The sequence below is a fragment of the Bacillus sp. OTU2372 genome (genome assembly GCF_038440275.1).
In the GTDB taxonomy this organism is placed as follows: Bacteria; Bacillota; Bacilli; order Bacillales; family Cytobacillaceae; genus Neobacillus; species Neobacillus bataviensis_B.
Window position 1 is genome coordinate 288358 of sequence record NZ_JASATK010000001.1, and the last position, 779500, is coordinate 1067857.

702 protein-coding genes, 2 tRNA genes, 5 pseudogenes, 4 riboswitches and 1 other annotated feature (1 of these 714 cut by a window edge) are annotated in these 779500 nt (G+C 38.3%); of the genes and pseudogenes, 575 read left to right on the top strand and 134 right to left on the bottom strand.

Going from position 1 to position 779500, the window contains the following annotated elements; all coding sequences use genetic code 11:
• The 12 genes from AAHB15_RS01450 to AAHB15_RS01505 form a co-directional block, all read left to right on the top strand.
• A protein-coding gene (locus AAHB15_RS01450) for an MFS transporter (RefSeq protein ID WP_342041620.1) crosses the window boundary here: on the top strand, positions 1–156 show its 3' portion. 1137 nt of this gene lie to the left of the window's left edge; 156 of the gene's 1293 nt are visible here — the last part of the coding sequence; its start codon lies beyond the left edge, outside the window; the stop codon is at positions 154–156.
• Between the two features lie 114 nt (positions 157–270).
• The gene (locus AAHB15_RS01455) at positions 271–3180 is read left to right on the top strand and encodes a family 78 glycoside hydrolase catalytic domain (protein WP_342041621.1); all 2910 of its coding nucleotides are present in this window, start codon (positions 271–273) and stop codon (positions 3178–3180) included.
• 589 nt (positions 3181–3769) lie between these two features.
• Positions 3770–4531: a DeoR/GlpR family DNA-binding transcription regulator gene (locus AAHB15_RS01460; protein ID WP_144562754.1), complete on the top strand. Its 762-nt coding sequence runs from the start codon at positions 3770–3772 to the stop codon at positions 4529–4531.
• A 91-nt stretch (positions 4532–4622) separates the two neighbouring features.
• The gene (locus AAHB15_RS01465; RefSeq protein ID WP_342041622.1) at positions 4623–7127 is read left to right on the top strand and encodes a GH39 family glycosyl hydrolase; all 2505 of its coding nucleotides are present in this window, start codon (positions 4623–4625) and stop codon (positions 7125–7127) included.
• A gap of 273 nt (positions 7128–7400) precedes the next feature.
• Positions 7401–8693, top strand: a complete 1293-nt coding sequence (locus AAHB15_RS01470; protein ID WP_335572556.1) for an MFS transporter — start codon at positions 7401–7403, stop codon at positions 8691–8693.
• Between the two features lie 108 nt (positions 8694–8801).
• Complete coding sequence (locus AAHB15_RS01475) at positions 8802–9707, top strand: alpha/beta hydrolase (protein ID WP_335572555.1); 906 nt, start codon at positions 8802–8804, stop codon at positions 9705–9707.
• Between the two features lie 237 nt (positions 9708–9944).
• Positions 9945–11570 (top strand): nickel ABC transporter substrate-binding protein, encoded by a 1626-nt coding sequence (gene nikA / locus AAHB15_RS01480; protein ID WP_098995959.1) that lies wholly within the window; start codon positions 9945–9947, stop codon positions 11568–11570.
• A gap of 17 nt (positions 11571–11587) precedes the next feature.
• The gene (gene nikB / locus AAHB15_RS01485) at positions 11588–12532 is read left to right on the top strand and encodes a nickel ABC transporter permease subunit NikB (RefSeq protein ID WP_342041623.1); all 945 of its coding nucleotides are present in this window, start codon (positions 11588–11590) and stop codon (positions 12530–12532) included.
• Complete coding sequence (nikC, locus tag AAHB15_RS01490) at positions 12529–13371, top strand: nickel ABC transporter permease subunit NikC (protein WP_098995957.1); 843 nt, start codon at positions 12529–12531, stop codon at positions 13369–13371. The genes nikB and nikC overlap by 4 nt, the downstream gene beginning before the upstream one ends.
• A 5-nt stretch (positions 13372–13376) precedes the next feature.
• Entirely contained in the window at positions 13377–14204 is an 828-nt protein-coding gene (nikD, locus tag AAHB15_RS01495; protein WP_342041878.1) for a nickel import ATP-binding protein NikD, read from the top strand.
• 28 nt (positions 14205–14232) lie between these two features.
• Positions 14233–15042: a nickel import ATP-binding protein NikE gene (gene nikE, locus AAHB15_RS01500; protein WP_342041624.1), complete on the top strand. Its 810-nt coding sequence runs from the start codon at positions 14233–14235 to the stop codon at positions 15040–15042.
• A 94-nt stretch (positions 15043–15136) separates the two neighbouring features.
• Positions 15137–16447, top strand: a complete 1311-nt coding sequence (locus tag AAHB15_RS01505; protein ID WP_144562749.1) for an MATE family efflux transporter — start codon at positions 15137–15139, stop codon at positions 16445–16447.
• A gap of 61 nt (positions 16448–16508) precedes the next feature.
• Here AAHB15_RS01505 and AAHB15_RS01510 read toward each other — a convergent pair whose 3' ends face one another.
• Positions 16509–16682: a helix-turn-helix domain-containing protein gene (locus AAHB15_RS01510; protein WP_144562833.1), complete on the bottom strand. Its 174-nt coding sequence runs from the start codon at positions 16680–16682 to the stop codon at positions 16509–16511.
• Between AAHB15_RS01510 and AAHB15_RS01515 the strand changes: the two genes are divergently transcribed.
• The 25 genes from AAHB15_RS01515 (at position 16681) to AAHB15_RS01635 (ending at position 55728) form a co-directional block, all read left to right on the top strand.
• Positions 16681–17445 (top strand): alpha/beta hydrolase, encoded by a 765-nt coding sequence (locus AAHB15_RS01515; RefSeq protein WP_342041879.1) that lies wholly within the window; start codon positions 16681–16683, stop codon positions 17443–17445. The genes AAHB15_RS01510 and AAHB15_RS01515 overlap by 2 nt on opposite strands.
• A gap of 294 nt (positions 17446–17739) precedes the next feature.
• Positions 17740–18402, top strand: coding sequence for a beta-phosphoglucomutase (gene pgmB, locus AAHB15_RS01520; protein WP_342041625.1), 663 nt, complete (start codon positions 17740–17742; stop codon positions 18400–18402).
• Between the two features lie 5 nt (positions 18403–18407).
• A complete protein-coding gene (locus AAHB15_RS01525) occupies positions 18408–20132 on the top strand; it encodes a glycoside hydrolase family 3 protein (RefSeq protein ID WP_342041626.1) in 1725 nt (574 codons plus the stop codon).
• 214 nt (positions 20133–20346) lie between these two features.
• The gene (locus AAHB15_RS01530) at positions 20347–23190 is read left to right on the top strand and encodes an alpha-L-rhamnosidase (protein WP_342041627.1); all 2844 of its coding nucleotides are present in this window, start codon (positions 20347–20349) and stop codon (positions 23188–23190) included.
• Positions 23191–23443: 253 nt separating this feature from the next.
• A complete protein-coding gene (locus AAHB15_RS01535; RefSeq protein WP_342041628.1) occupies positions 23444–25039 on the top strand; it encodes a glycoside hydrolase family 43 protein in 1596 nt (531 codons plus the stop codon).
• 44 nt (positions 25040–25083) lie between these two features.
• The gene (bglX, locus tag AAHB15_RS01540; RefSeq protein WP_342041629.1) at positions 25084–27612 is read left to right on the top strand and encodes a beta-glucosidase BglX; all 2529 of its coding nucleotides are present in this window, start codon (positions 25084–25086) and stop codon (positions 27610–27612) included.
• A gap of 108 nt (positions 27613–27720) precedes the next feature.
• Positions 27721–28593, top strand: coding sequence for a sugar phosphate isomerase/epimerase family protein (locus tag AAHB15_RS01545; protein WP_342041630.1), 873 nt, complete (start codon positions 27721–27723; stop codon positions 28591–28593).
• 21 nt (positions 28594–28614) lie between these two features.
• Complete coding sequence (locus AAHB15_RS01550; protein ID WP_144562741.1) at positions 28615–29712, top strand: Gfo/Idh/MocA family protein; 1098 nt, start codon at positions 28615–28617, stop codon at positions 29710–29712.
• A 157-nt stretch (positions 29713–29869) separates the two neighbouring features.
• Entirely contained in the window at positions 29870–32146 is a 2277-nt protein-coding gene (locus AAHB15_RS01555) for a glycoside hydrolase family 3 protein (RefSeq protein ID WP_342041631.1), read from the top strand.
• A 119-nt stretch (positions 32147–32265) separates the two neighbouring features.
• Positions 32266–33390, top strand: a complete 1125-nt coding sequence (locus tag AAHB15_RS01560; protein ID WP_342041632.1) for a chitobiase/beta-hexosaminidase C-terminal domain-containing protein — start codon at positions 32266–32268, stop codon at positions 33388–33390.
• Between the two features lie 11 nt (positions 33391–33401).
• A complete protein-coding gene (locus AAHB15_RS01565; RefSeq protein ID WP_342041633.1) occupies positions 33402–34244 on the top strand; it encodes a polysaccharide deacetylase family protein in 843 nt (280 codons plus the stop codon).
• 77 nt (positions 34245–34321) lie between these two features.
• On the top strand, positions 34322–34549 hold the full coding sequence (locus tag AAHB15_RS01570; RefSeq protein WP_144562737.1) for an acyclic terpene utilization AtuA family protein: 228 nt from the start codon (positions 34322–34324) through the stop codon (positions 34547–34549).
• A 202-nt stretch (positions 34550–34751) separates the two neighbouring features.
• Positions 34752–36242, top strand: a complete 1491-nt coding sequence (locus AAHB15_RS01575) for an ABC transporter substrate-binding protein (protein ID WP_342041634.1) — start codon at positions 34752–34754, stop codon at positions 36240–36242.
• Between the two features lie 106 nt (positions 36243–36348).
• Complete coding sequence (locus AAHB15_RS01580; RefSeq protein ID WP_342041635.1) at positions 36349–37509, top strand: serine hydrolase domain-containing protein; 1161 nt, start codon at positions 36349–36351, stop codon at positions 37507–37509.
• Between the two features lie 248 nt (positions 37510–37757).
• A complete protein-coding gene (locus AAHB15_RS01585; RefSeq protein WP_144562734.1) occupies positions 37758–39482 on the top strand; it encodes a sensor histidine kinase in 1725 nt (574 codons plus the stop codon).
• A 20-nt stretch (positions 39483–39502) separates the two neighbouring features.
• Positions 39503–41122 carry a response regulator transcription factor gene (locus AAHB15_RS01590; RefSeq protein ID WP_186446358.1) on the top strand — a complete coding sequence of 540 codons (1620 nt, stop codon included), beginning with the start codon at positions 39503–39505 and terminating at the stop codon, positions 41120–41122.
• A 128-nt stretch (positions 41123–41250) separates the two neighbouring features.
• Positions 41251–42741, top strand: a complete 1491-nt coding sequence (locus AAHB15_RS01595) for an ABC transporter substrate-binding protein (protein ID WP_144562732.1) — start codon at positions 41251–41253, stop codon at positions 42739–42741.
• 354 nt (positions 42742–43095) lie between these two features.
• Entirely contained in the window at positions 43096–43965 is an 870-nt protein-coding gene (locus AAHB15_RS01600) for an ABC transporter permease (RefSeq protein WP_144562832.1), read from the top strand.
• Between the two features lie 17 nt (positions 43966–43982).
• Positions 43983–44870 (top strand): carbohydrate ABC transporter permease, encoded by an 888-nt coding sequence (locus AAHB15_RS01605; protein WP_144562731.1) that lies wholly within the window; start codon positions 43983–43985, stop codon positions 44868–44870.
• Between the two features lie 115 nt (positions 44871–44985).
• Positions 44986–45633, top strand: a complete 648-nt coding sequence (locus tag AAHB15_RS01610) for a YesL family protein (protein ID WP_144562730.1) — start codon at positions 44986–44988, stop codon at positions 45631–45633.
• A gap of 121 nt (positions 45634–45754) precedes the next feature.
• Positions 45755–47503 carry a DUF5605 domain-containing protein gene (locus AAHB15_RS01615; protein ID WP_342041636.1) on the top strand — a complete coding sequence of 583 codons (1749 nt, stop codon included), beginning with the start codon at positions 45755–45757 and terminating at the stop codon, positions 47501–47503.
• Positions 47504–47535: 32 nt separating this feature from the next.
• Positions 47536–48837 carry a prolyl oligopeptidase family serine peptidase gene (locus AAHB15_RS01620; protein ID WP_342041637.1) on the top strand — a complete coding sequence of 434 codons (1302 nt, stop codon included), beginning with the start codon at positions 47536–47538 and terminating at the stop codon, positions 48835–48837.
• 111 nt (positions 48838–48948) lie between these two features.
• Positions 48949–51846, top strand: a complete 2898-nt coding sequence (locus AAHB15_RS01625) for an alpha-L-rhamnosidase (protein ID WP_342041638.1) — start codon at positions 48949–48951, stop codon at positions 51844–51846.
• 18 nt (positions 51847–51864) lie between these two features.
• Positions 51865–54177 carry a glycoside hydrolase family 3 C-terminal domain-containing protein gene (locus AAHB15_RS01630; RefSeq protein ID WP_342041639.1) on the top strand — a complete coding sequence of 771 codons (2313 nt, stop codon included), beginning with the start codon at positions 51865–51867 and terminating at the stop codon, positions 54175–54177.
• Positions 54178–54399: 222 nt separating this feature from the next.
• A complete protein-coding gene (locus AAHB15_RS01635; RefSeq protein ID WP_342041640.1) occupies positions 54400–55728 on the top strand; it encodes a glycoside hydrolase family 30 protein in 1329 nt (442 codons plus the stop codon).
• Between the two features lie 178 nt (positions 55729–55906).
• Here AAHB15_RS01635 and AAHB15_RS01640 read toward each other — a convergent pair whose 3' ends face one another.
• Positions 55907–56965 (bottom strand): LacI family DNA-binding transcriptional regulator, encoded by a 1059-nt coding sequence (locus AAHB15_RS01640; RefSeq protein ID WP_342041641.1) that lies wholly within the window; start codon positions 56963–56965, stop codon positions 55907–55909.
• A gap of 397 nt (positions 56966–57362) precedes the next feature.
• Between AAHB15_RS01640 and AAHB15_RS01645 the strand changes: the two genes are divergently transcribed.
• From AAHB15_RS01645 to AAHB15_RS01730, 18 genes are all read left to right on the top strand, one after another.
• Positions 57363–58799, top strand: coding sequence for an L-fucose/L-arabinose isomerase family protein (locus tag AAHB15_RS01645; RefSeq protein ID WP_342041642.1), 1437 nt, complete (start codon positions 57363–57365; stop codon positions 58797–58799).
• 18 nt (positions 58800–58817) lie between these two features.
• Complete coding sequence (locus AAHB15_RS01650) at positions 58818–59648, top strand: transketolase (protein WP_342041643.1); 831 nt, start codon at positions 58818–58820, stop codon at positions 59646–59648.
• The gene (locus tag AAHB15_RS01655; protein WP_342041644.1) at positions 59645–60613 is read left to right on the top strand and encodes a transketolase family protein; all 969 of its coding nucleotides are present in this window, start codon (positions 59645–59647) and stop codon (positions 60611–60613) included. The genes AAHB15_RS01650 and AAHB15_RS01655 overlap by 4 nt, the downstream gene beginning before the upstream one ends.
• Positions 60614–60623: 10 nt before the next feature.
• On the top strand, positions 60624–62114 hold the full coding sequence (gene glpK, locus AAHB15_RS01660; RefSeq protein ID WP_342041645.1) for a glycerol kinase GlpK: 1491 nt from the start codon (positions 60624–60626) through the stop codon (positions 62112–62114).
• Positions 62115–62251: 137 nt separating this feature from the next.
• Complete coding sequence (locus AAHB15_RS01665) at positions 62252–63346, top strand: GntR family transcriptional regulator (protein ID WP_335571694.1); 1095 nt, start codon at positions 62252–62254, stop codon at positions 63344–63346.
• 32 nt (positions 63347–63378) lie between these two features.
• Positions 63379–64851, top strand: coding sequence for an apiosidase-like domain-containing protein (locus AAHB15_RS01670; RefSeq protein ID WP_342041646.1), 1473 nt, complete (start codon positions 63379–63381; stop codon positions 64849–64851).
• Between the two features lie 390 nt (positions 64852–65241).
• A complete protein-coding gene (locus tag AAHB15_RS01675; RefSeq protein WP_342041647.1) occupies positions 65242–66228 on the top strand; it encodes an AraC family transcriptional regulator in 987 nt (328 codons plus the stop codon).
• A 156-nt stretch (positions 66229–66384) separates the two neighbouring features.
• Positions 66385–67743: an MFS transporter gene (locus AAHB15_RS01680; RefSeq protein ID WP_335571697.1), complete on the top strand. Its 1359-nt coding sequence runs from the start codon at positions 66385–66387 to the stop codon at positions 67741–67743.
• Positions 67740–69308, top strand: a complete 1569-nt coding sequence (locus AAHB15_RS01685) for an alpha-L-rhamnosidase-related protein (protein ID WP_335571698.1) — start codon at positions 67740–67742, stop codon at positions 69306–69308. The genes AAHB15_RS01680 and AAHB15_RS01685 overlap by 4 nt, the downstream gene beginning before the upstream one ends.
• A 260-nt stretch (positions 69309–69568) precedes the next feature.
• Positions 69569–70396: a rhamnulose-1-phosphate aldolase gene (gene rhaD / locus AAHB15_RS01690; RefSeq protein WP_335571724.1), complete on the top strand. Its 828-nt coding sequence runs from the start codon at positions 69569–69571 to the stop codon at positions 70394–70396.
• Between the two features lie 268 nt (positions 70397–70664).
• On the top strand, positions 70665–71711 hold the full coding sequence (locus tag AAHB15_RS01695; RefSeq protein WP_342041648.1) for an autoinducer 2 ABC transporter substrate-binding protein: 1047 nt from the start codon (positions 70665–70667) through the stop codon (positions 71709–71711).
• Positions 71701–73542, top strand: coding sequence for a sensor histidine kinase (locus tag AAHB15_RS01700; protein ID WP_335571700.1), 1842 nt, complete (start codon positions 71701–71703; stop codon positions 73540–73542). The genes AAHB15_RS01695 and AAHB15_RS01700 overlap by 11 nt, the downstream gene beginning before the upstream one ends.
• Positions 73539–75188 (top strand): response regulator transcription factor, encoded by a 1650-nt coding sequence (locus AAHB15_RS01705; protein WP_342041649.1) that lies wholly within the window; start codon positions 73539–73541, stop codon positions 75186–75188. The genes AAHB15_RS01700 and AAHB15_RS01705 overlap by 4 nt, the downstream gene beginning before the upstream one ends.
• A gap of 168 nt (positions 75189–75356) precedes the next feature.
• Positions 75357–75671 (top strand): L-rhamnose mutarotase, encoded by a 315-nt coding sequence (gene rhaM, locus AAHB15_RS01710; protein ID WP_342041650.1) that lies wholly within the window; start codon positions 75357–75359, stop codon positions 75669–75671.
• 68 nt (positions 75672–75739) lie between these two features.
• Positions 75740–77041, top strand: coding sequence for an MFS transporter (locus tag AAHB15_RS01715; RefSeq protein WP_342041651.1), 1302 nt, complete (start codon positions 75740–75742; stop codon positions 77039–77041).
• Positions 77042–77194: 153 nt separating this feature from the next.
• Positions 77195–78178: an AraC family transcriptional regulator gene (locus AAHB15_RS01720; RefSeq protein ID WP_342041652.1), complete on the top strand. Its 984-nt coding sequence runs from the start codon at positions 77195–77197 to the stop codon at positions 78176–78178.
• 76 nt (positions 78179–78254) lie between these two features.
• Complete coding sequence (locus AAHB15_RS01725; RefSeq protein WP_335571705.1) at positions 78255–79175, top strand: aldo/keto reductase; 921 nt, start codon at positions 78255–78257, stop codon at positions 79173–79175.
• Positions 79176–79372: 197 nt separating this feature from the next.
• A complete protein-coding gene (locus AAHB15_RS01730) occupies positions 79373–80158 on the top strand; it encodes an arginase family protein (RefSeq protein WP_342041653.1) in 786 nt (261 codons plus the stop codon).
• Positions 80159–80193: 35 nt separating this feature from the next.
• Here AAHB15_RS01730 and AAHB15_RS01735 read toward each other — a convergent pair whose 3' ends face one another.
• The gene (locus AAHB15_RS01735; RefSeq protein ID WP_342041880.1) at positions 80194–81504 is read right to left on the bottom strand and encodes a hemolysin family protein; all 1311 of its coding nucleotides are present in this window, start codon (positions 81502–81504) and stop codon (positions 80194–80196) included.
• A 280-nt stretch (positions 81505–81784) separates the two neighbouring features.
• Positions 81785–82591 (bottom strand): alpha/beta fold hydrolase, encoded by an 807-nt coding sequence (locus tag AAHB15_RS01740; protein ID WP_342041654.1) that lies wholly within the window; start codon positions 82589–82591, stop codon positions 81785–81787.
• Positions 82592–83115: 524 nt separating this feature from the next.
• On the opposite strand from AAHB15_RS01740, the gene AAHB15_RS01745 reads away from it, so the two are divergent.
• Genes AAHB15_RS01745 through AAHB15_RS01770 form a run of 6 tightly spaced genes read left to right on the top strand, consistent with a single transcriptional unit; the run spans position 83116 to position 88343 of the window.
• Positions 83116–84750 (top strand): long-chain-fatty-acid--CoA ligase, encoded by a 1635-nt coding sequence (locus AAHB15_RS01745; protein ID WP_335571708.1) that lies wholly within the window; start codon positions 83116–83118, stop codon positions 84748–84750.
• Positions 84751–84765: 15 nt separating this feature from the next.
• Positions 84766–85545, top strand: a complete 780-nt coding sequence (locus AAHB15_RS01750) for an SDR family oxidoreductase (protein ID WP_335571709.1) — start codon at positions 84766–84768, stop codon at positions 85543–85545.
• A 33-nt stretch (positions 85546–85578) separates the two neighbouring features.
• Positions 85579–86064: a hypothetical protein gene (locus tag AAHB15_RS01755; RefSeq protein ID WP_335571710.1), complete on the top strand. Its 486-nt coding sequence runs from the start codon at positions 85579–85581 to the stop codon at positions 86062–86064.
• On the top strand, positions 86057–86653 hold the full coding sequence (locus AAHB15_RS01760; RefSeq protein WP_335571711.1) for a hypothetical protein: 597 nt from the start codon (positions 86057–86059) through the stop codon (positions 86651–86653). The genes AAHB15_RS01755 and AAHB15_RS01760 overlap by 8 nt, the downstream gene beginning before the upstream one ends.
• A 33-nt stretch (positions 86654–86686) precedes the next feature.
• On the top strand, positions 86687–87253 hold the full coding sequence (locus AAHB15_RS01765; protein WP_335571712.1) for a polyhydroxyalkanoate biosynthesis repressor PhaR: 567 nt from the start codon (positions 86687–86689) through the stop codon (positions 87251–87253).
• A gap of 22 nt (positions 87254–87275) precedes the next feature.
• Entirely contained in the window at positions 87276–88343 is a 1068-nt protein-coding gene (locus AAHB15_RS01770) for an alpha/beta fold hydrolase (RefSeq protein ID WP_335571713.1), read from the top strand.
• Positions 88344–88422: 79 nt separating this feature from the next.
• On the opposite strand, the gene AAHB15_RS01775 is transcribed toward AAHB15_RS01770, so the two are convergent.
• Entirely contained in the window at positions 88423–89202 is a 780-nt protein-coding gene (locus AAHB15_RS01775; RefSeq protein WP_342041655.1) for an alpha/beta fold hydrolase, read from the bottom strand.
• A 255-nt stretch (positions 89203–89457) separates the two neighbouring features.
• Here AAHB15_RS01775 and AAHB15_RS01780 point away from each other — a divergent pair, with 255 nt between their 5' ends.
• Together AAHB15_RS01780 and AAHB15_RS01785 are read left to right on the top strand one after the other, a co-directional pair.
• A complete protein-coding gene (locus AAHB15_RS01780; protein WP_342041881.1) occupies positions 89458–90594 on the top strand; it encodes a sensor histidine kinase in 1137 nt (378 codons plus the stop codon).
• Positions 90591–91190 carry a response regulator transcription factor gene (locus tag AAHB15_RS01785; RefSeq protein WP_098528534.1) on the top strand — a complete coding sequence of 200 codons (600 nt, stop codon included), beginning with the start codon at positions 90591–90593 and terminating at the stop codon, positions 91188–91190. The genes AAHB15_RS01780 and AAHB15_RS01785 overlap by 4 nt, the downstream gene beginning before the upstream one ends.
• 45 nt (positions 91191–91235) lie before the next feature.
• On the opposite strand, the gene AAHB15_RS01790 is transcribed toward AAHB15_RS01785, so the two are convergent.
• Complete coding sequence (locus AAHB15_RS01790) at positions 91236–92081, bottom strand: alpha/beta fold hydrolase (RefSeq protein WP_144562678.1); 846 nt, start codon at positions 92079–92081, stop codon at positions 91236–91238.
• Between the two features lie 243 nt (positions 92082–92324).
• On the opposite strand from AAHB15_RS01790, the gene AAHB15_RS01795 reads away from it, so the two are divergent.
• From AAHB15_RS01795 to AAHB15_RS01865, 15 genes are all read left to right on the top strand, one after another.
• Positions 92325–93233: an ABC transporter ATP-binding protein gene (locus tag AAHB15_RS01795; RefSeq protein ID WP_342041656.1), complete on the top strand. Its 909-nt coding sequence runs from the start codon at positions 92325–92327 to the stop codon at positions 93231–93233.
• The gene (locus AAHB15_RS01800) at positions 93226–94068 is read left to right on the top strand and encodes an ABC transporter permease subunit (protein ID WP_335571716.1); all 843 of its coding nucleotides are present in this window, start codon (positions 93226–93228) and stop codon (positions 94066–94068) included. The genes AAHB15_RS01795 and AAHB15_RS01800 overlap by 8 nt, the downstream gene beginning before the upstream one ends.
• Before the next feature lie 178 nt (positions 94069–94246).
• Positions 94247–94441, top strand: coding sequence for an IDEAL domain-containing protein (locus AAHB15_RS01805; protein WP_098528538.1), 195 nt, complete (start codon positions 94247–94249; stop codon positions 94439–94441).
• Positions 94442–94634: 193 nt separating this feature from the next.
• Entirely contained in the window at positions 94635–95288 is a 654-nt protein-coding gene (locus AAHB15_RS01810; RefSeq protein ID WP_335571717.1) for a histidine phosphatase family protein, read from the top strand.
• A 134-nt stretch (positions 95289–95422) separates the two neighbouring features.
• On the top strand, positions 95423–96199 hold the full coding sequence (locus AAHB15_RS01815) for a nucleotidyltransferase domain-containing protein (RefSeq protein WP_335571718.1): 777 nt from the start codon (positions 95423–95425) through the stop codon (positions 96197–96199).
• Positions 96200–96333: 134 nt separating this feature from the next.
• Positions 96334–96975 (top strand): MFS transporter, encoded by a 642-nt coding sequence (locus AAHB15_RS01820; RefSeq protein WP_342041657.1) that lies wholly within the window; start codon positions 96334–96336, stop codon positions 96973–96975.
• Positions 96972–97517, top strand: a complete 546-nt coding sequence (locus AAHB15_RS01825) for an MFS transporter (RefSeq protein WP_342041658.1) — start codon at positions 96972–96974, stop codon at positions 97515–97517. The genes AAHB15_RS01820 and AAHB15_RS01825 overlap by 4 nt, the downstream gene beginning before the upstream one ends.
• An 84-nt stretch (positions 97518–97601) precedes the next feature.
• On the top strand, positions 97602–98783 hold the full coding sequence (locus AAHB15_RS01830; RefSeq protein WP_342041659.1) for an LL-diaminopimelate aminotransferase: 1182 nt from the start codon (positions 97602–97604) through the stop codon (positions 98781–98783).
• Between the two features lie 103 nt (positions 98784–98886).
• A complete protein-coding gene (locus AAHB15_RS01835; RefSeq protein WP_335571721.1) occupies positions 98887–99336 on the top strand; it encodes a CoxG family protein in 450 nt (149 codons plus the stop codon).
• 182 nt (positions 99337–99518) lie between these two features.
• Complete coding sequence (locus AAHB15_RS01840) at positions 99519–100862, top strand: cadherin-like beta sandwich domain-containing protein (protein WP_342041660.1); 1344 nt, start codon at positions 99519–99521, stop codon at positions 100860–100862.
• 171 nt (positions 100863–101033) lie between these two features.
• Positions 101034–103793 (top strand): phosphoenolpyruvate carboxylase, encoded by a 2760-nt coding sequence (ppc, locus tag AAHB15_RS01845; protein WP_342041661.1) that lies wholly within the window; start codon positions 101034–101036, stop codon positions 103791–103793.
• A gap of 258 nt (positions 103794–104051) precedes the next feature.
• Positions 104052–106655 (top strand): bifunctional acetaldehyde-CoA/alcohol dehydrogenase, encoded by a 2604-nt coding sequence (gene adhE, locus AAHB15_RS01850; protein ID WP_335575510.1) that lies wholly within the window; start codon positions 104052–104054, stop codon positions 106653–106655.
• 274 nt (positions 106656–106929) lie between these two features.
• Positions 106930–107604: a hypothetical protein gene (locus AAHB15_RS01855; RefSeq protein ID WP_335575511.1), complete on the top strand. Its 675-nt coding sequence runs from the start codon at positions 106930–106932 to the stop codon at positions 107602–107604.
• Between the two features lie 127 nt (positions 107605–107731).
• Positions 107732–108118 carry a hypothetical protein gene (locus AAHB15_RS01860; protein ID WP_342041662.1) on the top strand — a complete coding sequence of 129 codons (387 nt, stop codon included), beginning with the start codon at positions 107732–107734 and terminating at the stop codon, positions 108116–108118.
• Between the two features lie 17 nt (positions 108119–108135).
• Entirely contained in the window at positions 108136–109215 is a 1080-nt protein-coding gene (locus AAHB15_RS01865) for an alpha/beta fold hydrolase (protein WP_335575513.1), read from the top strand.
• A 63-nt stretch (positions 109216–109278) separates the two neighbouring features.
• Here AAHB15_RS01865 and AAHB15_RS01870 read toward each other — a convergent pair whose 3' ends face one another.
• A complete protein-coding gene (locus AAHB15_RS01870; RefSeq protein WP_335575514.1) occupies positions 109279–110061 on the bottom strand; it encodes an alpha/beta fold hydrolase in 783 nt (260 codons plus the stop codon).
• A gap of 155 nt (positions 110062–110216) precedes the next feature.
• Between AAHB15_RS01870 and phaQ the strand changes: the two genes are divergently transcribed.
• The 5 genes from phaQ to AAHB15_RS01895 all read left to right on the top strand — a co-directional run bounded on the left by phaQ (position 110217) and on the right by AAHB15_RS01895 (position 113069).
• Complete coding sequence (gene phaQ, locus AAHB15_RS01875; protein ID WP_144562664.1) at positions 110217–110654, top strand: poly-beta-hydroxybutyrate-responsive repressor; 438 nt, start codon at positions 110217–110219, stop codon at positions 110652–110654.
• On the top strand, positions 110635–111207 hold the full coding sequence (locus tag AAHB15_RS01880) for a hypothetical protein (protein WP_144562663.1): 573 nt from the start codon (positions 110635–110637) through the stop codon (positions 111205–111207). The genes phaQ and AAHB15_RS01880 overlap by 20 nt, the downstream gene beginning before the upstream one ends.
• Before the next feature lie 237 nt (positions 111208–111444).
• A complete protein-coding gene (locus AAHB15_RS01885) occupies positions 111445–111774 on the top strand; it encodes a hypothetical protein (RefSeq protein WP_342041663.1) in 330 nt (109 codons plus the stop codon).
• 15 nt (positions 111775–111789) lie between these two features.
• A complete protein-coding gene (locus AAHB15_RS01890) occupies positions 111790–112008 on the top strand; it encodes a C40 family peptidase (RefSeq protein WP_342041664.1) in 219 nt (72 codons plus the stop codon).
• Positions 112009–112235: 227 nt separating this feature from the next.
• Positions 112236–113069, top strand: coding sequence for an undecaprenyl-diphosphate phosphatase (locus tag AAHB15_RS01895; protein ID WP_144562662.1), 834 nt, complete (start codon positions 112236–112238; stop codon positions 113067–113069).
• 40 nt (positions 113070–113109) lie between these two features.
• Here the strand turns inward: AAHB15_RS01895 and AAHB15_RS01900 are convergent, their stop codons facing one another.
• Positions 113110–113919: a glycerophosphodiester phosphodiesterase gene (locus tag AAHB15_RS01900; RefSeq protein WP_335575515.1), complete on the bottom strand. Its 810-nt coding sequence runs from the start codon at positions 113917–113919 to the stop codon at positions 113110–113112.
• A 231-nt stretch (positions 113920–114150) separates the two neighbouring features.
• Between AAHB15_RS01900 and AAHB15_RS01905 the strand changes: the two genes are divergently transcribed.
• Positions 114151–114255 (top strand): YjcZ family sporulation protein, encoded by a 105-nt coding sequence (locus tag AAHB15_RS01905; RefSeq protein ID WP_144562660.1) that lies wholly within the window; start codon positions 114151–114153, stop codon positions 114253–114255.
• A gap of 20 nt (positions 114256–114275) precedes the next feature.
• Positions 114276–114416: a YjcZ family sporulation protein gene (locus tag AAHB15_RS01910; protein ID WP_098528555.1), complete on the top strand. Its 141-nt coding sequence runs from the start codon at positions 114276–114278 to the stop codon at positions 114414–114416.
• Positions 114417–114545: 129 nt separating this feature from the next.
• On the opposite strand, the gene AAHB15_RS01915 is transcribed toward AAHB15_RS01910, so the two are convergent.
• The 3 genes from AAHB15_RS01915 to AAHB15_RS01925 form a co-directional block, all read right to left on the bottom strand.
• Complete coding sequence (locus tag AAHB15_RS01915; RefSeq protein ID WP_144562659.1) at positions 114546–114968, bottom strand: YkvA family protein; 423 nt, start codon at positions 114966–114968, stop codon at positions 114546–114548.
• Between the two features lie 136 nt (positions 114969–115104).
• Positions 115105–116823 carry an AAA family ATPase gene (locus AAHB15_RS01920; protein WP_335575516.1) on the bottom strand — a complete coding sequence of 573 codons (1719 nt, stop codon included), beginning with the start codon at positions 116821–116823 and terminating at the stop codon, positions 115105–115107.
• Positions 116824–117171: 348 nt separating this feature from the next.
• Entirely contained in the window at positions 117172–117432 is a 261-nt protein-coding gene (locus AAHB15_RS01925; RefSeq protein WP_335575517.1) for a hypothetical protein, read from the bottom strand.
• 271 nt (positions 117433–117703) lie between these two features.
• On the opposite strand from AAHB15_RS01925, the gene AAHB15_RS01930 reads away from it, so the two are divergent.
• From AAHB15_RS01930 to AAHB15_RS01945, 4 genes are all read left to right on the top strand, one after another.
• Positions 117704–119284 carry a peptide chain release factor 3 gene (locus AAHB15_RS01930; RefSeq protein ID WP_335575518.1) on the top strand — a complete coding sequence of 527 codons (1581 nt, stop codon included), beginning with the start codon at positions 117704–117706 and terminating at the stop codon, positions 119282–119284.
• A gap of 188 nt (positions 119285–119472) precedes the next feature.
• Positions 119473–119952 (top strand): hypothetical protein, encoded by a 480-nt coding sequence (locus tag AAHB15_RS01935; RefSeq protein WP_098528560.1) that lies wholly within the window; start codon positions 119473–119475, stop codon positions 119950–119952.
• 318 nt (positions 119953–120270) lie between these two features.
• On the top strand, positions 120271–121017 hold the full coding sequence (gene sigI, locus AAHB15_RS01940; protein ID WP_342041665.1) for an RNA polymerase sigma factor SigI: 747 nt from the start codon (positions 120271–120273) through the stop codon (positions 121015–121017).
• A complete protein-coding gene (locus AAHB15_RS01945; RefSeq protein ID WP_342041666.1) occupies positions 121014–122093 on the top strand; it encodes an anti-sigma factor domain-containing protein in 1080 nt (359 codons plus the stop codon). Before sigI ends, AAHB15_RS01945 begins: the two co-directional genes overlap by 4 nt.
• A 43-nt stretch (positions 122094–122136) precedes the next feature.
• Here AAHB15_RS01945 and AAHB15_RS01950 read toward each other — a convergent pair whose 3' ends face one another.
• Entirely contained in the window at positions 122137–122340 is a 204-nt protein-coding gene (locus tag AAHB15_RS01950; RefSeq protein ID WP_098528563.1) for an alpha/beta-type small acid-soluble spore protein, read from the bottom strand.
• Between the two features lie 194 nt (positions 122341–122534).
• On the bottom strand, positions 122535–122888 hold the full coding sequence (locus AAHB15_RS01955) for a DUF3905 domain-containing protein (RefSeq protein ID WP_335575533.1): 354 nt from the start codon (positions 122886–122888) through the stop codon (positions 122535–122537).
• A 132-nt stretch (positions 122889–123020) separates the two neighbouring features.
• Between AAHB15_RS01955 and AAHB15_RS01960 the strand changes: the two genes are divergently transcribed.
• Together AAHB15_RS01960 and AAHB15_RS01965 are read left to right on the top strand one after the other, a co-directional pair.
• Complete coding sequence (locus tag AAHB15_RS01960) at positions 123021–123182, top strand: hypothetical protein (protein ID WP_176541115.1); 162 nt, start codon at positions 123021–123023, stop codon at positions 123180–123182.
• A complete protein-coding gene (locus tag AAHB15_RS01965; RefSeq protein ID WP_335575532.1) occupies positions 123182–123310 on the top strand; it encodes a hypothetical protein in 129 nt (42 codons plus the stop codon). The genes AAHB15_RS01960 and AAHB15_RS01965 overlap by 1 nt, the downstream gene beginning before the upstream one ends.
• 26 nt (positions 123311–123336) lie before the next feature.
• On the opposite strand, the gene AAHB15_RS01970 is transcribed toward AAHB15_RS01965, so the two are convergent.
• Positions 123337–125073, bottom strand: coding sequence for a B12-binding domain-containing radical SAM protein (locus AAHB15_RS01970; RefSeq protein ID WP_342041667.1), 1737 nt, complete (start codon positions 125071–125073; stop codon positions 123337–123339).
• 348 nt (positions 125074–125421) lie between these two features.
• On the opposite strand from AAHB15_RS01970, the gene AAHB15_RS01975 reads away from it, so the two are divergent.
• The 3 genes from AAHB15_RS01975 (at position 125422) to AAHB15_RS01985 (ending at position 130407) form a co-directional block, all read left to right on the top strand.
• Positions 125422–126435, top strand: a complete 1014-nt coding sequence (locus tag AAHB15_RS01975; RefSeq protein ID WP_335575530.1) for a 2-oxoacid:acceptor oxidoreductase family protein — start codon at positions 125422–125424, stop codon at positions 126433–126435.
• A complete protein-coding gene (locus tag AAHB15_RS01980; RefSeq protein WP_342041668.1) occupies positions 126435–128729 on the top strand; it encodes a thiamine pyrophosphate-dependent enzyme in 2295 nt (764 codons plus the stop codon). The genes AAHB15_RS01975 and AAHB15_RS01980 overlap by 1 nt, the downstream gene beginning before the upstream one ends.
• Before the next feature lie 550 nt (positions 128730–129279).
• Entirely contained in the window at positions 129280–130407 is a 1128-nt protein-coding gene (locus tag AAHB15_RS01985; protein WP_342041669.1) for a PAS domain-containing sensor histidine kinase, read from the top strand.
• 47 nt (positions 130408–130454) lie between these two features.
• On the opposite strand, the gene AAHB15_RS01990 is transcribed toward AAHB15_RS01985, so the two are convergent.
• Complete coding sequence (locus AAHB15_RS01990; protein ID WP_342041882.1) at positions 130455–130679, bottom strand: nitrilase-related carbon-nitrogen hydrolase; 225 nt, start codon at positions 130677–130679, stop codon at positions 130455–130457.
• Positions 130680–131010: 331 nt separating this feature from the next.
• Between AAHB15_RS01990 and AAHB15_RS01995 the strand changes: the two genes are divergently transcribed.
• The 5 genes from AAHB15_RS01995 (at position 131011) to AAHB15_RS02015 (ending at position 135245) form a co-directional block, all read left to right on the top strand.
• Positions 131011–131253 carry an aspartyl-phosphate phosphatase Spo0E family protein gene (locus AAHB15_RS01995; RefSeq protein ID WP_098526922.1) on the top strand — a complete coding sequence of 81 codons (243 nt, stop codon included), beginning with the start codon at positions 131011–131013 and terminating at the stop codon, positions 131251–131253.
• A gap of 528 nt (positions 131254–131781) precedes the next feature.
• Complete coding sequence (locus tag AAHB15_RS02000; protein WP_335575429.1) at positions 131782–132606, top strand: electron transfer flavoprotein subunit beta/FixA family protein; 825 nt, start codon at positions 131782–131784, stop codon at positions 132604–132606.
• A gap of 35 nt (positions 132607–132641) precedes the next feature.
• Complete coding sequence (locus AAHB15_RS02005; protein ID WP_342041670.1) at positions 132642–133673, top strand: electron transfer flavoprotein subunit alpha/FixB family protein; 1032 nt, start codon at positions 132642–132644, stop codon at positions 133671–133673.
• Positions 133666–134961 carry an FAD-dependent oxidoreductase gene (locus AAHB15_RS02010; protein WP_098996614.1) on the top strand — a complete coding sequence of 432 codons (1296 nt, stop codon included), beginning with the start codon at positions 133666–133668 and terminating at the stop codon, positions 134959–134961. The genes AAHB15_RS02005 and AAHB15_RS02010 overlap by 8 nt, the downstream gene beginning before the upstream one ends.
• Positions 134961–135245 (top strand): ferredoxin family protein, encoded by a 285-nt coding sequence (locus AAHB15_RS02015; RefSeq protein ID WP_098526926.1) that lies wholly within the window; start codon positions 134961–134963, stop codon positions 135243–135245. The genes AAHB15_RS02010 and AAHB15_RS02015 overlap by 1 nt, the downstream gene beginning before the upstream one ends.
• Before the next feature lie 135 nt (positions 135246–135380).
• On the opposite strand, the gene AAHB15_RS02020 is transcribed toward AAHB15_RS02015, so the two are convergent.
• Both AAHB15_RS02020 and AAHB15_RS02025 read right to left on the bottom strand, forming a co-directional pair.
• The gene (locus AAHB15_RS02020) at positions 135381–135686 is read right to left on the bottom strand and encodes a hypothetical protein (protein WP_335575427.1); all 306 of its coding nucleotides are present in this window, start codon (positions 135684–135686) and stop codon (positions 135381–135383) included.
• Positions 135687–136057: 371 nt separating this feature from the next.
• Positions 136058–136405: a hypothetical protein gene (locus AAHB15_RS02025; RefSeq protein ID WP_335575426.1), complete on the bottom strand. Its 348-nt coding sequence runs from the start codon at positions 136403–136405 to the stop codon at positions 136058–136060.
• A 323-nt stretch (positions 136406–136728) separates the two neighbouring features.
• Here AAHB15_RS02025 and AAHB15_RS02030 point away from each other — a divergent pair, with 323 nt between their 5' ends.
• On the top strand, positions 136729–137151 hold the full coding sequence (locus AAHB15_RS02030; protein ID WP_446715836.1) for a hemerythrin domain-containing protein: 423 nt from the start codon (positions 136729–136731) through the stop codon (positions 137149–137151).
• Positions 137152–137208: 57 nt separating this feature from the next.
• Here the strand turns inward: AAHB15_RS02030 and AAHB15_RS02035 are convergent, their stop codons facing one another.
• Positions 137209–138444 (bottom strand): MFS transporter, encoded by a 1236-nt coding sequence (locus AAHB15_RS02035; RefSeq protein ID WP_342041671.1) that lies wholly within the window; start codon positions 138442–138444, stop codon positions 137209–137211.
• A 228-nt stretch (positions 138445–138672) separates the two neighbouring features.
• On the opposite strand from AAHB15_RS02035, the gene AAHB15_RS02040 reads away from it, so the two are divergent.
• Together AAHB15_RS02040 and AAHB15_RS02045 are read left to right on the top strand one after the other, a co-directional pair.
• Positions 138673–139113 (top strand): MarR family winged helix-turn-helix transcriptional regulator, encoded by a 441-nt coding sequence (locus AAHB15_RS02040; protein WP_335575423.1) that lies wholly within the window; start codon positions 138673–138675, stop codon positions 139111–139113.
• Positions 139114–139203: 90 nt separating this feature from the next.
• Positions 139204–140898, top strand: coding sequence for a M3 family oligoendopeptidase (locus AAHB15_RS02045; protein ID WP_342041672.1), 1695 nt, complete (start codon positions 139204–139206; stop codon positions 140896–140898).
• 38 nt (positions 140899–140936) lie between these two features.
• Here AAHB15_RS02045 and AAHB15_RS02050 read toward each other — a convergent pair whose 3' ends face one another.
• Complete coding sequence (locus tag AAHB15_RS02050) at positions 140937–143093, bottom strand: ATP-dependent Clp protease ATP-binding subunit (RefSeq protein ID WP_335575421.1); 2157 nt, start codon at positions 143091–143093, stop codon at positions 140937–140939.
• Positions 143094–143287: 194 nt separating this feature from the next.
• Between AAHB15_RS02050 and AAHB15_RS02055 the strand changes: the two genes are divergently transcribed.
• Complete coding sequence (locus tag AAHB15_RS02055) at positions 143288–144337, top strand: YkvI family membrane protein (protein WP_342041673.1); 1050 nt, start codon at positions 143288–143290, stop codon at positions 144335–144337.
• Between the two features lie 25 nt (positions 144338–144362).
• On the opposite strand, the gene AAHB15_RS02060 is transcribed toward AAHB15_RS02055, so the two are convergent.
• Positions 144363–144974, bottom strand: a complete 612-nt coding sequence (locus AAHB15_RS02060) for a CPBP family intramembrane glutamic endopeptidase (RefSeq protein ID WP_335575419.1) — start codon at positions 144972–144974, stop codon at positions 144363–144365.
• Between the two features lie 145 nt (positions 144975–145119).
• Here AAHB15_RS02060 and AAHB15_RS02065 point away from each other — a divergent pair, with 145 nt between their 5' ends.
• Complete coding sequence (locus AAHB15_RS02065; protein WP_335575430.1) at positions 145120–145239, top strand: DUF6254 family protein; 120 nt, start codon at positions 145120–145122, stop codon at positions 145237–145239.
• An 87-nt stretch (positions 145240–145326) separates the two neighbouring features.
• On the opposite strand, the gene AAHB15_RS02070 is transcribed toward AAHB15_RS02065, so the two are convergent.
• The gene (locus AAHB15_RS02070) at positions 145327–145515 is read right to left on the bottom strand and encodes a YkvS family protein (protein WP_098526935.1); all 189 of its coding nucleotides are present in this window, start codon (positions 145513–145515) and stop codon (positions 145327–145329) included.
• A gap of 228 nt (positions 145516–145743) precedes the next feature.
• Between AAHB15_RS02070 and AAHB15_RS02075 the strand changes: the two genes are divergently transcribed.
• From AAHB15_RS02075 to AAHB15_RS02115, 9 genes are all read left to right on the top strand, one after another.
• Positions 145744–145938 (top strand): hypothetical protein, encoded by a 195-nt coding sequence (locus AAHB15_RS02075; RefSeq protein WP_335575418.1) that lies wholly within the window; start codon positions 145744–145746, stop codon positions 145936–145938.
• Entirely contained in the window at positions 145938–146165 is a 228-nt protein-coding gene (locus AAHB15_RS02080) for a hypothetical protein (RefSeq protein WP_420491227.1), read from the top strand. Before AAHB15_RS02075 ends, AAHB15_RS02080 begins: the two co-directional genes overlap by 1 nt.
• A gap of 527 nt (positions 146166–146692) precedes the next feature.
• The gene (locus AAHB15_RS02085; protein WP_098526938.1) at positions 146693–146959 is read left to right on the top strand and encodes a phosphocarrier protein HPr; all 267 of its coding nucleotides are present in this window, start codon (positions 146693–146695) and stop codon (positions 146957–146959) included.
• The gene (gene ptsP / locus AAHB15_RS02090; RefSeq protein WP_335575417.1) at positions 146959–148671 is read left to right on the top strand and encodes a phosphoenolpyruvate--protein phosphotransferase; all 1713 of its coding nucleotides are present in this window, start codon (positions 146959–146961) and stop codon (positions 148669–148671) included. The genes AAHB15_RS02085 and ptsP overlap by 1 nt, the downstream gene beginning before the upstream one ends.
• 241 nt (positions 148672–148912) lie before the next feature.
• A complete protein-coding gene (locus AAHB15_RS02095; RefSeq protein WP_335575416.1) occupies positions 148913–149548 on the top strand; it encodes an FMN-dependent NADH-azoreductase in 636 nt (211 codons plus the stop codon).
• Between the two features lie 121 nt (positions 149549–149669).
• Positions 149670–149807 (top strand): hypothetical protein, encoded by a 138-nt coding sequence (locus tag AAHB15_RS02100; RefSeq protein WP_420491226.1) that lies wholly within the window; start codon positions 149670–149672, stop codon positions 149805–149807.
• Positions 149808–149904: 97 nt separating this feature from the next.
• Entirely contained in the window at positions 149905–150378 is a 474-nt protein-coding gene (locus tag AAHB15_RS02105; protein ID WP_335575415.1) for a hypothetical protein, read from the top strand.
• Between the two features lie 168 nt (positions 150379–150546).
• Positions 150547–151425 (top strand): NAD(P)-dependent oxidoreductase, encoded by an 879-nt coding sequence (locus AAHB15_RS02110; RefSeq protein WP_342041674.1) that lies wholly within the window; start codon positions 150547–150549, stop codon positions 151423–151425.
• A 75-nt stretch (positions 151426–151500) separates the two neighbouring features.
• Positions 151501–151680 (top strand): hypothetical protein, encoded by a 180-nt coding sequence (locus AAHB15_RS02115; RefSeq protein WP_342041890.1) that lies wholly within the window; start codon positions 151501–151503, stop codon positions 151678–151680.
• Between the two features lie 46 nt (positions 151681–151726).
• On the opposite strand, the gene AAHB15_RS02120 is transcribed toward AAHB15_RS02115, so the two are convergent.
• The 5 genes from AAHB15_RS02120 to AAHB15_RS02140 form a co-directional block, all read right to left on the bottom strand.
• Complete coding sequence (locus AAHB15_RS02120; RefSeq protein WP_335575412.1) at positions 151727–152881, bottom strand: aminotransferase A; 1155 nt, start codon at positions 152879–152881, stop codon at positions 151727–151729.
• A gap of 152 nt (positions 152882–153033) precedes the next feature.
• Entirely contained in the window at positions 153034–153234 is a 201-nt protein-coding gene (locus AAHB15_RS02125) for a hypothetical protein (protein ID WP_098526944.1), read from the bottom strand.
• A 225-nt stretch (positions 153235–153459) separates the two neighbouring features.
• Complete coding sequence (locus AAHB15_RS02130) at positions 153460–153939, bottom strand: YkyB family protein (RefSeq protein WP_342041675.1); 480 nt, start codon at positions 153937–153939, stop codon at positions 153460–153462.
• Positions 153940–154063: 124 nt separating this feature from the next.
• Entirely contained in the window at positions 154064–154942 is an 879-nt protein-coding gene (locus AAHB15_RS02135) for a metallophosphoesterase (RefSeq protein ID WP_342041676.1), read from the bottom strand.
• Positions 154943–155069: 127 nt separating this feature from the next.
• A complete protein-coding gene (locus AAHB15_RS02140; protein WP_335575410.1) occupies positions 155070–155921 on the bottom strand; it encodes a C39 family peptidase in 852 nt (283 codons plus the stop codon).
• A 139-nt stretch (positions 155922–156060) separates the two neighbouring features.
• On the opposite strand from AAHB15_RS02140, the gene AAHB15_RS02145 reads away from it, so the two are divergent.
• The 12 genes from AAHB15_RS02145 to AAHB15_RS02200 all read left to right on the top strand — a co-directional run bounded on the left by AAHB15_RS02145 (position 156061) and on the right by AAHB15_RS02200 (position 166183).
• Entirely contained in the window at positions 156061–157272 is a 1212-nt protein-coding gene (locus tag AAHB15_RS02145; protein ID WP_335575409.1) for an EAL-associated domain-containing protein, read from the top strand.
• Between the two features lie 73 nt (positions 157273–157345).
• A complete protein-coding gene (locus tag AAHB15_RS02150) occupies positions 157346–157588 on the top strand; it encodes a hypothetical protein (RefSeq protein WP_342041677.1) in 243 nt (80 codons plus the stop codon).
• A gap of 219 nt (positions 157589–157807) precedes the next feature.
• Complete coding sequence (locus AAHB15_RS02155) at positions 157808–158044, top strand: YkuJ family protein (protein WP_098526949.1); 237 nt, start codon at positions 157808–157810, stop codon at positions 158042–158044.
• Between the two features lie 115 nt (positions 158045–158159).
• Positions 158160–158603, top strand: a complete 444-nt coding sequence (cbpB, locus tag AAHB15_RS02160; RefSeq protein ID WP_098526950.1) for a cyclic-di-AMP-binding protein CbpB — start codon at positions 158160–158162, stop codon at positions 158601–158603.
• Between the two features lie 57 nt (positions 158604–158660).
• Positions 158661–160163: an MDR family MFS transporter gene (locus AAHB15_RS02165; protein ID WP_342041678.1), complete on the top strand. Its 1503-nt coding sequence runs from the start codon at positions 158661–158663 to the stop codon at positions 160161–160163.
• A gap of 55 nt (positions 160164–160218) precedes the next feature.
• On the top strand, positions 160219–161106 hold the full coding sequence (locus tag AAHB15_RS02170; RefSeq protein ID WP_098526952.1) for a LysR family transcriptional regulator: 888 nt from the start codon (positions 160219–160221) through the stop codon (positions 161104–161106).
• Between the two features lie 53 nt (positions 161107–161159).
• Positions 161160–161885 carry a 2,3,4,5-tetrahydropyridine-2,6-dicarboxylate N-acetyltransferase gene (gene dapD, locus AAHB15_RS02175; RefSeq protein WP_098526953.1) on the top strand — a complete coding sequence of 242 codons (726 nt, stop codon included), beginning with the start codon at positions 161160–161162 and terminating at the stop codon, positions 161883–161885.
• Between the two features lie 88 nt (positions 161886–161973).
• Positions 161974–163092 carry an N-acetyldiaminopimelate deacetylase gene (locus tag AAHB15_RS02180; RefSeq protein ID WP_342041679.1) on the top strand — a complete coding sequence of 373 codons (1119 nt, stop codon included), beginning with the start codon at positions 161974–161976 and terminating at the stop codon, positions 163090–163092.
• A 280-nt stretch (positions 163093–163372) separates the two neighbouring features.
• Positions 163373–163921 carry a peroxiredoxin gene (locus tag AAHB15_RS02185; RefSeq protein ID WP_144562625.1) on the top strand — a complete coding sequence of 183 codons (549 nt, stop codon included), beginning with the start codon at positions 163373–163375 and terminating at the stop codon, positions 163919–163921.
• Positions 163922–163980: 59 nt separating this feature from the next.
• Positions 163981–164436 carry a TlpA disulfide reductase family protein gene (locus AAHB15_RS02190; RefSeq protein ID WP_098526956.1) on the top strand — a complete coding sequence of 152 codons (456 nt, stop codon included), beginning with the start codon at positions 163981–163983 and terminating at the stop codon, positions 164434–164436.
• A 119-nt stretch (positions 164437–164555) separates the two neighbouring features.
• On the top strand, positions 164556–165464 hold the full coding sequence (locus tag AAHB15_RS02195; protein WP_342041680.1) for a DUF4349 domain-containing protein: 909 nt from the start codon (positions 164556–164558) through the stop codon (positions 165462–165464).
• 59 nt (positions 165465–165523) lie between these two features.
• Positions 165524–166183: a potassium channel family protein gene (locus AAHB15_RS02200; RefSeq protein ID WP_098526958.1), complete on the top strand. Its 660-nt coding sequence runs from the start codon at positions 165524–165526 to the stop codon at positions 166181–166183.
• 107 nt (positions 166184–166290) lie between these two features.
• On the opposite strand, the gene rnjA is transcribed toward AAHB15_RS02200, so the two are convergent.
• The 3 genes from rnjA to def (AAHB15_RS02215) all read right to left on the bottom strand — a co-directional run bounded on the left by rnjA (position 166291) and on the right by def (AAHB15_RS02215) (position 169174).
• Positions 166291–167958 (bottom strand): ribonuclease J1, encoded by a 1668-nt coding sequence (rnjA, locus tag AAHB15_RS02205; protein ID WP_342041681.1) that lies wholly within the window; start codon positions 167956–167958, stop codon positions 166291–166293.
• A gap of 3 nt (positions 167959–167961) precedes the next feature.
• Positions 167962–168174, bottom strand: a complete 213-nt coding sequence (locus AAHB15_RS02210) for a DNA-dependent RNA polymerase subunit epsilon (RefSeq protein ID WP_098526960.1) — start codon at positions 168172–168174, stop codon at positions 167962–167964.
• Positions 168175–168619: 445 nt separating this feature from the next.
• A complete protein-coding gene (gene def, locus AAHB15_RS02215; protein ID WP_342041682.1) occupies positions 168620–169174 on the bottom strand; it encodes a peptide deformylase in 555 nt (184 codons plus the stop codon).
• Between the two features lie 176 nt (positions 169175–169350).
• Here def (AAHB15_RS02215) and AAHB15_RS02220 point away from each other — a divergent pair, with 176 nt between their 5' ends.
• The 5 genes from AAHB15_RS02220 to lpdA all read left to right on the top strand — a co-directional run bounded on the left by AAHB15_RS02220 (position 169351) and on the right by lpdA (position 175426).
• Positions 169351–170010 (top strand): YkyA family protein, encoded by a 660-nt coding sequence (locus tag AAHB15_RS02220; RefSeq protein WP_342041683.1) that lies wholly within the window; start codon positions 169351–169353, stop codon positions 170008–170010.
• Positions 170011–170493: 483 nt separating this feature from the next.
• Entirely contained in the window at positions 170494–171609 is a 1116-nt protein-coding gene (pdhA, locus tag AAHB15_RS02225; protein ID WP_144562619.1) for a pyruvate dehydrogenase (acetyl-transferring) E1 component subunit alpha, read from the top strand.
• Positions 171610–171612: 3 nt separating this feature from the next.
• A complete protein-coding gene (locus AAHB15_RS02230; protein ID WP_335571310.1) occupies positions 171613–172590 on the top strand; it encodes an alpha-ketoacid dehydrogenase subunit beta in 978 nt (325 codons plus the stop codon).
• Positions 172591–172704: 114 nt separating this feature from the next.
• Positions 172705–174006 carry a dihydrolipoamide acetyltransferase family protein gene (locus tag AAHB15_RS02235; protein WP_335571311.1) on the top strand — a complete coding sequence of 434 codons (1302 nt, stop codon included), beginning with the start codon at positions 172705–172707 and terminating at the stop codon, positions 174004–174006.
• 4 nt (positions 174007–174010) lie between these two features.
• Positions 174011–175426 carry a dihydrolipoyl dehydrogenase gene (gene lpdA / locus AAHB15_RS02240; protein WP_098526966.1) on the top strand — a complete coding sequence of 472 codons (1416 nt, stop codon included), beginning with the start codon at positions 174011–174013 and terminating at the stop codon, positions 175424–175426.
• 559 nt (positions 175427–175985) lie between these two features.
• On the opposite strand, the gene AAHB15_RS02245 is transcribed toward lpdA, so the two are convergent.
• Positions 175986–176420, bottom strand: coding sequence for a DUF1885 family protein (locus tag AAHB15_RS02245; protein ID WP_176541003.1), 435 nt, complete (start codon positions 176418–176420; stop codon positions 175986–175988).
• A 276-nt stretch (positions 176421–176696) separates the two neighbouring features.
• Here AAHB15_RS02245 and AAHB15_RS02250 point away from each other — a divergent pair, with 276 nt between their 5' ends.
• On the top strand, positions 176697–176819 hold the full coding sequence (locus tag AAHB15_RS02250; protein ID WP_098526969.1) for a GapA-binding peptide SR1P: 123 nt from the start codon (positions 176697–176699) through the stop codon (positions 176817–176819).
• A 52-nt stretch (positions 176820–176871) separates the two neighbouring features.
• On the opposite strand, the gene AAHB15_RS02255 is transcribed toward AAHB15_RS02250, so the two are convergent.
• A complete protein-coding gene (locus AAHB15_RS02255) occupies positions 176872–178344 on the bottom strand; it encodes an aminotransferase class I/II-fold pyridoxal phosphate-dependent enzyme (protein ID WP_335571312.1) in 1473 nt (490 codons plus the stop codon).
• Between the two features lie 207 nt (positions 178345–178551).
• Here AAHB15_RS02255 and AAHB15_RS02260 point away from each other — a divergent pair, with 207 nt between their 5' ends.
• Together AAHB15_RS02260 and AAHB15_RS02265 are read left to right on the top strand one after the other, a co-directional pair.
• Positions 178552–179511 carry an NAD(P)H-dependent flavin oxidoreductase gene (locus tag AAHB15_RS02260; RefSeq protein ID WP_342041684.1) on the top strand — a complete coding sequence of 320 codons (960 nt, stop codon included), beginning with the start codon at positions 178552–178554 and terminating at the stop codon, positions 179509–179511.
• Positions 179512–179550: 39 nt separating this feature from the next.
• Positions 179551–179823: a UPF0223 family protein gene (locus AAHB15_RS02265; protein WP_098526972.1), complete on the top strand. Its 273-nt coding sequence runs from the start codon at positions 179551–179553 to the stop codon at positions 179821–179823.
• Between the two features lie 41 nt (positions 179824–179864).
• Here AAHB15_RS02265 and AAHB15_RS02270 read toward each other — a convergent pair whose 3' ends face one another.
• Positions 179865–180497 (bottom strand): YktB family protein, encoded by a 633-nt coding sequence (locus AAHB15_RS02270; protein WP_342041685.1) that lies wholly within the window; start codon positions 180495–180497, stop codon positions 179865–179867.
• 178 nt (positions 180498–180675) lie between these two features.
• On the opposite strand from AAHB15_RS02270, the gene AAHB15_RS02275 reads away from it, so the two are divergent.
• Both AAHB15_RS02275 and AAHB15_RS02280 read left to right on the top strand, forming a co-directional pair.
• On the top strand, positions 180676–180870 hold the full coding sequence (locus tag AAHB15_RS02275) for a hypothetical protein (protein ID WP_098526974.1): 195 nt from the start codon (positions 180676–180678) through the stop codon (positions 180868–180870).
• A gap of 249 nt (positions 180871–181119) precedes the next feature.
• The gene (locus AAHB15_RS02280) at positions 181120–181917 is read left to right on the top strand and encodes an inositol monophosphatase family protein (protein WP_335571315.1); all 798 of its coding nucleotides are present in this window, start codon (positions 181120–181122) and stop codon (positions 181915–181917) included.
• Between the two features lie 211 nt (positions 181918–182128).
• On the opposite strand, the gene AAHB15_RS02285 is transcribed toward AAHB15_RS02280, so the two are convergent.
• Positions 182129–182314 (bottom strand): YlaF family protein, encoded by a 186-nt coding sequence (locus tag AAHB15_RS02285; protein WP_342041686.1) that lies wholly within the window; start codon positions 182312–182314, stop codon positions 182129–182131.
• A gap of 167 nt (positions 182315–182481) precedes the next feature.
• Here AAHB15_RS02285 and typA point away from each other — a divergent pair, with 167 nt between their 5' ends.
• The 3 genes from typA to AAHB15_RS02300 are packed head-to-tail and all read left to right on the top strand — an operon-like array spanning position 182482 to position 184962.
• Positions 182482–184320 (top strand): translational GTPase TypA, encoded by a 1839-nt coding sequence (typA, locus tag AAHB15_RS02290; RefSeq protein WP_335571316.1) that lies wholly within the window; start codon positions 182482–182484, stop codon positions 184318–184320.
• A 20-nt stretch (positions 184321–184340) separates the two neighbouring features.
• Complete coding sequence (locus AAHB15_RS02295; RefSeq protein WP_176541004.1) at positions 184341–184670, top strand: YlaH-like family protein; 330 nt, start codon at positions 184341–184343, stop codon at positions 184668–184670.
• A gap of 1 nt (position 184671) precedes the next feature.
• The gene (locus AAHB15_RS02300) at positions 184672–184962 is read left to right on the top strand and encodes a hypothetical protein (protein WP_098526978.1); all 291 of its coding nucleotides are present in this window, start codon (positions 184672–184674) and stop codon (positions 184960–184962) included.
• Positions 184963–185068: 106 nt separating this feature from the next.
• Here AAHB15_RS02300 and AAHB15_RS02305 read toward each other — a convergent pair whose 3' ends face one another.
• Positions 185069–185269 carry a YlaI family protein gene (locus tag AAHB15_RS02305; protein WP_144562606.1) on the bottom strand — a complete coding sequence of 67 codons (201 nt, stop codon included), beginning with the start codon at positions 185267–185269 and terminating at the stop codon, positions 185069–185071.
• 168 nt (positions 185270–185437) lie between these two features.
• Here AAHB15_RS02305 and AAHB15_RS02310 point away from each other — a divergent pair, with 168 nt between their 5' ends.
• On the top strand, positions 185438–185893 hold the full coding sequence (locus AAHB15_RS02310) for a pyridoxamine 5'-phosphate oxidase family protein (protein ID WP_098526980.1): 456 nt from the start codon (positions 185438–185440) through the stop codon (positions 185891–185893).
• Positions 185894–186301: 408 nt separating this feature from the next.
• Here AAHB15_RS02310 and AAHB15_RS02315 read toward each other — a convergent pair whose 3' ends face one another.
• Positions 186302–186889, bottom strand: a complete 588-nt coding sequence (locus AAHB15_RS02315; protein WP_098526981.1) for a YhcN/YlaJ family sporulation lipoprotein — start codon at positions 186887–186889, stop codon at positions 186302–186304.
• Between the two features lie 210 nt (positions 186890–187099).
• Here AAHB15_RS02315 and AAHB15_RS02320 point away from each other — a divergent pair, with 210 nt between their 5' ends.
• Positions 187100–188428 (top strand): PhoH family protein, encoded by a 1329-nt coding sequence (locus AAHB15_RS02320; RefSeq protein ID WP_098526982.1) that lies wholly within the window; start codon positions 187100–187102, stop codon positions 188426–188428.
• A 98-nt stretch (positions 188429–188526) separates the two neighbouring features.
• On the opposite strand, the gene AAHB15_RS02325 is transcribed toward AAHB15_RS02320, so the two are convergent.
• The gene (locus AAHB15_RS02325; protein WP_335571317.1) at positions 188527–189024 is read right to left on the bottom strand and encodes a peptidyl-prolyl cis-trans isomerase; all 498 of its coding nucleotides are present in this window, start codon (positions 189022–189024) and stop codon (positions 188527–188529) included.
• Between the two features lie 287 nt (positions 189025–189311).
• On the opposite strand from AAHB15_RS02325, the gene AAHB15_RS02330 reads away from it, so the two are divergent.
• The 3 genes from AAHB15_RS02330 (at position 189312) to pyc (ending at position 194480) form a co-directional block, all read left to right on the top strand.
• Positions 189312–189593: a YlaN family protein gene (locus tag AAHB15_RS02330; protein ID WP_098527041.1), complete on the top strand. Its 282-nt coding sequence runs from the start codon at positions 189312–189314 to the stop codon at positions 189591–189593.
• Between the two features lie 170 nt (positions 189594–189763).
• A complete protein-coding gene (locus AAHB15_RS02335; protein ID WP_335571318.1) occupies positions 189764–190972 on the top strand; it encodes an FtsW/RodA/SpoVE family cell cycle protein in 1209 nt (402 codons plus the stop codon).
• 64 nt (positions 190973–191036) lie between these two features.
• Positions 191037–194480 carry a pyruvate carboxylase gene (gene pyc, locus AAHB15_RS02340; RefSeq protein WP_342041687.1) on the top strand — a complete coding sequence of 1148 codons (3444 nt, stop codon included), beginning with the start codon at positions 191037–191039 and terminating at the stop codon, positions 194478–194480.
• Positions 194481–194524: 44 nt separating this feature from the next.
• On the opposite strand, the gene AAHB15_RS02345 is transcribed toward pyc, so the two are convergent.
• Positions 194525–195433: a COX15/CtaA family protein gene (locus AAHB15_RS02345; RefSeq protein WP_342041688.1), complete on the bottom strand. Its 909-nt coding sequence runs from the start codon at positions 195431–195433 to the stop codon at positions 194525–194527.
• A gap of 622 nt (positions 195434–196055) precedes the next feature.
• Between AAHB15_RS02345 and cyoE the strand changes: the two genes are divergently transcribed.
• The 8 genes from cyoE (at position 196056) to AAHB15_RS02385 (ending at position 204036) form a co-directional block, all read left to right on the top strand.
• Positions 196056–196994, top strand: a complete 939-nt coding sequence (gene cyoE / locus AAHB15_RS02350; RefSeq protein ID WP_342041689.1) for a heme o synthase — start codon at positions 196056–196058, stop codon at positions 196992–196994.
• 196 nt (positions 196995–197190) lie between these two features.
• On the top strand, positions 197191–198249 hold the full coding sequence (gene coxB / locus AAHB15_RS02355) for a cytochrome c oxidase subunit II (protein ID WP_335571609.1): 1059 nt from the start codon (positions 197191–197193) through the stop codon (positions 198247–198249).
• 28 nt (positions 198250–198277) lie between these two features.
• Entirely contained in the window at positions 198278–200146 is a 1869-nt protein-coding gene (gene ctaD, locus AAHB15_RS02360; RefSeq protein WP_342041883.1) for a cytochrome c oxidase subunit I, read from the top strand.
• Entirely contained in the window at positions 200146–200772 is a 627-nt protein-coding gene (locus AAHB15_RS02365; protein WP_335469505.1) for a cytochrome (ubi)quinol oxidase subunit III, read from the top strand. The genes ctaD and AAHB15_RS02365 overlap by 1 nt, the downstream gene beginning before the upstream one ends.
• A 1-nt stretch (position 200773) precedes the next feature.
• Positions 200774–201109 (top strand): cytochrome c oxidase subunit IVB, encoded by a 336-nt coding sequence (ctaF, locus tag AAHB15_RS02370; RefSeq protein WP_098996595.1) that lies wholly within the window; start codon positions 200774–200776, stop codon positions 201107–201109.
• Between the two features lie 125 nt (positions 201110–201234).
• Positions 201235–202140: a cytochrome c oxidase assembly factor CtaG gene (gene ctaG, locus AAHB15_RS02375; RefSeq protein ID WP_335571611.1), complete on the top strand. Its 906-nt coding sequence runs from the start codon at positions 201235–201237 to the stop codon at positions 202138–202140.
• A 106-nt stretch (positions 202141–202246) separates the two neighbouring features.
• The gene (locus tag AAHB15_RS02380; protein WP_335571612.1) at positions 202247–202708 is read left to right on the top strand and encodes a DUF420 domain-containing protein; all 462 of its coding nucleotides are present in this window, start codon (positions 202247–202249) and stop codon (positions 202706–202708) included.
• Between the two features lie 152 nt (positions 202709–202860).
• Positions 202861–204036, top strand: coding sequence for a GNAT family N-acetyltransferase (locus AAHB15_RS02385; RefSeq protein WP_335571613.1), 1176 nt, complete (start codon positions 202861–202863; stop codon positions 204034–204036).
• 53 nt (positions 204037–204089) lie between these two features.
• On the opposite strand, the gene AAHB15_RS02390 is transcribed toward AAHB15_RS02385, so the two are convergent.
• Positions 204090–204449, bottom strand: a complete 360-nt coding sequence (locus AAHB15_RS02390) for a YugN family protein (RefSeq protein ID WP_098526995.1) — start codon at positions 204447–204449, stop codon at positions 204090–204092.
• 193 nt (positions 204450–204642) lie between these two features.
• On the opposite strand from AAHB15_RS02390, the gene AAHB15_RS02395 reads away from it, so the two are divergent.
• Both AAHB15_RS02395 and AAHB15_RS02400 read left to right on the top strand, forming a co-directional pair.
• A complete protein-coding gene (locus AAHB15_RS02395) occupies positions 204643–205077 on the top strand; it encodes a CBS domain-containing protein (protein WP_144562591.1) in 435 nt (144 codons plus the stop codon).
• Between the two features lie 192 nt (positions 205078–205269).
• The gene (locus AAHB15_RS02400; protein ID WP_335571615.1) at positions 205270–206355 is read left to right on the top strand and encodes a CAP domain-containing protein; all 1086 of its coding nucleotides are present in this window, start codon (positions 205270–205272) and stop codon (positions 206353–206355) included.
• A gap of 18 nt (positions 206356–206373) precedes the next feature.
• Here the strand turns inward: AAHB15_RS02400 and AAHB15_RS02405 are convergent, their stop codons facing one another.
• Positions 206374–206733 (bottom strand): hypothetical protein, encoded by a 360-nt coding sequence (locus AAHB15_RS02405; RefSeq protein WP_335571616.1) that lies wholly within the window; start codon positions 206731–206733, stop codon positions 206374–206376.
• 17 nt (positions 206734–206750) lie between these two features.
• The gene (locus AAHB15_RS02410) at positions 206751–207236 is read right to left on the bottom strand and encodes a PaaI family thioesterase (protein ID WP_335571617.1); all 486 of its coding nucleotides are present in this window, start codon (positions 207234–207236) and stop codon (positions 206751–206753) included.
• Between the two features lie 146 nt (positions 207237–207382).
• Between AAHB15_RS02410 and AAHB15_RS02415 the strand changes: the two genes are divergently transcribed.
• From AAHB15_RS02415 to AAHB15_RS02430, 4 genes are all read left to right on the top strand, one after another.
• On the top strand, positions 207383–207793 hold the full coding sequence (locus tag AAHB15_RS02415) for a YlbD family protein (protein WP_335571618.1): 411 nt from the start codon (positions 207383–207385) through the stop codon (positions 207791–207793).
• A 22-nt stretch (positions 207794–207815) separates the two neighbouring features.
• Positions 207816–208055: a YlbE-like family protein gene (locus AAHB15_RS02420; RefSeq protein WP_098527001.1), complete on the top strand. Its 240-nt coding sequence runs from the start codon at positions 207816–207818 to the stop codon at positions 208053–208055.
• A gap of 197 nt (positions 208056–208252) precedes the next feature.
• Positions 208253–208684: a YlbF family regulator gene (locus AAHB15_RS02425; RefSeq protein WP_098996594.1), complete on the top strand. Its 432-nt coding sequence runs from the start codon at positions 208253–208255 to the stop codon at positions 208682–208684.
• 151 nt (positions 208685–208835) lie between these two features.
• A complete protein-coding gene (locus AAHB15_RS02430) occupies positions 208836–209111 on the top strand; it encodes a YlbG family protein (RefSeq protein ID WP_144562585.1) in 276 nt (91 codons plus the stop codon).
• Between the two features lie 357 nt (positions 209112–209468).
• Here AAHB15_RS02430 and AAHB15_RS02435 read toward each other — a convergent pair whose 3' ends face one another.
• Positions 209469–209858 carry a DUF7147 family protein gene (locus tag AAHB15_RS02435; RefSeq protein ID WP_342041690.1) on the bottom strand — a complete coding sequence of 130 codons (390 nt, stop codon included), beginning with the start codon at positions 209856–209858 and terminating at the stop codon, positions 209469–209471.
• Between the two features lie 386 nt (positions 209859–210244).
• Here AAHB15_RS02435 and rsmD point away from each other — a divergent pair, with 386 nt between their 5' ends.
• Complete coding sequence (rsmD, locus tag AAHB15_RS02440) at positions 210245–210799, top strand: 16S rRNA (guanine(966)-N(2))-methyltransferase RsmD (RefSeq protein ID WP_144562583.1); 555 nt, start codon at positions 210245–210247, stop codon at positions 210797–210799.
• 19 nt (positions 210800–210818) lie between these two features.
• Positions 210819–211301 carry a pantetheine-phosphate adenylyltransferase gene (coaD, locus tag AAHB15_RS02445; protein WP_335571620.1) on the top strand — a complete coding sequence of 161 codons (483 nt, stop codon included), beginning with the start codon at positions 210819–210821 and terminating at the stop codon, positions 211299–211301.
• 69 nt (positions 211302–211370) lie between these two features.
• Here coaD and ylbJ read toward each other — a convergent pair whose 3' ends face one another.
• Positions 211371–212585 (bottom strand): sporulation integral membrane protein YlbJ, encoded by a 1215-nt coding sequence (gene ylbJ, locus AAHB15_RS02450; RefSeq protein WP_342041691.1) that lies wholly within the window; start codon positions 212583–212585, stop codon positions 211371–211373.
• Between the two features lie 208 nt (positions 212586–212793).
• Here ylbJ and AAHB15_RS02455 point away from each other — a divergent pair, with 208 nt between their 5' ends.
• Both AAHB15_RS02455 and AAHB15_RS02460 read left to right on the top strand, forming a co-directional pair.
• Positions 212794–213573: a patatin-like phospholipase family protein gene (locus AAHB15_RS02455; RefSeq protein ID WP_098527008.1), complete on the top strand. Its 780-nt coding sequence runs from the start codon at positions 212794–212796 to the stop codon at positions 213571–213573.
• A gap of 8 nt (positions 213574–213581) precedes the next feature.
• Positions 213582–214610, top strand: coding sequence for a SepM family pheromone-processing serine protease (locus AAHB15_RS02460; protein WP_342041692.1), 1029 nt, complete (start codon positions 213582–213584; stop codon positions 214608–214610).
• Between the two features lie 8 nt (positions 214611–214618).
• On the opposite strand, the gene AAHB15_RS02465 is transcribed toward AAHB15_RS02460, so the two are convergent.
• Positions 214619–215839 (bottom strand): nucleotidyltransferase, encoded by a 1221-nt coding sequence (locus AAHB15_RS02465; protein WP_335571622.1) that lies wholly within the window; start codon positions 215837–215839, stop codon positions 214619–214621.
• Between the two features lie 265 nt (positions 215840–216104).
• On the opposite strand from AAHB15_RS02465, the gene AAHB15_RS02470 reads away from it, so the two are divergent.
• From AAHB15_RS02470 to AAHB15_RS02485, 4 genes are all read left to right on the top strand, one after another.
• The gene (locus AAHB15_RS02470; protein ID WP_144562578.1) at positions 216105–216632 is read left to right on the top strand and encodes a YceD family protein; all 528 of its coding nucleotides are present in this window, start codon (positions 216105–216107) and stop codon (positions 216630–216632) included.
• An 84-nt stretch (positions 216633–216716) separates the two neighbouring features.
• Positions 216717–216890: a 50S ribosomal protein L32 gene (gene rpmF / locus AAHB15_RS02475; protein ID WP_024029176.1), complete on the top strand. Its 174-nt coding sequence runs from the start codon at positions 216717–216719 to the stop codon at positions 216888–216890.
• Between the two features lie 122 nt (positions 216891–217012).
• Complete coding sequence (locus tag AAHB15_RS02480; protein WP_335571623.1) at positions 217013–217783, top strand: enoyl-CoA hydratase/isomerase family protein; 771 nt, start codon at positions 217013–217015, stop codon at positions 217781–217783.
• Between the two features lie 75 nt (positions 217784–217858).
• A complete protein-coding gene (locus AAHB15_RS02485; RefSeq protein WP_335571624.1) occupies positions 217859–218488 on the top strand; it encodes an RsfA family transcriptional regulator in 630 nt (209 codons plus the stop codon).
• A 45-nt stretch (positions 218489–218533) separates the two neighbouring features.
• Here the strand turns inward: AAHB15_RS02485 and AAHB15_RS02490 are convergent, their stop codons facing one another.
• Positions 218534–219013, bottom strand: coding sequence for an N-acetyltransferase (locus AAHB15_RS02490; protein ID WP_098527013.1), 480 nt, complete (start codon positions 219011–219013; stop codon positions 218534–218536).
• A 235-nt stretch (positions 219014–219248) separates the two neighbouring features.
• On the opposite strand from AAHB15_RS02490, the gene AAHB15_RS02495 reads away from it, so the two are divergent.
• The 48 genes from AAHB15_RS02495 (at position 219249) to pyrE (ending at position 269414) form a co-directional block, all read left to right on the top strand.
• Positions 219249–220586: an acetyl-CoA carboxylase biotin carboxylase subunit gene (locus tag AAHB15_RS02495; RefSeq protein ID WP_335571625.1), complete on the top strand. Its 1338-nt coding sequence runs from the start codon at positions 219249–219251 to the stop codon at positions 220584–220586.
• Between the two features lie 13 nt (positions 220587–220599).
• Positions 220600–220812: an acetyl-CoA carboxylase biotin carboxyl carrier protein subunit gene (locus tag AAHB15_RS02500; protein ID WP_098527015.1), complete on the top strand. Its 213-nt coding sequence runs from the start codon at positions 220600–220602 to the stop codon at positions 220810–220812.
• A gap of 26 nt (positions 220813–220838) precedes the next feature.
• On the top strand, positions 220839–222380 hold the full coding sequence (locus AAHB15_RS02505; protein WP_342041693.1) for an acyl-CoA carboxylase subunit beta: 1542 nt from the start codon (positions 220839–220841) through the stop codon (positions 222378–222380).
• Between the two features lie 130 nt (positions 222381–222510).
• The gene (locus AAHB15_RS02510) at positions 222511–223410 is read left to right on the top strand and encodes a 2-dehydropantoate 2-reductase (protein WP_342041694.1); all 900 of its coding nucleotides are present in this window, start codon (positions 222511–222513) and stop codon (positions 223408–223410) included.
• Positions 223410–223805, top strand: coding sequence for a DUF3397 domain-containing protein (locus tag AAHB15_RS02515; RefSeq protein ID WP_098527018.1), 396 nt, complete (start codon positions 223410–223412; stop codon positions 223803–223805). Before AAHB15_RS02510 ends, AAHB15_RS02515 begins: the two co-directional genes overlap by 1 nt.
• A gap of 85 nt (positions 223806–223890) precedes the next feature.
• Complete coding sequence (gene bshC / locus AAHB15_RS02520; RefSeq protein WP_335571629.1) at positions 223891–225525, top strand: bacillithiol biosynthesis cysteine-adding enzyme BshC; 1635 nt, start codon at positions 223891–223893, stop codon at positions 225523–225525.
• A 157-nt stretch (positions 225526–225682) separates the two neighbouring features.
• On the top strand, positions 225683–226114 hold the full coding sequence (gene mraZ / locus AAHB15_RS02525; protein WP_144562570.1) for a division/cell wall cluster transcriptional repressor MraZ: 432 nt from the start codon (positions 225683–225685) through the stop codon (positions 226112–226114).
• A 64-nt stretch (positions 226115–226178) separates the two neighbouring features.
• Positions 226179–227111, top strand: a complete 933-nt coding sequence (gene rsmH, locus AAHB15_RS02530) for a 16S rRNA (cytosine(1402)-N(4))-methyltransferase RsmH (protein ID WP_098996591.1) — start codon at positions 226179–226181, stop codon at positions 227109–227111.
• Positions 227112–227204: 93 nt separating this feature from the next.
• Entirely contained in the window at positions 227205–227564 is a 360-nt protein-coding gene (gene ftsL / locus AAHB15_RS02535) for a cell division protein FtsL (RefSeq protein WP_144562568.1), read from the top strand.
• Complete coding sequence (locus AAHB15_RS02540; RefSeq protein WP_335571630.1) at positions 227561–229795, top strand: penicillin-binding protein; 2235 nt, start codon at positions 227561–227563, stop codon at positions 229793–229795. The genes ftsL and AAHB15_RS02540 overlap by 4 nt, the downstream gene beginning before the upstream one ends.
• Before the next feature lie 128 nt (positions 229796–229923).
• Positions 229924–231843, top strand: a complete 1920-nt coding sequence (locus AAHB15_RS02545) for a stage V sporulation protein D (protein WP_335571631.1) — start codon at positions 229924–229926, stop codon at positions 231841–231843.
• A 191-nt stretch (positions 231844–232034) separates the two neighbouring features.
• Positions 232035–233495, top strand: a complete 1461-nt coding sequence (locus AAHB15_RS02550) for a UDP-N-acetylmuramoyl-L-alanyl-D-glutamate--2,6-diaminopimelate ligase (RefSeq protein ID WP_335571632.1) — start codon at positions 232035–232037, stop codon at positions 233493–233495.
• Positions 233496–233497: 2 nt separating this feature from the next.
• A complete protein-coding gene (locus AAHB15_RS02555) occupies positions 233498–233941 on the top strand; it encodes a hypothetical protein (RefSeq protein WP_342041695.1) in 444 nt (147 codons plus the stop codon).
• Between the two features lies 1 nt (position 233942).
• Positions 233943–234920 (top strand): phospho-N-acetylmuramoyl-pentapeptide-transferase, encoded by a 978-nt coding sequence (mraY, locus tag AAHB15_RS02560; protein WP_144562563.1) that lies wholly within the window; start codon positions 233943–233945, stop codon positions 234918–234920.
• Positions 234921–236273: a UDP-N-acetylmuramoyl-L-alanine--D-glutamate ligase gene (gene murD / locus AAHB15_RS02565; RefSeq protein ID WP_335571634.1), complete on the top strand. Its 1353-nt coding sequence runs from the start codon at positions 234921–234923 to the stop codon at positions 236271–236273.
• Positions 236274–236505: 232 nt separating this feature from the next.
• Positions 236506–237606, top strand: coding sequence for a stage V sporulation protein E (gene spoVE, locus AAHB15_RS02570; RefSeq protein ID WP_144562561.1), 1101 nt, complete (start codon positions 236506–236508; stop codon positions 237604–237606).
• A gap of 205 nt (positions 237607–237811) precedes the next feature.
• Entirely contained in the window at positions 237812–238915 is a 1104-nt protein-coding gene (gene murG / locus AAHB15_RS02575) for an undecaprenyldiphospho-muramoylpentapeptide beta-N-acetylglucosaminyltransferase (RefSeq protein WP_342041696.1), read from the top strand.
• 60 nt (positions 238916–238975) lie between these two features.
• Positions 238976–239881, top strand: coding sequence for a UDP-N-acetylmuramate dehydrogenase (gene murB, locus AAHB15_RS02580; RefSeq protein WP_335571636.1), 906 nt, complete (start codon positions 238976–238978; stop codon positions 239879–239881).
• Positions 239882–240132: 251 nt separating this feature from the next.
• Positions 240133–240906, top strand: a complete 774-nt coding sequence (locus tag AAHB15_RS02585; RefSeq protein WP_335571637.1) for a cell division protein FtsQ/DivIB — start codon at positions 240133–240135, stop codon at positions 240904–240906.
• Positions 240899–241609, top strand: a complete 711-nt coding sequence (locus AAHB15_RS02590; protein WP_342041697.1) for a DUF881 domain-containing protein — start codon at positions 240899–240901, stop codon at positions 241607–241609. Before AAHB15_RS02585 ends, AAHB15_RS02590 begins: the two co-directional genes overlap by 8 nt.
• Before the next feature lie 44 nt (positions 241610–241653).
• Entirely contained in the window at positions 241654–242385 is a 732-nt protein-coding gene (locus AAHB15_RS02595; protein ID WP_335571665.1) for a DUF881 domain-containing protein, read from the top strand.
• A complete protein-coding gene (locus AAHB15_RS02600; protein WP_098527034.1) occupies positions 242385–242747 on the top strand; it encodes a small basic family protein in 363 nt (120 codons plus the stop codon). Before AAHB15_RS02595 ends, AAHB15_RS02600 begins: the two co-directional genes overlap by 1 nt.
• Positions 242748–242870: 123 nt before the next feature.
• Complete coding sequence (gene ftsA, locus AAHB15_RS02605) at positions 242871–244172, top strand: cell division protein FtsA (protein WP_342041698.1); 1302 nt, start codon at positions 242871–242873, stop codon at positions 244170–244172.
• A 34-nt stretch (positions 244173–244206) separates the two neighbouring features.
• The gene (gene ftsZ / locus AAHB15_RS02610) at positions 244207–245340 is read left to right on the top strand and encodes a cell division protein FtsZ (RefSeq protein WP_098527036.1); all 1134 of its coding nucleotides are present in this window, start codon (positions 244207–244209) and stop codon (positions 245338–245340) included.
• A 309-nt stretch (positions 245341–245649) separates the two neighbouring features.
• Positions 245650–246585, top strand: a complete 936-nt coding sequence (gene spoIIGA, locus AAHB15_RS02615; RefSeq protein ID WP_446715840.1) for a sigma-E processing peptidase SpoIIGA — start codon at positions 245650–245652, stop codon at positions 246583–246585.
• Between the two features lie 44 nt (positions 246586–246629).
• A complete protein-coding gene (gene sigE / locus AAHB15_RS02620) occupies positions 246630–247349 on the top strand; it encodes an RNA polymerase sporulation sigma factor SigE (RefSeq protein ID WP_098528847.1) in 720 nt (239 codons plus the stop codon).
• Positions 247350–247573: 224 nt separating this feature from the next.
• Positions 247574–248353: an RNA polymerase sporulation sigma factor SigG gene (gene sigG / locus AAHB15_RS02625; RefSeq protein WP_040204876.1), complete on the top strand. Its 780-nt coding sequence runs from the start codon at positions 247574–247576 to the stop codon at positions 248351–248353.
• An 88-nt stretch (positions 248354–248441) separates the two neighbouring features.
• Entirely contained in the window at positions 248442–248711 is a 270-nt protein-coding gene (locus AAHB15_RS02630) for a YlmC/YmxH family sporulation protein (RefSeq protein WP_144562551.1), read from the top strand.
• Positions 248712–248780: 69 nt separating this feature from the next.
• Positions 248781–249599, top strand: coding sequence for a peptidoglycan editing factor PgeF (gene pgeF, locus AAHB15_RS02635; RefSeq protein WP_342041700.1), 819 nt, complete (start codon positions 248781–248783; stop codon positions 249597–249599).
• 6 nt (positions 249600–249605) lie between these two features.
• On the top strand, positions 249606–250283 hold the full coding sequence (locus AAHB15_RS02640) for a YggS family pyridoxal phosphate-dependent enzyme (RefSeq protein WP_335571643.1): 678 nt from the start codon (positions 249606–249608) through the stop codon (positions 250281–250283).
• Between the two features lie 14 nt (positions 250284–250297).
• Positions 250298–250777 carry a cell division protein SepF gene (locus AAHB15_RS02645; RefSeq protein WP_335571644.1) on the top strand — a complete coding sequence of 160 codons (480 nt, stop codon included), beginning with the start codon at positions 250298–250300 and terminating at the stop codon, positions 250775–250777.
• 5 nt (positions 250778–250782) lie between these two features.
• Positions 250783–251046, top strand: coding sequence for a YggT family protein (locus tag AAHB15_RS02650; protein ID WP_098528837.1), 264 nt, complete (start codon positions 250783–250785; stop codon positions 251044–251046).
• 30 nt (positions 251047–251076) lie between these two features.
• Complete coding sequence (locus AAHB15_RS02655; protein WP_342041701.1) at positions 251077–251850, top strand: YlmH family RNA-binding protein; 774 nt, start codon at positions 251077–251079, stop codon at positions 251848–251850.
• Between the two features lie 84 nt (positions 251851–251934).
• Positions 251935–252450, top strand: a complete 516-nt coding sequence (locus AAHB15_RS02660) for a DivIVA domain-containing protein (RefSeq protein ID WP_098528833.1) — start codon at positions 251935–251937, stop codon at positions 252448–252450.
• A gap of 50 nt (positions 252451–252500) precedes the next feature.
• Positions 252501–252739: a binding site (T-box leader), on the top strand.
• Between the two features lie 73 nt (positions 252740–252812).
• Positions 252813–255584: an isoleucine--tRNA ligase gene (gene ileS / locus AAHB15_RS02665; protein WP_342041702.1), complete on the top strand. Its 2772-nt coding sequence runs from the start codon at positions 252813–252815 to the stop codon at positions 255582–255584.
• Positions 255585–255769: 185 nt separating this feature from the next.
• Positions 255770–256066, top strand: a complete 297-nt coding sequence (locus tag AAHB15_RS02670) for a hypothetical protein (RefSeq protein ID WP_098528829.1) — start codon at positions 255770–255772, stop codon at positions 256064–256066.
• A 99-nt stretch (positions 256067–256165) separates the two neighbouring features.
• On the top strand, positions 256166–256657 hold the full coding sequence (gene lspA, locus AAHB15_RS02675) for a signal peptidase II (protein WP_144562545.1): 492 nt from the start codon (positions 256166–256168) through the stop codon (positions 256655–256657).
• Complete coding sequence (locus tag AAHB15_RS02680) at positions 256629–257534, top strand: RluA family pseudouridine synthase (RefSeq protein WP_144562544.1); 906 nt, start codon at positions 256629–256631, stop codon at positions 257532–257534. The genes lspA and AAHB15_RS02680 overlap by 29 nt, the downstream gene beginning before the upstream one ends.
• 190 nt (positions 257535–257724) lie before the next feature.
• A complete protein-coding gene (gene pyrR / locus AAHB15_RS02685) occupies positions 257725–258267 on the top strand; it encodes a bifunctional pyr operon transcriptional regulator/uracil phosphoribosyltransferase PyrR (RefSeq protein ID WP_098528823.1) in 543 nt (180 codons plus the stop codon).
• Positions 258268–258433: 166 nt separating this feature from the next.
• Positions 258434–259735, top strand: a complete 1302-nt coding sequence (locus AAHB15_RS02690; protein WP_144562543.1) for a uracil-xanthine permease family protein — start codon at positions 258434–258436, stop codon at positions 259733–259735.
• Positions 259736–259893: 158 nt separating this feature from the next.
• Positions 259894–260838: an aspartate carbamoyltransferase catalytic subunit gene (locus AAHB15_RS02695; protein WP_335571647.1), complete on the top strand. Its 945-nt coding sequence runs from the start codon at positions 259894–259896 to the stop codon at positions 260836–260838.
• On the top strand, positions 260798–262084 hold the full coding sequence (locus tag AAHB15_RS02700) for a dihydroorotase (protein WP_335571648.1): 1287 nt from the start codon (positions 260798–260800) through the stop codon (positions 262082–262084). The genes AAHB15_RS02695 and AAHB15_RS02700 overlap by 41 nt, the downstream gene beginning before the upstream one ends.
• Complete coding sequence (locus AAHB15_RS02705; RefSeq protein WP_335571649.1) at positions 262081–263172, top strand: carbamoyl phosphate synthase small subunit; 1092 nt, start codon at positions 262081–262083, stop codon at positions 263170–263172. Before AAHB15_RS02700 ends, AAHB15_RS02705 begins: the two co-directional genes overlap by 4 nt.
• Complete coding sequence (gene carB, locus AAHB15_RS02710; protein ID WP_342041703.1) at positions 263165–266371, top strand: carbamoyl-phosphate synthase large subunit; 3207 nt, start codon at positions 263165–263167, stop codon at positions 266369–266371. The genes AAHB15_RS02705 and carB overlap by 8 nt, the downstream gene beginning before the upstream one ends.
• On the top strand, positions 266368–267141 hold the full coding sequence (locus AAHB15_RS02715; RefSeq protein ID WP_335571651.1) for a dihydroorotate dehydrogenase electron transfer subunit: 774 nt from the start codon (positions 266368–266370) through the stop codon (positions 267139–267141). The genes carB and AAHB15_RS02715 overlap by 4 nt, the downstream gene beginning before the upstream one ends.
• On the top strand, positions 267138–268079 hold the full coding sequence (locus AAHB15_RS02720) for a dihydroorotate dehydrogenase (protein ID WP_342041704.1): 942 nt from the start codon (positions 267138–267140) through the stop codon (positions 268077–268079). The genes AAHB15_RS02715 and AAHB15_RS02720 overlap by 4 nt, the downstream gene beginning before the upstream one ends.
• Positions 268051–268767, top strand: a complete 717-nt coding sequence (pyrF, locus tag AAHB15_RS02725; RefSeq protein WP_335571653.1) for an orotidine-5'-phosphate decarboxylase — start codon at positions 268051–268053, stop codon at positions 268765–268767. Before AAHB15_RS02720 ends, pyrF begins: the two co-directional genes overlap by 29 nt.
• On the top strand, positions 268764–269414 hold the full coding sequence (gene pyrE, locus AAHB15_RS02730; RefSeq protein ID WP_335571654.1) for an orotate phosphoribosyltransferase: 651 nt from the start codon (positions 268764–268766) through the stop codon (positions 269412–269414). The genes pyrF and pyrE overlap by 4 nt, the downstream gene beginning before the upstream one ends.
• 103 nt (positions 269415–269517) lie before the next feature.
• On the opposite strand, the gene AAHB15_RS02735 is transcribed toward pyrE, so the two are convergent.
• Positions 269518–271227: an Rqc2 family fibronectin-binding protein gene (locus tag AAHB15_RS02735; protein WP_342041705.1), complete on the bottom strand. Its 1710-nt coding sequence runs from the start codon at positions 271225–271227 to the stop codon at positions 269518–269520.
• A gap of 163 nt (positions 271228–271390) precedes the next feature.
• Here AAHB15_RS02735 and AAHB15_RS02740 point away from each other — a divergent pair, with 163 nt between their 5' ends.
• The 17 genes from AAHB15_RS02740 to spoVM all read left to right on the top strand — a co-directional run bounded on the left by AAHB15_RS02740 (position 271391) and on the right by spoVM (position 289463).
• A complete protein-coding gene (locus tag AAHB15_RS02740; protein WP_342041706.1) occupies positions 271391–274069 on the top strand; it encodes a calcium-translocating P-type ATPase, SERCA-type in 2679 nt (892 codons plus the stop codon).
• Between the two features lie 101 nt (positions 274070–274170).
• On the top strand, positions 274171–275046 hold the full coding sequence (locus tag AAHB15_RS02745; protein ID WP_335571657.1) for a YicC/YloC family endoribonuclease: 876 nt from the start codon (positions 274171–274173) through the stop codon (positions 275044–275046).
• A gap of 61 nt (positions 275047–275107) precedes the next feature.
• On the top strand, positions 275108–275371 hold the full coding sequence (remA, locus tag AAHB15_RS02750) for an extracellular matrix/biofilm regulator RemA (RefSeq protein ID WP_098528797.1): 264 nt from the start codon (positions 275108–275110) through the stop codon (positions 275369–275371).
• A 12-nt stretch (positions 275372–275383) separates the two neighbouring features.
• Positions 275384–275998: a guanylate kinase gene (gmk, locus tag AAHB15_RS02755; protein WP_098528795.1), complete on the top strand. Its 615-nt coding sequence runs from the start codon at positions 275384–275386 to the stop codon at positions 275996–275998.
• A gap of 1 nt (position 275999) precedes the next feature.
• The gene (gene rpoZ / locus AAHB15_RS02760; protein ID WP_098528793.1) at positions 276000–276218 is read left to right on the top strand and encodes a DNA-directed RNA polymerase subunit omega; all 219 of its coding nucleotides are present in this window, start codon (positions 276000–276002) and stop codon (positions 276216–276218) included.
• 187 nt (positions 276219–276405) lie between these two features.
• Positions 276406–277629, top strand: a complete 1224-nt coding sequence (coaBC, locus tag AAHB15_RS02765) for a bifunctional phosphopantothenoylcysteine decarboxylase/phosphopantothenate--cysteine ligase CoaBC (RefSeq protein ID WP_335571658.1) — start codon at positions 276406–276408, stop codon at positions 277627–277629.
• Positions 277616–280027, top strand: a complete 2412-nt coding sequence (priA, locus tag AAHB15_RS02770) for a primosomal protein N' (protein ID WP_342041707.1) — start codon at positions 277616–277618, stop codon at positions 280025–280027. The genes coaBC and priA overlap by 14 nt, the downstream gene beginning before the upstream one ends.
• A gap of 159 nt (positions 280028–280186) precedes the next feature.
• On the top strand, positions 280187–280672 hold the full coding sequence (def, locus tag AAHB15_RS02775) for a peptide deformylase (RefSeq protein ID WP_144562530.1): 486 nt from the start codon (positions 280187–280189) through the stop codon (positions 280670–280672).
• On the top strand, positions 280669–281610 hold the full coding sequence (gene fmt, locus AAHB15_RS02780; protein WP_335571660.1) for a methionyl-tRNA formyltransferase: 942 nt from the start codon (positions 280669–280671) through the stop codon (positions 281608–281610). Before def (AAHB15_RS02775) ends, fmt begins: the two co-directional genes overlap by 4 nt.
• 1 nt (position 281611) lies before the next feature.
• Positions 281612–282958 (top strand): 16S rRNA (cytosine(967)-C(5))-methyltransferase RsmB, encoded by a 1347-nt coding sequence (gene rsmB, locus AAHB15_RS02785; protein WP_342041708.1) that lies wholly within the window; start codon positions 281612–281614, stop codon positions 282956–282958.
• A 44-nt stretch (positions 282959–283002) separates the two neighbouring features.
• Positions 283003–284094, top strand: coding sequence for a 23S rRNA (adenine(2503)-C(2))-methyltransferase RlmN (rlmN, locus tag AAHB15_RS02790; protein WP_335571661.1), 1092 nt, complete (start codon positions 283003–283005; stop codon positions 284092–284094).
• Positions 284095–284098: 4 nt separating this feature from the next.
• Complete coding sequence (locus AAHB15_RS02795) at positions 284099–284851, top strand: Stp1/IreP family PP2C-type Ser/Thr phosphatase (RefSeq protein ID WP_335571662.1); 753 nt, start codon at positions 284099–284101, stop codon at positions 284849–284851.
• Complete coding sequence (gene pknB, locus AAHB15_RS02800) at positions 284852–286945, top strand: Stk1 family PASTA domain-containing Ser/Thr kinase (RefSeq protein WP_342041709.1); 2094 nt, start codon at positions 284852–284854, stop codon at positions 286943–286945.
• 99 nt (positions 286946–287044) lie between these two features.
• Positions 287045–287926 carry a ribosome small subunit-dependent GTPase A gene (gene rsgA / locus AAHB15_RS02805; RefSeq protein ID WP_335572880.1) on the top strand — a complete coding sequence of 294 codons (882 nt, stop codon included), beginning with the start codon at positions 287045–287047 and terminating at the stop codon, positions 287924–287926.
• Position 287927: 1 nt separating this feature from the next.
• On the top strand, positions 287928–288572 hold the full coding sequence (rpe, locus tag AAHB15_RS02810; protein WP_342041710.1) for a ribulose-phosphate 3-epimerase: 645 nt from the start codon (positions 287928–287930) through the stop codon (positions 288570–288572).
• A 52-nt stretch (positions 288573–288624) separates the two neighbouring features.
• A complete protein-coding gene (locus AAHB15_RS02815; protein ID WP_342041711.1) occupies positions 288625–289272 on the top strand; it encodes a thiamine diphosphokinase in 648 nt (215 codons plus the stop codon).
• A 107-nt stretch (positions 289273–289379) separates the two neighbouring features.
• The gene (gene spoVM / locus AAHB15_RS02820; protein ID WP_098528769.1) at positions 289380–289463 is read left to right on the top strand and encodes a stage V sporulation protein SpoVM; all 84 of its coding nucleotides are present in this window, start codon (positions 289380–289382) and stop codon (positions 289461–289463) included.
• 166 nt (positions 289464–289629) lie between these two features.
• On the opposite strand, the gene rpmB is transcribed toward spoVM, so the two are convergent.
• Positions 289630–289818 (bottom strand): 50S ribosomal protein L28, encoded by a 189-nt coding sequence (gene rpmB, locus AAHB15_RS02825; RefSeq protein WP_007087786.1) that lies wholly within the window; start codon positions 289816–289818, stop codon positions 289630–289632.
• 285 nt (positions 289819–290103) lie between these two features.
• On the opposite strand from rpmB, the gene AAHB15_RS02830 reads away from it, so the two are divergent.
• From AAHB15_RS02830 to AAHB15_RS03260, 87 genes are all read left to right on the top strand, one after another.
• Positions 290104–290466 (top strand): Asp23/Gls24 family envelope stress response protein, encoded by a 363-nt coding sequence (locus tag AAHB15_RS02830; protein ID WP_098528767.1) that lies wholly within the window; start codon positions 290104–290106, stop codon positions 290464–290466.
• Positions 290467–290481: 15 nt separating this feature from the next.
• Positions 290482–292164 (top strand): DAK2 domain-containing protein, encoded by a 1683-nt coding sequence (locus AAHB15_RS02835; protein ID WP_335572883.1) that lies wholly within the window; start codon positions 290482–290484, stop codon positions 292162–292164.
• Positions 292165–292287: 123 nt separating this feature from the next.
• Positions 292288–292950 (top strand): L-serine ammonia-lyase, iron-sulfur-dependent subunit beta, encoded by a 663-nt coding sequence (gene sdaAB / locus AAHB15_RS02840; RefSeq protein ID WP_335572884.1) that lies wholly within the window; start codon positions 292288–292290, stop codon positions 292948–292950.
• Positions 292951–293035: 85 nt separating this feature from the next.
• Positions 293036–293920 carry an L-serine ammonia-lyase, iron-sulfur-dependent, subunit alpha gene (sdaAA, locus tag AAHB15_RS02845; RefSeq protein ID WP_335572885.1) on the top strand — a complete coding sequence of 295 codons (885 nt, stop codon included), beginning with the start codon at positions 293036–293038 and terminating at the stop codon, positions 293918–293920.
• Complete coding sequence (gene recG / locus AAHB15_RS02850; RefSeq protein WP_342041712.1) at positions 293917–295965, top strand: ATP-dependent DNA helicase RecG; 2049 nt, start codon at positions 293917–293919, stop codon at positions 295963–295965. The genes sdaAA and recG overlap by 4 nt, the downstream gene beginning before the upstream one ends.
• 167 nt (positions 295966–296132) lie before the next feature.
• Positions 296133–296696, top strand: a complete 564-nt coding sequence (gene fapR / locus AAHB15_RS02855) for a transcription factor FapR (RefSeq protein ID WP_335572887.1) — start codon at positions 296133–296135, stop codon at positions 296694–296696.
• Positions 296697–296709: 13 nt separating this feature from the next.
• Positions 296710–297714, top strand: coding sequence for a phosphate acyltransferase PlsX (gene plsX, locus AAHB15_RS02860; RefSeq protein ID WP_335572888.1), 1005 nt, complete (start codon positions 296710–296712; stop codon positions 297712–297714).
• A 10-nt stretch (positions 297715–297724) separates the two neighbouring features.
• Positions 297725–298672: an ACP S-malonyltransferase gene (fabD, locus tag AAHB15_RS02865; RefSeq protein ID WP_335572889.1), complete on the top strand. Its 948-nt coding sequence runs from the start codon at positions 297725–297727 to the stop codon at positions 298670–298672.
• Positions 298669–299412, top strand: coding sequence for a 3-oxoacyl-[acyl-carrier-protein] reductase (fabG, locus tag AAHB15_RS02870; RefSeq protein ID WP_335572890.1), 744 nt, complete (start codon positions 298669–298671; stop codon positions 299410–299412). The genes fabD and fabG (AAHB15_RS02870) overlap by 4 nt, the downstream gene beginning before the upstream one ends.
• A gap of 71 nt (positions 299413–299483) precedes the next feature.
• A complete protein-coding gene (gene acpP, locus AAHB15_RS02875; RefSeq protein ID WP_098528750.1) occupies positions 299484–299717 on the top strand; it encodes an acyl carrier protein in 234 nt (77 codons plus the stop codon).
• Between the two features lie 284 nt (positions 299718–300001).
• Positions 300002–300739: a ribonuclease III gene (rnc, locus tag AAHB15_RS02880; RefSeq protein ID WP_335572891.1), complete on the top strand. Its 738-nt coding sequence runs from the start codon at positions 300002–300004 to the stop codon at positions 300737–300739.
• Positions 300740–300792: 53 nt separating this feature from the next.
• On the top strand, positions 300793–304359 hold the full coding sequence (gene smc / locus AAHB15_RS02885) for a chromosome segregation protein SMC (protein WP_342041713.1): 3567 nt from the start codon (positions 300793–300795) through the stop codon (positions 304357–304359).
• Positions 304360–304376: 17 nt separating this feature from the next.
• Positions 304377–305363 carry a signal recognition particle-docking protein FtsY gene (ftsY, locus tag AAHB15_RS02890; protein ID WP_335572893.1) on the top strand — a complete coding sequence of 329 codons (987 nt, stop codon included), beginning with the start codon at positions 304377–304379 and terminating at the stop codon, positions 305361–305363.
• Between the two features lie 99 nt (positions 305364–305462).
• Entirely contained in the window at positions 305463–305795 is a 333-nt protein-coding gene (locus tag AAHB15_RS02895; RefSeq protein ID WP_098528860.1) for a putative DNA-binding protein, read from the top strand.
• A 12-nt stretch (positions 305796–305807) separates the two neighbouring features.
• Complete coding sequence (ffh, locus tag AAHB15_RS02900) at positions 305808–307157, top strand: signal recognition particle protein (RefSeq protein WP_335572894.1); 1350 nt, start codon at positions 305808–305810, stop codon at positions 307155–307157.
• 109 nt (positions 307158–307266) lie between these two features.
• Positions 307267–307539 carry a 30S ribosomal protein S16 gene (gene rpsP, locus AAHB15_RS02905; RefSeq protein ID WP_098528737.1) on the top strand — a complete coding sequence of 91 codons (273 nt, stop codon included), beginning with the start codon at positions 307267–307269 and terminating at the stop codon, positions 307537–307539.
• 14 nt (positions 307540–307553) lie between these two features.
• Positions 307554–307784 carry a KH domain-containing protein gene (locus AAHB15_RS02910; RefSeq protein WP_251564826.1) on the top strand — a complete coding sequence of 77 codons (231 nt, stop codon included), beginning with the start codon at positions 307554–307556 and terminating at the stop codon, positions 307782–307784.
• 215 nt (positions 307785–307999) lie between these two features.
• Positions 308000–308386: a YlqD family protein gene (locus AAHB15_RS02915; protein WP_335572895.1), complete on the top strand. Its 387-nt coding sequence runs from the start codon at positions 308000–308002 to the stop codon at positions 308384–308386.
• Positions 308387–308399: 13 nt separating this feature from the next.
• The gene (gene rimM, locus AAHB15_RS02920) at positions 308400–308918 is read left to right on the top strand and encodes a ribosome maturation factor RimM (RefSeq protein ID WP_335572896.1); all 519 of its coding nucleotides are present in this window, start codon (positions 308400–308402) and stop codon (positions 308916–308918) included.
• Positions 308918–309658 carry a tRNA (guanosine(37)-N1)-methyltransferase TrmD gene (gene trmD, locus AAHB15_RS02925; RefSeq protein ID WP_446715841.1) on the top strand — a complete coding sequence of 247 codons (741 nt, stop codon included), beginning with the start codon at positions 308918–308920 and terminating at the stop codon, positions 309656–309658. The genes rimM and trmD overlap by 1 nt, the downstream gene beginning before the upstream one ends.
• Positions 309659–309803: 145 nt before the next feature.
• Positions 309804–310148: a 50S ribosomal protein L19 gene (gene rplS, locus AAHB15_RS02930; protein WP_098528730.1), complete on the top strand. Its 345-nt coding sequence runs from the start codon at positions 309804–309806 to the stop codon at positions 310146–310148.
• Between the two features lie 213 nt (positions 310149–310361).
• The gene (lepB, locus tag AAHB15_RS02935) at positions 310362–310925 is read left to right on the top strand and encodes a signal peptidase I (protein WP_098528728.1); all 564 of its coding nucleotides are present in this window, start codon (positions 310362–310364) and stop codon (positions 310923–310925) included.
• Between the two features lie 27 nt (positions 310926–310952).
• On the top strand, positions 310953–311828 hold the full coding sequence (gene ylqF, locus AAHB15_RS02940) for a ribosome biogenesis GTPase YlqF (protein WP_098528726.1): 876 nt from the start codon (positions 310953–310955) through the stop codon (positions 311826–311828).
• A 58-nt stretch (positions 311829–311886) separates the two neighbouring features.
• Complete coding sequence (locus AAHB15_RS02945; protein WP_335572898.1) at positions 311887–312666, top strand: ribonuclease HII; 780 nt, start codon at positions 311887–311889, stop codon at positions 312664–312666.
• Between the two features lie 213 nt (positions 312667–312879).
• The gene (gene sucC, locus AAHB15_RS02950) at positions 312880–314040 is read left to right on the top strand and encodes an ADP-forming succinate--CoA ligase subunit beta (protein ID WP_098528722.1); all 1161 of its coding nucleotides are present in this window, start codon (positions 312880–312882) and stop codon (positions 314038–314040) included.
• A gap of 23 nt (positions 314041–314063) precedes the next feature.
• Positions 314064–314966, top strand: coding sequence for a succinate--CoA ligase subunit alpha (gene sucD, locus AAHB15_RS02955; protein ID WP_335572899.1), 903 nt, complete (start codon positions 314064–314066; stop codon positions 314964–314966).
• 217 nt (positions 314967–315183) lie between these two features.
• Positions 315184–316083 (top strand): DNA-processing protein DprA, encoded by a 900-nt coding sequence (gene dprA, locus AAHB15_RS02960; protein WP_342041715.1) that lies wholly within the window; start codon positions 315184–315186, stop codon positions 316081–316083.
• A 339-nt stretch (positions 316084–316422) separates the two neighbouring features.
• Complete coding sequence (gene topA, locus AAHB15_RS02965; protein ID WP_342041716.1) at positions 316423–318504, top strand: type I DNA topoisomerase; 2082 nt, start codon at positions 316423–316425, stop codon at positions 318502–318504.
• Between the two features lie 177 nt (positions 318505–318681).
• Entirely contained in the window at positions 318682–319989 is a 1308-nt protein-coding gene (gene trmFO / locus AAHB15_RS02970) for an FADH(2)-oxidizing methylenetetrahydrofolate--tRNA-(uracil(54)-C(5))-methyltransferase TrmFO (protein WP_342041717.1), read from the top strand.
• Between the two features lie 262 nt (positions 319990–320251).
• Entirely contained in the window at positions 320252–320794 is a 543-nt protein-coding gene (hslV, locus tag AAHB15_RS02975; protein WP_342041718.1) for an ATP-dependent protease subunit HslV, read from the top strand.
• 18 nt (positions 320795–320812) lie between these two features.
• Positions 320813–322216: an HslU--HslV peptidase ATPase subunit gene (gene hslU / locus AAHB15_RS02980; RefSeq protein WP_335572903.1), complete on the top strand. Its 1404-nt coding sequence runs from the start codon at positions 320813–320815 to the stop codon at positions 322214–322216.
• Between the two features lie 108 nt (positions 322217–322324).
• Complete coding sequence (gene codY, locus AAHB15_RS02985; protein WP_098528710.1) at positions 322325–323104, top strand: GTP-sensing pleiotropic transcriptional regulator CodY; 780 nt, start codon at positions 322325–322327, stop codon at positions 323102–323104.
• Between the two features lie 201 nt (positions 323105–323305).
• Positions 323306–324010, top strand: coding sequence for a 30S ribosomal protein S2 (gene rpsB, locus AAHB15_RS02990; RefSeq protein ID WP_098528709.1), 705 nt, complete (start codon positions 323306–323308; stop codon positions 324008–324010).
• Between the two features lie 126 nt (positions 324011–324136).
• A complete protein-coding gene (gene tsf / locus AAHB15_RS02995; RefSeq protein WP_098528707.1) occupies positions 324137–325021 on the top strand; it encodes a translation elongation factor Ts in 885 nt (294 codons plus the stop codon).
• Positions 325022–325275: 254 nt separating this feature from the next.
• Positions 325276–326001, top strand: a complete 726-nt coding sequence (gene pyrH, locus AAHB15_RS03000) for a UMP kinase (RefSeq protein WP_098528706.1) — start codon at positions 325276–325278, stop codon at positions 325999–326001.
• Positions 326001–326558: a ribosome recycling factor gene (gene frr / locus AAHB15_RS03005; RefSeq protein ID WP_098528704.1), complete on the top strand. Its 558-nt coding sequence runs from the start codon at positions 326001–326003 to the stop codon at positions 326556–326558. The genes pyrH and frr overlap by 1 nt, the downstream gene beginning before the upstream one ends.
• 367 nt (positions 326559–326925) lie before the next feature.
• Positions 326926–327702: an isoprenyl transferase gene (locus AAHB15_RS03010; protein WP_335572906.1), complete on the top strand. Its 777-nt coding sequence runs from the start codon at positions 326926–326928 to the stop codon at positions 327700–327702.
• A gap of 43 nt (positions 327703–327745) precedes the next feature.
• Positions 327746–328540, top strand: coding sequence for a phosphatidate cytidylyltransferase (locus AAHB15_RS03015; RefSeq protein ID WP_335572907.1), 795 nt, complete (start codon positions 327746–327748; stop codon positions 328538–328540).
• Between the two features lie 33 nt (positions 328541–328573).
• The gene (dxr, locus tag AAHB15_RS03020) at positions 328574–329716 is read left to right on the top strand and encodes a 1-deoxy-D-xylulose-5-phosphate reductoisomerase (protein WP_335572908.1); all 1143 of its coding nucleotides are present in this window, start codon (positions 328574–328576) and stop codon (positions 329714–329716) included.
• A 41-nt stretch (positions 329717–329757) separates the two neighbouring features.
• Positions 329758–331017 (top strand): RIP metalloprotease RseP, encoded by a 1260-nt coding sequence (gene rseP / locus AAHB15_RS03025; RefSeq protein ID WP_335572909.1) that lies wholly within the window; start codon positions 329758–329760, stop codon positions 331015–331017.
• Between the two features lie 291 nt (positions 331018–331308).
• Positions 331309–335634, top strand: a complete 4326-nt coding sequence (locus tag AAHB15_RS03030; RefSeq protein ID WP_342041719.1) for a PolC-type DNA polymerase III — start codon at positions 331309–331311, stop codon at positions 335632–335634.
• A gap of 312 nt (positions 335635–335946) precedes the next feature.
• A complete protein-coding gene (gene rimP / locus AAHB15_RS03035) occupies positions 335947–336417 on the top strand; it encodes a ribosome maturation factor RimP (RefSeq protein ID WP_335575836.1) in 471 nt (156 codons plus the stop codon).
• 38 nt (positions 336418–336455) lie between these two features.
• Entirely contained in the window at positions 336456–337580 is a 1125-nt protein-coding gene (gene nusA / locus AAHB15_RS03040) for a transcription termination factor NusA (RefSeq protein WP_144562472.1), read from the top strand.
• A gap of 16 nt (positions 337581–337596) precedes the next feature.
• Positions 337597–337869, top strand: coding sequence for an RNase P modulator RnpM (gene rnpM, locus AAHB15_RS03045; RefSeq protein ID WP_098528687.1), 273 nt, complete (start codon positions 337597–337599; stop codon positions 337867–337869).
• A gap of 8 nt (positions 337870–337877) precedes the next feature.
• On the top strand, positions 337878–338180 hold the full coding sequence (locus tag AAHB15_RS03050; protein ID WP_335575837.1) for a YlxQ family RNA-binding protein: 303 nt from the start codon (positions 337878–337880) through the stop codon (positions 338178–338180).
• 20 nt (positions 338181–338200) lie between these two features.
• Positions 338201–340519 (top strand): translation initiation factor IF-2, encoded by a 2319-nt coding sequence (gene infB / locus AAHB15_RS03055; protein ID WP_342041720.1) that lies wholly within the window; start codon positions 338201–338203, stop codon positions 340517–340519.
• Positions 340516–340797, top strand: a complete 282-nt coding sequence (locus AAHB15_RS03060) for a DUF503 domain-containing protein (protein WP_396897319.1) — start codon at positions 340516–340518, stop codon at positions 340795–340797. The genes infB and AAHB15_RS03060 overlap by 4 nt, the downstream gene beginning before the upstream one ends.
• Before the next feature lie 17 nt (positions 340798–340814).
• Positions 340815–341189 carry a 30S ribosome-binding factor RbfA gene (rbfA, locus tag AAHB15_RS03065; protein ID WP_098528683.1) on the top strand — a complete coding sequence of 125 codons (375 nt, stop codon included), beginning with the start codon at positions 340815–340817 and terminating at the stop codon, positions 341187–341189.
• A gap of 76 nt (positions 341190–341265) precedes the next feature.
• Positions 341266–342183: a tRNA pseudouridine(55) synthase TruB gene (gene truB / locus AAHB15_RS03070; protein ID WP_335572389.1), complete on the top strand. Its 918-nt coding sequence runs from the start codon at positions 341266–341268 to the stop codon at positions 342181–342183.
• Positions 342184–342216: 33 nt separating this feature from the next.
• On the top strand, positions 342217–343170 hold the full coding sequence (gene ribF / locus AAHB15_RS03075) for a bifunctional riboflavin kinase/FAD synthetase (RefSeq protein WP_335572388.1): 954 nt from the start codon (positions 342217–342219) through the stop codon (positions 343168–343170).
• Positions 343171–343341: 171 nt separating this feature from the next.
• The gene (rpsO, locus tag AAHB15_RS03080) at positions 343342–343611 is read left to right on the top strand and encodes a 30S ribosomal protein S15 (RefSeq protein WP_024026799.1); all 270 of its coding nucleotides are present in this window, start codon (positions 343342–343344) and stop codon (positions 343609–343611) included.
• Between the two features lie 219 nt (positions 343612–343830).
• Entirely contained in the window at positions 343831–345948 is a 2118-nt protein-coding gene (gene pnp, locus AAHB15_RS03085; protein ID WP_335572387.1) for a polyribonucleotide nucleotidyltransferase, read from the top strand.
• Between the two features lie 313 nt (positions 345949–346261).
• A complete protein-coding gene (locus AAHB15_RS03090) occupies positions 346262–347209 on the top strand; it encodes a polysaccharide deacetylase family protein (RefSeq protein ID WP_335572386.1) in 948 nt (315 codons plus the stop codon).
• A gap of 238 nt (positions 347210–347447) precedes the next feature.
• On the top strand, positions 347448–348686 hold the full coding sequence (locus tag AAHB15_RS03095; RefSeq protein ID WP_335572385.1) for a M16 family metallopeptidase: 1239 nt from the start codon (positions 347448–347450) through the stop codon (positions 348684–348686).
• Between the two features lie 107 nt (positions 348687–348793).
• Positions 348794–349042: a YlmC/YmxH family sporulation protein gene (locus AAHB15_RS03100; RefSeq protein ID WP_144562455.1), complete on the top strand. Its 249-nt coding sequence runs from the start codon at positions 348794–348796 to the stop codon at positions 349040–349042.
• Between the two features lie 156 nt (positions 349043–349198).
• Complete coding sequence (gene dpaA, locus AAHB15_RS03105; protein ID WP_144562453.1) at positions 349199–350101, top strand: dipicolinic acid synthetase subunit A; 903 nt, start codon at positions 349199–349201, stop codon at positions 350099–350101.
• Positions 350098–350697: a dipicolinate synthase subunit B gene (gene dpaB / locus AAHB15_RS03110; protein ID WP_144562451.1), complete on the top strand. Its 600-nt coding sequence runs from the start codon at positions 350098–350100 to the stop codon at positions 350695–350697. The genes dpaA and dpaB overlap by 4 nt, the downstream gene beginning before the upstream one ends.
• Positions 350698–350846: 149 nt before the next feature.
• Positions 350847–351896, top strand: coding sequence for an aspartate-semialdehyde dehydrogenase (gene asd / locus AAHB15_RS03115; protein ID WP_335572384.1), 1050 nt, complete (start codon positions 350847–350849; stop codon positions 351894–351896).
• Between the two features lie 32 nt (positions 351897–351928).
• Entirely contained in the window at positions 351929–353164 is a 1236-nt protein-coding gene (dapG, locus tag AAHB15_RS03120; protein WP_335572383.1) for an aspartate kinase, read from the top strand.
• Between the two features lie 80 nt (positions 353165–353244).
• Positions 353245–354117, top strand: coding sequence for a 4-hydroxy-tetrahydrodipicolinate synthase (dapA, locus tag AAHB15_RS03125; protein WP_144562446.1), 873 nt, complete (start codon positions 353245–353247; stop codon positions 354115–354117).
• A gap of 242 nt (positions 354118–354359) precedes the next feature.
• Positions 354360–356027, top strand: a complete 1668-nt coding sequence (locus AAHB15_RS03130; protein ID WP_144562444.1) for a ribonuclease J — start codon at positions 354360–354362, stop codon at positions 356025–356027.
• 167 nt (positions 356028–356194) lie between these two features.
• Entirely contained in the window at positions 356195–356941 is a 747-nt protein-coding gene (locus AAHB15_RS03135) for a ClpP family protease (RefSeq protein ID WP_144562443.1), read from the top strand.
• Positions 356938–357174 carry a YlzJ-like family protein gene (locus AAHB15_RS03140; protein ID WP_335572382.1) on the top strand — a complete coding sequence of 79 codons (237 nt, stop codon included), beginning with the start codon at positions 356938–356940 and terminating at the stop codon, positions 357172–357174. Before AAHB15_RS03135 ends, AAHB15_RS03140 begins: the two co-directional genes overlap by 4 nt.
• 117 nt (positions 357175–357291) lie before the next feature.
• Positions 357292–359655, top strand: a complete 2364-nt coding sequence (locus tag AAHB15_RS03145) for a DNA translocase FtsK (RefSeq protein ID WP_335572381.1) — start codon at positions 357292–357294, stop codon at positions 359653–359655.
• 357 nt (positions 359656–360012) lie between these two features.
• Positions 360013–360738, top strand: a complete 726-nt coding sequence (locus AAHB15_RS03150) for a GntR family transcriptional regulator (RefSeq protein ID WP_098528667.1) — start codon at positions 360013–360015, stop codon at positions 360736–360738.
• 89 nt (positions 360739–360827) lie between these two features.
• Entirely contained in the window at positions 360828–361904 is a 1077-nt protein-coding gene (locus AAHB15_RS03155) for a BMP family lipoprotein (protein WP_335572380.1), read from the top strand.
• 199 nt (positions 361905–362103) lie between these two features.
• Positions 362104–363639: an ABC transporter ATP-binding protein gene (locus tag AAHB15_RS03160; protein WP_335572379.1), complete on the top strand. Its 1536-nt coding sequence runs from the start codon at positions 362104–362106 to the stop codon at positions 363637–363639.
• Entirely contained in the window at positions 363632–364678 is a 1047-nt protein-coding gene (locus AAHB15_RS03165) for an ABC transporter permease (RefSeq protein ID WP_098528664.1), read from the top strand. Before AAHB15_RS03160 ends, AAHB15_RS03165 begins: the two co-directional genes overlap by 8 nt.
• A 1-nt stretch (position 364679) precedes the next feature.
• Positions 364680–365639 carry an ABC transporter permease gene (locus AAHB15_RS03170; protein WP_335572378.1) on the top strand — a complete coding sequence of 320 codons (960 nt, stop codon included), beginning with the start codon at positions 364680–364682 and terminating at the stop codon, positions 365637–365639.
• A 505-nt stretch (positions 365640–366144) separates the two neighbouring features.
• Positions 366145–367425 (top strand): EF-P 5-aminopentanol modification-associated protein YfmF, encoded by a 1281-nt coding sequence (gene yfmF, locus AAHB15_RS03175; RefSeq protein ID WP_335572377.1) that lies wholly within the window; start codon positions 366145–366147, stop codon positions 367423–367425.
• Positions 367425–368717 (top strand): EF-P 5-aminopentanol modification-associated protein YfmH, encoded by a 1293-nt coding sequence (gene yfmH / locus AAHB15_RS03180; RefSeq protein WP_335572376.1) that lies wholly within the window; start codon positions 367425–367427, stop codon positions 368715–368717. Before yfmF ends, yfmH begins: the two co-directional genes overlap by 1 nt.
• A 241-nt stretch (positions 368718–368958) precedes the next feature.
• Positions 368959–369681: an elongation factor P 5-aminopentanone reductase gene (ymfI, locus tag AAHB15_RS03185; protein ID WP_335572375.1), complete on the top strand. Its 723-nt coding sequence runs from the start codon at positions 368959–368961 to the stop codon at positions 369679–369681.
• Between the two features lie 81 nt (positions 369682–369762).
• Positions 369763–370014, top strand: a complete 252-nt coding sequence (locus AAHB15_RS03190; protein ID WP_098528659.1) for a DUF3243 domain-containing protein — start codon at positions 369763–369765, stop codon at positions 370012–370014.
• A 196-nt stretch (positions 370015–370210) separates the two neighbouring features.
• Complete coding sequence (locus AAHB15_RS03195; protein WP_098528658.1) at positions 370211–371002, top strand: DUF3388 domain-containing protein; 792 nt, start codon at positions 370211–370213, stop codon at positions 371000–371002.
• A gap of 11 nt (positions 371003–371013) precedes the next feature.
• A complete protein-coding gene (locus tag AAHB15_RS03200) occupies positions 371014–371919 on the top strand; it encodes a helix-turn-helix domain-containing protein (RefSeq protein ID WP_335572374.1) in 906 nt (301 codons plus the stop codon).
• A 52-nt stretch (positions 371920–371971) separates the two neighbouring features.
• Positions 371972–372556: a CDP-diacylglycerol--glycerol-3-phosphate 3-phosphatidyltransferase gene (pgsA, locus tag AAHB15_RS03205; protein ID WP_098528656.1), complete on the top strand. Its 585-nt coding sequence runs from the start codon at positions 371972–371974 to the stop codon at positions 372554–372556.
• A 40-nt stretch (positions 372557–372596) separates the two neighbouring features.
• Positions 372597–373853, top strand: coding sequence for a competence/damage-inducible protein A (locus AAHB15_RS03210; protein ID WP_342041721.1), 1257 nt, complete (start codon positions 372597–372599; stop codon positions 373851–373853).
• A gap of 594 nt (positions 373854–374447) precedes the next feature.
• Positions 374448–375488 (top strand): recombinase RecA, encoded by a 1041-nt coding sequence (gene recA / locus AAHB15_RS03215; RefSeq protein ID WP_098528654.1) that lies wholly within the window; start codon positions 374448–374450, stop codon positions 375486–375488.
• Between the two features lie 324 nt (positions 375489–375812).
• A complete protein-coding gene (gene rny, locus AAHB15_RS03220; protein WP_098528653.1) occupies positions 375813–377372 on the top strand; it encodes a ribonuclease Y in 1560 nt (519 codons plus the stop codon).
• 201 nt (positions 377373–377573) lie between these two features.
• A complete protein-coding gene (locus tag AAHB15_RS03225; protein ID WP_335572372.1) occupies positions 377574–378371 on the top strand; it encodes a TIGR00282 family metallophosphoesterase in 798 nt (265 codons plus the stop codon).
• 351 nt (positions 378372–378722) lie between these two features.
• A complete protein-coding gene (gene spoVS / locus AAHB15_RS03230) occupies positions 378723–378983 on the top strand; it encodes a stage V sporulation protein SpoVS (RefSeq protein ID WP_003211281.1) in 261 nt (86 codons plus the stop codon).
• A 455-nt stretch (positions 378984–379438) separates the two neighbouring features.
• Positions 379439–381175 carry a 2-oxoacid:acceptor oxidoreductase subunit alpha gene (locus AAHB15_RS03235; protein WP_144562423.1) on the top strand — a complete coding sequence of 579 codons (1737 nt, stop codon included), beginning with the start codon at positions 379439–379441 and terminating at the stop codon, positions 381173–381175.
• Positions 381176–382042, top strand: a complete 867-nt coding sequence (locus tag AAHB15_RS03240; RefSeq protein WP_098528650.1) for a 2-oxoacid:ferredoxin oxidoreductase subunit beta — start codon at positions 381176–381178, stop codon at positions 382040–382042.
• Between the two features lie 275 nt (positions 382043–382317).
• Positions 382318–383862 (top strand): tRNA (N6-isopentenyl adenosine(37)-C2)-methylthiotransferase MiaB, encoded by a 1545-nt coding sequence (gene miaB / locus AAHB15_RS03245; protein WP_342041722.1) that lies wholly within the window; start codon positions 382318–382320, stop codon positions 383860–383862.
• A 1-nt stretch (position 383863) separates the two neighbouring features.
• A complete protein-coding gene (locus AAHB15_RS03250) occupies positions 383864–384319 on the top strand; it encodes a RicAFT regulatory complex protein RicA family protein (protein WP_342041723.1) in 456 nt (151 codons plus the stop codon).
• A gap of 242 nt (positions 384320–384561) precedes the next feature.
• Positions 384562–385107 carry an outer spore coat protein CotE gene (locus AAHB15_RS03255; RefSeq protein ID WP_144562421.1) on the top strand — a complete coding sequence of 182 codons (546 nt, stop codon included), beginning with the start codon at positions 384562–384564 and terminating at the stop codon, positions 385105–385107.
• Between the two features lie 149 nt (positions 385108–385256).
• Positions 385257–385457 carry a hypothetical protein gene (locus AAHB15_RS03260; protein ID WP_335572370.1) on the top strand — a complete coding sequence of 67 codons (201 nt, stop codon included), beginning with the start codon at positions 385257–385259 and terminating at the stop codon, positions 385455–385457.
• 11 nt (positions 385458–385468) lie between these two features.
• On the opposite strand, the gene AAHB15_RS03265 is transcribed toward AAHB15_RS03260, so the two are convergent.
• Complete coding sequence (locus tag AAHB15_RS03265; protein WP_335572369.1) at positions 385469–386020, bottom strand: GNAT family N-acetyltransferase; 552 nt, start codon at positions 386018–386020, stop codon at positions 385469–385471.
• A gap of 174 nt (positions 386021–386194) precedes the next feature.
• On the opposite strand from AAHB15_RS03265, the gene AAHB15_RS03270 reads away from it, so the two are divergent.
• From AAHB15_RS03270 to AAHB15_RS03435, 34 genes are all read left to right on the top strand, one after another.
• Positions 386195–386848 (top strand): serine/threonine protein kinase, encoded by a 654-nt coding sequence (locus tag AAHB15_RS03270; protein ID WP_144562415.1) that lies wholly within the window; start codon positions 386195–386197, stop codon positions 386846–386848.
• Between the two features lie 66 nt (positions 386849–386914).
• Positions 386915–387658: a prolipoprotein diacylglyceryl transferase gene (locus AAHB15_RS03275; RefSeq protein WP_342041724.1), complete on the top strand. Its 744-nt coding sequence runs from the start codon at positions 386915–386917 to the stop codon at positions 387656–387658.
• Positions 387651–389075: a radical SAM protein gene (locus tag AAHB15_RS03280; protein ID WP_342041725.1), complete on the top strand. Its 1425-nt coding sequence runs from the start codon at positions 387651–387653 to the stop codon at positions 389073–389075. Before AAHB15_RS03275 ends, AAHB15_RS03280 begins: the two co-directional genes overlap by 8 nt.
• A gap of 12 nt (positions 389076–389087) precedes the next feature.
• The gene (locus tag AAHB15_RS03285; protein ID WP_098995920.1) at positions 389088–389375 is read left to right on the top strand and encodes a hypothetical protein; all 288 of its coding nucleotides are present in this window, start codon (positions 389088–389090) and stop codon (positions 389373–389375) included.
• 15 nt (positions 389376–389390) lie between these two features.
• Positions 389391–389855, top strand: a complete 465-nt coding sequence (locus tag AAHB15_RS03290; RefSeq protein WP_342041726.1) for a flavin reductase family protein — start codon at positions 389391–389393, stop codon at positions 389853–389855.
• Positions 389856–390271: 416 nt separating this feature from the next.
• Positions 390272–391471 carry an MFS transporter gene (locus tag AAHB15_RS03295; RefSeq protein WP_342041727.1) on the top strand — a complete coding sequence of 400 codons (1200 nt, stop codon included), beginning with the start codon at positions 390272–390274 and terminating at the stop codon, positions 391469–391471.
• Between the two features lie 276 nt (positions 391472–391747).
• Positions 391748–392593, top strand: coding sequence for an alpha/beta fold hydrolase (locus AAHB15_RS03300; protein ID WP_335572364.1), 846 nt, complete (start codon positions 391748–391750; stop codon positions 392591–392593).
• Positions 392594–392715: 122 nt separating this feature from the next.
• Complete coding sequence (locus tag AAHB15_RS03305; RefSeq protein ID WP_342041885.1) at positions 392716–393369, top strand: GntR family transcriptional regulator; 654 nt, start codon at positions 392716–392718, stop codon at positions 393367–393369.
• Positions 393370–393401: 32 nt separating this feature from the next.
• Positions 393402–394595: an acyl-CoA dehydrogenase family protein gene (locus AAHB15_RS03310; protein WP_335572363.1), complete on the top strand. Its 1194-nt coding sequence runs from the start codon at positions 393402–393404 to the stop codon at positions 394593–394595.
• 91 nt (positions 394596–394686) lie between these two features.
• The gene (locus AAHB15_RS03315; RefSeq protein WP_342041728.1) at positions 394687–395640 is read left to right on the top strand and encodes a VOC family protein; all 954 of its coding nucleotides are present in this window, start codon (positions 394687–394689) and stop codon (positions 395638–395640) included.
• 46 nt (positions 395641–395686) lie between these two features.
• Positions 395687–396169 (top strand): flavin reductase family protein, encoded by a 483-nt coding sequence (locus AAHB15_RS03320; protein WP_335572361.1) that lies wholly within the window; start codon positions 395687–395689, stop codon positions 396167–396169.
• A 90-nt stretch (positions 396170–396259) separates the two neighbouring features.
• On the top strand, positions 396260–398119 hold the full coding sequence (locus tag AAHB15_RS03325) for a XylR N-terminal domain-containing protein (RefSeq protein WP_342041729.1): 1860 nt from the start codon (positions 396260–396262) through the stop codon (positions 398117–398119).
• Between the two features lie 195 nt (positions 398120–398314).
• The gene (locus AAHB15_RS03330; RefSeq protein WP_335572359.1) at positions 398315–399628 is read left to right on the top strand and encodes an MFS transporter; all 1314 of its coding nucleotides are present in this window, start codon (positions 398315–398317) and stop codon (positions 399626–399628) included.
• A gap of 226 nt (positions 399629–399854) precedes the next feature.
• Positions 399855–400694 carry an alpha/beta hydrolase gene (locus AAHB15_RS03335; RefSeq protein WP_342041730.1) on the top strand — a complete coding sequence of 280 codons (840 nt, stop codon included), beginning with the start codon at positions 399855–399857 and terminating at the stop codon, positions 400692–400694.
• 14 nt (positions 400695–400708) lie between these two features.
• Complete coding sequence (locus tag AAHB15_RS03340; RefSeq protein ID WP_335572357.1) at positions 400709–401662, top strand: VOC family protein; 954 nt, start codon at positions 400709–400711, stop codon at positions 401660–401662.
• 59 nt (positions 401663–401721) lie between these two features.
• Positions 401722–403230, top strand: a complete 1509-nt coding sequence (gene tcuA, locus AAHB15_RS03345; protein WP_342041731.1) for an FAD-dependent tricarballylate dehydrogenase TcuA — start codon at positions 401722–401724, stop codon at positions 403228–403230.
• 61 nt (positions 403231–403291) lie between these two features.
• On the top strand, positions 403292–404464 hold the full coding sequence (locus tag AAHB15_RS03350; RefSeq protein WP_335572355.1) for an acyl-CoA dehydrogenase family protein: 1173 nt from the start codon (positions 403292–403294) through the stop codon (positions 404462–404464).
• A gap of 32 nt (positions 404465–404496) precedes the next feature.
• Positions 404497–405366 (top strand): FAD synthetase family protein, encoded by an 870-nt coding sequence (locus tag AAHB15_RS03355; protein WP_335572354.1) that lies wholly within the window; start codon positions 404497–404499, stop codon positions 405364–405366.
• A gap of 790 nt (positions 405367–406156) precedes the next feature.
• Positions 406157–407044: an isocitrate lyase/PEP mutase family protein gene (locus tag AAHB15_RS03360; protein ID WP_335572353.1), complete on the top strand. Its 888-nt coding sequence runs from the start codon at positions 406157–406159 to the stop codon at positions 407042–407044.
• Between the two features lie 26 nt (positions 407045–407070).
• On the top strand, positions 407071–408492 hold the full coding sequence (locus AAHB15_RS03365) for an FAD-binding protein (RefSeq protein ID WP_335572352.1): 1422 nt from the start codon (positions 407071–407073) through the stop codon (positions 408490–408492).
• A gap of 46 nt (positions 408493–408538) precedes the next feature.
• A complete protein-coding gene (locus AAHB15_RS03370) occupies positions 408539–409276 on the top strand; it encodes an SDR family NAD(P)-dependent oxidoreductase (protein ID WP_335572351.1) in 738 nt (245 codons plus the stop codon).
• Between the two features lie 36 nt (positions 409277–409312).
• Complete coding sequence (locus tag AAHB15_RS03375) at positions 409313–409750, top strand: GlcG/HbpS family heme-binding protein (protein WP_335572350.1); 438 nt, start codon at positions 409313–409315, stop codon at positions 409748–409750.
• Positions 409751–409930: 180 nt separating this feature from the next.
• Positions 409931–411178 (top strand): MFS transporter, encoded by a 1248-nt coding sequence (locus tag AAHB15_RS03380; protein ID WP_335572349.1) that lies wholly within the window; start codon positions 409931–409933, stop codon positions 411176–411178.
• A 38-nt stretch (positions 411179–411216) separates the two neighbouring features.
• Positions 411217–412593: an FAD-dependent oxidoreductase gene (locus tag AAHB15_RS03385; RefSeq protein WP_342041732.1), complete on the top strand. Its 1377-nt coding sequence runs from the start codon at positions 411217–411219 to the stop codon at positions 412591–412593.
• A gap of 94 nt (positions 412594–412687) precedes the next feature.
• Positions 412688–413545, top strand: coding sequence for an aspartate/glutamate racemase family protein (locus tag AAHB15_RS03390; protein ID WP_342041733.1), 858 nt, complete (start codon positions 412688–412690; stop codon positions 413543–413545).
• 51 nt (positions 413546–413596) lie between these two features.
• Complete coding sequence (locus tag AAHB15_RS03395; RefSeq protein ID WP_335572346.1) at positions 413597–414391, top strand: electron transfer flavoprotein subunit beta/FixA family protein; 795 nt, start codon at positions 413597–413599, stop codon at positions 414389–414391.
• A 12-nt stretch (positions 414392–414403) separates the two neighbouring features.
• Entirely contained in the window at positions 414404–415384 is a 981-nt protein-coding gene (locus AAHB15_RS03400) for an electron transfer flavoprotein subunit alpha/FixB family protein (RefSeq protein WP_342041734.1), read from the top strand.
• A 96-nt stretch (positions 415385–415480) separates the two neighbouring features.
• Positions 415481–416281, top strand: coding sequence for an ABC transporter ATP-binding protein (locus AAHB15_RS03405; RefSeq protein WP_335572390.1), 801 nt, complete (start codon positions 415481–415483; stop codon positions 416279–416281).
• 60 nt (positions 416282–416341) lie between these two features.
• The gene (locus AAHB15_RS03410; protein WP_335572344.1) at positions 416342–417253 is read left to right on the top strand and encodes a thermonuclease family protein; all 912 of its coding nucleotides are present in this window, start codon (positions 416342–416344) and stop codon (positions 417251–417253) included.
• Between the two features lie 361 nt (positions 417254–417614).
• Complete coding sequence (locus AAHB15_RS03415) at positions 417615–419582, top strand: acetate--CoA ligase (RefSeq protein WP_342041735.1); 1968 nt, start codon at positions 417615–417617, stop codon at positions 419580–419582.
• A gap of 341 nt (positions 419583–419923) precedes the next feature.
• Entirely contained in the window at positions 419924–420097 is a 174-nt protein-coding gene (locus tag AAHB15_RS03420; protein ID WP_342041736.1) for a hypothetical protein, read from the top strand.
• The gene (locus AAHB15_RS03425) at positions 420079–420381 is read left to right on the top strand and encodes a hypothetical protein (protein WP_335572341.1); all 303 of its coding nucleotides are present in this window, start codon (positions 420079–420081) and stop codon (positions 420379–420381) included. Before AAHB15_RS03420 ends, AAHB15_RS03425 begins: the two co-directional genes overlap by 19 nt.
• 156 nt (positions 420382–420537) lie before the next feature.
• Complete coding sequence (locus AAHB15_RS03430; protein ID WP_335572340.1) at positions 420538–422544, top strand: catalase; 2007 nt, start codon at positions 420538–420540, stop codon at positions 422542–422544.
• Positions 422545–423009: 465 nt separating this feature from the next.
• The gene (locus tag AAHB15_RS03435) at positions 423010–423375 is read left to right on the top strand and encodes a sigma factor-like helix-turn-helix DNA-binding protein (RefSeq protein ID WP_261380576.1); all 366 of its coding nucleotides are present in this window, start codon (positions 423010–423012) and stop codon (positions 423373–423375) included.
• Positions 423376–423486: 111 nt separating this feature from the next.
• Here the strand turns inward: AAHB15_RS03435 and AAHB15_RS03440 are convergent.
• A tRNA-Arg gene (locus AAHB15_RS03440) sits at positions 423487–423560 on the bottom strand.
• A gap of 58 nt (positions 423561–423618) precedes the next feature.
• The gene (locus AAHB15_RS03445; protein ID WP_342041737.1) at positions 423619–424359 is read right to left on the bottom strand and encodes a YwaF family protein; all 741 of its coding nucleotides are present in this window, start codon (positions 424357–424359) and stop codon (positions 423619–423621) included.
• Positions 424360–424751: 392 nt separating this feature from the next.
• Between AAHB15_RS03445 and mutS the strand changes: the two genes are divergently transcribed.
• A complete protein-coding gene (gene mutS, locus AAHB15_RS03450) occupies positions 424752–427370 on the top strand; it encodes a DNA mismatch repair protein MutS (protein ID WP_335575077.1) in 2619 nt (872 codons plus the stop codon).
• A gap of 13 nt (positions 427371–427383) precedes the next feature.
• Positions 427384–429297, top strand: a complete 1914-nt coding sequence (mutL, locus tag AAHB15_RS03455) for a DNA mismatch repair endonuclease MutL (RefSeq protein ID WP_335575079.1) — start codon at positions 427384–427386, stop codon at positions 429295–429297.
• A 264-nt stretch (positions 429298–429561) separates the two neighbouring features.
• Here mutL and mreBH read toward each other — a convergent pair whose 3' ends face one another.
• The gene (gene mreBH / locus AAHB15_RS03460; RefSeq protein ID WP_144562367.1) at positions 429562–430569 is read right to left on the bottom strand and encodes a rod-share determining protein MreBH; all 1008 of its coding nucleotides are present in this window, start codon (positions 430567–430569) and stop codon (positions 429562–429564) included.
• A gap of 306 nt (positions 430570–430875) precedes the next feature.
• Here mreBH and miaA point away from each other — a divergent pair, with 306 nt between their 5' ends.
• From miaA to spoVK, 3 genes are all read left to right on the top strand, one after another.
• Entirely contained in the window at positions 430876–431832 is a 957-nt protein-coding gene (miaA, locus tag AAHB15_RS03465) for a tRNA (adenosine(37)-N6)-dimethylallyltransferase MiaA (RefSeq protein WP_335575080.1), read from the top strand.
• Positions 431833–431858: 26 nt separating this feature from the next.
• A complete protein-coding gene (gene hfq / locus AAHB15_RS03470) occupies positions 431859–432089 on the top strand; it encodes an RNA chaperone Hfq (protein ID WP_007083878.1) in 231 nt (76 codons plus the stop codon).
• Positions 432090–432282: 193 nt separating this feature from the next.
• Positions 432283–433230 carry a stage V sporulation protein K gene (gene spoVK, locus AAHB15_RS03475; RefSeq protein WP_335575081.1) on the top strand — a complete coding sequence of 316 codons (948 nt, stop codon included), beginning with the start codon at positions 432283–432285 and terminating at the stop codon, positions 433228–433230.
• 144 nt (positions 433231–433374) lie between these two features.
• Here the strand turns inward: spoVK and AAHB15_RS03480 are convergent, their stop codons facing one another.
• Positions 433375–434013, bottom strand: coding sequence for a trimeric intracellular cation channel family protein (locus AAHB15_RS03480; protein ID WP_335575082.1), 639 nt, complete (start codon positions 434011–434013; stop codon positions 433375–433377).
• Positions 434014–434204: 191 nt separating this feature from the next.
• On the opposite strand from AAHB15_RS03480, the gene hflX reads away from it, so the two are divergent.
• From hflX to glnA, 4 genes are all read left to right on the top strand, one after another.
• Complete coding sequence (hflX, locus tag AAHB15_RS03485) at positions 434205–435470, top strand: GTPase HflX (RefSeq protein WP_420491221.1); 1266 nt, start codon at positions 434205–434207, stop codon at positions 435468–435470.
• Positions 435471–435484: 14 nt separating this feature from the next.
• A complete protein-coding gene (locus AAHB15_RS03490) occupies positions 435485–436753 on the top strand; it encodes a methionine gamma-lyase family protein (RefSeq protein WP_342041738.1) in 1269 nt (422 codons plus the stop codon).
• A 144-nt stretch (positions 436754–436897) separates the two neighbouring features.
• Positions 436898–437305 (top strand): MerR family transcriptional regulator, encoded by a 408-nt coding sequence (locus AAHB15_RS03495; RefSeq protein ID WP_144562361.1) that lies wholly within the window; start codon positions 436898–436900, stop codon positions 437303–437305.
• A gap of 35 nt (positions 437306–437340) precedes the next feature.
• Positions 437341–438675: a type I glutamate--ammonia ligase gene (gene glnA, locus AAHB15_RS03500; RefSeq protein ID WP_144562360.1), complete on the top strand. Its 1335-nt coding sequence runs from the start codon at positions 437341–437343 to the stop codon at positions 438673–438675.
• Positions 438676–438966: 291 nt separating this feature from the next.
• Here the strand turns inward: glnA and lexA are convergent, their stop codons facing one another.
• Positions 438967–439590, bottom strand: coding sequence for a transcriptional repressor LexA (lexA, locus tag AAHB15_RS03505; RefSeq protein ID WP_098528588.1), 624 nt, complete (start codon positions 439588–439590; stop codon positions 438967–438969).
• A gap of 161 nt (positions 439591–439751) precedes the next feature.
• On the opposite strand from lexA, the gene yneA reads away from it, so the two are divergent.
• From yneA to AAHB15_RS03550, 9 genes are all read left to right on the top strand, one after another.
• Entirely contained in the window at positions 439752–440072 is a 321-nt protein-coding gene (gene yneA / locus AAHB15_RS03510) for a cell division suppressor protein YneA (protein ID WP_335575085.1), read from the top strand.
• Between the two features lie 12 nt (positions 440073–440084).
• Complete coding sequence (locus AAHB15_RS03515; protein ID WP_098528586.1) at positions 440085–440732, top strand: YneB family resolvase-like protein; 648 nt, start codon at positions 440085–440087, stop codon at positions 440730–440732.
• 74 nt (positions 440733–440806) lie between these two features.
• Positions 440807–441037, top strand: coding sequence for a DUF896 domain-containing protein (locus AAHB15_RS03520; RefSeq protein WP_098528585.1), 231 nt, complete (start codon positions 440807–440809; stop codon positions 441035–441037).
• 219 nt (positions 441038–441256) lie between these two features.
• Positions 441257–443263 (top strand): transketolase, encoded by a 2007-nt coding sequence (tkt, locus tag AAHB15_RS03525; RefSeq protein ID WP_335575086.1) that lies wholly within the window; start codon positions 441257–441259, stop codon positions 443261–443263.
• 396 nt (positions 443264–443659) lie between these two features.
• On the top strand, positions 443660–444100 hold the full coding sequence (gene sirA / locus AAHB15_RS03530; RefSeq protein WP_335575087.1) for a sporulation inhibitor of replication protein SirA: 441 nt from the start codon (positions 443660–443662) through the stop codon (positions 444098–444100).
• A 73-nt stretch (positions 444101–444173) separates the two neighbouring features.
• The gene (locus AAHB15_RS03535) at positions 444174–444386 is read left to right on the top strand and encodes a YneF family protein (RefSeq protein ID WP_144562356.1); all 213 of its coding nucleotides are present in this window, start codon (positions 444174–444176) and stop codon (positions 444384–444386) included.
• 425 nt (positions 444387–444811) lie between these two features.
• Complete coding sequence (locus AAHB15_RS03540; RefSeq protein WP_335574864.1) at positions 444812–445012, top strand: cold-shock protein; 201 nt, start codon at positions 444812–444814, stop codon at positions 445010–445012.
• A gap of 489 nt (positions 445013–445501) precedes the next feature.
• A complete protein-coding gene (locus AAHB15_RS03545; protein ID WP_342041739.1) occupies positions 445502–447253 on the top strand; it encodes an ABC transporter transmembrane domain-containing protein in 1752 nt (583 codons plus the stop codon).
• A 1-nt stretch (position 447254) separates the two neighbouring features.
• Positions 447255–449048, top strand: a complete 1794-nt coding sequence (locus AAHB15_RS03550; RefSeq protein ID WP_335574862.1) for an ABC transporter ATP-binding protein — start codon at positions 447255–447257, stop codon at positions 449046–449048.
• Positions 449049–449270: 222 nt separating this feature from the next.
• Here the strand turns inward: AAHB15_RS03550 and AAHB15_RS03555 are convergent, their stop codons facing one another.
• Positions 449271–449423, bottom strand: a complete 153-nt coding sequence (locus AAHB15_RS03555; protein ID WP_285857794.1) for an aspartyl-phosphate phosphatase Spo0E family protein — start codon at positions 449421–449423, stop codon at positions 449271–449273.
• A 307-nt stretch (positions 449424–449730) separates the two neighbouring features.
• Between AAHB15_RS03555 and AAHB15_RS03560 the strand changes: the two genes are divergently transcribed.
• Positions 449731–450438 (top strand): cytochrome c biogenesis CcdA family protein, encoded by a 708-nt coding sequence (locus tag AAHB15_RS03560; protein ID WP_098527871.1) that lies wholly within the window; start codon positions 449731–449733, stop codon positions 450436–450438.
• 177 nt (positions 450439–450615) lie between these two features.
• On the top strand, positions 450616–451095 hold the full coding sequence (locus AAHB15_RS03565) for a CcdC family protein (RefSeq protein WP_098527872.1): 480 nt from the start codon (positions 450616–450618) through the stop codon (positions 451093–451095).
• Positions 451096–451187: 92 nt separating this feature from the next.
• On the opposite strand, the gene AAHB15_RS03570 is transcribed toward AAHB15_RS03565, so the two are convergent.
• Positions 451188–451613 (bottom strand): DUF2621 domain-containing protein, encoded by a 426-nt coding sequence (locus AAHB15_RS03570; protein WP_335574861.1) that lies wholly within the window; start codon positions 451611–451613, stop codon positions 451188–451190.
• A 273-nt stretch (positions 451614–451886) separates the two neighbouring features.
• Between AAHB15_RS03570 and AAHB15_RS03575 the strand changes: the two genes are divergently transcribed.
• A tRNA-Sec gene (locus tag AAHB15_RS03575) sits at positions 451887–451983 on the top strand.
• 125 nt (positions 451984–452108) lie between these two features.
• On the opposite strand, the pseudogene AAHB15_RS03580 reads toward AAHB15_RS03575, so the two are convergent.
• Positions 452109–453242: pseudogene (locus tag AAHB15_RS03580) on the bottom strand (tyrosine-type recombinase/integrase).
• A 21-nt stretch (positions 453243–453263) separates the two neighbouring features.
• A complete protein-coding gene (locus tag AAHB15_RS03585; protein ID WP_342041740.1) occupies positions 453264–454076 on the bottom strand; it encodes a hypothetical protein in 813 nt (270 codons plus the stop codon).
• A gap of 119 nt (positions 454077–454195) precedes the next feature.
• Here AAHB15_RS03585 and AAHB15_RS03590 point away from each other — a divergent pair, with 119 nt between their 5' ends.
• From AAHB15_RS03590 to AAHB15_RS03625, 8 genes and pseudogenes are all read left to right on the top strand, one after another.
• Positions 454196–454417, top strand: coding sequence for a helix-turn-helix domain-containing protein (locus AAHB15_RS03590; protein ID WP_335574988.1), 222 nt, complete (start codon positions 454196–454198; stop codon positions 454415–454417).
• A gap of 208 nt (positions 454418–454625) precedes the next feature.
• Positions 454626–454829, top strand: coding sequence for a helix-turn-helix domain-containing protein (locus AAHB15_RS03595; RefSeq protein WP_335574989.1), 204 nt, complete (start codon positions 454626–454628; stop codon positions 454827–454829).
• 75 nt (positions 454830–454904) lie between these two features.
• Entirely contained in the window at positions 454905–455525 is a 621-nt protein-coding gene (locus AAHB15_RS03600) for a CHC2 zinc finger domain-containing protein (protein ID WP_342041741.1), read from the top strand.
• Positions 455518–456993: a hypothetical protein gene (locus AAHB15_RS03605; RefSeq protein ID WP_342041742.1), complete on the top strand. Its 1476-nt coding sequence runs from the start codon at positions 455518–455520 to the stop codon at positions 456991–456993. The genes AAHB15_RS03600 and AAHB15_RS03605 overlap by 8 nt, the downstream gene beginning before the upstream one ends.
• A 264-nt stretch (positions 456994–457257) precedes the next feature.
• Positions 457258–457473 carry a hypothetical protein gene (locus AAHB15_RS03610; RefSeq protein ID WP_335575501.1) on the top strand — a complete coding sequence of 72 codons (216 nt, stop codon included), beginning with the start codon at positions 457258–457260 and terminating at the stop codon, positions 457471–457473.
• Positions 457474–457622: 149 nt separating this feature from the next.
• Positions 457623–457949 (top strand): hypothetical protein, encoded by a 327-nt coding sequence (locus AAHB15_RS03615; protein WP_335575502.1) that lies wholly within the window; start codon positions 457623–457625, stop codon positions 457947–457949.
• The gene (locus tag AAHB15_RS03620) at positions 457946–458329 is read left to right on the top strand and encodes a hypothetical protein (RefSeq protein ID WP_335575503.1); all 384 of its coding nucleotides are present in this window, start codon (positions 457946–457948) and stop codon (positions 458327–458329) included. Before AAHB15_RS03615 ends, AAHB15_RS03620 begins: the two co-directional genes overlap by 4 nt.
• Positions 458330–458761: 432 nt before the next feature.
• Positions 458762–459064, top strand: a pseudogene (locus AAHB15_RS03625) (tRNA-dihydrouridine synthase); the annotation flags it as partial.
• A 116-nt stretch (positions 459065–459180) separates the two neighbouring features.
• On the opposite strand, the gene AAHB15_RS03630 reads toward AAHB15_RS03625, so the two are convergent.
• The 3 genes from AAHB15_RS03630 to AAHB15_RS03640 all read right to left on the bottom strand — a co-directional run bounded on the left by AAHB15_RS03630 (position 459181) and on the right by AAHB15_RS03640 (position 462393).
• Complete coding sequence (locus AAHB15_RS03630; protein ID WP_342041743.1) at positions 459181–459471, bottom strand: hypothetical protein; 291 nt, start codon at positions 459469–459471, stop codon at positions 459181–459183.
• An 892-nt stretch (positions 459472–460363) separates the two neighbouring features.
• Positions 460364–461707, bottom strand: coding sequence for a sensor histidine kinase (locus AAHB15_RS03635; RefSeq protein ID WP_342041744.1), 1344 nt, complete (start codon positions 461705–461707; stop codon positions 460364–460366).
• Positions 461704–462393, bottom strand: a complete 690-nt coding sequence (locus AAHB15_RS03640; RefSeq protein ID WP_335575506.1) for a response regulator transcription factor — start codon at positions 462391–462393, stop codon at positions 461704–461706. The genes AAHB15_RS03635 and AAHB15_RS03640 overlap by 4 nt, the downstream gene beginning before the upstream one ends.
• A 196-nt stretch (positions 462394–462589) precedes the next feature.
• Between AAHB15_RS03640 and AAHB15_RS03645 the strand changes: the two genes are divergently transcribed.
• Together AAHB15_RS03645 and AAHB15_RS03650 are read left to right on the top strand one after the other, a co-directional pair.
• Positions 462590–463495 (top strand): NAD(P)/FAD-dependent oxidoreductase, encoded by a 906-nt coding sequence (locus AAHB15_RS03645; protein WP_057242573.1) that lies wholly within the window; start codon positions 462590–462592, stop codon positions 463493–463495.
• Positions 463496–463510: 15 nt separating this feature from the next.
• Positions 463511–464056 (top strand): annotated as a pseudogene (locus AAHB15_RS03650) (Tn3 family transposase); the annotation flags it as partial.
• Here AAHB15_RS03650 and AAHB15_RS03655 read toward each other — a convergent pair.
• On the bottom strand, positions 463995–465401 hold the full coding sequence (locus tag AAHB15_RS03655; protein WP_335575508.1) for a DJ-1/PfpI family protein: 1407 nt from the start codon (positions 465399–465401) through the stop codon (positions 463995–463997). The pseudogene AAHB15_RS03650 and the gene AAHB15_RS03655 sit on opposite strands and share 62 nt — an antisense overlap.
• Before the next feature lie 567 nt (positions 465402–465968).
• Positions 465969–466631 carry a hypothetical protein gene (locus AAHB15_RS03660; protein ID WP_342041886.1) on the bottom strand — a complete coding sequence of 221 codons (663 nt, stop codon included), beginning with the start codon at positions 466629–466631 and terminating at the stop codon, positions 465969–465971.
• On the opposite strand from AAHB15_RS03660, the gene AAHB15_RS03665 reads away from it, so the two are divergent.
• The 12 genes from AAHB15_RS03665 to AAHB15_RS03720 all read left to right on the top strand — a co-directional run bounded on the left by AAHB15_RS03665 (position 466630) and on the right by AAHB15_RS03720 (position 480032).
• Positions 466630–467295 (top strand): SDR family NAD(P)-dependent oxidoreductase, encoded by a 666-nt coding sequence (locus tag AAHB15_RS03665; protein ID WP_335573964.1) that lies wholly within the window; start codon positions 466630–466632, stop codon positions 467293–467295. The genes AAHB15_RS03660 and AAHB15_RS03665 overlap by 2 nt on opposite strands.
• Positions 467296–467381: 86 nt before the next feature.
• Entirely contained in the window at positions 467382–467699 is a 318-nt protein-coding gene (locus AAHB15_RS03670) for a putative quinol monooxygenase (RefSeq protein WP_335573959.1), read from the top strand.
• An 844-nt stretch (positions 467700–468543) separates the two neighbouring features.
• On the top strand, positions 468544–469704 hold the full coding sequence (locus tag AAHB15_RS03675; RefSeq protein ID WP_342041745.1) for an NAD(P)/FAD-dependent oxidoreductase: 1161 nt from the start codon (positions 468544–468546) through the stop codon (positions 469702–469704).
• Between the two features lie 2228 nt (positions 469705–471932).
• The gene (locus AAHB15_RS03680) at positions 471933–472364 is read left to right on the top strand and encodes a MarR family winged helix-turn-helix transcriptional regulator (protein ID WP_335573957.1); all 432 of its coding nucleotides are present in this window, start codon (positions 471933–471935) and stop codon (positions 472362–472364) included.
• A gap of 90 nt (positions 472365–472454) precedes the next feature.
• Positions 472455–473411 (top strand): osmoprotectant update ABC transporter ATP-binding subunit OpuFA, encoded by a 957-nt coding sequence (gene opuFA / locus AAHB15_RS03685; protein ID WP_342041746.1) that lies wholly within the window; start codon positions 472455–472457, stop codon positions 473409–473411.
• The gene (gene opuFB / locus AAHB15_RS03690) at positions 473404–474930 is read left to right on the top strand and encodes an osmoprotectant update ABC transporter permease/substrate-binding subunit OpuFB (RefSeq protein ID WP_342041747.1); all 1527 of its coding nucleotides are present in this window, start codon (positions 473404–473406) and stop codon (positions 474928–474930) included. The genes opuFA and opuFB overlap by 8 nt, the downstream gene beginning before the upstream one ends.
• 18 nt (positions 474931–474948) lie before the next feature.
• On the top strand, positions 474949–475920 hold the full coding sequence (locus tag AAHB15_RS03695) for a zinc-binding alcohol dehydrogenase family protein (RefSeq protein ID WP_335573954.1): 972 nt from the start codon (positions 474949–474951) through the stop codon (positions 475918–475920).
• A 91-nt stretch (positions 475921–476011) separates the two neighbouring features.
• On the top strand, positions 476012–476857 hold the full coding sequence (locus tag AAHB15_RS03700; protein ID WP_342041748.1) for a Sir2 silent information regulator family NAD-dependent deacetylase: 846 nt from the start codon (positions 476012–476014) through the stop codon (positions 476855–476857).
• Positions 476858–476873: 16 nt separating this feature from the next.
• The gene (locus AAHB15_RS03705; protein ID WP_328051144.1) at positions 476874–477779 is read left to right on the top strand and encodes a protein-ADP-ribose hydrolase; all 906 of its coding nucleotides are present in this window, start codon (positions 476874–476876) and stop codon (positions 477777–477779) included.
• Positions 477780–477834: 55 nt separating this feature from the next.
• Positions 477835–478668, top strand: a complete 834-nt coding sequence (locus AAHB15_RS03710; protein WP_335573952.1) for an SPL family radical SAM protein — start codon at positions 477835–477837, stop codon at positions 478666–478668.
• 97 nt (positions 478669–478765) lie between these two features.
• Positions 478766–479239 (top strand): cysteine hydrolase family protein, encoded by a 474-nt coding sequence (locus tag AAHB15_RS03715; RefSeq protein ID WP_342041749.1) that lies wholly within the window; start codon positions 478766–478768, stop codon positions 479237–479239.
• A gap of 622 nt (positions 479240–479861) precedes the next feature.
• Positions 479862–480032, top strand: a complete 171-nt coding sequence (locus tag AAHB15_RS03720; protein WP_335573950.1) for a hypothetical protein — start codon at positions 479862–479864, stop codon at positions 480030–480032.
• Positions 480033–481036: 1004 nt separating this feature from the next.
• Here the strand turns inward: AAHB15_RS03720 and AAHB15_RS03725 are convergent.
• A complete protein-coding gene (locus AAHB15_RS03725) occupies positions 481037–481876 on the bottom strand; it encodes a helix-turn-helix transcriptional regulator (RefSeq protein WP_342041750.1) in 840 nt (279 codons plus the stop codon).
• 129 nt (positions 481877–482005) lie between these two features.
• On the opposite strand from AAHB15_RS03725, the gene fabF reads away from it, so the two are divergent.
• The 3 genes from fabF to AAHB15_RS03740 all read left to right on the top strand — a co-directional run bounded on the left by fabF (position 482006) and on the right by AAHB15_RS03740 (position 485843).
• Entirely contained in the window at positions 482006–483238 is a 1233-nt protein-coding gene (gene fabF, locus AAHB15_RS03730; RefSeq protein WP_335573948.1) for a beta-ketoacyl-ACP synthase II, read from the top strand.
• A 717-nt stretch (positions 483239–483955) separates the two neighbouring features.
• The gene (locus AAHB15_RS03735) at positions 483956–485110 is read left to right on the top strand and encodes a ParM/StbA family protein (RefSeq protein ID WP_335573947.1); all 1155 of its coding nucleotides are present in this window, start codon (positions 483956–483958) and stop codon (positions 485108–485110) included.
• A 16-nt stretch (positions 485111–485126) separates the two neighbouring features.
• Entirely contained in the window at positions 485127–485843 is a 717-nt protein-coding gene (locus tag AAHB15_RS03740) for a hypothetical protein (protein ID WP_342041751.1), read from the top strand.
• A gap of 254 nt (positions 485844–486097) precedes the next feature.
• On the opposite strand, the gene AAHB15_RS03745 is transcribed toward AAHB15_RS03740, so the two are convergent.
• Positions 486098–487513, bottom strand: coding sequence for a PQQ-dependent sugar dehydrogenase (locus AAHB15_RS03745; protein ID WP_342041752.1), 1416 nt, complete (start codon positions 487511–487513; stop codon positions 486098–486100).
• Between the two features lie 268 nt (positions 487514–487781).
• Here AAHB15_RS03745 and AAHB15_RS03750 point away from each other — a divergent pair, with 268 nt between their 5' ends.
• The 7 genes from AAHB15_RS03750 (at position 487782) to AAHB15_RS03780 (ending at position 492576) form a co-directional block, all read left to right on the top strand.
• Entirely contained in the window at positions 487782–488330 is a 549-nt protein-coding gene (locus AAHB15_RS03750; protein ID WP_335573944.1) for a DUF2179 domain-containing protein, read from the top strand.
• Between the two features lie 377 nt (positions 488331–488707).
• On the top strand, positions 488708–489094 hold the full coding sequence (locus AAHB15_RS03755; protein ID WP_144562341.1) for an STAS domain-containing protein: 387 nt from the start codon (positions 488708–488710) through the stop codon (positions 489092–489094).
• Positions 489073–489489 (top strand): anti-sigma regulatory factor, encoded by a 417-nt coding sequence (locus AAHB15_RS03760; protein WP_144562340.1) that lies wholly within the window; start codon positions 489073–489075, stop codon positions 489487–489489. Before AAHB15_RS03755 ends, AAHB15_RS03760 begins: the two co-directional genes overlap by 22 nt.
• A gap of 3 nt (positions 489490–489492) precedes the next feature.
• Positions 489493–490497, top strand: a complete 1005-nt coding sequence (locus AAHB15_RS03765; RefSeq protein ID WP_335573943.1) for a PP2C family protein-serine/threonine phosphatase — start codon at positions 489493–489495, stop codon at positions 490495–490497.
• 143 nt (positions 490498–490640) lie between these two features.
• On the top strand, positions 490641–491240 hold the full coding sequence (locus AAHB15_RS03770; RefSeq protein ID WP_335573942.1) for a PP2C family serine/threonine-protein phosphatase: 600 nt from the start codon (positions 490641–490643) through the stop codon (positions 491238–491240).
• Between the two features lie 90 nt (positions 491241–491330).
• Complete coding sequence (locus AAHB15_RS03775; RefSeq protein WP_335573941.1) at positions 491331–492152, top strand: STAS domain-containing protein; 822 nt, start codon at positions 491331–491333, stop codon at positions 492150–492152.
• Positions 492153–492372: 220 nt separating this feature from the next.
• On the top strand, positions 492373–492576 hold the full coding sequence (locus AAHB15_RS03780; RefSeq protein ID WP_335573940.1) for a hypothetical protein: 204 nt from the start codon (positions 492373–492375) through the stop codon (positions 492574–492576).
• A 159-nt stretch (positions 492577–492735) separates the two neighbouring features.
• Here AAHB15_RS03780 and AAHB15_RS03785 read toward each other — a convergent pair whose 3' ends face one another.
• Positions 492736–492882: a hypothetical protein gene (locus AAHB15_RS03785; RefSeq protein WP_186446342.1), complete on the bottom strand. Its 147-nt coding sequence runs from the start codon at positions 492880–492882 to the stop codon at positions 492736–492738.
• A gap of 464 nt (positions 492883–493346) precedes the next feature.
• Here AAHB15_RS03785 and AAHB15_RS03790 point away from each other — a divergent pair, with 464 nt between their 5' ends.
• The gene (locus AAHB15_RS03790) at positions 493347–494174 is read left to right on the top strand and encodes an electron transfer flavoprotein subunit beta/FixA family protein (protein WP_335573939.1); all 828 of its coding nucleotides are present in this window, start codon (positions 493347–493349) and stop codon (positions 494172–494174) included.
• Complete coding sequence (locus AAHB15_RS03795; RefSeq protein ID WP_342041753.1) at positions 494175–495209, top strand: electron transfer flavoprotein subunit alpha/FixB family protein; 1035 nt, start codon at positions 494175–494177, stop codon at positions 495207–495209.
• A gap of 126 nt (positions 495210–495335) precedes the next feature.
• On the opposite strand, the gene AAHB15_RS03800 is transcribed toward AAHB15_RS03795, so the two are convergent.
• Positions 495336–496214 (bottom strand): AraC family transcriptional regulator, encoded by an 879-nt coding sequence (locus tag AAHB15_RS03800; protein WP_342041754.1) that lies wholly within the window; start codon positions 496212–496214, stop codon positions 495336–495338.
• Between the two features lie 257 nt (positions 496215–496471).
• Between AAHB15_RS03800 and AAHB15_RS03805 the strand changes: the two genes are divergently transcribed.
• The 9 genes from AAHB15_RS03805 to AAHB15_RS03845 all read left to right on the top strand — a co-directional run bounded on the left by AAHB15_RS03805 (position 496472) and on the right by AAHB15_RS03845 (position 510431).
• Positions 496472–498874 carry a hypothetical protein gene (locus AAHB15_RS03805; RefSeq protein WP_335573936.1) on the top strand — a complete coding sequence of 801 codons (2403 nt, stop codon included), beginning with the start codon at positions 496472–496474 and terminating at the stop codon, positions 498872–498874.
• A 5-nt stretch (positions 498875–498879) separates the two neighbouring features.
• Positions 498880–500250, top strand: coding sequence for an MFS transporter (locus AAHB15_RS03810; RefSeq protein WP_342041755.1), 1371 nt, complete (start codon positions 498880–498882; stop codon positions 500248–500250).
• 339 nt (positions 500251–500589) lie between these two features.
• Complete coding sequence (locus AAHB15_RS03815) at positions 500590–500730, top strand: hypothetical protein (RefSeq protein ID WP_186446341.1); 141 nt, start codon at positions 500590–500592, stop codon at positions 500728–500730.
• An 8-nt stretch (positions 500731–500738) separates the two neighbouring features.
• On the top strand, positions 500739–502415 hold the full coding sequence (locus tag AAHB15_RS03820; protein WP_335573934.1) for an ABC1 kinase family protein: 1677 nt from the start codon (positions 500739–500741) through the stop codon (positions 502413–502415).
• A 247-nt stretch (positions 502416–502662) separates the two neighbouring features.
• Positions 502663–503736: a Wadjet anti-phage system protein JetD domain-containing protein gene (locus AAHB15_RS03825; RefSeq protein ID WP_335573933.1), complete on the top strand. Its 1074-nt coding sequence runs from the start codon at positions 502663–502665 to the stop codon at positions 503734–503736.
• Positions 503733–504677 carry a hypothetical protein gene (locus AAHB15_RS03830; RefSeq protein ID WP_342041756.1) on the top strand — a complete coding sequence of 315 codons (945 nt, stop codon included), beginning with the start codon at positions 503733–503735 and terminating at the stop codon, positions 504675–504677. Before AAHB15_RS03825 ends, AAHB15_RS03830 begins: the two co-directional genes overlap by 4 nt.
• Before the next feature lie 3 nt (positions 504678–504680).
• Positions 504681–505238: a hypothetical protein gene (locus AAHB15_RS03835; RefSeq protein ID WP_342041757.1), complete on the top strand. Its 558-nt coding sequence runs from the start codon at positions 504681–504683 to the stop codon at positions 505236–505238.
• Positions 505235–505984, top strand: a complete 750-nt coding sequence (locus AAHB15_RS03840) for a DUF6063 family protein (RefSeq protein ID WP_342041758.1) — start codon at positions 505235–505237, stop codon at positions 505982–505984. Before AAHB15_RS03835 ends, AAHB15_RS03840 begins: the two co-directional genes overlap by 4 nt.
• Entirely contained in the window at positions 505962–510431 is a 4470-nt protein-coding gene (locus tag AAHB15_RS03845) for a hypothetical protein (protein ID WP_342041759.1), read from the top strand. The genes AAHB15_RS03840 and AAHB15_RS03845 overlap by 23 nt, the downstream gene beginning before the upstream one ends.
• Before the next feature lie 88 nt (positions 510432–510519).
• On the opposite strand, the gene AAHB15_RS03850 is transcribed toward AAHB15_RS03845, so the two are convergent.
• Positions 510520–511359: an AraC family transcriptional regulator gene (locus AAHB15_RS03850; RefSeq protein WP_335573930.1), complete on the bottom strand. Its 840-nt coding sequence runs from the start codon at positions 511357–511359 to the stop codon at positions 510520–510522.
• Positions 511360–511496: 137 nt separating this feature from the next.
• On the opposite strand from AAHB15_RS03850, the gene AAHB15_RS03855 reads away from it, so the two are divergent.
• Positions 511497–513515 (top strand): beta-galactosidase, encoded by a 2019-nt coding sequence (locus tag AAHB15_RS03855; RefSeq protein WP_342041760.1) that lies wholly within the window; start codon positions 511497–511499, stop codon positions 513513–513515.
• A gap of 176 nt (positions 513516–513691) precedes the next feature.
• Here the strand turns inward: AAHB15_RS03855 and AAHB15_RS03860 are convergent, their stop codons facing one another.
• The gene (locus tag AAHB15_RS03860) at positions 513692–514030 is read right to left on the bottom strand and encodes a replicative helicase loader/inhibitor (protein ID WP_335573928.1); all 339 of its coding nucleotides are present in this window, start codon (positions 514028–514030) and stop codon (positions 513692–513694) included.
• 327 nt (positions 514031–514357) lie between these two features.
• On the opposite strand from AAHB15_RS03860, the gene AAHB15_RS03865 reads away from it, so the two are divergent.
• The 6 genes from AAHB15_RS03865 (at position 514358) to AAHB15_RS03890 (ending at position 519916) form a co-directional block, all read left to right on the top strand.
• A complete protein-coding gene (locus AAHB15_RS03865; RefSeq protein WP_342041761.1) occupies positions 514358–515266 on the top strand; it encodes an AEC family transporter in 909 nt (302 codons plus the stop codon).
• A 151-nt stretch (positions 515267–515417) separates the two neighbouring features.
• On the top strand, positions 515418–516197 hold the full coding sequence (locus tag AAHB15_RS03870) for a Cof-type HAD-IIB family hydrolase (RefSeq protein WP_335573926.1): 780 nt from the start codon (positions 515418–515420) through the stop codon (positions 516195–516197).
• A gap of 250 nt (positions 516198–516447) precedes the next feature.
• Positions 516448–517260, top strand: a complete 813-nt coding sequence (locus tag AAHB15_RS03875) for a C39 family peptidase (RefSeq protein WP_335573925.1) — start codon at positions 516448–516450, stop codon at positions 517258–517260.
• A 167-nt stretch (positions 517261–517427) separates the two neighbouring features.
• On the top strand, positions 517428–518408 hold the full coding sequence (locus AAHB15_RS03880) for an ABC transporter ATP-binding protein (protein WP_342041762.1): 981 nt from the start codon (positions 517428–517430) through the stop codon (positions 518406–518408).
• Positions 518398–519126, top strand: a complete 729-nt coding sequence (locus tag AAHB15_RS03885; RefSeq protein WP_342041763.1) for an ABC transporter permease — start codon at positions 518398–518400, stop codon at positions 519124–519126. The genes AAHB15_RS03880 and AAHB15_RS03885 overlap by 11 nt, the downstream gene beginning before the upstream one ends.
• A 1-nt stretch (position 519127) precedes the next feature.
• Complete coding sequence (locus AAHB15_RS03890; RefSeq protein WP_335573922.1) at positions 519128–519916, top strand: ABC transporter permease; 789 nt, start codon at positions 519128–519130, stop codon at positions 519914–519916.
• Between the two features lie 269 nt (positions 519917–520185).
• Here AAHB15_RS03890 and glsA read toward each other — a convergent pair whose 3' ends face one another.
• From glsA to AAHB15_RS03910, 4 genes are all read right to left on the bottom strand, one after another.
• Positions 520186–521115, bottom strand: a complete 930-nt coding sequence (gene glsA, locus AAHB15_RS03895) for a glutaminase A (protein WP_342041764.1) — start codon at positions 521113–521115, stop codon at positions 520186–520188.
• A 231-nt stretch (positions 521116–521346) separates the two neighbouring features.
• Positions 521347–523098, bottom strand: coding sequence for a SulP family inorganic anion transporter (locus AAHB15_RS03900; RefSeq protein WP_342041765.1), 1752 nt, complete (start codon positions 523096–523098; stop codon positions 521347–521349).
• Positions 523095–523319: a hypothetical protein gene (locus tag AAHB15_RS03905; RefSeq protein WP_335573919.1), complete on the bottom strand. Its 225-nt coding sequence runs from the start codon at positions 523317–523319 to the stop codon at positions 523095–523097. Before AAHB15_RS03905 ends, AAHB15_RS03900 begins: the two co-directional genes overlap by 4 nt.
• A 689-nt stretch (positions 523320–524008) precedes the next feature.
• Positions 524009–524926: an AraC family transcriptional regulator gene (locus AAHB15_RS03910; protein WP_342041766.1), complete on the bottom strand. Its 918-nt coding sequence runs from the start codon at positions 524924–524926 to the stop codon at positions 524009–524011.
• A gap of 205 nt (positions 524927–525131) precedes the next feature.
• Between AAHB15_RS03910 and AAHB15_RS03915 the strand changes: the two are divergent.
• The 4 genes and pseudogenes from AAHB15_RS03915 (at position 525132) to AAHB15_RS03930 (ending at position 529332) form a co-directional block, all read left to right on the top strand.
• Positions 525132–526114 (top strand): annotated as a pseudogene (locus AAHB15_RS03915) (aldo/keto reductase).
• Positions 526115–526150: 36 nt separating this feature from the next.
• A complete protein-coding gene (locus AAHB15_RS03920) occupies positions 526151–527002 on the top strand; it encodes an aldo/keto reductase (protein WP_335573917.1) in 852 nt (283 codons plus the stop codon).
• 704 nt (positions 527003–527706) lie between these two features.
• A complete protein-coding gene (locus AAHB15_RS03925) occupies positions 527707–528117 on the top strand; it encodes a DUF1641 domain-containing protein (protein WP_420491187.1) in 411 nt (136 codons plus the stop codon).
• A gap of 36 nt (positions 528118–528153) precedes the next feature.
• On the top strand, positions 528154–529332 hold the full coding sequence (locus AAHB15_RS03930; protein ID WP_335573915.1) for an NAD(P)/FAD-dependent oxidoreductase: 1179 nt from the start codon (positions 528154–528156) through the stop codon (positions 529330–529332).
• Between the two features lie 180 nt (positions 529333–529512).
• On the opposite strand, the gene AAHB15_RS03935 is transcribed toward AAHB15_RS03930, so the two are convergent.
• Positions 529513–530388 carry an AraC family transcriptional regulator gene (locus tag AAHB15_RS03935; protein WP_335573914.1) on the bottom strand — a complete coding sequence of 292 codons (876 nt, stop codon included), beginning with the start codon at positions 530386–530388 and terminating at the stop codon, positions 529513–529515.
• Positions 530389–530539: 151 nt separating this feature from the next.
• Between AAHB15_RS03935 and AAHB15_RS03940 the strand changes: the two genes are divergently transcribed.
• The 4 genes from AAHB15_RS03940 to AAHB15_RS03955 all read left to right on the top strand — a co-directional run bounded on the left by AAHB15_RS03940 (position 530540) and on the right by AAHB15_RS03955 (position 537114).
• Positions 530540–531553, top strand: coding sequence for a zinc-binding alcohol dehydrogenase family protein (locus AAHB15_RS03940; protein ID WP_342041767.1), 1014 nt, complete (start codon positions 530540–530542; stop codon positions 531551–531553).
• 62 nt (positions 531554–531615) lie between these two features.
• Positions 531616–532881 (top strand): MFS transporter, encoded by a 1266-nt coding sequence (locus tag AAHB15_RS03945; RefSeq protein ID WP_335573961.1) that lies wholly within the window; start codon positions 531616–531618, stop codon positions 532879–532881.
• Between the two features lie 520 nt (positions 532882–533401).
• The gene (locus AAHB15_RS03950) at positions 533402–535327 is read left to right on the top strand and encodes an FUSC family protein (RefSeq protein WP_335573912.1); all 1926 of its coding nucleotides are present in this window, start codon (positions 533402–533404) and stop codon (positions 535325–535327) included.
• A gap of 317 nt (positions 535328–535644) precedes the next feature.
• On the top strand, positions 535645–537114 hold the full coding sequence (locus tag AAHB15_RS03955; RefSeq protein ID WP_335573911.1) for an NCS1 family nucleobase:cation symporter-1: 1470 nt from the start codon (positions 535645–535647) through the stop codon (positions 537112–537114).
• Positions 537115–537446: 332 nt separating this feature from the next.
• Here AAHB15_RS03955 and AAHB15_RS03960 read toward each other — a convergent pair whose 3' ends face one another.
• From AAHB15_RS03960 to AAHB15_RS03970, 3 genes are all read right to left on the bottom strand, one after another.
• Positions 537447–537884 (bottom strand): hypothetical protein, encoded by a 438-nt coding sequence (locus AAHB15_RS03960; protein ID WP_261380552.1) that lies wholly within the window; start codon positions 537882–537884, stop codon positions 537447–537449.
• 177 nt (positions 537885–538061) lie between these two features.
• Positions 538062–538523, bottom strand: a complete 462-nt coding sequence (gene ndk, locus AAHB15_RS03965; protein WP_144562309.1) for a nucleoside-diphosphate kinase — start codon at positions 538521–538523, stop codon at positions 538062–538064.
• A gap of 202 nt (positions 538524–538725) precedes the next feature.
• A complete protein-coding gene (locus tag AAHB15_RS03970) occupies positions 538726–539496 on the bottom strand; it encodes an IclR family transcriptional regulator (protein WP_335573910.1) in 771 nt (256 codons plus the stop codon).
• A 335-nt stretch (positions 539497–539831) separates the two neighbouring features.
• Between AAHB15_RS03970 and AAHB15_RS03975 the strand changes: the two genes are divergently transcribed.
• Complete coding sequence (locus AAHB15_RS03975; RefSeq protein ID WP_342041768.1) at positions 539832–540995, top strand: Gfo/Idh/MocA family protein; 1164 nt, start codon at positions 539832–539834, stop codon at positions 540993–540995.
• 148 nt (positions 540996–541143) lie between these two features.
• Here AAHB15_RS03975 and AAHB15_RS03980 read toward each other — a convergent pair whose 3' ends face one another.
• Positions 541144–542625: a S8 family serine peptidase gene (locus AAHB15_RS03980; RefSeq protein WP_335573907.1), complete on the bottom strand. Its 1482-nt coding sequence runs from the start codon at positions 542623–542625 to the stop codon at positions 541144–541146.
• A 357-nt stretch (positions 542626–542982) separates the two neighbouring features.
• On the opposite strand from AAHB15_RS03980, the gene AAHB15_RS03985 reads away from it, so the two are divergent.
• Complete coding sequence (locus tag AAHB15_RS03985) at positions 542983–544560, top strand: bifunctional metallophosphatase/5'-nucleotidase (protein WP_335573906.1); 1578 nt, start codon at positions 542983–542985, stop codon at positions 544558–544560.
• Between the two features lie 276 nt (positions 544561–544836).
• On the top strand, positions 544837–545667 hold the full coding sequence (locus AAHB15_RS03990) for an alpha/beta fold hydrolase (RefSeq protein WP_342041769.1): 831 nt from the start codon (positions 544837–544839) through the stop codon (positions 545665–545667).
• Positions 545668–545780: 113 nt separating this feature from the next.
• On the opposite strand, the gene AAHB15_RS03995 is transcribed toward AAHB15_RS03990, so the two are convergent.
• Positions 545781–546920 (bottom strand): MGDG synthase family glycosyltransferase, encoded by a 1140-nt coding sequence (locus AAHB15_RS03995; protein ID WP_335573904.1) that lies wholly within the window; start codon positions 546918–546920, stop codon positions 545781–545783.
• 132 nt (positions 546921–547052) lie between these two features.
• Between AAHB15_RS03995 and AAHB15_RS04000 the strand changes: the two genes are divergently transcribed.
• Positions 547053–548450, top strand: coding sequence for an MFS transporter (locus AAHB15_RS04000; protein WP_342041770.1), 1398 nt, complete (start codon positions 547053–547055; stop codon positions 548448–548450).
• Positions 548451–548711: 261 nt separating this feature from the next.
• Here AAHB15_RS04000 and AAHB15_RS04005 read toward each other — a convergent pair whose 3' ends face one another.
• Positions 548712–549698 carry a metal-dependent hydrolase gene (locus tag AAHB15_RS04005; RefSeq protein ID WP_335573902.1) on the bottom strand — a complete coding sequence of 329 codons (987 nt, stop codon included), beginning with the start codon at positions 549696–549698 and terminating at the stop codon, positions 548712–548714.
• A 276-nt stretch (positions 549699–549974) separates the two neighbouring features.
• Between AAHB15_RS04005 and AAHB15_RS04010 the strand changes: the two genes are divergently transcribed.
• Together AAHB15_RS04010 and AAHB15_RS04015 are read left to right on the top strand one after the other, a co-directional pair.
• Positions 549975–550190, top strand: coding sequence for an alkaline phosphatase (locus AAHB15_RS04010; protein WP_342041771.1), 216 nt, complete (start codon positions 549975–549977; stop codon positions 550188–550190).
• Between the two features lie 209 nt (positions 550191–550399).
• The gene (locus tag AAHB15_RS04015; RefSeq protein WP_335573900.1) at positions 550400–550609 is read left to right on the top strand and encodes a hypothetical protein; all 210 of its coding nucleotides are present in this window, start codon (positions 550400–550402) and stop codon (positions 550607–550609) included.
• A 194-nt stretch (positions 550610–550803) separates the two neighbouring features.
• Here AAHB15_RS04015 and AAHB15_RS04020 read toward each other — a convergent pair whose 3' ends face one another.
• The 8 genes from AAHB15_RS04020 to AAHB15_RS04055 all read right to left on the bottom strand — a co-directional run bounded on the left by AAHB15_RS04020 (position 550804) and on the right by AAHB15_RS04055 (position 562364).
• A complete protein-coding gene (locus AAHB15_RS04020; RefSeq protein WP_342041772.1) occupies positions 550804–552408 on the bottom strand; it encodes an amidohydrolase in 1605 nt (534 codons plus the stop codon).
• A gap of 163 nt (positions 552409–552571) precedes the next feature.
• On the bottom strand, positions 552572–554401 hold the full coding sequence (locus AAHB15_RS04025) for a hypothetical protein (protein ID WP_335573898.1): 1830 nt from the start codon (positions 554399–554401) through the stop codon (positions 552572–552574).
• 392 nt (positions 554402–554793) lie between these two features.
• Entirely contained in the window at positions 554794–555972 is a 1179-nt protein-coding gene (locus tag AAHB15_RS04030; RefSeq protein ID WP_335573897.1) for an acetylornithine transaminase, read from the bottom strand.
• Positions 555969–556742: an acetylglutamate kinase gene (gene argB / locus AAHB15_RS04035; RefSeq protein ID WP_342041773.1), complete on the bottom strand. Its 774-nt coding sequence runs from the start codon at positions 556740–556742 to the stop codon at positions 555969–555971. Before argB ends, AAHB15_RS04030 begins: the two co-directional genes overlap by 4 nt.
• A 16-nt stretch (positions 556743–556758) precedes the next feature.
• Complete coding sequence (gene argJ, locus AAHB15_RS04040; RefSeq protein WP_342041774.1) at positions 556759–557988, bottom strand: bifunctional ornithine acetyltransferase/N-acetylglutamate synthase; 1230 nt, start codon at positions 557986–557988, stop codon at positions 556759–556761.
• Between the two features lie 12 nt (positions 557989–558000).
• Complete coding sequence (gene argC / locus AAHB15_RS04045; RefSeq protein ID WP_335573894.1) at positions 558001–559035, bottom strand: N-acetyl-gamma-glutamyl-phosphate reductase; 1035 nt, start codon at positions 559033–559035, stop codon at positions 558001–558003.
• A 105-nt stretch (positions 559036–559140) separates the two neighbouring features.
• A complete protein-coding gene (locus AAHB15_RS04050) occupies positions 559141–561129 on the bottom strand; it encodes a hypothetical protein (protein ID WP_342041775.1) in 1989 nt (662 codons plus the stop codon).
• Between the two features lie 14 nt (positions 561130–561143).
• Positions 561144–562364: an ATP-grasp domain-containing protein gene (locus tag AAHB15_RS04055; RefSeq protein WP_342041776.1), complete on the bottom strand. Its 1221-nt coding sequence runs from the start codon at positions 562362–562364 to the stop codon at positions 561144–561146.
• A 203-nt stretch (positions 562365–562567) separates the two neighbouring features.
• On the opposite strand from AAHB15_RS04055, the gene AAHB15_RS04060 reads away from it, so the two are divergent.
• Entirely contained in the window at positions 562568–563131 is a 564-nt protein-coding gene (locus AAHB15_RS04060) for a GNAT family N-acetyltransferase (protein WP_335573891.1), read from the top strand.
• Positions 563132–563238: 107 nt separating this feature from the next.
• On the opposite strand, the gene AAHB15_RS04065 is transcribed toward AAHB15_RS04060, so the two are convergent.
• Both AAHB15_RS04065 and AAHB15_RS04070 read right to left on the bottom strand, forming a co-directional pair.
• Complete coding sequence (locus AAHB15_RS04065; RefSeq protein WP_098530700.1) at positions 563239–563643, bottom strand: DoxX family protein; 405 nt, start codon at positions 563641–563643, stop codon at positions 563239–563241.
• Between the two features lie 267 nt (positions 563644–563910).
• Positions 563911–564132 carry an SHOCT domain-containing protein gene (locus AAHB15_RS04070; RefSeq protein ID WP_342041777.1) on the bottom strand — a complete coding sequence of 74 codons (222 nt, stop codon included), beginning with the start codon at positions 564130–564132 and terminating at the stop codon, positions 563911–563913.
• A 259-nt stretch (positions 564133–564391) separates the two neighbouring features.
• Between AAHB15_RS04070 and AAHB15_RS04075 the strand changes: the two genes are divergently transcribed.
• The 3 genes from AAHB15_RS04075 to AAHB15_RS04085 are packed head-to-tail and all read left to right on the top strand — an operon-like array spanning position 564392 to position 567252.
• Positions 564392–565855 (top strand): sensor histidine kinase, encoded by a 1464-nt coding sequence (locus tag AAHB15_RS04075; protein ID WP_342041778.1) that lies wholly within the window; start codon positions 564392–564394, stop codon positions 565853–565855.
• Positions 565852–566541 carry a response regulator transcription factor gene (locus tag AAHB15_RS04080; protein WP_144562292.1) on the top strand — a complete coding sequence of 230 codons (690 nt, stop codon included), beginning with the start codon at positions 565852–565854 and terminating at the stop codon, positions 566539–566541. The genes AAHB15_RS04075 and AAHB15_RS04080 overlap by 4 nt, the downstream gene beginning before the upstream one ends.
• 42 nt (positions 566542–566583) lie before the next feature.
• Positions 566584–567252 (top strand): DUF2306 domain-containing protein, encoded by a 669-nt coding sequence (locus AAHB15_RS04085; protein WP_335573887.1) that lies wholly within the window; start codon positions 566584–566586, stop codon positions 567250–567252.
• An 87-nt stretch (positions 567253–567339) separates the two neighbouring features.
• Here AAHB15_RS04085 and AAHB15_RS04090 read toward each other — a convergent pair whose 3' ends face one another.
• Positions 567340–571764, bottom strand: coding sequence for a pullulanase X25 domain-containing protein (locus tag AAHB15_RS04090; protein WP_342041779.1), 4425 nt, complete (start codon positions 571762–571764; stop codon positions 567340–567342).
• 326 nt (positions 571765–572090) lie between these two features.
• Between AAHB15_RS04090 and AAHB15_RS04095 the strand changes: the two genes are divergently transcribed.
• Complete coding sequence (locus tag AAHB15_RS04095; protein WP_335573885.1) at positions 572091–573122, top strand: LacI family DNA-binding transcriptional regulator; 1032 nt, start codon at positions 572091–572093, stop codon at positions 573120–573122.
• Positions 573123–573217: 95 nt separating this feature from the next.
• Here the strand turns inward: AAHB15_RS04095 and AAHB15_RS04100 are convergent, their stop codons facing one another.
• The 8 genes from AAHB15_RS04100 to AAHB15_RS04135 all read right to left on the bottom strand — a co-directional run bounded on the left by AAHB15_RS04100 (position 573218) and on the right by AAHB15_RS04135 (position 579836).
• On the bottom strand, positions 573218–574237 hold the full coding sequence (locus AAHB15_RS04100) for a thiazole biosynthesis adenylyltransferase ThiF (RefSeq protein ID WP_335573884.1): 1020 nt from the start codon (positions 574235–574237) through the stop codon (positions 573218–573220).
• A complete protein-coding gene (locus AAHB15_RS04105; protein ID WP_335573883.1) occupies positions 574234–575001 on the bottom strand; it encodes a thiazole synthase in 768 nt (255 codons plus the stop codon). The genes AAHB15_RS04100 and AAHB15_RS04105 overlap by 4 nt, the downstream gene beginning before the upstream one ends.
• Before the next feature lies 1 nt (position 575002).
• Positions 575003–575206: a sulfur carrier protein ThiS gene (gene thiS, locus AAHB15_RS04110; protein WP_342041780.1), complete on the bottom strand. Its 204-nt coding sequence runs from the start codon at positions 575204–575206 to the stop codon at positions 575003–575005.
• Between the two features lie 10 nt (positions 575207–575216).
• Entirely contained in the window at positions 575217–576344 is a 1128-nt protein-coding gene (gene thiO / locus AAHB15_RS04115) for a glycine oxidase ThiO (RefSeq protein ID WP_342041781.1), read from the bottom strand.
• Positions 576328–576969 carry a thiamine phosphate synthase gene (locus AAHB15_RS04120; protein WP_335573880.1) on the bottom strand — a complete coding sequence of 214 codons (642 nt, stop codon included), beginning with the start codon at positions 576967–576969 and terminating at the stop codon, positions 576328–576330. The genes thiO and AAHB15_RS04120 overlap by 17 nt, the downstream gene beginning before the upstream one ends.
• Before the next feature lie 105 nt (positions 576970–577074).
• Positions 577075–577183: riboswitch (TPP riboswitch) on the bottom strand.
• Between the two features lie 84 nt (positions 577184–577267).
• Positions 577268–577966, bottom strand: coding sequence for a hypothetical protein (locus tag AAHB15_RS04125; RefSeq protein ID WP_335573879.1), 699 nt, complete (start codon positions 577964–577966; stop codon positions 577268–577270).
• A gap of 95 nt (positions 577967–578061) precedes the next feature.
• The gene (locus tag AAHB15_RS04130) at positions 578062–579429 is read right to left on the bottom strand and encodes an alkaline phosphatase (protein ID WP_342041782.1); all 1368 of its coding nucleotides are present in this window, start codon (positions 579427–579429) and stop codon (positions 578062–578064) included.
• 260 nt (positions 579430–579689) lie between these two features.
• Positions 579690–579836, bottom strand: coding sequence for a hypothetical protein (locus AAHB15_RS04135; protein WP_251562577.1), 147 nt, complete (start codon positions 579834–579836; stop codon positions 579690–579692).
• 324 nt (positions 579837–580160) lie between these two features.
• Here AAHB15_RS04135 and AAHB15_RS04140 point away from each other — a divergent pair, with 324 nt between their 5' ends.
• The 9 genes from AAHB15_RS04140 to AAHB15_RS04180 all read left to right on the top strand — a co-directional run bounded on the left by AAHB15_RS04140 (position 580161) and on the right by AAHB15_RS04180 (position 590020).
• Entirely contained in the window at positions 580161–580370 is a 210-nt protein-coding gene (locus AAHB15_RS04140; RefSeq protein ID WP_342041783.1) for a hypothetical protein, read from the top strand.
• Between the two features lie 73 nt (positions 580371–580443).
• Positions 580444–581034 (top strand): DNA-3-methyladenine glycosylase, encoded by a 591-nt coding sequence (locus AAHB15_RS04145; RefSeq protein WP_335573433.1) that lies wholly within the window; start codon positions 580444–580446, stop codon positions 581032–581034.
• A 324-nt stretch (positions 581035–581358) separates the two neighbouring features.
• Positions 581359–582582, top strand: coding sequence for a Zn-dependent hydrolase (locus AAHB15_RS04150; RefSeq protein WP_335573402.1), 1224 nt, complete (start codon positions 581359–581361; stop codon positions 582580–582582).
• A gap of 35 nt (positions 582583–582617) precedes the next feature.
• The gene (locus AAHB15_RS04155; protein WP_342041784.1) at positions 582618–583994 is read left to right on the top strand and encodes an NAD(P)-dependent oxidoreductase; all 1377 of its coding nucleotides are present in this window, start codon (positions 582618–582620) and stop codon (positions 583992–583994) included.
• A 34-nt stretch (positions 583995–584028) separates the two neighbouring features.
• On the top strand, positions 584029–585315 hold the full coding sequence (preA, locus tag AAHB15_RS04160; RefSeq protein ID WP_342041785.1) for an NAD-dependent dihydropyrimidine dehydrogenase subunit PreA: 1287 nt from the start codon (positions 584029–584031) through the stop codon (positions 585313–585315).
• Positions 585316–585352: 37 nt separating this feature from the next.
• Positions 585353–586771 carry a dihydropyrimidinase gene (gene hydA, locus AAHB15_RS04165; RefSeq protein WP_342041786.1) on the top strand — a complete coding sequence of 473 codons (1419 nt, stop codon included), beginning with the start codon at positions 585353–585355 and terminating at the stop codon, positions 586769–586771.
• A gap of 81 nt (positions 586772–586852) precedes the next feature.
• Positions 586853–587080, top strand: a complete 228-nt coding sequence (locus tag AAHB15_RS04170) for a hypothetical protein (RefSeq protein WP_335573406.1) — start codon at positions 586853–586855, stop codon at positions 587078–587080.
• Between the two features lie 45 nt (positions 587081–587125).
• Positions 587126–588592, top strand: coding sequence for a CoA-acylating methylmalonate-semialdehyde dehydrogenase (locus tag AAHB15_RS04175; RefSeq protein ID WP_342041787.1), 1467 nt, complete (start codon positions 587126–587128; stop codon positions 588590–588592).
• Positions 588593–588661: 69 nt separating this feature from the next.
• On the top strand, positions 588662–590020 hold the full coding sequence (locus AAHB15_RS04180) for an aspartate aminotransferase family protein (RefSeq protein WP_335573408.1): 1359 nt from the start codon (positions 588662–588664) through the stop codon (positions 590018–590020).
• A 303-nt stretch (positions 590021–590323) separates the two neighbouring features.
• Here the strand turns inward: AAHB15_RS04180 and AAHB15_RS04185 are convergent, their stop codons facing one another.
• Positions 590324–591019, bottom strand: a complete 696-nt coding sequence (locus tag AAHB15_RS04185) for a hypothetical protein (protein ID WP_342041788.1) — start codon at positions 591017–591019, stop codon at positions 590324–590326.
• A 591-nt stretch (positions 591020–591610) separates the two neighbouring features.
• Here AAHB15_RS04185 and thrC point away from each other — a divergent pair.
• The 8 genes from thrC to AAHB15_RS04225 all read left to right on the top strand — a co-directional run bounded on the left by thrC (position 591611) and on the right by AAHB15_RS04225 (position 602971).
• On the top strand, positions 591611–593014 hold the full coding sequence (thrC, locus tag AAHB15_RS04190) for a threonine synthase (RefSeq protein ID WP_335573410.1): 1404 nt from the start codon (positions 591611–591613) through the stop codon (positions 593012–593014).
• A gap of 254 nt (positions 593015–593268) precedes the next feature.
• A complete protein-coding gene (locus AAHB15_RS04195) occupies positions 593269–594630 on the top strand; it encodes an MATE family efflux transporter (RefSeq protein WP_335573411.1) in 1362 nt (453 codons plus the stop codon).
• Positions 594631–594805: 175 nt separating this feature from the next.
• The gene (locus AAHB15_RS04200) at positions 594806–596614 is read left to right on the top strand and encodes a cache domain-containing sensor histidine kinase (RefSeq protein ID WP_342041789.1); all 1809 of its coding nucleotides are present in this window, start codon (positions 594806–594808) and stop codon (positions 596612–596614) included.
• 1 nt (position 596615) lies between these two features.
• The gene (locus AAHB15_RS04205) at positions 596616–597683 is read left to right on the top strand and encodes a response regulator transcription factor (protein ID WP_335573413.1); all 1068 of its coding nucleotides are present in this window, start codon (positions 596616–596618) and stop codon (positions 597681–597683) included.
• 99 nt (positions 597684–597782) lie between these two features.
• Positions 597783–599063, top strand: a complete 1281-nt coding sequence (locus tag AAHB15_RS04210) for an ABC transporter substrate-binding protein (protein WP_335573414.1) — start codon at positions 597783–597785, stop codon at positions 599061–599063.
• Between the two features lie 115 nt (positions 599064–599178).
• Positions 599179–600108, top strand: coding sequence for a carbohydrate ABC transporter permease (locus tag AAHB15_RS04215; RefSeq protein WP_335573415.1), 930 nt, complete (start codon positions 599179–599181; stop codon positions 600106–600108).
• Positions 600108–600926 carry a carbohydrate ABC transporter permease gene (locus tag AAHB15_RS04220; RefSeq protein WP_342041791.1) on the top strand — a complete coding sequence of 273 codons (819 nt, stop codon included), beginning with the start codon at positions 600108–600110 and terminating at the stop codon, positions 600924–600926. The genes AAHB15_RS04215 and AAHB15_RS04220 overlap by 1 nt, the downstream gene beginning before the upstream one ends.
• A 38-nt stretch (positions 600927–600964) precedes the next feature.
• Positions 600965–602971 (top strand): beta-galactosidase, encoded by a 2007-nt coding sequence (locus AAHB15_RS04225; protein WP_335573417.1) that lies wholly within the window; start codon positions 600965–600967, stop codon positions 602969–602971.
• Positions 602972–603071: 100 nt separating this feature from the next.
• On the opposite strand, the gene AAHB15_RS04230 is transcribed toward AAHB15_RS04225, so the two are convergent.
• A complete protein-coding gene (locus AAHB15_RS04230) occupies positions 603072–603641 on the bottom strand; it encodes a cysteine dioxygenase (protein WP_335573418.1) in 570 nt (189 codons plus the stop codon).
• A gap of 11 nt (positions 603642–603652) precedes the next feature.
• Entirely contained in the window at positions 603653–604579 is a 927-nt protein-coding gene (locus tag AAHB15_RS04235; RefSeq protein ID WP_342041792.1) for a DMT family transporter, read from the bottom strand.
• A gap of 209 nt (positions 604580–604788) precedes the next feature.
• Between AAHB15_RS04235 and AAHB15_RS04240 the strand changes: the two genes are divergently transcribed.
• Positions 604789–605583 (top strand): SRPBCC domain-containing protein, encoded by a 795-nt coding sequence (locus tag AAHB15_RS04240; RefSeq protein WP_342041793.1) that lies wholly within the window; start codon positions 604789–604791, stop codon positions 605581–605583.
• A gap of 25 nt (positions 605584–605608) precedes the next feature.
• Positions 605609–606061 (top strand): SRPBCC family protein, encoded by a 453-nt coding sequence (locus tag AAHB15_RS04245; protein ID WP_335573421.1) that lies wholly within the window; start codon positions 605609–605611, stop codon positions 606059–606061.
• Positions 606062–606195: 134 nt separating this feature from the next.
• Here the strand turns inward: AAHB15_RS04245 and AAHB15_RS04250 are convergent, their stop codons facing one another.
• A complete protein-coding gene (locus tag AAHB15_RS04250; protein ID WP_144562249.1) occupies positions 606196–606669 on the bottom strand; it encodes a hypothetical protein in 474 nt (157 codons plus the stop codon).
• A 255-nt stretch (positions 606670–606924) separates the two neighbouring features.
• Between AAHB15_RS04250 and AAHB15_RS04255 the strand changes: the two genes are divergently transcribed.
• Both AAHB15_RS04255 and AAHB15_RS04260 read left to right on the top strand, forming a co-directional pair.
• Entirely contained in the window at positions 606925–608724 is a 1800-nt protein-coding gene (locus AAHB15_RS04255) for an ABC transporter ATP-binding protein (RefSeq protein WP_342041794.1), read from the top strand.
• Positions 608724–610853 carry an ABC transporter ATP-binding protein gene (locus tag AAHB15_RS04260; RefSeq protein WP_342041795.1) on the top strand — a complete coding sequence of 710 codons (2130 nt, stop codon included), beginning with the start codon at positions 608724–608726 and terminating at the stop codon, positions 610851–610853. The genes AAHB15_RS04255 and AAHB15_RS04260 overlap by 1 nt, the downstream gene beginning before the upstream one ends.
• Positions 610854–610900: 47 nt before the next feature.
• On the opposite strand, the gene AAHB15_RS04265 is transcribed toward AAHB15_RS04260, so the two are convergent.
• Positions 610901–611761, bottom strand: a complete 861-nt coding sequence (locus AAHB15_RS04265) for an AraC family transcriptional regulator (protein ID WP_342041796.1) — start codon at positions 611759–611761, stop codon at positions 610901–610903.
• A gap of 147 nt (positions 611762–611908) precedes the next feature.
• Positions 611909–612124, bottom strand: a complete 216-nt coding sequence (locus AAHB15_RS04270; RefSeq protein WP_335573425.1) for a hypothetical protein — start codon at positions 612122–612124, stop codon at positions 611909–611911.
• 286 nt (positions 612125–612410) lie between these two features.
• Between AAHB15_RS04270 and AAHB15_RS04275 the strand changes: the two genes are divergently transcribed.
• The 6 genes from AAHB15_RS04275 to phoU all read left to right on the top strand — a co-directional run bounded on the left by AAHB15_RS04275 (position 612411) and on the right by phoU (position 617496).
• Positions 612411–613319, top strand: coding sequence for a phosphate ABC transporter substrate-binding protein (locus AAHB15_RS04275; RefSeq protein WP_342041797.1), 909 nt, complete (start codon positions 612411–612413; stop codon positions 613317–613319).
• 81 nt (positions 613320–613400) lie between these two features.
• On the top strand, positions 613401–614321 hold the full coding sequence (gene pstC, locus AAHB15_RS04280) for a phosphate ABC transporter permease subunit PstC (protein ID WP_342041798.1): 921 nt from the start codon (positions 613401–613403) through the stop codon (positions 614319–614321).
• On the top strand, positions 614321–615208 hold the full coding sequence (gene pstA / locus AAHB15_RS04285) for a phosphate ABC transporter permease PstA (protein WP_342041799.1): 888 nt from the start codon (positions 614321–614323) through the stop codon (positions 615206–615208). Before pstC ends, pstA begins: the two co-directional genes overlap by 1 nt.
• Before the next feature lie 55 nt (positions 615209–615263).
• A complete protein-coding gene (gene pstB / locus AAHB15_RS04290; RefSeq protein WP_342041887.1) occupies positions 615264–616037 on the top strand; it encodes a phosphate ABC transporter ATP-binding protein PstB in 774 nt (257 codons plus the stop codon).
• A gap of 11 nt (positions 616038–616048) precedes the next feature.
• Positions 616049–616822, top strand: coding sequence for a phosphate ABC transporter ATP-binding protein PstB (gene pstB / locus AAHB15_RS04295; protein ID WP_144562241.1), 774 nt, complete (start codon positions 616049–616051; stop codon positions 616820–616822).
• A gap of 11 nt (positions 616823–616833) precedes the next feature.
• Positions 616834–617496, top strand: coding sequence for a phosphate signaling complex protein PhoU (gene phoU, locus AAHB15_RS04300; RefSeq protein WP_335573429.1), 663 nt, complete (start codon positions 616834–616836; stop codon positions 617494–617496).
• Between the two features lie 94 nt (positions 617497–617590).
• On the opposite strand, the gene AAHB15_RS04305 is transcribed toward phoU, so the two are convergent.
• The gene (locus AAHB15_RS04305) at positions 617591–618301 is read right to left on the bottom strand and encodes a response regulator transcription factor (protein ID WP_342041800.1); all 711 of its coding nucleotides are present in this window, start codon (positions 618299–618301) and stop codon (positions 617591–617593) included.
• Between the two features lie 227 nt (positions 618302–618528).
• Between AAHB15_RS04305 and AAHB15_RS04310 the strand changes: the two genes are divergently transcribed.
• Together AAHB15_RS04310 and AAHB15_RS04315 are read left to right on the top strand one after the other, a co-directional pair.
• A complete protein-coding gene (locus AAHB15_RS04310) occupies positions 618529–620469 on the top strand; it encodes a PhoX family protein (RefSeq protein WP_342041801.1) in 1941 nt (646 codons plus the stop codon).
• A 97-nt stretch (positions 620470–620566) separates the two neighbouring features.
• Positions 620567–621889 (top strand): multicopper oxidase family protein, encoded by a 1323-nt coding sequence (locus AAHB15_RS04315; RefSeq protein WP_342041802.1) that lies wholly within the window; start codon positions 620567–620569, stop codon positions 621887–621889.
• A gap of 135 nt (positions 621890–622024) precedes the next feature.
• Here the strand turns inward: AAHB15_RS04315 and AAHB15_RS04320 are convergent, their stop codons facing one another.
• Positions 622025–622207, bottom strand: coding sequence for a YolD-like family protein (locus AAHB15_RS04320; protein ID WP_098530605.1), 183 nt, complete (start codon positions 622205–622207; stop codon positions 622025–622027).
• A gap of 289 nt (positions 622208–622496) precedes the next feature.
• On the opposite strand from AAHB15_RS04320, the gene AAHB15_RS04325 reads away from it, so the two are divergent.
• The 3 genes from AAHB15_RS04325 (at position 622497) to AAHB15_RS04335 (ending at position 629755) form a co-directional block, all read left to right on the top strand.
• Positions 622497–625250, top strand: a complete 2754-nt coding sequence (locus AAHB15_RS04325) for a bifunctional YncE family protein/alkaline phosphatase family protein (RefSeq protein ID WP_098530606.1) — start codon at positions 622497–622499, stop codon at positions 625248–625250.
• Between the two features lie 244 nt (positions 625251–625494).
• Positions 625495–628581 (top strand): efflux RND transporter permease subunit, encoded by a 3087-nt coding sequence (locus AAHB15_RS04330; protein WP_342041803.1) that lies wholly within the window; start codon positions 625495–625497, stop codon positions 628579–628581.
• A gap of 244 nt (positions 628582–628825) precedes the next feature.
• On the top strand, positions 628826–629755 hold the full coding sequence (locus AAHB15_RS04335) for a phosphate ABC transporter substrate-binding protein (protein ID WP_335573391.1): 930 nt from the start codon (positions 628826–628828) through the stop codon (positions 629753–629755).
• A 146-nt stretch (positions 629756–629901) separates the two neighbouring features.
• Here the strand turns inward: AAHB15_RS04335 and AAHB15_RS04340 are convergent, their stop codons facing one another.
• Positions 629902–630639 carry an IclR family transcriptional regulator gene (locus tag AAHB15_RS04340; protein WP_144562233.1) on the bottom strand — a complete coding sequence of 246 codons (738 nt, stop codon included), beginning with the start codon at positions 630637–630639 and terminating at the stop codon, positions 629902–629904.
• A 171-nt stretch (positions 630640–630810) separates the two neighbouring features.
• Between AAHB15_RS04340 and AAHB15_RS04345 the strand changes: the two genes are divergently transcribed.
• The 4 genes from AAHB15_RS04345 (at position 630811) to AAHB15_RS04360 (ending at position 635591) form a co-directional block, all read left to right on the top strand.
• Positions 630811–631665, top strand: coding sequence for a dimethylarginine dimethylaminohydrolase family protein (locus AAHB15_RS04345; RefSeq protein ID WP_342041888.1), 855 nt, complete (start codon positions 630811–630813; stop codon positions 631663–631665).
• A gap of 19 nt (positions 631666–631684) precedes the next feature.
• Positions 631685–632446 carry a dimethylarginine dimethylaminohydrolase family protein gene (locus AAHB15_RS04350; RefSeq protein ID WP_342041804.1) on the top strand — a complete coding sequence of 254 codons (762 nt, stop codon included), beginning with the start codon at positions 631685–631687 and terminating at the stop codon, positions 632444–632446.
• Positions 632447–632478: 32 nt separating this feature from the next.
• Positions 632479–633909, top strand: coding sequence for an amino acid permease (locus AAHB15_RS04355; protein ID WP_342041805.1), 1431 nt, complete (start codon positions 632479–632481; stop codon positions 633907–633909).
• Positions 633910–633974: 65 nt separating this feature from the next.
• Positions 633975–635591: a M20/M25/M40 family metallo-hydrolase gene (locus AAHB15_RS04360; protein WP_342041806.1), complete on the top strand. Its 1617-nt coding sequence runs from the start codon at positions 633975–633977 to the stop codon at positions 635589–635591.
• A 116-nt stretch (positions 635592–635707) separates the two neighbouring features.
• On the opposite strand, the gene AAHB15_RS04365 is transcribed toward AAHB15_RS04360, so the two are convergent.
• The 4 genes from AAHB15_RS04365 to fabG (AAHB15_RS04380) form a co-directional block, all read right to left on the bottom strand.
• The gene (locus AAHB15_RS04365; protein ID WP_342041807.1) at positions 635708–636355 is read right to left on the bottom strand and encodes a tetratricopeptide repeat protein; all 648 of its coding nucleotides are present in this window, start codon (positions 636353–636355) and stop codon (positions 635708–635710) included.
• A 240-nt stretch (positions 636356–636595) separates the two neighbouring features.
• Positions 636596–636799 (bottom strand): hypothetical protein, encoded by a 204-nt coding sequence (locus AAHB15_RS04370; RefSeq protein ID WP_335573399.1) that lies wholly within the window; start codon positions 636797–636799, stop codon positions 636596–636598.
• Between the two features lie 179 nt (positions 636800–636978).
• Positions 636979–638166: an acetyl-CoA C-acetyltransferase gene (locus AAHB15_RS04375; protein WP_335573400.1), complete on the bottom strand. Its 1188-nt coding sequence runs from the start codon at positions 638164–638166 to the stop codon at positions 636979–636981.
• A gap of 511 nt (positions 638167–638677) precedes the next feature.
• Positions 638678–639439: a 3-oxoacyl-[acyl-carrier-protein] reductase gene (fabG, locus tag AAHB15_RS04380; RefSeq protein WP_342041808.1), complete on the bottom strand. Its 762-nt coding sequence runs from the start codon at positions 639437–639439 to the stop codon at positions 638678–638680.
• Between the two features lie 419 nt (positions 639440–639858).
• On the opposite strand from fabG (AAHB15_RS04380), the gene AAHB15_RS04385 reads away from it, so the two are divergent.
• The 22 genes from AAHB15_RS04385 to ssuE all read left to right on the top strand — a co-directional run bounded on the left by AAHB15_RS04385 (position 639859) and on the right by ssuE (position 661230).
• Positions 639859–640254, top strand: coding sequence for a polyhydroxyalkanoic acid synthase subunit PhaR (locus AAHB15_RS04385; RefSeq protein WP_342041809.1), 396 nt, complete (start codon positions 639859–639861; stop codon positions 640252–640254).
• A 33-nt stretch (positions 640255–640287) separates the two neighbouring features.
• Positions 640288–641031 carry an acetoacetyl-CoA reductase gene (gene phbB / locus AAHB15_RS04390; protein WP_335575126.1) on the top strand — a complete coding sequence of 248 codons (744 nt, stop codon included), beginning with the start codon at positions 640288–640290 and terminating at the stop codon, positions 641029–641031.
• A gap of 66 nt (positions 641032–641097) precedes the next feature.
• A complete protein-coding gene (gene phaC, locus AAHB15_RS04395; protein WP_144562222.1) occupies positions 641098–642186 on the top strand; it encodes a class III poly(R)-hydroxyalkanoic acid synthase subunit PhaC in 1089 nt (362 codons plus the stop codon).
• A 328-nt stretch (positions 642187–642514) separates the two neighbouring features.
• Positions 642515–643417, top strand: a complete 903-nt coding sequence (locus AAHB15_RS04400; RefSeq protein ID WP_342041810.1) for a LysR family transcriptional regulator — start codon at positions 642515–642517, stop codon at positions 643415–643417.
• A 172-nt stretch (positions 643418–643589) separates the two neighbouring features.
• On the top strand, positions 643590–643925 hold the full coding sequence (locus AAHB15_RS04405; protein ID WP_335572914.1) for a hypothetical protein: 336 nt from the start codon (positions 643590–643592) through the stop codon (positions 643923–643925).
• Between the two features lie 149 nt (positions 643926–644074).
• Positions 644075–645091 carry an LLM class flavin-dependent oxidoreductase gene (locus AAHB15_RS04410; RefSeq protein ID WP_335572915.1) on the top strand — a complete coding sequence of 339 codons (1017 nt, stop codon included), beginning with the start codon at positions 644075–644077 and terminating at the stop codon, positions 645089–645091.
• A 98-nt stretch (positions 645092–645189) separates the two neighbouring features.
• The gene (locus AAHB15_RS04415) at positions 645190–646527 is read left to right on the top strand and encodes an LLM class flavin-dependent oxidoreductase (protein ID WP_335572933.1); all 1338 of its coding nucleotides are present in this window, start codon (positions 645190–645192) and stop codon (positions 646525–646527) included.
• Between the two features lie 12 nt (positions 646528–646539).
• Positions 646540–648192, top strand: a complete 1653-nt coding sequence (locus tag AAHB15_RS04420) for an ABC transporter substrate-binding protein (protein ID WP_446715837.1) — start codon at positions 646540–646542, stop codon at positions 648190–648192.
• Positions 648170–649150, top strand: a complete 981-nt coding sequence (locus tag AAHB15_RS04425) for an ABC transporter permease (RefSeq protein WP_446715838.1) — start codon at positions 648170–648172, stop codon at positions 649148–649150. The genes AAHB15_RS04420 and AAHB15_RS04425 overlap by 23 nt, the downstream gene beginning before the upstream one ends.
• Before the next feature lie 14 nt (positions 649151–649164).
• Positions 649165–650046, top strand: coding sequence for an ABC transporter permease (locus AAHB15_RS04430; RefSeq protein WP_342041812.1), 882 nt, complete (start codon positions 649165–649167; stop codon positions 650044–650046).
• Between the two features lie 12 nt (positions 650047–650058).
• Positions 650059–652080, top strand: coding sequence for an ABC transporter ATP-binding protein (locus AAHB15_RS04435; RefSeq protein WP_342041813.1), 2022 nt, complete (start codon positions 650059–650061; stop codon positions 652078–652080).
• An 88-nt stretch (positions 652081–652168) separates the two neighbouring features.
• Positions 652169–653227: an LLM class flavin-dependent oxidoreductase gene (locus tag AAHB15_RS04440; protein ID WP_342041814.1), complete on the top strand. Its 1059-nt coding sequence runs from the start codon at positions 652169–652171 to the stop codon at positions 653225–653227.
• Between the two features lie 307 nt (positions 653228–653534).
• Positions 653535–654869: an LLM class flavin-dependent oxidoreductase gene (locus AAHB15_RS04445; protein ID WP_335572920.1), complete on the top strand. Its 1335-nt coding sequence runs from the start codon at positions 653535–653537 to the stop codon at positions 654867–654869.
• Between the two features lie 117 nt (positions 654870–654986).
• Entirely contained in the window at positions 654987–655265 is a 279-nt protein-coding gene (locus tag AAHB15_RS04450) for a glutaredoxin family protein (RefSeq protein ID WP_335572921.1), read from the top strand.
• Between the two features lie 122 nt (positions 655266–655387).
• Positions 655388–656224, top strand: a complete 837-nt coding sequence (locus AAHB15_RS04455) for a transporter substrate-binding domain-containing protein (protein WP_342041815.1) — start codon at positions 655388–655390, stop codon at positions 656222–656224.
• Between the two features lie 34 nt (positions 656225–656258).
• On the top strand, positions 656259–656966 hold the full coding sequence (locus AAHB15_RS04460; RefSeq protein WP_335572923.1) for an amino acid ABC transporter permease: 708 nt from the start codon (positions 656259–656261) through the stop codon (positions 656964–656966).
• Between the two features lie 15 nt (positions 656967–656981).
• Entirely contained in the window at positions 656982–657692 is a 711-nt protein-coding gene (locus tag AAHB15_RS04465; protein WP_342041816.1) for an amino acid ABC transporter permease, read from the top strand.
• Positions 657689–658459 (top strand): amino acid ABC transporter ATP-binding protein, encoded by a 771-nt coding sequence (locus AAHB15_RS04470; protein WP_342041817.1) that lies wholly within the window; start codon positions 657689–657691, stop codon positions 658457–658459. The genes AAHB15_RS04465 and AAHB15_RS04470 overlap by 4 nt, the downstream gene beginning before the upstream one ends.
• A 251-nt stretch (positions 658460–658710) precedes the next feature.
• Positions 658711–659223, top strand: a complete 513-nt coding sequence (locus AAHB15_RS04475; RefSeq protein ID WP_335572926.1) for a GNAT family N-acetyltransferase — start codon at positions 658711–658713, stop codon at positions 659221–659223.
• A 14-nt stretch (positions 659224–659237) separates the two neighbouring features.
• Positions 659238–660383 (top strand): amidohydrolase, encoded by a 1146-nt coding sequence (locus AAHB15_RS04480; RefSeq protein WP_342041818.1) that lies wholly within the window; start codon positions 659238–659240, stop codon positions 660381–660383.
• Positions 660384–660458: 75 nt separating this feature from the next.
• A complete protein-coding gene (locus tag AAHB15_RS04485; protein ID WP_144562206.1) occupies positions 660459–660668 on the top strand; it encodes a Fur-regulated basic protein FbpA in 210 nt (69 codons plus the stop codon).
• 25 nt (positions 660669–660693) lie between these two features.
• Complete coding sequence (gene ssuE, locus AAHB15_RS04490) at positions 660694–661230, top strand: NADPH-dependent FMN reductase (protein ID WP_342041819.1); 537 nt, start codon at positions 660694–660696, stop codon at positions 661228–661230.
• Positions 661231–661319: 89 nt separating this feature from the next.
• Here the strand turns inward: ssuE and AAHB15_RS04495 are convergent, their stop codons facing one another.
• The 6 genes from AAHB15_RS04495 to AAHB15_RS04520 form a co-directional block, all read right to left on the bottom strand.
• Positions 661320–661814: a cysteine dioxygenase gene (locus AAHB15_RS04495; protein WP_335572929.1), complete on the bottom strand. Its 495-nt coding sequence runs from the start codon at positions 661812–661814 to the stop codon at positions 661320–661322.
• A 200-nt stretch (positions 661815–662014) separates the two neighbouring features.
• Positions 662015–662443 carry an EamA family transporter gene (locus AAHB15_RS04500; protein WP_098530707.1) on the bottom strand — a complete coding sequence of 143 codons (429 nt, stop codon included), beginning with the start codon at positions 662441–662443 and terminating at the stop codon, positions 662015–662017.
• A gap of 169 nt (positions 662444–662612) precedes the next feature.
• Positions 662613–663755, bottom strand: coding sequence for an ROK family protein (locus AAHB15_RS04505; protein WP_446715842.1), 1143 nt, complete (start codon positions 663753–663755; stop codon positions 662613–662615).
• Positions 663756–663934: 179 nt separating this feature from the next.
• Positions 663935–665320 carry an amino acid permease gene (locus AAHB15_RS04510; RefSeq protein WP_342041821.1) on the bottom strand — a complete coding sequence of 462 codons (1386 nt, stop codon included), beginning with the start codon at positions 665318–665320 and terminating at the stop codon, positions 663935–663937.
• 999 nt (positions 665321–666319) lie between these two features.
• Positions 666320–667440, bottom strand: a protein-coding gene (locus AAHB15_RS04515) for an IS3 family transposase (protein ID WP_342041822.1) whose coding sequence is annotated in 2 segments (ribosomal slippage) — positions 666320–667194 and positions 667194–667440 — 1122 coding nt in all. Because the reading frame shifts where the segments join, the coding sequence is not laid out codon by codon here.
• Between the two features lie 381 nt (positions 667441–667821).
• Entirely contained in the window at positions 667822–668406 is a 585-nt protein-coding gene (locus AAHB15_RS04520; protein WP_342041823.1) for a serine hydrolase, read from the bottom strand.
• 169 nt (positions 668407–668575) lie between these two features.
• Between AAHB15_RS04520 and AAHB15_RS04525 the strand changes: the two genes are divergently transcribed.
• A complete protein-coding gene (locus AAHB15_RS04525; RefSeq protein WP_335575349.1) occupies positions 668576–669373 on the top strand; it encodes a DUF2935 domain-containing protein in 798 nt (265 codons plus the stop codon).
• 68 nt (positions 669374–669441) lie between these two features.
• On the opposite strand, the gene AAHB15_RS04530 is transcribed toward AAHB15_RS04525, so the two are convergent.
• A complete protein-coding gene (locus AAHB15_RS04530; RefSeq protein ID WP_342041824.1) occupies positions 669442–671445 on the bottom strand; it encodes an alpha-galactosidase in 2004 nt (667 codons plus the stop codon).
• Between the two features lie 196 nt (positions 671446–671641).
• On the opposite strand from AAHB15_RS04530, the gene AAHB15_RS04535 reads away from it, so the two are divergent.
• From AAHB15_RS04535 to AAHB15_RS04675, 29 genes and pseudogenes are all read left to right on the top strand, one after another.
• On the top strand, positions 671642–671890 hold the full coding sequence (locus tag AAHB15_RS04535; protein WP_335575347.1) for a hypothetical protein: 249 nt from the start codon (positions 671642–671644) through the stop codon (positions 671888–671890).
• Between the two features lie 192 nt (positions 671891–672082).
• Positions 672083–672892 (top strand): molybdate ABC transporter substrate-binding protein, encoded by an 810-nt coding sequence (modA, locus tag AAHB15_RS04540; protein ID WP_342041825.1) that lies wholly within the window; start codon positions 672083–672085, stop codon positions 672890–672892.
• Between the two features lie 7 nt (positions 672893–672899).
• Positions 672900–673556: a molybdate ABC transporter permease subunit gene (modB, locus tag AAHB15_RS04545; protein WP_342041826.1), complete on the top strand. Its 657-nt coding sequence runs from the start codon at positions 672900–672902 to the stop codon at positions 673554–673556.
• 24 nt (positions 673557–673580) lie between these two features.
• The gene (gene larC, locus AAHB15_RS04550) at positions 673581–674798 is read left to right on the top strand and encodes a nickel pincer cofactor biosynthesis protein LarC (RefSeq protein ID WP_342041827.1); all 1218 of its coding nucleotides are present in this window, start codon (positions 673581–673583) and stop codon (positions 674796–674798) included.
• Between the two features lie 333 nt (positions 674799–675131).
• Entirely contained in the window at positions 675132–676079 is a 948-nt protein-coding gene (locus AAHB15_RS04555) for a VOC family protein (protein ID WP_342041828.1), read from the top strand.
• Positions 676080–676109: 30 nt separating this feature from the next.
• A complete protein-coding gene (locus AAHB15_RS04560; protein WP_342041829.1) occupies positions 676110–677216 on the top strand; it encodes an alpha/beta hydrolase family protein in 1107 nt (368 codons plus the stop codon).
• 15 nt (positions 677217–677231) lie between these two features.
• On the top strand, positions 677232–678140 hold the full coding sequence (locus AAHB15_RS04565) for a fumarylacetoacetate hydrolase family protein (protein ID WP_335575341.1): 909 nt from the start codon (positions 677232–677234) through the stop codon (positions 678138–678140).
• Positions 678141–678164: 24 nt separating this feature from the next.
• Positions 678165–678920 (top strand): cyclase family protein, encoded by a 756-nt coding sequence (locus AAHB15_RS04570; protein ID WP_335575340.1) that lies wholly within the window; start codon positions 678165–678167, stop codon positions 678918–678920.
• Positions 678921–679111: 191 nt separating this feature from the next.
• Complete coding sequence (locus AAHB15_RS04575; protein ID WP_342041830.1) at positions 679112–680269, top strand: FAD-dependent monooxygenase; 1158 nt, start codon at positions 679112–679114, stop codon at positions 680267–680269.
• A gap of 138 nt (positions 680270–680407) precedes the next feature.
• A pseudogene (locus AAHB15_RS04580) lies at positions 680408–681124 on the top strand (MFS transporter); the annotation flags it as partial.
• Positions 681115–681591 carry an MFS transporter gene (locus AAHB15_RS04585; RefSeq protein ID WP_342041831.1) on the top strand — a complete coding sequence of 159 codons (477 nt, stop codon included), beginning with the start codon at positions 681115–681117 and terminating at the stop codon, positions 681589–681591. The pseudogene AAHB15_RS04580 and the gene AAHB15_RS04585, both read left to right, overlap by 10 nt.
• A gap of 272 nt (positions 681592–681863) precedes the next feature.
• Positions 681864–682271, top strand: coding sequence for a C-glycoside deglycosidase beta subunit domain-containing protein (locus AAHB15_RS04590; protein WP_335575722.1), 408 nt, complete (start codon positions 681864–681866; stop codon positions 682269–682271).
• Positions 682272–682290: 19 nt separating this feature from the next.
• Complete coding sequence (locus tag AAHB15_RS04595) at positions 682291–683280, top strand: sugar phosphate isomerase/epimerase family protein (protein ID WP_335575723.1); 990 nt, start codon at positions 682291–682293, stop codon at positions 683278–683280.
• Between the two features lie 162 nt (positions 683281–683442).
• Positions 683443–685974, top strand: coding sequence for a GH39 family glycosyl hydrolase (locus AAHB15_RS04600; protein WP_342041832.1), 2532 nt, complete (start codon positions 683443–683445; stop codon positions 685972–685974).
• A gap of 221 nt (positions 685975–686195) precedes the next feature.
• Positions 686196–686984, top strand: coding sequence for a sugar phosphate isomerase/epimerase family protein (locus AAHB15_RS04605; protein ID WP_342041833.1), 789 nt, complete (start codon positions 686196–686198; stop codon positions 686982–686984).
• 19 nt (positions 686985–687003) lie between these two features.
• Positions 687004–688098 carry a Gfo/Idh/MocA family protein gene (locus AAHB15_RS04610; RefSeq protein ID WP_335575726.1) on the top strand — a complete coding sequence of 365 codons (1095 nt, stop codon included), beginning with the start codon at positions 687004–687006 and terminating at the stop codon, positions 688096–688098.
• A gap of 55 nt (positions 688099–688153) precedes the next feature.
• Positions 688154–689131 (top strand): substrate-binding domain-containing protein, encoded by a 978-nt coding sequence (locus AAHB15_RS04615; protein WP_342041834.1) that lies wholly within the window; start codon positions 688154–688156, stop codon positions 689129–689131.
• Positions 689132–689198: 67 nt separating this feature from the next.
• A complete protein-coding gene (locus tag AAHB15_RS04620) occupies positions 689199–690707 on the top strand; it encodes a sugar ABC transporter ATP-binding protein (protein ID WP_342041835.1) in 1509 nt (502 codons plus the stop codon).
• Complete coding sequence (locus tag AAHB15_RS04625; RefSeq protein ID WP_342041836.1) at positions 690704–691651, top strand: ABC transporter permease; 948 nt, start codon at positions 690704–690706, stop codon at positions 691649–691651. Before AAHB15_RS04620 ends, AAHB15_RS04625 begins: the two co-directional genes overlap by 4 nt.
• A 408-nt stretch (positions 691652–692059) precedes the next feature.
• Positions 692060–693460 (top strand): MFS transporter, encoded by a 1401-nt coding sequence (locus AAHB15_RS04630; RefSeq protein WP_335573861.1) that lies wholly within the window; start codon positions 692060–692062, stop codon positions 693458–693460.
• 65 nt (positions 693461–693525) lie between these two features.
• Positions 693526–693981 (top strand): hypothetical protein, encoded by a 456-nt coding sequence (locus AAHB15_RS04635; RefSeq protein ID WP_342041837.1) that lies wholly within the window; start codon positions 693526–693528, stop codon positions 693979–693981.
• Between the two features lie 13 nt (positions 693982–693994).
• Positions 693995–696208, top strand: a complete 2214-nt coding sequence (locus AAHB15_RS04640; protein ID WP_342041838.1) for a glycosyl hydrolase — start codon at positions 693995–693997, stop codon at positions 696206–696208.
• Positions 696209–696287: 79 nt separating this feature from the next.
• Positions 696288–697247 carry an AraC family transcriptional regulator gene (locus tag AAHB15_RS04645; RefSeq protein WP_335573859.1) on the top strand — a complete coding sequence of 320 codons (960 nt, stop codon included), beginning with the start codon at positions 696288–696290 and terminating at the stop codon, positions 697245–697247.
• Between the two features lie 284 nt (positions 697248–697531).
• Positions 697532–699028 (top strand): extracellular solute-binding protein, encoded by a 1497-nt coding sequence (locus tag AAHB15_RS04650; RefSeq protein WP_342041839.1) that lies wholly within the window; start codon positions 697532–697534, stop codon positions 699026–699028.
• A 269-nt stretch (positions 699029–699297) separates the two neighbouring features.
• Positions 699298–700203 (top strand): sugar phosphate isomerase/epimerase family protein, encoded by a 906-nt coding sequence (locus AAHB15_RS04655; RefSeq protein ID WP_335573857.1) that lies wholly within the window; start codon positions 699298–699300, stop codon positions 700201–700203.
• A gap of 59 nt (positions 700204–700262) precedes the next feature.
• On the top strand, positions 700263–701390 hold the full coding sequence (locus AAHB15_RS04660) for a Gfo/Idh/MocA family protein (protein WP_335573856.1): 1128 nt from the start codon (positions 700263–700265) through the stop codon (positions 701388–701390).
• Positions 701391–701402: 12 nt separating this feature from the next.
• Positions 701403–701834 (top strand): C-glycoside deglycosidase beta subunit domain-containing protein, encoded by a 432-nt coding sequence (locus AAHB15_RS04665; protein ID WP_342041840.1) that lies wholly within the window; start codon positions 701403–701405, stop codon positions 701832–701834.
• Positions 701835–701862: 28 nt separating this feature from the next.
• Positions 701863–702834 (top strand): sugar phosphate isomerase/epimerase family protein, encoded by a 972-nt coding sequence (locus tag AAHB15_RS04670; protein WP_342041841.1) that lies wholly within the window; start codon positions 701863–701865, stop codon positions 702832–702834.
• Between the two features lie 55 nt (positions 702835–702889).
• A complete protein-coding gene (locus tag AAHB15_RS04675; protein WP_342041842.1) occupies positions 702890–703855 on the top strand; it encodes an ROK family glucokinase in 966 nt (321 codons plus the stop codon).
• Between the two features lie 67 nt (positions 703856–703922).
• Here AAHB15_RS04675 and AAHB15_RS04680 read toward each other — a convergent pair whose 3' ends face one another.
• A complete protein-coding gene (locus tag AAHB15_RS04680; RefSeq protein WP_342041843.1) occupies positions 703923–705464 on the bottom strand; it encodes a DUF5597 domain-containing protein in 1542 nt (513 codons plus the stop codon).
• 123 nt (positions 705465–705587) lie between these two features.
• Here AAHB15_RS04680 and AAHB15_RS04685 point away from each other — a divergent pair, with 123 nt between their 5' ends.
• From AAHB15_RS04685 to AAHB15_RS04715, 7 genes are all read left to right on the top strand, one after another.
• The gene (locus tag AAHB15_RS04685; protein ID WP_342041844.1) at positions 705588–706409 is read left to right on the top strand and encodes an AraC family transcriptional regulator; all 822 of its coding nucleotides are present in this window, start codon (positions 705588–705590) and stop codon (positions 706407–706409) included.
• A gap of 197 nt (positions 706410–706606) precedes the next feature.
• The gene (locus tag AAHB15_RS04690; RefSeq protein ID WP_342041845.1) at positions 706607–707164 is read left to right on the top strand and encodes a sugar phosphate isomerase/epimerase family protein; all 558 of its coding nucleotides are present in this window, start codon (positions 706607–706609) and stop codon (positions 707162–707164) included.
• 68 nt (positions 707165–707232) lie between these two features.
• Positions 707233–707499: a hypothetical protein gene (locus AAHB15_RS04695; protein ID WP_342041846.1), complete on the top strand. Its 267-nt coding sequence runs from the start codon at positions 707233–707235 to the stop codon at positions 707497–707499.
• An 18-nt stretch (positions 707500–707517) separates the two neighbouring features.
• Positions 707518–707928 (top strand): C-glycoside deglycosidase beta subunit domain-containing protein, encoded by a 411-nt coding sequence (locus AAHB15_RS04700; protein ID WP_342041847.1) that lies wholly within the window; start codon positions 707518–707520, stop codon positions 707926–707928.
• Between the two features lie 69 nt (positions 707929–707997).
• A complete protein-coding gene (locus AAHB15_RS04705; protein WP_342041848.1) occupies positions 707998–709716 on the top strand; it encodes a glycoside hydrolase family 43 protein in 1719 nt (572 codons plus the stop codon).
• Positions 709717–709916: 200 nt separating this feature from the next.
• Complete coding sequence (locus tag AAHB15_RS04710) at positions 709917–711158, top strand: MFS transporter (RefSeq protein ID WP_342041849.1); 1242 nt, start codon at positions 709917–709919, stop codon at positions 711156–711158.
• A 30-nt stretch (positions 711159–711188) separates the two neighbouring features.
• Positions 711189–712064, top strand: coding sequence for a sugar phosphate isomerase/epimerase family protein (locus AAHB15_RS04715; RefSeq protein WP_342041850.1), 876 nt, complete (start codon positions 711189–711191; stop codon positions 712062–712064).
• Between the two features lie 74 nt (positions 712065–712138).
• On the opposite strand, the gene AAHB15_RS04720 is transcribed toward AAHB15_RS04715, so the two are convergent.
• Together AAHB15_RS04720 and AAHB15_RS04725 are read right to left on the bottom strand one after the other, a co-directional pair.
• Complete coding sequence (locus tag AAHB15_RS04720; protein WP_335574376.1) at positions 712139–712531, bottom strand: C-glycoside deglycosidase beta subunit domain-containing protein; 393 nt, start codon at positions 712529–712531, stop codon at positions 712139–712141.
• Between the two features lies 1 nt (position 712532).
• Positions 712533–713555: a sugar phosphate isomerase/epimerase family protein gene (locus AAHB15_RS04725; RefSeq protein ID WP_342041851.1), complete on the bottom strand. Its 1023-nt coding sequence runs from the start codon at positions 713553–713555 to the stop codon at positions 712533–712535.
• Positions 713556–713855: 300 nt separating this feature from the next.
• On the opposite strand from AAHB15_RS04725, the gene AAHB15_RS04730 reads away from it, so the two are divergent.
• The 6 genes from AAHB15_RS04730 to AAHB15_RS04755 all read left to right on the top strand — a co-directional run bounded on the left by AAHB15_RS04730 (position 713856) and on the right by AAHB15_RS04755 (position 720815).
• Positions 713856–714095 carry a hypothetical protein gene (locus AAHB15_RS04730; protein WP_335575839.1) on the top strand — a complete coding sequence of 80 codons (240 nt, stop codon included), beginning with the start codon at positions 713856–713858 and terminating at the stop codon, positions 714093–714095.
• 275 nt (positions 714096–714370) lie between these two features.
• The gene (locus AAHB15_RS04735) at positions 714371–715249 is read left to right on the top strand and encodes a carbon-nitrogen hydrolase family protein (protein ID WP_342041852.1); all 879 of its coding nucleotides are present in this window, start codon (positions 714371–714373) and stop codon (positions 715247–715249) included.
• Between the two features lie 233 nt (positions 715250–715482).
• The gene (locus AAHB15_RS04740; RefSeq protein WP_144562165.1) at positions 715483–715773 is read left to right on the top strand and encodes a hypothetical protein; all 291 of its coding nucleotides are present in this window, start codon (positions 715483–715485) and stop codon (positions 715771–715773) included.
• Between the two features lie 240 nt (positions 715774–716013).
• Positions 716014–717714 carry an AAA family ATPase gene (locus AAHB15_RS04745; protein ID WP_144562164.1) on the top strand — a complete coding sequence of 567 codons (1701 nt, stop codon included), beginning with the start codon at positions 716014–716016 and terminating at the stop codon, positions 717712–717714.
• 476 nt (positions 717715–718190) lie between these two features.
• Positions 718191–718269: riboswitch (glycine riboswitch) on the top strand.
• A 164-nt stretch (positions 718270–718433) separates the two neighbouring features.
• Complete coding sequence (locus tag AAHB15_RS04750; RefSeq protein WP_144562163.1) at positions 718434–719798, top strand: amino acid permease; 1365 nt, start codon at positions 718434–718436, stop codon at positions 719796–719798.
• A 255-nt stretch (positions 719799–720053) separates the two neighbouring features.
• Positions 720054–720815 (top strand): L,D-transpeptidase family protein, encoded by a 762-nt coding sequence (locus tag AAHB15_RS04755; RefSeq protein WP_342041853.1) that lies wholly within the window; start codon positions 720054–720056, stop codon positions 720813–720815.
• A 125-nt stretch (positions 720816–720940) separates the two neighbouring features.
• On the opposite strand, the gene AAHB15_RS04760 is transcribed toward AAHB15_RS04755, so the two are convergent.
• The 3 genes from AAHB15_RS04760 to AAHB15_RS04770 are packed head-to-tail and all read right to left on the bottom strand — an operon-like array spanning position 720941 to position 723832.
• Positions 720941–722761, bottom strand: coding sequence for a DHA2 family efflux MFS transporter permease subunit (locus tag AAHB15_RS04760; protein WP_342041854.1), 1821 nt, complete (start codon positions 722759–722761; stop codon positions 720941–720943).
• An 8-nt stretch (positions 722762–722769) separates the two neighbouring features.
• The gene (locus AAHB15_RS04765) at positions 722770–723423 is read right to left on the bottom strand and encodes an HlyD family efflux transporter periplasmic adaptor subunit (RefSeq protein ID WP_335574092.1); all 654 of its coding nucleotides are present in this window, start codon (positions 723421–723423) and stop codon (positions 722770–722772) included.
• A 4-nt stretch (positions 723424–723427) separates the two neighbouring features.
• The gene (locus AAHB15_RS04770; protein ID WP_144562159.1) at positions 723428–723832 is read right to left on the bottom strand and encodes a MarR family winged helix-turn-helix transcriptional regulator; all 405 of its coding nucleotides are present in this window, start codon (positions 723830–723832) and stop codon (positions 723428–723430) included.
• A gap of 206 nt (positions 723833–724038) precedes the next feature.
• On the opposite strand from AAHB15_RS04770, the gene AAHB15_RS04775 reads away from it, so the two are divergent.
• On the top strand, positions 724039–724407 hold the full coding sequence (locus AAHB15_RS04775) for a hypothetical protein (protein ID WP_335574091.1): 369 nt from the start codon (positions 724039–724041) through the stop codon (positions 724405–724407).
• 42 nt (positions 724408–724449) lie between these two features.
• On the opposite strand, the gene AAHB15_RS04780 is transcribed toward AAHB15_RS04775, so the two are convergent.
• A complete protein-coding gene (locus AAHB15_RS04780; RefSeq protein ID WP_335574090.1) occupies positions 724450–724599 on the bottom strand; it encodes a hypothetical protein in 150 nt (49 codons plus the stop codon).
• Between the two features lie 388 nt (positions 724600–724987).
• Here AAHB15_RS04780 and AAHB15_RS04785 point away from each other — a divergent pair, with 388 nt between their 5' ends.
• The 5 genes from AAHB15_RS04785 (at position 724988) to AAHB15_RS04805 (ending at position 732207) form a co-directional block, all read left to right on the top strand.
• Positions 724988–727360 carry a polyprenyl synthetase family protein gene (locus AAHB15_RS04785; protein WP_335574089.1) on the top strand — a complete coding sequence of 791 codons (2373 nt, stop codon included), beginning with the start codon at positions 724988–724990 and terminating at the stop codon, positions 727358–727360.
• Positions 727361–727482: 122 nt separating this feature from the next.
• A complete protein-coding gene (locus AAHB15_RS04790; protein ID WP_342041889.1) occupies positions 727483–729090 on the top strand; it encodes a sensor histidine kinase in 1608 nt (535 codons plus the stop codon).
• Entirely contained in the window at positions 729083–729763 is a 681-nt protein-coding gene (locus AAHB15_RS04795; protein ID WP_342041855.1) for a response regulator, read from the top strand. The genes AAHB15_RS04790 and AAHB15_RS04795 overlap by 8 nt, the downstream gene beginning before the upstream one ends.
• Before the next feature lie 156 nt (positions 729764–729919).
• On the top strand, positions 729920–731212 hold the full coding sequence (locus AAHB15_RS04800) for a CitMHS family transporter (protein ID WP_342041856.1): 1293 nt from the start codon (positions 729920–729922) through the stop codon (positions 731210–731212).
• 71 nt (positions 731213–731283) lie between these two features.
• On the top strand, positions 731284–732207 hold the full coding sequence (locus tag AAHB15_RS04805; protein WP_342041857.1) for an AEC family transporter: 924 nt from the start codon (positions 731284–731286) through the stop codon (positions 732205–732207).
• 41 nt (positions 732208–732248) lie between these two features.
• On the opposite strand, the gene AAHB15_RS04810 is transcribed toward AAHB15_RS04805, so the two are convergent.
• Complete coding sequence (locus AAHB15_RS04810) at positions 732249–733418, bottom strand: MFS transporter (RefSeq protein ID WP_342041858.1); 1170 nt, start codon at positions 733416–733418, stop codon at positions 732249–732251.
• Positions 733419–733486: 68 nt separating this feature from the next.
• Positions 733487–733954, bottom strand: a complete 468-nt coding sequence (locus AAHB15_RS04815) for a low molecular weight protein-tyrosine-phosphatase (RefSeq protein ID WP_335574085.1) — start codon at positions 733952–733954, stop codon at positions 733487–733489.
• 143 nt (positions 733955–734097) lie between these two features.
• Between AAHB15_RS04815 and pabB the strand changes: the two genes are divergently transcribed.
• Positions 734098–735846, top strand: coding sequence for an aminodeoxychorismate synthase component I (gene pabB / locus AAHB15_RS04820; protein WP_342041859.1), 1749 nt, complete (start codon positions 734098–734100; stop codon positions 735844–735846).
• Positions 735847–736076: 230 nt separating this feature from the next.
• On the opposite strand, the gene atzF is transcribed toward pabB, so the two are convergent.
• The 5 genes from atzF to AAHB15_RS04845 form a co-directional block, all read right to left on the bottom strand.
• A complete protein-coding gene (gene atzF, locus AAHB15_RS04825; RefSeq protein ID WP_342041860.1) occupies positions 736077–737816 on the bottom strand; it encodes an allophanate hydrolase in 1740 nt (579 codons plus the stop codon).
• Positions 737776–741435: an urea carboxylase gene (gene uca / locus AAHB15_RS04830; protein ID WP_335574082.1), complete on the bottom strand. Its 3660-nt coding sequence runs from the start codon at positions 741433–741435 to the stop codon at positions 737776–737778. Before uca ends, atzF begins: the two co-directional genes overlap by 41 nt.
• A gap of 20 nt (positions 741436–741455) precedes the next feature.
• Entirely contained in the window at positions 741456–742106 is a 651-nt protein-coding gene (locus tag AAHB15_RS04835) for an urea amidolyase associated protein UAAP2 (RefSeq protein ID WP_335574081.1), read from the bottom strand.
• Positions 742106–742843 (bottom strand): urea amidolyase associated protein UAAP1, encoded by a 738-nt coding sequence (locus tag AAHB15_RS04840; protein ID WP_342041861.1) that lies wholly within the window; start codon positions 742841–742843, stop codon positions 742106–742108. Before AAHB15_RS04840 ends, AAHB15_RS04835 begins: the two co-directional genes overlap by 1 nt.
• Positions 742844–742896: 53 nt before the next feature.
• A riboswitch (guanidine-I (ykkC/yxkD leader) is annotated at positions 742897–743002 on the bottom strand.
• Positions 743003–743103: 101 nt separating this feature from the next.
• Positions 743104–744456: an APC family permease gene (locus tag AAHB15_RS04845; RefSeq protein WP_342041862.1), complete on the bottom strand. Its 1353-nt coding sequence runs from the start codon at positions 744454–744456 to the stop codon at positions 743104–743106.
• A gap of 66 nt (positions 744457–744522) precedes the next feature.
• Positions 744523–744625, bottom strand: a riboswitch (guanidine-I (ykkC/yxkD leader).
• A gap of 652 nt (positions 744626–745277) precedes the next feature.
• On the opposite strand from AAHB15_RS04845, the gene AAHB15_RS04850 reads away from it, so the two are divergent.
• The 8 genes from AAHB15_RS04850 (at position 745278) to AAHB15_RS04885 (ending at position 755634) form a co-directional block, all read left to right on the top strand.
• Complete coding sequence (locus AAHB15_RS04850) at positions 745278–746318, top strand: Bug family tripartite tricarboxylate transporter substrate binding protein (protein WP_342041863.1); 1041 nt, start codon at positions 745278–745280, stop codon at positions 746316–746318.
• 211 nt (positions 746319–746529) lie between these two features.
• The gene (locus tag AAHB15_RS04855) at positions 746530–746982 is read left to right on the top strand and encodes a tripartite tricarboxylate transporter TctB family protein (protein ID WP_335575056.1); all 453 of its coding nucleotides are present in this window, start codon (positions 746530–746532) and stop codon (positions 746980–746982) included.
• Between the two features lie 34 nt (positions 746983–747016).
• Positions 747017–748543 carry a tripartite tricarboxylate transporter permease gene (locus tag AAHB15_RS04860; protein ID WP_335575031.1) on the top strand — a complete coding sequence of 509 codons (1527 nt, stop codon included), beginning with the start codon at positions 747017–747019 and terminating at the stop codon, positions 748541–748543.
• 71 nt (positions 748544–748614) lie between these two features.
• Positions 748615–750240 (top strand): sensor histidine kinase, encoded by a 1626-nt coding sequence (locus AAHB15_RS04865; protein ID WP_342041864.1) that lies wholly within the window; start codon positions 748615–748617, stop codon positions 750238–750240.
• On the top strand, positions 750203–750934 hold the full coding sequence (locus tag AAHB15_RS04870) for a response regulator (protein ID WP_342041865.1): 732 nt from the start codon (positions 750203–750205) through the stop codon (positions 750932–750934). The genes AAHB15_RS04865 and AAHB15_RS04870 overlap by 38 nt, the downstream gene beginning before the upstream one ends.
• Positions 750935–751163: 229 nt before the next feature.
• Positions 751164–751766, top strand: a complete 603-nt coding sequence (locus AAHB15_RS04875; protein ID WP_335575034.1) for an acyl-CoA dehydrogenase family protein — start codon at positions 751164–751166, stop codon at positions 751764–751766.
• A 600-nt stretch (positions 751767–752366) separates the two neighbouring features.
• A complete protein-coding gene (locus AAHB15_RS04880; RefSeq protein ID WP_342041866.1) occupies positions 752367–753125 on the top strand; it encodes an NAD-dependent epimerase/dehydratase family protein in 759 nt (252 codons plus the stop codon).
• Positions 753126–753399: 274 nt separating this feature from the next.
• Positions 753400–755634, top strand: coding sequence for a helix-turn-helix transcriptional regulator (locus AAHB15_RS04885; RefSeq protein WP_335575036.1), 2235 nt, complete (start codon positions 753400–753402; stop codon positions 755632–755634).
• Positions 755635–755693: 59 nt separating this feature from the next.
• Here AAHB15_RS04885 and AAHB15_RS04890 read toward each other — a convergent pair whose 3' ends face one another.
• Entirely contained in the window at positions 755694–756578 is an 885-nt protein-coding gene (locus AAHB15_RS04890) for a carbohydrate ABC transporter permease (protein ID WP_335575037.1), read from the bottom strand.
• Between the two features lie 446 nt (positions 756579–757024).
• Here AAHB15_RS04890 and AAHB15_RS04895 point away from each other — a divergent pair, with 446 nt between their 5' ends.
• The 17 genes from AAHB15_RS04895 to AAHB15_RS04975 all read left to right on the top strand — a co-directional run bounded on the left by AAHB15_RS04895 (position 757025) and on the right by AAHB15_RS04975 (position 776428).
• The gene (locus tag AAHB15_RS04895; RefSeq protein WP_420491220.1) at positions 757025–757882 is read left to right on the top strand and encodes an ABC transporter permease; all 858 of its coding nucleotides are present in this window, start codon (positions 757025–757027) and stop codon (positions 757880–757882) included.
• Positions 757883–757906: 24 nt separating this feature from the next.
• On the top strand, positions 757907–758590 hold the full coding sequence (locus tag AAHB15_RS04900) for a YesL family protein (RefSeq protein WP_335575039.1): 684 nt from the start codon (positions 757907–757909) through the stop codon (positions 758588–758590).
• Positions 758553–760064: an extracellular solute-binding protein gene (locus AAHB15_RS04905; protein ID WP_335575040.1), complete on the top strand. Its 1512-nt coding sequence runs from the start codon at positions 758553–758555 to the stop codon at positions 760062–760064. Before AAHB15_RS04900 ends, AAHB15_RS04905 begins: the two co-directional genes overlap by 38 nt.
• 110 nt (positions 760065–760174) lie before the next feature.
• Positions 760175–761299 carry a glycoside hydrolase family 88/105 protein gene (locus AAHB15_RS04910; protein WP_335575041.1) on the top strand — a complete coding sequence of 375 codons (1125 nt, stop codon included), beginning with the start codon at positions 760175–760177 and terminating at the stop codon, positions 761297–761299.
• A gap of 3 nt (positions 761300–761302) precedes the next feature.
• Entirely contained in the window at positions 761303–762631 is a 1329-nt protein-coding gene (locus AAHB15_RS04915) for a glycoside hydrolase family 28 protein (protein WP_335575042.1), read from the top strand.
• Between the two features lie 19 nt (positions 762632–762650).
• Entirely contained in the window at positions 762651–763076 is a 426-nt protein-coding gene (locus AAHB15_RS04920) for a DUF4064 domain-containing protein (RefSeq protein ID WP_144562130.1), read from the top strand.
• Positions 763069–764637 (top strand): glycoside hydrolase family 43 protein, encoded by a 1569-nt coding sequence (locus tag AAHB15_RS04925; protein WP_342041867.1) that lies wholly within the window; start codon positions 763069–763071, stop codon positions 764635–764637. The genes AAHB15_RS04920 and AAHB15_RS04925 overlap by 8 nt, the downstream gene beginning before the upstream one ends.
• A 26-nt stretch (positions 764638–764663) precedes the next feature.
• Complete coding sequence (locus AAHB15_RS04930) at positions 764664–765572, top strand: dienelactone hydrolase family protein (protein WP_342041868.1); 909 nt, start codon at positions 764664–764666, stop codon at positions 765570–765572.
• A gap of 9 nt (positions 765573–765581) precedes the next feature.
• Positions 765582–766547, top strand: coding sequence for a pectinesterase family protein (locus AAHB15_RS04935; protein ID WP_335575046.1), 966 nt, complete (start codon positions 765582–765584; stop codon positions 766545–766547).
• Between the two features lie 15 nt (positions 766548–766562).
• Positions 766563–767723: an oligogalacturonate lyase family protein gene (locus tag AAHB15_RS04940; RefSeq protein WP_342041869.1), complete on the top strand. Its 1161-nt coding sequence runs from the start codon at positions 766563–766565 to the stop codon at positions 767721–767723.
• A gap of 147 nt (positions 767724–767870) precedes the next feature.
• Complete coding sequence (locus AAHB15_RS04945) at positions 767871–768203, top strand: cupin domain-containing protein (protein ID WP_335575048.1); 333 nt, start codon at positions 767871–767873, stop codon at positions 768201–768203.
• A 225-nt stretch (positions 768204–768428) separates the two neighbouring features.
• Positions 768429–769754, top strand: a complete 1326-nt coding sequence (locus AAHB15_RS04950; protein ID WP_335575049.1) for a multi antimicrobial extrusion protein MatE — start codon at positions 768429–768431, stop codon at positions 769752–769754.
• A gap of 119 nt (positions 769755–769873) precedes the next feature.
• Positions 769874–771310, top strand: a complete 1437-nt coding sequence (gene uxaC / locus AAHB15_RS04955; RefSeq protein WP_335575050.1) for a glucuronate isomerase — start codon at positions 769874–769876, stop codon at positions 771308–771310.
• 157 nt (positions 771311–771467) lie between these two features.
• On the top strand, positions 771468–772934 hold the full coding sequence (locus AAHB15_RS04960; protein ID WP_335575051.1) for a tagaturonate reductase: 1467 nt from the start codon (positions 771468–771470) through the stop codon (positions 772932–772934).
• Between the two features lie 12 nt (positions 772935–772946).
• The gene (locus AAHB15_RS04965; RefSeq protein ID WP_335575052.1) at positions 772947–774440 is read left to right on the top strand and encodes a UxaA family hydrolase; all 1494 of its coding nucleotides are present in this window, start codon (positions 772947–772949) and stop codon (positions 774438–774440) included.
• 434 nt (positions 774441–774874) lie between these two features.
• Positions 774875–775432 (top strand): hypothetical protein, encoded by a 558-nt coding sequence (locus AAHB15_RS04970; protein ID WP_342041870.1) that lies wholly within the window; start codon positions 774875–774877, stop codon positions 775430–775432.
• A gap of 189 nt (positions 775433–775621) precedes the next feature.
• On the top strand, positions 775622–776428 hold the full coding sequence (locus AAHB15_RS04975; protein ID WP_342041871.1) for a polysaccharide deacetylase family protein: 807 nt from the start codon (positions 775622–775624) through the stop codon (positions 776426–776428).
• A gap of 71 nt (positions 776429–776499) precedes the next feature.
• Here the strand turns inward: AAHB15_RS04975 and AAHB15_RS04980 are convergent, their stop codons facing one another.
• Both AAHB15_RS04980 and AAHB15_RS04985 read right to left on the bottom strand, forming a co-directional pair.
• Complete coding sequence (locus tag AAHB15_RS04980; protein ID WP_335575054.1) at positions 776500–776667, bottom strand: hypothetical protein; 168 nt, start codon at positions 776665–776667, stop codon at positions 776500–776502.
• A gap of 38 nt (positions 776668–776705) precedes the next feature.
• Positions 776706–777218 carry a DUF3231 family protein gene (locus tag AAHB15_RS04985; RefSeq protein WP_144562121.1) on the bottom strand — a complete coding sequence of 171 codons (513 nt, stop codon included), beginning with the start codon at positions 777216–777218 and terminating at the stop codon, positions 776706–776708.
• A gap of 266 nt (positions 777219–777484) precedes the next feature.
• Between AAHB15_RS04985 and AAHB15_RS04990 the strand changes: the two genes are divergently transcribed.
• Positions 777485–779452 (top strand): LTA synthase family protein, encoded by a 1968-nt coding sequence (locus tag AAHB15_RS04990; protein ID WP_342041872.1) that lies wholly within the window; start codon positions 777485–777487, stop codon positions 779450–779452.
• Positions 779453–779500 lie beyond the last annotated feature (48 nt).

Genomic DNA, 779500 nt, shown 5'->3' on the forward strand with positions numbered 1-779500 from the left:
TTAGGAGTCAAGATATTTGGCGGAGATGGTTATACACTGTTCTTCCTGGTACTAGCTGTATTTTCTATTCTTTCGGCTGTTGTTGTCCTTCCAATTCCTGAAATGAAATCAAAAAAGGAAAGCGGCCAGAATTCTACTAATGAACTAGTTGTATAATTATTAGATAAAAATAAAAAGGGGGTGGATGTACGTTGTATATTCATCCCTATTGTTATTAATTCATTTGTTAGCTTATTAAAGCGACAAGTTTTGATTGAGAGGAATCGTAAAATGACACTTCTAAAAGTAAAAGCATTAACTTGCGAATATCGAATAAATCCGCTAGGGATTGACATAAAAAGGCCTCGGTTTAGCTGGAAAATCGAATCAGATCGACGGGGAACAATGCAAAAGGCGTATCAGATTCAAGTTGCAAATCAAGAAGATTTTAATGAAGTCCTATGGGATACACGGATAACTCAATCAGATGAATCTATTCACATTGAATATAGTGGTCCAGAATTAAATCCTCGAACACGGTATTTTTACCGAGTTAAGGTCTGGGATAATTTTGATCGTGAAACAGAGTGGAGTGAAACAGCTTGGTGGGAAACTGGGCTGTTAAATTCTGATGAGTGGAAAGCAGAATGGATCACACCTGATCCTGACGGAATCGATCCCTTGAGCGAGCCCGCTTTTCTATTAAGAAAAGAATTTACTATAAAAGCCGGCATTTCATCAGCTCGTATTTATGGCACTGGTGTTGGGTTGTATGAATTATATTTAAATGGAGATCGTGTTGGTAACGAACTACTTGCACCTGGATGGACGAGCTATCATAACCGGCTGCAGTATCAGACCTATGATGTAACCGGGCACCTTCAAGATGGGCCAAATGCTATCGGAATAATGCTTGCAGACGGCTGGTATAAAGGAAATCTGGTCAGGGAAAATAACCGCAATATTTATGGCGATCGAAGGGCCGCTTTCTTCCAAATTTATGTGACCTATAATGACGGTACTGAAGAGGTCATAGTAACAGACAACACTTGGAGGGCTTCAACAGGACCAATTTTATTTTCAGAAATTTACCATGGGGAAACATATGATGCAAGGCTTGAAAAAGAAGACTGGAGCCAGTCCAATTATAGTGATCAGGATTGGACGGGTACAATCATTCAAGAAATGCCAATTACCCAGTTGGTGGCACAAGAAAACTACCCAACTCGTGTAACAGAAGTACTAAATCCAATAGACTCTTTTGTAACACCTGCTGGGGATACTGTTCTAGACATGGGTCAAAACATGGTCGGTAGAATTCGCTTTAAAGTGAATGCTCCTGCAGGAACTCGTATTGTCTTAAAGCATGCCGAGGTTCTAGATAAAGACGGGAATATTTATTTTGGCAATCTAAAATTTGCGAAACAACAAATAGAGTATATAACAAACGGTGGAAATACAGAAACCTATGCTCCGCATTTCACATTCCAGGGTTTCCGTTATGTGAAAGTCGAGGGCTATCCTGGCCAGGAAAACGGTCTACCGCTTGAAAACTTTATGGGTGAAGTCATCCATTCTGACATGGAGCGAACAGGTGAATTTGACTGTTCGGATCCATTAGTGAATCGGCTGCAGCAAAATATTGTTTGGGGGCAAAGAGGGAATTTCCTAGATGTACCAACAGATTGTCCGCAGCGCAGTGAACGGCTGGGATGGACGGCGGATGCACAAGTCTTCATTCCAACAGCTCTATTCAATTATCATGGTGGCCCATTTTTTACAAAGTGGCTCAGAGATTTAAAAGCGGATCAGCTTCCAGATGGCAATGTACCGTTTGTCATTCCGAATGTAGAAGGTGGAATGGGTTCTGCCGCTTGGGGCGATGCAGCGACGATTATTCCATGGACGGTTTATCAGACATATGGAGATAAACGAGTACTTGCTGAGCAATTTGACAGTATGAAGGCATGGGTAGAATATATCCGCAGGCAGGGCAAGAACGAATATCTATGGAACACTGGCTTCCATTTCGGTGATTGGTTAGCTCTGGATGCGAAAGAAAATAGCTTTGTTGGCGCCACGGCAAGAGATTTTATTGCCACCGTCTTTTATTCTCATTCAACTAGAATTTTAAGAGATGCGGCAGAGGTCCTTGGGAGATCAGAGGAAGTTCAGGAATATAGTTTCTTATTGGATAAAATTATCGAAAAATTTAATCATGAATTTGTTTCGCCATCAGGCAGATTGGTGTCTCCAACCCAAACCGCACATGTCATTGCCCTCATGTTTGATATGGTGGACGGAAAAGCCAAAGAACGGACGGCCTATGAGCTGAATCAACTACTTATTCAAAATGATTATCATTTGAATACAGGATTTGTCGGAACACCGTATATCTGTTTAGCTCTTTCAAAAGGCGGTTATCATGAAACCGCTGTTAAATTATTAATGATGGATGATTTCCCATCCTGGCTTTACCAAGTTAAAAAAGGAGCCACAACCGTTTGGGAACATTGGGATAGTATTAAGCAAGATGGTTCGTTCTGGAGTGACCAAATGAATTCCTTCAATCACTATGCCTACGGTTCGATTGGAAATTGGATGTATAAAGTCGTAGCAGGGATTGATATGGATACTGTACTACCAGCCTATAAGAAAATAAAAATCGAACCAAAATTTGCAGGTATTTCGTTTACTCAAGCAAAAGCTTCCTATGAATCCATGTATGGAAGGATTTTATCATCCTGGAACCTTACGAATGAAACGGTAGAAATAGAGGTTGAAATTCCTGCAAATACAACCGCAGAGCTTCTTTTACCTAAAGCGCATCTTGCTGATGTCCTGGAAGGAAATAAACCATTGGTTTCAGGGGATATTCATTCATATATGGAAACGGCAGAGGGGGTACGACTTACTATTGGTTCTGGATCTTATCACTTTAGGTATCGAAACGAGAGTGGATTAAAACCAAGGTTTACTGAAGATACACCAATTATTGATTTCCTAGATTACAGTGAGGCTGTTGCTGTTTTAGAGAAATTTGCCCCTAGTATCACAAAACCACCGGCTATTTTTTCAACAAAATCTAGAAGCTTGAAAGAATTGGCGGAATTACAAGAGGCGAATCTAACCGTTGATAAGGTTAAAGCCATTATGGAGGAGGTAAGTAAGTTAGAGTGGGGAGCAGTTTTGGTAAATTAATCGAACTTAGTTGCGTAGAATAGTTAAATATTTTTTTGATTTTTGAGCTGCATATAGGCGGCGCTGGATCCTATATTTCATGAGAAGTAGAAAAGCTGAAATATGAATTATATGATTAGAAAGTTTAAACACTAATTCGAATGGAACTAGTTTGAGTCAATCATTTTAAAGTGATTGGCTTTTTTTTTTGCGGTTGTTGGGGGATTTGTTAATATCTCCTGGAATTTGTTAATATGCCATCAAATTTTGTTAATATATCATGATTTTTGTTAATATACCTTGGATTTTTGTTAATATCGTCCTGATATTTGTTAATAAAGCGTTAAAGCAGTAAATTAAAGTCTTCTTTAGAGAATTTAGCTCAATTTAAGGAGCCGGTTTTAAATAGGGTGGTTTGATTGCGGATAGGCGTGTGTGGAGCACCTGTCCTTTTTCGCTTAAAAAACAAAAATATATTTGTTGGTTCTTTCTTTTTGCATTATATATATTTGTTTTTCAAAAAAATATGATATAGTTATAGTGAGAATAAGTAAAAAACAAATATAAAACAACATAAATAAAAATGTAGGGTTAGAAAGGGGCAGTAAAAGTGCTTGTAGCTGAAAGACAAAAAAAGATCGTCGAATTAGTTAATGAGCGATTAAGTATACGGGTTACGGAACTTAGCAAGATCTTCTCTGTAACAGAAGAAACCATTCGCCGTGATCTGGAGAAGCTTGAAAAAGAGAATCTATTAATGCGCTCCCATGGCGGTGCGGTTAGTATTGAGAAGGATCAAGGGGAAATTTCTTATTTAGAAAGAGAAATCACAAATGCGGAACAAAAGAAAGCGATCGCGGCGGCAGCCGTTCGGTTAATTGAGCAAGGTGATCAAATTGTGTTGGATGCTAGTACCACAGCATGGTATGTAGCAAAGGAACTGCCTGATATGCCTTTAACTGTATTGACAAACTCAATAAAAGTAGCGATTGAGCTTAGTAAAAAAGAACAAATCAAAGTCATTTCGACTGGAGGAACGTTACTCTCACAATCTTTATCATATGTTGGACCGCTTGCGGAACGATCCCTTAGTATGTACCACGTGAATAAAGCGTTCCTTTCCTGTAAAGGAGTTCATCTGGAAAGAGGGCTAAGTGATTTTAATGAGTCACAAGCGTTATTAAAAAAGCAGATGAGGGAAATCGCCGATGAAACCATTTTAATGGTGGATTCTAGTAAATTTGGAACACGTGCTTTTTCACAGATCGTTCCAGTTACAAATATCGACTGCATTATTACAGATTCAAAAATAGATAAAGAAACTAAAAACGAACTGGAAGAAAAAAAGATAAAGTTATTAATTGTAGACTAACAGGCCATAACTGGTCTGTTTTTTTACACTTTACGATAGATAGATGTATACTAGAAAAAATAAATTGATCTAATCAAGATGGGTGACCGTTATGAATTTTACCTATGAAATCATCGAAATGAATAAAGAACTGCCCTTGCATATTTTTTTAAATAGTGTGGATTATGTAACAAATCATTGGCATGACAGCATCGAGATCATTTTTGTTCTAAAAGGAAAAGTGAGTGTGTCAGTGAATGATAAGCGTTTTGAGTTAAATGAAAAAGACGTATTCCTGATCAATGCAAACGACATTCATGCCATTGGACACCAAGAAGAGAACTTATTATTAACGATACAACTGCCGATTCCTGACTTAAAAGAGAATGTAAAAGATGTCGACGCCTTTGTCTTCTCTTGTAAATCGTTTTTATATGATGAACAACACCAAGCAGAGTTTAATGAACTCCGCTCCTTGTTAGCGCAAATGATGTGGGTCATCAACAAAGAGGGCGAAGGATACGAATTACAAATAAAGTCCCTTTATTTTCAGCTAATCTATCTATTAATCAAAAATTTTAAAGAAGAGACAGAGAAGGAGAATAAACTTTCCAGTCAGAAACACATTGAACGGTTACTGAGAATTACATCCTATGTGAAGGACAATTTCAAGCAGCAGATTACGTTGAATGAATTATCGAAGATTGAGTTTTTGTCTGTGCATTACTTATCAAAGTTTATCCAAAAACATTTGGGGATGCCTTTTTCGAAATACGTCGATAGTATTCGGCTTGATCATGCTGTAAAAGATATTGTCTTTACCGATATTCCACTGACGCAGATTGCGCTTGATAATGGATTTGCAAGCGTAAAGGCCTTTAACCGGGCTTTTAAGGAATTTTACCATCAGACACCGAGTGAATACCGTCGTGCGATAGAGATGGAACCAAAGAAAACGGAGAGTAATAAGGTAACGCTTGCGAACTATGTGGAAATTGATAAATCACAGGCATTTCATCAACTGTTTGCTTTCCTTCCAAGTATTGAACAAGCCTTAGTGGTCGAAAATAAGGCCGTTTTAAAAAAGACCTTCAAAGTGAATGTCGGTGAAAAGGCACAGAAGCTTGCTCATACTTGGAAGAATCTTATGACTGTTGGAAAAGCAAAAGAGTGTCTATACACTGATGTGCAAAATCAGCTTAAGATGGTGAAGGATGCGACAGATTTCAAATATCTCCGGTTTCATGGGATTTTTGATGATGAGATGATGGTTTACGGAGAAGATGAACGGGGAGTACCTGAATTCAATTTTCTATATACAGATAAGCTATTAGATTTTTTACGAAATATCCAGGTTAAGCCATTTGTCGAGTTAGGCTTTATGCCAAGGGACTTAGCCGATCGTAATGAAACCGTGTTTTTTAAAGAAAGCAACGTAAGTAAACCAAAGGATATAGAAAAATGGAATGACCTCTTAAAGGCGTTTATTGGCCATTATGAGAACCTTTATGGGGAAGATGAAGTACTGCAGTGGTATTTTGAAGTATGGAATGAACCGGATTTTTATGTTTTTTGGCGAGGAATCTTCGAAGATTATTGCATGTTATATAAAAATACTTACGAAACGATTAAGGGAATTAATCCTCTTTATAAGGTAGGCGGACCAAGTATTGTTTCGATAAAAAACAGTGACTGGCTGCAGCAATTTTTAGATTTTTGCAAGAGAGAGAGCTGTATCCCTGATTTTATCTCGTTCCACAATTACTCACATGATGAAATGGATGTAAATAAGAAAAAGAATCTAACGAATGAAAATGCTATGGATTTTGGGTATATTTCAAGGGATGAACGCTTTCTGAAAAACCGTATAGCTGATCTCAAGCAGATATTGTTAGAAAATAATCTGGAAACCCTTGAAATTCACCTATCTGAATGGAACTCAACGGCTTACCATCGTGATTTAACGAATGATACTACTTTTAAAGCAGCTTATATCGTAAAAAATCTTTTGGAAAATATGGATTCCATCCAAAGTTTTGGCTATTGGACGATAACCGACTTAATTGAGGAAAGAAGAGCGGCGACGATCGATTTTCATGGCGGACTTGGGTTAATCACCAATCGTAACATTCCCAAACCTGCTTTTTTTGCCTATGAACTTATGGGGAAATTGGGTAATCAACTCGTTTCTCATGGGGAGGGATATTTTCTTACGAAAAGTTCTAAGGCTTATCAACTTCTTTTATATCACTATTGCCATTATGACCGGCTGTATTGTATGAACCAGCATGCCAATATTGATTTAGAAAATAGATACAATGTGTTTCTTAACCATGATCCAATGGAAATGAAATTTATCTTAAGTGATCTGAAAAAAGGAACATATAAGGTGAAACATTACCAATTAAATAGGAAAAATGGAAGTTCTTTTGATAAGTGGGTCGAGATGGGGACTCCGCAAACTTTGAGTACGGAAGAGATTAGCTTTTTGAAAAATTCTAGTGTACCTAGACTTCAATTAAGTGATGTCCGAATTGAAGAAGATTATATCCTAACCGCTAATCTTGACCCCCACGAAGTCCAATTATATGAAATTATTCCTCAAAAAACGTTGTAGCAGAATTATACCTTTAGTTCTCGACGGAATGTAAGTGAAGGCAGGAACCGACCTGCCTTTTTTTGTTGCAGAAAAATAGTACAAAGGAACCATAATAAAGAGAAATGACAATTTACGTACCTGCTTTGAACAAATATCGGATAGTGAAAAGGTTTTCATATCTCTATAATGAAGTACATAAGGAAGCGTTTCCAGTTACGAAGATTAGTAGGGAATAATCGAAATCATTTTTTTAAAGTAAAAAAGCGTTTTAATTTTAGGGAGGTAATAAAAATGGAGACTACTTTGAAGAATAAGACACCTTTTGGAAGATTGGTTGTCGCATCAATCCTTGGAGTTGGAACTGCAATAGCGCCATTAGTATTATTAGCGTTTGGACTAATTCAATTTATTATTATAAAAATTGTTGGGCCGGATCATTCAACAGCTGTTTATGGAACAGCATCGGGGATAACTGGTATTGCGGTGGTAATCTTTGGGCTGTTTAGTGGAATCATTGCAGATAAAACTCGTGTAAAGATGGGCAGAAGGCGATTCTGGATTATTGGAGGAAGTATCGGCGGCGCCATTTGTATGCTAGCTCTCGCGTATTCTACATCAATCCCGATGCTAGTCATTTCCTGGTGTTTGGCCCAATTCTTTTATGGTATGGTATCACTCTCATGTTATGCGATTGTTCCAGAACAAGTAGAACAAGAAAAGTTTGGTCGAATTTCGGGCATTATCGGTGCTGCAGCACCTGCTTTCGTAATGACCGGACAAATGTTAATGGGAGTCTTTGCTAAGTCTACCCAAAGTGAAAAAATGATTACTATGATTATTGTTCAATTAATTGGTGGGTTCCTAGCTGCTCTTCTTATTAAAGATAATTATTTTGCCGGAACAGCAACAAAAGCTGAAAAGAAGTCGTTTGGAATTCGTGGTTTCTATCCAAGTTTTATAAAGCACCCTTCCTATACATGGGCATTATTAACAAAGCTATTTATTTATTTTACAAATGCCGGAATGAATATGTTAACACTTTTCTATATCGCAAGATTCCATTTGAGTGAAACAAAGATTTTTCAATTAATGGGACTTACTGCTCCAGCCATCGGGATAATGGTTGCTGCTGGTATACTTGGTGGTTTCTTATCAGATAAGGTAAAAAAACAAAAGCCATTTGTTTTCGGTGCAGCCCTTTTAACAGGAGTTTGTCTAATCACATTTGCTTTCTCATCCAATATCACTTGGGTTATCGTAGGGAACTTTATCTTTAACTTTGGGTTTGGATTATACGGTGCTGTAGACAATGCCCTTGTAAACCGAATTCTTCCAAACAAAGAGAATGCAGCAAAAGACATCTCGATTATGAATACAACAACAAATCTAGCATCAACACTAGTAAATTTCGCAGCACCTGCTTTAATTGCTTTAGGAGTAAGCCTGTTTGGCGGAGATGGATATACATTCTTCTTCTTAGTTCTAGCCGCTTTCTCCATTCTTTCTGCTGTGTTTGTTCTTCCAATTCCAGAAATGGAATCTAAGTTGAAAGTCAATAATGATCTTAATGAAAAAGTAGTTTAATCAAATATTGAACAATAGGGGTGAACTATACTTAGATTCACCTCTATTGTTGTATAAGTTAAAGTATAATAGAAAATATAGGAAATTTATCAAGGGAGAGAAGATTAAATGCTAATTGAAAAAATCCAAGTTTGGGATGATAGTGAAACAGTCACCTTACATACTTATATTCTTAATAACTCGATGGAATTTCAAAAGGACCAGCTGCGCCCTGCGGTCGTGATTTGCCCAGGCGGTGGATATCTAGGGACCTCGGATCGTGAGGCTGAACCGGTGGCTATGCGGTTCGCTTCTCTCGGATATCATACGTTTGTTCTTCGCTATACGACCTATTTTAAGGAGAAGATTCAAGATTTCAATAATCTCCCTGCTCCTAATGAGAAATCAGCTTATCCGCAGCCATTGTTTGATCTAGCAAAGGCTATGCTCATCATCCGCGAAAATGCATCAAAGTGGTTAGTGGATACAAATAAAATTACTGTTTGTGGTTTTTCAGCCGGCGCTCATTTGTCAGCCAGCCTTGGTGTCCATTGGAATAACAGCTTATTAAATGAAAAGTTTAATGTTGATAATGAAGTGTTCAAGCCTAATGCAGTTATTCTTGGATATCCTCTAGTAGATTATCAGTTAATGAAGGAGAAGGTTGAAACAGAGGCTAATGAGTTTATTAAAGGATTCTGGGAGGTTTCAGGTAAAGCTGTATTTGGTACTTCTAATCCTAGTGATGAACAACTTTCAAAAGTTAGTCCAGTAAACTATGTATCATCGCAAACACCGCCAACATTTATCTGGCACACTGCTGACGATGATCTGGTTTATGCAGAGAATTCTTTACGATTTGCAACTATGTTGGCAAAACATAAAGTTCCGTATGAGCTGCATGTTTTTGAAAGCGGTGTACATGGATTGTCACTTTGTGATAAGACCACTGCAGGGGATGCAAGTCATATAAACCCAGAATGCAAGGTTTGGTTTGATTTAGCTCATAGTTGGTTGAAAAAGCATTTTAGATAGATTATAAAATATAAAAAACCATCCATTACGTTAAATATATATAAACATTAATGGATAATGAAAATAAAAGCCTGAATCTTTAATTACCAAGTAATTATGGATACAGGCTCTTTTTTATTTATTAGCACTGTTAATGAAGTGGGTAAAAAATATAAAGCTCCTAATTTTACATTGACAAGACTCTGTGATGCTCTTACAATTGAAAATGATTATCAACATCAATTAGGAGGAAGTTATATGTTTAAAATCATAAATAGTCGGAATTTTTTATTAACTTCTGTTTTTATTTTACTATTATCAACAGTATTACTTGGTTGTACCAACGCTAGTGATAAGGATGCAACTTCGGAGAATAAAAAGGATAACATGCTTACAATCGCTTGGGCGAGAGATGTGGGCGAAATGAATCCGCATGTTTATAATCCATCACAATTATTTGCTCAGTCCATGGTATATGAACCATTAGTAAGCTACGGAGAAGGAGGCGAGTTAAAACCTCATCTAGCAGAATCATGGGACATCTCTCAAGACGGAAAAGTATATACATTTCATCTGCGTAAAGATGTGAAATTTTCTGATGGAACAAGTTTTAATGCTGAAATTGTGAAAAAGAATTTTGATACCATTTTGAATCATATGGATCTACATAGCTGGTTGGGTTTTCTTTCAAAAATTCAAAGTACGGAAGTTGTCGACGATTATACGTTTAAAATGACATTAACTGAAGCCTATTATCCAACGATTCAGGAGCTCGCTGTTGTTCGACCAGTTCGTTTCTTAGGTGAAGCTGGATTCCCTGAAGATGGTGATACTTCAAAAGGGATTAAGAAGCCAGTTGGAACAGGCCCATGGATTTTAGAAGAGTATAAAGCGGATGAATATGCGATTTTCAAACGCAACGAAAACTATTGGGGTGAGCTTCCGAAAGTAGAAAAAATTCAAGTGAAAGTGATTCCTGATGCAGAAACGAGAGTACTAGCCTTTGAAAAAGGTGAAATAGATTTAATTTACGGAGAAGGGGTTATTAGTTTAGACGCCTTCAAACAATTGGAATCAACTGGTAACTACGAAGCTAGTATTTCTGAGCCAGTAGCGACAAGACAGCTTGTTATGAATACTAATAGAAAACAGCTTTCCGATGAGCGTGTCCGTCAAGCACTACATTATGGCTTTAATAAGGAAGCAATGGTAGAAGGAATTACTTCGGGACTAGAAGAAGCAGCCGATTTTATTTTACCAACAAACTTGCCTTACACTTCCAATATTGATGTTAAATCAACTGATTATGATGTAAAAAAAGCAAAAGCGTTATTGGATGAGGCAGGCTGGAAACTTCCTAAAGGGAAAACAGTTCGTGAAAAAGATGGACAACCGCTAGAAATTGAGATGATGTACGATTCAGCAGAATCCATTCAAAAAGCAATGGCAGAAACACTACAATCAGAATGGGCAGCCATTGGTGTTAAATTAAATATTACGGGGGTAGAGCTGGCGGATCAGGTTCAAAGATTTAAAGATAATGACTTTGATATTAATTTCTTTAGTAACTATGGTGCTCCATATGATCCGCATACATTTATAAACATTGTGGCTAAAGAAGGATTTGGTTTTAATGAAGCCATTTCAGCCTATCCGAACAAAGCGGAATTACTAAAGAAAATCGCACGTATTCCCCAGACAACTGACGAAGCAGAACGTCAACAGCTTTACACATCTGTTTTAACATCACTGCAAGACCAGGGAGCAATTGTTCCTATTTCATATATTAAGAAAACAGCGATTTATCAAAAAGATGTCACGAACTTCCATTTCTCTGCGAATCGTGACGAAAATCCATTCACAGGAATTAGTATCAAGCAGTAAGAAGGTAGGAGGCTATTATGGGCACTTTTATAATAAAACGAATAATGTCCATTATCCCGGTTTTTCTTTTGGCCGCACTTTTAACGACCGGGATGATCCACTTTTCTCCGGTGGATCCGGCCGAGGCCTATTTAACAGTAGCTCATATCGAACCGACCGATGAGATTTTGGCCCAAAAAAGACATGAGTTTGGTTTAGATCAACCATTTTTTATGCAGTATGTAAACTCTATTATGAAGATATGCCAACTTGATTTTGGCATATCTTATCTTACGAATAAGCCCGTTTGGGACGAGGTTATTTACCGAATTCCTGCGACCATCCAGCTAGCTTTAGGAAGTTTATTCATAGCGGTGCTCGTCAGTATCCCTCTTGGCTTTTTGGCAGGGGTAAAGAAGAACAGTGCGATTGATCATTTTAGTCGTATACTCTCATTTGTGGGGGCCTCCATTCCATCTTTTTGGTTAGGTTATCTTTTGATTTTTTTCTTTTCAGTAAAACTGGACCTTTTCCCAGTTGAGGGGATTGGGACATGGCTGCATCTTGTTCTTCCTTCCGTAACACTAGCTCTTCCTTTAATTGCGATGTATACAAGATTGTTGCGGACGAGCATCCTAGAAAATTTACAAGAGCCCTATGTGCTTTTCGCAAGAACAAGGGGAATTAAGGAAAAAACGATAATGGCCAAGCATGTCTTAAGGATCGCCATTTCACCAATGATTACGGGACTAGGGATGAATCTTGGAAAACTGTTAACGGGAACGATTATCGTGGAGACCGTATTTTCTTGGCCTGGGTTTGGTCGTTATTTTATTGAAGCAATTTTTAACCGTGATATACCTGTCATTCAATGTTATGTGTTTATTGCAGCTAGCTTATTTATTGTTAGTAATTTGATTGTGGATCTTATTCAAATGTATATTGACCCGCGCATATCCAGGAAAGAAGGGAATCGCTTATGATAACTAGTATACGTAAAAAATTCATAAGTCAAAAAGTGATTCCTATATGTTCGATGATTCTAGGTATACTTTTTATTATGGCGATAGTTGCCCCCTGGCTAGCACCAAATGATCCGACTGCGGTCAATTTAGTTTATAAACTACAGCCTCCTTCTTGGGAATTTCCATTAGGAACCGACCATTTAGGAAGATGTAACTTATCACGCCTTTTATATGGGGCACGAATTTCATTAGGTTTTGCCATGCTCATTTTCATTTCATCCTTAGTGATTGGTTTAATCGTTGGTACCTTTTCAGGGTATAAAGGCGGCTGGGTCGATCATGTTTTGATGAGATTTTGTGATGGTGTGATGGCTTTTCCTAGTCTTATCCTTATTCTTGGTTTGGTTGGTATTTTCGGACCTGGACTTTCACAGGTCATCTTGGCGCTAATGCTTGTCCAATGGGTCTATTACGCAAGAATGTTCCGAGGAATGGTTCTAAGTTTGAAGGAACAAAACTTTATTGCAGCCGCGAAAATAAGCGGCTCCTCTCAATGGAAGATTATTAAAAATCATATTGTTCCCAATGTACTCCCTCCATTAGTCGTAATGGGTACATTAGAAATGGGTTGGGCCATTATGGACATATCCGCTATGTCGTTTCTCGGCTTAGGAGTACAACCGCCAACACCTGAATGGGGAGCAATGATTCACGAAGGAAAGTCGTATATTCGTACAAACCCTGCCTTGATGATTTATCCTGGGTTAATGATTATGCTTGTTATTGTTACCTTCAATTTATTAGGAGAAGCGTTATCAGAACGTTACGGAGTCAAACGCGATTTTAAAAAGGAATGAGAATGTTGGGTAATGAACAGTCGAATGTGCTACAAGTTAGAGATTTACATGTAGAGGTAAAAACAAAGAATGGGGCTGCCACTCTCGTTCAAGATATAAATTTTGAACTGAAGCGTGGGGAGGTTCTTGGTCTAGTTGGGCAAAGTGGATGCGGTAAAACCGTTACGAGTATGTCCATTCTTCAGCTGCTCGATCGGAAAACCACTAAAGTTACAGGGAGCATAGAATTACAAGGACATGAATTGAACGGTTTAGGTGAGAAAGAAATGCGTGGAATTCGTGGTAAGGATATAGCCTTTATTATGCAAAATCCAATGAATGCTTTTACGCCTGTTTTTACAATTGGCCATCAATTTATTGAAACGATTCGTTCACATACACAATGGAATAAAAAACAAGCAACAGAGCTGGCCATTGAGGCGATGCATCATGTCAACTTACCAGATCCTGTTAAACTATTAAAGTACTATCCTTTTCAATTGAGTGGTGGTATGCTTCAACGGCTGATGATTGCGATTGCAGCATGCTTACATCCTTCGGTAATTATTGCTGATGAACCGACAACCGCACTTGATGTAAATAATCAAAAGAAAGTACTGTACCATTTAGATAAAATTCGCTCTGAGTTCGGCTCAGCTATATTATTAATTTCTCATGACCTCGGGGTCATTTCTGAAATGGCAGATGAAGTTGCCGTTATGCAGAATGGCCGAATCGTAGAAAAAGCGGACGTGTTCCAACTATTTGATGAGCCACAGCATGAATATACGAAAAAACTTTTACGTGCACGAACAGTATTACCATTCGATCAGTCTGTCAGCCATTTGGCTTAAAAATAGGCATTTTGTAAGGGGGGAAAAAATGAGTTTATTACAATTAAATGAAGTAACTCATAGCTACGGATCTCGAAAGTTTATCAACTGGAAAGACCGTTCTAAAAAAATACTTTCCAACATTTCTCTCTTTCTTGAGGAAGGAACTTGTTTAGGTTTGCTTGGTATGAGTGGAGCTGGGAAAAGTACCTTAGGAAAAGTGATTCTTGGTTTGGAACGGCCGCAATATGGAAAGGTTCTTTTTCAAGGGCATGATATTTATAACACAGATAAGCACAGTTATCAAAAAATTCGTCGTGATCTCCAGGCAGTCTTTCAGGACTCCTATTCATCGGTCAACCCTCGAATGACGGCGGAACAAATTATTTCAGAGCCGTTAGAGAACTTTGAAAAGCTTACTCTCTCTGAACAAAAACGGACCGTTATTGAATTATTGGAAAGGGTAGGGCTAAGTGAAGAGGACTTAAAAAAATATCCCAATCAATTTAGCGGCGGGCAACTGCAAAGAATCAATATTGCAAGAGCCATCTCACTTAAGCCAAAGCTGATTGTCTTGGACGAAGCTGTCAGTAGTCTAGATATGGTGAATCAAACCCTGATTTTGGAATTACTAAAGCAGTTAAAAGCAGACTTCGGACTATCGTTTCTTTTTATTACACATGATATTAAAGCTGCCTATACCATTAGTGATAGATTAGGTGTACTAGAAAAGGGAGAATTGGTGGAGCTATACGATGATAAAAATCAGTTTTTTACTTCAGTACATCCTGTAGTAAAAGAGATGAGGGATTCAATGCTTGCCGAGTACCCACGTTTTCGATCGGTTAGACGTGCTTAATTTAAAAAGTAACCGCAGTTTCAAGTGCCTCGATTTCCTTTACAAAATCGGGGCTATTGTTTTTATTTAAAGTAATAAAAGGAGGCTATTTCAAATGAATAATCGGGCGTACCTATCTTTGGCGATCCCCTTAACAATTTCGACAATGACAACGCCCTTGTTAGGTGCTGTAGATACAGCCGTTGTAGGGCAGCTTCCCGATCCAGCTTATATTGGAGGAGTTGCAGTAGGGACTCTAATTTTTAATACATTATATTGGGTATTCGGATTTTTACGGGTTAGTACATCTGCTTTTGCTGCACAAGCGAACGGGGCAAGCGACCCAGATCAAGGAATACTTGCTTTATCTCGTCCCTTTTTATTAGCTATTGCGGTTGGAACTTGTTTTATTCTACTTCAATGGCCAATTGAATATTTAGCTCTGAAATTGTTTTCCGCTGATTCTGATGTCAGTCAGTTTTCCGCAGAATATTTTCGAATCAGAATATGGGGGGCACCCTTTACATTGATGAACTATGTTATCCTTGGCTGGCTAATGGGGATGGCTAAGATTAAAGAATCATTATTTTTACAAGTCTTAATGAATGTTTTGAATATGATTTTGGCCATTCTTTTTGTCCACGTCTTTTCTTTTGCTGTAAAAGGGGTCGCTGCGGCCGCTTTGATTGCTGAAGTGACAGCCTCTATAGTAGGGTTACTTATTATAATAAAGGCATCCCCATTTGTGTGGCAATTCCCATCCTTTCAAGAACTAATAGATACACAGTCTATGAAAAAGATGTTTAACGTTAACAAGGATTTGTTTATTCGGACAATTAGTTTATTAGTCGTTATTAATATGTTTACAGCAAAAGGAGCTTCGTTTGGAACAGACTTGTTAGCTGCCAATGCTGTTCTTTTTCAAATTCATTACATAATGGCTTATTTCTTTGAGGGGTTTGCGAACGCCACGAGTATACTTGTCGGTAAAGCGGTAGGATCAAATGACAAGGAACTATATAAAAAGACACTTACTTTATCAAAAAAATGGTCGGTCATTATCGCGTTTGTTATAGCTTGTATTTATGGATTATTTCAAAAACAAATTATTGCACTTTTTACCAATCTATCAAGTGTTATTGAACTTTCAATTACATACGGAACATGGCTAATCCTTTACCCTTTTGCCGCATGTTTTGGCCTTGTCATTTATGGTGTTTTTACAGGAGCAACTGAAATTGCTCCCGTTCGAAACTCTATGATTTACGCAATGATTGTCTATATCCTTTTACAAATTACGGTTACCCCTATCTGGCATAATCATGGCCTATGGCTGGCTTTCATTGTTTATACGGTTGGGAGATCTGGATTTCTAATCATGTATACCCCGAGATTAAATAAAAAATTGTTTGAATCCACAACATGAAAACAACGCACTTTGGTATTCAAAAGTTAACATTGAAAGAAATAGCAAGGGAGCCTTAATTTTAAATCCCTTGCTGTTTATGCTTTTCCTTATACCAATGCGGGGTCTCATTAAATAGTTCTTTAAACTTTTTATAAAAAAAAGTAACACTTGAATATCCTACTTCTTGAGCGATCTCAGGTATTGGTAAATCAGTATTAGACAAAAACAAGGCAGCCTGGTTCAGGCGTTGTATCCCAAAACGGCCAGCATTCGTATTTTTTCATGGAGGCGGCTGGATTGGCGGCAGCGTCTATACGGTAGAAAACTTCTGCAAATTGTTAGCTGAATTAATTGATGGAGTGGTATTTAACGTAGATTATTCTTTAGCTCCAGAAAAACCATTCCCTAACGGTTTTAATGACAATTACTATGCGGTAAAGCATGTTTATGATCATGCAGAAGCATATGGAATTGATCCTAAAAAAATCAGTGTTGGTGGAGATAGTGCCGAAGGAAATTATGCAGCGGCAGTTTGTTTGAAAGCAAGAGAGGAAGGTACACCCAAAATTGCCTTGCAGGTATTGATTTTTCCGGCAGTTTCACAAGCGGATGCCATGGTTGAAGGATATGAGTGGAGTGAGAACTTTTTTGAAAAGTCAGAGGAGCACAAAGACATCATCAATGGACTCATCTCACTTGGAAGACCTTCAAAATTAGAAGATAATCTTTTTTTAGGAGCTTATATTTCAGATAAGGAAGATATCTATAACCCATATGTTAGTCCAATACTTGCCGAATCACATGCAGGTCTGCCAAAAGCTATTCTAGCAGGAGCAGAATTTGACGGTTTACGCATTCACACAGAGTTCTATGCCAAGCAGCTTCAGGATGCAGGAGTAGAAACCACTTGTTTCCGTTATAAAGGGATGACCCATGCATTTATTGATAAATTAGGACATGTTCCTCAAGCTGAGGATTTATGTATAGAAATTGCAAAAGCAATGAGGGATTTATAGGTATCTGGCTGTGGTGTGGAAGAATATTTTTAGCATTAAAAGCTGGTATAAAATAATGACATAATGATTCATAGTCGATTGGAGCTCTTGTTAACAGGGCTCTTTTTTTCATCCTCCCTTAATCTACAAACATATTGAAAAAGAAAATAGAACAAATATCGGCCTGTTTTCAGCCAAAAAGGGGAAAGCGATCTAAGGCTAGTTTTTATATCATAATAATAGTATAGGAAACGCTTTCAGATGTGCCGCGATTGGTGGCTTCATCGCTTACTATTTGATATAAGGATGGGAACTATGAAAATTTCTGCAGTTATTTTTGATTTAGACGGTGTGATTGTTTCGACAGACGAATATCATTACCAAGCGTGGAAACAAATCAGTGATCAAGAAAATATATATTTTGATAGAGCAATAAATGAAAGACTTCGTGGTGTAAGCAGAATGGAAAGTCTGGATATTATTCTGAGTCATTCGGACAAAGTCTACAGTGAAAGTGAAAAGTACCTTCTTGCACAGAGAAAAAATGACATATATTGTGAACTGCTTAACAAGTTATCACCCAATGACATTTTACCAGGGATTATTAATCTTTTAATCAGTTTAAAGGCAAGGGATATAAAAATTGCAATTGGCTCTTCAAGTAAAAACACGCCTTTTATATTAGACCAAATAGGATTAGCTACAAATTTTGACGCAATAGCTGATGGAAACAGCATCAAAAACAGTAAGCCCGATTCGGAGGTCTTTTTACTTGCAGCCGAATTCCTAGGTGTACATCCAGAAGAATGTGTTGTGATCGAAGACGCACAAGCCGGAATTGATGCTGCAAAAGCTGCCGGAATGAAGGCTGTAGGTATAGGGTCAGCAGCTAAGTGTTTTAATGCCGATATGAAATTAAACGACATATCCAATTTAGATATAGACCACCTATTAGAGGTTAACGAGATTAGGAGTTGATAACAATGATAAAACTTAATGCAGGTCTAGCCCATTTGAAAAATAAACCATTTTTCCTTAGCAATAAAGATATCGAGTGGGTGGAAGAAACCCTAGAGTCGATGACCTTACATGAAAAAGTGGGGCAATTATTTTGTCCGATTGGCAGTTCAGATAATAAGCAAGATTTAGAAGCATTTATTGCAGAATATCATCCTGGAGGTATCATGTATCGGCCAGATACTGGGGCAAAGATGCAGGAAACACATCGATTGTTACAAGAGTTATCTCCAGTTCCTTTATTGATTTCTGCTAACTTAGAAGCTGGTGGGAATGGGATTGCTACGGATGGCACCTATTTCGGAAAACAAATGCAGGTGGCTGCAACAGACAATGAAGATATGGCCAATAAATTAGGATTAGTAGCTGGCCGTGAAGGACGGGCAGCCGGGTGTAACTGGGCTTTTGCACCGATTGTTGATATTGATATGAATTATCGAAACCCTATCACAAATGTAAGAACATATGGGTCTGACCCAATCAGAGTTGCTCAAATGTCTAAAGCTTTTATGAATGGAATACATGAAAGCGGACTCGCAGCAGCCGTTAAGCACTTCCCAGGGGATGGGGTGGATGACAGAGATCAGCATCTTTTATCATCTGTAAACAGCTTATCTACTGAAGAATGGGATCAAACTTTTGGGATGGTCTACCAAGAGATGATTGACAGTGGGGTAAAATCGATTATGGCTGGCCATATTATGCTGCCTGAGTATTCGAAAAAACTAATGCCAGGTATTAAGGATGAACAAATCAAGCCGGCCACACTAGCACCAGAATTACTCAATGGTTTATTAAGAGAAAATTTAGGTTTTAATGGTTTAATTGTGACTGATGCATCCCCTATGTTAGGGTTCACTACTTCAGAAAGAAGAGAAATTGCTGTACCTAAGGCAATTGCTTCAGGCTGTGATATGTTCCTCTTCAACCGAAATATAAAAGAAGATTATGAGTTTATGTTAAAAGGGATTAAGACAGGTTTTCTAACCTTAGAAAGAGTAGATGAAGCTGTTACTAGAGTACTTGCTCTCAAAGCATCACTAGGTTTGCATGTACAGAAGGAAATGGGAACTTTAGTACCTGGGGAAGCGGAACTGTCGGTATTTCAGTGTGAGGAACATAAGGAATGGGCAAGAGAATGTGCAGACCAATCCGTTACATTAGTAAAGGATAAACAAAAACTGCTGCCTATTAGTGCTGATAAATTTAAACGGGTTCGTCTATATGTATTAGGTGATCAAGAAGGAGGACTAAAGGAAGGCGGTTCTGTAACCCAGCCGTTTATCGACTCTCTTGAAAATTCTGGATTCCAAGTAGAACTTTACAATGACAAGCAAGTTAATTTCCAAGAGTTGTTTATGAGTGTGAACGATTTTAAAGAGAAATATGATCTTATCATCTATGTTGCGAATCTTGAAACAGCAAGTAACCAAACGACTGTTAGAATTAATTGGCAGCAGCCGTTAAATGCAAACGCTCCATGGTTCGTCAAAGATATTCCTACAGTGTTTATATCAGTTGCAAACCCGTACCACCTGCAGGATGTGCCAATGTTGAAGACCTATATTAATGCCTATTCATCTAATGAATTTGTGGTTGAGGCAATAGTGGATAAAATCTTAGGGAAATCTGAGTTTAAAGGGAAGAGTCCTGTAGATCCGTTCTGCGGGAAATGGGATACTAGATTTTAATTAGAGTAAGCACTCCATTTCAAGATGGAGTGCTGCTCCTTTTAATCGGCTGACTAACTCCTTTTAACTAATCTTTGATTCGAGCAATGTTAATCTTGTTTTTCAATATTAAATTAGATAAAAGCGTTTGCTAAAATAAATTTATGGAAATATCAACTTAAATCCTAAAAAAAGATACATGCTTTGTGAATACCTATGGGAGGAAAATAAAAACATGAAAATAAAAAATATGAAAACAAACCGTATAACAAACCCACTGGGATTTGATTTAGGAAAGCCTCGGTTATCTTTTGTCACCTATGACACAACCGCTAAAAAACAAACAGCTGCGCAAATTCAGGTTGCCCTTGATGAAAAATTTACAGATATTGTATTTGATAGTGGGGAGAGTCTGGCGATTGATAGCCTTGCTTTTGAGCTTCCTATTAAACTAAAGCCATGTACACGCTATTTTTGGAGAGTGACGGTTTGGGCGGATAATGGGGAAGTGGCTGCTAGTGATACAGCTTGGTTTGAAACGGCCAAATTGGCAGAACCTTGGGAGGCAAAGTGGATTACACCGGATTTTGATAAGGAGATACACCCAGTCTTCGTGAGAGATTTTGACCTGTTAAAAGAAGTGGTCTCTGCTCGTGCCTATGTTTGTGGTCTAGGTCTATATGAAATCGAGATTAATGGTGAAAAAGCTGGGGATGAGTATCTTACTCCAAATTTCAACGCTTATGACAAATGGCTGCAATACCAGACCTATGATATTACCGATCTAGTTAGAACTGGACAAAACTCTGTCGAAGTTAGTCTTGGAAATGGATTATACAAAGGCCGCTTTGGTTTTGAAGGCGGAGAAACGGAAGTTTATGGTGATCAGTTTGCCCTTTTATGTGAAATTGTTTTAAACCATGCAGATGGAACAACCACTATCATTCATTCGGATGACTCATGGGCAGCAAGAAAGAGCAAGATCTTATTTAGTGGTTTATATGATGGTGAGATTTACGATGCAATCTTTACTGATGGTACGTCGTACAATGTTAAGATGCTTGACTCAGGATACGACAGACTAAAGGCAAGATTAAGCCTGCCGGTAGTAGTGAAGGAAGAGTTAAAGCCAATTGAAGTGTTTAAAACTCCAGCTGGAGAAACAGTGCTGGATATGGGTCAGAACATGGTTGGCTGGGTTCAGTTTAGAACTAATGCTACAAAGGGGTCCGAAATTGTTTTACAGTATGCTGAACTCCTGCAAGAAGGAAATTTTTATCAAGACAATCTGCGTACTGCAAAGGCAGAGTTTAGGTATATCTCCAATGGAGAAGAATCAACCGTAAGGCCGCATTTTACTTATTACGGCTTCAGATATGTGAAAGTCTCCGGTTGGAACGGGGAAGTAAATAAGGATGATTTTACAGGATGTGTCTTGTATTCGGATATGGATCAAACGGGAGGTTTAGAAACTAGTAATCCATTGGTTAATAGATTATTCTTGAACGCTTTATGGGGTCAAAAAGGGAATTTCTTAGATGTACCAACAGATTGCCCTCAGCGAGACGAACGCATGGGCTGGACGGGTGACGCCCAGGTCTTTTCAGGAACAGCCGCCTTCAATATGGATACCTATGCTTTCTTCAGTAAATACGGTTATGACCTTGCAAAGGAACAATCATCACTAAATGGAATGGTTCCAATGGTAGTCCCTATGGCAACAGTTAAAGGCGGCGGTTCAAGTGCATGGGGCGAGGCAGCTACCGTTATCCCGTGGAATGTTTATCTTCACTATGGAGATAAAGCGATACTCGAACAGCAATTCGAAAGTATGAAGGGCTGGGTAGATTTTATTAAGAGGGCAGACGAAGCTTCTGGTTCTAAAATGCTTTGGACAACAGGTTTCCATTTTGGTGACTGGCTGGCATTGGATGGGGAGGACCCTAATTCTCCAATGGGTGGAACAGAAATAGCTTTTATATCCTCTGCCTATTATTGCTATTCTTCAATGCTCGTGGCTAAAGCAGCAAAGGTACTTGGCAAGGAGGAAATTGCTTGCGAGTACGAACTGTTATCAAATGAAGTAAGAGCTGCAATCCAAGCAGAATACTTTACTTCCACGGGACGCCTAGCCTTGAATAACCAGACAGCGTTAGTTGTTGCCTTATTTATGGACCTTGTTCCAGATGAGCATCGAAACAGACTAGCTAATGATTTACGTGAAAGATTAAAAAAGGACAAGAATCACTTGAAGACTGGTTTTGTTGGGACACCGTATCTATGCAGAGTGCTTTCTGAGAACGGAAACAATGATTTAGCTTATACGTTACTTTTAAATAAGGATTATCCGAGCTGGTTATATGCCGTCACAATGGGTGCGACAACGATTTGGGAACGCTGGAATTCCGTGTTGCCTGACGGCAAAATTAGCGGAACGGATATGAACTCTTTAAATCACTATGCTTATGGATCGATTGTGGAATGGATGTATCGAAACGTGGCAGGTATCAACCCTGTTGAAGATCAACCAGGCTTTAGGCATGTAAGATTGGCACCGCAGCCTGATTATCGATTGAAGTATGCTAATGCAAGATTGGATACTGCTGCAGGTTTATACGAAAGTCAGTGGGAGCTAAATGAAGAAGGACAGTTGAAGTTTAAGTTTGTTATTCCTTTTAATGCGACAGCTACTGTTGAATTGCCTGATGCTAAACTAGAAAACGTACTTCTGAATGGAAGGTCATTCAACGACTTAGAAGTTAGTGCAAGTCAATCCGGTAAACAGGTGCAGGTTGAGTTAAACAGCGGAACCTGGGAATTCTCCTATACTCCTGAAGTTGCCTATTTAAAATATTACAGTACACATTTGCCATTAAGTGAACTGCTTGGAAATGAAGAAGTAAAACATGTATTGGCGGATATAGTACCTCAAACTGCAGCATTTCCTCAGGAGATGATTGCCAACATAGGCCATCAATCCTTAAGAGAACTGTCCCATATGCCGTTCTTGCCAATTTCAGCGGAAGTTCTGGACGAGTTAGATGTGAAGCTTAATGAAATAAAAGTGATTGTGCAATAATAGTTTAGACATTTAATAAAAAGAAAAAGGTCAGAATATAACATTAAAAAGGTTTAGTGAGTAATAAGCCAAACACAACAACGTGTTTGGCTTTTGACCTTATAAGTAATTTAAAGTGTTATAAAAAGTCGGAAATTTGAAAATGATTAGTCGTATTTACAGTAGGAAAGGATTTTTATTTGTTCTATCCTTAAAGTAGAAAAGACTATTAATAAAGATTCCAAATCTAATAAAGATCGGACGTGATATTGAAATGATATATACTAATCCAGTCATAAGCGGATTTCACCCTGATCCAAGTGTTTGCAGGGTTGGCAAAGATTATTATTTAGTAACCAGTTCGTTTGAATATTTCCCAGGCATACCGATTTTTCATAGTACAGATTTAGTGAATTGGAATCAGATTGGTCATGTACTAACTCGTGAAAGTCAATTGCCGCTGACCCGTATACATAAAATGGGACCTTCACAGGGAATATTCGCCCCCACAATCCGGTATCACAATGGACTCTTTTATGTGATTACAACCAATATCTCAACAACTAAGAATTTTTATGTATATGCTGAACATCCAGATGGCCCTTGGTCCGAGCCAGTATTCATTGAGGGCTGGGGCGGAATTGATCCATCCTTATTTTTCAATGAAGATGGAAGGGTTTACATAACTGGAACAAGCGCTTTTGGAAGTGGTGAACCGGTGGGAATCTACCAGGCTGAGCTCGATATTGAGTCTGGACAATTGTTAACTGAGCGTCGGTTAATTTGGAAAGGAACAGGTGGCAGCTCCCCGGAAGGACCGCATTTATATAAAATCAATGGGTGGTATTATTTACTAATTGCCGAGGGCGGTACAGAATTTGGTCATATGGTAACAATCGCAAGAAGCAGAAGTACTTACGGGCCTTTTGAGGGGAATCCGAATAATCCTATTCTTTCGAATCGAAGTACGGATAAACCAATTCAAGCCACAGGGCATGCTGATTTAGTCCAAGCATTAGATGGCAGCTGGTGGTCTGTGTTTCTAGGAATCAGGCCTGTCGGTTATCCCAAACGTCATCACATAGGGCGCGAAACCAATCTAGTTTCAGTCCATTGGACCGAAGGAGGGTGGCCTATTATGGGAGTAGATGGGCATGCTGAAGTAGAAAATGATGCAAAGTCCCTGCCTTTTGGCCCATCTCAGCCATGGCAGGAGATAGAAGATTTTGATACCACCTCCCTTCCGCTAGAATGGAATTTTTACCGTAATCCGGCTCCAATCTCTTGGTCCTTAACGGAACGATCTGGTTGGCTAACCATTCGTGGTCAATCATGCACATTGAATGATACAGACTCTCCCGCATTTGTGGGACGAAGGCAGCAGCATCTTAATTGTGAAATTTCTACCCTAATGGAATTTATCCCTAATGATGAGGGAGAAGAAGCAGGGCTGACTGTATTTATGAACGAACATTATCATTATGAAATAGCTAAGACTCTTAAAGAAGGAAAATCTTTTATTCAATTCAGCCGTAGAATTGGTAGCATGTGGAAGGTGGAAGCAGAGCTGGAGTACGATTTGCCAAGGGTTATCCTTGGAGTAAAAGCCGATGATTTTAGTTTTACTTTTTCCTTCATGTCCTCAAATGGTGAAAAAATTACTTTAGGTAAAGGTGAAAGTTCCATGCTCGCAACTGAAGTTGCCGGTGGTTTTACGGGCCTGTTTTTCGGAATGTATGCGACTGGAAATGGAAAAGCATCCACTGCTCCAGCCCATTTCGACTATTTTAGCTATAGACCAGATGAAGATTTAAAACATGATTTATTAGCCGCTTGGACAGGTGGAAATACAGAGAATTCAGTTTTGTAAACGTTTTTACCAATGAATATAGCTTTACTAATAGGAGGACGTAGATGATAGGGACATGGAATACCATTTTGGAAACTCCACTGGCTAAAGTGAAAGTTGTTTTTATAATCGAAAAAATAGACAATGCTTATTGCTTACAAGTCAAAACTGAGCCGATTCCATTAAACTTTGAATTTAATCTAGTAACAGTTGAAGGAGATGCCCTTCAGGCTGCAGGCAGGTTTAAACTTTTATCCGAGGAAAAGGTTGAAATTAGCCTTACCTTTTCTGAAGAAACATTTACAGGCCGCATGAACCTTCATTCATTTGGAGAGCTGCAAATTAAGGGGCAAAAGGGAGAGGGTGTTTCCTTATCAGAGGCCTTATTAATGGAAGTGGAAAAATACCGAAACTCTGAAAATATAGTTGAACGAAGTAATGAAGAAATCCAAGAAAAAGTTAATCAACTAGTTGCTAGGATGACAGTTTTAGAAAAGGTTGGACAAATGAGTCAATGTATGGCTTCTAATTTCTCCTTTGGTGGAGATATTGAAGCAGATCCCCCTGAGAAATTGGTAGAGGACGGAAGAGCTGGTTCCATTTTAGGAGCATTTGATATTAATAGAGTGTTTGAATTACAAAAAATTGCTGTAGAAAAATCACGGTTAGGAATCCCTTTATTATTTAATGCTGATATTATTCATGGCTATCAAACGATTTTTCCTGTTCCATTAGCCTGGGCATCAAGCTGGGATTTGGAAGGAATCAAAAGGGCGTGTGCCATTTCAGCCAAAGAAGCGTCTGCATCAGGAATTACATATAATCATGGCCCGATGGTGGACATCACAAGGGATGCCAGATGGGGAAGAGTGGTTGAAGGCGCAGGTGAAGACCCGTACTTAGGATCTTTAATTGCAAAAGCTCAGGTAGAGGGATTTCAAGGGGATAGCCTCTTTAGTGAGGAAACAATTATTGCTTGCTTGAAGCACTTTATTGCCTATGGTGCAGCAGAAGGCGGCCGGGATTATAATACCGTGGACATTTCTCAGGGAACATTAAGAAATGTTTATCTCCCGCCATTTAAGGCAGGATTAGAGGCTGGAGCAGGTTCGGTAATGAATGCGTTTAATATTTATCAAGGAATCCCTGTTGCCGGCAATAAAGGATTATTGAAAGATTTGTTAAGAGAAGAACTAGGTTTTGAAGGAATCCTGATTTCCGATTACGGTTCTGTCGATGAAATTGCTGTTCATGGAGCTGCCAAGGACAGTAAGGAAGCGGCAAAAATGGCAGTTGATGCCACTTTGGATATTGAAATGGTCTCTACTTCTTATTTACAGTATCTGCCTGAATTAATTGAGGAAGGAAGAATACTAGAAAGTCAATTGGATGATGCGGTAAAAAGGATTCTTACTTATAAATTTAAAATTGGAATCATGGACGATCCATTCCGCTATATAAGACCAGATAAAGAAATGGAATATCATTTCTGTAAGGAACATTTGCAGGCAAGCAGGGAGCTGGCCCAAAAATCAATCGTCCTGTTAAAAAATAATGGGGTGCTTCCTTTAAAAAAAGAAAAAGGAAAAATTGCTGTAATAGGACCATTTGCTAATAGTAAAGATTTATTAGGTCCTTGGCAGTTCTCCAGGTATAGCGATAAAACAGTTACTTTGATCGAAGGTCTGAAATCAAAATTCGTCAACCAAAGTAATCTTTTATTTGCAGAAGGTTGTAGAGTCGATAGCGAAATGGAAGGTGGAATAGAAGAAGCTCTTCAGCAGGCAAAGCAGGCAGATGTAATCATTTTGGCGTTGGGAGAAAACAGTGTGATGTCTGGGGAAGCTGCCTCTAGGATGGATATAGAATTACCTGAAGCACAAAGAAAATTAGCTGAAGAAATGATCAAATTGGGTAAGCCTACTGTGCTTGTCTTAACAAATGGACGTCCACTGGTCCTAGAATGGTTTGATAAAAATGTAGATGCCATTGTTGAAACATGGTTCTTAGGATCGGAAGCAGGACATGCCATTACTGATGTACTAGTTGGAGATTATAATCCTTCAGGAAAGCTAACGATGAGTTTCCCTATCCAAACCGGGCAGGTTCCAGTTTATTATAACCACTTTAATACAGGAAGACCGTTAACGAAGAAAAATCAGCATGAGAAATTTATATCCAAATATCTTGATGGACCAAACGAGCCTCTTTACCCTTTTGGTTACGGCTTAAGCTATACAACCTTTACCTATTCGGAAATGAAAATCGATAAGAATCAACTGACAAAGACAGAAAAAATAAATGTTAGTGTCACCGTCACGAATACTGGATCCATGCCAGGGGAGGAGGTGGTTCAGCTTTATATTCAGGATCTCTATGGCAGTGTTGTTCGCCCAGTTAAAGAACTCAAAGGATTTAAAAAGGTTGATTTACATCCTAGTGAAAGTAAGGAAGTAATTTTCACAATTACTGAAGAGGATTTGAAATATTATACTGCTGACATGAGGTATCAAGCGGAGGCAGGAGAGTTCAAAGTTTACATTGGTTCCAACTCGAAAGTTGTGAAAGAAGCGTCTTTTGAATTAGTTTGTTAATTTTAAAAAAACAATTATAGCAAGGATTTGGAGCAGTGAATTAATAGTGAATTAAGAAACTTTCGAGATCTGAGTTTACAAATAAAAAAGAAATGGGGAAGTTACGTGATGGAAATTGGATTAAATCTATTTTCAGTGTTCAGAGAGTTAAACGAAGATTATTTCGGTACCTTAGAAAAGGTAGCTGAAATAGGTTACAAAAATGTAGAGTTGATTTCTGCTAATTTTGCTACGGGTGAACGGTTTACTGATACCTTTTCCCTTCCTTTAATAAAACAAAAGTTTGACGACTTGGGATTAAAAGCATTTGCAGCACATGAAGGTGTTGCTCCAGGCAAGGCGCTGCTTGATGCCGATTGGGATAAGATTATTGAAGAAAATGCATTACTTGGATGTCAGTCAATTGTTTTCCCAATGGCGTTCATATCCGGACGTGAGGACACCCTTAGAACAGCAGAACAGCTTAATCAATTAGGAAAGAAGTGTAAGGAAGCGGGGTTAAGCTTTTATTATCATAATCATGCACATGAGTTTAAGAGAATTGGAGAAACCTCCTTATTTGAACTTCTAGTCGAAAATACAGATTCAGAGAACGTAAAATTTGAACTTGACCTTGTTTGGGTGATGAGAGGTGGATATGATCCGATTTCATTGCTTGAAAAATTGGGTAATCGCTGTGACATGATCCATCAAAAGGATTTAGGTAAACATGTCAATCCGGTTAACATATTTGCCGCTTTAAGCCAAGAGGATAACCAAGATACGATGAAATTATATACAGAAATTGTGAAGCCAAACGATTTCGTTAATCTCGGTACTGGTATTGTTCATTTTCAAGAAACATATCAAACGCTGAATGAATTAGGATATATCCGTTATGCCATTGTGGAAAACGAAGGACAGCTTGGAAGTAAATTTACAAGCATTGCCGACGATTTAAAAGTGATGGAGAACTATGTGCAAGGATTTATCAAAAAATAATTCAAGAGGAGTGTTTTTCATATGTCCAAGAAGTTGAAAATCGGTATTATCGGCTGCGGTGGAATTGCTAATCAAAAGCATATGCCCTCATTGGCAAAGTTAAGTCACTTAGGAGAAATGACCGCCTTTTGTGACGTGGTTGAAGAAAGAGCCGTTAAAGCAGCGCAGCAATTTGGCACCGAACAAGCAAAAGTTTATACCAATTATAAAGAGCTATTACAGGATGACTCGATTGATGTTGTGCATGTACTTACTCCAAATTTGCAACACTCCTTTATCACTATTGATGCACTAGAAGCGGGAAAGCATGTTATGTGTGAAAAGCCAATGGCCATTAATTCTAAAGAAGCCCAGGAAATGATTGATGCAGCTAATCGGACAGGCAAGAAGCTGACAATAGGCTACCAAAACCGTTTTCGGGATGATTCAGAGGTATTGTATAAGGCATCAAGAGAAGGTGAATTCGGCGATATTTATTTCGCAAAGGCCCATGCCATACGACGAAGAGCTGTTCCTACATGGGGTGTATTTCTAGATGTAGAACAACAAGGGGGAGGACCCTTAATTGACATTGGTACACATGCACTTGATTTGACTCTTTGGTGTATGGACAATTACAAGCCGCAATCTGTAACAGGATCAGTTTTCTATAAGCTTGCAGATAAGCATGAAGGTAATTTATTTGGCCCATGGGACCCGGAAACATTTAAAGTAGAAGATTCGGCTTTTGGATTTATTAAGATGCAAAACGGAGCCACAATCATTTTAGAATGCGCATGGGCACTAAATACTACGGATGTTCGTGAGGCAATGACTACTTTATGTGGTACAGAAGGCGGTGCAGAAATGAAAGCCTTGCCAAAGTCACCTACAAGTGAGTTGGTTTTCAATAGCGCGAAATACGGTAAGTTGGTGGAAACCAAACCAGCGACTGGCGGGGGGATTGCCTATTTTGATGCCGGTGTGGAAGAACCTGGTGTAAAAGAGGCGAGACAGTGGCTCGATTGCATTATTCATGATACAGAGCCACTAGTTAAACCGGAACAAGCATTAGTTGTCACACAAATTTTAGAGGCAATCTATACCTCGGCAAAGACAGGAAAAACAATCGAATTCTAACCAAAGTGTAAAAAAAAGAAATGGGGGATATTGAAATCCTCCTTTTCTGCGAAATAAGAAAAAAAATTCGACTTTAAGAATTGTCCAGCCACAGCGCCTTTCGTCATTATGAAAGTTATTCTTAGTTGAAATAACAATATAGTTGGGAGGATTTTGAATGAATGATCATAAAACGTTAATTAATACTGAAGACCAGATTAAATATATTGAAAATAATGATGGACCAACGTTAGGTTATTCCGAAACCTCCGGGGTTACCATTATCCAAAAAGATGGATATTTTTTTAAGGATTTAAACAAAGACGGAAAAATAGATAAATATGAGGACTGGAGGTTAACTCCTGAAGAAAGAGCAAAGGACCTTGCATCTAAAATGACAATTGAGCAAATTGCCGGACTCATGCTATACAGCAGGCATCAAGCCGTACCGGCAGGGAGTAAAGGCTGGTTTGCTGGTACATATGGAGGCAAACCTTACGAAGAAAGCGGTGTAAAGCCATGGGACTTAACCGATGAACAAATCGAGTTTCTATCTAAAGATAATTTGAGACATATCCTTGTAACAACTATAGAAAATCCTGAAACGGCTGCGCGCTGGAATAACAATATTCAGGCATTTGCAGAAGGAACAGGGCTTGGCATCCCAGCAAACAATAGCTCAGACCCACGACATGGTTCAGATTCGAGTACCGAATTCAATGCAGGAGCGGGCGGTAAAATTTCCATGTGGCCTGAGCCGCTGGGGCTTGCAGCTACATTTAGTCCAGAAATAGCAGAAAAATTTGGGGAAATTGCCTCAAAGGAGTATCGGGCATTAGGGATTACAACTGCCCTTTCTCCCCAAATTGATATTGCAACCGATCCACGCTGGTTCCGTTTTAATGGAACCTTTGGGGAAGATTCACAGCTATCTGCAGATATGGCTCGTGCGTATGTGGTCGGGTTTCAGGATTCATCGGGTGATAAAGAAATTGCCGAAGGCTGGGGTTATGACAGCGTCAACGCAATGGTAAAACATTGGCCCGGGGGCGGCTCTGGCGAAAGCGGAAGAGATGCCCACTATGGATATGGTAAGTATGCCGTTTATCCAGGTGGTAATTTTGCAGAACATTTAATTCCATTTACAGAAGGTGCCTTTAACTTACCTGGTAAAACAAAGATGGCTTCTGCTGTTATGCCTTATTACACCATATCAGTTGATCAAGATCCGGTTAATGGGGAAAATATCGGTAATTCTTATAACTCTTACTTAATTAATAAGTTGCTTCGAAACAGATATGGTTATGATGGTGTTGTTTGCACGGATTGGATCATTACTGCCGATGAACCGGAGAATATTGATACATTTGTCGGCGGGAAGCCATGGGGTGTCGAAGAACTGTCCGTTTCAGAACGACATTACAAATTAATTATGGCCGGAGTCGATCAATTCGGAGGCAATAATGAAGCTGGCCCGATTTTGGAAGCGTACCAAATGGGCGTTGCTGAACATGGTGAAGTGTTTATGCGACAACGCTTTGAAGAATCGGCAGTACGTCTATTAAAAAATATCTTTCGTTTAGGTCTTTTTGAAAACCCTTATCTAAAAGTAGAAAAAACTGTTCAAGAGGTTGGGAAACCAGAGTATATGCAGGAAGGATATGATGTGCAGCTAAAGTCTATTGTTATGTTGAAAAACAAGAATCAAATACTGCCATTAAGTAAGGGGAAGGCAGTATATATTCCTAAAAGATTTACGCCTGCCGGCAAAGATTGGTTTGGTAATCCAACATCTGAAAAATACGAATATCCAGTTAGTGTCGAAGTGGCAAAGAAATATTTCAAGGTGACAGATAACCCAGATGAAGCAGATTTTGGTCTGGTTTTTATCAGTACACCAAAATCAGGAACAGGTTATAGCCATGAGGATGTGAAAGAAGGAGGTAATGGGTATGTACCAATCAGCCTTCAGTATAAATCTTATACGGCGAATTTTGCCCGCGAAAAAAGTCTTGCAGGTGATGCGCGTCCGGGTGACGTTTTAAACCGATCTTACAAAGGGAAAACGGTGGTACCAAGTAATACAACCGATTTGGATATGGTGTTAGATACAGTTGAAATAATGAAAGGCAAACCGGTAGTAGTTTCGATTTTGTTATCAAACCCGACGGTTGTCGAAGAATTTGAAGGTAATGTTGATGTTATTCTTGCGAATTTCGGAGTACAAGATCAAGCGATTTTTGAGATTTTAACAGGCGGTGCTGAACCCTCAGGTCTTCTGCCAATGCAAATGCCTGCCAACATGAAAACAGTCGAAGAACAATTGGAAGATGTGGCTCACGACATGGAATGTCACGTGGACACTGAGGGAAATGAATATGACTTTGCCTTTGGTCTAAATTGGTCTGGCAAGATTCAGGATGAAAGAACCGAAAAATATCAAAAAAACAAATAAAATTACAATTACAGTTACAATTACAAAAAACTTTAATACTAAATTATTTATAACTTTGATCCTAGAAAGTGAATTAAAAGAATCTATTAAAAAGTTTTATAAGGGGGAAAGGAAGACAAATGAAAAATAGAAGATTAAGAAAATTAATTGGTTTACTAATGTTAGCTTTACTTATTTTTCCATCATATACTATCACAGCCTTTGCAAAGGATACTGATAATAGAGGGAAAGTTGCCGCTCCAACTCCCTCTTTGCCACCAGGAAAATACTATAAATCACAAACCATTGAATTAGGTTCTAGTACACCAGGTGTTAGTATTTACTATACGCTTGATGGAAGCATTCCAACAAAACAAAGCCTCTTATATACTGAACCAATTACTATAAGCCAAAATACGGTCATAAAGGCAATTGCTATAAGGGGGAACGTTAATAGCAGCGCATTAGAAGTTACCAATGGAAAGACAAATAGTGAGGTGGTTGATTTGACATATACATTTGTAACAAGAGAGTCCATTGCTGATAAATTTTTAAAATTAACTTATAACTCAATGCCATATCGTCTTTATGTACCTGAGAATTACGACCCAACTAAATCTTATCCACTAGTACTATTTTTACATGGCGGCGGGGAACGTGGAACGGATAATGTAAAGCAGATTACTGCTAATGATGGTGCAGTTATTTGGGCAGCACCTGAAAATCAAGCTAAACATCAGGCCTTTGTATTAGCTCCGCAAGCTCGAAACGTACCTGATGGTGGATTTGGAATAACTCGGGATTCCGATAATAATATCAATTTAAGTCGAGTTTTTGAGTTTTCTACAGACCTTGGGACGGCCTATGAAATCCTGCAGCATGTTAGAAATAATTATAATATTGACAGTAACCGCTTATACTCAACAGGATTATCCCAGGGGGGCTTTGGGACTTATAATTTAAATATGAAGTATCCGGATTTGTTTGCTGCGATGGTTCCAATCGCGGGCGGTGGTGATCCAGAAAAGGCTTATTTACTCGCAAATAAACCAATATGGGAATTTCATGCTGTGGATGACAGCGTCATTCCGGTATCTTATTCTCAAAATATAATTGAGGCTATTCGAAATGTAGGAGGAACTCCGATTTACACTGAATATCCAGCTGAATTAATGTATAACCATGGTTCGTGGGTACCGGCTTACGAAAATAAAGAAATGATAGATTGGGTATTTAAGCAAGAAAAACCTGCTAATGTAAGATAGGAGGGGCGAAGATGTTAAATGAACGTTTTTTAATTCTAAATGCCGATGATTTTGGAATGTGTCATTCAACAAATGAAGCTATCAATACGCTATTTACGGAAGGAGCGATTACCTCCGCTAGTCTCATGATGACATGTCCTTGGACATTGGAAGCCATCCATCTTATTAAAAAGAATCCTTCGATGGACGTTGGAATCCATCTAACCCATACATCTGAATGGAATGTTTATAAATGGGGACCGCTTAGTTCAAATATGAATACTCTGGTGGACAAAAATGGGTATTTTCCTGCAGATACCGCTACTGTTTTAAAGCAGGCTGACCCAGACCAGCTTCGGGAAGAAGCAATCGCTCAGATAGAGTTTGCGCTTAAATCAGGGCTAGACCCCACCAACATTGATAATCACATGGGAAGTATGCACCATGTCATGGACATTCTGTTAGACCTTTGCGAAAGGTATCAATTGCCATTAAGATATGCGAAACAAGGTCAATCGGTCAGAACTCAGGCAAATCATGAAGAAATTGTCACTCTTGCAGACAAAAAGGGAATACAATTGCCAGACCATATTGAAATGTTACCTTTTTTTGCACCTGAAGGAAAAGAACCAGCATATCAAATCACAAAAGAGGCAGCGATTAACTGTATTCGCTCATTAAAACCAGGTGTAACGGAATTAGTCTTCCATCCGTCCCTGGATACCAGTGAATTAAAAGGCATCACGGAAACTTGGCCAATGAGGCGGTTTGAATTTGATATATTTCGGGATGAAGAAATCCAGGAACTACTGCGTTCAGAGAATATACAACTGATACAATGGCGTGATTTGCGTAATCGACAAAGACAAATGTGATAAATGAGGCCCGAAATTTGGACGTTAAAAAAGTCTGAATTATCGGGTTGATCTGTTTTATTGGAGGGATTTTAGACTTGAAAAAGATAAGAATAGGTTCCGGAGCCGGATATGCTGGAGATCGGATTGAACCAGTAATAGACTTTATTAAAAAGGGAAACTTGGACTATATTATTTTCGAATGTCTAGCAGAAAGGACCGGAAATCAAGCAGCTCAAGATTGCAGCAGTTCTTGGGATGATGTTTATCACAATGTTGAAAAATACTTGGATTATACGGTAATTGAGACAGGTGAGAAACTTTAATGAGTGATAATAATCCATAATAAAAGCCGGTATTCGATAGAAAGGTCGGAAAATTGAAAATGATAAGTCGCTTTTTTAGTAAGTCTATCTTTGTATTCTCTTTTAAAATGAAGGTAAGAAGGAGATCATATCAAATTCTTAAAAAATATTTTGATAGCGCTTCCAATACGCGTGATCAAAAACAAAAACAAGGGGGAAAACAATGGGTATGGGTAAATTTTTTGTCAGATTTATCGTGGTCATAATGTCAGCTTTTTTAATTCTGACCGGATGTTCCTCGAAGCAAAGCGGCACTGCTAGTAAAGGTGATTCTAATGGAAAAGGCGAACCGTATCAACTGACAATGGCATACATGGCTTTTACAAAGATTGACGATCTGCCATTGGTACAAGAGGAAATCAATAAAATTACCAAGAAAAAGATAAATGCAACCGTTAAACTAATGCCAATTAACGGCTCCGCTTGGTCGCAGCAATCTAACCTGCTGCTGACAGGAAATGAAAAACTCGACTTAATCGTATCCTCATCATTCTTTGGCTATAATACATCTGCTGTCAAGGGGCAATATCTTCCGTTAGATGAACTTCTAGAAAAATACGGTAAAGGGATTTTAGAAGCAGTGCCTAAAACTCTCCTCGAAGGAGACAGAGTGAACGGAAAACTCTATGCCGTACCTAGTGCAAGAGACTGGGGAGTAGATTATGGTTTTATTATGAGAAAGGATATTGTTGATAAATACAAAATTGATCTTTCTCAAGTCAAATCATTTGCGGGTTTAGAAAAGGTGTTTAAAGTTGTCAAAGAAAATGAGCCAACTTTAGCTCCAGTTGTTAATGCAGGTCCATTAACAACGGCAAGCGTCCTTTATGGCGGGAAATATGACGTGCTAGGGGATAGTTTAGGTGTTATGTCATTTAAGGATAAAAAATTTGTCAATATGTTTGAAGACCCGGATTATTTAAATTCAGTTAAAATGACAAGAAAGTGGTTTAAAGAAGGCTATATTATGAAGGATGCAGCAACATCACAAGAAGCAGCAGCCAATATTGTAAAGGCTGGAAAAGGGTTTGGTTACTTTTCTCATATGAAACCTGGGTTTGAAATACAGGAACAAGGAATCACAGGGCATGAAATGGTAGCCGTTAGATTTACAGATGTTTACTCTTACACTGATTCTGCTACATCCTTTGGGATGTCCATTGCGAGAAACAGCCAAAACCCTGAAAAAGCAATGGAGCTCATGAACTTACTTTACACTGACAAAGACATTATGAATTTAATTGCAAATGGTATTGAAGGGAAGCATTACGTAGTTAAATCAGATGGAACTATTAAATTACCGGATGGTGTTAAAGAATCCAAATATGTTTTTGGACAATGGGAAATTGGCAATAATTTCCTAACCTATCCTTGGGAAGGAAACCCGCCAAATTATTGGGAAATTTTTAAGAAGCACAACGACTCTGCTATCTTCTCTCCAGCTTTTGGTTTTACGTTTAACCCAGATCCAGTAAAAACAGAAATCGCCACAGCAACAAACGTACTTAATCAATATAAAGTAGGGATTGAATCAGGTACATTAGATCCCAATAAGAGCTTACCAGAATTCAATAAAAAGCTGAAACAAGCAGGTTTGGAGAAAATCATCGCTGAGAAACAAAAGCAATATGATAAGTGGAAAAAAAATAAATAATTTAGGATGGTTAGGGAGCTGGATTTTACTCCAGTTCTCTTTTTCTATAAGTCTACTAATACCATTCATAATAAAATAAAAGTTAATAGAGGAGTTGGAATGATAGATGTTGTCCTATCAAAACTTACAACCATTATTGAAAAGCTTTGTAGAGAAGGGGCCCGTGGGCTGTTCTTGTGCTGTAATGCACGAAGGGGAAAAGGTATTTGAAGAGTACATTGGCTATGCGGATTTGGAAACGCAAAAACCAATTACATCTGAAACGATTTTTCGAATCCACTCTATGACAAAGATCGTTACATGTGCTGCAGCCTTAATTTTATACGAACGAGGAAAGTTTTTGCTGAATGATCCGCTTGAGGAATATTTGCCCGAATTTAATAATCCTCAGGTCTATCGGACCAGTAAAGAAGGAAAACAGGAAATTTCGCTTGCGTCGAGATCGATTCTAATCAAAGATCTCTTTACTATGACATCAGGGCTGAGTTATAGCTGGGGAACGACGGAACAGGAAAGACGGGTAAAGGAAGTAGAGGAACAATTAAATAACCAAGAGGATTTCACAAAAGAAACCTATATTCGAGCCCTTTCTAAAGCACTAAGTACTATTCCGCTAGCATTTGATCCCGGAACGGCATGGAAGTATGGATATAGTCACGATGTTTTAGGTGCTTTAATAGAGGTCATATCTGGAAAAACGCTTGGTCAATTTCTAAATGAGGAAATCTTTAAACCTTTATCAATGAATAACACATATTTTAATCTGCCTGAAGAGAAAAAAGAGCATCTTTCCAACTTTTATATCCGAAATGAAGAAGGTAAGTTAATTAAAACCTTAGATATGTTTCCGAAAGTTGATACACGTTTTGAGAGCGGAGGTGGAGGGCTTTTCTCTACTCTAGGTGATTATAGCCAATTTGCCCATATGTTAGCCAGTGGAGGAGAATTGAATGGTAATCGAATTATAGGAAGAAATACAATCCAACTAATGTCAACAAATCATTTAAACTCACAAAATTCCTCGGATTTTAATTGGAATCGCCTGGCAGGTTACGGCTATGGTCTTGGAGTGCAGGTCATGATAGATCCACCAACGTCTGGCAGCAACAGTCCTGTTGGTGAATTTGGCTGGAACGGGATGTCAGGAACATGGGTAACTATTTGTCCTAAAGAAAAACTTTCAGCTGTTTATATGCAGCAAATGCTCCCAAACTTTGAAGATTATCAGCAGCAAAGACTAAGATCCGTTATTTATGGATCACTATAAGTCTAATAAAATAATACTTTTACACGAGTCTTGAGTGAATGCTCAAGGCTTTTTGCTTTACTAGCAAGTTTTAAGTATACGACGCTATTGACGACTGAGCTGGGAAAAAAGCGCCTCGAAGGTAATCAATATAGGACTTTTGCACGAATCTGCTGACAAAAAATTTAAAGTTTTTTCATAATTTCAAAAATAAATCATGTATAATATGATTTAGTAGTTTGTAAGGGATTACATCAGGAGGGCTACCTATGCGGAAGATAAAGCCTATTATTAATTCGTTACTGTTTAAACTCTTTTTAAGTGTGTTTTTAATTATTGGACCACTAATCGTTGTTCACATTGTAAATAACTATTATGCGGTAGAAGTGATAAGGAGTCAGGTAGCCCAGTCGAACAAAAATATGCTGAATATTTATATGGACCAAATCGATAAAGGGTTGGAAGGTGTCGGAAAATATATTTTTCAAATCACGCAGAATAATACCGACTTATATTTCCTTCAATATAATGAAAACCTAGATCCCAATGATTATGAAGAAGCAAAAATACGTTTATTTAATTCGATTACCAATCAGTCTTACTTATACACTTCAATCGATTCAATTTTTATCTATTCGGAGGCCTATAAGGATCTATTATTTACACAAAATTCTTCAGATAATTATTTTGCTCGATATGAAGCAAGAGATGAAATTTATCAGTTACTAGAGAAACATCCAGAGGAGCTTAGTGAAGGGAGATGGAATATCTGGAAAGGGGCAAAAGATTATTATTTGATTCAATTTTATAACGTTGATGGAGTATATGTTGGCGCCTGGGTGAATATGGACAAACTTATTACACCGTTTAAATATATTGATTTTGGTGATACAGGAAGAGCCTTGCTGGCAACTTCCAACTTAGAACCCATTACTAATAAGACCTTTATTAAGAAGGAAAAAATAGACTTAACGATTAAACAAAAAAAGTATGTCATAACTGGTGAAAATGATCGATTTGTATTAATGAAGAAAAAATCATCACAAGCTAATTTTTATCTTGCAGCATTGATTCCCGAGAAAGAAATCCTAGAGAAACTTCCATTTTTACAAAGAATTTCGTCGTTAATTACTTTATTAGCTGTACTGTTCTTACTATTTTTTATTTTTATTATGAGAAAAGTCTTTCTACAACCTATCAATCGAATTGTCTTCGCCATGAAGAAGCTGCGAAAAGGAGATTTGGATATACGTCTTCCTGCTAATCGGAATTCGACTGAGTTTCGGGTGATGAATGGAACCTTCAACCATATGGTCTCTGAGATTAAGGATTTAAAAATAAATGTATATGAAGAAAAGATAAATTTACAAAAAGCGGAATTAAAGCATTTGCAGCTGCAGATCAACCCGCACTTTTTCCTTAATTCATTAAATATTATTTATAATCTGGCTACAGTAAAGGATTTTACAGTCATTCAAGAGATGGCTAAATGTTTGGCCAATTACTTTCGGTTTATGTGTCGCAGTAATTCCTATTTTGTTGGCCTAGAAGATGAACTAAAGCATACGGAGAATTATTTGAAAATTCAACAGCTTCGTTTTCCTGAATCCTTTAAATATGATATTGTATCACCGTCAGAATTTTTAAAATGCAAGATTCCTCCACTTGTTATACAAACAATTGTAGAAAATTCAATTAAACATGCTTTTAATCTTGATGATCCTCTTGATATTTTAATAGTGGTAATGAAAGATGATGACCCTGAGTATTTGAACATTAAAATTCAGGATACAGGAGAAGGTTTCCCAGAGGATGTTTTATGCAGTTTGAGAGAAGACAAATCATTGACAAATGAGGAAGGGGAGCGAATGGGCATTTGGAATATTAAACAAAGATTAAGTTTGTTATATCATGAAAAGGCAACCATATTATTTTTCAATGAACTGGGCATGGGAGCAACAGTCCAGATACGAATTCCTAACGAATTAATCTAAAATAAAAAGGTGGCATGGTTATGAGTCAATTTCATGTACTTATCGTTGATGATGAAATTCATTCCATTCGGGGTGTACAAGCGGGAGTTAATTGGGAAAAGTATGAAATCACATCAGTTTATACCGCTAATAACTTAAGACAAGCCCAAGAAGTGTTTTTAAATCACAAGGTTGATTTGTTATTATGTGATATTGAAATGCCTAAAGGCTCCGGCCTGGATTTGTTAAAGTGGGTGCGTGAACAATACTCTGAAACAGAAGCCATTTTTTTAACCTGCCATTCAGACTTTTTCTATGCGAAACAAGCCTTACAATTGAAAAGTTTTAACTATCTACTTAAACCAGTTGATTATCAAGAACTAGAAGAAGTAATCCAAGAAGCCCTAGATAAAATCAAAAAAGATCGAGAAGCAAGAATGGTAGAGGAATCATATCTTCAATTAAAAAAGTCTCACTATACCGTTATGGAAGAACGGTTCTGGTTAGATTTAATTAATCAAGTTTTCCCGGCTACCAAGGAAACAATTGAAAAACAGTTGAAGAATTACCATTTATCTTATTCAGATATAAATACTTTTCTGCCAATTTTATTTCATGTACAAGAATGGAAAGAAGATCTGTCGGTACATGAAGAAAAGGTGAGTCAATATGCGTTGAAGAAGGCTCTTGCTGAAATTGTAGAAGAGTATCATATGGATGGGTATGTCCTTAATTTAGAAGATGGATATGTCTTAATGATTATTGCTCTGGAAGACTCCATCAATTTAAAAGAGTTTAAGGAAAATTGTAATCAGTTTGTTTTAGAATTTGCTGAGTTTTTTTTATGTGATCTTTGCGGTTACATTGGTCATCAGGTTCCTATTGAAGAATTAGTAGGAATGGTCCAAGCCTTGCATGAATTTGATCGAAATAATGTAACCGTAAGTAATAAGACAATGGTATGTAACAATCAAAAAAAATCATTATGTTCTTTACCGTTACTGCCTACAGCTGATTGGACAAGTTTAATGAAAAGTGGTCCAAAAGAAAAATTTTTAGAGTCTATTAATCTATATTTTACAAATTGGAGAAAGGCAGATGAAAATATAACCGCACAATCATTGCATTTGTTTTATCAAGATTTTTTGCAATTAATCTTTTATGTTCTTCAGGTAAAAGGAATTCAAGCCAATCAAGTTTATTCTCAAAACCTACTGACTGAAAAGCCGCAAAGAGTGTTGAAATCTTTAAATTCGCTCCATAATTGGGTTATTTATATAGCAGATGTAGCCATGGACCAGCTTCATTTGCCTCAGGAAAAAGGATCAGTGGTGGATATAGTGAAAAAATATATTCATGATCATCTTGGTGAACAACGGTTATCTCGTGAAGATATTGCCAATTTCGTTTATCTGAATCCGGACTATTTAACAAGATTATTTAAAAAACAAACAGGGTTATCCATATCTGACTACCTACAGCTGCAGCGGATTGAATACGCTAAAAAACTATTACTAGAAACAAAATTGCCTGTAAGTGAAGTAGCATTGTCTGCGGGATATTCAAATTTTTCCTATTTTTCTACTATTTTCAAGAAAGCCACAAAATCAAATCCGATGGAATATCGAAAAAAGTCACTATTTTCAGAAAAGTCGTTATAACAAAAATAAAAAGTCGGATTTTTAGTAAGTGTTTTTTATCCCATCCTCTATACTAAAATTAGTTCTATGGTAACGCTTTCAAAGAAAGATTCATAGAATCGACTAGAAAATAAGGGGGAAAGAAAACGATGAATTGGTTTAAGGCATTTACAAGGTATTTCTTAATCGCAATATCAGCTATTTTAGTTTTAGCAGGCTGTAGTTCAAAGGAAAGCAGTACAAGTAGTAATGATGGTACGGACTCAAAGGGTCAGCCATATCAGATTAACATGGCGTATATCACCTTTACAAAAATAGATGATCTGCCTTTAGTGCAGGACGAAATTAATAAAATAGTTAAAAAGAAGATCAATGCCACTGTGAAGTTAGTACCAATTAATGCTGCTAACTATCAACAGCAAACGAACTTAATGCTGACAGGAAACGAGAAAATTGATTTGGTCGTTTCCTCATCCTTCTTTGGCTATAGTACACAAGCCGCAAAAGGACAATTACTTGCATTGGATGACTTGGTTAAATCTAATGGCAAAGATATTCTGAATGTCGTACCTAAACGTCTTTTAGAAGGCAACAAAGTAAATGGTAAAATGTATGGTATACCAAGTATCCGTGACTGGGGTTCTTATTATGGTTTTATCATGAGAAAAGATATAGTAGATAAATATAAAATCGATCTGTCTCAAGTGAAAACATTTGCTGACTTGGAAAGTGTTTTTAAAATCGTTAAAGAAAAAGAACCAACTTTAACTCCGATTGTAAATACTGGAGGAACAACAGTGGCTTCAGTCCTTGCAGGTGGGAAATATGATATTCTAGGGGACAGCCTTGGAGTAGTTTCCTTTAAAGACAAGAAAGTCGTCAATATGTTTGAAGAGCCAGAATACGTGGATGCGGTTAAGTTGGCGAGAAAATGGTTCAAGGCAGGCTATATTATGAAGGATGCAGCCACTTCACAAGACGCTGCTGCCAATATTGTGAAGGCTAATAAAGGATTTGGCTATTTCTCCCATATGAAACCTGGTTTTGATGTTCAAGAAAAAGGGATCACTGGATATGATATGGTATCTGTGAAATTATCCGATGTATATTCATACACGGATGCAGCAACAGGCTTTAACCTGTCCATTGCCAGAAACAGCCAAAATCCAGAAAAAGCAATGGAATTAATCAATTTACTTTATACGGATAAGGATATTATGAATCTACTTGATAATGGTATCGAAGGCAAGCATTATCAAGTTAAGTCTGATGGAACGATTAAATTACCGGATAATGTTAAGGAATCCAAATACGTGTTTGGACAATGGCAAATTGGAAATAACTTCCTCACTCTTCCTTGGGAAGGGAATCCAGCAAATTATTGGGAAGTCATGAAGAAACATAACGATTCTGCTATTTTCTCTCCTGCCTTTGGTTTCACATTTAACCCAGACCCAGTGAAAACAGAAATGGCCGCTGCAACAAACGTAATTAATCAGTATAAATTAGGACTTGAATCAGGTACCTTGGACCCAGGAAAGAGCTTGCCAGAGTTTAATAAAAAGCTAAAAGCAGCAGGCCTTGATAAAATTATTGCCGAAAAGGAAAAGCAGTTCGAAGCTTGGAAAGAAAAGCAATAAGGAAACAGAGAAAGAGAGCTAGAGGATCTAGCTCTCTTTTTTCATAGAAGCATGGGGACGGTTCTTCTGCTTCCATCTATATCTAGAACTTAGTATTGAAGATATATTCTGAAAAGTCGGATAAACAAAAATAAGAAGTCGTATTTTGGATAGTTTCTATATAACTAGTTTTATAAAATAAAGTTATAAGTTGGAATGATCATTTTGTAAGCGGAAACATTCTGATATGAAAAAGGGGGAAAAGGGATGTCAGAAGTGACAGTAAAGAAATTGGAAGCAGGGATCCAAGCGGTTCCTGCGAAAAAGGTAAACTCCAGGCGGATAAGATTAAAAAGGGCTTTACCACTTTTTATCATGATGATGCCTGGATTGGTTTACTTATTGATCAATAATTATTTGCCAATGTTTGGTCTTATCATTGCTTTTAAAGATATTAACTATGCTAAAGGGATCTTAGCCAGTGATTGGATTGGCTTCAAAAACTTTGAGTACTTGTTTAGTACAAGAGATGCGTTTGTCATAACTCGGAATACCATTCTTTATAATGGCGGCTTTATTATTTTAAATACAGTAATAGCTATCGCTGTAGCAATAATGCTAAATGAAATTAAAAATAAGCTGGCAAAAAGCTTTTACCAAAGTGTCATCCTTTTGCCGTTCCTAATCTCCATGGTAATCGTCAGTTATTTGGGATTTGCCTTCCTTAGTGAAGATGTTGGTTATTTGAATAAAACCATCTTACCAATGCTGGGGCTTGATGGTATCTCATGGTATAACGAAGCCAAATACTGGCCATACATTTTAACCTTTATCAATATGTGGAAAGGTGTAGGTTTCTTGTGTGTGATTTATTTAGCCGCTATTATCGGCATCGATCAAGAATACTATGAGGCAGCCACTTTAGATGGAGCGAATAAATGGCATCAAATCATTCACATTACGATTCCTTCGATTATGCCAGTTATTATTATGATGACCTTATTGGCAATCGGCCGCATTTTCTACTCGGATTTCGGACTGTTCTATCAAGTACCAATGAATTCAGGTGCTATCTATGATACCACCAATGTTATTGATACGTATGTTTACCGAGGTTTAATGCAGCTCGGGGATATCGGTATGTCGGCCGCAGCAGGTTTGTATCAATCCATTGTCGGATTTGTACTTGTTTTATTATCAAATTATCTCGTTCGTAGAAAAAGTAAAGACAATGCATTATTTTAAATTGGAGGTGGAAAAGGATGTATAGATCTGATCGAATCACACAATGGGTATCACATATTGTTTTAATCGTACTTGCCGCAGGCAGCATTATTCCTTTTATCATTCTTTTGTCTTCTTCCCTGAGTGATGAAGCTTCCATTTTGAAGGAAGGGTATTCCTTTATACCTAAGGAAATAAGCTTCGCGGCCTATGATTACCTGCTATCTAATTCATCGAGTATTTTACGAGCGTACGGAATAACGGTATTCGTAACCATATTTGGAACTTTTGTAAGTTTGGTGATGACATCGTTTTTGGCTTATGGACTTTCACGACGCGATTTACCTTATAAGAATATTTTTGCTTTCATCGTTTTCTTTACTCTATTGTTTAACGGCGGACTTGTTCCAACGTATCTTGTCTATACGCAGGTGTTTGATATCAAAAATACAATCTGGGCATTAATCGTTCCGGGGCTCCTTATGAACGGATTTAACGTTTTATTAATGAGAACATTCTTTATGACTTCGATACCAGAGCCCGTAATCGAATCAGCACGGATGGATGGTGCAGGTGAATTTAGAACATTCTTCTCGATCATTCTGCCGCTTTCCCTGCCAATCCTTGCTACAATCGGCCTGCTTCAAACCATCATTTATTGGAATGACTGGTTCAATGGACTTATCTATATTACAGAACCTTCATTATTTAGTATTCAAAATATCCTAAACAGAATGTTGTCGGACATTCAATTTTTAGCAAGCAGCAATTTAGGTTCTAACACAAGTACGGCGGCAGCACAAGTTCCTACAACAGCTGTACGGATGGCCATTGCGGTAATCGGTATCCTGCCGATACTCATCGCCTATCCTTTCTTCCAAAAGTACTTGGTAAAAGGAATTGCTTTAGGCTCAGTTAAAGGATGATTTCATCACTTTAATAAAATGGAGGGCTGATTGAATATCAATAGCCCTCCGTTATGAACGTGGATTCGAGATAAGGATTCAAAAACAGGAGAAACAGGCAAGGGGGAAATGTCAGATGATAGGTTTTATGCGGGGATTTTATAGTATTTCGGAGTGGGTCCTAAGGTTTGCTTATGTGAATGTTCTTTGGATTTCATTTACCTTGCTTGGTTTTGGTGTTTTTGGATTTTTTCCGGCCACACTGGCTATGTTCACGGTGGTACGTAAATGGGTATTGAAGCAGACTGATATTCCAGTATTTAAGTCATTTTGGTTCACTTATAAAAAAGAATTTGTTAAAGGGAACCTATTAGGACTTATAATCGGCCTATCATGTTTTTTCATGTACTCAAACATAAGAATAGTCGAGGCAACCACAGTACCAACATTTAAATTACTTTATGTCCCCAATGTTATTGTCATAATCTTATTTATCCTTACTCTATTATATATTTTCCCGGTGTTGGTTCATTTTGATGTTAACTTGAAAGAGGCGATTAAAAATTCATTTATTTTAATGACCATAAATCCAATCGCAACCTTTTGTATGGCTACTTTGACTGGGTTCCTCTGTTTCATCTTTATTAAAATACCCGGAGTCATCCCGTTTTTTAGCGGTAGTCTTATAGCATTTTTACTTATGTGGTTAAGTAACTATGTTTTTGTGAAAATGAATAAAGTCGCTGACTTCTCTGTAAAAAGGACCGGAACGGAAGCGCATTAATTCCATGAGAGACAATAAAAGAGAGATGAAAAGATAGTTCTCTTTTATATGAATAAGCATATTTTACATATATTTCCTAAAAAGTCTAAAAATCTCTTAGAGAAAGGGGATAACAGTTGAAATGAGTTATTCACCAAATATGAAAATGGGTAAGATCCTTGCAAATAAAAATGCCAAAGCAGTTTTGCTAAAATATGTGCCACAATTATTGGAACCTACTGAATTCCCGATTATGTTTGTTAAATTAAATACGTTGGAACAACTAATTTCGCGGCTACCTGAGTCCTTACGTACAACGGATATTGTAGAAAAACTGTATTCAGAGTTGGCTGCACTTGAAGAGTTAGAAGAAGAGACTGGTTACGTTTCACCAGCGTCTAATTATGAATCTGAGTCAGTAATTTTGGGATCGGCAAGAGTTTATTCAAAGAACTCAGTAGAAAAATGGGCCGCTTTTGAGGTCGAACTTCATGGTCCGCATCACGGCAACCCTTTTATTGACGTCACTTTGGAAGCGGAATTTTACTTTAATGGAAAGAAACGATACAAAACTCTTGGATTCTATGATGGGGAGGGGATTTATCGAATTAGATTTATGCCGGATATAGAGGGAAGCTGGACATTTCAAACAACGAGCAATGCACGGTCACTTACCGGTATTAAAGGGGAGTTTACTTGTGTAAGTCCCTCTAAAGAAAACCATGGTCCTGTCCGTGTAAAAAATACTTTTCATTTTTCGTATGAAGATGGAACCCCATACGTTCCAGTAGGGACCACTTGTTACGCATGGGTTCACCAAGAGGAAAAATTAATTCAACAAACATTGAATACATTACAGGCTTCACCATTCAATAAGATACGAATGTGTGTCTTTCCTAAATCGTATCAGTTTAACTCTAATGAGCCTTTGTACTATCCATTTGAAGGGTCTCTTGAGGAAGGATGGGACTTTACACGTTTTAATCCAAAGTTTTTTCAGCACTTAGAACAAAGGATCGCAGATCTTGGCAATCTCGGAATTGAAGCAGATCTCATCCTGTACCACGCCTATGATAGATGGGGATTTGCAGAAATGAAACAGGTGGAGGATGATCGCTATTTGAGATACCTCTCCGCTCGTCTTTCAGCCTATCGCAATCTTTGGTGGTCATTAGCAAATGAATATGACTTAATGTGGGCTAAAGAAATGGAGGATTGGGAGCGCTTTGCTCAGATTATAACGGAAAATGATCCTCACCATCATCTTATTTCCATTCACAACTGTTGGGGATTCTATGATTATACACGGCCTTGGATTACACACTGCAGTGTTCAGCGAATTGATGTATATAAAACATCTGAAAATACGGATGACTGGAGAAAACAGTGGAATAAACCAATCGTGATCGACGAATGTGCCTATGAAGGAGATATTGACCAAGGATGGGGAAATATCACCGGGGAAGAAATGGTACGCCGGTTTTGGGAAGGGGCAGTTAGAGGCGGTTATGTTGGACATGGCGAAACATATCTTCATCCAGAAGATATTTTATGGTGGTCCAAAGGTGGACAGTTACATGGGGACAGTCCAAAGCGAATTGGTTTCTTGAGGCGGATAATGGAAGAGGGGCCGGAAGAAGGATTGAATCCTTTAGAAACCGCTTGGGATGCACCTTCTGCGGGAATTCCTGACCTGTTTTATTTATATTATTATGGCTTTAATCGACCTAGTTTCAGAGAGTACCGGATGAAACCTGGCATTCAATATAAAGTTGAAGTAATCGATACTTGGGAAATGGCAATTAATGAACTCGAAGATGTTTATGAAGGAAAATTTAGAATAGAACTTCCAGGTAAACAGTATATGGCTGTCAGGATGACTAAAATATAAAGTAAATAGATTTAACAAAAGGAGAGATAAATATGAATCGTTCTTACATGACTGTAACAGAGGTTACTGACCATGGCCCTTATATAACAAAAATCATCCTTCCGCTTTCCCGATCTATTAAATCAGAGGAACTATCGAAAGATACTTTCAACGTTTATGTCGAGAGACGAAGCAAAAAAACGGGCGAAGTGATACAACTCAGAAAAAATTGGAATTCGGTTGAGCTTTATCCGTCAAAAGGCTATTGTCGGGTTACAAATACGTATACATCAGACCGTGAAGGGAACAAAACCGAAATAGGCAGTCACGCCACTTTAGAACTGGAATGTGAGGCGATCTACCGTTTGAACTCGGAAATTGCGTTTATGCAGGAACATAATGTTTATGTTTTCTGCGATTTTCGCATAACGCAGGTGAAAGAAATACATTCCAATAATGATTCCATTTCAGGACATGTCTATGATCATTTCGGTGGCGGTAACATGGAGCAGGTCAAAGGTTGGGTAAACAGCGAGTCATCATATGCTGAGATGCCCCTTCGTTTTGGCTATTTTTCACCAAATATGAGCAGAGATAAACATCCCTTGATCATCTGGCTGCATGGAGCAGGCGAAGGCGGATATGACACGACTGTGGCTTATACCGGAAATAATGTTGTAAACCTGTCAAGTGAAAAAGTACAGAGAATATTCGGGGGCGCTTATGTCCTTGCTCCCCAAGTACCCACCATGTGGATGGATGACGGCAGCGGTGAGTACACTAAGAGCGGAAATTCAATGTACGTGAAGGCACTAAAAGCACTTATTGATGAGTTTATTAATGTACATTCCAACATAGATTCAAATCGTATCTACATCGGTGGCTGTTCTAACGGGGGTTTTATGACCATGCGAATGATAATCGATTACCCCGATTTCTTTGCAGCTGCATATCCCGTATGCGAAGCTCTCTATGACGAGGTCATTACCGATCAAAATATTCAAGATATCAAGAATACTCCTATCTGGTTCACACATGCAAAAAATGATGAAATAGTAAAACCTGAAATTACAGTGATTCCAACGTATGAGCGTCTACTCAAAGCCGGTGCTTCTAATGTTCATTTTTCATATTTTGATAAGGTCGTAGATACCTCAGGCATTTTCAAGGATCATGAAGGCAACCCGTTTGAGTTTTTCGGCCATGGTACCTGGATCCACATGCTCAAAGACGAATGCGTACTGGACTACGATGGTTCTCCGGTAAAAGTGAACGGAAAAGATGTAACTCTGCTCCAATGGCTGGCGTTGCAGTCAAACCAAATAACAGTCCAGACACGTAGCTCCAATATGTAAAGTGCAGCTATAAAACAAATTTCTGCAAGATTTATTAAGTAAATGCTTATTATAGATTGATCGAGCCGAAAAAGAAGTGTTTAAATTTCTATATTTCTCTGGAGGGGTAAGATGATCATTAGTAATTTAAGGACTAACCATGTGGTAAATCCGCTGGGGTTTGAATTTGATCGATTAAGTCTTTCATGGGTGACGGAATCAGGAGATAGTCCATCGATTTATCAGTCGGCGGCTAGAGTAGAAATTGCTGCTGATTCTAGCTTTGAATCTATTCTTTTTGATAGTGGGAAAAGTCAGGAGGTTGATTGTTTAGCCTATCACCCTGACGTTAAACTTAAGCCTCGAACTCGTTATTTTTGGCGGGTTACTGTCTGGGGCGATGCTGGGGATGAGGTTACCAGTGAATCAGCCTGGTTTGAAACGGCGAAAATGGATGAACCTTGGGAAGGTAAATGGATTACCCCTGAATTAAATAAGGAAATCCATCCATTGATCCGAAAAAACTTCACCTTGCCAGAAAACTATCAATCTGCTAGAGCGTATCTCTGTGGAGTAGGTTTATATGATGTAGAAATCAATGGGAAAAGGGTTGGCAAGGAATATTTTGCTCCAGGTTACAATGCCTATGATTTCTGGCTTCAGTATCAAACCTATGATGTGACGGACTTATTAAAGAGCGGAGAAAACGCGATTGGTTTTATGCTTGGCAATGGCTGGTATAAAGGACGCTTTGGGTTTGAAGGCGGTTATCATGAATTATATGGCAGTGAATTTGCTTGCATTGGTGAAATTGTTGTAACACTTAAGGATGGATCTACGACCGTAATTACTACGGATGAAGACTGGAAGTGTGCACCGGCACCGATCACATTTAGCGGTATTTATGATGGCGAGATTTACGATTCAAATCTAGAAAGTAAAAACTGGACGCTGCCTGTATTTGATGACGGGACATGGACTGGCGTTAGGAAGACGGAAATTAAAACAGAAAAGTTTACTGCCAGGCGAAATTCACCTGTCAAAATCATGGAAGAAAGAAAACCAATTGAGATCCTGTATACACCCGCCGGAGAGGTAGTTCTTGATTTTGGTCAAGTAATGACCGGCTGGGTTCGATTTAAAACTAAGGCACCTAAAGGAACAAGATTACAGCTTCAATACGGGGAAATCCTTCAAAATGGGAACTTCTATCGCGAAAATTTGCGAGAGGCAAAAGCAGAATATGTTTATATTTCTGACGGAAATGAAAGAGAAGTACAGCCTCATTTCACCTACTATGGCTTTCGGTATGTAAAGCTTACTGGTTTTGAAGAAGATATCGAATTAGATGAGTTTGCAGGATGCGTCATTTACAGCGAGATTGAACAAACTGGAGAAATTGAAACTTCAAATCCGTTGGTAAATCGGTTATTCCTCAATGCTGTATGGGGACAAAAAGGGAATTTTCTCGATGTGCCTACAGACTGTCCGCAGCGTGATGAACGAATGGGTTGGACTGGTGATGCACAAGTGTTTGCACCTACTGCTTGTTTCAACATGTATTCACCGGCATTTTACCAAAAATATATGTTTGATTTGCATGAAGAACAGAAAAGGTTAGGAGGGTCCGTTCCATTCACTGTACCTGTCGTAAAACCTAAAGACGAAAATGGTTTTATTTCAGGCAGTGGTTCAGCTGCTTGGGGTGACGCCGCTACGGTTATTCCGTGGACATTATACACGTATTATGGAGACAAAGAGCTTCTTCGTCAGCAGTTTGATTCAATGAAGGACTGGGTCGATTACATCAAGAAAGTGGATGATGAATCTGGTGCAAAAAGGTTGTGGCAGGTTGGTTTCCACTTTGGTGATTGGCTTGCTTTAGATGGTAAAGATCTGCAAAGTCCTATGGGTGGTACAGATTCTTATTATATTGCTTCCGCATATTACTGTTATTCCGCTCAGTTAGTAGCAAAAGCAGCCAAGGTCTTAGGAAACGCTGAAATGGCTGAACAATATGGCGTGCTGGCGAATGAAATTAAAGTAGCAATCAGAAAAGAATATTTCACTCCAAATGGTAGAAGTGCTATTAACACCCAAACAGCGATGATTGTTGCCCTATATATGGACCTGGTCCCCGAAAGTTTCCGGCCAAGGTTAGTAGACGATTTAAAAGCAAAGCTTCGTGAAGATAAAATGCATCTGAATACGGGCTTTGTCGGTACACCATATTTCTGTAATGTTCTATCGGAGTATGGAGCCAATGACTATGCGTATACATTATTGTTAAATGACGATTTTCCAAGTTGGTTATATGCGGTCAAACTCGGTGCGACAACTATTTGGGAACGATGGAACTCAGTACATCCAGATGGAAGCATCAGCGGAACAGGGATGAACTCATTAAATCACTATGCATATGGTTCCATTGCGGAATGGATGTACCGTCATATGTGCGGCATCAATCCCCTGGAAGAGGCACCAGGTTTTAGAAAGTTTAAACTTTGTCCAAAGCCATATGGCAAATTAACTTATGCAAAGGCAAAATTTTCTTCACCTTCTGGGGATATTGAAAGCGGCTGGGAATTGAAAGAGGATGGTTCATTAATCTTTACCTTTATCGTACCGTTCAATACAACCGCTGAAGTCGTACTGCCTGATGCTTTAATAGAGAATGTCACGGTAAATGGTGAATTACTGACTAATAGAAGTTTAGAAATTAAGCAGGGAATTCATGATGTTCAATGTGAACTTCCTGCTGGCAAATATGTGTTTCAGTATCTACCGACAAAATCTTATATCCTAACCTACAGTACAAACAGTAGTTTAAGAGAGCTTTTAAACAATGAAGAAACAAAAGAAATAGTTCAAAATAATCTGCCTGAAATCGTTAATAGCCTGATTGTTAAGAATGATCAATTCATAGAAAGGTCATTGGAGGAGTTAATAAATTTCCCGATGTTCACATCGATAGCTTCTTCAGAAAAACTAGAAGAGTTAAATCAAAAGCTAGTTCTTGTTCGTCAATAGAAGGGGAGGAATTCTTGGATGAAAAGAGATATTAAATTATTAATTGAACAAATGACACTTGAAGAAAAGGCCAGTCTTTGCTCAGGGCTAAACTTCTGGCAGCTTAAAGGAATTGAGAGATTAGGCATTCCATCCATTATGGTGACAGATGGCCCGCATGGCCTGCGTAAACAGCAGCAAAGTGCCGATCACCTGGGGATTTATGATAGTGTTCCAGCAACCTGTTTCCCTTCCGCTGTTGGACTTGCAAGTACATGGAATCGTTCCCTTATTAATAAGGTTGGTGCTGCCTTAGGTGAAGAGTGTCAGGCTGAGGATGTCGCTGTTCTTCTTGGACCAGGTGCGAATATCAAACGTTCACCACTATGTGGCAGGAATTTTGAATATTTTTCCGAGGATCCCTATCTTTCTTCGGAATTAGCGGCAAACCACATTAGAGGTGTTCAAAGCCAGGGTGTAGGTACATCGCTTAAACATTTTGCGGCTAATAATCAGGAACATAGACGTATGTCTGTCGATACAATTGTGGATGAAAGAACGTTAAGAGAAATCTATCTTGCTAGTTTTGAGAATGCCGTTAAGAAAGCTGAACCATGGACTGTAATGTGTTCCTACAACAAAGTTAATGGGGAGTACGCTTCAGAAAATAAAACCTTATTAACTGATATTTTAAAGGATGATTGGGGCTTTGATGGATTTGTCGTTTCAGACTGGGGTGCAGTCAATGAACGGGCAAAGGGGTTAGAAGCCGGATTAGATTTAGAAATGCCTTCAAGTAATGGATTAGGAGATAGAAAAATTGTTGAAGCGGTAAAGAGCGGTAAACTTTCGGAACAAACCCTAGACAAAACCGTTGAACGATTATTAAAAATTATCTTTAAGGCCGTGGATAACAAAAAGGAAAACGCTATTTATGATAAAGAGGAACACCATCAGCTTGCTAGAGAAGTAGCCAGGGAAAGTATGGTTTTACTGAAAAATGAAGATCGTATACTTCCGTTAAAAAAGGACGGAACGATTGCCGTTATCGGTGAGTTTGCTATTAACCCAAGGTATCAGGGTGGTGGAAGTTCCCATATCAAGCCGACCAAGCTGGATAATATCTGTGAGGAAATAGAAAAAACTGCAGGAAATGCCAACGTAGTTTATGCCAAAGGATATCATTTAAAAAATGATCATACAGATGATCAATTAATTGCAGAGGCAAAAGAAAAAGCGATCCAAGCGGATGTTGCGGTTTTATTTGTTGGTCTACCAGATCGTTATGAATCGGAAGGTTATGACAGAGAGCATTTAAGAATTCCTGACAATCATCGCATTCTTATTGAAGCGGTAGCAGAGGTACAGCCTAATATAGTGGTCGTCTTAAGCAATGGTGCACCAGTTGAAATGCCTTGGCTTGGTAAAGTAAAGGGTCTCCTTGAAGGATATTTGGGAGGTCAGGCGCTAGGAGGTGCGATAGCCGATTTATTATTTGGTGATGAGAATCCAAGTGGAAAATTGGCTGAAACATTCCCAAAAGAGCTGCGTCATAATCCTTCCTATCTTAACTTCCCAGGGGAAGGGGACAAGGTAGAATATAAGGAAGGGCTTTTTGTAGGGTACCGCTATTACGATGCCAAAGCGATTGAACCGTTATTTCCATTCGGTTATGGTCTGAGTTATACAAGCTTTGAATATTCCAATCTATTAATTAACAAGGAATCCATTTTAGATAATGAAACAGTTGAAGTGACAGCTACAGTTAAAAATACAGGTGGGAGGGCTGGAAAGGAAATTGTTCAGCTTTATGTTCGTGATGTCGAAAGTACTATTATTCGACCTGAAAAGGAATTAAAGGGCTTTGTAAAGGTTGATTTACAACCAGGCGAAGAGAAAAAAGTAAGTTTCACCTTGGATAAAAGAGCTTTTGCTTATTACAATGTGGATCTTCAAGATTGGCATGTTGAGAGTGGGTTGTTCGAGGTTCTTGTCGGCAAGTCTTCAGCAGAAATGATTTTAAAAGGTACATTACAAGTCAACTCGGCTGTTACGGTTAATAAACTAGTTCATCGGAACACGACAATAGGGGACCTGATGGCCAATCCAGTTCTTGCTCCAATTGTTCAAGAAACCCTTGCTAAAGCAAATGAAGGAAGCCCATTTGCTAATATGGCGGAGGACTCAGATGCTTTTGAAATGTTCCAGGCAATGATGAGATTTATGCCGTTACGTGCGATGGCTGCATTCAATCCAGAAAAATTAACGGAAGATATGCTTAATAGTCTTATCAATCAGCTGAATGAGACATTAAACAATGCACCTCAGTCTCCTCAAACAATTGAAAACTAAACATCTCATAAATCAATAGGGGATTATAACAAGCCAAACGGATTCGTGAGTTTGGCTTGTTATATTGTAATAAGGTAAAAAAACTAACAACTTTAACAATTCTCTTTAAATTAATACTATTTTTCCGTAGATATTACCATAAATCTTTAAAAAAACGAGATAAACTGACAAGTAATAAAACGTTTACATATGAAAAAATGCATTTGAAAGGAAAGAATATAAATGACTATAAATTGGATTGAATCAACAAGAGATTCTTATTGGCAAACAAAGGAACCTATCGAAACCTCTGATAAACAAAGCAATTTGATCATAACAGCAAATAAAGGCCGTATCGTTGAAGGCTTCGGCAGCTGTTTTAATGAACTTGGCATGTATGCGCTTAATCACTTGTCCGAAGAAGAGCGTACAAAAGTACTCGATTCTTTATTTGCAGCCGATGGAGACTGTCAGTTTACGCTTTGCCGCCTGCCAATAGGGGCAAGTGATTATGCTTTGGAATGGTATAGCCATAATGAGACTGATGAAGATTACGAGATGGAGTATTTTTCGATCGAACGGGATCAGAAGTATCTCATCCCATACATTCGAGAGGCACAAAAAAGAAACCCGGGTATGAAGTTTTTCGCATCCCCATGGAGTCCTCCAACATGGCTTAAATTTCCGAAGGCCTATAACTATGGAACATTAAGATGGGAGAAAAAAGTCCTTGAGGCCTATGCGCTTTATTTTGTTAAGTTTGTTCAGGCATATGAAAAAGAAGGAATCAAAATCAATCAAATTCATGTTCAGAATGAAGTAATGGCTGATCAAAAATTTCCTTCTTGTAAGTGGACTGGTGAACAATTACAGGAATTTATCCGAGACTATCTCGGACCTTCTTTTAAGAAACACAATGTTGATACTGAAATCTGGTTGGGAACTATTAACGCCCCAGAACCATGGCAAGAATTAATGACAGATACCACATCTGATTTCGATGTGTATGCTGGTCTTGTTCTTAGTGACCCTGAAGCCTATAAATATATTAGTGGTGTCGGCTATCAATGGGCGGGAAAATATGCCATACAGCGGACTGCCGAGAGTTACCCTGAATTACGTTACTTACAAACAGAAAATGAATGTGGAAACGGCAAAAACACGTGGGAATATGCACAATACGTCAGCAACCTTTTCCGTCATTATTTTGTTAATGGGGCTAATGGATATGTATACTGGAATGCCGTTCTAGAGCCAAAAGGCCGCAGCACTTGGGGCTGGGAACAAAATTCGATGATCACTGTGGATCCAGAAACGAAAAGCTTCCAATACAATCCCGAATTTTATGTGGTTAAGCATTATTCTCATTTTGTGAAAAATGGAGCGGTCAGACTAGAAACAAAAGGTCATCTAACAGCTCATGCACTTGCATTCCAAAATCCGGATAATTCCATTGCATTAATTGTGAACAATCCACTTAAAAGAGAACGAGAATTGGTTTTTGAAATCCAAGGAAAGTCCTTTCAATTTAATTTAAAATCTGAATCCTTTAATACGATTTTCCTAACATAAATTTATAAACTAAAATATAACTAAATATTTTTATAAAAATAATATTAACGGAGCAATGGGTCTAGAATAGCTAAGGAATAAGGATTTACAGTAAAAAATATTAATTCAGTGTAGCCAGGGGATATTTACCTATACAAAAACCTTAGTCTGGTATGTTACCGAACTAAGGTTTTTTATTTTAGGCGTTTATTTCATTTTCCATTTGTGTGAAAACTTCACATGATTTCCTCTCAATGAGTTCCGTATCCACAAACAATTTAATCTTATCTGTGTCATTATTTTCAATCTGTTTAATAAGTTTTTCAACTGCAAGTAAGGCAATCCGGTCTTTTTTTACATGGATTGTCGTTAATTCAGGCGTTATCACTTGTGATTCAAAAATGTTATCAAAACCAATTACAGATACGTCCGCAGGAACTCGAACTCCTAATTCAGTGAGCGATTTAATAACGCTAATGGCCATATAATCAGCTTCGCAAAATAAGGCTGAAGGCAATTGGTTTAACAGGTTTTTGATTTTCTCCTTAAACACATCCTGAGATGAAATCACTGTCGGGGATACTGAAAAGTAATTGGTTTCGGCAATCATTAACCCATTTTCACTAAGTGCTTGTAAAAAACCCTTTTTCCTCATATCAAAATTATACATTCTCGTATTTGACCCTACATAACCAATTTGCTGGTGTCCTAACTCCATTAAGTATTGTCCTGCCTGGTATGCACCATATACGTTGTTCATGACGACAAAGCTGACATCCATTGTTTCGAAACAAGTATCCAAAACAACAATATTTGGCTGAACACTTGCAACTAGGTTAATTTGCTCCGGTGTTAAGTTGGTACCTAACAATAATATACCGGCGGACTTTTGTTCTTGCTCGAGTCTGGTTATTTCATCTTGGAGGTTATCTATGTTGATTGAAGAAACCATAAGTGAATAACCACTGGTTCCGATTTGTTTGTCAAGATTATGTATTAAATCCGTGAAAAAAGGGAGTGATTCATATTGCTCTGTTACAATGCCTGCATTTGTGACTGCTACAAATCTCAACAGTTTTGTGTTTAGCTGAACAAATTGATCAGCTTTAATAATTGGGCGTGGAATATATCCATGTTCCTGAGCAATTCGCAAGACCTTCTCACGTGTTTTTTGGCTGACACCATTTTTTCCATTTAACGCCAGAGAAACAGCGGATTTCGAAACATTAGCTAATTTAGCAATATCATCTATTTTCATAAATTTATAAACACCTGCCTACGTGATAAAAAGTTCATTTCGTTAGTTAAACCTTTTTGTTTATTTTATTATAGCATAAAACAAGTTGGTTTAGTTTATATTTAGTTATTGTTTAGTTTTTATTCAGTTAAAAATATCTAAAATAAAACGAAATTCTAGACAATATAGTAGGCAACCAAAGAATAAACATATAAAAATACTAAAATTTATATAAATAGATAAATAAAAACTAAAATAATTTATAAAATTAATTGACTAGTTATTTAATAGTTGCTATTATTTGTTCAAGGGATATAGAGTGAACTAAAATTATTTAGTTTTTTAAAAAATGACATTTTTGTATGCGCTTTATTATTTTGATGTTTATATTTTGAAATTGTTTGGGAGGCACAGGAAAATGGAAAAGTTTAAGCTTGGATTTGCTCCAACACGAAGATTTGTATTTAGTAAAGAAGATGCTTTAAAGTTCAAACAGTTAATTAGAGAAAAAATAGAGAGCTTTGGCATAGACCTTGAAATTGTTGATTTGGAAGGGATCAATGAAGAAGGGTTGCTGCATGAGCGTTTAGAAGAACCAGCAATAATAAAGCGCTTTAGGGATGCTGATGTGGATGCATTATTTTTCCCACACTGCAACTTCGGTACAGAAGATATTGTTGCCCGTGTAGCCAAAGCGATTGGCAAACCGGTTCTGCTTTGGGGTCCAAGAGACGAAGCTCCATTGGAAGATGGGATGCGTCTTCGTGATACGCAATGTGGAATTTTTGCAACTGGTAAAGTTCTGAGAAGATTCAATGTCAAATTTACATATATCACTAATTGCACGGTTGATAGTCCTGTTTTTGAAAGAGGATTTAAGAATTTCATTGGTTCAGCGAATGTTGTGAAGCAGTTTAATAATCTACGAATCTTGCAAATATCCACAAGGCCATCTGATTTTTGGTCAGTAATCTGCAATGAAGGTGAATTGTTGGAGACGTTTGGAATCCAAGTTCACCCGATCACACTTGAAGAGTTGAAAAAAGTAACGTTGAAAATCGAAAAGTCTGATAGTCCAGAATTAGATAAAGCAATGGGCTATATCAAGGAAAAACTCGACTGGAGTGGAGTCACAGAACAGGATGTTCGTCGGATCGCTTCATTAAAAGTGGCAATGAAACAACTGGCTGCCGATACAAGAAGTACAGCAATTGCAATTCAATGCTGGTCAACTTTGCAGGATATTATTGGCATCATGCCATGTTTAGCCAATGCGATTCTGACAGACGAACAGATTCCGGTAACTTGTGAAACAGACATACATGGAGCGATTACCTCAATTATGGTTCAAGCCGCTACAATGAATACTCTGCCAACTTTCTTTGCAGATATTACTGTACGTCATCCTGAAAATCCAAATGGCGAGCTGTTATTCCACTGCGGCAATTTTCCGGTTTCGTTAAGTGTGGAAGAAAAGCCAAAGTTGAACAAACACTTCTTATTTGACGATCATTCTCCAGGTACACATGAAGGGGAAATTAAGGGTGGAGAAATGACACTTGCCCGTTTTGACGGAGATCATGGGGAATATTCAATATTCCTAGGAAAAGCAAAGGGAATTGAAGGGCCATTCACCAGAGGTTCATATGTTTGGGTGGAAGTAAATGACTGGCCATTATGGGAAGAAAAGCTGGTAAAAGGTCCGTATATTCACCATACAGTAGGTATCCATGCAAATGTAATCCCAGTCCTGTTTGAGGCATGCGAATATATCCCAGGGTTGAATCCTGATCCGGTAGATCCAACAGAAGACGAAATCAGAGCATGGCTTCGTGGCAGTGACCTTAATAAATAAAGCGGGGAGGTAAAAAGAATGAACAAAATTGAGTTTCTAAAACGGAAAGCAACAGAAATTCGAATGGAACTGCTAAAAATGATTTATGAAGCTGGTACGGGGCATACAGGCGGCTCTCTATCTAACACGGATATCTTAACGGTTCTTTATTATCATATTATGAATGTTGATCCAAAAAATCCGGGATGGGAAGAGCGTGATCGTTATGTCCAGAGTAAAGGGCATGCGGTTGAGTCGTACTGGGCGATTTTAGCAGACAAGGGATTTTTCCCGAAAGAGGAATTAAAGACATTCTCTCAATTTAATACTAGATTAATTGGTCACCCGAATAATAAAGTCCCTGGTGTGGAAATGAATACAGGTTCCTTAGGACATGGGCTGCCAATTGCAGTTGGCATGGCCTTGGCTGCCAAAATGGATGGTAAATCTTATTGTGTCTATACCTTAATGGGAGACGGGGAACAGGCAGAAGGATCAGTTTGGGAAGGGGCTATGGCTGCTTCACATTACAAGCTGGATAATTTAGTAGCCATCATTGATCGCAATAGATTGCAAATCACAGGAAGTACGGAAGATGTTATGTCCCTTGAACCATTCGGGGATAAGTGGAGAGCGTTTGGTTGGGAAGTTGTCGAAATTGATGGAAATGACATCGAGCAATTGGTGCATGTGTTGGAGGGAGCTCCAAAAGTAACGGGAAAACCCACTCTCATTGTGGCCAATACAGTCAAGGGCAAGGGAATTTCATTTGCTGAAAATGTAGCAAAATGGCATCATCACATACCGAGTAAGGAAGAATATGCATTAGCAATGGAAGAACTGTCTAAGCAATTGGAGGTGTTACAATGAGCAGGGTTGCTCTAAAAAGTGCAAAAGGAAATAAGATTGCCAATCGTCAAGCCATCAGTGAGGTTTTACTAGATTTAGCGAAAGAAAATAAAGATATTTTAGTCTTAACTAGTGATTCTAGAGGATCGGCCTCTCTTGTGAATTTTGGTAAGGAATTACCGGAACAAATCGTCGAGGTTGGAATTGCAGAACAAAATCTCGTTGGGATTGCTTCAGGCTTGGCGGCGTCGGGTAAAAAACCATTTGTTGCCTCACCAGCTTGTTTTTTAAGCATGAGAAGTATTGAACAAATTAAGGTAGATGTGGCGTACTCCAATACAAATGTTAAATTAATCGGCATAAGCGGCGGCGTTAGTTATGGTGCGCTTGGTATGTCTCACCATTCTTTGCAGGATCTAGCTGTAACCCGTGCCATTCCTGGACTGGATGTGATGATGCCTGCAGATCGTCATGAGGCTAAAAAAATGATCGAAGCATTAGTTGAGTATGATCGACCGGTCTATCTTCGAATTGGCCGCAATCCTGTAGAAGATTCATATGTTTCTGAAGACTATGATTTTAAAATCGGTAAAGCTGTTACGATGAAAGAAGGTACAGATATTACGATTATTGCAACAGGGGAGACAGTAAGAATTGCATTAGATTCCGCGGTAGCTCTTCAAATGGATGGCATTGATTGCAGGGTCATAAATATGCATACAATAAAACCGTTAGATAAGGAAGCTATTCTGAAAGCTGCTGAGGAAACAGGAAGGATTATCACCATCGAAGAGCATAGTATTTATGGCGGTTTAGGTTCAGCTGTAGCTGAAGTTGTTTCACAAAGTCATCCGGTTCCTGTTAAGATTATTGGTCTTCCAGACGAACCTGCTATTGCTGGGAAAACAGCTGAAGTATTCGAATTTTATGGATTAAGTGTTGACAATGTCAAGAAGGTTGCAATAAAGATGGTGAATGAAGGATGAGGTGTTCCTAATGTCTCACGAGCAATATATCCTTGCAATTGATCAAAGCACGTCAGGAACAAAAGTTTTGCTTGTTAATTCAAAGGGGCAAATCACTCACAAATGTTCTGCAAGTCATACGCAGCACTATCCTCAAACAGGATGGGTAGAGCATGATCCGGTTGAAATCTATAAAAATGTTAAAAACCTTTTAAAAGATATGGTTGAAACCGCTTCTGTTACAGAAGATGAGTTGGCTGTATTGGCCATAACGAATCAAAGAGAAACAGTAGTCGTTTGGGATAAAGAAACAGGAATCCCGGTTTACAATGCCATCGTTTGGCAATGCCGAAGAACATCAGACATGTGTAAAGAGTTGAAAGAACAAGGATATGAAACGATTATACAAGCAAAAACCGGGTTAAAGGCAGATCCATATTTTTCTGCATCCAAGGTTAAATGGATGATGGATCATGTGTATGGCGTCAAAGATAGAGCAAAACAAGGAAAGCTCTTATTAGGTACGATTGATAGCTGGCTTATCTGGAAATTAACAGGCGGAAAGGTTCATGCAACAGACTTCTCCAATGCAAGCAGGACACTTTTATTTAATATCCATACCCTTCAGTGGGATGATGAATTATTGGACTTATTTGACATCCCAAGAGAAATGCTTCCTGAAGTCAAAGATTCTAATGAACTATTTGGTGTAACGGAGGATCCATCTCTTCTGTTCAAACCACTTCCTATCTCAGGTGTCATTGGAGATTCGCAAGGTGCATTATTTGGACAGAAATGCTTTGAACCTGGAATGGCAAAAGCGACATACGGAACAGGTACTTCTGTTCTTATGCAAACGGGAGAAATGGTAGATGGTACCAATGGTTTAGTCTCTTCGATTGCATGGGGAATGAATGGAAAAGTGAGCTATGCGCTGGAAGGGATTATTAATAGTACCGGCGATACGATAAAATGGCTAAAGGAGCAGCTTGAATTAATTGATGAAATTGGCGAGGCAGAGCAGTTAGCGTGTTCAATTTCAGATAATCAAGGTGTCTATCTTGTTCCAGCTTTCGTAGGATTGGGAGCTCCATATTGGAAACCGTATACTCGTGCTGCAATCATGGGAATAAGCCGAAATACGGGGAAACCCCACATTGTACGTGCAGCCTTAGAAAGTATCGCTTATCAGGTTAAGGATGTTATTGAACTGATGCAATCCGAATCCAATATTCAAATAAAGAGTGTAAAAGTGGATGGAGGAGCAACAAGCAACCGTTTCTTAATGCAATATCAAGCTGATATGTTAGATATCAATGTAATCGCTTCAGAAGTAGCCGAATTATCTTCGATGGGCTCCGTTTATTTAGCTGGTTTAGGAGTAGGAATATGGAAATCGACAGACGAAATCAATAGACTAAATCAGGAACATGAATTATATCAATCTTTAATGACTAGTGAGTTAAGAGATAAATTTTATCAAGGATGGAAACATTCGGTAAATGGTGTCTTAGTAAGCTAATTATCTTGCTTGAAAAATAAATTAAAATTTAAATGACTAATTGAAACCCAAAAGCCTAAATCTTTTAGGCTGTTTTTTTTAGAGATAAATTTTTTTAAGAGTTATAAATAAAAACGTCAAACAGTATTTCAAGGTGAATGATGGAAGAACCTAAATATATTCAACTTAAGCAAGAAATTCTTTCTTGGTTGGTTTCTGGACGATTTATAATAGAGGGAAAAATACCTTCTGAAAAGGAAATTTCTGATATTTTCCACACAAGCAGACATACGGTTAGGCATGCTTTAGGGATTTTGGATAAGGAAGGTTTCCTCCATAAAGTGAAAGGGAAAGGAACCTTCGTTTCACATTTGTCATGTAGTAATGAAATCCAAACAAAAACAATCGGGTTTTTAACATCAAATATTATGAATGTTAACTTTCCCAGCATTATTAAGGGTGTAGAAGAGACCCTCAGGAATAAAGGATATAACTTGTTATTATCAAGTACGGATCATGACAAGAAAAAGGAAGAGGAACAATTAAAAAAGTTAATCAGCCATCCGTTAGGAGGGCTAATTATCGAACCAACAAAAAGTGCTTTAGAAAATCGAAATTTAAATTCGTTTATTTCACTAATGAATCAAAATATTCCTTTTCTGATGATTAATGATCGATACACAGAATTGAATTGCCCCTGCCTAAAACAGGATGAGGATGAAGGTGGATTTATTGCGGCTCAGCATCTCATTCAATTAGGCCATCGAAGAATTGCTGGTTTATTTAAAACGGATGATTTACAAGGTGTACACAGATTAAAAGGATTTATTCGGGCACATAGTATGTATAATATTCAACTAAATCCTGATTTGATTATCTCGTACGAAAATGACTTTAAGGTGCTAGAATCAGCCAGATCTTTATTACAGAAAAAAGAAGAGAGACCCACAGCAATCGTATGCTATAACGATGAATTGGCCATTAAGCTATTAGACGTAATAAAGCAAACGGGATTGAAGGTACCGGAGGAAGTATCGCTTGTAAGTTTTGATGATTCCTATCTAGCTAGAGTAACTCAAGTAAAATTAACTAGCCTTAAGTACTCAAAAGTTGAAATGGGTAGAGCTGCAGCCGAAATGCTAATTAATAAGATTGAAAATAGAGAAATGCAATGGGATAAGGAAATCCTTTTTAAACCTGAGTTAATTGTTAGAAATTCCACTCAAAGAAATAAGGAACCATTATTTGTTTAAAGTTTCCACCCAAACCATTTTAGGAGGAAAGTATGGATAGATTAAAAATCTCAGAAAATAAAAGATTTTTTACGCATCAGGACGGGAAACCATTTATCTGGTTGGCAGATACAGATTGGACAATCGCACATAGATTAAAATGGGACGATGTAAAATATTTGATGCAGAAACGAAAATCACAAGGATTTACTGTATTACAGATTGTCGCACTTGACCCGGAGCAGGATAAGGAAATGAGAAATCCAGCGGGTGATAAGGCATTATTAAATGATAATCTGAACACTCCTAATGAAAAATATTTTCAGTATTTAGACTGGATAATCGATAAAGCGGAAGAATATGGATTTTATGTGCTGTTACTGCCTGTATGGGGAGAACTTGTAGTAGGTCATAACTGGATGGGGGAGTTTTCAGAAAAAATTGTTACGAAAGAAAATGCTTTTCAATACGGAAAATGGATTGGTCATCGCTATAAAGATAGAACAAATATCATTTGGTGTCTAGGCGGGGACAGGCAGCCCATTCATCTAGGGGTGGATTACAAGGATGTTTGGCGGAATATGGCGGAAGGGATTGCAAAAGGGGTTCTAGATAAGGAACTTTCATATAATGTGAAAAATCCTGATTGGCAAAAGCTTTTAATAACTTATCATGCATGCCATGAAGCCGAAACCGGAGAATGTTCAACAATGTCCTATTGGACTGACGAAGATGCATGGATATCATTTATTATGATTCAATCTGGACATGGGTTAACACCGAAAAATTATGAATTAGTGAAAAATGATTATAATAGAAAAAATCCTATGCCTGTTTTTGATGGAGAACCCGCCTATGAACAAATGCCAACCTCTTGGCCAGTTGGAGAAGATTTTCATGGGGGATGGATGGTGAGGAAACGTGCTTATTGGAGTTTGTTTGCCGGATCCTTTGGCCATACATATGGGCATCCTTCCGTGTGTTGGATGATCTCTGAAAAGGAAAGAGATAGTTTCAGAAAATATTCTTGGTTTGAAGCTTTGGACCAACCTGGCGCATGGCAGATAAAGATCCTGCGCGATTTTTTGGAATCTAAAGCTTTAAGTCAGTGTATTCCGTGTCAGGAATTACTAATTGAACAGAATGATAAGTTGGAAGATATTATAGATGAACACATTCAGGCATGTATAGAAAAGGAAGGGAAATTTGCTTGTCTATACTTCCCATCAGGTGGAGAAGAAAGAGTAGATTTAAGTAGATTGAAAATAGATCAGTTACAAATTTGGTGGTTTAATCCTAGAGATGGGCAATGCTATACACAAGAGAATGTTATAACAGATAAAGCAATTAGTTTAGAAGTTGAAAAGCGAGGCGTTTTAAAAATAATAACACCTACTCGTGGATATGAGCAGGATTGGATATGTGTAATAGAGAACAGAAATTATCACTCAACTATTCCCGGCAAAGCAAAAATTTATGGAGAAATGCCTGTACCGACTGAAATCAAGAAAACCTTTATGTGGTGATTCAAAAGAATAATACCCAGATACTTGGTTAATTACTTTGCCAATCCTGCTAGAATAGAAACAAATGTTGTCCTTAGTATACAAAGTATGTTAGATAATGTAACGGTGAAGACGGTGGTATGTTCATCCTTGGATCTAAATATAATGTACAAAAAGTAAACAGGCCTAGTAGGTCTGTTTACTTTTTGCTTTGTATGCATAACAACTGATTTATTTTACCTCTACCATTGTCTAAGTCTCCTATTGTCTTTAATATCTCCCCATTATAGAATAGGGAAAAATGTTTATATGCTGGTACTTGCATAACATCAATTTGCCAACCAACATACTAAAATAAAAAATTACCTACTTTATCACAAATTAAGTAATAACTATAGGGATGACATTATAATGAATCATAAACAATTAGACCAATATTTACGTAAACATGATCCTATCGAAGAAATTCAAATAAAAACTCGTAAGAATATCAATGATTTTGATGGACACGAGTTGCTTGTTGAAAGTGGCAGCAGCATCCCAAGAATGCAGGAAGAGTACTTTTTCAATAAGGGTCCAATTTTTATCAGCAAACATCATAGATTTGCTGTTATGCCCCTTCATATGCATTCCTTTATTGAAATCAATTATGTTTATTCGGGTGTCTGCAAGCAAAATATTAACGGTCAGGAAGTAGTTTTAAAACAGGGGCAAGTATGTATGCTAGATGTAGACGTCCCCCACAGTATAGCAGCACTTGGGGAAAATGATATTTTGATAAATATTATTATGAAAAAAGAGACCTTTACTGGATCATTCATAGGACGATTGGGGAATTCAGGGATTGTATCTAACTTTTTGGCCAATGCAGTTTCGGAGAATCAAAGGCATGACCATTACATTTTGTTTCACTCAGAGGACAATGAAAACCTCCAGTATATTATTAATAACATGATGTGTGAGTTCTTCGATGAACAGGATTACTCTGTTGAAATGGTTCAGTCTTATTTACCTGTCGTGTTAACCGAGTTAATGCGTGTATATCAGCTTGACAAAAATTTTGAACTTACACGTGTGTCCGGAAAAGCGAATATTATCGAAATTCTGCATTATATTGAACAGAATTATAATCACTGCAGTCTAACGAGTCTTGCCGAAAAATTCAATTTCAATCCTAATTATCTCGGCAATATGCTCAAAGAACGAACGGGTAAAACATTCTTAGAACTTGTTCAAATGCAGAGGATGATTCGAGCTTCCATACTGTTAAAAAATACAACCAAAAGTATGGATGATATAGCTTTTGAAATTGGTTATGGAAGCAGCAGTTTCTTTCATCGGAAATTTAAACGGCATTTTGGCTGTACCCCAAGTCAATTTCGTAAAAAGGGCAAATAGCTGTCATATATTAAATGCCCTTTAACTTCATGTAATCAACCTGTAAAAAGAGCAGTTTTAACTGTAATCTGTTTGTTGTATACGAATTCAGAAAGCGGTTTAATTAGTATATGAACTAGTTCAACAAACAGCGTTTGATATACAGGAGGATTTAAGATGAACTCAACAGCAGGTACGTGGCGCCAACGGATTGGATATGGCGCAGCAGATCTTTCATGTAATTTGGTTTGGCAAATGATAGGACTTTATCTAATGTTTTATTATACAGATGTAGTGGGCTTGAAAGCGGTTCAAGTGAGTTTGTTATTCTTATTAACAAGGATTGTTGACGGTGTTGCCGATGTAATGATGGGAATTATTATTGATAAAACAAACACAAAATGGGGGAAATCACGACCATATTTTCTGTGGGGGGCCATTCCTTTCGCTATTCTCGGTATACTTGCATTTTATGTTCCGGATGTAGGACCGGTAGGAAAACTACTTTATGCTTATATGACGTATATGGGACTTTCAATGGTTTATACAATGGTTAACATACCGCTAGCATCCATTTTACCAAGTTTAACTAGTGAGCCGCAGGAACGAACAATGCTATCAACTGTTCGGATTATTTTTTCATTTATTGGAGCAACGGCAGTCAGTGTTCTCACAATGCCAATGGTAAAAATACTTGGAGGAGGTTCACAAGCGACTGGTTTCTTCTGGACAATGGTGATCTTCAGTATCATTGCTTGTTTATTCTTCTTCTATACTTTTAAAAATGTAGAAGAAAAGGTAAAGGTTCAAGTCGAGAAAGTAACTGTAAAACAAGCATTCTCTACTTTAAGAGGAAACAAGCCGTATTATATTTTTGCTTTGAATATCTTATTCATGTGGGGTTCTTATTTCTTTCAGCAGGGAGCACTTATCTATTACTTCACATACAATCTAGATCGTGCAGACCTTGTTGCTACAATTGCAGGAATTGGTTCCTTCATTCCAATTGCAGGTACATTTTTAACACCATTTATTGCGAAAAAAATGTATAAGCGCACTTTATTTATGATTTCTAGCGTGGTCAACCTTGTTGGTATTTTAATAATGTTATTTGCAGGATCGTTAATTCCCGTTATCATTGTTGGGGCAGTAATTGCTGCCATTGGATATGGAACTCGTCAAAGTATCTATTTTTCAATGCAAGCAGACCCTGTTGATTTTGGTGAATGGAAAACTGGAATTAATGCGTCAGGTTTATTATCCGCCTTAAATGGTTTTATCGGAAAAGTGACGATGGCTGTTGCGGGTGCATTGTTCGGTCTTATGCTAACCTGGGGACATTATGTGCCAAATGGCCATCAAACAGAGCAATCATTGCTGGCGATTAAGCTGGGGTACTTAATTATTCCGGCAGTACTAGTTGTTGTCTCCATGATTACAATGAGTTTCTATAATCTTGACAAAATTTACCCGAAAATTCGTGCTGAAATTGATGCGCGGAATAGTGAACGGGAGAAGCAGGGGATAGCGGTATGAGTATTCAAAAACTAGAAAATCAAGTGATTGTTAGAAATGAGAAATTTATTGAAACAGCAGAACAATTGAAGCCACAACTTCATGAAACAATTGTAAAGCCTTCATCAATTGTTGAAATAAAAGCGGATTCACAAGTCATTCATGACTGGAAGTCGGAAGCTGTTGCTCCGGCTTCCTCTCTAGCAGTCTCTGAATATGGGAAAAATGATTCGTTCATTCTCGATTTTGGTGACCATCAGGTGGGGTATCTAACCCTTAAAATTCGTTCAGCTGGCAGTCCCCCGGATGCGCCGCTTAAACTAAAACTCACAATTGGAGAAATGCCAGTTGAGATGGCAGAACCGTTTGAGAATTATAATGGATGGCTTAGCAGTTCGTGGCTTCAGGAAGAAACTATCTTTGTTGATGTATTTCCCGCTGTTCTTTCCTTACCCCGTCGTTACAGCTTTAGATATGTAAAGTTTGATGTGATTGATACATCACCAAAGTATCGGGTTGTCTTTGAAAGTGTAGAATGTAAAGCTGTCACTTCGGCAAATATAAGTGCAGTTCAAAAGCTTTCTCATAAGGATGAAGAACTTCAAAAAATAGATGAAATTAGTATTAAAACACTTGCAGATTGTATGCAGGATGTTTTTGAAGATGGTCCAAAACGCGATCGCAGACTTTGGCTCGGTGACTTACGACTGCAAGCACTAGCAAACTATGAAACATTCGGAACCAATGACCTTGTTAAACGTTGTCTTTATCTTTTTGCAAGTGTTCCAGATGACAAAGGAAAAGTTCCGGCAAATGTTTTTGTTGCTCCAAAGCTTATTGCCGATGACACCTATTTATTCGACTATTCTTTGTTCTTTGCTGCATCCTTACATGATTACTATTTTGCCACAAGCGATTTAGAGACTTTAAAAGAACTATGGCCTACTGCCTATCGTCAGGTTGAACTTGCACTTGAAAGACTTGATGAAAACAATATTTTAAAAGATACTCCCGATTGGTGGTCTTTTATTGATTGGCAGGAAGGATTAAACAAACAATCTCCATCTCAAGCCGTGTTAATCTATACTATGAAACAAGTTATTCGCCTTGCCGAAGAATTAAACGTATTGGAAAAAGAAAGTTTGAAAGACCGTCTAACAGAAATTGTAGAAGCAACAAAAACCTATTTGTGGGATGAGGAGCAGCAATTTTTTATCAGTGGTTCAGACCGTCAAGTCTCTTGGGCAAGCCAAATTTGGATGGTCCTTGCAGGTGTTTTGACTAAGGAAGAAAATAATAAACTAATGAAGCATCTTTTAGCTGAAAATCCAGCTGTCGGAAATGCAACGCCATATATGTATCACCATTTGATTGAAGCCCTGCTGGTTTCTGGAGAAAAAGAGCAGGCAATCGAAGAAATGAAGAACTATTGGGGCGGCATGATCCAAGATGGCGCGGATACGTTCTGGGAATTATACGACCCTAAAAATAAAGACTTTTCGCCATACGGAAGTCATTTAATTAACAGCTATTGCCATGCTTGGAGTTGCACACCAACTTATTTAATTAGGAAGTATGATTTATAAGTATTGGTTAAATTCGATAAAAAAACAAACAAAACAGGCCTTATAGGTCTGTTTTTATTTGTTTAATCGGAAATAAACAAATATATTTTGTGACAAAAGTGTTAATAAAACAAAAATAAACAAAAATAATTTCTTTGCTTTTGTTGATTTATGTTTGTTGTGGAGTTATGATGTAAATGTAAAGAAGATAAATAAACATAAACAAATTAAATAAAATCAAACATAAATCAATTAATTAAAAGGGAGAGAAAATCATGAGCATGACATTGAGAAATTTAATATATACAGCACCATTTTTACAAGAAATGATTGAAGCAACAGCCAACCTTTACCGATTAGGCTGGGATGAGCGTAATGGCGGAAATATCAGTTATTTATTAAATGAATATGAAGTATTACCATACTTGGATGTTGATAAAGTGATAAGAACAGTACCAATGAATTTTGATGCTTCTGAGTTAGCTGGAAGATATTTTGCTGTAACTGGTTCTGGAAAGTACTTTAAAAATGTAAAAGAGGACCCAGCTTCTAACTTAGGCGTCATCCGTATTGCAGCAGACGGCAAAAGCTACGAAATTCTCTGGGGTCTTGAAGATGGCGGAGTTGCAACAAGTGAACTGCCAACACACTTAATGAATCATATGAAGCGATTAGCAGCAGATAAAAATCATCGTGTAATTATGCACTGCCACGCTACAAACCTAATTGCAATGACATTTACACATAGTTTAAAGGAAGAAGATTTTACGAAGACACTTTGGGAAATGTGTACAGAATGTATTGTTGTTTTCCCTGATGGTGTCGGCGTTATCCCTTGGATCATTCCAGGAACAAATGAAATTGGAGAAGAAACTGCAGAGAAAATGGAGCATGTCCGCCTTGTCGTTTGGCCGCATCATGGGATTTTCGGAGCAGGAGCAACAATGGATGAAACATTTGGCTTGATTGAAACAGCCGAAAAAGCTGCTCAGGTTTATACGATTGTTTGTGCGCAAGGTGGTAAAAAACAAACGATTACCGACCAACAGCTACAAGACCTTGCTGATGCTTTCAAAGTGGTTCCAAGACCAGGCATCTTAAATTTATAAAACGTTTAACATAGATTTACTATTAGGGGACATCATTGTCACTTAATTATTAAAAATAAAATTGTGAAATATAATTTATTAAAAAAATGGCTGTGTTAAGGGTCATTGTTGATTTTGTAACGAAGTTGATTGGAGCGGAAATCAACATCCAAGGTTAACTCAGCAAAAATAATAAAAACGATTTCAAAATATGTTATACTGTTAAGGAGGCCAAGTTAATAGATGGCCTCTTCTTTACATTTAATGAGGCTGCTCTTTTTGTGAGGTGTTGAACATAAAAAACTACTTAAAATTTTTGGTCTGTTTTTTAATAGTAATATTTGTAAGCGGTTGCGAACTGAATTCCGGAAAATATCAAATTATTTATAATGGAGATCAAAAGAAAGAGCAAATTAAACAAAATGAAAACAAAGAAAATTACACGATTGCCATCGTACCTAAAGTAAGTGGGATTCCTTATTTCAACGCAGTGGAAGAAGGGGCCTTCGAAGCTGGGGAGGACCTTAACGTTAAAGTTTTATTCACAGGGCCGCCAATTGCCGATTGGAAGCAACAGCGAAATATTATTGAAGATTTCATACAGAGAGACGTTGACTTAATTGCTGTTTCAGCCAACGACCCGGATAGATTAGGACCTGTATTGCAAAAGGCAAGAGAAAAAGGCATAAAAGTGATTTCTTGGGATTCGGACACAGACACAAAATATAGAGAACTATTCATTAATATGGTTGACCCTGAAAACCTAGGCCGGCATTTAATGGATAACTTGGCCTCTAAGATGGGGGAAAAAGGCGAGTACGCCATCATGACGGGTTCTCATGTTGCGGCCAATTTATCAACATGGATGAACTATATCATCAAGCAGCAGGAAGAAGAATACCCTGAAATGAAATTAGTAGAAGTAGTGGAGACGGAAGACAATCCCCAAAAATCATATACAGGGGCCGAAAAGCTATTAAAAACTTATCCTAACTTGAAAGGGATATTAGGCAGTTCCTCAGTCGGTCCTCCCGCAGCAGCACAGGCAGTTAAGGATGCGGGCAAAGCAGGGATGGTTACTGTAACAGGGCTGTCTACCCCTAATTTAATGCGGAGTTATCTAAAAGATGGATCAGCTCAAATGATTACATTATGGAGCCCTAAAAAACTAGGCTATTTAACGGTTAGTTTAGCGAAAAAATTATTGAGTGGTGAAAATCTTAAGGATGGGCAGCATATCGGTAAGGTTGGAAATATCAAAATAAAAGGTGATACCGTTATTATGGGACTGCCCATTGATTTTACAAGGGAGAATATCGACCAATATGATTTCTAGGCTTCTTGAAACAATAAAATTAAAAAACTCCCGGTTATCAACGAAATTAATTATTACGTATATTTTGTTAACGGTTATTCCTATGGGCCTTTTAGGTGTCCTAGCTTATTATGAATATACCAAATCCATTGAAGAAAAAGTGGGAGAATATATTCCCAAACTATTAAAGCAAGCGAATAATAATATCGAAAACAGTTTAGCTGAGTTAGAAAGACTCCCAGATTTAATTTATAGCTCCAGTGATGTTATGTCTGTTTTAAGAAATAGCCGCTATAAGAATCAATCCCAATTAAATCAGGACCAATTTGTAGTAGAGAGTTTCTTAACGAATACCTATCTTGATAATAGCTCAGAAATATTGGGGGCATTCCTTCTCTCCAAAAATCGTTCCTTTGTCAGTACTCGGATTCCCTATGAGGGATTTAATCTTGAAAATCTCTCTCTTCCATATGGTGAAGAACATGATTTAGGAGAGAAAGTCGAACTCATTTTGCCTGAACAAGCAAGTCTGAAGTTTGAAGGGAATCCTCCCTATATATTGTTAATGAAACAGGTAACAGATGTTGATAATAGAAAATCACTTGGCACGCTTTTTTTAGCGGTTAAATTATCATTTATTGATGATGTTTTAGCTGATTTAGAGAAAGAAAAAAATGCGGCCATGTGGGTGATGGACGAGAATGGCCAGGTCATTTTTCATACAGATCCGTCAAAAATTGGTTCGGTTTTTACTGAAGTAAAGGATTACCCATTAGAAAATGGAAGCTTTCAGACAGGGACAGCTCAAGAAAAAACACTCATTAGTATAAATAAATCAGCACGTCATAAATGGATTTTAGTTCATAGTATTCCATTAAAATATCTAACAATGGGAACGGATATGGTTAGAAATGTAACTATTTTAGCCTTTTTTACGCTTGTCATCATCACGAGTCTACTATCGGTTTTTCTTGCCTGGTCAGTCACAAAGCCTATTAAAAAACTAGGACATATCATGCAAGAGGTGAAGGAGGGCAATCTAAGTGTCTCCATTCCCGTTGATTCAAAAGATGAGGTAGGTGTCTTGGCCCAAAGCTTTGACTCCATGCTTACAGAAATCAGGGATTTAATCCAGAAAAACTATTCCATTGAAATACGTCAAAAGAACGCTGAATTATATGCTTTACAATCACAGATAAACCCGCACTTTATGTACAATACTCTCCAGACGATTAGTATGGCTGTTGAAGACGGAGAATCTGAAACAGTCGTTGAAATGGTCACACTTCTTGGCAGGATGCTTCGTTATTCATTAAGTAACAAGGATCGGCTGGTGCCGATTTCACAAGAAGTAGACCATATTCAGGACTATTTAAAAATCCAAAAATACAGGTTTGAAGAAAGACTTTCTTATGAAATTCAGTCGGAGCTTGATACTGACTTCTATTTTACGCCCAAATTTATTTTACAGCCGCTTGTCGAGAATTCTATTAAATATGGATTGGAGAAACGAAAAGGGTTATGTATTCAGATTTTTGTGGAAGAAATTTTTAAGCAGCACGGAAAAAAAGATATCCTTTTTACCATTCGTGATAATGGTCCAGGAATAGCTGAAGACAAGCTTGATGAGTTAAATTGCAAATTAAAATCCGATCCAATGGGAAAAAGAGAGTCAGGTTTTGGGATATTAAATGTTCACGCCCGGGTGATGATGATGTTTGGGGATCAATATGAATTACGAGTAAATAGTTCCATTGAAAAAGGGACAGAGATCATGATACAAATTCCAGCAATATTAAAGAATGAAGTTACAAATTACTCAGTGATTCAAAGGGGTGGTGAGGGAAGATGACCCAAATAAGAACGGTTATTGTCGATGATGAAGGAAGAATTCGAAGAGGGATTGAACGAATGGTTCGGTCATTAGGAGATGAATGGGAAATCGTTGGTGTATTTTCTGATGGATTAGAAGTTTATGAAGCGGTTATCAATCAATCCCTTTCTTTTGACCTGCTCATTTCCGATATTAGGATGCCGGAAATGGATGGGTTAACCTTAAATAAAAAACTTAAAAGCCAGCTATCCTTCCTGACCATATTTATAAGTGGATTTGATGATTTTGAATATTTGCAGACTGCCCTTCGAGATGGTGCTGTTAATTATATTTTGAAACCAATTGATAAGGAACAGTTTCAAATCCAGATGGATGAAGTGAAACAAAAAATCCAGATGCTTTACAAAGAAAAGCAGGAATGGCACAGAATGCAAGAGAAGGCTTCCCAATTGGAGTATACTAAACAGCTGCAGCTATTAAGCCAAATGACCTGGAATGAAGAAAAAGATATTGCGTATTTAGAGTGGATCCGGCAGTTTCCAAGCGGCTGTTATCAATTAATTCATATTAGTATTGATCAGATTTATTCACAAACTAGAGAATTTCTGCCCGAAGATTGGAATAGTTGGACTCAAAGTATTGAAAATATTGTAGAAGAAACGGTTGCAGGTTCTATTCGAGTTCACCAGATTAATAGCTGGTGGTGGCGGGGCAGTAAGTTAAATTATTGGATCTTGTTACAGATTCAAGATAAAGCCTATGCTCCTAATTTTTTAACCATTTCAAGAGAATTTGCTGAAAAACTTAGAATCTCGATACACAAATTAACCCCTGTGACAGTATCTGTTGCTCTAGGCCATGAATTTAATGATCTTGCATTATTTAGTGATATGAAGAACGAGTTGCATTCCTTACTTCAGTTTCGAATGATTCAAGGAGGAAATCAAGTCTTTGAGACTGATTTGTTTGAAGGCATTAAAGTTCAAAAATCGAAGGGAATCTCATCTTCTATTTTAAAATTTACAGAACAAGTGATTAATTCGTTTGCACAAGGGAAAAGGGATGATTTACTTAAGGCATTACAAGGCTTTTTTCGCGAAATAGAATCTTTATCATCACCCGTGATGATTAATGAAGCAATACATTATTTATTAATTGGGATTGTGAATAATTGGATTGAAAATGATGGCTATAGTGAGGATCCGAATTTACTAACAGATGCTTTAAATATTACAAAAAATGCAGCAAATTTCATCCAGTTTAAGGATAGGGTGAAAATGTGGATTGTACATGTGATGGAGAAAATGACTGATTTGAAAAAGGAGCAGCATAATCCTATTCAGGTTGCGAAAGAGTGGATAAAAAATAATTTGGGGGACAATATTTCAATTAAGAAAATTGCACAGCAGGTCTATATGAACCCCAACTATTTTTGTGATTATTTTAAGAACCAAACGGGGGAGACGATTTTAGATTATGTAACCTCCGCGAGACTTGAAAAAGCCAGGGAACTGCTAGAGAAAACGGATTTGAAAATTTATGATATTTCCTTATCTGTAGGTTATCAAGATACAAAATATTTTAGTCGCTTATTCAAACAATGGATAGGGCAGACACCCTCGCAATTCAGGAATCAGTTCTCTAAAACTTCATCAGATAATTAAGTTATTAAAAGAGTCAAGGAGCATATCTCCTTGGCTCTTTTGCTTTGTAATCCCTTCCAACATTCTGAATATTTTCACCCCTAACTGAATTTTGTCTCCTACAAGTAAGCGTTTTATCAGGATATAGTTTAACTATAAGGAAAATTAATTCTAGAAAGGAAAATACATATGATCAGAAAAGCGAGTATCATGTTTGTCAACCGTGATAGTTACGATGAATATAAGCGCCGCCACGATGAAATATGGCCGGAGATGGCTGCAGAATTAAAGGCACATGGTGCACATAATTATTCTATTTTTCTAGATAAAGAGACTGGTAGATTATTTGCTTATGTAGAAATTGAGGATGAAGAGAAATGGGAGCATATGTCGCAAACAGCTATCTGTAAAAAATGGTGGGCGTATATGGAGCCGCTAATGGAAACGAATGCAGATAATAGTCCAGTTTCGATTAATTTAGAGGAAGTATTTTATTTAGAATAGTGTTTTTGTACTAGTTTCAAAAATGAAACCGTTTCCTGGATAAAACCAAATTATTAGGAGGTATTACAATGGCTAAGATTGGTGCTAAAAAAACGACCGGTTGGAAAGCAACCATCTCTGTTGCAATGGCGAACTATATTGAAGCTGGATCCATCATAGCAGCTGCAAGTAGTTTAACCATGTGGCAAGCATATCTTCATTTAGATAATATTGCTGTGGGGCTATTAAGTGCTTTAAGCGCAAATGCTTTTGGTGCTGCAATTGGAGCTTTGTTTGGTGGTTATTTATGTGACAAATATGGTCGGAAATTTATTTATACCTATGACTTGTTGGCTTATATGCTTGGTGTATTATTGATTGCCGTTTCAGTGAACTTCCCTATGCTATTAATTGGGACCATTATTACAGGAATTGCTGTCGGTGCCGGGGTCCCAGCCTCATGGACCTACATTGCCGAAGAAGCACCAGCTGATAAAAGGGCTGCACATGTTGGAACGGCACAGTTAGCATGGTCAACCGGCCCAGCAATTACATTTTTACTTGCCGTCTTACTTGCACCACTAGGTTTACTAGGAAGCCGAATTATTTTCATCCACTTATTAATTATTGCTTTTATTACATGGTACATCCGACAAGGATTATCTGAATCAGCGATTTGGAAAGAAGGCAAAGAACGAGAAGCGAAAGAAGGAAGCAGTAATAATAAAGGTGTACTCAAAGAATTATTAAGCCTAAAACCGAATCGTGAAGCATTATTTTTATTAATTGGTATCTATTTATTCTGGAATTTAACCGCAGGTGCAATGGGGTATTTCATGCCATATATCTATCAAAATGTTGGCGGGTTAACAGGCACACAAGCGAATTTACTTCAAGTTTTACTTTGGAGTTTAACAGTCGCTACCACTTATTTTGTATTCATGAAACTAGGAGATAAATTTAGCAGACGTTCCTTGTTTGGAATAGGAGCGGTAATGGGAATCGCAGCATGGTTAATTCTAACGTTTACAGGAATGAACTGGTTCTCACTTTTTGCTTTCGTTATTCTATGGGGCAGTGCTGCTGGCTTCGGCGCTCAAGCGTTCTACGGTTTATGGGCAAGTGAACTTTTCCCAACAAGATATCGTGCTGGTGCACAAGGTATTATGTACTTCTTAGTAAGACTCGGCATTGCGGTCTGGTCATTTATATTACCAACTGTGATGGATAAATTAGGATTTAAAACCGCTGGTATTGTAATGCTTGTCTTCTTAGCCATTCATTGTGTGATCGGGATTCTTCTTGCTCCAAATACGAATGGTAAAACATTGAAACAAATTGAAGAAGAGCGGTTTGGAAAATCAAAAGCAATTAAAGGCAAAGCGGTTTAATTGAATAAAATTATGATAACCTGGTTCCAGCATTTCGTTGGTCCAGGTTTTTTATTTCATAAAGCCTAATTTAGTTTTTCAGTTAGTTGACCGAGATATGATATGATTTGGCTAATAATAAGAAATAATGCAATTGGAAAAAGGTGAATTACAATGAACCAGGACCTTTTAGATGAACTTCTCCAGGTAACGGATGAAGAGAAACTCATTTTGGACCAGCGAAAGAATGTAAGTAAAGAACTCTACACGAGTAAGACGAACTTTGTCATAGAGAGTGAAAAATTTCTTAGTAATGATAAGATGATTATGGTTCGAAAGCATACGCGTTTTGTTGATTTTCCTTTGCATAAGCATGACTATATTGAGATTAATTATGTCTATAATGGTGTGCTTAAGCAAACGGCAGGCGGCCGGCCCATTACGTTAAAAAAAGGGGAACTATTATTATTAAACCAACATATTGAACATGAAATTAAAGCATGTGCCAAGGAAGATATTGTTATCAACTTTATCATTCGTCCTGCCTTTTTTGATTTTATTTTTTCGTTTTTAAATTCAGGTAATATTGTCAGTGATTTTTTAATCAGCGGTTTATACAATAACACACAAAATGGACAATTTTTATATTTTAAAGTAGCCGAAGTCGAGACAATCCAGGATATGATTGGGAAAATCATCTATGAAATTATGCATCCTTCCCCTTTTTCAGAATCCACTATTAAGCTTTACATGGGGCTATTGATGATCGAATTAATCAAAAATACGGATCTAGTAGAGCGCAAAGAGGAAGCATCCATGAACCACTATTTGGTGGTCGAATCTCTTCAATACATTGAAGAGAATTATAAACATGCTTCTCTTTATGAATTGGCTGAGAAACTAAACCAATCCCACTATGGGTTAAGTAAAACAATCAAAAAAGCGACGTCGCATACCTTCAAAGAATTGCTGCAGGAAAGACGGCTTGTAAAAGCAAAAGAATTATTAGAGAGTACCGATATGTCGATTTCTTCGATTGTAGAAGAGGTTGGATATGATAACATCAGCTATTTCTATCGGATTTTTAAAGGAAAGTATGGTCAGACCCCAAAAGAATTCAGAGAACAGGCAGTAAATGAGAAAACAAAACTGGATTAAACTCTAGCGGTAATCATTGGTACACGCTTTCATTGTAGGATATAATGGAAAGGAAAATAGAAGGGAGGAGTACTAAATGAAATACATAAACATTGCAAATACAGACCTTCAAGCATCAAACATAATTATGGGGAATATGCGCATACCACAGCTTTCCATAGCTGAAGCGGAAAACCTAATACGCTCAGCGATGGAAGAGGGAATTAACTTCTTTGACCATGCGGATATCTACGGGAAGGGTAAATCTGAGGAGATTTTTTCAGAGGCGATTCAAATGAATTCTTCTATTCGCGAAAAAATGATCATACAGAGTAAATGTGGGATTTGCAACGGTTATTTTGATTTTTCAAAAGAGCATATTCTGGAGTCGGTAGATGGTATTTTAAAGAGATTAAATACCGAATACCTTGATATACTGCTTCTTCATCGTCCAGACCCATTAATGGAACCTGCTGAGGTAGCAGAGGCATTTGAAGAACTTAACAACAGTGGAAAGGTTAGATATTTTGGAGTTTCCAATCATAACCCTGCTCAAATAGAACTGTTGCAAAAATACACACCCCACAAGTTAGTGGTAAACCAGCTTCAGTTTAGCATTGCGCATACACCTATGATTGATGCAGGAATTACACTAAACATGAAAATTGACCAAGCAATTAATCGGGACATGAGTGTTCTAGAATACTGCCGCTTAAATGATATCACCATGCAAGCGTGGTCCCCGTATCAGCACGGTTTCTTTGCCGGAACCTTTTTAGGCGATTTAGAGCACTATCCGGAGCTAAACGAGGCAATAGACGGCATCGCTGAAAAATATGGTGTAACGAAAACCGCAATAGCAACGGCTTGGATTACACGCCATCCGGCAAATATTCAGGTGGTACTTGGAACCACTAAAGTCGAGCGCATGAAAGACGCATGTCAAGGTTCAGATATTAGACTGACAAGAGAAGAATGGTATCAAATTTATAAAACTGCAGGGAATATTATCCCATAATTAAGTGATTAAAAGGGCATGAGAATTCTTATATCAAGAAATCTCATGTCCTTTTATTGATTTACGTCCCATGAAATTTTAGAAGAAGATTGCTATAATAAAAGCAGGCTAATAGCAGCCTCCGTCACTATTAACCATTAAACCAATCTACTAATCTTTGGGAGATTTAAAAACCAATTTTTAAGGAGATGAAAGTAATGGGGTTATTAGAAAATGGGATAACCTTCATTAATTTTGACGAAACGTACTTTGCACAACATAAGCTCCATAATTATTTACATGATGATCTCGACTTTCGTCAGATGAAGCATGTCAACCTGTATTGCGAAGAAGATTCTTTACAGAGCTTAATGAAACAGCTGGACAAGAGAATTCAAAAAGGGATAACCTTTATTGGCAGCGGAAACTATCATTATGTTACCTTTATTTTATTAAAAGAAATTAAAAAACCTTTTACTCTTGTCTTGTTTGATAACCATCCTGATATCGGATTAGATAATAATCCACATGAGAATCTACTTTCATGTGGCTCCTGGGTTTCCTTTGCCCTTAAGGAAATCCCATTGCTGCAGCGAGTAGTAATTATTGGTCCAACCACTATAACTTCTCACTTTTCTACTGACCCTCGAGTGGTCATTTTTCCATTTGACGGCAGACATGACTACTCGATAAAATCGGTTTTATCTGTTATTCACACCAGTAATGTTTACATCAGTATAGATAAAGATGTACTAAACACAACTGACGCAGCAACAAATTGGGATCAAGGAATAATGGATCTGACTAGATTAAATCGTTTCCTTGAAGCCATCCTAATTGCAAAGAAGGCTGATGGAATTGATATATGCGGTGAAGTACCGATTAACCCAACTAACATACTTCTCCCAAATTATCAGACTATGATCTATAAAAACGAAAAAGCAAATTTACAAATATTGCAGACATGCCTGAAAATGAGTCATCTTCAAAATAAAGGCGCATAACAGAAAAACGGGCTGAACATTCAGCCCGTTTTTAATTAAGAAACAGATATTAGGGGGAGAGGGGAAGCCGCTTGTGTTAACTTTTGAATCTCAATATATAAAATATGATGTTCTTCCATTTCCTTGATTTTAAAGGAATAGCCTTCAAATTCTATGCAGTCATCCATTTTAGCATCAAACTTCTCTGACAGGAACCAGCCGCCAATCGTATCTAAATCTTTATTTGAGAGGGAAGTGCCTAAAAGATCGTTAACGGTTTCAATGAGAACTTTCCCACTGACAATATAATGCTCATTGGCTAATTCACGCACATCAGAAATCTCGTCTGTATCAAATTCATCTCGAATATCACCGACAATTTCTTCAATAATATCCTCAACGGTCACAAGGCCTGATGTACCTCCAAATTCATCGATGAGGATGGCCATATGGGTCCTTTCTTTTTGCATTTTCAATAATAAGCTTTGAATAGGAATGGTTTCAATTACAGTGATGACCGGTTTAATGAATGGTGTAAGAGAGTTATTCTCTTTCCAATCCTTGTCCAATTTGGTTGTTAAGATATCCTTAATATTGATAATTCCGACAATATTATCCTTATCTCCATTAATGACAGGGTAGCGTGTATATTTTTGTTCCTTGATTAATGAGAGAATGTCATCCCGCTGATCATCGACTGAGATACTTACCATTTCCGTCCTAGGTACCATAATTTCTTTTGCAATCCGATTATTAAAATCAAACACATTATTAACATAGGTTAATTCTGATTCATTTATTTCCCCGCTTTGGTAACTTTCAGAAAGAATAATCCTTAACTCTTCTTCTGTGTGAGCTAACTCGTTTTCAGAGACGGGTTTTAGACCAAAGAAGCCAACTAATAATCTAGAAGAACTATTTAAGATCCAAATGAACGGGTAGAAAACTTTATAAAACCCAATCAACGGTTCAGCAAAAAGTAGTGTAATCGTTTCTGCTTTTTGAATCGCAAAAGATTTAGGAGCTAATTCGCCCACGACTACATTAATAAAGGTAACTAAAACAAAGGCTAATATGATGGATAAAACATGTGTAACAGCACTATTTAAGTTTAGTATAGTGAAGAGGGGTTGTAATAACTTTGAAACGGTCGGCTCTCCCAGCCACCCAAGTCCGAGAGCTGTAACCGTAATGCCGAGCTGGCAAGCGGATAAATATTCATCTAAATGCGTAACCACTTGTTTCGCAGCCTTAGCTCCTTTTTTTCCTTCTTTCATTAGTTGATCAATCCGTGTGCCTCTTACTTTTACAATCGCAAACTCTACAGCGACAAAAAAGGCTGTGAGGGCAATAAAAATGGCGATCATGATCAGGTTAACTATTTCCAAATGTATAGCCTTACAGCAAGTAAGGCCTACACCTCCAGTCTTAATATCTAATAAAATATTGAACTATAGTTCAATTATGACATAATGTCATTTAATTTGTCAATAAAATATGAACCATAGTTCACGTTTAGCTGACTGAGGTGATATTGAACATTTAGCGAATTCTATAGCACTGACTGATGGGATGAATCATCCGCTTACTGCCAAGCTTAAAAATATATAACAAAATGCCCGATTTAAACTTAATCGGGCATTGTTTCTAATTGAGTTTACTTAAGAAGTCTAAAATTCTTTCATTAGCCAGGTCATTAGCCTCTGTTACATAAATATGCGCAGCACCATTGATTGTTAAAAATTCTGCATTAGGAATTTTCTCCGCTAAGTTTACTCCGTTTGCATATGGCACTAACCGGTCCGCATTACCATGGATAACTAAAACTGGGACGTTGATTTGATCAATCTCACTGTAGGTATCATGAGCTAAGCAGGCCTGAAGCTGGAGCATGTAAGCATAGGGCTTGACAGGTACTTCGATCCGTTTTTGAATATCTTCTGCTACTTGGTCTCGGCAATTCTCAATAAAACTCGGGCTGTACAGGATTGGTGCTGTGGCCCAGGCGATTTCTTCAGGTGTGGCAATCGCCGACCCTCTTGATAGCAGCTGCATGGCAACGTCAGCACCAGGCTGCACATGATGTATCCCGCCGGAAGTTGTACAGCCTAATATTAACGAAAGGGTCCGTTCTGGATATTTTAACGCAAACCTTTGAGCAATCATGCCCCCCATAGAAATGCCATAGACATGCGCGGAATCAATTCCAGCTGCATCTAGGACAGCACGTGTATCGTCCGCCATTTGTCCGATAGAGTAGGGCATATTGGGCTTGCTGCTTGAACCTGTTCCACGGTTATCAAAAATAATGACCTTGTAATGCTCACTAAGTACTGGTAGTGTCCTGAACCAAGACTTTGAATTAAGCCCTAAGCCCATAATGAGTAGTAGTGGCTCACCTTCCCCATGTATTTCATAATAAAGGTCGACCCCATTGGCATTAGTTATTGGCATTCCATCCATCCTTTCTCTTCCAATTAATAGTAAATAATATGTAGAAAAGTTCTATAGAAGACCATTTAACTAGGTAAACTTAACCCCAATTTATAAGGGCGGATGAAAAATCAAATCTTTTATCTGGTTAAAAAAACTTATAGAAGAATATTATTTTTTCGATTTTTTATTTGTCGTTTGACAAAAAATATTTAGGGAAGATTCATGCTCTTGTTGTCGAAAGTCTAGCTAATCAAGAAAATATTTCGACAAAATTCTCCATGCTCTTTTAGGACGGCTGTTTAATAAGTGTTGAGAGTTCTTGATTACAAAGGGTGGTTTAAAGGGTGTATCAAATGAATGATTGGAGAAGTGGGAAAATAGAGAAAAATGTCGAGAAGGAAGGGTTTACAAAATAGCTTTTTCCTACAATAATCATAATTATATCAGTATTCTATTAATAGGTAGATCACTTCTTAGAATTACGGAGTTTATTAAAAAGAATATTTGCTAAGTTACTATAATCTTAGGAGGTATCTTTTTTTATGGTTTATCAGCAAAAGCCGTGGTTAAAAATCTATGATCCAAGAATTGATGAGCATGTGAATATTGAACACCAATCCCTCTATGATTTTCTAAAAGGGGCAGTTAGCCAATATAAGGAAAAGCCAGCCCTCACCTTTTATAGTAAGGTTTGGAGCTTTAATGACACTAAGGTGGTTACTGACAGATTTGCTGCAGGTCTATCTCGTGAGGGCTTTCAAAAGGGTGATCGCTTTGCTATTATGCTTCCTAATTCCCCGCACTATATTTTTAGCTTGTTTGGGATTTTTCGACTGGGCGGTATAGCTGTTCAGGTAAATCCTATGTACGTAGAAAGAGAAATTGAACATGTTTTAACTGATTCAGGTTCACAGTATATCGTTGTTCTAGATACTCTATACAGTAAAGTTAAAAAAGTCCAGCCGAAAACAGCTTTGAAAAAAGTTATTGTGGTCAGCCTTGGGGGCGAGAGAGCCACTCTTGCAGAAGGGGACCAATACTTCGAAGATTTTCTTCCTGAAAATATAAACATCCCTGAAGTACATATCGAACGTGAAAATGATGTAGCATTGCTTCAATATACAGGTGGAACAACTGGCCCTTCTAAAGGAGTGATGCTTACCCATCTTAATCTGCTAGCCAATTTTAATCAGGTTTGTGATTTTGCTTATAAAACTTGTGAGAAACCAGAAGACTTTAAAATGATTACTGTTCTTCCTATGTTCCATGTTTATGGACTTTCTAGTACGGCACTTTGCGGTATCCGAGAAGGCGCCAATCAGATTATTTTGCCGCGCTTTGACCCTAAGGAAGTAATGGAAACAGTAAAACGTGAAAAGCCTTTCCAAATGTCTGGAGTTCCAACCATGTATTTCTCTTTAAACAGCCAGCCGTGTCTGGAAGAATGCGGTTTTGAACACTTGTATTACGTAAGCTGTGGAGGGGCGCCGCTGCCTGTGGAAGCAGCAAGATTATTTGAAAAGAGAACAGGAGCCAAACTGCTTGATGGTTACGGTCTTTCCGAATCGTCACCAACGGCTATTTTCAGTCCTCCGTTTGTCCCTAGAAAATACGGCAGTGTGGGAATCCCTGTTCAAAGTACTATTGCTAAGATAGTTATACCGCAGGACGGAGAATATATCGATGCCCCCGTGGGTGTTGAAGGGGAGCTAGTAATCAAAGGTCCACAGGTTATGAGAGGCTACTGGAATCGTCCGCAGGATACTGAAGAGACAATAAAAGATGGCTGGCTTTATACAGGAGATATTGCCAAGATGGATGAAGATGGCTATTTTTATATTATAGATCGTAAAAAGGATATGATTATTGCGAGCGGATTCAATGTATATCCTAGTGAAATCGAAGACGTCCTCTACCAGCACGAAGCGATTGAAGAGGCGTTAGTAATAGGGGTACCTGACTCTTACCGTGGTGAAACTGTGAAAGCTTTCGTTAAGGTAAAAGGAGGATTTTCAGTCACAGAAGAAGAAATTAAACAATTTGGAAGGAAAAATCTTGCCCCCTATAAGGTACCAAAAGAAGTTGAAATTCGTTCCGAGCTGCCGAAGTCCTCGGTGGGAAAGTTACTAAGAAGGGTCCTTCGAGAACAAGAAATATTGAAAGTTAAAGCTTACTAGAGAGTGGGTATGGGGATGAATATTCAAGAGCTTTTTAGTTTAAAAGGAAAAACCGCGATTGTAACCGGCGGCGGCAGAGGACTGGGGCAGCAAATTGCGACAGCTTACGCAGAGGCAGGAGCAAATATCGCTATTTGTTCTAGAAATCTAGATGCCTGCAAACAATTTACCGAAGCCCTTCATGAAAAAGGGGTTCGGGCAATTGCCTTCAAATGTGATGTCTCTAACCCTGAAGATATTCAGCATGTTGTGGACGAGACTCTGAAGGAATTTGGCAGAATTGATATTTTAGTAAATAATAGCGGTACGAGCTGGGGGGCACCGGCATTAGAAATGCCTGCAGATAAATGGGATAAGGTGATGGACATTAACCTTAAAGGTGTTTTCTTATTCTCCCAAGCTGTTGGGAAAATTATGGTCAAGCAAAAGTCCGGAAAAATTATTAATATCGCATCAATTGCCGGTATGGGTGGGCAAGATCCATTGGTTATGGATGCGATTGGCTATTCTGCAAGTAAGGGGGCGGTTATTACTTTAACCAAGGACCTAGCGGTGAAACTTGCGCCATACAATGTCCATGTAAATGCCATTGCTCCAGGATTTTTCCCAACCAAAATGGCAAAGGCTATCCTTGATTATTCAGGTCAAAAAATCCTTGAGCGGACTCCGGCAGGAAGGTTTGGCTCAGATGACGACATGAAGGGTCCAGCCTTGTTTTTAGCTTCAGATGCTTCCAATTATGTCTATGGGCATATTTTAGCTGTAGATGGGGGAACCACCGCAAGCGTCCAATAATTTTTCGTTAGGCAGGAATTAAAGAGGTTAAACATGAATTCTAAACAGCAAGATCCTAACAATCAAGATCCTATCCAGTTTTATAAACAAATCGAAGCAGAGATAAATAAAAGAATTCATGCTCGTACCAATTCCCGGGCCTTTACAATCGCAGTTGGCAAGGCGATGGATTCACATATAAGAGAATTAAGGTTTTATAAGCGATTAATTACTAGGTGGTTAAATCGTTTGGACCTTGCCACTAAAGATGAATTTGCGTCCCTTTCAAATAGAATGGTAGATATTGAAGGGGAGATTGATTCTTTGGATGAATCCATCTACCAAACCATCAACTTGCAAAAGAAAAATCAACGCAAGCTAAAAATGGTTCGGGAATCACTGGAAGAATGGGCGACTTTTTTAAACTGTGAGGTAAGAGAGCAACGCAGCAATCATATTAAAACACTGGAAAATGATCTACAGGATTTAAAGAAACTATTTGAAATGGATAATATGAAGGAGGAAATCGATCATGACTGAAAATAATCAAACAGTATTAGAAAACCAAGGAACAGAGGAGTTAGAAAAGGAGCTGTCCAGCCTTGACCTATTATGGAAGCTTGGTTTTAATGAATTAGATGCATGGGCTGAGCGCTTTAATAAACAAGATGAACGCTTCTTAGAGGCAGTAGGGAACTATGTCGAGAAGGCAAAGCAAAATCAGGAGAATGTGATTGCGGTTGCGGCCCAATTTGGTTTGGAGTTAAAGGAGTGGGAACAGTCAACACGCGAAGAACTCCTAATGACCACTACATCACTACAGTATTTCTTCCCTGTTAAATCATATGAGGAAATCAATCAAGTAGTGGAAGATATTCAAAATAGATCGGCGCAGATTTTAATTACTCCCGTTCAGAAATTAACAACTGGCCAGATGCAGGCTCTTGATAAGTTATTAGAAACCGTTGAACAATATATTTCTATGAGAAAAAAGGGACGTGAAAAGTATCTCGAGAGTGTGAAGAAAACAACGAATGTGCTTTATGAAAATCAAAAATTATTTGTTGACGTCTTTACGAAACAGGTTAAATCAGCTATTTTACCTTTTCAAAAGTATTTGAAAAAGTAATAGAGTAAACAAAATGATAAGAGGTGAAGGTAGATGTCTGATAAAGAAAATTATGATCCATATGAATCCCTTCATAAATTTAGTTTATTGTGGGAAAAACAAATAAATGATTTTATCTTTCTATTATCCAATAACAAAGACTATGTAAAAGCGTCGCACAGAGGGACAGATTTGCATGCGCGTTTTCTTGAAACTTTAAAAAAAAATCAAGAGGCATTGGCAGGTGCCCTTAATTTCCCAACGAAAAATGATGTGACAAATGTGGCTAACCTAACCCTTCAAGCGGAAGAAAAAATGGAAGCCTTAGAAGAGCAAATTTGGGATTTACAGGATTCTGTAAAGTCACAAAATAAAGAGATTGAAAGTGTTGTCGAAGTATCCAAAGAAATCATCAAATTAACCAAGCAGTTAAAGAATGAGTTAGTCAAGACAAAGAAAGAACTGTCTGATACAAAGAGCTTACATGCTGAACTTCAGGAATTGAAATTTGAATTATTAAAACTGAATAATTTTAAACAGGAATTCGAGACAATTAAAGATCTGATTAAAGAAGAAAAGTCCGCAGAACCTGTGTTAACAGGCACAGCCTCAGGAAACTAACTAGGAGGGGGAGAAATCTACTTTGGCAGCAGATTCACCATTAACAGAGTTCATTCCCACCTTGGATTTTGACAAAGAAATGCAGCGCTGGGCTAACGTAATTAATGTTCTAAGTGAGCCCGAGCCGGAAGTTGGTCATACTCCAAGAAATGAAATTTGGCGGAAAAATAAATCCGTTTTATGGCATTATCCGGCGAAACAGAAAAAATATGAAATTCCTTTATTTTTCGTTTACTCCTTGTTTAATAAGCCGTACATTTTAGATATCGCCCCAAAGGCTAGTGTCATTGAAGGACTAACCAATATGGGCTATGAAGTGTATTTGTTGGATTGGGGTTCACCGGGGTATGAAGACAAGAAGATAGGAATTGACACCTATATTGAGAAATATTTACGGACCGCAGTTAAGCGGGTGATTCGTCATTCCGGTGCAGAGGAAATAACTCTAATCGGCTATTGCTTAGGAGGGACGATTGCTTCTATTTATGCGTCGATTGCGGAAGAGCCAATCAAAAATCTAATTGTCGCGACCGTACCTATTGATTTTCAGCCATTTATGGGACCCGATAAGTGGGCTGAAGGGTTTAGAGCAGGAGATATTAACTTCGAGCGCTTTATTGATACTTACGGGATAATTCCACCTAAATTGGTAGAAGGTATGTTCCGGGCAATAGGTTCACCTATCTATTTCACAAATTATACCAATCTTTTGCATCGAGCTGATGATTCAAAGTATGTTGATAAATGGCGAAGGATGAATAAATGGACACTTGATCAGGTACCATTTGCTGGTGAAGCCTATCGTCAATTGGCGAGAGACCTGTTTAAAGAGAACAAGCTCGTTAAAGGAGAAATGATGGTTGGCAATAAAGTAGTAGACTTAAAAAATATAAAGGCCAATCTATTTGTCGTTTCCGGTTCGCGGGACAATTTAATTCTTGAAGAGCAAAGTAAACCAATTATGGATTTATCCTCTAGTAAGGATAAGACCTATATCACGGTTGAAGCAGGTCATGTCAGCTTAGCTTTAACCGGTCTGTTTGCAAATATTGTGCATCAATGGGCCTCAAGCCGATCGAATCCTCTCTAAATTTAGTCATAATATCGGGTACAAGTAAATATATAATATGTATAGGCAAGCGGGGAAGGGGATGTAATTCCCTCCTCCTTCAACTTGCCGTTTTATGCTTGTTTAAAAAGCTTCTTAGTGTCCTATTAAAGCTATCCTTTGCTTCAAGCTTTGCAATGTGGCCCGTATTTCTGAAAATCACAAATTCAGAATGAGGAATTTGTTTATGCATCAAGAGTTGCACCCAAACGGGTATAAGGGAATCATATTGTCCGCCAATGATTAAGGTGGGAACCTTAATCTTAGGAAGTAATGTCAAATTATTAACTTCCAGGCAGGCTTCCATCGCTTTAAAATGATACTCTCGATTTGGACGGTAAAATTGGTAAAATTTCTCGAAATTATCTTTGTTCCAAGAATAGAGGCAAATTTTTGCGGCCGTTTCTCTTAGTACATCCTGCGATTTATTTTCTGCATGTGCTTTTCGATATCTTAAAAAAAGCTTTCCAAGCATTTCTGGCGCATAATGTAAGGTGCTGACCAGCATTAAGGAACGGCACATTTCAGGGGCCTGACGGTAGATTTCTTGTGCCACCATTCCACCCATTGATAAGCCACAGATGTGTGCGCTTTCAATATTGAGGCCTTTTAGTAAGCTGATGACATCTTCAGCAAAATGTTTTATTGAAATTTCCCCAGGCTTTTGATACTCACCATGACCACGCAGGTCGGGTATGATTAAATCGTACTGATCGGCAAATTCAAACTGGTTTGACCAGCCCTCTTTTACTTCTCCAAGGCCATGAATAAAAACTAATGGTTCACCCTCACCAAATCGCAAATAAGGAATGCAGGAGTCGCCAATAAAAAATTCTCCCAATTTTGATTCCTCCTAAGTGTTTTTATAAACATATGTTTCCAATATTTGTAAGGTGTAAACATTTATAAAATTCCGATTACTTAATTATATAGGTTTTGAAGTTCATTTATTACCAGTATATGTAATTTACACATATAAAGAAAATTCAGTATTGCAGGAGTTATTTGTTTTAAGATGGGGGAATATCAGCTAAAATGAAGTATTAAGAAGGAAAAATAATTGAGGCAAGAAGTTTTTATTAATGAGGTATCAGGAATGATAAAAAAGTATTTAACCTTTCAAAAAAATAATGGCATTGCACCCTATATTTGGACCATCCTTTGCATTCTGCCTTTTTATTTTATAATTCAATCCGCTTCTACGATTAAGATTGTCGTGGGTATATTATTGACTTTGGTTTTCTTTATTCTTTACCGGATTGCGTTTATCTCTAAGGGATGGCCTGTTTATTTATGGACCTTAATTTTAATAGGTATATCGATAACAGCGTCCAGTCTTTATAGTTATGTTTATTTTGCTTTCTTTCTTGCTTATTTTATCGGAAATATTAAGGACCGAATTGCTTTTTTAACGCTATATTTTATTCATCTCATAAGTACGTCCGCATCGATCAACTATAATATTGTCATGCAAGAAAAATTGTTTCTCCAGCAGCTGCCGTTTGTCATCATTATTTGGATTAGTGTGATACTCCTCCCATTCAGTATTCATAATCGAAAAGAGCGCGGTCAGCTTGAAGAAAAGCTCGAGGATGCCAATAAACGAATTTCGGAACTTGTTAAAATGGAGGAAAGAAATAGGATTGCTAGGGACCTGCATGATACACTTGGGCAAAAACTTTCCCTGATTGGCTTAAAGACAGACCTTGCCCGGAAATTAATTTTGAAGGACCCTGAGCAGGCTCGTGATGAACTAAAAGATGTACAGCAAACTGCACGGACTGCCTTAAGTGAAGTGAGGAAGATGGTTTCTTCAATGAGAGGAATTCGACTGAAGGATGAGATATTTCGGGTTAAACAAATGATTAAAGCTGCCCAAATTAATTTTGAATGTAATGGGGAGTTTGTGCTTCAAAATGTTTCGCTGCTAACGGAAAACATTTTAAGTATGTGCTTAAAAGAGGCGGTAAACAATGTGGTGAAACATAGCGAGGCAAAGACTTGTTCTATTTCTATTGCACAAATGTCGAAAGAGACGATAATGACTATTCATGATGATGGTGTTTTCAAGGGTAAAACAGATGAGCTGTCAGAGGGTCATGGCTTAATCGGCATGAAGGAGCGGCTCGAATTTATAAATGGCAGTTTTGAGCTATTGACTGAGGACGGCACCACGCTAATCATCACTGTGCCGAATGACGTTAAGCCAACTGATAAGGAGGAAGGCAAATGATTAAAATCGTTATTGCTGAAGACCAACAAATGCTGCTTGGAGCATTTGGTTCCCTGCTTAATTTGGAAGATGATATGGAAGTGGTCGGAAAAGCTTCAAATGGAGAAGAGGCCGTCGCGCTTGTAAAGAAATTTCAACCGGATGTCTGCATTATGGATATCGAAATGCCTGGAAAAACCGGCCTAGAAGCCGCAGAGGACATAAAGGGTCTTGGGTGTAAAGTCATTATTCTAACAACCTTTGCGCGAACTGGTTATTTCCAGAGGGCCTTAAAGGCTGGAGTAAGCGGGTATTTGTTAAAGGATAGCCCAAGTGAGGAGCTAGCAAGTTCGATCCGAAATGTGATGGCAGGCCGACGAATTTATGCACCTGAATTAATGGACGATGTCTATGGGGAAGAAAATCCATTGACTGACAGAGAAAAAGAAGTGCTTGAGCTCGTAGCCGATGGAAAAAACACCAAAGAAATTGCTGAGACCCTCAGCATCAAAACGGGTACCGTGCGCAACTATATTTCGATTATCTTAGATAAACTGGAAGTCAAAAACAGAATAGAAGCGATCACCCAATCAAAAGAAAAGGGCTGGTTTAAATGAGGTGTATTCCCAGGAATACACCTTTACTTTTTGGGGGAATTATTCTTACTCGACGGCCGTTTGGTAACTTTCTAAAAAGTTTTTGATGTATTCGAATACCTCAAAAGGACGTTCTTCTGGTACAGCGTGTCCTGTCTCTTTTAAAACAATTAATTCAGAGTTCGCTAAATCCTTATGCAGCTGTTCACCTACTTTAAGTGGCATAGATTTATCATGATCGCCCCAAATTAGCAGACAGGGTGTTTTGATTTGTTGAAGCAATTTTCCAGGTAAATCTCCTTCCCGGTCACGGATCATTCTGGTAAGGGCGATAAAAATTTCATCTTGTAAAAAAGGCTGGAGATAACCGTTAATCATTTCCTCATTAATAATTGAGTGATTATATAGAGCATCCTGAAGATTCTTTCTTACCCCTGTTCTGGCGAAATAGTATTTAACGAATCGATGAAAATACGGCAAATAACTAGTTAAGATTAAAGGCAGTTTAGAACGTTTTAAATAAGCTGAACTGCAGAGAAGAATGGCTTTGTCTGCAATATCTGGCATCATATGGAGGATATTCAGGACGATTTGCCCCCCCATTGAATGCCCGATAAAGGTCATTTTTTTTAGGCCTAAGGATTTTGTTAGTTGGATGACCGTTTGGGCCAGGTTTTTATAGGAATACACATACTGATTGCATTTCCCGCTTTTACCAAACGGAGGAAGGTCGACGGATAAAACTTGATAATCCTGTTTCAAAAGGGAGATTAAATGCCTAAATGTAAAGGTGGAAGAAAGAAATCCATGTAATAAAACAAACGTTTTTTTGGATGTTTGATGAGGGTAAAATTCATAATAAACATTAATATTATTTACCGGCTGATGGCCAGTGAAAGCTGCCTGCTCCATACATTATTCCTCCTGCTCCACAAAAATAGTTACCATTAATTTTCCCCCGCAATCAGAAATAATGCCTATAGTTTGATTAGGTAATATTAGGAATTAATGTACGATTTTTCTGAAAAATAGTACTAAACTCTTACAAGAATCTGATAAGATTAAATCAAAAATATCTTCAGATTTGTTGTCCGCTGTATACATACAAATGTGTTTTTTTGGTGCCTGACACCAGCTATCAAGGGGGGAAGACGGTTGAATATTATTGAGGCGTTTGATGTGGATAAAGAGTTTAATGGTCGTTCTATTTTGAAGGGTGTTTCATTTACGATTAAGGAAGGAACGATTAATGGGCTGCTTGGTCCAAATGGAGCCGGGAAAACGACACTCATTCGATTGCTTAATGGGGTAATTGATGCCACAAACGGAACGATGAAAGTAATGAATTATGATCCTAAATTTCACGGTGATGATATAAGAGCTCAGACTGGGATTGTAACAGAGAGCGCAGCCCTGTACCACGACATGAGTGCTTGGGACAATCTTGTCTTTTTTGCCAAGATTTATAAGGTCTTTGATCAAAAGCGTATCAGTTATCTGCTAGAACAATTTGAGCTGTATGATAAAAAGGACCATTTGGTAGGTACATTCTCTACAGGTATGAAAAAAAGATTATCCTTGGCAAAAGCTCTAATCCATAAGCCTAAATTGTTATTCCTTGATGAACCAACAAATGGATTGGACCCAGAAGGGATTAATGATGTTATTCAATTATTGAAAAAGGTAAATGAAGAGGAGGGCATTACAATTTTGATTTGTTCCCATGTCCTCCATCAATTGGAAACAATTTGTGAAGCCTTTCTGTTTCTAAATGAAGGTCGTTTGATTGAACAGGGAACAAGAAGAGAATTGGAAGATAAATATTTATCGGAGATTAAACTTTTAGTGGAGACCGGACTTCAGCCTGCAGATCCTAGAGTTTATAGAGGATATTCATACAAAAGAAAGAGTCCCAGTCAACTGGAATTCACTCTTCTATCTAAGGAACAGATTAGTCCGTTGCTAAAGGAAATCCTCACAGAGTCCTGGATATATTCCAGTGAAATCACAAACAGGGGTCTTGAAACACTTTATTTCAAGATTAGAGGTGGGGAGCATGAATAAACGAATTATTACGGCCATTGTCCAAAAGGATATCAAGACAACCTTTTCGTCCAAAAAGGTATGGATACCCATGATCATCCTGCCTGTTATCCTCTGTATAGTTTTACCGGCCCTGTTTGCTTATTTTGGGATTCATACAGGTCTTATTGGCGAGAATGCCAATGATTTGGAAAAACCGATAAATGATTTTTTAAGAAGTTTTCCTAATGATGATATGCGGAACACCCTCGCAGGCCTTCCAACATTGGGATATAAATCTGTTTATTTCTTTTTAAACTTTATGATGATTCCCTTCTTCTTGATGGCAGCCATTATTAATTCGATGGTAACCGCTTCGAATAGCTTTGCTGGAGAAAAGGAAAGAAATACGCTCGAAACATTATTGTTTGCACCGATTACAGTCAAAGAGTTGTTCGTGGGGAAGGTAGTAGCGGCCTTTATTCCATCGCTGCTTATTACCTTTGCAGCCTTTTTAATAAACGCAATTGTGGTGAATGTGATTACTTATCCCTATTTTAAAGAAATATTATTTTTCAATTCCACATGGCTTTTATTGATGCTGTGGGTGATTCCGGCATTAGTTATTTTTAATATTATCCTAAATGTATTAGTATCTGCCAGAGTAAAATCATTTCAAGAAGCCCAGCAATTTGGTGGAATGATGGTACTCCCGGTTGTTGGTCTAATTATCAGTCAAGCGAGTGGTTTGTTCTTCTTAAGTCCATTATTACTCCTTTTCATTGGGGTAGGATTACTAATTGCCAATGTTTTCTTACTAAAGCTCATCACAAAATATAATCAACGAAATGCACTTTTTCAGAGCCAAATCCATTAAAATATTCAGTACCAACGTACGCCTGAGGTGGACAGTGTCTTTCTTTGGTGCCTGACACCAAAGATGATGACAGCAGAAATAATGACTACAAAAAATTTTTTTAGAAAATTGAAATAAAGTGTTTGAATTTTTAGAAAACTCCTTGTATAATGAAAAAAAGCTCAAGGAGTTGATTTCCATGGAAAAGAAGTTACTTAATTCACCACAACATTCGGATGAGAATCAAGATGCTGTTATTGCTGAGATGTTCCTAAACAATGCCTTGCTTGAATTTAAAAGGGAGAAAATCCGAAAGGAAATCGACCAAACGTTACAAGATGGGGATAAGGAGTTATTCCTAAGATTAACAGAAGAGCTAAAGAAGATTTCTTAATTATTTTACTATCGTAATCAAATATCAATAATACGGCCCTATCTTTAATAGGATAAGGGCTTTTTTCTGTTTTCCGGTATCTGATTATCTTTATAGAATGGGTTTGTTGTGACACCTGCTTTTAACTGCTAATATAATCATATTCAAAGTTTCAATTTACTTAAGCTAATAAAAAAACATACTGGGGGATTCCATGGAAACTAAATTCAATTTGTATTTAATCAGACATGGTGAAACATATTTAAATCGTTATAAAAAAATGCAAGGCTGGGCTGATAGTCCACTAACGGAGGAAGGGAAAGCTGTGGCAATCGAAACGGGGAAAAGGTTGGCCGATGTTCAGTTCGACCGCGTATATACGAGTGATTCAGGGAGGACAGTTGAAACAGCTGAATTAATACTTCAACAAAATAATGACAACCATAATTTGGTGATAAATAGAAGAAAAGCCTTTCGAGAAAGTTTTTTTGGAAGCTTTGAGGGAGAATATTCTGAGGTTGCTTTTCGTAAGATTGCCGAAGACAATGCCTGTTCTAGCACTAAGGAATTGTTTCAAAAACATACTCTAGAAGATGTCATGAATTTTATAAAAAAGTCAGACCCCTTCCATCATGCCGAGAATTACTATGAATTATGGGGAAGGATTGAAAAAGGATTAAATGAGATTGTATCAACTAGTCAAAATCTTAATGAGAACATATTACTCGTAACTCATGGCGTTATTATAAGAAATATCATTAGTAAATTTTCTAAAGAATTTGATAAGGGAATTGAAATTAAAAATTCTAGTGTCTCTGTATTAGAATATTCCAGTAACATTTTCAAAGTTATTTCTTTTAATCAATAGACTAATACATAAATAGGAGACCGAAATTAGGCCTTTTGATTTTTTCTGAAGATTAGCATATTCATTTGTCAAAAATAAAAATCTAATCATTAGAAAATAGTAACCCAAAAAGAATCGTTGATGGAGAGAGTATTTTGAAAGAAAAGATTATCGAGGCATTAAAAAGGATTGAGCAGGAATTTGAGGTGAAAATATGCTTCGCCGTTGAGGCAGGAAGCCGTGCATGGGGCACTTCTTCACCAGATAGTGATTACGATGTCCGGTTTATTTATGTTCATAAAACAGATTGGTATTTATCGATTGATCAAAAACGAGATGTCATTGAGCTGCCGATAAATAACCAACTCGACCTAAATGGATGGGATTTGCGGAAAGCCCTCCAGCTGTTTAAAAAGTCAAATCCCTCCTTAATGGAATGGCTGCATTCAAGCATTGTTTACTTTCAAGCCTTCTCACTAGATGGGAAAATGAGAGAACTAGAGGACCAAATATTTCAACCTAGGGCGTCCCTATTTCATTATTTAAATATGGCAAAAGGGAATTATCGTAATTGTCTTCAAACAGCAGCAATAAATAGTAAGCGCTATCTAAACGTAATTCGACCTATCTTAGCTTGCATGTGGATAGAAAGGCATAACCGCTTCCCACCCAATGAGGTTCAACCATTAATAGAGGCATTGATTATGGAGGGAGAAGTAAAGCGAGAACTTCTTACCCTTATTGAAAGAAAAGTTAACCGGGATGATTATGGGTTTGAAGTTGATTTCCCTATTATTCATGACTTTATTGAAAAAGAGATCAAGCATCTAGAGGAATATGCAAATAGCTTAAGAGGACCATCCAGGGACTTTACAGCGACTTTAAATGAGCTGTTTAGACAAGTGCTTGAGGAAGGATGGTCTCAATCATAGAAATATTTTAGAAGTCCGCCAAATGGCGGGCTTTTATTAATAGGGTTTTCTTAAGGGAAGCTATAAACTATTTCTAATTTTTTTTATGAACAATAAGATTTACAATAGGGAGGCTGGAAAAAGGAGGGGAAACCATGAAGAATAACAAATTACCTTATATGCTGGGATCAATGATTAGTAATTTAGGTGATGGTATTCAACAAATTGCTGTTATGTGGTATATCTATCATTTAACAGGGCAAGCCACCTCGATTGGGTTAATGATTGCCATCTATTATCTGCCTAGTATTTTGTTAACACCATTTGTTTCTGTCTATGTAGACCATCATAATTCAAAAGCAATCGTTCTCGTCACGGATTGTTTCCGATTCGTTGTGGTCCTAATCATGAGCTTTTTCATCTATTTTAAAATAGAATCAGCCCTAATTATTTATTTTTTACAGTTTTTATTAGCTGTTTGTTATACAATTTATAAACCCTCCGAGCAGTCTTTTATTAAAGAATCTTTTACGGATAAGGAAATTCCGTTTGTCATATCAAGAGCCTCTTCCTTAAATGAAGGGGCACTCATTGCGGGTTCTGCTATTTCAGGTGTCTTATTAATTAAGCTATCGTTAGCCTTAAGTATTTTTTTTAATTCAGCGACCTTTTTATTAGCAGCTGTTCTTTATTCTTTTGTTAGACGCATAAATGCTAAACAGATGAAACATAGTAAAATTCATTTTTTTCAGAGCTTCGCTCAGGTTGGAAGTTTATTCAGAAGCGAAGTGGAATGAAATATCTGCTGTTTTTATCAATTGTAAACAGCGTTAGTATTCAAATGACAACAACCACCCTGCTCCCTCTTGCAAAAGGATTTAAGGGAGGTAGTGGGTTATATTCAATGTTTGATATTTCATTTTCATTCGGCGGGATTTTAGCAGGGGTAGTTGTCACGTTCTTTTTAAAAAGATATAAGCAAAAAACGATCCTGTTTACCATGTCTGGTATGACTTTAAGCTCTTTATTATTACATCTGAATCATTTCAAAACCGCTGCAGCTTTATTAATTTTTTTGCTGGGCTTATTTACAATGTCACATTTAATTATCACGCAAACACTCATACAGTTGAATTCTACAAAAGAATATATTGGCCGGGTCGTCGGATTAAGAACGATATTAGCCTCCATTGTAAAAATTACCTCAGCACTAACGACAGGTATCTTTATTTCAAAGGTGGGAGTAAATAATATCTTTTTGTTTTTCTCCCTATTAATTTTAGCCAGCTTTTTCACTATAAAAAAGTTAAATAAAGTTTATGTTCCCCCAATATTATAACTCTATTAGAATAATTTTGATATCTTGCTATAATCAGAAATATGTTAAAATTATTTAAATATAAAAAATTAGAGGGGAATGTCTATGAATTTCATTGGTTCGGAAAAGCTCCAAAAAATGACAGCTAGTATTTTTCAAGAAGTAGCTGATCGGAAAATGGAGGCAAATAAAAAAGGAAAAGACGTGATCGACCTTAGTGTTGGCAGTCCGGACTTTTCGCCACCATCCTTTGTAGTCGATGCCTTAGTTGAATCGGCTAAAGATACAAGTAAATATGGTTATACGTTGAAGGGGATTGCCGAATTTAATGAGGCCGTTGGTTATTTTTATAAGCAACGGTATGAAGTTGATTTAGATCCTGCGAAAGAAGTGCTGCAGTTGATGGGGTCACAAGACGGTTTGGCCCATTTAGCTACCGCCATTATTAACCCTGGTGACTTTTGTTTAGTTCCGGATCCAGGTTATCCAATTTATGAGGCAAGTGTCCATATCGCTGGAGGAGTTATTTATCCAATGCCGTTGAGGCTTGAGAATAAGTTTTTACCAAACTTAAAAGATATACCTTTAGAAGTTTTAGAGAAAACTAGAATGATGATTATTAGTTATCCGGGGAATCCAGTAACTGCCCTTGCGGATAGGGGCTTTTTTGAAGAAGTTGTGGCTTTTGCAAGAACACATAACATTTTGGTGGTTCATGACTTTGCCTATTCAGAATTGATTTTTGATGGGAATCCACAGATTAGTTTTATGTCGGTTCCCGGAGCAAAGGAAGTTGGAATAGAATTTAACTCTCTCTCGAAAACCTTTAACATGGCGGGATGCCGGATTGGGTATGTGGTTGGAAATGAACAAGCAATCCATTTATTAGCAACATTTAAATCAAATATCGATTACGGAGTTTTTTATCCGATCCAACATGCAGCTGTAAAAGCATTAACGTCTGATTTCTCCTATCTACGAGAACAGGTAAAGGAATATGAACTTCGCAGAGATGCATTAATTTCCGGGCTTGGAAAAAGCGGCTGGCAGATCGCAAAGTCTCCCGCAACCATGTTTGTGTGGGCAAAGATTCCGTCGGGATGGACATCCCGCCAATTTGCTTTTGAATTAATTGACTGTGCCGGTGTGGCTGTCATACCGGGTGATGCTTTCGGTGCACTAGGGGAGGGCTATGTTCGCATTGCACTTGTTCAACCGCCAGATCGGTTATCCCAGGCGGCTGAACGGATAGAGAAATTTTTAGTGGATCGATTAATTAAGAAATAAGGTAGAATAAACTTCTATTAACCACAATCTAAACATATATCTTAAAAAAAGACCTTCAGCCATTGAAGGTCTTTTACATTGAAAATGAAAGAGGGACACAACCATGCCAAGTGAATTACAACATGTAGAATTAGATATCCCGATTGAAGTAATATGGGACTTTATTCGAGATGAAAATAATTGGGCACCGCTTGTTCCCGGTTATATTCAACATCAAAAAATAAATGACCGGCAAATTAGCTGGGAGTTTAAAAGTGATCTCGGGATTATGAAAAAAAAGGTCACTTTGTTAATTGATATTAAGGAGTGGGATGAACCTAGCAAGGTGAGCTTTGAATTAAGGCGGAAAAACGAGAAGTATCTTGGGGAGGGATACTTTGAAGCAAAAGCCTTAAACAGGCAAAAAACCCGGCTGACAGGGTTTCTTGATATAAATGCAACTGGACCAATGGGAACGCTGGCAAATACCCTTTTTAATAAGGCAGTTAATCTCTCGGATGAAGAAGTAGCTGCAGCGATTTCTTCTAAACTTGAAGAATTTTGTAATAAGTAGATCCTAAGCTGTAATACCTCTAATAGGGGTTGCAGCTTTTTTTATTAAAGTAGGTTTCATTTCCGTTTATGTGGGTAAATATTTAACAGTTAATGCACCTCTTTTAAAAATTAAGATAATCTTAAGCCTCCGGTGGTAAAGTTAGTCCAAAATCACTTAGTCAAAAAGTGGGAGGATTAACAATGCTAACTAAAATACCTAAAAAGGGCTTAAACGTTGTCCTTATTGTCTCAATACTCGGTCTTGGAACGGGTTATAATCTGCCAACCGCCTATGCGGAAGAGACTGTAACTCAAGTAAGCCAAACAGCCAACACACTCGCAAAATTAGAGATTGAGGGCGTTAAGCTGGATAAAGATTTTTCAGCAGAGATCAATCAATATTCAGCAACAGTAGAAAATGAAACGAACTCGATTCATATTTTAGTGGAAGGCAGTAATACCAATTCGATAATCAGCATTAATGACAAAACGATCACAAGTGGAACAGCAGAAGAATATGCACTACAAACCGGACAAAATATCTTTCTAATCACCGTTAAGGATAGCAGCACCAATCTAACTAACACCTATACTCTAACTGTAACCAGAGAGCAAAATAGCAATAGTCAACTACAAAATATTAAACTTTCAACAGGGAAACTTTCTCCTGCATTTTCTTCGACGGTGACAGAATATAATGTTCAACTGCCTAATGATTCACAAACGATTACGGTACTGCCAACAGCTGTAGAAAAAACGGCAGTAGTCGAGGTTAATGGTGCCGAAGTGACAGAGAAAGGTGTACCAGTTAATATTCCTGTGGGGAAATCTGATATTCTTATTGTGGTAACAGCTGAAAATGGATCAAAATTAAGATATACTATCCATGTGGAACGCCAAGATACTTCGTCAGGAAAAGGTACCGATTCAGCACAAACTGGAAGCGGTAGTTCTACGCAAAGTGGAAACACTGGGTCCACATCAACTGGAAAAAATGCTTCCACACCAACGGAAAAAAATGGATCAGCACCAACCGGAAACAGTGGATCAGCACCAACCGGAAACAGTGGATCAGCACCAACCGGAAACAGTGGATCAGCACCAACCGAAAATAGTGGTTCAGCACAAATGGGAAGTATCGGTTCTGGGAAGAGCGGAAGCGGATTCGTAACACAAACTGGTATTTCTTTTTCAGGACAAGGTAACACGACAAACCAAAGTGCTTCATCACCGCAGGGAGCACCGGGAACTGTTGAAAAGACCAGTAATGCTACCCTTTCAAAGCTAACGGTTTCTACGGGAACCTGGGATAGTTCGTTTACTTCAAGCGAGTATACCTATCATATAGCCGTTTCGAGTGATACCAAGACCGTTACCATTAATCCGACGACAAGTAACAGCAGTTCTGATATTACCATTGAAGGTGGAACTAGCAAAACGATCCAGTTGGACGACGACAATAAAACAGTAATTTCTATCAGGGTAACCTATGATGATACGGATCGGAAAACTTATGTACTAGTTTTCGATAGAGCAGAGAGTTAATGGGTAACCTATTTAATAAAAAAAATAAACCTGAAAAATAACCAGTCAGGGTTATTTTTTTTAGAAAAAATAGAAAAGTGAGAAAAAAAGTTGAACATGATTCGAAAAAATATGTTATATTTATATATAAAAAATTTAGTGAATCTTTTGAATTAATGGGAAGGTGATAGAATGACAACAGAATTGAAAGTAAATGACAGCAGTCTTCCATTGCGTCGTGATGTGAAATTACTGGGGAAAATGCTTGGCGATATTCTTGTAGATCATGGCGGGCCCGAGCTTCTTGATAAAGTTGAAAAAATAAGACTCATGTGCAAAACACTTCGGGAGCATTTCGACGAAGGAATTTACAAGGAATTAAAGGCGGAAATTGCAATCCTTGATTCACCATTACGTAAACAAGTTATTCGTGCATTTTCAATGTATTTCCATTTGATAAATGCTGCGGAGCAAAATCACCGCATTCGAAGACGGAGACAATACCAGCTTGAAGAAGGAAATATCGTTCAGCCTGCTTCTATTGAGAGTGCCATTCTAAAGTTTAAAGAACGTGGTATAAGTGAAGACATTATCCAGAAAGTCTTACACACATTGTCGTTAGAACTCGTTATAACTGCTCATCCAACAGAGGCTACCAAACGCTCTATTCTTGAGATACAGCAGCGTATTGCGGTTATTTTGAAAAATCTCGATCACCCTCTTTTAACGACTAGAGAACAGAAAAAGCTCGAGGACAATCTATTCAACGAGGTAGCAATCCTTTGGCAGACAGATGAATTACGTGATCACAAGCCGACAGTGTTGGACGAAGTGCGTAATGGACTCTATTATTTTGACCAAACCTTATTTGACGTTCTTCCTGAAATTCACCAGGAAGTAGCAGAGTGCCTTGAAAGATATTATCCAAACACTACGTGGAACGTCCCTAATTTCCTTCGTTTTGGATCATGGATTGGCGGAGATCGTGATGGCAATCCAAACGTAACAAGTGATGTTACTTGGGAGACACTCCAAAGACAGCGGAGAGTTGTATTAAAGAAATATAAAAATGTTTTAATCGACATCATGAAACGATACAGCCATTCTACAACAAGGGTGAGCGTCAATCAGGAAATTCTTACATTCCTTGAGGAAAAAGAAGATTTATACTTAACCAATGACAAAAAGTGGCCCAATCATTCAGAGGTTTACCGTCGTGTCGTAGCGGTGATTATTGAACGAGTTAAGCAGGTAGGTAAATCCGAGATTGGGTACAAAACAGCAGATGAATTACTGGCTGATTTAAAAATGATTAATAGGAGTTTAAAAAAGCATCATCCTAGTGATCATGAGTTACGGACCATTCAAAAGTTAATTAGACAAGTACAGTTATTCGGCTTCCACTTGGCGACACTGGATATCAGAAACCATAGTGGAGAGCATGAGGCTGCAATCACAGAAATCCTGCGAAAAGTGAGATTGACTGAAAATTATGCAGAACTTCCTGAACAGGAAAAATTACAGCTATTAGAAAATATCCTAATGGATCCACGTCCACTTTTATTGTTGAATGAGGACTATTCAGCAGAAACACAAGAAATGATCAAAGTTTTCCAAATGATAAAATCTGCACATGAGGAGTTTGGCAAAAGTGCAATTTCCGTCTATCTTGTGAGTATGACAAGATCGGCAAGCGACTTATTAGAAGTACTTGTTTTGGCAAAAGAGGCAGGGCTCTATCGTCTTCATGCGGATGGTACACTTGAAAGCCACTTAAATGTTGCACCGCTTTTAGAAACAATTGATGACTTAACAGCTGGTCCAAAAATTATGGAAACCCTTTTTGAAATGCCTATCTACCGCAAGCATCTTCAAATCTTAGGGGATCAACAGGAAATCATGCTTGGTTATTCTGATGGAAGTAAGGATGGAGGAACCTTAACGGCCAACTGGAAACTGTATAATGCCCAAATCGAAATTCATGAGTTGGCGAAAAGGTATCAAATTGGTCCTAAGTTTTTCCATGGCCGTGGCGGTTCATTAGGACGCGGCGGCGGTACCTTAAATAAGAGCATCCTGTCACAACCGGCGGAAACTACTGGTGATGGTGTTAAAATTACCGAGCAAGGCGAGGTTTTATCTTCAAGGTACTTGCTTGAAGATATCGCTTATCGCAGCCTGGAGCAGGCAACGTCAACCCTTCTTCTTTCAGTAGCCCTTTCTTCTCAAACAGAGCAGGGAACATTACGTGAAAATGCTTGGGAAGAGGCCATTGAGGAAATTTCTGGTTATGCGTTATCTAAATATCAATCACTTGTCTTTGATGACCCTGATTTCCTTACTTACTTTAATCAAGGCACACCGTTAAAAGAAATCGGAGACTTAAACATTGGTTCTAGACCAATGAGCCGTAAAAATAGAGGTCGCTTTGAGGATTTAAGGGCAATTCCATGGGTTTTTGCCTGGACGCAAAGCCGTCAGTTAATTCCGGCTTGGTATGCTGCTGGTACAGGTTTAGACAGCTTCATATCGCAAAGCGGTGAAAATCTGCAGTTATTACAGCAAATGTACGCAAAATGGCCATTCTTCCAATCAACGATTGATAATTTAAACATGGCATTAATGAAGGCTGACATCACAACGGCCAAAGAATATTTAACACTTGTTGAAGATAAAACCATTGCCGAAAGAATATTTACGAATATCCTAGAGGAATATGAGAAAACAAAGGCGATTCTCCTCAAAATAACTGGAGATAGTGAATTACTAGACCATACGCCGAACATCAAAGAATCAGTATACAGACGGAATCCTTACGTTGATCCGTTGAACTTTTTACAAGTAGAACTGATTAAAGAGCTGCGGAAGCAGGAAGAGCCAAATGAAGATATATTAACAGAAGTTCTCCTTACTATTAGCGGAATTTCCGCAGGACTCCGTAATACGGGCTGATTAAAATGAAAAAGGCTATAAACTCCTAAAACAAGGAGTTTATGGCCTTTTTATTGTTGAAGAATTTTTGAACATTTGGTGAATTTTTATAAAATGAATGGTTATTCATTCATTTATACGCGAATTTCGACAAACTTCGAGATTTTTACGTGATATATTTTAGCCATAAGAAATTAATGGAGTGAATTTAAGACCATTAACCTGTGTTAAGTTTGATTTGGGGTTGTTAGAATCGACAAAAATTTGAGGTGTTTATAAATGGCTGTGGAAGAAAAAGTTGTTCAAGAAAAGCAAATTGTTGCTGAAGCAATTAATATGTTAGCTAATAACGCTGAAAAAGCTCTGGGAGAACTTCGCTGTTATACTCAGGAAATGATCGATAAGATAGTGAAGGAGATGGCCTTAGCTGCACTTGAAAATCATAAACAACTCGCAAAGCTAGCGGTAACAGAAACTAGACGTGGTGATTATGAAGACAAGGTTTTTAAAAATATGTTTGCAACCGAGTTTATCTATAATAACATCCGGGATATGAAAACAGTAGGAGTGATTAGTGAGGATGAAAATGAAGGGATGGTTGAGATCGCAGAGCCAGTAGGAGTTATTGCTGGGGTCATCCCGATAACAAATCCAACGTCTACGGTTATCTTTAAATCTTTAATTTCACTCAAAACGCGGAATCCAATTATTTTTGCCTTTCCGCAATATGGTAAGAAGTGCTGTACCGAAACTGCAAAAATACTTAAGGCAGCAGCGATGAGAGCAGGAGCTCCGAAGAATTGCATTCAGTGGATTGAAGAGCCTTCGCATGAAGCCTTCCAAGCCTTAATGAGGCATCCAAAGATTTCACTTATCCTAGCAACAGGCGGACCCAACTTGGTAAAGGCGGCCTATAGCTCCGGGAAGCCAGCACTTGGTGTTGGGGCCGGTAATGTACCTTGTTATATAGAAAAAACAGCCAATATCAAACGTGCCGTCAACGATGTCATTCTTTCTAAAACATTCGATAACGGTATGATTTGTGCTTCTGAACAGGCTTTGATAATTGATCAAGAGATTTATAATGATGTAAAACAAGAATTAATTTCAAATAATTGCTACTTTCTAAGTGTAGACGAACGAAAAATGGTAGAAAAGGCAGTCATTTTTGAAAAAACAGGTTCAATTAATAATTTAATAGTGGGGCTTCCGGCAGCTATGATTGCCAAGCTTGCTGGAATAAAGGTACCTGAGAATACCAAAATTTTAATTGCAGAATTAGAAGGTGTGGGGCCGAATGAGCCGCTATCCTGTGAAAAATTAAGCCCGATTCTAGCGTGCTATAAAGTGAATAGTTTTGCTGAAGGCTTAAGGATTGCGGAGGAAACATTAGAATACGGCGGGTTAGGACACTCCGCTGCGATTCATACTTCAAACCAAGAATTAGTAGATATTTTTTCACTACGTTTAAAGGCGGGCCGAATTATGGTTAATACACCATCCACTCATGGGGCCATTGGAGATATTTATAATACATCACTACCGTCCTTAACGATTGGTTGCGGAACATATGGAGGGAATTCGGTGTCACAGAATGTTGGGGCCCAAAACCTGATAAATATTAAAAAGGTTGCAAAAAGAAGGACGTTTACGCAGTGGTTTAAAGTACCATCACAGGTTTTCTTTGAGAAAAATTCGGTCCAAACTTTAGCATCCATTCCAGGCATTACTAAAGCCTTTATCGTTACAAGCGGAAGCCCGGTGAAAAACGGATATGTCGATAAGGTTCTCTATTATTTAAAGAAGAATCAAAACAGTCTACAATTTGAAATCTATTCAAATATTGAGCAGGAGCCATCTGTTGAAACGGTTATGGATGGAGCAGAAAGAATGCGAAAGTTCCAGCCTGATTGCATTATTGCACTAGGCGGAGGTTCGGTCATGGATGCCGCAAAAGCGATGTGGCTTTTCTACGAACATCCTGATACAGATTTCCGAAGTTTAACACAAAAATTCTTTGATCCAACAAAACGTGTTGTTAAATTCCCAGTACTGCGGACTAAAGCAAAATTTGTTGCCATTCCAACTACTTCCGGTACTGGGTCAGAGGTTACTGCTTTTTCAGTAATAACAGATAAAAAAGCCAATATCAAGTACCCTCTTGCCGATTTTCAACTAACACCTGATGTGGCAATTGTGGATCCACAGTTTGTCATGACTGTTCCTAATCATATAACAGCTGATACGGGAATGGATGTTCTAACACATGCCATTGAGTCTTATGTGTCGGTTTTAGCAAATGATTTTACAGATGGACTTGCCCTTAAAGCGATTCAGCTGGTATTTCAATATTTACCTAGAGCATATCGAGATGGCGGTGATGAAATAGCCCGTGAGAAAATGCACAATGCCTCTACAATTGCAGGAATGGCATTTGCTAACTCATTTTTAGGTATTAACCATAGCCTTTCCCATGTGTTAGGAGCCGAGTTTAATATTTCACACGGTCGAGCTAACGCAATTCTGCTACCACATGTAATCCGCTATAATGCAGAAAAACCAAATAAATTCATGACTTATCCTAAGTATGAACATTTTATTGCAGATGAACGTTATGCAGAAATTGCGAGAATGCTTGGTCTACCTGCAAGTACCACGGAGGAAGGAATAGAAAGCTTAATAAAAGCAGTGGTTGACCTAGCAAAGGAGCTGGATATATCAATGAGTGTTCAAGCAAATGGTGTGAATAAGGAAGAATTTGAAAGTAAGTTAGCGGAACTAGCTGAACGTGCCTTTGATGACCAAGATACAATTGCAAATCCAAAACAGCCATTTATCAGTGAACTAGCTGAAATTTATCATCAAGCCTTCAAAGGGATTTAGATTTTGGGCTTAACTAAAATTCAATCCAATCATCTTTGAGACTGAACTTATAAATACTTGACTAATTAACTAATTTAGGTAATTACTGGTTAAAAACGTACCTCTAGAAAAGCATGAAAGCCCTTCAAATATTATAAAAATCTAATTCATTAAAAGTCATCATTATCGAAAAAGGGATCAGTTTCTCTATTAACTTTTAACACAAAAATAAACCTCCTAGTCTAAAACAGCAGCTGTCGAAATTGGATAAACCTCTTGAAAGGATGAGTAGAAAATGGCGGATAAAAAGGAAAATGAAAAAGAATTAAAAATAGAAACAGAAAAAACTGAAACACAGGAGACTGAACCTAAGGAAGAATCAAAGGTAGGGAGCATTAGTAAAGAAAGCGAGGAACAGCTTTCAAGCTTAGACTTGTTATGGAGCCTTGCATTTCGTGAATTAGACGAATGGGCGGAACGGGCCGATGATCGGGATGCTGTTTTCTTAAAAGCAGCAAGACAATTTGCTGAAGGAATTCAGCGTAATCAAGGAAATCTTATTGAACTCGGTACCCAATTTTATCAAGAATTTTCCTCATGGGAAAAAACTGCTAGAGAAGAATTTTTAATGTCTACCACCAGCCTGCAGCATTTCTTCCCGTTTAAGTCTTATGAAGATATTAATAAACAAATAGATCAAGTCCAAGAAAAGACTTTAAATATTTTAGCAGCCCCATGTCAGAGGATTGTCAGCACTCTGTCAGTGGATAAATACGTTGAGATCATTGAGCAATATATTACGCTAAGAAAGAGAGGCAGAGAGCAATATATTAAAACTGTCAAACAGGCGGGAAACTTAATTTATGAAAATCAAAAAGGGTTTGTCCATCTTTTTGCAAAACAAATTAAATCATTCATGTTTCCGCTGAATAAGTATCTAGAAAAATCAGAAGAGCTAACCAAATCATAAACAGAGGAGTGACAACGATGACAAATGATAAAACAATGAATTCGTTAAACTTTTAAAGGTTGGAACAGATAGCCATGCACGTTATTTGGAACTGCTCAGAAAAAGACAAGAGCTAGTGGCGGGTGTAATGAATATACCGACCAAAAAAGATGTCGCAAAAGTGGCTAAGTTATCAATCCAAGCCGAGGAAAAAGTCGATGTTCTCGAGGAACAAATTTGGAACCTTCAAGATAGTCTTGTTGAGGTAAATAAAGGAAACATTGAGATGTTTCAAGAAATAATAAGCATTGTTAAACAAATCAAGGATGAAGTTAAGAAAGTAGAAATAAATCATGCTAACGAACTATCGGCTGTTCAGTTGGAATTAAAAGAATTAAAGCAAGAACTCAGTCAATTAAAAGATATCAAAAGCGAACTTGAGAATATGAGGAACTTATTAAAGGAAGAGAAACATAAAGACAAAGACAAAGACAAAGACCTAGTCCTTGCTGCTGCTGGCATAACTGAATCCTAATAAAGGAGATAATGATGATGAGCGCAACAGCATCACTAAAAAACTTTATTCCTATAATAGATTTAGAGAAGGAAAAAGTAAGGTGGAACCAAATAAATAAAGTATTAACAGAACCTAAACCAGACATTGTACCAACAAAGAGGGAGATTATTTGGAAAAAAAATAAATCCACTTTATATTTTCACCCTGCAAAGGAGAAAAAATATCAGATTCCATTGTTTTTAGTCTATTCACTACTGAATAAATCATATATTTTAGACATCGGGGAAGGGAGCAGTGTTGTAGGCGGTCTTACAGACTGTGGATATGATGTTTACTTCCTCGATTGGGGTTCTCCAGGCTATGAGGACAGTGATATTACTTTGGATAATTATATAATTGATTATCTAGAAAATGGAGTAAAACGGGCTTTACGCCATTCGGGTGCAAATGAAATTTCAATGGTCGGTTACTGCTTAGGTGGAACGATTTCGGCGATTTTTACATCGATCACAAACTTACCAATAAAGAATCTCGTTCTGGCAACTGTTCCAATTGATTTTAGTATTGGAATTGTCCCTGATAAATGGTTAAAAGGACTTCAAAATGGTCTCATTAACTTCGATCAGTTTTCGGACGTATATGGTGCGATTCCATCTAAATATTTATATCTTATGTTTAGGGGGCTGTCACCGGTATACGTAAGTCCATGGGTCAATTTAATTACTCGTGCACACGACGAGGAGTATGTTGAAAAGTGGCGGCGAATGGATAAATGGACAAAAGATACCGCCTCTTTTTCAGGAGCGGCTTTTAAACAAATGTTCAATGATTTATATAAGGATAACAAGCTATTGAAAGGTGAGCTTAAAATCGGAGGCAGAAAAGTAGATTTAAAAAATATTACCTGTTCTGTATTTGTGTTTTCGACTTCAAGAGACACTCTAGTTTTGGAAAAACAAAGCCTCCCGATTATGGACATGATATCAAGTGAAGATAAAACCTACGAGGTATTCGAAGGAGGCCATGTTTCTCTTGCATTAACAGGCAAGTTTGCTGTGTTTGCCGACAAATGGCTGAAAACTCGTTCAAATAAACTTGAGAATGTGAAGGTATAGGTACTGGGAATGTAATACTATTAACGGGTAAATAGGTGGGGCCTATTATCCAGTTAATATGATTTACACAGCATTTGTTTGCTGGTTGAGGAAACACCGCAGCAGTTGGTTAAACCGGTCTTTTGCCTCAAGCTTGGCAAGATGACCGGTATTCCTCATAATTATAAATTTTGAATCTGGAATTAGCTTGTGCATAGAGGTTTGAATCCAAACCGGTAAAACAGAGTCATATTGTCCCCCGATAATCAGGGTTGGAACTTTGATTTCTGGTAATAAAGATCGATTATTTACTTCAAGGCACATTTTTAAGGATTCGAGGAAGATAAAATATTTTGGGCGGAAATAATTGCTAAATGTATCTACTGTATTTTTATTCCAGGAGTAAAGAGCCATATGGGCAAGGAATTCTGTCTGTTTTCCCGATGCAGTTACAGCCTCAAATTTTTTTCTCCGATTGTTATATAAGATTCTCTTTAATTTTTTCGGAAAATAGTGAAAAGTGCTAACTAGCATGAGTGATCGGCAGAGTTCCGGGGCTTGTCGGTAGATTTCTTGTGCAACAGCACCACCCATTGACAGCCCAAGAATGTGTGCGTTTACAATACCCAATTCTTTTAATAAACCTATTATGTCTGAGGCAAAGTTGGGAATAGAAATCCCGTCTGTTCTTGTACAATCCCCGTGGCCGCGTAAATCCGGAATAATCAACTCAAATTGATCTGCTAATTCAAACTGGTTACTCCATCCTTCTTTGACTTCCCCTAAACCATGAATGAGGACTAGTGGTTCCCCTTTACCCAAATGCAAGTAGGGTACACCTAACTTGCTAAACCAAACCATTTCCATTTTACACCACCTTTTCCAGTTTTAATAAGTTTATAGCCAACGTCAATAAATTGTAACACCTAAATAGTAATTTAATTTATATGTATATTTATTTTAAATATTGCAAAATATAACCCATAGGTGTAAAATACATATAGGTGAGGTGATGAGGATATATGGTAAACCAAGATAGCCAATCAGTCAATCCATCCAAAAATTTTGTACTGCCATTTATTTTATTGCTTCTTAGTAAAGTATCCCTTCATGGCTATGAACTTAGCCAAAAGCTAGAAGCATTCGGTTTTAAGACTCTTGACCAAGGGAACTTATACAGGATGCTAAGGCAGCTCGAAAAGGATGAATTAGTTTCATCTGTATGGGATACAACAGGCAGCGGGCCGGCAAAAAGAAGATATTCAATCACAAAAGCTGGGATTACATACTTAAAAGGATATGCTAACCAACTCGAGACGTATCAATCAATCCTAGATCAATTCTTCAAGATGTATTCTAGTTTACTTGAGCTCTATATTCCTTCATTTCAGAAGAAGGATCCAATAGAGAAAGCTAATAGCACTATGAGGAGGAAGAAAGATGGTACAGAAGAAAAATGAAACGGTTCCTGCTGAAGAACTAGTTGAATCGATACCTGTAGGTTCATTTGTTACAACTTTTTGGGATCAGTTTGAACAATCCAGTGAGCGTGCAAGACAGCTAAGAGAAAATCAAGAAGATGCTTATTTTAATGCCGTAAGAGAGGTTATTAAATTCAATAAGCAATACCGTAAGTCCCTTGCATCATTATATGAGCAAGCGAGAACAACAAATAAAGAAGTGGTTTCTGGAGTGGTGCAACAAATTAATGCCGTCGTAGATAAAGATGTCGTTGCTTCAGAAGACCATGAAGAGCTTAAAAACCAGTTTGATGAAGTTTCTGGGCAGTTGGAAAAATTAGCGTTAACACCAGTTCGATCCTTTTTCCATATTATCGATCAATTAGAAGATAGCTTTGAAAAGAATGCAGAATCTGGTATTGCTTATAACCGTGAAAGCCGAAACGCATGGCTTGAAGTACGTAAGGAATATGCCAAGAAAGCTCGCAATACACATTTAGATTTTGTAGAGCGTAGTAAAAATAGCTTCAAAGAGCTTGTTAAAACTCGTTAATGATTTCGTTGTTTTCATAAAATCCTTAATCAAAGCTAAACCACATTCTCTTCTGATTTAATTGGAGAATGTGGTTTTTTTCGTCGGTTTTTCCCCACTTTATATTTGACCAATATGTTAAACTAGGACCAAATTTTTCTTTTGAAATTTAAATGTCATATATTTATAACTTATTTGAGGGAATTAGATGATATACTTCTAATTGAGATAAAAATAGGATGATATTGGGAAAAGTTTGTGAAGGAAGAATTGAAACAGCAAGAGCAAGAAAAACTCTCTCAAAAGTTGGAGTTACAACAGCAAGATCAGTCGCTTGCTTTGAAAGAGGCGGGGCTTGAGGGTGTGGAACAAAATTCTATTACGACGAGTTCAACACTTATACATGCAATAATTCCTACCGCTTCTAATGAAACGATAAATACTGTCATTCATGCTGGCGAAAAGTATATTGGAAATTCAGTCTATGTATTCGGCGGGGGGAGAAATGCAAATGATGTTGCACAAGGAAGATTTGATTATTCTGGGTTTGTTGCATGGGCATTTTCACAAGCAGGTATAAAAGTCTGAGCCCATACGGATATATTGAAAAACTTAGGCAAAAGGGTTTCGTATGGTGAAGCACAGCCTGGTGATCTTGTTTTCTTTGATACTTATAAAATTGACTGCCATGTTGGAATTTATCTGGGTAACGGGAAGTTTATAGGTTCACAAAGCAGAACAGGAGTTGCAATTGCTGATATAACACATGGTTATTATCTGAACAAATTTAACGGACGAGTAATGCGATTTATTAATAACTAGTAAAATAAAAGTGGAAGTAGCGGTTAAAGCCATACGGATGGGTATTATCTTTTAAACTAACGTAAGGTACTGATGTGGCAGAAACAAGGCCACATTTTATTTTTTTGTACACTGTTTATCAATATATGAAAATATTAGAGTTGCTTATAGTTCCAGTTAATTAGTAAAATAAAAAGTATGCTTGTCATAATTTATCATTTATCAACAAGTTAGGAGCGTTTTACAACATGGATTTACTTATATTAATCAAAGCCATTATTTTAGGCTTGGTGGAAGGATTAACAGAATTTGCCCCCGTTTCATCAACAGGACACATGATTATCGTTGATGATATGTGGTTAAAGTCTGAAACCTTTTTAACTGCACATGGAGCTAATACCTTTAAAGTAGTGATTCAGCTTGGATCAATATTGGCAGTGGTTGTTACCTTTAAAGATCGTTTTATTGACCTATTAGGACTGGGCAAATTCACAAAACAACCAGCGCAAGAACAAAGTCGCCTTAAGCTAACCCAAGTTATTGTAGGCCTAATACCAGCAGGTGTATTAGGGGTACTGTTTAATGATTATATTGATGATCATTTATTCTCTACGGGGACAGTTTTAGTTGGATTAGTGATTGGTGCCATCCTTATGATACTTGCTGATGCATTTGGTTCTAAAAATCCAAGAACACAAACGGTAGACCAGGTTTCCTATAAACAAGCTTTTATGGTTGGACTTTTTCAATGCTTCTCGCTTTGGCCGGGTTTTTCTCGCTCTGGCTCAACTATTTCAGGAGGAGTTTTAATGGGAATGAGTCATCGTGCGGCGGCTGACTTTACCTTTATCATGGCCGTACCAATAATGGCTGGCGCTAGTTTCCTCTCCTTATTAAAAAACTGGGAATATATGACGGTCGAGGCGTTGCCGGTCTTTATTGCAGGATTCATTAGTGCTTTTATCTTTGCATTAATCTCGATTCGGTTTTTCTTAAAGCTTATTAATAAAATTAAGCTTCTGCCTTTTGCCATTTATCGAATCGTATTAGCTTTAATTATCTACTTGTTATTCTTATCATAAACGATTGGGCAGCTCTCTTTAGGGAGCTGCTCTTTTAGTCTTAGAGAAAATCAGGAAAGTCACAAATCAGCCCTTCAACATGATAATGCCTTAAAAAGTCGACTTCGTTTCTATTCCTAACGGTCCATATAAAAGTTTTAAAGCCATGTTGATGGATTCTGCTGATAAGCCGTTTGCTTACCATAGTAATTTTAGGGTTGACAAAGGAAGCATAGCTTGAAAAAGAAACCAATTCTTGATCAGATATTCCTTTACCGGTGATTTTTTTTACTAAGACTCCTATTTGGATGGAAGGTACTAGTTGATGAAATTTTTTTAGTGAACACTGATCAAAGGATTGAACAATCACTTGAGGTCCTTCTAAGCTTGTAAGTCCTCTCTTTAACAGTTCATTCGCAATTTTTTCTTCAATTCCAGGGTAAAGGGAAGGATTTTTTATTTCAAGCAATATTCCGACTTTACCGCCAAACGCATCTAGAAATTCACCAAAAGAAGGAATCTTTTCACTACTAAACCGAGAGTCAAACCAGCTGCCTGCATCCAATGCTTTAATTTCTTTTAAGGTAAGATCCTTTACTTTTCCTTTCCCATTCGTTGTACGATTAACGGTTGAATCATGGATGACCACCAGTTCCCCATCTTTTGTCATCTGGACATCCATCTCAAGAAAATCCACACCAAGGTGAAGCGCTCTATGAAAAGAAGCAAAGGTATTTTCGGGGCAGTATCCGGCTGCTCCTCTATGGCCGATTTTTATGGGGGACCGGGATTCGGAAGCGCTTGTGATTTTCATACCTTTTCGGCTTAATGATAAATAGATCCGTCTCCAAACAGTTTTAGTAAATTTCAACAAGATTTCCCCCATCGCCTTTTTGTGAACATGGTAAGAAAAACATAGCAAATTGTCAATAGGTATCTGCTTAGGTGGTTGCTTTAATGTTATTGGACAAATATAGATAATGGAAATAAGTCTATGTACAAAGAATGGGCTTATTCAATAAGCCTAATATGATTATTTGTCTATCGCACATCTTTAACTAGGTGAATAGGATATATGGAAATCGAAAAGGAGGTAATGTAAATGTCTGGTGCAGTAGGTGGCTATGGCGGCGGATTTGCCCTGCTAGTCGTATTATTCATTTTACTAATTATTATTGGAGCTTCTTGGGGTTGCGGATTCTATTAATATAAAAGGGAGGAAATAAAATGTTTGGATATGGTGGATTTGGTGGCTACGGCTATGGTGGTTGTGGCTACGGTGGATATGGATTTGGCGGCGGATTTGCATTAATCGTCGTTTTATTTATCTTATTGATTATTGTAGGTGCTGCTTGCTTTAGATGGTAATTAAAACTTAAAGTGTTTTATTAACTAGAAAGAAGGGGTTGCTTATTTTTAGAGGTAAGCAAGCGCCTATTCTCTGGTGATTTAAACGCTTTAGTGTTAATTAGATATCTAACAAGAAAACCCGCTCGGTTAATCCAGCGGGTTTTCTTGTGAAATCGTATTCGTACTTTTCCATTGCTCAAATTGGTCAAGTTCTTTCGATAATTTCTTTAACGTAAAACCAATTACAGCAGCGTCATCGAATATGCCGAGCCCAATAATAAAATCAGGAACTAAATCAATCGGGGAAATAAAATATAGCAGGGCGCCAATTATCGTAACGATGGTACTTGGTTGAACATTCTTATACTCACCTTTAGTATAAGCTTTTACTAAATCAACAAATAACTGCAGTTTATCCCAAGCATCCCCTAGATAGCCTTTCTTCTCTGTTGCTTTATGGATCACCTTATTCAGTAAATCCTTTAATTTTTGCGGATTGCCGAGGAATTCCTTTGCATTTTTCATGTAGTTAGACTGCTCTTTTTCAATTAATTCATCATTTCGGTACATAGGGTTCACTTCCTTTAACGGAATTCAAGCTTAGTTTACCACCAAAATCATAATTCATTAGATATTTACCACGAAAACACAAAAGTAAAACCAGGTGCAGCGAGTGCACCTGGTTATATTATGCAGAAAAAAGTTGTTAAGCGATTTTAGATGAGCCAGTAACGATTGCCTCCACTTCAGATCCTTCTAAAGTTTCTTTTTTTAATAAGGCATCGACTAATTGTTGATACTGTTGTTGATGATTATTGATCAAGGATTCTGCTTTTTCTAATCCTTTTGCAAAAAGTTCCTGCATTTTGATTTCTTTGTCTTGCTTGTTAAAAGTTAGAGTAAACCCATCCTGAAGCATTCCAATGTCGACCATATGTTCAATAAGATGTTTAGCCTGCTGTACGTCACCGCTCACGCCGATGCTATGTTCACCCAGTAACAATCTCTCAGCAACACCACCGGCTAAAACCATTGCCACGCGGTCAAGCAAGTCACTAGTTGTTGATAAATGGAGCTCTTTTGGAATCGGCGCAACATAACCAAGTGCCTCACCACGAGGAATAATCGTTGCTTTTCTAACTGAACCTGGTTTTGTTAAGGAAGCAACAATCGCATGGCCAGCCTCATGAATGGCAACCCTGCGTTTTGTATCGAGATCCTGTAGTGATCGAGAAGTACTTCCTAAAATCGTCCGGTCGAGTGCATAATCCAGGTCTTGTTTTGTAATTACATCTTGGCCATTTCTTACTGCACGTCTTGAGGCCGTTTCAAAAAGAGACTGCAGCTCTGCACCGGAGAACCCAGAAGTACTTTCTGCTAAATCATCAAGGGACGCAAAGACATCTTCTGCAAGTGCTTTTCCTTTCGTATGAATCTCGATGATTTCTCTTCTACCCTTTGTATCAGGGAGAGATACATGGAAGGAGAAGTCAATACGGCCAGGACGAAGGAAGGCCTCATCAAGCATATCTTTTCTATTTGTAGCTGCTATAAATAGAATTCCGTCATTAGATTGACCGCCGTCAAGTTGAACAAGTAGTTCTGTTAAAGTTTTTTCTGCTTCTTCGCCGCCATGAGCTTTACGCTTTCCTGCAAGTGCGTCCACTTCATCAATAAAGATAACGGCAGGTGCCTGTTTGCGTGCTGTTTGAAACAGGGAGCGAACTCGGCTTGCACCAACACCTACAAACAGTTCATTGAATGCCGAACCACTCGTAGAGAAGAAGGAAGCATTTAACTCTCGTGCCATTGCTTGGGCTAATAAAGTTTTACCGGTCCCAGGGGGTCCGTATAAAAGAATTCCTTTTGGCGGTTTAATTCCCAACTTTATTGCCCGTTCAGGTTCTTTTAAAGTAGATAGTGTCTGTAAAATTTCCTCTTTCATTTCAGCTCCAAGTCCGCCTACATCATTTAAACTGATAGAAGGAAGGGGGCGTGACTTGGCAACACTATTTTTCATCGAATTATGAAGGCCAAAACCACCCTTTGTTTTTTGTAAGGCGAAAGCAGCACCCGCAAGTAAAACCATCACACCGCCCATAATCCATTTACCATACCTGCTGCTGGTCGTATAGGTGTAATCAATATTGTACTTTTCAACAAGTTTTTCAATCATTTGACTGTTCGGCGGAATATGGGATACATATTCTTGATTTCCCGCTTTCATATAAAGGCTGCCGTCTGCCTGTTCAGTAAGTGTAACAACCTTTCCATTTTGCCCCTGGATCGTTTTCTCCACAGACGAGAAAGGAATCGAAATTTCATTATGAGAAGTTTGGATATACCAAATAATTCCCGATATGACTATAATCAACGCTGTAATCAGCGGAAAAAACTTTGAAACTAGCTTTTTACTTTCATTCAATTCTTTTCATCTCCTCTAACAGAGTTATATAATTCATTATAAGGGAATTTCCAGAAAAATGGATATGGGAATCGGTGGAAGAAATCGAGCAAATCGATTTACGCTTTTAAAAATGGCTGTGTTAATCTTGATTGTTGATTTCCGCTACAGGCGGCTTCGCTTTCCGCGGGCGTGCCGGGGAGCCTCCTCGGCACTTTTAGCGCCTGCGGGGTCTCCCCTGCCCCGTACTCCCGCAGGAGTCTTCGCCGCCTTCCGCTCCATTCAACATGCTAAAAATCAATATTAACCTTTAACACAGCCTTAAAAATAAAAACACACTGTCCTAAACGGGAAAGTGTGTTCTAGACTTTATGATAATAAGCGGAGTTGTGGAATAATTGGTGTAAGCACACTTTGGGCTAGAGTTCCAATACTCTTTCCGACAGATGCCTCCTTGCTCCATTTAAAGACATGAACCTTTTCTTCCTTAGTTTCATACAAAAATAAGAGTTGGTCCCCTTCTTCGGCAATGCCAATTTTGTTATATGAAATTTTATTTTGTTTAAGCACGATTTCGAAAGCTTTATGTAATAGGTCTAAGGTTTGCGAGTCAACTGACTGATTTTGCATAGTTCCTCCCAAGGAAATCAAATAGTTTTTCATTAACTTCATTATAATCCTTTCACCTCCATCATAAAAGAAAAATCAATAGTAAACAACTCGATATATTGCAAAGTTGGCGTTTGCGAGATAAGATTGAAGTTATGGAAAAAAAATTTCTCGCTATAATGGGCAAAAGCTGCCCGGATTAGTGAATGGTTTCTTTCACCCTAAGTTTGGAGAGGGAATAGAACTTTATTTAGAGGAAGTATGACTTCTTTGTCAAAGAGAGGAAGACAAGATGGGTAACAATTTTAAAGAAGAAGTATTATCACGCCGGACATTTGCGATTATTTCCCACCCGGATGCTGGTAAGACAACATTAACAGAAAAATTATTATTATTTGGTGGAGCCATTAGAGACGCTGGAACGGTAAAAGCAAAAAAGACAGGGAAGTTTGCCACGAGTGACTGGATGGAAATTGAGAAACAACGTGGTATTTCTGTTACGTCCAGTGTCATGCAATTTGATTATGAAGGTTTTCGGGTTAATATTCTTGATACTCCAGGACACCAAGATTTCAGTGAAGATACGTACAGAACACTGATGGCAGTTGACAGTGCAGTGATGATTATTGACTCAGCGAAGGGGATTGAGGAACAGACACTTAAGCTGTTTAAAGTATGCCGCATGCGCGGGATTCCCATCTTCACATTTATTAATAAGCTGGATCGCCAAGGGAAAACACCGCTTGAACTTCTTGCCGAACTTGAGGAAGTCCTTGGAATTGAATCCTATCCAATGAACTGGCCAATCGGAATGGGGAAAGAATTCCTAGGCATTTATGACCGTTTTCATAAAAGAGTTGAACAATTCCGGGTAAATGATGAGGAGCGCTATATTCCTCTAACTGAAGATGGGGAAATTGCTGGGGACCATCCGCTAAAACAATCAGGTCTATACGATCAAACTCTTGAGGAGATATTACTTCTCAATGAAGCAGGTAATGAGTTTTCAGCAGAAAAGATAGCTGAGGGGACTCTAACTCCTGTTTTCTTTGGAAGTGCCTTAACAAACTTTGGTGTTCAGACGTTCTTAGAGTCTTACCTTCAATTTGCACCACCGCCAAAAGCACGTCAATCATCCATAGGTGAAATTGATCCATTAACAGAACAATTTTCGGGGTTTGTGTTTAAAATCCAAGCAAATATGAATCCTGCTCACCGCGACCGGATTGCCTTTGTACGTGTTTGCTCTGGTAAATTTGAACGAGGCATGACGGTTAATATACCTCGATTAGGAAAACAATTAAAGCTTTCCCAGTCGACATCCTTCATGGCAGAAGAACGAAATACAGTAGAAGAAGCCGTTAGCGGGGATATTATCGGATTATATGATACAGGTACTTATCAAATTGGTGATACTTTAACGACTGGTAAAAATGACTTCCAATATGAGAGGCTGCCACAGTTTACTCCTGAATTATATGTCAGGGTTTCGGCTAAAAACGTCATGAAACAAAAATCCTTCTATAAAGGTATTCAACAGCTAGTTCAGGAAGGGGCTATTCAGCTCTTTAAAACTGTTAGGATGGAAGAATATTTACTAGGGGCTGTAGGTCAGCTTCAGTTTGAAGTATTTGAGCACAGGATGAGAAATGAGTACAATGCCGAAGTATTAATGGAGCGTATGGGTTCAAAAATTGCCAGATGGGTTGAAAATGAGACGGTTGATGAAAACCTTTCGAGCTCAAGAAGCCTTCTGGTAAAGGATCGATATGACCATTATGTCTTTTTATTTGAAAATGACTTTGCATTAAGATGGTTTCAGGAAAAAAATCCTAATGTTAAACTATATAATCCTATGGACCAGCACGAATAGTTTGGATAGCAAAAAACAGCGGAAAGCCTCCGCTGTTTTTTAATTTGTAATCCTTTCAAAGTGATTATGCATAAATTGGAAAATTATTGGAAGATTTTCAGCGTATCCCCGTTAATTTAACATAGTAATGGTTAAGCTAAGTGAAGAAGTTTTTGTTCTTAAATGCCATAAAGAAGCGGGATAGGAAAATGAAAAAAATGAGCAAATTGGAAGCAGTTTTGTGGAATATTGCATTCCCTGGTTTTACACAATTATTAACAGGTCAGTATATTAAGGGAGTCTTATTTGTTGTTTTAGAGTTTATCATGAATGTAAATAGTCATTTTAACCAGGCAATTATGCTTAGCTTCCTAGGTGAAATTGGGCAAGCTGAAATGGTGGTAAACTATCAATGGCTTATGTTTTATCCATGTATTTATATGTTTTCGATGTGGGATGCTTATCGATTTGCAATGCCGGCAGGTGAAAAGCATTCTTATTTGCCTTTTGTTTTTGGAGCTTACTTTGTCACAGTTGGATTAATGGTTTCACCAAAGGTAACTTTTTTTGGAATCCATCCGGGACCTATCTTTTTACCTATGATATTCCTTATTCCGGGGTTACTTGTTGGTGGAATAATAAAACGAATTTTAAAATTATGCGATAAAAATACCAACATCGCGAATTGAAAGCTTTAAATCATTAATCTGATTTAAAGCTTTTTAATTTTTCTATTGGGAAAAATTTTTATTTTCAACCCCCAGAAACTGTTCTTTAATTAACGTAACTATGTAATAAATGCGTACGCAAAATTTATTGATGTGAAGAAATTGAAAAAAAGAGGGGGATTTAATAGGACTAAAAACAAACGGAAATAACAAAAAGGAACTAAACAATAAACCGGAAAAGACAGCCATTATTGGGGGTTTTCTTTTTCCAAATGCTTATTCCCTATAAAGTCTTAAGTACTATATGTATGTTATAATGGGACGAATAGAGGTGAGCAAATGTTAAGTTTATTGTTTATGACCAAGAAGAAAAAAAGAACTTTGGAAGAGACTGTTCTACTAGTCCAACAAGGTGACCAAGAACTATTAAATCAATTAATTGATTCCTATAAGCCCTTTATTGCTAAAACTGTTTCTTCCGTTTGCAGGCGTTACATTTATGAATCCGATGATGAATTTAGCATTGGACTGATTGCATTTAATGAGGCAATTGAAAAATATTCAGCAGATCGAGGAAGCTCTTTATTAAGTTTTTCCGAAATCATTATAAAAAGACGAGTAATAGACTATATTCGTAAACAAACCAAAAATCAGCATATAAGTATTGATATCACTAACCCTATACAAGAGGAAGAGTCGCCGGGAACTGTGATTGTAAATGAACTTTCCCTTGATGAGTTTTATAAGAAGAATGACGAGCAATTAAGAAAAGAGGAAATACTCCATTTCCAAAAAATGTTAACCTCATTTGATTTAAGTTTTAGTGACTTAGTGGAAAATTCACCCAAACATGCTGATGCTCGGAAAAGTGCGATTCAAACAGCGAAAATACTGGTAGCCAATCCAGAGTTAAAAGAGATATTACTGGATAAAAAGCGTCTTCCCATTAAACAGTTAGAAACAAGGGTCAATGTCAGCCGGAAAACGATTGAGAGAAATCGGAAATATATCATTGCGGTTGCACTTATATTATCTAGTGATTATGTCTATATGAAGGAGTATATAAAGGGGGTGCTGGATATATGAAAAAAGGAATTATCATGGAAATAGATGACGCTTTCTTAACGCTATTAACCCCCGAGGGTGAGTTTTTACGGACCAAAAAGCAAGATCAAATCTATACGATTGGCGAGGAGATACATTTCTTTCCAAGTGCAAATGTTCAAACAAAGAACTCATTATTATTATTTTTATTATTATTAAAGAATATCTTAACATCTCGAAGCGTCTTGGCCGTAATGGCTGCCCTAATTATCTTGTTTGGTTCCTTCTTTCCGCTGTATCAAAATAATAAAGCTTACGCTTATATGTCTATTGATGCAAACTCAAGTATTGAAATTGGTGTGAATAAGAAGATGCAGGTTGTAAAATTAACAGGCATCAATAAAGCGGGTAAAGAGGTAATATCAGAGCTTAAGAATTGGAAGAAAAAAGATGTTTCAAAAATTACTCAGTCCATTTTAGCTAAAATGAAACAAGCGGGTTTGCTAGAAAATAAGCAGCCTGTGATTATTTCGACTGTTCAAGCGGAAGAACAGGATGAGCAATCTGAAAAGGATCTTCAAAAGAATTTAGAAGAATTAAAAGCGTTGGCAGGCAAGCAAAAGTTAGATTTGACCGTGTTAAAAGCAACCCAAGAAGACCGCAAACAGGCACAGAATCGTGGTATTTCCACTGGTAAATATCAGTACCAAAAGAAAGGAAAAGAGAAGAAAAAGAATACGAACCAGAAAAATGTTGCAGCTCCTTCACGCCAACTAACAATAATATCACCGGGACAGCAAAAGAAATTGGTTGATAACCAAATTGATAAAAAAAATACTAACGCTCAAATTATGCCTGGGGATAAGAAAATCCCGCCAAGTCAACTTAAAAAGGATGAGAATCAAATCATACCAAATCACGGGGATAACAAACAACAAGAGCCGAAGCAACCGCCGAAGCAACAAACCACACAACCGGCTAAACAAACTCCAAAGCAGCAGGTTAAACAACAGACCCAAAATCAACCAAAAGCAAAAAGCACACCAGTAACCACAGCCAACCATCAAAAGAAGTCTAAACAAAAGGAACAAAAAATTAATAGTCATAAGAATAAGTAAAAGTCCGGCGTCAAAACCGGACTTTTTTTCCATATCTATTCAATTATTGGTTGTTAAATTGCCCAGATAATTCAGCTTGCGCTTGTTGGACTAATCTTTTCGTTATTTCTCCGCCCACAGATCCATTTGCTCTAGAAACGGTATCTGAACCTAATTGGACCCCAAATTCTTGGGCGATTTCATATTTTACCTGATCCAAGTATTGCTCGATTCCAGGCACTAATAATTTATTGCTGTTATTTGCCATTGTTTTCACTCCTTTGTCATAGGAAAGTTGATACTTACCTTGTTAACTTTTTTAGCCTATCGCTACTTTAAAGTGTGTGCCTTTGGTACATTTTTTAGAATTTAGAGGATTGTAGGACACCCTCTGTATAAATAGTATCTATTGTCCTTCAGAATTTCATAAGTGGTAATGTTTTTCGGATATGGATAATTCCATTAATCAGTTCCTTTACTGACATCCTTTGTCGGGTGCATAAACGGATAGGCTTGTGGTTTTCTTTTGCTGTCGAGCAGCTCTCGATTTTCTGAAGTATTCCAGCCAATATCATTTGTCGGATGAACCCATTCGTCTCCAGACATAATGGCAGGGTCTGTATCCTTTGACCAATTTTCTAAAGGGGAGTTCTCAGAAGCATATAAACTGTCACCAATGGTAACCCCATATTCATTTACAAAGGGATCCTCCATTTTTATTCCGGTCCCTTCGAAGCTAGGTGCATTTATTTGATGGGGCATGGTTTCATCCATCGTTATCTTTTCGGAGGACTGTTTATGATTAGATTTTTCCATGGTCTATTCACTCCTTTTTCTTTTATTTTCTGTTTGTAAGGCGATTTTATTTATGAAAAATAAGGAAAGGAATGAACACACACACTTTGCTTAAACTAAGGATGTATCATCATATCTTTGGGAGGATTTTAAATGGCAAAGCGCAAAGCAGAATTTAATGCAGTGGAAAAATATACGAAAACCCCTCATAAAAATGTGCAGGAAAGTGAATTTTCAGCAGAGTTTACCGATAATAATAATGCTATTCGATTCCAAAATCGTAATTCGAAACAAGGTAAAAAAGGTAGAAGCTAATGGCAAAGGTAGGTAATACTCAAAACCCTATACCAATGGAAGAGTTTAGTATTGAAATTGGTGAAGTTAATGGGGTTAAGCTTTATGAAACGAAAAAACATTTGAAGAAAAATGGTAAAAATAAATAAGCCGGGGACCCCCGGCTTATAAAAAACTAAAATGAAAATATTAATGTATGGTCTTTGCTCGGGTCAAAGAACGCTAATAAGTAGCCAGTTTTTCTTTTTAAGTGGCCGGTTGTTAAGTACTCACCTAAGTCAAAGGTTAATCCCTCAAGCATCGTATGCTTATATAAATCCTTTTCATCAAGCTGCAGTTGACTGAATTCATTTCCAAGCATAGTTGGATGATTCAATATTTGTTTGTAAAGCAGTGAGCGCTCACCCTTATCCAGGGATGCGTCCCACCAAGGCTTTCTAGGTTTGTATTTGTGATTTCTTAAATAATCATACTTCATTACTCCTGCAATAACTTCAAGGTTATCGACGGAGCGTTCTTCTAGAAACGAGTATAACCTTCTAAATAAGTCCTCAAGCTGATGGCCGATTCGCGACCATCCCTTATCATCCCAGTAGGAACCAAACTCTTGGAAAAAGTCAAACGGAGATGGGAATACATTGCTGACAAGATATTCAACCGTATAGTCCATTCGGTGGTCATTCCAATATTTCTCCAATACGTCCTCGACTTGTTTAATTCTTACAATATCATCAAACGATAACACATTATTACTTAAGATTTCATATGGTGAATGGTCCATATATACATATTTATGTTCATCAGCACGGAGACGGACTCCAGTTCCCCTGAGCATTTTCAAAAATCCCAATTGTAATTCTTCTGGCCTCATCTCGAAAACATCATTAAAAGTTTTTCTAAAGGAGGAATAATCTTCTTCGGGAAGCCCGGCAATTAAATCAAGATGTTGATCGATTTTACCGCCCTCTTTGACCATTGTGACCGTTCTTGTCAGCTTGGCGAAGTTTTGTTTTCTTCTGACAAGCTCATTGGTGTAATCATTTGTAGACTGGACGCCAATTTCAAATCGGAATAAACCTTTTGGGGCTTCTTGATTTAAAAATTCAATGACTTCGGGCCGCATAATATCAGCGGTGATTTCAAACTGAAATACGGTTCCAGGCAGATGCTCATCAATAAGAAAACGGAACATTTCTAACGCGTAGCTTCTACTAATATTGAAAGTACGATCCACAAACTTTATCGTTTTAGCCCCATTTTCCATGAGATAGTGGATATCCGCTTTAATTTTTTCACGGTCAAAATATCTGACTCCGACTTCTATGGAAGAGAGGCAGAACTGACAGCTAAATGGACAGCCTCTACTTGTCTCAATATAAGTAACACGTTTCCCTAAATCAGCGATATCTTCGGGAAAACGATAGGGTGAGGGAAGTTCTTTAAGATCCAGCTTATTCAGTTGTGGTGTTATTTTTACTACTCCACTTTCTCGAAAAGCAATACCACTGACATTTCGGTACTCTTTCGCGGCAGCTATTTCATGAAGTAGCTGTTTAAAGGTTTGTTCTCCTTCACCGATCACGATAAAATCCACATCAGGATGTTTTTCCATCCATTCGGCTGTATCGTAAGTCACTTCTGGACCTCCCAAAACGATCAAAATCGAAGGGTCAACCTTTTTTAACATATTTACAACTTTCAGTGTTTCCTCAATGTTCCAGATATAGCAGCTAAAACCGATAACGTGAGGTTTTGCTTGATAAAGGTCCGAAACGATATTTAGGACTGGATCCTTAATAGTGTATTCTTTTAATTTGATTGTAAATTCTGGGGCTGCATAGGCCTTCAAATAACGAATAGCAAGATTTGTATGGATAAACTTAGCATTCAGCGTAGAGCAAATAACATTCATATGGTTACTCCTTTTTCAATATGACCAAATAATTATTATAGCCTATTTTTGACCAAAAGAGTATAAGGCAAACCATAAATCATCACTACAAACCCGATATCCCTTAGATAAAATCTGAATGATTTCTATCTGTTATAATACAACTTTTAATCTGTTATACAATTAAGCAAGCGTTTTAAAGTCTGAGATAATAATGATTTTTTTAAAAAAATTAATGTGTTACAAAAAAATTCAGGTGATGTTTAACATTTGTCACAGATTAAATTTCAAAATTGTCCTACAATAACGACAGGAAAATCAATGAATAGTTTATTTCGTATTTTTTGGAACGAAATGGGGAGGGACATTATGTCTATTTTACCGAAAAAGAATGAACTTGGATTTTTTGAAATCCGATTAGAATCAATTGGCGGACTAGGGGCAAACCTGGCCGGAAAAATGTTAGCTGAGGCAGGGGTATTAAGTCTAGGATTAAGAGGTGCAAACTTTTCATCCTATGGGTCTGAAAAGAAGGGTTCACCAGTAAAGAGTTTCGTTCGATTTTGTGATCCTGAAGTTGAGATTCGGGACCATAGTCCAATTGAACAGCCGCATATTGTGGGAGTTTTCCATGAAGCATTATATAAAACGGTGAATGTGGTAAGCGGCTTGGATGCGGAAGGTATTGTTTTAGTTAATACAGCTAGAGAATTTGATGATGTGAAAAAAGATTTGCAATTAGAATATGGGACTCTTGCCATTGTTGATGCCTTAACAATTGCTGTAGAGGAAAAAACGAAAGTAAATACAGCCATGCTTGGCGCTTTATATCGAATTTGTGATTTCCTAGATCCCGAATCTATGAGAGACGTTATCCGGAAAACTTTTACAAAAAAATATCCCCACCTTGTTGAACCGAATATTCGGACTTTTGATCGTGGATATAATGAAGTTCAATTTAAAACCTATGAAGTTCCAGAAGGTGCTAAAGGAAAATCCTTTACACGACCGCTTCCACAACTTGGCTATATGACACAAGAACTTGGCGGTGTGATGGTTTCGCAGGCAAATAGTATTTTCAAAGATTTAAGTGGATCACGGCAGGGGTTTCTTCCTGAGTTCAAACAAGACAAATGTATCAACTGTGCTGCCTGTGATAATGTTTGTCCTGATTTCTGTTTTGTTTGGGAAGAAGGAGAGGATAAACGAGGCAGAAAGCAAATGTTCCTAAAAGGAATTGATTATCAATATTGTAAGGGCTGCTTAAAGTGTGTGGAAGCATGTCCAACCGACGCTCTAGGAGATCTACGGGAAATCTTAGGGTATGCGGATGAAAACCGTGTAGAGCAAAACTTTCCTTATATTGCAGGAGGGCTACGATAATGGCTATTTTAGAAGATAAATTAACGAAACAGGGTGTGGCAGAGCAGGTTTCCACTTTTGAATCAGGTAATGAAATGGCAGCCACTGCGGCAGCACAAATTAATTATCATATCATGGGATATTTCCCAATCACACCTTCAACTGAGGTTGCCCAATTTTTAGATCAAATGAAAACCCGTGGGCAGCATGACATAAAACTGATTCCAGCGGATGGTGAGCATGGTTCAGCAGGGATTTGCTATGGAGCAGCCGCGACGGGTGCCCGTGTCATTAATGCAACTAGTGCGAATGGTTTTCTATACATGCTTGAACAAATGCCTGTCCAATCAGGCACCCGCTACCCTATGGTGATGAACCTTGTTACTCGAGCTGTCAGCGGTCCGTTAGATATCCGTGGTGATCACTCAGACCTTTATTATGCATTGAATACCGGATGGGTTATTTTAACTGCTAAAACACCTCAAGCTGTTTATGATATGAATATTATGGCGCTGAAAATTGCTGAACACTCAAAAGTCCGTTTACCAGTTATTGTGGCCTATGATGGCTTCTTCACATCTCACCAAAAGCGCAGGGTGGAATACTTTAAGGATCGAAATGTTGTCCAACAATTTGTTGGTGAGTGTCCAACTGATTATAACTTCGTAAGAGATTTGAGCAAGCCTGTTACAATCGGTGCACATATGAGCGGTGACGATTTTATTAATAACCACTACCAACAATCGGAAGCTATATACAATGCGGGTGAAGTATTTAAAGAGGTGGCAGCTGACTATGCGAAACTTTCTGGCAGAGAATATCAGGTGCTCGATTTATATAAAATGGAAGATGCAGAAGTTGCACTATTCCTATTAAATTCTGCTGCTGAATCGTCCAAAGATGTGGTTGATCAGCTTCGGCAAAAAGGGATTAAAGCGGGGGTGATAAGCCCAAATATCATTCGTCCATTCCCGGCAAAAGAAATTCGTGAGGCCCTTAAGAATGTTAAAGCCCTATTAGTCGGCGAGCGTGCGGATTCATATGGTGCAAACGGACCTAACCTTACACATGAAGTAAAATCAGCTCTTCAAGATGACAAAGAAAACAAAACGATTGTGTTAAGCCGAGTATTTGGTCTTGGAGGGAAGGATTTCTATGCAGAAGATGCTAAAGATTTCTTTAGTATGGCAATAGATGCGATGGAAAGGGGCTATGCGGAAAAGTCATTTGATTACTATGGCCATGTTCCAGGAATCCCTGAAAACATCCTTAAGCCAGTTATTTTACCACAGCATGGTGATGTGTACAAAACAGGTTTAATTGATGTGAAAATGGATGAAGAAACCAATAAATTAAAGGTCAAAATTCCTCCACTCCGTGCTCTTACCGGTAAGCCAAAACGAATTGCTTCTGGACATGGTGCATGTCCGGGATGCGGTATTTTTGCAGGCCTTGAGTTATTCTTTAAGGGGATTGAGGGAGATATTGTTACTTTATTCCAAACAGGCTGTGCGTATGTAACCACGACTGGTTATCCAAGTACTTCACATAAACAAACGATGATTCATAATTTATTCCAAAACGGTGCAGCTACCCTTTCTGGGACAGTTGAGGCCTTTATGGAATTAAAACGCCGAGGCGAAATTAAGGTGTCGGATGATGCTACTTTTGTTATGATTACTGGTGACGGCGGTATGGACATTGGAATGGGTTCAGCAATAGGAACGGCTCTTCGCGGACATAAACTGATCATGCTTGAGTATGATAATGAAGGTTATATGAATACAGGATCACAAATGTCATATTCTACACCAATCGGACACATGACAAGCACTTCTGGTGTTGGGAAAGTACAGCGAGGAAAAGCGTTCCACCATAAAGATACAGCTCAAATTATGGCTGCAACGAATATTCCGTATGTATTTACTGGTTCTGAGGCATTCCCGCAGGATTTAGTGAAAAAAGGTGCAAAAGCACAATGGTATGCACAAAATGTCGGTACAGTGTACGGGAAACTTCTCATCGCATGTCCATTAAATTGGAAATCTGATGATCGATATGGTACTAAAATCGTTGAGGAGGCTGTTAATTCCTGCTTCTTCCCTCTCTATGAGATTGAGCAAGGCGTTACAACGATTACGTATAATCCAGAAGAAAAGAACAAACGGGTTCCACTATCTGATTGGTTAAAATATATGGGAAAAGCAAAACATTTATTAAAAGATGAAAATAAATCTATTTTAGAAGAATTTGAAGCAGAAGTTGAAAAGAGATGGCAGCGTCTAAAAGCAAAGCACGAAAACCCACTTCTATAAACTGATGTCGAATTTAACGAGGAACGCAAAGCAGCAAAGCGCTTTGCGTTCTTCTTATGAGATAAGAAAGTTTAAAAGTTTTTGACTTTGAGAATTGTCTAGCTTCAGCGCCTAGCCCCTCGATGGTCTACAGCTTATCCAGTTGCGGCTCCTTGGGACGCAAGGCTAAGCCATCCCCTGAAGAAGGCAAAAAGCGCCTTCTTGCAGGGTACGTCTTAGCCTAGAGTCCCAGGACAGTCGCCTCCACATTTAGGACAATCCGTCCAAAAGGTTAAAAAGCAACCTTTCGGCCGGCTCGTCTTATGCTTGGCTACAGAAAGCTATCGCTTTCTGTACGCATTAAGGGCGACTAGTCTTTGAACCTGCTTTCGCTGGCCAGTCGACAAGTCGCCCTATATCGGGGCTGACCAAGGCGCTTGCGCTTTTCTTAAATAGCCATCTTGTAAGAGTGAAATTTGGCTGTCGACTTAAAAGGATTTTTCTCGATATATGTAGAATATATGATTTAATATAGTATATAGAGAATAAGGATTTCGCGGGGTGTCAAAACGTGGAGAAGAAGGAACTAAAAGATACTTTACATCTTGGTAATAGTGAAAAACAGAATATGACTATTAACTTTCAGGACAGCGAACAAAAATATCGACGTATCTTTGAATACTCTATGGATGGTCTCCTCCTTTGGGATAATGATCACCGTATTATTGATGTGAATCGTGCCGGTGAAAAAATGATTGGTCTTCCTAAGGATCGTTTAATAGGTCATCGGGTCTATGAGCGGCACACCATTTTGGAAAACGGAAGGCAAGAGATTTTGAAACATATTGAACAAGTGTTAGAAAAAGGACAAACCTGCTCCAAGGTAACTTTTAAAGATGAGGAAGGAAATAATAGATATTTTGATTGTTCTTCACAACTTGATATCTTAGGTGGGATAAATTTTACCATATTTAAAGATATATCTGAAAAGATAGAAATTGAGGAACAGCTCCGTAAATCAGACACACTGAATGTAATTGGTGAACTTGCTGCGGGAATTGCTCATGAAATACGTAATCCTATGACAGCTCTAAAGGGATTTATTCAGTTACTTGAGGAAATTATAACTAAGGAACATTCGTTGTATTATCAAGTGATAACTTCAGAATTGGCACGGATTGATTCGATTATTAATGAGTTTTTAATCCTTGCAAAGCCGCATGCTACTAAATTTCAAGAAAAGGATTTAAACAAGATTATGAAGGAAACTGTCGATTTACTATCGGCTCAGGCAGTTTTACATAATGTTCAATTTGTAACAGACATGGATAGCAAACTACCACTTGTATTTTGTGAACCTAACCAATTAAAAAAGGTTTTTATTAATATAATAAAAAATGCAATTGAAGTGATGCCTATGGGTGGAAATATAACCATTACTACGAAGATGCTGGAAAGTGAACGAGTTCAAATCAGTATACAAGATGAGGGGGCGGGAATTTCAAAAGAGAAGATAAAAAAACTAGGTGAACCATTTTTTACGACAAAAGACGAAGGAACTGGTCTAGGATTAATGGTTAGCTATCGAATTATCAATGATCATCAAGGCAGCATCACGATAGAAAGTGAAGAAGGAAGAGGAACCACGTTTTATATCCAGCTGCCCCTTGACCTAAAAGAAAAAAAAGAAACCGTATAAAAAAGCAATCCCTAACCGATTTGGATTGCTTTTAAATATTTCATAATTTAGTTATACGAGGCTGGTTTTCGATCTTCAAAAATTGGAATTTGCTTGCGTATTTCTTTGACTAAATCTAAATTAATCTCAGCAGTTAGAATCTCTTGCTGCTCTCCTGCTTCAGCCAATACTTCTCCCCACGGATCAATAATGATTGAATGGCCCGCAAAATGATTATTTGGGTCACTACCAGACCTCTTACTAACATTTATCACTAGAAATTCAATACATATTTAGAGGACTTAGTAAAATAATTCATTCGGTAGGATTGAACTAGTTCTATCGAACTAAACCATATGTTAAAAAAATTTAATTTTAATACTTTAAAGCAAAAAACATCATCAAATTTCCTTTTCTCATTTGGTAATTTGTAAAAGAGGATTAATGAAGTTTTGTCGTTTGCGAACGAAAATGAATGAAAAAATTGTCGAAAAACGAAAGAAATAGAATGTTTTGTCTACTTTTGCGATTGTATTTACTTTTAATTAATTTCTTGTCATAATTCTTCAAGTAGTCTACTTTTTTGAGTGGTTTATAGTAAGCGTGTAAGGTAGGAGGATAAAATTGTACAAGGATAGTAATTATCAATCTGAAATGATTGAAAAGATAAAGGCTAAAAGAGAATTAATGATTAATAGTGCAAATAAGCTAGGCTTTACAAGTGAACAAACAATTAAATACAGCCAGGAGCTAGATGAACTAATCAATCATTACCAAAAAGTAATTGGACAATCATCTAAATCAAATGAAGAAGTAAAATTTGCCTTTAAACATATGATTATGGTTTGGCCAAAGGTTTTAGTTTAATAAATTGAAGGTCTTCAATATCTATTAATATATTACTTATCAAACAAGAAGGCCTTCCGATGTCTTACATAAATCGAATATAATTCTTCTCCCTTCTCCAAACATACCAACCCCAATTTATATCCAATCGTCCTTAACAAACATCCATTTCAGTTCCCTGAATAATTCAAATAAAGAATACATTATTAGCAATAATAGTGAGAAGCTGTGATTTTTATCATTGTTTATATCGTAATATTTCATATAGTTATATTAGTAGCATTTTATTGAAAAATTCACAAATAGACTATGCCAAATCTTCTACATCCAGTATATCATCCATTATTTTCGTTTTGCCGAAAATACTTCCTAGAATCCGCATCATTTTCCCATTATTTTTTATTTTTAACTAAAGGAAAAGAAAAACTTGTATGTTTGGTACTATGCTTGTGTTGCGATACATATATCGTTAATAACAGCATTTTCTATAACCAAAGAGAGCAAACGCTTTCAACAATCGTAGTTTATATGGAGGAGGGAAAGTCCTACATGCACATTGTCGTTTGTATCAAACAAGTACCTGATACAAAAATTATCAAAATTAACCCAAAAACGAACACACTCGACCGCCGAAGTGCGCCAGCCATTTTGAATCCTTATGATGCCCATGCCGTTCAAGAGGCTGTCAAAATTAAGGAAAAAACGGGAGCTACCATTTCGGTACTGTCAATGGGGCCGCCACAAGCAACAGCTATTATTAAAAAAAGCATTGAAATAGGGGCAGATAGAGGTTATTTAATTACAGACCGCGCATTTGCGGGTGCAGATACCTTAGCCACCAGTTACGCTTTATCAAAGGCATTAGAACGAATTGGCAAAGAATTCCCTGTTGATATGGTTATTTGCGGAAAGCATGCCATTGATGGGGATACTGGGCAGGTTGGACCGGGGATTGCAAGAAGAATGGATATTCCGCCTGTCACAAATGTAATTGAAGTAACAGAGGTCAATCAAGAGGAAAAAACAGTTCTAATCAAACGAAAATTAACCCATGGCTATGAATTAATTGAATCTGAGATTCCTTGCCTTTTAACTGTTGAAAAGGACATTAACCAGATTGAATATTCACCAATGCCTAACATGATTAAAGCAGCAAAATACGAACCAATTATCTGGGCAGTCAGCGATCTTGAAAATGTGGACCGGACTCAGCTTGGATTAAAAGGATCACCAACTATAGTAGGGAAGATGTTCACTCCACCACGGCCTGAAGGCGGGAAAAAACTAGATGGTTCTGCTGATGAGCAAGTAAAACAGCTCATGGAAGTCTTATTGGAGAAAGAGAACCTATTTACGATTCAGACATCTAAATAATAACAGTTATTTTTCTGCTTTAGGGAGGCGTTTATATGAATCTGGACGATTATCGGGGAGTCTGGGTATTTATCGAACAAAACGATTGTAAAATTGAAGGAGTTTCACTAGAACTGCTTGGTGAAGGTAGAAAATTAGCTGATAAATTACAGGTTCCATTAGCAGGATTTTTACTGGGACATAAGGTTAAACCATTAGCCAGCCATGTAATTTCCTACGGTGCTGATGAAGTTTATGTTATTGATCAGCCGATCTTAAAGGATTACAGAACGGAATCATATATGCAGGGTGTTATGTTATTGGCAAGAAAATATAAACCTGAAATTATTCTATATGGAGCCACACCAAATGGGAAGGATTTAGCGAGTGCTGTTGCAACGGATTTATCGACAGGGTTAACTGCCGATACCACCATGCTGGACGTAGATGTATCGAATCGATTACTAGAAGCCAGCAGGCCGGCGTTTGGCGGTAATATTATGGCAACCATTTTATGCAAGAAGCATAGGCCGCAAATGGCAACTGTTCGGCCAAAGGTTATGAAGGCATTAGATCCGGATACGGGCAGATCTGGTAGGATAATTGAAGAGAAGATTGATTTAATAGAAGAAGATATGCGGACAAAAGTGCTGCAAATTGTGAATGATGTAACAAAAAAGGCTAGCTTAGCGGAAGCACATGTGATTGTTTGCGGCGGCAAGGGAATGGGAGACCTGCAAAACTTTCAGCTTATTCATGAGTTGGCCGAAACGATTGGTGCAAGTGTAGGCGGTACGCGTGATGTAGTTGAAGCAGGCTGGCTGCCACATGAACAGCAGGTTGGGCAAACAGGAGAAACAGTAACACCGAAAATTTATTTTGCTATTGGAATATCGGGTGCGATCCAGCATGTAGTTGGGATGAAAAATTCAGAGTTTATTATCGCTATCAACAAAGATCCAAATGCGCCTATTTTCGATGTTGCAACGTACGGGATTGTAGGTGACGCGATGGAAATTGTACTTAAACTAATCGATCAATTTAAGCAGGTTAAGACGGAAAAGGGCGGTGAAATTAGTTATGCCTGAGAAATTTGATGTGATTGTGGTTGGAGCAGGACCTTCAGGTACAGCATGTGCCCTCACTTGTGCACGAAGTGGGCTGAATGTTTTATTGTTAGAAAGAGGTGAATATCCAGGATCAAAAAATGTAATGGGCGGTGTCTTGTACCGCAAGCAGATGGAAGAATTAATTCCTGAGTTTTGGAAGGAAGCTCCTCTTGAAAGACCCGTCATAGAGCAGCGGTTTTGGATGATGGATAAGGAATCGGTTGTGTCTTTCGGTTACAAAGGTCTTGAATGGGCCGTCGAACCATATAATAATTTCACCGTGCTGCGTGCGCAATTTGACCAATGGTTTGCCGGGAAGGCTGTTGAAGCAGGAGCCCTTCTTATCAACGAAACAGTAGTAACCGAATGTATTGTTGAAAATGGCAAGGTTGTCGGTGTCCGTACAGATCGCCCTAACGGCGATGTTTATGCAGATGTTGTGGTCCTTGCTGACGGAGTAAATTCACTGCTTTCGAAACAATTGGGGTTCCATAAAGAATTTCGCCCAGATGAAGTTGCCTTAACGGTTATGGAGGTTATTAATCTTCCAAAAGAAAAAATTAATGACCGCTTTAATTTAGAGGATAACCAAGGCTGTACGATTGAGATTTTTGGAGATTCAACAAAAGGAAACCTTGGAACTGCTTTTCTTTATACGAATAAGGACAGTCTAAATATTGGGGTAGGAACAACCCTATCTAGTATGATTAAAGCGAAATTGAAGCCATACGATCTATTAGATTATTTGAAAAATCATCCGATGGTAAAACCGTTGATTGCGGGCGGGGAATCTGCAGAATATTTAGCCCATCTTATTCCTGAAGGCGGCTACCGTTCTGTTCCGAAGGTTGCTGGTAATGGAGTCATTGTTGTTGGCGATGCCGCTCAGTTAGTCAATGCCATCCATCGTGAGGGCTCCAATATGGCAATGCATTCAGGTTTATTAGCTGCTGAAACTGTTATAGAAGCTAAGACGAGAGGTGACTTTTCTGAGTCCAGCTTAAATCTTTATCGTGAAAAGCTTTATGATAGTTTTATTATCAAAGATTTAGAAAAGTATAAAGATGCAGCACATACTTTTGAAAAATACCCACAATATTTCAATGATTATGTTCCGATGATGAACAAAGCAATGAGCAAATTCTTTACAGTCGATGGAACACCAAAACGGGAAAAACAAAAACAAATCATGAAGAGTGTTACAGCGGAAAAGGGAACTATACGAGTAATTCAGGATATTTATCGTGCTTGGAAGGCGGTGAAATAATGTCAACGAAGAATATCGAGGAAAAACAGTACCTGTTAAGGTTTAAGTGTGATACCAAGTCCCATTTGACGGTGCTCGATCACGACATCTGTATGACAAAATGTCCCGATAAAATTTGTACAGTATTTTGCCCTGCTGAAGTGTATAAGTGGGAAGGAACAAGGATGCAAGTAGGTTATGAAGGCTGCCATGAGTGCGGAAGCTGCCGAATAGGCTGTCCGTATCAGAATATTAAATGGGAGTATCCTAAAGGCGGACATGGAATTGTTTTTCGGTTAGCATAAATTCTAATGTGGTCATATTTGTGACCACTCATAACCGATATATGAAAAAAAACGGTGCTGAATATAGCATCGTTTTTCTTTTGTTCCAAATATCTTGTAAAAATTAGAAGATTCTTTTTAAACTACCTAGGTAGATTAATCGACATCAATTCTTTTAATCTTTATGAAATTGCTTACCCCGTTTTCAACAGTCTTTAATCTTCCGTCTATAAAACTATAAGGATCAAAGGTTTCTATATGACCATCCAACTGTTGCTCAAGCATATCACAAAGCATTCCTGAAACTTTGCACAAGTGGTCAATAACGCCAATTAATTGTAGTTCTGAAACACCGACTGTTGTTGTTGTATTTGCATGTGTAACTAGGTACAGAACACGATTTATCCTGGCGTTAAGTTCTTTAGTGTCATCAATAGTAAACTTATCCTTTAAACTTGCCATAGGTTAATGCCTCCTAAAGAGTTATTTACAGTTAAAGTTATTCATTAGAAGGTGAGTATAGAATGCTATGGTAGAATCCTTTACAAGGAATTAACAAACGTAATGAAAGGTAAGACAGTAAAACATCCATAAAAAAAATATCCGGCTGAGTACCGGATAAAATAAGAGGGGAAATACTTGTATGAAGGGGACGTTAGTATAATGTAAAATCCCAAAGAACAAATGAAAAATCGGTTACTATGGAGTAGTAAGAAATAAAATACTGATTGCCAATGCAAGTTAAGGGTGTTTACACTTTTGAAACGATATGTAAGTTTTTTCACAAATGGGAGCAAAAAGAAGGTAAAGCAGAGGGTTACTATGAAGTGGATTTAGCTTATTTTCTCTAATAAAGCAGCGGAGGAGAGTTCATCTTTTTTACTTGATTGAACTAATGAGGCGGCCAATGTATTTGCATAATCAATTAATTCCATATTGGGTGAACAATAGTAGGGAGCCTTCCAATTGAAATCACCCTCGTTTGTAGCTGGATAGATACTTACTTTCCAATGATAATAAATTTTGGGTTGTGGCAGCTGTACTCCTTCAACAGCAATTAGCCAATGGGTAAAGGGTTTAGCGGGACAATAGGCATCGGACTTTTGTAAAGATAGCAGGTCATTTATACCGATTGGAATTAATGCCTTTTCATAAAAATCATGATAATTTGGAGTTTTCATCTATATTACCCTCCCTTATAGGTATATCTATATTATATGAAACAATACCCCCATATTTGTGTGATATTTGTTAAAACTTTTCAAAAAATTATAACGTTTTCACTAAATTATCACAATTACACCTTACTGTAAATAAATGTTTTGTAAAAAGTGACCTGTATCACTACATTCTCAATCAGTTGTTAATATACTGAATTCACAGAAACAATATAGGGGTGAATGGAAATGAGCAGCTGCATGAGTGATTTTGGCGGTACGGTCCAGGGAGAGTAAGCGAAGGTCTTGCCCGTTTAAAAAGTGAACATCCTCCATTGAGAGAGAAAATGGATGGAATGTATAGTTTAACACAAAAAATTGATCAAGGAATTGATACGGAAGAAAATTTTCATGAATTAATCATAAAGGTCAAAGAGTTTAAGGGTGAATTAGATCCACATTCCGAAAGAGAAGAAGGTGTTCTATTTCCCATGATGGGAGCTTATATTGGTACTACTTCTGGGCCAATAGCTGTAATGGAGAATGAACATGATCAGGCAAAATCAAATATTGGTGCCTTTCTTGATCAAGCAGAAGTTGGGGAATCGACAACTGATGAAAAGAAGAAACTAGCTGAATTAGTTCAAAATGCATACTTTATCTTAACTGATCACTTTAACAAGGAAGAAAATGTATTATTTCCAATGGCTGAAAGAATGCTTTCCGATGTGGAAAAGGCTGATTTATTACAGAAGATCAAAGAGATTTAATAAAAGGATGGGCAGTGCCCATCCTTTTCTATTCGGGGGGATTGGAACCCCATCACATCATCTCCGTTGATTCCATTCCCAAACCTTTTGATCACTCGGAAGCAGGAAGGCGATTAACCCCAATAATGGAAGGGCGCCCAACCAAGTTATCATGGACGGCAAGCCAATCCAATCGGCAATCGATCCAAGTCCGACGGAGCCTATGGCTCCCATCCCAAATGCAAGACCCACAGTTAAACCGGACATCGTACCAATCTTGCCTGGAACTAACTCCTGGGCATACACAACCGTAACCGAAAAACTTGTCATTAGGATAAATCCTGTAAGAATAAGGAAGGAAAAGGCTAATGTTGGCGGTACATGCGGAATCAAAATTGAAAAAGGAACAGTCGCCAACATCGAAAAGGAAATGATGTTTTTCTTTCCAAATCGATCTGATAGCGGGCCGCCAAAAAAAGTCCCAATCGCACCTGCTACTAAGAAAGCAAATAAAAACACTTGAGATTCCTTAATGGATAAAGCGTATTCTTTAATAGCATAGAAGGTATAGAAGTTTGTAATTCCGGAAGTATACCAAGTTCTAGCAAAGATTAACAACAAAATTAATGCCAATGTGTTTTTAACTTCTCTCGACAAGCCCTGGCTTTTTTCTTTATTTAAATCCTTTTTCTTTACTCTCGGAGTATCTAGCAATCTTTGTTGATACCAATTTGCGATATAAATGAGTAAGATCACCGCAATGGCGGCCACTATGGTAAACCAAGATGCGCCAATTTGCCCGAGGGGAACCAATACTAGTGCTGTAATCACCGGTGCCAATGCCTGACCAGTATTACCCCCAACTTGATAAATAGATTGTGCGAGCCCTCGTCTGCTTCCTGCAGCCATATAAGCGACCCGGGAACCTTCAGGATGGAACACGGCTGAGCCAAGTCCTATGAAAATGACGGACAGGACAATTAGTGCAAAATTGCCCGCAAATCCTAATCCAAGGATACCGAATAAAGTAAAAGTCAGACCGATTGGCAGAGCAAAGGGCATGGGCTTTTTGTCTGTATAAAAACCGACGACTGGCTGCATAACTGACGAAACCATATTTAAAGAAAAGGCTATAATACCTAACTGGGTAAAACTTAATCCCATTGACTTTTCTAAAATGGGGAACATTGCAGGTACAACTGCTTGAATGGCATCATTCAATAGGTGGCAGAGGCCGATAATAAACAGAATTTTAAACATGGTTGATTCCGAGGCTTTTGATGCCTTTGCAGAAAAGGCAGATGGTTGACTCATATTATCCCTTCTTTATTTGTATTGTTTTCCCTATCTTACTACTTATTTACTAAAATAAAAAACAATTATTTCTATTTTCGAAATTAAAAATAATAATATTAGAAAAGATGATACAGGGGAGAGTTTGACATAGGCTAAAAAATTTTTTATAATTAATTTTGAAATCAAGATAATTTATTGGATGAACTCTTACCCAATCTGATCAAAACTTAAAAGGATGAGTTTCTTATGGAAAACGAATCAGTTGAAAAGTCATTAAAATTATTTATAGTCCTCTCTAGAGCATATAAAGCGATTAATGAACATGTAAATAAAGCTATTCAGGCAAACGGATTGAATCCAACCGAATTTGCCGTGTTAGAGCTTCTTTATCATAAAGGTGATCAGCCAATGCAGCAAATTGGCGGAAAAATACTTCTTGCTAGCGGCAGTATAACCTATGTAGTCGACAAACTCGAACAAAAAGGACTTCTAAGAAGAATTGCCTGTCCGAATGACCGCCGGGTAACATATGCTCAAATCACAGAGCAGGGAAAAGCATTTATTGAAGAGATTTTTCCTGAACATGCAAAACAAATTGATGCACTTATGTCTACACTGTCTGAATCTGAGAAAACAACTGCTATAGACCTACTGAAAAAGTTAGGAATACCTGCAGGGAAATTTTAATACGGCCAATGGTCGTATTTTTTTTATTGGAGGAATATTATTAATAGTGTCGAATAGATAGACTTGAATCACTGGAAAGGGGTTTTTGATATGAGTTTTGAAAATTATACATATGTAAGACCAAATTTAGACGAAGTTACGGCCAAGTTTGATAAGGTATTGGAAGGCTTTAAACATGCAGATACAGTCGGGGCACAAAGCCGGTTTATGGAAGAAATTAATCAATTGAGAAATGATTTAGGCACAATGTTTAATCTTTGTTATATCCGCCACTCTATTGATACCAATGATGAATTTTATAAGGAAGAACAGGATTATATGGACGAAATACAGCCTGAAGTGGAGGGATTAGTGACAAAGTATTACCAAGCATTGGTTGACTCGAAGTTTCGCCCGGAGTTAGAAAAAAAGTGGGGAACCCAACTTTTTGCCCTAGCTGAAGGACAATTAAAAACGTTTAAACCTGAAATTGTTTCATTACTACAAAAGGAAAACCGTTTGTCCACTGAATATACAAAATTGCTCGCCTCAGCAAAGATTCATTTTGAAGGTGAGGAAAGAACACTTGCCCAACTAGACCCATTCACTGAATCTAAGGATCGTGACATGCGAAAAAAAGCAAGTGAAGCGAAATTTGGATTTTTTGCGGAACATGAAGGGCAGCTAGACCGAATTTATGATGATTTGGTCAAAGTAAGAACAGAGATTGCCCAAAGATTAGGGTTTAAAAACTTTGTAGAACTTGCTTATTATCGAATGATGAGAACCGATTATGATGCAGAAATGGTGGCAAACTTCCGTCATCAGGTGAAAGATTTTATTGTACCGATAGCTACTAAATTAAAGGAACGGCAACAAGCAAGAATAGGTGTCGACCAATTAAAATATTATGACGAGGGTTTTAATTTTCAATCAGGAAATGCTGTTCCAAAAGGTGATCCGAAATGGATTATTGAAAATGGACAAAAAATGTATGAAGACCTTTCTAAAGAAACAGGTGTTTTCTTTAGCTATATGCAGGAAAATAATTTAATGGATCTTGTTGCCAAGAAAGGAAAAGCCGGCGGAGGCTATTGTACATTTATTGAGAATTATAAGGCTCCGTTTATATTTTCAAATTTTAACGGTACATCCGGTGACATTGATGTCCTAACACATGAAGCAGGCCACGCATTCCAGGTATATTCAAGCCGTCATTTTGAGATACCAGAATACTACTGGCCAACCTATGAATCAGCTGAAATTCATTCGATGAGTATGGAATTTTTTACATGGCCATGGATGGAATTATTCTTTAATGAAGATACCGACAAATATAAGTTTACTCACCTAAGCGGGGCCTTGTTATTCCTTCCTTATGGGGTTTCTGTAGATGAGTTCCAACACTGGGTCTATGAAAATCCTGCTGCAACACCTGCGGAACGGAAACGTCAATGGCGGAAAATTGAGGGAAAATATTTACCACATAAAGATTATGATGGAAATGTCTACCTTGAAAACGGCGGCTTTTGGCAGCGACAAGGTCATATTTATAATTCACCATTCTATTATATTGACTATACGCTTGCACAAATTTGTGCCTTCCAATTCTGGAAGCGTTCAATAGAAAACAGGGAAGAGGCATGGGCAGATTATGTAAAGCTTTGTAATCTTGGCGGCAGTCTATCTTTCACAAAACTTGTTGAGGCAGCCAACCTAATCTCGCCATTTGAAGATGGATGTGTTGAGTCCGTTGTTGGCGTCATCGAAGAATGGTTAACTTCAGTAGAGGATCAAAAATTATAAATAAAAAGCGAAGCCGGGAGTGGCTTCGCTTTTTAGTATCAGTTAACTGAAACAGCTTCAGAAACAACCCTTAGTTCACCATTATCTAGAACAGTTACTAATTTTTTAGCATCTGGATCTTCTAAGATAAAGTCAGCAATTTTATCTTCGAGCTGTTCTTGGATGACCCTGCGGAGCGGACGTGCACCAAACGCTGGATGATATCCGAGTTCAGCTAATTTCTCTTTAGCCTCTTTTTTAATGCTGAATTCAATGTTTTGTTCCTTTAATGTTTCCTGTAATTCGTGGACCATTAAATCGACAATTGACAAGATATGATCTTTATCAAGGGAGTTAAACTCGATAATGCTGTCGAAACGGTTTAGGAATTCCGGCTTAAAGAAGCTGCCAAGAGAGTCCAGGATGCTTGCCTCTTCAATTGCATCGCTGGCTCCAAAACCTACGTGGATAGTTTTATGACCTACGCCCGCGTTACTTGTCATAATAATAACGGTGTCTTTAAAGCTTACCACTCTACCTTGACTGTCGGTTAGACGGCCGTCTTCAAGAATTTGCAGGAATATATGCTGAACATCTGGATGAGCTTTTTCAATTTCATCTAATAAAATGATGCTATATGGATTCCTGCGGACTTTCTCCGTTAATTGTCCTGCCTCATCGTGGCCGACATAGCCTGGAGGAGAACCAATTAATTTAGAGACACTGTGTTTTTCCATATACTCGCTCATATCGAGCCGGATCATCGAATCCTTGCTGCCAAATAATTCTTCGGCCAGCGTTTTTGTCAGCTCGGTTTTACCTACCCCAGTAGGACCTACGAATAGGAAGGAACCAATCGGACGATGTTTTGATTTTAAGCCGGCACGGCTGCGTCTGATTGCCTTAGCTACTTTTTTCACGGCTCTATCTTGACCGATTACCTTTTTATTTAGGTTAGCTTCTAATTCACGCATCTTCAGCTGTTCGTCTTGCTGCAGTTTACCGACTGGAATTTTTGTTTTTTCTTCAATGATTTTTTGAATATCAGAAACTGTAACAACAGGTCTAGTTCCAGTTGAGTCGGCATTTACTGCTTTTTCTAGTTTTGTTTCCTCGTCTCGGAGTAGGGCTGCCTTTTCATAATGTTCATTTTTAAGTGCTTCTTCTTTTTCAAGAGCAATCTCTTTTAATCGTTTTTCCACTTGTTCAGTGTTTTTGTAATCCGAAGTTAGATTTAATTTAGAACCAGCTTCGTCAAGCAGATCAATGGCCTTATCAGGTAAGAAGCGGTCTTGTATATAGCGTTGTGATAACTGTACACAAGCGTGAAGAGCTTCTTCAGAATAAGTGACCTCGTGATAGTCTTCATATTTCTTTTGTATACCTTTTAAAATTTCAATTGCTGCTTCTGGAGTCGGCTCAAGAACATGAACTGGCTGGAACCGGCGTTCTAGGGCAGAGTCCTTTTCAATTTGTCGGTACTCTTTTAAAGTTGTAGCACCGACAACCTGTAACTCGCCTCTGGCAAGGGCTGGTTTTAAAATATTCCCTGCATCCATTGAACCTTCAGCCGATCCGGCGCCAACAAGTAAGTGAATCTCATCAATAAAGAGAATAATATTTTTTCGTTCCTGTAATTCTGAAATTAACTGTTTCATTCTTTCTTCAAATTGACCACGGATACCGGTATTTGCGACAAGTGAAGCAACATCTAATAAGTAAACCTCTTTATTGCGTAATTTGCCAGGAACATTTCCGCTGGCAATTTTCAACGCTAGACCTTCAGCAATTGCCGTTTTTCCGACACCAGGCTCACCAATTAAGACTGGATTATTCTTATTTCTTCTATTTAAAATTTCAATTACACGTTTAATTTCTTCATTACGACCAATGACAGGGTCAATTAAACCTGCCTTTGCCATTGTGCTAAGGTTTCGTCCAAACTGATCAATAAAACCGTTATGGGCATTGTGCCTTTTCCCAGCAGTTATTGAATGATCCATTGTCTCTTCAGCTTGTGGGAATCCTTTTGCGATAAAAAAGTTATCAAATGGCAAGTTAGGAAATGAATTCATGTTTGAACCCAATCCTGCACCTAGAGATTGCTTTTCTTTTGCGTAGCATTCGTGGCAGAGTTTCATTTCCTTACGTTGTCCATTAATATTCAAACTTAATTGTACATTGGCCTGATTTTGTTGGCATTGTTGACAAAGCATAAGCAAATTACCTCCTACTATCTATAAAATTAATCATTAATTTGACTTTGACTATCTTTGACCTTATGACCATAGTATACTCTGACCTTTTTTGACTTTCAAGTAGTTTGTTTAAAGAAATCATTTCCATTAGGAAAAAAAGCTCGTCTTTGTTTGTCCCTTCTCACATATATTGATGATAAGGGGGAGATGAGGTGAAGAAGAGTTGGACTCAAGCTTTTCAAATTGCTGCAGTTTATGTGGGAACTGTAGTAGGGGCCGGATTTGCAACAGGAAAAGAAATTGTTGAATTTTTCTCACGATTTGGTTTCTTCGGTCTAATCAGTATAATAATGAGCGGTTATCTCTTTATCATATTGGGTTCAAAACTTATGAGGATGGCCGCCTATATAGATGCAAAATCGTACCAAGAATTTAATGTTTATTTATTCGGTAAATGGCCAAGCCGAATTATCAATATATTTATGCTATTTATGCTTCTTGGCGTTAGCGCTGTGATGCTTTCTGGAGCTGGGGCAGTGTTTGAAGAACAACTCGGTCTATCGAAGAACATCGGTGTTTTTCTGACCATCATTCTTTCAATTCTTGTGATGTTAGTGGGGACAAAAGGGCTTTTTGTTGTGAATACATTTGTAGTTCCATTAATGATTAGTTTTAGTGTAATCCTTATGATTTTCTCGGTACAAATGCCGAATTTTATGGATCAATTATTATTTATACCCCATGCAGAGGATGGCTGGAAAAGTGTAGTAGCGCCTTTTTCTTATGTTGCATTGAATCTTGGTTTAGCCCAGGCGGTTTTAGTACCGATTGCGACAGAGGTAAAAGATGATTGGACGATTAAATGGGGTGGGATTCTCGGAGGTGCTGCTTTAACATTAATATTAACTGCGAGTCATTTCACCTTAATCATGCTTCCTAATTTAGAACAGTACAATATTCCAATGGCGATTGTTATGAAAAACCTTGCACCGTTCCTGTATTGGATTTTTGTTCTTGTCATATATGGTGAAATTTTCACATCAGTGATTGGTAATGTTTTCGGGCTTGACCGTCAAATGAAGCAATATTTGTCAATGCCTACCATTATTTCGGTAACAGCTATCTTTTTCGTGTCCTATCTCGTAAGTCTTGTGAACTATGGTACGCTATTATCCTATTTATATCCCTTGTTTGGGTATATCTGTATGACCTTTTTTATATTGTTGTGGATGAAACCTCTTAATTCTGATTTAAAAAAATAGAACAGCTGTCAACTGACAGCTGTTCTTACGTAAACGGCACAATCATAAAAATCATAATATCAAAAATGAGATGTGAAACAATAACAAGTGGCATGCTTCTTTTCCAATAATATAGTCCTCCCCAAGCAAACCCTGAGACAAAGGCAGCAAAAACTAACAAGAAAGAACCTGAATAAATATGAACAGATGCGTAAAGAACGGCACCGAATAGGATGCTCCAAATTGGTTTGAAATATTTTAAAAGGCTTTTTTGAATAAATCCGCGCCAGAAAAGTTCTTCCCCTGGTACTGCAACCAATATCAGGGCAATATAATGCCAAAAAGCGTGGGGGGCATACCAGCGGTACAATTTGATAATGGATTTTTCAAAAGGAAGGCCCAATAGTTGGATGCCCTTAAATCCAAACCAAAAAATAAAATATAACAAGAAACCTGATAAAGCTCCATAAAATATATATTTGGCAAATGAAGCTTCGTCATCCACTTCTCCTTGGAACATGGCATAAGCAATGAGAATAAGGATTGATCCGGAAAAAATATACCAAAATATTGTTTTATCATGGAATGAAAAATATATAAGTGCGTGTGCAATGATGAAACCAAGAATAAGTCGTAGATCTAGGAAGCATTTTCTCATCCTAAGTAGCTCCTTTTTTAATCAATAAAATTTATTCTAACAAATATGTTTTTCAAAAGGAAATGATTTCTTTAAACATTTTATCCATTTCTGGTGATAAGAACTTACTTAAATGAAAAAAATAAGGTGGAAAGGAGTGAGCAGGTTGAGTAAATCTCAAAGTCAGCAAGAACGAGAATGGACAGTTCGTAAACAAGATCAGAATCCTCATGGTAAGGTCAAGTCTTTAAAGCAGATTTCTAAAGAAACTGACAAAGGAAGATAAACATAAAAAATCTCGCCGTTTGGCGAGATATCTCTAATTAAAAATAGAAATGGCAGTAAATCACTGCCGTTTCTACCAATCTATTACTTAATAAGCGCTTTCTTTTACCACTTTATAGTTTTTATGATTTACAACTGTCCGCTGATCCAATTCAAGATCACGGTAATTATCCATAATTGTTAGGTCGACTATAACAGAGTTTTCATTTACCTTTTCAACTATCCCTTGGAGGCCACCGCGAAATTCAATGATATTTCCTACTTCTGCTTTTCTCATTAGTCTCTCTCCTTTACCCTCAAAAACTATTAATAAAGTGTTTATATAACAGTTTGCACTATCTTTTACAATTCGTAAAGGCTTTTATTTGACAATTATGTTAATTCTTTTGGAATATTATAGTATATGAAGGGGATTTCAGAAAAAGAATAGCAAACGCTTACAAAATCTAAGTGGAGATTAGGACTTATTTCCATTAAAATATAGATGAAAAGGTGGTGCGTTTTAATGAAAGAAGAATTGGTTACAGAAATATTAGATAAACTTATGACAGGGGAAATTTCTGAGTATTTTGTGAACAATGAAGATTTTATGGATTTTAGAAGGGTAATAGTGAAGAGAAAGGATTTTAAACATTTCCGTGGAATTGGCCAGCGGGGCGGAGATGTCCTTTATCAATATCTTAAAGAACCAAGAAGTTAATGATTTCTAAGGAACCGCTTATTAAAAAGTCTGGCTTAAAAGGCGGAGGTTATTATGTTGAATATCGCACGGATGACGCCCACTTAACAATAGAGGTACTAAGAGCGGCATTTGAAAAGGGGACACTAGCTTGTAACTATACTAAAATAATTCAGCTTGAATATAAAAATAATAAAATTGACGGGATTGTGGCAGAGGATCAAATAAGGGTGAATTTTCAACATTGATCCTGTTTTTTATTTGATATTGATTCAGTAAATAAGTGGAAAAAACAGGTTATCGATTATATGGAAATGAGGTTTAACTGGACAGAACAGGATAACTACAGCCATTCCTTAGCACTTGAAGAGGCATTAAAAGAGGCAGAATTTCCTGTAGATGGTGATAATAGTTAGGCGATAATCACAGCTGTCCGTGCTAAGACAGCTTTTTCTTTTCATAGTATATTTTTTGAAATTTGACGGAAGTTTTTGACAGAATTCAACTGTTTTTGACAGTTTTGTGAACATTTCAAAATCCTAAACATTAGTAGTTGTCTGATAATGTCGAAAATGTTATTCTATCATGTATAAAATAACTGCTTAGCCAAAGTAAAAATACTGTATGATTGTTTTTATATTTGGAAAAATAAGCGAAAATGAACTAATTATATTTACTGGTCGTTTAGTTTCCTAGTTGACTAAACGATTAGAAATGTTTATTTTTAATTAGGCAAGTTTTATTCTTACTATTTATTTAAAGGAGTTTGATTAGCATGGCAGAAAAACAATTTAAAGTAGTTGCAGAAACAGGTATCCACGCGCGACCAGCGACTTTATTAGTACAAACAGCTAGCAGATTTGATTCAGAAATTAATTTAGAATATAAAGGTAAAACCGTTAATCTAAAATCTATTATGGGTGTTATGTCTTTAGGTGTAGGCCAAGGTGCAGATATCAAAATTTCTGCTGAAGGCAATGATGCAAATGATGCATTACAAGCATTAGAAGATACAATGAAAAAAGAAGGATTGGCAGAATAATGACTTTTTTAAAGGGTATTGCTGCATCAAACGGTATTGCAATCGCGAAGGCATACCGTCTTGTTGAACCGGATTTATCGTTTGAAAAAAATTCAGTTGAAGATGTTAAGCTTGAGGTTGAACGATTCCGAAAGGCAATGGAAGTATCAAAATCTGAACTGGAAGCAATTCGTGACAAAGCACAAGTAGACCTTGGCGCAGATAAAGCAGCGATTTTTGAAGCACACCTTCTTGTTCTTGGCGATCCAGAGTTAAATGCACCAATTGAAGATAAGATCCAATCAGACAAAGTAAATGCAGAGTTTGCTTTGAAAGAAACTGCCGATATGTTCGTAATGATGTTCGAACAAATGGATAATGAATATATGAAAGAACGGGCAGCAGATATTCGTGATGTTACAAAGCGTGTATTAGCCCATTTGTTAGGCGTTCAGCTTGTTAACCCAAGTATGATTGCTGAAGAAGTTATTATTGTTGCAGAGGATTTAACTCCTTCTGACACAGCCCAATTAAACCGTAATTTTGTTAAAGGATTTACGACGAATATTGGCGGACGTACATCACATTCAGCTATAATGGCTCGTTCCATGGAAATTCCAGCTGTAGTAGGTACAAAAACTGCAACAGAGGAAATTAACAATGGTGACCTTGTTATTGTTGATGGTCTAAAAGGGGAAGTACATATTAATCCAACCCCAGAATTAGTAGAGCAATATCGTAAAATCCATGAAGAATATGAAGCTCAAAAAGCTGAATGGGCAAAGCTTGTGAATGAACCAACAATCTCTGCAGATGGACACCATGCTGAATTGGCTGCTAATATTGGTACACCTAACGATTTAAAAGGTGTTATTGAAAATGGCGGCGAAGGTGTTGGCTTGTATCGAACAGAATTCCTTTATATGGGTCGTGACCAGCTTCCAACTGAAGAAGAACAGTTCGAGTCCTATAAAGCTGTACTAGAAGGAATGGCTGGTAAGCCAGTAGTAGTTCGTACATTGGATATCGGTGGGGATAAAGAATTACCTTATTTAGACCTGCCAAAAGAGATGAACCCATTCTTAGGTTTCCGGGCAATTCGTTTATGCTTGGAAGAACAAGATCTTTTCCGTACACAGCTTCGCGCACTATTACGTGCTAGCAGTTACGGTAACTTAAAGATTATGTTCCCTATGATTGCAACGTTAGATGAGTTCCGTTCAGCGAAAGCTATCCTTGAAGAAGAAAAAGCAAAGCTTATTTCAGAAGGTCAAACTGTAGCTGAAAAAATTGAACTTGGAATCATGGTAGAAATTCCTTCTACTGCCATTCTAGCGGACCAATTCGCTAAAGAAGTAGATTTCTTCAGTATTGGAACAAATGATTTAATTCAGTACACTATGGCAGCTGACCGTATGAATCAGCGTGTATCCTACCTATATCAGCCATACAGCCCATCAATCCTAAGATTAGTTAAAATGGTTATTGATGCAGCGCACGCTGAAGGAAAATGGACAGGCATGTGCGGTGAAATGGCTGGTGATGAAACTGCTATTCCAGTCCTTCTTGGTTTAGGCCTTGATGAATTTTCGATGAGTGCAACTTCTATCCTGAAGGCTCGTTCTCTCATTCGGAACTTGAAAAAATCTGATATGGAAAGACTGGCACAAGAAGTATTAAACATGCAAACAACGGATCAAGTAATTGAAGCCGTTAATAATGCGATAAAATAAATAAATTTATGAAAAGACCAACTAGTGTTTAGTTGGTCTTTTTTGTACTCGTTTCGGAAATTATAAAATTTTTTTCGCTGTGGATAATATTGTTCGAATTCCTTACTCTCTTGATACAAACGAATAAAGTAAAGATTAACAATGAATTTGCCGAAATTGGCAAATTCCTTTTTTTGATTATTATTTGCTATTTTGATTCATACTAAAATGACATGAAAATCAACATGAAAGGTGAATGAAAATGGCTAAAGTTTTGTATATTACAGCACACCCGCATGACGAAACACAGTCCTATAGTATGGCAGTAGGGAAAGCATTTATCGACGAATATAGACAGGTCAACCAGAATGATGAAATTGTCCATATAGATCTTTATAAAGAAAATATTCCGCATATCGATGCTGATGTCTTCAGCGGCTGGGGTAAGCTTCGTTCTGGACAAGGATTTGAGACTCTTTCTGCTGATGAAAAAGCAAAGGTTGGAAGGTTGAATGAACTTAGTGATCAGTTTGTATCAGCCGACAAATATGTATTTGTTACCCCACTTTGGAATTTCTCTTTTCCACCTATTATGAAAGCTTACCTCGATTCTGTTGCGGTTGCAGGAAAAACATTTAAATATACTGAAAAGGGACCTGTGGGACTATTACCGGATAAAAAGGCATTACACATCCAGGCACGTGGCGGTTTCTATTCAGAAGGGCCAGCAGCACAACTGGAAATGGGTCATCGCTACATTGGCGTTATGATGGGTTTCTTTGGTGTTCCAAGTCTAGAAGGGGTATTTGTCGAGGGGCACAACGCCATGCCGGAAAAGGCTCAGGAAATAAAAGAGAATGCGATTGCGAGAGCCAAGGATTTAGCCCATACATTTTAATCTAATTTTTGAAATGAGACAGAAAAACTGTCTCATTTTTTTAATTGCTTTTCCAAGAGTTCCCTCTTAATTATCTTGTATAATAAAAAATAGATGAGACTAAAAAGGAGGACGATTGATTATGGATTTACGATTAACTGGGAAAACGGCGCTTGTTACTGCTTCCAGCCAAGAGTTAGAATTTGCCATTGCGGAGCGGCTTGTTTGGGAAGGGGCGAATGTTATGACTTTCGGCCGTATAATAATGGCGGTATGGTAAAAGAAATTTAATCGCTCTATTTTTCATAAATTAACCTTTCTTAACGTTTATTACCAATGTATTATGGCCAAGGTAAGAATAAAAGGGAGTGTTATGGATGAACAAGAAATTCCGAATAATAGGTACCTTAATCATAGGAATCGTTTGTATTGGATACTTAAGTGGATGCACTTTACTTTATTCAAATGAATTAATTGTTAACCGCTATGCCGATGCGTTATTGACAAAAAATAATGAGCTGCAATTCCGTTTCAGAATCAACAATGAAATATTAGATGGCCACCAATTATATAAGGTAAAGGTAACCATCCACGATGATAAACTTGCTCGAGCTATTGGTAAAAGGGAGATTATTTATGGTGAGGAGCAAGTCCGAAACGGTGATTATATAGAATCAAAAGGGAATCCTGAGAAATATATATTTATGGACCCGCTTCCGTTAAAAGAGGACCTCCATATACAGGAACTTCGAAATATGATAGAGAGAGATCAGGCTGTTTCGATTGAAGTATTTAATGATAAAGAAGTATTAGGTCGTGCTTATTTAACAAATTTCTCTTCTGAGTTATAAACATGTTTAATAATTATTCATATAGGACAATCTTAGTATGTGCATAAATTTGGAGATGGAGCACTAAGGCCGGACGTTCAACGTTCCGGTCTTATTTATGCATAAAAATGTTTGGACCTACTGAAAAATGTTAAAATGGAGAGAATTAGTAAGGGAGGATGAGTTATATTGTTAGTACCAGAAAATACAGTAATAGGTTTTATTGGAACAGGTGTAATGGGGAAAAGTATGGCAGGACATCTATTAAAAGCTGGATATCCTTTAGTCGTGTATTCTAGAACTAAGGAAAAAGCTAATGAATTATTAGAAAAAGGTGCCGTGTGGGCAGAAACCCCTATAGAAGTGGCGGAAAAGGCCAATGTGATTTTTACCATAGTTGGTTACCCGACAGATGTAGAGGAAATTTATTTAGGGGAGAACGGGTTAATTCCAAACGGTAAGGAAGGTAGTTTTTATATCGACATGACAACTTCATCACCTTCTCTAGCTGGCACTATTTATGAAGCAGCTAAAACGAAAGGGATTCAGGCCATTGACGCCCCTGTTTCTGGAGGAGATGTGGGTGCAAGGGAGGCAACGCTGTCGATCATGGTCGGTGGCGAAGAAGAGGCTTTTGAAGCGGTCAAACCTTTATTTGAGCTTATTGGAAATAATATAGTTTACCAGGGAAAGGCCGGGGCTGGTCAGCATACAAAAATGTCTAACCAAATTGCAATCGCATCAAATATGATAGGCGTTTGTGAAGCCATCATTTATGCAGAGAAGGCAGGTTTAAATCCTGAGAAGGTCTTAAAAAGCATATCCACTGGAGCTGCGGGAAGCTGGTCTCTTAGCAACCTTGCTCCAAGAATGTTAGCAGGGAATTTTGAACCTGGATTTTACATAAAACATTTCATTAAAGATATGAAAATTGCTTTAGCGGAGGCTGAGAGGATGGATCTTCCAGTGCCTGGCTTGTCGCTAGCTAAGTCATTGTATGAACAATTAGCGGAAATGGGAGAAGAAAACAGCGGTACCCATGCTCTTTATAAATATTGGAAGTCCTAATATCCCCAATTGGCCAAAATTTGGTTGAATAAATGAACCCCGACTTTAAGAAACTAATTCTTGATAGGAGGGATTATGATGGCAAAACGGACAAAAAAGAATGACCCGCAGCAAAAAAATAAAAAGGGCTTTGACTCTGCGGTATTAAATGAAGAATTTGCCCATGAAATGGGTTCTGCTGATACCAATAAAATTCACAAAGATAAAGCGAGAAAAGAAAAAGCTCCTAAGAATAACGGTAGGTATAAAGGCTAATAATACACAAAATAAACCCTCACAGTTAGTCCTGTGAGGGTTTTCTTTATACCCACTGTCTAAAGAAAGATTCCATTTTGTTGAGGCCTAGTTCTAAATTTGCCATCGAGCAGGCGAAGGATAATCGGAAGTAACCTTCGCCAAATTCCGAGAATGCACTGCCTGGAACGACTGCAACCTTGGTCTCATGAACAAGCTTCAGGGCAAAGTCAAAGCTATTTAATGAAATTGCGTCCGGTATTTTTACAAAGAAATAAAAAGCACCATCAGGCTTTACTACATCAAGTCCCATGCCTGTTAAGCGCATATAAACATACTCTCTTCTCTTGCTATATTCCTCTTTCATGACCTCGGCATCATTAATGCCAGCCGTCAAGGCCTCATACGCTGCTTTTTGGGCGATGGAATTGGCACATGACACATTATACTGGTGAACCTTTAAAATATGTTTGGTGAGGTATTCAGGTGCGAATAAAAAACCAATTCTCCAGCCTGTCATCGAGTGTGATTTTGATAATCCGTTAATGACAATCGTTTTATCCTTTATGAAGCTGGCTATTGAAGTATGTTTATGCTCAAAGGTAAGTTCACTATATATTTCATCTGCCAGTATAAAGATGTCCTTATCTTTTATAAACTCTGCTATTTCTTTTAATTCATTGCTAGATAAACTCACGCCTGTAGGATTAGATGGATAAGGCAGGACAATACAGCGTGTTTTGTCCGTAATATAAGGTTTCATCATTTCTAATGTAAACCGGAACTGATTGTTCCGTATATCGACATGCACAGGGACGGATCCCATCATCCGTATAATCGGTTCATAGCCCGGATAAATAGGGCCGGGTAATAAAACCTCCGATCCTTCTGAAAGAATCGTGCGGAAAGCAATATCGATGGCTTCACTAGCTCCCATCGTGACTATGACCTCTGATTCAGGTTGATAATGTAAATCATATTTTTTTTGTACAAATTGAGTTGCCGCTTTTCTTAATTCCAGTGTCCCAGCGTTATGTGTATAAGAGGTAAAATCCTCTTCAATGGCTTGAATTCCCGCTGCTTTTACATGGTTAGGAGTAGGAAAATCGGGCTGCCCGATTGTAAAGGAAATTAGGTCATCCAAATCTGCGACGAGATTAAAGAATTTTCTAATTCCGGAGATTTCAATGTTCTTAACTCTTTGATTGATTAAGTGTTCCATTATGTACTTCCTTCCGCCAAACAATTATTATCATGATTATAGACTATTTAAGGAGGAAGTTCTACAATTGAGTTATTGTATATGCCCTCAACAAAAAAACGGCATGAATTGTATTTCAATACCGTTTCTGGTATATTAGATATATTTTTGAATCAGTATCCGTATGCCCAGTCAATTTCATCCTCGTGCCAAAAAACAGGCGACACTGAACCAAAATCTACTGCTTTGTTATTTATTTGGCAGTTGCAATTCTTACAATCACACTGTTCTTTGATGTTTTCGAAAAAGGAATGTTCAACATCTTCAATAAACGTAATATTCCGTTCCTGAAAAAGGATAGCCGTTCCCTTCATTGTAAAGCACCTCTTTATTAGTTTATCCTGCTTAATTCTTTTCCCGACATTATTATAGTTCTGAATCACTTTGAAGTCTATGTGTTGCAAGAGTTGTTCACAAAATTCTCAAGAAGATGTAGCAAAAATAAGAAATCGCTTACACTAAGAGAGCAGAAGCGCCTGTAATAGTCCAGAAGTCAAAAAAGCCAGGAACGGAACCTTCCTGGCTTTGATTTCAGATGATTAGTAGCGTTCGCCTAACTTTTTGAAAATAGGTTTTTGGTAGGTTCGTTGTTTATTTCGTGGGTAAGAAGGCTTATTCTCCAGTTCAGCAATTCCTGTATAGGATTGTAATAGGGCTTTAGCTGCGCTAAGGGAGATATGGGCCTTGGGATTTCTAACACTACCATCTAGTTTTCCGAGATGGGGAAGTTCCTGGAAATCTGATTTTGTGGGAGGAATATGAAATGTATATTTTCCACATTCCACTAGTACATCGGATTGCTGCTGGCTATTTCGTGGATGATCAGAAAAATGGAGGCCAACCTTTCTAGCTTTTCCTTCAACAATCAATTTTTTTAATGATTCCTGTTTTAATTTGTATAAAAATTTGGGGTTAACGGCTGTTTTTGCATGGCGATTCACGATAAAGACAGCTTGGGAGAGGTTTTCTATAGTTAGATTTAATTTGGTTCGAGGATAACTCTGATCGTGATTCAACATATGGGCTCCTTTCTTCTTTTACATATATATTATATCTTTTTTTCAGGAAAATAGAAATAAGTTGAAGATATTTTCCAGCTTTGCGTCCGGATTTACTTTTAAAGAAAATGGAATAGGCAGATTCTTAAGTAAACGAAGACGATCTAAGTATAAATATCGTAAGCTCAGGTTTAGCCATAAACCGAAATGGTAATCGGGTTGTTCCTATTCCTCTATTAACATATAGGTTTAAGGGATATTTACCTTCAATCTTATAGAGGCCCTCTGGATACCTTTGTGCAAAAGGAGGCATAATTAGTGCCCCTAGTATCGGCAGTTTAACTTGTCCACCATGACTGTGTCCACTAAGCTGCCAATGAATTGGATATTGTGCAGCAGTTTCCGCAAGGTCTGGAGCATGGGATAACAATAAATTGAAGTGATTGTTTGGAACATTTTTTAAGGCCAGTGGCAAGTCAGGGTTACCCAGCATAGCATCATCGATTCCTACCAGAAAAAAGCTGCTCCTATCTTTTAATTCAATTTTAACAGACTGGTTCAAAAGTACTTTAAAGTTGGTAGATTCCATGATATTACGGTATATTTCTGACCCATAGCCGCCGTGATCATGGTTGCCAAAAATACAATACTTCCCTAGTGGTGCATGTAATTTGGTTAAAATGGGAATCAAATCATTTAATTTGGTATATTTGTTTGGTTCGTCCATTAAATCCCCAGTAAATAAAATAATGTCTGGTTTTAATTGATTGATTTTGGTCACTAATTTTTTAAATTGCGATAAATCGTATTGAAAGCCAAGATGAGTATCACTAAATTGAATAATCCTTAATCCTTCAAGACCTTTTGGAATTAAGGGATGTTTGATCTCCAATTCATTTAATTCTAACAGGGACGGCTCAATACGATTGGCATAGTAATAACCCCCTGAACTTAATCCGAGAACCGTCAGGAAAGAACCCATTACCTTTTTTAAAAACGTCCTTCTCGTTTGCTTTCTAACCATAATTTCAACCATCCTGCCTTTTATACTAGCCTCAATAGTTATCTCTGTACAATAAAAAGGTTATTTGTAAGTGTTTATTCAAAAAAGGAGAAAAAATGCTAAAAAAGCAGTCAAAAAAGACTGCTTTCTACTTATAACTAACCGCACGTGATTGCAATGCTTTCCATGATCTAATAAATTGTTCTTTATTAACCCGTACTTGTTTTCGTCCCGACAAAGGGTCATTCAGAAATACATAATTTGAATCATATCCTACTAGGACCACTGCGTGCAAATCAAGCGGTGTTTTGATGAATTGCTTTCCATGATACCAGCTTTCCCAGCGATCTGGAAGGCGGTAATCTCCGGTCGTCCAAACCACCACTGGATACCCTGAAGAAACATGCGCTAATACACGGTCAAATGGCAGATTTGTTAAATTTACAGCTCTCCCTGGAAGTTTTTGATTGATTAAAGCAACCATAGGTCTATCAAATACGGCATATCCTGCCCGTCTTCCTGTCATGTCACCGACAAATCCGTCAGCAGGGTTCCCCCAGCGTAAAATATTTCCACTTGCCGACTTAATAAGGGGGTCCGGATCCTTTTGAATTCTTCGGTACAAATCCATTTTATCTGTTTTAACTCCAGCATAATTTAAAACCATCGCCAAACTGGTCACTTCACAGCCATATCTTAATTCTGGATTTTGTTTAATTAACATGACATTTAGCAATGTAGACTGCTTTCTTGGAGTGGTACTAACGGAATGATTAACTTTTTGCTGACCTTCAACATTCGCTACCTGCTCCTTAATATCCTTAATGGAGTAAGATTTACTGTCTATCTTATTACGTAATATTTCCTGGTTACTATTTCTAGTTATGTTGGAAGAACCTGTGATTTTTGCCTTCTCTGAAACTTGCTGGTTTGAAATGGTATTCGAGTGACTGCAGCCAAACATTGTCAGTAAAGATGCTAATAAACATAGGCTTTTCACAAAACTACCTCCTTTATGGAAGCCATGAATATAGGTTATGATTGTATCATCGATGCTATAATGGTATCCTTTTGGAAAAGAACGAGAAGCGGAAATGAAGCGTATCGTATAATGAGAAAAATTATATGGAGGAAATCGGATGGATGCATTGGAAATATTATCGGATCTTGAAAATGTCTTTCCTTATTTTCAACCGATATTTAATGCGGATGAGCAGAGCGTTATAGCATACGAAGTATTGGGGCGATATCAATCAAATGGAAATGTCATTAGTCTGGGAGCTTTTTTTCATGATGATCAAATTCCGGATGAATATAAATACGAAGTGGACCTAATAGTCGTTAAAAAGGCACTCGAAAAGGCGTTGAATCTTGACGATGATGTCCTAATCTTTTTAAACCGAAATGCAGAGTTATTAATGTATGGACATGGGGAACCATTTTTACAAGAACTTTTAGAGTTTGAAAAAAAGGGATTGAGTTTAAAAAGGATAATTTTGGAAATTTCTGATCGAAATTATCAAGGGGATTTAGATCAATTCGATCATCTCCTCCAATATTATCGAACATATGGGTTAAAGATTGCGATGGCAAGTATTGGCGACGAAAGTCACTACTTTGAGCGGATTGGACAACTTGAGCCTGATATTTTAAAAATAAATCTTCAAGCTTTAAAATCAACAGCTATTGGTGTGAATTTTACTGACGTCTTGTTCTCCCTATCACTCTTGGCAAGGAAAATAGGGGCCACTCTTCTTTTTGAGAATATTGAAATGAGTTATCAGCTTCAGTTTGCATGGAAAAATGGCGGACATTATTATCAAGGTTTTTACTTACATTCTCCCACTGAGGAATTTATTAATCGGGATCTCCTCAAGTATCGCTTAAAGGAGAAATTTCATGATTTCATTGCTTATGAGAAGCGGAAATTAGAAGCTGTCTATACCACGGCCGAGTATTTTCAAACAATGGTTCAGGATATTGTGAACAAAAATAAAAAGGCGAGTTATGAAGCGTTATTTCAAGCGTTAATTAAGGAAATGGATGATATAGCTTTTCGGATGTATGTATGTGATGAGGATGGATTTCAAAAATCTGCTAATATTTTTAAAGGGGAAAATGGCTGGACGACACAATCCGTATACTTAAATAAAAATTGGAGCTGGAGACCGTATTTTTTGGAAAATATTATCAAGATGCGGCATGAACAAAAAGGAAGATTATCCGATTTGTATGGTGATATTGAAACAGGCGAAACGATTCGTACCTTTTCTTTCCCAATGAACGAACACGATTATCTATTTATTGATATTTCCTATCGATATTTATTTGAACATGACCAATTATTGTAAGCTCCCGAGAAGGTATAGATTGATTCCTGGAGTGGGATTTTATAAGTAACACTCATTAGAAGGAGTCTTGTTTATGAATCTTTTTGTCGATATCTTAGCCATCGTGATTATTGGAGTGCTTGCATTTTCCCTCCTTTATTCATTCTCAGTTGCGAGACAGCATAAGTCAGCCTCTGGTAACTTAGGTCATGATCAACAAATCTCTAAACCAGTTCAAAAAAATATTTATACAAGAAATCCAATATTCATAGCCTATGGAATCTTTTTTGCTTTACTATTGTTTATCATTCTTTTTTATGCCATCACATTTTATTGATAGGTCTCCTGTAAATGAGACCTATTTTTTCATGTTTTGTTAAAAAAATCATGATTTCTTCATTTTTACTTGGACAAATGGACTCTATTATTTTATTCTGTTAATATTGGCATAAAAATTTGGCTGTCAAATTTTGAAATCAATCGAGAAGGATAGAAAGATGCCAAATGCGAAACATAACTGTAGACAGTTTGTTTGTGTTAAAAGGAGGATAATTGTATGTCACAGCTACAAGGTATATTAACAAGGTTAAAAAACCTTCAGGAACAATCAACAAGTGGTGAGCCTGCACAACGTTATTTTGAAGTAAATGGTGAAAGAAAATGTCAGGTCACCTTTCATCCAAAAACTGAAACATTTGAATTGGAAATATATAACGAAAAGGAAAAGCCGAAAAGATACCAATTTGATAACATTGATATGATCACAATTGAAATCTTTGATTTAATTCAGTAGGAGCCTATCATGGTTCCTTTTTTCTATGGAAAACGGTTTTAAAATTAACGCGGACTCCTGGAAACTGTGATAGAATAAGTCTGTAGAAAAACATTTATTGAGGAGTATTCGACTTATGATTAGTCTTCCTAGTGGGGAATTTTTAGAATTAACAATTAAACAATTAATGGTACCTTCTGAGCGAGTTGCTCATGTGCAAATTGGAAATAATCTCGAACATGCCTTACTGGTATTAACGAAAAGTGGATATACTGCCATACCCGTCCTAGATCCACATTACAAGCTGCATGGGCTCATTAGTACTCCTATTATCATGGATTCCATTTTGGGGCTTGAACGGATAGAATTTGAGCAGCTTGAAAATAAGCGGGTAGAAGAGGTAATGAAAAGCTCTATTCCTCGAGTGGGAATTTCAGCATCTATTAGTCAGTGTTTAGATTTATTGGTAAATCATCCATTTCTTTGTGTTGAAAATGAAGAAGGTTTTTTTGAAGGAATTCTACCAAGAAGTACCGTATTAAATCAATTAAATAAAGTGGTCAAGAGGTTTAAGAAATAACCAATAGTTCTCTGCTCCCATTTGGGGGCTCTATTTTTTTAGGATGAGAGGTGTGCAATGAGTATTGATATTGAAGCGTTTGGAACTCCGAAAAAAAAGCAAACCAAAAAGTCACTAGTACTTGCTTCGGTAATGCTCGCTATGTTTATGGGGGCAATTGAAGCAACGATTGTTTCGACAGCAATGCCGGCTATTGTTGCGGATTTGGGTGGTTTTACCCTTTATAGCTGGGTCTTCTCTGCATACCTTTTAATGAACTCGGTTACTGTCCTCATTTATGGAAAACTATCTGATTTATTTGGCCGAAAACCAATTCTATCCATAGGCATAATAATCTTTTTAATTGGTTCTATTCTTTGTGGGCTTGCTGATTCCATGAAAACCCTAATTATTTTTCGGTTGATTCAGGGTTTTGGTGCAGGGGCTGTTACGCCAATCGCTACTACGATTGTAGGGGACATTTATACTACTGAGGAACGGGCCAAAATTCAGGGTTATCTCTCTAGCGTATGGGGGATATCAGCCATTACGGGACCCGCTGTCGGCGGTTTACTTGTTCAATATGTAAGCTGGCATTATGTGTTTTGGATTAATATTCCTCTTGGACTCCTATCATTGGTTGGACTTTGGTTATTCCTGCATGAAGACGTTGTAAAGAAAAGGCATGAGATAGATTATTTAGGTGCGATTCTTTTATCAGCTACTATCTCATCACTCATGTTTATTCTTATTGAAGGCGGGAGCAACTGGTCATGGGGGTCATGGCAGTTGATAGGGCTGCTGAGCATTACATTCTTAGCTTTAATAGCTTTTGTTTTTCAAGAAGGAAGAGCAACTGAACCAGTTATGCCGTTTTCCATCTGGAAGGAACGATCCATTTTTGTTGCAAATATGACATCCTTGACATCTGGTATTATTTTAATTGGGATATCAAGTTTTTTACCAACCTTTGTTCAAGGTGTGATGGAACAAACACCAATTGTGGCAGGGTTTACATTAACAACCATGTCAATCGGCTGGCCGATTGCCTCTACTCTTTCTGGAAAGATGTTAATTAGCATGGGGTATCGAATGACTTCCATTATCGGGGGCGGCTTTTTAGTACTGGGCAGTGTGGTTTTTGTAACTATGTCGGCTTCGGCAGGACCTGTTTGGGCGGCTGTCGGCTCTTTCCTTGTAGGTGCTGGAATGGGCTTTACTTCCACCGCCTTTATCGTTTCTATTCAAAGTACCGTAGAATGGCAGCAAAGAGGAATTGCGACGGCGGCCAATATGTTTATGCGGAATTTAGGGAATACCATTGGTGCAGCATTGCTAGGGGGTATCCTGAATAACCGTATGGCTCATTTCTTTACTGAGAATAACAAGTCTTTAACCGTTGATGATGCCAATAAGCTTTTAAAGGTTGCTGAACGAAATCAATTGACTGTCTCTGTGAAAAGGATTTTGCAGGAAGGGCTGACCTTCTCTTTACACTCTGTTTATTATGTTGTATTGACCTTTGCCATTATCAGTATGCTGCTAATATTATTTATTCCTAAAAAGGAAATGGAATCATAGTCTTTCACAATCACAAATTAAGTAATTCAACAAAAATAGTAAAGAGGTTTTGACTTTGTCTTCCATATCAGAATTTCAGTTATTATCGGTTTTAGCTCAGGAAATGAATATGAGAAAGGCTTCAGAGCGGCTGTTTGTCTCCCAGCCCGCTCTTTCGCAACGATTACAAACGATTGAAAAGGAATGGGGAACCAAGCTATTCATCCGCTCACAAAAGGGGTTATCCCTAACGCCGGCCGGTGAGCATGTAATTGACTTTGTCAACGAAATTTTAACAAAACAGGAGAAGGTCCGTGAAACGATCGATTCTCTTCATGAAGGTGTTTCCGGTACATTAAAAATTGCCGTTGCATCAATCGTAGGCCAGAATTGGCTTCCAGAGGTTTTAAAGAAATTCATTGATAAATACCCACAAGTGAAAATCTCCTTAGTAACAGGCTGGAGCAGTGAAATTCTAAAATGTTTGTATGATGATCAGGTACATATTGGAATTATCCGCGGGACTCCGGATTGGAAAGGGGTAAAGGTACACCTTTTTAATGACCCGCTCTATCTTGTCGACCGGGAAATTACCAAACCGGAGCAAGTTTTAAAGACTGATCGTCCATTTATCCAATTTAAAAGCGATTCTAACTATTATCAAGAAATCCAAGACTGGTGGATGAGAAATTATAAAACATCACCAAAAAGAACTGTAGTGGTGGATCAAATAGAAACATGCAAACAGATGGCCTTCAATGGCATTGGTTACGCCATATTGCCATCCATTACACTTAGGAAAGCGGACCGGGATATTTTTAAAATACCTTTAGTTGATGAAAATAATGTACCACTTAAACGAGATACTTGGTTATTAGGGTATGAATCTGCATTCCAACTAAAACAAGTTGATGCATTTATGGAACTGATTAAAGAATATATCGCCGAATCTTCAGAAGAATAAGGTTGTTTTTTCTTGTTTTCAGTTCTTTTGTTTGTTAAAGTATTTTTTAGTACATGATTAGGGGGCAAGTTAGAAAAATGGATGCACATGAAATTATTGCTTTTATTGCAAATAGTAAAAAATCTACACCTGTGAAGGTTTATTTGAAGGGTGACTTAGAAGGTATTGATTTTGGAAACGATGCAAAAACATTTATTAATGGAAATACCGGTGTTGTCTTTGGTGAATGGGCTGAAATTAATGCAGCATTAGAAGCTAACAAAGGTAAAATTGAGGATTTCGTGGTCGAAAATGACCGTCGTAATTCAGCCATTCCGTTGTTAGACACAAAGCACATTAATGCGCGAATCGAGCCAGGTGTCACTATTCGTGACCAGGTAGAAATTGGGGATAATGCTGTCATTATGATGGGAGCAGTCATCAATATTGGTGCAGTTATCGGTGAAAAAACAATGATTGATATGGGTGTAGTTCTTGGCGGAAGAGCAACTGTCGGTAAGAACTGTCATATTGGAGCAGGAACGGTATTAGCTGGAGTAATTGAGCCGCCTTCCGCACAACCTGTTATTATTGAAGATGATGTTCTAATTGGTGCCAATGCAGTCGTGCTTGAAGGTGTAAAAGTTGGGAAAGGCTCTGTTGTTGCTGCAGGTGCAGTTGTAACGAAGGATGTTCCGCCCTATACAGTTGTTGCAGGTACACCAGCAAAAAAAATTAAAGATATTGATGAAAAAACAAAATCAAAAACAGAAATCATGCAAGAGCTTCGTCAATTATAGGCGGACAAGCATAAGAATGGTTTTTGATCGTGAAAGCGTGGACTTTAATCCACGCTTCTTTTATAGGGATAGAAAGGGTGATATCTAAATGAAATCATTAATCGAAATACGCAGGGATTTACATCAAATTCCGGAACTTGGTTTTCAAGAATTTAAAACTCAAAACTATCTAATATCAATTATAGATTCATTCCCACAAGAACGAATTTCTATGAAAAAGTGGAAAACGGGATTACTAATAAAGGTTCATGGACTAAATCCCTCAAAAACAATTGGATATAGAACAGACATTGATGGTCTGCCCATTACCGAAGAAACGGGTTTAGCCTTTTCCTCTTCACACGAAGCAAGGATGCATGCCTGCGGCCATGATTTCCATATGACGATTGCTTTAGGGGTTCTGTCTTACTTCATCCATAATCCTATTAATGATAATCTTCTGTTTGTGTTTCAACCAGCCGAAGAAGGACCTGGTGGAGCAGAACCAATGTTAAAATCGGAAGAAATGCAAGAATGGATGCCCGATTTAATATTTGCCCTTCATATTGCACCTGAATATCCTGTTGGAACCATTGCTCTAAAAGAAGGTTTATTATTTGCTAATACATCTGAATTGTTTATAGATCTAAAGGGGAAAGGCGGGCACGCTGCCTACCCGCATCAAACCAATGATATGGTAATTGCTGCCTGTTCTCTTGTTAACCAGCTACAAACGGTTATTTCTAGAAATGTTGATCCATTAGATAGTGCCGTAATAACGATTGGAAAAATAACTGGTGGTACAGTACAAAATATTATTGCCGAGAAGGCAAGACTTGAGGGAACCATCCGAACATTATCACCTGAAGCTATGAAAAAAGTGAAGCATCGAATCGAAGCGCTTGTTAAAGGGATTGAAACGGGGTATGAGTGTGAGACGGTAATAGACTATGGAGCAATGTATCATCAAGTTTACAATACTGAATCTGTTACAAGGGAATTTATTGATTATATTAGAAATAAAACCGATGTAACAGTAGTAGAATGTCGGGAGGCTATGACGGGTGAGGATTTTGGATATATGCTCAAAGAAATACCTGGATTAATGTTTTGGCTGGGCGTAGATTCACCGTTTGGACTTCATCATGCTAAACTTAATCCAAATGAAACGGCTATTGATGTAGCTGTAAGGGTTTTAACTAGTTATATTTCGTTTAAAGGCAATTAATAAAGGCTGACTGGAAAGTCATATTCCTTTGTTTAAATGGTTAATTATGTTAAAGTTAATCAGGAATTATGATACATATTGTCGTTTATTCTTGTGGAAATAGGAAAAACTGACTAAAGGGAATTTTAGATTATAATTAATAGTAAGTACCTATTTTAATTAATTATAATTTAATATTGGTTCAAATGCAGGGATGTCCGAAAATGAGAATTGAAAAAGGTTAGCAATAATGTCTTGCTATTCGAAAACTCATTTAAATAATCTTTTTGGAGGGATTCTAATGCCAGAACGTATGGTGGGTAAACAAGCACCACGCTTTGAAATGGAGGCTGTATTACCAAACAAAGAATTTGGAAAAGTCAGCCTTGAAGAAAACATGAAAAACGATAAATGGACAGTTTTGTTCTTCTATCCGATGGACTTTACTTTTGTTTGTCCAACTGAAATCACTGCAATGTCTGACCGGTTTGAAGAGTTTGAAGACCTAGATGCAGTTGTGGTAGGGGCTTCTACTGACACGATTCATACACATCTTGCATGGATTAACACAGACCGTAAAAATAATGGTCTTGGCCAATTAAATTATTCATTAGCTGCTGACACTAATCATGTAGTTGCACGTGATTATGGTGTGTTAATTGAAGAAGAAGGTGTTGCTCTTCGTGGTCTATTTATCATCGATCCAGAAGGTGAATTAAAATATTCAGTTGTGAACCATAACAACATCGGCCGAGATGTAGATGAAACATTACGTGTCCTTCAAGCCTTACAAACAGGTGGTCTTTGCCCTGCCAACTGGAAGCCAGGACAAGCTACATTGAATGTTTAATTAACAAAGGATAGACCTAACATGATGCGTTAGGTCTTTTTTAAACAGGGGGGTTAGTCATGAAGTTACGAGATGAAATGCCGGAATTAACTGGGGCAACAGAATGGTTAAACAGCCAGGTTACGAAAAACGAGCTAGTCGGTGAGAAACCAACTTTAATTCATTTCTGGTCTATTAGCTGCCATTTATGTAAGGAGGCAATGCCTCAAGTGAATCAATTCCGAGATGATTATAAAGAGAAATTAAATGTAGTCGCTGTTCATATGCCTCGTTCAGAAGACGATTTAAACCTTGAGGAAATTAAAAAAGTGGCTGCTGAGCATGGAATTACTCAGCCGATTTTTGTTGATAGTGAACATAAATTAACAGAAGCATTTGAGAATCAATATGTTCCAGCATACTATGTTTTTGACCGTGAAGGCAAGCTCCGCCATTTCCAAGCAGGCGGAAGCGGAATGAAAATGCTTGAAAAGCGTGTTAATCGGGTACTGGATGAAATGGAAAAAACAGAATAAACTTTATGAGAAGAGCTGTTCACATCAAGAACAGTTCTTTTTTTATATACGATAATCATGAAACCTTCTCTTTAAATAAACGTCGGTATTTTTAAATAGAAATAAGAGGGGGCAAGCAAATGGGATTGTCTAAAAAGGCATTATCGATTTTGTTAATGGTTATGTTATTCGGAATGGCCGGTTGCAGTTCAGCTAGTAAAAATGAAAGTGCAAAAATGAGTTCGGATAAAGGAGTAATGGACTCAGCGGAGTCTGGAAAAAGTGAAAAGTCATTGACCTCAACTGAGCTACCTAAATCGGAAAAATTTATAGATACAGCAAAAGCTCAGGCTAACAACCAGATGGTCATTTATCAGGCGGAACTTGAGCTTCGTGTAAAAAATTTTGAGCATACTGTGCAAAACCTAGAAGAAAAAGCTAAAAAATACGGAGGATATATAGCAGAATCAAGTGTTACTAAAGATGGGACTGAACAAGTAAGCGGCAGTATGAAATTAAGAATCCCACAAGCTCATTTTCAGGAATTTTTAAATGATGCCGAGGGGCAGGCGGCCGAGGTGCTGAAGAGGAATATTAACGGGCAAGACGTAACTGAGGAATATGTCGATCTCGAATCGCGGTTGAAGTCCAAAAGGGCTGTTGAAGAGCGACTCCATAGCTTTATGAAAAATGCAGCTAAAACAGAGGATTTACTAAAGATTTCTGCGGACTTAGCGTCTGTTCAAGAGGAAATAGAAGTTATTGAAGGAAGAATGAAATATTTAGAAAATCAGACGTCCTTATCGACAGTGAGCATCACCCTGTATGAAACGAAAGTGGTAGTACCTGAACTTGAAAAGGATCAATTAAATACATGGGAAAAAACAAAAAAACAATTTATGAACAGTACTAATCTAATATTGGCTGCACTTTCTGGGTTAGTTGTTTTTATTTTAGGGAACCTGCCAATTTTGATCATTTTCATCCTATTAGGCTTTCTTGTATATCTATATTATAATAAGAAAAAAAGGCAGAACAAACGGGAGTAAGGGTTTTAACGTGTTTTTATAGAGTTTACTAACTTGAACAAACAGGGGAGTTTTGCTACATGAAAAAGAGTTTTGCAGTAATTGGACTTGGTCGGTTTGGCGGGAGCATATGCCAAACATTAAGTGAAGAAGGAATGGAAGTACTAGGTATTGATATCAATGAAGAGCGAGTAAATCAATATAGCATGATTGCTTCACATGCAGTAGTCGGTGATACAACCGATGAAAATGTCCTGAAAAGTTTAGGTATTCGTAATTTCGACCATGTGATCGTCGCCATTGGTGATGACATACAGGCAAGTATCTTAACCACCCTTATTTTAAAAGAACTAGGGGTAGCGAGGATTACCGCTAAAGCACAAAATGATTATCATGGAAAAGTACTACGGAAAATTGGGGCGGATCAAGTCGTTCATCCTGAAAGAGATATGGGAAAACGGATAGCGAACAATATAGCATCTAATAGTGTGCTTGATTATCTTGAACTATCTGCAGAACATAGTATTGTCGAGATTGCTGCAAATAGGAAGCTCTCGGGTAACACTATTATGGATTTAGATATCCGTAAGAAATACGGTTTAAATATTGTTGCGATAAAAAGAGGAGAAGAAATTATTGTTTCCCCACAAGCAAAAGAAACCATACAAACTAATGATGTATTAATAGTCATTGGAAATGATCTTGATATTGATCGGTTTGAGAAAAAAGTTTTAGAATAAAGAAAAGCGGAGGCGCCTTGAACATGGAAAAAAGTAGTTCATTTTTTCCTAGGGCCGAAGCTAGACAATAACGAAAAGCGGAAGGGCCATGGCTCTTCCGCTTTTTCTTATACTTCCATTATGATTGGTAAAATCATCGGTCTGCGTTTTGTTTTTTCGTAAAGGAAAGGTGCGAGTGTATCTGTTATTTCATTCTTAATTTCAGACCATTGGCTTGTCTTCCGTTCCATTACTTTATTTAAGTGTTTAGTGATCAGGTTCTGAGCATCATTTATTAAATCACCGGATTCCCTCATGTAAACAAACCCCCGGGAAATGAGGTCCGGACCCGATGCTATTTTAAATTCTTTCATATTAATACTCACTACAACAACCACTAAGCCTTCTTCAGAAAGAATACGGCGGTCTCTTAAAACAATATTTCCGATGTCTCCTACACCGCTGCCGTCGATATAGACGGAACCGGATGGGATTTTTCCAGCAACCTGTGCAGTGTTATCAGATAGCGCGAGAACTTCACCATTATCCATAATGAAGCAATTCTCTTCCTCAACGCCGCAATCAACAGCGAGTTTGGCATGCATTTTTTGCATCCGATATTCACCGTGAATTGGCATAAAGAACTTAGGTTTAATTAAGCGGAGCATTAATTTTTGTTCCTGTTGTCCACCGTGTCCGGAAGTATGGATGTTGCTTAACTTACCATGGATCACTTCTGCCCCAGCTCGGAACAACATATTAATGGTCCTGCTTACGCTAATGGTATTCCCTGGAATAGGAGAGGATGAGAAGACCACAGTGTCACCAGGAATAATTTGAATTTGTCTGTGGGTGCCATTGGCAATCCTCGATAGGGCAGCCATTGGTTCGCCCTGACTGCCTGTACATAGAATTGTCACTTTATCTGCAGGCAATCTGTTTATTTGATTTGCTTCAATAAATGTCTCTTTAGGGGCAATTATATAGCCCAACTCTAACCCAATATTAATGGCCGCTTCCATGCTCCGACCAAACACAGCAACCTTTCTTCCGTTCACAACTGCAGCTTCTACTACTTGTTGTAGTCTGTGAATATTCGATGCGAAAGTTGCAAAAATAATCCGGCCATCCACTTTTCTAAAAATATCATCGATACTTTCACCCACACGGCGTTCAGACATTGTAAAATCAGGGATTTCACTATTGGTACTATCCGATAATAAGCATAGAACCCCTTCTTTGCCTATTTCAGCCATTTTGGTTAAATTAGCTGGTTCACCTACCGGGGTAAAATCAAATTTAAAATCACCTGTATGGACGACTTGTCCTGGAGGGGTTTTTACGACAATACCATAGGAATCAGGAATGCTGTGGGTGGTACGGAAAAACGTTACGGATGTTTTGCGGAACTTAATGATATCATCTTCTTTAATTTCAATCAGCTTAGCATTTCGTAATAATCCGTGCTCTTCTAATTTATTTTTGATTAACCCAAGGGCAAGTTTGCCGCCGTATATCGGAATATTTATTTCACGAAGTAAATAGGGGATTCCGCCAATGTGGTCTTCGTGTCCGTGGGTTACAAATAATCCTTTAATTTTTTCTTCGTTTTTAACCAGATAGGTGTAATCTGGGATAACATAATCGATTCCTAATAATTCATCCTCCGGGAATTTTATACCGGCATCGATTAATATAATCTCATCTTGGAACTGAACTGCATACGTATTTTTGCCTATTTCACCTAAACCGCCCAAGGCAAAAACAGCAGTTTGATCATTTTTTACAAATTTCATAAATTATCCAATCTCCAATACTTTAAAGTCTTCATTTTGTTGTTCGTATTCTAAATAAGCACCTGTAACTTCTTGTACATGTTCAACATTAAAACCGCGATCGGCGATTTTTTTTCGGACATCTCTTACTGATTCACCTTCAACAAAAATTGTTTTAGTGTTCTCTCTTACTGGTACTTCTGTCAATCTCTCTTGATAATAAACTTTAAATATCATGACAAATTCGCTCCTTACTGAATCATAACTTTTTCTATTATATAAAATATTTTCATCTTTTTCATTTATTTTCTTTGGAGACTCCGTGGACTATATATGAAAAGTATGTAAATCTAAATCATATTACTACAATGTACAATAATGAAGGAGCCCTTCGCAAGGTTGAAGGGCCCTCTAAAAAATTAGGCAATGGATTTTTTTCTAAGTAAATCGTTCCACTGTTTTAAAAGCTTTTTCCTGAGCTTCTTTAACATAGTGGATCATCTCCTTACCTTTATTTTATACGAACCTTGTCCAAAGTAAAGCAAGCAATGGCAGATAATTGAAATTTTTTTACTGTAGATATTTTTTTACTATTATTATATGAGGAAAATAGGTAATCTTTCATGGTATAAGATGGAATAAAAATGAACAAAAAACACCGGCCTCCAAAAAGGCCAGTGTCTTATCTTTCAATAACGGCTGCTCCTTCGACCGGTTTGAAAGGATCCTTTTTATCGATATAGTCATAAAACATGATTCCATTTAAGTGATCAATTTCATGCTGAAAGCAGATTGCTGGCAGACCTTTCAGACGAAGTTTGACTTCCTCTCCTTCAAGTGTCACTCCTTTTACAGTAATCCTTGCATACCTTGGTACATATCCAGGAATGGCCTCATCAACTGATAGGCAGCCCTCACCGGATTGAAGGTAGGCTTTTTCGACCGAATGACTGACGATTTTGGGGTTAAATAAGGCGTAGCTGTATAAAGTTCCTTTATCGTCGATAAGATGAACAGCAATCATTCTCTTTGACACATTTATTTGCGGAGCAGCTAATCCAATCCCAGGACGCAGGCTATATTTCGCGGCAATTTCGCTGTTTTGGCTGTTTATTACGTATTCTAAAAGACTGGCTAAAATTTGTTTATCTTCTTCGGATGGCGGCAAGGATACCTCTACTGCCACTTTTCGAAGGGTAGGATGCCCGTCCCGAATGATATTCTCCATTGTTAGCATGAACATTCACTCCTAAAGTTCCATAAAGTTAGTCACCAGCATTAGTCTATCAAACAAAAGCCAAAATGTTAATAATTGTTTACATTATGATTTCTATCTGTCTTTTGAACAGTTGGATATTGTCAAATAAACTTTATACAGATATAGTAGGAATTGCACAGTAAGGAGGTTAGAAATTGTTATTCAAAGGAAAAAGTAGCATCCTCATATTTGTTACCGTTATTATTTTTATTTTATCAGGATGTACAGAAAAAAAGACCCCTGTCGATAAAATGTATAATGTCTTAGAAAATGTTGTTAATAAGGAAAAGGTATTTGAAGAACAGCAAGAACCATTAGTTACATTAGAAAAACAGGAAAAAGAACTATATGATCAAATTATTAAACAAGGAATGAAAGAATACGATCAGATTGTTAAACTTTCAGATGAAGCTCTTGACTTAGCTGATAAACGAAAAGAACTTTTTGAGAAAGAAACAACAAGCCTTAAAGAATCTGAACAGGAATTTGCTAAAGTGGCTGACCTTAAAGATCAATTAGATGATCCCGAACTTAAGGAAACTGCAAATGATCTTTATGATATTATGATGAAAAGATATGAGGCACATAGAGAATTGTATAAGAAATACTCTGAGTCTCTTCAATATGATAAAGAATTATATCAAATGTTTAAAAATAAAAATCTGCCCCTAGAAGATCTAGAAGCTCAAATTAATAAGCTAAATGATTCTTATAAAAACGTATATGCCACAAATGAACAGTTTAATAAATATACCGAACAATATAATGAAAAAAAACTTTTATTTTATAAAAAGGCAGGAATAAAGACAAAGTAAAGGAGATTATCCCAAAATCGGCTGACCTACAGTCGATTTTTTCTATATTATAACAAGTGTCTAAAATGTGACATTGTATATAACAGATTGGCTTATCGAGTAATACAGTTTTATTTCAAGATAGCTTTTAAAAAAACTGTTATTTAATGAAAAATAATAAAACTTAGTATTTGACGACATAAAGCAAAAGTTGTACACTCATAAGTGTGATAAAAGTTGTACTAATGATGTTACATAAAATAGTGATACAGAATAAAATATTTATAGACCGAACTTTTCGTTTTATCTTATATTTTCTGTGAGACACTAGTTCATAGTATGTATCTAACCATATCCAGGCCTCGAAACTTATGTAATATCAAAATAGATGAACCAATGACAAGTTGCTTTCAAATAATGTTTAATCGCAATTTTTGGGTAATCTAAAATAGTGGATTTTATTTTTTAAAAATAGGCCCTAAATAGAAAGGAAGAGATGACACAATGGCTTCTAAACTTAAGAACGCCCAGCTTGATGCCAAGAAAGCACTCGAAGCTGTAGAAGAACAATTTCAAACGCTTCAAATCCTTAATGAACAAGGTGAGGTTGTCAACGAAGCAGCAATGCCTAACTTGACTGATGAACAGCTTCAAGAATTAATGCGCCGGATGGTATACACGAGAATTCTAGACCAGCGCTCAATTTCTTTAAACCGTCAAGGAAGATTAGGTTTCTATGCGCCAACAGCAGGACAAGAAGCGTCCCAGCTTGCCTCTCAATTCGCGCTTGAAACTGAAGATTTTATCTTGCCTGGTTACCGTGATGTACCGCAAATTGTTTGGCACGGATTACCATTATCACAAGCGTTTTTATGGTCTAGAGGACATTTTCAAGGTATGAATATTCCTGAAGGTGTTAACGTTCTTCACCCACAAATCATCATTGGGGCTCAGTATGTTCAAACTGCTGGGGTTGCACTTGGATTCAAGAAACGTGGAACTAAGGCTGTTGCCATTACTTATACAGGTGACGGTGGAACATCTCAAGGCGATTTCTATGAAGGTATCAACTTTGCAGGTGCATATAAAGCACCAGCTATCTTTGTTATCCAAAATAACCAGTTTGCCATTTCAACACCACGTGAAAAGCAAACTGCGGCTAAAACATTAGCACAAAAGGCTGTTGCAGCAGGTATCCCTGGAATCGTCGTAGACGGTATGGATCCGTTAGCGGTTTATGCTGCAACTCGCGAAGCTCGTGAGCGTGCAATTAATGGCGAGGGTCCTACTCTTATTGAAACATTAACGTACCGTTATGGTCCACATACCATGGCTGGGGATGACCCAACTCGTTACCGTACAGCAGATCTTGATAATGAGTGGGAAAAGAAAGATCCACTTGTACGTTTCCGTAAGTTCCTTGAAAACAAAGGACTATGGAGTGAAGAAAAAGAAACTGAAGTGATTGAACAAGCAAAAGAAGAGATCAAAGAAGCGCTTAAACAAGCTGATGCTGCACCAAAACAAAAGGTGACAGATTTAATGTCTATTATGTATGAAGAAATGCCGCAAACCTTAAAAGAACAATATGAAATATATAAAGAAAAGGAGTCGAAGTAAGCCATGGCTCAAATGACAATGATTCAAGCAATTACAGATGCATTACGTACGGAATTACGTAATGATCCGAATGTGTTAGTTTTCGGTGAAGACGTAGGCGTAAACGGTGGTGTATTCCGTGCAACTGAAGGGCTGCACCAGGAATTTGGCGAAGACCGTGTATTTGACACGCCCCTAGCTGAATCAGGAATCGGTGGTTTAGCAGTAGGTCTAACCTTACAAGGATTCCGTCCAGTTCCAGAAATCCAATTTTTTGGCTTTGTATTTGAAGTAATGGACTCCATTGCAGGTCAATTAGCTCGTCAACGCTATCGTTCAGGAGGAAGATATAGTGCTCCTGTAACAATTCGCTCACCATTTGGCGGAGGCGTACATACTCCTGATATGCACGCGGACAGCTTAGAAGGACTTATGGCTCAAACTCCTGGCGTCAAGGTTGTTATTCCAGCAACTCCTTATGATGCAAAAGGTCTGCTTATTTCGGCCATCCGTGACAATGACCCTGTTATTTTTCTTGAGCATATGAAATTATACCGTTCATTCCGTCAAGAAGTTCCTGAAGAGGAATATACCATTCCACTAGGAAAAGCTGAAGTGAAACGCGAAGGTACTGATGTATCCATTATTACTTACGGTGCAATGGTCCATGAGTCATTAAAAGCTGCGGAAGAGCTAGAAAAAGAAGGTTATTCTGCAGAAGTTATTGATTTACGTACTGTAAGTCCAATTGATATTGAGACAATTGTTTCATCTGTTGAAAAAACTGGCCGTGCAATTGTTGTTCAAGAAGCACAAAAACAAGCTGGTGTCGCAGCACATGTTGTTGCAGAAATTAACGATCGTGCTATTTTAAGCTTGGAAGCTCCTGTATTACGCGTTGCTGCTCCAGATACTGTATTCCCGTTCCCACAAGCTGAATCAGTATGGCTTCCTAACTATAAAGATGTTATTGAGACTGCTAAAAAAGTATTAACTTTCTAATAAACGCTTTTGTAAGATTGTTGTAGAAAATCATTACATTTGGGAAAAGACATTCTTTTCCCAATGCTTACTTAAGATTCCTAAAAATATATGAAAAATAGGAGATGAATCTCTGTGTCATTCCAATTTAAAATGCCTGATATCGGTGAAGGTATTCACGAAGGTGAAATCGTCAAATGGTTTGTTAAACCAGGTGATAAAGTCCAAGAAGATGATGTCCTATGTGAAATTCAAAATGATAAAGCGGTAGTTGAAATTCCATCCCCAGTAGAGGGTACTGTTCAAGAAGTGCTTGTTGGAGAAGGAACTGTTGCAACAGTTGGGCAAGTTCTAGTTACTTTTGATGCGCCAGGATACGAAAACCTACAATTTAAAGGTGATGATCATGCTGAGGAAGCTCCTAAGCAAGCTGAGGCTCCTGCTGCAGCACCAGCACAAGAGAATGCAGCTCCAGCAGCCGCGGCTCCACAAGCTGAGGCAGATCCTAATCGTCGTGTAATTGCTATGCCTTCTGTCCGTAAATATGCTCGTGAAAAAGGTGTAGAAATTCGTTTAGTAACAGGTTCTGGAGAAAACGGCCGTGTTCTAAAGACTGATATTGATGCGTTCTTAAGCGGCGGTGCAGCTGCTCCTGCTGCAGATGTAACAGCAACTGCTGCAGAAGAAGCTAAGACAGAAGCACCAAAAGCTGCTGCTCCAATTCCACAAGGTGAATATCCTGAAACACGTGAAAAAATGAGCGGTATCCGCAAGGCAATTGCAAAAGCAATGGTTAACTCTAAGCACACTGCTCCACACGTTACATTAATGGATGAGATCGATGTAGCTAAGCTTGTGGCACACCGTAAAAAGTTCAAAGAAGTTGCAGCTGCAAAAGGTATCAAGCTTACCTTCTTACCATATATCGTAAAAGCATTAACCAGTGCATTAAGAGAGTTCCCAGTACTAAATACATCTCTTGACGATGCGACAAGTGAAATTATTCATAAGCATTATTACAACATTGGTATCGCTGCTGATACAGAAAAAGGTCTTTTAGTTCCGGTTGTAAAAGATGCTGACCGTAAATCTGTATTTACTATTTCGAATGAAATTAACGAATTAGCTGGTAAAGCTCGTGATGGTAAACTTGCTCCAAATGAAATGAAAGGTGCATCTTGCACAATTTCTAACATTGGATCTGCAGGCGGCCAATGGTTTACTCCAGTAATTAACCATCCGGAAGTAGCTATCTTGGGTGTAGGCCGTATTGCTGAAAAGCCAATCGTTCGCAATGGTGAAATTGTAGCTGCACCTGTATTAGCTTTATCTTTAAGTTTTGATCACCGTATGATCGATGGTGCGACTGCGCAAAATGCAATGAATCATATTAAACGTTTATTAAACGATCCAGAACTATTGTTAATGGAGGCGTAAGAAAATGGTAGTTGGAGATTTCCCAATTGAAACAGATACTATAGTTATCGGTGCGGGCCCTGGAGGATATGTAGCAGCGATCCGTGCCGCTCAGTTAGGACAAAAAGTAACGATTGTTGAAAAGGAATATGTAGGCGGCGTATGTTTAAATGTGGGCTGTATTCCATCTAAAGCATTGATTGCTGCAGGACATCGTTATGAAACAGCGGTACATTCAGAATCATTCGGTATTACTGCTGAAAACGTAAAAGTTGATTTTTCTAAGGTTCAAGAATTCAAATCAGGAATCGTTAAAAAATTAACTGGCGGTGTTGAAGGACTTTTAAAAGGAAATAAAGTTAACATTGCGCGTGGGGAAGCATATTTTGTTGATGCCAATACTTTACGTGTAATGGATGAAAATTCCGCTCAGACTTATACATTTAAAAATGCAATTATTGCAACTGGTTCTCGTCCAATTGAATTGCCAGCTTTTAAATATTCTAAACGCGTTCTAAATTCAACAGGTGCCCTTAATTTAAATGAAATCCCTGAAAAAATCGTTGTTATTGGCGGCGGTGTTATTGGGATTGAACTTGGCGGTGCATATGCAAACTTTGGCAGCCAAGTGACCATCTTAGAAGGTGCTGACGAGATTTTAGGTCTTGGTGTATTTGATAAGCAGATGGCTTCACTAGTTAAGCGCACAATGCAAAAAAGAGGCGCAGAATTCTATACAAATGCATTTGCTAAGGGTGTAGAAGAAACTGAAAATGGTGTAGTAGTAAAATTTGAAGTAAAAGGTGAAGCGAAGCAAATTGAAGCTGACTATGTATTCGTCATGGTTGGACGCCGTCCAAACACGGATGAAATGGGCTTAGAGCAGGTTGGCATTAATTTAAGCGAACGTGGATTAATTGAAATTGACAAGCAATGTCGTACAAATATCAGCAATATTTATGCAATTGGTGATGTTGTTGCAGGTCCTCAATTAGCACATAAAGCTTCTTATGAAGCGAAAATTGCGGCAGAAGCAATTGCTGGACATCCATCAGAAATTGATTACTTAGGCATTCCTGCAGTTGTATTCTCTGACCCAGAATTAGCTTCTGTTGGATATACAGAGGCTCAAGCTAAAGAAGAAGGCATTAAGGTCAAAGCGGCGAAATTCCCATTTGCTGCAAATGGCCGTGCGTTATCTCTTGATAGCAGCGAAGGATTTATGAAATTAATCACTCGCGCAGAAGATGGAGTAGTTATTGGTGCTCAAATAGCTGGGGCGAGTGCTTCAGATATGATTGCTGAATTAGGATTAGCAATTGAAACTGGTATGACAGCAGAAGATTTAGCACTTACTATCCATGCTCACCCAACTCTTGGAGAAATTACCATGGAAGCTGCTGAAGTGGTTCTTGGAACTCCAATTCATATTATTAAGTAATAGGAAAAGTGCATACGACCTGGTCAGCGGCGTATAGCCTGGAAAATTCCGAAAGACCTTGATATAAATTATAATATTAGTGAAGTCCTTTCCCGAAATGGGAAAGGACTTTATTCATTAGTAGCGAATTTATCTAGTATTAAATCTTTAATTAGGAGGAGAGACTCTAAAAGAATTCAATAATTATCTCTAACTGCTTAAAATGGAACATATATTTAAAACACTAGCCAATGTCTTTGTTCTTAACTAAAAGATCAATGTCTTTTGCGTGGTGATAAAAATGAAGGTCTATCTCGTGATTATATTACAATTTATTATTTGGAGCGGTTATACACTCATTGAATGGCTTTCAAAGCACGATCAACTCATTTATAAGGTAATGATGTTTTTTGTGTTTTTTTACCTGGCATTAATGCTAGGTAACTATGTGACCAAATCAGTGAGAAAAACACTGTTTATTACAGCCCTAAGCCTGGTGATATATACATCTATCCATTATACTCTGGCTCTTTTTGTACACTAAAAAGACCCCGCCCGAGAGTTGGAGTCTTTTTCAGTCTTATTTTCTTGGATAATAGTACATGACTCTGTCATTAAAGAGGTGAAGTTCTCCTTGTAGTTTTTTGGCAAGGAATTTGCAGAATTCATTCGCCTTTCCTTTATCTCCATGTGTCGATTGTTCCGGTAATGTTACTTGTATGTATTGCTGCACTCTTTCTGTGCCATCTTCCTCTTTTACAGTTTCCTTATCAACACCAATTAAAATGGCATTGTAGCGTTCGTGGTCAGAATGCAAATAAAATGCCTTTCCCTTACTTGATTCTGTTTCTTTTATATCATATGGAAATGCTGATTCCCCGTACTGCCAGTTTAATTGGTCACCTGTTTTTGCTGTTATATTTTTATAATAATGAAATAATTCTTTTACTTCTTCGATTGTGATTGATTGTTTACCAGATGAGGGCACGAGTTTAATAAATGCATTTACAGCCATCACCATTCCCCCTTTTTCGTCCAAGTTTTTGCAATTCTATTCTAGCACTGATTAAAAAGCTCTGACAACATTAAACATTAAATAAATAGCGAACTATTCTATATATTTTATTAAGATCTAGATAATACCTAAAATAGGTTTATTTTTAACTAATATTTTTTAATGTGACATACAATTTAGGCTTGAAATGTTTAATGTGATATATTATTATTGAATTAAGGATATTAGAAAGCGTTTCAAATTTATGATCATTCAAAAGAAAAGGGGATGGAACAAATGGGTACTCTTGTATGCCAAACATGTAATTCTACTATTGATCATTTTGAAGATGAAAAAGTAACCGTGCTCTATTCTAAATGCAATTGCTGCGATGAACACAAACATGACGAAGAAGTATAATACGCTAAAATAAAAAAGGATTCCACTTGGGAATCCTATTTTTTTTGACTTTTTATTGGATAGCTTTATATTCTTTTATGACACGAATTGTTTTAATTTCATCATCTTCAGGACCTTGAACAGGTAAACCGACTTCAAGGTTTTTACGTATATAGTGCAGATTTTCCTTAGTGATAATTTCACCTGGAATGAAGATTGGAATACCAGGCGGGTACACCATTACAAACTCTGCGATAATTCGGCCTTCTGATTCTTCAAAAGGAACAACCTCTGTTTCTGAATAAAATGCATCTCTTGGTGTAAGCGCAAGGACCGGAATTTCAGGAAGGAGAACTTCGATAGGTTCAATTTGCCCAACACGATGCTCACATTCGACTGCAAGCTCATTTAAGGCATTAACTAAAATGTCAGCTTCTGTCTCTGTATCTCCTAGTGAAACAATACAAAGGATGTTATAAAGGTCTGATAATTCAACCTCAATATTATGTTTTTCTCTTAACCATTTTTCTACTTCATAACCAGTTAAGCCTAAATCTTTAACTGAAATAATGAGTTTCGTCGGATCATAATCAAAAGTAGCTTTAGATCCTAGTATCTCTTCACCAACGCAATGGATGTGGTCGATTTCATTAATTCTCTTCCGAATCGATTGAGATAACTTAATGGTTTTATCAATTAACTGTTTGCCCTTTGTTGCCAGTTGTTTACGTGCTACATCTAGTGAAGCTAGCAGTAAATAGGATGTAGAAGTAGTTGTAAGCATGCTTAAAATCGATTGCACATGCTTTGCCGAAACAAGTCCTTCTCTTACATTAAGAATGGAGCTCTGGGTCATGGATCCACCCAATTTATGAACACTTGTCGCTGCCATATCTGCCCCTGCCTGCATAGCTGATAGTGGCAGCTGATCATGGAAATGTATATGGACACCATGTGCTTCATCGACCAAAACGGGAACATGATAGGAATGAGCAATTTCAACAATTTTCTTTAGGTCTGCAGAAATACCGAAGTAGGTTGGGTTAATGACCAAAATGGCTTTCGCATCTGGGTGCTGTTTTAAGGCTCTTTCAACTGAATCGGTGGTAATTCCGTGTGAGATTCCTAATTCTTTATCAATTTCCGGGTGAATAAAAACTGGAATTGCTCCAGAAAAAACAATTGCAGACATGATGGATTTATGAACATTTCTAGGGACAATAATTTTATCATCAGGTCCGCATACCGCCATAATCATGGCAATAATAGCACCGCTGGTTCCCTGCACGGAAAAAAAAGTTCGATCGGCTCCAAAAGCTTCTGCAGCTAAATCTTGAGCTTGTTTAATGATTCCTTTTGGCTGATGTAAATCATCAAGAGGACCGATATTAATTAAGTCTATGGACAAGGCATTATCACCAATAAATTGGCGGAATTCTGTATCCATTCCAGCGCCTTTTTTATGGCCGGGAATGTGGAATTGAATTGGGTTTCTTTTCGCATGTGCTACTAAACCGCTAAATAACGGTGTTTGTTCTTGTGACAATGGTAAATACACCTCTTTATAAAAAATACTCAGATTATTCGTCTATATTCGACATAAAACAAAGGAAATTATAGCATTATTTCATAGTATTTTAAAGGATTTAAATTTAACTTTACCTATTTTAACTATAGTTAGTTTCTCATAAAGAAAGGAAAATTAACCTTTTAAGACGAATTAACAATTTATTAACTAGAAGGAGGGTTTTAATTGAATTGGCATACACGAATTACTGATTTGTTAAACATTGAGTTTCCGGTTATCCAAGGGGGGTTAGCTTATTTAGCTTATTCAGACTTAGCGGCTGCTGTTTCAAACGCAGGAGGGCTTGGACAAATTACGGCCATGTCTCTGCCTAATCCTGAATTGTTAAGGGAAGAGATTAAAAAAGTAAAGCAATTAACCAATAAACCATTTGGTGTTAATTTTGCCATTGGTCAGCACGGAAGGTCATTTGCAGATTTCTTACAGGTTGCAATTGAAGAGGAAGTACCTGTTGTATCTATGACTGGTGGAAATCCTGCTCCTATTTTTGAACAACTAAAGGGGACAAACATCAAAACTCTCGTGCTTGTAGCAGCAAGAAGACAGGCTATAAAAGCAGAAGAGTTAGGTGCCGATGCAGTGATGGTGGTCGGCCAGGAAGGCGGCGGACATCTTGGCAGAGACGATATCGGTACACTTGTCTTAATCCCTCAAGTAGTGGACTCTGTGTCCATCCCTGTCATTGCTTCAGGAGGAATAGGGGATGGAAGGGGACTAATGGCAGCCCTTAGTTTAGGCGCTGAGGGAATTGAGATGGGAACACGGTTTATCGCGACCAAGGACTGTGTTCACGCGCATGAAGCTTATAAACGAAGCTTAGTTGAGGGAACGGAAAGTGATACTGTGGTCATCAAAAGAACACTGGGAGCACCAGGAAGAGCCATTGCCAATAGCTGGACAGAAAAAATCCTTGAAATCGAACGGAAGAATGGGGATTATGAGCAGCTCAAAAGTTTTATTAGTGGAGATGCCAATAAACGGTACATATATGATGGTGAAACCGCTGAAGGGTTTGCTTGGGCAGGTCATGTTATGGGGATGATTAAGGATGTGCCTACGGTTGCTGAGCTCTTTAATCGGATGAAGAAAGAGGCGGAACAAATTCGTGCAAAATGGGGAAAATAGAGGTATTATACACATTAACATAGAGAAGCAGGTGAGTGTATGGAATATCAATATCCCATTGATTATAATTGGTCAACGGAAGAAATCGTCGATGTAATAAAATTTTTTGAAGCAATTGAGAGTGCATATGAAAAAGGGATTGAACGAGATGAGGTTATGAAAGCATATCGTCGGTTCAAAGAAATTGTTCCAAGCAAAGCAGAGGAGAAAACGCTTTGTGGTGAATTCGAAGAAATAAGCGGTTATTCTTCGTATCGAACCATTAAAAAAGCAAAAGAGGCCTCCGCTGGAGAGAAAATTATCATGAAATAACAAAGAAAACTCCCATCTAAACATGCGGGAGTTTTCTTTATTTATTTTATATTTAAAGCAATTTTATAAAGAGGTGCAACTTTATTAAATACATCCTCAATTTGCGTTAATAATCCATCAGCACTTAATCCAATTACTTGATCTCTATCTATCGTGTAACCACATAATAATTCAGCCTTTTTAACGGTCTTTAATCGTTCGAATTGAGCTGATAAATCAGCTTTTGTTATCTTTTGATGTTTAATGGTATCAGGCTTGGTATGGTCTAAAGACCATGAAAACTCTTTTGGAATTTCCTTGTATATTTTTGCTGCTTTTTTGATATAGCGTTCACCGATCATTTCTTTTTGTGGTGCTTCATAAATGACTGCAAACCAAACAAATAAATGTGTATTCCATAATCCAATTTGGAAATGGGGGAGCATTTTATAGCCACGGGGATTACTAGCAAAAGCTACCCATGTATCCTTAGGAGGGTTTATCGTCCGTCTAGCATGTTTGGCAACATGGACGAACATTTCATCTCCTGTCAGGGCAGATAATGTAGGTGCAAAGTATTCCCCTAGTTGTTCAAGTTTAGGTCGAACCGTATTTTTTAAAGCTTCCATTCGTGCTTCTAATCCATCTATTAAAAAAACATTAAAATCCTCATTTGTAAATCCGCCGAAATCCATTTAGTTACCTCCACAACAGTTTGTCAATTATTGTAGCATAAGACAGAAAATCGAAGAAGTTTGTTGCTCGACTGGGTTAGTGCACATATTTGTTGCAACATATCAAGGTGGTTCATATTATACAGTAAAACAAAAAATCAGAAAAATTAGTAAAAACAAGGAAAGGGGGCGCTGCTAGGTGAAGCAATTAATGAATACATCCCTAAAAAAAGCGACTGAAAAAGAAAGAACAGCTGTATTAAGATTAGAAATGGATTATGAATTGGCTACATTATTTGAGGCAATTGAAGACAAAAATGAAAAGAAAATGAAAGAGTGCAAGCAAAAATTAGAAAAAATCCGCTTGGAATTATTACGGTTAAAGGCTTTTTGATCGATTTATAATCTAAGGAGCACAAAGTTGGAATGAACCATGGAGAAATAATTTATCGCTTGATTTGAACGAACTCCAAATGAGAATAAGGGGAGTTCGTTTATTATTGTGCAGATGTGTGATTAGTTGAACGATCATTTGGTAAAAAGTTGCTGTGGCAGGCTAATTTGATTAAGCTATAAGTACATCAAATTAATAATCAAGCTTCATACTACATACATTGAATAATAGAAAGAATGGAGGAAGAATATGAATTGGGAAATTATTGATACCCATGCAAAGCAGTGGGTTAAACAAGCAGGAGAGAAAATCCGTTTATCCTTTAAGACAAAATTAAATATTGAAACGAAATCAAATCCTAATGATTTAGTGACAAATATTGATAGAGAAATTGAGCAATTTTTTATCCAACATATTAAAGAGGTTTATCCGGAGCATAAAATTATGGGCGAAGAGGGTTTTGGGGATGAACTTCACAGCCTTGAAGGAGTCGTCTGGTTAATCGATCCGATTGACGGTACGATGAATTTTATTCACCAGCAAAGGAATTTTGCCATATCGATCGGGGTTTATGAGAATGGCATAGGTAAAATAGGGCTCATTTATGATGTTGTCCATGATGAGTTATACCACGCAATACGTGGAAAAGGTGCATACATAAATGGAAAACCAATACCCGTGCTTAAAGAAACTACAGTTAAAGAATCCATTCTTGCCCTAAATGCTACATGGGTTGTTGAAAATAAAAGAATTGACCATAATCTGTTGATTCCATTAGTAAAAGAAGCCAGGGGGACGCGGTCTTATGGAACTGCAGCCCTTGAACTGGTATTTTTAGCAACTGGAAGGGTAGATGCTTATTTCTCTATGCGTCTTGCACCGTGGGATGTTGCAGCGGGTGCAGTTATTTTAGAAGAACTTGGAGGAGTAGTAACGAATTTACGAGGGGAAAAACTTGATTTTCTTTCGAAAAATTCATTATTCGCTGCCAAACCAGGGCTTCACCAGACAATTTTAAATGATTATTTAAAAGGCGGCGAGTGGTAGCGCTGCATCTTATAAAAATAGAAGCCTGGGGTAGCCCAGGCTTTTATTTTACAAGATAAGAAAGTATAAAAGTTTTTGACTTCGAGAATTGTCTAGCTCCAGCGCCTAGCCCCTCGAGGTCATAAGCCACTCAGGGAATGAAGGCAAAGAACGCCTTCTTTCCCTGAGCGACTTATGCTTGTCGGGGCTGACCAAGGCGCTTGCGCTTTTCTTATAATTCTCCGTTTTCACGCATTTTTCTTTTTGTTTTAAAACCCATTCCCATAATAACAATCACAGCCACAATACTGCCGAGGCCCCCAATTATACTTTGTTCACTAATTGCAATTCCGATTCCTACGATACTGGCTGCTGCAAGGATCGCATAAATGAGTAAAGGCCATTTTACATGTTTCATCTGTACATACCCCTTTTTCTTTTCAAACACATTAGAATTGCTATGTTATTTTTATTTTACATAAAATCATTTCAGGTTTCCACTTTATTTGTGGTATAATGTTTTAGTTGTATATGAAAAACTATAATTAAAAACAATTTCTTGAATAAAGGTAGGAGTGGAATTTTTTGAATATAAGAAATGATATACGTAATATAGCGATTATTGCCCACGTTGACCATGGTAAAACAACGTTGGTAGACCAACTGCTAAAACAATCGGGAACATTTCGTTCCAATGAGCATGTGGAAGAACGTGCAATGGATTCCAATGATTTAGAAAGAGAACGCGGAATCACGATCCTTGCCAAAAATACAGCGATCCAATATAAAGATACCCGAATTAACATCTTGGATACACCAGGACATGCTGACTTCGGCGGCGAAGTAGAACGGATCATGAAGATGGTTGATGGAGTACTGCTTGTTGTTGATGCCTATGAAGGCTGTATGCCGCAAACACGTTTTGTCTTAAAGAAGGCTTTAGAACAAAACTTAACCCCAATTGTTGTTGTCAATAAAATTGACCGTGATTTTGCCCGTCCATTAGAAGTAATTGATGAAGTATTAGATTTATTTATTGAGCTTGGTGCGAATGAAGACCAGCTTGAGTTCCCAGTTGTTTATGCCTCTGCGATCAATGGTACGGCAAGTACTGATCCGGAGAAACAAGACGAAAACATGAAGTCATTATATGATGCGATTGTGGAACATATCCCGGCACCAGTCGATAATAGTGATGAGCCGCTTCAGTTCCAAGTAGCATTGCTTGATTATAATGATTATGTAGGTCGTATCGGAATCGGACGTGTATTCCGTGGAACAATGAAAGTAGGACAGCAGGTTGCCCTTATGAAGGTGGATGGTTCTGTTAAGCAATTCCGTGTTACCAAAATCTTCGGCTTCTTTGGATTAAAACGTCAAGAAGTGGAAGAAGCAAAAGCAGGTGACCTAATTGCAGTTTCTGGTATGGAGGACATTAATGTTGGTGAAACCGTTTGTCCGGTTGAACACCAAGAAGCATTACCGATCTTAAGAATTGATGAACCTACATTACAAATGACCTTTGTTGTTAACAACAGCCCATTTGCAGGTAGAGAAGGTAAGTACTTGACTTCAAGAAAGATTGAAGAAAGACTACGTGCTCAATTGCAGACAGATGTAAGCTTACGGGTAGAAAATACAGATTCACCGGATGCATGGATTGTTTCTGGCCGTGGTGAGCTCCATTTATCTATTTTAATCGAAAATATGCGTCGCGAAGGCTACGAGCTTCAAGTTTCAAAACCAGAAGTAATTGTAAAAGAAATTGATGGAGTTCGTTGTGAGCCAGTAGAACGTGTTCAAATTGATGTTCCTGAAGAACATACCGGGTCAGTAATGGAATCAATTGGAGCACGCAAAGGCGAAATGATTGATATGATTAATAATGGATCAGGTCAAGTGCGTTTAATCTTTAATGTTCCAGCACGCGGTTTGATCGGTTATACTACGGAATTTTTAACGATGACACGTGGTTATGGAATTATTAATCATACATTTGACAGCTATCAGCCAATGCTTCAAGGACAGGTGGGCGGAAGACGTCAAGGGGTTCTTGTTTCAATGGAATCTGGAAAAGCCTCCACTTATGGAATTATGCAGGTTGAAGATCGTGGTACTATCTTCGTTGAACCTGGTACAGAAATATATGAAGGAATGATCGTTGGGGAGCATACTCGTGAAAACGACATTACTGTTAATATCACGAAGGTAAAACAAGCGACCAATGTTCGTTCTGCAAACAAAGATCAGACGTCTGTTATTAAAAAACCTAGGATTATGACGTTAGAAGAATCACTTGAGTACTTAAATGACGACGAATATTGTGAAGTCACACCTGAATCCATTCGTTTAAGAAAGAAAATTCTTGATAAAAATGAACGGGAAAGAATGGCTAAAAAGAAAAAATATGCTGAATTGAGTTAAGTATTGAGAGGTGCAAACCCGTGGAAGAATTAAGATCTTTCTCCCCAAGTTTAAGATTCTTTATTGAACTTACGAACGATATAAAAACTGGTGTCCTCTTACAGTATATTTTTATTGTTGTATTATCAGTTATTGTATATCGCCTAGGTTTTGCAAAAAAGCTGCCCCTTGGTAAAAATATTGTGATTTATTTCAGCCTTTGTGTTGGCTGCGTATTAATGTTGTTTTTCTCATACGCATTACCAATTGCAGAAGGGTTAGGTGTCGCGGCGTTACTATTGATTATTTATAAAATCCGCCTCCACCAAACTAAAAAACAGTCAAATAGCGGAGTCACAGGGGGAGAGTAAAATGCAATCATTACAGGATGCACTTTATAATTGGCTAACCATAAAAGTGGTTTGTGATGTCCGTCCTGATGACAAAGCAGCGGTTGAGACACGGGATTTCTTTGAAGAGATACTCACTGCACAACATTCTGTCTCGAATATCGAAACGACAAAAGATGATTTGATGTATTATATTTCATATCAACAGGGAGAAGAAATAAAAAAGAGACGTTATCCCCGCGAATTAATTGAAATCATGATCAATCAAATTAATCAGGAACCTGAAAAGTATAAGGACTATCCGATTGATTAAAAGAAAACGGAAGCCCTATGCACTGAAGCTATACATTTTTCAAACAAAAAAAACGCTTGTATACGTTGAGTATACAAGCGTTTTTGCATTTGATTCACTATTCCTATCACCATTCATCCTTATCCGATTTTGGACGGTATAGGTGGAAATTGCCTGAATCGATTCGCGCATTGGTTTTTTCGGTAATTCTAGTACTGCAGTCATGACACATATATGTATGAATGGGACGATTCCGAAGTCGTTTTGCAATTAAGGATTCATCGTCTATTGGTTCAATCTTATCGCAAATCACACATTTTACTCTCATTCAAGCACCTCTTTAATTCTTCTTTCGAATAACAGAATGTTTGTAATATAGTATACCATGATAAAACAACAACTGGTAAATCAATTGGTTAGAGTTGATGAAAAATAGGGATAGTAGTAATATGAGATTATCTGTTTTTAAAGGAATGAATAAAGGGGTTGTGTAAAAATGGCAAATCAAGTAGAACCGAAACTTATCAAGCCATTATTTGATGAACTGCAAAAAGAACGATTCGTAACTTTGGCAACTGTTGATTATGAAACAGGGGGGCCAAATGTTAGTGCGATTTCCTGGGTGTTGGCTAAAAACGAAGGGATTATCTATTTTGCTGTTGATAATCGTTCCCGGATTTTAGAAAATATCAATAACAATAAAAACGTTGTGATTAATTTAATTGCAAATGAATCTACATACTCGATTCAAGGGGAAGCAAGTGTTAAAGAAGAACGATTACCTGGAGTTCCACTAAAGCTGGCTTTGGTAGAAGTAACGATTAATGAAGTGAGAGACGTTATGTTTTACGGTTCGAAAATCGTTACTGAAGTCCAATATGATAAAACATATGATAAGAAAGCGGCTGAGAGGCTCGATAATCAAGTTATGGATGCAATGAAAAAAGCTTAGTGAAAACTAAGCTTTTTTTTCTTTTGTTCTTAAGATAAGAAAGTATAAAAGTTTTTGACTTTGAGAATTGTCTAGCTCCAGCGCCTAGCCCCTCGATGGTCTACAGCTTATCCAGTTGCGGCTCCTTGGGACGCAAGTCTAAGCCAACCCCTGAAGAAGGCAAAAAGCGCCTTCTTGCAGGGGCAGTCTTATGCCTTCGTCCCAGGGCAGTCGCCTCCACATTTAGGTCAATCCGTCCAAAAGGTTAAAAAGCAACCTTTCGGACGGATTGGCTTATGCTTGGCTACAGAAAGCTATTGCTTTCTGTACGCATTAAGGGCGACTAGTCTCTGGCCTTGCTTTCGCTGGCCAGTCGACAAGTCGCCCTATATCGGGGCTGACAAATGCGCTTGCGCTTTTCTTATTTACTTACTTATAGTGATTGGACTGGTCTTCCTGCTCTTTGTTTAGTTTCTTTTCTTCATTGCCCTTGAGTTTTTGATCTGGTTTTTCGGTTGCATTCTTAGGGCTTGGAGTAATTAAATCGCCCGGTACTTCCGGAATCAACCGTCCTGCGACATCTGCGAGTTCCTCCATAATTCCTTGTATAGGCCTGCCTTTTTTAATATCCGCCTGTATTTCCCGTAAACGCTGATTGGTGTCTGCATCTGCGACAACAATAGCTTTAGCCCCATATGGATCTTTTCTTAAACTTTCTGCAACAGAATACTTAATGGACCCAACCTGTGACCGATCAATTTTCGCATTGACATCAATTCCGACAATGGCATAGTTTCCTAAAACTACTGCAGTTGCATCTGACACATTTGGGATACTAGTGGCGAGCTCAACAAGACGTTTGGAAATTTCCTGCCCAGACTTCTGGTCTACATTGTTAATATAACTGTTTTTCACGTTTACTAGCTGGTTGCTGTTTTTTGCATTCTCATTATGATCAGCGGTATTACAGCCTGTTAATAGTAAACTAATGACTGTTGTTAAAAGAATCATTTTCATTATAATCCACCTCCAAGATAATAAATTAATGGTTAAATGGGCTTGAACAGTAGACTCTCATAGAAGTTTTATTGTCTTAATAACAATTATTGTGCGGAACGTCTTCTATCTTTATTCCAATAAACATATATTTTACCAAAGTCCAATCTAGCAAAGGGTTGTTGAAACTAATTTAACAAGCCATACACCAGTGAACCAGGAGGCGTTGCTTTGAGTAAAATATACGTGTTAGATACAAATGTCTTGCTCCAAGACCCGTATTCCATTTATTCGTTTGAAGATAATGAAGTCGTGATTCCGGCAGTGGTCCTTGAAGAAGTGGACTCAAAGAAAAGATATATGGATGAAGTTGGAAGGAATGCAAGACAGGTATCGCGTTTAATCGATGGACTAAGGGCAGCAGGGAAACTTCATGAAAAAATTCCTCTTGAGAATGGGGGAACCATTAGGATTGAATTAAACCACCGCTCTTTTCACGAACTTCAAGACATATTCGTAGAAAAAACAAATGATAATCGCATTCTGGCGGTGGCAAAGAATTTATACTTAGAGGAACAAGCGAAGGAAAATGGCAAGCCCGTAATAATTGTTAGTAAAGATGCATTAGTTCGTGTAAAAGCAGATGCGATTGGACTTACAGCAGAGGATTTTTTGAATGACAGAGTAGTCGAAGTGGAACATATATATACAGGTTTTTTTGAATTGCTACTACCAATTGAATTGCTAGGCCGTTTTTACGAAAAAGGAGAATTATCACTATCTGAGGTAGCTAACCACCCGTTCTATCCGAATCAATTCCTAATCATGAAAGATGTACTCGGCAGTTCTGCTTCCGCCATTGGCATGGTCGATAAAACGAGTAAGAAGGTAAAAAAATTAACGTTAAATCAAGAACATGTATGGGGGATACACTCTCGAAATGTACAGCAGACGATGGCAATCGAATTATTGCTGCGCAAGGATATCCCGCTTGTTACATTAACCGGTAAAGCTGGGACAGGAAAAACATTGCTTGCACTTGCTTCGGGGCTAATGCAAACAGAAGATTTTAGAGAATATAAAAAGCTTTTGGTGGCAAGACCGATCGTTCCAGTGGGAAAAGATCTCGGTTTCTTGCCTGGAGAAAAACAAGAGAAACTTAGACCTTGGATGCAGCCAATTTATGATAACTTAGAATATTTATTTAATACGAAAAAGCCGGGTGAACTAGATGCGATTCTAGCCGGGATGGGCTCGATCGAGGTGGAGGCATTAACATATATCCGCGGTCGAAGTCTGCCAAAGCAGTTTATCATTATTGACGAAGCCCAAAACTTAACCAAACATGAAGTGAAGACGATTTTAACAAGGGTAGGAGAGGGCAGTAAGATTGTGTTAATGGGGGACCCTGAACAGATTGACCATCCATATTTAGATGCCTATAACAATGGATTAACTTATGTAGTGGAAAAGTTTAAGGATCAGGAAATTTCCGGACATGTAAAGCTGTTAAAAGGGGAACGATCAGGTCTAGCCCGATTGGCTGCCGACTTATTATAGGACCAAAAGCGGAAGCACCTTGATCACACCCTGGAGCAGGACGTGTCTAAAACGGGTGCCAACAGGCACCCGTTTAGGCAGGGTGTACAATTTCTCTCTTATTTAATGGTAAAGCCAGTTATACTTTTAATAGGATTATTCTGATTAGAGCCATCACCAAAATATATATGGACAGGTCCATCAGAAGTTAATGGTTTACCATTGTTTGAATAACCTAAAATAAAGTCATATGCGGTTTCTAGTGGAAATTCTATTTCCTCCGTTGCTGTTTGGACAACTAAGCTTTTGGCATCAGGAGCTGGCTCCGAATTTAACAAAAATGGTTTAAATGGAATTCCGAAAGTACCAGTCAATACCTTTTCTTTTTCAAATTTCTTTTCAGTTTTTAATGTTGGAGGATAAATTGCCCCCTCCATTATTTCACGATCCCAGTGTTTAGAAACTGCTTTTGTGTAGGCCTCATCGGAATCGGTTGTCTCCTTTACTTGTGAAAAGTAAGTGGTTAAATCAACCCGGCGGTCGTCAAAAATCCAAACACCGGGATCAAGCGTAATTGTGAATTTTACATTCCCTGCTATCGCTAAGATATTTTCCATCATCCATCCCCCTCAAGTCTTATCTGCATAAATATAATTTTAGTCAAATGTCTTTCCACTACCACTCAAAACTCAAATTTACAAGAGTACTTATAATAATAAATTAATCCGTTATTTTAGTACAAGAATAAATGGATTCCGCTTTCTTAGTATATCTTTTTTTGACTAGGTTGTCATAAAAGGTAACCCCTTTTATGAATATCCTTCATTGTTCTTGCAATTTTGTGGTCTAAACGGTAAAATTTATAGATAAGTTGAATTATCGCTCTGAAATGGGGGGATCAATGTTGGCGTCTGAAATGATCGTGAATCACCATGAAAAAGCCTATGCCTTGCTCCAGGCTGACGCTGAAAAGATATTAAAGCTTATCAAAGTGCAAATGGACAATCTCACGATGCCTCAATGTCCTCTTTATGAAGAGGTATTGGATACACAAATGTTTGGCCTTTCAAGAGAAATAGACTTTGCTGTGCGATTGGGCTTAATAGATGCTAAGGATGGAAAAACAATTTTAGACCAATTAGAGAGAGAATTGTCAGCTCTACACGATGCATCCTTAAAAAAATAATGCATAAATAAGAACTCAAACAATACAGCGTAATGTTTGAGTTTTTTATTAATTTTGAATATTCTTTATTAAAAACTTGTAACAAAGGAGAATTTCCTCAAGTAATGCCACGTATTTTCTATTATAATAGAATGGTATACTATCAATTTTTGAAAATGAGGACGTTTTAAATGCTGAAAAAAATATTAAAATCATATGACTATACGTTGATTATTGCCATCATCCTTCTATGCGCGTTCGGACTTGTGATGATTTATAGTGCAAGCATGGCCTACGCCGTTCAAAGATACCAAGTAAGTCCTGATTTTTTCTATCAAAGGCAAAAGATATTTTTGTTAGTATTTACTGTAATATTTCTAATTACCGCACTTGTTCCTTATAAAATAATGAATTATACGAAATGGTTTCTGGCCCCAATGGTCATTGCGTCAATTATAGCTTTGCTTGGTCTTTTTGTTTTTGGACAAGTAAAGAACAATGCCCAAAGCTGGTATCAAATCGGCTCCTTTCTTTTTCAGCCATCTGAATTTGTAAAACTGGGAGTAATTATTTATTTGGCATCTGTATATGCGAAAAAACAACCCTATATTAATCAGTTCAATAAGGGTGTACTTCCACCTCTAGTATATCTTTTTATCGTCTGTGTGCTTATTGCGGCCCAGCCAGACTTTGGAACAGCTGTTATTATTGCAGCCATTGCTGGAACAATTATAATTGCTTCTGGTATGAATTTTAAAACAATCTGGAAATTAGTTTTAATGGTTCTCATTGTACTCCTGCCACTTGTTCTTGTCTCCTGGGGAAAAATATTTTCACCTGAACAAATGAGCCGCTTTGAAGTAATGGGTAATCCGTTTGATGAAAAATATGTGAAAGATGCCGGTTTCCATCTGGCCAACTCGTATATTGCGATTGGTTCGGGCGGAGTAAACGGACTGGGACTAGGAAAAAGTATTCAAAAGTTAGGGTATCTGCCAGAGTCCCACACAGACTTTATTATGGCGATCATCGCTGAGGAATTAGGAATTTGGGGTGTGGGTTTTGTTATTCTCCTTCTCTCCTATATCGTTTTACGGGGAATTCATATCGGAATGAAATGTAAAGACCCGTTTGGCAGTTTATTAGCGTTTGGTATATCTAGCATGATCGGTATTCAGTCTTTTATTAACTTGGCAGGAGTATCTGGTATTATTCCACTGACCGGTGTACCGCTTCCTTTTATCAGTTATGGAGGGTCATCGCTGTTGATGCTTGCAGGAGCAACGGGTATACTTGTTAATGTTTCGATGTTTGTGAAATATGAAAGTAAATATAAAAATAAACAAGGCCAAGCTGACAAAAGGTTAAAGACTGAGGATGGTAAGGTTTATTATCTTTAATGACAACGCGGGGGAAATACTTCCCTTGCGTTTTTAAAAATACATAGAATATGAGGTGCTTTACGTGACAAGACAAATTAATAAAGTATTAGTGGCTAATCGCGGGGAGATTGCGATAAGAGTTTTTCGGGCTTGTACTGAACTGAATATTCGGACTGTTGCAATTTATTCGAAAGAGGATTCTGGCGCCTACCATCGATATAAAGCAGATGAGGCTTATTTAGTAGGGGAAGGAAAAAAACCAATTGACGCCTATTTAGACATCGATGGGATTATTGACATTGCTAAAAAAAGCGGTGTAAATGCGATTCACCCAGGTTATGGTTTCCTGTCAGAAAACATTAATTTTGCCAGACGCTGTGAAGAAGAGGGAATTATTTTTATCGGACCTACATCCAATCACCTGGATATGTTTGGGGACAAAGTAAAAGCAAGAAGCCAGGCAGAACTTGCCAATATTCCCGTTATTCCAGGCAGTGATGGCCCTGTCAATGATGTACGTGAAGTGGAAGAATTTGCAGCTATCCATGGCTTTCCAATCATTATCAAAGCCTCATTAGGCGGTGGCGGACGCGGGATGAGAATTGTTAAAAGCAAAGAGGAAGTCCGTGAAGCTTTTGAACGAGCTAAATCCGAAGCGAAAGCCGCTTTTGGAAACGATGAAGTCTATCTTGAAAAACTAATTGAAAATCCCAAACATATTGAGGTTCAAATCATTGGGGATCAGCATGGAAACATGGTTCATCTTTTTGACCGCGATTGTTCCGTTCAAAGACGGCATCAAAAAGTGGTTGAGGTGGCTCCAAGTGTTTCCATCTCCGAGGAGCTTCGGAACTCGATCTGCCAAGCAGCAGTAAAATTAATGAGCAAGGTCCAATATCTAAATGCAGGTACCGTTGAATTTCTTGTTTCCGGTAATGATTTTTATTTCATTGAAGTTAATCCGCGTGTACAGGTGGAACATACTGTAACAGAATTAGTAACTGGAATTGATATCGTTCAAACACAAATCTTAGTATCCGAAGGACATGAACTGCACGGTCCGATTATTGGAATTCCTGCTCAAGAAAAAATAAAGTTAAATGGTTTTGCCATTCAGTCCAGGGTTACAACAGAGGATCCACTGAACAATTTTATGCCTGATACTGGAAAAATAATGGCTTATCGTTCAGGTGGGGGATTTGGCGTACGTCTTGATGCTGGTAATGGTTATCAGGGAGCTGTTATCACACCCTATTACGATTCCTTGCTTGTAAAACTATCTACATGGGCATTAACTTTTGAACAAGCAGCAGCAAAGATGGTGCGGAATTTACAGGAGTTTAGGATTAGAGGTATAAAGACCAATATTCCATTCCTTGAAAATGTCGTCAAACATGAGAAGTTTAGAAATGGTGAATATGATACATCGTTTATTGATACAACACCAGAATTATTTATCTTTCCTGTAAGTAAAGACAGAGGAACAAAACTATTAAGTTATATCGGAAATGTTACAGTGAATGGCTTTCCTGGAATTGAGAAAAAGAAAAGGCCTGTTTTCTCAAAGCCTAGAATTCCAACGTTAAAATATGATGTTCCATATCAGGATGGAACCAAACAAATTCTGGATCAATATGGGCCTGAGGGTCTTGTTCAATGGATTAAAAATCAAAAACAAGTTTTATTAACAGATACTACCTATCGGGATGCCCATCAGTCATTATTAGCGACTAGAATGCGGACCACTGATATTGCGCATATTGCAGAAGAAACAGCCAAATTATTACCGGATTTATTTTCGTTCGAGATGTGGGGAGGGGCAACCTTTGATGTTGCTTATAGGTTCCTAAAGGAAGATCCATGGGACCGCTTATTAACTCTTCGTGAAAAGATTCCAAACGTCCTTTTTCAAATGCTGTTTCGCGGCGCTAATGCTGTTGGGTATAAGAATTATCCAGATAACTTAATCCGTGAATTTATCAATCAATCTGCTTCAGCAGGAATCGATGTCTTCCGGATTTTTGACAGTCTAAACTGGGTAAAGGGAATGGAAGTTGCCATTGATGCAGTTCGCCAGTCAGGGAAAATTGCTGAGGCAGCCATTTGTTATACTGGGGATATTTTAGACACAACAAGAGTAAAGTATAATCTCGACTATTACCGAACATTAGCAAAAGAGTTGGAGCAGCAAGGTGCTCATATTCTGGCAATAAAAGATATGGCCGGACTGTTAAAGCCTGAAGCAGCTTATCGGTTAATATCCGAATTAAAAGCAACCATCGATATCCCTATTCATCTCCATACTCATGATACAAGTGGAAATGGAATTTTTACCTATGCACGTGCCATTGATGGCGGGGTCGATATTGTTGATACAGCATTAAGTACAATGGCAGGATTGACATCGCAGCCAAGTGCTAATTCCTTATTCTATGCACTTGAAGGAAATACGAGAAAGCCAAAGGTTAATATTGATTCGCTAGAGAAGCTTTCCTATTACTGGGAAGATGTTCGCAAAGTTTATCATGATTTTGAAAGTGGAATGATTTCCCCACATTCAGAAGTATATCAGCATGAAATGCCAGGCGGTCAATATAGCAATCTTCAACAGCAAGCTAAAGCAGTGGGGCTTGGAGAACAATGGGATGAAGTAAAAGAAATGTACTCCCTTGTCAACAAAATGTTTGGGGACATTGTTAAGGTAACTCCTTCCTCAAAGGTTGTAGGGGATATGGCCTTATTTATGGTGCAAAATGACTTAACGGAGGAAGATGTTTTATTAAAGGGGGATAGTCTCGATTTCCCTGACTCTGTTGTTGAATTATTTGAAGGTTATTTAGGGCAGCCATACGGAGGATTCCCTGAAGAACTTCAAAAAGTCATCTTAAAAGGGAAGAAGCCTTTAGAAGTTCGACCTGGTGAACTTCTTGAAGATGTGAATTTCGACATTCTTAAAGAAGAGCTGTTTGAAGAACTTGGCAGACAAGTAACCGATTTTGAAATTTTATCTTATGCACTCTATCCAAAGGTGTTTTTAGAATATATCAAAGCAAATGAACGATTTGGGAATATTTCGATGCTCGATACACCAACATTCCTTTATGGAATGAGATTGGGTGAAGAAATTGAGGTAGAAATTGAAAAAGGTAAAACACTGATTGTTAAGTTAATCTCGATTGGTCAGCCCCAAGCCGACGGCACAAGGGTGGTTTATTTTGAGCTAAATGGACAGCCGCGTGAGGTATCTATCAAGGATGAGAGCATTAAAGCAACGGTCACATCTAGATTGAAGGCAGATTTGAAAAATGAAGAGCACCTTTCAGCCACTATGCCGGGAACAGTCATTAAGGTTTTGGTAGAAAAAGGAGAGAAAGTAGAAAGAGGAGATCATTTACTGATCACAGAAGCGATGAAAATGGAAACAACGGTTCAAGCACCTTTTTCAGGTATAGTAAAAGACCTGTACGTTAAAAGTGGAGATGCCATCCTAACAGGAGACCTTTTAGTAGAACTGACAAAATCCTAAATGAGAGTATTAAAAAAGTTGCCGGGAGTTACCGGCAACTTTTTTTATTGATGAGTCCGACGTGATCTTGAAAACAAGAGAAGGAAATAACTTAATACACCGAATAAACAAGTGATAAAAAAGGCATGCAGGAGTGCGATATAAAGGTTTAACATGCTGAAGATGATAAACGCTCCTGCAATGACTTGTAAGGACACAAGGATGAAAGCAATCATCCAGCCCCAATATAGAACCTTCTGCTCTTTATAATGACGTACGGCAAGGTAAAAAATATAAGAAATCCAGATAAAAATGATCCCTGCTGCGGCACGATGCCCCATTTGCACCCATTGGTATATGTCTGATGGCAAGGAAAGGTTTTCATTAGAGCATAAAGGCCAATCGAGGCAAACAAGACTTGCTTTCATATGTCGGACCAATGCTCCTGTATAGATGACAAGATAACTGTAAATAGAGACACCTACAATATGAAACCCCATTCGTTTATCGATGTATAGCTTTTCTGCTTCGAACTTTTTATCGATTTCAAATATAAGCAAGGTTAGTAAGAACACGGATGCAAAGGAAACAAGTGATATTCCGAAATGCAAGGCAAGCACAAATCCTGATTGCCCCCATAGGACGGCAGCAGCCCCAATTAATCCTTGTAAGAGTAAAAAGATAAATGACAGCAATGAAAGAAATTTAGTTTCTCTAATATGACCAATTGCTTTCCATGACCAAACCGAAAGAAGGAGAACCATTATTCCCCCTGCTCCTGAGACAAGCCGATGAGCAAGCTCAATCATTAGTTCAGGAGTTATTTCCGAGGGAACAAATTTCCCCTCGCATAAAGGCCAGGATCTTCCGCACCCCATCCCAGACCCTGTCTTTGTAACCAAGGCACCGCCAAGTAAAATAAATATCATTACGATTGTGGTTGCAACCGCCAACCACTTTAAAGAACGTTGCAAAAAATTCACCTCTTAAAAAGTTCAATAATTTGTCATTGGTTAAACCTGACAGTATAATAAATGAAAAAGTAACTAGTTTTAAAAGTCCCTATGTAATCATAACGAAAATAGCAAAAAAAGAACAGAATTTTAGCTGACAATAATTAAATAAAAAGTGGTAGATGAATAATAACTATATTTCACTATTATTATAGTGAAAATAGTCAAAAGGGTTGAATCTTAATATTAAGGTAGTAAAATTAGATAATGAGGCATGCAAAAAGAAGAGAGAAAAGAGTAAAAATTAGTTTTATCCTTATATTTCATAACAGTTATTTTATGGAAGAAATTTAATGTGTGAAAAGTGTAAGGATTATATTTCACTTATGTTTTGTCACAATTTAGTCTAAAATTATTCAAAAAAAGTTCACAAAAATGTCATAAAGTGTGATTTAATATACAGAGAAAGTATTTTAGAAACTGATGTTTTTTGGAAGATTAAATAACTTTTTTTGTAATAGTATCTTATAAAATAAAAGAGCGACCCTTTTATTTTTAGTCAGCACTATATATTAAAAAAATCAGTAAGTATTTAAGTTCCTTAATTGGTGAATATTTGTTAGTAGGATTAGGAGGAAATGATATGTCCAACTCTAAGACTTATGGAGATTCGGCCATTGAAAATGGTGTGGCAAGTCTGCAAGGAACAATCGAAAAAACGACCGTCTGGAAGGACTTTTTGGCCCTTATTAAAATTGGAATTGTTAATTCCAATTTAATAACCACCTTTACTGGTTTATGGCTGGCACTTCATTTTTCAGGACAAAGCTTTTTAAATAATTTAGATATTGTATTTTTTACAGTAGCTGGTTCTTCATTGATTATTGCTGGCTCATGTGCCATTAATAACTATATTGACAGGGATATTGACCCTTTAATGGAGAGGACTAAAACAAGACCAACCGTTACAGGGAAGGTAATGCCTGTAAAAGTCTTAGCCATTGGTATTTTGCTTATTGGACTGGGTACACTGTGTTTATTCTTTACTACCTTGACTGCAACAGTAATTGGACTGCTTGGGGTTTTTAGTTATGTTTTCCTATATACACTGTGGTCTAAGCGCCAATTAGTATCGAATACAATTATTGGAAGCATCTCAGGGGCAGTACCACCTTTAATTGGGTGGGCAGCTGTTGATGGTAATCTTGATATTATGGCTTGGGCATTGTTTGTTTTAATGTTTGTCTGGCAGCCTCCTCATTTTTATGCTCTCGCAATGAGAAGAGTAGAAGAATATAGAGCAGCAGGTGTACCAATGCTGCCAGTGGTTAAAGGCTTTAAAACAACCAAGATCCATATCTTGGTTTGGGTGGCGGCACTTCTGCCCATCCCGTTTTTTCTTACTAAGTTAGGAATCCCATTTCTGATTCTTGCTACCGTGTTAAATATCGGCTGGCTGGTATTGGGGATTTATGGATATAAGGTCAAAGATGACATTAAGTGGGCGAAACTAATGTTTGTCTATTCTTTGCAATATTTAACGATTATTTTTGTGGCGATGGTTATAGTTACATTAATTTAGTTTTGCCTTGGTTTACCCCGGGAAAAAGAAGAATTTTTTCTTTTTCCTAATTAGTTGATTGATGACGGTTACATATACTTAAGTTACTAAAACAGCTGCCGTCGGTCACAAATGAAGGGGAGAACCATATTACATACTTCTTTGACCAAACAATATTTATTAGAATTCATTAGTGAAAGAGGGGTTTGATTAAGCTATGAAGAGGCTTGCAAAGTGGCGTCTGATTTCGTTGTTTGCGATGTTAGCGCTTGTACTTTCCGGATGTGGGAAACCATATTTATCAGCGTTAAATCCAGCCGGAGAAGTTGCAGACACAGAATATGATTTAATGAAGTTAAGTACCTATATCATGGTAGGAGTAATCCTAGTGGTAGTAGTAATCTTTGTATTGGTATTTTTCCGTTTTAGAAGAAAAGACGAAAGAATCCCAAAACAAGTTGAAGGAAGTCACCGTTTAGAAATTATCTGGACTACGATTCCGATATTATTACTACTCATTTTGGCTATTCCAACTGTTGCGTCAACATTTAAGCTTGCTGATGTGAGTCCGATGGACAAAAAGAATACAAAAGCACTTATTGTAAATGTACGATCGCATTTATATTGGTGGGATTTTGAATATCCTGGACAAAAAATTGTAACAAGTCAGGAATTAGTGGTTCCTACAAATGAAAAAGTTTATTTTAATTTAAAATCTATGGATGTTAAACACTCATTCTGGATTCCGGCTGTTGGTGGTAAAATCGATACCAACACAGATAATGCCAATAAGTTTTGGCTGGAATTCGATGATAAGCGTGCGAACGAAGCTGGTAATCTTTTCTATGGAAAATGTGCTGAGCTTTGTGGACCATCACATGCGCTGATGGACTTTAAAGTTAAAGCAATGAGCCGTGATAAATTTGATGCTTGGGTTTCTGCGATGCAAGATGTAAAAGAACCGCAAAAAGCAACAACAGCATCTGCTGCAAAAGGACAGGAAATTTTCAATCAAAGCTGTATCGGTTGTCATGCTGTTACACCTGCTAACAAAATGCCTGACACTGCTCGTGTAGCACCAAACTTAACAAACTTTGGTGACAGATCTCGTGTGGCAGGTATCTTAGATCATAATAAAGAAGAACTAAAAAATTGGATTAAAAATCCTGAAACTTATAAACCAGGTAATATGATGACTGGAAAATATGGAAACTTAACTGATGACCAAATTGATGCAGTAGCAGATTATTTAATGGGTTTAAAGGTTCAGGAATAATAGGGGAATTGGTTGAAAGGGAGGTAAAATTGTGAGTACCATTGCTCAAAAAAAGGGATTCGGCGCAACCTTATGGGACTATTTAACAACAGTCGACCATAAAAAAATTGCCATCCTATACTTTATTGCAGGTGGATTTTTCTTCTTAGTCGGAGGACTAGAGGCGGTTTTTATCCGTATCCAGCTTGCTGTACCTAATAATGATTTTGTTAGTGCAGGTGCATATAATGAAATCCTTACGATGCACGGAACAACAATGATTTTCTTAGCGGCGATGCCCTTGCTAATTGGTTTTATGAATGCTGTAATGCCATTACAAATAGGGGCTCGTGACGTAGCATTTCCATTTGTTAATGCAGTAGGATTTTGGTTGTTCTTCTTTGGAGGAATATTTCTAAATTTATCTTGGTTCCTGGGCGGTGCTCCTGATGCAGGCTGGACCTCATATGCATCACTAGCACTTCATTCTAAAGGTCACGGGGTTGACTTTTATGTACTAGGATTACAGATCTCGGGTATCGGTACATTAATCGGTGGTATCAATTTCCTTGTTACCATTATTAACATGCGTGCTCCTGGTATGACCTATATGAGGATGCCATTATTTACTTGGACAACATTTGTTGCATCTGCACTAATTTTATTTGCATTCCCTCCATTAACAGTTGGTTTGACTTTAATGATGTTTGACCGTCTATTTGGAGCTAATTTCTTTGATGTAACAATGGGTGGAAATACAGTTATTTGGGAACATCTCTTCTGGATATTCGGACACCCCGAAGTGTATATCTTAATACTTCCTGCATTTGGTATTTTTTCAGAGATCTTTCCGATTTTCTCAAGGAAACGTCTTTTCGGTTATTCATCCATGGTATTTGCGACGGTGCTTATTGGTTTCTTAGGCTTTATGGTATGGGCACACCACATGTTCACAACTGGTTTAGGACCTGTTGCCAATGCTATTTTTGCTGTGGCAACAATGGCCATTGGGGTACCAACTGGTATCAAGATTTTTAACTGGCTGTTTACGATGTGGGGGGGAAGTATCAAATTTACTACTCCAATGTACTGGGCTTTTGCTTTTATCCCTACTTTTCTTATGGGGGGGGTTACAGGCGTAATGCTCGCTGCTGCTTCCGCAGACTACCAGTATCATGATACTTACTTTGTTGTTGCTCACTTCCACTATGTTATTGTTGGTGGCGTAGTGTTCGGTATTTTCGCTGGCATACATCTTTGGTGGCCAAAGATGTTTGGAACGATGTTAAATGAAACGTTAGGAAAAATCACATTTTGGTTCTTTTTCATTGGCTTCCATTTAACTTTCTTTATCCAGCATTTCTTAGGTTTATGGGGCATGCCGCGCCGTGTCTTTACTTACCTTCCAGGCCAAGGTTTTGAAACTGCAAATATGATTAGCTCTGTTGGAGCCGGATTTATGTCGATTGCAGTAATCATCATGCTCCTTAATGTTGTATTGACTTCTGTGAAAAATGTTAAAGTGGGCAATGATCCATGGGGTGACGGTAGAACACTTGAATGGGCAATTCCATCACCACCACCATTTTATAACTTTAAACAGCTTCCATTAGTTCGTGGTTTAGATGCTTATTGGATTGAAAAAATGGAAGGGAAAAAGGGTATGACACCGGCTGAGCCGCTTGGTGATATTCATATGCCTAACTCTTCATTTATCCCATTTGTGATTGCATTAGGATTGTTCATTGCAGCATTTGGTGCGATGTATCATGTTGATAAAGTGTCATGGGCATTGCCAGTCATGATTATTGGGCTCTTAATAACTTTTGGTTCATTGTTCACACGTTCTGTAAAAGATGATCATGGTTTCCATATCCATAAAGAGGAATTACAGGAAGAGAAGGGGGCTAAGGCATAATGCACGCTGAAGAAAAAATGACTTATGAAACATGGCCTGCAGAGCCGGAAAAATCTACCCTTGAGGCAAAAAATAAATTTGTTGGTTTTTGGTTATTCTTAGGGGGAGAGACCGTTTTATTCGCCTCTCTCTTTGCCACTTACCTTGCATTAAAAGATAAAGTCCCAAATACAAGTCAGCCCTTAGCGAAAGATTTATTTGAATTGCCACTAACATTTCTTGCAACAATGCTGTTATTAACAAGCTCAATCACAAGCGTATATGCTATGTATCATATGAAGAACTTTGCCTTCAAGAAAATGATGCTTTGGCTTGGTGTTACAGTTTTACTAGGTCTTGGTTTCCTTGGCAGTGAAGTTTATGAATTTACGAATTACGTTCACGAGGGACATAAATTTACCAGCAGTGCTTTCGGTTCAGCTTTCTATTCACTTGTTGGCTTCCACGGCGGCCACGTTGCATTTGGTTTGTGTTGGATTTTAACTTTAATGATTAGAAACTCTAAGCGTGGGCTAAATCTTTACAATGCACCTAAATTCTATGTTGCTAGTCTATATTGGCACTTTATTGACGTAGTTTGGGTATTTATCTTTACTGTAGTATATTTGATGGGGATGGTGGGATAAGATGACAAATCAGCCATTAAGCTCAGGCAACCCAAGAGTAGATTTAGAATATCGCCGTAAAAAAAGCGCTGAAGAAATGCGTTATCAAGTTATATCGTTTGCCTTAATGATTTTCTTAACATTGGTGGCCTTTGCTGCAGTTGCAATGAAAGGATTTACGGCTTGGTTTACTGTACCGTTTATCATTTTACTAGCAGCAGTTCAGGTTGTCTTTCAGTTATTTTATTTCATGCATATGAGCCATAAAGGGCACGAAGCACCTACATTGTTTCTGTTCTCAGGTTTATTTGTTGGCTTAACTGCGATATTAGCATTTAGCACCATTATCTGGTGGTAATAAATAAAAGAAAAATCGGCTTTTAGCCGATTTTTCTTTTTAGCAAAAACTCAATCTTTGCTTGATCTATATTCTAAAGTTATAATATTAATAAGACTCTTTAATTATATTGAGGTGAGATTAAGGTGCTTTCTTTAGAAATTTTTGGTTTTGAAGCCCTTTGGAGCCCGTACTTTTTAATTATATTACTTGCACTTACTGGTGCTTTCTTTCTATTAACTACAAAGTTTAGAACAAAATTCCAGAATAGTGAATCATTAACTGGTAAACAAGCTAGCTTTTTTATAACAGCTATGGTCTTATTATATGCCATTAAGGGATCACCGTTGGACTTAATGGGTCATCTTGTGTTCTATATACATGGAATTACGATGGTTTTGTTAGTTTTCCTTGTTCCCCCATTGTTTATTTTATCTATTCCTAATTGGCTGTGGAGAACGATTTTGAATTTAATGGTTATTAAATCGTTATTCAAGATATTTTCAAAACCAGTTGTTGCCGTACTTTTATTTAATGCTTTTTTTTCTTTCTATCATATACCAATCGTTTTTGACAACGTCATGCAAAATAGATATCTTCATGCGGGATACTCCATTGTCTTATTTGTGTTAGCGATAGGGATGTGGTGGTCATTGATTTGTCCTTTGCCTGAGTATAAAAATTTAACTGGAATTAAAAAAGTTGCTTATATTTTTGTAAACAGTATACTAATAACTCCTGCATGTGCACTAATTATTTTTTCAGATAGCTCATTATATGCAACCTATCATGATCCTAAGGTATGGTCACAAGTAATGAGCTTATGTGTTGGTTCTGGGTTTGATAATTTGAACTTAACTGGTCCTGAATTTTTTAGTTCTATGTCTGCAGTTGAAGATCAACGGCTGGGCGGGATAGTGATGAAAATAATTCAAGAGATTATTTACGCTGTTGTTTTAGGCCAAGTATTCTTTGAATGGTACCGTAATGATCAGGAAGACTCTGAACGTGAAATGAAAAAACATCATTTAAATCCTACTCTTGTTGAATAAACTCCCTTCAAAAGGGAGCTTTTTTTATGAAATTACTAGTATTATTTGAAAAGAAAAGAGAACTAAACTAAAATGAGGTTAGAATATTTGAGAGTGAGGATAAATAATGAATTTACCTATTTTACCTACGATTAGTACATCTTTTATAGTGTTGAGTGCGATAACAGTTGCGATAGGCTGGTGGCAAATTAAACAAAGAAAAATTGACGCTCACAGAAAAACAATGTTTGTTGCTGCTATTTTTGCTCTTATCTTTTTTATTATATACGCATCAAGAACAATTTTTATCGGGAACACCTCATTTGGCGGACCAGCAAATATAAAAATTTACTATACGATTTTTTTAGTTTTTCATATTACATTAGCAACCGTAGGAGCAGTCTTTGGGATTATTTCATTAGTTACAGGATATAAGAATAAATTGTCCATCCATCGTAAGTTAGGGCCTGTAACGAGTTTTATCTGGTTTTTTACAGCCATAACAGGGGTTGCTGTTTACCTTTTGTTATATGTTTTTTATAAGGGTGGAGAGACGACATCGATGATTAAAGCAATCCTTGGTTTGTAAATATTTTCCAAGATACTGTACTGACAGGCTAATTTAAATATCGGAACGAATAGATAAAGGTGCTTAATTTAGCACCTTTTTATTACATCATTTTTAGTTATCTGAATACTTATAAAATGGTAGCAGTTTAAAAAATTTTGGGAGGAAGATTGATGGATATTAAGATACTTAAGGAAGATGAATATATAGAATCATTAAGGCTGTCTGAATATGCTTTCCAATACCGTGTTCCTGAGGAAAAGATTCCTGCTAGACTTGAAATGTTAAAATCTCATAAGCTATTAGGGATAAGAGAAAATAGTGCACTTGCTGCAAAATTACATATCATTCCTTTTGCTGTTTATATGAATGGGGAAGTTTGGGACATGGGAGGGATCGCTGGAGTAGCCACCTACCCTGAATATAGACGGAGTGGTCATGTTAAATCACTAATAATTGAAGCATTAGCGCAAATGAAACATGATGGACAAATCGTTTCTTTATTGGCACCATTTGATTTTGCCTTTTATCGAAAATTTGGCTGGGAGATTTTAAGTGATGTAAAAAAAGTTACGATCGAAAAAGTGAGTCTTAAACTTCTTAGCCCACAGTCGGGCTATATAAAGAGGAATTCTAAGGAAACTCATCATGAGGATATTGAGGAAATCTATAGAAAGTATGGAGAAAAGTTTTCGGGGATGCTCGTTCGTGACACAAAGTGGTGGAAGGAACATGTGCATGATGACCAATCACAAGCCGCGGTCTTTTATAATACATCAAAAGAAGCAAGGGGCTATGTAGTATTTAATGTAAAAGATAGAAAAATGGAAATCAAGGAAATGGCGGCATTAGATCAGGAAGCAAGAGTGGGCCTATGGAATTTTATTTGTCAGCATGACTCAATGGTTGATATTGTTACAGTAAACTTGTCGGTCCATGATTCTTTTCCATATTTCCTAAATCAACCAAAATTAAAAACTGAAGTAATGCCCTATTTCATGTGTAGAATTGTTAATGCGAAAAAGTGTTTAGAAAGGTTTCGGTTTGATAGTACAACAGACCCTATTTTTATTCATCTGGAGGATCCTTTTGCTGCATGGAATAATGGAAGTTACCTAATAGGGAATGGTGAAGTGAAGGAGTATAAGGCGAAAGAGGGAAGTCAGTGCTTAAATCCGCCAAAGAGGGGGATTCGTTTGACCATTAATGAATTATCTGCGATTCTTTTTGGCTATAAAAGGCCAGAAGAACTGTATGATTTGGGTCTAATAAAGGGGGCAAAGCAAGAAGTCGATCAATTCGAGACCATGATTCCAAAGCTAAAATCCGCGTTTTATGACTTTTTTTAATACTAGAATATAAAAAAGGGGCATGAATCTTCATTTCATGCGCCCTTTGCACATTATAGTGCGAACTGACTGATTTCTTCTGCTACATTTTCAAGGATTTTTTTGCACTGAGTTACAAGGGAAGCAGGAAAGTTTTCACCTTCACCATATTCTACTCCATGAGGATAATAATGCTTTCCTAAAAGTGGTGTCAATAATTGAATCGTAGCCTTAAATACGTCAACATCACCCTCCACCGCAAAACCTTGAACACGAAGATAAAATACGCCTTCTTTTAGCTCAAATTTACGGTCATATGTAACCCGGTCATAATCCCATTGTCCGGCCCGTACTAAACCGTATTCATGCATAACGTCATCTAAACGGTTTAGGTCCGCTTTTAATTTCTCAATTCCAGTATTCTCGAATTTCATCTTAAATCCCTCCTAAAAACAGTTGCCAAGCCCTTTGTTCCTAAATTGGTATTGAAGTAAAATAATAATTCATTCTAATAATAGTTGAAATTTTGACAACTTGCAATGAATAGATTTAAGCGAATAAAACCGCTTGCATTGGTAAAGCCTAAAACATTGAATAGAGGTTAAAAATACTTTGGAGGAATTTATGATGGAGAAAATTCGAGACATTATGACAGATGAGGTAGAATGTTGTACTTTATTAGATAATATCTTTGAGGTTGCTGTGAAGATGAAGGACCTAAATGTTGGGGCAATTCCAATTGTTGATAAGGAAAAACTAGTGGGCATGATTACAGACCGTGATATTGTTATTAGAGGGGTAGCGGAAAAACATCCTGGTTCTACAAAAGTAGAAGATATCATGAGTAAAGAAATGGTTACTGTGAGTCCAGAAACCTCCAGCAGGGAAGCGGCAAAATTAATGGCTGATCATCAAATTCGCCGCCTGCCTGTAGTAGAAAACGAGAAATTAGTAGGTATCGTATCCCTTGGAGATTTTGCCATTCGGGAGCTTACAGATGACCAGGCAAAAGAAGCCCTTAGTGAGATTTCAGAACAGAATCTCAATGGTGCTCAGCATTAAAATTATTATACAAATATTAATATTATCATTAAAACAGGTACAAAATGTGCCTGTTTTATTTTTTAAAAGTATTAAGAAAACTGACATTTTTACGTATGACTCTTACTAATCAGGATATAAATGATATAATTATTTTGTTAATACATATAATGTTAATACATATAATGATAGAAATTGTTATAGAGAGGGTGAGTGCGACTGCGTACTCTAAGCAGAATCTTAATACTCTCAGTTGTTTTCCTAACAATTGGTTTTTACGTTAGTATAAATGAAAAAAATGATGATAGTAAGGTACTGATTAAGGAAGATCAAACGTCAGAGATGAAACAATCTACTCCACAGGAGGCTGATCAAACAAACGGGAATCAAACACCATTGGAGAAACCAAAGGAAGGTTTAGCTCTGTTGATTGGACAAGATGTTTCCAATCTCGAGAAAGAGTTTGGAACACCAATAAGAATTGATGAATCGCTGTATGGTTTTCAATGGTATATCTATAATCAGAGTTCTAACCGCTACTTACAAGTAGGGGTTGAAAATAAGCGGGTTGTAACTATTTTTGCGCTTGGGGAAAGTTTAAATGTAGCGCCATTTGAAATTGGTCAGCCTGTCGAAGAGATATTTAATACGCAATTTTTTGATACGAATATAAATCTTGAAGTAAATGGAAGCACTTATCGATTTGAATTGAATGATACGGATTTAAATCTTCGTCCAATGGTTCGAATGGGGAATATTTATGTCCAGTTATATATTGATAAGTTTACTGGTAATCTTTCAAGTGTTCGTTTTCTTGACGCAGAAACGTTAGTAAAACAGCGTCCATATGAATTGGTTTATCGCGGACAGCTCATCAAACCACCTGCTCTAAGTGAAGATATGATGAATTTAGTGGAACAAAGTACAGAGCAACAAATCTTTGACATTACCAATGCTTTAAGAATTAGACACAAAGTAAAACCATTAGTATGGGATGAAAAAACTGCTGAAGTTGCTTTTGAGCATAGCAGGGACATGGCTCAAAACAACGACTTTTCACATATTTCTAAGAAATTTGGTGATTTGGCCAATCGTTTAAAAACTGCTAGAGTTGCCTATCAAACCGCTGGAGAAAATATCGCAGCAAACTATACGGATGGACCTGCAGTGGTGGAGGGCTGGCTTAATAGTAAAGGACATCGTGATTCATTATTAAGTAAAGAATACTCTCATCTTGGTGTGGGTGTTTATGAAAAGTACTATACACAAAACTTTATCCGTAAAACTGATGATAAATAAGAAAAAGGTGACATAGTGTCACCTTTTTCCAATTATCCATGTATTAAATAAAAAACGGTTACCTTCCCAGCTGCCATATAAGCGAACCGTTACACCAACTATAAAAGTGTCTTTTTCTACGTCGGGGATAAGGGGAATCGTTTTTATAGCAGTAATAACCCTGGTGGAGGTCTGAAGCTTAATGCTTTGAACAACAATATAACGGTGGTAATAGAATCGTTGTTTTTCTTCGGTGATCCCTTTTATTTCACCTGTTACGACAGCTTCTTGACGTACCTTACCAGTTTCAAGCCAATTTCTATCGTTTTCTATCCTTTCTTTCCTTGTCAGCCAAAAAAAGTACAGACATATAATCGGGATCAAAATGGCAGTAACCATTTCGGTTAAACGCCTCCCTACACTTTCTTAATCATAAAAAAAGTACCAGTGGCATAGGCTATTTTTTTTCCATCGCTGCGGAAAGCCTCACCTGATATGACCATTGTTTTGGTGCCTTTATGAATAACTTCGGCTTTGCAGCGAAGTGCTTCACCAATCCCCGGAGCAATATAATGAATATTTAATTGATTTGTTACAGCACCATATCCTTCTGGCACCAAGCGATTGGCTAATACACCCATAGTTGTATCAAGGACCGTTGCTGTAATTCCTCCATGAACAATGTTAAGGTTGTTATGAATAACAGGACTAATGGGGATCGTAATCTCACAGGTATCTTCGCTAAAGCTGGTTTCCATATGCAAGATACCATCAATATAAGTTCGTCGATTTCGTTTCACCTTATTTTGGACACCTTCGAGAAGCTGCTTCATTACACTCAGGTCTTCCTCAGACCCATTTTCAAGACAGAATTCTAATAAATGGCGTAATTCTTCCTTCATCCTTTTACCTCTTTCATTTCTTTATCTCTTGCCATCTTACCACTATGAAGGAGATTAATAAATTAATTAACAGTTTTCATTTCACATTTCGTCATCTCATACATAATGTATTATTGGCGATTAATATGGGCAGAGGTGAGAATAAAATGACGCAAAAGAAATTGCATCCTTCCGTGCTCCAATTTAAAGAATTTGTAAAGAACAATCCGAAAATTATTAAGGAAGTTCGGAGTGGAAAAGCGACCTGGCAGGAATTATATGAAGATTGGTATTTGTTAGGAGAAGAGGATAAACGCTGGGAATCGATAGGTGCTGAAAAGGAATCAGAATCTAAAACCGAGCAAGAGTCTAAAAGTGATTGGGTATCCAGTTTCATGGGAATGGTAAAAAAAATGGACCCAAATCAAATGCAAAGCCATATCAATAACTTAAGTCAAGCATTAGGGGCTATCCAAGGCGTTATATCTCAATTCCAAGGTGGAAATGTTAACTCTGTTTCTGGACCATTAAAGCCGCAAGAAGGGCCAAAGCATCCATTTGTTTTTCGAAAAGACTAAAAATGAAAGGGACTAATAAACGATGCGAAGAGATGTACTAGATTATTTAGAACGTCAAAAGGATTTAAAGCAATTTATTCGAGAACAGCCTCAATGGTATCGAAAGCTTACAAGAAACCCCTATGATTTACAAGCACTTGAAATTGCTTCGTTACACCATTATAAGAAGACGATACCTCATCAAGTAGAGAAATTTTCAAATAGCGTTCAAATGGCCTCAATGATGTATCATATGTTTCAGGCTATGAAAACGCAAAATTAAGGAAAAGACCACAGTGTTCATTTGTGGCCTTTTTTCATGCGCTCTCATTTTTTCTTAGGAGTCTTAAACTTGGATGTTGGTTTTCGCTTCAGGCCGTACGAATGATCAAAACAAATGATGGTAAATATCCCTAGGCAGCAGGATTTTTCGCTTTCTTCTAGTATATATGTTAAAATAACCTTGGAGGTGGGCGAAAAGTGCTTGCTACTTTAGAAAGAATTGAGCTATTAGAAAATGCTGAAGACTTAGCTAAAATGGTCTTAAAGTCTGATATTGCAGAACAATATCAAATTTGTTTATATAAAATGCAAACGAATAAAGAAACTCAGCGGAAAATAAATCGATTTGCCAGCCTGAAGGAACTTTATGAGGAAGTTCAGCGGTTCGGCAAGTACCATCCAGATTATAAAAGAGTGATGATGCAAATTCGGGAAGCAAAACGGGAAATGGATATGGACCCGCTTGTTGCAGATTTCAAGCTGGCGGAAAATGATTTGCAAACTCTATTGGATGAGATTAGTAAATTCATTGGTGGAGCAGTATCAGAACATATCAAGGTTCCTTCTGGTAACCCCTTCTTTGAAACAGGTCATAGCTGTGGCACCGGTGGAAGCTGCGGGTGCAGTTAAAATAAAAAATCAGCTTTTAAATAAGCTGATTTTTTATTTTCCCTTAAGTCGCCACAGGAGAACATATTAGAGCTAAAGTTTGAATTGAAATAGAACGTTTTGATGTGCTAGACTTATTTAAAATGATGGTTTTGCTGAAGGGGAATATACAATGTTTGTTCAAAGACAAGGATTAGTTGTTTGGCTGTACTCTTTAAAACAGGCAAAAATGCTAAGGCGTTTTGGAAATGTTCATTATGTGTCGAAAAAATTAAAATATGTTGTGTTGTATTGTAATCAGGATGAAGTAGAAGGGATTATGGAGAAATTAAATTCCTTCTCATTTGTGAAGAAAGTAGAACCTTCGTATAAACCATTCTTGAGAATGGAATACGAGAACTCTGCCCCGGATAAAGCCAAAGAATATGATTATAAAATGGGAATATAAAAGGTGAGGGGAGTTTCCCTCACCTTTTCTTATTGTCTAGCTCCAGCCCATGATCAAGGCGCCTACGGTTTTCTTAAAAGATAAGAAAGTATAAATTTTGACTTCGAGAATTGTCCAGCTTCAGGCGCCATCGGCTCGAGGTCACAAGCATATCCAGTGTTGCGGCTCCTTGGGACTCGAAGCCTAAGCCACCCCCTGAAGAAGGCAAAAAGCGCCTTCTTGCAGGGTGCGTCTTAGTCTAGAGTCCCAGTACAGTCGCCTCCACATTTAGATCAATCCCTCCAAAAGGTTAAAGAACAACCTTTCGGCCGGCTCGTTTTGTGCTTGTCGCCGAAGTCTAAGCGCCTTCCGCTTTTCTTATTGTAATGGCAGGATATAGTGGTTTAATCTTAAGATTCCGATTAGGTGCTGGTAAAATAGTTCTTTCTCATTAAAGCTGATCGATGGTTTTACTGAGAGTTCGATGATTTGTTTTCCAAGTGATTCCGCTGTTTGGGCAAAGAGATCAAACCTTTTATTTGGTAATATGTTTGGATTCGGAATCCCTTCCCGACAAATATATAGCGCTTGGAATTTTCCTGTTTCAGTTGGTTTTAATATGACAACTAAGGAGGTCATTTCCTTCCCGGCAATCTTTGTGTGTAATGCCATCATATGCTGCAGACGGTGTTGATTTGATTTTGCTAGTTCAAGCAGCTCATAAATATCTGAATATCCTTCTCCTAGTTCAATAAAGCGCTGTATCAATTGACATTCTCCTTTAAGCTTCGTTCCTCCCTACTTTATCACTTAATTACGGCTAAATAAATAAAAAAAACCCTGCAGAATAACCCGCAGGGTCCTTCTATATCCTAAAGCTAAGGATAGAAGGCAAAGGGAGAGGAGAAACCGGAGGAAGAACTTATGGGGAAACGTAAGTCTTCTCCGCGGTTGGCAACAACATCCTCGAATTGATGTTGTTAATTACATTATCCCCACAACAGAAAAGCTTATACGTCTTTTTAATAAATTTTCCTATTTGATGAACAAAATAGATGATCAGGTGAAAAGATATTCATAACTGATTGTCTTTTTTACAAATTATGATAGGATGTATAAAGAAAAATGATTTTCAAAAATGTGGTGATATGTCCATGAGAGTGGTTTCAGGTATATGCAAGGGAAGACCGCTTAAAGCTGTCCCCGGAAATACAACACGTCCGACCACTGATAAAGTTAAGGAAGCCTTGTTTAATATGATTGGGCCTTATTTTGATGGCGGGATTGGTCTTGATCTATTTGCAGGCAGTGGCGGATTAGGTATTGAAGGACTTAGCCGAGGTTTAGAAAAGGTTATTTTTATAGACCGAGAGTCAAAGGCTATTCATGTTATCCAAGAAAATATAAAGGCCTGCAAATTTGAAGATAAATCAGAAGTTTATCGTAATGATGCAGATCGAGCGTTAAAGGCCCTTATAAAAAGAGGCATTTCTTTTGATTACATATTTTTAGATCCGCCTTATAAAAAGCAGCAGCTTGTTAGTCTGATGGAAAAAATGGACCATCAGGATTTAGTAAAAACAGAGGGAATCATTGTCTGTGAACATAGCTTTGATGTGGAATTACCTCAAACGGTAGGGCGGTTTAACCAGATTAAACATGAAAAGTATGGGATTATTGCTGTGACGATTTATACAAACGGGCAGTAATGAGTGAGGAGGAGTCGAGTTGGCTAGAATTGCGGTTTGTCCAGGAAGCTTTGACCCGATTACATATGGTCATTTAGATATCATAAAGAGAGGTGCGAAGGTATTTGATGTTGTCTATGTCAGTGTGTTGAATAACTCCGCTAAAAGTCCGTTATTCTCCATTGAAGAGCGGATGAATCTGATTAAAACTGTAACAAAGGACCTTCCAAATGTAAGGGTTGATGTTCATTCAGGCTTGCTAGTTGACTACGCTAAATCCGTTAATGCCAATGCCATTATTAGGGGATTGCGTGCCGTTTCAGACTTTGAGTATGAAATGCAAATTACCTCGATGAACCGAGTATTAAATGAAGATATCGAAACCTTTTTTATTATGACCAACAGCCAATACTCTTTTTTAAGTTCAAGTATTGTAAAAGAAGTAGCAAAGTATAATGGAGATATTTCTTCATTAGTTCCTCCAGTCGTAGAGAGAGAACTAAACAAAAAATTTGGGCGATAAGCTAAAAACTCAAAAATTGCTTTTTGCTAGTGATAGTCTTTATATGCAACTAAAAAGAGCTGGGCTAGCCTAGCTCTTTTTTAACCGTGAAAATAAAATTAGGATATAAACAAAGAGTGAAAGAATCGTAATTAACGGCCCAACCTCGACCATTTTATGATAAAAATGATTTGCCCATGTTCCATCTCCAAAAAAACCAACCGGTAAGGCATTAGAGGGTTGTTCATTACGATTAAAGCGGACATAGAGTGGTTTCCATAATAGTAAGGCAAAAAAGGCTGCGAAAATCCCTTGGAGAATTCTTGCAATAAAAAAGGGCTTGAATCTAATATCTGTTTGGGCAAGAATACTAGCAACTTGTGCTTGTATACTAAAACCACTAAAAGCTAAGATAAAACTAGCAACAATTGCTTTTTGCAAGAGTGTAGCATCTTGTACCTGACTTATTAATTGGCTTCCCATTGTTATTTCAAATAATCCCGAAATAAATGGAATGCTTAATATATCCGGTAAAGACAGGGAGGAAAGCAGCCATTCAATCGTTTTTGCCAGTATGGCTGTAATATGTAGTTGATATAATAATTTGTTAATCACAGAGAACAAAATAATAAAGCCGCCAATCATTAATAAAGTTTGAATCGATGAATTTACAGCATCGCCTAAAAGTTTTCCAATTGGCCGGTTATCTTTTATTCTTGTTTGATGGAGAACAGATAACGCATTTCTAATTTTGAACTTTTTTCGGTCATCGAGAGATTCTTCAGGTGTCTCCTTTCCATAAAAACGCATGATAATGCCTACGCATATATTTCCTAAGTAGTGTGCCGCAGCTAAAAGTAATCCAATCTTAGGGTTATTAAAGAAGCCAACTGCTACAGCACTAAATATAAATAATGGATTTGAAGAATTAGTAAAGGATACAAGCCTTTCCGCCTCTATTTGCGATAAATGTCCTTCTTGACGTAACCGGGAGGAGAATTTTGCCCCAGCTGGCTGCCCTGAAGCCATCCCCATTGCCCACACAAACCCCCCTACTCCAGGAACTTTAAATAGTGGTCTCATGAGGGGTTCTAATAAGACTCCAATAAACTTAACAACTCCAAAACCAATCAGCATTTCAGAAATAATAAAAAATGGCAAAAGGGAAGGAAAGACAATTTCCCACCACATATTAAGTCCTCGAATGGATGCTTCAAATGACTCCCTTGGAAAGGAGATAAGTGATGCAGCTAAAATCGAAACGGAAACGGATAGAAAAACCGTTTTTAATTTTGACAGAACCAATAAAGATACCTCCTTCCAAACGATTACTCTAATCGTGCAAATCAATTATATCAATGCTAAAATATAGATTAATCTTATGAAAATTTGTTGACCCTTGTCCCCATATACATCAAATATACTCATAGAAAAGCAATTTAGACCATAAGATTGAACGAGTTTTGTTTAAGCATTTACACTTGAAAGCATTATTAATGGGAGGTCAATTGTTATGGAGCACCCAAAAATTGGATTGGCACTTGGTTCAGGTGGTGCACGCGGGTTTGCTCATTTAGGTGTAATAATGGCATTGAAAGAAGCCGGAATTCCGATCCATTTAATTGCGGGAAGCAGCATGGGGGCACTTGTGGCGAGTTTTTATGGTGCAGGACTTGATTTAGATCGGTTGTATAAATTGTCGACGGCTTTTAAAAGAAAGTATTTCTTAGACTTTACAGTTCCTAAAATGGGTTTTATCTCTGGTAAAAAAATTAAAGAATTTATTAAGGTTTTTACCCATGGAAAAAACATTGAGGAACTTTCACTCCCAATCGGGATAGTGGCTACTGATTTATTGACAGGCGAAAAAGTTGTCTTTCAAAAAGGGCCTGTTGCAGAGGCAGTTAGGGCTAGCATCTCCATCCCAGGTATTTTTGTTCCGGAGAAATATAATGGGAGAATACTAGTGGATGGCGGTGTGGCCGATCGTGTTCCAATTTCGGTGGCAAAAGACATGGGGGCAGATATTGTTATAGCAGTTGATGTGTCGAGGGTAAAACGAAACGCTGAAATAACGACGATATACGATGTCATTATGCAAAGTATTGACATTATGCAGACAGAAATCATCAACTACAGAGAGACATCTGCAGATATCATGATTCGCCCCCCTGTTGAAATGTATAGCTCACGTGCTTTCACGAATACAGAAGAAATCATTACGATTGGCAAGGAAGAAACAAACAAACATATCAAACAGATAGAAAGCGTCATCGAAAAGTGGAAGGGGTAACACGAGCAATGCGTAGAAAAATATATGTAGGAACATTTTTTTTGTTGGTCTGTATCCTAATTGGCGGGATGTATTATGCGCTTCCATATTATGTTTCAAAACCAGGTATGGCCAAAGAGTTGGAGCCAATCATTACGGTTGATAACGGATATAAAGAAGAAGGAAGCTTTATGCTTACAACGGTTAGAATGGGAAGGGCTAATATTTATTCATACCTTGAAGCAAAAATACGGAAATATGAAGAGATTTATCCATTGGATATGATTTTGTCCGACAAAGAAACAGAAGATGAGTACAATGCTAGGCAGCTTCAGATGATGGCGGGTTCGAAATTAAATGCTATCAATGTTGCCTATCGAAAAGCGGGACTTCCAGTTAACTATAAATATAAAGGAATCTATGTCGTCCAAGTTGTTCCAGGAATGCCTGCTGAAGGAAAACTCCAGGCTGGAGACCGCATCTTTAAAGTGGATGGACACAGCTTCCCATCCTCGGAAAAGTTTATTGAATATGTAAGTAAAAAACAAGCGGGAGATAAGATCTCTCTAACGTATTTAAGAAATAAAAAAAACAACACAGTAACAGTTAGTCTCAAGCGTTTTAAAGAGGACCCGACTAAAATTGGAATCGGGATTTCACTTGTGGATGACAAATTGATTATCGTGAAACCTAAAGTAAAAGTGAAGACAGACGAAATTGGCGGCCCCTCTGCAGGTCTAATGTTTTCTTTAGAAATATATAATCAGTTAACAAGTAAGGATTTAACAAATGGATACCAAATTGCCGGAACAGGGACCATTGATGAAAAAGGATTAGTAGGACCAATTGGTGGAATCGAACAAAAAATCGTGGCTGCTGATAAGGCAGGTGCTGAAATATTTTTAGCTCCTAACGAAAATGGTTCAAAGACTTCCAATTACCGAGATGCTTTAAAAACTGCTCGGGATATAAAAACAAAAATGAAAATTGTACCTGTTGATACATTCGATGAAGCAGTAAAATATCTTGAAAAATTACCGGCTAAAGAAAAAGGATGATGAGACCATCATCCTTTTTCGATCAATATCGGCGGCTGCTTAAATTCTTTATTCATTAATTCTTTTGTTAAATGAGGGGCGACACCTAAGGAATAAATCCGGGCAGCTTTTAAGTCAAGCTGAATCTCTTTCCCCTTATAAGAGGAAAGTTTAGAAACCAGGGGCAAAGAGAAGTCTTTTTTTCGCTTGTTTAAATATTCTTTCCCTTTAGGTGTCATCCCAAGAAGTCTTAAATAAGAGGCTTTATCAGAAGGGCCTGCCATTTGTCCTTTTTTAGTATTGGTTAAGATATGTACACATAATCGTTGAAGTCTCGTCCATGTATACCGTTTGGTTTTGATCTTCTCCATAAAATCATGAAAGCTGCCTGCTATTAGGGCAGCAGCTAATATTCTGTTTTCAAGCCCTTCTTCAACCTCGTAAATCTCCCTTAATTCTTCCGGAGTGGACTGAAGCAAACGGAATTGAAGGTAATTCCAGTAATTTTCCCATTGATGAAAGACCTGGTACTCAATTAGATATTCTGATAACAATTGTTCCGTTGGTGAAGGGACATACTGACCAATAGAATTTTGTCCGCCCTCCTTCGAAAGAATTGCTTTTCGAATGCTTGTTGCACTTGCGATGGTTTCTGAGGCAAAGTGCTCATCGTGATAATCAGCGTTTTTCCGGGCTACTGTCATAGGTTTAAGGGAGCTCTTTTGCTTTTTTATTGCTCTTATGTATTCAATTCCCAAGATATTATTTGGTTTTGCTAAATCTAAATAAGAGTTGAAATCTGACAATTGATGATAGGCCAGCGATACTGCTTTTGGATAACTTATTCCTGTATCAATAAACCGATGGATATTTTCTTCCAATTGCTGTTTTTGTTCATCAATAAAATCAATGGTCTGCAAGAAAGAGGAAAGATCCCCGCTCTCACTCCCAAAACAAACGGCATCACATCCAGCTGCATCTAAAATAGAAACAGCACCATTGGCAAAGATTTCAGCTTTTTGTACGGCAAACATGTAAGGGAGCTCTAAGACAATATCCACTCCGTTAAGTAATGCCATCTTTGTTCGGTACCATTTTGAAACAAGCGCGGGTTCACCTCTTTGCAAAAAATTACCGCTCATAACCGCAATCACAACTTCGGCGTTTGCCGCTTCTTTTGAGGCACTTAAATGGAAGGCATGTCCATTATGAAAAGGATTATACTCCACAATTAAACCAACAGCGTTCATATTATTCTCCTTAAAATAATTCGACTTCTAGTTCAGAGCTTTTATTTTTTTAACATTATAGCAAAATTTTAAGGAAACCAATCAAATATTATGATAAGATGTTGTAGATGTTTGTAAAGGACACATCTGGATACACTAGTAGTGGAAATCTTTTTGCCGTCAATTAATTTTTTAAGTAAAATCACCTTACTAGGTGTAAAGAAAAAACATTGACAAAAATATTATCGAAGGCTATAATTACCTTTGTTGCCTTGGGGTGATTCAATTGAAATGGACATTAAATCAATTACAAAAATATCGAAACAAGGATTTTACCATTGATGAGATGATTCGTGTGGACGAGATCAAACAAACTGATCCTACCATCCGTGAAGTTTCTCCGATGCATATTACAGGTCGGGGAGATATCGATTCAACAAAAGTGACATTTCATATAAAAATTGAAGGTCATTTAATTCTTCCTTGTTCTCGTACTTTAGTGGATGTAAGACTTCCAATTAATGTCGACACAACTGAAACTTTCCTCTTACAAGGATCAGTCTATGAAACTGAAGAGGAGACATATCAAGTAAAAGGTGACGTAATTGACCTTATGCCAGTCATACGGGAAATTCTTTTACTTGAGGTTCCAATGCAAGTGTTTTGTGATGATGTCGAGTCTGATGAAGCAGCTCCGCAATCCGGTAAGGACTGGGAAGTTATTTCTGAAGAAGAACAATCAAAAAAGATTGATCCGCGACTAGCAGGACTTGCAAAGTTTTTTGACGAAAACAAATCTTCTTCCGAATCATAATCGGCAAAATCTAAGAAGCAAAGTGAAGAACCAGCATTCCTGGCCTTCATTACTTTCTTAATACTCTTTAAGGAGGTGGGAAGAATGGCTGTACCTTTTAGAAGAACTTCTAAAACTGCAAAAAGAAAACGTCGTACACATTTTAAATTAAACGTACCTGGTATGGTAAGTTGCCCAAACTGTGGTGAAATGAAACTTGCACACCGCGTATGTAAAGCTTGCGGAACATACAAAGGGAAAGACGTTGTTAACGACTAATTTCCGTTAGGATAAAAAGCACAAGGAGCTATATGCCCTTGTGCTTTTGTCGTTTATCATCATATCTATACATACATCCATTATTTAAAAGCATAAACCAAATGCAAAGGGGGCTGTTGGTTTTGTCATACTCCATTGAAAAATCAAAGAAGGGTTATATGATATTTACGATTACAAGAAGTGAAAAAAGGAATGCAATTAATTACGAAGTGATGGAAGGACTGGCCGAAGCGATAAAAAGAACGGCAGAACCAGATATAAAGGCACTTATGATAACGGGAACGGGGGATCATGCCTTTTGTTCGGGGGGAGATTTATCTGTTTTTCATGCACTCCACACAAAAGAGGAAGCGCATGTTATGCTCTCTAAAATGGCCCATATCCTATATGAGCTTCTCACTTTACCGATACCTACTATAGCTCTTTTAAACGGAATCGCCATTGGCGGTGGTTGCGAAATTGCGGCAGCCTGTGATTTTCGTTTGGCACGGAAAGGGATTAAAGCGGGGTTCGTTCAAGGGAAACAAGCCATCACAACAGGCTGGGGAGGGGGTTCTATCTTAGCGGAAAAAATGTCTGCCCCTAGCGCCATGAAGCTTTTGATGGAAGCAGAGCTGCAAACAGCGGAACAATTGAAAGAAGCTGGATTTATTGACTCCCTTTATGATGGCTCCCCGCTTCAAGCAGGTGAAGGATTTATTGGAAAAATGCTAGGTAATGATTTAAGTGTTTTACAATCCTATAAAAGAGTATGGATTCGTAAATGGGAAGAAGCTAAACTTCGAGAAAGAATAGAGGAAGAAGTAAGACATTGTGCCATACTCTGGGAAAGTGATACCCATATTCAATATGTAAAGAAGTTTATGAGTAAAAAAACAGTGAATAAAGATTAAAAGACAACTTCTGATTAAGTCTATCTTTTCTAGTAGATGCATATGTATTATAAAAACACTAGGAGGGATGAACAAATGTCACCAACTCGACAAGATGCATGGTCCCAAGATGAGGATTTGTTACTTGCTGAAGTGGTTTTAAGGCATATCCGCGAAGGCGGAACACAACTGCAGGCATTTGAGGAAGTTGGCAGACAATTAACACGCACTTCTGCAGCATGTGGGTTCCGTTGGAATTCATATGTAAGAAAGCAATATAAATCAGGTATAGAACTGGCCAAGAAACAACGTAAAGAATTAAAGAAACAAGATGCCTCTATTGAGGAAATCAAACAAAATGAACCGGTTTCTGTAGAAAATATACAGGCGTCTCCTAACCAAGAGCAAGAAACCAAGGTTACTTTTCCGGCGGTCATCCACTTTTTAGAGGGACTTCGAAAGCAGGCAGAAGCCTCTTCTGGTTTTGAAGAGGAGAGGAAAAAATCGACTGAAAAAATTAAAGAGTTAGAAAAAAAGACTTATTATTTAGCTGCCGAAAATGAAAGATTGTCAAAAAATCTCAAAGCCATTGAGGAGGATTACCGTTCTTTAATTGAGATCATGGAAAGAGCGCGGAAAATGGTTGTCCTGCAGGATGAGGATCGCCAGCAAAAAGTAAAGTTCCAGATGGACAAAAACGGCAACCTTGAAAGAGTGGAAAAATAGAAAAAGCGGACTTTACGTCCGCTTTTTAATATTTTATTACGTTATTTATTTTTGATGATTCTGCGCTTCTACGCCTTCTGGATACCAAACAAGAGGATTTTCACCGCGGTCACGTTCCATTTCATACTCTACATTGGCAAACCCTAATTTTTCAAAAAAACCGCTAGATTGTACTCTTGGATTTGTCTTAATAGGCACACCGAAGCTTTTAGCAAAATCAACTAGTGCTTTACCAAATCCTTTTCCTTGATAGTCAGGTAAAACTTCAAGCTTCCACAACTCTAGATAATTTTGTGGTGGAAAGAAATAACGGTCAAATTTAGCATCAATCTGGTATAAGCTCATTCTTGCTACTAATTTGTCCCCGAAATAGACTCCGTAAAAAGGTGATTCACTATTATTATCTATCATATTGGCTTCTAAATCTTCAAGCATTGATAATTCCTGAAGTCCGTATTCTTTAAATTTTTTAAACTCTTCCAGTGTTTTAAAATTTATTTTTAGTTTTTCCACTTTGTACACCATGGTTTGCCTCCTAAATGTAGATTTCTTGTTCTTGTATATATTTATATGCTCTTGAATAACATGAAGAGAAATAATATTTGCATTATTCAAAATCAATTACTATCATTATATAACAAATAGCCAAAAAATTCTTCACATAAGTTTCGAAAGCGGTTACAAAATTTGCAGGAAATTTCTTTAATGATGTAGAAAAACTTAAAGAAGGCTCTAAAAGGGGTATGAAAGGGGAAGAAAAGTGCAAAAAATTTTAATTGCCAATCGAGGAGAAATTGCCCTTAGAATTATTAATACCTGTCAAATGATGGGGATTGAAACCATTGCTATTTATTCCGAGGCCGATAAGGAAATGCCTTTTGTAAAAGCCGCAACTAAGGCCATATGTGTAGGGGAACCGCATGTCAGCAAATCTTATTTGCGAATTGACAAGATCTTGGAGATCGCAAAGAACGAAAAGGTGGATGCGATTCACCCTGGATACGGATTTTTATCGGAAAATGCTGCTTTTGCTGAACAGACCAGAAATGCCGGAATCATTTTTATCGGACCCGAGCCTAAAACAATTGAATTGATGGGGGATAAAATTGCTGCACGCCAAACAATGGAGAAGGCTGGCGTCCCAGTAGTACCGGGAAGCAGCAATGGATTAAAGACGATTGAAGAGGCATGTAAGTTAGCGAAGACCATTGGTTACCCAATTATGTTAAAGGCAAGTGGGGGCGGTGGTGGAATCGGCATGATTCTTTGCGAGAATGAGCAAGCGCTCGTTAAGTCATATGAATCCACAAAGAAGAGGGCGTTGACTTATTTTGGTTCTGATGAAGTATTTATCGAAAAATATATTCCAGATAGCAGACATATTGAAGTTCAAGTTTTTGGAGATCACTTCGGCAATATTGTCCACTTGTTTGAAAGGGATTGTTCCATACAAAGAAGACACCAAAAGGTTGTTGAAGAATCACCATCACCATTTTTATCTGATAACGTACGGCAAAAAATGTTTGAAACAGCGATTAAAGCGGCACATGCTGTCCAGTATACTAACGCGGGAACGATTGAATTTATTGTTGATCGACAAGAGAACTTTTATTTCCTTGAAATGAACACACGTCTGCAGGTAGAGCACCCGGTAACCGAAATGATTACGGGGCTTGATTTGGTGAAGTGGCAAATACTTGTTGCCCGCGGAGAAAAGCTGCCTTTACATCAGTCTGAAATTGGTTCGAAAGGTAATGCTATTGAGTTTCGACTGTATGCAGAAGATCCTGTCCGCTTTTTACCTTCACCAGGAAAAATTACCACTCTTAAATGGAATATAGAAGAAGGGGCCAGGATTGATTACGGCTATGTTGAAGGCGGGACTGTGACTCCTTTTTATGACCCGTTAATTGCCAAATGCATTTTTTACGGTTCATCACGACAAACAGTGATAACATCAGCCAAACGCTTCTTTAAAGATGTAAACATCGAGGGCATAAAAACAAATGTGCCACTATTTTTAAATATTTTAGAAACTGACTCATTCCAAACGGGAGACTATTCTACCAATTTTTTAAATAAAAATGATGTGAAATAAGGGGAGAATTCATATGAAAGAAATTACAGCATCCATGGCAGGTACTATCCTAAATGTTTTTGTTTCAGCTGGGGCCCAAGTAAATCCAGGTCAGGAAGTAGTCATGTTAGAATCAATGAAAATGGAAATCCCTATCGAGAGCGGAACAGAGGGAGTTGTCCGGGAAGTAAAGGTGAGCATTGGGGATTTTGTAAATGAAGGAGATGTATTGCTGGTCCTAGAATAGCATTTTTTAGAAAACGGGGGATTACGATGGCAACCATAAATACGTTAGTTGACCAATTAAACGACAATCGTAGAATAATCGAAGCCGGCGGCCAGCCTAAGTATCATGAAAAGGCTAAGGAGCAAAATAAACTATTTGTGCGTGAACGATTATCGTTATTATTTGATGATGGTAAGTATGAAGAGGACGGAAAATTTGCTAACTTTAAAGCCGTTGACCTTCCTGCTGATGGTGTTGTAACAGCTATTGGTAAAATTAATGGCCAAACAGTGTGTGTGATGGCGAATGACTCAACGATTAAAGCAGGTTCGTGGGGTGCGCGCACGGTTGAGAAAATAATCCGAATTCAAGAAACAGCAGAAAAATTAAAAGTGCCGTTATTTTATTTAGTTGATTCAGCTGGGGCGAGAATTACAGACCAAGTAGAGATGTTTCCAAATCGACGCGGCGCAGGAAAAATCTTTTATAATCAAGTAAAACTATCTGGTATGATTCCACAGGTATGTATTTTATTTGGACCATCTGCCGCTGGAGGGGCTTACATCCCGGCATTTTGTGACATTGTCATTATGGTCGACCAAAATGCATCAATGTATTTAGGCTCTCCAAGGATGGCTGAAAAGGTCATTGGGGAAAAAGTAACGCTGGAGGAAATGGGCGGGGCCCGGATGCATTGTACAATTTCGGGTTGTGGGGATGTGCTCGCTTATAGTGAGGAAGAAGCCATTGAATCAGCCAAAAAATATATCAGCTTTTTTCCTTCAAGCTTCAAAGAAGTGCCTAAACGGACTGCTGGTGTCCGAGCAAAAGAAGGCCGAGAATTAGAAGCGATTATTCCGGAAAACCAAAATGTGCCGTTTGACATGGTGGAATGTATAGAACGATTAGTTGACAATGGGAGTTTTTATGAAATTAAGAAGCTATTCGCACCAGAGATTATCACCGGATTAGCTCGAATCGATGGGAGAGTGGTTGGCATTATCGCTAATCAGCCAAAGGTTAAAGGCGGCGTGTTATTTGTTGATTCAGCAGATAAAGCTGCAAAATTCATTCAGCTTTGCGATGCTTTCCATATTCCCTTATTATTTTTAGCAGATGTCCCGGGATTTATGATTGGCACAAAAGTGGAACGGGCGGGGATTATCCGCCATGGCGCCAAATTAATTGCGGCAATGAGCTCGGCCACTGTACCAAAGATTTCCGTTATTGTTAGAAAGGCTTATGGTGCAGGACTTTATGCAATGGCAGGTCCTGCCTTTGAACCTGACTGCTGTATTGCCCTGCCGACTGCCCAAATCGCGGTTATGGGTCCTGAAGCAGCCGTAAATGCCGTCTACTCTAATAAAATCAATGAAATCGCCGATCCAAAAGAAAAAATTGCTTTTGTACAAGAAAAGCATAAAGAGTATAAAGAGCATATTGACATATATAAGTTAGCTTCAGAGTTAATAGTGGATGAAATCGTTGCTCCTTCCGAACTAAGAGATGTTCTAATTCAACGGTTTGCTTACTATGAAACTAAAGAGGTTACCTTTAGTGTCAGAAAGCATCCTGTCTATCCAGTATAATGATTGAACCTTTTCGACTTATGCTCGAAAAGGTTTTTTTGTATCTACTAACAAATGGCATCATCTGATAGAATATTAGCAAGCATATCAATCACGTTTTTATTTATTAAAAAAAGAGGGGTACACTTCCATGAGGGTTGGTATTATTGGTGCGGGATCGATTGGGTTGTTATTTGCTGCTTACCTTAGCCGTGTTTTTGACGTAACTGTTTATACAAGGTCACAGGAACAATCAGCTGAAATTAATCAACATAATGTCTTATTGCAGAGCGGGACAGAAGAGACTATTGCGAAAGTTAAAGCGTTACCAATAGCGGACTGGCAGGGATCAGAGGCTTTAACTATTATCGCTGTAAAGCAATACCAGCTATTTTCAATTATAGAGAGGTTATCTCAGTTACCATCAATGCCAGAAAACATACTATTTTTACAAAATGGGATGGGACATTTAAAACTGTTAGACGGTATTAATACGAACAATTTGTTTGTCGGTTCTGTAGAGCATGGAGCACTTAAAGAGAATCCATACACGGTGAGGCACAACGGTATAGGGACCACTAACGTTGCTGTCTATAAAGGTGACCCAGGTTTCCTAAAAATGTTTGTCTCATCCGTTTCCAATGTGTTTCCAATCACCTATCAAGAAGAGTATTTTGCCATGATGGAAAAAAAGTTAATTGCAAACGCTATGATCAATCCATTAACAGCGATACTTCAAGTAAATAATGGGGCACTAATTGATAATCCATTTTATTATAAAGTCTTACAAAATCTCTTTAGTGAAATTACTGCCATTTTAAACCTGGAGCACCCTGAAGAATACTGGGAGCATGTGATTAAAATTTGTAAAAAAACACGGGATAATCGTTCTTCCATGTTAAAAGATATTGAGGCTAAACGGCTGACAGAGGTAGATGCCATTTTAGGGTATTTACTAGAAGAAGCCAACAAACAAGGAAAGAAATTTCCGCAACTAGAAACACTTTATTATCTTATTAAAGGAATAGAGAGTCAAGGAGTGGTCATATAATGAGCACAATTTTTTCGTCTGTTCTAACTGTTTTCTTTGCGATCCCGATAATAGGGACAATTCTAGTCTTTACCGTAATAAAGCTAACTTTAAAAACTACAAAAAAAGCGCTCCATATGGCTCTTGATTATACAACTATTTTTTATATTGTTTCTGTTCATTTTTTAATTGTCACCCTTTGGGATAAATCGTTTTTTTGGTTAATAATACTAGTAATGCTTGTGATTGCAATGGTGTTTGTTTTCGTTCACTGGAAGGTTAAGGAGGAAATTATCGTTAAACGAGTATGGAAAGGGTTTTGGCGTTTTAATTTTATATTATTTTTTTTCACCTATTTTGTCCTTACCTTTTATGGTTTAGTGTCTCGAGCCATCACCTTTAGTTTTTCATCCTAATTAGAGCAAAAGTTTTCTTTATATGGGGTGGATAATGGTATACTCTTCTAAGAATGAATCACGGTAACAGAAAGGATGTACACGAATGGAGATTTTAAATCTCTCTTTGCCGGCAACTAATCGGTTTGCGTCGAATTATTTGGAACAATCTGTTGAGGTACAGCCTTTTTTTCATTATCGGTATAATGACTCTCAAGAAGATATGAAAAGAATAGCTGAGTTAAACAATAGACCGTTCCCCCGCATCGAGGTTGCTCGGCATATTGAGAGCTTTATGGAGAGTTTTCCCACTTCAGAAGCTGTAAAGAAATCAATTGATAAACTTAAACTAGCTGATAGTCTTGTCGTAATTGGCGGTCAACAAGCGGGGATCCTTACAGGACCACTTTATTCCATACATAAGGTCATTTCTATTATAAAGCTGGCAGAACAAAAAGAAAGGCAGCTTGGTGTTCCGGTTATCCCTGTTTTTTGGATTGCAGGAGAAGACCATGATTTCCAAGAAGTCAACCATGTTTTTGTCGAGAATAAGCAAAGTGTAGATAAATGGGTATATCCTGAAAAGGTACATCAAAAGAAAATGGTATCTGATATTGTATTGGATAAAGGTATTTGTCACTCTTGGGTTCAGAATTTAATAAAGAATTTTGGTGAAACTGAATATACCAACGGACTGTTAGCGTTAGCTGAAGAGCAAATAGCAAAGTCGACCACCTTTGTTGATTTTTTTGCTAACCTTATTATGGAACTGTTTAAGGATTATGGGCTTCTCATCGTTGACTCTGGAAACAAAGAATTCCGTCAGTTACAAAAGGAATTTTTTAAACTACAGATTGAGCATCACGACAGGATTACCCATTCTTTATTAGAGCAGCAAAAGCAAATAGAAAAGAAGGGTTTTCCAAATGCTATCGATACATCAGAGAATGCAGCCAATCTCTTCTATTATGATCAGCGATTAAATGAGAGACTATTATTGGAGTTTGAACGTGAAAACGATTGCTTTGTGGGTAAAAGTGGAGCGATTTCTTTTTCAAAAGAGGAATTAATTTCAATAGCCAATGAAAATCCGGCTCTTTTAAGCAATAATGTGGTAACACGTCCCTTAATGCAAGAATGGCTTTTCCCAACGTTAGCCTTTATTGCAGGACCGGGGGAAATAGCTTATTGGGCGGAGCTAAAACTTGTCTTTGAGCAGTTTGATATAAAAATGCCGCCAATTGTACCGCGATTAAATATAACCTTCTTAGATCGTTCGGTAGAAACTGATCTTTCTGAATTGAACTTAGATTTAGCCGAAGTGTTAAGTAATGGTACAAAGCAGGATAAAGGAAGATTTTTAGAAGCTATAAAAGACCAGGAACTCGAACAGTTATTTACTAATACCATTAATCTTCTGCTGGAACAGTATCATTTAATTAAAGTAAAAACAGAGCAGCTAGATCGCGGGCTTTTACCAATGCTTAAGAAAAATGAAAATTATTTATTAAAAGAAATTGGTTTTATGAAATCGAAACTTGAAGAAACCGTTAAGTTACAACACGATATCGTTTTAAAAAAATATGTACGTGTTGATCTTGCCTTACGTCCAGATGGTTCCCCGCAAGAGCGGATTTGGAATATCTTTTATTATTTAAACCAATATGGTCAAAACTTTATAAATGATATTATGACTGGCAGCTATGAATTTGATGGCAGGCATAAAGTAATAAAACTATAGATAAAACTCCACCTTTAGCAGTGGAGTTTTTCTTTTTTTTTCTAAAAAATCACTGCTAAAAAAGGATTTTTTTGAAAGTGGGGCGAATAGTTAAAAAATAGGTGGTGGAAAGTGGGGGAATGTGGTACATTTTTTATAGAAAGTGGGGGTATCGGGTATGTTCATGGGTGAGTACCATCACAGCATTGATAGTAAAGGCCGTTTAATTGTGCCCTCCAAATTCCGTGAAGAGCTTGGCGACATGTTTATTATCACGCGAGGATTGGATCAATGTTTGTTTGGTTACCCAGTATCTGAGTGGGGCCTGATAGAAGAAAAATTAAAAGGTCTGCCGCTGACTAAAAAGGATGCCCGTGCTTTTACTAGATTCTTCTTTTCCGGAGCAACAGAAAGCGAACTGGATAAACAAGGAAGAATCAATATCCCAACACCACTATTGCAGTATGCTAAATTAGAGAAAGAATGTGTTATTTTAGGTGTTTCCAATCGAATTGAAATTTGGAGCAAGCAGATTTGGGAGGATTATTTCTCACAATCTGAGGAATCTTTTGCTGAAATAGCAGAAAATATGATTGGCTTTGATATATAATGGGAAAAGTTATATTAATATATTTCTCGTTAATATCGTTCGATTGGAAAAGGAAGGTACGTAAATGTTTGAACATACAACTGTGTTATTAAATGAAGCTGTTGACGGATTGGACATTAAGTCAGATGGCATCTATGTTGATTGTACATTAGGAGGGGCAGGTCATAGCGCTCTTATTCTTTCAAGACTTGGTGCGGGTGGAAAACTCTATGCATTTGACCAGGATGAAACCGCCATTGCTAATGCGAAAGTGAAATTAGCCGAATATGGTGAGCAATTAGTCATCATTAAAAGTAATTTTTTATATTTAAAAGAAGAGCTTGAAAAACTCGGGGTCTATAAGGTAGATGGAATTTTATATGATTTGGGAGTATCATCGCCGCAGCTGGATACACCTGAGCGTGGGTTTAGTTACCATCATGATGCCCCGTTAGACATGAGAATGGATAACGATGCTGATATATCCGCATTCGACGTCATTAATCACTGGGCATATGAAGATCTCGTCCGGATCTTTTTTCGTTATGGTGAGGAGAAATTTTCAAAGCAAATTGCTCGAAAAATTGAGAGCGCGAGAGCGGTTAAGCCGATTGAGACGACCGGGGAACTGGTTGAGTTAATTAAGGAAGCCATCCCAGCACCGGCAAGAAGAAAGGGTGGACACCCTGCCAAGCGAGTCTTTCAAGCAGTCAGAATCGCTGTAAATGATGAACTGGCTGTATTTGAACAGTCTCTAAATCAAGCCATAGACATACTCAATCCTGAGGGCAGAATAAGTGTGATTACCTTCCATTCCCTTGAGGATCGAATTTGTAAGGCAGCCTTTAAAAAGGCAAGTGAGACCCCTTCATTACCGAAGGGTTTACCCATCATTCCAGATGAGTATAAACCAATTTTAAAGCTAGTTTCGCGTAAACCCATTCTTCCATCTGAAGCAGAACTGGAGCAAAACAACCGGGCGCGGTCAGCAAAGCTTCGGATTGCTGAAAAATTATAAAGGCTCTAGAGTGCACGTTTTTGTGTGCTCTTGGCTTTACCTTAATCGAATAAGAGAGCTACTATTAAATTATAGAATCTGGAGGGGAAGTATTTGAGTAATCTTGCCAGGAAAGTATTAGAGCAGCAACAAACCGAGCAAAAAGTTCAAATTAAGCGTGAAGTAAAAATTAAAAAGTCCTGGCTGACTCCGGGGGAAAAAATAATTGGAGTGGTGTTTGCCGGAATGGTTTGTTTTGGATCAATCCATCTTATTTCAAATCAATCAAAACTATATGAAGCGAACAAAGACCTCCAAATTGTTCAGGATAAAATAAACGAACAGGAAAAGGTTAATGAGGATCTTAAGGTTCAAGTTAGTGAGCTAAGCTCTTATGACCGTATATTTGCAAAGGCTAAAGAATTAGGTTTAATAAAAGATGAAAATAACGTCAAGGTCGTGCAGAAGAAATGAATAAGAAACAGCCATATATGAATGTGGGAGCAGCGATATTGTTTGGGATATTCGGCCTGCTCTTTTTTGTATTGATTTGCAGGTATTTTTCAATTGAAATTTCAGGTGAAGTAAATGGACAACCTCTTGCCGCCAAGGCCCAGCAAAAATACAATCGCGAGGGAACCTTACAGGCTAACAGAGGAATTATTTACGATCGAAATGGTGTAGCAGTGGCTGAGGATACAGCAGCCTACACCCTCATTGCCATTTTAGATAAGAAGATGACAACGAATCCTAAAAAACCTCAACATGTACAGGATCTAAACAAAACTGCTAGTGAATTATCTAAATATATCAAATTAGATGAATCAGAGATTTATAAGATCTTATCAAATGGGAAAAAGTACAAACGATTCCAAGTGGAGTTTGGTAAGGAAGGAAGAAATATCGATTTTGATACAAAGAAAAAAATTGAAAGTTTAAAACTCCCTGGAATTACCTTTTCTCGTGATTCTAAACGCTTCTATCCAAATGGAATTTTCGCTTCACATGTAGTTGGCTATGTGGACCGAACTGAGCAAAATGACGGAACCTATAAATCTGTCGGGAAAATGGGAATCGAAAAAACGTTAAATGATCAACTGACAGGGAAAAATGGCAGTATTAGCTATGAGAGTGATTTATGGGGGTATATCCTGCCTGATGGTAAGGAAAAAATATCCGCAGCACATAATGGAAATGATGTTTATCTAACGCTTGATCAAAAGATTCAAACCTTTCTAGAAGATGCTATGGATCAAGTGGTAAAGGATTATAAACCGAAAAAAATTATTGCGATTGTTGCTAATCCTAAAACTGGGGATATTTTGGCAATGGGCCAGCGTCCGTCTTTCCAACCGGAAACCAAAGAAGGAATTACTGATAGCTGGCATAATGAAGCGATTGAAACATCCTATGAGCCAGGGTCCACCATGAAGATCTTTACTCTTGCAGCGGCTGTTCAGGAAGGGGTATTTAATCCAAATGAAAAGTATCAATCTGGCTCTTATAAAGTAACAGAAAAAAGTCAAACTATTCACGACCACAATTATTCAGGCTGGGGACCCATTACCTATCTAGAAGGAGTTCAACGCTCGTCCAATGTAGCGTTTGCTAAAATAGCCAAAGAAAAGTTAGGCTTTGAGAAATTTAGGGAGTATTTGACAAAATTTGGTTTTGATAAACCTACAGGAATTGAACTTCCTAATGAGACATCAGGGAAAATTCAATATCACTACCCGATTGAAAAAATCACCACTGCATATGGACAAGGTACGGCGATCACCGCCATTCAACAAATTCAAGCAGCAACCGCAATTGCTAATGATGGGAAAATGTTACAGCCACATGTTGTAAAGAAAATTGTTGATCATGATACAGGAAAGACCATTGAGGAAACCTCACCGCAAGTCGTTTCAACACCGATATCGGCTGATACGGCTAAGGAGGTCCGTGATATTTTAGAAACGGTTGTGACCTCGCCTAAAGGTACGGGGGTACGTTACAAAATTGACGGTTATAGTGTGGCGGGTAAAACAGGTACAGCTAACATCCCGGGGACTAATGGCAAATATTTATCGGGTGTAAACAATTATGTCTTTTCCTTCTTAGGGATGGCACCAAAGGATGACCCGAAACTAATTGTTTATGTAGCTGTTCAACAGCCAAAACTTAAAGGTGCGGAAGCAGGTCAAGGGGCCATTCCAGTCTCTGAAATTTTTAATCCGGTCATGAAAAATAGTCTTAATTATTTAAATATCCAACCATCCAAGCTAGAAGTGGCCAAAATTAATAAACTGCCTAAATTGGTTGGAGAGTCTGTGGAGGATACTGTTAAAAGCTTAAAAGCAGATGGATTTGAACCTGTAGTATTAGGCGACGGTAAAAAAGTAACCGGACAACTGCCCAAAACAGGGACCACCATTTTAGAAGGTGAGAGGGTTATTATCAAAACAGCTGGAGAAATGACGGCTCCAGATATGACAGGATGGTCGCTCCGGGATGTCATGAAAGTGGCAAAAATGGCCAATTTAAAATTAAATTCTAAGGGCCAGGGTTTTGTCACCTTTCAAAATATTAAGCCGGATGAACCATTAAAAAGCAGAGATTATCTCAATATTGATTTAAAAACCCCGGAAGAGCAATCGACAAATACCGAGAATCAAAATGATAACGCGCAATCGGATGGAGAGCCAACCGTTCAAGACTAATAAAATCCCGCTGACAGCGGGATTTTTATTTTACCCTCAAGGGTTGTCGCGTTCTATTTAAAAAAGTACAAGCATATAAATGAACGATAATGAAAGTGAATGTGGAATAAAGGAGGATCATTCATTATATGCGTGTTTCTAATGTTACTGTTCGAAAACGGCTAATGATTGCACTATTCGTTGGATTCCTAACCTTCTTAATTATTGATGTTCGTCTTGGATACGTCCAGTTTGTTCTTGGAGATAAGCTGACCGAAAAAGCGAAAGGTTCGTGGAGCCGGAACATCCCTTTTGAGCCGGAGCGGGGCAAAATTGTCGATCGCAATGGGGTGGCGTTAGCAACCAATATTAGTGCACCAACCGTCTATGTTATCCCACGGCAGATTAAAGACCCGGCAACCACAGCAGAGAAGCTCGCATCGGTATTAAATGTGTCTAAAGAAACAGCCTACCGAGAAATTACTAAAAGAGCTTCGTCAGTCCGGTTAAAAGAAGGCCGAAAAATTTCCCATGAAAAAGCGAAAGAAATTAGGGCTCTAGGTCTCGAAGGAGTCTATGTAGGTGAAGATTCCAAACGGTATTATCCAAATGGAAGTTATCTATCGCATGTACTTGGGTTTACTGGAGTAGATAATCAAGGTTTAATGGGCCTTGAGCAGTACTATGATAAAGAATTAAGTGGTGAAAGGGGGGCTGTAAAATTCTATGCCAATGCCAAAGGGGAAAGAATGAATGACATGGCAGATGATTATGAGCAGCCCACTAAAGGACTTGATCTAAAATTAACGATTGATTCGAAAATCCAAACAATTGTTGAACGAGAGCTGGATATCGCACAGGCAAAATATAATCCAGATGGTATCGTAGCGATCGCGATGAATCCGAATAACGGTGAAATATTGGCGATGTCGAGCAGGCCGACATTTGACCCTGCCAATTTCCGAAATGTTTCCCAAGAGGTATATAATCGAAACCTGCCAGTCTGGTCGACCTATGAACCAGGTTCGACTTTTAAAATCATTACCCTTGCTGCTGCCTTGAATGAAGGAAAGGTTAACCTGGAGAAGGAGCATTTTCATGATTCAGGTTCTGTTCAGGTGGCCGGTGCAAGGTTGAAGTGTTGGAAAAGGGGCGGACATGGTGACCAAACTTTCCTCGAGGTTGTCGAAAACTCCTGTAACCCGGGGTTTGTAGAGTTAGGAGAACGGTTAGGGAAGGATAAGCTGTTTAAGTATATTAAGGATTTTGGATTTGGTCAAAAGACCGGTATTGATTTGCAAGGTGAAGGAACAGGAATATTATTTAATTTGAACCGGGTAGGTCCGGTTGAACAAGCGACAACTGCTTTTGGACAAGGGGTATCTGTAACACCAATCCAACAGATTACAGCCGTATCTGCTGCGATCAATGGCGGGATTCTCTACAAGCCATATATCGCAAAAGAGCTCGTTGACCCGATTACAAAAGAAGTAGTGATGAGAAATACGCCAGTAGAAAAGAGACGGGTTATTACGGAAGAAACATCAAAAGAAATACGAAATGCTTTAGAAAGCGTTGTGGCTAAGGGTTCAGGGGGCAGGGCCTTCATTGAAGGATATCGCGTCGGAGGTAAGACGGGAACGGCCCAAAAGGCTCAGAATGGAAGATATCTTGAAAATAACTTTATCGTTTCCTTTATGGGCTTTGCGCCTGCAGATGACCCGCAAATTGTTATCTATGCAGCCGTTGATAATCCTAAAGGGGTTACCGCCTTTGGGGGTACAGTTAGTGCCCCAATCGTTGGTGCCATAATGAAAGACAGCTTAAGTGCAATGGGAGTACAACCGCGTAAAGACCAAATAGAAAAAGAAATAAAATGGCCTGATGTGCCGTTAGTTAAATTACCGGATTTTGTGGGCATGTCAAAGAGTGAACTTCAGGAACAGCTTATTAATCTATCGATTGATGGAAGTGGAGAAGGGGATGTGGTGGTAAGACAATCTCCGGAACCAGGGACGAAAGTAAAAGAAGGCTCAAAAGTAAGACTTTACTTTGGTAAGGGAGACTAATTAAATCAATAGCGTTCTTACAGGAGGCGGCCGGAATGTTTTCCGCCGCCTAAAAATTTTATTACGGATTCATTACTAAATGGTAAAATAAAATGTTTTAATGTAAAATAAGATGGAACTTTCGTAAGGAATTACTTTTAGGAATAAGCTGGGAATTAGTAATGTTCGGTATTGAGAGGATATGAGATAAAATGAAGCTACAAAAGCTGCTTGAAAGTCTGCACGCAATCGTTCCCTATAAAGGGGAAAATCCAGAAATTACATCGATTGAGAACGACAATAGGAAGGTGCAAAAAGGGAGCTTATTTATTTGTATTAAAGGTTACACCGTGGATGGACATGATTTCGCAGAATCTGCTGTTAAAAATGGAGCAGTAGCCATTCTTGCTGAAAGACCTTTAGATTTAGAAGTTCCGGTTTTACTTGTTAACGATACCACGAGGGCGATGGCCGTACTTGCTGATGCTTTTTACGGGCAGCCAACCAAAAGCCTTCACTTAATCGGAATAACAGGCACAAATGGAAAAACAACCACGAGTCACTTAATTGAAAAAATATTTGCCGATGCTGGGGAGAAGACGGGGCTAATTGGCACGATGTACACAAAAATCGCTGATAAAACAATTGAAACAAAAAATACCACCCCAGAAAGTTTGACACTTCAAAAAACGTTTAAACAAATGGTTGATGCTGGTGTTAATACAGCAGTTATGGAGGTTTCATCCCATGCCCTTGATTTAGGGAGGGTTCATGGCTGTGATTATAATGTGGCTGTTTTTACTAACCTTACACAAGACCATCTGGACTACCATGAGACAATGGAGGAATATAAACGGGCAAAAAGCTTATTATTTGCGCAGCTTGGCAATACATTTGACTTAAATATGCCGAAATTCGCTGTCTTAAATGCGGATGATACAGCTACAGAAATGTATAGCCGATCAACAGCTGCTCATGTTGTTACATACGGAATTGAGCAAGAGGCAGATATCAAGGCCAAAAATATTCAGATGACTCCGAAAGGGACAGTCTTTGACCTTGAAATAAAGGGTGTTTCATATCCAATTCGCATGCAATTAATTGGCAAATTCAGTGTCTACAATGTTTTAGCCAGCATTTCAACGGCATTAGTATCTGGAATTGAAATACAGCAAATTATTCAATCCATCGAAAGTGTCGAAGGGGTTGCGGGAAGGTTTGAACTAGTAAATGCAGGCCAAGACTTTACAGTGATTGTGGATTATGCGCACACCCCGGATAGTTTAGAAAATGTTTTAAAAACGATCCAGCATTTTGCCGAGAAAAAGGTTTTCGTTATTGTAGGCTGCGGCGGGGACCGGGACCGTACAAAACGGCCAATAATGGCGCAGATTGCCTGCAAGTTTGCAACGGATCCGATCTTGACATCAGATAATCCTAGAAGCGAAGACCCTGTAGACATTTTGAATGATATGGAAGCAGGGGTGCAAGGGGAGAACTATCAAGTCATTCCAGATCGGAGAAAGGCCATATTTACAGCTGTGAGCCAAGCGTCACCTGGAGATGTCATCCTTATCGCCGGTAAAGGGCATGAAACCTATCAAATCATTGGCAAAGAAGTTCTTGATTTTGATGACAGACTTGTGGCAAGGGAAGCAATTAAGGGGAGATAGCTATGTTATTAGCTTTGAAAGACTTGGGAAGTTTGTTTAACGATAAACGAGGAATCCAAGATGAAATTCTGTTCTGTACAGTGTCCGACCGAGCTGCTATGGAACAGCCAAAGGGATTATTTGTGCCTGTCAACAAAGAGTCAGGGGAGCTCTTAGAGGCGATTTCTAACGGGGCTGTTGCTGCCATTTGGTATAAAGATGAAACACTTCCGCACTACATACCAACCCAGTTTCCTGTTTTCTTTACAAACGACCTTGCGGAAGCCATGAAAGATATCATAACACTTTATATTGAAAAATTAGATGGAGAAATGAACAAGCATATGGAGAGAACGAACTTTAAAATTTCAAACGAAACACTTCTTAATAAAAATAAACAATCATATGATATTGCTGGACTATTAGCAAACCTAACATCACAGAATAATCATGAAAGGAGGGGATAAAATGGAGGAGCAAGTTATTTTTTTCACAATAATAATGGGCTTTTTGGTCTCTGTTTTACTTTCTCCAATCTTTATTCCCTTCTTGCGAAGATTGAAATTTGGACAAAGCATCCGCGAAGAAGGTCCTAAATCGCACCAAAAAAAATCAGGCACCCCAACAATGGGGGGAGTCATGATTTTATTTTCCATCATCATAACCACACTGGTTATGATTGGGAAGTACGCAGACCATACACCAGTAACAGCTTTTTTACTTTTGTTTGTCACATTTGGATTTGGACTGCTGGGGTTTTTGGATGATTTTATCAAGGTTGTCTTAAAACGTAACTTGGGACTTACATCAAGGCAGAAACTATTAGGGCAAATTATCATTTCTGTCATCTTTTATCTAATCTATAAGCATACTGGTCAGTCTACTGAAATCAAGTTTCCGTTTGGTGATTTTTCCATTGATTTAGGCTGGGGTTATGTGTTATTAATCATTTTCTGGCTTGTCGGCTTCTCAAATGCCGTCAATCTAACAGATGGCCTTGACGGTTTGGTGTCAGGCACCGCGGCGATTGCTTTTGGGGCGTTTGCTGTGCTCGCTTGGAATCAAAATCAATTTGAAATTGCCGTGTTCTCTGTTGCCGTTGTGGGAGCAGTTTTAGGTTTCTTGGTATTTAATGCCCATCCTGCTAAAGTATTTATGGGTGACACAGGATCATTGGCGTTAGGCGGGGCGATTGCCGCGATTGCGATCTTAACAAAACTAGAGATCCTGCTTATTATCATTGGCGGTGTATTTGTAATTGAAACCTTATCAGTAATTCTTCAGGTAGCTTCCTTTAAGACTACTGGTAAACGGATTTTCCGAATGAGCCCCTTGCATCATCATTACGAACTAGTGGGCTGGTCGGAATGGCGGGTTGTTGTAACGTTTTGGAGTGTTGGATTAATATTTGCGATACTAGGTATCTATATTGAGGTGTGGTTGTAAGTGAAACAGATAGAATCTTATTGTTATAAAAAAATTCTTGTACTTGGTTTAGCTAAAAGTGGTGTGACGGCAGCGTCTTTGTTACATAAGCTTGGAGCGTTTGTTACTGTGAATGATAAAAAGCCATTATCAGAAAATCCTGAGGCGCAAGGATTACTTGAACAAGGAATAAAAGTAATATGTGGTGAGCATCCAATTGAACTTCTCGATGAAGGTTTCGAACTAATTGTGAAAAACCCTGGTATTCCTTACCATAATCCGATGATTGAAGGGGCAATTGAAAAGGGGATTCCTGTTATAACAGAGGTGGAGCTTGCTTATGAGATTTCCGAAGCTCCCTTTATCGGCATTACAGGAACTAATGGAAAAACCACAACGACTACTCTTGTCTATGAAATGATGAAGGAAGGGAACAAGGAGCCCTTAATAGCTGGTAATATCGGTACAGTAGCTTCTGGGGTTGCCCAAAAGGCTGCAAAGGATAATACCATTGTCATTGAACTATCTTCGTTTCAATTAATGGGGATTAACACCTTTACACCGAAGATTGCTATTATCACGAACCTTTATGATGCTCACTTGGATTATCACGGCACCAGAAAGGAATACATTCAAGCCAAAGCTAATATTACGAAAAATCAGACCGAGCTTGACTATTTAGTAATCAATGCTGACCAAGAAGAAACAATGGAGATTGCCCGGAATTCAAACGCTACTATCATCCCTTTCTCCACTAAAAAGGAACTGACAGCGGGTGCTTATATTAAAAACGGCTGGTTGTTCTTTAATCGTGAGCCGGTAATGGAAATTAACGAAATAGTGCTGCCTGGGGTACATAACCTAGAAAACATCTTATCTGCCATGACGGCCGCAAAACTATCAGGAGTAGAAAACAGCGCTATCCAAACGGTCCTCAAAACCTTTACAGGTGTCAGGCACCGTTTGCAGTATGTGGCTGATGTCAATGGTAGAAAGGTTTATAATGATTCGAAGGCTACGAATATCTTAGCAACAGTTAAGGCTCTGTCGGCCTTTACCGCCCCAACGATTTTGCTTGCGGGCGGTCTTGACCGCGGGAATGAGTTTGATGAACTGATTCCATACTTAAAAAATGTTAAGGCGTTAATCACATTTGGCCAAACCGCTCCTAAACTTGAGCGGGTCGGGAAGCTCGCCGGAATAAAAACGATCAGCCGTGTCGATAATGTTGAAAAGGCAGTGCCGGAAGCATATCGATATTCCGTACCTGGCGACGTCATCCTTTTATCACCTGCTTGCGCAAGCTGGGACCAATATAAAAGTTTTGAAGTCAGGGGAGACATTTTTATCGAAGCGGTGCATAAGCTTAAGTAAGGGCTTGTCCAAAGAAAAGCTAAAAGCGCCCGTTTAGCGGCGTATATCCTGGAGCGCTTCGACTGAGATAAAGGAAACAGAAAAGCGGAAGCGATTTGATGTTGACTTATCGTAGGGAGAAGAGCGAAGGACGCTAGCCGCTGGGCGCTGAAGCTAGACACTCATCTAAGTTCAGCTTGCAGCTTATCAATACAAGCGGAGCCCTAAAACACGTGGTTCGAGGTGGATAGTGGTGCCGACAAAGAGAACAACTCCCGACTTTATCTTAATGATTGTAACGTTCACACTACTGGCAATAGGGCTCATAATGGTATACAGTGCTAGTGCAATTTGGGCGGAATATAAATTCCAAGATTCCTTCTTCTTTGCAAAAAGGCAAACCCTATTTGCCGGGGTGGGAATCGTTGCGATGTTTTTTATTATGAACGTAAATTACTGGACTTGGCGGACATATGCCAAAACAATCCTAATTGTTTGTTTTGTGTTATTAGTACTCGTGTTAATTCCAGGAATAGGGAATGTTCGAAATGGGTCAAGAAGCTGGATTGGGGTAGGAGCCTTCTCCATACAGCCTTCCGAATTTATGAAACTTGCCATGATCGCATTCTTAGCAAAATATTTGTCTGAACGGCAAAAAGTCATTACCTCCTTTAAAAAGGGTCTTATTCCTTCTCTTGGTCTTGCCTTTATTGCTTTTGCCATGATTATGCTGCAGCCTGACTTAGGGACCGGAACGGTTATGATGGGTACTTGTGTTGTTATGATCTTTATTGCAGGCGCTAGGATCAGTCATTTTGCTTTTTTAGGCCTTCTTGGTGTAGCAGGGTTTGTCGGATTAATTGCTTCTGCACCATACCGGATTAAGCGGATTACTTCTTTCCTTGACCCATGGTCGGACCCATTGGGGAGTGGATTTCAAATTATTCAATCCCTTTATGCCATCGGTCCAGGCGGGTTATTTGGCTTAGGACTCGGTGAGAGCCGGCAGAAGTTTTTTTACTTGCCGGAACCGCAGACCGACTTTATTTTTGCGATTCTATCAGAAGAACTAGGATTTATTGGCGGCTCGTTCATATTGCTTTTATTTGCCCTATTGTTATGGCGGGGAATTCGAATTGCACTTGGTGCACCTGATTTATATGGAAGTTTCCTCGCAGTTGGAATTATTGCGATGGTGGCCATTCAAGTAATGATTAATATTGGTGTTGTTACTGGGCTCATGCCGGTTACAGGTATAACACTGCCATTCTTGAGTTATGGGGGATCGTCGTTAACGTTAATGCTTATGGCAATTGGTGTTCTCCTTAATATAAGCCGATATTCAAGATTGTAAATTGATACCCTGTTCATTTGGCAGGGTTCTTTTTATGTTTAATGGATAAGTTGGTCAATTAGCTCCAGTGCACAGCGACTAATGTACGCCGCTAAACGGGCGCTTACGCTTTGCTTTATTACAATTAAATAAAATTCCTTTTTCAAACGTATTTTTTATTGTTTTTATAGTAGAATGTGTTTAGCAACTTTTTAGAGGTGAGAAAATGAAAGTAGTAGTAAGTGGCGGAGGGACCGGCGGACATATATATCCCGCTCTCGCACTCATTAGAGAAATTCAAAAAGAAAGCAAAGAAGCAGAATTCTTATATATCGGAACAACAAATGGATTAGAAAGCAAGCTTGTCCCAAGGGAAAATATTGCTTTTAAATCTATTCATATTACCGGTTTTAAAAGAAAGCTATCCTTTGAAAATGTAAAGACCATTATTAGATTTCTAAAAGGTGTTCAGGATAGTAAGAGAATCCTAAAAGAGTTTCAACCTGATATTGTTATTGGAACAGGCGGCTATGTATGCGGACCTGTCGTTTATGCTGGAAAAGGACTTGGAATTCCAACTATCATTCACGAACAAAATAGTGTACCCGGTTTAACCAATAAATTCTTAAGCAGATATGTTAATAAAATTGCAATTTGTTTTGAAGAAGCAAAGGAATATTTCCCAAGTGAAAAAGTTGTTTTTACGGGGAATCCTCGAGCTTCAGAGGTCCTTGGTAAGGATGGTATTAAAGGAAGGCTTTCAGCAGGCCTTAGTGCCACAAAACCAGCTGTGCTAATCTTCGGAGGAAGCCGAGGGGCAAGGCCGATTAATGAAGCAGTTGTAAAGGCACTCGCAGAATTAGCTGAAAAACCATACCAGATCCTCTATATAACGGGTGATGTTCATTATGAAGCTGTCCAAAAGGAAGTAGAGCTAGTAGGTAATCCAAAAAATGTGGTGATTAAGCCATTTATTCATAACATGCCAGAAGTACTGGCCGGGATTGATCTGGTCGTATCAAGAGCAGGAGCTACCACACTTGCCGAATTAACCTCGTTAGGAATTCCAAGTATCTTAGTTCCAAGCCCGTATGTGACGAATAACCATCAAGAAAAAAATGCAAGGTCTTTAAGTGACCATGGTGCGGCCCAATTGCTATTAGAAAAGGATCTAAATAATAAAAGTCTAGTCAGCCACATCGATCAAATCCTATTAAATAGCGAGCATTTAAAGGATATGAAAGCAAAGGCCAAAAAAATGGGCGTTCCAGATTCGGCCGTGCGGCTGTATGCGGTAATGAAACAACTTGTCAAAACAAATCGAAAGTAGCCCAAATTATTTTCATGCATAAACTGAAAAAAACGCATCTAGGAAAGTTAGGTGGTATTGATGGACGCAATTGTATCAGAATTGCAAAACCTTAATATTGGAAAAGTGAAACAAAACGAACCTTTGTTAAATCATACGACAATTAAAATTGGCGGTCCTGCAGACCTTTTTATAGAACCTTCGTCAGTCGATAATTTAAAAAAGGTTATGGCGGTGATTGAAAAGAACGGTATGAAATGGCGGGCAATTGGCAGAGGATCCAATTTGTTAGTCTCAGATAAGGGTATTGAAGGGGTGGTCATTAAGCTTGGTTCGGGCTTAGACCACCTCGAAATTAGCGAAACTGAAATCACTGTCGGCGGCGGTTATTCCCTTGTTAGTCTGGCTACTTCCATCAGTAAAAAAGGGCTTTCTGGCTTAGAATTCGCCAGCGGCATTCCTGGTTCGGTCGGCGGGGCTGTATACATGAATGCTGGTGCACATGGATCAGATATTAGTAAAATTTTAACAAAAGCTCATATTCTATTTGATGACGGATCAATGGAATGGCTGACGAATCAAGAAATGGAATTTTCTTATCGAACATCCATTCTCCAAAAGAAACGCCCAGGGATTGTCATAGAAGCAGTTTTTAAGCTTTCACAAGGTGATCGGACTGCGATTGTTGCCCAAATGCAAAAAAATAAGGATTACCGGAAAGAAACACAACCATGGAATTTCCCTTGTGCAGGTAGTATATTCCGGAACCCTCTTCCGAATTATGCCGGCAAATTAATCGAGGATGCAGGTTTAAAGGGTTACAGCATTGGCGGGGCAAAAATTTCAGAAATGCACGGAAATTTTATTGTTAACGCCGGAAATGCTACAGCTGCGGATGTTCTAACCTTAATACAGTATGTAAAGGACACTATTTTTAATCTTTATCAAGTTAAGATGGAGACAGAGGTGGAGATTATCGGGCGATAACCTTACTTTACCTGTAAGAAATTCCTTACGAATGACAAATATTGTGTTATAATTACAGTTAATATAATACGTAGATTCTAGCAAGAAAATCAGTGACGGCATGAATTTTCGTGCCGTTGTTTCTCTTTATATGTAACATGAACAAGCTTTGGGGCAACTGCTTATAGTTTTTAAGTTTCATACATACTTTGTAAACTATAACTTAAGGGCGCGTATAGCGCTCACGCTTTTCTTTTGGAGGAGAGTTATGGATGGAAAATGATAAAATCGTTGCTCTTGAAGATCGTATTCCAAAACTTAAGGAGCAAAGACGAAAAAAGGCAAATAGACGCCTTGTGCTCCTGCTTATTTTGTTTTTTACAATGATAGTTGTAGTTGCCTATTCTCAATCTCCATTAAGTCATGTTAAACATATTAATGTGACTGGGAATGAAGTATATGGTGATGCTGAAATCATTAAGGCGAGTGGTATTACTAAGGACACGAATATTTGGAAGATAAAAAAGAGTAATATTGCTTCAAAAATAGATGATCTATCAGAAATTAACAAGGTGAATGTTCAGATACAGTGGCCTAATTCTATTCAAATCCAAGTGAAAGAGCATAAGAGAGTAGCATACTTAAAAAGCGGCAAACACTACCTGCCAATTATGGAAAATGGTAAGATTTTAAAGGATAGAAAAACGGAAATAATTCCAGTTAATTCTCCGATTCTTTTCGAATTTAAGGAAGGTTCAGTTCTTAACCTTCTGGTTAAAGAATTAGAAAAACTTCCGATTGAAATTACAAACTCCATTTCTGAAATACATTATTCTCCGAAAAAAACTGATCATTATCATATTTCCTTATTTATGAATGATGGCTTTGAAGTTAGCGCAACGCTTAGAAGTTTTTCAGAAAAGATGGTTCATTACCCTTCAATCATTAGCCAGTTAGATCCTAATAAAAAGGGATTAATCGACTTAGAAGTAGGTTCGTATTTTAAGGCTTTTGGACCAGAAGTGGAGGAAAAAGACGGTGAATAAAATAAAGGTGAGAGGGAAGCATTTTATCCTGTCCCTTGTCTGTTTAGTTCTGGGGTTTATGGTTGCATTCTCATTTCACCTTACACAAATTAAGCATCAAAATGAAAAACGGAATCTTTCAGGCACACAATACGAAAAAACCTTAGGATTAAGAAACCAATTAATTGCTCAAGAGGAAACCAATCGTAAGCTGCAAAAAGAATTAAATCAAACGCAGGAAAAAGTCCTGAAAAATGAAAAAAGTCTTTCGAAAGAGACTCAAGTTTTCCTGAATCTTGCGGAGGATGCCGAAAAATATCGAATGTTCCTCGGAAAAGTTAAGGTAAAGGGGAAGGGTGTGAAGGTGACCCTGTCTGATGGAGCCTATGACCCAAAAGAAGACAATGTGAACAATTACCTTGTTCATGAACAGCATGTTTTTAAAGTAGTGAACGAACTGTATATCTCAGGTGCAGCAGCTATAGCCATTAACGGTCAAAGGCTAACGAGCCACTCCTATATTGTGTGTAATGGGCCAGTTATTACCGTGGATGGGGTGCCATATCCTGCCCCATTTGTCATCACTGCAATAGGTGATCCAGAGGTCCTGTCTTCATCGCTAAACCTTACAGGAGGAGTTAAGGATCAATTGGTCAATGATAATGTCGTTTTCACACTGGAAACGGAAGATGAGATGGTCCTAAATCCAATTTTGGGTAGCTAATTAATGTCCACAATGAAAAGAATGGAGAAGGTCAGGTGAAAAAAGTGGACAAGCCAAAATTAAATTTAAGTCTTACCTTAATAGCAACTTTAGTTGGCTTTATGATTGCCATTCAATTTCAAACAGTGAAAAAACCAGTGGAACGTGATACACGAGATATTTGGCAGCTTCGAGAGGCTTTGCTAAAAGAAAAAGAATTTCAATCTAATTTATTAAGTGAGATACGTTCTAACGAAGAAAAACTATCAGCCTATGAATCTAAGCGAAAACAAAGTAAGGAACAAGCGTTAAAGGATACATTACAAGAGTTAAAAATTGAAGCGGGATTAACCGACATAACCGGTCCTGGGATAACCCTTTTGATTGAGCCTGTGATTGAGGATGTTCAACTGGGAACTTCAGTTAATGATTCTGTTTCACCGGAACTATTAAAAAGGTTAATAAATGAGTTGAATATGTATGAGGCTAAATACGTGGCAATAGATGGTCAAAGGATTATTAATACCACGGTTATCAGGGATATAAATGGAGAAACAAAAATTGATGGACATACCCTAAGAGGACTGCCGATTGAGATTAAAGTAGGCGTAGATGATATGAATACTGCGGAAAAATTATCAAATCGGATGAAGGTATCAAAAGCCAGGGATGAATTTTTCACTGAAAGCTTAAGACTATCCGTTTCAGCATCAAATCCCAACATTACGATACCTGCCTATGATAACCCCATACGGGTTAAGTACATGGATCCGATTAAAGAGGGAGGAGGTTCCTGATGTGGCTTCCGTTTATAGGACTGATAATTGGAATCATCCTTGGATTACTAACTGAAATTCGAATTCCTGAGGAGTATTCCAATTATTTGTCGATTGCTATTCTGGCAGCTTTTGACACACTTTTCGGAGGAATTAGGGCATACTTGCAAAATATTTATGATGAAAAGGTGTTTGTATCAGGCTTCTTTTTTAATATTGTACTTGCAGCAAGTTTAGCTTTTCTCGGTGTTCATCTTGGTGTAGACTTGTATTTAGCAGCGGTTTTTGCGTTTGGTGTCAGATTGTTTCAAAATATTGCCGTCATACGTAGAATATTATTGACAAAATGGTCAACAAACAAAGAAAAAATAGAAAAAAGTTGAAATTTTTAAAGGGAAATATGTAGTTGTGACGAATAATTTTATAAGATATGACTATGAAACTAGTACTGAACAAAATAAGAAATTGTTGTTCTATCCAAGGAGATTAAAAGGAGGTGCCATAGAATGAACAGCAATGAAATATATGTTAGTCTTGACATCGGTACATCCAGTGTAAAAGTAATCATTGGTGAAATGGTCAATGACTCTGGAAAAGACACATTAAATATAATTGGTGTTGGCAATGTAAAATCAGAAGGTATACGAAAAGGGTCCATCGTTGATATGGATGATACCGTTCATTCTATTAAGCGGGCAATTGAACAGGCAGAAAGAATGATCGGAATGGAAATCCGCGAAGTAGTGGTCGGTATTTCTGGAAGAGATATTATGCTCCATAATTGTCACGGTATAGTAGCGGTTTCAAGCCAAAACCGGGAAATAACGAATGAGGATGTCATTCGTGTCATTGAAGCATCGCACGTGGGTTCTATATCACCGGAAAGAGAAAATATTGGTGTCATTCGAAAACAATTTATTCTCGATGGTAAGGATGAAATCAATGATCCGCGCGGGATGATTGGTGTACGCCTAGAAATGGAAGGAACCCTTATAACTGGTTCAAAATCGATTATCATTAACACATTACGCTGTGTGGAACGTGCAGGTTTAGAAATTTTAGATATTATCCTGCAGCCGTTGGCAGCAGGAGATTTTGCCTTATCAAAGGATGAGAAAAATCTAGGTGTAGCCATGATCGATATAGGCGGCGGATCCACTACGATTGCTGTGTTTGAAGAAGGATTCTTAAAAGCAACTAGTGTGATTCCAGTCGGCGGTGATCTTCTTACAAATGATCTTTCTAAAGTTTTGCATACCTCAACAGAGGATGCTGAAAATATTAAGATAAAATATGGACATGCCTTTTATGATAATGCCTCAGAAGATGAGTTCTTCAGCGTGCCAATCATTGGAAGTGACCAGCATCAGCAATTTAACCAACTCTATCTATCTGAAATTATAGAAGCTAGAATGGAAGAAATTTTTGAACTGATCGCACATGAATTGAAACGCTTAGGAGTAACGGATTTACCGGGTGGTTTCGTCTTAACAGGTGGAACTGCAAAAATGCAAGGTATGTTGGAACTTGCCCAAGATATGTTCCAAAATCCAGTCCGTATTGCCTCACCTGATTATATAGGTGTAAGAGAACCTCAGTATACGACAGCGGTTGGCTTAATTAAGTACGCTTACAAGAATGCTAGATTACCTGGGGGAACCAATGGGTCGACCCAAGCCGTTTCGGTTTCTGAGCCAATCGAAAAAAGAATACCAAAACAACATCAGCCTAAACCTAAAGTAGAAAAACATCCGGAAGAAAAAATGTCATCAAAAGTAAAAAAATTCCTTGGTTACTTTTTCGAATAAGGAAAAGTAAATCGACGAATTAGGAGGATTTGTCATGTTAGAATTTGATACAAATTTAGATTCTCTTGCAACAATAAAGGTAATCGGAGTTGGCGGCGGGGGCAATAATGCAGTAAACCGAATGATTGAGCATGGAGTTCAAGGCGTCGAATTTATCGCCGTTAATACAGATGCACAAGCCTTAAATCTATCAAAAGCTGAAGTTAAAATGCAGATTGGTGCTAAACTTACCCGCGGGCTTGGAGCAGGTGCTAATCCTGAAGTAGGTAAAAAGGCTGCAGAGGAAAGTAAAGAACAGATTGAAGAGGCGCTTAGAGGTGCCGATATGGTCTTTGTGACGGCAGGAATGGGCGGAGGTACCGGTACTGGTGCAGCTCCGGTTATTGCGCAAATCGCCCGCGATTTAGGCGCCTTAACAGTAGGTGTTGTCACACGGCCATTTACCTTTGAAGGTAAAAAGCGTTCGAACCAGGCATCAGGTGGTATTGGGTCAATGAAAGAAGCAGTTGATACACTCATTGTTATTCCAAACGACCGACTGCTTGAAATTGTTGATAAAAGTACGCCAATGCTTGAGGCATTCCGCGAAGCTGATAATGTCTTACGTCAAGGTGTTCAGGGTATTTCTGATTTAATTGCTACCCCAGGATTAATTAATTTGGACTTTGCCGATGTAAAAACGATTATGTCCAATAAAGGGTCTGCATTAATGGGTATTGGGGTTGCCGCCGGTGACAATCGTGCTACTGAAGCCGCTAAAAAGGCAATCAATTCACCTTTACTTGAGACATCAATTGATGGTGCTCAAGGTGTGTTAATGAATATTACGGGCGGATCTAATTTGAGCCTTTACGAAGTACAAGAAGCTGCTGATATCGTGGCAACTGCAACCGACCAAGAAGTCAATATGATCTTTGGTTCAGTTATCAATGAGACCTTAAAAGACGAAATTATTGTTACGGTTATTGCAACTGGTTTTAATGAAGAGGTAACTCAGCCGAAAGTGACACGTCCATCATTTGGACAAGTGAAGTCTTCTGCTAACCCTGTTAAGAGGGAACACAAACGTGAAGAAGCTCCACAAGAACCAGTCCGCAATACCAATGTTTCACAAGAAGATGCATTAGATATTCCAACATTCCTACGAAACCGAAATCGAAGACGATAACCAGGATGCTTTCAACGCCTGTTTAGCGAAGTACACTAGTCGCTAGACGCTGAAGCTCACTATATTAAAAATTCAAAGATAAAAATTTAAATAATATTAAAAAGGCGCTGTTCCACTAGGGACAGCGCCTTTTTAATATTTTCAACTATATAAATATGACAAATTCCGTTGAGTATAGTGAAAATTTCTGATTTTTTGATTACAGAAAGTGACACACTTCCGCTAGGAAAGTACGTTATACTTTTTCGTAAACAGAAGAATAGAAACTTAAGTAGCCAATAGCTAATTAAGGAGGACGCTTGCTTGACGGTGTATCTTGATGTGATTTGGGCTCTTAATTTGTTATTCGATAGCCTTCTCCTATACTTAACGGCTATATTTCTTAAAAGAAGAATACAGCTCTGGAGAATAATTGCCGGTGGATTTATAGGTTCATTGATCATTTTATTATCGTTTACACCACTAAATGCCTATACAAGCCATCCCATCTCAAAATTAATTTGTTCAATGTTTATGGTATTAATAGCTTTTGGGTTTAAGAGGTTAACTTTTTTCTTTAAAGCCTTAATGACGCTATATGTTTCTACTTTTTTAATTGGCGGGGCGATTATGGGGGCTCATTACTTTATCCAATCTGATTTGGAACTGTCCGTAAAGGTCTTAGCGTCAAGTGTAAAGGGGTATGGCGACCCGATTAGCTGGTTATTCGTTCTTATCGGTTTTCCCTTAGCCTGGCACTTTGCAAGAAAAAATGTAGAAAGTATGGAAATGACCAAAATTCAATTTGAGCAAATTGTCGATGTTGAACTTCATATCGATAATGAAACATTGCATTTCAAGGGCCTGGTTGACAGTGGGAATCAACTGTATGATCCGTTATCTAAACTCCCTGTTATGTTTGTCTCTGTTAAAGACCAAGTTGAAGCAGTCCCTGAGTCCGTTAGCAAGCTCGCGGCAGCCGATCTAGAACAGTTCATTATGGGCAGTCAAGATATTTCCCATGAATGGCAGCATAGGCTAAGAATCATTCCATATAAGGTGGTTGGACAAGAGCATCAGCTGATTGTTGCCATTAAACCCGATTTGATTTTAATCGAGCATAATGGTGTCCAATATTTATGTGAAAAGGGTCTGGTCTCGTTTACAATGCAACAGCTCTCGGCAGAAGATGCCTTTCAATGTATTGTTCATCCCAAAATGCTGACGGGACCTAAGCGGCAAGGAGGGGCTGTGAAGGTAAGTTAATAATACTATACTCATTAAAACGTATTTTAGAAGGAGGAACATACATGAAAAAATGGAGATTTCGCTTAACTTACTTTTGGTATAAATTACTAATTAAACTAGGGCTTAAAACGGATGAAGTTTATTACATCGGCGGGAGCGAAGCATTACCGCCTCCCTTGAGTAAGGATGAAGAAGAGGTTTTATTGAAAAAGCTTCCCGGAGGTGATAAAGCAGCAAGATCGATTCTAATAGAACGAAATCTTCGCCTTGTTGTGTACATTGCCAGAAAATTTGAGAATACAGGCATCAATATTGAGGACCTGATTAGTATTGGAACCATCGGGTTAATCAAAGCCGTAAATACGTTTAATCCAGAAAAGAAAATAAAACTAGCTACATATGCTTCAAGATGTATTGAAAATGAAATTCTTATGTACTTAAGACGTAATAATAAAATAAGGTCAGAAGTATCGTTTGATGAACCGCTGAACATTGATTGGGATGGTAATGAACTGTTATTATCAGATGTTTTGGGAACAGACGATGATATTATTACAAAAGACTTAGAGGCAAGTGTGGATCGGAAGCTGCTGACAAAAGCATTGCATCAGCTTACCGACCGTGAAAAGCAAATTATGGAGCTAAGATTTGGCCTGACAAATGGAGAAGAAAAAACCCAAAAGGATGTTGCAGACATGCTTGGGATTTCCCAATCCTATATATCCAGACTAGAAAAACGAATTATTAAAAGGCTGCGGAAAGAATTCAATAAAATGGTGTAAAGCTTAGTTAAGTTATTTTAAAAACAGCTCAATCTCGAAAGTGAGCGTTGTAATGATACTAGAAAAAAGAAAAATTTTTCCACCTTAAAAACCTATTCAATTCATGATTTCATCGCATTTTTCGACATTTATGCACCTGTCCCTTACCGAGGGCAGGTGCATATTTTTCCTTCTCGGGGAGATACTGATTTTTGTACAGCAGCTCCTGTGAGGAGGGAAAAGGATTGACTCGAAATAAAGTTGAGATTTGCGGTGTAGACACATCAAAACTTCCTGTTTTAAAGAACGAAGAAATGAGAATACTCTTCAAGCAAATGCAAGAGGGCGATATAAGTGCTCGTGAAAAGCTTGTCAACGGTAATTTACGTCTTGTCCTAAGTGTCATTCAGCGGTTTAACAATCGTGGCGAGTTTGTTGATGACTTATTTCAGGTTGGCTGTATTGGACTCATGAAATCAATTGATAACTTCGATTTAGGTCAAAACGTAAAGTTTTCCACTTATGCCGTACCAATGATCATAGGAGAAATTCGAAGGTACTTGCGTGATAATAATCCAATTCGTGTGTCGCGTTCCTTAAGAGATATTGCTTATAAGGCTCTTCAAGTTAGGGAACGTTTGATGAGCGAGACGTCACGTGAACCAACTGCTGAGGAAATCGCCAAGGTCTTAGAGGTGCCACATGAGGAAATCGTTTTTGCCTTGGATGCAATCCAAGACCCGGTCTCCTTATTTGAACCCATCTATAATGATGGCGGTGACCCAATTTATGTTATGGACCAGCTAAGTGATGAAAAAAATAAAGATATTCACTGGATTGAAGAAATTGCCCTTAAAGAAGGCATGCGAAGGCTAAACGAACGTGAAAAGCTGATACTTAGAAAGCGGTTTTTTCAAGGGAAGACGCAAATGGAAGTGGCAGATGAAATTGGTATTTCACAAGCACAAGTCTCCCGTCTTGAGAAAGCAGCCATTAGACAAATGAATAAAAATATCCAAAGTTAAAGCTGTCCAGCCGGACAGCTTATTTTTTTATAGATAAAATAGCTTATGCCCACATATAGTGATAATAGTATGTTATGGGAGTGGTGAAGTGATGAAAATTTCAGAATTCCAAATAAAAGACGTTGTAAATGTATCGGATGGGAAACGGCTTGGAAATATTGGGGATATCGAGATTAACCTAACAACCGGGAAGATTGAGGCTGTTATAATATCAGGTAACGGAAGGGTTCTTGGTTTTTTTGGAAAAGATGAAGAAATTATCATTCCATGGAAAAATATCATTAAAATTGGCCAAGATGTCATTTTAGTTAGGTATAAAGGCACCAATGAACTGATAGGAGAACAGACAGAAGTTTGATATTTTCCATTTGCGGTGACCAAATTTTCTTTTCATGGTAAACTATAGAAAAACAAATGAGGTAATTTAATGGAACCCTTTGTGAAAAAAAATCAATCCTTTTTATCAATTGATAGCTGGATGAGATACTACCCGAAATTGGAGGCAGGCTTCACAACCAAAAATGGAGGGACGAGCAAGGGATACTTTAAAACCCTTAACCTTGGATTTCATGTTAGTGATGATGTAACCAATGTTTGTTCAAATAGAGAAAAAGTGGCTGAACTGCTGCAATTCCCGTTATCCTGCTGGGTTGGAGCTGAACAAACACACGAAACCGTTCTCAAGAAAATAACAAAAGCAGATAGTGGAACTGGATCCGATTCATACGAAAGTTCCTTTAAAGGGACAGATGGTTTTTATACGGATGAAGAGGGAATCCTGTTAACACTTTGTTTTGCTGACTGTGTCCCTCTTTTTTTTATTGCCCCTGAGAAAAGGATGATTGGAGTCGCTCACGCCGGCTGGAAAGGGAGCGTTGGTCAAATAGCCAAGAAAATGATAGAAGCTTGGGGCCAAGAGAATATTAGACCAGAGGAGATTCTTGTCGCCATTGGACCATCGATATGCGAAAACTGTTATATTGTTGATAAACATGTTATTAACTTTGTAGAAAAAGCACTAGAAGAAGGCGGAGCATTAACCTATAATTTAATTACAGAAGGGCAATATTCCCTGGATTTACAGGAACTGAATCGACAGATTCTTCTTGCATCCGGTGTTCCGGAGCAAAATATTCTTCAAACAAGTTTATGTTCTAGCTGCGACCATGAGGAATTTTTCTCTCACCGCCGTGATAAAGGCATAACAGGAAGAATGATGAGTTTTATTGGCTGGAAGGAGAAATAGGTCACCATGAAGGTAATTGAAAATTTAAAGCGAATTAATCAACAAATAATTGAAGCGTGCCAAAAAGTAGGTCGGAGCAGCGATGAAGTGACATTGATTGCAGTCACAAAATATGTGAGTATTGAGCGAGCTCAGGAAGCACTTGAAGCAGGTATTAATAATCTCGGTGAAAACCGGGATGACAGTCTCTTAGAAAAGTGGGACGTATTAGAGGACAAGCCTGTATGGCATTATATCGGGACACTGCAAACACGCAAAGTGAAAAATATCATTGATAAGGTTGAATATATTCATTCGTTGGACCGTCTTTCACTTGCGGAAGAAATAAATAAGCGTGCAAACCATAAATTAAAATGCCTTGTTCAAGTCAATGTTTCGGGTGAAGAGTCTAAACATGGCCTTTCAATTGAAGAAACGATTCCTTTTATTAAAGAGCTTTCCAACTTTGAACATATAGTAATTGATGGACTCATGACAATGGCCCCATTAACAGATGATGAACAAATTCTACGGGATTGTTTTCGGAAATTAAGAAAACTTCGTGACCAAGTACAGAATTTGAAGTTGGAGTTTGCACCATGTACTAACCTTTCGATGGGCATGTCCAACGATTTTTCCATTGCCATTGAAGAAGGGGCAACAATGATCAGAATAGGCACAGCACTTGTCGGTGAAGACGGTTAAGGAGAGGTAAGAAGATGACGATTAAATCAAAATTAAAAACATTTTTCTTTCTAGATGATGAATATGATAATAACAATGATGAAGTTGTAGAGAAGACAATTCCGGTGAAACCAAAACAGCAATCTGTGAAAAGTCAAAATGTTGTTAATTTTCAAACTGTACCAAAGCCAGTCAGTTCGTCAAATACAGTCAGTTCGTCAAATACAGCTAAAGCTTCAAAGGTTATTTTGGTGGAGCCGATAACCTATTCTGAATCAACTGAGATTGCTGATCATTTAAAAAATCGCCGGGCTGTTGTCGTAAATCTGCAAAGTATTGATCGTGAACAAGGACGGCAGATCGTTGATTTTTTAAGCGGTGCGGTCTATGCCATTGGTGGAGACATTCAAAAAATCGGCTCAAGTATTTTTTTATGTACGCCTGATAATGTGGAAGTGGCTGGAAACATTTCTGAACTTTTACCTGAGCACAATAACCCAAATACAAGGTGGTAATCTAAATGGCCATTGTTTTTAGTCTATTACAGCATTTAATTCAAATTTATTCATGGGCGTTAATTATCTATATATTGATGTCATGGTTTCCTAATGCAAGGGAATCTTCCATTGGACAAATATTGACTAGAATTTGTGAACCCTATCTAGAGCCGTTTAGAAAAATTATTCCTCCTATCGGAATGATGGACATTTCACCAATAGTGGCATTCCTTGTTTTAAATTTTGCCAGTACCGGTTTAGCAAGTGTCTATAGATGGCTTACTTAAGAATGATTAAAAAATAGGTTGTGTTAACAGATGAATATTTATCAGCATTTCCGGCCTGAGGAACGGGAATATATTGATCAAGTATTACAATGGAAAAGCAACGTTGAGCAGCAATACGCCCCTAAACTAACTGATTTTCTTGACCCTAGAGAGCAGCACATCCTAAAAATGTTAATTGGTGAGCATGGAGAAGTGAATTATCAGTTTTTTGGGGGGATTTCTGGTTTAGAAAGGAACAGGGCGCTCATCTATCCAGATTATTTAGTTCCTTCTGAAGCAGACTTTCAAATTAGTTTATTTGATATTCAATATCCCCGAAAGTTTGTTACGATTGAACACCGCCAAGTTTTAGGAACCCTTATGTCTTTAGGCCTGAAACGAGGTAAATTCGGTGACATTTTGATTAGTGAGGGGCGTGTTCAATTTTTCGCTGCTGAAGAAATAAGTCACTATATAAAGAACAATGTCGAATCAATTGGCAGGGCAGGAGTGAAATTGGTCGAAACAGGTATTGAAAATGCGGTTGCCGCTGCTGAATTATGGGATGAGAATGAATTAACATTATCATCTTTACGGCTCGATACGGTTATATCAGGAATTTATCATCTATCCAGGCAGAAATCCCTTGCCTTAGTTCAGCATGGGCTCGTAAAGGTGAACTGGGCATTAATCGAAAATCCTTCCTTTTCATGTGAAGAGGGAGATATGCTCTCTGTAAGAGGACACGGACGAGCAAAGATTATCGGATTGGATGGAAAAACAAAAAAAGAAAAATGGAGAATTACAGTTGGAAAACAAAAATAATTGCAAATTAAGCAGGAATTAAGAAAAAACTGTCGAATATTTGCTTATACATACAGAAGCACAGATTGCATGGAGGTGGCATTAATGCCGTTAACGCCGTTAGATATTCATAATAAAGAATTTAATAAGGGTTTTCGTGGATATGATGAAGATGAAGTAAATGAATTTCTTGATCAAGTAATCAAGGATTATGAACTAGTACTTAGAGAAAAAAGAGAATTAGAAGAGCGCCTTAACGAGATGAATGATCGTCTTGGCCATTTTGTTAATATTGAAGAAACACTTAACAAATCAATTGTTATCGCCCAGGAAGCAGGCGAAGAAGTAAAGCGCAATGCTCAAAAGGAAGCTAAACTTATCATAAAAGAAGCAGAAAAAAATGCTGATCGGATTGTGAATGAATCCCTTTCAAAAGCGCGAAAAATAGCCCTTGAAATTGAAGATTTAAAGAAACAATCAAAAGTATTCCGCACGCGGTTTAAGATGTTGATTGAAGCACAACTCGATATGCTGAATACAGATGATTGGGATCATTTATTAGAGTATGAGGTAGATGCTACCGAATTAAAGATTCATGAAGAAGAAGATTCATTAGCTTGACGAGATACATTTTATTAGCATATAATTTTTAAACAGAGTAAATAGAATGAAAATTGACGATGAAAGGGACAGTACAATTTTTCTGAAGCTTTTCTAGCGAGTCGGGGACGGTGAAAGCCCGATAAAGTTGAAAAATTGGAAGATCACCCTCGAGTTCCAGGTTGAAACCCCAAGCGGGATAGTAGACTTAGGCGTGTTATTCACGTTACGAATGGTAAAGAGGATAATACCAATACCAGGTATTATTTATCAGGGTGGTACCGCGGGAAAAAACCTTCTCGTCCCTATTTGGGATGAGAAGGTTTTTTTTATTGTCTATTGGCTATTCTGATTATATGTATGATTACAGGAGGAAATAAAAAATGGAATATAAAGACACGCTTTTAATGCCAAAAACTGAATTTCCGATGCGTGGCAACCTTCCACAAAGAGAACCTGAAATTCAGGCGAAATGGGAAGAAATGAATATTTATCAAAAAGTGCAAGAACGGACAAAGGGACGGCCAATGTTTGTCCTGCATGATGGACCTCCTTATGCTAACGGAGATATCCATATGGGGCATGCCCTTAATAAGATATTAAAAGACATGATTGTTCGTTATAAATCAATGAGCGGCTTTCAAGCACCATATGTCCCTGGCTGGGATACACATGGTTTACCGATTGAACAGGCATTAACCAACAAGGGTGTAAAACGGAAAGAAATGACAGTTGCAGAATTCCGAGAACTTTGTGCTAAGTATGCACTTGAACAAATTGATAATCAGCGTACTCAATTTAAGCGTCTCGGAGTTAGGGGAGATTGGGAAAATCCATACATTACCCTAAAACCTGAATATGAAGCACAGCAAATTAAAGTGTTTGGCGAGATGGCGAAAAAAGGATACATCTATAAAGGTCTTAAGCCGGTTTATTGGTCTCCATCCAGTGAATCCGCATTAGCTGAGGCAGAAATCGAATATCAAGATAAAAAATCTCCATCCATTTATGTCGGCTTTAAAGTGAAAGATGGGAAGGGTGTCCTAGATACCGATACACAAATTGTGATCTGGACAACAACCCCATGGACAATTCCCGCTAACCTCGGTATTTCTGTACATCCTGACTTAATCTATGTAGTTGTTTCCGCTAACGGTAATAAGTACCTCGTGGCTGAAGCGTTACTAGAAGCTGTGACAGAAGAAGCGGGCTGGGAAGAAACAGAAGTGGTTCAAAAAGTTAAAGGCTCTGAATTAGAATATATTATTGCATCACATCCATTATATAATCGTGATTCATTAGTCATGTTAGGAGAACATGTCACTACCGATGCAGGTACAGGATGCGTTCATACTGCGCCTGGACATGGTGAAGATGACTTCTATGTCGGCCAAAAATACGGCTTAGACGTGTTATGTCCCGTCGATGATAAGGGTGTAATGACGGCTGAGGCAACAGGTTTTGAAGGTTTATTTTATGATACTGCCAATAAACCAATCGTCCAAGCGTTAGAAGATGCTGGCGCGTTGTTAAAGTTATCGTTTATCACTCACTCTTATCCACATGACTGGAGAACTAAGAAGCCCGTTATTTACCGTGCAACTGCCCAATGGTTTGCATCGATTAAAGATTTTCGTGAAGAACTATTAGATGCAGTAAAGGAAACAAAATGGGTACCTGCCTGGGGAGAAACAAGATTATTTAATATGGTTCGCGACCGTGGCGACTGGTGTATCTCCCGTCAACGTGTCTGGGGTGTTCCAATCCCTGTATTCTACGCTGAAAATGGAGAAGAAATTATTACAGATGAAACCATTAATCATGTTTCAAACCTTTTCCGTGAACATGGTTCAAATGTTTGGTTTGAACGAGAAGTAAATGATTTACTACCAGAAGGCTTTACACATCCTGGCAGTCCAAATGGTACGTTTACGAAAGAAACGGATATCATGGATGTATGGTTTGATTCAGGTTCATCTCATCAGGCAGTATTGCTTGAGAGAGAGGATTTAGTTAGACCAGCAGACCTTTACCTTGAAGGTTCAGACCAATATCGCGGCTGGTTTAATTCATCGTTATCTACAGCTGTTGCTGTAACTGGCAAGGCACCATACAAAGGTGTATTAAGTCACGGCTTTGCGCTTGATGGTGAAGGCAGAAAAATGAGTAAATCAATCGGAAATGTTGTCGTACCTGCTAAGGTTATGAATCAATTAGGTGCCGATATTTTACGGCTTTGGGTTGCTTCTGTTGACTACCAGGCTGATGTTCGTGTATCTGATGCCATCCTAAAACAAGTAGCAGAGGTTTACAGGAAAATCCGAAATACTTTCCGTTTCTTGTTAGGGAACTTAGCGGACTTTGATCCGGCTGTAAACAAGGTTGATTATGCAAACTTACGTGAAGTGGATCAATTTATGCTGGTAAAGCTGAATAAATTAATTAAATATGTGCGTAATGCTTATGAGAACTACGAGTTCGCCGGCATTTATCATGCTGTCAATAATTTCTGTACGCTTGATCTAAGTGCATTCTATCTTGATTTTGCAAAAGATGTTCTTTATATTGAGGCAGCTGATAACCATGAGCGCCGTGCCATTCAAACCGTACTTTATGAATCATTGTTAGCCTTAACTAAATTGGTTTCGCCAATTCTTTCTCATACAGCTGATGAAGTTTGGAAGTTTATCCCGGCTGTTAAAGAGGAAAGTGTACAATTAACGGATCTTCCGGAGTATCAAGAATTAGACGGAGCAGAAGCTCTAGAAGAAAAATGGTCCGCCTTTATGACACTCCGTGATGATGTTTTAAAAGCCCTTGAAGAAGCCCGTAATCAAAAGGTAATCGGTAAATCTTTAACGGCTAAAGTGACGTTATATGTTAATGAGAAATCCAAAGCACTGTTAGACTCCATCAGTGAGGACTTAAAACAGTTGTTTATTGTTTCCGGTTTTGAAGTTGCTGGATCTTATGATCAGGCACCTGAAGATGCCGTGAAATTGGAGACTGCTGCGATTGTTGTTGCAAAAGCAGACGGTGAAACATGTGACCGCTGCTGGATTGTTACACCTGAGGTTGGTCAAGATCCAGAGCACAGCACCCTTTGCCCACGCTGTGCCCAAGTGGTAAAAGAAAACTATTCACATTTAGCATAATGTTTAGCCCCTTGCCAACAGGCAGGGGGCTTTTCTATGTATAGTTATACGGTACTCAAAAAAATCGCCGTTATTAAAATTTACCTTTTTCACTAATAGTTGTTGTGGTTGTCAATTGTTTTACCGTGTCAGGAATGAATGTACGGAGATAATATTACAAATGACAAATTACGGAGGTAACAACTATGAATGCCATGCAGGAAAAGCTGTTTTTAGAACTCCGTCAAACGAAGGAAGAAATTGAGAATTCTCTTCAGAAGAAACAAAAGCAATCTTGGCTCACTTCTATTTTGAAGGCAGAACTTGCAGATATAAATTCTGCTATTCAAAAATTCGAGGAAGGAAAATTTGGCCAATGCGAGACTTCGGGTGAATTTATCCCGGAAGACTTACTAAAAATGATTCCGACGATCAAGTCACTTAAGGACACTGAGGATTTAGAATACTATTACAAAAAGCCCCTTTCATCTGCTTTTTTATAATGTTACATTGTCGTTTTGCGATTAAGTATGCTAAAATGCAAAGGAGATTAGAATAGCGAACGCTAGGGTCTAGTCAGCATATTGTGGAGGTATTTTTCAGTGTTTTATTACTTAATCGCAATTTTTGTAATTTTATTAGATCAATTTACAAAATGGTTAATCGTAAACAACATGTTTTTAGGGGAGAGTATAACAATTATTGATCATGTTTTGTATATTACTTCTCACCGCAATCGTGGCGCTGCATGGGGAATCCTCCAAGGCCAAATGTGGCTTTTTTATGTTATTACCATTGTGGTTATTGTAGGAATTATGTTTTATCTGCACAAAGCTGCACGAGGTAAAATGCTATTGGGAGTTTCTTTAGCATTGATGCTTGGAGGTGCGATTGGAAATTTTATTGATCGTGTCTTGAGAAAAGAAGTAGTTGATTTTATTCATACGTATATTTTTAGCTATAATTTTCCAGTGTTTAATATTGCCGATTCGGCACTAGTAATCGGTGTCATTTTGTTAATGATTCAAATGCTTCTAGAAGAGCGGAGATCAAAGGAGAAATTATATGGAGAAAATGGAACACACCATTCTTGAAGATCAAAAAGGGGACCGAATTGATAAGGTTATCTCAGGGTTAGAAGAAGAATGGTCACGTACACAGGTTCAGCAATGGATTAAAGATGGGAATGTCGTGGTGAACGGGCAACCCGTTAAAACTAATTATAAATGCAGCTTGAATGATTTAATTGAAATAAGTATCCCTGAACCTGAAGAACTAGATGTCATTCCAGAAGAGATGGATTTAGATATCTATTATGAAGATAAAGATGTATTAGTAGTTAATAAGCCGCGCGGAATGGTGGTTCATCCAGCTCCAGGACATTTAACGGGGACACTTGTTAATGGTCTAATGGCACACTGTAAGGATTTATCTGGTATAAATGGAGTATTAAGACCTGGGATTGTTCACAGGATTGATAAAGACACATCGGGTCTCTTAATGGTTGCAAAAAATGATATGGCGCATGAAAGCCTTGTAAATCAATTGGTTGAGAAGACAGTTACACGTAAATATAAAGCCATTGTTCACGGGGTCATCCCTCATGATTTCGGGACGATTGATGCGCCGCTTGCCAGGGATACGAAGGATAGACAAAGTATGGCGGTTGTCGATAATGGTAAACATGCAGTTACTCATTTTCATGTGATCGAGCGGTTTAAGGATTTCACCTTTGTTGAATGTCAATTAGAGACGGGCAGGACCCATCAAATCCGTGTCCACATGAAATATATTGGCTATCCGCTTGCTGGAGATCCAAAGTATGGTCCGAGAAAAACATTAGACATTAACGGGCAAGCGTTGCATGCAGGGATACTGGGTTTTACTCATCCAAGAACAAAGGAATATGTAGAATTTGAGGCACCGCTTCCGGAAGATTTTGAACGACTTCTTGAACAACTTCGTAAATAATGATTGACGTAAGCCCAAATTTGAAGTAAGATGACTATAGTTTAATAAGCCTTTAATTCGGTCCTGTGAGGCTGAGAAGGAAACGGTTATGTTATAGGCGGCTCTAGTCCTGTAACTAAAATTAACTTGTTTACCTCTCGCCAAAACCGGTGAGAGGTTTTTTATTTTAAGATAATAAAGTAGGTGTAACATGACCCAAAAAGCTCTGGTCCTTGATGAACAAGCCATCAATCGGGCACTTACAAGGATTGCTCATCAGATAATTGAAAAAAACAAAGGTATTGAGGAATGTGTACTTGTAGGTATACGTACAAGGGGTATCTATTTGGCAAAACGCCTAGCGTCAAGAATTGAAGAAATTGAAGGAAATCCAATTCCCGTGGGTGAGATTGATATCACTCTTTATCGGGATGATTTAACGAAAAAAACGGAAACTCTAGAACCGCTTGTCAAGGGTTCAGATATACCGGTTGAAATCAGTGATAAAATAGTAATACTTGTTGATGATGTACTTTATACAGGCAGAACAGTTAGAGCAGGGCTCGATGCGCTGATGGATCTAGGCCGTCCGGCTGCGATTCAGCTGGCAGTCCTTGTTGACAGAGGGCATCGTGAATTACCAGTAAGAGCTGATTATGTAGGTAAAAATGTACCAACATCCAGTGATGAAAAAATTGTGGTCCAACTAGCAGAAGTTGATAAAATTGATCAAGTAAGTATCTATGACAAATAAATATCAGCCCTTTTAAAAGGCAGTCCTGTGAGGCTGACAAAGGGGAAAGGCCATTATATTATTGGCATTTCTATACCCTCTTTGTACCCTCATGTAGACAAAGAGGGTTTTTTTATGGCGAAAAGAAGACAATATAGATAAACCATATATAAATGGGGGAGAAACAATGAATAAACCAATTTTAAATGTAGAGGACATACCAAAACCAGGTCAATGGTTTACCTTAAGTTTACAACACCTATTTTCCATGTTTGGAGCGACTATACTTGTACCCTATCTTATAGGCCTTAGTCCGGCGCTTGCCTTAATCTCAAGCGGACTAGGGACACTAGCCTTTCTCTTAATTACTAAAGGAAAAGTACCTGCATACCTAGGCTCATCTTTCGCTTATATAGCTCCAATTAAAATTCTTTATGAAACAGGCGGAGCTGGTGCAGCGATGGTTGGAACCTTCATTGCCGGATTAGTTTATGGGATTGTCGCAATAGTGATAAGCAAGTCCGGTCACCGTTGGATCATGAATTTACTGCCGCCAATTGTAGTGGGTCCTGTCATTATGGTAATCGGTCTTGCTCTTTCTGGAAATGCCGTTGGAAACGCGATGAACAACTCTGCAGGAAAATATAGCATGCTTCATTTCTCGGTTGCCCTTGTAACCTTGGCTGCCACCATCATTTTCTCGATCTTCGCTAAAAAGATTTTAAGTGTAATCCCAATCTTGGCTGGGATTGTCATCGGATATATCTATGCATTAATAGTCGGGATTGTCGATTTCAAACCAGTCCTAGATGCAAATTGGTTTGAAATGCCGGAATTTGTTATCCCGTTTGTCACTTATAAACTGAAGTTTTCATGGGATATTGTCGCTTTGGTTGTCCCAATTGCGATTGTAACTTTATCGGAACACATCGGTCACCAGCTTGTTCTTAGTAAAGTTGTAGGACGTGACTATATAAAAAATCCAGGTTTACATCGCTCCATTTTAGGTGATGGAACAGCTACAATCATTTCAGCTTTAATTGGCGGTCCGCCAAAAACTACTTATGGAGAAAACATTGGGGTCCTAGCAATTACTCGAGTTTACAGTGTATACGTTATTGCAGGTGCAGCGGTGTTCGCGATTATCTTCGGGTTTATTGGGAAAATAACAGCTTTAATTCAAACAATTCCAACACCTGTTATGGGTGGCGTATCAATCCTGCTCTTCGGTATTATCGCTTCATCTGGGTTAAGAATGCTTGTAGATAGTAAAATTGACTTCGGTGATAAACGAAACCTTGTAATATCATCTGTAATCTTGGTTCTGGGAATCGGCGGAGCGATTGTAAAACTTCCTTATAATATTCAAATCCAAGGGATGGCATTAGCAGCCATTATCGGAGTACTGTTAAATCTAATTCTGCCGGGAAGACAAGAGGCAGATGAAAATATGTTCGAAAGTAATGAAGAAAATAAGAAAACTGCATAAATACAGGATACCTTTTAACAGAAGTCCAGTGAGGCTTACAAGGGTGTAAAACTTGAACAAAGAGGCGGGATACAGTCTCGTGTCTATGTTCAAGTAAGTTTATTACACCCTGATCACTGGTCAGGGTGTTTTTATTATCATTGGAAGGCGGGAATTGGATGTTACAACATTTATTAACCACGAATGAATTAAAGGTGGATGAGATTTATCAAATCTTAAGCGATGCTCACAACTTTAAAAAAGGTATGGAGTGGCATCCTGAGGGGAAAATATTCGCTGCCAACCTATTTTTTGAACCTAGTACAAGAACAAAAAGCAGCTTTGAAGTAGCTGAAAAAAGGTTAGGGCTTGATGTGATTCATTTTGAAGTGCTGACATCAAGTGTTCAAAAAGGGGAAACACTATACGATACCGTTAAAACATTAGAATCGATTGGTGTAAAAACAGTAGTGATTCGTCACGATCAGGACCGCTACTTTGATGAGTTAGTTGGAAAAGTCAATATACCAATTATTAATGGCGGTGACGGATGCGGTCATCATCCTACACAGTCACTGCTAGATTTAATGACAATACACCAAGAGTTTGGCCAATTTGCCGGGTTGAAAATTGCCATTATCGGAGACATTCGCCATAGCCGGGTGGCTCGTTCAAATGCCGATGTATTGACAAGGCTGGGCGCTGAAGTGATTTTTTCAGGTCCTGAAGATTGGTTTGATTCACGCAGTGCGGATATGTCCAAGTACAGACCGATTGACCAAGCGATCCAAGAAGCAGATGTTGTGATGCTGTTGCGTGTACAACATGAACGGCATCAACAAAAAAGCAGCTTTACGGCAAATGAGTATCACAAACAATACGGTCTTACACTAGAAAGAGAAAAGATGATGAAGCAAGACAGCATTATCATGCATCCTGCACCGGTTAATAGAAATGTAGAAATAGCTGATAGTCTAGTCGAGTGCAAGCGATCAAGGATATTCAAGCAAATGGAAAATGGTGTATACGTCAGAATGGCGGCAATCAAAAGATCAATTGAAAGTCTTGAAGGAGGAAACCAATATGAAACTACTTATTCAGAACGCGTGCTACACAGCATCTAATGGAGAAAAGATACAAGCTGATATATTAATAGAAGATGGCATAATTACAAAGATTGAAACACAAATCGACGCAATCGTGGATCGCACAATTAACGCGGAAGGTAAATTAGTTTCACCTGGATTTATCGACCTGCATGTACACCTTCGTGAACCAGGCGGCGAAAAAAAGGAAACCATCGCAACCGGAACAGCAGCAGCAGCAAGAGGCGGATTTACCACTATTGCCAACATGCCAAACACAAGACCGGTGCCTGACACCATTAGCAACATGGAGGACTTACAAAAGCGGATAAAGGATACGGCGAAGGTTAGGGTTCTGCCATATGCTTCGATTACAATCCGTCAGTTAGGTCAAGACTTAACAGATTTTGAAGGACTGAAAGCGCTGGGTGCATTTGCCTTTACGGATGACGGGGTAGGCGTGCAGTCAGCTGCGATGATGCTTGAAGCTATGCGTAAAGCAGCCGCACTTGATATGGCGATTGTTGCTCACTGTGAAGAAAACACGTTAATCAATAAAGGATCAGTCCATGATGGATCATTTGCAAAGCAACATGGATTGAATGGGATCCCATCTGTCTGTGAATCAGTTCAAATTGCCAGAGATGTGCTCTTAGCAGAAGCAGCAGATTGTCATTATCACGTCTGCCATATCAGCACAAAGGAATCAGTCCGAGTTGTCAGAGATGCTAAACGAGCAGGAATTAAGGTAACGGCAGAGGTAACACCGCATCATTTATTGTTATCTCAAGATGATATTCCAGGTCTTGATACAAACTTCAAAATGAATCCGCCGCTTCGGGATGCTGAAGACCGCAAAGCCTTAATAGAAGGGCTTTTAGACGGAACAATTGATTTCATTGCAACCGATCACGCACCACATACGGCAGAAGAGAAGCTTGAGGGAATGACACTTGCACCGTTCGGTATTGTAGGGCTAGAAACTGCATTCCCGTTACTATATACACACTTTGTTTTAAACAATATAATGACGCTCCAACATTTAATTGAGTATCTAACAGTCAAACCAGCGGAAGCGTTTGGACTGCCTTACGGAAAAATCGAAGTAGGGGCACCTGCAGATTTAGTTCTGTTGAATCTTGATGAAGAACGTGCAATTAACCCAGAAGAATTCTTATCAAAAGGAAAAAATACACCATTTGGCGGTTGGAAATGTAAGGGATGGCCTGAGATGACAATCGCTAGAGGAGAAATTGCTTGGGAAAAAGGAAGTGTATTGGCATGAAAAAACAGCTAATTTTAGAAGATGGAACTATATTTATCGGTAAAGGCTTTGGCAGTGACACGGAAACGATTGGTGAAGTCGTTTTTAATACAGGGATGACTGGTTACCAAGAAATCATTTCTGACCCATCCTATTGCGGACAGATTGTAACCCTTACCTATCCATTGATCGGGAATTACGGAATCAACCGTGACGATTTCGAATCAATCAATCCGGCTATAAAAGGTTTAATTGTGAAAGAAGCAGCGGATTTCCCTTCCAACTGGAGAAACGAATACACCTTGGATGAATACTTTGACATGAAAAAAATCCCGGGAATTGCTGGGATTGATACACGTAAATTGACGAGAATTATCCGCCAATACGGAACACTTAAAGGGGCTATCTGCAGCATTGAAAAAGATCCAAACGAGGTATTAAATCAGTTACGAAAGGCACCGTTGCAAACGAATCAAGTCAAACAAGTTTCCACAAAAAATGCTTATCCAAGTCCAGGGCGCGGCAAGCGTGTAGTCCTTGTAGATTTTGGTATGAAGCACGGAATCTTGCGTGAACTCAATCAGCGGGATTGTGACGTCGTTGTCGTCCCATACCATACAACAGCAGAAGAAATCCTCCAATTACGTCCAGACGGGATTATGCTTTCTAATGGACCTGGGGATCCAAAAGATGTTCCAGAAGCGATTGATATGCTAAAAGGTGTATTAGGCAGAGTGCCATTGTTTGGAATTTGCTTAGGTCATCAGTTATTTGCACTAGCTTGCGGAGCTAATACAGAAAAAATGAAGTTCGGTCATCGCGGTTCGAACCATCCGGTCAAAGACCTTTCAACAGGAAAGGTTGCGATTACCTCACAAAACCACGGTTATACAGTTGAAGCAGAATCGATTAAAAATACAAGTTTAGAAATTACTCACATCGCAGTAAATGATGGAACAGTCGAAGGATTAAAACATCTAGATTATCCAGCATTTACAGTTCAATACCATCCCGAAGCATCCCCAGGACCAGAAGATGCAAACGGCCTATTTAATCAATTTATTGACTTAATGGAAAAGAACAAACAGGAGGTTACAGCAAATGCCTAAACGTACAGATATCAACTCCATTTTAGTAATCGGTTCAGGACCAATTGTTATCGGGCAGGCTGCAGAATTTGACTATGCCGGTGCCCAAGCATGTATCGCTCTGAAGGAAGAAGGCTACCGTGTTATTTTAGTTAACTCCAATCCGGCCACCATCATGACGGATACAGAGATGGCAGATGCCGTTTATATTGAGCCCTTGACTGTGGAATTCGTCAGCAGAATCATACGCAAAGAACGTCCAGATGCGCTTCTTGCTACTCTTGGCGGACAAACCGGTCTTAACCTGGCTGTTGAGTTAACAAAATCCGGCGTCTTAGCTGAATGCGAAGTAGAAATTCTTGGTACGAAACTTTCAGCGATTAACCAAGCAGAGGACCGCGATCTTTTCCGCAGCCTTATGAATGAATTAAACGAACCAGTTCCAGATAGTGAAATTATCCATGAATTAGCTGAAGCGAAAGCATTCGTTGAAAAAATTGGTTTTCCAGTGATTGTTCGTCCGGCGTTTACATTAGGAGGAACAGGCGGCGGTATCTGTCATAACGACGAGGAGCTCGAGGAAATTGTCACAAGCGGACTAAAGCACAGCCCTGTAAATCAATGTTTGCTAGAAAAAAGTATCGCTGGCTTCAAGGAAATTGAATACGAAGTGATGCGAGATAAAAATGACAATGCGATTGTTGTTTGTAATATGGAAAACATCGATCCGGTCGGGGTCCATACCGGAGATTCCATCGTCGTTGCTCCAAGTCAGACATTAAGCGATCGTGAATACCAGCTGCTTCGAAATGTTTCGTTAAAAATAATCCGTGCCTTAGGAATTGAAGGTGGCTGTAATGTTCAGCTTGCTCTAGATCCAGATAGCTTTAATTACTATATTATTGAAGTAAATCCACGTGTTAGCCGTTCTTCGGCACTAGCGTCCAAAGCAACCGGTTATCCAATTGCTAAGCTTGCAGCTAAGATTGCAGTCGGTTTAACACTTGATGAAATGTTGAACCCTGTTACAGGAAAAACGTATGCAAGCTTTGAACCGGCGCTAGATTATATCGTAACCAAAATCCCGAGATGGCCGTTTGACAAATTTGAATCGGGTAACCGTTCACTTGGAACGCAAATGAAAGCAACGGGAGAGATTATGGCGATTGGCCGGACGTTTGAAGAATCCTTATTGAAAGCGATCCGATCTCTTGAGGCAGGGGTTTACCATTTCGAATTAAACGAGGCTGCAGAAATCGATGATGAATTACTCGAAAAACGGATTCGCAAAGCAGGGGACGAACGCCTCTTTTACATCGCAGAAGGGTTAAAACGTGGATTAACCATAGAGACGATTCACCAATGGAGTAAAATAGACTTATTCTTCTTAAAGAAGATGGAAGGTATCATTGAAATGGAAACAGTTCTTGCAGCCAACCCTTTTGATACTGAAATCCTCCTAGAAGCAAAACAAAAAGGCTTTACCGATAAAAAAATCGCACAGCTTTGGAATACATCCGAAAAAGAAATTTATAATACAAGAAAAAATCTCGGTATTATCCCAGTTTATAAAATGGTTGATACTTGTGCAGCCGAATTTGAATCGGCAACACCATACTACTATGGCACATATGAAGACGAAAACGAGTCAATTGTAACAGTGAAAAATAGTGTCATTGTACTAGGGTCTGGCCCAATTCGAATCGGTCAGGGAATTGAATTTGATTATGCGACCGTACACTCTGTAAAAGCCATTAAAGAAGCAGGCTATGAAGCGATAATCATTAACAACAATCCTGAAACAGTATCTACCGACTTCAGTATTTCCGACAAGCTTTACTTCGAACCACTGACAATCGAAGATGTTATGAGTATTATCAATCTAGAGAAACCAATGGGGGTAGTTGTTCAGTTTGGTGGACAAACCGCGATCAACTTGGCTGCAAAACTTGAAGAAAACGGCGTGAAAATACTTGGAACAAGCTTAGAGGACTTAGACCGTGCTGAAAATCGTGATAAATTTGAACAGGCGCTAGAAAAGTTAAACATTCCACAGCCATTAGGGAAAACGGCCATGTCAGTGGAACAAGCTCTTGTTATCGCCGGAGAAATCGGTTATCCGGTCCTTGTCCGCCCTTCTTATGTCCTTGGTGGAAGAGCTATGGAAATTGTCTACCATGAAGAAGAACTTCTTCATTATATGAAAAACGCTGTAAAAGTGAATCCAGAGCATCCAGTATTGATTGACCGTTACTTAACAGGAAAAGAAATTGAAGTTGATGCAATTTGTGACGGTACTAATGTTTTAATCCCGGGTATTATGGAACATATCGAACGAGCAGGGGTCCATTCAGGAGACTCAATTGCCGTCTATCCTCCGCAAACTCTTAGTGAAAAAGTGAAACAAACACTTGTTGAGTACACCGAGAAATTAGCGAAGGGCCTAAATATTATTGGATTACTAAACATTCAATATGTGCTCGCGGGAGATCAAGTATATGTACTAGAGGTAAACCCTAGATCGAGCCGTACCGTTCCATTCTTAAGTAAAATTACGAATATCCCAATGGCAAAAATCGCAACAAAAGCGATTCTTGGGGTATCGATTCTCGACCAAGGCTTCATCCCAGGACTAGTTACTGAGAAAGAAGGAGTATACGTCAAAGTTCCCGTTTTCTCCTTTGCTAAATTGAAGAGTGTCGATATTACGCTCGGACCTGAAATGAAGTCGACTGGAGAAGTAATGGGTAAGGATGTTACGCTCGAAAAAGCCCTATACAAAGGCTTAGTTGCTTCAGGTATGAAAATTCAGCAGTTCGGTACCGTATTGTTTACGGTAGCAGATAAGGATAAGCAGGAAGCCTTAAAACTTGCGAAACGTTTTTCTGCAAACGGCTATCGTTTAATGGCAACAAGCGGAACAGCGGCTATATTAGAAGAAGCAGGCCTTAGAGTGAAGGTTGTCGGCAAAATTGGTTCAGAAGGAAAAACTTTATTAGATGTCATTCATCATGGTGATGCACAGTTCATTATCAATACATTAACAAAAGGGAAACAGCCTGAACGTGACGGGTTTAGGATTCGCCGGGAAGCTGTTGAAAATGGAGTTCCATGCTTAACTTCACTTGACACGGCGGATGCGATCTTAAAAGTAATTGAATCAATGAACTTTTCAGCAGAACCAATGACAGCCATGAAAAAGGAGGCAGTGTTTGCATGATCCAAAAAGAGTTATGCAAAGTACTCAGCCAAAAAGAAATTGCTTCAGATATCTTTGAGCTCACCATTCATGGAGATTTGGTCAGCCAGATCAATGCACCTGGGCAGTTTGTGCATCTTAAAGTTTCAAATGGTTTAGATCCATTATTGCGCAGACCGATTAGTATATCTTCCTATGATACCGAACAAAATAGTTTGACAATGATTTACCGCAAGGAAGGGAAAGGAACCTCCATGCTTGCAGAATTACGACCAGGGATGCATGTCGATATCCTTGGTCCACTAGGTAATGGTTTTCCTGTTGAGGAAGTCAGCACAGGAGATACTGCCTTACTTGTCGGCGGCGGAATTGGCGTTCCTCCATTATATGAATTATCAAATCAGTTAGTCGCAAAAGGTGTTAAAGTCATCCATGTGCTTGGCTTCCAGACTGTATCAGCTGTCTTTTACGAAGAGGAGTTTTTGAAAAATGGGGAAACCTATGTAGCGACTGTTGATGGTTCTTATGGTAGAAAGGGCTTTGTGACGGATGTGATGAAAGAATTGCAGTTTGATTGTATCTATACATGCGGACCAACTCCAATGTTAAGAGCAATTGAGCAGAATTATCAAGATAAAAAAGTATTCTTATCGCTTGAAGAGCGGATGGGCTGCGGCATCGGTGCCTGCTTTGCTTGTGTATGTAAAAAGAAGGATGATCCAACAGGAGTTTCTTATAAAAAGGTCTGCAGTGATGGTCCTGTATTTCGAGCCGGGGAGGTATTGATATGAGTCGATTAAACATTGAATTACCAGGCTTAAACTTAAAAAACCCAATCATGCCTGCATCCGGCTGCTTTGGGTTCGGCAGAGAATACAGTCAGTTCTATGATCTGAGTGTACTAGGCGCGATTATGATTAAAGCCACAACAGTAGAACCAAGGTTCGGAAATGCAACACCACGTGTCGCAGAAACCTCTGCAGGCATGTTAAATGCAATTGGCTTGCAAAATCCAGGACTAGAAAAAGTCCTTGGCGAAGAGCTTCCTTTTTTATCTCAGTACGATGTACCAATAATTGCAAATGTAGCCGGCTCGCTTGAAGAGGATTACGTGGAAGTAGCCCGTCAAATTTCTAAGGCTCCGAATGTACATGCTCTTGAACTGAATATCTCCTGCCCTAACGTAAAAACAGGCGGGATTGCTTTTGGAACCATTCCGGAAACAGCGAAACAATTAACACATAAGGTTAAAGAGGTATCAGAGGTACCTGTATATGTGAAGCTGTCTCCCAATGTAACAAACATTGTAGAAATGGCAAAGGCCGTTGAAGCAGGTGGTGCGGATGGGTTGACCATGATTAATACCCTTGTTGGGATGAGACTTGATTTAAAAACAGGCAAACCGATTCTTGCCAATCGAACCGGTGGATTGTCCGGCCCAGCCATAAAGCCAGTGGCGATTCGGATGATTTACGAAGTCAGCCAGGCGGTTGGAATTCCAATTATCGGAATGGGCGGTGTTGAGACGGCTCAAGACGTGATCGAGTATTTTTATGCAGGGGCCAGTGCTGTTGCAGTCGGAACTGCCAATTTCGTTGACCCGTTTGTTTGTCCGACTATCATTGAGGAACTGCCAGAACTGCTTGGAAAATTAGGATTTGAACACATCAGTGAATGTACAGGAAGGAGCTGGAAGGAAGATGGACAACTCGCTTATCATCGCGCTTGATTTTCCTGGCATAAACGAAGTTAATCAATTTCTAAAGCCGTTTGCTGGCAAAGAGCTTTTTGTAAAAGTAGGGATGGAATTGTTCTACCAGGAAGGCCCCTCGATTATTCATCAGCTAAAAGAACAAGGGCACCGTATTTTCCTGGATTTAAAGCTTCATGACATTCCAAACACAGTGAAAAGTGCAATGAAGGGTCTTGCCCGTTTAGAGTGTGATTTGGTTAATGTTCATGCTGCCGGTGGAATTGATATGATGCGAGCGGCACTTGAAGGTCTAGAAGCAGGTACCCCTGCAGGACGGAAACGACCTAACTGTATCGCAGTAACGCAATTAACAAGTACGTCTGAGGAACAAATGCAAAAAGAACAACTTATTCCGGTCTCCTTAAAGGAATCGGTGCTTCATTATGCCGCTTTAACGGATCAAGCAGGCTTAGATGGTGTCGTTTGTTCAGCATGGGAAGCAGCTTTGATTAAGGAGAAAGCCGGACAATCGTTCTTGACGGTATGCCCGGGGATTCGGATGGCATCTGATCAGGTTGGGGACCAAAAACGTGTAACCACCCCTGAATCAGCACGGACAATGGGGGTAAGTGCAATTGTCGTAGGCCGCTCTATTACCCGTTCACAAGACCCGCTAACAAGTTATCAACAATGGATGGAAGCATGGAAGGGAGTAACACAATGAAAAAATTAATTGCAGAAAAATTACTAGACATCAATGCGGTTGCCTTGAAGCCCGAGGAGCCATTTACGTGGGCATCAGGACTTCGTTCCCCAATCTATTGTGATAATCGCCTAACACTATCATACCCTGAGGTAAGAAAAGCAATTGCTGCAGGACTGAAGAAGCTGATTGAAGAAAATTTTCCGGGGACGGAGGTTATTGCAGGAACTGCAACTGCAGGTATCCCTCATGCCGCATGGGTCAGCGACCTAATGGAGCTTCCTATGTGCTACGTTCGTTCAAAAGCAAAAGGTCACGGTAAAGGGAATCAGATTGAAGGAAGAGCCGAGGCAGGTCAAAAGGTAGTCGTAGTCGAAGATTTGATTTCTACTGGAGGCAGTGTGATTACCGCAGTTAATGCATTAAAAGAAGCAGGCTGTGACGTGCAGGGGGTCGTGTCCATCTTTACATACGGCCTTGAAAAAGGAAAACAAGTATTTGAAGAAGAAAATATTAAGAGTTTTTCATTAACCGATTTTTCAACCTTAATTGAAGTGGCTATTTCAAAGGGGTATGTGAGTTCGGAAAATCAAGAAAGCCTGTTATTATGGAGCAAGGACCCAGCTGTATGGAGCCAAAAGTTCGAGGAAGCAGAATCGCTGATATAATTTTTTCGCTGATAAAGTTTGGAAATCGCCGAAAAGTTACAAAATACCACTGATAAACCAATGAGGGGAGCCAAATCGTTTGATGGCTCCCCACTTTTATTTATTATTTCTTCAATTTTAAAACGATTTCCTCATCTGGAGTTACATAAACTGTTTGTTGATTATCATAAATGACGAACCCAGGCTTTGCTCCACTCGGCTTTTTTACATGACGGACTTTTGTATAGTCGACAGGCACCGATCCGGAATTACGTGCTTTACTATAATAGGCCGCTAAATTTGCAGCTTCAAGAATCGTTTCATCTGAAGGCTCCTTACTGCGGATAACTACGTGTGACCCTGGAATATCCTTTGTATGAAGCCAAATTTCATCTCGCGCTGCGAGTTTATTAGTTAGGTAATCATTTTGTTTATTATTTTTACCAACAATAATTTCTGTTCCATCAGACGCAACAAAATGATCCAGTACCGGCTTGCTATTCTGAAGTTTTTTCCCGTTCCTTTTTTGTCGTTCACGGATATATCCGCCCTCAACTAGTTCCTCTCGGATTTCTTGAAGATCTTTAGGAGAGGCTGCTTGGACCTGTTGGAGTAAATTATCAAAATAGGCTGCTTCCTCTCGGGCCTTGTCAATCTGCTCAACCACAATCGAGATGGAATTCTTCGCTTTTTGATATTTGGAAAAATACTTTTGGGCATTTTCAGATGGTGTCTTTCTAGGGTCGAGTGGAATTATAAGCATGCCGCCATTGTCATCATAATAATTAAGAACCTCGATTTCTTTCATCCCTTTTTTGGCCGCATAAAGATTAGCAGTTAACAACTCCCCGAATAGTTGAAACTTGTCTGCTTTCTCTGCTTCTGCTAATGTACGTTGGAGCTTGTCAATTTTCTTCTCATTCTTTTCTTTTTCATTGGTAATAAATCTCTCAATATCATTTCCCTGCTGTTTCACCCGGTCACGTTCTGCTTTGCCGAAATAAAATCGGTCGAGCATTTCACTAAGGGTTGAAAAAGTTTTTACTTCTCCTTTTATATGTTCAAGCGGGAATAAATAAAATAACTCTTTTCCATTAGAAGTCATGATAGAGGGAGCAATATCACCAGAGCTTATTTTTTTCATTAGTCTTACAAATGCTGCTGGCACTGTTGAACGATTGGCTAACCCGCTCTCAAATATAACTTCCCTTGCCAAAAGCGGTGAAATACCTCCGAAGTGTTCAACGAGCTGGCGGTCCAGTTTACCACCCATAAAATCTATCTTTTTTAACACATCCTCTTCAACAGCAGTAAACGGATTGACCTTATGTTGTTCTGGCGGGTTGATATAAGGCTGTCCAGGAAGAATGGCTCTATGGCTGTTTACAGCAAAAGAAACGTGCTTAATGCTATCGAGAATGATATTGCGTGTCTTATCAACTAAAACAATATTGCTATGGCGTCCCATAATTTCGATAATTAATTGTTTGTAGCTGATATCACCAATTTCATTTCGGCCTTTAATTTCAAACACAATCATCCGGTCATTATCAACCTGATACAAATCCTCTAATATATGTCCTTCAATATGCTTTCTAAGCAGCATACAGAACATCGGCGGTTCACTTGGATTATCATAGGCTTCATTGGTGAATTGGACCCTTGCGTAGCTTGGGTGAGCCGATAATAATAATTTTTTATTGACTCCGTTTGCGCGGATCGTCAGAATTACTTCATTTTTATAAGGCTGATGGACTTTGTTAATCCGTCCTCCCTTGAGGGAACGAACCAATTCATCAACCATTGCTTTTGTAAATAAACCATCAAATGACATGGAAAACATCCTTTTCTAGAAGCTATGTTTCAATTATATCCTATCTGGCTAAAATCTGTCTTAATTTACCCATCAATCACATTTTCATCTAGCATTTTTTTGGACGACCCTGAATAAGCTTTCCTTAGAGCAAGTCTATAAAAGGGGGAAGTGAGATGGTCGGATGAAATTCCATGAAATGAAGCTAGATCAAGTAGAAAAGGCTCTAGAAACCGACTTTTCTTCTGGATTATCACAGGAAGAAGTAAAGAAAAGAGTAAAACAGCACGGATTAAATGAATTAGAAGAGGGAGAAAAGCAATCGGCTTTACTCTTATTTTTCAGCCAATTTAAAGATTTTATGGTATTAGTGCTGTTAGCTGCAACCTTGATTTCAGGCTTGCTGGGCGAGTATATCGATGCCATTGCGATTATTGCGATTGTCATTATTAACGGATGTCTGGGCTTCTACCAGGAACGGAGGGCGGAAAGATCACTCCAAGCTCTAAAAGAGTTATCGGCCCCACAGGTATCCGTACTACGTGATGGACAATGGATTAAAATTCCATCAAAAGAAATTGTTATTGGCGATGTCATTAAGTTTGCAAGCGGAGATCGAATTGGTGCAGATGTCCGAATTATTGAATCGAAGAGCTTAGAAATAGAAGAATCAGCGCTGACGGGTGAGTCAGTTCCCGTTGCTAAACATATCGAACCATTAAGCAACCCAAATCCAGGCATCGGTGATATGGAAAATATCGCTTTTATGGGAACGATGATTACGAGGGGAAGCGGGTTAGGGGTTGTCATGGCAACTGGTATGAAAACAGCGATGGGCCAGATTGCCGATTTACTGCAAAATGCTGAGTCCCAGGATACACCACTGCAGCGACGACTAGAGCAGCTTGGCAAAATATTAATTACCGTGGCTTTGTTACTAACGGTTCTAGTGGTAATTGTCGGAGTATTACAGGGACATGAATTATATGAGATGTTCTTGGCAGGTGTCTCACTAGCGGTCGCAGCGATCCCAGAAGGGCTCCCGGCAATTGTGACCGTGGCTTTATCATTAGGCGTTCAAAAAATGATTAAGAAAAATGCCATTGTCAGGAAACTTCCGGCTGTTGAAACGCTGGGTTGTGCATCGGTCATTTGTTCGGACAAAACTGGAACGATGACACAAAATAAAATGACCGTTACCCATTTGTGGAGCGGTGGGAACACGTGGACGGTCGACGGGGTCGGCTACCAGCCACAAGGGAATTTTTATCGAGATGAACAAAATGTCCAGCCTAGGGATGAGAAGTCGTTACAGCAAATGCTAATTTTTGGTATGTTGTGCAACCATTCAGAACTGGCCATGAAAGATGACGATTATATCCTTGACGGAGACCCAACTGAAGGGGCATTGCTGGTTAGTGCGATGAAGGCTGGCTTTGACCGGACCAAACTATTAGAAGATTTTACAATCGTCAATGAATTCCCGTTTGACTCCACCAGGAAAATGATGAGTATTCACGTCAAAGACAAACAGGAACGGCACTTTATTGTCACCAAGGGTGCGCCGGATGTTGTGCTAGGGATCTGTGAGTCGATACTATGGGATGAGAGAACACAATACTTAAGTAAGGAAACGCAAAGCAAGGTTCAGGATGCAATTAATGGACTAGCTTCACAGGCATTAAGAACCATTGCAATAGCTTATAAGCCAATTTCGGCCGGTACCATCATCTTAAGTGACCATGAGGCAGAGAAAAAATTAACCTTAATCGGCGTCCAAGGCATGATTGATCCGCCAAGACCTGAAGTCAAAGCAGCTGTAAAAGAATGTAAAGAGGCCGGCATAAAAACAGTAATGATTACGGGAGACCACGTGATTACCGCCAAAGCAATTGCATCTCAACTTGGGATTTTGACTAAGAATAGTAAGGTGCTCGAAGGAAAAACACTAGCCGAAATGTCTGTAGAAGAACTTGAAGATGTTGTGGAAGATGTCTCAGTGTTTGCGAGGGTGTCTCCGGAACATAAGTTAAAAATCGTTAAAGCACTGCAAAATAGAGGACATATTGTTGCCATGACAGGTGATGGGGTCAATGATGCTCCTGCTATTAAGGCTGCTGATATCGGTGTCGCCATGGGGATCACAGGTACCGATGTTGCAAAAGAAGCGTCTGCACTCGTATTATTGGATGATAATTTTGCTACCATTAAAGCAGCTATTAAGGAAGGAAGAAATATTTATGAAAATATTCGTAAATTTGTCCGCTACTTGCTTGCTTCTAATGTCGGTGAGATTTTAGTCATGCTGTTTGCGATGCTATTGGCATTGCCGCTGCCACTCGTCCCAATTCAGATTCTTTGGGTGAACTTAGTGACTGACGGTCTCCCAGCGATGGCATTGGGACTGGATCAACCCGAGGAAAATGTAATGAAACGTGGTCCACGCAGTCCTAATGAGGGGGTATTCTCGCGAGGTCTTGGCTGGAAAGTTGTCTCGCGCGGATTCCTAATCGGGCTAGTTACACTTTTGGCGTTCATGATTGTGTACCATAATGATCCAAGTCAACTGCCATACGCACAGACTGTTGCATTCGCAACGCTTGTTATGGCTCAGCTGATCCATGTTTTTGATTGCCGCAGTGAAAGATCAGTCCTTTCAAGAAACCCGTTTGGGAATCAATATCTAGTTTGGGCGGTCATTTCATCTTTATTATTAATGCTAGTAGCTATTTATTATCCGCCTTTGCAGCCAATTTTTCACACACTTCCTATTGCAGCAAAAGATTGGCTGTTAATTTTAGGATTATCATCTGTACCAACTTTTTTACTAGCAGGATCATTTTTGTTAAGAAAAACAAAATAAAGTATGATATAATCCAAAAGGTGATAGAACTCATTCTATTACCTTTTGTTATTTTTAAAAAATAAAGAGCCGATCATTATCTAAGATTGGATGTGAACGTGATGGTTATTAGTATGACAGGCTTTGGCAGAGGCAAAACAGAGTCAGGGGCATTTTCGGTGAATGTCGAAATAAAAACTGTAAACCACCGATTTTCTGAAATGAATATCCGCATGCCAAGACAACTTTTAAAAATAGAAGATAAACTGAAAAAGATCTTAAGCCAGCATATTCGCCGCGGACGGGTGGAAGTGTATGTGAGTGTTGATGGTGAAGGGATTGTTTCAAGGAAGATTCAGGCGGATTGGAAGCTGATTGAAGAATATTTTGTGTTTATTAATGAAGCGAAAAGTAAATACGGGATTGAAGGGGATATTACCCTTCAGGATTTGCTCAATCGAACCGAACTTTTACATATTGAAGAAAGTGAAGCGGGTAATGAAGAAATCGAAAAGCTTGTCCTTACAGCCACTGAGGAGGCTGTGCTGCTGTTAAAGCAAATGCGGATAGCAGAAGGGGATGAATTAAAAAAAGATTTACTTGCGATCACTGCCCAAATTGAAACAAATGTAACAGAGCTTCAGAAATTTGCTCCCCTCGTTGTTCAAGCCTTTAAGGAGCGTTTGACCAAGAGAATGCAAGAGTTTGTTAATGGACAATTAGATGAAACGAGAATTTTAACAGAGATAGCAGTTTTTGCTGACAAAGCAGATATTAATGAAGAAATTACTCGGTTAAGAAGCCATATTCAGCAATTCTTGCAAACCTTAAATGAGTACGAGCCAATTGGCAGGAAGCTGGACTTTCTTGTTCAGGAAATGAACAGAGAGGCCAATACTATTGGCTCAAAAGCAAATGATTCTAATATTGCTAAAAAAGTCGTTGAAATCAAAAGTTTACTTGAAAAGCTGAAGGAACAGGTTCAGAATATCGAATAGGATTTGTTTAGAAACTGTTTAACACGGTCAAAATATATTATTAATGATTGGATGAGTAGCCATGTCGATTAAATTAATCAATATTGGATTTGGTAATATCGTTTCTGCCAATCGCATTATTTCCATTGTCAGCCCGGAATCTGCGCCAATTAAACGAATAATTCAAGATGCCAGGGATCGGGGATCGTTAATTGACGCTACATATGGCAGACGGACACGTGCTGTTATTGTAATGGATAGTGACCATGTCATTCTTTCAGCTGTACAGCCGGAGACGGTTGCCAATCGCTTAACTGACCGTGATGATATTATTGATGAAGGGTAGGATTTGCATAATATGCAGGAAAAAGGGTTGCTGATTGTATTGTCTGGACCATCCGGTGTTGGGAAAGGAACTGTCCGAAAAGAGATCTTTTCACATCCAGATACTGATTTTGAATATTCCATTTCGATGACCACCCGTCTTCCACGTGAAGGGGAAGTCAACGGGGTAGATTATTTTTTTAAAACACGTGAGGAATTTGAACAGTTAATTGAGCAAGGTAAGTTATTGGAGTATGCCGAATTTGTTGGCAACTATTATGGAACGCCTGTAGATTATGTTCGTCAAACATTAGATTCTGGAAAAGATGTTTTCTTAGAAATCGAAGTGAAGGGTGCCCGTCAGGTACGCGAGAAGTTTCCAGAGGGATTATTTATTTTCCTCATGCCGCCAAGCTTAACTGAACTCAAGAACAGAATTGTTACGAGAGGAACCGAGACGGAGGATATCATTCATAATCGGATGTTAACTGCACGTGAGGAAATCGAAATGATGGAATTATATGATTATGTAGTGGAAAATGATCAGGTGGAGCTTGCCTGCAAACGTGTGAAAGCCATTGTAACGGCAGAGCACTGCCGTAGAGAAAGAGTCGAATATCGCTATAAAAAACTGCTGGAGGTTGAATAATATGTTATATCCGTCTATTGACTCCTTATTAGAAAAAATTGATTCGAAATATTCACTTGTATCTGTTGCTGCTAAGCGTGCCCGCGTCATGTCTCAGGTAAAAGATGAAAGACTTCCTAAATATGTTTCTTATAAATATGTAGGAAAAGCATTAGAGGAAATTTATAGTGGTGAACTAACCTATCGGATTTCAAAAAAGGCAGAATCCGCTACTGATTAATGATACGGCCCAAAGTCACAATATAAAATGAAAGAAGGTCTGACAAAAGGGAAATCACCTGTATGTCAGCCTTTTTATTTTGCTTTAAGTGTATTGCGCGATTTTTCATGAGGAAATAGATGAAAAAAAGAATTTTTTCTAGCATAATAAAAGTAAAAAGTAATGGATAAGAGTGGGGGCTTAAAAAATGAGTAAGGAACAGAACATCCTATTATGTGTCACAGGAGGAATCGCTGTTTATAAAGCTGCAGCGCTTACTAGTAAGCTTGTACAAGCAGGGTTTAACGTTAAGGTAATCTTAAGTGAATCAGCGGAAAAATTTGTTACCTCCTTAACCTTTCAGGCCTTATCGCGAAATGATGTGTTTACCGACACATTTGATGAGAAAAATCCACAAGTGATTGCTCATATTGATTTAGCAGATTGGGCTGATTTAATTCTGGTTGCCCCAGCTACAGCTAATACAATTGGGAAATTAGCCTGTGGAATCGCCGATAATATGATTACCACCACATTGCTTGCAGCCACCGTACCTGTGTGGATTGCCCCTGCTATGAATGTACATATGTATGACCACCCAGCTGTAAAAAAGAACCTTGCTGTATTAGCAGAGTTTGGCTGTCAATTTATTGAGCCTAGTGAAGGATACCTTGCCTGCGGTTATGTTGGAAAAGGCCGCCTTGAAGAACCCGAAAAAATTGTCATGTTAATTCAAAACTATTTCAATCATCTAGAAAATAAAAATTTAAAGGGAAAAACCGTTATTATTACAGCTGGGCCTACCCGCGAAAAAATTGATCCAGTTCGATTTATTTCCAATCATTCATCAGGCAAGATGGGGTACGCTTTAGCTGAAGAGTCAGTTAAACAAGGTGCCCGAGTCATATTGGTTTCAGGTCCTGTTTCACTATCCGCTCCTCAAGGGGTAGAACTTGTAAAGGTTGAAAGTGCAGAGGATATGTACCAAGCGGTCTTGAAATACTTCGAAACAGCGGATGTGGTCATAAAGACGGCAGCGGTGGCCGATTACCGTCCGAAGGTTACTTTTGACCATAAGGTGAAAAAGCAGGCAGGCGACACAAACATTGAGTTGGAAAGAACAAATGATATCCTTTTTGAACTAGGACAGCGAAAAACAAATCAACTTCTAGTTGGTTTTGCAGCAGAGACGGATCATCTTGAAGAATATGCGAAAAAAAAATTACTCAATAAAAATGCAGATATGATTGTCGCGAACAATGTAAAGACGGAAGGTGCTGGCTTTGGCACCGATACAAACATTGTCACTCTTTTTAAACGGTACGGGGAGGTCATCAGCTTGCCGCTGATGTCAAAAAACGAAGTTGCCGTAAAAATTATTGAAGAAATTACTTCGCTATTGAAGGATATGAAAACACATGGAAATAGCTAGTGTAATAGTCGATGTACCGACAAAACAAACGGACCGGGCTTTCGATTATTTAATTCCTGAACAGTGGAGGGGAACCATTCAGTCAGGGATGAGGGTCATTGTCCCATTTGGTCCTAGACATATCCAGGGTTTTGTAGTGGGGTTAAAAACAGAATCAGAAGTGAAAAAGCTCAGAGAGATTATTGAGCCGATGGATTTAAAGCCTGTCTTGAATCAGGAGTTATTAGAACTTGGTAACTGGTTGACTGAAAACACACTTTGTTTTAAAATTTTTGCCTTTCAGGTAATGCTGCCGGCAGCATTAAAAGCAAAATATGAAAAAAAAGTCAGGCTTGCAAACAGGAGGGCTGCCATTGAATTACCCTCAAAGTTGCAGGCCTTCTTTGAGAATGACGGCGAACTCGACTGGGAAGAAGCATTAAAAATGGGGATTGGTCCTATGTTGCAGCGTGAGGCTGCAAACGGCCATTTAGAAGTCGTATATGTTGTAAAAGAACGTGTAAGGAAAAAACACCGGAAGTTTGTTCGGCCAACTGTCAGCCAGAACGATTTAAAAGAAGCACTCCAATCCATCCCGTCCAAAGCAGAAAAGCAACGGCAAGTTTTGCAGTATTTTCTGAGGCATTTTGATGAGGTGGAATTAAAAACCTTGATTGATGAGCTAAAAACTTCAGGGTCGACGATAAAAGCCCTTGTAGAAAGAAGATTATTGGCAGAGTTTGATAAAGAAGTATACAGAGATCCTTTTGAACATCGAAAATTTGAGCGGACTAAGCCGCTTCCGTTAACAGATGCGCAAGTGCAGGCGATTGGGCCGATTCTTCAATCAATTGAACAGGGTCATCATGAGGTGTTTTTGCTTTATGGTGTTACGGGGAGCGGCAAAACAGAAATTTACTTACAGTCCATTCAGGAAGTGATCGAAAAAGGTCAAGAAGCGATTGTTCTGGTACCGGAAATTGCTCTCACTCCGCAAATGGTCCATCGATTTAAAGGAAGATTTGGTGATTTAGTAGCCGTTTTACACAGCGGTTTATCGGCAGGGGAAAAATATGATGAATGGCGCAAGATCCAACGTAAGGAAGTAAAAGTTGTGGTCGGGGCTCGGTCAGCTATTTTTGCACCCTTTGAGAACATTGGCATTATTATTATTGATGAAGAGCACGAAACCAGTTATAAGCAGGAAGAAATGCCGCGTTATCACGCCAGGGATGTAGCGATTGAAAGAGCTAAGACATATAATTGTCCAGTTGTGCTTGGAAGTGCTACCCCTTCGCTTGAGTCCTTTGCAAGAGCACAGAAGAAGGTATATCAACTTTTATCTTTACCTAACCGAATGAACAATCAGGAACTTCCTGCTGTCGAAATTATTGATATGCGTGAAGAACTTCGTGACGGCAATCGGTCCATGTTCTCCAGGAAGCTTTTTGAAATGCTTCAGGATCGGCTCGAAAAGAAACAGCAATCTGTTTTATTTTTAAATAAGCGGGGACATTCCTCATTTGTGATGTGCAGAGACTGTGGTTATGTGGTAAACTGTCCAAATTGCGATATTTCCCTTACTTATCACCGCGTGAATGAACAGATGAAATGCCATTATTGCGGTTATGAAAGCTATGTGCCGAAGAATTGTCCTGAATGTAATAGTGAATACATCCGTTATTTTGGCACAGGAACACAAAAAGTGGAAGAAGAATTAGGGAAGATTCTCCCCGAGGCAAGGGTCATTCGGATGGATGTTGATACGACAGGACGAAAAGGGGCGCATGAAAGGCTTCTCAGTGATTTTAAAGATGGAAAAGCCGATATTTTACTAGGGACTCAAATGATTGCAAAAGGCCTGGATTTTCCAAACATCACCTTAGTTGGCGTCCTTTCAGCAGATACGATGCTCCATTTACCGGATTTCCGAGCTTCAGAAAAAACGTTTCAATTATTAACACAAGTCAGCGGCCGGGCTGGAAGACATCAACTGCCAGGTGAAGTCGTTATTCAAACCTATACACCGGAGCACTATAGTATTGAGCTTGCCGGTCGTCAAGACTTTGATTTATTTTATCAGCGGGAAATGTTAATTCGCAAGCTGCATCATTATCCCCCATTCTATTATCTAGCCCTAATTACGGTAAGTCATGAAAACCTGATCAACGTCGTATCGGCAACAGAGAAAATGGTCAACTACGTGCGCTCACAAGTTTCAGATAAAGCTGTTGTTTTAGGGCCAGCAGCCTCATCCATCCCTAGGATAAATAATAGATATCGCTATCAATGTTTGATAAAATACAAACGGGAACCGAACCTCACTCAAACCCTTAAAACGATTCTTGATCAATATCAAAAGGATACGAAAAGCGGTTTGCAGGTTTCAATCGATGCAAATCCTGTAATTTTAATGTAGGCTTAACTTAAATTACATTTGGAAAAAGGTTATGTTTTTCGATTTTGGGTGAAAATGATAAGAAAAGCGGAGGCGCTTTGACGCTGCTTGAGGACATTTCTCGAAAATTAATAATATAAAATATACAGCTAAAAGCTTGGGCATATTGGAGGAACAAAATTGGCAATTAGAAAAATAGTGATTCACCCTGCTGATATACTAGAGAAATCTTGCAAAGCAGTAGTGAGTTTTGATAAAAAATTAGCACGTATCTTAGATGATATGTATGATACGATGATTGAATTTGATGGGGTTGGACTTGCTGCCCCGCAAATTGGACTTGACGCCAGGATAGCGATTGTGGATATAGATGATGAACACGGCACGATTGAAATGATTAACCCGCGCGTTATTGAAACATCAGGAGAACAAACGGACCCGGAAGGCTGTCTCAGCTTTCCCGGGCTATATGGCGAGGTTACACGGCCTAATTATGTGAAGATTGGAGCTTTTGACCGAAAAGGAAGAGAGTATACGCTTGAGGCCGAAGGTTTCTTAGCCAGAGCAGTTCAACATGAGATCGACCATCTTGACGGTATTCTATTTACCACAAAAGTTTCAAGATATCTTGAGGATGAAGAGTTAAAAGGAGTAGAAAGTGAATGACCAAAATTGTTTTTATGGGTACCCCGGATTTTTCAGTGCCTGTTTTACAGCAAATCATTAAAGATGGATATGAGGTGATAGGTGTAGTAACCCAGCCTGATCGGCCAGTAGGGCGAAAGAAAGTGTTAACTCCTCCCCCTGTAAAGGTTGAGGCAGTCAAACACGGTATCCCAGTCTATCAACCAGAAAAGATCCGCCAAGAAGAGGAGCTTGCCAAAATTTTAGCATTAAAACCAGATTTAATTATAACAGCTGCTTTTGGGCAAATTTTACCTAAGAAGCTGTTAGATGCTCCAAAATTCGGCTGCATCAATGTTCATGCTTCCTTGTTACCTGAACTTCGCGGCGGTGCACCAATACATTACGCGATCATTCAAGGAAAAAAGAAAACGGGTGTCACCATTATGTATATGGTCGAAAAATTAGATGCTGGTGATATCTTAACTAGCGTAGAAGTACCGATTAGTGAAAATGATAATGTTGGTACACTTTTTGAAAAGTTAAGTACAGCTGGGGCTGAACTGTTATCGGAAACTCTGCCTCTTTTATTGGCAGGTCGTCTTACCCCCAAGCCCCAAAATGAGGCAGAAGCTACATTTGCCACTAACATTAAACGGGAACAGGAAAAGATTGATTGGGAGAAAGCGGGAGAGGAAATTTATAACCATATCCGCGGGTTAAACCCATGGCCAGTTGCGTTTACGACCATGGAGGGTCAGGTTTTAAAGATTTGGCAGTCCAAAAAAGTCTCTGGTTTAAAGGGGGAAGCCGGGACGATTTTAAAAATAGAATCAGATGGCTTCACGGTTGGAACTGGAAATGAAACAGCAATTAAAATTATTGAATTACAGCCTTCAGGTAAAACCAAAATGCAAAGTGAACAATTTTTAAGAGGTGCTGGTTCAAAAATTACATTGGGCAGTAAGCTAGGAGAATAAGATGACCTCTATAAAAAAAAATGTACGTGCAATCGCAATGGATCTTTTAGTGACTATTGAGAAAAACCAATCCTATAGCAATTTACTTCTTAACAGCACAATTGAAAAAAACCAATTGTCCGCAGTAGATGTCGGATTATTAACAGAACTAACGTATGGAACATTGCAAAGACGAATGGCCCTAGAATTCTACTTACATCCTTTCATCAAAGACAATAAAAAATTAGCCAATTGGATCCATCATCTACTTAGATTAACGCTATATCAAATGGTTTATCTCGATCGGATACCAGATCGGGCTGCTATTTTTGAAGCCGTAGAAATTGCCAAAGAACGCGGGCATAAAGGGATTGCCAGTTTGGTGAATGGCGTGCTAAGAAATATCCAGCGGCAGGGGCTCCCATCCTTAAATGATGTGGCCGACCCAATCGAAAGATTAGCACTTGAAACCAGCCACCCGGTATGGCTTGTTACAAGATGGGTTAACCAATTTGGGTATGATAAAACGAAAGAAATGTGTGAAATTAATTTAACTGCACCAATGCAAACGGCGAGAGTTAATCTTACCAAAATTTCTAGAGATGAATGTGTTTCCCTATTAGAAGAGGATGGATTTCAAATTGAGAAAAGTCCAATTATCCCAGAAGCAATCAGGTCATTAAAAGGGAATTTAGCTTCGACGATATCCTTTAATTATGGAATGTTCACCATCCAAGACGAAAGTTCAATGCTGGCTGCTTATGCATTGGGTGCAATGGAAGATGAATATATTCTCGATGCATGTGCAGCGCCGGGCGGGAAAAGTACCCATATTGCTGAAAAAATGAATAATACGGGTGAAGTGATATCGGTTGACCTTCATCAGCACAAAGTAAGATTAATAAATGATAATGCCAAGCGATTAGGGTTATCAAATATCATTACAAGTGTTGCAGATTCTAGACATTTACAGGAAAAGTTCAAGTTTGAATCATTCGACCGAATACTTCTCGATGCGCCTTGTTCCGGACTTGGGGTAATGAGAAGAAAGCCTGACATGAAATATACCAAAACTGAACAAGACATTGAACGTTTAAGCAACATCCAGCAAAACCTATTAGAGTCGGTTACCCCGCTCCTAAAAAAAGGCGGTATTCTTGTCTATAGTACTTGTACAGTAGATAAAGCGGAAAATGAACATACAGTTAAGGCATTTTTAGAGAATCATCCGGAGTTCGAGGGTGATACCACTTTTAAAAGCAGGATGCCAGAAGCAATTCAACCATTAATTACAGGTTTTGATTTGCAAATTTTCCCTCAGGATATAGGATCCGATGGGTTTTATATTGCCGTTTTAAGAAAATCGTAAGAGCCTTGGCGCTCGAGCCAGACAATAGAAAGTAGGTGTAACAGTTGGAACAATTAAATACAACTGAGACAAAAACAACAATGGACATTAAGAAAAAGTCAATCTACTCCCTTCAGCTGGAAGAATTAAAAAACTGGCTGTCAGAGAATAGTGAAAAGTCATTCCGTGCCGAGCAAATTTTCGATTGGCTCTATAAAAAAAGAATTACCTCTTTTGAAGATATGAACAATTTATCAAAGGGCCTGCGGGAAAAGCTAGATGAACATTTTCAGATTACCACATTGAATACGATTATCCAGCAAACTTCTGCAGATGGAACTATTAAATTCTTATTTGAGCTTCATGATGGCTACTCAATTGAAACGGTGCTTATGAGACATGATTATGGGAATTCAGTTTGCGTCACCACACAGGTAGGCTGCCGAATTGGCTGTACCTTCTGTGCCTCGACTCTCGGTGGGTTAAAAAGACACCTAGAAGCAGGAGAAATTGTTGCTCAAGTTGTCAAGGTACAACAAGCTTTGGATGAAACTGATGAGCGGGTAGACTCTGTGGTCATCATGGGGATAGGCGAGCCGTTTGATAATTACGACAACATGTTAGCCTTTTTAAAAATTATCAATCACGATAAATCATTGAATATTGGAGCGCGCCATATTACCGTTTCGACCAGTGGAATCGTTCCAAAAATCTATCAATTTGCAGATGAAAATACGCAAATTAATTTTGCCATTTCACTTCATGCACCAAATACCGAACTCCGTTCTAGATTAATGCCAATTAATAAGGCATATAAACTTGATGACTTAATGAAAGCAGTACGGTATTATATCGATAAGACAGGTCGACGTATTAGTTTTGAATACGGCCTTTTTGGTGGTGTAAATGATTCAACAGAACACGCTGAAGAATTAGCAGCCCTCTTAAAAGGGCTAAAATGTCACGTAAATTTAATCCCTGTTAACTATGTACCAGAAAGGGATTATGTTCGTACACCAAGGGATAAAATTTTTGCTTTTGAAAAAACATTGAAAAACTTAGGTGTTAATGTAACTATCCGTCGAGAGCAGGGGTCAGATATTGCTGCAGCATGTGGACAACTTCGTGCAAAGGAGCGGAAGGAAGAGACGAGGTGAAGGGATGAAAGCCGTATTTCAAACAGATAGAGGGAGAGTGCGTCTTCATAATGAAGATGCCGGTGGTGTATTTAGAAATAGGGACGGTTTCCGCCTCGCCATTGTTGCCGATGGGATGGGCGGTCACCGTGCTGGTGACGTTGCAAGTGAGATGACAATCAGTGCTTTAAAAACAGAATGGGAATCAGCAAGTGGGATAAATACGGCCGGTGATGCTGAGAGCTGGCTTAAAGAGCAAATTAAGAAAGTCAATCTATTATTATTGGACCATGCAACCAATAACACTGAATGTGACGGGATGGGGACAACGATTGTTGCTGCAATTACCACGGACACTTTTGCTACAATTGCCAATATTGGTGACAGCAGAGGTTATTTGCTAAACGAATCCGGCTTTAAACAGATTACCGAAGATCATTCTCTTGTTAATGAACTAGTTAGATCCGGACAAATATCAAAAGAGGATGCTGAACATCATCCACGGAAGAATGTTTTATTGCGGGCATTAGGGACGGAAAAAACAGTCGAAATGGATATCAAGACAATCATTTTTGAAGAAGGAGACATCCTTTTACTTTGTTCCGATGGTTTATCCAATAAAGTCAATGAAGCAGAGATGATGGAACTATTGCAAAATGATGGAAATTTACAACAAAAAGCAGACACCCTTATCTTACTTGCAAATGAAAATGGCGGAGAGGATAACATTACACTGGCTATTGTCGAGTTTTCTGAAACACGCGAGGATGATGTTTAGATGTTGATTGGAAAAAGATTAAGTGGCCGCTATAAAATATTGGATATGATTGGCGGAGGAGGCATGGCCAATGTCTACTTGGCCCATGATATGATCCTTGACCGAGATGTTGCGGTGAAAATGCTTCGACTGGATTTTGCCAATGATGAAGAATTTATCCGCCGATTCCGCCGGGAAGCACAATCAGCAACAAGTCTTGCGCATCCAAATATTGTAAGTATCTACGACGTTGGCGAAGAAAATGATCTTTATTATATTGTGATGGAATTTGTAGATGGTCAGACGTTGAAACAATACATACAACAAAATTCACCACTTCGAGTGGAGGATACCATTGGAATCATGAGACAGCTTACGTCAGCTATCTCACATGCCCATCAAAACCATATTATCCATCGTGATATAAAACCGCATAATATTTTGGTAGACCACGAAGGTAACGTGAAAATCACGGATTTTGGTATTGCGATGGCACTTAGTGCAACGAGTATCACACAGACTAATTCCGTCTTAGGTTCCGTCCATTACTTATCACCTGAACAAGCACGAGGTGGCATGGCCAACGGGAAGTCCGATATATATTCACTAGGGATCGTCATGTTTGAACTATTGACAGGCAGACTGCCATTTTCGGGGGAGTCAGCGGTGTCGATTGCTCTAAAGCACCTTCAGTCGGAAACCCCTTCTGTCAGAAGATGGAATCCAATCATCCCGCAAAGTGTTGAGAATATTGTCTTAAAGGCTACCGCAAAGGACCCCTTTCATCGTTATAATAGTGTAGATGAAATGGAGGACGATCTACGTACGGCCCTTAATCCAGAGCGAATGGATGAACTGAAGTTTACCATTCCAATCGATGATGATGCTACAAAAGCAATTCCAGTGATCACAAATCACCAACCCTTGAAAAGTTTGGATGAAACAATGGTCCATAGTAATGAAAAAACAGCGAATAACCAGAAAGATACGTCAAATAAAGGAAAAACAAACACAAAAAAGCGGAAAAAGTGGCCGATTGTTTTAATATCTACTTTTTTAGTTCTAGTCATTCTTGCTATATTAACATTTACCTTTTTACCAAGTTTGTTAGCTCCTAAAGATGTAAAAGTACCAGACCTAAGCGGGATGACCTTAGATGATGGCATTTCCAAACTTAAGTTAAAAGGATTAGCAGCCGGTAATCAAGTTGAAATTACGGATGAAAATGTAAAAGAGGGTAATGTAATAAAGACTGTCCCTGAAAGTGGAAGTACTGTAAAAGAAAATTCAAAGATAACAATCTATGTCAGCACAGGTAAAGAGAAATATGAATTATCTGATTATGTTGGAAGGCAATATGAGGATGTTATTCGTTTACTAGAAGAGCAGGGATTTAAAGATATACAAAAAATTGAGCAAACTGATGACAGCGAACCTGGGACAATTCTTAGTCAAAATCCATCCGGCGGAGAAAAAGTTGTTCCAGAAGAAACAGTCCTCGAATTTGAAGTCAGTAAGGGGCCAGAAAAAATTGTCTTGAAAGATTTAACCCAATACAATTTAAAAATGGCACAAGACTATGCCTCCTTGGTAGGTCTAACCTTAGATGCTTCGGAGGAAAAGTACGATGAAAATGTTCCTGCTGGAATGGTAATTTCTCAGAATCCAGCCCCAGGGACAGAACTAGAAAAAGGTGACAAAGTTAAGGTAGTCATATCCAAGGGGAAAGAAGATAAGCCGCCTAAAGAAGTGATTATTGAATTAACCATTCCTTATGAGCCAGCTGTACCAGGGGAGCCAGGTCAGAAACAACTTGTGAACATTTATATTGAGGATATGAACCACAGTATGACTGAACCTGCAGATACCTTTTATATTACTGAAAATACGAAAAGACAAATTAAATTAATGATTCCATATGGCAAGAAGGCTGGTTACAAAGTCATTCGTGATACCAGAGTGATAATTGATGAAAATAAAAACTATTCAGAGATAGATGCAGACACAACTACAGACACAACAACGGATGCGACAACGAATGCAACTACGAATGCAACTACGGATGCGACAACGAATGCAACTACGGAAGTAACGACTGACACAACGACAGAATAATTAGTATTGCTCTGATCCTGTATAAGAAGGACAAAATTCGCGTAAATTTTAAAGGAGAAAATTAATTATTTGGTAAGTAAAAGGGCAAGGGGTGTAGCTATGCCTGAAGGAAAAATTGTCAAAGCGTTAAGCGGTTTTTATTATGTTCTTCATGATGACAAACTAATTCAATGCCGCGGTCGTGGTGTTTTTAGGAAGAACAAGATCACCCCGCTGGTTGGTGATGAAGTTGTTTTTCAAGCTGAAAATGACTTAGAAGGTTATATTTTAGAAGTAAAAGAGCGTAAAAATGAATTGGTTCGTCCGCCGATTGCCAATGTGGAACAAGCAATCCTTGTCTTTTCAGCGGTCGAACCAGATTTTAGCACCGTGCTATTAGATCGTTTTCTTGTATTGGTGGAATTTAACGCCATAGAACCATTAATCTGTATTACCAAGATGGACCTCACCAATAAAGAAGAAAATGAGAAGATTGTTGAATATGCAGACCAATATAGGGCTGCAGGATATGAGGTAATTCTAACCTCATCTGAAACAGAAGTAGGAATTGAACTGCTAAATCCGCATATCGAAAACAAGATTTCGGTCTTTGCCGGGCAATCAGGTGTCGGGAAATCATCATTGTTGAACGTGTTAAGGCCTGATCTAGAATTAAAAACAAATGATATTTCTGCACACCTTGGTAGAGGAAAACATACGACCAGACATGTTGAGCTTATTAAGGTTGGAAATGGACTCATTGCTGATACTCCAGGCTTTAGTTCGTTAGAGTTCAATAATATTGAAGTAGAAGACTTAGCTTCTTGCTTTCCAGAGATTCAAAGAGCGAGTGAAAATTGTAAATTCCGTGGCTGCCTGCATGTGACTGAGCCAAAATGCGGGGTAAAGGCAGCTGTTGAATCAGGTGAAATTCCGTCCTATCGGTATAAGCATTACGAGGATTTTTTGCAGGAAATTAAAGATAGAAAGCCGAGGTATTAACATGGTGAAAATAGCACCTTCTATACTTTCAGCCGATTTTTCAAAGTTGGGGGAAGAAATTATTGCAGTTGATCAAGCGGGAGCGGATTATATCCATATTGATGTGATGGATGGCCACTTTGTACCAAATATAACGATTGGCCCGCTTATTGTAGAGGCTGTTCGGCCAGTTACCAAGCTGCCGCTGGATGTCCATTTGATGATTGAAAATCCCGATCACTATATTGAGGCTTTTGCTAAGGCTGGAGCAAATTTTATTACTGTGCATGTCGAGTCGTGCCGCCATCTGCACCGGACAATTCAAAATATCAAATCATTTGGGGTTAAGGCTGGTGTCGTCCTGAACCCAGCGACTCCTGTCGAGTCAATACAACATATTATCGGGGACATTGATATGGTGTTATTAATGTCAGTTAATCCAGGCTTTGGGGGGCAAACCTTTATACCTGAAGTACTTCCGAAAATAAGAAAGGTTAAGGAAATGGCGGAGCAAAAAGGGCTGTCAGTTGAGATTGAGATTGATGGCGGTGTCAATCCAGAAACGGCAAGACAATGCATCGAAGCGGGTGCCACTGTTCTTGTGGCTGGTTCTGCTGTCTACAATCAAAAGGACTATAAGCAGGCCATTTCACAACTAAGAGGGTAAAGCCAGGCTTACAAAGCTGGCTTTTTTACTTTGATATAAAGGGGAATATTTGATGATTATCAATATACTTGCAGGGGGACCAGAAGAGTTACTGCCTGATTTAAGCAGTTATCAAGGAGATGAGACAATCTGGGTAGGGGTTGACAGGGGGGTTTTTCACCTGCTTAACCGAAACATTATCCCGGAAAAGGCATTTGGAGATTTTGATTCTGTTAGTGAAGAAGAGTTATCAGTCATTGAACATCAAGTAACCGGCATAAAAAGATATAAACCCGAAAAAGATGAAACCGATATGGAGCTTGCCCTCAATTGGGCCCTTGAACAAAAACCCGAAAGTATCAATCTGTTTGGCGCCACTGGCGGAAGGCTTGATCATTTGCTCGCAAATATCCAATTGCTGCTGAATCCGATTAAAGCAAATAACCCTGTCAATGTTTACTTAGTTGATGAAAAAAATATTGTTTTCTTAAAAGAGGCGGGACACTATAAAATTAAAAAAATGGCTTCAAAAAAATATATTTCGTTTGTCCCTCTAACCCTTGATGTTACTGATCTCACGCTTGAAGGCTTTAAATTTCCGCTTAAAAACCGTCATATCTACCTTGGTTCCACACTATGTATTAGTAATGAACTTATTAGTGATTATGGTACTTTTTCATTTTCCAAAGGCATATTAATAGTGATAAGAAGTAACGATTAATATGCACTTCAATATGGTACTGATTTCGTTCGTTTGAATACTATGTAGGGGCGTGCGGAAAAAGTGGCTTTAAAATAAGCTGTGGTAGATTTGTGAGGAGGGACAGTATGAAATTTTATACAATTAAACTGCCGAAATTCTTAGGCGGACTTGTCCGGGCAATGATTGGAGCATTTAAAAAAGGCGAATAGAAACAGACCTTTTAAATTCATGGGCACCCTTCTGATTGGGTGCTTTTTATTTGCATTTTAGGTAATACTAAAATGCATAGTTTTAAATTGTTCTTTTTTGTTCAAAAATGATCGAGAACAATTTTGCCAAAAGAAAAAGCATCCAATAAATGGATGCTCGCATGCTTTATACGCGTTCTACTTTACCAGATCTTAACGCTCTTGCAGAAACCCAAACACGCTTAGGCTTTCCGTCAACAAGAATACGTACTTTTTGTAGGTTAGCACCCCATGTACGCTTGTTAGCGTTCATAGCGTGTGAACGTGCGTTACCAGTTGTTGTTTTCTTTCCAGTTACTACACATTTACGTGGCATTATGATTTCCCTCCTTAACTACCAAAAGCTTAGAACAGCATCTATTAGATGTTCATTTGGATATAGAAAATTGTATAAAAATTTTCTAGACTTGAGATACCTTAATAATTTATCACACAACCAAATTGATTGCAATAGTTGTGTACAAACCTTTCAAGAAAAAATCCTTGACATAGGTTTTGTTAAAGGCTGTTATTGTATCAGACAAGTATGGCTTTCATTATTTGATTGACTATAGTAAAATGACTTTAGTCAAAGAGCAATTATCCAAAGGGGGAACGATTCATGTCCATTGAATTAAAAACAAAGTACGGACAAATTGATATTTCAAATGAAGTAATTGCAACAATTGCCGGAGGAGCAGCAATTGAATGCTATGGAATCGTCGGAATGGCCTCTAAAAACCAAATTAAAGATGGAATCACGGAAATACTACGTAAAGAAAACTTTACTCGTGGTGTGATTGTACGCCAAGAAAACGAGGCATTACATATTGATATGTACATTATTGTCAGCTATGGAACGAAAATCTCCGAAATTGCCCACAACGTGCAATCAAAGGTTAAATACACCCTCGATCAGACAGTTGGACTTGCCGTTGACTCGGTTAATATTTACGTTCAGGGAGTTCGTGTTACGAACCCGTAGTGAGGAGGAAAGTTTGTGTCAATAACTGCATTAGATGGAAAACGTTTCGCCGAGATGGTGATTCAGGGTGCCAATCATTTGTCTGCAAACGCCAAAATGGTTGATGCATTAAACGTTTTTCCGGTCCCCGATGGTGATACCGGTACTAATATGAATTTATCGATGACCTCCGGTGCAAAGGAAGTAAAAAATAATAGTCAGGAACATATTGGTAAAGTAGGAGCAGCTCTTTCAAAAGGTTTGTTAATGGGAGCACGTGGAAATTCCGGGGTTATTCTCTCGCAATTATTCCGTGGCTTCTCAAAGGCAGTGGAGTCTAAAGCCGTCATTTCTGGAAGTGATTTTGCTCATGCCTTAGAATCAGGTGTAGAAACAGCTTATAAGGCTGTTATGAAGCCTGTCGAGGGGACCATTTTAACAGTTGCAAAAGATTCGGCTAACGGTGCCGTTGCGGCAGCTCAAAAGTCAGAAGATATTATCTATATTATGGAAGAAGTTTTAAAAGAAGCGAAGGCATCCCTTAAGCGCACACCAGATTTGCTTCCTGTCTTAAAGGAAGTAGGCGTTGTTGATAGCGGCGGACAAGGACTTGTTTTTGTATATGAAGGCTTCCTAGCACAATTAAAGGGTGAAAGTCTGCCAGAATCATCGGACTTGATTCCTTCCATGTCGGAGTTAGTAAGTGCAGAACACCATAAAAGTATTCAAGGACACATTAACACGGAAGATATTGTGTTTGGTTATTGTACCGAATTCATGGTTCGTTTTGAGCAGGAGAAGGTGGCAAAACATCCGTTTGATGAAGGTACCTTCCGCAATGATTTAAGTAAATATGGTGATTCCTTATTGGTAATTGCTGATGAAGATGTCGTTAAAGTCCACATCCATTCGGAACAACCAGGTGAAGTGTTAACCTATGGTCAGCGGTATGGTAATTTGATTAACATGAAAATTGAAAACATGCGTCAGCAACATACAAATATTGTTGGTGAAACACATGTGGCAGCGAAATCTGAAGCTAGCCAGGCAATAAAAGAAACGCAGGAATATGGCATCGTTACAGTATCAATGGGCTCGGGAATTGCGGAGTTATTCCAGAGCATTGGAGCACATGCTGTCATCGAAGGCGGGCAAACGATGAACCCGAGTACAGAGGATATTGTGAAAGCGGTTAAAGATGTCCATGCGAAAAAGGTATTCATTTTGCCAAACAACAAAAACATCATCATGGCGGCTGAACAAGCAAAGGATGTTGCCGATGAAGAAATTTATGTCATTCCTTCTAAGACAGTACCGCAAGGTTTATCGGCTCTCTTAGCCTTTAACCCTTCTGCAGCCGTTGATGAGAATGAAGCGGCCATGAAGGAAGCATTAAATCATGTCAAATCCGGGCAAATCACATTTGCTGTTCGTGATACCTCTATTGATGGCTTAGAAATTGAAAAGGACGATTTCATGGGAATCTCAGAGGGGAAAATTGTCGTAAAAAACAAAGATAAAGGGAAAGTGTCTGAAGACCTATTATCTAAGATGCTTGATGAGGACTCTGAAATTCTTACCATTATCTACGGTGAAGATGTAACAGAGGAAGAAGTAGCGAAACTAACTTCGTTCGTTGAGGAAAATTATGAAGATGTAGAAATTGAAATTCATGATGGTGGACAACCATTATATTCATATATCTTTTCAATTGAATAAGAAACAGCTAAAATAGAAGGGGGACTTTGTCATTCCCTTCTTTTTTGTGTCTAAAAATTATTAAACAAATTCCTCCTGGATACCGTAATATAAAGATAGAACTACACTAAGGAGAGAGACCTAATGAAATATAGAAGTGTGTTCGATATTATTGGTCCAGTTATGATTGGACCATCCAGTTCTCATACAGCTGGGGCAGCGAGAATCGGAAGAGTGGCTAGAAGCTTATTTGGCAGAGAACCCAAATGGGCTAATATTTCTTTATATGGCTCATTTGCTAAAACCTATAAAGGACATGGTACAGATGTAGCCATTGTAGGGGGCTTACTAGATTTTGATACAGATGATACAAGATTAATTCATGCGATTGATCTCGCAAAACAAAAAGGGATGAAACTTCGTTTTATTGAAGAAGATGCAGTTACAGATCACCCAAACACAGCAAGAATCATTATTGGAGATCAAAATGGTGAGCTGGAATTGGTAGGGATCTCAATCGGTGGCGGGAAAATTGAAATTATTGAGCTAAATGGCTTTGAATTAAAGCTTTCAGGAAATCATCCAGCCATTTTAGTTGTTCATAATGACCGTTTTGGAGCGATAGCAAGTGTGGCTCAAATTCTTGCCAAATATGAACTGAATATCGGCCATATGGAAGTCGCCCGCAAAGATGTTGGCAAGATGGCCCTTATGACGATCGAAGTAGATCAAAATATCGATAACAAGATTCTTACAGAACTCGAACAGCTTCCTAACATATTAAAAGTAACAAAAATTGTAGATTGATACGAAAAGAGGAGGCGCCTTGACCAGCGGATTATGGCCCTGAGTCCACAGGCGCTGCAGCTAGACATCAAGAGGGGGAAGGTTTGTGTTTCGTAATGTCGCTGAATTAGTGGAATTGGCCATTAACCAAAATAAAAAAATATCCGAGATCATGATTGAGCAAGAAGTGACGGTTACAGGCAGAACTAGAGAAGAGGTCCTTTCTTTTATGGACCGGAACTTAACGGTCATGGAGAAAGCAGTGGAGAGAGGCTTAAAAGGAGTAACCTCACACTCAGGTTTAACCGGAGGAGATGCTGTCCTTCTACAAAAATATATTGAAAAAGGGAATTTTTTGTCAGGTGAAACCATTCTTGATGCGGTAAGTAAAGCGGTTGCGACAAATGAAGTAAATGCAGCAATGGGAACCATTTGTGCAACTCCAACTGCAGGCTCAGCTGGAGTTGTACCGGGTACCTTATTCGCTGTGAAAAGGAAACTCAATCCAACTAGAGAACAAATGATTGCATTTTTGTTTACCGCCGGTGCATTTGGATTTGTTGTCGCTAATAATGCATCGATTTCAGGAGCAGCCGGGGGTTGTCAAGCAGAGGTTGGTTCCGCGGCAGGAATGGCAGCGGCAGCAATTGTAGAAATGGCGGGCGGATCACCAAATCAGTGTGCAGAGGCAATGGCCATTACCTTAAAGAACATGCTTGGATTGGTCTGTGATCCTGTAGCCGGCCTTGTGGAAGTCCCTTGTGTGAAACGGAATGCGATGGGTGCAGCCAATGCCATGGTGGCGGCGGATATGGCGTTAGCTGGAATTACAAGCCGTATTCCATGTGATGAAGTAATTGATGCTATGTATAGAATCGGCCAATCGATGCCGACTGCCTTAAAAGAAACAGCGCAGGGAGGGTTGGCGGCTACACCGACAGGTCGTGAACTAGAGGCTAAGATCTTCGGTATACCGCTCAAAGAAAAGTGAGTTCAGAACTTAATCAATCAATAACCGCGTTAAAAGGAATTGGGGAAGAAACGGCAGAATCCTTTGCGGAAATGAGGATTTATACACTCCGTGATTTATTAGAATATTTTCCGTACCGATATGAAGATTATTCGCTTAAAGACCTGGCCGAAGTGAAGCATGATGAGAAAGTGACAGTGGAAGGGAAGGTTCATAGTGAGCCTTCTCTTAACTATTTTGGCAGGAAGAAGTCAAAGTTGACCCTTAGGCTTTTTGTTGGATCTTACCTGATAAAGGTAGTTTTCTTTAATCAGCCCTATTTAAAAAGTAAAATCAACATGAATGAAACCATTACTGTCACTGGTAAATGGGATGCACATCGGCAAACCATTACTGCAAATGAAATGCAAATGGGATATAACACGAAGTCAACCGACTATGAACCTGTCTACTCCTTAAGAGGCAAGGTCACAACAAAAGGGATGAGGAAGTTTATTCACCTTGCTTTCCAACAATATGGGCAGCAGATAGAAGAGACTCTTCCGGAAACTTTCTTGAAAAGATATCGTCTAATGGGCAAACGGGATGCACTAAAAATCATGCACTTTCCGAATAGTCCAGAGGAAGTTAAGCAAGCTAGAAGGCGTTTTGTATATGAAGAATTCCTATTGTTTCAATTGAAAATGCAAGCACTAAGGAAATTTGAACGAGAGCATTCGCCGGGGATTAAGCAAAAATATGACTTGGATAAATTAATGGAGCTAATCAATAGTCTTCCATTCCCATTAACAAATGCCCAAAAAAAGGTTGTTAATGAGATATTAGCAGATTTAAAATCACCCTACCATATGAATCGTCTTCTCCAAGGAGATGTAGGTTCCGGTAAAACGGTTGTAGCCGCCATTGGGCTTTATGCAACAGTAACAGCGGGCTATCAGGGGGCCTTAATGGTACCAACAGAGATTTTAGCAGAGCAGCATGCAGAATCCTTAAAAAATATGTTAGAACCGGTTCATGTCAGATGCGAACTTTTAACAAGCTCGATTAAAGGTAAACGGAGACGTGAAATTCTCCAAGAGTTAAAAGAAGGCAAGGTCGATATCTTAATCGGTACCCATGCACTCATCCAAGATGAGGTTTCGTTTAACAAACTTGGGTTTGTCATTACAGATGAGCAGCACCGTTTTGGGGTGGAGCAGCGAAGGATTTTGCGGGAAAAAGGCGAGAATCCAGATGTTCTGTTTATGACAGCAACTCCTATTCCTCGAACACTTGCCATTACGGTTTTTGGAGAAATGGATGTGTCGATCATTGATGAGATGCCGGCGGGAAGAAAATCAATTGAGACCTATTGGGCAAAACCGGAAATGCTAGAACGGGTCCTCGGGTTTATTGAAAAGGAATTGACGAAAGGACATCAGGCCTATGTGATTTGTCCATTAATTGAGGAGTCAGAGAAGCTTGATGTGCAAAATGCGATTGATGTTCATTCGACGTTAAGTCATTTTTTTCAAAACCGCTTTAAAGTTGGGCTGATGCATGGCCGCCTATCATCAGAGGAAAAAGATTCGGTGATGAAGGCATTTAGTGAAAATGAAGTACAAGTCCTTGTTTCCACAACTGTTGTCGAGGTGGGGGTAAATGTTCCTAATGCGACTATGATGGTCATTTATGATGCGGAGCGATTCGGTCTTTCGCAGTTGCATCAGCTGCGTGGCCGTGTTGGACGTGGGAGTGCTCAGTCATACTGTGTACTTTTGGCGAGTCCAAAATCTGAAGTAGGCCAAGAAAGAATGCGGATTATGACTGAAACAAATGATGGGTTTGTATTAAGTGAAAAGGATTTAGAGCTAAGAGGGCCTGGGGACTTTTTTGGGAAAAAACAAAGTGGAGTTCCGGAGTTTAAGGTAGCCGATATGGTACATGATTATCGGGCACTTGAAACAGCCAGAAGTGATGCAAGCATGCTGATCAGTTCGGAGTTTTTTTGGACAGACCCAGAATATCAATATTTGCGAAATAAAATAAAAGAATCAGGAGTGTTAGAAGGGGAAAAACTAGATTAAATAGATATCCCTTCCAAACCGTCTATTCAGTGCCCGGCGACTCGTATTTCACTCGAGGTAAGCCGGGCACTTCCGCATTTCTTTTAAATTTAATCTTGCAATCTGTCTTTTTAAATTTTATACTACTCATAGTACCTAGTCATAAGAGCTCGGACGGTGTGAAAATCATGAGAAGAAGCAAAAAAGAACGCCAACAATTATTAACTTCTACCATTAAAGAAAATCCTTTTATTACGGATGAGGATTTAGCTGAAAAATTTCAAGTGAGTGTTCAAACCATCCGTCTTGATCGCTTGGAGTTATCCATACCGGAACTCCGTGAACGAATTAAAAACGTGGCCGAGAAACGGTTTGATGATGAAGTTCGTTCCTTACCGTTAGAAGAAGTAATTGGTGAAATTATACATATTGAACTAGACCAAAACGCCATCTCTATTTTTGATGTAAAAAAAGAACATGTGTTCAAGCGTAATAATATTGCGCGCGGACATCACGTTTTTGCTCAGGCGAATTCACTTGCTGTTGCTGTCATTAATGACGAATTAGCCTTAACGGCCAAAGCGAATATTCAATTTAAACGTTCTGTAAATCTAAATGAACGGGTAATTGCAAAAGCAAGGGTAACCAAAATAGAAGATACCGGGAGAACGTTTGTGGAAGTAGAGAGTTTTGTCAATAACGAACTGGTTTTTACCGGAAAATTTGAAATGTACCGTTCGAAAAATAATTAAGGGGATGAGACACATGAAAATAGCAATCGATGCCATGGGCGGAGATCATGCCCCAAAAGAAATTGTATTAGGTGCAATGAAGGCTGTTCAGGCCTTTTCTGATATACATATTACCCTTGTTGGGGACGAAAACAAAATCAAAGAAACACTAACAAATCACGAGAGAATTTCTTGTTTACATACAACTGAAATAATACTTGGAACCGATGAACCAGTTAGAGCGGTTCGCCGAAAAAAGGATGCTTCCATGGTGTTAGCCGCTAAACAAGTGGCTGATGGGTTAGCTGACGCCTGCATCTCTGCAGGGAATACGGGTGCATTAATGGCAGTTGGTCTATTTGTTGTAGGGCGAATTGAAGGGATTGACAGACCGGCCCTTGCGCCTACATTGCCAACCATTGGAGGAGAAGGCTTTCTTTTGCTGGATGTTGGTGCAAATGCCGATGCCAAACCAGAACATTTAGTTCAAAATGCCATCATGGGTTCGATTTACAGTGAAAAAGTTAGAGGTATTGAACGGCCGAGAGTAGGGCTCTTAAATATCGGAACGGAAGAAAAGAAAGGTAATGAGCTCACAAAAAATACGTTTACCTTATTAAAAAATACGAATTTGAATTTTGTCGGCAATGTCGAGGCACGTGACTTACTTGACGGTGTTGCGGACGTCGTGGTGACCGATGGATTCACCGGTAATATGGTGTTGAAAACACTTGAAGGGACCGCTCTATCGATGTTTAAAATGCTGAAAACAGCATTGATGAGCAGCTTTACAAGCAAACTGGCAGCAGCAGTCCTAAAGCCAAACCTAATGGCGCTAAAAAATAAAATGGACTATTCAGAGTATGGCGGTGCTGCCCTATTCGGTTTAAAGGCACCTGTCATCAAGGCGCATGGCTCATCCAATGCCCAAGCGATCTTTAGTGCAATCAGGCAGACAAGGGAAATGGCGGGCAACAATGTAGTCCAATTAATTCAAAAAGCAGTAGCAGAATCTGATACTGTTAAATTAGAACAATAGAGGTGTTGAAATGAGTAAACTAGCCTTTGTTTTTCCAGGACAAGGTTCACAAACAGTAGGAATGGGGAAAGAGTTAGCGGAAAAACATCCGGAAATTATGGAGTATTTTTTTAAAGCCGATCAAAGACTGAACGTCCCTTTAAGTAATCTAATTTTTGAAGGTCCAAAAGAAGAGTTGACTTTGACGTATAATACACAGCCAGCATTGCTTACAACAAGTATCGCCATCTTAGACTTCTTTCAACAAGCCGGGGTAAAGGCTGATTTTGTTGCCGGTCACAGCTTAGGAGAATATACAGCTTTGGTTGCTGCCGGGGTGCTATCTTTTGAAGATGGAGTGTACGCCGTCCGCAAACGAGGAGAGTTTATGGAGCATGCGGTACCAAATGGTGAGGGTTCCATGGCTGCTGTTCTCGGTTTAGATCGGGATGCGCTTCAAAAGGTTACAGAAGAGGTCAGCGCAACAGGTATGCCAGTTTCATTAGCCAACTTAAACTGTCCCGGCCAGATTGTCATTTCCGGATCAAGGGAAGGTGTAGAGGCTGCTGGTGTGAAAGCGAAAGAAGCGGGGGCAAAACGTGTACTGCCTTTAGAAGTAAGCGGACCTTTCCATTCTACATTAATGAAACCGGCAGCTAATCAATTGCGTGAAGTCCTAGATGGTCTTGAAATGAAGAATGCCGAAATCCCTGTAATCGCAAACGTTACGGCCGAACCGATTAGTGCCAGTTTAGAAATTAAGGATAAGTTAATTGAACAACTATACTCCCCGGTATTATGGGAAGACTCCGTTGGAAAGATGATCAGTCTTGGGGTTGATACATTTATTGAGATTGGACCTGGAAAGGTTCTTTCAGGCTTAATCAAAAAAATTGATAAAACAGTCAAAACGTATTCAGTATCAGATGAAGCGAGCGCTCAAAACGTATTGGACGCTTTAAAGGAGGAAAAACTATGACTTTAGCAGGGAAATTTGCTCTTGTAACAGGAGCATCCCGGGGAATCGGCAGAGAAATTGCTCTGGAACTGGCAAGACAAGGTGCCAATGTGGCCGTCAATTTTGCAGGCAGTGAAGCAAAAGCAAATGAGGTTGTCGATGAAATTAAGGCTCTTGGCCGAGATGCCTTTGCGGTAAAATGTAATGTAGCCGATACTGAAGCAGTGTCAGAAATGGTGAAAGCGACAGTAGACCGTTTTGGAAGACTAGACATTCTCGTTAATAATGCAGGGATTACCCGCGATAATTTGTTAATGAGAATGAAGGAAGAGGAATGGGATGATGTCATCAACACCAACCTAAAAGGTGTGTTCCTTTGTACAAAAGCCGTAACTAGACAAATGATGAAGCAGCGTGTTGGCCGCATCATTAATATTGCTTCTGTTGTCGGTGTAAGCGGAAATCCAGGTCAAGCCAACTATGTGGCGGCAAAAGCTGGTGTAATCGGCTTAACGAAAACAACTGCCAAAGAACTGGCATCACGTAATATTACGGTAAACACGATTGCGCCTGGGTTTATTACCACCGATATGACAGACCAATTATCTGAAGAAGTAAAGGCAGAAATGTTAAAGCAAATTCCTCTAGCTCGTTTAGGCGAACCAAAGGATATCGCCAAAATTACCGCCTTTATCGCATCTGATGATTCATCCTATATCACCGGCCAGACGCTACACGTTAATGGCGGAATGGTCATGTAAAATTTAATTTTATTTTAGATTTATCTTTTTAATGAAATACTCTATAATAGCTTGAGGGGAGGTGAACAAGCATGGCAGAGGTATTAGAACGTGTTACAAAAATCATCGTAGACCGCTTAGGTGTTGATGAGTCTCAAGTTAAGCTTGAAGCTTCATTTAAAGATGATCTTGGCGCTGATTCCCTTGACGTAGTTGAACTAGTAATGGAATTAGAAGATGAGTTCGATATGGAAATTTCTGACGATGATGCTGAAAAAATCAGTACAGTTGGTGATGCTGTTAATTACATAAATAGCAGTAAATAATCCCGTTAGATTTGTTCAAAAGCTCCGTTTTCAAACGGAGCTTTATTATGTCTAGCGACGGCGCCAAGGGGCTCTTAGGTCTAAGCCAATCCGTCGAGAAGGTTAAAGAGCAACCTTCCCGCCGTCTCGTCTGTAGCCTTGCGCCCCTAGGCATGGCGCCTTTGCTTTTCTTACTGCATGATAGAACTTGGCAAACTATCTGCCAAGTTTCTTTGCGTTTTCATAAAATCTTTTTTAAACTCTTATTAGGTAGATTGTAAATTTGATGCAAGGTGGAGAAATTCATGCGCAAGAATGGTAAAGAAAATGAAGTAAATCGCGCAAAAGAAAATCAATTTAAGGATTTTCAAACTTCAATCGGTGTGACGATTGAAAATGAAAAATTATTAAAACAAGCATTTACTCATTCATCCTATGTGAATGAGCATCGCAGAAAGCCATTCGAAGATAATGAAAGGCTTGAATTTTTAGGAGACGCTGTCCTCGAATTAACGGTTTCAAAATTCCTTTTTAAAAAATACCCTACGATGACTGAAGGAGAATTAACGAAACTACGTGCTGCTATTGTTTGTGAACCTTCACTGGTAGCCTTTGCAAATGACCTGGAATTTGGTAAATACATTTTGCTTGGTAAAGGGGAAGAGATGACTGGCGGCAGGGAACGCCCAGCACTGCTTGCTGACGTGTTTGAAGCTTTCATTGGTGCGTTATATTTGGATCAGGGAATTGAAAAAGTCGTCGAATTTCTCGAGAGAGTGGTTTTTCCTAAAATAAATGCCGGTGCTTTTTCTCATGTGATGGATTTTAAAAGTCAATTGCAAGAGCTTGTTCAGCGTGATGGAGCTGGAATTATTGAATATCGTGTCCTGCAGGAAAAAGGACCTGCCCATAATAAGGAATTTGTTTCGCGAGTATCCCTTAATGGGAAAGAACTTGGTGTGGGATCAGGAAAATCCAAGAAAGAAGCGGAACAGCATGCGGCTGAAATGGCTCTTAAAGTATTAAAAACAAAAACAACTTAGAAATGACAATGTCGGCAGGAGAAATCCCCGTGCAGCATAGGGAGGATAACGAAATGTTTTTAAAACGGTTGGACATTATTGGCTTTAAATCTTTTGCTGAACGCATTGAAGTTGATTTTGTTCCTGGAGTAACAGCTGTAGTTGGTCCTAATGGGAGCGGCAAAAGTAATATTACCGATGCCATTCGCTGGGTTTTAGGGGAACAATCGGCTAAGTCTTTAAGAGGCAGCAAGATGGAAGATATTATTTTTGCTGGAAGCGATTCTAGAAAGGCCCTTAATTTTGCCGAAGTGACACTGACATTGGACAATACCGATCAAGGATTAGGGATTGATTTTAATGAGGTTAGTGTGACTAGAAGGGTTTCCCGCTCGGGTGATAGTGACTTCTTCATAAATAAACAGTCATGCCGCCTTAAAGATATTATTGATTTATTTATGGATTCCGGTCTTGGCCGTGAGGCTTTTTCAATTATCAGCCAAGGAAAAGTTGAGGAAATTTTAAATAGTAAGGCTGAGGAGCGCCGGACCATCTTTGAAGAAGCTGCAGGAGTTTTAAAATATAAGAACCGCAAGAAAAAGGCAGAAGTCAAACTGTTTGAAACACAGGATAATTTAAATCGTGTAAATGATATCCTCCATGAGCTTGAAGGACAAGTTGAGCCGCTGAAAATTCAAGCATCAATGGCAAAAGACTTTTTAGAGAAAAAAGAAGAGCTTGAAAAGATTGAGGTGGCGTTAACGGTCTTTGAAATCGAAGACCTTCACCAAAATTGGGAACAACTTTCCAAACAGTTAGAGGTACACCAACAGGAAGAACTAAAGCTTTCTTCAGAATTGCAGGTCAAAGAAGCGGCAATTGTTGAAACAAGGGACAAAATGGCTGCAATGGATGAGTCAATCACAGACTTGCAGAATGTACTCTTACATGCCAGTGAAGAACTTGAAAAGCTTGAGGGCAGGAAAGAAGTCCTCAAGGAACGGAAAAAGAATGCTGCGCAAAATAAGGAACAGTTAAAAGGTAATATTTTAGAACTAACAGATCGTATTAGTCAGTTAAAGAAAAATAGGGAATTACAGGCTGATACCGTAGAGGAACTAAGAAACCTTGTTGAAAAACTGCAGTCCGAACTAAAAGAGCGGCAAGAGAAGCTGCCACTATTTTCCGAGAATATCGAAGAAAAAATCGAAGCGTTAAAAAGTGAATATATCGATTTATTAAATGACCAAGCCGGTGCAAAAAATGAAATAAAATATATCAATCAACAATTGGAGCAGCAAGAACGTAGAGGTGCCCGTCTTGATGCTGAAAATGAAAAATATCTCGAAGAACGTCTAACCGCTCAAAGTAAAAAGCGAGAAATTCAAAATTCCTTAGAAGAGGTACAAAAGAAATTAGCAAGTCAGTTGGTATCATATCGTGAGGGACAGCGTGAGCTTGAAAATGTTAAGAATAATTACGAAAAACAAGAAAAAACATTGTATCAAGCATATCAGCTGCTCCAGCAGGCAAAGTCTAGAAAAGATATGCTCGAAGAGATGGAAGAAGACTTTGCAGGTTTTTTTCAAGGTGTAAAAGAGGTTTTAAAGGCTCGGGACCATAAGTTAAAGGGAATTGAAGGAGCGGTAGCTGAGCTTGTAACTGTTCCAAAGGATTATGAAACAGCTATAGAAACAGCCCTTGGCGGTGCTCTTCAGCATATTGTGGTGGATACGGAGCAGAATGCCCGGACGGCCATTCAATATTTGAAGCAGAATTCATATGGTCGAGCTACATTTTTACCGTTAAGTGTAATTAAAGGGCGGCCTTTATCATCTACACAGCTTTATTCCATTCAAAACCACCCTTCGTTGATTGGACCGGCTGTCAGTCTCGTTAAATTTGATTCAAAGTATTCTGAGGTTATGAATAATCTGCTCGGAAATGTAATTATAACAAGGGACCTAAAAGGAGCGAATGAATTAGCGAAAATCCTGCAATACCGCGCCAGAATGGTCACCTTAGATGGCGATATCGTGAATCCTGGCGGTTCGATGACCGGTGGAGCGGTTAAGCAAAAATCAACGTCTCTGTTAACGAGAAAAGGGGAGCTTGAAACTATAAAAGACAAGCTCATCATAATGGAAGAAAAAACAGCAGGCTTGGAAACTGCCGTTAAGAGGTTAAAAGCAGAAGTTCAACAAGTTGAAAAGCAAGTGGATGAAATCCGGCAAGATGGGGAGTCATTACGCTTAACGGAGCAATCTGTTAAGGGGGACCTTCGTGAGGCCGAGCTGCTGGAGAAGAACCTTAATGACCGTTTAGCCCTTTATGATCTTGAAAAAGGGCAGTTGACTGAAGAGAGAGAATCACTCTTAAAAAGAAAAATGGAGTTAGCGGAGGCATTCGAGTCCTATAAGCTAACGATTGCCGAGTTAGATGCCCAAATTACGATACTAACAGAACAAAAAACAAGTGACCTAAGCTCAAAAGAAACCCTGACGAATGAAATTAATGAATTGAAGGTAGAGTTTGCCTCAAAGAATGAACAGTTTACCCATGCAAAAGAACGCTTGATGCTAATTAATGATGATTTAAAAGAGAGTGAGCAAAAGCATCTCATTTTTACAGAAGATCTTAACCTCTTAACTTCGGAAATGACGAATAGTTCCTCAGGGGAAGAACAATTAGAAGCAGCCTCAAAAAGAAAACAACAGGATAAAGAAGCAACATTAAAGTTAATCACGGAAAGAAGACAAGAACGATTGTCGATGCAAGACTCACTTGAAAATTTGGAATTAGAAGCAAAAGAGTTGAAGAGACTTCATAAAGGGATGATCGTCGTATTAAAGGATGAAGAGGTAAAGATCAACCGCTTGGATGTGGAACTAGAAAATCGGCTTGCACAGCTAAGGGAAGAATACCTTCTTTCATTTGATGGAGCGAAGGAACAATATCCATTAACCATCCCGGTAGAGGAAGCGAGAAAAAAGGTTAAATTAATCAAGATGGCGATTGAAGAGCTAGGCAGTGTCAATCTTGGGGCGATTGAAGAATACGAGCGGGTTTCTGAACGCTATGAATTCTTAAACGAGCAAAAGACGGACCTGCAGGAAGCCAAAGACACCCTTTATATGGTTATTGATGAAATGGATTCAGAAATGAAGAGACGTTTTGAACAAACCTTTGAGGGGATTCGTGAACATTTTGAACCGACATTCCGAACTCTTTTTGGCGGTGGAAGGGCAGATTTAGTTTTAACTGAACCGGAGGATCTCTTAAATACCGGTGTAGAAATTGTTGCTCAGCCTCCGGGTAAAAAACTCCAGAACCTTGGACTCTTATCTGGAGGGGAACGCGCACTTACGGCGATCGCCTTGTTATTTTCGATTCTAAAAGTCCGTCCGGTTCCATTCTGTATTCTTGATGAGGTGGAAGCAGCCTTGGATGAAGCCAATGTTCACCGTTTCAGCCAATATTTAAAAAAGTATAGTAAAGAAACACAATTTATTGTCATTACGCATCGAAAAGGTACGATGGAAGAGGCCGATGTCCTATATGGGGTAACCATGCAGGAATCAGGTGTATCAAAGCTTGTATCCGTCCGTTTGGAGGACACAAAAGAACTAGTTGAATCATAATTGAAGGAAGTGAAAACATGAGTTTTTTTAAAAAATTAAAAGAAAAAATTTCAAAATCTACGGATTCTGTAACCGAAAAGTTTAGGGAAGGGTTGACCAAAACACGAGACAGTTTTTCAGGGAAAGTAAATGATTTAGTTGCCAGGTACCGTAAAGTTGATGAAGATTTTTTTGAAGAATTAGAGGAAATTTTAATTCAGGCTGATGTCGGTTTCGATACCGTCATGCAGTTAATTGATGAACTCAAGCTGGAAGTAAAACGCCGTAATATTCAAGACCCGCAAGAGGTGCAGAGTGTAATCTCTGAAAAGCTTGTCGACATTTATAATGCTGGTGAAGAACAATCCTCGAAATTAAACATCCAGCAGGATGGACTAACGGTCATTTTATTTGTTGGGGTTAATGGAGTTGGGAAAACGACTACGATTGGCAAACTCGGTCATAAGTTTAAGAGTGAAGGTAAGAAAGTATTGATGGCTGCAGGTGATACGTTCCGTGCAGGTGCCATTGAACAGCTCGAGGTTTGGGGAGAAAGAGTTGGAGTAGAAGTTATTAAGCAGGCAGAGGGTTCTGACCCAGCAGCGGTTATGTATGATGCCATTCAAGCAGCTAAATCACGCCATGCGGATATTTTATTGTGTGATACAGCAGGCCGTCTGCAAAATAAAGTAAACTTAATGAAAGAGTTAGAGAAGGTGAAACGGGTTATCGAACGTGAGATACCTGGTGCTCCCCATGAGGTAATTCTTGTACTTGATGCAACAACCGGTCAGAATGCTCTCATCCAGGCAAAAACATTTAAAGAAGCAACTAATGTCAGTGGGATTGTCCTGTCAAAATTGGATGGTACAGCAAAGGGCGGGATCGTTCTGGCAATTCGTAATGAATTAAAAATTCCTGTTAAATTTGTCGGACTGGGCGAAAAAATGGATGATCTGCAAGAATTTGATGCAGAAAAATATGTGTACGGGCTATTTGCTGATCAAGTAGAAAAATCAGAATAGGTTGTAAAGGTATTATCTTGACAGATACGACACGACCCTGTAAACTACTTTTGTAAAGGCTTTTCACTTAACATTAGTATTGGAGGGAATAGTGGCATGATGCTTGAAAAGACAACGCGAATGAATTATCTATATGATTTCTACTATTCGCTGTTAACTCCAAAGCAACAAAGCTATATGTCTCTCTATTATTTAGATGATTACTCTCTGGGAGAGATTGCTGAAGAGTATGACGTCAGCAGACAAGCTGTTTATGATAATATAAAACGGACAGAAGCAATGCTCGAGGAGTATGAGGAAAAGCTGTTATTACTTCAGAAATTTCAAAAGCGTACGAGACTTATCAGGGACATGAAAGAATTGCTTATTGAGGAGTATCCAACAAAAACAGCATTGTTAAAAACAATTGCTGAGCTTGAGAAATTAGATTAGGAGGCGGCATAAATGGCGTTTGAAGGATTAGCCGACCGACTGCAAAATACAATCCAAAAAATCCGCGGAAAAGGGAAAGTCACTGAAGCGGACGTCAAAGAAATGATGCGTGAAGTGCGTCTTGCCCTACTAGAAGCAGACGTTAACTTCAAGGTAGTCAAAGATTTTGTCAAAAAAGTCAGTGAGCGGGCTGTAGGACAAGAGGTTCTCAAGAGTTTAACTCCGGGGCAGCAGATCATTAAAATCGTTAACGAGGAACTAACTGAGTTAATGGGGGGCGAACAAAGCAAGATTGCCGCTTCTAATCGTCCACCGACGGTTATTATGATGGTTGGTCTGCAAGGAGCCGGTAAAACAACGACAACGGGAAAGCTGTCACTGTTACTTCGTAAAAAGTATAACCGTAATCCTTTGCTTGTCGCAGCTGATATTTATCGCCCTGCGGCGATCAAGCAGCTTCAAACCCTGGGTAAACAATTGGATATGCCTGTGTTCTCGCTGGGGGATCAGGTGAGCCCTGTCGAGATTGCCAAGCAAGCGATTTTAAAAGCTAAAGAAGAGCATTATGACTATGTTTTGATTGATACCGCCGGACGTCTTCATGTGGATGAGGCTTTAATGGACGAGCTTAAGGACATTAAAGAATTAACCAAACCGGACGAAATCTTCCTTGTTGTCGATGCGATGACCGGACAGGACGCAGTCAATGTGGCACAAAGCTTTAATGAACAGCTTGGATTAACAGGTGTGGTTCTAACGAAGCTTGATGGTGATACTCGAGGCGGGGCAGCCCTGTCTATTCGTGCCGTTACGCAGACACCGATTAAATTTGTCGGTCTTGGCGAAAAAATGGATGCATTGGAGCCATTTCATCCTGAACGGATGGCTTCGAGAATTCTGGGTATGGGTGATGTGCTGACGCTCATTGAAAAGGCACAAGCCAATGTGGACGAACAAAAGGCAAAAGAGTTAGAGCAAAAAATGCGGACTGCTTCGTTTACCCTTGAGGACTTTTTAGATCAGCTTGGTCAAGTCCGAAACTTAGGACCACTGGATGAATTGTTAAAGATGATGCCTGGGGCTAATAAAATCAAGGGCTTGAATAATCTTCAAATCGATGAAAAGCAAATTGCCCATGTGGAAGCGATTATCCAATCGATGACTAAGCATGAGAAAAATAATCCGGAAATTCTAAATGCCAGCCGTAAGAAGAGAATTTCCAAAGGAAGCGGACGTCCAGTAACCGAAATTAACCGTCTATTAAAGCAGTTCGAAGACATGAAGAAGATGATGAAGCAAATGTCCGGAATGCAGATGAAAGGCAAGAAAAAGGGCGGATTTAAGTTTCCTTTTAAGTTTTAAGTTGAGAAAAATTGGTAATAATGGTTGTAAAGAAAAAACACTTTACAAACTATAAAAGAATTGATATTATACTATCTTGTGTGAAACTATTCGGAGGTGCTTATTTAAAATGGCAGTAAAAATTCGTTTAAAGCGTATGGGAGCTAAAAAAACTCCTTTCTATCGTATTGTAGTAGCAGATTCTCGTTCACCACGTGACGGACGTTACATTGAAATCGTTGGAACTTACAATCCAGTTGCAGAACCAGCTAAAGTTGACATCAACGAAGAATTAGCTCTTAAATGGTTAAAAGACGGTGCGAAGCCATCTGATACAGTTCGTAACCTTTTCTCAAGCCAAGGCATCATGGAGAAATTCCATAATGCAAAATTAAACAAGTAATTGTTTGAACGATTATGAAACAATTAATCGAAACGATTGTTAAGCCTCTTGTTGATTTTCCCGAAGATGTTCATGTGGATGTCTTAGAGGATGAAAATCGTGTTACTTATCAGTTAACCGTAAATAAGACGGATATGGGAAAAGTAATCGGTAAACAGGGGCGCGTTGCAAAGGCCATTAGAACTGTTGTTTATGCAGCAGGATCATCACAACAAAAGAAAATTTTTCTAGAAATTGGTGAATAGCTTTTTGCATCTAGATAAAAGGGAGGGAGTCATTCCTCCCTTTTTTGCTACTCGAAAAGCGGAAGCGCCTTGTCTAGGGGTGCAAGGCTACAGACGAGCCGGCGAGAAGGTTGTTCTTTAACCTTCTTGACGGATTGGCTTATGACCCCGAGCCCCTAGGCGCTGAAGCTAGACAATTCTCAAAGTTCATATAGAGCAAAGGGAGGCGGATCTTTATGCAGCTGATTCAAACTGTTGTGGTGAAGCAGGTATTAACGGAAAAAAGCAAGGAACAGCTTTACGAGAAGTTCCAAGGGAGAATGCTGCAGTTGAAAAAGGAAAGCGAACAACTTTTATTTGAGCAAAAGCGATTGGAAAAAACAAAAAACTTTTCTTCTGAGGCACTAAAGAAAAAATTTGAAACTGAAATTAGAACGCGCAAAGAAAAAATAAAGCTTCTTGAGTTTCAAATGGAACAATTACATAACCTACCACTAGGCAGTGAAATACAGGAAAGAGAAGTTCAGGCCCTCGTAGAAGTAAATGTTGGAGACCAATGGGACAATAGTGTTGGACAATCTACTATTATTATCGAGGACGGAATAGTTAAGGAAATTAGATAGAAGGTGAAGTTAGATGGAAAAATGGTTTAATGTTGGAAAAATCGTCAATACACAGGGTATTAAAGGCGAGGTGCGAGTGATATCTAAAACAGATTTCCCCGAAAAACGTTACAAAGTCGGGAATGTCCTCTTTTTATTTATGCCAAACTCGAAAAAACCGATTGAATTAACGGTAAAAAGCCACCGGACACATAAGAATTTCGAGTTACTTACATTTGAGGGATACAACAATATTAATGATGTGGAGAAATTCAAAGAGGGGATTTTAAAAGTACCTGAATCACAGCTCGGAGAATTAGAAGAAGACGAATTCTATTATCATGAAATTATCGGCTGCCTGGTTGCGACTACTCAGGGAGAGGAAATCGGTAAAGTAACGGAAATTCTTTCGCCTGGAGCAAATGACGTATGGGTTGTTAAAGGAAAAGGTGGCAAAGAAATCCTAATCCCTTATATTCAAGATGTTGTAAAGAAAGTAGATGTAAAAGAACAAGTCATCCTTATTGATCCAATGGAAGGGTTACTTTCATGATGCAAATCGATATCCTGACATTATTTCCGGAAATGTTTTCTGGAGTCTTCGGTCATTCTATTTTACAAAAAGCCGCAGAGAAATCTGCGGTTCAGTATAATGTCATAAACTTTCGTGATTTTGCAGACAACAAACACTCCACTGTGGATGATTATCCATATGGCGGCGGGGCCGGTATGGTTCTCAAACCGCAGCCGATTTTTGACGCTGTAGCATCTCTTAGAGAACAAGCAGATAGTAAAAATCCTAGGGTTATCCTGCTTTGTCCGCAAGGAGAACGCTACGAGCAGCGAAAAGCAGAGGAGTTAGCTAAAGAAGAGCATTTGATCTTTATTTGCGGTCATTATGAGGGCTATGATGAACGGATCAGGGAACATGTCGTAACAGATGAAATATCGATTGGCGATTATGTTTTAACTGGTGGTGAACTAGGCGCAATGGTAGTAGTGGATAGTGTCGTCCGTCTGCTGCCAGAAGTACTAGGGAATGAAGAGTCTCATCTGAAAGATTCCTTTAGTACAGGATTACTAGAACATCCCCACTATACGAGACCAGCGGATTTCCGGGGATTAAAGGTTCCTGATGTCCTGCTGTCAGGTAATCATAAACTAATCGAAGAATGGCGGAATAAAGAGGCGTTACGCCGGACGCTTTTAAGAAGACCTGATTTATTAGATAAAATTGAACTGACAGCTGAACAGGAAAAATGGCTGAAAGAAGTAAAAAAAGATTACGAGTAATATTGCAGGCTCGTTATAATTATGTTATGATACTTCTTGTGACTCAGAACTGATGGTTTTCAGATTGTGGTCTTATAACGATGTTCCGCTGCAAGATAATCGAAAGTAGATTTGTAAGAGCATCTGTTGGAAGGAGTTGAAAACGATGCAACAATTAATTAAAGAAATCACACAAGAACAACTTCGTACTGATCTTCCTAGCTTCCGTCCTGGTGACACTGTACGTGTACACGTAAAGGTTGTCGAGGGTACTCGTGAGCGTATTCAGTTATTTGAAGGTGTAGTGATTAAGCGTCGTGGTGGTGGAATTAGCGAAACTTTCACAGTTCGTAAAGTTTCTTACGGAGTAGGCGTTGAGCGTACTTTCCCAGTACACACACCAAAAATTGCGAAGCTTGAAGTAATTCGCCGCGGTAAAGTTCGCCGTGCTAAGCTTTACTACTTGCGTAACCTTCGCGGTAAAAAAGCTAGAATTAAAGAGATTCGATAATATGAAAAAGAAAAAGGGCTTGCTCGAGCAGGCTCTTTTTTTATACATAACATTAAAATTCATGGTAAATGTGTATCGAATTGCATCATTTTGCTGATCTTTAACCAAAATATTAAAGTTTGGTTAAAAAAATCATCCCATCGTGTTAAATAAGTTTAACTTATGTAAAATAGGCTTTATAAAACATTTTTAATAGTGATTGGTGGGGAATGTATGACTAAAAAGAAAAATGAGCTATGGGAATGGACAAAAGCGTTATTGATTGCGGTAGCATTAGCTGCGGTCATTCGATATTTTCTTTTTGCTCCTATTGTAGTGGACGGGCTTTCCATGATGCCGACATTAAAAGACCAAGACAGAATGATTGTTAATAAATTTAGTTACAACATCGGGGAGCCAAAGCGTTTTGATATCATCGTTTTTCACGCCCCGGAAGGGAAGGATTACATAAAACGTGTAATTGGTCTCCCAGGTGATACGCTTGAGTATAAGGATGATGTTTTATATATAAATGGAAAAGCGTATAAAGAGCCATATTTGGATGAATATAAGAAACAAGTAGAAGATGGTCCACTTACAGGTTCATTCACGTTAGAAGAAAAAATTGGCCGTAAAACAGTTCCAAAGGGTGAATTGTTTGTGATGGGTGATAACCGCCGCTTTAGTAAGGATTCAAGACATATCGGAACCGTTCCTATGAGTAAAGTCATCGGGAAAACGAGTGTTGTCTATTGGCCTCTAAAGGATGCTCACATTGTTACGGTAAATGGAGAATAGTTCAAGCTTTTAAAAGGAGGTGGCACTTTGACGATCCAATGGTTTCCAGGCCATATGGCCAAGGCTCGCAGAGAGGTCACGGAAAAGTTAAAGCTGGTTGATATTATTTTTGAATTGGTGGATGCGAGAATTCCGTATTCCTCAAGGAATCCGATGATAGATGAAATTATCCAGCATAAACCAAGACTAGTCTTATTAAATAAAGCGGATATGGCCGATAAAGAAGTGACAAGAGAATGGATTGCTTACTTTGCTGAAAAGGGAATAAAAGCATTGGCAATCAATTCTCAAGCGGGCGAAGGAATGAAGAATATTGTCCAAGCTTCGAACGAAATTCTAAAAGAAAAGTTTGATCGGTTAAAGGCAAGAGGTGTAAAACCACGAGCCATTCGCGCCATGATTGTAGGAATTCCAAATGCAGGCAAGTCCACACTTATTAATCGTTTGGCAAAGAAAAACATTGCAAAAACGGGAAATACTCCTGGTGTAACCAAGTCACAACAATGGATAAAAGTAGGGAAAGAATTGGAACTGCTCGATACACCCGGAATCTTATGGCCTAAATTTGAGGACCAAGAAGTTGGGATGAAACTGGCGATCACAGGGGCAATCAAGGATACTTTATTAAATCTTCAGGATCTGACCGTGTACTCGCTGCGCTTTTTAGATAAGGCCTATCCAGAACGATTAAAGGAGCGCTACAAGCTAACAGAGATACCTGAGGATGTAGTTGCTTTATTTGACCATATTGGAACGCTTAGGGGCTGTTTAATGGGCGGAGGTATGGTTGACTACGATAAAGTAGCTGAGTTAGTAATTAGAGAAATGCGCTCAGAAAAATTCGGTCCACTCTCTTTTGAACGCCCAAAAGATGTACCAGCATCTGTGAAAAATAACTCATAAAATAAGCTCTCCTTGTGGAGGGCTTGATTTTTTTAATTTATAGACAAGGTGACTACATATGAAGAAACTTTCAATTGCCGAAATTGAAGAAAAACTCGCTGCTATTTTAGAAGAAAATGATTCTTTTATTGTTGAACTTCAATCGGATGAGCGAAAAGGTGTTCAGCAATGCTTGGCCAAGTGGAAAAAACAAAAAGAGCAAGAAAAACTCCTTCGAGAAAAGTTTATTGAGATGAATCATTTTGAACGAAAGGTCCGTGCACAAGGATTTAATCTCATTGCTGGTGTGGACGAGGTTGGCAGAGGCCCGCTCGCAGGTCCGGTTACAGCCGCTGCCGTTATTTTACCTGAGGACTTTTTCTTAGCGGGGATTGATGATTCAAAGAAATTAACTGAAAAAAAACGGCAGGAATTTGCGGCCATTATTAGACAAGAGGCACTAGCCTATAATGTGGCGATGATTCACGCCGATGAAATTGATGAAATTAATATTTATGAAGCAACTAAAAAAGCAATGAAAGCAGCAATTGTCTCTCTTGATCCACAGCCTGATTTTTTATTGATTGATGCAATGAAGCTTGACACCCCGTATCCTACAGAATCTATCATCAAGGGTGACGCAAAAAGCATCTCGATTGCAGCAGCTTCTATCGTTGCAAAGGTGGTAAGAGATGAGTACATGAAGGAGTTAGCGATTAACTATCCTGTCTATGGTTTTCAGCAAAACATGGGATATGGAACAAAAGAGCACCTTCAAGCAATCAAAAAGCACGGCATAACACCCTATCATCGAAAAAGTTTTGCCCCTGTTAAGGACTATACCAACATAATAATGTAAAAGTAAAAACAGGTATTTGCCTGTTTTTTTTATTATTGTAAGAAAAAATAAAAAAGAGTGAAAACCTAATGAAATCGCTTTCTCTCTTGTTTACTTTTCTGAATATTTTAAAGACGAATATAATTTTAGTATTTAAAGGTAGACAAGGTTTCCATCATTATATAAAATGAAAACGGAGTCAATTTTTTGAAGAGTTTGATAGGAGGATGGGAAATGAATATCCATGAGTATCAAGGGAAAGAGATCCTCAAGCAATTCGGGGTAACTGTTCCAAACGGAAAAGTGGCATTCACGGTTGAAGAAGCGGTCGAAGCTGCTAAAGAACTAGGAACACAAGTATGTGTAGTAAAAGCGCAAATCCATGCAGGCGGACGGGGAAAAGCTGGCGGTGTAAAAGTTGCGAAAAACCTTGAAGAGGTTCGTACATATGCAAGTGAAATTCTAGGAAAAACCCTGGTAACACACCAAACTGGTCCTGAGGGTAAAGAAGTAAAACGCCTCCTAATTGAAGAAGGCTGCGACATTAAAAAAGAATACTATGTTGGTTTAGTATTAGACCGTGCGACTTCACGTGTTGTTTTAATGGCATCTGAAGAAGGCGGTACGGAAATAGAAGAAGTAGCGGCTAAAACTCCTGAGAAAATTTTTAAAGAAGAAATCGACCCTGCTATTGGATTGCAGCCATTCCAAGCACGTCGCATCGCCTTTAATATTAATATTCCAAATGAGTTAGTTAATCAAGCCGTTAAATTCATGATGGGCTTATATAATGCTTATATTGAAAAAGATTGTTCAATTGCCGAAATTAACCCATTGGTGGTAACTGGTGACGGTCAGGTTATGGCATTAGATGCAAAACTAAACTTTGACTCAAATGCACTATACCGTCAAAAAGATGTATTGGCATATCGTGACCTAGAAGAAGAAGATGCCAAAGAAATTGAAGCATCTAAATATGATTTAAGCTATATTGCCTTAGATGGAAATATCGGCTGTATGGTAAATGGTGCGGGCCTTGCGATGGCTACGATGGATATCGTTAAACATTATGGCGGTGATCCGGCTAACTTCCTTGATGTTGGGGGCGGCGCAACAGCTGAAAAAGTTACAGAAGCATTCAAAATTATCCTTTCAGATCCAAATGTAAAAGGTATTTTTGTTAATATCTTTGGTGGAATCATGAAGTGTGATGTCATTGCTGAGGGTGTTGTGGAAGCAGCTAAGCAGGTTGGACTATCGGTTCCGCTTGTTGTTCGTTTAGAAGGAACAAATGTTGACTTAGGTAAGAAAATTCTTGCTGAGTCAAGCGTCGAAATTATTGCTGCTGAATCTATGGCTGACGGTGCACAAAAAATCGTTTCATTAGTTAAATAGGATCGAAAGAAAGGGGAATTCACGTGAGCGTTTTTATTAATAAAGATACAAAAGTTATTGTTCAAGGAATCACTGGCGGAACCGCCCGTTTCCATACGAAGCAAATGCTTGAATACGGTACGAAAATTGTCGGCGGAACTTCACCGGGTAAGGCTGGTCAGGAAGTTGAAGGAGTACCTGTTTTTAATACAGTAAGAGATGCTGTTCAATCGACAGGCGCAAATGCTTCTGTTATCTACGTTCCTGCTCCATTTGCAGCCGACTCTATTATTGAAGCTGTTGATGCAGAACTAGATCTAGTTATTTGTATTACTGAACATATTCCTGTATTGGACATGGTAAAAGTCAAGCGTTACATGGAAGGCAAAAAGACTCGTTTAGTAGGTCCAAACTGCCCTGGTGTAATTACGGCTGATGAATGTAAAATTGGGATTATGCCTGGATATATTCATACAAAAGGCCATGTCGGTGTTGTTTCCCGTTCTGGTACCTTAACCTATGAGGCTGTTCATCAATTAACACAAGCGGGTATCGGTCAAACGACAGCTGTCGGAATCGGTGGAGACCCTGTAAATGGAACAAACTTCATTGATGTATTAAAAGCATTTAATGAAGATCCTGAAACATATGCTGTTATCATGATTGGTGAAATTGGCGGTACAGCTGAGGAAGAAGCGGCTGAATGGGTGAAAGCTAATATGAACAAGCCTGTAGTCGGCTTCATTGGTGGTCGTACTGCACCTCCAGGAAAAAGAATGGGACACGCAGGTGCCATCATTTCCGGCGGGAAAGGCACAGCTGATGAAAAGATTCGCATCATGAACGAATGCGGAATTAAAGTAGCTGACACTCCTTCCGTTATGGGAGAAACTTTAATCGAAGTATTAAAAGAACAGGGTCTTTACGAAAAGTGTAAAACACTCTAGAAAAGCGGAAGACGCCCGTTAATCGGCGACTAGCATAAGACGAGCCGGCGAGAAGGTTGTTCTTTAACCTTCTTGGCGGATTGGCTTGTGACCTCGAGCCGATGGCGTATGGAGCTAGACACTAATCTAATTTATACAACTAAGTATTAACAGGTAGTCCCTCAAATTTTGAGGGACTATTTATCATAAGATTAATAAAATGGAGGTTTTTATAATTATGGATATGTTTAAAGAAAAATTTATTCATTTACTGCACTACCCCGACATTTCCTGGAACACCGTCTATCAAATACTGAAAAAAGACCCCTCACTCCAGTCAATATACCAAGCATCAAAATCTAGCATTCCTCCTAATCCAACTCTACCGAATACTAGCCAAATGTCTTCTTCATTAACCTTTCCTACCATTCAAACTGAAATGATTCATGAACAAATTCGTCAATATAAGACCAATGATATTGCAGTAATAACGATTTTTGATAAAGAGTATCCCCAATCTTTAAAAGAAATATATCAACCTCCTTGGGCCTTGTATGCAAAAGGTGACTTATCTCTTTTAGAAAAAGAACCGAAGCTTGCTGTTGTTGGATCCCGACAAGCCACACCATACGGCAAAAGTGCAATCCGACACATCTTTCCTGAGTTAATAAATCATGATATCCTGATTGTCAGCGGCCTAGCAATGGGGATTGATGCCCTTGCCCATGAAGAGACAATAAAATTGGGAGGAAGGACGATTGCCGTTATTGCCGGAGGTTTATATCATATCTATCCAAAAGAAAATATTCCCCTCGCTGTTAATATGATGCAAATGCAGCTGGTCCTCTCGGAATATCCCCCTGATACCAAGCCGCTTAGGTGGCACTTTCCTGCCCGCAATCGAATTATTAGCGGATTATCCGCCGGAACGTTTATTATAGAAGCAAAGCGGAAAAGTGGGTCGCTGATTACTGCTAATTATGCCGTTCATGAAGGGCGCGACGTATTTTCGTTGCCGGGAAGCATTTTTAGTCCCTGCTCTGGAGGTACAAATGAATTAATCCAGCAAGGTGCAAAACTCGTTACAAGTGCAAAGGACATTTTGGAAGAATTAAAATATATCCCCCATATCGATTAATAAAATCTACCCTTTTAGCAGGTATTTTTGCATAAATGGAGAAATTACCTAAAAAAGGTTGCAAAAATATCTAATATGTTATACATTTTCCAACAGATGTTAAAATATTACTAAGGCATCAATTAAAAAAAAATGAATAGAATAAAAAAATCTAAATACTATGTAAATTACTATATAGGTTAAAAATTTTGGGATAAGGCAGTTTTGTAAAGTATTTTCTCCAGTTAAATGTGTAAAAACTGGAATTTAGGAAAACTTCTCAAATAGTAAGCATCTTAGAATCAGGCTTTTGCCGAATTCAAGGCGCTTTTACACTTTCCCTCTTAAGGAGGATATAGAATGGCAGCAGAATTTCTAGTAATTGTTGAATCGCCTGCAAAAGCGAAAACAATAGAACGCTATTTAGGAAATAAGTATAAAGTAAAAGCTTCTATGGGGCATGTACGAGATTTGCCGCGCAGTCAAATGGGAGTAAACGTGGAAAATAGTTTTGAACCAAAATATATTACCATTCGTGGGAAGGGTCCTGTATTAAAGGAATTAAAAACAGCGGCCAAAAAGGCTAAGAAAGTCTATCTCGCGGCCGACCCGGATCGTGAAGGGGAAGCAATAGCCTGGCATTTAGCTCATAGTTTAGATGTTGATATCCATTCGGACTGCCGTGTTGTTTTTAATGAGATTACCAAGGATGCTATTAAAGAATCCTTTAAACATCCGCGCCCGATAAATATGGACCTTGTGGATGCTCAGCAAGCCCGAAGGATTTTAGACCGTTTAGTCGGCTACAACATCAGCCCGCTGTTTTGGAAAAAAGTGAAAAAAGGCTTAAGTGCCGGTCGAGTTCAATCTGTGGCAGTCCGCTTAATTATCGACCGTGAAAAAGAAATCAAAGATTTTACCCCTGAAGAATATTGGACAATTGAAGGTGAGTTCTTAAAGGGAAAGGATCAATTTAGTGGAGCTTTCTATTCTTTAGTAGGTCAAGAAAAAAGTGAATTAAAGTCCGAAGCTGATGTTCAAGAAGTATTGAAGCAAATGAAGGATAACAAATTTGAGGTCGTCTCTGTGACTAAAAAGGAACGCCGCAGAAATCCGGCCCCGCCTTTTATTACTTCGTCCCTTCAGCAAGAAGCAGCAAGAAAGCTAAATTTCCGTGCCAAGAAAACAATGATGTTAGCCCAGCAGCTGTATGAAGGGATTGAGCTTGGCAAGGAAGGTACGGTGGGTCTCATTACATATATGAGAACCGACTCTACCCGGATTTCAGATGTAGCTCAAGGAGAGGCTGCGAGCTATATCAAAGCAGAATTCGGAGAAGAGTATTTGAAGAATGACCAAAGAAAAGAAAAAAAGCAAACAAATGCTCAGGATGCCCACGAAGCGATACGGCCAACGAGTACAATAAGAGAACCTAACAGTTTAAAAGAATTTCTGTCCCGTGACCAGCTGCGATTATACAAGCTAATTTGGGAGCGGTTCCTTGCCAGTCAAATGGCTCAGGCCGTCATGGATACCATGAGCGTTGATCTGCAAAATGGCAATGTTATATTCCGGGCAACTGGCTCTAAGATTAAGTTTCCAGGCTTTATGAAAGTCTATGTAGAGGGTACAGATGACCAAGTGGATGGTCCGAATAAAATGCTTCCTGACCTTAAAAAAGGGGATGAGGTTTTTAAAAAGGATATCGATCCTAAACAGCATTTCACTCAGCCGCCGCCGCGTTATACGGAAGCAAGACTAGTAAAAACACTTGAAGAGCTGGGGATTGGTCGCCCGTCTACATTTGCACCAACTTTGGATACAATCCAAAAGCGGGGCTATGTGACATTGGATAATAAACGTTTTGTACCAACAGAACTAGGCGATATTGTCCATGAATTAATGGTTGAGTTCTTCCCAGAGATTCTTGATGTCGAATTCACGGTCAAAATGGAGCAGGGTTTAGATAATGTTGAAGAAGGAAAAGTCAGCTGGGTTCAAGTTATTGATGAATTTTACCGTGATTTCGAAATACATTTAGAAAAGGCCGAAAAAGAAATGCAGTCCGTCGAAATTAAAGATGAGCCGGCCGGTGAAGATTGTGAAAACTGTGGCAGCCCAATGGTATTCAAAATGGGCCGATACGGAAAATTCATGGCGTGCAGTAATTTCCCTGACTGCCGGAATACTAAAGCAATTGTTAAAGAAATTGGTGTCACTTGTCCAACCTGTAAAGAGGGGCAAATAATCGAACGGAAGAGTAAGAAAAGACGATTGTTTTACGGCTGTACGAATTATCCGAACTGTGAATTTATCTCATGGGATAAGCCGCTGCCAAGACCATGCCCGAAATGTGAAGGCATGCTGGTAGAAAAGAAATTAAAAAAGGGCGTTCAAGTTCAGTGTGTTACTTGCGATTATAAGGAAGAGCCGCAAAGCTAAGAGTGGAGTAACTTCCACTCTTTTAGTTTTTCTTATAAACAAAAAACTTTTTTGTTCTTCATTCGTATAGTACAATGCAAGATGGACTTATTCTGAGGGCAAGGTATATTTATAGTACGTTTTAATCCAAAATGGTTACTAGGATAAATTTTGAAAGGAAATTGAGGAGGTTCTTAATTGAAAGATTTAACAATAAATGTGATTGGTGCTGGTTTAGCCGGGAGTGAAGCCGCATGGCAGATAGCTAAACGCGGTGTAAAAGTAAGACTTTATGAAATGCGCCCGGTAAAGCAGACACCTGCGCATCATACCGATAAATTTGCCGAATTAGTGTGCAGTAATTCACTAAGGGCCAATACCTTAACAAATGCGGTCGGGGTATTAAAAGAAGAAATGCGAAAACTAGATTCGGTCATTATCGCTGCTGCTGATGCTTGTTCTGTTCCGGCAGGAGGAGCATTGGCGGTCGACCGTCACGAGTTCGCAGCAAAAGTAACAGAGATGGTTAAAAATCATGAAAATGTAACGGTCATCAATGAAGAAGTGACAGAGATTCCTGGGGGTCCAACGGTTATCGCAACAGGACCGCTTACGAGTGAAGCACTATCCGGACAGCTACAGAGTTTGACAGGAGAAGACTATCTTTATTTTTATGATGCAGCAGCACCTATCTTAGAAAAAGATAGCATTAATATGGACAAGGTTTATTTAAAATCCAGATATGACAAAGGTGAAGCAGCTTATTTAAATTGCCCGATGACAGAAGAGGAATTTAATACGTTCTATGAGGCCCTTATTTCTGCTGAAACTGCCCCTACAAAGGAATTTGAAAAGGAAGTCTTTTTTGAAGGCTGTATGCCAATCGAAGTAATGGCGGCTAGAGGGAAGAAAACGATGTTATTTGGTCCTCTTAAACCTGTAGGTTTAGAAGATCCAAAAACAGGAAAAAGGCCATTTGCGGTAGTGCAGCTTCGCCAGGATGATGCTGCTGGTACACTTTTCAATATTGTCGGATTTCAGACACATTTAAAGTGGGGGGCACAGAAGGAAGTTATTCGTCTAATCCCTGGTCTTGAAAATGCGGAGATTGTTCGATATGGAGTAATGCACCGAAACACGTTTATAAATTCACCTAAGGTCCTAAAGGCATCTTATCAATTCCGAAACCGAGAAGATTTATTTTTTGCCGGGCAAATGACAGGTGTTGAAGGGTATGTTGAATCAGCAGCAAGCGGCTTAATTGCTGGGATTAATGCAGCTCGGTTTGTAATGGGAGACGAGACAGTTGAGTTTCCTGCCGAAACAGCGATTGGCAGTATGGCACGTTATATCACAACTGCTAATCCTGATAATTTTCAGCCGATGAATGCGAATTTTGGTTTATTTCCGGAACTGCCAGTGAAAATAAAAGGCAAGCAGGAAAGAAATCTACAGCACGCTAATCGTGCACTGGAAACAATTCAGAACTTTGTGAAAGTTTTGTAAAATTGTTGCAAGGGCTATAGAAGTATGTTACGATTTATTAGCCCTTGTCAGTTTAAATAATATGTTAATTGTGAATGTTTTATTAAACATATTTGCTGGGTGTTTACAAATAGTAAGCAATTCTGCAAAATGACAATTGAACCATTAATAACTTGATTTCAGTGATTTCGTTTTTCTCGTTAATAAGAGGGATTTGAGAACCCAACTATTACATACTACTTGACTTTTAAACAGAAATTACTCCAAGAGGAGGAAGAATTAAATGAATCAATTCCATGCGACTACTATATTTGCAATTCACCATAACGGCGAATGCTCCATGTCCGGTGATGGTCAGGTGACTTTTGGCAATGCAGTTGTGATGAAACACACTGCCAAGAAAGTAAGGAAGATATTTAATGGTAAGGTATTGGCGGGTTTCGCTGGTTCTGTTGCAGATGCGTTTACTCTTTTTGAATTGTTTGAAGGAAAGTTAGAGGAATATAACGGAAATCTTCAAAGAGCTGCAGTCGAGCTTGCTAAAGAATGGAGAAATGATAAGATGCTCCGCAAGTTGGAAGCGATGTTAATTGTCATGAATCGTGAAAGCTTGTTACTAGTCTCTGGAACCGGTGAAGTAATTGAACCTGATGACGGGATTCTTGCGATTGGCTCAGGAGGGAATTATGCATTGGCCGCTGGCCGTTCTTTAAAGAAATATGCAGGAGAAAGTTTATCTGCAAAAGAAATTGCAAAGGCTTCTTTAGAAATAGCTGCGGAAATATGTGTATATACCAACCACAACATAATCGTTGAAGAGCTGTAACGGGAAGGAGACAAAAAAATGGTGAAAACAACGGATTTAACTCCCCGCCAAATAGTTGAAAGACTTGATCAATATATTATTGGACAAAAGGATGCAAAGAAAGCGGTTGCTGTGGCATTAAGAAACCGTTATCGAAGAGGTCTTTTAAATGATAAACTTCGTGAAGAAATCATTCCAAAAAACATCTTGATGATAGGTCCAACAGGGGTAGGAAAAACGGAAATTGCCAGAAGGATGGCAAAGCTTGTCGGTGCTCCGTTTATTAAGGTGGAAGCGACTAAATTTACAGAAGTCGGTTATGTTGGCCGTGATGTAGAATCAATGGTTCGCGACCTTGCAGAAACCTCTGTTCGTTTAGTGAAAGAGGAGCGAATGCAAAGTGTGAAGGAACGAGCTGAAGAAAATGCAAACAGCAGGCTTGTTGATTTGCTTGTTCCATCCGCTAAAAAAGCAACGAACTATAAAAATCCACTTGAAATGTTATTCGGCGGCGGGAATTCTTCTTCTGAACCGGACACACAGCAGGAAGATTTTTCTGCTCAGGAAAAACGGAAGATTGTCAAAGAGAAGCTTGCCCTCGGACAATTAGAAGATGAAATCGTGACTGTAGAAGTAGAAGAACAAGCACCTTCAATGTTCGATATGCTCCAGGGTTCAGGGATTGAACAAATGGGGATGAATATGCAGGATGCCCTTAGCAGTTTTATGCCGAAAAAGCGCAAGAAGAGAAAACTAACGGTTCATGAAGCAAGAAAGGTATTAACAAATGAAGAAGCTGCAAAGCTGATTGATATGGATGAAGTCTCATCAGAGGCAATCTACCGCGCGGAACAAACAGGCATTATCTTTATTGATGAAATTGATAAAATTGCCAGCAAGAATTCCGGCGGATCATCGGCAGATGTCTCTAGGGAAGGGGTTCAACGCGATATCCTGCCAGTGGTTGAGGGTTCTACAGTGGTTACGAAATACGGCTCAATTAAAACCGACCATATATTGTTTATTGCCGCTGGAGCTTTCCATATTGCGAAACCTTCGGACCTAATTCCGGAGCTTCAAGGACGTTTTCCAATTCGTGTTGAACTTACAAAATTAACAGTGGAAGACTTCTATAGGATTTTGATTGAACCAGATAATGCCTTAATTAAACAATATCAAGCATTATTGGAAACAGAAGGTATACAAATTGAATTTTCTGACGATGCTATTCGTAGAATCGCTGAAGTAGCATTCGAAGTGAATCAAAATACCGACAATATTGGGGCTAGACGTCTTCATACGATACTTGAAAAGCTGTTAGAGGATTTATCCTTTGAAGCTCCTGATATCACAATGGAGAAAATTACCATTACGCCGCAGTATGTGGATGATAAGCTTGGGGCTATTTCTAAGAATAAAGATCTAAGCCAATTCATTCTTTAGGAATGCAGTTTTTTGAATTTTTCAGGAGATGCCATTCTTAAATAATACTCATACAGAAATTGTTTTCAAAATTTAATAATGGTTGTAGTTACTAGGAGGAAGAAACAGATGGATTTACTTACAAAAACTAGACGTATTAATGTTTTACTACAGAAGGCAGCAGGCAAGCCTGTTAATTTCAAAGAAATGTCGGAAACGTTAAGTGAGACGATTGAGGCTAATGTATATATCGTAAGCCGCCGCGGGAAGCTTTTAGGATTTTCGATTTATCAGCAAATCGAAAATGAACGTATTAAGAAAATGTTTGAGGATCGTCAATTTCCTGAGGAATACTCAAAAGGCTTGTTTAATATCCAAGAAACTTCTTCAAACCTTGATATTGAAAGCCAATATACCGCCTTTCCAGTTGAAAACAGAGACTTATTTAAAGAAGGTTTAACAACAATTGTTCCGATTATTGGCGGCGGGGAACGACTGGGTACATTAATTCTTGCTAGACTGCAAGAAAAATTCCATGATGATGATTTAATTCTTGCCGAATATGGTGCAACAGTTGTAGGTATGGAGATTTTACGTGAAAAGTCTGAAGAAATTGAAGAAGAAGCAAGAAGCAAAGCTGTTGTTCAAATGGCTATCAGTTCATTATCTTATAGTGAACTAGAAGCGATTGAACATATTTTTGAAGAGCTAAATGGCCATGAAGGCTTGTTGGTTGCTTCAAAAATCGCAGACCGGGTTGGAATTACACGTTCAGTAATTGTCAATGCACTAAGAAAGCTTGAAAGTGCTGGGGTAATTGAGTCACGTTCACTAGGTATGAAAGGTACGTATATTAAGGTCCTAAATGACAAGTTTCTTGTGGAACTTGATAAATTAAGATCAAACTAAAGTATCTATCCCCAGTTTGCAAGAATTGGGGATTTTTAATTTTTAAAAAGTAGTTCTTGATTGTTATATTTACTTATGCTATATTATTTCATGGTGTTAATACACACGCTAGTTGATTTAAATAGATGGTGCTGAATATATCAGTTTCTATTTAAAAATGAGACGAGCGGAGGAAAACAAACCACTAGGAGGAAAAAACACATGTCAGTTATTTCAATGAAACAATTGCTTGAAGCTGGTGTACATTTCGGACACCAAACTCGCCGTTGGAACCCTAAGATGAAGAAATATATCTTCACTGAGCGTAACGGTATCTACATCATCGACCTTCAAAAAACAGTTAAAAAGGTTGAAGAAGCTTATAACTGGGTAAAAGATCTTGCTGGTAACGGCGGAACTATTCTTTTTGTTGGTACAAAGAAACAAGCTCAAGATTCTGTTAAAGAAGAAGCAGCTCGTTCTGGTATGTACTATGTTAACCAACGCTGGTTAGGTGGTACATTAACAAACTTTGAAACAATTCAAAAGCGTATTGGCCGCTTAAAAGATATTGAAAGAATGTCAGAAGACGGTACTTTTGAAGTATTACCTAAAAAAGAAGTTGTTCAACTTAAGAAAGAACAAGAACGTCTTGAAAAATTCCTAGGCGGAATTAAAGACATGAAACAACTTCCTGATGCACTTTTCATCATCGACCCTCGTAAAGAGCGTATCGCAGTTGCAGAAGCTAAAAAGTTAAACATTCCTATCGTAGGTATTGTTGATACTAACTGTGATCCAGATGAAATCGATGTTGTCATTCCAGCTAACGATGATGCAATCCGTGCGGTTAAACTATTAACTGGTAAAATGGCGGATGCGATTCTTGAAGCGAAACAAGGCGAAGAAGTAGCACAAGAAGCTTAAGATAGCGACTTTATTAAAAAGGTGATAAGGGAGACCCTTTATCACCTTTTTTTAAGAAATGTTTATCTTGAGTTTGAATGGCTAAAGATAAGAAATAGTACATAGATTAAAAGGAGGAAATTAAAAATGGCAGTTACTGCACAAATGGTAAAAGAACTTCGTGAAAAAACAGGCGCAGGCATGATGGACTGTAAAAAAGCACTTACAGCAACAGATGGTGATATGGATAAAGCAATCGATTTCTTGCGTGAAAAAGGGATTGCTAAAGCTGCTAATAAAGCAGACCGTATTGCTGCTGAAGGTTTAACTTCAGTAGTAACAGAAGGAAACGAGGCTGTTATCCTTGAAGTTAACTCTGAAACAGATTTCGTTGCAAAAAATGAAGCATTCCAAGCTCTAGTACAAGAACTTGCTGCACACTTACTAAAAAACAAACCAGCTACTGTTGAAGAAGCATCTGCTCAAACAATGGAAAATGGAGCAACTGTTGCTGACCACATCAACGCTGCTATCGCAAAAATCGGAGAAAAGCTTTCACTTCGCCGTTTTGCAATCGTATCTAAGACTGACAACGATGCTTTTGGTGCTTATCTACACATGGGCGGTCGTATCAGCGTTTTAACAGTGCTTGAAGGCACTACTGATGATAGTGCAGCAAAAGATGTTTCTATGCATATCACTGCATTAAGACCAAAATATGTATCTCGTGACCAAGTTTCTGCAGAAGAAGTTGAACATGAGCGTCAAGTTTTAACACAACAAGCACTTAACGAAGGCAAGCCAGAAAACATCGTGGCAAAAATGGTAGAAGGCCGTCTTGGCAAATACTTTGAAGATGTATGTCTTCTTGATCAAACTTTCGTTAAAAACCCTGATCAAAAGGTTCGCCAATTTGTTGAGTCTAAAGGCGCAACAGTTCGTGAATTCGTACGTTACGAAGTAGGCGAAGGTATTGAAAAGAAAGAAGACAACTTCGCTGAAGAAGTTATGAACCAAGTAAACAAAAAATAAGTCAAATATTCTCTTGCTTAAAAACAAATGCTTTAAGGGAATGTTACTATTATAGTTTTTAAAAAGGGGACACGGTGTGTTCCCTATTTTTAAAGGGAATTATATAATAATATCTAGCTCCAGCGCCTAAGGGGCTCGAGGTCACAAGCCAATCCGTCCAAAAGGTAAAGAACAACCTTTCGGCCGGCTCGTCTTGTGCTTAACGCCCCTGTTCAAGGCGCTTAAGCTTTAAAATAATACATACGGAGGTTTATATGAGCGGTCCTAAATACAAACGAGTGGTTTTAAAATTGAGTGGGGAAGCACTTGCTGGTGAGTCCAGTTTTGGAATTAAACCTTCTGTAATTAAATCTATTGCCGAGCAGGTAAAGGAAGTAGCAGAACTAGGCGTCGAAGTGGCCGTTGTTGTCGGCGGAGGTAATATTTGGCGCGGTAAGATCGGCAGTGAGATGGGGATGGACAGAGCAACAGCAGATTATATGGGAATGCTTGCAACCGTGATGAATTCTTTGGCGCTTCAGGATAGTTTAGAGCAATTAGGAATTCAATCACGTGTACAAACATCCATTGAAATGCGTCAGGTTGCTGAACCATATATCAGACGCAAGGCGATGAGACACCTAGAAAAAAATAGGGTTGTTATCTTTGCAGCAGGTACAGGTAATCCTTACTTCTCAACAGATACAACAGCAGCATTAAGGGCAGCGGAGATTGATGCGGAAGTGATCTTAATGGCTAAAAATAATGTTGATGGAGTTTATTCTGCAGACCCACGAATTGATCCTGCTGCCACTAAGTATGAAGATCTCACATTCTTGGATGTCATTAAGGAAGGCCTAGCAGTTATGGATTCAACTGCTTCTTCATTATGTATGGATAATGATATTCCATTGATTGTGTTCTCAATTATGGAACAAGGCAATATCAAAAAAGCCGTTATGGGTGAAAAAATTGGAACTATCGTTAGGGGGAAAAACTAATGCCAAAACAAGTCATCGCTTCAACAAAAGATCGTATGACAAAAGCTATTCAATCTTATACTCGTGAGCTTGCGAGCATTCGCGCAGGCCGCGCAAGTGCATCCTTGTTAGATCGTATTACGATTGACTATTATGGGGCGCCAACACCTGTGAATCAAATGGCAGGGATTACCACACCAGAAGCACGTTTACTAGTGATTCAGCCATATGATAAATCTATTCTTGGTGATATTGAAAAAGCAATCTTGAAATCTGATTTAGGTTTAAATCCGACTAATGATGGTACCGTTATTCGTATAGCGATTCCACAATTGACGGAAGAGCGACGCAAAGAACTTGTTAAGTTAGTAAAAAAAGAATCAGAAGAAGCAAAAGTAGCCATCCGTAACATTCGCCGTGATGGAAACGATGATTTGAAAAAGCTCGAGAAAAATGGTGAAATTACAGAAGATGCACTACGCGGCTATTCTGATGATATCCAAAAGCTTACCGATGAGTTTATTCAAAAAATTGACCAAATCACAAAAGATAAAGAAAAAGAAATTTTAGAAGTGTAACCAGATGTCTAGCTCAGGGCGCCTAGCCCCTCAAGTTCGTTTCGATTCTGCTAATGAAGTCAAAGAACAACTTCACCGTCAGAACCGAGGCGCTTGTCGGGGCTGACCAAGGCGCTTCCGCTTTTCTATCAAGACCCTCTTTATTAGGGGGTTTTTTCACTATTATTGGTGTGGTTTGATTGTCCCTTAATATTTTCTGAACATTATTCTTAATTCCTGTTATTTTACATAGGTTAATATTAGAGATATCTTTTAGGTTTTTTGGTATGATAGTATCATCTAACTGAAAAATCCTTTTACATATTTGGATATATGAATCCATGATTTATTATCGGAGGAAATGATTAATTAATTGAGGAGCAATGTTATGTTTAATAAATTTGGGCTTTGGAAGAAGCCAGCTAACTCTTCCACACTCCGAGATAAAATAGAAGAAATAAAAGAATCGCCTGTTCCTGAACATGTTGCCATTATAATGGACGGTAATGGGCGTTGGGCTAAAAAAAGAGCCTTACCGCGTATTGCAGGTCATCACGAAGGCATGAAGGTCGTTCGTAAGACAACCATGCTGGCTAATAATCTCGGAATCAAGGCCTTAACCTTATATGCCTTTTCTACTGAGAACTGGAAACGCCCTAAAAATGAAGTGGAATATATTATGAAGCTTCCGGAAGAATTTTTAGGTACTTTTCTTCCTGAACTAATTGAGAATAATGTTCAAGTAAAAATGATGGGGTATAAACATCAACTGCCACTACATACACTCCGTGCTATCGAGAGAGCAGTCGAAGAAACAAAAACTAATACTGGATTGGTTCTGAATTTTGCCTTGAATTATGGAAGCAGGGCGGAAATACTCGATGCTGTAAAACAAATTATAAATGATAGCAAAAATGGAATACTGAAGGAGACGGAACTTAATGAAAAAGTCTTTTCCTCTTATTTAATGAGTTCTGATTTTCAAGATCCTGACCTGCTAATTCGAACAAGTGGTGAAATTCGCTTAAGTAACTTTATGCTTTGGCAATTAGCTTACTCGGAATTCTGGTTTACAGAAGTTTTATGGCCTGATTTTAATGAGGAATATTTCCTTGAAGCGATCGAGGCCTATCAAAAACGTCAGCGCAGGTTTGGCGGAATCTAAAATATACCTCTCTTTAAGAACATAAAAGGTGTTGAACTAGTAGATGAAGCAAAGAATTATTACAGCAGTCATAGCTGCAGCATTATTTTTACCAATTGTATTTTATGGGGGCCTTCCTTTTGTTCTGTTATCGTACATTCTTGCTACAATAGGGTTATATGAGCTTTTAAAAATGAAAAACATAAGTATCTTTTCAGTACACGGACTAATATCGCTTTTATTTCTTTGGGTGATTATTTTTCCTAAGCAATATCATCATGTTATCTCGAGTTTTTACTATTCGAAAATAGAGATCGCGATTATTTTTATTTTGTTGTTATTAGCCTATACGGTTGTCACAAAAAATCGTTTTACCTTTGAAGATGTCTCTTTTTCAATTCTTTCGGCGATTTATGTGGGTATTGGATTTTACTTTTTTATTGAAACCCGTGAGGCAGGACTTGTTTATGTTTTCTATTCCCTATTTATTATTTGGGCAACAGACTCCGGGGCATATTTTGTCGGCAAAGCGATGGGAAAGAACAAACTCTGGCCCGAAATTAGTCCCAATAAAACAGTAGAAGGTTCATTAGGCGGTGTCGTTTGTGCTGTGATCGTAGGAATATTATTTTCTCTATTTTCACCGTCCATCCCAGTTAGTCTAGTAACGTTAATGGGAATAACCGTTGTTCTTTCCGTTTTTGGACAAATTGGCGACCTGGTCCAATCAGCTTTTAAACGCCATTTTAATGTAAAGGATTCAGGTAACATTCTGCCAGGTCATGGCGGGATTCTGGACCGGTTTGATAGCTTATTATTTGTATTGCCATTATTAAACCTTTTCCATCTTTGGACATAATGGCTGTGCTCTATTTTTAGGAGTTGAACACTTTTGAAAACAATTAGTTTATTAGGTGCTACGGGTTCAGTCGGGATTCAAACGATTGATATTATCCGTGAGCATCCTGCTGAATTTCAACTTGCTGCATTTTCAGTTGGAAAAAATATTGAATTAGCTCGTAAATTGATTATTGAATTTAAACCGAAGCTTGTTTCTGTACAGGAATCTAGTGATTGTACGCTATTAAAAGCAGAGTTCCCGAAGACTAAATTTACTTTTGGCAATGAAGGATTAATTGAGGTTGCTGTTTTTGAAAAATCAGATATCCTTGTTAATGCTGTCCTTGGCAGTGTAGGGCTGCATCCCACCTTACAAGCAATTGAATGCGGGAAGGTAATTGCCATAGCAAATAAAGAAACGTTAGTGACTGCAGGTCATTTAGTAATAGAAGCGGCTAAAAGAAATAATGTACCGCTCCTCCCTGTTGACAGCGAACATTCGGCCATTTTCCAAGCGTTGCAAGGAGAAATGGATAAAAATATTGAAAGATTAATATTAACGGCTTCTGGTGGCAGTTTCCGTGATCGAACCCGTGAGGAACTGAAGGATGTCACCCTAGAACAGGCTTTACACCATCCAAACTGGTCTATGGGTGCAAAAATTACCATTGATTCAGCGACAATGATGAATAAAGGATTAGAGGTTATTGAAGCTCACTGGTTGTTTGGCGTTCCATTTGAAAAAATAGACGTTCTGCTCCACAAGGAAAGTATTGTTCATTCCATGGTTGAGTTTCATGACTCCAGCATTATTGCCCAATTGGGAACACCAGATATGAGGGTGCCAATCCAATATGCTCTTACATATCCAGACCGGCTTCCTCTTAATTCAGCTAAAAAGTTGAATTTAGCAAGCGTTGGTAAGCTGCATTTTCAGGAAATGGATTTACAACGTTTCCGTTGCCTAGATTTTGCCTATCATGCGGGTAATAAAGGTGGAACCATGCCAACAGTGTTAAATGCTGCAAATGAAGCAGCAGTGGCTGCATTTTTAAAAGGGAAAATTCGTTTCTTGCAAATAGAGGAATTAATTGAGCAAGCATTAAGTAAACATCAAGTCATCGATAATCCAAGTCTAGCTATGATTGAAGAAGTTGACAAAGAGACTCGACAATTTGTACACTCACTACTATAGGAAAGATACTTCCCTATCCTCTATAAAAGGTGGTTTTATCATTGAGCACAGTTATTGCCTTTATTGTAATTTTTGGCGCACTGGTCTTCTTTCATGAATTAGGTCATTTTGTTTTCGCGAAAAGAGCAGGTATTCTCTGCCGTGAATTTGCGATTGGGATGGGACCAAAGGTGTTTACTCATAAAAAAGGAGAAACTACCTATACCATTCGTCTTTTACCGATCGGAGGCTTTGTCCGAATGGCCGGTGAAGATCCGGAAATGGTCGAAATTAAACCTGGTTACCGAATTGGTCTTATGTTTGATAAGTTAGAAAAGGTAAATAAAATTATTTTAAATAATAAAGAGAAATATCCAAAAGCAAGGATAGTTGAAGTCGAGTTTGCTGATATTGAAAAGGATTTAATCATAAAAGGATATCCGGAAGACGAAAACGAAAGTTTACAGACATTCTCCATTGATCCAAAAGCAGTTATCGTAGAAAATGGTATTGAATCACAAATTGCTCCAATTGACCGTCAATTTGGTTCCAAAACTTTACCACAAAGATTTATGGCCATCTTCGCAGGTCCGATGATGAACTTTGTTTTAGCATTTGTAGTGTTTATTATTATTGCTTTATTACAAGGTGTTCCATCAAATGATCCTAAATTGGGTGTGATTACTCCCGATGGAGCGGCTAAATCGGCGGGGCTCCAAAAAGGGGATATTGTACAAAGTATAAATGGTTCAGAAATATCAAGTTGGACAGATGTAGTCGAAATTATTCGGAAAAATCCGAATCAAAAACTTGATTTCTCCATCGTACGTAATGGTAAAGAGAAAGAAATCGAAGTAACCCCACTCGAAAAGACCGTGGATGGCGACAAAATGGGAATTATTGGTGTTTATAGCCCAGTCGAAAAATCACCAGTTCAAGCTGTGAAATCAGGATTTACGGAAACCTATTTCTGGACCAAGCAAATATTCGTGATGCTTGGTAAGTTGGTTACAGGACAATTTTCAATTGATGCCCTATCAGGTCCTGTTGGAATTTATAAATCCACAGATGAGGTCGCAAAATCAGGAATATATTATCTAATGAAGTGGGCTGGCATATTAAGTATTAACTTGGGGATTATGAACTTATTACCAATTCCTGCTCTTGACGGTGGAAGATTAATGTTCTTTGCAGTTGAAGCCGTAAGAGGGAAACCAATTGACAGACAAAAGGAAGGAATGGTCCATTTTATCGGCTTTGCTCTCCTTATGTTGCTCATGCTCGTGGTTACCTGGAATGATATCCAACGATTCTTCCTTTAAATTTTATCAAGGTGTCACTTAAATAGGGATCGCTAATGCGGTCCTTATTTTTTGTGGTATAAGTATTAACAACTGGACTTTCCAGAATGGTCCAGCTGAAGCGCCTAGGAAAAAATGAACTACTTTTTTCCCTAGGAAAAAGGTAGTTCATTTTTTCCCTGGTTAAGGCGCTTCAGCTTTCCTTTTTTGGATGAAGTTTTCTGTCGAAATAAGCCGAATCATAGGTTATCATATGGTATAATTTAATTTTGATATAGATAAATAATAGTTTTTATAGATGGGAGAGAGACGATGAGCGAACATGCCTTAGGCAATAAAGAGCGATTCAAACTCTTGCTCCAGCAGCTGCAATTGCTAGAAGATGCTGTAGTAGTACATTTCCAAAATGCACAAATTGAAAGGCTTCTTGTTGAAAAGAAAGAGAGGAAGTGGCACTTTCAATTTTTATTTGAAAAAATACTTCCATTTAATGTTTATCTCAAGTTTACAACACAGCTTGAACGAACATTTTCCAACATCGCAGCCATTTCCTATAATATCCAAGTAACTAATCAAGCTGTTACACCTGATTTATTATTAGAATACTGGAATTATTGCATTCAGCAAATTGACGGTATAGCTCCACCGCTTGTAAAACTTCTAAATGAACAAATCCCTGAAGTGAGCGGGAATAAGCTAACTGTTGCAGTTAGAAATGAAGCAGAAGGACTCGCCTTAAAGCGGAAATATGGTCCTGTAATTGGAAATATTTATCAGGGGTTTGGCTTTCCTTTGTTGGCGATTGATACCGAATTAAAAAGTGAAGAAAAAAATGATGAATATCAGCAGTTCTTACTGGCTAAACAGAAAGAAGATCAAGAACGAGCCCATTTGGCCGTAGTAGAGATGCAAAAGAAAGAAGCTGATAAGGGTCAAGCCGGAGGAGAGGCCCCTTCAGGTCCGCTTTCTATTGGGTTAACCATCAAGGATGATAGCGAGCTTCGCAGCTTGATTGATATCGTTGATGAGGAAAGACGAGTTGTAGTCCAAGGGTATATCTTTGATGCTGAAATAAGGGAGCTTCGAAGCGGACGTTCCCTATTAACTTTTAAAATTACAGATTATACAAGTTCGATCATAGTAAAAATGTTTTCTCGTGATAAGGAAGATGCTGCCCTATTCCAGCTGGTTAAAAAAGGCTTATGGGTAAAGGTTCGGGGAAGCGTTCAAAACGATACCTTTGTCCGTGATCTAGTCATGATTTGTAATGATATCAATGAAATAAAACCTGCTGGACGAAAAGATACTGCACCTGAGGATGAAAAACGAGTTGAACTGCATCTTCATACACCAATGAGTCAAATGGATGCCGTTACTCCGGTAAGTGTGCTGATTGCACAAGCAAAAAAGTGGGGGCATAAAGCGATTGCTGTTACAGATCATGCTGTTGCCCAGTCATTCCCTGAAGCCTATGGCGCAGGTAAGAAAAATGATATCAAAATCCTTTACGGTGTTGAGGTTAATCTTGTTGATGACGGGGTGCCGATTGCCTATAATGATGCCCATCGCCTGCTTTCGGAAGATACATTTGTTGTATTTGACGTCGAGACAACAGGGCTTTCAGCGGTATATGATACCATCATTGAGCTAGCAGCTGTAAAAGTTAAGGATGGGGAGATTATCGACCGGTTCGAATCATTTGCAAACCCGCATCATCGGCTTTCGGCAACAACTATTAATCTGACTGGAATTACAGATGATATGGTTCAAAATGCCCCAGATGTTGGAGAAGTAATCCAAAGATTCCACGACTGGGTCGGAGATGCCGTCCTTGTTGCCCATAATGCCTCCTTTGATATGGGTTTTTTAAATGTCGGTTATAAAAATATCGGCTTAGAAAAGGCGAAAAATCCAGTTATTGACACATTAGAATTGGGCCGTTTTTTATATCCTGAAATGAAAAATCATCGTTTAAATACACTGACCAAAAAGTTTGATATTGAATTAACCCAGCACCACCGGGCTATTTATGATGCAGAAGCAACTGGCTATCTGCTCTTGAAAATGCTAAAGGATGCTCTTGAAAAAGGAATTGAGTATCATGATGAGTTCAACGATAACATGGGGAAAGGTAATGCTTACCAACGGGCCCGTCCTTATCACTGCACCCTTTTAGCTCAGACAGAAGCAGGCTTAAAAAACCTCTTCAAACTAATTTCCATTTCCCATATTCAGTACTTTTATAGAGTACCAAGGCTTCCAAGGTCGGTTTTGCAAAAATATCGTGAGGGAATTTTAGTAGGGTCTGGTTGTAATAAGGGTGAAGTGTTTGAAGGGATGATGCAAAAATCACCTGATGAAGTTGAAGCACATGCCGGATTTTATGACTATCTTGAAGTAATGCCAAAAGAAGTGAATGCACCGCTGATCGAAATGGAATTGGTGCGTGATGAGAAAGCAATGGAAGACATTATTAGTAAAATTGTGGCCCTTGGTGATAAGTTGGGGATTCCAGTCGTCGCGACAGGAAATGTCCATTACCTAAATGAGAATGATAAAATTTATCGAAAAATATTAGTTAACTCTCAAGGCGGGGCAAACCCATTGAACAGGCACGAACTGCCGGATGTTCACTTTAGAACGACAAACGAAATGCTCGATGCCTTCTCATTTTTAGGGGTAGAAAAAGCTAAAGAAATTGTTGTCACCAATACGAATAAAGTTGCAGATATGATTGATGTCATTAAGCCGATTAAAGATGATCTGTATACACCTCGTATTGAAGGTGCAGATGAAGAAATGCGTGAGATGAGTTACTCAATGGCACGCAGTATTTATGGAGATCCGCTTCCAGAAATAGTGGAAGCAAGGCTGGAAAAAGAATTAAAAAGTATTATCGGACATGGATTTGCCGTTATTTATTTGATTTCACATAAACTAGTTAAAAAATCACTTGATGATGGTTATCTAGTTGGTTCGCGTGGATCCGTCGGTTCATCTTTAGTTGCTACCATGACAGAGATTACGGAAGTAAATCCACTGCCGCCGCACTATGTATGTCCAACCTGTAAACATTCCGAGTTCTTTAATGACGGCTCGGTTGGTTCCGGCTTTGACTTACCTGATAAAGACTGTCCAAATTGCGGGAGCAAATACCGCAAAGACGGTCATGATATTCCATTCGAAACATTCCTTGGTTTTAAAGGTGACAAAGTACCCGATATCGATTTGAACTTTTCCGGAGAATATCAGCCCCGTGCACACAACTATACAAAGGTACTATTCGGTGAAGAGTACGTATATCGTGCGGGAACAATTGGTACGGTTGCAGATAAAACGGCATTTGGTTATGTAAAAGCCTATCAGCAGGATAATAACATGCAAATCCGTGGAGCTGAGATTGAACGGCTGGCTTCAGGCTGCACGGGTGTAAAAAGGACAACAGGTCAGCATCCAGGTGGTATTATTGTTATTCCAGACTATATGGATGTCTATGACTTTACACCCATTCAATTTCCGGCCGATGACCGAAATTCTGAGTGGAAGACAACCCATTTTGATTTCCATTCCATTCATGATAACGTCTTAAAGCTTGATATACTTGGACATGACGATCCAACCGTCATCCGGATGCTTCAGGATCTGAGCGGTATCGATCCGAAGACGATTCCGACCGATGACCCAGAAGTCATGAAAATTTTTAGCAGCACCGAATCTTTAGGCGTAACAGAGCAGCAAATCATGTGTAAAACCGGTACATTAGGTATTCCAGAATTTGGTACCAGATTTGTTCGGCAAATGCTTGAAGATACGAAGCCGACGACCTTTTCGGAACTCGTTCAGATTTCCGGCTTATCGCATGGAACGGACGTATGGCTCGGAAATGCGCAGGAATTAATTCATAATCAAATTTGTAACTTAAGTGAAGTAATTGGTTGTCGTGATGATATCATGGTGTATTTGATTTATCAGGGGCTTGAACCATCGTTTGCCTTTAAGATTATGGAGTCTGTTCGTAAAGGTAAAGGGTTATCTGAAGAGATGGAAGCAGAGATGCGCAAGAATGAGGTACCGGAATGGTACATTGATTCCTGCAAAAAAATAAAGTATATGTTTCCTAAAGCTCACGCCGCCGCCTATGTATTAATGGCTGTTCGGATTGCTTATTTTAAGGTGCATCTCCCACTTCTTTATTATGCTGCCTACTTTACAGTCCGTGCGGAGGACTTTGATATTGAAGCAATGTCACGAGGTTCTGAAGCGATTCGGGCTAAACTTGGGGAAATTAATGCCAAAGGACTTGAGGCATCAAATAAAGAGAAAAACTTATTAACCGTCCTAGAACTTGCTCTTGAAATGACGGAAAGAGGTTACAGCTTCCAAAACTATGATTTATATAAATCAGATGCTTCAGAATTTATTATTGAAGGAAATACGTTAATTCCTCCATTCAATTCCATTCCTGGATTAGGAACAAATGCCGCTTATAATATTGTTAAGGCGAGGGAAGATGGAGAATTCCTATCAAAAGAAGATTTACAGCAGCGCGGTAAAGTATCCAAGACCATCCTTGAATATTTAGACAAACAAGGTTGTCTTGCGGCACTTCCTGAACAAAACCAGCTTTCGTTGTTCTAGCAGGGTCTAGCGTCTCCGCTATTGGGTAAATCTAGCTGCAGCGCCTAGGGGCTCGGGGGCATAAGCCCCTGAGCAAGGCGCTTCCGCTTTTGTTGTTTGCATATAAACTATGGTTATGGTATAGTTTTATTGGAAATACTAAGAAATACTCTCGAGTTCAAGAGTGGGGCAACCCACTCTTTCGTTATGTAACCAAGCTGCTTTAAATGCATCTTGGTTTTGTTTACTATTTGTTTTTTTAGCGTTACTTGATAAAACTTTCCGTGAACTACATAGAATTTGGGTGAAATAATAAAGAAAAGGAGGTAAAGCATGAGCAAAGTGACGGAAGTTGTTGAAGAGCTGGCTGCACCAATTTTTCAAGATCTTGGATTAGAATTAGTGGAAATTGAGTATGTGAAAGAAGGGAAAAGCTGGTTTCTTCGCGTATATATCGATAAAGACAGCGGTGTTGATATCGAGGATTGTGGCTTGGTGAGCGAACGGCTGAGTGAGAAACTCGATGAATTGGATCCCATTCCACACAACTATTTTCTAGAGGTATCATCCCCTGGTGCAGAGAGGCCATTAAAGAAGGCAAAAGACTTTGAAAAAGCTATTGGTAAAAATGTTTTTATCAAGACCTATGAGCCCATCGATGGGGAAAATAAGTTCGAGGGTAAATTAGTGGGCTTTGATGGAAATCAGGTTACCGTTGAGGTTAAGATTAAAACACGTAAAAAATCGATTGAAATTCCATTTGAAAAAGTAGCAAGTGCACGACTCGCAGTTACTTTTTCGTAAAATAGAAAATTTAATAAGGATTAGGGGGATACAAGCAAATGAGCAGCGAATTATTAGATGCTCTTACAATACTGGAAAGAGAGAAAGGGATTTCCAGGGATATATTAATTGACGCCATTGAAGCAGCTCTAATTTCAGCATATCGCCGAAATTTCAATCAGGCTCAAAATGTCCGCATCGATTTAAATTTAGGAACTGGTTCTATGCGTGTTTTTGCACGTAAAGAGGTAGTTGATCAAGTTTTTGATCCACGTCTGGAAATATCGCTAGAAGATGCCCAGCGAATCAATCCAAATTATCAAGTTGAAGATGTTGTCGAAATGGAAGTTACGCCAAAAGACTTCGGCAGGATTGCGGCACAAACAGCAAAGCAAGTGGTTACACAGCGTGTAAGAGAAGCGGAACGAGGAATTATTTATTCTGAATTTATCGACCGTGAAGAAGATATCATGACTGGGATTGTCCAAAGACTGGACTCTAAATTTATTTATGTCAGCCTTGGTAAAATAGAAGCATTACTTCCGGCAAATGAACAAATGCCAAATGAACGATACAAGCCGCATGATCGTATCAAGGTATTTATTACAAAGGTTGAAAAAACAACAAAAGGTCCACAAATCTTTGTATCTCGTACACACCCAGGATTATTAAAACGATTATTCGAAATTGAAGTACCGGAAATTTATGATGGTACTGTGGAGATTAAATCAGTCGCGCGTGAAGCAGGTGACCGCTCCAAGATTTCTGTGCATTCGGATAATCCAGAAGTTGACCCTGTTGGATCATGCGTTGGTCCAAAAGGAACCCGCGTTCAGGCTGTAGTGAACGAATTGAAGGGTGAAAAAATTGATATTGTAAAGTGGTCCGATGACCCAGTTGTGTTTGTGGCTAATTCACTAAGCCCATCTAAGGTGCTTGATGTTATGGTGAAGGAAGCGGATAAAGCAACGACAGTTGTTGTACCGGACTATCAGCTTTCATTGGCCATTGGTAAACGGGGACAAAATGCCCGTCTTGCAGCAAAATTAACTGGCTGGAAAATTGATATCAAATCTGAAACAGAAGCACGTGAGCTAGGAATTTATCCACGTGAGGAAACAATCAGACTATTTGACGATCAAGTCGATACTGATATGGATTTTGAAGAAGAGTTAGATGACTAGGTGAGGTGAATGGCGAATGAACACTAAGAAAAAAGTTCCTATGCGCAAATGTGTAGCAACCGGTGAAATGAAACCGAAAAAAGAACTCGTTCGCATCGTTCGTTCAAAAGAAGGGGAAGTATCAATCGATTTGACTGGAAAGAAATCGGGCAGAGGTGCATACCTTTCAAAGAACAAAGAAGCTGTACTTTTGGCCAAGAAAAAAAACACCTTATCTAACCATTTAGAAGTATCAATAAATGATTCCATCTATGAAGAACTACTTGAGTTAATAGAGAAGGAGAACTGACTATCCAAATGAAGGACAATCAATGGATGTCATTGCTTGGCTTAGCCAATCGAGCGCGTAGAATCATATCAGGTGAGGAGCTTGCCGTAAAGGAAATTCGAAACAATAAGGCAAAACTCGTTTTATTAGCCGCAGATGCATCTGCAAATACAACTAAAAAAATTACAGATAAATGTAATTCTTATCATGTGCCTTTAAGAATGGTGGAAGATCGTTATCTTCTTGGTCAGGCAATTGGCAAAGAAGCCCGCGTTGTTGTAGCTGTTTTGGATGATGGATTTGCAAAGAAATTGGTAACGTTGCTCGATTAAATCTAGCGGGGGTGAAACAAATGAGTAAAATCCGTGTTTATGAATACGCAAAAAAACACAATATCTCAAGCAAAGAAATAATTAATAAATTAAAAGAAATGAATATTGAGGTCTCTAATCATATGGCAACAATAGAAGATGCAGATGTAAAAAAACTGGATGCGACTTATAACAAACAGGCAGCAGGTTCAACTTCACAGCCCAAACAAAATAACAATGGGCAGCAAAATCGTACCAACTCCCGTCCAGCAGGGGTGCAAAATCGACAAAATCAAAGACCTACTCATGGGGGTCAAAAACCTCTAGTTCAGGCGAAATCACCTAAAGCATTTGAAGAAGCTGCAGATAATAATACAGCTCCTAGCAAGGTAAAAGTTGTCTCACCACCAAAAAAGGTCGAAGGCAAAAAGCAAAACCAAGAATCTCAATCAAAAGAAAATAAAGTGTTTAATAATGCTGATAAAGCTAAGGCAAGACCTTATAACAATAACCAAAATCGTAATCATAACAATAACAATAATAAAAAGAAGAAGGCTCACACGCCTGTTCAACAATCTCAGCCTGTAAAGAAAAAGGAAAAAGAGCTTCCAGCTAAAATTACCTTTAGTGAATCTTTAACTGTTGGAGAATTAGCGAAAAAGATCTATCGCGAACCATCAGAAATCATTAAAAAGCTCTTTTTACTTGGTGTTATGGCTACCATCAATCAGGTGCTTGATAAAGATGCAATTGAATTAATTGCGGGTGAATATGGTGTTGAAGTAGAAGAAGAAATCAAAATCGACACCACTGATCTTGAAGTGTATTTTACAGAAGATGCTCCAGAAGAATTAGTGGAAAGACCTTCAGTTGTAACGATTATGGGACACGTTGACCATGGTAAAACAACCTTACTTGATTCTATTCGGAATACAAAAGTGACCGAAGGCGAAGCGGGAGGGATTACTCAGCATATTGGAGCATACCAAGTTGTTGAAAATGGTAAGAAGATTACCTTCTTAGATACTCCTGGTCACGCTGCCTTTACGACCATGCGTGCCCGCGGTGCTAAAATTACCGACATCACAATTTTAGTTGTTGCAGCCGATGATGGCGTTATGCCGCAAACGATTGAAGCGATTAACCATGCAAAAGCAGCAGAAGTGCCAATTATTGTCGCTGTTAATAAAATGGATAAAGAAGCAGCCAATGCTGATCGTGTTATGCAGGAATTAACTGAACATGGATTAGTATCAGAAGCCTGGGGTGGGGATACTATTTTTGTACCACTATCCGCAAAAACAGGAGAAGGTATCGATAACTTGCTTGAAATGATTCTCCTCGTTAGTGAGGTAGAAGAATACAAAGCAAATCCTAACCGTAATGCGGTTGGAACAGTTATTGAAGCTCAATTGGATAAAGGACGCGGTTCTGTTGCAACATTATTAGTGCAAAACGGCACACTAAAAATAGGTGACCCAATCGTTGTTGGAAATACCTATGGACGTGTTCGTGCGATGGTTAATGATAAAGGCCGACGTGTGAAAGAAGCTGGACCATCTACTCCTGTTGAAATCACAGGCTTGAATGATGTACCGCAAGCAGGGGATCGTTTCGTCGTATTTGAGGACGAAAAAACAGCTCGTCAAATCGGAGAAGCACGTGCCCAAGTAGCACTAGTTGCCCATCGCGGTGAAAAATCAATTGTCAGCTTGGATAATCTATTTGAGCAGTTGAAGCAAGGTGAAATGAAGGATTTAAACATTATCTTAAAAGCTGATGTTCAAGGTTCCGCTGAAGCGGTAGCTGCTTCCTTACAGAAAATTGATGTAGAAGGCGTTAATATTAAAATCATTCATAATGGTGTGGGTGCTATTAATGAATCCGATATTACCCTTGCCGCAGCGTCAAATGCTATCGTTATTGGTTTTAACGTTCGTCCGGATGTGAACGCCAAACGTGCAGCTGAAGCTGAAAAAGTCGATGTCCGTCTGCACCGGATTATTTATAAAGTAATTGAAGAAATTGAAGCAGCAATGAAAGGAATGCTTGACCCTGAATTCAAAGAAAAAATTATTGGGCAGGCAGAAGTTCGTCAAACCTTTAAGGTATCAAAAGTTGGTACTATTGCTGGTTCATATGTAACCGAAGGTAAAATTACTCGTGACAGTGGAATCCGCCTTATTCGTAATGGGGTTGTAATCTTTGAAGGGCAAATCGATGCTTTGAAACGATTTAAAGACGATGCTAAAGAGGTTGCACAAGGTTACGAATGTGGAATCACGATTAAGAACTTTAATGATGTTAAAGAAGAAGATATCATTGAGGCATATGTAATGGAAGAGGTCGAGCGTAAATGATTGTCGGCGTAGCCGAATGTGAATGCATGATTTATGATGCCCATTCTTTAAAAGATAAACGGGCAGTGCTGCAACGAATCATTACCCGCTTAAAACAGAGATTTAATGTTTCCGTTGCAGAGGTGGATTTTCAAGATGTCTGGCAAAGAACCAAAATTGCCATAGCAGTCGTTACCTCCAATCGGTCAGCCACGGAGCAGGAGTTGCAAAAAGCGTTAAAACTAATCGACTCATTTCCAGAAATAGAAAGAACGATCACCGAGATAGAATGGCTTTAATTTAAGAGGTGAATGCAATGAGCCACAGAGCAAATCGTGTTGGAGAACAAATGAAAAAAGAACTAAGTGACATTATCGGCCGGAAAATTAAAGACCCGCGGATAGGTTTTGTGACTGTAACAGATGTTCAAGTTTCTGGAGATCTTCAACAAGCTAAAGTATTTATATCCGTTTTAGGGGATGAAGAGCAAAAGGAGAATACATTAAAAGGCCTAGCTAAAGCAAAAGGTTTTATTCGAACCGAAATAGGTCACCGTATCCGCCTACGAAAAACACCTGAAATTATTTTTGAATGGGATGAATCAATCGATTACGGAAATCGAATTGAGACCCTGCTTCATCAATTGCATACGGACGATGATAAACCGTATGAAAAGCATGAGGAAGAATAGAGGATAGACTTATGTCTATCCCTTTTTTTAATGAAAAAAATAATGGTTCAACACGATTAATGAAAGGAGCAGCGAAATGGAAGGGATTTTACCATTATATAAGCCTGCAGGACTAACTTCACACGATTGTGTTTTTAGACTGAGGAAAATATTAAAAACTAAAAAGGTGGGTCATACAGGCACACTTGACCCAGACGTCACTGGCGTCCTTCCAATCTGTATTGGTAAAGCTACAAAGGTAGCGGAATACATAACAGATGCAGGAAAAGCCTACCAAGGGGAAGTCACAATCGGATTCTCAACAACTACCGAAGATGCCTCAGGTGAAGTAGTTGAACGTAAAGCTGTTAATCGCGTAATCGCAAGGAACGAAATTCTGCAGGTGTTACAAACCTTGACAGGGGATATTGAACAAACTCCTCCAATGTATTCTGCCGTGAAGGTGGGAGGTGTTCGTCTATATGAATATGCCCGAAAAGGGATTGAAGTGGAACGGCCAACCAGGGTGGTATCGATTTACTCCATTGATTTACTTGATGAAAGGGAGCAATTTGAAGGAGAAACGATTTCATTTCGTTTTAAGGTTACCTGCAGCAAAGGAACCTATATCCGTACCTTGGCTGTTATGATTGGGGAGATACTTGGTTATCCTGCCCATATGTCGTATTTACAAAGGATTCAATCAGCTAGTTTTACTTTGGAGGAATGCTTAACTTTTGAAGATATTGAAAGGCATATGGAAGAGGGGACGATTTCAAATGTTTTAAGACCGCTAGAAACCGCACTTTCTCATTTGCCGAAATTTCGTATTAATGATAAAGTAGCAGAGAAAGTGAAAAATGGTGCACTGTTAGAAACACCAGAGTATTTAAAAATAATTAACGGACCAATAATCGCTGAAACGGATGATGGAACGGCTCTCGCTATTTATGCTAAGCACCCGAACAAGCCGAATCTCCTCAAACCCGTTAAGGTATTACGTAACGAGATTTAATAAAAAGGTACGGAATAGAAAAGGTGAGTTTCATTGGAAGTAATACGGCTTAGTTTCCCAATTAATGTTGGAAATACAGAGTTCCCTCCTTTAGCAATGGCTCTTGGTTATTTTGACGGAGTCCACTGCGGACATCAACAAGTAATACTGGAGGCAAAAAGGCAGGCGGACGAAAAAGATTTATCTAGTGCGGTTATGACATTTGACCCGCACCCATCTGTTGTGTTAGGGAAGAACACACAGCATGTTCACTATATTACTCCATTATCGGAAAAAGTGAAGATAATTGAAGAATTAGGGATTAATTATTTATTTATTATCGAGTTTACCCCAGAATTTGCCTATCTTTTGCCACAAGAATTTATTGATCAATATATTATTGGATTAAATGTAAAACACGTTGTGGCCGGCTTTGATTTTACCTATGGCCGGATGGGGAAAGGAACAATGGAAACACTGCCATTTCACTCACGAGATCAATTTAGTTATACGGTTGTTCCGAAATATGTGCAAGGGGATGAAAAGGTAAGTTCCACAAGAATCCGCCGCTTGCTTAATGCAGGTGAGACCATAGAACTTCCCGTTCTGCTTGGACGCTTCTATACTACATCGGGTATTGTTGTCCACGGGGATAAACGGGGACGAACCATCGGTTTTCCGACAGCAAATGTCGATTTATTCGATGATTATATTATCCCGCCAACTGGTGTTTATGCCGTTAGATTAAAGGTTGATAATAGATGGTTTGACGGAGTCTGTAATGTTGGCTATAAGCCTACCTTTAATAAAGACTCACTAAAAGTTTCTGTAGAGGTTCACTTGTTTGATTTTCATGAGGACATTTATGGCAGCGAGGTCGTCATTGAATGGCATCTTTATCTTCGTAAAGAGCAAAAATTTGCTGGTATTGTTGAACTTGTTGCTCAGATTGAAAAAGATAAGCAAAACGCACTCTTTTACTTTGAGAAAAATCGACAATCTTCCTAAACTTACTGCTATAAAGAAGCATTTCTTACAATATGTTCAGGTTTTAACTTGCAATTTGCCGTAAAACCATGTATTCTTAAATACGTATTAAAACAAACCTTTACTTGGCAAGTCGATTCTCCGACGCTTGCTCGGTAACAGGGGATATGAAAATTTTAGGAGGTGAACCGGATGGCAATCACTCAAGAACGTAAAAACGAACTTATCAATGAGTACAAAACTCATGAAAGCGACACTGGATCTGCTGAAGTTCAAATCGCTGTCCTTACAGAATCAATCAATAATTTGAACGAGCACTTACGTACACACAAGAAAGATCACCACTCACGTCGCGGTCTTTTGAAAATGGTAGGTAAACGTCGTAATCTTTTAACTTTCTTACGTAATAAAGATGTTCAACGTTACCGTGTGTTAATCAATAAGCTTGGTCTACGTCGTTAGTCACAGAAGCGGGATTTTTCCCGCTTTTTTGTTAGCAAAAAAACATTTTTTTATACATAATTTTAAGTCTAAGCTTTTCTGTGCATACTATTAATAATTTGGTTTAAACAATAAGCTATAAAGGCTTTTTTTATATGAGTGAGAATTAGTTGGTGATTAACCGAGAGGGCTTTCTTTCGTATCATCCTTCTAAGGATTTAGTTAGAGAGGGGTAATTATATGGATCAAATAAAACATGAATATTCTATGGATTGGGCCGGCCGGAAATTAACGGTTGAGATTGGCCAATTAGCGAAACAAGCAAACGGTGCAGTTTTAGTCCGTTATGGAGATACAGCTGTTTTAAGTACAGCTACTGCATCAAAAGAACCAAAAAACCTCGATTTTTTCCCATTAACCGTTAACTACGAAGAACGTCTATATGCGGTTGGTAAAATTCCTGGCGGTTTTATTAAACGTGAAGGACGACCTAGTGAAAAGGCTATTTTAGCCAGCCGTTTGATTGACCGTCCGATTCGTCCACTTTTTGCTGATGGTTTCCGAAATGATGTACAAGTTATCAGCATTGTCATGAGTGTGGACCAAGATTGTTCAACAGAAATGGCTGCGATGTTTGGTTCTTCGTTGGCACTGAGTACGTCTGATATCCCATTTGAGGGACCAATTGCTGGTGTAGTGGTTGGACGTGTAAATAACGAGTTTGTTATTAATCCAACCGTTGAACAGGCGGAAAAAAGTGATATCCACTTAACTGTTGCTGGGACAAAGGATGCCATTAACATGGTAGAAGCTGGGGCTTTGGAAGTACCGGAAGAAACCATGCTTGAAGCTATCATGTTCGGTCATGATGAGATCAAACGTTTAATTGAGTTTCAAGAAAAAATTGTTGCGGAAATTGGGAAAGAAAAAAGAGAAGTTAACTTATATGAAATCGACAAAGAACTCGAAGCTGAGGTTAGAGGAATTTGCGAATCTGACATGGTAAAGGCTATTCAGGTTCAAGAAAAACATGCCCGTGAGGATGCCATTAAAGAGGTTAAAAACCAAGTTATTGCAAGATACGAGGAACAAGAAGCTAAAGAGGATGATTTGAAGCAGGTTAAACAAATCTTGGACAAGATTGTAAAAGGTGAGGTCCGTCGTTTAATCACGGTTGAAAAGGTTCGCCCAGATGGCCGTAAAATTGATGAAATTCGTCCATTGTCATCTCAGGTAGGCATTTTGCCTCGTACACATGGTTCAGGCTTATTTACTCGCGGACAGACTCAAGCTTTAAGCATATGTACACTTGGGGCGATGGGAGATGTCCAAATCCTTGATGGTTTAGGAATTGAAGAAGAAAAACGCTTTATGCATCACTATAACTTCCCTTCCTTTAGTGTAGGGGAAACAGGTCCAATTCGTGGTCCAGGCCGTCGTGAAATTGGACATGGTGCACTTGGTGAACGTGCCCTAGAACCAGTTATTCCATCTGAAAAAGATTTCCCGTATACAATTCGCCTTGTTTCTGAGGTTCTTGAATCCAATGGTTCCACATCCCAAGCTAGTATTTGTGCAAGTACATTAGCTATGATGGATGCAGGTGTTCCAATTAAAGCCCCTGTTGCGGGTATTGCGATGGGACTTGTTAAATCAGGTGAACATTATACGGTTTTATCTGATATTCAAGGTATGGAAGATCACCTTGGCGACATGGATTTTAAAGTTGCCGGAACAGCTAAAGGGGTAACGGCTCTTCAAATGGATATTAAGATTGAAGGTCTTTCCCGTGAGATTTTAGAGGAAGCCCTGCAGCAAGCGAAAGTGGGAAGAATGCATATTTTAGATTCCATGCTTGCTACGATTACAGAACCAAGAACAGAGCTTTCTCAATTTGCACCAAAAATCTTAACGATGACCATTAATCCGGACAAAATTCGTGATGTTATTGGACCTAGTGGTAAACAAATCAATAAGATTATTGAAGAAACTGGTGTTAAGATTGATATCGAGCAGGATGGTACTGTCTTTATTGCCTCAACTAATCAAGAAATGAACCAAAAGGCGAAGAAAATCATTGAAGATATTGTTCGTGAAGTTCAAGTAGGCGAATTGTATCTTGGTAAGGTAAAGCGGATTGAAAAGTTTGGCGCCTTTGTTGAAATCTTCGCTGGAAAAGACGGACTTGTCCACATTTCAGAACTTGCTGAAGAGCGAGTAGGAAAAGTAGAAGATGTCTTAAAAATTGGCGATGAAATTTTAGTGAAGGTTACGGAAATTGATAAGCAAGGCCGGGTAAACCTGTCACGTAAAGCAGTCTTAAAAGAACAGCGTGAAAAAGCAGAAGAGAAACAGTAATATTGAAGTGAATCTTATTACGGAAAGAAGTCAGGGAATTCCCTGGCTTTTTCTATGCAAAACGGTTTGGAAGTTATTTTGAACCACCGTTTTTCTTGTGAGATAAGAAAGTATTAAACTTTTTAACTTTTAAAAATTGTCTAGCTCCAGGCGCCATCGGCTCGAGGTCACAAGCCAATCCGTCCAAAAGGTAAAGAACAACCTTTCGGCCGGCTCGTCTTGTGCTTGTCGTCGATAGGCGGGCGCCTTGCGCTTTTCTTATGTTCTACCTTGTCCCTCTTAGACATAATCTTTAAGGAAGGGGGAATGGTAGATGAAGAATGCTGGTATTATAATTGTAATTTGTTTTGCTGCTTGGTTTTCCGTCAACAATCCCATTGTTGAAAACTATATAGCATCGTTAACAGAATCTGCACTTCCGGTGGTGAAGCAGACAGATCCTCTGTATCAAAAAATAGTGAAAAATGCACATACATATGAAGTTCCGCCTTCCGATGCAAAGATTGATTCTGTTTGGAAGGCCATTCCGGGATATAATGGGATTAAAGTTGATATAGCTGCTTCCTATAAAAAGATGAAGAAAAAGGGAGAATTTGATGAGCAAAAGCTTGTGTTCGTCCAAACAAAACCACAAGTACATCTTGAAAATTTGCCGCCCACTCCAATTTATAAGGGCCATCCGGATAAACCGATGGTTTCCTTCATAATAAATGTAGCTTGGGGAAATGAATATTTATCCGATATGCTTGCAACATTAAAAAAGCATAACGTGTCTGCAACCTTTTTCCTTGAAGGGAACTGGACAAAGAAGAATCCGGAACTGGCCAAAATGATTGTTAGTGCTGGTCACGAGGTAGGAAATCATTCCTATTCTCATCCAGATATGAGCAAGCTGACGGCCTCAAAAACAAGAGAACAAATGATCAAAACTAATGAAATTATTGAAGCCGCCACAGGCGAAAAATGTGTATGGTTTGCACCGCCAAGTGGGAGCTACCGTGATGAAACGGTCAAAATTGCGGATGAATTAAACATGAAAACGGTGATGTGGACGGTTGACACAGTTGATTGGCGTAAGCCATCTCCTGAAGTTTTAATTAATCGTGTTATTTCTAAAATAGACAAAGGCTCAATGGTTCTCATGCACCCAACTGAATCCACAGCTAAATCTTTGGACCGGTTAATTACGTTAATTGAAAAAAAGAATTTGCATATTGGGACGGTTAGTGAATTAATGGATGAGGAAAGAATAATAAAATAATGAGGGCAGCCTATCTCAGAAATTTGGAGAAAATACATGTAAGAAAGTATAATAAATAATTGGAGTAGTAGCGTCTGCAATTTAATCCTACTAAACAAAAGCAAGAAGACAACAGCTTTTTAAAACTTAGAGGAAATATTCTATAGGCGGGGGGCAGCTGCCTGTATAAGTCCAATTAGTTGACAGTGGGGCATCCACTTGCTGTTTGAAGTATCGCTGTATAGACAGGAGGAAGTAAATGATTAATAAGTATACTTGCCAAAATGGAGTAAGAATTGTTCTAGAAAATATCCCTACCGTTCGATCAGTTGCGATAGGTGTATGGATTGGAACGGGTTCTAGGAATGAGGATCCTAAAACAAATGGTATTTCTCATTTCCTTGAGCATATGTTTTTCAAAGGGACAACCACAAGATCAGCAAAGGAAATTGCTGAATCCTTTGATAGTATTGGCGGTCAAGTGAATGCCTTTACATCAAAAGAGTATACTTGCTACTATGCAAAAGTACTTGATACACATTCTAAGTTTGCTTTAGATGTGTTAGCCGACATGTTCTTTAACTCTACCTTTGTCGAAGAGGAATTAAACAAGGAACGAAATGTGGTTTTGGAAGAAATCAAAATGTATGAGGATACACCAGATGATATTGTCCATGATTTGTTAAGCAGGGCAGTATTTGAAGATCATCCGCTTGGATATCCGATTCTTGGAACAGAAGATACTTTAAATACATTTACAGGTGATTCATTAAAGGAATATATACATCAACGGTATACACCTGAAAATGTGGTCATTTCAATTGCCGGAAATGTATCCGAAAGTTTTATTAAAGAAGTAGAAAATTATTTTGGTTCTTATCAGGGTAATACAAAAGAAGCTCCTGAAAACATCCCTGTTTTTCATTCAAATCGAATTTCCAGAAAGAAAGAAACAGAACAAGCTCACCTTTGTATCGGTTTTGAGGGTTTGAAAGTGGGCCATGAGGATGTTTATAGTTTAATTACCCTGAACAATATTTTAGGCGGCAGCATGAGCTCCAGATTATTTCAAGAAGTACGTGAACAAAGAGGCTTGGCCTATTCTGTTTTCTCGTATCATTCAGCCTACTTAGATAGCGGAATTTTGACAGTCTACGGAGGAACCGGGGCAAAACAGCTGGATCTTTTATTTGAAACCATACAAGAAACATTAGATAAGTTAAAACAAGATGGAATTACCGAGAAGGAACTGACAAATAGTAAAGAACAATTAAAAGGCAGTTTGATGTTGAGTTTAGAGAGTACCAATAGCCGGATGAGCCGTAATGGGAAAAATGAGCTTCTTTTAAAACGCCATCGTTCACTTGATGAAATTATCGAGCAGATCGATGCTGTTTCGAAAAACAGTGTCGATGAAATGGGAAGAGCTATATTTAATGATAAATATTCGGTAACCCTAATAAGTCCGAGTGGTGAATTCCCAAATAAAATGTCATAATCGAAAGAGGTATTCCCATTATTGCGAATACCTCTTCTTTATTATTCTAAAAGTTGTCCCCTCCTTATAAACTAATAGAAAAGTGTGTGATAGGGGGTAGGTTGGCAATGAGGTTAAGTGAATTAAGTGGGAAAGAAATTGTCGATGTTAAAAAGGCTGAGCGTCTTGGTGTATTAGGACAAACGGATTTAGACATAAATGAATACACAGGACAGATTCAGGCACTGCTGATTCCTTCACTAAAATGGTTTGGTTTTCGAAAACAAGGAGAGGAAATTAGGGTGCCATGGCAGCACATAAAAAAAATCGGTTCCGATATGATTATTATTGATGTTCCCGAACATAATGGTGATTAGGAAAAAAGCCTAGGCAAAATTACACTTGCTTGGGCTTTTTTTATTTCCTGTCATGGAAAACTCACCTAATCAAGCAATCTTACATAAGATGTTGAAGTGATAACAGTAAATGGAATTCCAAGTTGGATTTATAAAAAAAAGAAGGTGAAAGTTTTCATGCTGACAGGGATGCAGATAGCCGTAATAGGCGGTGATGCCAGACAGCTGGAAATCATCCGTAGGTTAACCGAATTAGATGCGAGATTATCGCTTATTGGCTTTGAACAGCTGGATCACGCTTTTACCGGTGCGGTCAAAGAAAAGCTCGATGAAGTTGATTTTTCAAATATGGATGCCATCATTTTGCCTGTGCCTGGAACAAATTTAGAAGGCCAGGTAGAAACCATCTTTTCGAACGAAAAGGTCATTATAACAAGTGATATCTTTAGCAAAACCCCTGAACATTGTTCAATTTATTCAGGTATCACGAACTCTTATTTAAATGGGATAACCAAGGAGGCAAAACGAACCCTGATTCAATTATTTGAAAGGGATGATGTTGCCATTTATAATTCGATCCCAACCGTCGAAGGAACGATTATGATGGCCATTCAACATACAGACTTTACCATTCATGGTTCCAATGTAGCGGTACTAGGTTTAGGAAGGGTCGGTATGAGTGTAGCGAGAACCTTTGCCGCACTTGGAGCAAAGGTAAAAGTTGGGGCAAGAAAAAGTGAGCACTTGGCAAGGATTACGGAAATGGGTATAACTCCCTTTCACTTAAGTAATTTGGTTAATGAAGTTAAAGATACCGATATTTTAATTAATACAGCGCCACATCTAATTGTAACAGCCATGGTCATTTCAAAACTGCCTGCCCATACCCTTATCATAGACCTGGCTTCAAAGCCTGGCGGGACTGATTTCAGATATGCAGAGAAAAGGGGTATAAAAGCACTGCTGGCCCCCGGATTACCAGGAATAGTAGCGCCAAAAACAGCAGGCCAAATTCTAGCTAATGTCCTAGCCCAACTGCTTCAGGAAGATTTAAGAAAGCGAAAGGGGAAAGTGAAATGAGTTTAAAAGGTAAAAGAATTGGCTTTGGTCTAACGGGCTCACATTGTACGTATGATGCTGTATTCCCGGAAATAGAAAAACTTGTTCAAGCCGGTGCAGAGGTAATGCCAGTTGTAACCTTTACCGTTCAAAATACAGATACCCGTTTTGGAAAGGGAGAAGATTGGATTCAAAGAATTGAAGATTTGACCGGAAATAAGGTTATAGACTCTATTGTTAAAGCAGAGCCGTTAGGTCCCAAAATTCCTCTGGATTGCATGGTCATTGCTCCTTTAACGGGTGTTTCGATGAGTAAGTTTGCGAATGCTATGAATGATAGCCCAGTATTAATGGCTGCTAAGGCAACGTTAAGGAATTTAAAGCCTGTCGTCCTTGGAATTTCAACCAATGATGCCTTAGGTTTAAATGGAGTCAATCTAATGAGACTGATGTCAACCAAAAATATTTATTTTATTCCATATGGTCAAGACGATCCAGTGAAAAAGCCAAATTCAATGGTTGCCAGAATGACGCTGCTAACGCAAACAGTAGAAGCTGCTCTTGAAGGGAAACAACTCCAGCCTGTTTTAGTGGAGAGATATAAAGATTCCGACTAAATTTCCCCCACTTTCGCTAAAAAAGGTTATTTCTTAATAAGAATATGTTAAAATAAATTAATCTTTCATCAGAGGGGTCAACCCCTTCTGATGTGAATTTAAGAATAACCACTAATGTTAAAGTGCAGGATTGAAAGGGGAACTAGAAAATGAGTCAGCAAAAAGGTTTTCACGTTGCAGTGGTAGGAGCAACAGGAGCGGTTGGACAACAAATGATCCAAACATTGTTAAAAGAGAACTTTCCAATTAGCAAACTCACCCTACTATCATCAGCCCGTTCGGCTGGGAAAGTAGTAGATGTAAATGGTCAAGAAATTACGATTCAAGAAGCTAAGCCTGAAAGCTTTGAAGGAGTCCAAATCGCGTTATTTAGTGCCGGAGGCGATGTGTCTAAGGAACTCGCTCCAGAGGCTGTTAAACGTGGTGCAATCGTCGTGGACAACACTAGTGCATTCAGAATGGATGTTGATAAGCCATTAGTTGTTCCAGAAGTAAACGAAGCAGATTTACATGAGCACAATGGCATCATTGCCAATCCAAATTGCTCTACGATTCAAATGGTTGTAGCGCTAGAACCCATCCGTCAAAAATTCGGCTTGAAAAAGATCATTGTATCTACGTATCAAGCAGTTTCCGGTGCAGGTGCCACTGCTGTTGAAGAATTAATGGACCAAACAAAATCTATTTTAGCTGGCGAAACAGTTGAGCCTAATATTTTACCAGTAAAAGCTGACAAAAATCATTATCAAATTGCTTTTAATGCGATCCCGCAAATAGATAAATTTCAAGAAAACGGCTATACCTATGAAGAAATGAAAATGATTAATGAAACCAAAAAAATCATGCATTTACCGGAATTGCAAGTTTCTGCAACTTGTGTAAGATTGCCAGTTGCTGTGGGACATTCAGAATCTGTTTATTTTGAAGTGGAAACCGAGGGCGTCAGTGCACAAGAAATCAAGGAATTATTAAAGGATGCTCCTGGAGTTGTATTACAGGATGATCCAGAAAATCAAGTCTATCCTATGCCTGCAAATTGCGTAGGAAAGAATGATGTGTTTGTAGGACGTATTAGAAAAGATATCGATGAAGACCGTGGCTTCCATATGTGGGTTGTTTCAGATAACTTACTTAAAGGAGCAGCTTGGAACTCCGTTCAAATTGCTGAAAGGTTAGTAGAACTAGGTCTAGTTAAATAAGGATACATCATAAAGGCAGGGTTTGGTGTCACATGAAAATTATTGTTCAAAAATTTGGCGGGACATCTGTGAAAGATGAAGAGAGCAGAAAGCATGCCGTAGGCCATATTGAAAAAGCATTAAGCGAAGGCTATAAAGTGGTTGTAGTAGTTTCTGCTATGGGCAGAAAAGGAGACCCTTATGCAACAGATACGCTATTATCATTAATCGGCGGTAATCTTAGCAAAATTTCCAAACGGGAACATGATCTCCTTCTATCCTGTGGAGAGGCTATTTCGAGCATTGTCTTTACAAATATGCTATTAGAGAGCGGAATCAACGCTACAGCTTTAACAGGGGCACAGGCAGGTTTCCGTACCAATAATGACCATACAAATGCAAAAATTATAGAAATGAAATGTGACAGGATTCTAAGGGAATTAGAAACGAATGATGTTGTCGTTGTGGCAGGGTTTCAAGGGGCTGCGAAAAATGGCGATGTGACCACGTTAGGACGCGGTGGAAGTGATACATCGGCAGCCGCACTAGGTGCGGCCTTGAATGCTGAATGGATTGATATTTTTACAGACGTAGAGGGTATCATGACTGCCGACCCACGTATTGCTGAAAATGCCCGGCCGCTTTCTGTTGTGACCTATACAGAGGTATGTAACCTTGCTTATCAAGGTGCAAAGGTAATTCATCCAAGAGCCGTGGAGATTGCGATGCAGGCAAAAGTACCGATTAGGATTCGTTCTACTTATTCTGATTCACTTGGGACATTGGTTACGTCAATCAATAAAGACAATCGGGGCAGTGATATTAAAGAACGAACTGTCACAGGTATTGCACATGTATCAAATATTACACAAATTAAGGTCTTTGCAAAAAAGGATCAATATAACCTGCAGGCAGAAGTTTTTAAAGCAATGGCAAATGAAAAAATCAGTGTTGATTTTATCAATATTTCTCCTAACGGTGTTGTCTATACCGTAACAGATGAAATGACTGATCGAGCTTTACAGGTTTTAGAAGAATTAGGGCATGAACCGGTTGTTGAACGCCATTGTGCGAAGGTTTCAGTTGTAGGTGCAGGAATTGCAGGGGTACCAGGAGTTACCTTTAAAATCGTAACAGCCCTATCAAATCATGGAATTCGTATTTTACAATCAGCAGACAGTCATACAACTATTTGGGTACTGGTTAAGCAGGAGGACTTAGTTAAATCCGTTAATTCCTTGCACGATGCCTTTCAATTAGAGGAAGAAACAGTCGAGTATGGTCTCTAAGTCTTTAGAGAAACAACGTTTTTAATGGAATGATGCGTTTGCAGCGGATAGGTTCCGATTGTATTGAAAGGAGTACTAAAATGGTTCATTTCGGGCGAGTGTCAACAGCAATGGTAACCCCTTTTGATAAAAAAGGGCATATTGACTTTGGAAAAACCACTCAATTGGTTAATTATTTAATTGATAATGGCACAGATTCCCTTGTAATTGCAGGAACGACGGGAGAGTCTCCTACGCTTTCCAAAGAAGAAAAGCTGGCTCTATTTGATCATGTTGTAAAGGTTGTAAAAAAGCGAGTTCCAGTAATTGCTGGTACGGGAAGTAATAATACCTACGCCTCGATTGAATTAACCAAAAGGGCTGAGCAACTTGGTGTAGATGCTATTATGGCGGTAGGCCCTTATTATAATAAGCCAAACCAAGAAGGTTTGTACCAGCATTTTAAGGCAATTGCAGAAGCCACAACTCTTCCAATGATGGTTTATAATATACCGGGCAGATCATCGGTTACAATCCAGCCGCAGACGGTGGTCCGGCTTTCGAAAATTCCTAATATAGTCGCGGTTAAGGAAGCAAGTGGAGACTTAAATGCGATGACACATATCATTGCCAATACGGCAGACGATTTTGTGCTCTATAGTGGAGATGACAGTTTAACCATTCCGGTTTTATCGATTGGCGGTGCTGGGGTTATTTCAGTGGCATCACATGTTATCGGAAATGAGTTAAAAGAAATGGTGAATGCATTTTTTGATGGAGAGCATGTGAAAGCTGCAAAATTACATCAACATTTGCTTCCACTTATGCAAGGGCTTTTTGCGGCTCCAAGTCCTGCTCCTGTTAAAACTGCATTACAAGTCAAAGGGTTGGATGTGGGGCCAGTAAGACTTCCGCTTGTTGGTTTAACCGAACAAGAACGGACTTCACTCATATCTCTCCTTAAAAGTATATAATTGTCCAAGAGCTAATCGAATGTTCTTTTCGGTTAGCTCTTTTTGTTAAAACCTGCCTTGTTACACTTAAAAAAGGATTATTGGTTGTAAAGGTTTTCAGGTATCAAGTATAATGATGATAACTGATCTTGGGTCGGCGATAGAAAAGTGAAGAACTATATTTAGTTTTGCTCCATTAATAGTTGCTTCGCGGGGGTTTATTTGCAGTATCTATTTATTGTCAGCATAGGAGGAAACGGAAATTGGTAAAGAAAAAGAATACATCCATTAAGTTTATTACACTTGGTGGTATAGGAGAAATCGGAAAAAATATGTATCTTGTTGAGGTGGACAAGGACATATTTATTATTGATGCCGGCTTAATGTTCCCCGAGGAAGAGATGCTTGGAATCGATATGGTCATTCCTGATATGACATATGTAAGAGAAAATAAGGAACGGGTTAAAGCAATTTTTTTAACACATGGACATGAAGACCATATTGGAGCGCTTTCTTACGTACTCTCTCAAGTTGATGTCCCTGTTTATGGCACAAAGCTTACCCTTGCTCTGGCTAATGCTAAGCTAAGGGAGCAAGAATATAATGGTGCAGCTAATTTTATTGAAGTAGATTCAGATACAATTGTGGAATTAGATACGGTACAGGCGAGTTTTTTTAGAACGAATCATAGTATTCCGGACTCAGTTGGAGTTTGTATCCATACATCCGAAGGGATTATTGTCTATACTGGTGATTTTAAGTTTGACCAAGGGGCAACAAAGCTTTATAAAGCTGATGTTGGAAAGATGGCCTCTATTGGGGATCAAGGAGTTTTGTGTTTATTGTCTGATAGTACAGAAGCTGAAGCACCTGGATACACCACATCAGAAACGATAGTCGAACGCGAAATGTCGAATGCTTTTTATAATGCTCCAGGCCGAATTATTGCTGCGTGTTTTGCATCAGATATCAATCGAATTCAGCATATTTTCAATTCCGCTAGTGAGAATGGCCGTAAAGTCGCGGTCGTTGGAAAGAGCCTTGAACGAATTTATCATATCGCGCTCGATCTAGGTTATCTAGAAGTAGATGAGGACCTAATCATTCCTGTTAGTGAAATTAAAAGCTACCAAGATCGTGAAATAGTTGTATTGATGACAGGGAGCCAAGGTGAACCGATTGAAGCATTACAGAAAATGGCCAAGCAAACACATAAACTTTTAAACATCCAACAGGGTGATACGGTTTTAATAGCGGCATCACCTCTAAGAGGCAGTGAAGTGTTCTTGTTTAAAACGATTGATATGCTGTTTAGAGCTGGTGCAAATGTTATTTCTGGCAAACGTACCGTTCATGTATCAAGCCACGGCAGCCAAGAAGAATTGAAATTTATGATTAATTTAATGAAACCAAAATTCTTCATTCCTGTTCATGGTGAATATCGGATGTTGAAGGCACACCGAAAAGTGGCGTTAGAGTGTGGCCTTAAGGACCAGCAGATTGTTATTCCTGACCGTGGTGATGTTGTGGAATGGAAAGAAGGCGGTATCGGTATTACTGGAAAAGTTCCATCGGGCAATGTTTTGATCGATGGGATTGGTGTGGGAGATGTGGGCAATATTGTGTTACGCGATCGAAAGCTTTTATCTCAAGATGGTATTCTAATCGTTGTTGTTACTTTGACAAAGCAAGAAAAGAAGATTGCGGCAGGACCTGAAATTATTTCAAGGGGCTTTGTCTATGTACGGGAGTCAGAAAAGTTAATGGATGATTCTACAAAATTAGTACGTGACATTGTGGAAAGAAATACAGCGAAAAGTACGTTTGAATGGTCAAGCTTAAAACAGGAAATAAGGGAAGAATTGAATCGCTCCTTATTTGAAAAAACAAAAAGAAGACCAATGATACTGCCAATAATTATGGAAATTTAAAAGCGGAAGCCCCTAGGCTGTAGCTGGATATTTCTCAAAGTCAATTTATACCCTATTTTTATAAAAAGGCACTGGTTCTAATAAACCAGTGCCTTTTCATATTTAAAGAATGAAATTAATTCATAGGTAAATACTAAAAATATATCATGCTTGAAGGGAGTAGTAGAATGAATAACGATTACGGTAACAACGATACCGGTAAACAAGAAGAGCCTCAAAAAGAGGAAAAAACTTCTCCATTAATAGAAAAAATTCAGCAGCTAGGTCAAACGAATGTTCCTCAGCTCTCAGCCGATTCTAGTATTCATTGCTTAACCATAATTGGCCAAATTGAAGGACATCTTGCCTTGCCGCCGCAAAATAAAACAACAAAATATGAACATTTGCTGCCGCAGTTAGTGGCAATCGAACAAAACCCGAAGATTGAAGGGGTCCTGATTATTCTGAATACGGTTGGCGGTGATGTCGAAGCTGGTCTTGCAATATCAGAGATGATTGCCTCTCTATCCAAACCAACCGTTTCGATTGTCTTAGGCGGAGGACACTCGATCGGAGTACCAATCGCTGTTTCCTGTGATTATTCCTTTATTGCAGAAACGGCTACCATGACAATCCATCCTATTCGCCTGACTGGGCTCGTTATTGGAGTTCCTGCAACCTTTGAATATTTGGATAAAATGCAGGAGCGGGTAGTTAAATTTGTTACGGGACACTCGAAAATAACAGAAGAAACCTTTAAAGATTTAATGTTTGCCAAAGGTAATTTAACCAGGGATATCGGGACAAATGTCATCGGTGTAGATGCTGTTAAATACGGATTAATTGATGAAGTTGGCGGTTTAGGACCTGCGATGAAGAAATTAAATGAAATGATTGAACTTAAAAAGGAGAAAAACGAGGGGCTGATTCAATGATTCTTTATACGATGATGCCAAGTGAACTGATATTTCCCAACGAACAAACGGAAGAGAGCAAACAAAAGTTTATTACTTATCAGGGTGTTTCCATGTTAGTAGAGCAAACTGATTCAGATCATGTTCAAGTGGTACGCATCCTTAGCAGTGACCCCCAGCATTATTTAAATCAACAGTTATGCCCGGGTGCCAAAATTTCTTTTGCTAACCTTGGAGGATTATCGGCATTGTAATAGTAGATTATGGTATAATTACTAATGGAGAAAAAGAGCAGCCAAATTTGGGCTGCTTTCTTTATACATATTTATGATATAGCATATCTGAATAACTTTAGAGTACAAGGTGATTAAATGGCCAAAAAAAAGAGAAGACAACCAAAAAAGAGGGACAATCATTTAAAACGGACCGTGCAATATGAATTATCGGCTCTCGCCCTATTAGCCCTAGCGATTATTTCAATTGCCAAGCTAGGGGCAGTTGGAAAAGCCACAGTTCTATTCTTCCGCTTTTGGATGGGTGAATGGTACATGCTTGGGTTGTTAGGATTAGTTATTTTAAGTGTATATTTAATGTGGAAACGAAGTATTCCTTTTTTCTTCCATATTAAGTTAGTTGGCACATATTTTATTATTTCTGCCATCCTACTATTGAGCCATGTAACACTTTTTCATTTACTTACAAATGATGGGGAATTTAAGGACCCGAGTGTAATTAGTAACACTTGGGAGTTATTTATGATGGAACTAAGAGGAGAAACTAGCACAACCGACCTTGGCGGGGGCATACTCGGAGCAGTTTTATTCGCATTATTTCACTATCTCTTCGCAGAGACAGGTACAAAAATTATTGCATTTATTTTTATATTAATTGGAATTATCCTACTTACAGGAAGATCGATTGGTGATTTCGTAGGTAAAATTATCATAACTATTTTCGACTTTTCAAAAGGTCAATGGGAAGCCTTTAAATTAGATATGTCTGAATGGAAACAGAAAAAAACAGAGCGTCGTAATGAGCGCATGGCCGAAAAGCAAATAGAAAAAGAAAACCGTCGAAGAGAGCAGGCACCAGTGATAAACAATCAGGCTCAGGAACAGGAGGAAACGATTATTCCCGAACCAATCATTTCTAGTTTTGCGGATCGTGCCTACTTAGATGTAGAAGAGTCCGCCCGTAATAAGCCTGAAAACGAACAAGCAAAAGGGAAGGAACAAAAGAATAAAACGGCAGAGGATGACGATGATAATACCCCGCCAATCTCGTTTACCGGAGCGGTAGTGGAAAATGTGTCTTACGAATTACCACCACTAAGGCTTTTAAAGGCGCCAAGGAAAACAGACCAAAGTGGTGAATATGAGTTAATTCATGCTAATGCTGCTAAACTTGAAAGAACATTCCAATCCTTTGGGGTAAAAGCCCGTGTTACCCAGGTTCACTTAGGACCTGCTGTTACAAAATACGAAGTCCACCCTGATGTTGGAGTAAAAGTTAGTAAAATCGTAAGCTTGAGCGATGACATAGCTTTAGCACTTGCTGCTAAGGGAATTCGAATTGAAGCACCCATTCCAGGCAAATCAGCTATAGGTATTGAGGTACCAAATTCAGAAGTTGCAATGGTGTCTTTGAGGGAAGTACTAGAAAATACTCAAAATGATAAGCCTGATGCGAAACTATTGATTGGTCTTGGCAGAGATATAACTGGGGAAGCAGTCCATGCAGAACTAAACAAAATGCCGCATTTACTTGTTGCCGGGGCTACTGGAAGCGGAAAAAGTGTTTGTATAAATGGAATTATCACAAGCATTCTAATGAGAGCAAAGCCGCATGAAGTAAAATTAATGATGATTGACCCGAAAATGGTCGAATTGAATGTCTATAACGGGATCCCGCATTTACTTGCACCAGTAGTGACAGATGCAAAAAAAGCCTCGCAGGCATTAAAGAAAGTCGTAAGTGAGATGGAAAGACGATACGAACTGTTTTCCCACACAGGTACACGTAATATTGAAGGATACAATGATCATGTTAGAAAACATAACCTTGAGGAAAATGATAAACAGCCATTGCTACCTTATATTGTGGTTATAGTTGACGAGTTGGCCGATTTAATGATGGTGGCATCATCAGATGTTGAAGATTCCATTACTCGATTAGCGCAAATGGCCCGTGCGGCTGGAATTCACTTAATTATCGCTACTCAGCGGCCATCCGTTGATGTCATCACAGGGGTAATTAAAGCTAATATTCCCTCACGAATTGCCTTTGCCGTTTCAAGTGCGACCGATTCAAGGACAATCCTTGATATGGGCGGCGCAGAAAAATTGCTTGGAAGAGGCGATATGTTATTCCTGCCTGTCGGAGCATCAAAACCTGTTAGGGTTCAAGGGGCATTCCTTTCAGATCAAGAGGTAGAAGATACAGTTGAATTTGTTATTTCACAGCAAAAGGCACAATATCAAGAAGAAATGATTCCAGATGATATTCCAGAGGTAACTGGTGCTGTGGAGGATGAATTATATGATGAGGCAGTAGAGTTAATTATTGAAATGCAAACTGCATCTGTGTCTATGCTGCAGCGGCGGTTCCGAATCGGTTATACAAGAGCAGCACGACTGATCGATGAAATGGAGGCCCGCGGCGTTGTAGGTCCATACGAGGGCAGTAAACCACGTACCGTATTGCAGGCGAAACCAAAAGAGGAACAGAGTTCATAACCCTCTTTAAAAAGTTCCATTGCATGAAAGTATTCTCTAAACTATAAAAAGTAGTAAAAAAGAGCCGCTAGGCTCTTTTTTATTGGACTAATTTTTTAAAAAATTGATACTATAGTAATAGGACAATGGTGAATTAGAAAGCTAAATTTTACTGCATTTCTGCATTTTTTGACATCATTCTTCTGCATTATCCAATAATATGTAAGCGTTATCTCTAATGTTAGCTTTTTTACCCCTTTTTTCGACAAAATTTTATATTCCTATTTATTTATCCCTAGAAAAATGTTAATATAAATCCGATTAGTAGGAATGATATCAGATGTCTGATGTCTTAGGAAAAAGGCTGGAGGAAACAGCATGTCTATTAAGTCAGATAACCGACACTTATATTTACAAGTAATCGATCGGTTGAAGCAAGATATTGAAAATGGGGTATATAAAGAAAAAGAAAAACTGCCATCGGAATTCGATCTTGCGAAACAACTGGGTGTAAGCAGGGCAACTCTTAGGGAAGCACTTCGAATTTTAGAAGAGGAAAACGTCATTATTAGGCGCCATGGTGTTGGTACCTTTGTTAACGCGAGACCCATGTTTACTTCTGGGATTGAACAACTTAATAGTGTCACTGACATGATCAAGCAAGTTGGGATGAAGCCAGGGACTATTTTCTTAAGTTCATCAACTCAGGGTCCTACCGAAGAGGATGTTCGTCGTTTCTCATGTTCCGTTAATGAGGAGATTTTCGTGATGGAGAGGGTAAGAACAGCAAACGGAGAACCTGTCGTCTATTGTATTGATAAGGTTCCGGAGAGTATACTGCCAGAAACATTTTCCCATGAGGAAGAATCGATTTTCCAGATTTTAGATGAAGAGGCAAATCGTAGAATTACATACGCTGTTGCCCAAATCGAACCTTTGGGTTATCATGAAAAAATTTCTCCCATTTTAGAATGTGAGCCAGAAACTGCTTTGTTAGTGTTAAAACAAATGCATTTCGATGAAACGGATGAACCTGTACTATTTTCGGTAAACTATTTTAAAGCGGATAAATTTAGTTTTCATGTATTAAGAAAAAGAACCTGATTTTTTTTGTTAATATCTGCAAACGGAAACAGTTTCACATTTTAAACATTTCTACTAAATCAAACAACATTCTTAGGGGGTACAATACCTTGAAAAAGCGTAAAATTGGAATGGCGCTATCTTTAGTTCTTGCTGCTGGGACACTATTAGGTGCTTGTGGAAAAAGCGATAACAAAAGCGAAACATCTAAGGGTGGAGACAAAGATACTTTCTCTGTAGCGATGGTTACTGACGTTGGCGGTGTAGATGACAAATCATTTAACCAATCTGCTTGGGAAGGTCTTCAAAAATTTGGTAAAGATAATAACATGGAAAAGGGTAAAGGCGGATATGATTACGTTCAATCCAAATCCGATGCAGACTACGCAACCAACTTAAACACTCTTGCACGTCAAGATTTTGATTTAGTTTTTGGTATTGGCTTTTTAATGCAGGGTGCTGTTGATGAAATTGCAAAACAACAAAAAGATCACCATTTTGCAATTGTTGACTCTGAAGTAAAAGAACCTAATGTTGCAAGCATCCTATTTAAAGAACAAGAAGCATCATTCCTTGCGGGGGTTGCAGCTGCGATGACAACCAAATCCAATAAAATTGGATTTATTGGCGGTATTGAAGGTGCTGTTATTGAACGTTTTGAAGCAGGATTTGTAGCTGGTGTTAAAGCTGCGAAACCAGAAGCGACTGTTGACATTCAATATGCGGGTGCGTTTGATAAAGCTGAACTTGGTCAATCAATCGCTTCAAAAATGTACTCTTCCGGCGCAGATGTCATTTTCCACGCTGCTGGTGGAACAGGTGTTGGCTTATTTAAAGAAGCAAATGACCGTAAGAAAAAAGATCCATCTCGTGAAATTTGGGCAATCGGGGTTGACAGTGACCAAGCAAACATGGGTCCAGATGTTGTTTTAACTTCCGCTCTTAAACGAGTAGACAATGCTGTTATCGACGTTTCTACAAAAGCGAAAGATGGTAATTTCCCTGGCGGTAAGATTGCATTATACGGTCTTGCCGAAGACGGTGTTGGTCTTGCGCCAATCAATAGCAAAGCACCAAATAAATCTGCTATTGAAACTGCTGTAAAAGATTGGACCGACAAAATTAAATCTGGTTCTGTAAAAGTTCCTGGTACTCGCGCAGAATTAAAAACTTTCAGCGCAAAATAATAAAAAAGAGGAATAAGCGGGTATTAGCCTGCTTATTCCTTCTTATTGAAATCTTAACTGAAGTGTAGAAATTCATTCTACTTTTCATTGAAGATTTTAGTGGGGAGGAAATCCCTGTTTTTTAAAAAATCTGAAAGGTCTGACCTCTTACTACTATTGGTCAAAATTTCCTTTTATCTTAATACAGGGAGTGAGAAAGATGGATTTTGTAATTGAAATGCTCAACATTCGTAAAGAGTTTGGCGGTTTCGTTGCGAATGATAACATTACCCTTCAATTAAAGAAGGGCGAAATTCATGCATTACTTGGTGAAAATGGTGCAGGCAAATCCACCTTAATGAATGTACTTTTTGGTTTATACCAGCCGGAACAAGGTGAAATTCGTGTAAAAGGGAAACCTGTTAATATTACGAATCCAAATATTGCAAATGATCTTGGTATCGGAATGGTACACCAGCACTTTATGCTTGTCGACACTTTTACAGTTACGGAAAATATTATACTCGGCAGAGAAGTAACAACTGGCGGTCGAATTGACCTTAAAAAGGCAGAAAAAGAGGTTCGTGAAATCTCTGAACGTTATGGCTTGGCCGTTGACCCTCAGGCAAAGATCTCTGATATTTCCGTGGGAATGCAGCAAAGAGTAGAGATTTTAAAAACATTATACCGTGGTGCTGAGATTGTAATTTTTGACGAGCCTTCTGCTGTCCTGACACCACAAGAAATTAAAGAACTTATACAAATTATGAAAACGCTTATAAAAGAAGGAAAATCTATTATTCTCATTACCCACAAATTAAAAGAAATTATGGAAGTTGCAGATCGTTGTACTGTTATCCGTAAAGGTAAAGGGATTGGTACCGTTAATATTAGTGAAACAAATCCTAACGAACTTGCGAGCTTAATGGTTGGACGGGAAGTAACCTTTAAAACAGAAAAAGCAGAAGCTAAACCACAACAGGATGTTCTAGATGTTCAGGATTTAGTGGTAAAAGATTCTCGCGGCATAAATATTGTAAATGGCCTAAATTTAACTGTTAAAGCCGGTGAAATAGTCGGTATCGCGGGTATCGACGGGAATGGACAAACTGAATTTATTGAAGCCATTACCGGATTACGAAAGGCGGAAAATGGAAGCATTAAATTAAACGGAAAAGAACTAATCAACCATACACCTCGAAAAATTACAGAATCAGGTGTTGGCCATATTCCACAGGACCGTCATAAACACGGTCTAGTCTTAAACTTCCCAATTGGCGAGAACATGGTTCTGCAAACCTATAATAAAAAACCATTTTCAAAAAGCGGCGTTTTAAATTTTAAAGAAATATATAAAAAGGCAAGAACTTTAATTAGTGAGTTTGATGTTCGGACACCAAGCGAGTATACATTGGCTCGGGCACTTTCCGGAGGAAACCAGCAAAAGGCGATTATCGGGCGAGAGATTGATCGAGATCCGGATCTGTTAATTGCAGCACAGCCTACACGTGGGTTGGACGTTGGGGCAATCGAATTTATTCATAAGCGTCTCATTGAGCAGCGTGACCATGGTAAAGCGGTCTTACTTATTTCATTTGAATTGGATGAAATATTAAACGTGAGTGATCGAATTGCTGTAATCTATGAAGGGAAAATTGTTGCCATTGTCAATCCAAAAGAAACATCGGAGCAGGAGCTTGGCTTGTTGATGGCTGGGTCAAATAGAAAGGAAGCAGGTGAACACTCCAATGCTTAAACGCTTTAATAGTATTTTAACACCCATTATTGCCGTGTTATTAGGTATTATCGTTGGAACCATTATCATGGTTGTCAGCGGTTATGATGCTCTAGCAGCTTTCACGGCACTTTGGAATGGAGCTTTTGGTGATTCTTATTATTTTGGAGAAGTCATTAGACAAGTTACTCCTTATATTCTAGCTGGTTTAGCGGTGGCATTCGCCTTTCGCGTTGGGCTGTTTAATATCGGGGTAGAAGGACAATTTCTAGTCGGCTGGCTTGCGGCAGTTTGGGTAGGGGTAGCCTTTGATCTTCCAAAAATTATTCATTTACCGCTTGCCATATTAGCGTCTATGGCTGCAGGGGCTTTATGGGCATTCATTCCTGGTCTCTTAAAAGCTCGTTTTCGTGTTCATGAAGTAATTGTTACCATCATGATGAACTATGTAGCATTACATGTGTCCAACTATATTATTAAAAATATCATCACCGATAATAAAGATAAAACTGATATGATTAAGGAAACGGCAACGTTAAGATCTGATTGGTTACAAAGTATTACAGATTATTCACGACTCCACTGGGGGATTGTTATTGCCATTATCGGATGTATTGTTATGTGGTTTTTACTCGAAAGAACTACAAGAGGATTTGAATTACGTGCAGTCGGTTTTAATCAGCATGCAGCACACTATGCGGGGATGAATGTAAATAAAAATATTATCCTCTCTATGGTTATTGCGGGTGCATTTGCCGGATTGGCCGGAGCCATGGAAGGCTTAGGTACATTCGGATATGCAACTGTAAAAGGCGGTTTCACCGGAGTTGGATTTGATGGGATTGCGGTAGCCTTGCTTGGTGCGAATACATCATTGGGTGTATTTTTCTCGGCCTTATTATTTGGCGCATTAAAAGTTGGTGCATTGAACATGCCGCTCGAAGCAGGTGTTCCAAATGAACTGGTGGATATCATTATTGCCTTGATCGTATTCTTTGTTGCATCAAGTTATATAATAAGAGTATTTCTTGACCGATTCAGTAAAAAGGAGGTGAAGTAAGTTGAGCTTAATGGAAATTTTAATAATCGTCGTTCCATCCACCTTGTTATGGGCAGCTCCACTTGTCTTCACTGCATTAGGCGGTATCTTCTCAGAGCGTTCTGGGGTTGTAAACATTGGTCTTGAGGGTTTAATGGTAATCGGCGCATTTACTGCGATTGTGTTTAATCTTACGTTTGTTGACACGTTTGGAAGCTTAACACCATGGCTGGCAATCATAGTTGCCATGGTTGCAGGAGCGATCTTTTCCTTGTTACATGCTGTTGCAGCGATTACATTTCGTGCTGATCATACGGTTTCAGGTGTGGCGATAAACTTACTAGCAACAGGTTTAACTTTATTCCTAGTTAAGCTTATCTATGATAAAGGTGAAACAGATATTATAAGCGAAGGCTTCAACAAAATTGATATTCCGGTTTTAAAAGATATCCCAATTATAGGTGAAATATTCTTTCAAAACACTTATTGGACATCCTTCCTTGCTATTATCGTAGCCATTATCGTATGGTATGTTGTGTTTAAAACACCATTTGGTCTTCGTCTTCGTTCTGTTGGGGAACATCCAATGGCGGCAGATACAATGGGGATTAATGTTACAAAAATGCGCTATCTTGGTGTGATTATTTCAGGAGCCTTAGGTGGTATCGGCGGCGGAGTATACGCTCAATCGATCACCTCTAACTTCAGCCATTCTACAATTAGTGGTCAAGGCTTTATGGCAATTGCAGCGATGATTTTTGGTAAATGGCATCCACTAGGTGCAATGGGTGCTGCAATATTCTTTGGTTTCGCTCAAAGTATCAGTATCATCGGATCAAGTTTACCGTTCTTAAAAGAAATTCCAAATGTCTACTTATTAATTGCTCCGTATGTATTAACTGTGCTCGCTTTAACTGGATTCATCGGCCGTGCTGATGCTCCGAAAGCAAGTGGTACGCATTATATTAAAGGAAGCAGATAATACGAAAAGCGGAAGCGCCTTGACAAGGGAAAAAAGTAGTTCATTTTTTCCTAGGGGCGACAGGCATAAGACGAGCCTTCTTGACGGATTGGCTTAGGACCCCGAGCCCCTAGGCGCTGGAGCTAGACAATAATCCAAGTAAAGAGCTCTCAGCAATGAGAGCTCTTTTTTTATACGCTCTGTTAAACGATATTGTTAACTTTTCATACTCTGTTGATTGGAGCGGAAGGCACTCGACTCCTGCGGGAGTACGGGGCAGGGGAGATCCCACAGGCGCAATTGCGCCGAGGAGGCTCCCCGGTACGCCCGCGGAAAGCGAGCGCCCGGAGCGGAAATCAACAGCCAAATTTAATTGAGCCTTTTAATAAAATGGTGTAATTTCTTGTGTTATACAGGCCTGGTAAATTATAGTAAGAAGTATAGGTTTTATCGAAAAGGAAAAGATATAAAGAAAAATGTTTACATATGCTATAAGTAGGCCCTTTAGGAAAAAGGAGGATTACCAATGGACTCAACTGCAGAAAAAATCACAGAATTGCAGGGATATAAACTCCATATTATTGAAACTGAAAAGTATAAGACCAATACATTTGTATGGAGAATGAAAGCCCCTTTAACAAAAGAAGATGTAACAAAACGGGCCCTGCTCCCGCATGTTTTACAAAGCAGCTCAGCAAAATATGCTTCCACAACAGCATTACGTTCTTATTTAGATGAGCTATATGGCGCCACTCTTTTTGTTGATTTGGCTAAAAAAGGTGAGTACCACGTGATGAGTGTAACCTTAGAAATAGCAAATGAAAAATTTTTAAGCGACCCGGCCCCTCTTTTGCAAAAAGGGTTTGAACTGTTGTCTGAGATTTTGACTAATCCAAATGCTACTGGAAATTCCTTTGATAAGGACACAGTGGAAAAGGAAAAACGAGTACTCAAATCACGGATTCAATCAGTTTTCGATGATAAAATGCGCTATTCCAATGTCCGCCTATTAGAAGAAATGTGTAAAGGAGAACCATATGCCCTCCAGGTAAATGGTGAAGCGGGCGAGGTTGATGCGATCACACCGGAAAATTTATACGAATATTACCAAAAGGCCTTTTTAGAAGATGAAATGGATCTGTATGTAATTGGTGACGTGAACGAAGAAGAAGTAAAACAATTAGCTAGCCAATTACTACATTTTGAAAACCGCACTCCGAAAAAAAATCAAACTGAAAAAACAACTGATAGAACTGAAGTAAATGAAGTAAAAGAAGTACAGGATGTAAAACAAGGTAAATTAAACATTGGATATAGAACCAATATAGTTTATGGAGATCCTGATTATTTTGCTCTTCAAGTCTTTAATGGTATTTTCGGGGGCTTTTCGCACTCTAAATTATTTATTAATGTCCGTGAAAAGGCGAGTCTTGCTTACTATGCAGCAAGCCGGCTTGAGAGTCATAAAGGGCTAATGATGGTCATGTCAGGGATTGATTTGAAAAACTATGATCAAGCTGTGGGAATTATTCATGAACAAATGGATGCGATGAAAAAAGGAGATTTTACTGATCAAGAATTGGAACAAACAAAGGCGGTTATCCAAAATCAAATTATGGAGACCGTTGACACTGCCAGAGGTTTAACAGAAATCCTTTACCACAATGTGGTTGCAGGTACCACTATTTCTCTTGATACGTGGATGAATGAAATGAATAATGTCACAAAGGAAGAAATCACAGCAGTGGCAGAAAAGATTCAGCTTGATACGATTTATTTCTTAACGGGAACGGAGGCGGGCAAATAATGGAGAAAATTACTTTTGACCAGCTTCAGGAAGAGCTCTTTCACGAAAAAATGTCAAATGGCTTAAATGTTTATATCCTGCCGAAGAAAGGATTTAATAAAACATATGCCACCTTTACAACCAAATACGGTTCAGTTGATAACACCTTTGTACCACTCGGCAAAGATGAATATGTAAAGGTCCCAGATGGGATTGCCCACTTTTTAGAGCATAAGCTGTTTGAAAAAGAAGATGGGGATGTGTTCCAACAATTTAGCCGTCAAGGGGCTTCAGCCAATGCATTTACTTCGTTTACCCGTACAGCCTATTTATTTTCAAGTACGTCTGATGTTGAGAAAAATTTAGAAACACTGATTGATTTTGTACAAAGCCCGTATTTCTCCGAGAAAACGGTGGAAAAGGAAAAAGGGATCATCGGTCAGGAAATTACTATGTACGATGATAATCCTGATTGGCGGCTATACTTTGGCTTAATCCAGAACTTATATCAAAATCATCCAGTGAAAATTGATATTGCAGGAACGATTGAATCGATTGCGGATATTGATAAAGATTGGCTTTATGAGTGTTACAATACTTTCTACCACCCAAGTAATATGCTGTTATTTATTGTTGGTCCTGTTGACCCTGATAAAATAATGACTCAGGTGAGAGATAACCAAGCTAAAAAAGATTATAAGGATATGCCGGAAATTAAACGGAAATTTGAAGAAGAGCCGCCGCAGGCTGCTGAAAAGAAACAAGTTCTTCAAATGAATGTCCAGACTTCTAAAACGTTGCTTGGTATTAAAGCCCTTCATGTTGACCAAACGGGCGAAATGCTGCTGAAAAATGAGTTAACCATGAATGTACTGCTTGATTTATTGTTTGGAAAAAGTTCGGAAAACTATAATAAGCTTTATGACGAGGGTCTGGTCGATGAGACCTTCTCCTACGACTATACTCAGGAGCAAGGCTTTGGTTTTGCAATGGTCGGAGGAGACACAGGAGAACCGGATAAGCTTGCTGAAAGGCTAAAGCAAGTGCTCCTTGATGCAAAGCAAGGCAGTGTGTTTAATGAAGAACAGTTAGGAAGAGCTAAAAAGAAGAAAATTGGCGCCTTTTTACGAGCTGTAAACTCTCCTGAATATATAGCCAATCAGTTTACTCGGTATGCGTTTAATGATATGAATTTATTCGATGTGGTGCCAACGCTCGAAAAAATCACCTTACAGGACGTTCAAAAGTTAGCATCTGAAGTCATTTCAGAGGAACGTTTCTCTGTATGCCAAGTTATACCAAAACAAAAGTAGGCGAGGAAGCGTCGGACCACGGCGCTTCTTTGCTGTCAAATTACTGGCGGATATGCTGGAAATACTGGCGGAAGACACCTGGATAGTGGCGCATCTGCTAATTTACTGGCGGATAGCATTCCTATAGTGGCGGATAGGAATTTTTACTGGCGTAATGCCGCTGGCTGGGGATATCCTGAAATTACTGGCGGAAACATATAGTTAGTGGAGTATGGGCCTTATAAACGAAAGAGTGATGTAATTGAAAAAATATGTGTTATTAACGGGAGCAAGCGGGGGAATCGGACAAGCGGTCGCCTTTCATTTAGCAGCGAAAGGCTATCATTTATACCTGCATTACAATCAAAACGAACAAACAATCCGGGAACTTAGGAATAAGCTTGAACCGTTTGGCGGTGAGTACATACCCATTCAGGCTGATTTTGCCTCAGCAAATGGTTACCAGTCCATACTGCCGCAAATCTTTTCCTTAGATGCAATTATCCATTGCGGCGGAAAAAGTCATTATGGACTGCTAGTGGATTTAAACCATAACGAAGCCCAAGAGTTATTCAATATTCATGTCTTAAATCCATTAATGCTAACCAAAGAATTATTACCTAAATTTTTAACCAAACGTTCAGGCAATATCATTGTGATTACTTCTATATGGGGACAGACGGGCGCAGCATGTGAAGTGGCTTACTCCTCTGCAAAGGGAGCGCAAATTGCTTTCGTAAAAGCACTTAGTAAAGAAGTGGCCTTAAATGGCATTCGCGTAAATGCCATTGCCCCAGGCGCTGTGGATACCCCGATGATGGAAGGATTCACTTCTGAAGAACTAGAGCAGATTTCTTTCGATATCCCAATGGGAAGAATGGCGAAACCCGAAGAAATTGCTGCAAGTGTATCTTTTTTACTTTCGGATGAGTCTTCTTATATTACAGGACAGGTGTTGTCTGTGAACGGCGGATGGTACACATAATGAAAATTTCATGGTTAGGATGAATAGTTCTGGGTGCTTCATCGCAAAATAACCTTGTACTATTCTAAAGGAGGGAATACGATGTCTGTTTTAGAAAACTGGAAACAATGGGAAGACTTCTTAGCGGACCGTCTTCATCATGCACAAAATGAAGGCATGAGTGAAGGTGCTATTAGTAACCTTGCTTTTCAAATTGGTGACTACTTAGCCAATCAAGTTGAACCAAAAAATGAACAAGAAAGAATTCTTGCCGATCTTTGGTCCGTTGCTGATAAACAAGAACAGCAGGCCATTGCAAATATGATGGTAAAACTAATTTCAAATAACGGCTAATGCTAAGAGAGAGGGACTAAAATGGTCTCCTCTCTTTTCGCTTTTTCCAAACCTTCTTGCTCTATTAGTTATAGATTTTTTAATAAATAAATCATATTCATTGTTTTTCCTTTCATCTTCTATCAAAATCATTTATTATAAGGTTTAGATGTGACAGTGTAAAAAATTTGTCGAAACTTCTTTTTGGGGGTTTTTTATTATGAAAAAAGAATGGTACTTAGAATATGAGATTCAGAAGAACCGCCCAGGTCTTTTGGGTGACATTTCCTCTTTATTAGGGATGCTGGCTATTAATATTGTCACCATTAATGGTGTAGATGAAGGCAGGCGCGGATTGTTAATCTTAGCAAAAGATGATGATCAAATAAAACGGCTTGAGTCAATTTTAAATACAATGGACACAATAAAACTAATAAAATTAAGAGAGCCAAAGCTGCGTGACAGACTAGCAGTTAGACACGGCCGCTATATTCAAAGGGATGCTGATGACAAAAAAACATTCCGGTTCGTGAGAAATGAGCTTGGATTATTAGTTGATTTTATGGCAGAATTATTTAAGCAGGAGGGGCATAAACTAATCGGTATTCGCGGGATGCCTCGCGTTGGTAAAACAGAATCACTCGTTGCGGCAAGTGTTTGCGCAAATAAGCGGTGGTTATTTGTTTCATCCACTTTGTTAAAACAAACAATTCGTAATCAGTTGATCGAGGATGAATATAACGCCAACAATTTGTTTATCCTTGATGGAATTGTCTCTACTAGACGTGCAAACGAACGTCATTGGCAACTAGTTCGTGAAATTATGCGCTTGCCTTCCGTTAAGGTGATAGAGCATCCTGATATCTTTGTGCAAAATTCAGAATACACTCTAGACGATTTTGATTATATTATTGAACTTCGCAACGATGCTGATGAAGAAATAACCTACGATGTCGTTGACCAGCATAATATGTTCTCCGGTTCAGATTTTGGAGATTTTGATTTTTAATAAATTGGAAGGTGTTACAGTTGACGGAACTAGGGAATCGATTAAAGGAAGCCCGATTAGCTAAAAACTTAAGCTTAGACGATCTTCAAACCATAACCAAAATTCAAAAGCGATATCTAGTTGGGATTGAAGAAGGTAACTATGCAAGTATGCCCGGGAATTTTTATGTAAGGGCCTTTATTAAGCAATATGCAGAAGCACTAAATTTAAATCCTGACGAAATCTTTGAAACCTATAAAAACGAAATTCCAGCCTCCCATAATGATGAATTGCATCATTTATCACGAGTAAAAACGCACAAAACGATTTCAAAAGGGGATTCTAAAGTATTTGATGTTTTGCCAAAAGTTTTAATAGGTGTATTTGTCATTGGCATTGCTAGTGTTTTATATTATTTTATTGCCAATCATGCCGGTGATAATAATAATGAAACGGTCAGTAATGACCGTGAGCAGGTTAAAATTGAAAAATCAACCGAACTTGAAAAAGTTAAGGCTAATGAAGTAGCAAAAGAAGACGAGACCAAAAAAGAAGAAGAAGCAGCAAAGCCTAATACGGAAACAACCCCGCCTGCTGATACACCAAAGCAGGAATTAACGGCTGTTCAATCACAGGGTAATACCACAACCTATGACTTGAAGAATACTGATAAATTTGTCGTTAAGTTAGTTTCAAAAGGACAAACATGGGTAAGCATTAAAAATGGAAAACAGAAAACCTTTTTCCAAGGAACTCTTAGAAAAGGGGCAACAGAGAGTCAAACACAAGATTTATCCGCAGAAAATATGGCTGTGATTAGGGTTGGTAATGCTGCAGATACAGATATCTATATAAACGATCAAAAGCTTGAATATGCCATTCCAGCAACAGCCAATGTTCAGAACATCAAGATACAACATGTTCTGGAGAATCAATAGTCATCTGCTGATGGCTATTTTTCACTTTTTTCAATGATAAGGAGAAGAAATTATGAATATTCCTAATAGAATAACGGTATCAAGGATCTTATTAATCCCATTATTCTTAATAATTATGCTCGTACCCTTTGATTGGGGTAACATGCATCTTCTTGGGGCAGATATGCCTGTTACCCATTTTGTTGGTGCTCTTATTTTTATAATAGCTTCAACAACAGACTGGGTTGATGGCCATTATGCCCGTAAATATAACTTGGTGACTAACATGGGGAAATTCCTTGATCCACTGGCTGACAAATTACTCGTGTCAGCAGCTTTAATTGTCCTTGTTGAACTTAATGATATCTATGCACCATCATGGATTGTTATTATTATTATCAGCAGAGAATTCGCTGTTACCGGACTTCGCTTACTTCTTGCAGGTGAAGGTGAAGTAGTTGCTGCGAATATGCTTGGCAAAATTAAGACATGGACACAAATTATCGCCATTTCTTCACTATTATTACATAATTTTATTTTTGAAATGATTTCGTTTCGATTTGATATTTTGTCATTATGGGTAGCCATGATATTTACCATCTGGTCTGGTTGGGATTATTTCGCTAAGAACAGCCATGTGCTAAAAAATTCAAAATAGTATAGCGTAGCCAAAGGAATACTGTTTAGGGGGGATAGGCTTGAAGAATGCTGAGATTATTGCAGTAGGTTCGGAGTTGTTGCTCGGTCAAATTGTTAACACCAACGCGCGATTTATTTCACAGCAATTAGCGGAGCTTGGAATTAACGTTTATTTCCATACGGTTGTGGGGGACAATCCTGACAGGCTGCTTTCTGCCATAAAAACGGCCGAGGAACGGGCCAATATCATTATTTTTACAGGCGGTTTGGGACCAACTAAGGATGATTTAACAAAGGAAACGATTGCCCGTCACCTTGGAAAATATCTTGTGATGGACCAAGATGCACTAGAATCTATCGAGCTTTATTTCACGCGCACTAATCGTGTGATGACGGAAAATAACCGTAAACAGGCATTGGTGTTAGAAGGCTCGCACATCCTTCCAAATGACCATGGGATGGCTCCTGGAATGGTGTTGGAAACGAAAGGTAACACCTATATGCTTTTGCCTGGTCCTCCAAAGGAAATGGAACCAATGTTTCGTCAATATGGCTGCATGGCCCTAGCCGCAAAGGATGTGGCGAAAGAAAAAATCGTTTCAAGAGTGCTGCGTTTCTTTGGAATAGGCGAAGCGGCATTGGAAACTGAAATTATGGATATTATTGATTCACAAAGTAACCCTACGATTGCCCCGCTTGCCGGTGATGGTGAAGTAACACTGCGCCTGACGGCAAAACACGTGGATGTGAATGTTGCGCAGTCAATGCTGGATGAAGTGGAAAAATCGATCAGTCAACGTGTGGGTCAGTTTATTTATGGTTATGATGATACTTCTCTATTAGCAGAGCTGACGAGAGTATTGAAAGAAAGAAATTTAACGATTACTGCTGCTGAAAGTTTAACTGGGGGCTTGTTTCAGAAGGAAATAACCTCGATTGCTGGAGTTAGTTCTGTGTATAAAGGCGGCGTGGTTTGTTATTCGAATGAAGTGAAGCATAAAATTTTGCATGTTGCACAAGAAACACTTGATAATGATGGTTCCGTGAGTGAACAATGTGCGTTTGAGCTTGCAGAGAATGCGTCCGGGTTGTTAGCAGCCGATATAGGTGTGAGTTTCACTGGTGTAGCTGGTCCGGATGAGCTTGAAGGGAAACCAGTGGGCACGGTTTATATTGGGATTGCTATTAAGGGAAGGCCGACGGTCGTTGAAATGCTTACTCTTGGGGGAACAAGGGAAGCCATTCGCAATCGTGCGGTGAAATACGGCTGTTATTTTATCTTACGGAATTTAAAAGAATCACAGAATGCTAATTAGCATTCTGTGGTTTTTTATTTTGGGATAGAGGATAGTAGGTTTGTATTAATTGGACAGAGTTTTACCTTAGATATCTGAAGTTTTATCCAGATTAGACATTATAGAAGACACTTCTTGGCTTCTCCATCATATTGTTCTTAAAAGGCCTCATTGATAACACTCCCTAGTTTTTCGTCGCCATTTGTTGGACTATTTACGAGAATCGCATAACAGATTCTCCAATAGGACCCTACCATTGAACAGTTTAGGCTAAGGCTCAAGAGAATATTCTTCTATAGAGTCCTACTACTAGATTAATTACCAGAGTCCAGAAGAATTTTGTCCTATAGGCTATTTATTAAAACCATAGAAGTTTGATTTCTCAGATAAAAAGGGAAAATGTGATTATCAGCTAGTAAGAAGCAGTAAAAAGACAAATAAAGAGGTAATAGGGCCGTCTTCCTAGTATAAATTGTTAATAAATAGGTCGAATAAACGTTCGCTTTTTTGCTCGACAAATAGACTAAAAGAAGGTATAGTAGTTATAGGAATTATATTCATAGACTAATACGCAATAATTCAAATTCTTTATATAGAAAAAGGGAGGAACTATTTGTGAGTGACCGTAAGGCCGCCTTAGAAATGGCGTTAAAACAAATAGAAAAGCAATTTGGTAAAGGCTCCATTATGAAGATGGGAGAACAAACTGAAACAAGAATATCAACTGTTCCGAGCGGCTCCTTAGCACTTGATACGGCACTTGGAGTGGGTGGATACCCTAGAGGCCGTATTATAGAAATTTACGGGCCAGAAAGTTCGGGTAAAACAACCGTTGCCCTTCATGCTATTGCAGAAGTACAAGCAAAAGGCGGACAAGCAGCGTTTATCGATGCTGAACACGCTCTTGACCCAACATATGCACAAAAACTTGGTGTTAACATTGATGAATTACTATTATCACAGCCAGATACAGGTGAACAAGCGCTTGAAATCGCTGAAGCTCTAGTTCGAAGCGGTGCCGTTGACATTATTGTAATTGACTCCGTTGCTGCCCTAGTTCCTAAAGCAGAGATTGAAGGCGAAATGGGCGACGCACACGTAGGTCTACAAGCCCGCTTAATGTCACAAGCCCTTCGTAAACTATCGGGTGCCATCAATAAATCAAAAACAATCGCAGTCTTCATTAACCAGATTCGTGAAAAAGTGGGCATCATGTTCGGAAATCCTGAGACGACTCCTGGTGGTCGTGCATTAAAGTTCTATTCCACTATCCGTCTTGAAGTACGCCGTGCAGAAACATTAAAGCAAGGAAATGAAATGGTTGGTAACAGAACTAAAATTAAAGTCGTAAAAAACAAAGTGGCACCGCCATTCCGTACAGCTGAAGTCGACATTATGTACGGAGAAGGTATCTCTAAAGAAGGCGAAATCATCGATCTAGGTTCTGAATTAGATATCGTTCAAAAAAGTGGTTCATGGTACTCCTATAACAATGAAAGAGTAGGCCAAGGCCGTGAAAATGCGAAATTATTCTTAAAAGAAAATCCTGAAATCCGTGAAGATATCAACAAAAAAATCCGTGAACATTACGGTTTAGATGGTGATAAAGTAGTATCGGAAACAGAGGACGATGAGCAGATTAATTTATTAGATTAGTTCATAATAGAGCAAAGCCTGTAACCGGGTTTTGCTTTTTTGATAAAAAAATGCATAAATATTCATAAAAGTAAATAAACATACACCACGAACATAGCGAACTATTTATTATATATTAGGAAATTCTAAATATTTGAAAAAGCTAATTGGACAAAGCCTTGACAATAAATATTCACAGCTTTACAATTAACATGTATATTTTACATTTTTGGAAATATTACATTGCGAAAAGCCTTGGTGCTTGCTGTATGTTGAGTCTAAACAATGTACATGCCGACACTTAAAAAAAAGAACAAAAGTTCATAGCAAGAGGGGGTGTAACGATTGGATTTAATTACTATCATCTCCATTTTGCTTGGCCTTATCGTCGGTGCCGTTGTTGGCTATTTTGTTCATAAATCCATTGCTGATGCAAAAGTAGCAGGTGCAAAGAATGCTGCAGAGCAGATTCTTGAAGATGCGAAACGTGATGCTGATTCATTGAAAAAAGAAGCTTTGCTAGAAGCAAAGGATGAAATTCACAAGCTTCGAACTGAAGCTGAACGTGAGGTTCGTGAACGAAGAAATGAAATGCAAAAACAAGAAAACCGTTTACTGCAAAGAGAAGAGAATTTAGATCGAAAAGAGGAAACGTTAAACAAGCGTGAAAATCTTTTAGAAAAGAAGGATGATTCTCTAAACCAAAGACAACAGCATATTGAAGAGATGGAAAGCAAAGTGGACGAGTTGGTACGTAAACAACAAACTGAACTCGAACGTATTTCGAGCTTAACTCGCGAGGAAGCAAAAGCAATCATTGTCGACAGAATGGAACAAGAACTTACCCATGATACTGCCATAATGATTAAAGAAAGTGAAAACCGAGCGAAAGAGGAAGCCGACAAGAAAGCGAAGGAAATCCTTTCCTTAGCTATCCAGCGTTGCGCTGCTGACCATGTGGCCGAAACGACTGTCTCTGTCGTCAACCTTCCAAATGACGAAATGAAAGGCCGGATTATTGGCCGTGAAGGACGAAACATTCGTACACTTGAAACCTTAACGGGTATTGATTTGATTATTGATGATACTCCGGAAGCTGTCATTCTATCAGGTTTTGATCCTATTCGGAGAGAAACGGCCCGCCTAGCTTTAGAAAAGTTAGTCCAAGACGGAAGAATCCATCCAGCCCGAATTGAGGAAATGGTTGAAAAATCCCGTCGGGAAGTGGATGAATATATCCGTGAAGTCGGGGAACAAACAACCTTTGAAGTGGGTGTACATGGACTACATCCGGATCTTATCAAAATCCTTGGCCGTTTGAAATTCCGTACTAGCTACGGGCAAAATGTCCTTAAGCATTCAATGGAAGTGGCTCAGCTTTCAGGTTTATTGGCTGCTGAACTTGGTCAAGATGAAACATTGGCTCGTCGTGCAGGATTACTTCATGACATCGGTAAGGCAATTGATCATGAAGTAGAAGGGAGCCATGTGGAAATTGGGGTAGAACTTGCAACCAAATACAAGGAACACCCAGTAGTAATCAATAGTATCGCATCCCATCATGGTGATACAGAACCTACATCGATTATTGCCGTCCTTGTTGCAGCTGCAGATGCATTATCCGCGGCTAGACCAGGAGCTCGTAGTGAAACACTTGAAAACTATATTCGCCGCCTTGAAAAGCTTGAGGAGATTTCAGAGTCTTATGAAGGCGTTGAAAAGTCCTTTGCAATTCAAGCTGGTAGAGAAGTCCGTATTATTGTAAGACCAGACGCAGTAGATGATCTTGCTGCCCATCGATTAGCACGTGATATTCGTAAACGTATCGAAGAGGAACTTGATTATCCTGGACATATTAAAGTGACAGTAATCCGTGAAACACGGGCTGTTGAATATGCAAAATAAAGCGGTGCACATTGCACTGCTTTATTTTTTGCATGTAGATAAGAAAGTATAAAGGCTTGGATGATTGTCCAGTTCCAGCGCCAAGGGGCTCGGGGTCACAAGCCCCTGGTCAAGGCGCTTCCGCTTTTCTTTGATTAAAGCAAAACCACCTGTGATACAATTTAAACAATACTAATTTTTTTAAAAATGAAAGGAAATAAAATGAACCTACTTTTTATCGGTGACGTGGTCGGCTCTCCGGGTCGAGACATGGTGAAAGAATATCTGCCAAAGTTAAAGGAAAAATATCGACCCCATTTTACAATCATTAATGGTGAAAATGCCGCAGGCGGTAAGGGGATAACCGAAAAAATCTATCGTGAGTTTTTGAGCCATGGTGCCCAGGCCATCACGCTGGGTAATCATGCGTGGGATAATCGAGAAATATTTGAATTTATTGATTCGGCCAAAAATATGGTAAGACCCGCGAATTTCCCAGAAGGTACACCCGGAAAAGGGCTTGTATTTTTCAAGGTGAATGAATTCGAAATCGCCGTCATAAATCTGCAGGGTAGAACCTTTATGGCGCCATTAGATTGTCCATTTAAAAAAGCAGATGAATTAGTCCAAATTGCCAGGGAAAAGACCCCGTTTATCTTTGTGGACTTTCATGCGGAAGTTACAAGTGAAAAGCAGGCTATGGGTTGGTACTTAGATGGAAGAGTATCTGCTGTTGTTGGTACCCATACACATGTTCAAACGGCTGATCACAGGGTTTTGCCAGGCGGTACCGGCTATTTAACAGATGTGGGCATGACAGGACCTTACGATGGTATACTTGGTGTGGAACGGGAGGCCGTGCTAAAAAGATTTCTAACGAGCCTGCCAGTTAGATTTGAAGTGCCGACGTCCGGGAGGAACCAGTTGAGTGCTGTTTATATAGAATTAGATCGAAAAACAGGATTTTCTAAAAAGATGGTTCCAATCCTAATCAATGATGACCATCCGTTTTATAGTTAAAAACTTCCGCATTGGAAGTTTTTTTCAATTTGGTGATTATCGACTTTGTTTGCTCCCATAGCAGTTTTGAGAGGTGTCTAGCTCCAGTGCACAGCGGCTAGTGGTCTTCGCTCTTCTCCCTACGATAAGTCAACATCGAATCGCTATCGCTCTTCGTGTTTCCTTTATCTCAGTCGAAGCGCTCCAGACCATACGCCGCTAAACGTGCACTTCCGCTTTTCTTTTGACTTTTTTCGTCCAAGCCGGAATATGTCTTTTCACAGCTGAATATAGTAGCAGTGGAATGTTATAACCTGATTTGTTCATGAACTTCTCATGCGGGATCGGGATTTTTCTAAGGGGGAGCTAGGAATGGAAATATTAAAAGTTTCAGCAAAATCTAATCCTAATTCTGTAGCTGGTGCGCTTGCCGGAGTTCTGCGTGAAAGAGGTGCAGCAGAAATACAGGCAATTGGTGCGGGTGCATTGAATCAAGCCGTAAAGGCAGTAGCAATTGCAAGAGGATTCGTAGCACCTAGCGGAGTTGATTTGATCTGTATCCCTGCGTTTACCGATATTTTAATTGATGGGGAAGAACGCACAGCGATTAAACTGATTGTAGAGCCGCGCTGAAAGAGATAGCCATCAGTAAAAAACAGCATGAATATCACATACTTACCTGCTTTCGGAATTATTCCGAGCAGGTTTTTTGTGTTTAAAAGTATATAAGAATTAATAAAATACTATACTGCTATATAACACAACCATTAGAAGGAATAATAATTAAATTGAAGAAAACTAGTATTTCCATGCTTAAATGTATATTTTAACTTAATTTTCCTAGTGATGTAATAGCCTTTTTTTAATAATAAAAAAATATTCATATTTTAGACAATATTTCGAGCCAAAGGGTTGCAATTTTAACTTCATAGGTCTAGAATTGTAAGCGTTTAGTACATATTCTAATTCTGACTATTTAGTCATTAACCGATTTCATAGACTAATTTCTAGTTGATTACTTGGAATTGTGCTATAATTAACATGATTTAGACTACTTATTTTATACATATCCAAAGGGGTGTAAGGGAATGATCAATCAACTTTCGTGGAAAGTTGGCGGACAACAAGGGGAAGGTATTGAAAGTACTGGGGAAATCTTTGCTATCGCACTGAATCGCCTAGGATATTACTTGTATGGTTATCGTCACTTTTCATCTCGTATTAAAGGCGGTCATACAAATAATAAAATCAGAGTTAGTACAACAGAGGTTCGTTCTATTTCTGATGACCTGGATATCCTTGTAGCATTCGACCAAGAAACTATTGATGTAAACTACCAAGAACTGCACAGCAAGGGCGTAATCTTGGCTGATGCAAAATTTGATCCAAAGAAACCAGAAGACACTGAAGCCTCCTTGTATGCGGTTCCATTCACTGAAATTGCAACAGAACTAGGGACTTCCTTAATGAAGAACATGGTTGCCATTGGGGCTACCTCTGCTGTTCTAGATTTGGATATTCAAGTTTTTGAAGTAGTAGTTCGAGAGATTTTTGGTAAAAAAGGTGACAAGGTTGTAGCTAAGAATATGGATGCAATTAAAGCCGGCTACGATTATATGAAAGAAAAAATGGATGCGACTGTACCGACAATGGTTTTAGAAAAAGCAGATGGTAAACACCGTATGTATATGATCGGAAATGATGCGATTGCATTAGGAGCCTTAGCAGGCGGATGCCGATTCATGGCCGCTTATCCAATTACACCTGCTTCAGATATCATGGAATATTTAATTAAGAAATTACCGGCAGTAGGCGGAACCGTTATTCAAACGGAAGATGAAATAGCCGCATGTACTATGACAATTGGCGCAAGCTACGGTGGTATCCGTGCGTTAACTGCTTCATCAGGCCCTGGATTATCATTGAAAATGGAAGCAATCGGTCTAGCAGGTATTACTGAAACCCCGCTAGTTATTGTTGATACACAGCGTGGGGGTCCTTCAACTGGTCTTCCGACAAAGCAAGAACAGTCCGACTTAATGGCAATGATTTACGGAACACATGGTGAAATTCCAAAAATCGTTTTAGCGCCAAGTACAGTTCAGGAAGCGTTCTATGATACTGCTGAAGCATTTAACCTTGCTGAAGAGTATCAATGTCCGGTCATTGTTTTATCTGACCTTCAATTATCACTAGGTAAACAAACAGTTGAACCTCTAGATGTATCTAAAGTAGAAATTAGACGTGGAAAGCTTGTAACCGAAGAGCTTCCAGAGATTGAAAACAAAGGCTATTTTAAGCGCTATGAAGTAACAGAAGATGGAATTTCACCTCGTACCATTCCTGGTATGAAAAACGGAATCCACCACGTTACTGGAGTTGAGCATGCTGAAACTGGTAAACCATCAGAATCTGCATCAAACCGGATTGCGCAAATGGATAAACGTATGCGTAAAGTGGAAAAAATCCGCTTTAACACACCTGTTTATACAAATGCACCACATGAAAATCCAGATTTATTAATTGTAGGGTTTAACTCTACACGCGGTGCCATTGAGGAAGCAATGGTTCGATTAGAGAAGGACGGTTTGAAAGTAAATCATGCCCAAATTCGTCTAATTCATCCATTCCCAACGGAAGAAGTTCTTCCATTAGTACAAGCTGCGAAAAAAGTTATCGTCGTAGAAAACAATGCGACAGGACAATTAGCAAACATTATGAAAATGAATGTTGGTCATGCTGAGAAAATCACAAAATATGTTAAATATGATGGGAACCCATTCCTACCACACGAAGTTCATTCAAAATGTAAGGAGTTGTTCTAAGTGGCCACTTTTAAAGAATTTAGAAATGATGTTAAACCGAACTGGTGCCCTGGCTGTGGCGACTTCTCCGTACAAGCAGCAATGCAGCGGGCAGCAGCAAATTGTGGTTTAGAACCAGAAAATTTAGCAGTAATTTCAGGGATCGGCTGCTCCGGCCGTATCTCTGGTTATATTAATTCATACGGTTTCCATGGAATTCATGGCCGCTCACTTCCAATTGCCCAAGGTGTTAAAATGGCTAACCGCGATTTAACTGTTATTGCTTCCGGTGGTGATGGAGACGGTTATGCAATTGGGATGGGACATACGATTCATGCCATTCGTCGTAACGTTGATATTACTTACATTGTTATGGATAACCAAATCTATGGTTTAACAAAAGGTCAAACATCCCCACGTTCGGCTGTAGGGTTTAAAACTAAATCTACACCGATGGGTTCGATTGAACAAGCGATTTCTCCAATGGAAATGGCATTAACTGTAGGGGCTACATTTGTGGCACAAAGCTTTTCTACAGACCTAAAAGATCTTACAGCACTAATTGAGGCTGGAATCAAACATAAAGGATTCTCCTTAATCAACGTATTCAGCCCATGTGTAACTTATAATAAAGTGAACACATATGATTGGTTTAAGGAAAATCTAACAAAACTAAGCACAATTGAAGGTTATGATCCTTCTAATCGTGAACAGGCCATGCAGACATTAATGAAGCATAACGGCTTAGTAACCGGTCTTATTTACCAAAACACTGAGCGTCCTTCTTACCAAGAGTTAATTCCAAGTTACTCTAAGGAACCATTAACCAAGGCAGAATTAAACCTTGATCAGGCACATTTTGATAAACTAGTTGCAGAATTTATGTAATATATGAACACTGACCCGTGGATGTCAAGTCCACGGGTTTTTTACGATTTCTAATATGAGACATCGCTACTTCTGAAAAATCTATTCAATAATATTTTTTATGAATTCTTTACCAGGATAACATGCGTGTTGACAAGGATTTCTATTGTTTTCAGTCATGTAAACCTTTATACTATAATAATGTGCGGACTTTTATATTGAGCACAGGTAATAAATAACAATTCGCAAATAATAGAGATTTCGAGGTTATTTTTATAGAAAGGGGTTTATGAACAATGAATGAAAAACAAAGATTAGAAGGCCAGCAAGTAGCAGCTGTTAATTCTTCGGACAAAAAATCCGCCAAGGATTACAGCAAATACTTCGAACAAGTCATTACGGCGCCTTCATTAAAAGATGCTAAAAAACGTGGTAAGGAAGAAGTAAAGTATCATAATGACTTTGCAATACCTGAAGAGTTTCGGGGAATGGGTGAAGGCCGTAAGTTTTACATCCGTACGTATGGATGCCAAATGAATGAGCATGACACCGAGGTAATGGCAGGAATATTCCTTGCATTAGGCTATGAACCAACAGACAACACAGAGGATGCGAATGTCATTCTTCTGAACACATGTGCGATTCGTGAAAATGCCGAGAATAAGGTTTTTGGTGAGCTTGGACATTTAAAAGCCCTTAAAATGGAAAAGCCAGATTTACTTCTAGGTGTTTGTGGATGTATGTCACAGGAAGAATCGGTTGTTAATAAAATTCTAAAAACCTATCACCATGTGGATATGATTTTTGGAACACACAATATCCACCGTCTTCCAAATATTTTGCATGAAGCCTACATGTCAAAAGAAATGGTTGTCGAAGTATGGTCAAAAGAAGGCGACGTCATCGAAAACCTTCCAAAGGTCCGTCGTGGAAAAATCAAAGCATGGGTTAATATTATGTACGGCTGTGATAAATTCTGTACCTATTGTATCGTTCCATATACACGTGGTAAAGAACGAAGCCGCCGCCCTGAGGAGATTATCCAAGAAGTACGCCATTTAGCAGCACAAGGCTACCAGGAAGTAACCTTACTGGGGCAAAACGTTAATGCGTATGGAAAAGACTTAGAAGGATTGAACTATGGTTTAGGGGACCTTATGGATGAATTACGTAAAATTGATATTCCTAGAATTCGTTTTACCACGAGTCATCCACGTGACTTTGATGACCGCTTAATTGAGGTTCTTGCCAAAGGCGGCAACTTAATGGATCATATTCACTTGCCAGTTCAGTCAGGCTCAACAGATGTTCTAAAGATTATGGCTCGTAAATATACAAGAGAACAATATATAGAGCTAGTTAGAAAAATTAAGGCGGCCATCCCAAATGTTGCGCTTACAACCGATATAATTGTTGGCTATCCAAATGAGACAGACGAGCAGTTTGAGGAAACCTTATCTCTTTACCGTGAAGTAGGGTATGAACTAGCGTATACCTTTATTTATTCACCACGTGAAGGGACACCAGCTGCAAAAATGGAAGATAATGTTCCAATCGAAGTGAAGAAAGAACGTCTTCAACGCTTAAACAATTTGGTGAATGAGCTTTCGCTAGAAGCAATGAAAAAGCATGTAGGTCAAACCCTTGATGTACTGATCGAAGGGGAAAGTAAGAACAATCCGGACGTCCTTGCAGGTTATACGACTAGAAACAAGCTTGTAAACGTCATCGCACCAAAATCAGCTATCGGAAAAATTATTAAAGTAAAGATTACAGACGCAAAAACATGGTCATTAAATGGAGAAATGGTGGAAGAATTAGAACCAGTTGAGGTGAAATAAAGTGGCGAAGTATACAAAAGACGATATCGTCGCTCGTGCAGCAGAATTAGCTCGAATGATTGCGGACACAGACGAAGTAGATTTTTTTAAACGGGCAGAAGCTCATATTCATGATAATCAAAAGGTTAAAACCTTAATTTCTGATATTAAAGGGCTGCAAAAGCAGGCTGTGAACTTGCAGCATTATGGTAAATCGGAAGCATTGAAGAAGGTCGAAGATAAAATTGCTTCAATCGAAAAGGAATTAGATGAAATTCCAGTAGTTCAGGATTTCAAACAATCCCAAGTAGATGTCAATGAACTACTTCAATTGATTGCTTCCACAATTTCCAATACGGTAACTGATGAAATCATCCTTTCAACAGGTGGAGACGTATTATTGGGGGAAACAGGCGCTAGCTTGAAAAATGGCGGCGGGGCCTGTGATAATCATGATGACTGCGATCACGAGCATTAATATAGGAAACCAGGCTTCAAAATGAAGTCTGGTTTTCTTTTTGTCCTTCGATTATTTTTCCTCGAAAAATAAACTCCATCACCTTCCTTTTAAAGTACAGGCATGAAAGGCACACACCTATAAATCCCGCATAAAATGAAGCATGACTAAACTTTTAACCAGTATTCACAAAAATATATATCACACTAGTCTATATATCAGCATACGATGAAATGAAAATGAATGAGGAGGGTTCGCGCGAAATGGGAGAATATAGAGAGATAATTACGAAGGCCGTAGTAGCGAAAGGACGTAAATTCACCCAGTCCAATCATACGATTAGCCCGGCGCATAATCCAACAAGTATTCTTGGCTGTTGGATCATCAACCATAAATACAATGCGAAAAAAGTTGGCAAAACGGTAGAGATACACGGCTCGTATGATATCAACGTTTGGTACTCATATAATGATAATACCAAAACAGAAGTGGTGACTGAACGCGTTCAGTACACAGATGTCATTAAGTTAAAGTATCGTGACAATGATTGCCTCGATGACAATGAAATTAGTGCTCGAGTGTTACAGCAGCCTAACTGCTGTGAAGCTGTCATCTCCCCTAATGGTAACCGCATCATCGTCCATGTCGAAAGGGAATTCCTTGTTGAAGTAATTGGTGAAACAAAGGTTTGTGTCCGAGTAAGCCATGAAGCCTGCAAAGACAATGACGATGATTGGGGATTAGACGTGGATGACGAAGAGTTTGAGGAATTAAACCCAGATTTCTTAGTCGGCGGGGAAGAAGAATAAAGATACTAGGAAGGTAATACTTCCTAGTTTTTTTCTTTTCTTATGATTATATGATGTATTTTTATAATTAGAATTACTGCCAATAAATGTGCTTTTAATGAATGATTCCTAAAAAACTCAGGGCATGCTAGATTCTAGGAGGTGCTACTATGGAGCCGCGACAACCTGGAAATAAAAAAATGCCTGATTTTGATCAATTAAATGATCGGATTATTCTTGAAAGCACGCCAACGCCGATGATTGTGATCAAAACTAATCTTGATCCGAAAAATGGGTTTGAAAATAATCCTTATTATCAAGATGGAGATGTAAAAAATCCAAAAGCTGTTAAGAATTACTTTGAAGAATAAAAAGCCAGGAATTATTCCTGGCTTTTTTCCCATTCTAGTTTTAATAAAGACAACATAAACGTATCATGGAACTGCTCATCCTGGTACATATAGCCACGCAGTAACCCTTCGTTTGTAAAACCTAATTTATCAAGTAATGCTAGGGATGCCTCGTTTTCTGGATAAACAACCGCACCCACGCGATTTAAACCCAGCTGTTTAAAACTGAATTTTAGTACTTCCCTTAAAGCCTCTGTAGCAATACCTTTTCTCCAAAAATAAGGGTGTAGTTCATACCCGATTTCAGCTCGTTTATTTTTAAGATTTAACATGTTTAAACCAACGGTACCAATAATTCGTTGATTTTCCTTTAACTTGATCCCCCAGCGAATTCCCCGCTTATCAATATAATTTTTGTAATAAATATCAATTAACCGGGTGGCTTCTGCTTGTAATGTAAAACTGCTGGTTCCATAAAAACGGGTCACTTCATCTAATGATAGTATCTCATAAACCGCATTCATATGTTGATGGGTCAGTTCAATTAATTTTAATCTTTTGGTTTCTAAATTCGGAAAAGTCATCGACACACCTCTTTTTTTCACCATTTCAATTTAGAATAGAAGTCAGAGCAAATATTTCTTTTATTGTATATTGGTCGAAAAGAAATATCTAGAATTAAGAAATATTTTTGGTAGAATTCAGACTAAGAGTCTATTTTTACAAATAGGGTACAAATTTTTTTAGAAGGTGTATTTATGAATATAAATGAGTATGTAAAATTAATTGAAACCGAATTACTGCCAAACGTAAACTTATCGGTCTTAAGTCCATTTGATCCAATCATTGTAGAAAACCGCTCCCATTCCTGGAGGACGATTGGCTGTGGCAATTATGCAGGGGTTTTTTTACATGAGTCTTACCCTGAAGTGGTCGTAAAAGTGTATGGGCGTAATCATGAGGAGCTAGTAAAGGAAATCGAAGTATATAAAAAACTAGGAAACCATGAATCCTTTTCCAGGCTCTATGCATATGGAGACAATTATTTGATTTTAAAAAAACTTGAAGGCATTACATTATTTAACGCAGTGATAAAAGGAGTTCAGATCCCTAAGGTTGTGATTAAGGATATCGACCTCGGCTTGGAATATGCCCGATCAGTTGGTTTAAATCCCTTTGATGTCCACGGAAAAAACGTCGTCATTTTTGAAGGAAGAGGCTATATTGTGGACGTATCTGATTTCTATAAACAGGGTTATTGCCGAAAGTGGGATGATTTGAAAAAAGCTTATTACAAAATTTATCGACCTTTCCTATTTAAATATCACCCCCCGATTCCTTTTCCTGTTGTAGACGGTATCCGTAAAGGCTATCGAATGTACCGGAAAGTAAAAAGAAAATTGGAAAAATAAAACTGTTGGGCTGAATTTTCTGATAATATAGAATAGACCCTGCATTTATTGGAAGGAGGGATATTGGTGCATTTCCCTTTCTATATTTTTGGGATCCACCCGCATCTACTATTTGAAACGGTAGCTTATTTTATCGGGTTCCGTGTTTATCTTTATACAAGGAATAAGGGGAGAATCCCTTTAGATAAGGCCATATGGGTAGTTGTTGGTGCCACATTAGGAGCTGCCATAGGTTCAAAGGTCCTTTATTGGTTTGAAGATCCGGTAAAGACAGTGGAGAACTGGAATAATTTTGTTTACCTGGCAGAAGGAAAGACCATTGTAGGCGGATTAATAGGTGGATTGATTGGCGTTGAAACGGTCAAAAAGCTGATTGGCTGGACACGTTCAACCGGAGATGACTTCGTCCTGCCCTTAGCAGTAGGGATGATGATTGGCAGGATTGGCTGCTTTTTAACAGGGTTAGATGATCATACTTATGGTGTCTCTACAACTTGGATTATAGGAATAGATTTTGGTGATGGTGTGAAGCGGCATCCAACCCAACTTTATGAAATCTGCTTCTTACTTTTACTTGTAGTAGTTTTATTTTATTTAAAAAGAAAGCAGCTGGGCTGGGAAGGTTTGTTATTCCAATTATTTATGCTGTGCTATCTGATTTTCCGTTTTATGATTGATTTTATAAAACCAACTCCACACCCGTATTGGATACTTAATAATATCCAACTCGCTAGTTTACTAGGTATCCTCTATTACATATGGCTTGTCTCAAAAAAACAATCGGATAAAAGGAGGGAAATCCATGCCTAACCGTCCCTATTTATTTTATGAACTAACGAACAGTATTTGTTCCACCTGTTTAAGAAAAGTAGAAGCAAAAGTTATCATTGAAAATGAAAAAGTATATTTATTGAAACATTGTATGAAGCATGGAAGAGAGAAAGTATTAATATCAACAGATGTTGCCTATTATAAATGGTGCCGAGAGTTTATAAAACCATCTGAAATGCCCTATCGCTGGAATACCCCGATTAAGTATGGCTGTCCATATGATTGCGGCCTATGTCCCGATCATGAGCAGCATAGCTGTTTAACACTCCTAGAAGTAACGGAACGCTGTAATTTGAAATGTCCCATCTGCTATGCAGAATCCTCACCGCAAAAAGGAAGTTTCCGGAGCTTAGAGCAAATTGAATTTATGCTCGATAATATCATTAAAAATGAACGGCATGCGGATATTGTTCAAATCAGCGGCGGGGAGCCTACTATCCATCCCCAGTTTTTTGACATTCTTGACTTGGCAAAATCAAGGCCAATCCGGCATATAATGGTTAATACGAATGGTCTTCGAATTGCGGCCGATAAAGAGTTTGTAAAACGACTTGCCAACTATTCCCCCGGATTTGAAATCTATCTACAATTTGATAGTTTTGAAAAAGATGCACTCGAAGAATTAAGGGGCGTGGACCTTAGAGACGTTAGGCAGCGGGCAATTGAAAATTTAAATGATTACAACATTTCGACTACGCTGGTAGTAACGCTGAAAAAGGGATTGAACGACCACGAGGTTGGAAAAATCATTCAATACGGTTTAAAACAGAAATGTGTAAGAGGGGTAACCTTCCAGCCCATCCAAGCGGCCGGCAGATTGGAAGAGTACGACCCATCGACAAACCGTCTAACTTTAAGTGAAGTGCGGCAAATGATTATCGACCAGTCGAATGTATTTGGATCAAAAGACATCATACCTGTCCCATGCCACCCCGATTGTTTGGCGATGGGATACGCGTTAAAACAAAACGATACAGTTACTCCTTTAACAGGTTTAATAAATCCGAACATCCTGCTAGAGGGCGAACGAAATACGATTGTATTTGAACAGGACGATCATGTTAAAAATATGATTTTTAAATTGTTCTCCCTTAATCATTCACCGGATTCTTCGGCATTATCACTGCAGGATCTATTATGCTGTCTCCCAAAGGTGTCAATGCCTAGACAGATTGGTTATGATAATGTTTTTCGAGTTATAATCATGCAGTTTTTAGACGCCTACAACTTTGATGTCCGTTCCGTAAAAAAGTCCTGTGTTCATATTGCACACCCTGATGGCAGAATTATTCCGTTTGATACTTATAATTTATTTTATCGGGATGATAAAGAATTGGAATTAAAAAAGATCCAAGCGGAACTCGAAGGAAAGATCTTCGTTGATAACGAGAGATAGGGGGGCCTCTAGTTGAATCCAAATCAAGGAAATAAACCAAAAGGAGCCTTAAAGGAACTTTGGGTGGGGATTGGGATTACAGTTGGAATATATTTGCTTGGATTATTGATCTTACTAGTATTCTCAGGTTTATTTTTTCCTTATCTATTACTAGCCGCGATTGCTTTGATTGTTATTCCAATTGTCTGTTTCACAAAAGGAAAGACTCGTATGGGGCAGGGGGCATTAATTGGCTTAGCGTTAAATATATTGTTATTTTCAGCCTGCTTTGGAATCATGATTACTAATCTAGGTGGATGAGGAGGAGTTGTGAGGATGGATGATCGTCAATTTCGCAACGCGATGGGCAAATTTGCTACCGGGGTAACGGTAGTGGCTACAGAAGTGGAGGGCAGTGTACATGGCATGACGGCTAATGCCTTTATGTCAGTATCATTGAGCCCAAAACTTGTGGTTGTCTCGATTTCTGAAAGAGCTCAGATGCTTGAAAAAATCAACCAAAGCGGAAAATTTTCAGTTAATATCCTCAGTAGTTCACAGCAGGACTTATCGATGATTTTTGCTGGACAGCAGAAAAATCATCAAGAGGTTAAGTTTGAACGTCTAGGGGAGGTTCCCGTTTTAGACGGTGCAGTTGCACAAATTGCTTGTGAAGTTTCTGCGGCACATATCGAGGGAGACCATACCTTGTTCATCGGCAGGGTAACGGACATCCACATCGAAGATTTTGAGCCGCTCATTTATTTTAGTGGAAAATACCGCACGCTGGCAGGAGAATAATTACATTCAATAATTTTTTCCTAATAATGTAGATAGTTATCAAAAAAAAGAAGCAGATAGACAGTTTAATAGTAAAATTTTATTAGAAACCGTAAGGGAAAAATGCGCTGAAAAAATTCGGCGTATTTTTTGTGTTTTTGCGAAATAACGTTCACTTTTTTTAAAAATAAAAATATTTTGAATATATTGACAAGTATATTTGGCCTATGTAGAATTACAGTTAGTAAAAGAAAGCGCTTTTTTACCATTTTTGTTCAGTTATTATCCAAAATATGTAATGTTAAAATTTTAGTTTTAGTAAGCTATGACTTTTTGTCTGTTGTTCTTGGTGGCCAACAAAGCAACAGAAAGCTATTCTGTATAATCACCTCTGGGTAACATCTTTGCATCTATTTTAGATTATAGGAGGTTCCACAATGGCAATGAAGACCATCAGTAGAAATTTTCTTAAGTTTTTGGTTGTAATTCTTGCATTCCAAGATGTAGCTGCAGGGGTAGCAGGATCGATCATGGCAGATATTATTAAAGCATTTCCAGACTACGACCCGACGATTGTCATGCTAGTCGCAACCTTTCCAGGATTAATTCAAATAGTCCCAGCCCTCTTTTATGGCAAACTTTCCAAAACGTTTAAGAAAAGAACACTTCTTTTTGTTGGTCTAGGTCTATTCATCATCGGTGGTACGCTGCCAACTTTTATGGACAGTCTGCCATTGATTATTGCGATGAGGGGAGTTTTAGGGTTAGGTGTTGGAATTACTATGCCTTTATCAGTGGATGTAATTACTGATTTCTTTGAAGGTAGAGAAAGAGATTTCTTAATTGGCTTTGGGACCTCCACGATCGCCTGTATTGGGGCTATCTTTTTTCAGCTAGTGGGTGGGATTTTAGCTGATGCCTATGGCTGGCAATATGGGTTTTTAACGTACCTCTTCCCAATTTGGATCTTAGCTGTAACGATTCTTTATTTGCCGGAGCCTGAAAAGAAACAGCCGATTGAATCAGCAGGAAATGAAACTCGGGTAAAGGTGAAATTACCAAAAGCAATCTATTGGGTGTGCCTTGGACAGGTTTTATACTCAGGACTCATTTTTGGATATGTTACGAATATTTCCGTTGTTATTCAAGCAGATAAATTAGGAAGTGCAACTGAGGCGGGCTTGGCTATCTCTGTTTTTACCTTTGGAACACTGCTTGCCGGGTTTCTATTTGGGAAAATCAAGCATAAGCTGCCGAATTATTACTTGCCGATTGCAGTCATCATAACAGGAATTGGGATGGCGATCTGTTATTTTGCACCTTCCTTACCAGTCATATTTGCCGGAAGCTTAGTCGGCGGCTTTGCGATGGGGGTTGGACTGCCAGGAGTATTTACAAGGGTTACCGAGCTTACACCGGCTGGAGCGGCATCCGGAGCTGGTTTAGTGGTTGTCGGTCAAGGGCTTGGCGGAATTCTTGGGCCATTTGGGTTCCAAGTAGTTCAAAATCTGTTTCATCAAGGAATTGGCAGATTTCCTTTAGCGGTAAGTGCTGTTGGGTTAATTGTATTATCCGTAATTTGGGCTTTAACGGTGAGAGCCCCAAAAAGAGATTTAGAAGTGACCATCGGACAATAATCCTTATAAACTACTAAATGTAAAGCTGAAATGATGAAATGAGTATGTTTCATTATTTTAGCTTTACTGTTTTTTGGTTTAAAACAGTACGGATGGAACTGAAAATAAAAAATAGTTAGAATATATTGACAAGTGAAAGTGGGTGAAGGTAGAATTATAGTTAGTTAAAGAAAGCGCTTTAATTTGACTATTTAACTCTAAAATCGGATAAAATTAAACAATTAAAATTTTAGTAGTGAGTAAAAGACAATGATTGTGCAGAATGGAGGTAGGAATATGACATTTGTTAATACGAGGAAAATTGAGACTGGAAACTATCAGACTTATATCCATGAGGGTGGAGAAAAAACAGCTGAAACGATTATTTTTCTTCATGGAAGCGGACCAGGGGCAAGTGCAAACACAAATTGGAAGCATATCTTACCGCATTTTAAGGAAAAGTTTTATGTCATCGCACCTGATATTTTTGGATTTGGTCAAACTGACCACCCAGAAGAATATCCAAAAAATGGCGCTGAATGGATGAGTGAGCGGGTGCAGCAAGTTTTATCCATAATGGATACGTTAGAGATTGAAAAAGCCCACTTGGTTGGCAACTCCCTCGGAGGTGTGATCGCCCTGCATCTCCTTATGTATGCTCCGAATCGATTTGAACGTGTGGTATTAATGGGGGCTGGCGGTGGGTTAACGGAACCAACTCCAGAGCTTGCCAAACTGGCAAACTTCCATAAGGATCCTAATCCGGTAGCCTTTAAAAACTTATTAAGCTGGTTCTTATATGATAAAAGCGTGCTTGAAAATGAACTCGACGCCATAGTGGCCGAGCGATTAGAGATGTTTTTAAAACCGGAAGTACGAAGATCTTACGAGGAAAATTTCACCAAATCACATCTTTCAGATATGCTAATCCCACCTTCTGCATTAAAACAAATGGACCATTCGATCTTACTTATCCATGGACATGGAGATCGATTTGTCCCAATGGAAAGCAGTCTTTATGTTATGGACTATCTGCCAAATGCTCAACTCCACATTTTTAAACGCTGCGGCCATTGGGCACAGGTAGAGCAAAAAGAAAGATTTATCAAATTAACATCCGATTTTTTCAACGGTGAACTTTAAAATCAACCTTCCCATACACCGTTGCTCCCCTATTATTAATCGTTTAGATAATAATAGACTTCATGAAAAAATTACCATAATATAGGGGTAACTAAATCCTTGAAAACTAGTAGGTGTATGTGATGAAAATTGAAAATGCTTATCGTTATATAAAAAGATTAATTATCGAAGGGATCTTAGAGCCCGATACCGCCATTAATGTGAATGAAATTTCCGAGACCTTAAAGATGAGCCGGACACCAGTACACAAAGCGCTATCCAAGCTGGAACAAGAAGGCTTTCTTTCAATCGTTCCACAAGTAGGTGTCTATGTGAAACGACCTGACCCTGAAGAAGTATTAGAACGTCTGCTGGTCTGCGCAAATCTGGATGCATTGATGACCGAGCAAGCGGCATTATTATTAACGCAAAAAGAATTTGCCTATATGGAGTCCATTTTAGAACGAATGGATCAACCGGAATTGTCTGCTGAAGAATATGGCAGCCTCAACATTGACTTTCACCGCACAATCTATGAAGCCTCTAAGTTAACCTATACCTTCAACTTGGCAAAACAGCTTTGGGATTATCTGAATTTTGTTGGAAACCCGGAGGACTTATTCACAAGTGACCGGCGGCAACAATCACAAATCGAGCATTGGATGATTTTCTATTACCTGAAGGAAAATGACAGCAAGCTGGCTAAAAATCTGATGGAAAAACATATGCGTCGAGTAGCCAAGCTGGTTGGTGAAAATTATCAGGGCATTGAACTAAAGCGGCATATCCTAAGCTAGTCCAAAAACTACTAATCCAGGAGGTCCTATTAATGGAGCAAAGTGTGGTTGAATTAAAAAAAGAATTGGTGGAGAATGCTCGGTCCCTGATCCCAACATTACGGGAACATAGTGAGGAAATTGAAAAAACAAATACCTTACCTCAGGCAATAATTGAGGAAATGAAAAATAAAGGCACCCTTAAAGTGTTACGTCCCCATCTCTTTGGCGGTTATCAAACCAATATGCGGACCTATTCCGAGGTTGTAACGGAAATTTCGCGAGGAAATGGATCGGCGGGCTGGTTTGTGGCGTTAAGTAATATAAGGGATTATATGATCTCTTATACGTTTGGTCAAAAAGCACTAAGCGAAATTTACCCTCCTGGAAAAGATGTAGTGCTGGCCGGTAACTTTAAGCCAATCAAATGCAATATTAAAAAGGTAGATGGCGGCTATTTTATCGAAGAAGCACAATGGCCGTTTGTTTCAGGCAGTCCCCACGCTGACTGGTGCTATTTTGGCTTCCCGCTTGTCGATGACAACGGCGGGATCGAGATGGCGATTATGGTTATTCCTCGGGACGAGTTAGAAGTACTAGATGACTGGTATGTAATGGGTCTTAAGGGATCAGGCAGTAATAGCTGCAAAATCCAAAACGTCTTTGTTCCTGAACATCGCGTGTCGTTGGATCGGCTGGCAAGTAAAGGACATTATTTAATTGATCCGCTTAAGGATGTTGGTTTATATCGTTCGTCCTTTGTGCCTTCTCTAACCTTATCGATCGTTGCCCCGGCATTAGGACTTGCTCAGGCTGCAATGGATTTATATATGGAGAGACTTCCAAAGGCCGGGATTGGAAACACCTTCTACAATAAGCAAAATGAGGCACCGATCACTCATCTGCAGGTTGCGCAGGCACAGCTTAAAATTGATTCTGCAGAACTTCATCTCTATCGGGCTGTAGACAAAATTGATGACTATGCAGACCGGGGAATCGTTATGGATAGAGCTGAAATTGTCAAAGTTAAAGCGGACTTTGGTTATGTAAATCAATTATGTAAGGAAGCGATTGATCTCCTTGTTGCTGGAGTAGGTTCGATGTTTACCTATGAGACGAACGCATTACAAAGGGTTTATCGGGATTTCTTGACTATGCATTTACACGGCTTTATTACGCCATCTAGTTTAATAGAAACTTACGGCAGAATACTGTGCGGACAGGAGCCTAACACTTATTTTGTATAAACAAAACTTCTAGAGCAACGGCAACAGCAAGCGCAAATTTTAAAAAAATGTAAGGGCTTTCCTATTAAATAATAGTCTAGGAGGATTCAAAATGAGTTTACCAGAGATTGCAAAGTTAGGACATGTTGCATTAGTGACGGAAGACTTAGAGAAGTCACTTTGGTTTTATATGGAAGTCATTGGCCTCGAAGAAACTGAAGTGGTAGACGGGACCCATTATTTACGTGCCTGGGGAGATTTTGAACACCATACCCTTTCAGTCACAGCAGGAGACAAAAATCATCTCGACCATATCGCCTGGAGAACCAAGCGCCCTGAGGATGTAGAAGGTTTTGCTAATCTATTAAAAGAAGCGGGGACAGAAGTTACTTGGATTGAGGCGGGAGTTGAGGCCGGGCAAGGCAGAGCCATCCGCTTTCAATTACCGAGTGAACACCGCTTTGAAATTTATTATGATATGGAGAAAACGTTAGCTGAGCCATCAAAACGCTCCGTCTTGAAGAATCAGACCTATAAGTCCTGGGCACGCGGGGTATCGCCACGACGAATTGACCACGTAAACCTGTTAACATCTCTCAAAGCGAATGTTATTTCGGACTACTTAAAGGAGAAATTAGGCTTTAAAATGAGGGAATACGTAAAAGCACCGGATGATTCCTTAATTGGGGCTTGGTTAAGTGTAACGCCATTGGTTCATGATATCGCCGTCAGCCATGATCCATTCTCACCAACAACACATCAAATCCATCATATTTCCTATTGGCTCGATAATTCTCAGGACCTGTTAAGAGCCGCCGATATTTTAAAAGAGAATGGGATCTTTTTTAAAGGACCTGGTAAGCATGGAATTTCACAAGCTATGTATATCTACGCTATCGATCCAGGCAGCGGTTTACGAGTGGAATTGTTTACAAACGGTTACTTAATTTTTGAACCTGACTGGGAGCCGATTGAATGGACATTGGATGAGTTGGATATCGGCTTTACATTCTGGGGCGACCAAATGGACAATAAGCCAGAAAACAATCCGACAATTGAAGCATAGCGTTTTTAATATGACAAAGTTTATCGATAGAAAGGGGAACAAAGGGATGGATGATCGTCAATTTCGAACAGCAATGGGGAAATTTGCAACAGGTGTAACCGTGATTGCCACTGATATGGATGGAGATGTACATGGAATGACAGCGAACGCCTTCATGTCTGTTTCACTCGACCCAAAGCTGGTTGTCATTTCGATTGGGGAAAAGGCTCGTATTCTTGAAAAAATAAAACAGAGTAAGACATTCTCTGTGAATATATTAGCGGCAAATCAACAAGAACTGTCGATGATTTTTGCAGGCCAGCTAAAAGAGCATCGAGAGGTAATTTTTGACCGCCTTGATGGGAAGCCGGTATTAGCTGGTGCGGTTGCCCAAATAGCTTGTGAGGTATCAGCCGAACATGTGGAGGGGGACCATACCCTCTTTATTGGCAGGGTAACAGATATTCAGCTTGAAGATGCCGAACCGCTCATTTTTTACAGCGGCCGTTACCGTTCATTAACCGAAGAAGATGCTGTAACGCTTAAATAACGATGTGAAAGACTCCTTGTATGAAACAATAAGGAGTCTTTCTTGTATAAAGAATGCTTCTATTCTAATTAGTCGATAAGGGGTGTAGCCATGAAGGGAAACCTGGCTAATATACTGGAGCTAACTACTAGTGAAGAAAAGAATAAAAAAATGATCACCACTTCCTCCGCATTTGGACTGTTACGTAAAGGCATTATTGAGAATTTGGGAATGACAAGGGCAAAGGGATTTCTGCTTCGTTACGGTTGGAGTCTTGGTGTTACCGATGCCGAGGAAGCAATGAAAAAAACTTCCAATATTGATGAACTCCTTCAGCAAGCTTCGATCCTTCATTTAAGCACAGGCCATATTAAGGATATTCAATCGGAACGAATTATCGAAATGAGCGATTCTGACACGATCAAATCGATCCTTGGCAAAGGAAAATGGATTGATTCCTTTGAAGCAAACGAACACCTAAAGCATCATGGTCAATCAGATATTCCAGCCTGTCATACCTTAACCGGCTATGCTAGCGGGTATATGTCTACTGTTTGTAAAAAAAGTGTCATTGTAAAAGAAATTAGCTGTATTGCCAAGGGGGACCTCGAATGCTGTTTCGAAGCGAGGCTGCAGGAAGATTGGAGTGCTGAGATTCAAGAGGAATTAAAATTTTATAACGAAATTAATATCATCGAGGAACTGGAGTATACCTACGAGCAATTATTAGAGCAGCGCAAACTTGTTGAAATGGTTTCCAAATTCCATAAAAAATTAACGGAAAGTGTCTCTAATGGGAGTAATCTTCAAGACATAGCTGACATTACCTTTACACTACTAGGCCTGCCCATTTCCATTGAAGATTTAGGCTTCCAAAAAATTGCTTATGCAGGAATCAATAAAGAAGATTACGAAAACTTAAGTCTCGAATTAAAAGATAGTTTGGTCCGAAAAAGTCGAAAAAACAATCCGAGTCTGCCATTGTTTACTGAAACAACTAGATTGAAAACAGTACACCAAGAACGCCTGATCACACCGATTATTGTCCAAAAAAAGGTAATTGGTTATTGCAGCTTCCTCTATCCCAAACGTTCAGAGACTAGTACAGAAGACAATAACATCATGTTTATTGAACGGGTAGCAAATGCCGCCTCCTTGTATCTCTTGAATGAAAAAACCAGCTTTGAAGCTCTGGAAAAAATGAAGGGTTACTTTTTGGAGCAAATCCTAAAACGCCAATATTCTGCCCGAGAAGAGGTGATTCATCGAGGCAGGTACATGGGTATTAATTTAGAAGAACCGTTTTATGTGGCAGCATTTGACTTAAAGGAAAAGGGGAATACCTCAGGCTTTAGGAAAGACCAATACGACCAATTTCTCGAGACCATTGCCAAGTATTTAGATATCCAGGGGTATAAAGCGTTAATTGGCCAGTATGGAGGTCAAATTATTATGCTGATCCCCGAATCAGCTCAACTGTTAAGTCATCTTGGTAAAATGATAAAGCATGTTGAAACAACGCATTCCCTCTATGAATGTAAAATGGGAATTAGTGACTCCTCTGAAGAGATTGAGAGTGTTATGGAAACCTTAGAAGAATCATTGATTGCCTTAAGGATGGCAACAGGAAAGAAGATAATTCATTTTAAAGATTTAGGAATTGTCGGTGTGTTGATTAATTCCAAAAATGTGAGCGGAATTAAGAAAATAGCCAAACAAGAATTAGGACCGCTCTTTAAACTAGGCGAGGCCAAACAAAAGGAATTAGTTAAAACCCTCTATGTGTTTCTAGCGAATGGAGGTAAACTGCAGCAAACGATGGATGATTTGGCCTTATCCATGAGTGGGCTTATGTATCGAATTAATAAAATTGAAAGCCTGCTTCATAAAGATTTACGTGATTCCACACAAAGTTATCAGTTGCAGTTAATTTTAGATTCACTTTTGGCATTAGGGGAACTAGAAATATAATCCTGCTAAGCATTCCATCAAGAGGAGTGCTTTTTTTGTTTGAAAAACCAATAAAAATTACCGAAAAATCATTTCCAATATAAATTATTTAAAAATCACAAGAAGTTAACTACTATTTATTCTAGAAAAAAATGATTGAATTTTCTAAAATCATTAGATGTAAGGGTTTTCATTAATGGATAGGGGGAAACGATATTGAATCAAGGTCAATCGATTGAAAAAAGTACGGTCAAGAAAACGATGAAAAGAATTTTGCCGTTTATTTTACTTTTATATGTTGTGGCTTTCTTGGACAGGGTTAATATGGGCTACGCTGCCTTAGAAATGAATGCTGATTTGGCCTTAACCGCAGAGGCATTCGGCTTACTGTCAGGCTTATTCTTTATCAGCTATTTTATCTTTGAAGTTCCAAGTAATTTGATTATGCACAAAGTAGGGGCTAAATTGTGGATTTCACGAATTATGATTTCGTGGGGAATTGTGGTGATCTTAACAGCATTTATTCAATCCGCCACTCACTTATACATTTTACGGTTTTTACTGGGCGCAGCTGAGGCAGGCTTTGTTCCTGGAATCGTGCTTTACTTAACCTATTGGTTTCGAAGCCGTGAGAGGGGGCGGGCAACCGCGTTATTTTTCGTTGCCTTGCCATTAAGTGCGTTAATTGGAGCACCACTGTCAACTTGGATTATGGACACCATTACGTGGGGGGGTTTAGCAGGCTGGAGATGGATGTTTATTATGGAAGGAATACCGGCTGTACTTTTGGGGATTGTCGTTTTATTTTATTTGACCAATAAACCTGCCAATGCGAAGTGGTTAACCGAAGCGGAAAAGACTTGGCTCGAAGGGGAATTGGACAAGGAGCGATCCTTGAGTGCGAAGTTAAATAAAACCTCCCATTTAGGTATGTTGAAGGATTCAAAAGTTTGGAAGTTAGCTTTATTTAATATAGCTGGTTTTATTGCAGTCAATGCCTTGTCATACTGGATGCCAACGATCATTAAATCTTTATCTGCCTCGTCTACAACCAATCTGCAGATCGGATGGCTAGCCATGATTCCTTCCATTATAGCTATTCCCTCTATTCTGTTTACGGGTTGGAATGCAGACCGAACGAATTCACACAAAAGGCATTTAGCAGCATGTGTAACAGTGGCGATGATAGGCTTTTTAGGTTGTGCATTCGTGTCAAGTGTTCCAATGATGGTTTTAATGCTTTCGATTACTTCAGCAGGACTATATGGGATATCCGGAACTTTTTATGCTTATATTACCTTCTTTTTCTCTGAATCAACGGCACCAGCTGGCATCGCGTTAGTAAGCACTCTTTCCTCATTAGGGGGATTTGTGGGGCCGATGATTATGGGCATTTTCAATTTTACTCAAGCCATGTTTATCATTGCTGGCTTTCTTCTAATCAGCTTGATTACTCTTACTACACTTAAATTACTCCCTAATAATAAGTCAGATATGGTAGAAGACAGTATCATAGAAGTACCAAATTAATAGAGTCATTAGGTTACCGTACTTAAGTCCGGGCGTAAAACCCGGATTTTTTTACGTATAAAATTTCTACCAAAACCAATAAAAAATAGTTAAAAATAGAAATAAATCAAATGGTTTTTTCTCTAGAATTAAAATACTCAATTTTTTAAAATTTAATCAAGAACTAGATTGTAAAGAAATGTAAAGGGTTTCATTAACGCCTTACTTAAAGAGGGGAGAATTTAATTTGGATCGGATCAAACAAAAAGTAATTAAAACCAAAAACTTTGAAACATTTCTTAATCGTACAGGGGAAGGAAACTCAGAGGCAATTTTATTTTTACACGGATCTGGACCGGGTGTCTATGCATGGGCGAATTGGCGCTATGCATTAAATGCCTGCAGTGAGCACTATGATTGCCTTGCTCCGGACCTGCTTGGTTTCGGCAATAGCAGCCATCCCGAAACGCTGCCAAAGAATCGCCAGGGCTGGACCGACCTTTGGGTCAATCAACTCATCGAACTGTTGGATGAATTGGGAATTCAAAAAGCTCATGTAGTGGGCAATTCGTTAGGTTGTTCGATCGCTCTTGAATTACTCTTGGAGCATCCGGAACGGTTTAGAAGTGCTGTCTTAATGGGACCGGGCGGGACACCTAATACCAAACTTAGTACGGAGCTTGCCCGTGCGAAGGGATTCTATGATAATCCGTCGGAAAAGAAAATGCGTCAGATTATGAGCTGGTTTGTCTATGATGCTGAAAAACTAGCACCGGAAATTGATGCCCTGGCAGAATCCCGTTATGAAACTGCGATGCGTCCGGAAATTCAACGATCCAATGATGCCATCTTTGCTACTGCTGCTGTTCCGATACCGGTTACGGCTTTAAAACGAATTCAACACCCTATTTTATTAGTACACGGACGAGACGATATGGTTTGCTCAATTGAGTCAAGCTATTACCTGCTATCTTATTTGCCAAATGCCCAGCTTCATGTCTACGGTCAAACAGGACATTGGACGCAAATTGAACAGAAAGATAGTTTTAATCAATTAATCCAAGATTATTTTTCTAATAAACTCTAATGGAGGTTTTGGGAATGACTTTACCGGAAATTGCAAAGCTGGGACATGTGGCGCTTGTTACACCCGACCTTGAAAAATCACTGTGGTTTTTCAGAGATGTAATAGGCTTGGAAGTAACCGAAGAGAAAAATGGGATCTATTATTTGCGTGCTTGGGGCGACTTTGAACATCATACGCTTTCCCTTACAAGGGGCGCGCGAGGCTATATTGATCACATTGCCTGGAGAACCAAGCGTCCTGAGGATGTCGAAGGGTTTGCGCAGCTGTTAGAACAAGCTGGAACAGAAGTCAGATGGATTGAAGCAGGCGAAGAGACAGGGCAAGGACGGGCCATCCGGTTTAAACTGCCGAGTAATCATTCTTTCGAAATCTATTATGACGTAGAAAAACCGAAGGCAGATGAAAAGAGACGATCCGTCTTGAAAAATCAGACCTATAAAGCCTGGGCGCGCGGCTGCTCACCTAGAAGGTTTGACCATGTTAATATTGCTACTTCGATGGATGTAGGCGAAATTATTGACTACTTGGGAAGCCAATTAGGCTTTAAGCTTCGGGAATATGTTAAATACAATAGTGGTAAAACAGTTGCGGGCTGGATGAGTGTTACTCCTTTGGTACACGATATTGCTGTCATTTCAAGACCCCAGGCGCAAACACCAAACCAGCTGCATCATATTTCTTATTGGCATGATAACGCCCAAGACATTTTAAGGGCTGCTGATATTTTAAAAGAAAACGGGATTAATTTTATCGGACCTGGAAAGCATGGTGTATCTCAAGCTTTTTATCTCTATGTATTAGATCCTGGCAGCGGCTGCCGAGTGGAATTGTTTAGCGGTTCCTATTTAATATTTGAGCCCGATTGGGAGCCTGTTGAATGGACAGAAGAAGAGCACTCGATTGGTAACACCTACTGGGGGGATTCCGTGATGGATAAGGAAATGAATAAGCCGACCATTGAAGCTTAAATAAAGTGCTGACTCATCACCATATTGAGTCAGCTTTTTTAAAAGAAAGGGAGAGGTTTGTGACTGAAATAAGAAAGTTTGAAACAGATATAGTGGTTGTTGGAGCAGGTAATGCCGCTATGTGTGCAGCCATATCTGCACGAGAAAATGGTGCTTCGGTCACGGTACTTGAAAAGGCCCCGGAATCCGAAAAAGGCGGAAACAGCACATACACGCATGGTTCCATCCGGTTTGCTTATGACGGCGAGGAAGATTTAAAACAAATCATGCCTGACCTTACAGCGGAAGATTTTGCAAACACAGACTTCGGATCCTACCCGGAAGAAGAATTTTTTCATGATATGTGCCGAATGACGGAATACCGCACCGATCCAGAGCTCGCATCACTCCTAACTGGCAATAGTTTTGAAACGATGAAATGGCTTGTGTCCCATAAGATAAGATATGTGCCGATTTATGGCCGACAAGCATTTAAAGTAGATGGTAAATTCAAATTTTGGGGCGGTATGATTGCTGAATCGGTCGGCGGTGGTCCAGGTTTAGTCGGGTCACTGTACGAGGAAGCCTCCCGGTTAGGTGTGGAAGTATTATTTAATGCCATGGCGTCAGAACTGATTCATGATGACGAAGGAGTTCATGGGGTTATTTTTAAATATAAAGGGAGAACCTCGGAAGTCCGTGCTAAAGCCGTAATCTTAGCTTCTGGGGGCTTTCACGCCAACCCGGAAATGCGGACACGGTATTTAGGTCCGAAATGGGATTTAGCTCATGCTAGAGGCAGCCGTTATAACACGGGTGAAGGGATTCAAATGGCATTAAATATTGGTGCAATTGCCAGTGGAAACTGGTCAGGCTGCCATTCGGTGGGCGGAGACCGTTACCTGCCGGAATTTACAGAAGGTTTTCAAAGGCTAAGCTATCCATTTGGCATTATCGTAAATGCGGAGGGTAAACGCTTTGTTGATGAAGGCGCAGACTTTCGCAACTATACGTATGCAAAATACGGCAAACTGATACTGGAACAGCCTGGGCAATTTGCCTGGCAGATATTTGATCAAAAGGTGTCTGGTCTATTACGGGAAGAATATCGTGGCAAACAAGTAACAAAAGTCAAAGCAGATACATTGGAAGAATTGGCTGAGAAGCTTGACGGTGTCGATCCAAACGGATTTTTGCAAACTGTGAAGGAGTACAATGAGGCGGTCCGGGCTGATATTCCGTTTAATCCTAATATCAAGGATGGCAAGTGTACAGAAGGGCAGGCGGTTAGGAAATCCAATTGGGCAAATACCCTGGATGAAGGCCCATTTGAAGCCTACGCTGTTACATGCGGCATCACCTTTACTTTTGGCGGGTTGAAAATAAATTCGAACGCCGAGGTGCAGGATATTTTATATCAATCGATTCCAGGATTATATGGAGCCGGTGAGCTAGTAGGTGGTTTATTCTACTTTAATTATCCTGGTGGTGCAGGCTTAATGGCAGGTTCTGTTTTTGGAAAGATTGCAGGTGAAAATGCTGCACGATTTATCCATAAGGCGAAGGAAAGCGATGGTCTAAAGATATAAGTTGATGAATTTCAATTCATTAAAATAAACTTGGAGAAAAAATGAAAAAGGGGTGCGAAATATGGTAAACAATGTATTGGATGAAAACAAATCTGATTTGAGTTTGTTATTAAAAGGGGCAGAAATGGTTGGGAAAATTGCAGAATCGGAAGCGCTCGAAGCAGATCAAAACAAAACCGTTTCAAAAAATGTGATTGATGCGATGAAAGAAGCTCGACTATCCAAGTTATTACTGCCGAAAAAATACGGAGAGCCTCAAGTAAATTTAAGAGAGTATTCCCAGATTATCCGCACGATTGGAAAATATAATACCTCTGCTGCTTGGTTAACTTTTCTTTATTCCATCCATAATAGTTTAGTAGCTTTTATGACGAAACAGGGAGCAGAAGAAGTGATTAATCAGGGGGGATTAATCGCAGATATCTTTGCTCCCATAGGGAAAGTGGAAAAGGATGGGGATGGTTTTCGGATCACCGGTAAGTATAGTTTTGTAAGCGGAATCTTATATAGCGACTGGGTTTCTCTTGCAGTGAGAATAAAAATAGACGACAACGAAGAGAATGAACTATGCATGCTGACATTACCGGTATCTGATGTACAAATAGTGGAAAATTGGGATACGTTAGGACTTAGGGGAACAGGAAGCAACCAGGTAATTGTCGATAATGTCTATGTGCCAAAGCAACATCTAATACGGCTTACTGTTGCAGATCGTACAGGCAGACCTCCTGAAGGTTATGATAAAGACTATCCTCTTTATGATGTTCCATTTTTCTCATCTTTTTGTATCGGATTCCCTATGGTCGCGCTAGGCGGCGCAGAGCGTTTATTGGAGGAATTTAAGAAACGGACGGAAAAGCGGGTCCGATTAGGAGGAAATTCTGCTAAAGATTCCCGTCATCAGGGGGTATTAGCAGAATTAACGATTAAATATTACGAATCAGAAGGTCTATTAGACAAATATATTTCTTTATTAGAAAACTATGAAATGGGAAAAGAAGATAAACGTGGTGAATTTGCTGCAATTAGGGCAAAAATCACGAAAAACGTAGCGGACATTGCCGTGAAAGTTTTGTTGACACTTGGAGGATTTTCGATGTTTAAAGGAGATCCGATCGAAATGTTCATACGCGATCTTTTGGCAGTATGTACACATCGATCCAATCTTTACGAAGACTCGGTTGAAGCGTTTGGAAAAACACAATTTGGCTTTGACGTATCGATTAATGGGTAAGGCTTAATGTGAACTAAGAAGGAGGCACCTGCATGGAAACGATTTATTTGAATCCAGATAATCTGACACACTGGCAGCAAAAGGCAAAACCGAGCGTCATGGCGCTAGGATTTTTTGACGGCATTCATATCGGTCACCGTGAAGTCATTCAAACAGCTTTTAGGAAGGCAAAAGAGGAAAATCTACTTTTAACGGTAATGAGTTTCTTTCCGCATCCCAAAACCGTTTTATCAAATGGAAAAACAAAAGTAGAATATCTAATGCCGTTACCTGAGAAAGAGAAACTGTTCTCTGAACTTGGTGTCGATATTTTTTATATTGTTGAATTCGATCGGGAGTTCGCATCGCTGTCGCCAGAAAAGTTTGCTGCTAAATATTTACTCGATCTCGGTGTGGTCCATGCAGTTGCTGGTTTTGATTATACGTATGGCTTTCGCGGTGAAGGGAATATGGAACGCTTGAAACGAGATTCAGGCGGAATCCTCAAAGTTACAAAAGTCAATAAAGTCGAATGCCGTGGAGAGAAAATTAGTTCAACAAGCATTCGGGAAAAATTATCAAAGGGAAATGTAGAGGACTTGCCTGCCTTTTTAGGACGTTCCTATGAAGTGGGATGCGAATGGGAGGGCGGTGCGTTGAAAGTTAAACCTTACTATACTCTGCCAGGTCAGGGCAAATATGCTGTTACGTTAACAAGCGGATGTCATTCACAAGAAATAGAGGTATTTGTGACAGGTGAAAACGAAATGATCCCACTTCTAAATGTTTCGGAACGATTCTTAAAGAGTGATTCAGCGGTTTCGGTTACTTGGCACCAGCGGTTAACCGAAGATAGAAGGAATTCAATTAGCGAAAGGGATTGGTTACACTCTTCGAAATACAGTTTTGTTTGGAATGGATGATAAGATAAAAAAAGAAAATATTCAGAGCTATATAACGGCAAAAACTCTAAAATTTTTTTAAAAATATTAGCAAAAAGCTAACTTTGAACAGAACCCAAAAAGGTGGACTAAATAAAGTAAAACACAATCAAATCGAAAACCTTGTAGTCGGAGTAAATGAAACGGCAAGTATGTTATGTTATCCAATGCCGGAGCGTTGCCATCCCAAAACATAACAAGATGCTAAATTTAGTATCCCTTTTATGGTTGCGTTTACATTTGTGCGTGGAAATGTCAATTTGAATAATCTTCCAGATAAGGCTCTTATGAATTCGCAAGTATTAGAATTGTCAAAGCTTGTAAAGATTGAACAGACACAACCTAATACTCTTGGGCTTCCTCAAGGTGATATTAAGGTAATAACTCCTTAAGGAACTAAAAGACAAATAGAACGTTGCCTTCCTATAGTGACTTTTGATGAAGTTAAGAATAAATTTATTGATTGTTGTTTATTTGCAAACATAGATGCTCCTGAAGAAGTATGGAACAGGATAAGTAATAGTCTTGATTATTACTTATTAAATAAATTACCTCTAATTCACCATTAATCTTGAAATTAATAAGTAAAAAACACTTTACCTCTTTTTAAAAATTTTTCACCATTTCAAAAACTATTAAATTGATTTTCTAAAAGAAAAACTAGTAAAAATTATTGGTAAATTGCCAAAAATCGAATAGTTTTTACCTTTGTAATTAATGTTTTAATTTTCTAAAATTTAAATGTGCATAAATAAAAAAGGAGATCCAATAAATGAATAAAACAAAAAAGTTCCAGGAACTTTTGAAACAACGAGGATCATTTATCCTGCCAGGAGCTTATGATTCTATGTCTGCTAGATTAATAGAAGAAATGGGGTTTAAAGCAATATATGCCACAGGGGCTGGAATATCTAATGCCCAATTAGGCTGGGCCGATGTCGGGCTGACTTCTTTAAAAGAAGTGGTTGATATCGTAGCTCGCATGGCAGATGTAACAACAATTCCGATCGTCGTCGATGCCGATACAGGGTTTGGCAATGCCATTAACGTTATGCGGACGGTTCGTGAGTTTGAACGAGCTGGTGTTGCGGCTATTCAAATGGAAGACCAGGTTTCACCAAAGAAATGCGGCCACTTCAATGGAAAAGATGTGATTTCAAAAGGTGAAATGGTTGGAAAAATCAAAGCAGCCTTGGATACAAGGGAAGATGAAAACCTGGCGATTATTGCCCGGACTGATGCATTAGCTGTAAATGGGATGGAGGATGCCTTGGACCGGGCACATGCATATGCGGAGGCTGGAGCTGACATCATCTTTGTAGAAGCACCTACGACAATGGAACAACTGCATCAGATTACTAGCTCATTAACCGAGATACCCCAAATCATTAATCTGGTAGAAGGCGGTAAAACCCCGCTGATTTCTTTAAAAGAAGCGGAAGAGATTGGCTTTAAGATCATGCTTTGTGCGAATACCGTTCTTCGATCAGCGATTAAAGGTATCACGGAGTCACTAAAAATCTTAAAAGCAGAAGGTTCACAAGAGAATGTTCACGAGTTGATCTGTACATGGGAAGAACGCCAATCCCTCTTTAAACTCAATCAGATTAAAGAATGGGAAAACAAGTTTGCAGAAAATCATTCATTAATTAATAAGTAACAACTCATTTAGAGGAGGATGCTGAAGTGGTGAGAGAAGTAGATTATGACATTGTAGTTATTGGATGTGGAGTGGCTGGTACCTCAGCAGCATTATCTGCTGCAGAAACAGCGAAAAAGTCAAATAAAAACTTAAAAATTGCTATCCTGGAACGGGCCGATTATGACCACAGGGGCGGGAACTCCCGTTGGACAGCTTCATATATGCGAATGAAAAATCTCGATGAAGTAGCCGACAACTTCGTGGAAGATATGCTGGGTTTTTCAGACAACTATTCCGATCGAGAGTACATAGAAACTCTCGCCGAGAACGCCGGCAGCACATTACGGTGGGTAGAGGAAAAAGGGGTTGAGTTCGACTACCTGCCAACGATGTTTTTAACCGCATCGAAGCCGCGTTTATTGCCAGTGGGCGGCGGACGGGCGATTATTGACACATTAGCGCGCCGTGCAGGTGGACTGGGTGTTGAGATTATTTATGAAGCGGCAGCTTGGAAATTACTTTTAGATGAAGAAGGTACCGTCAATGGGTTAATGATCCGTGTAAAAGGCGGAACATCCCTCCAATTAACAGTCGGAGCAGTTGTATTGGCTTCCGGTGGATTCCAGGGAAATCAAGAGATGATGGCCCAATATGTTGGCAGAGATGCCCATAAGATTCGGACAGTTGCCGAGGGCGGCTTATTCAACAAAGGGGAAGGCATTCGGATGGCGATGTCTATCGGGGCAAAAACAGCTGGCCAGTTTGATTCGTTCCATGCTGAACCGGTCGACCCAAGAAGCAAGCGGGAAGAAGCGGCTGTCATGACCTATCCTTACTTCATTTTGGTTGATCAAAATGGAAACCGTTTTGTCGATGAGGGAAAAACAACTGTTGACGAGCAATATGAAGAAGTAGCCCGGAAAATCTTCCATGATCTTCCTGGTCATATCGCCTATATGATTGGTGATCAAAAAATGTATGACATTCCAAATTATGAGCGCGCAGTAGAAACGGATAAACCTGCTATAGTTGCTGACACGCTTGAAGAATTAGCCGAGAAGATTGGTGTGCCGGCTGAACAATTAGCAGCTACCGTGGAATCCTATAACGCCGCCATTCAACCGGGTGAATTTCACTGGGATAAAAAAGATGGCAAACAAGCGGTCGGAATAACCCCTCCAAAGTCTAATTGGGCAATCCCTATTGATCAGGCACCTTATATAGCCTATCCAATTGTCTGCTCGAATGTTTTCACAAATGGCGGTTTGGCTACCGACACAAATGGCCGTGTCTTATCACAGGATCAAGATGCCATTCCTGGTTTATATGCGGTGGGTGAAACGGCAGGGCTGTATTACGGAAAGTATCCAGGCGGAACATCGGTATTAAGAGGGCTTGTATTTGGACGCAGGGCCGGGGAACATGCCGTATCCTATGTGTGTCAGTCAAAGAAACTCGAGGTTTAAGCAAAATTAGATAAAAAGCCATTATGTTACGTCATTAAAGGAAAGGATGATTTTCTTGGAATTAAAAGGCAAGGTAGCCTTTGTGACTGGCGGCGGCCGGGGAATAGGCAGGCAAACCTGTATTCTACTAGCCAAACAAGGTGCCAAAATAGCTGTTTTTTCAGATAACGAAGCGGAAAGCAAAGATACGGCTGCTTATATTAAGGATGAATTAAAAGGGGAAGCCATCTCCATCTTCGGAGATGTTCGTTCCGAATTCAATGTCTATCAAGCAGTACAAGAAACAGAAGAAAAACTCGGCTCCGTTGACATATTAGTAAATAATGCTGGTGTAATGAGTTTAAAATCATTTCTAGAAACAAGCGTGGTAGAATGGGACTTTTTACAAGATGTCAATGTAAAGGGAAGCTTTTTATGTTCACGGGCAGTCGTGCCGAAAATGATTGAAAAAAAGCACGGCGTAATTATTAATCTTTCATCTATTTGGGGAACGAAAGGTGGTCCCGATCGAAGTGCATATATTACATCAAAATATGCGGTCATCGGTTTCACCAAAGCATTGGGTGAAGAATTAAAGCCATACAAAATTAGAGTAAATGCTGTCTGCCCAGGTCCTGTAGACACAAAGATGATGGTTGATTTAGCACCTGATGTGAATAAAGACAATTGGCTGCGACCTATAGATATCGCCAATGTCATTGTCGATTTATGTTTGCCTAAATCTGTTGCTGTAACAGCCACTGCCGTGGAAGCATTTGGCAGCGGTCGGCCTGTTAACGTATAAAAATATTAATTTTAATAGTTGGAAGGGGAAAGAATCATGACAAATTTAAAAACGGTAGTAGAAACAAAAAATATTAGTCTAGCATTGGCAAATAAATTGTTAGAAGCAGCCTTAGCTAAGGGAGAGGAACTCGGAATCCCGTTTAGCATTGCGATTGTTGATAAACCAGGTAATATAAAAGCATTTGCGGCAATGGACGGTGCACCAGTGTTAAGTTTGGAGATTTCGCAGAATAAAGCCTTTTCCGCAGCTGCTTATAACAGACCGACACATGAATGGTACGACAAAATTAAGAATGACCCACCATTGCTTCATGGAATTGTCCACACCGAAAGATTGGTTATTTTCGGAGGAGGTTTTCCTATTAAAATTAATGGCGAGCTGATCGGTGGTATCGGAGTTAGTGGTGGACACTATACACATGATATGCAGGTATGTGAAGCCGCATTAGAAATGATCAAAAATTTCGAATAAATAAATCAGTAACGATCTTTATAAAACTTGTATTCTTAACCCGCCTAAGGACTTTTGTTGATAGAGTTCATTGGCCGGACTTCTATAAGTATTTCCTAGAGTTTAATTGCAACAAAAAATGCTTAAAGCGGGGAGGTTCTTATACTGAGCACAACTAATTATCCTAATCAACCGGAAAAAATGGACTCCGCCAAGTATAAAGTTTTTTTTGGTGCTTATATTGGCTGGATCTTTGATTACTATGAGGTTTTTGTCCTTAGTTTTTTAGTCATTCCAATGGCTGCATCCCTGTCTTTAACCACCGAACAAGTTGCTTCTTTGTTTTCAGTCCAATTGGGTTTCCTTGCGTTGGGTGGAATTATTTTTGGGATTTTGGGAGATAAGATCGGCCGAAAAAAAATCCTGATATGGACTCTAGTCATCTTTTGTATTGCAACATTAATGAGAGCGTTTACTTTTGATTATACATGGTTAGTGATTTGGACAGCCATTGCTGGATTTGGACTTGGCGGTGAATATGGTGCAGGCCAGGCATTGGTTAGTGAAGTGGTTCCAACTAAACAACGAGGATTTTGGAGCAGTCTTCTATATGGAGGAGCATATATCGGGATTTTTATCGGGGCACTAATGGGTGGATTTATTTTACCTATTATTGGTTGGAGGTGGACCTTTGCCATTTCAGCGCTTCCAATATTATTAGCGTTATATCTTCGAAGAGATGTAAAGGAATCAGAGGTATGGGAAAAAACAATTAGGGATTCTAGTAATCCTAGTTTTAAAAAGAAGTTTGGCCTGAAGCGTTTTTGGAAGCCTTTTATCATAGCTTTGGTTGCAGCTGTATTTCAATATTTTGCCTATTATGGAATAACCAACTTTTTACCTACTTACCTAGTAAAATATGAAGGGTTCGAAATGGGGAAAACAGCCTGGTGGTTATTCTTTACAGCCTTCGCCGGATTGGTTGGTTCACTTATTGGGGGCTATACAGCCGACCGGTGGGGAAGAAGGATTACTCTTTCGTACTTAGCATTTATCGCAGCTGCTGGCGGTTTGCTTCTATATTTTACTTGGGATTCATTATTGCATTCTTTTTGGATACTTGTCCCCATTTTCTTCTTATACATGGGATCGAATGGAGCTACCATCTTTGGTTCGTTATTTAGTGAGATATTTCCAACTGATGTGAGAAGTACAGGGATTTCTTGGGCTCTTCAAATTGGAAGAGGACTTGCATTTGCCCCGCCTTTAATTACGGCTGCAATTTTTCCGGTTTATGGGTACCAACCAATCATACTAATGGGGGCAGGATTTTTCTTCGCTTTATGTCTTTGGGCTTGGGTATTCCCAGAAACGAAAGATAAGAATTTAGATATAGACTCATCCGAGCAAATCGATATTACTCACGAAGGTAAATACTTTAATAGTTAGAAAAATAATAGAAAACAAATGTAAGAGGATGTGAACCGATGGAATTCTATGAATTGGTTATTTTAGGTGGAGGGCTGGCCGGCATGTGTGCGGCAGTCGAGGCTGGTGAGAAAGGTGCCCATGTCCTCCTCCTTGAAAAACAAGACGAGCTGGGCGGGAGCACTGTCTTAAGTTCTGGCTATATGGCATTTGCCGGAACTGATATGCAAGAGGCTACAGGCATAGTGGATTCCAATCAATCTCTTTTAAACGACCTTATAGAAGTGGGCGGAGGCGTGAATGACCCTTCGTTACTAACGTTTTATGCAGAGAATCAGTTGGAGACCTATAAATGGCTTGCAGGGCATGGGATAGAGTTTCGCTCATTAGAGGCGGTAAGCGGCCACAGTGTTCCTCGTGGACACATTATTGACCCGCATCAAGCCATTCAAACACTATATAAACGAGCAAAACAGCTTCCGAATGTAACCATCCGTTTTTGTGCACCTGCCAAGCGGCTGCTAAAGAACGAAGCAGGGCGAATCGATCGAGTCCTTTATGAGCTGGAAGGGACCGAAAAGACAGTTGAAGCGGCCAAAGGGGTAGTGATTGCTTCCGGTGGTTTTGCCAAGGATGAGGCATTGCTTGAACAGTTTGCCCCACATTTAAAGGGAGCCCTTCGAATTGGCGGGAGCGGGAACCATGGAGACGGTATTAAGATGGCCTGGGAACACGGGGCCTGGGTTATTGATTTACCTTATTTGAACGGAACATACGGATTCCATCCGAGTGCATCCGGCGCAGTTAAAACGCAGGGGCTGGCCTTTTATAAAGGTGCAATCATGGTGAACCAATTGGGGAGGCGATTCGTTAATGAATCGATTTCCTATAAGCTGCTAGGAAAAGCAGCCTTTGAGCAGCCAGATAATATTACTTATCAAGTGTGGGATCAATCCGTGATGGCTAAAAGTGTGGCCGATGACCCGCTCTATGATTTAGAGCTGCTCCACCGCCGCCGCCTTCTTTATATGGCGGATACATTAGAAGAACTGGCAGATTGTATTGATGTCCCTTTGGAGGTATTAGAAGAAACTATTTCTAGGTACAATCAGGGGATTCAAACCGGCGAGGAACCTGATTTTGGCAGGAAGACATTAACACATGACTATGGAAAACCAACACCGATTGAAAAGGCACCATTTTATGCATTTGAATCGACAGTCGCCATGTTGGCAACTTATGCAGGGGTTGCCGTCAACTCCGCTGCACAGGTCATTAATCCGTTTGGTGAACCAATCCTGGGATTGTATGCTGCTGGGGAGGTAACCGGCGGGTTCCATGGTGCTGGTTATATGACGGGAAGTTCCCTTGGGAAGGCAGCCGTGTTTGGCAGGGTGGCTGCGACTGAGGCATTATCGGAGTTAGTTGAAAAATAATTAATTCCAATAATTTGAAATGTCGATAAAATCGAGATTCCCCCGATTTATATGAAAAAGGATGATAGATAAATGAAAAAAGGAGGTAATGAATGTGAAAATCTGGCATCAAAGCTTAACCACTATTGATCGGGTTCCCGAGTATCGCGATGCGATTGTCAATCATGTTCGCAAGATTGTCAGGCCCGATGTGGAGGTCGTTTTACATGGTATGTTGCAAGAAACCTATCCAACCCATTATCCTGGTCATTTTATTACCTATTCTTACCTGCAAAACCTACACCGTGAACAATTTGTACGTGCAGCTTTACTGGCAGAAAAGGCTGGTTATGATGCCATGTTTATAGCAACTATTCCCGATGTCGGTCTCTTAGAAGCACGTACTCTCGTTGATATTCCGGTAGTAGGCTATGGCCAGGCTTCCTTTCATATGGCGTCCATGCTTGGAGATAACATTGGCGTTGTTAATTTCCTTGGACCGCTTGCCGATGAACTTCGCCAAAATGCCGCCCGCTATGGTTTAGGCAATAAACTGGGTCCAATTATCCAAACTGATGTAGGGTTTGATCATGTCCTAGCCGGTTTTAGTGATCCGGAGCCTGTCATTGCTTCTTTTAAAAAGGCCGCAGAAATGGCGATTGCTGATGGGGCTGATGTCATTGTTCCGGGAGAGGGACCCATGAATGTATTCCTCGCCACCCATGGAGTTTCGAGAATTGGCGACGTACCGGTGATAGATTCCTTTGCTGCCGGTATCAAGATGTGTGAGTCCTTAGTGGACTTACGCAAAAACTCAGGTGTCTACATGACGCGCCGTGGATATTTCAATGCCAAACCACCTGCAGAAGCAGTTGAAAGACTCCGTGAACTTTACAACCTCGAAGGATCCCCTGACCCAAAACAGGAGCGGGGATTAGCTTTTAGAGGAAGTGAAACTAACTCCGTTAAGTAAAAAGCACTTTTTATAAAAAAATAGATTTTAAGAAAACGAGGTGATTCGGAAATGCATATTGTCGTATGTCTTAAACAGGCTTATGACCCAGAAATTACACCACGACATTTTAGGATAGATTCCAAAACAAATCGTCCGGAAAATGGAGAGGCAGATATGGTCTTGGACTCCTTCGCAGAAAATGCACTTGAACTGGCCATTCAGATTCGCGACAAAACCCCAGGCTCTATCGTTACGGCACTCTGCTTAGGTGATGATGAATCAGAAGATGTACTGCGCCGAGCGCTTGCCTTTACCGCTGACCATGCCGTTAGAGTTTGGGACGATGATTGGGGAGATTTGGATGGTCAGGCAGTTGGACATATCCTTGCCCAAACGATTAAGGAACTTGGCGGTGCGCAGTTAGTTTTAACTGGATGTCAAGCTAGTGATATCGAGGAGGGACTGGTAGGACCAGTACTAGCTGAAGAGCTGGAAATGAACTGTCTAACATTAGTCTCGGAGATAGAAATAGACACTGAAAATGTCAAGGCTACTTGTGAGGGAGAGGACGGGTGCACCGTGGTAAGTGTTCCTGTTCCAGCAGTTTTCACGGTTATTAGTTCTGAGACAAATGTTCCGAGGCTGCCGAAGGTAAAAGCTATCAGGCTAGCCAGAACGAAACCAATCAAAGTATATGAGTCGGATGATTTAGAACTGGATGCAGTGCGCTGTCAGCCGGGGGTTAAACTTGACCGGGCATATGTGTTAAACAGAGAAAGCACTTGTGAATTGCTGCTTGGAACGGATGGAATAGAACTCGCGGGTGAATTGGCTGACAAGCTCTTGGCACTCAAGATTCTATAGGAGGCGTCAAACATGTCAAAAATTCTTGTTTTTGTAAATCAGCAGGGAGATGCCTTAAGTTCCGGTTCTCGGGAAGCGTTAGCGTTTGCCTGCCATTTAGCAAACAGCACAGGCGGGGAAGTCGCAGCTGTTTTAACAGGTCCTGCTGCCGTGTCTGGTTCAAAGGAAGCATTCGCTTTCGGTGCTAATAAGGTTTACACGGTTTCAAATCCCATGCTTGCCGAATATCAGGTGGATGTCTATGTCGATTGTCTTTATTCGGTATTTAAACATTCCGGTGCAGATATTTTTGTCCTTTCCTTTGATCGAATAGGGAAGGACCTAGTTGGCCGCATAGCTACGCGAATTGGGGCATCGGCGATTACGGAAGTGGTTGACTTTAAAACAGAAGGTCAAAAAATCACATGGGTTCGACCGATTTATGGAGATAAGGCATTCGGAGAGTATTCAGCCAAACGACACCAAGTGGTGGCTGGTATCCGCCCAAAGAGTCAAACTTTTCCTTTTCCTTATGAATCACGTACTGGAGAAATTATTTCTGTTGATTACAAACCTAAGGAAGATTTAATTTTAACAAAGCTTGTAGTTAAAATTCAATCTGCCTTGTCCGATATCCGCCTTGAGGATGCAACTATTATTGTTTCCGGCGGTCGAGGGCTAGAAGGTCCTGATGGTTTTACTGAACTTCAGGCCCTGGCAGATGTGCTTGGGGGAGCAGTCGGTGCATCACGAGCTGCATGCGATGCAGGCTGGGTGCCTTCCAATCTTCAAGTTGGTCAAACGGGTGCTGTTGTTGCACCTGATCTTTATATTGCGGTTGGTATTTCAGGTGCCAGCCAGCACTTGGCGGGGATTACCAATGCCAAAACGGTAGTGGCGATTAATTCAGATGCAGAAGCGCCTATTTTTAAAAGAGCAGATCTTGGTGTAATTTCGGACTATAAGCGGGTCATTCCTGCACTGACCGAAAAACTAAAAAAGCTATTAGTATAAATAATGTGTAGCAGGAACCTGATGGACATTGGAGGTTCCTGCTTCTTTGATTCTGAAAATTTTGATATTATTATATATATGAAAGGTGTGTTTAATTTGGTTATTCAACTAGAGAATGTCTCATTAATGAGGGATGGGAAAATAATCCTCCAAGATGTTAATTGGGAAATTAAAAAAGGAGAACATTGGGTGTTATTTGGTTTAAATGGATCAGGAAAAACAGCCATTTTAAATTTACTCAATGCCTATTATTTTCCGACGAAAGGAAAAATCACCGTACTAGAGATGGAGTTCGGAAAAACCTATCTAGGAGAAAAACTTCGGAAGCAGATTGGTTTTGTTTCATCATCGCTTCAAGAGAAATTTCACCCGGATGATAATGCATTTGAAGTGGTCTTAAGCGGTGCCTTTGCCTCAATTGGACTTTACGAGACACCTACAGACGAAATAAGACAAAAAGCAATCGTTCTTTTAGAGGAGTTAGGCTGTATCGAGTATGCCAATCGCAATTATACTACCCTTTCGCAGGGGGAAAAACAACGCGTCCTCATTGCTCGGGCACTGATGACCAATCCGTCCTTGCTGATTCTTGATGAACCGACAAATGGATTAGATTTTATAGCACGGGAACAATTGCTGGAGTCAGTTGAAAAGATAACCGAAAATCAAGATGCCCCAACAATTATTTACGTCACTCACCATGTGGAAGAAATCCTGCCAGTTTTCTCTAAAACGTTGCTTTTGAAAAAGGGACAAGTATTTGCATCTGGAGAAACGAAAGATATGATCGCTAGTGTCAAGCTGACAGAATATTTTAATCTCCCAGTTAAGGTGCACTGGGAAAATGGACGACCACTATTGTCAAAACGGTCCGTAAAAGAAACAGTTAGTTATTAACAAATTAAAAGTAATTATAGGTATAATAAGAATGGAGTTTTTTTAAGGAGAGAATAAAAAGTGAAAATCATTAAAGCCATTCTTATAATAGCCGTTCTACTTATATCATCATCGTGCACAAAAGATACTACTGATTCTAAAACAAAGGAGATAAATAAGGAGAAGCAAGAGGAAGCAGCCGAGAAAGCAAAAGAAAAAGCAAAGGCTGAGGAAGCCAGAATAGCGGAAGAAAAGGAAAATGCTGAGAAAGCAGCGCAAGAAAAACAAGAAGCGGCAAAACAATCACAGGAAGAATTAGCGAAGAGTCTCGGTTTAGAGTTAATTACTGTTGGAAGAGTGGTTGACGGAGATACCTTTGTGACCTCCGATGGACGTAAGGTCCGTTTAGTCGGCGTCAATACACCTGAATCGACCACAAGACATGAGCAATATGGGAAAGAGGCAAGCAACTATACACATTCAAAGTTGAATGGAAAACAAGTATGGATGCAGAAGGATGTTTCCGAGACAGATCGTTATGGCCGCTTGCTAAGGATTGTTTGGTTTAGTGTTCCGTCAAATGATATGGATGAAAATGAGATTAGAACAAAGATGTTTAATGCAGATTTAGTGTTGAATGGGTACGCAGAGCCATCTACCTATCCACCTGATGTCAAATACAGTGACTTTTTTGTCAAGTTTGCTCGAGAAGCAAGGGAGGCAAATAAAGGTCTTTGGGGATTCGGCTCTCAAGGGACAACCAAAGGTGATTTAGATTCGAGCTCAAGAAACAATAGTACAGGTACTTCAACAGGCGGGAATACATCGAATGGCTCTACATCAGGCAGCGGGTCATCAACCAATGCCGGTTCGGAGTCCTTTAAGAATTGTACGGAAATGAGGAAGGTCTATCCGAATGGAGTGCCATCCACACATCCTGCTTATGAATCAAGGCATGACCGAGATAAGGATAACTGGGCATGTGAACAATAAAACAACAAAGACCGCTATCGAAATTGCGGTCTTTTTATTATTTTAGGAAATGCGGACGAGAATCCTCTTCATTTCAATGGAGAGATGGTAGTCCGCCCACTTGAATAAACACACTGGAATTTCAGATTAATAATCTATGATATTTCCTTTATAATACTGCTTTTCTATTCAAAACAATATAGTAAATTACATTTACGGTTTCGTGATTTACTGTATTGAAAATTCTGAATAATTGTGATAATCTCATAGTCAAGGTGATTAGTAACATGTCCCAACTAAAAGAAAATATATTTATGTAAGCGCTTTAACTATGGTTCTTTATAAGAAAATAAAATGAATATAGGTATTAAGGGGGACTCATATGGATGTAAGTGGAATTTTAAGGGTTGTTGCAGAAAGTAAGCTTGTTTATCCAAGCGAAGATAGGCAATCTAACACCTCAATTGGTAGCAATAAAGCTTTTCAAGAACTTCTTCAAAAATCCCAACAAGATCCCGCAAGCTTTTGGAACGATGTGGCGAAAGAACTATTTTGGTATGAGCCTTGGCAAAAAACAATAAGTGGAAGTCTTCCAGATTTTCGTTTTTTCGAAGGCGGCATTAGTAACCCGTGTGTAAACTTACTTGACCGCCATGTGGAAAACGGTGCAGGAAATCGAACTGCTCTCATTTGGGAGGGTGAAAACGGAGATACGAAGTTTTTTACATATAAAATGCTGCTGGCTGAGGTGAATCGGTTTGCCAATGTTCTTCGTTCCTTCGGTGTGAAAAAAGGGGATTGTGTAGCGATTTTCCTTCCTAATTTGGCTGAGGCAATTATTGCTGTGCTCGCTTGCTTTCGGGTTGGAGCAATTTACAATACGGTTTTTTCAGGGTATTCCGAAAAGTCCTTGAAAGACCGTCTTATTAGCTTTGAGCCAAAGATTATCGTAACGACCGACGCTACAATCAGAAGGGGAAACAAAGTTTATTTGAAGGAAAAAGTGGATAGGGTAATTCCAGATATTCCATCTATTGAAGCGGTGATTGTTGTCAATCGCCTAAATACAGAAATCAATATGACAGAAGGACGTGATTTCTGGTGGGAGGAACTAACAAAAAAGGCAAGTATTCTTTGCGAACCTGAAAAGCTTGAGGCCAATGAATATGGAATTGTCTTCTATACTAGCGGGACAACTGGTAAGCCCAAGGGTGTCGTTCATTCAGGAATGGCCTTTGTCATCCAAAATTATATCTATAGCAAATATCATATGGACCATCATGATGATGATGTTTTCTGGTGTACAGCAGATATTGGATGGTTGACGATGCATATTTGGGGTATTGCTGGTGCTTTAGCAAATGGAGTGACCACGGTTGTATATGAAGGATCGATTGACTATCCAACAAAGGACAGATTTTATCAGGTGATTGAGAAATACCGCGTTAATAAATTGTTTACCGCCCCAACGGCATTGCGAATGTTAAAGAGTATGGGTGAAAAAGTAATTGAACAATTTGATTTATCATGCCTTGATGTCATTTCGCTTGTTGGTGAACCTTTTGACCCGGAATCATGGCAATGGACGTATGAGGTATTAGGAAAGAAGAAGATATGTGTCAATAATACATGGGGACAAACAGAAACAGCGGGTTGTCCTATCGCTGGCGCAGCGTGGTTAACCCCTATGAAGCCGGGATCTGCCGGAATGCAATTTTTAGGTGCGGATATAGCTGTAGTGGATGAAGAAGGAAATCCAGTTCAACCTGGTACGTTAGGAAATTTAATTATTAGAAGTCCATTCCCAATGCTTTGCCGCACGCTTTGGAAGGAACCGGAGCGCTATATTTCCTCTTATTTTAGCCAGATTGAAGGCAGCTATTTTGCTAGTGACTTGGCCTTGATTGATGATGATGGCTATGTTTGGGTCGTTGGTCGTTCTGATGATGCCTTCAATGTTGCCGGACATCGCTTAAGTACAATGGAAATTGAAAGTGCAGTGCTTGAATGTGAAGGAGTTGCAGAAGCGGCTGTAATTGGTGTCCCAGATGAAATAAAAGGAGAGGTACCACTCGTATTTGCACGGGTAAATGACCTTACTCTTGGGACAGATATTTTAAAAGAAAAAATAAATGAACGGATTGTACAGCTTATCGGAAAAATTGCCCTGCCCAAAACCATTATTTTCACCGAAACACTACCAAAAACAGTTAGTGGAAAAATCATGCGCCGCTTATTAAAGGAACTTTTCCTATCAGGAAAAGTTTCGGGTGACATTACAGGGCTTGAAGATCCAGCAACCGTGGCGCAGATTCAAACCATTATCAATGGAAGGTCCACTGTGAGGTAAAAAGAGGTTTAGAAACTTATAAACACTGCCAGAAAAACCCTTGCTATGGCAAAGGTTTTTCTGGCAGGTATTTTGTCAATAGACAAACAAAATAGTAAAATATGATAGAATCTCCTCGAAGACTTTAATAGAGGAGGTTCTTTATGTTTTTTCTTTAGTTCTCCTCAACAAGTTCATCAGAATGGAGAGTTTTATCTCCGTATATAATATGATACTTCGCATCATTTAGTTAAGATTGATCAAGTGATGAATTGGTTACAGAAAAAGGATAAGAGAGGTTCAGGTTATAATTCAAGGATAGTGCAGGAAACATTAGCGAGGGGTATAAGCAGAATATTATCTTGGATACAACGAATCCTGTTATTCAGTTTACAGGTAATGAGGGAATTTATCCGATTGATGCAAAGATTGCAATTTTCTGCAGTGCAGAAGATGAATTGTCAGGCATTGCTTCCGCGAATTGCCCAAGTCAGGAAGGCCTAGCTTATACTTTTGGGTGGGTGTTCATAAACTAAAGGCCGCCGCTACTGACAAAGTAGGGAACACGGCGGTCGTTGAAAATGAGTTTACAGTAACAGTTGATTTTAATAGTTTAAGCCGATTAACTAGATCATTTGTAAGCGAAGATGGGGTAGCTAATTCATTAATAGAAAAACTTCAAGCAGCGAAAGAAGCAGAATATAGAGGTAATATGAAAGCCAAAGAAAATATCCTTAAGGCCTATGTCAATGAATTGTCTGCTCAAAGCGGTAAATCTATTGATGAACAACAAGCAAAAATATTGGTATCGTTGTCGTAACCTATAGATATGAAATCGAAGGCTCAAAATGAAGTATCTGAAATCTGAGAACCATTTGAACAAGTTTAAGGAAAATAAAAATAGGGTACTGAAGGAGTGGGTAATAATTTACCTACTCTTTCTTTTTTCATACATACTTTGGTGAGGAGGATCACAATGGAAAATAAGAAGGCGGTTCAATTAGAGAATTTTTCAATTGATAATGAAAAAACGGCACCATTGACTACCAACCAAGGACTGAAAGTGTCTGAAGACGAATTCTCATTGAAGGCTGGCTTAAGAGGACCAACATTGATAGAGGACTTTCACTTTCGAGAAAAAATGACCCATTTTGACCATGAACGGATCCCAGAAAGGGTTGTTCATGCCCGAGGCGTAGGGGCCCACGGGATTTTTCAACTCTATGAATCTTTGGTTGAATATACAAGAGCTGACTTTCTCACTGACATTTCCAAAACAACACCAGTTTTTGTGCGTTTCTCAACTGTACAGGGCTCGAGAGGATCGAGCGATACGGTTCGTGACGTTCGCGGATTTGCGACCAAATTTTATACAGATGAAGGCAACTTTGATTTAGTCGGTAATAATATACCTGTTTTCTTTATTCAAGATGCGATTAAGTTCCCTGACTTTGTACACGCGCTTAAACCTGAACCACATACAGAAATTCCACAAGGGGCAAGCGCTCACGATACGTTTTGGGATTTCATTGGCCAAAATCACGAATCCGCCCATATGGTTATGTGGGCCATGAGTGACCGTGCCATCCCGCGCAGCCTACGGATGATGGAGGGCTTTGGTGTGCACACCTTCAGACTGATTAATGCGGATGGTGAAGCACATTTTGTCAAATTTCACTGGAAGCCTCTTCTTGGTGTACACTCACTCGTCTGGGATGAAGCACAAAGGATCGCAGGTAAAAACCCTGACTTCCATCGCCAAGATTTATACGAAGCGATTGAGAAAGGGGATTTTCCGGAATGGGAGCTGGCCCTGCAGATCATTCCTGAAAAAGACGAATTCAAATTTGACTTTGACATTTTAGATCCGACAAAATTATGGCCAGAAGAAGAAGTTCCTGTAAAGATTGTTGGTAAAATGACCTTGAACCGGAATGTTCACAACTTTTTTGCCGAAACAGAACAAGTCGCTTTTCATCCTGGTCATGTTGTACCAGGCATCGATTTTTCAAACGACCCACTCTTACAAGGTCGTTTATTTTCCTATACAGATACACAGCTTTCCCGACTGGGAGGTCCAAACTTCCATCAGATTCCGATTAATCAACCTGTCTGTCCGTTCCATAACAATCAACGGGATGGAATACATCAGATGACAATCCATCAAGGGCAAACAAGCTATCATCGAAACGGTTTAAATGCCAATCAGCCTGAACCGGCGCCGGTTGAACTAGGGGGCTATGAATCTTATCAGGAAAAAATCGAGGGCCGTAAAATTAGAGGCCGAAGTGAAAGTTTTCTAGATTTCTACTCTCAAGCGAAGTTATTCTACAACAGTTTAGCTCCATTTGAACAACAGCACTTGAAGGATGCACTGAGCTTTGAGCTTGGGAAATGTAGATCGGATATGGTTAAAAATAACGCGGTGGCGCTTTTAAATCATATTGACCGGCAAGTAGCGGAAGAAGTCGCAGGCAATATTGGAGCAGAACTTCCTGAGGAAAATCTTGAAGTAAAATCGGATAAAAAGTCTCCTGCCCTTAGTATGGCAAACACAGTTAACCAACCAGCTACTAAATGTGCAGCCATTTTGTTAGATGGCGATCCCGATGATGAAAAATTAACAGATTGGATTCGTACGCTGGCGCAATTTAATATCAATTATAGTATTGTGTCAAAAAAGATATATACGATTAGTCCTGATCTAAAAGTAACAGATACGTTTGATACGGCAGATTCCAGTCTTTTTGATGCAGCAATTTTGGTTAGTACGAGTACAGAAGTCGAGCCGTCTATATTGGAATTTATTGAAACGACCTTTAAACACTTCAAACCTGTGGGAGTGGCGGTTAAAGAACTCCAAGCTCTTGCGCGATGCCGTGTGAAATTAGATTCACCAGGTGTTTACGATTTAACTAAAGTTGATATTAATCCATTCATAGAGGGAATGGCAAAAGGGCGTTTCTGGGAACGTTCGTTATGAAGATTTTACTAAAAAATTTGAAAAATAAGTCCTACTTCAGAAGAAGTGGGGCTTATTTTCTTTGCCACAATTCTCATTAAAACCTAGTTAACCAGCCAAAGGGGAGTGATTAACTAGGTTTTTTTTACATCCAAAAAAGAGTATTCGAACCTTTGACCTACAGTTTAGGAAACTTAGATAATGCTGTGTTAGATTATAGAGTGTTAGATGTAATCCAAGATAAAGGGAAATCTGTTACTAGGTGTATTTACTGGATAGGAAGCAGCTGTTACACAGAAAAGTAAAGTATATTAATGAAACCCTGGCATGAAGAACCTGCTGAAATGTCTATTTATGTTCTTGAAAAGTTCAATAATCACTCTCATTAAACACCTCAAAATCATATATGCTTATTTTGAAAACTTTTAGATAGGCTTTATTTTTAAGAAACCACTAAATTGGAAGAGTTGAGAGGAAAGTGCTTTGATGAATGTTAAATCGGAATTAACGAGGAATGACGTAATTTTTTTTATGGATATGATTGATTCAGTTTGGAGCCCGAATTTTAAACCCCAAATATTTAAACAAAAGCCATATTATAAAATTTTGAACCAAAAAAATTCAGATGATTATAAACGGTTTTTGGGTGTATACAAAGCTATCAGACATGTCTTAACAGAAAGGGAACTAACAGTTTTAGATGAAATTTATGGTGTGGATAAAGAAGGTTCTCAATTAAAAACAATTGCTGCAATTTTAAACATTTCCCCAGAGCGTGTTAGGCAGATAAGTAAAGAAGCGGAGAATAAATTAGCCAAAAAACTTTTGTCCCAAATTAAAAAATGTAACTAATATAAACTGTTTAAACAAAATAAAAAACAACAAAAAACGCTGATTCAACGCAATATACTAACCAACATAAGAGTGGTTGAATAACGTCTTATCAGCGTTTTCATGTTTTTACGTCCCAAAGAGGATTCGAACCTCCGACCTACAGTTTAGGAAACTGTTGCTCTATCCTGCTGAGCTATTGGGACAATAGGAACGTTATTAATTATAATAAGTTATTAAGAAAAGGTCAATAAAAACTTGATTTCATGCAATGGGTAAGTTCCTCTCCACTTCTGTTTTCCTTCCAGTCTTTTCTCGAAACAGTAGCCAAACCATCAAGCTCAATGTGATCAATAATCCTTCCAATGATAATATATACCAAGGGTAGGGACCGAGAACATCTAACAGGCTGGCGCTGTCTGGTTTATAGCTTAAGAACATATAATTTCCTCTAACTAGTTTATTAATAATCATAATGATTGGCATCAACACATTCAAAAAAATAAATAACTTTAAAACAGACCAGATGGTTGGTCGGTAGCCCTTTGCCCAGGTAAAATAGAGTGGCACCCAAATGCTCATTAAGTGAGTATAAAAGAAATGAAAAAAACGAAAATGCGGGAAATCATAATTTAAAAATGGTGTGAAAATCGCCTGAGATGCTCCTAATAAAGCGGTAAATAATAAAATCTCGTAAATGAGCTTTTTTCTAGTTAGTAGTAAGACGATATTTAAAATCAGGCTGATGCTGCACAGCTCTAGTGGGATTGCATGACTGACATCCCAGCTGTCATTGATGATCATCCAGAAGTGATAGGTCGCTTCTATTAAAATTAATGAAATAGCTGTGCCAATCTCCCACTTTCTCGTCTTATCTGATTTTAGCTTGTCTCTGAAAATAAAAATGTTTACAGCTCCTATGAATAACAGTGCAATAATGATAAAGTGACTAGCAGAAAACATTTCAAAATCATAATTTTTGAAACTGCGGCCGAACCACCCCAAAAGAGCACCCCCTATATTTTGTACTTTATCATGATTTGAATTCAGAAAAAGTCGAAAGTTAGAAGACCGGAAAAGAAATTTACCCTTTAATTTGGCAAATATTCAACGGGTGCCCGACACAGGCTGTATATGATATAATAGTTTGTCGAAGAAAATCGAATATGAAATGCAGCAGTTAGTTATTAGAGATATAAGCTTGAGGACAGAAAAAGTGAGCAGAGAGCCAAAGATGTCCGCATGAAGCGGTCATGAGGACAGAAAAGACGAACAGAGAGCCAAACATGTTCGCATGAAGCGGTCATGAGGACAAAAAGAGCAAACAAGCAACCAAAATTGTCCTCATGAAAAATCCACAACACCTTAAATAAATAGATGAAAACCTGGAGGTCATTATGGCTGGTTATACGCCGATGATACAACAATACTTAACGATTAAGGCAGATTATCAAGATGCCTTTTTATTTTTTCGCTTAGGCGACTTTTATGAAATGTTTTTTGACGATGCCATCAAAGCATCACAAGAGTTAGAGATCACTCTAACAAGCCGAGAGGGCGGTTCAGAAGATCGGATCCCAATGTGTGGAGTTCCGTACCATTCCGCTCCCAACTACATTGAACAGTTGATCTCAAAAGGCTATAAAGTAGCCATTTGCGAGCAAATGGAAGACCCAAGACAAACAAAAGGGATGGTAAAACGGGAAGTCGTCCAGTTAATCACCCCTGGTACCGTAATGGATGGAAAAGGGTTAACAGATAAAGAGAACAACTATCTCGCTTCCATCACAGCTTTTGACGACCAAACCTTTGGATTTGCCTATAACGATATTTCAACTGGAGAGAGCCGGGTCACGCTCCTATCCAATAATTTTGATGAAGTTCTCAACGAATTAGCTGTCTTAAGTGCCAAAGAAGTCGTTGTTGCCAGCAATTTTGATGGGGAACTGCAAAAGAGGATGCGCGAACGCGATGTGCTGGCGATCTCGATTGAGGATAATAGTTCAATAGAAATGAACTTTGCCCACCTGCTCGAAGACCTTAATCAAGAAAAATTGAAGCAAACTGCTGCAAGATTGTTTCACTATTTATTCCGGTCGCAGAAAAGAAGCTTAGACCATCTTCAACCAGTTACGACCTATCAAATTCAGCAATATATGAAAATTGATTACTATTCAAAACGAAATTTAGAATTAACCGAGACCATCCGTTCCAAGGGGAAGAGAGGCTCCCTTTTATGGCTGCTTGATGAAACAAAGACTGCCATGGGCGGACGAATGCTAAAGCACTGGATCGACAGACCATTGATTCAGCAAGCTGAAATTGAGCAGCGTAATAATCTTGTGGATGTATTAATTCAACATTATTTTGAGCGCCAGGAGCTTCGTGAAAATTTAAAAGAAGTCTACGATTTAGAGAGATTAGCAGGACGGGTTGCTTTTGGAAATGTGAATGCCCGTGATTTAGTCCAGTTAAAGCGTTCCTTAATGCAAGTACCCTTTTTAAAACAAATCCTTTTTGGTATGCAAAATGAGCAAATGAACGAAATTGCTGAAAAGCTTGACCCTTGTGAAGAGGTGACCGATCTGCTTGAAAAGGCAATTGTCGACAATCCTCCGCTGTCCTTAAAAGAAGGTAATATCATTCGCGACGGCTACAATGGTCAGCTTGACCAATATCGTGATGCCAGCCGGAACGGGAAAAGCTGGATTGCCCAGCTTGAGCGGGAAGAACGGGAGAAAACCGGCATTAAATCGTTAAAGGTCGGTTATAATCGTGTGTTTGGATATTATATCGAAGTTACCCGTGCGAACCTTCACCTATTAACAGAGGGGCAATATGAACGGAAACAGACCTTAACGAATGCTGAACGCTTTATTACACCTGAATTAAAAGAAAAAGAGGCATTAATTTTACAAGCGGAAGAAAAATGCGGGGAACTGGAGTATGATTTATTCACCGGAATCCGCGAAATAGTTAAAGAACAAATTCCACGTCTGCAGGCATTGGCCAAAGCTGTAAGTGAACTTGACGTATTACAATGCTTTGCACAAATCAGTGAAGAACGCCGCTATGTGAAACCGCAGTTTTCAAACGAACGCCGGGTAGTCATTAAGGATGGACGTCATCCGGTAGTTGAAAAAGTATTAAACACACAGGAATATGTGCCAAACGACTGCTTTATGGACAGCGAAAGGGAAGTCCTTCTCATTACAGGACCGAACATGTCTGGTAAAAGTACGTACATGCGCCAAATCGCTTTGATTGCTATTCTAGGGCAAATTGGCTGCTATGTTCCGGCCTCAGAAGCGGTTTTACCAATTTTTGACCAAGTGTTTACACGAATTGGTGCAGCGGACGATTTGATTTCTGGTCAAAGTACTTTTATGGTCGAAATGCTAGAGGCCAAAAACGCGATTGCGAACGCCACTCAAAATAGTCTAATTTTATTCGATGAAATTGGCCGGGGAACCTCGACCTATGACGGGATGGCCCTTGCGCAGGCTATTATTGAGTACATTCATGAGCGGATTGGGGCGAAAACTTTATTCTCCACTCATTATCATGAGTTGACCGTGTTAGATGAAGAACTTTCTAAGTTAAAAAATATCCACGTTAGTGCGATTGAACATAACGGCAAAGTGGTCTTCCTTCATAAAATTAAGGAAGGTCCAGCTGATAAAAGTTATGGAATACATGTAGCACAGCTTGCTGAACTTCCGGCTGAATTAATTAGACGGGCGAACGAAATTTTAGCAGAATTGGAACAGACAGATGCCGAGCCTGCACGGGTGAAAGTAGTTGTGGAATCACAGGTCATAGAGGAAAATGTAGAAAAACCGGCTGAGCAGCCAGCACAGTTATCCTTTTTCGATGAGCCGGCAGCACCGAAAAAAGCAGAGCCTACTACGAAAGAAAAACGAGTCTTAGAGAAAATTAAAGAAATAGATTTATTAGATGTAACACCGCTTCAAGCCATTAACCTGCTGTATGAGCTCCAGAAAAAGTTAAAGTAAGGGGGCTTTATTGATGGGCAAGATTATCCAATTAGATGAGATTTTATCCAATAAAATTGCGGCCGGTGAGGTAGTTGAGCGCCCGGCCTCCGTCGTGAAAGAACTCGTTGAAAATGCAATTGATGCCGGCAGTACCGTGATTGAAATTGAAATCGAAGAAGCAGGACTGGCCAAAATCCGTATTACCGATAACGGCTATGGTATTGAAGAGGAAGACGTATTAATCGCCTTCCAACGTCATGCTACCAGTAAAATTAAAAATGAAAATGACTTGTTCCGGATTCGCACGCTGGGATTCCGTGGTGAGGCCCTTCCAAGTATCGCCTCGGTTTCCAGACTTGAAATGAAGACCTCTACTGGAGAAGGTGCTGGAAACAGAGTCTTGATTGAAGGCGGAAAAGTCGAGATATTTGAAAAAGCTTCGGCTAGACGCGGCACCGATATTACGATTACTGATTTGTTTTTCAATACGCCTGCGCGTTTAAAGTATATGAAAACCATTCATACGGAGCTCGGTAACATTACCGATGTAGTAAACCGGCTGGCACTTTCACATCCTAAAGTTGCTTTTCGATTAATCCACAATGAGCGGAAATTGCTGCAAACAAACGGAAATGGTGATGTCCGCCAAGTATTGGCTGCGATTTACGGCTTAGCCATAGCCAAACAGCTTGTCCCGGTTTCCGAGAAATCCTTAGATTATACGATTAGCGGTTTTGCGTCGATGCCGGAAGTAACAAGGGCTTCACGAAACTATATTTCAACGATGATTAACGGCCGTTTTATTAAGAACTATGCTTTGGCTAAAGCGATTCAGGAAGGTTACCATACTTTGCTGCCTATCGGACGCTTTCCAATTGTTCTTCTTAATATTGAGATGGACCCGCTCTTGGTGGATGTTAATGTGCATCCATCGAAAATGGAGGTTCGCATTAGTAAGGAAGCCGAGTTGTACGAGCTGGTGACTAATATGATCAAAGATACGTTTAAATCCAAGATCTTGATACCATCAGCGTATAATCCTGTAAAAAAAGAAGAAGTGAAATCGGAGCAGACAGCGTTAGCTCTTGACGAGGGGACACCAGTCGTTAGTAAACCTATGGAAATGCCATGGGAACATCCTGTTTTCGCACAAACTATTCAGGAAACGCCTGCCATTCCAGTTTTTCGTTATGATAAAATCCCTGTAAAGAACGAGGGAACTTTTCCGGAAACTACTTATGAATCGGAAGCGGAAACGTTTGAAGAAGAGTTTATCGACGACACTGATGCAATCAATGAACATGTACAAAGTGTTCCTCAATCATTAAAAGGTACTCCTGTTGAAAGTGATGAAGTCAAAAGCAGGATTCCCCGTCTTTATCCAATTGGTCAAATGCATGGAACTTATATTTTTGCTCAAAATGAAAATGGCTTATATATTATTGATCAGCATGCTGCGCAAGAACGATTGAAATATGAATACTTCCGGGAGAAAGTAGGACAAGTTCAATCGGAGCTGCAGGAACTGCTTGTGCCGATCACGCTGGAGTATTCAACAGACGAATATGTGAAAATTACAGAGAATCTTAGTGAACTAGAAAAAGTGGGCGTTTTTCTCGAGGATTTTGGATTAAATAGTTTTATTGTCCGCTCGCATCCGCAATGGTTTCCTAAAGGAGAAGAGAAGCAGATAATCGAGGACATGATTGAGCAAGTATTATTGATGAAAAAGGTAGATATTAAGAAGCTTCGAGAAGAGGCAGCGATTATGATGAGCTGTAAAGCCTCGATTAAAGCCAACCGTCATTTGCGTAACGATGAAATCCAGGCACTTCTGGATGATCTACGAAAAGCATCGGACCCATTCACCTGTCCGCATGGCAGACCGATTATTGTTCACTATTCTGTCTATGAGATGGAGAAGATGTTTAAGAGGGTGATGTAGTATTTTTTTGTGACCGTGAGATCTGTAAAAAGAGGTGGAACTGTCACAATAAAAAAGAATTGAGACCGTGGTATCCTAAAAAGAGAGGAGACGGTCACAATAAAAAAGAAATGTGCCCGTGGAATCCGAAAAAGAGGGCAGACGGTCATAATAAAAAAGAATTATGACGTTAAAAGGAAAAAAAGATAGTAACCGGTCACAAAAAAACCAACTACTAAATTAAAAAAAGGCTGTAGGATCATCCTGCAGCCTTTTTTAAATACCCTATTTCACACCAACATGAATCTTATTAATAAACTGCAATGCCTGTCCAGTCCCAACAGCCACAGATTCCAATGGACTTGATGCCAGCTGAACTGGAACAAATATTTCCTCACTCAACCATGCTTCCATTCCATTTAACAATGATCCGCCGCCAGTCAAAATCACGCCTCTATCGACAATATCACCACTTAACTCGGCTGGGCAATCCTCGAGTGTTGCACGAATGGCCTCCATAATATGCAACAAGGATTCTCTAATAGCATTCCGAATCTCATATGATGATAGTTTAACAGTTTTTGGTAACCCAGTCACGAGATCCCGGCCGCGCACATCCATAAACTTTTCTTCATGGTCAATCAGAGCATAACCAATTTCCATTTTAATATTCTCAGCGGTTCTCTCCCCAATTAATACATTGTACACCTTGCGGACATGTTGAATAATATCGTCATCCAAACGATCACCGCCTATTTTAATAGAATGGCAGGCTACTACCCCGCCAAAGGAGATAATCGCCACTTCCGTATTACCACCGCCGATATCAACGACCACATTGGCAACCGGCTCATCAACAGGCATACCTGCCCCAATTGCTGCAGCAACAGGTTCTTCAATCAGTGAGATCTTTTTGGCACCAGCATTTCGGACCGCATCCTGGATCGCTCTGCGCTCTACGCTAGTTGAACCAGATGGAATACAAACTACCACATTCGGCTTGCGAATCGCGAAGCCCAATTTTTTAGAAGCCTTCCGCATCACGTGTTTAAGCATTTCAGTAGTGACATCAAAATCAGCGATAACCCCATCTTTTAATGGACGGATGGCGATAATTTTTTCCGGTGTCTTACCTATCATCTCTTTCGCTTCGGTCCCAACTGCAACAACATTTTTTGTATCTGTATCAATCACCACAACCGATGGCTCGTTAAGTACAATTCCTTTACTTTTGCTATAAACCAATATATTAGCGGTTCCTAAATCAATCCCAATATCAAAATTAGAAAGCATTTTTATTCACCTATTCCTAAATTTTTAAATACATTAAAAGCTACGTTTAAGCCTAACATGAATGTGGGGGTAAAAAGCTTTTTGTAAATGAACCGTTATAGATTTGTAACCTTATAAATTTTTTTGTCATATTTTGAAGTAATGTGTTATAAAAATTTCATTTATTTATAAACGCATAAGAAACAAATTTTTTGTATATACTTGTTTGATGTTCTACTGCTTTTCAAAATTGTGTTACCATGAAGGGGTGGAAGCAGAACAAACAGCCTCCATCACTGAAAAAAAGCATAAGGCAGTGAGAAAATAGTGGATTCCAAACAAAAATTATTAGTTATCATTGGTCCTACCGCAGTGGGAAAAACAAATCTTAGCATCGAAATGGCCAAACGATACAACGGTGAGATTATCAGCGGGGATTCCATGCAGATTTATCGTGGAATGGATATTGGGACTGCAAAAATTATGAAAGAAGAAATGGAAGGTATCCCACACCATTTAATTGATATCAAAGAGCCGGAGGAAAATTTTTCAGTTGCAGAATTTCAACTCCTGGTTCGTGCAAAAATAAATGAAATTGCCAAAAGGGGAAAGCTTCCCATCATTGTTGGCGGGACAGGGTTGTATATTCAGTCCGTCATTTATGACTATCAATTTTCCGATGTACCTGGTGACGAAGCTTTTCGGCTTGAGCTAGAGGAACGAGTAAAGCAAATAGGAAATGATGCTTTGTACAAAGAACTTCAAGCCGTTGACCCAGAGAGTGCTGCGCAAATCCATCCGAATAATGTAAGAAGGGTAATCCGTGCACTTGAAATATTCCATTTGACAGGTAAAACGATGCAGGAATATCAGAGGAAACAGCAGCCTGATCTGATGTATGAAACAGCTCTTGTCGGATTAACGATGGACCGGGAAAAGCTTTACGAGCGTATTAATTTAAGAGTGGATATAATGGTTAAGCAAGGGCTGTTAGATGAGGTAAAATCCTTATATAACCAAGGTTTACGTGATTGCCAGTCAATTCAAGCTATCGGTTATAAAGAGATTTATGACTATTTAGATGAAAAGGTGCCCTGGGATGATGCAGTTGAGCAGCTAAAACAAAATTCTAGAAGATATGCAAAAAGGCAATTAACTTGGTTTCGGAACAAAATGGATGTAAAATGGTTTGATATGACATATGTGAACGATTTAGCAAAAAAAATAGCGGAAATTTCACAATATGTTGAAGGAAAGCTTCAAGTAAAATCGAATACATATTAGTAGAGATAAAAGAGGAGGATATACTAATGAAAACAACAATTAATATTCAAGACCAATTTTTGAACCAGTGCCGCAAAGACAACACCCATGTAACGGTGTTCCTTCTAAATGGTTTTCAATTAAGAGGCCAAATTAAGGGCTTTGATAATTTTACCGTATTATTTGAATCAGAAGGTAAACAGCAATTGGTATTTAAGCATGCTATTTCCACTTTTGCACCACAGCGTAATGTCCAGCTTGAATTGGATAACCAATAAATTAGGATCAAAATGGAGCCCGTTATCTTGGGCTCTTTTTTTATTTTCTATAAATAAAAGAAATCTTCTTTAATGAATTCCAAGGATTGTGAATACACATAGAGGGAAGGATTATGCCTAACCTAAAACACTTCTGAGTAGCTTTAATCTTGCTACCTTATGTATACTGTCTGCAGATTGAGAGGTGATAGCTTTGGACCAACCATATCGTACGAAAAGTAACGGCCAAATAAGGGTGGTACTCAACTCGCATGAAAGAACAACGATAAGAAAAGAAGTACCCGATTTTCAAGTTGTTCCAAAGGTCATTCCCCCAGAGCATACTGCACTAAAAGAAATTGAAGAAGAGCTTGGGGCATTGGTTGGCATGGAAGAAATGAAGCGTATGATTAAAGAAATTTACGCTTGGATTTATGTTAACAAGAAGCGTGAGGAAATGGGGCTGAAGGCGAGAAAACAAGCCCTCCATATGATGTTTAAAGGGAATCCAGGAACAGGGAAAACCACTGTTGCTAGGTTAATTGGCAAGCTGTTTCAAAAGATGAATGTCCTCTCCAAAGGTCATTTAATTGAGGCGGAACGGGCGGATCTCGTTGGCGAGTATATTGGTCATACCGCTCAAAAAACGAGAGATTTAGTAAAGAAGGCTCAAGGAGGAATCCTATTTATCGATGAAGCCTATTCCTTAGGTCGTGGCGGGGAAAAGGATTTTGGCAAGGAAGCTATCGATACGCTCGTCAAACATATGGAGGATAAGCAGCATGAGTTTATTTTAATTCTTGCTGGGTATTCAAGGGAGATGGATCATTTTTTAACCCTAAATCCCGGACTTCATTCTCGTTTTCCCTTGGTCATTGATTTTCCGGATTATAATATCGAGCAGCTGATGGATATTGCAGGAAGGATGTTAAAAGAAAGAGAGTATACGTTTAGCCATGAAGCTGAAAAAAAATTAAGAGACCATTTGATTTGGGTAAAGGCTGTCTTAAATCCTAACACTTTTTCAAACGGCAGATACGTCCGCAACGTCATTGAAAAATCAGTCCGGGCACAGGCAATGAGGCTGTTAATGCTGAATAGTTATGACAAACATGAATTAATGACACTCAGGAGCAATGATTTAATATTTGAAGAGGATTAAATATTAAAGCGGAGGCGCCTTGTACAGGGGCGACAGGCATAAGTCGAGCTGGCGAGAAGGCTGCTCTTTAGCCTTCTTGACGGATTGGCTAGACCTAAGAGCCCCTAGGCGCTGCAGCTGGACGTAGAAAAATCGGCGGGGTCATCACCCGCCGATTTGTTTATGATTTTCGATTTTTTGGGAAACTCCAAGACTTCGAGAAGGCAGCTTCCAATCAAAGGTATAAGACAGTACACGTAAGCCAGTCACTAAAACAAATAGGGTATATAATTGCCAAGATTCTGTTGTAATCTCAAGACCAATCATAAAACCCGCCAGAATTGCCCAAACAGCATAAATTTCCGCTCTTAACACAATCGGTTTTCTACCGGCAAGCAGGTCGCGGATAATCCCCCCGCCAATCCCTGTTAATACGGCTGCAACAATGACAGCACTGAGGGGATGGTTCATTTTTTCGGCATACATGGCACCCTGAATCGCAAAGGCAGACAAGCCAATCGCGTCAAACAGATTTCCCCACTTTTGCCAATGTCTTAAAAGGTTGTTAGGGAATATAAACACAGCGGTAATTGACAACAAGGCAATTTGAAAAAATAAACCCTGTTCCCATAAGGCCGAGACTGGTACGCCGATGAGCAAGTTTCGGATCGCTCCGCCGCCAAACGCTGTAACGATTCCTAAAATATAAACCCCTAAAATATCATATTCCTCTTCCATTGCCACAATCGCACCGCTGACTGCAAAGGCAATGGTACCAATCATACTTAATACTTCCCATGTCATGTTGATTTCCCCTTTGTGTCACTTAAACACAATGATAATAGTAAAAAACAGTTCAATAACAAACAATAAAATTTTATCACGATGCAAGAAAATTACAACTACTTTTTAATTTCCAAAAGAGTATGGGGAAAATTAGAGATTACAAAGTTTTTTTGTTATGATGTGAATGAAGTACAGTTACGGAAGGAAGGATGCCTGTGGAACAAAAGGAAACGAAGGAAAAGGTCATTCTTGTTGGCTGTCAAACAAATGGTGATGAGGATCAGCGTTTTGACTATTCGATGGAAGAGTTAGGAGCATTAACCGAAACCGCCCAAGGGGAAGTCCTTGCTTCCTTGGTCCAAAAACGAGACCGCGTCCATCCTGCAACCTATATAGGTAAAGGCAAAGTGGAAGAGCTAAAAAGCCTCGTTGAGGAACTTGAAGCAGACATTGTCATCTTTAATGACGAACTTTCTCCAAGTCAAAAAAGAAATCTGGGCTCAGAAATCGATGTTCGAATTATTGATCGAACTCAACTCATTTTGGATATATTTGCCCAAAGAGCGCGCTCAAAAGAAGGAAAGCTGCAGGTTGAGCTGGCACAGCTGCAATACATACTTCCCCGTTTGGCTGGACAAGGAACAGCACTTTCAAGACTTGGTGCTGGGATTGGAACAAGAGGACCAGGGGAAACAAAACTAGAATCAGATCGAAGACATATCCGGCGCAGAATTGATGATATTAAGAGTCAGCTTTCCGTTATTGTTCAGCACCGTGACAGATACCGTGAACGAAGAAAGAAAAATAAAACCTTTCAAGTCGCCATTGTCGGTTATACAAATGCAGGTAAGTCGACCCTTTTTAATCGATTATCAGAGGCGGAGTCTTATGAGGAGAATCAATTGTTTGCCACACTTGATCCTATGACGCGCAAATTGATTTTACCAAGTGGTTTCTTAGCCTTAATTACCGATACGGTTGGATTTATTCAAGACCTGCCAACAACTCTGATAGCTGCATTTCGCTCTACGCTTGAGGAGGTAAAGGAAGCAGACCTGCTCCTCCATGTGGTCGATATGTCAAATCCGGACTATTACCAACATGAAAAAACGGTGAAAAAGTTGCTTGATGACCTAGAAGTAAAAGATATTCCGCAAATAACCGTGTATAATAAAAGAGATATTCAACATCCTGATTTTGTTCCAACAGCAGATACAACCACGATCTTCATTAGTGCATTTGATGAAAATGATCGCCATGCATTGAAGAGGAAAATGGAAAAAATCGTGATGGACATGATGGAGTCTTACGAAGTCCGAATTCCTTCGACTGAAGGTAAGCTGCTTTCACAATTGAAAAATGAGACCATCTTAAGAGAACTTGTTTTTGATGAGGAAGATCAATTATATCGGTGTAAAGGCTTTTCTCTTGCTGATCATCAAATCACCGGACAATTACAGAAATTCACAGTATAGATAGGAGTTACAACATGTTTCAACAGCTGCAAAATGGGGAAAAGCTTCATCCGCTGGTGCGAAAAGTAGAACAGCAAATTGCTGAGGTACATAAAGAATTTGACGAAATGATCGAAAACAACCAATTTCGCGTATTGAAAAGCTTTCAAAAACACCGTGTCAGTGATTCACACTTTATTCCATCGACCGGGTATGGCTATGATGATATTGGCAGAGATACATTGGAATTAGTGTATGCAGATGTCTTTGGCGGAGAAGCGGGGCTTGTCCGTCCACAGATCATCTCGGGTACACATGCCATTTCGATTGCCTTATTTGGTGTACTCAGACCAGGGGATGAACTGCTTTATATAACGGGTAAACCTTATGATACGCTAGAGGAAATTGTCGGGATTCGCGGCAATGGGGTTGGTTCGCTTAAGGAATTTCGAATTTCATACGATAGTGTTGCCTTAACAGATGAAGGGGCAATCAATTGGGATGAGGTTGCTGAAAAAATAAAACCAAATACAAAAATGATTGGGATCCAGCGCTCCAAAGGGTATGCAACTAGACCATCATTCACTGTAGCGGAAATCGGTCAAATGATTTCTTTTGTAAAAGAAATAAAGCCTGATCTTGTTGTATTTGTTGATAATTGCTACGGCGAATTCGTGGAAGAACAAGAACCTTGCCATGTTGGAGCAGATTTGATGGCGGGCTCTTTAATTAAAAATCCTGGCGGTGGACTTGCGAAAACAGGCGGTTACATCGTTGGGAAAAAACAATGGGTCGAGGCTTGCTCTTACAGAATGACCTCCCCGGGGATCGGGGCAGAGGCAGGTGCTTCCCTCTATAGTCTTCAAGAAATGTATCAAGGTTTCTTTCTCGCTCCACATGTTGTCGGTCAGGCATTAAAGGGAGCAGTCTATACCGCCGCTATGCTAGAACAATTGGGCATGAATTCTTCACCTAAATGGAACGCCAAAAGGACGGACCTCATTCAGTCTGTACAATTCGATGATCGAGATAAAATGGTTTCTTTCTGTCAGGCAATCCAATTTGCATCGCCTATTAATTCCTATGTCACGCCGCATCCAAGTTATATGCCTGGATATGAAGATGATGTTATAATGGCAGCAGGAACGTTTATTCAAGGTGCTAGTATCGAATTAACCGCAGACGGCCCGCTTCGACCACCATATGTCGCATATGTCCAGGGAGGTTTAACCTATGCTCACGTAAAAATGGCCATTTGTTTAGCAATTGACCATTTAATTGAAAAAGGATTAATTCGCCTTTAGTAGGACAAAGTAAATAATAGTAAAATACATATTGTTTATAAATTCTTTTAAAAATCGTGTAAGAAAATCTAACACAACATTGACATCTTTTCTTACACGAAATATAATAGCAATATGATTTACTATTAAGGGAGGAAAAATTTGGTGAGTGGAAAAGAAATTCGTCGTTCCATGCCATTGTTTCCTATCGGGACGGTCATGCAGTTAACCGAGTTAACTGCAAGGCAAATCCGCTATTATGAAGAACACCAATTGATTTCTCCAGCAAGAACCGAGGGAAACAGACGTCTATTCAGCCTAAATGATATTGATAGACTATTAGAAATCAAAGACTTAATTGACCAAGGTGTGAACATGGCTGGAATCAAGCAATTGTTCATGGTCAAGGAGCAACAGGAATCATCTAATATAATAGAGAAACAAACTGAAAAATCAAAACAGGATCTAACAGACGAACAACTAAGAAAGCTTCTTCGCAATGAATTAATGCATTCAGGCAGAAACAATCGATTTACATTACGCCAAGGCGATATGTCTCGATTTTTCCATTAAAGTTAAACATTCTTTTTATAATAGGGGGAATTAAAATGGCAAAGTATTCAAGAGAAGACATCCAACGGATGGCGAAAGAGGAGAATGTAAAATTTATTCGTCTTCAATTCACCGACATTCTTGGAACAATTAAAAATGTTGAAATTCCTATTAGCCAGTTGGAAAAAGCATTAGATAACAAAATGATGTTTGACGGTTCTTCAATTGAAGGATTTGTGCGTATCGAGGAATCTGATATGTTGCTATATCCAGACCTTAGCACATGGGTAATTTTCCCTTGGACTGCTGAAAAAGGAAAAGTAGCTCGTTTAATCTGTGATATCTATACTCCAGAAGGCAAGCCTTTTGAAGGTGACCCACGTAATAACTTAAGAAGAGTGTTAAAGGAAATGGAAGAGCTAGGATTCACTAACTTCAACCTTGGACCTGAGCCAGAATTCTTCTTATTTAAATTAGACCAAAAAGGTGAACCAACTTTAGAACTTAACGACCAAGGCGGTTATTTTGACTTAGCGCCAACAGACTTAGGTGAAAACTGCCGTCGTGATATCGTTCTTGAGCTAGAAGAAATGGGCTTTGAAATCGAAGCTTCTCATCACGAAGTAGCACCAGGACAACACGAAATCGACTTTAAATATGCGGATGCATTAACTGCATGTGACCAAATCCAGACTTTCAAGCTTGTTGTAAAAACAATTGCTCGTAAACACGGATTACACGCAACATTCATGCCAAAACCTTTATTCGGTGTAAATGGATCTGGTATGCACATGAACCTTTCATTATTCAAAAATGGCGAAAATGCATTCTATGAGCCAACTGGTAACCTAGAAATGAGTGATACAGCTCGTCAATTCATTGCTGGTATTCTAAAGCATGCTCCTGCCTTTACAGCGGTAACGAACCCAACTGTAAACTCTTATAAGCGTTTAGTGCCTGGCTATGAAGCACCTTGTTATGTAGCTTGGTCTGCTAGAAACCGTTCACCACTAATTCGTATTCCTGCATCTCGTGGCTTAAGCACACGTGTAGAAGTACGTAGTGTTGACCCAGCAGCAAATCCATATCTTGCAATGGCTGTTCTATTAAAAGCTGGTTTAGACGGTATTAAAAATAAATTAACTCCTCCAGCTCCAGTAGATCGTAACATCTATGTTATGAGCAAAGAAGAAAGAATCGAAGAAGGTATCATCGATCTTCCGGCAACTCTTGCACAAGCATTAGATCAATTAAGCCAAGATGAAGTAATTGTTGCTGGTTTAGGCGAGCACATCTTCGAACACTTCGTTGAAGCAAAAGAAATTGAGTGGGATATGTTCCGTACTGTTGTTCACCAATGGGAACGCGATCAATACCTGAGCACTTATTAAGAGATAAAAGAAGCCTTGGCGCTCTATGCGTCAAGGCTTTTTGGTGTATTGTGGTAGAGTAGGGTGGCCGGGAGTATGAAGGACAAAATGCGGTTGAGCAAGAGGGAAAGTGTCCTTCATCGGGAGCATGAACGACAATGAGTTTTTGAGCAAAAAAGAAAGTGTCCTTCAGCGGGTGTGTGAAGGACAAAACGCAGTCGTATAAGAAAAAATATCCTTCATCGGAAAAGTGTAGAATAATATCCGGATAAGTCTGACCCAAAAAAAGAGAGCTGGATCAGCTCTCTCAAATTAATGGATATGACGATAAACTCCAATAACTTTCCCTAAAATCGATACATTTCGTAAAATGATAGGATCCATTGCAGAGTTTTCCGGCTGCAGGCGGATGTAGTCTTTTTCCTTAAAGAATCTCTTACAAGTTGCTTCGTCATCCTCCGTCATTGCAACAACAATATCCCCATTGTTCGCAGTCTGCTGCTGCTTCACAATCACGTAGTCTCCGTCAAGTATTCCCGCCTCTATCATACTTTCACCCATGATTTCTAGCATAAACACCTGCTCGTCTGAGGGAGCCAAGCTTTCAGGAAGTGGGAAATATTCTTCGACATTCTCAATTGCTGTGATTGGCAATCCTGCTGTTACCTTCCCGACCACTGGAACGTTGACAACTTTATTTCTAGGAATCTGTGCGGCTTCATCCGCATCTAGTATTTCAATAGCTCTTGGTTTGGTAGGGTCTCTTCTAATTAGACCTTTACTCTCTAAGCGTGCTAGGTGACCGTGAACAGTAGAACTGGATGCAAGTCCAACCGCTTCGCCAATTTCCCTGACGGAAGGAGGATATCCCTTACTTCTAACTTCTTCCTTTATAAACTCCAGGATATCCTGCTGCCGCTTTGATATTTTTACCATGATAAAATGCACCTCGCCTGGTTAATGTTGTCTTTATTATAGCATGTCGTACCATACTATACAAACATAAGTTCGAGAAAATGGTTGACAACAAACAAATGTTCGGATTATAATGAAAACAAATCAAAAGGGAACATATATTCTTATAAGAGGTGCGAATCATGAAAAAATTATGGAAACAATACTCGTATGCTATTACTCTTATTATTTTAAGCTGCACTTTAGCTTTGGTATTATCATTTAAACATCACTCTGATGATCAATATTTAAAAGTAACCATTTCTGAAGGAGATACACTTTGGAAGATTTCTGATCAATTTGAAGGTCAGCATTCGCTATCAAACAAAGAGTTCGTAGGCTGGGTAAAAAAGCATAATGAAAATATTAAGGATCAAATCTATCCTGGTGAAGAAATTGTAATTCCTGTAAGCAAAAAGAATTCCGCCAATACAACAGAACTTGCGAGTGCGCCGAAGGAATAGAAAGGATAACTAATGAAAGCTATAATCTACTGCCGTGTCAGTACCAACAAACATACACAAGAAACATCCTTAATACGCCAGGAAGATGAATTAATCCAACTTGCGAACCAGTGTGGATTTGAAATCGACTCCATTATAAAAGAACAAGCTAGTGGTTATGATTTTGAAAGAGATGGAATACTAGAGGTATTAGAGAGGATAAAAGATCCGCAAGTTCAGGCCCTGTTAATTCAGGATGAAACACGGCTTGGAAGAGGTAATGCTAAAATTGCCCTTCTGCATTGTATAATAAAAGAAGGGATTCAACTTTACAGTATTTCACATAATGGTGAATTACAACTTTCAGAATCGGATTCCATGGTTTTAAAAATAGTCAGTATGGTAGAAGAGTATCAGCGTAAACTTCATAATGTAAAAATAAAAAGAGGCATGAAGCGTGCTGTTGAGCAAGGCTATAAACCAGAAAAAAACTTAAAGAACCTTGGACAATCCTCTGGCAGGGAAAAAATTGAAGTACCAATTGAACAGATTATCCGATTACGGGAAAATGAGCTGACATTTGCTGAAATTGCCGCCACACTAAGAGGCTTTGGGTATAACATTTCAAAAGCAACTGTTCATAGAAGATATCAAGAATATATAGAATCACAGAATCAGTAGCTCTTTATCTTGTCATGAAGGCTTTTTTTTAGTAAAATCAAGTGTCTTCATTTGATGAGAAAGGATGGGTGGGTATGCTTTCAAAAGAAAAAATGGCTCGCATTAATGAACTGGCAAGAAAGGCAAAATCGTCAGGATTAACAGAGTTAGAAGCAAAAGAGCAATCCAAATTAAGAAGTGAATACTTGGCTACTTTCCGAGCAAATATGCTCGATACATTAACGAATACAAAGTTTATTGATCCAGAAGGTAATGATGTCACACCTGAAAAATTAAAAGCTAGAAAGAATCGCCCTCTTCATTAACTATATATTAAGTTTAAAACCTTCGGTATTTTCTCACCTCGCCTAATAAAGGCGGGGTATTTTCATTTACTATTACATACATTATTATTCTTGTTAAAGTCAAAATAAAAATAAAGTGAAATTTTCAATCTTATTTTTGTTTATAAGTTGAATTAATAGACAATGCAAGATAATATAAAGGATGTATTTATTATCCGTGATCAAGAAAGGATGTAATTCATGTTTAATACTATTGATGATTTATCCGTAACATCGATTCGTACGCTTTCTATTGATGCTATTGAGAAAGCAAATTCTGGGCATCCAGGTATGCCAATGGGTGCTGCCCCAATGACATATACATTATGGACAAGATTCATGAACCAAAACCCTAAGAATCCTCATTGGTTCAACCGTGATCGTTTCGTCTTATCTGCAGGCCATGGTTCTGCATTGTTATATAGCATGCTCCACTTATCCGGCTATAATTTAAGCATGGAGGACATTAAACAATTCCGTCAGTGGGGTAGTAAGACACCTGGACACCCTGAGTACCGCCACACAGAAGGTGTAGAAGCAACAACTGGTCCGCTTGGGCAAGGGATTGCAATGGCTGTCGGTATGGCAATGGCAGAACGCCATGTTGCTAGTGTTTATAACAAAGATAAATACGAGATTGTGAACCATTTTACATATAGTGTTTGTGGTGATGGTGACCTCATGGAAGGTGTTTCTGCAGAAGCTGCATCGCTTGCAGGACATTTAAAATTAGGACGTTTAGTTGTTCTTTACGATTCCAATGATATTTCTCTTGATGGAGACTTAGACAAATCTTTCTCTGAAAGTGTAAAAGGGCGTTTCGAAGCTTACGGCTGGCAATACCTTCGTGTGGAAGATGGCAATAACCTTGAGGAAATCGCAAAAGCACTAGAAGAAGCAAGAAATGACTTAGACCGTCCAACTATGATTGAAGTTAGAACGATCATTGGATATGGTTCACCAAACCGTGCCGGTACTTCTGGTGTTCACGGTGCTCCGCTAGGTGCAAACGAGTTAAAGCTTACAAAAGAAGCATATAAATGGACATTTGAGGAAGATTTCCACGTTCCACAAGAAGTTTATGACAACTTCCAAAAACTCATTGTTGAAAACGGTGAGAAAAAGGAAAAAGAATGGAACGAAATGTTCTCACAGTATAAGAATGAGTATCCTGAATTAGCTGCTCAGCTTGAACAAGCATTAAATAATGAACTTCCTGAAGGCTGGGATAAAGATATCCCTGTTTACCAAGAAGGCAAGAGTTTAGCAAGTCGTGCCTCATCTGGTGAAGTCCTAAATGGCATCGCTAAAAACCTACCGATCTTCATTGGCGGTTCAGCAGACCTTGCAGGTTCCAATAAAACAATGATTAAAGGTACAACTGACTATATGCCGGGTGCCTATGAAGGCCGCAATTTCTGGTTCGGCGTTCGTGAATTTGCAATGGGTGCTGCACTGAATGGTATCGCCCTTCACGGCGGAGTAAAAATATTTGGCGGAACATTCTTTGTTTTCTCTGATTACCTTCGTCCAGCAATCCGTTTAGCAGCAATCATGGGATTACCTGTTACTTATGTATTTACACATGACAGTATCGCTGTTGGGGAAGATGGTCCAACACACGAACCTGTCGAACAGCTTGCAGCATTACGTGCAATGCCAGGTCTATCCATTATTCGTCCAGCAGACGGTAATGAAACAGCAGCAGCTTGGAAGCTTGCAGTTGAATCAACCAATAAACCAACTGCACTTATTTTGACTCGTCAAGATTTACCTACTTTAAAAGGTACAGATGTCAATGCATATGAGGGCGTTTCAAAGGGTGCTTATGTTGTTTCTCCGGCTGGAAAAGAAACTCCAGATGCTTTAATTCTTGCAACTGGTTCAGAAGTGAGTCTTGCAGTGGAAGCACAACAAGTCCTTGCAGGTGAAGGCGTTCAAGTTTCTGTTGTCAGCATGCCTTCATGGGATCGTTTTGACCAACAATCACAAGAGTATAAAGATTCTGTTCTACCGAGAAACGTGAAAAAACGCCTTGGAATCGAAATGGGAGCTTCATTCGGCTGGCATAAATATACTGGTGACGAAGGCGATGTATTGGCAATTGACCAATTCGGAGCATCAGCACCTGGTGAAAAAATTATGGAAGAATACGGCTTTAGTGTGGATAATGTAGTGGCTCGTGTTAAGGCCCTGTTACAACAATAATTGTTATTAAGTTAGAGAGAACGGTTTATCCGTTCTCTTTTTTTAGTGCTGCTTTTTGTTGGAAATTTGGAAAAAATGCAAATCGACTATCATAATGAGCCATAAATGTGGAAAATGAGCCAAACATCACGATTATGGGCTATAAGTTAATTTTATTGAGACAAACACTAACAAAAATAAGGCAATACCCCTTCATATAGTAGATTGGACTCCTATTTTGTTACAATTTATTGAACAATTGAAGTTAATAAAAGGAAAGTTCATAAATTATACCGAAATTGGTTGGTAAACATATTATCGACAAAAGTAGTGAAAGTTTTTGCCGCCGTAAGACAAACGTTTTGTCTATGCTTTTTTATAATAGAAAAAAGGATTTCAACGAAGGGGAGAGCAGTGGTGAGAAAATATCAGCTATATTTAGTAGAAGATGAATTTGCCGCCCATTACTTCGGAAGAGAGCGTATATTTTTTCAGCTTTTTCATGAACATCATACTGCAGACGGCGAACTTAAATTTATAACACAAAAACAAATTTCATATATTACGAAACGTGTAGAGGTTTTAAAAATCCATAATCTGCTTCAAAAACAGTTGGGCAAAATGAAGGGATTTAGAGCAGATCATGGTGGATATACGATTACTTTAAGCGGAAAACTAAGCACGGCAAGGTTAGAAGTTTTTCAAGAGTTAATAACAGTGGAAGCAGAAGGCAGCTATGAAGCAGAAACGGCCTTTTTTGAAGTGCTCAGAAAATGCGAATCCTCCTTCTTAGCAATTGATCTTGAACACGAACGGGTCGGATGGCTAAAGCCTATTAAAGAAAGAAAATATGTCTAATTGAAATGAGATATTGTTTTATTTCGTTTTATTTAGTACACTGTATGGTAGACAACATGAAGGAGGAAGTTTAATGTTATATGTACTAGTTGGTATACTAGCATTAGCAGCTGGTGTAGCACTAGGATTTTTCATTGCTCGTAAATATATGATGAGCTATTTAAAGAAAAATCCGCCAATAAATGAACAAATGTTAAAAATGATGATGATGCAAATGGGTATGAAACCTTCGCAAAAGAAGATCAACCAAATGATGGCAGCAATGAATAAACAGCAGTCTAAATAAAACGGACAAGCATTCTTGTGATAACCTTGTCCCACAAGGGTTAATCACTTGGTTGTTAGTAATTATTAAGAAGGGGAGCCCAACTAAAAACAAAAGTAGGCTTACATCCTTCATTAATAAATTACGTAATCCTTCATAATTTAAATGCAAAAACCACTTGTTCCGCTGAAATTTAACCGGAAAGGTGGTTTTTTAAATTAAATGAAAAAATTGAAAAATCTATACCAAGGTTAATGAGTAAAAAAAAGGATTTAGAAACACAATTTGGAATCCCCTTGCAAATTTTTATAAATCGTGTTATTATAAAAAAGAATTATTTTTGTTCGGTGTAAAGGATAGTATAAGATTAACTTTTCGTCTTGATGATCACTGAGTGCAAGGATAGTAACACATTGTGTGCAAAGCACACAGCAGGAGGAAACAAAATGGAAAACGGTAAAGTAAAATGGTTTAATGCAGAAAAAGGTTTCGGATTTATCGAGCGTGACGGTGGAGAAGATGTATTCGTTCATTTCTCAGCTATCCAAGGCGAAGGTTTCAAATCTTTAGACGAAGGTCAAGCAGTAACTTTTGACGTTGAACAAGGTCAACGTGGAGCTCAAGCAGCTAACGTTCGTAAAGCTTAATAATAAACAAACTAAAACAGACTCTTTATAGAGTCTGTTTTTTTTATTTCTTTATTTGTTTATTTCTTTAAAAAAGCAAGGAGCCCTACTCACGAATGAGTAGGGCACATGTAAAAAGTAAATCAAATGGTAAAACCATTGTAGCATACAATTTGGGAATAACCTAATTTATTTTCACGTTGATATTGGTAACTTTTGTTAAAATCTACTTCTTCTTTATTAACTATTAACGATGTATATATAAATCGCCATTTATAACTACAAATGGGTACGAAACCTTCGAAAAAAGATCAACCAAATGATGGAAGAAATGAACAAACAGCTCGCTAAAAAAAGGGGCAAGCACTCATATGATGTGGGTGCTTTTTTTAACGAATGATTAATTTCAAAGTATTTATTATTTTGTAAAAATTTGATAAAATAGGTACCTCGGTGTTCGAAGGATAAACCATTAAACAAAGGGCTCGATTTGTATTTGGGGGTGTTTATTTGAAGGTATTTTTAGAATTAGGCTGGTTTTTTAAACAAGAGAAAAAAGCGTACATATCCGGGGTTTTAATTTTATTATTTGTAGCCTTGCTCCAATTAATTCCTCCCAAAGTAATTGGAATCATCGCTGATGACATTCATGAAGGAACCATTACAACAGGCATGCTAATCAAATGGGTCGTGGTGCTAATAGCAGTGGGACTATCGATGTATGTTCTTCGATATTATTGGCGAATTATGATCTTTGGTTCATCTGTCAAGCTAAGTAGAATCCTTCGTGATCGCTTATACAGCCATTTTACGACGATGTCACCGTCCTTTTACCAAAAGAGCCGCATTGGGGATCTAATGGCTCACGCTACTAATGACTTATCTGCAATACAGCAAACTGCGGGGGCAGGGGTCTTAACACTTGTAGACTCACTTTCTACAGGTGGATTTGTCATTATCGCAATGGCCTTTACGATCAGCTGGAAGCTGACATTAATTTGTTCAATTCCGATGCCGATTATGGCGATGTTGACCAGTTGGTTTGGAACGATGTTACATAAAAGTTTTCATAAAGCGCAAGAGGCCTTTTCCTCTCTAAACGACAAAACACAAGAGAGTATTTCCGGGATTAAGGTCATTAAGACATTTGGCCAGGAACAAGAAGATATAGAAGACTTCCGCAAGCTTTCGGTAGATGTAGTACACAAAAATATTGTCGTAGCAAAAATCGATTCCCTCTATGATCCTACCATCTCTATTATTGTCGGAATCTCCTTTTTTCTGTCGATTGCGTTTGGAGCAAAATATGTTCTCAATGGAGAGTTGACCATTGGTGAATTAATCTCGTTTACTACCTATTTAGGCCTTTTAGTATGGCCTATGCTGGCATTTGGCTGGCTGTTTAATATCGTGGAACGAGGTCGTGCCTCATACGATCGTGTGGCTGCTCTCTTACGAGAAAAGGTCGAAATCAAGGATGATAAAGATGCTTTAAGCATTATGCCAATGGGTGATATTGAATATAAGATTAATGAATTCACTTATCCGGGCGAAACAAATCCAATTTTAAAAGAAATATTCTTTTCGCTGACGAAAGGCGAGACACTTGGAATTGTTGGGAAAACCGGTTCTGGAAAAACAACGTTATTAAAGCTGCTAATCCGTGAATTTGAGGGCGATAAAGGAGAAATCCTTTTTGGCGGTAAACCGCTCCATGCATATAAACTTGAAAAACTTCGGGAAGCTATTGGCTATGTCCCCCAGGATCATTTCCTGTTTTCTGCAACCGTTGCCGAGAATATAGCTTTTACAAACCCACACATTTCAAATGATGAGATCAAAAAAGCAGCAAAACTTGCCAATATTCATAACGACATTCTCCAATTTTCCGATGGGTATCAAACGGTTGTCGGAGAACGGGGTGTCTCCTTATCAGGTGGGCAAAAACAAAGGATTTCGATTGCCCGTGCACTGCTGATGAATCCAGAGGTACTAGTATTGGATGATTCCTTGTCAGCGGTCGATGCAAAAACAGAGGAAACGATCCTTTCTTCATTAAGACAAAATCGGGATGGAAAAACGACAATCATTACCTCTCATCGGTTAAGTGCGGTTCAGCATGCCAACATGATTCTCGTCATTGATGATGGGAAAATCGTGGAGAGAGGAAGACATGAAGAATTAATGGAACAAGATGGATGGTACAAGGAAATGTATTTACATCAGCAATTAGAAGAGTTGGTTGAACATGGGGGACATTAATATGGAGGAAAAAACACAACTGTCAGAACGTGAACAAAGAAAGGTCTTATTCCGTCTTCTTTCCTATACCAAGCCGCACAAAAAAATCATCACCATTGCATTTGTTCTTCTTTTACTTACGACCGTAGGCGATATCGTGCTCCCGTTAATCGTAAAAGTCTTTATTGATGATTATTTAACACCAGGTAAACTGGAGTTTAAGCCCTTAATAATACTTGGGTCGATTTACATGGGAATTCAAGTCATCAAAGCGATTCTGTTGTTCTTTCAATTAGTCAAATTCCAGGAAATCGCTCTCTATATTATCCAGCAGCTTCGAATTGATGTCTTTTCCAAAGTACAATCACTAGGTTTAAAATATTTCGACAAGACTCCAGCGGGAAGTATTGTTTCAAGGGTAACAAACGACACAGAAGCAATAAAGGATATGTTTGTCACCGTAATTGCGACATTTATCCAGAGCGGATTCTTACTGACAGGTATCTTTATTACTATGTTTATCTTAGATGTGAAGTTAGCCCTGTTATGTTTGATTATTCTTCCAATTTTGTTGTTTGTCATGAATTTATACAGAAAATTAAGCTCACGTTTTTATCTGGATATGCGTGAAAGACTGAGCCAATTAAATGCAAAGCTGGCCGAATCTCTCTCCGGCATGTCAATCATTCAAGTCTTTCGCCAAGAAAAACGTCTTCGTCAAGAGTTTGGTGATATCAATCAAAAGCATTATAATGCCGGGATGAAAAATATAAAGATTGATGGTTTACTATTAAGACCAGCGATCGACCTTATTTATATTTTTGCACTGATTATTGTCCTAAGCTACTTTGGGATCACTTCCTTTGGACATAGTGTTGAAATTGGTTTAATCTACGCATTTATTAATTACCTAGACCGTTTCTTTGAACCAGTCAATCAAATGATGATGAGGCTTTCGTTATACCAGCAAGCCATCGTGGCCGGTTCCCGCGTGTTTAAATTAGTAGATGAAAAGGAATTAGCTCCAGCACAGCCACTAGAGAAGAACGTTTCCATAATGGAAGGTAAGATTGATTTTAAGGATGTCAGCTTCTCCTATGATGGAGAACGGGATGTTTTAAAGAATATTTCCTTTACAGCCAATCCGGGGGAAACAGTTGCATTAGTTGGCCATACTGGAAGCGGAAAGAGCTCAATTATTAATTTGATGATGCGTTTTTATGAGTTTGATCGCGGGGAGATCTTAATCGATGGGGAATCGATTCGTCAATACACAAAACCCGAGTTAAGGGATAAAATGGGCCTTGTCCTTCAGGATCCATTCCTATTCTTCGGGACGGTAAAAGATAATATCCGTCTTCATAACCAAGATCTTAAAGATGAACAAATAGAAGAGGCTGCCAAGTTTGTTCAAGCCCATCCGTTTATTGAAAGACTGGAAAATGGCTATGAGCATAAGGTAGTGGAGAGGGGTTCTACTTTTTCAAGCGGCCAGCGTCAATTGATTGCTTTTGCGAGAACGATTGCGGCAAATCCCAAAATATTAGTGCTTGATGAAGCAACGGCCAATATTGATACGGAAACGGAAGAAATGATTCAAACAGCTTTGGCAAAGATGCGAAAAGGCCGAACAACGATTGCGATTGCCCACCGATTGTCAACAATACAAGATGCTGATTTAATCCTTGTCTTGCACCAAGGTGAGATTGTGGAGCGGGGTACGCACCAAGAACTTCTTGCCCTTGGCGGACTATATCATAAAATGTTCCTGCTGCAAAATGGAGTACTTGAACATGTAGAAGATGATGTGAATTAATAGAAAAAGCCTGGCATCAATTGCCAGGCTCTCTTATCGTTTTAGGAAATTATAAAATTTTCGCTTGTGGATAACTGTTAATAAAAGGACTGTCAACGTCCAGCTCCAGCGCCTAGCCCCTCGATGGTCTACAGCCACTCAGGGAATGAAGGCAAAGAACGCCTTCTTTCTCTGAGCGTCTTATGCTTGTCGGGGCTGTTCAAGGCGCTTGCGCTTTTGTTCTTATAACGCGGTTGTTGGAACTTTTTTAATATATATTTTATTATATTCGTTTAATAATTTATCAAGTTCCTGACTATAGCGAATTGCAACGGAGGAAGTCAAGCCGTTTGTTGTTGCGACTTGAATTAATTCAGCTCGCTTTGTTTCTATCATAGTTATGAGATCTTGTTTCAGCACGGCCGAAGTCCTTTCCGGAGTAACTCCTAAAATTTTTTAGTAAAAAAGAAGAGTCTATTGCCTATTAAAAGGGCATTGTTTTACTAGTATAACCCATATTGTAAATTACTTCAAAGAAATTTGTAAGAAAAAATCCAATTTATTTAATCATCTCAATTTGAAAAAGTTACTATTTATTGACTTGTTAATATCGAGACACAAAATATTCACGTTAACCATTATCATTTAGTGATCATCTTTGTTAGAATGAAGGAGTATCGACTATAGTGGGAGTGTTAAATACATGTCAGATGTAAATCTATTTTTAGCTTTAGGGGCAGGCTTTCTGAGCTTTATTTCTCCTTGTTGTTTGCCGCTATACCCAGCCTTTCTTTCATACATAACCGGAATGTCTGTTGGAGAATTAAGAGATGAAAATGCCATGCTGCAAAAGCGAAGCTTACTGCATACATTATTTTTCTTATTAGGTTTTTCAATTATTTTTATCGCAATTGGTTTTGGAACCTCGTTTATTGGCCAGTTTTTCTTATCCTATAAAGATTTGATTCGTCAGTTAGGCGGAATCTTTATTGTCCTATTCGGATTAATGATTGTGGGTGTATTTAAACCAGAATTTATGATGAGAGACCGCCGTATTGAATTCAAAAACCGTCCATCAGGGTATATTGGTTCAGTTTTAATCGGCATGGCCTTTGCCGCCGGCTGGACACCTTGTACGGGTCCAATTCTTTCATCCGTCATTCTTCTTGCTGCATCAAATCCAGGTTCAGGCGTGTTATATATGCTTGCTTACTCCCTTGGCTTTGCGATTCCATTTTTGATCCTATCGTTCTTCGTCGGCCGGATGAAGTGGATCAAAAAACACAGCGGAAAGATTATGAAAATCGGTGGTTATATCATGATTGTCATGGGGATTGTACTATTTTTTGACTGGATGACGAAAATTATTACCATTTTTCAAGGAATGTTTGGCGGGTTTACTGGATTTTAAATCTTTTTTAGTACTTATATGGTAGTTTGCAAGTTCAGCAAGCTTTCCAGCTATTGTATGATTTACCTACAACATTAAAATATTTTAATGTTGTAAACAGTGATTATTTTTTCTCATAATACTTCATTTGAGATATAATGGTTGAGTAAATAATTAGATAAGGGATGAATGAATTCAATGAACTACGTTGTTGTTTCTTCCATCGGAGCTGTTATTATGGGCTCTCTCGCTCTGTTTGTTCGAATGAAAGCGGCCAAGAAACCGACTAATGTGAAAAAAATTATCCTGCCGCCTTTTTTTATGTCTACTGGAGCATTAATGTATGTGGTACCGGAATTTCGATTAACGCCAATGGAAATAGGGGAGGCAATCATTGTTGGGATGCTTTTCTCGATCCTATTGATTAAAACGTCAAACTTTGAAATTCGTGATAATGATATTTATTTGAAAAGATCCAAGGCGTTTATTTTTATATTAGTTGGATTGTTAGTGGTACGTTTAATTTTAAAAGGAATATTAAGTAGTACGATTGATATCGGACAGCTAAGCGGCATGTTCTTCCTGCTGGCCTTCAGCATGATTGTTCCATGGCGTGTGGCGATGTACCGCTCTTATATGAAACTCTATAGGGAGCTTCATAATATAAAAATGGTTTAAAATCCAACACTGACTCCTAAGGGGTCAGTGTTTTTCTTATGTAAGATAGGGAACGTAATTTAGTAATAATAAAAAACCGCCTAGATGGCGGTTTAGAATAAATGTTCATATGGTTTAACATCAATTTGATTTTGAAACAACTTTTTACGTAAAAATTTATGATCCCGTTTCGGTGTTGCTTGAATATAGCCGCGAATGACTAGTTCTTCTGTTATTTGAGAGGCATTTTCTTTTATGGCTAGTTCCCCAATTTTTCCAGCAATCTTGTGCTTTGCTACATCACGAAAGAGTTCCGGAACAGGGCTGACTAAATCTTCTAAGAGGGCTTTTTCTTCAGGACCCCAGAGGTGGAGGGATTCATTCACAAAATGCTCTTCCCAATCCATGACGGACTTGCCATCTTCTTTTGGCATTTTTTTTAGGAACTTTCGGAACATAAAAAAGCCGCCAATTGAAAAGGCACCTATTAAAAAGACTACCCAAAATAGGATAAACCATAGAAACCAACCTTGAAGCATATTTTTCACCTACAAAACGATATTATTATCTATTATAGTCTTTTTCGCGCGCAGATGACAAGGATTCGCCACAATTTTGCTTTTAATCACCTATTTTCCCTGGTTTATTAAGGCTGTATTAGGAATAGAAATCCATGTCGAAAAAATGACAAATAAGACGGATTGATTGATTTAATACTATTTCCATTGTAATATGATATCAGGATAGTAATTAGTTCGTGTGTAATTTGAACTTTGAAAATAATAGTTTTACACATGATCTTTTATTCATATGGGGCTGAATGGGGTACTGGTGTCCTCCACAGTCTTCAAAACTGCTTGAGACCTGCGTGCCAGGTCTGGTGGGTTCGATTCCCACGCAGTCCCGCCAACCTTTATACATAAGGGTTTTTGAGGAATTTTCATGAAGTAAGTAAAGCGAATTTTAGTATAGTTAAATGTAAAAAAATTGTCAGTGGTCACAACTTGGTCACAAGGATTTTTTATTAATTGATCTTACTTTAAAAGCTGCTCAAATTGGTGAGCGGCTTCTTTTTGCATATTTGGTAAAACATGAGTGTATGTGTCCATTGTAATTCCAATAGTTGAGTGACCCAATCTTTCAGAAACTACTTTAGGATGTACACCCTGTTTTAATAATAAAGTAGCGTGGGTATGTCTTAAATCATGAAACCTTATATAGGGTAAGCCACTGATGTCTACAAACTTTCGATAATTTCTGGCCATTTCGGTTGGTTGAATTGGTTTACCATTTTTTTGAGCAAATACTAAATCCAAATCTTGGTATCCTTTTCCTAAAAAAAGCTTGTTTTCTAATTGTTGTTTATAAATTTTTTAAAATTCTTTTGTTAGAGAAGAGGTAATAGTTATTGATCTACTTTTGCCTGATTTGGGCTCCTTAAATGTTAATCCTTCTTCTTTTACTTCTTGTAAAGATTGTCGAACATAGATTATATTATTATCAAAATCAATATCCTGCCACCGTATACCTAAGACTTCACCACGCCGCATTCCTGTATTAATCGCAGTTAAGTATATAGGATAATAAGGAGAATCTTTACTTACGTTCAAGAAGGTTTTCACCTGTTCATTATCCCATGTTTGCATTTCAACTTTTCTTGTTTTCGGTGGAGTTACCGCTTCAGCAACATTTCTAACAATTAGTTGCCATTTTACTGCATCTTTTAAGGCCTTAAAAATTAGACGATGGTGGTGTTTTACTGATTGTGCAGAAAGACCGCCTTTATCTGTTTTTCCATTGCTAAGTTTTTGGGCGTAATACTCTTGTAAGTGAGATGGTTGTAACTTTGAAATTTTAATATGACCTAATATCGGCTTTAAATGTAGATTAATCATGTATTGATAATTTTCATACGTCCTTTTTGCAGTATTAGGTTTAGCATGATTTTCAACCCAATAGTCCAAATATTCGCTTAAAGTCATTTCACTTGGCTCAAAATATGTTCCCTTGTCAATGGCATTTAACTGCTCGGTCATGTATTTTTCCGCTTCTTTTTTTGTTTTAAAGCCTCTTTTTCTTTTTTGTTTCCTTTTCCCCGTAATAGGGTCTTTGCCTAAATCAAAGACTACATTCCAGTTGTTATTATCTTTTTTTATTGATCCCCTCATAAATTAATTTCCCCCTAAAAGTTACTTTTCTTTTTTTGCTTTTGCCCTCATTTTTTTAACCCTAAAATTTATTGCACACGTACTTTCTTTTTCATAATCTTTTTTAGGACAAAACAAAGTACTATCATGGGTTACAACAAAAGGAGTATTACAGAATTTGCATCTCCTAAAGGTTCCTCCGCCAGTAGATGAAACCATAAGTTGCCAGTATACTGCTTCTATCATTGCATTGAATGTATTTTTGAAAACAGGCATTGAGTTAATTCCAGTACCTTTGGCATAAATTTTACCTTTTACCTCAGAAATATTTTTATTTATCACTAAAAGAATAAAATTGTCGGCTATAGATAAAGCGGTATTTTCATCTAAAGTGTCATATGGATAACGCACTTCACCTATTTTTCCTCTATTACCAAATCTAATAGATAACTCTTTTTTCCCTTCATTTGTTACCTTAAATTGTTTTAGAACATTAATCATGGATTCAATATCAGAGTCCTGTTTTGAGTTCAGCAATTCTAACACCATATATATACCTTGCACATGTGCCCAAATCCAATTTAAGGGTTCACCTTGTGCTGTCGTAATAGAATTAAATTGTTTATAGCCAAAAAGACCATACGCCTTTACAAATTTGAGTAAATACTTCTCCTTTCTATTATTGAGTTTTGCTACTTGACCTGGAAGCTCAGAGTATGCCATAGGTGCATCTATTTCATTTACAATTCCATTTCCTATTAGGTGATCATCGATTATTTCATAATTTTCATACTTGAACCAAAGTTTATAAAAACCTAAATCCATACTTTTTCTAATTGAATCCCTATTTATCATACTGAGCACCCCTTTAAAATTGAAACGGTCAATGTAACGGTGAATTGGATTGTTTTCCGTTTCTTTTATGTTAACATAGAACTAGAACCAGTTCAAGAAAATCTTAGGAGGTAAAAAACATGTTAAGAATTACCTTTGAACGAGAAAAAATTGGAATGTCCAAAGCTGAATTGTCAAGGCAAGCAGGATTAGACCAAAGTCTAATCAGTAAAATCGAAAGCGGTAGAATTAAGCCCTATCCATCAGAAATCAAAAAAATCTCGCAGGTATTAGGATTACCTGCAGAACAATTATTAAAAGATGTAATTTCAGAAGAAAAACACTTCGATGAAAAAATCTAGGAATTCCGGTTAGGAGTTACTCCTATGCCTTATAAGACAGATTTACCGTGCGAATGCCTGGGGTGTCTAATTCCAGTCATGCCTTGGTTTATGTGTATTGAGTAAAAAATAGCAATGGTTGCTTTTATAGCACCTTCCTGGTCAGTCCTCGAATTTATACTAAAAGGATTTATTTAATTATTTGTATTTTCCTAAGGAGGAACTAAGTTTGGGTGAGTTTAATCCAACAGACTATCCATTAACCTTACGCGTAGAAGATTTACAAAAGATTCTTAGATTATCGAAAACGTTGACCTATGAGTTAACCAAACAAAAAGGATTCCCTTCAATACGTGTGGGCAGAAGAATATTAATTCCAAGGGATGCTTTTTTTAAATGGTATGGGGTGGAAAATTTCGACAACGAGGAATAAAAAAACAACGATGATTAAAAGACTTTTTACCTTTGAGTGGGAATATTGAATAAAATAATTGGACGAGGTGGATTTATGTCAATAATCGATCAAATCAAAGCAAATCTATCCATTATTGATGTTTTACAAAGATATTCAGGTACTTACTTCTTTAATGAAAGGACAAACCGTAGACAATTTAACATCCGTTGCCCGTTCCATAATGACAGGAACCCTAGTTTTACTATTTACACTAAAACCGGCACCTTCCGTTGTTGGAGTGGATGTAATGACGGTAAATCAGGGGATGTAATTGATATTGTAAAACTATCTCGGGGTGTAGATACCAAACAAGCTATTAAAATATTAATTGCTGATTATGACTTAGGAAACCCAGATAGTGATCGGGTAAAAGAATGTCAGAAAAGAAGAACTTACTGGAAACGGGTATCTGCATTTAAAACAGAAAAAAACAAGAAAATTATTGAGGCTATAAATGCATTGCACGAAGTAAAGCAATTAGCAAGAGTTACTCTTGGAACAATATTGGAAATTGCAGATTTAGATAAGGTAGGAGAGTTGTATCATGTTGTTGGTCAAATAGATTACTGGTTTGAGTGTCTTGCTGAAAATGAAGATACACAAGGCCAAATAAAAGCATTGCAAGAGGTCAGTCGCTTCATACATAACATAAAAGTAGGTGAGGGGCGTGGCTAAAAACGGTGCCAGCATTGCGCGAGATCTTCTTCCAAAAGATAAAATACAAGAAATTAATAATTTGAATATAACCGGTTTAACACAGATGGGAATGATGGAACAATCGGAGAGTTCCCCTAAAAACCCATTGGACAATGAAGAAGACTTTATAAATGAACATGGCGAGTTTGCATTCAAATTAAATTTATATAACGATGAAAATGGTATCGCGTCGTTTGCCTATCATGGGTTAGCGGGGGAAGTAGTTAGAACTATTGACCCCCATACAGAAAGTGACCCCATGGCAACACTTATAAATTTTTTAACAGCCTTCGGTAATATCATTGGTGATTCGGCACATTTTGTCGCTGGATCAAAAAAGCACCCTTTAAGAATTTTTGCCGTAATTGTAGGTGCTACTGGTAAGGGCAGAAAAGGAACTTCGTTAAGTCCGATAAGGCAGCTTTTTCAGGCTGTTGAACCTGAATGGGAAAAAAATCATATTCTCTCTGGTATGTCGAGCGGTGAAGGCCTTATTTATGCTGTTAGGGATGAAGTAACAAAAAAAATCCCTATTTTTGAAGGAAGGGGGCATGAAAAGGAAATTATCGATTATGAGATTGAAGTTGTTGACGAGGGCATTGAAGATAAGCGAGTCTTGGTAATTGAGGAGGAATTTGTCAAGGCTTTAAGAGCGGGAAGGCGGGATGGAAATACTCTATCCCCCATTATCCGGGAATTGTGGGATTCAGGCAGTCCGAGAACATTGACAAAGAACCCTATCAAAGCAACTGGTGCCCATGTATCTATATTAGGGCAAATCACTCAAGAAGAGTTAAAAAAAGAGATATCCGACTTAGATCTAGTGAATGGAATGGCTAACCGTTTTTTGTGGCTAATGGTAGAGCGTTCAAAGCTTTTACCAAGTGGTGGTAAGTTCCACGAAGAAGATCTTAGTGAATTGGTAACTCAAATTAAAAAGGCTGTTGATTTTGGTAGAACTGTTGGGGAAATTACCAGGGACAGTGAAGCTGAAAAGTATTGGTACAAAATATATGAACCATTATCAACGGGTATTGGAGGGCTAATAGGAGCGGTAACTAGCCGTGCAGAAGCCCAAACAATGCGCTTAGCATGTATTTATGCTCTTCTAGATGGATCTACAAAAATATGCGTTACACATTTAAAAGCCGCTCTTGATGTGTGGGGTTATTGCTTTAAGTCAGCCCGTTTTATTTTCGGTAACGAGGCAGTTCTTGAAAATCCGAAGGCAGTTAAACTTCTTGAAGAGTTAAGGTTACGAAAAGAAGAAGGCAAAGAAGGATTAACAAGAACAGAAGTCAGCCGGCAAGTTTTTAAAGGGAATATTTCCAAGTCAGAACTAAACATGATTTTTAAAGAGTTAAATTCTAATGGATTTATAAAATTGTATAAAGTAAAACCTCTTGGGGCTATTAAATCCGTTCAAAAAATTTCTCTTTTAGATTAATTGTACTTATTTAACGAACTATACGAATTATTGTTGAAAAATGTACCGTAGTTCAGGTTTAAATTGAGTTCAAGTTACGAAATTTTGTACGAACTTTAAACGAATTATTTAGAAGTTGATCTATGGTTGCTATAAAATTCGTATTGATTTCGTACAAAATTCGTATAAGTAAAGATTTTTTAAAGCCCACGATAACAATGTTTTATATATAAATTCGTATAATTCGTATAATTCGTAGCGTATTAAAAAGAAAATGGGGATCATATGGCTGTTATTTCTGAATTAATTGAAAAGGCGGAATTAGAGCTCAGGGATAAAAAAGCTAAAAAAGCTGGTTTCATCATTGCACTTTCTGGCGAATTGTATATTCAATCAGTAGGGATAAACAGTGCGGTTTACATTGAGAGAATTGGTGGAGGATGGGAGTCTGGAGAGAAACACTCCTGTCGGGCAAGAAACAACAAATTGATTATAAAATAATTTCTTTCTCTAAAGATTTTGAATTCATTTTATTAAAGGCAGAGAATTATTTTGACTTCATCAAACGAAAGCGGAGTTAGTAAGAATTCGATTGATGAACATTTCTATAAAATTAAATTCGTGAAAATTTTGAGAAGGGGTGTTGGATTTTGCCTTACAAGGATAAGGAAAAGGAAAGGGCTTATCAGCGGGAGTATTATAGACGTAAGCGAAACAGCACAGAAGGGTTTGAGGAAAATTCGTCTAACCTAACCCTAATACAAGAAACAAGTACAAACGAAGTACAGACAGCAAAGGGAATGTTATCAATAATTGCTGAACAAATAACAATTGTGCGTTCTGTGAATTGTGAACCCATAACAAGGGCAAGAGCGATCGCCCAGCTTGTGGTGGTTGGACACAAGATTATTGAAACCTCCGAACTAGAAGAACGTTTAAATAAATTAGAAATGACATTGGAGGATTTGGAGCAATGAAATTAAAGCGGCTGAAACACCTAGAACAGAAAATACAGGAACGAGAGTCAAGAAATGAACTTGAGGAACAAAAAGTTCGTTCTCAGTTATTGATAGATTTTATTCAATCTAATCAGGAAGCAAAATTTTATTTTCGAACAATTTGGAGGTGGAGTGTAGGGAGTATGACAGAGGAATCGATGGAGCGACACAACCGCATTTATCAGGACAAATCAAGCAATGAGTATCAACATAGCGAGCGTTTTCACAAGTCAACGGGGTTAGGGAATGAATATCGGTATCGCATCGATTATCCAGAGGTTCTTAAAAAAAAATTTTATACTATGTTTTTTGATTGGCAGGAAAAAATGAAGAAGGGTAAAAAATTTACGGAAGAATAATAAAACATTGTTTCAAAACTATTTAAAGAATTGATTTTCCGTTCTGAAAAATAGTTTGAGAGGGATGGACTTACTCATATAAAGGAATCCTCTAATTTTATTGAAATCTTATAAAAAAAAAGGGTGAAAATATGGCTGGCAATAAACTTTGGTCTACGCAAGAAGATGAATTGATCGACAAACCATTATGAATCTTCCGCATCGTACTGACATTGAAATCGCGTCAATTTTGTTTGGACACCCTCTGTTAATTTGCAGAACTGAAAATGGATTACTTCAACACGTGCGACAACAACGTTTTAAGTTAGAGAAGCTTGCTGAATATGCCCTGACGTATAGAACTTTCAAGGGGGATCTGGAAGTCTCTCGTTCATATGAAATGTCGTATCCTTTTATCCGGGGACGGCGGTCGTGAGGTTTGGAAACCACTGAAAGACAAGGCTTGGTTACACAGATGTAGACGAATGGCACGACTGGCTAACACACATATTGAAACAAGACATTGTTAATCTTTTCATCCATCTTCGTACAAAAAAGGAAATGAGCAAGGTAGATGCTCATTAGGAACTAATCCCGGAGATTAAGTTACTTCCTGACCAAGTGGCACCAGATACACTCTTGACGATCAATGGGGATATCCCTGACCGTCAAACTGGCTTAAAGCTCGCTCATCTTCAATCAGTGGAATGCATTGCTGATAATATAGTAATTCTACGTTATATATCGACTGGTCCGAGGACCTCAATTATCAAATTTCATTCGTATTCTTTAACAGATTTAAAAGCCGGTGTTCTTGCTTATTTTTTTTGATTATTATCATAAATATTATCGTAAATATTAACATTAAGATTTCAATCTTTTAGTTTAATGTCGAAAAGAAAAGAGATTTGATCAACGCCTAATTTTTCTGCTATAAAGTCTACATGTTTTCGAATATTTTCGGCATCCTCTCCGAATTTCGGATGGTCATATAATACTTCCATCATTCCCCATGCATACATGAATTTTGCAAAGCCATCTCCATTATTCTTAAAATACAGATTATCTAAAAATTCTCGAATGTAATGCATGGCATTATAGAAAGTTTTTTCAGTGGCAGTTACATCGAGTTGTTCCTGAAGTTTTTCTATTTCAGTTGTCATGTTTTATCCTCCTTTTAAAAGAAGAATACACTACAATTTTTGATACGAAAATATAAATTGCTATACGCAACATTTGAGCTGCTTTTGTTGTTGAGATCAGCAACGTTTCAGTTTTTCTTCAGTTTGTTATATGCTACGTGTGGTAGTTTTAAAGTGCGGTGCGGAAACACCGTTTTTGCTAACTTAACATGGTCTAGGGCAAAGCTCCCTAGGCATTTTGTTTACTTACAATCAAAACGTATGTTTTGATAAGGTGAAACGGAGTTGAATTTATGTCGAATCGTATTATGCTGACAAGAAAAATTTCTGATATTAAGAGGCAACTTCAAACCCAAGTGTAAGTAATGGATCATAAGGGGCATTTTACCCGATCATCAAAAATGGTAGATGGTTTAATATTGGAATTTCCATAAATGACAATTGATTACCAATGATTGAATACAAACATTGCTTTACAATTGTCATGAGGTGATTTATATGTTTGTTTCACCCATGTTATTACAAAAGGTTGACCAGGCATTTAATGATGATTCAAATATTACGGAATTAAAGTTATCTAGACCTAATTATAAAAAACCTTAATTAATAAAGGAGAGTACATATTAGCCATGTATAATATGTACTCTCCTTTTTTCTTTTAGTGAACTAACGCACCATAGTGTATCGACCTTCCTCTCCCAGCCGTAGAATAAGTATTGACGGTTCTAGACCATTTTCATTCTCTGTGGTGCAGCGCCGATTTTGCGCTGCATGGGCGGCGGCTAACGGGCAGGTTCAATAAAGTTTTTTTAAATCGAACATTAATTGTTTATAAAATTTAAAAAGTCGATATCCTGAAAATGAAGGAATCGACTATTCATATTCATTACATATTTGGACAATGCAACTAATCTTAATGTGTTTCACAACTATATGGAAGCTGTATAATAAAACTAGTTCCTTGATTAAGAATACTTTTCACTTCAATTTTCCCATCATGAGAAAGGACGTATTGTTTAGCAATAGCAAGGCCTAAACCAGTTCCACCACTGTATCTTGTTCGTGCATCATCGGTACGATAGAAACGGTCGAACAGGTGTGGAAGGTGTTCAGGTTCTATTCCAATTCCTGTATCTTCCAAAATGATCTTCAAATAATGATGTTCTTCTTTAAATAACCTAATATATATGATTCCTTGATTGGGAGTGTACCGAATTGCATTCGTTAGTAAATTAAGAAAAACTTGTTTCATTCGGTTCGGGTCGACCGAAACAGTTATATCGGTTGTTTGAACATCTACTCTCATAGAAATACTTTTTTCTTCGGCAATAGGCTTTAAAGCAGATATGAGTTGGTAAACCAGATCCAACATATTGGTAGATGTTTTATTTAATTTTAATTTTCCTGCTTCTGCTAATGATAGAATTCTTAAATCTTCTACTAATTGATTTAGTCGAATGAGTTCATCTTGTAATGGTAATAAGGTCTCTGGTCTAATCATTTCCCCTTTTTGTTGCAAGTAATCCAAGTTTCCACTGATAATGGTAAGCGGTGTTCTGAGTTCATGAGCCACATCTGCTGTTAGATTCCTGCATACAACTTCTGCTTGCTCAAGCTCCTGTGACATATGATTAAAGGCATTAGCTATTTTTCCATATTCATCTTTCGTTTTAACTGAAACCTTAATTCCAAGTTCACCTTTTCCTAATCTGTTGATCACCGGCAAAAAATCTCGAAGTGGAGAAGCTAGCCACTTAGATAATTGATATGCAATGAAAAGGGATATACTAATGAGTAAAGAGCCACTTATACTAAGTATAAAAACTACTGATATGGGGATTCCTATCATAATTTTAGTGAAACTGGCCATCTCCGGGTCATAATAAATAAATTGGCCGACTTTCTTATTACTAATTTTCAACTCACTTTTTATTCCTAAATGTTGAACTAATTGTCTAGGTGAGTCACCTTTTTGTAAAATAACATGATTATTTCTGTCCATAACCAGTATTTCCGGATGATCCTGAGTAATATCTTGAAGTAAATCTAAGTGTTGTACGTTATTCCATGAATCATTATTCTCTACATAATAAGTAGTTAATTTCCTGTGAATATATGTAACTTCCTGACCTCTTGTTTTCTCTATGCCTGCTTCAATAGCGCTCTTCACTGTAAAATGAGTCAGAACAATAAAGACGATACTGATTCCCACAATGGAAAAGGCTAAAGTTAAAAAAATCTTTCGGTGAAAACTCATGGTTGATCACCGAAGCGATAGCCAAATCCATATACAGTTTGAATATATTTTGGATTAGATGGATCATCCTCGATTTTTTTTCTTAATCGGCTAATATGGGCATCAACCGTTCGTTCAACGTTTAATAATTCATCTTCTAGTGCAGCCTTTAATAATTGAAGTCGGCTGTAAACAATTCCAGGCTTTTCAGCTAGGGTTAACAAAAGCTTGAATTCTGTTGGTGTCATTGTAATTTCCTCACCGTTCTTCCATACACGATACTGCGAAATAGATATAGTTATCTCACCGTGCTCCAATGTTTCATCAGTTATAGAAGTATTGTCTCCTATTCTACGGAGAACGGAATGAATGCGAGCCAATAGTTCCCTTAATGAAAATGGCTTTGTGATATAATCATCAGCTCCTACCTCAAGGCCCACGATTTTGTCCATTTCATCTGATTTTGCTGTCACCATAATAATGCCAACTTTACTAATTTTTCTAATTTCACGGCAAACATCAAGCCCACTCATATTAGGCATCATCCAATCTAGTACGACCAATGATGGATTTACCTCTTTTATCTTAACGAGAGCTTCACTTCCTGAAAGAGCTGTGGCGATTTCGAAGCCTTCATTTTTTAAAAAGGAACTCATAAAATCAAGTACTTTTTCTTCATCATCCACTAATAAGATTGATTCAGCCATCGTTTTTCTCCTTGTTTACCTTTTTTTACATTATACACTAACTATGTTCCCTTCTTGAAAATTTCACTGAAACCGTAATGGACTGCAACAAGTTCACAACATTTCTTTGTTAATCTTAAAATGTGCTCAATTGAGTGGCAAGATAAAGCGTTAAAAAAAAGGACATGGCTTTTTTATACTGAGAAGGAGGATTAACATGATTTACGATTGTGCAATCATTGGCGGGGGCCCGGCTGGACTCAATGCAGCATTAGTTCTAGGCAGGGCAAGGAGAAACGTAGCTTTGTTCGATCATAACAAGCCACGAAATGCCGTTACGCATGCTTCACATGGTTTTCTTACACGCGATGGTGTTACACCAGCAGAATTTCGGCGTGTCGCATACGAGGAGGTGCTGAAGTATCCGTCAGTAGAGCATCATCCCGTTGAAGTTACGGATATTCGCAAGCTTAATGCAGGATTTTTAATATCTACACACGAGGGGGAACAAATTCAAGCTCGCAAGCTATTGTTCGCTTCAGGCCTGCAAGAAACATTGCCAGATATCCCAGGTGTCAGGAATTTATATGGAAAAAGCCTCTTTTACTGTCCATATTGTGACGGCTGGGAACTCAGGGACAAATCGTTATTTGTGTTGTTCGATCATCCCCGCGTGTTCCACCTTGCAAAGTTGCTCTATAATTGGAGTCGCGATCTTATCGTCTGTACCAATGGCCCTGGCATTCTGACTAATGAACAAAAGCAAATATTAGCTTCCCGTGACATCGTTGTCTCTGAACAATCTGTATCAGCTTTTCATGGCAGTGATGGCAAGTTGCGGCTAGTGGAGTTCACGGACGGATCTAGAATAGAGAGAACAGGCGGATTCATTGCACCTAAGTGGGTCCCACGGGCTGGTTTTCAACAAGAACTTGGTTATGCGGTAAACGATCTAGGTGGAATCCTAACCGATGAAATGGGAAAAAGCACGGTACCTGGTTTATTTGCAGCTGGGGAAGTGACCACTGGATTCCCCTCACAACTCATCGTGGCTGCTGCGGCTGGCAGTATTGCTGCCGCCAGCATTAATCTGGAATTGACAGAAGAAGCCTTTAGTTCCTGAAGGGCTTGACGGTCTCTAGGTGCAAGATACGAGCCATATTCTTTTCGACGCTTCCATGAAACAAAACGATATACAGTATTAGTGGCGTACCTTTTAGACCTTAGTCAAGATTTAGTAGATAGGGCATTTGAAATCCACGATAAACAAATCTTAACCTTGCAATCAAAAGGCCGGAAACAACAAGAAGAGCTTCAGAAACAAAACGGCAAAGCCTTGAATGAAAAAGTTGTCCATTATGCCGACTTAGGTGATGCCCTTATCAAAGCACGGGATGAGGGCCTTGATCCTTTTGTTATGCTAGAAACAGTAATGCCGTGGGACAAGTTTGTTGAATCTGTAGAGGAAGCTAAAAAACTATCGCGACCTCTTAATTATGACTATTTGGATCTTTTAGAGGGTCGATTTAACTACCTTCGAAAATACACGCCTACCTTACTAAAAGCATTTGAGTTTCGTTCAACAAAGTCAGCTGAACCGTTGATAAAAGCCCTCGATACCATTAAAGAAATGAATGATACCGGTAAAAGAAAAGTACCTGAAGGTGCACCTTTAGATTTCGTATGAATCGTCTGTCGATACAGAAAGCTACCAAAAAGGCTAGTAATCCGGTTAGAAGTACATTGCCGTAAGTTTCAAGAGGAAATGGTTTGCCCTCAAGTTGGATACCATTCGCACGATATTCAAATCGTTTCACCGCATGTTTGGCAGTTAAAAGGTCTTCTTGTTTAGCTAAGTCTTCCAATGGTGCTTCGAATACATATCTTTTTGGTGAATCACTATGAATAAGGAGGGTCTCTTTAGCATTAGCCTTTTCATTCCAAAGTCTTACATCTGTTGCGGCTAGAGATTTTGCGTCTCCACCTGGTATGATCATTTTATCTAATTTTGGTGCATTCGAAATTTGATTTCGAGCCACTATATTAAGATGATGTTTAGTGGTAATAGGAGCATCTGAATTTGAAATGGTTATTACCTGTGTCGTTCCGGTATCTCCATAAGAATCAAAGATAGAAGATAAGGCTAATTCTTCCATACCTTTATACAGAAGTACACCCATCTGTTTCTTATTCCAATGGAATCCAAGATTTAGCCAATATGTTGCAAATTTTATATCCACGTAAAAAGGCTGGTCCACCTTTGGATTTTGAACGAAGTGGTAAGAAGGATAATTGATTTCTTTCGAAATTTTTGCTGCCATAGGTTCTCCTAACTGTTGAGCTATCAAATGCAGCACACCATCGATACCTGCGCTTTGACCAGCAGTGGTTAAAGTATTACCCTCTTGAACATACCTCACGTCTTCTACCCAATGTGTGTCAGGATACTGTTTTTTCAATCCTGGGATAGCTTGCCAGTGTGAGGCGGCTGATTTTCCTTTTAATAAGCCTGCATCAGCAAGATTCTCTGAACCGCCACAAATACTTAAAAAAGTGGTTTTTTCGTTAGAGTGCTTCTGAATCCATTCACGAGTTGGTTGATATTTTTTTTCATCAACGATTGGCATGTAAGGGACCACGACAATATCAGGACTTTTACCTAATAATTGATCTAATTCTTTATAAGAATAATGTGGGACCACATCCAAACCTCCTGATAAAGACTTGATGTTTTTGTCCGGTGCAACAGCATATACATTGTAGGCATTCGTCATAGAAAACAGTGTGTATGGAATGAGAAAATCGAAATCTTCAGTTGGTATTGATGAATCCGCCATCACAACTGCCACAGTAGGTTTATGGGGGTTATACTGAGGGACTTTCACTCCTTGTAGCGAAGGAACCGGCTCATGGCGGACGTTTAAGTAAAAATCTTTTTGATGCCGATTAAAGCCATACAACTCGATCCCTCCAACAAACACGGCGAAAATCAATACATAAATAGCTAAACGTACCACTAACCTTTTCATTTTATATTCCTCCTTCGGATATGAATGTTGTTATTCTTTAACGCCACAAAATCTCCCGACTCCATTGAATAAACTTTTGATACTTCCTGAACAAAAATCATTTTCTACCTCCAAAATGTGGTTATTTGTTATTAACCCTTTTGTTACATTTTACTTAGTTTGACCATGATAAAAATCGCACTCTTTTTGGGTATTACCGCATTTTTTGCTGTACCCCCGTATGGTATTTATCATTATCTTGATTCCATATTACTGTTTTTCAAAAACTTTCATAATTGAGCTAGAGCTTGATTTTTATATCAGACTTCAGGCTTAGCTGGTTTCAGACGGCAAAAAAGACAGAGACTGAAATTGTCTCTGCCAAATATATTGCCTTAAAAACCGATATCAAGTTAAAGAAATAGACCGTAACTTGAACAATAAATAATTACTTTGCTTTTGGCGTCAAATATGAATTAAAAGGGATAGGATTTCTCCTCTTTCTTCAACAAACCTGCCCAGTTAGCAGAACAAGAAAAGCGATTGCTCTTATTGAACAATCGCACCCAGTTAGTTGAAGAAGAAAAATCAGATTACCACTGATTTCTTGTCTAATTTTAATTGACTAACAACGGAAGAAATTAATGTATCCAATGGATTAATTATAGGTCGCGATGTCTTATACTCAACTTCCTTGGATGCATCGACCATAGATAATTGGGCAACTGAGATAATTTCATCTCCTTTAATAATTTCATTTAGAAATTTGGAAATTTCTTGGTTATATTCTTGTTTTAAACCTTGCATTATCAATTCAAAAGCATTGTTAATAACTATTACCTCTATATCCACAGATTTTTGATGATTATAAGCATATTGATTGAGACGGTCCATTGTCCCTTTAACAGTTGCGGGATTTGTAAATAAGATTGTCTGAGGTTGCTGTATATTACAGATATATTCAAAGTAGGGTTCATCAATTTTGATAATTGGCACTGATATTGATAGTTGTTCTTCCTGTAAAATTGCAATATAGTTTGTACAAGTAATTAGAATAGCATCAACATTACATTGGGCAATCCACTCTATTTGCTCTTTTACTTTATTTTGGGCATTTGCTTCTTTGAAGTTCTCATCAGATGTAACTCGATACATTAAAGCGGGGTCAACAAAATGTATTAATTCAATGTCATATGAGGAAAGTGCGTTATCGATATACTCAATATTTGAATAATGAGCATTCGTATATATTGTCTCGCGGCGACAAGAACAGATTGAACAGGCGGCAGCGCGGCTCGGAACATCGGTGCGTGGGATCGCAGTTGATGTTACGAAGAAGGACGATTTGGAGCGTCTCGCCGAGACCATCCAGAAAGAGCACGGAGGCCTCGATATCATTTTCGCAAATGCTGGCGGAGGCAAACCAATCGCATTTGAAGAGCTCACTGGGGAGGACATCGACCACTTGTTGGGTGTCAATATCAAGGGAGTAATCTTTACCGTTCAGACAATGCTTCCGATTCTCCAGGACGGCGCTTCAGTTATTCTGAACGCTTCGATTACCGCCGACATGGGTCTTCCAGGTTTTGCGGTTTATGCGGCGACCAAGGCAGCCGTCCGTTCGCTTGCACGCAGCTGGACCACAGATCTTAAGCATAGGGGAATCAGAGTGAATGCGATTAGCCCGGGCGTTGTGCCGACGGAGGGATACCGCACCGAGCAAAAAATGACCGAAGAACAGGTGTCCGCTTACGCGCAGCGAGTCACGAGTGAGATTCCTGTAGGGCGTGTCGGAACGCCGGAAGATATCGGTTACTCCGTAGTCTTTCTAGCCTCTGATGCGAGCAGCTTCATTACGGGAATCGATCTGGTGGTCGATGGCGGGCAGACACGAGTGTATGCGGGGAAAAATTGATCGGTGGTCGATTACATTCTTTTGCTCGTTGAACGTAAAGCCAGATGAGCATTCGAGCTCTACTAACTAAAAAAGGGGGATGACCAGTGCAAACCTTAAAATCAGACGAACAACACATCATTTGCGAATTACGTTGTGAAACGCCGAACCGAGAAAAGGTAAAAGAACTCCTCCAAGAACTTGTTGGACCTGCACGTCTTGAGGAAGGGTGCCTTTACTACGACTTATACCAAAAGACTGAAGATCCCAACACTTTCTACATCCTTGACGGTTGGGTTAATGAAAAAGCTGTTGCTGAACACGCTCAGCATCCTAATGTGGCAAGAGTTATGGAAGTTTTGAGCCCATTACTTCTGTATCCTCCGAAGATCACACTGAGCCACTGCGTAAGCGATCCGTCATAATTGCAATATTGACTATCCACGAGGAGAAATGAAAAATAGGAATTGGTCCATTCTTTTTAAGTTCACTGATTCCTGCAACTCGGTATTATGCTTAGTCTGTACAGTTCCTTCGTGTAGCTCGGCTATGCCACGGGCGCCGGCATCGGGGGAATTACCGTAGGAGACTTGTCGATAATGGCCATCACTTGCACTTGGATCAGTGCGCTATATAGAGTATAAATTATTGATTGTGTACCTGTTTGAAATGGAGACTAAAAGCAAAAAGGTATAATCCCTTGCAATTATGAGGTATTATACCTTTTTTCAATAGGGCATTTTTACAGTGCCTTCAGCTTCTATCGGGCTGTTTTTAAAAATTATTGAGTTCTTATTCAACTATTCTTAGTTAAAGCATCTTTAAGAAAATCAAGCTCTAGTTAATTTACTTAAAAAGGTTGCAGAACAGAAAAATGCAACTCTTGCCCAAATTGCCCTTGCCTGACTGCTAGCTCAAAAGCCGTGGATTGTTCCAAGCCCAGGTACGCGAAAAATAAATCGACTAGAACAAAATCTGGGAGCAGCTGACATAGAGCTGGCACCTGAAGATTTACGTATGATAGATGTCGCAACCTCACAGATTAAACTGATTGGCGATCGATATCCCAAAGAGATGGAAAAGTTGACCGGACACTAATTAGTGGTCAAGTCAACAGCCATTTATTTTATCGATGTCGGTAGAGATGTAATTGGTTAATATCAGATATTTCTTTTTTACTAGAGTTATCGACGTCAATCAATAATTTGAAACAGGGGGGACTTCTTCAACTATCGGGGCAAGTTAGTTATAGGATAAGGAGAAAATACAATGACTGAAAAAAATGTAGGAAAGGATAATTTCCTGAGTGAATCAATCAATGACACTTTTACCGAATTCATTCAAGAAGCAAACGAATCTGCTGTAGTTGTCAGTGCGTCGCTTTCTGGACTAATGGCAGGGATTGCTCTTGCGCGAGCTGGGCTGAAGGTTACAATTTTAGAGAGAGCTGGAGTGAAATCACGTAGTGGCGCTGTTCTTCAAGTTGACAGTGGAGATATTGATCGAACTATAACAGCGAAAGTCTTAAGAAAACTTGCTTCTGGTGGTATTAGGTCTGTTGAGGCTTGGTCATCTGTACAGTATCGATTGCGCGCAGAAGCCGAAGCTGATCCTAGAATCGACTTACGTTATGATACTCGCGTTCAAACTGTTAATCAGGACGACGACTCTGCTTGGGTTGTGACGGATAAGGGAGAGACATTCCGTGGAGATATTTTGATTGGTGCTGATGGTCACCGCAGCACGGTGCGACATCATGTTTCACCGTATAAACCGGACGCAACTTTTGCGGGATACTTGATATGGGTAGCTATTGTAGATGAGAATGATATCCCTGAAGAACATCGACCAAGTCGTAATGCCCCGATGACTACTATGCCAGATGGGATTGGTGACTTTTTACTCGGTTCTATTGTTGCTGGAACAGACGGTTCTCGCGCTCTAGGACATAGACGACTAGGATGGGCTTGGTACGATAACACTCGAAATGATTTGTTACGTCGTCTTGGATGTGTGGAAGGAAACGTTGTGCGACATTCGCTTAATGCTCCTGACATTCCAGAACAGACACTGATTGAGCTAGCTGAACAAGCTTCTGTTAGATGGCCTCAACCATGGTTAGACGCGACTCTTCATAGCATTCAAACACGTAACCTTACAGGAACACCGATTGCCGAATACGTTCCTGATAATCTTGTGAAAGGCCGTATAGCAATCGTTGGAGATGCTGCACATGTACCTACACCACTATCTGCATCGGGATTTAATGCTTCATTACAAGATGCTGCTACCTTGGCCGACTGCGTAGCAAAGGGAATTAAAGGATCTGCAGCAGCTGAGGCTCTTTTGGAATATGAGTCTCTCCGTTTAAAAAATGCACGTCAGATTGTGCAATCTGGACAATCTTTCAGTCGCTCTTTTGGACGATAAATGCGGAAATTAGAATAGAGGTAGAGTGGGACTTTGTTAAAAAGGAAACAAGAGAAAATACCTAATGAATAATAGGTATATGTTTAGTAATAGAAGTAGATCGTGAAGTATTTTACTTAAATGTAGTGTAGTGCGTTATTAAGTGAATAAGTAATTTGACGTTATTTTTAAATATTGTTGAACCCCTCTACTGGAAGTAAGTGCAGGCAATTTGTCACTTTACTTGGAGCCTCTGCGGGCATGATCATGAGCCATGAAGCCAGATGTATAAAGGATTCTGGCTCAGCCAAAACAGGCTATCATACCCAACTCTCCAAATAAAGTGCACGTCTCTACACTGAAAAATTATTAGACCGTAAATTAAAATCTTATCTATGAAAAACTTTAACCACATTTCTTGGGAAAGGATTACAGAAACTAAAGGATGCGATTCTTCAAGGAGAAGGTCGCCTTTTTTCTTATTCTACAAAAAAGTTTATGAAAAATTGTACTTTAACTATCGGTTAGTTAAACAAGCAATTCTGTACGAAAATGAATCGACTTTTAGAATAAAACAAACAAGATAAAAAGAAGCCGTTTTTCCCTTAGCGTACAGGAATCGACTTTTTTTAGATTGGTATTTGCTTAGCGTATGTTTTCCGCGTTTTGTTGGTAGGAACCCTTATTCTACAAAGTATGAATGGGCGGATTATGCAACCAATAATTCATTAATCTTATCTGATGAATTAGCAGATCTCAGCGACGACGTACTTACACGAATGATTAAGAAGATTGCTTATAAACATCATGCAAAGCTTAAAATTTCTACTTTGTAGAGAAAAAAGACGACTCATGCCCAGAGTAGTCTTTTGTATTTTTCAAGGAAAAGATTATACTATGCTTGTTTAATAAGCATCCGGTTACTGTGAGATTGTTGAGGAAGGAGCACCGAATCATAATATAAAACTAGTGCATTTTTTGGAATTGAAGTTAAAGGATGTATGACCGCATTATGGCGGTCTTTTTGTTGAACTACCATGGAATTACGAAACAGTCAAAATCTAAAAACGACTTTATTAAAGTAGACCTAGCGATTATAATTTTTAAAAAAGCTGGGCCTAAAATATAACTCATGTCGCAATATCATTATGACGACAATTACCCTACTTTCATTCTATGTGGTGAAAAGCTGTTTTTTAGCGATTCATGGATGGCTAACGGGGACTTTAACACAATAAGGAATAAAATTAAAAAGCCTAAAATATGCGTTTTTATGCACTACCTGTGTATTTTGACTCTTTTTACATTTAAAAAAGATACTGATATTTATAGCATTTTTAATTGCAAAAAACAAAGTGATAAATTATCTGAAAGTGTAACATCTTTAACGGAATTGTACTGTTTTTACTTGTTTGCTTAGCAAAATGTTAGCATTTATGTAATAATTTTTGGTCTCAAATAGGTTCCCTTTCCCTTTGTCAAAAATGAAAGATGAGGATAAGGTGTGTATAAACCGCAGTGACTTTTATCGTCTTTAGAAGGTTTTAATAGTTTTTTCATATTGCTATCGAGGGGACACTTTGGGGACAAATTTGAGCAAACTGTTTCCTAAAACAAAATCTCAATCATATTAAGACTTATAAAAATCCTTATTATAACAAGGATTTCATAATAAAACTGTTATAATCATAAAGTATATCCATCATTGACAGGGTTGGGCTCACTGGTCAATAAGCTCATTCTCCCTTTGAGTGACAAATGGAAGAAGAGGAGGTTTGTTTAAACCTCCTCAATTACTTATTTAATCCCATTATAAAATAAGAAAACTGATCACACTTTTGGTCACAACTTGGTCACAGACTAGATGTTTTTATATTTAATTAGATAAAATTAAATGATATATGTCTTGATAAAAAGTGCATAAAATCAGGACTTTACTGTATTATATAAAACTAAATGTAATCAAAAAAGATACCTTCTCTCTAACTTCAAAACTATTGAGTTATTAAACTATTATTTAGTGTTTAGAAGATGTTTTGGGAGTTTCCGCATTTTAGTAAAGCTGTGTTTCTCCGGTTCACATCATTTATAAAAATGGGATGAAAAATGAAATAAATTAAGGATGGAATCGAAATGGCTCTATCCTTTTTTGTGTTATGTGAAGAGTTTGTGAAGCAATCTACTTAAAGTAACTGGCAGATTAGTTCAAATAAGAAATCTACTTGAAAACATATAGATATCTATGTATAATGGAAAACATGATTAAATATGATACAGCTTCAATGGTTGGAAAGATTAGAGACGCAGTAAACAATGTGATTTTGTCGGAGCTTGGACAACACGGTGTGAACGGAATAGCCCCTTCTCATGGGGATATTTTAGTGTGCCTTTACGATAAAAATGGCTTATCCGTGAAGGAACTGGCTGAAAAAATCCATCGTACTCAGCCGACAGTAACTGTCTTAATTGATAAGTTACAAAAATTAGGTTATGTAGAGAGAATAAAGAGTTGCGAGGATAGCAGAGTAACGTTAATCAAACTAACCAAAAAGGGAGTCCAGCTGGAACCAATTTTTCGTGAGATCTCAGATAAAATAAATTCTGTCATTTATGGTGGATTAACGGACACCGAAAAAGAACAGCTAGAGCATTTATTAGAAAGAATTTTAAATAGGTTTTAATTTTTTTTGGTACATTACATAGATATCTATGTAATGGTAACTTTTGGTAACTGAAAATAGGGTAAGCTATTAAAAAAAAGGAGAGGTAAAATGATTCGATTTGAACAAGTATCGAAACAATTTCCAAATGGGACCTTTGCCGTAAAATCATTAGATTTCGAAATAAAGAATGGCGAATTTTTTGTTTTAATCGGACCCAGTGGTTCTGGTAAGACAACCACATTAAAAATGATTAATCGCCTCATTGAATTAACAAAAGGTTGGGTTTGGATTAATGGAAAGAAAATAAGCGATTATGATATCAATGAACTTCGTTGGAATATTGGCTATGTCCTTCAGCAAATTGCTCTGTTTCCACATATGACAATTGCAGAAAATATTGCAATTGTTCCGGAACTGAAAAATTGGGACAAAGAAAAGATTGCTGTCCGTGTTGATGAGTTGCTAAAAATGGTAGGTCTTGACCCAAAAGAATATCGCAATCGCAAACCTAGTGAACTATCGGGCGGACAACAGCAACGAGTAGGTGTAATAAGAGCTTTAGCTGCCGACCCTGAAATCATCTTGATGGACGAACCGTTTAGTGCACTTGATCCATTTAGCCGGGAGAAATTGCAGGATGATATGCTTGAAATTCAACGAAAACTGAAAAAGACCATTGTTTTTGTCACGCATGATATGCAAGAAGCTTTAAAGCTGGGAGACCGGATTTGTTTGATGAAAGATGGTGAGATCGTACAAATCGGAACTCCAAACGAATTCTTAACGAATCCTGTGAATGATTTTGTACGTGAATTTGTTGGCATTCGTAAAATTTCAATGAATTTAAATGAACTAATGACACCTGTTGCAGCAGAACAGGGATTTTTATCTGATATTAAAACCATTTCCTTATCAACTCCTGTAGAAGAGGTATTAGAACACCTTGTATCGTTCGAACAAATATCTGTGGAGGACAATGGAAAAGTAATCGGGATAATAAACCGACAAAATGCACTTAAAGTAATGTCTCAACATTTGAGAGAAGGAGGGCAAATAAATGAATGATTTAATAAGTGTATTTTCAGAAAGGAAGTCTCAACTTCTAACTGCTCTCTTGCAACATATAGAAATTTCTTTAATCGCTCTTTTTTTCTCATTGATTATTGCAATCCCACTAGGTATTTATTTAACTCGAAGGCAAAAAACTGTGGAATATATTATCGGCATTACTGGAGTGCTGCAAACCATTCCTTCTCTAGCTTTGTTAGGTCTTTTGATTCCACTTTTTGGAATAGGAACCGTCCCAGCGGTGATAGCGCTAATCGCTTATGCCCTCCTTCCTTTATTAAGGAACACCTATACCGGAATTAAAGAGGTTGAGCCTTCATTGTTGGAAGCAGCAAGCGCTATGGGTATGAACAGAAGAAAAAGGCTGCTAAAAGTCGAGCTTCCTTTAGCAATGCCAGTCATCATGGCAGGAATCCGAACAGCTACCATTTTTATTATCGGAACGGCAACCATTGCTTCACTTATTGGAGCAGGTGGATTAGGGGATATTATTCTCCTTGGAATATCCCGAAACGATTATTCACTTATTGTCTTGGGAGCTGTTCCATCTGCACTATTAGCAATTATTTTTGACCTTCTGCTCCGAAGACTCGAAAGAATTTCCTTTAAAAAAATAATGGTCGCCTCTGGTGTGTTTACACTGGTAACCGTTCTAATCGTTGGTTTCATGATTGGTCCGACATTTCTTCCAAAAGAGCAAAAGCAGATTGTAATCTCTGGCAAATTTGGTCCAGAGCCGGAAATTCTCGACAATATGTATAAATTACTAATCGAAGAAAATACAGATTTGAAAGTGAAGTTAAGAACAGGATTAGGGGATACGACATTTGTCTTTAACGCATTAAAATCGAAGGATGTTGATGTTTATCCTGAGTTTTCAGGAACCGCCATTGTCAATTTTCTTAAAGAGAACCCTGTAAGTACCAATAGTAAAGAAGTGTACACACAAGCAAAAGAAGGTATGGCAAAGAAGTATAATATGGCAATGTTATCCCCAATGAAATTTAATGACACCTATGCCATTGCGGTCCCAGAAGATTTCGCAAAAAAATATGATCTGAAAAAGATTTCAGACCTAGTAAAAGTTGAGCAGTATATTACAGCCGGTTTTGATCCTGAGTTTGCTGACATTAAAGATGGATATCCAGGTTTGGCAAAGAAATATGGATTGAATTTTAAAATTGTTACCATGGATCCGTCAGTTAGGTATCATGCTATTGAAACTGGCAAAGTAAATTTGATGAATGCCTATTCAACGGATGGTGAACTACAAAAATACCACCTGGTTGTTCTTGAAGATGATAAACATTTCTTCCCACCATACCAAGGGTCGCCTTTATTGCGGCAAGAAACCATCGATAAATACCCAGAGATTGTACCAGCATTGGACAAACTTGCCGGAAAGATTACCGACAGGCAAATGCAAAAAATGAACTATGAAGTTGGTGTTAAAGGCAAAAAAGCCGAAGAAGTGGCAAGAGACTTCTTAACCAAGGAAGGTCTCCTAGAAAAGTAATGTTAAGGAGGATTTAAAATGAAAGCAGTTGTCTTGGAAAAGCCTTGTGCAGCCAGTGAATTGGCTGTACAGGAGGTTCCAATTCCTATAGTAAAGCCGGGGTGGGTGCTTGTAAAAATTAAGGCACTTGGTATCAACCGATCGGAGACTTTTACGAGACAAGGAGATTCTCCGTCTGTTAAGCTCCCAAGAATTATTGGAATTGAATGCGTAGGAGAAATTGAAGATCCATCTGATAGTTCTTTTCAAAAAGGACAACGGGTTGTATCCCTGATGGGAGGTCTTGGACGTGATTTTGATGGGAGCTACGCGGAATACGCCCTTATTCCATCCTCTCAGGTTTATCCAATAAAAAATGATATGGACTGGGTTAAATTGGCGGCAATTCCCGAAATGTACTACACGGCATATGCTTCCCTTTTTGATACTCTTCGGCTATCGGCAGGGGAAACTCTGCTGATCCGTGGGGGGACCAGCTCGGTTGGTCTAGCTGCACTGCAACTTGCTAAAAGTGTAGGTGCTACTGTCATTTCGACTACCCGAAACACAAATAAGCAGGAATCTTTAAAAGAGTATGGAGCAGATTTTGTGTTACTTGATGATGAAAGTTTATCAGAACAACTCTTCTCCCTATTTCCAAATGGCGTGAACAAGGTATTAGAACTAGTAGGTACTGTCACATTAAAAAGTTCACTTAAGTTACTCGCAGAACACGGAATTCTATGTATGACCGGTATTTTAGGCGGTGAATGGGTATTGGACAACTTTGAGCCTATGGTTGATATTCCTTCTGGCGCCTATTTTACCCAGTTTGACAGTGGAGTAAATTTTAAGAAGAAATTGCTCGTCGAACTCTTTAACCATATTGAACAACAAAATATTAACGTTCCAATTGCAAAAGTTTTCCCACTTGATGAAATCGATAAGGCGCATCTTTTGATGGAAAGCAATGTGGCAAACGGAAAAATAGTTGTAGTGAACTCCTTATAAGAGTGTAATAGGGAACGGAACCGACCTTTATAAAGTAAGGAAGGTCGGTTTTTAGATAACGCGTGAAGGAAAGTAAAGGGAGGTTTATGTCATGTCTGTTAGTTATCAAACTCGCATAGAAGGAGCAAAAAAGGCATTGGAAGATGCTGAATATGTTCTTTTAGGTGGTGGAGCAGGGTTATCGGCTGCTGCGGGTATAACTTACAGCGGTAAAAGATTTACAGACAATTTTGGTCCATTTATCGAAAAGTATGGGTTTACCGATCTTTATACCTCCAGCTTTTATCCTTTTAAAACGGAAGAAGAGAAATGGGCGTATTGGGCAAAACACATCAGCTTGAATCGTTATGAAATTGATGCTACTAAGCTATACATGGATTTATTTCAACTAGTAAAGGATAAAAACTATTTTGTTATTTCTACAAATGTAGAAAGCCAGTTTACAAAAGCAGGTTTTCCACCGGATAAAGTATTTGAAATTCAGGGGGACTATAATTTTTTACAATGTGAAACAGGCTGTCATGACAAGTTATATTATAACGAATCATTGGTGAAAGAAATGATAGATAAGACTGTTGACTGTAAAATACCTTCGAACCTTGTTCAAAAATGTCCTGTTTGTGGTGGAAATATGGATGTGAATCTGAGGAAAAATCAATACTTCGTGCAGGACGAAAAATGGTATGAATCCGATAAGTTGTACAAAAACTTCCTACAGGAATCAAAGGGAAAGAAGATTGTATATATGGAGTTAGGTGTTGGATTTAATACACCTGGGATTATTCGATATCCATTTGAACAAATGACTTATCATAATGACCATGCAACCTTAGTCCGATTGAACAAAGAACATCCAGAGGGCTTTGAGGAAAATGAAGAAAAAACTGTTGCCTTCACAGAAGACATGCAAGATGTTGTAACGTTTTTAATGCAGTAAGGGGGTTGTGCTTTACATGCAACAATTGTCGATAACACAATATTCTTCGCTGATTCATTTGAATAATAGATACACCCCATCATCAACATTATTAAACAATAAAGCAGAAATCGTGAATGAATTAGTAGAAAAACTTTTGAAAGAAAATAATGACGTGAGAAATATTGAAGTTCCTCATAATTATACCGGCAAACGAGAATTATTAAGAGGATTATTAAATGTCAGAGAACCCAAACCTCTTGATGTTGAATTCCTGCAAAAATTAGATTCTCTTTTACAAACGGAATTAAGGGAAAAAGGTGTTGTTGAAGTTGAAAACCTTAAAACAATTTCAACCTTATTTCCCAATAATCTTTTTAACCAATCGGATAAATTTATTTTATGGCAAGGTGACATTACGCAATTAAATGCAGATGCCATCGTCAATGCGGCTAATAAATACATGTTAGGCTGCTTTCAGCCTTTACATGCTTGTATTGATAATGTGATCCATTCCGCCGCAGGTCCACAGCTAAGGGAAGACTGTGAGACAATCATGTCCATTCAAAAGGAATTGGAGATGACTGGAGGAGCAAAAATTACAAGGGGCTATAATCTTCCTGCAAAATTTGTTTTGCACACAGTTGGTCCTATTGTTCCAAAAGGAACTAAACTAACGGAAAAACAAAAGGCAGAATTAGCATCCGGTTATCAATCCTGTTTGGAACTTGCCAATGAAATAAAGACAATAAAGACAATTGCTTTTTGCGCGATCTCAACTGGTGTGTTTGGATTTCCAAAGCCAGAGGCAGCTAAAATCGCAGTAAAGACAGTTAATGATTGGTTAAATACACATTCTAATTATTTCGAAAAAATCATATTTAATGTGTTTAGTGAAGGAGATTACAAGGAATACTTCAACGTCTTTGAACCGGAGAAATAGGAACTTACCTCTAATTTTTTAAATATACGATAGACTTTAAAAAGAGGTGTTCTATATGGAAATTGAAATAAAAGAAATACTTTCAAAGAAAATTCTTACTGAAGCCAAAGGTTATTTAGATGTTGGCTTTACACATTCATTGAATCCTTACAGTGGTTGTGCGTTTTCCTGCCTCTACTGCTACGTAAGGGAAATGCCCATTCAAAGATTTAAAGACATTTCATGGGGTGAATGGTTAGACATAAAAACAAATGCAGCAGAAAATTACCGAAAAGAAATCATAAAACTTCGCAAGAAAATGAATCCTGTGAACATTTTTATGTCTTCTGCAACAGATCCCTATCAACCCATTGAACGTAAAGCAGAAATTACAAAAGGGATATTAGAAGAAATGATTGAAAATCCTCCTGATTTTCTTCAAATCCAAACACGAGGACCACTGATTACAAGAGATATTGATTTGATATTAAAATTAAAAGAAAAATGTGATGTTGTTGTATCAATGACTGTTGAAACAGACAGGGAAGATATTAAGCAAATTTTTGCTCCATATGCACCTGGAATTAAATTACGGATTAAAGCCTTAAAAGAGGTTCATGATGCTGGCATATCCACTCAAGCTTCGATTTCTCCGGTTTTACCATTTACCCCTGACTTTCCAAAAGCATTGGATGGGGTTGTAGACCATATATGGATTGATACCTTATCCATTGGAGATGGTGCATTGGGTAAGCGTTCAGAGAGATTAGGAATGCCAAATTTATTTGAGCAACATGGACTGACCCGGTGGTATGAAAAAAATCTACATGTAAAGGTGGAAAAATATTTTTACAAATATTTTCCTAATGAAATGATAAGAGTTTCTAAAAATGACGCCTTTCCAAAATAGCAAGATTTATAAATTAAGATTTTTTCGACTCAATGACGGAAATATTTAAACACCCTTTTACACTAATTTTGATAATACCGAAAGGAATGACCAGAAAATGAAATTTGATACAAATAAAACAGCTTTATTAATCGTTGACCTACAGAATGATAATCTGATAAAAGGTGGTAAGTTTGAAGATTCAGGTGCTGTAGAGCATGCCAGAAAACAAAATGTTGTTGAAAATATAAAAGCAATCGCAGAAAGGGCAAGAGAGGTTGGAATCCCTGTTTTCCATAATCACTTTGTTGTAGAAAAAGGAGCAAAGGGAATTGGCAATAGAGCTCCAATATTTAGAGCTATAGCTGAAACAGGAAGTATAGTTAGAGGAACTTGGGGAGCTGCACCAGTTGAGGGAGTAAAGCCAAAGGAAGGTGATTTTGTAATTGAAAAATCTCGTATGAGTGCATTTAATGGTATTCAATTAGATTCATTATTAAGAGGATTAGGCATAGAAACACTTATCGTTACGGGTGTATGGACGAATATGGCTGTCGAACATACTTGTAGAGATGGTGCAGATTATGGATAAATGTTGTCATTGCAACGGATGGAACTTCAACCATTAGTGAAGAATGGCAAGAAGCAGCATTAAACTATGCAATGAACAACTTAGCCACAAAAATGACTACAGCAAAAATAATTAGCAATATGTAATAAAATAATTATAAATACATGCATAGTTACTGACCCCACCATTATATGTTTGGAAAGAGCACCCAAAAAAGCGGACTTTGACCAATCCTTCCCCAAAATGGGAGGAAGTAATCCCTCCTATGGACAAACGATAATTGTTCATATAAAATTACTTTAGACTGTAGCACATGGAAAAAGATAGACTGTGTGGTTACGGTGAGTTTTTTTGAATCAAAATGAATGACAAATCGGGGATCAGCCCATACATAGCAAGGCTTCACGAATTAGTAGAATTTTCAGATAAACACTAAACAGTCTTCAAAACTGCTTGAGACCTGCGTGCCAGGTCTGGTGGGTTCGATTCCCACGCAGTCCCGCCAAAATAAGATTTTCAATCATTTACATAATTTCTTACCTCCACAGTCTTTTGTTCATTTTGAACGACACTGTGTGAATACGGAAGTATGAAACTGTGTGTGGTCAGGGCCTTCAAATTATTATATTTGGAGGTTTTTTATATGCGTAAAAGTGTAAGAAAACATGGAAAGATTGTAACAACGAAAACGGTCAATGAAAGCTTCACAATGTGTGAGACGTTTGAGCGGTTTATGTGGTTTAAACAGTCTGAGGGTTTAGCACCTCGGACTATTGAGGAGTATAGGACTCACTATCAATGGTTGAAGCGTTAAGAGAATTAAATTTGTACGAACCATCATTTGAGGAATGTGCTAAGTATTACATTTAACAGTTAGCAAAAAGGATTCTTGAGGAAGATGAAAATAGTGCTATTGATTTAGCTAATAGGATTTATGAAATTGTTCGTGAACTGATAATTCCGACGGTCTAGAAGAGTGGAATAACATTAGCGAAATGATAGATGAGTTTCGATATGGAGATAATATTTCTAACTTAACAAAGGTTACATTAATAGGACCCATAGAGAAAGAAGCCAAAAGCAATTAAACGGGAATAAAAAGTAATTATTCCTGTTCAACTAATAGGTACAATTAATAAAAGTTATTTATCATCACTTGCACTATCTTTATCTTTACCTGATATTTGTGGGAAAATTGAATATCCACATTTTAAATAAAACCAAGGAAAACGTAATGTAGGAAAACAATATGCAGTATACTCTGATGATTGGGTAAACCAATATATGCAGACAACACAGGTTGGACAAATGATTTCGCTAAAGTAAAAAATCCTTATTTTACAGGAGTAATGTGTTATTCTCTACGTTGTTCTTTCTTACATCATGGAAATTCGGATATAAAAAAATGGGGCGATAAAGAAAACGCAGAATTTCATCATTCATACGAATTTAGATAAGCAGTAAGTGTAGCCGACTCAACTCTTTGTAGACCATGAAGCACTTGCAATCAATCGTGAACCACTGCCACTTCAAATCCTTGTTCAATTAGATCACGCATATGAGTTTCAACGCACAGGTTCCCAGCCATACCTTGGTTTGTTTTGTTTGTACAGCATTTATACTTTCATATTCCGATTACAAAATTTAGGTAATTTAAGAAAGTCAAAAACCTTAACCAGTTAGAAAGATTTAGCAATATTCATAACACCAGTACTACTGCAAATATGGTTAAACCTGTGAACTATGTGTCGACTAAAAAACCAAGCTGGTATCAGCTTGGTTACTCATTCATATTATCAAACTCAAATATAACTATTCTCATCCGTTACCCATAAGTCTTTTTAACTTAGATTCTGTATTGGTATTTTCAACAGGAGTATAAACACTGCACCGTAAATCCGTGTTTCCCTGAACCTGTAGAGAGGTTAGGTTAAATAACATTTTTCCTGCTTTTGCATGACGAAACTCAATTAATACTTCTGGAGCCGAGCTAACTTCACTTTCATTCCACATTTCATGAAACTCTGGATACTCTCTTTCCATCTCCTTAATAAAAGAAGAGTACCATTTATCGGCAACATATTGTCCGTAATAGATACGGAAAATAGCTAAAAAGCCTTTTACAAAATGCTCCCAATTTACCGCCAAACTTTTAAACTCTTTTCTAGAAAAGAGCAATTCGATGAGATTTCGTTTCTCCGGTACGATTTGTTCGAAATCCAAAAATACATGGGCAGCTGCCTGATTCCATCCTACAATATGGCACCTTCTATCAGAAATTATAATAGGGCAATATCGCAGTTCTTGAAGTATTTTATTCAAGGCTGGACTAATGACCGTTTCTTCCTCATTTAAAAATGTTTGTCTTTCTCCCTCTGTCAATGCAAGGGCATAAAAATATCTTCGTTCATCCTTATTTAATTGTAACGCATCTGAAATAGCGTCAATTACCGAAGTAGAAACTTTGATATCTCTTCCTTGTTCGAGCCAGGTATACCATGTTGTGCTGACACCCGCTAATTGAGCAACTTCCTCTCTTCGGAGACCAGGGGTTCTCCTGCGAATCCCTATTGGTAATCCAACCATTTGAGGAGTTATTTTAGAGCGATGCATTTTCAAAAATTCCGACAGTGCTTGAAGTCTAGCTTCTTGATTCATTATAGAACTCCCTTCTGAACGGGCATTACCATATTTTTAAAGTAGTATTAATTATACTATGATAAACAACAACTTGTAATAGGATAAATACACGTTAAAATAAAGAAAAAAACTTTTGGAGGGATAATCATGAGAAGAATTGTGATTACTGGAATGGGTGTTATGTCACCTTTAGGTCTTGATGTGGACACAGTTTGGAACAATTTAGTAAATGGAAACTCAGGAATCACATCAATTGATACATTTGATGTTTCTAATTTCAAAACAAGGATAGCCGGTATCGTCCGTGGTTTTGATGCAGAAGTAAGGTGGGGAAGAAAGGAAGCAAGGAAATTAGATCGTTTTGTTCAGCTTGCTATGGCCGCTGCGGAGCAGGCGTTGGAAAATTCTCAATTAAATTTAGACAAGATGGACCGTGAACGGATAGGAGTTTACGTTGGATCTGGAATTGGCGGAATCCAAACGTTTATCGAGAATGTTAACCTATTAAACGAGCGAGGACCTGGAAGAGTAAGTCCAAGTTTGGTCCCTATGATTATTTCAAATGCCGCAGCTGCACAAATAAGTATTAGATTAGGTGCACTTGGACCGTCCTTATCTCCCGTAACGGCTTGCTCTATCGGAAACTCGTCGATTGGTGAAGCATTTAATACTATTCGTAACGGTGACGCGGATGTAATTTTTGCGGGTGGAGCAGAAGCAGCCATTACTCCATTGTCCTTAGCAAGCTTTGGAAATGCCAAAGCATTATCAACTAATTCAGACCCCTCTCTAGCAAGTCGACCATTTGATGCACAGAGGGATGGATTTGTTATGAGTGAAGGAGCAGGCGTATTGGTATTGGAATCATTGGAACACGCTGTAAAGAGAAATGCGCCAATCTTATGTGAGGTGATTGGTTACGGAGCAAGCTCTGATGCTTATCATATGGTGGCAACCCATCCAGAAGGGCTTGGGGCTTATATAGCCATGAGAAATGCGTTGAGAAAAGCAAATATATCCACGGAGGTAGTGGACGTCATTAGTGCTCATGCCACGAGTACCCCTCTAGGCGATCTTTCAGAAACACTTGCTATTAAGAAATTGTTTGGGCAGCGTGCCTATCAAATTCCAGTAACGGCCAATAAGTCCATGCTTGGACATATGCTTGGTGCTGCAGGGGGAGTAGAGGCCATTGCTTTAGTGAAGAGTCTCATGGAAGACATTATTCCACCGACAATTAACTTATCCCATCCTGACCCAGAATGTGATTTGGACTATGTTTCAGAGGAAGCCAGAAAGAAAGAATTAAACATTGGTATATCAAACTCTTTTGGTTTCGGGGGGCACAATTCAGCTATTGTTTTGAAAAAATTTAAATAATAGGTTGGGGATTCATTGCAGTACAAGCGAAACATCATAACCATCCCAAAGTTGGACAGTTATTATTTTTTAACTAAAAATTTCTTGTTAAAAAGAGATTGTGAAGAATTACACTTAACCTATAGGAGGCTTTAATTGAAGAAGACTGCTTTTTGCGGTCTTTTTTATTCATCGGAAACGAAGCAGCTCCGTATTGAAGTTAATCCTGGAGAGTTTGAGCGGATTTAAATGATATATGACTTGATAAAAAGTGCATTAATCAAGACTTTACGGCATTATATAAAACTAAATGTAATCAAACATGATATCTTCCCTCTAACGTCAAACTGCTTGAGACCTGCGTGCCAGGTCTGGTGGGTTCGATTCCCACGCAGTCCCGCCAAATAAATTTTCAATCAATTACATAACTTCCCACCTCAACAGCCTTTTTGCTTGTTTTTATATTAAACAGTGGAAAACCGAGATATGAAACTGTGTGTGTTCAGAGCCTTCAAATTATTATATTTGGAGGTTTTTTGGAATGCGAAAAAGTGTGAGGAAACCGAGTTGTAACTACGTGAAAGGTATCTGAAGGCTTTACAATTTGTGAGATTGCATTTGAATAATAATGTGGAATATTAAATTATCATAATCTAAAAAAATATCAACATATTTAGACAAATACAAAAGAAGAATATATACTTATTATAAGGAAAAAACATGAAAAGAGGAGAAAAAATGGATATAAAACGTCAGAATGTCGATTTTGGTAATTCTATCTTTCAAACGCTTGTGGATGGTTATTATTTTGAGATTCCTACAAATGTAGTAGAAATAACGAAGGAAAAAGCAGAAGGCTACTTTCCGTCTACTTTTAATGACCCCCAATTCCTTCTTCAAAATATGCTCATTCAAACTACAATAGACGGTGTAGGGAAATATTATCTAGTGGGCGATTCAGCAGAAAAACAGGTATTAGGAAACATTCATATCAACAAGCTTCATGATAAAACGCAATCTGAGATTCCCTATGTGATGTTCCTGGCATCAGTTGCCTATTACAATGTATTAAAAGGAAACGGCAAAGAAGATAACCGAGTGAATATTAATTATTTTTCAACCATGCTTCCAATTTGGTTACTTAAGAAAACGAACAAGTTCAGTGATATGCAAAATAAAATGGCTAGCAGATTCGAAGGAGAGCACCAAGTAGCGATTTTAACTCCAGGATTAGAAAGAGTTGTAACCATTCACGTCGAAACAAGCAAATGCCGAATTGAAAGCGAAGTTGCTCGCTGGGCAATAAAAAAAGATTTTGATTTGCAGGACCGTGAGGAAGCAAATTCATTTAAAAACTATGAAACCCTAATTGTAGATTTAGGAGGAGGGACCGTTGATCTTGCCTTGCTCCAAGCAGGACTTCAAGCTCCTAAGAGCAGGGATTCATTGAACTGCTTCACTGACATTTCGTACTTAAAACACATCGAAAAACTGAGAAATGAAAAGTTACTAGAGTACTTTGATGATGTTCGCTCACTAGAAGAATTCATTATTAAAACAATCGAGAAAACAAAAATGGAGCAGCGGGATGGAAATAGCGGTAAAAAAGTTGATCTTACAGAGCAAATCCATGAGTCGTTAAGGGAGTATACGCAAATTTTATTAACGAAAATTGAAAACACATTCCCATCACCTAAAGATAAGGTCTATAAATATGTTTATATAGGTGGAATTGCCGGAATCCTTAAACAATTCATTGAAGAATCGATTGATACAAGGTATGGCGTCGAAATCAGAGAGCAAAATCATCTATTCCTACCTGATGCAAGAAAGTTAAATTTATATGGTCTAGAAATTTTAAGCAGGCATGAAACAAACGCAGTTTTCGCATAAGAAGGGAGAAGAAGGTATGAGCAACAAAGATCATCTTCTGGGTGAAAAGTCCGCTTTCGGATTAAACAGTATGTATTCAGATCTGGGTCAACAAATGTTTGCGCCATTTTACGCTCTATCAAACTTTTTTTTAACTGCTTCTAATCTACAAACGGATGTGTTCAGATTAATGAAGTTGGAATCAGGAAGTAATACCGAACGTGTAAGGTTGACTTTAAATGCTTCGAATATCTCTCCAAAGGTGAATGCATTTCTTCAGAAAAAAGCACAGGCTAATGAGCTGGAGGATTATATAACGAAGCTTGTTGAGCAGGATTTGGATAAATCGGAAAAAGAAGAGACAATCACCTTAATAGATACACTTCGTGAAGAGTTTTTAGGTAAGATCAATTTACTGAAACAAGAATTTGCCTCTGGTCTTGCAGATAATCCTATTGGGAGGGAGTCCCTTCAAGCAAACGATATACGGGATTTTATCACGAAACTCGGTGAGCAAAAATTGGATAAGGATCAATTCCAAACGTTGTTAAAGTCCTTTCGCAGCGAGCTATTAAGTGAGATTAACCTACTTAAAAATGAACTTACTTCTCGTCCTGTTTATCCTGCTAATTTAAATAACACAAAGCCTGCTATGGAACACACTAAAGAAGTGAATGATTTGAAAGAAGGGCAATTACTTAAAAGTGATCAAGTTACAGGGACAATTAAAGAAGTTATAGATATCGATTTTTAAAATATGAAGTAGCATTGTGATGTTCTGTTACTTTTTTTTGTTATTCCTTTTGTTCCTATTTTCTTAGACCTCTCACGTGATTTTTATTATTGTATGAGAAGTACAAATATTTTGGATGAAATCAGGGTGTTCGGCTGTTAAATCCCCGGAAAAATAATCAAACGAGGGAGCATGATTGCTCTCTTGTTTGTTTTATATTTCGATTAAATACAATTCAAGAAAAAGGTTTATCGGTATTAAGTCGAATTTATGAATCATGGAACAATTTCAAAAACAGTACCTTGGTTAAAATCAGTCACTTTCATAGAGCCATAAACCCCTAAATATAGTCTGGTTTGATCCTGATTTGTTCCCAAATTAACATAATAAGCTGATTGAGCTCCAAAATTATAATTCGTTTCAATTACACTAAAATCATTTAGTCTACCATCTGTTTTAACCCCGGTATAAGCTAAAACTCCTCTAACTGGAGGTCGAGCTTCTTCAACACGGGCAAGGTCGGTAAACACAACACTTCCGGTTAAATCGGGGATTCTATTCCCCATAAAGGCTTGCACTCCTGTAAGTGCTGTTCCTCCAAACTTATCGGGGCGGGGATCTTTATGAAAATAACTAGTTAGAGGCTGAAGACGCCTCACAGAAGTGTTTACAGCTTCATTGTAATAAGCAATTGTTTTCTCATCCAAAGTCGGATTTGCAGAACAGTCCCTTATAATCGACGTAGGAAAAGAACCTTCCCATCCTCGCCAGCCAAAGTTAATAAAGCCTTCTGTGTCAGGTTCAGTGTTTCTTAAAGAAGCTTGAACAAGCTGAGTAACCGGTATTGGTTTATAATGAACGAATGAAAAAATCGACTCAACTAAATCCTGTCCGACATTTCCCACATACTTGATATACTGATTATAAAACTTTTGAAATGAAATACCTGGTATGTTCCGAACCCCTTTGGCTATGACCGTAAGTGTTTCCTGAATAGTTGCAGGAAGTTCATTAAAACGTGTGACTACGGGTGGATTATTGATAAATGTATTCTTACCTACGTCAATTTCAATGATTTTACCGGCAATTTCCAAATTATCCTGGCTTAAATTAAATGGATCATAGCCTGATCCACCATCTCCGGTTGTTAAAACAAGTTTTCCCGTTTCAGGTGAAAAGTTTAAGCTATTGACACCATTATGATTCAAAAAGGGTCTTCTTAAGTTAAGTAATGTCCGTCTTTTTTGAGGTTGGCCATTCGATTGTAAAATCCATTCTTCCACTGTATCAATATGATCAAATTGAGTTTCTCTATTTATCCACTTTCGGTTTAAGGTTTTGGGATCACATGGGTTAGGACTAAAATTTTCAGAAAGAGCCCCTGGACCTTGTGTTCCAGCTACTGAATAATGAAGATAAAACAGACCATTATAATAAAATTCGGGATGAAACGCTAACCCTAGCAATCCCCGCTCATCATATCCACCACTAGAAACACCTAGTTTTATGATTTGCGGGCGAATATCTAAAAAAGTTCTTATAACTCCGTCTCCTATGTAAAAAATCTCTCCTACCTGGGTTGCAATAAATAATCTTTCAATTGAGTCACCCGGAAGTATTGTTGTTTTCACAACAGTGGGTAAATTTATCCTACTAACAATGGGCCGTAAACCAACCTTAACTTTTATCACCTAACTTTCCACTCCTTCGTATTGTTTTCTTTTATTTATAAGGATATGATTAGTACGGTTCCATTAGTACCAAAGAAGGGCCGGAGAATCTGATAAGGAAATAGCACTTTTTTAAGGTTTTAGATTCAAAGCTTTTGATCCCCTTTAAGGGGTAAAAAGTTGGAATTTTTTAATAGATAATGTCTCTTACTTTTTTACATGTTAAAATAAATGGGCTGATCATGAAACATGATTACATAAAAGATAAATTGACTGAGAGGAGTTACTTATGCTACTAAATATTATTTTAATTTTTGCTCTTCAATTACTGTATGTCCCTATCTTGACGCTTCGGACTATTTTTTTAGTGAAGAATATGAGCGTTGCAGCTTCATCATTTGGAATACTGGAGGCACTAATCTATGTATTCGGTCTTTCCTTAGTTTTTTCCGGTCACCAAAGCATTGCTGAAATGGTCGTATATGCTGTAGGTTTTGGAGTAGGATTATATATTGGTACCCGCATTGAAAATAAGCTAGCCATTGGTTACACTTGTTTAGTTGTAAATTTAATGGAAATGAATGAAGAACTTATTTCTTTATTAAGAAATAAAGGATTCGGGGTTACCGTCTTTGAAGGGATGGGACGTGATAGTAAAAGATTTCAATTAGAAATACTAACAAAGCGAAACCGCGAAAATGAAGTGATGGATTTAATCGAAGAATACGAGCCAAAAGCATTCATCATCTCTTATGAACCGCGTAAATTTAAAGGCGGTTATCTAATTAAAGCGATGAAAAAGCATTTGAAAAAAGGTAACACTATTAAACAAATGTAATAGAAAGATTATTCATTGAAATAAAATAAAGTTGCGGGCTTTTAGATAATACTGAAACTTTCCACACATACATTATTAACATCTTTTTTTGTTTAACTTTTAAAAATGCGGGTATATAATAATTAGCTACTTTCCCCCATATCCTTATTTGCTATTAACTTTGACTATCTTATTGATAGTCCTTTTTTTTGACCGTTTATTATGGTGTATCTTAATAGAATAAACGCATACTTAAATTACTTTTTTACGATTGCTACCTTGATATAGAACTTTTCTTAGCATTCGTGTTATTGGTATAATACTAAAAAGCCTAATTATCGAAGTAAATGGTTTATTAGAAATGACAAATCGAAAGATTGTATCAATGGAGGAATAGAATGAATACAAGAATACCAATTCTAAAATTATATGATTGTCTGTTTGTATCTATTCAGTGGGAGCTGGATGATAAAACCGCAATGGAATTTCAAGAATCATTGCTTCAAAGAATACATGAAACCGGTGCCAGCGGTGTTGTAATTGATTTAACGTCTGTAGATATGATTGATTCATTTATTGCTAAGGTGCTAGGTGATGTTATTAGTATGGCCAAATTGATGGGGGTAAAAGTTGTTATAACTGGCATTCAACCAGCTGTAGCGATTACCCTAGTTGAACTCGGAATCCACCTCCAAGACGTCCATACAGCATTAGATCTAGAAAAGGGGTTAGAAATATTACAAGGGAGTTGGGGGATTAAAGCATGGAAAACGAATCCTCTGTAAAAATATTATCAGAATGGGATATCGTTGCAGCTAGGCAACTAGGAAGAAACATTGCCAAAGAGCTAGGATTTGGAACAGTTGACCAGGCAAGAATCACCACTGCCATTTCTGAGTTGGCACGTAATATTTATTTATATGCAGGTAAGGGAGAAATTCATTTTGAGCCTGTCAATAATTTTGAAAAAAAAGGTTTAAAAGTAATTGCTGTTGATCATGGCCCCGGAATTCAAGATATTAGGAGAGCGATGGAAGATGGGTTTTCAACATCTAATGGTTTAGGGGCAGGATTACCAGGAGTCCGACGTTTAATGGATGAATTCGATCTGATCTCATCACTTGGGGAAGGGACAACCATTCGGGTAGTAAAATGGCTTCGAGAAAGGAAGTTTGGTTAGAAGATGGATTTTAAACTGATTTTAGAATCAAGTTATCGGGAAATACTTCGTAGATATATAGAAGAATCTTCCGAAACTGCACTGTATCAAGGACAAATGTTTAGCAGGAAATCCATTGAACAGCAAGTACCCCCTGAAGAAATTATTAGTATTCATTGTAAAGTCTTAAAGGATCTATTTCCAGATATTGGTGATGAAATTTTAGCTTCGTTTGATTTCCTCATTGAATTTATGATGAACTATGGCTTAGCCTATCAAGAACATCAAAGCTTGCGGGACAAGCAATTTGAAATTAAATCTGAAATTGAAATCGCCGCCAGCATACAAGAAAACTTATTGGAAACGCCAATTCCGAAGCTAGATGGAGTAGATATTGGTGCCATAAGTATACCGGCAAAGAAAATGAATGGAGACTTTTATCGCTTTGTTGAGGATGAAAAAAATATTAGTATTGCCATTGCCGATGTAATTGGCAAAGGAATACCTGCTGCACTATGTATGTCTATGATTAAGTATGCAATGGATAGTTTACCAAAGTCCCGAAATAATCCCAAGGATGTGTTAACAAATTTAAATAGAGTAGTAGAAAATAATGTTGATTCAAGTATGTTTATTACTATGTTTTACGGAATATATGATGTCATTAAGCATTCATTTACATATGCTGCTGCGGGGCATGAACAAGGGTTCTATTATCACGCCTCTTCTCACTCCTTTGCGGACCTAGAAACAAGAGGCATGGTGTTAGGTGTAGAACAGAATATTACATATGAGCAATATGAAAAAAAGGTTAAACCCGGAGATATGATCGTTTTGCTATCTGACGGTGTAACTGAATCAAGGACGGAAAATGGATTTATCGAACGTTCGGTGATTACCGATTTAATTCAAACCTTTATGCATTTATCCGCACAAGAAATGGTGGAAAACATTTATCGTCATATTGAAAGACTTCAGAATTTTGAGTTAAGGGATGATTTTACACTTATCATTATAAAAAGAGTTTAAAACTATCTTAATGGGGTAGTTTTTATTAAAACTTTTGAGTGTAACATATGCCCAGGTATTTGGATAATATTTAGTATTTAAAGATACTAAAAAAGAAACTAAAAATATATGAAAGGCACTTGGTAAAGATGCAGGGTAAAAGAATGCTTGAACTTGACTTTAACCAACATATTCAGGCAATAGCCTATCAGGTTCCAAAGGAAGGTAATGTATTTAACGGGGATAGCTTTTATATGAAAGTATTGGACGATTACTTTATTTGTGCGGTTGCCGATGGTTTGGGGAGCGGGGAGCATGCCTATCATTCGTCAAACGCGATTCGTCAAGAGGTGAAAAATAACCATGATAAAGAGGTAGAGGTATTAATCAATAATTGCAATCAGGTCCTCAAGAATAAGAGGGGTGCAACGATATCAATTTTAAAGGTACATTTTTTACAAAAGACATTCACCTATAGTTCGGTGGGAAACATTCAATTTGCCCTTTCTTGCCCTTCTGGTCGGTTTATCTATCCTTTACCTGTGCTAGGATATTTATCTGGAAAGCCTCAAAAATACCGATTCGAAACATTTTCTTATGAAAAGGGGTCAAAGTTTATTCTTCATACGGACGGTATTGCGATTCCCAGTATTAAGTCATTAGTAAGTTCCTCCTGTTCGATTGAAGAAATCTCTAACCATTTGGAGATTTATACGAAAACAGGTAAAGACGACCTGACATATATCGTAGGTCAACTTTTTTAACAAAATATGTTTATTTATTTTAAATAACGGGTATTAACATGTAGATACCTCTGTGAAGTGTAGAAGAGACTTACCTTAGGAGGAGCAAAATTGGAAAAGTTCTATGATACTAAAAATATTTCGGAATATATCAACAATCATAAGGATGAATTTCAGGAGAAACTATTATCTGAGGCTGTCAATGTTGCCTCTAATATTGAGGGTATTTTAAAAGAGGGTAATATTGATTTATTGAAAAATGCTCAAAAGCTAGTTCTTTATGTTGTGGAAAATAGAAAAGATGACCTCATTGCTTTTGCTAATGAAGAAGGAATTGCATGGGCGAAACATTCGCTAACTCTTGCGTTCAAATTAGAATGGGTACATGCAATAAGACGTTCATTATGGTATTTTATCAAACTTTATGATCGAATAAATGCGAATATTAATTTTGTTGAAAATTTTTTCGAATTGGAAGAGAAGGTTAATGATGGAATTGATGAGTTTCTAAACTCGTTTTTCATTAGCTATTCACACTATAAAGATGAATTAATCCTTTCCCAAAGGAAATTAGTTGAACATCTTTCTGTACCGATCATACCAGTTAGCCAAACGGTAGCTGTATTGCCTTTGATTGGTACGTTTGATTCGTATCGCATGGAAATTATTGAAGAAAAAGTTTTAACAGATATATCAAAGTTGAGGCTTCTAACATTAATTATCGACTTATCAGGAATATCCGATATGGACGAAATAACCATTGCTCATTTTCAAAAAGTGTTGATTGGTATCACGTTGATGGGGGCTAAATCAGTTATAACCGGATTACGCCCAGAACTTGTTAGAAAAATGGTTCATTTAGGAATTGATCTAACTAGTTATACTGAAACAAAAGCAACCTTACAGCAAACATTAAATAATTATCTTGGTTAATATATACATATTTTTAACGGTTAGCGTTAAATAAGAATTTTTTTACCGGTTTGGATCACAAGGACCTAACCCCCTGACCGAAGTGGGAGGGATTCTTTAACCTCCTGATATTGGCTGCAGTAACCTGCGGCCCTTGTAAATGAGAAGAAGCGCTCATGATTATGGGTGCTTTTTTGTTATTTGGACACACTAAGGAAAAGAGGATTAGGTGGGATGTAAATTGTCCAATTGGATCTATTTACACATCATTAACACGAGCTGGTTTATATTATTTGGTATTTCGATGCCTGGTCTATTTGGATTATTTATTATTTACAAACTTTATATGCTTTCTAAAGAGCAAGCTGATCAAAGTAATCAAGACAATCAAGAAAATGAAGGGAATCAAAGTAATCAAGACGACGTTGCAGTATCAGAGCAATAGTACATTTATTAACTAGATTTCAGAGGTTTAAATTCTTTAAGAACTTATTCACACAAGCAATGGACGCAACCTTTTGACATTTGTTATAGGGTTGCGTTTTTGTCATCAAAACGGCTATCTAAGTATTACTAAACAGCCAAGAATATCTTGGCTGCTAGTTCAACGGTTATGTTCTGATTTATTCTTGCCAACGTTATCATTTGGTGAATCACCCGTTCCATTCTTACTCTTACTATTAGGTGTTCCAAATATTTGATTATCTTGAGTCACTTTGGCTCCCTCTAAAAAATCATCCTTTGTTTTCATTATATTCACCTCTTTTGGTTGGAATTAAGTTTCTAACAGGGATATTATCTGTTAAATCGATTGGAAACATACAGATTGGATACCTTGCTGAAACCTTCAATAATATTAGACAAACGGAAAAGACCATCTCGGTAAGATTAGTTATGATACCATTTAAAGCCATCATTATAATGATGGGACTTGTAGATCTACTTATTATCAAACATATAAACTTGATGTTGTTGAAAGTAGTTGTCACTATTCCCTATTACCTCACTATGATTCCTCCACTCGTACCGCTTTTTCTCAGTTTGAAAATTCATTAGCAACATTTGCATAGATATTTTGTCAGAAAATTCGCATGTTAGGACATCTTCTTTAATAAAGTAAATGTAAACGGGCGTAAAAAGGCTTTCAGCCGGAAAGTTTCATATTGCGGTAAGCAAAGGAACCATGTTCTTTTTTAATTAATAGGGAGGGGTTAAATGCTGCATATTGTAGCCTGTATCAAACAAGTACCTGACACCAAAATTATCAAGATGAACCCGAAAACAAACACGATGGATCGCAGGACGGCGCCTGCGATATTGAACCCGTATGATGCCCATGCTGTTGAAGAGGCAGTCCGTCTAAAGAATAGGTATGGGGGAATTGTATCTGTTGTAACAATGGGGCCGCCTCCAGCGGTGACCGCAATTAAAAAGTGTATTGAAATTGGAGCCGATGAAGGGTATCTAATCACCGACCGCCGGTTTGCAGGGGCGGATACATTGGCAACGAGCTATGCCGTGACAAAGGCGATTGAGAAAATAGGAAAACAACAGCCCGTAGATTTGATCATTTGCGGAAAAATGTCCATTGATGGAGATACCGGGCAAGTCGGACCCGGAATTGCACGAAGGCTCGATATTCCACCGCTGACTTCTGTGAACAAAGTAGTGGAAATTAATCGAGAAGAAGGATATGCAATTGTCCAACGCAAGTTGGAGGACGGATATGAAGTCGTAAGGTCTACATTGCCGTGTTTGTTTTCCGTTGAAAAAACAATCAATGAAGTGCCGTATTCTCCGTTTCCAAACATGATAAAGGCTGCCAGATATAAACCTCATATCTGGTCTGTTGATGACCTGGAAGAGGTAGATATAAAACAGCTTGGTTTGAAGGGATCTCCAACGATTGTCTCCAAAGTATGGGCTCCACAAAAGCCGGCAGGGGGAACGTTCCTTGAAGGCAACCCAATGGCACAAGTAGAGCAATTGCTCTCTGTCCTTTTTGAAAAGAAAGAACTGTTTGAAGCAAAGGAGGAAAACTAATTGGATCTCCGAGATTACAAAGGTGTTTGGGTATTCATTGAACAAAAAGATGAAGTCATTGCTTCCGTCTCCCTTGAATTATTAGGTGCCGGTAGAAAGCTGGCAGACAAACGGGGAGTCGAGTTGGCAGGTATTCTAATCGGGGAAAATGTTAAACATTTAACGAAGACTGTTTTTGAATATGGAGCAGATACAGTGTATGTATACGATCAACCCATCTTTAAACATTACCGGACCGAATCTTACATGAAGGCGCTTTTGGAATGCACGGATAAATATAAACCAGAAATTATCCTCTACGGGGCCACTTCAACAGGAAAAGACCTGGCGAGTGCGGTTGCCACCGATATGCCGACAGGTTTAACGGCGGATACGACGGAGCTGGATGTTGAAGAGGAAACAGGGTTACTATTAGCGAGCAGGCCGGCTTTTGGCGGAAATATTATGGCGACCATTCTATGTAAAAAATATCGGCCCCAAATGGCGACAGTACGTGCCAAAGTCATGAAGGCGCTGACCCCAGAGTCTGGGAGAACTGGCAAGATAATTGAAGAAACAATATCCCTAAAGGAAGAAGATATTCGGACAAAAGTTTTGGAAATTGTAAAGGATACGGTAAAGAAAGTAAGAATCGACGAAGCAGATATCATTGTTGCAGGTGGAAAAGGATTAGGGAGCTTCGAGGGATTTCAGTTAATACACCAATTGGCTGAAACACTTGGGGGAGCGGTTGGTGCAAGCAGGGACGTAGTGGAAGCGGGTTGGATTGAACATGCTCATCAAGTAGGGCAAACCGGTGTGACAGTAACGCCGAAAATTTATTTTGCAATAGGTATTTCCGGTGCAATTCAACATATAGTGGGAATGAAAAATTCCGGTTTAATTATTGCCATTAATAAGGACAAAGAAGCCCCTATTTTTCAAACCTGTCATTATGGTATTGTTGGCGATGCCTTTGAGATAGTCCCTATTTTAATCGAACAGTTTCAAAAGGCTTTATCCAGAGAGAAGGTAAGCAATACCAGCAAAGGTTGATAGTACGGTACCGGCTGGAATTTACCTTTTTATACTAAAATTTATATCATAAGAATCCCAGTTTAATAAAGTGGGATTCTTTTTTTATGAACAGTCAACCTAAAGTAAAAGGAAAAGTTTATTAATTCAACCTTTTCCTTTTACGTTCCTCATATGCAGTTTCCGATAGTTAAGTGGCGAAATACCATAAGTTTTTTTAAAAGCACTTGAAAAATAGGGGCCAAAACTGAAACCACACTGTTCTGCGATCGATTGAATGGAATAATTTGTTTTTAACAGCAAAATTCGTGCTTGCTCTAGACGATAAGTATTTAAATAATCTAGTGCAGTTACTTTATAGAATCTTTTCATATACTTAGCGATTGTGTTTTCATGAATATTAAATTGTTCTGCTAACATCGTATTTGTAATTGGCTTATGATAATGATCTCTTATAAATTGGGCCACTTTTTCTGAAATAATGTAACCACTATCCTTTGCCATTCCTTGAGACTCCAATAGATTGATGAGAGAAAAAAAACTAATCTGTATTTCCCAAAATGATAATTCTTTATTTTCATTCGTCGTAGCTAATAAAAGCTGATCTATTTTTTTGTGAATCTCCTCATAATCTACTAATTTACACTTTTTTTGTAACTGAAGGGTATAGCTGTGATTGTGAAAGTGTAAAGATGGGATTGGAATGTCTGATTTTAGTTTCCTCGGTTCATCACCTTCTGTATAGTAACTATTTGTATAGAAATGCAGCCAATAAAATTCTGTTTCTTCATCTGTCGGGCGGGTCGAAAAATGGTGCTTCAAAGGCAGTAATACTAACATTTCGTTTTTATTTACAGTAAAATCTTTCCCATTCTCCGTTAAGTAAAGCTTCCCCTTTTTTACAAAAATAATATCGAAATACTCCAAATCACTTCTATTCGGATGCGATGTCCCTTTTTCATATTTTGTGATATTCCCTTCTATAAAGATTGGGAAAGGAGGCACTGCAATCGACACGATTTCCATACAAATCACCTCTATTTTTTCATCCTCTAACATTTACTCTAAAGGCTTCCATATTTCAACATGTTCATTAGGAAAATTTTAAACCGTGTGAAATATCTTAAAAACTGATTAGAATACTTTATTTTCATTCCATCTATAGTTTGATATATTTTAGTAGCGGTTAACGCTTACAATTTATTATACCTTTAAATACTTATTAAAAACACAGTTAATTAACCGTTTTCTTTTAGTAAACTTTTGAAAAGGAGGTAATTTTTTTGGAGAATAAACAATTTAGATTAGAAATTTCACCGAGTGGAAATTTGACAAATTTAATATTAAAAGAGGATATTCATCAAATGAATTGGGTGATGAATTCATCATATCTTGACAATAGTGGATATGAAGAAAATGATAAATTGTTTGGAAATTTTTCTCTAAAAATAGATGGAAAAATACTAAGAAGTTTAGATATGTTCCCGACAATATCACGAGATGATGCACAAGCTACAGTCACTTATGCTTTTGAACAAATAGAAGTCAACATGAAGTACGATTTAACACATTCACAAGATCGTCTTGTTTGGAATATCACTCTAAAAAATCGTACAGAAAACGAATTGAATATTACAGATTTTGCAATATGGTCCTCTTTTTCGTATGTGATGTACCGTATCAATGATCTGAACTTACAAACAAATCATTCTGCTGCTGTCTTTCCTTCGATCTCACACGACTATTCTAAGTTGGCGTGTGTTCGCAGAAGTAATGAGGCACCCCATTTAGGGATGTATCAAACGAAGGGACAAACGTTATCAGTAGGTACTTATTGTTCGTATAATAATCTATTTTTCGAAAGCGTTTCCCCTTCTTTAGATGGGCTGCTATTTCATCAATTAATTCTAGCAGGAGGATATCCAGAGAAGTTCGAAAATGCCGATTGGTTACATGAAAAAAAGGGGTTTATTCTTCCAAGTTTAAGCGAAAAAGAATGGGAATACTCATTAGAGCCTTTTAAAAATCAAAGCGATTTTTATCTGATTGGACAAAAAAATTATGGTCATCCTATTTTTGATTTCGAACCACTTGCCATTGCGGACCAAAATTATAAATTAGCTTTCGAATTACCAAAAGATAAGGATTTAACCGATGCCTATTTCGAATATTTGGATGAGGCTGGTGAAAGAAAAAAAGAAAATATCTTTGCAGATATTAAACATGAAAAGGATAAACATCATGCTAACCTCATCTTCACTACACCTGGGGAGCATAAAATTACGATTGAAGTAGATAATCAAAATTATGATAGCGTTATCCTTAATGTAATGGAACCAATCAAAAGAACAATTGAAAATCGTTCCCACTATATTAGTAATGTGTTGTTTAATGGGGAAAACAGTGAAACCCCTTACAGTTACTCACCTATTTCCAATCAGGGTGAATCTTTAGGGAAATTAAGTCTAGTGTTAAAAAATAATCTATTAGGAACGACGAATGTCAAGGAAGTTCAAAAGGTAGAAGCAAGCTGCGTCTATTATATTCGTCAAAAGTGGTTCCAAAACGGTGATTTTACAAAACCAAACAAGTTATATGGTGATTTCTACCGTTGCATGGATTTCGAATATATTGCTCATGTCTTTTACCTTCTTTCACAGTTTGAAGAGAATATTTTACAGTTAAACCATCCGGATACTTACTTATCCTGGGCAGCTGACGTGTTCTCTTTACGGGTGAATCCTGATTTACATGATAACCACCGAGGAAAAGAAGAAGCAGGAATGTTAGGTGTGTTTTTCTTGTACATTGATGAATTAATGGAAGAGCTTAAAACTCGTGGACTAACGGAGAAATATGAGGAAATCAGTTCTTTATGGTTAAAGATCGCGCAGAATGTAGCTATTAATAGCAAAACTTATAAAGCGGCAGTTACTGAGCATTTCTATGATAATGCTGGATTTGGGCCTGCAACAGGAGCATTAGCTAAGACAAATCATTTCGATGCAGCCAAAAAATATGGGGAATTAGTCCTTGCAAATATCGGCTTTTCAAATGATTTCCGTGCGCAAAGCCCTGATCGCTGGTGGGAAGCCTTATCTTATATGATTCATTCCTTATGGGGAGGAGTGACAGCTGCAGCATGTTTAAAAACTTACGAAGAATTACATGATAGTCGATACTTAAAAGCTGCCTATCGTGCAACTATCGGTATTCTTTACTGCTATGATACAAATGCAAAAGCTACAGATACGAAACTAACAACTGGGGAAGCAGCTTCAACCTATAGTATTGCAGGACCTCATATCAATAGGCCTGACTTATCTCGAAACAGATTCGGCCAGTCGACTTTCTATAGAGATGGGGAAATCTTTACTCGTTTATTTACGAAAGAAGAAGAAACGGCTGATTGGGACATGGGCGAAGAACTAGTTGCCTATTTAGATGGATTTGGAAAGAAGACATTCCTATATGAAGAAAATGGAATCGTTTCCATTGTGAATGGCTCTATCGAAGAGACTGACGAAGGACTTTTAATTACTAGTTATGCACCTTACCCGACTGAATATCATTTCTATGACAAAAATTTACATTTTGTTTCAAAAGATGGGGAAACTATTCCACAAGTTTTATTAGTAGATGGGGAATTTAAAATAAAAAAAGAAGAATTACTTACTAGGGAGTGAGATGAATGATGGAGGGAAACACAGCGAAAAAATTAGAAATCGGTATAAATGAAGAGACTAACTCCAAATTGACTTTAAAACGAGTATTAGCTTACGCTAGTACAGACACGGCTGGTAATTTACTATATTGTACACTTACTAGTTTTATTATGTATTTTTATACGGATGTTTTTGGGATTTCGATCGCTTCAGCCGGATTAATTCTGCTTATTGCGCGTATCTTTGACGCTTTGGATGCACCTATTTGGGGATTAATAATAGACCACACACGAACAAAATGGGGGAAAAATCGTCCGTATTGGCTATGGCTATCCGTTCCTTTTGGGCTCATGGTATTTTTAGCTTTTTTAGCTCCAGATTTGTCAGCTAGTGCCAAGTTTACCTATGCTTTAATCACTTACATTCTTGCTGGAGTCGTCTATACAGGTATTGGAACACCTATCACTGCGATTTTACCAAATTTAACAAATAACTCTACTGAACGTGTTCGTTTAAATTCTTGGAGAAGTAATGGTGGAATGATTGGTTATTTAATTACTGCTTCATTCACTTTACCACTTGTCGAGATTTTTGGTAAAGGAAATGATAAATTCGGTTTTCAAGTCACCGTAGGCATTTACGCCGTGATTGCGATTGCCTTACTGCTATTTGCTTTTGCTGGAACGAAAGAAATCAATACAAAAAGTATCAAATCGATTCCTATTAAGCAAAGCTTCGGAGCAGTGAAGGGAAATTGGCCTTGGATTACTTTGGTTCTTGCTTTTATCTTCTATTGGTTAGGTAATACAGCTAGAACTTCAACAGTTATATATTATTCAGAATATAATCTTGGTAATAAAAACTTAGCATCCATCTTAAACGGGCTTGTCGTTTTTCAAATGGTATCGATCACGATTCTCCCATTTATTGTTAAAAGATTTCTGAAAACGCATACCCAGATCATAGGATTTGCGATTGCGGCCATAGGCCAAGTTATTATTGCTTTTGCTGGAAGTAGTGCATCGATGATAATCTTTGGATGGGTAGTAGCATCTCTTGGAACGGGTATTGCTGTAACATTACCATTTGCCATGTTATCTGATACGGTTGATTACGGAGAATGGAAAACAGGTATTCGTGCAAGCGGATTCTTAAATGCCATCGGCAGCTCGTTCTGTATCAAATTAGGATCTGGATTAGGCAGTTTTATCCCTTCTATCATTATGGAAAAAGCAGGCTATGTGGCAAATGAAACTCAATCGGCTAATTCTTTAGCTGCAATTAAATTTTGCTTTACCTGGTTGCCAGCTATCTTCTTTATTGTTGGAGCGATTATCATGCTGAACTACACCAAATACGAAAAGAATGAAGCAAATGTGCGCAATCAGTTGTCATAGGGGACGGTTTTCTGTTCTAATTTGAACCAAATTCTCGGAAAGAATTTGATACAAATTTGCAAGTATAATTTCACTTTTTCTTTACTAGTTTTACCTTAAGACATGAGAATAGAAAAAAAACAGACAGAATTTTATTATTTCTGTCTGTTTTTTATGCAGCTACTGGGCATTACCAAACATCAGAGATGGATACTTTGCGGCACTCCCCATCGGTTGTGTGAAGATAAAAGGGGAGGGATGGAGCCTTCCAACTTTATTAATTTTAATACTTCTTTTATGATATACCTCCTCCATTTAAGGGTATGGAATAGTAAAACATTCTTAAGGAGGAATCTATTAATGCAAGAACTATTTAACTATGGTTTTCTATTTGGGCTTGGAGATAATTTATATGGAAAAGATAAACAGGGTGATCAAGTGAAGAATAGGATTGAAAAAGGGATGTTAATCAATAACAAAACAAACGTAGAACAGATATAGGTGGCAGGATGGGGACAAATGGAATTAGACGTTTGAATCGATATAGAGAAATTGTTTCTTTGTTGGTTAAACATGGGTTTGGTTACATCGTCCAAGAAGTGGGTTTAACCGATACCCTTACGTTAAAAGACCGGCTAATAGCAGATTTTAAACAAGGAAATTCGCAGGAAATGGGATACCGCTTACGCCATTTATTAGAGGAGCTTGGCCCGACGTTTATTAAGTTAGGCCAGCTCCTTAGTATTAGGAGTGACTTATTACCAGTAGAAGTGATTCGTGAATTGGAACTTCTTCAGGATCATGTCAATCAAGTTTCAATTAATGAGATTAAGGATAAAATCCAGCTCGAATTCGGACAGGCGGTGGAGGATATATTTGTTCGCTTTAATGAAATACCCGTCGGGTCTGCTTCCATCGGCCAAGTTCATGAAGCGCTACTGCCAACCGGCCAGGAGGTAATGGTAAAGATACAGCGGCCCAAAATAAAAGAAACGGTTTTTGCGGACCTTGAAATAATAAAGGACCTATCTAAGATGATGGAAAACCACTACGATTGGGCCGAACATTACCATATAACAGATTTGATGGATGAGCTGTCAGAATCGATCAAAAATGAACTGGATTACATGGAGGAAGGCCGGAATACCGAAACAATTCAGCTTCAATTTGAAAACCATAACGGCATAAAAGTCCCCGAAATTTATTGGGAGTACACTACAGCCGAAATACTTACTATGGAACGGATCGATGGAATAAAAATTACCGAGATCCAGCAGCTTAACCTAACTCCGGAGGAAAAAAGACAGATTGCTGATAGGTTAGTAGAATCGTTTGTTACCCAAATTTTAAGGGATGGTTTCTTTCATGGAGACCCTCATCCTGGTAACATTCACTACATTCCTAAAACGAAGCAGCTCGGTTTTATAGATTTAGGGCAGATAGGCAGGCTATCTTCGAGAAAAAGATATGATGTAACTACATTAATGATCGGTCTAATGAATGAAGATACTGATTTAATCGTGAAGGCCATGTACAGACTTACCTATGTCCCAACATCCGTTGATAATAAACGATTTTACGATGATATTGACAGAGTCAGCAAAAAATTCAGCCATACCCCTTTAGGCGAATGGAATTTTGGTTTGACAATTAACGAACTCTTCTCGATTTCACATAACCATCAGATTTATATACCAACAGACTTCATGATGCTGGGAAAAACGTTAATAACGTTAGAGGGAATTATTTCAGTTATAGATCCTTCATTAAACTTGCTTGAACTGGCCAAGCCGTACGCTCAACAACTATTGGTAGAACGCTATAATCCTGTCAAATTTGGAAAAAGGCTTTGTAACGATGCAGAGGATATGGCTGAAAGCTTTACGAAAATTCCTGGCCAGCTGGAGGAAGTTCTTCAGAAAACTTCCGAAGGGGATTTAAAGGTGAAAATTAGTGTACATGAGCTTGATGATATTTTTACAAAAATTGATCGCTTAAGCAACAAATTTTCGTTTAGTTTAACACTGCTCGCCTTTAGTATCGTGGTATTGGGCTTAATCGTTGGGGCCACCTTCGGAACCAACACTATTCTAACCAGTATACACGCACTCGAAGTTGGCTTTGTAATTGCATTCTTAATGTTTTTATGGATTATTTATTCCATTATTAAAACAGGCCGCTTTTAACTTCTCTTCTTTGAATTAAATTCCCCGGGAAGGTTCACTTCCCGGGGAATTTTAAGACCAGTGAAGGAGCAGAGGAGTTGTCTTATGACCGCTTTTTTGGATTAAACATGAATTAAGCACGGAGTAAGCTGTTAATTTTTTAGAAAAAATCCATTTACCTGCAATAACACATTTAGTTTATAATATAAGGATGCCCAAATTTGATAGTAGGAGTCAATTTCCTACGACACTTAGTAGATTTAAGAAGGTGATTACAATCAATATCATTGAAACAAGGGTGAGAAGTTTTATTGAAGATATCCAACACCCTAAACAAAAAAAGAAAATAAATATTAATGATTTAGAAATTCAGTTGCGTAAGCTTTTGGATGATTATTTTGAAATGGATGGTTACTCGTTGTTTTATCGTACAATCGAAACATTGCAAGCTGAGGGACAACTGACCCCTATTACAAATAATCAATACAATGGAAGGACACCGGCGCTTGCCTTATACTACTGGGTTAATATTAAAGCGCAGGCAGCCAAATGGGATCGTCTCGCGATGATGAAACTAGGAGATCTGTTTGATTTTTCCTATTATGAACGGCATCCCGAATGGCAAACGGTAGAGGAATGGAGTCGAATCCAGAATCTTTATACTTTTCTAAAGTCCAGTCAGGAACGGGAAATCGTGTCAGTTGAAGAAAGAAGCCTCGAACTCTTTGGTCATGAAAAATTTTTGCTAGATGAAGATAGTTTCCCAGAAGGAAAAGGTTTTTTAGCTAGAATTGGAGTTTTAGAAGAGCAACTAAAAATGTTGAACTACGGGGAGCCTTTTGTATTTTGGATGAAAGAAGGGAAAGAACTAAAAGATATTCAGCGGGTCCTAATTGTTGAAAATTTATCTTTCTTTCATACTTCCATCAAGTTATTGGAAGTAAATGAACTCGATTATGAACCTGAACTGATTATTTACGGTGAAGGGACTAAGATTGAACGGAGTTTCTCTTTTTTCTTCCGATTGTTTCCAACTAAACCCTATCTTTTCTATTACGCAGGAGACCTTGATGCCGCCGGATACGGTATTCTCATTCGCTTAATCGAAAAGTACCCAGATTGCTGTATCCAGCCCGCCTTGAAAATTTACCGCAAAATGCTTGATTGTCTAGAACAAAGGAATGACCAGAAAGTGGGCCAGACACAAAGCACCCAATACCGTGATCTATTTTTTCAATGGTTTACTGAAGAGGAGCAGGCGCTATTACGGCAATTATGGCAGGACAATAAACGAATAGCTCAAGAAGTATTAACAATCGAATCATGGAGGAGATGGAAGTGAACGAATCATGGGAAGGATTCGCCCAGCGTATGCAACGATTAAATCCACTATTTGAGCTCGGGAGGGGAATGGAAGTAGGGGAGCTGAAGCCCTATATCCAAACGATTCTCATGCAAGTGCTCCTCACCATCTTTTATCGAGAATTAAACGATGATGATCATAGACGGAAAGCAGATATCAAGTATATGGTGGGAGATTCCATTAAGCAAATGAGGCTCTTAGCAGACGATAAGCAAATTGAACGAATTACAAGTGGGCTTTTATATCAGGGAAAAGAAGAGTATAGTAAACCGTTTCAAGCCTTATATTACGATGAAATAAGACAATCTTGGGAAACTCAGGTCTTCCGCTATGTCACAATGGACGAATTATATACGAATCTAGAGATCGGCGGGTCTATTGTTTATAAACTCACGGATGTAGCTCAGGAAATGATTTTTATGAGCAGGGAAATGGCTGAGGAGTTCTCCATCACAATTGAACAACTCTATAGTATGCAGCTGATTAAAAACGGTAATTTCCGAAAAGCTACTCGAAACCTCGATCACCTCATTTCACGAGTAAACCGCTTAATGGCAAATGAATTTACCTTTCAAAAGGAAATGATTAACAATCCCAAAATCTTATTGATGGAAGAAGAATGGCAAAGGGCCGACAATCGTGTTGAAATTGAAAAGCAATTTGAAGAAGAAAAAAATCACTTCCGTACAATCACTAGTATGATAGAAAAAACAAAAAGAAGGAATGAAAAAGATGATTTGATTCAGAAGGAACTCATTCTTCTTCAAGAAAAAATTGGCCATACAAGGCAATTGCATGATCGTTTTGCTAAGCTAGTTATTCAGAATATTTCCTATGAGATGAAATTAAAAGCGGAAAACCCTTCATTGTTCTGGGAAAACAGCTTGGTTTCATTTCGTGAGCATTTTTATGAAAATTAGTTAATGAAGGAAGGCGTTCAAGGTTTTAACGAAATAAAACGAGTGCTTTCTCCTATATTTTCACCGAAGAATGAGTTTATTTTGCCGCTTGATTGGATTTGGGGTGAACAAGAATTTAATGAAACCCTACTAACGGACGTTGTAATCGAAGATGAGGTGGAAGAAACCATTACTCGTAAGCGAGTAACAAACTGGGATTCTGTTATTAAGGCATGGAGTTATGTTTTTCAATATTTACAAACATACGGAGAGTTTTCTTTAGCTGATTTAGTAGAGTTGCCATTAGAAGTGCAGGATCTATGGTTTGAGGAATCTGAAACGATTGATTTATGGATGATGTTTGATAAAAAGCCGCTGAAGGTTCAAGTACTGCATCGAAAAGAAGATACATTAAGCGATGAGAGGGAAATTCTTCTTTATAAACTAATGATGGGGTATCCACAATTTCAAGTGTTTGAAGGCTTAAAGATCTTTACATCATTTGATCATCGGGCTGAGCCATTTACCTGGTACAGAATGAAAATAACCCCATTTAAAATATGTGTACAGGAGGAGAAATGATGAATGCAGAAACGATTAAAAGAGCATCAGCTGTCTATTTCACACTCTTAAAAGATAAAGTAATTGACGAAAATAGTGAACACTTCCAGGCTTATTTTAATCCGGAAGTGAGGCAGACCGTTCTTTTATTAGCGGACGAATCAGGTACATATATCATTGAGTCACCAAAGCGAATCCAATTAGTGGTCCAGCCAACCGGTTCTGTCTTTGCGACGAATTTTACTCACTTGAAAGAAAAACATCGGCAAGTTGAAACGAAGAAACACTTTCATCTTATGAGCGTTGTCATTATGTCATTTTTGGCAGCAATCGACCGTAACCAAGCGGCAAAAATTCGTACAAAGCGGGAAGGAATCAGCTACTACGCATTAGAGCGACAAGTGAACGATCTAATAATGAATTGGGATAGCATTCTTAAAGCGAAACCTGCCTTTGGGGAAGAAGAAAGAATTGATATGAAAGAAGTAGTGACCACATGGAAATACATGGAGGTCGACACGGAGGATTATGCTGTTAAAAAAGGTAATAGACGAACCAGAATTGGGCTAATTGCAGGTGCGATGCGTTTATTAGAGACGGAGGGGCTAATTGTTATCCTTGACCGGGACGATATTCCAAAGGCGATTCCGAAACAAGAGCTTTTTGAGCGAATTGAGTACTTGTATCACGATTATGATCGTTATGAATTATTTAAAAAATTAATGACTTCAGAGGAGGGTGAGCATGCCGAAAATTCATCGAATTAGAATTGTTGGCCTCAAGTATGATGGCATGCAAAAGCAATATAAAGATACCACTTTTAATTTCCATAATGAGGAGACATCCACAAATGGCCTTATTGCCATGATGAATGGTGGTGGGAAAGGTGTGTTCCTGCAAACGATTTTCCAAATACTCAAACCTGGAACTTCGTGGGGAAAACAAAACAATCGTTACTATCAACAATTCTTTTTTAATAATAAAGAACAATTTATTCCCTATACCTTTCATGTTGTTATTCAGTGGGAATTGGACGGTGCAGATCGCCGGCATCTAGTCACGGGAGGAATGTTTTCGGCTGAACAGCGGATTTCGATGAGTGAAGAAAGTGGAAGTGAAAGTAAAACATTGGAGCAGGAAGCAAAGATTCTTCCTAATATTACATTTTATACCAGAGAATTTGAAAGGAAAGAAGAGGCAGCGCTAGAGCATATTCCGCTCTATGAAAATGATGAGGTCGCTGAAACCGAAAGTTTGAAGGATTATTTAAAATGGAATGGATATGACGTTTACCGAGATACGAAGAAGCACTATCGCATCCTTGATACATACGGAATTAACCGTAAAGATTGGGATATTATGAAGGACATAAACAAGGATGAGGGGGGTGTTGGGAAATACTTTGAGGGAGCTGAGGATGATTATTCCCTTTTCCAAAAAAGAATTATTCCGACTGTTAGTCAAGTCTTACATCGAACCGAACATCAAAAGAACGATCTTGTGGAGATTTTTAAGAGCCAAGCCAGTATCGCAAAAGACCTGCCTGTTCTCTTAAAAAGAGAGCAAGCCCATAAAGAGTTTTTAGAAGACATTGTTCCATTTGAAGAGCACCTTGCTAAAGGAATAGAACATAAAGAAATTGTCCAGGAAAGCATAAAGGTAGGAAGACAACTGCTTGGTGCTTTAGAGCATTTGAAACAAACGGAAGAGGAAGCGCTGCTTACTTTAGAAAAAGATATAGAGAAATTAATATTAAGGCAGGCAGAATTACGTTATCAAAAAGACAACCTAGAGTATGCAAAAGCTCACAGAGAGGTTATGGATTGGGAAAAGAAATTAGTGGAAGAACGGACCAAGCATACATCTTTACAAGAGATTGTGAAAGAAAAACAGGAACGAAAAGAACAATTGGTGTTTCAACTATTATTGAAAGAGTGGAGTGAAAACGAACAAAGTATACTCTCACTTTCGCAGCAGATAGAGAAATTGGAACAAAATAGTGGTTTAGAGCAAGTCAGTCAAAGAATGGATGAAATCAAAAAAGAAGCAAGCGGGCAATGGGAACATGCCTATCTCTCCATCCAAGAAGCGGTTAAGCAATATGTGGGGTATCAAAAGTTTCTAAATAAAAAAGGAACGGAGCTTTCTCGACAAGATAAACAAAAGACAAAAGACATTGCACAGCTTAGTACGGAAATTGATTTTCTCTATACGGATATACATAACTTTGAATCAAAGGAAGTGGCACTTGTTCAAGATTTTGGCGACCGCTTAACCTATGACTTAAAGGGACTGATCGAAAACCTTAATAAACAAACCGAAGACAAAAAGGTTATGTTAGAGGAGCTGCAAGTAAAAGAGAAACAATCTAGTGAAAGGCAAAATCAACTTGCCACTTCACATGGAACTCTCGTCCAATCCATTCAGTTCTCACAAGAAAAATGTGAAGAATTAAAGGTTACAAATGAACAGCAAAAGCAAAAAGAAACAAAACTGCTAGATAAACTTCATGGTTTATTAGATGATGTCACAGGGCCGTTTACCCACTCTCTCTTATCGAAGTATGCCACACAGATAGAAGAAATGCTGGTCCATAACCGAGAACTAGGGGAACAAATTAAAAAAGATCTTTGGGAAACACAACTTGATCATTCCTTAAATGATGAACATTTCTGGATTCCCAATAAGGATGTGAAAGAATTAAAGGAATGGATCGATGAGAAGACTGGTATTGATGTGTTTTATGGAACCCATTTTCTTCAATCTTTAAGTTTAGATGAAATGACAAACTATCTCTTGATGTATCCGCTCCTTCCATATGGTTTAGTTGTCAGTCAACATCAATGGCAAAAAATTAATCAGCAGGTTCTTTCAGGAAGGATGTTTAAAAGTCCTGTCCCCATTTTCTTGCGTGAGGAAATGAACCGCGAAAATCACCAACCATCCTTTGTGATTATAAACGGAACCGAGAGAGATCTATTAACAGATAAAAATCTATTTACTAACTGGAAAATAAAGATTGCTAAACAAATAGAAGAAAAGAAAGATACCCTCGTTGAAATGGAAAAAACAGAAACTTCCTTACGTCGTATTTTAAAAGAAATCGATCGTTTTTTATTAGGCGAGCTATCTAGTGATATAGAAAGAGCACTCCATCAAGAACAAAACGCTCTTCTTTCAAAGAAATCGAAATTACAGGAAATCACCACACAGGAAGATAAAGAAAAAGAATTACTGCTTCAGCTCAAAGATCAGATGGAAACTACGAAACGAAAAATAGGGAAGCTTTCTAAAGATGTTGATACATTAGAGCTGTTTGACCAAGAAAAGACCCGATATCAAGAAAATAAACGGGCGAGACTGGAGAAAGAGAAACAAAAGGACGCCTTAGCTTCTCTGCAGCAAGAAATAGTAAAAGAGCACCAAGACATCGTTGACCTGCAAAACAAGTGGAATCAAACGTATCTAGAATGGAAACTTACAACCGAACAAAATATCAAGGAGATTTCCTTCTTTATAGAGGGAGCAGCTTTTCCTATTGATGAAAAAGCAGACCAAAGTGAAGAGGTCCCCCGCCTATCCCAACATTTATTAAAAGAGATAAATGGAAGTATTGAAGAGCTAAAACAGCTCCAAAAATCAAAGGAAGAACAGGCTAGAGAACTACTTGTTATTCAAGCAAGAAAAGAAACCGAACAAAAGCAGCAAAAGAAATTAGAGAAAAAACTCGATTCGCAAAATAAGGATTGGAATCAAACTCCAGAACCGGATGAACCTATTAGTATGTTAGAAAATATGCTCCAAACCGCACAAAAGGAGGCGAAGACTGCGGAAAAAGAAGAACGGGAACAAGGAACGGCTGTAACCGTAGCAGAAACCTCCTTAAAGCATGCGACTGAACAGCGCGACAAGTCAGGAAAGAAAGTGGAAAAACATGAAAAACAGCCTGAAGCATGGGAAGATCTTGACTTAGAAATAAAGGATGTAGAAATTAAAGACCAAACAAAATTAGCGAAAGAGCAAGTAAAAAAGGCTGAGAAACGCCAAAAAGAAACTGAAACGAATATTACTGGATATGAAGGGGATTTATTAACCTTATCCGTTATCCTAAAGGAGGAAAAGGCGGCATTTACGGACCATGATGTAGAAAGAATTAAGAGTCAGGGAAAAGCAGGAATACTGTCCTGGTGCGAAGAACATCAAGCGATTCAGGAAGAAGGCCAAGAAAAAGACGCGAAAATCGAACAATCTTTGCGTAATTTAAAGCTCACGATTGAGGGCAAAGATTGGGAGATTCGCTTTAAAAATGAAGTACTGACAACACTCGACCATCTGGATACGAGGCATTATACACATATCCAAAGCATCGTTAAAAATATGAAGCGTTTTTCACAAAGTGGATTAGAGCAATTAGAACGAGATAAAGAAAGGGCAGAAAACGCTCAAAACTTCTGGGCTAGCCGTGCCAGCATGAAAGTGATGAGTATTTCAGAGGCCATTCGTTCCATGATAGCGAAAATGAAGCTAAAAAATGAACGAGGGTCCTTTCCACTAGTCCAGCTCAAAGAAGACATTTTACCTAAAAAGGCAGAAGATATCGAACAACAATTGAAAAATCATTTTGTTGCTGCAATTAACAAAATAACCAAACAATTTGATGTGATAGATGAATATAATCAATCATTAGATCAAGAAATAAAACAACTCATTAGTGATGAGCAAATTTTATTTGTATCACTTCGAAATCGATATCCTGAGCTGCTCGTCTATAATATGCGAACCGATAATGCCTTTATGTACGGAAAACCGCAAAGAGAGCATTATTCAACATGGCAGACCATTAATCAAGGTTCTAAGACAAAATCCGATGGTAGTGGAGGGCAAAAGTTATCGGCTCGAATGGTGATGATGATGATGTTATTATCAGTTAAAAGCGAAACAGACCAAAGCTGGGTTCCTTTAGTCTGTGATAATCCATTCGGACAAGCTGCATCGGCACATGTCCTTGACCCGATATTCGCAGTTGCTGAGAAACTGAAGTTCCAATTCATCGTCGTCACGCCACCCGAACTTGTGAAAACGGAAATCAGCCAAAGATTTGACGCTTATTATAAATTGGATTTCATTCGTGAAAAAGGAAAAGAAATTGTTTCGGATACGATTGTTCCTGCTTTTCGGATTTATCAGGGAGAGGAAGTCTCTCAGGTAAGGTAACACAATGATACAATCGAGGATTAACGTAAGAATCTCACTTTTATATGGAAGGTGGGATTTTTACTTGTATCAGGAAAATTGATCTATTCTAAAAAACACCATTTAGGTGACGATATTTTTCAGGTGGAATCCCGACCATTTTCCTAAACGTAGCCACAAAGTGGCTTGGGGAACGAAAACCCACTTGCTGGGCAATATCACCGATTGTAGTAGAATTGTTTTCTAAAAGGAGCTTTTTAGATTGCTGGATTCGTAAATTAACAAAATAGGCATAAGGCGTCACGTGAAAGTTTTTTTGAAACAATGAATTCAGATGGCGTTTCGATGCATTGATAAAGAGAGCCATTTCATCAAGGCCGACATCGGGGTTGGAAAGTTGGGACTTCATCCAGTCAATGAGTGAATGTAACGTTACTAAATTACTGGTTTCTTTCAAGCTGTTTTTATTGGTTTTCCCGAACTTTTTTAGAAGCAAGAGAAATTCATAGACATTGGAGGAGGCACTTATGCTAAAGCTGTCTGTTGTCTCATCACTTTCCTTTAACGCTTTTTTTATGTAGGTTGAAATCGGTGCTTCCTGTTCCCAGTGAAAGAAAGCAGATTGATAGAGTCCAAGTGTAATTAAAATCTCTTTTACCATCGTGCCTCTGAATGTTACATAGAGTGTTTTCCATGGAGAGGAATCACTTTGTTCATTCTTATACGAATGGGCCATGTACGGGAAGATGAGGACACCGTTATTGGGCGGGAGATTTATTTTTTGATTTTGAAATTTGATAGATCCCAGTCCGCTAACTGTTTGAATCCAATGGTAATAAGGATAACCTTTTGGCCGGGTGATAGATTCTTGTGCTGGATTGTAACCAATCGTCTCAGCAAAAAGCGGCAGTTTGCTTTCATTTAAAGGTATTAAAAAATGTTTTTTCATCATTATGCTCCTTGGTTCTAAAAAGTTTTCTAAATTGTTCCTTTTTCTTATATCGCTTTCCATTATATTATATTTAATGTCCTTTTGTAATCGCATACAATTGAAATAAAATGATACATAGGGAAGAGGGATTAGAAATGATAAACGAAAAGTTACCTAAAATTTGGTATGGAGGAGATTATAATCCAGAGCAGTGGGAAAAAGAGGACTGGGATGAAGATGTCCGTATGTTTAAACTTGCAGGAATTGATGTGGCAACATTAAATGTTTTTTCCTGGGCGTTAAATCAACCCGATGAAGGGACTTACAATTTTTCTTGGCTGGATGAACAAATTGATCGTTTATATCAAAATGGTATTTATACTTGTCTGGCAACTAGTACTGCAGCACACCCTTCCTGGATGGCTAAAAACTATCCAGATGTATTGAGGGTAGATTATCAAGGAAGAAAACGAAAGTTTGGCGGCAGACACAATTCCTGTCCGAACAGCCCAACCTATCGGAAGTATGCAGAACGGATGGCAGACCGGTTAGGAGAAAGATATAAAGATCATCCAGGAGTGTTGATTTGGCACGTGTCCAATGAATATGGCGGCTACTGTTATTGTGATAACTGTTCTGAGAGTTTTAGAGAATGGCTTCAGCAAAAATACGGAAACTTAGATACTTTGAATAAAGCGTGGAATACTCGATTTTGGGGCCATACGTTTTATGATTGGGATGAAATTGTGCCGCCCAATGCTTTAAGTGAAGAGTGGGGTGGGAGTTCTACTAATTTTCAAGGAATTTCCTTAGATTATCGCATATTTCAGTCTGATAGCTTATTAGAGTGCTTTAAACTAGAGCGTGATGTCTTGAAGAAGCATACTCCTGATATTCCGGTAACAACGAATTTAATGGGTACCTATAAAGAGCTCGATTATTTTAAATGGGGCAAAGAAATGGATGTTGTTTCTTGGGATAACTATCCTGCCTATAACACACCAGTAAGTTTCACAGCAATGCGGCATGATCTTATGAGAGGCTTAAAAAGCGGACAGCCTTTTATGTTAATGGAGCAGACGCCAAGTCAGCAGAATTGGCAGCCGTATAATTCGTTGAAGCGGCCTGGTGTCATGCGTTTATGGAGTTATCAGGCAGTGGCACGTGGAGCAGATACAATCATGTTTTTCCAATTGAGGAGATCGGTTGGAGCCTGTGAAAAATACCATGGAGCGGTTATCGAACATGCTGGTCATGAAAATACAAGAGTTTTTCGGGAAACAGCTGCACTTGGCAAGGAGCTGGCACAGTTGTCCGTTACCTTGCTCGATTCTCGTGTACAAGCTAAGGTCGCAATCGTGTTTGACTGGGAAAACTGGTGGGCAACGGAATTATCAAGTGGCCCATCAAAGGCATTGGATTATGTAAATGAAGTTCATAAATATTACGCAGCCTTATTTGGAGAAAATATTGCGGTTGACATGATTGGTGTGGAAGAAGATATAAGCAAGTACGAAATCGTCTTTGCTCCTGTATTATATATGGTGAAATCAGGTTATGCGAATAAGGTAAAAGAATTTGTTCAAGATGGAGGAACGTTTGTGACCACGTTCTTTAGTGGAATTGTGAATGAACATGATCTTGTCACCCTTGGTGGTTATCCAGGAGAACTGCGGGATCTCCTTGGTATTTGGGTGGAGGAAATCGATGCTCTGCCTCCTGAAGTGAAAAATCAAATTGTCGTGAAAAAAGAAGCCGGCAGTCTAACCGGCACTTATGAGTGCAGTTTGCTGTTTGATATTATCCATTCAGAGGGTGCAGAAGTGCTGGCTGAATATGGTTCGGATTTTTATGCCGGTACACCTGTAATTACGTGTAATTCATTTGGAAATGGAAAAGCGTATTACGTAGGAACATGCCCTGACGCAGCGTTTTTAACGGATTTTGTCAAAACGATTTGTGAGGAAAAGGAGATAAAACCATTACTTGATGTTCCAAAAGGGGTGGAAGTGACGGAGAGAAGAAAGGATGGCCGCTCTTACTTTTTTGTCATGAACCACAATGCGTCAGCAGTTGAATTCGAGATCAGTGAAGGAACAGACCTGTTAACAAGTAAGGAAATAAACGGGACAACCTCATTAGAGGCTTATGGAGTCATGATTGTAAAACAATAGGAAAGAGACTTTAAAACATATTATAAAACTGAATTAGGTGGTCACCAGGAAACTGCAAGTAAAAACATCCTTTTATCAATTAAAGGATGTTTTTTTTGCATAGAATAGCTCCTAAATGATTTCATTAATCAGTGGAGGAGCCAGAAAGAAAGTTCCTAAAAAGGAGGCCTATTGCTTCAGATAGATTTTCTTATGGAATATTCGACAAGCCACTCAGGTATTGAAATTCGTTTTGTCTGGTTACGTTCGTGTTCAATTCTCTCACGTCCTTTCTTCATCCATTCTTGTAATGTTGCTGGATTATCAGTTTCTTCGCAAGGGAATACGGCAATGTCGGCAATCGCAGGAGGAAAAGGACTTCTTCTAATGTAGTTTTTCAGCTTTGCCATCACCTGTTCATAGTCCATATTAGAACAAACTTGGAACCATAACAGAACCGTTTCGTCCCTCACCAAGAAGTTGGAATAAACCGATTCAATTAGTGTTAATAGTTTCACTACTTCTTCTTTAGTCATTGCCATTCCTCCAGTACCACAATTTTGCCTTTCTTAAATATTCGCTTGACTGGTTCAGACTTCCAATCTTTGTTTTGCTGTTTGGGTTGTTTACCTTTTTTACCTTCTTTCTCCATCTTTAGTAATGTCCTTTTGGCCTTTTCGCAATCCATTTCGCTCTAATATTTCCAATTATTTCTATATCTAAAAAGGACAGAGTCAAAAAAATTTTTATAGTTCGGTAATATCCACTATTTCCAGATTTCCAAGAACACCAATTGCTTACAACGATGTTAAAATTAAAAAGGCAGTTACGTACAAAAATCATAAGAGGAGCATACTTTACAAATGAACCAGAAATTTCTTTATATTATTATCATCATTGCCCTGGGGTATCTATTAAAACGTTTCAATATTTTACAAGAAAAAGATGGACAAGTTATTTCAAAAATTATATTTAAAATAACTCTTCCTGCATTAGTCATTGTTACCTTCGATTCTGTAAAAATAGAAATTTCTTTAATTTTAATTCCTATTATTGTCCTCATATATGGTGTAGTCACCACATGTCTTGGCTTATGGGTATTTAAAAATGAGGAAAGGGAACTTAAAGGTTCTTTTATGATCATGTCTTCAGGATTTAATGTCGGCCTCTTTGCATTTCCTCTTGTCTATGCGATTTGGGGGATGAGTGGTTTAACCTATTTTAGTATGTTTGATGTAGGAACATCATTCCTTGTCTTTGGAATTGCCTATATATTAGGAAGTTATTTTTCAGAAGAAGGGTTACGCCTCAGGCCTGTTGAAATTGTAAAAAAACTTAGTAAATCAATTCCTTTAATGACTTACGTAATCGCGAGTATTTTAAATTTCAGTCATTTAAAATTACCTGACATGATTATTAATGTGGCGAGTACCATATCGGCAGCCAATATGCCCTTATCCTTATTACTTTTGGGACTCTATTTAAATTTTAAATTTGAGAAAAAATTTATTAAACCGATGTTGAAATTTTTAACTTTTCGATATGGTCTGGGATTGCTTGTTGGTTTTACTTTATTTTTTCTTCTTCCAAACGATGATATGTTTCGTTATTCGATATTGATTGGACTCGTACTGCCACTTGCAGCATCATCCATCACCTATAGCGTTGAATTTAAATATAGTATGGAAAGCACACGATTAATAGCAACTATTTCCAACATTACTATTTTAATTAGTATTGTCATCTTGTATATTTTTGCAAACTTTATTTGATGAATTTCTAAGTTCAGGTTAAACTAGTTGAATGAAGAACGGCTTAATCGTCAGAGTTTTATTTGAGATGAATCTGAGCAGGTCAAAGGGATTTTAATGATATGGAATTAATTAAGTAAACTAGATTATACATTGAAAGTTGGTAACCAAAATGATGAATCGCAGTATTATTTTTTTTGATATTGATGGAACTTTGCTTAACCATGATAAAGAATTGCCTTTCTCAACGAAAGAATCCATTTTTAAATTAAAAGAACTTGGCCATGAAGTAGCCATTGCAACTGGACGAGCCCCATTTATGTTCGAGGATTTGCGAAAAGAATTAGATATTAACACATATGTTAGTTATAACGGTCAATACGTTGTCTTAAAAGGGAAAGAATTATATCGAAATCCATTAAACATCTCATCACTTGAAAAGTTAACAGAAGCAGCTCTTCAAAACAATCATCCTGTCGTCTTTATGGACCATGAGGATATGAGAGCGAACGTGCCAGAGCATACATACATAACAGAGAGCATTGCTACATTAAAAATTGGCCGATTCCCGACGCATGATCCCAATTATTACAAAGGACGGGAGTTGTTTCAAACGCTTCTTTTTTGTCCAGAAGGTGAAGAAAAACAATACGAGCAGCAGTTTCATGATTTTGATTTTGTGAGATGGCATCCTGTTTCAGTGGATGTACTTCCAAGGGGAGGTTCAAAAGCCCAAGGTATTAAACGGGTAGTTGAAAGCCTAGGTATTCCACCAGAACGGCACTATGCCTTTGGGGATGGTCTCAATGATATGGAAATGCTCTCAACAGTTCAAAATAGTGTAGCGATGGGGAATGCCGAAGAAATAGTAAAGTCAGTAGCCAAATATGAAACAAAATCGGTTGAGGAGAATGGAATTCTCCATGGTCTTCAAATGGTTGGTCTTTTATAATTAAATAATGATTAACTTAATAAAAAAATTATATTAGTCAAAAAGTTTCTCAGTTATCACATTGTCCTGTTTTAATTATTAAGTAAAATACACCTCATTATAGGTTAGGCATGAATTCGGTATATACCGGGTTCATGCTTTTTTTATTATTATCCAAAAAAATATTATTAAGTTTACATTAAGATTAAAGTGGTAGGATTCGAGTTGTTAGAATGTTTTCGGTTCGGAATAAAGAGAGGGGTATCCTTAATTGAAATTAAAAATTCTTGCGGTTTTATGTGCTTTGGGATTACTCATTAGTGTTGGTTATGTGAGAGCACAAAAAACAGAATCTACCACGAATACCACGGAAACTAGTAATGAAACTAAACAAGAAGAACAAAATGGCACAGTTGAAACTGTTTCCGATACAAATTCAGCTCAGGAAAATGAAGTCCAGAATGAAGAGCAAAATGAAGTTCAAGTTCAGAATGGAAAAATAGTAATTGATAAAGTACCGCAAATCCAACAGATGCCAGAATTACCACGGGGATGTGAGGTAACTAGTCTAGCCATGCTTCTCCAATATGCAGGTGTTTCAGTCGATAAAATGACATTAGCAAAAGAAATAAATACCATTCCTTTCCGCGACCAAAATGGTCTGCATGGAAATCCCAATGCGGTGTTTGTTGGTGATATCTACTCATTTGATAATCCAGGATATGGGGTATACCATAGCCCGATCGCCGATTTAGCTGAATCCTATCTCCCAGGTAGAGTAATAGATTTAACAGGTCAAAGTATTGACTCTGTTTATAATATGCTGAAACAAGGATCTCCTGTATGGGTTATTACCAATTCAAGATTTGCCTCACTTCCTGAAAGTGAATTTTCCATTTGGAATACACAAACCGGGAATGTACAAATTACCTATAGAGAGCATAGTGTTTTAGTAGTTGGTTATGATGACAATTATGTGTATTTGAACGACCCGTTAGCTGATCAACCATATAAGACTGTTTCAAAAGCTAGTTTTGAAGAGTCGTGGATTCAAATGGGGAAACAAGCTGTCAGTTATCAATAGTTTTACTTTAAGTAAAAGTATCCTACTACAAATAAGATGGTGCATAACAGTTTATTTAAAAATTTACCAACATGTAGTAAGCAGTTCATGAATTTTTATGCTTGTAATCCTTCAATTTTAAAAACTATACTTATAGAGTAAATTATTATTTTATCGTTGGAGGAAACATGTCTATTCAAGTTCAAGAATTAAATAAGTCTTTCAGAGTCCATGTCAGGCAGGAGGGCTGGACAGAAGCTTTACGCAGTTTATTCAAACGGGAATACCAAACCGTTCATGCAGTGAAGGACGTGTCTTTCAACATTAATACGGGTGAAATTGTAGGATTTTTAGGGCCGAATGGAGCAGGAAAAACGACCACGATTAAGATGTTAGCCGGTTTGCTGCATCCTACTTCTGGCCGAATCGAAGTGAATGGTTTCAAACCACAGGAACAGAAGAATGAGTACAAAAAAATGATGAGTTTGGTCATGGGGCAGAAAAGTCAATTGATTTGGGATATCCCCCCAAAGGAGACTTTTCTAGTAAATAAAAGCGTCTATGAAATTGACGAAAAAGTGTTTCGTCAAACCTTGGATGAACTTGTTGAATTACTAGAATTAGCCCCGTTACTTGGTAAACCCGTACGAAATCTAAGTCTCGGTCAACGCATGAAATGCGAATTAGCCGCGTCATTATTACATCGTCCATCGATTCTTTTTTTAGATGAGCCGACGATTGGCTTGGATGTGGATACCCAAGAAAAAGTACGCCAATTTATTGCTAAATATAATCGTGAGCACAAAACAACGATTCTACTAACTTCGCATTATATGGGCGATGTCACCGCACTTTGTGAGCGCGTGTTAATCATTAATCATGGGAAACTACTTTATGACGGAGAGTTACAAGTTTTAACGGAAAGATTAACTCCATATAAATTGTTAGAGGTTCGTCTTCCTTTAGGCTCACATGGTCGATGGGAGTCATTCGGTGATGTGGTTTCCTTTGAAGATGGGAAATTGACACTCCGAGTCGCACGGGATCGTGTACCGACTATCTCATCTGAACTACTGGCTAATTTTGAGATCAATGACCTAAATATACAAGATCCACCGATGGAAGAAGTGATTACCTTAGCTTTTCAGGAGGAATCACATGATTACTAAATATCGAGCCATTTTACGGATGAAATATGTCGAGATGTTTTCTTATCAGCTATCGACGATGGTCTGGATGAATATTTATCCAGACCAGGGAGATTCTTTTATTTTATATTTTATTTCTTTGATAATGGTAGAGCGCTTGACAAGTGCTTGGGACGTTTGGGAAATGGATCGGCAAATAAGGGAAGGGACTTTCTCCTATCAAATTGTTCGGCCTTTTCATCCAATTCATTGGGCAATCGCTGAAAATATTGTTTATAAAGGTTTGTTTTTAGTCATTCTTGTGTCTTGTTGGATTATTTTATCCATCTTTATTCCTTCACTTCAGTTACATCTATCATTCAGCCAGTGGGGACTATTTCTAGCTGCGCTGTTATTAGGAGCAATTATTCGATTTGCTTTTAGTTTTATGTTTGGCATATTGGGTTTTTGGATGACGAAAGTGACAGCTGTCTATGCCACGTTCGAAACCGTCTCGTTATTTATTTCCGGCCGAATTGCGCCGTTTTCTCTTTTACCGCCTGTAGTGAAACAAATCAGTACCTTCTTACCCTATCGTTATATGATTGGATTTCCTTTAGAAATTCTAACAGAAACAGCTGATCGGCAAACCCTGTTGGTAGGATTTATAGGTTCCGCCATTTGGACTGTTCTTCTGATAGTGGCAATAGGTTGGTTATGGAAGGCTGGATTAAAGAAAAATCAGGCGGTAGGAGGATAACATGAGGCGATATTGGCGGATATTTAAAGAATTTTTTCGAACTTGTCTTGTAGAAGAACTTGAATACCGCAGTGAGTTTATAGGAAATCTCTTTTCAAGTTTATTTGGTATTATCGTTTCGATTTTGATGGTTCAAATTTTCTTTTATCAAACAGATCAATTAGGGGGCTGGGCATATGCTGATGTTCTGATTCTTCTTGGTATTTTCAATACCTTGCAAGGGTTGGTTGATTTTGCTCTTCGACCGAATATGCCGAGACTGCTTTTGCATATTCGAATGGGAACATTGGATTATGTGCTCACAAAACCCGTTGATAGCATGTTTTTCGTGAGTCTGAGGCATCTTGTTTTCTGGCGGCTGATTGATGTCCTATTAGGTATTGGACTAATTATCTATGGTCTTGTTCAAAAACATTTTATACCTTCTTTACTTGATGTCGGGTTCTTTTTAATTAGCATCTTTGCTGCCTTATTGATTATTTATTCTTTGTGGATGTTACTGATGACCACCGCCTTTTGGGTGATTCGGATGGATGATTTGTCTTTCTTGTTCAGTTCTTTCTTTGAAACAACTCGGTTTCCGATTACCATGTATAAAGGCTGGCTACGTACGGTTCTAACGTATGTGTTACCTGCAGCATTTCTTACGTTTACCCCGGCTAGTTTTTTAATCGGTAAGTGGGATGGTGGAACAACCTTTACGTCACTCGTTGTCGCTGTTGTTTTCTTTTGGCTGGCCCGTCGATTCTGGAAGTTTGCACTCGCGAATTATACTAGTGCGAGTAGTTAAAATCATTGTGTATTATAAGTCCGAAAGAGAGAGGAAATTGGAGCTACAGGGGTTAAGAACGGTTCATAATCCCTGAGGGAAAAAGATTATTAGAGCTACAGGGGATGAGGACAGTTTATAACTCCTTAAGGAAATAGTATTTAAGAGTTACAGAGGATAAGAACGGTTCATAACCCCAAAAGGAGAAAAAAATCAGATACTACAGCAGGTAAGAGGCACGGATTAACATTCCATGCCTCTTACTTAGCCGTTTTAAGTAAAAATATCCTTTAAAACATACTCAACCGATAATTTCTAGATAAAAGTTCCAATAGTTTAATTCCAGCCACACTGTTACCTTTTTCATCCAGTGCAGGGCCGAAAATTCCGATACCAAATTTCCCAGGCACAGCCCCAATGATACCGCCTGATACGCCACTTTTAGCAGGAATACCAATTTTGATGGCGAATTCTCCTGACGCATTATACATCCCACACGTAACCATAAATGTTTTACAGATTCGCGCTACATCCTCCGGCATAATCTGTTTTCCAGTTAGAGGATCTTTTCCATCCATCGCAAAGATCATTCCGATCCTCCCTAAATCCAGACAATTCATTTCAATGGCACACTGTTTTGTGTATAAATCTAATAATGTTTCAACATCTTCAATAATAATTTTATGCTGCTTAAGAAAATAACATAATGACCGGTTTAAATTAGCCGTTTCGAATTCGGATCGGGCGACTTCCTCACAATAGCCGATGGAAGAGTCGTCGGCCAACTCCCGAATAAAGGCTAATAACCGATTCAACCGTTCCTCAACTGAATCACCCTTAATCATGTGGGTGACCACAAGTGCTCCTGCATTGATCATAGGGTTTAACGGTTTGGCTGGTGCCATTGTTTCTAACTTGGCAATTGAATTAAAAGGGTCTCCAGTCGGTTCCATTCCAACCCGTTCAAATACATATTGAAAGCCTCTTTCTATTAAGACAAGAGCCAAGCTTATAACCTTTGAAATACTTTGCAGTGTAATCTTTTTATCAATATCTCCGGCTGAGATACATCTTCCGTCTGGATAATGAATTGCAATTGACAAATCCTCTGGTTTTGCTTTACCCAGCTCGGGAATATAGTCAGCAACCTTGCCATCTTTTGTATATTGTTTTGCTTCATCAACTAATAGTTTTAACTCACCACTTGTTTGACATGGCATAATGCATCACCCATAGTAGTTTTACCTATGAAATTGCGTTCATACATGATAAAAATTGTTCAATGTATACATGTTTTTAAGAAAATTATTTTTCTGGTGAATTAGATTAAATGACACTAGACAATTTGAGGAATACAAAAATTTTATAAACGTGAAGTATTAAAAGGCATCCCCTTCCTAATATTACAAGGAAAGGGATTATTGAACTTGAAACCCTGAGCGTTAATCTTATTAGGTTGTTGGTGCCACGATTGAATTTTTAGCTTGTGTTGTCTTTATTGGCTGGTAAGATAATTTTGCGCATTCGCTGAAAGCAAATTGTTTACAGCCTTTACACTTATTAATCTCCAGTTGTGCCAGTGCGGCATTGAGAGCTTCACCTGTATGTTCAAAAATATACTTTTCTTCTACTTTTTTGTTCAGCCCTGTTGCCCAAAGTAATTCTTTCGGCTGTTCCTGGAGACCGGACATCATGACATGTTGTTTTTGGTCCTTTAATTGTTTAACAATTTTGGAGAGGAGTGCTTCTCCTGAAGTATCAATGAAGGAAACCTTGCTCATTCTTAATAGAAGAACTCGCGGCTTCGAACTAAGAATTTCTTCAATTTCTTCTTCCAATCTTTCAGTGGTTCCAAAAAATAATGGTCCTTCTAATGTGTAAATATGAATTTGCGGACAGTTAGAACCTTGCTGTACGATTTCTTTTTTCACCAATTTATCAGCCGGGTCCGGCAAAACCTTCGACACTTTCAAAGTCTCGCTCATTTTCTGAACAAATGCCACTAGCGCTAAAATTATTCCTCCGCCGACGCCGGTGGTCAGGTCGACAACAACGGTTAAGAGGAAAGAAGTGACTAATACAAGCGAATCCATTGTTTTGGTTTTAAAGATATGGAGAAACTCTTTGCGTTCACTCATGTTCCATGCAACAAACATAAGAATCGGTGCCATACTGGCTAATGGAATCGCCGAGGCATATGGTGCGAGCATGACTAATACCATCAATACGACAACTCCGTGTATGACACCGGATAAGGGTGAGAACGCGCCGTTTTTAATATTAGTTGCTGTTCGTGCAATAGCACCTGTAGCTGGGATTCCGCCAAATAAAGGGGTTATCATGTTGGCCAGTCCTTGCGCCATCAGCTCCTTATTACTATTGTGCTTTTCGTTGGTCATACTGTCCGCCACTAAAGCAGATAATAAGGATTCAATTCCACCTAGCATGGCAATAACCAGAGCGGCAGGCAGAAGTTCAATGACTAAACTACCGGTAATCTGTGGAAATTCAAAATTTGGAAGCCCAGTAGGAATGGCTCCATATGTAGAACCAATAGTTGCAACTTGATTCGGAAAGCAATAAGAAGCAATTAAAGTTGAGACAATTATCCCCAACAGTGCTCCGGGAATTTTTGGCATATATTTTGTTGCCAATAGAACAATGGCTAGACTAATAAAAGCTACCAGAACACTGTAGACGTTAATGGTATGCAGGTTTAAGAGAATTTCTTTCATGTTTAAGTGAAATGCTTCTTCTTTTTTTAAGTTACTCAGCCCTAAGAAATTGGCAATTTGGCCAGAAAAGATAATCACTGCAATTCCAGCCGTAAACCCGATGGTCACGGGCCGTGGAATAAACTTAATAAACCTCCCTAATTTGAACGCCCCCATTAGAAAAATAATCACGCCTGCCAGAAAACCGGCAATCAATAATTTTTCATAACCGAACTGCAACACCACTCCCAATAATACAGGAACAAAGGCTCCAGTCGGTCCTGCAATTTGATATTTGGATCCGCCAAAAAGAGAGACCAAAATCCCGGAAATGATCGAGGTATAAAGCCCGTATTCCGGTCTTACCCCTGAGGCAATTGCAAAGGCCATTGCTAAAGGTATCGCTACAATTCCAACAATCAATCCAGCAACTACATCTTTTTGAACATGGCCAAGATTATAGCCGTTAAATCGGTTATAATCGATCATTTAAACACCCCGCTTTCAAGATTAGATGAGTTTGTCCCGTTTGAATGGACCTCATTACGTTTTTTAATCCCATCGCTTTTGGAAGCAATTCTAGTAACCGAGTATTCATACATGAAAGTATGACGATTTTTTTCTGGGGAATTTGTCGTTTGAAATTCCTGATACTTGTGTTGATTGTCGAGCCCCTTGTTTAAATCTAAGATACTTGAAATGGTATACATAAGATTTCCCTCCTATTTTCACAAAATAATTTGGTGTGAACCATTAGATGTGATGTTATGTCACACGTATCTACTATAATGGAAAAATGTGAAAAAATTGTTAATAATTTGTAGGAGAATTGTTGCCTTTTTATGTCATGACTATAGTGTGGGGAATCTTAAAAGTTGTTGTTAAAACCCCCTTTAGCTCTAGTACATGACTTGGTTTTTTTGAGGAAATTCTACTAGGAATGTTTGGATAGAGAGCGCCTAATACGAGCTGATTCTGGCGTGAAGATGTCTATGATCGGGTTTACGAATGATCAAATGAGTGGTTCTAATGGGACCTGTCCTTCATCAAGGTTATGGAAGACAAAACTAGTCGGTCTGATGGGAAAGTGTCCTTCATCGAGGTAATGAAAGACAAAATGAGAGGAACCTAATGGGCAAGCATCCTTCATCGAGATCATGAGAGACAAATAAGAGTAAAGAATTAAGAAGTTGTTAAAACTGGTGAAATTATTAAATTACCAAAAGAAGAAAAAGAAAAAGAAAAAAAGAAAATGCAAAGCAACGAAATTAGGAGGATTTACAGTGAAAATCTTCCTATATCGTTGCTTGATGTGTTCATCAAATGAATAAGCTCCACGTGTTATTCGATCAACTATAAAGTAAACAATTTTCGGTTAGGGTGACTCATAACTAGGGAATCAACCATAAATCCTTTGGTCATATTCCATTCTCAAACGTTTGATATCTTCTATAGGCGGAAACCCAAACATACGGGAATACTCACGGCTGAACTGCGAAGGACTTTCATAGCCTACCCGGAATGCGACATCCGTTGCATCCGTTGATTCAGACAATAATAGATGACGGGCCTCCTGAAGTCTCAATTGTTTTTGAAATTGAATCGGGCTCATAGTGGTTACCTCTTTAAAGTGACGATGAAGCGAAGACTCACTCATATTCGCTATTTCCGCAAGTTCCTCAATGCGAATAGACTTATCATAATTTTTCATGATGTGTTCAATCACGTCCTTGACTTGATTGGTAGAGCTTCCTTCGATGGCCATTTGTTCCAGGGTGACACCATGCTGCCCTTGCAGAACCCTATAGAGAATTTCCTTCGTAAAGAGAGGAGCAAGCACCGGGATATCTTCTGGATTGTCTAATAAACGAGCTAACCTAATTACTGCTTCCAACAAAGGTACTTCAATGCGGCTGACAAACATCGCTCGTTTAGCATTTTCTTTGGGGCCAACTCGAATTCCCATATCCCTGATAACCTCAATGATTTGATGCGGTGTAAATTCAAGTTTAATAGCCAGATATGGAACTTCAGCGGATGCTTCCATGACTTGTCCTGTAACCGGCAAGTCAACTGATGTAACAAGGTAATCGGAAGGACCGTAACGAAATTGCTCAATCCCTAGCAAATTCTCCTTCACACCTTGAACAACAATACACAAGGAAGGCTTATAAACTTTGTGTCTTGGTCCGATATCAGTAGATTGGCGAATGAAAAATAGAGACGGAATTGTGGTCTCGTGAACACCGTCCCGGCCTGTATGTTGCTCTATGAGTTTAGCGAGCTTATCCTGTTTTTTATAGATTTGTTCAGTCATAAGTTCCTCCTTGCTCCTTCATTCATGATTGTTTCATTATAATGCATATCCTTATGGTGCGTAAGTGGGTGTGAGAGGAATAGGCAATCATTTAGGAGGATTTGGATAACGGTTGCTTTTTCATTTGCTGCATAATAAGGAGGAGCTAGAAACAAAAATATTTGGAATTAGAGTACCAATAAAATAGACGAAAGGAAGTTTCATAATGCAAAAGCGTAAATTAGGAAAAAGCGGCCTGGAAGTTTCTGCTGTCGGGCTCGGATGCATGGGAATGAGTCATGGTTATGGTCCGGCATCAGACAAGAAAGAAATGATTTCGATGATCCATGAGGCGATTGACCGAGGTGTTACTTTCTTCGACACTGCCGAAGTGTATGGTCCATATGTAAATGAGGAGTTGGTAGGCGAAGCGCTTGCTCCATTCAAGGAAAAGTGGTCATCGCTACTAAATTTGGTATCTAAATAGTAGATGGAAAACAGGTGCTTGACAGTAAGCCGGAGCGTATTAGGAAATCAGTCGAAGGATCGCTCAGACGTCTTAAGATTGATACCATTGACCTTTATTATCAACATCGGGTTGACCCAAATGTGCCAATAGAAGAAGTTGCTGGAGTAGTACAAGAACTAATCAAGGAAGGCAAGGTTAAGCATTGGGGACTTTCTGAAGCAGGGGTGAAAACCATTCGACGTGCACACTCGGTTCATCCGCTTACTGCCATTCAAAGTGAGTATTCTATGATGTGGAGAAGTCCTGAAGAAGAACTACTCCCTACACTTGAAGAGCTTGGAATTGGCTTCATTCCGTTCAGTCCGTTGGGTAAAGGATTCCTTACTGGAAAAATTGACAAAAATGCCACATTCGATAGTTCCGATTTCCGCAGCATCGTGCCTCGTTTTAAACCTGAGAATATCGAAGCAAATCAGGTTCTGGTCGAACTAATAAAGGAGATCGCAGCAGGGAAGGAAGCAACGCCGGCTCAAATCGCACTAGCATGGGTACTTGCCCAGAAGCCATGGATTGTTCCGATTCCCGGTACACGCAAATTGAAACGTCTGGAAGAAAATCTTGGCGCAGCTGAGGTTGAACTGACCCCCGGGGAACTAAGTGATTTGAACAATGCGCTCTCGAAGATTGAGATTTCGGGAGATCGATATCCGGCAGAATACGCAAATAGAGTGGGAAAATAATAGCTTGTTTAATAAAAATAAACTGGAGGATTTCAAATGCAAAAAATAACTTTGAACAATAGTGTAGAGATGCCTATACTTGGTTTCGGTGTTTATCAGATTCAAGATGCAAATCAATGTGAACAAAGCGTTTATGACGCTATTATGACAGGCTATCGTCTAATTGATACCGCTGCCTCTTATCTGAATGAAGAAGCAGTTGGCAGAGCAATCAAGCGGAGTGGTGTACCAAGAGAGGAATTGTTTATTACTACAAAACTCTGGGTTCAAGATACCGGTTATGAGAGCACAAAGAAAGCTTTCGCAAAATCACTGGAAAGACTGCAATTGGATTATTTGGATTTGTATTTAATTCATCAGCCGTTTGGGGATGTATATGGATCTTGGCGTGCGATGGAAGAATTGTACCGTGAGGGAAAAATCAGGGCAATTGGTGTTAGTAACTTCCAGAATGATCGTCTGGTAGATTTGATTATTCATAATGAAATCACCCCGGCCATAAACCAGGTTGAAACGCATCTTTTCTGCCAGCAAATAGAAAGTGCTAAACTGATGAAAGAGCACCATGTTCAGATAGAGTCCTGGGGACCTTTTGCTGAAGGAAGAAATAACATGTTCCAAAACGAAGTTTTGGTATTATTAGCCGAAAAGTATAATAAATCGGTTGCCCAGGTGATTTTACGTTGGTTGACCCAAAGAGAAGTAGTGGTGATTCCAAAGTCTGTTCATAAGGAAAGAATCATCGAAAACTTCGATATTTTTGACTTTGAATTAAGCCAAGAGGATATGAAGACAATTGCTACATTAGATACGAATAAGAGCCTGTTTTTCTCCCATAACGATCCCGAAATTGTAAAATGGATCGGTACCCGTAAACTAGATATTTAATGTTTTTTCTTATGCTACACATCGATATTTTTCTATCACATTATAGATTAGTTAGTCCCTACCTGAAGATTATTAACAATTATGATTAATTTGTTTAAAAATGAACAAATTGAGGTCATTTAACCATTGTAAGGATCTAAGTACTATTTATAATGTAGTTATATTAAATAAAGGATTGCTACTGGTGTACGCAGGCAAAACTAATTGGGATTGTTACTGTTAATCAGGCAAAACCCGATTGGATTGTTACTGGTTATCCAGGCAAAACCTAAATCGCTAAAATTGAGGGCTTCTTAAGCCTTCGATTTTAGTGGTTTAGGTTTTTCTTTTAGGAAAGAATCCCGAATTTAAGGGGGGACTAAAGTTTGTACACATAAAAATTTGATAACAAATATAGACGGAGGGGTTTCCCATCATTTTTATAGTGTCTTCTATGGGTGTTTAGACTATTATTCAGAAAGTTATGAAATAATTGTAAAAGGATGAATCCTTGAAAAAAATCCTAAATTACTCTATCATAATAACTTGTTAGTTAATAATTTTAATATAGTGTTTATATTGTTTAGGAGAAAAAAGCTGGCAGGAATAGATAATAAATCTAATGGTCTTTTATTTATTGTACATATCGGCCATTCTATTAATTGGATATTACTAGCCAAATTCTTAACAGCCTATCGAAAGGGGAATAAGATATGTTAGAAGTTATGGACAGAGCAAAGTCAGAACCAACTAAAGCAGAACAACTTGATGTACTCGATCAGTTGCTGAAGCCGGAGGTTCAGGAATCATTGACCGCATTAGTAGAACAGCTTCCAAAATTGACCGAACTTGTGAATATATTAACAAAGTCATACGACTTCGCTCAGTCAGTTGCAACAGATGAAGTATTAAAAAATGATACAATTGGAGCCATTACAGAGATTGTAGAACCTATTAAAGATACAGTGAAAAGCGTAGCTGCTACTGCAATTGAAGCAAAAGATCGTGCTGAAGAAAGTAATGAAGTGATCGGTTTATTTGGACTTTTGAAAATGATTAAAGACCCTCAGGCTCAAAAACTTTTCCGTTTCATTAACGCTTATCTTGAGGTTTCGGCGGAACGCTCAGCGAAATAATTTTAACAGTACATCCATAGAGACGGGGGAGAGACTATGTCAAAGAAAGTTGTTATTTTAGGTGCCGGATATGGCGGACTATTAGCAGCTATTAATATTCGTAAATTTTTAAATAAAGATCAAGCACAAGTTACTGTGGTTAATCAGTACCCTACACATCAAATTATCACAGAACTTCATCGTTTGGCAGCAGGAAGTGTTGCAGAACAGGCAGTGGCCATGCCATTAGCGAAGCTTTTCAAAGGAAAAGATATTGAGCTTAAAATCGCAAAGGTTGAGTCATTTTCAGTAGATCAAAAAGAAGTAAAACTTTCAGATGGATCTACTTTATCCTATGATGCGCTAGTCGTGGCTTTAGGAAGCAAAACAGCTTACTTCGGTATTCCAGGATTAGAAGAAAACAGCATGGTGTTAAAATCAGCTGAGGATGCGAATAAAATCTATCAACATATCGAAGAGCGGATCGCTGAATATGCAAAAGCGAAAAATGAAGCAGACGCAACGATTCTTATCGGCGGCGGTGGTTTAACCGGTGTTGAGTTAGTTGGAGAAATCGCTGATATCATGCCTAAACTTGCTAGAAGCTATGGTGTGGATCCAAAAGAAGTAAAGCTGCTTTTAGTAGAAGCAGGCCCTAAAATCTTACCTGTTTTACCAGATCCATTAATTGAACGAGCTACTGCGAGTTTAGAAGCACGTGGTGTTCAATTCTTAACAGGACTTCCTGTAACTAATGTAGAAGGAAATGTCATTGATTTAAAAGATGGACAAAAAATTACCGCTAATACGTTCGTTTGGACTGGCGGAGTACAGGGTAATCCTCTAGTAGGTCAATCAGGACTTGATGTGGATCGTGGACGTGCAACCGTTAATGAATATCTTCAATCTACTTCACATAAAGACGTATTTGTTGTCGGTGACAGTGCTGTTGTCTTTGGTCCTGAAGGACGGCCATTCCCGCCTACAGCCCAAATAGCTTGGCAAATGGGAGAACAAACAGGCTATAATGTCTTTGCTTTCTTAGAGAACAAAGCTTTTAAAGAGTTCTCTCAAGTTAACTCTGGAACACTTGCAAGCTTGGGACGTAAAGATGCGGTAGCTACCATTGGTGCGAACTCTATACCACTAAAAGGGATGCCAGCGTCATTAATGAAAGAAGCCAGTAATGTTCGATACTTATCACATATTAAAGCATTGTTCAGTTTAGCTTATTAATACTAACGAAGCTATTTAAGATACCGTTTATGAATACGGCTTTCTCAAAGTAAAGTACCACAGTGTTTCATCACACTGTGGTTTTTTCTTTTTTTTAATAGAATCTTCGCGCCGTCTAAGGATAGGTCCTGTACTTCTTAAAAAGGTTAAACATATTTTAAAAATCAAGTGCTTCAAATGTTATGAATGTGGTATCTTATTCTCTTTTCGATAAGTCGATGGGGTCATTTCCATATATTTTTTAAAGATTCTATGAAAATGGGTTATGCTTTCAAATCCACACATTTCAGCAATCAAGGAAACTTTTTGATTTGTTTTTAGTAAAAATTCTTTAGCCTTGATAACTCTTTTATGATTCAAATAAACGGTCAACCCCATCCCAGTTGTTTGTTTAAATACTCTACTAAAATGGGAAGTACTGACTAGGGCCTCGTTTGCAAGTTCGGTCAGGGTTAATGGATGACTTAAATTGTTATTAATATAGACTAAAATTTCTTTAATCCAATCTGGTCCATAAGTGTTAGATTCCACTATGTGTTGTTTATTGTCGATGTGGGCGCGATATAATTCCAGTATGATTTGGTGAACAATTAGCAATGAGGCATGCCTAGAACCCAGTTCATTTTTTATAGTTTCTTGAGATATGTTTAAAAGTTGTTCTTCTATTTTTTTTTGACGCTCAATTTGCAGGGATATTTTATAATTTTTAATTTTCGCTGCCATCTCAAACAAATTTAAATAAGAAAAAGAATCATCTAGTAAGACATTATAAAGTATTGTTGGGCTAAAAAATATAATGGTAGATGTCACAGGTTCATCCTTATCAGGCATTGCACGATGGATGGTATTGTTTGGGATAAGGAATATATCACCCTTTTTCATGTCATAAAAAATGTCATCGATGAAAAAAGTCCCTTTTCCACTATAGACATAAACAATTTCATAATAATCATGAAGATGGTCAGGCAGTTCTTTTTGTGGGCTTTTGGTATCTTGGTAGATAAAAGAAAAAGGAAACAACAAGTTATTGTTTGAAAATTTTTGAACGCTTTTCATTAGATATCACCTAAATAAATCGTACGTCAAAAAAGGGTATAAATAAAGCAATAAATGTAATTTTTATTTCAAATATTGATGATAAGATGGAGGGGAGTTCAAAATGAAAGGGCTTTCTAATTTTTAAATTAAAAGGAGTGTTACCCCAAAAATGAAAAGTATAGTCTGTAACCAACCAAATCAATTTAAAATGGTAGAAGTGGAACCTCCTGTACTTAAAACGGGAGAAGCATTAGTTCATATTCGCCGCATTGGCATTTGTGGAACTGATTACCATGCATACAAAGGCAACCAACCCTTTTTTAGCTATCCTCGTGTACTCGGTCATGAACTTTCTGGTCAAATTGAATCTATAGGGGAAAACTCTTGTGGATTAAAGGAAGGAGATCAAGTTTCAGTTATTCCCTACATGGAATGTGGTGAATGTATTGCTTGTAGAAATGGCAAAACAAACTGCTGTACTGATATGAAAGTATTAGGTGTCCACATTGAAGGGGGAATGAGTGAATGGATTACCGTTCCTTACAATCATCTAATTAAAACCAATGGGCTTACACTAGACCAATCTGCAATGATTGAACCGTTAAGTATAGGTGCACATGCCATTAGACGCTCTTCACTTAAGAAGGGGGAATACGTTCTAGTAATTGGTGCCGGACCTATTGGATTAGGGGTAATGGCTTTTGCTAAGCAAGAGGGAGCTAAAGTGATAGCAATGGATGTAAACCAAGAACGTTTGGAGTTTTGTCGTAAATGGGCCAAAGTAGATTTTACAGTGAACGCATTGGAAAATCCATTGGAGACTATCAAGGAAATAACAAGTGGAGAAATGCCAACAGCTGTATTTGATGCAACCGGAAATGGTAATTCAATGACGGATGCGTTTAACTATCCTGCACATGGTGGAAAATTAATCTACGTTGGTTTAACTAAAGGTAATATTTTATTCGATGATCCTGATTTTCATAAAAAAGAACTTACATTAATGGGAAGTCGTAACGCTACTCGAGAAGATTTTGAATATGTAGTAAATGCAATAAAAAGTGGTGGAGTCGATATTGATTCGTATATTACCCATCGTGCAAGCATTGATGAGATGATCAATCAATTTGAAGGGTGGTTAACCCCTGAGGCTAAAGTAATTAAGGCCATTGTTGAAGTTTAGTTAAATTATGAATTACGTGAAAGCGGTAACAAAATAATAGGGGGTATATGATGCTATCAAAAATGTTCTCAAAAGATAAACTACCTGTACTGATTTTATTATTCTTAGCTGGCGTAATTAATTATCTTGACCGATCTGCCTTATCCATTGGTGCTCCTTTTATTAAGGAAGATTTACATTTATCAGCTACCCAGATGGGAATTATTTTTAGTAGTTTTTCAGTTGGATATGCAATTTTCAATTTTATAGGCGGGATGGCTTCTGATAAATATGGTGCCAAACTTACTTTGTTCGTTGCAATGATTGTTTGGTCATTATTTAGTGGTGCTATTGCATTAGCAGTCGGATTTACTAGTTTAATTGTCATTCGTGTTTTATTCGGTATGGGGGAAGGGCCGCTTTCGGCAACCATCAGTAAAATGGTCAATAACTGGTTTCCAGCTGACCAACGTGCTTCTGCTGTTGGTTTAACGAATAGTGGAACACCACTTGGAGGTGCCATTTCTGGTCCGATTGTAGGTTTTATCGCCATTACATTCAGCTGGAAAATATCATTTCTTTTAATAATGGTTATTGGTCTTGTTTGGGCGGTTTTATGGTGGAAATTTGTGAAAGAAAAGCCCGCCGCCTCTAAAGAAAAGTCAACTGTTGTAAATATCAACCATGTTTCACAGCAAAGACGCCCATTAACTTTTTATTTAAAACAAAAAACGGTATTATTTACTGCATTTGCGTTCTTTTCCTATAACTATATTTTGTTCTTCTTCTTAACATGGTTCCCAAGTTATTTGGTAGATTCCCGCCATATGGATGTAAAGGACATGAGTGTTATTACAATGATTCCATGGATCGTAGGCTTTATCGGACTTGCCTCTGGCGGATTTGTTTCAGATTTTGTTTTTAAAAAATTTACAAACAAAGGTGTTTTATTCTCAAGAAAAGTTGTGCTCGTCACTTGTCTATTTTTTTCAGCTGTTTGTATTGGCTGTGCCGGCCTTGTAACAACCACAGTCAGTGCCGTAACATTAGTTGCCCTGTCCGTCTTTTTCCTTTACTTAACAGGATCCATTTACTGGGCAATCGTGCAGGATGTTGTGGAGCAAAGTAGTGTGGGTTCAGTCGGTGGATTTATGCACTTTTTAGCCAATACAGCTGGGATAATTGGACCTGCTTTAACAGGGTACCTTGTGGATCAATCTGGTTCGTTCACATCAGCCTTTTTATTAGCAGGCGGGTTGGCTATTTTTGCTTCCTTATCAGTAATCCGTTTTGTTCGTCCAATTAAGTATGCAAGTCCTAACAAGGAATCTGTAAAGCTCACAGTTTGAATACTAAAAGTTTAGTTTTTATCTTTTTTGAAATTAAAGCGCTTTAAGTTTGACCCGATGGAAAGAATGGTCAGCTCCTCTAATTTTTATTCTGTAAATTAAATCTGCTTATGATGCGAATTTTGTACCTAAACAGGCTTTTTGAAGAGTAAATCAGTGTAAGCTATGGCTATAAGAATAGAAGTGTCTAACAAACCGGCTATCCATTGGGCAGTCGGTTTGTTAATATATTTTTAAAAGGAATGAGCATTACTTTGTAGGCTACATATGTCTGACTGCAAAACCACTGGCTTTGTGGATTTTTTTATAACAGATTAATTTATAAACTTTTATTTTACAATAGTAAAGTGTAAAAAAATTGACATGAATTTATAGTAAGAAAAAGGCCCAAGAAAGAGACTTCACTTGGGTTTTATTTCTGGTTGGGAGATAATAATCTAGGAGTAGCATTTTAACTTAATTAAATAATAATAATGAAAATCTTATTTTATATTAGTAATGTTAGAAAGAAGTGAAAAGTATGCAAGAAAAATCCTCTAAATCCCCATCTATGATAAAACAGGCTTTGTCTGTTAATAAAAAGCCTTTTCCCTGGTTAAAGGCATTTTCTGCAGGGGTAGCAGCATCATTGCCAATTCTAATTGGAATACTATTAGATCAATTTGAATATGGGTTGATAGCTGGAATGGGTGCTTTTACCTATCTTTACGTTTTTAATATACCTTATGCTCAACGGGCTAAAAAGATTTTTATTATTGTACTTGCTTTATCATTACTTACTGCACTAGGTACACTTGTTGCTCCATATCCACTTGCAATCGCTATTTTAATGGGAGTAATTGGAGCTGCTGCTATATTTATTTTTGGAGCCTTAAGAATTGCAGGTCCTTCGGCAATCTTTCTTGTACTCGTTTTTGCAATGACAACTGGTATGCCTGTTGATCCTGGATCTGCTCCTTTACGAGCAGGACTTGTTTTCCTTGGCGGGAGTCTGTCGTGGATCATAGCGATGGTTGGTTATTTCTTTCATCCGCATGGTCCAGAAACTGGTGTTATGAGAAGGGCTTTAATTGAACTGTCTGCCTTTATTGATTCAGTTGGAACAGAACGTTTTAATGAATCAAGACATCGTGTGATGTCAGTCTTAAACGAAGCGGATGAAACACTTGCATCGGGTTATATCTCCTGGAGACAAACAGACCTTTTTAAACGATTATATGTTTTAAATACTTCTGCCCATTCGATTTTTATTTACATACTTGAAAATTTTTCAGAACATGATTCCAAATTACCACCAGAATTAGGGCAATCTCTCCGAAAAACGGCTCTATCGTTAGACGAGAGGAGTAAGATAAAAATCGTTGCAGGGGAAATCTTGCAACCAGATGAGATGGATGATCGTATTTCTTACTTGTTTAAATTAATTTATGATGCAGATGCTATCATGAACGAACCAACTTCCAAAATAAATAAAGTGGTTGAATTCTCTAAGCCCTCCATTAAGACGGTCCTTGGGGGTGCATTTGATAAGAATTCGATCATTTTTATTGCTGCTTTTCGGTTTGGTATCATAACGATTATTGCGGCCATTATCGCTTTCCAGTTTGGATTTGTACGGTCTTACTGGGTCCCATTATCCTGTGTAGCTGTTATGTCAGGATTCTCCATTGTCGCCACCTTTCATCGTGCCATTCAAAGAGGTATTGGTACATTGCTGGGGATCTTGATTGCCAGCATCATTCTTTCCCTGCATCCTGACGGCTATATTATTGCTTTGTTTGTATTATTATTAACGTTTATTACAGAACTGTTTATTGTAAAAAATTATGGGTTAGCCGCATTGTTTTTTACACCCAATGCTTTACTCATGGCTGAAAGCACGAGTTTGGGGGATTTTGATTTTACTTATTTTGCTTCTGCAAGAATTTTGGATGTTTTGATTGGTAGTATCATTGGACTCATGGGTGTATGGTTAGTGGGAAGAAGATCTGCGTCGAGTCGTCTTCCTCATTTAGTTGCGAAAACCATTCGTAGTCAGGCACAATTTTTACTTATTTTATTTTCTGATCAAGGAAAAGGATTTAATGCGAGAGAGAGCAGAGAGTTAAAAAAGATGAAAACGAATATCAATAATTTAAAAACCTTGTATAACACAGCATTAGGTGAGATTCCAGCTGATCGAAAAGCATTAGATTATTACTGGACTGTAGTTTTTTCGATTGAACAGCTAGGATATTTACTGGAAAATTGTGCAAAATCTGATAGCCGTCCGTTGCTTTATGAAGATACACTTTCCCAATTACTTTATGTTTGTGAAACAACCGCAATCGCAGCGGGTTTGCAAAGGTCCCCATCTATTAGAAAAGTTCCGGAAATAGAATCTTTCCCAACTATTCAAACAGAGCTTATTAACTTACAAAAGACACTTCAAAACAGTCCGAAATAATTTTGTAGGACGGAAGATATTGCATGAACAAAGGCCCATCTATTCATATGGGCCTTTGTTTTGTGTTACATAATTGATATGAACCAGAGGTTACATTTTTCAATTTATTCTCTGTTAACTTTTCTTACCAATTTTGTTACAACTAGCCATTCTTTCAGTAGAATACAATCATGTTAAACAATAAGTTGTTACGTTTAAAACCATAAGTCAGTAGGGAAGGGGCTATATTATGTAAATATAATTCGGAATATTCAGTTAAAAATATTTAAGAATCCAATCCACTTTTCTATGGCGCGTCAAAAAAAGGAGTGAATACCATGCGAACGATATCAATGGAAGATCAAGATTCTTTAAAAGTAAAAGATCCCTCTTTATATAATGAGGACCTTGCACCTCTTAATAAGGAAAAGAGGAATTGGAATTGGCTGAACTATACGACAGTGTGGATGGGGATGGTCCATAATATAGTCGCATATGAAACAGCAGGAAGTTTGCTTGGGTTAGGAATGAGTGTCTGGCAGGCTTTAGCAACCGTAATAACGGCCAATATTATTCTTATTATAGCGATGTGGCTAAATAGTGCAGCGGGTGCTAAATACGGGATCCCTTTCCCGGTTCTAATTCGTGCTTCTTTTGGATACAAAGGGGCACAGCTTCCAATCATTATAAGGGCTTTTGTAGCGATATTCTGGTTTGCCGTCCAAGCTTATTTAGGAAGCAAAGCAGTAGGAGCTGTTCTAGGAGCATTAATACCAAGTTGGAATAGTTTGTCGTCCATTCATATTTTAGGTATGGGGCTAAATGATGCCCTTGCAGTTGCACTTTTCTGGATATTACACGCATGGGTAATCTCACATGGCATGGAACGAGTTAAATTTTTTGAGTTATGGGCAGGCCCCCTTGTAATTGTTTTAGGGTTAGCTCTTGTTATTTGGGCAATAACAGTATCGAATGGATTAGGGCCACTTTTTGATGAACCAGCAAAATTAACGGGTGGTGCATTTTGGAGTGCATTTGGAATTTCGATTACCGGACTGATTGGAACGTGGGCTACCTTGATACTGAATATACCGGATTTTACTAGGTTTGCACGAAGTCAAAAAGATCAAGTCATCGGTCAGGCAATTGGATTACCAGGTACAGCGATTATTTTTGCTATTATGAGCATTATTACAACTTCGGGGACCATCATTGCCTTCGGTAGACCCATTTGGGATCCAGTCGAATTGCTTCAGCAATTTGGAAACCCGTTTGTTTTATTCCTGGGAGCTTTTGCATTGCTCATTGCTACCTTATCTGTAAATGTAGCAGCAAACGTTGTTTCACCTGCCTACGACCTAGTAAACTTATTTCCGCAAAAACTTAACTTTGTAAAAGCCGGACTAATTTCGATAGTGGTTGCCTTATTTTTTGCACCCTGGCTATGGTACAACAACTCAGGAACCATTTTTAATGTTCTAGGGGCAATCGGTGGAGCACTTGGGCCTGTCGGTGGCATCATGATTGCTGATTATTTCCTAGTTGCACGCAGGAAATATGATTTAGCTAGTTTTTATAGAAAAGACGGACTATACGAGTATACAAATGGTTGGAATGTTAAGGCACTAATTGCCCTAGTAGTAGGGCTGATAGCATCATTTATTGGATTAATTATTCCAGCATTGAAAGAGTTGTACACCTATTCTTGGTTCTTAGGGATTGGTTTCGGATTCATTGCTTATATTTTGTTAATGAAATCAGATAAAGTGTCGGAATCGAAGCTTGAAAATGTAGAGACTACGATTTAAATTGTCTTTCAACACTTTCTATTAGTGTAGCAATTGTCCGTGATATTTTTAACTTTACGTGCCAGGTCGCCAAAATTTTTAATAAGTGTCAGCCCATATACTTTTGGATTAACTTAGGTAATTTCTAAAGGTACGAAACAAACGCCGTACTGTTAGAGACGGGCCTTTGTTGGTTACTATGTGTATTATTTATCCTATTTAATGCGTGTAAAACCTGCTATTAACTCAAGAACTTAAAAACGTTAATAGCAGGATTTTAATTTGAAGATGATAGACCGATTTAAATTTTTAGTCGTTCTTTTTTGGGTTATTGGATATAATGTGCCGATACATTATTCGGAGAACTTTTGTTTTCGTTCATTTAATATTTCTTGGATAATTTCAATATGGACGGAAGCCCAAGATTTTTCATGAAAGTGAAGAATCACACTTACAGTAAGAATAGTTATGTAAGCAAAAACAAAGATGACCCAAAGAAAACTACCTTCTTTGAAAAGGAACTCTTGTAATTGTTTTGAAAATAAGAAGAAGAGCCACGGTGCTGAAGATATTAGAATTGGAATGATTCCGGAACCATTTTTTTCTTTTATCATACAATAATAAATTTTTTTTAGTGTTTCGCTATCAATAGAAATATAAAATTTTTGAATTTCTTCTACTTCTATAAGTTCTTTTATTGATTTGAAAGGTTTTTTGTTGTTTGAAGCTCTTTTAAGTTTTAGATAGATTTTATGAGCATCTCCACGTAATGAAAACATAGTTTTTTCCATTTTCCTCCATTAAAAAATCATTACTAGAAGGCTTTACAAATACTGTTTCCTCTATACATGGTTCAAAGAAGTTCTGTTGTATGAAATTTGTTTTAAATGCTCACGCACTTGGTCTTTAAGGAAGTAAGTGCATTTAAGGAAAGGACACTTCCGAGAACGGAAGTGTCCTTTGTGTCATTATACAGATTTTCGATCTTCGAAAGGAAAATCATCTCTTGAGATTCGTTTCTTCAGGAGCCCAAAGAAATTTTCAATTTCACGTTCTGCGCTAAGAAGAGAATCAGAGCCATGGATAACATTTTCCTCTTTTGAAAATGCAAAGTCACCACGAATGGTGCCTGGCATAGCTTCCGATGGGCTTGTCTTTCCAATCATGAGACGAGAAACCTCTATTATATTTTCTCCTTCCCAGACCATGGCAAAAACAGGACCTGAGGTTATGAAATCCACTAATTCACCGAAAAACGGTTTTTCCTGATGCTCCATATAATGATACTCAGCTTTAGTGCGGTCCATTGTCATTAGCTCGGCATTCAATAAGGTAAACCCTTTTTGTTCAAAGCGTTTGAGGATTTCTCCGATTAACCCTCGCTTCACCCCATCAGGTTTTACCATTATAAACGTGCGCTGTAAACTCATACGATCACCTCTTGAAAAATAGATATTTGATGAGAACCACCAGACCAGTACAATATTAGCTGATCGCTTTTTTAATGTGGATTCTTCACATCATCCATTATGGGGAAAAATCTCAGAATTCAAACCATTCATCCTTTAACGAAATAACAACACATTTAAAAAAGGCCTGTTTAAGCAGCCGCACAACTTGGTTCATTCTTTATTATTTCATTTCAAAGTGCTCGTTGATTTTGTGACAAGTATGAATGAGTGCTTCTGCCAGCCTTTCTTCATGCCCGTAGAATCGGGTGGATGGAAGTGGAATGGAGACCGAACTAATATTTCCCATGTGATCAACAACAGCTGCGCCCACGGCACAAATTCCAGGAATGTGTTCCTCCCTTGCAAAACTAACTCCCTTTTTACGAACCTGTTCCAATTCCCTTAATAGTTCATCCCGAGTCGTTATGGTATGCTCCGTATACTGTTGCATATGCTCAGGTAACAGTTTCTCTACCTCAGCTAAAGGTAAGGAGGCGAGTATCGCTTTTCCATTTGCTGTACAATGTAATGGAAAAGATGCCCCCGGTTGTGAAGTAGCCTGCAATGGATGCGGAGCGATAATCTGATCCACAAAAAGTACCTTACCATTTTCCAATACGGATAGGTCAACCGTTTCATTGATTTGATGTGATAAGTTTAATAAAAATGGCCGGACTTCTTCTCTTAAATCACTATGGACAGCGCCTGCAAGGATGGCAATCTCTGGTCCAAGACGGAAACCTCCATTACCAGAAGTCGCTGCAATAAATCTCTCCTGTTCAAGTGTGGTAACAATTCTTTGAACGGTGGATCTGGCCATGCCCACTTCTTTTGCAATTTGCGATAAGCTTAATCCTTTTGGATGAGCTCTAAGAGTCCTCAGTATTTTAGCCGCACGAGAGATTACTTGGACATTAGATGTTTTAGTTTGATCTTTTTTATCGATGTGCATAAGTGTGTACTCCTCCCTATATATCCTATTTATTATAACGGATGATTGAATTTATTTTACCGATTAGGAGCAAGAGCTGTGTAAATACAGTGGTTGGTAAATCCCCCGTTGAACCGATGCTCGTTCTAATAGCTTTATGTTTGGAAAGATGATAGATCGTTATTGACATGTAATTTATACATTAATTATAATGAATGTAACCACAATATGATACTAGTGTACCACAATGCGGTTATAAATTAAATCTATCATTTGCAAAAGTCCAATAAAGAATAAAGGTATTAATTCAAGATTTATATAGTTTTTCAACAAAATCCAAAAAATGAGGGAAATAGATGAGTGTGGTTAAAATTGGTGTAATCGGAATAGGAAATATGGGCAGCTCGCATGTACAAATGATAAATAAAGGTCAAATTAAAGGAGCTGAGTTAACTGCGGTTTGCAGCAGTAATGAGAGCCGAATCGAATGGGTAAAAACCCATACAAAGGGAGAGGTGAAAATTTTCAAGGATGTAGAAACCTTTTTCAATGAATCAGGAATCGAAGCTGTCCTAATTGCAACCCCGCATTACAGTCATCCAGAACTAGCCAAAAAGGCATTTGCGAAAGGGAAACATGTCCTAATTGAAAAACCAGCGGGCGTCTATACCAAAAATGTGTTGGAAATGAATGCTGCAGCGAAATATTGTGGAAAAGTGTTCAGCATCATGTATAACCAAAGGGCAAATCCACTTTATCAGAAAGTGCGCGACCTTATTCAGTCAGGTGAATTGGGAGAAATTAAACGTACCAATTGGATTGTTACGGATTCTTACCGTCCACAATGTTATTACGATTCTAGTAAATGGAGAGCCACCTGGAAAGGTGAAGGTGGTGGAGTTCTATTAAATCAGGCCCTTCACCAATTAGATATTTGGCAGTGGACGACAGGTCTTATGCCAAAGAGTATTCGTTCAGTGACTAGTTTAGGCAAGTACCATGATGTAGAAGTGGAAGATGATGTAACAGCCTTTGTGGAATACGAAAACGGGGCGACAGGTGTGTTCATTGCTTCAACAGGAGAAGCACCGGGTACGAATCGCCTTGAAATTGTTGGAGACCGCGGGAAAATTGTGGTTGAAAATGAAGAACTTACTTTTTACCAATTAACACAATCAGAACGTGAATTTAATTCTTCGTATACAGGAGGATTTGGCCAGCCTGAATGTGAAAAAATGAAAATACCAGTAAAAAGTGATAATGCAAATCATGCAATTATTGTTCAAAACTGGATAGATGCCATTGTTAAGAATTCACCTCTACTTTCGCCTGGGGAAGATGGAGTAAAGGCATTAGAAATTTCAAATGGAATCTACTTATCTTCTTGGCTAAACGAATGGGTAGAGTTGCCAATAGACGCAGACCTTTATCATGAAAAGTTACTAGAGAAAATTAACGCTTCCACATTTGAAAAAAAGCAAGTAACAAATACTATATTAGATGTAACCGGGACGCATTAATGACAGCAAACTACGCAAAGAATAATAAACTGTTGCGACTCAACCGAGTTCAATTATGAGATCAAAAATTACCTTTCTACTTTTGGAAATGAACCTTTGACAAGATATAAAGGCCCATCTATTTAACAGAGATGGGCCTTACTTTATGCTATTTACCTGTTAAAGCCGTATAAGCATTTGCTTCACCGGCACCATAGTATTGATCATGACCTGGTTTGCCATAATCTAAAGAGGTCTTCTCAATAAGGGCCTCTACCTGAGCTGGTTTCAGGTCTGGATGAGCTGCTTTGATCACTCCAGCAATACCAGCAACCTTCGGCGAAGCCATGGAGGTTCCATGGAGGTATGCATATCCAGGATGCTCCGGATCAATGGTAGTGAAATAAGGCTCTAAATAAGTTGGCCATGTTGACAATGCACGGTAAGTAAAGTCACGATCATCTAAATTCCCCGTTGAAGCATATTTAGGACCGTTGTCTCCGCCAGGAGCTGCTACCGTAATAAAGCTATTTCCATAGTTTGAATAGAATGCCAATTGATCTTTCGACCATTGATTTGAGGAAGATACTGTAATGACGCCTGGAACTCCACCTGGTGTTTCAATGGTGACGCCTTTAAAAACAAGGTTCGTATCACCATAATTGGCATTCAAATAATCAGTTAGTGATTTTTTATCAGCATAGTTTAATGACTCATTACCGGCAGAAGCCACAATGGTTACATTATTATTCACTGCATATTTTACCGCCCGTTTCCAAAGGAGAACATCTGCAATGTCACTATAGGTATTACCATTGTATTCATATTTTAAATTGTCATAGCCGCCAATGGACATATTCACAACATCCACTTTATCTTTAGCTGCTTGAATCATTGCTTTAACTATTGGTGTAGTTGGGGAGCTTCCAGAACTGTCAAATATACGGTAAGCCATGATTCCTAGATCTGGGCCGACACCTTTTATTTTTCCATTACCCGCAATCGAACCAGCTACGTGTGTACCATGACCTTCACGATCCAGTACATCCTTGGGGTTGCCTGTTTCAGTCTTGTCATTTCCAGAATAACCTCCTGCCGGAACGAAACTTTGACCGCCAACATAGTTGGCTTTAAGGTCAGGATGATTGGCATCAATACCTGTGTCGATAACACCGACTACAGCTTTATGAGTAACCTTCCCATTTGCTTCCGTACCGCCTGACTCAATTTTAAAGGATTTACCATCATTCGTTAAATGACGAATATCCCATTGTGAACTCCAATATGTACCATCTGTATCAGGCTGAAGTGTTACAGGCTTACCGTCAGCTGCAGCCGGTTGTTCGTCATCCAGCTTATAGTGCATTTCTACGTTTGCCGCAATAATACTAGAATTAGATTTTAAATTGTTTAGAAAGTTAGGATTCGATGAGCGGACTTCTAATCCGCCGATTTCCGGAATGGCATTTACCACTACTCCTCCGGCATTCTTAATGTCTGTCTGATAGGTTTTAGGTAATGACGACTGGTTGTAAGCGATGAGGTAGCTTTTAGTTGGTGAAGTTGCAGAAGTGTGCAGATTAAAAGATGAGAGAGAGAGTGCTAAGATACTGCTGGCTGCTATCGCCATTCCTTTTTTTCTCTTTTTCAATAGAAAGACCTCCTAAATAATTAATCTAACAGTTCTATTTTAGTCCAACAGGTACTTATTGGATATAGTAACTTCTCGATAAAGAACGACAATTTTATTAGAGACATTCGACTATTGTGCTAAATTCACTAGTAATAGTTCTATAATGTTATGAAATTAGTAACACTAGATTTAAATCAAAACTCTTATTTGAAATTAATTTCCTTATGAACCTGGACAGAAGCTTGTCGAAAAAATTAATTATTTATTAACGATTTGCCCTAACCAAAAATTGTAACAAAAACTTTACATGCAATTCAAACAGATATAAAATTCCAGAGTTATCCTTAAAGTACATCATGAGGGAGGGATCGGAAGTTGTTAAAATTTCAGATCATGTCTTCTTTAGTCATCTTAGTCTGTATTACTTTTGGTATCTGTATATTCACGGTATCTTCACAAAATCAATCCTCAGTGACGCAATCCACATCCAACCACTACGTTCGAGTACAATTGTTAGGTATTAATGATTTTCACGGTCAACTAAACAAGTATCGAAGGGTTTCAGGGTCCATGGCAGGAGGGGCTGAATACTTGGCTGCCTATTTAAAAAAATATAAACTGGAAAACCCAAATACCCTACTTGTTCATGCTGGTGATATGGTAGGAGGAAGCCCACCGATTTCTTCTCAATTTCAAGACGAACCCACAATTCAGTTTTTAAATCTTCTTCACATTGATGTCGGTACACCTGGTAATCATGAATTGGACGAAGGCGTAGCAGAAATGAAACGTCTCATTTTTGGAGGATTCCATGAAAGAACAGGTTACTTTAAAGGCGCCAATACCACTTACATTTCTGCAAATATCATCGAAAAAAAGACCGGTGCACCCTTGTTACCACCATATGTTATTAAGGAAATTGACGGTATCAAAATTGGCTTTATTGGTGTGGTCACAACCGAAACCAACATGTATGTATCCCATGAAAATCGAAAAGAAGTAGAAATAACGGATGAAGTTTCAGCAATTAATCGAACAGTTAAGCAATTAAAGGAAAAAGGGATTAAAGCGATTGTTGTACTGGCACATATTTCAGCAAAATCGAATCAGTCAGGAACTAATCCCCAAGAAGCTTTAGTGGAGATGGCCCCAAAAATCGATGACGAGGTCGATGTTATTTTTGCCGGCCATAGCCATCACTATGCCAATACCGTTGTAGATGATAAACTGATTGTTCAAGCCTATTCTTACGGGGAAGCCTTTTCTCAAGTGAACATGGAAATAGATCGTAATACCAATGATATTGTTTGGAAAAAAGCAAAGATTATTGTGACTTCACATCATCAGATAGAACCAGATAAAAATACGGTTACTTTTTTAAAAAAGCTTAAGGAAAAAATGGGTAATCAGTTTAATCAAATTGTCGGATTCATTCCTGAAGAAATCAGCCGGAGGCAAGATGTAAATGGTGAATCTCCATTCGCGAAAATGATTGCAGATTCCGAGCGGAAAGCCATGGGGACAGAAATTGCCTTTGTCCATCAAGGAGAAATGCGGGGAAGCTTACAGCGAGGAAATATTACTTTAGAAGAACTATATACACAAATGCCATTTGGCCATAGTATCACTAAATTAATCTTAACAGGGGACCAAATTAAACTAGCTTTAGAGCAGCAGTGGAGAAAAGATCAGGTAAATAATATGTTACAAACTGTTGGTTTAACGTATAGGTGGGACCCTAATGCTCCAATTGGCAGCCGAATTATCATGCTGAAGGACAGTAAGGGTCAAAACCTTCAACCTGACAGGGAATATGAGGTTGCCGTTAGCAATTATTTAGCTTCGGGTGGTGATAACTTCTCTGCATTCGAAGAAGGTAGAATTGTAGAAACCGGTCCACAAGTTGTGACTGCCTTTTTACACTATATCGAACAAAAGTATCCCCTGAAATGAATGGAGAAAGATTACCACTTTCCTAAAGGAAGGTGGATTTTTTTATGTGCAGAAACTAATGAAGCAATTGATGAACCATGGATAACATTTATTCTTTTGAAAATGCAAAGTCACCCCGAATGGTGCCCGGCATTGCTTCTAATGGACTTGTCTTTCCAATGATGAGACGAGAAACTTCTATAATTATTGGAATTGAGAACTTTTAATCTGCATCCTCATGTTCTAATTGATAAATAATAAACACTATATGATAAAGTACTTGAGGAGTGGAACACATTGTGTGTTAATAGTTTGAATCAAACATTCATTAAAGTAGATAATATCAACTTGTACTGTGAATACATATTGAATGATAAACCACCAATTCTTCTAATCCACGGCTTTGCATCTTCTACTTATACATTTCGTCGTATCATACCTTTATTACAAAAGAAGTTTTCAATAATCGCGGTTGACCTTCCCGGTTTTGGGAAAAGTGAGAAGTCCACTTCGTTTGTTTATAGTTTTGAAAACTATGCGAAGTTAATGATTGAATGTATTCACAAGTTTGGATTTGCTAACACTCATATAGTTGCTCATTCAATGGGAGGTCAAATTGCTCTAAATATGGCGCGAATCGCACCTGAGAAAATTAACAAACTAATTTTATTAAGTAGTTCAGGATATTTAAAGCGTTCAAAAAAACTTCTCATAATTAGTTCATATTTACCGTTCTTTGAAAAAGTCATTCATTATTATATTGGAAGAAAAGACGTTAAATATCACCTGGGGAATGTTTTTTTTAATCAATCATTGATTAATGATGAATTGGTTCGTGAATTCGGTAGACCACTAGCTGAAAAAGGATTTTATAAAGCTTTAATTCGACTAATTCGTCATCGTGAGGGAGATTTATTACCAAAGCAACTTCAGGATATACAAGTCCCAACACTATTAATTTGGGGAGAGGAAGATCGAGTGGTTCCAGTGGAAGTCGGTAAACAATTAGTTCAGGATTTACCCGATGCCAAGTTAATTACCTATGAAAAAACAGGACATTTAATTACGGAGGAAAGACCAGAGCTTGTTTTTAAGAATATATTGATGCATACAAATTATCAATTGTAGCGAATTTTGCATCGTTTATTAAGAGTAAGGGAGATAAGAAAAGCTGACTCAAAAAGGTTGTTAATCAACGACTTTTTCGAGTCAGCTTATTGTTATTAAAAAAGTAATGGAATTTAAGAAAGGTTAACTTGTGCTTCTTCATAATAAGGCTCTCCAACTTTCAGAATAAATTGTAGAATGTCTTCAGCTGCATTTGCATTTATAAAATTCCTTTGACAGTTTATAATTTTATTTAGTTTTTCTCCATCATTCTCAAGTAATTTGGTTATTGTCTGCTTAATTTCCTTTGGATTTTTACATACCACTCCCAAACCGAAATTTTCAGCAAATGCAGGATTATCCTCTTCCTGACCTGGCAATGCACCGGTAATGATTAGCGGTGTATTGGAAGCTATTGCTTCAAACATGACATTAGGACTCCCCCTAGTAAAAGCAATATCAGAAGTTAGCATTAAATCTTGGATATTTTGGGTGAAACCATAAATCTCTACTCTATTACCATATTGGGTCTTCAGGGATCTTTCCAGCTTTGTTTTAAGTTTTTCATTTTTCCCGGCTACAAGTTTAACTGTACAATCAAAATGATCAAGCAGGTTTTCTGCTATTTTCTTCATATTTCCTACGCCTTCACCACCGCTCATGATCAAGCAATTTAAGGATTGTTCCTCTTTAGAGAATTTTCGTTGATTAAAGTTCTTCAGAAAAAATCGGGATCGAACTGGAAATCCTGAAACCTTTATTTTCTCAACAGGAATCCCAAATTCAATACACTTACTTTGAGCTTCGAAAGTTGGGCTAATAATGTAATTTGCCCTTTTATCAGCCCAAAGGGGATAAATGTTTACAAGATCGGCAATTAGAGTAATGAAAGGGATATTTATATTTTGCTTTTCTAAAATGTTCAAGATTGAACCATTAAAATTAGGATGAACGGATAGAATTATATCTGGTTTAATATCGGCCAGTAGTTTTAGAAAATTATCCTTTATAAGTGTTTCAATAAAATTGTCCACTAAAGAAGGTTTCAAAGCTGAGAGTTTCCAAATCATCTTCCATAGATTTTCTGAATTTCTTGTTATCGGGCCATATGATTTTCCTATTTTTAACAGTAACTGTTTGCCAAGCATAAATCCATCTACTACATGTATTTTTACTTCATTATGAGCTTTTACTATCTCACAAAGTGATTCTGTTATACTTTTATGTCCATGCCCTGTATGGTCGGAAGAAATAATCAATAATGTCTTTTTCATAATATCAGCCCTTTTTAAGAATATTAAAATTGTAATTTTCATATTAAGATTTAAAAAAATCCATATAAGAAATAGCAAACTTAGATAATATTGTAGATAAAAATAAAACATTTCAAAGGGGCATTATTAACTATGAAGAGCTCAAAATGGAGAATCAATTTTACAATTGCTGTAATAATCATACTTGCTGCCTTTGAACATATTGTAATTGGTTTGTTTCCGCCGCTTATTCAATACATAGCAAAGGATTTAAATGTAGATATAGCAAGTTTGGGTTTTGTTTCAGCTGCCAATATTTTGGTTACTTCCCTTTCCTCTATTTATTGGGGATACCTATCAGGGAAGTATCCACTAAAGAGGATGATGATTATAGGAACTTTGATTTGGTCCGTATCGATATTCTTGACTTCATTCAGCAGCAGTTATTTTCAAATTATGTTATTTCAAGTAGTAACCGGATTTGGCTTAGGCTGTATAGCATCCATTGGTTTCAGTATTTTAACTGATTTGATTCCCTATCAAAAACGCGGTTTAATTTTAAGTTTTTGGGGTATGGCCCAAGGTTTGGGTGGAATAGCTGGATCTATTTTAGCTTCTTTAACTACTGCAAACAATAGCTGGAGATGGCCATTTGAAATAGTAGGTTTTCTTGGATTGTTTGTCATGATTTGTTTTCTTTTTATTCAAGAGCCATTCAAAGGTCAATTAGTATCAAAGCCGAAAGAATTGATAAGAAATACTCATTATAACTATAAGTTAGAAACCAAACATATAAAATTTCTTATCTTAAAAGGAAGCAATGTATATTTGTTTTTGCAGACATTCTTAATGAATATTGCAACAGGGAGCCTGATTTGGATCCCGACCTTATATACATTTAAAATAATGCAGCAAGGCTACAGTATGGGAACCGCTGTAATTGTTTCAGGCTATCTCTATGCCATTTTCCAGATTGGAGGCATAGCATCATTCTATTTCGGGCATCTGGGAGATAAATTCCAAAGGAAAACCTTTAGAGGACGAGCATATTTAACCGCATTTTTCGTTTTTTTTACCATGCCCTGTTATATTGCTTTATTTTTTGTGCCAATGTCTAACCTATCGTTACCAAATGAAAATAATAATGAAATCATTATTTTAGTCAGCATTTTAAGACAAATTTTCATCAATCCTTGGATTACACTTATGTTTCTTTTATCTCTGTTTGCTTCAGCTGCCCAATCGGCCAATACACCTAATTGGATGGCACTCTTAACAGATGTAAATCTTCCTGAACAAAGAGGAATTGCCTTTAGTATCGCTAACCTTTTCAATAGTTTGGGAAGAACAGTCGGGAACGCAGGTGTTGGTATATTGCTTGGCATTTTATCCACTAGATTCAATGAACTTTATAGTTATATCTATACTTTATCTATACTGCAAATCTTTCTAATACCATCAGCCTTATGTTATCTGAAAATGTCCAAAAATAATGTTATTGATATACAGTTTGTTTTAAAAACGTTAAAGGAAAGAGCAGAAAAAGTGTAAGTAATTAAGGTTACTTATTGTTGGCAAATGTTGAAAACGCCATTTGAGACAGGGTAGAATTGAATTTTTAATTTATCCCTCCAAATATAGTAAATTACTCTAAATTATATTAGGAATTGGTTGATTCATTATTAACATTTTGTAAAAAGTATGTATAGATTTCGTATGATATTTTTTTACTAACTTTATCGTCATGTCACCAGAGTCTGTGGTCCATTATAAAAGGCGATGACCACACATTGTGGCCATCGTCTTTTAGTTTTAAGAAGAAGAGCTATTGGTTAGATTCCTTACCACTTTCTTATATTGCTTTAAAGAATTAACCCTGCCAATATAGCTATTCTTTTTCTTGAAATCAGATGAAATAAACTGAATGGCAAGTGCAGGGAAAAATCTTTTTGTGCGAAAACGAAGATCCTTCCAAGAGACCAAATAACCGTTTTTTCTTACATCAACAAATGGATACGCATAATTAGTACCGGCAAGAAAGTCTGAAATTCTCTGGTCATGTCGACTATTTGAGACCAAAATCGGAAAGTTGATCTTTTTGGTAAGGGAATGTTCAAGGGTTAAACCTTTTAGTGAAAAAATGCCAAATAGGAAATCTTCTTCAGTCTCAATCAAAATATCCCATTTAAACAACGTTATACGGGGGATTAGTTTGATTCTTATAGCATTAATAAAATAATTCCGTAGGTGTCTTTTCGTTAATATGGAAGATATAGTGCGGATCCCAAGGTAGAAAAATAGGAATATATAAATGAAAAGAAAGGTAATCCCTGTTTGATAGAATAAGATTAAACCGAATCCAAGAAAATGGAGGAGCAGAATGTAAGGATCAAATAAAGGAACGGCATCAAAGGTAATCCATTTTCGAGAGTAAGGCCGAAATATTTGTGTTCCGTGTACATTGAATAGATCCAAAAACACATGAAGGATGACGGCTAAAAATGTCCATAAAAATAGATGGAAAAACGAGGTGCTAGTGAAGAATGGATACAGCATACCAGAAACAAGAATCCCCCATAAAGGAAGCGCAGGTAGTGAATGTGACAGGCCCCTGTGATTCCGTAAATAATTTCCCTTTCCCTTCAAACGATAAAAAAAATCAAAATCTGGTGCATTAGAACCAATGACAGTACCTAAAATGACTGCTTGTGATAAGGTTTCATTAGCTGAGACGGCGGGATCAAGCTGAGCTAGTGCACCTACGCCAAAGCCGATAACAACGTGAGAAAAAGTATCCACTCTATCACTCCTTAGCCTTAATCTTGATTTTTAAAATTTTCAAAGAAATTAGGCCTTATTCTGAATCTTGATTTCTCGATAATTCACTCCCTCCAAATACTAAGTCCCTTAATTTTATTAGATAATTAGTCGATTTCTTCTTGAGATATCGTTAAAAAATGGTAAAAATTCTGTATATTTAATACGGAATTTTTTATTTTTTGTAAAACAATTGCATTACCTCATTATCCCAGCCTTTTTTTGTTTAAAAGACACTTTTCTCTTAATGATGCGGATTTGAAACTGATACAATCAACGTTAGAAATGGAAGTAGAAGGTACACAGCAAGTATTGATTAACCTCATCAACCACTATTCGAGTACAGGCTGGACTTCAAAAGGACATACGGGAGAGGATGTTCCCATTTATGTGTATGGCCTAAATAGACATTTGTTCAGTGGAAGAATGGAAAACAGTGATATTGCAAAAATTCTTTTTCAGATTATAGATTAAAAAAAGTATATAAAAAGCTAGACTTAAAATAATTAGTTGGTTTGAAAAGTCCAAGTCGATTCATTAACTTACTGGAGGATTCGATTTTTGTGATTTTTTGTAAAATACACGTAAAATTAGAGCTTGAATTTTACAAAAAAATTAAAAGGGTTCATTCATATTTGACAAATTTTATATGTATGAAATAGTTAGGTGAAGGAAGTGGGAAAATGGAACGTAAGAAAACTTTTTTTATTATTGATAACCTAATTTTTGAAGTCCAAAAACCAGAAATAACAGTAGAGAAAATTAAAGTTGCACAGGTTAAATATGAAAATGAGGAATATAAAGTACTTAGAGAAAAATTTAATGAGGATTTTTTTAATATAGAAAGAAAACGTGATGGATGGTTTATAACAGAGAAAGATAAGCCTCTTTAGAGTGAGAAGCGTTTTCTATTCTAATGGCTGTATAAATGGCTAGTATTGTGTTCGTTCCTATTAAGCATATTCTTACTTTGAGACTGTATCCATTTAGAGGGTACCACTTACATAGATACAGTCTGAAGGGCATCTAAAGAAATATGGATTAAGAAGCAACTATCAGCATAAAGCAATTTTACCTATCGAAAAGACTATCTTTGGAAAACTAAATTTCCAGCTAAATAAGTTTCTTGAACCAGAACGGTATCAATCATGTCAATGCTAATTTCCAAGATATCCTGATTAAGCACAATAAAGTCAGCATGATTGCCAACTGCAAGCTGCCCAACATGGGGAATCCGTGTGATTTCTTGAGCGGATTTTGTGTAAAGCATGATGGCGGTAATTACATCGATCCTTTGTTTTTGTCCAGTATCTGCGCCATTATAAGCCAAGCGCGTCACAGCAGATTTGATCCCGACAAATGGATTTACGGGATCAGCCCAGGCAGTAGCAGGTGCATCAGAAGAAAAAGCCACTTTTATCCCTGCCTCCAGCATGGATGGAATCGGATAGGTTTCCTTTGTACGCTCAAATCCGAGGTTCTTATAATAGCTCTCAATCTCTGCAAAAACAAATATGGGCTGTGTCACAAAGGCAATGCCCGTTTCAGCAGCACGCAGAATAGCCTGAGGTGTTGGCATTGCTGCATGCTCGATCCTAATAGAAGGACCATCGGTAAGCCAGCCTTTTTTGCCATAGAAAGTATCAATGATTAATTCGATTGCTTGCTCGCCCATTGCATGGACAACTAATTGAATATCGTTTTGTTCGGCTGCTGTGGCTGCAGCTAATAACTCTTCTTTTGTAGTCGTTTGAATGCCGTAATTTTCTTCTTCCCCTAAAAAAGGGGGATTGACCCAAGCTGTTTTTCCAGAGACACTTCCGTCTGAAAATAACTTAATACCGCCAATGCGAATTTGATTTTCTCTTTTGATTTTATCTGGTAACAATAAAGGTTTGTCCTTTAAATCATCCCACAGATAATAGAGAACAGTACGTTGGTTTAGTCCTTTTTCGGCAGCTGTTTGATACATTTCTAGGTAATCAATCGGCTCGGTTCTGCTCGAAAGGTCTGTAATGGCAGTAATTCCATGTGAAAGCAGAAAATCACCTAATTCTGAAAGTGACGCAGCGTTTTCTTCAAGAGATTTTGCAGGCATAATACGAAGGACGAGATCTTTTGCATTTTCACGTAAAATTCCTGTAAGTTCACCATTTTGATCACGGTCGATTTTTCCACCTGGTGGATCTGGGGTATCTCTAGTAATACCTGCTAACTCCAATGCTTTGCTATTAACTACAGCAATGTGGGTACATGTCCGACTAATGATAATCGGAATATCCGCTGCGGCTTCATCTAAATCCCAGCGTGTTGGCGCTCTTCCTTCTGATAATTTCCCTTCATCATAACCCCAGCCTTCAATCCATTTACCTGTTTCATTGGATTGGCATGAATTCCGAATTTGTTCAATTAAATCTGCTATGGAATTGACTAATGGAGGGGTGCAGGCGATTTGGGTGGATGCATTCGCCAGCCACAAAGGATGCATATGGGCATCAATAAGACCAGGAAGCACTCTTTGACCTTTAAGATCCACACAATCTCCTTCAATGTTTTCTAAATCTAATGCCTCACCAATCCACGCAATGCTGCCGTCTCGTACAATCATGGTGCTTGCATATGGTAGTTCCAGATTAGCCGTAAAAATTTTCCCATTGATAAAAGTCCGGACAGATTGTTTATGAATCGTCATTGGATAATCTTCCTCTCTAAAAGTTTTAATCTAGTAAAAAGGGATTAAAAGATTTTATAAAAAAGCTGGGGATTATTTTTTAAAACCCTAGATGACTCCTATTGAAGTAACCTAGGGTTTAAAACAAATAGCAGGGATAACTACTAACAACATGTGAGAGGTATTACTCTTGATTTGGAAAGTGAAAAGCATATAAGAAGTAGAGGAAATCGTCAAAAGGGAGGGACGACTCTCCATCACGCTCACCATTCCCTGTAACACTTGTTCTAATGGAGTTTCCCCATACTTGAAGACTATCGTTATTTGGATTATAAAAGTAAACACGAATGCAGCCTTTAGGATCATGGCAGACTCTTTGAATAAGTACTGCATGGGCACCAAGCACTTGACCAGATTGATTGTAAATGGTAATCCCTGCGGGCTGGGGAAGTCCTTCATTAACATATGGATTCTCCGAAGGGTGATAGTGCCGATAAAACCGTGCCTTAAAGTCTGAGTCACTATAGATATCTGAAAACTCGCTCCAAACTCCATTTATATGAAAAGAGGGATTGATCCACTTATGGGGATCCTGCCCGCGTCCATTGGCAGCCTTTAACATTTCAAAATAAATAGAATCAAGATGAGGAATCAAGAGTAGTGAGACGGTATCAATATTATCCTCGTCGTCTAGTGAGACATGCGGAAGCGTATCTGAAGATATCGGTCTTCCCTCAAAAGGAATCGTGATTTTTCCATGTTCCACAAAATCATTAAACAATTTGAGCAGCGTGACAGGATTCTTTTGTGACCAATAACTGAGTGCCCTTGTTGATTGGCATGTTGGGTTAAAACCTTGGCCAATACCTAGGGGCTGCCCTAAGACACTAATCATTCCTGAGACAATAAGAGAACGAAGTGCAGATAAATCTAATATTTTATAAACGTTTATAAGCCTATTCTTAATCCGATCGTGTATAGGAACTTTTACAAGTTTCTCTAGTTCACTTATCATTTCGCTCGTAAAAACATTCCGTTGCAGAAGGCACATTAAACCATAAATGCTTCTCCTAGTATTCATTGTAACGGATGAAGTGATTAATGAAGACACAAAAGGCAAATTCAAGCGAAGGTTTTCTCTAGCTGTATTGTCCACAGCCAACAAGCTCTGCAGCAAATCTGGCTTTTCTTTATTTATAAATTTTAAAAATAATGCATGGAAGGGCGAAACAAGACCAGTATCCTTCATGGATTCACGCAGCTGCTCGGCTTCTTTGATAAGTAATAAATCATTACTGGCCTTCAATTTATTTTCATAACTTTTTCGAGCCGAGGCTGCCAAATCAGCTGGAGAATAGATGGCATTTTCGTATTTCATCAAGCTCGAATCCGTAACTTTCTGGCCGCTGGCTAATCTTCTGGCATTAGCAATTAATTTCAGGATTTTGTTTGTTACGATAGGCCTTTGGATAGCGAGATTATCTACTTCCTGATACAAAGTTTGAAAAACATGGGAAGAAAAACAATGGTCTGAGATAAATCCTAGAATTTCAGAAGCCTGTTTGTCCTTGTAAAGCTGTGTTACCCGATTTTCCTCGGTTTCCTTCATTAAAAGGAGGTCTAGATTTAAAGCCATGACCTTTGTCAAAAATTCACTTGCTTCTTTAGCAGACATTTCTGGATGCACATAATCACCTCTGGCAATGGAGAGGATTCTGAGATTGCTCATTGCTTCAGCTGCTGCAATGATTCCGCCGGCATGCAAAGTACCTCTAACTAGAGGGGGATTAAGCTTGCGGACATTCTCCCATGGCTTCCCTGCAAATACCCCGGCTTCATCAAAGAGATGTGCATATTTGTATATCGTATCCAATCCGTACGGTTCCTTGAGAAGGGCTGCAGCTTCTTCAAAAACTGCATGTTGAAATAAACTTTTAGTTAATGCGGAAGTTTTCCATAACTGATAAAAGGCCCTTTGAAACGAATCCTCTGAAGTAAATAGAAAAAGTCCCATATATCCATCCCTTCTCTGCTTTTTGCCTTTACAGTATCATATTGACAAAATAAATAGAGAATAACTAATGTGGAGAAAAAAACAAATAGAACGTTGAGACCGGGAAGTGGTGTGGTTGTTAGCTAGTTATTTATCGACCACATTACCACCCGAACAGAAGATATTCAAATGACAGGAGTGTGAAGTTTCAAACAAATAATTATTGGAATATTTATTAAATTCAAATTATTATTGATTAATTTAACACAGAATAGTGAATATAGCAATTGATAATATCTTTTTTTTAGGTGGTAACACACTTCTATTGCTAATATCGCGATTTAATATTGTTTTAACCAAGCCCAAACAACTAAAGGACCACGAAATTATCTCGGGTCCATTAGTTGTTTTGGTTATTTAATAATAATCTCCTGCTTATCGGCTGCCAGGGATTCTTTTTCTAGAATTTCTTTTATAATATAAACACCATATTTCAGTTCTTCTTTTGATACGGTTAGCGGAGGCAATAGCCGGATGACCTTTTCTCCTGCCGGCAATACAAGTAGCCCCATTTTTCGAAGCCCACTTAAAAGCGGTGGCACGGGAACCTTGCAATCAATTCCAACCATCAATCCAATACCTCTAATATCCTGTATAATATTTAAATGGTTTAGGTTACTCCGTAGTTGGCTAAAGAGAAACTCACTTTTATCAATAACCGTCTCTAAAAATTTCTTTTTAAAAATAGCATCCATTGTAGCAATAGCTGCCTCAATCGAGACAGGATTTCCTCCGAAGGTAGAGCCGTGACTTCCCAGACCAAAAAAAGGCTCATATTTTTCTTTCCCTATTACAGCGCCGATAGGAAATCCGCTTCCTAATCCTTTAGCTGATGTAACAAGATCGGGGGCTAGGTCAAAATGTTGGAAGGCAAATGGTTTCCCTGTTCGGCCAATGCCAGTTTGGATTTCATCAATGATGAAAAGGGCACCATGTTGTCTGCAAAGCTCTTGAACACCCTGTAAAAAATCCTTATCACCTACATGAATCCCGCCTTCACCCTGTACAACTTCCATCATAACTGCTGCAACATCATATCCTATTTCATTCTTAACAGCTTCCATATCGTTATAGGGAACATAGACAAATGTTTGGAGCATGGGTCCATATCCGTGTTTGATTTTATCTTGTCCGGTCGCTGACATAGTTGCAAAAGTCCGACCATGAAAAGAATTCTTAAAAGTAATAATTTTGGTTTTTCCTGTTGCTTTACGTGCGAGCTTAATGGCTGCTTCGTTTGCTTCTGCACCGCTATTAGCAAAGAACACCCGATCCAGCCCAGCGGCTTCAGCAAGTATTTTTGCGGCTTTTTCTTGGTTTTCACTTTGGAATAGGTTCGACACGTGCCAATATTGATGAAGTTGTTTAACTACCGCATCTTCAACATTTTTCGGGCGGTGTCCAAGGTTACAGACGCCGATTCCTGAAGTAAAATCGAGATATTTTTTCCCATTTTTATCTGTCAAAGTACTGCCGCTCGCTGATTCAGGTTCAATCTCCCAGCGTGCATAGGTTTGAAATAAATAACTCAATTTGTGATCGGCTCCTTTTGATAAATTCTCGTCCCGTGCCATTTGCCATTTTCAAAAAATGTTTTTTTACCGGACACTATTATAACGCTTTCGACGCCTTCTTCCACAGCATTAAGGGCAGATTGAACTTTTGGAATCATTCCGCCGGTTATTTCACCATTGACAATAAAGGTAGAAACCTCTTTCTTGGAAAGGGAACTGGCGAGTGATCCCTCAATGAATACACCATCCACGTTGGTAACAAATAGGCATTGTTCTGCATGAAGGGCTTTAGCCACCTCTGCAGCTGCGTAATCTGCATTAATATTAAGTTTTTCACCGTTTTCAGTTATTCCTATCGGGGTAATAACAGGGATATAGTTCCGATTAACAACAAGTTCTAAGAATTCTGTATTTACTTTGCTGATTTTTCCAACAAACCCTAGTTGTTTACGGTTTATATAATTAGCCTGTAAACAACCACCATCACTTCCATTGATCCCAATCGCAGAGAATTGGTACTGCTGAAGCATGGCCACAAGCTTTCTATTCGTCTGACCGGAAAGAACCATTTCAGCTATTTTTAGTGTTTGCTCATCTGTTTTACGAAGTCCATTTACAAATTGAGGTTTTACACGAAATAAGTCTAGCATGTCATTTATATCAGGGCCGCCGCCATGAACAAAGACTATTTTAAAACCACGCTTTTCCAGTTCGGAAAGACTTGTAAAAAAAGAGGTGGTTAACTCATCTAACACACTTCCGCCGCATTTGATCACAATATATTTCACCTATTATCACCGACCCCTATGAACGATAGCTGGCATTGATTTTGACATAGTCATAAGATAGGTCACAGCCCCATGCTTTACCGGCTCCGTTCCCTACATGCAGATCAACGAATATTTTTATAAATGGCTGACTTAAATAGCTTCGTGCTTCGTCCTCGGAAAACATACAAGGTACACTATTATGAAGCATCTTAATAGGGCCTATGGCTATATCAACTGTATTAGGATTAATTACTGCATTTGTCTGCCCAATCGCACCAATAATTCTTCCCCAGTTGGCATCTGCTCCAAATATCGCAGTCTTCACTAAATTTGACCCGACTATTTGTTTGGCGATAAATCTTGCCTCTTCAGGAGTGTCAGCACCTAGAACCTCCACTTCAACTAACTTAGTAGCACCTTCTCCATCCATTGCGATTTGCTTGGATAAATTCTCACAAGCTTTTGTTAAAAGTTCAACAAAGGTTTCCCAATGAGGATGTTCTGGTGTTAATGGATCATTACCGGCCAGACCGTTTGCCATAAAGAGAACCATGTCGTTTGTAGACGTATCTCCATCTACGGTAATTTGATTAAAGGTTTGATTGATTACATTTTTTAAGGCAGCTGATAAATTCTCAGAGGAGATGGCTGCATCCGTTGTTAAGAAACCAAGCATGGTAGCCATGTTCGGATGAATCATTCCCGATCCTTTTGCAGCTCCGCCAATCGTAATGGTTTTGCCATTAATTACGCTTGAGTATCCGCAATTTTTCATCACGATATCAGTAGTCAGTATAGCCGTTTGAAAATCAACGGCATCACTATTTAAATTACCAGGTGACAAGGATTGAATTCCATTTGCGATTTTTTCCATATCTAAAAACTCACCAATCACACCAGTCGATGCAACGGCTACATAATTTTCTTTGATGCCGAATTTTTCAGATGTTAAGGAACGCATTTTTAATGCATCCATGTATCCTCTGTCTCCTGTACAAGCATTGGCACATGCACTGTTTACCACAACTGCCTGTAAGAGACCTTCACACGCAATGCTTTCTTGAGTCACTTTTAAAGGAGCTGCTTGGAATTGATTAGTCGTATAAACTGCTGCTGCTGAAGCCGGGATTTCACTTACAATGACCCCTAAGTCCTTTTTAGCATAGCGGAGGCCGGCATGGACCCCTGCTGTTGTAAAACCTTGTGGTGATAGGATATTCCCATTTTCAATTTCAACAATTTTATCCTTTAACAATAGTGGCATTCCAGATCCTCCTTAAGGGTACATGGGAATAAACTCTAATCCCGTTTTCTCATCTAATCCATTCATCAAATTGGCATTCTGAACCGCCTGACCGGCAGCTCCTTTCATGAGATTATCGATGACAGAAACAACCGTTAACCTTCCTGTTCTCTCGTCAACATGTAAGCCAAGATCACAATAATTCGATCCAGAAACTTCTTTTACAGAAGGGAAATTTCCATTCTGCCTGATCCTTACGAACGGATTCCTCAAATACTGTTCATTATATAATTCAATGATTCTAGCAGTATTCATATTTTTTGAAAGCTTTACATATATGGTAGCCATGATTCCTCTTGTGATTGGCAGCAAATGGGTATTGAAAGTAATAGGTGAAACTCCTGCATCCCATTTATTCAATTGCTGTTGAATTTCAGGAATATGCTGATGCTCGTTTACCTTATAGATGCGAAAATTTTCATTAATTTCCGAGAATAGAAGGCTTTTAGATACAGATCTTCCAGCTCCGGAAGCACCAGATTTTGCATCGATGATGATCATATCCGGGTCAATCAATCCTTCTTTTACCACTGGCGCAAGACCCAATAACGTTGCTGTAGGGTAACAGCCAGGATTCGCAATTAATTTAGCATCTATAATTTTTTCTTTATTCCATTCACTCAACCCATAAACGGCTTTTTCCAATAAACTGCTTTTTACTGGTTCGTGTTTATACCATTTTTTATACACTTGTCCATCGGTAAGCCGCAGGTCACCGGATAGATCGACAATTTGAATTCCTGTTTCCGAAAAGGCAGAAACAAGTTTACTAGATACACCTGAAGGAGCTGCTAAAAAAACGATATCTGAGTGACTGGCAATCTTCTCCACATCAATATGTTCAAGTTTTAAACCTGTTATTCCGTTCAAATGTGGAAACTCTTCATACAAAGGAATCTCATCTCTGGTCGTATGCACTGAATGTATACTAAATACAGGGTGATGATGTAAAATGCGAAAAAGCTCGCCACCACCATATCCAGTAGTGCCAATAATAGATACTTTCAAAACGCTCCTCCTCGAAACAGTACGTTTATTTAAGTCTCAACTTTGATAACTGTTTAGCTTTAGCGCCACACAATATCCACTGCTAACCGTGCGCTTGCACTTTTCTTATGCCCATACATAATTTTTGCCCCAGCTGTCTTTGGCCAGTGCTTCCACTTCTTCAACAAGGCTATCTTCAACCATATAGATATCCCCCTGTTCATATGGGTTATAGTGAAAGGCATACATTCTAGATAAAAATTCATGAAACAGAAGGGAAGATTCACCATTAATTTCACCGTAACCTGAAACGCTTGGCTCAATGCCTTGTCCCCAATTTTGGCCACTGTCGTTGTTCGGATTGTAAAAATAAATCCGGTAATCTCCGTTATGATCTTTTTTAATCCTTTGAATGGATACGGCATGAAGACCGAGCATAACCCCGTGTACGTTTGTGATGAAAATTCCCACAGGATTTGGATAAATCAATTCGTACCCTTCGTTATAATCCGGATGGTGTGTGGCATAGAACAGCCGGACGAATGTGGAGTAATTGGCGACTTGTAGTGTGAGTGGATTGATTACATTTATAAAGCCTTTGGGAATCCACTCACCGTAAAATTCCGGGTTCACCCACTTATGTCCGTCTTCTCCACGCAGGAGCGTTCGCTTCATCATTTCGTTATATATTTTATCGAGGTGGGATACTAGAACAATCGATACAGGATCCAAATCTTGGTGGATTTCTCCAGCAACTCCACCAGTAATGAGGCTGGAGTGGATTGACTCACCTTCAAATGTCATGTCAATATCATTATCACGGGCGGCACGGGCAATGTACTCTAAAAGCTGTCCGATTCCATGCTGAGACCAAAGTGATATGGCTCTTGCTGACTGACAGGTTGGATTCAGACCCTGTCCGACACCAAGCGGCTGTCCGAGAACACTAACTACCCCAGCAACGAGCACACCATTTAGACTAATACCGCACCGTTCAAATTCAGGCTTTGAAAGAATTTGCTTAACCTCAGAATGGATTGGGAGCTCAAACAGGCGACGGATGGCCGGCAGCAGATGATCCTGCGAAAGAACACCGCGGTCAAGCATTCCTGCAAGCCCATATATTGCTTGCCGTGTTTCAGGAAAGATTGACAGCTGAATCATATCGTGAATCAGTTCTCGATTGGCATTAAAGCTAGCCGCTCCTGTTTCTGATAAATCAAGGGCTACAGGAATCAAGTCAGGGTTCTTCCTATTTAGGAATCGCAACAGTACGGCGTGATGGGGGGAAACAAGCCCGGTTTCTTTCATTGATCCTGCAAACATCTTGGATTCAGCCTCAAGTTCATCAGCAAAGGCCTCCGATAATCCAAGTCTATATTCCCTTTGATTCGACACATCCTTACTTAGTGGTGTTGGACCATTGGCAGCACGCGAGTACTTTTTAAGAGCTTCCGCAGTTTTTTCATCCTGTACACTTTCAATTAAGGGTTCAAACATGTGAATCATGTTTAAAATCCGTCCAGTCATAATCGGGCGCTGAACGGTCAGGCGGTCAATCTCCTCAGCAATTTTATCAACAATTGCCTTAAACGAAAGTTCTTGACCCAGGTATTGGAACAAGCGCCGTGCTCGAATTATGTGATCATCTAATTGAATGCGGTTTTCTTCCGTTTCTGGCGGGAATAAAAGGTCGAGATTTAGTGCAAGGATTTCATTTAAAAAAGCGCCTGCCTCTTCTGCACTAAAACTTTCGTGAATGTATTCCCTTTTGGCAATTGCAAGCATTCTCATTTCACTTAACAATTCTATAATGGATTGGACACCTTTAAGCTTTAGTGAACCGCCGGCAAGTGGGGGCTGCATTTTTGCAGGATCTTCCCATGGTCCGCCAAGGAAGACACCCGATTTGTCAAAGCGAGGGGCATTTGCATAAAGAATGGCAAGTCCATCCTCTGATTCAGCAAGTTCAATCGCCAATTGAAAAACGTCTGTCTGGTACATGCTTTTCGCGAAAGATTTTGCCTCCTCAAGTCTATCTAGGGCAATGTCAAATCTATTTTTTAAGACAGCAGTTAGTTTACTCATCCTTTTCTTTTTTGACTGGGTCGTCATCCTACTGTTCCCTCCTAAAGGTAAAAATCATATTTTTCATACTTTTTCATGAGGGTTCTCATCACTTCGCTGTCATTTCCGGTGAAGAAAATCGTTCCGTAATGGTTCCCAAAGCCCACCCGTTCTGCCACTTTGGAGGTAACAGGAATGAACATATCATGTCTTTCAAAATAAGGATGGTTTTTGAGATCTTCAGGGATATTAAGCTTTTCAATAATTGTTACATTTGGATAGACCATCAAGCTGCCTGCATATCCCTTTGCAGATACCACTTCCTTAGGGAAAAAGGTGTCAAGTTCTTCTTCGGTTGTATCCGGATCGCTGCAAAGAATTTGTGCCTGAAATGCGCTGAATCCGTAAGCCTTTTCGATTAATTCAAAGATATGACCACCAGGAACACGAGCGGCCACCTCGCCGAAATTCAAAGTTCCATCCGGGGCAATGAAATATTCAGGGTGTATGATGCCATATTCGATCTCAAAGGCATCTACAAGCTTTTCAATCGCTTCCCTAATCATCGGTCGCCATTCTTCAAGCGAAGGTGATGCAGGTACAAAATTGGAGTGACCAAGTTTTACATACTCGGTAATATTTAGGAACCTTACTTTCCCATTATGTATAAATGCTTCACAGGAGAATTCCTGACCATCAAGGTGGCTTTCCATAAGGAGCGGAAATTCAGAATCACAAATTTGTTCTATCTCGTGTCGGTCCCGAATCATTCGATGGCCAACTGTACCCGCTTTATTATATGGCTTCACATGTATCGGGTCATTCAAATCGCCGTCAAGCTTAATTAATGCCTCGTTTACTCTATTTAAGAATCGATAGATATCATCCTTGTTTTCAGCTTCCGCAAATACTCCCACACGGATGCCAGCCATCTGGGCTTTCCGCTTCATCAACCCTTTGTCACGGAGTAGCAGAGATTTATGGAAAATACGTGGGTTCTTGTTTAACTTTGCATTTAAAGCACCAGCCCATTCAACGGTTTCCTCGTAAATCGGTACGGCAACTTTAGTATTGAGATCCTTTAATTTTTCATAGAGTTCTTCTGATCGCATCTGTAAATCTTCAAATACCCATGGGACAAGATGTATACCATGGGTGTCAGCAAATTCTTGAAATTCAGGTGGACCCACAACCACATACGGTCGATTCATTTTGTCAATCGCTTCGATTGCGTGCAGGCTCCAGCCCAGCAATGCCGTTATTTTACCCTTGTTCTGTTTCATCTGAATAACTCTCCCTATTTTTGAATTAATTAAAAGATCATAACAGCCTTATTCTAGCAAAAATTAATATCTAAATTTTCAGATTTACATAAATTGTACAAATACTTCAAACGACTTTAACAAATTATTTACATTGATTTACTAAAATAGGGAAGACATCAAAATAGATGTTATTTCAAAAAATCGGGCAAAGGGGTAATATAATGAACAACTGGTATGCTAGATTGACAGACTATTTTCCAGAAAGAGAAATGAAATCGAGAAAGCATTTTGAAATCCTTTTTAACGAAAAACAAGGAATCTATCAATTAGAGGAAAGTCAAGACTTTGTACTTGTTTATTTCGAAATGTCTGATTTTATCTTCATAGATTACATACTAGTGGCCCGAAACAACCGTCGAAATGGGAGAGGCAGTAGGATTCTTGACCAACTGAAACAAAAGGGGAAAGCGATCATACTAGAAGTTGAACCAGTTACTCTTATAGATCCTGACTCAGAAAAAAGAATACAATTCTATGAGAAAAATGGTTTTTTAAAGATGAATTCTATTCGTTATGAACGAATCCATTTGGTTACAAATGAGTTAAATAAAATGGACATTTTTTGTTGGTCTCCAGTTACTAAAACAGAAAAATGGGTTTATGACAAGATGCATGCTATATATGAGGGTGTGCATGCTTATAAAGCCAGAGAATTATATGGGCGAGATCCCCAGCCTGTGTCAGATGTTCTTAGGAAAAAGGAACTAGCGTATAGTAAAGCTTAGTTATAGTTTTTTAATATTTTTTCTAATATTGATATTGTGAACGTACACATAAATAGGTGCAGTGTTAATTAATGAATAATAAAAAAGCTGACAATCGTCAGCTTCTTTTAGTTATTAAGATTAAAAAACAAAACATAGTCACCCGGGCCAATCAAAGCTACGCCGATGACAACAGCAATTAAAACGAGATTATACTCAAATCCGCCATTGGTCATCCAGTATCCATTTTTGCCATGTACGGTAAAAATAGCATCAATCATTACGATAACAATCATAATCGCACCAATCCATGTAAGAAAACCTGCAGCGAAAAGTAATCCGCCTATCAATTCAAAAAGGCCTGCCAGCGTAGCCCAGACTTTTGCTCCTTTTTCAAGCCCGAGTGTTTCAAGCCAGTTTCCCATGCCGGCAATGCCAGGACCACCGAACCAGCCAAATAACTTTTGTGCGCCGTGTCCAAAAAAGGTTAGCCCAATAACCAGCCGAATGATTAATAGCCCGATATTAACCAACATTATATTTTCAGTCATACTTTACCCTCTTCCGCTTTAAGTGATTAAAATGTATATCCATTAAAGAAATGAAAAACTTATTTTGGGTAAATAATCCATTCCTTATTCTAGCCTATTTGTAAGATTACTATTTAAACCACGGAATGACTAGAGTAAAAAGACCTCATCTTAGTCCACATTTAATGGCAAATATTAAATTTCCCATTAAAAGTTAAAAGCAGTGTGATTTCGATTCTGAAACCCACTGCTCTTATCATTTTATATAGGTTATTTCTTTAATACTTCCTTCAATCGAAGGTATTCTTCCTCATTAATCTCACCATTTACAAGGCGTTTTTGAAGTATAGAAAATGCATCTTCTCTTCCACCAAAGCAACCTTGGTAGCGGTATCTACGCCACATAAAGATTCTTAGAAAGAGGAAGCTAAAAAGTAAAATAAAGAACAGAATTCCGAAGATCGGATGAAAAGGATGATAACCCCAAAACATAAACATTCCTGCCTTTCATTATTTTTTTGAATGATCCTTACACACCTAAATTTAACCCTTTTTTCTAAACTGCCAATAAACAAATTCTAAAAAAATTATTAATAAATATTAAAGAATGAATTTATAAAAAAAGTCATTTTAAACGGTAATAATCTAAACTAGGTATGAACAATTAATAAAAATTTAAGAATTTCATTACTTATTATTAAGATATAGGAAGTATTGTTGCATAGTAGAAATTAGTTTGAAGGGTGATTTTATGTCCATTCGCAAAAGCCTATTTATTTCAAATGCAGCCATGATAATGATACCTATTATAGTGTTTTTCCTTTATTTTCTATTGCTTAATATTGTGATCGGCGGGGGTATGAAAAATTGGACCCAAAACTTTCAACATCGATGGCAAACACAACCTTCCGGAACCAATAATCAATTATTTACGGATTTAAAGAAAACAGCCTCTCTTGAATCAGAAAAATTCTTAAATCCATCATTCACCGACTCAATAACAAAGAAATTAACAGGTAAAAACGTTGGAGTTATTATCCGCAAAGATGAGAAGGTGTTGTATATTTCCAATCGAGTAAAAGATCTAAAAAATGAAAAATTACCTAGTTTCGGCAATGAAGGGTACATGGCGGCTACATGGATTGGGGACCACCCATATGCTTTATGGCAGCATGATTTTTACTTTCAGGACGGAAAGAAAGGATCCATTCTTTTGTTGGATGAAGGAGTGCCATTTATTCAATTTGCCAAAAAATTCTTTCCAATGATTTTTATTGGATTGGTTATCATTGTTGTTTTTACAAATGCACTCCTTTCTTTGTTCATGTCACGTAGAATTTTAAAGCCAATTGAACAGCTAGCTGATGCGGCTTCCAACATTAGTCAAGGTCAACTGGATTTTAAGCTGGCCTCATCTAGTAAAAACGAATTGGGAAAACTCGTTAATCATTTTGATGAAATGAGACAGAAATTAAAAAATGCAGCGGAATTAAGAGAGCAATATGAAAGGAATCGCAAAGAATTAATTGCTAATATCTCACATGATTTAAAGACGCCCATTACAACCATTCGCGGCTATGTCGAAGGAATTAAGGATGGAGTGGCGAACACAGAAGAAAAGCTAAAAAGGTACCTTAATACCATTCATATTAAGGCAGCGCAGTTAGACCGCTTAATCGATGAGTTGTTCCTATTTTCTAAACTTGATATGAATGGAATTTCATTTTATTTTGAAAATGTCGATATTATCGCTTACCTCAAAGATTATGTAGAGGAACTAAGGCTTGAAATGCGTCAAGAAAACGTACAATTATTTTTAGAGATAAAAGGAGATTCCCGTACAAATGTATTATTAGATCGAGATAAAATGATTCGGGTCATGAACAATATTATTTATAATAGTGTGAAATATGGGGATAAGGATCAATGCATGATTTGTATTTCAGTAGAAGAACAAGGAGATCTCATAGAGGTCTCGAGTGGTGATAACGGACCAGGTGTTCCAAGTGGAGACCTTTCTAGCATATTTAATCACTTTTATAGGGGGGATCCATCCCGTAATTCCACTACGGGTGGAAGTGGAATAGGTCTTGCAATCGCAGCTCAAATTATTAAGGCTCATGGTGGTATGATATGGGCGGAAAGTCCTCCTGGTCAGGGATTAATTATTAAATTTACACTTTCAAAACAAGAAGAAACAGGTGACCATGCATGAAACGTATTTTAATTATCGAGGATGAAAAGAGTATCGCTGAGTTAGAGCGGGATTATTTAGAGATTGAGGGCTTCGAGGTCGAGATTATCACTGACGGGAAAAAGGGACTAGATGCGGCATTAAGTAAACCATACTGCTTAATTCTACTAGATGTTATGCTGCCCAAAGTGAATGGTTTCGAGATATGTAAACAAATTCGAAAGGAAAAAGATATACCGATTTTAATGGTTACAGCAAAAATGGAGGATGTTGACAAGATTCGTGGGCTTGGGCTCGGAGCAGATGATTATATTGTCAAACCATTTAGTCCGAGTGAATTGGTAGCGAGGGTTAAAGCACACTTGGCAAGGTATGATAGATTAGTTCGCAAGAATGTAGCTGCTTATGATGAGGTACAAGTCCGCGGTCTTCATATTAACAGAACATCCAGGCATGTGTTTATAAATGGAAAAGAGATTGGGCTAACAGCTAAAGAGTTTGATTTGTTATTGTTTTTCGCTGAACATCCCAACCAGGTTTTTAGTAAAGAACATCTCTTTCAACGGATTTGGGGACTAGATTCATTTGGGGATCTAGCAACTGTCACGGTACATGTAAGAAAAATCCGCGAAAAAATTGAAACAAATCCGGCCACGCCACAATTTATCGAAACTGTATGGGGGGCAGGCTATCGATTTAAAGGATAATTATTTTTTAGAGGAAACAGAGGACAGAAGGGAGAGAGCTAGATGAATTCGAAAAAAAACTGGTGGCTATTAGTTATTGTATCCATTGGAGTTATGACTCCGTTTGTCGCCCCATATTTAACTTTCAATCCTGATAATAGTCGTGTCGTGATTATATCGCCAACAATTCAATATCCTGTTCTTATTGCTCATATTGTATTTGCTTGTTTGGCATTAATTTCGGGCTTTATACAATTTATAAAACGTATTCGTCTTCAAAAGCCGAAGATTCATCGTTTTCTAGGCCGGCTGTACGTTGGCAGCATCTTAATAAGCGGATTACTTGCATTAGTGCTGGTTTTCTATGCTGAGAATTTCACAAAAGCGATTTCTTTTCTAGTCTTATCTTTGATATGGCTTTATACATGCTGGAAAGGTTTAAGAGCGGCAGTTGGAAAAGAAATGAATGAACATCGTTGCTGGATGGTCCGTAGTTATGCTGTTACCTTAGCGGCGGTGAGTGCTCGCTTATTGGTGCCTGTTTTACTTTTAACTTACTATATACTAAACGGGTTTTCTCTGCCAGCAGGAAGAGAGAAGATGATTGAAGAAGTGTTAAACGTAAATATTTGGGTAGGACTTATTCTTAATTTTATTATTATAGAGTGGAGGATACTTAGCTCTGGCAAAATTAAATCAAACAATGCACAAAGGGACGGGATACAGATTTAAAAGTGCAAACTATAATAATTATGTGTGACTCGTGGTTAATATTTATAAGAAGAAGGTCTGCCTGAAATTGGCAGACCTTCTTTAATACTAATTTTTTATTTCACTTATTGTTTTTGATTCGACATCAATCGAATAGTTCTTAGTGTTCTTATTAATCGATCCGCCGTCACCTTTAAAAATGGTCGACTTTGTTTCGGCAGAAGGCTCAATGTGAACTGGTACAGAAGTTTGACCAGCTTGCAGCGTGAATGCTTGGGTGAAATTCATATCATTACCCACCTCTACTTTTTCTCCATTTATGGTAAAGTCTGCGCCTTTAATGGCATTTCCCGTGACGGTCATAGTCGAACCGCTCACACTGATTTGACTCACGACTAATGGAAGATCAATCCAGCGCAGGATGGTATCCTGGACAAGCATTTTGTTATTCCCTTGATTGGCCACCACAATTTTCATATCGGTTCCCTGTGCACCATAGCCATAGTAGCTAATATCGTCATCTGATGGATCGTTGGGGGTATGGTCAGTTAAACCTTCTTGTTCCCAAGAATTGTTTTTTACATATTTATAGGTAAGCTCGGTTCCTTCTTCTAACTCCATTGTATATTCCCAATCAGCTGTTACCGCACCATTTCGGCTCATCGACCAAGCTCCGGTATTCCATCCATTTAAGCTGCCAGGGATATTAACTTGAGCGGACAATGGAGTATAGTCCGGTGCATGCACTTTAAAGGTGACCTGAACCATGACAATTTCCGGTGTTACGCTTACGGTGTTTGAATCTACATAGTTTCCTGCCTGATCAAAGATGCGGATTTGGTACTTATAGGAGGTGCCATTGGCTACCTGATAATCACGGAAGGAGGTAACATCCCCGTTTAAGGTTGTAAGAACTTGGCCATCACGGTAGATTAACGCTTTATATGGCTGTTCTGGCTCTGATAGTTTCCAAGTTAAATTGACTTGACCCGACTCTTTAACCGGTGTATCCAATACAACTTCTTTAGCAGGCGGGGTCGTATCAGATGTACTATGAGTATAGGTCACTTCTCCTGTTGCAGAGTAAACCCAGGTCGTCCCTAAATCAGGTGTAAAGGCCAACCGGTACTCATAAGTGCCAGCTTCATAGGCCGTAAAGCTTCCTTGAAACTCATTTGCTTGGCCATCCTGTGCCTGTCCAGTATATAGGGCAGGGGAGGATTGCCATGTTGTTTGTCCTTTTAGCCTTACTTGAAGCTCAGCTGTAACTCCTTCTGCTGCGCCAGCTTCAGTCGCACCAGACAAGTAAAACGTTGCATTTACATTCGAAGCTTTCGCCAGATTCAGTTCTCCGTTCTCTAATTTTGTCAGATCTTTAATACTTGCCTTTGTCACATCGAAATGTGGAACTAAGCCGGATGTGGCTGCAGGTACCGATTCATTACCATTTCCATCTACAGCTGTAATGGCAAAATAATAGGTACGGCCATTATCTAAATTGGAAATGGTTACAGATGGATTAGTTGTTTCTTTAACTTTTGTCCATAGTCCACCAGAAACAGTAGATTGATAAACATTGTATTTGGCACCATTTCCTGTCCAGCTTATTGTAACCTGTTTAGAACCCGCAGCGCCTCTTACATCTTTAACGGATACTGGTTGTTTTACTTCATTAACTGTTAGTAACATCCGGCCTGATTCAGCAGGTACGGTTAGTGAAAGTTTGCCATCCCTTGTTGTGGATTCATATTTCTTATCTAATTGGTCTACAAAACGAAGACCATTTGCTAGCAGCTCTTTTGTATCGATTTCAACCGTTTGTGAATTTTTCCCTCTGTTGACAATCACGAGGCCAGATTTTGTCCCTTTTGTTCGGACATAGGCCAATACATCACCTTTTGCATAAACGTGGTGCAAATCTCCATAGGCAAATAGGTCGGCATTTTCCTTACGGATTTGCCCAATTTTTTGATAATGGGCAATCAGGGATTTATCTTCTTTACCCCAAGGATACGTTCGGCGGTCATCGGGGTCTTTTGATCCGGTTTGACCTGCTTCATCCCCATAATAGATGGTCGGTGCTCCTGGATAACCCATTTGAAGAATGGAAGCCAGTTTCATTCGATTGACACCTTCATTGTAATTGTAGTTCGGATCTTGTTCTGCTCTATAATACGTATCTGTGCCATTGCCTAACAGGAAGATTGCACGAGCTGTATCATGGGATCCCATTAGGTTCATAAGGGCATAAAATGCTTCCTTTGGATAGTCCTCTTGTACAGCGAGGAGGGTGTTCTGTGCATTAACTGCATTGCCGTTCTTTAAGTAATCTAAGATGGCGCCGCGGAAACGATAGTTCATTACAGAGTCATATTGATCTCCCAAGAAATACTTGGATGCATCATCCCAAATCTCACCTAAAATAAGAGGCTCTTCCTCTTTTTGAAGTGTTTTTCCAGCTCCTGTCATCGTTTTTGATTTCATTTGCTTGCGGAATTCCTGCCAGAAGGAACTGTCAACTTCATTCGCTACATCAAGCCTCCAGCCAGATGAACCTTGATCAATCCATGTCTTTGCAACAGAATCCTTATCATAAAAAATATAATTGGCCAATTGTGTGTTGTTAAGTTCACTTGGGTGGTCGACCTTGGTACCATCCACTGATTTAAACACTGGCAGACTATCATAGCCCCACCAATCGTCATACTTATAATGCTGACCTGTTGAAACACCGTTAACTTTTTCATTGTCTACTTTTTCATTTTTGATATCGAACCAGTTTTCAAAACCGTATGGGCTGAAGGTTTGGCCTTGGTCAATAAATTGCTTCTTCGCTTTTTCTTTGGCAGCTGGTTCGGTTAATTTTTCTTGGTTCATCAAGTCATAAATACGTGACCAATATTCATAAGCACCTACGGTTTTATATTTGTTATAACGGTCGAAATAGATAGAGTCATCGGAAACATGGTTAAAGACTCCGTCTAAAATGAGGTGCATATGACGTTTTGATAATTCTTTTGCAAAATCCTCGAATTCCTTTTTCGAGCCAAACATTGGGTCGACCTGTTTATAATCGGCCGCATCGTATTTATGGTTGGATGGTGCAAGGGCTATTGGGTTTAAATATAGTGTATTAATGCCTAGAGATTGAAGATAATCTAGCTTTGCTTTGATACCGGCAAGATCACCGCCAAAAAAGTCGTTGGTAAATTCTCCATCCCCTTTATAGGAACCAGTGCCTTGTTCATATGGATTATCAGGCAATGATGACCAAGTGTCGGGATGTTCAATTGGCTGGCTGCCGCGTGCTCCAATCTGATCCTTCGCAGTGTCATTTACTTTGTTTCCATTATAAAAACGATCCGGAAAGATTTGATAGACCACAGCTTCTTTCATCCAATCTGGTGTTTTGTAGGACGGATCGTATACTGTTAATTGGAATAAGCCTGCATTTTTATCCTCCGCTTTCCCCGTATGGCCTTCCTGTGTATCTTCTCCGTACTCAGCGGTTGCATCTTGATCGCCAACTATGAATTTATATCCGTAGATTCCTTTGTCAGCAGGGGTGAATGCAGCTTCCCAGAATTCAACTGCCCCTTTGTCAGCTGTATCAGCCCAGCCGGCATTTTTCATAGAAATAACATTTGAGGTTCCCGTATTATAGTTCTTAACATATAGTCTAGCTCTTGTCAGGTCACCTTTCTTAGCGGACACACGCAAGGTTACTGGTTGATTAGCAGGAATTGCCCCGAATGGTGTCCGGTAGACTTTGTCCCATGAATCATGATAAAGCGCAGACTTATCAATTAAACCATCCAATCCGCTTGGCTTATAATCTGTATATACTTCATTCGTTTCTTGTTTATAGAAAAATGTGATGGTTGTATCAGCTAGTACATTTAGCTTTTCATTTGAAGATGGGTAAGACTCCGTCCAGTCCTTGCCTAGAACAATCTTGAATTCATAGCTTCCTTTTGGCACCTTTGCAGTGTAAGAGTAGACATTGTTAAAATGATCATCTGTTAGCAAGGCGGTTGATTCTGCAGGGCTCCATGCTGGACCTGCCTGAATTGCAGGCTGAAGGGTTCCAGCAATGCGGGGCTGTCTGTCCCCAGATAATGGAGTGTAATGGGTGCTGTCGGCAATGGAGTGTGTGTTATCATTGTAGTAGAAGGTGACATCTTTTTGTTCATTTAACGATAATTTTATGTTGTTCCCGCCGGGAGTTCCACCTTCTCCGTAATTTTCATCCCAGCTTCCGCCGATGGCGATTTTGTACTCATATGTACCCGCCGGCAATGTCCCTGTAAAGGTGTATAGCCCATTTCTTTGGTCGGCCATTTTCGTTACAGCGGATGAGGGATCCCAGTCCCCAGCGTTTCCTAACGCTTTTTGTAAATTCCCTACAAGAACAACCTGCTTAGTTACAGTTTCTGCTGCATTTACCGTTTCGCTTGAGAAACCTGCCAACAGTTGCAGAATTAATCCTGTAATGGTGACAAGCGACAATAGTGTTCGCTGCTTCTTTTTCATAGAAAAACCCCTTTTCCCTATGTTATATTTAGTTGGGAAATCGTTTGCACAAAATGACATAACTATCCTTCTATTACGGATCTAGTAAGATAGCAAAAAAACAAGAAGCGGAGTGCAATCGTTTTCACAAACAAATAATACTATTTTTTGCTGGTTAATTCAATAGAAAGTTAGATTAAGAGTCTAATTTTTCTGAAAATAATTTTTAGTTAGTTTACTGTTGAGATAATAACAAACCCATAATGATTGTACTTTGTGATGCGACCAAAGTACTATTTCTGTTATGATAAGATGAGATGAAAATCCCTATGAGAAGGATGGAGTAAATGACTGTTACAATCAAAGAGGTGGCAAAGCTTGCAAATGTTGCGCCGTCAACGGTTTCAAGAGTAATTGCAAATAATCCTAGGATTAGTGAGGCAACGAAACGAAAAGTAAAAAAAGTGATGGAGGAGCTTGGCTACCATCCTAACTTGAATGCTAGAAGTCTTTCGAGTAAAGCAACACAAACCATTGGGCTTGTTATGCCAAGCTCTGGGGATGTTGTTTTTCAAAATCCTTTCTTTCCAACAGTCCTTCAGGGAATTAGCGAAGGAGTACACGAAAAAAAATATTCCTTGCAGATGACAACAGGAAGATCACAACAGGAAATTCTTGAGGCAGTCATTCAAATGGTTCAAGGAAAACGAGTGGATGGAATGATTCTTTTAAATTCCAAAGTTGAAGATAAGGTCATTGAGTATTTAAGAGAAATCCATTTTCCTTTTGTGGTTATTGGAAAACCTGCTAAATATATAGAAGAGATCACTCATGTTGATAATGATAATGTTCGTGCCATGAAAGAAGCTACAGAATATTTGATCGGCCAAGGGCATAGTCAAATTGCTTTTATTGGCGGAAGACCAGAACTAATGGTTACTGTCGACCGGTTAAATGGATATAAACAGGCTTTAGAGAATTCAAATATTCCCATTAAAGAGGAATATATCAAACATGAGGAATTCCTAAGGGAAGGGGGGCAAGAGGCAGTTAATGAGTTAATGGCACTACACCAGCGTCCAACTGCGCTGTTAGTTGTGGATGATTTCATGGCACTAGGAGTCCTTAATAAGCTAGATGAATCTGGAATAAAAGTTCCAGAAGATATCTCTGTTGTCAGCTTTAATAATATCTTACTTTCAGAAATGTCAAAGCCGCCTTTAACTTCGGTGGATATCAACATTTTAAAACTTGGATTTGAAGCATCAAGGGGCTTAATCGAGAAAATTGAAAGCAGTACAGAACCCACCAAACGAATTATCATTTCACATCAATTGGTTGAACGTTCTTCATGTAGTCGACTCCATAAAGAGAAATAAGATTGAATAACCTTAAAAAGAAAGAGGTTCCTTCCAGAAGGCTGTTTATTAAAACGGCAGATCTTGAAGGAACCTCTTATTATTTTTCGTATTTTCTATCCTAAATATCGATGGTATAACGCTTTTGCTTCAGATAAATTCTTCGTTCCGTGTACTAAAACCCTTCCGTCTTTAAAAACGACTAGTCTGTAAGGATCTAGACTGAAAGATAAAAGGTAAGGATTTCGCTGTACGGTTCTCCCTTGATTCTCTAAAACTTTTTCTAATGCCACTAAATCCCGGACAATTGGAAAAGAAGGGCGTATCTGAACAGAGTCTCTTCCACACAGTACCGCTGTCTTTGTTTGGTTTTCATAAGACAAATAGGGGTACGAGGGCTTTTCCCCGCAACTGGGACAATCCTCTTTTTTCAATTGGTCTACTTTAATTGCACTAAACTGGTTTTTCCATAAATCACAAGAAACTAATTTGTTTCGTAATGAATCTAAGTCACCAACCAAAATTTTTAAGGCTTCACTGATTTGATAGGATACCACCATGGTCACTGCTGGACTAATAATTCCAGCTGTATCACAGGTTAATCCTCCTAGGGGAACTGTTTCTAGTAAACAAGAGAAACAAGGTGTTTTTTCAGGAATAATGGTGTACGAGATTCCATAACTTCCAACGCAAGCACCGTAAATCCAAGGAACTTTATACTTTTGGGAAACATCATTAATCATCATTCTTGTTTCAAAATTATCTGTTGCGTCAATGATGAGGTCTACTTTTTGCGCCCATTCTTCTAGCTCTAAAACCGAGGCATCCGCAATCAATGCCTCTATGGTTACAAAAGAGTTAATAGCTGTTAAGCGGTTTTTAGCTGCAATCACTTTGGGCAGCCTTTTTTCAGCATCTTCTTCTGTATACAGCTGCTGCCGTTGTAAATTTGACCACTCCACATAGTCACGATCCACAATGGTTAACTTACCAACCCCGGCACGGACAAGTGCTTCGGCATTTGCTGAGCCAAGTGCACCAGCTCCAATGATGAGAACATGTTTAGCTAATATTTTTTCCTGCCCAGCTTTTCCGATAGGTGGAAATAATTCCTGCCGTGAGTACCGATTATTCACCCGATACTCATTCCTTCCTTTGGACTGCTTGCCGTAGCATACCTCTTTTTCTCGATTCGGCCAGCTTCATATCCTAAACGTCCAGCTTCAATCGCTAAACTCATCGCTTTGGCCATTTTAACCGGATCATTTGCTGCAGAAACAGCTGTATTTAATAAAACACCATCCGCCCCTAATTCCATTGCTAAAGCCGCATCGGCAGGTGAGCCCACACCAGCATCAACAATCACGGGGACCACTGCTTGTTCAATAATAAAACTAAGGTTTACCGGATTAATAATACCCTGGCCAGATCCGATTGGTGAGGCTCCTGGCATAACAGCATGACACCCTGCTTCTTGGAGTTTTCTTGCTAAGACTACATCATCAGAAGTATAAGGCAGGACAATAAATCCTTCCTTTACTAACTCTTCCGTTGCCTTAAGGGTTTCGATTGGATCAGGAAGTAATGTTTTATCACAGCCAATCACTTCGACTTTAATCATATCGCAAAGACCTGATGCCTTTGCTAGTTTAGCAATCCGCACCGCTTCTGCGGCGGTTTTTGCCCCAGCTGTATTAGGAAGCAACGTATATTTATTGGTGTCTAGCTGTTCCAAAAAGTTAGGCTGACTTGGTTCAAAGATATTCATTCTTCGTACAGCAAATGTTAAAATTTCCGCTTGTGAAACTTCTACAGCTTCCTTTTGGGTTTCATAGCTAGGGTACTTTCCAGTTCCAAGCAATAAACGTGAATTAAATGATAATGAACCTATTTTCAACATGTCAACCGCCTCCTACAAAATGGACTATTTCAATTCGATCTTTATCTGATAATCTAGTACTTTGGTGTTCCAAACGGTTTAAAATCTCTCCATTGACTTCGACCACAACGACTTTATCATGGATTTCATAATGTGCTAGTAAATCTGAAACAGATATAATCTGTTCAGGTAATTGTATAGATTCGCCATTTAATAAGACTGTCATCAGTATCCCCCTAATGCACCATTTCTTGAATTCTATCAACCCGGAAAGCAGAGAGAAGTTGTTCATCCGGTCTGCCTTCCAATAAATCAGCTACAAGCGTACCTGTAACAGGGCTTAATAAAATTCCGTTCCGGTAATGTCCGGCTGCAATGAACAAACCTTTCCAAAATGGATGTTCACCAATGTAGGGGAGGCCATCCCCTGTTTGCGGTCTAACACCTGCCCATACTCGCTCCCATGGGGCATCCAAAATCTGAGGCACAAGTTGAACCGCTCTTTCTATCAGACTTGCAATTCCGCCAGGTGTTACATTTTTATCAAATGAATGATCAACTTGGGTAGCCCCAATATAGATTTCACCATTGCGTTTTGGAACTAAATAGCAGCGTTTATCTGAAAAAATAGTCCTGTTGATGATGGGAGAATCCGTCTTTACTGAAAAACATTCACCTTTGACCGGATAAACAGTCATATCAATTCCTGTTTCAGCCATGAGCCTTGAAGCCCATGCGCCGGTTGCAAGGACAACCTGGTTACAATGGAAGTTTCCTAAGGTGGTTTTAACCCCGATGACTCTTTCTTGTTCATAGATAAATGAAAGGGCTTCGGTATTTTCAAGGATTGTCGCCCCGAATTGTTCAGCTCCCTTTGCAAATGCTAGCGATAATTTTTCCGGTTGGACATGCCCGTCGTTAGGAAGATATATCCCGCCGGCCACACTAGGGGAAAGGGAGGGTTCCAATTCTCGCAGACTATGAGAATCAAGCCATTCTATTTCTGTATCCCACTTTCGTTGGAAGGCTGCCTGTTGTTGAACGTCAGCTGCAATTTCTACTGTTTCGGCAATCTTAATCATCCCATTTTGGATAAACTCAATATCAATCCCGGTTAGGTCTAATAACTCATTTGAGAGGGCAGGAAACATGGCCTGACTTTTTAGTGCTAGCTGAAAAAAGGGACCATCCTCTTCAATCTCTGCTTGTGCGGCCAGCATTCCGGCAGCTGCACTGGAAGCTTCACAGGCCAAATGGTTCTTCTCAATGACAACCACTTTTTTTCCCATCTTTGATAGTTGGTAGGCAATCGAACTTCCGTTTATTCCGCCGCCAATAATCGCAACATCATATGAATTTTTCACTTTTTCCATCTCCATCTTTTAATGCGTTAACATACGATTTTACTGCTGATAAAGGATCATGAGAATCTAAGACTCCTGACATCACTGCAATGCCGCTTGCCCCAGCGTGGATAACTGGTTTCGTATTTTCGGGTGTAATCCCGCCAATCGCAATGACCGGAATATCCAACTTGGTAACCCTTGATAATTCCTCAATCCCTTTCGGTGTCTTACCTGGTTTAGATTGGGAAGGGTAGACGTGACCGAATAGCACGTAATCAGCACCATCCCGTAGGGCTTTTTCTCCATCTGATATGGAGTGAATGGAACTTCCTACCCTTAACTGCGGAAAAACTCTTTTTACTATCGCTGGCGCTAAACTATGAAAGGCTAATTGAACCCCTGCCACCCTTGTAGTAAAAGCAACATCCACCCGGTCATTAATGATCAGTTTTGATAAGGGGATATCTTTAGAAAGCAGATCAATCGCTTGAAAAAGTTCCCTTGCTGTTTTTTGCTTTTCTCGTAAGTGAATCGACGTTACATATGGGTGGATATCGATCAAAATCTCCTGTAACTGCTCGATGGGCATCTTACCGTTCGAAATAATATGTAACTCTTTCGCATTTGTTAAAATTCGCGTCACCCCTTAAGAAGCTACCGCTTATTGAAATAAGTGAAAAACAAAAAAACCACTTTCCTATGTAAGAAAGTGGTTTGATTATTTGAAATGAAATGCATGCGCACTCAAATAGCCCGTTTTCCACTTCCCTACGCTGGTATTACCCAGATCAGGTTCATAGAGTCCCGAAGTAGCACTTCAATCTCAGCCCTTTAAAAAGGCACCTCTAGCGGATTAATTTCATATTAATTTATAATAATTACCTTCATGTTTAATATTAACACCAGTGTTAGAAATGTCAAATAATTTTCTAAATTAAATCTTAATTAAATTCAATTTTTATGTTTTGCGACTTACCTAATTCTTTATGGTTTTGATCAAGCACATCACTCGTTTGAATTTCTAGCCATTGGACTTCAGGGGTTGATTTTTCAATAATAAACCCAAGTGCTCCTTGCTTTGAACCCTCAGGCTCTATTTCACCGCCTAAATACTCTATATAAAAGTCATCCTTGAAAGTTCTTGTCTCACTATTACTTGTAGTTAGATGAGCAACTGGTCCAAAATGTACTGTTTGATCTGATTTATTGACTAGCTCCACTTCCACCTTAATAAAATCAAATTCTTCATAGTCATCTGTGTAATAATGAAAGTAATCCATTAACGAATAGGTCGGCATATTGTGAATCAGTTTGACATTCTTGATTCTCATTTCAATCGGTCCAATAGCATAACTTTTATTTTGTGCGGCAATCTCTTTTAAGTTTATTGTCCCTTTACTATCTTTTATCGTTTGCCCTACTTGAAGGAGGTTGGTATCATCGGATACTTGTGGATTAGGGACATATATATCAGATAAAGTTTTAGCCCTACTATTTTCATTATTTGAATTATCTTTCTGGTTGTCAGATACATGTTCTTGTTTTTCAGTTGCTTTTGCAGTAGGTTCTATATTTTGAACGGCATTACAGCCAAACAAGAAAAGAGGTAAAACAAGTATGAATGGTGTCAATATTTTCATAGGATGGTCACCTTTCAGATAAGATAGTAGGTTTCAAAAAAGTTCCCGTTGAACACCAAAGCCCAACGGGAAAAATAGGTATTTTTTTATCAAGATTACTTGCCATTTTTTAAAATATCAAAGATATGTTTCGCTTGGTCCGTATTATCAATATTTCCAGCAAACAGGTTGCTGCCAGGGCCATATGCGTATACGTTGACGTCTTCACCCGTATGTCCGCCAGTTGTCCAGCCTGTCACGGAACGATTGTCAAAAATAGTCTCAATCGCATTATCAATAGTGGTAACGTTCTTAGATGCTGCAGCCTTTTTTACAGAATCAATTTCTTGAGATGTTAATTGTAAATTAACATAGTTTTTTAGTGTTTGTTCAACATCTGCCCCTTTGGAAATTTGTTCTGCCATAAAGTCAGGTGTACGTTCTGCTGCTGCAATCGGAGCTCCAAACCAGTTATAATCACCTCTAGCACCAATCGAGTATCCGCCGGTTGAATGGTCGGCTGTTGCGACAACTAGAGTATGCTTATCTTTTTTCGCAAATTCAATGGCCGCTTTAAAGGCCTTCTCAAAGTCTTCCATTTCACTCATCGCCGCCACAATGTCGTTATCATGTCCAGCCCAGTCAATTTGGCTTCCTTCTACCATTAAGAAGAACCCATTTTTATTTTGGCTTAATTTATTTAAGGCGGTTTCGGTCATGTCTTGTAATGAAGGCATGGAGGTTTCACGATCAAGCATTTTTGGCATTCCGCCTTGAGCAAATAATCCTAACATCCGAGAATTATTGCTTTTTAACATTTCTTCTTTATTAGTTACATAGGAGTAACCGTCTTTTTGGAATTCCTTTGTAAGGTCACGATCCTGACGAACAAAGTTGCTTAAGCCGCCTCCAAGCATGATATCAATTTTATGTCCGCCATTGATCATTTCATCATAATAATCATCCGCAATGGCATTCATGTTTTTACGGCTGACATCATGGGCACCGTAAGAAGCAGGTGTGGCATGGGTAATTTCGGAAGTCGCAACCAGACCAGTTGATTTTCCTTTTTCTTTTGCTGCTTCAAGGACAGTTTTTACAGATGAACCGTCATTATCTACACCAATGGCCGCATTATAGGTTTTAATACCTGCTGACATTGCAGTTGCTGCGGCAGCCGAATCTGTCACGTTTTGATGAGGGTCCTCCGGATAGGTCTTTTGTTGTCCAACTAGATATTTATCAAATTCTGTTTGCTCGACCTCTTTAGTCGAGGGATTTTCCTTTAAATATCGATAAGCAGAAGTATAAGACACTCCCATTCCATCACCGATTAAGAAAATCACATTCTTAATCTCTGCATTGTTCTGTTTAACTTCCTTTGCTTCGACGTCATTATGTAGGGCCCCAAGCAAAGTCCCAAATGCTACTGTGGATAGTACTGCAACAGGTAAAATCTTCTTCTTTAAGACTTTTTTAAACAAAATAATAACCTCCTCCGATTTTTAATTAAAATTAATGAATTTTTCATCAAATTTTAATTTTGGTTACTAGTAAACTATAAAGTGAAATTATTAATCTATTATGAATATAATGTAAAGATTGGTTTTAGTTTTATATGATGATGGTCTTAGTGAAAATGAAGTGGTTTTTGTTCGTTCGGGTCTTTAAAAATAAAAAAGCATGGAAATTTTCCATGCCCTTTTGGTTATTGATAATGAACTTTCTTTTTTAGTTTAGATCGTTAATTTGTATTAAAAGAAAGTTTGGAGTATTCAACTAGAAGGATTTGATATCGGTTTTTCGTATCTTGGATTTCGCAATAATCTGAGGAGTAACGGTAAAGTAGTACATAATTTTTCCCGTTATATTGAACTAATTGGTCTTGCATGATACCACTCCTTTAAATGAACTTTATCTTTATGTAAAATGATAACCAATAGGGCTCTAACTTTGCCAAATACCCATGATAGACACTCTTGCTAGCCCCATTAATAATATATTAATTAAGAATTGTTAAGTAAATGCTAATTTAATGAAAAAGTTCTGTAAATTTTCATATAATCACTGCTAGAGGAGTAGATGTCTAATGAGGAGAAACATATTTTTAGAAGCAGTTAAAAAAATATTTTATTTTTATAAAAAAATAACAAGGATATTTATCATAGCTGACAAATTCTATATATAAGAAAAGTAGGGGAAGGAAGTGGAGTGAATGAAACGCCAGAGAACTTTCTTTATTATGCATAACCTTATTTTTGAAGTCCAGAATCCAGAAATAACAGTTAAGAAAATAAAAGTAGCAATGGTTAAAATAGAAAATGAGGAATATAAAGTCTTGAGAAAACAATTTGATGAAGAGGTTTTTAATATAGAAAGAAAATCTGGTGGATGGTTTATTACAGAGAAAGATAAACCAATCTAAAGTAAATAGCTATCTTATAATAAAACAAATTATGTCAATGGAGTGAATACACATAGCAGATTTTTTTAAGGATATCGAACCATTACCTCAGGAGTTTTATGAACAGCCCACACTTGAACTTGCAAAAGCTTTACTCGGTTGTCTCCTTGTAAAAGAAACAAAGGAGGGAGTTACGGCAGGTTATATTGTAGAAACAGAGGCATACATTGGCCCAGGGGACAGGGCGGCTCATAGCTATCAAAACAGGCGTACGAAAAGAACAGAGGTTATGTTCCATCGTTCCGGTCTTGCCTATACTTTTGTAATGCATACTCACTGCCTTTTCAATGTAGTTAGCGGCGGTGAAGAAAAACCAGAAGCCGTTTTGGTCCGTGCTCTTGAACCTGTGTTCGGTATTGAGTTAATGAAATTTAGAAGAGGCATGGAAGAACTAACAAAATTAACGAACGGCCCAGGCAAACTAACAAAATCAATGGGCATTTCAATGGAAGACTATAGCCGCGCCCTGACCTGTCCACCTTTATATATTGCCAAAGGTATCTGCCCGGAAAGCATATCAGCCGGAAAAAGGATTGGAATTAACAACTCCGGTGAAGCCCGAGACTATCTTTGGCGTTTCTGGGTTACTAATAATCAATATGTTTCAAAACAGCAAAAAACCTGATCCTATTGTTTCAACATAGGATCAGGTTTTTTGTTCTAAAATGTATCCGTTTACATAAATTTCGAAGAAAGGAAGCAGTTTTTAAATCGATGACAAAAAATATTACCGCTTTCCTAATTAATCTGTCAGGTTATCTTACCATATAATGGAATGTTATAAGAATAAGAAAGATAATCAATCTAGGGTTTTATAAAGACATATAAAAAACATATAAAAGACATTGGTTTGCTAGAGCTTAGCGATTAAGAAGAGGTCGGCTGCTTAAGAAATAATAAAGGTACATTGTCTACACCAAATAGAAATGAAAGGGGAAGATAATAGATTATGGAACAACAAAAAATTATTATCAGCGGAGAACGATTACAGGCCGCGCTTGAACAATTTGCAAATTTCGGACGCACAGAAAACAATGGTGTAACACGTTTGGCTCTATCTGCAGAAGATCGTTTAGCAAGGGATTATTTTTGCTCTTGCTGTAAAGCATTGGGGATGTCGGTCGAAATTGATGATATGGGAAATATTTATGCGAAATTACCTGGGGTGGAAGAAAAGCCGCCGCTCGTGATTGGTTCCCATTTAGATTCCGTTAAAAAAGGTGGACGGTTTGATGGAGTGTTAGGCGTAGTAGCTGGTTTAGAAGTTGCCCGTGCTTTAGTTGAAAATAACATTAAGCCTCGTATTCCTCTCGTAATCGCCAATATCACAAATGAAGAAGGAGCAAGATTTGAACCATCCATGATGGCCTCAGGAGTATTGTCAGGTAAATTCGATAAAGCTGCAATGGTAAAGAAAAAAGACGTAGCTGGTATTTCTTTTGAAGAAGCGTTACATTCAATCGGCTACGCTGGCAAAGAGGAATCCCGATTAAAAGAAGCAGCAGCATTCTTGGAATTACATATTGAACAAGGGCCGATTCTAGAACGGGAGTCTCTATCAATCGGTGTAGTGGAATGTGTGCTTGGGATGGTTTGTTATGAAATTCAGATTACAGGGGAATCCGACCATGCTGGTACCACTCCAATGGACATGAGAAAGGATGCTCTCTTTGCTGCCAATAACTTGATCAGCGAAGCCCGTCAAAAGCTTAGTGCTCTTGATAAGGATTTAGTTTTTACGATGGGCCGAATGAATGTCCTTCCTAATATTCATACCGTTATTCCGAATAAAGTAGTTTTTTCATTAGAGGCTAGACATAAAGACCCATTGGTCATTAAGCAAGTCGAAGAAATTATCTTAGGTCTCAAACACTCCCAGGCTAATGAGGGCTGTGACATCCAAACTGAAAAATTGTGGGACCGCTCAACGGTATTATTTGATGAAAAAATATGCGATTTATTAGAGAAATCTACTAAGTCATTAAACTACTCGTATAAAAGAATGGTGAGCGGTGCCGGTCATGATGCTCAATTCCTAGCAAGCTATATACCAACTGCGATGATTTTTGTTCCAAGTATCAATGGAAAGAGTCATTGTGAAGAGGAGCTTACCACCTGGGATGATTGCGCAAAAGGAGTAAATGTCCTGTTAGAAACTGTACTCTCTTTTTAATTAATTATTTATTCATATAAAGGAGGTTTTGGCAATTGAGTGCGGAAAATCATTCAAAAATATCATCTAAAGATTTAAGTCGGAATTTCCAAGAAATAATCCCTGCATTAACAAAGCAAGAAGCAATGGAAGAGTCGAATCGCTGTCTTTACTGCTATGATGCACCATGTGTTAAAGCATGCCCAACTGGGATTGATATCCCATCATTTATTAAGAAAATCGCTTCTGACAATTTAAAAGGATCTGCCAAAACCATTCTAACGGCAAATCCAATTGGGGCTAGCTGTGCGCGCGTCTGTCCAACGGAGGAATTATGTGAGGGTTCCTGCGTTTTAAACCATTCTACCAAGCCAATCATGATCGGTAACCTTCAGCGTTATGCAACGGACTGGGCAATCCAAAATGAGCAATCCCTGTTTAGTCCTGGACAGAAAAATGGGAAAAAGGTTGCAATTGTCGGCGGGGGACCAGCGGGCTTGTCGGCTGCAAGGGAACTAGCTTTGCTGGGTTATGAAGTTACTATTTTCGAAGCAGAGGAAAAGGCCGGAGGATTAAACACATATGGAATTGTTGCGTTTAGGCTCCCTCTCCACATCTCCTACTGGGAAGTGAAGCAAATCGAGAGCTTGAATGTAGAAATTCGAACCAACACTAGAGTAGGCAAAGATATTTCAGTACAAGAAATCTTGAAAACCTATGATGCTATCATTCTCGCGATCGGCATGTCCAAAGTTCCGGAATTGGGGATCAGCGGCGAGGATTTATCAGGCGTATTTGACGCAATTGAATTTGTAAGAGAAACAAAAACAAAACCAATTTCTAGTCAACTTCTTGGAAAGAAGGTTGCCGTAATTGGTGCAGGAAACACCGCCATCGATGCAGCAACGAGTTCCGTTCGTCTCGGGGCCGACAATGTCAAAATCCTTTACAGAAGAACATCGGAGGAAATGACCGCTTACGAATTTGAATATGATTTCGCTAAACAAGATGGGGTTGAATTTCGATGGCTTACGGCGCCAGTAAGGATTTTAGGCGATGCGCATGGGAATGTAAACGGGATCGAATGTATCAAAATGGAGCTGGCAGAACCAGGGGAAGATGGACGCCGGAGTCCTGTTCCAATAAAAGGGACTGAATTTATCCTTGAAGTTGATGCCGTTATAAAAGCTAATGGTCAATCCAGATATGTGGAACTGGTGGAACAGTTTCATTTAGAGCATAACGGTGGAGTGGTAAAGATTAATCCATCTAATTATCAAACATCCAATCAAAAGGTGTTTGCATGTGGAGATGTCATATTTGGAAAAGGACAACAGGGAGATGCAATGGTTGTATCTGCCGTACAACAAGGAAAAGAAAGTGCCTATTCTATTCATCAATTACTTAGTCCTTCGATTGTTGAAACAGCTTAGGCTCACTAAATAGGTATAAAAAGGAGGTAGGATTATGGCGGATTTATCGATTAATTTAGCTGGAATAAAATCACCAAATCCATTCTGGTTAGCGTCAGCACCCCCGACAAACTCAGGATATCAAGTCCAACGTGCCTTCGAGGCAGGATGGGGCGGTGCCGTATGGAAGACACTGGGTGAGCCGATCATCAATACTTCTTCACGATTTGCAGCCGTCAGCTTTAACGGACAAAAAGTAGCAGGCTTTAACAATATTGAACTGATTACCGATCGCCCACTAGAGGTGAACCTTAAAGAAATAGCCGAAACTAAGAAGCGTTTCCCAAATCACGCCATCATTGCCTCGTTAATGGTCGAGCCAAAACAAGAAAAATGGCATGAGATTGTAAAAAAAGTAGAAGCGGTGGGCGTAGATGGACTTGAATTAAACTTTGGGTGTCCTCATGGAATGGCAGAAAGAGGGATGGGATCTGCATCAGGGCAAGTACCGGCACTTGTTGAAAAACAAACATTTTGGGTAAAGGAAGTAGCTAAGACTCCGGTAATCGTAAAACTCACTCCGAATATAACCGATATTACGACTACAGCTGAGGCGGCGGTACGTGGTGGTGCAGATGCCGTTAGTATGATAAATACGATTAATAGTTTAGCAGGGGTCGATCTTGATACTTGGAACACCATTCCACATGTTGGCGGGAAGGGGGCACACGGAGGGTACTGCGGGCCAGCGGTGAAACCAATTGCCTTACATATGGTCGGGGAGTGTTCTAGAAATCCTAGGATTAATATCCCGATCTCTGGAATTGGTGGAATATCGAACTGGCAAAATGCAGTCGAATTCATGTTAATGGGGGCAACCGGTGTCCAGGTTTGTACGGCTGCCATGCACCACGGCTTTAGAATCGTCGAAGATATGATTGAAGGATTAAATAATTACTTAGATGAAAAGGGAATTGCTTCTTGTCTAGATCTAGTTGGTAAATCTGTACCGAAATACTCCGATTGGGGCAATCTTGACTTGAACTATAGTATTGTTGCCAGAATCAATAATGATGTTTGCATTAATTGCAATAAATGCCATATCTCCTGTGAGGACACATCCCATCAATGTATCGATATGCTGAAAGATGAACAAGGAAACAGTATTCTCAAAGTTAGGGAAGAAGACTGCGTCGGCTGTAATTTATGTTCCATCGTCTGTCCGGTTGATGGTGCAATTGACATGATTGAAGTACCAAGTGAACTTCCATCAATGACATGGAATGAAAGGCAAGCGGCACTCGGAGCACTTTCTTGTGAAACTGATATTGTAAAAAAATAAAGAGACTTAATTTTCAAATGAGACATGGAGGGTTATCATGAAAAAAATCATTAAAAACGGAACCATTGTAACGGCAGCCGATACCTTTCGGGCCGATGTTTGTATTGAAAATGGGGTTGTTACTCAAATTGGAGCGAATTTACCCGCCGTTGGAGCAGAAGTGATTGATGCAAAAGGCTGTTACCTGTTCCCTGGTGGTGTCGATCCACACACCCATCTTGATATGCCGTTTGGCGGAACGGTTACAAAGGATGACTTTGAAACAGGTACGATTGCCGCTGCTTTTGGCGGAACCACAACGATCATTGATTTCTGCTTAACTACAAAAGGGAAAACACTAAAAAGTTCCGTCGATACTTGGCATGCCAAATCAAAAGATAAAGCGGTAATTGATTATGGTTTCCACCTTCAAATTGTAGAAATGAATAATGAAAAACTAGCCGAGCTTCCTAAAATGATTGAAGAAGAGGGTATCACCTCCCTTAAAGTATTTATGGCCTATAAAAATCAGTTCCAAGCCGATGACGAAACACTATTCAAAACATTGATTGCTGCTAGAGACCTTGGCGCCCTCGTCATGGTTCATGCGGAAAATGGTGATGTGATTGATTATTTAGTCAAAAAATCCTTGGAAGATGGTAATACTGATCCCATTTATCATGCCCTGACTAGGCCGCCAGAAGTGGAAGCGGAAGCAACTGGCAGAGCTGCGACATTAACAGGACTGGCAAAATCTCAACTTTATGTGGTCCATGTATCTTGTGCGGAAGCTGCCCGTAAAATTGCCGAAGCAAGGAGCAAAGGCGTCGATATCTGGGGAGAAACTTGTCCACAGTATTTGGTTTTGGATCAATCCTACTTAGAAAAGCCAAATTTTGAAGGAGCAAAATATGTTTGGTCTCCGCCTTTACGTGAGAAATGGAATCAAGCCGAGTTATGGAATGGCTTAAAAACAGGACAATTGCAGACCTTAGGTTCTGATCAATGCTCCTTTGACTTTGTTGGTCAAAAGGACCTTGGGAAAGGTGATTTTTCAAAAATTCCGAATGGAGGACCCATCATCGAGGACCGTGTTAGTATTCTTTTCTCCGAGGGGGTTAAGAAAGGAAGAATTTCGATTAATCAGTTTGTCGATATTACTTCCACAAAGGCCGCTAAGTTATTTGGTTTGTATCCAAAAAAAGGAACCATTGCCATTGGTGCAGATGCTGACATTGTTATTTTTGATCCAACTGTGGAACGTGTCATCTCGGCTGAAACGCACCATATGGCCGTTGATTATAATGCATTCGAGGGAATAAAAGTAACTGGAGAACCAGTATCCGTCCTTTCACGTGGTGAATTTGTTATCCGTGATAAACAGTTTGTTGGAAAACCAGGTGCCGGACAATTTTTAAAACGTGCGAAGTATAGATCAGATAAAAAGTCCGAACAAGAAAGTACTCTAACATTTTAAGAGATTACAAGAGAAGCCGGGTTAAGGAAAGATGGGTTTTTAACCCTTCTCTAATTAACTAGAGGAAGGAGTAAAGGAATAATGTCCGAATATCAACAGTTTCTTAAAGAACGAGATCTAGTTGATTATTTCATTCAAAAAGGATTTCAAATTAAAACAGTTACGGAAAATTTAAGCGGAGCATATGTTTTATTTGAGAAAAAGGACAGCAATGGTGCAAAGGAAACGGAAACAATTCACCTATTAACTCCTGCGGCAAGAAAGTATTTTTCCGTGAGATTAATTCAACAAAAAAACTGTCAACCTTGAAAGCGGCAGAAAGATTGGCATATCCAGTTTAAAAATAAGGAGGGAATGACAATTTTTACACAAGGAATCAAGCGTTTAAAGAACTATATTGGAGGAGATTGGGTCGAGTCAAAATCTAATCAAACAGAATTTGTAGTCAATCCAGCAACCGGCCAGACAATAGCGGAGATCCCGCTTTCTACAAAGGAAGATGTCGATCAGGCAGTTGGGGTTGCGAAAGAGGCCTTTAAAACATGGTCCCAAACAGCAGTTCCAAAACGGGCACGAATTTTATTTAAGTATCAGCAGCTCCTTGTTGATCATTGGGATGAACTGGCCAAGCTTGTCACGATTGAAAATGGGAAAGCTCTTTCTGAAGCTATGGGCGAGGTACAGCGTGGAATAGAGTGTGTTGAATTTGCTGCTGGTGCGCCGACATTAATGATGGGTAAACAGCTGCCTGATATCGCTACAAATCTCGAATCGGGAATGTATCGCTATCCTATCGGAGTAGTAGGCGGGATCACTCCATTCAATTTTCCTATGATGGTTCCATGCTGGATGTTCCCGATTGCGATTGCGTGTGGAAATACATTTGTATTAAAACCATCAGAACGGACACCACTCCTTGCGGCTCGCCTAGTAGAATTAATGGCTGAAGCCGGCCTGCCAGACGGAGTCCTTAATCTTGTCAATGGTGCCCATGATGTGGTCAATGGGCTGCTCGAACATAAAGATGTCAAAGCGATCTCTTTTGTCGGTTCCCAGCCTGTTGCAGAATATGTTTATAAAAAAGGAACTGCAAATCTGAAGCGGGTCCAATCCCTGTCTGGTGCCAAAAATCATTCGATCGTATTAAAAGACGCAAACCTGGATCTTGCTGCTAAAGAAATTACTAACGCAGCCTTTGGGTCAGCCGGAGAACGTTGTATGGCAGCCGCTGTTGTAGCGGTGGAAGAAAGTATTGCCGATGAATTGGTCAAGCGATTATCTATTTTAGCGGATGAAATAATCATTGGGAATGGTCTTGCTGATGGGGTTTTCCTTGGACCAGTCATCCGTGAAGGGAATAAGACAAGGACTATAGACTATATCGAGTCCGGTATTGCTCAAGGTGCTACCCTGGTGCGGGACGGTCGTAAGGATGAAGCCATTAATGGACCCGGCTACTTCGTTGGACCTACTATTTTTGATAATGTTACAAAAGATATGAAAATCTGGCAGGAGGAACTTTTTGCACCGGTTCTCTCGATTGTTAGAGTAAAAGGCTTAACGGAAGCCATTGATGTTGCCAATGCTTCTCCATTTGCGAACGGTGCCTGCCTATACACCGACAGTGCCTCAGCCGTGCGTCAGTTCCGGGAAACAATTGATGCAGGGATGCTTGGGGTTAATGTTGGGGTGCCAGCTCCAATGGCCTTCTTTCCATTTTCTGGTTACAAAGATTCGTTCTATGGTGATCTACATGCAAATGGTACAGACGGCATCGAATTTTATACTAGGAAGAAAATGCTAACTGCTCGTTATGAATAGGATGAGAGACAACCAGTGTAAAGATTACAAACAGAGTTTAAACTTTCGAAACAGGAAGGACGAAAGTAAATGTCCATAATTAGAAATGAAGCAGATGAATTGCTTGAAAAAGACCGGCAATATCTATGGCATCATATGTCTCCATATAAAGAAAAAGCAGCCCCAACCGTTGCAGTAGGAGGAAAAGGATCCTGGATTACGGACATCAATGGTAAAAAATACTTAGATGCCATGTCTGGATTATGGTGTGTAAATGTGGGATACGGAAGAGAAGAGTTAGCCCAGGCAGCGTACGAACAATTAAAAAGCCTTTCCTATTTCCCACTTTCACAAAGTCATATCCCGGCCATCCAGTTAGCAGAGAAATTAAATGAGTGGTTAGATGGGGATTATGTCATCTTTTTTTCCAACAGTGGCTCCGAAGCAAATGAGACCGCTTTTAAAATTGCTCGTCAATATCACCAGCAAAATGGGGAACCAACTCGTTATAAATTTATTTCACGTTATCGAGCCTATCATGGGAATTCAATGGGGGCTTTGGCTGCCACTGGGCAGGCAGTTCGGAAATTTAATTACGAACCACTTGCTCCAGGCTTTATTCATGTTAGCCCGCCAGATAGTTATCGTCGTCCAGAAGGGCAGACGATTGAACAATTTAATCTGCAATGCGCTTTAGAAATAGAAAAAACTATTGTATGGGAAGGCAAGGAATCCATTGCGGCGATCATTATGGAACCAGTCATCACCGGGGGAGGTGTCCTGGTACCGGATCCTATTTATATGGAAAAAGTAAAGGAGATTTGCCAAAAGTATGGAGTCCTCCTCATAATGGATGAGGTGATTTGCGGCTTTGGCCGAACGGGGAAAAAATTTGGTCATATGCACTTTGACCTTAAACCTGATATTGTCACAATGGCGAAGGGGCTTACCAGCGGTTATCTTCCACTATCGGCTACTGCTGTTCGCCGAGATTTATACGAAAGATTCAAGAGTGCAGATGAATTTGGATATTTCCGGCATGTCAACACGTTTGGAGGAAACCCTGCAGCATGCGCTGTGGCACTAAAAAATATAGAAATCTATGAAAAAGAAAATTTAGTAGAGCGTGCTCAAGCTTTAGGTGCACAGTTAAGGCAAGGACTAAATGATTTAAGTAATCATCCGCTTGTTGGTGATATTCGCAATTTTGGTTTGCTGCTAGGGATTGAACTAGTTGACAACAAACAAACTAAGGAACCAGTAGCTCCTGCTAAAATTGATCAGATTATCGCCGAATGTAAGAATAAGGGATTGATTATTGGTAAAAACGGGGCAACGGTTGCAGGATATAATAATATTCTTACGCTTTCACCACCATTATCCTCAACAGACGAAGATTTAGAGTTTATTGTGAAAACGTTAAGAGAAGTTATTTTTAAGGTAGATTAGGTCATAGTAATCTAGAGATATTTATGTAATTCTTTGAAAATAAAAAGAACCCAATCCTGTCGGGGCTCTCCTAAAGGTAAAGTACTATAATTGTTTAACCAATAGAAATCTAAAGGGACTTAACTCCGCGGTTAAGTCCCTTTTATCAATTAATTAGCATATTTCTCTAAAAAATATGCTGAGAACCAATACTCACTTCCTTCAATATTTTAATAGGTTTTTATGTCGAGAAGGATTATCTACTAATCCTTTTAGTTCGACTTTAAAAAAATATGAAGTTTTTGGATCCGTTATGGACAAACCTTATCCACACCCCCTCATGATTAAAGTAGGTTGGTTCCGATCACCTGGACCGATAAAATCTAATGCGGCAGGAGAGAATACCTTAACTTTTCTTTTACCGGCCTCCGAAAGAATTCGGATTGGATTAATAACTACTATATTCTGAAAGATACTGTCTCCTGAGAAGATCTCCTTTTTGGCAACCCTGCTAAAGACAGCCTTATATTTATTACCGAGAGTTTTCACAGCTACATGGTCATTCGTTTTCTCCTTATGTTGCCATGATTCTTGCTCTAACTGTAAAACAACTTCTTCAATCATAGCGACGATTCCGATTTCACGTTTATTTAACATCAAAATGAAGTTAAATCCTGTTTCCGATTTCTTTTGTACAATTTCCACTTCATCTGTAATAACCGTGACGAAATCCTCTTTTGTGTGTGAGTCCTGAGCGTTTTCTTTTTGTTTAATGACACGATAATAAGCCTTTGCACCAATTCCCTCGTCAGTGAAGTCAAATGGTTTTATACTTTGTGATCGGACAAAGTAAATTTGTTTAACCTTTTGCTTACTGTTTAATTGGACACATAAAGCCACATCCTCTTTGCCCACATTTCCCTCACCGTTTGAGAGCATCGGGACATTCATTTCCATTCCTGGAAATTGAACGAATATGTAGCTGAAGTTTTTCTTTGGCTGTAAATCTGAAAGTCTCATTCACTCACAACCTTTCCGATTCATTACAAGGGTATTTTCCTTGTAAGAGTATAATTCCATATCTTTTTTCATCTTCCTCTATAAGTATGAGGAGTTTTCATCGTCACTTTCTTGTGAAATGCGGGGCTTCCTCCTATTTGTTGAGTTTTTATGAGTAAATCTTCTATCGAAAAACAAAGAAGGAATATTTTTTGTCGTTTTATTGAAAGGCATTTTTTTATTGTTTAAAGCCTTAGCTGTGTATTTACAGGATTTTTTATTGGAAGAGGGCTGGGACTTATTCTCGGTGTTGTGAATGGGGCATTTGAAAGGGGATTCAGTAGATAGCTTGATATTTGTTAATCATAAAAATGAATATTCTAACAACATTTTATAGACTTGCTGTTCATTTATATATTAAAATGTAATTTATAATTATTATTTCACAATTATCAAATGGAGTTCTTATTTGCTACTATTAATAAGTAATCAAGTTTAATACGAGTATGTCAAATGAATATTCGGAAAATTAAAAAACTAATGTTATCACTTTTGTTACCTTACTAGTACTTCTTGAGGGTAATACTATAAATTTTTACTTGGAGGAAGATTATGAACTTTGTTAGTACACGCGGAAACGTAAGTAAAATTGGATTTATTGATACTGTTTTAATGGGTCTGGCAAATGATGGGGGACTTCTAGTGCCAGAGAAAATCCCACATATCCCAGCGGAGAAGTTAGAGGCAATGTCTAATCTCACTTATCAGGAATTAGCTTATGAAATTTTTTCCTATTATGTTGATGGTGAAATTCCAGACAACGAGCTGAAGGCTTTAATCGAGAAAAGCTATGCAACCTTCCGCCATCCAGAGGTAACACCTGTTCATAAGGTTAAGGATAATATGTATGTGCTCGAACTGTTTCATGGTCCAACCTTTGCTTTTAAAGATATTGCTCTGCAATTCTTAGGGAATTTATATTCCTACGTGTCAAAGAACACAGGTGAAACCATTCATATTCTTGGAGCTACATCTGGTGATACGGGTGCCTCTGCCATCGAGGGTGTTAGAGGAAAAGAAGGTATTCGCATTTGTATTTTGCACCCACATGGTAAAGTGAGTAAGGTGCAAGAATTACAAATGACGACTGTTAATGATAAAAGTGTCTTAAATTTAGCCATTAAAGGAACATTTGACGATGGTCAGCGAATCATCAAGGAATTGTTTGCAGATGTAGAATTTAAAAACAAATATCATCTTCGCGCGATTAATTCTATTAACTTTGTTCGTATCTTGGCACAGACTGTTTATTATTTCTATGCGTATTTCCAAGTTCGAAAGGAGAAAGGCATAAACAGTGTTAACTTTAGCGTGCCGACTGGAAACTTTGGTGATATCTTTGCCGGTTATCTTGCCAAGAAAATGGGGCTTCCTGTTGGAAAACTAATCGTTGCAACAAATGAAAATAATATTTTAGAAGGTTTTATCCAAAATGGGGTTTACAAGCCTGGTAAGTTCCGCAGCACTTATAGCCCTTCAATGGATATTCAGGTAGCCAGCAACTTTGAGCGCTACCTATATTATCTGCTTGATGAAAATCCTAATGCCGTTTCTGACTTGATGGAAACATTCAAGACTGAAGGGGAAATCGTTGTAAACGAGGAGCTTCTAAAGCAGGTTCAAAAGGATTTTGCTGCACATGGGGTTGAAGGTGCAGAATGCTTGCAAACGATCAGCAAATACTATGCTGAAACAAGCTATTTATTAGACCCACACACTGCTTGTGGTGTGGCCGCATACGAAACGTTTAATGATCCGAGAGAAGTTTGTGTCACTCTGGCCACAGCTCATCCGGCAAAATTTAATGAATCGATTGAGCGTTGTGACATTGATCAAACATTCCCTGAGGAAATCAATCAACTGTTTGAAAAACCACAGTACCTAGAAGTTGTTGAAGCTGACAAAGATGAAATCACTTGGAAGTTAGAAAAGCTGTTTAGTTATTCAGTTCAATAAACCTAGAATTAGATTAATATATTTCCTTAAAGTTATCCTCTTACGTTTTTTAGCGTAAGGGGATTTTTTTTGTACTAAATCAAAGTAAACAACTTGCATAAAAACTTTATATTTCTTTTGTGCAGTTTGCCCATTTATTGAAAGATTAAAATAACTTAAACTTTAACAGATGAAAAGCGCTTTCATGTGCTATGTGAATTCTTATTTACATAAACTAATCGTTTTTTAACTATTAAGAAGACCGGCGGGATGATATGAAATTAGTTAAGGAAATTCTTCGTTTGGCCATTCCATCAATTGCAACCTTCTCATCGATGACCGTTACAGGTTTGCTAATCCTGATGATTGTTGGAAAGTTGGGGGCTACAGCAATTGCAGTCGTAGGGATCACCAATGTTTTAATGTACAATTTATGGGCATTGTTTTCCGGTAATCAAGGAGCTATCAATTATTTGGTTGCTCAAAACTATGGGTCAAGAAATATGAAGCTGGGCAATCAACGGATGCAAATAGCGTTGATCTTAGCGGCTTTACAAGCCATTCTCTTATTTGTTGCTAGTTATGTGGTTCCTCATTTTATTTTAGAAGTCATGGGTTCAAACACAGCAATTTTAAAGCTTGGGATTCCATATGTTCAAGTGCGTATGTTTGCGATGATGTTCACTGTTTTTAATATTATTTTTTATGCGTATATGAGGGCAACGGGGGATACTCGTACTCCCATGAATATCTCTTTAATTAACAGCGCGCTAGTGGTGTTCTTAACCTATGCACTTGCATATGGAAAGTTTGGTTTTCCAAAATTAGGCTTACAAGGGGCAGGTTGGAGTATGGTGGCAGCCGAGGGGATAACGTTTCTCCTCAATCTGCTTGTTTATTTCCGATTCCTAAACGAAAAATATTTTACTCGTTCCTGGATTCCGATTGAGAGGCATCAGGTTCAATTACTTCTGTTTGAAAGTTCGAAACTAGGAATTACAGAGTTGTCCAATAGTATGGGTATGCTAGTGTTTACCGCTTGTATCACTCGGCTTGGTACAGTGGCGATTGCAGCCAATGAAATTGCCCTAAACATTCTGTCCTTTGGGTTTATGCCAGCAAATGGATTTGGTGCTGCGTCTACCGTTGGTATTGGGCAGGAAATCGGCAAAGGGCGGCCGCTCGAAGCAAAGCGGTTTGGGTTGGTAACCGTGTACCTTGGTTTAGGGTTTATGTTTTTGATTTCAATCATATTGTTTGTTTTTGCCTTACCAGTTGCCAAATTGTACACCGCAGATTCTGCCGTGTATTTAACATCTGTTTCCCTGATCCATTTAGCTTCGTTCATTTTATTGTTTAGCGGATCAGGTATTATTCTTGCAGGCGGGTTAAGGGGAGTAGGAGATACAACCTTCTTGTCTCGAACTTCTTTATTGTTAAACTGGATTTTCTTTGTTCCGTGCACTATTTTGTTAACTCAAGTTTATCAGCTTGGCCAGACGGGTGCTTGGACAGCTTTTTGCAGTTTAATCGTTCTTCAATTTTTAACAAACGCTTGGCGATTTAAGTCTTACAACTGGACATTGGCAAAGAGCAAATCATCTACGATCGCTAAAAGTCCGTCGATTAACGCATAAAAATAGTGGCTGTGAATGTTCATATTGCAATCACCATAAAGGTTTCCCCTTATGCTATTAAGTAATAGCGAAAGGGGATTTTTTTTGTCCTATTATTTTCCTATAATTACTTTTGACATTTCTATAATTGAAAGATAAGTTAAATAAAAGAATATAAGTGAAAAGGAAAAATACTATGTTGAATATTAAGAGACTCCCGAATCGTGTTCGGAATTATTTGCATCAAAAAATTTTTCGTAAAATAGGAGCAAATATTCGATATAAATTAATGTTCCTGTTGTTATCTGTCATGATTGTTCCGTTACTAATCCTAATAATTTTCTCAATCAATGTATCACAAAGTAATTATGAAAAAGAAGTAATCAGTTCAAATGAGTCGAGAATCGTTTTAGCCGGTAAATATGTGGATGAAAAATTAAAAGAAAGCGACAAAATCTTATTTGCTAGTTTAATTGACGAGAAATTAATACCTAGTATAAGTCAAACGAATGATGAAAATGTACCATTGAATTTTAGTACATTAAACTACATAAAAGACAAATTATATTCAATTTATTATAGGAATGAGCATCTTGATCGTTTCTCGATTTATGCTAAAGAAAAAAGTACTGTCTACTCTATAACAGAAGAAGATTTTAAAGTTTCGAAAATAGCAAATCTTAAGGGAACCAACTGGACTAAGTTAGGGGTCAATCCACATTATCTTTTTGATAGTGGAGGTCCTGAACAGAATTTTTCACTAACAAGAAGCATTATTCGGTTTGAGGATCGAAAAATAGTAGGCGGGGTATCAATAGATGTTAATTGGAATATAGTCGACAGTGTTATTGAGATGTTGAAATCAGAAAAAGAAAGCTCTGTTTATCTATTAAATAAGCAAGGACAAATTGTTTATAATCCTAACAATAATAAAGCTCCAGCCGTAGATTTCAAAAAAATAATCAAGCAAATCAATAACAGTAAGAAGAATGTTTACTATCTAAAAGATAAAAAAGGTTATATTTTCTTTCAAAAGGCATTTAACAATCAAGTGACCATTGTTAAGGTTATCCCTAAAACAATGATTATGAACGGTGTAACAAAGACATTGGTTTATGCCATTATCATTGGTGTTTTTTCTATTATACTAACAATATTTTTATCTATTTTTATAGCATTAAGAACGACTAAGCCCATTATTCAATTAGTGGATGCAATGCATGAAGTCGAAGAAAATAACTTTGATGTAAGAATTGAAACCGATCGTAATGACGAAATTGGCCTGCTTGAAAAAAGATTTACATCTATGGTTTTTCGAATTAATGAATTAATAGAAAAAGAGTACAAAAGTGAAATTGCAACAAAAGAAGCTCAGTTTAAGGCGCTGCAGGCACAAATCAATCCTCATTTTCTCTATAATACACTTCAGTTAGTTGGAGGAATGGCAGTGGCCCATAATGCTGAAAGGATTTACAGGGTCATCAGTGCACTAAGTGATATGTTCCGCTACATAACCGGAAAGCAAGGAGATATGGTTCTAATAGAAAATGAAATCGAGCATATAAAAAATTATCTATATATTCAAAATCAACGGTTTGATGGCAAAATCGAAACGGATATTTTTGTAGAGGAAGGTACCGAGGGATATAAAATCCCAATGCTGACGATACAGCCGTTAGTGGAAAATGCATTTAATCATGGGTTCGAACAAAAAGTTGGAAATTGGAAACTATCGGTTGAGGTGCAAAAAGTATTCGATGATATAGAAATAACAATTACAGATAACGGAGTAGGAATACCAGAAGAAAAATTAAAGAGTCTTATTGGGCAAATCAATAATTTATCTCAGCCCTTTAAAATAAAAGGAAGCATAGGAATTAAAAATGTTGCCGCCAGAATTGGATTGTACTTTGGAAATGATTACGGCCTTGATATTTTCAGCGAAGTCGACAATGGAACACAAATTGTTATTCGAATTCCCGCTAAGGCGCAATTGGAGGTATAAAATGATTAAAACATTAATTGTTGATGATGAAAAATGGACAAGAGAAACGATTAAAATGTTTGGAAAATGGGAGCTTTATGGAATCACAGCTATAAAGGAGGCACCTGATGGACAAGAAGGGTTGAAGTTAATTGAACAATGGACCCCTGACATTGTCATCACTGATATGAAAATGCCTGGTGTGGACGGCATGGAATTACTTCGGGTTGTAGCAGAACGTTACCCTCAGATTAAACTCATTGTGGCAAGCGGCTATGATGATTTTAACTATATGCGCCAGGCGATTCGCTCGAAAGTCAATGAGTATCTGTTGAAACCGATCAATGCAGACGAATTAAATCTTACCTTAGAAAAATGTACGAAGGAGATCGAAAGTCAACTAAGGTCCCATTTGAAACCCTTTTCGTTTTTAAATAAAGATATATCTACGTTAATTATAGATTATAAAAAAACGATTGTATCTTTTTTGGATGAATTAAATGCAGAGGGCTTTGAAAATATTATGCAGCGTTTTTTCAAAGAATTAATGAAAATCGATGTGATTGACAATAATGCTATGGCAAAGATTGAACACGAGTTTATTCTAATTTTAGAAGGGCTAATGATTAAGAATAATTGTAATGTCTTAGATGTGTATAAGAATGAAGAATTAATCTATGATAGCGGCCTATCACTGGATTTAATCATGAAGAAACAACAGGAATTAGGAAAACGTTATATTGAATATATGCTCCAGTTGAAGAAACGAAAAGGTAGAGTCGATTTGGAGGAAATTAAAGAGTATATTGAACGAAATTTTGCAGAGTCCCATATCTCATTGGATGTCTTAGCCAACAAATTTTTTGTTAGTAAAGAATATTTAAGCAAAGCTTTCAAAGCTATGTATGAATGCAATATCACAGAGTATATTGTTAGCCGACGAATGGAATATGCGAAAAAATTAATTGAAGAAAATGAACTTCAAATCAAAAGCATTGCCCAAATGGTGGGTTATGAGGACCTTTCTTATTTTTATCGTGTGTTTAAAAAATACTACAAAATTTCACCAGGTGAAATGAGGCAAGGTTAAAAAAGTCCAAATGTAAGCGCTAATATTTTCAATATTCGTAAACCGAGGAAGTGTTTATGATTAAAGTGTAAGTTAAAACTTTAACAGGGGGCCACAAAAATGAAGAAAGCGATTTCATCGGTGCTAAGCTTAATGCTTGGAATTGGTTTGTTAGCAGGTTGCAGTTCAAATGATACTGCTTCAGGCCAAAATGACACAAAGGCGTCGAAACAAGTTGAACTTAAGGTATTCATTGGACAACCACGATTTAAAAAGCAATATGAAACATATTTTGATCAGTTTGTTAAAAAAGAAAAACAAGATAAAAGTATTGATGTCAAAATCAAATTAGAATTACCAAATGTAAACCAAGCATCACAACTATTAAAAACAAGATTAGCTTCTGGTGATAGCCCTGACATCTTTAGTCTGCATGCCATAAATGATATCCCGCTTTTTAATAAGGCTGGTTATCTAGAAGATTTATCAAAGGAACCGTTTGCTGATAAGTTGTATGACACGGTTAAACCAGCTGTAACCACAACCGACGGAAAAGTAGTAGCTGTTCCACTAGAGACTCTTCAATGGGGATACTTATACAATAAGAAAATCTTTAGTGACTTGGGCTTAAAAATACCACAAACGATGTCGGAAATGAAAGAAACTGTTAAAGTACTAAAACAACATAATATCACACCGTTTTTGTTAACTTATAAGGATGCTTATATCCCGCAATTATTTTTGCCACTCACAGTAGGTGGGGACGTCAGTACTACGACTCCTGACTTTATTAAGAGCATGAATGAAGGAAAAGGTTCTTTCAAAGATGTTAAAGACCTGTTCAATATCATGGATTTAGTCAATGCAAACGGAACAAAGCGTGCCTTTGAGAACGGACAAGATCAAGGTGCATCTGATTTTGCAAATGGCAAGGCTGCGATGTGGGTACAAGGACCATGGATGGCTGATTCTATTGTAAGTGCAAATAAAGACTTTGAATTTGGGGTAGCACCACTGCCTATTAATGATGATCCAAAAGCAACTTTATTGAATTTGAGTACATCAACATCACTTGCTGTTTCCAAAATGAGTAAAAACAAAGCAGTGGCAAAAGATCTAATAAATTATATTCTTGATGATAAAGATTCCAGTGATTTCTATAAGAGTCTTGGATTTAATGCCGTCTCTAAAGTTCATACATTTGAACCATTTCCATGGTTAAAAGAATCTTCTGATTATGTTTCACAAGGAAGGGCTTATCAGGATCCAGCTATTCCATCTGCTGTTAAAGACGAGTCGCAAAAATTATTCCAGAGTTATCTTGCAGGTGATGCATCAAAAGCGGATGTCATCAAAGGGTTGGATCGTGCCTGGGATCAATTCAATAAAAACAATAAGTAAATTGATCATTATCAGCCAATGATAAAGGCAGCTCTACAGCTGTCTTTATCATTATCAAAAATTAAACGTCAGTGGGGTGGGTGCAATGCCACAGTTAGGGAAACAAAGCAATCAAATGGCTATAAACCAAGTTCAATCGAAAATAAGCTCAAAAAGCTCCTTAAGTTTAAAAAGACAAAAAGGTACTCTTAGTCTACTATTATTTGTTCTTCCGGCCTTTATCTTTTATTTTGTGTTTTTATTGATTCCAACGGTTGGGGCAGGTTTTTATAGCTTTACCGATTGGAATGCATTATCGCAAACCTTTCATTTTGTTGGTTTTAGTAACTATATTGAAGCGTTTAAAGATGACCCAGATTTTCGTCATTCCTTTTTCTTTACTTTAAAATATACGGCTTTCATGTTTGTTTTCCAAAATGTAATCGCTTTACTCCTAGCACTTTTTATTGAAACCAGGGTTAGGACGAAAGGATTTTTTCGAACCATCTTCTTTATGCCAAATATGTTAAGTTTAATTATTAGTGCGTTAATGTTTTCCTTTATTTTTTCAAATGTTCTTCCGGAACTATCAAAAAAAGCCATTTTTCATCTTCTTGATCAACCATGGATCGGTGACGCAAAAGTTTCCTTCTATTCTATCCTAATCGTCTCATTGTGGCATGGGATTGGCTATATGATGGTCATTTATATGGCAGCACTGCAAGGTGTACCGTCACACCTAAAAGAGGCGGCCATGATTGATGGAGCAAATCCATTCCAAAGACTTATTCATGTAACGATTCCAATGATTATGCACGCGATTACCATTTGTGCTTTCTTAACATTGAATGGTGCCTTCAAAGTGTTTGATGTTGTTTATGCACTCACTGCAGGCGGCCCTGGAAGATCGACACAGGTAATGGCCCTAAATATTTATGAAGAGGCATTCTCCAATAATTTTAGATATGGTTATGCCAATGCAAAAGCAATGATACTCTTTCTCATTGTTTTAGTGATTACATTGATTCAAGTCAAAGTGTTGAAAAAGAAAGAGGTGGAAGCATAATGAAAAGACTATACGGGGTAGCTGCTACTCTTATTCTAGCAATCTTTGCGGCCATATCGTTTTTCCCCATCTACATGGCTTTTATTAATTCCTTTAAAACACAAGGAGAAATTTTTAAATCCGTTTTAAAACTGCCGACTAAATTGCATTTTGAAAATTATACGGGTGTATTTGAGCAGCTAGATTTATTTCATAGCGCCTGGAATACGTTCCTTGTCACGGTAATAGGATTAGCGGGAATTGTTATTTGCGGTTCACTGGCCGGTTATAAATTAGCAAGGACTCCTGGGAAATTAAGTAATTTTATCTTTACTTTATTCCTCGCATCTATGCTTGTGCCTTTTCACTCGATTATGATTACCTTAACCAAAATTGCAAAAGGGTTACATGTACAGGGATCTATTTATGGATTAGGGCTCATCTATATTGGGCTTGGAGTCAACATGGCCATCTTTTTATATCACGGTTTCGTTAAAACCATCCCAAAAGAGCTGGAGGAAGCGGCAAGAATTGATGGATGTAATGACTTTCAGATCTTTACGAAAATCATATTTCCTCTTCTAAAGCCAATCACAGCGACCATCCTTATTTTAGATATATTGTGGCTATGGAATGATTTCTTATTGCCATTGATAATGTTGACAGATGTAAATAATTATACTCTTATGTTGTCGGTTAACATGTTATTTGGGGAATACAACAGTGATTGGCCAAAGATTCTTTCAGGGCTAATCATTACAGCTTTGCCTGTTGTCGTGTTCTATGCGATTTTCCAAAAATACATTCTTAAGGGAATTGCAGATGGTGCAATTAAATAAAGCAATTGGTTCGCACAGAATAGGAAGGTGAGAATACTATGAAACAATTATTATACGGCGTTGCCTATTATGATGAATACATGCCTTACGAACGATTAGAAAAAGATATTGATATGATGAAAGAGGCGGGGATTAATGTTGTCCGCATTGCTGAATCCACGTGGAGCACCCATGAACCGCAGAACGGAGTGTTTGACTTTTCTTCTGTGGACCGGGTACTGAATGCCATGCATAGTGCGGGAATCAGAGTCATTGTTGGGACACCAACCTATGCAATCCCAACTTGGATGGTGAAAGAACATCCAGATGTCTTGGCAATTACCCCAAAGGGACCGGGAAAGTATGGGGCTCGTCAGATAATGGATATCACCAATCCTACTTATCTTTTTTATGCCGAACGGATTATCCGGAAATTGATTGGACATGTTAAGGATCACCCAGCCGTTATAGGCTACCAGACGGATAATGAGACAAAGCACTATGACACTGCGGGTCCAAATGTGCAGATATTGTTTGTAAAGTACATGAAAGAAAAGTTTAAGACGCTAGAGAATATTAATGATCTTTTTGGCCTTGATTACTGGAGCAATCGTATTAATAGTTGGGAGGATTTTCCTTCAGTTGTTGGAACAATAAATGGCAGTTTGGGATCAGAGTTTGCTAGATTTCAAAGACAGCTAGTAACGGAGTTTCTTTCCTGGCAGGTTTCAATAGTTAATGAGTATAAACGTCAGGACCAGTTTGTTATGCAAAACTTTGATTTTGAATGGCGCGGTTATTCCTATGGGATTCAACCAAGAGTAGACCATTTTGAAGCGGCTAAGGCATTTGATATTACTGGAGTAGACATTTATCATCCATCACAAGACGATTTAACCGGAATTGAAATTTCTTTTGGCGGAGACGTAGCTCGTTCTACAAAGGGAACCAATTATCTTGTTGTTGAAACCGAAGCACAAGCTTTTACCAATTGGGTTCCATATCCGGGGCAGCTAAGGCTTCAGGCATTTTCTCATTTAGCTTCAGGAGCTAACATGGTCGCCTACTGGCATTGGAATTCTATCCACAACTCATTTGAAACTTATTGGAAAGGGTTGCTCAGCCATGATTTTGAACCCAATCCTGTATACAATGAAGCAAAAACAATAGGCAAGGATTTTGAAAGACTCTCTCCACATCTAGTAAATCTGAAGAAAAATAATAAAGTTGCTATATTGGTTAGCAATGAATCATTGACGGCTTTGGATTGGTTTAAATTTAATTATTCTAGTTCCAAAAATTACAATGATATTGTTCGAATGATGTATGATGAGCTTTACAAAATGAATATTGGCTGTGATTTTGTTAATCCATCTAGTGATCATTTTGAAGACTATGAAATGATCATTGTTCCAGCCTTGTATACTGCTCCTAACCGATTGCTAGAGCGATTAAACGAGTTTGTTAGAAACGGTGGTCACGTCGTATATACCTTCAAGAGTGGATTTACGGACGAACATGTAAAGGTAAGAACGACTCATCAACCGGGGATTATTAATGAGGCATGCGGCATTTATTACAATATGTTCGTCGAACCGAAGAATGTTTCCTTAAGAGATGATCCTTTTCAGGTGGGCCAAGAAAATAATACAGTGGAAACTTGGATGGAACTACTAACACCAACCACGGCAGAAGTATTGGCATATTATGATCACCCGCACTGGGGCAAGTATGCAGCTATCACAGAAAATCAGTATGGCAAAGGACTAGCAACCTATATTGGTTGTATCCCTAGTTCCGCGATCATGCAAAAGATATTGGAGCATGCCATTAAAAAGGCGAATCTGTGGGGAGTAGACCAAGAGCTCTCCTTTCCGTTAATCGTTAAGTCGGGGATAAACGAAGAAGGAAAGCATGTTCATTATTACTTTAATTACTCAGATGTTCCAAATTCTCTAAGGTATTCCCATAAAGACGGTGTTGAATTGTTAACGGTTAGGACTGTGAATATGGCGCAAACATTGGACGTAGAGCCTTGGGGAGTCCTTATTATTGAAGAGATGTAAAATCTATGCATGGTTCTGTTGTTAGTGATTGATGTTTAATGAATTAACATGTAAAGGCAACAAACCCATTATTTTGGGTAGTTGCCTTTTTTGATATGTCTTAATTATTTTTTATATTCTTCTTAAGTTGAATCTCTTTTACCTTCTGATATTGTTCATCAGGCCACCATGCCCCGCAATCGTCAGTTACGACACAAGCCGCACACTTTTCAAAATCATAGACTTTCATTCCAGTAATAGGAGGCGAATACAGATGGAGTGTGACCAAGTTCGTCTGATTAGAGGCCTGCATTTTATGGATGGCTTTTCTCGGGGCATAAAAATATTTCCCTTGATGGTGATACTCACGAAACAATTCAGCAGGTAAACCAGTCCCGCTCATCTCATAAACTGAATTAAGGGAGGTACCAGAAAGGACTTGTATCCAGCCATGGGAATTACCATGATCATGAGGGGCACATTCCAGCTGAGACCAATTCATTACGAGCATCTCTACTTCCTCATTTTTGAAAAGAAGTTTACGATTATATGGTTTACCCAGGGATGGCTCTGGCAAGTTATTAAAATCTTTAAGTTTTATATCTAGTTTTAAGAGAGCATCCTTTAACTGTGCTTTAGAGGGATTTTTTAAGGTGTCTAACACATTCTTTATCCTACTAGTCAAAGTCATAAGCTCTCCTCCTATGGACGTTTATTCTTGAAGAGGCTGAACAACTGAGGCACAAGCTGACCATTAACAATAATGACTCCAATTATAATTATGATTCCCCCAGCAACACTTATGAATAAAACTTTTTCTTGTAATAGCAGGACAGCAGCAATTAATGTTGAGACAGGCTCCAAATATAGAAACATCGACACTTTGGATGCCTCTAACACTTTCAGCGCCTTCCCCCAGTACCAATATGCGATTCCAGAAACAAAAACACCAAGGAACAACAAATGGGCCCACTCTGTATGGTCCAAAAGTGAAAGGGATTCCCAACCTTTGCTGCGCATAATAAATGGTGTGGTAAGGACCAAGCCAATTAAACTCATATAAAATGTCACCAACAGAGGGGAATAAGGTATTCGTAAACTTTTAAATATCACCGAATAAACAGCCCAGTTTAATGTGCTCAAAATCATAAGCAAAAATCCTATATTAATGGAGAATTGAAAGGAATGTCCACTTCTTGTTGATGTGACTAGCAGTACTCCTGTAATTGCCAGCACCATTCCCGTCGCCTTTGTTATAGTCATCTTTTCGTTCAAAAAAAGAATGGAAAGGATGACCGTAAAGATGGGGGATAACGAAATAAGCCATCCTGCCGAAGAAGCATTGATGGTTAATAATGCTGTCGCTTGGAGTATTTGATGGACGAATACTCCAAGAATGCCAAGTATTATTAAATGTGGGAGATATGTAATAGAAACGAATAGCCGAATACGCTTTATTACTAATAATAAAAGCAAAAACAAGGCTCCGATGCCAAAACGAAGAACAATAATTGAAAAGGGGTCAAGTTTTTCTAGCACCGCCTTCGTGGATACAAATGAAACTCCCCAAAAACTAATTGATATCAGTGCGTATAACGAAGCGGTTACCTTCGATTTATAATGACTCATAGCTGAACATTCCTTTCAGCAAAAAGATATTATTTTATTTTATGCTTGTCCTGAAAGATGATGTTTGTTTATAGGGGAACAGAGGAAAGATAAGGGGAGATTTGGGAACTTGACCATTGCTTTAAAACATGTTACCATTAGGTCACATGTTTTATGTGACTATATGTTCACATATGATTCAGCCATAACATTTTGAAGGGATCTTTGGTATGGAAGACGAACTTTCCACCCTATTTAAAGCATTAGGACATCCAATTCGCAGACAAATTCTTGATATTCTGAAGGAATCGCCTAAAACGACAGGCGAACTTGACGACTATTTTCCGGAAGTCTCAAGGTATGCAATTATGAAGCATTTATCATTACTTGAGGAAGGGAACTTAATTGTAGTGAGGCGTGAAGGAAAATACCGACGCAATTTTCTCAACGCAGTTCCACTCCAGATGATGCATAACCGATGGATTGGAAAATATATGGAATCAACTGCTAATTCACTACTAAATTTGCAAGCAGTTGTAGAAAACAAAGGAGGAGATTTTAGAATGAAAGCAACAGAACAAGAACAAAGCAGAGTTTTTAAAATTGAACAAGAGGTATTAATTAATGCTCCCCGTGAACAAGTATTCCAAGCATTAACAGAACAGGCTGGTGATTGGTGGGAGTTCCGCTTGGCACCAAAAGGGGAATCGTCGCAATTCACCTTTAGCCCAGTACCAGGCGGACAATTCATCGAAAAATGGGGTGAAAATCAGGGAGCCGTATGGGGCAATGTTTACTATGTGAACGCCCCAGAAGAAATCCGCCTCCATGGTCATTTAGGAATGCAAGGAGCCGTTAACAGTTCCTATACTTATCGTCTTATTGAGAAGGAAGGATCGACCTTGCTGCAACTTTCCCATCATGCATCTGGCATCATTCGCGAAAACTGGGAACAAGAGCACTCTGAAGGGTGGAAATATCTTTTAGGCACCTTGTTGAAAAATTATGTAGAACAAAATCAATGAAAAACATCTTAGTTGGTATTGGGAAGTGAATGAAGTTATGGTAGACGTAGTAACAGAAATAAATATCCACTCTCCTCTTAAACAAGTTGCGGAGTATGCAGCTAATCCTGACAATGCTCCTGAATGGTATGAAAACATCAAATCAGTAGAATGGCAATCACCAAAACCGCTAGCAATCGGTTCGCAAATTGCCTTCAAAGCTCATTTTTTAGGTAAAGAGTTAGCATATATATACGAAGTTGTCGAATTTGTTCCAAGCCATAAGCTCGTGATGAGAACAGCTGACGGACCGTTTCCAATGGAGACAACCTACATTTGGGAATCGATTGATAACAATGGAACTAGAATGACACTGCGAAACAGGGGGAATCCAACTGGATTTTCAAAACTGTTCACTCCATTCATGGGATCGATGATGAAAAAAGCTAACAAAAAAGACTTGGAAAAAATAAAATATATCCTTGAAAAAAATATGTAGGGGAAAGGGAGGAACAACGTTTGAAAGCTAATGTCCCAGGTAACACTAGATTACCAGATTAAGTTTTATTAAAGTTCTATAAAGTTTTTATTCTCAAAAAAAGAACTGTCCTAAAAAGGAACAGTACCAGTCTCTTAACCCATCATAAAATCAGAAGCATTTATACCCGCAACCAATGATTCTCTTGCTAGTTCTAACTCAAGTCTAATGAATAGAAGCTGTCCATTAAGTTTATCGTTCTTACTACTTAACAATATAGCTTGGTTAATATTATTAATCGATTCGTTATTCTTATTTAAAGCCAGTGAAATTCGATTATCAGAAAGATTAATCAATAATTCATTATCTTGGATTTCAGGAGCTACAGGTATATTTGGAAAAAGGGGGTCACTTGGGAGATAAGTATCAAAGGGTAGAGACTTAATGGCCAGATAGGACTCTGTAAGACTATCAATCGCATCTTGGTAGAATTGTTCTTTTATCGGATTCGGAGGAAAAGGAAAAGCAGTCAGTTCCCGAAAAAAGATTAAGGCACTTTCTGTATATCGAATGGCTTGTACCGTATAAGCCAAGGCAAATCTGACATTTGTCAACATGTTAGAAGACATATTCTTCACTCCTAATTGATGAATTCTATTTAGTGTATGTAATTAAGGCGAGCCCGTAATGGACAAGTAGGTAATTTATAAATATGTTGATTCAGCATTCTGTATATACGTTCAACCTCTTCCGTGAATTCAAGGAAAGAGGTTATTTTTTAGTTTTAAAGCATGATAATCCATGAAAGATGATGGGGAAATCCATTGTGATTGTTAGAAAGTTAGGATATCCTTAGCATATTCCTTTATGAAGGAGCGGTTACGATGAGAAATGCTTCCATCTTTAGAGAACATTTTTTGTTACATAAGTGGAGTTATTTACTTGGATCCATCCTTTTATCGATTTCACTCATACTACAGTTATGGGTTCCAATGTTACTAAAGGAATTCACAGATGGACTGCAAAATGAATCCATTAAAGTTTCGGAACTGTGGGGATTAGCCTTATGGTTTACAATTCTAGGAATTGGTACATTTTTGTTTCGGTCAAGTGGACGAATCTATATATTTCGAATGTCAAGAATCTTGGAACGGGATCTGAGGACTCAATTGTTTTCTCATTGGGAGAAAATGCAAGCAGAATACTTCCAGAATCAGCGAATTGGGAATTTGATGGCTCATGCCGTAAACGATGTAAATATTCTAAGGCAAATTGGCATGCAAGGTTTTTTTCAAATGGTAGAAGCAGCTGTATTAATTACGATTGCTGTAATTATGATGGCTGGAACGATTAATCTTTATTTAACGCTCCTTGTTTTATTACCTTTACCCGGATTAACGTATATTGCCTATCGGTTTCGGACTAAGATACTAACACATTCTCTAAAAGTACAAGAGGCGATAGGCACATTAACAAGCCGTGTCCAAGAATTTTGTGCCGGAATTAGTGTAATTAAAACATATGTTCAAGAAGAAGAAGAAACATTGAAGTTTGCAAAAGAAAATAAGTCAAACGTTGAGGTAAATAAACAATTAATTCGCTCAAACTCCCTTTTTACCTCACTAAGTCAAGGGATTATTGGACTTAGTTATTTACTATCAATCGTAGTGGGTTCCATTTTGGTCATGAAAGGCACTATCACACTTGGGGATTTTGTCGCTTTTAATACGTATTTATCCATGTTGATAGGCCCAATTGAAAACATTGGTAAGGTCATTAATCTACTCCAACAAGGAAAAGCCGCAGATTACCGAATTCGTCATGTATTATCCACTGAACCTGAAATTAAAGATGAAGAACGGGTGCTCCCTTTAACTTTTATTAAGGGGAATATAAAAATAAAAAATTTATCTTTTAAGTATCAACTGAACAAGGAGTACGCTTTGCGCAATATCAACGTTTCAATCCCTAAAGGAACCAGTTTGGCCATTGTTGGGAAAGTAGGCAGTGGAAAATCAACCTTAGTCAACTTACTTCTACGTTTATACAATCCTCCTAAAAACACAATCTATATCGATCAACATGAAATTCGCGATGTCCCATTAAAAACACTTCGTTCTTCCATTGCATATGTCCCGCAAGACAATTTTTTATTTTCCGAGACAATCAAAGAAAATATTGCTTTTGATCCAAAATCTTATCAGGATGAGCAAATTTTTCATGCAGCAAGGCAAGCACACATTTATGACGACATAATGGATTGTCCAGAACAGTTCAGTACAGAATTAGGTGAAAGAGGACTGTCATTATCCGGCGGCCAACGGCAGCGTGTTAGTATTGCAAGAGCATTAATTAAACCATCACCTATAATGATTTTTGATGATAGTCTGTCAGCAGTAGATTCAAAAACAGAAGCTAATATTTTAAGAACTCTTCGGACCGAAATGAAGAGTCGAACCTCCATCATTATTAGTCACCGAATATCTACCATTCAGGATGCTGACCAAATTATTGTTATGGATAATGGTGAAATTGTGGAAAGGGGGACACACCTGACACTTTTAAAAGAAAATGGAATCTATAAAAAAATGTATGACCAGCAGACAACAGAGCACACACTAGTGCAGTCCAAGTTCCCTTCCATTCATGAGAGAAAAATTCTTATTAAAAGAAGGAGGGGCTAATGATTCGAAATGAAAAAGAGGGAAACCATCCAAAAATGGCTGACCGTCAACTTGCAAAGGGAATGCTATCGTTCGCTAAACCATATTGGAAACTGATTTTATTTTCGATTCTGTTAACGGGATTTATTGTTATAGCCAGCTTAGCGCAGCCCTTTATACTGAAAATCGCGATTGACTCCCACATAAATGGATTATATAACCCGATGATTTCTACTCAGCAGTCAAAAGCCCACATAGTAAAAGAACGATTGAAAAAAGATGACATCTCATTTAAGGAAATAGCTATCTTGGACCATAACGTTTATTTTCGATTGAATCCTTCCGATTCTCCATTTCAACCGATTTCGGGAACTCAGAAAGTTGCTATCGTACCAATAAAAAATTCCTATTATCTTGTTCATGGTTGGAATAAAGGATTCAATCAGAGTAAGGATTATAAAGTCAATTCAAGAAACAATGAAATCATGATCAGCGGTCATTCATATCCAATTACTCTCTTACATTCTAAAGAGGTAAATGTATTTAGAACAAATGATTATCAAGGGTTAATCTATTTAGGAATCCTGTATTTATTATTGATCATCGGTTCTGCCTTATGTACCTATTTTCAGAATAACTCCCTTCAATTTACTGGGCAGTATGTGATTTACGATTTTCGGAAAGCACTGTTCCGGCATTTTTCCCGATTGCAGATGTCATTTTATAGACAAAATCCGATTGGGAGGTTAGTAACAAGGGTTACTCATGATGTCGAATCCCTCAACCAGCTCTACTCACAAGTCATTGTTAATTTAGTAAAAGAGGTACTTATTCTAGTTGGAATCCTTATCCTGATGCTTTATATGAGTGTTAAACTAACACTTATCTGCTTCTTAGTCATCCCTGTTATTGGAATCGTGACTTTTTATTTTAAAAAGGTGTTACGTACAACCCAAAGAAATCTGCGTACACTCCTTTCAAGGCTACTTTCCTTTCTTGCCGAAAACCTCTCGGGTATGAGTATGATTCAGCTTTTTGCTCGTGAAGAAAAACAATTGCAGATGTTTAATGAATTAAATGAGAGGCATTATCGGGCTGGAATGCGTCAAACCATTATTAATTCAATCTTTAACCCTTCGATCGGCCTGTTCGGGAATATTTCGCTATCGCTATTAGTTTGGTATGGAGGAGGAAGTGTTTTAGATGGAGGTATTACCTTTGGGACAGTATATGCGTTTACACACTATGTAAGGCAGTTTTTTGAACCGCTCAGAGGACTTGCAGACAGATTTAACCAAATACAAGCGGCGCTGGCCTCAGCTGAACGAATATTTGAAACGCTGGAAACCAAACCGACTATTCTAAATCCCGTTCATGGTAAAACCCTTCCTGACAAGGTCCATGGAAATATCGTTTTTCATAACGTTTGGTTTGCTTACGAAAAAGATGATTGGGTATTAAAGGATATTCATTTCACTATAAAAAAGGGTGAAACAGTGGGAATTGTTGGAGCAACAGGTGCAGGCAAGAGCTCGATTATTCAACTGGTTAACCGGTTTTATGATAACCAAAAAGGAATCATCACCCTTGATGGCATCAATATAAAGGATGTGCATTTAAATGATCTTAGAAAACACATTGGCATTATTCAACAGGACCCATTTGTTTTTTCAGGAAGTGTATATGAAAATATCCGCTTAAATCATCGGCATGTTAGTAATGAAGACATTATAAAAGCAGCGAAATCTGTAAACATTGATTCATTTTTTAGAATGCTTCCTCAAGGATATGAAACCATGCTTGGGGAGGAAGGGACCGTCTTGTCGGCTGGTCAAAAACAGCTGCTCGCATTTTTAAGAGCGATGATTGCTGATAATGATGTGCTCATTCTTGACGAAGCTACAGCCAATATTGATACGGAAACAGAAATAGCCGTTCAAGATACTTTAAAAGAGATGTCCAAGAATCGAACAACGATTATTATTGCTCATCGCCTCTCCACGATTCAACATACAGATAAAATTATTGTTTTAGATAAAGGTAGAATCGTAGAAATGGGGAACCATCAACAGCTGGTGAGAAATCAATCAGCTTACTATCAATTATGTGTTAATCAGAACAAAGGAACACGGGTTAAGGAAAAAGTATAAATAAACGCGAAAAAGGATGGTACCTCTTTTGAGTAAGCCATCCTTTTTTAATTTTTTAATGGATAAGGGAATAATTTTTGTTCATCACTGAACTGACTAGGGGAGACTCCTACTATCTTTTTGAAAATCCTGCTGAAATAGAGTTCATCCTCATATCCTACATTTTGACTAACTTCTTTTATCCTTATATCTGAATGGGCAAGAAGCTCCTTTGCTCGATCGATCCGAAGATGGGTTAAATATTCAATCGGACTGTATCCGACATTTTTTTTAAAGAGTCTTGAAAAATGACTTTTACTTAAGCCAGCCATCTTTGCCAAGTCTGTTAAGGTTATAATCTGATTATAATGATTACTTATGTAATCAATGGTTTTTTCAATTACTTGACTTGAATCCCCTGTAACGGTTTGAGAGTGAAAGTCTTGTATAAAAGTTAGGAGCAGTTCTTGAAAAAGAATCTTTTGTTTAAAGGCGATTGTTGCACCTCTTCGTTTTGTTAAATGATTTATTTCTTCTAATAGAAGGACAACACCAGCACTGTTTTTTATGGTATACACTCCATGTAATGGAAAAGGAAGATCCTGTGGAAGTTTAAAATGCCATTGTTCCTGCTTCTCAAATGCCCAGGCATGCGTAAAACGTATAAAGTAAAATTCCAGAGGGTCTTTTGGGGCAGTTTTTTTATCGCAGATCATCCCCGGAGTAAAAATGACCAGTTTTCCTGGGGATAGTGTATTTTTTTTACCGTTTATCACAATTTCACCAGTTCCTTTTGTAACAAACCAAAGAGAATGATAGAGAGTTTTTTTTCCTTTTTTAGCCCAATTTGATGAACAAGTTTTATAACCTGCTAATAATAAGGAATACGTCAACTCATTAAGTTTTGATGCCAAACAGCTAAGTTTCATAAAGTTTGAATCTCATCCTTTATTAATAGATTCCTATTTTAAGTTATTTATATGCGAAAATTGCAAAAATATACTTGGTGCTAAATAGGTGGAGTTCTGCACTGTTTTAACGCTCATAAAAAAATAAAACCTCAGATGGCTGAGGTTTTATTTTTTTATTGGAGGATTGTTTATATCAACATGAAAAGGAAGGAGGTTGTCCTCTTCAGTTTTCCCGTAGAATTTTTCCTGAATTTCTTGATTTGCCCTATCTGCCTCGGAATTTACCTCGGAAGCTTCCCTTGCACCATAGTCTTTGAATTTTTCACTCATTTTTTGATTTGCTACCATAGCCGAATCTTTGTTTTGGTTATCTTTTAACAAATTTAATCCCTCACTTAATAATCAATAATGGAAAACAAAAAACTGTATTCTTCTTAATATAGTTTTTTAAAAAAATAAAATACACTATGCTATTAAAGAAAAAGACATATTTTTTTAATAAATAATTCTTCGGAAGACATTATATAAAAGAGAAATAATTTTTTCTAACCAAAACAAAACATAGCTACAACCTTACATCGAATTCTACAAGTTGACCTCTAAAGGTTCTTGATGAAAATGTAAGGCGGACAATAACCAAAACTTATTCTTGGGAGGACGTACAAAAATGAAAAGTCTGAGAAATTTTAGCAATTTGATGATAATGGTAACTTTAATGATGTTTGTTACTGCTTGTGGCGGTGGATCAAAAGATAAAACTACAGACACTGCTGATAAAGGTGGAAAAGAAGTTTCTGGTTCTTTAGTTGTTTCCGGCTCATCTGCAATGCAGCCCCTAATAGCTGCCGCAGCAGAGGAATTTATGGCAAATAATCCAAATGTAGATATTCAAGTAAATGCTGGGGGATCAGGTACTGGGTTATCTCAAGTAGCAGAGGGATCTGTTCAAATCGGAAACTCGGATGTTTTTGCAGAAGAAAAAGAAGGCATTCCAGCTGATCAATTAGTCGACCATAAAATAGCGGTTGTTGGAATCACTGCAGCAGTTAACCCTAATGTTGGCATTAAAGACATTTCAAAAGATAATCTTATTAAAGTTTTTACAGGGAAAATTACAAACTGGAAAGACGTTGGCGGTAAAGATCAAAAAATTGTTTTAGTTAACCGCCCTGATGCTTCTGGGACCCGCGCTGTATTTAATAAATTTGGACTTAATGGCGCTACTCCTGCAGAAGGAATTACAGAAGATTCTTCCAACACCGTTAAAAAAATTGTGAATGAAACCGATGGTGCAGTGGGTTATTTAGCCTTCTCTTATTTTACAGATGATAAAGTAACTCCACTATCAATTGATGGAGTAGAACCAACAGATGAAAACGTCCAAACAGGTAAATTCCCAATCTGGGCATACGAACATTCTTATACAAAGGGAGAACCGAGTGGAGTATCGAAAGCATTTTTAGACTATTTAATGTCAGACGACGTTCAGAACACCTTGTTAAAAGAACAGGGCTACTTACCTGTAACAAAAATGAAAGTAGAACGTGATGCTAAAGGGAATCAAACAAATAAGTAATCAACCGTTTTAGGTATAAAAAGGGTAAATGTCCTGAATGCACATTTACCCTTAAAAAGTAATTGAGGGTGATTGTGAAACATGGAAAAGCTGCTTTCTGCAAAAGAAAGATTGTTAAAATCAGGTAATAGTCGAGTGGATGGAGAATTAAGGGGAAAAATCATCGTTATTTTATGTGCTGTTATTATGATATCGGCAACCATTGCAATCACCATTTTTCTAGGATTAAAAGGGCTTCAATCCTTTATTAAGAATGGTGTTAGCTTAATTGAATTTATAACTAGTAAGAATTGGAACCCAACTAATCAAGCTAACCCTGAATATGGCACTTTACCGTTCATCTTTGGTTCCTTTGCCGTGACATTTCTGTCAGCTTTGGTAGCGGCACCTTTAGGAATAGGAGGAGCTATTTTTATGACAGAAATTGCTCCGTCTTGGGGAAGGAAAATATTACAGCCAGTTATTGAGCTATTAGTAGGAATCCCTTCTGTTGTTTATGGATTCATAGGTCTTACCGTATTAGTTCCATTTATCAGGGAGAATGTAGGAGGTCTTGGTTTTAGTTTACTTTCAGGAACCATTGTCCTGTCCGTAATGATTTTGCCAACTGTAACAACGATTGCAACTGATTCGATGAGTTCTTTACCTAAAACCCTAAGAGAAGGATCTTATGCTCTTGGTGCAACCCGATGGCAAACCATCAGAAAAGTGCTGATTCCAGCAGCGTTACCAACACTTCTCACTGCGATTGTACTTGGAATGGCGCGAGCATTTGGTGAAGCGTTAGCTGTGCAGATGGTTATTGGAAACGTAAAGGATTTACCATCAAGTTTATTAGATGCTTCTGCCACCTTAACCACCATTATTACATTAAACATGGGTCATACTACTTATGGAAGTGTAGAAAATAATACTTTGTGGTCGATGGGATTAATTTTATTAGTCATGTCGTTCGCATTTATTCTCCTTATACGCTATTTATCCTCAAGGAGGAAAATGTAATGAATACCAAAACGTCGGATCGAATTGCTTCCGGAATTTTCTATTTAATAGCTCTTATTATCATTTTGACACTTGTTGGTTTATTTTATTATATTTTGGTAAACGGATTAAAAAATATATCTTTAAATTTCTTAACAGCTCCCTCCAGCAATGTACGAGCTGGAGGCGGGATTCGGGATCAATTATTTAATTCGTTCTATGTTCTGTTTATCACCATGCTGATCGCTGTACCTCTAGGTGTCGGCGGTGGAATTTATATGGCTGAATATGCTAAACCAGGTAAGGTAACCGATACTATTCGTTCTTGTGTAGAAGTTCTAGCGTCACTCCCTTCAATTGTAATTGGTATGTTTGGTCTTCTAATGTTTGTTAATTTAACAGGTTGGGGCTATACCATCTTAGGGGGAGCATTAGCACTAACCGTATTCAATTTACCAGTTATAGTCCGAGTAAGTGAGGATGCAATTCGTTCGGTTCCAAGGGAATTAAAAGAGGCTAGTCTTGCTTTAGGTATTACTCATTGGCATACGATTAAAACAGTTATATTGCCGAGTGCATTTCCAACCATTTTAACAGGTATAATTCTTGCAGCAGGTCGTGTTTTTGGTGAAGCAGCTGCGTTATTGTTTACGGCTGGTCTATCTACACCGCGACTTGATTATGCAAACTGGAATCCATTTTCACAAACCTCACCATTAAATATCTTTCGTCCAGCAGAAACTCTGGCAGTACATATCTGGTCAGTTAATACCCAAGGATTGATTCCTGATGTCGAAGAGGTATCAAGCGGTGCAGCAGCCGTTTTAGTCATTTCAGTATTAATTTTTAATTTATTAGCCAGATGGATTGGAAGCATGATTCATCGGAAAATTACGGCAACTAAATAAAAGTAGGTGAATAAGTGTGGTTACAGCAACGAAAGAAAAGCAAGTTGAGTCGAAAATGGTTCAAAGTAATCAGAAACAAATGATTTTAAATGTAAAAAACTTAGAAATTTTCTACGGTGATAAACGAGCTGTAAACGGAATTTCAATGGGAATGGAAAAGAACTCTGTTACAGCGCTAATCGGTCCATCAGGATGTGGTAAGTCGACTTTTTTACGAAGCATTAACAGAATGAACGATCTGATTCCTGGGGCAAGAGCAAAAGGAGAAATCATTTATGAGGATTTAAATATTCTATCAGAGCAAATAAATGTGGTTGCATTACGAAAAGAAATCGGAATGGTATTTCAAAAACCTAATCCCTTTCCAAAATCCATATATGAAAATATTACCCACGCTTTAAAGTTTGCGGGAATTCGAAAGAAAAGTGAGCTGGATAAAATTGTTGAGGGTAGTCTTCGAAAGGCAGCATTGTGGGAGGAAGTAAAAGATCGACTTCAAAAATCAGCACTATCACTTTCAGGCGGACAGCAGCAACGTCTTTGTATTGCTAGGACAATTGCCATGAAACCAACCGTTATGCTTCTGGATGAGCCATCTTCAGCACTAGATCCTATCTCTAACGCGAAGGTTGAAGACCTAATATTGGAATTAAAAAAGGACTATTCGATTATTATTGTTACTCACAATATGCAGCAAGCATCGCGTATTTCAGATAAGACAGCTTTCTTTTTAAGTGGTGATTTAATTGAATATGACCTCACGGAAAAAATATTTACAAATCCTTCGATGAAAAAAACGGAAGAATATATTTCTGGAAGGTTCGGGTAAGGGGGAGCAGCATGGCTAACATAACGGTACATAGACAGGTTTTTCAAATAAACGATTTGAACCTATGGTATGGAGAGCATCATGCATTAAAGAGTATAAACTTTCCTATAAACAAAAAAGAAGTAACCGCAATTATTGGACCTTCTGGTTGTGGCAAGTCAACCTTTATTAAGACTTTAAACCTAATGATTAATTATGTTCCAAATGTAAGGATGACTGGGGAAATAAATTATAACGGTCAAAATATTCTAAATGAAAAAATGGATCTTGTAGAATTGCGAAAAAATGTCGGGATGGTTTTTCAGAAAGGAAATCCTTTTCCACAATCCATTTTTGATAATGTCGCTTATGGACCAAGAATTCATGGAATTAAAAGAAAAACTCATCTTGATGATATCGTTACTAAATCATTAATGGACGTTGCTCTTTGGGATGAAGTAAAGGACAGGTTAGATGCCCCTGCACTCGGACTTTCTGGAGGACAGCAGCAAAGATTGTGCATTGCCAGGGCACTTGCAACAAAACCAGATGTTTTACTCATGGATGAGCCAACATCCGCACTTGATCCTATTTCAACCTTAAAAATTGAACAATTAATATTAGAGCTGAAAGAAAAATATACGATTGTTATTGTGACACATAATATGCAGCAAGCCTCGAGGGTTTCGGATCAAACTGCGTTCTTCTTAATGGGAGAATTAATAGAGAAAGATAGTACCTCAAAAATATTCTCAAACCCGAGTAATGAACGTACCGAAGGATATATTACAGGAAGATTTGGTTAATAGGGGTGAAAATGGTGAATACAAGATTAAATTTCGATAGTAATTTAAAACAATTAAAAGATATGCTGATAGAGATGGCGCGAAAATCGGAAAATGCTATTAAAGAAAGTATTGATACACTTATAAATCAAGATATTGAAAAAGCAAAAGAAATTATTAATAATGATACGATTATTGATGAACTTGAACATGAAATAAACAATAAAGCGATTATACTAATTGCTAAGGAGTCACCTGTTGCAAGGGACTTAAGAAAAATTATTGTTGCATTAAAAATTTCTTCTGAAGTAGAACGTATTGCCGATAATGCCGTTAATATTGCCAAATCAACATTGCATATTGGGAATGAAAAACATATTAAAGAAATTGTCGACATTCCAAAAATGATGGACCTTGCATTAGAAATGTTAAGTGATTCGTTAAAAGCCTTCCTAACAGAGGATGTAGAGTTGGCAAGAAAATGTGCGGAGAAAGATGATAAAGTAGATGAAATGTATGGAAGGTTAATTAAAGAATTAATGGACTATATACAAAAATATCCGTCACAAACAAATCAAATTACGCAGTTAGCTTTTGTATGCAGATATATCGAAAGGCTTGGGGACCATTCAACTAATATCGCTGAACATGTTATTTACCTTGTAACCGGACAACGTTTTGATTTAAATGCATAATATCTATACTTTTTTAATTAACTTTGGATTAGATAAGGATGATAAAAAGGCTGTCAGACTTAAAAAGAGGGAAGGCAGCCTTTTACATATGCATTTAACATTTTGGCTCTTCCAATTTATAGCCAACTCCTCGAAAAGTTTTTATATATACTGGCTTCTTGGTCTCCTCTTTTATTTTTTCTCTTAAACGGGATATATGGACATCCACAATTCTTGTATCGCTAGAAAAGTCATTTTTCCACACAGCGTTGAGCAATTCATCACGACTTTGAACTCGTCCCTTATTTTTTGCCAGATAAACGAGCAATTCAAATTCCTTTAAAGTTAATTCTATGAGGTTTCCTTTGAAATAAGCTTCAAATTTCATGGGATAGATTATTAATTCACCAATTACAAATTCTTTTTCATCGATTTTTATGTCAGACGCTTCAGTCTGAAACTGGGTTCTTCTAAGAATTGCTTTTATTCTCGCAATGACCTCTCTCGTACTAAATGGTTTAACCATATAATCGTCCGCACCTAACTCTAGCCCTAATATTTTATCAAGTGCGTCATCTTTAGCTGTGAGTATTAATATAGGAGTCATAATCTTTTGTTGTCGAAGTTGCTTACACACTTCCATTCCATCTAACTTTGGCAGCATTAAATCTAATAGAATAAAATCTGGAGACTCCGTTTCAGCAATCCTTTTACCCTCTTCACCATCCATGGCTATTAACACTTCAAAACCTGCCTGGCTTAAATTATATTGAAGTAAAGTAACTATTGATGGTTCATCATCAATCACTAGTATTTTATTTTTCATGATATCCCCCATGGTTTAAGTAATATAGTAATAAATTTCGTAGTTAAAATGTGAGCTCTAAATAAATGATAATTTTAGTTACTGTTTTTTACAATTTAATATGTAGAAACTTTACAAGGAATTAACCTAACTTTACTTACCCTTAACAATCCAGAAACTCCAGATTAATATTTTTTTTATTTAATAGATATGTGAACAAAATGTTTCTAGATACTAGGGGGATAACAATGGGAAAACATATTTTTAGCAAAAAAGCGACTACTATTGCACTAGGACTAGCACTAACTATTCCTGCATTAACACCTGCTGCAGCCGCAGGAAATGGTCATGTTACCATTGATTCCGTAAAGTTTAATGGGATGGAAGCACCGAAAACGATTGATAAAATGGTGCAAACTTATACGAACGCATCTATGGATGTAAAGTATAGTAATGGTGAAGTGAAGAATTTTCCACTATCGTATAAGAGGCTTTTTAAGTCTGAAGATAAGGTAGCCGAGAACAAGGGGAAAATGATTCCTGCAGGCACACCAATCGATGTCAATGGTGACCCAATTATGGATACGAGTGTGGAAGGAAAACCTACATATTATGTATCAGATGCTCCGGATTCTAATAGTTTATTGAACCCAATCCATGGACAACAATACATGGTTACCCATTATGAATACCAAACAATTGATGCTGCCGGTAAATCGGCATATGGTATTGTTCCTGCTTCCATGTCATTATCTACATTGGAACAAAATAAAGAAACTGGGGAATTAACACCTAAAGAGGTTAAGAAAATTGATTTTTCAAGTGTTAATGGATTGTGGATACCATGTAACGGTTCCCTTTCACCATGGAATACACATTTAGGTTCTGAAGAGTATGAGCCAGATGCACGCAGTTTTGAACTGGATCCAAATTCCTCTGCAAGAACAGGGGTAGAAAGTTTTGCTAAGCTTTATTTTGGGGACAAGTCAAAGGCAAATCCGTATTTTTATGGATTCATTCCTGAAATTAAAGTAGATAAATATGGAGAGGCTTCTGTTGCAAAACATTATAGTATTGGCCGTTTCTCTCATGAATTAATGAAGATGATGCCTGATCAGCGTACAGCATTCTTTGGAGATGATGGTTCCTATACAACTATGTTTATGTATGTAGCGGATGAAGCAAAAGATCTTACAGCTGGTACACTATATGCAGCGAAATTCCACCAAACCGGCACAGAGAATGGCGGAGCTGGTAATTTAGAATGGATCAAACTTGGTCATTCAACCGATAAGGAAGTTAAAAATATTATCGACAGCGGCATTAAGTTCAGCGATATTTTTGAAACTTCTGATGTTCCAAAAGAGGGCTTTAAAGCTATCAAGCAATATTCATATGGAAAAACAGAATACTTAAAGCTTAAGCCTGGCATGGAAAAGGCAGCAGCGTTTTTAGAGTCCCGCCGTTATGCAGCACTGCTTGGGGCAACATCTGAGTTTAACAAAATGGAAGGTGTGACCCTAAACGAAAAGGATAAAAAAGTTTACATTGCGATTTCCGATCAAAGTAATGGTATGGTCGAAAATGCTGCCGATCCAGTTGATGATATGAAACTACCAAAAATTAAATCAGGTGTTACTTATCAATTAGATTTAACTGAGGGTCAAAAAGACAGCACAGGTCAAAAGATTAATAGCAAATATGTGGCAGCTAGTATGTCTGGGCTAATTGCAGGTGAAGATATGCCATCAGCAGACACATACGGAAATACAGCGAATGTAAATAAAGTAGCCAATACAGATAATTTAAGCTATTCAGAAGCATTAAGGACCTTATTTATTGGCGAGGATAGCGGAATGCATACCAATAACTTTGTCTGGGCTTATAATGTGGATACAAAGGAATTATCAAGAATTTTATCTGTGCCATCCGGTGCGGAATCAACAGGTTTGTTTGCTGCAGATAACCGTAATGGATTCTCTTATATTATGAGTAATTTCCAGCATCCAGGCGATGAATTAGAAGGTAAGAAGATTACTGCAGTAGATAAAACTGAATTAGAACAGGCGATGGAAAAAGAAATCGGAATTGATCGTACTGGTGGAGTAGGTTATATCTCTGGGTTACCTTCTCTAGAAGACTTACAAAATACAAATCGAGATGTAAAAAGCGATTTAAGTAACAAATAAATCTTAAACAATTAACTCCGGTAATCAGGTTACCGGAGTTAATTGTTCATTAAAAGCCGCATTCCTTCTATTTATATTATCAACTAGGAGCGTTTATATGAAAAAGCGATCGATTATTATATTTATTTGTATTTTTTGTTGTTTTGCAGCACTAGTGTTTTTCGTCTTAGGTGCTAAACTGAAAGCGGCCTCGGCCCAGCCAAATAAAGTTGAAACAAAGGTGTTTCATTTATACGCAGCAGATATGGAACAGGAAGTGGCTCAAGGAACAACACTATATTCTTGGGGCTTTGGTTTATGGGATCCTAAGAAAAATGCTCCGGCTTCTCCGCCTAGTGTTCCTGGGCCTGAAATACGTGTCAAAGAGGGCGATCACGTTAAGGTAGTGTTCCATAATCAGCAAAAAGAAGTACATACGATTCACTTTCACGGTGTCGACAATAGTTTTGCAGGGGATGGAACACCTGATATGAGCCAACATCCAACCATGAAAGGAGATTCCTTCACCTACGAATTTGATGCTAAACATGCAGGTACTTATTATTATCACTGTCATGTTGAACCGGATCGGCATCCTGAAATGGGTTTATATGGAGCATTTATCGAAGAGCCAAAACAAGCCAAATATAAGACAGATGGGGAATTTACTTTGCTCCTTTCAGAAAGGGATCCACTTTTAAGTTTAGCCGAAGGAACAGAAGCGCATCAATATGTGGGTACGGCAGCTGAGCATCTTCACTTGGCTGGTGATTATGATACAACCGAACGAAAAGCAAAGTACTATATGATAAATGGTAAAGTATATCCAGAAATACCACCTCTTCATGTGAAAGAAGGAGGCACCTATTTGATCAGGTTAATTAATGCGGGTTCAGAGGTTCATACCTTTCACACCCATGGACATCATTTTAAAGTGGTAGCTTCTGATGGTCGTGACATCTCCAATCCGATGTCTAAGGATTCCATTACGATTGGGCCAGGTGAGAAATATGATCTATTGCTGAAAGCGGACAATCCTGGTATTTGGCCGATTCACTGCCATATGGGACCTCATGATACACATGGAATGCATATGATGATGGTTTACGATAAGTACCATGACAAAATGAATCATGGCAGCACAAGCCCTGTCAGTGATATAAAACACCATTTGGCATTACTTAAACAATATCAATTTGAAAAAAACTATGATTCAATGAAACCAGAAATAAAGGGAATTATTCAGGGAATACAAGGGTTTTATAGTATCGCATCGTCTGATCATTTTGAAGAGTGGACTGCGCTCGATAATGCAGCAGCTACAGTAAATAAGCTACTGAACAGTACTTTGAATCAAGCGGCTTTACAAGATTCAATTAATGACCTTGAGCAAAAGATAAATACCATGGAAATAGGTTTACAATCAGGAGATCCAAGCTAATCTTCTTAAAAGAAGTTATTATCATTTAAAAGAACTCAATTGATTTATTGGGTTCTTTTCTTTTATTAGTATATCTTTGACTGAGAGTTAAGGGCAAAAAAAATAACCTTAAAGTAAAGAGGTTATTTTTTAGACTTAATGAATTTGTTTAATGCCAGATAAACGAATAGAATGAAGGACTTGTTTTTCATCTATTAACGAAATAACTTGTTTTTTGAGATTTAGATGATAGACCCGTCCTTTAAGGCTCCGTAAAATTCCATTTCGATAGTACTCAATCGTAATCATTCCACCTTGAGCTAACTTTTGTAGGAACATTTAGTATCCTCCTCCTTTTAGTATGGCTTTATATAGACCAATTATAAGGAAGGAATTTTAAGGAATGATGAAGCAATTGTTAAAAAAATATTAAAATAACGATGTAAAGATGATTTAACTACTGAAATTATAGAATTCAAAATGAGGGATAGTCTTAAAGATATAGATAAATAGTTTGAATTTTGTTTATTTATCTTTTACATTGCCTTGTTTAACTTTTACAATGGCTAAATTATAGCTTAATAAAAGAATAGTATCCTATTAGAGTATTAAGGAAGGGATGAGAGGAATGTTAAAAAAGCTTAGAAAAAAGAAAAAGTTGCTGGCGGGACTTACTTTAAGTACCATGCTATTGGGGTCAGCTGGGGCTTACGCTGCACAAGAAAGCGGGTTTGGAAGCAATTTAGTAGGTAATCAAGCAGATGGTTCTGTACAAACACCTGTGAATCAATTGATTACACCTGCTGGAAAGCAAATTGAATTTGGCGGTAACCCGATTACGGTTGCAGTTAATCCAAATGGGAAAACAGCTGTAACCATCGTTGGCCGAAGCAATTACGGCGGCAAGGGGATCAATGTTGTTGATCTTGCAACAGGAAAATTAACTGTCAAAGATTTATCTTTAGGTCTTTCTAGTATGTGGGGATTAGCGTATTCAAAAGACGGAAATCAGTTATATGCTACAGGATCTTCAGGCGGCAAAGGTAAGGTTGTGGTGATGTCTGTTGGTGTAGATGGAACTCCTGCTATCCAAAAAACTTATACTCTTCCAAATCCAGCTGTTGGTGGAAATATCAACCCGCTTGATCTAGCAGTTGGAGCACAAGGCCAGCTTTTAGTAGCACTTAACCGTGACAACAGCCTTGGTGTCATTGATCCTCAAACCGGAGCATTGACAGCAAAAATTGCTGTGGATAATGCCCCAACAAGCATTTTAGTAGATGGAAATACAGCTTACGTAACCAACCAGGGCGGAAGGAAAGCTAAGGCTGGAGATACGACTGTTGACTCATCTGGAACTCAAGTGGTTGTAGATCCAAAAACAGGAGCTACTTCTACTGGAACGGTATCCGTTATTGACCTTACTACCAACACCGTTACTAAAACGATTGAAGTTGGCGTACAGCCAGAGCGTATGACGCAGTCAGGCCAATACATATTTGTAACCAATACAAATAGTGACACAGTTTCGGTTATCGACTCCAAAACCAATACAGTTGTACAAACCATTGACATCGAACCATATCCAGATGCTCATAAAGGTGCGGCTCCAAACGCTGTCAAAGTAGTTGATAATAAATTAATGGTCAGCCTTGGCCGCGATAACGCGATTGCGGTTTATGATTGGCAAGGCCCTGATAAGACACCTGAATTGCAAGGTCTTTTACCCACTGCTTGGTTCCCTGTTGATATTGCAGTAGACAATAAAAATAAAAATTTAGTAGTAGTAAATGCCGATGGTATTGGTTCACAAGGTCCGGCCCGTGATTTAACGATTCAAGGGGTCAAAGTAACTGGACACTCTTCTTACGCTCAGGTTGGATCGTTATCATTGATTCCTTTCCCTTCAGCGGAAGACCTTGTTAAAGGAACAAAGCAAGTATATTCAAACAACAACTGGTATGGCATAAAGAACCGAAATGCCGAGGCTCGAAATAACAAAAAACCAGTTGCAATGCCAGAGCGTATTGGCGAGCCATCTACTATTAAACACGTATTCTATATTGTAAAAGAAAACCGTACGTATGACCAAGTGCTCGGAGACTTAGGTAAGGGCAATGGGGAAGTGGGATTAACGCAGTTCCCAAGAGCTGTTACTCCAAACTTCCATAAATTAGCTGAAACTTATCCACTATTAGATAATTTCTATGTTTCCGGTATTCAGTCTGCCAGCGGACACCAATGGGTAATGCAGGGTACAAACACAGATTATGAAGATAAAGAAACAGATGCAGCGAACGTTCGAAGCTATCCGGGTGGAGCTGGAGACCCAATGGCCTATGCACCTACCGGACATTTATGGGATCAAGCAATCAAACAAGGTTTATCCGTAGAAAACTTTGGCGAAGACACTACTGATTTTACCGGTACAGCACCGCGTGGAAGTTGGACTGATTGGTATAATGATTCCTTAATCCTTTCTGGTCAAAAGCAAGGCCAGTTGCATGTTCCAATTGGCAACTATGAGGCGAAATATGATATTCCGTCACTCGGGCCAATTACACATAAGCCGTTCCCTACATTTGATATGGGCATTCCAGACCAGTATCGTTTTGAAATTTTCAAGCGTCAGTTTGAACAACATGTAAAGAATGATGATTTACCGGCATTGAACCAGTTGTGGATCACAAATGACCATACAAACGGTACTGCTACAGGGTCTCCTACACCCCAGGCAATGGTAGCGGATAATGATTTGGCTGTTGGTAAAATTGTCGATTTAATTTCTCACAGTAAATATTGGAAAGATTCTGTTATTATTGTTACTGAAGATGATGCACAAAATGGTCTTGACCACGTGGATGGGCACCGTGAACCTGCGTTTGTCATCAGTCCATGGGTGAAAAAAGGTGTGACAAACAGCCACTATTGGACAGTTATTAACATGGTTCGCAGTATTGAACAAATCTTGGGACTTCAGCCTATGAATCAGAACGATGCAGCTGCGGAACCAATGAGCGAAATCTTTACAAATGAACCAGACTTTACTCCATATAAAGTAGAGCAAAACCAAATACCGCTTGACACCTTAAATGGCCAGCCAAATGCAAATACGGCAGCACTAGCTAACACAGAAAAGGTGACACCAGAGGCTCAGGAACTTTCGAAAAAATGGACAGAGTGGTCCAATAAAAACAAAGAAAAGTTAGTAGGTAGAAATGCATCACCGGATGAAACCAACGCTAATATGCTTAATCATGCCGTTTGGTATGCGACCAAAGGTTTTGATAAGCCATATCCAGGTGAGAAAAAGGTTCAAGCACCTGAAGAGGTAGAGAAGCAGCCTGAAAGCTTTGCTCCATCACCTGCTGACAATGATTAATAGCTTATTCTACTATTTTAATAGGGATTGCTGTAAAGGTATGTAGAAACACAAAAATAGCTATCCGAGAGGATAGCTATTTTTGTTAAAACCTACAGATTTTTCACTATGCCAATCGTGGTAGGTGGTAGTTACTGAATGAAACTATTCACCAATGGCACCATCAAATCCTAGAAATTCGCTACATTATAATACATATAGAGGGGGAACGTTTTCGGGCGAAATTTTGCCTGGATAAGTTTATATGAAACGATTGATAAATGAAACCATGAAGCGTGCGATTTTGATTGTAACCTTAATTGGTCTGATACTTGTATGGGGTGGTATGTCTGCATGGCAGATCCAGAGGGATTATTTACCAGAAATTAATAATTCCACCCTGTCGGTGACAGTTCGTGCAGATAATTATCAGGCGGAACAAGTAAAAGCCCAGATAACAGGACCGATACAGCAGGCAGTCCGGGTAGTAGAAGGTCTTGAAGATGTGGAAACCACCTCCTTTAACGGTGGGGCATTAATCAGTTTAAACTTTCCCATGAGTTATGACATGGAACAAGCCGAAGAGCAGGTATCACAAGCCTTAGATACGATTAAACTTCCTGCTGGGACTGAAAAACCGTTAGTAACACGTCTTAGTACCCATTCCATGCCGATTATTCGTATGAGTCTGATGGGGTCTTCTGCCAATATTACAGAAAATACACTTCGCACGGCGATTCAAGAAGATTTTGTTAATCGATTAAAAACCGTTCCAGGGGTAAAGGATGTGCGGGTATCCGGAGGTGGAACAGCGGGATATGCTGTTAAACTAAGGCTCGAGGATTTAAAAAAAGCCGGGCTTTCTGTCAATGATGTAAAACGCTCACTTGCAGAAAACTACATAACTGGAATAGAGGGAAAGGTATCAAATAATCAGGTATCGATTCCTGTTCAAGTGACGGGCTGGGGATTCAACCAACAGGATCTCATGCAGCTTCCTATTGGTAACGGAGAAGGCAAATCCGTTCAGCTTTCTAATGTGGCTGACATCTCAAACTCCATTGTGAACCTTGAGACCATTTCAAGGACGGACGGAAAACCAAGTGTTCTTTTGGATGTGTTGAAAACTTCTTCATCCAATATCACAGATGTATCTAGTAGGGTAAAAAGTACAATGAAAGATATTCCTGCTTTGAAAAATAAGGATATCCAAGTTTCCATCCTTTTTGACCAAGGCGAGCAGGTTAATGCTTCATTAAAGGGTCTGATCAAGGAAGGTTTATTAGGCTGTTTATTTTCAATGATTTGTGTATTTCTATTCTTCCGTAAAGTCCGTTCTACTTTACTAATTGCCCTTTCACTGCCCATTTGTTTATTAGCGACAACAGGATTATTAAAGACGATGGGAGTCAGTCTCAATCTACTGACCGTTTCAGGACTGATTGTTGCCATGGGAAGAGTGGTTGATGACTCGATTGTTATTCTTGATAATATGAACCGGAAGGTCAATGAGGCTCATGGCAAAACCAGTGTTCAATTGCTAACTGATGCAGTTTGTGAAATGATTCCGGCGATTGTTTCGTCCACTGCTACCACCGTTGCTGTTTATGTTCCGATTGCCTTGATTGGAGGATTGGTGAGTTCAGCGTTTTCCGGATTTGCTTGGTCAGTGGTGATTGCCTTAGTCATTTCCTTACTTGTCTCCATCTTAGTTGTACCCGTTCTTTACAACTTTTTTTGGCGGGGAAAACCAGTTTCGAGGGATGATGATTTTGAGGGAATATCTCATAAAGTTCTATCCTGGGTGTTCAATCGTAAAAAAATAGTGGTGTCTGTTTGTCTTGCATTATTTATGATAGCGTCAGCCGGGGCCGCCTTTCTTCCAGTGAACTTTTTACCAGCGGCGAACAGCAATAGTCAAATTGGGGTACAAGTAGAAATGCCGCAGAATACTTCTCTAGTAGAAGTCGACACTGAAGTGAAAAGAATCGAATCAATTCTCGAAAGTAATCCAAAAGTGAAATCCTTTTCTTCAGGTCTGGGTTCATCCTTCATGCCACAGTCAGATGATGTATTTGATGCAGGAGGAGGGTGGCTTCAGAAACCCAACATCGCTAATTTGTCGATTATGGTAAAGGAAGGTACAAATGTCAATGCCTTAATTACAAGTTTGCAGGAGCAACTAAATTCATTGTCTAGCAAAGCTGTCTTTACGGTTTCGAATCAAAATATTGCAGGGGATGATTCCCAGTTAAAAATAAATCTTTCCGGAGCTGATAGCCAGACGCTGGAAACCATGGCGCAAACCATACGCAGCCAGCTAAAACTCGTTCCTGGATTATCCATACAGGGGGCTGCCGATGTTGATGATCATTCAACTCAATATGAGATTACGCTTAATCGAAAAGCCATCGAACATTATGGCATAAAACTCGATGATGTTTTAGAACGGATCCAGCAATATACTGCTGAAGGAACAAAAGGGTTTATCTCCATTAATCAAAATACCTACCCGGTTGTCATTCATACTGATAAACAGAATGGGAACTCACAGGATATTTTTTCATTGCTTGGAAGTGAGGTCTTCGTAGGTAAGGATGAGCAGAAAGTGAGTTTGGATCAGCTTGCTCTATTAATGCCTGCAGGAACTTCCGTGATTCAAGAAAAGGACGGACATCCATTTGCAGTAATTACAGCCAATATCATTTCAAGTGATATTGGCCATGTGACGAAACTAGTTAAAGATCAACTTAAGAAAATTCCGTTGCCGGATGGTGTTGATTATTCCTTTGCAGGTGCCCCGGAGCAGGTATACCAAATGATATTTGAAATGGCGATTGCGTTATTCTTCTCCATTTTGCTTGTTCTTGTCATTATAAGCTCTGTTTTTCAGGGATGGAAAGCACCCTTGTCAGTTCTAATCTGTATTCCATTAGCCTTTATTGGATCTGTTATTGGAATGTTTATTTTTAGGCTTGAATGGAACCTTGCAGCATTAGTTGGATTATTGATGTTAACAGGTATTGTGGTTACAAACGGAATTGTATTAGTGGATAAAATTGAGAGAAATCTAAGAGAAGGATTTGAGCCAAGTAAGGCCATTATTTTGGGAACCGCTGCAAGAGTTAGACCAGTATTAATGACAGCTGGAACCACTATATTAACTCTATTGCCTTTAGCTATATCAGGTAACGGGGATGCGATCATTTCCCAAACACTGGGTGTAGTGGTGGTAGGTGGAATGATCAGTTCAACACTTATTTGCCTGTTAGTTATTCCGATTATGTATCAGTGGATTAGTGGGAATCAGAATCATTCAAAGTCAAAACACGACCAAGAACTTTCAGCATAAAATGAATTTATTTAAGTTGGTATAGTAGAGCGGAACTGAATCGTTCCGCTTTTTCCTATTCTATTTCCAACTTACAGAGATATCTTTTAATAATTAAACTATTAATATAATAAAAATTAGACTTTTACAAAACCTTTACATTCACTTCAAACTCAATTAATAATCATGGTCTATATTTATAACTGTAAGGAAAACAAATAGATTCATATAATAATATGAATCAAAATAGGGGGAAATAAAGCAAATGAAACGAATCAAAAATTTAAGCCTTCTTACATTATTAGCCGCAGTAATGGTTTTCATGGCTGCTTGTGGAGGCGGTACATCAACTGACAAAACAGAGGGTAGCACTAGCAAGGACACTCCTAAAACTGAGGAAAAGAAAGAACTTTCAGGTTCACTATCTATTTCTGGTTCGTCTGCAATGCAGCCATTAGTAGCAGCAGCTGCTGAAGAATTCATGGCTCAAAATCCAAAAGTTGATGTTCAAGTACAAGCTGGTGGATCTGGTACAGGTTTATCACAAGTTGCAGAAGGTTCTGTACAAATTGGTAACTCAGACGTATTTGCCGAGGAAAAAGAAGGTATTCCAGCTGATCAGCTTGTTGACCATAAAGTAGCTGTTGTAGGTATGACTGCTGCTGTTAACCCTAAAGTCGGTATTAAAGATATTAAAAAAGAAGATTTAATCAAAGTATTCACTGGAAAAATTACTAACTGGAAAGAACTTGGCGGAAAAGACCAAAAAATCGTTCTTGTAAACCGTCCTGACTCTTCAGGTACACGTGCAGTATTCAATAAGTTTGCTCTTGATGGTGCAACTCCTGCTGAAGGAATCACAGAAGACTCTTCAAACACTGTTAAAAAGATTATTAACGAAACAGATGGTGCAATTGGTTACCTTGCATTTTCATACTTCACTGATGATTCTGTAACACCTCTTTCCATTGATGGTGTTGAACCAACTGCTGAAAATGTACAAACTGGTAAATTCCCTGTATGGGCGTATGAGCACTCATATACAAAAGGTGAAGCTACAGATCTTGCTAAGGCATTCCTTGATTTTATGATGTCAGAGGATATTCAAAACAATCTTTTAAAAGAACAAGGATATCTACCTGTAACAAAAATGGATGTAGAACGTGATGCTAAAGGAAATCAATCAAATAAATAAGAATGATGCCCCTAAAAAAGGTAAATGCTGAACGCATTTACCTTTTTTTGCGCCTTAAGTAGTATGTTCATTTATCGGAAACTGAAGGACTATTTTGTACTTTTTTTCTAGATAAAATATGAAAATGCACATTATCGAATTGAATTCTATTTTTTACTTCCCAGCTTCACCGAAATATGTAAGCCATATTGTATTACTTTTTCGATGAGAAATCGCTGCCTTTCCACCGATAAATTGAAGTTAACATAACCGATGCTGAGCGCTCCTATTAGTTCGTTCGAGTGATTGAAGATAGGAGCTGCAACCGAGGAGGTGCCTTTTGTTTTTTCCCCATGGCTTTCCCCATAGCCTTGTTTACGAATAGTTTCTAGCAGCTGTAGGAATGATTCTGAATCTTTCTCTGTAACTAATTCATTTACAATTTTTAGGGCTTCGTCCTTAGGCATATTTGCTAGCATAACCTTATTAGCAGCACCGATATTCATCGGGATTCTTAATCCCAGTTGATCATAAATCCGGATGGGGTTATGAGGGCAGTCAATTCTCTCCATCAATAAAGCCTCTAAGCCTATTGGTTTGCTAAAGTAAACACTCTCTTCCACTTCATGCATTAACTTCTCCATTTCGGGACGAATCAGCCCTACAAAATCAAAGGTATCATACATCTTTAAGCCATATTCTAACCATGTATTCCCCATTGAATATAGTTTTAAATCCGGATCCTGTTGGACTAGTCCGTGTTTGATCATTGATTGTAATAGACGATGCATGGTACTGACTGGCAGTTTACATTCCTTAGATAAATCTGTTATAGAATACCACCTTTTAATATCGCTTTCATTAAGTACTTTAATTACCTGCATTGCTCGGTCAATTGTTTGCATGAATCCCACTCCTATCATGTCTCTTTAGATATCTTATATAAAATAATCTGTAAATTCAAAATATATTGACATGTAATTTTCTTTACTATAATATCATATTATAAATTTCCATTGTAAGAAAGTGCTTTCCACTATGCGGAAAAGAAAGGAGAGGTTGACTTGGTTTCGTCAATGTATAAGAAACTTAATAAAGTCATTATGAAACATCCTAAGGATGCTTTTATCAATCAAGAACATTTGAGTAATGAATGGAAAAAATTCAATTACATCCATGAACCAGATTACATAAAGGCACATCAAGAATTTGAACAGTTTCTTGCTATTATGAAAGAACATGTAGCTGAAATTGAGTTTTTACCTGCTACAGAAACAGTAGGATTAGATTCTCTTTATGCCCATGACCCTGTAAAATTCACCACAAAAGGGGCGATCATTTTAAAATCAGGGAAAAAGCTGCGTCAGCCGGAGGCAGAAGCATATAAAAGTTTTTTACATGAAAAGAACATTCCAATTTTAGGAGAACTCACCGGTGATGCAGTGGCTGACGGAGGAGACCTAGTTTGGCTGGACGATCGCACCTTGTTAATTGGCCGAGGGTATCGTACCAATGATGAAGCTATCCGCCAAATTCAAGAAATCACAAAAGATTTAGTGGATGAATGTATAATTGTTCACTTGCCACATGCTCATGGAGAAGAGGAATGCCTTCATCTTATGTCTTTCATTAGTATCGTAGATGAAAATCTAGCAGTGGTTTATTCCAGATTAATGCCTGTCTTCCTAAGACAGTTACTTATCAAGCGCGGCTTTAAATTAATAGAAGTGCCGGATGAAGAATATGATCGGCTTGGCTGTAATGTACTTGCCTTAGCGCCAAGAGTTTGCATAATCGTGAGTGGAAACCCAAATACGAAGCAACAATTAATTGATGCAGGCGCAGTTGTTTATGAATATGACGGAAATGAAATCTCTTATTTAGGGACAGGCGGACCAACGTGTCTTACATGTCCAGTTGTTCGTGAATAAAAATAGAGGAGGACGAATCATGTATAAAAATACGATTGTAAAAATACCAGGTGAAACTTATGTAAATGGGCTAACCACTTCCAATCTGGGAAGACCAGAATTAGCAAAAGCATTAGAACAGCATAAAGCTTATATTCGTGCGCTAGAAAAATGTGGAACGAAGGTAACGGTTCTCCCAGATAATATCGAATTTCCAGATTCCACATTTGTGGAGGATACAGCGGTACTGACTTCTAAATTTGCTGTTATTTCAAACCCAGGGGCTCTTTCACGGAACGGAGAAATCCATGATATGGAACCTGTTATCAAGTCTTTCTACGAAACTATTTATTATATTAAAGCTCCTGGTACTCTTGATGGGGGAGATATTTTACAGATAGAGGAACATTTTTACATTGGTGTTTCTGCGAGGACAAACTTAGAGGGTGCCAGACAATTAAAACAAATTTTTGAATCCGAGGGATATAAGGCAACGATTATTCATTTAGAGAAATTTTTTCATCTAAAGACAGGAATCGCCTATTTAGGGGACCAAACCATTGTTGTTGCTGGAGAATTTATTGACCATCCCGATTTCAAATCTTATAAAAAAATTATTGTTCCTCGTGAAGAGGAATATGCGGCCAATTGTGTCCGCGTAAATGACTTTGTCATAATTCCCGCAGGCAACCCTGTGACGAAACAAAAAATCAATGAAGCCGGCTATCAAACCATTGAACTTGAAATGTCTGAGTTTCGAAAGTTGGATGGCGGATTAAGCTGTCTGTCACTGCGCTTTTAGTAGACTGCAAATTAAGAGGGGTGGGAGAGAGGATGGGAAATCAAGGGGTTCAACAAGAACAATTAAATCGGTCTATGAAACGGCGCCATTTATTCATGCTTTCTTTAGGGGGAGTCATTGGAACTGGTTTATTTTTAAATGCTGGTTATACGATTAATCAGGCAGGAGCAGGTGGTGCCTTAATAGGGTATATATTTGGCGGCATCATTTTGTACCTTGTCATGGTGTGCTTAGGGGAGCTTGCTGTCTATATGCCTGTTACTGGATCATTTCAAACGTATGCAAGTAAATTTATTAGTCCATCGGCCGGCTTTTCTCTGGGGTGGATGTATTTCATAGGTTCTGCGACTACTGCAGGAGTAGAATTCACGGCAGCAGGAATCCTTATGAAGCGATGGTTTCCAGATATATCTGTTTGGGTTTGGTGTGCGATATTTATTCTCCTGTTATTTTTATTAAATGCCTTAACGACAAGAGGATTCGCTGAAGCCGAATATTGGTTTTCTGGAATAAAAGTTGTAGCCGTGATCTTTTTTATCATCATAGGTGTTGGGGCAATAGTTGGAATTATTCCATTGGAGGATAGGCCTGCTCCTTTAATGCACAACTTAGCACCCACTAGTTTATTCCCTGCTGGGATTGCCATTCTCTTTGTCACAATGATGAATGTTATCTTTTCGTATCAAGGTTCAGAGTTGATTGGCATTGCAGCGGGTGAGAGCGAAGAACCTCAAAAGAATATACCTCGTGCTATTCGCAACGTGTTAGTAAGAATTATTGTCTTTTATCTTGCCTCTATTATCATTTTATCAGCCATTTTTCCAACGAAAGAGCTTGGATTACTAGAAAGCCCATTCGTGACTTTAATGGACCTGGCTGGAATTCCATTTGCACCAGATATTATGAACTTTGTCATTCTGACAGCCATTTTATCAGTAGGGAACTCATGTATCTATGCATCAACCCGGCTATTGTGGGCAATGTCTCATGAAGGAATGGCACCGAAAGTGTTTGGGAAATTATCCAAACGGAAGGTCCCGTTTTCAGCCCTCGTCTTTACCATGATTTTTTCATTATTATCTTTGTTAACAAGTGTAATTGCTGCTGATACAGTTTTTGTATTATTGATGTCTATTGCCGGAATATCGGTGACCATCTCATGGATAGGAATTGCCCTTTCCCAATTTATGTTTCGCCGAAAATACCTGCGGCAGGGTGGGAAATTAGAGGATTTACAGTATAGAGTTCCCTTCTACCCACTAATTCCTCTCATTTGCATTGTATTTTGTGTTTCAATATTAATATTCTTAGCATTCGATCCAACCCAATTAATAGGACTCCTCATCGGACTAGGATTCCTGGTTATTTGCTACTTTTCCTTCTATTTCAAAAATAGGGTGTCAGGCACCACAAATGTACACGGTCCATCACAGGTGGACAGTGATCTTTCACAAAAAAATTAAGCACAATTTTTAATATATTGAAATACTACTTTATTAAGAATTGATTTCAAAGGAGTAAAAGGATTATGGAGCAGCTTAGGTGGGGAACACCGGACAAATTAAGAGGATTGTTGTGTGAACTAGTCAGTTGGCATAGTATGACATTAACGGAAGGTGAGCGTGAATTTTCCGGCAAAGTTCAGGCGAAGCTGAAGGAACTCCAATACTTTCGTGACAATCCTAACAAATTGGAACTGAATGAAGCGGATTTGGGTCGTCGCTTTTTAACGGCGTTATATACGCATAAGGAAGTTAAGGACACGATCGTATTAATCAGTCATTTTGATACTGTAAATACTGAAGAATATGGGGACCTTCAGCCATTTGCCTATCAACCTGAAGAGTTGACAAAATTACTTTTTGATAGAATTGATGAATTACACGGCGATGCACAAGTGGATCTTCTATCGGGTCAATATTTATTTGGACGCGGGACAATGGACATGAAAATGGGACTTGCGATGCACATGGGGTTACTGGAAAAAGCATCAGTTGAAAAATGGCCGATTAATCTCCTGTTGCTCACCGTCCCTGATGAGGAGGTTAACTCCTCGGGTATGCGAGCAGCCATACCAAAACTATTAGAACTAAAAGAAGAGTACTGTCTCCACTATAAACTTTTCTTAAATGGGGAGCCAGTCTTTACACAAGAACCCGGTGACAGAAGTTATTATATTTATTCTGGATCAATCGGAAAAATTATGCCGTCCTCACTCTTTTATGGGAAAGAAACACATGTAGGTGAGCCGCTTAGCGGTATTACTGCACCATATATTGCTTCATTTTTGACTCAGCGCATGGAATGGAATTTGAGCCTGCAGGAAAATGTGATGGGAGAATCCACACCGCTTCCTGTGACACTTCAGCAAAAGGATTTACGATTGGAATACTCCGTTCAAACCCCATACCGCTCAGCAGCATTGTATAACGTTTTTTTAATGAAACAGAAGGCAGAAGAAATAATGGAGAAATTTGAAATAATCGCTCAAGAAGCTGCGATAGCATGCAATCAATCCTATCAAGGTGTTTGTCTTAAGCAATCCGTCAAGCCCGTCGGAGTAGTCCGAGTTTTGCGTTTTGAGGATCTACAGTCGCATGCAATTCGAAAATTCGGCCGTGAATTCGTTGAGAAAGTGAAAACAGAGGTGCAAGCTAACTCCAACTGGGATGATCGTGAAAAATCCTTACGAATTACCGACAGCCTGATGATTGAGTGCCAAGAACTCGCACCGGCGATTGTGTTAATGTTTGCACCTCCTTATTATCCAGCAGTTAATTCATCTGACGATCATCTTGTTAACAAATGTGTTAAATATGTAAGGGAAAAAGGACTGGAGAAATTTGCTTTACCAGTCAAACAAGTTCATTATTTCAATGGAATCAGCGACTTAAGCTATGTAAATTATCAAGATGATGGAAAAGGCTGGACTGCCTTTAAAGACAATACACCGGTATGGGGAAGCAGCTATACCATCCCTTTTGATGAAATGGCAAAACTACAGGCTCCTGTCTTAAATGTCGGGCCGTTTGGCAAAGATGCCCATAAACGGACGGAGCGACTACACATAAAAAATGCCTTTGAAGAGGTTCCATTCCTTGTTGAAGGAATGATTAAAATGATTTCTTCATATAAGATACCGTAAATGAAATAACTAAATTGAACTGCACCGATTCTGGGAGCAGTGTTTAATCAATGAATAATTGAATTAAGGTCATTGAGTTTCAATCTCAATGACCCTTACTAGTATGTTTGAATACATTATTTGTATGTACTCAAGCCATATTGAATGGCTCCCACAAACCCATGTTTTGCTGATTCGATAATTAATTCATAGGCTTCTTCAAACCTAAGTTGATTTTCAAGCAATAATGCAAGATTTAACATAGAAGGGGGATTGCCTAAATTAATTGCATTCTTATAGTAGCTTTCTGCTTTTTTATAATCAGGTAGAATGTCAGAGTAACCAAATTGATAAATTTTACCTAATGCGTCTAATGCTTCAATTTCACCTTGAGTTGCAGCCATATTTAGGTTGTGCAATGCTTGATTAACATCCAAAGCAACCCCTAAACCTTTAAGATACATAATCCCTAGGTAATAAAGAGCACCTGAATGTCCAAGAAAGGCAGCTTTTGAAAAATAATCAAATGCCCTTAGGTAGTCTTTTGCAATACCTAATTGTTCACTTCCAAAATAGTGATGTTTACCCATTTCGAACTCCGCAGCTGGAAATCCTTTATTAATGATTTGAGTTAGCATCTCTATTGCTTCCAGAAAGCTTTCAGTATCGTAAAATCTTTTATATTCATTAAAGAGCTTCTGTGGAGTATCTTCTTCTTTCTGAATTTGATCGGTATTGAGCATTTTATTAAAGTCATTATTAATCTTAGATTCATTAGATTTCAAATTAATCCCTCCTAATACTTCTTTTCTAAAATGATTGAGATGTAGTTGTAAATAAATCCACTAGCAGCTTTGTCTTTTTATAGGGGAACCTATTTGTTTCAAGAGATCGTATGTTTAATAAGTAAAATTAGGATGGATAAAGTAACATCCCTTGTATTCTCAAAAGGAGAATAATCAAGGGATGCCTAATTAACTTGAATAAAATGCTGAATTCCATTTACCTTCATACGCATGAAATTGTTAGATCAAGACTGTATCTTTATTCTCTTGATGAATTTCCTTTTCAGCTAGTTCCCACCAACGGTAAGAATTTGCTGAGTGTAAATCAGCATCCGAAGACCTAGAAGTCAAATCAATTCCTAATTTAACGATATCGATTGAATGCCCACCATCATTATAGTTAGAACAAATTCGGTAGATATCGTTAAAATCAGCGAATGACATGATCAGGACCTCCCTTCTGAAAGGATTTAGGGAATACAAAAATATTTCTATACTCCCTTTAAACTTATTATAAGACCAATTATCTTCAAGAAATGAAGTAATCGTGAACTTATTTTGAATCTTATAATAATTCAGAATAGGGCTGTCCTGTGATCCGTCAAATCATTTTCATTTGCCTTTTAAACGTTCTCAACAATCGTTGCTACACCTTGGCCTCCACCTACACATAATGTAGCTAAACCAAAACGATCCTCACGTTTTTTCATTTCATGAATTAATGACACCAAAATTCTTGCACCGCTGGCACCAATCGGGTGACCTAATGCAATTGCACCGCCGTTAACATTTAACTTTTCTTTATTAAAATGCAATTCGCGGTCAACAGCGATTGATTGGGCAGCAAACGCTTCATTTGCCTCAATTAAATCAATATCTTCTAATGATAAAGAAGCACTGTTTAAAGCCTTTTTAACAGCTGGTACTGGTCCAATACCCATAATACTTGGGTCAACACCAGCCACAGCGTTTGCTTTAATAACTACTAATGGTTTAAGCTGCAGTTCCTCAGCCTTTTTACGGCTCATCACAACTAAAGCGGCAGCACCATCATTAATTCCTGAAGCATTACCTGCTGTAACAGTTCCGTCCTTTTTAAAGGCTGGACGAAGTTTTTCTAGACTTGCTGCAGTTGTTCCAAACTTAGGGAACTCATCCTGACTAAACACGCTTACTTGACCTTTACGACCAGGGACTTCAACCGGAACAATTTCATCTGCGAATCTATTAGACTCAATCGCAGCTTGTGCCTTTTGTTGGCTCCATGCAGAAAATTCATCTTGCTCAACACGGGAAATTTCATATTTTTCTGCGAGATTTTCAGCTGTAACACCCATGTGATAGTCATTTTCAGCACACCATAATCCGTCTTGGATCATACTGTCTAAAATTTTCTGATCACCCATTTTGAATCCGTTACGGCCGCCTTTTAATAAATAAGGAGCTTGACTCATATTTTCCATTCCGCCTGCCACGATTACTTCAGCTTCGCCTGAAAGAATGGCTTGTGTTGCCAAGTGCACGGCTCTTAAGCCAGAACCACAAACCATATTAATAGACAATGCTGGTGCTTCTTGTGGAACTCCAGCCGCAAGGGAAGCTTGTCTAGCTGGATTTTGACCTGCGCCAGATTGTAAAACATTACCCATAATAACTTGATCAACACTAGCTGGAGTAATACCTGCTCTTTCAATTGCCGCTTTTATTACTGTGGCACCTAGCGTTTTAGCTGAAACATTTTGTAAACTCCCTAGGAAACTTCCAATTGGTGTTCTAACAGCACTTACAATTACAACCTCATTTACTGTCATCTGAATCACTCCCATAATAAATTTATTATACTCCTATGTATAATTCCTCTCATATGATACTACATATGGTAGCTAGTTTTATCAGTAACTCTTCGACAAATTTAGAGGTGGATTTAATAAAGTAAATAAATGGCTTCCGCTAAAATCACTAAATTGGGGGGAGGAACTTATGCGGGAAAAATCCAATTGAGAGTGGATAAAAGTATAATTTTAAATTTACAACGCAACCAAAAGATGACGAAACAAGTTTGTCCAAATAGACAGAGAAAATTTGTAGAAATTTAGCAGATATTGTAGAAATGTATTCCAAGAAAGTTTAGCTACTTTCCATTTTTCTTGACAAGAACTTGGTAAATTAGCAAAAAAGTTTGTCAATATAGTTATATTGTTTTGGTGTTATTAATGATTAAAAGAGAAGGGAAGACATCCAAATTGATGTCGTTCCCTTTTGTTTTGCTTTACACGAAATAAATTTTTCCTATTTAAATGTCAAGAGCTTACCCATCGAATTCTAAATCACCAAACCTCCATCAACACTCAAAACTGTTCCGTTAATATACTTTGCATCATCTGAGGCCAAGAAAAGGTAGGCAGCTGCAATATCTTCAGGTTTCCCAAGTTTTTTAAGTGGGGTTTTATCCTTCATATAATTGAGAACCTTATCTGGTACAGCCGCAGTCATGCCTGTTTCAATGAAGCCAGGGGCAACCGCATTGACTCGAATTCCTTTTGGCCCAAATTCCTTACCCCAGCTTTTAGTTAATCCAATTACCCCAGCCTTTGTCGCTGCATAATTGGTTTGCCCAATATTCCCATAAAGTCCGACAACGGACGAAGCATTCAGGATCACACCCGAACCTTGTTTTAACATAATAGGAGCGACAGCTTTTGTGCATTTAAAGACACCCGACAAGTTAACTGAAATAACTTTCTCCCAATCTGATTCCTCCATTTTTGTAAGAAACCCGTCAAGGGTAATACCAGCATTGTTTATCAAGACATCGATTTTACCGTGTTTTTGGATAATAGATTGAACCATTTCTTCGATTTGGGAGCTATCGGTTACGTTGACTTGAAAGAATTCTGCTTTTTCAGTATTCATTTCTTCCAATGCTTTTCTTCCAGCTGTTTCGTCATAATCACATATAACCACATTCGCTCCTTCGTTTAGAAATCTTATTGCTGTTTCTTTTCCTATTCCTTGTGCTCCGCCGGTAATCAAAACAACGCTTTCATTAAACTTCAAACTTTCCACCTCTTTTTTTAAATTCATTCATCCACCAGAATTCATGAAGAGAAACCATTCAGTCTGAAATTTTGTCTAAATTGTGAACAAAAAAGCAGCAAATAATAGAAATTTGTCGATACTTGTTGAAAAAACGACTACTCCTTAGCCGCTAAACAACCGACTATCGTTTAAAAAACAATAGCGATTTGCTAAAAATACTATTCAATTTATAACAAAAATAGAACAAAGGAAAAATTACCCATTGGTTTTGGAAGCGCTTAAACCACTGCGACTATTGGGTTTAAGGGGTTTATAAAAAATTTCTATATATGTAATTCACATTGAGGCTAGAAATTTGTCGTAATATGCAATAATATTTTTGGATTATTTTTAATGTTTGTTCTTTAATTGTTTGAAGGATGTTAGTATGATTAAAATGTCGATAAAAAGAAGGAGGAAAAAAATTGACAACAAATTTTAATGTTTTTGAAGCTTGGAAGGATCTTTATAACCAGAGTAGTAATTTATACGATGAAAAAATCATGGAGTCTTTTCCTTCCCAGGGGATCGGGCAACTTTTAGACATGAATCTACAATTTAAAAAATTTATTGACGAAACAACAGAAAAATATTTAGAACTTGGCAATCTGCCATCACGCAAGGATCTTGCTAACTTATCTTCTCAAATTGTTAATGTCGATACAAAGGTCGATGGCTTAGAAGAACTGCTAGAGGATAAACTTGAGAGCACTGACAATCAGGTGTCTTTTAAAAGCGAAATATCGGAATTGAAATCCGAAATGAAGAATCTGGATAAAAAACTGAATCAAATTCTATCCATTTTAAAGACTAAAGAATAACCTACATACTAACACCAATGGGGGATGAAAAACATGACAAATTTAAATGGTAAAGTAGCAATTGTAACAGGCGGCAGCAGAGGTATTGGTGCAGCTATTTCGATGGAACTTGCAAGACAGGGTGTAAAAGTGGTTCTTAACTTTGTTTCCCGTGAAGAACTAGCTGAAAAGATGGTAGCAGATATAAATGAAATCGGTGGAGAAGCTTATGCAGTTCGTGCGGACGTTTCCAATATCGATGATGCAGCACATCTTGTACAGGAAGCCTTCAATCATTTTGGAAGAGTAGATATTTTGGTTAATAATGCAGGTATTACGAGAGATAGCACATTTAAAAAGCTAAGCTCAGAGGATTGGAGAAGAGTAATTGATGTTAATTTAAACAGTGTTTACAACACAACATCAGCTGCACTTCCTTACCTTCTCGAATCAGATGCAGGCCGCATTATCAACATTTCATCGATTATCGGACAAGCGGGCGGGTTTGGTCAAACCAACTATGCAGCAGCAAAAGCTGGACTTATTGGGTACACCAAATCACTTGCTCTTGAATTAGCGAAGACAAATGTTACTGTTAATGCGATTTGCCCAGGATTTATTGGAACTGAAATGGTTCAAGCAATCCCTGAAAAAGTTCTAGCTGGAATTGTAGAAAAAGTTCCGCAAAAACGTCTAGGAAAACCGGAAGAAGTAGCTCGCGGGGTTGCTTTCCTATGTAGTGATGGAGCCTATATTACTGGTCAGCAGCTTAATATTAATGGCGGACTTTACATGTAATTGTCATGAAGGCAGAAATCTATGTATATAGTAAATAATAATTAAGCTAAGGAAGGAGTGAACAACATGAGCGTACTTGCGGAAAAAGATTGGGACATGTTTTTTGACGCGCTCCCTGAAGAGTATGGAACGCAAATCAAACGTGTCATGAAGGCAACCCAAGTGTTAACTGTTGATCCTAAGCCAGAAGTAGGTCCTACTCCCAAAGAGGTGATTTGGACTAAGAATAAAACGAAACTCTATCGTTATGTTTCTGAACAGCCGAAGAAACATAAAATCCCATTACTATTGATTTATGCATTAATCAATAAACCATACGTTTTGGATTTAACTAAGGGCGGAAGTTTAATAGAATATCTGGTTAATAATGGATTTGACGTCTATCTTCTTGATTGGGGTACACCTGGATATGAAGATCGTAATATGAAACTAGATGATTTTATTATCGACTATATCCCTCGGGCCGTTAAAAAAGTCTTAAAGACATCAAAAGTTGATGAATTGTCCATTCTTGGTTATTGCATGGGCGGTACGATGACGTCTATTTTTGCAGCTCTTTACCCTGAATTACCGATTCGCAATCTGATCTTTATGACAAGTCCGTTTGATTTTGAAGATTCAGGTTCATACGGTGCTATGTTAAATGAAAAATACTTTAATATTGATAAAGTAGTAGATACCCTTGGTGTGATTCCACCTGAAATGATTGACTATGGAAACAAGCTTTCAAAGCCAATGGCTAACTTCTATGGTCCATTTGTAAGTCTAGTTGATCGTGTTGATAATGAAAAGTTTGTAAAAAGCTTTAAACTGCTGCAAAAGTGGTTAAACGATGGTATTCCATTCCCAGGTGAATCATATCGCCAGTGGATCAGAGATTTTTATCAAAAAAACAAGCTGATTAAAGGGGAATTAGTCGTTCGCGGCCGCAAAGTTGATTTGAAGAATATCACGGCTAATGTACTAAATTTAGCAGGTCAAAATGACTTAATTGCCCAGCCACATATGGTCGAAGCTTTGATGGATGCTATTTCTAGTAAAGACAAACAGTTTAAAAATTTACCAGTTGGTCATACATCAATTACATTTGGCAGCCAAGCTTCCAAAATTACCTACCCAACCATTGGTGATTGGCTCGCTGAACGTTCTAATTAATCATCAGCTTAAAACATGTATACCCAAAAGTGAGTGTTTTTAAACACTCACTTTTTATATAGTTGAAAATTATTATTTTAAATTACTAAAAAATATCAAGACAAATAATTATTTTAATGAACGGTTTTCATTAAAATAATTATTATTCTTACTTTACTTATAGGATTAATTGGGTTAAAATTTAAATAATTCAAAAAAGAAGTTAGCTGATTGGTCAACCAAAGGCTCCTAAACGCATGATGCGGAAAGGGGCCTTTTTATTTTTAGTAAGCAATAGCCAATGAAGTATTATTTAACGCTTCATAGTAAGTCAAAAAGGGGTGTTAGAATGAATATTGATCATCTTGATGCTTTTATGTATGTGGTTCACCTTGAAAGTATCCATAAAGCAGCAGAAGCACTTTATTTATCTCAGCCAACCGTAACAGCGAGAATTAAAACATTAGAGCAGGACCTTGGCATCGAACTTTTTTTACGAAAGGGGAGAGGTTTGACACTATCTGAGGAGGGAAAAGCTTTTATTCCGTATGCAGAACAAATTATTCGTACGTATCAACAAGGGAAGAAACTATTAAAAAAAGAAGACCATCCAGAGGAAATCGTGATTGGGGCGAATTTAATTACATCACAATATTTTATACCATTTGCCCTTCCTTCCTTAAAAAAAGTGCATCCTGAGCTTCGATTTAAATTTATTTCAGCTCCAAACGAAGTATTGCTTGAGAAATTGCTGCAAAGGCAGGTTGATATCGCCTTCTTAAAGGATGTTAATCATCAAGGAGTGCAAAAGCATGAGCTTCTAAATAATGCTGTGAAATTAGTTGTTTATCCTGGACACTTATTTCAATTTCAAAAGAAAATCACTGTTCAACAATTAGCAAATGAACCTTTGGTATTTTTTGAATGCGGGGCTTTTGATTGGAATAGCGTTTATCATTTATTTGAAGTAGCCAATATTGAGCCAAAAATAGATTTTCTTGTTGATCACCTCGAAGTAGCAAAATCTATTATTCTTAATAAACATGGCATAGGGTTCTTACCATCCTTAAGTATTATAGATGAACTTCAACGGGGAGATCTTATTGAGATAGATGTGTCACATCTCATGCAAATTCAGCAGCATATTTATGCCACCCATCTAATCAATAGTTTTGCACATAGGCGGGTCTGGGATGCTATCCTTTTGTCCGTTAAGGAATTTAACAATCAAAGCATACTGACGATTAATTAAAATTTCTAATGAAAAGAATAAATTATTCTATTACTAAACGTATTGTCATTTCTATCTTCTCGGTGATAGGATTAATGTCAAGTAAATACACTTTTTCACTAAACTTTGGATAATTATTGTTTTAAATCCGACTATTCAAGTGTGTATTCTTGGGTATAAAAGGAGGATGTTGATGATGAAAGCACAAAATGTAAATGATGTGAGACCTTTTATTAAAACGAAAAAACTAAATACTTTTGGAACGCTTAAATATCTTAATATGCCAGATTTACAGTTTTTTATCTGGTGCAATCAACAATATAGAGTAAATAGAGGAATCTATAATACGATTGATCAATGGTTTTACGAATATGGGATTATTAATATTTATTCTCGCAGAATTCAGCTTTTAGCCTTTTTAGATTCTGTTAAAGAGGACTTGAATGAACCTCATTCATCTAAATTTATTAGATTTGGTCATGGAGGTCTAACTAAAAGATTGAATGATTTTATCAATAATAAGGATTAATAGAGCGATAGATTTTTTTAATCAAATACATCAAATTTCCTATCAGAGAAAGTATTGCGATGTCCTCATTGCCGGTGTAGGATAAAAAACAATAAATAAAAACATACTTTTCTGATTGGTTTAGTCAGAAAAAACGGAGGGAAATATCAATGAGTTATAAGTTGGGAATTTTAGATCAGAGTCCAATTTTTCCAGGAACAACTGCTTCTCATGCCTTGCAACAAACGGTTTTACTGGCTAAAAAAGCAGAGGAATGGGGATACTCGCGTTTTTGGGTTTCTGAACATCATAATGCAGAGCAACTAGCAGGATCGTCACCGGAGGTATTGATTTCCTATTTATTGGCTCAAACCAAGAGCATTAAAATTGGGTCCGGGGGAGTCATGCTTCAACACTACAGTCCATATAAGGTGGCTGAAAACTTCCATGTCTTATCAAATCTGGCACCTGGAAGAGTAGACCTCGGGATTGGGAAAGCACCAGGTGGTCTTCCTTTATCCACAAAAGCCCTGCAGTATGGAACGGTCAACGACGGTAAGGACATTTCAGAACGGCTCTCTTTTTTATTAGACTTAATTGAAAACTCAGTCGATAGCAGTCATCCGCTTGCAGGTATTCAAGCGACCCCGATTCCCCAGGAAAAGCCAGAAATTTTTCTACTAGGTGCGAGTGCAAACAGTGCTCGGCTTGCAGCAGAACTAGGAATTTCATTTGTGTTTGCTAAATTTATCAATAGTGATGAAGCGGTATTTGAAGAAGCGGCAAATCTTTATCGGGAAGATTTTCCAAAGGGACGATTGATTGTTTCGTTGGCTGTTATTGCTGCACCTACTAAAACAGAGGCAGAACAATTGATAGGGAACAGAAAAATAGTCAAAGTTCATCTTCAGAGCGGTCGCTCCGTGACAGTACAATCAACTGAGCAAGCGAAATTCTTTGGAAAGCAATCCGGTGAACCATATGAAATTACTGAACAAGAAGCAGACATTATTGCTGGAACACCTGACTATATAACGGAAGTTTTAAATCAACTTCATAAAACGTACCGGGTAGATGAATTTATCATACATACACCAATTGAACAAGAAGCAGCAAGATATCAATCATTTCAATTGTTAGGCCCTTTAAAAACGGCCAATTTAACTATTCACCCTTTAAGTAAATAAGATTCGGAATGAAGAGTTTCATTATTTTTTTAACGCTAAAACCAACTATTCGGGTAGGGATTATAAACAATCCAATGAGTGAAGGGACGGAAATTGTGATGTCAAATAAAAGACAATTAAAACTAGGGACGATTATTCATGGCGTGGGGGGAAATATTGCCGCTTGGAGGCATCCAGAGGTATTAACAGATGCCAGTGTTAATTTTGATTTTTATAAGGAGCAAGCGCAAAAATCTGAAAAGGCTAAATTTGACTTTGTTTTTATTGCAGATGGCCTGCATATTAATGAAAAATCTTTGCCCCACTTTCTAAATCGTTTTGAGCCGCTTACGATTTTATCGGCACTTGCAGCTGTCACTTCACGAATCGGTCTTGCGGGAACCATATCTACTTCCTATAGTGAACCATTTAATGTTGCCCGGCAATTTTCCTCATTGGATCATATTAGTCATGGTCGGGCTGGATGGAATGTGGTTACCTCCCCTTTAGAGAAAACAGCATTAAACTTTAGCAAAACGATTGAGGAGCATCCTAACCATCCAAAAAGATACCGAATTGCCTCTGAATATTTAGATGTTGCCAAAGGATTATGGGATTCATGGGAAGATGATGCATTTATCCGCAGTAAAGAATCAGGAGTATTCTTCGATTCTGAAAAATTACATCCATTAAATCACAAAGGAGAATTTTTCTCTGTACAAGGTCCGTTAAATATTGGCAGGTCAAAGCAAGGGCGGCCGATTGTCTTTCAAGCAGGATCATCTGAAGATGGGAAAAACCTTGCAGCTAAAGACGCTGATGCTATTTTCACTGGTCATGCGACATTGGAGGAGGCACAAAAATTTTATCAAGATGTTAAACGCAGGACTGCTGAATATGGCAGAAATCCTGATCACATTCTCGTCTTGCCAGGCATCGAGCCAATTGTTGGGAAGACAGACGAGGAAGCTGACCAGAAATATCAAGAGATTGCTAATTTAGTATCGATTGAACAAGCATTAAACTATTTAGGCCGCTTTTTTGAACATCATGATTTTTCACAGTATCCACTTGATGAACCTTTTCCAGAAATCGGTGATTTGGGTTCAAATAGCTTCAAAAGTGGAACAGATCAAATAAAACAGGAAGCGAGAGAACAAAATTTAACTCTTCGCCAGGTTGCCTTAAGGGCTGCGACTCCTAGAACTCCGTTTATTGGTACGCCAGAAAAAGTAGCAGATCGCATACAGGAATGGTTTGAGGGATATGGGGCCGATGGATTCATTATTCACTTCAATGTTCCTAGTAATCTAACAAGTTTTATTGAGCATGTAGTACCAATTCTGCAAGAACGTGGTCTTTTTCGAACGGAGTATGAAGCAGATACCTTACGAGGCAATCTAGGATTGCCGTACCCAGAAAATCGTTATTTAAAAAATACCGTGAAAAATGGTTAAGGGGTGGTTCATGTGAAACGAGTATATTGTGGAAAATTAGTAGCTTCTTCATTAGCAATTTTACTTTTATTATCAGGCTGTGCAAGTAGCACTAGTACCAAAAATAGTAGTTCACAAGGAACAAACGGGAAGGTTGAATCACAGCCTAACTCTGGAGGTGAATTAACCTATGCACTTGCAACCTCTCCTGATTCACTTGATCCGGCACGGAGTGGTTTAGCGGTTGCTGTTCGTGCATTCAGAACCATTTTTGACAGCTTAGTCGTTCAGGCGCCAGATAATACAATAAAACCGTGGCTTGCTACAGAATGGACAATTTCAGATGATGGAAAAACTTATACTTTTAAGCTTCGTAAGGACGTCAAGTTTCAGGATGGAACACCTTTTAATGCGGAGGCTGTTAAATATAGTTTTGACCGGATTATAGATCCAAAAACCCAAGCAAAAAATGCGGTTGCCCTTCTAAAACCCTATCAATCGTCAGAAGTGATTGATGATTACACAATCAAAATCAATCTTGCAACCCCTTCAACGGCGTTTTTAAGTAACCTAAGCCAGGCGATGCTGGGGATTGTTTCCCCGACTGCGGCAGAAAAGTATGGTGATCAGTTTGGAAAAAATCCCGTAGGTACTGGACCATATAAGTTTGTCAGTTGGGCAGATAATGCAGACATTGTGGTTGGAAAAAATAAAGATTATCACTGGGGCCCTTCCATTGTAGAAAACAAAGATGCACCTTATCTTGATAAAATAACCTTTAAAATCATTCCAGAAGAGGCAACTCGTATCGGCAGTGTCCAAAGCGGGCAAGTGCTTGCGGCAGAAACAGTACCGCCGCAAAATATTCTTTCATTAAAAAAGGATCCGAACACTCAATTGCTTCAAGTGAACACAATTGGTTTACCATATACCCTCTTTTTTAATCAAAGAAGGGCTCCGTGGAATGATGTGAAAGCCCGTAAAGCAGTTCAGCTTGCGGTTGACGTGAACGCGATTGTAAAGACACTTTACTTAGATACGTATTCAAGAGCATGGTCTCCACTATCACCAGGTATTTTAGGTTATGATAAATCGCTTGAAAATGGAAGCAAGCTTGATGTAAAGAAGGCTAATCAGCTCCTTGATGAACTAGGGCTTGTAAAAGGGGAGGACGGTATTCGTGAGAAGGATGGAAAAAAACTGACATTAACATATGTCGATGGAACTCCAAACCGTGAGAAGAGAAATGATATTGCCGTTATGGTCCAGCAGCAGTTAAAAAAGATTGGAATTAAGGTGGAAATCAATATTACAAAGGACATTGCTTCAGTGGTTCAACAGAAAGCCGATTATGATGTGTATGGAAATAGCCAAGTTAATTCAGACCCCAATGCATTGCGAGCCTTTTATCACTCAACAACTCCCGATCAGGAGGCAACTGTAAAGAGGTTGGGTGGCGGTTCCGATCCAGAAATAGATCAATGGTTAGAAGCCGGAACAGTAGAAACTGACCTAGCAAAAAGAGAAGAGCTCTACAAAAAAGTTCAACAGAAAATCATTGATCAAGCATGGATTCTTCCTATTTATGTATTCCCTTATACCGTGGCAGCATCTAAGACTGTTAACGGGATTAAGTTTGATTCATTAGGTTATCCACTATTTAATGATGCAAATATTAAAAAATAATGGAATGGAGCTGATAAATGTGGCACTTGCCAACAAGATTCTTTTAAAAATCTCATCTGCTTTAGTATCCATTTTTGGCTCCCTCATCCTTGTATTTTTTATCATCTATTTGCTGCCAGGTGATCCAGTACTGTCCATGCTGGATCCCACTACGGCAACGGCTGAAACGGTAGCCAATTTACGCAAGGAACTAGGGCTTGATCAACCAATTTATATTCAATTTGCTGATTATTTTTTGAACGTTTTACATGGGGATTTTGGTCAATCTATTATCAATAGCGAACCAGTCTTGCCTAAAGTCTTAGAACATTTTCCGGCGACACTTGCTCTTACACTTACGAGTGCCATATTTTCTATAGTAATTGGACTACTATTTGGAGTGCTCTCGGCAATATACAGGAATAAATGGATTGATTTTATTGCTAGGTTAATAGGGTTATTTGGAATTTCAATGCCAACATTTTGGTCAGGCATTTTATTAATTCTCATTTTTTCTGTCTTTTTAAACTGGTTTCCTGCTATGGGATCAGATGGCTGGAAGACACTTGTCCTTCCATCACTTTCTCTAGGATTTGTAGGTGCAGGATTAATCATTCGGATGGTAAAAACGAGCATGCTCGAAGTAGTAAATGAGCAGTTTATTGTGACGCTTCGTGCGAAAGGTCTTTCCGAACGGGTAATTATGTACCAACATGCTCTTAGAAACGCATTAATTCCTGCGATAACAATTATTGGTATTAATATTGGGGAATTAATGGCAGGTACTGTTGTCATCGAAACCGTCTTTTCCAGGCAGGGGGTTGGCAGAATTGTTGCGGATGCTATCATGGCTAAAGATTTACCTGTAATTCAGGGGGTTGTGTTTTTTAGTGCGATCGTTTATGTGATTGTCAATCTACTAGTTGACCTATCCTATTCATTAATTGATCCCAGGGTTCGGAGATCTGATCAAAGGTAAAGGAGGCAGTATAAATGAAAGAAATCGTTAATGTTGAAACAACACTGCGAGTTCCGAAATGGACTTTAAAGAAAAGGAAAACGAACTTCTCCATATCCAACCTCTTTTTATACACATCAACAGTTATTGTACTCTTTATTATTGCCTGTGCCATTTTTCCTAAGTGGATTGCGCCCTTTTCACCGACCTATATGAATGCAGAGTATATCCTAAGTAAGCCAAGTGCCAATCATTGGTTTGGAACGGATTATTTTGGCCGGGACGTATTTAGTCTCGTCATTTATGGAAGTCAGGATTCGCTTATTATTGGTGTAACATCCGTACTTATAGGTGGAATTATAGGTGGGAGTATTGGAGCATTGGCAGGATATATTGGCGGTTTTGTTGATGTAATCTTAATGAGGGTCATCGATATTTTAATGACTATCCCAGGAATACTACTTGCCTTAGCCATAGCTGCTGCTCTTGGTCCTAGTTTATTTAATATTGTATTGGCTGTAGCGGCTTCGGCAATTCCGGGCTATGCACGTGTAATGAGAGGACAAATGATGAGTATTAAAAAAAGAAAGTTCGTCGCTGCATCATGTTCAATTGGAACACCTAGTTGGAGGATATTCCTATGGCATATCTTACCTAATTCCTGGTCACCTCTTCTTGTTTTGGGGACGATAGGACTTGGTACTTCGATTTTAATTGGTTCAGGGTTAAGTTTCTTAGGTCTTGGGACCATAAAGGAAATTCCTGATTGGGGCGCCTTACTATCACAAGGAAGAGGATATTTAACAGTGGCATGGTGGATTTCCACCTTTCCAGGTTTATCCATTACTCTTTTCGTCCTCTCAATCAATATTATTGGCGATAAGCTTCGCGATTCCTTTGACCCAAAAACGAGGTAGGGGAGAGAAAAAATGGAGAAATTACTTGAAATAAAGGACTTACAGGTTGATTTTACCAGTAGCAATCATGTGTTAACTGCGATTAAAGATGTCACATTAGAAATTAAAAAAGGAGAAACGGTTTGTATCGTTGGGGAGTCAGGAAGCGGCAAAACGGTAACTTCTAAAACGATTATGAGGCTTATAGATTACGAGAATGGAAAAATAGCGGAGGGAAGTATCGTAATCGATGGAATCGACCTTACAAAACTTTCACAAAAAAAACTCCGTTCCATTCGCGGGAAAAAAATAGCGATGATTTTTCAAGAACCGATGGCTGCGTTTGATCCTGTCTTTACCATTGGGAAACAAATCATTGAGACCATCCTTGAACATAAGCATTCAAATAAGTTAGAAGCTAAAGCGAGGGCCATTTATTTACTAAGGCGAGTGGGTATCTCGGATGCTGAAATTCGTTTGAACCAGTATCCAAATGAGATGTCCGGAGGTATGCTTCAAAGGGCGATGATCGCCATGGCGCTTGCTTGTGATCCAGATTTACTTATTGCAGATGAACCGACTACCGCACTTGATGTGACCATTCAAGCTCAGATATTGCAGCTTCTAGAGGAATTGAAAGAAGAACTTGGCATGTCCATTCTCTTAATAACCCATGATATGGGCGTTGCAGCAGAAATGGCGGACCGAATTATTGTGATGTATGCCGGCAAGATCGTTGAGCAAGCTGATGTGAAACAATTATTTGAACGGCCTTATCATCCATATACATATGGATTATTACAATCAATCACGAATGTGGATGGTGATAGGAGCAAAAAACTATACTCTATTAAAGGATCAATTCCAGGCTTAGATGATTTACCTTCTGGATGTCATTTTCATCCACGATGCCCATTTGCAACGGATCTCTGTAAGAGCGAATCGCCTCCATTAATGGAGGTTAATAATCGCCAGACAGCTTGTTGGTATACGGAAGAGGTATCAGAAAAACTCTTCAATAAAGATTTGGAAACGAAAGTTGACGTACAGCCTCAAAAAGAAATGGCTCAAGCGACTCCTGTAGTTATTGGTGAACCATTGTTTGAGGTTCAAGAGTTAAGTAAATATTATCCTATTGGGAAGAAACTATTCTCTCGAAAGCAAGCATATATTAGCGCTGTTGATAACGTGTCCTTCCATATCAATGTAGGTGAAACATTTGGGCTGGTTGGAGAATCAGGCAGTGGAAAATCGACTTTGGGCCGAGTTCTCTTGCAATTAGAGAAACCTACCAGTGGAGAGGTATTCTTTCAGGGCCAAGATTTGTCAAAATTACATGGAAGAGCATTACGTGAAATGAGACGGGATATGCAAGTAATCTACCAAGACCCATATGGTTCTGTTAATCCTCGCTGGAAGATTGGGGGAATTATCGGAGAACCTCTTCAAGTTCATGAAACAATTAGTGTGAAAGACAAGATTGAAAGAGTTCAAGAATTATTAGAGATTGTTGGGTTAAATAAAAACAGTTATGATCGTTATCCCCATGAATTTTCTGGCGGCCAGCGTCAACGTATCGCGATTGCTAGAGCTATTGCGATAAATCCCAAGTTTATATTAGCAGACGAAGCGGTATCGGCATTAGATGTTTCTGTTCAGGCTCAAATCATTAATTTATTGAAGGATGTACAGAGGGAACGGAAATTAACTTATTTATTCATCGGCCATGGTTTAAATATTGTTCGGCATATTTCCGATCGGATCGGTGTGATGTATTTAGGTCAATTGGTGGAATTGGCTAATAGTGAAGAGTTGTTTTTACATCCTGCCCATCATTATACAAAAGGCCTTATTGAATCAATCCCAGTAGCCGATCCCACGTGCTTAAGGGAACGGATAACCCTTAGTGGGGAAATTCCATCACCAGCAAACCCGCCATCTGGATGCAGATTTCATACCCGCTGCCCGGCAGCAACTGCCCGTTGTCGTGAAGAACAGCCTTTATTTAGTGAAGTGAGTAAAGGTCATTGGGCTGCATGCCATCATCCAGTTTAAATGGGCAGGGTGAAGGACGAAATTGTAGAAATCAGAACGAAAAGTGTCCTTAATAGAAGGCTAGGGATTTAAATAGGAGGAAACAAGGATGAAATTTGTTGTGTTTGATTTGATGAGTAATCATCCAAATGGTGTGACAGGAGAGATATTAACAGAGCAAGAACGAATTCAACAAGTCATTGATCAAGCCGTTTTCACAGAAACGCTAGGTTATGATGGATATGGAGTAGGTGAGAGGCATGGTGCTCCATTTCTATCTTCTTCACCAGCCCTAATGTTAACGGCCATTGCAGGGCGAACCTCAAAAATACGCTTGATGCCTACCATATCAGTTTTGAGCGTCCTTGACCCAGTGCGAGTAGCAGAGGATTATGCCACACTCGATCATCTATCTGGAGGAAGATTGGAGATGATGATTGGAAAAGGTAACGATCCGCGCCACTACCCCTTATTCGGAATCAAAGAGGAAGAGCAATGGATATCACTAGCTGAGCGGTATGATCTTCTTAAACGGTTATGGTCTGACGAAAATGTCTCATGGGAAGGGACATATCGTCCTCCATTAAAAAATGTGACAACAGAACCTAGACCCTATCAGAAGAAGATTAGAATTTGGCATGGCAGTGCATCTAGCCCACTTTCTACAGAGCTTGCAGCAAAAAATGGGGAACCGATTTTTTCATCAAATGCTTTTCACCCCATGGCAAAATACAAAGAATTGATTGACCATTATCGTGAACGTCTAGAGTTCTATGGGTTCGATTCAAAAAACGCTGTCGTCGGTGCTGGTGCAGGCAGCTTATATTTGGCTAACACAACGGAAGAGGCCATTAACAGGTTCCGGCCATATTATGACACTTATATGAATACAGATGCATCAAAACATAACCAATCTCCATTTAAGAGTCTTGAGGACCATGTTCAAAACGGTTCACCTTTAATAGGAAGTCCTGATTATGTAATAGATAAGATACTTAAATACCATCAAGCATTCGGACACCAAGTACAAAGTATAAGTGTGGGGGGGATAAGTCTGGAAGAACAATATGAGCAGTTAGAGAGATTCGCTACGGAGGTTATTCCAGTGCTTAGACGTGAGATCCCTAGTACTATTTGGGAAATAGAAAAAGCAGCAGTCGATTTATAAAACCTATTTGCCTTATATGATTACTGGCGGAAAGGGGGAATTCAATGAGCAATCAGATCCGTATCATGCATCTAAATTTATTTTTATTTAACCTTGGACATCTTGCAGCCTCCTTGCGTCATCCATAATCACATAAGCTTAGTATTTTACTTAGGGTAATTGATAGTTTTTATGAATATAAACAATAATTTTTTCTATCAGATAAAGTATAGCAAATCAAATCCTTACGTGATAGGATAAAGCACAAGAATCAAAAAAAGTATTCCTATCAAATAACTCGGGATAAAATGAAAAAGGAGGAGCGTAAATGTCTAATAAAAGAAAGTTGAAATTGGGGGCTATTATTCATGGTGTTGGCGGCAACATTGCTGGATGGAGGCATCCCAATATCCAAGCTGATGCCAGTGTCAGTATAGATTTTTACACCAGTCAAGCTAAGAAGGCAGAAGAAGGAAAATTTGACTTGGTTTTTATTGCTGATGGTCTGCATATCAATGAGAAATCCATTCCACACTTTTTAAATAGGTTTGAACCACTGACGATTTTATCAGCCCTTGCTGCAGTTACCTCAAGAATTGGTCTTGTGGGAACACTTTCAACGTCTTATAGTGAACCGTTTAATGTTGCCAGGCAGTTTGCTTCCCTTGACCATATCAGTCATGGCCGTGCGGGCTGGAATGTGGTTACGTCACCATTAGAAAAAACGGCTCTAAACTTTAGTAAAACGATTGAGGAACATCCTGATCATGCCAAAAGGTATCGAATTGCAGCTGAATATCTCGAGGTAGCGAAAGGACTTTGGGATTCATGGGAAGATGATGCATTTGTTCGTGACAAAGAAACAGGTGTATTTTTTGATCCAGATAAATTGCATCATTTAAATCATCGAGGGGAATTTTTCTCTGTGCAGGGTCCGCTAAATATCGGTAGATCGAAGCAAGGCAGACCAGTCATATTTCAAGCTGGATCTTCCGAGGCAGGCAAAAATCTTGCAGCAAAAGAAGCAGACGCCATCTTTACAGGACATCCAACCTTAAAAGCCGCACAAGCATTTTATCTGGATGTCAAAGAGAGAGCAAAAGCCTACGGACGGAATCCAGATGAGCTCGTGATCCTTCCAGGGATTGCACCCATTATTGCTGCAACAGAGGAAAAGGCAGAAAGAAAATATCAAGAAATTGCCAATCTAGTTTCCATCGATAAAGCCTTAGATTATCTGGGACGTTATTTCGAGCATCATGATTTTTCACAATATCCTCTCGATGAACCGTTCCCTGAACTTGGTGATTTAGGTAAGAATAGCTTCCAAAGTCATACAGATCGAATTAAACGGCAAGCAAAAGAAGAGAATTTAACGCTTCGCCAAGTCGCCTTACGAGAGACAACATCAAAACCTGCTTTTCTTGGAACACCGGAAAAAGTAGCGGACCTTATTCAGGAATGGTTTGAAGCAGGTGGCGCTGATGGGTTTATCATTGGTTCCGCTGTACCCAATGGGTTAAATGATTTTGTAGACTATGTCGTGCCGATTCTTCAAAAACGAGGACTTTTTAGAACAGATTACGAGACTGAGACATTACGTGGTAATCTAGGAATTCCTTATCCAGAAAACCGTTATACAAATAAGGTGGTAACCCATTGAATAGTAAATACAAGCAGTCTATATGCCGGCTAGTCAACTAGAGGCTCTCTATATTTAGATGTTAAATCTTATATGGGGAGCCTATTTTGTTAAAAAAAATAAATGGAGGAATTTAAGATGAGTAAAGAATTATCAGTTGTGGTTTGGGCTAAAGAAGGATGTCATTATTGCGGGGAAGTAAAACAATATTTAGAGGAAAAAGGAATAAAATATAAAACTGTTGATGTTACTCATCATGATGAGCACAGAGATATTTTGGAGATCAAGTATGGTGTTCGTCATGTACCAGTCGTTGAAATTGGTCAAGGGGATGTATATGAGGGTGTGACAAAAGTAGGAATTGAACATATTGAAGCAGTGCTGGAGAAAATTAATAAGACTAGTATTTTAAAATAATTCCGACTAAATTCATATGTTTACTAGTTTAAATGGGGTATTAGTATGTACAACATAATACAGCAGCGCTAGTAACTTTGTAAAAAGAGTTGGGGAAAAAATGTGGATTAAGGTGGATTATTATGAAATTTAAAAAATCATTTCTATTAACATTGACGCTATTGACTGCAATAGTGGCGGGGGCATGCTCATCACAAGAAACTAGCAAAACTTCCAAAGCAAGCTCGAATACAGCTAAAGGAGAAGCAAAAGCACAAAAAATAATAGTGGGAACAGGGACACAATTTCCGAATGTTTGCTTTATCGATAAAAATGGAAAGTTAACCGGTTATGATGTGGAATTAGTTAGAAAAATAGATGAAAAACTGCCAGAGTACAAATTTGAGTTTAAAACAATGGAGTTTTCCAACCTGTTAATTAGCTTAGAAACAAATAAGATTGATTTTATTGCCCACCAGATGGAAGTCAATGAAGAACGACAAAAGAAGTTTCTTTTTAATAGCGAACCGTATAATATTTTTCCTCTTCATGTAACAGTGAAACAAGATAACGATAAAATTAATTCCATTAAAGATTTAAAAGGGAAAAAGGTTATCGTAAGTGCGACCAGTAACTCAGCTGTATTTATTGAAAAGTATAACAAGGAACATAACGCAGGTATACAAATTGTTTATGCAGGTAATGGACCAGATTCTACGATTAATCAAATAAAAACAGGCAGAGCAGATGCCACCATTACCACACCGTTTTCAGTGGATTTTCTTAATAAGCAAGTGGATGCTCAAGAAAAAGTAGTCGGTGAACCACTCTTAAATTCAAAAGTTTATTTCCTTCTAAGAAAAGATGAAACACCACTACAAAAAAGAATTGACGAAGCACTCGTAGAGTTGAAAAAAGAAGGAGTCGTTGGTGAATTAAGTAAAAAATGGTTAGGAGCCGACTATACCGTCAACTTTTAAATCGTAGCTCGTTAGTGTTTGGAGGTTGTTAAAAATGGGCAAAGCGTTTGATCCTTTATTAATTATTGAGTTTTTACCAACACTACTGCATTATCTAGGGGTAACTCTTGAGATTTTAGCAGCATCTATTTTTCTAGGACTAATCCTCGGTGTAGCAGCCGCTATACCGAGGTTGTTTAAAATACCTTTCTTAAATCAACTGGTCATTTTATATGTTTCATTTATTCGCGGGACACCGATTTTAATCCAGTTATTCCTAGTATTTTATGGCCTACCCGCAATTCTAATGATTTTCGATATTGATATTTCTAAGCTAGAGGCTATTTATTTTGTGATTATTACTTATGCAATTAGTAATGGAGCAAGCTTTTCAGAAATTTTTCGCGGAGCCATACGCGCTGTTGATAAAGGGCAGACGGAAGCAGCCTATTCAGTTGGAATGACAAGCACACAAAACTTCTTTCGTATTGTTTTACCACAGGCCTTACGTATTGCTTTTCCAAATATGGCAAACTCCGTTATTGGATCTTTAAAGGATACGTCCCTTGCTTTCAGCATTGGCGTGATGGATATGGTAGGCAGAGGAGATACGCTTATTTCAGCAACCGCTCATGCATTGGAAGTGTATATATCCCTTTCTATCATCTATTATGCTGTTGTTCTATTGTTTGAAAAGATTTTTAATAAATTAGAAAAACATTTCAATCGTTATCAGAGTGCTGATATATCAGTTGCTGCTTAAAAAGGAGGGGTATACATGACAATCGATCTTCCTTTTATATGGATCGCTTTTAAAGAAATTATTAAATCTCTTCCCACTACTCTCATTTTAACCATTGTCCCCTTATTGGTGGGATTCTTAATTGGAATAATTGTTGCACTTGTAAGGATCTATAAAACAAGATTTGTATACCAGGCAGCTAATGGGTATGTTTCCTTTTTTAGAGGAACGCCCATTATCATGCATATTATGGTCATTTATTACGGAATCCCCTTATTAGTAGACCAAGTATCGTTAAAGTTTAATTTAAATATCCAATCTAGCAAAATTCCCATTATTTTGTTTGTTTTAACCGCTTTGTCACTAGCAGCAGGTGCCTATTTATCAGAAATTATCCGCTCTGGAATCATCAGTGTGTCGACGGGTCAATTGGAAGCTGCTTATTCTGTGGGGATGACAAAGCTTCAAGCGATGTTCCGAATTGTTCTTCCACAGGCATTAGCACAGTCTGTTCCAAATTTCACAAATATTTTCGTTGGTTTCTTACACACATCATCTATAGCATTTCTAGTATCTGAAAAAGAATTGACGGGTGCTGCTAATATTGTCGCTTCAACTAACTTGAAATTTTTAGAGGCTTTTATTGCTGCTGGAATAATTTATTGGGGACTTACAATGATTGTTGAGGGAATTTCTTTTTTATTAGAAAAACGAGTAACGTCGTATAGTCGAGGAGGCGTGTCATGATTATTTTAAAAGATATAAAAAAATCATTTAACAAATCGCAGGTGTTACGAGGTATTAATTTAAAAATAAACCGTGGTGAAGTGGTTACCATACTTGGACCAAGTGGTTCAGGGAAAACCACTTTACTACGATGCCTAAATTTTTTAGAAAGACCTGAGGCTGGTATTGTACAAATCGGCAATATCCAGGTTAATGCAAAGAACGCTACGAAAAAGGAAATGTTGTCGGTAAGAAAACAATCGGCAATGGTTTTTCAGCACTATAATTTATTTGCTCATAAGACAGTGGTGGAAAACGTAATGGAAGGTTTGTTGGTTGCAAAAAAAGTAAAGAAAAAAGATGCCAGAATGATTAGTGAGAAAGTGCTTGAAAAAGTGGGTCTTAGTGATAAATTACATTTCTATCCTTCTCAATTATCGGGCGGGCAGCAGCAGAGAGTAGGGATTGCAAGGGCATTAGCATTAAATCCAGAGATTATTCTTTTTGATGAGCCAACGTCGGCATTAGATCCTGAATTAGTTGGAGAAGTTCTATCCGTTATTAAAGAAATATCACAAGAAGGAATTACGATGGTGGTTGTTACCCATGAGATGAGTTTTGCTAAAGAAGTGTCTGATCGTGTTCTATTTATGGATGGGGGAGTCATCGTGGAGGAAGGAACTCCATTGGAGATATTCCATGCACCTAAGGAAGAAAGAACTCGTCGATTCTTACAACGAATTTCGGGTGAATCGTTTTTTGCACCATTAAAAGAGCAGGTAAATTAAAAGATTAATAACAAAATTAATGTCACCACTTTCTGGAACCATGAATTTGATCAGGAATAATCAAAAATCGTTAATCAATAGTGAATGATTTTGTCAAAAAAGAACTTTCTATTTAAAAAGAGGTTCTTCTGTTGCGAAATGCTTAAAAGTACTAGTGCTGGTTTAATTCCGACTATTCGTGTAGATTAAATCAGTATTTTAAATGAACATTGGAGATGATCGAATAACTAAATTGCGAAAGGATGACTAATATGGCGATTAACCAAATTACCATAGATGAATTAAAGGAAGAAGAGAAGGAGGCAGTACGACAATTATTAGTGGAGAGCTATAAGCAGTATGAGCATGCCTATAAAAGTGCACAAGTTTGGGAGGAGTACTTAATCAACATTATAGCATCCGTCGATAATCCAAACGTGGAAAAAATTTTGATTGCCAAAAGTAATGACAAAATTCTTGGGACCTTACAGTTATTCCTGTCTTCCGAAAAGGCCTATCAAAGACCAGAATTACGGATATTTTCACCAATTATTCGTCTATTAGCTGTTCATCCGGAAGCCCGTGGACACGGCATTGCACAAGAATTATTAAAAGCTGGTCTTCAGTTTGCAAAGTCTCAAGGATCAAAAGAGTTGTATTTGCATTCAGGTGATAAAATGCAAAAAGCAATTCGGCTGTATGAATGGTTTGGTTTTAAACGAGATCAAACAAAAGAATTTTATAACAATGATAATTTAGTAAAATGCTATCGATATGATTTATAAGAGAGGACATTACTATGAATCAGCAGGAATTAGAATCATATTTAATTTCGGTCCGCCGTCATTTACATCAATACCCAGAATTATCAAACCAAGAGTTTGAAACAACAAAATCTATTGAAAAATGGCTAAAGGAATTATCTATCCCGATTCGAAAAACAAACTTGAATACAGGTGTATTTGCGGACATAAAAGGTGGTAAACCAGGACCCATTGTGGCAATGCGTGCAGACATTGATGCACTGCCAATTGGGGAGAAAACGGGACTACCTTATGCTTCCAAAATAAAAGGGATTATGCATGCCTGCGGCCATGATTTCCATACCGCTGCCCTCATTGGTGCGGCCTATTTATTAAAAGAAAATCTGTCTCAGCTAAATGGCTCAGTCCGCCTGATTTTTCAACCGGCCGAAGAGTTGGGAGGAGGGGCGAAGCATGTGATAGAGGATGGACAATTGGATGGTGTGAAAGCTATTATTGGACTCCATAATAAACCTGAGTTACCAGTTGGTACAATAGGAATAAAAGAAGGACCATTAATGGCAGCAGTGGATCGTTTTCAAATTGTATTATATGGAAAGGGGAGTCATGCGGCACTCCCGCAAAATGGAAATGATCCGATTGTAGCAGCCGGGCAGTTGATCACAGCCCTTCAGACCATTGTCAGCAGGAACGTGTCACCGCTTCAAAATGCTGTAGTGAGTGTGACAAAAATAATAGGCGGCAGCACGTGGAATGTTATTCCGGGAGAGGTCAGCTTGGAAGGGACCGTTCGTACCTTTAACCCAATTATTCGGGAAGAGATAAAAACAAAGTTTTACACGATCGTAAACGCAATAGCTGCCGCTTTCTCACAAGAAGTAGAAATCAACTGGTTTCCAGGTCCACCGGCGCTAGTAAATCATAAATCGATAACCGAGATTGTGGAAACCGCTGCGAGACAACAATCTTTGGAAGTAATCCAACCAGAACCTTCGACAGCAGGTGAAGATTTCTCTTATTATCTTCTGAATATCCCAGGAACCTTTGCCTTTTTTGGTACAAATGGGAACGAAGATTGGCACCACCCTGAATTTACAGTTGATGAATCAGCCCTTTTACAAGCCGCTTATTTTCTATATGAAAGTGCAAGAGAATTATTGAATCAACATTCTATTAGTTAACAAATTTAAAGTTTATGATCCAATCGAAAAACGTTTCATTTATAAAAATAAAATCTATAAATAGGAGTGATTCGGGTGGGGAATATTCTTCGTGATGCTGTGGAAAATAAGCGCAAAAAAATAATCGAAAAATTGATTACTTTTAATGTATATAAAAAAGAGGATAAACATCTTTTTGAGTTATCACTAACGGAACTAGAAAATGAGTATAAAGCATTCAAATCCATGCAACATCCACATTGCAATTTTGGTTCTCTTAAATTAACTAGTAAGAAATCGAAATAGAAAATCATAAAGAAAGGGAGAATGAATGATGAGCAATGTAACGATAATTTCTGGAAGTCCTTCAGATGAAACGAGACTAAATGGAGTTTTACATGATATTTTTAACTATTTCAATGGGATTGGGATTGCACCTGAAATTATAGATGTACGTCTGCTTCCATCAGAGGATTTAATTCAAGCCAAGTTTGATAGTACAAAAATAATAGAGGCAAATAAGAAAATAGAGGACTCAAGTATCATTGTCATTTTGACTCCGGTATTTAAAGCATCGTATTCCGGAGTTATAAAAACTTACTTAGATCTTCTTCCTCAAAATGGTCTAGAGGGTAAAACCATCTTACCGATTGCTGTCGGTGGAACCTTTGGGCACTTATTAATGATTGATTATGCTCTTAAACCTGTACTTACTGCCTTGGGAGCCACCCATATTTTAAAAGGAGCATATATTTTGGACAGTCAAATAAAAAAATTAGGAAATAATCGTTATGAATTGGATGCTGATGCCAAAAAACGGTTAGTTTCTTCATTAAATAGTATTAAACCTTCCTTATTAACTGTATGAAGTGTTTCTATTTATATTTAGAAGGTTATGAAATTACTAAAAGAGGCAAGTGAGAATTGCCTCTTTTTAAATTTGAAAAAAGAATTATCTCATACTAAATCAGTTAAGATTTCGTTTGTTTGTTGGTCTTTGTAATTAGACATATTAAAAAGCGGAGGGGAGTAGACATGAAGGGAGATCATCCGCTCCGTATGAGGATTACTCATTTTATGAATTAGCCCCTGAGGTGAGATAAGAAAATCCCCTTTTTGAACCATATAGGCTTTAGCTCGTTCAATTTGGTTTTCGTTGAACCGATAAATCGAATTGAGTAGTTTGCCTTCCACAACGAGTGCGCACCCTAAAGATTGACCGTGATCATGGATTGCTGTCTCAACATATGGCGGAAGGTTAATAACAAGTACCTCTACATGTTCATTTAAGTAAATGACATTTCTACCATAGGGAAACTGGTCTGGGTCAGTAATAAAAGGTTGGATTAAATCAGAAAGATCAGGAAATCGTTTTAGTGCCGTTCCCAGTTCCTTAAGTGTTGGATTCTTTAATTTCCCTAATTGTTGATGAATACAATCAAGCAGCTTCATTTTGAAATCCTCCTAAAACCTCTAAATGTTGATTAACTTAGTCAAGATTAAGTGATCTTTCTGACATGATATTTACCTACAAATCCTTAAGAGACGGCTAATACCTATGTCTAGAAGAAAAATAAAACCACACAGTGGATTTTATCACTAGTGTGGTTTATACAATTTAGCTATAGTCTTTCTCAACATTAGAGTTAAGGTTAATGTAATGCAGTTAAAATGACCCCAATTGCAATTAAGGCAACGCCAATTCCGTTAACAAGGCTAAGCTTTTCACCGAAAAAGATAATCGCTAGAACCGTCGCAATAACTACGCTGAGTTTATCAATGGGCCCAACCTGCGACACTTTTCCTGTTTTTAGGGCTAAAAAGTAAAACAACCAAGAAGTGGCACCTGCCAGACCGCTTAGAACGATAAATAGCAACGCTTTCCTTTGTGCGAAAATCTCAGGAATTTTCCCTAAATTCCCCTGAAAACTAACCACCCCAATTAAAAAAAGTGCCATAATTACGGATCGAATGGCAGTAGCAGTATTGGCATCAATATTTTGTAATCCGATTTTACCAAAAATAGACACAAGCGCTGCTGAAACAGCAGATAAAATCGCAAATACCAACCAAGACATGATTGACGACCTTCTTCCCATTTTTATTTCATTATAAATTTATCCTAGGAATCATAGTTAGTTTAGACCAATTTCGATGTGGTATTTAAAAAAATGAGAATAAAGTAATAAAGCCAAAGATGATACCAAAAAACGCAAAGTAGATATTTTCACTTTGCGTTTTAAAAGCTACTTATGCGGTAAACATTTCTAAAAATTGCTCGATGGCAATCGAACATGCCCCTAATGCAGGAGCATTTTTTCCTAATGATGAAGGTAAAAGTTCATAACTATTCTCAAGTTGTTGATAGGTTCTTGAAGTCACCGAATTTTTGATTGAGTTTAAGACCATTGGCAGGGCTTCAACGATATTGTTTCGGATAATAACGGCTTGGGGATTAAAGGTATTAAGGATACTTGTCAACCCAATACCAAGGTAAAAACCAAACTTTTGAAGTGCCATTAGAATGTCCGGGTTATTTTGATTTGCAAGCTTGATAATATCTTGATTAAATAGTTTCTCTTGCTGCTGCCTCGACAATGATTTTATTAATGCCTTTTCGGAAGCATATAATTCCCAGCAGCCCCGATTTCCACAACTGCATTTGAGTCCATTTAAATCAATGGTTAAATGCCCCATTTCCCCAGCAAATCCGCGGACTCCTCTATAAAGGTCATTATTAATAATAATGCCGACACCTATACCAGTATGAACGCTTACGTAAACAAGGTTTTCGTAATTTTTCGCAGCTCCAAACTCTTTTTCTCCATAAGCCCCGGCATTAGCTTCATTTTCTAAAAAGACAGGTACTTTAAATTCCTGTTCAATTAGGGGTTTTAAGTCTAGTTCATAATTCCAGTTCAAATTAGGCGTGAAAATGACTTTTTGCTCTGAATTTACTAGTCCTGGAACACATAACCCGATCCCAATTAGCCCGTAAGGAGATTCCGGCATTTGAGCTTTTAAGTTGTTAATTTTTAAGATTAGAACATCCTTTATCTCTTCAGAGGACTGACTTTCTACTAGTTGATAATCCTCGTGAACAATATTCCCTTTTAAATCCGTTAAAATGCAATTCATATAATCGACACCAATATCGATTCCAATGGAATAACCTGCATTTTTATTGAAAACCAGCATCACAGGTTTCCTTCCGCCGCTTGATTGTCCTTGTCCAATTTCGAAAATAAGATTTTTTTCAATTAAGGTATTTACTTGGGATGAAACAGTGGATTTATTTAAACCTGTCTTTTCAGATAACTTTGCCCTTGAGATAGGGGAATTAGCAACAATTTCATTTAATAATAGCTTTTGATTAATCTTTTTGACTAACATTTGATCAGCAGTGATCACTTCTCTACACCTCTTTTAGTATGGCGTCCAAATTAAGTTAAATTCACTTTTTACTAACATTATACCATTATAATACAATTGAAAATGCGGGGAATTCAAAATAAAAAGGCCTTCTGTAAAAAAATTCACAGAAGGTCTTTTAGACACAATTAATATAGCTGCTAATTCAATACTGAATGTTTTCTACCATAACTGAAATAAATCACTAAACCAATTATCAGCCAAATGAAAAAACTGATCCAGGTTAATGCAGGCAGCTGAAGGACTAGGTAGCCACATGATAAAAAGGCAATGAGTGGAATCCACGGTACAAAAGGAACGCGAAAACCACGTTTTGGTGCTCCTTGTGTTTTACGTAGATATAAAATTCCAATGGAAACGGACATAAACGCGAACAAAGTACCTATATTCGTTAGTTCAGCAAGCTTACCAAGTGGAATTAAACCTGAAAAAATAGACACAAGCAAGCAGGTAATCCATGAATTCACTACTGGTGTTTGTTTTTTCTTATCCACTTTTGAAAATACTTTAGGAAGCAAACCATCACGGCTGATCGCATAAAATAAACGAGTTTGTCCATATACCATTACGGTTAAAACGGTTGTAATTCCAGCAATGGCTCCAAGGGAAATGAATCCTGCCGCCCAGTCTTGGTGAATATAACTTAATGCAAAAGAAACCGGATTTTTTACATCTAGCAATTGATAAGGGACAATCCCGGTTAATACGGCGGAAACGGCAACGTATAAAATGGTACAAACTACGAGGGAGGCTATAATTCCAATAGGCATATTCCGCTGCGGGTTTTTAACTTCCTCAGCCGCAGTTGAAACGGCATCAAAGCCGATATATGCATAGAATGCTGTCGCGGCACCAGAAGCTACACCGGAAAATCCAAACGGCATGAAAGGTGTCCAGTTATCCGGCTTTACATACCATGCTCCAACAGCTAGAAAAATGATAACGACCGCTAATTTAATGATAACCATTGTTGCATTAAAACGTGCTGAATGTTTAACTCCTCTAGTTAATAGGAATGTGATAACAAAGGTAATAAATATGGCCGGCACATCAACATATGTTCCATTTGCTGGATTGAATGCACTTGAGATCGCTTTTGGAAGGTGAATGCCGAAACCTGCTATTAGACCCTGGAAATAACCAGACCAACCGCTGGCCACTGAGGCGGAGGCAAACCCGTATTCCAGAATCAAATCCCAACCTAAAATCCAGGCAATGAATTCTCCAAATGTTGCGTAACTGTAGGTATAGGCACTCCCAGAAACAGGAACAGTTGAGGCAAATTCTGCATAACATAGTGCGGCAAATATACAAACCAGTCCTGATAATATAAAAGAAAGAATTAAAGCAGGGCCTGCATGTTCGGCAGCTGCCACTCCTGTCAGAACAAAAATCCCTGTTCCAACAATTGCTCCAATGCCAAGCATGGATAAATCAAAAGCGCCAAGCTCTTTTTTTAAGGTCACATCTTTTTTTTCTGCTTGGTTAATTAAATCCTGTATGGACTTTTTCCTGAAAATTTCCATAAAAACTTCCCTTCTGTGAAACTCCTTGTTAAAATATTGTGAAAATATAAACAATAAAAGTAGTGCAAAAATTGTCGAAAGAAATTCAACGAGACTTATAATATAATTTATTTTTAAAAAAATCAATATTCTCGCAAAAGAAATTATAAAAATAATTTGATTATAAACAAAAAAGTAACTTTCATTTTAAAAGTTCACATTACTGACATATTTATTCAAAATTTTTAATTCATATTTCGACAATAATGGAGAAGGTTTTCCTGAGAAAGTCTCCAATTTTAATTCCACATCTTTAAATTAGAGTGAATTTTGTAAATTTGGGGTAAATATAGTCGTTTTTTTGGAATTTCTTTTCGTTCATATGTTTGCTACAATAGAAAAAAAGATTCCTTAAATGCTAGTGAATGGTATAAAATGACACTAAAATACATGATCTCTGAGAGGAGAGGTATATTATGGTATTTAAAGCAAGATTATGGAGAATCTTAACCAAGAACCAGAAGATAAGACTATTAAAACAAAAAGCTGCTCATAAATCATTAGTTTAGGGGCCTTCGGCTTGGAAGGCCTCTTTAATTATCTACTAATATTTAATTTGGCCTGAGCAAGTGGAGCATTTAAAATATTGGTTTTATCCTCGCCTGATACTCCCCCATTTTTTATAAGTGCACCTTTTTGAAGAAAGACCCATTGTTGATGAAAGCTATTCTTCCTAACGCTCCATCTATATTTTGATGGATTGCTATATCTCCCCAATATTGTATTTACTTTGTTGTAATAGGAAGATGAATCCTGTTCCATGCTAAAAAAGGAAGAGGGGACATTATATTTTGCAGCGGATAAAGCTAGATTAACCGTTTCGACATCATCTTCACGCAAAAAAGTTCATGATAGTGATCAACAATTGATGCAATTTCAGCTATAACCTTTTGTGATTTTTCATAACCTATTCCTCTGGTTGTAACTGCTAAGGTATACGGCTGGTATGTCAACACTAAACTAGACAATTTTTTTAAGGTGTTCCTTTTTGTATTCAATTGGGCTTAAATATCCAAGCGTTCCGTGAATTCTGATGTGATTAAACCAATGAACATAATCATCTAGTTCTAACTTCAACTGATCTAAACTCTCAAAATATATCCCTTTAACAAACTCTGTCTTAATAATTTTAAATGTGGCTTCAGCTACCGCATTATCATACGGGCAACCTTTCATACTTAATGACCGTTTAATTTTGAATGTTTCAAGGTCTTCATCAATTGTCTTGTTTTTAAATTCGTTTCCTCGATCAGTGTGAAATAATTGAATTTGCCTTAAATCGGCTTTAATTGTAGCTAGGGCTTGATATACCAGTTTAGCATCTTTATAAGGACCGGCACTGTGGCCTATAATTTCCCGATTATAAAGATCGACAAATAAACATATGTAATGCCATCGATTTTCGACTCTTACGTATGTTAAATCACTCACTACAACCGTTAATTCCTTTTGTTGATTGAATTCCCGATTCAACTCATTTTTCACTTTAGATTCATTACATTTATCAACATGTGGTTTAAATTGCGCAACTGTATATTTGGATACTAGGCCATTCTCTTTCATGACTCTGCCAATCCGTCGTCTCGAAGAGACTATACCAAGCTTTTTTAATTCATGTTTAATTCTACGAGTACCATAGTTCTGGCGGCTTTTATGAAATATATTTATGATGGCAGCTGTGAGTTCATTTTCTGATTTGGATGGCTCTTTTGCTTCATAATAATAGGTACTTCTCGAAAGTTGTAGGACTTCGCACATTGCTGATATCGAGTATTTGTGTCGATTATTTTTGATCACATTTACTTTCGTCCTATTATCAGCGCAGCTTGCTTTAAAATATCATTCTCCATCAATAAACGCTGGTTTTCTTTACGAAGTTTAATCAACTCTGCTTCTTCAGGTGTTCTATTGTCCTTCTCTTTAAATGAACCAGATGTTTGGCTTTGTTTCACCCATTTGTCCAATGCCGAAGGGGTTAGATTGTATTCACTAATTATGTCTTTTCTAGGTTTGCCATTTTCATATAGCTTGACCATTTGAGCTTTAAATTCAGGGGTAAATGTCCTTCTAGCGTTTGTCATATTAGCACTCCTTTATAACTGAATAAGATATAGTAGACTTCCAAATTTAGTGGATAATCACCGCAACTTGACAAGGAGCCTCCGTGGGCATGCCTTGCCAACCAGGCTAGCATACCCGCCTCTCCTAGTAAAGTTGCTAGTACATATCTCTCATACTAATAAGCAGTATGCCCTGATTTAGCAACGAGTCTACTTGACCTTAATTTTTTTGTCCAGTTAAGTGTAGCCGATTCACGGCTTTCTATCAAAGATTACGGCAGTATCATTATAGATTAAATTCATTGGAATCTCCCCAACCTTATGAGCAACAATTTTATATTGGATTCCCATTGGAATGGTAGTGTTATAGACCGTAAGTTCAAGATAGTAAAGCAGTTTTTTTCAATTCTCATTTTGTTTTGAGTACCGGAATAACTCTTTTGCATACAGGCATAAATCGTCTGCCGAGGTAGTGTTACGCCCCCCTGGATAAGCATAGTCTGCTCCTAATCCTTTAAGATAGGCGATAAAGTTCTCTTTCCCTACACGTTCTTTTAACATGATAAAAGCTATGTTATCACTATATACCAAAGCTTTTTCAATAAGTTCACCTATTGTGTATTTGGTACCTACAGAGTCATTTTGGATGACACCGCTTCCTCCGGAATATTGATGGCTTTGATAGGTTAATTGTTCTGATAAATCAAGTTTACCCAAATCTGCCATTTTCATTACGTAGAGTGCTAACGGAAGTTTGATGGTACTTGCAGCAGGTACCTCGGTCTGACTATTGATCGTAAAGCTTTTATTAGATAACAAACTTTGATAACGAAGTGAAATCTTCCCATGACAGGGCTTGATATAATTAGTTAGTTTATCATTTAGCTCAGTATAGGGATCAATCTTCTGGGCATGAGCAATTGGAAAAGGGTTTCCTACTAATATAAATAAAAATAAACAAATGAAGACTGATTTAACTTTCAACACGTCTATCCCTCCTACATAGGAACTAGTTTAATAGGGGATTTTTGATTTTTATGTCGAAAGTTATCGGTCTAAGCTTTTCTTCAAGGGTATTCATTTTTTCTAGGTTGTTCATAAAAATTAAAAAGGAGAATAAACATTTAATTAATGTGGTTTTATAGGAGGAATAAACATGAATGATGTCTTCGAGAGGACAGCACGATTTGAACACCGTTTTTGGCTGCAAATTTTAGGTGATCATTCCAGGTTTATTTATGAAGCCCTTGCACCGGTTCAAGATGCAGAAATTAAAATGGCCTCTAATTTTATAAGCATATTTGACACACTTCTTGAGCGTGCAAAATCTGATAATTTAGGTCCATTAACAATTGAAGCTGAAGCAGAGGTTATGAATTTACGAGAATTTAAATTGGAATTAATTGGAAAGCATCTTATCGGCAAAATCAAGATTCACCTTTCACCCACCTTTCTCAATCACATGGTTAACGAATTAGAAGAGTATGTAAGAATTTTAAATCATCTGAAAGCAGGTCAAGTACCACCTATCTACCATGAACTACATCATCATCTTTTGTGGTTATTAGATGCGGCTGGTCATTCTGAGGCGATTACCTCCAATTTAGATGGTGTTGAAAAGAAATTGAGGGAGAAAAGTAATTTATATAAGAAGAATTTTGAGGATTTTTATATGAAGGCTGTTGAACTAACCGGCTATTTAAGGTCCAGTTTAACCTCCTTTCCAGCTTTGACAAAAATGAATAAAGACACCCAGTTAGAAATAAAGTTATTTCAAAATTTCTTAACGGAATTAGAAGAACTGGAATTAAGTAAGCAAGCATTAGGAACATTTGCCCCGTTAATGGCGGATCATATGTTTCGTGAGGAATGTTATTACTTAATGAAATTAGCTGAATCGGCGAGTCTGGAACCACCGAATTGTGATCCAGCAAAACCGCGCTTGAAGGAATGAAAAAGTGTCAATCAAAGGAAACAATAAAAGGGGCAGTTTTCACTAAACTTCCCCTTTTTTGTGCCTTATTAAGCTGTTTTATTTAACAGAACTTCTACAGTGTTAGATTTGGATTTGTCTCTTCTAATCCTAAAGATTGTAGTAAAGATTACAAAGAATAAAAATCCAATCAAAAGAGTGATCAGCTGAACAGTTGGCTGGTGGTTGTCCGCTTGTACCTCGTTAGACTGTTCACTTTCACCTATGTCGTTCTTTGCCGATACTATATATGAATAGTTGACACCATCTTCAGCTGATTTATCCACATAGTTTGGAGTAATTAGATTTCTTGCGATAGGTTTGTAACTGTCCAAACCAAGAATATCAACCTTTTTACGGTAGATCGTATAGGAAGTGGCTCCAGCTGTCGGATTCCAAGTAATTGAAACAGAATCATTTTTATTTTTGTTTGCCAATATCCAGTCTGGTGCTGTTGGAACAGAAGTCTTTGTTGTATGGAAGGAGTATATTCCGATTTGATGTTCTGTTCCATCTGCCACAGAGGACACTTTCCAGTAGTAGTGTGTATCCAGTGAAAGGTCCCTAATATTAGCTGAATTGGAAGTAACTGACTGATCAAAAACAATTTTTGTCATCGCGGGATCTTCTGCCACCTGGACAAGATAGCTGTCAACGCTGGACTGTGCATCCCAGTTTAAGGTAACTCTTGAAGGGTTTACTTCCGTTTCACCACTTGCTGGGGAAACAGTAAGGGCGTTTGCAGGAACCACATGAATCATTTGAGAAGCATGGGTAGAAAGACTAGCTGTAAACCCTGAGTCTTTATTACCCAGATCTTCATGGCTCCAAAGATCATGTACCATTGCTGATCCCTTAAAGCCTAAAACGTTCCATTTGACCGATATGTTTTGTGGTGTTAATCCTGTATTAAAGAGACCAATGTTATACGAACCATCCGGCAGTTCTTGAAAGAAAACTTGAGAGGTTGATGTTTTAGATAGGCGTTTCCCTGCGACTCCACTTTGGTTCACCCCAATAATTTCGTCATTCGTAAGCAGGCTAAATCCATAATTGTCTAGTTTCGTTAAATCACTGCCAATCACAAAATGTGAAGCGGCAATTGCCCATAGGGATACATACGAACGTTTTTCATCTGCCGTTAAACCATCCTTACTTCCGTTTGCTACATTGAGTGAATCCAAGTCATTCCACCCGCCAGCCCCCGCATGAGGCTGCCACTCTGCAACATCGCCAAATCTTCGAGAAACCTTTTCCCAATTGGTATGCGTGGGCGTTCCATAGGCTTCAACATCATGATCTGTCCGCCAGCCATTTGATAATTGCTGCCAGGTTGAAATATTTTTTATATCCAAATTATTAGATAACTCTACATGAATCGGTCTTCCAGTTTTCTTCAGGGCTTTTGCCCATGCCTCGATATCTGGGATATCCTGGTTGCGAACACCGTCAATCTTTAGGTAATCAACCCCATAGGAAGCAAACAATCTGGCCCAAGAATCAATATACTCCTGTGCCCCTGGTTTTGAAAAATCAATAGAATACATATTGTCATAATTAAAACTTACTTTTTGACCTTTGCTAAAGTCAACAATATCTTTTGCATGGTAGGGCGTTCCTTCAATTGGTGTATTTTGATCAATTGCTCCTTTTGGAATACCAAGAGTGACATAAAGACCAAACTTTAATCCCTTTTTGTTGATATAGTCCCCAACTGCTTTCATACCATTTGGGAATTTCTTAGGATCTACTACCCATCTTCCATATTTATCCACGTTTGTGGTCCAATCAAGCTGATAATAATCATCAAGGTTTACATATTCGTATCCATGTGACCTGAATTTTTCTGCAATAATATCTGCTGCTGCTTTGATATTTTTTTCTGTTGGTTTTTTACGAATGGAACTCCAGCTGCTCCAGCCCATGAAAGGCCGCCCGGCCAAATTATTGTATGATGATGCTTCTGTTTCTTCGGGGTCTAATATTGAAACCGTAAAAATCCCCGAAAACACAAGTGAAAATGAGAACATAGTTGAGAATATTTTCTTAAGCATAAATACCTCCTCTAGAAGAAACTTGGAGTGATATAAATATAAAAATTTATTAAAATTTAATTCTATTTTAATATAGTAAGCCCTTTATTATAATGAACAATATGTACCAATAAATTTATCCTGCTATGGTTTCTGGAAGAACAATGGATTAAGGTTTTTCATAATGTAATGGTATCAATAAGTGAGGATGTAAAAGATGAGAAACAATAGGGAAATCCAAACCCAACGAATAATTGGTCAAGCGTGGACCGGAAGACATGTTGTATTACTTCATTGTACAACGGACAATCAATTTATTAATCTTTATAAAAGTTTTCATGCCCCAATTGAACCGCCACGACAAAATTGTGCTGAAACGTTATCGCAGCTCCTAAGTATCGGCTATCACATTGAGGCCATAACACCACTCTCACCTGTACAAATTCAATATTTGTTGGTACTTTAATTAAAATGGATCCAATAAAAGAAGAAGGCTCAGTATTCGAGCCTTCTTTAAATATTTTTTATATAAGTACCGATCCCGGTGGAATCTGTTCTCTCCAAACACTTATGGTGATTTTTCTTCTTTAGTTTTTCGTTATAACTTATTACAATAAGATATAACTATTTTTATATGGTTAGAATGGGAGTGTGGTCAATGAAAAACCGATATTACTTATTTTTTTCTATAATGATAATGTTAATAGCGTTATCTGGATGTTCAAACAAAGATCAAGCTAAAATGTCTAAGAACCAGAAACCATCAGATTCTGAAAAGAAAGTAGAATTAACGGTTTCAGCAGCAGCAAGTTTACAAGATGCCTTAAATGACATTAAAGGCTCTTTCCAGAAGGAACATCCCAATGTGATTATAAACTATAACTTTGGAGCGTCAGGGGCACTTCAACAGCAAATCTCTCAGGGAGCACCTGTGGATCTCTTCTTCTCTGCAGCAGAAGACAAATTTGAAAAATTGGTCCAGGATGGACAAATTGAGAAGGAAAAAGGGAAAGATTTACTCGGAAATGAACTTGTATTAGTAGTACCAATCGGCTCAAGTAAGGGAATTAAATCATTCAAAGATCTCACTAAATCAGATAAACTATCCCTTGGGACCCCAGAGACTGTACCAGCTGGGCAGTATGCAAAAGAAACATTAGAAAATATTAATGTTTGGAAGGCAGTAGAAGGAAAAGTGGTATATGCCAAGGATGTTCGGCAAGTGCTTACATATGTAGAAAGTCAAAATGTTGACGCAGGTATTGTCTATAAAAAGGATGCATTGATTTCAAAAAAGGTTAAGATTGCAGCTAGTGCTAAAGAAAATACTCACGATCCAATTGTTTATTCAGTGGGTGTGATAAAAACTAGTACCCATCCAAAAGAGGCGCAAATTTTCTATGATTATCTTCAAAATGAAAACTCTTTGAAGACTTTTACAAAGTATGGATTTAAGGGATTAGATTAAACTTATCATGGCAACGGATTTTTGGTCACCAGTCAAACTGTCTATTGAGGTAGCATCTGTCGCTGGCATCTTGGTATTAATCTTAGGGTTATTTTTTGCAAAGATGATGGCTAATACGAAATTCAAAGGGAAAGCTGTAGTTGAGACTATTTTCCTTTTACCATTAGTATTGCCACCGTCTGTTGTAGGGTTCTTGTTAATTGTATTATTTGGCAGAAATAGTGTTGTGGGACAATTGATTGAATGGATATTTAAACAACCACTTATGTTTACATGGTGGGCTGCTGTTATTGCTTCTACTGTAGTTGCTTTTCCTCTCATGTATCAATCTGCCAAATCAGGATTTGAAGGTATAGATGAGGATATTGAGAATGCAGCTCGCGTGGATGGAGCAAATGAATATCAATTATTTCTGACCATCTCCATTCCTTTATCACTAAAAGCGATCATTTCCGGTACCATACTAAGTTTTGCTAGAGCATTAGGCGAGTTTGGGGCAACTTTAATGTTTGCTGGAAATATCCCAGGGAAAACCCAAACCATATCAACAGCTATCTATATAGCGATGGATTCAGGAAATATGGATTTGGCATGGTTATGGGTAATGTGTTTGGTCGTGATTTCATTTTTCATGTTAATAGGTTTACAGCTAATGAAATCTTAAAAACTAATTTGGAGGAACAAAAAATTGAAAAACCTCTACCTTGATTGTACCTCCGGAATTGCAGGAGACATGACGCTGGCTGCTCTTATTGATGTAGGAGCGGACATCTCCTACATCGTAGATCAGTTAAGAAAATTACCGATTGATCCCTTTGATATGGAAGTACATAATGTCAGCAAACGGGGTATTGCAGCGAAGAAACTGAAAATCTATTTTCCATCTCGAGCTCATGAAAACAAAAACCCCGGTCATCACCATGAGCATCGGAATGCGCAAGAGATATTGACGTTGATTGAGGAAAGCAATCTTCCTTCAAGAGTAAAAGAACGAAGTCTGGCAATCTTTCGAGAAGTGGCTATGGCTGAAGGGAAAATCCATGGAATTGACCCTAGAGAAGTTCAGTTTCATGAGGTGGGGGCAATGGATTCCATTATCGATACGATTGGGGTATGCTTGGCTCTAGAAAGCCTTGAAATTCAAGATATTTATGCGTCACCCGTACCAACCGGTTATGGGAAGAAGGAAATGGCTCATGGACTCTATCCTATTCCCGCTCCAGCTACTATGGAGTTACTAAAAGGAATACCGCTTGAAGAATTAAACGTTAAGGGTGAATTGACTACACCAATAGGGGCAGGGATATTAAGGGCACTGGTAAAAAAGTTCATGCCAATTGGGGGACACACTGTAGAAGAGATTGGTTATGGAGCTGGGGAAGAAGACTTTGACCACCCTAATGTTCTAAGGGCCCTACTCTTCAAAACATCAGACATCGAGCAGCCACGCAGCCAGGAGTTCCAGCAAGAAAGGGAATCTATATTTATACTTGAAGCCCAGCTCGATGATATGACAGGGGAAGGGCTTGGCTATACAATGGAACGACTTTTGGCCGTAGGCGCTCTCGATGTTTTCTATACTCCTGTCTACATGAAGAAAAATCGCCCTGGTACTCTTGTAACGATTTTAGTGTCCTTACAATTAGCGGACCATTGTGAAAGAGTTTTGTTGGAGGAAACTACTACACTCGGAGTCCGAAGAAGTATGTGGACCCGTAACATTCTTGATCGAAGATTTATTGAGGTAGATACCCCGTATGGACCTATTAGAGTAAAACAGGCATTCAGAGATAACAAAATGCTGCACCAAGCTCCTGAATATGAAGATGTTGCAAAAGCAGCAAGGGAGCATAAGGTTTCTTTTCAACTTATTTACCAATATGTGATGAAATTAGTGACAGATTAGAGGGGGATCTCTTGTGATGGAGATTGCCCTTTTTTTGTTGATGGAACCTAAAGAGAATTTAATCAAATAATAATTGTTTTTGTAAATGAAGGAATTCTAAGGTGCGAAATCATTTTGACACTTTTTGTTTTGTCCAAAAAACAATAAAGAGGGAATCTTATAGGGTGAAAGAGTTACATATTAATTTAGTATTTTCAGAAAAAGATAAAAATTGATATTAATTTTGACAAAAAAGTGGACGTTTCCAATTTAGAGATTCTTTATAATAATCATAAATAAACCGCTTTCAACAAGAAGGGTTGTTTATGAATACATTAATTGGAGGAATCATTCATGTATAAAAATCCACACTATTTTTCCCATCTTGCCCACGTTGAATTAATCAGTCCAAAGCTAGAAGAATCAGCCAATTTCTTTAAAAATATCATTGGTTTAGAAGAGTCAGGTAGAAGTGGAAATTCCGTTTATTTTCGTGCATGGGGGGAGCATTACCATCACACTTTGAAAATAACCGAAGGAACAGAACCTGGTCTTGGTCATATTGGCTGGCGTGCTGATAGTCCGGCAGCACTTGAAGAAGCTGCAGCACATATTGAAAAACTTGGACAAGGAATCGGTTGGATTGAAGGGGATCTGGGACATGGCAGAGCCTATCAATTCACTTCTCCCGATGGTCATTTAGAAGAGATTTTTTGGGATGTTGAATTATATGAAGCACCTGATCAACTTCAGAGCAAATGGAAAAACCGTCCGCAAAAAAATCCAGGACGCGGTATATCTCCTCGCCGAATCGATCACATTACTCTTTTTAGTAATGACGTAACAAAAGACCGCGAATTCTATCAAAATATTGGCTTCCGCTATAACGAAGGTATCTTTTTAAATGCCAATGAACCCGGCAGCCCGGAAATCGGTGCATGGTTATCTGTCACCAACCTTTCGCATGATATCGCCTTTTTAAAGAACCATAGTGGCAAACCAGGTGGATTCAATCATGTTTGTTACGCAGTTGAAAGCAGGGAAGAAGTTCTGTTAGCAGCCGACCATATCCTCGAAAGTGGATACGAATTAGCCATGGGCGGGCCAACACGGCATGCGCTTGCAGAAGGATTTTTCTTTTATGTAGATGAGCCAGGCGGCAATCGGTTTGAATTATATGCAGGAGCACATCTTGTTTTTGCACCAGATTTTGGTCCTTACAGATGGAGTCTTTCTGAAAATCCAAATGATGCTTGGGGGCGTGAAATGCCTTGGGATGCATCAGGAAAAGTCATTAAATAATCAATTAAACATCAGGGGGACTTAAATGTTATGTGGCATTTCTTTCCAGAAAATTATATGTGGTCTTATCAAATAGTAAGAATGATCAGTCAATCTTATTTTGGCGGTGGTGAAGTAAATGAAATCTTAGATGCAGCAAGCCGTATGAAGTTAGGAGATTATGAGAGTTTCCATCACGAATGGATGAGACTAGGAAATAAATCATTAACAACAGCTAATGATGCAATGGACAAGGGATATAAAGAAACGGCACGATCCGGCTATCTACGGTCAGCTAACTACTTTCGTACGGCAGAATTTTTCCTTCAGCCTGACGATGAGCGTAAACTGCCAACCTATTTAAAAGGGGTAGAATCATTCAGAAAAGGCGGGGAGCTGTTAGCCTCACCGCCAAAGGCTGTTAACATTCCCTTTGAACATGCTGTTCTGCCTGGGTATTATTTTGAAGCACCAGGTCAAAGTAAGGGACCATTGATGGTGATGTTTGGCGGTTTAGATTCAACTGCAGAGGAATTATATTACGGGCCTGCGCAGCTATTAAATGAACGTGGTATTTCGCTTCTTGCACTAGACGGTCCTGGCCAAGGGGGAGCATTACGAATCCATCACATACATTCCCGGCATGATTACAATACAGCAGGAACAACGGCATATGAGTGGGCGGTTGAAAATCTAGATGTCGATCCCGGCCGTATTGGGGTTATGGCTGTATCTATGGGCGGTTATATGGCAGCAAGATGTGCAGCATTCGAGCCGAGGTTTAAAGCTTGTGCGATCTGGGGAGCTGTTTATGATTACAACGATGTTTGGGCAAAACGCCCGGATAACCATCCATTAGCAAAGATTCTTCAGCATATCTTTGGCGTTGAAGACATGCCTGCTGCAAGGGCAAAGCTGCAGCACTATAATTTAAGCGGTGTGGCAGAAAAAATTCAAATGCCAACTTACATTGTACATGGTGAGGATGATCGACAAAATCCAGTGGATAACGCCTATAATGTTTATAATGACCTTACTTGCCCACGCTGGTTAAAGATTATTCCGACCAGCAGCACAGGTTCATCTCATTGTCAGATCGATAATATTACAGTGACCTACGAAATGTATGACTGGTTAAAAGACCAGTTATCGAAGTAGTCCGGAGGTGGAGTCATGAAGCTCGTTACTTTTTATAATCAGGATGGCCAGATGCGTGCAGGGTGGCTGGATGGTGATAGAGTGATAGATATGAAGAATGCTTCCAAAGGTGAATTACCTGATAATATGGCGGATTTTGTAAAAAACAACGCAAAATATCTGCCTATTTTAGAGGCATTAGCTGCTTCAGAGGGGCATCCATTCTATTCGCTTGAAGAAATACGTTTAACGGCTCCTTTGCCAAACCCAGTAACTTTCAGAGACTTTGTGGCTTTCGAGACCCATGTCAAAAATGCGACAAAGCGTGCAGGGGATACGGTCGCACCTGAGTGGTATGAAATGCCCATCTTTTATTTTTCCAACCCCCATGCCATGAAAGGATCGGAGGAAGAAGTGAAGCGGCCAGCCAAGTGTATACGCTTAGATTATGAACTTGAGCTTGCATGTATAATAGGGAAACAAGGAACGAATATAAAGTCAAATGATGCAGACGACTATATTTTCGGTTATACCATTTTAAATGATTGGTCGGCACGGGATCTCCAGATGAAGGAAATGAAAGTACTATTGGGTCCGGCAAAAGGAAAGGATTTTGCAACTAGCATGGGGCCTTATATTCTAACAAAAGATCAATTAGAACCATATGCAACAAACGGGAGATTCGATTTAGAAATGACAGCAGCAGTAAACAGTGAAATTCTTTCTAAGGGAAACTTTAAGGATATTTATTACACATTTGGTGACATGATTGAGCGGGCTTCAGAAGAAGTCACTTTATACCCTGGTGATATTATTGGCTCAGGGACAGTTGGCTTTGGCTGTATTATGGAGCTTGGTCCCGAAGTGCACCGCTGGCTTGAACCGGGGGATGAAGTAGAATTATCGGTTACAGGCCTTGGCTCTTTGAAAAATAAAATTATTTAAGAAGCATGAACGGAGAGGAACTTTATGGCTAGAATTGTAGACCTAAGCGTTTCAATTGAAGAGGACTTAAAAGATCCTCTTCCGTTTTCAATTCGCTTTGAAACACATGAGGAAGGGGCAGAATTTGGAGCAAAGCTGGTTGGTGTAGCCCCAGATGATTTTCCTGAGCGAAAAGGGCTTGCAGGGGAATTTCTTACTTTGACAAGTCATGCAGGTACCCATGTGGATGCACCGTGGCATTATTGGCCGACATCTGAAGGGAAACCTTCCCGAACGATTGATGAATTACCGCTGGAATGGTTTTTTAACGATGGGGTCGTATTGGATGTTACAGACAAACCACCAGGCTATGCTTTGACCGTAGAAGATATTCAGGAAAAACTTAGACAAATAGATTACGCGTTGAAACCGTATGATATTGTCATGATCCGTTGTGATGCAGACAAAAAAAGATATCAGCCTAATTATAGTGAAATCCATGTAGGGGTTTCCGCAGAAGCCACTCTTTGGCTGATTGATCAAGGTATTAAAGTGATGGGCACGGACGGTTGGGGCTGGGACACACCGTTATCTATTCAAGCTGAAGATTATAAGCAAAATCCGCGTTCTGGAGTTCTTTGGGCAGCCCATTTTGCCGGAAAAGAAAAAGAGTACTGCCAAATTGAAAAACTGGCAAATTTAGATCAGTTACCACTGTTTGGATTTAAAGTATCTGTTTTTCCTGTGAAAATAAAAGGCGGAAGTGCTGGTTGGACTCGGGCTGTGGCCATTATTGAATAAGGCTCTTTTCGTAAACTTTGTTGCTTTTAGACCTAGTTGGGGGCAAAAACTTAAGTTTCAGGGCAATTTTCGCAAATGTTCTTACGAAAAGATGCCACGATGCAAATAACTATACGGGACGGTGAACTTTTACGAAAAACAATAATTTATGCGAAAATAGCCTTGATTAAAAGGGGATAAGGGGTGTTAAAATGACCTATCAATTTGTTAAAAAAGTACTCATTGTTGGCGGTGGTATTAGTGGTTTAGCAGGAGCCGTTGCCCTTCACAAAATTGGGATAAAAGCAGAGATTGTTGAGAAGGAACTGGAGTGGAATGTGTACGGCGTTGGGATTATCCAACCGCCAAATGCCCTTAGAGCTCTAAATGAAATTGGCTTGGCAGATGTATGCATGCAACAGGGCTATTCTTATCCGGGCTTTGATTATTACACAGGGCAAGGGCATTTTATGTTCAAAGGAGATTCACCTACCATTGAAGGATATCCGGGTGTTAACGGAATCTCAAGAAGGAAACTTCACGAATTTCTTTTGAATGCCGTTGAAAATACTGGAACAAGAATTTATATGGGATCAACCGTGAAAAAGATAGAGAATGTTTCAAATGGTGTACAGGTGGAGTTAAGTAACGGCATTTCAGCAGTCTATGATATGGTCATTGGTGCGGACGGAGCTAACTCAAGGGTTCGAAAATTATTGTTCGGGGATATTGTTCAAAGATATAGCGGACAAGGAGTATGGCGTTACACCCTTCCACGTCCAAAAGAGGTGGACCGGGGTCTGTTCTATTACGGGCAAAAAGCAAAAGCTGGTTTGGTTCCAATGTCCAATGATGAAATGTATTTGCTGGTAACCACTCATGAACCGGGTAATCCAAGGTTTCCGAATGACCAGCTCCATGTATTACTGAAGGAGAGACTGACGGAATTCGGTGGTGCAATTGCAGAAGCGGCCAATCAAATATCAGACCCTGATCAGGTCGTTTATCGGCCGATCTTTACGCATATGCTGCCAAGCCCATGGTATAAAGGGAATATTTTACTTGTTGGTGATGCTGCACATGGTACGGCTCCACATTTAGGACAAGGTGCCTCTATTGCCATTGAAGATGTCATTGTTTTGGCGGATATTCTTCGTCATAACCTTGGGGTTGAAGAAACATTCAAGATCTTTATGGAAAAACGGTATGAACGCTGCAGGTTAATCGTTGACAATTCAGACCAGTTAGTCGAATGGGAATTGCTTACTTGGAGCGGTCAGATGAATGAAAATGTAAATGTAGGTAAGTATGTCTATGAAACACTTGCAAAAATGAATGAACCTTTTTTATCAGAGGTAAAGACACTTTAGAGACGTATACAGGATTGTATACGTTTCCATTTTGATATCAATCTAGTAATAAGATTGAAGGATGCAGGTGGATGGAGAAACAAAGAGGTTTTTTTCGTTATGAAAATTTCCTAGTAATTACCATGTTTTTTTGTTGGTCTTGTATTCTTAGATCGGTTAAGTTTAGGGTTTATTTTTCCGAAAATTGCTCCTGAGTTGGGATTGTCCAATACACAACTAGGAATAACCGTTTCTGTCACTGGATTATTTTTTGGCCTTTCTACTTTGATTTTTGCCAGTCTCTCTGACTTTTTAGGTAAAAAGAAACCCATACTTGTCATTTTTGTGTTTCTATTTTCGATTGCAACCTTATTATCAGGGTTTGTCGGTTCATTTGCTACATTACTATTAGTAAGAGGCATCATGGGATTAGCGGAAGGCCCGGTGATGCCTCTGGTTCAATCGATTGTGATCCATGAGTCTTCGGAAAATAGAAGAGGTCTAAATATGGGAATCGTGCAAAGTTCTTCTTCCTTAATTGGAGGAACATTAGCACCTGTGCTGACCGTTACTCTGGCTGCTTCTTTTGGCTGGAGATCTTCCTTTTATATCATCGCAATCCCGGGGATCCTAATGGGTCTGATCATTTGGAAATTTTTAAAAGAGCCAAAGCCAAGTATGTCCCCTCATGTGGTACCAATAAAGTCTAAACCAGCTAAAGCTGATTACATTCGTGTTTTTAAGACAAGAAATGTTTGGTTAAGTACAATTGTTGGTATTTGCAATATGATTTATATTTTATCACTTACTGCTTTTTTACCTACCATATATGCAAAATCTACTAATTATGGGAAGCACAAAATGGCATGTTATTAGGCCTCATGGGTCTGATGATGTTTATTGGGCAGTTCGGGGGTGCAGCTATTTCAGATCGTATTGGCCGATTACCTGCAATTAAAGTATTCTCTTTATTAGCTATATTCTTTCCTATCTCAATAGCGCTTTCTTACCACAACTTCGGAGTCTTACTCATCTCCATTCTTGTTTTCTCTTTGGGAAATGGCTACCAGCCATTAATTATGAACATTATTCCTGCTGAGTCTGTTTCAAGGACATTTTCAGCAACAGCAATAAGTTTTGTTATTTTAACTAGTGAAATTATCGGCGGCAGTTTTGGTCCAACTGTGTCAGGCATACTGGCTGATCGATTTGGACTTATGGCTCCTTTATGGGTTACGGCAGCCGCCGCCTTTGTTGGGTTCCTTCTCACGTTTGGCATAAGAGAAACCGCACCTATTAAACTAAAAAATTCGAGCAATAAAGAGATATCAGCTCAAACATAAATTTGGGAAAGGAAGGTAAAAAATCCTTCCTTTTTGTTATTTGTAAGTTAAATTTAATTTAAATCGCATTTAGAATAGGTTAAAAAAATGCATTAAATTTTTAATCTGAAATATTAATTTTTTCTTTTAAAAAGGAAAATGGATATAAAAGTGTATGGAATTGGGGAGAAAACAAAATAGTTTTACTGATATTGAAGAGGTATATTTTTAATAGAACACAATATAGTAAGCATTTACTATAAGTGGATTGAATCAAAAAGGAGTGAAAATACATGTTTGAACAGTACTTAGTCTGCGAAGATGGTTTTCGAAATGTGGTGGAAGACGGACAGGTAGTTGGCTTTGAAGTAAAATTACGGATTCCATATTATCGTGGAATTGCTTTGTCATTAATTAATAGTATAGATTTAGAGATAAATGATCAATCTTATGCACACGATGATATGATTTTTTCAGTAGAAACCGGCAGCTTTCCGTATCATGAATTATCAACCGCGATCAATAATCGCTGGGAATTCGGAGAAAAGGCAACATTATTCGTGAAAAAACCAGGTGGCTTAGAAGCAGGAACACATAAAGTACATGCTGTTGTTAATTTACGTATTTCCTATTTGCCATGGCCTAATATTGGAGATGATATCAAACAAATAACACTTGAAGAAGATAGAATTATAGCTTAGTTAAGAGGAGGGTTTTAAAATGAGCAAACAAGCAAACATTAAGCGTGGAGTTTCATTATATAGTTACCAGGAAGAATACTTTACAAGAAAGTTAACTTTAGAACAATGTATCGCTGAGGCGGCCAAAGCTGGTGCAACAGGGATTGAATTACTGCCAGAACAAATGCTTACAGGATTTCCTAAGGTAACGGACCAATTTGTTGACCAGTGGTTTGGCTGGATGGATCAATATGGAGTCGAACCGATTGCCTATGATGCGTTCTTAGATAACAAATTATTCCCTAATCGCTTGTTAACACTAGAAGAAAATGTGGAAATGATGGTTCGGGATCTAAAACTTGCCAATAAACTAGGGTTTAAGGTGTTAAGAACATTGGTTTCCACACCATTGGAGGTCGTAAAAGCAAGCCTGCCTTACGCTGAAGAGTTTGGTGTCAAAATTGCGCTTGAAGTTCATGCTCCTTTCACCTTTGGGACACGATGGTTTGAAGAAAGACTGGAATATATCATGAAGAGTGGAACAAAGTGGTTTGGGATTATGCCTGACTTAGGCATCTTTGTGAAGAGAATGTTACCTGTTATGGAGCAAAGATATATCCGAGATGGGGCTACCCCTGAGATCGTTCAATTGGTCAGTGACAATTATGCCACTGGTCTTGATAAACAAGAGACATTTGAAATCGTAAAAAGTATGAAGAATGCCAATAATAAAGATGTGGAATATGCAGAACTAGCAAAGCATTTTGTCTATACTGATCCTAAAATCCTTAAAGACTATATTCCTTATATTATGCATGTCCATGGAAAATTTTATGAAATTACAGAAAACTACGAGGAACCTAGTATTCCATATAAAGAGATTATCGAGGTTTTAACAGAAGCTGGATATGAAGGCTATATTGACAGTGAATACGAAGGAAACCGTCACATCCAAGATTATATGGAAGTGGACAGCGTAGAGCAAGTTAGGCGTCATCAAGTCTTGTTAAGCAATTTACTTAATAAATAAAATGATTGTTAGGAACCTTGAAAAAGGTTCCTATTTAATGTTAATGCTAATTATTTGCACTTACTGGAATATTATTAAAAAAATGTCGAATTGACTTCTTTTGTGCTATATTTAGAAATAAAAGACTATTAAATAGTTTTTGTTTTTTAAGAGGTGATTGAAATGAGTGGTACACACATTTTCCAATCTTCAATAGATTCAAAATTGATAACGGTTTCGGTTATGAATCGTAAGAGTAATCTAGAGCATGCTCATCGAGACATTGAATTGATCTACATGATAAAGGGGCAGCTTCAAGTGAAAATCACGAATAATACCTATCACTTGAACAAATCTGACTTTATCTTGATCAATTCAAATGAATTTCACTCTTTTCAATCTGAAAATGATAATTTATTTGTTATTTTTCATATAAATTATTTAGAATTAAGTTCATTGATTAGTCAAAAAAATTTATTATTTACTTGTAATTCAAACCAGCAGAGCCATTCTTCCGATCAGGAATTGAGAAATGTCATTGAAGAATTATTATCGGTATATATGCAGCAGAGAAATGATTCTGAGGTAGAAGCATTAGAGAAAACGTTTAAATTAATCTCATTATTAAAATTAAATTACTTAAAAAGTACGAATCAGCTAGAGTTACAAAACTACTCAACTAGCAAAGGTCAAAATGAACGATTATCTGAAATCATGGAGTATATTCAAAGTAATTATCGGGAGCCCTTAACGTTAGAGGAAGTTGCAGGTCTCCATTTCATCTCTGTTCCTTATTTGTCAAAATTTTTTAAAAAACAAACAGGAAAAACTTTTTCTCAATATATAAATGAAATTCGTCTCGCCCATGCCGTTAACGAATTAGTTAACACAGACAAGCCAATTACTCGTATCGCCTTAGACAACGGATTTCCAAATTTAGCGGCATTTAACAGGGTCTTTAATGAAAGTTATCAGTTAAAGCCTGTGGAATACCGTAAACAGATGTCAGATACAACCGAAAAAGAGGAAATGATTACTGAAGAAATTAGTAATCATGATCTTGGTGTAGTATTTACTGAGTTGCAGCAATATCTTAAAAGTTCAGTAGAGCAAAAGGTCGAAACACTTCCTCAGTCGACAGGAACAGTCGAAACAGAAACAATAAAATTAGGAAAATTGGATGCGTTTACGAAGTATTGGAATAAGCTTTTGAATATTGGGTATGCAAAAGATATATTAAATTCGGATATGCAAGAGCAAATCACACTCCTACAAGGTGAAATCGGCTTTACCTATGCCAGATTTTGGGGATTGTTTGGAGATGATATGCTAGTGGAAGATCGTTCGGGTGGAAAAATCACTTACAATTTTTCTAATACAAACAAATTATTGGATTTTCTAATCAAAAATAAATTAAGACCTTTTATTGAAATTGGTCCAAAACCTAAAATCATCCAAAAAGCTGTAGGCGAGACAATTGTTGAACAAACAATAAGTGAGAGGTCACTAGAAGAATGGACAAACCTTTATAGGGCCTTTTTACTGCAATGTATTCAGCGATATGGAATTGATGAAGTCGAGACATGGTATTTTGAAATGTGGAAACCACATATGGATGTATCAAGAGGACAAGACGAAAAAAAATTTATAGATGAAATCAATAATACTCCTGATATTGATCCAAACCATTTTAAAGAGTATTTTAAGATATTCAGTGAGTTTAAAAAGCATACAAAAGAACTTATTCCTTCAGCAAAGGTTGGCGGTTGCGGAATAAGTATGGGTTTAGAAGGAGAAAGACTTGATTCGATACTTAATTATTGGAGAAAAGAGGAGATTCATCCTGATTTCCTTTCCCTATCTCTTTACCCTATCGAAAAAAATCGTGATAAAAAAAGGGTACCTATTAAAAATTTAAATTCGAACAATCCTCACTATGTACTGGATAAGTTGACTGAGGTAAGAAAAGCTTTAAAAAAAGCGGGATTTGAGGGTTTAGAACTGAATGTGACAGAATGGAACATTTCCATATCAAATCGCAATTATCTGAATGATAGCTGCTTTAAAGCTTCATACATTGTAAAGAATATCATTGAGAATTTGAATCTAAATCATGTAAACATGATTGGTTATTGGTTGTTTTCTGATATTTTTAGTGATTTTAGAGATTCTAAAAATCTCCTGCATGGCGGGGCAGGATTGGTGACGAAAAGTGGAATCAAGAAACCAAGCTACCATGCCTATATGCTGTTAAAACAATTGGGTGAAATTCTTGTTGCCAAAGGTGACCATTATGTTGTGACAAAGCGGTCTGGACATCGCTATCAAGTGATCTGTTTTAACTACAAACATTTTAACTATTCTTATTATTTACATTCTGAAGGAAGTATGGGAATTCACGAGCAATACGAAATTTTTGAGAACAATGAAACGATAAGCCTATCACTTGAAATACAAGGACTTGCCAATGGAAAGTATCGTTTAAAGGAGCTTAAATTGAACCGCGACTATGGGAGTGTTCTTGATGAATGGTTGAAATTTGGTGCCGTGGATGATATGAAACCAGATGAAGTAGACTATTTAAAGCAAATTTGTGTTCCTGATATGAAAGTGGAACATCATGTTGTGGAGAATGAATCGATTGTTTTAAAAGGAGAACTCCAACCGCACGAGGTAAGATTATTTGAATTTAATTTGTTAATAAGTGACCTATAATAGTTTTAAAACTAAAGAGATTAAAAATCTAGTGTAGATTTTTAATCTCTTTTTTTCATTCATTCATAAATTTAAATAAAAAGAATGAAAATCATTGCTTAATGGTTAATTGCAAGAAAGATATGAACTTACTTATTGATTAAAATAAGAATGTAATCGGTACTTAAAATATTTTCAGTTATATAGATCATGTTCTAAAAATAAAGGAAGAAGGTTTTAGTATGATGCAGCTTGGAATGATTGCAGCACCAACGGAAGAAAGTTTTCAAAAGGCGAAGCGAAAAGGGTTAGATTTTATAGAAGTTTGTGTAAATGAAGGTCAAGATGTGGATGCGTTTTACCGTAACCGCGTGAACCTACTTAATTGGAAAAATGAATATGGTATTAGCATTGGCTCGATTGGAAGATGGAAATCATTGCGTATTAATGAAAAAGGCAGCGTCATCGAAGAAGAGCTAGAAAGATGCTACAGACTGATTGATGTGGCAAGTGAATTAGGATGTACTAACTTTGTAAGTGGCTGTAACTTTGTGGAAGAATTATCTTTCTATGAAAACTGTACAGCTGCCATTCAGTTTTTCTCATTATTGATTGACTATGCGAAACCAAAAGGAGTAAAGGTCTCTACTTACAACTGCCGAAAGGTGAATTTTGTCAATACTCCAGATGTTTGGAAAATTGTTCATGGTCATTTGAAGGAATTAGGAATCAAATTTGATCCTTCGCACAGCCGATATTTTGGCGGCGATTACCTCCAGGAAACACTTGATTGGGGTGACCGCTTCAACCATGTCCATTTAAAGGGTTCAATGATTATCAATGGCGTGAGAGTAGATGAACCGCCGGCAGGCTTGGACCAAACAGATTGGAAAACATTCATTTCATTATTAAGAGTAAAAGGTTATACAGGCGGATTAAGTATTGAACCGCATTCTCATGTATGGACGGGAGAACTGGGGGAAAAGGGAATCGATTACACGATTGAGTATATGAGGAAACTAGCATTTTAAATAGGGGAGAAGTGGTCAAATGAACGACAAGAAACTACGTTATGGATTAATCGGAGCGGGAAGTAATGCGGAGAGAAAGCATCTAAATAATTATATGATACTGCCAAATGTCGAATTAGCCGCCATTTGTGATGTGAATATCGAAAATGCACAAAGACTAGCCCAAAAATATAATATCCCAAAAGTCTATCGTAATTATAAGGATATGCTAAACAATGAAGAGTTAGATTTAGTAAGTGTTTGTACCCCAAATTACCTGCATGCGGAGATATCTATTTATGCACTTGAAAAAGGGGTGAATGTGCATTGTGAAAAACCTCTAGCGATTAATGCACTAGAAGCTCAAAAAATAGTCGAAGCTAAGATTAAATCGGGAAAACAGGTGATGGTTGGTTTAAATAATCGTTTTACAAATGAGGCGGTTTATTTAAAGAACTATATTGATGCGGGTTACTTAGGAGATATCTATCAAGTAAAGGCCGGCTGGATTAGAAGGAGCGGTATTCCAGGGAGAGGCACATGGTTTACAAATAAGGATTGTGCTGGCGGCGGAGTGATGATTGATTTAGGTGTACATTATCTTGATTTAGCACTATACCTTATCGGGATGCCGGAACCATCGTACGTTACTGGAGCCATTCACCAAAATTTTAGTCATACCACTACACGTAACCGCAATGGTTATAAAGGAAATCCAAAGGGGGTCTTTAATGTAGAAGATACAGCTATAGGCTTCATAGGACTTCAAAATGGGGCAACAGTAAATTTTGAATTCAGCTGGGCTTCTAATATTGAACAAGACAAAACATTTGTGGAAATATTAGGGACAAAGGGCGGAGTGAGCCTTATAAATGGTGAGTTAAAGTTACACTCTGAATTATTGGATACTTGCGTGGATATATCGCCAATTCTAAATCCTAATATTAAATTAAAAAATGAGTTTGAACATTTTACAAATTGTATTTTATCTGGTGGAGAATTAATCGCTCCAGCTGAACATGGTGTTTACATGATGAATATAATCGATCATTTTTATAAAGCAGCCCATAAACAAAAACCAGTAATCTTTGAAAATAGTAAAGACAATATTCTTTTGTTCTCTTCTTCATTTTGAGAAATAAAATAGGTAGAAACTAGTCTTAATTTCTATTAAAAAGGGGTCTTATAAAATGAAACCATTTAAGGTAATGTCCTCCTTCGTAATTACCGGGATGTTAATGATCTCATTGGCAGCATGCAGCAGCAGTACGGATAAAGCTTCCACCACTAAAAAGGATGACACTGAAAAAATAACGATTGGCATGTCATTCCCGGCAGCAGACCATGGCTGGATGGGCGCTGTCATTCAAAATGCAAAGGATGAGGCTAAAAAGTTAGGTGTGGAGATTGTCGTTTCACAGGCTGACAATCCGAACAAACAAACGAATGATGTAGAGGACTTAATTACAAAAAAGGTCGATGCCATTGTCCTCCTGCCAATTGAAACAGACTCGATGACACCTGTTGCAAAAGAAGTAAAAGATGCGAAAATTCCATTATTTGTTTTCGACCGTGAATTAAACGATAAGAATTATACAGGATTAGTAAAAGGGGACAATTCAGGAATCGGTAAAAATGCCGCAGATTTTATTGGAGAAGAACTAAATGGAAAAGGAAAGGTAGCGATTATTTCATCTGATCCAAGTTCCGTTAATTCACTGCGTGTTGGCGGTTTTGAGGATCAAATCAAATCAAAATATCCGGATCTCAAAGTGGTAGCCAATCAAAGCGGAAGTTTCCAAAAAGAGAAAGCCTATCAAGTTATGCAAAACGTCCTACAAGCTAATTCTCATATTGATGCAGTATATACGATTGATGACGAAATGGCAATCGGCGTATTGCAAGCGATTAAAGAAGCTAAACGGGACGATATAAAAATTGTTACAGGTGCCGGCGGATTTAAGGATTTCTATCAAGCTATTAAAGATTCCAATGATATTGAACTGGCAACCTTCACCTACTCACCGCTTATGATTAAAACAGCCGTTGATCAAGCAGTAGACAAGGCCAAAGGGAAAGCGCCTGAAAAACAGGATACAGTGCTGCCAGCAGAAAAGGTGACAAAGGACAATGTAGATAAGTATATCGATCCGAATGCAAACTATTAAAATGTGAAATACAGACAAAATGGCTGTCCTAAAATTAGAGGCAGCCTTCGCGCATGGAGGGATTTTTATGGAGATTGCGCTAAAAATGTCAGATATAAAAAAATCATTTAATGGGGTACCGGTATTAAAAGGAATCAATTTAGAAATTGGCAAAGGCGAAATTCATGCACTATTGGGGGAAAATGGAGCAGGAAAAAGTACGCTAATGAATATTTTAGGGGGAATTCATCAGTCCGATCAGGGATCTGTCGAGCTATTTGGAAACAAAGTGTCCATTCCTAATCCTCATACCTCAAAAAATTTAGGTATTGGTTTTATTCATCAAGAACTAAACCTGGTAAGTGATCTAACCATCTATGAAAATCTTTTTTTGGGAAAAGAATCGACCAATGCACTGGGTTTTCTGGAAAAAAAGAAAATGGTTCAAGAAACGAGCAGAGTATTAGAGCTTCTTGATGTTCATTTAAATCCAAAATTACTTATTTCTGAACTCGATGTTTCGATGAAGCAAATTGTAGAAATTGCCCGGGCCCTTCTTCAAGATAGCAAAATCATCATCATGGACGAGCCAACCACATCTTTAACAGAGAAGGAAATCACTAAACTGTTTACAGTGATGAGGAATTTAAAAGAATCCGGCTATTCGATTATTTTCATCTCTCATAAACTAAAAGAAGTTTTATCAATTTGCGATCGTTATACTGTCCTCCGTGATGGAGAGCTAGCGTCTTCAGGTGATATAAAGGCTGTTACGGAAGAGGTATTAGCTAAATATATGATTGGTAAGGAAATGAGCAGTACGGAGCAATATGTAGCTAGAGAATTGGGTGAAACATTGTTAGAAGTAAAAAATCTATCTGCTCAAAACTCATTTCATAACATTCATTTTTCATTAAGAAAAGGAGAGATTCTTGGGTTTACTGGCCTATCCGGCGATGGACGGACGGAACTATTTGAAACTATTTTCGGTTTCCGTACTAGATATTCTGGTGACATTTTGTTAAAAGGTGAAAAAGTTAAGGTAAATCATCCGAAGGAAGCTGTTTCAAAGGGAATTGGATTTGTTCCGAAAAATAGAAAAGAAAATGGGATTGTTAAAGATTTAAGTGTACTGCAAAATATGACACTATCTTCTCTAAAAAAATTTACGAACCCCCTCTTTGTCAATCAAAAAAAGGAGGAGCAAGCTTATCAGGTATATCAACAACAGCTTAATATTAAAGCTGTAGATATTCATTCGTCCATTGCTAACTTAAGTGGTGGGAACCAGCAAAAGGTTATCTTAGCCAAATGGCTCGAAGCGGACATGGAAGTCATTATTTTAGACAATCCAACCCAAGGTGTTGATATAGGAGCAAGAAATGATATTTATCAATTAATGCTTGAATATGCGAAGAAAGGCAAATCATTTATTATCCTGACTTCCGATTTCAGTGAAATTAGGAGAGTTTGTGACCGAGTATTCGTCATGTATCAAGGGGAAATCACTGCTGAATTAGAAAGAGAAGAAGCAACCGATGAAATGCTTATGATTTATGCTACTGGAGCCAGAATGAAGGAGGTTTTCACTAAATGAGTTACGTTCAAAGGTTCTCTTCCATTTGGGGCAAATATAGTTATTTAATCGCCTTTTTAATTATTTTTATTATCTCAAGTATCATAAATGAGAATTTTTTAGAGTCTAATAACTTAATAAATATTCTAAGGCAATCGGCTATTATTGGGATTATTGCTCTCGGTCAGACGATTGTTATTTTGTCCGGTGGATTTGACTTATCCGTCGGTGCTACGCTTGCATTGTCCGGATTTTGCGGACTATCAGTATTAAACTCCACCCATAGCATTTTCATCGGTATTATTGCGACGATCGTATGTGCCCTGCTGATAGGATTAGTAAACGGTTTATTAGTGACAAAGGGTAAAATTGCCCCTTTTATTGTCACACTTGGTGTCATGGCAATGGCCCGCTCCATGACTCTTTATCTTGCAAATGGAGGAAGTATAAGCGGGACTATATCGACTGTTACCAACATCGCGAATGGAACAATATTTGGAATTACCTATCCTATATACCTCTTTATTTTGTTAACTTTTTTTGTTTACATTCTTTTAAATAACATGAGATTTGGGAGGTATTTATATTCCATTGGAAGTAACGAAAAGGCCTCTATTTTGTCAGCTATTCGTGTTGATCGGATTAAATTAATGGCCTACATGCTTTGTTCCGGTTTAGTTGCCGTTGCCGCTATTATTGAATCTTCACGTTTAAATTCTATTTCATCTTCAAGCTCGGGATTAAACTATGAATTGGATTCCATTGCAGCGGTTGTCATCGGTGGGACGAGACTTTCTGGGGGAAAGGGCAGTATTGTAGGGACCTTCTTTGGTGTATTAATTTTAGGTGTGTTAAATAATGCGATTAACTTAATGAATGTTTCACCGTATTTGCAAGGCCTTGTTAAAGGAATGATTATTATTATTGCCGTATTACTGCAAAAAAAAGAAACGGTAAATGGATAGAAAAAGTTTTAGAGTTTAACAAAAATAAATTAGAATAGATAGACAACCTATGACTTGTTATAGGTTGTTTTTTTATCCTCAAATAAACAATAACTTTAGGTAATCGGTCCTAGGAAAATAATAATCTGTTTTTAATAAGAGTGTGATAATATAGCTAAAAAACTCAAACTAATGACTTATAATAAAAAAATTGTCCGAATTTAATGAAAAAAGGTTAAGAATAATACCTACTTATTTAATCTTTTCGTTGTAACTCATAAAAACTTACTATAAAGGATAAAAAATTATACTATTGTGCTTAATTAAATGAAGGCGGTTACATGTGGGTTACGGTACGATAATTGTAACAGTAGCTACTGAATGATTCGCAATTTGTAATTGAGGTATTTTGAACTAGGAGGATAAGAAATGGCAAATGGAGCAGTTCCACAAACAAAAGAAAGTTTGGTAGTACCTCAAGTTAATGGGAACCTTAGTTTTCTTACAAAATTAAGTTATGGGTTTGGAGAGTTCTCTGCGAGCGTGGTTTGGAGTTTAGCAGCATCTTATTTACTGTTCTTCTATACAGATGTTTTTGGCATTGCTGGAAGTGCGGCAGCAGTAATTTTACTAGTCGCAAGGGTTTGGGATTGTTTTGTAGATCCAATTCTTGGGTTAATCATGGAAAGAACAAAAAGTAAACATGGTCGTTTTAGACCATATATTTTATACGGTGCAATTACACTTGCTCTTCTAAATATATTAACCTTTTATACTCCAGATTTTTCCGGAACAGGTAAGGTTATATATGCTGGAGTCACCTATTTATTATTAGGTACTGTTCACTCTGTGGTAAACGTTCCTTATGGTGCTTTGGCGACTGTCATGACAAGGGATACACATGAGCGAACTAGTTTAAACTCATATAGAGGATTTTTTGGACAAATAGCGGGTATTCTCACAGGTGCTGCGGTAATGCCTATAATCACTCTATTGGGACATGGAGATCAACAAAATGGTTTCTTTTACGCATCTATCCTATTATCAGTAGTTTCAGCTCCATTATTGTTCTTGACATTTAAGAATAGTAAAGAAGTGATTGAGCCTACAATTGCGGAAAGACCGACACTGAAAGAATCTCTAAAGGCTGTTGGAGCTAATAAACAATTACTATTAATATTAATCAGTCTTTTCGTAGTATTATTGGGTGTTTTTGGAAGAATAGGGACATTGACGTATTACTGCATTTATGTGTTAAATCGTCCAGATTTGATTGCGGTTTCATTTACAATACTATCTGTTTGTGGAGCTGTTGGGGCTTTCTGTCTTCCATTTATTGCAAAATTCCTTGAAAAGAAAACTATTTTAATAACAGGTTCAATCATTACAGGTGCAGCGTTAATTGTGTTATTTTTTATACCTGCTTCCAATATTCCTATGGTCATCTTATGGACAACCATCGCAAGCTTACCAACAGGTGTTGCAAGTCCTATGATTTTCAGTATGGTTGCGGACTGCATAGATGATTATCAAGTAAAATCTGGTCTTCGTGCGGATGGTGCCATTTATTCTTTTACAAGCCTTTCTACCAAAATTTCCATTGCCGTAGCGGGAGCAGCAAGTGGAGCTATACTTAGTGCCATCGGCTATGTCGCCAATAATCAGCAGACACCGGAAGTAGTTCATGATATAAACATGTTAGTAAATTTGGCACCTGGTATTATATATATATTAGCAACCGTTCCGTTATTCTTTTATAAAATCTCTAAAGCAAAAGCGGTGGAGAATACAAATGAACTTTTAAGAAGACGAAATAAGCTAACTATGTAGTTATGAGCTTATAAGTTACACTATGATGTGTAGCTTATAAGCTATTTTAATAGGAGGTTTTCATCATGGATAAGACCATACAAGATCTAGTGAATCATCAAACCGAAAAATATATTCTACCTTTTCTATGGATGAGAGGTGAAGAAGAACAAGTTATACGAGGAGAAATTGCTAGAATTTATGATTGCGGAATAAGAGGGATCTGTGTTGAAGCGCGGCCGCATCCTGATTTTGCAGGTCCGGGCTGGTGGCATGACCTTGATATTGTTATGGAAGAAGCAAAGCAGCGGGGAATGCGTGTTTGGGTATTAGATGATGCCCATTTTCCAACAGGCTATGCTAATGGGTTGATCGAAAAGAAATATCCATTTCGAAAGAAAACGTATATAAACTATAATACTGTTGATGTATTAGGTGCGCAAAATGAAGTCACGATACATATTAACCCGATGTTAAAACCAAAGACCTCATGGTTAGATATTGGTAAACCAATAGACAAAGAGGAGCAGAAAAATAAATAAATTAATTAGTGTTGTGGCAGGAAAACTAGTTACAGATGGAATGATTAATGAAGATCTAATCGATTTAACTGACCGTGTAGAAGGTGATTTTTTAACCTGCACTTTACCTGAAGGGCCATGGCGGATTTATGTGATTTATGAGACGAAAACCGATGGCGGCAACCCGAAATATATAAATATGATTGATGAAGACTCTGTCAGTACGCAGCTTGAAGCTGTCTATCAACCACATTTTGAACGTTATAATGACGAGTTTGGGAAGACATTTGCTGGGTTCTTCTCAGATGAGCCAGCATTCGGTAATGTAAATGGGTTTGATTTTAATGAATCGATTGGAAGAAGAGACATGACATTACCTTGGAGTGAAGAGGCAAAAACTTTGCTATCAGAATCTCTAGGGGAACATTGGAGAGTGTTCTTACCCTATTTATGGAACAGTTCCGAAGAAATGAATCATTGTGTCCATACCCGTTATACCTATATGGATATTGTTACCCGCTTATATGAAAAGAACTTTAGTAATCAATTAGGGAAATGGTGTGAAGAACACAATGTTGAGTATATCGGGCATGTAATTGAAGATAATGATCAGCATAGCAGATTAGGAAGTGGTGCAGGTCATTTCTTTAGAGCATTGTCAGGCCAGCATATGTCTGGAATTGATGTAATTGGCGGGCAAGTGATTTTTGGAGGTGCAGGGTTAGAACGTCGTGGTATTTTTAAGGGGGATGGTGAATTCTATCATTACACTCTTGGAAAACTCGGCTCGTCCTATGGTCATCTCGATCCGAAGAAAAAAGGGCGAACCATGTGCGAATTATTTGGTGCTTATGGATGGAAGCTTGGTGTTAGAGATATGAAGTATATTTTGGACCATCTCGTTGTCCGTGGTATCAATTACCTTGTCCCACATGCTTTTTCGATGCGTGAATATCCTGACTTCGATTGTCCTCCGCACTTCTATGCTCGTGGACATAATCCACAGTTTAAACATTTTGCTCATCTTATGCACTATGCTAACCGTTTATGTCATATTTTTAATGGCGGCAGACATGTTGCCCCTGTAGCTGTTTTGTATCACGGCGAGAGTGAATGGGCGGGTGAATATTTGAAAATGCAAAAACCAGCTAGAGCCCTTACCGAAAATCAAATTGATTTTGATTTTGTTTCGCTTGATATGCTGAATAACTTAGAATCTTATAATGGAAAGTTGGAGAATAATCATCTAATTATAAATGGCGAAGAATTTAAATGCTTAGTCATTCCTTATAGTCAATATATAACGAAAGAGCTGGCTGCTTTTATTAAAAATGCAGGTGGTTTGGAAATTATTTTTCTAGACGGTAAACCAGAAGGCATTTCTAATGTCGTCGATAAACAGGAAGTTTCAGAACTATTAAAGTCTATTGAAACATGCAAAGTAGTGTCAATTAGTGAGTTGGCTTCTGAACTGAGGGCTAACGGAATTTTTGATATAAAGTTAACGAACGCATTTAAGGATTTAACCTATTATCATTATGTAAAAGAAAATAATATATACATGTTTCAGAATGAATCCGCACATGAGACCTTTAGTGGAGATATTGAATTATCGGGTGGAGAATTTGTGATAGTCTATAATGGACTTGAAAATAAATTCGAAAAGTTAGCAGTTAGGAAAGAAAACGGAAAAAGTATTATTTGTCTCGAGTTAAAGCCTTATGAATCTTGTGTTCTATTTGTGAGTGCCGAAACCCTAGGCGGTGAGTATGAAAAATATCGGCCTTGCTCACTTAAGCTTAATGAATGTGGAGAAAGAAGAGATTTATCTAAAGATTGGAATTATTCTTTGGTAAAAAACATTGAATATCCGAATTTTGGCAATGTACATCATCTGAAAGAGTTAGTGCCTATTTCCAAAGAACACCCAACTTTTACAGGAATCATTAAATACGAAAAGGAAATTGAACTAGTAGAAGTACCGAACCAAGGAATATTATCTTTTGAATATATATATGAGGCAGTAGAACTATGGATTAATGATGAATACGTTGGGATGAAGGTTTGTCCGCCATATGTTTACGATGTGGCAAACTATTTTAGGAAAGGCATCAATACGATCCGGGTAGAAGTAGCAACTACATTAGACAGGGATCGCTTCAATCATCCAGAACCTCCATTTATTGTATGGCATGATCCTATTGATCCAACCGGTATGTTTGGAAAAATTACGTTGTCCCTTTCATGACAATATTAAAAAAGGTGTGTTACCTGAAATGCACACCTTTTTTAACCGTTCTATTTATTAATTACAGGGGAGGAGTTTAATGAAATATCCATATGAAAGTGTGGTCATCAACGAAGAGGTTCCTATGTTGATGCTAATGACAAGTGTGAGATATGTCGCTATGCACTGGCATGACAGGATTGAATTTTTATTTGTTCTGAGTGGCAAAATCCAGGTTCTTGTGGGAAGTGAGGAGTATTCCTTAAAAGAAAATGACTTGCTGCTGATTAACAGCAATGAGGTTCATGGAGTGGAAGCAAGTGAAGATAATCGGGTGCTGCTGCTTCAAATTCCCTTATCGTTTATTAAAAAATGGTATCAAAACATTGAAGTGGAGTCTTTTCACTGCCAATCCTTTATTGAAAACGAAAATGGCATGTTTAATTATATTCGTCTCTTGATGGTCCGATTAATGCTGACCTTAAGGAAAAAAGAATTAGGTTATGAGATTAAAATTCATTCACTGCTTTTGGATATCGTTTACCATCTTATTAGCAAATGTAGAGTAAGTAATCATAAACAGATCAACAGAAATAGCAGTAAAGATATCGAACGTCTAACAAGAATCACAAACTATATTCAAATGAATTATATGCAACCGATTACCCTCAATGAGATTGCGGATAATGAGGGATTGACCGTTCCTTATTTATCACGATATTTTCAGCAACATATGGGACAGCCTTTTGTAAAGTATTTAAACGGGATTCGACTGGAACAGGCAGTAAAGTATTTACTGGAGACCAATTGGCCAGTTATTCGGATTGCCATGGAGTCAGGTTTTTCCAGTTTGAATACGTTTCACAAACTGTTTAAAGATACCTTTCATACAACCCCCTATCAGTTCAGAAAAAATCAGCAGAAAACCTTGAGTAACTCTCTTAAAAAAGAGGTAAAAGGAATTGAAGGTTATGAATATACCGAAGAAGACGATCTTAATGAATTGGAAAAGTATATTCAAAGATTAGATATAAACATTAGACCAAGCGTTAATACTTAGCAGAATTGAATAAGGCCGATTCACCGCAAAGACGATGAAACTTTGCGGTTTTATTTTTGATAATTACCTATTTTCAGAAAATATCAAAAATTAATATGATTATTCTTAATAAAATGAACGTTTTCTAGTACATTCCTCCTTATAATTAGAGGTACATGAACCGATGGTTAAAATAATATAACCATTTGAAAAAAGGGGGGATTACTAAAGAGTTTTATTGATTTGGACGTAGATGCTACTCAAAAATGATAGCGGTTTCAAAAATAAAAAATGGGGGTTCTTGAATGCAGGAAAATAAAAAATTAATCAGTATAATGCTTGCTTGTTTTTTACTAATTCTTTCAGCATGCAGTTCGAATAAAGAGAGTTCTACAAATGAAAGCTCAGGTTCGGGGGAAAAAATAACTGAGGTGAATATGGTCTTTTTTACTACTGAAATACCCAAAGATCTCAAACTAGTACAGGATGAAATTAACAAGATATCAGAGGAGAAGATCAAGGTTAGGGTGAAATTAACACCCATTAATATAGGTAATTACGTTCAACAGATGAATTTGATGTTATCTAGCAATGAAAAAGCAGATTTAATGCTTGTTACCTCCTTTTTTGGCTATACATCACAAGTAGCTAAAGGACAATTATTACCATTGGATGATTTGGTAGATAAGTATGGTACGGATATTAAAAAGACAATGGATCCGGATTATTTGAATGCTGCCAAGGTTTCCGGAAAATTGTATGCAGTTCCAACTCTTCGAGATATGGCAGGAGCACCTGGTATAAATATGCGCAAGGACTTGGTAGATAAATATAATATTGATATAAATAAGATTAAAACACTGGATGATGTAGAGTCTGCTTTGAAAACGATCAAGGGAAATGAGAAAGGGATCACTCCAATTGTTCCTTTTCAGCCTGGAGCCCAGCCAACCGTCGTTTATAACTGGTTCGATCCGCTAGGTGACACGATGGGAGTTTTACCTAACTACGACAATAATATGAAAGTAGTAGACCTATATGAAACAGATGAATATGAGCAGTTTGTTAAGACAATGAGAAGATGGTATCAGGAAGGACTTACATTAAAAAATGCAACCACGAATGCTGATCCTGGCACATCGTTAGTGAAGTCAAATGTAGGTTTTAGTTATTTCAGTCCTCAAAAACCTGGAATCGCCTTACAAGAATCACAAATTACTACTAAGCCAATTGTCACTACTTCACTTTCAAAACCAGTTACAACCACATCTGCCGTAACCACCATGATGTGGGGAATTCCACAGAGCTCTCAGGTCCCGGAAGCAGCAATGAAATTTCTAAATTTAATGTATGGAAACAAAGATATCGTAAATTTGCTAGACTGGGGGATTAAAGGAAAGCATTATGTAAAAGTATCGGACAATGTGATCAAGTATCCAGAGGGGATAAATGCAGGAAACAATGGTTACAACTTAAATATGAGTTTTGCAATGGGGAATTCTTTCCTATCTTATGTGTTCGAAGGGAATAATCCAAACCTATGGAGCGAAACGGAGGAGTTTAATAAAAGTGCAATTAAATCTAAAGCACTTGGATTTAATTTTGATAGTTCATCCGTTAAAACGGAAGTTACAGCGGTTACCAATGTCGTAGGTAAATATGCTCTAGGACTTGAATCAGGTATTTTAGATCCTAATAAGAGTTTACCTGAGTTCATTAAAGGTTTAAAGGCTGCTGGCATTGATAAGATCATTACAGAAAAACAGAAGCAATTAGATGAATGGGCAAAAACTCAAAAATAAGCTTGTATAATAAACCAAAAAAAGGCGCAAGGACATTGCGCTTTTTTTGGTTTTTTATAGTATTTTGGAAAAGGTTAAAAATAACACTATCATTTTTAATCTATTATCGATACCAAAATGACGAATCTTTGAAAAAGGACGAAAATCTATATCCCATCAGGATAATTAATGTAAGGGAATATATCAAATAACTTGATAAGATATAAATGTAAGCGAAATCAATATTTAAATGTTTTGATTCTACTATAAACATAGGAGGATATGACACGATGAAGCTTGGATTTAACAGCGCAATTCTAAATGAATGCACCTTTGAAGAAGTTATTGACTATGCAGCTGAAAACGGTTTTTCATGTGTGGAGCTTTGTGCATGGCCGAAAGGGAAAGCGGCCCGTAAATATGCAGGTGTTACCCATCTTGATGTCGATCACTTAGATGTGGATTATGTCAAGAATTATACCGAAGCGAAAGGAATCAAGATTTCTGCTATTGCTTATTATCCAAATGCTTTAGATGAAGATCCAGAGAAAAGCGAATACTACGCTGCCCACATCAAAAAATGTATTGAAGCAGCACGCAAATTGGATGTTAACATGGTCACTACCTTTATTGGCAGGAACCAAAAGAAAACGGTCGAAGAAAATTTAGAAACAATGACAACAGTTTGGAGGCCTGTCGTACAATTCGCTGAAGAGCTTGGTGTCAAGATTGCGATTGAAAACTGTCCGATGTTATTTACTTCAGATGAGTGGCCAGGCGGACAAAACTTAATGACAACACCAGCCATCTTCCGCCGCGTATTTGAATTAATTCCAAATCAAAACTTTGGACTGAATTTTGATCCATCGCATTTTGTTTGGCAGCAAATGGACTATATCAAACCTATATATGAATTCCAAGAGCGGATCTTCCATATCCATTTTAAAGATATAAAAGTCTATAAGGACCGCCTAAACGATGTAGGAATTATGGCCACACCACTTGAATATATCTCGCCTAAATTACCAGGCCTTGGAGATGTCAATTGGGGTCAATATGTATCTGCTTTAACGGATATTGGCTACCGTGGATATGCCGTCATTGAAGTAGAGGACAAGGCATTTGAAGATTCACTTAAATCGAAAAAAGATTCGATTAATATTAGTAGAAACTATTTGAGTCAGTTTTTTGCTTAAATAGATAAATTTATAAATCTAATAAAATTATTTTATAACAAAAAAGGAGAATGAAAATTATGGGTAAATTAAGAATTGGTATTATTGGCTGCGGTGGTATTGCAAATCAAAAACATTTTCCAGCTTTATCACAATTTAAAGAAATCGCTGAAATGGTGGCATTCTGTGATATTCAAATTGAACGCGCTGAGAAAGCCGCAAAAGAATATGGAACTGAAGATGCAAAAATTTATGTCGATTATAAAGAGCTATTAAAAGACGAAACCATCGATCTTGTACATGTATTAACTCCAAACGTAAGCCATAGCCCGATTACAGTTGCAGCATTTGAAGCAGGTAAACACGTAATGTGTGAAAAACCAATGGCACACAATACAGAAGCAGCTCAAAAAATGATGGATGCTTGGAAAAAATCCGGCAAGAAATTCACAATTGGATATCAAAACCGCTTCCGTCCAGAGGTTCAATCTCTTTATAAAGCTTGTGAAAAAGATGAGCTTGGAGATGTTTATTTTGCAAAAGCACATGCCCTTCGTCGCCGCGCAGTGCCAACATGGGGTGTATTTCCTGATAAATCACAGCAAGGCGGAGGTCCACTAATAGATATTGGTACACACGCTCTTGATATCACTTTATGGATGATGGATAATTACAAACCAGTTTCGGTAACAGGTTCTGTGTTCAATAAATTAGGTAATCTACCAGAAGCTGTTGAAGGAAATATGTTCGGCCCATGGGATCCAGAAACATATGAAGTGGAAGATTCAGCTTTTGGTTACATCAAAATGGAGAATGGAGCAACGGTATTCCTTGAATCTTCTTGGGCACTTAATGTACTAGAATCAAGAGAAGCGGCTACAACTCTTTGTGGAACAAAGGCAGGAGCACAAATCGATTCCGGCATGAGCTTCCGCAACAATGAGTTAATTTATAATACTGCACGCAATGGTATGTTAACAGAAGAGAGAAACTCTGCAGGTGGAGCGATTGCATTCTTTGAAGGCGGATCCAATAAACCAGAAGTACTTGAAGCAAAACAATGGTTAGAAGCGGTTAAATATGATAAAGAACCACTAGTAAAACCAGAGCAAGCATTTGTTGTTACAAAGATTTTAGATGCAGTTTACAAATCTGCTGAAACTGGAAAAGAAATTGTTTTTGAACAGGAACCAGTTGCAAGCAAATAGGAGGTGGACCTAGTGGCATTTAGTATGAAATTACCTTTCGTCGATGTTGTTTGCGATGAAAGTTTAAAAAATACCTATGTGAATGGGAAAAAGTTGGGATATGAATTCCAAATTCGATTAAGTAACTATCGCGGACATTACTTATCCTGTATTGAAGAGTTTGTGGTTACCGTTGATGGTAACGAAGTGAATTCAGATGATATTACGTTTGGTTTGAATGAGAAAGAATTTACCTTAAGACAGCTGCCAAGTCTTATTTCGGAGTTTTGGAATTTGATAGATCCAGCTACGATAAGTGTATTTGCACCTGGCGGTTTAACAGAAGGGGAACATCATATCGATGTAAAAATGCTGTTACGTATTCCATATATGGCTGTTCCGGGAAGAAAGACAGAGCGTGAATATGCTGTATTAGATTCTTGCGGAAGCAAAACATACAGGTGAGAGATTAGCAGAAAGGAGGTCAGATCAGTTGAGTAATATTAAATTAGGTGTGTCTCTTTATAGCTTTACTGACGAATATGTGAAAGGTACATTTACATTAGAGGATTGTATTCGTACCGCAGCTGAATTTGGAGCGGAAGGGTTTGAATTGGTAGGTACGCAAATGCTGCCATCTTACCCGTATGTAAGTGACAAGGTATTAAATGAATTTAAGGCCATGACGAATCACTATGGGATCGAATTTATTTCTTACGGTGCTAATGCAGACCGTGGATTAAGAACTGATCGTGATTTAACAGAAGAAGAATTGCTTCAGTCGTCAATTATTGATTTGAAAACAGCGAATAAATTGGGTTGTAAAATCATGCGTGCTCAATATCTTATTGGACCATCAGTTTTTGCTAAATTAGCGCCATATGCAGAGGCTTATGGTGTCAAGGTAGGAATTGAAATTCATAATCCTGAAACGCCAACATCACCAAACATCCAGAAATTCACCGAGGTAATTGAAAAAACAGGATCACCATATCTTGGATTTGTCACTGATTTTGGTACTTTTGCGACTCGCCCTAATAAACCACATTGGGATGAGGCCTTAGCGAATGGAGCACCTTTAGAATTATTAGAAATGGCAGCTCAAATGCGTTATGATGATGTACCGATGATGGAAGCAAGACAACGACTACTTGATGCTGGTGCAAATGGGGCTGTCATGGGTGCTTTCCAAGGAATGTATGGCTTTGTAACCTTCTACAATGAACCGGATTATGAAGGGTTAAAACAAATCATGCCACACGTGATTCACTTTCATGGAAAATTCCATTATATTGATGAGAATTTGGAAGAAGCAAGCATTCCATATGATAAGATCTTACCGATTATTCAAAACTCTGATTTTGATGGCTATATTGTATCAGAATATGAAGATCATATCTCTGGAAGAGCAGTAGAAATGACCAAACGCCATTTACAAATGGAGCGGAAATTATTAAATAAATAGATTATAATAATACAGGTGGGTATTCACCTGTATTATTTTATAAGGCGGGGAAAAGATGAAAAAGTTAATTGGTATTGATTTAGGCGGCACGACGGTTAAATTTGCGTTCTTAACCGAAGAGGGCGAGATTCAACAAAAGTGGAGTATGGAGACAGATAGTCAAAATGAAGGAAAGAATATCGTTCCAAACATTATTGAATCGATTAAACATCGTCTTGATTTGTATGGGCTTACAGCCGATAATATTTTAGGAATTGGAATGGGGTCTCCTGGGACAGTTGACCGTGAAAAAGGGACAGTTATTGGAGCTTATAATTTAAACTGGAGTACCTTGCAGCAAGTAAAAGAACAAATAGAACAAGGAACAGGAATTCCTTTTGTTATTGATAATGATGCCAATGTTGCGGCATTAGGCGAACGCTGGAAGGGTGCCGGTGAAGATGGGACCGATGTTGTTTTTATCACACTTGGAACAGGTGTCGGCGGCGGAATTATTGCAGATGGTAACTTAATTCATGGAAAAGTAGGCGCTGGTGGGGAAATTGGCCATATTATCGTCGAGCCGGATGGCTACCAGTGTACATGTGGAAATCAAGGTTGTTTGGAAACAGTCGCTAGTGCAACTGGTGTTGTCAGATTAGCCAGGGATTTTTCAGAAAGATATGCTGGGGAATCTGAATTGAAGTGGTTAATTGATGATGGACAAGAAGTTACGGCAAAGACCGTATTTAACCAAGTAAAACGTGGCGATCAATTGGCCGTCATCGTTGTTAATAAATTTTATTATTATTTAGGATTGGCTTGCGGAAATATTGGAAACATCTTAAACCCTGAAACGATTGTTATTGGCGGGGGAGTGTCAGCTGCTGGAGACATGCTGTTAAAAGGGGTAGAAGAATATTTCCAAAAGTTTGCCTTCCCGACAGTAAGAACTAGTACGAAACTGAAGCTTGCTCAGTTAGGGAATGATGCAGGAGTTATTGGAGCGGCATCGTTAGTGAAACAATCTAGGAACAGTTAATAAAAACCAAGCCAATACATACAGGTTATAATAGTATCTTGTATGTATTGGCTGTTAAGAATAAATTTTAATATTCATATACTTGAATTCTATAAGCTGAAGGCATATCTTTTAACTGTATCATCATTCTTTCGTCACCGTTTAAAACACGTCCTTCTTTCCATTCTCCGTTAACAAATTTACCTTCTTCCAATTGTAGTAATTCCACATGTGTATTTTTTCCTGGTTTTGAATAGAATTGAATCTTAAACATCGTTCCAAAGACGATGAATTCATTTTCCGAAAGTTCAAAAATCATTCCTCCTGAAGTTGGCTTATATGGTGCTTTTGGCATATAAGAAACGAGAATATCATAAGCGTCAAAATGTAGCAGTTTACCAAAGTCATGTTCATTTCTTTTTACAAAACTCTGTAAATGACTGGTGTTTCTATATTCAAAATAAAGCGGTTTGATATTTTCTATAATGGAATAGCTCTTGGCAAGATAAGCCGCACTGCCCTCAATTTCAAATGCTGACTGATCAATATTTAATGCCATCATTATTTCTAGAGGTGGTTTGTCGATTTCTTCCGGATTCATCAAAAGTTCTTCAATGCCAAATGGTGCATAACAAATAGCGTTACAACCGACAACAGCATATAGGGCATATGTAGCAGATACAGCATCTTTACGGACCTCTGGAATGAATAATGGATTGCCATTCTGACTATATTGATCCAATACATCAGGTACATATGGAACATAAATATCAGGTGCCAGACAAAATAGAGAAGGAGCCATTAATTTCCACATTTTATGCATCTTCATTACAGGACCGCCGCTTGGATAGGTTCCAGCACGCCACGGGAATTGTTCCAACCATGCATTGGCATAGCATGGAAGAGGATATGCCTTTTGACCTGCATTAGTAATTTGCTCTACTGCAGATGAAAAATAATAAGCCATAAAGTATTCACTTGCATCATAGCCAAATGCTTCTTTCCACGTTCCAGAAACTTGGAATTCTTCGGCAACGCATTGCGGAATTTCTTGGGAAAAAGCTTCATTTGCTTTAATAGAATAATCTCGATCCGTCCCTAAAAGTCCAATTTCATTTTCAACCTGCATTACAATAACCGTATTTTCTTCTGAATCAATAGATTTGATAAATCTCATTAAGTTATAAAATGCATTTGCATCTTTTTCAATTGCGGCTTTACATAAAGGTGAAATGGTATTTATTGCATCACCGGTTGGTTTACAAGCACGGAAATATGTTCTAGTATCTTTTTTCATCCAGTGGGGCACATACATAGATTCTGAATTTTTCCATAAGCCAAACCAAAGGAAAATAAGATGCATGTTATTTTCACGCGCCTGGTTGATCAGTCCTTCAACAATGGTAAAGTCAAATTGATTCTCTTCGGGCTCAATTAATTCCCAGTAAACAGGGACAATAACAGAATTCATATTTAATGTTTTTAAATTAGGCCAAACATATTTTTCCATGTATTGCAGGTTCGAGGCACTGGAATTATGGATTTCTCCCGCTAATGCAATAAAGGGGTCGTCATGAACGTATAATGTCGGAATATCATTGTTCTTTTTAATATGAGGGATAGTAGACATGATTAAAGCATCCTTTCATGATAAGATTATATTAATATCTTAATAAATATTATTGTTAAAAAAAATCTTAAAATATTATAGTGAATATGAATATATTAAGCTCGGGATGGTGTGTTCTTAATTATGAATAAGGTCTTTTTTACAAAATACACAGAACAAAACTTAAAACTTCCTTTTGTTTTATATTCTTTAGGTTTAAATCATAGGCAGGAATACATAAACAGACCCTCAGGATTGCCATTTTTTCAATGGATTCAAGCTATCAAGGGAAGCGGTGTGCTAGAAATAGACACTAAACAGTATGTTGTAGAGGAAGGAAGTGGGATGTTATTCTTCCCAAACGTTGGTCATAAATATTACGGAGTGAGCAAGGAATGGATTGTTCATTTCATGTGTTTTACAGGTTATGGGACAAAGGATTTGTTTGAAAACATAGGAATTAAGCAATCCGGTATTTATAAACTAACCGATATTGAAAAGGTAGAGCAATATATGGAAGAATTATTTTTTATTTATAGTCTGGATAGCCGAATGGAAATGTATGATTTTTCAAGAGTACTTTATGAAATTTTATTGGAAATTGTAAAATCAACATCATTGCTAAATGAGAAGTCCCTTCTAAATCAGAATAAGAAAGTACATCTAGTTATGGACTACATAAATGAGCATTTTAAAGAGCCTATTATGTTGGCAGAATTAGCAAAAATGGCTGGTTTGTCAAAAGAATATCTTTGTCAGTTATTTAAAAAAATGAATGGATTCTCTATTTTTGACTATATTACAGATGTTCGTTTAGCCCATGCGAAAATTTTACTCATAAATGATAGGAACGAGAAAATCAAGAATATTAGCAGATGGTGCGGGTATGAAGATGTTAGTTATTTTGGGATGGTATTTAAGAAAAAAGAAGGTATGACACCAGCGAAATTCCGAGAACTGCATTAGGAAGTTGGAACTGTCAAGTATGGATAAAAATCACGCTATGATTTTTATCCTTTTTTATTTATTAAGAATGAAAGAGACAAAATGAAATAAAATCTATATCTATTAAGATAAATAAGTAAAGGTATTTAGCAGAAATAAACTTTATAGTTAAAGTGGAAGCGGTATCAATTGTAAATTGAAAAGGAGAGTAAACTGGAATGAATAATGAAGCTCGGAATCTTAGCAAACCAAAACGAGGAGTTTCTCTTTATAGTTATGCGGGCGAATTTGGTGTAACCATGACATTAGAAGACATGTTTGCCGAAATGAACGATATCGGCGCAAGAGGATTAGAAATATTAGCAAACTCACATATTGAAGGCTACCCAAGTCCAAGTGAGGAATGGCTGGAAACTTGGGATAGATTAATAGAAAAATACAATATTGTACCGGCAGAATACGGACATTGGGTCGATTCACGCTTGTATGAGGGAAGACATCTTACTTCAGAAGAATCATTACAAATGTTGGAACGTGATTTCAAACTGGCAAACAGACTTGGATTTACCATTCTTCGGACCAAATTAGGCGTAATCGATGATAATCTTACTCCCGTAGAAAACTGGCAGGAATTTATCAAAATGGCGCTTCCGTTAGCAGAACAGTACAATGTCCGTATGTGCCCGGAGATTCATGCTCCAACACTTTTGAAATCTAAGATGGTAGACGATTATGTTGAGTTTATTAAAGAGACAGGAACAAAGTTTTTGGATTAAACATCGACTTCGGTGTATTTGAGACACAAGCTTTACCTGCAAGTGAATGGGGTCCCGATGATTTTATCATGCCTCCATCTGAACATAGTCCAGTAGAGGACATTATCCCATTGTTACCATATGTGTATTGCTGTCATGCTAAATTCGTAAAAATGTCAGATGATTTTGAAGAGACGACAATTCCTTATGAAAAAATCATTAATACCCTAATTGAGCATAACTGGGACGGTTATATGGTAAGCGAGTACGAAGGCCCAAACAAAGACGTGACCGGCTACGCCAAAGAACAAGTTCGGAAACAACATGTAATGATGAAAAGAATTTTGGGAGAATAAGAGAAAGGGTGAATAGCTATGACTATGTTAGAAAAACCTTGCATCCAATCGAGAGGATTAAAAAATGTCGAGAAAAATGGAAAAATCATCGGCTTCCAGGTTAATATAAGATCTTTGTATTATCGAGGCCTCTGGCTCTCTCAATTACGCCCAGCTACGGTTTCAGTAGATGGGGAAACTTTTTCTGGCGATCAGATCACATGGACAATTAATGGTGATACCTACACACAAGCTGAAATGTCTTCACTTGGAGATGTTCATTGGGGTATTTTAGAGCCAGCAACGCTTACAGTAGCAAAAGAAGGCGGACTAGAAGCCGGGAGCCACGATATTGAAGTAAGCTATACGTATAGCTGCTCCTATTTTCCTCCAGTTGCTGATACGGTTCTTGGTGCCGGCACACACAAGAGGATATTAATTTTGGTTTGATTCTTTTTGAATTTTTCAGAGAGACAGTTTTATACTGTCTCTTGGTATTTGTGAGGAGGTAAATAATATATGAATTTGATAGATACAAAATACGGAACCATTTCTGGAGTGAATTTAAATATGACAAAACAGTTAATGAATCCAATTTTACCGGGATTCTATCCAGACCCTTCCATCTGTCGGGTAGATGATGATTTTTATATGATTACCTCGAGTTTTTCTCTCTTTCCAGGCGTCCCAATCTTTCACTCTACAGACTTAGTAAATTGGGAGCAGATTGGTCATATCCTTGACAGAAAATCGCAGCTACATGTTACGGCAGATCATATGACAACGGGGATTATGGCACCAACATTAAGATATAACAACGGTACCTATTACATGATTACGACGAATGTTAGCGATAAGTGGAACTTTATTGTGACGGCTAAAGACCCTCGTGGTCCCTGGTCAGATCCTTACTGGCTCAAGAATTGCCCTGGGATTGATTCATCTTTATTTTTTGATGATGATGGGAAAGCATATCTTACAGGTACAAGAGAGGATACAAATCCGGACGGTACAATTGCTCAGGGGATTTGGGTTAGTGAAATTGATTTAGACCGGATGTGTCTTGTTGGAGAAGCACGGACAATTTGGGGAGGGGCCTTAAGAAATTGCGCTTCACCAGAAGCTCCGCATCTTTACAAAAAAGACGGCTACTATTATTTAGTGATTGCTGAGGGAGGTACAGAGCACTTCCATGCCGTAACGGTTGCACGTAGTAAAACTATTTTTAATGATTTTGAGGGCTATGCGGGAAATCCCATTTTAACTCATCGTCATCTCGGAAAACATTATCCGATTTGCAATGTGGGCCATGCGGATTTGGTTGAACTGAAAAACGGTGAGTGGTATGCCGTCATTCTCGGTTCTCGTCTAATTGAAGGCTATCATAAGAATCTTGGACGTGAAACCTTTATTGCACCAGTCGTATGGGAAGAAGGATGGCCCGTTATCAGTCCTGGTACAGGTAAAGTCGAATGGAGTTATCGGGCGCCAGATCTTCCTGCAGATTCAGAACGAGTAATTCCAGTGAGGGATGACTTTGAAGGTGAGAAACTTGGTATGGATTGGGTCTTCTTTGGGACCCCTTATGAGAATTTTTACTCGCTTTCAGACAGTAAGCTGACGATGAAACTTCTTCCTCGTTCCATTAGCCAGGAGATACGTAAAGTCGACATTACTGCGACAGAAGTGGATAAAAATGTCTCAACCCTTGGGTTTATTGGGCGCAGACAACTGCATGCCAATTTCAGTATGGCAACAAAGATGAACTTCCTAGCTTCCGAGGAGAATGAGACTGCTGGTTTAGCGATTATGCAGGCTTGTAATCATCAATTCCGGTTGGAGCGTTCGTTGGAAAAAGGAAAGCAAATATTGAGGCTGGTCCAGTGTACGAGCGAGATAAACGGCTACCCTCATCAGCCTCAATTTCAATGTATAACAACAGAAAAGGAGCTTGCTAAAACTGAAGTAGAAGGTGAAGAAATCATCTTCAAGGTTTCTGCAGAGGGTCAATCGTATAACTTCTATTTTGGAAAAGAAGAGGAAAATCTCCAGCTGCTTTATGAAAATGCAGATGGCAGGAAATTAAATCCTGAATCAGTAGGTGGTATGGTTGGGACCATGCTTTGCATGTTTGCTAGTTCCAATGGTAAAGAAAGTGAAAACAGTGCGGAGTTCGAGTGGTTTGATTACACAGAAACTGGATTAAGCTGTAACGTGCAGGCAATTCTTCATGTGTAAAATGATTAATAATAGATGGTAATTAAAGAGGTTAAAAATCATAAGTAGATTTTTAATCTCTTTCTTTAATTTGAAAAAAATCAATAAGTTAGGTTAAAAATTGCTACGCAAAAGGATTAAAAAAGTGAAATTAAATTAGTGATTAGGAGGTGTATGATGAAATTAAATAAGGTTTTAATTTTAAGAATAGGAGAAAATTGATGCAAAGGTTTACGTTATTAAGAAAAATGAATATGCCATTATTAATTCTGATGGTGAATATTTTTATTGCCCTGCTCGGGGTAGGGTTAGCAATTCCTGTTCTCCCGAAATTTATTCTAGACCTAGGAGCAACTGGTAAAGACCAAGGTTATCTCGTAGCTGCAACGGGGTTGACCCAATTTCTGTTTTCTCCGTTTGGTGGGAAGTTATCAGATAAATATGGGAGAAAAATCATTACCATTGCTGGTTTAGGAATTATCATGCTGTCACAGCTAATGTTTAGTTTTGCCTCAGATTTATGGCTTCTCTATTTTTCCCGGTTAATAGGAGGAATCGGTATCGGAATACTAGTACCTGCAAATATGGCGTATGTCGCCGATGTTACAACAATTGAAAATCGTGGGAAGGGAATGGGGTTATTGGGAGCGGCCATTTCGCTCGGCTTTGTTATTGGCCCAGGGCTAGGTGGATTCCTAGCTGAATTTGGGATACGTGTACCGTTTTTTGCCTCTGCTTTTGCTGCAGGTATCGCAATGGTTGTTTCATTCTTGTTCTTACCGGAGACATTGTCAAAGGAACAACAATATGCCGCTAGGAACTCTAAGCAAGAGAAAGATGGAATGGTTCATGATATTTTAAGATCTTATAAGGTGTCTTACTTTGTATTGTTATTACTGGTTTTAACAATGACATTTGGTTTAGCAAACTTTGATGCAATTTATGGATTATATGTTAGCGAGAAATATGATTATACACCTAAAGATATTTCTATCATCCTAACTGTTGGTGCCCTGGTAGGGGTAATAATCCAGGCTGCGTTGGTAGATTGGCTGCTTCGTCGTTTTGATGAGATTAAAGTTATTAATACTTGTTTTATCCTCTCTGCAGTATCAATGGTTTTTGTATTGCTATCTGGAAACTTTCTATACATGTTGATTATGAATGTATTTTTTTTCTTATTTACTTCTATTCTTCGCCCAGCGATCAATACGTTGTTATCGAAAATGGCAGGTAAAGACCAAGGTTTCGCTGCTGGTATGAATAATGCCTATAGCAGCTTAGGAAATATCATTGGGCCTTCGTTAGCAGGTATATTATATGATGTTTCCTATAATATACCCTTTGTGTTTGGTGCATTTATTTTACTAGGAAGTATGGTTATGTGTGCGATTTGGAATCAAAAAGCAAGAAGGAATTCTGATTTTATCTCGATAATGAGTGGGCAGAACCAATCTTCCTAACTATATAAATAAGAAGGAGAAGAAATTACTATGACAATGGAAATTGGATTAAACTTATTTTCAGTATTTAGAGAACTAAACGAAGACTATTTTGGCACCTTAGAAAAAGTGGCAGGGATGGGTTATAAAAATATAGAATTAATCACGGCTAATTTTTCTAATGGAAAGCGGTACAGTGATACCTTTACGATCTCGGCCATAAAACAGAAGTTTAATGAATTGGGGTTAAATGCTTTTGCAGCCCATGAAGGTGTTGCGCCAGGTCAATCGATTATGGATAATGATTGGGATAAGATTATCGCGGAAAATGCAGAACTTGAATGTAAATCGATTGTTTTCCCTATGGCTTTTATATCAGGGCTAGAAGACACACTGCAAACCGCACAGCAACTAAATAAAATTGGGGAAAAGTGTAAAGAAGCGGGGATCAATTTTTATTATCATAACCATGCTCACGAGTTTAAGAGAGTCGGAGACCAATCATTATTTGATCTTTTAGTAGAAAATACAAACCCAGAATTTGTGAAGTTTGAACTAGACCTCGTTTGGGCCATGAGAGGCGGATATGAACCCATTTCATTGCTAGAAAAACTAGGTTCTCGCTGTGATCTAATTCATCAAAAGGACTTGGGCAAGCATGTAAAGCCAGTCAATTTATTTACAGTGATGAAGGGAGAAGAAGATCCAAATCCGATGAAAATATATACAGAATATGTGAAGCCTACAGATTTTGTAAATCTTGGCACCGGGATTGTAAATTTCGAAGAGAACCATAAGAAGCTAAATGAATTAGGATACATCCGTTACGCAATAGTGGAAAATGAAGGTCAGATCGGGGATAAATTCACAAGTATTAAGAGTGATTTGAACGTAATGAAGGAAACCATACAGGGATTAGTTAAATAAATTATAGATTAATAAAAAAAAATCAGCCCCATGCTTGTAAAAGCATGGGGCTGATTGATTCAATTGATGTTCGATTAAGCTATCTCTACAGTCCTAACCTTTCTTCCCGCCAAAGGTACAGGTATATAGGCAGTCCGAACGATAACATCTAATGCAACTTCATGAGTGCCTTTAGATAAACCGCCATCCTTACAAACTCGAACCGTTAATGGCTCGCCATATTCCCATTTATAGGTCGTAACGGTTTCCATTTCATCTAACGTAAACCAGTCAACCTCGTCCACTGAACATAAAATATTCTCACGAGGCACTTTTTCGCCGTCTACTTCGACACGAATATCATTTACCATGGATAGTGGAATGCCTCGATAGTAAGTAATGTTGGTTTTTAGTTCAAATCCTGTAGTTTTACTTGTTTCTTCAATATTTTTACATGTATTCTCAAGAAACACATTATTATCAAACATCTTAATAGACCTCCTGTCCCTCTAACTCTTTTATAAAATTTCGAATCAGTGCCTGATGGGCTAAGACCTGTTCTTTTTCCACCATAGGATGTCCAGGTAGTACCCAGCGATTTCCTTCATATTCTGTAGAAACGTAACCGTCATATCCTTTTTCGTACAGATATTGGAGAATCCCTTTATAATCCATAGAATATTCTTCGCCAGTTTCTGTCATTTCAAATAATTTAAAGTGGAAATGTTTTATATATGGGATATATTCATCTAAAACGCTGTAAGGCTCGTTTTCATAACCGTCTGAGAAATGCGCGAAGAAGTGATCAGCCTCCGATATCAATAATTTTTTTAGGTCAGCTGGAAAGCCACCGTGTTCTAAGATTACTTTTCTAGGATCTTTCCCTTGGGCAAATATGTTGTTGATATAATCAATAACTTCTTGCTTTGTACCTAAATGTTGTTTACAATAATCAGCCATTACTCTTGGCAGCTTGCGGCAGAAAATTCCGGTATCAATAACAAGCCCTACATAAGGAGAATTCAATCGTTTCATTTCATTAATAAATTCTTGTGTTTTTGGAACATCAAAGCTCAAACCGGCATGTATTTCCAGCGCCAACGTAACATTATATTTTTCAGCATATGATAATAATGGCTCGATAACAAAAGCTGGAACCATCGATACTAATCGAATTAATTTAATCCCTAAACGGTTGGCAAGCTTAATCTCTTCAATTAGTAAATCAACACATTCTTTTTTCGTTAATTCTCTATTCTTGTACAAATTTGTATTTAAGAACACGTCTGCAATGACAGGCTTCATTTTATAGGTACTTATCAGCCTGTCCCATTCTGCCAAAGTTTCCTCTGAAGGATGGGGGGTGTTATGCAGCATCTGATCGGGAATAATTTCAATTCCTTCTACTTCATTCTCTGCCAAAAATTTAAAAATATCTTCTAAGCTCATACGTTTATTTAAATATTCATCTTGCAGACTATATAAACTAACGCATGTTTTTATTTTGCTCATTGATAAATCTCCCTTCATCTTTTTATTCTGATATATGATGTCGCTTACATACTTATCATAACTTGCCATGCTCTATGTTCCCTTTTTTTATTTATCTAAAGAGTGTTAAATTAGCGTCTTATTTTTTATATACATTTCTTTAATGCAAAAAAAGTTAAAAATCATATCGTGATTTTTAACCTCAACTACATTTAGTTCCTTATATTTTTTTAAAAATGATTCTTTGTCATATTCTAGGGGCAAATTAAACAAAATAACCTTAAAGGGTGTGGAATTATGTTCCTACAAGGGAGTATTATTATGGGTGAATTTGATTCATTGATGAATGAATTCTCCTTACAGAAAGTGAAAAATTTCGAATTAGAATCTGTCCTTAAAGAAAACCAAATAAATAATATCTATGATTATTTGAAAAAACATAAGGATGAGGAGGATGGGCAAATTATAACATTATACGATCAAATGCTTGTACGCTTATCACAAAATGAAATTAATCAGTTAATATCTGATCTAGAAAAAGTAATGTCTATGTATCATTAAAAATTGAGAGACTGCAATCTCAAATGGGCAGATTGCGGACACGAAAAAAGTAAAACAACCTATAAATAAACTGAGGCAATGTTTTGTTAAACATTGTCTCTTTTTTTTATTTATGTAAGCTGGTATATTCGTATTTGTTCTATAATTATTATTTTAGGTCAATACTCCTTAACAGTATACTTTTGTACACTATGTAATTAAAAAGTGCGTACTTGTTCGCTTTATATATTTCGCCGATAATAGGTATAAAGAATTAATTAGGAAGAGGGGATCAAATGCAATTAAGAGTCTCAGCGGTTCAATATTATCTCCACACGATTCACTCCTTTGAAGAATTTTCCAATCAAGTGGAGCATTATATAAAAACAGCAGAAGAATTTGGATCCGATTTTATTGTATTTCCTGAGTTTTTCACGACTCAGCTCATGTCAATTGGTAACGCTAATGGGGAAGCGTTGACCATCCAAGAATTACCGGACTTTACTGAACAATACCGTTTTTTATTTACTAATTTAGCTCAGGCATACAAGATGCACATTGTTGGTGGAACCCATGTGATTCGTAAGGGAGATCGACTATATAATGTTGCGCATTTGTTTTACCCAGATGGCAGGGTGGCAGAACAGGCAAAACTTCATATTACCCCAACAGAAGTAAATGAGTGGAATATGAGTGCCGGCGATGCATTAGAGGTTTTTGAAACAGAAAAAGGGAAAATCGCTATGTTAACGTGTTATGACATTGAATTCCCAGAAATCGTTCGAATGGCAAAGGCGAAAGGAGCAGATGTCATTTTCTGTCCATCATGTACGGATGACCGCCATGGTTTCCATCGGGTCCGCTATACTAGTCATGCCAGAGCGATTGAAAATCAAGTCTATGTCGTAACTACTGGTACCGTCGGTTCGTTGCCAACCGTTGATTTTATGCGTGCAAATTTTGGACAGGCTGCAGTCATCACACCTAATGATATCCCATTCCCTCCACAAGGCATCATGGTAGAAGGGGAGATTAACCAGGATATGATTGTCACTGCAGATCTGAATTTAGAGCTATTATATCAGGTACGTGAAAAGGGTTCTGTTACAACCTGGCGTGACCGACGTACAGATTTTTACCCGAATTGGGAAACCGATAGGCTTGTTCTCAGTTAGAAATGGAGGGGCACAATGTATCGAAAAGAATTTTTTGTTTTCGACCAAGAAAAACCTGTTCCAGTTGAAGAATGGAGCAGGTACTAAAATAAATTTAATTTACTATTGTACCCAAATTAAAGGGTGCATTTTTTTGTATGTTTTTTTTTATGAATATTCTGTGAACAAAACTTTTCATCTACTCTCACCAGCCGTTGTTACAAGCATATCATGTATCAAGGTGGTGATAAAAAATGACATTTACACTTTCAGATTGGATGCTTTATACAATGTGGGCCGTTTTTGGACTAATGATTCTTGATCTTTTATTAGGATTTTTAAAATCATTCTGGAAAGGCACGCTAACTTCAGATTTTATTTTAGGTTACTTGAAGGATCTTTTATATTATGTTATTCCATTGAACTTCCTCATCTCCATGTTCCCGATTGATCCTACTGGGTGGATATTAATAGCATTCTTTTTCGTGGGCGGCCTTGGCGTTGCAATTAAGTATTTATTAGACATTATAAAAAAATTTAAATAATCCCCGTTAGAAAACCTTCCATGCCTATTGGAGGGTTTTTTAAATAATGTCACTACAGGGAGAAAATCTATGTAAATCAACCAATAAATTTACCTTTTACCAATAGGTATGACTTACGATAAATAAGAATAAATATCAGTATTCTAGATTAAAAATCTGTGGTGCTCCACCAGTAAATCGGCACCAATCAAGCGGATTGTTTGTAAAATTTTTGCAATATTCAGAAAGGATTGTGGGGCCATGAGGAAATATCGGTGGGTAAAGTGGCGGAAAATCATCCTCTGGGCCGCAGCTGTCGTCATTATAAGTATATATTTGCTTAATAGTGGACCGACAGTTTGGGGTGTCGTGATCAGTATTGTCAGTTTGTTACTGCAGTTGCTCTTTGCCATGCTGTTCATGATTATCCAGTTTGTTGCCCTATTCTGGTTCCTTGCTCGCGGCAGGACCTATTGGATCCTGCCAGGAGAAACGGGCTCCTCCTGGGACGATTACCGGGGAAACCCAGAGATTGTCGAAAATGCGAAACGCATTGTTACCCTTTTAAAGGGAGTAAAAGAGTTTAAGGAGATGGGTGGTGAGGCCATCCGCGGATTACTGCTATGTGGACCGCCAGGGACTGGGAAATCCTACCTTGCCCAAGTAATTGCAAATGAAGCCCAAGTTCCTTTTGCTTACGCCTCTGCACCTAGTTTTCAAAATATGTTCTTTGGTGTTGGAAACCTTAAAGTAATGGGGCTTTATAAAAAGGCCCGTAAGCTCGCAAAAGTGTATGGTGCTTGTATTATTTTTATAGATGAAATTGACGCCATCGGAATGAGCCGTCAGGCAGGAGGCGGAGCAGGAGGAATGATGGGCGGACTCATGGGAATGGGTGGTTCGGGTCTGCTAAATGAACTGCTCTTACAAATGGACCCGCCAAATATCGATAACGGCTGGTTCTCCAAGTTGCTTCGGTCAATTGGTCTTCGAAAAAAGAAGGCGGACCGGCCTGCAGTCTTAACGGTTGGTGCAACCAACCTTCCCGATGTACTTGATCAAGCCTTGCTTCGGCCTGGGCGTTTTGACCGAAAACTCTGGGTGGATTCTCCTGACTACGATGGTCGGATCGATGTTTTCCAATACTACCTTGAAAAGGTAAAAAGGGACTCTTCTATTACCCCTGAGCGGGCGGCACTTGATACGATTGGTTATTCTCCAGCACAAATTAAACACATTGTAAACGAGGCAGTCGTGATTGCCCATCAACGGGGAGCTCAGGTTGCTAGTTATGAAGATTTCCGTGCTGCGATGGAGACATATGAATGGGGGCTAAAACAGCCGCTTAGGTCCATGAGTGAGGATGAAAAAAGAAATGTTGCCTATCATGAGGCCGGTCATGCGGTTGCACAGTTTCTCCTAAAGCCTCATGAACGAGTATGGAAAGTGACCATTATCCGCAGGGGTGGTGCCCTAGGACTCGCAGCTACGAAACCAACGCATGAACGATATAATCGGACCGACAAAGAGATCCTAGCAGAAATACAAGTTTGTTTGGCAGCACGTGCGGTGGAAGAAGAGTTTTTAAATAAAAAATTAAATGGGGTTACTTCTGATTTGAGGCAGGCAACAGAGCTTGCAGGCGCTTATCTAGGGATAGTCGGCATGGGTGAAGAATTATTCAGCTGGCTCGCGGTCGGTTCACGTTCGGACGGACTGAGAGCACTGCGATCCAAAATCAATGAACTCTTAAAGTCAGAGATGACCAAAGTTAAGAAGCTTGTAAATGATAATGCTGACTTTGTCCACCGGATTGCCGAGGAGCTCCTGAAGCGTGGCGATTTAACAGGCGAAGAGATAGAGCAAATCTATGTCGGGCTGTATGGCCAAAGTCGTGCAGAAGTCCTAGAGTCACAGAGTCAAGTTTTATTAGATTCATCTGATAAGGACAAAAACGATTAAAAAAGTATAGGAAGTGTCTTCAATAGGGGGTCTTGAGGACAAAACTCTTCGAGAAACCGGAGGAAGTGCTTTCAACAAGGTTTGTTGAGGACAAAACCTATTAACAAACCTGCAGAAATATTCTCAATCAAATCTCAATAAAATGGATGGTGTTACTTACCATCCATTTTTGTTCTTTAGTAACGTTAAGAAAGTTAATTCTAATATTCTACCATCATTTTTACATACTATGTCCATGTATTAAAGCTCGGAGTATTAGCCACCTGTCCATCCGTGATTTCGCAAGTTTCAATACTTGAAAAATGGCCATTTTAACGGTACATAAATTTATTTGTTGACAAATAGAACTAATACTACTAAAATTATAAATTATTCAACGATAGTTTAGTTTCTGAGTATGAATGCTAAATAATCATTCATTACTTTACAAATTAAATATTTAGCAAGCTATGATTGCTATGGATCACACTATAGCAGGAGCAGCTTCTGGAGAGACCGCGTGACAAGCGGCGCCGAAGGGTTCACAATCTCAGGCAAAAGGACAGAAGAGTACGAAGACTATTTATTATTCTACCACAAAAGAGTAATAGATATTATTTGTTATTCTTTCGCCCTGAAGAGATTGGAGAAATTCCAATCTCTTTTTTAATTGGTTCACTTCTTGTTCATGATTTCACATGCACAAGAAGAATTATTACTACCATTAGGGGGAGTTTCAAGTGGCACAACAAGAATTAAAGAGGGATTTAAAGAACCGTCACGTACAATTGATTGCGATTGGCGGAACGATTGGAACAGGTTTATTCTTAGGATCAGGAAGGGCGATCCAGTTAGCAGGCCCATCAATTATGTTTGCCTATGTAATTGTGGGCATCGCCTGTTTCTTTGTTATGAGGGCTTTAGGAGAACTGCTTCTATCAAAGTCGGGTTATACATCTTTTACAGACATTGCTGAGGACTATATCGGACCATGGGCAGGATTTGTAACTGGATGGACGTATTGGTTTTGTTGGATCATGACCGCTATGGCTGATATCATTGCCGTTGGTGTATATGTTCAATATTGGTTTGATATCCCGCAGTGGGTTCCAGCCATCGTCTGTTTAGTTCTATTATTAGGGCTTAATCTATTAACGGTAAAACTATTTGGAGAGTTAGAGTTTTGGTTTGCCTTAATAAAAGTCATCACGATTCTGGCTTTAATTGGAATAGGAGTTATCTTATTAGTAATAGGATTCAAAACAGATGTGGCAACCGTTTCTGTAAAAAATATTTGGGAATATGGCGGTCTTTTTCCACACGGTGTTTCAGGTTTCTTACTATCTTTCCAAATGGTAGTCTTTGCCTATGTCGGCGTTGAATTAGTGGGTGTATCAGCGGCAGAAACAGCCAATCCTCAAAAAAATATCCCGTCAGCGATTAATAAAATTCCGTTAAGAATTCTCTTTTTCTATGTGGGAGCACTGTTCATTCTTTTATGTATCAACCCATGGACACAGTTAAATGCTGATAACAGTCCTTTTGTAAAAACGTTTAGTCTGGTGGGTATACCGATTGCAGCAGGAATAATAAATTTCGTTGTGTTAACATCAGCGGCATCTGCCTGTAACAGTGGTTTGTTTTCGACGAGCCGAATCTTATATAATTTAAGCTCTAAAGCCCAAGGCCCAGCCCCATTTTCTAAATTAAATAAAAATCATGTACCAAGTAACGCATTATTGGTCTCAGCACTTGTTTTATCAGTCGGAGCCCTTTTAAGCAAGCTGATTCCTGAACAAGCTTTTGGCATTGTGACAACGATCAGTGCAATTTGTTTTATTTGGGTTTGGGGCATTATCTTAGTTTGTCATTTACGATATCGGAAATTACGTCCAGACCTGCGAAAAAAATCGACTTTTAAAGCTCCATTTACGCCGTTTATTAATTATGCAGTCTTAGCGTTATTTGTTTTTATTCTAATTGTTATGTTGTTTGCTGAATCAACTCGGACAGCTTTATTATTGACACCGATATGGTTTATTCTTTTATTTATATTGTACTCTTTTAAAAGAAACAAGGACAAGAACATAAGAATATCTGCCTAATAGTTAAAAAATACAAAAAAGAACTAACCCACACAGATATGAGTGGGTTAGTTCTTTTTTTAAGAAAATAGTTTATTTTTTTGTTCGTTAAAAAGGAAAAAGGAAAAATATGTAGAAATATTAATATAATGGAAGGCTGGGTGTAACACAGAAAACTAGATTGTAATATTGCTAACAAATTTGTAATGTGGATATGCCAGCCAACATAAGATACACGGATTAGTCAATTTAATTGGGGTGTTGGGGGGATCAAATTTGCAAAGAAAATGGTTGATTTTTATTAGTTTGGCTTTTCTTTTGTTGTTTAGCTTATGTTTTGGTGTACCCTCTAGTTCGGCGGCTACTGTCAACAAGTTTATTATCATTAACAAAGCAAACAACCGCCTGGCTTATTATGAAAACGGCGTCTTGAAAAAACAATTTAAAGTAGGAACAGGACGAAGTAGTTCCTTAACGCCTGAAGGCAAATTCAAAATTGTTAACAAAATTGTTAACCGTCCATACTACACGGGACACATCCCAGGAGGAGATCCTCGCAACCCGCTAGGCAATCGCTGGCTTGGTTTAAATGCCCGCGGAACGTGGGGAACAACATATGCAATTCATGGAAACAACAACCCAAGTTCTATTGGCGGGTATGTGAGCAGCGGCTGTGTACGGATGTACGATAATGAGGTAGAGTGGCTATTCAATCAGGTCCCAGTGAATACTCCGGTTGTTATTACCACTTCGAATAGTTCATTCGATGCGATTGCTGTAGCCAATGGATTGAAAGGTGGGAAAAGTACACCTACTGTCCCTGTAACTACAATCGGGGAAACTCTTAAAAAAGGAAGCAGGGGACCTGAAGTAGTCACACTTCAGAAGAAGCTGACATCTCTTGGATACAGCACCAAAGGGATTGATGGCATCTTTGGAGCAAACACCGATAGCGCAGTCCGAAACTTTCAAAGAGCCCATCACCTGCAAGTAGATGGCGTTGTAGGACCAAATACGAGAAAAGCCCTTGGACTATAACAGTCATTCATTTTCTAAGCTGCTCAGTTTTGCTGAGCGGCTTTTTCATATTCAATCTATACAAAAAAATAGAGGATTACCAAAGAATTAATCTTTTGGGAATCCTCTATCTAATTAATGATATTTTATTTTTGTATCTGAGCCCGTTTTACAAAGAATACTAAAACTAGGGCTATAAAGGCAATAATGGTAGCGACAATAAATGCATCATTAATCCCATCTATTGTGGTTTGTTTCATGACTTGCCCATAAAGCACATAGGTAGTTAGTTGTTTACCAGCGGCAGCCGGCATGTGTGTTAACGCTGCTAAGCCTTGACTAAGCTGTGAAAATTGACCTGCGATGAATGGATTCGCACTAGTCATTGTACTAATATATTCACCATAATGCACCCCTGACCTTGATGTCATAACGGTAACAAGGAAGGCAGTTCCAATACTTCCAGCAATTTGCCTTGCCGTATTGGATGCAGCCGTACCGTGTGCCCCTAGGTGACGAGGTAATTGGTTAAGACCTTCAGTCATAATCGTCATCATAATGAATGACATACCAAACATCCTAAATACATAAAGGAGAAGGAGATGGGTATAGCTTGTTGTCATACTTAATTTAGTAAATTGCCATGTTGTAATAACCGTTATGGTTAAGCCGATGACACCAAGCCATCTTGCACCGATTTTATCAAAAAGTGCACCTGAGATTGGCGACATAATTCCCATTATAATCGCACCTGGAAGCATCAATAAGCCGGATTCTAAGGCGGTAAAACCACGAATATTTTGTAAATAAATAGGCAGCAAGATCATCGCACCGAACATGGCCATGTTGACAATCATGCTAATAATGGTAGTTAAAGCGAAAATGTCGTATTTAAATACTCTTAGATCTAACATTGGTTTATCGGTTGTAAGTTCACGCCAGATAAAAGCGAGGATAAATATCGCTCCGACTGTTAAAGAAACAACAACAGTTGCACTGTCCCAGCCATCACTTCCTGCTTCACTAAATCCATATAACAAAAATCCAAAACCTAATGTTGAAAATAATAATCCTGGGAAATCAAATTTAGGATTCGTTGTTTTGGTTACATCTTTCATCCACATGAAGCTAAAAATTAAATCAAGTACACCAATCGGAATAACAATATCAAACAATAATCTCCATGAATAATGTCCAATCAGCCAACCAGATAATGTTGGACCGATAGCAGGCGCAAAGATCATAACAACTCCCATGAGTCCCATGGCCTTCCCACGTTTTTCCGGAGGGAAGAGGGCGAAAAAGACAGTCATAAGCAGGGGCATAATAATACCCGCACCGCTAGCTTGGATGACCCGTCCAATCATAAGCATGGTAAAGTTTATTGATACGGAACAAACTAATGAACCCAAGGTAAATAGTAAAATGGCAGCAATAAAAAGTTTTCTAGTTCCAAACTTTTCAATCAAATAAGCAGTAACTGGAATCAAAATACCGTTAACTAGCATATAACCAGTTGATAGCCATTGTACCGTATTCGCTGACACACCTAAATCATTCATAATATGAGGAATCGCTACATTAAGTAAAGTTTGATTAAGGATAGCAACAAATGCACCAAGCATTAATGCAGTGAGTATTTTACCTGTTCCTGAGGATTTTTTAGATTTACTCTCTTCTTGACTGGACCGTTTTCTAATTTCTTCTTTTGGTTTTACATCGGCTTGCACATACTCCAAAGCTGGCTCGGCTATCGCATTTTCTTCAAGCATATCCTCTACTTGACTTGATAGATCTTCTTGTTGATCTTTCTTATTGATTTCTTGCCTTTGTGGAATATCTTCAACCTCTTGTTTTATTACTTCAGTTTGAGCAATTTTGGGCTTTTTTTGTTTCAACACACCAAAATTAATAAAAAGTAACACCAAAATACATATAAGGGCATAAACCGTGATATATATTGACATCTTATCACCTACTTATGAATTCGCACGGTCACGTTCATACCAGGAACAATTCCTACACCTTTATTGTCATCAATGGAGACTTTAACTGGAACAACTTGTGTTACCTTTGTGTAATTTGCTGTGTTATTTGAACTTGGTAACAATGAGAATGTACCCGCTGTAGCTAAACCAATTTGTTGTATTTTTCCTTTTAGTGTTGAATTAGGGAAAGCATCAACGTAAATATCTACATCCTGTCCTACGGCAATTTCGTCAATCTTTGTTTCATCAATATTTGCTGTTACCCACAAATTATTTAAATCATATACTTGTGCAAGCGGTGTTCCAGCTGCAACGAATGAATTTGGGACAGCACTACTTTGGACGACCGTTCCGTTTGTTGGAAGAGTAACTTTCATTTCTGTTGGCTGTCCATCGGTTCCAGTAGTTAAGATCGTCCCAATCGCTTCATCTTTAGAAAAACTATCACCAACTTTACCATCCCAACCTGTTAATTTCCCGTTTGCAGGGGCTACGATGGATACTTGTTGTCCAGCGATTTGCGCATTGTCTGTCGTTAAGTAGTTGACGGTTTTATTGTAGTAAGCATATCCTGCAAAACCTCCACCTACTAAGACAATTAAAATAATAATGTTGACTAAAAGTAAACGTTTCGTACTCATTCAATTATTCCTCCTCAATTGTTAACTTTTCCAAAACCAGTTTATGAAGACGCAGCAGATGAGAAATTTCCTCCCCTGGTAAATCAAGGACTTCTTTCATTTTCTTTATAAGCATGGAATCGGAAGAATTAAACTGATCTAATGTTCTTGTTCCTTCGTCAGTTAAGCGTATCGAGACCGATCTTCTATCACCGGGAGGTATCACTCGTTCAACTAAGCCACTATGAACGAGCCGGTCAATCACCCCACTGACGGTACTGTTGGTCAGTTTTAATTTTTCAGCGAGATCACCTAGACTGATATTAGGATTGTAGTTAATTTTGTATAGTGCTTTTAATTGAACAGGAGTAATTCCTAATCTTTCTGCATCAAATTTAACAAGTCTATTGTAGGCTTTATTAATTTCCATAAAACTTCCTAAAATCTCATTATTAAGAACGTCTATTTTCGAACCCCCCTTTCTTTCTTAAATCTAATATTACCTACAAGAATATTTCGTATGCGAAATAAATTATAAACAGGTACAATCAAAATTGTCAACCATTATGTGACGAAGTGTCAGATGACAGTATGAAAACATAAACTCTTCTTAAAGAGGAAAAAGGGGTTATAAAAATGAAATATGAGATGCAAAAAGCAATTTTGTTGGCTGAAAATATAAATGGTTTAATAAAATATGTCCAAAAAAGCCACTACCGAAGAAATAGCTTTCGATTTCATCCTGATAAACTGTATCAAGTAAAACTGTTGATTGAGGAGTTTAAGTTCCAGATTATTGCCGACGAACTTTTGCGTATCAATCAGTATTCCTGGGATGGAAAATATACACATTACTTAGTTGGGAATTTTAAAAAAGGGCTTGAAATTATTGATGAGTACGTAAGTAATCATTATGAAGATTTATTCCTTTTAACGGCAAGACTGTATACATTAAAGGATCTTAGCCAATCTTTTAGCAGGATTGAAACTGAAACTTTTTCTTAAGAAAAGAGCCTGATTCCCATATAGAAGGAAACAGGCTCTTTTCTACTGATTATTGTCGATTTTTCCGTCGTTTCCTTTGTCTAGTCCCGTTGCGTTATTAAATGTTTGTACAATCAAATTTAAACCTTGGTCCATAGCGTTCATGGAATCCGATTTTTGTCCCACTTTTTTGGATTTCTCAGGTTTTTTCATCTGGTCGCCTCCCATAAATAGGATTTGTAAGTAAATGATAAAATAATCCATTAAAATTTAATTAAGGTAAAATTGCTATATTAAGTTTTGTAATGAATTGGATTATTAATATGTGATTCATTAATACTGCACAATAATAAAGGGTTACAATCATTAGTTCTTTAGGATAATCTAATTGAATAATATAAGGTACCTGCTAAACCAAGTAATTTTTAGAATACAATAATTTTGATAGTTTTAAAGTGAATTACTTTTTATAATTAGATGTATAAATAAATTTACTTTTGATACGATGTGAGCAACTAGTAAGTATGGTTTTTCATACATACTGTATATTATTTTTTGACTCACCTCATATAAGATAACTTAAAGTAGGGGTATTGATTGTATGAATGAGAGATTACAAAAACACGCCGATACAAGTTATCAGCTGGCAGAGCAGAGGGCTGCTGATTATTTTCAATCACTTTATCACCAGGTTATGAATAGGACCTATGTTTCTGCCTTAACAAAGGATTTTCAATCATGGAAACAAAACCATATTCATCATCATCCAATCTTATCAATTTTTTCCCGCAAGAAGAAAAAAGTGGATTCTCAAGAATATTACAATTATTTAACTTGGCTGAATTACACTGGTAAATTAGATCCTTACCTAGATCGCAGTATTTCTTACCTATATATGCGTGATCTGGGCAAAGCGCTGGATTCACCCGAAACCCAGGTGAGCATTAGGCGTGCCGTTGATAATTTGAAAATTAGCTTGACTGGAAGCCGAAGAGATAGGTCAGATTCGTTTAGTATGGCGGGGTTGTACCGGTGGGCCCAGAGGGAAAGCATTGAATCGACGATGATTTGGGTTTTAGATAAATTAAAAACTGTCTCGATGAATATTCCAGAGGGAATGGATGCCAATCATGCACAGCGTAAGCTAATCAAAATCATAGCTGGAGTAATTATGCACGTGGTTGAAGAAATGGACGATCATGTATCACCAGAAGACCGGAAACAAAGACTCGACAAAGCTATTAGGCTTGGCTATTCCTATGGTCTGACCTATCCCTTTATTGACGATCTTCTTGATTCAAATGTTCTATCCGATGACGAAAAAAAGCAGTATTCCAACTTAATACGAACTACCCTTATTACTGGTGCTGTACCGGAATTGGGGGAATGGGCTGGGAAAAACGTAAACTTGATTCATTATATCCATGCAGAGTTGCGTGATGCTTATGAATATATTAAAAATGAGCAGCGTCCAGAAACATTGAAATCATTCTTTGAACAATCCTATGTGTTTTTTAACTCTCAAGAAGTGGACCGTGAAAAGAATTTATCCAAACCTGATTATACAAATGAAGAGCTCTTTATCCCGGTTATTTTAAAATCATCTTCTTCCCGTTTGATTGTCCGCTCTGTTATTAGTGCGCCTGAGGATGAGGGCTTTGACAACCGGACTTTTTATTATGGTATATACAATCAGCTCGCGGATGATTTTGCTGATATGGTTGATGATTTAAAGGACGGGGCAGTGACACCCTATACTTATTATTTGAAATATCATGAGCAGCGTCCTGATTTGATCAATCCCTTTGAATTATACTGGACGGTAATCGCCCATTTAATTCATAATGTCTATCACAATGATACTAAGACTTGTGAGGTAATACTAGATCGAGCCATAAACGGACTTAAACGATTTAAAGAACGTATCGGAGCGGAAAAATACAACGAAGTCATGCATCTTTTTTCTTCCGGACACCCAGATTTCAATCGAGTTATTCAGAAAATGGTCATGAAAGCAGATGATGTAGATTTCTTTGATAAACTGCTTCGGGACCATATCATTATGATCTTAAAAAGGGACAAACAGGAACAAGATGACTTTTTAAATCGGATGGAAACGGTTCGGAATCAAATTAATAATAGTTTAAAAATTCACCAGGGAGAAAAAATTCCTTTGATGGATGAGTCCATTACAGAAGCCTCCAATTATAGTCTTTTGGGTGATGGAAAGAGATTAAGGCCGATTGTCGCTTGGGAAATAGCAGTAAATGGGTATGGATTAAATCACTCGGCGATTATGCCCCTTTTAAAATCATTGGAATATATGCATACGGCATCCCTTATTTTCGATGACCTTCCCTCTCAGGATAATGCATCCATCCGTAGAGGAAGGCAGACCCTGCATGAGGTGTATAACACAGCGATTGCGGAATTAGCTGGTCTGTTTTTAACACAGAAAGCGATTGAGGAGCAAGCATCGTTGCTTGAATTTGATGCGAAAGCAGTGCTTAAGTTGATTCAGTATTCGGCCCGAATGACCGAGAATATGTGTAAGGGGCAAGCAATGGATTTAGCCTCAAAAGGAAAGCCGTTAACATTGGAACAATTAACGACCATGAGTTATTATAAAACAGGAATTGCATTTGAAGCTTCGATCATTATGCCAGCCATCCTTGCTCAGGCCAAGGAGTCCGAAATGGAGGCATTGAAGAAATTTGCCCGTTATGCCGGCATTGCTTTTCAGATTAAGGATGACCTGCTGGATGTAGAAGGGGATGATCGTAAACTCGGAAAAGCAATTGGTAAGGATAAAGAAAATAATAACTCTACCTTTGTATCAATTCTAGGTCAGGATGGTGCAAGAAAAGAGATGTGGGAGCATTACTGTCTAGCAATGGAGGCACTGGAAGAAGTGCCCCGTAATATTATTTTCTTGAAGCATTTATTAAATTATATGGTAAATCGTGAACATTAATAGACCGAACAGAAACTATCTGTATGATAGTTTTTTTCGTTTATTAAAAGAAATTTCTGTCAACAAAAGATATAATAAGACTATGTTTTTATTGCTAGCGTTCAACAAGGAGGTATGCTGCCCTGAAAACAAAAAATATATCGCTTCAGACAAAAATCTTTGGGCTGGCCCTATTACTGGGATTATTGTTAATCCTCCTGATGACCTCATTTTATAGCTATATGGAGAGTAAACAAATAGAGGAAAACAAGGGGAAGTTGGCACTTGAAATTTCAAAAACAGTCTCATTTATGCCGACGATTATTGAGGCGTTCCAGTCTAGTAATCCATCAAAAATTATTCAGCCCCTAGCAGAAAAAATCCGAAAAGAAACGGGTGCCGAATTTGTGGTGGTAGGAAACATGGATGGAACAAGGTACTCACATCCATTAAAATCGATGATCGGAAAAAAGATGAAGGGCGGAGACAATGATAAGGCTATTAAAAAAGGGCAATATTATGTTTCCAAAGCAAACGGTTCACTTGGTCCTTCGATTAGGGGGAAATCACCCATCTTAAACAAAAACGGAGAAGTGATTGGAGTCGTTTCGGTAGGCTTCCTGTTGGAAGACGTTCATCACCAAATCACAAAAAATATTACAAAGGTACTATTAGTCTCTATTTTTGCGTTATTGATTTCCTTCTTAGGCAGCATGCTGCTTGGAAGGGATATTCGAAAAGATACATTGGGTCTTGAACCATTTGAAATTGCCACACTTTATAAAGAAAAGAACGCGGTACTCCACGGAGTGAAAGAGGGAATATTAGCCGTTAATAGAGACGGATTTATTACTATGATGAATCAGCCCGCAAAAAGGCTTCTACACATTAATGGTTCTGTCCGCCATTTAAAAGTAGATGGACTTTTTTCGTCAGGGTATTTATATGAAGTTTTACATTCGGGAAGTCCAATCGTTGATAAAGAAGTGGTTTGGAAGGATAAAACAGTAATTGTCAATTGCACACCACTTTTTGACGAATCCGGAATAAGTGGTGTGGTTGCTTCTTTTCGTGATAAAACAGAAATTGAACAAATGGTAAACACGATATCAGAAGTAAAGAGTTATTCAGAAGACCTACGTGCTCAAACACACGAATACACGAACAAGTTGTATGTGTTATCAGGCTTGCTTCAACTCGGTGAGTTTGATCAGGCAATTGCAATGATTCAAGCGGAAACACAGGTATTACAGATTCAAAATACGATTTTATTTAACCAGATTAAAGATTCCAAAGTACAAGCTATTCTTTTAGGGAAATTAGGTAAAGCATCGGAAAAAAAGATTAACCTTGAGATTAATCCAGAAAGCTATTTAGAAGCTTTGCCAACCCATATAAATTTTTCTAGTCTAATTGTTATTATTGGTAATTTAATTGATAATGCCCTTGAAGCAGTCTCTGAGTCATACAATCCTACAGTGAAATTTTTCGCTACTGACATTGGCAGTGATATCATTTTTGAAGTTTCAGATAATGGCAAGGGAATCAGTGAGCGCGATATTCCTAATCTATTTAATCGGGGCTTTTCTTCTAAGAAAGGGGACATGCCGAGGGGATTTGGGCTATCAAATGCTGAAGAAGCTGTGATTGAAGTGAATGGGATGATTGAGGTCCAAAGTAACCCCGAAACCGGAACAGTCTTTACCGTGTATCTTCCTAAGCAATATGAGAGGAGACCAGAACATGCATGAGATAAAAGCAGTGATTGCGGAAGACGATTTTCGAGTTGCCGATATACATGAAAAATTTTTAAAAAGGTTTAAGGAAATAGATGTGGTTGGAAAAGCATTAAATGGTAATGAGACATTGAAATTGCTAAAAGAGAAAGAAATTGATTTGTTGCTCCTAGATGTGTATATGCTTGATATGCTAGGATCAGATTTGCTCTCAATTATAAGAGAACGTTTTCCAAAGGTAAGTATTATTATGATAACTGCTGCAACGGATAAGATTTTCATTGAAAAAGCATTAAGTTACGGTGTAGAGAGTTATTTAATTAAACCTGTCAATAGGGAAAGATTTGACGAAGTTATTTTGGAATATATAAAAAAATACTCACTACTTTCTTCTGAACAGGAAGTAAATCAGCAATATGTAGACCTTTTGTTTGGTAAAAATGTAATTGAAAATGTGGGAAAAGGCGGGTTTCCAAAAGGAATTGATGAGATCACGCTTGGAAAGGTGAAAAAAGTTCTTCTTAATAAAAATCAGGGCCTCTCTGCTGAAGAAGTGGGGAAAGAAATTGGGGCTTCTCGAATTACAGCCCGTCGTTATTTGGAGTATTTGTCTTCCAATAATGAAGCGAAGGCAGAAGTGGTTTATGGAATCGTCGGGAGGCCTGAAAGAAAGTATTATCCCATGTAGTGAAGATGCCAAAAGGCGTCTTCTTTTTATATTTATTAACCGTGAACAATATGTACAAAATGTAGTTTAAAGTACTTTAATAACTTTATTTTGTAAACGTTTCCAAACTAAAGTATTTAGATTATTATAAATTTACTAACAAAAGGGGTGAGAAGTTTGCTGGCAATTTTAGGATTTTTACTAATTATTATGTTTATGATTTTGATTATGACCAAACGTCTATCCGCAATGATTGCACTTATGGTGGTGCCTGTTGTCTTTGCCTTAATAGGGGGATTCGGCAAAGAACTGGGGCCAATGGCGCTTGAAGGGATTAAAAGCGTCGCACCAACAGGAATCATGATTCTTTTTGCAATTCTCTTTTTCGGAATTATGATTGATGCTGGAGTCTTTGATCCTATTATTTCAACAATCTTAAAACTTGTAAAAGGGGACCCTGTAAAAATAGCCATTGGAACAGCAGTCCTTGCATTATTAATTTCTCTTGATGGAGATGGAACTACTACATATATGATTACCATTTCAGCTATGCTTCCATTGTATAAACGGATTGGTATGAAACCATTAGTCCTCGCTGGAATTTCGGTCTCTGCTTCCGGTGTAATGAATCTCCTTCCATGGGGAGGGCCTACTGCAAGAGCCATGACTGCACTACATCTTGAAATGGGAGATATTTTTACTCCTGTAATACCAAGTATGATAGGTGGAGTGTTGTTTGTTTTATTTATGGCATTTTGGCTTGGCAGAAAAGAGCGCAAACGAATTGGGGTTTTAGAAATTGACTATAGTACAATGGCCATGATGGCAGCAACAACAGAGGATGCCTTCTTAAAACGTCCAAAGTTAATTGTTGTAAACTACCTGCTAACCATACTCCTTTTAGTGGCTCTTATTCAGGAATTACTGCCTAGTACAGTATTATTTATGGTTGGATTCGCGATTGCAATTACAATCAATTATCCAAATATACAGGAACAAAAAGAACGGATTATGCACTATGCAGATAATGCATTGTCGGTTGTATCAATGGTTTTTGCTGCCGGAATTTTCACAGGTATTCTTTCAGGGACAAAAATGGTGGATGCAATGGCAAATACGATGATCACTCATATTCCAGCGGAATTGGGCTCCCATTTTGCCCTTATTACTGCGATTATCAGTGCACCATTTACATTTTTTATGTCTAATGATGCATTTTATTACGGGGTACTTCCATTACTAGCGAAAGCTGCTAGCGGGTATGGGATTGATCCGGCAATGATTGGCCGCGCATCGCTCTTAGGGTTGCCAGTCCATTTACTTAGCCCTTTAGTTCCTTCAACCTACTTACTAGTAGGTATGGTTGGAGAAGATTTCGGAGATCTACAGCGCTCCTTTTTAAAATGGGCTTGCGGTTCGACAGCAGTGATGATTCTATTCGCACTGGTACTATCTATTATACCAATCTAATAATCTAGTTAAAATCCAGAAGCTCCTTGATTGGGGCTTTTGGTTTTTGTCTTTAAAAATAGGAGAGTCATATGGAAGTCTTTTTTCTAATTTTATTAAATGTGGTTTTACCAGTATTTCTTTTAATTGCATCAGGTGTATTGCTGCATCGGAAGTTTAAGTTTGATATGAGTACTTTATCCAAATTAAATACGTATTTTCTAATGCCTTCGGTAGGTTTTGTGAACATCTATCAAAATAATGTTGGCGGAGAAACGCTTGTACATATTATTGGTTTTTTAGTTATCCAATGTACATGTTTAATGATCATAAGTGCGGCGATATCAAAAACAGCAAAGTTTGATAACGGGCTATCATCTACTTTTAAAAATAGTATTGTGCTAAATAATGCCGGTAACTTTGGGCTGCCAGTAAGTCAGTTGGTCTTTCAACATAACCCATTAGGGGCATCCATTCAAATTGTTGTTATGATTTTTCAAAATTTGCTAACCTACACCTATGGGTTGTTTAATTCGGTTTCGGTCGACCAAAGAGGTTTTAAGGCATTGAAGGAATTTTTAAAAAACCCTGTGATTTATGCATTTTTATTAGGATTGATTCTGCACTCCTGCCATGTTAAAATCCCGTCTTTTATTTGGACACCTATCCATAATACGTCGAATGCGTTCTTGGCAGTCGCGTTAGTTACTCTTGGTGCACAAAGTGCTTATATAAAAATAAGTCTTTTTTCTCTACCGCTGTTTTTAAGTTTATTTGGCCGTTTAATTCTCTCTCCATTGATAGCGATGGTTATTATTACTACATTAAATTTAGACGGAACGACTGCACAGGCGTTGTTTATTGCCAGCTCTTTTCCTACCTCACGAAACAGTGCTCTTTTCGCGTTGGAGTATGGAAATTATCCAGAATATGCAGCACAGGTTGTTTTAATGTCAACTATACTTAGTATGATTACAGTAACAACGGTTGTTTACTTATCGACCATTTTATTCTAAAAAGACCGTTTAGCTAATTAAACGGTCTTTTTGCAGGCTTACTATACTGTCGCCTTTTGTACGGCTCTGGCTTCTTTTAAGAAAATAAATATAAAAACAACAAAGGTAATAAAAGCAACCATTGCATTATATAAAAATACTTCCCGCATTCCGACATATTCGCTGGCAATCCCGCCTGCCATGCTTCCTATTATTCTAGCTAAACCTAAACTAATTAATCCATTCATCGTTTGTCCTGAGGCCTTAAGTTCTTTAGGCACCTCCTGATTTATATAGATAGCAAGCGTAACGGATAATACGATAAAAATTAATCCATGCAGCATTTGAATCGGAAGGACGAGATACGGATTATGGACAAAATAACAGAACAGCCACCGCAGACCAGCGAAAAAGGCAGTACTTACTAAGACAACTGGAATACCAAATCGCTCAATGATTTTATGGCCGAAGAGTAAAAAAGGCACCTCACTGATGGATGAGAAAAGCATAGACCAGCCAAGCAAACTATTATCTGCGCCTAGCTGATTAAAATAAATCGGGAAAAAAGCATAATAATACCCAAGGGTAATCTGAACGATAAAATTTAATAATATAAACAACATGAGTTTTCGGTTTTTTAATAAAACTAGCAGAGAAACCTTGTTTTTACTAGACTGATGACCTTTTATTTTGGGCATTTGAGTGCAGATCACAAGGGTTAGCAGCATTACAACAGAGTAAACGATAAATATACTATTAATATTCTTTCTCGCCACTATCCCAAAAGCAACCGACATTAGTGCAAATCCTATCGTTCCTGCTAGACGAATTGGACCAAAATTCCATTTGGTCCGAGCAAGATGTTCTAAAGTAATTGCGTCATTTAAAGGATATATTGATGTTTGAAAAAAGGTGACAAGGCAAATGATAAGTAATAAATAAAGGTACTGATTGGATACCGGCAGTAACAATATGGAAACAGCACTTCCCAAAGCTAATAATTGAAGGACTCGGTTTTTACTTTCTGCCCGATCCCCAATGCTTCCCCACAGTGGCTGTGCCAGAATGGCAACCAATGGGCCGAAGCTTAATAGTGTAGCAATGGAGGTCTGACTTAAACCAATACTTTTTAAGTAGATAGGCATAAATGTACCGTAGACAGCATTGCCCATATAAGAAACTGCGTACAAACAAAGAAATAATAGGTAGATGCGAGTTGATTTTTCCCCCAAGAAGTTCACCTCAATAATTCAATAGGTCATTCAAGTAAACATACATAAACTTACCAGCTGGATAACCATTATTTTAAGTAGTGTTCGTTGTGAATTTTCTCCAGTAATTCTTGGCAGCCTTCGGAAACTAGCTGATATGTTTCTTCAAAATCCCCGGTATAATATGGGTCAGGCACATCCTTTTGGTGTTGTGTTAAATCTAGCAGACGGAGGATTTTGGGATGCTTTGGCTGTCCGGTTATTTCGAAGATGTTCCTTTTATTACTTTCATCCATACCCACTATATAATCGAACTTCTCAAAATCCTGCTTTGTTAATTGGCGTCCAACAAGACCATTTGCTGAAATGTTATATTTCTTCAAAATAGCAAGGGTTCCTTTATGGGGCGGAGAACCAATGTGCCACGAGCTTGTAGCGGCGGAATCAACTGTAATTTTGCCGGACAGATTTTCTTTTTCTACTAAGTCACGAAATAATGCTTCCGCCATTGGTGAGCGGCAAATGTTCCCTAGACACACAAATAAAACGTTAATCATATGATAAGCTCCTTTTATTTTCTTACGATACTCTTTAACCTATTATATATAGTAGTTAAAATAAAAGGAAAAGAGTTGCTTTTCACATTAATTATTGTCACTATTTATAATGTGGAAAAATTAATTATTAAAGGGACGTCACGATGGATAGAAAACATAAAGAACCATGGTTAGTTTTTGAATTTGCTAATTCAGAGGGCGATATAAATCCTCTCATATTTAAAAGGCCACTTAAAGTGATAGCGGCTTTTGCCATAAATGAGGTTTTGCTCTGTCTTAAACTTGTTCAGGAAGAAGTAAATAACGGTTACTATGCTGCTGGATTTTTATCGTACGAAAGTGCACCTGCTTTTGATGAAGCATTTATTACCAATAAGGAAAGTAAAATGCCATTACTATGGTTTGGGATTTTTGCTGAACCAGAATTCCAAAGCTTTAGCAGTACAGGATCTTATGCACTTACAGAGTGGGAACCTTCCGTTAGTGTAGAAGAATATAATCAATCAATCCAAGCGATAAAGGACGGAATCGAGAGGGGCGACACCTACCAAACTAACTATACCATCCGACTTCATAGCCATTTCGAGGGAGATGATTTTGCTTTTTTTGAGAAGTTGAAAAAGGCTCAGTCTTCCGATTATTGTGCTTATATCAATACCGGAGAGTATAGTATTTTATCAGCATCACCTGAATTGTTTTTCCGCCTGCAGGATGAAACCATTACCACTCGACCTATGAAAGGGACTATTAAACGGGGGAAATCCTTTGAAGAGGATGAGGCTAATGCCCGTTGGTTATATCTTTCTGAAAAAAACCGGGCCGAAAATGTCATGATTGTAGATATGCTTAGAAATGACTTATCCCTTGTGGCGGAATTTGGGACAGTTCAAGTTCCAAAGCTATATGAGATTGAGCCCTATCCAACTGTTTATCAAATGACTTCAACAATTACAGGAAGAGTCGCTGAAGATACTGAGCTTATCGATATCTTTAGGGCACTCTTTCCTTGTGCCTCCATTACCGGTGCACCAAAGGTCAGCACGATGAAAATTATTGCAGAATTGGAACCGGAGCCGCGTGAGGTATATTGTGGGGCAATCGGTTATATAACACCGAATAAAGAAGCGGTATTCAATGTACCAATTAGAACAGTCTTGATTGATCAGCAATCAGGTATAGCTACATATGGGGTTGGGGGAGGCATCACCTGGGATTCTACCTCTGAGGGGGAATATGACGAGGTTCTTGCAAAAGCAAGTTTACTTGAGGAAGATAGACCAGAGTTCGAGCTTCTCGAAAGCCTCCTATTGGAATATGGGAAGTATTTCTTGTTAAAAGAACACCTTGAGCGATTAAAAAAATCAGCCAAATACTTTGGATTTTCAGTTCATATTGAGTGTATCAAAAAGGAATTGGACGAATTTGCCGGCCAAAACAATGGGAAGCTAAAAGTAAGGCTCTTAGTAAATAAGAAAGGCGTAGTAACAATAGATGCGCAGTCTATATTAGCGCAGCCTACTCCAATAAAGGTTATTCTTGGCGGTAAACCGGTTGATAAAGATAATACGTTTCTTTATCACAAAACAACCCATCGGTCGATCTATACTGATTTTCAATTAACCAAGCCTTCAGATGTTTTTGATACCTTACTTTGGAATAAAGACGAAGAATTAACAGAATTTACGAATGGTAATCTTGTCTTAGAATTAGACGGGGAATTATGGACTCCACCTGTCAATAGCGGTTTGCTTGCTGGTACCTACCGGGAGATGTTAATAAAGGAAGGGATGATTCGTGAGAAAGTTTTAACGATTGCGGATTTACAGCAAGGCTCAAAGGTTTGGTTTATTAACAGTGTGCGTAAATGGTTAGAAGTGGAATTAGTAGAATGACTATAAGTAAGTCCATGTAAAAACTTCTACATGGACTACTTTTTATCGTTTAGGAAATTATAGACTTTTCGCTTGTGGATAACTGTTAATAAAAGGACTGTCGACGTCCAGCTCCAGCGCCTAGCCCCTCGTTGGTCTACAGCCACTCAGGGAATGAAGGCAAAGAACGCCTTCTTTCCCTGAGCGTCTTATGCTTGTCGGGGCTGTTCAAGGCGCTTGCGCTTTTGTTCTTATAAATAGCGCCAGCCGCCAGTATACGAAATATCTTCGGCATCTTCCGCAGCGATTGCTTCACAAACAAATCCCAATACTTCGGTGCCATCTTCGAGTTCAACCTTCCCAAGTCCTAGTGGAGAAGGGATTAATGTTGCAAAAGATCCAAGCTCTGACAATGGCATTTGCCATAACTCCAGTTCAATTGAAACTCCCGAACCATTTGTTCGGATTAAACCCGGTTTTGGAGGAAGAGAGGGTAACTTAACCATTTTGTATTTACCAGCTGTTTTGGCCTCTCGAACAAATACAGCGCCATGGTCCTTCATTTGTTTTTCCAGCGTATAGCCCCTCATGTGAAGCCCACAAACGGCAACTAGCGTAGTAGCTTTATTAACAGATGAACGCACACCATTTAAAAATAAATCTGATAGACCAGAAATTAAGTGTTCATTCACATTACTAGAGAACATCGAAATTCCAAACGGAAGATTTTCCGCAGCATCCTCACATGGTACCGTGATCGCACACAGGTCTAAAAGATTACAATGATTCGTGTAAAGTCCCATTTTGCTATTGGTCTCAATTGGATTTTCCCGTACTTGTTTTCTTGTCCAGGTACCGCCGGATGTTGGCATAATTAATACGGCATTCTTAAGTTGTTGATGCGCTTTTTGTTTAAAAGCTTGCAGTTTGTGAATCGCTTTAAAAACAGAAGCGGCATCGTAATCTGGATTCGCACCATTACGAAGCACGGTTTCTGTTACAGGAAAAACAGTCTTTTCGTTTAAATTAATGAAGGAGCCTAATTCCGCCCAGCGCTCCGCCACCCATGGGCCATCATATAAAATAGAAGCTGCCTCAGATAAATAACTTCCGTCGATGTATTCAATCGGAATGGAAAGGTGTTTTATTCGATCAACAGCTGACTCCCATGTTTGCTGATATTCCTCAGCAAAGGGTCCGAAAAATTCTGGTTCTTCTTTTAATAAAAGAATTTTTTCCGGAAGGGTGTTTGTTCGGCGTTCTATCTGGCGGGACCAAGGATCATTTTCCTCAAACCCTCGGACAACTTCATCCACCATTAATGCATCCGAAAGGCTGTTCGCAAAGACTGTAATGCAATCTAGACTTGCGCAAGCAGGAACCAGACCCTTTACCGGCCAGGCTCCAAGACTTGGCTTTAGGCCTACAAGTCTATTTAAGGCTGCTGGTACACGACCAGATCCTGCGGTATCTGTGCCTAGAGAAAACGCGGATAGACCACGGGCAACGGAAACTGCAGAACCAGAACTTGAGCCGCCGCTGATTAGGTCGGGGGAGAGCGCGTTTTTTGTTTCTCCGTAAGGGCTGCGTGTACCCACGAGTCCTGTTGCAAATTGATCGAGGTTTGTTTTACCAATTGGAATGGCTCCCGCTTCAATCAAACGATTCACTACTGTCGCATGCTCAGTTGGGGTGTAGGAATAGTCAGGGCAGCCGGCAGTGGTAGGAACATCAGCCAAATCAATATTATCTTTTATGGCGAAAGGGATTCCCCAGAGCGGCGTTTGCTCTGGGTCCATTTGATTTAATCTTTCAAGATAGGGCTGGATGATCTCCATCGAAGGAGGGATAATCCAAATATTAAACTCTTTATCTGATTCCGCACGCTTTACAATTTCCTTGCAAAGAGCTTCAGGCGTAAATTTTTTAGATTGATAGTTCTTCTTCAACTCATGAATGGACAGCGTTTGTGGCATGTTGATCGTTTGCATGGGCTGCACCTCGCATTTCTTTTGTAATAGAGACAATTAACTGGCCTGCATGAACTTCATCGCCAGCTGAAACATGAATAGAATGAATATATCCGTCACATGGAGCCAGCTGTGGAAATTCCATTTTCATACTCTCTTCTATTATTAATGTGTCACCTTTTTTCACTTCGTCACCTGGAGTGATAAGTACCTTCCATATGCTTCCCGGAAGGGCGGTGCGAACCCCTTCTGCTCCCTCTGGCAAAACTTCCTCAATCGCTTCAGCTACTTCATGTTCAGAAACGAATTCAGCAAGGCCGTTCTTGCGCCAATTTTCACGCTCCTCACGGAATGCGGCTTGCTGGGTTTCTCGGAATCTGTCCGTGCTTTCCTTAATTGAGTCTAGGAAAGTTAAATAATCGCCAAGCTTAAACGTTGTTTCGGTAATATCTACTTCAAAACGGCCGCGTAAAAAATCCTCTCGCATTTCCAGCAGTTCCTCTGCACTGACTGGATAAAATTGAATTTGGTCAAAGAAGCGAAGCAGCCATGGTTTGTTTACTTGGAAGCTTCTCGTTTCACGGAGGCGATTCCATACTTGGACAGTCCGTCCGACAAATTGATAACCTCCAGGGCCTTCCATTCCATATACGCACATATAGGCGCCGCCAATTCCAACTGCATTTTCCGGTGTCCATGTACGGGCAGGATTATATTTAGTCGTCACTAAACGGTGACGGGGATCAACTGGCGTAGCTACTGGAGCCCCGAGATAAACATCACCAAGACCGAGAACAAGGTAATTCGCATCAAAAACGATTCTCTTTACATCATCAATATCATTAAGACCATTTACGCGGCGGATAAATTCTAAATTGCTAGGGCACCAAGGTGCATCCGGCCGAACATTTTGTTGGTAACGATCGATCGCAAGTTTTGTTGCCGGGTCGTCCCATGAAAGCGGCAGACGAACAATACGTGATGGTACTTCCATTTCCTCTAATCGAGGCAGCTTATCATTGATGGATTCGATCATTTCACAAACGGATAAGATCGACATTTTGGTTGAATCAAAATGAACCTGAAGGGAACGAATTCCTGGTGTCAAATCTAAAACCGGAATTGCTCTTTCCGTTTCAATAGCTTCCATTAATGCATGGATCTGAAAACGAAGTAGAAGATCAAGCTCTAAATCACCATATTCTATTAGAATGTTTTCATCTCCAGCAGCCCGAATGGTCATTGGGAAATTACCATCTGTGTTTCTTTTAAGAATTGGGTAGTCTGTTGAAAACTGTTTAACCTCACCAGGCAAGGAAGGAACTGCAGAAACTATTTGATCATTTGTGCCGACTGCTTCCAGGAATTGTTCCTGCTGTTTACGAAGTTTATCTGCTTCTTCAAGAGTTAGTAACCGGAACTTGATACGGTCCCCCGCATGAAGCTGGCCAATCTTCCAGAATTCAGCTGATGCTGTTGTGACAGGACATACAAAACCACCCAAACTAGGGCCATCAGGTCCAAGTAAAATCGGCATATCACCAGTTAAATCCAGTGTTCCAATCGCATAAGCATTATCGTGTATATTCGATGGATGGAGACCTGCTTCTCCTCCATCTTCTCGTGCCCAAAGCGGGGCAGGGCCAATTAAGCGGACACCGGTCCGTGAACTATTAAAATGAACTTCCCAGCTTGTATTCGTTAACTGATCTAGGTAATCAGGCAGTAAGAATTCCTCGGTACAATGTGGACCAGGGATGACGCCAATGGTCCAGTTTCGTTCAATAGTAGGTTGTTTTACGGGAGGAAGCTCACTTACTGCAAGAGTCCTACTTTTATTTACACGTAATACATCTCCGGTGCGAAGTGCCCGGCCGCCATGACCACCAAATCCACCTAGTGTGAATGTTGATGCACTGCCGAGATGAAGCGGCATATCCAATCCGCCTGCTACTACTAAATAGGTTCGCATGCCGGATGCCGCTTCACCAAAGGACAGCACTTGGCCGCGTTTAACAGTTAGAACCTGATACATTGGAACTTCATTTTCATCGAGCTTAGCACTCATATCAGCACCAGTAAGAGCAATCATCATATCACTGCGGAAGCGATAGGATCCGCCACGAAGTGTTAATTCAAGGCCAGCGGCATGATCTTCATTCCCAAGTAATTTATTCCCTATCCTAAAAGAGAACGGGTCCATTGGTCCGCAAGGCGGAACGCCTACATCCCAATGCCCGACACGGCCAGGCCAATCCTGAACAGTTGTCTGAATACCACCATCAAGGACTTCTATCGCACGTTCATCAGGGAAGAAATCCTTTAACATTTGCGTATGGACATTGCCAATTCGGCAATCCTCTTCTTCTAAAAGCGTCTGTATATATTGAAGGTTAGTAGTCACTCCATAAAGGCGAGTTTGTTCAAGGGCTAAGTTTAATTGCTTAATCGCTTCTTCCCGGGATTCTGCGTGAACAATGATTTTCGCAAGCATTGGATCGTAAAGGGGAGTGACAACCAGACCATCACGAACCCAAGTTTCAACTCGGGCATTGTCGGAAAAATGAACCTTGTCAAGCTGCCCGCCGCTTGGACGAAAATCATTTAAGCAGTCTTCAGCATAGATACGAGCTTGGATACTGTGTCCATTCGGAGCGGTATACAGTGAATCTAATGAGCGTAATTCACCGGCTGCTTCCCGAACCATCCATTCAACTAAATCAATTTTCAACACTTCCTCGGTGACACCGTGTTCTACTTGAAGCCGTGTATTTACTTCAAGAAAGTAAAAACGCTTTTCATCTGGATCATATAAAAATTCGACCGTACCTGCACTGCGGTATCCCACTTCCATGGCTAACCGTTTCGCTGAAGCGAGCATATCTTCTCTTACGGAAGAAGGGAGACAAGGAGCCGGGCTTTCCTCGACAACTTTTTGATTGCGGCGTTGGATTGAGCAATCACGTTCACCGAGCGCTGCGACTTCACCAAACTCGTTTCCAAAAATCTGAACCTCTACATGACGGGCTTTTTGAATGTATTTTTCTAAAAAGACACCGCCGTTATTAAAGTTTGCTTTGGCCAGTCTGCAGACAGAATCGAATGCCTCGCGGAGGGATATGGAATCCAGGCAAACTCGCATGCCAATCCCGCCACCGCCCGCAGTACTTTTTAACATAACAGGATAACCAATCCGTTCTGCCTCTGTTAAGGCAGTAGTTAAATCGGTGATAAGTGATGTACCAGGAAGGAGGGGAACACTCGCATTGTCTGCAATTAATCGTGCAGAGTGTTTTAATCCAAATAACTTCATTTGTTCAGGTGTGGGTCCAATAAAGGTAATCCCTTTTTCACGGCAGGCACGTGCGAAATCTGCATTTTCACTTAAAAATCCATATCCGGGGTGAATGGCATCTACATGGTTGTCTAAAGCCACTTTCAAAATAAGGTCCGCATTTAAGTAGCTGTCTTTAGCAGCCCCTTCGCCAATCAAAATAGCTTGGTCTGCAAGGTCCACATGCAGGCTGTCTTGATCGGCTTTCGTATAGACTGCGACAGATTGGATGCCCATTTTTCGCAATGTTCTTTCAATTCGAACGGCAATAGCACCGCGGTTGGCAATTAATATTCTTTTAAACATGATGAGCACTCCTTTAGTTGTTATTTATCCCAAATCAATACTTGGATAGGTGTAGGGTTATAAGCGTTACAAGGGTTGTTAAGCTGCGGGCAGTTACTGATTAAGACGAGCGTTCTACTGATTGCTTGCAGTTCAACATATTTTCCTGGTGCTGAGACACCATCTTCAAAAGTCAATCCCCCCTCTGGAGTAAGAGGGACGTTCATGAAAAAATTTATATTTGGAGCCAGATCCCGTTTAGTAAAGCGACTGTCGTGTTTAGCTAACTGGAGCATAAAAGTATCTCGGCAATTGTGCATTGGCAAAGTATCGTGTGAATACCTAACCGTATTGCTTTGGGCAGAACAAGCACCGCCAAGTGTATCGTGACGTCCACATGTATCCGCAACAATTTTTACAAGCTCTTTTCCAGATTCGGATAATAAAACGGAACCTGTTGATAAATAAACATTTCCTTGGCACTGAATGGTGTTGATCGCACTGTAATGATCTGATGGCTGGTCAGCATCGTAAAACAGGGTATCTGCCGCTTGATTTCCTTCTAAGTCAACGATTCGAAGGACTTGGCCTGGTTCAAGTGTGTAAATCCATCCTTCTCCAGCTGGAATGGTTTTGTTGTAAAAGCTAGTTTCCATTTTCCTTTCACTGATTGCATGATTTAAAACAGCCATTAGCGGATTCCTCCTTTGGATAATAGAACGTATTCCCAGGTATTTTCGAAAGCACGTCGGTTTTCAGGTCGATGGTTGAAGCAGGTATCATTTTCTGGCATTGGTTCAGCTTCAGTAATCGTGAATTGAACTGGTACTGATGGGTATGAACGATTTGGGTTCAGTGGATTTGGTGTATTGGATAGCACCAAAATCACATCCATTTCTATTCGAAGCGTGACCGTGTCACCTTTTTTGCAGTTCTCTGAAACATAATGTAGATCACCTTCATCATCGCAATAAACTTTGGAAAACAGATTAACGACAGTGGAGAGATCTCTAGAGGTTAAGCCATTTCGGAAAAGCTCAACCTTAAAGTTTTCTTCGCCGCTTCGGTAATAATCATTTCGTTCGTTTTGATAAGTAGTGATTCCATATTTTTGATTGGTCAATGATCGAGTCGTATAACCTGTAATGGTATCGTGCCAGCCGACCGAGTCTTCAATGATGCTCGCTAGTACCCGGCCATTGTCACTCATAAGGACATTCCCTTTCGTGAGATGGGCAGTGTGCTGAGCTTTCAATGTATCCGGCATATTGTAACGTTCGGCAGGATCATTAGCGTTGTATAAAAGCAGGGAAACATTTGCACCGTCCTCAAGTGCAGTGAAAGTGATTTGCTTTCCCCAACTGATATGCCCTGACCATTTTCCGCCTGCTGGGATGATTTTTGAAATAACGGGTGATATGCTGTTCATGTCATTTTCCTCCTTTGAATAATAAAAAAGGATAAAAACCATCGAGAGAGTAAATCTCCCAGGCTTTTATCCTTCCGTGTATACAGTAGAAACTGTACGCTATCTCTCGGACCAGACTTTAAAGATATTTCTTTAAACGGAACCCTAGACAGCTTTTTGTTTCCACCCCTTGTGGAAACCTTTATTTAAGATGGTTTTAGTATAGCGTTTGTATGTTAGATCCAACAACAATTGTGTTAGATTTTCTAACATGGTTTTTACTAATCTATTATTTGATTAACCTTTGAGATTGGGTATTTTCTGGTTCTTGTTGCCTCCCATTTTGATTTAATAATTAAGTAAACAAATCCAATTGCTACCCAAATCAATCCGATCATAAGAGTGGTTTTATCAAGTAAGGTAAGGAGCCAACCGATGAAAGCAGCACCAACAAGTGGGAAAACTAGGTACATAAACGTTTCTTTTGGTGACCTTCTTTTTTGTTTAATGTAGTAATGGAAGATGACTGAAAGATTAACAAAGGTAAATGCAGTTAACGCACCAAAACTTACAAAAAGAACAGCTGAATCCAGATTAATAAACACAGCGGAAAGCGATATTGCCGAAACAAAGATTATGTTGGAAACAGGTGTTTTGTATTTAGGATGAATGGTCGTAAATAATTTTTTGGGTAAAATGGATTCACGCCCAAGAGCAAAAAGGAAGCGGCTGACACTTGTAACAGAGGAGACTCCCTGTGTAAAGGTAGCTACGATTAGTACCATAATAAAGATTGAGCTTAATAAGTTACCGCCAACAAGCTGAACTAGGCTATATGCCGCATTATCTGGATTTGTAAAAGTGAAATCTGGAAAGGCAATTTGCGATAAATAGGATATGGCAACATACATAATCACTGCAATTATGACTATGAGGTAAATGGCTTTGGGTATCGTTTTCTTAGCTTTGATGGTCTCTTCAGCCATGGTTGTAACAGCATCAAAACCAAGAAAACAGAAACAGATAAGTGCAGCGCCTGATAGAACTCCGCCAACGGAGAGTTGGTCGTTAAAAAAAGGTGCCAAAGAAAAAATAGAGTTAGAGTCTGCTTGACCCGTAATAATATCCTTTGCTACTAAAATACAAAAGAGAATGATGAAAGCTATTTGGACAAGGACAGATAAACCGCTCACACGTGCCGCTGATTTTATGCCAACAATGTTGACAATGGCAAGGACAATATTCATCACGATAATCCAAACAAAGACAGGAATAGAAGGGAATTCGGTATTCATGAATATCCCAAAAGTGAGGATCGCAATGATCGGTGAGAATATATAATCTAATAGAAGGGCCCAGCCAACAAGATAGCCAGCAATCGGATGGACTGCTTTTTTCGTATAAATATAGGCTGAACCTGAGATTGGATAGGCCTTGACCATTTGACTATAGCTGTAAGCCGTAAAGAAGATAGCAATAAAAGCCGTTACATAAGCCGCTGCTAGCATTCCTCCGGCGGCCTTAAAGGCGACTCCGTAAACAGTGAAATAGATCATTGGTGTCATCCAAGCTAGCCCCATAAAAACAACTTGGTGTAGTGTCAGTGATTTTACAAGTGTTGGGTTATCATTCATTTTCATCCATCCCTTTCCATCCTTTTTCAGAACAAGAAAAAGCCCGGGAGAATTTTATATTTAAAATTCTCCCGGGCTTTTATCCCTCCGTGTATACAGCCGAACTGTACGCTCTCTCTCGGACCAGGCTTTAAACACTTGTTTAAACGGAACCCTAGAAAGCAATTTTGTTCCCCAAATAAAAAATGAAGAACCTTTATTAGGTTGATACGTTGAAGTATAAATTAGTAAAAGAAGGATTTCATTGTTCGTGTAAGGTTTCCTAACATGAAAAATAATCCATCAGGCTGTAAAGGGATTACTAAAGAAATCGGAATGTAGGTTATAAATTTCCTTTAATAATTTTGATAGATAAAAAATATGTAGAAATTTCAAATAAAATGGTAATGAAAACTATGTTAGAGTATTCGGACATTCGGGAAAAACATTAGTATCGAACACGTTATATTAACCCATCCGGATTAATCAAAAAAAATTGAAAAATAATCTTTAGGGGGAGTATAAATTGAAAATTAGTACACCTGAATGGCTTTCACTGAGTAAGGATATTAAAGTGAAGCTGATCCGTTTAGCAATCTTAGAAAATACATCCAAGTATCTCTTAAAACAGGGACGATAGAATATAGCAAGTTTGAAAATAAGTAAACAATAAAAAGAGTACCACTAGAGAAAAAACTAGTGGTATTCTTTTTGGATATTGAAATTCATGAACTTTATGAACAAAATGGTGATTAAGTTTTTAATGCGACTTAAATATATAATATTTAAAACAATCGAAAATTTTGTAAAATTAAGAAAACGTTTACAAGGGGGAATGTGAAATGTTTTCTTTTAAAAAAATCTCTACGGTAATGTGTGCAGGTGCTTTGGCATTGAGTTTAGGTGCTTGTAGCAGCAACAGTAAAGAAACAGCAGGCTCGAATTCTGGTAAAAAAGAGGAAAGCACAGGCTATCCTACAAAAGCAATCACAGTGGTTGCGCCATCTGGTGCTGGAGGTGGCTGGGATCTAACAGCCCGTTCTTTTACAAAGGTTTTAAGTGAAAAAAAACTCGTTAAACAGCCCATGACGGTTGAAAATAAGCCGGGCGGGGGCGGTGCAGTCTTTATGGCAGAATACGCAACACAGCAAGCTGAAAATAATGAAATGCTTTTTGTAAATTCACCGCCAATTATTATCAACAATCTGAAAAAAGAAGGTAATAGTCCATACGGATACAAAAATGCGACACCACTCGCCCAACTGACAAAAGATTACGGGGCAATTGTGGTTAAAACAGATTCTAAATTTAAGAATTTAAAATCGGTGTTAGATGAAGTTAAGAAGAATCCTTCTAAATTAACATTTGCAGGTGGTTCCGCACCAGGTTCCATGGACCATTTAATTTCAATCCTTCCGGCTTATAAATACGGAGTGGATCCTACTAAAATTAAATATGTTTCTTACGATGGCGGTGGCGAAGCGATTACGGCACTTCTTGGCGGTAATGCTGATGTAATTGGTACTGATGCATCAAGTGTGAAGGAGTTCTTAAAAGCTGGAAAGGTACGAGTACTCGCGATAACTGCCCCTGAACGATTAGGCGGAGATTTTAAGGATGTCCCTACTGCAAAAGAACAAGGTGTTGATGCAGAGTTTACAATTTGGCGCGGTATTTTTGGTCCGGAAAAAATGTCCAAAGAAGCTAAGACTTATTGGGAAAAGACCATCGATAAATTAGTTCAATCCCCTGAATGGAAACAAGAAGTAGAAACACAGGGATGGGAATTAGAATATAAAAACAGCTCCGACTTCAAAAAGTTCTTAGGAGAACAAGATAAACAGGTCCAACAATTATTAATTGCGTTAGGGATGCAGAAGTAAGCAGGAAGGGGAGGGGGATTTTCTCCTCCCTATTTTATAAGATAAGTATAAAAGTTTTTGACTTTGAGAATTGTCTAGCTCCAGCGCCTAGCCCCTCGATGGTCTACAGCCAATCCGTCCAAAAGGCTAAAAAGCAACCTTTCGGCCGGCTTGTCTTATGCTTGTCGGGGCTGACCAAGGTGCTTACGCTTTTCTTATAGGAGGTATTCAAGTGGATATAAAATTTGACCGCTTCGCATCTATTTTGTTTTTAACCGTCGGTGTTCTATTTATTATTGGCAGCAAGCATATCTCGAGCTCTTCTTATGGAAGTGTAGTCGGTCCTGATATTTTTCCATTAATTCTCGGGATTCTTCTTGTTTTACTGAGTATCCGATTATTTTATGAAACATTCATAAAGCAGAGCAGCAATAGTAAGAAAGAGGAGTTACAGTACAAGCCTTTCTTAATTATATTTATTGCCACTTTGGTTTATATCTTAACGTTGGAATCGGTGGGATATGTCATCACCACTTTTCTCTTCTTAGTGGTCTGCTTTCAAACCATGGAGAAAAAAAAGCTGCTTTCTTCTATTATAATATCAGCTGCTTTCTCCGGAATCGTTTATTTCTTATTTGTCGATGTCTTAAAGGGAACACTCCCAGGCTGGCCTATTTGGTTTTAATTTATAACTAGAAACTATAGAAAGGGGTCCAAACATGAGTACACTCGATTATTTATTGCAAGGATTTGGTACAGCACTGGTTTGGTATAATATTTTATTTGCTTTTGTTGGCGTCTTAATTGGAACAGCTGTTGGGGTGCTTCCAGGGATTGGACCGATGAGCGGTGTGGCACTGCTGATTCCCGTTACGGCCTCGATTACAGGAGGTCTCCCGCCGGAACAGGCTGCTACTAGTGCTATTATTCTATTAGCTGGTGTTTACTACGGGGCGATGTATGGCGGCTCAACAACTTCTATACTATTAAACACTCCTGGGGAATCCTCCTCCGTCGTCACTACACTGGATGGGTATCAAATGGCCAAAAAAGGAAGAGCAGGAAGTGCCTTATCGATTGCAGCGATTGGTTCATTTGTGGCAGGTATCGTTACCCTAATCGCTTTGATTGGATTGGCGAAACCCTTGTCAACCGTCGCGCTTAAATTCGGTCCTGCTGAATATTTTTCGTTAATGTTATTGGGCCTTGGCGCAGTCAGCGGCCTAGCTGGTAAATCAGTTACCAAGGCATTAATTATGACCATATGCGGCTTATTATTAGGAACAATTGGGATTGACACTGTTTCTGGAATTGCACGATTTACTTTTGATATTCCATGGCTCTTTCAAGGAATTGAATTCTTAACGGTTGCCGTTGGATTGTTTGCACTTGGCGAGGTATTTAAAACGATTTTGGAAAAGGATGAGGAAGATGGTGAGATGGCTAGAATTAACAATCTGCTTCCATCCAAACAAGAATTTAAGGAATCTGTAGGTCCAATTGCCCGTGGTTCCATCTTAGGTTTTTTCGTTGGTATTTTACCAGGTGCCGGGGCAACTCTTGCTTCGTTCTTTTCCTACTTACTTGAGAAAAGAATATCTAAAAACCCTTCAAAATTTGGAACGGGAGCTATTGCAGGGGTAGCTGCACCGGAATCGGCTAATAACGCGGCCTCAGGCGGTGCAATGATTCCCCTGTTAACATTAGGGATTCCTGGCTCGGGAACAACGGCTATATTAATGGGGGCACTGATGATGTATAATGTCCAGCCAGGCCCATTATTATTTGAAGACCATCCGCAGGTAGCCTGGGGATTGATTGCCAGTATGTTTATCGGAAACATCATGCTGTTAATTCTCAATCTCCCGCTAGTAAAAGTGTTTGCGAAAATTATCCAAACACCAAAGAAATATTTAATCCCGATGATTATTGCTGTCTCTATTTTTGGTGTCTATGCCGTTCAAGTCTCAACCAATGATCTATTGCTTCTATTGGGATGTGGACTTTTTGGATACTTCCTTAGTAAAAATGATTACCCGATTGCCCCCCTGGTACTTGGACTTGTCTTAGGACCAATGGTTGAGAATAATTTACGAAGAGCCTTAACGATTTCAAATGGTGATTATGGAGTCTTTTTTACTCGCCCGATCTCACTTATCTTTCTGCTCATAACCGCTCTTTGGCTAGTCATTCCGTTTATGATGAAAAAACGGGGGAAGGAAGTCGTTATTAATGTAGAAGGATGAATTTTTTAAATAGTTTAAAAACTCCTTTTAATAAGGAGTTTTTTTTATATAATAGAAATAGAGGTGTTTGCATGCGTTTACATACGAAACTAATGCTTGGAATATCTATTTTAATTATTATTATGGGGACAATTATTGAATTTACGTTTAAGCATATTATGGAATCCAATCTTAAGCATGAAATCGGTACTAAAGCCTTATCAGTAGCGCAAACCATCGCAAATATGCCGGATGTCCAGGGTGCATTTACTTTAGACAATCCTTCCGCACACATTCAACCGATTGCCGAAAACATTCGGAAGCAGGTAGGTGCCGAATTTATTGTGGTTGGTAACCGGAACGAAATACGTTATTCCCACCCAAATCCAGACAGAATCGGTCAAAAAATGGTCGGCGGTGATAATGGACTGGTGTTTAAAGGAGAGTCTGTCATCTCAGAATCTACGGGCACACTTGGTCCTTCCTTAAGAGGAAAAGCTCCTATATTTAGTGGGGGGAAAGTAATCGGAGTTGTTTCCGTTGGTTATCTCCAAACAGACATTCAAAGAGAGGTTTCGAAATTACAGCAGAAAATTTTTGTGGCTACTCTAATCATTTTGGCAGGGAGTCTTATTGCTGCGATACTAATCTCGCTAAATATCAAAAGGGCCATTTTTGGACTAGAACCTAAAGAAATTGCTTGGATGTACCAGGAAAAACATGCCATTCTTGAGTCCATTCATGAAGGAATCATTGCCATAGATACGGATAGTCGTATTACAGTTGTAAATGAAACGGCACATTCTATTTTAGGTGTCCCGAATGAAGTTCTTTTACGAGGAAAAAGAATTGAGACAGTGCTTGAAAATACACAATTATATGAAGTGGTTAAATCAGGAAAGGCAGAGTATGATCAAGAAATTATTATTAATGGTGATGTTTATTTGGCAAACCGGATTCCAATTTTTAATAAGAAGAGAGATGTAATTGGGGCGGTCGCAAGCTTTCGGAATAAGTCAGAGCTTGCTAATTTGCTCAAAGAATTATCACATATTAAAGCCTATGCGGAGGGGTTGCGGGCTCAAACACATGAATACTCGAACCGGCTTTATACGCTGCTTGGCCTCATTCAGCTTGGGTCTTATAAAGAAGCGATAGATTTTATTTCAAAAGAAGTGGATGTCGCACAAGGTTTCATTCAATTTTTAATGAAAGAGATACCCGATCCGATTATTGCTGGTTTTATCTTAGGAAAGGTGAGCCTTGCAAGTGAACTGAAAATTAATCTTACCATTGATCGAGGCAGCAGTTTTAAAGATGTTCCGGCTGAGATTAATAGAGACATGTTAGTCACGATTATTGGTAATCTTGTTAACAATGCCTTTGAGGCAGTTAGAGAGTGTCAAAAGGATGAAAAAAGAGTTACACTTTTTTTAACTGATCTTGGAAAAGAACTGATTATTGAAGTGGAAGATAATGGAGTTGGAATGGAGTCTCGGATTCAGGACCAAATATTTAAGCCTGGTTTTTCTACTAAAAATACAAGCAGTAATTCCGGTATTGGGCTAAGCTTGGCGCAAAAAGCAATCCACGACTTAGGCGGCTATCTAACTTTTTCTTCAACAATGGGGGAAGGTACGATTTTTACAGTGGCGATACCAAAAAGCAGGGGGTCGTTAAATGAAGGGGAACAGAGATATCGAAGTATTAATAGTTGAAGATGATTTGAGGATTGCAGAAATTCAGAAACGATTTCTAGACCTAATCGATGGCTTTCAAGCTGTTGGCATTGCAGCGAGCTATGTTGAGGCAAAAACCTTAATCGAAATATTACAGCCGGATTTAATTCTTCTTGATGTCTATTTTCCTGATATGAACGGGTTAGAGTTATTAAAAGAAACAAAGTTTCACACAAAACAAATAGATGTCATCATGATTACTGCAGCCAAAGAGATTGAAAAGGTCCAATCAGCGATTCGTTTAGGTGTATTTGATTATATTATAAAACCCGTCATTTTTGATCGGTTTAAACAGTCTTTACAAAGATATAAAGATTATCATGAAGAGCTTTTAAAATTAAGCAAAGAAAATTCTCAGGTATCACAACTGGAGGTCGACAAGCTCTTATGGAAGGAAAATGACAGTGCTAATAATGAAAGGGCTTACCTTCCGAAGGGCATTGATCCTCTCACCCTTGAAAAAGTAATCGAAGTCCTAGGGAAAGTTAAAACAGGACTTACAGCAGAAACGGTTGCCAAAGAGGTAGGTGTTAGTCGTACAACCGCAAGAAGATATTTGGAACATCTAGTATCGATTGAAAATATAGAAGCGGACCTGTCTTATGGCACAGTTGGGAGGCCGGAACGGGTTTATATTCTAGTAGATAATATGATTAAAAAGCTAGCAGAATAACTATTATAGATTAATTGTTTTTGGTTAAATCCAGATTCAAGGAGTAATCCTAGAGTCTGGATTTTTTGTTTTTAGCCAAGCTTACAAACAAAGTGACCTATAGATACTTAAGTTATTCCACATTTTTAAGGAATTTCAAACTGCCTTTTAGTGTACTATGTATGTATTTTTTCCATTTTCTGTTATGTTGTTGAATGTTCAATTAACAAGGTGATGTCGACAGAATTCCTTGATCAAATCGTATGAAGCTGTTCAAATTCACGGCGGTTATGGATACATGGCCGAATATGAAATTGAAACACTTTATCGTGATTCTAGAATTAATCGTATCTTTGAGGGGACGAATGAGATTAATAGAATCCTTATAGCCACAACCTTGTTAAAAAACCATGTCGAACCAAGTGAAGAGGAAGAATTGGAAATTGGTTTGCTTCAACGTGAGAAGCAGGTTCTTCAACTAATGAAAAAATTATTCCATGCAGCAATTGAATCAATTAAAAAGAATTTCCTTAGTGATCTTAATAAAGAACAAGAAATTGCCGCTTTCTTGGCCGCTTTGGTCATTGGTATTTATGGAATTGAAAGTGCGGTTTTACGGACGGAAAAATCTATATTGAATACAGGTGAAGAGAAAAATCGGCAGAAGCTTGATTGTACGAGGGTTTATACACATGAGGCTTCCCAGAAACTCGCATTAACAGCATTAAATATGATCAACCATTTTGGTGATGAGGGTATTTTTTCACGAATTGCAAGCCTACTAATTATGAGCAGCTCAGAAAATATAGTGCTAGTCAAACGCAGAATCGCTTCTATTTGGGAGAGACTATAAGAAGGTAGATGGGGTCATGCTGACAGGATTGGTCTTGAGATTGGAAGTTTTGTCCGTATGAAAGCTCCATGAGGACAGGAAAAGCTATATGACAGAAGATGATGTCCGCATGGACACCTTATGAGGACAGTTCCAGCTATATTGCTCAAGATATTTGTCCACATGAGTAAAACATATGGACAAAATTAGATTAGGTCACCGAAATGGGAAGATTAATTTAGGTGTTTTAGAAAATAAGGTGGTTCCATCTACAATAAAAAACTCAACCTATTTAAAAAAATGGAAGTTCATTCTGATAACGGAATGAACTTTTTTGTTGGTTTGGGAAATTATAGATTTAATACTTGTGGATAACTTTTTACAGGTTTAGAAACGGCCAGCTCCAGCTCCTAGCCCCTCGATGGTCTACAGCCAATTCAACCAAAAGGTTAAAAGGCAACCTTTTGGCGGCCCGTCTTATGCTTGTCGGGGCTGGCCAAGGTGCTTGCTCTTTTGCTCTTTTACATGAATTCTAGTGGAAAAATGGTGGTATTATTTTAAAAATAAAGGTCATGTTAGTAAATATCAAAACTTGAACCTTTGAGTAAAATGGAGGAAGATATGAAAAAAAAGGTGACTATTATCGGCGGATCAGGAACAATTGGAACCATATTAAGAGAAGGACTTGGGGAAAAATATGATATCTTTATCCTTGATAAAAATGTCCCAGTGGAGTCAGACCATTTTCTACAGGTGGATGCGACAGACTATCAGATGTTACTAAAGAGTATCCCAAAAGACTCAACTTCTATCATTAATTTACTTACAATCAAAACAGAAAAAGATTTTGAGGATATAGATCAATTTCATAAAATGATAAACATTCATTTTATTTCTTCATTTTATATATTACATGCTGCCAAAACGTTAGGGATTCCAAAAGTAGTATTTGCCAGCAGTAACCATACGACCGATTATTATGAACGTAACGGGGTTTCAGCATTAGGAAGAGAGATTACCATAGATGATTATCCGTTTTCTCGAGGATTATATGGAGTTCTAAAACTTGCTTCGGAGAATATTGGTCATATCATAGCACATGAGCCTGATTGCCCAAACTCTGTCATAAACTTACGGATTGGAAGTGTTCATAACAGAGAGCAAATTAATGTGAAAAAGGACCCTCGACTGCATCGTACGTTATTATCACATGAGGATACTGTCCAATTGTTTGATTTGGCTCTTCAATCCACAGTAAAGTTTGGTACATATTACGGTGTCTCAGACAATCCCGGAAAACCATGGTCAACTGAAAATGCTTGGAAAGAATTAGGTTTTGTTTCCAGAGTAAATGCGATGGATGTATTAAATGATATATAGATGAGTAATTAAGAAGAATAGTGTGGGTTCCCGCTAAATAGCGGGAACCCACAGTACTTCTAGTTTAATGCACACGTGAAAAAGAAGGGTTCCAAAACTCAAGTAAAATATGGTAATATTTAATTATTACTATTATTAAGGTAGAAAACAATCATTTTTTTAGAAATACTTAGATTGAGAAATTGAATATCTCCTATTTCAAACAGAATCAATTTTTAATGTTTTTTGATAGCGCTTACGCTTTTGGCATTGTGGAAAACAAGTCAACTAAGGAGTGAACCTTTTGAGAAAAACCAGAGTGTTTTACAAGTTATTTATCCCGTTTTTCTTATTAGGGATAGGGCTTGTTACAGGATTTAGCATATTTATCTATAACTCTACTTATGATTCGGTAGAGAAAAACTTCCTAAAGGATAAGAAAAATTATACAAAACAAATCCTACAAAACGTTGAACAGAAGGTAAGAACAATAGAGTATGGATATACTACCTACAGTTCTACTGCCAATTTTGAAGCTGTCTTTAAAAAACCTTTGTCAGAAAAAGATTTTGATATATATCGAGATATCAAAAAAGAATTGAGTTACATAGAAATGATGGGGATAGAAGGAAGTCACTATAGTCTAATTAGCTTGGCGCAGAAATGGGGAATTGTTCATGATTCTTTGAAAGTGCTAACCTCGGAAGAAGTTGCAGATTACAAAAATACCTATATTACAGACAATAGAAGAAGCCTTTTTTGGAAACCTGATGAAAATGGTATACAAATGGTAATGACGTTACCTATTTATCAAAGAGAAAAATTTGCTTTGGGAATATCCACTATTCCTAGGAGAAGTATTGATCAGATTGTTAGTGATAATAATCATTTAGTCCAAATTTATAACAGACAAGATAAATTGCTTTATTCTAGCAAGATGACAGATAATGAACTTACTAATCACAATTATCAGGAATTAAGAAAGGCCGCTAAGGAAAGCAGGCAAAATGCTACTGTTTATAAAACGAGAGATGGTAAAAAGTATGTGATTTTGCAGTCCGAATATAACCATTGGCTTTATTTAGTAGAAATAAATGAAAGTGAGATTGGCAGTATTATTTATAATACAAGAGTAGGTCTCTTAATAGCATCAGTCCTGTTAATTTTATTGGTTGGGATTATTTCATATTTGTTGGCCGAATCATTCTCACGTCCGATAAAGAAAATCCAAGAAAAGCTGGCTATGCCAGAAGTTAATAATAAACAAAATGAACTTTCCCTTTTGGCTGACTCTGTCGATGAAATAGTTGGACGAAATGAACTTTTGACAGCTAGTCTATCCATGCAGAAACCTCAGCTAGAGACCTTATTTGTCTTAAGTATATTTAGGAAACGAATAAGCGAAAATGATGTCATTCATCGTTTAGAGCAATTTGGTTATGATTTTGCAGAGGATAAGGTATTTTATACAGGTCTGATCCAAATTGATAGTATTGATGATCAACAAGTTGTTGATAAAGATCTTTTTTTATTGGCTATTAATAATGTAGTGGAAGAAATAGTTCCTAAAGATGAACGCTTAATTCCAATTGTATTAAATGATGAAATACAAGCAACAATTTTTATCTTAGAAAATAATAATCAAGAAGCTGAGCGTCGCATTATGAAATATTATGAAGAAATCCAAATAGAGGTGAAGAAATCTCTTAATATTATCATTAGCGTGGGAATTAGCCCTGTCTATCAATCTTTAATAGATAGTAAAAAGGCAGTAGATTTAGCAAAAGAGTCACTTCATTATCGAGTAAATGTGGGCTCAGCATCGATTATTTTCTATAAAGATATCGCATCCATGTTAAATGATGCTACTATTTCGAAATTTCCTGTTGAATTACAGAACGAGCTAATGAATGCCATTCGTTCTGGTGAAGAGGAAGATGTTTTTCGCTTGGTTGATGATCTAGTCGAAGAAATCTTTCGCCTGAATAAAAATCCTATTAGCTTAGGGGTTACTTTAGTTCGTGTGATAAATGAGCTTGTACAATTAGGTCAACTATTAGGCGCTGAATCAAGAATATTTGAAAACATAAAGAAATTATATCAAACTGCCATGAATGCCTATTATCCAGAGAAGATTAAAGAAATGTTAATTGATGATTTAATTAAACCAGTAATTATTAGTACTCATGACAAAACAGAACGAGGATTTAAATCCTTATCAGAAAAGATATTATATATTGTCCAAACTGAATTTGATCAGGAGATTTCCCTGGATATTATTGCGGATCGTCTGCATTACAACCCTAATTATTTAAGTAATGTATTTAAAAAAGAATATGGTGAAAATTTTGTGGATTATTTAATGAATTATCGCCTACACATGGCACAGACGTGGTTGAAAGAAACCAATATGGCTATAAAAGAGATTGCTGAACGATTGCAATATCGGAATCCTCAAAATTTTATTCGCTTCTTTAAAAAGAAATTAGGAAAGACTCCAGGAGATTATCGGAAAGTGTACAAGCATTAGAACTAATCCTCAAATAAAAAGGCTTCTACTGCAGTAGAAGCCTTTTTATTTGGGGATTTTTATCCTTTTACTGATCCAACCAGTGCACCCTTGACAAAGTATTTTTGAACAAATGGATATGCAATTAGCATTGGAACGGTTGCGATTACGATAACAGCCATCTTGATTGTTTGGGCAGGCGGTACTACATCCACAGATGATCCCTCAGCTTGCATACCGCTCGATACGATGACAATTTGCCGTAATAAAACCTGGATAGGCCATTTAGTGGAATCATTAATATATAGGATGGCTGTCATATACGTATTCCAGTATGTTACGGCATAGAACAATGCAATCGTTGCTATAGATGGCATTGCTAGTGGCAGCATGATTTTAAAGAAAACACCAAAATCTGTGCATCCATCCATTTTTGCAGATTCTTCTAAACTATCAGGTAAGGCTTGGAAGAAGTTTCTCATAATAATTAAGTTAAAAGCGTTAATCGCCACCGGCAAGATTAATGACCAATAAGAATCAATTAATCCAACACTTTTAACTACTAAAAATGTAGGAATCATCCCACCACTGAACAGTATCGAAAAAACAACAATAAAATTGAAGAAGTTTCTGCCGAATAGATACTTTCGAGATAAACCGTATGCCATTAAAGAAGTAAGAACCATACTTACCAGCGTTCCTATACCGGTTACTCCTACAGAAACTGCTAGGGACTTAAAGAGCGTCGGTGTAGATAAAATATAGCGATAAGCATCCAGAGAAAATGAATGTGGAAATAATATAAACCTTCTAGCAACTACCTCTTGTGTGGATGCAAAAGAACTGGATATAACATTGACAAATGGTAAAAAACAAACAAGGGCTACAACGATTAAAATGGTACCATTAACTATGGGAAAGATTCGTCCTCCTTTTTTTAGTTTATGCGCATTCCTGTTCTTCATTTAGATCCCCCTCGAAATTAGAATATGAAACTATTTACCTTTATGAAGATACACATACCTTATCATCCGATTAAAATTACGTATATAATCAGTATCCCATCATTAAAAAATCCACAAAAAAACTCTTACAATCTATGCGGATAAGAGAAACCATCCTCATAATCAACAGAGGAAAATAATAATCATTATGACGGATTCTATCTTAAAAACCCTTATGACAAGCTGTTTTGAAAGCGTAATCATAAAATGATTATGTACGTAATTTTCTCTATTAAGTATGCTTAGAGCAAGAAAGGAAATCAATTTCAATTCAAAGGAGGAGAAAAATGGAAGGTGCCGTTCAACAAACTGATCATACCTTGCCTATCTTAACTACAAAGCAACAAAGGATCAAAAAAAGACAAAAAATCTTGGCAGGTATAAAAAAGAATAAACTCTTATACCTTATGATTTTTCCAGGTGTACTTTATTTTATTATCTTTAAGTACTTACCTATGGCAGGACTGGTTATTGCCTTTCAAGATTATCAGCCTTATTTAGGAATCTTAGGCAGTCCATGGGTTGGTTTCAAACATTTTGTCCGATTATTTACTGAACCAACTTTCTTTATATTATTGAACAATACGTTAATTTTATTTGCTTTAAATATTGTAATTTTCTTCCCGTTACCAATTATATTGTCGCTAATGCTTAATGAGGTGAAGAATAAATATTTTAAATCTGGAATTCAAACCCTTATTTATATTCCTCACTTTATGTCCTGGGTGATTATTGTTTCTATCACTTATATCTTTATGAATGTCGATGGGGGTATTATTAATGAGTTTTTAGCCTCGATTGGTTTTCATAAAATAAGCTTTTTAACTTCACCTGACTGGACAAGGACCGTTTACATCAGCCAAATAATTTGGAAAGAATTAGGCTGGTCAACCATCATTTATTTGGCTGCTATTACAGCAGTGGATACACAATTATATGAAGCTGCAGAAATGGACGGTGCTGGTCGCCTTCGAAAAACTTGGCATGTTACACTACCAGCCATTCGTCCGGTTATTATCACATTATTAATCTTGAAAATTGGAAGCACCTTGGATTTAGGTTTTGAGCATATGTATCTTTTACTTAATTCTCTTAATCGCAGCGTTGCAGAAATATTTGATACCTATATTTATACTGCAGGATTAAAGAATGGGCAGTTAAGTTTTAGTACTGCAGTAGGATTGTTTAAAGGGATCGTTGGATTGACTTTAGTAATCATTTCCAACAAATTAGCGAAAAAAATGGGTGAAGATGGCGTTTATTAGGAAGACAAGAAAGAGGGGATGACGATGCTGAAATCAGTGGAAAAGGTAAATCACATTTTTACTAGTTTCCTAAATTTGGTATACGTAAACCTTTTGTGGTTTCTCTTTACCTTGTTAGGATTAGTCGTGTTCGGTATCGGCCCCTCTACATACGCCTTAGTGAGTATTTGCAGGCAATGGATTCGGGGAAATAGCGTTTCTGTCTTTCATACGTATTGGAAGTATTACAAGGAGTGTTTTAGAGAAACTGTCATGATTAGTTGGATCTATATGATGTCCGGGTTTGTTTTGGTCGTTGATTTATTGCATATAACCAATTGGTACATGAGAGTCGCTTTGTTTATGATTAGCTTCATTTATTTGATATCACTTATCTTTATCTTTCCGATTATGGCTCATTATAATTGGAAAGGAATCTTCTTTAAAATCAAGATGTCTTTCTTATTCGGTTTTTCCTGTTTACAATATTCATTGGTCTTAATTTTAGTTTCAAGTGTTCTTTATTGGTTCATAACAAAATTTTTTCCAGGTATTCTAACCTTTCTTGGTATAAGTTTCCTATGCTACCTGATTACTTGGACAGCTAATCAAGTCTTTACAAGAATGGAAATGCAAAATGCTAAGGACGTAGAAAATAAAATTTTTTATCAAATAGAAAAGGGGAATAAGGATGAAAAAACAAATGGTATCAAAGTTAGCCAGTGTTAGTATGGCAAGCATGCTTTTATTGGCCGGTTGCAGCGGTACAACATCTAGTAAAGAATCTTCTTCCGAAAAGAAAGACAATAAAAGTAAAGCGGAGATTTCTTGGTTAAACATTTTGCATACAGCATCCCCGCCGACGGATACTGTATTAAATCAAATTGAGAAAAAAACCAATACAGAAATTAAATTCTCGTGGATTCCAGATGCTTCAAAAGAAGAACGTATAAATACTGCTTTAGCTTCCGATTCATTAGCAGATATTGTTACGTTAACACTCTTAGATAATTCCTCAGTCCGTAATGCATTGAAATCAGGGATGTTCTGGAATGTGGAAGATTATTTAGATGAATTTCCTAACTTAAAAGCTATTCCAAAAGACATACGTACTTCAGCTTCTATCGAAGGTAAACTGTATGGAGTACCATTTCAAAAGGATTTAGCTCGAAATGGAATCGTTATTCGTAAAGATTGGTTAGATAAATTAGGATTGTCTCTTCCTAAAACCACGGAGGAATTAATGGAAGTGGCAAAGGCATTTACGGAAAAGGATCCAGATGGAAATGGGAAAAAGGATACAACAGGGTTTATGGATCGGAGTGATTTAAAATATGGTGCGTTCAAAACTTTAAGTTCTTACTTCGGTACACCCAATGTATGGAAAGTAGATAGCAAGGGGAATTTCGTAGCCGAGTTTGAAACGGATGGGTATATTGAGACAATGGATTACATGAAAGAGTTATATAATAAAGGGTTCATTAACAAAGACTTTGCTGTAACAGCCAAAACCGATCAACAGCAAAACTTTTCACAAGGTAAAGCAGGTATTTATATTGGAGCATTATTTGACGGGAAAAATCTAAAATCAATGGCTAATGGTATCCAAGATAATATGGAATTAGCATTAGTAAATAATGTTACGTCTGCTTCTAATTCTAAGCAATCGATTTGGTCTGATGGAAATGGTGTTGGCGGTTTATTAGCATTTCCTCGTTCAGAGGTAAAAGATGAAAAAGAATTAAAACGAATTCTAAAATTTGTAAATGATTTATTAGATCCAGAAGTATATAAATTAATGACATATGGTATGGAGGGTACACACTACAAAATTACTGGCGATGGTGCCTATGAAATTATTAACCAAGATTTATGGCAGCAAGAAGTCCAGCCTTTTGCCGCTTCACGTCCGAAGGAATCTGGGTTTCATTTAAAAGACCCGGATCCACTTAAGGCACAAGGAGATGAGTTGATTGCTGAAAACGCCAAGCATGCGGTATTTAACCCAGCTGTTCCATTAGAATCCACAACCTATACGACACAGGGTTCCGAATTACAAAAGATTATTACCGATGCTACTTATCAATATATATTAGGTGAAATCAAACTTGAGGACTTTAAGAAAGCGGTTAAAAATTGGAATGAGCAAGGTGGAAAAACGATAAAAGAAGAATATAAAAAGGCATACAAAGCTGCAAAGTAACAACACAGGAGGTTTTTCTATTGAGTTTTATTCGGTAGAAGGCCTCCATTCTATTGAGAATCTAGAAAATATTCTGAAACCGTAAATTGGTAGAAAAGGAGAATAATAAAATGACAAAAATGAATTGGTCTGTAAAAACAGCAAACTCAATTATGGAAAGGCTTCCATATTTATTTAATGACAAAGGATACAATGGAAAGTGGTCTTATGATTACGGGGTGGTTCTAAAAGGTTTTGAAAGAGTATGGCAGCAAACGGGAGAACAGAAGTATTTGCAATATATTAAGGACAATATGGATTATTTTATCCAAGAAAATGGGGAGATAAAAGGGTATGAATTAGAAGAATTTAATATTGATCATATAAACAATGGAAAAATGTTATTTGTCCTTTACAAAGAAACAGGGGAGGAAAAGTATAAAAAAGCTGCTGATTTATTACGCTCACAGTTAGAGCAACATCCTAGAACATCTGAAGGAGCATTTTGGCATAAACGAATTTATCCATACCAAGTTTGGTTAGATGGGTTGTATATGGGTACCCCTTTTTATGCAGAGTATCAATTAACATTTGCCAATGGAGAAAACTTAGAGGATATTATCCATCAGTTTAAGGTAAGTTATCAGCATTTAATAGATTATAACACGGGCCTATTATACCACGCTTGGGATGAGAAAAAAGTACAGCCATGGGCAAGTAAGGAAACAGGTTTGTCAGAGAATTTCTGGGGACGATCTATGGGTTGGTATTTGTTAGCTCTAGTGGATACATTAGAAATTCTTCCTAAGAATACACCAGACCGTAACTTTCTTGTAGACATTTTAGATAAAACATTAAAGTCCCTAGTAAACTATCAAGATGCAGAAAGTGGAGTTTGGTATCAAGTTACAGATAAGATACATGAAAAAGGAAATTACTTAGAGGCCTCGTGCAGCAGCATGTATGTATGTGCAATAGCAAGAGGTATTCGTCTAGGAGTTCTAGATAGGAAAGAATGGGAAGCACAATTAATCAAATCGTATCAAGGATTATTAGACGAATTTGTTTTGCTGACGAATGAAGGCTGGGTGAATTTAAATAAGACTTGTCAGGTTGCCGGATTAGGTGGAGATGACAATCGTGATGGCACATATACTTATTACATTAGTGAACCGATTATCTGTAATGATCAAAAAGGTGTAGGAGCATTTTTACAAGCTTTAACTGAATTTGAAGAAGTGATGGGTGTCGAGTAGAAAATGACAACCTATTATATTACTGATTTTGGTGCTACTAACGATGGCAGCTTATGTACCGTTTCTATCCAAAAGGCAATTGATGAAGCTTTTAGAAATGGCGGCGGACAGATAGTCATTCCTGCAGGAGAATTTTTAACGGGGGCGTTATTTTTAAAGGATAATATTGAATTACATTTGTCTACTGGATCCACATTAACATTTTCTAATCACCAAGAAGATTATCCCGTTGTAACTTCTCGATGGGAAGGGGTTTTACGTGAAGTATATGCTTCATGTATTTATGCAGAAGATGCAAAAAATATTACAATAACTGGGTTTGGGAGAATGGATGGTAATGGGAAGTATTGGTGGAATATCTTCGAGAATCGTCGAGATCTATTGGCTTACCCACGTCCTAAATTGATAAGTTTTGATGAGTGTCAGCATGTTACCATAAAGGATGTGACTTTAGTAAATTCACCAAGCTGGACTGTGAATCCGATTCGTTGTTCCAATATAACCGTTGACAATGTTACTATAATCAATCCTTCAGATTCTCCTAATACTGATGGGATTAATCCTGAATCTTGTAAAAATGTGAGAATCAGTAATTGCCATATTGATGTTGGAGATGACTGTATCGCTATTAAATCTGGAACGGAAGATACCTTTGAACGAGTACCTTGTGAAAACGTTACGATTACTAACTGTACGATGGTTCATGGTCATGGAGCAGTGGTACTTGGCAGTGAAATGAGTGGCGATATCCGTAATGTGACTATAAGTAACTGTATTTTCCAAGACACAGATCGTGGAATCCGGATGAAATCTCGACGAGGCCGTGGAGGGAAAATAGAGGATATTCGGATTGACAATATTGTTATGGACCGGGTAATTTGTCCGTTTATTTTAAATTTGTATTACTTCTGCGGACCTCGCGGCAAGGATAAGTATGTTTGGGATAAAAACCCCTACCCAGTTACAGATGAAACACCAATGTTTAGAAGAATCCATTTTGCTAACATTACGGCTCGGAATGTTCGCGCCTCAGCAGGTTTTATCTATGGCTTAGCAGAACAATTTGTTTCTGAGATTACGTTTAATAACATTGATATTTCAATGGCGGTCAATGCTAAACCCGGGAAACCAGCCATGATGGCCGGGATAGAAGAAATGAATAATAAAGGTTTTTACGTGGGATTTACCAAAGACATTCTATTTAACCGAATAACCATTGAGAACCATGAAGGGCCTGCTTTTTATATTGAACATTGTGAGAAAATAGAGGTTACGCACTGCAAGTCCAGGAATACAAAAGCAGAAGAAGTACTTATAAAGGAAGTAAACTAATAGGAAAGGAACAAGGAAAATGAAGCGGAAATGGGAAGTCATGATTGGAATAGCTGGTGCTGTCCTTTGCTTACTCTTTTTGGGCGGGTTTTCATTGACGATTACTTCTATGGAAGAAAGTATTTTTGAGAAAACAGTTTTTCCGATTCTTCAGGAAAGTGTTTCCAAAGAGTACGTATCGGAGAGTTTTGAAGCAGTGAACGTGCTAGCTATTTGGTTCGGAGTTACCCTGTTAATTGTACTTTTTCTAGTTGTTACTGCTGTGCTTTATATTTGGAGAAATAGATTTCCAAAAAAGGCAGCTTTGTTCTATACACTAGCAGGTTTAGCTACCCTAATTGGTACCCAATTGTTGGCATTTCCGCTAGCATTCCTATTCTTTTTAGCGGCAGGATTCTGTTTATTCAGAAAAAAAATAGAATATGAGGGAGTAGACAATGTTTAGAACCAGAATAGTTAATCCTATTTTGCCAGGATTTAACCCGGATCCTAATATTTTAAGGGTTGATGATACTTTTTATATTGCCGTTTCTTCTTTCGAATGGCTGCCGGGAGTACGAATTTACCAATCAAAAGATCTTGTCAATTGGGAACATGAAACGGATATTCTAACGAATCAAGTAGATTTACGAGGCAATCCACAAAATGGCAGTATTTGGGCGCCACAATTAAGTTTTTCAGATGGATTATTTTATCTTATCTATACAGATGTTAAAAGCACAAAACGGCCCTTTAAAGACAGCCATAATTATTTAATTACAGCCCCAAGTATCTATGGTCCTTGGTCAGAGCCAGTTTATTTAAATAGTAGTGGTTTTGATCCGTCACTGTTTCATGATACAGATGGACAAAAGTGGCTGCTTAACGAAATATGGGATTATCGTATGACGACAGGTAATAAATCTGCTGGAATAGTCATGCAGGAATATGATGCCAAAAACCAAATTCTCATTGGACCTATTTATAAAATTTTTGACGGTACTGAACTAGCTAAAACGGAGGCTCCACATATTTACCGTCATGGTGATTATTATTATTTACTCACTGCTGAGGGTGGAACGGGGAAAGGTCATGCGGTTACAGTTTGTCGTGCAAAAAAAATTACGGGTCCATATGAATTGGACCCAGAGTATCCCATCTTAACAGCCAGTGATAAACCAGACTCCCCATTGCAATGTTCGGGTCACGGCAGTATTGTCCCAACCCCCTTGGGCAACTGGTATATGGTTTATTTATGTACACGTCCATTACTTGGAAAAGCAGCCATTTTAGGTCGTGAAACCGCAATTCAAGAAGTCCACTGGACAGAAGATGGCTGGCTGCGATTAGCGGACGGCGGGAACGGTCCGCTGGTTGAAACAGAAATCGTAACTGCAGAACCAGTCGTACAAAGAAAAAATACTAACTTTAGAGATAATTTTAATCAAGTGCTAGAAAAGGAGTGGAATACGTTACGCATTTTAGCCAATGACTCTTGGTGCGATTTAATAAGTCGTCATGGATATCTGCGTTTATACTCAGGTGATTCCATTCAATCTTTGTTTGACCATCATGTCCTGGCTATCCGTCAAAAAGATTTCCGGTTTAGAACAGTCACGAAAATTGACTATAACCCTACAACTTTTAATCAGATGGCGGGATTAATGTTGTATTTAAATGATAGTAATTATCTTTATGCTTACTTGACATATGATGAGAAAATGGGACGTGTGATTAGACTAATGAAATGTAAAGACGGGGAATTTGATTTATCCCCTTTAATATTTCCAATAGATGCTGGTGAAGTAGAGTTGCAGGTTGTGGTAGACGGACCTGCTGCAAATTTTTATTATCGTATGGATGGAAAAACTGTTTGGCAACAAATTGGGGAACCTCAAGATGTATTATTCCTTGCTGGAGGATTTACGGGTAATTTTGTAGGAATTGGGATTCATGATACGGATCGAAAAGCCGGTTCTTATGCTGATTTTGACTATTTTGAATATCAAGGATTTGACACGATATAACGGGAGACGTTAAGGAGAGAGAACTGATGGAATGTAAAACAAACAAACGTGAAAAATTATATTCGTTATTAGGAGACTTGCCTGAGCGAAGTCAACCCGTCATTGCTAAAAAAATAAAAGAATTGAATAAAGGTGTATACACCCTTGAAGTACTCTTACTAGAGGTTGAGGGAAGCGGGGACATTCCTGCCTATTTTGCTCGTCCGCAGAACGTAACAGAGAAAATGCCGGTTGTGTTATTCAACCATTCTCATGGAGGAAACTATCAATTAGGAAAAACGGAACTGATTCAAAGCAGTGACTACCTTCAAAAAACATCGTATGCTACTCAGTTAACCTCGATGGGATTTGGTGTATTATGCCTTGATATGCTTGGATTTGGTGAAAGAAGAGGAAAAGTCGAAAGTGAAATTTTTAAAGAATTGCTGTGGAAGGGCCAAGTTATGTGGGGCAGGATGATATATGATAACATCCGTGCTTTAGATTATGTAATGACTAGAGACGATGTAGATTCATCAAGGATCGCTGCCCTCGGAATGTCAATGGGTGGATTAATGGCATGGTGGCTTTCCGCTCTTGATGAAAGAGTAAAAGTATGTGTTGATATTGCAGCCCAAGTGGATGCAGAAACATTAGTTGCCAATCGTGGTCTAGATCATCATGGTTTTTACTCTTACGTTCCAAGCCTATTAAAATATTTTCGCACCTCAGATATCCAAAGATTAATAGTACCGCGTCATCACCTTAGTGTCGTTGGGAATGATGATAAACTAACACCGTTTGAGGGACTTGGCATCATTGACGAAGAATTAAAAGATGAATACGAAAAAATCGGTGTACCGGAAAATTGGAAGATGGTCCGATATGAATGCGGCCATATAGAAACAGCAGGGATGAGAGCGGAAGTCTGCTCGTTCTTACAAAATTATTTATAGGGGGATACTATGATAGTCGCACAAGATGGAAGCGGCCACTTTAAAACAATTCAAGAAGCAATAGACCAAATCCCAGAAGATAATAAGAATCGAGTAGATATTTTTATTAAGGATGGAGTATACAAAGAAAAACTGACCATTGATAAGCGGTTTGTTTCCCTGCTCGGAGCACATAAAGATAATGTAAAAATAACCTTTGACGACTATGCCAGAAAGCTGCAGAGCAACGGAGAAAAGATGGGGACCTTTGGATCATATAGCACTATTATTACCGGAGATGGCTTTTTGGCAAAAAATATTACCTTTGAAAATAGTGCCGGACCTGGATCGATTATCGGGCAAGCGGTAGCTGTTTATGTTGATGCAGACCAAATACAATTTCAGAACTGCTCTTTTTTTGGAAACCAGGACACTCTATTTACTGCTCCACTACCGCCAAAGCCGCTTGAGGGGAACCGCTTTGGCGGTCCTCGGGATGGTATGGAGAAGAAGGTAGGCAGAAGCTATTTCTGCGACTGTTATATAGAGGGGGAGGTCGATTTTATTTTCGGTTCTGCTACAACTGTTTTTCAAAACTGTGAGATTCATAGTTTAGATTTATCAAAGAAAGTAAACGGATATATAACAGCCGCTTCGACGCCGATTGATCAAAAGTTCGGGTATGTCTTTTTCGATTGCAAATTAACAAGTCATGCGGCTCCGCAAACCGTTTACTTGGGCCGGCCATGGCGAGACTATGCTAAAACCGTGTTCCTAAACTGCTGGATGGGTGAGCATATCAAGAAAGAGGGCTGGCATAACTGGGAGAAACAGCATGCTGAAAAGACCGCTTTTTATGCTGAGTACAATAGCCGTGGCCCAGGGGGGTGTATGGAACAGCGAGTACCATGGGCAAAAGTCCTTTCGGATGAAGAGGCAAAGGAATATACCTTGGAAAATATATTTGGGGCTAATGAATGCTGGCCTATAATGTAAAAGGAGGAAAATGTTTTGACTGGAAAAGAGTTTCCCGCAGAGTTTAAAAAATATGTTGATAAGAAGACAGGTAATACAGTATGGCAGCTAACAGCCGATGGCTCGAATAATTATCATTTTTATTTTACCGATAATTCTTTCACCCTTGGTGACCAGGAAATCTATTTTCTTTCGGACCGCTCTTCAGTAGTACCAAAAAAATATAATCTATTTAAAATGGATATAAATTCAGGGCGAATAATCCAATTGACAGATGAAAAAGAAGGAATTAACGCAGGACAACATACAAAAACACCTGATAGCGAAATTGTTGTATATGGGACGGGTAAAGTGATAAAAAAGTTAAATACGAGAACATTGGAAATTACGGTTGTTTATGAGGAGAAGGAAAATATCCGTCTAGGTCAACCACATATATCCCCGGATAAAAAATTTATCGGTTTTGCGAGAAACGAACGAGTTCCCATTCATTATGGTGCAAATTATAAGGGATTTAAAGAAACCATGTATGCTACAAAAAAGGGGTGGATTACCCTAGTCGGCATGGACGGTTCAAAAGTCATGGATGTGTTTGAAGATACCCACTGGCTCGGTCATTTTCAGTTTTCCCCAATTGATAGCACAATAGCTATGTTTTGTCATGAAGGACCATGGAACCTTGTTCACCAGAGAATCTGGCTGCTTGATATAACCAGCAGAAGTGTCCAGCCCATTTATAGGCAAGGGGAGGATGACTGTATCGGGCATGAATTCTGGACAACGGATGGAAAAATCTTTTTTGATAATCGCCGTAAAGGTCACGATGGCACAATTACGGTAGATAAAACACAGGCCACAATCAAGGAAGATGCAACAGATCAAGTACCTTTTATTGGACTAGCAGACCATGAGGGAACAATCCTTCGAACAATTGATTTACCCTATTATTGTAATCACTATCACAGTGATAAGGAATGTAACTTGATTGTTGGAGATGAAGTAGAAGATCTCGTCTTGATCGGCATTTCGGGCAGGGAAGCTTCTATTGAGACGCTTTGCACACACAATACTAGCTGGTCTACACACCAGACGCACTGTCATCCAACTTTTAGCTGGGATAATAAAAAAATCCTGTTCACTTCAGACAGAGAAGGTACCACCAATCTTTATTTGGTTAACGTACCAGATCATAATTAGGTTGGCTATTTTGCATAGACTGGTGTTTTTGGTTAGTGTTCATAAACCTGTATGACTAGAAGCTGCACGGCATCTTTACGAAAGAACATTTGCGAAAATTACCTAAAAACATAGGTTTACTTACTCTTTAGATTTGGAGGTTAATTTATGATAGTAAAAGGTCTTACAGTTGAGATCGTACCAGCAGACAAAGGGGCAGGCCGAAAGCTTTTGGCCCGGGGCGGAAATATGATGATGACTGAAGTCACATTTCAAAAGGATGCGATAGGGGAAATGCATTCCCATAACCATGAACAAATCAGTTATATTGTACAAGGAAGCTTTGATTTCACATTGGATGGAATAACGGAGCGGGTCGAAAAAGGTGACAGCATATACATACCATCTAACACATTACACGGTGTAAAGGCCTTTGAGAATGAATCCATTATTTTAGATATTTTTACACCACAACGAGAAGATTTTCTTCGGAAAATTTAATTAATAGGTTTACCATTTTTCCGAAAACGAGCTGCACAGTGTAGGGTGTTTATCTTAGCCAGTATGACTAGACAATTGGTGGACTAAAAAAATAACAATCTAAGCCCATAATGGAATTATGGGCTCTATTAGTTACGCCCATTCCAATTTAAAATGTTAAAATAAGCATATGTTGGAGTAATTCATGGTAAAATTTACTATCTGAAGAAAGGAGTAAGTAAAAGATTGGAGGGAACGAAAACGGAAAATTCTACGAAGGATTATGGGTTTACCAAAATTTTAATATTCTTTATTCCATTAGCTATATCTGCCAGCCTAACAGCAGTCTCTCATGTCATTATTAATGGAACGTTGAGCAGAGCACACCATGCGGAAATCATCATTGCCAATTATGCCATTGCCTTATCTCTTTTCAGCATTTTGGAAAGACCGGCAATTGTTTTCAGACAAACGACTTCGGCCTTAGCAAAGGGGAGTACAGCATTTTTTAATATCGCAGCTTTTTTTGTAAAGATATCTTTTTTCATTTCTGTCTTATGTGCTTTGATTGGTTTCACAAGGCTTGGGGATTGGGTGTTTATTTATGGGTTTCATGCGAATGCCGATTCACTGACTTCTTTAAAGGTAACCTTTCTTGTCCTTGCAGTGGTGATCCTTTTTTCAGGACTGCGGGGATTGTACCAAGGAGTGATCATTAACCAATTAGAGACGAAATGGGTAACACTTGGCGTTATTATTAGACTTATGGGTATGTTTGGTCTTGCCATCTGCTTTATCCACTTCGGCCTAGCCAACACAAGTGAGGCGGGAGCTATTATCTTTTTGGCTGGAATGGCGATTGAATGTTTGGTCAGTGTCTGGCGCGGTCAAACAATTGTACGCGGAAACAGTAAGTATGGAAGCCCTTTAAAACAAAAAGAAATTAGCTCCTTTTATTTTCCCTTGGTTGTTTACATGTCATTTCAGACAATCTTAATTCCGATCATCTATTCGTTCCTAGGCAAGATTCAAGATGTTCACCTCGGTATTGCATCATTTGCCTTGGCCTTTAGTATTACCAATTTAGTAATTAGCTTTTTTATGTACACCCATCAAGTTGTCCTGCAGTTTTACAAACATAATAAACCTGCTGTAATCAAATGTGTAATTGTTTTTAGTATTGTCCCGTCACTATTCCTTGGTGCCCTTTGTTTCACTGGTGCAGGGCCTTGGTTTATGACTAAGGTGATGGGGGCTGACACAAGACTTGCTGCTGAAAGTCTTAACGTTTTAAAGTTCTGTTTAATCAAGACAGCTGTCTTTCCATGGGTGGACTATTTCGGCGGTATTCTTATGCTCCAGAAAAGCACTAAATCTCTTCTAAAACCACAAATTTGCAACATGGCAGCCGTAATTCTGGTGATCATCCCAGTTGTCTACTTACATCCTGAATTAAATGGAAAAGCAGGTGCAATTGCAGCGTCAGTCGGCGAATTAATAGGATTGGTTGCTGTATTCCTGGTTGTTTCACATAGACAGAAGTATGAACTACAAGAACAAAAGGCGGTATAAATTTTATCTAATAATGTTAACGTTAACAAAAAATATTTACTAGTTCCATATATTCTGTTAGACTAAACTTATAATTAATTGTTAACGTTAACAAATATTTTTCAAAGGATGGGTTAATTATGGAAAAGTTTATGGGTTCTAATTTTTTATTAAAAAATGAAACCGCTGTCTCTTTGTATCATGATTATGCAAAGGAAATGCCTATCATTGATTACCACTGTCATTTAAGTCCAAAGGAAATCTACGAAAATAAAAAATTTAAAAATATTACGGAGGCATGGCTTTATGGTGACCATTATAAATGGAGAGTCATGCGGGCAAATGGAATCTCCGAGGAGTACATAACCGGAAGTGCCAGCGATTACGAAAAATTTCTAGCATGGGCAAGAACCATCCCAATGACAATTGGCAATCCATTATATAATTGGACGCATTTAGAATTGCAGCGTTTTTTCGGTATTTATGACGTATTAAACGAGCAAAGTGCACCAGTCATTTGGGAGAAAGTAAATGCTCTCCTGAACGGGGAAAACTTTAGTGTCCGAGATTTAATCGTCAAGTCGAATGTAAGGGTTATTTGTACAACAGATGATCCAGTTGATAGTTTGGAATACCACACTTTATTAAAAGGAGAGAAGGACTTCCCGGTTAGTGTAGTCCCAGGCTTCAGACCAGATAAAGGACTTGAAATAAACCGTGAAGGCTTCCCGGAATGGGTCGAAAAGCTAGAAAAGGCTTCTGAAATTGAAATTAATAATTATGAAGATTATCTTGCTGCACTTGAAGCCCGTGTCCAGTTTTTCCATAGTGCAGGGGGCACTGTTTCAGATCATGCCCTAGATTCCGTCGTGTATGAAGATGCATCCTTTGAAGAGGTTGCCGAGATTTTTGCTAATCGATTAAATGGTAACGCCGTTGCGTTATTAGACGAGAGAAAATTCAAAACTTACACACTGATCTTTCTTGGAAAACTATACGCGGACCTTGGCTGGGCGATGCAATTCCATATAAATGCTCATAGAAATAATAACACGAAAATGTTAAATGAGCTGGGACCAGATACAGGGTACGATAGCATGAATGACGATCAAATTGCCAAACCGCTAGTCAAAATTCTTGACTCTTTGGAGCAGGATGACAAGCTGCCGAAGACAATTCTTTATTCGTTGAATCCGGGTGATAACTATGTGATTGCCAGTATAATCAACAGTTTCCAAGATGGAAAAACTCCTGGAAAAATTCAATTTGGAACCGCTTGGTGGTTCAATGATACTAAGGACGGTATGCTGGCTCAAATGAAAGCTTTGTCTAATGTCGGTCTTTTCAGCAGGTTCATCGGCATGCTTACAGATTCCAGAAGCTTTTTATCCTATACAAGACATGAATATTTCCGCAGGCTGGTATGCAACTTGATTGGAGAATGGGTAGAGGATGGCGAAGTGCCTTATGATCTAGAATTGCTTGGTAAGATTGTTCAGGGGATCTCCTATAATAACGCCAAAGAATATTTTAATTTTACGGAAGTAACAACAGCTGATTGCCTTCCTCTAAATTAATAATATTGAACATAATGGTTGAAGCTGAAGAGCAAAAAACACAGGGAAGCTTCAACCATTATGTATTAAACATTTACCACTCCCTTTGTAGAGGCAGGGGTTGAAAAACATTATTCACGTGTGCATTAATACTTTTATAGTTTAACAGGGGTGGAGTATGCAAAGATTAAATCGAACGACTTATAAAAATTACAATACCTATCCAGAAAAAATCCTCCAATTTGGGGAGGGAAATTTTTTAAGAGGTTTTGTGGACTGGCAGATTCAGGTGCTAAATGAGAAAACTGACTTCAATGGTAGTGTCGTTGTTGTCCAGCCAAGAGGTTCAGAAAAGATTGACAGGCTAAACCGTCAAGATGGACTATTCACCCTTTATTTACAGGGACTCAAAGATGGAAAGCCTGTCAATGAACATATGGTCATTGACTCCATAAGCAGGGGAATTAACCTGTTTACGGATTACCAGGACTATTTAAAACTTGCCGCAAGCGATGAGCTTCGGTTTATCATTAGCAATACCACAGAGGCAGGCATTGTTTTTGATCCTGATGATAAGTTAGAGGACCGGCCTCAGAGGAGTTTTCCAGGAAAATTAACAGCCTTTTTATATCACCGTTTCCTAGCATTTGACGGAGATGTAAATCGCGGGTGTATCTTGATTCCCTGCGAATTGATTGAAGATAATGGCGGAAAGCTGAAGGAAGTTGTCCTAAAGTATGCACGTCACTGGAATTTAGACAGTGAATTTACTGCTTGGATCAATCAGGCCAATACATTTTGTTCAAGCCTGGTTGATCGGATTGTCCCTGGTTACCCAACGGACTCGATTGAGAAAAAAACGGCTGAAATAGGGTTTCAGGATGAATTGATCGTAGTCGGAGAACAGTATCATCTTTGGGCGATAGAGGGGCCGGAATCTTTAAAACAGGAACTCCCTGTTGCAGGAACGGGTTTAAACACTTTAATCGTTAACGATTTAACTCCATTTCGCACTCGAAAAGTGAGAATTCTAAACGGTGCTCATACGGCAATGACTCCTGTGGCCTATTTATCTGGCTTAGATACGGTGGAAGAGGCAGTCAATGATCCTGAAATAGGATTATTTATTAAAGAACTGATCGCAGAGGAAATTATACCAACGTTTGAAGGGGATTTGGAAGAACTTACACTCTTTGCAGGTGACGTACTTAACCGGTTTGCCAATCCATTTATTAAGCATTATTTAATGAGTATTTCTTTAAATTCGATTTCAAAATTTAAGACAAGAAATTTACCGGCTTTGCTTGAATATGTGGAAAAGAATGAGTCACTGCCAAAACGGATGGTCTTCTCTTTAAGCAGTTTAATTTATTTTTATCGTGGCAAGCGGGGAGAGGAACCGATTCAATTGCAGGATCAACCTGAAATACTGCAATTTTTCCAAGCAATCTGGCAGCAATATGAGGATTATCTAGTAGAAGCAAAGGAATTAGCTGAAAAAGTTTTAAGTGAACAAAAGCTTTGGGAAATGGACCTGACTTCTATTCCAGGTTTGGTGGATGCTGTGTCCGCTAACCTACTTCAAATGGAACAAAAGGGTGTTAGAAATGCGCTTAAAGAACTTTATGGAACATCGATTAGGTAAGGTGGGGTAAAGATGAAAGATTTTCTGCAAATCCATAAGAAAGATAATATCATTCTTGCTTTGAAAGATTTAAAGAGGGGGGAACAGTTGAATGTCAACGGGACCGTCGTTCAATTAAAGGAAGATATATATCGGGGACATAAGGTCGCAATTCGTGATATCCAGCAAGACGAGAATATTGTCAAGTACGGTTATCCCATTGGTCACGCAATCACAGGGATTCATGCTGGAGAGCTTGTCCATACCCATAATACGAAAACCAATTTGTCTGGTACAGAGGAATATCAATACAATCCCAATCAACCTGAAGTTTCTTATAAGCTTGAGGAACGGACCTTTAAGGGCTACCGCCGGGCAAATGGAGCCGTTGGGATTCGTAATGAGCTGTGGATTGTTCCGACAGTAGGCTGTGTAAACGGTATTGCGGAAAAAATCATTAAGTGTTTTGAAAAGCATGTAGGAGACATCAGCCCCTTCGATAATGTTCTTGTTTTGAAACATAGTTATGGCTGCTCTCAATTAGGAGATGACCATGAAAATACTAAACAAATTCTATTAAATGCGGTGAATCATCCGAATGCAGGGGGTGTCCTGGTTTTAGGCTTAGGATGCGAAAACAATGAGCTGCCGGAGTTTAAAAAATCGCTAGGGGATGTAAATGAGGACAGGATTAAATTTCTCGTTTCCCAGGCAGTTACTGATGAAATCGAAGAAGGCTTCAAGCTAGTAATGGAAATCTACGAAACTGCAAAAAAAGATAAAAGGGAGGATATTCCTTTATCTGAATTGAAAATTGGTCTAAAATGCGGTGGTTCGGATGGGTTTTCTGGCATTACGGCCAATCCTCTTTTGGGCAGGTTCTCTGATTATTTAATTGCCCAAGGGGGGACGACTGTCCTGACGGAAGTACCGGAAATGTTTGGGGCTGAAACGATCTTGATGGAACGTGCCGCAAATGAGGAGGTTTTCCATAAAGTAGTCGATTTAATTAATGATTTTAAGGGATATTTCCTGCAGCATAATCAGCCTGTCTATGAAAACCCATCACCAGGGAATAAGGCAGGAGGAATTACCACCCTTGAGGACAAATCACTTGGCTGTACACAGAAGGCAGGGGCTTCAACTGTAGTGGATGTCTTGAAATATGGTGAGGTCCTTAAGACAAAAGGATTAAATCTTCTTAGTGCACCCGGGAATGACTTGATCGCTTCAACTGCACTCGCTGCGGCAGGCTGTCATATGGTTTTGTTTACAACAGGCCGTGGGACACCGTTTGGTACCTTCGTACCAACAATGAAGATTTCCACTAATACCCAAATCTTCGAAACAAAGCCACATTGGATTGATTTTAATGCGGGAATCTTACTTGAGGATGAAGTTTCGTCGGAACAGGTGTTATATGATTTTGTGAATTATTTGATCGAAGTAGCAAGTGGGGAGTTCGTCAATAATGAGAAGAACGACTTTAGAGAGATTTCTATTTTCAAAAGTGGGGTAACTTTATAGAAAATGACAAAGGACAGTAAAAAGAAACTGTCCTTTTTGCTGCGAGCTTTACCTTTTTTGTTAAAAGTTGTACTTAAAAATAGCCTTAATCAAACATGGAAAAAAATCCTAAATGGTGAGAGATGTATATTAAAAAAGTGTTATTGTTGTAAACCCTTTCTTTCTTTAAAGTTAAAAAGGGTGACAAAACATGATGCCCCTCCATCGCAATTTTTACAGAATCCATATTGGGAGCATTTTCGTAAAATTAGGAGATTATGCAGGGAGATTTCATCAAGTTTTTGGGACCCCGATGAAAATGGCGAAGAAATATCCTATATCTTGTATCTATCAAAAGGAATTCATCGTTGATACGATTCCAAACCGATGTTCCATACTGATGGATAGGGGGAGCTATATCCGGTGATTATCGAATCTTTATAAATGATCATCTGGTGAAGGACCTGGATCAAAACTTCTTTTATGATCATCGTAACTTAATGGGAGATGTTCAATCTTATTTAAAACAAGGAAAAAACGTACTTAGGATTGAAGTGAAGGTGGAGCATGTTTGGGATGGGGTTATTGATGCTCTTTATTTAACAGGAGACTTTGGAGTTTCCTTTAACAATCTGCATCAGCCGATATTAAATAGTCCGGCAGCATCTTCAACTATCCATCAAGGGCCATACAATGGATATCCGTTCTATGCCGGCACAATGTCATTTTCGCAAAAAATCACCTTAGATCAGCTGCCTGACACTAAAGAGTTTATTCTATCTTTTGCGGATTTGGATAAGCATATCCATGATTGTATCGAGGTTTTGGTCAACGGAAGTTCTTTGGGAGTGAAGGCATGGACACCTAATCAATGGGAAGGAGATTCGCAAATTCTTCATTCAGGAGAGAATGAGCTTGAAGTAAGGATTACGAATACACTAATTGGTCTATTGGAAGGGAAATATTTTGATTATCAAGAACATCAATTGCGAAAGGTTACTAGTTTGAAGTAATTGGAGAGGATTGTATTGTCATCAGTGGAAGAACTTTTCGATAAAATGTTATTTAATACAAAAAATAAAATACTGGGCTGGGAGTTTGAAACCATCAAAAATTAATTTTTTAGAAAGGAATACCTGGCATTTGAAAATCATGCAGGGATTCTTCTCATGTATTTCTACTATTATATAGAGGTGATAAAGATGCCTAAAATAATCATGACTTTTCCTAAAGGGAAGCACAAAGTATTAACGATGAGCTATGACGATGGCCGATCAGCAGATAGAAAACTTGTCGAACTCTTTAATCGTTATGGGATAAAGGGAACCTTTCATTTGAATTCTGGGTTAATGGGAATGGGGGATCGAATACCGAAAGAGGAGGTTCTAGGTCTATATGAAGGACATGAAGTATCCACTCATACAGTCACTCATCCGACGATTGCCAGGTCGCCAAAAGAACAATTAATTGAAGAAATAATGGATGATCGTAAAAACTTAGAAAATATTGTAGGTTATACTGTAAGGGGATTGTCTTTTCCAAATGGCTCCTACAATCGACTAATTAAAGAAATGCTTCCATTCTTAGGAATCGATTACGCCAGGACGGTACATAGTACAGGCAATTTTTCGTTACCGGATGATTTTATCGAATGGAATCCAACCTGCCACCATAATCGAAACTTATTAAAACTAGCCGAGGATTTTGTCCAGCTCCATAAAAAACAATATTTGTATATGATGTATGTATGGGGCCATAGCTATGAATTTGATCAGGATCAAAACTGGGATTTAATCGAGAACTTTTGTGACTATATCGGTAAACGAGACGATATCTGGTATGCAACCAATCTTGAGATTGTCGACTATATTAAGGCATTTCAAAACCTAAAATTCTCAGCCAATAGTCATTTTGTTTATAATCCTTCCGCTAAGCCTATCTGGTTAAGTGTGGACGAACAAATCGTCGAGGTAAAAGCTGGGGAACAAATAAAACTAGTGAAAAACTAGTTATATTGAAACCAGTCGAGCCATCGACTGGTTTCTTTTTTAAAAACCACAAACAGGGGTTTAAATAAAACCTACATATTGGTATTGTTAGTTTCATTTTTTAATTCTTCTTTGGCAATTTGCTCCATGCTGTTACCGCCATAATCCGGAACATTACCTGCGTGCTCACGATGATATTCAGAACCAGATCCTTGCGGACTATTGCTTGAATTCTGATTTTTATTATTTAGTGCAGCCACTTCATTCACCTCCAGACAATCTAGCAACAGGATAACTTTTAGCAGTCGTGATGTTTATTAAGATGAAGCGGTGGTGGAATCAGCCAGCCTTTTTCTTTATTTAGACGCAAAATCTTTGCACCAAGTGCAGCTTTTTGAATATGGAATTGTCCATACATCATTGCGACATCTTCTCTGATAGACATTCCGATGACTTGACTGCAAGCGACTAAACCGGCAGCCGTGTCTGCTGCAAGGGTAGCTGCAATCGCTGGATCCGGAATTCTGGCACCAATTGGAATGTCTTCTAAACAAGCTTCAGGTGGGTCGGGCATAACTGGTGGCAGACCAACGCCATTTTCCTTCAAGAGTTCTTCAATCTGCTTCTTTTGCTGTTCGCCTGTCTCGATTGCTTCAATAAGTATCTTTTTTAAATCCTCATCACCAGCATGATTTAACATTGTTTTATAACCAGAAATCATATTGTTTCCGGCTAACTGTGAAGCCCAAATGTCAAATACCTCGCCATAATGTAATGGCTCGTCTTTTGGATTCCCACTTAATATTCCCATCGTTACCCTCCTTAAAGTGTTAGAAAAGTGGTTCAGGATTAGTGCCTCCTTCCTTGAAGTGCACAGAGATAGTTTTCCTACGCACTTAAGAATTCATTCTCTTACGCAATAGTTTCTTCTATCCCAACAGAAACATTTTTAACATTTGTTCATGAATTGTTCATATTTACCTGTTAAGATAGATGTTAGTGAATTTGGGTTGAATCTTCTATTTAAATGTCAAATTTTTTTTGTCATAATAATGCACTATGAGGTGATGAGAAACAATGAATAAACTACTAAACAAGGGTCAAAGTATTTTTAATAAATATATTGGCTTTTTCTTTTTGTCTGTATTTCTACTATGGTTGAAAACATATTTTGTCCAATTAACCCAGTTTCAATTAGGGATCGAAAATACATTACAGAAATTTCTTCTGTTTTTTAACCCATTAGGGTCTTCCTTAATTTTCTTAGGAATTTCAGCCTTTTTTAAAGGAAGAAAAAAATATACTGTGATGATGATTATTTATTTTCTATTATCTTTTCTATTATATGCAAACGTCCTTTTTTACCGTTTTTTCAACGACTTTATCACTTTGCCGACCTTAACGCAGACACAAAATTTTGGTGACGTAAGTGGAAGTGTGCTCACTTTATTAAGACCTTATGACATTCTTTTCTTTGTTGATTTTATTGTATTGGTGGCACTGCTTGCTTTTCGTTTTGTTAAGGTTGAGGTTAAAGATATAAAGCGTAGGAAAATCTCGGTATTATACTCTTTAGCGCTAGTTATATCTTGTGTAAACTTGTCGCTGGCAGAATTAGACCGTCCACAATTACTTACTAGAGGATTTGACCGAAATTATATCGTGAAATACCTTGGTATGTACAATTACACCATTTACGATGCCGTTAAAAGTACACATGCCTCCGCACAACGAGTAATGGCGAGCAGCGATGATATTACAGAAGTTATTAACTATACGAAATCTAATTATGCTGAACCCAACCCCGCTACCTTTGGTGCAGGTAAGGGAATGAATGTGATTTACTTACACCTTGAATCCTTCCAAAATTTTTTGATCAACTATAAGTTAAATGGAGAAGAGGTTACACCTTTCTTGAATTCATTAATTAAAGATCAAAATACGATGTATTTTGATAACTTTTTCCATCAAACAGGGCAGGGAAAAACCTCAGATGCAGAATTTATGCTCGAGAATTCCTTGTTTGGCTTACCAGAGGGATCTGTTTTTACAACGAAAGGGTTAAACACATTCCAAGCAGCACCTGCCATTTTAGGGCAGAACGGTTATACATCAGCTGTTTTTCATGGCAATTCCGGGAGTTTCTGGAACCGTAATGAAATTTATAAATCGCTTGGTTTTGACAAGTTCTTTGATGCCAACTATTATCAGATTAATTCTGCTGATGAGGCCGAATATGGTTTAATGGATAAACCATTCTATCAGCAATCCATCCCACTATTGGAATCACTGCCGCAGCCGTTCTATACCAAATTTATTACGGTTGCCAATCACTATCCATATGCGATGAATCAAAAAGATGCAACCATTGCACCTGCTACAACCGGTGATAAGTCTGTGGATGGATATTTCCAAACAGCACGTTATGCGGACGAAGCGTTAAGACAATTTTTTGACTACCTTAAGAAGTCTGGTCTATATAACCATTCCATTATTATTATGTACGGTGATCATTACGGTATCTCTGAAAATCATAATAAAGCGATGGCACAAATACTTGGAAAAGAAATATCACCTTTTGATAATGCTGGATTACAACGTGTACCATTGTTTATCCGTGTCCCAGGTATGCAAGGTGGGGTGAACCATGAGTATGGCGGTCAAGTTGACCTTCTTCCAACTCTTCTTCACCTGTTAGGAATCGATACAAAAGATTATGTTCAATTCGGTACGGATTTACTGTCTAAGCAACATGATAGTTTAGTGGCATTCCGAAATGGTGACTATGTGAGTCCGACGATTTACTCGGTTGATGGTAAATATTATGATTCAACTACAGGGTTAAAGCTAAAATCGGACAAGTTGCCTGAGGCCAAGAAATATAAACAATTGGTTCAGGAAAAACTTACTTTTTCGGATAAAGTAGTCAATGGCGATTTATTACGTTTCTATACTCCGAAAAACTTTACTCCTGTTGACAGAACAAAGTATGATTATAATCCTACTCATCAGAATAGTAATGAAAAAACAACTGATAACAAATAAAAGGTTGCCGATAAGGGGCTGTTGACAAAATGGGAAAGGAGCTGTGAC

What these genes read in the sequence shown, in the direction of transcription:
- AAHB15_RS01455 (WP_342041621.1), top strand. Translation starts at nt 271, where the DNA reads ATGACACTTCTAAAAGTAAAAGCATTAACTTGCGAATATCGAATAAAT.
- AAHB15_RS01465 (WP_342041622.1), top strand. Translation starts at nt 4,623, where the DNA reads ATGAATTTTACCTATGAAATCATCGAAATGAATAAAGAACTGCCCTTG.
- AAHB15_RS01470 (WP_335572556.1), top strand. Translation starts at nt 7,401, where the DNA reads ATGGAGACTACTTTGAAGAATAAGACACCTTTTGGAAGATTGGTTGTC.
- AAHB15_RS01475 (WP_335572555.1), top strand. Translation starts at nt 8,802, where the DNA reads ATGCTAATTGAAAAAATCCAAGTTTGGGATGATAGTGAAACAGTCACC.
- nikA (WP_098995959.1), top strand. Translation starts at nt 9,945, where the DNA reads ATGTTTAAAATCATAAATAGTCGGAATTTTTTATTAACTTCTGTTTTT.
- nikB (WP_342041623.1), top strand. Translation starts at nt 11,588, where the DNA reads ATGGGCACTTTTATAATAAAACGAATAATGTCCATTATCCCGGTTTTT.
- nikC (WP_098995957.1), top strand. Translation starts at nt 12,529, where the DNA reads ATGATAACTAGTATACGTAAAAAATTCATAAGTCAAAAAGTGATTCCT.
- nikE (WP_342041624.1), top strand. Translation starts at nt 14,233, where the DNA reads ATGAGTTTATTACAATTAAATGAAGTAACTCATAGCTACGGATCTCGA.
- AAHB15_RS01505 (WP_144562749.1), top strand. Translation starts at nt 15,137, where the DNA reads ATGAATAATCGGGCGTACCTATCTTTGGCGATCCCCTTAACAATTTCG.
- pgmB (WP_342041625.1), top strand. Translation starts at nt 17,740, where the DNA reads ATGAAAATTTCTGCAGTTATTTTTGATTTAGACGGTGTGATTGTTTCG.
- AAHB15_RS01525 (WP_342041626.1), top strand. Translation starts at nt 18,408, where the DNA reads ATGATAAAACTTAATGCAGGTCTAGCCCATTTGAAAAATAAACCATTT.
- AAHB15_RS01530 (WP_342041627.1), top strand. Translation starts at nt 20,347, where the DNA reads ATGAAAATAAAAAATATGAAAACAAACCGTATAACAAACCCACTGGGA.
- AAHB15_RS01535 (WP_342041628.1), top strand. Translation starts at nt 23,444, where the DNA reads ATGATATATACTAATCCAGTCATAAGCGGATTTCACCCTGATCCAAGT.
- bglX (WP_342041629.1), top strand. Translation starts at nt 25,084, where the DNA reads ATGATAGGGACATGGAATACCATTTTGGAAACTCCACTGGCTAAAGTG.
- AAHB15_RS01545 (WP_342041630.1), top strand. Translation starts at nt 27,721, where the DNA reads ATGGAAATTGGATTAAATCTATTTTCAGTGTTCAGAGAGTTAAACGAA.
- AAHB15_RS01550 (WP_144562741.1), top strand. Translation starts at nt 28,615, where the DNA reads ATGTCCAAGAAGTTGAAAATCGGTATTATCGGCTGCGGTGGAATTGCT.
- AAHB15_RS01555 (WP_342041631.1), top strand. Translation starts at nt 29,870, where the DNA reads ATGAATGATCATAAAACGTTAATTAATACTGAAGACCAGATTAAATAT.
- AAHB15_RS01560 (WP_342041632.1), top strand. Translation starts at nt 32,266, where the DNA reads ATGAAAAATAGAAGATTAAGAAAATTAATTGGTTTACTAATGTTAGCT.
- AAHB15_RS01565 (WP_342041633.1), top strand. Translation starts at nt 33,402, where the DNA reads ATGTTAAATGAACGTTTTTTAATTCTAAATGCCGATGATTTTGGAATG.
- AAHB15_RS01575 (WP_342041634.1), top strand. Translation starts at nt 34,752, where the DNA reads ATGGGTATGGGTAAATTTTTTGTCAGATTTATCGTGGTCATAATGTCA.
- AAHB15_RS01580 (WP_342041635.1), top strand. Translation starts at nt 36,349, where the DNA reads ATGTTGTCCTATCAAAACTTACAACCATTATTGAAAAGCTTTGTAGAG.
- AAHB15_RS01585 (WP_144562734.1), top strand. Translation starts at nt 37,758, where the DNA reads ATGCGGAAGATAAAGCCTATTATTAATTCGTTACTGTTTAAACTCTTT.
- AAHB15_RS01590 (WP_186446358.1), top strand. Translation starts at nt 39,503, where the DNA reads ATGAGTCAATTTCATGTACTTATCGTTGATGATGAAATTCATTCCATT.
- AAHB15_RS01595 (WP_144562732.1), top strand. Translation starts at nt 41,251, where the DNA reads ATGAATTGGTTTAAGGCATTTACAAGGTATTTCTTAATCGCAATATCA.
- AAHB15_RS01600 (WP_144562832.1), top strand. Translation starts at nt 43,096, where the DNA reads ATGATGATGCCTGGATTGGTTTACTTATTGATCAATAATTATTTGCCA.
- AAHB15_RS01605 (WP_144562731.1), top strand. Translation starts at nt 43,983, where the DNA reads ATGTATAGATCTGATCGAATCACACAATGGGTATCACATATTGTTTTA.
- AAHB15_RS01610 (WP_144562730.1), top strand. Translation starts at nt 44,986, where the DNA reads ATGATAGGTTTTATGCGGGGATTTTATAGTATTTCGGAGTGGGTCCTA.
- AAHB15_RS01615 (WP_342041636.1), top strand. Translation starts at nt 45,755, where the DNA reads ATGAGTTATTCACCAAATATGAAAATGGGTAAGATCCTTGCAAATAAA.
- AAHB15_RS01620 (WP_342041637.1), top strand. Translation starts at nt 47,536, where the DNA reads ATGAATCGTTCTTACATGACTGTAACAGAGGTTACTGACCATGGCCCT.
- AAHB15_RS01625 (WP_342041638.1), top strand. Translation starts at nt 48,949, where the DNA reads ATGATCATTAGTAATTTAAGGACTAACCATGTGGTAAATCCGCTGGGG.
- AAHB15_RS01630 (WP_342041639.1), top strand. Translation starts at nt 51,865, where the DNA reads ATGAAAAGAGATATTAAATTATTAATTGAACAAATGACACTTGAAGAA.
- AAHB15_RS01635 (WP_342041640.1), top strand. Translation starts at nt 54,400, where the DNA reads ATGACTATAAATTGGATTGAATCAACAAGAGATTCTTATTGGCAAACA.
- AAHB15_RS01640 (WP_342041641.1), bottom strand. Translation starts at nt 56,965, where the DNA reads ATGAAAATAGATGATATTGCTAAATTAGCTAATGTTTCGAAATCCGCT.
- AAHB15_RS01645 (WP_342041642.1), top strand. Translation starts at nt 57,363, where the DNA reads ATGGAAAAGTTTAAGCTTGGATTTGCTCCAACACGAAGATTTGTATTT.
- AAHB15_RS01650 (WP_342041643.1), top strand. Translation starts at nt 58,818, where the DNA reads ATGAACAAAATTGAGTTTCTAAAACGGAAAGCAACAGAAATTCGAATG.
- AAHB15_RS01655 (WP_342041644.1), top strand. Translation starts at nt 59,645, where the DNA reads ATGAGCAGGGTTGCTCTAAAAAGTGCAAAAGGAAATAAGATTGCCAAT.
- glpK (WP_342041645.1), top strand. Translation starts at nt 60,624, where the DNA reads ATGTCTCACGAGCAATATATCCTTGCAATTGATCAAAGCACGTCAGGA.
- AAHB15_RS01665 (WP_335571694.1), top strand. Translation starts at nt 62,252, where the DNA reads ATGATGGAAGAACCTAAATATATTCAACTTAAGCAAGAAATTCTTTCT.
- AAHB15_RS01670 (WP_342041646.1), top strand. Translation starts at nt 63,379, where the DNA reads ATGGATAGATTAAAAATCTCAGAAAATAAAAGATTTTTTACGCATCAG.
- AAHB15_RS01675 (WP_342041647.1), top strand. Translation starts at nt 65,242, where the DNA reads ATGAATCATAAACAATTAGACCAATATTTACGTAAACATGATCCTATC.
- AAHB15_RS01680 (WP_335571697.1), top strand. Translation starts at nt 66,385, where the DNA reads ATGAACTCAACAGCAGGTACGTGGCGCCAACGGATTGGATATGGCGCA.
- AAHB15_RS01685 (WP_335571698.1), top strand. Translation starts at nt 67,740, where the DNA reads ATGAGTATTCAAAAACTAGAAAATCAAGTGATTGTTAGAAATGAGAAA.
- rhaD (WP_335571724.1), top strand. Translation starts at nt 69,569, where the DNA reads ATGACATTGAGAAATTTAATATATACAGCACCATTTTTACAAGAAATG.
- AAHB15_RS01700 (WP_335571700.1), top strand. Translation starts at nt 71,701, where the DNA reads ATGATTTCTAGGCTTCTTGAAACAATAAAATTAAAAAACTCCCGGTTA.
- AAHB15_RS01705 (WP_342041649.1), top strand. Translation starts at nt 73,539, where the DNA reads ATGACCCAAATAAGAACGGTTATTGTCGATGATGAAGGAAGAATTCGA.
- rhaM (WP_342041650.1), top strand. Translation starts at nt 75,357, where the DNA reads ATGATCAGAAAAGCGAGTATCATGTTTGTCAACCGTGATAGTTACGAT.
- AAHB15_RS01715 (WP_342041651.1), top strand. Translation starts at nt 75,740, where the DNA reads ATGGCTAAGATTGGTGCTAAAAAAACGACCGGTTGGAAAGCAACCATC.
- AAHB15_RS01720 (WP_342041652.1), top strand. Translation starts at nt 77,195, where the DNA reads ATGAACCAGGACCTTTTAGATGAACTTCTCCAGGTAACGGATGAAGAG.
- AAHB15_RS01725 (WP_335571705.1), top strand. Translation starts at nt 78,255, where the DNA reads ATGAAATACATAAACATTGCAAATACAGACCTTCAAGCATCAAACATA.
- AAHB15_RS01730 (WP_342041653.1), top strand. Translation starts at nt 79,373, where the DNA reads ATGGGGTTATTAGAAAATGGGATAACCTTCATTAATTTTGACGAAACG.
- AAHB15_RS01735 (WP_342041880.1), bottom strand. Translation starts at nt 81,504, where the DNA reads ATGATCGCCATTTTTATTGCCCTCACAGCCTTTTTTGTCGCTGTAGAG.
- AAHB15_RS01740 (WP_342041654.1), bottom strand. Translation starts at nt 82,591, where the DNA reads ATGCCAATAACTAATGCCAATGGGGTCGACCTTTATTATGAAATACAT.
- AAHB15_RS01745 (WP_335571708.1), top strand. Translation starts at nt 83,116, where the DNA reads ATGGTTTATCAGCAAAAGCCGTGGTTAAAAATCTATGATCCAAGAATT.
- AAHB15_RS01750 (WP_335571709.1), top strand. Translation starts at nt 84,766, where the DNA reads ATGAATATTCAAGAGCTTTTTAGTTTAAAAGGAAAAACCGCGATTGTA.
- AAHB15_RS01755 (WP_335571710.1), top strand. Translation starts at nt 85,579, where the DNA reads ATGAATTCTAAACAGCAAGATCCTAACAATCAAGATCCTATCCAGTTT.
- AAHB15_RS01760 (WP_335571711.1), top strand. Translation starts at nt 86,057, where the DNA reads ATGACTGAAAATAATCAAACAGTATTAGAAAACCAAGGAACAGAGGAG.
- AAHB15_RS01765 (WP_335571712.1), top strand. Translation starts at nt 86,687, where the DNA reads ATGTCTGATAAAGAAAATTATGATCCATATGAATCCCTTCATAAATTT.
- AAHB15_RS01780 (WP_342041881.1), top strand. Translation starts at nt 89,458, where the DNA reads ATGATAAAAAAGTATTTAACCTTTCAAAAAAATAATGGCATTGCACCC.
- AAHB15_RS01785 (WP_098528534.1), top strand. Translation starts at nt 90,591, where the DNA reads ATGATTAAAATCGTTATTGCTGAAGACCAACAAATGCTGCTTGGAGCA.
- AAHB15_RS01790 (WP_144562678.1), bottom strand. Translation starts at nt 92,081, where the DNA reads ATGGAGCAGGCAGCTTTCACTGGCCATCAGCCGGTAAATAATATTAAT.
- AAHB15_RS01800 (WP_335571716.1), top strand. Translation starts at nt 93,226, where the DNA reads ATGAATAAACGAATTATTACGGCCATTGTCCAAAAGGATATCAAGACA.
- AAHB15_RS01805 (WP_098528538.1), top strand. Translation starts at nt 94,247, where the DNA reads ATGGAAAAGAAGTTACTTAATTCACCACAACATTCGGATGAGAATCAA.
- AAHB15_RS01810 (WP_335571717.1), top strand. Translation starts at nt 94,635, where the DNA reads ATGGAAACTAAATTCAATTTGTATTTAATCAGACATGGTGAAACATAT.
- AAHB15_RS01820 (WP_342041657.1), top strand. Translation starts at nt 96,334, where the DNA reads ATGAAGAATAACAAATTACCTTATATGCTGGGATCAATGATTAGTAAT.
- AAHB15_RS01825 (WP_342041658.1), top strand. Translation starts at nt 96,972, where the DNA reads ATGAAATATCTGCTGTTTTTATCAATTGTAAACAGCGTTAGTATTCAA.
- AAHB15_RS01830 (WP_342041659.1), top strand. Translation starts at nt 97,602, where the DNA reads ATGAATTTCATTGGTTCGGAAAAGCTCCAAAAAATGACAGCTAGTATT.
- AAHB15_RS01835 (WP_335571721.1), top strand. Translation starts at nt 98,887, where the DNA reads ATGCCAAGTGAATTACAACATGTAGAATTAGATATCCCGATTGAAGTA.
- AAHB15_RS01840 (WP_342041660.1), top strand. Translation starts at nt 99,519, where the DNA reads ATGCTAACTAAAATACCTAAAAAGGGCTTAAACGTTGTCCTTATTGTC.
- ppc (WP_342041661.1), top strand. Translation starts at nt 101,034, where the DNA reads ATGACAACAGAATTGAAAGTAAATGACAGCAGTCTTCCATTGCGTCGT.
- adhE (WP_335575510.1), top strand. Translation starts at nt 104,052, where the DNA reads ATGGCTGTGGAAGAAAAAGTTGTTCAAGAAAAGCAAATTGTTGCTGAA.
- AAHB15_RS01855 (WP_335575511.1), top strand. Translation starts at nt 106,930, where the DNA reads ATGGCGGATAAAAAGGAAAATGAAAAAGAATTAAAAATAGAAACAGAA.
- AAHB15_RS01860 (WP_342041662.1), top strand. Translation starts at nt 107,732, where the DNA reads ATGAATATACCGACCAAAAAAGATGTCGCAAAAGTGGCTAAGTTATCA.
- AAHB15_RS01865 (WP_335575513.1), top strand. Translation starts at nt 108,136, where the DNA reads ATGAGCGCAACAGCATCACTAAAAAACTTTATTCCTATAATAGATTTA.
- AAHB15_RS01870 (WP_335575514.1), bottom strand. Translation starts at nt 110,061, where the DNA reads ATGGAAATGGTTTGGTTTAGCAAGTTAGGTGTACCCTACTTGCATTTG.
- phaQ (WP_144562664.1), top strand. Translation starts at nt 110,217, where the DNA reads ATGGTAAACCAAGATAGCCAATCAGTCAATCCATCCAAAAATTTTGTA.
- AAHB15_RS01880 (WP_144562663.1), top strand. Translation starts at nt 110,635, where the DNA reads ATGGTACAGAAGAAAAATGAAACGGTTCCTGCTGAAGAACTAGTTGAA.
- AAHB15_RS01895 (WP_144562662.1), top strand. Translation starts at nt 112,236, where the DNA reads ATGGATTTACTTATATTAATCAAAGCCATTATTTTAGGCTTGGTGGAA.
- AAHB15_RS01905 (WP_144562660.1), top strand. Translation starts at nt 114,151, where the DNA reads ATGTCTGGTGCAGTAGGTGGCTATGGCGGCGGATTTGCCCTGCTAGTC.
- AAHB15_RS01910 (WP_098528555.1), top strand. Translation starts at nt 114,276, where the DNA reads ATGTTTGGATATGGTGGATTTGGTGGCTACGGCTATGGTGGTTGTGGC.
- AAHB15_RS01915 (WP_144562659.1), bottom strand. Translation starts at nt 114,968, where the DNA reads ATGTACCGAAATGATGAATTAATTGAAAAAGAGCAGTCTAACTACATG.
- AAHB15_RS01925 (WP_335575517.1), bottom strand. Translation starts at nt 117,432, where the DNA reads ATGCAAAATCAGTCAGTTGACTCGCAAACCTTAGACCTATTACATAAA.
- AAHB15_RS01930 (WP_335575518.1), top strand. Translation starts at nt 117,704, where the DNA reads ATGGGTAACAATTTTAAAGAAGAAGTATTATCACGCCGGACATTTGCG.
- AAHB15_RS01935 (WP_098528560.1), top strand. Translation starts at nt 119,473, where the DNA reads ATGAAAAAAATGAGCAAATTGGAAGCAGTTTTGTGGAATATTGCATTC.
- sigI (WP_342041665.1), top strand. Translation starts at nt 120,271, where the DNA reads ATGTTAAGTTTATTGTTTATGACCAAGAAGAAAAAAAGAACTTTGGAA.
- AAHB15_RS01945 (WP_342041666.1), top strand. Translation starts at nt 121,014, where the DNA reads ATGAAAAAAGGAATTATCATGGAAATAGATGACGCTTTCTTAACGCTA.
- AAHB15_RS01950 (WP_098528563.1), bottom strand. Translation starts at nt 122,340, where the DNA reads ATGGCAAATAACAGCAATAAATTATTAGTGCCTGGAATCGAGCAATAC.
- AAHB15_RS01955 (WP_335575533.1), bottom strand. Translation starts at nt 122,888, where the DNA reads ATGGAAAAATCTAATCATAAACAGTCCTCCGAAAAGATAACGATGGAT.
- AAHB15_RS01960 (WP_176541115.1), top strand. Translation starts at nt 123,021, where the DNA reads ATGGCAAAGCGCAAAGCAGAATTTAATGCAGTGGAAAAATATACGAAA.
- AAHB15_RS01965 (WP_335575532.1), top strand. Translation starts at nt 123,182, where the DNA reads ATGGCAAAGGTAGGTAATACTCAAAACCCTATACCAATGGAAGAGTTT.
- AAHB15_RS01970 (WP_342041667.1), bottom strand. Translation starts at nt 125,073, where the DNA reads ATGAATGTTATTTGCTCTACGCTGAATGCTAAGTTTATCCATACAAAT.
- AAHB15_RS01975 (WP_335575530.1), top strand. Translation starts at nt 125,422, where the DNA reads ATGTCTATTTTACCGAAAAAGAATGAACTTGGATTTTTTGAAATCCGA.
- AAHB15_RS01980 (WP_342041668.1), top strand. Translation starts at nt 126,435, where the DNA reads ATGGCTATTTTAGAAGATAAATTAACGAAACAGGGTGTGGCAGAGCAG.
- AAHB15_RS02000 (WP_335575429.1), top strand. Translation starts at nt 131,782, where the DNA reads ATGCACATTGTCGTTTGTATCAAACAAGTACCTGATACAAAAATTATC.
- AAHB15_RS02005 (WP_342041670.1), top strand. Translation starts at nt 132,642, where the DNA reads ATGAATCTGGACGATTATCGGGGAGTCTGGGTATTTATCGAACAAAAC.
- AAHB15_RS02010 (WP_098996614.1), top strand. Translation starts at nt 133,666, where the DNA reads ATGCCTGAGAAATTTGATGTGATTGTGGTTGGAGCAGGACCTTCAGGT.
- AAHB15_RS02015 (WP_098526926.1), top strand. Translation starts at nt 134,961, where the DNA reads ATGTCAACGAAGAATATCGAGGAAAAACAGTACCTGTTAAGGTTTAAG.
- AAHB15_RS02020 (WP_335575427.1), bottom strand. Translation starts at nt 135,686, where the DNA reads ATGGCAAGTTTAAAGGATAAGTTTACTATTGATGACACTAAAGAACTT.
- AAHB15_RS02025 (WP_335575426.1), bottom strand. Translation starts at nt 136,405, where the DNA reads ATGAAAACTCCAAATTATCATGATTTTTATGAAAAGGCATTAATTCCA.
- AAHB15_RS02030 (WP_446715836.1), top strand. Translation starts at nt 136,729, where the DNA reads ATGGATGGAATGTATAGTTTAACACAAAAAATTGATCAAGGAATTGAT.
- AAHB15_RS02035 (WP_342041671.1), bottom strand. Translation starts at nt 138,444, where the DNA reads ATGAGTCAACCATCTGCCTTTTCTGCAAAGGCATCAAAAGCCTCGGAA.
- AAHB15_RS02040 (WP_335575423.1), top strand. Translation starts at nt 138,673, where the DNA reads ATGGAAAACGAATCAGTTGAAAAGTCATTAAAATTATTTATAGTCCTC.
- AAHB15_RS02045 (WP_342041672.1), top strand. Translation starts at nt 139,204, where the DNA reads ATGAGTTTTGAAAATTATACATATGTAAGACCAAATTTAGACGAAGTT.
- AAHB15_RS02050 (WP_335575421.1), bottom strand. Translation starts at nt 143,093, where the DNA reads ATGCTTTGTCAACAATGCCAACAAAATCAGGCCAATGTACAATTAAGT.
- AAHB15_RS02060 (WP_335575419.1), bottom strand. Translation starts at nt 144,974, where the DNA reads ATGAGAAAATGCTTCCTAGATCTACGACTTATTCTTGGTTTCATCATT.
- AAHB15_RS02070 (WP_098526935.1), bottom strand. Translation starts at nt 145,515, where the DNA reads ATGAGAAAAGCAGAAGTAGGAAATATCATTGAATTTCGCGGTGGCCTC.
- AAHB15_RS02075 (WP_335575418.1), top strand. Translation starts at nt 145,744, where the DNA reads ATGAAAGAAGAATTGGTTACAGAAATATTAGATAAACTTATGACAGGG.
- AAHB15_RS02080 (WP_420491227.1), top strand. Translation starts at nt 145,938, where the DNA reads ATGATTTCTAAGGAACCGCTTATTAAAAAGTCTGGCTTAAAAGGCGGA.
- AAHB15_RS02085 (WP_098526938.1), top strand. Translation starts at nt 146,693, where the DNA reads ATGGCAGAAAAACAATTTAAAGTAGTTGCAGAAACAGGTATCCACGCG.
- ptsP (WP_335575417.1), top strand. Translation starts at nt 146,959, where the DNA reads ATGACTTTTTTAAAGGGTATTGCTGCATCAAACGGTATTGCAATCGCG.
- AAHB15_RS02095 (WP_335575416.1), top strand. Translation starts at nt 148,913, where the DNA reads ATGGCTAAAGTTTTGTATATTACAGCACACCCGCATGACGAAACACAG.
- AAHB15_RS02100 (WP_420491226.1), top strand. Translation starts at nt 149,670, where the DNA reads ATGGATTTACGATTAACTGGGAAAACGGCGCTTGTTACTGCTTCCAGC.
- AAHB15_RS02105 (WP_335575415.1), top strand. Translation starts at nt 149,905, where the DNA reads ATGAACAAGAAATTCCGAATAATAGGTACCTTAATCATAGGAATCGTT.
- AAHB15_RS02115 (WP_342041890.1), top strand. Translation starts at nt 151,501, where the DNA reads ATGATGGCAAAACGGACAAAAAAGAATGACCCGCAGCAAAAAAATAAA.
- AAHB15_RS02120 (WP_335575412.1), bottom strand. Translation starts at nt 152,881, where the DNA reads ATGGAACACTTAATCAATCAAAGAGTTAAGAACATTGAAATCTCCGGA.
- AAHB15_RS02125 (WP_098526944.1), bottom strand. Translation starts at nt 153,234, where the DNA reads ATGAAGGGAACGGCTATCCTTTTTCAGGAACGGAATATTACGTTTATT.
- AAHB15_RS02130 (WP_342041675.1), bottom strand. Translation starts at nt 153,939, where the DNA reads ATGTTGAATCACGATCAGAGTTATCCTCGAACCAAATTAAATCTAACT.
- AAHB15_RS02135 (WP_342041676.1), bottom strand. Translation starts at nt 154,942, where the DNA reads ATGGTTAGAAAGCAAACGAGAAGGACGTTTTTAAAAAAGGTAATGGGT.
- AAHB15_RS02145 (WP_335575409.1), top strand. Translation starts at nt 156,061, where the DNA reads ATGGATGCATTGGAAATATTATCGGATCTTGAAAATGTCTTTCCTTAT.
- AAHB15_RS02150 (WP_342041677.1), top strand. Translation starts at nt 157,346, where the DNA reads ATGAATCTTTTTGTCGATATCTTAGCCATCGTGATTATTGGAGTGCTT.
- AAHB15_RS02155 (WP_098526949.1), top strand. Translation starts at nt 157,808, where the DNA reads ATGTCACAGCTACAAGGTATATTAACAAGGTTAAAAAACCTTCAGGAA.
- cbpB (WP_098526950.1), top strand. Translation starts at nt 158,160, where the DNA reads ATGATTAGTCTTCCTAGTGGGGAATTTTTAGAATTAACAATTAAACAA.
- AAHB15_RS02165 (WP_342041678.1), top strand. Translation starts at nt 158,661, where the DNA reads ATGAGTATTGATATTGAAGCGTTTGGAACTCCGAAAAAAAAGCAAACC.
- dapD (WP_098526953.1), top strand. Translation starts at nt 161,160, where the DNA reads ATGATTAGGGGGCAAGTTAGAAAAATGGATGCACATGAAATTATTGCT.
- AAHB15_RS02180 (WP_342041679.1), top strand. Translation starts at nt 161,974, where the DNA reads ATGAAATCATTAATCGAAATACGCAGGGATTTACATCAAATTCCGGAA.
- AAHB15_RS02185 (WP_144562625.1), top strand. Translation starts at nt 163,373, where the DNA reads ATGCCAGAACGTATGGTGGGTAAACAAGCACCACGCTTTGAAATGGAG.
- AAHB15_RS02190 (WP_098526956.1), top strand. Translation starts at nt 163,981, where the DNA reads ATGAAGTTACGAGATGAAATGCCGGAATTAACTGGGGCAACAGAATGG.
- AAHB15_RS02195 (WP_342041680.1), top strand. Translation starts at nt 164,556, where the DNA reads ATGGGATTGTCTAAAAAGGCATTATCGATTTTGTTAATGGTTATGTTA.
- AAHB15_RS02200 (WP_098526958.1), top strand. Translation starts at nt 165,524, where the DNA reads ATGAAAAAGAGTTTTGCAGTAATTGGACTTGGTCGGTTTGGCGGGAGC.
- rnjA (WP_342041681.1), bottom strand. Translation starts at nt 167,958, where the DNA reads ATGAAATTTGTAAAAAATGATCAAACTGCTGTTTTTGCCTTGGGCGGT.
- AAHB15_RS02210 (WP_098526960.1), bottom strand. Translation starts at nt 168,174, where the DNA reads ATGATATTTAAAGTTTATTATCAAGAGAGATTGACAGAAGTACCAGTA.
- def (WP_342041682.1), bottom strand. Translation starts at nt 169,174, where the DNA reads ATGCTAACAATGGAGAATATCATTCGGGACGGGCATCCTACCCTTCGA.
- pdhA (WP_144562619.1), top strand. Translation starts at nt 170,494, where the DNA reads ATGGCTTCTAAACTTAAGAACGCCCAGCTTGATGCCAAGAAAGCACTC.
- AAHB15_RS02230 (WP_335571310.1), top strand. Translation starts at nt 171,613, where the DNA reads ATGGCTCAAATGACAATGATTCAAGCAATTACAGATGCATTACGTACG.
- lpdA (WP_098526966.1), top strand. Translation starts at nt 174,011, where the DNA reads ATGGTAGTTGGAGATTTCCCAATTGAAACAGATACTATAGTTATCGGT.
- AAHB15_RS02245 (WP_176541003.1), bottom strand. Translation starts at nt 176,420, where the DNA reads ATGGCTGTAAATGCATTTATTAAACTCGTGCCCTCATCTGGTAAACAA.
- AAHB15_RS02250 (WP_098526969.1), top strand. Translation starts at nt 176,697, where the DNA reads ATGGGTACTCTTGTATGCCAAACATGTAATTCTACTATTGATCATTTT.
- AAHB15_RS02265 (WP_098526972.1), top strand. Translation starts at nt 179,551, where the DNA reads ATGGAATATCAATATCCCATTGATTATAATTGGTCAACGGAAGAAATC.
- AAHB15_RS02270 (WP_342041685.1), bottom strand. Translation starts at nt 180,497, where the DNA reads ATGGATTTCGGCGGATTTACAAATGAGGATTTTAATGTTTTTTTAATA.
- AAHB15_RS02280 (WP_335571315.1), top strand. Translation starts at nt 181,120, where the DNA reads ATGAATTGGGAAATTATTGATACCCATGCAAAGCAGTGGGTTAAACAA.
- AAHB15_RS02285 (WP_342041686.1), bottom strand. Translation starts at nt 182,314, where the DNA reads ATGAAACATGTAAAATGGCCTTTACTCATTTATGCGATCCTTGCAGCA.
- AAHB15_RS02300 (WP_098526978.1), top strand. Translation starts at nt 184,672, where the DNA reads ATGCAATCATTACAGGATGCACTTTATAATTGGCTAACCATAAAAGTG.
- AAHB15_RS02305 (WP_144562606.1), bottom strand. Translation starts at nt 185,269, where the DNA reads ATGAGAGTAAAATGTGTGATTTGCGATAAGATTGAACCAATAGACGAT.
- AAHB15_RS02310 (WP_098526980.1), top strand. Translation starts at nt 185,438, where the DNA reads ATGGCAAATCAAGTAGAACCGAAACTTATCAAGCCATTATTTGATGAA.
- AAHB15_RS02315 (WP_098526981.1), bottom strand. Translation starts at nt 186,889, where the DNA reads ATGAAAATGATTCTTTTAACAACAGTCATTAGTTTACTATTAACAGGC.
- AAHB15_RS02325 (WP_335571317.1), bottom strand. Translation starts at nt 189,024, where the DNA reads ATGGAAAATATCTTAGCGATAGCAGGGAATGTAAAATTCACAATTACG.
- AAHB15_RS02335 (WP_335571318.1), top strand. Translation starts at nt 189,764, where the DNA reads ATGCTGAAAAAAATATTAAAATCATATGACTATACGTTGATTATTGCC.
- cyoE (WP_342041689.1), top strand. Translation starts at nt 196,056, where the DNA reads ATGTCCAACTCTAAGACTTATGGAGATTCGGCCATTGAAAATGGTGTG.
- coxB (WP_335571609.1), top strand. Translation starts at nt 197,191, where the DNA reads ATGAAGAGGCTTGCAAAGTGGCGTCTGATTTCGTTGTTTGCGATGTTA.
- AAHB15_RS02365 (WP_335469505.1), top strand. Translation starts at nt 200,146, where the DNA reads ATGCACGCTGAAGAAAAAATGACTTATGAAACATGGCCTGCAGAGCCG.
- ctaF (WP_098996595.1), top strand. Translation starts at nt 200,774, where the DNA reads ATGACAAATCAGCCATTAAGCTCAGGCAACCCAAGAGTAGATTTAGAA.
- AAHB15_RS02380 (WP_335571612.1), top strand. Translation starts at nt 202,247, where the DNA reads ATGAATTTACCTATTTTACCTACGATTAGTACATCTTTTATAGTGTTG.
- AAHB15_RS02385 (WP_335571613.1), top strand. Translation starts at nt 202,861, where the DNA reads ATGGATATTAAGATACTTAAGGAAGATGAATATATAGAATCATTAAGG.
- AAHB15_RS02390 (WP_098526995.1), bottom strand. Translation starts at nt 204,449, where the DNA reads ATGAAATTCGAGAATACTGGAATTGAGAAATTAAAAGCGGACCTAAAC.
- AAHB15_RS02395 (WP_144562591.1), top strand. Translation starts at nt 204,643, where the DNA reads ATGGAGAAAATTCGAGACATTATGACAGATGAGGTAGAATGTTGTACT.
- AAHB15_RS02405 (WP_335571616.1), bottom strand. Translation starts at nt 206,733, where the DNA reads ATGGTTACTGCCATTTTGATCCCGATTATATGTCTGTACTTTTTTTGG.
- AAHB15_RS02410 (WP_335571617.1), bottom strand. Translation starts at nt 207,236, where the DNA reads ATGAAGGAAGAATTACGCCATTTATTAGAATTCTGTCTTGAAAATGGG.
- AAHB15_RS02415 (WP_335571618.1), top strand. Translation starts at nt 207,383, where the DNA reads ATGACGCAAAAGAAATTGCATCCTTCCGTGCTCCAATTTAAAGAATTT.
- AAHB15_RS02420 (WP_098527001.1), top strand. Translation starts at nt 207,816, where the DNA reads ATGCGAAGAGATGTACTAGATTATTTAGAACGTCAAAAGGATTTAAAG.
- AAHB15_RS02430 (WP_144562585.1), top strand. Translation starts at nt 208,836, where the DNA reads ATGTTTGTTCAAAGACAAGGATTAGTTGTTTGGCTGTACTCTTTAAAA.
- rsmD (WP_144562583.1), top strand. Translation starts at nt 210,245, where the DNA reads ATGAGAGTGGTTTCAGGTATATGCAAGGGAAGACCGCTTAAAGCTGTC.
- AAHB15_RS02455 (WP_098527008.1), top strand. Translation starts at nt 212,794, where the DNA reads ATGGAGCACCCAAAAATTGGATTGGCACTTGGTTCAGGTGGTGCACGC.
- AAHB15_RS02460 (WP_342041692.1), top strand. Translation starts at nt 213,582, where the DNA reads ATGCGTAGAAAAATATATGTAGGAACATTTTTTTTGTTGGTCTGTATC.
- AAHB15_RS02465 (WP_335571622.1), bottom strand. Translation starts at nt 215,839, where the DNA reads ATGAACGCTGTTGGTTTAATTGTGGAGTATAATCCTTTTCATAATGGA.
- rpmF (WP_024029176.1), top strand. Translation starts at nt 216,717, where the DNA reads ATGGCTGTACCTTTTAGAAGAACTTCTAAAACTGCAAAAAGAAAACGT.
- AAHB15_RS02485 (WP_335571624.1), top strand. Translation starts at nt 217,859, where the DNA reads ATGTCACCAACTCGACAAGATGCATGGTCCCAAGATGAGGATTTGTTA.
- AAHB15_RS02490 (WP_098527013.1), bottom strand. Translation starts at nt 219,013, where the DNA reads ATGGTGTACAAAGTGGAAAAACTAAAAATAAATTTTAAAACACTGGAA.
- AAHB15_RS02500 (WP_098527015.1), top strand. Translation starts at nt 220,600, where the DNA reads ATGAAAGAAATTACAGCATCCATGGCAGGTACTATCCTAAATGTTTTT.
- AAHB15_RS02505 (WP_342041693.1), top strand. Translation starts at nt 220,839, where the DNA reads ATGGCAACCATAAATACGTTAGTTGACCAATTAAACGACAATCGTAGA.
- AAHB15_RS02510 (WP_342041694.1), top strand. Translation starts at nt 222,511, where the DNA reads ATGAGGGTTGGTATTATTGGTGCGGGATCGATTGGGTTGTTATTTGCT.
- AAHB15_RS02515 (WP_098527018.1), top strand. Translation starts at nt 223,410, where the DNA reads ATGAGCACAATTTTTTCGTCTGTTCTAACTGTTTTCTTTGCGATCCCG.
- bshC (WP_335571629.1), top strand. Translation starts at nt 223,891, where the DNA reads ATGGAGATTTTAAATCTCTCTTTGCCGGCAACTAATCGGTTTGCGTCG.
- mraZ (WP_144562570.1), top strand. Translation starts at nt 225,683, where the DNA reads ATGTTCATGGGTGAGTACCATCACAGCATTGATAGTAAAGGCCGTTTA.
- rsmH (WP_098996591.1), top strand. Translation starts at nt 226,179, where the DNA reads ATGTTTGAACATACAACTGTGTTATTAAATGAAGCTGTTGACGGATTG.
- AAHB15_RS02540 (WP_335571630.1), top strand. Translation starts at nt 227,561, where the DNA reads ATGAATAAGAAACAGCCATATATGAATGTGGGAGCAGCGATATTGTTT.
- AAHB15_RS02545 (WP_335571631.1), top strand. Translation starts at nt 229,924, where the DNA reads ATGCGTGTTTCTAATGTTACTGTTCGAAAACGGCTAATGATTGCACTA.
- AAHB15_RS02550 (WP_335571632.1), top strand. Translation starts at nt 232,035, where the DNA reads ATGAAGCTACAAAAGCTGCTTGAAAGTCTGCACGCAATCGTTCCCTAT.
- AAHB15_RS02555 (WP_342041695.1), top strand. Translation starts at nt 233,498, where the DNA reads ATGTTATTAGCTTTGAAAGACTTGGGAAGTTTGTTTAACGATAAACGA.
- mraY (WP_144562563.1), top strand. Translation starts at nt 233,943, where the DNA reads ATGGAGGAGCAAGTTATTTTTTTCACAATAATAATGGGCTTTTTGGTC.
- murG (WP_342041696.1), top strand. Translation starts at nt 237,812, where the DNA reads ATGAAAGTAGTAGTAAGTGGCGGAGGGACCGGCGGACATATATATCCC.
- murB (WP_335571636.1), top strand. Translation starts at nt 238,976, where the DNA reads ATGGACGCAATTGTATCAGAATTGCAAAACCTTAATATTGGAAAAGTG.
- AAHB15_RS02585 (WP_335571637.1), top strand. Translation starts at nt 240,133, where the DNA reads ATGGAAAATGATAAAATCGTTGCTCTTGAAGATCGTATTCCAAAACTT.
- AAHB15_RS02600 (WP_098527034.1), top strand. Translation starts at nt 242,385, where the DNA reads ATGTGGCTTCCGTTTATAGGACTGATAATTGGAATCATCCTTGGATTA.
- ftsA (WP_342041698.1), top strand. Translation starts at nt 242,871, where the DNA reads ATGAACAGCAATGAAATATATGTTAGTCTTGACATCGGTACATCCAGT.
- ftsZ (WP_098527036.1), top strand. Translation starts at nt 244,207, where the DNA reads ATGTTAGAATTTGATACAAATTTAGATTCTCTTGCAACAATAAAGGTA.
- sigE (WP_098528847.1), top strand. Translation starts at nt 246,630, where the DNA reads ATGAAAAAATGGAGATTTCGCTTAACTTACTTTTGGTATAAATTACTA.
- pgeF (WP_342041700.1), top strand. Translation starts at nt 248,781, where the DNA reads ATGGAACCCTTTGTGAAAAAAAATCAATCCTTTTTATCAATTGATAGC.
- AAHB15_RS02640 (WP_335571643.1), top strand. Translation starts at nt 249,606, where the DNA reads ATGAAGGTAATTGAAAATTTAAAGCGAATTAATCAACAAATAATTGAA.
- AAHB15_RS02645 (WP_335571644.1), top strand. Translation starts at nt 250,298, where the DNA reads ATGACGATTAAATCAAAATTAAAAACATTTTTCTTTCTAGATGATGAA.
- AAHB15_RS02650 (WP_098528837.1), top strand. Translation starts at nt 250,783, where the DNA reads ATGGCCATTGTTTTTAGTCTATTACAGCATTTAATTCAAATTTATTCA.
- AAHB15_RS02655 (WP_342041701.1), top strand. Translation starts at nt 251,077, where the DNA reads ATGAATATTTATCAGCATTTCCGGCCTGAGGAACGGGAATATATTGAT.
- AAHB15_RS02660 (WP_098528833.1), top strand. Translation starts at nt 251,935, where the DNA reads ATGCCGTTAACGCCGTTAGATATTCATAATAAAGAATTTAATAAGGGT.
- ileS (WP_342041702.1), top strand. Translation starts at nt 252,813, where the DNA reads ATGGAATATAAAGACACGCTTTTAATGCCAAAAACTGAATTTCCGATG.
- AAHB15_RS02670 (WP_098528829.1), top strand. Translation starts at nt 255,770, where the DNA reads ATGAATGCCATGCAGGAAAAGCTGTTTTTAGAACTCCGTCAAACGAAG.
- AAHB15_RS02680 (WP_144562544.1), top strand. Translation starts at nt 256,629, where the DNA reads ATGGAGAAAATGGAACACACCATTCTTGAAGATCAAAAAGGGGACCGA.
- pyrR (WP_098528823.1), top strand. Translation starts at nt 257,725, where the DNA reads ATGACCCAAAAAGCTCTGGTCCTTGATGAACAAGCCATCAATCGGGCA.
- AAHB15_RS02690 (WP_144562543.1), top strand. Translation starts at nt 258,434, where the DNA reads ATGAATAAACCAATTTTAAATGTAGAGGACATACCAAAACCAGGTCAA.
- AAHB15_RS02695 (WP_335571647.1), top strand. Translation starts at nt 259,894, where the DNA reads ATGTTACAACATTTATTAACCACGAATGAATTAAAGGTGGATGAGATT.
- AAHB15_RS02700 (WP_335571648.1), top strand. Translation starts at nt 260,798, where the DNA reads ATGAAACTACTTATTCAGAACGCGTGCTACACAGCATCTAATGGAGAA.
- AAHB15_RS02705 (WP_335571649.1), top strand. Translation starts at nt 262,081, where the DNA reads ATGAAAAAACAGCTAATTTTAGAAGATGGAACTATATTTATCGGTAAA.
- carB (WP_342041703.1), top strand. Translation starts at nt 263,165, where the DNA reads ATGCCTAAACGTACAGATATCAACTCCATTTTAGTAATCGGTTCAGGA.
- AAHB15_RS02715 (WP_335571651.1), top strand. Translation starts at nt 266,368, where the DNA reads ATGATCCAAAAAGAGTTATGCAAAGTACTCAGCCAAAAAGAAATTGCT.
- AAHB15_RS02720 (WP_342041704.1), top strand. Translation starts at nt 267,138, where the DNA reads ATGAGTCGATTAAACATTGAATTACCAGGCTTAAACTTAAAAAACCCA.
- pyrF (WP_335571653.1), top strand. Translation starts at nt 268,051, where the DNA reads ATGGACAACTCGCTTATCATCGCGCTTGATTTTCCTGGCATAAACGAA.
- pyrE (WP_335571654.1), top strand. Translation starts at nt 268,764, where the DNA reads ATGAAAAAATTAATTGCAGAAAAATTACTAGACATCAATGCGGTTGCC.
- AAHB15_RS02735 (WP_342041705.1), bottom strand. Translation starts at nt 271,227, where the DNA reads ATGTCATTTGATGGTTTATTTACAAAAGCAATGGTTGATGAATTGGTT.
- AAHB15_RS02740 (WP_342041706.1), top strand. Translation starts at nt 271,391, where the DNA reads ATGAAATTCCATGAAATGAAGCTAGATCAAGTAGAAAAGGCTCTAGAA.
- AAHB15_RS02745 (WP_335571657.1), top strand. Translation starts at nt 274,171, where the DNA reads ATGGTTATTAGTATGACAGGCTTTGGCAGAGGCAAAACAGAGTCAGGG.
- remA (WP_098528797.1), top strand. Translation starts at nt 275,108, where the DNA reads ATGTCGATTAAATTAATCAATATTGGATTTGGTAATATCGTTTCTGCC.
- gmk (WP_098528795.1), top strand. Translation starts at nt 275,384, where the DNA reads ATGCAGGAAAAAGGGTTGCTGATTGTATTGTCTGGACCATCCGGTGTT.
- rpoZ (WP_098528793.1), top strand. Translation starts at nt 276,000, where the DNA reads ATGTTATATCCGTCTATTGACTCCTTATTAGAAAAAATTGATTCGAAA.
- coaBC (WP_335571658.1), top strand. Translation starts at nt 276,406, where the DNA reads ATGAGTAAGGAACAGAACATCCTATTATGTGTCACAGGAGGAATCGCT.
- priA (WP_342041707.1), top strand. Translation starts at nt 277,616, where the DNA reads ATGGAAATAGCTAGTGTAATAGTCGATGTACCGACAAAACAAACGGAC.
- fmt (WP_335571660.1), top strand. Translation starts at nt 280,669, where the DNA reads ATGACCAAAATTGTTTTTATGGGTACCCCGGATTTTTCAGTGCCTGTT.
- rsmB (WP_342041708.1), top strand. Translation starts at nt 281,612, where the DNA reads ATGACCTCTATAAAAAAAAATGTACGTGCAATCGCAATGGATCTTTTA.
- AAHB15_RS02795 (WP_335571662.1), top strand. Translation starts at nt 284,099, where the DNA reads ATGAAAGCCGTATTTCAAACAGATAGAGGGAGAGTGCGTCTTCATAAT.
- pknB (WP_342041709.1), top strand. Translation starts at nt 284,852, where the DNA reads ATGTTGATTGGAAAAAGATTAAGTGGCCGCTATAAAATATTGGATATG.
- rsgA (WP_335572880.1), top strand. Translation starts at nt 287,045, where the DNA reads ATGCCTGAAGGAAAAATTGTCAAAGCGTTAAGCGGTTTTTATTATGTT.
- rpe (WP_342041710.1), top strand. Translation starts at nt 287,928, where the DNA reads ATGGTGAAAATAGCACCTTCTATACTTTCAGCCGATTTTTCAAAGTTG.
- AAHB15_RS02815 (WP_342041711.1), top strand. Translation starts at nt 288,625, where the DNA reads ATGATTATCAATATACTTGCAGGGGGACCAGAAGAGTTACTGCCTGAT.
- spoVM (WP_098528769.1), top strand. Translation starts at nt 289,380, where the DNA reads ATGAAATTTTATACAATTAAACTGCCGAAATTCTTAGGCGGACTTGTC.
- rpmB (WP_007087786.1), bottom strand. Translation starts at nt 289,818, where the DNA reads ATGCCACGTAAATGTGTAGTAACTGGAAAGAAAACAACAACTGGTAAC.
- AAHB15_RS02830 (WP_098528767.1), top strand. Translation starts at nt 290,104, where the DNA reads ATGTCCATTGAATTAAAAACAAAGTACGGACAAATTGATATTTCAAAT.
- sdaAB (WP_335572884.1), top strand. Translation starts at nt 292,288, where the DNA reads ATGAAATATAGAAGTGTGTTCGATATTATTGGTCCAGTTATGATTGGA.
- fapR (WP_335572887.1), top strand. Translation starts at nt 296,133, where the DNA reads ATGAGAAGAAGCAAAAAAGAACGCCAACAATTATTAACTTCTACCATT.
- plsX (WP_335572888.1), top strand. Translation starts at nt 296,710, where the DNA reads ATGAAAATAGCAATCGATGCCATGGGCGGAGATCATGCCCCAAAAGAA.
- fabD (WP_335572889.1), top strand. Translation starts at nt 297,725, where the DNA reads ATGAGTAAACTAGCCTTTGTTTTTCCAGGACAAGGTTCACAAACAGTA.
- fabG (WP_335572890.1), top strand. Translation starts at nt 298,669, where the DNA reads ATGACTTTAGCAGGGAAATTTGCTCTTGTAACAGGAGCATCCCGGGGA.
- acpP (WP_098528750.1), top strand. Translation starts at nt 299,484, where the DNA reads ATGGCAGAGGTATTAGAACGTGTTACAAAAATCATCGTAGACCGCTTA.
- rnc (WP_335572891.1), top strand. Translation starts at nt 300,002, where the DNA reads ATGCGCAAGAATGGTAAAGAAAATGAAGTAAATCGCGCAAAAGAAAAT.
- smc (WP_342041713.1), top strand. Translation starts at nt 300,793, where the DNA reads ATGTTTTTAAAACGGTTGGACATTATTGGCTTTAAATCTTTTGCTGAA.
- ftsY (WP_335572893.1), top strand. Translation starts at nt 304,377, where the DNA reads ATGAGTTTTTTTAAAAAATTAAAAGAAAAAATTTCAAAATCTACGGAT.
- AAHB15_RS02895 (WP_098528860.1), top strand. Translation starts at nt 305,463, where the DNA reads ATGCTTGAAAAGACAACGCGAATGAATTATCTATATGATTTCTACTAT.
- ffh (WP_335572894.1), top strand. Translation starts at nt 305,808, where the DNA reads ATGGCGTTTGAAGGATTAGCCGACCGACTGCAAAATACAATCCAAAAA.
- rpsP (WP_098528737.1), top strand. Translation starts at nt 307,267, where the DNA reads ATGGCAGTAAAAATTCGTTTAAAGCGTATGGGAGCTAAAAAAACTCCT.
- AAHB15_RS02910 (WP_251564826.1), top strand. Translation starts at nt 307,554, where the DNA reads ATGAAACAATTAATCGAAACGATTGTTAAGCCTCTTGTTGATTTTCCC.
- AAHB15_RS02915 (WP_335572895.1), top strand. Translation starts at nt 308,000, where the DNA reads ATGCAGCTGATTCAAACTGTTGTGGTGAAGCAGGTATTAACGGAAAAA.
- rimM (WP_335572896.1), top strand. Translation starts at nt 308,400, where the DNA reads ATGGAAAAATGGTTTAATGTTGGAAAAATCGTCAATACACAGGGTATT.
- trmD (WP_446715841.1), top strand. Translation starts at nt 308,918, where the DNA reads ATGCAAATCGATATCCTGACATTATTTCCGGAAATGTTTTCTGGAGTC.
- rplS (WP_098528730.1), top strand. Translation starts at nt 309,804, where the DNA reads ATGCAACAATTAATTAAAGAAATCACACAAGAACAACTTCGTACTGAT.
- lepB (WP_098528728.1), top strand. Translation starts at nt 310,362, where the DNA reads ATGACTAAAAAGAAAAATGAGCTATGGGAATGGACAAAAGCGTTATTG.
- AAHB15_RS02945 (WP_335572898.1), top strand. Translation starts at nt 311,887, where the DNA reads ATGAAGAAACTTTCAATTGCCGAAATTGAAGAAAAACTCGCTGCTATT.
- sucC (WP_098528722.1), top strand. Translation starts at nt 312,880, where the DNA reads ATGAATATCCATGAGTATCAAGGGAAAGAGATCCTCAAGCAATTCGGG.
- dprA (WP_342041715.1), top strand. Translation starts at nt 315,184, where the DNA reads ATGGATATGTTTAAAGAAAAATTTATTCATTTACTGCACTACCCCGAC.
- topA (WP_342041716.1), top strand. Translation starts at nt 316,423, where the DNA reads ATGGCAGCAGAATTTCTAGTAATTGTTGAATCGCCTGCAAAAGCGAAA.
- hslV (WP_342041718.1), top strand. Translation starts at nt 320,252, where the DNA reads ATGAATCAATTCCATGCGACTACTATATTTGCAATTCACCATAACGGC.
- hslU (WP_335572903.1), top strand. Translation starts at nt 320,813, where the DNA reads ATGGTGAAAACAACGGATTTAACTCCCCGCCAAATAGTTGAAAGACTT.
- codY (WP_098528710.1), top strand. Translation starts at nt 322,325, where the DNA reads ATGGATTTACTTACAAAAACTAGACGTATTAATGTTTTACTACAGAAG.
- rpsB (WP_098528709.1), top strand. Translation starts at nt 323,306, where the DNA reads ATGTCAGTTATTTCAATGAAACAATTGCTTGAAGCTGGTGTACATTTC.
- tsf (WP_098528707.1), top strand. Translation starts at nt 324,137, where the DNA reads ATGGCAGTTACTGCACAAATGGTAAAAGAACTTCGTGAAAAAACAGGC.
- pyrH (WP_098528706.1), top strand. Translation starts at nt 325,276, where the DNA reads ATGAGCGGTCCTAAATACAAACGAGTGGTTTTAAAATTGAGTGGGGAA.
- frr (WP_098528704.1), top strand. Translation starts at nt 326,001, where the DNA reads ATGCCAAAACAAGTCATCGCTTCAACAAAAGATCGTATGACAAAAGCT.
- AAHB15_RS03010 (WP_335572906.1), top strand. Translation starts at nt 326,926, where the DNA reads ATGTTTAATAAATTTGGGCTTTGGAAGAAGCCAGCTAACTCTTCCACA.
- AAHB15_RS03015 (WP_335572907.1), top strand. Translation starts at nt 327,746, where the DNA reads ATGAAGCAAAGAATTATTACAGCAGTCATAGCTGCAGCATTATTTTTA.
- AAHB15_RS03030 (WP_342041719.1), top strand. Translation starts at nt 331,309, where the DNA reads ATGAGCGAACATGCCTTAGGCAATAAAGAGCGATTCAAACTCTTGCTC.
- rimP (WP_335575836.1), top strand. Translation starts at nt 335,947, where the DNA reads ATGAGCAAAGTGACGGAAGTTGTTGAAGAGCTGGCTGCACCAATTTTT.
- nusA (WP_144562472.1), top strand. Translation starts at nt 336,456, where the DNA reads ATGAGCAGCGAATTATTAGATGCTCTTACAATACTGGAAAGAGAGAAA.
- rnpM (WP_098528687.1), top strand. Translation starts at nt 337,597, where the DNA reads ATGAACACTAAGAAAAAAGTTCCTATGCGCAAATGTGTAGCAACCGGT.
- AAHB15_RS03050 (WP_335575837.1), top strand. Translation starts at nt 337,878, where the DNA reads ATGAAGGACAATCAATGGATGTCATTGCTTGGCTTAGCCAATCGAGCG.
- infB (WP_342041720.1), top strand. Translation starts at nt 338,201, where the DNA reads ATGAGTAAAATCCGTGTTTATGAATACGCAAAAAAACACAATATCTCA.
- AAHB15_RS03060 (WP_396897319.1), top strand. Translation starts at nt 340,516, where the DNA reads ATGATTGTCGGCGTAGCCGAATGTGAATGCATGATTTATGATGCCCAT.
- rbfA (WP_098528683.1), top strand. Translation starts at nt 340,815, where the DNA reads ATGAGCCACAGAGCAAATCGTGTTGGAGAACAAATGAAAAAAGAACTA.
- truB (WP_335572389.1), top strand. Translation starts at nt 341,266, where the DNA reads ATGGAAGGGATTTTACCATTATATAAGCCTGCAGGACTAACTTCACAC.
- rpsO (WP_024026799.1), top strand. Translation starts at nt 343,342, where the DNA reads ATGGCAATCACTCAAGAACGTAAAAACGAACTTATCAATGAGTACAAA.
- pnp (WP_335572387.1), top strand. Translation starts at nt 343,831, where the DNA reads ATGGATCAAATAAAACATGAATATTCTATGGATTGGGCCGGCCGGAAA.
- AAHB15_RS03090 (WP_335572386.1), top strand. Translation starts at nt 346,262, where the DNA reads ATGAAGAATGCTGGTATTATAATTGTAATTTGTTTTGCTGCTTGGTTT.
- AAHB15_RS03095 (WP_335572385.1), top strand. Translation starts at nt 347,448, where the DNA reads ATGATTAATAAGTATACTTGCCAAAATGGAGTAAGAATTGTTCTAGAA.
- AAHB15_RS03100 (WP_144562455.1), top strand. Translation starts at nt 348,794, where the DNA reads ATGAGGTTAAGTGAATTAAGTGGGAAAGAAATTGTCGATGTTAAAAAG.
- dpaA (WP_144562453.1), top strand. Translation starts at nt 349,199, where the DNA reads ATGCTGACAGGGATGCAGATAGCCGTAATAGGCGGTGATGCCAGACAG.
- dpaB (WP_144562451.1), top strand. Translation starts at nt 350,098, where the DNA reads ATGAGTTTAAAAGGTAAAAGAATTGGCTTTGGTCTAACGGGCTCACAT.
- asd (WP_335572384.1), top strand. Translation starts at nt 350,847, where the DNA reads ATGAGTCAGCAAAAAGGTTTTCACGTTGCAGTGGTAGGAGCAACAGGA.
- dapG (WP_335572383.1), top strand. Translation starts at nt 351,929, where the DNA reads ATGAAAATTATTGTTCAAAAATTTGGCGGGACATCTGTGAAAGATGAA.
- dapA (WP_144562446.1), top strand. Translation starts at nt 353,245, where the DNA reads ATGGTTCATTTCGGGCGAGTGTCAACAGCAATGGTAACCCCTTTTGAT.
- AAHB15_RS03135 (WP_144562443.1), top strand. Translation starts at nt 356,195, where the DNA reads ATGAATAACGATTACGGTAACAACGATACCGGTAAACAAGAAGAGCCT.
- AAHB15_RS03140 (WP_335572382.1), top strand. Translation starts at nt 356,938, where the DNA reads ATGATTCTTTATACGATGATGCCAAGTGAACTGATATTTCCCAACGAA.
- AAHB15_RS03145 (WP_335572381.1), top strand. Translation starts at nt 357,292, where the DNA reads ATGGCCAAAAAAAAGAGAAGACAACCAAAAAAGAGGGACAATCATTTA.
- AAHB15_RS03150 (WP_098528667.1), top strand. Translation starts at nt 360,013, where the DNA reads ATGTCTATTAAGTCAGATAACCGACACTTATATTTACAAGTAATCGAT.
- AAHB15_RS03160 (WP_335572379.1), top strand. Translation starts at nt 362,104, where the DNA reads ATGGATTTTGTAATTGAAATGCTCAACATTCGTAAAGAGTTTGGCGGT.
- AAHB15_RS03165 (WP_098528664.1), top strand. Translation starts at nt 363,632, where the DNA reads ATGCTTAAACGCTTTAATAGTATTTTAACACCCATTATTGCCGTGTTA.
- yfmF (WP_335572377.1), top strand. Translation starts at nt 366,145, where the DNA reads ATGGACTCAACTGCAGAAAAAATCACAGAATTGCAGGGATATAAACTC.
- yfmH (WP_335572376.1), top strand. Translation starts at nt 367,425, where the DNA reads ATGGAGAAAATTACTTTTGACCAGCTTCAGGAAGAGCTCTTTCACGAA.
- AAHB15_RS03190 (WP_098528659.1), top strand. Translation starts at nt 369,763, where the DNA reads ATGTCTGTTTTAGAAAACTGGAAACAATGGGAAGACTTCTTAGCGGAC.
- pgsA (WP_098528656.1), top strand. Translation starts at nt 371,972, where the DNA reads ATGAATATTCCTAATAGAATAACGGTATCAAGGATCTTATTAATCCCA.
- AAHB15_RS03225 (WP_335572372.1), top strand. Translation starts at nt 377,574, where the DNA reads ATGAACCTACTTTTTATCGGTGACGTGGTCGGCTCTCCGGGTCGAGAC.
- spoVS (WP_003211281.1), top strand. Translation starts at nt 378,723, where the DNA reads ATGGAAATATTAAAAGTTTCAGCAAAATCTAATCCTAATTCTGTAGCT.
- AAHB15_RS03235 (WP_144562423.1), top strand. Translation starts at nt 379,439, where the DNA reads ATGATCAATCAACTTTCGTGGAAAGTTGGCGGACAACAAGGGGAAGGT.
- miaB (WP_342041722.1), top strand. Translation starts at nt 382,318, where the DNA reads ATGAATGAAAAACAAAGATTAGAAGGCCAGCAAGTAGCAGCTGTTAAT.
- AAHB15_RS03255 (WP_144562421.1), top strand. Translation starts at nt 384,562, where the DNA reads ATGGGAGAATATAGAGAGATAATTACGAAGGCCGTAGTAGCGAAAGGA.
- AAHB15_RS03260 (WP_335572370.1), top strand. Translation starts at nt 385,257, where the DNA reads ATGGAGCCGCGACAACCTGGAAATAAAAAAATGCCTGATTTTGATCAA.
- AAHB15_RS03265 (WP_335572369.1), bottom strand. Translation starts at nt 386,020, where the DNA reads ATGACTTTTCCGAATTTAGAAACCAAAAGATTAAAATTAATTGAACTG.
- AAHB15_RS03270 (WP_144562415.1), top strand. Translation starts at nt 386,195, where the DNA reads ATGAATATAAATGAGTATGTAAAATTAATTGAAACCGAATTACTGCCA.
- AAHB15_RS03280 (WP_342041725.1), top strand. Translation starts at nt 387,651, where the DNA reads ATGCCTAACCGTCCCTATTTATTTTATGAACTAACGAACAGTATTTGT.
- AAHB15_RS03290 (WP_342041726.1), top strand. Translation starts at nt 389,391, where the DNA reads ATGGATGATCGTCAATTTCGCAACGCGATGGGCAAATTTGCTACCGGG.
- AAHB15_RS03295 (WP_342041727.1), top strand. Translation starts at nt 390,272, where the DNA reads ATGGCAATGAAGACCATCAGTAGAAATTTTCTTAAGTTTTTGGTTGTA.
- AAHB15_RS03300 (WP_335572364.1), top strand. Translation starts at nt 391,748, where the DNA reads ATGACATTTGTTAATACGAGGAAAATTGAGACTGGAAACTATCAGACT.
- AAHB15_RS03305 (WP_342041885.1), top strand. Translation starts at nt 392,716, where the DNA reads ATGAAAATTGAAAATGCTTATCGTTATATAAAAAGATTAATTATCGAA.
- AAHB15_RS03310 (WP_335572363.1), top strand. Translation starts at nt 393,402, where the DNA reads ATGGAGCAAAGTGTGGTTGAATTAAAAAAAGAATTGGTGGAGAATGCT.
- AAHB15_RS03315 (WP_342041728.1), top strand. Translation starts at nt 394,687, where the DNA reads ATGAGTTTACCAGAGATTGCAAAGTTAGGACATGTTGCATTAGTGACG.
- AAHB15_RS03320 (WP_335572361.1), top strand. Translation starts at nt 395,687, where the DNA reads ATGGATGATCGTCAATTTCGAACAGCAATGGGGAAATTTGCAACAGGT.
- AAHB15_RS03325 (WP_342041729.1), top strand. Translation starts at nt 396,260, where the DNA reads ATGAAGGGAAACCTGGCTAATATACTGGAGCTAACTACTAGTGAAGAA.
- AAHB15_RS03340 (WP_335572357.1), top strand. Translation starts at nt 400,709, where the DNA reads ATGACTTTACCGGAAATTGCAAAGCTGGGACATGTGGCGCTTGTTACA.
- AAHB15_RS03350 (WP_335572355.1), top strand. Translation starts at nt 403,292, where the DNA reads ATGGTAAACAATGTATTGGATGAAAACAAATCTGATTTGAGTTTGTTA.
- AAHB15_RS03355 (WP_335572354.1), top strand. Translation starts at nt 404,497, where the DNA reads ATGGAAACGATTTATTTGAATCCAGATAATCTGACACACTGGCAGCAA.
- AAHB15_RS03360 (WP_335572353.1), top strand. Translation starts at nt 406,157, where the DNA reads ATGAATAAAACAAAAAAGTTCCAGGAACTTTTGAAACAACGAGGATCA.
- AAHB15_RS03370 (WP_335572351.1), top strand. Translation starts at nt 408,539, where the DNA reads ATGATTTTCTTGGAATTAAAAGGCAAGGTAGCCTTTGTGACTGGCGGC.
- AAHB15_RS03375 (WP_335572350.1), top strand. Translation starts at nt 409,313, where the DNA reads ATGACAAATTTAAAAACGGTAGTAGAAACAAAAAATATTAGTCTAGCA.
- AAHB15_RS03380 (WP_335572349.1), top strand. Translation starts at nt 409,931, where the DNA reads ATGGACTCCGCCAAGTATAAAGTTTTTTTTGGTGCTTATATTGGCTGG.
- AAHB15_RS03385 (WP_342041732.1), top strand. Translation starts at nt 411,217, where the DNA reads ATGGAATTCTATGAATTGGTTATTTTAGGTGGAGGGCTGGCCGGCATG.
- AAHB15_RS03395 (WP_335572346.1), top strand. Translation starts at nt 413,597, where the DNA reads ATGCATATTGTCGTATGTCTTAAACAGGCTTATGACCCAGAAATTACA.
- AAHB15_RS03400 (WP_342041734.1), top strand. Translation starts at nt 414,404, where the DNA reads ATGTCAAAAATTCTTGTTTTTGTAAATCAGCAGGGAGATGCCTTAAGT.
- AAHB15_RS03415 (WP_342041735.1), top strand. Translation starts at nt 417,615, where the DNA reads ATGGATGTAAGTGGAATTTTAAGGGTTGTTGCAGAAAGTAAGCTTGTT.
- AAHB15_RS03430 (WP_335572340.1), top strand. Translation starts at nt 420,538, where the DNA reads ATGGAAAATAAGAAGGCGGTTCAATTAGAGAATTTTTCAATTGATAAT.
- AAHB15_RS03435 (WP_261380576.1), top strand. Translation starts at nt 423,010, where the DNA reads ATGAATGTTAAATCGGAATTAACGAGGAATGACGTAATTTTTTTTATG.
- mutS (WP_335575077.1), top strand. Translation starts at nt 424,752, where the DNA reads ATGGCTGGTTATACGCCGATGATACAACAATACTTAACGATTAAGGCA.
- mutL (WP_335575079.1), top strand. Translation starts at nt 427,384, where the DNA reads ATGGGCAAGATTATCCAATTAGATGAGATTTTATCCAATAAAATTGCG.
- mreBH (WP_144562367.1), bottom strand. Translation starts at nt 430,569, where the DNA reads ATGCTTTCTAATTTTGATATTGGGATTGATTTAGGAACCGCTAATATA.
- hfq (WP_007083878.1), top strand. Translation starts at nt 431,859, where the DNA reads ATGAAAACAACAATTAATATTCAAGACCAATTTTTGAACCAGTGCCGC.
- AAHB15_RS03480 (WP_335575082.1), bottom strand. Translation starts at nt 434,013, where the DNA reads ATGACATGGGAAGTATTAAGTATGATTGGTACCATTGCCTTTGCAGTC.
- hflX (WP_420491221.1), top strand. Translation starts at nt 434,205, where the DNA reads ATGCCTGTGGAACAAAAGGAAACGAAGGAAAAGGTCATTCTTGTTGGC.
- AAHB15_RS03490 (WP_342041738.1), top strand. Translation starts at nt 435,485, where the DNA reads ATGTTTCAACAGCTGCAAAATGGGGAAAAGCTTCATCCGCTGGTGCGA.
- glnA (WP_144562360.1), top strand. Translation starts at nt 437,341, where the DNA reads ATGGCAAAGTATTCAAGAGAAGACATCCAACGGATGGCGAAAGAGGAG.
- lexA (WP_098528588.1), bottom strand. Translation starts at nt 439,590, where the DNA reads ATGGTAAAAATATCAAAGCGGCAGCAGGATATCCTGGAGTTTATAAAG.
- yneA (WP_335575085.1), top strand. Translation starts at nt 439,752, where the DNA reads ATGAAAAAATTATGGAAACAATACTCGTATGCTATTACTCTTATTATT.
- AAHB15_RS03515 (WP_098528586.1), top strand. Translation starts at nt 440,085, where the DNA reads ATGAAAGCTATAATCTACTGCCGTGTCAGTACCAACAAACATACACAA.
- AAHB15_RS03520 (WP_098528585.1), top strand. Translation starts at nt 440,807, where the DNA reads ATGCTTTCAAAAGAAAAAATGGCTCGCATTAATGAACTGGCAAGAAAG.
- tkt (WP_335575086.1), top strand. Translation starts at nt 441,257, where the DNA reads ATGTTTAATACTATTGATGATTTATCCGTAACATCGATTCGTACGCTT.
- AAHB15_RS03535 (WP_144562356.1), top strand. Translation starts at nt 444,174, where the DNA reads ATGTTATATGTACTAGTTGGTATACTAGCATTAGCAGCTGGTGTAGCA.
- AAHB15_RS03540 (WP_335574864.1), top strand. Translation starts at nt 444,812, where the DNA reads ATGGAAAACGGTAAAGTAAAATGGTTTAATGCAGAAAAAGGTTTCGGA.
- AAHB15_RS03550 (WP_335574862.1), top strand. Translation starts at nt 447,255, where the DNA reads ATGGAGGAAAAAACACAACTGTCAGAACGTGAACAAAGAAAGGTCTTA.
- AAHB15_RS03555 (WP_285857794.1), bottom strand. Translation starts at nt 449,423, where the DNA reads ATGATAGAAACAAAGCGAGCTGAATTAATTCAAGTCGCAACAACAAAC.
- AAHB15_RS03560 (WP_098527871.1), top strand. Translation starts at nt 449,731, where the DNA reads ATGTCAGATGTAAATCTATTTTTAGCTTTAGGGGCAGGCTTTCTGAGC.
- AAHB15_RS03565 (WP_098527872.1), top strand. Translation starts at nt 450,616, where the DNA reads ATGAACTACGTTGTTGTTTCTTCCATCGGAGCTGTTATTATGGGCTCT.
- AAHB15_RS03570 (WP_335574861.1), bottom strand. Translation starts at nt 451,613, where the DNA reads ATGCTTCAAGGTTGGTTTCTATGGTTTATCCTATTTTGGGTAGTCTTT.
- AAHB15_RS03585 (WP_342041740.1), bottom strand. Translation starts at nt 454,076, where the DNA reads ATGATAAATAGGGATTCAATTAGAAAAAGTATGGATTTAGGTTTTTAT.
- AAHB15_RS03590 (WP_335574988.1), top strand. Translation starts at nt 454,196, where the DNA reads ATGTTAAGAATTACCTTTGAACGAGAAAAAATTGGAATGTCCAAAGCT.
- AAHB15_RS03600 (WP_342041741.1), top strand. Translation starts at nt 454,905, where the DNA reads ATGTCAATAATCGATCAAATCAAAGCAAATCTATCCATTATTGATGTT.
- AAHB15_RS03610 (WP_335575501.1), top strand. Translation starts at nt 457,258, where the DNA reads ATGGCTGTTATTTCTGAATTAATTGAAAAGGCGGAATTAGAGCTCAGG.
- AAHB15_RS03620 (WP_335575503.1), top strand. Translation starts at nt 457,946, where the DNA reads ATGAAATTAAAGCGGCTGAAACACCTAGAACAGAAAATACAGGAACGA.
- AAHB15_RS03630 (WP_342041743.1), bottom strand. Translation starts at nt 459,471, where the DNA reads ATGACAACTGAAATAGAAAAACTTCAGGAACAACTCGATGTAACTGCC.
- AAHB15_RS03635 (WP_342041744.1), bottom strand. Translation starts at nt 461,707, where the DNA reads ATGAGTTTTCACCGAAAGATTTTTTTAACTTTAGCCTTTTCCATTGTG.
- AAHB15_RS03640 (WP_335575506.1), bottom strand. Translation starts at nt 462,393, where the DNA reads ATGGCTGAATCAATCTTATTAGTGGATGATGAAGAAAAAGTACTTGAT.
- AAHB15_RS03645 (WP_057242573.1), top strand. Translation starts at nt 462,590, where the DNA reads ATGATTTACGATTGTGCAATCATTGGCGGGGGCCCGGCTGGACTCAAT.
- AAHB15_RS03655 (WP_335575508.1), bottom strand. Translation starts at nt 465,401, where the DNA reads ATGAAAAGGTTAGTGGTACGTTTAGCTATTTATGTATTGATTTTCGCC.
- AAHB15_RS03675 (WP_342041745.1), top strand. Translation starts at nt 468,544, where the DNA reads ATGACTGAAAAAAATGTAGGAAAGGATAATTTCCTGAGTGAATCAATC.
- AAHB15_RS03680 (WP_335573957.1), top strand. Translation starts at nt 471,933, where the DNA reads ATGGAAAACATGATTAAATATGATACAGCTTCAATGGTTGGAAAGATT.
- opuFA (WP_342041746.1), top strand. Translation starts at nt 472,455, where the DNA reads ATGATTCGATTTGAACAAGTATCGAAACAATTTCCAAATGGGACCTTT.
- opuFB (WP_342041747.1), top strand. Translation starts at nt 473,404, where the DNA reads ATGAATGATTTAATAAGTGTATTTTCAGAAAGGAAGTCTCAACTTCTA.
- AAHB15_RS03695 (WP_335573954.1), top strand. Translation starts at nt 474,949, where the DNA reads ATGAAAGCAGTTGTCTTGGAAAAGCCTTGTGCAGCCAGTGAATTGGCT.
- AAHB15_RS03700 (WP_342041748.1), top strand. Translation starts at nt 476,012, where the DNA reads ATGTCTGTTAGTTATCAAACTCGCATAGAAGGAGCAAAAAAGGCATTG.
- AAHB15_RS03705 (WP_328051144.1), top strand. Translation starts at nt 476,874, where the DNA reads ATGCAACAATTGTCGATAACACAATATTCTTCGCTGATTCATTTGAAT.
- AAHB15_RS03710 (WP_335573952.1), top strand. Translation starts at nt 477,835, where the DNA reads ATGGAAATTGAAATAAAAGAAATACTTTCAAAGAAAATTCTTACTGAA.
- AAHB15_RS03715 (WP_342041749.1), top strand. Translation starts at nt 478,766, where the DNA reads ATGAAATTTGATACAAATAAAACAGCTTTATTAATCGTTGACCTACAG.
- AAHB15_RS03720 (WP_335573950.1), top strand. Translation starts at nt 479,862, where the DNA reads ATGCGTAAAAGTGTAAGAAAACATGGAAAGATTGTAACAACGAAAACG.
- AAHB15_RS03725 (WP_342041750.1), bottom strand. Translation starts at nt 481,876, where the DNA reads ATGAATCAAGAAGCTAGACTTCAAGCACTGTCGGAATTTTTGAAAATG.
- fabF (WP_335573948.1), top strand. Translation starts at nt 482,006, where the DNA reads ATGAGAAGAATTGTGATTACTGGAATGGGTGTTATGTCACCTTTAGGT.
- AAHB15_RS03735 (WP_335573947.1), top strand. Translation starts at nt 483,956, where the DNA reads ATGGATATAAAACGTCAGAATGTCGATTTTGGTAATTCTATCTTTCAA.
- AAHB15_RS03740 (WP_342041751.1), top strand. Translation starts at nt 485,127, where the DNA reads ATGAGCAACAAAGATCATCTTCTGGGTGAAAAGTCCGCTTTCGGATTA.
- AAHB15_RS03750 (WP_335573944.1), top strand. Translation starts at nt 487,782, where the DNA reads ATGCTACTAAATATTATTTTAATTTTTGCTCTTCAATTACTGTATGTC.
- AAHB15_RS03755 (WP_144562341.1), top strand. Translation starts at nt 488,708, where the DNA reads ATGAATACAAGAATACCAATTCTAAAATTATATGATTGTCTGTTTGTA.
- AAHB15_RS03760 (WP_144562340.1), top strand. Translation starts at nt 489,073, where the DNA reads ATGGAAAACGAATCCTCTGTAAAAATATTATCAGAATGGGATATCGTT.
- AAHB15_RS03765 (WP_335573943.1), top strand. Translation starts at nt 489,493, where the DNA reads ATGGATTTTAAACTGATTTTAGAATCAAGTTATCGGGAAATACTTCGT.
- AAHB15_RS03770 (WP_335573942.1), top strand. Translation starts at nt 490,641, where the DNA reads ATGCTTGAACTTGACTTTAACCAACATATTCAGGCAATAGCCTATCAG.
- AAHB15_RS03785 (WP_186446342.1), bottom strand. Translation starts at nt 492,882, where the DNA reads ATGAAAACAAAGGATGATTTTTTAGAGGGAGCCAAAGTGACTCAAGAT.
- AAHB15_RS03790 (WP_335573939.1), top strand. Translation starts at nt 493,347, where the DNA reads ATGCTGCATATTGTAGCCTGTATCAAACAAGTACCTGACACCAAAATT.
- AAHB15_RS03800 (WP_342041754.1), bottom strand. Translation starts at nt 496,214, where the DNA reads ATGGAAATCGTGTCGATTGCAGTGCCTCCTTTCCCAATCTTTATAGAA.
- AAHB15_RS03810 (WP_342041755.1), top strand. Translation starts at nt 498,880, where the DNA reads ATGATGGAGGGAAACACAGCGAAAAAATTAGAAATCGGTATAAATGAA.
- AAHB15_RS03815 (WP_186446341.1), top strand. Translation starts at nt 500,590, where the DNA reads ATGCAAGAACTATTTAACTATGGTTTTCTATTTGGGCTTGGAGATAAT.
- AAHB15_RS03820 (WP_335573934.1), top strand. Translation starts at nt 500,739, where the DNA reads ATGGGGACAAATGGAATTAGACGTTTGAATCGATATAGAGAAATTGTT.
- AAHB15_RS03835 (WP_342041757.1), top strand. Translation starts at nt 504,681, where the DNA reads ATGAAGGAAGGCGTTCAAGGTTTTAACGAAATAAAACGAGTGCTTTCT.
- AAHB15_RS03840 (WP_342041758.1), top strand. Translation starts at nt 505,235, where the DNA reads ATGATGAATGCAGAAACGATTAAAAGAGCATCAGCTGTCTATTTCACA.
- AAHB15_RS03845 (WP_342041759.1), top strand. Translation starts at nt 505,962, where the DNA reads ATGCCGAAAATTCATCGAATTAGAATTGTTGGCCTCAAGTATGATGGC.
- AAHB15_RS03850 (WP_335573930.1), bottom strand. Translation starts at nt 511,359, where the DNA reads ATGAAAAAACATTTTTTAATACCTTTAAATGAAAGCAAACTGCCGCTT.
- AAHB15_RS03855 (WP_342041760.1), top strand. Translation starts at nt 511,497, where the DNA reads ATGATAAACGAAAAGTTACCTAAAATTTGGTATGGAGGAGATTATAAT.
- AAHB15_RS03860 (WP_335573928.1), bottom strand. Translation starts at nt 514,030, where the DNA reads ATGACTAAAGAAGAAGTAGTGAAACTATTAACACTAATTGAATCGGTT.
- AAHB15_RS03865 (WP_342041761.1), top strand. Translation starts at nt 514,358, where the DNA reads ATGAACCAGAAATTTCTTTATATTATTATCATCATTGCCCTGGGGTAT.
- AAHB15_RS03870 (WP_335573926.1), top strand. Translation starts at nt 515,418, where the DNA reads ATGATGAATCGCAGTATTATTTTTTTTGATATTGATGGAACTTTGCTT.
- AAHB15_RS03880 (WP_342041762.1), top strand. Translation starts at nt 517,428, where the DNA reads ATGTCTATTCAAGTTCAAGAATTAAATAAGTCTTTCAGAGTCCATGTC.
- AAHB15_RS03885 (WP_342041763.1), top strand. Translation starts at nt 518,398, where the DNA reads ATGATTACTAAATATCGAGCCATTTTACGGATGAAATATGTCGAGATG.
- AAHB15_RS03890 (WP_335573922.1), top strand. Translation starts at nt 519,128, where the DNA reads ATGAGGCGATATTGGCGGATATTTAAAGAATTTTTTCGAACTTGTCTT.
- glsA (WP_342041764.1), bottom strand. Translation starts at nt 521,115, where the DNA reads ATGCCATGTCAAACAAGTGGTGAGTTAAAACTATTAGTTGATGAAGCA.
- AAHB15_RS03900 (WP_342041765.1), bottom strand. Translation starts at nt 523,098, where the DNA reads ATGATCGATTATAACCGATTTAACGGCTATAATCTTGGCCATGTTCAA.
- AAHB15_RS03905 (WP_335573919.1), bottom strand. Translation starts at nt 523,319, where the DNA reads ATGTATACCATTTCAAGTATCTTAGATTTAAACAAGGGGCTCGACAAT.
- AAHB15_RS03910 (WP_342041766.1), bottom strand. Translation starts at nt 524,926, where the DNA reads ATGACTGAACAAATCTATAAAAAACAGGATAAGCTCGCTAAACTCATA.
- AAHB15_RS03920 (WP_335573917.1), top strand. Translation starts at nt 526,151, where the DNA reads ATGCAAAAAATAACTTTGAACAATAGTGTAGAGATGCCTATACTTGGT.
- AAHB15_RS03925 (WP_420491187.1), top strand. Translation starts at nt 527,707, where the DNA reads ATGGACAGAGCAAAGTCAGAACCAACTAAAGCAGAACAACTTGATGTA.
- AAHB15_RS03930 (WP_335573915.1), top strand. Translation starts at nt 528,154, where the DNA reads ATGTCAAAGAAAGTTGTTATTTTAGGTGCCGGATATGGCGGACTATTA.
- AAHB15_RS03935 (WP_335573914.1), bottom strand. Translation starts at nt 530,388, where the DNA reads ATGAAAAGCGTTCAAAAATTTTCAAACAATAACTTGTTGTTTCCTTTT.
- AAHB15_RS03940 (WP_342041767.1), top strand. Translation starts at nt 530,540, where the DNA reads ATGAAAAGTATAGTCTGTAACCAACCAAATCAATTTAAAATGGTAGAA.
- AAHB15_RS03945 (WP_335573961.1), top strand. Translation starts at nt 531,616, where the DNA reads ATGTTCTCAAAAGATAAACTACCTGTACTGATTTTATTATTCTTAGCT.
- AAHB15_RS03950 (WP_335573912.1), top strand. Translation starts at nt 533,402, where the DNA reads ATGCAAGAAAAATCCTCTAAATCCCCATCTATGATAAAACAGGCTTTG.
- AAHB15_RS03955 (WP_335573911.1), top strand. Translation starts at nt 535,645, where the DNA reads ATGCGAACGATATCAATGGAAGATCAAGATTCTTTAAAAGTAAAAGAT.
- AAHB15_RS03960 (WP_261380552.1), bottom strand. Translation starts at nt 537,884, where the DNA reads ATGGAAAAAACTATGTTTTCATTACGTGGAGATGCTCATAAAATCTAT.
- ndk (WP_144562309.1), bottom strand. Translation starts at nt 538,523, where the DNA reads ATGAGTTTACAGCGCACGTTTATAATGGTAAAACCTGATGGGGTGAAG.
- AAHB15_RS03970 (WP_335573910.1), bottom strand. Translation starts at nt 539,496, where the DNA reads ATGCACATCGATAAAAAAGATCAAACTAAAACATCTAATGTCCAAGTA.
- AAHB15_RS03975 (WP_342041768.1), top strand. Translation starts at nt 539,832, where the DNA reads ATGAGTGTGGTTAAAATTGGTGTAATCGGAATAGGAAATATGGGCAGC.
- AAHB15_RS03995 (WP_335573904.1), bottom strand. Translation starts at nt 546,920, where the DNA reads ATGAAAAAGACATTATTGATTATTTCTTCCGACCATACAGGGCATGGA.
- AAHB15_RS04000 (WP_342041770.1), top strand. Translation starts at nt 547,053, where the DNA reads ATGAAGAGCTCAAAATGGAGAATCAATTTTACAATTGCTGTAATAATC.
- AAHB15_RS04015 (WP_335573900.1), top strand. Translation starts at nt 550,400, where the DNA reads ATGGAACGTAAGAAAACTTTTTTTATTATTGATAACCTAATTTTTGAA.
- AAHB15_RS04020 (WP_342041772.1), bottom strand. Translation starts at nt 552,408, where the DNA reads ATGACGATTCATAAACAATCTGTCCGGACTTTTATCAATGGGAAAATT.
- AAHB15_RS04025 (WP_335573898.1), bottom strand. Translation starts at nt 554,401, where the DNA reads ATGGGACTTTTTCTATTTACTTCAGAGGATTCGTTTCAAAGGGCCTTT.
- argJ (WP_342041774.1), bottom strand. Translation starts at nt 557,988, where the DNA reads ATGCCACTATTGTTAAAGGATAAAATTGTTGAAATTGAAAATGGGAAT.
- AAHB15_RS04050 (WP_342041775.1), bottom strand. Translation starts at nt 561,129, where the DNA reads ATGACGACCCAGTCAAAAAAGAAAAGGATGAGTAAACTAACTGCTGTC.
- AAHB15_RS04055 (WP_342041776.1), bottom strand. Translation starts at nt 562,364, where the DNA reads ATGAAACAGAACAAGGGTAAAATAACGGCATTGCTGGGCTGGAGCCTG.
- AAHB15_RS04060 (WP_335573891.1), top strand. Translation starts at nt 562,568, where the DNA reads ATGAACAACTGGTATGCTAGATTGACAGACTATTTTCCAGAAAGAGAA.
- AAHB15_RS04070 (WP_342041777.1), bottom strand. Translation starts at nt 564,132, where the DNA reads ATGTTTTGGGGTTATCATCCTTTTCATCCGATCTTCGGAATTCTGTTC.
- AAHB15_RS04075 (WP_342041778.1), top strand. Translation starts at nt 564,392, where the DNA reads ATGTCCATTCGCAAAAGCCTATTTATTTCAAATGCAGCCATGATAATG.
- AAHB15_RS04080 (WP_144562292.1), top strand. Translation starts at nt 565,852, where the DNA reads ATGAAACGTATTTTAATTATCGAGGATGAAAAGAGTATCGCTGAGTTA.
- AAHB15_RS04085 (WP_335573887.1), top strand. Translation starts at nt 566,584, where the DNA reads ATGAATTCGAAAAAAAACTGGTGGCTATTAGTTATTGTATCCATTGGA.
- AAHB15_RS04090 (WP_342041779.1), bottom strand. Translation starts at nt 571,764, where the DNA reads ATGAAAAAGAAGCAGCGAACACTATTGTCGCTTGTCACCATTACAGGA.
- AAHB15_RS04095 (WP_335573885.1), top strand. Translation starts at nt 572,091, where the DNA reads ATGACTGTTACAATCAAAGAGGTGGCAAAGCTTGCAAATGTTGCGCCG.
- AAHB15_RS04105 (WP_335573883.1), bottom strand. Translation starts at nt 575,001, where the DNA reads ATGTTGAAAATAGGTTCATTATCATTTAATTCACGTTTATTGCTTGGA.
- thiS (WP_342041780.1), bottom strand. Translation starts at nt 575,206, where the DNA reads ATGACAGTCTTATTAAATGGCGAATCTATACAATTACCTGAACAGATT.
- AAHB15_RS04125 (WP_335573879.1), bottom strand. Translation starts at nt 577,966, where the DNA reads ATGAAAATATTGACACCATTCATACTTGTTTTACCTCTTTTCTTGTTT.
- AAHB15_RS04135 (WP_251562577.1), bottom strand. Translation starts at nt 579,836, where the DNA reads ATGCAAGACCAATTAGTTCAATATAACGGGAAAAATTATGTACTACTT.
- AAHB15_RS04140 (WP_342041783.1), top strand. Translation starts at nt 580,161, where the DNA reads ATGAAACGCCAGAGAACTTTCTTTATTATGCATAACCTTATTTTTGAA.
- AAHB15_RS04150 (WP_335573402.1), top strand. Translation starts at nt 581,359, where the DNA reads ATGGAACAACAAAAAATTATTATCAGCGGAGAACGATTACAGGCCGCG.
- preA (WP_342041785.1), top strand. Translation starts at nt 584,029, where the DNA reads ATGGCGGATTTATCGATTAATTTAGCTGGAATAAAATCACCAAATCCA.
- hydA (WP_342041786.1), top strand. Translation starts at nt 585,353, where the DNA reads ATGAAAAAAATCATTAAAAACGGAACCATTGTAACGGCAGCCGATACC.
- AAHB15_RS04170 (WP_335573406.1), top strand. Translation starts at nt 586,853, where the DNA reads ATGTCCGAATATCAACAGTTTCTTAAAGAACGAGATCTAGTTGATTAT.
- AAHB15_RS04175 (WP_342041787.1), top strand. Translation starts at nt 587,126, where the DNA reads ATGACAATTTTTACACAAGGAATCAAGCGTTTAAAGAACTATATTGGA.
- AAHB15_RS04180 (WP_335573408.1), top strand. Translation starts at nt 588,662, where the DNA reads ATGTCCATAATTAGAAATGAAGCAGATGAATTGCTTGAAAAAGACCGG.
- AAHB15_RS04185 (WP_342041788.1), bottom strand. Translation starts at nt 591,019, where the DNA reads ATGAGACTTTCAGATTTACAGCCAAAGAAAAACTTCAGCTACATATTC.
- thrC (WP_335573410.1), top strand. Translation starts at nt 591,611, where the DNA reads ATGAACTTTGTTAGTACACGCGGAAACGTAAGTAAAATTGGATTTATT.
- AAHB15_RS04195 (WP_335573411.1), top strand. Translation starts at nt 593,269, where the DNA reads ATGAAATTAGTTAAGGAAATTCTTCGTTTGGCCATTCCATCAATTGCA.
- AAHB15_RS04200 (WP_342041789.1), top strand. Translation starts at nt 594,806, where the DNA reads ATGTTGAATATTAAGAGACTCCCGAATCGTGTTCGGAATTATTTGCAT.
- AAHB15_RS04205 (WP_335573413.1), top strand. Translation starts at nt 596,616, where the DNA reads ATGATTAAAACATTAATTGTTGATGATGAAAAATGGACAAGAGAAACG.
- AAHB15_RS04210 (WP_335573414.1), top strand. Translation starts at nt 597,783, where the DNA reads ATGAAGAAAGCGATTTCATCGGTGCTAAGCTTAATGCTTGGAATTGGT.
- AAHB15_RS04215 (WP_335573415.1), top strand. Translation starts at nt 599,179, where the DNA reads ATGGCTATAAACCAAGTTCAATCGAAAATAAGCTCAAAAAGCTCCTTA.
- AAHB15_RS04220 (WP_342041791.1), top strand. Translation starts at nt 600,108, where the DNA reads ATGAAAAGACTATACGGGGTAGCTGCTACTCTTATTCTAGCAATCTTT.
- AAHB15_RS04225 (WP_335573417.1), top strand. Translation starts at nt 600,965, where the DNA reads ATGAAACAATTATTATACGGCGTTGCCTATTATGATGAATACATGCCT.
- AAHB15_RS04230 (WP_335573418.1), bottom strand. Translation starts at nt 603,641, where the DNA reads ATGACTTTGACTAGTAGGATAAAGAATGTGTTAGACACCTTAAAAAAT.
- AAHB15_RS04235 (WP_342041792.1), bottom strand. Translation starts at nt 604,579, where the DNA reads ATGAGTCATTATAAATCGAAGGTAACCGCTTCGTTATACGCACTGATA.
- AAHB15_RS04240 (WP_342041793.1), top strand. Translation starts at nt 604,789, where the DNA reads ATGGAAGACGAACTTTCCACCCTATTTAAAGCATTAGGACATCCAATT.
- AAHB15_RS04250 (WP_144562249.1), bottom strand. Translation starts at nt 606,669, where the DNA reads ATGTCTTCTAACATGTTGACAAATGTCAGATTTGCCTTGGCTTATACG.
- AAHB15_RS04255 (WP_342041794.1), top strand. Translation starts at nt 606,925, where the DNA reads ATGAGAAATGCTTCCATCTTTAGAGAACATTTTTTGTTACATAAGTGG.
- AAHB15_RS04260 (WP_342041795.1), top strand. Translation starts at nt 608,724, where the DNA reads ATGATTCGAAATGAAAAAGAGGGAAACCATCCAAAAATGGCTGACCGT.
- AAHB15_RS04265 (WP_342041796.1), bottom strand. Translation starts at nt 611,761, where the DNA reads ATGAAACTTAGCTGTTTGGCATCAAAACTTAATGAGTTGACGTATTCC.
- AAHB15_RS04275 (WP_342041797.1), top strand. Translation starts at nt 612,411, where the DNA reads ATGAAAAGTCTGAGAAATTTTAGCAATTTGATGATAATGGTAACTTTA.
- pstC (WP_342041798.1), top strand. Translation starts at nt 613,401, where the DNA reads ATGGAAAAGCTGCTTTCTGCAAAAGAAAGATTGTTAAAATCAGGTAAT.
- pstA (WP_342041799.1), top strand. Translation starts at nt 614,321, where the DNA reads ATGAATACCAAAACGTCGGATCGAATTGCTTCCGGAATTTTCTATTTA.
- pstB (WP_342041887.1), top strand. Translation starts at nt 615,264, where the DNA reads ATGGTTCAAAGTAATCAGAAACAAATGATTTTAAATGTAAAAAACTTA.
- pstB (WP_144562241.1), top strand. Translation starts at nt 616,049, where the DNA reads ATGGCTAACATAACGGTACATAGACAGGTTTTTCAAATAAACGATTTG.
- phoU (WP_335573429.1), top strand. Translation starts at nt 616,834, where the DNA reads ATGGTGAATACAAGATTAAATTTCGATAGTAATTTAAAACAATTAAAA.
- AAHB15_RS04305 (WP_342041800.1), bottom strand. Translation starts at nt 618,301, where the DNA reads ATGAAAAATAAAATACTAGTGATTGATGATGAACCATCAATAGTTACT.
- AAHB15_RS04310 (WP_342041801.1), top strand. Translation starts at nt 618,529, where the DNA reads ATGGGAAAACATATTTTTAGCAAAAAAGCGACTACTATTGCACTAGGA.
- AAHB15_RS04315 (WP_342041802.1), top strand. Translation starts at nt 620,567, where the DNA reads ATGAAAAAGCGATCGATTATTATATTTATTTGTATTTTTTGTTGTTTT.
- AAHB15_RS04320 (WP_098530605.1), bottom strand. Translation starts at nt 622,207, where the DNA reads ATGTTCCTACAAAAGTTAGCTCAAGGTGGAATGATTACGATTGAGTAC.
- AAHB15_RS04325 (WP_098530606.1), top strand. Translation starts at nt 622,497, where the DNA reads ATGTTAAAAAAGCTTAGAAAAAAGAAAAAGTTGCTGGCGGGACTTACT.
- AAHB15_RS04330 (WP_342041803.1), top strand. Translation starts at nt 625,495, where the DNA reads ATGAAACGATTGATAAATGAAACCATGAAGCGTGCGATTTTGATTGTA.
- AAHB15_RS04335 (WP_335573391.1), top strand. Translation starts at nt 628,826, where the DNA reads ATGAAACGAATCAAAAATTTAAGCCTTCTTACATTATTAGCCGCAGTA.
- AAHB15_RS04340 (WP_144562233.1), bottom strand. Translation starts at nt 630,639, where the DNA reads ATGCAAACAATTGACCGAGCAATGCAGGTAATTAAAGTACTTAATGAA.
- AAHB15_RS04345 (WP_342041888.1), top strand. Translation starts at nt 630,811, where the DNA reads ATGTATAAGAAACTTAATAAAGTCATTATGAAACATCCTAAGGATGCT.
- AAHB15_RS04350 (WP_342041804.1), top strand. Translation starts at nt 631,685, where the DNA reads ATGTATAAAAATACGATTGTAAAAATACCAGGTGAAACTTATGTAAAT.
- AAHB15_RS04355 (WP_342041805.1), top strand. Translation starts at nt 632,479, where the DNA reads ATGGGAAATCAAGGGGTTCAACAAGAACAATTAAATCGGTCTATGAAA.
- AAHB15_RS04360 (WP_342041806.1), top strand. Translation starts at nt 633,975, where the DNA reads ATGGAGCAGCTTAGGTGGGGAACACCGGACAAATTAAGAGGATTGTTG.
- AAHB15_RS04370 (WP_335573399.1), bottom strand. Translation starts at nt 636,799, where the DNA reads ATGTCATTCGCTGATTTTAACGATATCTACCGAATTTGTTCTAACTAT.
- AAHB15_RS04375 (WP_335573400.1), bottom strand. Translation starts at nt 638,166, where the DNA reads ATGACAGTAAATGAGGTTGTAATTGTAAGTGCTGTTAGAACACCAATT.
- fabG (WP_342041808.1), bottom strand. Translation starts at nt 639,439, where the DNA reads ATGAATTTAAAAAAAGAGGTGGAAAGTTTGAAGTTTAATGAAAGCGTT.
- phbB (WP_335575126.1), top strand. Translation starts at nt 640,288, where the DNA reads ATGACAAATTTAAATGGTAAAGTAGCAATTGTAACAGGCGGCAGCAGA.
- phaC (WP_144562222.1), top strand. Translation starts at nt 641,098, where the DNA reads ATGAGCGTACTTGCGGAAAAAGATTGGGACATGTTTTTTGACGCGCTC.
- AAHB15_RS04400 (WP_342041810.1), top strand. Translation starts at nt 642,515, where the DNA reads ATGAATATTGATCATCTTGATGCTTTTATGTATGTGGTTCACCTTGAA.
- AAHB15_RS04405 (WP_335572914.1), top strand. Translation starts at nt 643,590, where the DNA reads ATGATGAAAGCACAAAATGTAAATGATGTGAGACCTTTTATTAAAACG.
- AAHB15_RS04410 (WP_335572915.1), top strand. Translation starts at nt 644,075, where the DNA reads ATGAGTTATAAGTTGGGAATTTTAGATCAGAGTCCAATTTTTCCAGGA.
- AAHB15_RS04415 (WP_335572933.1), top strand. Translation starts at nt 645,190, where the DNA reads ATGTCAAATAAAAGACAATTAAAACTAGGGACGATTATTCATGGCGTG.
- AAHB15_RS04425 (WP_446715838.1), top strand. Translation starts at nt 648,170, where the DNA reads ATGATGCAAATATTAAAAAATAATGGAATGGAGCTGATAAATGTGGCA.
- AAHB15_RS04430 (WP_342041812.1), top strand. Translation starts at nt 649,165, where the DNA reads ATGAAAGAAATCGTTAATGTTGAAACAACACTGCGAGTTCCGAAATGG.
- AAHB15_RS04435 (WP_342041813.1), top strand. Translation starts at nt 650,059, where the DNA reads ATGGAGAAATTACTTGAAATAAAGGACTTACAGGTTGATTTTACCAGT.
- AAHB15_RS04440 (WP_342041814.1), top strand. Translation starts at nt 652,169, where the DNA reads ATGAAATTTGTTGTGTTTGATTTGATGAGTAATCATCCAAATGGTGTG.
- AAHB15_RS04445 (WP_335572920.1), top strand. Translation starts at nt 653,535, where the DNA reads ATGTCTAATAAAAGAAAGTTGAAATTGGGGGCTATTATTCATGGTGTT.
- AAHB15_RS04450 (WP_335572921.1), top strand. Translation starts at nt 654,987, where the DNA reads ATGAGTAAAGAATTATCAGTTGTGGTTTGGGCTAAAGAAGGATGTCAT.
- AAHB15_RS04455 (WP_342041815.1), top strand. Translation starts at nt 655,388, where the DNA reads ATGAAATTTAAAAAATCATTTCTATTAACATTGACGCTATTGACTGCA.
- AAHB15_RS04460 (WP_335572923.1), top strand. Translation starts at nt 656,259, where the DNA reads ATGGGCAAAGCGTTTGATCCTTTATTAATTATTGAGTTTTTACCAACA.
- AAHB15_RS04465 (WP_342041816.1), top strand. Translation starts at nt 656,982, where the DNA reads ATGACAATCGATCTTCCTTTTATATGGATCGCTTTTAAAGAAATTATT.
- AAHB15_RS04470 (WP_342041817.1), top strand. Translation starts at nt 657,689, where the DNA reads ATGATTATTTTAAAAGATATAAAAAAATCATTTAACAAATCGCAGGTG.
- AAHB15_RS04475 (WP_335572926.1), top strand. Translation starts at nt 658,711, where the DNA reads ATGGCGATTAACCAAATTACCATAGATGAATTAAAGGAAGAAGAGAAG.
- AAHB15_RS04480 (WP_342041818.1), top strand. Translation starts at nt 659,238, where the DNA reads ATGAATCAGCAGGAATTAGAATCATATTTAATTTCGGTCCGCCGTCAT.
- ssuE (WP_342041819.1), top strand. Translation starts at nt 660,694, where the DNA reads ATGATGAGCAATGTAACGATAATTTCTGGAAGTCCTTCAGATGAAACG.
- AAHB15_RS04495 (WP_335572929.1), bottom strand. Translation starts at nt 661,814, where the DNA reads ATGAAGCTGCTTGATTGTATTCATCAACAATTAGGGAAATTAAAGAAT.
- AAHB15_RS04505 (WP_446715842.1), bottom strand. Translation starts at nt 663,755, where the DNA reads ATGTTAGTCAAAAAGATTAATCAAAAGCTATTATTAAATGAAATTGTT.
- AAHB15_RS04510 (WP_342041821.1), bottom strand. Translation starts at nt 665,320, where the DNA reads ATGGAAATTTTCAGGAAAAAGTCCATACAGGATTTAATTAACCAAGCA.
- AAHB15_RS04525 (WP_335575349.1), top strand. Translation starts at nt 668,576, where the DNA reads ATGAATGATGTCTTCGAGAGGACAGCACGATTTGAACACCGTTTTTGG.
- AAHB15_RS04530 (WP_342041824.1), bottom strand. Translation starts at nt 671,445, where the DNA reads ATGCTTAAGAAAATATTCTCAACTATGTTCTCATTTTCACTTGTGTTT.
- AAHB15_RS04535 (WP_335575347.1), top strand. Translation starts at nt 671,642, where the DNA reads ATGAGAAACAATAGGGAAATCCAAACCCAACGAATAATTGGTCAAGCG.
- modA (WP_342041825.1), top strand. Translation starts at nt 672,083, where the DNA reads ATGAAAAACCGATATTACTTATTTTTTTCTATAATGATAATGTTAATA.
- modB (WP_342041826.1), top strand. Translation starts at nt 672,900, where the DNA reads ATGGCAACGGATTTTTGGTCACCAGTCAAACTGTCTATTGAGGTAGCA.
- AAHB15_RS04555 (WP_342041828.1), top strand. Translation starts at nt 675,132, where the DNA reads ATGTATAAAAATCCACACTATTTTTCCCATCTTGCCCACGTTGAATTA.
- AAHB15_RS04560 (WP_342041829.1), top strand. Translation starts at nt 676,110, where the DNA reads ATGTGGCATTTCTTTCCAGAAAATTATATGTGGTCTTATCAAATAGTA.
- AAHB15_RS04565 (WP_335575341.1), top strand. Translation starts at nt 677,232, where the DNA reads ATGAAGCTCGTTACTTTTTATAATCAGGATGGCCAGATGCGTGCAGGG.
- AAHB15_RS04570 (WP_335575340.1), top strand. Translation starts at nt 678,165, where the DNA reads ATGGCTAGAATTGTAGACCTAAGCGTTTCAATTGAAGAGGACTTAAAA.
- AAHB15_RS04575 (WP_342041830.1), top strand. Translation starts at nt 679,112, where the DNA reads ATGACCTATCAATTTGTTAAAAAAGTACTCATTGTTGGCGGTGGTATT.
- AAHB15_RS04585 (WP_342041831.1), top strand. Translation starts at nt 681,115, where the DNA reads ATGTTATTAGGCCTCATGGGTCTGATGATGTTTATTGGGCAGTTCGGG.
- AAHB15_RS04590 (WP_335575722.1), top strand. Translation starts at nt 681,864, where the DNA reads ATGTTTGAACAGTACTTAGTCTGCGAAGATGGTTTTCGAAATGTGGTG.
- AAHB15_RS04595 (WP_335575723.1), top strand. Translation starts at nt 682,291, where the DNA reads ATGAGCAAACAAGCAAACATTAAGCGTGGAGTTTCATTATATAGTTAC.
- AAHB15_RS04600 (WP_342041832.1), top strand. Translation starts at nt 683,443, where the DNA reads ATGAGTGGTACACACATTTTCCAATCTTCAATAGATTCAAAATTGATA.
- AAHB15_RS04605 (WP_342041833.1), top strand. Translation starts at nt 686,196, where the DNA reads ATGATGCAGCTTGGAATGATTGCAGCACCAACGGAAGAAAGTTTTCAA.
- AAHB15_RS04610 (WP_335575726.1), top strand. Translation starts at nt 687,004, where the DNA reads ATGAACGACAAGAAACTACGTTATGGATTAATCGGAGCGGGAAGTAAT.
- AAHB15_RS04615 (WP_342041834.1), top strand. Translation starts at nt 688,154, where the DNA reads ATGAAACCATTTAAGGTAATGTCCTCCTTCGTAATTACCGGGATGTTA.
- AAHB15_RS04620 (WP_342041835.1), top strand. Translation starts at nt 689,199, where the DNA reads ATGGAGATTGCGCTAAAAATGTCAGATATAAAAAAATCATTTAATGGG.
- AAHB15_RS04625 (WP_342041836.1), top strand. Translation starts at nt 690,704, where the DNA reads ATGAGTTACGTTCAAAGGTTCTCTTCCATTTGGGGCAAATATAGTTAT.
- AAHB15_RS04630 (WP_335573861.1), top strand. Translation starts at nt 692,060, where the DNA reads ATGGCAAATGGAGCAGTTCCACAAACAAAAGAAAGTTTGGTAGTACCT.
- AAHB15_RS04635 (WP_342041837.1), top strand. Translation starts at nt 693,526, where the DNA reads ATGGATAAGACCATACAAGATCTAGTGAATCATCAAACCGAAAAATAT.
- AAHB15_RS04645 (WP_335573859.1), top strand. Translation starts at nt 696,288, where the DNA reads ATGAAATATCCATATGAAAGTGTGGTCATCAACGAAGAGGTTCCTATG.
- AAHB15_RS04650 (WP_342041839.1), top strand. Translation starts at nt 697,532, where the DNA reads ATGCAGGAAAATAAAAAATTAATCAGTATAATGCTTGCTTGTTTTTTA.
- AAHB15_RS04655 (WP_335573857.1), top strand. Translation starts at nt 699,298, where the DNA reads ATGAAGCTTGGATTTAACAGCGCAATTCTAAATGAATGCACCTTTGAA.
- AAHB15_RS04660 (WP_335573856.1), top strand. Translation starts at nt 700,263, where the DNA reads ATGGGTAAATTAAGAATTGGTATTATTGGCTGCGGTGGTATTGCAAAT.
- AAHB15_RS04675 (WP_342041842.1), top strand. Translation starts at nt 702,890, where the DNA reads ATGAAAAAGTTAATTGGTATTGATTTAGGCGGCACGACGGTTAAATTT.
- AAHB15_RS04680 (WP_342041843.1), bottom strand. Translation starts at nt 705,464, where the DNA reads ATGTCTACTATCCCTCATATTAAAAAGAACAATGATATTCCGACATTA.
- AAHB15_RS04685 (WP_342041844.1), top strand. Translation starts at nt 705,588, where the DNA reads ATGAATAAGGTCTTTTTTACAAAATACACAGAACAAAACTTAAAACTT.
- AAHB15_RS04690 (WP_342041845.1), top strand. Translation starts at nt 706,607, where the DNA reads ATGAATAATGAAGCTCGGAATCTTAGCAAACCAAAACGAGGAGTTTCT.
- AAHB15_RS04695 (WP_342041846.1), top strand. Translation starts at nt 707,233, where the DNA reads ATGCCTCCATCTGAACATAGTCCAGTAGAGGACATTATCCCATTGTTA.
- AAHB15_RS04700 (WP_342041847.1), top strand. Translation starts at nt 707,518, where the DNA reads ATGACTATGTTAGAAAAACCTTGCATCCAATCGAGAGGATTAAAAAAT.
- AAHB15_RS04705 (WP_342041848.1), top strand. Translation starts at nt 707,998, where the DNA reads ATGAATTTGATAGATACAAAATACGGAACCATTTCTGGAGTGAATTTA.
- AAHB15_RS04710 (WP_342041849.1), top strand. Translation starts at nt 709,917, where the DNA reads ATGCAAAGGTTTACGTTATTAAGAAAAATGAATATGCCATTATTAATT.
- AAHB15_RS04715 (WP_342041850.1), top strand. Translation starts at nt 711,189, where the DNA reads ATGACAATGGAAATTGGATTAAACTTATTTTCAGTATTTAGAGAACTA.
- AAHB15_RS04720 (WP_335574376.1), bottom strand. Translation starts at nt 712,531, where the DNA reads ATGTTTGATAATAATGTGTTTCTTGAGAATACATGTAAAAATATTGAA.
- AAHB15_RS04725 (WP_342041851.1), bottom strand. Translation starts at nt 713,555, where the DNA reads ATGAGCAAAATAAAAACATGCGTTAGTTTATATAGTCTGCAAGATGAA.
- AAHB15_RS04730 (WP_335575839.1), top strand. Translation starts at nt 713,856, where the DNA reads ATGGGTGAATTTGATTCATTGATGAATGAATTCTCCTTACAGAAAGTG.
- AAHB15_RS04735 (WP_342041852.1), top strand. Translation starts at nt 714,371, where the DNA reads ATGCAATTAAGAGTCTCAGCGGTTCAATATTATCTCCACACGATTCAC.
- AAHB15_RS04740 (WP_144562165.1), top strand. Translation starts at nt 715,483, where the DNA reads ATGACATTTACACTTTCAGATTGGATGCTTTATACAATGTGGGCCGTT.
- AAHB15_RS04745 (WP_144562164.1), top strand. Translation starts at nt 716,014, where the DNA reads ATGAGGAAATATCGGTGGGTAAAGTGGCGGAAAATCATCCTCTGGGCC.
- AAHB15_RS04760 (WP_342041854.1), bottom strand. Translation starts at nt 722,761, where the DNA reads ATGTCAATATATATCACGGTTTATGCCCTTATATGTATTTTGGTGTTA.
- AAHB15_RS04765 (WP_335574092.1), bottom strand. Translation starts at nt 723,423, where the DNA reads ATGAGTACGAAACGTTTACTTTTAGTCAACATTATTATTTTAATTGTC.
- AAHB15_RS04770 (WP_144562159.1), bottom strand. Translation starts at nt 723,832, where the DNA reads ATGGAAATTAATAAAGCCTACAATAGACTTGTTAAATTTGATGCAGAA.
- AAHB15_RS04775 (WP_335574091.1), top strand. Translation starts at nt 724,039, where the DNA reads ATGAAATATGAGATGCAAAAAGCAATTTTGTTGGCTGAAAATATAAAT.
- AAHB15_RS04780 (WP_335574090.1), bottom strand. Translation starts at nt 724,599, where the DNA reads ATGAAAAAACCTGAGAAATCCAAAAAAGTGGGACAAAAATCGGATTCC.
- AAHB15_RS04785 (WP_335574089.1), top strand. Translation starts at nt 724,988, where the DNA reads ATGAATGAGAGATTACAAAAACACGCCGATACAAGTTATCAGCTGGCA.
- AAHB15_RS04795 (WP_342041855.1), top strand. Translation starts at nt 729,083, where the DNA reads ATGCATGAGATAAAAGCAGTGATTGCGGAAGACGATTTTCGAGTTGCC.
- AAHB15_RS04805 (WP_342041857.1), top strand. Translation starts at nt 731,284, where the DNA reads ATGGAAGTCTTTTTTCTAATTTTATTAAATGTGGTTTTACCAGTATTT.
- AAHB15_RS04815 (WP_335574085.1), bottom strand. Translation starts at nt 733,954, where the DNA reads ATGATTAACGTTTTATTTGTGTGTCTAGGGAACATTTGCCGCTCACCA.
- pabB (WP_342041859.1), top strand. Translation starts at nt 734,098, where the DNA reads ATGGATAGAAAACATAAAGAACCATGGTTAGTTTTTGAATTTGCTAAT.
- atzF (WP_342041860.1), bottom strand. Translation starts at nt 737,816, where the DNA reads ATGCAAACGATCAACATGCCACAAACGCTGTCCATTCATGAGTTGAAG.
- uca (WP_335574082.1), bottom strand. Translation starts at nt 741,435, where the DNA reads ATGTTTAAAAGAATATTAATTGCCAACCGCGGTGCTATTGCCGTTCGA.
- AAHB15_RS04835 (WP_335574081.1), bottom strand. Translation starts at nt 742,106, where the DNA reads ATGGCTGTTTTAAATCATGCAATCAGTGAAAGGAAAATGGAAACTAGC.
- AAHB15_RS04840 (WP_342041861.1), bottom strand. Translation starts at nt 742,843, where the DNA reads ATGAACAGCATATCACCCGTTATTTCAAAAATCATCCCAGCAGGCGGA.
- AAHB15_RS04845 (WP_342041862.1), bottom strand. Translation starts at nt 744,456, where the DNA reads ATGAATGATAACCCAACACTTGTAAAATCACTGACACTACACCAAGTT.
- AAHB15_RS04850 (WP_342041863.1), top strand. Translation starts at nt 745,278, where the DNA reads ATGTTTTCTTTTAAAAAAATCTCTACGGTAATGTGTGCAGGTGCTTTG.
- AAHB15_RS04860 (WP_335575031.1), top strand. Translation starts at nt 747,017, where the DNA reads ATGAGTACACTCGATTATTTATTGCAAGGATTTGGTACAGCACTGGTT.
- AAHB15_RS04865 (WP_342041864.1), top strand. Translation starts at nt 748,615, where the DNA reads ATGCGTTTACATACGAAACTAATGCTTGGAATATCTATTTTAATTATT.
- AAHB15_RS04870 (WP_342041865.1), top strand. Translation starts at nt 750,203, where the DNA reads ATGAAGGGGAACAGAGATATCGAAGTATTAATAGTTGAAGATGATTTG.
- AAHB15_RS04880 (WP_342041866.1), top strand. Translation starts at nt 752,367, where the DNA reads ATGAAAAAAAAGGTGACTATTATCGGCGGATCAGGAACAATTGGAACC.
- AAHB15_RS04890 (WP_335575037.1), bottom strand. Translation starts at nt 756,578, where the DNA reads ATGAAGAACAGGAATGCGCATAAACTAAAAAAAGGAGGACGAATCTTT.
- AAHB15_RS04895 (WP_420491220.1), top strand. Translation starts at nt 757,025, where the DNA reads ATGATTTTTCCAGGTGTACTTTATTTTATTATCTTTAAGTACTTACCT.
- AAHB15_RS04900 (WP_335575039.1), top strand. Translation starts at nt 757,907, where the DNA reads ATGCTGAAATCAGTGGAAAAGGTAAATCACATTTTTACTAGTTTCCTA.
- AAHB15_RS04905 (WP_335575040.1), top strand. Translation starts at nt 758,553, where the DNA reads ATGAAAAAACAAATGGTATCAAAGTTAGCCAGTGTTAGTATGGCAAGC.
- AAHB15_RS04910 (WP_335575041.1), top strand. Translation starts at nt 760,175, where the DNA reads ATGACAAAAATGAATTGGTCTGTAAAAACAGCAAACTCAATTATGGAA.
- AAHB15_RS04915 (WP_335575042.1), top strand. Translation starts at nt 761,303, where the DNA reads ATGACAACCTATTATATTACTGATTTTGGTGCTACTAACGATGGCAGC.
- AAHB15_RS04920 (WP_144562130.1), top strand. Translation starts at nt 762,651, where the DNA reads ATGAAGCGGAAATGGGAAGTCATGATTGGAATAGCTGGTGCTGTCCTT.
- AAHB15_RS04925 (WP_342041867.1), top strand. Translation starts at nt 763,069, where the DNA reads ATGTTTAGAACCAGAATAGTTAATCCTATTTTGCCAGGATTTAACCCG.
- AAHB15_RS04930 (WP_342041868.1), top strand. Translation starts at nt 764,664, where the DNA reads ATGGAATGTAAAACAAACAAACGTGAAAAATTATATTCGTTATTAGGA.
- AAHB15_RS04935 (WP_335575046.1), top strand. Translation starts at nt 765,582, where the DNA reads ATGATAGTCGCACAAGATGGAAGCGGCCACTTTAAAACAATTCAAGAA.
- AAHB15_RS04945 (WP_335575048.1), top strand. Translation starts at nt 767,871, where the DNA reads ATGATAGTAAAAGGTCTTACAGTTGAGATCGTACCAGCAGACAAAGGG.
- uxaC (WP_335575050.1), top strand. Translation starts at nt 769,874, where the DNA reads ATGGAAAAGTTTATGGGTTCTAATTTTTTATTAAAAAATGAAACCGCT.
- AAHB15_RS04960 (WP_335575051.1), top strand. Translation starts at nt 771,468, where the DNA reads ATGCAAAGATTAAATCGAACGACTTATAAAAATTACAATACCTATCCA.
- AAHB15_RS04965 (WP_335575052.1), top strand. Translation starts at nt 772,947, where the DNA reads ATGAAAGATTTTCTGCAAATCCATAAGAAAGATAATATCATTCTTGCT.
- AAHB15_RS04975 (WP_342041871.1), top strand. Translation starts at nt 775,622, where the DNA reads ATGCCTAAAATAATCATGACTTTTCCTAAAGGGAAGCACAAAGTATTA.
- AAHB15_RS04985 (WP_144562121.1), bottom strand. Translation starts at nt 777,218, where the DNA reads ATGGGAATATTAAGTGGGAATCCAAAAGACGAGCCATTACATTATGGC.
- AAHB15_RS04990 (WP_342041872.1), top strand. Translation starts at nt 777,485, where the DNA reads ATGAATAAACTACTAAACAAGGGTCAAAGTATTTTTAATAAATATATT.